732 protein-coding genes, 3 tRNA genes, 1 other RNA gene, 1 pseudogene and 1 riboswitch (2 of these 738 cut by a window edge) are annotated in these 922,746 nt (G+C 47.2%); of the genes and pseudogenes, 347 read left to right on the forward strand and 390 right to left on the reverse strand.

Annotated features, from left to right (window positions below; translation table 11 throughout):
* The 3 genes from fabF to ABIE50_RS17565 all read right to left on the reverse strand — a co-directional run.
* Window positions 1–55: the 5' portion of a beta-ketoacyl-ACP synthase II gene (gene fabF, locus ABIE50_RS17555; RefSeq protein ID WP_142686846.1), read on the reverse strand. It extends 1,187 nt beyond the left edge of the window; only the first 55 of its 1,242 coding nucleotides appear in the window; the start codon lies at window positions 53–55; its stop codon lies off the left edge, out of view.
* Window positions 56–61: 6 nt separating this feature from the next.
* Window positions 62–619: a TetR/AcrR family transcriptional regulator gene (locus ABIE50_RS17560; RefSeq protein WP_209857600.1), complete on the reverse strand. Its 558-nt coding sequence runs from the start codon at window positions 617–619 to the stop codon at window positions 62–64.
* Between the two features lie 282 nt (window positions 620–901).
* Window positions 902–3,280: an ABC transporter permease gene (locus tag ABIE50_RS17565; RefSeq protein ID WP_354028062.1), complete on the reverse strand. Its 2,379-nt coding sequence runs from the start codon at window positions 3,278–3,280 to the stop codon at window positions 902–904.
* A 275-nt stretch (window positions 3,281–3,555) separates the two neighbouring features.
* On the opposite strand from ABIE50_RS17565, the gene ABIE50_RS17570 reads away from it, so the two are divergent.
* Window positions 3,556–4,881 (forward strand): cytochrome P460 family protein, encoded by a 1,326-nt coding sequence (locus tag ABIE50_RS17570; protein WP_209857601.1) that lies wholly within the window; start codon window positions 3,556–3,558, stop codon window positions 4,879–4,881.
* Window positions 4,882–4,888: 7 nt separating this feature from the next.
* On the opposite strand, the gene ABIE50_RS17575 is transcribed toward ABIE50_RS17570, so the two are convergent.
* Window positions 4,889–8,098: an AsmA family protein gene (locus ABIE50_RS17575; RefSeq protein WP_209857602.1), complete on the reverse strand. Its 3,210-nt coding sequence runs from the start codon at window positions 8,096–8,098 to the stop codon at window positions 4,889–4,891.
* Window positions 8,099–8,210: 112 nt separating this feature from the next.
* Between ABIE50_RS17575 and ABIE50_RS17580 the strand changes: the two genes are divergently transcribed.
* Window positions 8,211–9,194, forward strand: a complete 984-nt coding sequence (locus ABIE50_RS17580; protein ID WP_209857603.1) for a glycoside hydrolase family 43 protein — start codon at window positions 8,211–8,213, stop codon at window positions 9,192–9,194.
* A gap of 91 nt (window positions 9,195–9,285) precedes the next feature.
* Window positions 9,286–11,721: a TonB-dependent receptor gene (locus ABIE50_RS17585; protein ID WP_142686851.1), complete on the forward strand. Its 2,436-nt coding sequence runs from the start codon at window positions 9,286–9,288 to the stop codon at window positions 11,719–11,721.
* A 30-nt stretch (window positions 11,722–11,751) separates the two neighbouring features.
* Here the strand turns inward: ABIE50_RS17585 and ABIE50_RS17590 are convergent, their stop codons facing one another.
* Complete coding sequence (locus tag ABIE50_RS17590; RefSeq protein WP_209857604.1) at window positions 11,752–12,978, reverse strand: MFS transporter; 1,227 nt, start codon at window positions 12,976–12,978, stop codon at window positions 11,752–11,754.
* 117 nt (window positions 12,979–13,095) lie between these two features.
* On the opposite strand from ABIE50_RS17590, the gene ABIE50_RS17595 reads away from it, so the two are divergent.
* Window positions 13,096–13,983, forward strand: coding sequence for a LysR substrate-binding domain-containing protein (locus ABIE50_RS17595; RefSeq protein WP_209857605.1), 888 nt, complete (start codon window positions 13,096–13,098; stop codon window positions 13,981–13,983).
* 81 nt (window positions 13,984–14,064) lie between these two features.
* Here the strand turns inward: ABIE50_RS17595 and ABIE50_RS17600 are convergent, their stop codons facing one another.
* The 4 genes from ABIE50_RS17600 to ABIE50_RS17615 form a co-directional block, all read right to left on the reverse strand.
* Window positions 14,065–15,048 carry an AraC family transcriptional regulator gene (locus ABIE50_RS17600; RefSeq protein WP_209857606.1) on the reverse strand — a complete coding sequence of 328 codons (984 nt, stop codon included), beginning with the start codon at window positions 15,046–15,048 and terminating at the stop codon, window positions 14,065–14,067.
* Window positions 15,049–15,078: 30 nt separating this feature from the next.
* A complete protein-coding gene (locus ABIE50_RS17605; RefSeq protein ID WP_209857607.1) occupies window positions 15,079–16,143 on the reverse strand; it encodes a FecR family protein in 1,065 nt (354 codons plus the stop codon).
* Between the two features lie 66 nt (window positions 16,144–16,209).
* Window positions 16,210–16,767 carry an RNA polymerase sigma factor gene (locus ABIE50_RS17610; RefSeq protein WP_142686856.1) on the reverse strand — a complete coding sequence of 186 codons (558 nt, stop codon included), beginning with the start codon at window positions 16,765–16,767 and terminating at the stop codon, window positions 16,210–16,212.
* Window positions 16,768–17,041: 274 nt separating this feature from the next.
* Window positions 17,042–18,373, reverse strand: coding sequence for a DEAD/DEAH box helicase (locus tag ABIE50_RS17615; protein WP_142686857.1), 1,332 nt, complete (start codon window positions 18,371–18,373; stop codon window positions 17,042–17,044).
* 97 nt (window positions 18,374–18,470) lie between these two features.
* On the opposite strand from ABIE50_RS17615, the gene ABIE50_RS17620 reads away from it, so the two are divergent.
* On the forward strand, window positions 18,471–19,397 hold the full coding sequence (locus ABIE50_RS17620; RefSeq protein ID WP_209857608.1) for an NADP-dependent oxidoreductase: 927 nt from the start codon (window positions 18,471–18,473) through the stop codon (window positions 19,395–19,397).
* A 27-nt stretch (window positions 19,398–19,424) separates the two neighbouring features.
* Here the strand turns inward: ABIE50_RS17620 and ABIE50_RS17625 are convergent, their stop codons facing one another.
* Window positions 19,425–19,811, reverse strand: coding sequence for a winged helix-turn-helix transcriptional regulator (locus ABIE50_RS17625; protein WP_142686859.1), 387 nt, complete (start codon window positions 19,809–19,811; stop codon window positions 19,425–19,427).
* 105 nt (window positions 19,812–19,916) lie between these two features.
* On the opposite strand from ABIE50_RS17625, the gene ABIE50_RS17630 reads away from it, so the two are divergent.
* A complete protein-coding gene (locus tag ABIE50_RS17630) occupies window positions 19,917–20,624 on the forward strand; it encodes a DsbA family oxidoreductase (RefSeq protein ID WP_209857609.1) in 708 nt (235 codons plus the stop codon).
* A 143-nt stretch (window positions 20,625–20,767) separates the two neighbouring features.
* Window positions 20,768–21,721, forward strand: a complete 954-nt coding sequence (locus tag ABIE50_RS17635) for an ion channel (protein ID WP_142686861.1) — start codon at window positions 20,768–20,770, stop codon at window positions 21,719–21,721.
* A gap of 46 nt (window positions 21,722–21,767) precedes the next feature.
* Here ABIE50_RS17635 and ABIE50_RS17640 read toward each other — a convergent pair whose 3' ends face one another.
* Window positions 21,768–23,210, reverse strand: a complete 1,443-nt coding sequence (locus tag ABIE50_RS17640) for a sodium:solute symporter (protein ID WP_209857610.1) — start codon at window positions 23,208–23,210, stop codon at window positions 21,768–21,770.
* Between the two features lie 262 nt (window positions 23,211–23,472).
* On the opposite strand from ABIE50_RS17640, the gene ABIE50_RS17645 reads away from it, so the two are divergent.
* The gene (locus tag ABIE50_RS17645; protein WP_209857611.1) at window positions 23,473–24,405 is read left to right on the forward strand and encodes a bifunctional helix-turn-helix transcriptional regulator/GNAT family N-acetyltransferase; all 933 of its coding nucleotides are present in this window, start codon (window positions 23,473–23,475) and stop codon (window positions 24,403–24,405) included.
* An 18-nt stretch (window positions 24,406–24,423) separates the two neighbouring features.
* On the opposite strand, the gene ABIE50_RS17650 is transcribed toward ABIE50_RS17645, so the two are convergent.
* Window positions 24,424–24,885, reverse strand: coding sequence for a DinB family protein (locus tag ABIE50_RS17650; RefSeq protein WP_209857612.1), 462 nt, complete (start codon window positions 24,883–24,885; stop codon window positions 24,424–24,426).
* Between the two features lie 120 nt (window positions 24,886–25,005).
* On the opposite strand from ABIE50_RS17650, the gene ABIE50_RS17655 reads away from it, so the two are divergent.
* The 4 genes from ABIE50_RS17655 to ABIE50_RS17670 all read left to right on the forward strand — a co-directional run bounded on the left by ABIE50_RS17655 (window position 25,006) and on the right by ABIE50_RS17670 (window position 32,330).
* Window positions 25,006–26,643, forward strand: a complete 1,638-nt coding sequence (locus ABIE50_RS17655; protein WP_209857613.1) for an acyl-CoA carboxylase subunit beta — start codon at window positions 25,006–25,008, stop codon at window positions 26,641–26,643.
* Between the two features lie 69 nt (window positions 26,644–26,712).
* Entirely contained in the window at window positions 26,713–27,174 is a 462-nt protein-coding gene (gene rnhA / locus ABIE50_RS17660) for a ribonuclease HI (RefSeq protein WP_209857614.1), read from the forward strand.
* Window positions 27,175–27,738: 564 nt separating this feature from the next.
* Window positions 27,739–30,828 carry a SusC/RagA family TonB-linked outer membrane protein gene (locus ABIE50_RS17665; protein ID WP_209857615.1) on the forward strand — a complete coding sequence of 1,030 codons (3,090 nt, stop codon included), beginning with the start codon at window positions 27,739–27,741 and terminating at the stop codon, window positions 30,826–30,828.
* 11 nt (window positions 30,829–30,839) lie between these two features.
* Window positions 30,840–32,330, forward strand: a complete 1,491-nt coding sequence (locus ABIE50_RS17670; protein ID WP_209857616.1) for a RagB/SusD family nutrient uptake outer membrane protein — start codon at window positions 30,840–30,842, stop codon at window positions 32,328–32,330.
* Window positions 32,331–32,455: 125 nt separating this feature from the next.
* On the opposite strand, the gene ABIE50_RS17675 is transcribed toward ABIE50_RS17670, so the two are convergent.
* Window positions 32,456–33,019 (reverse strand): methyltransferase family protein, encoded by a 564-nt coding sequence (locus ABIE50_RS17675; RefSeq protein ID WP_209857617.1) that lies wholly within the window; start codon window positions 33,017–33,019, stop codon window positions 32,456–32,458.
* Window positions 33,020–33,114: 95 nt separating this feature from the next.
* Here ABIE50_RS17675 and trxA point away from each other — a divergent pair, with 95 nt between their 5' ends.
* Entirely contained in the window at window positions 33,115–33,411 is a 297-nt protein-coding gene (trxA, locus tag ABIE50_RS17680; protein WP_142686870.1) for a thioredoxin, read from the forward strand.
* Window positions 33,412–33,450: 39 nt separating this feature from the next.
* Here trxA and ABIE50_RS17685 read toward each other — a convergent pair whose 3' ends face one another.
* The 4 genes from ABIE50_RS17685 to fbaA form a co-directional block, all read right to left on the reverse strand.
* Window positions 33,451–34,602, reverse strand: coding sequence for a tetratricopeptide repeat protein (locus ABIE50_RS17685; RefSeq protein ID WP_209857618.1), 1,152 nt, complete (start codon window positions 34,600–34,602; stop codon window positions 33,451–33,453).
* A gap of 48 nt (window positions 34,603–34,650) precedes the next feature.
* Window positions 34,651–35,088: an SsrA-binding protein SmpB gene (gene smpB / locus ABIE50_RS17690; RefSeq protein ID WP_142686872.1), complete on the reverse strand. Its 438-nt coding sequence runs from the start codon at window positions 35,086–35,088 to the stop codon at window positions 34,651–34,653.
* 100 nt (window positions 35,089–35,188) lie between these two features.
* Window positions 35,189–36,037, reverse strand: coding sequence for an acetyl-CoA carboxylase, carboxyltransferase subunit beta (gene accD, locus ABIE50_RS17695; protein ID WP_209857619.1), 849 nt, complete (start codon window positions 36,035–36,037; stop codon window positions 35,189–35,191).
* A gap of 198 nt (window positions 36,038–36,235) precedes the next feature.
* Entirely contained in the window at window positions 36,236–37,303 is a 1,068-nt protein-coding gene (gene fbaA, locus ABIE50_RS17700) for a class II fructose-bisphosphate aldolase (RefSeq protein WP_142686874.1), read from the reverse strand.
* 137 nt (window positions 37,304–37,440) lie between these two features.
* Here fbaA and ABIE50_RS17705 point away from each other — a divergent pair, with 137 nt between their 5' ends.
* Window positions 37,441–38,253 carry an alpha/beta fold hydrolase gene (locus ABIE50_RS17705; RefSeq protein ID WP_209857620.1) on the forward strand — a complete coding sequence of 271 codons (813 nt, stop codon included), beginning with the start codon at window positions 37,441–37,443 and terminating at the stop codon, window positions 38,251–38,253.
* Here the strand turns inward: ABIE50_RS17705 and ABIE50_RS17710 are convergent.
* The 3 genes from ABIE50_RS17710 to ABIE50_RS17720 all read right to left on the reverse strand — a co-directional run bounded on the left by ABIE50_RS17710 (window position 38,250) and on the right by ABIE50_RS17720 (window position 40,978).
* Complete coding sequence (locus ABIE50_RS17710) at window positions 38,250–38,693, reverse strand: QcrA and Rieske domain-containing protein (protein WP_209857621.1); 444 nt, start codon at window positions 38,691–38,693, stop codon at window positions 38,250–38,252. The genes ABIE50_RS17705 and ABIE50_RS17710 overlap by 4 nt on opposite strands.
* A gap of 140 nt (window positions 38,694–38,833) precedes the next feature.
* Window positions 38,834–39,610 carry a helical backbone metal receptor gene (locus tag ABIE50_RS17715; RefSeq protein ID WP_209857622.1) on the reverse strand — a complete coding sequence of 259 codons (777 nt, stop codon included), beginning with the start codon at window positions 39,608–39,610 and terminating at the stop codon, window positions 38,834–38,836.
* A gap of 9 nt (window positions 39,611–39,619) precedes the next feature.
* Window positions 39,620–40,978: a pyridoxal-phosphate dependent enzyme gene (locus tag ABIE50_RS17720; protein ID WP_209857623.1), complete on the reverse strand. Its 1,359-nt coding sequence runs from the start codon at window positions 40,976–40,978 to the stop codon at window positions 39,620–39,622.
* A 441-nt stretch (window positions 40,979–41,419) separates the two neighbouring features.
* On the opposite strand from ABIE50_RS17720, the gene bioD reads away from it, so the two are divergent.
* The 10 genes from bioD (at window position 41,420) to ABIE50_RS17770 (ending at window position 52,242) form a co-directional block, all read left to right on the forward strand.
* Window positions 41,420–42,064 carry a dethiobiotin synthase gene (gene bioD / locus ABIE50_RS17725; protein WP_209857624.1) on the forward strand — a complete coding sequence of 215 codons (645 nt, stop codon included), beginning with the start codon at window positions 41,420–41,422 and terminating at the stop codon, window positions 42,062–42,064.
* Window positions 42,061–42,636: a 5-formyltetrahydrofolate cyclo-ligase gene (locus tag ABIE50_RS17730; RefSeq protein WP_209857625.1), complete on the forward strand. Its 576-nt coding sequence runs from the start codon at window positions 42,061–42,063 to the stop codon at window positions 42,634–42,636. Before bioD ends, ABIE50_RS17730 begins: the two co-directional genes overlap by 4 nt.
* A gap of 6 nt (window positions 42,637–42,642) precedes the next feature.
* Window positions 42,643–43,713 carry a tetraacyldisaccharide 4'-kinase gene (gene lpxK / locus ABIE50_RS17735; RefSeq protein ID WP_209857626.1) on the forward strand — a complete coding sequence of 357 codons (1,071 nt, stop codon included), beginning with the start codon at window positions 42,643–42,645 and terminating at the stop codon, window positions 43,711–43,713.
* Window positions 43,714–43,728: 15 nt separating this feature from the next.
* Window positions 43,729–46,788: a ribonuclease R gene (gene rnr, locus ABIE50_RS17740; protein WP_209857627.1), complete on the forward strand. Its 3,060-nt coding sequence runs from the start codon at window positions 43,729–43,731 to the stop codon at window positions 46,786–46,788.
* A 24-nt stretch (window positions 46,789–46,812) separates the two neighbouring features.
* The gene (locus ABIE50_RS17745; RefSeq protein WP_209857628.1) at window positions 46,813–47,784 is read left to right on the forward strand and encodes a polyprenyl synthetase family protein; all 972 of its coding nucleotides are present in this window, start codon (window positions 46,813–46,815) and stop codon (window positions 47,782–47,784) included.
* Window positions 47,785–47,966: 182 nt separating this feature from the next.
* On the forward strand, window positions 47,967–49,601 hold the full coding sequence (locus tag ABIE50_RS17750) for an amino acid permease (protein WP_209857629.1): 1,635 nt from the start codon (window positions 47,967–47,969) through the stop codon (window positions 49,599–49,601).
* Between the two features lie 47 nt (window positions 49,602–49,648).
* Window positions 49,649–50,113 (forward strand): DoxX family protein, encoded by a 465-nt coding sequence (locus ABIE50_RS17755; RefSeq protein ID WP_142686884.1) that lies wholly within the window; start codon window positions 49,649–49,651, stop codon window positions 50,111–50,113.
* A 200-nt stretch (window positions 50,114–50,313) separates the two neighbouring features.
* A complete protein-coding gene (locus tag ABIE50_RS17760; RefSeq protein WP_209857630.1) occupies window positions 50,314–51,363 on the forward strand; it encodes a Smr/MutS family protein in 1,050 nt (349 codons plus the stop codon).
* A gap of 24 nt (window positions 51,364–51,387) precedes the next feature.
* An RNA gene (gene rnpB, locus ABIE50_RS17765) (RNase P RNA component class A) lies at window positions 51,388–51,763 on the forward strand.
* 68 nt (window positions 51,764–51,831) lie between these two features.
* On the forward strand, window positions 51,832–52,242 hold the full coding sequence (locus ABIE50_RS17770) for a DUF4870 domain-containing protein (protein ID WP_142686886.1): 411 nt from the start codon (window positions 51,832–51,834) through the stop codon (window positions 52,240–52,242).
* 73 nt (window positions 52,243–52,315) lie between these two features.
* Here the strand turns inward: ABIE50_RS17770 and ABIE50_RS17775 are convergent, their stop codons facing one another.
* Window positions 52,316–54,013 carry a S8 family peptidase gene (locus ABIE50_RS17775; protein ID WP_209857631.1) on the reverse strand — a complete coding sequence of 566 codons (1,698 nt, stop codon included), beginning with the start codon at window positions 54,011–54,013 and terminating at the stop codon, window positions 52,316–52,318.
* Window positions 54,014–54,372: 359 nt separating this feature from the next.
* Between ABIE50_RS17775 and ABIE50_RS17780 the strand changes: the two genes are divergently transcribed.
* Entirely contained in the window at window positions 54,373–54,906 is a 534-nt protein-coding gene (locus tag ABIE50_RS17780; protein ID WP_142686887.1) for a histidine phosphatase family protein, read from the forward strand.
* Between the two features lie 347 nt (window positions 54,907–55,253).
* Here ABIE50_RS17780 and amaB read toward each other — a convergent pair whose 3' ends face one another.
* From amaB to panC, 9 genes are all read right to left on the reverse strand, one after another.
* Window positions 55,254–56,780 (reverse strand): L-piperidine-6-carboxylate dehydrogenase, encoded by a 1,527-nt coding sequence (gene amaB, locus ABIE50_RS17785; RefSeq protein ID WP_209857632.1) that lies wholly within the window; start codon window positions 56,778–56,780, stop codon window positions 55,254–55,256.
* A gap of 24 nt (window positions 56,781–56,804) precedes the next feature.
* Window positions 56,805–57,695: a DUF1338 domain-containing protein gene (locus ABIE50_RS17790; RefSeq protein WP_209857633.1), complete on the reverse strand. Its 891-nt coding sequence runs from the start codon at window positions 57,693–57,695 to the stop codon at window positions 56,805–56,807.
* Window positions 57,696–57,713: 18 nt separating this feature from the next.
* The gene (locus tag ABIE50_RS17795) at window positions 57,714–58,784 is read right to left on the reverse strand and encodes a saccharopine dehydrogenase family protein (RefSeq protein ID WP_209857634.1); all 1,071 of its coding nucleotides are present in this window, start codon (window positions 58,782–58,784) and stop codon (window positions 57,714–57,716) included.
* 416 nt (window positions 58,785–59,200) lie between these two features.
* Window positions 59,201–60,016: a 3-methyl-2-oxobutanoate hydroxymethyltransferase gene (panB, locus tag ABIE50_RS17800; protein ID WP_209857635.1), complete on the reverse strand. Its 816-nt coding sequence runs from the start codon at window positions 60,014–60,016 to the stop codon at window positions 59,201–59,203.
* A gap of 95 nt (window positions 60,017–60,111) precedes the next feature.
* On the reverse strand, window positions 60,112–60,999 hold the full coding sequence (locus ABIE50_RS17805; protein ID WP_142686892.1) for a Ppx/GppA phosphatase family protein: 888 nt from the start codon (window positions 60,997–60,999) through the stop codon (window positions 60,112–60,114).
* A gap of 44 nt (window positions 61,000–61,043) precedes the next feature.
* The gene (ppk1, locus tag ABIE50_RS17810; RefSeq protein ID WP_209857636.1) at window positions 61,044–63,191 is read right to left on the reverse strand and encodes a polyphosphate kinase 1; all 2,148 of its coding nucleotides are present in this window, start codon (window positions 63,189–63,191) and stop codon (window positions 61,044–61,046) included.
* Between the two features lie 338 nt (window positions 63,192–63,529).
* Window positions 63,530–64,570, reverse strand: a complete 1,041-nt coding sequence (locus ABIE50_RS17815) for a lysylphosphatidylglycerol synthase transmembrane domain-containing protein (protein ID WP_209857637.1) — start codon at window positions 64,568–64,570, stop codon at window positions 63,530–63,532.
* 46 nt (window positions 64,571–64,616) lie between these two features.
* The gene (gene panD, locus ABIE50_RS17820; protein WP_133811105.1) at window positions 64,617–64,961 is read right to left on the reverse strand and encodes an aspartate 1-decarboxylase; all 345 of its coding nucleotides are present in this window, start codon (window positions 64,959–64,961) and stop codon (window positions 64,617–64,619) included.
* A 113-nt stretch (window positions 64,962–65,074) separates the two neighbouring features.
* Complete coding sequence (gene panC / locus ABIE50_RS17825) at window positions 65,075–65,938, reverse strand: pantoate--beta-alanine ligase (protein WP_209857638.1); 864 nt, start codon at window positions 65,936–65,938, stop codon at window positions 65,075–65,077.
* 110 nt (window positions 65,939–66,048) lie between these two features.
* Here panC and ABIE50_RS17830 point away from each other — a divergent pair, with 110 nt between their 5' ends.
* The 4 genes from ABIE50_RS17830 to ABIE50_RS17845 all read left to right on the forward strand — a co-directional run bounded on the left by ABIE50_RS17830 (window position 66,049) and on the right by ABIE50_RS17845 (window position 71,564).
* The gene (locus ABIE50_RS17830; protein ID WP_142686896.1) at window positions 66,049–66,867 is read left to right on the forward strand and encodes a glycogen/starch synthase; all 819 of its coding nucleotides are present in this window, start codon (window positions 66,049–66,051) and stop codon (window positions 66,865–66,867) included.
* 97 nt (window positions 66,868–66,964) lie between these two features.
* Window positions 66,965–68,326 (forward strand): DUF4270 family protein, encoded by a 1,362-nt coding sequence (locus tag ABIE50_RS17835; RefSeq protein WP_209857639.1) that lies wholly within the window; start codon window positions 66,965–66,967, stop codon window positions 68,324–68,326.
* A gap of 21 nt (window positions 68,327–68,347) precedes the next feature.
* Window positions 68,348–69,604 carry a methionine adenosyltransferase gene (metK, locus tag ABIE50_RS17840; protein ID WP_142686898.1) on the forward strand — a complete coding sequence of 419 codons (1,257 nt, stop codon included), beginning with the start codon at window positions 68,348–68,350 and terminating at the stop codon, window positions 69,602–69,604.
* 553 nt (window positions 69,605–70,157) lie between these two features.
* Window positions 70,158–71,564 (forward strand): right-handed parallel beta-helix repeat-containing protein, encoded by a 1,407-nt coding sequence (locus ABIE50_RS17845; RefSeq protein WP_209857640.1) that lies wholly within the window; start codon window positions 70,158–70,160, stop codon window positions 71,562–71,564.
* Between the two features lie 67 nt (window positions 71,565–71,631).
* On the opposite strand, the gene ABIE50_RS17850 is transcribed toward ABIE50_RS17845, so the two are convergent.
* From ABIE50_RS17850 to ABIE50_RS17885, 8 genes are all read right to left on the reverse strand, one after another.
* On the reverse strand, window positions 71,632–72,573 hold the full coding sequence (locus tag ABIE50_RS17850) for an alpha/beta fold hydrolase (protein ID WP_209857641.1): 942 nt from the start codon (window positions 72,571–72,573) through the stop codon (window positions 71,632–71,634).
* Between the two features lie 6 nt (window positions 72,574–72,579).
* Window positions 72,580–73,347 (reverse strand): carboxylesterase family protein, encoded by a 768-nt coding sequence (locus tag ABIE50_RS17855; protein ID WP_209857642.1) that lies wholly within the window; start codon window positions 73,345–73,347, stop codon window positions 72,580–72,582.
* A gap of 57 nt (window positions 73,348–73,404) precedes the next feature.
* Window positions 73,405–74,121 carry a TolC family protein gene (locus ABIE50_RS17860; protein ID WP_142686902.1) on the reverse strand — a complete coding sequence of 239 codons (717 nt, stop codon included), beginning with the start codon at window positions 74,119–74,121 and terminating at the stop codon, window positions 73,405–73,407.
* Window positions 74,118–75,551 (reverse strand): O-antigen ligase family protein, encoded by a 1,434-nt coding sequence (locus tag ABIE50_RS17865; protein ID WP_209857643.1) that lies wholly within the window; start codon window positions 75,549–75,551, stop codon window positions 74,118–74,120. The genes ABIE50_RS17860 and ABIE50_RS17865 overlap by 4 nt, the downstream gene beginning before the upstream one ends.
* 120 nt (window positions 75,552–75,671) lie before the next feature.
* Entirely contained in the window at window positions 75,672–76,751 is a 1,080-nt protein-coding gene (locus ABIE50_RS17870) for an acyltransferase family protein (protein ID WP_209857644.1), read from the reverse strand.
* Window positions 76,752–76,760: 9 nt separating this feature from the next.
* Complete coding sequence (locus tag ABIE50_RS17875; RefSeq protein WP_209857645.1) at window positions 76,761–78,947, reverse strand: GumC family protein; 2,187 nt, start codon at window positions 78,945–78,947, stop codon at window positions 76,761–76,763.
* A 390-nt stretch (window positions 78,948–79,337) separates the two neighbouring features.
* Window positions 79,338–85,451, reverse strand: coding sequence for a fibronectin type III domain-containing protein (locus tag ABIE50_RS17880; RefSeq protein WP_209857646.1), 6,114 nt, complete (start codon window positions 85,449–85,451; stop codon window positions 79,338–79,340).
* A gap of 371 nt (window positions 85,452–85,822) precedes the next feature.
* A complete protein-coding gene (locus ABIE50_RS17885) occupies window positions 85,823–87,007 on the reverse strand; it encodes a glycosyltransferase family 2 protein (RefSeq protein ID WP_209857647.1) in 1,185 nt (394 codons plus the stop codon).
* A 418-nt stretch (window positions 87,008–87,425) separates the two neighbouring features.
* Between ABIE50_RS17885 and ABIE50_RS17890 the strand changes: the two genes are divergently transcribed.
* The 7 genes from ABIE50_RS17890 to ABIE50_RS17920 are packed head-to-tail and all read left to right on the forward strand — an operon-like array spanning window position 87,426 to window position 94,935.
* Window positions 87,426–87,818, forward strand: coding sequence for a response regulator (locus tag ABIE50_RS17890; RefSeq protein WP_209857648.1), 393 nt, complete (start codon window positions 87,426–87,428; stop codon window positions 87,816–87,818).
* Window positions 87,819–87,858: 40 nt separating this feature from the next.
* Window positions 87,859–89,010, forward strand: a complete 1,152-nt coding sequence (locus ABIE50_RS17895; protein ID WP_209857649.1) for a sugar transferase — start codon at window positions 87,859–87,861, stop codon at window positions 89,008–89,010.
* The gene (locus ABIE50_RS17900; RefSeq protein WP_209857650.1) at window positions 89,010–90,218 is read left to right on the forward strand and encodes a glycosyltransferase family 2 protein; all 1,209 of its coding nucleotides are present in this window, start codon (window positions 89,010–89,012) and stop codon (window positions 90,216–90,218) included. The genes ABIE50_RS17895 and ABIE50_RS17900 overlap by 1 nt, the downstream gene beginning before the upstream one ends.
* The gene (locus ABIE50_RS17905; protein WP_209857651.1) at window positions 90,202–91,125 is read left to right on the forward strand and encodes a glycosyltransferase family 2 protein; all 924 of its coding nucleotides are present in this window, start codon (window positions 90,202–90,204) and stop codon (window positions 91,123–91,125) included. The genes ABIE50_RS17900 and ABIE50_RS17905 overlap by 17 nt, the downstream gene beginning before the upstream one ends.
* Window positions 91,113–93,014, forward strand: coding sequence for an asparagine synthase (glutamine-hydrolyzing) (asnB, locus tag ABIE50_RS17910; RefSeq protein ID WP_142686910.1), 1,902 nt, complete (start codon window positions 91,113–91,115; stop codon window positions 93,012–93,014). Before ABIE50_RS17905 ends, asnB begins: the two co-directional genes overlap by 13 nt.
* A gap of 1 nt (window position 93,015) precedes the next feature.
* The gene (locus ABIE50_RS17915; RefSeq protein ID WP_354028063.1) at window positions 93,016–94,143 is read left to right on the forward strand and encodes a glycosyltransferase family 4 protein; all 1,128 of its coding nucleotides are present in this window, start codon (window positions 93,016–93,018) and stop codon (window positions 94,141–94,143) included.
* A gap of 21 nt (window positions 94,144–94,164) precedes the next feature.
* The gene (locus ABIE50_RS17920) at window positions 94,165–94,935 is read left to right on the forward strand and encodes a class I SAM-dependent methyltransferase (RefSeq protein WP_209857652.1); all 771 of its coding nucleotides are present in this window, start codon (window positions 94,165–94,167) and stop codon (window positions 94,933–94,935) included.
* A gap of 58 nt (window positions 94,936–94,993) precedes the next feature.
* On the opposite strand, the gene ABIE50_RS17925 is transcribed toward ABIE50_RS17920, so the two are convergent.
* Window positions 94,994–95,839: a beta-1,6-N-acetylglucosaminyltransferase gene (locus tag ABIE50_RS17925; RefSeq protein WP_209857653.1), complete on the reverse strand. Its 846-nt coding sequence runs from the start codon at window positions 95,837–95,839 to the stop codon at window positions 94,994–94,996.
* A 10-nt stretch (window positions 95,840–95,849) separates the two neighbouring features.
* Entirely contained in the window at window positions 95,850–97,190 is a 1,341-nt protein-coding gene (locus ABIE50_RS17930) for an oligosaccharide flippase family protein (protein WP_209857654.1), read from the reverse strand.
* A 473-nt stretch (window positions 97,191–97,663) separates the two neighbouring features.
* On the opposite strand from ABIE50_RS17930, the gene ABIE50_RS17935 reads away from it, so the two are divergent.
* The gene (locus ABIE50_RS17935; protein WP_209857655.1) at window positions 97,664–101,719 is read left to right on the forward strand and encodes a PKD domain-containing protein; all 4,056 of its coding nucleotides are present in this window, start codon (window positions 97,664–97,666) and stop codon (window positions 101,717–101,719) included.
* Here ABIE50_RS17935 and ABIE50_RS17940 read toward each other — a convergent pair.
* Window positions 101,716–102,330, reverse strand: coding sequence for an acyltransferase (locus tag ABIE50_RS17940; protein WP_142686915.1), 615 nt, complete (start codon window positions 102,328–102,330; stop codon window positions 101,716–101,718). The genes ABIE50_RS17935 and ABIE50_RS17940 overlap by 4 nt on opposite strands.
* 2 nt (window positions 102,331–102,332) lie before the next feature.
* Window positions 102,333–103,451 carry a glycosyltransferase gene (locus ABIE50_RS17945; RefSeq protein WP_354028064.1) on the reverse strand — a complete coding sequence of 373 codons (1,119 nt, stop codon included), beginning with the start codon at window positions 103,449–103,451 and terminating at the stop codon, window positions 102,333–102,335.
* A 255-nt stretch (window positions 103,452–103,706) separates the two neighbouring features.
* Between ABIE50_RS17945 and ABIE50_RS17950 the strand changes: the two genes are divergently transcribed.
* The 4 genes from ABIE50_RS17950 (at window position 103,707) to ABIE50_RS17965 (ending at window position 107,355) form a co-directional block, all read left to right on the forward strand.
* The gene (locus ABIE50_RS17950) at window positions 103,707–105,230 is read left to right on the forward strand and encodes a bifunctional GNAT family N-acetyltransferase/carbon-nitrogen hydrolase family protein (protein WP_142686917.1); all 1,524 of its coding nucleotides are present in this window, start codon (window positions 103,707–103,709) and stop codon (window positions 105,228–105,230) included.
* A 130-nt stretch (window positions 105,231–105,360) separates the two neighbouring features.
* Window positions 105,361–106,158, forward strand: coding sequence for an FkbM family methyltransferase (locus tag ABIE50_RS17955; protein WP_209857657.1), 798 nt, complete (start codon window positions 105,361–105,363; stop codon window positions 106,156–106,158).
* Between the two features lie 351 nt (window positions 106,159–106,509).
* Complete coding sequence (locus ABIE50_RS17960) at window positions 106,510–106,809, forward strand: thiamine-binding protein (protein WP_209857658.1); 300 nt, start codon at window positions 106,510–106,512, stop codon at window positions 106,807–106,809.
* 48 nt (window positions 106,810–106,857) lie between these two features.
* On the forward strand, window positions 106,858–107,355 hold the full coding sequence (locus ABIE50_RS17965) for a PH domain-containing protein (protein ID WP_209857659.1): 498 nt from the start codon (window positions 106,858–106,860) through the stop codon (window positions 107,353–107,355).
* A gap of 55 nt (window positions 107,356–107,410) precedes the next feature.
* Here the strand turns inward: ABIE50_RS17965 and ABIE50_RS17970 are convergent, their stop codons facing one another.
* Complete coding sequence (locus ABIE50_RS17970; protein ID WP_142686921.1) at window positions 107,411–108,643, reverse strand: spore maturation protein; 1,233 nt, start codon at window positions 108,641–108,643, stop codon at window positions 107,411–107,413.
* Between the two features lie 66 nt (window positions 108,644–108,709).
* On the opposite strand from ABIE50_RS17970, the gene ychF reads away from it, so the two are divergent.
* The 4 genes from ychF to ABIE50_RS17990 all read left to right on the forward strand — a co-directional run bounded on the left by ychF (window position 108,710) and on the right by ABIE50_RS17990 (window position 116,914).
* Window positions 108,710–109,813 carry a redox-regulated ATPase YchF gene (gene ychF / locus ABIE50_RS17975; RefSeq protein WP_209857660.1) on the forward strand — a complete coding sequence of 368 codons (1,104 nt, stop codon included), beginning with the start codon at window positions 108,710–108,712 and terminating at the stop codon, window positions 109,811–109,813.
* A gap of 168 nt (window positions 109,814–109,981) precedes the next feature.
* The gene (locus ABIE50_RS17980; RefSeq protein ID WP_209857661.1) at window positions 109,982–113,296 is read left to right on the forward strand and encodes a HEAT repeat domain-containing protein; all 3,315 of its coding nucleotides are present in this window, start codon (window positions 109,982–109,984) and stop codon (window positions 113,294–113,296) included.
* A gap of 14 nt (window positions 113,297–113,310) precedes the next feature.
* Window positions 113,311–114,963 carry an SWIM zinc finger family protein gene (locus ABIE50_RS17985; RefSeq protein ID WP_209857662.1) on the forward strand — a complete coding sequence of 551 codons (1,653 nt, stop codon included), beginning with the start codon at window positions 113,311–113,313 and terminating at the stop codon, window positions 114,961–114,963.
* A 433-nt stretch (window positions 114,964–115,396) separates the two neighbouring features.
* Complete coding sequence (locus tag ABIE50_RS17990) at window positions 115,397–116,914, forward strand: reverse transcriptase family protein (RefSeq protein WP_209857663.1); 1,518 nt, start codon at window positions 115,397–115,399, stop codon at window positions 116,912–116,914.
* 60 nt (window positions 116,915–116,974) lie between these two features.
* On the opposite strand, the gene ABIE50_RS17995 is transcribed toward ABIE50_RS17990, so the two are convergent.
* Window positions 116,975–119,836 carry a TonB-dependent receptor gene (locus ABIE50_RS17995; RefSeq protein WP_209857664.1) on the reverse strand — a complete coding sequence of 954 codons (2,862 nt, stop codon included), beginning with the start codon at window positions 119,834–119,836 and terminating at the stop codon, window positions 116,975–116,977.
* A gap of 158 nt (window positions 119,837–119,994) precedes the next feature.
* Complete coding sequence (gene metX, locus ABIE50_RS18000; RefSeq protein ID WP_209857665.1) at window positions 119,995–121,032, reverse strand: homoserine O-acetyltransferase MetX; 1,038 nt, start codon at window positions 121,030–121,032, stop codon at window positions 119,995–119,997.
* A 113-nt stretch (window positions 121,033–121,145) separates the two neighbouring features.
* Here metX and ABIE50_RS18005 point away from each other — a divergent pair, with 113 nt between their 5' ends.
* The 7 genes from ABIE50_RS18005 (at window position 121,146) to trhO (ending at window position 128,441) form a co-directional block, all read left to right on the forward strand.
* A complete protein-coding gene (locus tag ABIE50_RS18005; protein ID WP_209857666.1) occupies window positions 121,146–121,565 on the forward strand; it encodes an OsmC family protein in 420 nt (139 codons plus the stop codon).
* 22 nt (window positions 121,566–121,587) lie between these two features.
* On the forward strand, window positions 121,588–122,787 hold the full coding sequence (locus tag ABIE50_RS18010) for an O-succinylhomoserine sulfhydrylase (RefSeq protein ID WP_209857667.1): 1,200 nt from the start codon (window positions 121,588–121,590) through the stop codon (window positions 122,785–122,787).
* Window positions 122,788–123,001: 214 nt separating this feature from the next.
* Window positions 123,002–123,649: a hypothetical protein gene (locus tag ABIE50_RS18015; RefSeq protein WP_209857668.1), complete on the forward strand. Its 648-nt coding sequence runs from the start codon at window positions 123,002–123,004 to the stop codon at window positions 123,647–123,649.
* 39 nt (window positions 123,650–123,688) lie between these two features.
* Window positions 123,689–124,042: a hypothetical protein gene (locus ABIE50_RS18020; protein WP_209857669.1), complete on the forward strand. Its 354-nt coding sequence runs from the start codon at window positions 123,689–123,691 to the stop codon at window positions 124,040–124,042.
* An 80-nt stretch (window positions 124,043–124,122) separates the two neighbouring features.
* Window positions 124,123–126,645 carry a DUF5686 and carboxypeptidase regulatory-like domain-containing protein gene (locus ABIE50_RS18025; RefSeq protein ID WP_209857670.1) on the forward strand — a complete coding sequence of 841 codons (2,523 nt, stop codon included), beginning with the start codon at window positions 124,123–124,125 and terminating at the stop codon, window positions 126,643–126,645.
* 459 nt (window positions 126,646–127,104) lie between these two features.
* Window positions 127,105–127,311, forward strand: a complete 207-nt coding sequence (locus ABIE50_RS18030) for a hypothetical protein (RefSeq protein WP_142686932.1) — start codon at window positions 127,105–127,107, stop codon at window positions 127,309–127,311.
* 113 nt (window positions 127,312–127,424) lie between these two features.
* The gene (gene trhO / locus ABIE50_RS18035) at window positions 127,425–128,441 is read left to right on the forward strand and encodes an oxygen-dependent tRNA uridine(34) hydroxylase TrhO (protein ID WP_209857671.1); all 1,017 of its coding nucleotides are present in this window, start codon (window positions 127,425–127,427) and stop codon (window positions 128,439–128,441) included.
* A 182-nt stretch (window positions 128,442–128,623) separates the two neighbouring features.
* Here trhO and ABIE50_RS18040 read toward each other — a convergent pair whose 3' ends face one another.
* The 7 genes from ABIE50_RS18040 to ABIE50_RS18070 form a co-directional block, all read right to left on the reverse strand.
* The gene (locus ABIE50_RS18040) at window positions 128,624–131,722 is read right to left on the reverse strand and encodes an efflux RND transporter permease subunit (RefSeq protein ID WP_209857672.1); all 3,099 of its coding nucleotides are present in this window, start codon (window positions 131,720–131,722) and stop codon (window positions 128,624–128,626) included.
* Between the two features lie 12 nt (window positions 131,723–131,734).
* A complete protein-coding gene (locus tag ABIE50_RS18045; protein WP_209857673.1) occupies window positions 131,735–133,048 on the reverse strand; it encodes a carbohydrate porin in 1,314 nt (437 codons plus the stop codon).
* A 7-nt stretch (window positions 133,049–133,055) separates the two neighbouring features.
* Window positions 133,056–134,147, reverse strand: a complete 1,092-nt coding sequence (locus ABIE50_RS18050; RefSeq protein WP_209857674.1) for an efflux RND transporter periplasmic adaptor subunit — start codon at window positions 134,145–134,147, stop codon at window positions 133,056–133,058.
* Window positions 134,148–134,151: 4 nt separating this feature from the next.
* Entirely contained in the window at window positions 134,152–135,429 is a 1,278-nt protein-coding gene (locus ABIE50_RS18055) for a TolC family protein (RefSeq protein ID WP_209857675.1), read from the reverse strand.
* Window positions 135,430–135,511: 82 nt separating this feature from the next.
* Entirely contained in the window at window positions 135,512–136,882 is a 1,371-nt protein-coding gene (locus ABIE50_RS18060; RefSeq protein ID WP_209857676.1) for a HAMP domain-containing sensor histidine kinase, read from the reverse strand.
* A gap of 9 nt (window positions 136,883–136,891) precedes the next feature.
* Window positions 136,892–137,578 carry a response regulator gene (locus ABIE50_RS18065; RefSeq protein ID WP_209857677.1) on the reverse strand — a complete coding sequence of 229 codons (687 nt, stop codon included), beginning with the start codon at window positions 137,576–137,578 and terminating at the stop codon, window positions 136,892–136,894.
* 65 nt (window positions 137,579–137,643) lie between these two features.
* On the reverse strand, window positions 137,644–139,611 hold the full coding sequence (locus ABIE50_RS18070) for an ABC-F family ATP-binding cassette domain-containing protein (RefSeq protein ID WP_209857678.1): 1,968 nt from the start codon (window positions 139,609–139,611) through the stop codon (window positions 137,644–137,646).
* A gap of 129 nt (window positions 139,612–139,740) precedes the next feature.
* On the opposite strand from ABIE50_RS18070, the gene ABIE50_RS18075 reads away from it, so the two are divergent.
* Window positions 139,741–140,328, forward strand: coding sequence for a DUF3347 domain-containing protein (locus ABIE50_RS18075; RefSeq protein WP_209857679.1), 588 nt, complete (start codon window positions 139,741–139,743; stop codon window positions 140,326–140,328).
* A gap of 64 nt (window positions 140,329–140,392) precedes the next feature.
* Window positions 140,393–142,756: a TonB-dependent receptor gene (locus ABIE50_RS18080; RefSeq protein ID WP_209857680.1), complete on the forward strand. Its 2,364-nt coding sequence runs from the start codon at window positions 140,393–140,395 to the stop codon at window positions 142,754–142,756.
* A gap of 33 nt (window positions 142,757–142,789) precedes the next feature.
* Here ABIE50_RS18080 and ABIE50_RS18085 read toward each other — a convergent pair whose 3' ends face one another.
* Window positions 142,790–143,209: a hypothetical protein gene (locus ABIE50_RS18085; protein ID WP_209857681.1), complete on the reverse strand. Its 420-nt coding sequence runs from the start codon at window positions 143,207–143,209 to the stop codon at window positions 142,790–142,792.
* Window positions 143,210–143,660: 451 nt separating this feature from the next.
* Between ABIE50_RS18085 and thrS the strand changes: the two genes are divergently transcribed.
* On the forward strand, window positions 143,661–145,601 hold the full coding sequence (gene thrS / locus ABIE50_RS18090) for a threonine--tRNA ligase (RefSeq protein WP_209857682.1): 1,941 nt from the start codon (window positions 143,661–143,663) through the stop codon (window positions 145,599–145,601).
* 170 nt (window positions 145,602–145,771) lie between these two features.
* Window positions 145,772–146,455, forward strand: coding sequence for a translation initiation factor IF-3 (gene infC, locus ABIE50_RS18095; RefSeq protein ID WP_260607557.1), 684 nt, complete (start codon window positions 145,772–145,774; stop codon window positions 146,453–146,455).
* A 257-nt stretch (window positions 146,456–146,712) separates the two neighbouring features.
* Here infC and ABIE50_RS18100 read toward each other — a convergent pair whose 3' ends face one another.
* The gene (locus ABIE50_RS18100) at window positions 146,713–147,303 is read right to left on the reverse strand and encodes an HD domain-containing protein (protein WP_209857683.1); all 591 of its coding nucleotides are present in this window, start codon (window positions 147,301–147,303) and stop codon (window positions 146,713–146,715) included.
* 172 nt (window positions 147,304–147,475) lie between these two features.
* Between ABIE50_RS18100 and ABIE50_RS18105 the strand changes: the two genes are divergently transcribed.
* On the forward strand, window positions 147,476–148,453 hold the full coding sequence (locus ABIE50_RS18105) for a cation diffusion facilitator family transporter (protein ID WP_209857684.1): 978 nt from the start codon (window positions 147,476–147,478) through the stop codon (window positions 148,451–148,453).
* Window positions 148,454–148,529: 76 nt separating this feature from the next.
* On the opposite strand, the gene ABIE50_RS18110 is transcribed toward ABIE50_RS18105, so the two are convergent.
* On the reverse strand, window positions 148,530–149,741 hold the full coding sequence (locus ABIE50_RS18110; RefSeq protein ID WP_354028065.1) for a serine hydrolase domain-containing protein: 1,212 nt from the start codon (window positions 149,739–149,741) through the stop codon (window positions 148,530–148,532).
* Window positions 149,742–150,056: 315 nt separating this feature from the next.
* Between ABIE50_RS18110 and serA the strand changes: the two genes are divergently transcribed.
* The 3 genes from serA (at window position 150,057) to ABIE50_RS18125 (ending at window position 153,849) form a co-directional block, all read left to right on the forward strand.
* Entirely contained in the window at window positions 150,057–151,292 is a 1,236-nt protein-coding gene (serA, locus tag ABIE50_RS18115) for a phosphoglycerate dehydrogenase (RefSeq protein WP_142686945.1), read from the forward strand.
* Window positions 151,293–151,479: 187 nt separating this feature from the next.
* Window positions 151,480–152,241, forward strand: a complete 762-nt coding sequence (locus ABIE50_RS18120; protein WP_209857685.1) for a hypothetical protein — start codon at window positions 151,480–151,482, stop codon at window positions 152,239–152,241.
* Window positions 152,242–152,274: 33 nt separating this feature from the next.
* Window positions 152,275–153,849, forward strand: coding sequence for a S41 family peptidase (locus ABIE50_RS18125; RefSeq protein WP_209857686.1), 1,575 nt, complete (start codon window positions 152,275–152,277; stop codon window positions 153,847–153,849).
* Between the two features lie 54 nt (window positions 153,850–153,903).
* On the opposite strand, the gene ABIE50_RS18130 is transcribed toward ABIE50_RS18125, so the two are convergent.
* On the reverse strand, window positions 153,904–154,197 hold the full coding sequence (locus ABIE50_RS18130) for a hypothetical protein (RefSeq protein WP_142686948.1): 294 nt from the start codon (window positions 154,195–154,197) through the stop codon (window positions 153,904–153,906).
* A gap of 130 nt (window positions 154,198–154,327) precedes the next feature.
* Entirely contained in the window at window positions 154,328–168,850 is a 14,523-nt protein-coding gene (locus ABIE50_RS18135; RefSeq protein WP_209857687.1) for a DUF8696 domain-containing protein, read from the reverse strand.
* Between the two features lie 429 nt (window positions 168,851–169,279).
* Here ABIE50_RS18135 and rpmI point away from each other — a divergent pair, with 429 nt between their 5' ends.
* Together rpmI and rplT are read left to right on the forward strand one after the other, a co-directional pair.
* Window positions 169,280–169,477 carry a 50S ribosomal protein L35 gene (gene rpmI / locus ABIE50_RS18140; RefSeq protein ID WP_079471802.1) on the forward strand — a complete coding sequence of 66 codons (198 nt, stop codon included), beginning with the start codon at window positions 169,280–169,282 and terminating at the stop codon, window positions 169,475–169,477.
* A gap of 49 nt (window positions 169,478–169,526) precedes the next feature.
* Window positions 169,527–169,871 (forward strand): 50S ribosomal protein L20, encoded by a 345-nt coding sequence (gene rplT / locus ABIE50_RS18145; RefSeq protein WP_078673350.1) that lies wholly within the window; start codon window positions 169,527–169,529, stop codon window positions 169,869–169,871.
* 3 nt (window positions 169,872–169,874) lie between these two features.
* Here the strand turns inward: rplT and ispE are convergent, their stop codons facing one another.
* From ispE to ABIE50_RS18165, 4 genes are all read right to left on the reverse strand, one after another.
* A complete protein-coding gene (gene ispE / locus ABIE50_RS18150; RefSeq protein ID WP_209857688.1) occupies window positions 169,875–170,684 on the reverse strand; it encodes a 4-(cytidine 5'-diphospho)-2-C-methyl-D-erythritol kinase in 810 nt (269 codons plus the stop codon).
* A gap of 69 nt (window positions 170,685–170,753) precedes the next feature.
* Complete coding sequence (locus ABIE50_RS18155) at window positions 170,754–171,353, reverse strand: bifunctional nuclease family protein (protein ID WP_142686951.1); 600 nt, start codon at window positions 171,351–171,353, stop codon at window positions 170,754–170,756.
* A 189-nt stretch (window positions 171,354–171,542) separates the two neighbouring features.
* On the reverse strand, window positions 171,543–172,514 hold the full coding sequence (locus ABIE50_RS18160) for an electron transfer flavoprotein subunit alpha/FixB family protein (RefSeq protein WP_209857689.1): 972 nt from the start codon (window positions 172,512–172,514) through the stop codon (window positions 171,543–171,545).
* Between the two features lie 36 nt (window positions 172,515–172,550).
* Window positions 172,551–173,291 (reverse strand): electron transfer flavoprotein subunit beta/FixA family protein, encoded by a 741-nt coding sequence (locus ABIE50_RS18165; RefSeq protein ID WP_209857690.1) that lies wholly within the window; start codon window positions 173,289–173,291, stop codon window positions 172,551–172,553.
* A 134-nt stretch (window positions 173,292–173,425) separates the two neighbouring features.
* On the opposite strand from ABIE50_RS18165, the gene ABIE50_RS18170 reads away from it, so the two are divergent.
* Entirely contained in the window at window positions 173,426–173,737 is a 312-nt protein-coding gene (locus ABIE50_RS18170; protein WP_142686954.1) for a tetratricopeptide repeat protein, read from the forward strand.
* Between the two features lie 24 nt (window positions 173,738–173,761).
* A complete protein-coding gene (tilS, locus tag ABIE50_RS18175) occupies window positions 173,762–175,099 on the forward strand; it encodes a tRNA lysidine(34) synthetase TilS (protein WP_209857691.1) in 1,338 nt (445 codons plus the stop codon).
* Window positions 175,100–175,139: 40 nt separating this feature from the next.
* On the opposite strand, the gene ABIE50_RS18180 is transcribed toward tilS, so the two are convergent.
* Both ABIE50_RS18180 and ABIE50_RS18185 read right to left on the reverse strand, forming a co-directional pair.
* Window positions 175,140–175,760 (reverse strand): rhomboid family intramembrane serine protease, encoded by a 621-nt coding sequence (locus tag ABIE50_RS18180; RefSeq protein WP_142686956.1) that lies wholly within the window; start codon window positions 175,758–175,760, stop codon window positions 175,140–175,142.
* A gap of 28 nt (window positions 175,761–175,788) precedes the next feature.
* The gene (locus ABIE50_RS18185; protein ID WP_209857692.1) at window positions 175,789–176,262 is read right to left on the reverse strand and encodes a 23S rRNA (pseudouridine(1915)-N(3))-methyltransferase RlmH; all 474 of its coding nucleotides are present in this window, start codon (window positions 176,260–176,262) and stop codon (window positions 175,789–175,791) included.
* A 127-nt stretch (window positions 176,263–176,389) separates the two neighbouring features.
* Here ABIE50_RS18185 and ABIE50_RS18190 point away from each other — a divergent pair.
* From ABIE50_RS18190 to ABIE50_RS18215, 6 genes are all read left to right on the forward strand, one after another.
* Window positions 176,390–176,463 (forward strand) — tRNA-Arg (locus ABIE50_RS18190).
* A gap of 211 nt (window positions 176,464–176,674) precedes the next feature.
* A complete protein-coding gene (locus ABIE50_RS18195) occupies window positions 176,675–177,793 on the forward strand; it encodes a 5-(carboxyamino)imidazole ribonucleotide synthase (protein WP_209857693.1) in 1,119 nt (372 codons plus the stop codon).
* Window positions 177,794–177,798: 5 nt separating this feature from the next.
* Window positions 177,799–178,296: a 5-(carboxyamino)imidazole ribonucleotide mutase gene (purE, locus tag ABIE50_RS18200; protein WP_142686959.1), complete on the forward strand. Its 498-nt coding sequence runs from the start codon at window positions 177,799–177,801 to the stop codon at window positions 178,294–178,296.
* Between the two features lie 178 nt (window positions 178,297–178,474).
* A tRNA-Arg gene (locus ABIE50_RS18205) sits at window positions 178,475–178,548 on the forward strand.
* Window positions 178,549–178,690: 142 nt separating this feature from the next.
* Window positions 178,691–178,764: transfer RNA gene (locus ABIE50_RS18210), tRNA-Arg, on the forward strand.
* 163 nt (window positions 178,765–178,927) lie between these two features.
* Window positions 178,928–179,932, forward strand: a complete 1,005-nt coding sequence (locus ABIE50_RS18215) for a glycoside hydrolase family 130 protein (RefSeq protein WP_209857694.1) — start codon at window positions 178,928–178,930, stop codon at window positions 179,930–179,932.
* Here ABIE50_RS18215 and ABIE50_RS18220 read toward each other — a convergent pair.
* Both ABIE50_RS18220 and tkt read right to left on the reverse strand, forming a co-directional pair.
* Window positions 179,920–180,666 (reverse strand): HAD-IIB family hydrolase, encoded by a 747-nt coding sequence (locus ABIE50_RS18220; RefSeq protein WP_209857695.1) that lies wholly within the window; start codon window positions 180,664–180,666, stop codon window positions 179,920–179,922. The two genes, ABIE50_RS18215 and ABIE50_RS18220, sit on opposite strands and share 13 nt — an antisense overlap.
* Before the next feature lie 3 nt (window positions 180,667–180,669).
* Complete coding sequence (gene tkt, locus ABIE50_RS18225; protein WP_209857696.1) at window positions 180,670–182,751, reverse strand: transketolase; 2,082 nt, start codon at window positions 182,749–182,751, stop codon at window positions 180,670–180,672.
* A gap of 413 nt (window positions 182,752–183,164) precedes the next feature.
* Between tkt and ABIE50_RS18230 the strand changes: the two genes are divergently transcribed.
* The 6 genes from ABIE50_RS18230 to soxC are packed head-to-tail and all read left to right on the forward strand — an operon-like array spanning window position 183,165 to window position 192,562.
* A complete protein-coding gene (locus ABIE50_RS18230; protein WP_209857697.1) occupies window positions 183,165–186,299 on the forward strand; it encodes a SusC/RagA family TonB-linked outer membrane protein in 3,135 nt (1,044 codons plus the stop codon).
* A 19-nt stretch (window positions 186,300–186,318) separates the two neighbouring features.
* Entirely contained in the window at window positions 186,319–187,686 is a 1,368-nt protein-coding gene (locus ABIE50_RS18235) for a RagB/SusD family nutrient uptake outer membrane protein (RefSeq protein WP_209857698.1), read from the forward strand.
* Window positions 187,687–187,712: 26 nt separating this feature from the next.
* On the forward strand, window positions 187,713–189,050 hold the full coding sequence (locus ABIE50_RS18240; RefSeq protein ID WP_209857699.1) for a DoxX family protein: 1,338 nt from the start codon (window positions 187,713–187,715) through the stop codon (window positions 189,048–189,050).
* A 10-nt stretch (window positions 189,051–189,060) separates the two neighbouring features.
* Window positions 189,061–190,722: a hypothetical protein gene (locus tag ABIE50_RS18245; RefSeq protein WP_209857700.1), complete on the forward strand. Its 1,662-nt coding sequence runs from the start codon at window positions 189,061–189,063 to the stop codon at window positions 190,720–190,722.
* Between the two features lie 8 nt (window positions 190,723–190,730).
* Window positions 190,731–191,297, forward strand: coding sequence for a c-type cytochrome (locus ABIE50_RS18250; protein ID WP_354028066.1), 567 nt, complete (start codon window positions 190,731–190,733; stop codon window positions 191,295–191,297).
* Between the two features lie 5 nt (window positions 191,298–191,302).
* The gene (soxC, locus tag ABIE50_RS18255) at window positions 191,303–192,562 is read left to right on the forward strand and encodes a sulfite dehydrogenase (protein ID WP_209857701.1); all 1,260 of its coding nucleotides are present in this window, start codon (window positions 191,303–191,305) and stop codon (window positions 192,560–192,562) included.
* Window position 192,563: 1 nt separating this feature from the next.
* On the opposite strand, the gene ABIE50_RS18260 is transcribed toward soxC, so the two are convergent.
* From ABIE50_RS18260 to ABIE50_RS18275, 4 genes are all read right to left on the reverse strand, one after another.
* Entirely contained in the window at window positions 192,564–192,977 is a 414-nt protein-coding gene (locus ABIE50_RS18260; RefSeq protein ID WP_142686968.1) for a hypothetical protein, read from the reverse strand.
* A 9-nt stretch (window positions 192,978–192,986) separates the two neighbouring features.
* The gene (locus tag ABIE50_RS18265) at window positions 192,987–193,349 is read right to left on the reverse strand and encodes a DUF1304 domain-containing protein (RefSeq protein WP_209857702.1); all 363 of its coding nucleotides are present in this window, start codon (window positions 193,347–193,349) and stop codon (window positions 192,987–192,989) included.
* 28 nt (window positions 193,350–193,377) lie between these two features.
* A complete protein-coding gene (locus ABIE50_RS18270; protein ID WP_209857703.1) occupies window positions 193,378–193,761 on the reverse strand; it encodes a ribosomal maturation YjgA family protein in 384 nt (127 codons plus the stop codon).
* A 109-nt stretch (window positions 193,762–193,870) separates the two neighbouring features.
* Complete coding sequence (locus ABIE50_RS18275) at window positions 193,871–194,191, reverse strand: KGG domain-containing protein (protein WP_142686971.1); 321 nt, start codon at window positions 194,189–194,191, stop codon at window positions 193,871–193,873.
* Window positions 194,192–194,462: 271 nt separating this feature from the next.
* Between ABIE50_RS18275 and ABIE50_RS18280 the strand changes: the two genes are divergently transcribed.
* The 3 genes from ABIE50_RS18280 to ABIE50_RS18290 all read left to right on the forward strand — a co-directional run bounded on the left by ABIE50_RS18280 (window position 194,463) and on the right by ABIE50_RS18290 (window position 196,185).
* Complete coding sequence (locus ABIE50_RS18280) at window positions 194,463–194,882, forward strand: DUF6496 domain-containing protein (RefSeq protein WP_354028067.1); 420 nt, start codon at window positions 194,463–194,465, stop codon at window positions 194,880–194,882.
* Between the two features lie 103 nt (window positions 194,883–194,985).
* Window positions 194,986–195,240 (forward strand): hypothetical protein, encoded by a 255-nt coding sequence (locus ABIE50_RS18285; protein WP_142686972.1) that lies wholly within the window; start codon window positions 194,986–194,988, stop codon window positions 195,238–195,240.
* Between the two features lie 57 nt (window positions 195,241–195,297).
* Window positions 195,298–196,185, forward strand: coding sequence for a mechanosensitive ion channel family protein (locus ABIE50_RS18290; protein WP_209857704.1), 888 nt, complete (start codon window positions 195,298–195,300; stop codon window positions 196,183–196,185).
* Here ABIE50_RS18290 and ABIE50_RS18295 read toward each other — a convergent pair.
* Window positions 196,177–197,307 carry a histidine decarboxylase gene (locus tag ABIE50_RS18295; protein ID WP_209857705.1) on the reverse strand — a complete coding sequence of 377 codons (1,131 nt, stop codon included), beginning with the start codon at window positions 197,305–197,307 and terminating at the stop codon, window positions 196,177–196,179. The genes ABIE50_RS18290 and ABIE50_RS18295 overlap by 9 nt on opposite strands.
* 166 nt (window positions 197,308–197,473) lie before the next feature.
* On the opposite strand from ABIE50_RS18295, the gene ABIE50_RS18300 reads away from it, so the two are divergent.
* A complete protein-coding gene (locus ABIE50_RS18300) occupies window positions 197,474–197,938 on the forward strand; it encodes an Lrp/AsnC family transcriptional regulator (RefSeq protein ID WP_209857706.1) in 465 nt (154 codons plus the stop codon).
* On the opposite strand, the gene ABIE50_RS18305 is transcribed toward ABIE50_RS18300, so the two are convergent.
* Window positions 197,939–199,960: a tetratricopeptide repeat-containing sensor histidine kinase gene (locus ABIE50_RS18305; protein ID WP_209857707.1), complete on the reverse strand. Its 2,022-nt coding sequence runs from the start codon at window positions 199,958–199,960 to the stop codon at window positions 197,939–197,941.
* Between the two features lie 189 nt (window positions 199,961–200,149).
* Here ABIE50_RS18305 and ABIE50_RS18310 point away from each other — a divergent pair, with 189 nt between their 5' ends.
* The 4 genes from ABIE50_RS18310 to ABIE50_RS18325 all read left to right on the forward strand — a co-directional run bounded on the left by ABIE50_RS18310 (window position 200,150) and on the right by ABIE50_RS18325 (window position 205,542).
* A complete protein-coding gene (locus ABIE50_RS18310) occupies window positions 200,150–200,428 on the forward strand; it encodes an Rdx family protein (protein WP_209857708.1) in 279 nt (92 codons plus the stop codon).
* Window positions 200,429–200,590: 162 nt separating this feature from the next.
* Complete coding sequence (locus ABIE50_RS18315; protein ID WP_209857709.1) at window positions 200,591–201,865, forward strand: BamA/TamA family outer membrane protein; 1,275 nt, start codon at window positions 200,591–200,593, stop codon at window positions 201,863–201,865.
* Between the two features lie 81 nt (window positions 201,866–201,946).
* A complete protein-coding gene (locus tag ABIE50_RS18320; RefSeq protein ID WP_209857710.1) occupies window positions 201,947–202,960 on the forward strand; it encodes an outer membrane beta-barrel protein in 1,014 nt (337 codons plus the stop codon).
* 182 nt (window positions 202,961–203,142) lie between these two features.
* Complete coding sequence (locus ABIE50_RS18325; RefSeq protein ID WP_209857711.1) at window positions 203,143–205,542, forward strand: ABC transporter permease; 2,400 nt, start codon at window positions 203,143–203,145, stop codon at window positions 205,540–205,542.
* Window positions 205,543–205,563: 21 nt separating this feature from the next.
* Here ABIE50_RS18325 and ABIE50_RS18330 read toward each other — a convergent pair whose 3' ends face one another.
* Window positions 205,564–206,511 carry an aldo/keto reductase gene (locus ABIE50_RS18330; RefSeq protein ID WP_209857712.1) on the reverse strand — a complete coding sequence of 316 codons (948 nt, stop codon included), beginning with the start codon at window positions 206,509–206,511 and terminating at the stop codon, window positions 205,564–205,566.
* A gap of 80 nt (window positions 206,512–206,591) precedes the next feature.
* Here ABIE50_RS18330 and ABIE50_RS18335 point away from each other — a divergent pair, with 80 nt between their 5' ends.
* From ABIE50_RS18335 to ABIE50_RS18365, 7 genes are all read left to right on the forward strand, one after another.
* Complete coding sequence (locus ABIE50_RS18335; RefSeq protein WP_209857713.1) at window positions 206,592–207,410, forward strand: DUF6630 family protein; 819 nt, start codon at window positions 206,592–206,594, stop codon at window positions 207,408–207,410.
* An 87-nt stretch (window positions 207,411–207,497) separates the two neighbouring features.
* Window positions 207,498–207,854 carry a hypothetical protein gene (locus ABIE50_RS18340; protein ID WP_209857714.1) on the forward strand — a complete coding sequence of 119 codons (357 nt, stop codon included), beginning with the start codon at window positions 207,498–207,500 and terminating at the stop codon, window positions 207,852–207,854.
* A 60-nt stretch (window positions 207,855–207,914) separates the two neighbouring features.
* Window positions 207,915–209,300, forward strand: a complete 1,386-nt coding sequence (locus tag ABIE50_RS18345; RefSeq protein ID WP_209857715.1) for a TolC family protein — start codon at window positions 207,915–207,917, stop codon at window positions 209,298–209,300.
* A gap of 12 nt (window positions 209,301–209,312) precedes the next feature.
* On the forward strand, window positions 209,313–212,063 hold the full coding sequence (locus tag ABIE50_RS18350; RefSeq protein ID WP_354028068.1) for an efflux RND transporter permease subunit: 2,751 nt from the start codon (window positions 209,313–209,315) through the stop codon (window positions 212,061–212,063).
* A 10-nt stretch (window positions 212,064–212,073) separates the two neighbouring features.
* A complete protein-coding gene (locus ABIE50_RS18355) occupies window positions 212,074–212,517 on the forward strand; it encodes an efflux RND transporter permease subunit (protein ID WP_354028069.1) in 444 nt (147 codons plus the stop codon).
* Window positions 212,518–212,536: 19 nt separating this feature from the next.
* Window positions 212,537–213,625 (forward strand): efflux RND transporter periplasmic adaptor subunit, encoded by a 1,089-nt coding sequence (locus ABIE50_RS18360; protein WP_209857717.1) that lies wholly within the window; start codon window positions 212,537–212,539, stop codon window positions 213,623–213,625.
* A gap of 48 nt (window positions 213,626–213,673) precedes the next feature.
* Window positions 213,674–213,868: a hypothetical protein gene (locus ABIE50_RS18365; RefSeq protein WP_142686987.1), complete on the forward strand. Its 195-nt coding sequence runs from the start codon at window positions 213,674–213,676 to the stop codon at window positions 213,866–213,868.
* Between the two features lie 394 nt (window positions 213,869–214,262).
* Here the strand turns inward: ABIE50_RS18365 and ABIE50_RS18370 are convergent, their stop codons facing one another.
* The 3 genes from ABIE50_RS18370 to ABIE50_RS18380 form a co-directional block, all read right to left on the reverse strand.
* Entirely contained in the window at window positions 214,263–214,910 is a 648-nt protein-coding gene (locus tag ABIE50_RS18370) for a MarC family protein (protein ID WP_209857718.1), read from the reverse strand.
* A gap of 43 nt (window positions 214,911–214,953) precedes the next feature.
* On the reverse strand, window positions 214,954–215,568 hold the full coding sequence (locus ABIE50_RS18375; protein WP_209857719.1) for a trimeric intracellular cation channel family protein: 615 nt from the start codon (window positions 215,566–215,568) through the stop codon (window positions 214,954–214,956).
* Window positions 215,569–215,633: 65 nt separating this feature from the next.
* Window positions 215,634–215,897: a hypothetical protein gene (locus ABIE50_RS18380; protein WP_142686989.1), complete on the reverse strand. Its 264-nt coding sequence runs from the start codon at window positions 215,895–215,897 to the stop codon at window positions 215,634–215,636.
* 216 nt (window positions 215,898–216,113) lie between these two features.
* Here ABIE50_RS18380 and ABIE50_RS18385 point away from each other — a divergent pair, with 216 nt between their 5' ends.
* Together ABIE50_RS18385 and ABIE50_RS18390 are read left to right on the forward strand one after the other, a co-directional pair.
* A complete protein-coding gene (locus tag ABIE50_RS18385) occupies window positions 216,114–218,279 on the forward strand; it encodes a S9 family peptidase (protein ID WP_354028070.1) in 2,166 nt (721 codons plus the stop codon).
* Window positions 218,280–218,307: 28 nt separating this feature from the next.
* Window positions 218,308–218,700 (forward strand): hypothetical protein, encoded by a 393-nt coding sequence (locus tag ABIE50_RS18390; RefSeq protein WP_209857720.1) that lies wholly within the window; start codon window positions 218,308–218,310, stop codon window positions 218,698–218,700.
* 241 nt (window positions 218,701–218,941) lie between these two features.
* Here ABIE50_RS18390 and ABIE50_RS18395 read toward each other — a convergent pair whose 3' ends face one another.
* From ABIE50_RS18395 to ABIE50_RS18405, 3 genes are read right to left on the reverse strand one after another with little or no spacing between them, the layout of a single operon-like run.
* Window positions 218,942–219,586 carry a VIT1/CCC1 transporter family protein gene (locus ABIE50_RS18395; protein WP_209857721.1) on the reverse strand — a complete coding sequence of 215 codons (645 nt, stop codon included), beginning with the start codon at window positions 219,584–219,586 and terminating at the stop codon, window positions 218,942–218,944.
* Between the two features lie 11 nt (window positions 219,587–219,597).
* Window positions 219,598–220,836: an ornithine--oxo-acid transaminase gene (gene rocD, locus ABIE50_RS18400; protein ID WP_209857722.1), complete on the reverse strand. Its 1,239-nt coding sequence runs from the start codon at window positions 220,834–220,836 to the stop codon at window positions 219,598–219,600.
* Between the two features lie 59 nt (window positions 220,837–220,895).
* The gene (locus tag ABIE50_RS18405; protein WP_142686994.1) at window positions 220,896–221,159 is read right to left on the reverse strand and encodes an acyl-CoA-binding protein; all 264 of its coding nucleotides are present in this window, start codon (window positions 221,157–221,159) and stop codon (window positions 220,896–220,898) included.
* Window positions 221,160–221,409: 250 nt separating this feature from the next.
* On the opposite strand from ABIE50_RS18405, the gene lepA reads away from it, so the two are divergent.
* From lepA to ABIE50_RS18460, 11 genes are all read left to right on the forward strand, one after another.
* A complete protein-coding gene (gene lepA / locus ABIE50_RS18410; protein WP_209857723.1) occupies window positions 221,410–223,203 on the forward strand; it encodes a translation elongation factor 4 in 1,794 nt (597 codons plus the stop codon).
* Between the two features lie 243 nt (window positions 223,204–223,446).
* Window positions 223,447–224,001 carry a thioredoxin family protein gene (locus ABIE50_RS18415; RefSeq protein ID WP_209857724.1) on the forward strand — a complete coding sequence of 185 codons (555 nt, stop codon included), beginning with the start codon at window positions 223,447–223,449 and terminating at the stop codon, window positions 223,999–224,001.
* A gap of 292 nt (window positions 224,002–224,293) precedes the next feature.
* Window positions 224,294–224,596 (forward strand): urease subunit gamma, encoded by a 303-nt coding sequence (gene ureA / locus ABIE50_RS18420; RefSeq protein WP_142686997.1) that lies wholly within the window; start codon window positions 224,294–224,296, stop codon window positions 224,594–224,596.
* 21 nt (window positions 224,597–224,617) lie between these two features.
* Window positions 224,618–224,992 (forward strand): urease subunit beta, encoded by a 375-nt coding sequence (gene ureB, locus ABIE50_RS18425; protein ID WP_209857725.1) that lies wholly within the window; start codon window positions 224,618–224,620, stop codon window positions 224,990–224,992.
* Window positions 224,989–226,710 (forward strand): urease subunit alpha, encoded by a 1,722-nt coding sequence (gene ureC, locus ABIE50_RS18430; protein ID WP_209857726.1) that lies wholly within the window; start codon window positions 224,989–224,991, stop codon window positions 226,708–226,710. Before ureB ends, ureC begins: the two co-directional genes overlap by 4 nt.
* Window positions 226,711–226,722: 12 nt before the next feature.
* Window positions 226,723–227,226 carry an urease accessory protein UreE gene (gene ureE, locus ABIE50_RS18435; protein WP_209857727.1) on the forward strand — a complete coding sequence of 168 codons (504 nt, stop codon included), beginning with the start codon at window positions 226,723–226,725 and terminating at the stop codon, window positions 227,224–227,226.
* A gap of 5 nt (window positions 227,227–227,231) precedes the next feature.
* On the forward strand, window positions 227,232–227,912 hold the full coding sequence (locus tag ABIE50_RS18440; RefSeq protein WP_209857728.1) for an urease accessory protein UreF: 681 nt from the start codon (window positions 227,232–227,234) through the stop codon (window positions 227,910–227,912).
* Window positions 227,913–227,930: 18 nt separating this feature from the next.
* A complete protein-coding gene (gene ureG, locus ABIE50_RS18445; RefSeq protein WP_142687002.1) occupies window positions 227,931–228,566 on the forward strand; it encodes an urease accessory protein UreG in 636 nt (211 codons plus the stop codon).
* Entirely contained in the window at window positions 228,563–229,342 is a 780-nt protein-coding gene (locus tag ABIE50_RS18450) for an urease accessory protein UreD (protein WP_209857729.1), read from the forward strand. Before ureG ends, ABIE50_RS18450 begins: the two co-directional genes overlap by 4 nt.
* Before the next feature lie 9 nt (window positions 229,343–229,351).
* The gene (locus ABIE50_RS18455; protein ID WP_209857730.1) at window positions 229,352–230,056 is read left to right on the forward strand and encodes a hypothetical protein; all 705 of its coding nucleotides are present in this window, start codon (window positions 229,352–229,354) and stop codon (window positions 230,054–230,056) included.
* A gap of 45 nt (window positions 230,057–230,101) precedes the next feature.
* Window positions 230,102–232,531 carry an AsmA family protein gene (locus ABIE50_RS18460; protein WP_209857731.1) on the forward strand — a complete coding sequence of 810 codons (2,430 nt, stop codon included), beginning with the start codon at window positions 230,102–230,104 and terminating at the stop codon, window positions 232,529–232,531.
* 43 nt (window positions 232,532–232,574) lie between these two features.
* Here the strand turns inward: ABIE50_RS18460 and ABIE50_RS18465 are convergent, their stop codons facing one another.
* Window positions 232,575–233,879, reverse strand: coding sequence for an O-acetylhomoserine aminocarboxypropyltransferase/cysteine synthase family protein (locus tag ABIE50_RS18465; RefSeq protein WP_209857732.1), 1,305 nt, complete (start codon window positions 233,877–233,879; stop codon window positions 232,575–232,577).
* A gap of 150 nt (window positions 233,880–234,029) precedes the next feature.
* Between ABIE50_RS18465 and ABIE50_RS18470 the strand changes: the two genes are divergently transcribed.
* The 5 genes from ABIE50_RS18470 to ABIE50_RS18490 are packed head-to-tail and all read left to right on the forward strand — an operon-like array spanning window position 234,030 to window position 240,807.
* Window positions 234,030–235,403, forward strand: coding sequence for a 3' terminal RNA ribose 2'-O-methyltransferase Hen1 (locus tag ABIE50_RS18470; protein ID WP_209857733.1), 1,374 nt, complete (start codon window positions 234,030–234,032; stop codon window positions 235,401–235,403).
* Window positions 235,400–236,161, forward strand: a complete 762-nt coding sequence (locus ABIE50_RS18475) for a nucleotidyltransferase domain-containing protein (RefSeq protein ID WP_142687008.1) — start codon at window positions 235,400–235,402, stop codon at window positions 236,159–236,161. The genes ABIE50_RS18470 and ABIE50_RS18475 overlap by 4 nt, the downstream gene beginning before the upstream one ends.
* A complete protein-coding gene (locus ABIE50_RS18480) occupies window positions 236,151–237,227 on the forward strand; it encodes a DNA polymerase beta superfamily protein (RefSeq protein ID WP_209857734.1) in 1,077 nt (358 codons plus the stop codon). Before ABIE50_RS18475 ends, ABIE50_RS18480 begins: the two co-directional genes overlap by 11 nt.
* On the forward strand, window positions 237,211–239,814 hold the full coding sequence (locus ABIE50_RS18485; RefSeq protein ID WP_209857735.1) for a polynucleotide kinase-phosphatase: 2,604 nt from the start codon (window positions 237,211–237,213) through the stop codon (window positions 239,812–239,814). Before ABIE50_RS18480 ends, ABIE50_RS18485 begins: the two co-directional genes overlap by 17 nt.
* A 36-nt stretch (window positions 239,815–239,850) precedes the next feature.
* Window positions 239,851–240,807 carry an NADP-dependent oxidoreductase gene (locus ABIE50_RS18490; protein WP_209857736.1) on the forward strand — a complete coding sequence of 319 codons (957 nt, stop codon included), beginning with the start codon at window positions 239,851–239,853 and terminating at the stop codon, window positions 240,805–240,807.
* A 238-nt stretch (window positions 240,808–241,045) separates the two neighbouring features.
* Here ABIE50_RS18490 and manA read toward each other — a convergent pair whose 3' ends face one another.
* Entirely contained in the window at window positions 241,046–242,248 is a 1,203-nt protein-coding gene (manA, locus tag ABIE50_RS18495; protein ID WP_209857737.1) for a mannose-6-phosphate isomerase, class I, read from the reverse strand.
* Window positions 242,249–242,381: 133 nt separating this feature from the next.
* On the opposite strand from manA, the gene ABIE50_RS18500 reads away from it, so the two are divergent.
* Complete coding sequence (locus ABIE50_RS18500) at window positions 242,382–242,732, forward strand: YraN family protein (RefSeq protein ID WP_209857738.1); 351 nt, start codon at window positions 242,382–242,384, stop codon at window positions 242,730–242,732.
* A gap of 401 nt (window positions 242,733–243,133) precedes the next feature.
* Here ABIE50_RS18500 and purB read toward each other — a convergent pair whose 3' ends face one another.
* Window positions 243,134–244,471, reverse strand: a complete 1,338-nt coding sequence (gene purB / locus ABIE50_RS18505; protein WP_142687014.1) for an adenylosuccinate lyase — start codon at window positions 244,469–244,471, stop codon at window positions 243,134–243,136.
* 142 nt (window positions 244,472–244,613) lie between these two features.
* Here purB and ABIE50_RS18510 point away from each other — a divergent pair, with 142 nt between their 5' ends.
* A complete protein-coding gene (locus ABIE50_RS18510) occupies window positions 244,614–245,366 on the forward strand; it encodes a menaquinone biosynthetic enzyme MqnA/MqnD family protein (protein ID WP_209857739.1) in 753 nt (250 codons plus the stop codon).
* A 350-nt stretch (window positions 245,367–245,716) separates the two neighbouring features.
* Window positions 245,717–246,376 carry an NADPH-dependent F420 reductase gene (locus ABIE50_RS18515; protein ID WP_142687016.1) on the forward strand — a complete coding sequence of 220 codons (660 nt, stop codon included), beginning with the start codon at window positions 245,717–245,719 and terminating at the stop codon, window positions 246,374–246,376.
* A gap of 34 nt (window positions 246,377–246,410) precedes the next feature.
* On the opposite strand, the gene ABIE50_RS18520 is transcribed toward ABIE50_RS18515, so the two are convergent.
* Entirely contained in the window at window positions 246,411–248,042 is a 1,632-nt protein-coding gene (locus tag ABIE50_RS18520; RefSeq protein WP_209857740.1) for a M1 family metallopeptidase, read from the reverse strand.
* A gap of 45 nt (window positions 248,043–248,087) precedes the next feature.
* Between ABIE50_RS18520 and ABIE50_RS18525 the strand changes: the two genes are divergently transcribed.
* Window positions 248,088–249,731, forward strand: coding sequence for an ABC transporter substrate-binding protein (locus tag ABIE50_RS18525; RefSeq protein ID WP_209857741.1), 1,644 nt, complete (start codon window positions 248,088–248,090; stop codon window positions 249,729–249,731).
* Window positions 249,732–249,843: 112 nt separating this feature from the next.
* A complete protein-coding gene (locus ABIE50_RS18530) occupies window positions 249,844–250,620 on the forward strand; it encodes an acyl-CoA desaturase (RefSeq protein WP_142687019.1) in 777 nt (258 codons plus the stop codon).
* A gap of 98 nt (window positions 250,621–250,718) precedes the next feature.
* Here the strand turns inward: ABIE50_RS18530 and ABIE50_RS18535 are convergent, their stop codons facing one another.
* Genes ABIE50_RS18535 through ABIE50_RS18550 form a run of 4 tightly spaced genes read right to left on the reverse strand, consistent with a single transcriptional unit; the run spans window position 250,719 to window position 254,280 of the window.
* Window positions 250,719–251,306, reverse strand: coding sequence for an HAD family hydrolase (locus ABIE50_RS18535; RefSeq protein ID WP_209857742.1), 588 nt, complete (start codon window positions 251,304–251,306; stop codon window positions 250,719–250,721).
* Entirely contained in the window at window positions 251,303–252,034 is a 732-nt protein-coding gene (locus tag ABIE50_RS18540; protein WP_209857743.1) for an SDR family oxidoreductase, read from the reverse strand. The genes ABIE50_RS18535 and ABIE50_RS18540 overlap by 4 nt, the downstream gene beginning before the upstream one ends.
* 27 nt (window positions 252,035–252,061) lie before the next feature.
* Window positions 252,062–253,393, reverse strand: coding sequence for an FAD-binding protein (locus ABIE50_RS18545; RefSeq protein ID WP_209857744.1), 1,332 nt, complete (start codon window positions 253,391–253,393; stop codon window positions 252,062–252,064).
* Entirely contained in the window at window positions 253,393–254,280 is an 888-nt protein-coding gene (locus tag ABIE50_RS18550; protein WP_209857745.1) for a decaprenyl-phosphate phosphoribosyltransferase, read from the reverse strand. The genes ABIE50_RS18545 and ABIE50_RS18550 overlap by 1 nt, the downstream gene beginning before the upstream one ends.
* A 114-nt stretch (window positions 254,281–254,394) precedes the next feature.
* Between ABIE50_RS18550 and ABIE50_RS18555 the strand changes: the two genes are divergently transcribed.
* The 4 genes from ABIE50_RS18555 (at window position 254,395) to ABIE50_RS18570 (ending at window position 260,286) form a co-directional block, all read left to right on the forward strand.
* Window positions 254,395–256,023, forward strand: a complete 1,629-nt coding sequence (locus ABIE50_RS18555; protein WP_209857746.1) for a hypothetical protein — start codon at window positions 254,395–254,397, stop codon at window positions 256,021–256,023.
* 331 nt (window positions 256,024–256,354) lie between these two features.
* Complete coding sequence (locus ABIE50_RS18560) at window positions 256,355–256,969, forward strand: CGNR zinc finger domain-containing protein (protein ID WP_209857747.1); 615 nt, start codon at window positions 256,355–256,357, stop codon at window positions 256,967–256,969.
* Window positions 256,966–257,865, forward strand: coding sequence for an EamA family transporter (locus tag ABIE50_RS18565; protein WP_209857748.1), 900 nt, complete (start codon window positions 256,966–256,968; stop codon window positions 257,863–257,865). Before ABIE50_RS18560 ends, ABIE50_RS18565 begins: the two co-directional genes overlap by 4 nt.
* Window positions 257,866–258,099: 234 nt before the next feature.
* Complete coding sequence (locus ABIE50_RS18570) at window positions 258,100–260,286, forward strand: bifunctional alpha,alpha-trehalose-phosphate synthase (UDP-forming)/trehalose-phosphatase (protein ID WP_209857749.1); 2,187 nt, start codon at window positions 258,100–258,102, stop codon at window positions 260,284–260,286.
* Window positions 260,287–260,343: 57 nt separating this feature from the next.
* On the opposite strand, the gene ABIE50_RS18575 is transcribed toward ABIE50_RS18570, so the two are convergent.
* Complete coding sequence (locus ABIE50_RS18575) at window positions 260,344–262,125, reverse strand: glycoside hydrolase family 15 protein (protein ID WP_209857750.1); 1,782 nt, start codon at window positions 262,123–262,125, stop codon at window positions 260,344–260,346.
* A 151-nt stretch (window positions 262,126–262,276) separates the two neighbouring features.
* Between ABIE50_RS18575 and glk the strand changes: the two genes are divergently transcribed.
* The 3 genes from glk (at window position 262,277) to ABIE50_RS18590 (ending at window position 265,458) form a co-directional block, all read left to right on the forward strand.
* Entirely contained in the window at window positions 262,277–263,332 is a 1,056-nt protein-coding gene (gene glk / locus ABIE50_RS18580; protein WP_354028071.1) for a glucokinase, read from the forward strand.
* A gap of 15 nt (window positions 263,333–263,347) precedes the next feature.
* A riboswitch (Fluoride riboswitch) is annotated at window positions 263,348–263,418 on the forward strand.
* A 45-nt stretch (window positions 263,419–263,463) separates the two neighbouring features.
* A complete protein-coding gene (locus ABIE50_RS18585) occupies window positions 263,464–264,750 on the forward strand; it encodes a voltage-gated chloride channel family protein (protein ID WP_209857751.1) in 1,287 nt (428 codons plus the stop codon).
* A 210-nt stretch (window positions 264,751–264,960) separates the two neighbouring features.
* Window positions 264,961–265,458 (forward strand): RidA family protein, encoded by a 498-nt coding sequence (locus tag ABIE50_RS18590; protein WP_209857752.1) that lies wholly within the window; start codon window positions 264,961–264,963, stop codon window positions 265,456–265,458.
* Window positions 265,459–266,195: 737 nt separating this feature from the next.
* Here ABIE50_RS18590 and ABIE50_RS18595 read toward each other — a convergent pair.
* Window positions 266,196–266,387 (reverse strand): hypothetical protein, encoded by a 192-nt coding sequence (locus tag ABIE50_RS18595; protein WP_209857753.1) that lies wholly within the window; start codon window positions 266,385–266,387, stop codon window positions 266,196–266,198.
* Window positions 266,388–266,484: 97 nt separating this feature from the next.
* Here ABIE50_RS18595 and ABIE50_RS18600 point away from each other — a divergent pair, with 97 nt between their 5' ends.
* The 4 genes from ABIE50_RS18600 to ABIE50_RS18615 all read left to right on the forward strand — a co-directional run bounded on the left by ABIE50_RS18600 (window position 266,485) and on the right by ABIE50_RS18615 (window position 270,528).
* The gene (locus tag ABIE50_RS18600) at window positions 266,485–268,029 is read left to right on the forward strand and encodes a S10 family peptidase (protein WP_209857754.1); all 1,545 of its coding nucleotides are present in this window, start codon (window positions 266,485–266,487) and stop codon (window positions 268,027–268,029) included.
* 158 nt (window positions 268,030–268,187) lie between these two features.
* Window positions 268,188–268,703: an FUSC family protein gene (locus ABIE50_RS18605; protein ID WP_209857755.1), complete on the forward strand. Its 516-nt coding sequence runs from the start codon at window positions 268,188–268,190 to the stop codon at window positions 268,701–268,703.
* A gap of 58 nt (window positions 268,704–268,761) precedes the next feature.
* On the forward strand, window positions 268,762–269,580 hold the full coding sequence (locus ABIE50_RS18610; RefSeq protein WP_354028072.1) for a phosphatase PAP2 family protein: 819 nt from the start codon (window positions 268,762–268,764) through the stop codon (window positions 269,578–269,580).
* A gap of 426 nt (window positions 269,581–270,006) precedes the next feature.
* Entirely contained in the window at window positions 270,007–270,528 is a 522-nt protein-coding gene (locus tag ABIE50_RS18615; protein ID WP_209857756.1) for a hypothetical protein, read from the forward strand.
* Here the strand turns inward: ABIE50_RS18615 and ABIE50_RS18620 are convergent.
* Window positions 270,517–271,161 carry a phosphatase PAP2 family protein gene (locus tag ABIE50_RS18620; protein WP_209857757.1) on the reverse strand — a complete coding sequence of 215 codons (645 nt, stop codon included), beginning with the start codon at window positions 271,159–271,161 and terminating at the stop codon, window positions 270,517–270,519. The genes ABIE50_RS18615 and ABIE50_RS18620 overlap by 12 nt on opposite strands.
* 4 nt (window positions 271,162–271,165) lie before the next feature.
* The gene (locus ABIE50_RS18625) at window positions 271,166–271,612 is read right to left on the reverse strand and encodes a DinB family protein (RefSeq protein WP_209857758.1); all 447 of its coding nucleotides are present in this window, start codon (window positions 271,610–271,612) and stop codon (window positions 271,166–271,168) included.
* 77 nt (window positions 271,613–271,689) lie between these two features.
* On the opposite strand from ABIE50_RS18625, the gene ABIE50_RS18630 reads away from it, so the two are divergent.
* Window positions 271,690–272,520 carry an ion transporter gene (locus ABIE50_RS18630; protein WP_142687035.1) on the forward strand — a complete coding sequence of 277 codons (831 nt, stop codon included), beginning with the start codon at window positions 271,690–271,692 and terminating at the stop codon, window positions 272,518–272,520.
* Between the two features lie 4 nt (window positions 272,521–272,524).
* Here the strand turns inward: ABIE50_RS18630 and ABIE50_RS18635 are convergent, their stop codons facing one another.
* A complete protein-coding gene (locus ABIE50_RS18635) occupies window positions 272,525–272,920 on the reverse strand; it encodes a GRAM domain-containing protein (protein ID WP_209857759.1) in 396 nt (131 codons plus the stop codon).
* 59 nt (window positions 272,921–272,979) lie between these two features.
* On the opposite strand from ABIE50_RS18635, the gene pncB reads away from it, so the two are divergent.
* Window positions 272,980–274,146 (forward strand): nicotinate phosphoribosyltransferase, encoded by a 1,167-nt coding sequence (gene pncB, locus ABIE50_RS18640; protein ID WP_209857760.1) that lies wholly within the window; start codon window positions 272,980–272,982, stop codon window positions 274,144–274,146.
* Window positions 274,147–274,225: 79 nt separating this feature from the next.
* On the opposite strand, the gene ypfJ is transcribed toward pncB, so the two are convergent.
* Window positions 274,226–275,089, reverse strand: a complete 864-nt coding sequence (gene ypfJ / locus ABIE50_RS18645; RefSeq protein WP_209857761.1) for a KPN_02809 family neutral zinc metallopeptidase — start codon at window positions 275,087–275,089, stop codon at window positions 274,226–274,228.
* A 148-nt stretch (window positions 275,090–275,237) separates the two neighbouring features.
* Between ypfJ and ABIE50_RS18650 the strand changes: the two genes are divergently transcribed.
* Genes ABIE50_RS18650 through ABIE50_RS18665 form a run of 4 tightly spaced genes read left to right on the forward strand, consistent with a single transcriptional unit; the run spans window position 275,238 to window position 279,947 of the window.
* Window positions 275,238–276,248, forward strand: coding sequence for an NADP-dependent oxidoreductase (locus tag ABIE50_RS18650; RefSeq protein ID WP_209857762.1), 1,011 nt, complete (start codon window positions 275,238–275,240; stop codon window positions 276,246–276,248).
* An 8-nt stretch (window positions 276,249–276,256) separates the two neighbouring features.
* Window positions 276,257–277,084 (forward strand): formate dehydrogenase accessory sulfurtransferase FdhD, encoded by an 828-nt coding sequence (gene fdhD / locus ABIE50_RS18655; protein ID WP_209857763.1) that lies wholly within the window; start codon window positions 276,257–276,259, stop codon window positions 277,082–277,084.
* Between the two features lie 13 nt (window positions 277,085–277,097).
* Window positions 277,098–279,392 (forward strand): FdhF/YdeP family oxidoreductase, encoded by a 2,295-nt coding sequence (locus tag ABIE50_RS18660; protein WP_354028073.1) that lies wholly within the window; start codon window positions 277,098–277,100, stop codon window positions 279,390–279,392.
* Between the two features lie 3 nt (window positions 279,393–279,395).
* Window positions 279,396–279,947, forward strand: coding sequence for a putative glycolipid-binding domain-containing protein (locus ABIE50_RS18665; RefSeq protein WP_209857765.1), 552 nt, complete (start codon window positions 279,396–279,398; stop codon window positions 279,945–279,947).
* On the opposite strand, the gene ABIE50_RS18670 is transcribed toward ABIE50_RS18665, so the two are convergent.
* On the reverse strand, window positions 279,937–281,004 hold the full coding sequence (locus ABIE50_RS18670) for an NAD(P)H-dependent flavin oxidoreductase (protein ID WP_354028074.1): 1,068 nt from the start codon (window positions 281,002–281,004) through the stop codon (window positions 279,937–279,939). The genes ABIE50_RS18665 and ABIE50_RS18670 overlap by 11 nt on opposite strands.
* 55 nt (window positions 281,005–281,059) lie before the next feature.
* A complete protein-coding gene (locus tag ABIE50_RS18675; protein WP_209857766.1) occupies window positions 281,060–282,979 on the reverse strand; it encodes a BamA/TamA family outer membrane protein in 1,920 nt (639 codons plus the stop codon).
* 150 nt (window positions 282,980–283,129) lie between these two features.
* Here ABIE50_RS18675 and ABIE50_RS18680 point away from each other — a divergent pair, with 150 nt between their 5' ends.
* Window positions 283,130–283,291 carry a DUF1328 domain-containing protein gene (locus tag ABIE50_RS18680; protein WP_079471907.1) on the forward strand — a complete coding sequence of 54 codons (162 nt, stop codon included), beginning with the start codon at window positions 283,130–283,132 and terminating at the stop codon, window positions 283,289–283,291.
* Between the two features lie 142 nt (window positions 283,292–283,433).
* Here ABIE50_RS18680 and ABIE50_RS18685 read toward each other — a convergent pair whose 3' ends face one another.
* Window positions 283,434–284,192, reverse strand: coding sequence for a DUF695 domain-containing protein (locus tag ABIE50_RS18685; protein WP_209857767.1), 759 nt, complete (start codon window positions 284,190–284,192; stop codon window positions 283,434–283,436).
* A 348-nt stretch (window positions 284,193–284,540) separates the two neighbouring features.
* On the opposite strand from ABIE50_RS18685, the gene ABIE50_RS18690 reads away from it, so the two are divergent.
* Entirely contained in the window at window positions 284,541–287,033 is a 2,493-nt protein-coding gene (locus ABIE50_RS18690; RefSeq protein WP_209857768.1) for a TonB-dependent receptor, read from the forward strand.
* A 30-nt stretch (window positions 287,034–287,063) separates the two neighbouring features.
* Window positions 287,064–287,537, forward strand: coding sequence for an acyl-CoA thioesterase (locus ABIE50_RS18695; protein WP_142687047.1), 474 nt, complete (start codon window positions 287,064–287,066; stop codon window positions 287,535–287,537).
* 220 nt (window positions 287,538–287,757) lie between these two features.
* Here ABIE50_RS18695 and ABIE50_RS18700 read toward each other — a convergent pair whose 3' ends face one another.
* The 3 genes from ABIE50_RS18700 to ABIE50_RS18710 form a co-directional block, all read right to left on the reverse strand.
* Complete coding sequence (locus ABIE50_RS18700; RefSeq protein WP_209857769.1) at window positions 287,758–289,533, reverse strand: ABC transporter ATP-binding protein; 1,776 nt, start codon at window positions 289,531–289,533, stop codon at window positions 287,758–287,760.
* Window positions 289,534–289,665: 132 nt separating this feature from the next.
* Window positions 289,666–289,899 (reverse strand): hypothetical protein, encoded by a 234-nt coding sequence (locus tag ABIE50_RS18705; RefSeq protein ID WP_209857770.1) that lies wholly within the window; start codon window positions 289,897–289,899, stop codon window positions 289,666–289,668.
* A 71-nt stretch (window positions 289,900–289,970) separates the two neighbouring features.
* Entirely contained in the window at window positions 289,971–290,168 is a 198-nt protein-coding gene (locus ABIE50_RS18710) for a hypothetical protein (protein ID WP_142687051.1), read from the reverse strand.
* A gap of 132 nt (window positions 290,169–290,300) precedes the next feature.
* Between ABIE50_RS18710 and ABIE50_RS18715 the strand changes: the two genes are divergently transcribed.
* From ABIE50_RS18715 to nfi, 3 genes are read left to right on the forward strand one after another with little or no spacing between them, the layout of a single operon-like run.
* Complete coding sequence (locus ABIE50_RS18715) at window positions 290,301–290,966, forward strand: MgtC/SapB family protein (RefSeq protein WP_209857771.1); 666 nt, start codon at window positions 290,301–290,303, stop codon at window positions 290,964–290,966.
* Window positions 290,967–290,975: 9 nt separating this feature from the next.
* Window positions 290,976–292,181: a DUF763 domain-containing protein gene (locus tag ABIE50_RS18720; RefSeq protein WP_209857772.1), complete on the forward strand. Its 1,206-nt coding sequence runs from the start codon at window positions 290,976–290,978 to the stop codon at window positions 292,179–292,181.
* A gap of 22 nt (window positions 292,182–292,203) precedes the next feature.
* Window positions 292,204–292,893: a deoxyribonuclease V gene (gene nfi, locus ABIE50_RS18725; protein ID WP_209857773.1), complete on the forward strand. Its 690-nt coding sequence runs from the start codon at window positions 292,204–292,206 to the stop codon at window positions 292,891–292,893.
* Here the strand turns inward: nfi and ABIE50_RS18730 are convergent.
* The 5 genes from ABIE50_RS18730 to ABIE50_RS18750 form a co-directional block, all read right to left on the reverse strand.
* Window positions 292,890–294,512 (reverse strand): hypothetical protein, encoded by a 1,623-nt coding sequence (locus ABIE50_RS18730; RefSeq protein WP_209857774.1) that lies wholly within the window; start codon window positions 294,510–294,512, stop codon window positions 292,890–292,892. The genes nfi and ABIE50_RS18730 overlap by 4 nt on opposite strands.
* A 153-nt stretch (window positions 294,513–294,665) precedes the next feature.
* Window positions 294,666–295,832: an efflux RND transporter periplasmic adaptor subunit gene (locus ABIE50_RS18735; protein WP_209857775.1), complete on the reverse strand. Its 1,167-nt coding sequence runs from the start codon at window positions 295,830–295,832 to the stop codon at window positions 294,666–294,668.
* Between the two features lie 34 nt (window positions 295,833–295,866).
* Window positions 295,867–297,099: a TolC family protein gene (locus ABIE50_RS18740; RefSeq protein ID WP_209857776.1), complete on the reverse strand. Its 1,233-nt coding sequence runs from the start codon at window positions 297,097–297,099 to the stop codon at window positions 295,867–295,869.
* The gene (locus tag ABIE50_RS18745) at window positions 297,096–300,227 is read right to left on the reverse strand and encodes an efflux RND transporter permease subunit (protein ID WP_209857777.1); all 3,132 of its coding nucleotides are present in this window, start codon (window positions 300,225–300,227) and stop codon (window positions 297,096–297,098) included. Before ABIE50_RS18745 ends, ABIE50_RS18740 begins: the two co-directional genes overlap by 4 nt.
* A 97-nt stretch (window positions 300,228–300,324) precedes the next feature.
* A complete protein-coding gene (locus ABIE50_RS18750; protein ID WP_209857778.1) occupies window positions 300,325–300,630 on the reverse strand; it encodes a DUF6660 family protein in 306 nt (101 codons plus the stop codon).
* A gap of 92 nt (window positions 300,631–300,722) precedes the next feature.
* Between ABIE50_RS18750 and ABIE50_RS18755 the strand changes: the two genes are divergently transcribed.
* The 4 genes from ABIE50_RS18755 (at window position 300,723) to ABIE50_RS18770 (ending at window position 304,433) form a co-directional block, all read left to right on the forward strand.
* Complete coding sequence (locus ABIE50_RS18755; protein ID WP_142687059.1) at window positions 300,723–301,418, forward strand: LytR/AlgR family response regulator transcription factor; 696 nt, start codon at window positions 300,723–300,725, stop codon at window positions 301,416–301,418.
* Between the two features lie 128 nt (window positions 301,419–301,546).
* On the forward strand, window positions 301,547–301,738 hold the full coding sequence (locus ABIE50_RS18760) for a hypothetical protein (protein WP_209857779.1): 192 nt from the start codon (window positions 301,547–301,549) through the stop codon (window positions 301,736–301,738).
* 137 nt (window positions 301,739–301,875) lie between these two features.
* Window positions 301,876–304,074: a hybrid sensor histidine kinase/response regulator gene (locus ABIE50_RS18765; protein WP_209857780.1), complete on the forward strand. Its 2,199-nt coding sequence runs from the start codon at window positions 301,876–301,878 to the stop codon at window positions 304,072–304,074.
* Between the two features lie 158 nt (window positions 304,075–304,232).
* Complete coding sequence (locus ABIE50_RS18770) at window positions 304,233–304,433, forward strand: hypothetical protein (RefSeq protein WP_142687064.1); 201 nt, start codon at window positions 304,233–304,235, stop codon at window positions 304,431–304,433.
* Window positions 304,434–304,788: 355 nt separating this feature from the next.
* Here ABIE50_RS18770 and ABIE50_RS18775 read toward each other — a convergent pair whose 3' ends face one another.
* Both ABIE50_RS18775 and gyrA read right to left on the reverse strand, forming a co-directional pair.
* Window positions 304,789–306,045 carry a tetratricopeptide repeat protein gene (locus ABIE50_RS18775; protein ID WP_209857781.1) on the reverse strand — a complete coding sequence of 419 codons (1,257 nt, stop codon included), beginning with the start codon at window positions 306,043–306,045 and terminating at the stop codon, window positions 304,789–304,791.
* A gap of 161 nt (window positions 306,046–306,206) precedes the next feature.
* The gene (gene gyrA / locus ABIE50_RS18780; RefSeq protein WP_209857782.1) at window positions 306,207–308,813 is read right to left on the reverse strand and encodes a DNA gyrase subunit A; all 2,607 of its coding nucleotides are present in this window, start codon (window positions 308,811–308,813) and stop codon (window positions 306,207–306,209) included.
* A 423-nt stretch (window positions 308,814–309,236) separates the two neighbouring features.
* Between gyrA and ABIE50_RS18785 the strand changes: the two genes are divergently transcribed.
* The gene (locus tag ABIE50_RS18785; protein WP_209857783.1) at window positions 309,237–310,559 is read left to right on the forward strand and encodes a saccharopine dehydrogenase C-terminal domain-containing protein; all 1,323 of its coding nucleotides are present in this window, start codon (window positions 309,237–309,239) and stop codon (window positions 310,557–310,559) included.
* Window positions 310,560–310,642: 83 nt separating this feature from the next.
* Here the strand turns inward: ABIE50_RS18785 and ABIE50_RS18790 are convergent, their stop codons facing one another.
* The 7 genes from ABIE50_RS18790 to pdhA form a co-directional block, all read right to left on the reverse strand.
* Window positions 310,643–311,320, reverse strand: coding sequence for an SIR2 family NAD-dependent protein deacylase (locus ABIE50_RS18790; protein ID WP_209857784.1), 678 nt, complete (start codon window positions 311,318–311,320; stop codon window positions 310,643–310,645).
* A 10-nt stretch (window positions 311,321–311,330) separates the two neighbouring features.
* Window positions 311,331–312,197 (reverse strand): DUF4349 domain-containing protein, encoded by an 867-nt coding sequence (locus ABIE50_RS18795; protein ID WP_209857785.1) that lies wholly within the window; start codon window positions 312,195–312,197, stop codon window positions 311,331–311,333.
* Window positions 312,198–312,301: 104 nt separating this feature from the next.
* On the reverse strand, window positions 312,302–312,715 hold the full coding sequence (locus tag ABIE50_RS18800; protein WP_209857786.1) for an EVE domain-containing protein: 414 nt from the start codon (window positions 312,713–312,715) through the stop codon (window positions 312,302–312,304).
* Between the two features lie 33 nt (window positions 312,716–312,748).
* Window positions 312,749–313,468: a (Fe-S)-binding protein gene (locus ABIE50_RS18805; RefSeq protein ID WP_142687074.1), complete on the reverse strand. Its 720-nt coding sequence runs from the start codon at window positions 313,466–313,468 to the stop codon at window positions 312,749–312,751.
* Between the two features lie 23 nt (window positions 313,469–313,491).
* Window positions 313,492–313,992, reverse strand: coding sequence for a 6,7-dimethyl-8-ribityllumazine synthase (gene ribH / locus ABIE50_RS18810; RefSeq protein WP_209857787.1), 501 nt, complete (start codon window positions 313,990–313,992; stop codon window positions 313,492–313,494).
* Window positions 313,993–314,061: 69 nt separating this feature from the next.
* Window positions 314,062–314,760: a tetratricopeptide repeat protein gene (locus ABIE50_RS18815; protein ID WP_209857788.1), complete on the reverse strand. Its 699-nt coding sequence runs from the start codon at window positions 314,758–314,760 to the stop codon at window positions 314,062–314,064.
* A 121-nt stretch (window positions 314,761–314,881) separates the two neighbouring features.
* A complete protein-coding gene (gene pdhA / locus ABIE50_RS18820) occupies window positions 314,882–315,874 on the reverse strand; it encodes a pyruvate dehydrogenase (acetyl-transferring) E1 component subunit alpha (RefSeq protein WP_142687077.1) in 993 nt (330 codons plus the stop codon).
* A gap of 228 nt (window positions 315,875–316,102) precedes the next feature.
* On the opposite strand from pdhA, the gene recF reads away from it, so the two are divergent.
* Together recF and ABIE50_RS18830 are read left to right on the forward strand one after the other, a co-directional pair.
* Window positions 316,103–317,182 (forward strand): DNA replication/repair protein RecF, encoded by a 1,080-nt coding sequence (recF, locus tag ABIE50_RS18825; RefSeq protein WP_209857789.1) that lies wholly within the window; start codon window positions 316,103–316,105, stop codon window positions 317,180–317,182.
* A gap of 70 nt (window positions 317,183–317,252) precedes the next feature.
* Entirely contained in the window at window positions 317,253–317,540 is a 288-nt protein-coding gene (locus ABIE50_RS18830; RefSeq protein WP_142687079.1) for a DciA family protein, read from the forward strand.
* A 7-nt stretch (window positions 317,541–317,547) separates the two neighbouring features.
* Here ABIE50_RS18830 and ABIE50_RS18835 read toward each other — a convergent pair whose 3' ends face one another.
* From ABIE50_RS18835 to ABIE50_RS18860, 6 genes are all read right to left on the reverse strand, one after another.
* Window positions 317,548–318,057: a DUF4252 domain-containing protein gene (locus ABIE50_RS18835; protein ID WP_209857790.1), complete on the reverse strand. Its 510-nt coding sequence runs from the start codon at window positions 318,055–318,057 to the stop codon at window positions 317,548–317,550.
* Between the two features lie 17 nt (window positions 318,058–318,074).
* The gene (locus tag ABIE50_RS18840) at window positions 318,075–318,596 is read right to left on the reverse strand and encodes a DUF4252 domain-containing protein (protein WP_209857791.1); all 522 of its coding nucleotides are present in this window, start codon (window positions 318,594–318,596) and stop codon (window positions 318,075–318,077) included.
* Window positions 318,597–318,634: 38 nt separating this feature from the next.
* On the reverse strand, window positions 318,635–319,108 hold the full coding sequence (locus ABIE50_RS18845; protein ID WP_209857792.1) for a PG0215 family putative anti-sigma factor: 474 nt from the start codon (window positions 319,106–319,108) through the stop codon (window positions 318,635–318,637).
* The gene (locus ABIE50_RS18850; protein ID WP_209857793.1) at window positions 319,098–319,613 is read right to left on the reverse strand and encodes a GFO_1088 family ECF-type sigma factor; all 516 of its coding nucleotides are present in this window, start codon (window positions 319,611–319,613) and stop codon (window positions 319,098–319,100) included. The genes ABIE50_RS18845 and ABIE50_RS18850 overlap by 11 nt, the downstream gene beginning before the upstream one ends.
* 245 nt (window positions 319,614–319,858) lie before the next feature.
* Complete coding sequence (locus ABIE50_RS18855; RefSeq protein ID WP_209857794.1) at window positions 319,859–320,914, reverse strand: ABC transporter permease; 1,056 nt, start codon at window positions 320,912–320,914, stop codon at window positions 319,859–319,861.
* 8 nt (window positions 320,915–320,922) lie between these two features.
* Window positions 320,923–322,005, reverse strand: coding sequence for a BT_3928 family protein (locus ABIE50_RS18860; RefSeq protein WP_209857795.1), 1,083 nt, complete (start codon window positions 322,003–322,005; stop codon window positions 320,923–320,925).
* A gap of 258 nt (window positions 322,006–322,263) precedes the next feature.
* On the opposite strand from ABIE50_RS18860, the gene folP reads away from it, so the two are divergent.
* Together folP and ABIE50_RS18870 are read left to right on the forward strand one after the other, a co-directional pair.
* The gene (gene folP / locus ABIE50_RS18865; protein WP_209857796.1) at window positions 322,264–323,127 is read left to right on the forward strand and encodes a dihydropteroate synthase; all 864 of its coding nucleotides are present in this window, start codon (window positions 322,264–322,266) and stop codon (window positions 323,125–323,127) included.
* Window positions 323,128–323,150: 23 nt separating this feature from the next.
* Window positions 323,151–323,963 carry a diadenylate cyclase gene (locus tag ABIE50_RS18870; protein ID WP_142687087.1) on the forward strand — a complete coding sequence of 271 codons (813 nt, stop codon included), beginning with the start codon at window positions 323,151–323,153 and terminating at the stop codon, window positions 323,961–323,963.
* 71 nt (window positions 323,964–324,034) lie between these two features.
* On the opposite strand, the gene ABIE50_RS18875 is transcribed toward ABIE50_RS18870, so the two are convergent.
* Window positions 324,035–324,913 (reverse strand): FKBP-type peptidyl-prolyl cis-trans isomerase, encoded by an 879-nt coding sequence (locus tag ABIE50_RS18875; protein ID WP_209857797.1) that lies wholly within the window; start codon window positions 324,911–324,913, stop codon window positions 324,035–324,037.
* Window positions 324,914–324,950: 37 nt separating this feature from the next.
* Window positions 324,951–325,955, reverse strand: a complete 1,005-nt coding sequence (locus ABIE50_RS18880; RefSeq protein WP_209857798.1) for a DHH family phosphoesterase — start codon at window positions 325,953–325,955, stop codon at window positions 324,951–324,953.
* Between the two features lie 165 nt (window positions 325,956–326,120).
* Between ABIE50_RS18880 and ABIE50_RS18885 the strand changes: the two genes are divergently transcribed.
* Both ABIE50_RS18885 and xerD read left to right on the forward strand, forming a co-directional pair.
* Window positions 326,121–326,537, forward strand: coding sequence for a nucleoside-diphosphate kinase (locus ABIE50_RS18885; protein ID WP_142687090.1), 417 nt, complete (start codon window positions 326,121–326,123; stop codon window positions 326,535–326,537).
* 437 nt (window positions 326,538–326,974) lie between these two features.
* On the forward strand, window positions 326,975–327,874 hold the full coding sequence (gene xerD, locus ABIE50_RS18890; protein WP_209857799.1) for a site-specific tyrosine recombinase XerD: 900 nt from the start codon (window positions 326,975–326,977) through the stop codon (window positions 327,872–327,874).
* 114 nt (window positions 327,875–327,988) lie between these two features.
* Here the strand turns inward: xerD and ABIE50_RS18895 are convergent, their stop codons facing one another.
* Window positions 327,989–328,879, reverse strand: a complete 891-nt coding sequence (locus tag ABIE50_RS18895) for a hypothetical protein (RefSeq protein WP_209857800.1) — start codon at window positions 328,877–328,879, stop codon at window positions 327,989–327,991.
* 484 nt (window positions 328,880–329,363) lie between these two features.
* Here ABIE50_RS18895 and ABIE50_RS18900 point away from each other — a divergent pair, with 484 nt between their 5' ends.
* From ABIE50_RS18900 to ABIE50_RS18920, 5 genes are all read left to right on the forward strand, one after another.
* A complete protein-coding gene (locus tag ABIE50_RS18900; protein WP_209857801.1) occupies window positions 329,364–329,777 on the forward strand; it encodes a hypothetical protein in 414 nt (137 codons plus the stop codon).
* 299 nt (window positions 329,778–330,076) lie between these two features.
* Window positions 330,077–330,502, forward strand: coding sequence for a hypothetical protein (locus ABIE50_RS18905; RefSeq protein WP_142687094.1), 426 nt, complete (start codon window positions 330,077–330,079; stop codon window positions 330,500–330,502).
* Window positions 330,489–331,298 carry a sensor histidine kinase gene (locus tag ABIE50_RS18910; RefSeq protein ID WP_209857802.1) on the forward strand — a complete coding sequence of 270 codons (810 nt, stop codon included), beginning with the start codon at window positions 330,489–330,491 and terminating at the stop codon, window positions 331,296–331,298. The genes ABIE50_RS18905 and ABIE50_RS18910 overlap by 14 nt, the downstream gene beginning before the upstream one ends.
* Window positions 331,299–331,416: 118 nt before the next feature.
* Window positions 331,417–332,073 (forward strand): response regulator transcription factor, encoded by a 657-nt coding sequence (locus ABIE50_RS18915; protein ID WP_142687096.1) that lies wholly within the window; start codon window positions 331,417–331,419, stop codon window positions 332,071–332,073.
* A gap of 19 nt (window positions 332,074–332,092) precedes the next feature.
* On the forward strand, window positions 332,093–332,944 hold the full coding sequence (locus ABIE50_RS18920; protein WP_209857803.1) for a DUF2911 domain-containing protein: 852 nt from the start codon (window positions 332,093–332,095) through the stop codon (window positions 332,942–332,944).
* Window positions 332,945–332,966: 22 nt separating this feature from the next.
* Here the strand turns inward: ABIE50_RS18920 and ABIE50_RS18925 are convergent, their stop codons facing one another.
* The 4 genes from ABIE50_RS18925 to ABIE50_RS18940 are packed head-to-tail and all read right to left on the reverse strand — an operon-like array spanning window position 332,967 to window position 337,469.
* Window positions 332,967–334,673 carry a sodium:solute symporter family protein gene (locus ABIE50_RS18925; protein ID WP_209857804.1) on the reverse strand — a complete coding sequence of 569 codons (1,707 nt, stop codon included), beginning with the start codon at window positions 334,671–334,673 and terminating at the stop codon, window positions 332,967–332,969.
* On the reverse strand, window positions 334,670–334,798 hold the full coding sequence (locus tag ABIE50_RS18930) for a hypothetical protein (protein WP_332005672.1): 129 nt from the start codon (window positions 334,796–334,798) through the stop codon (window positions 334,670–334,672). Before ABIE50_RS18930 ends, ABIE50_RS18925 begins: the two co-directional genes overlap by 4 nt.
* A gap of 3 nt (window positions 334,799–334,801) precedes the next feature.
* Entirely contained in the window at window positions 334,802–334,978 is a 177-nt protein-coding gene (locus ABIE50_RS18935) for a hypothetical protein (RefSeq protein ID WP_185937328.1), read from the reverse strand.
* A 13-nt stretch (window positions 334,979–334,991) separates the two neighbouring features.
* Complete coding sequence (locus ABIE50_RS18940; RefSeq protein ID WP_209857805.1) at window positions 334,992–337,469, reverse strand: PIG-L family deacetylase; 2,478 nt, start codon at window positions 337,467–337,469, stop codon at window positions 334,992–334,994.
* 213 nt (window positions 337,470–337,682) lie between these two features.
* Here ABIE50_RS18940 and ABIE50_RS18945 point away from each other — a divergent pair, with 213 nt between their 5' ends.
* Window positions 337,683–340,052 (forward strand): ABC transporter permease, encoded by a 2,370-nt coding sequence (locus tag ABIE50_RS18945; RefSeq protein WP_209857806.1) that lies wholly within the window; start codon window positions 337,683–337,685, stop codon window positions 340,050–340,052.
* A 120-nt stretch (window positions 340,053–340,172) separates the two neighbouring features.
* Here the strand turns inward: ABIE50_RS18945 and ABIE50_RS18950 are convergent, their stop codons facing one another.
* The 7 genes from ABIE50_RS18950 to ABIE50_RS18980 all read right to left on the reverse strand — a co-directional run bounded on the left by ABIE50_RS18950 (window position 340,173) and on the right by ABIE50_RS18980 (window position 350,878).
* Entirely contained in the window at window positions 340,173–341,618 is a 1,446-nt protein-coding gene (locus ABIE50_RS18950) for a RagB/SusD family nutrient uptake outer membrane protein (RefSeq protein ID WP_209857807.1), read from the reverse strand.
* Window positions 341,619–341,625: 7 nt separating this feature from the next.
* Window positions 341,626–344,868, reverse strand: a complete 3,243-nt coding sequence (locus tag ABIE50_RS18955) for a SusC/RagA family TonB-linked outer membrane protein (RefSeq protein ID WP_209857808.1) — start codon at window positions 344,866–344,868, stop codon at window positions 341,626–341,628.
* A 219-nt stretch (window positions 344,869–345,087) separates the two neighbouring features.
* The gene (locus ABIE50_RS18960) at window positions 345,088–346,116 is read right to left on the reverse strand and encodes a FecR family protein (RefSeq protein ID WP_354028075.1); all 1,029 of its coding nucleotides are present in this window, start codon (window positions 346,114–346,116) and stop codon (window positions 345,088–345,090) included.
* 108 nt (window positions 346,117–346,224) lie between these two features.
* A complete protein-coding gene (locus tag ABIE50_RS18965) occupies window positions 346,225–346,791 on the reverse strand; it encodes an RNA polymerase sigma factor (RefSeq protein WP_354028076.1) in 567 nt (188 codons plus the stop codon).
* Between the two features lie 134 nt (window positions 346,792–346,925).
* The gene (locus tag ABIE50_RS18970; RefSeq protein ID WP_209857810.1) at window positions 346,926–347,255 is read right to left on the reverse strand and encodes a DMT family protein; all 330 of its coding nucleotides are present in this window, start codon (window positions 347,253–347,255) and stop codon (window positions 346,926–346,928) included.
* Between the two features lie 299 nt (window positions 347,256–347,554).
* Window positions 347,555–348,562 carry a glycoside hydrolase family 18 gene (locus tag ABIE50_RS18975; RefSeq protein ID WP_209857811.1) on the reverse strand — a complete coding sequence of 336 codons (1,008 nt, stop codon included), beginning with the start codon at window positions 348,560–348,562 and terminating at the stop codon, window positions 347,555–347,557.
* Window positions 348,563–350,149: 1,587 nt separating this feature from the next.
* Window positions 350,150–350,878 carry a peptidase associated/transthyretin-like domain-containing protein gene (locus ABIE50_RS18980; RefSeq protein WP_209857812.1) on the reverse strand — a complete coding sequence of 243 codons (729 nt, stop codon included), beginning with the start codon at window positions 350,876–350,878 and terminating at the stop codon, window positions 350,150–350,152.
* Window positions 350,879–351,128: 250 nt separating this feature from the next.
* Here ABIE50_RS18980 and ABIE50_RS18985 point away from each other — a divergent pair, with 250 nt between their 5' ends.
* From ABIE50_RS18985 to ABIE50_RS18995, 3 genes are all read left to right on the forward strand, one after another.
* Window positions 351,129–351,671: an RNA polymerase sigma-70 factor gene (locus ABIE50_RS18985; protein WP_142687108.1), complete on the forward strand. Its 543-nt coding sequence runs from the start codon at window positions 351,129–351,131 to the stop codon at window positions 351,669–351,671.
* A 71-nt stretch (window positions 351,672–351,742) separates the two neighbouring features.
* Window positions 351,743–352,726: a FecR family protein gene (locus ABIE50_RS18990; protein WP_209857813.1), complete on the forward strand. Its 984-nt coding sequence runs from the start codon at window positions 351,743–351,745 to the stop codon at window positions 352,724–352,726.
* Window positions 352,727–352,747: 21 nt separating this feature from the next.
* Window positions 352,748–356,134: a SusC/RagA family TonB-linked outer membrane protein gene (locus ABIE50_RS18995; RefSeq protein WP_209857814.1), complete on the forward strand. Its 3,387-nt coding sequence runs from the start codon at window positions 352,748–352,750 to the stop codon at window positions 356,132–356,134.
* A gap of 29 nt (window positions 356,135–356,163) precedes the next feature.
* On the opposite strand, the gene ABIE50_RS19000 is transcribed toward ABIE50_RS18995, so the two are convergent.
* Together ABIE50_RS19000 and pyrR are read right to left on the reverse strand one after the other, a co-directional pair.
* Window positions 356,164–357,093 (reverse strand): aspartate carbamoyltransferase catalytic subunit, encoded by a 930-nt coding sequence (locus tag ABIE50_RS19000; RefSeq protein WP_209857815.1) that lies wholly within the window; start codon window positions 357,091–357,093, stop codon window positions 356,164–356,166.
* A gap of 51 nt (window positions 357,094–357,144) precedes the next feature.
* The gene (gene pyrR / locus ABIE50_RS19005; protein WP_209857816.1) at window positions 357,145–357,675 is read right to left on the reverse strand and encodes a bifunctional pyr operon transcriptional regulator/uracil phosphoribosyltransferase PyrR; all 531 of its coding nucleotides are present in this window, start codon (window positions 357,673–357,675) and stop codon (window positions 357,145–357,147) included.
* Window positions 357,676–357,920: 245 nt separating this feature from the next.
* Here pyrR and ABIE50_RS19010 point away from each other — a divergent pair, with 245 nt between their 5' ends.
* Window positions 357,921–358,439: a peroxiredoxin gene (locus ABIE50_RS19010; protein ID WP_354028077.1), complete on the forward strand. Its 519-nt coding sequence runs from the start codon at window positions 357,921–357,923 to the stop codon at window positions 358,437–358,439.
* 69 nt (window positions 358,440–358,508) lie between these two features.
* On the opposite strand, the gene ABIE50_RS19015 is transcribed toward ABIE50_RS19010, so the two are convergent.
* The 3 genes from ABIE50_RS19015 to prfB form a co-directional block, all read right to left on the reverse strand.
* Window positions 358,509–358,967, reverse strand: a complete 459-nt coding sequence (locus tag ABIE50_RS19015) for a hypothetical protein (protein ID WP_209857817.1) — start codon at window positions 358,965–358,967, stop codon at window positions 358,509–358,511.
* A gap of 3 nt (window positions 358,968–358,970) precedes the next feature.
* Window positions 358,971–360,602, reverse strand: a complete 1,632-nt coding sequence (gene pruA / locus ABIE50_RS19020) for an L-glutamate gamma-semialdehyde dehydrogenase (protein ID WP_209857818.1) — start codon at window positions 360,600–360,602, stop codon at window positions 358,971–358,973.
* Window positions 360,603–360,753: 151 nt separating this feature from the next.
* A protein-coding gene (gene prfB, locus ABIE50_RS19025) for a peptide chain release factor 2 (RefSeq protein WP_142687117.1) occupies window positions 360,754–361,849 on the reverse strand; the annotation gives its coding sequence in 2 pieces (ribosomal slippage) (window positions 360,754–361,788 and window positions 361,790–361,849; 1,095 coding nt in all).
* A 137-nt stretch (window positions 361,850–361,986) separates the two neighbouring features.
* Between prfB and ABIE50_RS19030 the strand changes: the two genes are divergently transcribed.
* A complete protein-coding gene (locus tag ABIE50_RS19030) occupies window positions 361,987–362,790 on the forward strand; it encodes a TspO/MBR family protein (protein WP_209857819.1) in 804 nt (267 codons plus the stop codon).
* Between the two features lie 44 nt (window positions 362,791–362,834).
* Complete coding sequence (gene pgi, locus ABIE50_RS19035) at window positions 362,835–364,490, forward strand: glucose-6-phosphate isomerase (protein WP_209857820.1); 1,656 nt, start codon at window positions 362,835–362,837, stop codon at window positions 364,488–364,490.
* 283 nt (window positions 364,491–364,773) lie between these two features.
* Here the strand turns inward: pgi and ABIE50_RS19040 are convergent, their stop codons facing one another.
* From ABIE50_RS19040 to ABIE50_RS19080, 9 genes are all read right to left on the reverse strand, one after another.
* Window positions 364,774–365,214 (reverse strand): DUF3276 family protein, encoded by a 441-nt coding sequence (locus ABIE50_RS19040; RefSeq protein WP_209857821.1) that lies wholly within the window; start codon window positions 365,212–365,214, stop codon window positions 364,774–364,776.
* Between the two features lie 157 nt (window positions 365,215–365,371).
* Window positions 365,372–367,168 (reverse strand): ABC transporter ATP-binding protein, encoded by a 1,797-nt coding sequence (locus tag ABIE50_RS19045; RefSeq protein WP_209857822.1) that lies wholly within the window; start codon window positions 367,166–367,168, stop codon window positions 365,372–365,374.
* 113 nt (window positions 367,169–367,281) lie between these two features.
* Window positions 367,282–367,857 carry an LpqN/LpqT family lipoprotein gene (locus tag ABIE50_RS19050; protein ID WP_209857823.1) on the reverse strand — a complete coding sequence of 192 codons (576 nt, stop codon included), beginning with the start codon at window positions 367,855–367,857 and terminating at the stop codon, window positions 367,282–367,284.
* A 55-nt stretch (window positions 367,858–367,912) separates the two neighbouring features.
* Window positions 367,913–368,842, reverse strand: a complete 930-nt coding sequence (locus tag ABIE50_RS19055; RefSeq protein WP_209857824.1) for a phosphoribosylaminoimidazolesuccinocarboxamide synthase — start codon at window positions 368,840–368,842, stop codon at window positions 367,913–367,915.
* Window positions 368,843–369,118: 276 nt separating this feature from the next.
* Window positions 369,119–370,474, reverse strand: a complete 1,356-nt coding sequence (locus ABIE50_RS19060; protein WP_209857825.1) for an exonuclease domain-containing protein — start codon at window positions 370,472–370,474, stop codon at window positions 369,119–369,121.
* A 4-nt stretch (window positions 370,475–370,478) separates the two neighbouring features.
* Window positions 370,479–371,654, reverse strand: a complete 1,176-nt coding sequence (locus ABIE50_RS19065; RefSeq protein ID WP_209857826.1) for an ABC transporter permease — start codon at window positions 371,652–371,654, stop codon at window positions 370,479–370,481.
* Window positions 371,647–372,816 (reverse strand): ABC transporter permease, encoded by a 1,170-nt coding sequence (locus tag ABIE50_RS19070; protein WP_209857827.1) that lies wholly within the window; start codon window positions 372,814–372,816, stop codon window positions 371,647–371,649. Before ABIE50_RS19070 ends, ABIE50_RS19065 begins: the two co-directional genes overlap by 8 nt.
* On the reverse strand, window positions 372,813–373,802 hold the full coding sequence (locus ABIE50_RS19075) for an HlyD family secretion protein (RefSeq protein WP_209857828.1): 990 nt from the start codon (window positions 373,800–373,802) through the stop codon (window positions 372,813–372,815). Before ABIE50_RS19075 ends, ABIE50_RS19070 begins: the two co-directional genes overlap by 4 nt.
* A 12-nt stretch (window positions 373,803–373,814) precedes the next feature.
* Window positions 373,815–375,269, reverse strand: coding sequence for a TolC family protein (locus ABIE50_RS19080; RefSeq protein ID WP_209857829.1), 1,455 nt, complete (start codon window positions 375,267–375,269; stop codon window positions 373,815–373,817).
* A 321-nt stretch (window positions 375,270–375,590) separates the two neighbouring features.
* Between ABIE50_RS19080 and ABIE50_RS19085 the strand changes: the two genes are divergently transcribed.
* The 8 genes from ABIE50_RS19085 to ABIE50_RS19120 all read left to right on the forward strand — a co-directional run bounded on the left by ABIE50_RS19085 (window position 375,591) and on the right by ABIE50_RS19120 (window position 379,733).
* Window positions 375,591–376,127: a YceI family protein gene (locus ABIE50_RS19085; protein WP_209857830.1), complete on the forward strand. Its 537-nt coding sequence runs from the start codon at window positions 375,591–375,593 to the stop codon at window positions 376,125–376,127.
* Window positions 376,128–376,188: 61 nt separating this feature from the next.
* Window positions 376,189–377,121, forward strand: coding sequence for a ring-cleaving dioxygenase (locus tag ABIE50_RS19090; protein ID WP_354028078.1), 933 nt, complete (start codon window positions 376,189–376,191; stop codon window positions 377,119–377,121).
* A gap of 1 nt (window position 377,122) precedes the next feature.
* Window positions 377,123–377,752 carry an alpha/beta hydrolase gene (locus ABIE50_RS19095; protein ID WP_209857831.1) on the forward strand — a complete coding sequence of 210 codons (630 nt, stop codon included), beginning with the start codon at window positions 377,123–377,125 and terminating at the stop codon, window positions 377,750–377,752.
* Window positions 377,753–377,760: 8 nt separating this feature from the next.
* Window positions 377,761–378,162: an OsmC family protein gene (locus tag ABIE50_RS19100; protein WP_209857832.1), complete on the forward strand. Its 402-nt coding sequence runs from the start codon at window positions 377,761–377,763 to the stop codon at window positions 378,160–378,162.
* A gap of 1 nt (window position 378,163) precedes the next feature.
* A complete protein-coding gene (locus ABIE50_RS19105; protein WP_209857833.1) occupies window positions 378,164–378,409 on the forward strand; it encodes a (4Fe-4S)-binding protein in 246 nt (81 codons plus the stop codon).
* A 45-nt stretch (window positions 378,410–378,454) separates the two neighbouring features.
* Window positions 378,455–378,727: a GNAT family N-acetyltransferase gene (locus ABIE50_RS19110; protein WP_209857834.1), complete on the forward strand. Its 273-nt coding sequence runs from the start codon at window positions 378,455–378,457 to the stop codon at window positions 378,725–378,727.
* Between the two features lie 18 nt (window positions 378,728–378,745).
* Entirely contained in the window at window positions 378,746–379,321 is a 576-nt protein-coding gene (locus ABIE50_RS19115; RefSeq protein WP_209857835.1) for a YeeE/YedE family protein, read from the forward strand.
* A 1-nt stretch (window position 379,322) separates the two neighbouring features.
* Window positions 379,323–379,733, forward strand: a complete 411-nt coding sequence (locus tag ABIE50_RS19120; RefSeq protein WP_209857836.1) for a DUF6691 family protein — start codon at window positions 379,323–379,325, stop codon at window positions 379,731–379,733.
* A gap of 61 nt (window positions 379,734–379,794) precedes the next feature.
* Here the strand turns inward: ABIE50_RS19120 and ABIE50_RS19125 are convergent, their stop codons facing one another.
* Entirely contained in the window at window positions 379,795–380,367 is a 573-nt protein-coding gene (locus tag ABIE50_RS19125; protein WP_209857837.1) for a DUF4142 domain-containing protein, read from the reverse strand.
* 440 nt (window positions 380,368–380,807) lie between these two features.
* Between ABIE50_RS19125 and ABIE50_RS19130 the strand changes: the two genes are divergently transcribed.
* The gene (locus ABIE50_RS19130) at window positions 380,808–382,067 is read left to right on the forward strand and encodes a glycoside hydrolase family 5 protein (RefSeq protein WP_209857838.1); all 1,260 of its coding nucleotides are present in this window, start codon (window positions 380,808–380,810) and stop codon (window positions 382,065–382,067) included.
* A 147-nt stretch (window positions 382,068–382,214) separates the two neighbouring features.
* Here ABIE50_RS19130 and ABIE50_RS19135 read toward each other — a convergent pair whose 3' ends face one another.
* The 5 genes from ABIE50_RS19135 to ABIE50_RS19155 all read right to left on the reverse strand — a co-directional run bounded on the left by ABIE50_RS19135 (window position 382,215) and on the right by ABIE50_RS19155 (window position 387,696).
* Window positions 382,215–383,339 carry a zinc finger domain-containing protein gene (locus ABIE50_RS19135; protein ID WP_209857839.1) on the reverse strand — a complete coding sequence of 375 codons (1,125 nt, stop codon included), beginning with the start codon at window positions 383,337–383,339 and terminating at the stop codon, window positions 382,215–382,217.
* Window positions 383,340–383,395: 56 nt separating this feature from the next.
* Window positions 383,396–384,505, reverse strand: a complete 1,110-nt coding sequence (locus tag ABIE50_RS19140) for an SPFH domain-containing protein (protein WP_209857840.1) — start codon at window positions 384,503–384,505, stop codon at window positions 383,396–383,398.
* A gap of 80 nt (window positions 384,506–384,585) precedes the next feature.
* The gene (locus tag ABIE50_RS19145) at window positions 384,586–385,425 is read right to left on the reverse strand and encodes an alpha/beta hydrolase (RefSeq protein WP_209857841.1); all 840 of its coding nucleotides are present in this window, start codon (window positions 385,423–385,425) and stop codon (window positions 384,586–384,588) included.
* A 79-nt stretch (window positions 385,426–385,504) separates the two neighbouring features.
* Window positions 385,505–386,260, reverse strand: coding sequence for an SGNH/GDSL hydrolase family protein (locus ABIE50_RS19150; RefSeq protein ID WP_209857842.1), 756 nt, complete (start codon window positions 386,258–386,260; stop codon window positions 385,505–385,507).
* Between the two features lie 74 nt (window positions 386,261–386,334).
* On the reverse strand, window positions 386,335–387,696 hold the full coding sequence (locus ABIE50_RS19155; protein WP_209857843.1) for an acyl-CoA dehydrogenase family protein: 1,362 nt from the start codon (window positions 387,694–387,696) through the stop codon (window positions 386,335–386,337).
* Between the two features lie 568 nt (window positions 387,697–388,264).
* Between ABIE50_RS19155 and ABIE50_RS19160 the strand changes: the two genes are divergently transcribed.
* Genes ABIE50_RS19160 through ABIE50_RS19175 form a run of 4 tightly spaced genes read left to right on the forward strand, consistent with a single transcriptional unit; the run spans window position 388,265 to window position 393,526 of the window.
* Window positions 388,265–388,828 (forward strand): RNA polymerase sigma-70 factor, encoded by a 564-nt coding sequence (locus tag ABIE50_RS19160; RefSeq protein WP_209857844.1) that lies wholly within the window; start codon window positions 388,265–388,267, stop codon window positions 388,826–388,828.
* 47 nt (window positions 388,829–388,875) lie between these two features.
* Window positions 388,876–389,856, forward strand: coding sequence for a FecR family protein (locus tag ABIE50_RS19165; RefSeq protein ID WP_209857845.1), 981 nt, complete (start codon window positions 388,876–388,878; stop codon window positions 389,854–389,856).
* Between the two features lie 40 nt (window positions 389,857–389,896).
* Window positions 389,897–392,497, forward strand: a complete 2,601-nt coding sequence (locus ABIE50_RS19170; RefSeq protein WP_209857846.1) for a carboxypeptidase-like regulatory domain-containing protein — start codon at window positions 389,897–389,899, stop codon at window positions 392,495–392,497.
* Window positions 392,498–392,500: 3 nt separating this feature from the next.
* Window positions 392,501–393,526: a DUF4249 family protein gene (locus ABIE50_RS19175; RefSeq protein ID WP_209857847.1), complete on the forward strand. Its 1,026-nt coding sequence runs from the start codon at window positions 392,501–392,503 to the stop codon at window positions 393,524–393,526.
* Window positions 393,527–393,530: 4 nt separating this feature from the next.
* Here the strand turns inward: ABIE50_RS19175 and ABIE50_RS19180 are convergent, their stop codons facing one another.
* Window positions 393,531–395,390 carry a M1 family metallopeptidase gene (locus tag ABIE50_RS19180; RefSeq protein ID WP_209857848.1) on the reverse strand — a complete coding sequence of 620 codons (1,860 nt, stop codon included), beginning with the start codon at window positions 395,388–395,390 and terminating at the stop codon, window positions 393,531–393,533.
* A gap of 68 nt (window positions 395,391–395,458) precedes the next feature.
* Window positions 395,459–395,821, reverse strand: a complete 363-nt coding sequence (locus tag ABIE50_RS19185; RefSeq protein WP_209857849.1) for a hypothetical protein — start codon at window positions 395,819–395,821, stop codon at window positions 395,459–395,461.
* Between the two features lie 262 nt (window positions 395,822–396,083).
* Here ABIE50_RS19185 and ABIE50_RS19190 point away from each other — a divergent pair, with 262 nt between their 5' ends.
* Window positions 396,084–397,157 carry a ParM/StbA family protein gene (locus tag ABIE50_RS19190; protein WP_142687145.1) on the forward strand — a complete coding sequence of 358 codons (1,074 nt, stop codon included), beginning with the start codon at window positions 396,084–396,086 and terminating at the stop codon, window positions 397,155–397,157.
* Between the two features lie 9 nt (window positions 397,158–397,166).
* Window positions 397,167–397,646, forward strand: a complete 480-nt coding sequence (locus ABIE50_RS19195) for a bactofilin family protein (RefSeq protein WP_142687146.1) — start codon at window positions 397,167–397,169, stop codon at window positions 397,644–397,646.
* A 57-nt stretch (window positions 397,647–397,703) separates the two neighbouring features.
* Here ABIE50_RS19195 and ABIE50_RS19200 read toward each other — a convergent pair whose 3' ends face one another.
* Complete coding sequence (locus tag ABIE50_RS19200; RefSeq protein ID WP_142687147.1) at window positions 397,704–397,931, reverse strand: DUF3820 family protein; 228 nt, start codon at window positions 397,929–397,931, stop codon at window positions 397,704–397,706.
* A gap of 92 nt (window positions 397,932–398,023) precedes the next feature.
* On the opposite strand from ABIE50_RS19200, the gene ABIE50_RS19205 reads away from it, so the two are divergent.
* Window positions 398,024–398,461, forward strand: coding sequence for a nuclear transport factor 2 family protein (locus ABIE50_RS19205; RefSeq protein WP_209857850.1), 438 nt, complete (start codon window positions 398,024–398,026; stop codon window positions 398,459–398,461).
* Here the strand turns inward: ABIE50_RS19205 and ABIE50_RS19210 are convergent, their stop codons facing one another.
* Both ABIE50_RS19210 and ABIE50_RS19215 read right to left on the reverse strand, forming a co-directional pair.
* Window positions 398,462–399,106: a DUF4136 domain-containing protein gene (locus ABIE50_RS19210; RefSeq protein WP_142687149.1), complete on the reverse strand. Its 645-nt coding sequence runs from the start codon at window positions 399,104–399,106 to the stop codon at window positions 398,462–398,464. It lies immediately after the preceding gene.
* 75 nt (window positions 399,107–399,181) lie between these two features.
* Entirely contained in the window at window positions 399,182–400,054 is an 873-nt protein-coding gene (locus tag ABIE50_RS19215; RefSeq protein ID WP_209857851.1) for a class I SAM-dependent methyltransferase, read from the reverse strand.
* A 166-nt stretch (window positions 400,055–400,220) separates the two neighbouring features.
* Between ABIE50_RS19215 and ABIE50_RS19220 the strand changes: the two genes are divergently transcribed.
* Window positions 400,221–400,694: an Lrp/AsnC ligand binding domain-containing protein gene (locus ABIE50_RS19220; RefSeq protein ID WP_209857852.1), complete on the forward strand. Its 474-nt coding sequence runs from the start codon at window positions 400,221–400,223 to the stop codon at window positions 400,692–400,694.
* Window positions 400,695–400,752: 58 nt separating this feature from the next.
* Here ABIE50_RS19220 and ABIE50_RS19225 read toward each other — a convergent pair whose 3' ends face one another.
* The gene (locus ABIE50_RS19225; protein ID WP_142687152.1) at window positions 400,753–401,937 is read right to left on the reverse strand and encodes a THUMP domain-containing class I SAM-dependent RNA methyltransferase; all 1,185 of its coding nucleotides are present in this window, start codon (window positions 401,935–401,937) and stop codon (window positions 400,753–400,755) included.
* Between the two features lie 78 nt (window positions 401,938–402,015).
* Here ABIE50_RS19225 and ABIE50_RS19230 point away from each other — a divergent pair, with 78 nt between their 5' ends.
* Complete coding sequence (locus ABIE50_RS19230) at window positions 402,016–403,047, forward strand: sialidase family protein (protein ID WP_354028079.1); 1,032 nt, start codon at window positions 402,016–402,018, stop codon at window positions 403,045–403,047.
* Between the two features lie 2 nt (window positions 403,048–403,049).
* On the opposite strand, the gene map is transcribed toward ABIE50_RS19230, so the two are convergent.
* From map to ABIE50_RS19250, 4 genes are all read right to left on the reverse strand, one after another.
* The gene (map, locus tag ABIE50_RS19235) at window positions 403,050–403,814 is read right to left on the reverse strand and encodes a type I methionyl aminopeptidase (RefSeq protein ID WP_209857854.1); all 765 of its coding nucleotides are present in this window, start codon (window positions 403,812–403,814) and stop codon (window positions 403,050–403,052) included.
* A 165-nt stretch (window positions 403,815–403,979) separates the two neighbouring features.
* On the reverse strand, window positions 403,980–404,510 hold the full coding sequence (locus ABIE50_RS19240) for an RNA 2'-phosphotransferase (RefSeq protein ID WP_209857855.1): 531 nt from the start codon (window positions 404,508–404,510) through the stop codon (window positions 403,980–403,982).
* A gap of 1 nt (window position 404,511) precedes the next feature.
* Window positions 404,512–405,057, reverse strand: a complete 546-nt coding sequence (gene ybiA / locus ABIE50_RS19245; protein ID WP_209857856.1) for a riboflavin biosynthesis intermediates N-glycosidase — start codon at window positions 405,055–405,057, stop codon at window positions 404,512–404,514.
* On the reverse strand, window positions 405,044–405,910 hold the full coding sequence (locus ABIE50_RS19250; RefSeq protein ID WP_209857857.1) for a TIGR02452 family protein: 867 nt from the start codon (window positions 405,908–405,910) through the stop codon (window positions 405,044–405,046). Before ABIE50_RS19250 ends, ybiA begins: the two co-directional genes overlap by 14 nt.
* Window positions 405,911–406,204: 294 nt before the next feature.
* On the opposite strand from ABIE50_RS19250, the gene ABIE50_RS19255 reads away from it, so the two are divergent.
* The 3 genes from ABIE50_RS19255 to ABIE50_RS19265 are packed head-to-tail and all read left to right on the forward strand — an operon-like array spanning window position 406,205 to window position 407,774.
* Window positions 406,205–406,630 (forward strand): organic hydroperoxide resistance protein, encoded by a 426-nt coding sequence (locus ABIE50_RS19255; protein ID WP_209857858.1) that lies wholly within the window; start codon window positions 406,205–406,207, stop codon window positions 406,628–406,630.
* Between the two features lie 10 nt (window positions 406,631–406,640).
* Window positions 406,641–407,318 carry a type 1 glutamine amidotransferase domain-containing protein gene (locus tag ABIE50_RS19260; protein WP_209857859.1) on the forward strand — a complete coding sequence of 226 codons (678 nt, stop codon included), beginning with the start codon at window positions 406,641–406,643 and terminating at the stop codon, window positions 407,316–407,318.
* 24 nt (window positions 407,319–407,342) lie between these two features.
* On the forward strand, window positions 407,343–407,774 hold the full coding sequence (locus ABIE50_RS19265; RefSeq protein WP_209857860.1) for a MarR family winged helix-turn-helix transcriptional regulator: 432 nt from the start codon (window positions 407,343–407,345) through the stop codon (window positions 407,772–407,774).
* Between the two features lie 7 nt (window positions 407,775–407,781).
* On the opposite strand, the gene ABIE50_RS19270 is transcribed toward ABIE50_RS19265, so the two are convergent.
* The gene (locus ABIE50_RS19270) at window positions 407,782–409,314 is read right to left on the reverse strand and encodes a SulP family inorganic anion transporter (RefSeq protein ID WP_209857861.1); all 1,533 of its coding nucleotides are present in this window, start codon (window positions 409,312–409,314) and stop codon (window positions 407,782–407,784) included.
* A gap of 148 nt (window positions 409,315–409,462) precedes the next feature.
* Here ABIE50_RS19270 and ABIE50_RS19275 point away from each other — a divergent pair, with 148 nt between their 5' ends.
* Window positions 409,463–410,821: a Gfo/Idh/MocA family oxidoreductase gene (locus ABIE50_RS19275; protein ID WP_209857862.1), complete on the forward strand. Its 1,359-nt coding sequence runs from the start codon at window positions 409,463–409,465 to the stop codon at window positions 410,819–410,821.
* Between the two features lie 67 nt (window positions 410,822–410,888).
* On the opposite strand, the gene ABIE50_RS19280 is transcribed toward ABIE50_RS19275, so the two are convergent.
* The 7 genes from ABIE50_RS19280 to rhaT form a co-directional block, all read right to left on the reverse strand.
* A complete protein-coding gene (locus ABIE50_RS19280) occupies window positions 410,889–412,655 on the reverse strand; it encodes an alpha-L-rhamnosidase-related protein (RefSeq protein WP_209857863.1) in 1,767 nt (588 codons plus the stop codon).
* Window positions 412,656–412,665: 10 nt separating this feature from the next.
* Window positions 412,666–415,899 carry a glycosyl hydrolase gene (locus ABIE50_RS19285; protein WP_209857864.1) on the reverse strand — a complete coding sequence of 1,078 codons (3,234 nt, stop codon included), beginning with the start codon at window positions 415,897–415,899 and terminating at the stop codon, window positions 412,666–412,668.
* 107 nt (window positions 415,900–416,006) lie between these two features.
* Window positions 416,007–416,942 carry an alpha/beta hydrolase gene (locus ABIE50_RS19290; RefSeq protein ID WP_209857865.1) on the reverse strand — a complete coding sequence of 312 codons (936 nt, stop codon included), beginning with the start codon at window positions 416,940–416,942 and terminating at the stop codon, window positions 416,007–416,009.
* A 35-nt stretch (window positions 416,943–416,977) separates the two neighbouring features.
* The gene (locus ABIE50_RS19295) at window positions 416,978–418,375 is read right to left on the reverse strand and encodes an FGGY-family carbohydrate kinase (RefSeq protein ID WP_209857866.1); all 1,398 of its coding nucleotides are present in this window, start codon (window positions 418,373–418,375) and stop codon (window positions 416,978–416,980) included.
* Window positions 418,376–418,388: 13 nt separating this feature from the next.
* On the reverse strand, window positions 418,389–419,663 hold the full coding sequence (locus tag ABIE50_RS19300; protein WP_209857867.1) for a sugar isomerase: 1,275 nt from the start codon (window positions 419,661–419,663) through the stop codon (window positions 418,389–418,391).
* A 34-nt stretch (window positions 419,664–419,697) separates the two neighbouring features.
* On the reverse strand, window positions 419,698–421,824 hold the full coding sequence (locus ABIE50_RS19305) for a bifunctional aldolase/short-chain dehydrogenase (protein ID WP_209857868.1): 2,127 nt from the start codon (window positions 421,822–421,824) through the stop codon (window positions 419,698–419,700).
* Between the two features lie 42 nt (window positions 421,825–421,866).
* Window positions 421,867–422,922, reverse strand: coding sequence for an L-rhamnose/proton symporter RhaT (gene rhaT, locus ABIE50_RS19310; protein WP_209857869.1), 1,056 nt, complete (start codon window positions 422,920–422,922; stop codon window positions 421,867–421,869).
* A 190-nt stretch (window positions 422,923–423,112) separates the two neighbouring features.
* On the opposite strand from rhaT, the gene ABIE50_RS19315 reads away from it, so the two are divergent.
* Window positions 423,113–424,144, forward strand: a complete 1,032-nt coding sequence (locus ABIE50_RS19315; RefSeq protein ID WP_209857870.1) for a GntR family transcriptional regulator — start codon at window positions 423,113–423,115, stop codon at window positions 424,142–424,144.
* Between the two features lie 35 nt (window positions 424,145–424,179).
* Complete coding sequence (locus tag ABIE50_RS19320) at window positions 424,180–424,416, forward strand: VF530 family protein (protein ID WP_142687169.1); 237 nt, start codon at window positions 424,180–424,182, stop codon at window positions 424,414–424,416.
* Window positions 424,417–424,715: 299 nt separating this feature from the next.
* On the opposite strand, the gene ABIE50_RS19325 is transcribed toward ABIE50_RS19320, so the two are convergent.
* Window positions 424,716–425,738, reverse strand: coding sequence for a serine hydrolase domain-containing protein (locus tag ABIE50_RS19325; RefSeq protein WP_209857871.1), 1,023 nt, complete (start codon window positions 425,736–425,738; stop codon window positions 424,716–424,718).
* A gap of 1 nt (window position 425,739) precedes the next feature.
* Window positions 425,740–426,495, reverse strand: a complete 756-nt coding sequence (locus ABIE50_RS19330) for an SGNH/GDSL hydrolase family protein (protein WP_209857872.1) — start codon at window positions 426,493–426,495, stop codon at window positions 425,740–425,742.
* Between the two features lie 215 nt (window positions 426,496–426,710).
* On the opposite strand from ABIE50_RS19330, the gene ABIE50_RS19335 reads away from it, so the two are divergent.
* From ABIE50_RS19335 to ABIE50_RS19380, 10 genes are all read left to right on the forward strand, one after another.
* Window positions 426,711–429,833 (forward strand): SusC/RagA family TonB-linked outer membrane protein, encoded by a 3,123-nt coding sequence (locus ABIE50_RS19335; protein WP_209857873.1) that lies wholly within the window; start codon window positions 426,711–426,713, stop codon window positions 429,831–429,833.
* Between the two features lie 24 nt (window positions 429,834–429,857).
* Window positions 429,858–431,339, forward strand: coding sequence for a RagB/SusD family nutrient uptake outer membrane protein (locus tag ABIE50_RS19340; protein ID WP_209857874.1), 1,482 nt, complete (start codon window positions 429,858–429,860; stop codon window positions 431,337–431,339).
* Between the two features lie 104 nt (window positions 431,340–431,443).
* Window positions 431,444–434,137: a c-type cytochrome gene (locus ABIE50_RS19345; protein WP_209857875.1), complete on the forward strand. Its 2,694-nt coding sequence runs from the start codon at window positions 431,444–431,446 to the stop codon at window positions 434,135–434,137.
* Between the two features lie 28 nt (window positions 434,138–434,165).
* Window positions 434,166–435,230, forward strand: coding sequence for an aldose 1-epimerase family protein (locus tag ABIE50_RS19350; protein ID WP_209857876.1), 1,065 nt, complete (start codon window positions 434,166–434,168; stop codon window positions 435,228–435,230).
* Window positions 435,231–435,247: 17 nt separating this feature from the next.
* A complete protein-coding gene (locus ABIE50_RS19355; RefSeq protein WP_209857877.1) occupies window positions 435,248–436,447 on the forward strand; it encodes a class I mannose-6-phosphate isomerase in 1,200 nt (399 codons plus the stop codon).
* 19 nt (window positions 436,448–436,466) lie between these two features.
* Entirely contained in the window at window positions 436,467–437,507 is a 1,041-nt protein-coding gene (locus ABIE50_RS19360) for a sugar phosphate isomerase/epimerase family protein (RefSeq protein ID WP_142687178.1), read from the forward strand.
* A gap of 27 nt (window positions 437,508–437,534) precedes the next feature.
* Window positions 437,535–438,686: a Gfo/Idh/MocA family protein gene (locus ABIE50_RS19365; RefSeq protein ID WP_209857878.1), complete on the forward strand. Its 1,152-nt coding sequence runs from the start codon at window positions 437,535–437,537 to the stop codon at window positions 438,684–438,686.
* Window positions 438,687–438,764: 78 nt separating this feature from the next.
* The gene (locus tag ABIE50_RS19370; RefSeq protein WP_209857879.1) at window positions 438,765–439,556 is read left to right on the forward strand and encodes a 3-keto-disaccharide hydrolase; all 792 of its coding nucleotides are present in this window, start codon (window positions 438,765–438,767) and stop codon (window positions 439,554–439,556) included.
* 165 nt (window positions 439,557–439,721) lie between these two features.
* On the forward strand, window positions 439,722–440,249 hold the full coding sequence (locus tag ABIE50_RS19375) for a 5' nucleotidase, NT5C type (RefSeq protein WP_209857880.1): 528 nt from the start codon (window positions 439,722–439,724) through the stop codon (window positions 440,247–440,249).
* 74 nt (window positions 440,250–440,323) lie between these two features.
* Window positions 440,324–440,872, forward strand: a complete 549-nt coding sequence (locus ABIE50_RS19380; protein ID WP_209857881.1) for a pyridoxamine 5'-phosphate oxidase family protein — start codon at window positions 440,324–440,326, stop codon at window positions 440,870–440,872.
* An 84-nt stretch (window positions 440,873–440,956) separates the two neighbouring features.
* Here ABIE50_RS19380 and ABIE50_RS19385 read toward each other — a convergent pair whose 3' ends face one another.
* The 14 genes from ABIE50_RS19385 to ABIE50_RS19450 all read right to left on the reverse strand — a co-directional run bounded on the left by ABIE50_RS19385 (window position 440,957) and on the right by ABIE50_RS19450 (window position 460,736).
* A complete protein-coding gene (locus tag ABIE50_RS19385) occupies window positions 440,957–441,337 on the reverse strand; it encodes a PH domain-containing protein (protein WP_142687182.1) in 381 nt (126 codons plus the stop codon).
* 61 nt (window positions 441,338–441,398) lie between these two features.
* Entirely contained in the window at window positions 441,399–441,584 is a 186-nt protein-coding gene (locus tag ABIE50_RS19390) for a hypothetical protein (protein WP_142687183.1), read from the reverse strand.
* A 70-nt stretch (window positions 441,585–441,654) separates the two neighbouring features.
* Window positions 441,655–443,103: a sialate O-acetylesterase gene (locus tag ABIE50_RS19395; RefSeq protein ID WP_209857882.1), complete on the reverse strand. Its 1,449-nt coding sequence runs from the start codon at window positions 443,101–443,103 to the stop codon at window positions 441,655–441,657.
* On the reverse strand, window positions 443,079–444,911 hold the full coding sequence (locus tag ABIE50_RS19400; RefSeq protein WP_209857883.1) for an alpha-1,3-galactosidase-related protein: 1,833 nt from the start codon (window positions 444,909–444,911) through the stop codon (window positions 443,079–443,081). The genes ABIE50_RS19395 and ABIE50_RS19400 overlap by 25 nt, the downstream gene beginning before the upstream one ends.
* Window positions 444,912–444,913: 2 nt before the next feature.
* The gene (locus tag ABIE50_RS19405) at window positions 444,914–446,452 is read right to left on the reverse strand and encodes a RagB/SusD family nutrient uptake outer membrane protein (RefSeq protein ID WP_209857884.1); all 1,539 of its coding nucleotides are present in this window, start codon (window positions 446,450–446,452) and stop codon (window positions 444,914–444,916) included.
* Window positions 446,453–446,463: 11 nt separating this feature from the next.
* The gene (locus tag ABIE50_RS19410) at window positions 446,464–449,772 is read right to left on the reverse strand and encodes a TonB-dependent receptor (RefSeq protein ID WP_354028080.1); all 3,309 of its coding nucleotides are present in this window, start codon (window positions 449,770–449,772) and stop codon (window positions 446,464–446,466) included.
* Between the two features lie 202 nt (window positions 449,773–449,974).
* Window positions 449,975–451,171 (reverse strand): FecR family protein, encoded by a 1,197-nt coding sequence (locus ABIE50_RS19415; RefSeq protein ID WP_209857886.1) that lies wholly within the window; start codon window positions 451,169–451,171, stop codon window positions 449,975–449,977.
* A gap of 86 nt (window positions 451,172–451,257) precedes the next feature.
* The gene (locus ABIE50_RS19420) at window positions 451,258–451,851 is read right to left on the reverse strand and encodes an RNA polymerase sigma factor (RefSeq protein ID WP_209857887.1); all 594 of its coding nucleotides are present in this window, start codon (window positions 451,849–451,851) and stop codon (window positions 451,258–451,260) included.
* An 84-nt stretch (window positions 451,852–451,935) separates the two neighbouring features.
* Window positions 451,936–452,337, reverse strand: a complete 402-nt coding sequence (locus ABIE50_RS19425) for an L-rhamnose mutarotase (RefSeq protein ID WP_209857888.1) — start codon at window positions 452,335–452,337, stop codon at window positions 451,936–451,938.
* Between the two features lie 61 nt (window positions 452,338–452,398).
* Entirely contained in the window at window positions 452,399–453,007 is a 609-nt protein-coding gene (locus ABIE50_RS19430) for an RNA polymerase sigma factor (RefSeq protein ID WP_209857889.1), read from the reverse strand.
* A gap of 129 nt (window positions 453,008–453,136) precedes the next feature.
* The gene (locus tag ABIE50_RS19435) at window positions 453,137–454,738 is read right to left on the reverse strand and encodes a SusD/RagB family nutrient-binding outer membrane lipoprotein (protein WP_209857890.1); all 1,602 of its coding nucleotides are present in this window, start codon (window positions 454,736–454,738) and stop codon (window positions 453,137–453,139) included.
* 37 nt (window positions 454,739–454,775) lie between these two features.
* Window positions 454,776–458,513 carry a SusC/RagA family TonB-linked outer membrane protein gene (locus ABIE50_RS19440; protein WP_209857891.1) on the reverse strand — a complete coding sequence of 1,246 codons (3,738 nt, stop codon included), beginning with the start codon at window positions 458,511–458,513 and terminating at the stop codon, window positions 454,776–454,778.
* 191 nt (window positions 458,514–458,704) lie between these two features.
* On the reverse strand, window positions 458,705–459,784 hold the full coding sequence (locus ABIE50_RS19445) for a FecR family protein (protein WP_209857892.1): 1,080 nt from the start codon (window positions 459,782–459,784) through the stop codon (window positions 458,705–458,707).
* A 340-nt stretch (window positions 459,785–460,124) separates the two neighbouring features.
* Window positions 460,125–460,736 (reverse strand): RNA polymerase sigma factor, encoded by a 612-nt coding sequence (locus ABIE50_RS19450; RefSeq protein WP_209857893.1) that lies wholly within the window; start codon window positions 460,734–460,736, stop codon window positions 460,125–460,127.
* Between the two features lie 296 nt (window positions 460,737–461,032).
* Between ABIE50_RS19450 and ABIE50_RS19455 the strand changes: the two genes are divergently transcribed.
* Entirely contained in the window at window positions 461,033–462,829 is a 1,797-nt protein-coding gene (locus ABIE50_RS19455) for an AMP-dependent synthetase/ligase (RefSeq protein ID WP_209857894.1), read from the forward strand.
* On the opposite strand, the gene ABIE50_RS19460 is transcribed toward ABIE50_RS19455, so the two are convergent.
* Window positions 462,826–463,422 (reverse strand): VTT domain-containing protein, encoded by a 597-nt coding sequence (locus ABIE50_RS19460; RefSeq protein ID WP_209857895.1) that lies wholly within the window; start codon window positions 463,420–463,422, stop codon window positions 462,826–462,828. The two genes, ABIE50_RS19455 and ABIE50_RS19460, sit on opposite strands and share 4 nt — an antisense overlap.
* A gap of 232 nt (window positions 463,423–463,654) precedes the next feature.
* Between ABIE50_RS19460 and ABIE50_RS19465 the strand changes: the two genes are divergently transcribed.
* A complete protein-coding gene (locus ABIE50_RS19465; protein ID WP_354028081.1) occupies window positions 463,655–465,010 on the forward strand; it encodes a vanadium-dependent haloperoxidase in 1,356 nt (451 codons plus the stop codon).
* Window positions 465,011–465,121: 111 nt separating this feature from the next.
* Here ABIE50_RS19465 and ABIE50_RS19470 read toward each other — a convergent pair whose 3' ends face one another.
* From ABIE50_RS19470 to ABIE50_RS19500, 7 genes are all read right to left on the reverse strand, one after another.
* Window positions 465,122–465,691 carry a DUF6620 family protein gene (locus tag ABIE50_RS19470; RefSeq protein WP_209857896.1) on the reverse strand — a complete coding sequence of 190 codons (570 nt, stop codon included), beginning with the start codon at window positions 465,689–465,691 and terminating at the stop codon, window positions 465,122–465,124.
* Window positions 465,692–465,702: 11 nt separating this feature from the next.
* Window positions 465,703–466,530, reverse strand: a complete 828-nt coding sequence (locus ABIE50_RS19475; protein ID WP_209857897.1) for a hypothetical protein — start codon at window positions 466,528–466,530, stop codon at window positions 465,703–465,705.
* Window positions 466,531–466,533: 3 nt separating this feature from the next.
* A complete protein-coding gene (locus ABIE50_RS19480; RefSeq protein ID WP_209857898.1) occupies window positions 466,534–466,779 on the reverse strand; it encodes a hypothetical protein in 246 nt (81 codons plus the stop codon).
* Between the two features lie 18 nt (window positions 466,780–466,797).
* Entirely contained in the window at window positions 466,798–467,754 is a 957-nt protein-coding gene (locus ABIE50_RS19485) for an SPFH domain-containing protein (RefSeq protein WP_209857899.1), read from the reverse strand.
* Window positions 467,755–467,764: 10 nt separating this feature from the next.
* Complete coding sequence (locus ABIE50_RS19490; RefSeq protein ID WP_209857900.1) at window positions 467,765–468,265, reverse strand: hypothetical protein; 501 nt, start codon at window positions 468,263–468,265, stop codon at window positions 467,765–467,767.
* Window positions 468,266–468,275: 10 nt separating this feature from the next.
* Window positions 468,276–468,641 carry a hypothetical protein gene (locus ABIE50_RS19495; RefSeq protein ID WP_209857901.1) on the reverse strand — a complete coding sequence of 122 codons (366 nt, stop codon included), beginning with the start codon at window positions 468,639–468,641 and terminating at the stop codon, window positions 468,276–468,278.
* 160 nt (window positions 468,642–468,801) lie between these two features.
* Window positions 468,802–469,125, reverse strand: coding sequence for a DUF4870 domain-containing protein (locus ABIE50_RS19500; RefSeq protein ID WP_142687202.1), 324 nt, complete (start codon window positions 469,123–469,125; stop codon window positions 468,802–468,804).
* Between the two features lie 229 nt (window positions 469,126–469,354).
* Here ABIE50_RS19500 and ABIE50_RS19505 point away from each other — a divergent pair, with 229 nt between their 5' ends.
* The 6 genes from ABIE50_RS19505 to ABIE50_RS19530 all read left to right on the forward strand — a co-directional run bounded on the left by ABIE50_RS19505 (window position 469,355) and on the right by ABIE50_RS19530 (window position 475,618).
* Window positions 469,355–471,220: a tetratricopeptide repeat protein gene (locus ABIE50_RS19505; RefSeq protein WP_209857902.1), complete on the forward strand. Its 1,866-nt coding sequence runs from the start codon at window positions 469,355–469,357 to the stop codon at window positions 471,218–471,220.
* A 138-nt stretch (window positions 471,221–471,358) separates the two neighbouring features.
* Window positions 471,359–472,153 carry an SDR family oxidoreductase gene (locus ABIE50_RS19510; protein ID WP_209857903.1) on the forward strand — a complete coding sequence of 265 codons (795 nt, stop codon included), beginning with the start codon at window positions 471,359–471,361 and terminating at the stop codon, window positions 472,151–472,153.
* A gap of 17 nt (window positions 472,154–472,170) precedes the next feature.
* Window positions 472,171–473,085, forward strand: a complete 915-nt coding sequence (locus tag ABIE50_RS19515) for a helix-turn-helix domain-containing protein (protein WP_209857904.1) — start codon at window positions 472,171–472,173, stop codon at window positions 473,083–473,085.
* Between the two features lie 37 nt (window positions 473,086–473,122).
* Window positions 473,123–474,001, forward strand: a complete 879-nt coding sequence (locus tag ABIE50_RS19520; protein WP_142687206.1) for a helix-turn-helix domain-containing protein — start codon at window positions 473,123–473,125, stop codon at window positions 473,999–474,001.
* A gap of 153 nt (window positions 474,002–474,154) precedes the next feature.
* Window positions 474,155–475,213 carry an NAD(P)-dependent alcohol dehydrogenase gene (locus ABIE50_RS19525; protein WP_209857905.1) on the forward strand — a complete coding sequence of 353 codons (1,059 nt, stop codon included), beginning with the start codon at window positions 474,155–474,157 and terminating at the stop codon, window positions 475,211–475,213.
* 3 nt (window positions 475,214–475,216) lie between these two features.
* A complete protein-coding gene (locus ABIE50_RS19530; RefSeq protein WP_209857906.1) occupies window positions 475,217–475,618 on the forward strand; it encodes a (R)-mandelonitrile lyase in 402 nt (133 codons plus the stop codon).
* A 41-nt stretch (window positions 475,619–475,659) separates the two neighbouring features.
* On the opposite strand, the gene ABIE50_RS19535 is transcribed toward ABIE50_RS19530, so the two are convergent.
* The 3 genes from ABIE50_RS19535 to ABIE50_RS19545 all read right to left on the reverse strand — a co-directional run bounded on the left by ABIE50_RS19535 (window position 475,660) and on the right by ABIE50_RS19545 (window position 477,709).
* Window positions 475,660–476,298, reverse strand: a complete 639-nt coding sequence (locus tag ABIE50_RS19535; RefSeq protein ID WP_209857907.1) for a class I SAM-dependent methyltransferase — start codon at window positions 476,296–476,298, stop codon at window positions 475,660–475,662.
* A gap of 21 nt (window positions 476,299–476,319) precedes the next feature.
* Window positions 476,320–477,045: a DUF8737 domain-containing protein gene (locus tag ABIE50_RS19540; protein WP_209857908.1), complete on the reverse strand. Its 726-nt coding sequence runs from the start codon at window positions 477,043–477,045 to the stop codon at window positions 476,320–476,322.
* A gap of 70 nt (window positions 477,046–477,115) precedes the next feature.
* A complete protein-coding gene (locus ABIE50_RS19545) occupies window positions 477,116–477,709 on the reverse strand; it encodes a Crp/Fnr family transcriptional regulator (RefSeq protein WP_209857909.1) in 594 nt (197 codons plus the stop codon).
* Between the two features lie 408 nt (window positions 477,710–478,117).
* On the opposite strand from ABIE50_RS19545, the gene ABIE50_RS19550 reads away from it, so the two are divergent.
* Window positions 478,118–479,095, forward strand: coding sequence for a hypothetical protein (locus ABIE50_RS19550; protein ID WP_209857910.1), 978 nt, complete (start codon window positions 478,118–478,120; stop codon window positions 479,093–479,095).
* Between the two features lie 49 nt (window positions 479,096–479,144).
* Here ABIE50_RS19550 and ABIE50_RS19555 read toward each other — a convergent pair whose 3' ends face one another.
* Window positions 479,145–480,449 (reverse strand): DUF3108 domain-containing protein, encoded by a 1,305-nt coding sequence (locus ABIE50_RS19555; protein WP_209857911.1) that lies wholly within the window; start codon window positions 480,447–480,449, stop codon window positions 479,145–479,147.
* A 260-nt stretch (window positions 480,450–480,709) separates the two neighbouring features.
* On the opposite strand from ABIE50_RS19555, the gene ABIE50_RS19560 reads away from it, so the two are divergent.
* Window positions 480,710–481,507 (forward strand): alpha/beta fold hydrolase, encoded by a 798-nt coding sequence (locus ABIE50_RS19560; protein WP_354028082.1) that lies wholly within the window; start codon window positions 480,710–480,712, stop codon window positions 481,505–481,507.
* 21 nt (window positions 481,508–481,528) lie between these two features.
* On the opposite strand, the gene ABIE50_RS19565 is transcribed toward ABIE50_RS19560, so the two are convergent.
* Complete coding sequence (locus ABIE50_RS19565; protein WP_209857913.1) at window positions 481,529–481,879, reverse strand: nuclear transport factor 2 family protein; 351 nt, start codon at window positions 481,877–481,879, stop codon at window positions 481,529–481,531.
* A gap of 257 nt (window positions 481,880–482,136) precedes the next feature.
* Here ABIE50_RS19565 and ABIE50_RS19570 point away from each other — a divergent pair, with 257 nt between their 5' ends.
* Window positions 482,137–482,871: a DUF6597 domain-containing transcriptional factor gene (locus ABIE50_RS19570; protein WP_209857914.1), complete on the forward strand. Its 735-nt coding sequence runs from the start codon at window positions 482,137–482,139 to the stop codon at window positions 482,869–482,871.
* 66 nt (window positions 482,872–482,937) lie between these two features.
* Window positions 482,938–483,480, forward strand: coding sequence for a dihydrofolate reductase family protein (locus ABIE50_RS19575; RefSeq protein WP_209857915.1), 543 nt, complete (start codon window positions 482,938–482,940; stop codon window positions 483,478–483,480).
* 201 nt (window positions 483,481–483,681) lie between these two features.
* Here the strand turns inward: ABIE50_RS19575 and ABIE50_RS19580 are convergent, their stop codons facing one another.
* Both ABIE50_RS19580 and ABIE50_RS19585 read right to left on the reverse strand, forming a co-directional pair.
* On the reverse strand, window positions 483,682–483,903 hold the full coding sequence (locus ABIE50_RS19580; protein WP_209858331.1) for a DUF1016 N-terminal domain-containing protein: 222 nt from the start codon (window positions 483,901–483,903) through the stop codon (window positions 483,682–483,684).
* Entirely contained in the window at window positions 483,876–484,160 is a 285-nt protein-coding gene (locus ABIE50_RS19585) for a DUF1016 N-terminal domain-containing protein (protein ID WP_209857916.1), read from the reverse strand. The genes ABIE50_RS19580 and ABIE50_RS19585 overlap by 28 nt, the downstream gene beginning before the upstream one ends.
* A 203-nt stretch (window positions 484,161–484,363) precedes the next feature.
* Between ABIE50_RS19585 and ABIE50_RS19590 the strand changes: the two genes are divergently transcribed.
* Entirely contained in the window at window positions 484,364–485,647 is a 1,284-nt protein-coding gene (locus ABIE50_RS19590; protein ID WP_209857917.1) for a serine hydrolase domain-containing protein, read from the forward strand.
* Window positions 485,648–485,815: 168 nt separating this feature from the next.
* Here the strand turns inward: ABIE50_RS19590 and ABIE50_RS19595 are convergent, their stop codons facing one another.
* The 6 genes from ABIE50_RS19595 to ABIE50_RS19620 are packed head-to-tail and all read right to left on the reverse strand — an operon-like array spanning window position 485,816 to window position 495,086.
* Entirely contained in the window at window positions 485,816–486,913 is a 1,098-nt protein-coding gene (locus ABIE50_RS19595) for a hypothetical protein (protein ID WP_209857918.1), read from the reverse strand.
* The gene (locus ABIE50_RS19600; protein WP_209857919.1) at window positions 486,913–488,724 is read right to left on the reverse strand and encodes a restriction system-associated AAA family ATPase; all 1,812 of its coding nucleotides are present in this window, start codon (window positions 488,722–488,724) and stop codon (window positions 486,913–486,915) included. The genes ABIE50_RS19595 and ABIE50_RS19600 overlap by 1 nt, the downstream gene beginning before the upstream one ends.
* Window positions 488,721–490,319 carry a restriction endonuclease subunit S gene (locus ABIE50_RS19605; RefSeq protein ID WP_209857920.1) on the reverse strand — a complete coding sequence of 533 codons (1,599 nt, stop codon included), beginning with the start codon at window positions 490,317–490,319 and terminating at the stop codon, window positions 488,721–488,723. The genes ABIE50_RS19600 and ABIE50_RS19605 overlap by 4 nt, the downstream gene beginning before the upstream one ends.
* On the reverse strand, window positions 490,319–491,983 hold the full coding sequence (locus tag ABIE50_RS19610; protein ID WP_209857921.1) for a type I restriction-modification system subunit M: 1,665 nt from the start codon (window positions 491,981–491,983) through the stop codon (window positions 490,319–490,321). The genes ABIE50_RS19605 and ABIE50_RS19610 overlap by 1 nt, the downstream gene beginning before the upstream one ends.
* Window positions 491,983–494,778: a type I restriction endonuclease subunit R gene (locus tag ABIE50_RS19615; RefSeq protein ID WP_209857922.1), complete on the reverse strand. Its 2,796-nt coding sequence runs from the start codon at window positions 494,776–494,778 to the stop codon at window positions 491,983–491,985. The genes ABIE50_RS19610 and ABIE50_RS19615 overlap by 1 nt, the downstream gene beginning before the upstream one ends.
* Window positions 494,775–495,086: a helix-turn-helix domain-containing protein gene (locus tag ABIE50_RS19620; RefSeq protein WP_354028083.1), complete on the reverse strand. Its 312-nt coding sequence runs from the start codon at window positions 495,084–495,086 to the stop codon at window positions 494,775–494,777. The genes ABIE50_RS19615 and ABIE50_RS19620 overlap by 4 nt, the downstream gene beginning before the upstream one ends.
* 1,051 nt (window positions 495,087–496,137) lie before the next feature.
* Here ABIE50_RS19620 and ABIE50_RS19625 point away from each other — a divergent pair.
* Together ABIE50_RS19625 and ABIE50_RS19630 are read left to right on the forward strand one after the other, a co-directional pair.
* Window positions 496,138–496,635, forward strand: a complete 498-nt coding sequence (locus ABIE50_RS19625; RefSeq protein ID WP_209857924.1) for a GNAT family N-acetyltransferase — start codon at window positions 496,138–496,140, stop codon at window positions 496,633–496,635.
* Window positions 496,636–496,640: 5 nt separating this feature from the next.
* Window positions 496,641–497,111, forward strand: coding sequence for a MarR family winged helix-turn-helix transcriptional regulator (locus ABIE50_RS19630; protein ID WP_142687219.1), 471 nt, complete (start codon window positions 496,641–496,643; stop codon window positions 497,109–497,111).
* Here the strand turns inward: ABIE50_RS19630 and ABIE50_RS19635 are convergent, their stop codons facing one another.
* Window positions 497,112–497,723 carry a hypothetical protein gene (locus tag ABIE50_RS19635; RefSeq protein WP_209857925.1) on the reverse strand — a complete coding sequence of 204 codons (612 nt, stop codon included), beginning with the start codon at window positions 497,721–497,723 and terminating at the stop codon, window positions 497,112–497,114.
* A 305-nt stretch (window positions 497,724–498,028) separates the two neighbouring features.
* On the opposite strand from ABIE50_RS19635, the gene ABIE50_RS19640 reads away from it, so the two are divergent.
* Window positions 498,029–498,445 carry a hypothetical protein gene (locus tag ABIE50_RS19640; RefSeq protein ID WP_209857926.1) on the forward strand — a complete coding sequence of 139 codons (417 nt, stop codon included), beginning with the start codon at window positions 498,029–498,031 and terminating at the stop codon, window positions 498,443–498,445.
* Between the two features lie 61 nt (window positions 498,446–498,506).
* Here the strand turns inward: ABIE50_RS19640 and ABIE50_RS19645 are convergent, their stop codons facing one another.
* Together ABIE50_RS19645 and ABIE50_RS19650 are read right to left on the reverse strand one after the other, a co-directional pair.
* On the reverse strand, window positions 498,507–499,979 hold the full coding sequence (locus tag ABIE50_RS19645) for a RagB/SusD family nutrient uptake outer membrane protein (protein ID WP_209857927.1): 1,473 nt from the start codon (window positions 499,977–499,979) through the stop codon (window positions 498,507–498,509).
* Between the two features lie 12 nt (window positions 499,980–499,991).
* Window positions 499,992–503,252, reverse strand: a complete 3,261-nt coding sequence (locus tag ABIE50_RS19650) for a SusC/RagA family TonB-linked outer membrane protein (protein ID WP_209857928.1) — start codon at window positions 503,250–503,252, stop codon at window positions 499,992–499,994.
* A gap of 388 nt (window positions 503,253–503,640) precedes the next feature.
* Between ABIE50_RS19650 and ABIE50_RS19655 the strand changes: the two genes are divergently transcribed.
* Entirely contained in the window at window positions 503,641–506,049 is a 2,409-nt protein-coding gene (locus tag ABIE50_RS19655; RefSeq protein ID WP_209857929.1) for an ABC transporter permease, read from the forward strand.
* A 76-nt stretch (window positions 506,050–506,125) separates the two neighbouring features.
* Here the strand turns inward: ABIE50_RS19655 and ABIE50_RS19660 are convergent, their stop codons facing one another.
* From ABIE50_RS19660 to ABIE50_RS19670, 3 genes are read right to left on the reverse strand one after another with little or no spacing between them, the layout of a single operon-like run.
* Window positions 506,126–506,428, reverse strand: a complete 303-nt coding sequence (locus tag ABIE50_RS19660) for a hypothetical protein (RefSeq protein ID WP_209857930.1) — start codon at window positions 506,426–506,428, stop codon at window positions 506,126–506,128.
* A 28-nt stretch (window positions 506,429–506,456) separates the two neighbouring features.
* The gene (locus tag ABIE50_RS19665) at window positions 506,457–507,356 is read right to left on the reverse strand and encodes a DUF6929 family protein (RefSeq protein ID WP_209857931.1); all 900 of its coding nucleotides are present in this window, start codon (window positions 507,354–507,356) and stop codon (window positions 506,457–506,459) included.
* Between the two features lie 8 nt (window positions 507,357–507,364).
* Window positions 507,365–508,135: a GDSL-type esterase/lipase family protein gene (locus tag ABIE50_RS19670; RefSeq protein WP_209857932.1), complete on the reverse strand. Its 771-nt coding sequence runs from the start codon at window positions 508,133–508,135 to the stop codon at window positions 507,365–507,367.
* Between the two features lie 152 nt (window positions 508,136–508,287).
* Here ABIE50_RS19670 and ABIE50_RS19675 point away from each other — a divergent pair, with 152 nt between their 5' ends.
* Window positions 508,288–508,617 (forward strand): ArsR/SmtB family transcription factor, encoded by a 330-nt coding sequence (locus ABIE50_RS19675; RefSeq protein ID WP_209857933.1) that lies wholly within the window; start codon window positions 508,288–508,290, stop codon window positions 508,615–508,617.
* A 34-nt stretch (window positions 508,618–508,651) separates the two neighbouring features.
* On the forward strand, window positions 508,652–509,095 hold the full coding sequence (locus ABIE50_RS19680; RefSeq protein ID WP_209857934.1) for an SRPBCC family protein: 444 nt from the start codon (window positions 508,652–508,654) through the stop codon (window positions 509,093–509,095).
* A gap of 39 nt (window positions 509,096–509,134) precedes the next feature.
* Here ABIE50_RS19680 and ABIE50_RS19685 read toward each other — a convergent pair whose 3' ends face one another.
* The gene (locus ABIE50_RS19685; protein WP_354028084.1) at window positions 509,135–509,800 is read right to left on the reverse strand and encodes a YiiX family permuted papain-like enzyme; all 666 of its coding nucleotides are present in this window, start codon (window positions 509,798–509,800) and stop codon (window positions 509,135–509,137) included.
* A 52-nt stretch (window positions 509,801–509,852) separates the two neighbouring features.
* Here ABIE50_RS19685 and ABIE50_RS19690 point away from each other — a divergent pair, with 52 nt between their 5' ends.
* Both ABIE50_RS19690 and ABIE50_RS19695 read left to right on the forward strand, forming a co-directional pair.
* Window positions 509,853–510,389, forward strand: a complete 537-nt coding sequence (locus ABIE50_RS19690; RefSeq protein ID WP_209857935.1) for a GNAT family N-acetyltransferase — start codon at window positions 509,853–509,855, stop codon at window positions 510,387–510,389.
* 43 nt (window positions 510,390–510,432) lie between these two features.
* Complete coding sequence (locus ABIE50_RS19695; protein WP_209857936.1) at window positions 510,433–511,437, forward strand: phosphotransferase; 1,005 nt, start codon at window positions 510,433–510,435, stop codon at window positions 511,435–511,437.
* A gap of 51 nt (window positions 511,438–511,488) precedes the next feature.
* Here the strand turns inward: ABIE50_RS19695 and ABIE50_RS19700 are convergent, their stop codons facing one another.
* Together ABIE50_RS19700 and ABIE50_RS19705 are read right to left on the reverse strand one after the other, a co-directional pair.
* Window positions 511,489–512,385, reverse strand: a complete 897-nt coding sequence (locus ABIE50_RS19700; RefSeq protein ID WP_209857937.1) for an SMP-30/gluconolactonase/LRE family protein — start codon at window positions 512,383–512,385, stop codon at window positions 511,489–511,491.
* A 319-nt stretch (window positions 512,386–512,704) separates the two neighbouring features.
* Complete coding sequence (locus tag ABIE50_RS19705) at window positions 512,705–513,532, reverse strand: helix-turn-helix domain-containing protein (RefSeq protein ID WP_209857938.1); 828 nt, start codon at window positions 513,530–513,532, stop codon at window positions 512,705–512,707.
* 123 nt (window positions 513,533–513,655) lie between these two features.
* On the opposite strand from ABIE50_RS19705, the gene ABIE50_RS19710 reads away from it, so the two are divergent.
* The 4 genes from ABIE50_RS19710 to ABIE50_RS19725 all read left to right on the forward strand — a co-directional run bounded on the left by ABIE50_RS19710 (window position 513,656) and on the right by ABIE50_RS19725 (window position 517,041).
* Complete coding sequence (locus ABIE50_RS19710; protein ID WP_209857939.1) at window positions 513,656–514,636, forward strand: NAD-dependent epimerase/dehydratase family protein; 981 nt, start codon at window positions 513,656–513,658, stop codon at window positions 514,634–514,636.
* Window positions 514,633–515,400 carry a DUF1295 domain-containing protein gene (locus tag ABIE50_RS19715; protein ID WP_209857940.1) on the forward strand — a complete coding sequence of 256 codons (768 nt, stop codon included), beginning with the start codon at window positions 514,633–514,635 and terminating at the stop codon, window positions 515,398–515,400. The genes ABIE50_RS19710 and ABIE50_RS19715 overlap by 4 nt, the downstream gene beginning before the upstream one ends.
* Before the next feature lie 10 nt (window positions 515,401–515,410).
* Window positions 515,411–516,517, forward strand: coding sequence for an ABC transporter permease (locus ABIE50_RS19720; protein WP_209857941.1), 1,107 nt, complete (start codon window positions 515,411–515,413; stop codon window positions 516,515–516,517).
* Between the two features lie 104 nt (window positions 516,518–516,621).
* Window positions 516,622–517,041, forward strand: coding sequence for a VOC family protein (locus ABIE50_RS19725; protein ID WP_209857942.1), 420 nt, complete (start codon window positions 516,622–516,624; stop codon window positions 517,039–517,041).
* Between the two features lie 86 nt (window positions 517,042–517,127).
* On the opposite strand, the gene ABIE50_RS19730 is transcribed toward ABIE50_RS19725, so the two are convergent.
* On the reverse strand, window positions 517,128–518,270 hold the full coding sequence (locus ABIE50_RS19730) for a redoxin domain-containing protein (RefSeq protein ID WP_209857943.1): 1,143 nt from the start codon (window positions 518,268–518,270) through the stop codon (window positions 517,128–517,130).
* 276 nt (window positions 518,271–518,546) lie between these two features.
* On the opposite strand from ABIE50_RS19730, the gene ABIE50_RS19735 reads away from it, so the two are divergent.
* From ABIE50_RS19735 to ABIE50_RS19745, 3 genes are read left to right on the forward strand one after another with little or no spacing between them, the layout of a single operon-like run.
* On the forward strand, window positions 518,547–519,683 hold the full coding sequence (locus ABIE50_RS19735) for an efflux RND transporter periplasmic adaptor subunit (protein WP_354028085.1): 1,137 nt from the start codon (window positions 518,547–518,549) through the stop codon (window positions 519,681–519,683).
* A gap of 18 nt (window positions 519,684–519,701) precedes the next feature.
* Window positions 519,702–522,845: an efflux RND transporter permease subunit gene (locus ABIE50_RS19740; RefSeq protein ID WP_209857945.1), complete on the forward strand. Its 3,144-nt coding sequence runs from the start codon at window positions 519,702–519,704 to the stop codon at window positions 522,843–522,845.
* Window positions 522,846–522,881: 36 nt separating this feature from the next.
* Complete coding sequence (locus ABIE50_RS19745) at window positions 522,882–524,267, forward strand: TolC family protein (RefSeq protein WP_209857946.1); 1,386 nt, start codon at window positions 522,882–522,884, stop codon at window positions 524,265–524,267.
* Here the strand turns inward: ABIE50_RS19745 and ABIE50_RS19750 are convergent.
* The 3 genes from ABIE50_RS19750 to ABIE50_RS19760 are packed head-to-tail and all read right to left on the reverse strand — an operon-like array spanning window position 524,235 to window position 525,634.
* Entirely contained in the window at window positions 524,235–524,873 is a 639-nt protein-coding gene (locus ABIE50_RS19750; RefSeq protein WP_209857947.1) for a ClpP family protease, read from the reverse strand. The genes ABIE50_RS19745 and ABIE50_RS19750 overlap by 33 nt on opposite strands.
* Window position 524,874: 1 nt before the next feature.
* Window positions 524,875–525,132 carry a hypothetical protein gene (locus tag ABIE50_RS19755; protein WP_209857948.1) on the reverse strand — a complete coding sequence of 86 codons (258 nt, stop codon included), beginning with the start codon at window positions 525,130–525,132 and terminating at the stop codon, window positions 524,875–524,877.
* Window positions 525,113–525,634, reverse strand: coding sequence for an RNA polymerase sigma factor (locus tag ABIE50_RS19760; RefSeq protein WP_209857949.1), 522 nt, complete (start codon window positions 525,632–525,634; stop codon window positions 525,113–525,115). The genes ABIE50_RS19755 and ABIE50_RS19760 overlap by 20 nt, the downstream gene beginning before the upstream one ends.
* A gap of 315 nt (window positions 525,635–525,949) precedes the next feature.
* Between ABIE50_RS19760 and ABIE50_RS19765 the strand changes: the two genes are divergently transcribed.
* A complete protein-coding gene (locus ABIE50_RS19765) occupies window positions 525,950–527,614 on the forward strand; it encodes an ABC-F family ATP-binding cassette domain-containing protein (RefSeq protein WP_209857950.1) in 1,665 nt (554 codons plus the stop codon).
* Here the strand turns inward: ABIE50_RS19765 and ABIE50_RS19770 are convergent.
* From ABIE50_RS19770 to ABIE50_RS19780, 3 genes are all read right to left on the reverse strand, one after another.
* Entirely contained in the window at window positions 527,603–529,747 is a 2,145-nt protein-coding gene (locus ABIE50_RS19770) for an ATP-binding protein (protein WP_209857951.1), read from the reverse strand. The genes ABIE50_RS19765 and ABIE50_RS19770 overlap by 12 nt on opposite strands.
* 115 nt (window positions 529,748–529,862) lie before the next feature.
* Complete coding sequence (locus ABIE50_RS19775; protein WP_209857952.1) at window positions 529,863–531,821, reverse strand: WG repeat-containing protein; 1,959 nt, start codon at window positions 531,819–531,821, stop codon at window positions 529,863–529,865.
* Window positions 531,811–534,114 (reverse strand): WG repeat-containing protein, encoded by a 2,304-nt coding sequence (locus ABIE50_RS19780; RefSeq protein WP_209857953.1) that lies wholly within the window; start codon window positions 534,112–534,114, stop codon window positions 531,811–531,813. The genes ABIE50_RS19775 and ABIE50_RS19780 overlap by 11 nt, the downstream gene beginning before the upstream one ends.
* A gap of 213 nt (window positions 534,115–534,327) precedes the next feature.
* Here ABIE50_RS19780 and pafA point away from each other — a divergent pair, with 213 nt between their 5' ends.
* Entirely contained in the window at window positions 534,328–535,968 is a 1,641-nt protein-coding gene (pafA, locus tag ABIE50_RS19785) for an alkaline phosphatase PafA (RefSeq protein WP_354028086.1), read from the forward strand.
* A gap of 45 nt (window positions 535,969–536,013) precedes the next feature.
* On the opposite strand, the pseudogene ABIE50_RS19790 reads toward pafA, so the two are convergent.
* The 3 genes and pseudogenes from ABIE50_RS19790 to ABIE50_RS19800 form a co-directional block, all read right to left on the reverse strand.
* A pseudogene (locus tag ABIE50_RS19790) lies at window positions 536,014–536,406 on the reverse strand (phospholipase domain-containing protein); the annotation flags it as partial.
* Window positions 536,292–538,547, reverse strand: coding sequence for a phosphocholine-specific phospholipase C (locus tag ABIE50_RS19795; RefSeq protein ID WP_354028087.1), 2,256 nt, complete (start codon window positions 538,545–538,547; stop codon window positions 536,292–536,294). The pseudogene ABIE50_RS19790 and the gene ABIE50_RS19795, both read right to left, overlap by 115 nt.
* Window positions 538,548–538,671: 124 nt before the next feature.
* A complete protein-coding gene (locus tag ABIE50_RS19800; RefSeq protein WP_209857954.1) occupies window positions 538,672–539,391 on the reverse strand; it encodes a DUF2071 domain-containing protein in 720 nt (239 codons plus the stop codon).
* 117 nt (window positions 539,392–539,508) lie between these two features.
* Here ABIE50_RS19800 and ABIE50_RS19805 point away from each other — a divergent pair, with 117 nt between their 5' ends.
* Genes ABIE50_RS19805 through ABIE50_RS19835 form a run of 7 tightly spaced genes read left to right on the forward strand, consistent with a single transcriptional unit; the run spans window position 539,509 to window position 546,319 of the window.
* Window positions 539,509–540,129 carry a TetR/AcrR family transcriptional regulator gene (locus ABIE50_RS19805; RefSeq protein ID WP_142687253.1) on the forward strand — a complete coding sequence of 207 codons (621 nt, stop codon included), beginning with the start codon at window positions 539,509–539,511 and terminating at the stop codon, window positions 540,127–540,129.
* 52 nt (window positions 540,130–540,181) lie between these two features.
* Window positions 540,182–541,459 carry a TolC family protein gene (locus ABIE50_RS19810; protein ID WP_209857955.1) on the forward strand — a complete coding sequence of 426 codons (1,278 nt, stop codon included), beginning with the start codon at window positions 540,182–540,184 and terminating at the stop codon, window positions 541,457–541,459.
* A gap of 13 nt (window positions 541,460–541,472) precedes the next feature.
* The gene (locus ABIE50_RS19815; RefSeq protein ID WP_209857956.1) at window positions 541,473–542,423 is read left to right on the forward strand and encodes an HlyD family secretion protein; all 951 of its coding nucleotides are present in this window, start codon (window positions 541,473–541,475) and stop codon (window positions 542,421–542,423) included.
* The gene (locus ABIE50_RS19820; RefSeq protein ID WP_209857957.1) at window positions 542,420–543,337 is read left to right on the forward strand and encodes an ABC transporter ATP-binding protein; all 918 of its coding nucleotides are present in this window, start codon (window positions 542,420–542,422) and stop codon (window positions 543,335–543,337) included. The genes ABIE50_RS19815 and ABIE50_RS19820 overlap by 4 nt, the downstream gene beginning before the upstream one ends.
* A gap of 10 nt (window positions 543,338–543,347) precedes the next feature.
* Window positions 543,348–544,091 carry an ABC transporter ATP-binding protein gene (locus ABIE50_RS19825; protein ID WP_209857958.1) on the forward strand — a complete coding sequence of 248 codons (744 nt, stop codon included), beginning with the start codon at window positions 543,348–543,350 and terminating at the stop codon, window positions 544,089–544,091.
* Window positions 544,092–544,100: 9 nt separating this feature from the next.
* Window positions 544,101–545,207, forward strand: a complete 1,107-nt coding sequence (locus ABIE50_RS19830; protein WP_209857959.1) for an ABC transporter permease — start codon at window positions 544,101–544,103, stop codon at window positions 545,205–545,207.
* Entirely contained in the window at window positions 545,204–546,319 is a 1,116-nt protein-coding gene (locus ABIE50_RS19835; protein WP_209857960.1) for an ABC transporter permease, read from the forward strand. Before ABIE50_RS19830 ends, ABIE50_RS19835 begins: the two co-directional genes overlap by 4 nt.
* 16 nt (window positions 546,320–546,335) lie before the next feature.
* Here ABIE50_RS19835 and ABIE50_RS19840 read toward each other — a convergent pair whose 3' ends face one another.
* Window positions 546,336–546,821, reverse strand: a complete 486-nt coding sequence (locus ABIE50_RS19840) for a MarR family winged helix-turn-helix transcriptional regulator (protein WP_209857961.1) — start codon at window positions 546,819–546,821, stop codon at window positions 546,336–546,338.
* Between the two features lie 114 nt (window positions 546,822–546,935).
* On the opposite strand from ABIE50_RS19840, the gene ABIE50_RS19845 reads away from it, so the two are divergent.
* The 7 genes from ABIE50_RS19845 (at window position 546,936) to ABIE50_RS19875 (ending at window position 554,600) form a co-directional block, all read left to right on the forward strand.
* The gene (locus ABIE50_RS19845) at window positions 546,936–547,427 is read left to right on the forward strand and encodes a transposase (protein WP_209857962.1); all 492 of its coding nucleotides are present in this window, start codon (window positions 546,936–546,938) and stop codon (window positions 547,425–547,427) included.
* Window positions 547,428–547,462: 35 nt separating this feature from the next.
* Window positions 547,463–548,668, forward strand: coding sequence for an FAD-dependent oxidoreductase (locus ABIE50_RS19850; RefSeq protein WP_209857963.1), 1,206 nt, complete (start codon window positions 547,463–547,465; stop codon window positions 548,666–548,668).
* Between the two features lie 369 nt (window positions 548,669–549,037).
* A complete protein-coding gene (gene leuC, locus ABIE50_RS19855) occupies window positions 549,038–550,441 on the forward strand; it encodes a 3-isopropylmalate dehydratase large subunit (protein ID WP_209857964.1) in 1,404 nt (467 codons plus the stop codon).
* Between the two features lie 40 nt (window positions 550,442–550,481).
* Window positions 550,482–551,078: a 3-isopropylmalate dehydratase small subunit gene (leuD, locus tag ABIE50_RS19860; protein WP_142687262.1), complete on the forward strand. Its 597-nt coding sequence runs from the start codon at window positions 550,482–550,484 to the stop codon at window positions 551,076–551,078.
* A 17-nt stretch (window positions 551,079–551,095) separates the two neighbouring features.
* A complete protein-coding gene (locus ABIE50_RS19865) occupies window positions 551,096–552,619 on the forward strand; it encodes a hydroxymethylglutaryl-CoA lyase-like TIM-barrel protein (protein ID WP_209857965.1) in 1,524 nt (507 codons plus the stop codon).
* Window positions 552,620–552,637: 18 nt separating this feature from the next.
* Entirely contained in the window at window positions 552,638–553,711 is a 1,074-nt protein-coding gene (gene leuB / locus ABIE50_RS19870) for a 3-isopropylmalate dehydrogenase (protein WP_209857966.1), read from the forward strand.
* A 319-nt stretch (window positions 553,712–554,030) separates the two neighbouring features.
* Window positions 554,031–554,600, forward strand: a complete 570-nt coding sequence (locus ABIE50_RS19875) for a dihydrofolate reductase family protein (RefSeq protein WP_209857967.1) — start codon at window positions 554,031–554,033, stop codon at window positions 554,598–554,600.
* A 54-nt stretch (window positions 554,601–554,654) separates the two neighbouring features.
* Here ABIE50_RS19875 and ABIE50_RS19880 read toward each other — a convergent pair whose 3' ends face one another.
* On the reverse strand, window positions 554,655–555,314 hold the full coding sequence (locus ABIE50_RS19880; RefSeq protein ID WP_209857968.1) for a sigma-70 family RNA polymerase sigma factor: 660 nt from the start codon (window positions 555,312–555,314) through the stop codon (window positions 554,655–554,657).
* A gap of 140 nt (window positions 555,315–555,454) precedes the next feature.
* On the opposite strand from ABIE50_RS19880, the gene ABIE50_RS19885 reads away from it, so the two are divergent.
* Both ABIE50_RS19885 and ABIE50_RS19890 read left to right on the forward strand, forming a co-directional pair.
* Window positions 555,455–555,784, forward strand: coding sequence for a hypothetical protein (locus ABIE50_RS19885; RefSeq protein WP_209857969.1), 330 nt, complete (start codon window positions 555,455–555,457; stop codon window positions 555,782–555,784).
* 65 nt (window positions 555,785–555,849) lie between these two features.
* On the forward strand, window positions 555,850–557,118 hold the full coding sequence (locus ABIE50_RS19890) for a Na+/H+ antiporter (RefSeq protein WP_209857970.1): 1,269 nt from the start codon (window positions 555,850–555,852) through the stop codon (window positions 557,116–557,118).
* A gap of 28 nt (window positions 557,119–557,146) precedes the next feature.
* On the opposite strand, the gene ABIE50_RS19895 is transcribed toward ABIE50_RS19890, so the two are convergent.
* Window positions 557,147–559,933, reverse strand: a complete 2,787-nt coding sequence (locus ABIE50_RS19895) for a family 78 glycoside hydrolase catalytic domain (protein WP_209857971.1) — start codon at window positions 559,931–559,933, stop codon at window positions 557,147–557,149.
* Between the two features lie 147 nt (window positions 559,934–560,080).
* Between ABIE50_RS19895 and ABIE50_RS19900 the strand changes: the two genes are divergently transcribed.
* The gene (locus tag ABIE50_RS19900) at window positions 560,081–561,040 is read left to right on the forward strand and encodes a ligand-gated ion channel (RefSeq protein ID WP_209857972.1); all 960 of its coding nucleotides are present in this window, start codon (window positions 560,081–560,083) and stop codon (window positions 561,038–561,040) included.
* On the opposite strand, the gene ABIE50_RS19905 is transcribed toward ABIE50_RS19900, so the two are convergent.
* From ABIE50_RS19905 to ABIE50_RS19945, 9 genes are all read right to left on the reverse strand, one after another.
* A complete protein-coding gene (locus ABIE50_RS19905; RefSeq protein WP_209857973.1) occupies window positions 561,012–561,716 on the reverse strand; it encodes a GNAT family N-acetyltransferase in 705 nt (234 codons plus the stop codon). The genes ABIE50_RS19900 and ABIE50_RS19905 overlap by 29 nt on opposite strands.
* Window positions 561,717–561,799: 83 nt before the next feature.
* On the reverse strand, window positions 561,800–562,603 hold the full coding sequence (locus tag ABIE50_RS19910) for a 3-keto-disaccharide hydrolase (protein WP_209857974.1): 804 nt from the start codon (window positions 562,601–562,603) through the stop codon (window positions 561,800–561,802).
* A gap of 22 nt (window positions 562,604–562,625) precedes the next feature.
* Window positions 562,626–564,335, reverse strand: coding sequence for an arylsulfatase (locus ABIE50_RS19915; RefSeq protein ID WP_209857975.1), 1,710 nt, complete (start codon window positions 564,333–564,335; stop codon window positions 562,626–562,628).
* Between the two features lie 138 nt (window positions 564,336–564,473).
* Window positions 564,474–565,235: a hypothetical protein gene (locus ABIE50_RS19920; RefSeq protein ID WP_209857976.1), complete on the reverse strand. Its 762-nt coding sequence runs from the start codon at window positions 565,233–565,235 to the stop codon at window positions 564,474–564,476.
* Window positions 565,236–565,345: 110 nt separating this feature from the next.
* Window positions 565,346–566,803 carry a beta-helix domain-containing protein gene (locus ABIE50_RS19925; RefSeq protein WP_209857977.1) on the reverse strand — a complete coding sequence of 486 codons (1,458 nt, stop codon included), beginning with the start codon at window positions 566,801–566,803 and terminating at the stop codon, window positions 565,346–565,348.
* Between the two features lie 96 nt (window positions 566,804–566,899).
* Entirely contained in the window at window positions 566,900–570,055 is a 3,156-nt protein-coding gene (locus ABIE50_RS19930) for a TonB-dependent receptor (RefSeq protein ID WP_354028088.1), read from the reverse strand.
* 174 nt (window positions 570,056–570,229) lie between these two features.
* On the reverse strand, window positions 570,230–571,198 hold the full coding sequence (locus tag ABIE50_RS19935; protein WP_209857978.1) for a FecR family protein: 969 nt from the start codon (window positions 571,196–571,198) through the stop codon (window positions 570,230–570,232).
* Window positions 571,199–571,327: 129 nt separating this feature from the next.
* Window positions 571,328–573,178 (reverse strand): sigma-70 family RNA polymerase sigma factor, encoded by a 1,851-nt coding sequence (locus ABIE50_RS19940; RefSeq protein WP_209857979.1) that lies wholly within the window; start codon window positions 573,176–573,178, stop codon window positions 571,328–571,330.
* Window positions 573,179–573,349: 171 nt separating this feature from the next.
* Window positions 573,350–575,560, reverse strand: coding sequence for a TonB-dependent receptor domain-containing protein (locus ABIE50_RS19945; protein WP_209857980.1), 2,211 nt, complete (start codon window positions 575,558–575,560; stop codon window positions 573,350–573,352).
* 249 nt (window positions 575,561–575,809) lie between these two features.
* Between ABIE50_RS19945 and ABIE50_RS19950 the strand changes: the two genes are divergently transcribed.
* Both ABIE50_RS19950 and ABIE50_RS19955 read left to right on the forward strand, forming a co-directional pair.
* A complete protein-coding gene (locus ABIE50_RS19950; RefSeq protein ID WP_354028089.1) occupies window positions 575,810–576,922 on the forward strand; it encodes a sensor histidine kinase in 1,113 nt (370 codons plus the stop codon).
* 12 nt (window positions 576,923–576,934) lie between these two features.
* The gene (locus ABIE50_RS19955) at window positions 576,935–577,693 is read left to right on the forward strand and encodes a LytR/AlgR family response regulator transcription factor (RefSeq protein WP_354028090.1); all 759 of its coding nucleotides are present in this window, start codon (window positions 576,935–576,937) and stop codon (window positions 577,691–577,693) included.
* 197 nt (window positions 577,694–577,890) lie between these two features.
* Here ABIE50_RS19955 and ABIE50_RS19960 read toward each other — a convergent pair whose 3' ends face one another.
* Window positions 577,891–578,277, reverse strand: a complete 387-nt coding sequence (locus ABIE50_RS19960; protein ID WP_142687276.1) for a hypothetical protein — start codon at window positions 578,275–578,277, stop codon at window positions 577,891–577,893.
* 227 nt (window positions 578,278–578,504) lie between these two features.
* Between ABIE50_RS19960 and ABIE50_RS19965 the strand changes: the two genes are divergently transcribed.
* The gene (locus ABIE50_RS19965; protein WP_209857981.1) at window positions 578,505–580,496 is read left to right on the forward strand and encodes a tetratricopeptide repeat-containing sensor histidine kinase; all 1,992 of its coding nucleotides are present in this window, start codon (window positions 578,505–578,507) and stop codon (window positions 580,494–580,496) included.
* The gene (locus ABIE50_RS19970; RefSeq protein WP_142687278.1) at window positions 580,486–581,121 is read left to right on the forward strand and encodes a response regulator transcription factor; all 636 of its coding nucleotides are present in this window, start codon (window positions 580,486–580,488) and stop codon (window positions 581,119–581,121) included. Before ABIE50_RS19965 ends, ABIE50_RS19970 begins: the two co-directional genes overlap by 11 nt.
* 6 nt (window positions 581,122–581,127) lie before the next feature.
* Here ABIE50_RS19970 and ABIE50_RS19975 read toward each other — a convergent pair whose 3' ends face one another.
* The 26 genes from ABIE50_RS19975 to ABIE50_RS20100 all read right to left on the reverse strand — a co-directional run bounded on the left by ABIE50_RS19975 (window position 581,128) and on the right by ABIE50_RS20100 (window position 618,408).
* Window positions 581,128–581,997, reverse strand: coding sequence for a glycerophosphodiester phosphodiesterase family protein (locus ABIE50_RS19975; protein ID WP_209857982.1), 870 nt, complete (start codon window positions 581,995–581,997; stop codon window positions 581,128–581,130).
* 87 nt (window positions 581,998–582,084) lie between these two features.
* On the reverse strand, window positions 582,085–583,785 hold the full coding sequence (locus ABIE50_RS19980; protein ID WP_209857983.1) for a GMC oxidoreductase: 1,701 nt from the start codon (window positions 583,783–583,785) through the stop codon (window positions 582,085–582,087).
* A gap of 124 nt (window positions 583,786–583,909) precedes the next feature.
* Window positions 583,910–585,298: an ATP-binding protein gene (locus ABIE50_RS19985; RefSeq protein WP_209857984.1), complete on the reverse strand. Its 1,389-nt coding sequence runs from the start codon at window positions 585,296–585,298 to the stop codon at window positions 583,910–583,912.
* Window positions 585,295–586,020, reverse strand: coding sequence for an eCIS core domain-containing protein (locus ABIE50_RS19990; protein ID WP_209857985.1), 726 nt, complete (start codon window positions 586,018–586,020; stop codon window positions 585,295–585,297). The genes ABIE50_RS19985 and ABIE50_RS19990 overlap by 4 nt, the downstream gene beginning before the upstream one ends.
* 5 nt (window positions 586,021–586,025) lie before the next feature.
* Window positions 586,026–586,796, reverse strand: coding sequence for a ParA family protein (locus ABIE50_RS19995; protein WP_209857986.1), 771 nt, complete (start codon window positions 586,794–586,796; stop codon window positions 586,026–586,028).
* A 13-nt stretch (window positions 586,797–586,809) separates the two neighbouring features.
* Window positions 586,810–588,183 (reverse strand): vanadium-dependent haloperoxidase, encoded by a 1,374-nt coding sequence (locus ABIE50_RS20000; protein ID WP_209857987.1) that lies wholly within the window; start codon window positions 588,181–588,183, stop codon window positions 586,810–586,812.
* Between the two features lie 13 nt (window positions 588,184–588,196).
* Complete coding sequence (locus ABIE50_RS20005; RefSeq protein ID WP_209857988.1) at window positions 588,197–589,072, reverse strand: WD40 repeat domain-containing protein; 876 nt, start codon at window positions 589,070–589,072, stop codon at window positions 588,197–588,199.
* Window positions 589,073–589,161: 89 nt separating this feature from the next.
* Window positions 589,162–592,014 (reverse strand): eCIS core domain-containing protein, encoded by a 2,853-nt coding sequence (locus ABIE50_RS20010; RefSeq protein WP_209857989.1) that lies wholly within the window; start codon window positions 592,012–592,014, stop codon window positions 589,162–589,164.
* Between the two features lie 11 nt (window positions 592,015–592,025).
* A complete protein-coding gene (locus tag ABIE50_RS20015) occupies window positions 592,026–593,390 on the reverse strand; it encodes an OmpA family protein (protein WP_209857990.1) in 1,365 nt (454 codons plus the stop codon).
* A gap of 21 nt (window positions 593,391–593,411) precedes the next feature.
* Window positions 593,412–595,076, reverse strand: a complete 1,665-nt coding sequence (locus ABIE50_RS20020) for an eCIS core domain-containing protein (RefSeq protein WP_209857991.1) — start codon at window positions 595,074–595,076, stop codon at window positions 593,412–593,414.
* A 36-nt stretch (window positions 595,077–595,112) separates the two neighbouring features.
* Entirely contained in the window at window positions 595,113–596,552 is a 1,440-nt protein-coding gene (locus ABIE50_RS20025; protein WP_209857992.1) for a contractile injection system tape measure protein, read from the reverse strand.
* 6 nt (window positions 596,553–596,558) lie between these two features.
* Window positions 596,559–602,966, reverse strand: coding sequence for a hypothetical protein (locus tag ABIE50_RS20030; protein WP_209857993.1), 6,408 nt, complete (start codon window positions 602,964–602,966; stop codon window positions 596,559–596,561).
* Between the two features lie 10 nt (window positions 602,967–602,976).
* The gene (locus tag ABIE50_RS20035; protein ID WP_209857994.1) at window positions 602,977–607,452 is read right to left on the reverse strand and encodes a baseplate J/gp47 family protein; all 4,476 of its coding nucleotides are present in this window, start codon (window positions 607,450–607,452) and stop codon (window positions 602,977–602,979) included.
* A 41-nt stretch (window positions 607,453–607,493) separates the two neighbouring features.
* Window positions 607,494–607,922 (reverse strand): GPW/gp25 family protein, encoded by a 429-nt coding sequence (locus tag ABIE50_RS20040; protein WP_209857995.1) that lies wholly within the window; start codon window positions 607,920–607,922, stop codon window positions 607,494–607,496.
* 12 nt (window positions 607,923–607,934) lie between these two features.
* Window positions 607,935–608,225 (reverse strand): PAAR domain-containing protein, encoded by a 291-nt coding sequence (locus ABIE50_RS20045; protein WP_209857996.1) that lies wholly within the window; start codon window positions 608,223–608,225, stop codon window positions 607,935–607,937.
* 54 nt (window positions 608,226–608,279) lie between these two features.
* The gene (vgrG, locus tag ABIE50_RS20050) at window positions 608,280–610,055 is read right to left on the reverse strand and encodes a type VI secretion system tip protein VgrG (RefSeq protein WP_209857997.1); all 1,776 of its coding nucleotides are present in this window, start codon (window positions 610,053–610,055) and stop codon (window positions 608,280–608,282) included.
* A complete protein-coding gene (locus ABIE50_RS20055) occupies window positions 610,052–610,747 on the reverse strand; it encodes a CIS tube protein (RefSeq protein WP_209857998.1) in 696 nt (231 codons plus the stop codon). The genes vgrG and ABIE50_RS20055 overlap by 4 nt, the downstream gene beginning before the upstream one ends.
* The gene (locus ABIE50_RS20060) at window positions 610,744–610,923 is read right to left on the reverse strand and encodes a DUF5908 family protein (protein ID WP_209857999.1); all 180 of its coding nucleotides are present in this window, start codon (window positions 610,921–610,923) and stop codon (window positions 610,744–610,746) included. Before ABIE50_RS20060 ends, ABIE50_RS20055 begins: the two co-directional genes overlap by 4 nt.
* A gap of 3 nt (window positions 610,924–610,926) precedes the next feature.
* Window positions 610,927–611,427 carry a phage tail protein gene (locus tag ABIE50_RS20065; RefSeq protein WP_209858000.1) on the reverse strand — a complete coding sequence of 167 codons (501 nt, stop codon included), beginning with the start codon at window positions 611,425–611,427 and terminating at the stop codon, window positions 610,927–610,929.
* Between the two features lies 1 nt (window position 611,428).
* Complete coding sequence (locus tag ABIE50_RS20070; RefSeq protein ID WP_209858001.1) at window positions 611,429–611,896, reverse strand: phage tail protein; 468 nt, start codon at window positions 611,894–611,896, stop codon at window positions 611,429–611,431.
* A 39-nt stretch (window positions 611,897–611,935) separates the two neighbouring features.
* Window positions 611,936–612,850 carry a hypothetical protein gene (locus ABIE50_RS20075; protein ID WP_209858002.1) on the reverse strand — a complete coding sequence of 305 codons (915 nt, stop codon included), beginning with the start codon at window positions 612,848–612,850 and terminating at the stop codon, window positions 611,936–611,938.
* Between the two features lie 49 nt (window positions 612,851–612,899).
* Window positions 612,900–613,841, reverse strand: a complete 942-nt coding sequence (locus ABIE50_RS20080) for a hypothetical protein (RefSeq protein WP_209858003.1) — start codon at window positions 613,839–613,841, stop codon at window positions 612,900–612,902.
* A gap of 36 nt (window positions 613,842–613,877) precedes the next feature.
* Window positions 613,878–615,299, reverse strand: coding sequence for a phage tail sheath family protein (locus tag ABIE50_RS20085; protein ID WP_209858004.1), 1,422 nt, complete (start codon window positions 615,297–615,299; stop codon window positions 613,878–613,880).
* A gap of 55 nt (window positions 615,300–615,354) precedes the next feature.
* Window positions 615,355–616,680, reverse strand: a complete 1,326-nt coding sequence (locus ABIE50_RS20090) for a hypothetical protein (protein WP_209858005.1) — start codon at window positions 616,678–616,680, stop codon at window positions 615,355–615,357.
* Window positions 616,681–616,687: 7 nt separating this feature from the next.
* Entirely contained in the window at window positions 616,688–617,260 is a 573-nt protein-coding gene (locus ABIE50_RS20095) for a Pvc16 family protein (RefSeq protein ID WP_209858006.1), read from the reverse strand.
* A gap of 548 nt (window positions 617,261–617,808) precedes the next feature.
* Window positions 617,809–618,408, reverse strand: a complete 600-nt coding sequence (locus ABIE50_RS20100) for an FMN-dependent NADH-azoreductase (RefSeq protein WP_209858007.1) — start codon at window positions 618,406–618,408, stop codon at window positions 617,809–617,811.
* A 146-nt stretch (window positions 618,409–618,554) separates the two neighbouring features.
* Here ABIE50_RS20100 and ABIE50_RS20105 point away from each other — a divergent pair, with 146 nt between their 5' ends.
* Window positions 618,555–619,073 carry a class I SAM-dependent methyltransferase gene (locus tag ABIE50_RS20105; protein WP_209858008.1) on the forward strand — a complete coding sequence of 173 codons (519 nt, stop codon included), beginning with the start codon at window positions 618,555–618,557 and terminating at the stop codon, window positions 619,071–619,073.
* Between the two features lie 78 nt (window positions 619,074–619,151).
* Window positions 619,152–619,814, forward strand: coding sequence for a hypothetical protein (locus ABIE50_RS20110; protein WP_209858009.1), 663 nt, complete (start codon window positions 619,152–619,154; stop codon window positions 619,812–619,814).
* Window positions 619,815–619,940: 126 nt separating this feature from the next.
* Here ABIE50_RS20110 and ABIE50_RS20115 read toward each other — a convergent pair whose 3' ends face one another.
* Window positions 619,941–620,150 carry an ORF6N domain-containing protein gene (locus tag ABIE50_RS20115; protein ID WP_209858344.1) on the reverse strand — a complete coding sequence of 70 codons (210 nt, stop codon included), beginning with the start codon at window positions 620,148–620,150 and terminating at the stop codon, window positions 619,941–619,943.
* Between the two features lie 266 nt (window positions 620,151–620,416).
* Here ABIE50_RS20115 and ABIE50_RS20120 point away from each other — a divergent pair, with 266 nt between their 5' ends.
* The 4 genes from ABIE50_RS20120 to ABIE50_RS20135 are packed head-to-tail and all read left to right on the forward strand — an operon-like array spanning window position 620,417 to window position 622,742.
* Entirely contained in the window at window positions 620,417–620,731 is a 315-nt protein-coding gene (locus ABIE50_RS20120; protein ID WP_142687288.1) for an ArsR/SmtB family transcription factor, read from the forward strand.
* Between the two features lie 30 nt (window positions 620,732–620,761).
* Entirely contained in the window at window positions 620,762–621,229 is a 468-nt protein-coding gene (locus ABIE50_RS20125; protein ID WP_209858346.1) for an SRPBCC family protein, read from the forward strand.
* Window positions 621,230–621,248: 19 nt separating this feature from the next.
* Window positions 621,249–621,770 carry an SRPBCC family protein gene (locus ABIE50_RS20130; RefSeq protein WP_209858010.1) on the forward strand — a complete coding sequence of 174 codons (522 nt, stop codon included), beginning with the start codon at window positions 621,249–621,251 and terminating at the stop codon, window positions 621,768–621,770.
* 36 nt (window positions 621,771–621,806) lie between these two features.
* A complete protein-coding gene (locus ABIE50_RS20135; RefSeq protein ID WP_209858011.1) occupies window positions 621,807–622,742 on the forward strand; it encodes a hypothetical protein in 936 nt (311 codons plus the stop codon).
* A gap of 5 nt (window positions 622,743–622,747) precedes the next feature.
* Here ABIE50_RS20135 and ABIE50_RS20140 read toward each other — a convergent pair whose 3' ends face one another.
* Window positions 622,748–624,001, reverse strand: a complete 1,254-nt coding sequence (locus tag ABIE50_RS20140) for a hypothetical protein (protein ID WP_209858012.1) — start codon at window positions 623,999–624,001, stop codon at window positions 622,748–622,750.
* 84 nt (window positions 624,002–624,085) lie between these two features.
* Between ABIE50_RS20140 and ABIE50_RS20145 the strand changes: the two genes are divergently transcribed.
* Entirely contained in the window at window positions 624,086–624,511 is a 426-nt protein-coding gene (locus ABIE50_RS20145) for an acyl-CoA thioesterase (protein WP_209858013.1), read from the forward strand.
* Between the two features lie 87 nt (window positions 624,512–624,598).
* On the opposite strand, the gene ABIE50_RS20150 is transcribed toward ABIE50_RS20145, so the two are convergent.
* Entirely contained in the window at window positions 624,599–625,720 is a 1,122-nt protein-coding gene (locus ABIE50_RS20150) for a peptide-N-glycosidase F-related protein (RefSeq protein ID WP_209858014.1), read from the reverse strand.
* 317 nt (window positions 625,721–626,037) lie between these two features.
* On the opposite strand from ABIE50_RS20150, the gene ABIE50_RS20155 reads away from it, so the two are divergent.
* Window positions 626,038–628,323, forward strand: a complete 2,286-nt coding sequence (locus ABIE50_RS20155) for a glycosyl hydrolase family 95 catalytic domain-containing protein (RefSeq protein WP_209858015.1) — start codon at window positions 626,038–626,040, stop codon at window positions 628,321–628,323.
* A gap of 66 nt (window positions 628,324–628,389) precedes the next feature.
* Here the strand turns inward: ABIE50_RS20155 and ABIE50_RS20160 are convergent, their stop codons facing one another.
* Window positions 628,390–629,160 carry a peptidase associated/transthyretin-like domain-containing protein gene (locus ABIE50_RS20160; protein ID WP_209858016.1) on the reverse strand — a complete coding sequence of 257 codons (771 nt, stop codon included), beginning with the start codon at window positions 629,158–629,160 and terminating at the stop codon, window positions 628,390–628,392.
* Between the two features lie 377 nt (window positions 629,161–629,537).
* On the opposite strand from ABIE50_RS20160, the gene ABIE50_RS20165 reads away from it, so the two are divergent.
* The 4 genes from ABIE50_RS20165 (at window position 629,538) to ABIE50_RS20180 (ending at window position 635,414) form a co-directional block, all read left to right on the forward strand.
* The gene (locus ABIE50_RS20165) at window positions 629,538–630,728 is read left to right on the forward strand and encodes an ankyrin repeat domain-containing protein (protein ID WP_209858017.1); all 1,191 of its coding nucleotides are present in this window, start codon (window positions 629,538–629,540) and stop codon (window positions 630,726–630,728) included.
* 4 nt (window positions 630,729–630,732) lie between these two features.
* A complete protein-coding gene (locus tag ABIE50_RS20170) occupies window positions 630,733–632,073 on the forward strand; it encodes an ankyrin repeat domain-containing protein (protein ID WP_209858018.1) in 1,341 nt (446 codons plus the stop codon).
* A 199-nt stretch (window positions 632,074–632,272) separates the two neighbouring features.
* Complete coding sequence (locus tag ABIE50_RS20175) at window positions 632,273–633,157, forward strand: AsmA family protein (protein ID WP_354028091.1); 885 nt, start codon at window positions 632,273–632,275, stop codon at window positions 633,155–633,157.
* On the forward strand, window positions 633,072–635,414 hold the full coding sequence (locus ABIE50_RS20180) for an AsmA-like C-terminal region-containing protein (protein WP_354028092.1): 2,343 nt from the start codon (window positions 633,072–633,074) through the stop codon (window positions 635,412–635,414). Before ABIE50_RS20175 ends, ABIE50_RS20180 begins: the two co-directional genes overlap by 86 nt.
* Window positions 635,415–635,539: 125 nt before the next feature.
* On the opposite strand, the gene ABIE50_RS20185 is transcribed toward ABIE50_RS20180, so the two are convergent.
* The 4 genes from ABIE50_RS20185 to ABIE50_RS20200 all read right to left on the reverse strand — a co-directional run bounded on the left by ABIE50_RS20185 (window position 635,540) and on the right by ABIE50_RS20200 (window position 639,566).
* Complete coding sequence (locus tag ABIE50_RS20185) at window positions 635,540–636,679, reverse strand: redoxin domain-containing protein (RefSeq protein WP_209858020.1); 1,140 nt, start codon at window positions 636,677–636,679, stop codon at window positions 635,540–635,542.
* A gap of 44 nt (window positions 636,680–636,723) precedes the next feature.
* Window positions 636,724–637,242 carry a DinB family protein gene (locus tag ABIE50_RS20190; protein WP_209858021.1) on the reverse strand — a complete coding sequence of 173 codons (519 nt, stop codon included), beginning with the start codon at window positions 637,240–637,242 and terminating at the stop codon, window positions 636,724–636,726.
* 52 nt (window positions 637,243–637,294) lie between these two features.
* A complete protein-coding gene (locus ABIE50_RS20195) occupies window positions 637,295–638,563 on the reverse strand; it encodes a cation:dicarboxylate symporter family transporter (protein ID WP_354028093.1) in 1,269 nt (422 codons plus the stop codon).
* Window positions 638,564–638,675: 112 nt separating this feature from the next.
* Window positions 638,676–639,566 carry an alpha/beta hydrolase gene (locus ABIE50_RS20200; protein ID WP_209858022.1) on the reverse strand — a complete coding sequence of 297 codons (891 nt, stop codon included), beginning with the start codon at window positions 639,564–639,566 and terminating at the stop codon, window positions 638,676–638,678.
* A gap of 58 nt (window positions 639,567–639,624) precedes the next feature.
* Between ABIE50_RS20200 and ABIE50_RS20205 the strand changes: the two genes are divergently transcribed.
* Window positions 639,625–640,902: a hypothetical protein gene (locus ABIE50_RS20205; protein ID WP_209858023.1), complete on the forward strand. Its 1,278-nt coding sequence runs from the start codon at window positions 639,625–639,627 to the stop codon at window positions 640,900–640,902.
* A 4-nt stretch (window positions 640,903–640,906) separates the two neighbouring features.
* Window positions 640,907–641,614 (forward strand): DUF6320 domain-containing protein, encoded by a 708-nt coding sequence (locus tag ABIE50_RS20210; protein WP_209858024.1) that lies wholly within the window; start codon window positions 640,907–640,909, stop codon window positions 641,612–641,614.
* 6 nt (window positions 641,615–641,620) lie between these two features.
* Here the strand turns inward: ABIE50_RS20210 and ABIE50_RS20215 are convergent, their stop codons facing one another.
* Entirely contained in the window at window positions 641,621–642,733 is a 1,113-nt protein-coding gene (locus ABIE50_RS20215; RefSeq protein WP_209858025.1) for a glycoside hydrolase family 88/105 protein, read from the reverse strand.
* Between the two features lie 241 nt (window positions 642,734–642,974).
* On the opposite strand from ABIE50_RS20215, the gene ABIE50_RS20220 reads away from it, so the two are divergent.
* Complete coding sequence (locus tag ABIE50_RS20220) at window positions 642,975–643,436, forward strand: NUDIX hydrolase (RefSeq protein WP_209858026.1); 462 nt, start codon at window positions 642,975–642,977, stop codon at window positions 643,434–643,436.
* A gap of 27 nt (window positions 643,437–643,463) precedes the next feature.
* Here the strand turns inward: ABIE50_RS20220 and ABIE50_RS20225 are convergent, their stop codons facing one another.
* The gene (locus ABIE50_RS20225; protein ID WP_209858027.1) at window positions 643,464–644,321 is read right to left on the reverse strand and encodes a serine hydrolase; all 858 of its coding nucleotides are present in this window, start codon (window positions 644,319–644,321) and stop codon (window positions 643,464–643,466) included.
* A gap of 235 nt (window positions 644,322–644,556) precedes the next feature.
* Between ABIE50_RS20225 and ABIE50_RS20230 the strand changes: the two genes are divergently transcribed.
* The 12 genes from ABIE50_RS20230 (at window position 644,557) to ABIE50_RS20285 (ending at window position 668,553) form a co-directional block, all read left to right on the forward strand.
* Entirely contained in the window at window positions 644,557–648,162 is a 3,606-nt protein-coding gene (locus ABIE50_RS20230; protein WP_209858028.1) for a SusC/RagA family TonB-linked outer membrane protein, read from the forward strand.
* A 21-nt stretch (window positions 648,163–648,183) separates the two neighbouring features.
* Window positions 648,184–650,079, forward strand: coding sequence for a RagB/SusD family nutrient uptake outer membrane protein (locus tag ABIE50_RS20235; protein WP_209858029.1), 1,896 nt, complete (start codon window positions 648,184–648,186; stop codon window positions 650,077–650,079).
* A gap of 24 nt (window positions 650,080–650,103) precedes the next feature.
* Complete coding sequence (locus tag ABIE50_RS20240) at window positions 650,104–651,111, forward strand: DUF5017 domain-containing protein (RefSeq protein ID WP_209858030.1); 1,008 nt, start codon at window positions 650,104–650,106, stop codon at window positions 651,109–651,111.
* Between the two features lie 7 nt (window positions 651,112–651,118).
* A complete protein-coding gene (locus ABIE50_RS20245) occupies window positions 651,119–653,755 on the forward strand; it encodes a glycoside hydrolase family 2 protein (RefSeq protein ID WP_209858031.1) in 2,637 nt (878 codons plus the stop codon).
* 3 nt (window positions 653,756–653,758) lie between these two features.
* The gene (locus tag ABIE50_RS20250) at window positions 653,759–655,633 is read left to right on the forward strand and encodes an ulvan lysase-like protein (protein WP_209858032.1); all 1,875 of its coding nucleotides are present in this window, start codon (window positions 653,759–653,761) and stop codon (window positions 655,631–655,633) included.
* Window positions 655,630–657,555, forward strand: coding sequence for a beta-L-arabinofuranosidase domain-containing protein (locus ABIE50_RS20255; protein WP_209858033.1), 1,926 nt, complete (start codon window positions 655,630–655,632; stop codon window positions 657,553–657,555). Before ABIE50_RS20250 ends, ABIE50_RS20255 begins: the two co-directional genes overlap by 4 nt.
* Before the next feature lie 20 nt (window positions 657,556–657,575).
* A complete protein-coding gene (locus ABIE50_RS20260; protein WP_209858034.1) occupies window positions 657,576–659,810 on the forward strand; it encodes a glycosyl hydrolase family 28-related protein in 2,235 nt (744 codons plus the stop codon).
* A 119-nt stretch (window positions 659,811–659,929) separates the two neighbouring features.
* Window positions 659,930–661,327, forward strand: a complete 1,398-nt coding sequence (locus ABIE50_RS20265) for an alpha-L-fucosidase (RefSeq protein ID WP_209858035.1) — start codon at window positions 659,930–659,932, stop codon at window positions 661,325–661,327.
* A gap of 9 nt (window positions 661,328–661,336) precedes the next feature.
* Window positions 661,337–662,590 carry an SGNH/GDSL hydrolase family protein gene (locus ABIE50_RS20270; RefSeq protein WP_209858036.1) on the forward strand — a complete coding sequence of 418 codons (1,254 nt, stop codon included), beginning with the start codon at window positions 661,337–661,339 and terminating at the stop codon, window positions 662,588–662,590.
* 86 nt (window positions 662,591–662,676) lie between these two features.
* Window positions 662,677–663,216: a sigma-70 family RNA polymerase sigma factor gene (locus ABIE50_RS20275; RefSeq protein WP_209858037.1), complete on the forward strand. Its 540-nt coding sequence runs from the start codon at window positions 662,677–662,679 to the stop codon at window positions 663,214–663,216.
* Window positions 663,217–663,257: 41 nt separating this feature from the next.
* Window positions 663,258–664,394 (forward strand): FecR family protein, encoded by a 1,137-nt coding sequence (locus ABIE50_RS20280; RefSeq protein WP_209858038.1) that lies wholly within the window; start codon window positions 663,258–663,260, stop codon window positions 664,392–664,394.
* 82 nt (window positions 664,395–664,476) lie between these two features.
* A complete protein-coding gene (locus tag ABIE50_RS20285) occupies window positions 664,477–668,553 on the forward strand; it encodes a glycoside hydrolase family 2 protein (protein ID WP_209858039.1) in 4,077 nt (1,358 codons plus the stop codon).
* A gap of 98 nt (window positions 668,554–668,651) precedes the next feature.
* Here ABIE50_RS20285 and ABIE50_RS20290 read toward each other — a convergent pair whose 3' ends face one another.
* From ABIE50_RS20290 to ABIE50_RS20315, 6 genes are all read right to left on the reverse strand, one after another.
* A complete protein-coding gene (locus tag ABIE50_RS20290) occupies window positions 668,652–669,029 on the reverse strand; it encodes a DoxX family protein (RefSeq protein ID WP_142687311.1) in 378 nt (125 codons plus the stop codon).
* Window positions 669,030–669,101: 72 nt separating this feature from the next.
* A complete protein-coding gene (locus ABIE50_RS20295; RefSeq protein ID WP_209858040.1) occupies window positions 669,102–669,605 on the reverse strand; it encodes an SRPBCC family protein in 504 nt (167 codons plus the stop codon).
* Window positions 669,602–669,922, reverse strand: coding sequence for an ArsR/SmtB family transcription factor (locus ABIE50_RS20300; RefSeq protein ID WP_209858041.1), 321 nt, complete (start codon window positions 669,920–669,922; stop codon window positions 669,602–669,604). Before ABIE50_RS20300 ends, ABIE50_RS20295 begins: the two co-directional genes overlap by 4 nt.
* 266 nt (window positions 669,923–670,188) lie before the next feature.
* Window positions 670,189–670,650, reverse strand: a complete 462-nt coding sequence (locus ABIE50_RS20305; RefSeq protein ID WP_209858042.1) for an SRPBCC family protein — start codon at window positions 670,648–670,650, stop codon at window positions 670,189–670,191.
* 1 nt (window position 670,651) lies between these two features.
* On the reverse strand, window positions 670,652–671,122 hold the full coding sequence (locus ABIE50_RS20310) for a DinB family protein (RefSeq protein WP_209858043.1): 471 nt from the start codon (window positions 671,120–671,122) through the stop codon (window positions 670,652–670,654).
* A 160-nt stretch (window positions 671,123–671,282) separates the two neighbouring features.
* Entirely contained in the window at window positions 671,283–671,675 is a 393-nt protein-coding gene (locus ABIE50_RS20315; protein ID WP_209858044.1) for a hypothetical protein, read from the reverse strand.
* 87 nt (window positions 671,676–671,762) lie between these two features.
* On the opposite strand from ABIE50_RS20315, the gene ABIE50_RS20320 reads away from it, so the two are divergent.
* A complete protein-coding gene (locus tag ABIE50_RS20320; RefSeq protein ID WP_209858045.1) occupies window positions 671,763–672,062 on the forward strand; it encodes a hypothetical protein in 300 nt (99 codons plus the stop codon).
* A gap of 2 nt (window positions 672,063–672,064) precedes the next feature.
* Here ABIE50_RS20320 and ABIE50_RS20325 read toward each other — a convergent pair whose 3' ends face one another.
* Window positions 672,065–672,817 (reverse strand): SDR family NAD(P)-dependent oxidoreductase, encoded by a 753-nt coding sequence (locus ABIE50_RS20325; RefSeq protein ID WP_209858046.1) that lies wholly within the window; start codon window positions 672,815–672,817, stop codon window positions 672,065–672,067.
* A 132-nt stretch (window positions 672,818–672,949) separates the two neighbouring features.
* Here ABIE50_RS20325 and ABIE50_RS20330 point away from each other — a divergent pair, with 132 nt between their 5' ends.
* The 6 genes from ABIE50_RS20330 (at window position 672,950) to ABIE50_RS20355 (ending at window position 680,165) form a co-directional block, all read left to right on the forward strand.
* Window positions 672,950–673,318 (forward strand): winged helix-turn-helix transcriptional regulator, encoded by a 369-nt coding sequence (locus ABIE50_RS20330; RefSeq protein WP_142687319.1) that lies wholly within the window; start codon window positions 672,950–672,952, stop codon window positions 673,316–673,318.
* An 8-nt stretch (window positions 673,319–673,326) separates the two neighbouring features.
* Complete coding sequence (locus ABIE50_RS20335) at window positions 673,327–673,464, forward strand: acyl carrier protein (RefSeq protein WP_209858047.1); 138 nt, start codon at window positions 673,327–673,329, stop codon at window positions 673,462–673,464.
* Window positions 673,465–673,896: 432 nt separating this feature from the next.
* Window positions 673,897–674,283 (forward strand): hypothetical protein, encoded by a 387-nt coding sequence (locus ABIE50_RS20340; protein WP_209858049.1) that lies wholly within the window; start codon window positions 673,897–673,899, stop codon window positions 674,281–674,283.
* A gap of 177 nt (window positions 674,284–674,460) precedes the next feature.
* Entirely contained in the window at window positions 674,461–675,543 is a 1,083-nt protein-coding gene (locus ABIE50_RS20345; RefSeq protein WP_209858050.1) for an efflux RND transporter periplasmic adaptor subunit, read from the forward strand.
* 28 nt (window positions 675,544–675,571) lie between these two features.
* Complete coding sequence (locus ABIE50_RS20350) at window positions 675,572–678,739, forward strand: efflux RND transporter permease subunit (protein ID WP_209858051.1); 3,168 nt, start codon at window positions 675,572–675,574, stop codon at window positions 678,737–678,739.
* The gene (locus ABIE50_RS20355; RefSeq protein ID WP_209858052.1) at window positions 678,732–680,165 is read left to right on the forward strand and encodes a TolC family protein; all 1,434 of its coding nucleotides are present in this window, start codon (window positions 678,732–678,734) and stop codon (window positions 680,163–680,165) included. The genes ABIE50_RS20350 and ABIE50_RS20355 overlap by 8 nt, the downstream gene beginning before the upstream one ends.
* A gap of 64 nt (window positions 680,166–680,229) precedes the next feature.
* Here ABIE50_RS20355 and ABIE50_RS20360 read toward each other — a convergent pair whose 3' ends face one another.
* The 3 genes from ABIE50_RS20360 to ABIE50_RS20370 form a co-directional block, all read right to left on the reverse strand.
* Complete coding sequence (locus tag ABIE50_RS20360) at window positions 680,230–681,000, reverse strand: hypothetical protein (protein ID WP_209858053.1); 771 nt, start codon at window positions 680,998–681,000, stop codon at window positions 680,230–680,232.
* A gap of 119 nt (window positions 681,001–681,119) precedes the next feature.
* Window positions 681,120–681,932: a helix-turn-helix domain-containing protein gene (locus tag ABIE50_RS20365; RefSeq protein ID WP_209858054.1), complete on the reverse strand. Its 813-nt coding sequence runs from the start codon at window positions 681,930–681,932 to the stop codon at window positions 681,120–681,122.
* A 28-nt stretch (window positions 681,933–681,960) separates the two neighbouring features.
* Complete coding sequence (locus tag ABIE50_RS20370) at window positions 681,961–682,977, reverse strand: SDR family NAD(P)-dependent oxidoreductase (protein ID WP_354028094.1); 1,017 nt, start codon at window positions 682,975–682,977, stop codon at window positions 681,961–681,963.
* Between the two features lie 247 nt (window positions 682,978–683,224).
* Here ABIE50_RS20370 and ABIE50_RS20375 point away from each other — a divergent pair, with 247 nt between their 5' ends.
* Both ABIE50_RS20375 and ABIE50_RS20380 read left to right on the forward strand, forming a co-directional pair.
* The gene (locus ABIE50_RS20375) at window positions 683,225–684,259 is read left to right on the forward strand and encodes a right-handed parallel beta-helix repeat-containing protein (RefSeq protein WP_209858055.1); all 1,035 of its coding nucleotides are present in this window, start codon (window positions 683,225–683,227) and stop codon (window positions 684,257–684,259) included.
* 130 nt (window positions 684,260–684,389) lie between these two features.
* Complete coding sequence (locus ABIE50_RS20380) at window positions 684,390–684,677, forward strand: hypothetical protein (protein ID WP_209858056.1); 288 nt, start codon at window positions 684,390–684,392, stop codon at window positions 684,675–684,677.
* A gap of 11 nt (window positions 684,678–684,688) precedes the next feature.
* Here ABIE50_RS20380 and ABIE50_RS20385 read toward each other — a convergent pair whose 3' ends face one another.
* The gene (locus tag ABIE50_RS20385) at window positions 684,689–685,078 is read right to left on the reverse strand and encodes a DUF1801 domain-containing protein (RefSeq protein ID WP_209858057.1); all 390 of its coding nucleotides are present in this window, start codon (window positions 685,076–685,078) and stop codon (window positions 684,689–684,691) included.
* Between the two features lie 244 nt (window positions 685,079–685,322).
* Between ABIE50_RS20385 and ABIE50_RS20390 the strand changes: the two genes are divergently transcribed.
* From ABIE50_RS20390 to katG, 5 genes are all read left to right on the forward strand, one after another.
* A complete protein-coding gene (locus tag ABIE50_RS20390) occupies window positions 685,323–685,901 on the forward strand; it encodes an RNA polymerase sigma-70 factor (RefSeq protein WP_209858058.1) in 579 nt (192 codons plus the stop codon).
* Window positions 685,902–685,905: 4 nt separating this feature from the next.
* A complete protein-coding gene (locus ABIE50_RS20395) occupies window positions 685,906–686,916 on the forward strand; it encodes a FecR family protein (RefSeq protein WP_209858059.1) in 1,011 nt (336 codons plus the stop codon).
* Between the two features lie 205 nt (window positions 686,917–687,121).
* On the forward strand, window positions 687,122–690,682 hold the full coding sequence (locus ABIE50_RS20400; RefSeq protein ID WP_209858060.1) for a SusC/RagA family TonB-linked outer membrane protein: 3,561 nt from the start codon (window positions 687,122–687,124) through the stop codon (window positions 690,680–690,682).
* Window positions 690,683–690,686: 4 nt separating this feature from the next.
* Complete coding sequence (locus ABIE50_RS20405; RefSeq protein ID WP_209858061.1) at window positions 690,687–692,156, forward strand: RagB/SusD family nutrient uptake outer membrane protein; 1,470 nt, start codon at window positions 690,687–690,689, stop codon at window positions 692,154–692,156.
* Window positions 692,157–693,067: 911 nt separating this feature from the next.
* A complete protein-coding gene (gene katG / locus ABIE50_RS20410) occupies window positions 693,068–695,344 on the forward strand; it encodes a catalase/peroxidase HPI (RefSeq protein WP_209858062.1) in 2,277 nt (758 codons plus the stop codon).
* Between the two features lie 78 nt (window positions 695,345–695,422).
* On the opposite strand, the gene ABIE50_RS20415 is transcribed toward katG, so the two are convergent.
* The 6 genes from ABIE50_RS20415 to ABIE50_RS20440 all read right to left on the reverse strand — a co-directional run bounded on the left by ABIE50_RS20415 (window position 695,423) and on the right by ABIE50_RS20440 (window position 706,294).
* The gene (locus tag ABIE50_RS20415) at window positions 695,423–697,726 is read right to left on the reverse strand and encodes a T9SS type A sorting domain-containing protein (RefSeq protein WP_209858063.1); all 2,304 of its coding nucleotides are present in this window, start codon (window positions 697,724–697,726) and stop codon (window positions 695,423–695,425) included.
* Between the two features lie 198 nt (window positions 697,727–697,924).
* A complete protein-coding gene (locus tag ABIE50_RS20420; protein ID WP_209858064.1) occupies window positions 697,925–702,808 on the reverse strand; it encodes a PKD domain-containing protein in 4,884 nt (1,627 codons plus the stop codon).
* Between the two features lie 58 nt (window positions 702,809–702,866).
* Window positions 702,867–703,301 (reverse strand): LIC11966 family surface protein, encoded by a 435-nt coding sequence (locus ABIE50_RS20425; protein ID WP_209858065.1) that lies wholly within the window; start codon window positions 703,299–703,301, stop codon window positions 702,867–702,869.
* Between the two features lie 441 nt (window positions 703,302–703,742).
* A complete protein-coding gene (locus ABIE50_RS20430; protein WP_209858066.1) occupies window positions 703,743–704,663 on the reverse strand; it encodes a helix-turn-helix domain-containing protein in 921 nt (306 codons plus the stop codon).
* A gap of 167 nt (window positions 704,664–704,830) precedes the next feature.
* Window positions 704,831–705,736 carry an NAD(P)H-binding protein gene (locus ABIE50_RS20435; protein WP_209858067.1) on the reverse strand — a complete coding sequence of 302 codons (906 nt, stop codon included), beginning with the start codon at window positions 705,734–705,736 and terminating at the stop codon, window positions 704,831–704,833.
* Between the two features lie 114 nt (window positions 705,737–705,850).
* Window positions 705,851–706,294 carry a lipocalin-like domain-containing protein gene (locus ABIE50_RS20440; protein WP_209858068.1) on the reverse strand — a complete coding sequence of 148 codons (444 nt, stop codon included), beginning with the start codon at window positions 706,292–706,294 and terminating at the stop codon, window positions 705,851–705,853.
* Window positions 706,295–706,437: 143 nt separating this feature from the next.
* On the opposite strand from ABIE50_RS20440, the gene ABIE50_RS20445 reads away from it, so the two are divergent.
* Genes ABIE50_RS20445 through ABIE50_RS20455 form a run of 3 tightly spaced genes read left to right on the forward strand, consistent with a single transcriptional unit; the run spans window position 706,438 to window position 708,424 of the window.
* On the forward strand, window positions 706,438–707,259 hold the full coding sequence (locus ABIE50_RS20445; RefSeq protein WP_209858069.1) for a hypothetical protein: 822 nt from the start codon (window positions 706,438–706,440) through the stop codon (window positions 707,257–707,259).
* 29 nt (window positions 707,260–707,288) lie between these two features.
* Entirely contained in the window at window positions 707,289–707,822 is a 534-nt protein-coding gene (locus ABIE50_RS20450; RefSeq protein WP_209858352.1) for an RNA polymerase sigma factor, read from the forward strand.
* On the forward strand, window positions 707,822–708,424 hold the full coding sequence (locus ABIE50_RS20455; RefSeq protein ID WP_209858070.1) for a hypothetical protein: 603 nt from the start codon (window positions 707,822–707,824) through the stop codon (window positions 708,422–708,424). Before ABIE50_RS20450 ends, ABIE50_RS20455 begins: the two co-directional genes overlap by 1 nt.
* A 101-nt stretch (window positions 708,425–708,525) precedes the next feature.
* Here ABIE50_RS20455 and ABIE50_RS20460 read toward each other — a convergent pair whose 3' ends face one another.
* Entirely contained in the window at window positions 708,526–710,127 is a 1,602-nt protein-coding gene (locus ABIE50_RS20460; protein WP_209858071.1) for a hypothetical protein, read from the reverse strand.
* Window positions 710,128–710,322: 195 nt separating this feature from the next.
* On the opposite strand from ABIE50_RS20460, the gene ABIE50_RS20465 reads away from it, so the two are divergent.
* A complete protein-coding gene (locus ABIE50_RS20465) occupies window positions 710,323–710,451 on the forward strand; it encodes a hypothetical protein (RefSeq protein WP_354028095.1) in 129 nt (42 codons plus the stop codon).
* 63 nt (window positions 710,452–710,514) lie between these two features.
* Window positions 710,515–710,982, forward strand: a complete 468-nt coding sequence (locus ABIE50_RS20470; protein ID WP_209858072.1) for a Crp/Fnr family transcriptional regulator — start codon at window positions 710,515–710,517, stop codon at window positions 710,980–710,982.
* 394 nt (window positions 710,983–711,376) lie between these two features.
* On the opposite strand, the gene ABIE50_RS20475 is transcribed toward ABIE50_RS20470, so the two are convergent.
* From ABIE50_RS20475 to ABIE50_RS20500, 6 genes are all read right to left on the reverse strand, one after another.
* Entirely contained in the window at window positions 711,377–711,568 is a 192-nt protein-coding gene (locus ABIE50_RS20475) for a hypothetical protein (protein WP_209858073.1), read from the reverse strand.
* Window positions 711,558–711,776, reverse strand: coding sequence for a hypothetical protein (locus tag ABIE50_RS20480; protein WP_209858074.1), 219 nt, complete (start codon window positions 711,774–711,776; stop codon window positions 711,558–711,560). The genes ABIE50_RS20475 and ABIE50_RS20480 overlap by 11 nt, the downstream gene beginning before the upstream one ends.
* A gap of 297 nt (window positions 711,777–712,073) precedes the next feature.
* The gene (locus ABIE50_RS20485; RefSeq protein ID WP_209858075.1) at window positions 712,074–712,556 is read right to left on the reverse strand and encodes a hypothetical protein; all 483 of its coding nucleotides are present in this window, start codon (window positions 712,554–712,556) and stop codon (window positions 712,074–712,076) included.
* Between the two features lies 1 nt (window position 712,557).
* Complete coding sequence (locus ABIE50_RS20490) at window positions 712,558–717,021, reverse strand: DUF6443 domain-containing protein (protein WP_209858076.1); 4,464 nt, start codon at window positions 717,019–717,021, stop codon at window positions 712,558–712,560.
* 22 nt (window positions 717,022–717,043) lie between these two features.
* The gene (locus ABIE50_RS20495; RefSeq protein ID WP_209858077.1) at window positions 717,044–720,205 is read right to left on the reverse strand and encodes an RHS repeat domain-containing protein; all 3,162 of its coding nucleotides are present in this window, start codon (window positions 720,203–720,205) and stop codon (window positions 717,044–717,046) included.
* Between the two features lie 681 nt (window positions 720,206–720,886).
* Complete coding sequence (locus tag ABIE50_RS20500; RefSeq protein ID WP_354028096.1) at window positions 720,887–721,213, reverse strand: winged helix-turn-helix transcriptional regulator; 327 nt, start codon at window positions 721,211–721,213, stop codon at window positions 720,887–720,889.
* Window positions 721,214–721,318: 105 nt separating this feature from the next.
* Here ABIE50_RS20500 and ABIE50_RS20505 point away from each other — a divergent pair, with 105 nt between their 5' ends.
* The 5 genes from ABIE50_RS20505 to ABIE50_RS20525 all read left to right on the forward strand — a co-directional run bounded on the left by ABIE50_RS20505 (window position 721,319) and on the right by ABIE50_RS20525 (window position 731,894).
* Window positions 721,319–721,738 (forward strand): DUF6194 family protein, encoded by a 420-nt coding sequence (locus ABIE50_RS20505; protein ID WP_209858078.1) that lies wholly within the window; start codon window positions 721,319–721,321, stop codon window positions 721,736–721,738.
* A 208-nt stretch (window positions 721,739–721,946) separates the two neighbouring features.
* Entirely contained in the window at window positions 721,947–724,325 is a 2,379-nt protein-coding gene (locus ABIE50_RS20510; protein ID WP_209858079.1) for an ABC transporter permease, read from the forward strand.
* Window positions 724,326–724,410: 85 nt separating this feature from the next.
* Entirely contained in the window at window positions 724,411–725,763 is a 1,353-nt protein-coding gene (locus tag ABIE50_RS20515; protein WP_209858080.1) for an eCIS core domain-containing protein, read from the forward strand.
* Between the two features lie 135 nt (window positions 725,764–725,898).
* The gene (locus tag ABIE50_RS20520) at window positions 725,899–727,974 is read left to right on the forward strand and encodes an ATP-binding protein (RefSeq protein WP_209858082.1); all 2,076 of its coding nucleotides are present in this window, start codon (window positions 725,899–725,901) and stop codon (window positions 727,972–727,974) included.
* Window positions 727,975–728,408: 434 nt separating this feature from the next.
* Window positions 728,409–731,894 (forward strand): GDSL-type esterase/lipase family protein, encoded by a 3,486-nt coding sequence (locus ABIE50_RS20525; RefSeq protein WP_209858084.1) that lies wholly within the window; start codon window positions 728,409–728,411, stop codon window positions 731,892–731,894.
* Window positions 731,895–731,962: 68 nt separating this feature from the next.
* On the opposite strand, the gene ABIE50_RS20530 is transcribed toward ABIE50_RS20525, so the two are convergent.
* The 4 genes from ABIE50_RS20530 to ABIE50_RS20545 form a co-directional block, all read right to left on the reverse strand.
* Window positions 731,963–733,564: a RagB/SusD family nutrient uptake outer membrane protein gene (locus ABIE50_RS20530; RefSeq protein WP_209858086.1), complete on the reverse strand. Its 1,602-nt coding sequence runs from the start codon at window positions 733,562–733,564 to the stop codon at window positions 731,963–731,965.
* Between the two features lie 17 nt (window positions 733,565–733,581).
* Window positions 733,582–736,743 (reverse strand): SusC/RagA family TonB-linked outer membrane protein, encoded by a 3,162-nt coding sequence (locus ABIE50_RS20535; protein ID WP_209858088.1) that lies wholly within the window; start codon window positions 736,741–736,743, stop codon window positions 733,582–733,584.
* A gap of 85 nt (window positions 736,744–736,828) precedes the next feature.
* Window positions 736,829–737,869, reverse strand: coding sequence for a FecR family protein (locus tag ABIE50_RS20540; RefSeq protein ID WP_209858090.1), 1,041 nt, complete (start codon window positions 737,867–737,869; stop codon window positions 736,829–736,831).
* A 60-nt stretch (window positions 737,870–737,929) separates the two neighbouring features.
* Window positions 737,930–738,496 carry a sigma-70 family RNA polymerase sigma factor gene (locus ABIE50_RS20545; RefSeq protein ID WP_209858092.1) on the reverse strand — a complete coding sequence of 189 codons (567 nt, stop codon included), beginning with the start codon at window positions 738,494–738,496 and terminating at the stop codon, window positions 737,930–737,932.
* A gap of 67 nt (window positions 738,497–738,563) precedes the next feature.
* On the opposite strand from ABIE50_RS20545, the gene ABIE50_RS20550 reads away from it, so the two are divergent.
* Window positions 738,564–739,196 carry an ankyrin repeat domain-containing protein gene (locus tag ABIE50_RS20550; protein WP_209858094.1) on the forward strand — a complete coding sequence of 211 codons (633 nt, stop codon included), beginning with the start codon at window positions 738,564–738,566 and terminating at the stop codon, window positions 739,194–739,196.
* Between the two features lie 90 nt (window positions 739,197–739,286).
* On the opposite strand, the gene ABIE50_RS20555 is transcribed toward ABIE50_RS20550, so the two are convergent.
* From ABIE50_RS20555 to ABIE50_RS20575, 5 genes are all read right to left on the reverse strand, one after another.
* Window positions 739,287–740,108 carry an alpha/beta fold hydrolase gene (locus ABIE50_RS20555; protein WP_209858096.1) on the reverse strand — a complete coding sequence of 274 codons (822 nt, stop codon included), beginning with the start codon at window positions 740,106–740,108 and terminating at the stop codon, window positions 739,287–739,289.
* A gap of 201 nt (window positions 740,109–740,309) precedes the next feature.
* Window positions 740,310–743,069, reverse strand: coding sequence for a restriction endonuclease (locus tag ABIE50_RS20560; RefSeq protein WP_209858098.1), 2,760 nt, complete (start codon window positions 743,067–743,069; stop codon window positions 740,310–740,312).
* Window positions 743,059–743,970: a hypothetical protein gene (locus ABIE50_RS20565; protein WP_209858100.1), complete on the reverse strand. Its 912-nt coding sequence runs from the start codon at window positions 743,968–743,970 to the stop codon at window positions 743,059–743,061. The genes ABIE50_RS20560 and ABIE50_RS20565 overlap by 11 nt, the downstream gene beginning before the upstream one ends.
* Before the next feature lie 6 nt (window positions 743,971–743,976).
* Complete coding sequence (locus tag ABIE50_RS20570; RefSeq protein ID WP_209858102.1) at window positions 743,977–745,827, reverse strand: site-specific DNA-methyltransferase; 1,851 nt, start codon at window positions 745,825–745,827, stop codon at window positions 743,977–743,979.
* 3 nt (window positions 745,828–745,830) lie between these two features.
* The gene (locus ABIE50_RS20575; RefSeq protein ID WP_142687363.1) at window positions 745,831–746,124 is read right to left on the reverse strand and encodes a helix-turn-helix domain-containing protein; all 294 of its coding nucleotides are present in this window, start codon (window positions 746,122–746,124) and stop codon (window positions 745,831–745,833) included.
* A gap of 346 nt (window positions 746,125–746,470) precedes the next feature.
* On the opposite strand from ABIE50_RS20575, the gene ABIE50_RS20580 reads away from it, so the two are divergent.
* The 6 genes from ABIE50_RS20580 to ABIE50_RS20605 all read left to right on the forward strand — a co-directional run bounded on the left by ABIE50_RS20580 (window position 746,471) and on the right by ABIE50_RS20605 (window position 752,960).
* Window positions 746,471–746,971 carry a hypothetical protein gene (locus ABIE50_RS20580; protein WP_209858104.1) on the forward strand — a complete coding sequence of 167 codons (501 nt, stop codon included), beginning with the start codon at window positions 746,471–746,473 and terminating at the stop codon, window positions 746,969–746,971.
* A gap of 110 nt (window positions 746,972–747,081) precedes the next feature.
* Window positions 747,082–747,960, forward strand: coding sequence for a sugar phosphate isomerase/epimerase family protein (locus tag ABIE50_RS20585; protein ID WP_209858107.1), 879 nt, complete (start codon window positions 747,082–747,084; stop codon window positions 747,958–747,960).
* Between the two features lie 243 nt (window positions 747,961–748,203).
* Window positions 748,204–750,834: a phosphoenolpyruvate synthase gene (ppsA, locus tag ABIE50_RS20590; protein WP_209858108.1), complete on the forward strand. Its 2,631-nt coding sequence runs from the start codon at window positions 748,204–748,206 to the stop codon at window positions 750,832–750,834.
* Between the two features lie 29 nt (window positions 750,835–750,863).
* The gene (locus ABIE50_RS20595) at window positions 750,864–751,709 is read left to right on the forward strand and encodes a helix-turn-helix domain-containing protein (RefSeq protein WP_209858110.1); all 846 of its coding nucleotides are present in this window, start codon (window positions 750,864–750,866) and stop codon (window positions 751,707–751,709) included.
* A 94-nt stretch (window positions 751,710–751,803) separates the two neighbouring features.
* The gene (locus tag ABIE50_RS20600) at window positions 751,804–752,301 is read left to right on the forward strand and encodes a YbhB/YbcL family Raf kinase inhibitor-like protein (RefSeq protein WP_209858112.1); all 498 of its coding nucleotides are present in this window, start codon (window positions 751,804–751,806) and stop codon (window positions 752,299–752,301) included.
* 146 nt (window positions 752,302–752,447) lie between these two features.
* Window positions 752,448–752,960 carry a dihydrofolate reductase family protein gene (locus ABIE50_RS20605; RefSeq protein WP_209858114.1) on the forward strand — a complete coding sequence of 171 codons (513 nt, stop codon included), beginning with the start codon at window positions 752,448–752,450 and terminating at the stop codon, window positions 752,958–752,960.
* A gap of 261 nt (window positions 752,961–753,221) precedes the next feature.
* Here the strand turns inward: ABIE50_RS20605 and ABIE50_RS20610 are convergent, their stop codons facing one another.
* Together ABIE50_RS20610 and ABIE50_RS20615 are read right to left on the reverse strand one after the other, a co-directional pair.
* The gene (locus ABIE50_RS20610) at window positions 753,222–753,578 is read right to left on the reverse strand and encodes a hypothetical protein (protein ID WP_209858116.1); all 357 of its coding nucleotides are present in this window, start codon (window positions 753,576–753,578) and stop codon (window positions 753,222–753,224) included.
* Window positions 753,579–753,671: 93 nt separating this feature from the next.
* Window positions 753,672–753,956, reverse strand: coding sequence for a hypothetical protein (locus tag ABIE50_RS20615; protein ID WP_209858118.1), 285 nt, complete (start codon window positions 753,954–753,956; stop codon window positions 753,672–753,674).
* An 83-nt stretch (window positions 753,957–754,039) separates the two neighbouring features.
* Here ABIE50_RS20615 and ABIE50_RS20620 point away from each other — a divergent pair, with 83 nt between their 5' ends.
* The gene (locus ABIE50_RS20620) at window positions 754,040–754,519 is read left to right on the forward strand and encodes a VOC family protein (protein WP_354028097.1); all 480 of its coding nucleotides are present in this window, start codon (window positions 754,040–754,042) and stop codon (window positions 754,517–754,519) included.
* A gap of 6 nt (window positions 754,520–754,525) precedes the next feature.
* On the opposite strand, the gene ABIE50_RS20625 is transcribed toward ABIE50_RS20620, so the two are convergent.
* The 8 genes from ABIE50_RS20625 to ABIE50_RS20660 all read right to left on the reverse strand — a co-directional run bounded on the left by ABIE50_RS20625 (window position 754,526) and on the right by ABIE50_RS20660 (window position 770,894).
* Complete coding sequence (locus ABIE50_RS20625) at window positions 754,526–755,533, reverse strand: phosphotransferase (RefSeq protein ID WP_209858120.1); 1,008 nt, start codon at window positions 755,531–755,533, stop codon at window positions 754,526–754,528.
* Window positions 755,534–755,665: 132 nt separating this feature from the next.
* A complete protein-coding gene (locus ABIE50_RS20630) occupies window positions 755,666–759,727 on the reverse strand; it encodes a DUF5977 domain-containing protein (RefSeq protein ID WP_209858122.1) in 4,062 nt (1,353 codons plus the stop codon).
* Between the two features lie 49 nt (window positions 759,728–759,776).
* A complete protein-coding gene (locus tag ABIE50_RS20635; RefSeq protein WP_209858124.1) occupies window positions 759,777–760,346 on the reverse strand; it encodes a hypothetical protein in 570 nt (189 codons plus the stop codon).
* Between the two features lie 11 nt (window positions 760,347–760,357).
* Window positions 760,358–764,821 (reverse strand): DUF6443 domain-containing protein, encoded by a 4,464-nt coding sequence (locus tag ABIE50_RS20640; protein WP_209858132.1) that lies wholly within the window; start codon window positions 764,819–764,821, stop codon window positions 760,358–760,360.
* A gap of 41 nt (window positions 764,822–764,862) precedes the next feature.
* A complete protein-coding gene (locus tag ABIE50_RS20645) occupies window positions 764,863–766,302 on the reverse strand; it encodes a hypothetical protein (RefSeq protein WP_209858133.1) in 1,440 nt (479 codons plus the stop codon).
* Between the two features lie 394 nt (window positions 766,303–766,696).
* Window positions 766,697–767,794 (reverse strand): endo-1,4-beta-xylanase, encoded by a 1,098-nt coding sequence (locus ABIE50_RS20650; RefSeq protein ID WP_209858134.1) that lies wholly within the window; start codon window positions 767,792–767,794, stop codon window positions 766,697–766,699.
* A 23-nt stretch (window positions 767,795–767,817) separates the two neighbouring features.
* Window positions 767,818–768,891, reverse strand: coding sequence for a glycoside hydrolase family 43 protein (locus ABIE50_RS20655; protein WP_209858135.1), 1,074 nt, complete (start codon window positions 768,889–768,891; stop codon window positions 767,818–767,820).
* 11 nt (window positions 768,892–768,902) lie between these two features.
* A complete protein-coding gene (locus tag ABIE50_RS20660) occupies window positions 768,903–770,894 on the reverse strand; it encodes a family 43 glycosylhydrolase (protein WP_354028098.1) in 1,992 nt (663 codons plus the stop codon).
* Window positions 770,895–771,278: 384 nt separating this feature from the next.
* Here ABIE50_RS20660 and ABIE50_RS20665 point away from each other — a divergent pair, with 384 nt between their 5' ends.
* Window positions 771,279–775,394 carry a hybrid sensor histidine kinase/response regulator transcription factor gene (locus ABIE50_RS20665; protein WP_209858138.1) on the forward strand — a complete coding sequence of 1,372 codons (4,116 nt, stop codon included), beginning with the start codon at window positions 771,279–771,281 and terminating at the stop codon, window positions 775,392–775,394.
* An 86-nt stretch (window positions 775,395–775,480) separates the two neighbouring features.
* Here ABIE50_RS20665 and ABIE50_RS20670 read toward each other — a convergent pair whose 3' ends face one another.
* From ABIE50_RS20670 to ABIE50_RS20715, 10 genes are all read right to left on the reverse strand, one after another.
* Window positions 775,481–777,637 (reverse strand): endo-1,4-beta-xylanase, encoded by a 2,157-nt coding sequence (locus ABIE50_RS20670; protein WP_209858139.1) that lies wholly within the window; start codon window positions 777,635–777,637, stop codon window positions 775,481–775,483.
* A 17-nt stretch (window positions 777,638–777,654) separates the two neighbouring features.
* Window positions 777,655–778,608, reverse strand: a complete 954-nt coding sequence (locus ABIE50_RS20675; protein ID WP_209858145.1) for a DUF5627 domain-containing protein — start codon at window positions 778,606–778,608, stop codon at window positions 777,655–777,657.
* A 54-nt stretch (window positions 778,609–778,662) separates the two neighbouring features.
* Entirely contained in the window at window positions 778,663–780,435 is a 1,773-nt protein-coding gene (locus tag ABIE50_RS20680; RefSeq protein ID WP_209858147.1) for a RagB/SusD family nutrient uptake outer membrane protein, read from the reverse strand.
* A gap of 33 nt (window positions 780,436–780,468) precedes the next feature.
* A complete protein-coding gene (locus ABIE50_RS20685; protein WP_209858156.1) occupies window positions 780,469–783,288 on the reverse strand; it encodes a SusC/RagA family TonB-linked outer membrane protein in 2,820 nt (939 codons plus the stop codon).
* Window positions 783,289–783,336: 48 nt separating this feature from the next.
* Entirely contained in the window at window positions 783,337–785,214 is a 1,878-nt protein-coding gene (locus tag ABIE50_RS20690; RefSeq protein ID WP_209858157.1) for a RagB/SusD family nutrient uptake outer membrane protein, read from the reverse strand.
* Window positions 785,215–785,225: 11 nt separating this feature from the next.
* Window positions 785,226–788,318 (reverse strand): SusC/RagA family TonB-linked outer membrane protein, encoded by a 3,093-nt coding sequence (locus ABIE50_RS20695; protein ID WP_209858159.1) that lies wholly within the window; start codon window positions 788,316–788,318, stop codon window positions 785,226–785,228.
* 492 nt (window positions 788,319–788,810) lie between these two features.
* Window positions 788,811–789,623 carry a helix-turn-helix domain-containing protein gene (locus ABIE50_RS20700; RefSeq protein WP_142687385.1) on the reverse strand — a complete coding sequence of 271 codons (813 nt, stop codon included), beginning with the start codon at window positions 789,621–789,623 and terminating at the stop codon, window positions 788,811–788,813.
* Window positions 789,624–789,663: 40 nt separating this feature from the next.
* Window positions 789,664–790,635 carry an aldo/keto reductase gene (locus tag ABIE50_RS20705; RefSeq protein WP_209858161.1) on the reverse strand — a complete coding sequence of 324 codons (972 nt, stop codon included), beginning with the start codon at window positions 790,633–790,635 and terminating at the stop codon, window positions 789,664–789,666.
* Between the two features lie 143 nt (window positions 790,636–790,778).
* Entirely contained in the window at window positions 790,779–791,009 is a 231-nt protein-coding gene (locus ABIE50_RS20710) for a hypothetical protein (RefSeq protein WP_209858163.1), read from the reverse strand.
* 26 nt (window positions 791,010–791,035) lie between these two features.
* Window positions 791,036–791,494 (reverse strand): Cdi1I family immunity protein, encoded by a 459-nt coding sequence (locus ABIE50_RS20715; RefSeq protein ID WP_209858165.1) that lies wholly within the window; start codon window positions 791,492–791,494, stop codon window positions 791,036–791,038.
* Window positions 791,495–791,625: 131 nt separating this feature from the next.
* On the opposite strand from ABIE50_RS20715, the gene ABIE50_RS20720 reads away from it, so the two are divergent.
* The 6 genes from ABIE50_RS20720 to ABIE50_RS20745 all read left to right on the forward strand — a co-directional run bounded on the left by ABIE50_RS20720 (window position 791,626) and on the right by ABIE50_RS20745 (window position 798,062).
* Window positions 791,626–793,569 (forward strand): FAD-dependent oxidoreductase, encoded by a 1,944-nt coding sequence (locus tag ABIE50_RS20720; protein WP_209858167.1) that lies wholly within the window; start codon window positions 791,626–791,628, stop codon window positions 793,567–793,569.
* A gap of 18 nt (window positions 793,570–793,587) precedes the next feature.
* Complete coding sequence (locus tag ABIE50_RS20725; protein WP_209858169.1) at window positions 793,588–794,331, forward strand: DUF1444 family protein; 744 nt, start codon at window positions 793,588–793,590, stop codon at window positions 794,329–794,331.
* A gap of 99 nt (window positions 794,332–794,430) precedes the next feature.
* The gene (locus ABIE50_RS20730; protein WP_209858171.1) at window positions 794,431–795,234 is read left to right on the forward strand and encodes an SDR family NAD(P)-dependent oxidoreductase; all 804 of its coding nucleotides are present in this window, start codon (window positions 794,431–794,433) and stop codon (window positions 795,232–795,234) included.
* Between the two features lie 73 nt (window positions 795,235–795,307).
* Window positions 795,308–796,156, forward strand: coding sequence for an RNA polymerase sigma factor (locus ABIE50_RS20735; protein ID WP_209858173.1), 849 nt, complete (start codon window positions 795,308–795,310; stop codon window positions 796,154–796,156).
* Window positions 796,157–796,217: 61 nt separating this feature from the next.
* Window positions 796,218–796,718, forward strand: coding sequence for a DinB family protein (locus ABIE50_RS20740; RefSeq protein ID WP_209858175.1), 501 nt, complete (start codon window positions 796,218–796,220; stop codon window positions 796,716–796,718).
* Window positions 796,719–796,763: 45 nt separating this feature from the next.
* Entirely contained in the window at window positions 796,764–798,062 is a 1,299-nt protein-coding gene (locus ABIE50_RS20745; RefSeq protein WP_209858183.1) for an aminopeptidase P N-terminal domain-containing protein, read from the forward strand.
* A 64-nt stretch (window positions 798,063–798,126) separates the two neighbouring features.
* On the opposite strand, the gene ABIE50_RS20750 is transcribed toward ABIE50_RS20745, so the two are convergent.
* Window positions 798,127–798,486, reverse strand: a complete 360-nt coding sequence (locus ABIE50_RS20750) for a SnoaL-like domain-containing protein (RefSeq protein WP_209858185.1) — start codon at window positions 798,484–798,486, stop codon at window positions 798,127–798,129.
* A gap of 273 nt (window positions 798,487–798,759) precedes the next feature.
* On the opposite strand from ABIE50_RS20750, the gene ABIE50_RS20755 reads away from it, so the two are divergent.
* Entirely contained in the window at window positions 798,760–799,680 is a 921-nt protein-coding gene (locus tag ABIE50_RS20755; protein ID WP_209858187.1) for a carboxymuconolactone decarboxylase family protein, read from the forward strand.
* A gap of 210 nt (window positions 799,681–799,890) precedes the next feature.
* Entirely contained in the window at window positions 799,891–800,472 is a 582-nt protein-coding gene (locus ABIE50_RS20760) for a dihydrofolate reductase family protein (RefSeq protein WP_209858189.1), read from the forward strand.
* A gap of 83 nt (window positions 800,473–800,555) precedes the next feature.
* Here ABIE50_RS20760 and ABIE50_RS20765 read toward each other — a convergent pair whose 3' ends face one another.
* The 7 genes from ABIE50_RS20765 to ABIE50_RS20795 all read right to left on the reverse strand — a co-directional run bounded on the left by ABIE50_RS20765 (window position 800,556) and on the right by ABIE50_RS20795 (window position 805,456).
* Window positions 800,556–802,325 (reverse strand): hypothetical protein, encoded by a 1,770-nt coding sequence (locus tag ABIE50_RS20765; RefSeq protein WP_209858191.1) that lies wholly within the window; start codon window positions 802,323–802,325, stop codon window positions 800,556–800,558.
* Window positions 802,326–802,449: 124 nt separating this feature from the next.
* The gene (locus tag ABIE50_RS20770) at window positions 802,450–802,809 is read right to left on the reverse strand and encodes a nuclear transport factor 2 family protein (RefSeq protein WP_209858193.1); all 360 of its coding nucleotides are present in this window, start codon (window positions 802,807–802,809) and stop codon (window positions 802,450–802,452) included.
* A 91-nt stretch (window positions 802,810–802,900) separates the two neighbouring features.
* Window positions 802,901–803,386, reverse strand: a complete 486-nt coding sequence (locus tag ABIE50_RS20775; RefSeq protein WP_209858196.1) for an SRPBCC domain-containing protein — start codon at window positions 803,384–803,386, stop codon at window positions 802,901–802,903.
* Complete coding sequence (locus ABIE50_RS20780) at window positions 803,383–803,709, reverse strand: ArsR/SmtB family transcription factor (RefSeq protein WP_142687396.1); 327 nt, start codon at window positions 803,707–803,709, stop codon at window positions 803,383–803,385. Before ABIE50_RS20780 ends, ABIE50_RS20775 begins: the two co-directional genes overlap by 4 nt.
* 68 nt (window positions 803,710–803,777) lie before the next feature.
* Window positions 803,778–804,422, reverse strand: coding sequence for an HD domain-containing protein (locus tag ABIE50_RS20785; RefSeq protein WP_209858202.1), 645 nt, complete (start codon window positions 804,420–804,422; stop codon window positions 803,778–803,780).
* Window positions 804,423–804,432: 10 nt separating this feature from the next.
* Window positions 804,433–804,882, reverse strand: coding sequence for a carboxymuconolactone decarboxylase family protein (locus ABIE50_RS20790; RefSeq protein WP_354028099.1), 450 nt, complete (start codon window positions 804,880–804,882; stop codon window positions 804,433–804,435).
* Between the two features lie 61 nt (window positions 804,883–804,943).
* On the reverse strand, window positions 804,944–805,456 hold the full coding sequence (locus ABIE50_RS20795) for a Crp/Fnr family transcriptional regulator (RefSeq protein WP_209858204.1): 513 nt from the start codon (window positions 805,454–805,456) through the stop codon (window positions 804,944–804,946).
* Window positions 805,457–805,642: 186 nt separating this feature from the next.
* Here ABIE50_RS20795 and ABIE50_RS20800 point away from each other — a divergent pair, with 186 nt between their 5' ends.
* The 4 genes from ABIE50_RS20800 to ABIE50_RS20815 all read left to right on the forward strand — a co-directional run bounded on the left by ABIE50_RS20800 (window position 805,643) and on the right by ABIE50_RS20815 (window position 809,476).
* Window positions 805,643–806,506: an NmrA family NAD(P)-binding protein gene (locus tag ABIE50_RS20800; RefSeq protein ID WP_209858215.1), complete on the forward strand. Its 864-nt coding sequence runs from the start codon at window positions 805,643–805,645 to the stop codon at window positions 806,504–806,506.
* 5 nt (window positions 806,507–806,511) lie between these two features.
* Window positions 806,512–807,453, forward strand: a complete 942-nt coding sequence (locus tag ABIE50_RS20805) for a helix-turn-helix domain-containing protein (RefSeq protein WP_209858218.1) — start codon at window positions 806,512–806,514, stop codon at window positions 807,451–807,453.
* A 127-nt stretch (window positions 807,454–807,580) separates the two neighbouring features.
* The gene (locus tag ABIE50_RS20810; RefSeq protein WP_209858220.1) at window positions 807,581–808,492 is read left to right on the forward strand and encodes a helix-turn-helix domain-containing protein; all 912 of its coding nucleotides are present in this window, start codon (window positions 807,581–807,583) and stop codon (window positions 808,490–808,492) included.
* 111 nt (window positions 808,493–808,603) lie between these two features.
* Window positions 808,604–809,476, forward strand: a complete 873-nt coding sequence (locus ABIE50_RS20815) for an alpha/beta hydrolase (RefSeq protein ID WP_209858222.1) — start codon at window positions 808,604–808,606, stop codon at window positions 809,474–809,476.
* A 10-nt stretch (window positions 809,477–809,486) separates the two neighbouring features.
* On the opposite strand, the gene ABIE50_RS20820 is transcribed toward ABIE50_RS20815, so the two are convergent.
* Entirely contained in the window at window positions 809,487–811,886 is a 2,400-nt protein-coding gene (locus tag ABIE50_RS20820) for an ABC transporter permease (RefSeq protein ID WP_209858224.1), read from the reverse strand.
* Between the two features lie 678 nt (window positions 811,887–812,564).
* Here ABIE50_RS20820 and ABIE50_RS20825 point away from each other — a divergent pair.
* From ABIE50_RS20825 to ABIE50_RS20835, 3 genes are read left to right on the forward strand one after another with little or no spacing between them, the layout of a single operon-like run.
* Window positions 812,565–816,164 (forward strand): T9SS type A sorting domain-containing protein, encoded by a 3,600-nt coding sequence (locus ABIE50_RS20825; protein ID WP_209858226.1) that lies wholly within the window; start codon window positions 812,565–812,567, stop codon window positions 816,162–816,164.
* A gap of 30 nt (window positions 816,165–816,194) precedes the next feature.
* A complete protein-coding gene (locus ABIE50_RS20830) occupies window positions 816,195–819,458 on the forward strand; it encodes a SusC/RagA family TonB-linked outer membrane protein (RefSeq protein WP_209858229.1) in 3,264 nt (1,087 codons plus the stop codon).
* A gap of 5 nt (window positions 819,459–819,463) precedes the next feature.
* Window positions 819,464–821,257, forward strand: a complete 1,794-nt coding sequence (locus ABIE50_RS20835) for a RagB/SusD family nutrient uptake outer membrane protein (RefSeq protein WP_209858231.1) — start codon at window positions 819,464–819,466, stop codon at window positions 821,255–821,257.
* 50 nt (window positions 821,258–821,307) lie between these two features.
* Here the strand turns inward: ABIE50_RS20835 and ABIE50_RS20840 are convergent, their stop codons facing one another.
* Window positions 821,308–822,075 carry a rhamnogalacturonan acetylesterase gene (locus ABIE50_RS20840; protein ID WP_209858233.1) on the reverse strand — a complete coding sequence of 256 codons (768 nt, stop codon included), beginning with the start codon at window positions 822,073–822,075 and terminating at the stop codon, window positions 821,308–821,310.
* A gap of 156 nt (window positions 822,076–822,231) precedes the next feature.
* Between ABIE50_RS20840 and ABIE50_RS20845 the strand changes: the two genes are divergently transcribed.
* Window positions 822,232–823,449 (forward strand): Gfo/Idh/MocA family protein, encoded by a 1,218-nt coding sequence (locus tag ABIE50_RS20845; RefSeq protein WP_209858235.1) that lies wholly within the window; start codon window positions 822,232–822,234, stop codon window positions 823,447–823,449.
* Between the two features lie 333 nt (window positions 823,450–823,782).
* Entirely contained in the window at window positions 823,783–824,562 is a 780-nt protein-coding gene (locus ABIE50_RS20850; RefSeq protein WP_209858237.1) for a hypothetical protein, read from the forward strand.
* A gap of 124 nt (window positions 824,563–824,686) precedes the next feature.
* On the opposite strand, the gene ABIE50_RS20855 is transcribed toward ABIE50_RS20850, so the two are convergent.
* Window positions 824,687–825,493 carry a helix-turn-helix domain-containing protein gene (locus ABIE50_RS20855; RefSeq protein WP_209858238.1) on the reverse strand — a complete coding sequence of 269 codons (807 nt, stop codon included), beginning with the start codon at window positions 825,491–825,493 and terminating at the stop codon, window positions 824,687–824,689.
* Between the two features lie 46 nt (window positions 825,494–825,539).
* A complete protein-coding gene (locus ABIE50_RS20860; protein WP_209858239.1) occupies window positions 825,540–826,583 on the reverse strand; it encodes an SDR family oxidoreductase in 1,044 nt (347 codons plus the stop codon).
* Between the two features lie 176 nt (window positions 826,584–826,759).
* Here ABIE50_RS20860 and ABIE50_RS20865 point away from each other — a divergent pair, with 176 nt between their 5' ends.
* Together ABIE50_RS20865 and ABIE50_RS20870 are read left to right on the forward strand one after the other, a co-directional pair.
* Window positions 826,760–827,218, forward strand: a complete 459-nt coding sequence (locus ABIE50_RS20865) for a hypothetical protein (protein WP_209858240.1) — start codon at window positions 826,760–826,762, stop codon at window positions 827,216–827,218.
* Between the two features lie 417 nt (window positions 827,219–827,635).
* Window positions 827,636–829,174, forward strand: coding sequence for a S41 family peptidase (locus tag ABIE50_RS20870; protein ID WP_209858241.1), 1,539 nt, complete (start codon window positions 827,636–827,638; stop codon window positions 829,172–829,174).
* 5 nt (window positions 829,175–829,179) lie between these two features.
* Here ABIE50_RS20870 and ABIE50_RS20875 read toward each other — a convergent pair whose 3' ends face one another.
* Entirely contained in the window at window positions 829,180–829,710 is a 531-nt protein-coding gene (locus ABIE50_RS20875) for an NAD(P)H-dependent oxidoreductase (RefSeq protein ID WP_209858242.1), read from the reverse strand.
* A gap of 99 nt (window positions 829,711–829,809) precedes the next feature.
* Between ABIE50_RS20875 and ABIE50_RS20880 the strand changes: the two genes are divergently transcribed.
* The 5 genes from ABIE50_RS20880 to ABIE50_RS20900 all read left to right on the forward strand — a co-directional run bounded on the left by ABIE50_RS20880 (window position 829,810) and on the right by ABIE50_RS20900 (window position 833,828).
* Entirely contained in the window at window positions 829,810–830,163 is a 354-nt protein-coding gene (locus tag ABIE50_RS20880) for a winged helix-turn-helix transcriptional regulator (protein ID WP_209858243.1), read from the forward strand.
* A gap of 244 nt (window positions 830,164–830,407) precedes the next feature.
* Window positions 830,408–830,866 (forward strand): MaoC family dehydratase, encoded by a 459-nt coding sequence (locus ABIE50_RS20885; protein ID WP_142687416.1) that lies wholly within the window; start codon window positions 830,408–830,410, stop codon window positions 830,864–830,866.
* A 399-nt stretch (window positions 830,867–831,265) separates the two neighbouring features.
* The gene (locus tag ABIE50_RS20890) at window positions 831,266–832,927 is read left to right on the forward strand and encodes a DUF5005 domain-containing protein (protein ID WP_209858244.1); all 1,662 of its coding nucleotides are present in this window, start codon (window positions 831,266–831,268) and stop codon (window positions 832,925–832,927) included.
* 95 nt (window positions 832,928–833,022) lie between these two features.
* On the forward strand, window positions 833,023–833,154 hold the full coding sequence (locus ABIE50_RS20895; RefSeq protein ID WP_142687418.1) for an SMI1/KNR4 family protein: 132 nt from the start codon (window positions 833,023–833,025) through the stop codon (window positions 833,152–833,154).
* A 104-nt stretch (window positions 833,155–833,258) separates the two neighbouring features.
* Window positions 833,259–833,828, forward strand: coding sequence for a hypothetical protein (locus ABIE50_RS20900; protein WP_209858245.1), 570 nt, complete (start codon window positions 833,259–833,261; stop codon window positions 833,826–833,828).
* A 109-nt stretch (window positions 833,829–833,937) separates the two neighbouring features.
* Here ABIE50_RS20900 and ABIE50_RS20905 read toward each other — a convergent pair whose 3' ends face one another.
* A complete protein-coding gene (locus tag ABIE50_RS20905; protein ID WP_209858247.1) occupies window positions 833,938–835,071 on the reverse strand; it encodes a DUF4932 domain-containing protein in 1,134 nt (377 codons plus the stop codon).
* A 954-nt stretch (window positions 835,072–836,025) separates the two neighbouring features.
* Here ABIE50_RS20905 and ABIE50_RS20910 point away from each other — a divergent pair.
* Window positions 836,026–839,181 carry a T9SS type A sorting domain-containing protein gene (locus tag ABIE50_RS20910; protein ID WP_209858256.1) on the forward strand — a complete coding sequence of 1,052 codons (3,156 nt, stop codon included), beginning with the start codon at window positions 836,026–836,028 and terminating at the stop codon, window positions 839,179–839,181.
* A gap of 603 nt (window positions 839,182–839,784) precedes the next feature.
* Here the strand turns inward: ABIE50_RS20910 and ABIE50_RS20915 are convergent.
* The 6 genes from ABIE50_RS20915 to ABIE50_RS20940 form a co-directional block, all read right to left on the reverse strand.
* Window positions 839,785–840,297, reverse strand: coding sequence for a hypothetical protein (locus ABIE50_RS20915; RefSeq protein ID WP_209858258.1), 513 nt, complete (start codon window positions 840,295–840,297; stop codon window positions 839,785–839,787).
* A gap of 141 nt (window positions 840,298–840,438) precedes the next feature.
* Window positions 840,439–840,927: a hypothetical protein gene (locus ABIE50_RS20920; RefSeq protein WP_209858260.1), complete on the reverse strand. Its 489-nt coding sequence runs from the start codon at window positions 840,925–840,927 to the stop codon at window positions 840,439–840,441.
* Between the two features lie 362 nt (window positions 840,928–841,289).
* Complete coding sequence (locus ABIE50_RS20925) at window positions 841,290–841,787, reverse strand: GNAT family N-acetyltransferase (RefSeq protein ID WP_209858262.1); 498 nt, start codon at window positions 841,785–841,787, stop codon at window positions 841,290–841,292.
* Window positions 841,784–842,065 carry a type II toxin-antitoxin system TacA family antitoxin gene (locus ABIE50_RS20930; RefSeq protein ID WP_209858272.1) on the reverse strand — a complete coding sequence of 94 codons (282 nt, stop codon included), beginning with the start codon at window positions 842,063–842,065 and terminating at the stop codon, window positions 841,784–841,786. Before ABIE50_RS20930 ends, ABIE50_RS20925 begins: the two co-directional genes overlap by 4 nt.
* A 633-nt stretch (window positions 842,066–842,698) precedes the next feature.
* The gene (locus tag ABIE50_RS20935; protein WP_209858274.1) at window positions 842,699–848,155 is read right to left on the reverse strand and encodes an Ig-like domain-containing protein; all 5,457 of its coding nucleotides are present in this window, start codon (window positions 848,153–848,155) and stop codon (window positions 842,699–842,701) included.
* A gap of 275 nt (window positions 848,156–848,430) precedes the next feature.
* Window positions 848,431–849,210: a phytanoyl-CoA dioxygenase family protein gene (locus tag ABIE50_RS20940; RefSeq protein WP_209858276.1), complete on the reverse strand. Its 780-nt coding sequence runs from the start codon at window positions 849,208–849,210 to the stop codon at window positions 848,431–848,433.
* 232 nt (window positions 849,211–849,442) lie between these two features.
* On the opposite strand from ABIE50_RS20940, the gene ABIE50_RS20945 reads away from it, so the two are divergent.
* Window positions 849,443–850,519 carry a serine hydrolase domain-containing protein gene (locus tag ABIE50_RS20945; protein WP_209858278.1) on the forward strand — a complete coding sequence of 359 codons (1,077 nt, stop codon included), beginning with the start codon at window positions 849,443–849,445 and terminating at the stop codon, window positions 850,517–850,519.
* Window positions 850,520–850,573: 54 nt separating this feature from the next.
* Here the strand turns inward: ABIE50_RS20945 and ABIE50_RS20950 are convergent, their stop codons facing one another.
* Complete coding sequence (locus ABIE50_RS20950; protein ID WP_209858280.1) at window positions 850,574–851,143, reverse strand: dihydrofolate reductase family protein; 570 nt, start codon at window positions 851,141–851,143, stop codon at window positions 850,574–850,576.
* Between the two features lie 161 nt (window positions 851,144–851,304).
* Here ABIE50_RS20950 and ABIE50_RS20955 point away from each other — a divergent pair, with 161 nt between their 5' ends.
* On the forward strand, window positions 851,305–851,520 hold the full coding sequence (locus tag ABIE50_RS20955) for a hypothetical protein (protein ID WP_209858282.1): 216 nt from the start codon (window positions 851,305–851,307) through the stop codon (window positions 851,518–851,520).
* A gap of 334 nt (window positions 851,521–851,854) precedes the next feature.
* Here ABIE50_RS20955 and ABIE50_RS20960 read toward each other — a convergent pair whose 3' ends face one another.
* Complete coding sequence (locus ABIE50_RS20960; RefSeq protein WP_209858284.1) at window positions 851,855–852,307, reverse strand: hypothetical protein; 453 nt, start codon at window positions 852,305–852,307, stop codon at window positions 851,855–851,857.
* A gap of 229 nt (window positions 852,308–852,536) precedes the next feature.
* Between ABIE50_RS20960 and ABIE50_RS20965 the strand changes: the two genes are divergently transcribed.
* The gene (locus ABIE50_RS20965; protein ID WP_209858286.1) at window positions 852,537–852,872 is read left to right on the forward strand and encodes a helix-turn-helix domain-containing protein; all 336 of its coding nucleotides are present in this window, start codon (window positions 852,537–852,539) and stop codon (window positions 852,870–852,872) included.
* A 57-nt stretch (window positions 852,873–852,929) separates the two neighbouring features.
* Here ABIE50_RS20965 and ABIE50_RS20970 read toward each other — a convergent pair whose 3' ends face one another.
* The 3 genes from ABIE50_RS20970 to ABIE50_RS20980 form a co-directional block, all read right to left on the reverse strand.
* Window positions 852,930–853,328 (reverse strand): hypothetical protein, encoded by a 399-nt coding sequence (locus ABIE50_RS20970; protein WP_209858288.1) that lies wholly within the window; start codon window positions 853,326–853,328, stop codon window positions 852,930–852,932.
* Between the two features lie 126 nt (window positions 853,329–853,454).
* Window positions 853,455–857,882 carry a DUF6443 domain-containing protein gene (locus ABIE50_RS20975; RefSeq protein WP_354028100.1) on the reverse strand — a complete coding sequence of 1,476 codons (4,428 nt, stop codon included), beginning with the start codon at window positions 857,880–857,882 and terminating at the stop codon, window positions 853,455–853,457.
* Window positions 857,883–857,908: 26 nt separating this feature from the next.
* On the reverse strand, window positions 857,909–858,919 hold the full coding sequence (locus ABIE50_RS20980) for a hypothetical protein (RefSeq protein ID WP_209867492.1): 1,011 nt from the start codon (window positions 858,917–858,919) through the stop codon (window positions 857,909–857,911).
* Between the two features lie 634 nt (window positions 858,920–859,553).
* Between ABIE50_RS20980 and ABIE50_RS20985 the strand changes: the two genes are divergently transcribed.
* A complete protein-coding gene (locus ABIE50_RS20985) occupies window positions 859,554–862,862 on the forward strand; it encodes a hypothetical protein (protein ID WP_209867490.1) in 3,309 nt (1,102 codons plus the stop codon).
* A 202-nt stretch (window positions 862,863–863,064) separates the two neighbouring features.
* Here ABIE50_RS20985 and ABIE50_RS20990 read toward each other — a convergent pair whose 3' ends face one another.
* The 4 genes from ABIE50_RS20990 to ABIE50_RS21005 form a co-directional block, all read right to left on the reverse strand.
* Window positions 863,065–863,676 (reverse strand): SIMPL domain-containing protein, encoded by a 612-nt coding sequence (locus ABIE50_RS20990; RefSeq protein WP_209867489.1) that lies wholly within the window; start codon window positions 863,674–863,676, stop codon window positions 863,065–863,067.
* A gap of 29 nt (window positions 863,677–863,705) precedes the next feature.
* Complete coding sequence (locus ABIE50_RS20995) at window positions 863,706–864,131, reverse strand: hypothetical protein (protein ID WP_142687436.1); 426 nt, start codon at window positions 864,129–864,131, stop codon at window positions 863,706–863,708.
* Window positions 864,132–864,247: 116 nt separating this feature from the next.
* The gene (locus ABIE50_RS21000) at window positions 864,248–864,889 is read right to left on the reverse strand and encodes a response regulator (protein ID WP_209867487.1); all 642 of its coding nucleotides are present in this window, start codon (window positions 864,887–864,889) and stop codon (window positions 864,248–864,250) included.
* Window positions 864,879–866,795 carry a tetratricopeptide repeat-containing sensor histidine kinase gene (locus ABIE50_RS21005; protein ID WP_209867485.1) on the reverse strand — a complete coding sequence of 639 codons (1,917 nt, stop codon included), beginning with the start codon at window positions 866,793–866,795 and terminating at the stop codon, window positions 864,879–864,881. Before ABIE50_RS21005 ends, ABIE50_RS21000 begins: the two co-directional genes overlap by 11 nt.
* Before the next feature lie 205 nt (window positions 866,796–867,000).
* Between ABIE50_RS21005 and ABIE50_RS21010 the strand changes: the two genes are divergently transcribed.
* Window positions 867,001–867,747: an alpha/beta fold hydrolase gene (locus ABIE50_RS21010; RefSeq protein ID WP_209867483.1), complete on the forward strand. Its 747-nt coding sequence runs from the start codon at window positions 867,001–867,003 to the stop codon at window positions 867,745–867,747.
* Window positions 867,748–867,814: 67 nt separating this feature from the next.
* Window positions 867,815–868,732 (forward strand): helix-turn-helix domain-containing protein, encoded by a 918-nt coding sequence (locus tag ABIE50_RS21015; protein WP_209867481.1) that lies wholly within the window; start codon window positions 867,815–867,817, stop codon window positions 868,730–868,732.
* Between the two features lie 39 nt (window positions 868,733–868,771).
* On the opposite strand, the gene ABIE50_RS21020 is transcribed toward ABIE50_RS21015, so the two are convergent.
* Window positions 868,772–870,040: an alpha/beta hydrolase family protein gene (locus ABIE50_RS21020; protein WP_209867479.1), complete on the reverse strand. Its 1,269-nt coding sequence runs from the start codon at window positions 870,038–870,040 to the stop codon at window positions 868,772–868,774.
* A gap of 353 nt (window positions 870,041–870,393) precedes the next feature.
* Here ABIE50_RS21020 and ABIE50_RS21025 point away from each other — a divergent pair, with 353 nt between their 5' ends.
* Together ABIE50_RS21025 and ABIE50_RS21030 are read left to right on the forward strand one after the other, a co-directional pair.
* Entirely contained in the window at window positions 870,394–871,725 is a 1,332-nt protein-coding gene (locus ABIE50_RS21025; protein WP_209867477.1) for a PQQ-dependent sugar dehydrogenase, read from the forward strand.
* A gap of 103 nt (window positions 871,726–871,828) precedes the next feature.
* Window positions 871,829–872,839, forward strand: a complete 1,011-nt coding sequence (locus tag ABIE50_RS21030; protein ID WP_209867475.1) for an alpha/beta hydrolase family protein — start codon at window positions 871,829–871,831, stop codon at window positions 872,837–872,839.
* Window positions 872,840–872,861: 22 nt separating this feature from the next.
* Here ABIE50_RS21030 and ABIE50_RS21035 read toward each other — a convergent pair whose 3' ends face one another.
* Window positions 872,862–873,230: a winged helix-turn-helix transcriptional regulator gene (locus ABIE50_RS21035; protein WP_209867473.1), complete on the reverse strand. Its 369-nt coding sequence runs from the start codon at window positions 873,228–873,230 to the stop codon at window positions 872,862–872,864.
* Between the two features lie 109 nt (window positions 873,231–873,339).
* Here ABIE50_RS21035 and ABIE50_RS21040 point away from each other — a divergent pair, with 109 nt between their 5' ends.
* The 3 genes from ABIE50_RS21040 (at window position 873,340) to ABIE50_RS21050 (ending at window position 875,662) form a co-directional block, all read left to right on the forward strand.
* Entirely contained in the window at window positions 873,340–874,110 is a 771-nt protein-coding gene (locus ABIE50_RS21040; protein ID WP_209867471.1) for an SDR family NAD(P)-dependent oxidoreductase, read from the forward strand.
* Between the two features lie 57 nt (window positions 874,111–874,167).
* Window positions 874,168–874,791: an NADPH-dependent F420 reductase gene (locus tag ABIE50_RS21045; protein ID WP_209867470.1), complete on the forward strand. Its 624-nt coding sequence runs from the start codon at window positions 874,168–874,170 to the stop codon at window positions 874,789–874,791.
* Between the two features lie 112 nt (window positions 874,792–874,903).
* The gene (locus ABIE50_RS21050) at window positions 874,904–875,662 is read left to right on the forward strand and encodes an SDR family NAD(P)-dependent oxidoreductase (RefSeq protein ID WP_209867468.1); all 759 of its coding nucleotides are present in this window, start codon (window positions 874,904–874,906) and stop codon (window positions 875,660–875,662) included.
* Between the two features lie 253 nt (window positions 875,663–875,915).
* On the opposite strand, the gene ABIE50_RS21055 is transcribed toward ABIE50_RS21050, so the two are convergent.
* From ABIE50_RS21055 to ABIE50_RS21065, 3 genes are all read right to left on the reverse strand, one after another.
* The gene (locus tag ABIE50_RS21055) at window positions 875,916–876,785 is read right to left on the reverse strand and encodes an alpha/beta fold hydrolase (RefSeq protein WP_209867466.1); all 870 of its coding nucleotides are present in this window, start codon (window positions 876,783–876,785) and stop codon (window positions 875,916–875,918) included.
* Window positions 876,786–876,973: 188 nt separating this feature from the next.
* Complete coding sequence (locus ABIE50_RS21060; protein ID WP_209867464.1) at window positions 876,974–878,062, reverse strand: DUF5700 domain-containing putative Zn-dependent protease; 1,089 nt, start codon at window positions 878,060–878,062, stop codon at window positions 876,974–876,976.
* Between the two features lie 83 nt (window positions 878,063–878,145).
* Entirely contained in the window at window positions 878,146–879,570 is a 1,425-nt protein-coding gene (locus tag ABIE50_RS21065) for a S41 family peptidase (RefSeq protein WP_209867462.1), read from the reverse strand.
* 487 nt (window positions 879,571–880,057) lie between these two features.
* On the opposite strand from ABIE50_RS21065, the gene ABIE50_RS21070 reads away from it, so the two are divergent.
* Window positions 880,058–880,411: an avidin/streptavidin family protein gene (locus ABIE50_RS21070; RefSeq protein WP_209867460.1), complete on the forward strand. Its 354-nt coding sequence runs from the start codon at window positions 880,058–880,060 to the stop codon at window positions 880,409–880,411.
* A gap of 177 nt (window positions 880,412–880,588) precedes the next feature.
* Here ABIE50_RS21070 and ABIE50_RS21075 read toward each other — a convergent pair whose 3' ends face one another.
* The 4 genes from ABIE50_RS21075 to ABIE50_RS21090 all read right to left on the reverse strand — a co-directional run bounded on the left by ABIE50_RS21075 (window position 880,589) and on the right by ABIE50_RS21090 (window position 883,363).
* On the reverse strand, window positions 880,589–881,914 hold the full coding sequence (locus ABIE50_RS21075) for a putative oxidoreductase C-terminal domain-containing protein (protein WP_209867458.1): 1,326 nt from the start codon (window positions 881,912–881,914) through the stop codon (window positions 880,589–880,591).
* Window positions 881,915–882,202: 288 nt separating this feature from the next.
* Window positions 882,203–882,346: a hypothetical protein gene (locus ABIE50_RS21080; RefSeq protein ID WP_209867456.1), complete on the reverse strand. Its 144-nt coding sequence runs from the start codon at window positions 882,344–882,346 to the stop codon at window positions 882,203–882,205.
* Between the two features lie 276 nt (window positions 882,347–882,622).
* On the reverse strand, window positions 882,623–883,000 hold the full coding sequence (locus ABIE50_RS21085) for a hypothetical protein (RefSeq protein WP_209867454.1): 378 nt from the start codon (window positions 882,998–883,000) through the stop codon (window positions 882,623–882,625).
* Between the two features lie 9 nt (window positions 883,001–883,009).
* Entirely contained in the window at window positions 883,010–883,363 is a 354-nt protein-coding gene (locus ABIE50_RS21090; protein ID WP_209867452.1) for a hypothetical protein, read from the reverse strand.
* 85 nt (window positions 883,364–883,448) lie between these two features.
* On the opposite strand from ABIE50_RS21090, the gene ABIE50_RS21095 reads away from it, so the two are divergent.
* Complete coding sequence (locus ABIE50_RS21095) at window positions 883,449–883,589, forward strand: hypothetical protein (protein ID WP_354028101.1); 141 nt, start codon at window positions 883,449–883,451, stop codon at window positions 883,587–883,589.
* A 74-nt stretch (window positions 883,590–883,663) separates the two neighbouring features.
* Here ABIE50_RS21095 and ABIE50_RS21100 read toward each other — a convergent pair whose 3' ends face one another.
* The 3 genes from ABIE50_RS21100 to ABIE50_RS21110 are packed head-to-tail and all read right to left on the reverse strand — an operon-like array spanning window position 883,664 to window position 886,474.
* Window positions 883,664–884,233: a hypothetical protein gene (locus ABIE50_RS21100; protein ID WP_209867450.1), complete on the reverse strand. Its 570-nt coding sequence runs from the start codon at window positions 884,231–884,233 to the stop codon at window positions 883,664–883,666.
* A gap of 16 nt (window positions 884,234–884,249) precedes the next feature.
* Complete coding sequence (locus ABIE50_RS21105) at window positions 884,250–885,569, reverse strand: RHS repeat-associated core domain-containing protein (protein WP_354028102.1); 1,320 nt, start codon at window positions 885,567–885,569, stop codon at window positions 884,250–884,252.
* Window positions 885,570–885,583: 14 nt separating this feature from the next.
* Window positions 885,584–886,474, reverse strand: a complete 891-nt coding sequence (locus ABIE50_RS21110; RefSeq protein WP_354028103.1) for a hypothetical protein — start codon at window positions 886,472–886,474, stop codon at window positions 885,584–885,586.
* Between ABIE50_RS21110 and ABIE50_RS21115 the strand changes: the two genes are divergently transcribed.
* Window positions 886,458–886,631 (forward strand): hypothetical protein, encoded by a 174-nt coding sequence (locus tag ABIE50_RS21115; RefSeq protein ID WP_209867448.1) that lies wholly within the window; start codon window positions 886,458–886,460, stop codon window positions 886,629–886,631. The two genes, ABIE50_RS21110 and ABIE50_RS21115, sit on opposite strands and share 17 nt — an antisense overlap.
* 31 nt (window positions 886,632–886,662) lie before the next feature.
* On the opposite strand, the gene ABIE50_RS21120 is transcribed toward ABIE50_RS21115, so the two are convergent.
* From ABIE50_RS21120 to ABIE50_RS21160, 9 genes are all read right to left on the reverse strand, one after another.
* Window positions 886,663–887,100: a hypothetical protein gene (locus ABIE50_RS21120; protein ID WP_209867446.1), complete on the reverse strand. Its 438-nt coding sequence runs from the start codon at window positions 887,098–887,100 to the stop codon at window positions 886,663–886,665.
* Window positions 887,101–887,104: 4 nt separating this feature from the next.
* Window positions 887,105–891,613: a DUF6443 domain-containing protein gene (locus ABIE50_RS21125; protein ID WP_354028104.1), complete on the reverse strand. Its 4,509-nt coding sequence runs from the start codon at window positions 891,611–891,613 to the stop codon at window positions 887,105–887,107.
* A gap of 30 nt (window positions 891,614–891,643) precedes the next feature.
* Window positions 891,644–892,585, reverse strand: a complete 942-nt coding sequence (locus tag ABIE50_RS21130; RefSeq protein ID WP_209859956.1) for a hypothetical protein — start codon at window positions 892,583–892,585, stop codon at window positions 891,644–891,646.
* A gap of 410 nt (window positions 892,586–892,995) precedes the next feature.
* A complete protein-coding gene (locus ABIE50_RS21135; RefSeq protein ID WP_209859954.1) occupies window positions 892,996–896,544 on the reverse strand; it encodes a hypothetical protein in 3,549 nt (1,182 codons plus the stop codon).
* 50 nt (window positions 896,545–896,594) lie between these two features.
* Complete coding sequence (locus ABIE50_RS21140; protein WP_209859952.1) at window positions 896,595–896,819, reverse strand: hypothetical protein; 225 nt, start codon at window positions 896,817–896,819, stop codon at window positions 896,595–896,597.
* 173 nt (window positions 896,820–896,992) lie between these two features.
* Window positions 896,993–897,676: a hypothetical protein gene (locus ABIE50_RS21145; protein WP_209859950.1), complete on the reverse strand. Its 684-nt coding sequence runs from the start codon at window positions 897,674–897,676 to the stop codon at window positions 896,993–896,995.
* Window positions 897,597–898,448, reverse strand: coding sequence for a hypothetical protein (locus ABIE50_RS21150; protein WP_209859947.1), 852 nt, complete (start codon window positions 898,446–898,448; stop codon window positions 897,597–897,599). The genes ABIE50_RS21145 and ABIE50_RS21150 overlap by 80 nt, the downstream gene beginning before the upstream one ends.
* A 23-nt stretch (window positions 898,449–898,471) precedes the next feature.
* The gene (locus tag ABIE50_RS21155) at window positions 898,472–898,738 is read right to left on the reverse strand and encodes a helix-turn-helix domain-containing protein (RefSeq protein WP_209859945.1); all 267 of its coding nucleotides are present in this window, start codon (window positions 898,736–898,738) and stop codon (window positions 898,472–898,474) included.
* A 73-nt stretch (window positions 898,739–898,811) separates the two neighbouring features.
* Window positions 898,812–899,606: a hypothetical protein gene (locus ABIE50_RS21160; protein WP_209859943.1), complete on the reverse strand. Its 795-nt coding sequence runs from the start codon at window positions 899,604–899,606 to the stop codon at window positions 898,812–898,814.
* Between the two features lie 414 nt (window positions 899,607–900,020).
* Between ABIE50_RS21160 and ABIE50_RS21165 the strand changes: the two genes are divergently transcribed.
* Window positions 900,021–900,593 carry a Crp/Fnr family transcriptional regulator gene (locus ABIE50_RS21165; RefSeq protein WP_209859941.1) on the forward strand — a complete coding sequence of 191 codons (573 nt, stop codon included), beginning with the start codon at window positions 900,021–900,023 and terminating at the stop codon, window positions 900,591–900,593.
* 124 nt (window positions 900,594–900,717) lie between these two features.
* On the opposite strand, the gene ABIE50_RS21170 is transcribed toward ABIE50_RS21165, so the two are convergent.
* Together ABIE50_RS21170 and ABIE50_RS21175 are read right to left on the reverse strand one after the other, a co-directional pair.
* Window positions 900,718–901,179, reverse strand: a complete 462-nt coding sequence (locus ABIE50_RS21170) for a hypothetical protein (RefSeq protein WP_209859939.1) — start codon at window positions 901,177–901,179, stop codon at window positions 900,718–900,720.
* Window positions 901,180–901,615: 436 nt separating this feature from the next.
* The gene (locus ABIE50_RS21175) at window positions 901,616–901,945 is read right to left on the reverse strand and encodes a YbjQ family protein (RefSeq protein ID WP_209859937.1); all 330 of its coding nucleotides are present in this window, start codon (window positions 901,943–901,945) and stop codon (window positions 901,616–901,618) included.
* A 267-nt stretch (window positions 901,946–902,212) separates the two neighbouring features.
* Between ABIE50_RS21175 and ABIE50_RS21180 the strand changes: the two genes are divergently transcribed.
* Window positions 902,213–903,130, forward strand: a complete 918-nt coding sequence (locus ABIE50_RS21180; RefSeq protein ID WP_209859934.1) for an NADP-dependent oxidoreductase — start codon at window positions 902,213–902,215, stop codon at window positions 903,128–903,130.
* 41 nt (window positions 903,131–903,171) lie between these two features.
* On the opposite strand, the gene ABIE50_RS21185 is transcribed toward ABIE50_RS21180, so the two are convergent.
* Complete coding sequence (locus ABIE50_RS21185) at window positions 903,172–903,603, reverse strand: MarR family winged helix-turn-helix transcriptional regulator (protein WP_209859933.1); 432 nt, start codon at window positions 903,601–903,603, stop codon at window positions 903,172–903,174.
* Between the two features lie 48 nt (window positions 903,604–903,651).
* Here ABIE50_RS21185 and ABIE50_RS21190 point away from each other — a divergent pair, with 48 nt between their 5' ends.
* Entirely contained in the window at window positions 903,652–905,910 is a 2,259-nt protein-coding gene (locus ABIE50_RS21190) for an ATP-binding cassette domain-containing protein (protein ID WP_209859931.1), read from the forward strand.
* Window positions 905,911–906,076: 166 nt separating this feature from the next.
* On the opposite strand, the gene ABIE50_RS21195 is transcribed toward ABIE50_RS21190, so the two are convergent.
* The 9 genes from ABIE50_RS21195 to ABIE50_RS21235 all read right to left on the reverse strand — a co-directional run.
* The gene (locus ABIE50_RS21195) at window positions 906,077–910,006 is read right to left on the reverse strand and encodes an AMP-binding protein (RefSeq protein ID WP_209859930.1); all 3,930 of its coding nucleotides are present in this window, start codon (window positions 910,004–910,006) and stop codon (window positions 906,077–906,079) included.
* Window positions 910,007–910,093: 87 nt separating this feature from the next.
* Window positions 910,094–910,471 (reverse strand): class II aldolase/adducin family protein, encoded by a 378-nt coding sequence (locus tag ABIE50_RS21200; RefSeq protein ID WP_354028105.1) that lies wholly within the window; start codon window positions 910,469–910,471, stop codon window positions 910,094–910,096.
* The gene (locus ABIE50_RS21205) at window positions 910,458–912,017 is read right to left on the reverse strand and encodes a TauD/TfdA family dioxygenase (RefSeq protein WP_354028106.1); all 1,560 of its coding nucleotides are present in this window, start codon (window positions 912,015–912,017) and stop codon (window positions 910,458–910,460) included. Before ABIE50_RS21205 ends, ABIE50_RS21200 begins: the two co-directional genes overlap by 14 nt.
* A gap of 40 nt (window positions 912,018–912,057) precedes the next feature.
* Complete coding sequence (locus ABIE50_RS21210; protein WP_209859926.1) at window positions 912,058–912,837, reverse strand: glycosyltransferase family 2 protein; 780 nt, start codon at window positions 912,835–912,837, stop codon at window positions 912,058–912,060.
* Between the two features lie 41 nt (window positions 912,838–912,878).
* On the reverse strand, window positions 912,879–914,039 hold the full coding sequence (locus tag ABIE50_RS21215) for a glycosyltransferase family 2 protein (RefSeq protein WP_209859924.1): 1,161 nt from the start codon (window positions 914,037–914,039) through the stop codon (window positions 912,879–912,881).
* Between the two features lie 80 nt (window positions 914,040–914,119).
* Window positions 914,120–919,948 carry a non-ribosomal peptide synthetase gene (locus ABIE50_RS21220; protein WP_209859922.1) on the reverse strand — a complete coding sequence of 1,943 codons (5,829 nt, stop codon included), beginning with the start codon at window positions 919,946–919,948 and terminating at the stop codon, window positions 914,120–914,122.
* Window positions 919,949–920,041: 93 nt separating this feature from the next.
* Entirely contained in the window at window positions 920,042–921,238 is a 1,197-nt protein-coding gene (locus ABIE50_RS21225; protein ID WP_354028107.1) for a glycosyltransferase family 2 protein, read from the reverse strand.
* A gap of 18 nt (window positions 921,239–921,256) precedes the next feature.
* Window positions 921,257–922,651, reverse strand: a complete 1,395-nt coding sequence (locus ABIE50_RS21230) for a condensation domain-containing protein (protein WP_209859918.1) — start codon at window positions 922,649–922,651, stop codon at window positions 921,257–921,259.
* 35 nt (window positions 922,652–922,686) lie between these two features.
* A protein-coding gene (locus ABIE50_RS21235; protein WP_209859917.1) for an ABC transporter permease crosses the window boundary here: on the reverse strand, window positions 922,687–922,746 show its final stretch. The gene runs 2,322 nt beyond the window's last position; only the last 60 of its 2,382 coding nucleotides appear in the window; its start codon lies beyond the right edge, outside the window — the gene reads right to left on this strand; the stop codon is at window positions 922,687–922,689.

A 922,746-nucleotide genomic window follows, 5' to 3' on the forward strand; every position in this document is an offset into this window, starting at 1 on the left:
CATTATTACCAATGGGAGATACCGTACCCATTCCTGTTATAACAACTCTTTTCATAGCTGGTTATTTATGCTGCAGGTCGTCCATCAGCTGCTCCGCAATAAGGCGGAAAGCAGATGGCCCCATCACCCTCGATAAAAGAAGGGAAGCCTGCAAATTGGATATAATGATCAGCGCCCGCGCATGGGCGGTGCCTTTAAAATGAATAAGTTTCTTTTTCCTGCCTTGTTCCAGGCATTGGGTAAGCCAGTTCACAATGCTTCCGGCCATTTCCTGTACTTTGGCCTGCATGGCTGGATCCAACGTTTCAAAGTCCGGTGCAAGAGAACCCATTAAACAGATATTGCCTTCTTCGCTGTGACGACGGAATACTTCCGTGAGCTTTTCCAGCTGTTCATTTTCCGGCAGACTTTTCCACCTGCTGGTTTGTGTATGAAATTTTGCCATCTCCTGGTCCACTACCTCCACGCCGAGGTCGGATTTTGCCGGGAAATGATAATGTATGGCTGCATTTTTTATTTCCAGCGGTGCTGAAATGTCTTTATAACTAAAAGCATTGAATCCTTTAGTCCTCACCAGGCGGTCGGCCAGCGCCACTATTTTATCTTTTGTTTCAGACATGATCTGCCGTTTGCGGCACAAATATACTTACTTAGTAGTAAGTAAACAAATAACGGGTTTTATATAACGGAAGTATAGTCTTATTCTCAGCAGTTGTGTAGCTCACGGAAGAACAGGGAGCGTTAAGTGATATAGTGTAGCTTCAGACCAGGCAGGTGGTCACAGCCGGCAATGCAATAGCTACCAGGTCCTGTATAGGGAGAGAGAGTTACAGGAGATATCAACAGATTTTACGGATTTATTACGTATAACCTATCACGTTATAACCGTCACATCGGCAGATTATTCTGCTTTTAAACTGTTGACAGGATTCATCAATGCCGCTTTTATGCTCTGGAAGCTGATGGTGAGCAGTGCTATCAGCATGGCGGCTAAACCCGCCAGCAGGAATACCCAGTAATGGATAGATACCCGGTAGGGAAATTTCTGTAACCATTGATCCATGGTATACCAGGCCACGGGGAATGCTATCAGGGCTGCAATACCCACCAGTTTGAGGAAATCGGCAGAAAGCAGCCGGGTAATACCGGATACGCTGGCGCCCAGTACTTTGCGGATCCCTATTTCTTTGGTTCTTCTTTCGGCAGTGTAAGCAGCCAGACCGAATAATCCCAGGCAGCTGATCACTATGGCCAGTGTGGCAAATAACCGCGACAGCTGCTGCATGAGCGTTTCATTTGTGAACATGGCGTTAAACTGGTCGTCTATAAACCGGTAGGTAAAAGGATATGCAGGGTTCATTTGTTGCATAACCGCGCCGATCTTATGAAGCGCTGCTTCTCTATCTGCACCGGCATTCATGCGTATGTACATCAGGTTCGTTTCTTCGGGCAAACAGTAAAACACAACCGGATCAGGGCTGCCGTACATATTGCCATATACATAATTTTTTACCACCCCGGCAACACGGGAGTGAATACTGGAATCTGCGGTGTATGGCGTAGTAATGGTTTTGCCAACGGCGCTGCCTTTGCCCATCAGTTGCTCCAGCGATTCAGTGATCAATACATCCATACCATTTGCTGCAGCCACAGGCTTAAAATCGCTGCCAGCCAATATCTTCATACCGGCTGTTTGAATGAACTCGGGGCTTACCAGCCGCTGGGAAATAAGGATACTACTGGTAGCCGGTTTTCCTTCCCAGCTTATATCTTCTGTATTATTACCACCATATAGAGGAACATGATCTGCCAGTGCAACATTTTCCACTACGCCGGTTGCCAGTAATGCTGTTTTAACGGCTGCAAAATTCTGCTTTATAGTACCCTGCGCATCCATGGAAATAAGGTTGTCTTTGTTGAGGCCAAGGTTACGCTTCTTCACATGCTGGATCTGCTGGTAAATAACAGCGGTACAAATGATAAGGATAATAGACACGCTGAACTGCGCAATCACCAGGCCTTTACGGATAAAGACAGCACTGCCTGTTTTTGATTTAATGCCCTTCAGCACAAACACCGGATTGAAGGATGACAGGTATAGCGAAGGATAACTGCCAGCCAGTACGCCGCATACCACTGTAATACCCAGCAGCCACAGGAGATGCATCGGCTTATCCAATGCTATGCTGAGATGCTTATCAACCAATGCGTTGAATCCGGGTAACACAACAAATAAAATTAATACCGCCAGTATTGCTGCAAGCGCCGACATAAACAATGCTTCACAGATAAACTGGGCGATCAGTTTATTCTTTCCTGCTCCCATTACTTTGCGGACGCCCACTTCCTTCGCACGTTTTTCGCTGCGGGCGGTAGCCAGGTTCATGAAATTGATACAGGCAATAAATAAAATGATCCAGGCAATGAGTGAAAATAAACGGACATACTCTATACGGCCGCCGCTTTGTTTGCCATTGCTGAACTGGCCATGCAACCGCCAGTCGTTCATATTGAACAGGAAAGCCTGGTTAATAGCGCCGGGGTTATGATTGGCAATGATGTGCTGCATTTTAGCATTAATGCCTGATACATCTGCATTGGGAGCCAGCTCTGCGTAAGTGTCGACAGAATTGGCGCCCCAGTTTTTCAGGTAGGCATTTTGTTTGAAATAGATTTCGAAAGGTGCAGCCCACTCAAATTTTATACTGGAATTTTCGGGAATGTCTTTTATCACTCCGGATACCACATATGGCTGCGCATTATCTACCGTAATGGTTTTGCCTACCAGGTTCCTGGTTCCACCAAAAAGTTTCCTGGCCGTTTTTTCTGTGATAACAATAGAGTATAATTGAGGAAAAGGGTTGGCCGCATTGCCTTCTATAAACGGAAACGTGAAAATGCTAAAGAGACTGGCATCTGCATACAGACCGGAGGCATACATTTTTTTATCTCCAAGCGTAAATAATATATCAGTGCCACCCTGCGAAGCTCTGCAGGTTTGGATAATACCGGGTATTTCCGTTTTCATGGCTTCTGCCAGGGGGGCAGGTGTAGAATTGAATGTGCGTATATCCCCATCATAATTCCAGTTTTCCCATACACGGTAAATCTGGTCTTTCTTTACATGTGCACTATCATAGGTAACTTCATCTTCTACCCATAAAAAAATAACACCAGCACAGGCTAAGCCTATTGCCAGCCCAAAAATATTCAGGAAACTATAGGTTTTATTTTTCAGGAGATGTCTGAATGTGATTTTTATATAGTTCTTTAGCATCATGGGATTTACACAATTATGAGTAGTGCAATTTATCCTGACTAAGATAATGCCACGGCTCTATGAATTGATAATGAGTTATTTGTATAAATGATAATGTCCGTTTTTAAGGCCGCCGTGTCCGGATTTGAACATGCTGATGCCGGCTAAGGGCAACTATATGCAAGGTTCATTGTTAAATTATACTGCTTCACCCCCTTATTTGTCCGGTTCACCTGAATGGATCTTTGGAGGTGATACAGGTTATTTATTTTGATGCAAATATAAATGACGACATTATGAAACGGAATAAGAAGTGGAAAGTAGTACTGCTGATAGCTGCCGCCTGTTTTATCGCTTTACAGTTCATCAGGCCCCGTATCACGAATCCGCCGGTAACAGGGGAACCGGATGTTCCGCCGGAGGTGAGCGCCGTATTGCGGAAGGCCTGCTACGATTGCCACTCCAACGAAACGCACCTGGCCTGGTTCGACCAGGTATCGCCTGCCGTCTGGCTGGTAGCCGGTCATATCACTGATGGCAGGCAGGTACTTAATTTCTCTACCTGGGACAGTTTGTCAAAAGACCAGCAGAAGGGAAAACTGTTTGAGTCCCTTAACCAGGTGATGTTTAAAACAATGCCGCTCCCGCAGTATACTGCGCTTCATCCCACTGCACGTTTAACAGGGGAAGATACCACGGTGCTTAAAAATTACCTGGCTACGCAGCTGTTGCCCGTAAAACCCGACAGCAGTAAAACCGCTGCCGCCAACCGCCAATACGATGCCTGGAAACCAGCTGCCCCTGCTGCCCGGATACAGCCTGTTGCTAACGGTATCGGCTATATGCAGGATTATAAGAACTGGGAAGCCATCAGCAGCACACAGCGACTGGATAATGGCACCATGCGGGTGATCACAGGGAATGATATTGCAGTGAAGGCGATCCGGGAACATACAACCAACCCATGGCCTGATGGTACGGTATTCGCCAAAATAGCCTGGGACGAGCTGGCAGATAGCACGGGAAATATTACACCGGGCGAGTTTAAACAGGTGGAGTTTATGATCAAAGACAGCCATAAATACGCTGCTACCAAGGGCTGGGGCTGGGCACGATGGAAAGGCACCGACCTGAAACCGTATGGAAAAAATGCCATGTTCACGATGGAATGCGTTAACTGTCACCAGCCTATGCGCAACAATGATTTTGTTTTCACCACGCCCACGCAACATACCGCTGCATCGCTGCCTGATACGCCGTTCCTGAAACTGAACGAATGGAAAGTGATCACCAGCGGTATTCAGAAAGGTCAGCAGACCATGAGCACCCTGTATGGTAATGAGCGGGCAATGGCCAGTGCAGGGAAAGGCGCCGCAGGCTACCCGGCAGATGCACTACTTACGCTGGTGACCTGGAAGCAGCGGGAGGACGATCATTGGTTTGGCGCAGTGATCCCCGGGATGGTAGCATTTGTGGAACAGGTACAGTTCCAGCCTGGCAATGCTGCCCCGCTGTACAAAAAATATACGGGCAATAAACTGATACCCGATAAAACCAGCGAAGAAGAAGCAAAAAGCAGGATTGCATATATCACCCGTCAGCGGGCGTCTGTAATGCCCTGATGCTTTGTCAGGAGGTTTTCTTTGCCTTTTTAAGCGCGATCTTGTATTTATCAGGAGTACCGGAGATATTGATGCTCATAAAACGCACCTTTTTATCTTTATCCCGGTACTCAATTTCATCTACCTGGTCTACATTCACTTCTTCCTGCCTGCGGCCAAAGAGTGCCTGGAAACCTACCTGGGTCACCATTTTCATGGGAATGCGCAGGTAGTAGTTCATGCTCATGTCCAGCGACTGGCTACCGGACACTTCAATGTAGCCGAGTGAGGAATTGATGTTCATATTCGGGATTTCCAGCACACCGTTTTTCAGGGTTAATTTATTGCGGAGAGTATCGAACCTTACCATGCGGAGGTTTTTATCTTTGAAATAACCGGCCATGGCCTGCATGGGACCAAAGTCAAGCAACGTGCCGTTGGTGATTTCAATATCCATCCGGGATTCCGTTTCACTCAGCACCGGTGTAAGGTCAGGGTGCATGCGTACATAACTCTTGATTTGCCCGCTCAGTATACCTTTCAGGTTATTGTTGAGCACAAAGTCCTGACCGAAATTATCAAACTTGATGAGCATTTTGGAGATGTCTACGTTTTTGAGATAGATCCCGCTTCGGAAGTACAGTTTCTTCGGATCGGCAGCATTGAACATGCCGCGCATGGCAATATGCCCGCCGGCTATATTCATGGCAATGGTATCCACTTTTATTTTCTGGTCTTCCCGCATATGAATATTCGCCAGCACATTTTTCAGCCACAACTTTTTGTATTTGATCTTCTTTATATCCACCTGTGTTTCAAATGTTGAAAAAGGAATGTTGAATACGTTGAAGCCCGCCGCATGCAGGGAGTCGTTTTCCTTTATAGTGGTACGCTTCGCAGGTGCGGTACCGGCCACTGGCTGGTCTGTGAAATCATAGTTCATCAGTTCATCAATATCCAGCATATCGGATTTGAACCGGAAATAGTTGCTGCGGCTCTGTTGCCGTTTACTTTTGCCGGTGGCGTAACGCATGTTGAGGTTAAAGTCGGTACGCCCTACTTTACCGGTAAGCGTATCCACTACAATAAACCGGTTATTACCATAACGGATCCTTCCTTTCACATTTTCCACTTTGATAGGGTGCTGTCTCAGTGTACCTGAGATATTCGCAATACGGGCATCTATCCTTTTAAAAACAGTATCATATTTTATGTTCATTTTACTGCGCAGCCATACGTTATTGGCTTCTTCATACCAATATCCCTGCGGGATGAATTTACGGCCACGCTCACTCACCAGGTCGTTCACTGCCAGTCGGTCCGATTTAAAATCAAACGCTACCTCTGTATTCCCTTTTTTAATTTTATCGAACGAGATGAGATAGTTATTTAATTTTCCTTTGAATGCAAAGCTGGTGCTGTCTATATTTCCGCTGAAGTTGGGCACCCGCAGGCTGGTATCGTTGATGATCACTGCTGCATTGAAATCGTGCAGTGCATGCGGGTACTGTTGAAATTTAGCATATAGCTTTTCTACTTTGAAAGTCCCTTTGGGCAATGGATTGGGATGCAGCAACTCTTTTACAGATGTTTCAAATGCCAGGCCTATGTTAAACCCTGTGATGATCTCTTTTGACAGAACAGGATGGGTAGAATCAAATTTAAATAGTTCGCCCAGCTGTAGCCGCTTGCTGGAAGCGCTGAAGTTTACGGCCACCGGTTTGTTTTGCTGATGGAATAGTGCAGGTACATCGCTTACAGCACCGCTTGCAAGTATATCGGAGCTGCCTATACGAAAAGCAATGGAATCCAGTTGAAGTCGTCCCTGCTGAATCTGCGCATGTACATTCATATTGCGTACCGGCAGGTGGTAACCGGGAATGCGGAATTCAAGATCTCTGACCGTGAGCTCACTTTGTACGCCGTCTTTCAGTTTTGCCAGGCTTTCTTCAGGGATCCTCATATCCACTATCTCCCGGAAATTCATATTCAGCTTTATCTCACCGCTGATCTGTTCCAGGTCTTTGATGCCAAGGAATTCCCCCACAAAACGGAGGTTCAGCTCAGAATACAGTTGCATAAGGATCTGCGGATCGGTAAAGTTCTTCATCACAAAATTGCCTTTGAATACACCGCTGCCGGGCTTTGCATTGAAGTTCAGGATATGCAGCTCGGATGTTTGCAGGTTATGTGAAGCTCCGTTGGTATAAAAGCCTTTGAAGCCCAGCTGGTCTACTTTCCGGTCGATCTTTTTATTCTGGAACCATACGTTTTCGCAGCCGAAGTTGAATTCCATCAGGGGCATAATGCCTTTACCGATAGCGCCTTTGATGATACCATCGAAATATACGCGGCCATCGTGGCGGTATTTTTCCAGCATGGCCGCTACATCAGCAGGTACCATGGCCAGCAGGAGGTTCAGGTCAGGTTTATCGCCTTTTACTTTCAGGTCTACATAACGTTCGCTGGCTATGCCCTGCAGCTCAAGGGAGGCCTGTTCCAGCCGGATGATACCGGGCGGTAAAGTGAGCGTTTTCTTCTGTTTGTCGTACACCGCCGCCAGCGCGAAGTTTAATGTTTTATGACGGAAGAGGGTAGTATCCGATTTACCGGTAACATCTATTTTCAGTTTGCTGTCCATATCAATGGCGATACGGGCTGAGTCCATGGAGAACGCTGTTTTTATTTTGTCGATATGCGCGCTCACATTTAGGCCGGATACACCGTCGTCGTAACTGACATCAATATTTTTCAGGATGATTTTTTTCAGATCCAGGCTCAGGTCCTCGCTGGAATCGGCAGGGGCAGAAGGGCCGCTGCTTTTGAATTCATGGGCTTTGATAAGATCCACATCCCCGTTGGCATAACGGGCCATATGTACCTTTCCGTTGGCCAGTGCAATAATACGGGCGTTATAATGCTGGCGGAGAATATCCGGTAAGCTGAAGCCCACGTACAGGCGCTCTACCTGGTAGAGTGGCAGCCCCTGCATTTTTTTATCTGCAAAAAATCGGACATCGTGAAGGGCAATGGAAATATAGGGGAAGTTGCTAAAGGGGGAAATGCTACTTTTTGTAATCACCAGCTCCCCTGCAAACTGCTTGTTCAACTCTTTCACCGCCATCTGCGTAAGCCGTTCCTGCTGGCTGTACAGAATACCACCGGCTATTGTAATCACCAGTAAAAATATGCCTGTGATGATCAGCAACAACCTGATTATTTTTTTTCCCCGCTTCATGTAAAATCCTTTCTGAACGATAAAATTATGGAAAAGTATAGCAAAAATTTATTATCTCTTTAGAACGGCGAATGATTTTTATTATTTTTAACGATTCATAAAATCTGGTTACATGAAAAGAATGATAGCATTGTTGTTGCTCGCTGGAAGTACGCATGTTTCGATGGCTCAACAGAAAAAGCTGGACAAATTATCCGGGAACCCCGTATTCCCCGGCTGGTACGCCGATCCGGAAGGAATGGTATTCGGGAAGGAATACTGGATCTATCCCACTTATTCCGCTGCCTATGAAAAACAGGTGTTCTTCGATGCTTTCTCCTCGCGCGACCTGGTAACCTGGACCAAACATCCGCAGATCCTGGATACGGCATCTGTGAAATGGGCTAAACGCGCTGTGTGGGCGCCATCGATCATAGAGAAGGATCATCGGTATTACCTGTTCTTTGGCGCAAACGATATACAAAGCAACGAAGAGGTTGGCGGAATCGGCGTTGCGGTGGCCGACAATCCTGCAGGTCCGTTTAAAGACTACCTGGGCAAACCGCTGGTAGACAAGATCATCAATAAGGCTCAACCTATCGACCAGTACGTGTTCCACGACAGCGACGGTAAATATTATCTCATTTACGGCGGCTGGGGACATTGTAATATTGCACAGCTGAAGCCTGATTTCACCGGCTTTATTCCTTTTGCAGACGGGACTACCTTTAAGGAGATCACGCCGGAGAAATATGTGGAGGGACCTACTATGTTCAAAAAGGACGGTAAGTATTACTTCATGTGGTCTGAAGGAGGCTGGACAGGCCCCGACTACAGTGTGGCCTACGCCATTGCCGATTCCCCGATGGGTCCTTTCAAAAGGATAGGGAAGATCCTTCAGCAGGACGCCAGCATCGCCACCGGGGCCGGTCATCACTCTGTTATTGGCATTCCCAAAGAAAACCGCTGGTATATTGTTTACCACCGCCGCCCGCTGACGGAAAAAGCGGCTAATTCCCGTGAAACCTGTATAGACCGGATGTATTTTGATAAAGACGGTTATATTAAGCCGGTAAAAATCACCAGGGAAGGGGTTACCCGTGCGGTGATCCGGTAGATAATTTCCTTATTGCGTAAATAAAATTCCGGATACGACTATAAAGCCGGTGCTGTCTGCTCCAACTTTGCAAAATCAAAAAAAGCAAAGTATGATCAGGCAGACCGGCTTTATATTTTTATTATTAGCGCTCCTTTTTTCACCCGCATGGTTGATGGCGGAAGACGAAAATGCTGGCGCCATCAGAGGAAAAGTGGTTACCACAGATGGTAAAGCGGCCTCCGATGTAGTGATCCTTTTACAGGAAACCAATGAAACAGCGATATCTGAAACGGATGGATCCTTTACGTTTACCCATATTAAACCAGGCAGTTATCATCTCATCATTACCCTTATGGGCTACACGCCCATAGAGGAACAGGTAGTGGTGAATGCCGGGAAAACCACCAACCTCAGGCTGCAGCTGGCTGTTACCAGTAAAGCCCTCAAAGAAGTGGTGGTAACAGGTAACCATAATAAACTTATTAAAACATCCAGCTATGATGTGGCAAAAATGCCGCTGAAGAACCTGGAAAACCCGCAGGTATACAGCACTATCACCAAAGAGCTGCTGCAGCAGCAGGTGGTATTTTCAGTAGATGATGCCCTGAAAAATGCACCGGGTCTTACCCGCATGTGGGATGCTACCGGCCGTGGCGGCGATGGTGGCGGTTATTATAATCTACGTGGGTTTATTACCCAAAGTAAACTGCGCAATGGCCTGGCAGGTAATGTTACCGCTAAAATTGATGCCTATAACCTGGAGCACGTGGAGGTGATCAAAGGGCCATCTGCCACTTTGTTTGGTAACAGTCTTACTTCTTACGGCGGCCTGATCAACCGTGTTACAAAGAAACCTTACGATCATTTTGGCGGAGATGTTACCTACGCGATGGGCAGTTACGGTTTTAACCGCGTAAGCGCAGATGTGAATACGCCGTTGGATAAAGAAAAGGACGTATTACTGAGAATCAATACTGCGTATAATTACGAAGGCAGCTGGCAGGATTATGGCTTCAATAAAAACTTTGCCTTTGCCCCCAGCTTATCATACAGGGTGAACGACCGCCTGTCGTTCCTCTTTGATGCAGAGTTCTCCACAGGTCAGAATACCGGTTTGGGTGTATTTTTCTTCCCTTATATGCAGCCTATTGCAGACCTGGGCACCAACCGTGCAGATGAGCTGAAAATAGATTACAAAAGGGCTTATGTAAAGAATGATTTATACCAGACTTCCCGTAACACCAATATTTTCGGGCAGATGAAGTATAAATTGTCTGACCAGTGGACCATGAGCACCAACATCAGTTCTACCAATAGTTTTTCAAACGGTCCTTCTCCTTATTTTTATCTCCTGTCGGACGCCGCTGCTACTGGTGTAGCCGGCGCCAAAGGAAGCAATTATATTTCCCGCAACGACCAGTTCACAGACAACAGCAGGGATGGTATACTGGAAATACAGCAGAATTTCAATGGGGATTTTATGATCGGCAGCCTGAGGAACCGTTTCGTAGGGGGCCTGGATTACTTCCATCATAAAGCCGACCAGTTCTTTGGTGGCGGCACCTATGACACCATTCCGTCTCATGGCGATATTCCAACGTATGCCAATTTTAACCGCCGGAACATGGATACCCTGTATGCCAACCAGGGCCTGGCATTTACTTTTCCCATTAAGAACCTTACCAACACTTATAGCGCCTACATATCGGATGTATTAAACCTGACGGATAACCTGATGATACTGGCAGCCCTCCGTGTGGATTATTTTGATAATAAGGGCAGTTACAGCGATGTAAAGGGGATCTATGAAGGCGGCTATAATCAAACCGCATTTTCTCCCAAACTGGGGATCGTATACGAGCCTTTGAAAGACCGGGTCTCTATCTTTGGTAACTATCAGAACGGTTTTACCAATCAAACCGGTACTACTGCTTCAGGGGAAACGTTTAAGCCGGAACAGGCCAACCAGCTGGAAGGCGGTGTGAAGCTGCAGTTATTGAATGGGCGCATTAACAGTACGCTCAGTTACTATCATATCAAAGTAAAAGATGTACTGCGCCCGGATCTGGCCAATCCCAATTTTTCTGTACAGGATGGAACACAGGTGAGCAAAGGGTTTGAGGCAGAAGTAATTGCAAATCCTTTCCAGGGCTTTAACATTGTGGCCGGTTATGCTTATAATGATTCCAGGTATGAAGCCGCTGCCAAAGATGTGGAAGGAATGCGCCCCGGTACTGCCGGTGCACCCTCTGTAGCTAACCTCTGGCTCAGCTATCGTATCTCCGCCGGTGTGGCCGATGGCCTCGGATTTGGATTTGGCGGTAATTATGCCAGCGATAACAAGATCATAAATGACCGGACCGTTGGTACCTTCATACTGCCATCCTACACGGTGCTGAACGGCAGTATTTTTTATGATCAGCCACGTTTCAGGGTAGCGTTTAAAATGGATAATATTACCGATAAACATTACTGGATCGGGTATACTACTGTAAACCCGCAGAAGCTGAGAAGTTTTACGGGAAGTTTGTCGTTTAAGTTCTGATAAAAAAGCGGGGGCTGTAACCCCCGCTTTTCAATTATGCAGCAATGCCAGTGCGGCTGTTCTCCTGTATTTCGTGGTGATGGAGACGCAGTTTTTTACGATAATTAACGAAGATCCGGCTACAAACACTGTTAACCTCGGGCCAATAAAGTGCGCCAGTAACCCCGTAAGCAAACTACCTACAGGTATAATACCCTGGAAAGCCATGATATAATAACTGATAGCCCTTGCCCGCATGGAAGGAACTGCATGCGTTTGTATGTAAGTGTTGATAGATGCTGTTTGCGCCATCATGCCTACCCCCGAAAGTGTCATGAACACCAGCGCAAGCGGGAGCCAGCCGGACATTGACAGCAGCAGTACGCTCAATGAAAAAATCAGGCTGGCGGTGATGAGCAGCTTTACCAGGTCTTTTCCCGGTTTGAGTTTGGCCATATAAATAGCGGAGGCTATGGAACCCAGCCCGGCAGCGCTTTCAAACCAGCTGAATGTTTTGGCGTCGCCGTTAAAAATGTCTTTGGCAAATACCGGCATCAGGGTATTAAAAGGGATCACCAGCAGGCTGCTGGCAGAAAGCATCAGCAGAAGGGACAAAAGGTCTTTATCGCCTGCAATGTAATGAAAGCCCTCTCTCAGTTCCGCCCATATGCTCCGGTCGGATTTAAGTACAGGTGGCAGCACTATCTTCATCATCCATAAAGAGATCAGTACGGGTATATAGCTGAGGAAATTACTGGCAAAGCAGATGTCTTCCCCGAAAGTGCTCAGGATGATCCCTGCCAGCGCAGGTCCTGCAATGCGGGCGAAGTTGGCCATTGTTGAGTTCAACGCAATGGCGTTTGGCAGATCTTCCCGTTTTTCTACCATCTCTGCCATCAGCGATTGCCGGCAGGTAACGTCAAAAGCATTGATCACACCCTGTACCAGCGACAGGAAAATGATACCGGGAATGTTATAGTAGCGCAGCAGGATCATGAGGGCAAGCGCCCCTGCCTGCAGCATGGAAATGATCTGCGTGATCACGAGTATCCTGTAACGGTTGTGACGATCGATATAGCTGCCTGCATAGGGCGACAGGAGCAGGGAAGGAATAAGGCTTACAAAGCTCACTACTCCCAGCAGCACTGCGGAATTAGTGAGGCGGTATACCAGCCAGCATACGGCTGTTTTCTGCATCCAGGTACCTATGAGTGAAATTGATTGTCCGTAGAAGAATAACCGGAAATTGCGGGATTTTAAAGCACGAAAAGTATCCATCTGAAAATCATTATTAGGGTATTGATCTGTTATTAAACTGGTGCAAATTTCGGTAAGAGAACTATATTTGTTAAATAGATTGTTTTAATGATATTCATTGATAAAACCGATTAGTGCATGGAGCTTCGTCAACTGATGTATTTTGTAAAGGCTGCGGAAATGGCGCACTTTACAGAGGCGGCTGCCGCATTATACATCACACAATCCACTTTATCACAGCAGATCAAGCAGCTGGAGAATGAGCTGGGTATGCTGTTATTCGACCGGATAGGCAAGCATGTTCATCTCACCGAAGCGGGCGGGGTTTTCCTGTTGCATGCACGCCAGATACTGCTCGATGTAGAGAAGGGTAAACAGGCTGTCCAGGACCTGCAGAATATGCTCAGCGGCGAATTACGTATAGGCGTTACGTATGCCTTTACTTCATTCCTGCTGCCGGCGCTTACCACTTTTCCGATGAAATATCCCGGTATTAAAATATACGTTGAATACGGCACCACCGAGCAGCTGGAAGGCAAGCTGCGGGCGTCTGAACTGGACCTGGTGCTGGCTTTTCACCAGGAGGCTTTTTACAAGGACCTGGAAACGCGGGAGCTGTTCCGTTCCCGCATTGTGATGGCGGTGTCCAGGAAGAATAAGCTGGCGGAACTGAAGAAGATCAGTCTGCAAAGCCTTAACAACATAGACCTGATCTTTGCATCCCGGGGTTTCAGCGCCCGTGACTCGCTGGATGAGGTATTACAACGGAATAAGATCCAACCTGCGGTGAGGATTGAGATGAACGATGTACATTCCATTTTATCATTGGTGGAAAAGGGGCATTGGGCTACCCTGTTGAATGAAAGGGCTTTGCTGGGCTGGAAAAACCTGGTGGCCATTCCTATTGAAGGAAAAGAATTACAACGCCGTGCATATATTATCTGGCAGAAAGGAACCTATCATAAAAAAGCTGCGGATCTTTTTATAAAGGAATTGCTGAAGGAATTGCCGCAGGGAGGAAAGTAAATACACCGGGATCACTATGCCGGAGCCCAATGGCACACAGCAGCAGCACAGGGCCGCCGCCGGGTGACCATCAGTAAGGGGTTATTGTGCGGCCCGCAATTCTGCGATATTGCATTTATAGTATTTTTCAAACACGGCCGATAGTTCCTCCCAGTTACTATACCGGGTGACACTGGCAATATGTGTTAGTGTGCGGTTGGTTTCAGTTAACATTTTAAAAACGAAAGCCATTTTTTCCTGCAGGATCAATTCTTCTACGGTAATGAGGAATTCCTGTTCAAACGGTGCTTCCAGGAATTCGGAAGCCACTCCAAATTTATCGCATAGCGCTTCTTTAGTGGTTGTTTCCGCTGGGTGATGAATGATATAATTGGCTATCTCCCGCAGTTTTTCCCTGTATTGTTCCATCAGCATCAGTGGCGGAGGCGCCTGCAGGAAACGGAGATAGGTAGCATAAAAGTCGATGGCATTGCGCCGGAAAAACACATCTGCGGTTTCTCCCACGGCTTTAAAGCTACGGATCCGGTGCATGATCTGGTAGTTGACCTCGTTGAGATGATAAGGCGTTTTCCGTACCGGCTGTTTATCGGTAGTGGGTTCGTCTACATTCAGTGCGCCGAACAACGGGAACTCCGGCACCATGTATTTTGCAAGCGGAAGGTGGAGGTTTACCTCAAAGCTGACCACGAATTCTTTTTCAGTGACCAGGGTAGCTGTATCTGATGCGCCTTTCAGCGTATTAAGCTCTTTTTTCCCCAGTTTCATGGTCATAGGCAGGGTGGATGAATTTGCGGCAAAGCCGGAAATTCCAACCGGCAAATAGTTTTTGCCGGGAGCTATGGTAGTGAGTGCCACCCCTTTTTTCAGATGAATGAGATGATAGGAAATAGAGAGCTCATTGGCCTGGATATGCTGATCCATGATCACGCCATCTTCATCAATGTCCGTAAAGCATTTGGCATTCGGGATTAACTGGGAATGCAGGTAGCCGGGAACCTGTTCATATGTAGTGCAAACTCTTTTCCCAGGGTTAATCAGAAGGTATTTGGTTATTGGTTGACTCATGGTTAGTATCCTTTGCTTTGATATTGCCTGTTACTTAAAATGCAGCGTACTGTCTGCAGTAAAATAATAATCAGTACCTGTAGTGGCTTTTATCCCTTCCAGGAAGAAGCTCATAGGTGTACTTTTGTCCAGCAGGCCGGTAAAGGTGCGGCTGGCCAGGTCAGGATGATCCAGGGAAGCATGCACGCCATACCACCGGAAAATTGCATTACATATTTCGTCGAGATGCGTATCAGAGAAGCAATACAGTCCTTTCTGCCAGCCCAGTTCTACGGTGGCATTAAATGGTTGTGTATCGAGGGTGGCTGCCTGCTTATTGAAAATGGCCTGTTGCCCGGGCTTCATGGTCACCGTTTTTTTGCCGGCTTTCATCCGCACCTTGCCATCTACGAGAGATACCTTTACCAGGCTGCTGTCGTAGCTGTTGATGTTAAAGCTGGTACCCAGCACTTCCACCGTACTGTTGGGGAGGTGTACCAGGAAAGGCTTTCCTGCCCGCCTGGCGATATTCAGGTAAGCTTCCCCATTTAGTGTAATTTCCCTGGTGCCGCCTTTGAAGGTAGCCGGGAAATTCATGACTGTAGCTGCGTTGAGCGTAATAACGGAACCGTCCGGAAGGGCTACTTCATAGCTTTTCCCATGTGGCACGATCAGGGTCCGGATCCCCTGTGGCAGATCGTCTGCAGCATTCAGGTAAAGGGTATTGTTTTTATTGGGAACGGGCTTGCCACCAATGGTGACGCTGCCGGTTGATTGTGTGAGGTTAATGGTGGGCTGGCCGCTGACCTCCAGTAGTACATCTTTATTAATAACGGCTACGGGCGCAGGTTTGGGGCTGGCAAAAAAGTTCCACTTCCAGGCGGAGAATGCAACAATAGCGATAACTGCAGCGGCTGCGGCCCAGGGAAGCAGTACCCGGTAGAGCGGCCTTTTCTGTTTAAAATCAATGACTTCCAGCCATGGGGCAGGGGCAGGGGGCACCCGTATGCCGGAAAGCTTCTCCCACTTTTCCCTTACTGCTTCGTTTTCCTCGATAAGTTCCTCCAGCCATTGGTCATCCGCTGCGGAAATCTTTCCCGCGAGCTTCTCAGTCATTAGCCTGTATATTTCGTCTGCGCTGTTCATGTACACTATTAACCGTTTATTTAATCGGGCGGGGTATTAGAAAAGGATTTTTTTTAAGGATGCCCTTAAAGTTTTCAGCGCGTTGGCTACCTGTTTTTTTACAGTCTCTTCAGTGGTGTCCATGAAGGCTGCTATTTCTTTCCGGGTTTTATGTTCCTGGTAGGCCAGCCTGAATGCTATCGACTGGCGTTCGGGAAGCTGATTAATGGCGGTTTCCAGCTGTTCTTTCAACTCATCGTTCTCTAACCTGCTTTTAGGAATTGTATAATTGTCGGGCAGCATGATATCCTTTAATCTTTTGTTTCGCGTGGCATCTTTGGCAATTTTATTCAGACAGCGGTTCCGGACGCTGACAAAAAGAAAGTTTTTGAGAGAATTAGTAGTGCTCAGGTCAATCCGTGCGCTCAGATCTTTTTGCCAGAAGTCCACAAAAAAATCCTGGACCAGCTCCTGGGCCTCGGTTTCGTTTTTCAGTATAGTATATGCGGTTACATACAGCCATTCACGGTAGTTTTCATAAAAATACCGGAAAGCGGACACACTGCCCGATTTCAGTTGTGCAAGCAATTCAATATCGTTGATAGATGCACTCATGCTGGGATTTAGTTGATAATCGCAAGCCCGGCGCCGGCTGCTGTTGTCTATGGCTATTATTGATACGCGGTTAGGAAAATACGTCGGACAGTTAGCCACTGCATGGCTATTTTAAGCAATGAGGAACAACCACCCGTAAAACAACTGATTTTATTAAAATAACATGCACACTACAGGATATATTCGATCAGGGGGAATGCCTGGTTTTTTAATCAGAAGTAAAGTTTGTTAATGAATTGTTATTCCGTTATTTCTGAAAGCTGTCTCCGGTGCATTATTTCTTTTTTGCGCCTCTTTTCTTGGGCTTGCCATATTTCAGCATCATCTTTTCTTTATGGCTTATCTTTTTGTTGGTCTTCATATTTTTAGCCAGCTTCTGGTGAAATGCCGGGCCTACATCTTCCCGCTTGGGCGCTTTTACAAGCGTATTCCGCATGTGGACCTTCGGTTTCTCATCTTCCGTTAATACATCTGAAATGGTAAGATCCCCCGGAAGCGGCATTTGGGGAATGGTATAGTTCATCAGCCGCTCAATGGCCTCGAGGGAAGCTGTTTCCGCATCTTTGGTCAACAAAATGGCAATACCTTTTTTATCTGCCCTTCCGGTTCTCCCGATACGGTGAATATAGTTTTCCGGTACTTCCGGCGTATCAAAATTGATCACATGCGTCACTTCTGCAATATCGAGCCCGCGGGCAATGATATCTGTGGCAATGAGGAAACGGTACTCGCCCTGCTGGAATTTCCTTACGGTATTGAAGCGGTGGTTCTGCTCCTTATTGGAGTGAATAATACCTACCTGGCCAGGGAATTCTTTCTCCAGCTGTTCATGCAGATCATCGGCCAGTTGTTTGGTAGCGGCAAAAATGAGTGTTTTGGTCATGCTTTTATCGTCGGTGATCAGCATTTCCAGCAGGTTCACTTTTGTATAAAAGTTAGGAACCCTGTACACTACCTGTTCAATGTTTTCCAGCGGTGTGCCGGTAGGCGCCGCCTCTATTCTTACCGGGTTATTAAAGTATGTTTCAATGATCGCTTCCACCTCTTCTGTGATGGTTGCGGAAAACATCAGGTTCTGCCGTTTCTGCGGCAGCAGGTCCATGATGTTCTTCAACTGGGTCCGGAAACCCAGGTTCAGCATCTCATCCACTTCATCAATGATAAGACGCTTTACCAGCTTCACTTTCAGCGCCCCGCTGAGGATCACGTCGTACAGCCGGCCTGGTGTGGCCACCAGGATGTCCAGTTTATCCTGCACAGCAGCCATCTGCGGGTTCATGTTCACGCCTCCGTAGATACCCAGCACGGATACATTCATATAAGTCGTGAGCTTTTTAACGGCTTCTACCACCTGTACTACCAGTTCACGGGTGGGCACAATGATAAGCACTGTAGGATATTTCTCTTTTGAAAATTTAAATTGCCGCAGCACGGGCAACAGGTAGGCAAATGTTTTACCTGTACCGGTTTGCGCAATCCCGCATACATCCTGACCGGACATGATCACGGAAAAAGCGCGTTGTTGTATAGTGGTGGGTTGTTTATAACCCAGTTCGTCTATCGCGTTTAATAAGGGAGTATTGAGGTTTAAATCACCAAAAGTCATGATACTGCTATAAATATGAACGGCAAAGGTAAAGAATTACCGATTAAGGATTTATCCTTTGTAACTCTTATTTCAATACATTAGCACAAAAAAAGCTATGAAGAACCTCCACATACCCGCTGTTTGTGTACATGCCTATGGAGGCCCGGAGCAGCTGCAGCTGCAGGAGGTACCCGTTCCGGTACCGGCTGAAGACCAGGTGCTGATCAAGGTAGTGGCCAGCGGTGTAAATCCTATCGATTGGAAAATAAGAGAAGGCTTTATGAAGCATCCGTTGCCTTATATACCTGGTGTGGAAGCCTCGGGCATTATTACCGCCATTGGTGAAAGCGTATTTGGCAAAAAGGTGGGCGATCAGGTATATGGCTCCGTAGATGGTTCCTATACCTCCTATGCTATTGCACAGGGAGAAGGTATGTTCCGCAAACCGCATGAAATTTCATTTGAAGAGGCTGCCACCATGGCCGGCGCCAGAACAGCCTGGGGCGCGTTGTTTGATGTAGGCGGACTGGTAAAGGGACAGCGCATCCTCATACATGCGGGAGCAGGCGGTGTAGGACATTTTGCCGTACAACTGGCCTATAACGCCGGCGCTTATGTGATTGCCACCGCCAGTGCAGAGAACATCGATTTCGTTACATCATTGGGCGCCAGTGAAGTGATCAACTACCGGGAGGCGCCTTTTGAAACACAAATGGATCCGGTAGACATTGTGTTTGACACCGTAGGAGGCGATACCACGGAACGGTCGCTGGCCGTGCTCAGGCCGGAAGGAACATTATTATGCATTGTGCAGATGCCTGATCCGGAAAAAGTAGCCGCTGCAGGCGTAAACGCATTATGGGCGGGCACTAAAACACTCACCTCTATGCATGAGGTGCATAAATTACTGGAGAAAGGACTGATCCGGCCTCATGTACGTAAAGTGTTCCATTCATTGCAGGCTGCTGCTGATGCGCAGGAGTATAGCCGGAATGGCGGCAGCGGAAGAGGCAAAATAGTATTGAAAATATCAGAGGAATAAGGCGGAGATAAGTTCTCCGCCCCACTCTTATTTTCCAAGTATCTTTTTCCGGTGCTGTATGCCCCATTTCTGAAGGGCAATGATCACACTGTCCAGCGTAGCGGCATAGGGAGTCAGCGTATATTCTACCGTTACGGGCTGGGTGTCATATACCGTACGCTTCACCAGCTTATGCGTTTCCAGGTCTTTCAGCTCCTTGGAAAGTACCTTCGATGTTATTTTTGGGATACTGCGCTCTATATCCCTGAAACGTTTATGTCCTCTGGAAACAGCGATGATAATGGGCAGTTTCCATTTCCCGCTGATCACATCCAGGGCATCCCTAACAGGCATAATCACCTTATGACAATCAGTATGGGAGCTGCTTTCCGTTTCCGGTCTTCCGCAATCTATTGTGAGTTCTTCTGTTTTCATCTGCATACAGTTGGTTACCTTCGGTAAAGCACTTACCTTAGGGAAACTGGTTACTTTTTGAAAGCAAATATATTAACTTTGCAGCTGGATCTTAAATAAAAAATGATGAAAGTAGAAATATGGTCTGATATCATGTGCCCGTTTTGCTATATCGGCAAGCGGAGATTTGAAGCAGCCCTGGATAAATTTTCCGGGAAAGAGGACATAACAGTGGAATGGAAAAGCTTCCAGCTGAATCCTTCCCTCAAATCCCAGCCCGGAAAGGATGTATACGACTACGTAGCGGAAATGAAGGGGCAGTCGCGAGAATGGTCTTTAACTATTCACGAACAACTGGCAGGAACTGCGCGTGAAGCAGGTCTTACTTATAACTTCGATAAAGCGGTGATCGCCAATTCCTTTGATGCGCACCGGCTTATTCAGCTGGCAAAACAGCAGGGCCTGGGCGATGCAGCGGAGGAGCGTTTGTTTTATGCATATTTTACAGAAGGCAAAGATGTAAGCGATCATGCCACATTGGTGGAACTGGGCGTGGAAATAGGATTGGATAAAGCAACAGTGGAAGCCGTATTGGAAACTACCGAAATGGCGGCAGCTGTGAACAGGGATGTAAATGAAGCGCAGCAACTGGGTATCAGGGGCGTACCATTCTTTGTGCTCGACCGCAAATATGGCGTGTCTGGCGCTCAACCGGTAGAAGCATTCACACAAACCCTCGAGGCAGCGTTTGCAGAATGGAAAAGCACACAACCGGCAGAAACCCTGGATACCTTATCCGGGCAGGTTTGTACGCCGGACGGAGATTGCAAGTAGTTTGATTTTTTATAAGGTAACTGGCTGACTGGCAGGAACGCTGGTCAGCCAGTTTTTTGGGAGATAATTTACTGTTAACCTCTTCCGGAGGTATATATTTATCCTCGTTTTTCTTCTTAGCTTTGCGCCTCAAATATCCATTTATGGCGCTTCTGAAAAGAATTAACCCTTTTTCCAGGCAAAACGACGACACCGGTTTCGGCACTAACGCAAATGGTTATGGCGGCCGGTTCATTAACCGCGACGGCAGCTTTAACATCCGCCGGGAGGGACGTTCGTTTATGCAACGTTTTAATATTTATCATGCCATGTTGAATGTACCAGCCTGGCAATTCGCCCTGGTGATCCTTCTTTTTTATTTCTCCATTAACCTGCTTTATACCGGTATTTACTGGTGGATAGGCATCAACGGATTCCAGGGGATCATCGGTAAAACCACCTGGGAGCAGTTTAAAGAGGTTTACTTCTTTAGCACAGAAACCTTTACCACCGTGGGATATGGCCGCGTGAACCCGGTGGGCGACGGAGTAAACCTTGTGGCTGCCATTGAGGCTATGACAGGCTTTCTCTCTTTTGCGGTGGCTACGGGTCTTATCTATGGCCGCTTTTCAAAGCCCCGTGCGCACCTGTTGTTCAGCGATCATGCATTGATTGCTCCCTACCAGGATAAAACGGCGCTGATGTTCCGCTTTGCTTCTTACAAAGAAAATCATACCCTCACTAATGTAGAAGTGCTGGTTACCACGGGCCTGCAGGTACAGGAGAATGGACAGGCAGTGTATAAATTCTATAACCTGGCACTGGAACGGAGTAAAGTGGAAACGTTGTCAATGAACTGGACAGTGGTGCATCCCATCGACGAAAACAGTCCTTTTCTCGGGTTTACTGCCCAGGATATGGAAGTGGCGGATGCGGAGATCTATGTAACAGTAAGAGGGTTCAATGATGTATACGCCAATACTGTATTACAGCGCACTTCGTATACCTACCAGGAAATTATTTATGACAGGAAATTTGTGCCGATGTACCGGGAAAGTGATAACGGGAAAACAACGGTGCTGGAGCTGCATCATCTGAATAAAACAAGGGAGGTATAAAGTTTTCCGGATGCGGTGGTATCACTGCATCCGGAAAAATTACGATTTAATCTTTACGGGAAACCAGCAGTAATCCGATAAAGGTAAACAACCCGTTAATGATCAGCAATTCAAGCCCTATCTGGAATTTACCAAAAATGCTGGTCTGGTAAATATCCACCACCAGGCAAAGCAGTGGCGCTGCCACACATACAGCAGGCACCAGCGCATCCTGTACTTTACGTTTGGTTAGGATCCCGAAGGCAAAAAGCCCCAGCAGCGGCCCATACGTATAGGTAGCCACTTTCAGGATAACGCCTATCATGCTTTGGTTATTCACCCATTCAAACACCATCACAAAAAGCAGGAAAATAAATGCCATGAGCAGGTGAATGCGCTGGCGGTACTTTTTCTTCTCGGCTTCTGTCCAGTCGGTCCGCTTCTGCATATCCAGGATATCGATGCAGAGGGAAGAGGTGAGGGCAGTCATGGCGCCATCGGCGCTGGGAAACAAGGCAGAAATAAGAGCAATGATAAATATTACAGAGATCACCGGCGGCATATGATGCAGTGCCAGTTCGGGGAATAGCCGGTCGCCTGTGGCCGTTACCTGCTGTTGTGCGCCATATAAATGAAGCAGTCCGCCCAGGAAAAGGAACAGGCCAATAACGATCACCATAATAAACGCCAGCGATACCATGTTCTTTTTGGAGTCTTTAAGCGTTTTTACAGAGATGTTTTTCTGCATCATCTCCTGGTCGAGGCCGGTCATGGTGATAGTGATGAACGCGCCTGCCAGGATCTGCTTCCCGAAAAAGAGCTTATCGTTCGGATCGGTATTGAATATTTTTGTCAGCCCTCTTTCGCCCATTGCGGTAAAGCTTTCGCCCAGGCTCAGGTGCATTGTATGCAGGATATAGCCTACGCAAATTACCAACCCCGCCAGCATACAGGTAGTTTGCAGGGTATCCGTATATACAATTGTTTTTACGCCGCCTTCATAGGTGTACAGCAGTATCATAAACAGGATGATAATGGTGGTAAGCCAGAAGGGCACGCCAAAGCTGGAGAGGATGGCATCCTGCAATATTCTTACTACCAGGTATAGCCTGGCCGTTGCTCCCAGTGTACGGGAAAGAATAAAAAAGGAGGCGCCGGTCTTATAGGAGCTTCTCCCAAAGCGGCTGTCGAGGTAATTGTAGATAGATGTTAATTGCAGCCGGTAATAAAGCGGTATCAGCACATAGGCGATGGTAATATAGCCTATAAAGTATCCCAGGGTGATCTGCATGTAGGAAAAGGCATCACGGCCAACGGCGCCGGGGACGCTTACAAAAGTAACCCCGCTCAGTGAGGTGCCTATCATGCCAAAGGCAACCAGCATCCAGTTACTGTTGCGGTTCCCGATGAAGAACGAGTCGTTGTTGGAATTACGGCCCGTATACCAGGCTACCACCAGCAGGATAACGAAATACGCAATAACGAATGAGAATAATAATCCAGGAGACATAATCAAATTTAATCAAGATACTACTTTCCTGCTAAGGCACAAAAGAGCAAAAACGCAAAGATAGCAGGGTTGGGTGATAAATCCTTGGTCAGACAACATCCGCTTATAACAACAAAACACAAGTTAAAAGTTCAGGCTAATCATTATAATCATCATAATCCTGAGTCAGACAAAATCCGCTACAGGAAATATTTGACTTAGGCAAATAATAAACTTGCTTTTGTCAAGTAATTATTTATTTTTGTCTGGAAAACAAGTGACTATGAACGTGGAATCAGCGGTTGTCAGCGATATCCGTCGCTTTAATCGTTTCTATACCGGCATGATAGGCCTGCTGAACCAGCATATCCTGCAGAGCAATCTTTCCTTATCGGAAGTAAGGGTGTTGTATGAGATAGGACAACTGGGAAAGTGTACTGCCGGGCAATTAATTGCCATCCTGAAAATAGACGGGGGATACCTTAGCCGTATGCTGAAGAAGTTTGAGAAAGGCGGGTGGCTTAACAGGCAGCAGTCTACCGCCGACGGGCGTACGTTTTTTCTTTATCTCAGTGCCTCCGGTAAAAGATTACTGTCCGGTCTGGAGGAAAAATCCACCCGTGAGATCCGGCAGCTTACCGGTCATCTCTCCGGCGAACAGCAACAGCAGGTGGCCGGCGCCATGAAAACCATTGAACAGGTATTAACCGCGCAACCAGGTGAGCAAACTACGGATATACGTATCCGTTACAACCTCCTCCCTGGTGATGTTGGCTATCTTATTTACCTGCACGGGCAGCTGTATGCAAAGGAATCGGGTTATAACCTGGAGTTTGAAGCCTATGTGTGCAAAACATTTTACGAATTTCTTCCTACCTATAACCCGGCAAAAGACAGGATGTTCCTGGCAACCGTAAATGATCAGATTGTTGGCTCTGTAGCCATTCTCGGGTCTTCCCGGCACCTGGCCCAGTTACGCTGGTTCCTCATCCATCCCGATTACCGGGGGAAAGGACTTGGGAAAAAACTGTTGCAGGAAGCGATCGACTTCTGCAGGGAAAAAAATTATCAGAAGGTTTACCTGATGACTACCAGCATGCAGGAAACGGCGATCGCCCTTTATAAAAAAGCCGGTTTCCGCAAAACCGGTGAGAAGCACCTGCAGCTATGGGGACAGCAGCTCTATGAGCAGCGTTACGATATTGACCTGTATTGAGAGTCGCATTTACCCCCCTCAGGCATATTTATGTAACAGCACTATCTGCCCGAGGTGATAGGCATCATGCTCCGCCAGTCCCTGGATATAATAAATTGCCTGGTGCTCCGTTCCCGGGAAGATATCAAACAGCTCCTTCTCCGGGAACTTCCTGATAGTGGCGGCCATCAGCTCAAAGGAGTGGGCCAGCCGGTGTATGGTGGCCTGCCAGTTCTCCTCCCCGTGATTTTCCGGCATATAAAAATCAGGCAGGTCGCCGTCCTGCTCCGGGGCTTCATTGTGCATATACCGCTGCACCCGCTGGTGCCAGAAAATAACGTGGTTTACGATCTGCCAGATATTGTTGGATCCCCCGAAAGATTTCACTGCCTGCCGGGCATCGATACGGGAGAGATGTACCTGGAATGTAACATCGATCCAGGGATCGCCATTGTAAAGCTTTTCAAGTGATGCGGCTAAATGCTCCAGTAATAAAGACATACCATAGGATTTTTATTTTTAAAGATATCCGGCGTCAGACGCCGGCAGCCTTCCCGTTATTCGTAATTTACTGAATTCTTTCCCTTATTTTTAAAGAATATAAAAACCAAAACCATCGTTATGGATCAGCAGCAACTGGAAACCAACAAAAATGAAGATGCCATGCGGATGGCAATCAGCACCATGAAACAACGCCTGGGCGTAATAGAACAGGGCGGCGGAAAGAAAAGCCTGGAGAAAGTGAGACAAAGAGGCAAGCTCACTGCCAGGGAACGCATTCAGTACCTCATCGATAAAGACACTCCCTTTACCGAGATCGGCGCATTTGCTGCATACGATATGTATGAAGAATATGGCGGATGCCCGGCGGCAGGGACCGTAGGAGGTATCGGCTATGTAAGCGGCCGCCAGTGTATGATCGTAGCCAACGATATGACCGTTAAAGCAGGGGCCTGGTTTCCTATGACCGGTAAAAAGAACCTGCGTCTCCAGGAGATCGCCATGGAAAACAGGTTGCCGGTCATCTACCTGGTAGACAGTGCCGGCGTGTTTCTGCCAATGCAGGACGAAATTTTCCCGGATAAGGAACACTTCGGCCGCATTTTCCGCAACAACGCCCGCATGAGCGCCATGGGCATTACACAAATCGCCGCCGTTATGGGCAGCTGCGTGGCCGGCGGAGCCTACCTGCCCATAATGAGTGACGAGGTGCTGATGGTGGAAGGCAACGGCTCCATTTTCCTTGCCGGCCCCTATCTGGTGAAGGCCGCCATTGGGGAAGACGTAGATGCGGAAACGTTAGGAGGCGCTGTTACACATACCGAGATCTCGGGGATTGCGGACTATAAATTCAAATCCGATGAGGAATGCCTCGACCAGGTAAAGCGTATCGTAAGCAAAATAGGTGAGGGCGGGAACGCCGGTTTCGACCGGGTGGCGTCCCAACCGCCGGCCAAATCAACCGATGAGCTGCGCAGCATACTGCCGGCCGACAGCTCCCGTCCATACGACATGCTGGAAATAATAGAACGCATTACAGATGCCAACACATTTGATCAATACAAACAGGACTACGGCAAAAGTATTATTTGCGGCTATGCGCGCATCGATGGATGGGCGGTAGGCATCGTTGCCAATCAACGGAAAATTGTAAAAAGCCGTAAAGGTGAAATGCAGATGGGTGGCGTTATTTATAACGACAGCGCTGATAAGGCCGCCCGCTTTATTATGAATTGCAACCAGAAAAAGATCCCGCTGGTGTTCCTCCAGGATGTAACAGGATTCATGGTAGGCAGCAGGAGTGAGCACTCCGGCATTATTAAAGACGGCGCCAAGCTGGTGAATGCCGTAGCTAATTCCGTGGTGCCGAAAATTACTGTCATCATCGGAAACTCCTATGGAGCGGGTAACTATGCCATGTGCGGTAAAGCCTATGATCCACGCTTCATTTACGCCTGGCCATCTGCAAAGATCGCGGTAATGGGAGGAGAGCAGGCCGCCAAAACATTATTGCAGATCCAGGTGGCTTCCCTGAAAGCAAAAGGACAGGTGATCACACCAGAAGAAGAAGCCCGCCTGCTGAAAGAAATCACAGACAAATACAATGCGCAGACTACTCCCTACTATGCTGCCTCCCGGTTGTGGGTAGATGATATCATTGATCCTGCAGATACCAGGCTAAGGATCGCAGAAGGCATTAAAGCAGCCAATAACGCCCCCCTGGAGCAACCCTTTAATGTAGGCGTTTTCCAGGTATAAGGAAGGGAGGGGAAAGTGTTCGATCCCCTCCACACTTTTCCTTATCTTCGCGCTGCTTTAAAATTGAACATGGCTGAACTGGTAGTATATACAGATGGTGCATCCCGTGGCAATCCCGGCCCGGGCGGATATGGCGTTGTGCTTATATGGGGGAATGTAAGAAAGGAATTATCGCAGGGATACCGTAAAACCACCAACAACAGGATGGAGCTCCTGGCGGTGATTGTAGCGCTGGAAGCGCTGAAAAAAGATGGATTAACAGTGACCATTTTTACAGACAGTAAATATGTGGTGGACAGCATAGAGAAAGGATGGTTATGGGGTTGGGTGAAAATTAATTTTAAAGAGAAGAAGAATAAAGATCTCTGGCTACGCTTTATCCCCTTATATAAGAAGCATACGGTGAAGATGCAATGGGTGAAAGGCCATGCCAGCAATCCTTTCAATATCCGTTGTGATGAATTGGCCACACAGGCTGCCGATAGCGGCAACTGGCTGATAGACGAAGGTTTTGAACACGGGTTTGCATAAATAATAACCTGCTTCTTTCCAAACCAACCGGCGGGCATAATTATAGTAAAGTGCCGGCGCTGGGCTGTACTGTGGCCAATATAACGCTCACTGTCTCCGGTGTTATCATCGTATTACTGATGCATAAGGGCAGTTGATTTCCGTTCATCACATTTTTTAACAATGAAACCCGCGTCTTTATTGAAGATCTATCTTCATAAAAAAAAATTTCCTCAACATTTTTAACAATTCTTTTGTTTTTAAATATGAAAGCATATAGCTTTGCGTCCCATTAGTCTATAGAATTTATAGGATAATAGATCGGAACTAATTAAAGAATTGCTTATGGACAAGACGACCCTACCATATTTTGTATGCAACTATTGTTGTTGCTTTCAGTAAGAACTAAACATTTGTCTGCTTAACCAAAGCAGGTTACAACAATCATTAACTGTTTCCGGAACTCCGTCTGTACCGGCGTCCAAACAATAATGGGATACAATGCTGCAATGCCTGTTCAGTAACAGACAAGGACGGGTATTGCCATGAAAAACCAAATCACAGCAAAACTCTCAACATTTTACTATGTTACAACGACTACTCCTCTTTCTGCTGCTCATCGTACCCATGGCAGTATTTGCTCAAACACGTACGGTAACCGGCCGTGTTTATTCCGCAAAGGATAATTCTCCTTTACCGGGTGCTTCGGTGGTAATTAAAGGAACCACCACCGGCGTGGTAAGTGACGGGGAAGGCAATTTCAGCCTGCAGGTAACTGACCCTTCCGCCACTACACTGGTGATCCGTTTTATTGGGATGGAACAACAGGAAGTGCCCATCAGCACATCGCCTCTTAATATTTCACTCCGTTCTTCCGGGAAGGATATTGATGAAATTGTAGTGGTGGCTTATGGTACTGCTAAAAAGAGCTCCTATACCGGTTCTGTATCGCAGATCAAAAGCGAGGAACTGGTGAACAGGCAGGTATCCAGCGTTACCAAAGCGCTACAGGGGCTTGCTGCGGGTGTGCAAAGCACTTCCACCAGTGGCCAGCCGGGTTCAGACGCTACCATCCGCATCCGAGGTATTGGTTCCATCAACGCATCCGCTGATCCCTTATACGTGGTAGATGGTGTGCCTTACGGAGGTAGCCTGAATGCCATTAATCCCTATGATATTGAATCCATCAGCGTACTGAAAGACGCTGCTTCCAGCGCCCTGTACGGTTCCCGCGGCGCCAACGGCTTAGTGATCATCACTACCAAGAAGGGAAAGAAACAGGGAAGTAATATAGACGTTCGCGTTAGTCAGGGTTTTTCTAAAAGGGCGGTTGACAACTACGACCGTGTAAGCACCGATCAGTATTTTGAAATGTACTGGGAGGCCATTCGTAATGGCGGGCTTACCAGCGGCTTATCGCCCGCTACTGCTGCCGCACAGGCCAGCAGCAATCTGGTAAGAAGGGTAGGCATTAACCCTTACGGTACTGCATTCCCCCAGCCGGTAGGCACCGACGGTAAATTAGTTGCAGGCGCAAAGGCCCTGTGGGACGACAACTGGGACGATGCCATGCAACGCACCGGGAAGCGCACGGAAGCTGATGTGGCCCTCAGCGGCGCCAGCGAAAAAACAAGGTATTATGTTTCCGGTGGATACCTGAACGATCAGGGCATCTATCTTGCCTCCGGTTTTAAACGCTATAACCTCCGCAGCAATATTGATATTGATGCCAAGAAGTGGTTAAAGGTAGGACTGAACCTCAATGGTACGCACTCCGAACAGGATGCCCCGCCATCGGAAGATAGTAGATCCGATAACTACGTGAACTATGGCCGCCTGATGTCAAATTTCTATCCTATCTATCAGCGCGACCGCACCACCGGCGCTTATATCCTGGATGCCAACGGCAATAAGATCTTCGACTATGGCAGCTACCGCCCCAGTGCAGCAAACACCAACACCAACCTGGTAGCTACCTCCGCGATAGATAAGCACCGGCTTACCCGTGACGACTTATCAGCCCGCCTGTATGGAGAAGCTACTATCTGGCGCGGACTTAAATTCAAATCAAGCTATAATGCTGATTATACCGCCAAGCAACAATACGACTACACCAATCCCACACTGGGCTTTGATGCAGAAGTAGGCGGAACAATTGAAAGGCTTAATACCCGCGTGTTCAGCTGGACCTTCAACAACATCTTCACTTATGAAGAAACGTTCAATGAAAAGCATCACCTGAACCTGCTGGCAGGCCAGGAAGCCTATAAGTATACCACCACTTTCCTGGATGGTCAGAAATCCGGCTTCTCGCTGCCAGGTCTTGAAGAACTGTCAGACGCCTCTCTCATCAAGGATCTGCAGGGATACACTGATACGTATACTCTCTCCAGCTTCCTCGGCAGGGCAGAATATGATTATGTAGGGAAATACTTTTTATCAGCTTCCCTTCGCCGCGACGGATCTTCACGATTTGCACCCAATCACCGCTGGGGCACCTTCTGGTCTGTTGGCGGTTCCTGGAAATTAACGGAAGAAGATTTTCTGAAGAACAATTCCTGGCTTAACCTGCTCACACTCCGTGCCAGCTACGGCGGGCAAGGTAACGATAACCTCGGTGATGACGCTTTCTATAACTATTACCCGTTGCTGAATGTAAACAGCAACCTCGGTGAAGGCGGTACTTACCGTCGCCAGGTATATAACCCCAACCTGCAATGGGAAACAAACCTGAACTTAAACATTGGCGTTGACTTCAGTATGTTTGAAAATCGTTTAGGCGGTACCGTAGAGTTCTTCCAGCGCAAATCGCAGGATCTGCTGTACTCCAGGCCAATGGCGCCTTCTGTAGGTTATTCCGCTGTAGATGAAAATATCGGTGCACTGAAAAATACCGGTGTGGAAGGTACCATACATGCTGTGCCGGTGAAAACTAAAGACTTCAGCTGGAGCATTGACCTGAACGCTACCCACTATAAAAATAAGATCACAGAATTGCCGCAGAAAGAAATTATCAGTGGTACAAAGAAACTCATGGTAGGTAAATCTATCTATGATTTTTACCTGAGAAAATGGGCTGGTGTAAACCAGGAAACCGGTTTGCCAATGTGGTATATTGATAATGCAGACGGCACCAAAGGTACTACTGGCAACTATTCTGCCGCTACGCAGTATTATAACGGCTCATCACTGCCGGATGTTTACGGTGGTTTCACCAATACTTTCACCTATAAGGGCTTTTCACTGTCTTTCATGATGGTATACAGTCTTGGTGGTAAAGTACTGGACCAGGATTACCTGTTTCTGCTGGGCACAGGTACTTCCGCCGGCCGTCCTTTCAGTACAGAAATGCTGAACCGCTGGACACCGGAAAACAAAGTAACGGATGTACCTAAACTGACTACCGTGCAAACCAACTGGACTTCAGTATCCGACCGTTTCCTGTATGACGCGAGCTATGCAAGGTTGAAAACACTGAACATCAGCTATAACCTCCCTAAATCGCTGATGGATAAAGCGCATCTTAACAACGTGCTCATTTATGTACAGGGAGAAAACCTGTTCACGATCTATAACCACCAGGGCCTTGATCCGGAACAATCAGTAGGAGGTACTACCTATTATCGTTACCCGGCCATTAAATCTATTTCTGCAGGTATTAATCTGAGCTTCTAAAAATTACAACCATGAAAAAGAACATATTCCTTATAATAATCGCTGCTTTGGTGTTGGGCGCCTGCAACAAGGATTTCCTGGACACCAGGCCAACCAATGCTGTACCGGACGACCAGGTGTTTAATACCGCCGACAACGTGGAAACAGTGATCAACGGTACCTGGGCATATATGTTTGAAGAATTCTTCACGTTTGCAGTACCGGGTTACAAATCCATTCACCTCACCAGCGATGCCATGGGCAGTGATGTGGCTGTTACCCAATCTTACGGCTTGCGTGACTCATACGGATATACCGAAATGACAGATAATACCAAGAACCGGGTAACTGCTTTCTGGACCATCCTTTACAAAGTGATCGACAACTGCAACAACGTGATCGCAAAAGTAGACAATGCTACCGGCGATGAAGATAAAAAACAACGCCTGAAAGGTCAGGCATATGCCCTGCGCGCCAATTGCTACCTTACGCTGGCTTCCTTTTACCAGTTCAACAGCACCGGTACTGAAAAGGCTATTCCCATCTATACAGAGCCATCCGGGCCTACTACAGCAGGAAAGCCCAAATCAACCATCGGCGATGTATATAAGCTGGTGATAGACGATCTGCAGAAAGCACTGCCGCTGCTGAAAAATTATGAGCGCAGCGCTACCCAGAAATGGAAGATAAATATTAATGTAGCGAACGGCTTGCTGGCGCGTGCATACCTCTATAACCGCCAGTGGGCCAACGCTATTACCGCGGCAGTAGCTGCCCGCAATGGCTATCCACTGATGTCAGGAGATGATTATAATAAAGGCTTCAGCGACATTAACAATGGTGAATGGATCTGGGGACATGCACAAACGCCTAACCAGAGCAACGCCAGCTATAACTTCCATTTCCTGGATGTTTCCAGCCCGGCTTCCTATTACCAGAGCTTCATGGCAGATCCTTACTTTAAGAATTTCTTCGACAGTGCAGATGTGCGTTTCCGTTTGTTCGACTGGGATACGCTGCCCGACCAGGAAGGTTACCTGCGCTATAAGAAATTCCGTTTCCGTGATGCAGGCGCGCTGGTGGGCGACTTGGTACTGATGCGCTCTGCAGAAATGTACCTGATAGAAGCAGAAGCATATGCACAAAGCGCTAATGAGGCCAAAGGTGCAGAAGCGCTTAATGTGCTCCGCGCTACACGGAATGCAACACTGTATAAAGGTGGTGGCAGACTGATAGATACCATCCTTGTAGAAAGAAGAAAAGAACTATGGGGAGAAGGATTTTCCCTGTCTGATATTATTCGTACAGGCGGTACCGTAGTAAGGAAACCGTTCCTTTCCTATAACGGGCAGGATAGTATCATCAGCGTGCCAAGAGGCGATGGCACCTTTGTGAAAGTGCCTGCCCAGGGGCATCTTACGCTGAAGCAGCCAGATGGTATGCCGTTTGTGCCTTACAGCAAGTACTACCTGTTTGCCATACCGATCTCAGAGCTGCAAAATAATCCGAATATCAATAACTGATCAGTATTGTCCGGTATCAGTTAAATTCCTTTCAGAAGCGGTGGGTATGCGGGAAGTATCTGTACCGGCATCATTAAAATAAAAAATCCCCTCGAATTTTCGAGGGGATTTTTATCTTATTAACGTTAGTAGATCCACGGGATAATACGGCTGGTGCGCTTCATATAGTTGGTATATTCTTCACCAAACTGGGAGCGCAATACTTTTTCTTCTACATTCATCCGGTAAACAAACGCTGCAAATACAGGAATAAATACAATAGCCAATCCAAGCCAGCTGTTCAGCGACAGCCCGAATCCCAGGAAAGACAACAGGGACCCGGCGTAGGAGGGATGCCGCAATATGCTGTACAACCCATCCTTTTTAATGTGATGGTCTTTACGGATGGTCACGTTTACGGTAAACAACCGGCCCAGCTGTGCAATAGCTACAAATCGAAGTACCATTCCCAGCAGTATAACGCTGAGGCCTATACGATTCATGTCTGGCCCGGGGAGAATGTAGTAACTTGTTTTTGCCGCTACTATCACGGAAATATTAATGAATACAATGATCACGATCCAGATGAAAGCCAGGCTGCCCTGGTCCTGCTTTTTCCTGTCGTCCGCGCCAGTGCCCCGGAGAATGCGGTGCAGTAAGATCTCTGAGAGGAACCACGCGAAATAAATGATGGTGGATAGCAAGTTCATAGATAACAGATAAGACGGATTATATGTGTAATATATGTTATGTTTTTCGCTTTTCAAAAAGTCCGTAATTTGTGGATGGAATTAAAACATGTGCTATGGAAAACCTGCAGGCGATAATCGCTTCTCCCACACCCGTACTGATTGATTGTTTTGCCACCTGGTGCGGTCCCTGCCAGATGGTGCCTCCCATATTGAAAGAGGTAAAGGATAAAATGGGTGAAAAGATCCGGATTATCAAGATAGACATAGATAAAAATCAGCAGCTGGCCGCTCAGTGGCAGATCAGCAGCGTGCCTACCTTATTGCTTTTCCGCGAAGGTAAGCTGATATGGAGACAGAGCGGGGTGGTACCTGCGCATCAGCTGATACCATTGCTGCAGCAGAAGATATAACATAAAAAAAGTCTCCGGATTCCGGAGACTTTTTTTATGTTATATCCTGTTATAAAAACTTTGCAGATCCCTCGCCAGCACATCATAAATAGGCCGCGTAAATTCCATGAACAGATCAGTAGGCGGTGGTGGAGGCATATCCCGTCCGCCCATCAGCTGTTTATCTTCATCACTTAAAGCTCTTTCATCTCCCTTGAATGTACCATACTGGTTCAGCCAGGTATAGCTGCCGGGTATACGGTCGGTACGCAGCAATTGTCCATTGGAGGTATTGGTAATGCGATAGTCCAGCAGCCCTTTCGACACTACCGTTTTTTTAGTGATATACAGGGTTGCTTTTACTGTTTTATAGATATTGGATTCGTTTCCGGTAGAATCTTTGGTGGTGCCCACCACAATTTCTTTTGAAACATCGCGCTCGATGCGGTCTACATAGGTTTGGCCCACTATAAAATCAAAGAAGCGCAGTTCAATATATTCATCGGGGCGGAGGTTTTCATTGCGGGCCACCCGCTCATCATAGAACTGTACAAACTGGTTGATATTTCGTTGCTGCAGGTTGCGTACCAGGTAATCACGGAACTGGTCGGCGCTGAACTGGTAATAGGGCGAGCGTACTTCAATTTCACTTACTACCACGTTGATTACTCCCATCTGGTAGGCTTCGTCCCGGCGTTGTTTGGCGTCGCGGTAATTGGGGATGAGCTTAAGCGCGGCGCCGAACTCCTCGTAAGCCTGCCGTGCACTGGCTTTATCGCCCTGGTTCAGTAAAGACATGCCGCGGTCGTACCGCATTTCAGCGGCGTTTTCCTGGGCGCCTGTAATGGCATCCCTGTAATCCTTCGGCTGTACCAGTTTAAGGGCGGCAGGGGAGTTGTGAATGGCGTTATAAAGGCTTTGCATGGCCCTGTACTCATTCCGTATACTTTCCCACTTGAGCTCGTTGTTGGAGCGTAGATATGCACTAACCCGGTCTTCCCGTACCAGTTGCGCCTGTTTGTAGGCATCCGGCAGCAGCCGCGTAGCGGTGGCGTCCTGGGGTTTTCGCTGCAGCTTTTTCACAAAAGCAGTAACGGCTTCATCGTACCTGCCTTTGTTGAATAATTTTTCACCTGATTTACAGGAAAGAATAAAGGTGTAGAGAAAGATGGTGATAATGCTCAGTAGTTGTCTGAATATTAACTTTTTCAATGGGGAACTGTTTTTAAAAGGATATGCTTTTGCCTGCCGGCGCTTTGTCTATTTATATTGTCGTCTGAGCTCCCTGTCGGCTTCCCTTGCTTTGATAGAGTCGCGCTTATCATGAAGCTTTTTACCTTTACCAATACCAATCTCCATTTTTGCCAGGCTTTTATCAGTAATGAATATACGAAGTGGTACAATGGTATAGCCGCGTTCTTTGATCTTGTTTTCCATTTTTCTCAGTTCCCGTTTGGTGAGCAGCAGCTTACGCTCGCGCAGGGGATCATGGTTGGAGGAAGTACCGTGCGAATATTCCGCAATATGCAGGCTTCTTACGTATAATTCTCCCTTTGAAAAATAGCAGAAGGAATCGTTAAAGCTCACCTTACCTGCACGGATGGACTTGATCTCAGTGCCAAGCAACACCATTCCTGCAATGAATTTATCTTCTATTGCGTACTCAAAATATGCCGATCTGTTCTTTAATTCTGCCATTTATGCTTTGATATGAGGGGTTGGTTTTTAGCCTTCAACGGTTGGCAGTTGCTGGAATATCCATGCAGGTGCCAACCGTCGGAGCCTAAAAGCTGTCTTCTTAATTTTTAAAGATGGTAAGCAAACTTGCCAACTTCGTCTTCAGTTCTTTTCTATCCATGATGAAATCCAGGAAACCGTGCTCCAGCAGGAATTCGGCGCTCTGGAAACCAGCAGGTAAGTCTTTCTTGATGGTTTCTTTGATGATCCTCGGACCGGCAAAACCGATAAGGGCGCCTGGCTCAGCAATGTTAAGATCGCCCAGCATTGCATAAGAGGCTGTTACACCGCCGGTGGTAGGATCGGTCATCAGGGAGATGTAGGGGAGCCTTGCATCAGCCAGCTGTGTGAGCTTGGCGGATGTTTTGGCCATCTGCATCAGGGAGAAGGCGCTTTCCATCATACGGGCGCCGCCTGATTTGGAGATGATCATCAGCGGCATCTTATGTACAATACAGTAATCGATGGAGCGGGCAATCTTTTCACCAACAACAGAACCCATGGAACCACCAATAAAGTTAAAATCCATGCACGCCACTACGAGATCATTTCCCAGCACTTTACCCGTACCCACGGTCATCGCATCTTTCAGGCCTGATTTCTTCTGCGCATCCTTCAGCCTGTCGCCATAAGGCTTCAGATCTTTAAAGCCCAGGAAGTCGGTCGGGTATATATTTGGGAACAGTTCCTCGAACTGGTTGTTATCAAAGATGATCTCAAAGTACTCGGCAGAGTTAATACGGTTGTGATAATTACACTTATCGCAAACATAGTAATGCTCCTTCAGATCCTTTACGGTGGTGGTTTTTTTACAGTTAGGACACTTGTGCCACAAACCATCCGGTGCTTCTTTCTTTTCACTGGTGGTGGTAGAGATGCCTTGTTTAATTCGCTTAAACCAGCTTGACATATTTTACTATTAGATTAGAAAATAGTGGTGCAAGATACGAATTATCGCATAAAGCCAAAAACATATAGGGAAAAGTATAAAGTTTAAATCAAAAAGCAAAAAGCCATTGTAGTGGAGATAATAACATATACATATAATATATGACGCTTTATCCCCTTTACAACAGCTTTTTGCTTTATATGTCAGGCGTTTGACTTATTATGCGTTCCTGTTAATACAGTTCAGATCCCTGAACGCTTCTTCCAGGCGTTTAACAAAGGTTTCTTCTCCTTTGCGCAGCCATACGCGCGGATCGTAGTATTTTTTATTTGGTTTGTCCGGTCCTTCGGGGTTACCCAGCTGAGCCTGGAGGTAATCCTTCTTTGCTTCGTAGAAATCGTGGATACCTTCCCAGAATGCCCACTGCATATCTGTATCAATGTTCATTTTGATAACGCCATAACCCAGCGCTTCAGTGATCTGGTGCTTTGGAGAACCGCTACCACCGTGGAATACGTAGAATACCGGTTTAGCGGCAGTTTTAAATTTCTCCTGGATGAATTCCTGGCTGTTATGCAGGATCACCGGGCGGAGCTCTACGTTACCAGGGGAGTATACGCCATGAACGTTACCGAAAGCAGCTGCCACGGTGAAACGCGGGCCTACCTTTGATAAAATTTCATATGCATAGGCTACTTCTTCAGGCTGAGTGTACAGCTTGGAGTTGTCTACGCCGGAATTGTCCACACCATCTTCTTCACCACCGGTTACGCCCAGCTCAATTTCGATGGACATACCCAGTTTATTCATTCTCTCAAAATATTTATGAGAAATTTCGATGTTCTCTGCAATCGGCTCTTCAGACAGGTCCAGCATATGGGAACTGTAAAGCGGCTGACCGGTTTGTTTGAAATGTTGTTCGCCTGCATCCAGCAGACCGTCTATCCATGGCAGCCATTTCTTGGCAGCATGGTCTGTATGCAGTACTACGGGAACACCGTAATATTTAGCCACTTCATGTACATGTTTGGCGCCGGAAATACCACCTGCAATGTTAGCCTGCAGCTTGTCGTTCGGCATACCTTTACCGGCAAAAAATTGTGCACCGCCGTTAGAAAACTGGATGATAACCGGTGAATTCACTTTAGCAGCTGTTTCCAGTACCGCATTCACGGAGTTAGTTCCCACAACATTTACGGCAGGCATAGCAAATCCGTTGTCTTTGGCATCGTTATACAGCGCATCCAGCTCTTCGCCGAATAGTACGCCAGCTCTGTATTTTCCCATACTCTGATATGTGTTTTAATTTTTTAGGAAAGCAAATATAAGGAGTTAAATAGAAGATTTATAGCGAAAAGTAAGTGCTTATGTATTAATTCTACCAACAGAAAAATGTATTTTAACCGGTATCAATCCCGTTTTATATGAAATTATTCCTGTTTTTCTTTGCGGTGATATGTCTGCAAATGCCATCCGGTAGTGCATCTGCAGATAATGCAACCGATTCCCTGCAGTACTTCACTTCCTTTGATGGTACCCGGATCCATTATACCGTTACCGGTACAGGAGCTCCCGTATTATTGGTACATGGCTTCATTGTGAACGGGGATTCCTGGAAAAAAACGGCCTTGTATGATTCATTGCTCGTACACGGGTATAAGGTAATAACCCTTGACCTGAGAGGGAACGGGGCATCGGATCATCCGCACGACAGCCTCGCGTATCTCGATGATGCGGAAACAAAGGACATTATGGGATTGATGACCTGGCTTAATATTAATAATTACCAGGCAGTTGGCTATTCAAGAGGCAGTATCATCGTATCGCGCTTACTGGTGCTGGATGCCAGGGTACGCAGCGCGGTGATGGGAGGGATGGGTACTGCTTTTACAAATCCCGCCTGGCCGCGCCGGCAGCAGTTTTACGAGGCGCTTTCCGGGAAAGAGGTACCGGAGCTGGCCGCGATGGTGAAATATGTGCAACAGTCGGGGCTGGATCAGCGCGCCCTTGCCATGATGCAGTTGGGCCAGCCCACTACTACACCTCAGGAGCTGGCCGGCGTGCATCAGCCGGTATTGGTTATCGGGGGGGATAAGGACGAAGACAATGATACCGGTGGCTCACTCGCAGCCATGATGCCGGCAGGAATGCACGGCACCGTAGCCGGAGATCATAATTCAGTAGTACGCAGCGTGCCCTTTGCGGAATGGGTGCTCGATTTTCTTGAGAAACATTAGCTCACTGTGAGCACATTTCCATCTACCTTAATAGTATAAGCCGTCAGCGCTGCAGAGGCCGGGCCTGTGTTTACCGCGCCGGTAGTGGTATACCGGCTGCCATGGCCGCAGGGCGCATTACATTCTATCAATTTGGAGCTGTTGTTGTAGGTAGCCACCGTGCAACCCTGGTGAGTGCAGGTGCTGGAAAGCGCCGTGAAAGCCGATGCTGTGTTGCCGGCAGCAACACGGATAATGATCACCCCGTTGGAGATCTTAAAGTCGCCCACATTGGTGAGATCACTGCCGAGGTTTAATGATAGTTTGGCATTGCCGCCACCACCGCCGGGAGGAGCAGGATCAGGATTATCGTTGCCTCCCTTGCTGCAGGCAGCTAAACCGGCGGTACAAACAAGTGCCAGTGTAAGTCCGATGTTGGAAACAAAGTCTCTTCTTTCCATAAAGTGCGTTTTAATTGAGTGGATCGTTATCCTGTTTACGCAGTTGAAAAGAAGAACGTTGCCTCAGCATGCGAATTTTGCCGCGAATTTTGTCTGACCCGGGATTATGATGATTTTGCTGATTTCAATGATTTTAATTGTCAGTTTTTGATCAGCGTTTGAAAATAGGCGGGAGCCTCCAGTAAACGGCTGCCATACCAGGAAAACATTTCACCGTCTACCAGCTGAACATGCGCATCCGGTAATATTGCCTGCAGTTCCGCGATATGTTTTTCCTTAAAAGGATAGGGCTCTGAAGAAAGCAATATCTTGCGGCAACCGCTGGTTGCCAGTTGGGTGGCAGTAATGACGGGATAACGGGGCTGCTCCCCGAATACATTCCGGAAGCCGCACAGCTGCAGCATATGATGGATGAAGGTGTCTCCACCCGCCACCATCCATGGATCGCGCCAGATAAAGTAGGCAGTGGGAATGGCGGTTGTAAAAGGTTGTAATGAAGAAAAGCCGGCTTTGATCCGGGAAACGAGACTGGCGGCGGCATCCACACGATCTGTTATCGCACCTACGCTGGTAATCATACTGTATGCATCTTCCAGGGTCTGGATATTACTTACCCATACCGGGTATTCCTGCATCAGTAGCTCCACATCGGCGGCCAGGTTTTCTTCCTTGTTGGCAATGATAAGGTCTGGTGAAAGCTGCCGAATAATACCGGGGTGAATATTTTTGGTACCGCCTATCCTCGTCTTTTCCCGGAACCACGTTAACGGATGTACGCAGAATTTGGTAATGCCCACCACTTCTTTTTCAAGCCCGAGGGAATACAGCAATTCTGTCTGGGAGGGCACCAATGAAACAATCCGCCTGGGCGGATTGTCGAGTGCTATCTGTCTGTGCAGCTGATCAGTAAATAACATGATATGCTTTTATCTGCCAAGTGCCTGTATAATATCGTACTTCGTAACAATGTGATGATTGCCGCTGTCGTCTTTCGTAAGCACAGCGCCGTTTTCCCGGTTGATATACACGGATAGTTTTTCAATTGGCGTATCCTGGCTTACCAGTGGGAATGACGGCTGCATCACCTCTTGCACCAGGGCATCTTTCAGGTTGACATCGTCGATCAGGCGGTTGAACAACCCGTTTTCAGAGATGGAGCCGATCAGCTCTCCGCCTTGTTCTACAGGGATATGCTCGATGTCATATTTTTTCATCCTGGCGATAGCCTCACTCACTTTTTCATCTGCGCTGATGGTTACCAGTGGCTGGTTACGGCGCCCATTTACTACATCCTTTACTGTTTTTACATCCAGGAACCCGCGCTCCATCATCCACTGGTCGTTGTAAATTTTTCCTACATAACGGCTGCCATGATCATGGAAAATAACCACTACAACGTCTGTAGGCTTTAATGATTCCTTTAGCTGCAGCAGCCCTGCTATGGCCGATCCGGCGGAATATCCCACGAAGATACCTTCTTCTTTGGTGATGCGGCGCGCCATCACAGCAGCGTCTTTATCGGTAACTTTTTCAAATTTATCGATCACCTTCATATCGTAATTCTCCGGCACAAAATCTTCCCCTATACCTTCGGTTATATAAGGATATACTTCGCTCATATCCAGCTGACCGGTTTCAAAATATTTCTTCAGTAAGGAACCATAACTGTCAATAGCCCATACTTTAATGTCGGGGTTCTTTTCCTTCAGGTATTTTCCTGTGCCGGTAACGGTGCCGCCGGTGCCGGTTGCCACCACCAGGTGGGTGATCTTTCCTTCAGTTTGCTCCCATATTTCAGGACCGGTTTGCTCGTAATGTGCATCACGGTTGGCGAGGTTATCATATTGGTTCACATAAAATGAATTGGGCACTTCTGTGGCCAGTCTTTTGGACACAGAATAGTAAGAGCGGGGATCGTCGGGCTCCACATTGGTAGGGCAAACAATCACTTCTGCACCTACGGCTTTCAGAATATCCACTTTTTCTTTGGATTGTTTATCTGTGGTGGTGAAAATACACTTATATCCCCTGATAATAGCTGCCAGGGCCAGGCCCATGCCCGTATTGCCGGAAGTGCCTTCAATAAGGGTGCCACCGGGTTTGAGCAATCCTTTCTCTTCTGCTACATCCACCATTTTCACGGCCATGCGGTCTTTAATAGAGTTGCCGGGGTTAAAGAACTCCACCTTTGCCAATACCGTGCAGGGCAGGGAAGCAGTTACACGGTGCAGCTTTACCATTGGGGTATTTCCTATCGTTTCGAGTATATTATCACAATATTTCATAAAAAAATAAGGTTGTATAGCTACGAAAATACGGAAATGAGCGGATTTTGTCTGACTCAGGATTATGATGATTATAATGATTACCTGGATTTGATCATTTTGATTTTTCTGATTTTTTACGCTGGTTCGATTCAAACCAGCATAGAGGAGATAAGAGCTAGTATTGCTTTTATTTATCCGCTCATATCTCCCCGAATCCTTTAAAATCCAAAAGCTCAGATCCGGGTAATCATTATAATCATCATAATCCTGAGTCAGATAACCTCCGCGGCCTGCGAAATCCGCCATCACCGAAGGCGATTCAACTTCATCCGCTCATATCTCCCCGAATCCTTTAAATCCAAAAGCTCAGATCCGGGTAATCATTATAATCATCATAATCCTGAGTCAGACAACCTCCGCGTCGGACAAACTCCGCGTAATCCGCGTATCTTTGCGCCGATGAACCAAAGGATTTTTATAACAGGAACAGGCACAGGTGTAGGTAAAACCATTACCGCAGCCTGCATTACGGAAGCATTGACCGCCGACTACTGGAAACCGGTGCAGACAGGGCTGCTGGAGGGCACGGATACAGACACGGTATCCTCCTTATTGTCAAATAAAGTGTCAGTTTGTCACCCTGAGGCCTGGCGGCTGGAAGCTCCGGCTTCTCCGCACCTGGCAGCGCGATTGGAAAACTGCACTATTGATGAGGCGCGCATACTGCAGCTGGCGGATCAGTACCAGCCCGCAGGCCGTGCATTTGTGATGGAAGGGGCCGGGGGCCTGATGGTACCGGTGAATGAAGAAGTGTTTACACTGGATCTTATAGCGGCCCTGAAAGCCAGGGTAGTGATTGTAGCGCAGAATTACCTCGGCAGTATCAACCACTGCATGCTTACCGCACGGGTGCTGCAACATACAGGCGTGCCCGTTATTGGATGGGTGTTTGGAGGAGATTATCATACCAATGAAGATGATGTGGTAAAATGGAGCGGATATCCGAAAATCGGCCGTATTCCGCTGACAGATACGGTAGATAAGGCATTTGTTCAACAACAGGCACAGTTGTTGTCTTCCCCGCTGCATACTTTAATGGCATGACCACTAAAAAGGATATACGAAAACATTTCCTGGAGCTGCGGCTCAACCTGGACGACCCTACCGCCCTTTCCCTGAACGAACGGTTACTGGCGAATGTACGCCGGCTCGATTTCAGCACTGCCAGGAATGCGCATATCTTTCTTCCTATCTCAGAAAAAAAAGAAGCAGATACCTGGCCCCTGGTAAAATGGGGGCGAAGCCAGTGGCCGGATATGGAATGGGTGATTTCCCGTTCGGACATGAAGACCGGGGATATGGTGCACTATCTCTGGAAAACCAATACGGTACTGGTTAAAAACAAATTCGGCATTCCCGAGCCGGATCATGGGGAAGTAGTGCCTCCGGAAATTATAGATCTTGTATTTGTACCTTTGCTGGCCTTCGACCGGCAGGGACAACGGGTGGGATATGGTAAAGGGATGTACGACCGTTTCCTGAAACAATGCCGGCCTGATGTGCGTACCATCGGTCTGTCGCTGTTTGAGCCCGTACCGCGGATAGAGGACGTTGATCCCTGGGATGTGCCGTTACATACGGTAGTGACCCCGGATCATATTTATCAATTTAAATAAACTACAGTGCTTAAATACCTGAGTATTCTTTTATATCCCTTCTCCTTGCTGTATGGGCTGGTAATGTGGATTCGGAACAAATTTTATGACAAGGGGCTGCTTACTGCAGTGGAATTTGATCTGCCTGTGATCGCCGCCGGTAACCTGTCGGTGGGCGGTACAGGGAAAACCCCGCATGTGGAATATATGATCCGCCTGTTGAAAGATCATTTGAAAGTAGCTACGTTGAGCAGGGGGTACAACCGCCGTACCAGCGGCTACATCCTGGCTGATGAGAACAGTACCGCAGCCGATATAGGGGATGAGCCTATGCAGTTTCATGATAAATTCCCGGATATCAAAGTATGTGTGGGAGAAGAACGGATGCTGGCCATTCCGCAACTGCTGGGGGATGAACCAGACACACAGGTGGTGCTGCTGGACGACGCTTTCCAGCACCGCTCTATAAAACCCGGTCTTAATATCATGATCACCGATTACAGCCGGTTGTTTACCCGGGATCATGTGGTGCCCTTCGGCCGTTTAAGGGAAGGAAGACAGGGATATCACCGGGCCGACTGTATCATCGTATCAAAGTGCCCGCCTGCCATGAGCCTGGACGAGAAGCAGGCACTGGAAAAAGAAATTAACCCGTTGCCTCATCAGCGGCTCTTTTTCACTACCTTGCAATACGGCGCCCTGTCAGATATGATCACCCGCGAGCCGGTAGTAATTCCCGGATCGGCAACCGCGCTGCTGACATGTGGTATAGCAAGGCCCGAACCTTTGCTCGAAGAATTGAAACGGCGCTACAAACAGGTTTATCTTTTGTCTTTTCCCGATCATTATTATTATTCGGAGAAGGACATACTGAAAATAAAAAAAGAATGCAGTGATCTGCCCGGCACTGAAAAGATTGTCATTACTACAGAAAAGGATGCAGTAAGGCTACATCTGCTCAAAGGTATGCTGGCAGAACAAAATCTGCAGATAGCTGTTATTCCGGTGGAGGTTGCATTCCTCTTCGGAGAAGCAGAATTATTTAATAACTTTATTTTTGACTACATAGGCCGGCACCTGCCAGCGCCCGGTCAATAATAACTTACGACTAACATGAGTAGAAAAAAGAAAAATAAGAAAGGCGGTAACCCAAATAACCCCCAGCAAAGCCATAGCCAAAAGAAAACCTTTAAAGGCATAGTGGAAGTAACTAAGTCCGGAATGGCTTTTGTAATTGTGGATGGCCTTACAAAAGATATCATGGTAAAGCAGAAGAACCTGCATACCGCCCTCGACAGGGATGAAGTTTTAGTGGATGTATTGAAAACCGGTCGTAATGAAGGCCGCATGGAAGGCATTATAACGGATATCCTTAAACGAAATAAAACTGAATTTACCGGCACCCTCCAGGTCAGCAAAAGCTTCGCTTTCCTTATTCCTGAAAAAGGATTGTTTATGCCGGATATCTATATTCCCGCCAACTCCCTCGGGGAGGCGAAAAGCGGGGATAAGGCGCTGGTGAAGATTGTTGCCTGGGGAGAGAAATCCCGCAAACCCGTAGGCGAAATCGTAGAGATCCTTGACGCCAGCGATACCAACGACCTGGCCATGAAGGAAATCCTTATTGAAGCAGGGTTCCCGCTGAATTTCCCCAAAGAAGTACTGGACGAACTGGGCAACATCCGTGAAGTGATTGCTGAAGAAGAAGTGGCTAAACGGAAAGATATCCGCAAAATCCTCACCATGACCATCGATCCGGTGGATGCCAAGGATTTTGATGATGCCATTTCGATCCGTTTACTGAAAAACGGGTTATATGAACTGGGAGTGCATATTGCGGATGTAAGTCATTATGTACTGCCCGGCACCGAACTTGATAAAGAAGCCGATAAACGCGCTACTTCTGTATACCTGCCGGACCGCGTATTGCCCATGCTGCCGGAAAAGATCTCCAATGAGCTTTGTTCCCTGCGCCCGCATGAAGATAAGCTCACCTTCTCCGCCATGTTCCAGATGAACGACAAAGGAGAGGTGAAGCAACATTGGATTGGCCGCACCGTGATCCACTCTGATCACCGGTTTACTTACGAAGAAGTACAGGAAATCATCGAACGCAGGTCCGACGGCCCTTACAAGAATGAAGTGCTGTTGCTGAACCGTATTGCCCAGAACCTGCGCAACCAGCGTTTTGCGCATGGCGCTATTAATTTTTCCTCCCAGGAAGTGCGCTTCAAACTGGACGATACCGGCAAACCCATTGGTATTGTTGTTAAGGAAAGTAAAGAAGCACACCAGCTGATTGAAGAATTTATGCTGCTGGCAAATAAAACCGTGGCAGCATACGTTGGCAAACTGCGTATTAATAAACAACCCATCCCGTTCCCTTACCGTGTGCATGATACACCCGACCCGGAAAAATTGAAAGTGTTTGCACTGTTCGCCGGTAAATTCGGGTATAAGTTTGATCTGAGCACACCGGAAAGCATTGCCAGCTCTTTTAACAAAATGCTGGCGGAGGTAAAAGGGAAACCGGAACAGCCGGTACTCGAAACACTGGGTATCCGTACAATGGCCAAAGCCATTTACACCGTGAATAATGTAGGGCACTATGGTCTCGGGTTTGAAGACTACTGTCATTTTACATCTCCCATCCGCCGCTATCCTGATGTACTGGTACACCGCGTACTGGCTGAATGCCTGGCCAACAGTGTGCGTCCCGACAAGCAAATGGAGCAGAAGTGCAAACATAGCTCTGAAATGGAACGTAAGGCCATGGAAGCAGAACGCGCCGGTAATAAGTACAAACAGGTAGAATATATGCAGCAGTTCATTGGTCATACCTTTGAAGGAGTGATCAGTGGAGTGGCACATTTTGGTTTCTGGGTGGAAACCATGGAAACCAAATGCGAAGGGCTTATCAGCATTCATAATCTGAATAAAAGGGAAGAGTTCCAGTATAACGAAAGCGAATATTCACTGGTAGGCCAGCGTACCGGCCGTAAGTTCCGTATAGGCGAAAAGGTGAGTATCCGTGTAGTAGCCGCCAGCCTGGCAAAACGCCAGCTGGATTACGACCTGGAAGACGAGCTGACAGGCACCGGCACACCGGCTGCTGTATTCCAGCCCAAACGCCGCGATGAGCGTCGTGACGACCGCAAAGGTGATCATCGCCGTGATGATCGTGGAGGCGACCGCAAAAAGAAAAAAGACAAACAACGTCCTTATAAGCCCTGGGAACAGGAAGCGAAAGCTCCTCATAAAGCGCCGGAAGTGTCTCTCGGAGAGCCTAAGCCATTGCCGGTGGTAGACCAGGTAATAGTGGAAACGCATGTAGTGCCGGTAACACCGGACACGCCTGTAAAACCGGCCGCTGAACCAGTTGTATCAGCAGCACCGGTACCCGCAGCTGAACCTGCAACTATAGCTGAGCCTGCACCGGTACAGAAAAAGAAACCAAAGAAAGCACCGGCGGAAAAAGCGCCTGAAGCCCCGGCTCCTGCCCCGGCTGCGGAAAAAACAGTTGCCAAGAAAGCTGCTGTTAAACCGGAACCTGAGACTACAACACCTGAGAAAACTGCCGTTAAACCGGAAACCAGGAAAGCCGTACCAGCGAAGAAGGCTGCCGCTAAACCATTAGCTAAGGAAGCCGTACCAGCGAAGAAGGCTGCTGCAAAATCAGTAGCTAAAAAAGCAGTACCAGCGAAGAAAGCCGCTGCAAAACCAGTAGCTAAAAAAGCAGTACCAGCGAAGAAAGCTGCTGCAAAACCAGTAGCTAAAAAAGCAGTACCGGCAAAGAAAGCGGCTGCAAAACCAGTAGCTAAAAAAGCAGTACCAGCGAAGAAAGCGGCTGCAAAACCAGTAGCTAAAAAAGCCGTACCAGCGAAGAAAGCCGCTGCAAAACCAGTAGCTAAAAAAGCAGTACCAGCAAAGAAAGCCGCTGCAAAACCAGTGGCTAAAAAAGCAGTACCAGCGAAGAAAGCGGCTGCAAAACCAGTAGCTAAAAAAGCAGTACCAGCAAAGAAAGCCACTGCAAAACCAGTAGCGAAAAAAGCAGTACCAGCAAAGAAAGCCGCTGCAAAACCAGTGGCTAAAAAAGCAGTACCGGCAAAGAAAGCCGCTGCAAAACCAGTGGCTAAAAAAGCCGCCGCTAAAAACAAGTCAAAGAAAAAGTAAATAATAAAACACTAGCCAACAGCAATGCATTCATTCAAAGAATTAACAGCGCAGTTTAGTCAGCATTTTGAAAAACAACAGTTCCCGGAGCAACCAAGTAAATTATATAATGCAGCTTCCCATATCCTGGGAATAAGCGGAAAAAGGATCCGCCCTGTATTATGCCTGATGGGAAACGAATTATTTGACGACCTGCGGACGGATGCATTCGAAGTAGGCAGTGCGGTGGAGCTTTTTCATAACTTCACGTTGCTGCATGATGATATCATGGATAAAGCACCCATCCGCCGGGGCAAGCCTACTGTTCACACTGTGTACGGCGAGCCCGCAGCCATCCTGGCCGGCGACGTGATGCTTATCTATGTATATGAACGCCTCAACAAAATAGACGCGCATTATAAACAAAAGATCATCTCCGTATTTAATAAGGCTGCTATTGAGGTATGTGAAGGGCAGCAGCTCGATATGGACTTTGAAGGCATGGAACCGGAAAAGGTGCAATACGGGAATTATGTACATATGATCGGCCTGAAAACATCTGTATTATTGGCCGCCAGTTTGCAGCTGGGCGCTATTATCGGCGGCGCCGGTGAAGGTAACCAGCAGCATATTTATTCCTTTGGGAAAAACATTGGTATAGCCTTCCAGATCCAGGACGACTACCTCGATGCTTTCGGTGACCCCGAAAAATTTGGTAAACAACAGGGGGGAGATATCCTCGTAAATAAGAAAACATTCCTGCTCCTGAAAGCACTGGAATTGTGTACCCCCGAACAGCGTGAAGAGTTGAAAATGCTGCTGAATACATCGCCGGCAGATAAAGTGGAGCGTGTATTGGCACTGTTCCGCAGCTGTAAAGTGGATGAATGGGCAGAAAGGGAAAAGGAACGTTTCCAGCAACTGGCCTTTCAAAGCCTGGATAATGTGGCAGTATTATCCAGCCGCAAGGAGGCGCTGAAAGAGGTGGCTAACTTCCTCTTAAACCGTCAGCAATAAGGTTCGTATTCAAATTCGCATTATATTCGCGCTTGTCTTATTCAGGATAAAGTGATATGGCTGATTGCATTGATTATTTCTGAAAGATTAATCAGCGCAATCAGCTTTATTATTTTTAAGCAGTAAGACAATCATATTCATTAAATTTAAAGACAACAAATCTAAACGTAATTCCTTAGCCAATGTCATCAAATTCGCTGTTTCGGAAGAAATCACTTACTGCCATTATCAGAGATGCCAAAGACGGTTTGTCGGATGGCCATGAAACAGGAGGGATGCATAAGGTATTGAAGGTGAAAGACCTTACCGCTATGGGAATTGCGGCAGTAATAGGGGCCGGGATCTTTTCCACCATCGGGGAAGCCTCTTTCCACGGTGGACCGGGCGTATCCCTGCTTTTCGTTATTACAGCAGTCACCTGCGGGTTCTCCGCACTTTGTTATGCTGAATTTGCCTCCCGTGTACCGGTTTCGGGCAGCGCTTATACTTATTCTTACGTTACTTTCGGGGAACTGGCCGCCTGGGTAATAGGCTGGGCCCTGATCCTGGAATACGCCATAGGCAATATTGCCGTAGCCATCTCCTGGAGCGGGTATTTCAATAACCTGCTGAGCGGGATAGGTCTGAGCTTACCCGATTGGCTCGCCAGCAATTACGACAGCGCCACCCCGGAGATCATCGCCGCGGCGCCGCATATTGCCGGTATCCCCTTTATTGTAAACCTCCCGGCATTCCTTATTGTGCTCCTGGTCACCTACCTGGCCTATGTAGGCATACAGGAAAGTAAAAAGAGCGCCAATTTTATGGTGGCGCTGAAGATCCTGGTGATCCTGTTTGTGATCGTAGTGGGCTTTTTTTATGTAAATAAGGCCAATTGGCACCCTTTTATGCCTAACGGCTTCTCTGGTGTGCTGAAAGGGGTATCGGCCGTATTTTTCGCTTATATTGGCTTTGATGCGGTGAGCACCACCGCGGAAGAATGCGCCAACCCGCAACGGGATCTGCCCAAAGGCATGATCTATTCCCTGATTATCTGTACAGTACTGTATATCCTTATTTCATTTGTGCTCACGGGTATGGTGCCGTATTACAATTTAAAGGTAAATGACCCCCTGGCTTACGTTTTTAACGAGGTACACCTGCCCTGGATCAGCTATCTCATTTCCATCAGCGCCGTGGTGGCCACTACCAGCGTATTGCTGGTATTCCAGATAGGTCAGCCGCGCATCTGGATGAGTATGAGCCGCGATGGCCTGTTGCCAAAGCGTTTCAGCAAAATACACCCCCGTTTTAAAACGCCTTCTTTCGCAACTATTATCACCGGTATCCTGGTAGGTATCCCGGCGCTGTTCCTGAACCTCACCATCGTTACGGACCTGACCAGCATCGGTACCCTCTTTGCCTTTATCCTGGTTTGCGGAGGGGTGCTTATCCTGCCAAGAGAGGAGAAAGCCGCGGTAAAACGGTTTCAGCTGCCCTATATCAACGGGCAGTTTATTGTTCCGGGTATTGTAGTGGTGCTCGTTTTCGTTTTTCATAAAGAAATTGCAACCAAGCTCTCCTTTGCAGGCGGCTGGGAGGTATGGAAACATAACATTCCTTTCTACATATTTGTGGTGGTAAGCATCGCGCTTTCCTTTTTCTCACTTACCCGCAAACTATCACTGATACCGGTTCTAGGCATGCTGAGCTGTTTTTACCTGATGACGGAGATCGCCCTCAAAAACTGGATTGTTTTCTCCGTATGGCTTGCGGTAGGCTTAACCATTTATTTCCTTTACAGCTATACCAACAGCAAGCTGGCCACAAAAGCATAAATCTTCGTAACTTCAGTGTAGCTCTTTGATCCTAAAATTTATATTTTATGAACATGCTACAACGGGTTGAACACTGGGGTGATACACATCACCCGAATTGGCTGAGTGTGGTCCGCATTCTGCTGGGGTTATTTCTCATGTACGTGGGTGTGCGGTTTGTACAGGACCGCGATTCACTGATTTCCATGATTAACCAGAACCCGGCATTGGCCACCCTGTCCATATTCCTGGGACATTATGTTGTATTTGCACACACGGTAGGAGGGTTGTTCATCGCTATGGGCCTGCTTACAAGGTTCTCTGCGCTGGTGAATATCCCCGTATTGCTGGGTGCTGTATTTTTTGTTCATTCTCCAACAGGGCTGTTTACCGTATACCCGGTAATGGGTATCTCCTTACTGGTATTGTTCCTGTTGATATTCTTCCTGATTGAAGGCAGCGGCCGCATTTCAGTGGATGAATACATGCGCCGGCACCCCGAAAAGGCCCGGTCAAGAAAATACGCGGATTAGCTGTTTTTCATATAGCCGTACAGGTGAGTGTTACCATTTTAATGGCAATAGGGAGTTATGTCCCCTGCGGATTACCAGACTCAGGATCAGGCTGATTATAATGATTTCATTGAGTTTTCTTTTGGATTTTAAAGGATTTGGTTAGATAGAAGCGGGCATATCCCCTCAATATTCTATTTTTGCAGTTGAAGAATGCAATTATGAAATACCAAAAAGGCGACAACATCCTGTTGTTGAGTTCAAAAGAAGAAGGAACAGTTGTTGACATTGTGAATGATAACATGGTGATGATAGAGGTGAAAGGAACGTCTTTCCCCGTGTACCTGGATCAGATCGACTTTCCCTATTTTCATCGTTTTACCCAGCAGAAACTGGTCAAAGAAAAACCTAAACTGATCCCCGGCGATGAGATCAAAGTAGACAGGAGGAAGTATGAAGTGTTTAAAACAGATAAAGGCATGTTCCTCTCTGTTTTACCCGTATACCAGATGGACGGATACGACGAAACGGTGAAGCTGATGAAGTTCAACCTGTTCAATGATACGCCGCACGCCATGCGTTTCTATTTCCAGATATGGCTGAATAACAAGCTGGATCTTGAGATCAAAAATGAGATACATCCATATAATCACTTCTACCTGGCCGATCTCCTCTTTGAATCGCTCAATGATAACCCGCGGTTTGAATTTACTTTTTTCCTGAAAGAACCGCAACCAAAGCTGGCTGCTTCTGTAAAGAAAACCTGGAAGATCAAGCCCAAACAAATGTTTATACAGCTGGAGGAACTGCGCACCAAAGCAGAAGCCACCATTACTTACCCGCTGTTCGATAAATTTCCGGAGAAAGCACCCGAGCCGCCGGCGCCTGCAGAGCAGGCAAAAAAGAAAGCCCCAGTTACTACGGTAGGATCTGGTAATTTTGCCAGCCTGCTAAGCAAGATACAGTTGCAGCCGGAAACGTCCCTGGAACCCAAACACGAAGTGGATCTTCATATTGAGGCGCTGGAAAAGAACTGGAAGGGGCTGAGCAATATCGCTATCCTGGCAATACAGCTGAACGCTTTCCAGCGTTACCTGGAACTGGCCATCAGCCATCACCAGCATAACCTCATCGTGATTCATGGCGTGGGCAAAGGGAAGCTCAAAGATGAGATTCACCAGATCCTCAAACAAACACCGGAAGTAGCCACCTTTGTGAATCAATACCACGCCAAATACGGCTATGGCGCCACTGAAATAACGTTTAGGTAATATTTTCATTACCTTCGCGCTTCAACTACAAACCGTGCTATCGTTCCGCTGACTTGTGCAACGGGAAGGAAAGTCCGGACAGCGCAGAGCAACGCACCACCTAACGGGTGGGGCCCGGTGAAAACCGGGTACAGAAAGTGCCACAGAAAATAACCGTCTGCTCAGGCAGATAAGGGTGAAAATGTGGAGTAAGAGCCCACGGTGCAGGCAGGTAACTGTTTGTGCGGGTAAACCTTGCGTGCTGAAATGCCATGTATACGGTCGCCTGAGGGCTGCTCGCCCGATGACCGAGGGTAGGCAGATACAGGCAACGTGCGAACGTTGCCGCAGATAAATGATAGCAGCCTGTCCCGGCTTGCCAGGGCAGGAACAGAATCCGGCTTACAGGTTTGTAGTTTTTTTTCTTCTCTCTTTTTGATATGCTAAAATAACCTGTTAACTTCCCGTATTGTATTTAATCTCTATTTTATGAATCAGAAAGATGAACGAACCTGGGGAGCTGTTGTTCACCTGGGGGGAATTATTGGCATGCTGATATTACCTACTGTTGGCAACATTATCGGGGTACTGATCTTTTGGCTTATCAAAAAAAATGAGTCCACTTTTGTAGACAGTCAGGGAAAGGAAGCTATCAATTTCCAGATCACGTTGAGTATTGCCGCGGTAATTGTAAACCTGATCAACAATATTGCTACAGGTTTCTGGTCGCTTACCAGTTTCTGGCGCCATGCCAGGGGCGAATTTTATAATACCTGGGGCTGGACAAACCTGCTCGGTGTATTATGGTTGCTGAACGTTATTTTTAGCATTATTGCGGCTGTAAAAGCCAGTAACGGCCAGTCTTACAAGTATCCGCTAAGTGTACGTCTTGTAAAATAATAATGTATAAAAAGAGAGCGGGAAATTTATCTACTGAAAGATAAATTTCCCGCTCTCTTTATGCTGAAGAAGATCAGTTCTTTTTGATAGCCTTTATTTTCGCCTTGTGCTGTTTTTTGCCTTTCACATTTTCGCCCTTAATGGTGGCCGCCAGCTTTAATGCCTCGTAAGCGTTCACCATTCCACCTGTAACCGAAAGGTCCGCAAAGTTTACCTTTTCATCGGAAGTACCTGGCTTATTAACCTGGGCCGCACTGCCGGTTAACGGGGTGGCGCTTTTTTCCAGTACATATTTCAACTGCCTGGCGCTGAGCTCGGGATAGTAAGAGAGTACCAGCGCTGCTACACCGGCTACTACCGGGCTGGCCATACTGGTTCCGCTGGCGCTGCCGTATTTGTTGCCACCGGGAATGGTTGAATAAATTTGTACGCCCGGTGCAAAAAGATCCACGGATTTCTTACCATAATTGGAGAAAGGAGCTACCTTATCGTTACCAAGACCCGTATTGCCGGCGCCTACTGTGATCACATTGGTGGCCACTGTGCCGTCCAGGTAATTGGGGTTAGGATAATTGGCAACCGAATCGTTGTTGCTGCCATCGTTACCGGCTGCATGTACCAGTAAAACACCTTTTTCTTCGGCATACTTAAAGGCGGCATCTACCCAGTCTTTATGCGGGGAAAACGGTTTACCAAAGCTCATATTAATGATCTGGGCGCCGTTATCTACTGCATAGCGGATAGCCAAAGCCACATCTTTATCCCTTTCATCTCCATCGGGAACGGCTTTTACCGCCATAATACGCACGTTGTCGGCCACACCGTCCATCCCAACGCCATTGTTCCTGGCGGCGGCAATAATACCGGAAACGTGGGTGCCATGGAACCCAAAGGTGCCCATTACATCATTATTACCGTATTTATTATCGTTGATATCATCGATGTTGTCGCCTACAATCCTTTGCCTGTTGGCATTTGGCGCTACTTCAGTGCTTTCTGCCTTACGCTTCAGCTCATTCATGTATTCATCGAATTCCATTTTGAACTCGCCGAAAGTGGCAGGCTCATCACCGGCGCTTTTCAGCAAACGGCTCATGAAGTTGCGTGCCAGCAATACATCCTGGTTGGTAGTCTGGATGCTGTCCAGCTGCGCCACATTGAAATCATCCTTACCGAGATAGTTCTTTAGGATGGTTTCACATTTATTCACGTTTTCCTGGAGCTTCGACATGCTTTTGTACTGCATCTTAAACTGAGAATTGGGCTTCTCAACTTTTGCCTGCAGCTGCTGCCAGATGGCATATTCCTTTGAGTCTTTGGCCAGTGCGGAGTCCGGGTTGCCATACAGGTTTTTATACCGGTAGTATTCACGGGCGGCTTCTTCAGAGTCTTCTTTCAGGCTGCTGCCGTCTTTCCCACCCAGGAAGTTCCAGCCGTGGATATCGTCCACATACCCGTTATGGTCGTCATCCTTACCATTACCGGGGATTTCGCGGGTATTGGTCCACAAAATGCTCTTCAGGTCCTCGTGGGTTGTATCAATCCCCGAGTCGATCACCGCCACAATAACAGGGGTGCTTTTTTTCCCTTTTAATAACTCCTTGTAGGCTTTTTCTGTAGACGTACCATAAACACTATCGGTGTCGTAACTGAGCAACTGCCAGTTTTTGGGTATCTGGGGTTTACTTTGTGCTTCAGTATTTGTTGTAAATGCAGTCATCAATGCAACACACCCTGCCAGGACTGCAACCTCTCGGCTTAACAATTTCATGTTCAATAATTTTCCCTATAAAAAACAACTAAAAATATCATGATGATAAGATTAAAGGTATAGAAAAAGCGGTATAACATTAAATATTAATGATAAACGCGCTATTTGTTGGTTGATTGGGAGATTGGAGGGGATATCTGATCATTCCCGGGCCTGCTGCAGGTCAGCCGGTTCAGACGCGATCTTATCCTGATTTGCTTGCTGGCCATAGCCGGTAACCACCTGTCACAATCCCTTTTGCAATTGTTGTTAAGCATCCTAGCTTTAACCTGTTCTTATTCCTCATACTCCTCATCTGCCAGATCTGCGTTCGGGATTTTTTACAGGTATCGTATTTTATTTACTTAAAATTACCCATCATGTTAAAAGCTGTTCTCATGGCCACTTTGCTGGCTACCGGTACTCCCGTGTCTGCTACGGAACCGGAAGTAACCACTCTCATTTTTGTGAATGCCGCTGAGGTGGAATCATCTCCATCCGCAGATCCGGGCCTTAGTGCTGCAGGGCAGGAACAGGCCTCCCAGCTGGCATCTTCGCTGGAGGGGATGGATATCTCCGCTATTTATACCACCTATCTGAACCGCTCTGTGCAAACGGTGACCCCGCTCTCAAAAGCCCGTCAGCAGGAGCTGGGCTATTTCCGGTTAAATGGTGATCCCGACCAGACTACGGCTGTTATTAAAGACATGATAAAGAAAAATAAGGGCAAAACGATTGTTATCTGCAGTGTTCCCGAAAATATTACTGCAATGTTGCAGCATGCAGGCGTGAAGGGAAAAACCATGAAAACACTGTATGATAAAGGATGTGGACAGGTTTTAGTGGTAAAACACAGTGGTGGCGGTACGGCAGTAGCACAAAAGTTGAATATGAATATTCAAAAAAAAGTCTAATATTTATATCCGGAAAAGTTACTGATGGCTTCCCGCCATTATTGACTTTTCTCATAAGCATGGTTTCCGTTTAACGAAAAGCGGGGTTCTCTAACCTCGCTACTATTTTTAAAAACCATGTTGCCATCGGTGTATGTAGAGAAAGGTAACAAAGGTTACCTGGTTATTCAACCTAGTTATTTTATCAACCGCTTTTAAAAATCTGATCGGGTAGCATCTCCTGTCATGAAAATTAAAAGCTCCGGGGCAAGTGCCTCGGAGCTGGATGATCCGAAAAAATTTACTGTAGAAATATATTATTCCCAGCTATCTCTTTTGTTATGAAAGAGATAGCTGGTTGATTTGTGCTAGAGATCAAATCTGATACCCTGGGCCAGCGGAAGGCTATTGGAATAGTTGATGGTATTGGTTTGCCTGCGCATGTAAGCTTTCCATGCATCGGAGCCGCTTTCACGGCCGCCGCCGGTTTCCTTCTCCCCGCCAAAGGCACCGCCTATTTCGGCGCCGGAAGTGCCAATATTTACATTGGCAATGCCGCAGTCGGATCCTGCATTGGAAAGGAATTGTTCCGCTTCCCGGAGGTTCAGCGTCATGATGGCGGAGGATAATCCCTGTGGCACATCATTCTGCATGGCAATGGCTTCGGCCAGTGTGGTGTATTTCATAACATACAGGATAGGCGCAAAGGTTTCGTGCTGTACAATAGGGTACGTGTTTTCCACTGCCGCAATACAGGGTTTCACATAGCAACCCGATTCATAACCCGGTCCGGACAGCACGCCCCCTTCCACCAGGAAGGAACCGCCCTGTTGCTTTACCTGTTCAATAGCACTGAGATAAGCATCCACAGCGGCTTTATCGATCAGCGGCCCTACGTGGTTATGCTCATCCAGCGGGTTGCCGATACGCAATTGCGCATATGCTTTCACCAGTCGGGCTGTAAATGCATCGTATACACTTTCATGGATGATCAGCCTGCGGGTGGAAGTACAGCGTTGTCCGGCTGTGCCAACAGCGCCAAATACAGCGCCAATAAGCGACATATCAAGATCGGCATCCTGGGAGATGATAATGGCGTTATTGCCTCCGAGCTCAAGCAGGGAGCGTCCTAAACGCTCTCCAACCGCCGCGCCCACGGCTTTACCCATCCGGGTGGAGCCGGTGGCTGAAACCAGGGGGATACGCTTGTCGTGCGCCATCCATTCACCTGCGTCCCTGTTACCGGTAACCAGGCAGCAAACGCCTTCCGGTACATTGTTGGCGGCAAATACATTAGCTACTATATGTTGGCAGGCCAGCGCTGTAACAGGCGTTTTTTCAGAAGGCTTCCAGATGCATACGTTCCCGCAAACCCATGCCAGCATGGAGTTCCAGCTCCAAACCGCTACAGGGAAATTAAACGCGGAAATAATACCGGTGATGCCCAGCGGATGCCATTGCTCATACATCCGGTGCCCCGGGCGCTCTGAATGCATAGTTAATCCGTGCAGCTGCCTCGACAGTCCCACGGCAAAGTCGCAGATGTCAATCATTTCCTGTACCTCTCCGTATCCTTCCTGCAGGCTTTTTCCCATTTCATAGGATACGAGCTTGCCCAGATGTGTTTTATGTTCACGGAGCGCGGCCCCGATCTGCCGTACTATTTCACCTCTTTTGGGAGCAGGCCAGGTGCGCCATTCTTTGAACGCTTCCTGGGCGATGGCAACCACCTGGTCATAATCTTCCCGGTTGGCGCTTTTAACCGTAATAATCTTTTTATTATTTACCGGTGAAACCGAGGTGATCTCTTCCCCGTGAGCGGGCAACCAGTGCGTTCCCGTGCTGATGCCACTTTGTGCCGCGGTGATGCCAAATGCTTTTAAGATATCTTCCATTGTTGGTGTATTAAGGAACTAAAATTAGGAACTTTTTTTTGTTTGGGCAGTGTAGGTGCTTTCGAAGATCTTATCGGCGTTGCCTGCTTCAAACCCTTCCCGCCTGTGTTCCCGGCGTATTTCGCCTGCCGGCAGATGTGCAAATGCAGGCAGTACTTTTCTTTCTGCAAACTCCACATACGAACCGGCGATAGGATATTCTTCCCCGCCGGCAAAGGTAGCAGTGATCATTCCCGCTACGGTGGCGCTTTGCAGCAGGTTGCCGTCGGGGCTGGTTTTTATTTTGCCACCTGCATCATTGAGGCGAAATCCGTGTTGCTCCAGGAAGCGATTGAAATCAGCCACCGTATTATATCCTGGCGGAAGGTTATGTACGCTTACGGTGAAATGATTGAGATAATAACGGTTATAGATCACCCATGCAGCATATTCACTTTCTGCGGCCAGTACTTTGTAATCCGCCAGGGTAGGGGTTTGCCACAGGGCGCTGTGAAGGAAGGTATCTACGGCCTTGCTATCGTCCAGGTTCAGCGTATTCACAGGGTCGCTTGTTACTTCATCTGTATAGCGGTGAATAATGGCTTGTGCAGCACTGCTCAGGTCGGCCACACGCAGCTCGCTGATGAAGATGCGGGGATATTGCGGCTCGGGAGGCGCATACCACCAGGCATCCAGTTTTTTGGCAGGGAAGTGATAGGGATCCATTTTCGTATAGCCGTAATGGAGAAATATTTTCTCGAGCGATTGCACCCCGAGCTGTGGTACGCCCATAGTACGAAAGGCGATGTGATCATTTTCAATATCATCTGCCCGGGCAATAATACCTTCCTTTATCATGGCGGCAATAACGGCTCCCACATCCGGAACCCTTTGCTGATAGCGTTCCATCAGCCCGTTTAAAACATCTTTTAACATGACATACAGCTTTTAGGGCTAATTATAATATACCGCAAAGCGGTTGTTGATCAGGTCATTGAATACCACGTCTTCCTGGCGTACAAAGCCATTGGCAGGCAGCAGCCCTTTGGCATGCAGGTCTATTACTGCACAGGCAGCGCCGGCGGTGGTAAGCTGGATGGCGGTAAAATCCCTGCCTCCAACAGCCTGGTTATAGATCTTCCGGGAATAGGACCGTTGTACAGAACGGCCGTTCACCATCCCGGAAACGGATACAAAAACCAATACCACGTCTTGCGGGGTGAAAGGTATGCTATCTTCCATTATCTCCTTCAGTATTTCTCTCTTTTTATTGAGTTTCAGCTCATTGAGAAGGATCTTCATCAACTGGCAATGACCCGGATAACGAACGGTTTTATAATCGAGGTTATATACTTTACGGTCGAGTATCTCCGCCAGTGCGCCAAGTCCGCCGGAAGTGTTAAAAGCTTCATATTCCACGCCGTCAAGTGCAAAGCGCTCATAGCCTTCCATGGGCATTACTTCTTTGCGTTCGCCTTCATGAATGGCATCGCAGGGGTTGCAGTATTCGTTGATCAGCCCATCAGTGCTCCAGGTAAGATTGTACATCAGGCTGTTGGTTGGAAACTGGGGCAGGGCGCCTACACGGAGGCGAACGGCGTCCAGCGAATCAAACTGTTTGGCAATATCATGAGCGGCAATGCTGATGAAGCCCGGCGCCAGTCCGCATTGCGGCATGAAGCTTACATTTGCTTCCGAAGCTATTTCGCGGATAGCATTGGTGGTAGCTACATCTTCTGTCAGATCAAAATAGTGGGTGTTGGTTTTGGCGGCTGCAGCCGCAATTTTTACATTCAGGAAAAAGGGGCAGGCACTGAGCACCATGTCCTGTTCCTGTAATGCCTGCTGAAGAGAGCTGGCGTTGTTTACATCCAGTATCGTTTTGCGTATACCAGCGTCTGTACATTTTTGCAGCAGGGCATTGTTGCTGTCGGCCAGCGTTACTTCATAGTCGCCGGACTGTTGCAGTAAAAAGGCTGCAGTTTCACCGATCTTGCCGGCGCCGATAATCATTACACGTTTCATAATCTGTTTGGAATTATAGTGAAGGGGGAGAATTTTATCTCCCTGATAAATGAAAACAAATGGCGCTTCCCTTAACTACGTATATACATCACTGTTATACACGATCAAATGTATTTGCAGATTGGTTGAAACAGACCAATGCAAATCATCCATCACGATGAATACCAGTATTGCGGATACAATAGTTTACAGGCCGCTGTGCGGCTTTTACAGGAAGATAAAAAAAGGAAGTGCTACCTATGGCACATGGGAGCAGGTGCTCCGCAGATAGGAGAGTAGAGAAAGCTGTATGTTTAACAGGTAGTTCATCAACTTATAAAGTGCGAAGCGAATATAGGGAATTTATATTAAATGCAAATGACGAATTTGCAGAGAGATAAATAGCTCTTACAAATTCGTCATGCTTATGTTTTTGATCAGTATTGTTCATTTTCATTCGGGAAATCCTTGGACTTTACATCATTGATATAAGCCTGGGTGGCTCCAAAGATCTCAGTGTAAAGGTCAAGGTAACGGCGGAGGAAACGTGGTTTGAACTCCTTATTAATGCCGAGCATATCATGCATCACCAGTACCTGGCCATCCACATACCTGCCGGCGCCGATGCCTATGATGGGAATTTCCACTGTTTCGGCAACCACTTTGGCCAGTGCGGCCGGGATTTTTTCCAGCACAATGGCAAAGCATCCTGCTTCCTGCAGCAGTTTCGCATCATTGATCAGCTTATTGGCCTCCGCTTCTTCGGTGGCGCGAACAGCGTAAGTACCGAATTTATAGATGGATTGTGGGGTGAGCCCCAGGTGCCCCATTACAGGAACCCCTGCGGAGATAATGCGTTTTACGGATTCAATGATTTCTTCGCCGCCTTCAATCTTAATCCCGTGGGCGCCGGTTTCCTTCATAATGCGGATAGCAGATCCCAGCGCTTCCTTGGAGTTACCCTGGTAAGAACCGAAGGGGAGGTCTACCACTGCGAAGCAGCGCTTAATAGCCCTGACCACTGAAGCGGCATGATAGATCATCTGGTCCAGTGTAATAGGCAGCGTGGTTTCATGACCCGCCATTACATTGGATGCAGAATCTCCTACCAGCAGGATATCAATGCCGGCATCATCAAAAATGCGGGCCATGGAATAATCATACGCAGTAAGCATGGAGATCTTTTCCCCGTCTACTTTCATCTTCTGCAGTATATGCGTAGTGACACGCTTTATTTCTTTATTCACAGACATAAGCAGTGAGCATTTAGCATTTAGCTGTTAGCAATAACCGCAAAGGTGGTAATATAAAAAGATAAAAGGAAATGTTTTTTATGTACGGCCGGGGATCAGGAGCTGACGGCGATCTCCTCGTAAAGGGCATGAATAAGACCATCTGCCAGCCCTATCTTTGGTACATATATTTCCGGCGTATCTGCCCAGCGCATAATATTCACATAGATCTGCAGGGCGGGAACGATAACGTCGGCCCTGTCTTCCCGCAGATTATACAGGTGAATACGTTCTTCCACGGTGAATGCGCTGAATTCCTTGTAGTAATCTTTCAGCGTATCCAGTGAAAGGGGCTTGCCTTCTTTTCTTTTAGAGAGGGAGAATATTTTATTGATGTTGCCGCCGGAGCCGATGGCTGTTACGGCGCCTATGCCTTTGAGCTGCTGTTTCAGGAAATCTTTCAGCTGCTGCCATTGGGCTTCAGTTACCTGTTGCTGCAACAGGCGGATAGTGCCTATATTGAAAGATTCCTTAAAGATCTGTTTACCGGCGCTGAAAAGGGTGATCTCTGTACTGCCGCCGCCTACGTCTATATAGAGGTACGACTTTGTTTTATCCATGTTTTCAGCCACATGGTTTTCATAAATGAAAGCAGCTTCTTCCTGGCCGGTAATGATCCGGATATCGATACCCGTTTTGGCTTTTACCTGCTGGAGTATATCCTCGCCGTTGCTGGCGTCGCGCATGGCCGAGGTGGCGCATGCTTTGAGATATTTCACCTCGTACACATCCAGGAGCAGCTTATAGGCCCGGATGGTATCAATCAGGTGCGTGGCCTTTTTATCTGAAATAACCTGGTTGTTAAACACGTCAAATCCCAGTCGCAGCGGTACTCTCACCAGGTTTAGCTTGGTGAAGTCCATTACGCCCGCGCTATTCGGCGATGCTTCAGAGATGAGCAGTCTGGCAGCATTGGAGCCAATATCAATCGCAGCTAATTTCATCTGTCAGTCGTTAGATCAAAGGGCAAAAGTATAACTTTTCAGCGTTAATGGTATTGTTTTTCATGCAGGTATTTATAGATCTCTATCTGTGTACGGATCTTTTTATCTCCATCTTTCCGGTATTCATTTTTCTGTTCGTTATCCAGCACCCGGGCTTTTACATTACCGCTCAGCTGGATGTTCATGATATCGATCAGTTCCTGTCGTATAGCCGGGTCCGTTATAGGGGCAGCGGCTTCCACGCGGTGGTCCAGGTTACGGATCATCCAGTCGCAGGAAGCAATGAATACTTTTTCCTGTCCGCCGTGATGGAAAATAAATACGCGGGCATGTTCCAGGTATTCATCCACGATGCTTACTGCGGTGATGTTCTTTTTCCATTTTTTATTTTCCGTATAGGCGCAGCAGATACCACGGATCACCATTTTCACATCCACGCCGGCCTTGGCGGCTTCATACAATTTGGCGATGAGAGCGGCGTCGGAGAGCGAGTTCATTTTGATGGTAATGGCGGCTTTCTTCTTGTGTTTTGCGTTCTTGATCTCACGGTCCATCAGTCGCAGGAAAGTATCGCGCATATTGTACGGGCTTACCGGCAGCGTTTTGCAGCCTTCCAGGATCTTGATATCATGACGAGGGCTTTCCAGGTAGGAAAAGATGCGGTTCATATCTGCGATGATGGCGCGGTTAGTGGTGAGCAGGCAGTGATCGCCGTATACCCTCGCTGTTTTTTCGTTCAGGTTACCGGTGCTTACAAAACCGCATTGCAGTGTTTTGGTACCGATCCGTTTTTTGATCACGCATAATTTGGCATGAACCTTCATATTAGGGATACCCAGCAGCACTTTAACGCCTTCTTCTTCCAGGCGTGATTTCCAGTCCAGGTTGGCTGCTTCGTCAAAGCGTGCGCGCAGTTCCAGCACTACGGTCACGTGTTTCCCGTTGCGAACGGCGTTTACCAATGCGTTTACTATCTTGGAATTACGGGCAAGCCTGTACGCAGTTATTTTTATGGAAGATACATTAGGATCTATGGCGGCTTCCCTCAGCAGGTCGATGATGGTATCGAACGAGTGATAGGGGAAGTGCAGCATGACGTCCTGCTGTTGTATTACGTGCATTACGCTTGGCGCATTTACAAACAGCGGATGGGTAAATGTTTTACGGTGTAAATGAGGAGGGAAGATGGTTTCCGGGAAATCCATAAAATCTTTGAAGTTATGGATACGGGCTCCGGGGATGAGGTTATCTTTTCCGGAGAGGCCCTGCCTGCGCATAAGATATTCCAGCAGCAGGGGATCTATGTCCTTATCATATACAAACCGCACAGGCTTGCCTTTGCGCCGGTCTTTCAGTCCTTTTTCAATCTGGTGGATAAGGCTGTCGGAAATATCGTTATCAATATCCAGTTCCGCATCGCGGGTTACTTTGATAATATGTGCGGTGAATTTATCGTAACCGAAATAGGAAAAAATATTGGGAAGACAAAAACGCACCAGGTCTTCCAGCAGTATAATATCATGTTCTCCGGGTTTGGAGGGCAGGATAATAAAACGGGGAAGCACCGTGGTGGGTATTTCAATGAGCGCAAATTTTTGTCGTACGGAATTATCCTGCCGTGCCAGTACAATGGCCAGGTAAATAGATTTATCGCGCAGGATAGGGAACTGTTGTATGCTTTCAATCATCAGGGGGATGATGTTGGTGCGTACCTGTTCGTTGAAGTAGTTGAGTACAAATTTCTGTTGCTCGCGGTTAAGTTGTTTTTCCGTCCGCATGAAGATGTGCTGGGCTTCCAGTTCTTCGGCGATATCTTTCCATACCAGGTCAAACTCGCGTTGTTGTTCAATTACACGGGCCTGTATCTCATCCAGTATTTTGTCAGGGTTTTCTTCGAGATGCATTTTACCGGCTTTGCCGAAAGACATCATTCGTTTAAGAGTGGCTACCCTTACCCTGAAAAACTCATCGAGGTTATTGGAAAAGATGCCGAGGAAGCGGATACGTTCATGCAATGGAACGGTTTTATCTGCTGCTTCCTGTAATACCCTTGCGTTAAAAGAGAGCCAGCTGATATCCCTGGCAATCATTTTTTTCTTTTCTGTAACGCCTTTTTTCGTAGTTGTTTTCTTCTGAATTGTTACTTCGGGCATTGTAATAGTATCAAGTTTCTCACCATTCGGCAAACGCATACGAACTTATTTACATTCAAAAATGACATCGTCTGAACTACGATGATACAGCTTTCGCTTTAATTGAAGTATTAAATTAAAGTTAAAGAAAAATCGGGGAGAAATCGCCTTCGGCGATTACGCGGGGTTTGTCTGACTCAGGATTAAACTGATTAAACTGATTATCCTGATTTGATTACTTTGGATTTTAAAAGATTTGAGGAGAGGTAAGCGGATACTTTCGCCTACCTCTCCCCAAAATCTTTTATAAATCTACAAATTCTATCCGCTTCTATCTGCCAAAATCTTTTAAATCATTTATAAAATCGTAAAAAATCAAATCATGATAATCAGTTTAATCAGTTTAATCCTGAGTCAGACAAACTCCGCGTAATCGCCGAAGGCGATTTCTTGTTGTAAAGCGGCAGTCCCACCAGGCTGATAAAGCCAAGGAGTATCACCAGCACGGTTTGCGCTACCCAGATGATCCAGCCAAAGGCAAAGCCGATGGCCAGGGGAATGCCATATAATTCCAGTGATTTCTGTACAAGGGGTTGATAGGCGCCTATACCGCCGGGGGTAACGATCATGCCTACACTACCGATCATCAGTACGGCAAGAGCGGCGCTGATGCCCAGGTGACTGGTTTCTTTCAGGCAAAAGAAACCGATGTACACCTGCGAAAGGTAGCATGACCAGATCAATACGGTATGTAACAGGAACCAGCCTTTCTTTTCCATTTTACCAATGGAAAGAATGCCTTCCATAATGCCTCGTGCGAGGTTTTTTATGGTAACGGCCACTTTGGACCTGGCAAATTTTTTCAGGAGCCAGAGCAGCAGCAGTATAACGCCTGCAAGTATAGTAATGCCTGTGAGCAGCTGTATGCCGTTGGCCCGGGCTACTTTATGCGACAATGGTATAAAAATCGATTCGTTCACATAAGAACCCAGCACGTCCAGCTGTGTTAGTACGGTAAGGGCCATGAGCAGCAGCAGGCATACCATGTCTACCGCGCGCTCAGCGATCATTGTGCCTACCAGTTTATCGGCCGGTACTTTTTCATATTGAGCCAGTATCCCGCACCGGGTCACCTCCCCGAGGCGGGGTACAGCGAGGTTGGCAAGGTAGCCTACCATTACGGCAAAAAAGGTATTCAATGTCGAGGGCTGGTGGCCCAGTGGTTTCATGAGCAGTTTCCATCTTACAGCCCTGAACCAGTGACTGGCAATACCGATGGTCATGGTGGGGATCAGCAGCCAGTAGTTGGCTCTGCGGAATGCGGTATTGATCTGGTTCCACTGTTCTGTAGTAATATCTTTGGTAAAAAGCCAGATCAACAGCACCCCGATGCCGAAAAAGCAAATAAACTTAATGACGTTCTTAAGCGTTTTGGGCATGATCCAAAGTTGTTTAGGGCGTTAATAAAACAGGTACAGTATGGGTCTACAGTTTATTCCCTTCTTTGGGGAAAATGGCAATAGGCGTATATTTTTTTGCTTCTTCAAAATCCATAGTGGCATAGGAGATGATGATCACTATATCACCTGGGGCAACAAGACGGGCGGCGGGGCCATTCATACAGATCACGCCGGAACCGCGTTTTCCTTTGATCACATATGTTTCCAGGCGTTCTCCGTTATTTACGTTCAACACCTGCACTTTTTCATACTCGATTAAACCAGCGGCGTCCATAAGGTCTTCATCAATCGTAATACTTCCAACATATTGCAGATTGGCTTCCGTAACAACCGCGCGGTGAATCTTACACTTTAAAATTTCGATTTGCATAATTATACTGGCTTATCGCTATAGAGCGTTTGCAAAGCTAGGGAAAAAATATGGAAGATCGAACAGGGGATGCAGCAGTAATGCAGTGTTTGCCGCATCCCCTGCGGGTGGGGTTACAGGCTTCCCTGCAGTACCATATTATCGATCAGGCGAACCCCGTCCAGCCAGGCAGCAATGGCTACCACTACCGTGGCATTTCCCGGTGGCTGATCCAGGGGAACGAGACTATCATTTTCCAGCCGGAGTATATCTACATATTCGGGTTCAAAGCCCTGCTTTTTGAGGGCATCAAAAGCTTCATGGGCGCCTTCCAGGAAGTGAAGGCCCTTCCCGAAATTATCCCTGATATGGAGCAGCGCCTGGTAAATGCCTGTTGCTTTTCTCCGGGCGGCGGGAGAGAGGCGTGTATTACGGCTGCTCATGGCCAGCCCATCTTTTTCCCTTTCAGTGGGGCATACTACCAGTTTCACCGGGGAATGGGTAATTTCCAGGAGCCGGCGTACGATCAGGCATTGCTGCAGATCTTTTTGTCCCATAAAAAGCTGGTCTGGTTGCACAATATCCAGTAACTTGTGAACAATGCGACCCACGCCCTGAAAATGCCCGGGGCGGAATTTACCTTCAAGGATGGTTTCCAGGTTGCCAAAGTCGTAATGCAGATCACTTTTAAGGCCTTCGGGATACATTTCTTCCACTGATGGTAAAAAAAGTATATCTGTCGATACGTTATTTAATTTCTTTATATCCTCTTCAATGGTGATAGGATATTTTTCAAAATCTTTTGGATCATTAAACTGAGTTGGATTGACAAAGATGCTGCAAACGACCACTTCATTTTCCTGTCTGGCCGCCTGAATAAGTGACAGGTGACCGGCATGGAGGGCTCCCATAGTGGGCACAAAACCAATGCTTTTGTTGCTTTTTCTTACCAGGTCCAGGTGCTTCTTCAGGTCCGTGCTGCGCTTAAATAGATACATAAATCATTGCTTAAAAGGATGTTAAAACTGACAGATTGACCAATATTCCGTAAAAAATCCGTAATTTTGCAAGCCAAATTAAAAATTACTGCATTAATAATCAGCGTTAAATGTCCACAAAGAAAAGAATTCTTTTTATTGCCCAAGAGATGTCGCCGTACCTGGAATTGAGTGATTACGCGGCAATGGTCAATAAAATGGCAATTAAGTCCAATGAGGCTGGCCTGGAAGTGAGAGTGATCATGCCCAGATTTGGAATTATTAATGAGAGAAGACACCGTTTGCACGAGGTCGTAAGATTGTCGGGGATCAACATTGTGATTGACGGGGATGATTATCCGTTGATTATCAAGGTAGCATCACTTCCAAACGCCCGCCTGCAGGTTTACTTCCTGGATAATGAAGATTATTTTAAGCGGAAAACTGTATTTGCTGATGAAAACGATGAGTTTTTTGATGACAATGCAGCGAGAGCTGTCTTCTTTTGTAAAGGGGCCCTGGAAACGGTAAAGAAATTCGGATGGCCTCCGGATATCATTCATTGCAGTGGCTGGATGACCTCTCTGATACCTATGTATCTGAAAACGGCTTATAAAAAAGAGCCGGTGTTTGCCAATTCAAAGATCATTTATTCGCTGACTCCCAATACATTTAAGGAAAAGTTAGGCACTACCTTTGTTAAGAAGGCCACGATCAGTAACCAGATCAAGGAGAAAGATATGGAACTGTTCAAGGACGGCACCAATACAGCACTGAACAGGGGAGCGGCAAAATATGCGGACGCCGTTGTACTGGCCGGTGATAAACTGGAAAAGAAAGTAGTGGATGAAGTGAAAGCGGAAAAAGGAAAGATCATCCTGCCGTTTAAAAAAGATAATGATGATCTGGGAGATTACCTGCAATTATATCAGCAATTGCTGGGTAAATAAACCCTCAGATCCGCCTTTAGTGCGTAGTTGAAGCGTATTTAAAGCGTATAAAAGCATGTTCGGGCAGTAAAACCAATACTCACTAACAACATAACGCGTGAAGATCAATTTCAGGAACCTTAGCTTCTTAGCCACCTATATTACTCTGTTGTACGGAGCCACCGGTTGTAACAAATCCACTATCCTGGGAAGTGGTTTAATTCCTCCCGGCGATTTTGTGAATGCACAGGACACAACGCTCAACGGTATTATCGCCAACAACATACTCCGGTATGATTCCTCCATTTTAAACGGACAAAACGCTTATAACAAGATACTGGGATCAGTTACCACCGATCCGGTTTTTGGCAGAACTCACGCCTTCGTATATACGCAGGTGTCGCTGCCCAAAAGCGCCTTTACTTTTGAAGGTACCGGGCAAACCCTGGATTCCGTGGTGTTGTCGCTGAGCTATACCGGTTACACCGGCGATTCTGCGGCGCCTCAAACCTTCCGGGTTTACCGGATGACTGAGCCCAATTTTAAGATTGATTCCAGCTACCCGTATAACAGGCCCCTGGCTTATAACCCGGGAGAGCTGCTGGGTACCGCTACTGTTACGCCCTTGTCGCTCCGCGACTCCGTAAGCATTTACGGCACCAAGGAAACCGCCCAGCTGCGTATTAAACTGAGCAATGCCTTTGGTAACAGCCTGCTCGCCCAGAAATCAGATGGCGCCTTCGCCACGGATTCTGCATTCCGCGCTTACCTGAAAGGTTTTGCTATTGTTCCTGATACCAATCTGGGTACCAACAGGAACATGATCTACCTGAATCTCAATAATACCAACACCAAACTCACGGTGTTCTATAAAAATACCACGGATGATTCGCTCCGTGCCACCATGGCGTTCGATCAATACGCCAGCGCCCATGCGAATTACTTCACCCGCAATTACAACGGATCGCAGGCTTCCAGGTTTATCAATACCAACAACCCGAATGGCGACAGTATCCTCTTCCTGAATGCAGCTCCCGGCCTGTTCACAAACCTGACCATTCCAGGGCTTGAGAACTTCCCCAATGTGCTGATCAATAAAGCAGAACTGGTCATTACACAAATAACTTCCGGTCCGAGTGATATGAATAATATATTTATTGAACCAGGAAGCTTATCTTTACGCCAGTATACAAACGGTGATACCACCAAGATCCCCGCAGATTATTATACAGGAGGAGGCGCAGCCTATTTTGGCGGCACCCGACAGGTGATTACCAACTTTGGAGGCGTACAGGTAGTTCAATATACCTTTAACCTTGCCAACACCGTACAGCGGTTTATCAGGAAACTGGATGCCAACAAAGGTTTCAGGCTTGAAGGATACTCACCCCTGTACATGGATCTGAACCGTGTGAAAGTTGGCGGCAGCAACCTGTCACAGTATAATATCAAGCTCAGAATTATTTACACTAAACCATAAAACTACTAATCCCAGTTTTTTATGCCTTATTTATTTACATCTGAATCCGTTTCAGAAGGACATCCTGATAAAGTAGCTGATCAGATTTCTGACGCTTTGATCGACAACTTTCTGGCATATGATGCAAAATCCAAAGTAGCTTGTGAAACGCTTGTAACTACCGGCCAGGTTGTTTTGGCAGGTGAGGTGAAATCAGAGGCATACCTCGATGTGCAGGATATTGCAAGGGAAGTAATCCGTAAGATCGGTTATACCAAGAGTGAGTATATGTTTGAAGCGAATTCCTGCGGAATTCTTTCAGCCATACATGAGCAGTCTCCCGATATCAACCAGGGTGTAGACCGTAAATCCCCAGAAGAGCAGGGTGCAGGTGACCAGGGTATGATGTTTGGTTATGCTACCCGTGAAACAGAGAACTATATGCCGCTGGCGCTGGACCTGGCACATAAGCTGTTACTGGAACTGGCAGTGCTTCGCCGCGAAAATAAAGAAATCAAGTACCTGCGCCCCGATGCTAAATCACAGGTAACTATCGAATATTCTGATGATAATAAACCGGTAAGAATCGATTCTATCGTGATTTCCACACAGCACGATGATTTCGATACTGATGAGAAAATGCTGGCAAAGATCAAGGAAGATATGATCAATATCCTGATCCCCCGTGTAAAAGCCCAGCTGAAACCGGAACTGCAAAAACTGTTCGAAGGCTTTGACATTAATCACCACATCAACCCAACCGGTAAATTTGTGATCGGTGGTCCTCATGGCGATACCGGCTTAACCGGCCGCAAGATCATCGTTGATACTTATGGCGGTAAGGGTGCTCACGGTGGTGGCGCTTTCTCCGGTAAAGATCCTTCCAAGGTAGACCGTTCCGCTGCTTATGCCACCCGTCATATTGCCAAAAACCTGGTAGCTGCCGGTGTGTGCGATGAAGTCCTGGTACAGGTGTCTTACGCCATCGGTGTGGCCAAGCCTTGCGGTATTTATGTGAATACCAATGGTACTTCCAAAGTGAAGCTGAATGATGGTGAAATTGCTAAGAAGATCGAAGAAATCTTTGACCTGCGTCCTTATGCTATCGAACAAAGACTGAAACTGCGCAATCCTATCTATAGCGAAACTGCCGCTTATGGCCACATGGGCCGCGAACCTAAGGTGGTTACCAAAGTGTTCAACAAAGGCAAGAAGCACGAGAAGAGCGTGGAAGTAGAGCTGTTCACCTGGGAGAAGCTGGACTACGTAGACAAAGTAAAAGCCGCTTTCGGTTTATAATCGTCCCGGAAGTATATATAATTACAAACTGGCCGTTTCAACTTTTGAGACGGCTTTTTTGTTTAAAGCCTTGTACCTTTTTATTCATTTGTGCTTCATCTTACCACGTTTTATGAATGTGGAAAAGTTTTTCATTTTTTTTCTAAAGATTTCAAAAAAAGTTACATATTACTGTTAAAATTATAGTATATTTAATAGTAATATTATTGATTGGCCTGCGTTTCAGGACTGGTAAGTGCATTACAGGTTCGGTCTATTTCTCAGGAAGGGCATCGTAACATTTATTGCCTCCACAAAATCCGTTATAACTTATATAGCCCTTTTGGGGTCATATAATATTTCGCGGAGGACGTCCGTTTAGATGCTGTTTTATGTCCGGAATTTCTGGATATTCGCAGCCATAAATTAAGATGGACCGTTAAAATTGTTTCCGGAGACAATTGTATACAGTGCATTATTTCTTGAATGACCGAATCCATATCACTTGAATCAATTGCAGTTACTTAGCGTAATTGTGAGCTTTTTATTGAAACCATATAATATCTGAAAAACCATGAGGCACAACATTACCGCACGATTGTCTATGTTCACATTCGTATCCGTTGCACTGGCTTTAGTTATCACAACAGAAAGTTGCAATAAGGATCAAATAAGCCAGCTAGTACCAGAAAATAATCCAACCGAAACTGCAGCAAAGCCCCCTGTTGGCGCGAAGCAGTATACGCTCGTTCCTGATAAGGACGGCAGGCTGGTGGTAGACGGCAGCATTTATAAAGCAGGGGAAATCCTGAATCTGAAAGGAACATTTTCTGCAGTTGTTTTTAATAACCTGAAAGGCGCCTCCGGCAGTCCTATCATAGTTAAAAATGCCAGCGGTACCGTAGTTAAAATTGGCAATCCATCCTGGAGCGGTGGCTCCTGGGCAACTGCTATCAGTTTTGTAAACTGTCACTATGTTAAAGCAGGCGGTGAAAAATCCAAATCCGAATTTGTAATTGAAGGAAGCACCCAGGCAGGAAGGGAAGCATATTTCGACTTTACCCTCAGCCAGCACACCGATAATTTTGAGATCGCCAATGTTACCATACATAACGGTGGAACAGGTATCTGGGCTAAAACAGATCCAATAAAAGGTGATCTGACCACCCAGTATCCTAACTCCTATATGGACAACCTGCTGATCCATGATGTGGCTATCAGTGGTACCAACAATGAAGCATTTTATATTGGTCATACTGCCCTTTACTGGAACCTGACAGCCAATGCGCCTTACTACGGCGATCCTTCAGGGTTTGTAAGTGGCCAGCAGTATGTACAGCCTATTAAATGGCGCAATGTAAAGATCTATAACAACAGTGTGGCAAATGGAGGCGCAGACGGTATACAGACAGCTGCTATCGACAAACTGGAGATCTATGGCAACACCGTTACCAGCTGGGGCGGTCAGCATAACTCGGGCCATAACGGAGGTATCCTCATCGGAGGACGTACTACCAACACGAATGTGCACGATAACTATGTACACGATGGCTGGGGTGAGCTGATCCAGTTCTACGGATCCGGTGAAAATGGCGCTACCCACATCATTCATAACAACCTGTTAAGAGATAACCAGGGAGATGGGGTAAGCCTGAGAGGAACTGATAAGGCAGTGGTGCAGATCACCAATAATACTATTGCCAGAACAGGAGGCGTATCCCTCCGTATCAACGGTTATTTTGGTATGACCGCAGCGCAGATCGTGAAAGACAATGCTTTTATTCAACCAAGGGTAAGCGGCGGCACTATTGCTCTTAATGCTTACATCTATACGGAAAACGGAGCTTCTGTTACAGAAGGAACCGGTGCGGAAGCCAATTCCAAATTCGCAACTGTGGCGGATGCAGGTGTAGATACCAATAATTTCTACCAGCCTAAATCCGGTTCAGCCCTGCTGACCACCGGTTACAGAACCAACTGATATATTGTCACCAGATAATGAAACAGCCGCCCGGTTAACCGGAGCGGCTGTTTTCTTTTACCGGGCATTAGTTTTTCCCTTCAAGATACTTCCACATCAGTTCATTTACTTCCTGTGGCTGCTCATAGTGAGGCATGTGCCCGGCGCTGTCTACTTCATGTACTTCTAAAGTTGGGTATAAAGCGGTATAAGAACTTAATTTCTCTTTTGGGAAGAAGGGGTCCTGCTTCCCGTAAATAAGGAATATTTTCCGGGGCGGAATTTTTTCCAGCAGATAAAGCTGGCTTTGATTCAGCATATTCGTCCAGGAGGAATAGGTAATGCGCTTATACCCCCTGAAATTCATAAAGTATTTCAATCTCGTTGCATAGCTGTTGAACAATGGCTGGTTCACAAACTCTTTTCTTTGTTTTTCCACTGAGCGGGGATACCAATAGCCACTCATCAGGAGGTCTCTTATCACCGGGAATTTCAGCAGTTTACTTGGATGAAGATCGCCGCTGGCCGCTGGCCCCAGCAGTATGATCTGCTTCACGCGATCAGAGTGCCCCGCTGCATAGTCCAACCCGATGGGTGCTCCCATCGACATCGCAATCATATCAAACGGCTGCCGGAGCTTTAATGTGTCGAGCAGCGCCACCAGTTGCTCCCGGTACAGCCGGAGATCATACACTGTTTCGGGTTTGTCGGAATATCCCCGGCCATAAAGATCATAAGACAATACCCTGTACCCTTTGGAGAGGAGATAAGGAATATTGTTTTTCCACACTTCCATACCGGTGCAGCCGCCTCCATGTATCAATACCAGTAGCCTCGCGGTATCGGGGCCGGACAAGCTGTAATGAACGGTTCCCTGTTGCAGCCGTATAAAGGAGCCCGGCGCCGCCCTGCGGGTGATATCATTAAGGGAAGCGGTTTCCTGTTGCTGTTTAATGAAGAAGAAAATCCCCGTCAGCAGCAATGTTGTACCCCCCGTTAGTATTAAGATCCATTTCCTGCGCCCCGCCATGCCTGTTTATCTTTTGAACTGCAATAGCCACTCGTAAATATTCATCCCGTCTTCCCGGTAGGAGGGGTTGTAATATTGTTCCCAGCAGCAGTGTTTGTGATCCCCGATGCTTAGCTTTGTAAGTCCCGGTTTGTACTTGTTTGTACTATCGGCGTAAAGTTTACAGTTGCCCAGGAAAACCGGCTCGTCACTTCCTCCAAAATACCACACATGAATATTGTTCTGGGCAGTTACCTGGAAGCTTTTCAGATTCTCGGCATCAATAGTGGCGGGCGACATATTCACTGCGGCAGCCACCCGCTTTGCCGTTCTTTTATCAGTTACGGCCATGGCTACAGACCATCCGCCGGCGCTATATCCGGTGATATAAATACGGGAAGAGTCGATCGGATATCTTTTCAATACATCTGTAATAACGGCGTCCAGGTGCTCAGGGCCGAGCGACCAGCTGGTAGCCAGTGGCGCCATTACAATGAACTCATATTTTTTACCGTCCAGTTTATTCACGGCATCAATATTCTTCCCTTCATGCATCTGCCTGGCCACACCCTGCCTGAAGATTTTAGTAACATCAGTACCGGCAATGCTTCTGCCGTGAAGGCAAATAAGCAGCGGATATCTTTTCCCACTTTTCGGATTGTCCGGCAGCTTTAGCAAGGCCGGTATATGATGCCAGGGTGTGATCTGCACCTCAATCTGTTTGAATGGTTTTAAGTCCTGTGCAGATACTAACAACGTCTGCAGCGTAAGTGCGATAATAAGAAATACTCTCATTCTTGATTTTATTTTCAGTGATCCGTATTGCCGGATACCATGTTCACTAACCCGATATTATAAATGCAGCAATACTTCTTCCATAGTAGTCCCGATAATGGCTTCCAGTACTAGCTTCGACTGCTTTACATCTCTTTCCAGGTTCACCTTGCGCACCATTTCCGCGTTGTAGATGCGGTATGCTTCATTCAAACCTTCTACAGCGGTATTCTGGTCTCCTTTGGAGAATTTCTGTTCGGTTTGTTTGTAATGGTTGTAGGCGTCTTCCAGTAAAGGGAGCTGCAGCTCATACAATTGTTTGTTGGTGGCATAGTCTTCGTAAGCGCGGAGTACAGCGGATTTCAACGCCAGTTTTTCGCTTTCTTTCTGTTGTTCGAAAACTTTCCCATTGGCTTTTGCAATTTTCACTTCATTAGGAATGCTAACCAGGTGGCCAAGCGGTACATTGATACCAAAGTTATACCTCGGATACAAAGTATTGTTGGTGGTGGTGCCGCCTCCTTTGATCGTGAATTCGTTCAGGTTACCAGAGGCAACAATCATATCCAGCCAGCCGGCTTTAGCCCTGTTTTCATCGTATTTGGTGATCTGTTTTTTTATGTCCAGTGCTTTGATCTGTGGATTTTCCATGGCAAGCTCCACCAGTCTTGTTTTTAACCTGGCCACTGTTGGCTGGTCGGCCGGCAGGCGCAGCACAATGCTGGTATCGGCTCTTTGTGCCTTTGCCATTGTACCTGTTAATGCTACTAATAAAAAGAATAGTACTCGTTTCATGTTGTGATATTTGGAGATGATAATAAATATTTTAGTTTTATAGAGATGCCATTGAGCGCATAGTAAAGCAGGGCTGATTCAATGAGGCCTGACGACTCCTGGGCGTAAATACTTACCACCAGTGCAAACATTACGCAAAGGATCACCAGTGTAAACTGTCTTTCCATTTCTGTTCTGCTGGCGAAATAATTGCTCACCATGTATTGCATTACCAGGTAAATATTTACTATGATGAGTAATAAGCCTACCCATCCCTGTTCAAGTGCGGTACGCAGGTAACCGCTGTCGGGAGGGAACCCGTCCAGTTCACTGCCCGAACCTGGCTCACAGCTGAGAAACCCGCCGCCAATGGGATGACTGTAGATATAAGGTTGTATACGGTGCCGGTTCACATCCCTTACGTTAAGGGAAGCGTCTTCCGAACCGGAGAAGGCCGTTCTCATCCTGATCACAGTAGAATTGCCGTGAAACGGGCCAAACATCAGCACAAGGAAAGCAAACACGAATACCACTGCACCTATCACCGTATTCCTGTTACGAAGGTTTACGAACAGCATCATGATAAGCCCCATCGGTACCATGATATAAGCCGTGCGGGTGCCTGAAAAACCCAATGCCATGAACTGGAGCACCAGTGATATCAGCAGGAATATTTTCTTTGGCATCGTGATCATCCTGCCCGAGCTGGTGAGCAATACAATATTGATAATACAGCCGCAGGCCATGATCACACCAAATACAGCGGGATCAGATACAAATGAAAAAATGCGTATGCCGGTGAGAATAATAACCGTTTTGAATTTCTCAGGATACTTCGCGATATACGCCTTCTCAAAAGGCATTAATCCAAACCACTGCTGTATGCATGCATAAAATGCCGCGATGGTAAGTATGATGATCCAGAACTTCAGGAACAGTTTCAGGTCGTTCATGTTGCGGATCATTTTCATGACCAGGTACATAAAGATCATATTCCGCACAAATACCCTGGCAAAGGTGGTCCATCCATGCCTGTCGTACACAAATGCCGGGTTAAAGAACTGCAGCAGTACATAGCCCCCATAAATGTAAAAGGTGATCAGCACCGGGTCCCGGAGGAAGTCCACTTTTTTAATACTGTCGTCACCGGTCTTCAACAGACTGCCTAGCAGCGTAATCAGCAGGATGGCGTCTATGAGTACTCCCACGGGTATTTCGGTACCAGACATCCGTTCCAGTAAGCGTACGGTCAGTGCAACGGTACAGGAAATAAAATAGCCGGCACGGTAATTCAGCAGGGAAACAGCTGCCACGGTGCTTCCTATCACCAGCCCTATGAGCAATGCAACGTATTTTATCTCCTGGGCACTGATATAGGCAATTGCCGGGATCAGTACTATCCAGCCGATGATAATAAATATGTTGAAAATATTTTTTTTAGCGATTTCCACTTAAGCCAATTTATAAGAATACTATTTTAACAGCCATAGCGATAATTGTAAGCGCTATAAAGATGAGAATCAGCACCTGGTGAAGATGTTGGTCTATCGGCTTCTTTTTTGGTTGCATTTTCATATAAAACTGTGCGTCATTATGTTTTTATTTAAACGGCCAATGCTGAACCTACCCCTGAACAGGAAACTGCATCCAACCTTAACCAGTATGCGGTAGGCGATGATGGAAAGCAGGATCGCCGATGGTATGCAGATCAGCAGCAGGGTGATACCGTTGGTGATGCCAACATACAGCAGTATAGCCCGAAGCCCTGCAAATATGGTAACATGCAGCAGGTAGATATTCAAAGAATAATGACCAATTACATTCAGGAACTGCAGCCTTCGCAGCTTTGCCAGCCAGGATGCAAGCATGATCACGAACAAACATCCGTTAAGTGCAATGAGCATTAATATATACAGGTTCATTTGCTGGTGATACAGGTAATACCATTGCAGTAAACAAAAAACCGGCGTGAACAAAAGCAGGTACGCCGGGTTCGACAACATCTCCTGTACCTCGCCCTGGAAAAAGTATACGGCCACAATATCCCCGATAGCAAAGTAGATATAATGTAATGCGATATCGTAAAGTGCACTGCTGCTTTGCACATAGGGAGCTACGCCGAGTAACGCCAGTCCTAAAAATAATTGCCAGCCCTTCCTTCCTTTGATCAGCAGAGAGGTGAACAGGTACAGCATAGTAACATTAAATAATGCAAACAGGTACCAAAGCTGATCCAGTGTTCTGGGCTGGAGAATAATATTCAGGAAATCCGTCTTTGACCTTTCTGCATTAGCGTATTCCGGGAATAGGATCTGTAAGCTGATCTGTATTACCGCCCATAGTAAGTAAGGATACAGCAAGGTGTTCACCTTCGATATTCCAAAATTCAATGCGCCACGCTTCGCAACACTTCTCCCGAAAAACAAACCTGACAACAGGAAAAACAAGGGCATCCTGAAACTGTAAAGCATATCGTTTGTGTCCAACACTCCTTTGGGCAAAGTCACGCCGCGTGCAACCAGGCCGTACGCCAGATGCCGGTAAACCACAAGTATAATGGCTATTCCCTTGGCATAGTCGATCCAGGCATAACGAGATTCGCTTTTTTCAGGGCGCAAACTAAATATGTCTTTAAAGATCAGTTGATACATGTTTAAAAATCAAAGCTCAATAAAATCTTCTTTTACATTATTCAAAACAACTCCCAGGAACTTATCACCGAGCGACTCAAGGAATTCGGAAGACTCCCTGTCGATCTGTTTCATTTTCAGATTGGATGAGAAGATCGCTACCACACCTTCTGCGTAAGCAGCAAGCTCGCGGCTGTCGGTGAAATCATTCAGCGGCGCACCTTCCATCAGTATATAATCATAATGCTTTTTCAGTTCGGGCAGGTAATTTAGCAAGTGGTTGGGAGGCAGGATCTCCGACGGCGTATAGTCGCCACCTTTACAACCAATGATCTCAATACCCGGAGTTTCGTAAGTAGTGGTAATTGCTTTTACTTTTTCAATAGTGAACTCAGAAGGTGGTACGGAGAAATATTCCAGCGTTGGTTTTGCCTCCATTTGCACGCTCACATCATTATTGCAGAAGTTGGTGTCAATCACCAGTACTTTTTTATTGCTTAAACTAAGACTGTACGCAACAGCCTGCAGCAGCGTGGTTTTACCCTGTTGAGGCTCTGTACTGGTAAAGAGAAAGATCTTTTTACCGCTGCTTTCCAGCTCATACCTGAGTTTGCGCAACAGTTCACGGAAAACATTTTGTCTTTTTAACCACTGCGCTTCATCTGTTTTACGTTGTAATATTTCCAGCAGTTTATAGCGCTGAAGATTGGTGTGATTGATAGTGGCAATCAGCTTCAGGTTAGAGGTGCGGTTAAATACGGAAGGCGACTTCAGCGAGTTGTCCATAAATTCCCTGAAGAGGATCCCTATACAGGAGATCATAAATACCGCCATGCCTGCCATGCCCATAATCACCAACCGCTTGGACGATTCAGGAGTAAAAGCCGGCTGTCCTTTCAATGTCTGGCGGAAGTTATCCTGTGGTACATTCCGGTTATCCAGTGCAGAGCCCAGTTTTTCTTTCAGCTTGTTATACTCATCCTGTGCCAGTTCTACTTCCTGTTGCAGTGAAGTAACAGTGGCTTCTTTATTGGCATAAGAACCAACAGAAGAGCGGAGGTTGCGGATCTTTCCTTCCAGGGTGCTGATATTGAGCTTTGATGCGCTTAACTGCGCTTCCAGTGCATCCCTGCTTTGGATCAGCTCTTCACGGGTACTTACTTTGCCGGTGGTGCCGGAAGCATCCAGCAGTACTTTCTGCAGCCTGGCGCGCTGGGTCTTTATCTTTTCTGCCAGGGCATTATCAGAGGAACCTGAATTCACATACTGATCGTTCAGCTCATTGATCTGTTTTCTCAACGCAACAATTTCTCCATTGGAATTGGAATATGCAGGCTTGCCGCTAGAAGCCTGTGCCAGTTGAGCATTTATATTATTGAGAGATGCCTGCAGGTTGTTGTAATTGGCCCTTTCGTCAGATACAGATTTCTCAAACTGTTTGATCAGGTCCCATTCGTTGCCGCTGGCAGTTTCTACGTTTAATACGCCTTGTTGTGTTTTATAACCCCTGAGTGCTTCTACTTTCTGATCCAGTTCTGCTTTCTTCTGGTTTACCAGCGCTTCAAATGTTTCCACGTTTTCAACGGAACGTTCTGAGCGTGAGCTGCGGTAAAAGCGGATAAATTCTTTATAGAGGGTATTAACTGTGTAGGCAGACAGCTCGGGATTATCGGAGTAGCAGATTATATTGATATAGTCTGTACGGGAAAGACGTGTTGCATACAACATTTTGCGGATAGACTCAAAGTCGTACCGGTACACTTTCATGAACTCCAGTATTTTTCTTTCACCTGGCACGGAAGAGGAGAGTATCTGCAGGGAGTCAATCTTCTGGCGGCAAACGCGCACCACTTCTTCCTTATCGGCACTGGTATAGTGAGGATCTTTCAGATCTTTTTCTGAAAGATGCCTGAATGGTTTATTGCTGGTAAGATCGTGCACTATCAGATCGCAGGCGAGGAGCCCTATCACCAGCGGGGAATTCATGGTTTCAATAACGTTATCAAATTTAACGTCTGCTTCAAAAAGGTTAACATTTTCGTCACGCAGTTTGATCTGTTCATTGGTAGTGAACCCGGTTGCCATCTGGGCAGTGGAGGCATACAGTTTGGGTTTGCCGATGGTAAAGGCAAATGCTGCTGCAACAGCGGCAATGGTGCTGAAGAGTATCCACCATTTCTTTTTAAGCAATGCCTTTATAAAATACACGATGTCCATATAGAAATTTTCCTTTAAACTTTAATTGATACGCAGAGTGGGATATACATACATTGCAGTATATCTGCCTTGTCCCGGCGTGGTAATTGGTATATCAGAGGAGATGGTAAAAAATGAGATAATGTTTGGCAAGATGCCCTACAATATATCAGGTTTTTGGCGAGGATGAGGTTAATGGAGAGATATCCGGGGAGCAAAGCTATCCTGGTATATCCGGTTATGGCTCAAAGGTAAAAGATTATATTAAAAGACACTTTATTTTTAAGCGAAACATAAAATTTAGTTGGTAACCGCTGAAGTTTTCCGGGTAAAGCGAATATTTTATAAAAAAACCGTTCCGGGAAATATTCCGGAACGGTCTTATTTTTATAATAATCATTCAGTTACAACTCAATTCTGTCTGACGAGCTTGACGCTCTTTGTTTCACCGGTAGAAGAAGTGATTTTCAGGAAATATACGCCAGGCAATGTAACCGAGCGCTGGGTATTGATCCTGATCAGGTTTTTACCCTGTGGAACCTCTTTCCTTGTTTCGCTGTAGAGGCGTTTGCCGCTCAGATCCACGATTTCAATGAGCATTACAGGTGCTGTTTTCTGCAGTGTCATATCTATCGCCAGGTTATCAACGTAAGGATTAGGATAAACGTTCACCTGCATGCTGCCTTTCAGGGCATTGGTGGTTACTATATTGTTACCTATTCCCATTACCTGGGTATTGTTGTTGAGGTTCTGGATATTGCTGGTAGCCACTATTTCCATCGCGTTAAGATAACCAACCTGTCCGCCCGGAGGAATACTGAGCGTAAAGGCAATTTCACCGTTGGCATCAGCAGTAAGATTGGTAAAGTCTGCTGTGTTGCTGGTATTGTTCTGTGCGCTCAGGGTTTTACTTACACCGTTGATGGTGAATTGGGTGCTGCCGTTATCTGGTTGTGGCGCCCACCATTTACTGTTCGACAGGAACTTAACGGTATAAGTGGTATTGGCGCTCAATCCTGTAAGGTGACCGTGCATTACAGGTGCGCCGGTAAAGAAGCCTGGCAATGAGCCAAAGTAAAGGTATTCTGCCAGTACCACATCCGGGTAAATACCGCTGTTGTTACCGGTAGTAGCGCCTTCTACGCCTGCTGCCCACCATGTTTCATCGAACCTTAATCCAACGGTAGTGGTTTGGCCTTGGTCGTTTTTCAGGTTAGACGTTGCCCCGGTGATATTATTCCATGGCGCCGGCGCGGTATTGTTGAGTTTGAAGTTCAGGAACAGTTTGTAGCTGCCGCTGGTATTAGGCGGAGGCGTAACTGTAATATTGAACGTGGTAGTGTCTGCAGCACCGTAGGTATCTTTTGCAATAACTTTTACATTATTGTAAGTGCCTGCATCGCTGATGGTTGGCGCTACGGAAAGTGATACGTTGCCACCTGATTGTACCAGGGTAACAAATGAAGGCAGGTTGACGGTACTGTACGTAATCGGGTTGTTGTCCTGGTCTGTTGCCGTCACAGGGATATTCAGGCTATAACCTGCCTCCAGGCTCTGGTTTGCAATATCTGCTATTACCGGTGCGTGATTGACTGTTGGTGCTGTGGAAGTACCCGCCACTACCTCAATGGCATTCAGGTAACCTACCTGTCCGCCTGCAGGAACACTCAGCGTAAATATGATCTCACCGTTTGCATTAGGGCTGAGGTTAGCGAAGCTCACTACGCTCTGTGAATTGTTTTGTACATACAGGGTCTGGCTTACTCCATTGATGGTGAACTGGGTGCTGCCATTGTCTGGCTGCGGCGCCCACCATTTACTGCTGGAGAAGAACTTAACGGTAAATTTCTTACCGGCTTCCAGTCCTGTTATATGACCGGTCATGCTCGGTGCTCCGGAGAAGAAGCCAGGCAGTGAACCGAAGTAAAGGAAATCGTTGATCACAGCATCAGGGTACACGCCGCTGTTGTTGCCGGTAATGGCGCCTTCGCCATTGGTGGCCCACCAGGTTTCATCAAATACCAGGCTGGACGAAGTTGTTTGTCCCTGGTCATTTTTCAGGTTGTTGGTCACTCTTCCGGTTACGTTATTCCATGGCGCTGGTGCGGTAGAATTCTGTTTGATACTGATAAGCAGTTTATAACCGCTTGTATCCCCACCTGCGGGTGCATTTACTGTGAGATTAAATACCGCTGTATCGCTGTTACCATGCGTATCTGTGCCAATTACACCGATATTGTTGAACTGGCCTGCATTGTTGGTAGCAGGAGACACCAGGAGGTAAGGCGTACCTGGCGACTGTACCACAGAAACAAAAGCAGGAAGGTTATAACCGGTATAAGTGATCGCATCATTTTCAGGATCTGTTGCTGAAAGTTGTACATGCAGGGTATCTCCGGCTGTTAATGTTTTATTCGGAATAGCCGCAATTACCGGTGGCTGATTTACTACAACAGTAGTATCGCCTGCACCGCCTGCATTTATTTCCATCGCATTCAGGTAACCTACCTGGCCACCCGCCGGTATGCTGAGCGTAAATTTAATTTCGCCGTTAGCGTCTGCAGTCAGGTTTTCAAATACCGCTGCATTGGTAGTGTTATTCTGAACGTTCAGGGTTTTGCTTACACCATTAATAGTGTATTGCGTGCTGCCGTTATCCGGCTGTGGCGCCCACCATTTACTGCTGGAGAAGAACTTGATAGAATAAGTTCTGTTGGTTTCCAGCCCGGTGATATGTCCATGCATAGACGGAGCTCCTGTAAAGAATCCGGGCAGCGAGCCAAAGTAAAGGTACTGGCTCATTACCACATCAGGGTATATACCACTGTTGTTGCCGGTGGTAGCGCCTTCTGTTCCGCCTGCCCACCATGTTTCGTCGAACGACAGGCCAACACTGGTTGTTTGGCCGTTATCATCTTTCAGGTTCGTGGTAGCACCGGTGATATTATTCCATGGTGCAGGCGCAAGGGCATTCAGTGTAAAGTTAAGGAGCAGCTTGTAGTTCGGTGTTGGTTTATCCACCACGGTCAATACAAAGCTCCGTACATCAATACCACCCTGGTTATCTGTTGCCTGTAACTTAACGGTATAGGTGCCGGAAGCGCCATATCCCGGTTGCAGGTTGATTACACAGGTATCATTATTACTGGTTATTGAAGCAAAAGAAGGAATCTGAAGCGCTGTCCAGGTGAAGGTATTCGCAGGGTTCTGATCATGCAGTGATACCTTTACGGTTTTCTGCGTTCCTTCATCTACACTCCATCCTGCAACAGAATCTATTACCGGTGGATAGTTATCGTTCACTATGAGGTTAAATAATGCCGTATCCTTACCACCATTGGCATCTGTGGCAATTACCCCAACACCATTATAAGTGCCCTGCTGCGCAACAGTTGGCGCCAGATTCAGTGAAGTAACGCCGGCATTTTGCTGCAGGGTGATAAATGCGGGGGCATTGTAAAGACTGAAAGTAATGGCATCATTATCCGGGTCGGTAGCCGTTAACGCTATGCTTTGGGTAGTACCATAGCGGATGGTACGGCTGCTGATGTCAGCTATCACCGGCGGATTGTTCAGTGATTTTGCGATCACTGCTTTTGTGAAGGCAGAGTAACCGCCTTCTCCGTATGCCCTTATTTTATAGTACACTACTGTGTTGGCAACGAGAGAGGAATCAGAGAAGGTTCCCTGTCCGGATGCCACTGGTCCCACACTCTTCAGCACGCTGAAATGCAGGCTGTCTGTGAGGGAGCGTTGTATTTCATAACCTGTTTCAATGGTGCTGTTGTCTGTCCAGGTTAATTTCACCACCTGTGTGGAAAGCGCCTGTGTAGCCAGGTTGGTTGGCACTGCCGGTGGCAATGGTTTAGCCGCTGTAGTAGCATTTGCCACTGTAGTATAAGCGGATTCACCATAGACACCGATAGCTCTTATTTTGTAATAATAGGCAGTAGAGGCGTTCAGCGCAGTATCTGTATAACTTACTGCGTTGGCTGCAGTGGTAGCAACAATGGCATACGTTCCGCCGCTGCTGGTGCTCCTGTAAATTTCGAAGCCGGTTTCATTATTACTTTTATCTGTCCATGTAAGGTTCAGCTTACTGTAATTGTTTACAGCCACAGCCAGGTTGCTAGGCGCTGTTGGCGCTGTTCCGTTAACAACAGATGTATCAATAAAGGCTTCGGCAGGGATCAATGTGCGGGTGGTAATACCTGCAGCGGTGCTGGTCCAGTATACGCCCATGGCGGAGCCGCCGCCGCCCTGGAAGTAAGTAACCGTAATAGGATATACGCCCGCGTTTACGCTTACAGTGCCTGAAGCATAAGCAGCGGCATGCGAACCATCATTGTTTACGGTAGCTGTGGCGCTGCTGCTGTATGCTTTATTGAAGTACAACTTGCTGCCATCGTCTGAATACGTTTCAAACTTGTAGGAACCGGTAACCGGGATACGGATATAACCAGTCCACATCACTGCGAAGTTAGTGGTAACGCCTGCAGGTGCAACGGAAAGGTCCGGCACATAAGCCTTGCCTGTTTGGGCTGGCGTGAGACTGGTAAAGTTGGGCAGGTTACTGTAACTGCCTGTATAGTATTTATAGGAAAGATTTGCCTTTTTGGTTCTTATCGTTACCTGGTTGCTTGGGGTAGACGATTTTCCCGACACATCTTTCGCCTTCACATAGAAATTGTACATGGTACCATCCGTAAGACCTGTTACAGTGGCGGTAAGCACATTACCTACAGACATTTTCAACACATTGTTGGCGTAAATGTCATAACCGGCAATACCTGCATCATCTGTCGCGGCCGACCAGTTCAGTATTACCTGGTTGTTAGTGTAGCTACCGAGGGTCAGCGACGGTGGAGCAGAAGGAGCGGAGCTGTCAGACGAAGTGGTGCCTTTTACTTCTGCAGAAAGAGGTCCGGCAGCATTATCGTTTACAGGCCGTACTTTATAGAAATAGTCCGTATTTGGAATAAGATTATTATCTGTAAATGTAACCACATTGGCATTGTTCCGTCCTACAAGTGTGTATGGGCCTCCAGCCTGGGTGGCGCGGTATATTTCAAAGTATTTCTCGTTGTAAGCCGGGGTGGCGTTTTCTGTCCACGATAACACGATCTGTGTTTTGGTGAAACTGTTCACTGCCAGGCTGCTGATAGGATCCGGGCCATTCACGCCGGTGCTGTTTACAACCCGGAAAGTATCGGAGTAAGTGCCGATGCAATTTCCCTGTGTAGTTACCCGCACTACATAAGCGCCCGGGGTAGAAGTGGTTAAGGTATTGGTAGTACTGAGCACAGTAGAGCTGCCTGCGCGTATCCACTCATAACTGATCAGGCCGGAAGGCACCTGCATGGTAATGCTGGTAGCGCCGTCCGGAGCAGGGAGCACATTACTGGCGAGTACCGGGGATGTAGTAATGGTTTGTTTGGGAGAAGCAGGCTTGTAACTGATCACGAGTGGTGTGGGCGACCATCCGGTCCATCCGTTTGGCAGCTGTCCTCTTACACGGTAACTGCCCGGCGTGGTCACCACGATGGAGTTGGACGTACCGGTAGATATAGTAACACCATCTTTCTGCCATTCATACTGCTGAAATCCCGGGGCTATACCAATGGTAAGCGTCTGACCGGGACAAAAGGTTGCGGAGCCGAATAATGGATAAGGATTAAGCCTGTTGGCCCTTAGCATGAAAGGCGTAAAGTCGGGCTCATTCCATGCGTCTATCCATGTATTGTGCTCATCATTGGGATAAGTAGTGAGCTTAAAGTTACCACCAGCGGCGTTAATGAGGGCCACCACCTGGTTAGTGGTATAAGGTGCGGGGTTGCCATCCAGGCCGCCCTGGAAAAGCCACATCTGCGTGAACTTGTAAGTATCAATATGATTGCCGTAATCAATTGCCATGGCGCTCATAGGCAATGAAGCTGCGGTTAATTGCGGGTAGCGCATGGTAAATTCCCATGTGCCCCATCCGCCACCGGACAAGCCGTTTACGATCAAACGGTCGGGATCTCCTTTTGCACTGGTAACAATAGAATCGATCACCTCTTTCAGGTTATCATAATCGTTGGGGCCCCAATAGCCGCCCTGGCTCTGGGGATAAATGAGGTAGCCGTCGAAAGTCCCGTTATCAACGCGGCTGGCCCATGTTTGTCCGCCCCACAATAACTGGTATTCGTTATCGTAGATAGTTCCTTTTTCACCTACGCCGTGGAAGAACAGGTAAATGGGATACTTTTTCCCGTCGTTTACGCCAGGGGCATAGGTTTTAGGGAATTTCAGGCGAAACGCCATATTCTTATAAATGTAGGATTTATAAGAATCAGTATTATAACTCATCCTGACTGTTCTCACCCATTTGGTGATCTTGTCGTACGGAGGATCCGCAGGAGGATTGGTAGAGTTGTAAGTGATTACGGGATCACTGGGGTTTAATGCTGTTTGAGCTTTTACTGCCGGTAGGCAGCATAATGCTAAAAGCATCAAAAGGAGCATGCGGTGTAAAGTTCGATTCATGGACATATATTATGTATGTTATCCCACAGTTATTCGGTCGCTGCTGCGGGAAAAAAGTATGAACAAGCACTGATCCGGGAAGCCGGAAATACCTGTAATTCAGAGGAGATGGTAAAATTAAATACGCTCAGGATATAGATCCGAAGCTGGCGTGGCTTTATCGAAGGATGAGGTCTTTGGAAAAAACGGCTGCAGGTAAATCATCATTTTATTGATGGCATATTTGTATTCTCAGCCCATTCTGACAATTGGTTTTTACATTTCACCGCTAAATTAAATAACTGGTTGTATATATTAAGATTTTTTTTGCAAACGGCGTTTTTTTGCTGGTAAACGCAAATTTTTATCGGGTGAAATATACCAGTGAGCTGCTATTGAACTGCAATGCTGCGCTGCGCCCTTTCCCAAACGGCGGATTGCCGCTTCCTGAAAAAGCGTATGCAACCGATGTAGACTGCCACGTTCATAAATACAAAATAGAAAGGGATGTAGAAATATTTGGCTTTAATGTGTTTCCTGGCCAGGAGATAACCTGTAAGCGCAGCGGCATAAAAAAGCAGCTGCAACAGGCCGGTGATCATATATATAGCGCCGGCACCCAACAGGATAAGAAGAATATTGGAAACCAGGGCCAGTAAAAGAGACAGAGGTGCCAGCGTCCAGCGCAGCACCCGGTGGGAAATGTATTGCCACGTGATCCTGGGATACCTGAAAGGGTTCAGCAAAGGCAGCAGCCTGCCCATCGACTGGAAACCGCCTGCACTGATCCGCACTTTACGTTTATATTCTTCCTGCAGGGAAGCCGATGAGGTTTCCATAGCATAAGCTGCGGGCTCATACATCACGGTATAGCCTTTCATATTTATCCGGAAAGAGATCATAAAGTCGTCCAGTATGGTATCTTCCTGCTGATGCTCATACAGGCTGGTACGGATAGCTATCAGCTCGCCGGCAGCGCCCATTACGCTGTAAAGTTCCGCATCCCATTTCTTTAGCAGGGATTCATATTTCCAATACATGCCTTCGCCCTGCGCTTCTGCACCGCCTGTGGTAGGCATCACCTTTTTTTCACCGGCCACTGCGCCCACCTTGTCGTCTGCAAAGCGCTGCATGAGCAATGATACGGCCGCCGGGTTCAGCAGGGTATTGGCATCTGACAACACTACAAAAGGAGTGGTTACAAATCCCATCGCGCGGTTTACAGCGGCCATTTTTCCCCTACGCTGCGGATCATATAATAATTTCACCTGCGGATGCTGCGAGATAATTTCATTGGTGTTGTCGGTAGATCCGTCTGTCACAAAAATGAACTGTATTTTCCCGGCAGGATAATCCATGGCCAGGCTGTTTTTTATCTTTTCCCCAATAAAATCTTCTTCATTATAAGCAGCCACAAGAAAGGTGACATCCGGCACGAATGCTGCTGGCTTATCAGCCGGCTTGCCCTGTAGTAGCCGCTTTGCGCGGATAATAAGATAAAGGAGCACACCATATCCTATATAACTATAGCATACAATAAAAACACTTAGCCAGAAGATCACAGACAAAATTGACATAGCGGACGATACTTTTGTGGGGGTACATATATTTTCAATGCAAAAGTATCATAATTTGGATCATACACAATTGAATTTTTGTATTGGATGTTTGTTTATACCTTTTTTTGAGATGTTCATCACCGTTTACAGTAAAAATTCCAACACTTACCCTCCAAATTAAGTCGTTTACCAAAAAAAGTATTTATGATATCCTGAAAATAATACTTTTGCTTCCATGTTCATCGGATTACAACTCCGGCAGGAACATGGAAATGTAAAAACCATATATCTCTCTCATATCCCCTTGCTAAAACCGCAGAAGGTAACTTACCTGACTAATAATTGACCACATCCCATCAAAAGCCTTCGGGAACTTGCATTTTTTTGCATGGCCCACATTAACGGTTTTTAGTAATTGTTTGTAAAGAAGGTATAAATGAAAAAGACAATTTTGATAATAGACGATAGTATGCCGATGCGTTATTTGCTGGAGGCACTTTTAGGAAAAGAATATTCTGTGGTTTCCGCACAGGACGGGCTGGTAGCAATTACCTGGCTGCTGAAAGGGAACAAAGCAGACCTGATCATTACAGACCTGCAGATGCCGAATATTGATGGATGGGAACTACTGGATTACCTGTCGGGCAGCTACCTCTACCAGGATACACCGGTGGTGGTGCTTTCCGGGTTCTATGCTGATAAAGTAAATGATCTTTCAGCAAAATATAACAATGTGAGAGAAGTGCTCCAAAAGCCTTTCGACCCGATGCAATTGTTGGATAAAGTAAATTTTATACTGGAAAAACAATTGAGTGCTGCTGCGGTATAATGTAATTGTCACCTACGAATACACTACTAATTTTTAACCGATGGATACCTTTACCCAAAATTCACTGCAGGTAGAAAGCATCAGAGGAACCGATACCGGTAAAAGCACATTGCTTTACGAGGTTCCGGATGCAGAAAGCATCCTGCTTTTTGTAGGAACACCGCATAAGGGGATGCAGACTGAAAACAATCAATTCAGGTGCATAGTGACGGAGAATGTGACAGATGCGCAGAAAGTGATCAACCAGTTGCAGCACATTTTTAAGAAAGTGCCCGCGGCTATTATTTACCGCTTCGACAGTGCCTATGAATCGGCCCTTTCGGAATGGAGCACTTATTTTAAAACACACCAGTTCCTCTGCTCTATCCCGTTTTTTGTGTATACAGATAAGGGGTTTGATGAAATGAAATCGCTGGTAAGCAAGTATGCCTTTATTGATGATATCATCACACAGGAGGCGTGGCATGTACTGGGGAATAAAATTGCGATAGTGAGTAAAGTAAAACGTATGCGCACTTTCCCGGTATATAAAAGCAGCAGTCTCCGTACACGGTTATACACCCGCAGGTTTTACAGCAATTTCCTGAAGCGCTCCCTTGATGTAGTATTGGCAGGTGGCGGGTTACTTTTGCTGAGCCCTGTAATGCTGGTGATTGCCGCTCTCATCAGGCTCGAATCCAAAGGCCCCGTATTTTATGCCGCCAAACGCGCGGGCAGGAATTACCGGGTCTTTAAATTCTACAAGTTCCGGACCATGGTACCGGACGCCGACAGGCAACTGGACAAAATCAAACACCTGAACCAATACGACGGACAAACAAACGGTCCTGTTTTTATAAAAGTATCCAACGACCCAAGGGTAACCAAACTCGGAAGCTTCCTGCGCAATACCAGCCTGGATGAGATCCCGCAGTTGCTCAATGTACTGAAAGGGGATATGTCGCTGGTAGGGAACCGTCCGCTGCCATTATATGAAGCCACTACGCTTACTACCGACGAATGGGTGGAAAGATTCCTCGCTCCGGCCGGTATTACGGGCTTATGGCAGGTAAGTAAAAGAGGTAAAAAAGATATGTCGGTCAAAGAAAGGATCGACCTGGATATTAATTACGCCCATAAACGCTCGCTGAGGTATGATATGTGGCTGATGGCAAGCACGCCGTTCGCGCTTGTACAAAAAGACAATGTATAATGATAACAATTATAACAGTAATACTGTTTGTTTACCTGGCCGGTTGTGTACTGTACAATCTTTTGTTAGCCATCGCCGGCCGTTTGAGCCGTAAGAAGAAAATTGCATATGAGGAAACGGCTACTTATGCGAAGATTGCCATTCTCATCCCGGCTTATAAGGAAGACAGTATTATTTTATCCACTGTTAACAGTTATAACCGCCTGCATTATCCTTTGCACCAGTTTGAAGTAGTGGTGATTGCGGATTCACTGCAATCACGCACCATGGAAGAGCTGGCTGCTACCGGTGTGAATGTGATACCGGTTAAATTCGATAAAAGTACCAAGGCTAAATCGCTGAATACGGCTTTTGAAAAATTGGGAGATAATTACGACCTGGCACTGATCTGCGATGCGGATAATATGCTGGAGGCAGATTTTCTTTTAAAGATCAATCATGCCTACCAGCAGGGGCATCATGCCATCCAGGGACAAAGGGTAGCCAAGAATCTGAATACGCCTTTTGCCATTCTCGACGCAGCCAATGAGATCATTGCCAATCATCTGTACCGTAAAGGCGCCAACGCGTTGGGCTTATCGTCTTCCGTAATTGGCTCAGGTATGGCCTTTCATTACCCGCTTATCAAACAGGTTCTCCGTGAAATACAAGCTACCGGCGGGTTTGATAAAGTATTGCAATTACTGGTCATATCAAAAGGACATAGTATTTTATACCTGGAAGATGCCTATGTGTATGATGAAAAGATTACGCATGCGGCCGTGTTTGAGAACCAGCGCAAACGCTGGATGTCCAGCCAGCTGGTATATCTGCGCACGTTCTGGGGCAGGGGATGGGCTGCTTTATTTAAAGGCGATGTGAATTATTTTAACCTTGCGGTATGCCAGAACGCATTGCTGCCGCGTATGCTGCTGCTGGCAGCATTAACGGTTTGTACAGCGCTTGGCTTCCTGCTGCAGCGTTTTATGCCGGTGTCTTATTACTGGTGGGTGGCTTTGTTTATACTGAATATACTTAGCCTCTTACTGCCTATCCCAGGGAAGTTCTTTTCAAAATATCTCTTCACCGCTGTGGTTACTTTACCACGCGCTGTTGGCATTATGATATTATTGTTGTTCCGCCTGAAGGGAGCAGATAAAACTTTTATACACACTACTCATACACAAACAGGTATCGATAATCCTTTATTAGATGCAGCCAGAAAGTAATACATATTATCCGCTGGTATCCATTATCACTGTTAATTATAACAATGCAAAGGTAACCGTGGAGCTCATGGCCTCCCTTAACAGGATCAGCTATCCCAATCTGGAAGTGATTGTAGTGGATAACGCATCTGCAGAAAGCCCTGTTGCGGCCATAAAGAACGAATATCCTTCAGCCATCGTTATTGAAAGTAAAGATAACCTGGGCTTTGCCGGAGGAAATAACCTGGGTATTAAAGCCGCCCGCGGCGAATACCTTTTCCTGGTAAATAATGATACAGAGTTTACAGAAGGATTGATAGAAGGCCTGCTGGAAGTATTTGCCAAACATCCCGATGCCGGTGTGGTCAGCCCTAAGTTTCATTACTTTTTTCAGAAAGGAACTATAGAATACGCAGGGTATAAGGCAGTGGACAGGCTTACCGGGAGAAACAGTATGATCGGTTGCCGTGAACAGGATAATGGCCAGTACGACACTATATCGGAAACGCATTATGCACACGGCGGCGCTATGATGGTATCTGCCGGCGCCCTCGCCAAAGTAGGACTGATGCCGGAAGTATATTTCCTTTATTATGAGGAATTCGACTGGTGCGAGCAGTTCAAACGCCAGGGCTATAAAATATACTACCAGTATAAGGCGCTGATCTATCATAAAGAGTCCATGACCACCGGTAAGAACAGCCCCCTGAAAACTTACTACATTACACGTAACAGGATATTATTCATGCGCCGGAACGTAAAGCTGCCCGCCAGGATGTTCTTCATACTGTATTTTATTTTTCTCACTATTCCCAAGAACACGGTTCAGTTTTTACTAAAAAGGGAATCAGTTCATATGAATGCATTCTGGAAGGGAATTTTCTGGAATCTTAAACACCCAAAACCGGATAATTTATGTGTGGCATAGCAGGGTTTATTGATTTTACCCAAAAATCAGACGCAGACATTCTGCGCAGCATGACAGATGTAATGGCGCATCGCGGGCCAAATGACGCCGGCTATGAGGTATACGAACATCCCCGGGCTTCTGTGGGATTGGGTCAGCGCCGTTTATCCATCTTGGATCTCTCCAGGTCAGGTCATCAGCCCATGCACTTTGAGCAATATTCCATTATTTTCAATGGAGAGATATATAATTTCAAGGAGATCCGTACAGAGCTGGAAAAGCTGGGCCACCACTTTCATTCCGGCGCCGATACAGAAGTACTGCTGAAAGGCTATGCGCAATGGAAAGAAAAGATCCTCGATAAATGCATCGGCATGTTTGCCTTCGTAATTTATGACCGCACTGCAGAAGAAGTGACGCTCTTCAGGGATCGTGCCGGTGTTAAACCATTATATTACTACTGGCATAACCGCACCCTGCTTTTTGCATCCGAACTGAAAGGCATTTGTGAGCACCCGGAATTCCGGAAAGAGATCGATGAAAAAAGCCTGTCCCTCTTCCTCCAGTACAGCTATATTCCCGCCCCTTACACTATTTACAGGAACACGCATAAGCTGAAACCCGGCCACCTGCTGAAGCTGTCGCTGAACGATGCTTCGGTAAAGGAAGTGCAGTACTGGAATGTACTGGATGCTTACCGGCAGCCGCTTACCGGTCTGTCTGAATTTGATGTGATCAAGCAAACGGAGCAACTCATGCACAGCGCATACAGTTACCGCATGGTATCCGATGTACCGGTGGGCGTATTCCTGAGCGGTGGGTACGACAGTGCCAGCGTCGCGGCTTTGCTGCAGTCTGATACTTCCAGCCGCATCAAAACCTTTACCATTGGGTATAAAGAGCCTCAGTGGGATGAGTCGAAAGAGGCAAAGAAAATTGCCATGCACCTGGGTACTGAACATTATGAATGGATAGTAGGTCCCTCTGAAGCAAAAGAGGTATTGGAGCACCTGCCGGAAATATACGATGAGCCATTTGCAGATAACTCTACTGTGCCTACCACATTAGTGAGCAGGTTTGCCAGTAAGGAAGTAAAAGTGGTGCTCTCTGCCGACGGGGGAGATGAAGTGTTTGCAGGATATAATAAATTTAACCAGTCGCTCCGCTATACCGGCAGTTTTCCCAAACCCCTGCAACGCACGCTCAGCGCTGCTATGTCGGTAGTGTCGCCGGAAGTGATCCCTTACTTCAACAAGCAATATAATTTCGCTTCTCGTTATGAGAAGATGAAACTGATATGGGCAAGCGGCAAGCCACAGCATGCGCTGAAATATATCAGCCAGTATCTCACGGAAAATGAAGTGAATTATTATACCGCCGTGCCGGCAGATGGTTATAAAACTAACTTCGACATGAACGGGGAACTGGACAATATGAATGATCCGCTGAACCGCTTACTGGCAGTAGATTATAAAACTTTCCTGGTTGATAATAACCTGGTAAAGGTAGACCGGGCCACCATGTCCGTTAGTATTGAAGGCCGGGAACCCATGCTGGATCACCGTTTGGTGGAATTCCTGGCAAAGGTGCCTGCAGGGCTTAAAATAAAAGACGGTATCAATAAATACATCCTGAAAACAATTGTACATAAATATATTCCAAAGTCTTTGATGGAACGTCCCAAAAGGCCCTTCATCGCCCCATTACAGGAATGGTTCAGGGATGAGCTGAAAGAGCAGATGCAATATTATCTCTCCGGTGAGCGCCTGGCAAAATCAGGGCTTTTCAATGTGCCGCATGTAGAAGGGTTACTGAATAATTATTTATCAGGCGGTAAAGTGAGCCATCAGAAATTATGGAATATGCTGGTTTTCCAGTTATGGTACAGTCGCTGGATAGAAAAACTATAGTATGGGAAAGATGAATGGCAAAACACGGGTACTTGAAACCATCCGCCAGGGTAAGATCGGCGGGGGAGAAAGTCATGTGCTTGACCTGGTGGCATCGCTGGATAAAACAGTATTTGATCCCATTGTGCTTTCCTTTACAGAAGGCCCTATGATAACGGCTTTGCAGAAAATGAATATTCCCGCATTTGTTATCGAAAGCGAGAAAGCGTTTGATATCAGTGTATGGAAGAAGGTGAAGAAATTTATGGAAGATCAGCGGATAGATATCGTGCATGTGCATGGTACCCGCGCCAATACAAATGTGTTGTGGGCTGCACGCAGACTGGGATTACCGGTGGTGTACACCATTCATGGCTGGTCTTTTCACGATGGATTGCACCCGCTGGCCAAACGTTTACGTATTGCCGCGGAGAAGTTTATCACGCGTAAAACACAGGTGAATATTTGCGTGTCTGAATCCAACCGGCAAACCGGTATCAAAGCCTTAAAAGGGTTTTCCGGTATCGTGGTGAGGAATGGGATCAACCTGCAGAAGTTTAATTCTGATGCACAATATCCCGATCTGCGTGCGGAATATGGTATACCCGAAAGTAAACTGCTGGTTTGTTTTATTGCACGCATGACTTACCAGAAAGATCCGGTGGGGATGATCAGGGGTTTTGCCGCGGCACTGCAACAGGCGCCACAGCTACATTTGCTGATGATAGGGGATGGAGAGCTGATGAATGATGTGGTAAGCGCAGCAACAGCCGCAGGTATCGGAAAACAGGTAACCTTTGCCGGCTTCCGCCAGGATATACCGGCAGTGCTGCATGCGGCCGACATCTATTGCCTACCCTCCCTGTGGGAAGGCTTTCCGATTGGCGTACTTGAAGCGATGGCTATGGGGAAAACCGTTATTGCCAGTGATGTAGATGGTACAAAAGAAGCAGTGCAGGATGGAGAGAGCGGAATACTGGTGCCGTCCGGCAACCCTGCGGCATTGGCTGCGGCCATGGTGAGGGTAGCGCGTGATGGCGCACTGAGAGCCAGGTTACAGAGTAATGCGAAAGCAGCCATCGCAGCTAACTTTAACGTGGCAGGCATGACAGAAAAAATTGCAGCTGTATATCAACAGCTTTGTAAATAATAACATTTTATCAATTGCAATATGACAAAAACCGTGATCACCTACGAATATGACCGGATTACCGATATAAAACGACTGAATTTTATAACGGATAGTTTGAAAAGCAACATTCCCGACGGAGGCCGTGTGTTGGATGTAGGATGTGGTAATGGCGTTATCAGCCGGCATCTCGGGCAGTTTGGCTATGAAGTGCTGGGGATAGATATCAGTGAAAAAACAATTGCAGTAGCACAGCAGCGCAATACTTACCCCAATGTGAAATTTGCAGCCATCAGCGCGGAAGCGCTTACTGCCCAGGGGGAAACGTATGATGCAGTGATATGCAGCGAGGTACTGGAACATCTTGATCAGCCGCAGTTGCTGCTGAACACCATTCATGCATCGCTGAAGGATAATGGCTTGCTGGTGGTAACTGTTCCCAACGGGAATGGCCCCAGGGAATTGTGTGTAACAAGACCCATGCTTAAAGCGCGCAATAACCCTGCTTTATGGAAAAGCATCAATAAGGTAAAAAGCGCACTTGGATTTAAAGGCACTACGGCTCAATCACAGGCCGATAACCTGGATCATGTGCAGTTCTTCACCCGGAAAGACCTCCTGAAACTGGCGGAGGCGAGTGATTTTAAGATCGTGAGATTTGCGAAGACTAATTTCGTGGAAGATGTATTTCCTTTTTCCCTGCTTACAAAGCGGCTTAAATTCCTGCAAACGCTCGATTGCCAGGTAGCAGAAATATTGCCTTACAATTTTACCGGTGGCTTTAACACCTTATGGAGAAAAAGCGCCGGTTGATTTTTGAATGTTGGTACAAAAAGAGAAGGGCTGGTCAGCAATGATCAGCCTTATCTTTTTATCCCTTGTCCGCCGCTGCATCTATGCGGTCCAGCAGCTCAGGCGTTTTACTCATATCGAATTTGCGGGCCAGTAGTTTACCTGATTGCAGTATACCAGGCAGATCGCTCATGGTAAATGTTTTGGGATGCGCATGCCCTTCGGACCAGTCGATATAACGCTGGTAGTTATTTTGCACCGTGCTTTTAAACGGCCCGTTCATGATCACCGTCTGGAAAATAAATTCATCTCCTCCCCAGGTATATTTATAAAAGCGCTCCAGCTCCGGGTGATCTTTTATAAAATGGAAGCACCATACGGCGCATTCCTGCGTAAGGCTCCACCAGAGAGATCCTCCATGGACCTCCATATTCAGTGGATGTTTTCTTTTCGGAAGCAGTTTATTGATCCATGCAGTGATCCGGTATTTCCCCGGCAGCCGGAGATCTTCAAAATGATAGGAGGTAATTTTGGGCATCATCTGTTGCAGCGCACGGGCAGGAAGCAGGTCCAGGAACTGTTGCCCCGCGCGGGCGTTGAAAAAATCATGAAACACATTCATCGTTGTAAGCGGGTAATCCTGCGCACTGATAAGATGGATAAAACCGTACTGGTTACCGGAATTTTCAATGAACTCAATGCCGTTCAGTGCGGCCTGTATGGTACCATATCCCGCCCAGGTAACGTTTACACGTTTCTCTATAAAATATACCTGTGGTAAATTCATCGCTGCCTGCCATTCGTTGATATCAGATTTGGCATCAAGATGTATATAACAATCAATGAGCGGATGCTGCAGCCTGTTCAGCAGCCGGCACAGTTGCGCCGGATTTTTATGACTCAGTATAATAAAAGCAAGTTTCATAAACTGAAAATTATTTATACTGTAAACGGAACAGTTTAATCTTTGATAACAACATTTTACATTCAAGCCAGCCGTAATAAACAATGCTCCTCAGGTTTACATCAGGAAGGTAACGGCGAAGGAAAAAATATCCGAATACCACTGCAAACAAAAGGTTCAGGCTGGAGGCAATGGCCACCGAGCGTATATCTGCAAAGAGTAATACCAGCGCAATATCCAGCACAATATTCAGTATCAGCTTAATAAGATTTTTATAGAAATTGATCAACGGCTTGTTGATCATATCCAATGTAACGCCAATAAACCGGTCGATAGGATAAAGGATGGCGGAAAAGAGGAATATCCTCACAATATCGGTGGCCGGCAGGTAGGCTTTGGCTGCCAGCAAAAGGATCAGCGGCTTTGTGAATAAAAGCAGCCCTACAACAAACGGAAGAATAAGAATGGTAACCGTGCCAGTGTACCTGCAAAAAGCCCGGGATACCTCTTTCCAGTCGCCCCTGTTGGCGGCTGCCGAAATAGTGGGCTGTGAAGTGGCTACAAAGCTGCGCAATATAATTTCGATCACTTCCATAAATTTCTGGGGTATACTGTATACCGCTACCGCGGTAGGGCTCAGCATTGTTCTCAGTACCAGGTTGTCGGAATAATTCAGCAGGGCGGAAGAAAACATGCTGCCAACAATCAGTTTTCCGTAATGAAATAATTCGATGGCCTGTGCTTTTGTCCGTGCAGCCATGGTGGTTAAGGCAGTCCAGCGGAATATCATGCAGTAGATACTGGTGATCAGCAGGGATAATGAATAAGTATACAACACATTATGAAGCGTTACCTGTCTCATAAAAAACAAGATACCCAGTAACACCAGGAATGAGCCGTTCTGCAGCATCCGGATCTGCACAATTTTATCGAATCGGTGCGCTGCCTGTAATACCCATGTGGCAAAGTTAAAGGGCAGCGAAAGTAAAGTCATAATGCCCAGCCAGCCCAGGAAGAAATGCCAGGTAGGACTGAAGTAACGATAGCCAATGGCATATACCAGGAAGGAAAATAAAATAAAGGATAAGGTAAGCAGCAGGGAAATGTACCAGGCGGCTCCTGTTACCTGCCTGCTGATGGCAATATCCGTGCCGGCGCTGAATTTTATAATGCCTGATTGCAGCATGGCAGTACGTATCTGGTCAAGGATATTGTAGGTGGCCAGGAATAATACCCATTCTCCAAAAGCGCTCAGGGAAAGCATCCTTACCAGCAACGCAAAGGAAAGTACATTGAAAAAAGCCATTATAACATTTCCAAGAAGAGAATGAAAATGCCTGTTACGAACAATAGCCAAAAGTTTAAATGCCATGAACCATTAATTACATCAAGTACTATGAATGATAATGGCTTTTTACAGGATGAGGTTAAAAAAAGAGGAATATCAAAATACCCGGAAGAGCAAAGGTAATTTTTTTATTGATAATAATCAGATTCTCAAACATGTTATATTGAAAATAGACAAATAAATATAGATATAAAATATTTATACTTTATTTATTGTAATGATATATGTTATTTTTTTTCATTATGTGAATTAAAAAAAAGCTTTCTTTGCAATAATTAAAACCCTTTTCCCGGGAACTTTTAAGTATCGTGTATGAGGATAGACTTTTAAAACTACTGCACAAGCCATATATTTATATGATAAACCATCTGCTATTGCTGAGGCATTTTTTTTGCCGCAATATTTATAGGCTAGGCGCTATATTGATAATATCTTGTTTTGGATCAGTCCCTGTTTTCAGCCAGGTGCAGACAGCGCGATCGTTTAGCGATCCTACGATGTCTAACATAAAAGGCTTCTATGAATATCTCCCGGAAGGTTATAGCCAGGGAAGCGGCAAGAAATATCCCCTGATCATTTTCTTTCATGGCAACGGCGAACTGGCCAGCAACGGTTCCCCTTTATCGGCTGTTCTTAGAAATGGGTTGCCCCGGGTGATTGCTGATGGTAGATTTCCCAACACCTTTACAGTAAATAATCAAACCTATTCGTTTATAGTAATATCCCCCCAGTTCAATACCTGGCCGGGTTCCGGCGATGTAACCCTGTTTAAGAATTATCTTCTGACAAAATATGATATTGATCCCGACCGCATTTATATCACCGGCTTAAGTATGGGAGGCGGATTAACATGGGGCGCACTTTGTGAAGATAAAACAAAGGCAAAAGCTTTTGCGGGTGCCGCTGTTGTTTGCGGGATGTATCCGCCCACTACGGCCTATGCTGCCGTAGTGGCGTCTAATAATACGCCTGTATGGGCATTCCACAATGATGGAGATGGTACTGTACCTTCAGACTATTCAAAGAACTGGGTAAAGTATATCAACGCCACCATACCGGCTCCCAACCCGCTGGCAAAGCTTACTATTTACAATTCCACTTCGCATGATGCATGGACCAAAGCCTACGATCCCAATACGCGGGAAGATGGCAGGAACATGTACGAGTGGATGTTGCAATACACCAAAGATGGCGCAGTAACAGTGCCACCGGTTACCGGCGGGAAGCGCATCGTGGTGCCCATGAGCAACAGTGCCAACGGCCGCGCAGAAATATATTACCCGGATGCTATGAAAACATTTAATGTAAGCCCGGGCGATACCTTATGCATACCCGCAGGGGAATATGAATACCTGCACCTGGGGAATCTTACCGGTACGGCCGATAAACCTATTGTTATCATTAACTGTGGCGGACAGGTAAAGCTGGGTGTAAAGAACCAGGGCACTGCCGCGGTGTTTAATGCACCCACCTGCCGGTTTGTGGAAATCAGCGGGAGCGGGGATAAGAATTATGAATTTGGTTTTGACCTGAACGGTACCAACATTTCCGGTCTTAAAATATTCGGGCTTACCTTGGGTGTAGGCGCTTCTGACTTTGACGTACATAATATTTACATCCACGACGGCAATATCCTGTTGCAGGCTAAAACCCTGCAAACCTGCGCCCAGCCGCAATACCTTGAAGGCGCCTTCGTGATGAAGAATGTGAAACTGCACCATATTAAATGCCGCAATTCCACCGGTGAAGGCTTTTACATCGGTAACACGCACTACTACTGGACAGAAGGAACCTGTGTGGATATGAGATCGCACTGGATCGAAAACCTTTGGGTGTATGATAATGACCTGGAAAATATCGGGAGCGACGGTATACAGATATCAATGGCTAAGAACGGCGACAACCGCGTGTTCAATAACCGCCTTGTAAATTATGCCACTTCAAAAAATTCTGCACATGGCTACGGTATCCTCATCGGCTCCGGCTCCAGCCTGAAAGTATACAACAATACCATCACCACGGGCTACATGCCGGGAGTAACCGTTTTCGGCTCAGGTGTAAGCGAAATATACAATAACGTGATCTCTGATATTTTTTATGAAGGGATCAACGTGGCAGATAAAATACCCGAAAATACTACCGCAGATCTTTTTCCACCTCCCGCTGCTATCATCTACAATAACACCATCGTTAATACAGATGCAGGTAAGAACGGTATCAAAATATTTGCGTATCAAACACCTATCGGTCACCAGGTATATAATAACCTCCTGGTGGAAACCGGAACGGCCTTCGATTACCCATCAAAGGGATTATATATAAAAGGAGATCAGCCGATAAAGCTTACTTCAGGAAACAACCTCTGTTACACCGATGTAGCCTCCGCTAATTTCGTGGACGGCGCCGCCGGAAATTTCCGGTTGTTATCCACGTCCACCGCCATAAACACGGGCAGGGACATGACCGACTTCTCATTAAAAACTGACTTCGACAATACCGCAAGGCCCCAGCAAAGTAAATATGATGTAGGTGCGTTTGAATTTAAGTCGGGTGGCACCACATCTCCACCCGTTTCAAATGCAGGGAGTGATATTACTATCACATTGCCGGTTGATTATGTTACGCTTGATGGCGCATTATCCGCTCCTTCTTCCGGCAGCGCCATTCAAAGCTATGCCTGGAAAAAGATCTCAGGTCCTGCAGCGGGAACTATTGTGAGCGCCAATACGGTGAAAACAAATGTAACCGGTCTTACCCAGGGAAGTTACGTATATGCATTAACGGTAACTGATAAGAACGGGCTCACGGATGCCGACAGTATAGCCGTTACCGTTAAACCTGCCGCTAATAAACCACCGGTAGCCAGTGCCGGAAGTGATATCCAGGTGCAGTTACCGGTAAACACTACCTCGCTGGATGGAAGCGCTTCTACTGATGCCGATGGACAAATTACTTCATGGGCATGGACAAAAACCGCTGGCCCGGCCGGGGGAGATCTTTCCGCTGCAAACGCAGCTAAAACCAATGTAAGCAACCTGGTGGCCGGCACGTATACCTTCCGCCTCATCATTACAGATAACGCAGGTGCAAAGGATACCGCTACTGTAAAAGTGACGGTGCTGACTGCCGCCAATAAACCACCGGTGGCTAATGCAGGGAAGAACATCCAGATACAACTGCCGGTAAACACAGCTACGCTTAATGGCAGCGCTTCTACAGATACCGATGGACAAATTGTTAGCTGGCTATGGCAGAAAACTGCCGGTCCTGCCGGTGGCGACCTGGCAACAGCCGGTGCCGCACAAACAGCCGTGAACAATCTTGCTGCAGGTACGTATACCTACCAGCTAACCGTAACAGATAATAATAACGCCACGGCCACCGCTACAGTAACTGTACTGGTGCTGGCGGCAGCGCCCAATCAATCGCCGGTAGCTGATGCCGGCAACAACATCAGCATACAGTTGCCGGTGAACAGTGCCGCCCTGGATGGCAGCGCCTCCGCAGATGCCGACGGGCAAATTGTAACCTGGCTATGGGAAAAAACTGCCGGTCCGGCCGGAGGCAATATTGCCAGTGCTGGCGCCGCTAAAACAAACATCAGCAACCTGCAGGAGGGAACATATACTTTCCGTCTTACGGTAACAGATAATAATGGGGCAACGAGCCAGGCTACGGTAAACGTTGTGGTAACAGCAGCTCCGGTTAATCAACCGCCGGTAGCTGATGCCGGCAACAACATCAGCATACAGTTGCCGGTGAACAGTGCCGCCCTGGATGGCAGCGCCTCCGCGGATGCCGACGGGCAAATTGTAACCTGGCTATGGGAAAAAACTGCCGGTCCGGCCGGAGGCAATATTGCCAGTGCTGGCGCCGCTAAAACAAACATAAGCAACCTGCAGGAAGGAACATATACTTTCCGCCTTACGGTAACAGATAATAACGGGGCAACAAGTAACGCTACGGTGAACATCACGGTATTGCCGGTGGAGAACAAAGCGCCGGTGGCACAAACACAGGGCAACAGGAGCATTCAGCAGCCAATGAATTCATTTATTGCAGATGGTAGTTCCTCTTATGACCCCGATGGTACTATTGTGAAGTATGAATGGATGCAGGTAACCGGGCCCACCAGCGCCAATTTAAAGAGCCCCGACCAGGTACAAACCCTCATCAATGGCTTACAGGCAGGACAGTACCAGTTCAGGCTTACCGTTACAGATGATAAGGATGCTACGGCCACGACTACGTTTAATTTAACGGTACAGGGCAACGATATTATTTCTCATGCAGATGATTCACTGGCAATATCTCCCAACCCGGCAACAAGCTTTATACGCCTGCGGATCGTGCGTAAAGGCGAACAGCCTTTGCAGGTCAGGATTTTTGACATGAACGGCCGCATGCAGCAACAGCTAATGTTCACCACGCCGGATTCCTTCCAGTCGGAAGTAAACATCAGCAATTTATCAAACGGACATTTTATAGTGGAGGTGAAGTCTGCCGACAACAGCTATAATAAGAAAGGACGTTTTATAAAAATAAGCAACTAAATTTTTTCCCAGGTTCCACTGGATGGCTGATATTGACGGATAGGGCGGGCAGGATTGCCCGCCACTATTGTATAAGGAGGTACGTCTTTGGTTACCACGCTGCCGCCGGCCACCACGGAATGCCGCCCGATAGTAACGCCCGCGGTGATAACGCTGTTGGCGCCTATCCAGCAATCCGCTTCTACAACAATTTCACCAGTAGTACACGGCTGCAGCGAAATAGGCATATCAGGATCTTTATAGCCATGATTCAACCCCGACAGCACAATGTTCTGCGCCAGTATAACATGATCGCCTATACGTACGGGACCAATCAGCACATTACCTATTCCTATCCTTACATGGTTGCCGATGATCACAGCGCCCATGCCATTATTTACAGTAGCAAAATCTTCTATGGTGGAGTAGTTGCCCAGGGTAAAGGTATTAAAGGGAAGTACATCCATCCGGGTCCGTCTCCTGATAAGTGCGCCCTTCCCTTTTTTATGGAAAAAAGGATTTACGAACAACCGCACCCATAACCGGGGGCGGGCCTGGTGCCTGGGCATCAGGAGGTATAAAGCCAGTTTCTTCAGACCAGGGTGTTGTTTCAGTTTTTCTTTGATGCTCATAATCAGTTACCGCTGGTGTTTAAGATGGCCTGGTAAATAGCTGCTACAGAATTTTCCCAGGTATGTGTGCCGGCAAAGCGGATACGTTCACTCGCAAGTGAAGGATCTGCATTTTCTGATAAGGCTCTTTCAATCAGCGGAACATAGTCGCCCGCCGTTGCAGCCAGGTATACATGTTGCCTGAACAGCTCCATGGTTTTGGTAGCAGTGGCCACCACCGGTTTGCCCATGGCCAGGTACTCATCTATTTTCAGGGGATAGTTCCCGGCCGTTACTTCGTTCAGTACCTGAGGGTTGAGGCATACATCAAAAGCCTGTACATAAGCAGGGAGCTGCGACAGATCCTTATGCCCTGTAAAATAAACGTTTGGCAGCTGGTGAAGCCGGGACGCTTTAAAGTCGTCGTCTTCCGGGCCAACAAGCACCAGTTTCCAGTCGGGCCGTTCACTGGCTATCTTTATTAACACATTAATATCCAGCCGCAGCGATTTCAGCGCTCCCACATAGCCTATTACCGGGCCTTTGCCTGTTGGCACGTCTTCAGGCACCGGATGCTCAGCCGCAGCATTGAACAGCCGCAGATCACATCCCTGTCCAACGTAATAGCTCGCGGGATTGTATTGCTGCAGCATTTCCTTAAGGTATAATGAATTGGCTACTGCGGCATCAGCCTTTGCAATATGCTGCGGTTCCAGCTGCAGCCCGTGCTTCTTCCAATAAGGAACGCCCAGCAGGTAATCCCTGCTGTAGTACACATAACTGGATGGTTGTAACATTTCCTTGAGATAGAATCCCCGGAAGATGTCATTATCATTAAACAAAATGATGTCTTTGAAATTCATTTCCCGGATAGCCTCCCTGATACTGTCCGCAAACTTTCTGTTATTGCGCTTGTTAAACCAGGAAAACAGCGGTGTGAAAGGCAGCCAGTTGATAGATTCCAGCACTGCGGAAGGGTAGTAGTTCCAAAGGTTACTGCTTATCGGAACGATAGCCGGCACTTTCTTGCTGATGGCATCGAGCTGGTATTGTACATGCGGATCGTCTTTCCCGTTGATAACGGTATTCCTGTCCAGCGGTGAGTTAATATATAATACCCGGTTGTGCCGGGCAAATTCCATCGCAATATTTTTACAGTTACTTCCAATAGAAGTATACCATTGTTGCAGCCCGATTATAACTATATCTCTGTTTTGAATTAACGGCACGATAGCAAAGGTGTAATTGATGTATACGGTTTATAAACTAAATGTGCAGGTTTGCCGTTGGGGATGGTTAAATATGAAGTTCTTAACTTTAACTGCAAAGTAAATAAAAAATTCGATATTATTGAAGTATTACGATAACAATTGTCTTTTAAAACAGAAAAACAGGCTATGTCAGAAACAGTAGAAATAAGGAATTTAACCGTGGAAGATTACCTTGATCTCAAGGAATCTATGGTATCGGCCTATGCCGATATGGCGGGCAGTTACTGGCGGGAGCCTACCATACAACGGCTGATCAAGCTTTTCCCGGAAGGGCAGATAGCGGTTACAGTGAATGATAAAGTTGTAGGATGTGCGCTGGCAATCATAGTAGACTATGAAAAATTCGGTGATAACCACACCTATGAACAGATCACCGGTTACTATACTTTTAATACACATAACCCCAAAGGGGATACGCTGTATGGCATCGAGGTATTTGTGCATCCCGACTATCGCGGAAAGCGACTGGCTCGCCGCCTATATGACGCCCGTAAAAACCTTTGCGAGCAGTTGAACCTTCAGGGTATTGTAGCCGGCGGACGAATCCCTAATTTTGAAAAGTACTCGGACAGGATGTCGCCCAGGGAGTATATTGAAAAGGTGCAGGACCGGGAAATTTACGATCCCACGTTAACGTTCCAGTTTTCGAACGACTTTACCGTAAAGAAGATCCTCAGGAACTATTTGCCTAATGATGAGGCCTCCAAAGGTTTTGCCACCCTGTTGCAGTGGTTCAATATCTATTATGAAAAGGACCTTGATACTATCCGGTATAATAAGTCAACGGTGCGTATTGGCCTGGTGCAATGGCAGATGCGCGACTATGGCGGCCTGGATGGCTTTCTGCAACAGGTGGAATATTTCATTGACGCGGTTAGTGATTACGGTTCCGACTTCGTGGTATTCCCTGAACTGTTTAACTCCCCGCTGATGGGAGAGTTTAACCAGATGGACCCTGCCGGGGCCATCCGGGGGGTAGCCCAATACACTAACCAGCTGAGGGAAATATTCCAGCAGCATGCGGTAGCCTATAATGTAAATATCATCTCAGGAAGCATGCCCATTGTAATAGATGAGGGGCTGTATAATATTTCCTATCTCTGTCGCCGCGACGGCACTTACGAACAGTATATCAAGATCCACCCCACGCCAGGTGAAGTTGCGGCCTGGGGAATCAAAGGAGGAAGCGATATCAAAGTGTTTGACACCGATTGCGGTAAAATCGGTATCCAGATCTGCTATGATGTGGAATTCCCTGAACCTTCACGTATCCTGGCGGAAGAAGGTATGCAGATCCTGTTTGTTCCTTTCATGACCGATACCCAGCATGCTTATAACCGTGTCAGGTTCTGCGCGCAGGCAAGGGCTGTTGAAAACGAGTGTTATGTCGCTATCGCCGGCTGTATCGGGAACCTGCCCAAGGTAAACAATATGGACCTGCAGTATGCGCAGTCATGTGTATTTACTCCCTCCGATTTTGCTTTCCCGGTAACCGGCATCAAAGCTGAATCAACCCCTAATACGGAGATGGTGGTTATCGCTGATGTGGATCTTGTATTGTTGAAGGAATTACATGCCTTTGGAAGCGTGCAAACTAAAAAAGATATCCGGAACGACCTGTACGAGGTAAAATATAAGAAGAAGAAATAGATATAGATGACCGGTGTTTTTTAATTATAGATAAATATAATATAATAAAGGAAAATAATAGGATAATGGCGGGCAGATGCTTGCTGTTATCCTTTTTTAGTTCTAAATTTCATTACAAATTCCCTGATTTATGAAAGATCAAGCCTATTATCCGTCCTGGAAGAATTTATCCAAGTACCGGCAATATTTCGCCTACTTCAGTGAATATATCCGCTATAACGACTGGAAGTCCCTCCAGGCATCCCTTAAACTGGTATTATTAAATAAGCCCTCACTGGAGGAGTGGAATGCAAAGTCGGCGATGGGGCATTTCCGGATCCGCAAAGGCACTACGGATTTCCAGTTTATTAATTACGCCTATGAAAAAAAGGTGCGCGACTTCCTGAAGCAACAGGTGGAAAGCCATAACATAGACGGCTTTATAGACATTGGCGCCTGTATTGGTGAGTACGATGTTTGGCTGGCCGGGAAAGGCGTTCCCTGTGTGGCGTTTGAACCGGTGAACCACAAAGCTGTACAGGAGAACATAACCCTCAACAAAGTAGGGGATAAAGTAAAACTTTTTGCCTGTGGCCTGGGCAGCAAACAGGAAAAGGTGAATTTCAATATTATGAGCACTGTTACCGGTTCCAGTTACATCGACCGGGAAAATGATAAAGAAGGCAATATACCTATTGAAAGGCTCGATGACCTGGTCCCAGAACTTGGATTTGACCTGAACAGCAAGATCATCGTAAAACTGGATGTGGAAGGAATGGAGACAGAAGTACTGGAAGGCGCCCGGAATTTTATCAGTCAAACACCTCATCTGCGTATTATTTTTGAGCGCTATGAAGGTGACAATACTGTAAACGATAAGCTGAGCTCACTGGCTGATTTTACCTTCGACCGGATAGATCAGTTCAACTATCTCGCCACAAAAAAATAACCAACCTTTTTATATTTATAAAGGCAATACATGTTCATTTATGTATTGCCTTTTGTAGTTTTACCACTCCCGCGGTCATAATTTGCCGGTAAATAGATGTTTTTTATTTGTTATATATAACGAATCGAAGTATCACTCACTGTATAGAAAAACAAGTATATAGAATGGTGTAGTTTGTTGATATTTAGTTGTTTAGAAGGTACAACTAAACTGATACTATAAGACATTTCACCTCTTTTGCAGCGAAGGAACCAGAATTATACCCTGAAAGGGACCGTTTTGCTTCAATCTTCCTGCTAAATAAAATAATGTAATAATTTGATAACCATAAAAATATAAAGCTGTAAAAAAATGAGTAACAAGATTAATTTAGCCCTCCAGATCATTCCTTCGGTGCCTTCAGAACAGGTTTACCCGGTAGTAGACGAAGCAATTGCAGTGATCAGGGACTCCGGGGTAAAATACAGGGTATGCCCTTTTGAAACGGTGATGGAAGGAACCTATGAAGAGCTGATGGAAGTGGTGCGCAAAACCCAGGAAGTATGTTTTAAAGCCGGCGCTTCCCAGTTGCTGGTGTATATAAAAATGCAGATAAGAAAGGACGGAGATGTAACCATTGAAGAAAAAACCGGGAAGTATGATAGCATATAAATAATCATTTTGTTTTATCTTACCTGCCGAATTAAAGGAGAGCCATATATGCGATACGCCGCCCCGTTGGATGATAACTCGAAGATTGTAACGAACCTGGTCATCATTGTCACACTTATATTTTTATTCAGGCAGATCACGGATGTTTCACACGATGCAATGGTTACCACCATGCTGTTGTTTATCCTGGTGCCAGCCATCCTGGTAGCCTGGTACCTGAGCCCCCGGTATTATATCCTAACGGCTACGACTATACTTATCAAGCGGCCCCTGCATAGTATTACTATTCAGCTGGAAGATGTGGTAAGATTGAGAAGCATTACGGAAGAAGACCTGGGTACAAGCTCCCGCTTACTGGCATTGGGAGGTATTTTCGGATACCTGGGCACTTACCGTTCCAGTGAAATAGGAAAGTACCAGCGCTGGTGCACCAACCGGGAAAACCTGGTGCTGATAGAATCGCTCAACAGGAAGTGGCTGATCAGCCCTACCGGTGCAGATGATTTTGTGAAGCGGGTAAATGCAACGATTAACATACCGGCATAAAAACATAAAAAAAAGGGAAGGCGCTAACCTTCCCTTTTTTTATTTACAGGAATAATTAATGGAAAAAGAGATACGCCAGTAATATGGCGCAGAGCATCCCGAAGAAGTCGGCGATCAGGCCGGCCGCCAGGGCATATCGTGTAAGCTTGATGTTTACAGAGCCGAAGTACACCGCCAATACATAAAAGGTGGTTTCAGTGGTGCCCTGTATAATACTGGCCAGTTTACCTACAAACGAATCCGGACCATGCGTTTTCAGAATGTCTACCATCAGGGCGCGGGCGCCGCCACCGCTCAGCGGTTTCATAAAGGCCACCGGCAGGGCAGGCACAAAATCCGTATTCAGCCCCATGGCGGCAAACAGTAAGCCGATCCCGTTGGTAATATAATCCAGGCAACCGGTGGTCCGGAATACGCTGATAGCTACCAGCATGCCCACCAGGTAAGGAATGATCCTTACAGATACCTGGAATCCCTCTTTGGCGCCCTCAATAAAGGCGTCATATACATTGATCTTTTTTACCATCCCGGCTACCAGGAAAATAATGACAATGCTGAAGATGATCGCGCCGCCGAGGGAAGCCGTTTTAGGGCCTATCTCCGCAGGAGGTAAACTATGTACCCAAAACCATAAAGCAGCCATGATACCGGCAAACAGTGCGAGGAATACCAGTACGGGTAATTTAAAAAGATTGATCTTCTGGTAGATGGAAACCACAAACATTCCCATTATAAAGGCCATGAAGGTGGATATCAGGGTGGGGATGAAGATGTCGGCCGGGTTGGCTGCACCGGCCGCCAGCCTGATGGCTATCACGGAAGTGGGTATGAGCACCACACCGGCGGTATTCAGTACCAGGAACATGATCTGCGGGTTGCTGGCCTCTTCCGGCTTCGGGTTGATCTCCTGCAGCTCCTTCATCGCCTTCAGGCCCATAGGGGTGGCGGCATTATCGAGCCCCAGCATGGTGGCAGAGAAGTTCATCATCATAGACCCCATCGCCGGATGTCCCTTGGGCACTTCAGGGAACAACTTGGAAAAGAAGGGGTTTACCAGTCTTGAAAACCGGTTGATCATCCCCGCTACCTCGCCGATCCGCATGATACCCAGCCATAAAGTCATGATGCCGGCCAGTCCCAGCGAGATCTCCGCACCGGTTTTGGCGCTGGCAAACATGCCGTTCATAATCTCCCCGAAAATAGACGCATCATGTAAAACTACTGACTTGAAAAGTGCTACAACAAATGCAATAAGAAAAAATCCCAGCCATACGTAGTTTAATGCCATTAGATTATTGGTTTATTCATCAACAAATAAACTAAAATAAACCTATCTTTGCGCAAATTTTAAAAAATGGCTTTGCAAGTTGGAATTGTAGGATTGCCGAATGTAGGAAAATCGACTTTATTTAATGCGGTGAGCAACAGCGCTAAGGCGCAGGCCAGTAACTACCGCTTCTGTACTATAGAACCAAACGTTGGCCAAGTAGATGTGCCGGACGAACGTATGCATAAACTGGCAGAGCTGGTAAAGCCCGATCGCGTAGTGCCTACTACCATCGAGTTTGTAGATATTGCCGGCCTGGTAAAAGGCGCCAGCAAAGGGGAGGGCCTGGGAAACAAGTTCCTGGCCAATATCCGCGAGGTAGACGCGATCGTGCATGTGATCCGCTGCTTTGAAGATGAAAACATCCTCCGCGAAGAAGGAGAGATCAACCCGGTAAGCGATAAGGAAATCATTGACACCGAATTACAGCTGAAAGACCTGGACAGCGTGGAACGCAAAGTAGCACGCACCGAGAAAATGGCTAAAACCGGTGGCGATCAGAAAGCAAAAGCAGAATTCGAAATACTGAAAAGGTGCCAGGAACACCTGGAGAAAGGCCGTAACATCCGTGAACTGGGCCTCAGCAAAGAAGAAAAGGTAGCTATTGCCGACCTGTTCCTGCTCACTGAGAAACCGGTATTATATGTTGCCAACGTGGATGAAGCTTCCCTTCATACCGGCAACAAATTTTCCCAGGCCCTGCAGGAATCCGTGAAAGCGGAAAACGCACAGGTAATTGTAATGAACAATACCATTGAAGCCCAGATCTCCGAAATGGAAGACCCGGCCGATAAAGAACTGTTCCTGGGAGAATATGGTTTGGCAGAACCAGGCCTGAACCGCCTGATCCGCTCTGCCTATAACCTGCTGGACCTGATCACCTATTTCACCGCCGGTGTACAGGAAGTACGCGCCTGGACCATCCACAAAGGATGGAAAGCCCCGCAGGCTGCCAGCGTTATCCACACTGATTTTGAGAAAGGCTTCATCAAAGCGGAAGTAATTGCTTATGAGGACTACGTGAAATACGGATCAGAATCCGCTGCACGCGATAATGGACGTTTACGTATTGAAGGTAAAGAGTATATCGTTGCCGACGGAGATGTAATGCACTTCCGTTTCAACGTTTAATGATACTTCTGGATAAGTTCCATGAAGGTTACAACAAAATGACGGGCCGGCCATCCGGCCCGTTGCTATATAACCCCTAACGTACATGCCTATATTAATTATGTAACCACGCCACGTTAATTCAAAATTCTTTTATTAGCTTAGCCACCTATTTTTTAATGTTAGCTCATGCGAATTGTCAGGAACGTAAAACTCTTTTTCCGGGAAGGAAACTCGGATAAGACCTACGAAATTGATCTTTGTGAAGTTGGCCAGGAACAGTACATTGTTAACTTCCGCTATGGTAAAAGATTTGGTACCCTGAAAGACGGCACCAAAACAGTTAGCCCCGTTACATTGTCCGCCGCTACCACTATATTCGATGCCCTCGAAAAGGAAAAACGAAGCAAAGGTTACCTTGGAGAACAGGAAGCTGTCCAGGATTTATCATTTACACCGGTAGATACTACCCTCGTGGAAAATCTTAAGCACCGCGCCATTCTCAAACGTTTACAGGATGCAGTGGAAGGAAAGAACAGCTTTAAAACCTCCTGGAGCACCTCGCGTGTAATATGGAGAGCCGGTGAAGAAAAAATAACAGCAGCCATTCCTTACCTGGTCAAACTGGTGGAGAAAGGCGATGGATTACAACGCTATGCCGCCCTTTGGGCGCTTGGTAGATCCGGCGATCCCGCTGCCATCCCCGTACTGCGCTCTTATGCCGACAACAGTTCCCGGCCCCTGAATATCAGGATGCTGGCAGCCAACGGCCTGCTGCTGGTACTGCCACCGGAAGAACGTACAGCGCATGTACGTTCTTACCTGCAACGCCTGCCCGAAGTTTTCCAGCAAACTATTGCCAGAGGAAATACAGAGGAGCTGCTGGCGCTACTGCAGCAACAGGTGATCACCCGGCAGGAGCAAAGCTACCCGTTGCTGGAAGACCTTTACATCGTTGCCTTTGAGCATCCGGCAGTGAGAGTGGTTATCGGCAACCTGCTCATGCACCTGCCTTTCAGACCTTCCTGGTTCCAGCATATCCGCCATATCTTCAAACAGGCGGAACTGCGTGGCGATCAGGGCGTGGTAGCCATACTGGCGGCACGCTTTGAAAGGGAAGCCGCTATGTTTAAGAATCCCGGTACCAGGACGGATTATAATGATAAACGCTTTGTGCCAGGCATCTTTATACCTGAGCTGAATGAATCGTTGCAGGCAGATAAAGAACTGAAAAGACCCACCAGTAAAGTGGCCTATTCAGATAAGACCCGTAACTATCTTCATTACCGCGTATTCCGTAACCTGCGCCGCTTTGGTGAACAGAACGATGACCACTATGTTCGCCTCGCCACTGCATTATTGCTGCAATATGACGAAGGCAGGGATGCTGCGAAAGAGTATCAAACCCAACAATATACCTGGGTGAATGGCCGCTATGTGACCTACTACCGCCACTTCCCGGCTAACTCCAAACTGGTGTATCTCAACTACATCCTCCGCGGGAACGCGACCAACATGAAGCTGACTGCAGATCATAAGGAGTGGGTTTTCAAGGACCAGGGTGTACCTAACGGACAGGCACAAACGAAATCTACCGGTAACCCCGATGCGATGAAAGACAAAGGCGGCCTGCTGAAGAAACTCTTTGGCTGGCTGGGTGGGGAAAAGAACCAGCCGGCATCCGCAGTACCGCCTGAATACAAGGCTGCTGAGCCACAGGCAAAGCCGGCGGGAGATGTGCCCTTCCTGCACCTCTGGCAGCAACTGCCCCAGGCTTTTATCCAGCTGCTGGTATCGGCACGCATGGAAGCAGTGCATATCTTTGCCATGGAGCAACTGAAAGCACACCCTGATTACAATACCCTGAAAGATAAAATGGATGAAGGCGTGATCGCCGGTCTCCTCGCCAATGCCTTTTCCATCCCGTCGATGTTCGGCCTGGAACTGGCTAAAGAAAGATACGATCCAGCTAACCCATCGTTGCGCTTACTGTATGTGCTGGTAATGAGCCCCCTGGAACTGGCCCGTATACAGGGCCTGCAGTGGATCAGCGACAATGAGGCGGTTTGCTTTGCAGACATGGACTTTCTCATGCAGCTGATGTTTTCACCTTACAGGGAAGTACGGAACTTCGTTCGTAAGCAACTCACTCCGGGATATTTATCTCCGGATAAAATGAGAACGCTTTGCGTTAAAGCGGTGACGGCGCTGCTGGCACTGAAAACAGCTACCCCTGAAGAGAATGAAAACCTCAACGATGGCTGCAATATCCTGGAAGGGAGCTGCCGCCCGGTACTAACGGAAACGGGTATACCGGATATAGAAGCATTGCTGCAAAGCCCTGTGGCGGCCTGCCAGGCTTTTGCCGCCAGGCTGCTGCTCCTGAAACAAGGACAGTTCAACTTCAGCGAAGTATCTGATTCAATGGTGAAAAGCCTGATCAGCAACGGCTTCCAGCCGGTAAGAACTGCCTGGGTGGAAGTGCTGGAGGCAATGGGTATCAATGAACTGCTGAAAAGACCGGAGCTGGTACTCCATATATTATTAAGTACGTATACGGATGTACGAAATGCAGTGCGCCCGCTCATCAGCCGCCTGGTACAGCAGGATAAACGCCTGGCTGTTTACCTGGTGAATGAACTGGTGCCCCTGCTTATGCGCAGGGAAACCGCCGAGGGTATGCACGCCGATATAGAAGCCACACTCAGTAATGAGCTGGTGGACTATCTGCAGGATATAGATGCTGCTACCGCATTGCGGTTATTGTACGCCAATTACAGATCGGCGCAGCAGTTTGGCCTGCTGGTGCTGGACAGGTATATCCCTGCCCCGGCCTTATCACTGAAACAGGTGATCGCCGCCGGTAACCATGAGTTGCTGAAAGTAAGGGAGTGGAGCTGGCACTTTTATTATGATAACGCGGCGCGTATCCGTTTTGAAAGGGATGCGGCCATCGGGCTGCTCGATGCGAAGTGGGACGACACCCGCCAGGAAGCCATGGAATTTTTCCGGACGCAATTCACGGATAAGGATTGGTCGCCCGAAACCCTGGTGGCAGTTGCCGACAGCGTACGCCCGGATATACAGGCTTTTGGCCGCGAACTGCTGTTACGCTTCTTCCATGAGCAGGACGGGCAAACCTACCTGTTAAAACTGAGCCAGCATCCAAGTGAAAGTATGCAGTTGTTTGCTACCAATTACCTGCAGCAATATGCGGCCGGTAACCTGGCATTCCTGCAACAGCTGGAGCATTATTTCCGCGTGGTGCTGAGCAGGGTGAACAAAGCCCGCGCCGCGAAGGAAAGGATCTTTGCATTCCTGGAAAAAGAGGCCATGAAATCAGCAGAGGCAGCTGCTTACATCGGTCATATTATTGCGCATATATCCGCTACGGTAGCTATAGGCGACAAAGCCCGCTGCATCAGCATTATGCGTAGTATACAGGAACGGTATGCCGTGGAGCTGCCCATTGAAATAGTGCCAACAACGATCAGAGTATCTTAAAAAGTAATCCATTTATGTTATTCAACTACAGATACAGCGGGAACTCCAACGTGTACAGCAATGCCACTTCAGCAGGCATTTCCTTTGCACCGGATACCCGTCGTGATCCCACATTCTTTGTGGGGAAGCTGCATAAGAAAATAGCTTTCCGCGAAGCCATTTCCGCCCTCCATGACGTAGTGGTATCTGACCTCCGCTTTAAACCGAAAGACAAAACCGCCTACAAGGAATGGGCCGCTCAGCAGGAAACGGTATGGCTGGCCGAATTCATGAACGGCTACGATGTAAAGGCTTCCGATCAGCGGATAGATGCCCTGAGAGAAGAGCTTAGCAGTATTTACCAGGAACAGGCCAGGGTAATGGCGCCTTTTTATAAAGCCAGGAAGAGTTATTTTGATTATTTATACCAGAAAGACCGCGATGCCTGGTTTGTGCTGGATCCCGTGATCAGCGTGCATCCTGATGAACTGTTCTTCGAATGTTTCAGCCAGGATGAATCTACCTACGGAAAACTGAGCGCCAGCTATAATGTGTTCAGGGAGGTGAATGAGTTTGAATGTGGCACTACCAATATTGATTATTCTGCCTCCCTCTATAACGAATTCCAGAAGATCCGTGATTACAAGGAAACAGATTTTAAAATTGACCCGGGAGGGTTCCAGGTGCAAACCTCGCAGGAGGAATTATACCACGAGGTAAAGATAGACCTGCCAGATAGCTGGGTAAGAGGATTCCTGCAGGTAAGCTCCGCAATGACGCTGCCGGCAGCCACCTTTGAGCTGCATCCGATGGATGTATATAATTTCTGCTCCTGGCTGCGTCGCTTTAAGGAAAAACGCGGGCCGCGCTCCATTCGTTTTATACTGGAACCCGATAAGCCGGTACGCGCCATATTTGAACCCTGGAACCAGGAAATCGTATGTGCGAGATCTTTATACACCGGTCCCCAGCGCAGGGAGATCAGGATATGGGGGAGAAAACGGTTGCTGATCCTGGAACGGCTGATTCCTATTGCGAAAAAATTCACCGTGCATCTTACCGGCAACGGGCTGCCATCTTTTTATGTGGCCGATCTGGGCGATATGCAGTTTACGCTGGGGCTCAGCGGATGGACAACCAACGACTGGTCGCGCGCCGGGCAGTTCGACCTGATGGCGCCGCGAGCAGAGGTAAGCGACCAGGCAAAGCTCACCGTTTTTGAAGACCTGAAAACCAGGTGGATGGCCAAACCGGAAACGATTGCAGCCACCACAGGGCTCGACAGGGCTACTGTACTTGGCGCACTGGGCATTTATACCCAGGCGGGCAAAGTGATCTACGACCTGCATACGGGATTTTACCGCCTCCGTGAACTAAGCCGTGAACCGCTGCCCCTGGACCAGTTGCGTTTTGCCAACCCGCAGGAAGGAGAAGCCACTAAACTGGTGCAGGCAGGGAAAGTGGAATTCACCGCTACAGATATTCCGGGCACAGGATTACAGCTGAAAGGAAATGTAAAAGGCGCACAACGTATATACCATCCCGTTATTACCATTGATGCGGATGAAAGATTGAGTAATGCGCACTGCGACTGTAACTTTTACAGCACGAATAAATTATACAAAGGGCCGTGCGAACACATGCTGGCACTGCGTATAGCGCATTCGGAAAATAAAGCGGTAAAATAGTACAGGGAGATGTTTTATATCCGGGAATTATTTTCTACCTTGCTGACTCGTTAATAACAAAGATCTTTGTAAAGAGGAATTGATTGCACTTGCGCCCGAAAAGGGACGAATGATGTTTCGTCATTCAGGTATTCTGACTATACATGCTTCACTAAATGCAATCTTTACTTTGGGAGGGGCCTACTGTACACATATTTCCAGTAGAAGCCCCGGGGGCTGAAATATGCGTACAGTAGGCCCCTCCCTGGAGTTGATTGATTTAGTCAATGGTTTGCACGAAGGCCCTTTCCTCTTTACAGAATTTTGTTTCCCCGTTTTAGCAAGGCCATACTCCCGGCCATTTTCCATCTTCTTCCCGGTATATTTATTTGAAGACAAAGGATCATTTTCATTGTCTGAGTCATGAAACAGCATAAATACAAACCTATTTATCATGTTCTTAACCCGTCAGCAACTGTACGATAAGATACGTGCATCCTCAAAAGAGGAATATATATTACAGGAAATGACGCGCCTGGGTTTCTGGGCCGAAAACGTTGCACAGCCTTCACCCGCAGCCACCCTTATCCAGAAAGAGAGCGAGGTGCGCCGGCAGTTGAATGAGCTGCTCAGCGAACGGCAACGCTACCGCAATAAGCGGGCAATGCTGGAAGACATGCGCAAAGCCCGCATGGCTAAAGCCAAACTGAAAAGAGAAGAAACAAAACAACGCCGCGAAACCGCCAGGAAGGAAAAAGCCGCTGCATGGGCTGTCACAAGGGAACAGGAAATTGTATACCTAGGTGAAGAAGTGTCTGCAGGCTTAAATAAAAAAGTGCCGGATGTGGCACAACTGCAGAAATTCGGATTACCTGTATGGGCCGACGCCGCTGCACTCGCGAACGCCATGGGTATCACCATCGGTAAACTGAGGTATTTGTCCTTTAACCGGAAAGTAGGGCATCATACCCATTACCAGCGTTTCCAGGTCCCGAAAAAATCCGGTGGCACACGTACCATTTCTGCTCCCATGCCACAGCTGAAAGCTGCGCAGCACTGGATCCTGGAAAACATTCTTTATAAAATAAAAAATGATGAAGCTGCACATGGTTTCGTGCCCGGTAGATCCATTGTTACCAACGCTGCGCCGCATACCGGACAGGATATCGTGATCAACATTGATCTGCGCGACTTCTTCCCGTCTATCGCCTATAAACGTGTAAAAGGATTATTCTGTAAACTCGGATATGCTGAACAGGTAGCTACCATACTGGCGCTGATATGTACAGAACCTGAAGTAGATGAAGTATTGCTCGATGGCCGCAAATACTATGTGGCTAAAACAGCAAGACATCTCCCGCAGGGAGCCCCTACAAGCCCGGCCATCACCAACCTGATCTGTTATAAACTGGACAGGCGTTTTGCAGGCCTGGCGGCAAAATACGGCTACGCCTATACGAGATATGCTGATGATATGACCTTTTCTGCAAAAGGACCTGCTGCTGATAAAGCAGGGCAGTTACTGCGTGCAGTGAAAATGTTTGTAAAGGAAGAAGGATTTACTATCCATCCCGACAAGTTGAAAGTAATGCGCAAGGGCGATAAGCACGAAGTAACCGGCATCGTGGTAAATGAAATGCTGAGCCTGGACCGTACCACCCTTCGTAAATTCCGTGCGTTGCTGCACCAGGTGTCAAAAACCGGTTTGGCCAACAAAAGCTGGGGCAAAGGAAAAAATATTATCAGCAGCATGGAAGGATACGCCAACTTTGTACATATGGTGAAACCGGAACTGGGCATAAAGCTGAAAGCCACACTGGGCGCCTTGTTGCAACGGGAGGATATAAAAGCGGAAGCCCGTGAATTATGGACCGGTGATAGGCCCGCCAAAAAAGGAGTAGCTGGTTTTAAACCAGAACCGCTTAACCAACAAAATCCTTCATCAGATAAACCCTGGTGGGATGTAGTATAACAACAGGCAGGCAAACATAAAAGCCCCGGGTACCATCAATAGTATCCGGGGCTTCTCTTTTTATAAGTTATACCCTATAGAAATATAGGCTTGTGTGCCAATAGTGGGGTTGCCCCATGATTGAATATATTTCTTGTTCAACAGGTTGGCAGCGCCCAGTTTAACCGTGGTTTTAGCTTTCGGGAAAAACTTGCTTACCATGGCATCCAGTGTGCCAAAGGCAGGAATTTCACTCAGTCCCGCTGCATTTAAATTGGGCCCTACAAAAGTAGATTGCCATACGAATGACTGCTGCCATTTCCATAAAATATTAAACGCAAAATTGGAATTGGCAATGTTGCGGTTGCCGAAATTCAGGCTGTAACGTACTTTGGGTGTATTGTACGTCGCCATAAATGAACCAAGGTCTTTTTCATTGGTCAGTTCATTATAGGAAATGTTACCACCTGCGGTGAAATTAAGCGGCAGGCTGTAATCCAGTCCCAGCGCCCATCCCCATGAGTGCACCACTTCGGTGGCGCTTACCGGCACAGAGAATAAATTGTTCTTGGCAGGATCGGCAGTTGGTTGTACCAGCACCTGCGTACCGTTCATATTCTTGAAATCGTTTTTATAGATATAGGCATCTACCAGCAGTTGCTTTGCGATCACGGCTTTATAACCGATTTCGTATGCCTGGATCCTTTCCGGGAGGAATTCGCGGAAAACATACTGTGTAGGGTTTCCTGCCTGTACAGATTGCAGGGAGAATACCGGTCCTTTATCCAAACCATAACGTTCACGCAGGAAAGGCAAACCTCCGATCAGGTGCGCCTGTGGCGTTACGAGATCGATATACTGATCCTGGTTATGCGGGATACGGAAACCGGTTTGATAGGAAGCGCGGATATTATGCGTACCAAGGAAAGTATACACGGCAGATAAGCGCGGGCTGAACTGACCTTTGAAGTTCATGTTCTTATCGTAACGCAGGGAGCCGGTCAGTTTCACATGATCTTCTATGATCTTCTTCATGATCTGCACATAACCGCCGTATTCATTGATGCGGAACTCCTTGCCGTTATCATCTACTGCAAACAGTGTTTTTTCGGAATTGAGCGCGTAACGGCGATAGTTACCGCCCACCAGGATCTCTGCAAAATGGATCAGGTTATGAAAGTTATACATGAACTCGGCCTGGTACAGGTTGGTTTTATCAGTGAATTTAGCGCCCACGCCGGAAGCATCACCGGGAATGGGTTTATTCTTCACTTTGTCTGCCGCGGCATCAAATTCGGGCGTGCCGGGAATGAGGCGGCCCTTATCTGCGTTAGCACGGGCAGCACTGATAAAGTTTGCCTGCTGGGATTGAACGGCCGCCTGGGCAGCTGCAAATGCAGCAGGAACGCCTTGTCCGAGGTTATTGGTAAAAGTTGTTTTGAAGAGATTGCCTGCGGCCAGTCCATAAGTACCGAAGTATTCTGTATACCATTGCTGGCTGCTTTTCCAGGCCTCATTGATACCGGAAGCCAGTGTGCCACCGGCATAGCTGTCGCCCGCTCTTTCCTGTGTAGTATATAATCTTACGTAGAAATCAGGGCTTTTCAATTCCACTTTATACTGACCCATGTTGAAGTTTTTCAGGGAGTAGCGGTCGGCTCCCGTGTATACCGTGGTACCGGAACCGTAGCTACCCTGTAAAATGGCTTCCAGGTTGGGTGTTAGCCGGTAATGCAATGCAGCGTTCAGTTTCAGGTTTTTGGTGGTGTAATCCACTACATCCGCTTCATTGTAACCGGTGCGGGTTACATTCGACATATTCTGCGGAGGCAGGATGGCATTGTATAACTGATCTGGTGTGAGGGCGCCTCCCAGCTGCTGCGACAATGCGATCATCTGCGGCATGAGGGAAGGTTTGAGGCCGGTGTACATATTCACCGTATTCTCATCTCCATAAACATTCACTCCATTATAACCTTCATTATTGGCACGGGTGCCGTTTTCCAGGGTATGACCGTTTGCCAGGCTCTGGTCGCGCTGATCATAAGCCTGCCAGTCTTTTGCCTGGAGATAGCCAACATTCAGTTTGAATGCAACCTTATCACTGAAGGCATGCGCATAACGAACAGACACATCGTAGAAACCGGTAGTGGCAGTAGAGCGTCCGGCATCATTCAGGAAGCCGGTTTTCACCAGGGCGCTTAATCCCTGGTACTGGAAGGGATTTTTGCTGTTCATCAGCAGGATGCCGTTGAGCGCATTGGGGCCATACAGGGCGGAAGCCGCGCCTGGAATAAGCTCCATATTATCCAGGTCCACTTCAGGAATGCCTACCATGTTGCCTACCGCGAAATTCAGACCGGGAGCCTGGTTATCCATTCCATCATTCAGTTGCAGCAGGCGGGTATTGCCATTGCTGTTAAAACCACGGGTGTTCACTGATTTAAATGTTAAGCTCTGGGTGCTCATTTCCACGCCTTTCAGGTTGGCCAGCGCATCGTAGTAAGAGGCTGCAGGAGAGGCTTTCAGGGCACGGGCATCCAGTTTTTCGATGGATACGGGCGATTGCAGGATGCTTTCCTGCGTACGGCTGGCGGCAACCACCACTTCCTGACCGAGAATTTCCGTAGAGCTGAGCTGCACATCCAGGCTGCCGGTAGCGGCAGAAACCTCGTGCTCTTCTGTTTTAAAACCCACGTAAGAGAACACGAGGGTTAGCGGGAAAGCATGAGTGGTTTTAAGGGTGAAGGCGCCGCCGCTGCCGGTAATGGTACCGGTAGAGGAACCTTTAACCGCTACGGTCACACCAGGCATGACGTTGCCGGAACCTTTTTCGCGTACAGTACCATGAATAGTGGCGGGGTTTTGTGCTGAAATTACCTGGGTAAGGGATAATAAAAGCACCAGGCAGCCTGTGAAGGCTTTGATTAGAATGCTTCTCATACACGATGGATTTATAAAAGGTTTAGACTCGGTTTAAATAAATATAATCAAAAAAAACCGCATATAGCCATCGGGAGTGCAGGGGATTAAAATAAAAATGCAGCAGGATAAGCCTGCTGCATATATCTTCTTGTAAGATCTTCAGAATCAATATATTTTTAGTGCATCCATTCCCGTAAGATCTTGCCGATCTTCTCAAATTCTATCAGGAAACCATCATGTCCGTACGAAGAGTCTATTTCATGATAAGTGGCATTGGGGAGATGTGCTGCTATAAACTGCTGTTCTTCCGGCGGACATAAAATATCGCTGCTGATGCCGATCAGCAGCGTAGGCTGCCGGATGTGAGAAAGGGTAGTGGTAATGTCCTCATGGCGGCCACGGGCAATATTGTGGCTGTCCATCGCTTTGGTGAGCAGCCAGTACGATTGCGCATTGAAACGTTTTACGAGTTTATCGCCCTGGTAATTGATATAGGAAGAAGCCCTGAAGTTATCGGTCTTCTCTTTATCTTCATCAGATTGTGCGCGCACAAAGGTCTGGTAGTTGCGATAGGTAAGCATACCGATAGCCCTGGCGGCTTTCAGCCCTTTTGAACCGGCGCTGTGGTTGTTGTCCTGCCAGGTATCATCCGCTTCAATGGCCAGTCGCTGCGCCGTGTGGATGGCAATACCCCAGGCGCTCTCCGCTGCGCCGGTGCACAGTAAAAAGAGGCGGTCTATAACAGCCGGCTCGAACAACGACCATTCCAGTGCCTGGTATCCTCCCATGGAACCGCCTATCAGCAGGTGGATACGGGGTATCTGCAGGTGCTGCCTGAGGAGGATATGCGCCTGTACCATATCACGGATGGTGACGGTAGGGAACTGTTGGTACCAGGGATGCCCGGTTTCAGGATTAGTGGTGTGCGGGCCGCTGCTGCCATAGCAGGAGCCAATGATATTGGCGCAAACAATAAAGTGCTTGTCAGGGTCAATGGCTTTACCGGCCCCTATCAGGCCGGTCCACCAATCAGCTGCATCACTGTTGGCCGTGAGGGCATGACATACCCAAACCACGTTACTTCCATCTTCTTTCATCGTACCATATGTATGATACGCGATATGTAATCCCGGTAATACTTCCCCGGACTCTAACCGGAATGCTGCCTGAGTGTAAAATACCTTTGCCGACAATGCTTCTTCAAATTTGCGCAAAACTACAATATCAGAATTAAATATTGTAAAATACAACTGATGATTTACGAATGGCGGTCACTGCATAAATCCTGATGGTTTTATTTATCTTTGTTGAAGATAACCTAATAATCATGAAGATAGCATTACAAAGAGTAGATGACGGATTTAATATGGAGGCAGTAGATGAAGGCGGCCACAAAGTACTGATGGACTCATCTGTGGAGAATGGCGGCAGGAACAATGGCGTGAGACCCATGCAAATGGTGATCATGGGCCTGGGCGGCTGCTCTGCCATTGATGTGATGATGATCCTGAAGAAACAACGCCAGGAAGTAACAGATTTCCGTATAGAAATTGATGCAGAAAGAGAAAAAGGCAAGGAGCCTTCCCTCTGGGAAACCGCTCACCTGGTGTTCCATCTCAAAGGTAATATCGATCCCGATAAAGCAGCACGCGCTGTGGAATTGTCTATGAACAAATATTGTTCTGTGGCGGAAACCCTGCGTCAGGGTAATACCAAACTGACCTGGGAAGTGAAACTGAACGCTTAAAAATGCTGTAATTACCATATCCATGAGCAAAGAAAAAAATCAATACCAGCCGGATACCAATGCGGTAAGAATGCAGATGTCTAAAACAGACCAGATGGAGCATTCTGCACCCATGTTCCTGACTTCCAGTTTTTGTTTTGATAATGCGGAAGAAATGCGGGCTACTTTTGCGGATGAAACAGACTTCAATATCTACAGCCGTTTCAGCAATCCCAATGTAGACGAATTTGTAAAGAAGATGTGCGCCCTGGAAGGAGCAGAAGCAGGATATGCCACCGCCTCCGGCATGAGCGCAATATTTGCCGGCTTTATGGCCCTGCTGAAAAGCGGCGACCATCTGTTGTCGGCCCGCGCTATTTTCGGCTCTACCCACACTGTGATCACGAAGTTCCTCCCTAAATGGGGCATTGAAACTTCTTATTTTGATATGACCGATCCGGCAGGCATAGAAGCGATGATCAAACCCAATACGAAGATGATCTTCGTGGAAACACCCTCCAACCCGGGCCTGGAAATCATTGACCTGGAACTGCTGGCAGGAATTGCCAATAAGCATAATCTCATCCTGAACGTCGATAACTGTTTTGCGACGCCGGTATTGCAACGGCCAATCGAATACGGCGCCCACCTGGTAACACATTCAGCTACCAAATGGATCGACGGGCAAGGCCGTGTACTGGGCGGGGTAGTAGTTGGTAAAGCAGAGCTGATCAAGGAGATCCATACCTTTTGCAGAAGCACAGGCCCGGCTATGTCGCCGTTTAACGCCTGGGTGCTCAGCAAAAGCCTGGAAACCCTGTTTGTCAGAGTAGAGCGTCATTCCTCCAGTGCATTAAAGCTGGCGCAGGGGCTGGAAAACAATCCCCACCTGCTGTCTGTAAAATATCCTTTGCTTCCCAGTCACCCGCAATACAGTATCGCTCAAAAACAAATGAGCGGTGGTGGCGGTATTGTATGTTTTGAGCTCAAAGGCGGCCTGCAGCAAGGTGTCCGTTTCCTGGATGCATTACAGCTGCTCTCATTAACGGCCAACCTGGGCGACAGCCGCAGTATTGCCTCTCATCCGGCCAGCACCACGCATGCAAAGCTTTCTGATGAGGAAAGGGCCATAGCGGGTATAACACCAGGCCTGATAAGGATTTCAGTTGGCCTGGAAAATATTAAGGATATTTTGGAAGATATAGAACAGGCGCTGGAATCAAGCGCCGCGGGTCTGGTCTGACTCAGGATTGCATTGATTTTGCTGGTTACCCGGATTTGATCATTTTGATTTTTAAAAGATAATCAGCAAAATCAATGTACTGATATAAAATTCATTGCCCATTTGCTTATGGCCCTATACTGTGGACGAAAATGAACAACAACAGCCCCATTTTGTGATTCAACCCCTTTAAGTCATGTAATCCGGTCATGTGTGACCTGATAGTTTCCCCTCTATGAAGAATATATTATTCCTGTTGCTTTTATTGACTGGCGCTTATCCGTTGTATATAACAGCGCAAAGTAATTATGATCATAAAGTGATTGCGGTGCTACCAGTCAGAACAACGTTTGCAGAGTATAGAAGTTTGTCGGACAGTAGTATGAAAGCATTTATGGCGCTTGAAATAAAATACGGTATACAGTTGCAGGAGGCATTGTACAAAGCTATTACCAGTGATACGGGCCGGTTGTTGGTAGAAGTACAATCATGGCAAACAACTGATTCCATTTTAAAAAGAGCCGGTTTGGATCTGCGGAAAGTACCTTACCTGGATATGTCTGCTATCGCAAAAGTATTGAAGGTAGATGCCTGTATTACAACCACTGCTACACTTAGCAGCCGGGGAAATGTGGCTGTTGGATCGCCGGCACCATGGCCAATAGGATTGGCCGCAAGCGAAGGACTTAGCCAGGCTTTGAGAGCTATCAAAAGGAATAACAAAATATTTACATTCCGGTTAATGGATGGAAAGTCCGGCGATGAGGTATGGACCTTTTCGCAGGAGATGACCGCAGGTGACATCTCGCTGGATAAAGATCAACTCGCATTTTCCCCGCTGATCTTTAAAAGATTCAAAAAACGCTTCCCTTATTGTGACTAGCCTCCCTCATTTTTAAACTTTTCTACTTATATTAGAACTATGAAATCCTTTGCCCATTTTCTCCTCGTTCTGCTCCTGGCTTATGCAGCAGGCATGATACTACCCTGGTGGAGTGTAGCGCTCGTCGCTTTTCTTGTCACCCTGCTGATGCCGTTATCTCCGGGTAAATCATTCTTCAGCGCCTTCATGGGCATTTTTGTATTATGGATGATCCTTGCTTTTTATATGGATGTAAGAAACGATCACCTGCTGGCCAACCGTATGAGTGAAATGATATTGAAGGTGCGGAGCGGACCGCTGATGGGAGTGGTTAGCTCGTTTCTGGGCGCGCTGGTAGCTGGTTTTGCGGCCAGCACTGCTGCGTTTGTCCGTGCTCCTAAAAATGCCGCCTGATTACTTATCCAGGCTGTTAAAATTCTGATAAAACAGTTTACATCAATAACCCATAAGCTGTTCGCCGTTACATTTGGAATATGAAGTATTACCTGTCTGCCCTGTTCTGCATTTTCATTTCCAGCTACTGCCAGGCTATTGTGGTAAAAGGCCGCGTAACGGATGATAAAGATCAACCACTTCCATTTGCTACCATCTTTATAAAAGGAACCACTACCGGCACTACTACCAATGCCGCCGGCCAGTACCAGCTTGATCTGGCACCGGGACAATACACCGTGGTATGCCAGTATATCGGCTTTAAAAGAACAGAGCTGCCGCTTAACGTAAATGCCTCTGCGCAAATACTCGACTTCCGCCTGCAGCCTGTGAATATGCAGATAAAGGAAGTAGTAGTGAAGGCAAATGGGGAAGATCCTGCATATGCTATCATCCGGCAGGCTATTAAGAAAAGACGTTTCTTCCAGGAACAGGTAAAGGAATATACCTGCATGTCGTATATCAAAGGAACCATAGGCATGAAAGGCGTTCCAGGAAGATTTATGGGGCAGAAGATAGATAAGAAGGATATGGGGGTAGACAGCACCGGGAAAGGTATGATCTTCCTGTCGGAATCAGTAACAAAAATATCTGCCCGGCAACCGGACAAAATCAAACTGGAAGTAATTTCTTCCCGTAAAAGCGGCGGCGGCTTCGGTTTGAGTTTTCCCGCCATCATCAGCTTCTATGATAATAACGTTTCCGCAGTGATCACGCAAATGGGCCCCAGGGGCTATATTTCACCTATTGCTGAAAATGCGCTGGCCTATTATAGGTATCACCTGGAAGGTACTTTTACAGAAGACGGTAAAACAGTGAACAAGATACAGGTCATTCCCCGCCGTAAACACGAGCCCCTGTTTTCAGGCTATATCTTTATTACAGACAGCGACTGGCGTATTCACAGCGCAGACCTGCTCCTTACCAGTGAATACCAGCTGGAGCTGATGGATTCACTGGAAATACGCCAGACACACGTTCCCGTTACAGGAGATATATGGCGTGTAAAAGACCAGGTGATACATATATCCTTTAATAAATTTGGCTTCCGCATGGGAGGCAGCTTTGTAAATGTGTATTCCGATTATAATGTAGCCCCCCGTTTCCCGCCAAAGTTCTTTGACAACACTTTCCTCAAGTATGATTCTGCTTTTGATAAACAGGCGCACACATACTGGGACAGTGTACGGCCGGTGCCACTCGAAACCGATGAGGTAAAGGATTATCACGAAAAAGACAGCATCGCCAAGGCGGCGCGCGACTCCTCCTTTTCCCGTTATCACCTCGATTCCCTGCAACATAAACAACCACACGTTAAGGTAATGGATGTGCTCTGGAACGGTGTGAAACGCAAGTATTATTTCCGCCGCGACAGCTCCATTCAGTATAATTCCCTGGGCGTAAGAGGACTGCTGAAAGCATTGAAGTATAACACCGTGGAAGGCCTGGTGATTGCCCTGGAACCAGACCTGAACATCTACACCGGGGAAGAAAGCAGTTTACGCATTAGCCCCTTCCTGCGGTACGGATTGAGCAATACTCACTTTAATGCCTATACGCAAATTGATTTCAGCAACCGTAGTAAGGTACATAAGCGTTTTGGGCGCAACGACTGGTTGCTGGCAGGAGGGAAGCGTGTTTCCCAGTTCAACCAGGATAATCCCATCGATAATATTGCCAACGAGTTTTATACCCTGTTCCTGAAGGAAAACTATATGAAGCTGTATGAAAACTGGTTCGGTAAACTACGCTACACCCGTACGTTCCAGACAAATGATAAATTGTCGGTAGGGGCTGCTTATGAAAGCAGGAACCCATTGGAAAACACCACCGATTTCGTGATCTTTAAAAACGACCGTAAACAGTTTACGCCCAATCATCCTTATGAGCTGGCGAACGTACCATTTGAAAAACACCAGGCCCTGGTGTTGGATGCCAGCTTCACATTCCAGCCCGGACAACAATTTGTGGAATTGCCCGACCGCAAAATCCCTTTTGGTTCAAAATATCCCACATTCATCATCGGGTACAGCAAAGGCATACCCAATGTGGGGAACAGCATTGTTGATTTTGATAAATGGAATTTTTCGGTGCAGGACAATATGAATTTCAAACTGCTGGGTGAATTCCGCTACCATATTGGTATAGGAGGCTTCCTGAACGACCGGAATGTACAGATACCCGATTACCAGCATTTCAACGGTAATCAAACCTTCTACAATATAAAATACCTGAACAGCTTCCAGCTGGCGCCGTATTACCGGTATAGCACTACTGCGCCATTTTATGCCACTGCCAATGTGGAACATCATTTTAATGGCTTACTCACCAATAAAATCCCGCTGCTGAACCGGCTGAAATGGAACCTGGTGGCTGGCGCCAATGGGTTTTATGTAAACAGCGACAATAACTATATGGAAGTTTTCGGGGGGATTGAAAATATTTTCAAGATGATCAGGGTAGATGTAGTGGCAGGTTATCAAAGTAAAGAAGATACCCGTATCGGTGTACGTGTTGGCTTTGGGGGAATCCTGGGCAACATGGTAAAGCTTAAAACTAACTGACACAGATTCCGGGGACTCTGTTACCACCTGATATTGCTTGCCAGGTAACAAAATCCCCGTATCTCACTATTCACCGACCGGTTCTAGAATTTCTTCCTGCTCTTTATTTCTTTCTTTTCATCAAAGAAATAAGCCAGTAACCTGTAAATCCAGATACCAACAATTGCATAAATAAAGTAGGTAATGTAAATACTCATAAAATAACATTTTCGGGTTAAACAATATTGCTTCTCTAAGTCATTTTTCAAAAAGGGTGCCAATTGGGGTTGTAACGTTTTCGCAAAGATATATACAATAATTATCAAATAGTTATAAAAAAATAAATATTTTTTAGATCTACGATGAACTTTTGATTGTCTGAATACGTTAATTAAGGTAGTACATTTTGGATAAGCACTGTGCACATTTTACTCACACGTTAATGCCAGAACGAATAGTCATCCTCTTGAATCACCCGGTATGAGAAAGATCGCCCTCATTGCGCTGCTGTCCGGTATTGTCCTGGCCGCAGCCGCCTACATTACGGAAACAAATGACCTGCCCGGCGCGGCAGAACTGAGAACCCCCGGTTTTATCGGTTACATCTTCATTATCAGCGCCATAGCCTGGTTTTCTCTGCATGTTCTTTACCAGTGGGCAAAGGAATCAGATCCTTATCATTATTGATATTCAGGGGATTTCGCTATCTTTGCGCCCTGAATCAATTGTTCTTTTAAGATGAAAGAAAATTGATTGGAGTTTTGTTCGCGACGCAGGCGTCCTTAAAATTTCAAGCAATTATGGCATTACACAACAGAGTATCTGCCGCCGAACTGAAAGTCCGGCTGGCCAATGAAACGTTTAAACGCGTTACCGTTTCCTTCTACCAATACGCAAAAATCCCCGACCCAAAGGCATTCCGTGATCAATTGTACGAATCGCTTTTCCAACTTGGCACTTTCGGACGTATTTATGTAGCCCATGAAGGCATTAATGCCCAGGTGAGCGTGCCGGAGCATCATTTTGAGGCGTTTAAGCAACAATTATATGCTATCGACTTCCTCAATGGCATCCGGTTGAACATCGCTGTTGACGACGACGGCAAGTCCTTTTTTGTACTGAAGATCAAAGTACGTGAGAAGATCGTAGCCGATGGCATTACAGACCCCACCTTTGATATGGCCAACCGCGGCCGTTATGTGGATGCCGTCACTTTTAATAAGCTTACGGAAGACCCGGACACAGTGATCGTAGACATGAGAAATCACTACGAGTATGAAGTGGGGCATTTTGAAGGCGCTATAGAAGTTCCTTCAGATACTTTCCGCGATCAGCTGCCCATGGCTGTGGATATGCTGGCTGATCAGAAAGACAAGAACATTATCATGTACTGTACCGGCGGTATCCGTTGCGAAAAAGCATCGGCCTATATGCTGCACAACGGCTTTAAGAATGTATTTCACCTGGAAGGCGGTATTATTGAGTATACAAATAAGGCCCGGCAACAAGGGCTTCCTATTAAATTCAAAGGAAAGAACTTCGTGTTCGACGACCGCCTCGGAGAGCGTATCAGCGACGATATTATCAGTCATTGCCACCAATGCGGCGAGCCTTGCGACAGCCACACCAATTGCCTGAACGATGGTTGTCACCTTTTGTTTATCCAGTGTGAATCATGCGCAAAAAAATATGATGGCTGCTGCAGTGAAGCCTGTCAAACCACCCACGCTTTACCACCTGAGCAACAGGCTGAACTACGCAAGGGGGTGGAGAAAGGACTGATGTTCAATAAATCAAGAAGAAGAAAAATGGAATAAAAAAATCCGCCCCGCGTTGTTTCTTCTCGGCAGGGCGGAGTAGTTGACCATAAAATTGAACCGGCCGGAGTGATCCGGCCTTTTCTTTTTTATGACCATTCTATCAACCTATATGCGAACTAAAAACCAGCGCATGCACATTCGTATTGTACTAAAGCGAACGGCTATACGCAATCTGTTGACTACATCTGGTCTCTCTTATTTTTATAAGCACCATAGAAAATGATGGGGAATACGAGCAACGTTAATACCGTTGCGGTAATCAGCCCGCCAATTACTACAATTGCCAGCGGCTTCTGTGTTTCAGATCCGATACCATGCGATATGGCAGCGGGAATAAGGCCTATAGCGGCCATCATCGCCGTCATTACCACAGGCCGTACACGGCTTTGTACGCCCAGCCTGATAGATTCATTCAGTGATAGTTTTGCTTCCAGGTTCTTATGGAATACGGAAATGAGGATCACCCCGTTCTGGATACAGATACCAAACAAGGCAATAAAACCTACCCCGGCGGAAATACCGAAGTTCATATTGGTAATATGCAATGCCAGTATACCGCCAATCAATGCAAAGGGCACATTCATCAGCACCAGTCCTGCATCCTTCACACTGCCCAGCATAATGAACAATACCATGAAAATGGCGATGATACTGATAGGCACTACCTGTCCGAGACGTTGTGTGGCGCGTACCTGGTTTTCAAATTCACCGGTCCAGCCAATGCTGTAGCCTTTAGGCAGTTTTACCACCCGGTTGATCTTCGCCTGCGCTTCGGCAATAGTACTACCCAGGTCGCGGTCACGTACAGAGAACTTCACGCCTATAAAGCGTTTGTTGTTATCACGGTAAATGAAAGCCGGTCCTGTAATGGTTTTAATCTCCGCAATTTCTTTCAACGGTATCTTATTATTGTTGATAGTAGGCACCATCAGGTTGGCAAGATCATCTTCCGTTTTGCGGTAGTTCTCATCATACCGGATGCGGATATCAAATTTCTTTTCTCCCTCATACAGCTGTGTGGCCGTTTTACCGCCAATGGCCATTTCAATCACTGCCTGTGCATCACCGGTGGCTACGCCATACTGGGCCATTTTATTATCGTCGAGGTTAATGCTCATTTCAGGCTGACCAATATTCCGGATCACACCAAGATCCTTGATGCCCTGCACCGTTTTCAGTTGCGCCATTACCTGCTGTGAAAGCGATTCCAGCTTCACAAGATCATCGCCAAAGATCTTCACCCCGTTTGCTGCTTTGAAGCCGGCCACCGCTTCAGAAACGTTGTCACTGATAGGCTGGGAGAAGTTGAGAATGATGCCCGGGTATTTCTTCAAACGGGCTTCCATCTGCGCAATCAGTTCGTCCTGCGTGATCTTCCGTTTCCAGCTTTCTTTTGGCGCCAGGTCTACCTGATACTGCACAAAGTAAAAGCCGTTGGGATCGGTGCCATCGTTGGAACGGCCTACCTGCGACAATACCCTTTTTACTTCCGGGAAACCGCCGAGGTCCTGCCGGATATCATGCGCCATTTTGGTGCTTTCGGTAAGCGACATGCTCATGGGCAACTCCGTGGTAACCCACAGTGAGCCTTCATTCAGCTGTGGCAGGAACTCTGTGCCCAGGAACTTCGCCGATATAAAAGTAAGCAGCATGAAAGCCAGTGCCAGTGTAATGCTGAGACGTTTGTTCCGGTAAGTCCAGCTGAAGCCTTTCATTACAAAACGGTCAAAGAAATTCACCAGCGGGTTATTCTTTTCCTTCACATTCCTGTTGAGCAAAATAGAGCAAAGCACGGGCACCAGTGTGAGGGTAAACAACAGGGCGCCCAGCAACGCAAATCCCAGTGTCCAGGCAAGTGGTGAAAACATTTTGCCTTCCACTTTCTGGAAAGAGAAAATGGGGATCAGGGAGATGATAATAATAAGTTTGGAAAAGAAGATGGCCTTTGCCAGTTCTCCGCCGGTTTGTTTGATCCATCCCAGTTTCGCCATTTTGTTGAACCGCTCCATGCCAAATTTGTGGGCTTTATGGTCAAGCATTACGAAGATGCCTTCTACCATCACCACGGCCCCGTCTATGATGATCCCGAAGTCGATCGCCCCCATCGACAACAGGTTGGCACTCATACCTTTTAAGCGTAAGCACATGAAAGCAAACAGCAGCGCCAGCGGGATAATGATAGACACGATCACCGTAGTGCGCCAGTCGGCCATGAACAGGAATACGATCACGGTTACGAATATGATACCTTCTGCCAGGTTGTGCATTACCGTGTGGGTACAGAATTCCATCAGGTTATCACGGTCGTAGAATGTTTCCATTTTGATATCATCCGGCAGGATGGTTTCATTCAGCTCTTTCAGCTTATCTTTCAGGCGGGCCAATACTTCTGTGGGATTTTCTCCTTTACGCATCACTACGATGCCCTCCACCAGGTCGTCGTTATTGTCTATGCCCACCTGTCCCACGCGGGGGGCGGATGCCTCATGTACATTGGCCAGATCCTTCACCAGCAGGGGCACGCCATTGATGTTCTGAACAATGATATTGTTGATATCCGGGATACTGTTCAGCAGGCCGATTCCCCGCACCACATATGCCTGCCCGTTTTTTTCAATCACATCGCCGCCTACGTTCACATTGCTTTTGGTAACGGCCTGGTACAGCTCCAGCGGGGTAATATCGTATTTGGCGAGCCGTACAGGGTCTGCAGAGATCTCGTAGATCTTTTCCTGTCCGCCAAAGGCCACCACATCGGCAACACCGGGCACGCTGCGGATCTGCCGGTCTATGACCCAGTTCTGCCAGGTAAGCAGATCGCGTGAATCCCGCTTGCTGCTTTTCAGGTAGTAACGGAATATTTCACCGGTAGGACCGTAGGGTGGCTGCACTTCCGGCTCGGCGCCTTCAGGCAGACTAATGCTTTGCAACATGTTGTTCACCTGCTGACGGGCAAAGAAATCTTCCACATCATCATCAAACATGATCTTTACTACCGACAAACCAAACATGGTAACAGAGCGCACACTGGTTTTTTTCTGCACTGCATTCATAGATACTTCTATGGGCAGCGTTACAAAACGCTCCACTTCCTGCGCACTGCGGCCATTCCATTTGGTTACAATCACTATCTGCGTGTTGGTAACATCGGGGAAAGCCTCAATGGGCGTGTGTAAGAAGGAAAATACGCCTGCTGCGATCAGCGTGGCTACACTGATGAAAACAAACAGCTTGTTCCTCAGCGAAAAGGCTACAATATTTCTAATGAATTTATTCATAACTCCTGTTCTTTAGAATGCTACCCTGGTCCTTAACCCGAAAATATTCACCGGTCCGCGGTCCCTGTTATAAGCAGGATGCATCACAAACTGGTAATCAGGGCTTAAAGCTATATGTAGCCTGGTGATGTTACATTGATAGAATACTTCAGCAATTACTTCAGGGGCATAGTTGAGCCGTCCGTCGCCAATCATAAAACCTGTGCCGCCTTCAGCAAGGTAGTTCCGGTGGTCGCCGGATAAGCCGTTTACCACGAGTGCTGCGCCGGCATTGTCTTGCGCGCGGTGCCAGCTTTGGCCGCTTTGCAGCCATCCGGCACTGATTGAACGGTCAATTTCTGTATAGGCCCAGGTTTCATTATGCCCGTCGTTCCATGATGCTTTGAGGAAGGCGCCACCGCTGCCTGTCAGCTCCTGGTTTATATTGATGCCGAAACCATATTTGGTATGCCCGTTCCGCCTTACGGCACTGATATCCGGCGTGTCTTTAACCGCGCTTACAGCTTCGTTATAATTGCCCATGGGCGCCTGGTTAATGAAAGCCATCAGCCGCACTGCCCCTTCATGCTTATTCAGTGTATGCGTGTGCGTTACTTCCACTACCTCACCGTTGGATTGGCCATAATGATAGTTCAGCTTTGGACCATTGGCTACTTCCGGTTCCAGGGAGGTGGCGGCCTGTAACAGCCAGTTGTTCGTCCTGTACTGAACGGTGAGCGCCATGGTATATCCGCGCACATCTGCAGGGTAATCCCAGGCAGCGTTGCTCATCAGCGCCCAGTTCATAAACTGGGTGCGGGGATCATGGCTGTAATCGTTCTGGTCAAAGAAATCTGCAAGGCAGTATTTACCGCCAATAAAACGCAGGTATCTTGTGGGTGTGGTGCCGCCTACATTGTTAAGGTCATCTTGGTCTGTTTCCGTACCGGATGATAACGGTAACGTATAAACGCCATATGCACGCGCCAGGTAAATCTTAGGTTTGGGATCGCCCACGCGGAAGGTTTCCCCGTTGGGAAAACCCGCAATGCCGGTAGCATGGCTAAGACCTTCCCCTCCTGCAAGTTCCGGGTTCACATATAATTCCAGGTTCTTCAATGGGCGGATACCTGCATAAATAGTACTGGTAATGGAAGTAGCGCCGTTTTCATGCGTACGGAAACTGTTGATACCTGAATACTTTGCAGAAAAATCCGGGTGCCATTGCGTTACCAGTGTTTGCTGGAAATGGAAAGAGTAGGGGACAATGCTATCCGTCTTCTTATCCTGCGCCAGCAGGCGGGTACAGCCCAGTGTGAGCACTCCTATGGAGAACAGTTGCTTCATGACGCGTTTAATCTTTAAGAGCATCGTAGATGAGCAATTGGTTTTTGGAGATCACTTTCTCGTTTGCAGCGAGGCCGGAAGAGATATAGGTCATATCCCCGGCTGTTTTATCTACCTCTACTTCGCGCACGGCTATATTAAATTTGTCTTTAAATACCAGCACATAATTTTTGCTGTTATCGAAGATGACAGCGGCAGAGGGCACTGCTATTTTCTGATCGTTATCCTGGTACTTCACATACACGGTAGCAAACATTTCCGGCTTTAGCAACATATTCTTATTATCGATACTGATCCTTACCTGCATGGTTTTGGTAGCAGGGTCGAGGAAATTGTAGATCTTATCGATCTTGCCGCGGAAGGGCTGATCGGGATAGCTTACGGTTACCACGTCTGCTTCGTAGCCTTCCTTGATACGGGCAATATCTGTTTCAAAAACATTGGCCATCACCCATACATCGTCCAGTTCTGAAATGGTGAAAATATTGGTGCTGTTATCCGTACGGATCTCCATGTTATTATTGATATTCTTCTCAATAATATAACCGGAAATAGGGGCGGTTACCAGGTAGGTAGCGCCTTTACCTTTGCGGTATATTTTAAACAGGTCGTTGAGGCGGTTAATTTCAGCATTGGATTTCTGTACTTCCCCTTTGGCGTTTACCACATCCTTATCTGTATTCAAACGGCTCTCGAACAGGTCCTGCGCCACTTTGAGATTTTTGTCTGCCACATTGCGATCGGATTGGGCCTGTGCCAGCTGCTTTTCATAATCAGCAATTTCCGCACTGTGTATTACTGCCAGTACCTGGCCTTTTTGTACATAATCGCCCAGCTGTACTTTTATATCTTCCACATAACCACTTACCAGCGGGTACACCTTCAGTACTTTACCACCGTTGGGGGTAACCTTACCGGATAAACGAACTTCATTCATTACAGGCTGCAGGTGCGCAGTATCGATACGGATATTTTTCAGCATCGTATCACTGAGAACGAAAGTGGTTTTTTCCTGATCTTCTGCCTGGCTGTGTTTGCAACCACTCCACAGAATAGTTGCCAGCAGCGAAAAGCCAATAATGAGGATAGGCTGTTTCATGCGCTTAGTTTTTAAATAATTCTTGTCCTGTTGCATAGTTGAGTTCTTCGTAGGCATTTACCCGGTTGGATAAAAACTTGTTGATATTTTTAGCGTTGTCGCTGTAACTGTTGAAGTAATCGATGAACTGAAGAAGGGAGATATTTCCCTTGCTGAAGTTTTTGGCCACTTCAGCTATCAGGGTATCAAACTCGCCCTGGAACTGGTGCAGGTCAAAGCTTTTGTAACGTTTTTCCAGTGTTACTATACGCTGGTAGGCATTCAGCACTTCCGACTGTGCGATGGACTGTTGCTGCAGCAGTTGTTGTTGTTCAGATCCGATCTGGAGTTGCGCAGCGCGGATATTTCCCTGGTTACGGTTCCAGGTGGGCAGATCAATTCCCAGCGTGAGCCCCACGAAATTAGGCGTATAACTGCCTTGTTTATCGTAAGTGGCGCCTACGTGAAGATCCGGTACAGCCAGTGATTTCTGGAGGCGGTAGTTGAGCTGCGCGGTCTGGTATTGCATATCGGCTATACGTACATCCGGCCGGTTCTGTGCTACGCTGTCGAGCAGCGGTTGCAGCTGTATTTTATCCAGGTTATATGAAGCCAGGTCTGCTGGTTGCAGCCGGGCTTCATAAAAAACACTGGTATGTAACAGTTGCTGTAGGTTCTTCTGTGATTCCAGTTCCTGTTGTTTCAGGTCGGCAAAGTCGTTTTCAATACCTACCTGTAATGCCTGCAACCTTACCAGGTCTGCATGGGCCACGCTTCCTTTCTTATCAGCTGTTACATATGCATCCACAATTTTCTGCAGGTTATCCAGCTGTTCTTTTAACACGGTTTCAATCTGTTGCTGGTAGTAGATATTGTAGAAGTTTTCCCGGAGTTGCAGGCGAAGGGTACGCACCAGTTCATCAAAGTTGGCTTCGCTCATTTTTGCCGCTGCTGCGGCCAGTTGTATAGTTTTATTCCGCTTGCCGGCAAGCTGGATCAGCTGGTCCACATTATACTGTGTTTCGCCACCGGCGCCCACATCAAATGGTTTGAATTTGTTGGTACTTCCGAATCCCAGCACGGTGCTGAAGGAGGGATTGTTCCACATCTTCGCCTGCCGTACCAGTGCTTTGGAGGCATCTACCTGGTAGCGTTGTGCCAGTAATAAATAATTTTTTACGAGGAAAGAATCTTCCACCTGCTGCAATGTTGCAGGTTGGGAAGTAACCTGTGCCTGTGAATACTGAATAAAGCCCAGGCTGGAAACACAAGCTGTTAGGAACAGCATCCTGATAGTTCGCATAATGCCAGATTTCATAGCACAAAGCTCAGAAAGAGGAATTAAAGCGGCCTTTAAGGAAGATTAAAAAAAACTTAAAAGAAACTTATATGTGTGGCAGGATCACTGCGAAGGTAGTTCCTTCCTGCGGGTTGGAGGTAACGGTGATATGGCCGTTGTGTATCTGTACAATTTTTTTGCAGATAGATAAACCCAGGCCATGGCCGCGGATCTGAAGAGCGTTCTGCCCCCGGTAAAAAGGCTCAAATATTTTGCTGATATCATCCGGTGGAACACCGATCCCGGAGTCTTTCACCTGTACGAGGATATATTTTGTAAAGAAGTCTATCGATACATGCGCGGTATTATTATCGGAAAACTTACATGCATTATCGATCAGGTTGAGGAAAAGTACTTTCAGCAGATTTTCATTTCCATAACAGGTTACCAGCAGGTCATTGTCGGGCACTTTCATGAAATGGATCTCCACTTTACTGGCAGTTTTTTGTTTCAGCCGGATCAGGGTGGTCATCTCCATTAGCAGTTCATCTATCCTCACATTACTCAGTACAAATTCCTGTTGCCGCATTTCCGATTGGGCCAGTTGCAATAAGCCGTTGGAAAGATCGGAAAGGTTTTCCGCGTCTTCCAGCACAGAGGTGAGCAGGGCCAGGTATTCTTCCTTGCTTCGGTCTTTCGACAAAGCCACCTGCAACTGGCTGATGATGGCTGCAAGGGGAGTGCGCAGCTCATGAGAGGCATTGCTTACAAAGCTTTTCTGCAGGTGAAACGATTCGCTGAGGCGCTGCAGCATAGTATTGAAATTGGCGCCCAGTTTGGCAATTTCATCTTTTCCTTTCACCGCTACCTGCGTGTCCTGCATGTTATTGGCGTTGATGCTGTCTACCTGCTGTACCAGCTGATCGATAGGTTGCACCATTTTACGGGCAAAGAAGTATCCAACGCCCACCAGTACTATCACAGCGGTAATAAGCTCCAGCAGCAGGATCTGGCTGAGGTTCCGGAGGTTTTGAAAGCCATATTTATCAAAAGAAGATACAATAACGATCACGGATACATTCCCTTCTGTATAGTAAACACCCACTACTTCATCGCTGCCTTTATCGGCGCTGTATACCTTATTCTCCTTGATATAGTCGAGTAATTTGGGGTGGGTACGGATGGTAGTATCTTTCAGGTTGCTGTACAGCAGGTCGTACGTGGGATTATATACCAGGATGGTTTCTTTATAGAGATCCTGGAAAGTGGTACGGTCCAGCTTCCGCAGCAGGTCTACCTTCACATTGCCGTCTTCAATGATCACGTTGGCAATAGAGCGGGCGCGGTATTCCAACCGTTCCAGGTATTCGGCTTTCCTTGATTTGGCGGAGAAATAATATGCCAGTACGGCAAATGCAACGAGCATCAGCGTGGCCGACAGGGTATAATAAAGCGCTATTTTATATTTGATCTTCAACCGGGCGTGTTATTCTTCAGAAAGATAATATCCCATGCCTGTTTTTGTGTGCAGGAGTTTATGCTCGAAATCCTTGTCTATTTTTTTGCGGAGGAAGTTCATGTATACTTCAATTACATTGGTACCGGTATCGAAGTCGATATCCCATACTTTTTCCGCGATGGTGATTTTGGAGATAACTTTGCCTTTATGCATGGCGAGGAATTCCAGCAGCTGGTATTCTTTGGCGGTGAGGGCAATTTTTTTGCCGCCGCGTGTTACGTCTTTCTTTTCCCGGTCTATTTCCAGGTCGGCGATCACAATTTTGTATTGGGTACCGTGCGTGGCATCGGAGCCGGCTCTTTTAAGGAATACGCGGATACGCGCCAGCAGTTCACGGAAGTCGAATGGCTTTACAAGGTAGTCGTCTGCGCCCAGTTCAAAGGCCTGCATTTTGTCTTCCATGCCGCCGAGGGCGGTGAGCATGATTACCGGAACCCGGTTGTTTTTGTGGCGGATCACTTCACAAAGTTCATAGCCGTTGTTATGGGGGAGGTTGAGGTCCAGGATCACCAGGTCGTAGTCGTTATTGGTAGCTAATCCTTTGCCGATACGCCCGTCGTAGGCCACATCCACATCAAAACCGTTTTCTTCCAGTCCTTTCTTAACGGCATTGGCTACTTTAACTTCGTCTTCAACTACCAGTATTTTTTGCATACTTCAGAAAGGTTTTTAGTGGGTATTATACAGGTATCCCGTAAGATACCTGTATAACAAAATTACTAGCTGATAAGGTTCGCTTCCAGCTGCATTATTTTTTCAAATAATTGCTCGTATTGCTGATTGGCCCTGTCCAGGTATTTCTGAACATCCTGGTATTCGCTTTCTACCTGGGCAAATTTAGCTTTATCGTTGTAGATTTCAGGGGAACCGAGGCTGGCTTCAAGACTGGCCTTACGTTCCTTCAGGCTGGCGACCTGGCCCTCTACCTGTGAAAACTGTTTCTGCTGTTTCTGTAATTCGCGCTGAACGTCTTTATTGATAGCGCCTTTGCCTGTTTCTGCAGCAGGAGCGGTGTTTTGCTGGCGGCTTTCTTTTTTCGTATCTGCGTTACTGTTACTGGCTTTGGCATTATTGTTCTGCTGCTGGGCGGCCATTCTCTTTTTCCACTCTTCGTATTCGTTGTAGGTGCCTTTGAACTCCTTGATCTCACCGTCTACAATTTCCCAGATCTTATTGGCTGTCTGGCTGACGAAATAACGGTCGTGCGATACCAGCACCAGGCTGCCATCGTACTTGTTAAGGGCGTCTATCAGCATCTGCACGGAGTTCATGTCAAGGTGGTTCGTGGGCTCATCCAGCATAAGGAAGTTAGCCTGGCTGATAATGGTTTTTGCCAGCGCCACGCGTGCTTTTTCGCCTCCCGAAAGGATCTTGATCTTCTTAAACACATCATCACCGGTAAAGAGGAAGCACCCCAGGAGCTGGCGTAATTCCAGTTCTGTACGGCCGCTGCCAAAGTTTTTCAGCTCGTCCAGTATTTCGCTGTTCAGGTCTAGTGATTCCAGCTGATGCTGTGCGTAGAAGCTGGTCACCACGTTATGGCCGGGTATGCGCTCACCTTCCATAGGCTCCATCCCGAAAATGATCCGAAGGAGGGTAGATTTACCTTTACCGTTGGCGCCGATGAGGGCAATTTTATCGCCCCGGTTGATCTCAGCGCTAGTGTTTTTTAAGATCTCGATATTGCCAAAGCGTTTGCTGACATTTTTCAATGTGCATAAGATCTTGCCGGGTGTTTTATCTACCGTAAAGTTTATTTTTATTTTAGACGGGCCGTTATCTGTTTGTTCTACACGTTCCAGTTTATCCAGCCTTTTGGCAATACTTTGTGCCTGTGCGGCTTTGGAAGCTTTTGCTTTAAAGCGTTCAATAAAGCGTTCCTGCTGGCGGATATAATCCTGCTGGTTTTCGTAAGCGCGTTGCTGCATTTCGCGGCGCAGTTCCTTTTCCACTTCATAGTCGGCGTAAGAACCGGCGTAGTGGTGCAGTTGCTGCTGGTATACTTCCACGATCTTGTTCACCATGCGGTCCAGGAAGAAGCGGTCGTGCGATACAATGATCACGGCGCCATTATAACCTACCAGGTATCTTTCCAGCCATTCGATGGAGGGAAGATCCAGGTGGTTCGTGGGCTCATCGAGCATCAGTACATCCGGTTGCTGCAGGATGAGGCGTGCCAGGAGTACCCGCATGCGCCATCCACCGGAAAACTGGCTGTATGGGCGGTCCAGGTCGGCGGTGGTAAAGCCGAGGCCTTCCAGTACCTGGGCCGTTTTATGTTTCATGTTATAGCCGTCGAGGGCTTCAAATTCATGCAGCTTGTCGCTGAATTCATGCAACAGTTCATCCGTTTGGCTGTCTTCCAGTTCCCTGGTAATACGCTCAATATCTTTCTCCAGCTCCAGTGCTTTGCCAAAGGCCATCATACCTACGGTAAGGATGGATTCCTCGGTTTCAAAGCTTAGCAGGTCCTGGTTAAAGAAGCCGATCGTCAGGCTCTTGCTTTTATTCACACTTCCTTTGGAAACGGAATATTCTCCATTGATAATGCGCAACAGGGTAGATTTGCCGGTACCATTCAACCCGATAAGCCCAACCCGGTCGCCCGGTTCTATATGCCAGGAGGAATTTTCCAGTATGACCCTGGATCCAAACTCAAACGTAATGTCCTGTAAAGCGATCAACATAAAAAATAAAAAAATTGGATAAAAAACGTGCAAAGTTAAGGAAAAATGCGGACTTTAACCTACTCAAATTCAATCCTCCCGACAAACAATCCGGTCATTTTATTTAGTTTTGTTACAAAGTGTAAGATTATGAATTTTAAAGTATGCCTTCCGGCTGGCCTGTTAATACTGGGTATGGCGCTGTTTGCCTGTAACCAGCAGGCGCCGGAGGAGAAAAAAGCTGCCGGCGGCGTTGCCGAAGCGTTGCAGGCTCCTTACAGCCAGGTATTCTACGATTCACTGGGCGCTACAATGCAATCGTACTATAAGTTGTCTGATGCGTTGGTGCAGGCCGACGGTACCGCTGCCAACACGGCTGCAGCGGCGCTTAAGGGGCATGTGGACAGTTTGCCGGTGACCCTTCTGCAAATGGACAGCAGCCACCTGGCCAACATAACCGGTATTACCGGCAGCGTGAGCGCAGAACTGGACGGACTGGCCGGGGAATCAACACTGGAAGGGAAGAGGGCTTCTTTCCAGATGGTGTCTGATATGCTGTTTGATCTTGTAAAGAACACCGGTTTGAAAGGTCATACTATTTATCACCAGTATTGCCCGATGGCATTTGATGATAAAGGGGCTTACTGGCTCAGCGATAAAGCGGATATCCAGAATCCCTACTTCGGTCATAAGATGCTCACCTGTGGCGAAACAAAAGACAGCCTGATTTACAAGTAATAACTTATCGTTGGATCATGCGCTGTAAATCGTAACTTGCCTTTGCTGCACCTGATTCAACGGTATGTTCACACGATATGTTTCCTTTTTATGGCTCTTCTTTTTGCTATGTTTCTTCAACAACGCAGCGGGACAGCAATTTACCATAAGCGGTTTTATTAAAGATAGCACCAACGGGGAATCCCTCCCTGGCGCCACTGTGCAGGTATTGCATTCCACCAACGGGGTGCATACCAATAACTATGGTTTTTATTCCATCACCCTGCCGGCAGGTAACTATATCCTCCTGTATTCTTTTCTTGGCTATGAATCCAAAGCCTTAGCGCTGAACCTTGATGCTAATACCACGCAGCATCTGCAGTTATATCCCCGTTCTTACCAGGCAAAGGAAGTAGTGATCAGTGATAAACGAAAGGACGCCAACGTAAAAAGTACCGACATGGGTAGAGTGGAGCTTACCGCCATGGAGGTAAAGAAGCTGCCTGCGCTGATGGGAGAGGTGGATGTGCTGAAAGCCCTGCAGCTGATGCCTGGCGTTCAGGCTGCCGGCGAAGGGAATGCCGGTTTTTATGTAAGGGGCGGTGGAGCTGATCAGAACCTCATTCTGCTGGATGAAGCACCCGTGTATAATACCGGGCATCTTTTTGGTTTTTTCTCCGTGTTTAATGCAGATGCTATCCGTGGCACGACGCTCATTAAAGGCGGTATGCCAGCCAATTACGGCGGGCGCTTGTCGTCCGTGGCGGATATTGCCATGAAAGAAGGGAACAGTAAAAATTTCCAGGGAGAAGGAGGGATTGGCCTTATTTCCTCCCGTTTATCCTTCCAGGGACCACTGAAAAAAGATAAAGCATCTTTTATCGTGAGCGGCCGGCGTACATACATTGACGTTATAACGAAACCTTTCATAAATAATACTTCGTATAAGGGTTCGGGTTATTATTTCTATGATCTGAATGTAAAGATGAATTATATTATTTCAGACCGGGATCGTGTTTACCTGAGTGGTTATTTAGGGAAAGATGTATTCAGCTTTAATAACCAGGACCGTTCCTTTGATGTTAAGATCCCCTGGGGCAATACCACGGCTACTTTGCGATGGAACCATGTGTTTAACCGGAAACTGTTTGCCAATACCTCCCTCATTTACAATGATTATAAGTTCCAGTTCAGCGCCCTCCAGAATAATTTTGACATCCGTTTATCATCCGGTATCAGTGATATGAACCTGAAAACGGATTTCGACTACTATGTGCATGTAAAGCATCATATCCGTTTCGGAGGGAATTATATTTATCACACGTTTACGCCGTCTACCATCAGCGGGCAGCAGGATTCCACGAGGTTTTCGCCGGAAAATGTATTTAAGAAATACGCCCATGAAGCAGCTTTGTATGTAATGGACGACTGGGAAATATCTCCCCGGCTGCAGCTGAATGTAGGGTTGCGTTACAGCGGGTTTATGCAGATAGGTCCCTATACCCGTTATTACCGGGATGCAGCAGGAAATAAAACAGACAGTACTGTATACCGGCGCTGGCAGCCAATATCACGTCATGGCGGCTTTGAGCCGAGGTTTATCCTGCGCTGGTCATGGAATGATGTAAGCTCAGTAAAGGCTTCTGTTACCCGTAACTACCAGTTTATCCACCTGGTGTCCAATGCAGGCACTACGCTGCCTACAGATGTTTGGGTGCCCAGTACTTACCTGGTGCAGCCGCAGATCTCCTGGCAGTATTCAGCCGGGTATTTCCGCAATTTCAGCAACAATATATACGAGGCCTCGGCAGAGGTGTATTATAAGAGCCTGCAGCACCAGATCGAATACAAGGAAGGATATACACCTACCTTTAATGATCCCGAACAGGACTTTGTATTTGGGAAAGGGGAGGCATACGGGCTGGAATTATTTGTGAACAAAAGGAAGGGAAGGTTTACCGGTTGGCTGGGTTATACGCTGGCATGGACCTGGCGGGAGTTTCCGGCCTTGAACGATGGGAAGCGTTACCCGGCTAAATACGACCGCCGGCACGACCTGGCCCTGGTGGGCACTTATGAATTGAACAAGCGCTGGACGATATCCGGTGTCTTTATTTATGGTACGGGTAACACCACCACGTTGCCGGAAAAGTTCTATTTTATAGAAGGCACGCTGGTACAGGGTTATGGCAGCATCAATTCATACAGGATGGATGCGTATCACCGGTTGGATTTTTCGGCTATTTATACGCCCGTGCCTAAAAAGCCCAATAAACGTGTTAAAGGCAGCTGGACTTTTTCAGTATACAATGTTTATAGCAGGAAGAACCCTTATTTTATTTATTTCGACCAGGAGGGTAGTGCAATTGATGGAACATTGAAGGTAAGTGCGAAGCAGGTGTCGTTATTTCCGGTGTTGCCGTCTGTGACGTATAATTTCAGGTTCTGACCGGGGGATTAACATGGGGTGATAGCGTGGGGATTATTTCAGTATGCCTGCGTATCTAAGCAGAGCAGCTATAGAGCCGATCAACATAATGTACTGGAGAATTGTAACAGAGTGCATGTGCTTCATCAGCCTGTTCTCCGTATCTTTAATTTCTACCCTTACTTTACCGATGTCTTCTTTTACTTCCACCCTGAGATTGCCAATGTCCTGTTTTAATTCTGTTCTGAGATTGCTGATGTCGCCTTTCAATTCTGTTCTGAGATTACTAATGTCGCCTTTCAATTCCGACTTAACAGCAGCTAACTCCGCTTTGGTAGCCAGTTGATCGGTTTTTGCAAAAGACTTCCTTTCATAATGCTCATCCATCGCGTTTACTATTTCCATGGCTTTGGCGTCCGACAAATGCAGATCCGTCCGGAAGATGTCGTACAGCTTTAAATTTCCAATTGTCATATGTAACGGTTTTATATTACATCATAAATTTAATCTATTCTCTCTATCCATATTGAGAGTATTACAGATATTTCTTTTAAATATATCAAATGCTGATGATTGTTATTATTGCGTAAAGATGGTTTGCATTTTGAGAACGAGACAGGCGAAATTTAGTTTGATTATTACGTTTGTCATACTGTCTCGTCCTGTAAAAGCTATACACTCAAAATTCTTAGTCCTGCCAAAGCCATACACTACCTCGTAATATTATATTATTTTACATTTATAAATGTGAAGTCACTCCATCTTTTCAACTGTGCTCACATCGCTGTAATAATATTTATTTTTAAAATCCTTAAGTTCAATCACATGGTTATCTAAAAGCTAACAAACTATTTCTTAACTTCGCAAACATTTTATAAAGGAAATATAGCCCATACGAAAAGGTATGGCGCTAACAGCAAAACGTATGATAAATATCACTTTTCCGGATGGCGCAGTTCGTCAGTATGAACCAGGAGTAACTGCATTGGAGATCGCCAAGTCCATCAGCGAGGGATTGGCACGCAAAGTATTGGCTGCAAATGTTAATGGGCAGGTAGTGGATGCTACGCGCCCGATTTTGACGGATAGCACGCTGCAACTGCTGACGTGGGTGGATAAGGATGGTAAAGCCACCATGTGGCACTCTTCGGCGCATCTGATGGCAGAAGCCCTGGAAGCCCTGTACCCCGGTGTAAAGCTCGGCTACGGCCCCTCCATTGAAAATGGATTCTATTACGATATTGACCTGGGCGACCGTACCATCTCTGAAGATGACCTGAAAGCGATTGAAGCGAAAATGGTGGAGTTGTCTAAACACAACAGTGAGTACATACGCAAGGAGGTAAGTAAGGCGGATGCACTGAACTACTTTACAGAGAAGGGCGATCCGTATAAAATAGAAACGATCAATGAATTGCCGGATGGAAGTATTACTTTCTATACGCAGGGCGGATTTACAGATCTTTGCCGTGGACCGCATATTCCAAACACCGGCTTTATTAAATCCATCAAGCTTACCAGCATCGCAGGCGCTTACTGGCGCGGCAGTGAAAAGAATAAGATGCTTACCCGTATTTACGGTATCACCTTCCCTAACCAGAAAGAGCTGGACGAGTACCTGGCCCTGATAGAGGAAGCCAAAAAACGTGATCACCGCAAACTGGGCAAGGAACTGGAACTGTTTGCCTTCTCCGAAAAAGTAGGTCTCGGATTACCTATGTGGCTGCCCAAAGGCGCTATGTTGCGCGAACGCCTGCAGCGCTTCCTCCAGGAAGCACAGCTGGCCAGCGGTTACCTGCCAGTGGTAACGCCGCATATCGGGAATAAAAACCTGTATGTGACTTCCGGTCACTACGAGAAATACGGGAAAGACAGTTTTCAGCCTATACACACACCGGAAGAAGGCGAGGAGTTTATGCTGAAACCCATGAACTGCCCGCATCACTGCGAACTGTATAAGGTATCGCCAAAGTCGTACAAAGACTTACCGGTACGTTTCGCGGAATTCGGTACCGTGTACCGTTATGAGCAGCATGGAGAACTTCATGGGCTTACCCGCGTAAGAGGATTTACCCAGGACGATGCGCACCTTTTCTGCCGCCCCGACCAGGTAAAAGAAGAGTTCCAGAAAGTGATAGACCTGGTGATGTACGTATTCAACAGTTTAAGTTTTACAGAATATACCGCACAGATTTCCCTGCGTCATAAAACAGACCGCAGCAAGTACATGGGTTCTGAAGAGAACTGGGAACTGGCGGAGAAAGCGATCATCGAGTCGGCCGCTGAAAAGGGCCTGAATACCGTGATAGAATACGACGAAGCCGCGTTTTACGGTCCTAAGCTCGATTTCATGGTAAAAGACGCCCTGGGCCGCAAGTGGCAGCTGGGTACCATCCAGGTGGACTATAACCTGCCGGAGCGTTTTGAGCTGGAGTATATTGGAGCGGATAACCAGAAACACCGCCCCGTTATGATTCACCGTGCGCCGTTTGGCTCGCTGGAAAGATTTATCGCCGTACTGATTGAGCATTGCGCCGGTAAATTCCCGCTGTGGCTGGCGCCTACACAGGTGAAAATCCTGCCGATCAGTGATAAAAGCCAGGCCTATGCAGAAAAAGTAGCAGAATTGCTGAAAAAAGCGGAAATTCGCGCTGAAATAGATGATAGAAGTGAAAAGATCGGTAAAAAGATCCGGGAAGCAGAGCTGGCAAAAATTCCGTACATGCTCGTACTCGGCGAAAAAGAAGCTGCTGATGAAGTAGTGGCCGTTCGCCGTCAGTCAAAAGGTGACCTGGGAACCATGCCAGCCGAACAGTTTATCACTATGATCAACGAAGAGGTGGCCAACAGGAGGCCAATTGAATAACATCGCATAAATGTGGAAAAAAGGTATATAAAACAATAAACATTACTTGATTAAGGTATGTTAATTGCTGTGATTTTCCCCGTATTTTTGTAAAGATTGTTTTTGGTCCATGGACGATATGTGGACCATGGACTAAATGGACAATTAATTAATTAATTTTATTTTTTTTAATGCAACAAAGACCCAGACCAAGTTTTGGCGGCAACAACCGGGGAAGAAACCCCAACTTCCGCAGGGAACAACAACAAGAACATCGCACCAACAGGATGATACGCGTTCCTGAGGTAAGGCTTGTAGGTGAAAATATTGAGGTAGGTGTCTACAAAACGGAGGATGCATTGCGTCTGGCAGAGGAACAGGGTTTAGACCTGGTAGAAATTTCCCCAAATGCTGTGCCCCCCGTTTGTCGTATCATCGACTACAATAAATTCCTTTATGAAAAGAAAAAGAAGGAAAAGGAAATGAAGGCGAAGGCACACAAAAGCGAAGTGAAAGAAATTCGCTTTACGCCTAACACCGACGACCATGACTTCGATTTTAAAGCAAAACATGCTGAAAGCTTCCTGAAAGACGGTAACAAGGTAAAAACCTATGTACAGTTTAAAGGCCGCGCCATCATGTTTAAGGAACGTGGTGAACTGATTCTCCTGAAATTTGCTGAAAGGCTGGCAGAAGTAGGTGGACTGGAAAGTATGCCTACCATGGAAGGTAAGCGTATGATCGCCATCTTTGCCCCTAAAGCAGCAAAGAAGAAAGAAAAGGAACCGAAGGAGCCTCGGGAACCAAGAGAACCAAAAGAGACAAAAGCGCCCGTTACACCTCCCGCTGCAGATGCAGGAGATGCCAACGCGTAACCGCTGATGATATCACATTAAAAAAGCAGCACAACAGGGTATTGTATCCTGTTGCGCTGCTTTTTATTTTATGTGGCAATAATTATCCTGTTTCTTTCAGTACCTTCTTTGCTCCTGAACGGATACCCGGTGTAGGATTATTTTCCAACGCTTCAGCGATCTGCTCCCGTTTTTGATATCCTTTGCACCACACGGTATCCGTCGTGCAGGAAAAACTGTATCAAAGCAGTATAGACCTGCAATTTAGCATAAGCCCGTTAATTATCGCCGGCAGGAGTGTTTGCCAGCAGGTAGGCCAGCATTCTTTCCCGCATCCGGTCCACATCTTCCTGTTTTACCGGCATATCTGTTTCCTTACCCATATCGTCCCAGATCCTGATCTGTATATATTGATGAAAGAGAGGATCGTTGCGGAAAGCCAGCGCCTCTGCTTCATTCATAGGGCCGCCCTGATATTCCAGGGTTTGTTTGCTGGCTTCGGAAAGCGTATCGTAATAGGCGCTGTCGGACCAGGTGAGGTAGCGTTTGGCGGCAACATGACTACCTACCAGCTGGGCCATTCTTTCAGGAAAACCGCATTCAAGCAGGAAGGCACTGCCAAGGTCGTCATGCGCTTTTGCGCCGAGCCCGTCCATCCGGGGAGCGTTTTCAAAGAAGTGGCCAATGTCGTGCAGGAAGGCAGCAATGATCATTTCATCGTCAAAGCCTGTGCTTTCCGCTATGAGAGCGGCCTGCATCATGTGCATCAGCATCGTTACCTGTTCGCCGTATTCTTCCTGGCCGTAAGTGTTATACAGGTCAAAAATTTTATTGATTACAGCTTGGGCATGGTGTTCGCTACCGGTCATTTTCGTACGTTTATAAGGGTTAGTACAGTTTTTCGTGGTATTATCGCAAATGTAACAGCTGCACCTGCTTTATCAGCATGCCTTATGTTATGTTTTTATTAATATCGGAGAGGTTTTTCAAACGCCAATAATCCTTTACCTTTGCCCTTTACCATTACACAAAACTGAGCCATTGCTAAAAAAAGAGCTGCGCGTTATACTCGTATCGCTGATCGTTAGTTTTATCCTAACCGTGGCGAAGTTCTCTGCCTACTTTATGACCCATTCAGTGGCTATCCTATCTGATGCCCTGGAATCCATTATCAACGTGGTGGCTGGCGGCTTTGCCTGCTATAGCATTTACCTGGCAGGTAAACCCAAAGATGCGAACCATCCATACGGGCATGGAAAGGTGGAGTTTTTCTCCATCGGTTTTGAAGGCGCCATGATCTTTATTGCCGGTATACTGATACTGGTGAAAGCCATCCAGTATTTTATCCTGCCGAGGGAACTGCACCAGATAAAAAATGGTTTGTGGGTGCTGGGCATTACCACTGTGGCCAATTTACTGCTGGGACTATACCTGGTTGGCTCAGGCAGACGGCTTTCTTCCATTACTATTTCCGGCAACGGGCAGCATATCATGACCGATGTGTACAGCAGTGCAGGGTTGATCAGCGCTCTGATCATCATTCACTTTACAGGGTGGACCTGGCTGGATCCTGCGGTATCACTGGTGATGGGCATATTGATCCTCGCAAAAGGCTACCAGCTCTTGCGCCGTTCCATCTCCGGTTTGATGGATGAAACAGATATGAAGATCGTAGATAAGGTGATCACTATTTTATCAGCCCATCGCAGGGAAAACTGGATCGACGTGCATAACATGCGCGTACAGCAATATGGGAATAATTATCATATTGATTGCCATGTAACCATGCCATATTACCTTGAACTGAATGATGCACATGATGAAATGAAGAAGATAGAGAAGTTGGTTAATGAAGGGTTTCCCGGTAGTGAAGTAGAGTTTTTTATTCATATGGACCCTTGTATACCTTCCTGTTGCCACTACTGCCTGAAGGCGGCATGCCCGGTGAGGAGCCATGCCTTTACCGGCGAAATAGTATGGACCCGCGACAACGTTTTACCCAACCGGAAGCACGGATAATTATACATCTTACTATAAAAAAACAGCATCACTTATACAAGCGATGCTGTTTTTTTATAGTAAGATGTATGACTTTTTATTCTTCACCCGCTTCTTCACCATCACCGTGACCAATAATATCACGTATTGGTTTTACTGCCTGGTAAATACCGCGGTTATATTTGTTCCCTAAGATGATCAGCGTGGTAGAATCCTGTATGAAACGATAGAATACGGTATTGTTACCATGCCACCAGCCGTTGTGATAAATGATATTTTTTGTACTGTCGGGGTATACCATCAGGCGCCATCCCAGGCCGTAGTTACGGACACCTGGTTTCTCATTGCTGTAAGGTGTATAGGCAGCCTTTAGCGTGGCATCGTTCAGGAACTGGCCTGAATAAAGCGCCTGGTCCCATTTGAGCATGTCTTCAGCGCTGCTGTAAATGCCTTTGTCGCCCATTACGCCATCGAAGTAAGTATCTGGTTCAAACTGCCCGTTGTACTTGTGGCTTTGCGTCTGGTGCGCGCGGGTGGCAGAGGAGGGGTCGTACACAAAAGTGCTGGTCATCCGCAGCGGCCCAAAAATGGTCTGCTGCATGAAGTCGGCATATTTCTGCCCGCTTACTTTTTCAATAATGGAAGCGAGCAACATATAGTTGGTATTACAATACTGGAAATGAGTATTTGGCAGATGCTGCACAGGCGGCTTATGCTGCTCCATTAATTTGATCACCTCTTCGTTGGTGATAAACCTGGCTTCATCTTTCCATAAACTGTCGCAGAAATAAAGGTAATTAGGCAGGCCGCTCCGGTGGTTCAGGAGCATACGAACGTTGATCCCTTTATAAGGAAATGCGGGAAAGAATTTTTGGAGGGAATCTTCCAGGCTGAGCTTTTCATTTTGTACCAGCCACATCACTGCCGCGCCTGTAAAGGTTTTGGTAACAGAGGCCAGTTGAAAGGAGGAACTGTCCATCACCGGTGTTTTAGTCCGGGAGTTTTCATAACCATGATATTTTTCAAAGATGATGACCCCTTTTCTTGCCACTATCATGGCCCCGTTAAATCCTGTACGAAGCAGTTTACCATTATAAAACGCTTCCAGTTCATGTTGCATCTGTATGGTGCGCGGCGATTTCAGGATGGCTTCTTTTTCCGCCGCTGATAATCCTGCCGTAAAACGTACCGAATCTGACGCTGCTTTTCTTCTGCTTTCTTCCCTTCTTGCTGCATTGCTCTGGCAGCTGGAGATTATTGCAATTCCCGATATAGTTAAGATAATACTTAATGCTTTCAATCGCTTCATTAGAGGAGTATGACTACTTGCTTAATTCAATTTTTAGACCCAAAAAATACAAAGCGCTAAATTTAGACTCAAAGTAAAAGACTGCCAAATAAAAACAGCGATTTCCGATTCTTTTAATTCATTTTTAAGCAAAAAAGTGTGAAAATTTTTAAAAAATGTCCCCGATTCTCACGTTTTTTTGATGGAATCGAATTTGATTCCCCTGCTATTTGAATATTCCTCAACTTCAAGTAGGTTTGTGCCCTGTTTCCCCGCTATCAGCAATTATTAAGCCAATTGCAACATACAGATACACATATAACTTAGTATAATATTATGGACCAGCAAAAGTCGACAAGTTATCCAAAAGAGAAGATCAGCATTTTATTACTGGAAAACATCAGCGATGCTGCGGTGGCAGAATTTACCACGGCAGGGTACCAGGTGCGCAAACTTACCGGTGCGCTGAGTGAAGAGGATCTGATCAATGAGATCAAGGACGTTCATCTTCTGGGCATCCGATCTAAAACCAAAGTAACGCGCAAGGTACTGGAATCGGCCAGGAAGCTGCAGGCTATTGGCTGTTTTTGTATTGGCACCAACCAGGTTGACCTGAAGGCTGCTACCGAGCATGGTGTAACTGTTTTTAACGCGCCTTATTCCAATACCCGTTCAGTGGCTGAGCTGGTAATAGGGCTGTCTATTATTCTCATCCGCCGCATCGTGGATAAGAACAATGCTGCACATAACGGCATCTGGATGAAGGAAGCTACCGGCAGCTATGAGCTCAGGGGTAAAACACTGGGTATAGTGGGATATGGTAACATCGGCAGCCAGGTGAGCGTACTGGCGGAAGGAATGGGAATGAACGTGATCTACTACGACGCGGAAACCAAATTGCCGCTCGGCAATGCGGAACAGCAACGCACCCTGAAAGAACTTTTCAATAAAGCAGATATCGTTTCCCTGCACGTACCTTCCAGCAAAACCACTGCGAATATGATCACTAAAGAGGTGCTGGCAGATGCAAAGCCCGGCGCTATCTTTATTAACTACGCCCGCGGTGAGGTGGTAGACCTGGAAGCGCTGAAGGAAGCGCTGGAAAGCGGCCGTTTATCCGGTGCAGCCATCGACGTATTCCCGGTAGAACCTGAAAAGAATGGCGCCGCTTTCAGCACACCGCTGCAGAAATTATCCAACGTGATCCTCACCCCGCATATCGGTGGAAGTACGGAAGAAGCACAGCACAATATCGGGCTGGACGTGAGCAGTAAAATGCTTAATTACCTGGAAAAAGGCGCCAGCTTTGGCTCCCATACTGTTCCGGCTATCAGCGTACCGCCTATTGAGAACACACACCGCATCCTGCACATCCACCGGAATGTGCCGGGCGTATTGTCCGCTATCAATACGGCTTTATCTGCGAACAAGATCAATATCCTGGGGCAGTACCTGAAAACCAACGACCAGATCGGGTATGTAGTGCTGGATGTAGACACCCGGTTGTCGCAGGAGGCGCTGGCGCTGTTGAAGGAAGTGGAGCATACGATTAAAACGAGGTTGCTGTATTAATAGTATAGATGTAATTTTTTATAGAGAAAGCAGGGATTTATCCCTGCTTTTTGTTGCCCCAGAAAACAGACGGCGTCTACTCTCTTTTTCTCCCCATTCACCGGCTCTTTTGGCTCATATACCTTTTTTCTTCCCACATTTTCAAAATTCTTTGTTAACCTTGTAGTGCAACTGAAAAAATTAGCACATGAATATGAACAGGGCACTAACAACAGGAGTGGGGGTAATAGCCGGTCTTTTGTTGTACTTAAATGTTTCCGCACAAGATGAACCGAATAAATGGGCTCCGGATAACATTAAAATTGACGGGCAGGCTACTGAATGGCCTAAACCCCTGCAGTTCTATAACAACGTAACCAAGTTATTTTACACGATAGCCAACGACCAGGAAAATTTATACGTAATCGTTAGTGTACCTGATCCGCAAAGCCAGGCCAAAATTATGCGCTCGGGGATCACCATTGCCATGAACGTTACCGGTAAGAAAAAAGGTGGCGCCAGTGTTACATTTCCGCTCACCTATAATATAAGTACCGGCGCACCGGATGTTCCGGAAGCTTCCAGGGCCCTTATTGCAGGTGAACTGAAGAAACAGCTCCTGGCAAATGTGAAGGAGATCAAAGTAGAGGGTTTCGACAGCATACCCGACGGCAATATTCCGGTGAAGAATACGTTTGGTATTCAAACCACTTCTTCATATGACGCTGCCGGTAACCTGGTATGCGAGTTGGGAATTCCCCTGAAAGCACTGGGTATTCCTGCAGGAAGCAGCCAGGCTGTTGCCTATCATTTCAAGGTAAATGCCATGAAGAGAGAGGACAAAAAAGAACTGGAAGCCAAAAGGGCAAAAGGAGAGCAGCCTCCGATGCCAGGTGAGTATGCGGACCATTTTGCTTTGTATTATTCAGCCGACTTCTGGACACGCCAAACACTGGCAACCCGGAAATAGGCCAACCAGACTACCATCGTCATAACTGTTTTTATGCATAAAAAACTGTTTTCTGCAGGACCTGCCACCATGCTGGCAGGTGTTCTCTGTGCAGGCACTTTTATGTCTTGCCACAAAGACAAATCCCCGGCAGCCCCGCCGGTTGAGATCACCGACGCCCTGAAAAAGGATTCTCTGAAATACCTGATGTACCAGATCATGCAGGTAACTTATGGGGATGGGGGACGAAGCGCCGCCAAAGGGCTTCCTACCTACTACTGGTATTCCAGTGTACCGCAGCTGGATCCGTTGGCCAGCAAATATGCCGATGCAAAAGACCTGCTGGCCGAAATGAAGACTTACGCTATTAACCCCGGGACCAATGCGCCGTATGATCATTACAGCTTCCTGGATGAAGATGGCACCATCACCAACCAGCTGATGAACGGAGTGTCTGAACAAAATGCAGCCGCCAATCCGTCGAAACTGGGATTTGATGTAGGGTTCGGCGCAGGCGCCGACGCCAGTAAAGTGAGGATATTTGTAAAATATGCAGATAAGAACAGCCCGGCCGGCAAGGCTGGTATCTCCAGGGGATGGGAAATCGTTTCCATCAACGGGAATACCAGTTTCTCCAGTACTTCATCTTCCATTAATTCCCTTTATAACACACTCACTACATCCGACAATGCTACACTGGGATTAAAAAAGCTGGACCAGACACCGGTCACTATCACCGTTAATGCTGCTACCTACAACATCAACCCCGTATTGTTTGATACCGTTTATACCGTTAAAAATATAGTGAACGCAGATGTGAAGGTGGGCTATTTTGTGATGTACACCTTTTCCAGCGTTACCAATAATAAAGGAGAAGCCACTGCCACCAAAACGGCATTGGATCAGACCATTGCCAAATTCAAGGCGCAAGGCGTAAGGCAGCTGATCGTGGATTTCAGGTATAACGGCGGCGGAGCCACCACTACTGCAGAATACCTCGACAATGCGTTTGCTCCCGCCGCCGCCGCAGGCAAACTGATGTATACCTACAAGTATAACGATAAGATCATGCAGAACCTGGCTGCTACCAAACTGGATGCCCAGGTGAACTTTGCTGCGGCTACCGGAGGCATGAACCTGGATAATGTATTCTTTATCGTAACCGGTGAAACCGCTTCCGCCAGTGAATTAACGCTCAACAACCTGAAACCGTATATGAACGTACGCCTTATCGGGCAGAAAACATATGGGAAGCCGGTTGGCTTTATTGACTTCAATATCAGCATGTACGACAATGCCCATAAACCGGTATACCTCGCCGATTTATATGCTATCAATTTTGAAACAGTAAATGCGAACGGAAATGGCGGCTACTACACAGGGATCCCGGTAGATGCTACTGCCAAAGACTATGTAAACGTAGCGTGGGGTAATACCGCTGTAGACGAAAACCTGCAGCAGGCGCTGAACTATATCTCAAAAGGTACTTACCTGGATCTTCGCACCTCTGCAAGGATAAGCGCTGCTGCCGGCAGTGATTTACGCGAAGCTATCCCGAATATGGTAACCTCCGGTAAGTTTAACGGGATGGTTGATTTCAGGTTGAGTAAAAAAGTAGCAGGACTTTAATAATAACGTTTATACATTAGCGTTAGCCAGCCCGGCTAACGCTAATGTATATGATCAGCGCCGCCCCAGCTTCCGGATCATATCTTCCGACATATCTTCTGAATAAACCCCATACCCATACATCAATACCCCTTTGATACCTGATTTGGTTTCAATAGCATATACTACCGCTTCATCTCCGGGATCGGTATCTCCTTCAAAGCGATAGGTTTCCGTGATCTCAAAATCTTCCGGGCGCACATTGCCTTCCGGGCATTGAATACTGTCAAAAACAAGGTTGAAATCAGTGATATATCCGCGTTTGCGTAAATCCTCAATGGCTGCTGTTACGGTGTCGTACACTCTCATATAAAAACAATTTCTGGTTTGCAAATGAAACGATGGCAAGTTAACAAATCAATGGAGCATATAAAACAAAAAGCATAAAGCCGGCCGGCCTTATGCTTTTTGTTTTATTTTATGAAGATGATAACCGTTATCAGCGGATTACGGTCACCTCACCTTTCAGCACATTGGATGATCCGCCGGCTACTTTCTTGTAAGACAGCCACCATACATAGGTGCCAACATCCACCGGAACTCCTTTGTATTTACCATCCCATCCTTTATGGTTGTCGGACGACATGAAGATCAGCTCACCCCAGCGGTTAAAGATCCTCAATTCGTATTCGAACATTTGTCCTCTTACAACAGGTCTGAACACATCGTTGCGTCCGTCGCCGTTTGGTGAGAAGGCGTTTGGTAAGGTAGGTTTAGGTTCACACTCTATAAAGCCTACTGTGATATCGTCGGTTGCGGATCCGCAATCGTTGAATACTGTAACGGTATAGGTACCCCCGTTGATAACCGTGAGGGATGGTCCACCGGAACCGTTATCCCACCGTACACCGGTGATGCCGCCGCCTTCAGCGCGCAGTATGAGTGTTTCGCCTTTACATAGGGTAGTGTCCCTTCCGAGATTGATGACTGGTAAGCCGGTGATGTTTACGTTCACACTGTCCATGAACACACGCTGGCAGTATTTGTCCATCACCGCCAGTTTGTACTTACCGGCCTGGCTGATCTGTTTAACCGGGTTCGGATCGCCATCGTTCCAGAGGTAAGACACTGCGTCCGGGTTGGTACCGTCTATGGTAACAGAGCCTCCGGGGCAGATATTCCTGTCTGGTCCCAGATCCATGGTGAGAACAGGTTTCATTCTTACGTTCACGGTATCCCTCACCACGCAGTTGTCCCTGCTTACCGCCACCCAGTATCCGCCGGGTTTATTCACCACTATGGAGTTGCTGGTTTCACCTGTCTGCCATTTGATACGGCCGCCGTTTGAATTAACGGTAAGCATAATGGACTGGTCAGGACAGATAGATGTATCGCGGCTCAGGCTGATGTCTGGTGGAGGATTCACGCTCACTTTCACAGTATCGATGGTGATACATCCCGACTTCATCACTTTCACCCAGAATTGTTCCTGCGTGCCTACCAGGATGGAAGGCTCAGTGGAACCGTTGCTCCAGAGATAGGTGCCGCCGTTTACATAAGCATCCAGTTTCACGGTTTGGCCGCGGCAGATGGTAGTATCCGGGATATCCACCAGAGGGGTGGGTACCAGGCCCACATGAATGGTATCAGTAGTGGCGCATTCGCCGTTGCTTACATTCACCCAGTAGGTACCCGCCTGGTTAATATTGATCCGTTGCGTGGTAGCGCCGGTAGACCATTTGATCTGGTAGGCGAAGTTAGCCGGACCTGCATCCAGTACAAGGCTATTGCCTCCGCAGATGGTGGTATCGTTGCCGAGGTTCACCATTGGTTTCTGGATATAATTCAGGTTGTAAGTCACAGTATCGGATGAGCAACCTGTTCTGCCATCTGTTATGATAAAGGAAGCAGAAGTAGCGCCGTTCAGGTTGAACACGTTGTTGTTCTGTGATCTTGGCAAACCTGTTACTGCGTTGGCCGGGGTTACCGCCACCAGTGTATACGTAGGCAGGTATACGTTACCTGCTTTGCGTAAGGCGATCCTGCCGTTGTCTGAACAGTTGGAAGGCAGGGTAGCTTCCAGTTGCGGTTTATCACAAGGCTTAATAATTACCCGTTGGATCACGTCGTTGGCTTTATTACCGCAGGCATCCATGATGGTCCATCTTCTTACAATCGTGTACCCGTTACAGATATCTTCCACATAAGGATCCTCTGTATAGATAGCACGTTTCGGGAAGCTGTTATCACAGTTGTCTGTTGCGGTTAATACCGGCGCCGCAGGGATCTTATCCTGGCAGTAAAGTACCACGTCTGCAGGAGCAGGCATGATCACCGGCCTGGTGGTGTCTTTTACGGTTACCACCTGTGTAATGGTAGTGGTATTGCCGCAGGCGTCTTTCGCAATCCAGGTCCTGATGATGCGGTAATTGCCTGCACATTCGCCTGGTGTTCTTTCTGTAGTGATCCTGCGGGACAGGGTAAGACCATTTCCAAAGCTGCTGCAGTTATCAGATACCTGTACATCAGTAGCAGGAGCAGGGATGTTATCGCAGCTCACGATGGTGTCTGCAGGAGGTCTCACTGTGAATACCGGTTTAGTGGTATCCTGCACGGTAATGATCTGCTGCATCACTGATTTGTTACCGCATTCGTCGGTAGCGGTCCAGGTTCTTGTTTCCCGGAAGTTACCGGCGCAGTTGCCTGGTAATTTAACGGTTTTAGTACTGGTGAATACCTGGATAGAGCCGCTGCAGTTGTCGGTAGCCGTAATCGCAGGCCATGCCGGTACCTTATCGCAATCCACCACGGTGTCTTTCGGTGCAGGCATACTGAACACAGGTCTGGTTGTATCCTGTACGTTGATGATCTGCTGTACTGCACGGGCATTTCCACATTCATCAAAGGCGGTCCACTTACGGTAGATCACGTAGTTGTTGTTACAGTTGCCTGGCTGGTGAACTGTTGAATCTTTCGGCACTACGGTTATTACACCCGGGGTGCAGTTATCGGAAGCAGTAAGATTGAATCCTGCAGGTATCTTATCGCAATCCACTGTAGTATCAGCCGGAGTTGCCATGTTGAATACCGGTGCGGTCATGTCTTTTACGGTGATCACCTGTTTCAGGGTGACGCCGGTGTTACATTCGTCTTTTGCAGTCCAGGTGCGGATCAGCAGGTAATTGTTAGAACAGTTGCCCGGTAAATCCTGGCGTACTTCCACTACAGGGATAATGATTTCTCCTGCGCAGTCGTCGTTTGCTTTCAGGTCTGTTTTAGCAGGCACCTTATCACAATTTACAGTGATATCCGCAGGCGCGGGTGTAGTGAATACAGGCGCTTTGGTATCTTTCACCGTAATGGTTTGTGAAGCGCTTACAGAGAGGCCACATCTGTCTGTTGCTGTCCAGGTACGGGTAATTGTACTTAAACAAGGCGAAGTAACCACGGTCACATCGTTGTGGGTAATGGTCAGCTGTTCGTTGTTGTAAGGCGCATGACTGAACACCGGATCTCCGAAGAAGGTGGTATAGTCTTTACCTCTTTCACATTCCGTAGTAATGGCCGGAGGAGTGAAGGTAACAATGGGGCTGATAGTGATCGCTGTGATTTTCACCACATTGCTGATGTTGTTGATACAGGCCCCTGAAGCCACCATCCTTCTGTACCAGGTATTTGCGGTGAGCAGGCCTGGCTGATAGGTATCGCTTGTAGCGCCGGTGATGTTGGTGAATGGCCCGGTGGCGCCTGTAGTGCTTTGCTGCCACTGGAAGGTATAGGTGCCATTACCGCCGGAAAGCGTATTACCACGTATAGCCATTGGCGTTTCCGTTACGCAAACGGTCTGATCGTTCTGAATAGTATTACCGAGTATCGGTTTACGGTTAATCAGGGTAACGCTGGAGCTGGAGGCGTCGCACACGCCGTTGCTTACTACCCAGGTCAGCTGGGCAGTTTCACCGGCCGGTACTGTGATCACAGCATCTTTCCGGTTAATATCGCTGATGCTGATCCGCGCTGCGTTATTGCTGGTTACGATCCAGGTACCTTTTGCACCTGCCACACCAGGATCGCTGGCGTTCATTTTAAAGGTAGCATCGTCGCAATGTTCCTGGTCTGCGCCTGCGTTGGCAGGTACCGGCAACCTGTAATTAATGAGCGTTACGTCATCCCAGGTAGCGCTGCACACACCGTTGGTTACAGTCCAGCGTAAGGTTACAGTGTCTCCAATGTTGATGTTTACTTTGGAGGTTGGGCTGTTGACAGATCTGATGGACGCATTTCCTCTGATCACCGACCAGAAGCCTTTTGCACTTGGTACAGACACAGGGTCTGCTGCAAGGGTGAAATCGCCGGTGTTGTTACACATTTCGATATCTTCTCCTGCATTGGCCGCGGCGGCTGTTTTATAATTGATCAATGTAACAATACTGCTGGTGCTTATACAGTTTCCGTTTGTGACGGTCCATTTCAATATTGCAGTGTCGCCCACGGGAACAGTTACAGCGGTATAAGGATCGTTTACAGATTTGATGGTAGCCTTACCGGGAACACGGCTTACATCTGTCCAGGTGCCTTTGGCGCTGGGTGATCCAGGCTGACTGGCTTTCATAATGAAATCAAGCGTAGTATTACATTTCTCCTGGTCCTGACCAGCGTTGGCAGTAACAGCAGCTTTGTAATTGATGATGGTCACCCTGCTGAAAGTAGTATCACATACGCCATTGGCGATGGCCCACTGCAATACTACGGTATCGCCTATTGGTACTGTTACCGCGGTAGTCGGGCTATTCGGTGATTTGATCTTCGCTCTTCCCGGTATCCGGCTGATATCCGTCCAGATGCCTTTGGCAGTTGGCACACCGGGGGCATTTGCCGCCATAATGAAGTCGCTGGTGTTGTTACAGATGGCCTGGTCCGGACCGGCGTTAGCCTTGTTGGCGGTAGCGTAGTTGGTAAGCATTACCGTATCATAGGTAGCGGCACAGGTACCATTGGTGATTTTCCACACCAGTTTTACACTAACTCCGGCAGCAACGGTTACGGTACTGTTGTATTGATTCGGAGAAACAATATTTACGCCTGCAGTACCGGCAGGGTTTGTCCAGGTGCCTGTTACATGTAAACCAGCTGGTTTGCTGCCATTCAGGGTGAAGCTGACGTTATCACATTTCTCTTGGTCCGGGCCGGCATTGGCGGCGGCAGGTGTTTTATAGCTGGTGATCCTTACGGTATCAGCCAGGTCTGCCGCACATTTTGCATTGGTGATCTTCCAGGTAAACAGGATAGAGCTGTCGGCCGGAACGGTCACGGACGTTTTGGGATCATTGATGTTGGCAATCTTCACAGAAGCGGTAGCCGGAGAGAATGTCCATGTACCAATAGCGCCCAGCTCAGTAGGAGCAACAGCATTCATGGTAAAGGTAGTTTTCTCACATGCTATTTTGCTGGAACCTGCATCGCGCATTACCGGTTTTTTCAGGCTGGTGATCCTTACGGTATCTATTTTATCTGCCGCACATTTTGCATTGGTGATCTTCCAGGTAAACAGGATAGAGCTGTCGGCCGGAACGGTTACGGATGTTTTAGGATCGTTGATGTTGGCAATTTTCACAGAAGCAGTAGCCGGTGTGAAGGTCCATGTACCGATGGCGCCCAGCTCAGTAGGAGCAGTGGCATCCATGGTGAAGGTGGTTTTATCACACTCCATTTTATTGGTACCCGCATCACGCACAGCTGGTTTTTTCAGGCTGGTGATCCTTACGGTATCAATGTTATCAGCGGCACATTTTGCGTTGGTGATCTTCCAGGTAAACAGAATAGAGCTGTTGGCCGGTACTGTTACAGAAGTTTTAGGATCATTGATATTGCCGATGGTTACCGCAGCGGTGGATGGAGAGAATGTCCATGTACCGATGGCGCCCAGCTCAGTAGGAGCAGTGGCATCCATGGTAAAGGTGGTTTTATCGCACTCCATTTTATTGGTACCCGCATCCCGAACCGCTGGTTTCAGCAGGCTGGTGATCCTTACGGTATCGATGTTATCAGCGGCACATTTTGCGTTGGTGATCTTCCAGGTAAACAGGATAGAGCTGTTGGCCGATACTGTTACCGATGTTTTAGGATCATTGATATTGGCAATGTTTACTACAGCAGTGGATGGAGAGAATGTCCATGTACCAATGGCGCCCAGCTCAGTAGGAGCGGTTGCATCCATGGTGAAGGTGGTTTTATCACACTCCATTTTATTGGTACCCGCATCACGCACAGCTGGTTTTTTCAGGCTGGTGATCCTTACGGTATCATAAGTAGGTGCAGAACACTTCGCGTTGGAGATCTGCCAGAAGAACAATACAGTACTATCCGCCGGAACGGTGACAGTTGTTTTTGGATTGTTCTTATCAGCAAACTTCACAGAAGCGGTAGTTGGTGTGAATGTCCATGTACCGATGGCGCCCAGTTCAGTAGGAGCAGTAGCGTTCAGGGTGAACACTGTTTTATCGCACTCCATCTGGTTAGCGCCTGCATCACGAACAATTGGTTTTTTCAGGCTGGTGATCCTTACGGTATCATAAGTAACCGCAGAACACTTGGCGTTGGTGATCTGCCAGAAGAGCAACACAGTACTATCCGCCGGAACGGTAACAGTTGTTTTTGGATCATTCTTATCAGCAAACTTCACAGAAGCGGTAGCTGGAGAGAATGTCCATGTACCGGTAGCGCCCAGCTCAGTAGGAGCTGTGGCATTCAGGGTGAACACTGTTTTATCGCATTCCATCTGGTTAGTGCCTGCATCACGTACTGCTGGTTTCAGCAGGCTGGTGATCCTTACGGTATCGATGTTATCAGCAGCACATTTTGCGTTGGTGATCTTCCAGGTAAACAGGATAGAGCTGTTAGCCGGAACTGTTACAGAAGTTTTAGGATCGTTGATGTTGCTGATGGTTACCGCAGCAGTAGATGGAGAGAATGTCCATGTACCGATGGCGCCCAGCTCAGTAGGAGCAGTGGCATCCATGGTAAAGGTGGTTTTATCGCACTCCATTTTATTGGTACCCGCATCCCGAACCGCTGGTTTTTTCAGGCTGGTGATCCTCACGGTATCGATGTTATCAGCGGCACATTTTGCGTTGGTGATCTTCCAGGTAAACAGGATAGAGCTGTTGGCCGGTACTGTTACCGATGTTTTAGGATCATTGATATTGGCAATGTTTACTACAGCAGTGGATGGAGAGAATGTCCATGTACCAATGGCGCCCAGCTCAGTAGGAGCGGTGGCATCCATGGTAAAGGTGGTTTTATCGCACTCCATTTTATTGGTACCTGCATCACGTACAGCTGGTTTTTTCAGGCTGGTGATCCTCACAGTATCATAAGTAGGTGCGGAACACTTCGCATTGGTGATCTGCCAGAAGAACAATACAGTACTATCCGCCGGAACGGTGACAGTTGTTTTTGGATTGTTCTTATCAGCAAACTTCACAGAAGCGGTAGTTGGTGTGAATGTCCATGTACCGATGGCGCTCAGTTCAGTAGGAGCAGTAGCGTTCAGGGTGAACACTGTTTTATCGCACTCCATCTGGTTAGCACCTGCATCACGAACAATTGGTTTTTTCAGGCTGGTGATCCTTACGGTGTCATAAGTAACCGCAGAACACTTGGCGTTGGTGATCTGCCAGAAGAGCAACACAGTACTATCCGCCGGAACGGTGACAGTTGTTTTCGGATCATTCTTATCAGCAAACTTCACAGAAGCAGTAGCCGGTGTGAATGTCCATGTACCGGTAGCGCCCAGCTCAGTAGGAGCTGTAGCATTCAGGGTGAACACTGTTTTATCGCACTCCATCTGGTTAGTGCCTGCATCACGAACTGCTGGTTTCAGCAGGCTGGTGATCCTTACGGTATCGATGTTATCAGCAGCACATTTTGCGTTGGTGATCTTCCAGGTAAACAGGATAGAGCTGTTAGCCGGAACTGTTACAGAAGTTTTAGGATCGTTGATGTTGCTGATGGTTACCGCAGTAGTGGATGGAGAGAATGTCCATGTGCCGATGGCGCCCAGCTCAGTAGGAGCGGTGGCATCCATGGTAAAGGTGGTTTTATCGCACTCCATTTTATTGGTACCCGCATCCCGAACCGCTGGTTTCAGCAGGCTGGTGATCCTTACGGTATCGATGTTATCAGCGGCACATTTTGCGTTGGTGATCTTCCAGGTAAACAGGATAGAGCTGTTGGCCGGTACTGTTACCGATGTTTTAGGATCATTGATATTGGCAATGTTTACTACAGCAGTGGATGGAGAGAATGTCCATGTACCAATGGCGCCCAGCTCAGTAGGAGCGGTGGCATCCATGGTGAAGGTGGTTTTATCACACTCCATTTTATTGGAACCCGCATCACGCACAGCTGGTTTTTTCAGGCTGGTGATCCTTACGGTATCATAAGTAGGTGCAGAACACTTCGCATTGGTGATCTGCCAGAAGAGCAATACAGAGCTATCAGCCGGAACGGTGACAGTTGTTTTTGGATTGTTCTTATCAGCAAACTTCACAGAAGCGGTAGTTGGTGTGAATGTCCATGTACCGATGGCGCCCAGTTCAGTAGGAGCAGTAGCGTTCAGGGTGAACACTGTTTTATCGCACTCCATCTGGTTAGCGCCTGCATCACGAACAATTGGTTTTTTCAGGCTGGTGATCCTTACGGTGTCATAAGTAACCGCAGAACACTTGGCGTTGGTGATCTGCCAGAAGAGCAACACAGTACTATCCGCCGGTACGGTGACAGTTGTTTTTGGATCATTCTTATCAGCAAACTTCACGGACGCGGTAGCCGGAGAGAATGTCCATGTACCAATAGCGCCCAGCTCAGTAGGAGCTGTGGCATTCAGGGTGAACACTGTTTTATCGCACTCCATCTGGTTACTGCCTGCATCACGAACTGCTGGTTTCAGCAGGCTGGTGATTCTCACGGTATCAATGTTATCAGCAGCACATTTCGCGTTAGTGATCTTCCAGGTAAACAGGATAGAGCTGTTGGCCGGTACTGTTACCGATGTTTTAGGATCATTGATATTGGCAATGTTTACCACTGCAGTGGATGGAGAGAATGTCCATGTACCGATGGCGCCCAGCTCAGTAGGAGCAGTGGCATCCATGGTAAAGGTGGTTTTATCGCACTCCATTTTATTGGTACCCGCATCCCGAACCGCTGGTTTCAGCAGGCTGGTGATCAATACTGTATCTACGTTATCGGCAGCACATTTCGCATTGGTGATCTTCCAGATCAGCTGCACGGCAGTATTTGCCGGCACAGTCACATTTGTTTTCGGATCGTTTTTATCAACGAAGGTGACCGCAGCAGTAGCCGGGAGGAAGGACCAGGTACCTTGTGCTCCCAGCTCAGTAGGAGCGGTGGCATCAAGGGTGAAAGTGGTTTTGTTACACTCCATCTGATCAGTGCCTGCACTGCGCATGATCGGTTTCAGCAGGCTGGTGATCAATACTGTATCTACGTTATCGGCAGCACATTTCGCATTGGTGATCTTCCAGATCAGCTGCACGGCTGTATCAGCCGGTACAGTCACATTTGTTTTCGGATCGTTTTTATCAACGAAGGTGACCGCAGCAGTAGCCGGGAGGAAAGACCAGGTACCCTGAGCGCCCAGCTCTGTAGGAGCGGTGGCATCAAGGGTGAAAGTGGTTTTGTTACACTCCATCTGGTCGGTACCAGCACTGCGCATGATCGGTTTAAGCAGGCTGGTGATCAATACTGTATCTACGTTATCAGCAGCACATTTCGCATTGGTGATCTTCCAGATCAGCTGCACGGCTGTATTAGCCGGCACAGTTACATTTGTTTTCGGATCATTTTTATCAACGAAGGTGACCGCAGCAGTAGCCGGGAGGAAGGACCAGGTACCTTGTGCACCCAGCTCCGTAGGAGCGGTGGCATCAAGCTTAAAGACAGTTTTATCACACTCCATCTGATCAGTGCCTGCACTGCGCATGATCGGTTTCAGCAGGCTGGTGATCCTTACGGTATCAATGTTATCAGCAGCACATTTTGCGTTGGTGATCTTCCAGATCAGCTGCACGGCAGTATTAGCCGGCACAGTCACATTTGTTTTCGGATCGTTTTTATCAACGAAGGTGACCGCAGCAGTAGCCGGGAGGAAGGACCAGGTGCCTTGTGCACCCAGTTCTGTAGGAGCGGTGGCATCAAGGGTGAAAGTGGTTTTGTTACACTCCATCTGGTCGGTGCCTGCACTGCGCATAATTGGTTTCAGCAGGCTGGTGATCAGCACGGTATCTACGTTATCGGCAGCACATTTCGCGTTGGTGATCTTCCAGATCAGCTGCACGGCAGTATTAGCCGGCACAGTCACATTTGTTTTCGGATCGTTCTTATCAACGAAGGTGACCGCAGCAGTAGCCGGGAGGAAGGACCAGGTACCCTGAGCGCCCAGCTCTGTAGGAGCGGTGGCATCAAGGGTGAAAGTGGTTTTGTTACACTCCATCTGGTCGGTACCAGCACTGCGCATAATTGGTTTAAGCAGGCTGGTGATCAATACTGTATCTACGTTATCGGCAGCACATTTCGCATTGGTGATCTTCCAGATCAGCTGCACGGCAGTATTAGCCGGCACAGTCACATTTGTTTTCGGATCGTTTTTATCAACGAAGGTGACCGCGGCAGTAGCCGGGAGGAAGGACCAGGTACCCTGAGCGCCCAGCTCAGTAGGAGCGGTGGCATCAAGAGTGAAAGTGGTTTTGTTACACTCCATCTGGTCGGTGCCTGCACTGCGCATAATTGGTTTAAGCAGGCTGGTGATCAATACTGTATCTACGTTATCGGCAGCACATTTCGCATTGGTGATCTTCCAGATCAGCTGCACGGCAGTATTAGCCGGTACAGTCACATTTGTTTTCGGATCGTTTTTATCAACGAAGGTGACCGCAGCAGTAGCCGGGAGGAAAGACCAGGTACCCTGAGCGCCCAGCTCTGTAGGAGCGGTGGCATCAAGGGTGAAAGTGGTTTTGTTACACTCCATCTGGTCGGTACCAGCACTGCGCATGATCGGTTTCAGCAGGCTGGTGATCAATACTGTATCTACGTTATCGGCAGCACATTTCGCATTGGTGATCTTCCAGAACAGCTGCACGGCAGTATTTGCCGGCACAGTTACATTTGTTTTCGGATCATTTTTATCAACGAAGGTCACCGCAGCAGTAGCCGGGAGGAAGGACCAGGTACCCTGAGCGCCCAGCTCCGTAGGAGCGGTAGCATCAAGAGTGAAAGTGGTTTTGTTACACTCCATCTGATCAGTGCCTGCACTGCGCATAATTGGTTTCAGCAGGCTGGTGATCAGCACGGTATCTACGTTATCGGCAGCACATTTCGCGTTGGCAATCTTCCAGATCAGCTGCACGGCAGTGTTAGCCGGCACAGTTACATTTGTTTTCGGATCATTTTTATCAACGAAGGTCACCGCAGCAGTAGCCGGGAGGAAGGACCAGGTGCCTTGTGCTCCCAGTTCCGTAGGAGCGGTGGCATCAAGCTTAAAGACAGTTTTATCACACTCCATCTGGTCGGTGCCTGCACTGCGCATGATGGGCTTCTTGTAATTGGTAATAAACACTGTATCGCTGGAAGTCAGACATGGCCCGTTGGAGATGGTCCATATAAGCGTAGCTGTATCTCCCACAGGTACTTTTACAGTGGCATTCCTTTGCGTTGGATTGGTAATGGTTACTCTTGGATTAAGTGAGGTCCAGATGCTTTTCGCACCTGTAACACCAGGATCATTACCATTCAACTGAAAGTCGGTAGTGCGGTCACATTCTGTTTGATCAGTGCTGGCATTGGCCTTAGCAGGTTGTGCAAACACCCGTATCGTTACATTGGCACAACCCGTATTTCCACACGGACCGGTAGTTTCTGCACGTACATAATAAGTGGTGGTAGCAGTTACATTATTAAATACCACTTCTGCACCATTATTAATAGAAGATGATGGAGTAACCGCTATGCTTCCGGGTGAACCAGGGCAGGCGCCTGTATACCATTTCCATTGATGGGAGTTACCAAGAGAATCAGTTCCAAGTGAACCGCCTGTTACTTTTAAGGTAACATTGCTGCTAACACATATACTGTCAATGCTGGCATCGATGCCGGTTGGCGTGGTCGATGGTTTTTCCACCGAAACAGAGAATGGCACAGTTATGCTACATCCGTGCAGTGTATCTTCCTGTGCAGTAATTACGAAATCGTAACTGCCGGCAGCTGTATTGGGCGGTAACTTAACTTTAAAGGTACCATTGGCAGTGTTAAACGGCCATGCTTTGGACACCTTTGTAAATCCGGGCATCTTCCTGGTGCTGGCTACATCCAGCTCATATTTCGTTATTGATCCAGGCACTACGTTACTGTAAGTTACTGTAAAGGAATCCACGGTATTACAAACTGCGGCAGCAGTAATGTTCAGTGTGGGTTTATCCTTAATGGTAAGTTGAATAGTGGTAGAGTTGGGACCAGGACAAACCCCGTTGGAAATAGTCCATGTAAGCAGGAACGACTTCGGCCTTGCATTGCTGATTACGGTTGCAATGGCGTTATAAGCGGTGTCATAATTAATGCTTATATCAGACGATGTAGTGCCTGGTTCCAATGTCCATTTCCCGGTTTCTCCAACACCCGGCTTACTGGCGGTCAACTGGAAATCCCTGATACCACATTGTATCTGATCCAGGCCGGCAACGCTTGGTGTAAGCGGTTTGGTGTTGATGAGCGTTACCCGGTTGGTGTCGGTACACGCAGCCATTGCTTTGTTGGTAATTACCCAGAAGAGACGTACGGTATCACCTGCAGGAACGCCTGTTACACTGGTAGTGGCGTTGGTGGTGTTGGTAATCACAGCGCCTTTACCAGGGCCATTAAATAACCATACACCCTGCTGGTCCGTGGGAAGCGGGCTTCTTTTAATATTAAAGGTAGATATATTACACTGCCTGTAAATAGTATCTGCATCGGCCTGGGGCAACGACCGCACATTTACCTTAAACGTATCAACCACCACACAGGTTTTATTGGTCACTTCTACGTTGTAGGCTTTTGCACCAATGTCTGATGGAACATGCGTAATGGACGGCACTTTGCCTTTAATAGAATCTGTTCCATATTTCCATTTCCAGTTCAGGCTGTCGGCCGGAGCACCTGTAATAGCGAGGTTCAGGTTAATCTGCGCACCAAGACAGATTTCAGCCGGCCCGCCTGTAATGGCAGTCACCGGCTTTTTATCCACTATCACCCTGGCGTATCCGCTATCCTTACATTGCCGCGGCTCATTTTTTACAGAGTTCCAGCCGTAATCAGCGATCCCGATAGCCCAGTAGTCCCTGGTGCTGTCGGGAAACACGGTCATTTTTGCACCTGTATATACCGGGTCCACTTTCCACTCATAGGTGCTGTAACCCCCATCGGCCGTGAGATCCACGCTTTCCCCGATACATATCCTGCCCGAGGAAATAGTCACCTTGGGTTTGGGAAGAATGGTGATTTTAGTGTATTTGGATGGGGATGCACAGTTGCTTTGATTCCCCGATTCAAGAATATTTACACGGTAATATTTATGTACAACCTGGTTAGGATCGCCTTTCAGGGCGCCGTCGGCAAACGTAAGCGTATTGGTGGCGGCGCCTGAAATACCATTCCCGTTGGTAACAGGAAACCAGTCAGCCGGGTTATTTTCGTTCCCGGTAGTACTGTAAAACCATTGGTATATCGGGTTCTTAAAGTAGTCCTGGTTCGGGTCATAAGTACCGTTGGGCAGATGACCATCCGGGCTATACAATGCTTTGATGGTAACAGGTGCTCCTTCACAAAGTGAATCGGCTCTTAATTCGGTATCAATCTGACCATCTATAAATGAATAGATATCCGGGCTGCAATAGTTGAACTTGATATCATCTATCGCAATATCATTTCCGCAATCACCCAGGCGGTCGTTCACAATTTCCAGTGTCACAGAGGTTACACCTCCGGGTGTTTTAAAGCTGCCGCCATATTGCTGCCATGCCGGGGATTCCAGGTGCATGGATACGTCGTAGGTTTTAAACCTGGCGAGCGTATCCCACAAGGCTGTATTGGTGCTGCCTTTTTTATTAATGATCAGGAAGGTAACCCCGGCATAGTGATATCCGTCGTTATTTCCCCACGCGCAATTATAGTTAAATACGTTATAGCTGTTTACATTCAGGAACCAGGCGCTGAAATTATAGGAAGAGCCAGGGCATACCTGCACGTTATTTTTAGTATAGAAAGATTTTTTATTGATCGAAGAGTTGGCGATCAGCATACCACCTACTGAATCTATGGTACTTCCTGTATGGTCGGTTGAATATACCCATTCGCTTCTTATTTGTGTATGCCAGAAAATGTTGTAGCTATCATCGATAAAATTGGCCCCGTTCAGCGGCATGGCTACATAGTTATATCCTGTAACCGCTGAATTGGACCGGCTGGCGGTCGCATTCTTCTTGAACCTGCCAAAGTCTTCTACAAAATCGCTTTTACTGGTGGTGTTTCCCAGGCAGGGTTGAATGGTACAGTCTTTTACATATATCGACTTTGTAATAGGATAGGTATTCTTTCCCCTGTACAGGATCACGTTCACAGTATATTTCGCCGCATCATTGAATTTTATGGTCAGGGAGTTTTTGTTGATATTTATACCATTGCTGTTATAGGTATCCCGCAGCTGGCCTACCAGTTCATGGCCGGGCCGGTTGTCAGTAGTAAAGAGCACATCGTAGGCTCCTCCCGTAATGGTCCAGGTAGCAGAATCAGCGTAGTTACTGGTGTTTTTCCAGAAGAACGCATTCATACTGGCGAAACTTCCTTTACAGATGGTATCCGGAAGGTTCATAAATGGTGTGCCGTCGGGAGGCGCGCTTTGTGCTGTCGCTTGCTTATTCAGCAGCACAAGCCCCAGTATCAGGTACAATAAGGTTAGTAGTCGTTTCATAGGTGCAAACAGTTAAGTAAAAAAAGTATCAGGTTTTGAGCAGGTTGTTTACTCAATACCTACTGTACTTCAACTCTTTACATCGGTTATCATCACCGGATGGTTTTTTCCGGCGGAGGGTGGTGCAAGTGTAAAATGGTTTCATAGGCGTCAGGTATTTATACATGGTATGGTTAAAATATGTAATTAAATTGAGATTAAAATTAGATATAATATGGAGAAATAAAAAAAGTGTACTTATTCATAATATGATTAGCTGCCAGATAAGTTGGGAAGATGGGTTAGCGAAAAATTGATTGTCAATTGCTTAAAGGAGGTAAAAAAATATCAGAAAAGTTATCCACATTGAGCGGAGGGGCTGAATTATTTAAGGGAGACTGCGCTTTATTCAATTATTTTCATACCTTTGCAGACCAAATTTGATGTAAGATGCCCAAAGTAAAGACACATTCCCGTGCCAAGAAAACGTTCAAGGTTGGTGGGAACGGACAGATTAAGCGGTTCATGGCCTTCAAAAGCCACTTACTGACTAAGAAATCTACGAAAAGAAAACGTAGCTTAAGAGGTAGTACGCTGGTTCACGAAGCAAATCTTAACCTGGTTAAGAGAATGCTCGGAATGCGCTAGTATCTGTCAAAAGAATCGAATTTTATAACCTGAGAAAAAAACAAAGCAAATGCCTCGTTCAGTTAATGCCGTAGCTTCAAGAGCCCGGAGAAAAAGGATCTTAAAGCAAGCCAAAGGCTTCTACGGTAAAAGAAAAAATGTGTACACCGTAGCGAAGAACGTTCTTGAGAAAGGACTTACTTATAGCTATGTTGGCCGTAAATTAAAGAAAAGAAACTATCGCCAGCTGTGGATCGCCCGTATCAACGCTGCTGTTAGAGCAGAAGGGCTGACCTATTCTGTGTTTATGAACAAATTAGCCGGTAAGAATATCGACCTGAACAGAAAAGTTTTGGCTGATCTGGCTATGAATGAACCAGAAACATTTAAAGCACTGGTAGCTTCTGTAAAGTAAGACTTACCTGATAGTAAATACCCGGTAGCTGGCATCCCACAGGATGTCAGCTATTTTGTTTTTAGGGAAAATCCCAAACACCGCAGAACCGCTGCCACTCATGGCGGCATACGCAGCCCCTGATGAATACATCTGCGCCTTAATGTAACCCAGCACAGGATGCGCCTGGAATACGGGTGCTTCAAAAGCATTGGTCAGTACATCTTTCCATAATTCTACAGGCGTTTGTATCACTTCCCGGAGCGAATAAGCCGGTGTACCAGGTGTGAGCTGCTTAAATGCCCAGCCGGTGTTTACATGGATGCCCGGGTGTACCAGCACAAACGAATACCCGGAGAGGTCCAGGGTTATTGGCTCCATAATTTCTCCCCTTCCTGTAGCATAACAAGGCCGGTTCACAATAAAAAAGGGGCAATCGCTCCCCAGTTGTGCGGCATAATCCACGAGCGCCGCTTCTGTTAAGCCCAGCTGAAACTTCTGGTCAAGCAGCTGCAGCATAAAAGCCGCATCTGCAGAACCTCCACCCAGACCAGCTCCAATGGGTATATTTTTTAGTAAATGAATGCTTACCGGCGGTAGTTGCGGGAAATCGGACTGTAGCAGCTGAAACGCCCTTAAACAGAGATTGTCGGCCGCATTACCAGGAACAGGAACCCCGCTGCTTTCAAACTGTAGCGTTGTATGTGTAATCACTTCCAGCGCATCATTAACAGGCAGGGGATAAAATATAGTTTCCAGATCATGGAAGCCATCAGGGCGTTTCCGGGTAACATGTAAGCCCAGGTTTATTTTACAGTTAGGAAATACAATCATGTATTGTTTATTGCACAGTAATCCGGCAGCCACGTTTAAACCAGCTGCAGGGCGTATATGAAATAAAAATTATTTGCTTTTGCGGCTGTTGATCTCATCGCGGATAGCGATAGCCCGGATATAATCTTCCTGTTCCAGCACTTCCTGGAGCAGTGTTGTTAATTCCTCTACATTTAAGGCTTTGAGGTCATCTTCGGCGCCTTTCTCATGCTCTGAAATAGTAGGAGTAACGGGCTTACTGGTCTTTTTACCGGCAGGGTCATCCAGCAGGATCCCTGCACTGTTGAGGATATTTTCGAAAGTATAGATAGGGCATCCGAAGCGGACTGCAAGCGCCAGTGCATCTGATGTCCGGGAATCTATCTCTATTGTTTCATCATTGTTGGAACAGATCAGTTTTGAGTAAAAGATACCTTCCTGCAGATTGCTGATGACCACCTCCTGTAATTCCACGTTAAAGGCATTCATGAAGTTTTTCATCAGGTCATGTGTTAAAGGCCGGCTGGGTTGCATTTTTTCCAGAGCCACTGCAATCGCTTGCGCTTCAAAGCCCCCAATCACAATGGGTAAACGGCGTAAACCGTTCACTTCTCCCAATACCACGGCATATGAATGAGTTTGCGTAATGCTGTGCGATAAAGCAACTATTTCCAGTTCTATTTTTCTCATATCTGTCTTGCGTTGTCGCTGAATAGTTTGTAAGACCGTGAAGTTAGAAAAATATTCCTTATCTAAAAAAAATCTATAGTGATAAATCTATGATATAAGAATTAAGGTAAAAGAATTACGGATGAAAAATCAACACGATCTTAAAAACTGAATATCTCATCCGTAATTCTTATACCGTAACCTGTTCGCTTAGCTGAGTTTCAGTTTTTTCACAGCTTCTGTAAGCTTAGGCACTACCTCGAATGCATCACCTATTATGCCATAATCTGCAGCCTTGAAAAACGGCGCTTCCGGATCTTTGTTGATCACCACGATCACCTTGCTGCCGTTAACACCGGCCAGGTGCTGGATAGCGCCTGAAATGCCTACTGCGATGTATAGATTTGGGCGCACCGTTAAACCGGTTTGTCCTACGTGCTCATGATGAGGGCGCCAGCCTGCATCGGCTACCGGCCGGGAGCTCGCTGTAGCCGCTCCCAGGGCTTTGGCCAGGTCTTCCAGGATTCCCCAGTTTTCCGGGCCCTTCATACCACGGCCGCCGCTTACAATTACTTCCGCTTCGGTTAACGGCACTTCACCGCTCACGGTTTCCGTTTTAACTACTTTCACTTTGAAATCCGCATCGCTGATGGCAGGAGAGAATGCCTCTACGCTGGCCGTTCCGCTTCCCGGGTTTACAGGAAATGTATTCGGGATAATGGCGATCACCTTCTTGTCTGAAGTAATATTGATATTGGCAAACGCCTTACCGGAAAATACATTCTTTTTTACCACAAAGCCATTGGCCGTATCCGGGTAGGAGATAGCGCCCGCTACCAGTCCGGCTTTCAGCCGGGCGGATACTCTCGGGGCAATAGCTTTTCCATCAAAATTATGAGGGAAGATGATCACCTTGCTGCCTTCTTTTTCAGCTGCTTCAGCAATCACTTTAGTATACACGATGGTTTCCACTTCATGCAGTCGGGCATCTGCAGCATGCAAAACCTTTTGCGCGCCATAGTTGCCAAGCGCGGCCAGCTCGGCAGCATCCACAGGGCCCAGCACCAGCGCAGTGGCGGTAGTTCCCAGCTGTTCAGCTACTTTTGCACCATATTGAACGGCTTCCAGCGCCGCTTTCTTGATCTTACCCTGTGCCTGGTCGGCGAATATTAATATAGACATCAATAATTTAATTAGTAGTTGAGAGATAATTTACCCTTAGATCACTTTTGCTTCTTCATGCAGTAACTTCACCAGTTCTTCCACGTTATCAGGACTGATCAGTTTAACGCCGGCCTTTGCCGGAGGAAGTTCAAAGCTTACTACTGAAGTAAGGGCATCTGCCGCAACAGGTTCCACCACGGTAAGGGGTTTGGTTCTGGCCGCCATAATACCACGCATATTGGGGATCCGGGCTTCTGCCATTCCTTTCTGGCAGGAAACCACCACCGGCAGCGATACTTCACACACTTCTTCTCCGCCTTCTATTTCCCGGTTAATGGTAGCTACAGTGCCGTTAAGATCAAATTTAGCAGCAATGGATACATAGGGTAGTTCCAGCAGCTCCGCCACCATACCGCCTATACCGGAGCCATTGTAGTCAATGGTCTCTTTACCGGTAAAAATTATATCATATTGTCTATCCTTCGCATGCGCCGCAATCTGCGATGCTATGTAATAACTGTCTGCATTATCCGCATTTATACGGAATGCCTCGTCTCCGCCCAAAGCCAGGGCCTTACGGATCACCGGATCGCAATCAGCGCCGCCTATCGTAATAAGATGCACATCGGCCCCGATGGTTTCTTTCAGCTCCAGCGCCCTTACCAATGCATACCATTCATCGTACGGATTAATAATAAACTGTACACCTGCCTCATTGAATTTCGTGTTGTTGTCCGTGAAAGCTATTTTTGCAGTCGTGTCCGGAGTTTTGCTGATACATACTAAAATCTTCATGGCCTTAAACTGTTTTGTTTAAAAATGCGGTAATAGCAAATATATCTAAATAATATAAGCCAACCGCAGGCGGAAAAATGATTTTAATCAGTCGGGAATAACGACATATTGAATAAAAAAATAATAATATCTGAATGGACAGAATCGCACAGATAAAGCAATTCCTGGAGGCTACGCCTAACGACAGCTTCCTGAAACATGCTTTGGCGCTGGAATACATTAAGCTCAACGATGATGTTACGGCCAGGCAGCTGTTTGAAGAACTGCTGGCTCATGAACCCGGTTATGTAGGTTCTTATTATCACCTGGGTAAATTACTGGAGCGCGCAGGTGATAATACCGGCGCTATCAGCATATATGAAAAAGGTATGGCCATGGCTAAAGCAGGTAATGAAAGACATGCGTACAATGAGCTACAATCAGCCTATGAAGACCTGCTATACTGATATTATTCATCCAACAAACAACGCATGCCTCAACATTTAGTAACTGATTTTGCTGCTTATATTTCCCGTCAGCGATTATTTGATCCTGCACAAAAGGTGCTGCTGGCGGTAAGCGGCGGTGTGGACTCGGTAGTAATGGCCTGGTTGTTTAAAAATGCCGGCTACCACGCAGGCATTGCCCACTGTAACTTTCAGCTGAGAGGGGAGGAATCTGAGCGGGACGAAGCATTTGTGCACAGCATGGCGGCAGCTCTGGAATTACCGCTTCATGTAGTGAAATTTGATACCCATGCCTATGTGGAAGAACATCGTGTAACCATACAGGTAGCCGCGCGGGAGCTGCGTTACCGCTGGCTGGAAGACATACGCGCCACAAACGGGTATGCCTTTATTGCTACCGCCCATCATATGCAGGATAGCGTGGAAACTGCCCTGATGAATTTTGCCAAAGGTACCGGTATCGCAGGTTTGCATGGTATCCTTCCCAAACAGGAACACCTGCTCCGCCCGTTGTTATTTGCGGAGAAAGATAAACTGGTGGCGTATGCTGCCATGAATAATATTTCTTTTGTGGAAGATAGTTCCAATATAACTGACAAGTATACACGTAATTATTTCCGGCACCAGGTAATTCCCCGTTTACAGGAAGCGTTCCCGGGTGTGATAAAAAATATGGCCGGCACCATTGAACGGATGAAGGAGGCGGAGATACTTTACCAGGAGGCATTGGCGAAACATCGTAAACGGCTGCTGTTCCAGCAGGGGAACACCTGGATGGTGCCTGTATTGAAACTGCAGAAAACAGTGCCTCTGCACACAATTGCCTGGGAACTGTTCCGCAGCTTCGGATGTACTTCTGCACAAACACAACAGGTATTGTCGTTGCTGGAAAGTGAATCCGGCAGGTTTGTAGATACGGGCAGCCACCGTATTGTCCGCAACCGTCAATGGCTGCTCATTACGCCGCTGGCAACGGAAGTATCGCCCCTGGTGGTGATTGAGCGGGGACAATCGCACATTCATTTTGGAGGCGGACAATTGCAGATCCGGGAGCAGGAGAGAGGTAACGCCGGTATCCCGGCATCCCCGGAAACAGCCTGGCTGGATGCCGCCCGGGTAAAGTTTCCGCTGATCCTGAGAAAATGGAAGCAGGGCGATTACTTTTATCCGCTGGGAATGCCCAAAAAGAAAAAAGTAAGCCGTTTCCTGATCGATCAGAAATTATCCATGCCCCGGAAGGAAAATGTATGGGTACTGGAGTCCGATAAACGGATTGTATGGTTGGTGGGAATGAGGGTAGACGATCGCGTAAAGATCACTTCAGGAACAAAGAATGTAATCAGTATTACCCTGGCAGGATAGTGGTTGCCGGCAGGGGCCCAACCGCTGCCGGCAATTGTATTTATCTCCCAAACCTTGGGTGCATAAGCATATTCAGAAAATAAGTTCCAAGCTCGGGATGAAAGACCAATGGAAACACAATACCAAATAACGCACCCCACATATGCGCATCGTGATTGATGTTGTCACCACCTTTCCTCGACATATACGCCGACAAGGCAAGGAATAAAACACCATAAATGACCGCGGGGATCGGGATAAAAAATAAGTAAATGGTGTTCCAGGGATCTACCATAATAGCCGTAAATACTACCGCAGAAATAGCCCCGGAGGCTCCAAGGGAAGAATAGCTGGAATTATTCCGGTGCTTTATATAAGAGGGAATATTGGCTACAATTATTCCAAGCAGGTAGTATAAAATATACACCACCTTACTTTGGAAAAGCTGCATAAATAAATTTTCAATGGCAGGACCAAAGAAAAATAAAGTAAGCATATTGAAAATGAGATGCTGAAAATCAGCATGCACAAACCCTGAAGTAATAAAGCGGTAATATTGTCTGTAATTCTTTACCATATAGGGTTGCAGGCTCATCTTATCCAGCTGGTCATAATTTTTAAGGGCAGTATAGGATACGAGGCAGGTAACAATGATAATAACCAAACTGATCGAAAACATCATAAAGCTTTTGTTTAGGTGATAAAGGTACTTATTGATGATGATACTTTTCCCTATTCAATACTGTATAGGCACGATATAATTGTTCTGTAAAAATAAGACGTACCAGCTGATGGGGAAAAGTGAGCGGGGATAACGACATTTTCAGCTGCGCTCTTTGCAATACCGCATCATCAATACCAAAAGCGCCGCCTATCAGGATGATCAGCTGCCGTGTGCCGGCATTATTACGTTGCTGCAGGAAATCGGCAAACTGCACAGTGGTCATCATTTTCCCTTTCTCGTCAAGCGCCAGCAGGAAGTCAGTAGGCTGCAGCATATCCAGGATAATTTTCGCCTCCTGCTTTTTTAGTTCCGGAACAGATAAACTGGCTGCCTGTTTAACAGTCGGGATCAATTTAACCTCAAAATCCACATAATGCTGCAGTCTTTTCTGAAAAACGGCCATCCCGTCCCTGATGTAGGGGTCGTGTTCTTTTCCTATGCTCCAGAGTTGGATCTTCACTTCGTATAATGATTAAGCAATTGCTGTAAAAGTAAGTGTAAATCAGAAGATTGCGGAAATTTTTTTAATAACTGTTTGGGATTTTCAAAAAATCCCCTACCTTTGCCATCCACTCACAAAAACACATGGCTCCGTAGCTCAATTGAATAGAGCATCTGACTACGGATCAGAAGGTTTCAGGTTTGAATCCTGACGGGGTCACAAAGCGAAATTCTTTTAAAAAGGGTTTCGCTTTTTTCTTTTTTAACTAACAGTTTTTCTCACGTGCAATGCTTTCAGCAGTACCGGGAGCGCTGAAAATTGTTATAATAAAACAACTTCTTAATGATGGCTGCTACTCAGAAATTACAGTAATCGGGTGTATTGCCATCATTTGAAATAGTTTTATACCTTTGCCTGCTAACTGAAGATTATGTTTGAAAATTTGAAAATAGGAGTACTGGGAGGCGGACAGCTGGGTGCTATGCTTATGCGGCCTGCAATAGATTTTGGCCTCAACGTTTCAGTAATGGACAGTGATGCCAACGCGCCCTGTTCACGTTATACTTCTTCTTTCTTTTGTGCTGATCCCGCTTCCTATGAAGCCGTGCTGGAGTTTGGCAAGGGACTGGATGTTATTACCATAGAAAAGGAAGCTGTAAATATCGCTGCTTTACGCCAGCTGGAAAAGCAGGGAGTAAAGGTTTTTCCAACTCCTGATACTATTGAAGTAATCCAGGATAAATTCAGCCAGAAGCAATTTTTACAGTCGCACAATATACCTGTAGTGCCAGGTGAAGCCGTTCAGGGTAAAAATGACCTGCACCGGTATGAGAGTAAACTACCTGGCTGTTTAAAAAAACGGCGCGATGGGTACGATGGCTATGGCGTAATGGTTTTAAGAACACCGGCGGATATTGAAAAGGCTTTTGATGTGCCCTGTGTGCTTGAAGAATTGGTGGATATTAAACAGGAAATTGCTGTTATCGTAGCAAGGAACGAGCATGGTGCTGTAAAATGCTATGACCCGGTGGCCATGGTCTTTTCAGAGGAGAAGTTCATACTTGATTTCCAGATGGCGCCGGCTCAGATAGATGAGCATATAAAGGAAGAAGCCATCGCCCTCGCCGGTAAAATAGCAGATGCGCTTAAGCTGGTTGGTATTCTCGCTGTAGAAATGTTTATCACAAAAGATAATAAACTTTTAGTGAATGAACTGGCTCCAAGGCCGCACAACAGTGGTCATCACACCATAGAAGCAAGTATTACATCACAATACGAACAACTGCTCCGCGCCATACTCGGACTGCCATTGGGTGATCCAGGTCTTCGTTTCCCTTCTTTAATGATGAATATACTGGAAAGCGCTTCACCAGATTCAAACGTCCGGGAGAAACTGCCGCTTCTGTTGAGCATGGAAGAAGTGCATCTTCACTGGTACGGCAAAAAGGGCAGAAGACCAGGCAGGAAAGTAGGTCATATCACCATTGGAGGCAGCACAATGGAAAGCATTGTAGCAAAGGCTGAAACAATACGCAAAATTTTAAATTAAAAAATATGAAACAGGTAGAGGTAGGCATTATTATGGGCAGTAGTTCTGATGCGCCTATTATGCGTCAGGCAATAGAGGTTTTAAAGAAGTTTGAAGTAGAGTATGAGTTCAACGTTGTATCGGCACACCGCAGCCCCCAGAAAATGTTCGACTATGCAGCTGCCGCTGAAGAACGTGGTTTGAAGATCATCATTGCAGGCGCCGGTGGCGCAGCACATCTTCCGGGTATGGTGGCCGCTATAACTACTTTACCTGTAATTGGCGTGCCGATTAAATCTTCCAACTCTCTTGATGGCTGGGATTCCCTCTTATCTATAGTACAAATGCCTGGTGATGTGCCCGTGGCTACAGTAGGAGTGAATAATGCACATAACGCCGGTTTACTGGCAGTGCAGATACTGGCTACCAGTAACAATACACTCAGGCAAAAGCTGGCAGCACTAAAGAAACAGAATTATGATAAGGTCAGCAAACAGAATGAAACATTGGATCAATCTGTATAAAGCAGCTGTCCTACCTGCAATGAGATATAAAAAATGATCCCGCTGTTTATCCGGCGGCAGTTCTCTACAGGAGCGCCTGTAAATTGCGTATATCCATTCACGGTAGTCTCAAAAAAATACATTTAATTTTTTGTTTAATTTAAAACTATTCCTACATTTGCAATCCCAAACGGGAAATGGCTTCATAGCTCAACTGAATAGAGCATTTGACTACGAATCAAAAGGTTTCTGGTTTGAATCCAGATGAGGTCACAAAAAAGAAAATGCTGCAGATAATGCGGCATTTTCTATAAAAACAAATAACCTGAAGAAAAGCTGTCAGGTATAAAAAGTTGAAAAATAATTTGTTAGAATAAAAATTTATTCTACATTTGCAATCCCGAAACGGGAAAACGGCTTCATAGCTCAACTGAATAGAGCATTTGACTACGAATCAAAAGGTTTCTGGTTTGAATCCAGATGAGGTCACAAAAGGACGAATACGAGTACATCGGTTCGTCCTTTTTTTATGCCCTGTACCTACCTTATATTGGTCATTTAAGATATGTTTCCGGCAGGCGCATGCCGGATCAGTAAAAATTGTTATCTTTTACAGGTAGTTGTTTTTGTTTATCCAACGGAACCCGGAATTATGATACGGATCAAAAAAGAAGGTATACTGCTGCATCAAACCAACCTGGAATTTGAAAACGAAGGCGTATTAAACCCGGCTACCATCAGGGTGGGAGATAAGGTGCTTTTTTATTACCGCGCAGTACAGAAAGGCAATCATTCAAGTATTGGTTTTTGTAAACTGAGTGATCCGCTCACCATCGAAGAACGGCTGAACAAGCCTATTTTGTTCCCCGAGCACGACTATGAGGCAAAAGGACTGGAAGACCCGCGGGTAGTGTATATTGACGGCTTATTCTATCTTACCTATACGGCGTACGACGGAGTAAGCGCCTGTGCAGCGCTGGCCACTTCCACAGATGGATTGCAGTTTGAAAAACACGGGCTCATAGTAGCGCAAATGGACTATGCAGAGTTTAAACAACTCGCGGAAACCAATGCTCCGCTGGATGAAAAATATATCCTGTACAACGATTTTAACCCGCGTTTATGGGATAAGGATGTAGTCTTTTTCCCAAGGAAAATTAATGGCAGGTTTTATTTTCTCCATCGCATAAAACCGCATATACAGCTGGTATCAGTAAATAATCTGTCTGATCTTACAGCGGATTTCTGGAAAGATTATTATCTCCATCTTCACGATCATATCATACTAACGCCGAAGTATAAACACGAAATGAGTTATGTGGGCGCCGGCTGTCCGCCGGTGGAAACACCGCATGGCTGGCTGTTCATTTATCACGGTGTGCATGAAACGCCGGAAGGCTATGTGTATGTTGGCTGCGCTGCGCTGTTCGACCTGGATGACCCATCGAAGGAAATTGCGCGGTTACCCTATCCCATATTGGCGCCGGAACGGGATTGGGAAATAAGGGGAGATGTGGATAATGTTTGTTTCCCTACAGGCACAGCCTTATTTGACGATACCCTCTATATTTATTACGGGGCCGGTGATGAAGTGATCGCTACCGGAACAATCAACTTAACGGAACTGATCAACGAATTACTCAGCTATCGCGCATAGCAGGCTATAATTGTTTCTATCACCCGTTTCGTTTCATCCGGGTCACGTACTTTAATACAATCCACACCTGCTTCCCTGGCAGGATAATCATTCCCGCCAGGAAAAATAGCATCTCCTGCAAATAACATTTTATCTATAGGAATATGCAGGATACTCCTGAGCTTATGAATGCCGTAAGCCTTGTCAATACCGGGTTTGGTAATGTCTACGGAAGTAGTGCCACCCAGGTTGACAGAAAATTCCGGTATCATACTATCCAGCAACGTTTTCATTTTCTGCCTTTTTGCAAAATCAGGATCCCACTTTTTCTTTTCTTCCAGCGGCGCTTCCTGTCCCAGTGCGGAGAAAGTGATCTGGCTGCCGCGGTCTTCAATGGCATCGCCCCATAAATGTGCGGCTTTGTATCCCAATGTATTCACCACACTGTTGAGCGCATCGGTGATCTTCTTTTTTTCATCGGCTGTAAAATCTTCCGCATACAATTTATTCCACTTACCATTGTACTCATAAAATTGTGTACCACAGGTGGGCAAAATAAACAGGCGTTCCAGTTTTTTTGCACCGGGCAGCTCAGCCAGCACCTGTTGCTCAAACTGGGGCCAGGCGCCGCCGGAAATGATGGCCACCTTTACCACTGTTAACAACGAATACAACAGCCCGCTCATCTCTTCATCAATGGCTGATTTGCTTTGCGCTAATGTTCCATCCAGGTCAAATACCACGAGTTCCTTCATTGATTATGTTTGTTTTTTTAATAGCGCCAGGGCGCGTTCACAGATATTTTCCACGGTGAACCCAAATTCACGCAACAGCACCGGGCCAGGTGCGGAAGCGCCAAAATGGTCGATGGATATAATCTCGCCTTTGTCGCCGGCATAACGGTGCCATCCCTGCGAAATACCGGCTTCCACCACTATCCTGTTTGTTACTTCGGGAGGGAGTATCTGATCGCGGTATGCAGGTGATTGCGCTTCAAACAGTTCCCAGCTGGGCATTGAAACGGTACGTACTGCAATATTGAACGATTTCAGTTTTTCCTGTGCCTCCACTATCAGGTGCACTTCAGAGCCGGTGGCAATAAGGATCAGCTCTGGTTTTGCATCAGGCGCATCTGCAAGAATGTAGCCGCCATAGCGGAGCCCGCTGGCAGCAGCATATTTAGTGCGGTCCAGTGTAGGTACGGCCTGCCGCGTGAGGATCAGCGCTACGGGTTTGTCTGGTTCCAGCACGGCGATTTGCCAGGCTGCAATCGTTTCATTGGCATCTGCCGGGCGTATCACCACCAGGCGGGGAATGGCGCGGAGTGCTGCCAGCAGCTCCACCGGCTGATGGGTGGGCCCATCTTCACCCATCGCGATACTGTCGTGCGTAAAAACATACACCACTTTCAATTCGGAAAGCGCTGCCAGCCTGATCGAAGGCCGCATATAATCCGAGAAGGTAAGGAAGGTAGCGCAAAAGGGGAGTATACCACCGTGTGCGGCTAACCCATTGGAAACAGCGCCCATAGCGTGTTCCCGCACACCATACTGGATATTCCTGCCATCATAGCCCCATACGCCGCCTGCCGCGCCCTGGAGGTCGCCCTGCTGCATAGCGGGGCTTTCAAAATTACCTGCATCCTTTAATTCCGTATTGGTGGAAGTGTTCAGATCGGCAGACCCGCCAATAAAACCGGGCAGGTGTTTAAAAAACGCCTGCATCACTTTCCCGGAGGCCGCACGGGTGGCCAGTCCTTTACTGTCTGCAGCAAACGGGGTAATGTCTTTGTCCCAATCTGCAGGAATATGGTCATGTATCAGGGAACGTAACTCCCTGGCCAGCTCAGGATATTTTTGCGCGTAGATGATCATTTGTTCTTCCCATTTGGAAGATAATTTCTTACCAACGTCTACGGCTGCACGAAAATGATCCAGGGCTTCCGGTGGTATTAAAAAATCCGGTTCCACCGGCCAGCCCAGTTTTTCTTTTGTGAGTTTTACATCTTCAGGGCCCAGCGGTGAACCATGCGCCCCGGTGGTATCCTGTTTGGGCGAGCCAAAACCTATATGCGTACGCACCAGGATAATGGAAGGCCGGTCTTTCTCCGCCTGGGCAGCGCGGATCGCGGCATCAATAGCGTCGAGATCGTTGCCGTCTTCTACTTTTTGTGTATGCCATCCGTACGATTCAAACCTCTTTGCATGATCTTCCGTGAAAGTAACCGGTGTGGCGGAAGCTAGCGTGATGCGGTTATCGTCGTACAGGTAAATCAGTTTACCTAGCCGTAAATGGCCGGCAAGAGAAGCCGCTTCTGCTGCAACGCCTTCCATCAGATCGCCGTCGCTTACCAATGCATAGGTGTAATGGTCTATCACAGCATCGCCCGGGCGGTTATACCTGGCGGCCAGATATGCCTCCGCCATGGCGATGCCCACACCATTGGCAAATCCCTGTCCAAGCGGGCCTGTAGTTACTTCCACGCCGGGGGCCAATCCACGCTCGGGATGCCCCGGTGTTTTACTGCCCCATTGCCGGAACCGTTTAAGCTCTTCCAGGGGCAGATCATAACCGGTTACATGCAGCAAACTATAAAGCAATGCAGAGCCATGCCCTGCAGATAATACAAAACGGTCGCGGTTAAACCAATGCGGATCCGAGGGACTATGACGGAGGAACCGTGTCCACAATACATAGGCCATCGGGGCAGCGCCCAGCGGCAAACCCGGATGCCCGCTGTCTGCTTTCTGCACCGCATCTACCGACAAAAAACGGAGCGTATTGATACATAGCTCATCCAATGCAGCGGGATCGGGAATAAGAGAGGTGTTGTTGGTCATGGCATTCTTTTTTGTATGAAAATGAATCACATATAGGTCAACAAACTTCGTGCGCAGAAGGTTGTGTTTTATTTTTTAATTAGTCTACTAAAATTATAGACTTTTAAAAAATTATTGTATTATTGTACTTCGTACGGCTTTCCGGGTCCGCTTTAGGGGAAATTCATCCACCTGTTGACATGCCCCGTTTATCTTTCAAAATATTACCGACATGGAAACATCATTACACTTAATGAGGAAAAATTGCTGCGTGGAATACACGGCTAACCGATGTTAGGAAGGATCAATCAAAAATAAAAAGGCCGGAACTGGTGACGCAGTTCCGGCTGGTAATCAAGGCTGTGGAGACATTTTACAGTGATAGCAGTTGCCTGCTTTCACCGGCCTCATTTTTTCATACCAAAGTAAAGATAATGAAAATTGCTATTGCATGCAGCTGCGGGCTGCTGCTGGCGGCTACTGCATGGTCGCAGGAATTGCGCGCGCCTCACAGTGCAGACACTACCAAACCTGTGCACAGGAACATTGTTCAGAACAACATTTCCCTTTCCGGACGGATCATTGACGCTAAATCACAGCAGCCTATCCCAGGGGCCATTGTGCATATCAAAGGCACTACCCACGAGGTACAAAGCGGCCCAAACGGGGAATTCGCATTCCTCACCGGGCAGAAAGTGCCGGTCATTTACCAGATATCTTCCCTGGGCTATAAACTGAAGGAAGTATATGCCGATAAATCCAATGCAGGCAACATCGCCCTGGAAGAGCTCAGCACCCAGTTGAACGACGTAGTGGTGGTGGGCTATGGCACTCAGAAAAGAAGGGACCTTACCAGCGCCATTTCCTCTGTTAAAGGCGCCGATGTGGTGACAGTACCCGTGGCCAGCTTCGATGCACAGCTGCAGGGAAGGGCCGCCGGCGTACAGATCAACTCCAATACAGGCGTGCCCGGCGACGGTGTATTTGTAAGGGTCCGCGGTACCACTTCTATTAATGCCGACAATGATCCTCTTTATATCATCGACGGGGTTTTTATGAATAACTCCAGCCTGCAAACGGTAAGCACCGGCGGGCGCTCCACTTCTCCGCTGGCAGACATCAACCCGTCGGATATTGAAAATATAGAAGTACTGAAAGATGCCAGCGCCACAGCCATCTATGGTTCCAGGGGCGCCAATGGCGTGGTGATCGTTACTACCCGTCGCGGTAATTATAACAGTAAAGCTAAAGTAACAGCAGATGTATCAGCAGGCGTGGCCTGGGCGCCCAAAATGTGGGACCTCACTACCGGCCCCCAGCATGCGGAACTGGTGAATGAGTTTTACCGCAACTCCCTGGCAGATGCCACCGCGCTCAACGACCAGGCAGGTATTGCAAAATACAGCTTCGTGCCATTCAGGGCATTGAATGATAATCCCGGTAAAACACCGGCGCCGCGTGGCCTGCCACAGGATCAGCAAACCTACGACCGCCTGGGAGAAGTATTCCAGACAGCGCCGCTGCAGAATTACAATCTCTCCCTTTCAGGAGGCAACCGCGAAACAAAATATTACTTCGGCGGCGGCTACTCCAAACAGGAGTCTATTCTTAAACCCATTTCCTTTGAAAGGGCCAGCTTCAAACTGAATATAGATCAACGGGTGAACGATAAGGTGACCATCGGTTCCAGCAACAGCTTCTCCCGCAGCTTCCGCAGCCAGGGTCGCGCAGGCGATGGCCCGCAGGGAGGCTTGTTACAGGCGGCTTTACACACGCCTACTTATCTCCCGGAAACAAATGCCGACGGTACACCAGCCCGCTGGGCAGGATTCGATAATGTGCAGGTGCTCATCGATAACTACGATGTACACACCACAAGCCTCCGCTACATCGGTAACCTGTATCTCGATGCCACCTTACTGCCGGATTTAAAATTCCACAGCAATATCAGCATCGACTACAATAACTATAACGAATCGGAATACTGGAATAATCTTACCCAGCTGGGGGCCAGTCCGACCAATGGTTTGGCCACTTCCGCCATTACCCAGAACACTTCCTGGATCAACGAGCAAACACTTACCTGGCGCAAACATGCAGGGGAGAAACATTTCTTCGGTGTGCTGGTTGGCAATACCATCCAGAGTAATACGGAAACACTAACATCTGCCCAGGGAACCGGCTTCCCCAACAATTCCTATAAGTATATTTCGGCTGCCGCTACACGCACTGCGGCTCAAACATGGACCCGCAGCACCTTGTCGTCTTTCTTCTCCAGGATCGATTACAACTATGCAGGTAAATATTATTTTGAAGCAAGTATCCGCGCAGATGGTTCTTCAAAATTCGGAGATAATTATAAATGGGGATATTTCCCTTCTGTGAGCGCCTCCTGGCGGCTCAAGGAAGAAAACTTCCTGAAGTCCGTGAACAGCATCAGCGACCTGAAAGTACGTGCCAGCTATGGTATCACGGGTAACCAGTCAGGCATCAACAACTTTGCTGCGAAAGGATTGTGGTCCGGTGGCGCCGGTTATCCCGACAACACTACCGGCGATCAGCCAGGCACCGCGCCATTGCAGTTGCCCAACCCGGACCTGCGCTGGGAAAAAACCAGCCAGTTCAACGGGGGGCTGGACCTCGGCTTATTCAATGGCCGCATCAGCATTACAGCGGATGTATACTATAAATACACCAGCGACGTACTGCTGCAACTGCCTAAGGCAGGCGTTTCCGGCTTTACTTCCATTTACAGCAACGCAGGCGAGATCAGTAACAAAGGATATGAAATCGGTATCAATACTACCAATATTTCTACCCGTAATTTTACCTGGACCAGCAGCCTGAATATTGCCGGTAATACCAACCGCATCGAAAAACTGCCAACGCCGATATACCAGTATAACCGCGACTGGATCATTATGCAGGAGGGTTCTCCCATGTATTCCTTCTGGCTGTACAACCAGCTGGGCGTGGATCCGCAAACAGGCAACGCAATTTTTGAAGGAGAGAAGGATGGTAAGCTGCCCGTATCTGCACGCAAGGTAATGGGGAACGCTATGCCGAAATTCTTTGGAGGCTTCAGCAACACGGTATCGTATAAAGGTTTTGACCTGAGCGTATTGTTCTCTTTCCAATATGGTAACGATGTATACAACCTGAATAAATTTTTCGGGGAAGGCGGGGGGACCCGTGATGCCAACCGCGTATTATTTGCGGATCAGCTGAACCGCTGGCAGAAACCAGGCGACATCACCAATGTGCCCCGCCTCACCGCCTATGGCCTCAACTATACCATCGACCAGAACAACCGCTTCCTGGAAGATGGCTCCTTCCTGCGTCTCAAATCCCTCACACTGGGATATACCGTGCCGAAATCAGTCAGTGAAAAACTGCATATCCAGTTACTGCGTGTGTACTTCACCGGTAGTAACCTCTGGCTGCTCACCAAATACACCGGGTTGGACCCCGAATCAAACGTAACAGGTATACAAACCGTACAGGGATTGGATCTTGGCACACCGCCCCAACCACGCAGCGTACAGTTTGGCTTAAACGTAACTCTTTAACCGCTCTTAATTCTTCCATATGAAAGCATATCGGAAATATATATCGCTCTTTTTCCTGGCGCTGACAAGCATGTCGTGCAAAAAGTTCCTTGATGTGGAACCACGTGACAGCGTATCCGACGAACAGACCATCATTGATAAAACCTCCGCCAATACTGCATTGCGCGGGGTATACAGGCGCCTCGGCAACGATGGCTATTATGGCGCATTATTCCAGACCTTTGGTTATCTGCCCGGTGATAACGTACAATGGACCGGTTCCCAATCCATTATCCAGCAATTCATCACCCATAAAATAAATGCAGACAACGGTAACCTGCAAACCGTATGGGCAGCCATCTATGCTACCATCAATGGCGCCAACAACGTGATTGCGAAAGTGCCAGGCCTCCAGGACGCCACTTTCTCACAAACAGAAAAGAACCAGGCAACAGGAGAGGCCTACTTTATCCGTGCGCTCAGCTACTTTGACCTTGCCCGTACCTGGGGTAATGTGCAGATAACGTTAACGCCTACACTCAGTGCATCCGATAAGCTGGATGTAAAGGGCAGCACTCAGGCGCAGGTATACCAGCAGGTATTGAGCGATCTGAATACTGCCGATTCCTTGCTCACGCCGGTTTCGCAAACAGCGGCGCCCAACCCGGTAAGAGTGAACCAGCAAACCGCCTGGGCGCTGAAAGCCAGGTACTACCTGTACCAGTCGAACTGGGCGCAGGCGGAAGCCTATGCCTCCAAAGTGATCAGCGACACAAGGAGCTATTCCCTGCTGAAGCCTTACAATGCCTTCTTTTCTCCTGCAAGCGCAGTGGCAACAAGGGAATCAGTGTTTGAACTGTCGTACAGCGCTACTTACCTGAGCGGGCACCGTAACTACTGGCAGCCACCTGCCAACGGCGGTACCCGGCAATGGGCCCCCTCTGATGCATTCATCACACTGGTGAATGATCCTGGCATTGGCGGTAACCGCAATGCCCTGGTAGCAAAAACATCCGCAGGCTTGTGGTATGGAAATCTTTATTACAGGAGCCCTGCCACTGATCCCGCCTACGTGATCCGCATAGCAGAGCTTTACCTGATCCGCGCGGAAGCACGTGCACAGCTGGGTAAGGCAGATCTTGCACGGGAAGACCTTAACATCATCCGCGACAGGGCAGGACTGGCGCCGGTAAATGAACAGACCGGGAAAGAAGACCTGTTACTGGCCATTGAAAACGAGCGCAGGATAGAGTTTGCACTGGAGCCGCACCGCTGGTTCGACCTGGTGCGCACCAAACGCGCAGGCGCCGTTTTGAATATTACAAATCCACAGTTGTATGTATTTCCGATCCCGGCCAATGAAGTCGCATTGTCTAACGGCAATCTGAAACAAAACGATGGTTACTGATCTTGTCACCTTATAATAAATCACCAATGAGTAATGTAACTCCCGCGTGGAAAGACTATGAAAAGACAGGGTTCAGGATAATCTTTATTTATTTCCTGTTGCAGGCATTGCCGTTCGACTGGAAATTTTACAGTTATCTTTTTACTACCCCTGTTTTTAACCTTCATTATGAAGATATTTTTAACCTGGCCAATTATACAACGCGCTTTGGTACAGGACCTGCAACGTATGCAGATTGGGGTATACTGTTGCTCATAGCAGTAGCCGCCACTATTGTGTGGACGTATGCAGACCGCCAACGGGCACGCACCTACGACGCTGCCTTTTACTGGCTGCGGGTGATCCTGCGTTACCGGCTGGCGCTGGCATTGCTGGCTTATGGTTTCCTGAAACTGTTCACCCTGCAGGCGCCATATCCTTCACTGAGCAGCCTGAATACACCCTATGGCGACTTTAACCGCTGGAAGCTGTTCTCTCTCAGTCTTGGTATTGTCCCTTCCTACGAACTGTTCCTGGGTGGCGTGGAAATCGTACTGGCGTTAGGGTTACTGTTCCGTAAAACCGCTTCCATCAGTGCTTTCATCTTCCTTATTTTCTGCGGTAACATTTTCGTATCCAACCTGGCATATGAGGGAGGCGACCAGGTATACAGCCTGTTGCTGATCACTTATGGTTTCGTGATCCTGAGTTTTGATCTGCAGCGCATTACCCGTTTACTCATCTTACAACAACCTACGGCCGCTGCTACTTTCAGGCCGGTATTTGAAGGCTTCCGGAAAAACGGCAGGTGGATATTGAAAACGGCTTTCCTGCTTTTCTTCGTGGTGATATATGGTGTGAAAACAGGTGTGGGCGCAAAAAATGATCCCTACCAGTACCCAACCACGAAAGGACTGCCGGCTATCAGCGGGTTATATAACGTAGCAACATTTGTGATCAATGGAGATACACTGGCCTATTCTTTAACAGATTCCCTCCGCTGGCGCAACGTGGTGTTTGAAGAATGGAATACCCTCAGTATCCGCACCAACAGGCCGGCACCGGTAAATGCCAATAACCGGCACCTGGTAAAACGCGATAACGCGGAAAGGCTATACGAAACTGAAGGCACCAGTGGCAGGCATTATTATAGCTATACTGCAGATGCTGCACAACACCTGCTCACACTGGAAAACAGGCACCCGGGCCTGTCGGCGGAAACATTGTCACTGCATTATTCCCGGCCTGATCAGAACCGTGTAATACTTGCCGGCACTACTTACAGCAGGGACTCTATCTATGTAATACTGGAAAAAGTAAATAAAAAATACCTGTTGGAAGAAGTGGCAAAAGGTGGGGGAAGAAACAGGAAACTAAAACTTTAAACCGATTATCATGGCTCATAATACGCAAACATTACCAGGCGAACCCGTGATCCGGGAAAGGGCTTCCGGCGTGCCGCCGGCTGTAAACGCAGCTTTGGCACAGTTGCCTGCATGGAAGGAATACCAGCTGGTGTTATTCCGTATCGCATTTATTTTCTTTATCGCATTATCTGTTCCCAACAGTGTGGAGTGGTACAGGCAATTGCTGCAGCTCAACTGGGCGCAGCTGAACTATCGCGACCTGTATGATATTGCGCGTTTTGGCTCAGGGATTAATTTCCTTGGCAACACTATTTTCGGCAGCCAGTTGCTGGGTTATGCCAACTGGATCACCACGGCATTGATTGCCACTGCCGGCGGCCTTATATGGACCGGCATTGTAAAAGCCCGCAGGCTGCCGCGTAAAGAGTATTACACCGCCTGGTACTGGCTGCGGGTAGTGGTAAGATACCGTGCAGGTATAGGCATCATAGGCTTTGGATTTACAAAGCTGCTGCCGGTTCAGATGCCGTATCCATCCCTGGGCATTCTGAATACCAATTTCGGAGATCTTACGGCACAGAAGATTTACTGGTTGTCGATCGGTATTGTGCCCTGGTACCAGGTATTTGCCGGTGTGGTGGAAGTAACTGCGGGTACGTTGTTGTTTTTCCGTAAAACCACTACGCTGGGTGCTGTTTTGCTTCTGGGCGCACTGGGAGATATCGTATACGTGAACTTTGCCTATGACGGCGGCGTACATGTGTATAGCAGTTATTTTGTATTGCTGGCAGCGTTACTGCTGGTAAATGATGTACCTAAAATTTACCGTTTGCTGATACAGGAACGGTTTACAGTGCCGGTAAATTATTATCCTGTTTTTCCGGAGAGATGGCAGCGCTTTACCCGCATAGGGCTGAAATCTTTTACCATCTTCCTTTTCCTGGGTGTGCTTTTTTATTTGCAGCTGATCAACTTTTTGTATGATCCGTACAAGCAGCCCTCAGTAGCAGGAGTAAAGGAACTGCGTGGCAATTACCAGGTAACGGAGTTCCGTTTAAACGGCCAGGTGATCCCGTACTCGCCGTTAGATACCGTTCGCTGGCAGGAAGCCACGTTTGAGAACTGGTCTACCTTCACGTTCCGCGTTAATAAGCCGCACCCGCTTGATCTGTCCAATGGTGGCGGCGATCCACAGCGGGATGTGAACCGTACTTTTGAAATAACGGGTCTTGCCGGTGGTCAGCGCGCATTTCATTATTATGCAGATGAGGTGAATAAAGTGCTATACCTGGAAGATAAATACAAACCTGTTCCTGACAGGCGTAACCGCACTGCCGGTGTAGGCGGCGATGGTGGCGCCGTAGTGGATGAAGCAGCCGCAGAGGCAGCGCGTAAAGAGGCGGCACAACAGGCGAAAGACTGGATCCCTGCGGGGGCACGTAAGAATATCGGTGATGAATCTTTAAAGATAGCACCCATTGCATTGTCTGCCCGGAGGGCAAGAGATTATATCAATGCGCCGGCCTTTGAAAACAGGAAGCGCTTTACGGTGAAATACGCCACCACTGATGGTTCGCATGTAGTGCTGAGTGGTGTGGATGAAAATAAGGATAGTCTTTACGTAGTACTGGACCGCGTGGACAGGAAGTATACATTAGCGCCCAGCACGTTGCAGGCAGGAAATTATTGAGAAACGCTATGCAGATAAAACATGCCGGCTGTTACCTGGTGGCCGTTGTTATAGTGTTGGGTATGCTGGCTTGCCATACCAACACCCGGCCGCCGGTACCAGGCTGGCCGGAACATTTCGGGTTTGGAAGAACAGCTACTGCCCGGCAGATCGATTCGCTGAACATCTCCATTGCGCCTGATGGTAAAGGGCTGCCTGCAGGCAGCGGGAATGCAGCTGCCGGCAAGGCCATTTACCTGGCAAAATGCGCTGCCTGTCATGGCGAAACAGGAGCAGAGCCTACTCCCAACCGCCTGGTGGCCACGCTGCATGATACCGTGCGCACTAAAACCATCGGTAACTACTGGCCCTATGCCACTACGGTGTTTGATTATATCCGCCGTGCGATGCCCTTTAATGCGCCGGGGTCGCTCACTGATGGGGAAGTGTACAGTCTTACCGCTTTCCTGCTGTACCGCAATGAAATCATCAGCGATACGCTGCAGCTGAACGCGGTAAACCTGCCGCTCATTGAAATGCCGGCCAGAAAATATTATGTGAACGATGACCGCCACGGAGGCAATGAAGTAAAATGAATATGATGGAGGATAAGAATAAGCCAGCTAAAAAAATACCAAGAAGGACCATGCTCAGGGCCGCCGCGGTTTCTGCTGCTGCGGCCCTGATGGGGGCTGCCCGGGTGCAACGCGCGCCAGGCGCCGGTGTACTAACGGATACGGCTATGGGAAAAATGCCTTATGCCGATCCCACCAGGATAACCGGTACCCTTCCCGGCAAACTGGGCACCCGTTCCCCGTTTGAACAGCCGGAAAAAAAGCCGTCTGATATTTCTTCCCGAACACCTTTACAGGAGCTGTATGGCATCATTACGCCGTCGGACCTTCATTTTGAAAGAAGCCATGCCGGTGTGCCGCTGATCCATCCCGATAAGTATGAACTGCTGATCCACGGGATGGTGGAGCGGCCTATGATCTTCACATTGCGCGATTTAAAGCGTTTTCCGGCCGTATCCCGCATTGCCTTTATAGAGTGCTCAGGCAACTTCAGATCGGGCAAAGAAACCATGACGCCGCAGGAAATCTGTGGGCTTACCAGCCAGAGTGAATGGACCGGTGTAATGCTATCCACGCTTTTCCGGGAGGTGGGCGTGCATCCGAAAGCTACCTGGTTCCTGGCGGAAGGCTCTGATGCAGCCGTAATGACCCGCAGCATTCCCGTGGAGAAAGGCTGGAAAGATGCCATGATAGCCTATGGACAGAACGGGGAAGCCATCCGGCCGGAACAGGGTTACCCGGCAAGGCTATTCCTGCCCGGGTGGGAGGGGAATACCAATGTGAAATGGATCCGTCGTATAGAGCTATCTGATCAGCCTTTTATGACACGTGAAGAAACTTCCAAATACACGGAAACCATCCGTGATCATAAGATCCGTCAGTTCAGTTTTGATATGGATGCCCGTTCCATTATTACCTACCCTTCATTCCCTCAGCAGGTGGAAAAGGGCTGGATAGAGATAAGGGGCATCGCCTGGAGCGGGCGGGGGAAGATAGACAGCGTGGAGATCAGCACCGATGCAGGGAAGCACTGGACCAAAGCAGTGTTGCAGGAGCCGGTAATGGATAAGGCGCATACCTGTTTCCGTTACCTCTGGTACTGGGACGGGAAGCCTACAGAGATCATGAGCCTCGCGGTGGATGATACAGGTTACCGGCAGCCCACATTAAAGCAACTGGTACAGGTGCGTGGCGCAGATATGGGCGGATACCACGTGAATCCCGTTACAGCATGGGTGCTGAAAGCTGATGGCACCGTGTTATTCAAACCGGAAAAATGGAAATGAGCTACTCAAAAAAAGCCAGTTCATCGCGGGTAACTGCATGAAACAGGTTTTGCAGCTGATGCACATGCACAATGGAACGGCCATAAGGTACCAGTCCTTCCGCGGCATCTGTAAGCGGCTGGAACACGTTATTTTCATGACGCACATGTACACTGTGCAGGCGGTTATACTTCAGGGAATATACATTTTCATCTTCTCCGTATTCTGGATCTCCTTTTATGAATCCAAACCTCAATAGCAGGTCCACGTCCAGCAGCATTGGGTTCACCTTTGCATAGGGCAGTTTGCTGAGAGGCAAACCGGAATTATAAACATAGCCCTGTAGAATACCTTCTACTATAAACGCTGTTTCTTCCATGTTATAATCAAAGTAAGAAACATAGTTGCCTATCCGTATATCTGATTCTTCTATCATGTTTTTATCTTAATAAAACAGGATCAGCAGCAATGCAATCAATGCCGGTAACGCCTGTACGAAAAAGATCTTTTTGCCGGCGGTAAGCGCGCCGTAAATGCCGGCAACAGCTACGCAGCCCAGGAAAAACATGGCCACCCGTAAACTCCATATAGGGTCTGAAATAAAAAAGGTCCACGCTAAACCAGCAGCCAGGAACCCGTTATATAAACCCTGGTTGGCGGCCAACGCTTTGGTGGGAGGAAACAGCTCCCGTGGCAGTTGCTTAAATATTTTTGGACCCCTGCTGGTCCATGCAAACATTTCAAACCATAGGATATACAGATGTTCCAGCATCACAAAAGCGATCACTATTTTTATGAGTACCAGCATAGTGTTGTGGTTTATAAATAAATATAGGTTAAATTATTCTTTCTGCAAGCCATGCAATTACCAGTGCCAGGAGGGTGCCAACGGCATAACATACGCAGTCGCTCCACAGGAATCCATGTCCCAGCAGGATGCCGGCTGGCGTGTTGCGGATACGGACCGCCCATTCAGCCTGGTATAGCTGCTGTATTTCTATAAGGAGACAAACGGCGTAACTACCGATGCCGGTTTTCCACAGCGGGGTAACCGGGAAAAGAAAGCGGATGCCAAAGAAAATACAGGTAGCAGATAATACATCGCCGCCATATATTCGTATGAGATCAGGAAAATACTGGGGCGTCCAACGGGTGGCCAGTCCTAAAGGGATATTCAGTAAGATGAGGAAAAAGTAGATCCAGCGTCTTTTTGCTGCCATAAGGTGAAAAAGCCGTAAATATAGGGAAGAAAACTGGAATATGAGACGGCCTGGGAGAGAAAAAGGGACCTGTGGCCCCTTCTACAACGCAATAACCCGGGTGATCGGGTTATTGCTGATTATCGCTTTCTACGCTGCTTTTCTTTTTTCCGCGGTTGGTTCCACCTTTACGGCCAATAGCCGCCATGTGCTCGCGGTTCCTGCTTACGGCTTCGCCGCCTTTTTTGCCTGCAGCACGGGCTTCTTCGGAAGTGAATTTATGGGCTACTCCCTGTTGGTGTGCAGCCTTCCCACCTTCTCTTGAAATGGCACGTTGCTGTTCAGGGTCCATAGAAGCAAATCCGCGTTTACTGTGTTTACTTTTCTGATCGGAATTCTTTTCCGAAGCATGATTTACCGGTGTGGCAGTTTGATATCTGATGTCTTCCATAATCCTGAGGTTTTTTTTAGTGATAGTAGTTAAACATTTACTGGAAGCTGAACAAGATATGTGCCATCACGTATCAGTGAAGCTGGTAGCGCATTTGCGCAGCACCAGGACGGGAAGTAGGGCAATACATTCCACAATCCATAGAATTTTCCACACACTTTTTATTGTCTGTTCTACAGTTTTTTAAGGAGAACTCTCTCATTTTCCGTGGCTTATATTTTGTTTCCACATCAACGTTACTCTATTCTTAACCCATCTAAATTTTTTTATCATGGCAAAGTATTCAAAAGAATCGCAGCACAAAGTGGAAGAAAATATGAAAGAAATGAAGCAGGGGAAACTAAAGAGTGGAAGAAGCAACAAGAAAGTTACCAATCCTAAGCAGGCTATCGCCATAGGCTTGTCTGAAGCAAGGAAAGAAGGAGCAAAGGTGCCTAAAAAAGCAGCAGCGAAAAAATCATCTGCAAAGAAATCCACTGCGAAAAAAGCGGCGCCTAAAAAAGCAGCAGCGAAAAAATCTTCCGCAAAAAAATCCACTGCGAAAAAAGCAGCGCCTAAAAAAGCTGCTGCAAGAAAAACCACGGCAAAAAAATCAACAGCCAGGAAAACTACGGCTAAAAAAGCGGCAACAAGAAAATCAGCGCCTAAAAAAAAGGCAGCAGCCCGTAAAAAAACGGCAGCTATTGCATGAATGGGCAGGTTCAGGAGTGTTTTATCCTCCCCATATATAAACGGCCGGCGACTGCATTGCACCGGTCGTTTTTTTGTGGTATATGGCTTGCAATATACAGGGTATGGAAAAGCACAGCATTACTGTGATCATCAGAGGTAAGCCTTACGGGTTGGTTATCACCATCGATAAGGGGGCTCTGGAAACAGCATTCCAGGTGATTCCTGATGTGAGTGAACATGTACTGGATGAATTTGAGCCGCATGGCGTTACCTTTACTGCTGATCACGAAGACACCCTTGAGGGAAGCATCCGAACGGTGGAAACGGAGCAGATTGCCCGCATTATCTGGGAAGATATCCTTGATAAAATGAAATAGGCTTTGTTGCTTCACCGCTACGGTTGTACCTTCGCAGCAAAGCGAGTATGAATTGCTATGATGGTAACCGATAAAACCTATAAGAATGCAAACCGCAGGGAGAGAATTATATTTCTGGTAAAACTGCTGGTTTATCTGGGCATTGTCTATTTTAACCTTGACCACCCCGCTGTATATGATAAGTTTACCTGGCTGTTTAAACTCACCAATGCCTTGTCCTTTTTCCTGGGCGCGAATCTCGTTATCTCCCTGGCCTGGCTGGTGATCCTGTCATGGTACACCCGCCGGCGTAACCGGCAAAGACCCATTGAAAAAGACAATTTCATACTCGGGCTTAACCGTATTTCCTCTGTACTCAATACCATTTTCCTGCTGCTGGCTATCACCTTCTTTTTTGGCGTGAACCCACTGAAGTTCGTTACCAGTATCACTATCGTGGCAGCGGCCATTGCCCTGCTTACGAAAGATTATATCACCAACATGATCAATGGGCTCATCATTATGTTCTCCGACCAGTTGTCGCTGGGAGATCATGTGCGTATAGGCGATGTGAAAGGCAGGGTGATGGATATTACCCTGATCAACGTAGTACTGCAGAATGAAGATGATGATATTGTGATTATTCCTAATTCAGTAGTGTTCACCTCTATTGTATTGAACCAGTCCAAACAAAATATCCGGAAACTGACCATTGAATTTGAACTGGATCATAAACATCCTTTTACCATCCGTGGCCTGGAAGACAGGCTGAGGGCTTCTATAGGTGAATATGCCCGCAGCTATAGCCCGGAAAGTTTTTCCCTGAAAACAATGGAGATCAAAAAAGACTTCGTTCAGTTTAAACTGCAGCTGCTGATGCCACAGGCCAACAAGGAAACAGAGCGCCTGATCAGGCGCGCGCTCAATGTAGAAATAATGGCTATTGCAGAAGGAGGGCTAAACTAACGCCATCGCATCTACGAAGCTTTTCACAAACTCATCTACCTGTTCCTTACTCACATTAGGCATACAGATAATATGCGAGCAGCCGCTTTCTGAGGCCAGCTGCCACTTCCGGCGGACGTTTGCCGGCGGGTCGGGGAACACCACCGTAATAGCACCCGGATTGCGCCATGCCGGGATGCCGTTTTCGTTGAGACGTTCCACTGCATAGGCGGCCATTGCCAAACTGTGCATGGCTCTTTCCTTTAAACCGTTTCTACCCAGGCTTTTCAGGGCATACCACAGGAACAACGGACTATGGCCGTTTCTTGAGCCGGTAATGGTAGTGTCCATACTGCCGATGTAGGATACAGAGCGGGCAATCCTGTCGCGGTTGGATTTTTTCGCCACTACCACACCACAGGGAATGGGTGACCCGATAAATTTATGCCCGCTGATAGCGATACTGTCTGCTCCATCGGCAAAGTCGAACGCAGGGCGCGGCTCCAGGAAAGCGCTGTAACAGCCGGACAGCGCCCCATCTGCATGGATATAATAATGCGGTATGGCCAGGTGCTTCAAAATGCCCATGATGCGCTTTACATCGTCCCTTGCCTCCGTCATGGTAGTACCAATATTGGCCAGTATGATCACCGGCAGATGCCTGTTCATACAGATGGTATTCTCCAGGTCGCCATAATCAATTTCACCGTTGGGCAAAGTGCGTATAATGATCCCCGGCATGTTGAGCAGATGGAGGTTTTTCTGCACACTGTAATGGGTGGCTTCTGAATAATATACCATGCCTTTGGGATATAGTTCCCGCGCGAGGTACAGGCCGTATAAATTGCCTTCGGAACCACCGTTGGTCACATATCCCCACCAGTTGTTCTCCGGTGCGCGGAACAGGTCTGCAAAAAAGGAAACCACCTGCTTCTCCATTTCCCTGGACCCTACGGCGTAGGTAGATGGTACAAAAGGATCACCCAGGTTATTCAGCGGGTACTGCAGGAAAGGCAGGAGGGGACTGTAATCAAAGTCCTTGGAAACAGGATAGCCCAGGAAATCCCTGGTTTGTGTTTGTACCTGCGTTAGCAGTTCATTCAGCGATGCAGCATCTGCCGCAGCCAGCCGGTACTTCTTCATAATCATGTTTTACAGGTGTATGATACTGTAAAAGTAAATATTGATAAGTTAAATGAACTGGTATATTGATGTATTCAGAAAATATATACTAGATTTATCATTTTTACAGATTAATAAAACTGCCTGGACGATGCCGGGCATCTTTTTAAAGAAAAATATAACTGCTATGGATACACTGGATAAAACAGACAGGAAAATACTGGAGGCACTTCAGGCGGATGCCCGCCTGAACACCAAGGAAATTGCGCACCGTGTAGGGCTTTCCGTTACCCCTACCTATGAGCGTTTGAAGAAAATAGAAAAAAGCGGGGTGATCAAAAGCTATGTTACGCTGCTGCATGGCGGAAAAGCGGGCAAAACACTGGTGGCTTTCTGTAATGTATCGCTGCAACTGCATTCACAGCCCCTTATTAAAAAATTTGAAACGGCAATCGCAAAAATGGAAGAAGTGATGGAATGTTATCATGTGGCCGGCACCTATGATTACCTGCTGAAAGTAGTGGTGAATGATATGCGCAGTTACCAGAACTTCTTAACCAATAAACTGGCAGCTATAGAAAATATAGGGCAGGTACACAGTTCTTTTGTAATGACGGAAATCAAGCACACTACAGCTTTCCGGCTGCTGTAATTATCTTCTCAATACGCTTACGCCGCCCAGCGGGTGATCCTGTACCACCACCGTATAGGCATGAGGGTTAATTTCGGGCTCTTCTGATAAAGGAACGGTAAAGGAAAAACTGCTGCCGGTACCGGGCATACTGTTAAACCAGATCTGGCCTTGGTTACGCTCTACAAAGTCTTTGGAAAGATGCAGCCCAAGCCCGCAGCCTTTTTCATTCTGTGTACCGGTGGTGGAATAGTAGATATTGGAAAATATCCGGTGCTGGTTTTCCACGGGAATGCCGGTACCGTTGTCTTTTACGGTGATCTCTGCCTGCTCGTTATCATGTGTGGCGGTGATCAGCACTTCTCCGCCGGAAGGCGTGAATTTAATGGCGTTGTTGATCAGGTTACGCAGTACCAGCCTGATCATATCGGGATCTGCATACACCATTATACTGTTATTCAGTTCATGCCTTAGCTTCACTTCTTTCTGTCTTGCCAGGGTTTGCAGCAGATCAAATTCGCGGTTCAATAGTAAAGTCACATCAAAATCATCTGGTTTCACGCCGATGCCCTTCATCTGGTTACTGGCCCATTGCAGCATATTATCCATCATATAGGCCGTATTTTTCACGTCCCGCCACAGCTCATCAGTATACATGCGGAATTGTGCGGCATCAATCTTTTCATCTTTTAATAAAAATAACAATCCTTCCAGTATAGCCAGCGGGGAGCGGAGATCGTGAGAAATAACAGAGAATATTTTATCCTTTACCTGGTTCAGGTTTTCCAGTGTGGCATTTTGTTCCAGGATAATGCGGTTCTGCATGGATACTTCCCGGTTCTTGTTGTTCAGCTCCAGGTACAGCTCCTGCTGCCTTTTATAAAGGCGGTACACCATTACGGTAATGAGCAGCAAAGCCAGGAAAAGTGCTGCGGCCGACAATACCAGCACCCTTTGCTGCTGTATGGTGGCCAGGTGCATGTGTTGTTCTTTCTTCAGCAGGATATTTTCGCGTTGTTTCTTTTCAGATTCATATTTCTCCTGGGAGCGGGAGATCAGCCTTCCCTTTTCCGCGTTGAAAAAGTCGATGTTCCGTTTGCTGAATTCCTTGTAACTCTCAAAGGCTGCGGCATAGTCGTTCCGTGCAGAATCCAGTTCATAGCGGATCTTGTAATAGATCATTTCATTCTTCACATTGCCCAGGGTGTCATTTAACAGCTTTGCCTGTTGCAGGTTTTTATCTGCACTCTTCAGATCGCCCTGCATGGTTTGTATTTCCGCCAGGTTCAGGCTCGACTTCACAACGCCAGGCAGATTGCCGGCTTCCCTGTAGTAGTTGGCGGAAAGCTGGTGATAGCGCAGGGCGTCGTTATACCGGTGCTGTAGCATGGCAACAATACCCATGTTTTCGTAGGTATAAGCCAGGCTGCGGCGATCATGAAGCGCCAGTTTTAGTTTTTCGGCTTTCTCCAGGAACATCATCGCGGAGTCGGGCACTTTCATGGAGATATAAGCAGAGCCGATATTATTCAGGGTTTTGGCGATTTCTGTTTTTTCGTTTCTCTGCAGCTTTATGTCCAGGGACTTTTTCAGGTAAACGAGGGCGTCGCGGGGGGCATTCAGTTCTGTAAAAATGTTTCCCACATCATTGTTCAGTACGCCCAGGGTATAAGAGTCGCCGAGTGTTTCCGCCAGTTTCAGCGCATTGAGCGTCAGCTGCATCTGCTGATCAAGATGTCCTTTGGTGTTTTCCACGAGGGCTAGATTACGCCAGGCCCATATCTTTCCTTTGGAGTAGTGAAGACTGTCGCTCAGCCGCAGGGCTTCCCTGCCATACCTGGCGGCCGAGGGGGCGTCTATCGTGAAATAGGCCCTGGCTACCTGGTTTAGCAGGTTCACCCGGGCGGTATCGTTCTTTATATGGGAGCGGAGCACTGCCAACAGGCTGTCATTGACAGGCTGTTGTGCTGTTACCGGAGGCGACAGCAGGATCAGAAAAAATGGGATTAAGGCGCTCTTTTTTAAGGGACTGACCGGCAGCATATTTAAGTGTGTTGGCAGTGACTAGGGTGGAGCGATTCGGGGCGGTCCACGTATAATAGGTTAAAATTAAAGATAATGTGCCACGATTCAAAGTAAGTTGATAAAAAAGTAAGGCAGGGAATAATGAATTTCGTGTTATGGCCCCTATAAATCAATTAGGTTTGTATCTTTCGGCAAAGTTTTATCTCCATGAAACCACTTATTACCATAGAATATTGTCCGAAATGCGGATGGCTGCTGCGCGCGGCCTATATGGCGCAGGAGCTCCTCACCACCTTTACAGACGACCTGGGCGGCATTACGCTGCGGCCCAGCGAAACAGGCGGCTCCTATATTATCTGGCTGGGCGAAGAAAAGATCTTCGACCGCAAGGAAAGCGGGCATTTCCCCGAGATAAAATTCCTCAAACAACTGGTCCGGGACCATGTGAACCCGGAAAAGAGCCTGGGGCATTCGGATAGACCATAGCAATGATCGCCTTCGGCGATACGCGGAGGTTGTCTGACTCAGGATTAAACTGATTAAACTGATTACGCTGATTTATTTTTTTGATTTTAAAAATGATTAAAAGATTAAAGGAGAAATTAGCGAAAGCATCCGCTTAAATCTCCCCAAAATCCTTTAAAAATCATGACAAAATCAAATCAGCGTAATCAGTTTAATCAGTTTAATCCTGAGTCAGACAACCTCCGCGCAAAATTCGCTACATTTGCACCCATGCGTAAAAACCTCTATATCACGGCTTTATCACTTTTATTGGCAATCGGCGCAAAGGCACAGCAGGATAGCATTATAACAAATCCTCCTTCTTCACGGGAAGGGCTATACGACAGTGTATGGTTGCGAAAGCGCAGCTTTTTCCCGTTACCGGTGCTTGGATATTCACAGGAAAAAGGACTGGAAATAGGCGCCGCCATGTTGTATTCTTTTTATACAGATAACCGCAACCCAGACCAGGCTACCCGTAACTCTACCCTTAACCTGATTCCGGCAGTGACTACTGAAAGCCAGTTTAAGATAGATCTGAAAGCGAATATCTGGACACGCAGCAACACCTGGCACTTTAAAAGCAATCTCCGCTATCATAATTACCCGCTTTATTTTTTTGGTATCGGTGATACCACCCACTACGATAACCGCTCGCTGGTAAACAACAGCCGTTATAAAGTGCAGGTGGAAGGAGAGCGGCGCATCAGCGGGCACTTTTATGCAGGCGCCTCCGTACTGTACCAGCACGATACCTACAGCAGCGGCGATGATAAAGGCATTTACACCACTACAGGGCTTACCGATAAAAAGGGTGGGTATGTTACTTTCCTCGGCCTCACGGGCATTTATGATAACCGCGACAATGAAAACTATGCCCGGCGTGGTTCCTGGCTGAAACTCAACCTCGCTTACGCGCCTTCTTTTTTGAGTAAGCATCCGCTTTTTAAAATTGAAGCACAGGGCTCGCATTTCCTGTCGCTTTCCCGTAAAAGCATACTCGGGCTCAATGGGGTTTTCAACAGCCTCCAGGGAAAGGAACTGCCTTTTTATCTGTTGCCTGAAATGGGCAACGACCTTATCATGCGCGGCTATTATACCGGCAGGTACCGCAACCAGAATTACCTGGCTGCCCAGGCAGAGTACCGTTATCTCGTAGATCCCAAAATGCGCATTCATATCTGGTTTGTAGATATTAAACCTAAATTTGCCCTGGCCGCCTTTGCCGGTACAGGTACCGTGTTTGCCAACCGCGATTTCCGCTTTGGCGGATTTAAACCAAGCTATGGTGCCGGGATCCGTTATTTCTACGACGAGAACGCAAGACTTACTATTCGTATAGACTATGCCGTAGGAGAAAAACGGGCAGGAGAGTCAAGGCAGAAAGGATTATATCTTTCTTTGGCGGAAGCTTTCTAGTATAATGCTCCGGTGATGGCTATGTGGTAATAATTTGTTAACTTCCAATAGATTAAATACCATACTCCAAAACCATTGCATATGAAAAAACTATTCCTGCTAGGGGCAGTCGCCATGCTTTTGATTGTTACCCACAGTACCCAGGCCCAGGACAATTCCAGTACAGGATCTTCTTCACATTCTAAATTTTATCTGAAAATTGCCGGTGGCTATTTCTTCAGTGTATCTCCGGGGCAATTCCCGAATGTTGGCCCGTATCCTCCGCAAGACCTGCACACTGAATTTAGCCCCGGCCGCATGGACACGGTAAGCCGTAAAGTACTTACCGGCTCTTACGGGGAAGGCTTCAGGGGAGGGCTTTCCGTTGGTTACAACATCAATAAATATTTTGCGGTAGAAGGAACGTTTAATTATTTCCACAGCAAGAAAAACCTGATGACCCGCCAGCGCGCTACAGTAGCCGGTTCTGCGAGGGAACTGGGTCATGTGGAATCGCACGGGTATGTAAACGCCATAGATTTTGCCCCCAGTCTCGTGGTAAGCCCGGGCCTGGAGAAAATAAATCCTTATGTGCGTTTTGGCGTGGTGGTGCCATTGTGGGGCCGCCTCTACATTGAAACAGACGCCATGCAAACCTCCAGTCCGGCCGGCATTCCCGCAGGTACTGCTGTAGTAACCAATATCAGCAGGAAAGAGGAAGTGAAGCCTAACCCTACCATCGGCTTCCAGGGCGCATTGGGTGTATCTTTCAGGGTATCGCCCCGTTTTGATGTATTTGTGGAAACGGAATACCGCAATGTGCCGGTACGCAGTAAAGAGAAAGAGATCACAGAATACAATGAAACCAACACGCTCGTAAATGCTACTACCGGCGCGGTAGTACAGGCATTGCCGGGCCGCACGATCGGCGATCTTTCCGTTGCTGAAAAGAACACCGAATATCAAACCACGCTGGATAAAAATTCCAATACACCCGTTGGCCAGCAGGGAACTAAAGTGATTTATAAAGATAACAACAGGGCCTCCAATGATCTGAAGTCATACATCAATATCGGCGGGCTTGGACTGAACGCGGGACTGAAATTCAGATTGTAATACAAACGGCTATAAAACTAACGACAGCCACCCGGTGCGGTATATTTATCATGTCCGTAATCGGACATGATAATGCCAAAAGCGGACATTCCCATAGGGGGCCGGTATTGCAACTAATTTAAAATAAAAGCTTTACTGTTTCGTATTGTTTTTGTGATACCCACGGAACAATACTCCCCCGTATGTTAAAGAACTATCTTAAAACCGCTTTCCGGAGCCTGTGGCGCAACAAGCGTTATACAGTGCTCAATATCACCGGCCTTACCCTGGGCATCACCGTTTGCCTGGTGATCTATGTGATCATCCAGTATGAGCAAAGCTTCGATATGTTCCATACGAAGAAAGACCGCATCTACAGAGTGCTTACGGTGTCGCCCGGGGAAAGTGGCAAATCCAACTACACACAGGCAGTACCTTTTCCCCTGCCCACTGCATTGTCAAACGACTTCTCCGAGTTTGAGAAAGTAGCCGGCATTATACAAATGGGCAAAAAACTGGTAACACTGGAAGACGGGCATGGTAACATTCAGAAGAAATTCAAACCACTGGTATACTTCCTTACACCCTCGTTTTTTGACATCTTTGATTACAAATGGCTGGCAGGTAATAAAACTACGGCACTAAGCGACCCTAATTCCGCCGTGCTGGCCCGTTCTACAGCAGAGAAATATTTCGGCGACTGGCACAAGGCCATGGGGCAGGTTATCAGGCTGGAGAAACAGATGAACCTTACAGTAACAGGCATACTGGATGATCCGCCTAAGAACACAGAGTTCCAGTTTGATATGGTGGCAACTTATGCCCTGCTTAAAATAAACGAGATAAAGGACTGGACAACGATAGACGACATTCATAACTGCTATGTGCTGCTGCAGCCGGGGCAGGATGAAACAAAGATCAATAAGCGGCTGATCACTTTCTCAAAAAAATACAAAGACCCGAAGAATAAGGCCACGCATATATTGCAATCTCTGCCCGGCGTGCATTCAGATAAACGCACGGGGAACTATATTGGCCGTGTGACATCACCGGAACGGGTAAGAATGCTCTGGATGATCGCCGCATTTATTTTACTTGTAGCCTGTGTAAATTTCATCAACCTGGCCACTGCACAGGCGGTGAACCGCGCGCGTGAGATCGGTGTGCGAAAGGTACTGGGCAGTAACCGGTGGCAGCTGAAAATACAGTTCCTTTCTGAAACCGCCATATTGGTGCTAACCTCTCTGCTACTGGCCGTGGTATTGGCATTATGCGTGCTTCCGTTCATCAGCAGGGTGATGAGCCTGCCGCTGGGAGCTGGTATGCTGGCTGCCTATAACGTGTATGCGCTATTACTGGTCATCTTCCTGGCTGTTACCCTGCTGGCCGGATTCTACCCCTCCGTTATTGTATCGGCTTTCAATCCTGTTAACGCATTGAAAAGCAGGATAGCCGCCGGTAAGAACACCGGGGGCATTTCCCTTCGTCGTGGCCTGGTGGTTTTCCAGTTCATTATTACACAGGCATTGATCATTGGTACGCTCATTATCCTGCAGCAGATGCGTTACTTTCACAAACAATCCATGGGATTTACCAGGGATGCCATTGTGAATGTGCCTTTCGCCAACGACAGCGCAGGCAATGCAAAAATTGCTTACCTCCGGGATCAGCTCCAGAACATCAAAGGCATACAGCAGGTAAGCTTTTCTGATGACGCGCCATCCAGCGATGGTAATTGGTGGACAGGCTTTAAATTTGATCATCAGGCAGAGGATACCAAATTTCCATCCATTACACGTTGGGTGGATTATAACTTTCTCAGCACCTACGATATTAAACTTGTAGCAGGCCGTAATCTTACCCGTACAGACTCCGTACACGAGTTCCTTGTGAATGAAACCCTGGTACAAAAATTAGGTTTGAAGCCGGCCGATGTGCTTAATAAAGAGATAGATGTATGGGGGCGGATCAAAGGGCCGATTGTAGGCGTGGTAAAGGACTTTACTGCCGGTACATTGAAAGAGGCGGTGGCGCCGGTATTCATGGGCAATATCAACCGGCGTTTTAACAATGTGGGGGTAAGACTGGCCACTGGCGCTGATGTACAGTCTTCGCTAAAGGCTATTGAAAAATTATGGAACGACAACTTCCCTGAACAGATTTTTGAATACCAGTTCCTGGATCAGCGCATAGCGGAATATTACAGGGAAGAACGCCAGCTGGCGCATTTGTACGAGATCTTTGCAGGTATCGCTATTTTCCTCAGCTGTCTCGGCTTATATGGCCTGGCATCGTTCATGGCGGTGCAGCGTGTAAAGGAAGTGGGGGTGCGCAAAGTGCTGGGGGCAACGGCGGCTCATATTGTTTACCTTTTTTCAAAGGAGTTTATCCTGCTCATAGGTATCGCTTTTGTAATAGCAGTTCCGCTGGTATGGTACTTCATGCATAGCTGGCTCAATAATTTCGTGAACCGGGTAGATATTAACTGGGGAGTATTTGTGGCCGGAGGTATGGCGGCATTGCTGATAGCGTTGATTACCGTTAGCTCGCAGGCTGTCAGGGCGGCTATGATGAACCCCGTAAAAAGTTTGAAGGCAGATTAAAGAATCCGCCTTCAAACTTTTTTATGCACTCGCTTTATTGAGCAGATCCACTGCGGCGGCATCCAGCTGCAGTTGCACGCCGCTGGTCAGTTCATGCAATTGTTCTTTACTGGTAGCGCTGGCAATAGGCGCTGCCACCGCAGGGCGCGTAAGCAGCCAGGCCAGCGCTATACCAGCCGGTGTGGAATGGTATTGCGCTGCTACCTCATCAAGCGCAGCAAGTATCCTCAGCCCTCTTTCATTCAGATAGCTCAGCGCTTTCTGACTCCGCGCTTTGCTCTTGCCGGTGTCTGCAGCATTACGGTATTTGCCGGTGAGGAAGCCGCTGGCCAGCGAGTAATAATTGATCACTCCCAGGTGCTGTTCTTCGCAGATCTTCGCATACTGCTTTTCATAATTTTCCCGGTCGTACAGGTTGTATTCCGGCTGGAAGGTTTCATACCTGGGCAGGCCATGCTTTTTACTGGCTTCCAGGCTTTCCTGCAGGCGGGCGGCGCTCATGTTGGAGGCGCCGATAGCCCTTACTTTGCCGGCTTTTATCAGCGTATCATATGCTTCCAGCGTTTCTTCTACCGGAGTGGCTTCATTATCATAATGCGTCTGGTAAAGGTCTATATAATCCGTTTGCAGGCGCTTCAGCGATGCTTCTGCCGCTTTAAGGATATAGGCTTTGCTCACGTTTTTACCTTCGCCCATGTCTGCTCCGGCCTTAGTGGCCACAATTACCTTATCGCGGTTGCCACGGTCGCGCATCCATTTGCCGATAATGGTTTCAGATTCGCCGCCTGAATTTCCCGGTACCCAGCGTGAGTATACATCTGCCGTATCCACCAGGTTGAACCCTGTTGCGATAAATTCATCCAGCAATGAAAAAGAAGTGGATTCGTCGGCCGACCAGCCGAACACATTGCCGCCAAAGGCCAGCGGGGCTACAGATAGCCCGGATTGTCCCAGTTTCCGTTTTTCCATAATATTTTTTTTATTGATGCTTGTAACGGGCATATCCCGTATGTAATTTAATTACTTTTGTCTTTCACCGACTAATTTTTATGCCAGAACAAATGCCCGTCATTTCCCGAGAAGATTTTAACTGGTTAACACAAACCTATGGAAAGGCGAGTGGCTATTCACATATAGACACAAAGGAAAGCGTGGTACATGAAATATTTACAGATAAGGTGCTCATCGGTACCGCATTCCTGAACTGCGCTTCCTATGAGCTATCTTTCAGCGAGCCCGGACTGTGCATCCGGAAAAACAGGCTGGATAATTATAAGCTGCACGATAAAGCGGTGCTTATACCCGATGAAATGAATGAGGAAGATGAAGAAGAACTGGCGCTGCGCTGGACCGCTCTCATGCAGGAACTGAAGATGCTGGAAAGCCTGCACGGGCTTGCCAATGCCCGTGAGCCGCTTATACAGCTGTTCCTCGACATCTTTAATGAAGATGATGCGGAAGAGCAGATCAGCCACCTTCCGGATATTGTAGGGCCTAATCCCGCTGCTATCTGGGAAGAATTGTATGCTGCTTTGTCGGCCACCGGTAACGTTGTGGAATTTGAATGGCAGCAATTCGCAGAAGGCGGCATCAGCGCACTGAATGAACTGGCGCCTTTGCAGCAGGCCGGCATCACACTGAAAGCACCGGACCAGGCAGATTATGAGGCCATCATTGGCGCGGAAGATTTTGCAAAGGGAGTGCTTGATTTTGTAAACGAACAACTGGATGAGCACGAACTGAAAATAGTGGCCGCAGGTATCAGCCTGGATGAATACCAGGCCTTTACCTGCCTCAATATGCAGGACTTTCGCCTCGCAAACGCTTTACTGAAAATGGAAGAACTCTGTCTTGTTTGTTTTTTCTAAGCATATTAAAATCCCGTTAAAAAAAGTAATTTAATACCCCCGTAACAGCGGGAATGGATATCTTAGTAAATTGATAACGTATACCACATGAAATTATTCCGGCATTTATTTTTTGTATTGATCGCGGTGATGTTCCTGCCACAGGTGCAGGGGCAACCGGGAATGATACAGGCAAAAGGTGCGGATAATATTCATGTATCTGCCGGTATTACTTTTAAAGCAACCGGGAAAGCTCCCCGCATCCGGGCCACGGTTAACCGGTTTAAACGCCGTCCTGTTGGTATTAACGACAGCTATGGGCATGAAAAGGTTTGCCCTGTTTTATTGTCGGCGGTTACTGCCCGTTTTATTTATGTAGATAAGATCCTCAACGGATATTATTTCAATCCTTACCTCAGCGTCCCCACACCGCTAAGAAGCTGGAGAGGCCCGCCTGTAGCCTGATAACCCGGTTTACATTTTATTTGTTTCATTTTCTTTTTTTAGCGATTTATGAACTTACATATGATCGCGAAGAAGGGGTGTTGGTGGTTGCTATGTATTTTTCCATTCACATCCCTGTTCGCACAATCTGCAGCGGATAGCTTTTCGCTGCAGCGGGCTATTGCGCTTACCCTTGCGCACTATCCCGCCATCAAGGCCAAGCAGGCGCAGGTAAGCGCAGGGCAGGCCAGTGTTACTGATATTAAACATAACTGGTACCCGGCCATAAAATTGCATGAGCAGGTAGATGCCGGCACAGACAACAGCATCTACGGCTCTTACTTCACCATGGGAATGATCCCCTCTACTTCCGGTGGTATCCGCGATGCCAATAACAATGCGCTCATGAGCGGTAACATTGCCATGGCGGCTATGCAATGGGAGATCTATAATTTCGGCGCCTATGGCAGTGAACAGAAAGAAGCTGTACAGTCGCTGAAAGTACAGCAAACAGACCTGAATAACACGGTCAACCAGCTCACGGTATCCGTTATCCGGAATTACCTGGAACTACTGCGATTGTATGCATTGCAGCAGATAGCAACCGATAATATCCGGCGTAATGCAGAAGTGCTGAAAGCCGTGACTGCTACGGTATTACATGGCCTCAAACCCGGGGTCGACAGTGCCATTGCCGCTGCTGAGCTGTCGAAGGCAAAACTTAACCTGATCGATATAAACAACAACTATAACCAGGTGCGCATCCAGCTGGGCGTTTTCACAGGCCTGGATACCGTGCAGATACAACCCGATACTATCAATAACCAACGTCTCATGGTACTGCTGGACAGTGAAGCGCCGGATAGTACAACGACTCATCCCATGCTGGCTTATTACAATGCCGTTTACCAGCAGCAACGTGCAGCCGCCGACGTTATCCGCAAATCGCGCCTGCCTAAAGTAAACCTTATGGCAGCCGGATGGATGCGCGGCTCCAGCGGATCATTCAATGATGTGTACGACAAAAACCTGTGGAGCGGCCTGGGTTACAGCAGGTACAACTATTTGCTGGGCCTGGGTATTACCTACAATCTTACAGATCTGAAACGCACCCGTGAAAAAGTAGCCGTACAACAGTATCGTTCGGAAGTGGCTGCGCAACAGCTGGAAACTACGCGTACTACGCTGAGCGGACTGTTACAACAGGCGCAATCGGATATACAAACTTCCAGGGATAAGTTAAAGGAGTTGCCTGTACAACTGGCCGCCGCAAGGGCTGCTGCCCGGCAAAAAATGGCGTTGTACAGGGGAGGGCTCACTAATATCATTGATGTAACCACCGCGCTATTTGTACTGAACCGGGCGGAAACAGACCTGGTGCAAACCCGGGATGCCGCCTGGAAAGCGCTGTTCCGCGCCGCTTACGCCGGTAACACTATTTCACAACTTTTACCTGATCTGAACTAAACGCTATTCATTATGTCATTTGTATCCTCGGCACTGAAGAAGCCAATAGCGGTGGTGGTGATCACCGGCGGATTGCTGCTTTTTTCATTGCTGTCCATATTCAGCATACCCATCGACATCTTCCCCAAATTAAACCTGCCTACTATCTATGTGATAGAGCCATACGGGGGAATGTCGCCCCAGCAAATGGAGGGCTTCTTTGCCACCCGGCTGCAGGACCAGTTCCTCTACGTGAATGGTGTAAAAACTATTTCTACAAAAAACATACAGGGGTTAACGTTATTAAAGCTCACCTTTTATGAAAATACAGACATGGCGGAAGCTTCTGCCCAGGTGGCTTTACAGGTGAACCGCGCCATGAAGTTCTTTCCACCCGGCGCCCTGCCGCCACAGGTAATGCGGTTCGATGCATCGTCGCTGCCGGTGGGAGAGCTGGTATTCAGCAGCCCCAAAAAATCGCTGAAAGAAATATACGACCTGGCCGCCACCCGCATCCGGCCCATGTTTGCTTCGGTGCCGGGTTTGTCGGCCCCGCCACCCTTTGGCGCCAACTCCCGGTCGGTGGTAGTGAATGTGGATCCGCAGAAACTACGCAGCTTCAATCTCAGTGCCGATGAAGTAGTGGAAGCCATTGCAAAAAATAATGTGATGACACCCTCCGGGAACATCCGTATCAACAACACCATGTTCGTCACCACCATCAACTCCCTCGAAAAACAGGTAGCCGATTTTGGCGATATTCCCATCGTAACCAACGGCAGCAACAACGTGTTTGTGCGCGATGTGGCAAGGGTTGCCGACGCCACGGACGTAACCGTGGATTATGCGCTGGTGAACGGCAAACGCTCGGTATACATCCCCGTGGTAAAAACAGCCGACGCCTCTACCTGGGACGTAGTAAAAACACTAAAGTCAAAGATCCCGGAAATGCAAAGCCTGCTGCCGGATGATGTAAGCGTATCCTACGAATTTGACCAGTCGGTGTTCGTGATCAATGCAGTGAAAAGCCTTATTACGGAAGGCGTACTGGGCGCCCTGCTTACAGGCCTGATGGTATTGTTGTTCCTGCGCGACCTGCGCAGCTGCCTGGTGGTAGTGGTGACCATCCCGGTAGCCGTGTTATGCGCTGTAATGGGACTGAAACTGGCCGGGCAAACCATCAATATCATGACGCTGAGCGGCCTTGCACTGGCTATTGGTATCCTGGTAGACCAGGCCACAGTGACTATTGAAAATATTCACCAGCACCTGGAAATGGGTAAGTCCAAACGCCGGGCGATCTATGACGCCTGCGAGGAAATAGCCTTCCCGCTGTTGCTTATCCTGCTATGTATCCTGGCGGTGTTTGCGCCATCATTTATTATGACCGGCGTGCCGCGTGCCATGTTCCTGCCGCTGTCGCTCTCTATCGGCTTTGCCATGGTAGCTTCCTATTTCGCCGCACAAACACTGGTGCCGGTAATTGCTAACTGGTGGCTGAAGGCAGATAAATACCAGCATCATGCCCACGCCGTACAGGCCCTGGATGCGGAGGAAGTAAAAGAAGTGAACAACCACTTGCGGGAAACTGAAAAACACCCGGAAAAAGCTACCGGCTTTGAACGTTTCAAACTGGGCTTTATGCGGGTCCTGGAAGGGGGGATGAACAAATCCCGTTTAGTCGTTACCGTTTATATTATTGGCTCGCTGCTACTGGCTGGCGGCTGTTATGTATGGATAGGAAAGGACCTTATGCCTCATATCAATGCAGGTCAGTTCCAGCTTCGTTTACGCATGCCCGATGGTACCCGCCTGGAACGCACGGAAACCGCCCTGCATGATGTATTGGCCATAGTGGACAGCACTGTGAACGGGCATGTGGCCATCAGCTCTGCTTATGTAGGATTGATCCCCAGCAGCTATGGTACCAGTAATCTCTACATTTTTAACAGCGGCACCCATGAAGCGGTACTGCAGGTGAACCTGGAAGAAAATTATAAAGTGGATATTGAAACACTGAAAGACCAGCTCAGGGAAAATATCACGGCAAAAATACCGGAGATACGGTTGTCGTTTGAGCCTATAGATCTCACGGAAAAAATTATGAGCCAGGGCGCAGCCACACCTATAGAGGTAAGAGTGGCAGGAAAAGATATGCAGCAGATCTCGGGGTATGCGCAACAACTGGTGCAACGCCTCGGCAACATTCCTTTCCTGAGGGATGTGCAGATAGCGCAGCCCCTGCATTTTCCCGTGATCAGCATTCACATCGACCGGCTAAAGCTGGCGCAGATGGGGCTGAACATTTACCAGGTGGCGCGTTCTGTTACTGCCTCCACTTCCTCCAGCCGCTTCACGGAAAAAAATCAATGGCTGGATGAAAAGGTGGCATACACTTACCAGGTGCAGGTACAGGTGCCTGAATATAACATGACGGCGCTGAACGACCTGAAAGAAATACCGCTCGTAAAAGGTCAGCCACGGCCCGTACTGGCAGATGTAGCCACGTTTACACAAACAGAAATGCCCGGCGAATACGACCGCTCCGGTCCGCGTAGGTTCGTTACCGTTAGCGCCAATGTAACGGGTAAGGATCTTGGGGCTGCTACCGCTGCGGTGCAACAGGCGATCAGGGAAGCCGGCGCGCCGCCAAAAGGATTGATCACGGAGCTGAAAGGAGCTTCCAGTTTGCTGGTAGAAACACTGAACAGCCTGCAGAACGGGCTGATGATTGCAGTAGTGGTGATCTTCCCTGCTGCTGGCAGCCAATTACCAGTCGTTTAAATTATCGCTGGTGGTACTGACCACTATCCCCGCGGTGATCGCGGGTGCGCTGATAGCGCTGTTGCTCACCCACGCTACGCTCAACCTGCAATCATATATGGGCATGATCATGTCTACCGGTGTATCGGTGGCCAATGCGATCCTCATTGTTACAAATGCAGAAAAGCTCAGGATAGAATACCGGGATGCAAGGAAGGCTGCGGTGGTAAGCGCAGGTGTAAGATTACGTCCTATCCTGATGACCAGCCTGGCCATGATTGCCGGTATGATCCCCATGGCCAGCGGCCTGGGGGAAGCGGGTGATCAGACCGCCCCGCTGGGCCGCGCTGTGATCGGTGGATTGATTGCTTCCACATTGGCGGCACTGCTCATATTACCACAGGTATACGCACTGATGCAACGGAAAGAAGGCTACCAGTCGCCCTCCCTCATGCCCGATAACACGAATGCTTAAAATTAAATACAACATTATTATGAAACAATATAGATATTACCTGTTCACGGCCGCAGTCATCACATTGATGACAGCATGTAATTCGGCGGCTATGACAGATAAAAAGAAAACAGGCAAAGATGAACATCATTACCTCCTGGCAACAGTGGTACAACGCCCGCTGGAAGGAAGCATCCGTCTGCCTGGTACTTTAGCTGCCTTTCAGAAAGTAAGTATTTACCCGCGGATCAATGGTTTTGTGAAAAGCATCTCTGTGGATCGCGGTTCCAGGGTAAAAAAAGGACAGGTGCTGTTGGTGCTGGAAGCACCCGAAGTAACGCAGCATTATTATGCGGCGCAGTCCAAATATTTGCAGGCCGCGGCTATGTTCGCTTCCAGCAAAGATAATTACGAGCGTACCGTGGCCACCAGTGAGGAACCGGGTACTATTTCCCCGCACGACCTGGAGCTGGCAAAGGCCCGCATGCTGGCCGACAGCGCGCTCATGAACAGTGAACAGGCTAACTTCCGCGCTCAGGAAGTAAATAAAAGCTACTTAACGGTGACCGCTCCCTTCGATGGTGTGATCACCGAACGTAATATTCATCCCGGCGCGCTGGTAGGGCCCGACACAAAAGTGGATGACAAGCCAATGTTGATGCTGGAGCAGGAAGACAAGCTGAGGCTGGTATTACAGGTACCGGAAATTTACAGTGCACAGCTGGGGGATCAGTCGCGGATCACATTTGAGGTGAATGCCATACCGGGCGAGCAGTTTGAAGGGACCATCGCCAGGCAGGCCGGTACACTGGACGACAGGTACCGTTCCGAAGCTGTGGAAATTGATGTACAGAATGCGAAACGGCTACTCAAGGCTGGTATGTATACAGAAGTGGTGTTGCCCCTGAAAGGCTCTGCACAGGCCCTGCTGGTGCCGGCCACCGCCATTGTAAGATCTACTGAAAGGAAATATGTAGTGGCGGTAAGAGATCATCATACAAAATGGGTTGATATAGAAGAGGGCAATCACCATAACGATTCAACAGAAGTGTTTGGCCGCCTGCAGGCGGGTGAGCGGGTGATTGCACCTGCAACGGATGAGATCAAAGAAGACATGCAGGTTCCTTAAAGGCAGTTCCGGCGTTTTTTTTGTAACCATCATGTAAAACCATGACTTATGACGATCAAAAAAAGTACTGCCGAAAAGCGCGAGCTGAAAGAAACCAAGCGTAAGAATGAAGCGCTGGCCCCGGCCAAGGGCGGCGCCAAAAAAGAAAGGAACGACGACCGGAATAACGTATTGGAAGGATACGATGAAGATGAATATGATCAGAAAGATATTGCAGACAGCAAGCGTAAAAAGAAAAGCTAAAGCCTGAAAAAAGACTGCCGTCCCGAGGAATCGGGGCGGCTTTTCTGCTAACTGTTCCGTCTATATTGATTCTCTTATGTTCCTATTAAAAAAAGAGAACAAATAACATCCACCTAGTAATCAATAACGGATTTTACCTGTTGTTCAACTAAAAAATTTTAAAAAAGGCAATGGGAAACCTGCACGTGTTTTTACGCGAAGTGTTTCAATAGGATAAAATGGTTTTGGATTTTTTCCGATGCGCCTGGCATTCATAGCGGGTTAACGCTATGCGGATAATGGCTGCTAACTTTCCTGATTATTCTATCTCTAATATTCACCCTAAATAAATCCTTTTAATGCGCATCTGAAGTAATAACACGAAACGATTTAAAATTGTTCTGGAAAAATCTTTTTAAAAATTAAAAAGTTCGCGGATGCCAAGTGCAAACATCTGGACGCCGATAACAGCCAGGATAAGCCCCATCATTTTTGTAATAACCATCATTACATTGGTGCCGATAATTTTTACAATTCGCTCACCTGCAATAAAGAGGAGATAGGTGATATAACATATAAGTGCATAAATAACTATTACGACAGCAAGATGTGTAAGATCTTTTGCTGCAGAATAGCTCATAGAGGTGGTAATTGCGCCAGGGCCTGCCAGTAAAGGCATAGCCAGGGGGGTAATAGCTACGCTGATACCCTGATCTGCCTTAACCGGTTGAGTGCCGAGCTTGGGATTTTCATTTTTATTTTCTTTTTCTCCGCGTACCATTTCATACCCGATCACAAAAACCAGGATACCACCGGTAACACGCAGCGCTGCCAGTGTGATGCCAAATACATGGAAAATAAGTTTGCCCGCCACACTGAAAACAAGGATAATGCAAAAGGCGATGATAACTGATTTAGTGGCAATATTCCGCTTGGCTTTTTTATCCATGTTGGATGTCAGCTCCATGAAAACAGGGATGGCCGATATAGGATTTACAATTGCCAGTAATCCCATGAATACTGTGGTCGCAAACGCGATATAATTATCAAATAATGCCATCATATCAGCAATATAATAAATTTTATTTACCGGCCAACTCCGGGGATCAGGAACGTAAACGGGGCAGTTGCCAGTTATGCCGGAGACTTACCAGCCGGATAGCCACTATAACAGCAACGGATATACTCTGTACTATATCCCCTGAAATACCGGTAAAATGCCCGGCCACCAGGTATAGGATTCCCCCGGCAATAGAAGCGGCAGCATATATTTCCCGTGTGAAAAGAATAGGCTGCTCCCCGGTGATCACATCGCGCAGCAGGCCGCCGAAGGTGCCGGTGATCACACCCAGCGCCACACATATTGGCATGGGAAGCCCTGCAGCCAATCCTTTGTTGATGCCGGTAATGGTAAACAGGCCAAGACCTATTGCATCAAATGTACTGAGCAGGCGGGTGAGTTTTTTTACATAAGAGAAAAATAAAGCAGCAATGATCGCGGCAACTATAATCGCAGTATTGCTTAATTCATCTGTCATCCAGGCTACCGGCGTTGCGCCAATCAGCAGGTCACGGATCGTTCCGCCGCCAATGGCCGTTATAAAGGCCAGCGCCAGTAACCCGATTACATCATACGATTTGTTGATAGCTGCGGTGGCTCCCGAAACAGCAAATGCAAAAGTGCCCAGTAATTCCAATACCTGGATGAAGGTAAGCTGCATGCTCCTTGTCTGATTTGTAAACTAAGGTAAGGATACTTTATATCACTGTAGCGGGAGTGGAGCAACTAATAATCATCTTCATAGGCCGATTCACCCCGGAGCGTGCGCTCTATCTGGTTACGGAGGCCATGACTGAATCCTTCCACCTCAATTTTAGGATGATGATCAAGGTAGATAAGAAAACGGCCGGTTTCTTTCGCCACCAGGTCGTATATATCTTCCAGTAAAGCATAAAGCAACTTGCGGGTGATCTCTGCTATCTGCGCAAGCGGTGAATCTTCAAAATGCCGGTACTCTCGGTTTTTATAAGATAAGGTAATCTGAATCATAACTGATGGTTTTTCTGCAGGATTTAGGATTACCGGTTAATATATATTTAACCGGTTGGTTTTCATTATTTAATTATTAATTCTGATATAAAAATAGAAAAAAAGAAATTGTTTTTTTCATACTAAAGGGTGATTTTTTATCCAGTAACGCTACCGTCCCTATATTGTTCATTCTTTTTCTATTATAATTTGGCTACCATTGCAAATTATTCTTACATGATGAAGAAACTTACGCTACTCATTGTTTTTATTGCGCTGTATTGCCTGCCCACGCAGGCGCAGCCCGGAAAGGGCATCCGGTGGAGCATCGACGGAAAGTCCTATTTTAAAGCCACTCCCGCCGGTATTGAATCTTTCCCGTTGTCAGGTGAACCATCTTCCCTTAAAATCCCTGCAGCCGCTTATAATGGCCTTGCGTTAAAGGATTTTTATTTTTCGGGAGATGAAAAGAAAGTATTGCTTTACACCAACACAAAAAAAGTATGGCGCTACGAAACCCGCGGTGACTACTGGTTACTGGACATTGCCACCGGTAAGCTCCGGCAGCTGGGGAAAGATAAACCCGCTTCCTCCCTTATGTTTGCCAAGTTATCACCGGATGGCACTAAAGCCGCGTACGTAAGCGGGCATAACATCTTCGTGGAAGACCTGTCTACCGGCGCCATTACCCCCATCACCACAGATGGCACCCGCCGCTTTATTAATGGTACGTTCGACTGGGCCTATGAAGAAGAATTTGGCTGCCGCGATGGTTTCCGCTGGAGCCCCGACAGTAAGCGCATCGCCTACTGGCAGATCGATGCCACGAAGATCCGCGACTTCCTCATGATCGATAACACAGATTCCATCTATTCCTTCACCGTACCGGTAGAATATCCCAAGGCAGGGGAGAGTCCTTCTGCCTGCCGCGTTGGCGTAGCAGATATACAAACTGCTAAAACAACCTGGATGCAGGTTCCGGGCGATCAGCAACAACACTATATTCCCCGCATGGAATGGGTGCCAGGTAAAAATACCCTCATCATCCAGCAGCTGAACCGCAAACAGAATGAAAGCAAAATAATGCTTTGCGATGCCGGCAACGGGAAAGTACGCCCGCTCTATGAAGAAAAAGACAGTGCATGGATCGATGTGAAATCACGCTGGGATGATGATAACATTGCCGGATGGGACTTTATCCGCAACAGCAGGTCCTTTATCTGGGTAAGTGAACAGGACGGCTGGCGCCATCTCTATAATATTTCCCTGGAAGATGGCAAAGCCAGTTTACTTACGCCTGGTAACTATGATGTGATCAGCATTGCCAAGATCGACGAAGCGGCTAATACCATCTATTTCCTGGCCTCGCCGGAGAATCCCACCCAGCAGTACTTATATAAGGTGCCGCTGAACGGTGGCAAAGCAGAGCGTATTACCCCTGCCAACGAGCCGGGCTCTCATGAATACAAGATTTCACCTTATGGTACATGGGCTATCCACGAGTTCAGTAATGCCTATACTTATCCTGTAAGTGAAAACCTACAGCTGCCCGCGCATAAAAGCAGCAGCCATGCGGTATTGAATGCCATTACCAAAGGGGCATCAGCGCCTAACAAACCGGAGTTCTTCAATATTACCACGGTAGATGGCGTTACCATGAGCGGCTGGATGAGCAAACCTGTCAACTTTGATCCCGCTAAAAAATATCCCGTTGTATTTTATGTATACGGTGAGCCTGCCGGGGCTACTGCCCTGGATGTGGTAGGCGCCGGCCGCAACTTCCTCTACGATGGCGATATGTCCGCTGATGGATATGTATACATATCTATGGACAACAGGGGCACACCGCTGCCAAAAGGCCGCACCTGGCGCAAATGTATCTACCGTAAAGTTGGGTTGATCAACGCCCGCGACCAGGCAATGGCTACTAAAGCGCTGCTACAGAAATATACTTTCCTTGACCCGCAGCGCACCGCTGTATGGGGCTGGAGCGGTGGAGGCTCTATGACGCTGAATCTTTTGTTCCAGTACCCTGACATCTATAAAACAGGCATCGCCATTGCCGCAGTAGGCAACCAGCTCACTTACGACAACATTTACCAGGAACGTTATATGGGCCTGCCGGAAGAAAACAGGGACGACTTTGTAAAAGGTTCGCCCATTACCTATGCAAAAAACCTGGAAGGTAACCTGCTCTACATCCACGGTACCGGCGATGATAATGTACATTACCAGAACGCGGAGATGTTGCTGAACGAACTGATTAAATATAACAAGCAGTTCCAGTTTATGGCCTATCCAAACCGCACGCACAGCATCTCTGAAGGGCAGGGCACTTTTGAGCACTTATCCACTTTATATACTAATTATCTGCGTACGCATTGTGAACCGGGCGCAAAATAAGTACCTTTGCCTCCCTAAATTGAAAAGTATGTCCAGGACAGCTATTATTGGAATACTGGCAGCGTTGCTGGTAATTGTATGCGCTTTTTTACCGTGGTCGGCAGTAGATGTGGATGGCAGGCACCTGGTGTTCACAGGCGTAAACGGAGCAGGCTCCAATTATGGTGAGCCCGGACGTTTGTCGGTTATACTGTCGGTAATAGCCATTGTAATTTTCCTGGTGAAAAACAAGTGGGTGTCAAGGATCAATCTCTTTATTGCAGGATTCCTGCTGGCATGGACATTCAGGAATATGTTGCTGTACTCAAGGTGCGAACTGGGCGATTGCCCGCACCCGCAGGCGGGGTTGTACCTGTCGCTGGCCGGTGCATTGGTGGCATTTGGCTGCGTGTTGTTCACACGCACACCAAAAGGTAAATGATCGCCTTCGGCGATTGAAATTGTCTGTTGCAGGATTAAACTGATTAATGGTGATTACCAGGATTTGATCATATTTTATTTTTTGATTTTAAAAAGATTTGGGGAGATATAAGCGGAAATTTTTATCCGCTTATATCTCCCCAAATCTTTTAATCTTTTAAAATCCTAAAAACAAAATTCAGGTAATCAGTAAAATCAGTTTAATCCTGAGTCAGACAAACTCCGCTTATCGCCGAAGGCGATCAGAAAATGGTTTTATGTAAGATCCATGCCCCTGCAAGAATACCGGCTCCAATCAGCCAGTAACGGATGATTACCGGGAGCGGGCGTTGCGCAGTTACTTTCGCTTTAATAAAGCTGAATACCGTAAGACCCAGGAAAACCAGCATGATACTGGTTTGTGAGGCAGCCGTAAAATTTTCGTTGGAGAGATAGGGCCCCAGCGAAAAACCGCCGCCAACTAAAAAGAAAAAGCCTGTCATCAGCGCGCTCCTGATAGCACGGGAACGGCTGTACGTAGTTTCCTTTACTTTCTCCTGTTCCAGCATCAGCTCCCACGACTGTGCATCCTTTTCCATTTCCTGTTCTATGTGCGCAATTGTGCGGGCATTGATATCCAGGCGTTGCAGCTTGGTCCGTTCCTCGTCCGACAACAGGTAGCTGTCGTGCTGCAGGTCGCCCTTATTAGCCTGGAATGCGCTGATCATCACCAGAAAGGCGCCGATGATCCATACACATAAGTGGATGGTATAAAACGTTTGAACTTCTATGGGAAATACCTGCATCACCTGCGTGGCAAAGAACAGCAGGAAAAGCCCGTCGGGAAACCCGATTAAGAAGTCTGTTTTCCACCCGGAGCTCCGGATGGCTTTATGGGATATAGTCATATAAAGGTTCACTAGCTGAAAGCCTGTTCCAGGCTTTTCCTGATGATCTGCACACAATCGCTGATCTGTCCGGCGTTGATAGACAGGGGAGGTGCAAACCGTATTTTATCTCCGTGTGTTGGTTTGGCCAGCAGGCCGTTTTCCTTTAAAGTAAGGCAAAGGTCCCACGCAGCTTCCGGATCTTTATGCGTAATAACGATGGCATTCAGCAATCCCTTACCGCGGATGGTGGTAATGTAAGGGGACTGCAGTTCATTGAGGCCGTTGCGGAGCTGCTTTCCCATGGCCGCAGCATTTTCCGCCATCTTTTCCTCCTTCAGCACCTGCAGGGAAGTGATGGCTACCTTGCAGGCAAGCGGATTGCCGCCGTAGGTAGAGCCATGTTCACCCGGTTTGATAGTGAGCATCACCTCATCATCGGCCAGTACGGCGCTTACCGGCAAAGTGCCGCCGGATAAGGCTTTCCCAAGGATCAGGATGTCCGGGCGCACATTTTCATGATCGCATGCCAGCATTTTACCGGTACGTGCCAGGCCCGTTTGTATTTCATCTGCAATGAACAGTACATTGGCGTCCTGACAGTATTGCCGCGCTTTGGAAAGGTATCCTTCATCAGGTACCATCACGCCTGCCTCGCCCTGTATAGGCTCTACCAGGAAGCCGGCTACGTTCTTATCCTGCAAAGCCTGCTCCAGTGCGGGTAAGCTGTTGTAAGGAATGATCTCATACCCCGGCGTGAATGGACCGAAGTTATCGCGCGCGGCCGGATCCGTACTGAAGGAAATGATATTCAGCGTACGCCCGTGGAAGTTATTGGCGCACACAATGATTTTTGCTTTGTCTTTCGGAACGCCTTTCACTATATACGCCCAGTGACGGCACAGCTTCAGCGCTGTTTCCACCGCTTCCACACCCGTATTCATCGGCAGCACCTTATCATATCCGAAATAACCGGTGATGTATTGTGCGTATTCCCCCAGCAGGTCGTTATGGAACGCGCGGGAGGTAAGTGTCAGTTTCTTCGCCTGTTCTATGAGCGTGGCAATAATTTTAGGGTGGCAATGCCCCTGGTTAACGGCAGAATAGCCGGACAGAAAATCATAATAACGTTTGCCATCCACATCCCATAAAAAAACACCTTCGCCACGGTCCAGTACAACCGGTAACGGGTGATAATTATGGGCACCATACTGTTCTTCCAGCGCCAGGTAGTGTTGTGACTTTTCGCTTATCGTGTATGAAGGTACCATAACTCAAAAGTAAGGAAAAAGATGCAAGAAGCTGTTAGCCATCAGCCAACAGCTTCCGGCTAATTATTCCCTTTCAGTTTCTTTACCAGGTCCACATATTCCTGCATGGCGGCCTCTTTTGTTTTGCCTTTCAGCTCCGCCCAGGCCTCATGCTTGGCCTTCGCCACAAAATCAAACGGGTTGGATGGCCCGTCGTTATCCACATCGCCGGTTGTGCCCTGTTTATACAAAGCATACAACTGCAGCAGGATTTCATTGGAAGGTTTCTCCGGCAGCGTTTTACTGGCTGCCACTGCTTCTTCAAACTGGTTTGTTAGTTCCATATGCGGTGAATTTTGAACTTTTAACAATACGGGGTTAACACCCTCATTTTTCCCTTATGTCTATAAAGTTGAGCTTTATATATTAATATATCAAAAAAAGCACCCGCTACAGTTTCTATCTCCTTAAAAACCAAATAACAAAACATAATTAGCAAACGCATTAACTAATGAACTAATTTCAATACCTTTGCCGGCTGAAAAGGTACTGCCCAATACATTGCAGCAGCACTACGGAACAGCAAAACATCATATGAAGAATATTCGCAATTTTTGTATCATTGCCCATATTGACCACGGTAAAAGTACCCTGGCAGACCGTTTACTGGAGTTTACACATACTATTTCCGACCGCGACATGCAGGCCCAGGTGCTGGACGACATGGATCTTGAACGTGAAAAAGGTATCACCATCAAGAGCCACGCCATCCAGATGGATTATACTGCAAAAAATGGTGAAAAATATATCTTTAACCTGATCGATACCCCCGGCCACGTTGACTTCTCCTACGAAGTATCCCGTGCCCTCGCTGCCTGTGAAGGCGCACTCCTCCTGGTAGATGCCGCACAGGGTATCCAGGCACAAACAATTTCCAATCTCTACCTGGCACTGGAAAACGACCTCGAAATCATTCCCGTTATCAATAAAATTGATATGCAGGGCGCCATGATCGAGGAAGTGAAAGACCAGATCATTGAGCTCATTGGTGTAAAAGGCGAAGATATCCTGCTCGCTTCCGGTAAAACCGGTATCGGTATCGAGGATATCCTGGAAGCCATAGTACATCGCATTCCCGCCCCAAAAGGCAGTAATGAAGCGCCCCTGCAGGCGCTTATCTTCGATAGCGTATTCAACTCATTCCGTGGTATCATCGCCTATTTCCGCGTGTTCAACGGATCTATCAAAAAAGGGGATAAGATCAGATTTGTAAACAGCGGAGAAGAATATTTTGCAGATGAAGTAGGTATCCTCAAACTCGGCCTCGAACCACGCAAGGAAGTGTTCACCGGGGATGTGGGATATATCATTACCGGTATCAAAAGCGCCAAGGAAGTAAAAGTAGGGGATACCATCACCCTGTCTAACAACCCCTGCTCAGAAGGTATCAACGGTTTCCAGGAAGTAAAGCCCATGGTATTCGCAGGGATCTATCCCGTGAATACGGAAGACTTTGAAGAACTGCGCGAATGCATGGATAAACTGCAGCTGAACGATGCTTCCCTCACCTATGAGCTGGAAACCTCGCAGGCGCTGGGATTCGGCTTCCGTTGCGGCTTCCTCGGCATGCTCCACATGGAGATCATCCAGGAACGCCTGGAAAGGGAATTCAATCAAACCGTGATCACCACGGTTCCCAACGTAAGCTTTATTGCCCACACCACCCGCGAAGGCGTGATCATTGTGAACAACCCGAGTGAAATGCCCGATCCAACCCGCCTGGATAAGATCGAGGAACCTTTCATCCGCGCACAGATCATCACAAAACCCGAATATATCGGTAACATCATGACCCTTTGCCTCGGCAAACGCGGCAACCTCCTGAATCAAAGCTATCTGACCACCACCCGTGTGGAACTGATGTTTGAAATACCATTAACAGAGATCGTATTCGATTTCTACGATAAACTGAAAAGCCAGACACGCGGCTATGCCTCCTTCGATTACACACCGATCGGCTTCCGCGACAGCGATATCGTGAAAATGGACATCCTCCTGAACGGCGAAAAAGTGGATGCGCTCAGTGCCCTGATCCACAGAAGCCGCGCTCACGAATTTGGCCGCAAGCTCACCGAAAAGCTGAAAGAACTGCTGCCCCGCCAGCAATTCCTTATCGCTATCCAGGCAGCTATCGGCGCCAAAATTGTTGCCCGCGAAAACATCAGCGCTATGCGTAAGGACGTAACCGCAAAATGTTATGGTGGCGACATTTCCCGTAAACGTAAATTACTCGAAAAACAAAAAGAAGGTAAGAAACGCATGCGCCAGATAGGCAGCGTGGAAATCCCGCAGGAAGCCTTCCTCGCGGTATTGAAGCTCGACGATTAACGCGGATTTTGTCTGACTCAGGATTAAACTGATTTTACTGATTACCTGGATTTTGTTTTTAGATTTATAAATGATTAAGGGAGATAAAGGGAATATTTGCTTTTATCTCCCTTCTTATTTAAAATCAATAAAATCCAAAAAACAAAATCCAGGTAATCAGTAAAATCAGTTTAATCCTGAGTCAGACAAAATTCCCATCGCCGAAGGCGATCAATTCGCTATATTTGGAAAAACCAATCACCCATGCGTTCTTTAGTGCTCTCTTTAACAGTTGCATTTTCTGCATTCACATTCTCTGCTGTAAAAGCCCAGCAGGCGCCGCCTGCGGCCGATCAGGTAGTAAAAGATGCCTGTACACAGGCTGCGAAAGCCAATAAAAAAGTGTTCGTTATCTTTCACGCATCCTGGTGCGGCTGGTGCCATAAAATGGACACCGCTATGAATGATGCCAGCGTGAAAAAAGCATTTGATAACAACTACGAGATCCGTCATATCACCGTACTGGAAAATGGCGCCAACAAGGCCCTGGAAAACCCCGGTGGGGCCGACCTGCTGGCCAAATACCATGGCGACCAGGAAGGCATCCCATTCTGGCTGGTGTTAAATACCAACGGCGAATTACTGGCCGACAGCCGCATGAAAAGCCCTGCCGGTAAACTGCAAAATGTAGGCTGTCCCGCACAAAAAGAAGAAGTAGACTACTTCGTTGGTGTCCTTGAAAAAACTTCAAAAATGAAACACGCCGAACTGGAAGCCGTACGCACCCGTTTCGGCAAAATAGCCGCTACAGCCCATTAGCGAAGGTTGTCTGACTCAGGATTAAACTGATTATACTGATTACGCTGATTTGATTATTTTTTGGATTTTATAAAGATTAGAAAAGGATTTGGGGAGATAGAAGCGTATTCGCTTTTATCTCCCCAAATCCTTTAAAATCAAAAATAATCAAATCAGCGTAATCAGTATAATCAGTTTAATCCTGAGTCAGACAACCTCCGCGACAAATTCCGCGAAAATTCGTATTTTACCCCGCCTTTCATACACCAGCCAATCTCCCGGTAACAAGTTTTTTTTACAACAATCTATTCATATGCACCTGACTGCACGGGAAACCGAAAAATTATTACTGCACCTGGCCGGGGAACTGGCAGAGAAAAGAAAAGCAAGAGGACTGCGCCTGAATTACCCGGAAGCCATTGCACTTATCAGCAGCCGTTTAATGGAAGCGGCACGCGACGGCAATTCCGTAGCTGCCCTCATGCATTATGGCGCTACCATTCTTACCCGTGAAGATGTAATGGAAGGAGTGCCCGAAATGATCCATGAAGTACAGATCGAGGCTACCTTTCCCGATGGCACCAAACTGGTAACTGTACACGATCCTATCCGTTAACCATTACTAAAAATTACAACCATGATACCCGGGGAATATTTTTTGAAGAAAGAAGATATCATTGCCAATGCCGGCCGGAAAACGGTGCGGATCAGCGTGGTCAACACCGGCGACAGGCCCGTGCAGATTGGCTCCCACTGCCACTTTTTTGAAGTGAACCGTATGATGTCTTTCCCAAGGGAGGCAGCATTCGGTATGAGGCTCAATATTCCTTCCGGTAACGCGGTTCGTTTTGAACCAGGCGAAGCAAAAGAAGTAGAACTGGTAGAACTGGGCGGCGCCAGGAAAGTGATCGGTATCAATAACCTCGTGAATGGCGATACCACCGATCCCGCTGTGAAAGCAGCTGCCATCGCCAAAGCAGATTCCCTCCATTTTAAATCCGGACAGTTATGAGCCTGCACATCAGCAAAACAAAGTATGTAAATATGTACGGTCCTACTACCGGCGATCGCGTGCGCCTGGCAGATACAGACCTGATCATAGAAATAGAAAAAGACTATAACGTATATGGCGACGAAAGCAAGTTCGGCGGCGGTAAAAGCGTAAGGGACGGTATGGCGCAATCAGCCACCGCACTGCGCAGCGAAGGGGTGCTGGATTTTGTGATCACCAATGTGATCATCATCGATCATTGGGGAATTGTAAAAGGAGATATAGGGATTAAAGACGGGAAGATCGTGGCAGTAGGACAGGCAGGGAATCCCGATACTATGGACGGTGTACATCCGCAGCTCATCATCGGCGCATCTACGGAAGTACACAACGGCGCCAACCTGATTGCTACCGCCGGCGGCATAGATACGCATATTCACTTCATATGCCCGCAACAGGTAGATCATGCACTTTTCAGCGGCGTAACCACACTGATAGGCGGTGGTACCGGTCCGGCAGATGGGACCAGCGCCACCACGGTAACCCCGGGCAAATGGAATATACAGCGCATGCTGCAGGCTGCGGAAGCATACCCGGTAAACCTGGGTTTCTTTGGAAAAGGGAATTGCGCCACCACGGCGCCATTGGTGGAACAGATTGAAGCCGGTGCGCTGGGACTGAAAATTCATGAAGACTGGGGCGCTACCCCCGCAGTAATTGACGCATCACTGAAAGTAGCCGATGAACTGGATGTACAGATCGCTATTCACACCGATACGCTGAATGAAGCCGGCTTCCTGGAAGATACCCTCAACGCTATCAACGGCCGTGTAATTCATACCTTCCATACAGAAGGCGCGGGGGGCGGCCATGCGCCGGATATCATCCGCGCGGCCTCCTTTCCGAACGTATTGCCTGCATCCACCAATCCTACACGGCCTTACACGGTGAATACCATCGATGAGCATCTCGATATGCTCATGGTATGCCATCACCTCGATAAAAAAGTACCGGAAGACGTAGCCTTTGCAGATTCCCGCATACGGCCGGAAACCATCGCGGCGGAAGATATACTGCACGATATGGGCGTATTCAGCATTATGAGCTCCGACTCACAGGCGATGGGCCGCATCGGTGAAGTAATTATACGCACCTGGCAAACCGCCGATAAAATGAAGAAGCAACGCGGCGCGCTGGAAGAAGATAAGCACAGCGATAATGATAACTTCCGTGTAAAAAGATACATCGCCAAATACACCATCAACCCGGCTATTGCGCACGGGATCTCTACCCATGTAGGTTCCCTCGAGCCCGGCAAAATGGCGGACCTGGTGCTGTGGAAACCCGCTTTCTTTGGCGTAAAACCCGAGATGATCATCAAAGGCGGTATGATCAATGCCAGTCGTATGGGCGATCCAAACGCCTCCATTCCAACACCGCAGCCGGTGATATACCGCCACATGTTTGGCGCACATGGAAAAGCATTGCTGCATACCAGCGTGTTGTTCGTATCTGCGTTGTCGTTAGAGAAAGGTATTAAAGAAGAATACGGTCTGCAGAAGCAGTTGTTGCCAGTGAGCAGCTGCCGTAACATCTCCAAAAAAGACCTGGTGCACAACGACAAAACACCGGATATCACGGTAAATCCCGAAACATACGAAGTACGGGTAGACGGGGAAAAAATTACCTGCGAGCCACTAAAGGAATTGTCGCTTGCACAACGCTATTTTTTATTTTAATCCGCAGAAGATATGCTGGTAAGGGAGATCATTGGAAATACGGATACGCACACACGCAGTAGTAAGGAAACAGACCTGCTGCCGCTGGAATGGTTTGAAACCTCCAGGCGCATCCAGCGCAAACACACTGCCGGCGGGCGTGAGGTGGCATTGAAGTTTACAAGGGAAGGACAGCAACTGCGGCAAAATGATATCGTATACCAGGACGATGAACTGATGATCGTGGTAGACATACTTCCCTGTGAAGCCATTGTGATCAGTCCGCGCAACATGGGGGAAATGGCAAAGGTATGCTACGAGATCGGCAACAAACACCTGCCGCTTTTCCTCGAAGAAGAACAACTGCTTATTCCTGCCGATGAGCCGCTGTACCGCTGGCTGCATGCCGCCGGTTACCCGGTGGAAAAAGAAAGGCGCAAACTGCTGCACATCCTGCGTACTAACGTGCAACCACATACGCACGGGAACAACGGGCCTTCGTTTTTTGAAAAGATCCTGGAACTGGCGTCAAAATAAAACATATGGAACAGCATTACCCGGGCAGCTTATTACACCTGGCAGACAGCACGCTGCCTATCGGCGGCTATACGCATTCTGCCGGGCTGGAAACCTTTGTGCAACAAGGCCTGGTGAACAATACCGTCACCGCTGCCACCTTTGTACGTAATATGCTGCAAAATAATCTGCGCTATAACGACGCCGCATTTATGAGCCTGGCCTATACAGCTACCGCCCAAAATAACCTGGACGAACTGCTGGAGCTGCAACAACTGTGTAACGCCGTAAAAGCGCCGCGGGAGCTACGGGAAGCCAGCCAGAAACTGGGCGTCCGGCTCACACGTATTTTTAGTCGCAGGTACCTCAGCAGCCTGGTAACGCAGTTTGAAACAGAAGCCGGCAGCAGCCCGCATTACAGCCTGGCATTCGGGATCTATGCACAGCTCACCGGTATCTCATTGCGTGCCGCTTTGTTTGGGTTTTATTACAACGCAGCCATGGGCATGATAACCAACTGTGTAAAACTGGTGCCGCTGGGGCAAATGGACGGACAAGACATCATCTTTGACCTGCAACCTTTACTGGAGGAACTGACAGAAGCTACCATACAACCGGATAGATCATTGCTCGGGCTTTGCAATGCTGCATTTGATATCCGCAGCATGCAACACGAACGCCTGTACAGCCGCTTGTATATGTCGTAATCATAATTATTTATACCCATGAGCAGAGAATATATAAAAGTAGGAGTGGCCGGCCCGGTAGGTTCCGGTAAAACGGCCCTCATTGAACGGTTAACAAGGCAAATGGCCCCCCATTACCAGGTAGCTGTTATCACGAATGATATTTACACAAAGGAAGATGCAGAGTTCCTGACAAAGAACAGCCTGCTGCCCCCGGAAAGGATCATCGGTGTGGAAACGGGCGGCTGCCCGCACACAGCTATCCGCGAAGATGCCAGTATGAATCTGGAGGCCGTGGAAGAAATGGTGCGCCGCTTCCCGGATATTGAAATTGTGTTCATAGAAAGCGGTGGCGATAACCTTTCCGCCACTTTCAGCCCCGACCTGGCAGATGTGACCATCTTTGTGATAGACGTGGCAGAAGGAGATAAAATACCCCGTAAAGGAGGTCCCGGTATTACCCGCTCCAACCTGCTTGTGATCAATAAAATTGACCTGGCGCCCTATGTACATGCCGACCTCGGCGTGATGGAGAGGGATGCCCGCAAAATGAGGAACGGGCAGCCTTTCGTATTTACGGACCTTATGAGCGGCACAGGGCTCGATAACGTGATCAACTGGATTAAGAGATACGCCTTACTGGAAGATATTGCAGCGCCTAATCTCCTTACATGATCAGTGAACTGAAGATATTGACAGGAAAGAGGGAGGATAGTACTTACCTGAAAGAGTGCTTCTGTACCAGGCCTTTTAAAATTGCCAATGTGCGGGAAGAACGCAGCGATCCGGTACTGCGCCTCATGATGATGAGCTCTTCCCCCGGCATGCTGGATAAAGACCATTACCAGGTAGATATCACCGTAGCTGCCGGCACCGCTTTACACCTGCAAACACAGGCCTACCAGCGGCTGTTTAACATGGAAACAGGCGCTATCCAGGAAATGGAAGTACGACTGCAAAGCGGCAGCACCTTCACCTTTTTACCGCATCCGCTGGTACCGCATGAAAAGGCTGCCTATACCGGCTACACGAACCTGCGCCTGTCGGATAATTGCCGCCTTGTATGGGGAGAGATCATTACCTGTGGGCGTAAGCTCAACGGGGAAGTGTTCCGGTTTAAAAAACTGCACAGCATTACCCGGGTCTTTTCAGGAACCCGGCTGTTGCTGATGGATAACCTCCTGATGCAACCCGGTGTTACCGATTTCCAGGCAATGGGCTGGATGGAAGGATATACCCACCAGGCCACTTTCCTGTATGTTGATACCCGTGAAGGAATATCCCTGCAGGAAACTACGGATAACCTTCACCGTTACCTGGAACAACAACCCGGCCTGCTTGCCGGCGTTACCCGCACCGCCGGAAATGGTATCATGGTAAGAATGCTGGGGCACAGCGGGGAACAATTATTTGAATGCCAGCAGCAACTGGCGAAATATTTACCTGTTTAAAACAACAGTATGTCATTTATCGATAACAGTTTATTACTGACTGCGGTTACTATCAGCTGTCTCCATACAGCCTCCGGACCGGATCATTATGTACCCTTTATCGTTTTTTCCCGCACCCGTAAATGGTCGGTGGCCAAAACCATCGGGTGGACGGCCCTCTGTGGCCTCGGGCATGTAATGAGCTCACTGGTTATTGGTATGATAGGGGTGCTGCTGGGATGGCAGTTGTCCCGTTTTACCACTATTACCGAAGTACGGGGCGGCATTGCGGGATGGGCATTGCTGGTACTGGGGCTTTTTTACCTCATTTGGGGATTGTATAAGGCTATCGCCAACAGGCCGCATAAACACTTTGATGTGTACGACGACGGCGATATGTATGTGTACCAGCACCGGCATAATGAGGCGTATGTGGCACCTCAGAAAAGGATCCGGGTAACGCCCTGGATCCTGTTTGTAATATTTGTAATGGGGCCATCGGAACCATTACTGCCTTTGCTATTTTATCCCGCAGCGCAACAGTCTGTGCCCGGCATTGTGATGCTGATTGCCACGTTTACATTTTTTACGATCCTTACCATGATCATCATGGTGTTGCTGGGATATTATGGTTTTTCCCTCATGAAACCCGTAGCCGCTGAGAGATACATGGCCGCCATCAGCGGCGCCGCTGTTACACTCTGCGGAACGGGCATGGTTTTTATGGGTTGGTGAACTGTTTAGCAGCTCAGGCTGTTATAGCAGATAAACCCTTTCTACATGAGAAAATGGCTCCGGATCATCCTTATTACCGGCGGTATATTTATCGCATTCCTGTTGTTGTTATTCCTGGGGATGACGTGGTACATACATGCCAACAAAGACAATTTCCTGAAACAGATCACCTCCCAGCTGAATGATCGCCTGAACGGGAATATACGTATCGGGGATATGGAGCCTTCCCTGCTGAAGAGCTTTCCCAACGTATCCATCGCTTTGAAGAAAGTGGTGCTGGAAGACAGCCTCTTTCAGCAGCACCATCACCCATTGCTGGATGTGAATTATATTTTCGTACGGGTCAACACGTTATCACTGTTACGCAAGCACGTAGATGTGAATGAGATCAGCCTGCAGGATGGTACTGTTTTCCTCTATACCGACACCAGCGGCTATTCCAACACTTATGTGCTGCAACGGAAAACGCCCCCGGAAAAGAAAAGCAAAGGTTCAAAGGATGCCAGCATCAACAAGCTGACATTAAAGAATATCAGTTTTATTATAGATAACCGGCAGAAGTTTAAACTATTTCAGCTGGATGTACGCCAGCTGGATGGCAAACTGAATGCTACTGATACCAGCATCCAGTTTACCATGATATCGGATATCCTGTCAAAAAGTTTTGCCTTTAATACTGCTAAGGGAAGTTATCTGAAAGATAAAAAACTGCAGTTAAACCTCTCCGTTATCTTTAACAAACGCACAAAGATCCTCCATATACCGCAACAGGAGATCCGGATAGATGACCACCCGGTGCTGATCACCGGGCAGTTTGGCTTTGGTGAAAAACCACCGCCTTTCCGCCTGAAAATTAATGCCAACCAGGTATTGCTGCATGATGCCGCCTCCTGGTTGTCGCCCAATATCAGTACGAAACTAAGCAGCATTACCCTCACCAAACCCCTGGATGCGGAAGCTAACCTCGAGGGTCATATGAAATACCGGGATACCCCCAAAGTGCTTATTACCTGGAAAACCACCAACAACGTATTGGTGAGCACTATGGGAGAATGGACCAACTGTAATTTTACAGGGAGGTTTAACAACGAAGTGATACCGGGCCAGGGCCATAACGATGAAAATTCCGCTGTGAATATTTTTGGATTGAGCGCCACCCTGGCGGGAGTACCGCTGAAAGCAGATACCATTAGGGTGGTGAACCTGAAGCAGCCATTGCTGCGCGGGCATTTCCGCTCGGATTTCCCGCTAACGAACCTGAACAGCGGGGCCGACGAAAGCCCGGTATTATTCAAGGATGGCAGTGCCAATGCCGACCTGTATTATACAGGCCCCGTGCTGGCCAACGATAATACGCCGTCTTCCCTGGAAGGGGTAGTGCAGGTAAAACAGGGCGCATTCACCTATCTGCCGCGTAACTTATCTTTTCATGATGCCAATGCCTCCCTGCGCTTTACGGGGCAGGACCTGCTGCTGGAAAACATCCGCATAAAAACAGAGAAAAGTAACCTGCAAATGGATGGGATGGTAAAGAACCTCCTTAACCTGTACTTCACCACACCGGAAAAAATTGAGCTCACCTGGAATATCCGCAGCCAGCTGGCAGACCTGAATGAATTCAAAAGCTTCCTGGCGCCGCGCCGGAAAGTGAAAGCCTCCCGCAGTCAGCAGAAAGCCAGGATGAGCCGCGTGAACCGGCAACTGGATGTGGTACTGGCTTCCAGCAATGTAGTGATGCAGGTGCAGCTGGACAAGATCATTTATCAGCGCTTTACCGCGCAGAATGTGAAGGCCTCCCTGCAACTAACGAGTACGGATATACTGTTAAAACAGATCGCCCTGCAGCATGCAGGCGGAAATATGCAAATGACCGGAACGCTTCACCAGCAGGGGAATAACAATAACTTCAATATGAACGCCACCGTGAATAATGTGTATATCAGCCAGCTGTTTTACGCATTCGATAACTTCGGGATGTCGTCCCTCAAATCGGAGAACCTGAAAGGAAACGTTTCAGCGAAAGTGAACCTGAAAGGAAACGTACTGGATAACGGAAGTCTTGCAAAGAATTCTCTCTATGGCACCATCAATTTTAACCTGAGGAACGGCGCGCTTGTCAATTTCGGCCCACTGGCAGATATTGGCAACTTTGCTTTCCGCAAGCGTCATCTCGACAGTATCACTATCGAGGACCTGTCTAATACCTTGCAGGTGCAGGGAAACAAAATACTGATCCCGCCCATGCGTATCGCGTCCAGTGCTATTAATATTGATGTGGACGGGGTTTACGGGATAAACGCGGCTACCAATATCAACCTGGCCATTCCATTGAGGAACCCCGCTAAAGATTCAGCGGTAACCGATATGGAAGAAAAACGTAAACGCAGCAGGAAAGGGATTATAATACACCTGCGCGCAGTATCTGAAAAAGATGGAAAAGTAAAGATCAAATTTGGTAAAAAGGACAATGAATAAACCGTGGTTGCTGTAAACAATTACAGCAACCACGGGCACTGTTTTATACTACCGACCGGAACGCCTGTTCAATATCTCCCTTAATATCACTGATATGTTCAATACCCAGCGAAATACGCAATACGCCGGGCGCTACGCCTGCTTTCCTTTGCTCTTCCTCGCTGAGCTGCTGGTGGGTAGTAGTGGCAGGATGGATGATCAGCGTTTTGGAATCTCCTACGTTGGCAAGATGGTATATTAACTTTAATGCCTGTACGAATTTATCTGCCGTTTCCTTTCCTCCTTTGATCTTAAAGCTCAATACGCCGCCAAAGCCATTTTGCAGGTACTTCTTCGCCAGTGCATGATATTTATTATCCGGTAACCCGGGATAATTAACAGATTCCACCTGCGGATGTTGCTGCAGCCATTGTGCCAGTGCAAGGGCATTGTCTACCGTCCGTTGTACGCGGAGCGAGAGGGTTTCCAGGCCCTGAAGGAACAGGAAAGAGTTCTGTGGCGCCAGTGCCGGTCCCCAGCTCCTTAAGCCGGCCACACGCGCACGGATAATATACGCAATATTGCCAAACGGGCTGTGCGATCCGAACACTTCCCAGAACTTCATACCATGATAAGCTTCATCCGGCTCGCTGAACTGCACAAACTTACCATTCCCCCAGTTATAGTTGCCTCCATCCACAATGATACCGCCAATGCTGGTGCCATGCCCGCCAATCCATTTCGTGGCAGCTTCCACCACCACGTTGGCGCCATGCTCCAGCGGACGGCTTAAATAACCTGCCGCACCAAAGGTATTATCCACCACCAACGGGATATCATGTTTACGCGCAATTGCGCTGATCTTTTCAAAATCAGGAACGGCAAACCCGGGATTACCAATGGTTTCCACATAGATCGCTTTTGTTTTTTCATCGATCAGCGCTTCAAAGCTCTCCGGGTTATCAAGATCCGCAAAACGGGCCTCCACACCTATACGCTTGAAGCTTACTTTAAACTGGTTAAAAGTACCGCCGTATAAGTAAGAAGAAGTAACAAAATTATCTCCCGGCAAGAGGATATTATGCAACGCTATAAACTGCGCCGCCTGCCCGGAAGCCACCGCTAATGCGCCTACACCACCTTCCAGCGCCGCCACTCTTTTCTCAAAAACGTCTGTGGTGGGATTCATGATGCGGGTATAAATATTCCCAAACTGTTTCAGCTGGAACAGGTCGGCCGCATGCTCCGCACTGTCGAATGTATAGGACGTTGTCTGGTAAATAGACACTGCAGCCGCATGGGTAGAAGATTCGGGCTGGTAGCCTGCATGTACCTGTAAGGTGTCGAAATGTAATGGCTTATCGGGCATAACCGGAAGATTTAAAGGTTTAACTATTAGTCCACAAATATAGTAGACTAATTGAGATAACAAAATATTTAACGCTATTCTCACACAAAAAATAATATCTTCGGCACTATTACTATAAAATTGGTGTTCGGGGGAGAACACAGCTGACCAATGTTATTGACTATTACGACTAAACGTTACCCCGCTACAGACCTGGGTTATCTGTTGCACAAACATCCCGCAAAAGTACAAACGGTTGAACTGACTGCAGGGAGTGCGCATATCTTTTACCCGGAAGCAACAGACCATTCCTGCACCGCTGCTTTGTTACTGGATATTGATCCTGTGCGACTGGTACGTGGCAATGGGAAAGGCAACGACTTTACACTGGAACAATATGTGAACGACCGCCCGTATGTGGCTTCATCGTTTATGAGCGCCGCTATTGCGCAGGCCTACGCCACTGCGATGAACGGGCGCTGTAAAGACAAGCCCCACCTGGTGGAGGAAGCCATTCCCTTTGAAATAAACCTGTCCGTTTTACCCGTGAAGGGCGGAGAGCCGTTGCTGCGCCAGTTCTTTGAGCCCCTGGGCTATGAAGTAACAGTGCAATCGCACCTGCTGGATGAACAGTATCCCGGATGGGGGCAGAGCCGTTACTTTAACGTGACCCTGCGCCATACGCTGCCACTTAAAACGATCCTGAGGCAGTTGTACATCCTGGTGCCAGTATGTGATAACGACAAACACTATTTCGTAGGAGGCCATGAAATTGAAAAACTGATGGAGAAAGGAGAGGGCTGGCTGGATACACATCCCGCCAGAGAGCTTATTACACGGCGCTATCTCCGGCACATTGCACCGCTGGCAAAACAGGCGCTGGAGCTGATCATGAAAGATGAGGCATTGCCGGAGGAGGAAAAACCGGCAAAGGATAAAGTAAAACTGCACGACCTGCGCTTACTAACGGTAAGGGATATACTCCAGGAACTGAATGTAGCTACCGTAGCAGATATGGGTTGCGGGGAAGGAAAGCTGCTCCGCCTGCTCATGGAAAAACCGCAGTTCAAAAAGATCCTGGGGATGGACGTAAGTTATCATGCGCTGGAAATAGCCATGGATAAACTGAAGCCGGACCGTCTTCCTGAAATGCAACGCAACCGCATACAGCTCATCCATGGCTCACTAACGTACAGGGATAAACGCCTTGCAGGTTTTGATGCGGGCGTATTGGTGGAAGTGATCGAGCACCTGGACGAGCCACGGCTATCGGCACTTGAAAAAGTAGTATTTGAATACGCACGCCCGTTACATGTGATCATTACCACCGTGAATGCTGAATACAACGCATTGTACGAAAAGCTGTCTGCAGGCGCATTCCGGCATGGTGATCACCGCTTTGAATGGACACGCGCACAATTTGAAACATGGGGAAACCGTGTGGCCGCACAATTTGGTTATACAGTATCCTTCCGGCCACTGGGGGAAACAGATGAAACGCTGGGAGGCCCTAGTCAACTGGCTTTATTTAAACGATCATTATGAGAGACATTATTTTAGAAAAGATAAAGGAACTGGAACAGGAACACCAGGTAAAAGTATTGTACGCCTGCGAGTCGGGCAGCCGCGCCTGGGGCTTTGCTTCGCCAGACAGCGATTACGATGTGCGCTATATTTATACCCGGCACAGGGATAGTTACCTGAGCATCACAGAACCGCGGGATGTAATTGAGCTACCGGTGGATGAAGTGCTCGACATCAGCGGATGGGATATCCGCAAAGGATTACAGCTATTCCTGAAATCCAATGCCCCGCTGTACGAATGGTTCCAATCGCCCATTATTTACCAGGAGGAAACAGACTTTAAACAAACCATGACAGGCCTCATGGGGAAATATTTTTCTCCACGCTCAGGTTGTCATCACTACCTGTCCATGGCCTTCAATGTTTTCTCCAATGAATTAAAGGGAGAGGCAGTGAAACTGAAGAAATACTTTTATGTGCTGCGCCCGCTGCTGGCCTGCCAGTGGATCCTGGCCGGCAAAGGCGTACCTCCCATGGAGTTTGCACCGCTGCGTACGCTGATAACGGATGCAGCCATCCAGGCTACCATCGATAAGCTGCTGGAAATAAAAGCCGGTGCAGACGAGCAAGCCACTATAACGCCGGATCCGGTGCTGCATCAGTGGATGGCGTATGCATTGGAAGATTGTAAGATGCAGGCGGCAGAACTGCCGGCGGTAAAAAATGATACCACGGAACTGGATCAGCTTTTCCGGAAATATATTTCGTATGACTTTTGAATCGCTGCAACAACAACGGGAATACATCCTGCTGGAATGCATCAGTGGCAGCAGAGCCTATAACCTGCAGGTGCCCACGTCTGATACAGATATCAAAGGCGTGTTCATACTGCCGCAGAAGGAATTGTATGGCATGACCTATACACCGCAGGTGGCCAATCAAAGCAACGATGAAGTATACTTTGAAATAAAACGCTTCCTGGAACTGCTGGAGAAAAATAATCCCAATATACTGGAGCTGTTAAGTAGCACCAATAACAACCAGCTGTTCCGGCACCCGCTCATGAACCTGGTGAGGCCTGAGGATTTCCTGTCGAAGCTATGCCTGGAAACATTTGCAGGCTACGCCAAAACACAAATAAAAAAAGCCAAAGGACTGAATAAAAAGATTAACCAGTCTCACGGAACAGAACGGAAAGATGTGATGGAGTTCTGTTACGTAATAGCCGGCGGAGGAAGCGTTCCCTTACGGGAATGGCTGCACGAAAATAACCTGGAGCAGGAAGATTGCGGTCTCGCCCGCATCGATCATTTCCGGGATGTATATGCCTTGTATCACAACAGCCAGTTTGGGCGGGAAGTTATTTTCAAAGGGATCTTTTCCGGCGCAGATGCCAATGATGTACAGCTCAGCAGCGTTCCGGGAGGAGCAGACCCGCTGGCCATCATGCAATTTAACAAGGATGGCTATACGGTGTACTGTAAGGACTTTGCCGCTTACTGGCAATGGGTGGAACTGCGCAATGAAGCCCGTTATGAACATAACAGGGAGCTGGGCGCAGATTACGACAGCAAGCATATGATGCATACTTTCCGGCTTCTTACAATGGCAGAAGAAATTGCATTGCATAAGGAAGTACGCGTGTACCGCAACGACCGCGATTTCCTGCTGCGTATCCGCAACGGGGAGTTCAGCTATGAGGAGTTGCTGGAAATGGCTACCCGTAAATTAAATGACATGGAACAACTGTATGCAGCTTCAGATCTTCCGGATCAACCGGACCCTGAGCTGGCTGCATCACTGTTGATCAGAATCAGAGAGGAATTTTATGTCCCGCAGAAATAGACAATTATCACATATCACCATACCGGAACTATCACTGGTATTATTGATCGGCCCTTCAGGAGCTGGTAAGTCCACTTTTGCCCGCAGTTTTTTCAAACCTACTGAAATAATTTCCTCAGATGTTTGCCGGGGTTTGATCAGCGATGATGAAAACAACCAGGCCGTTTCTGCCGATGCTTTTGAAGTAGCACGGTTTATAGCGGCAAAGCGGCTGAAACTGGGTTTGCTTACAGTGATCGATGCCACTAACGTACAACCGGAAGCCCGTAAGGAATGGGTAAAACTGGCAAGGGAATATCATGTGCTGCCAGTGGCTATAGTGCTCAACATGGCGGAGCATGTATGCAAGGAACGCAACAGTTTTCGCGGCGACCGGAACTTCGGTACCCATGTGATCCCGCAGCAGATCAGCCAGCTCCGGCGCGGGATCCGTCACCTCCGGGAAGAAGGGTTCCGTCATGTGTTTGAATTTCATTCACCGGAACAGGTATTGCAGCTGGAAACCATTGCCCGCACACCCTTGTATAATAATAAGAAGGAAGAGCACGGGCCTTTTGATATTATTGGAGACGTACACGCCTGCTATGATGAGCTGTGCGCCTTACTGGATACGCTGGGTTACCAGGTAGATAAAGATAACTATATCCTGATCAGCGCGCCGGCAACTACTAACGGCGACGGCCATACGCAGTTCCGCAAACCGGTGCTGGTGGGCGACCTGGTAGACCGTGGCCCGAAATCACCACAGGTACTGCGGTTGGTAATGAACATGGTAAATAACGGGCAGGCCCTTTGCGTACCGGGTAACCACGATGCCAAGCTGCTTCGTTACCTGAATGGTAAAAATGTGCAGCTGCGTTATGGGCTGGAACAAACTGTAGCCCAGCTGGCAGGTGAAACGCCGGAATTCCTGGAAGCAGTAAAACTGTTCCTGGATGGCCTTGTAAGCCATTATGTGCTGGACGAAGGTAAGCTGGTGGTAGCCCATGCAGGTTTGAAGGAAAATATGCAGGGGCGGGGCTCCGGCGCTGTAAGGGAATTCTGTTTGTATGGTGAAACCACCGGGGAAACAGATGAATTTGGCCTGCCGGTCAGATACAACTGGGCGCTGGAATACAAAGGCAAAGCCATGGTGGTATATGGCCATACGCCGGTACCTCAGGCTAAGTTCCTGAACAATACCATTGATATAGACACAGGTTGCGTATTTGGCGCTACCCTTACCGCCCTGCGTTACCCGGAAAGAGTGTTGGTAGCAGTACCTGCACTGGAGCAGTATGCAGTGCCTGCCCGTCCTATTGGCTATAACGCAGATAGTGCATTGAGTATAGAACAGCAATATGATAATGTACTGGATATAGAGGATTTTACCGGGAAGAAGATCCTGGAAACCCGTTACAGCCACAGTATCACTATCCGGGAAGAAAACAGTATCGCGGCGCTGGAAGCTATGAGCCGCTTTGCCGTCAACCCGCGGTGGCTGATATACCTGCCGCCTACCATGTCGCCTGCCGAAACCAGCCGGGAAGAAGGAATGCTGGAGCACCCGGCAGAAGGGTTGCAGTATTACAGGGATGCAGGTATCAGCAAAGTGATTTGTGAGGAAAAACACATGGGCTCCCGTGCAGTGGTAATCGTTTGCCGGGATGAAGCAACAGCGGTAAAACGGTTTGGCGTTACCGGGGAAGGTAACGGTATCGTATATACGAGAACCGGCCGTAGCTTTTTCAATGATAAGCAAACGGAACAGGATTTCATTGCCCGTATTAATACAGCTTTGATCAACACAGGTTTCTATGATACTTTCGAAACCGACTGGGTTTGCCTGGATGCAGAGCTGATGCCCTGGAGCGCAAAGGCCCAGGCATTGCTGCAGCAGCAATATGCAGCTGTGGGAGCGGCGGCGGCACATTCGTTGCCCGTAGTGGTGGAAGCCTTGCAACAGGCGGTTACACAGGGCGTCCCGGCACAGGCATTGCTGGAAAAGTATTCCCGCCGCCAGGAGCAAACCAGCAGCTATGTAAAAGCTTACCGCCGGTATTGCTGGCCGGTGGAATCGCTGGACGATTATAAGCTGGTGCCATTCCATATTATGGCCACAGAAGGCAAAACGTATTTCGACAGGGATCACACCTGGCACATGTCTGCCATCAGAGATATTTGCGCCGGTAAGGAACAGTTGCTGGTTGCTACGCCTTTTATTGAAGTGGAAATTGGCAATGAAGCCAGTGAACAGGCGGCAGTCCGCTGGTGGGAAAGTCTTACGGCGGCCGGTGGGGAAGGCATGGTCATCAAACCCGCGGCCTTTATTGCCCGCGACGCCAAAGGGCTTATACAACCCGCTGTTAAGATCCGCGGAAAAGAATATCTCCGTATTATTTATGGCCCTGAATACGATGCGCCTGAAAATCTTACCCGGCTGCGCGGCCGCAAGTTGTCGGGCAAACGCTCTCTCGCACTGCGGGAATTCGCGCTGGGCCTGGAGGGACTGGACCGGTTTGTAAATAATGCGCCTCTGCAGCTGGTACATCAATGCGTATTTGGTATTTTAGCGCTGGAGAGTGAGCCCGTGGATCCGAGACTGTAACCGTAAACGCATCTATCTACATAAAAAAATATGATTATGAAAGCCGTAGCCGTATCAAAATTCAAAGACATTCCTGTGGTGATGGATCTTCCGAAACCCGCAGTACGACCCGGAACAGTGCTGGTGAAGGTAGCTGCCGCCGGTATGAATCCGTTCGACTGGAAAATGATCGATGGCATTATGGACGACGGGAAAACGAAACACCAGTTCCCCCTTATTATGGGCGTAGATGGCGCCGGTACCATAGAAGAAGTGGGAGAGGGCGTTACCCGGTTTAAGGTAGGCGATAAGATCTACGGCCAGTTTATTCATTCTCCTATCGGGGAAGGCTCCTATGCGGAATATGCTATTGTGCCGGAGAAATCAGGTATTACCAAAGCGCCGACCGGTATATCTGCCGTAGAAGCGGCAGCAGTGCCTACTTCCGGTATGACTGCCCAGCAACTCCTGGATAAACTGGACCTCCAGGAAGGCAATACCCTGCTCATTGTAGGTGCCACCGGCGGCGTAGGCTCCTTTGCTGTGCAACTGGCAGCAGCGCAGGGCATACATGTTATCGCTACCGTTTCCGACGAAGCCGGTGCAGAAAGAATGAAGAAGCTGGGGGCAGCTGAAACCATCAACTATAAAACAGCTTCATTAACCGGGCAGGTAAAGGAAAAATACCCCGAAGGGGTTGATGGCCTGCTGGACCTGATCAGCAACAGTGAAAATTTTGAAGCCCACCTCGATTTGCTGAAACCCGGCAGCGGCGCTCTCACCACCGCTTTTGTGGCAAAAGAAGAAGCGCTGAAAAGCAGGAATCTGCACGGAGGCAATTTCGAAACACAAGGCAGCGCCGCATCGCTGGATACGCTCACCCTGATCATCGACCGCGGAGGACTTACCATCCCCGTAGAAAACAAAATCCGGCTGGAAGATGCACCTGCGGCCATCGCTCAAAGCCGGCAGGCAAAAGCCAAAGGCAAAACGGTGATCGCCTTCGGCGATTAAAATTGTCTTGGAGCAGGATTACGCTGATTATACTGATTTTTTTGATTTGATTTTTTTTGGATTTTATAAATGAATAAGGGAGATAAAAGCTACTGCGCTTATATCTCCCTTATTTTATCTCAAATAATTAATCCTTAAAAACACAACATAATCAAATCAAAAAAATCAAATCAAAAAAATCAGTATAATCAGCGTAATCCTGCTCCAAGACAATTTCAACGCCGAAGGCGTTCACTTCCTACACATTCGCCGTTGCCTTAAACAACTCCGCCGCTCCGTCGGTGCTGATCTCGTAGGAGGCCCCATATGCCGTAAAAGCGCATTGCCCCTTCTGCAACGCCAGTGTGTCCTCGCCTTTAATAGTGGCGCTGCCTTTTATTACAATCAATATCTCCGCAGCTTTGGCAGTATGCTTATACACCTGCCCGGCGCTAAGCTCAATTTTACTCACTTCAAAATCCGGCGCGGGGGAAGGATAGATCCTTTCCAGGCCATCCGCGCTTACATCGCCTTTAATAATATGCGGATGCACGCCTTCAAAACGGGTGTGCTTCAGCAGCTCAGGCACATCCACATGCTTAGGGGTAAGACCGCCACGCAGTACATTGTCTGAATTGGCCATCAGCTCTACGTTCTGGCCTTCCAGGTAAGCGTGGGGGATACCTGCGTCCTGGAACACGGCCTCGCCAGGCTGCACCTGCATGATGTTGAAGAAATAAATAGAGAAGATGCCACGATCCAGTTTGTCTTTACTGTTTGGATCATTCAGCACCGCACGGGCTGCCCAGAAACCAGGATCGGTTTTAGACAGTTTGTTTGCTTTATAGGGAAGGATCACCCGGTCTGTCAGTGGACGGAGAAGGATGTTCACCAGCGGTTGCGGCATCTCCATTACGTTTTTATACAGGCCATAATAACCTTCTTTTTCGTATATACTTACCAGTGATGTGAACTCCGGAACGGTTTTCAGTACTTCCAGTAATTTTTCGTGCGGCAGGAAGCCGTGAAGAAGATAAAACTCGCTCAACGCCACCATAATTTCAGGCTTATGGTTATCGTCTTTATAATTGCGGTAAGGCGCATTCAACGGGATACCTTCTGCATTCTCCCTGGCAAATCCTTTCTCTGCTTCACTTTTGGTAGGGTGTACCTGGATAGATAACATGTCTTTTACATCCAGGATCTTAAAGAGAAAAGGCAGCTCCTTAAACCGTTCCCAAACCGCGGGGCCGGTAATGTTGGCCGGGTCCGTTTTGATCAGTTCATTCAATGGTACCTGTCCGCCGGCAGTGGCGATATTGGACGGTGCGCTGGGATGCGCGCCCATCCAGTATTCTGCGCTGGGCTGATCCGAAGGGGAAATACCTAACAGCTCGGGAATATATTTATATCCGCCCCATGCGTAATGCTGTACTTTTCCTTCCAGTCTGAATAAGTTCATATATAGTAATCTGTTTACTTGTTAAATACCAGGGAATCGATAATTTTATATGCCTGCAAAAATAGGTGTTAGGAATAAATAATTCCCTACACCAGGAAGTAAATTGTTTGTAATACCCAAATCCAGCAACAAAATGGTAAATCACTTATCCCTGGGGCAAAAGGGCGAATTAATTGCACAGGCATATGTTCGCCGCTATTGTACCATCCTGCATGTGAACTGGAAATCAGGCAGGAAAGAAATTGATATTATCGCCGGAAAAGAAGCGCAGATCTATTTCATAGAGGTAAAAACACGGAGCACAGATCGCTTCGGATGGCCCGAGGAAGCAGTGAATGCCCGTAAGGAAGAGCATATCCGCAGTGTGGCCACCGATTATCTCCTGTATTATCATCTCAGCCCGGCAGCTATCCGCTTCGATATCATTGCCATCACCTTTTGGGGAGATACCTATGAACTGGAACATCTTAAAGATGTGTTCTGAACGCGGTTTTCATTACATTATCATTAACTGGTTATTAACAAAAAAATGCCTGTAATTATTTTGTAATACTATATCTTTGCGTCAGCTTTTAGAACCTACCCCTGAGCTGTTATCCCCCGGTATCCCGGTAGTTTTCAAGCAAGATTCATTTCCCTGGAAATGCCTGATGCAATGGCCGGTATGGCCTGATGCAGGTGATGTATTTCTATCAGCGGGAGAGATGAGTTACCGGCGATTGCCAATAACAAAAAGAGAGGGGAATAGAAATTAATACACATTGAACAGCGTTTGTTTAACCGTGGCTATTACGCTATCAACGCATTGATCGCAGTTAATTAATTGCTTTCGGGAGTCAAAAAAAAAGCTCCGTCTTACAGGACGGAGCTTTTTCTGTTTCAGGTTTACCACAAACCGGTATAATTATGTGGTGTAATGGCTTTCAGTTCTTTTTTGAGGGCTGCGCTGATCTTCAGGCTGTCCACAAATTTATGCATGCTTTTCTGTGTGATCTGTTCTCCGCCGCGGGTAAGCTCTTTCAGGGCTTCGTACGGCTGCGGGTAGTTTTCACGGCGTAATACGGTTTGAATTGCTTCTGCTACCACGGCCCAGTTATTTTCCAGGTCGTCTTTTAGTTTCGCTTCATTGAGGATCAGTTTTTCCAATCCCTTCTGGATAGATTTTGTAGCCAGCAGGGTATGACCAAAGGGAACACCGAGGTTACGCAATACCGTAGAATCGGTCAGATCGCGCTGCAGGCGGGAAACCGGCAGCTTGGCGCTCAGGTGCTCAAACAATGCGTTGGCCAGTCCGAGGTTGCCTTCTGCATTTTCAAAATCGATGGGGTTCACCTTATGCGGCATCGCGGAGGAACCCACTTCGTTCTTCTTGATTTTCTGTTTGAAATAATCCATGGAGATGTAAGTCCATACGTCGCGGCAGAAGTCAAGTAATATAGTATTGATCCGTTTCAGTGCATCAAACTGTGCGGAGATGTTGTCGTAATGCTCAATCTGCGTAGTATACTTCATACGTTGCAGTCCCAGCGTGGTGTTCACGAATTTCTCGCCGAACTTCTCCCAGTTGATCTTTGGGAAAGCTACATGGTGTGCGTTGAAGTTACCGGTAGCGCCGCCAAATTTTGCTGCAAAAGGAATGTGACTGAGCAGGTTCACCTGTCCTTCCAGTCTTTCTACAAACACCAGGATCTCTTTACCCAAAATGGTAGGAGAGGCAGGCTGACCGTGAGTACGGGCCAGCATAGGCACTTTCATCCATGATGATCCCAGTTTCTTCAGTTCCAGGATCAGGTTGGCCAGGGCCGGCATATATACCTGTTCTACGGCGTCTTTCCAGAGAAGGGGGGTAGCGGTATTGTTTACGTCCTGTGAAGTAAGGCCGAAATGTACCCATTCCAGTTTATCTTCCAGGCCCAGGTTTTTCAGTTCATTTTTCAGGAAATATTCAACTGCCTTTACGTCGTGGTTGGTAATTTTCTCTGTGTCTTTGATCAGTTGTGCGTTCTCGATGGTGAATTCCTGGTAAATTTTACGCAGGGCAGGGAACTTGGCTTTAGGCAGTGTAAACAGCTTCTGCTCTGAAAGCGCAATAAAATATTCCACTTCTACCATCACACGGTAACGGATCAACGCAAATTCAGAAAAATAATTGGCCAGCTCGTCCAGTTGTTTGCGATAGCGCCCGTCCAGCGGAGAAATGGCAGTTAAAGGTTGTAGTTGCATAATGTATATATTCCAGTATTACTATTAACATGTTTGAATGGCTGCAAGTTCCTCCTAAATCCTGATTTACAGGACCACAATTATTCATTTGGAACTTGTTAACCGGGATTTAATTACTTTTGCAGCTTCAAAATTACTGAAATTGGAACGGAAAGTAAAAGTTGCGGCTGTAAGTTATTTGAATACGAAGCCTTTATTGTATGGATTCAGGAATCATCCGGTGATGGAGATGATGGAATTATCGATGGATTATCCCGCTAAAATAGCCCAGCAGCTGATAGATGGAGAGGTGGATGTAGCGTTGGTGCCGGTAGCTATTATTCCTAAACTGAAGGAATATCATATCATAGCAGATTATTGTATCGGAGCGGAAGGACCTGTGGCCTCCGTTTGTTTATACAGCGATGTACCGCTGAATGAGATCAAACGTATTTACCTGGATTACCAGAGCCGTACATCGGTAGCGCTGCTGAAAGTGCTGGTACGTGAATACTGGAAGCTGGATGTGGAGTTTGTGGACACCAACGGCGACTACCAGGATAAGATCAGGGGAACCGATGCGGGGCTGGTGATCGGCGACCGCGCCCTGGAACAACGCAAAATTTCTCCGTACATTTATGACCTGGCAGAGTATTGGATGCGTTTTACCAGCCTGCCCTTTATCTTCGCGGCCTGGATCAGCAACAAGCCCCTTCCGGCTGAATTTATAAAGGAGTTCAACCATGCTACCGGCATCGGAACACAGAACATCCCGGCAGTAGTGGCTGAAAACCCTTACGCAGTATACGATCTTACCACATACTATGTTCATAACATCAGCTACCCGCTAACGCCGGCGAAGCGGCAGGGGATGCAAAAATTCCTCGGATACCTGCTACAGGAGAGGGTTGCATGATCAAGTCCACCTCCTGTCCGCGTAACCTCCACCTCCGGAGCGCGGGTAAAGCGAGTGCTTCGCGTATGCTTTGCATACGCGAAGGTTGTCTGACTCAGGATTAAACTGATTACGCTGATTACGCTGATTTTATTTTTTGGATTTTGTAAAGATTAAAAGATTTGGGGAGATAAAAATGGGTAAATACCCACTTTTATCTCCCCGAATCTTTTTAAAATCCTGACAAAATCTATCAGCGTAATCAGCGTAATCAGTTTAATCCTGAGTCAGACAACCTTCGCTTCAATCTTCGCACTTTTTTAAGTATCTTCATAGTTCGCACTATTATCTGCTCAATTTAATCTTCGCTCATGAAAATCGGTATCCTTGGAAGCGGACCTGTTGGATTAACTCTTGGTAAAGGGCTTATTCAAACAGGGCATCATGTTACAATCGGTACCCGCAACCCTTCGAGGGAAGCCCTGCAGCAATGGATAAAGAAGCAAGGAAAACAGGCCATGGCCGGTACTTTCAGGCAGGCGGCCGAGTTTGGGGAACTACTGCTGATCTGTACCAGCTGGGCAGGTACCAAAAAAGCCATTGAAGCCGCCGGCATTTGGAACTTCAAATCCAAAACAGTAGTGGATGTTACCAACCCGCTCGATGGTAAAGGCCCCGATGAAAACGGGCGTCTTACCTTCACTATCGGTCATACCAACTCCGCCGGTGAACAAATACAGGCCTGGCTGCCTCCGGATGCCAATGTGGTAAAGGCGCTCAGTTGTATCGGTCACGAAAAAATGTTGCTGCCCGACTTTAAAGAAGGCGCTCCCACCATGTTTATTGCCGGTAATAATATCGACGCCAAGCGGGAAGTGGTGAACCTCCTGCACCAGATCGGCTGGCATGATGTGGCGGATATGGGAAAGATAGAAATGAGCCGCAGCATAGAGCCGCTCTCCATTTTATGGGCCGCCTGGGGATTCCTGAACGATAGCTCCGGCCACGCTTTCAAATTATTAAAACGATAAACAAAAAGGGACTGGTAATTCACCAGTCCCTTTTTTATTTTACCTTTTTTGAATTTATGTAGAAGTTTTTATCTACCTCAAAATTCTTCAGATCAGTTAAAGTAATATTGGAGCTGCGCCATAACGTGCCCGGGTATATCAGCTTATAACCATTATCGCTCAGCTTTACCTTTACCGGCATATTAAAGTCCTTTACATCAGACACCCAGCGGTACTGCAGCTGCTGCCCGTTGAAACGGTATTCCAGCGTAGGGATGGTGGTATGACGCAGGTACTGGTCAAAAACCTTATCCAGCTTCATGCCTACCACCTGGCTCATATAGTCTTCAATTTCCTGTGTTGTTACCGTCTGGTGATAGAATGTTTTGTTCAGCCCCCGCAGCAGCTGCCGGAAAGCCTCATCGTTTTCCATGATCTGCCGGATGTTGTGCAGCATGTTGGCTCCTTTATAATACATATCGCCGCTTCCTTCGGCATTAACGCCATAGGGAGCAATAATAGGTTTATCATTTAAGATGTTCTTGCGGATACCCTGTACATATTCATCTGCAGCCTTACGCCCGTACTGGCATTCGGTATAAAGGGTTTCGGAGTAGTTGGTGAAGGATTCATGGATCCACATATCAGCCAGGTCTTTACTGGTGATGCTGTTGCCAAACCATTCGTGCCCGCTTTCATGGATAATGAGGAAGTCCCACTTCAGGCCCCAGCCGGTACCGGAAAGATCCCTGCCGGAGTAGCCCATCTGGTATTTGTTGCCATACGCAACCCCGCTCTGGTGCTCCATTCCCAGGAATGGGGCCTCAATCAGCTTGTAGCTGTCTTTATAAAAAGGATATTTTCCAAACCAGTACTCAAAGCATTTCAGCATGGGCTTTACTACTTTGAAATGCTCCCGAGCCTTGTCTTCATTATAGTCCAGTACCCAGAAACCCAGGTCCAGTTTGCCTCCTTCGCCGGAATAGGTATCCTTCATTTCTATATAGTTGCCTATGTTCACCGCCACATCATAATTATTGATGGGATTGTCTACATACCACACAAAGGTTTTGGTGCCGTCGGGGTTGTCGATGGTCTTTTTTAAACGTCCATTGGATACGTCGGTAAGGTCGGAAGGAACGGTAACATTGATGGTCATGTCTTCCGGCTCATCGCTTTGGGTGTCTTTGTTCGGCCACCAGATGCTGGCGCCCAGGCCCTGGCAGGCAGTGGCTATCCAGGGGCGGCCTTTATCGTCTTTAGCCCAAACCACGCCGCCATCCCAGGGTGCTTTAACCGCTTTGCGGGGCTTGCCGCTGTAAAACACCGTGATCTTTTTGGATCTGTCCTTTGTCTGCGGCGCAGTTGTTTTTATGAACCAGGCGTTGCCGTCGCGGGTAACTGGAAGTGATTTCTTATCCTGTACCACACTGTCTATCACCATCGGCGCCTGCAGGTCTATCTGCATGATGGAATCCGGTTTCAGTATTTTATAGGTAATAGTATTGAACCCGCTGAAGGTGCTGTCGTCCGGGTTTACCCGTACATGCAGGTCATAGTTTGTAACATCCCACCAGGCGCGTTGTGGAGTGATAGTGCCTCTCAGCGTGTCCGCCCTGCTGAACTGCTGTGCCCCTGCAGTTAAGGTAGCCATTAGGGCTATACAAAGCATAGGTATGCCGCGCATATTTATTCGTATATTTTAGCCTGAAAGATATTAATTTACTGCCAGATGAAAAGTAGTTATTGTCAGGTGGTTATATGCAGATGGGGGCTTGCAGTGCTATGCAGCCTCCTGCTGGGGGCATGCGGCAGCCCGGAAAAACAGTCGCTGCGGGTATTCCGGTATAACAGCACCAACGGAATTGCCAGCCTGGACCCCGCGTTTGCCAAAAGCCAGGAAGTAATATGGGCGGTAAAGCAATTATACAATACACTGGTGGAGCCAGACAGCAACCTGGTGATCCGGCCTTCGCTGGCGAAGCAGTGGCGCGAATCGGCAGACCACCGCACTTATACCTTCGACCTGAGAACGGATGTATACTTCCACGACAGCGACATCTTCCCCGGGGGTAAAGGCCGCCGGATGACGGCCCACGATGTGGTATACAGCCTCCGCCGGATTATGGACCCGGTTACGGCATCGCCCGGAGCCTGGATCTTCAACGGCAAGCTCTCTGCCGACAGCGGCTTTAAAGCCCTCAATGATTCTACCTTTGAACTAACGCTCTACCGGCCCTTTCACCCGGTGCTGGGGATTCTCAGCATGCAGTATTGCTCCATAGTGCCGCATGAGGCCATTGAAAAATACGGGAAAGACTTCCGCAATCATCCCTGCGGCACCGGCCCGTTCCGCTTTTTTCTCTGGGACGAAGGACAGGCCCTGGTGCTTCACCGCAACCCGCTTTATTTTGAAACGGATAGTACCGGGCATCGCCTGCCTTATCTGGAAGCCGTGCAGGTGGGCTTCCTTGAAAGCAAGGCCTCTGAGTTCCTGCTGTTCCGCCAGGGGCAGCTGGACTTTATGAACGACATAGACGCCTCCTTTAAAGATGAAGTGCTCACCAAACAAGGGCAGCTACGCAAGGAATGGGAAGGTAAAATGGTGCTGAACAAACATCCTTACCTGAATACCGAATACCTGGGTTTTCTTACAGACAGCAGCATAGCCATCGTAAAATCATCGCCGCTCCGCTGGAAAAAGATCCGGCAGGCCATTAACTACGGTATAGACCGTACGAAAATGATGACCTATCTCCGCAATGGTATAGGAACCGCCGCCACCGCGGGTTTTGTGCCCGCGGGATTGCCATCTTTCAGCGCGCAGCAGGTGAAAGGGTATCCCTGTAACCCTGCCATGGCCCGGCAGCTGCTTCGTGAAGCAGGCTTCCCCGACGGGAAAGGGCTGCCCGTTATTAAGTTATTGTCTATTCCCATCTACGCAGACCTGGCCAACTATGTGGCCAACCAGCTGGAAAACATTGGCATAAAGGTACAGGTGGAGATTATACAGAAAAGCCTGCTGCTGGAGCAAACCGCTAAGTCCCAGGCGCTGTTTTTCAGGGGCAGCTGGATCGCCGATTATCCCGACGCAGAAAGCTACCTGGCTATGTTCTACAGCAAAAATCCCGCGCCGCCTAATTACACCCGCTATCATAACCCGGCTTTCGACCGGCTGTATGAAGCCTCCCTGCAGGAAAACAACGATAGCATCCGCTATGCCCAATACCGGGAGATGGATAATATGCTTATGACAGACGCTGCAGTGGTGCCGCTGTTCTATGATGAAGTGGTAAGACTGGTGCAACCCAATATCTCCGGATTCAGCAATAACGGTATGAATCTCTTAGAGTTACGTCGGGTAAAGAAAAATTAAAATTTAAAATTATTTTAACATTTTATTCACCACCCGGGTTAACAATACTGGCTTTATATCCGCTTAATTAGCTTACCTTTGACGCTTATTTGTCACTTTATAAAGTATAGAAATGACGGCGATCCTGATATTCTTTTGTGTGCATTGGTTCTTTTCCTTGTTTTTTCACACATTTTATTTACACCGTTATGCATCTCACCAGATGTATACTACCAGCAAATTCTGGGAACGATTCTTTTATTTCAGCACCTGGTTTTTCCAGGGTTCATCATACCTGATTCCAAGAGCTTATGGCGTTATGCACCGCATGCACCACGAGTTCAGCGATACCGAGCACGATCCGCATTCCCCGCATTTCTTTAAAGACGTATGGGGTATGATGGTGCAGACCCGCAAGATCTACAATGGTTTTGTAACCCGTACCAGCCAGGTGGATCCTAAATTTACCAAGGATCCGTTACCTGAATGGGATGCCATGGATAAGTTCGGCGACAGCAACATTACCCGCTTCCTCTGGATGGGCGCATACGTAGCATTTTATGTAGCGTTTGTTCCTGCGGGCATGTGGTACCTTTATTTACTGCTGCCTATCCATTTCCTGATGGGACCTGTACAGGGCGCTATTGTTAACTGGTGCGGTCATAAATATGGCTACCAGAACTTTGATAACAACGACCACTCAAGAAACACTTCCCCATGGGGCATTGTACTGATGGGCGAACTGTTCCAGAACAACCACCACAAATTTAAAGACAGTCCTAACTTTGCCAAGAAATGGTATGAACTGGACCCAAGCTACCAGGTAATGAAGGTTTTGAACTTCATCGGCATCATTAAGCTGAAACCCGCAGTGGTTACAGCGCAGATGAAGAAAGCCAAAGCTGCCTGATAACAGTTACTTCGTACAATCAATCTGTTACAATAATAGAAAGTGCCTTGCCGTAATGGTGAGGCATTTTTTATTGATCGCCTTCAGCGATCTCCGCATCAGCGGAAAGGTTTGAATGAAACATGCTGCGCCAGCGCCAGCATAGGCCGGTCGCCTTCACTATCGCCGTAGGCGTATATTTCGCGGAAGTTCTCAAGCCGGTAAGCTTCGCGGATGCGGTTTACTTTTTCTGCGCCGTTACAGTTGATTCCCTGGATCTTACCGGTGAGATGTTTATTTTTTACTTCGAGACGGGTAGCCAGGCAAACAATGTTCTCCCGCCTGCACCAGGGCGCTACCCAATCCTGCGCAGATGCAGATACCACCACTACATGATGTCCCTGCCGCTGATGATCCCTTATGGCGGCCAATGCCTGCGGACGGATCAGCGAAGGCAGTTGTTCCCGGCAGAAGCGCTCACACCCGGCAGAAAACTCCGCAACAGGCATCTCCCCAAAAAAATACGCAAGTACCTCTTCCTTCATTTCCTGTGCCGGTAACATCTTTAATTTAAAGCGAAGCAACTGCGGCAACAGTTGCACCATACCTGCATACATAGCGGCCCGGCCCCTGTGATAGCGGATAACTTCCCACAAAGTATCCCTGGTGGTGATGGTTCCGTCGAAGTCAAAAAAGGCAATGGTCACAATGACAATTTTTTGAAAATACCTTCAGGTATTAATTTGATAATGAGCATAATGTATCTCCAATGCCACTTTACATACAGCACATTCTTTTTTCGTTTCACTGCTTTAAAAATTGCGGTGGCCACTGTTTCCGGCTGTGCGGTGAGTAGCGGGGGCAGGGGCAGGTGACTGGTCATACGGGTATTCACGAAGCCAGGTTGCACACTCATCACGTGAACGCCGCTACGAAAAAGACGGTTTCTTAGTCCGCTAAGATAAGCTGTAAAACCCGCTTTTGCGCTGCCGTACATATAATTGCTCTGCCGTCCTCTTTCACCGGCCACTGAGCTGATACCGATAATGGTTCCCTGCTTCCTGGCGGCGTAACTTTCTGCCACCACATTTAATATAGAAACGGCGCCGGTATAGTTACTGTTGATGATAGTAGCTGCTTCCTGCCAGTTTACCTGGGCTTTTTCCTGGTGGCCCAGGTAACCGAAAACACAGATGGTTATGTCGGGGACAGCAGGCAAACCGGCGTAAAAAGCGTTGTGGGAGCTAAAATCGGCGGCATCAAACAGGTGAGTGGTGGCGTTAACGTTATAACGTACCTGCAGATCCTGCTGCTGTGGCGTCAGCGCGGCAGTATTCCTGCCGGCCAGCTGGATATCGTATTTCTCAGACGCAAACTTCCGGGCAATGGCAACTGCCATGTCGGAGCCCGCGCCAAGTATTAAAAGGGTAGGCATGAGAAGTATTTGGTTAATCAGGGAAAATTATTTCGTCAATAATAAACGTTCCGATTGCAGGGATTCAAAACGTGCGTCACTGTTATATTGTTTTACAATTTCGGCAAACCTGCCGGCATTAGGGTAGCTGTTCCAGAAAATTTCCTGCTTCATCCTTGCATCTTTCGACAGGTATAAACGGCCGCCATATTGCAATACTATTTCATCCAGCTCATCCAGGAATTCAAATAATCCCTTGCGGATCGGGAAGTCCAGCGCCAGGGTATATCCCTCCATCGGGAAGGAGATAAGGCTGTCTTGTTTGCCAAATACCTTTAATACTGCCAGGAACGAGCCCCATCCTTTTTCACTGATCTTTTTCAGGATGGCGATCAGGCCATCTTTTTGTTCAAGGGATACTACAAACTGGTATTGTACAAAACCGGCCTTGCCATAACCCCGGTTCCAGTGGAGGATCGCATCCAGCGGGTAAAAGAAAGGCTCATAAGGGATCACTTTATGCATTACCTTTTTATAATTCTTCCCGTAGTATAACCAGTTAAAGGCTTTTACTGTAAAAGTATTAAGCACAAAGGAGGGAAGATTGAAAGGAACCGTGAGTTTTCGTTTAGCCGGTAACGTAAGCGGGGCTTCTTTTTGCTTTGCATTCAGTTCTTCCGGGGTGGCATGTTCGCCAACGATGAGGATGCTCCGGCCAAAGGAATCGCCTTTCTGCAGGCAATCGATCCATGCCATGGAGTAGGTATAGTGCCTGTATTCATCAAACAGCCGGATCACTTCCTCCAGGTTCCTGGCCTTTAGTTGTGTTTGCCGGATATAGGCGGTGCTGATCTTTTTAAGCCCGAATTTTACACGGGTGATCACCCCGGTAAGGCCCATACCGCCGCAGGTGGCCCAGAACAGGTCTTGGTGCTGAGTGGCGGAGCAGCAAATCGTTTCGCCGCTGGCGGTTAACACATCCATGTCGATAATATGCCCGGAAAACGCACCATCCACATGATGGTTCTTTCCGTGCACATCAGAGGCAACGGCGCCTCCTACCGTAATATATTTGGTACCGGGGGTAACCGGTAAAAACCATCCTTTGGGAACAATAATATCCAATATCTGGTCCAGCGTTACACCTGCCTGCACGTCCATCACTCCGGCGCCGGTGTCAAAGGAAAGCATCTTATCGTACTTCAGCATGGAGATGCTGTGTTTGCCCAGGGAGGCATCGCCGTAGCAGCGGCCGTTACCCCGTGCAATCATATGTGTATTGGCTACCACATAATTGCGAAGCTCGTCTTCCCGGGTAAAAGCATGTTCGTCGCTGGCAACAGCAGGGTAGTTCCCCCAGTTGGCTAACCGTTTTTGCATTATTCAAAAAAAGTTTTATCTGTCGGTAAATAAATTAATACATAAAAACTCAGGACCCACAGGAGGATGGTTAATTGAATAAAACGGTCTTTATATAGGATTTTTGTGGGAGAACCTGTACTGTTCTCCACGTAGGTTATTTGCAAATATCGTAATAATCCGCCAATTACAAACAGGGTGGTGTAATAAAGGCGGTAGGTATGAAACCTGGCCTGGGTTTCCGGCGAAATAGTGTACATCAGGTAAGATACAATGATCACTGCCGAAACGAGGGCCAGCATTACGTTGAGGAAGTCGAGGTTATATCCTTTGGCGGCTTTCCGCATTTCCCTGCCTGAATCCATTTTGATGAGGATATCGTCCCTGCGCTTGGCGATGGCCATAAAAAGCGCCAGCAGGAATACCATGATCACCAGCCACTCCGAGATGGCCAGTTTGGCAGCCACGCCACCGGCCTTTACGCGCAGTACAAACCCGGTAGAGAGGATCAGGATATCAAGAATGGAGATATCTTTCAGGCCAAGGCAGTAAAGAAGGTTCAGTACAAAATAAGTGCTCAGCACAAACACAAACTTCTGACCCACCAGGATGCCAAGGGCATAACCGGCAAAAATGCAGATCAGGAAAAGAGCCAGGGCGGCAGGTTTGCTGATGGTGCCGGAAGCCAGGGGGCGTTTGCATTTTACAGGGTGCTGCCGGTCGGCCTCTATATCACGGTAATCATTCAATATATAAATACTGCTGGCAATAAAGCTGAAGGCGAAAAACGCCACTGCCAGGTCCAGGAGTTTTGTAACATTAAATATCTCTCCCGCAAAGAACAGGGGAATAAACAGGAAAGCATTCTTTACCCAGTGTTTGGGCCTCAGCAGCGTTAAAAATTTCACGGAACCTGGAGTTGTTTGATCAGTTAGACGGGTCTAAATTACAATTTATTCGATTACTTTTGCAGCCATTCATATTACTGGATAATCAGCATTTACAGCGAATCCCAATCTACTATGCCCAAATTTTCATTGAAAGGCAGTCGCCCTGCCATTGCAGAAAGCTTCATTATCATCGCGCTGGCCCTGGTGCCTTTATTTGTAACATTCCCATACCGTGTTAATATTTTTCTGTCCTGGGAAGGCGCTTACCGGATATCGTCCGGTCAGATTCCGTTCAGGGATTTTGGAACACCACTGGGTTACGGGTTCTGGATCTTCCCGGCTATCTTTTTCAAATTGTTCGGCCCGGAGCTCATTTCCCTGGTAAAAGCACAGGTGCTCCTGAATATCATGGCCGGGTTTGCGTTCCGCTCCATCATGAAAAGTATGGGCGTGCAGCCGGGAGTGCGACTGCTATCTGTACTGGTATTTGTGCTGTCTTATTCCTTCTTTAATTTCTGGCCCTGGTATAATCATACGGTGATCGTATTTGAACTGGTGGGGCTCAGCTTCCTGTTCCGTTCCCTGTTTTCAGATAGCCTTGTACGTAAGTACGGCAACATGTTCGGAGCCGCTTTCTTTATTTTCCTGTCTGTTTTCACCAAGCAGGATGGAGGAGGAATGGCCTTTATACTCTGTCTTTTATTCCTGGCCTATAATAGCTTACAAACGAGGCGCTGGCTCGATCTGCCCGTTTTTGTGGGCATGTTTGCCCTGGTGGCCGCTGTTATGATCCTGCCCCTCATGCCGGGGTTTGGTTACTGGTTTAACCACGGGCAACCACCTCACAGTTCCCGTCTCGCTATCAACGATTTTACTGATGAAATATTTGGCAGTTCCAACTGGATCAAGGCCTATGTGGTGCTGGTGGTATTATGTATTGTGGCTAAAGTAAAGCAGTGGGGCGCCTGGTGGCAGCAACGCCGGGAGGTACTATTTGCCCTGCTCACGCTGGGTATATTAGGGGAAGCCGCCATTTTCCAGGTAACCAGCTATACGCCTCCGGACAACAACATCTTTTTCCACAGTTTTGCTTTTGCGTTTATTGCGTCTTACTTATTTGAGCTGCTGAAGATAAATGTCAATTCGTTCCGCCCTTTGCTGGGGGCTACTTTTCTTGTGCTCTTCTGGTGGTCCGGTACCTGGTGGAAATATATAGGCCGGTTTACCGATCGTTTGTTCCCCACACAGGAGGCTGCCGTAGCAGGCCCTGGCCATGAGAACGTGGTAAACCGGCATAACTATATGCTGAATAATGATACTACTGATGTGCCGGTATCGTTATGGGTATATTCCAACCTGAAGCCCTTCCGCAAAATATATATGCCTGCATCTACCGTAAAAGGAATGGAGAATATTATGGCGCTTCCGGTGGTAGCTGAAAAGAAGGGCGACATCAAGGTATTGAATATGTCGGAGCTTACTCCGCTGGCGGCAGCCATGCCCTATAAACTGGAAACCGGACCCGACTACCCCTTATGGTACCACCTGGGAGTGGGAATGTTTAACCGGCAGCTGGCTACTTTCACGCAGAAGATCAGGGACCATCATTACGACCTGGTGATCTATGAATATGCACCCACCTTAAACAACTTTTACCCCTTTGCCCTGAGGGGTGAACTGAAGCAACATTACCACCAGGTAGACAGCTTCCTTGCACCAAGAAGGCCTACGAATGCAATTATAGAGGTATATGTAAAATAGTTTATGTATCTTGAAAGGGCAAAATGAAAAAATTGACCCATCCGAAGAATCCCGGATATCAAAATACTATCATTATCACATAAAAAAAGGCTCCGGAAGGGGTCTTTTTTTATGTGATAAATAGTTCATTATAAAATGATTACCATAAAACCATTCAAGCATCTTTTTAAATAAGCAATTTCCCTGTTTTTACCTCTTTTTTTATTAACCAGTAAAATAACTTTCACCGGTTAATAATATCACCTACCTTTACAAAAACGAAGAAAACCGCTCAAAAAAATATCAGCGAAATCATCTTAATCATCAAAATCCCGGATAAGACAAAAAGCAAATGTCAGCTCAAAAATCCATCTCCTCACTCCGGCTCGACGGCGGTATTCTGTGCCTCGATTTTGTGAACACCATCGACAACCGGAAGAAAGGAATACCGCACGATTATGTAAAAGGTTTTAAAGACCTGCTGGAATGGTATGGGCATACCCGGGCATTATCTCCCAAAATTATCCACACCCTGGAACGGCTGGCGAAAGATTACCCGCAGAAGGCAGGAGTGGTTTTTGAGAAAAGCATCGCTTTGAGGGAATTGCTGCACCGCCTGTTTACCGCGAGCCTGGATAAAAAGAAGCCGGTTGCGACCGACAGTATGCTGTTCAACACCTATGTTGGGGAAGCCTACGCCAATATTGAGATCAGCTGGCAGGCGGGCGCCGGCGTCTTACAATTCAATGCCCCCGCATTGGAACAGGTATACTGGTGGCCCATAAAGTCGGCCGTTGAATTATTTACTTCCAGCCAGTTGGCAGAAGTAAAGGAATGCCCGGCCTGCGGATGGCTTTTCCTGGATAAAAGCCGTAACGGATCGCGCAAGTGGTGCAGCATGAGTACCTGCGGGGATGTGAGTAAAGTAACCCGGAACTATCAGCGTACCAAAAGAAAGAAACTATGAACAGAAAGCGTGTATTGTCTTCAAAACTGATCTTTTGCCTCCTGGCTGTGTATATAATATGGGGCTCCACTTACCTGGGGATGAAGATAGCCACCAAAGTGGTGCCGCCCTTTCTGTTATCGTCTATGCGTTTCCTGGTAGCCGGTGGTATCCTTTTGCTGGTAGGCATTCTCAGGGAAAAGGCCTGGCCGGGGCGCCGGCAGTTGATAGCTGCCTGTTTCGTGGGTGTGTTGCTGATCGGCATCGGGAATACCACCGTGGCCCTGGCAGTAAATTATATGCCCTCAGGCATTGTGGCATTGATAGTAGCCGCTATGCCCGCCTGGATCATGGGAATGGACTGGGCTTTCTTTAGTAAGAAACGGCCATCGGGCATGACCGTGCTCGGTATCGTGGTAGGATTTGCCGGGCTGTTCCTGTTGTTTAACCCATTTGTTCACCACGAAGCGCGGCAGTTCCCCCTGTGGCCGGTGATCGTTATTGTAGCGGGAAATATCTGCTGGGCGGCCGGCACATTGCTGGTCCCAAGATTGCCCATGCCTGCGCAAATTACCAGCACCGCCATCCAGATGCTGTCTGGCGGCGTGTTCTCCCTGCTGATAAGTTTTGTATTTGAGCCCGGTGGTATTGCTAAAATACCGCTCATGACCACCGAGGCCTGGCAGGCCTATCTGTACCTGGTGTTGATCGGCTCACTGGTGGGTTATACCTCTTACAGCTGGTTATCGAAAAATGCGCCACCACGGCTCACCGCCACTTATGCCTATATCAATCCTGTTGTAGCCCTTTTCCTGGGATGGGCCATCGGTAATGAAGCCATTACCTCGTTGATCGGCATTGCCGCTGCCATTGTTATATGCGGGGTAGTACTGATGACTTTGGGCCGTAAATCATAGCAGGAGAGATATTTTTGCTTCCTTTTCCCCCTGATAATGTTTATCTTGCATTTTCACACATATACAGGTTTGGCCCTTTATCCGCTCCGGATAAACCCTGTTGATGAACCATAGCCATTGCAGCAGCATTGTATTTATTTATATATGTAGGTTCCGCTCTTTTGGGTGCATTTTTTGTTTTGTTGGTGCTATTCCAATTGAATGTAATTAGATAATAGATTATATAAACTGACTATGCGAAAGACCATTATTGTATCGAACAGGTTACCGGTGAAGATTTCAGAAACAGACGGGGATTACACCCTTCAACCCAGCGAAGGAGGTTTGGCCACAGGGCTGGGCTCCATTTACCGGGAGGGAAATAATATCTGGATAGGCTGGCCGGGACAGGAGATCACCGATCCGAAAGAACAGGAGAAAGTAACAAAACAGTTGCGGAAAATGAACCTGATGCCGGTTTACCTGACACAGGATGAAATCAATAACTTCTATGAAGGTTTTTCCAACGAAACACTGTGGCCGGTTTTCCACTATATGGCTGTTTATGCCCACTATGAACAAAGCTATTGGGACGCCTATTACCAGGTAAATAAAAAATTCAGGGATATTATTATGAAAGTAGCGGAACCGGGAGATATCATCTGGATTCACGACTACCAGTTATTGTTATTACCGGGAATGATCCGTGCAGAAATGCCGGAGATCTCCATTGGTTTCTTCCAGCACATTCCATTTCCGTCTTATGAATTATTCCGTCTCATCCCATGGAGGGCAGAGATCCTGGAAGGTATGCTGGGCGCCGATCTGATGGGCTTCCACACCTTTGATGATACCCGCCATTTCCTCAATGCCGCCAGCCGCATCCTGCCGGTGAACACATCGGCCAACGTGGTGTCGTACAACGACCGGGCAATTGTGGTGGAAACATTCCCTATGGGCATCGACTTCAATAAATACGCAGCAATGGGCAGCGACCCGGAAGTGCTGCAACAGATAAAGAACCTGAAAGAAAACTTCCAGAACGACCGCCTCGTGTTGTCCATCGACCGGCTGGACTACAGCAAAGGGATACTGCAACGGCTCCAGGCTTTTGAACTGCTGCTGCAGCTGCATCCCGAATACATTGGGAAAGTGGTGCTGTATATGATCGTGGTGCCCTCGCGCGACCAGGTGCCTCAATACAAGGAGCTGCGCGATGAAATAGATAAACTGGTAGGAAATATCAACGCACGTTTCCGTACACTGGCCTGGCATCCCATCCAGTATTTCTACCGTTCCTTCCCGCTGGAAACATTATCGGCCCTCTATAATTTTGCAGATATCTGCCTGGTAACCCCCATGCGCGACGGCATGAACCTCGTGAGCAAGGAATATGTTGCCAGCCGGAATAATAACGATGGTGTATTGATCCTGAGCGAGATGGCTGGCGCATCTAAAGAATTAATTGATGCCATTATCGTAAATCCCAACAACATCGGGGCCATTACCCGCGCTATTGTAGATGCGTTGAATATGCCGCTGGCAGAGCAGCAACGCCGCATGAAACAAATGCGTACCGTGGTAGCGAAGTTCAATATCAATCACTGGGTCAAATTGTTTATGACCCGGTTGCAGGAAGTAAATGAAATGCAGCAGAATATGCTGGCGCGCCGCGTTAACCAGGAAACAGCTGTGCTGATCAGGCAGCAGTATTTCAATAGTAAGAAACGGATCATCTTCCTGGATTATGATGGCACCCTGGTGGGTTTCCAGCCCAATATTGATATGGCCTCACCAGATCCGGACCTGTACCAGCTGCTGCGGGAGCTGGCCGCCATACCAGGCAACGACCTGGTGATGATCAGTGGCAGGAATCATGAAACGCTGGGAGAGTGGTTTGGGCATCTGCACCTTGATCTTATTGCAGAACATGGCGCCTGGCAAAAAACAAAGGCAGGAGAGTGGTACCAGTTACCCGGCCTTACTGATAAATGGAAGAAGGAACTACGGCCTATCATGGAGCTGGCTACCGACCGTACCCCCGGTTCATTCATCGAGGAAAAAAGTTTCTCGCTGGTATGGCATTACCGCAAAGTAGAATCCGGTCTTGGTGAGCTACGCGCCAATGAACTGATGAACACCTTGCGCTACTTCACCGTGGAAAAAGGATTACAGGTATTGCCCGGCGATAAGGTGATAGAAGTGAAGAACGTGGAAATAAATAAGGGTAAAGCCGCCCTGAGCTGGCTGAATCATAAAAAATACGACTTCATTATGGCAATGGGCGATGATGTTACAGATGAAGACATTTTCAAAGCGCTCCCGCATAAAGCCATTACTGTTAAAGTAGGCAGCCAGGTATCTGCCGCGCAGTATTACCTGCGAAGCTATCATGAGGTGCGGCATTTGCTGAGAACCTTACGCAACAAGGAAAGCGTTTAAATAATAAAAAGAGAGGAGTTTGTGCTCCTCTCCTTATTAATTTATATATCCGCCTGCCTATAGAAAAATGGGGGTATCCAGTTTCATGGCAATGCGATAGGCAGCATTCATCAGTCCTACGTGACTGTAAGCCTGTGGGAAATTGCCCCACTGGCTGCCGGTATCAGACTCCACATCTTCACTGAAAAGCAGCAGGTGATTGGAGTATTGCAGCAGTTTGCTGAACTCCCGCTGTGCATCTTCCAGCCGGCCCACACAGGCGAGCGCTTCTACATACCAGAATGCGCATACAAGAAAAGTGGTTTTGGGTTTACCAAAATCATCGGAGTGGCGATAGCGGTAAAATAATCCTTCCGGTGTTTTCAATTCTTTTTCCAACGCAATGAGATGATCGCGGGCCCGTTCTGAAGCGGGGTCCAGGTAGTTCATCATAATCAGCTGGAGGGTACTGGCGTCCAGGTGCTGGCTGCCTGCCGCATTGGTGTATACTTTCCTTACCGGGTCGTAACAGCTTTCAATATGCGCAGCAGCGCGGTTTTTCAGTTCAATGGCCCTTTGCAGCAGGGACTCGTTGCCAATGGTGCGGGCCATTTTTTCGGCGGCGGCGCAGCCGGCCCACTGGAACAGGTTCGTATAGCAATGAACGTTAGCCATGTTCCTGAACTCCCAGATACCGGCATCTTTCTCATCAATCGTTTTTTCTATCTTCTTTAATAACAGTTCAATCCAACGGTCGGAATCTTTTCTTTCAGAAAAAATAAAACGATGGTCAGTATATAGTGGAAGCATGGAAATAAGGACCTGCCCATATATATCGTTCTGGATATGTTCAAACGCCTGGTTGCCTACGCGCACCGGTTTATTCCCCATGTATCCATCCAGGTGAGGAAGTATGGTTTCAGACAGGGTCTTTTGCCCGGTAATCCCGTATAGCGGCTGATAGCGGAAGTCGCCCGAAAAAGAGATATCCGTAATATAGCCAAAGTACCGTTCCATTTCTTCAAAATGGCCGATGTGGTTCAGCGCTGTTATGATATAATAGGTATCGCGCATCCAGCAATAGCGGTAGTCCCAGTTACGCCCGCTTTCAGGGAATTCAGGCAAACTGGTGGTACTGGCGGCAATGATGGCGCCTGTATCTTCATACTGGTGTATTTTCAGCGCCAAAGCGGAACGGATCACATAAGGCTGGAAGTAATTGGCAATGGAAGAGTGCTTGATCCAGGTTCTCCAATAGGAAACGGTTTCCCGGAAAAAACGTTCTGCTGTGCTGGCCAGCGGCGCTTCCAGCGGATGGCCGTAAGTAAGGATCAGGTATCGTGTATCATTCAGTACAAAAAACTCTTTATCGATCAGGTAGCTGACAGCAATATTGGTAGTGAGACGGATGTTTTCCTCACAGCCCGTAAACTCGATATGGCTGCTGCCTCTCATGGGGCGCAGTTTCGACGCGCCATAATCGCAGGTGGGCTCACATTTCACCCGGATGCGGGGAGAGCCTTCCAGTGGTTCAATTTTCCGGATCAGCATGAGCGGTTTGAAAAAACGCTCGAACTGCAGGAAGCGGGGCGCAAAATCGGTAACCCGGTAACTGCCCTCTGTGGTAGTAATTTCAGTACACAGTACATTGGTATTTTCCAGGTAGTACTGGTGGGAAGAATAATCGGCTTCCGGTAAAATGGAAAAGGAGCCGCCTTTCTTTTTATCCAGCAATCCCCCGAAAATAAAGGAACTATCCATGCGGGGCCAGCAAAGCCAATCGATGTTTGTATCCTTATTAATATGCGCCAGGAATGCGCAGTTGCCAATAAGTCCGGTCTGATAGGTATGTCTTTCCATATGGGCCTTAGGTTTGTGTTTTGAATTACATTTTTGTCCGGGAATTGTTCAACCCCGTGGAACAAAAGCTGTTCCAATAATACCCCTGTGGCAATTATTAACAAAACATATCCTGTTGAATTCTTATTTTTAAGTATAAAGTTCCACTACGATGCAGACCATGAAAAAGCAGCAATACCTCCCTTATTTTATAGAACCGTTAAACAGTGGGGATACCAAAACCTACCTGCTGGCGGGAGATCTGGGGGGCACCAAAACAAACCTGGCCTTGTTCAGCAGCCTGAATGGAGAACTGGAGCTGGTACGCCAGGAAAAGTATGCTTCGCGTGATTACCAGAATTTTCCGGAGATAATTAAGCGCTTTCTAAGCGACAGCACCGATACCCCGCCGCAGCGTATATGCATTGGCGTAGCTGGTCCGGTGGTAAAGGGAAAAGTGGAGCTCACCAACCTGAGCCGGGAGCTGAGTGAAGATGAGATAAGACAGAGCACAGGGATCCAGACCGTTGCGCTGATCAATGACCTTGAGGCCACTGCATATGGATTGGCTACGCTGGCGCCGCATCAGCTCACCACCCTGCACCGTGGAGCTGCGGATCATACGGGGAACATGGCTATCATAGCACCGGGCACGGGGCTTGGTATGGCGGGTTTGTACTGGGATGGCCAATATCATCACCCGTTTCCAACCGAAGGTGGCCACACCGATTTTGCGCCAAGGACCGACCTGGATATTTTATTGCTCAGGTACCTCCAGGAGAAATATGACGTAGTAAGCTGGGAACGCCTCATCAGCGGGCCCGGTATAACCGATATCTATGAATTCCTGCGGGATATAAAAGGAATGGACGAGCCCACAGATCTGAAGGCATTGATGGATGCCGGCGATGCCGCTGCAGAGATCAGTAAGGCGGCTATAGCAGGAAGGATCCCTGTTTGTATTAAAACTATGGAGCTGTTTGTCCGCTATCTTGCCAGGGAATCCTGCAACCTGGTGCTGAAAATGAAGGCTACCGGCGGTTTGTTCCTGGGTGGTGGGATACCTCCGAAAATAGCTGCATTGCTGGAAACCGGCGGGTTCTATCATCATTACATGCAGGGCGACCGGATGGCTGAATTGCTGGCCAGTGTGCCTATACATATTGTGAACAATGATAAATCCGCCTTATGGGGCGCTGCATTTTATGCAGGATTATTAAAAGAATAATTTATTTTTGTGAGATAGATAACAGGAAATGGTGTCTTCCTGACCAAACCGTCAGCCCAGGGCTGTCTGATGGCGCCTACAAATATTATAGTGGCAGCATGGCTGCCATATAACGCTGCTATTTGTAGGATATGAAACAAACGAAATCTTTGCTGGAACAATTGTCCGTAGCTAAACAGTTGCTGCGCTGGACCGTATTGGTAATACCTGTTGCCATAATTGTAGGATCTTTAGTGGCGCTGTTCCTGTGGCTCCTGGAAGAGGTTACCCAACTGCGTATGCAGCATGAATGGCTGCTTTTTGGCCTGCCGCTGGCGGGGGTACTTATTTACTGGCTGTACAGGCTGGGCGGGAAGAATGCCGAAAAAGGCAACAACCTGATCATGGACGAGATCCACCAGCCGGGAGGCGGTGTGCCTGCGCGTATGGCGCCGCTGGTGCTGATCACCACTATCATCACTCACTTATTTGGCGGTTCCGCCGGACGGGAAGGAACGGCCGTGCAGATTGGCGGCAGCATGGCCGGATTGATAGGTAAAAAGCTGGGACTACCGGCCCGGGATATACGAATTTTACTCATGACTGGTATTGCCGCAGGGTTTGGGGCGGTATTTGGAACCCCGCTTACAGGAGCTGTGTTTGCGCTGGAAGTGCTGGCCATAGGCGTAATGCGTTATGATGCGCTGATACCCTGCCTGATAGCAGCCGTTTTTGCCGACATCGTGTGCAGCGCCTGGGGTATTGAACATACCCATTACCATATATTATATAAGAGTGATCCCCTTGTGAACTGGCTTCCTTTTGTTCACCACAATTTGCTTTTGTTGGCGAAGGTGATTGTGAGCGGTGTGTTTTTTGGTTTGAGCAGTCTTTTATTCTCCAGGCTCATTCATAATATCAGGGCTAACGCCAATGCCTATATTAAAATTCCCTGGCTGATCCCTGTGGTGGGCGGCATTGTTATTATACTGCTAAGCTATGTGGCAGGCACTGCTGATTACCTTGGCCTGGGAGTATACAGTAAATCGCCGGATGGGGTAAGCATTGTAGCTGCTTTTGATCCCAATGGACATATTAACGACTGGAGCTGGCTCTGGAAGCTGGTTTTCACGGCTATTACCCTGGGAATGGGTTTCAAAGGGGGAGAGGTAACGCCTTTATTTTTTATTGGCGCCACCCTTGGGCATACACTGGCGCTGATATTGGGCGCACCGGTGGACCTGTTTGCAGGACTGGGATTCATTGCTGTTTTTGCCGGTGCCACCAATACACCCATCGCCTGCACTTTAATGGGCGCAGAATTGTTTGGCACCGAGCATATCCTGTATTTTGCAGTGGCTTGCTTTACTGCTTATTATTTCAGCGGTCATTCGGGGATTTATGGCGCCCAGCGGCTGGAAGTAAAAAAGCTGTACTAGTTATACCTGGTTAAACGGTTATCCCTTTAAGCGGATCTTATCTTTAGTTATATCAGCATACCATTTCATCTTTTATAAGGCTTCGATGGCGAAGTTATTGAGTTTACTGAAACCTTTCAGGATTGATACTGTTATGCTTCATACAGGTAATTCTGTGCCTGTTCCTGCGTAGCTATTTGCGTTTACTTTGCCTTGTACAAAATCAATGGCATGATTCGCAGAAATACGCTGATATCCGTAATGGTATTGGCTTTGGCAGGCGCCTTATTTATTATCTTCAAAAGTATTAACATGGAAAAGGAAACAAAAGCTCCAATGGTGATCAATCCTCCGGGTTTATATGACCCGGCGCCCAATGCATATTCTCATATTGCAGTGGTACCCGCAGGAAATACGCTGGTTTTTATATCCGGTCAGGGCGGCGAAACCGCCGATGGTCAATTGCCAAATGATTTCCGTGCGCAGCTGAAACAATCATTCAGCAACCTGGATACGGCGCTCAAATCGCAGGGCTTAACATTCAGCGACGTTGTAAAGCTCACAACCTTGATTGTAGACCATAATGAAGAAAAGCTGAAGGCTTTCACAGAGGAAGCCATGAGGATCTGGCCCGACAAAAAGTTTCCCGCAAACACCCTGATTCCCGTTCCGCGGCTTGCCCTGGATGGCATGCTGGTGGAAATTGATGTAACAGCGGTAAAAAGATAAGATCCGCTTAAAGGGATAACCGTTAACCAGGTATGGCTTATACTTGGTGCGTAGCAGTCCGAGCTTTCCCCGGTGGCTTATAACCGTTTAACCAGGTATGGCTTATACCCGGTTAGACGGTTTTTTTACGTCCATACTCCCGGGGAAAAATTATACGCGATTCTCAGGGCGTTTGTTTTGCCCGGAACAATGATTTGATCTGTTGTTATTGATGCCTGAAACTGCTGCTAAAGAGAACCGTCCTGTTATATTTATACTTTACCAGGAAGTAAGACAGAATTAACCTGTGGTTATCCCGTATTATATAAGGATAGGATATATACGGCGGAACTATGGCGTATATACGGTGAAAATACGGCGGAAACCGGGAGTATCCATACTGTACTGTATACACAGGAACCCGGATAGAAAGATCTTACGGATGCTGATACGCAGGAGCGTTGTTTGTTGCGGATACCTTGTAGCTGTAATTTATTTCTATTTAGCCAATTTATAATCACCGTTAGGTTTATCCAACCCGGGTATAGCTGTTAATTACAGTACCTGGATGTTGTTATAACATAGCCTTAAATGTCCTTATTGAATCTTTCTATTTTTACCTTATAATTTATATTATGTTAAATAGAAAATCTCGCTAAGAAGGATGAATAATAGATAACCACACTTATCCCTGTTTCCCTTTTATCTACTACTCCACCTGCACGGTTATCAAAAAACCAATTCCAAAGCTGCTTTATTCAATCCATAAATGGCTGCACGTGTCGGAAATCCCGGTTGCCAACGTCCCGGTCAGGCCCATACAATTCACCGCCAGCTACCTTTTCTGAAACGGCTGCATACAGCAATGTTAAAGCATCCAGCCATGGCTCTATAAGCTCACGAATACGCGCTGCCGCGGGTTGTTTATCCTTTCCATCAGGCGTCATCACAGAGACCGTGCAATTTCCAGCTATAACCCACTCATCCCAATGTGCTTGATTTTTTGCAGCAATTGCCTAATCTTTAGCGGCAATCAAGATCTGCTACATGAACCTAACGAGAAAACAACTATGGCTGCCGCTGCTGCTAACAGGCGCCATCAGCCTGCAATTGCAGGCGCAGCAAAAGAACAGTAAACCTAATCCCGCTAACAAGGAAGATGCACCGCCACAAAGATCTGTTGTGCTGAATCCGGATACAGCAGTGATCACCTTTCATGACGTCACCGTAAAAGGACAAAAGATCCCCTATAAGGCGGTAGCAGGTACGCAACCGGTATGGGACCAGGATGGCAAAGTATTGGCAGGCCTCTTTTACACGTATTATGAAAGAACGGATGTAAAAGACCGTGCAGCGCGGCCGCTGGTTATTTCCTTTAATGGTGGCCCAGGTACCCCCTCTGTATGGATGCAGATCGCTTATACCGGGCCCCGGCTACTCAATATCGATGATGAAGGTTACCCCGTACAACCCTATGGCATACACGAAAATCCCGAAACCATCCTGGATATTGCTGATATCATTTATATAGATCCGGCCAACACCGGTTTCTCCAGGCTCATAGGGAAAGATGTTCCCCGCGAAAAATTTTTCGGGGTAAATGCGGACATCCGCTATCTCGCAGAATGGATCAATACCTTTGTGTCAAGGCAAAACAGGTGGGCTTCGCCAAAATACCTGATCGGGGAAAGCTATGGTACCACCCGTGTTTCCGGTCTGGCGCTGGAATTGCAAAATGCGCAGTGGATGTATCTCAATGGCGTGATCCTGGTATCTCCCACGGAGCTGGGCATTTCCCGCAACGGCCCTGTGGATGCGGCATTGCGGCTGCCCTATTTCGCAGCCACCGCATGGTATCATAAAATGCTGCCTCCGGATCTGCAACAGAAAGATCTGACCGCGGTATTACCCGAAGTGGAAAATTTCACCATTCATGAATTGATACCGGCTATCAGCCAGGGAGGCTTTTTAGAAGATCAGCAAAGAAAAGCGATCGCGTCTAAAATGGCCCGTTATTCCGGGCTTTCAGAAAAAGTGATCCTGCAGCATAACCTGGATGTACCTCCGAATTTTTTCTGGAAAGAACTACTGCGTGATAAAGGCTTTACCGTAGGCCGGCTGGATTCCCGTTACCGGGGCATGGACCGGGAGGACGCGGGCAATGGACCGGATTACAATGCAGAACTTACTTCCTGGCTGCATGCCTTTACTCCAGCCATCAATATTTATCTCCGCCAGGAACTGAAGTTCAGCACGGATCTTAAATACATGATGTTTGGCCCCGTGTATCCCTGGGATAAGAACGGCGACAACACCGGCGAAAACCTCCGCGAGGCAATGGCAGCCAACCCTTACCTGCATGTAATGATCCAGTCGGGCTACTACGACGGCGCATGCGATTATTTCAACGCCAAGTACAGCATGTGGCAGATGGACCCTGGTGGCCGGCTGAAAGACCGTCTCTCCTGGCGCGGCTACCGCAGCGGCCATATGATGTATCTCCGCAAGGATGATCTGGCTACCGGCAATAATGATATCCGTGAATTTATTCGTGCTTCCCTTCCCAAAGCAGGTCAGGCAGCGAAATATTAGAACCGGATAATAATAAAAAGCAGCAGCGACTTTATCGCTGCTGCTTTTTATATTTTGTAGGTTATGCCTAATGTGAAGTAAATATTGTACAAAGGAAAATCCATTCCCTTGAAATAGTTAATTTAACAGAACAATTCCCAATTGCCAAAAGTTCAGTCATGATGGATAAAATGCGAATCAGGCGAATACTGATCTATGCCGCCAAATGTGTAACCGGTGTACTGGTGGTGCTCGGTTTGTCGTGGTTAGTGAACTATACTGATGTAATCTGGGTGCTGATTTCCGTGATGCTGGTATTATCGCCAGATGGATCTGATGCAGTAACGTTGGCGGTTACACGTATTAAGGCGAACCTGGTAGGTGGCATATCCGGTTTCCTGCTGATACTGGTACATCCGAATCTGTTGATGATGATGTGTACGGCGGTATTTGTAACGGTGGTGATCTGCAACCTGCTAAACCTGGAAGCAGCTACCCGCACTGCGTTGGCAGCTACCATTATTGTAATGACCCATGAGGCGGGGGAACATGTTTGGGATACAGCGGTGGCGAGGGTATTGTCTGTATTGGCCGGTTGCCTGCTGGGATTACTGATTACCTTTATCTTCCATAACCGCTATACCAAACAAACCGCGGAAATGATCCTTCAGAAGCCCGACCGTGGCGGCGAATAACGTGATACAGATTCTCTCCAGAATCAGCATCTACATTTGATAGTATAAGGAAAGATGCATGAAGAAAATGATATTCTCCACGGGTTTGGCATTCTGTACCCTTACCTGTTCTTATAGTGCTGATGCCCAGGAAATTGACTCCCTGCCCGCCGTAAGCGATACTGTACATTTTATTTACCCGGCGCCGTCCGGGAAAGTACCTGGGCGTTTTCAAACAACGGTTACCGGTCTTGTTGTTCCGGCGGCGATGATCGGCTACGGTGTGCTTGCGCTGAATAATCCCACTCTCCGGGACCTGAACAGTACTACCAAAGCAGAAATCAAAGAAGATCATCCAGGGTTCCACACGCATATTGATAACTACCTTCAGTACACCCCTGTGGCAGCGGTTTATATACTGAACGCAGCGGGTATACATGGAAAACATAACCTGCGCGACCGCACTATCCTGCTGGGAATTTCAGCAGTGCTTACAGCAGGTACCGTGGAAATAGTGAAGAATAAAACCCATGAAGAGCGGCCGGACCATTCCGATTATCTCTCCTTCCCTTCCGGGCATACCGCTTCGGCCTTTGCTGCAGCAGAATATTTACGGCAGGAATACAAAGACGTTTCTCCCTGGTATGGGGTAGCTGGCTACCTGGCAGCTACTACCACCGGTGCATTGAGAATGTATAATAACAGGCATTGGCTGAGCGATGTGGTAGCCGGTGCAGGAGTAGGTATTTTAAGCACCAAAGCCGCTTACTGGGTATATCCCCTGTTACAGCGAAAGCTCCTGAATACCTCTGCCGGCGCGGCTGATAAGGTGATCATGCCTTATTACAACCCGCAGTTTCACAGCGCAGGTATCAGTTTCATATTCTTTCCCCGGTGATAACATGATAATATGTTATAACACCCATGTTACCAATAAAATTACCTGTTCTTCAGATAAGGAAAAATATATTAAACAATTATAGGGAGTATTAACGAAAGATTATTTGGGGGTTAACCCCTAAAGCTGACCTTGGTTACAAACACCTTGTTTTTGGCAATGTATCAAAGTTGCAGGTTTCTCCTGAGAAATTTTGTGATTTAATTGTTAATGTGCAAAAAAAGTCCATTTTTTGCCTCGTTACTTTAGAAAACCTTTGACCAGCATAAGATATCGCACTTTCATTAACATTGAATTTACAATTACCTACGCAAGACCTTTTATCTTAGCATTATCAATCTGATAATCCGATAATCAAAAAACCCTGTAACCTCTCAAACGAACCGGCTTAACGCCCTGTACATCGTTCCTCAAAAACTGTTAATTATGTATATTCCGGTGATCATCCTGTTCTTTTTCATGTTGTGGTACGTCCGTTTCAGAACGCAAAGCTTCCGTGTGACCTTTTTTAAAGAGAAAAAATTAAGGCCCATTGCAGGGGAAGACGCTATCCGGGCAGTAAGGATAGTTGGTGTTTCAAACAGTGTATTCAGCGTGTCTAAATACCTGCGCAGCGTAAAGAACCTGTCGGATACGCGGTTTATGACAGTGGCGGTTAACCAGGTGATCACTACTGCAATGGGAACTACCCGCCAGGCGAGGCTGATTGAAAACCTCGCTCCCGGGGAGGAACGCCGCCTGGGCCATACCGATGATGTAAGAGAAGGCAAATACCAGATCTACATCGGGTATGAAATATTATGGGCCAGGTACACCCCTGCCCCTGTATGGTACAAAGAGAAAGATACTGCCACCACATCTCCCGCAAAACTATATAATGAAATGCTCCGGCAGCACCAGGACTCCCTCATCGCCGAAATGGAGAAAAAGAAAGATCTACTGTCCTGATAACTGCCCCGTTTTCCCGCGGAAAATACTCAACCATACCATGGAGAAGAAAATGCCCAAAGTGGCGCCTGCAGTTACATCTTCAAGGAAGTGCTGGCTCATGTACATACGCGAATAGGCTACCAGCATGGCCAGCGCCAGGTATACCAGGCACAGGTACTTATTTTTTGTATAATAGGAAAGTACGGTAGCGGCAGTAAATGCACATACGCTATGGCCGGAAGGAAAGCTCCTGAAATTATCAAGCACTGGTACGCCCGGCACAAAATAGATCTCCTGTAAACGGCTGGCAAAATAACGGTGTGGCCGGGGAAAGCCGATAAGTGCTTTCAGGGTGAAACTGATCGCTGCCGTGAAAAGGTAAGCAGTGGCCAGCATGATGCCTGCACGTCGGTGAACGAACAGCAGCAACAGGGAAATAAGCACTGCCGCGGCTGTGCTTCCCAGTTCTGTAATGTATGGGAATATAAAATCGCCCGCAGGTGTATGTAATTTATTGATGAAGAAATAAGCGTCCTGCCTGCTCACAAATATCCGCGTTGCCAGTATTGTTATTACTACCAATACAAATGGCCATATCAGCCATTTCAACTGCTGGTATACCCTGATAAAATTTTTCAGAAAAACGTTCATTTAACTAGGACTGGGTTAATCGGCGATGATAATTTATTTGTCCGAGATGATAGTTAAGATGTGTGCTCAGGTGTACCAGGAAATGCCCGGTAGACATAGCACCGGCCATCACCTTTTCCGGGAAGATCTTTTCAAGGTCTTCCGCAGTTAACCCCGCTATAACGGAGAGGGTTATACGGCGTGTGGTGCTGATCAGCACCAGCAGGTCTTCCGTAGGAACATTCCTTGCACTGAACTCCAGGTCCCTGTTGCGCACATAACCCGTTTTTCCCAGTACTGCGCCCACATAATGCTGCAGGTTGCCACAGAGATGGAGGCAAAGATTGCCTGCAGGGTTTTTTATTCCGGGTGGGATCAGCCAGATGCCTGCAGCAGTATCATACGCAGCGATCTCCTCTTCCAGTTTGCTGAGATCACGTTCAAATAAATTGATTAAAATTCCGGTTAGCATATGCTAAAGATAGGAAAAGCGCGGCCTTCATTAAACATAAACTGACAAGTTTTGTTTAAAGTACATAATTCCGCAGGATGACGAACAATATTACACGGAAGCTTACCCCTTTCCAGGAAAAATGGCATAATATCATTTTCGAGGCCAGCACCCCCGCGGGGCGGGCTTTCGACATTGTTCTCCTTATCGCGATCCTGGTTAGTGTTATTATTGTTATGATGGAAAGTGTTGCGCCTCTGCAACAGAAGTTCGGCCGCCTGTTTCATATACTGGAGTGGGTGTTCACCCTGGTTTTTACCCTGGAATATATTTTCCGGGTATGGTGCAGTTATCGCCCCAGGGCCTATATGACAAGCTTCTATGGCCTTGTAGACCTGCTTTGTATCCTTCCCACCTATGTGGAAGCATTTTATGGCGGCGCGCATTTCCTGCTTACTATCCGGATACTGCGGCTTATGCGTATTTTCAGGATATTCAAACTGGTGCCCTTCCTGAATGAGAGCAAGCAGTTGTCGCTCGCGCTGCAGCAAAGCAAACGCAAGATCCTGGTGTTCCTGTTTTTTATCGGGTTGTTAACTGTTGTGTTAGGTGCGGTGATGTATGTAATAGAATCTGAGCATAATTCAGGATTCACCAGCATTCCCGTGAGCGTGTATTGGGCAGTAGTAACCCTTACCACGGTAGGCTATGGTGATATTGCGCCCATAACACCGCTTGGACAAACCTTTTCAGCGCTTATTATGATCATGGGGTATGCAATTATAGCTGTGCCTACGGGGATAGTGACAGTGGAAATGAGCAGGATACGTAACCGGGAGGAAGTAGATCGCAGGGTTTGCCCGCATTGCATGCGTGAAGGACACGATGCCAATGCTGACTTCTGCAAATACTGCGGGTCTAAACTCTGATGAATTAATTTACGCTGAATAAAGGCTGTACATCCAGCATTGCTTTTTGGTAAGCGGTATCAAAAACTTCCCATTTACCGGTAATACCGATGCGGATCTTGCGGCCATCTATCAGGTCGAACTCAGCTACTTTTTTATTAAAGCCCTGTTTTCCTCTTTTGAAATCCGTAATATCGGATAATGGAAAATCAACGGAGATTTTTTTACGGGATAATAACCAGCCGATGACACCGAATAAAAGGACCATCATCATAGGTTTTGCCTCGAAAACAATTCTTTCATTTGTAAGATACAAAACGCCTTGTTTTGCGTTAAAACTGTTCTTGAGGTATACACCGTGTACTTTGAACAATACTGTTTCTTTCGGGTTAAGGGGCCATTTAACTTTAATCTGCTGCATGTTAACTACAATATGTTAACCGCAAAAGTATAATTTTATTGTGAATCCAAACAGCAAATATGATCCTTACTTCCCTTCTTGATAACGATTTCTACAAATTCACCATGCAGCATGGCGTTATCAAATTGTTTCCGAAGGCCCGTGCCCGTTATACTTTTATTAACCGGGGGCATCATTCATTTCCTCCCGGTTTTGCGGAGGCCCTCCGTGAAGCGGTCAATAACATGCAGCAGCTGCAGCTTACCGCGGAAGAAAAGGATTACCTGGCGGTAACCTGCCCCTATCTCGACCCCACCTATCTCGATTTTCTGCAGGGCTACCGGTATAGCCCTTCGGAAGTGCACATTTCCCAGCAGGGCGATAGCCTGGAAGTGCATGTGGATGGCTACTGGTACCGCACCATTCTCTGGGAAGTGCCATTGATGTCGCTCATCTGCGAGCTGTACTACCAGCTAACCGGGCAGGAACGTGTACCCGATGAGGAAGTGATCCGCATTACCCGGAATAAGATCGAGAAATATAAAGAAATGGATATCACCATCGCGGATTTTGGCACCCGGCGCCGGCATTCTCTCGCGGTGCATAAGCTGGTGGTGAAAACGCTCCGGCAGTATGGAGAAGGATGTTTCATAGGTACCAGCAATGTGCACCTTGCCATGCGGAACGGCGTGAAGCCGGTGGGTACGCATGCCCATGAATGGTTTATGTTCCACGCAGCCAAATACGGCTTCAAAATGGCCAATATGCTTGGATTGGAGAACTGGGTGCAGGTGTACCGGGGCGACCTGGGAATTGCCCTCTCCGACACCTATACCACGCCTGTTTTCTTTGAGCAGTTCGATAAAAAATTTGCGAGGCTGTTCGACGGGGTGCGGCACGACAGCGGCGACCCCATCTTATTCGCGGACCGCTCTATTGCCCATTATAAAGGGAAAAATGTAGACCCTCTCAGCAAAACCATTATTTTTTCAGACGGGCTCAATTATGAAAAAGTAGCGGACATCGCTGCTTATTGCCGTGGAAAGATAGGCATGTCATTTGGCATTGGCACCAACTTTACCAACGACGCAGGATTAACAGCCCTGAATATTGTGATCAAAATGTATGAAGCCCTGCCGGAAGATGCGCCCCGGTGGACGCCTGTAGTGAAGCTGTCGGACGTGAATGGCAAATATACCGGGGATCCACGGATGATTGAACTGGCGAAGGAAATGCTGGATATTTAATAAACGGAGCACCTATATGAGGTGCGGTTTCCGGGGTTATATGGAATACCCGCCCCGGAAACCGCCCGGCAATGCTTAACTACCAGGAACCCAGGCCAATGCCCGTATCCCCGTCGGCCACATTCCCGGATTCAAAGCCCTTTTTGAACCAGAACATCCTCTGTTCGGAGGTGCCATGGGTAAAAGCATCCGGTACTACCTGCCCTGTACTGGCCTGCTGCAGCCGGTCGTCGCCCACTGCACTGGCTGCGCTCAGGCCTGATTCAATATCTCCCGGATCCAGGAAAGGCCTGATCTTATTGGCCCGGTTAGCCCATACGCCTGCCAGGAAATCGGCCTGCAGTTCCAGCATCACCGATAATTTGTTGTATTCCTTCTCGCTTAGCCTGGAACGCATGGCTTGTAATTTATCGCTGATGCCCAACAGGTTCTGTACGTGATGCCCTACTTCATGCGCAATCACATATGCCTTTGCAAAATCGCCCTTTACCCCGAACTGCTGCTCCAGTTCATTAAAGAAAGAAACATCCAGGTATACTTTATGGTCGGCCGGGCAGTAAAACGGCCCCATTGCTGATTCCGCAAAACCGCAGCCGGAAGGGGTACCTTTTTCGAAGGATACCATGCCGGGTACCTCGTACGTTTTGTTCCTTTCCCGGAATCCCTGCGTCCATACCCTTTCTGTACTGCGGAGTACTTTGGAAGACATCACCTCGAAGGCATTTGCATTTTCCTTCGTGAGTTTTTCAGCGGTGCCCGCCTGCTCCTGGCCGGGACTTACCTGTTGAACCGCCTGCATTACCTGCTGCGGGTCCTGCTTAAAGATCAGGGCCAGCACGATAATGATAACGGTGCCTATACCGCCGCCAACACCGATCTTGCGCATACCGCCACCGGTCCGTTTCTCGACGTTTTCGCTCATTTCTTCATCATCAAGACGCATAGTAGATTTTAATTTTTAGGGGTGAAGATTCTTACCCCGAATGTACATTTTTCATTGTTAATTCCGCTACTTTCCCGGCAGGTAAACAAAAGCATTTTCTAACTGTTAAATAACCATTACCATTCTTTACTTTTAAATACCCGGAGGTATGAAAATAAAACAGATCCTTCTGGCTGCAAGGCCCAAAGGATTACCTGTGGCCAGCAACTTTGAAACCGTAGATGCTATTTTACCGGAACTGGCCGAAGGTGAAGTGATGGTAAAGCCCCTTTACTTCTCCGTAGATCCGTATATGCGTGGCCGTATGAACGATGCAAGGTCGTATATACCGCCCTTCCAGGTAGGCGAGCCTATTGAAAGCGGTGGTGTGGCGGAAGTAACACATAGCAAAAGCGCACAGTTTAAAACAGGCGATAAAGTAATGAGCAGCGGTCCCCGCCCCTTTCTGCCCTGGGCTACCGCCGCCATCTTCCCGGCAGAGCACCTGCGTAAGATCGACGACAGTATTCCGCTTACTTATTACCTCGGCCTGCTGGGCGTACCGGGGCTTACCGCCTACTTTGGCCTGGTAGATATCGGCAAGCCCAAAGCCGGTGAAACTGTAGTGGTATCCGGCGCTGCGGGCGCCGTAGGTATCGTGGTGGGGCAGATTGCCCGGATATTGGGTTGCCGCGCAGTAGGCATCGCCGGAGGCGCAGAAAAAATAAAACTGCTCACCGATACCTTTAACTTCGACGCTGCTATTGATTATAAAGGCAACCATAACATGGATGCCGCCATTGCCGCAGCCTGCCCCAATGGCGTGGATATTTATTTCGATAATGTAGGCGGCGATATTTCCGATGCTGTGATCAAACACCTGAATTTCTTTGCCCGCGTACCGCTTTGCGGACAGATCGCGTTGTATAATTCCACTGAAATACCCGTAGGCCCGCGTATTCAGCCCATTATGGTAACCAGGAGCATCCTCATGCAGGGATTTATTATCGGTAACTATGCCAGCAGGTTTGGTGAAGGCTTCAAACAACTCTCCGAATGGGTAAAGGAAGGGAAAATAAAATATACAGAAACCGTGGTGGAAGGATTTGACCAGCTCCCGGCTGCATTACTCGGATTATTTTCAGGAAGAAACAGCGGTAAGATGGTGGTGAAAGTGTAATTTTGAGTATGACAAATGCAGTTGTTCATACTCTTGTTAAAAAAGTGGCGGCAGAAAGTATCACAGATGCCAGTGATACGCTCGCGGCAGAAGATCCACTCGAAATAAGACTGGTGCACGGGCCCTCCCATAACCGACGGCAACAGAACATCTCCGTTACCATGCGCACACCCGGTGAAGATATGGAACTGGCTGCCGGTTTCCTCTTTACCGAAGGAGTGATCAGCGAGCACGCTGCTATCCAGGAAATTATTTTATCGGAAGACAGCAATGGCAGCATCGCCACCGTTCATCTGAAACCAGGAACAGAAGCCCGGTTGGGCAATACCCGCCGTAATTTCGCGGCAACTGCCGCCTGCGGGGTATGCGGCAAAACGGATATCGCTGATATTCATACAGGCGTTACCGTTAGCCACAACACTTTTCGCCTGGCTGCCGGAAAACTATTCGGTTTGCCTGCAGTGCTGAGGAATGAACAGGCGCTTTTCGACTCCACCGGCGGATTGCATGCTGCCGGGCTTTTTAACCGCAATATGGAACTGCTCCTGCTGAGGGAAGATATTGGCCGGCATAATGCGGTAGACAAGCTCATAGGCGCCGCCCTGCAGCAACAGCCGGCGCCGCTGGAAGAATGTGTGCTCGTGCTTAGCGGCCGCACAGGATTTGAGCTGATACAAAAAGCCGCTATGGCAGGGATACCGGTTATTGCCGCTATAGGCGCGCCTTCCAGTATGGCGGTAAAAATGGCCGCTGAATGGAATATCACCCTGCTGGGATTTTTAAAGGACCAGCGTTTTAATATTTACAGCGGATCAGAAAGAATTGATGTCAGATAAAATATTACCCGTTATGGACAGCGCAGAAAACCCGGTGCGGTTTACAGGTATTAAGCTGGGACCACCCAAACAAGTTGCAGCAGGTATTCCTGCAGTAGTATCCAGCATGCGGCATATCCTGGAGGAAATGAACGCCTTCAGGGGAATGAAAGCATTGCTGGAGCTTAATCAGAAAGACGGGTTCGACTGCCCCGGTTGCGCATGGCCCGACCCTGATGATGAAAGATCCGGTATTGCTGAATATTGTGAAAACGGCGCCAAGGCAGTAGCGGAAGAAGCTACCACAAAAAGAGTAACGCCCGACTTTTTCGCAGCCAACAGTGTTGCGGACCTGGGCGCTTTAACAGATTACGAAATAGGTAAAAAAGGCAGGATAGCCCAGCCTGTATACCTGGCCCCCGGAGCCACACACTACGCCCCCATCGCCTGGGCAGACGCTTATAAAATTATTGCCGGTCATCTTCATAAATTATCCTCTCCCAACGAAGCCATATTTTACACTTCAGGAAGAACCAGTAATGAAGCCGCTTTCCTGTATCAGCTGATGGTACGCGAATATGGCACCAACAACCTGCCCGACTGTTCCAATATGTGCCACGAATCCAGCGGCGTGGCCCTGAGCGATGCAGTAGGAATAGGTAAAGGATCTGTTACCCTGGAAGATATACACCAGGCAGAAGTGCTGATCATACTGGGACAGAATCCCGGTACCAACCACCCGCGCATGCTCACCGCCTTACAGAAAGCCAAGGCCAACGGCGCTACTATCATCTCCGTAAATCCTTTGCCGGAAACAGGTTTGCTCAATTTTCTGAATCCGCAGACCGTGAAGGGAGTATTGAATATAAAAACACATCTTACAGATATTTTCCTGCAGGTAAAGATCAATGGAGATATGGCCCTGCTGAAAGCCTTGTCCCTGTTATTGTTGCAGGAAGAAGAACGTGTACCCGGCACCGTGTTCGACCAGGCGTTTATCAATACCAATACCCAGGGATATGATAATTATATTGCGCACCTGAAAACACAGTCGCTCTCACAACTGATAGCAGACAGCGGAGTGGCGCCGGAACTGGTACATGAAGCAGCACAGGCGCTGTTTCATAAAAAGAAGATCATTGCCTGCTGGGCAATGGGCCTTACCCAACACAAAAATGCAGTAGATACCATCCGTGAAGTGGTAAACCTGCTGCTGCTGAAAGGCAGCATTGGTAAACCAGGCGCGGGTACCTGTCCTGTTCGCGGGCACAGCAATGTGCAGGGCGACAGAACAATGGGGATCTATGAACAACCTTCCAATGCTTTCCTCGACAGGATCCATGCTGTATACGGGTTTCAGCCGCCACGGACACATGGCTTCGATGTGGTGAATGCCATCAATGCCATGCACCGGGGCGATGCAAAAGTATTTATGGCCATGGGTGGCAACTTTCTTTCCGCTACACCGGATACGCTCTATACAGCGGAGGCGTTGAGGAACTGCGACCTTACCGTGCACGTATCTACGAAATTGAACCGGAGTCATGTGGTACATGGAAAAGAAGCCCTGATACTCCCCTGCCTGGGCCGCAGCGATAAAGACATACAACAGGGGGAGCAACAATTTGTGACCTGTGAGAATTCTATGGGTGTGATACAGATGTCGAAAGGTAACCTGCAGCCGGTATCCACCCACCTGAAAAGCGAGCCCGTTATTATCTGTGAACTGGCAATGACCCTGCTGGGCGAAAATTCCCGTGTGCCCTGGGCAACCTATACACAACACTACGATCTTATACGCAACGATATTGAAAAAGTAATTCCGGGTTTTGACAGCTACAATAAAAGGGTCAGACATCCGGGTGGCTTTTACCTGCCCAACGGTGCGCGGGACGGGCAATTCAATACCTATAGCGGCAAAGCCAATTTCAATATTGCGGAAGTATTAAGAACTCCCCTGGCCATCGATGAATATATGATGATGACCATCCGCAGCCACGACCAGTTCAATACTACCATTTACGGACTGGACGACCGTTACCGCGGTATATACCATGAGCGGAGAGTGATACTGATGCATCCTGCTGATATCGCCGCTGCCGGCTTCCATCCCGGCGATGTGGTAGATCTTTATAATTATCACGGCCATAAGGAACGGGTGGCCTATGGCTTCATTATTGTATCTTACCATATACCGGAAAAATGTACGGCTACCTATTTCCCTGAAACCAATGTGCTGGTGCCGGTAGACAGTGTGGCTGACAAAAGCAACACGCCAACATCCAAACTGGTGATCATTAAAATAAAATCATCGACTATAAAAAGATAATACATGCAACCCATTCTATGGCAGGCGTTACTATGGTCTGCAACCGAATATTTTACGTTGGAAGACAATGGCACGGGGAAACTGGCTGCCGGTTGTATCAACGGAGTAAGAGACCAGCAGCCATTTTGCATACATTATAAAATAGAGATCACCTCATCCTGGCAGGTGTCGTCCTTTCATATTAAACAGGAAGGAATTACGCCCAGGGAATTGAAACTGACTTCGGATCTTCACGGTCATTGGTTCGATAAGGACAATAACCACATCGACGCATTCGACAACTGCATCGACATCGATATTTCGCTGACGCCTTTTACCAATACCCTGCCGGTGAAACGGCTGCAGTTTGAGCCGGATGAAAGCAAACTGCTGGATATGCTTTATATCAACCTGCCTGAATTTGAATTACAGAAAGTGCAGCAACGTTATACCCGTACCGGGCACCGGGAATACCTGTATGATAATGTATCCACGGACTTCACCGCACAATTGCCTTTTGATGAAAACGATATTGTTATAGATTATCCTGGCATTTTCAGGCGTATTATTTATTAAGCGCCAGCGCAGTTTCCCGGACCAGTTCCGCGAAAATATCTGCGGCGCTCCAGGCGCGCGCCTTTCCTGCTGCCTGCCCTGCCCACATATTTACAAATGCCGGGTTGTCCAGTTCCCTGGCCACTTTACGGATGGGTTGTGTTAACGCATCCTGGTATGGATACTCACTGACAGGTAAGCCCGAGGCCTCTATTTCAGTGATCAGCGTATTACGTACGCCCCTGGCCCAGCGGCCTGATATAGCGCGGGTAAGCAGTGTATCCGTATCCGTTATATCGGCCAGCGCTGCTTTGTGTGCTGGTGTGGCAAGACTTTCATGCGCTCTCAGGAACAGGCTTCCCATTTGTACACCGGCGGCGCCCAGCATTTTTGCTGCAGCTACTCCCCTGCCATCCATGATGCCCCCGGCGGCAATAACGGGCACGCGCACACGATCTGCAATTTGCGGCACCAGGGCAAAGGTGCCTGTTTTGGGCAGCTCGCCCGGAAGGAAGGAGCCACGGTGCCCGCCCGCTTCTATGCCCTGTGCAATTACCACATCCGTTCCGGCAGCTGTAAGTACTGAAGCTTCTTCCACGGAGGTGGCAGTGCCCATCAGTAATACCTGGTGCTGTTTCAGCAGTTCAAATCCTGCAGTATCCGGCATACCAAAGGTAAAGCTCACATATTTTATACCGGCGGCCAGGATCACCGGCAGCTGATCTCTCCAGGAATAAAAAGGTATCTCATCAAAATTTACCGGCGCAGCCGCCAGCCTGTTGGCCCCATACAGGAATTGCAGGAACTCCTGCATATCGTCAAATGTTTTCCGGTCGTAATGTTCCTCTCGCTCATAAACGAAAAGGTTTACCGCAAACGGTTGCTGTGTTAATCCCTTCACTTCGCGGATCAGCGAGGTGACTTTATCGGGAGGCAGGCCGCCCACCGGTAAGGATCCCAACCCGCCGCTATTGCTCACTGCGGCCACCATGGCAGGAGTGGTAATACCCAGCATAGGCGCCTGGATCAACGGGTAGGTGATTCCCAGCATACGGGTGAGCTCATTCTTCCATTCCATGACACAAAATTTAGTACTATAAATTTACGGAAAGCCGGAATTGCCTGCGCATTATTTAACGGAAGTTCAGCACGGTAGGCGCGCGCAGTGCAGAGATATCAAAACGGAAATCAACAATGGTGGTAATTTCCAGCATCAGCTTATTCATAGGTTGGGGTGCATTGGGATAATAATACCCCGAAACTTTAATGGTATTCAGTGAGAGGTTTTCATTACGGACACGGAAACCGCCTCCCAGTCCTACGTAAAGGGGATTCCGCAGCAGGTCATCACTTTTGTTGGTGATCATGGATGTTTGCAGGGAAGTAAAGAAGTTAAATTTGAAGCCAAGAAATTTCAGCGGGCTGTAATACACGGTTTCCGATCCGAGGTTCAGGCGTTGATAGCCGTTGATCATTGTATTCTTATATCCCCAGATGCCGTATTCCATATTGATGTTGAGCGGCTTATTAAAGAACGGGTTAGGGCTGTTCAGGTAGTCGATGTTCAGGAACTGGCGGAACCGTGCTTTGCGGATGTTCAGCAGCCTGCTGTAGTATTCAAGCCGGGCGTGTATTACGCCATCTTCCCACGCATTATTGAGCCAGAAAGTGCTAAGCCCGATGGTGGAGTTAAAGAGTCCCTGGTTTTTGGTGGTCCAGTATTTCTGTGCTTCAATCCCTGTGTAGATCCGCCTCCGGTCTTTCCAGCTTTCCCAGCCACTGGTGGCGCTGATATTATATCCCAGGGGAATATCCTCCGTGCGGCCGAATCCGAAGAAATAGTGGGCTTTAAAATAATCGATGCGGTAAGCCTGTAGCTCTAATAAATACAACCGGTGATTATTATATACCGGGTCGTCTTTATATCGCAGCTGGTCCGGCTTTCGCTGGAACGACAGGTTATAGTGCCTGGCCAGTACCGCGAAGTTGGGCTTTTTGCCGATGGTGCCGTCGTGTTTATAATGGTTGATGAAATTATAGCCTATCCATCCGTCGATGACAGAGTAAGTGTAATCACGGTAAATGCTGTCGCCCAGCTCGGGTAAAGATCCCCTGATATTGATAGACCAGTTCTTTGATAAGGCAAAACCGCCAACCAGTTTCGCGGCATTGCGGTAAAGCGGCCTGTTGAAATTGATGAATACGGCGCCTTCGAAGGCGTTGGTATCCAGTTGGGCGTAATTATTCAGGGTGGTATAACCCAGGGTCATATCTATAAAGGAGCCCAGGACGTTGTATTTTGTATACCGTACTTCCGTGTTCCAGGTGGGGGAATAATCGGAGCGCCACTGCATACCTATTTTCAGGCCCTGGCCGGCGCCAAACAGGTCGTTGTTGGAAACGCTGGCCCTGATATCCTTTGCGCTGAACTGGGAGATGTCTGCACCATATTCAAAGAGATCTTTTGTTACCACTTCCACATCGATGGAGTCGCTGCCGGCATTCTTTACATAGATACGCGCATCCTGGATAAAGGGCCTGTTACGCAGGTAACGCTCATTGTCGGCCATTTCAAAAGGCTTCAGGGGCTGGTTTTCCCGGAAGAACAGGGATTGCCTGATCACCCATTCCCGGGAGTCGTAGTGCAACCGGTTGGCCAGGTGGATGAGCTTCATGCTGGTAGTGAAAGTGGTATCATTGATGTTGCGGGGGCCGAATACTTTTACCTTCCTGTAGTAGATATTTCTGATCACTTTGCCCGCAAAGGGGGTAAAATATGCCTCACTTTTGATGATGGTGCTGTCGTTATCGTTGGAATGAACCGGTTCATCCTGTTTGGTAATGCGTTTTATGAGCGATTGGCGGTATTCTTTATTACGTATAGAGTCCCGGTATTCCCCGATCTTTTTGAAGAGTCCACTGCTTCTATGGGGAATAGTATCTGCTGCGCGCGGGAACTGCTGGCCTTCTGCATGCAGGAAGGCGGGGCTGTGCAGGCCAATAAGCCAGCATATGACAGTTAGTGTAGGCCATATTTTGAAATAATTCCTCAATTCTAGCAGCAGGTAACAATTATATCGAAAAAAAATGAAATAGTAACAACTGCAATTATTGTACTTACCGGAATGATAATTGTGTAAAATTGAACGGATTACCTGGAAAAAGTGTTACAGATATTATTTGTTCACCTTAAAGTTTTAGTTATGTTACGCTGGGCACTCATATTTTTTATTGTCGCCATTATCGCAGCTGTCTTTGGTTTCGGGGGCATTGCCGCCGGAGCAGCATCTATCGCCAAGATCCTGTTTTATATTTTCCTGGTGTTATTTGCCATTTCTTTACTGACAGGATTGCTGCGGAAATAGCGGATGTTGTCTTGGAACACTGATTACGCTGATTTTGATGATTACGCTGAACTTTTTTTAAAAGACTTAAAAAATCTTTTAAAAGAAAATCAATGAAATCATCAAAATCAGCGTAATCAGTGTTCCAAGACAAAATCCCAGGCTACTTCATGATGCTGGTTTCCCAGCCATCATATTCGGCGTTTACCTGTTGGGCCAGTTCCCAAAGGCTCATTACCACGCTGTCGATAGAAGCCTCGCTGGCTTTATCGGAGCGGGAGATGCATAATTTATAGGGGAATTCAGGGTTATCTGTTTTTTCTTCTCTTGCTAAAGCAAAACCATTCTCCTTGATATGTTCCCAGTAAGCAATTTTGTCTTCTTCCGTTCTGAAATGGATCCAGTGTTCTATAATGCGCTCCTTCTCTGATACATCGCCATGTTCGCGGAGCATACGAAGTACTTTCCTGTTTTGTATGCGCTGAAACTCGTATACATCGGGAAAAAGAAAATCAAAATATAGTTCCCAGTTATTATCTTCCTTTACACCGTAGTCGTAACGGTAATCGGGAAAATTCACCATTGCATCCGCAATGAATTTATCATGCAGCAATGTAGTGCCTGAATAAAAGTAAAAATCACGTACGCCATTGGAAAAGGTACGGCCTACAAAATGTGCATCCAGTTTGGTTTGCAGCTGCTCCACCAGGCTATCCTCAATTTCACCCATGATGGCAAATTCATCGTTCTGCGGGAATCCGTCCTCACGTGGATTGTTAAGATACACTGTTATATATATGGCATTCGGCTTTTCCTTCAGTGGAGCAAATCGTCTCAGATCAAGGTCAAGGCCTATTACTGCTGGACTTTCTTCAATGTGGCACGTATAAATATCCCAGTCCGGTCGGTAATCCTTATGCATATAAAAAAATTAAAATAACGTAACAGCGGGCTGTAAAGATACGTTGCTCTGTAATACAATGGAAACGATAAACTTGTATTGACCTCTTTTTTATCCACAAAATTTAACGTATGCTATCCGTTGGCCTCCACCTGGTTATACCGGTTAAAAACCAGGCTTAACACTAATTAACACTTGAGGTGTTTTTTCTGCATATTCCTGTAATTCGCCACCACAAAGAATCCTGTTGGATTCTGTAGTTGAAACAGCGGACTGTAAAGGGTTCCAACCAACCTTTCATCCCAAAAACAGGGAATTCTTCATTCATAAAAGGTAATTTTACAGGGCTATAAATTGTTGGAAGCTATTATGGGAAAAATTGTATCGTTAATTACAGGCTGGCTGTTATTATTTTGTATTAGTGCTGTGGCGCAACAACCGGAGGGCAAAGCTGCCTCCGCCAGCACAGGCGTTATTTACGGCAAACTGCTGGATGCGCAAACCGGCAAACCTATTGAGTACGCATCTGTAGCATTGCTACGCCCGGACTCCTCCGTACAAACAGGAATGCTCTCCAAAACCAACGGCGACTTCCGTTTCGAAAACATTCCGCTGAATAAGTATATTCTGAAAATTAATTTTATCGGCTACGAAACTATTTACAAACCGGCAGCGCCATCTGCCAAATCAGGAACCATAGACGTTGGCAATATTAAACTGAAGGCCAATGTGAAATCGCTCGCGGCTGTGAATGTAGTAGGCGAAAAGCCTGCCTTTACAATGGCCATCGATAAGCGGGTGTTTAATGTAGAAAAGAACCTGGCCAGCATAGGTGGTACTGCCACGGATGTGCTGAAACAGGTGCCTTCCGTGAACGTAGACATCGATGGGAATGTAACCGTTCGCAACGGCGCTCCTACCATTTTTATTGATGGCCGCCCCTCAACGCTCACACTGGACCAGATCCCTGCAGACGCCATACAGAACATTGAAGTGGTAACAAACCCCTCCGCCAAATATGATGCGGAAGGAATGAGCGGTATCCTGAATATTGTGCTGAAGAAAAATAAGAAAGCAGGTATCAATGGCTCGGTGAATGCCGGCGCTACCTCCCTTGGCAGCACCAACGGTGGTATTGATTTTAACCTCCGCCAGGAAAAGTTCAATTTCTTTATTAACTATAACTTCCGTAACCGGAAATCGCCCATGACCAGCCGCCTGTTCCGCAAGAACCTCGGCGCTGATACCACTACGTATACCGAACAGCTGGAAGACGGCGACTTTTACCGGAAGTTCCAGACCGGGCGTATCGGGTTCGACTGGTTCATCGATAACCGTAATACTATCACAATATCAGAGAATATTACCGGGGGTAATTTTAACCGGTATAATAATCAAACGGTGAATGAGCTGAACGATCACCAGCAGAAAGTACGCTATGGCAACGGTGTTAATAATACACTGAACGGGTTCCGTAATTATACCACGCAACTTGGCTACAAGCATACCTTTGCAAAAGAAGGTGAAGAACTGACAGCGGATTTTACCTATAACTATGCTACGGGCGACAACAGTTCCAATTATTCCCTGCAGTATTTTGATCTTTCAGGTCAGCCGGTATATGATCCGGAGAAGCCGGAACTGCGCTATGGCAGTGGAGAAGGAACCACCAAGTATATGACCGCCCAGGTGGATTATGTGAAGCCACTGACAGAAAAATCCAAAGTTGAAATGGGGTTGCGCAGCAATACCCGTAAGTTCGATAACTTCACCAATACTTACGGGCAGAACTATCCTTCCGGCGATTTTACGCTGGACACAGCGCTGTCTAACAGCTATCACTACCAGGAGCAGATCAATGCAGGGTATGTAAGCTACACCGGCGCCAAAGATAATTTCGGCTACCAGGTGGGCTTACGTGCGGAGCAATCCAACTATGACGGTGAAACAAGACTGGGAAAGAAATCTTCCTATAAGATCAGCTACCCTATCAGCCTGTTCCCCAGCATTTTCCTGTCGCAGAAGTTCAAAGGCGATCATGAGCTGCAACTGAACTATAGCCGCCGTATCCGCCGGCCCTGGTTCCGCGACCTGTTGCCTAATATCGACTACAGCGGCCAAACCGCCAGCACCGGTAACCCGCAGCTGAAACCGGAGTTCACAAATTCCTTTGAATTATCTTATCTGAAGGATATTGCGCATAAGCATAACCTGCTGGTGTCTTTATACTATCGTAATACCAACAATGCCATCACTGATTTTTATGTAGATACTACCCTGAACCTGAATGGGCAGGATCAGCATGTATTGCTCTCCTATCCTATCAATGCCAGTACCCGGAATTCATATGGGGCGGAGTTTACGGTGAGAAGCCAGCTGACAAAAATATGGGACCTTACCACCAATGTGAACATTGCCCAAACGAAGATTGACGCTACCAGCAATGGTAATAATCTTTCCAACCAGGGCTTCATCTGGTTTGGTAAGCTGAACAGCAACACCAAATTGCCGTGGAACCTGTCGCTCCAGGTAAGCGCCGAATATGAATCCAAACAGATCATGCCACAGGGTGAAAGAGAGCCTAACTGGTCGGCCGATGCCGCCATTAAAAAGGATCTGCTGAAGAACAAGGCGCTGTCTATTTCGCTTGGTATTAATGACATCTTCAATACAGACCGCAATCTTGCCTATACCAGTACCAGTTTTTCCGAGCAGGAAAATTACCGCAAACGCGCTACCCGTGAGTTAAGGCTCAATGCTACCTGGCGTTTTGGAAAAATGGACACTCATCTCTTTAAAAGAAAGAATAACAAGCCTAAGGAAAACGATAATGCAGAAATGGGCGGAGGTGATAATTTTTAATTCGTATTTTGTTGTTTGTAAACAACACTTATGGATTCTATTTATCACACTATTACCCTTCGGTTCCTTGCGGAGCCATCGGATGTAAATTTCGGAGGGAAGGTACACGGCGGCTCTGTTATGAAGTGGATCGACCAGGCAGGCTATACCTGCGCCGCCAACTGGAGCGGGCAATATGCCGTAACGGTATATGTGGGTGGTATCCGTTTTTTCAAACCCATTTCCATCGGCGACCTGGTAGAAATACATGCAACTATCATTTATACGGGTAATACCAGCATGCATATCTCTATTGATGTATTTGCAGGAAACCCGCGTCAGCAGCAGAAAACAAAAACCACCCACTGCGTAATGGTTTTTGCAGCAGTGGATGATCATGGCAAAACGGTGCCTGTTCCCAAATGGACTCCGCAAACCGCCAGTGAAATAAGCATGGAAGGCTACGCCAAAAAGCTTATGGATCTCCGCAAGGATATTGACGAGGAGATGCGGCCGTATATGTAGCTTTGTATCGCCTCCGGCGATACGCGGGTTTTGTCTGACTCAGGATTAAACTGATTTTACTGATTACCTGGATTTTATTTTTTAGATTTTATTGATTTTAAATAGGAAGGGAGATAAAAGCAAATATTCGCTTTTATCTCCCTTAATCATTTACAAATCTGAAAACAAAATCCAGGTAATCAGTAAAATCAGTTTAATCCTGAGTCAGACAAAACCCGCGTTAGCTGGCGAATTGCATGTCGCTTAGTGTGCGGTATAAGCCGCCATCCAGCCCTATCAGTTCGTTGTGGGTGCCTTCTTCTACGATACGGCCTTTGTCGAGCACAATTATTTTATCAGCCTGGCGCACGGTGGCCAGGCGGTGCGCGATCACGATGGAGGTTCGTCCTTCCATGAGCTTATCCAGGGCGTCCTGTACCAGTTTTTCGGATTCTGAATCCAGCGCTGAAGTGGCTTCATCGAGGATGAGGATACGCGGGTTTTTCAAAACGGCCCTGGCAATGGCGATGCGTTGCCGTTGCCCGCCGGAGAGCTGGATGCCCCGCTCTCCCACCACGGTTTGCAGGCCTAACGGGAACCGCTGTATGAATTCCCAGGCATTGGCTTTTTTCGCGGCTTCCTCCATTTCTTCCCGGGTGGCGCCGGGCTTTCCATAGGCAATATTTTCCGCGATGGTGCCGCCAAAAAGGAATACATCCTGGGGTACTACTGCCATTTGTGAGCGAAGCTCCGACAATGGAAAGGCGGTGCTTTCTTTGCCGTCGAACAGGATGCTGCCGCTTACAGGATCGTACAGGCGTAACAGTAAGGAAACGATGGTACTTTTCCCTGCACCGCTGGGACCTACCAACGCTACTTTCTGATCGGCATACACATCAAAGGAAACATCGTTCATGATGGTAAGATCAGGACGGGAAGGGTAATGAAAAGAAATATTACGGAAGCTGATCTGCCCGTCCAGCTGGTTTTCCGGGGCGATAGCCGTTACCGGGCTGATCTCTTCCGCAGGTTCATCCAGTATTTCCAGCAGGTGCTCGGTAGCGCCTATGCTCTTCTGCAGGTTGGTATATACTTCTGCGAGACCGGCAATAGATCCTCCGATGAACAGCGAGTATAATACAAACGATAAAAGATCTGCAGTGGGCATCCCGATAGACACGCCTCTCCAGATAACCGCTACCAGGGCGCCAAAGATGCCCATAATGATAAAGGAGGAAAAGGCGCCGCGGAATTTCCCGCTTTTCATGCCCAGCCTGGCTGCCTCATTGGTACGCTGGCGGTAACGCGCTATTTCAAAAAATTCATTGGCAAAAGCTTTTACATTCAATACGCCCTGCAGGGTTTCTTCCACCACTGTGTTGGAAGCAGCTACCTGCTCCTGTACCTGTTTCGAAAAGCGGCGGATAAACTTGCCGAAAACCACGGCCACCACCATCATGAGCGGCAAAATAGCCAGCATAAAGAGGGTCAGGTGCGGGGAAGTGACCAGCAAAATTACCACGCCTCCTATGATAATGATCATCTGCCGGATAAATTCGGCCAGGGTGGTGGTAAATGTTTCCTGCAGCAGGGATATATCTGATGAGATACGGCTGCTGAGCTCTCCTACCCTTCTTTCCAGGAAAAACTTCATGGGCAGCCGGATCAGGTGGCTGTAAATGGTTTGCCGGAGTGTTGCCAGTGTTTTCTCTGTTACGTTAACAAATAGCACAATGCGAAAGAATGAGAAGATAGCCTGCGCCACCAGTACGGCTACGAGAAGCACGCCGGCTTTGTTCATACCATTGAAAAGGAAATCATTGCTTTTCGGGTCTACCAGGTTACCCAGTAGTTTAGGAAAGGCAAGCCCCGCTAAACTTGAAACCAGGAGAAAAAAGAGACCCAGTGAAAACTGAGGCCAGTAGGGTTTTACATAACGGAACAGGCGAAATGTTTTTTTTAATGCGGCCACCTTTATTGGTTGCTTTGGGGCCGGGGTTGAGGTGTCGTTTTGCATTCGGATATTATCTTTATTAATAGAGGTAGACGAAAGGTATCCAAATATATTGCAAAAGCGGGATAAAAATTATAATGCCTCCGGAGTTGTTTTCCGATGGATGAAAAACAATACGGAGGCATTATGTTGCAGCTAAGGTCTGTTTTTGGATGAGTCCTGGGTGCCTGTCCCAAAGCGGGATGAATCTTCACCCGGGTTAATGGCGCCCGGAGGCATCTGTGCAGCGGGTACGGTATCCTGCTGAATCATACCAGCCGTATCCGTTGTATTTACTGTTGAGTCGGTTCCGGATTTGTTACCGTTACCGCATGCTGCGAGCATCAATACCGATGCTCCTGCAAGCATGAGCATGTGTGTTACTTTCATATACCGAATGTTTAAGGGTGAGGTAATACGTTTCTCAGTTGATAGGGCGCCTTCCTTAAACAGGTTACTGCTTATAACTTTGTTGAATCCGGTTTGGTTTTGGTAGTATCCACAGGTACAACACTGGTACTATCTACCGAAGGCATAGATACAGCAGCGGAATCGGCTTCCCGGCTGGCTTCTCTGGAACTGTTGCAGGCAAAAAGAAACATACTCAGGATGCCGGCCAAACAAAGTACAACGCATGATTTATAAATGAATGGTACCATTGGTAAATAGTTTTATAGTGATAGATTACATTCGTAACGGGCATTAAAGCAAACAGTTCAATATCCCTTACTTTTTTATTTAAGGAAGAATTGTGCCAACGCTTACATTTGTAGCATATATATTTTCAGAGAATGAAACATGTATTACAGATCATAGAAGAAGACCAGATACTGAAAGTGCTGATAGCATTGCTGATGGGGGTATTGCTGGGCCTTGAAAGAGAATATAAGCGAAAGGCTGCCGGTATGCGTACCATGACCCTGATATGTATGAGCAGCACTGTATTTACTATTCTTTCCGCGGAGCTGGGATACCCCAATTCTGCGGATCGCGTAGCCTCCAATATCCTCACAGGCGTAGGTTTTATTGGGGCGGGCGTTATTTTCAAGGGCGACTATTCCATTGACGGGATCACTACTGCAGCCTCTATCTGGATTGCAGCGGCTATAGGTATGGCTATCGGTATGAGCCAGTACTGGCTGGCGGCTGCCGCCCTTGTGGGCGCGCTCCTGGTGCTTATTTTACTGGAGTTTGTTGAACGAAGGATTGCCATGGTAAATGATAAACGGCTTTACACAATTTATTTTTATGAAGAAAAATTTCCACATATAGATGTTGAAAATATCCTACAGGAGTTTCAGCTGAAGTATAAGAAAATGATGGTGGTGAGAAAAGAAAACATCATAGAAGTAAATTACACGGTGCGGGGCGCTCACCACAAAATGGAACAGCTGGATAATTTTTTACTTACCAGTACCGGTATCATCCAATATGAGGTGCAGGCCAATCCAACTTAAAATATCAATATGTCATATGCAGATCTGCCTTTACACTACGGCCAGGTTCCACCCTGGCTGGCAAAGCGAATGAGCCTGTTGGGCGGCGCTATTGTAGAGGCTATTGTGACCGATTACGGTAAAGGAGAAGTGATTAAAAGGCTCAGCGATCCCTGCTGGTTCCAGGCGCTGGGCTGCGTGTTGGGCATGGACTGGCACTCATCAGGTATTACCACCAGTGTGATGGGCGCCCTGAAAAAAGCCATCAATCCCCGTTCTGCCGAACTGGGTATTTATATCTGCGGTGGTAAAGGGCGGTATAGCAAACAAACGCCGGCGGAACTAACCGCCATTGCATATAAGACCGGTTTACCCGGCGATCAGCTGGTATACAGCAGCAAGCTCACCGCTAAAGTAGATAACACGGCTGTACAGGATGGTTTCCAGCTTTACCTGCACTCTTTTATCTTATCTGATGAAGGAGAATGGGCGGTGGTACAGCAGGGAATGAATGATGCCAGCAGCATGGCCAGGCGTTACCATTGGCATTCTTCAGCGTTTCAGTCATACACAGAGGCGCCTCATACTTTTATCTACGGCCGTAACCAGGGTCGTATTCTTAATCTTACTGATCTGCAGGCAGGCAGCACCAAAACAGGTATCCTTCAGCTTACAAAGGAAAAACCCGCGCACCTGCTGCCGGAAATCCGTAACCTGGTGATGCCCTCCCATCACGATGTGAGAGCGGAAAATGTAAACCTGAAAAGGCTGGGCAGTGTGCTGGCACTGGCGCATGATACCAATCCCGCCGATTTTGAAGCCCTGCTGATGCTGGAAGGTGTAGGCCCCAGAACGCTTCAATCGCTTACCCTGGTGAGCGAAGTGATTCATGGCACCCCTTCCCGCTTTGAGGATCCCGCGCGGTTTTCGTTTGCCCATGGAGGTAAGGATGGTCACCCGTTCCCGGTGCCCACCAGGATCTATGATGAAACCATTCATACGCTGAAGGAGGCGCTGCATAAAGCGAAGATCGGTGAGTCTGATAAGAAAGACGCCATCAGGAAGCTGTCTGCCCTCTCACAGCAGATTGAAAAAGACTTTGAGCCCAATACCAACTTTGACAAGGTAATAGCCCAGGAGCGCCGCGATTCATGGCAGTATGGCGGCAGAACCGTTTTCGGGAAAGCTGTAAAGCCGGCGGATCCAAAAAGCGGCGACCAGCTATCCCTTTTTTAAGCAGCAATAAACAACGGCATTCATGATCAACTACAATGAACTAACTGTTCCGCAGGCCACCATTATACAAAAGGAATTAAAAGATACCGTAAAGATAACACCGTACAATGGTCCGCTTAATTATGTGGCCGGCGCCGATATTTCTTTCAATAAATTCAGTACCACCGTATATGCGGGTATAGTAATGATGGAGTTCCCTTCCATGAAGCCGGTGGGTTACAGCCTCGTAAAAAAAGAAGTGCTGTTCCCTTATGTTCCGGGTTTCCTGGCATTCCGGGAAGTGCCTGCATTGCTGGATGCCTGGGCGCAGCTACCGCTGAAGCCGGATATCCTGGTGGTAGACGGACATGGCATTGCGCACCCCCGCCGCATGGGCATTGCCAGTCATTTTGGAGTACTGGCACAGCAACCATCTATAGGCAGCGCCAAGAAAAAACTATTCGGGATGTATGAAGAACCGGGTATGGAAAAAGGCAGCTATACACCGCTTACAGACAAGCAGGGGCAGCAACTTGGTAATGTACTGCGGAGCAAAAGCAATGTAAAACCTGTTTTCGTGTCACCCGGACATCTTATAGACGTTCCCGGCAGTACAGAGATCCTGATGCAATGCATAAAAGGCTATCGCCTGCCCGAGCCTACCCGGCTGGCGCACAACGCGGTGAACCAATTCCGCACGGGGATAGTGCCGGAAGGCTGGACCAGCCTCTAAAACCTGATCCAGGCAATATTTGCTTTTTTCTCTAACCCTTTCCGCGAGATCAATACAGTAGCGTATACGCGGGTTTGCGCATTATAATCTGCCGCGCCCATCATACAGGCATATCCCTTTGTAACTTCCGGCATACCAAAAAGGAACAGCCGTTCCATTTTACCATTATAAAAACGGTAGCAAACGAAGTTGGCGTCTGTCGCGAATTTCAAGGGCTTGCGCACTTTATCCTGTCCCCCGGTATCAAGGTATTGCAGGTAGTCGTTGAAAAGCACAAAGGATACGCCCGGCACGGGAATATAGTCATACGACAACCATGTGTTGGTATTCAGTGCCGCAATTTTATTCCGGAACACCCACTCGCTTTTACTGCGTCGCTGCAGCTGGAAAGGCTCGCATACCCCGGTGATCACCTGGTACTTGGAAACGGCCAGGGTAGCGTTCTCCCGGCCGGAGGTATCCAGCAGGGTGATGCCTACATCGCCAAGATTGGTATGCAGTTTATTGAGCTGCGAGTTGCCCTGTTTGAAAAAGGAAAAGCTTTCCATCAGCAGGGTGCTGCTGCCGTCTTCGTTCAGGTATAACCGTTGTGGTGTGCCTTTGTAGTCTTCTTTGTAGCCCAGGTTCTGCTGTACATTGCGCGACAATTCGGGAAACGATAGCTGTACATGTTTTCTCAGTTTACCGGTATACGCCTGGAAAGTATTCATCATCATACCCGTATATCCTTCTTTTTGTTTTGAAGATACATACAGCAACATCCTTACCTGTGAACCGGCCACCTGGATATTTCCACCTACATTTCCAAAGCCAGCGGTGTAATCCAGCACTTCATGGGCAAAGGCAGCCGAGTCCGGCGAAAGCATAGAGAACAACACTTTTGCGCCCGCATCTCCTTCTTTCCGTTTGTCATTAAATCCTACTGTGCCCAGGTACACTTTCTCTTTTCCCTTCACCGCCATATTGATATAACTGAAATAGCTATACGAAGAATCGCTCAGGTAAAACCAGCCGCTGTTAATAAGCTCATGGGCAGGTGAAAAATGCAGTACCCGGATGCGCTCACGAATGCTGTCTGTTTTCCGGAGAGGCGCGCCGGAAAACAGGGCCACCGCGTAGTAATCGCTGCCGGCATCTTTTTCCACGTACATATCATGCGTAGCGAGGTTATTGTCTATAAACACGCTGCGGTGTTGTACACTGGGCAGCTCTCCCAGTTTATCTTCCCGTAGCAGCCTGCCCGTTTCCGCATCCAGCACCAGGCGGTACATGACAGGGTTATACTTAACCAGCTGTTGTAAAAAAATCACCGGCTGTCCGTTTATCTCAAAGATGCCATCAATTTCGGTCGATTCCAGGTCCGCCGCATTCCATAGCTGCGTATGCACCGTATCTGTTACTTTCAGGGCGCGCGCGGTATCATAGATATTGACCAGCAGCCCGTCCTTTTTGGAGAAATGCAGGTATACGGTATTGCCGTTCTTTAACTGCATCAGTTTATCCCATCCGTCTCCGGGTTCATCGAAATCGGGTCCCAGTGTAACCACGGGTACCTGGGCTACCGCTAAAGTGCTGATCAGTAAAACGCCAAAAAGAACGGGCCATCTCAGATATTTCATCTTACTACTAATTATTAATTTCAAATATATGAAATTAATGTAATTATATAAGATGATTTAATTAACCAGGAGCGTATAAAGAGCTTTATCAAAAGTAACCGGTGGAAACCGCATGGGATTACTTTTGATAAAGCCTGCGCTGTTTACAGGGGATCAGTGCCCTTCATGTTCACCGCTGTTTTTGAGTTTGGCCAGCAGGTCGTATGCGCCCGTTATCACTATTTCCTCTTCAGGCGGAGCTTTGGGAAATATTACTTCCGTGTATCCCTGTTCGCTGTTCCCTTTCTGCACTTCCAGCATATTGAAATGAAAGGTGCTGTCCGTGCCTGTTTTTTTCACAAAAACGTAGGCCTTGTTTTCAAAGTTCACCACGGCGGCATCAGGCAATGCTTTTACGGCGGCGGCGCCGGTTTCAATCATGGCCTGCAGGTAGGTACCGGGAAGCAGCTGGGTATCTTCTTCCTCCAGGTGGCAATGTACCCTTACCGTGCGTTCCTGGCTTATTTCCCGGCCAATCAGGTGAACAGTGGCGGTGCGTGGCTTTGCTTCGTTGGCCAGCGTAAAACGTACCAGCTGCCCGATCTTTAAGCGGGGCACGTCTTTTTCAAACACCGTTAACTCCGCATGTAGATGCTCGGTATTCACGATACGGAAAAGAATATCCGTTGGCGTTACAAACTGGCCCAGGTTCACATTCACCTGGGTTACATAACCGCTGATAGGCGCGTATACATTGATGCTGCGCTGAATATTCCCTTTTTGCAAAGTTGTTGTGCTGATGTTCAGCATAGACAGTTTTTGTTTCAGCCCGTTCTCTTTGGCCTGTAATGTTTGCCAGGCGGCTTTTGCCTGCTGCAATGTTTTCAGGGCATTTACATTTTCTTTGGCCAGCTCCTGCTGGCGGTTATATTCCGTTGTGGCATATTCCAGCTGGCTGCTTACTTCCAGGTAATCCTGCTGTAACTGGATATAGTCGAGGTTTTCCAATACGGCAATTACCTGTCCTTTTTTTACCGGCATGCCCTGTAATAAACTGGTTTGTTTTATAAAACCGCCCATAGGCACCGAAATGCTCACCTGCTGCTGCGGCGGCACATCCAGCAGGCCGTTTACTTTAACGGCACCGCTGATCTGGCGGTTTTCAGGTTTACCATAAGTGATGCCCGCAGTTTTAAACTGTGCAGCTGTAAGCTCCACCACGCCTGCTTCCTCTTCATGATCATGTGTATCCGTATTGGCTGTTTCCTGTTTTGCACCGCAGGAAACAAGCATAAAGGCGGTGATAACGGTAAAGGCTATATGTTTTCTGAATAATTGCATAAATATTTTTTTTAGATTGATGACCGGCAGAAACTTACTGCCGGCCCGCCAGGTAGGCCATATATAATTCCGCCTGCTTTACTTCGTTACGGGCCAGCAGGTATCCCTGCCTGGCAGTAAGCCCGTGCTCCAGGTTAAGAAAATATTCGGCATAACCGATATCCCCGCTCCTGTACGACTTCTCAGATTGTTTCAGCAACAGCTCCGTATTGGGCAGTGATGTGCGTTGGTAAAACTCCAGGCTGTTCCTGTTCTTGATAAACTGCTGCACTGCCTGTTCGTACTGGGATTGCAGCTGTATCATATTATTATCGAACTGTAAACCGGCGGCCAGCCGCTGCTTTTCTTCCGCCCTTACTTTTGCTTTCAGTGGCCCCATCCAGATAGGCAATGCCAGTCCTACCTGGAACCCCTGGAAACGGTTACTGTTAGTGGCCAGCGGTGCCCCGGAAGCGTTCAGCGGTGTGCCTGTGAATGATTGGTTAAAATAGCCTACGGTGATATCCGGCAGTATAGCTGCTTTGTATAATTGCTTCTGCTTCTCCGCAATGGTTACCTGTTGTTTCAGGTATTGCAGCTGTGGGTTGGCGGCTATGGCAGCATCATCATCCATCACCGGCATTGTGGCATCCGGTATAGCCGTTTCCGTTATACTCACCGGCGTATTGATGCCCAGTAGCGCCTGTAACCTGGCGGTATAAATATGGAGGTCTGCATCGTTCTGCCGCAGGGAGTTCTTTACTTCATTCAAACGTCCTTCTGCGGCGATCTTTTCCAGCACCCGGCTTTCGCCGGTACGGTATCGAAGGTCTGCACTGCGCACAAAGCCGGTGAAGATGCTGTCCTGCTCCATGAGCAGCGACTTTAGCTCCTGCAGGTACAGCAGTTGCACGTATACCTGTTTTACCTGGTACACCAGTTCATTTTGTGTTACTGCTTTGAGCCATACTGCTTTATCCGTTTGCGCATTGTTCAGTGCTTTCCTTGCGCCGAATACGGTAGGGAAAGGAATGCTTTGTGTGATACTGTAATTGTTATCATTGGCCACATAGCTGTTTGTTTGCCCGTATTGCAGGCTCACATCCGTTTTCGGAATCTCGCCGCTGCTGCGGGCCATTTTGCGGTAGTAATCGACAGACGCATCTGCCGCCTGCAGTCCTTTGTTTTGCTGTAATGCCAACTGCACGGCCTTTTCCATGGTCAGGGGCTGTGACTGCGCCATGGCCATAGCCGGTAAAAGCGTAACTATTAATATCCGGATCTTCATAATTTATGTTTTGAAAAGCCTTTCTCAAAATAGATGTACAAACAGGGTAATACCAGGAGGGTGAGCAACGTGGAGGTGATCAATCCGCCGATGACCACGGTGGCCAAGGGGCGCTGTACTTCCGCGCCGGCGCTGGTAGCCAGTGCCATGGGCAAAAAGCCAAGAGAGGCTACAAACGCCGTCATAAGTACCGGCCTTAATCGTGTAGCCGTTCCATTTAGCACCACGCTGTTGAGGTCCTCCATACCCGATTGTTTTAACCTGTTAAACTCACCGATCAGTACGATGCCATTTAACACTGCCACGCCAAACAAGGCAATAAATCCTACGCCGGCGGATATACTAAATGGCAACCCGCGCAGTAACAGCGCAAAAACGCCGCCTATGGCCGACATGGGGATAGCGGTAAATATGAGCAGTGATTGTTTTACGGAATGAAAAGTAAAATAGAGCAGGCCAAAGATCAGCAGCAGTGCAACGGGCACGGCTATGGCTAAACGCTGATTGGCTTCCTTCAGGTTTTCGAATTGCCCGCCATAGCGGATAAAGTAGCCTGAGGGCAGTTTCACTTCTTTGCCAATGGCGGCTTCAATATCTTCCACTACGCTGGCGATATCACGGCCACACACGTTGAAGCCAACAATGGTGCGCCTTTTGGCGTCTTCTCTTTGTACCTGGTTGGGACCGGTGGTCATTTTTACTTCGGCTACTTCCTGCAGGGGTACCTGGTTGCCCGACGGGGTGGTGATATACAGGTTTTGTACATCCGTGAGGTGCTGCCGGTTCTGCTTATCCAGCCGCAGCACCAGGTCGAACCGCTTCTCCCCTTCGTATACCAGGCCCGCGCTATGACCCGCAAAGGCGGTGTTGATGGTTTGATTAATGGTGGCGATATCCAGCCCGTAACGGGCTATCTTATCCCTGTTGGCCGTTACCACGATCTGCGGCAACCCGCCGGTTTGTTCTATGTACAGGTCTTTTGCGCCTGGCGTACGGTTTACAATGCCGCCAATTTTCCCGGCCAGCGATGCCAGTGTGGCAAGATCTTCTCCAAAGATCTTGATCCCTACATCCTGCCGCACACCTGAGATGAGCTCATTGAAACGGAGCTGGATGGGTTGCGAAAACCCGAAGCTCACCCCGGGGATGGCTTCGAGGGCTTCCTGCATTTTATTGGCCAGTTCCTCCCGGCTGCGGGCGCTGGTCCATTCTTTTTTGGGCTTCAGCAAAATGGTGAGGTCGCAGGCCTCCATGGGCATAGGATCGGTAGGTATTTCCGCAGCGCCTATTTTGCCAATCACTTCCTTCACTTCAGGGAACTGTTTCATCAGTATACCGGAGGCCAGGTTCACTTTGCTGATGGTTTCCGACAGGGAGCTGCCAGTGAGTAACCTTGTCTCCACGGCGAAATCCCCTTCTTCCAGGGTAGGTATAAATTCTCCCCCCATCTTTCCAAATAAAAATAAAGCGATCACAAAAAGCAGTATAGCCGTTGCCGTTACTAACGCCTTTGCGCGTAATGCGCCCCGGATAACGGGGTGGTATATACGTTGAAAGAAGCGCATGATGCGGTCGGCCACCGTCGTTTTATTATCCAGGTTCTTACTCAGCATCAGGGCGGATATCATCGGCACATAGGTGAGCGACAGGATAAAGGCGCCCAGGATGGCGAAGGATACCGTTTGTGCCATAGGTCGGAACATCTTACCCTCAATACCTGTAAGCGCCAGGATGGGCAGGTATACGATGAGGATAATGATCTCGCCGAAAGCTGCGGTGCTGCGTATTTTACTGGCGGCGTCAAAAACTTCTGTATCCATTTCCGGCTGCGACAGGCGCAGTGGCTGCCCGGTTTTATTCCGGCCTGCCAGGTGATGCAGGGTGGCTTCTACTATTATCACCGCCCCATCTACAATCAGCCCGAAATCAATAGCGCCCAGGCTCATCAGGTTGCCCGATACGCCAAACAGGTACATCATGGAAATGGCGAACAACATCGACAGTGGGATTACAGAGGCTACAATCAGCCCGGCGCGCAGATTGCCAAGGAACAGCACCAGTACGAAAATGACAATGAGCGCGCCCTCTATCAAATTTTTCTGCACAGTGCCTACTGCCCTGCCAACAAATTCACTGCGGTCCAGGAAGGGCTCTACCACCACGCCTGCCGGCAATGTTTTTTGTATCTCAGTAATCCTTGCTTTTACGGCTTTCACCACTTCGCTGGAATTCTTTCCTTTCAGCATCATTACAATGCCGCCTACGGCTTCCCCGCTGGCATTGCGGGTCAGCGCGCCGTAGCGTACGGCATTGCCCAGCTGCACGGTGGCAATGTCTCTTATCAGCACAGGTATCCCCTCCGGCGTGCTCTTCACCACTATCTTTTCTATATCCCCCAGGCTGCCGATCAGGCCCTCGCTGCGGATGAAATAGGCGTTGGGCTTTTTATCGATATAAGCCCCGCCGGTGTTTTGATTGTTGCGCTCCATCGCATTGAACACGTCGGCTATACTGAGACGGTAGCTGCGGAGTTTATCGGGGTTCAGCGTTACCTGGTATTGTTTCAGCATGCCGCCAAAACTGTTTACTTCCGCTACGCCCGGAGTACCGAGCAGCTGTCGCCTTACATACCAGTCTTGTATAGTGCGCAGTTCCCGTGCATCAAATTTTTCCTCATACCCTTTCCGGGGATGCAATACATATTGATATATTTCCCCAAGGCCGGTGGAAACGGGCGACATTTCCGGTGCGCCGATACCTTCAGGGATATTGGCCCTGGCTTCTCCCAGCTTTTCATTCACCTGTTGCCTGGCCCAGTAAATGTCTACATCATCATGAAATACAATTGTAACCACCGACAACCCAAACCTTGAAATGGAGCGGATCTCCGCCATTTCCGGTATCACGGCCATGGTTTGTTCAATAGGAAAGGTAATAAGCCTTTCCACTTCCTGTGCGGCCAGCGAGGGCGATTGCGTGATCACCTGCACCTGGTTGTTGGTGATGTCAGGCACTGCATCTACCGGCAGCCTTAATAGGGCGAAAACACCAAATGCCGCCAGGGCAAACGTAAATATCCCTATCATTAATTTGTTCCTCACAGAGAAACGAATGATCTTATCCAGCATGATTGATTCAATAAGTAATAAAATGAAGTACCATAGCCATACCTGCACCGGTAAAAGGCGCGGATATGCTCATAGCAAAAACATCTGTAAAACGTAATTAAACCAGCTGTGGGGGCTGCCAGATGGTATCTGGTAAAGAAGGAAGCGGGTTAACGGGCAATGCCGGGTAACTAACCATAACCTGTTGCGTGATAAAATGAACCGTTACAGCTGCACCGGGTGTAGCCTGTATATTGCAGCAGCTGCATACGCAGAGCGGGGAGCAATAATCCGGTTGCGTTTCATGGTCGTGCGAAGTGGAAAGCTGTGCAGCCACAGGGTTGCTTACCGCCTGGTAATCGTTGCAGGGAATGCACGATAACAGTACAATATAACAGCTTAATATGTAAAGCAGCCACTTCATCTCTGCAAATGTAAAACTTAAACACAAAATGCCGCCCGAAAAAACTGCATCGCAGTTGCGGCTGAGATGATTTTTGTACTTAAATTAGCCGCATGAATTGCCTGATAGTAGACGATAACAAGCTGGCGCGCACCGCCATGAAGCAGCTGGCCAGTCATGTAGAACAGCTGCATGTAGCGGGTGAATGCAGCAGCGCCATGGAAGCATATAATTTTTTACAGAAAGAAAAGATAGATCTGCTGTTGCTGGACATTGAAATGCCGGGTATGAGCGGCCTGGAACTTACCCGTAACCTGGGAAAGAAGCGCCCGGTGATCATCTTCACAACAGTAAAAAAAGATTACGCGGTAGAGGCATTTGAATTGAATGTGGCAGATTACCTGATTAAACCGGTGCAGCCTGCCCGTTTTATCCAGGCTATTGAAAAGGCGCGTGAAATCACCGACAGCAATCTCCGTGAGCTTCAGGTATCCGATACCGAGTTTGTGTTTATACGCGACAATGGTGTCCTGAAAAGAATAAAAACAGAAGACATCCTTTTCCTGGAGGCGATGGGCGACTATGTAAAATTAAACACTCCCCAGAAATTCCACGCCATCCATACCACCCTTAAAGCGCTGGAAGAAAAGCTGCCCGCAGGTAAATTTATGCGGGTGCACCGGTCCTACATTGTGGCGCTCGACAAAATTGAATCCATTGAAGACGGCACCATTATTATCAATAAGAACGCTATCCCCGTAGCAGATGCCTACCGGTCTGCCCTTAACAATAAACTGAATCTCCTGTAACTCAACGACACTTTCCCCTTTTTGAACGACAGCTCCTGCCTGTTGGGCCATTAGTATTGTCCTTCTTTTTTCCCTGGATGTACCTTTAGGTTGTCAAAACAATTGATCACTAAATAAAATATACAGCCATGAAAAAGTTTGGTATTGTAATCGCTGCAGCTATGTTGTTTATGAGTGCATCATCTTTTGCACAGACCACTGCGCCTAAAAAAGAAACAAAGAAGGAAGTTGCTGCCAAGGCGCCTGCACACAAAAAACACGCGAAGCATCATCATACAGCAAAACCTGCTGCTGCTCCGGCTGCACCAAAGGCAAAATAACGGGATTCCTTTGCTACACATAATTGGCCTCAGCGGATAATTGCGCTGAGGCTAATTATCTGAAGGAAGGAACAATAAAATTGCTACTTTTATTGAACCGGCTTTCCTATATCAGCGTTTATATGTACTAAACTGTCATGCAGCCTAAAAGAATCAAATATTACCTCCTTGGCCTGTTCATTACCGGAATGATATTATTTGTTGTGCTGCAGTTCAATTCCGCTAACAATATCCACAAGCTTATTAAAGGCAATGAGCAGCTGCTGCAGGAACTGAATGTGAAGAATGAGCTCCAGAAGCTGCAAACGAATATGGCCAAAACCGACAGTAAAGTGCGTGGTGCGGTCATTTCCCAGGATACCCTTCATATTACCGGCATTGAAGCCGAAATAGCTATCATAAAGGCCGATCTCAAAGAGATCAATAAGATCATCAAGAACGACAGTACAGAGAAGCTCCTCACCCAGCTGAACTACCTGGTGGATGAAAAGAACAACTTCAACCTGATGGTGCTGGATACCTTTTACAGCCAAGGTAAATGGGCCGCAGAAAAGCTCATTAACAACCAGAAGGGGAAGCGGCTGGGAGAAGCTATTACCGGCATTTTACGGCAGCTGGATACCACCCGGCAATCGGAGGTGAACCGTACCACCCACCTGATAGACAGCAGCGGCCAGAAAGCCCAGCGATGGGGCACTGTCCTGGTTTTCTTCGCCTGCTTAACGAGCTTGCTGGCATTCCTGTATATTACCAGCAGGATCCACAAGCAGGAACAGCTCATAGAAGCGCTGGATGAATCGCGGCAGCAGGAAAAGAAACTGGCCGCAATAAAGGAACAGTTCCTGGCCAATATGAGCCATGAAATACGCACCCCGATGAACGCCGTGATCGGGTTTACCAATTTGCTTAAAGTACAGCCACTGAACGATAAATCCAAAGAGTACGTAGCCGCCATAGAGAATGCGGGGCAAAGTTTGCTGGAAATCATCAACGACATCCTGGATATCTCCAAAATAGAATCCGGTATGATGCGCATAGAAGCTACCTCCTTCAGTTTGCGCAGTGTATTGCATGCCGTCAATACCATGTTCCGGCCAAAGGCTGAAGAAAAGCAGCTGCAGCTGTCTGTTACCATCGGGGACGATGTACCAGATATTTTATATGGGGATGTTGTGCGGCTGACGCAGGTGCTGGTAAACCTTACCAGCAATGCCGTTAAATTTACCGGGGAAGGAGCTGTGCGCATACACGTAACAAAAACATGGGCGGAAGATAATGCAGTGCGTGTATTGTTCACCGTTAGTGATACCGGCATAGGCATTGATCCCTCCAAGCAACAAAGCATCTTTGACCGCTTTAACCAGGCGGAAGCCGCTACCACCCGCAAATACGGCGGCACCGGTTTGGGGCTTGCCATCGTAAAACAGCTGATAGAGCTGCAGAACGGCTTTATTTCCGTGGAAAGCAAACCAGGTGAAGGCGCTACCTTCAAAGTGGAATTGCCATATACACTGGGCGAGCCACTGCTTGAAGAAGGGACTAACTATCTTACAGAAAATGACCAGCTGCCATTACACCCGGATGTACGGCTGCTGGTGGCAGAAGATAACAGGATGAACCAGATCCTGCTCCGTCATTTACTGGGGAGCTGGCATCTGCAATACAAAATGGTGAACAATGGCAAAGAGGTATTACAGGCATTGGAGCGGCAGCACTTCGACCTGGTGCTCATGGATATACAAATGCCTGAGATGGACGGCTATACGGCCGTACAGGCCATCAGGAATGAGCTTCATTCCACTATCCCGGTAATAGCCATGACGGCCCATGCCATGACCGGCGAACGTGAGAAATGCCTGCAAATGGGCATGAATGAGTATATTTCCAAGCCTATTATTGACGACGACCTGTACAGGATGATCCAACTGTACATTGGTAAGCTGCCGCCCCGGGAATTGCCGGCTGTTCACCAGCTGCCGGGTGAAAACGGTGTTCATCAGCTGATCAACCTGGACTATCTTCACGACCTTTCCAAGGGCAATACCCAATTCGAAAAAACGATGCTGGAGCAATTTATTGCACAGCTGCCGGAGGAATTATCATTGCTGAAGCAGGCTGTGGTGGAGGAAAACATAGCGGCCATACGCGCTACCGCACATAATCTCAAAACTACGGTGTCTTTTATTGGTTTACAGGACCACCTCTACCCTGTGCTGGAGCCCCTGGAAAAACTGCAGGAAAACAGCTACCATTCCGGTACGGTGGCAAGCCAGTTTAATACGCTGAAACAGCTGTGCATACAGGCTGTACAGGAAGCCATCCATATATTATTATAGTTCCCCGTTATACATTACCGTACATTTTTCCCTGTTCAACGACAGTAATACCCTGTTCACCGAAACATCCCGCCAACACCCTCTTTGCTGATGTATTTTTACTTCAGAAACTATAACAATACATTCTTTCATCTAATCATTTTAAAAAATACAACATCATGAAAAAAAGCCTGATCGCCGCTGTAGTAGTAATGAGCATTTCTGCTGCATCTTTTGCACAAGCACCAGCTGCTAAACCAGCAAAGAAAGCCGCTAAAACTGAAGCTAAAGCGGAAGCAAAACCTGCTGCTGACACTACTAAGAAAGCTGCTAAACACGAACATGCAAAGAAAGCTGCTCCTGCTGCTAAAAAAGCATAATTCAACACCATACAGCGTTTGAGTTAAAAAGTCCCGTTGGCTTTCGGCTAACGGGATTTTTTTTTGCGGAGTTTGTCTGACTCAGGATTATGATGATTAGAATGATTAGTTTGATTTTATTTTTTGAATCTGGTAAATAGTCAGCTGACTATTTACCGATGTCTTGATAGCTATTAATCATTCATAATCCTGAGTCAGACAAAATCTGCATCGCCTAAGGCGATAAACCTCCGCTTATTTCTCAAACTAAAAATAAGATCAAGCTAATCATTATAATCCTGAGTCAGCCAAACTCCGCGCGCATAAAAAAAGCCCGCCGTAAGGCGGGCCTTGTACTTATTATCATGTACGGTTACTATTTCTGTAAGCCGTCCAGTTTCTTTTTCACTTCTTCTACTTTTGCAGTATTGTTTTTGATCGCATAGATCTTCTGCAGTGCATAGAGGCAGCTTTCGTAAGTTTGTTTGTCGCTTGCATCGAGGCTGCTGGCTTTAGCGGTGAAACCTTCATCAGCTTTCTCGAAGAAAGGCAATGCCTGACCCATCAGTCCTTCTACCTTGGTCTGTAATTCTTTGGCTTTAGGAGAAGTTTGCTGTTTGCTGTCCAGGCCATTGAGCTCTTTGTTGAAAACAACGGCACGGTTAAAGTACAGTGCGCCCAGCTGGAAATTGGCAGTTGCATCAGCAGGGTTCATTTCGATCGCTTTCTTGTACGCTGCTTCTGCTTTACCTATCAGTTCTTCGTAGTTTGCTGGTTTAGGAGCATCAGCGCCTTTCTCATCGCGGGGATTAGCCAGGTTATCTACGCGGATAGCGTAATCCAGTACAGCTGCCTCGTCGTTTGGATTGTCGGCGATCTTCTTTTCCAGCATACCCAGTAATTCGTTGGTTTTACCGGTTTTGCTGTAGAAGGCCATTTCCATATCGTTAAAGCGTTTATCCTTAGGGAATAATGCTTTAGCCTGTTCGATTGTTTTCAGCCAGTTAGCCTGATCTCCTTTTTCTTCGTACAGCTGACCCAGGATCACGTAGAGTGCAGGTTCGCCTTTGAACTGCAGGTCTGCTGCTTTTTTCAGGTAGGTGAAAGCATCGTCTTTTTTACCGGCCTGGTTGGCAGCGTAACCAACGTAAAAAGTGAGGGCAGTATCTGTAGGAATGGAGCCACCGAGGTTTTTACTGTTATAGAAGTCAGCTACTTCAAAGGCCTGTTTGAAGTTATACAGGGAGGAGTCCCATTTTTGTTCATTCAGGTTAGCATAACCGGCGTTGGCAATAGTAGCATAAACGTTGAACAGAGGCTGGTTCATTTCCAGTACAGCTTCTTTCATTTTAGGATCTATTTCCAATGCTTTTTTGAAGGCTGCAAAAGCTTCTGATGCGAGTGCCGCACTTTTCTGCTTGGTGCCCATAGCTTCCAGGATCTTACCATCTACCAGCCATGTTTTAGCGTCGTTTTTGGTCTTGTCGTTCTGTAATGCTGCGTCAATATCCGCTTTGGCTTTTTCCAGGTCTTGCTTCTTCAGGTTCTCATCCGCACTGCTAACTTTTGCCCGTTGTGCCATAACCGATACACCGGCCGTGCAAAAGAGAAGAGATACCAATAATTTTTTCATGCTTTTGTTTTTTTTAGTTGCTGATTACAATAAGAGTATGGTGCTCCAATAAATAATAATACAACCAGCAGCATAGTTACCACTAAAAACCGGCTGTATTTTTTATCAGAAACCGGTAACAGACCTGGTTACGGACCTGTTACCGGTTATAAAAAGATGATTTATTCCTCTGTTGCTTCAGTAGCTTCACCGTCGGTTCCTTCCGGTGTGTTGTCATTTTCACCTGCTTCAGGTGTTTCTTCGCCTGCTACAGCGGTTGTTCCGGCACCTTCCGTACCTTCTTCCGCAATGATGGCTTCTTCTTCCTGCTCATCGAGTCTTGCTACAGCTGCAATTTCATCGTTATTATCCAGGCGGATCAGGCGTACACCCTGTGTGGCGCGGCCGGCTTCGCGGATATCTGCAACGGCCATGCGGATGGTGATACCGGATTTGCAGGTGATCATCAGGTCATGTTTCTCCGTTACGTCAAGGATCGCAATGAGGTTACCGGTTTTCTCCGTGATGTTAATGGTTTTCACACCTTTACCGCCACGGTTGGTAATACGGTATTCCTCGATGTTGGTACGTTTACCGAATCCTTTTTCAGATACCACCAGGATGGTTTTCTGATCGTCTTCTTTATTAACACAAACCATACCAACCACTTCATCTTTGTCGCTGTCTACCTCAATTCCCCTTACACCAATGGCGCCGCGACCGGTGTCACGAACCGTTACTTCAGGGAACCTGATGGCGCGCCCGCTCTGGATGGCCATCATAATCTGGCTGTCGCCGGTAGTCAGTTTGGCTTCCAGCAGCTGGTCGCCTTCATTGATCGTGATAGCGTTTACACCGTTCTGACGGGGGCGGGAGAATTCTTCCACCATTGTCTTCTTGATGATACCCTTCTTGGTACAAAGTACAATATAATGGTTATTGATAAAATCTTTATCGTTGAGGTCTTTAATGTCGATGATAGCGCGGATCTTATCATCGGCCGGCAGCTGGATCATGTTCTGGATGGCACGTCCCTTACCGCTTTTTTCGCCGTCCGGAATTTCGTAGACCTTCAGCCAGTAGCAGCGGCCTTTTTCCGTGAAAAAGAGCATGGTATGGTGGGTAGAGGCTACGAACAGGTGCTCTATATAATCCTCATCACGGGTTTTACCGCCAATTGCGCCACGGCCACCGCGTTTCTGCTGGCGGTAGTCATAAGCGGAAGTACGCTTGATATATCCCAGGTGTGAAATGGTGATCACCACATCTTCTTCTGCGATAATATCTTCTATCCTCATTTCGCTGGCCAGGTACTGGATCTCGGTCTTGCGCTCGTCACCGAATTTCTTCTTCACTTCTTCCAGTTCTTCGCGGATGATCTTCATACGTAAAGATTCATCGGCCAATACATCTTTCAGGTAAGCGATCAGCTTCATGATATCGTCGTACTCGGCGCGGATCTTATCGCGCTCCATGCCGGTAAGGCGCTGTAAGCGCAGCTCCAGTATGGCTTTCGACTGGATCTCAGACAACCCGAATTCGGTCATCAGTCCTTCTTTTGCCACATCAGGCGTAGCTGCGGCACGGATCAGCGCGATCACCTGGTCCAGGTGATCCAGCGCGATCAGGTAACCGGCGAGGATATGTGCTTTCTCTTCTGCCTTACGCAGGTCGAAGCGGGTCCTTCTCACCACTACTTCATGACGGAAGTCGATGAATTCCGCGATCATATCTTTCAGGTTCAATATACGGGGGCGGCCTTTTACCAGGGCCACGTTATTGATACCGTAAGATGTTTGCAGCTCGGAGTATTTAAATAACTGGTTGATGATCACGTTGGAGATAGCTTCCCTTTTGAGATCAATTACCAGGCGCATACCTTCACGGTCGCTTTCGTCGCGTACATCGGAAATGCCTTCAATAATTTTATCGTTTACCAGCTGTGCAATTTTCTGGTGCAGTACCGCCTTGTTGATCTGGTAAGGCAGTTCATAGATCACCAGTTTTTCGCGGCCGTTCTTGGCAGTTTCTGAGGTGATCTTACCTCTTACCACTACCCTGCCCCTGCCGGTTTCAAAGCCTTGTTTAACGCCTTCAAAACCGTATATAATACCTCCTGTAGGGAAGTCGGGCGCCTTGATATGTTTGACCAGTTCATCAATGGTGATGTCCCTGTTTTCGATATACGCCACTGCACCGTCCACCACTTCGCTGAGGTTGTGGGGCATAATGTTGGTAGCCATACCAACGGCGATACCGGAAGCGCCATTCACCAGCAGGTTGGGAATGCGGGTAGGCAGTACCGTAGGTTCCTGCAGGGTGTCGTCGAAGTTGTTGGTAAAATCCACCGTTTCTTTCTCGATGTCTTCCAGCATGGCTTCTGCGATCTTCTGCAGGCGGATCTCAGTGTAACGCATGGCAGCCGGCATATCGCCATCTACCGAACCGAAGTTACCCTGACCATCCACCATGGGATAACGCATGCTCCAGGGCTGTGCCAGACGTACAATGGTGTCGTAAATGGAGGCATCACCATGCGGGTGATACTTACCCATTACCTCACCCACAATACGCGCTGATTTCTTGTAGGCCTTGTTACTGTGGTTACCGAGTTCATTCATCCCGAATAAAACACGGCGGTGCACAGGTTTCAGACCATCTCTCACATCGGGCAGGGCACGGCCCACGATCACGGACATAGAATAATCTATGTAGGCCGTTTTCATTTGCTCCTCGATATTTATCTGGACAATTCTCCCTTCCTGATGATTTTCCGTATGCTCTGTCATTTTGTGTGTTGATTTACAGTTTTTTCTGCGTAAAACAGATAAAGGCAAATATAGCCATTTCAGCCCTTATTCCGGCCTAAAAATCAAAGAATGTGAATAAAAAACGCCATAGGGAATAACGATTATATTGTGATATGGATATATGATTGATTTAAACAATGAATGACAACCATTTATATGCCTTTTGCGTTATAAATAAATAACCCGATTTTTGATTTATCTGCTATATGTTAAGACCCATTAATATATTAGAAAATAAATATTGGCAAAGTATTTGTTTCTAAACGGCTGATAATCAATAGTTCGAATCAACGGAAAACATATATATAATAAGAACAAATCCGAATTTGCCTGAAAATTCGAACATAAGTGTAAAAAGTGCTGTTATTCCCCTGATTCTTAATCACTTTTCTAAAGAAGACTATGAAGAACATACTGTTGTTTGGCGCCGGTAAATCGGCCACCAGTCTGATCGACTATCTGTTGGCAAATGCACCGAGGCAAAAATGGCATCTCACAGTGGCCGATCACGACCTTTCGCTCATTAAATCCAAAACAGGAAAATCATATTATGCTACACCCGCTGCACTGGATATCAAAGACGATGCAGCCAGACAACAACTGATCAGAGATACCGACCTGGTTATTTCTTTATTGCCTGCTACCCTTCATATCTTGGTGGCAAGGGATTGCCTGGCGGAAAAGAAACACCTGCTTACCGCTTCTTATATTGATGATGAAGTAAGACAACTGCAACCCGAAATTGAAAAAGCAGGTTTGCTGTTTATGTATGAAATGGGCCTTGATCCCGGTATAGATCATATGTCGGCCATGAAACTCATTCACTCTATTGAAAAGAAAGGCGGACAGATCTTCTCCTTTAAATCATATTGCGGTGGTCTTATCTCCCCGGACAGTAATGATAATCCCTGGCAGTACAAAGTGTCCTGGAATGCCCGGAACATCGTAATGGCAGGCATTTCCGGCGCTACCTACAAGGAAAAAGGAAAAGTAAAAGAACTTACCCACGAACAACTTTTTGATCATACAAAAACCATACAGGTACCCGGCCTCGGTAAACTGGCCTTCTACCCCAACCGCGATTCCCTGGGCTATATGCAGGCTTACAAGCTGGAAGACCTGGCCACCTTTATGCGAGCCACCCTTCGCTTCCCCGACTTTTGCGAGGGCTGGAATGCCCTGATAAAGCTGGGCCTGACAGATGATAGTCATAAAATTGCCACAGATAAACTAACGTATACGGAATGGGCATCACATGCCGTTAAAGATGGAACAGGCACCCCGGAAGAGAATATAGCCCAGCTCCTGGGCGTTAGCACCAAGTCCAAAGTGATCCGCCAGCTAAAATTCCTGGGATTATTAAGCACAGAAGTCATAAATTTAGGGGAACAAACCAACGCAGGCGTGCTCCAGTCCCTGGTAGAGAACAAACTTAAAATGGAACCTGCCGATAAGGACATGATCGTAATGATGCATGAAATTGAGTTTGAACGCCGCAGTATGGCCACCAGGATGCACAGTTACATGATTGTTCAGGGAGAAGACAGCATACACACAGCGATGGCGAAAACAGTAGGGCTCCCACTGGGCATTATGGCCAAAATGATCCTCCAGGACAAGATTACATTAACAGGACTGCAGATACCGGTAATGCCGGAAGTATATAACCCCGTTCTAAAAGAATTAGAAGAGTACGATATCAGATTTGAAGAAAGCTTTGAATAAGCAAAGTCATTTTTTTCCTATGATGGACTCTAATCGGGCACAAGGACTTGTGATACCTCCCCTGGAACGGGGAGGTTTTTATTTTACAGGATATTTAATAATTCCAGCACGCCCTCTGTTGCAGGCTTTTCAATCAGGTAAAGGTTATCGGCCTTACCTACTTCAGGGATCTTCCGGTCGATGATATACACCGGCACACCCGGCTTTACATATTGCAGCAGGCTGGCCGCAGGGTATACCTGCAAGGAAGTGCCTATTACTACAAATATATCCGCTTCCCATACTTCCCGCGCGGCCTTTTCAATCATTGGCACGGCTTCGCCAAACCAAACAATATGCGGGCGCAACTGCCCGCCGTCTTCCGCAAGGTCGCCCATCTTAATATCATCGCGGATCTCATAGATCAGCTCCTCGTTATTTACGCTGCGCATCTTAAAGATCTCTCCATGCAGGTGCAGCACCCGGGTAGATCCTCCCCTTTCATGAAGGTCATCAATATTTTGTGTGATGACCCGCACATCATATTTTTCTTCGAGCTTTGCCAGGCCCGTGTGAGCTGCATTGGGAAGCGCCGCTTTCACGTCCTGGCGGCGACCGTTGTAAAAGTCCTGCACCAGGGCAGGATTCTTTTGCCAGCCCTGCGGGGAAGCCACTTCATATACATCATAGCCTTCCCATAATCCATCTGTGTCTCTGAAGGTCCGGAGGCCGCTTTCAGCACTGATGCCGGCTCCGGTCAGCACCACCAGTCTTGGTTTCATGTAAATTCGTTTATTGGTTTACGTTAGTTGGGGCTTTGCGGGATTTCCATCTCCTTATTCCTCTTTTTATAAAAATAAAAATAAAAACGATACCAACTATCAACGGCCATGCACTGAAAATACCGAGCGTAAGCGATAAGAGCCGGTTCCAGCCGTCTTTGAACGACAACCACGACCGCTGCAGGAAGCCAGGTGACTGCGGATCCGAGTTGGCAAAGGTCTGGTAATACTCAAGACTGATGTTGCTGTAAGCCACATGATGATCCATGTACTGCAAACGCCCTTTTGCCGATTCTATTTCTTCACGAATGCTTTTCAGCTGGGCCTCCACTTCCAGTATTTCCTTTACATTCTTTGCCTGCTGCAGTATCTGTACGTACCGCTGCTCCACCGCCAGCCGCGCTTTCATACGGGCATCCAGATCTACATATTCTTCGGTAACGTCCGCGGAGGTAATACTTTTTTCATCTATCCCGGAAGCCCCGCTGGTAATACTTTCCACGCATTGCTCAAAGGCGGCTGCCGGTACTTTTATGGCTACTTCGTTCCGCCATTGCATGCTGGTATTTTCCTGTTTTTCACTGGCAATGTAGCCGCCGTACTTTTTAACTGTATCGGCTATACGTTTTTTGCAGGATTCGAAATCGGAGGTAGAGAAACGAAGCACGGCGTTTTTAATAATTTTCTGGGAGATGGGTAACGCAGTCCCCTGACCGGCATCGCTCCCGGAAGAAGCCAGCGCGCCTTCGGCAGCCACGGCCGCTATAGGCGGAGCTTCCTCCATTTTAAGTTCCTGTACTGCAGGCGCGCTGTTATTGCGGCAGGCGGGTAAAAGCATTGTAGCCGCGCACAGGGCAAATATGAGTGAATGTTTCATGAGCTGGAATTTCCCCTATGATGTACATCTCCGCGAAATTCCATAAACAGCGAAGGTCATCTTTCTTTGAAAGATGACCTTCGCTGTTTATCTCTTTAAAATACTTATTTTTTCATTCCTCCCATTTCCATGATCGCCTCAAACTCTTCCGGCTTTACATCACATACCGATAAGCGTCCCTGGCGGATCAGCGACAGGTTGGCCAGCCTTTTTTCGGCTTTCATCTGTACCAGTGTGACGGGCTTCTTAAACGGCTTTAATGGCTTAAGGTCTACTACTACCCAGTTAGGGTCCGGTGTAGTGGGATCCTGGTAGGCTTCTTTGGCCACGGTAGCCAGGCCTACTATTTCCATGCCTTCATTGCTGTGGTAGAACAATACCTGGTCGCCTTTTTTCATTCCCCTGAGATTGTTGCGGGCCTGGTAGTTACGCACGCCATCCCAGAAAGTGATCTTGTCTTTTACAAACTGGTCCCAGGAATATTTAAATGGCTCAGATTTCACCAACCAATAATTCATATTGCATTTAATTTTCGTGATCAGATAGTAAGATTACCAGCCACTGGCCAATACATCCGCAATGTGCATCACCTTGATATTGGTACCGTGTTTACGGATATAACCATCCAGGTGCATCAGGCAGGAAAGGTCGGTAGAGATCAGGTAATCGGCTCCGCTGTTAACGGCATTGTTTACTTTTTGTTCGCCCATTCCCATGGAAATGGGTTCGAACTTTACAGAGAACGTACCGCCAAAGCCACAGCACACTTCACAATCGTTCATTTCTTTCAGCTCCAGTCCTTTTACTTTCTCCAGCAGTTTACGGGGGCCTTCCTTGATATGGCATTCCCGCAGTGCGCCGCAGGCATCATGATAGGTGCCCACCCCGTTGAGGGTAGCTCCAAGGTCTGTTACATGCAATACGTCTGTGAGGAATTCGGTAAACTCGAAGAGGTTTTTCTTCAGCAGTTTTACATCATTATGTGCTGCAGAATTATCAAACAATTTGCCATAGTAATTCCGCACAAAACCGGTACAGGAACCACTGGGAGCAACAATGTAGTCGAACGTTTTAAAATCCTTTACAAATTTGGTGGCTACGGTGCGGCATTCGTCCTGGTACCCGGCATTGTAGGCTGGCTGACCACAACAGGTTTGCTCCGCGTTATACATTACATTACATCCAAGTTTCTCAAGCACCTTCACCATATTGAAGGCGGTTTCAGGAAACAGCTGATCTACAAAACACGGTATAAATAACTGTACGTTCATCTCTATAGCTTTTAGCGTTAGCCTTAGCTTTTAGCTAACTTTCTTTGCAATGCGATCATCTTCAGTGCAGTAATGGCAGCTTCTTCTCCTTTATGGCCGTGGGCACCGCCCAGCCTGTCCAGCGCCTGCTGCTCATTGTCTACCGTCAGAATTCCAAATATAACAGGAACGGGTAGCTGAAGGTTCAGTTGAAGGATACCTTCTGTTACGGCTTTACACACATAATCGAAATGTGGTGTTTCGCCCCGGATCACGCATCCAAAAGCAATAATAGCGCCAGGCTGTTTACCGGTGCCTTTGGTAGTTTCCCAGTATTGTTTACAGGCATATGGTAATTCGAATGCGCCTGGTACAATTATTTTTTCTGATTTGCTGACCTGGTACTGTGTGAGGGCTTTTTCGCAGCCGTTTACCAGTTCATTCACGATGGCGTCGTTCCATTCGGTATACACCATAACAACACTGGCATCCTCCAGGTTGAGAATGCCAGCGTCATTTAATAAGCTCTTATTGTGCTCGGACATATTATTCTTATAGCTTTGGGCTGCCGGCAGTTTACTGCCGGCTTTAAACCGGCAGCAAACTGCTAACAGCTAGTTCTTTACGTCTCCCAGTCTTGCCAGGTATTTGTCCATTTCACGACCTTCGTTAGTCGTAGGAAATTTCTCTTTGATCTCTTTGTAGATAGCTTTAGCTTCTTCTGCTTTACCTGTTTTCTCCAGGGCCTGGCCTGCACGGAACAGGTATACAGGGGCAGTCAGTTCATTATCGTTATAATGTCCTGCTTTTTTGTAAGACTCAATACCTTCTTCCGCTTTGTTCAGCTCCATGTAAGCGTCGCCGATCAGGCCGTAGGCAGTGGGTTGCAGCAGCAGGTCGGTAGAACTAAAGGATTTTAGCATGTCGATGCCTTTCTGGTATTCACCCAAACGGATATAACAAACACCTGCGCTGTATTTAGCCAGGTTACCGGCTTTGGTACCGCCATATTTGTTCACCACCTGGAGGAAACCATAGTTGTTACCATCACCGTTCAGGGCGAGTTTGAATGAATCTACCGCGAAGTAGTTCTGGGCGTGGAAGATCATTTCCTGCGCTTTGTTTTCATTCGGCTGTTTCACAAAACGGTTATAGGCGAAGAAACCGCCTACCACTACCACTACAGCCAGTACAGCTATAGTAATAACGTTCTTGTTTTTATAGAAGAAATCCTCTGCCTTGTGCATGGATGCTTCCAGGTCAAAATCTTTTGTAGGCTGAGGCACGGTGGCTTTATCTTTAGTTTCTGCCATTGTAAGGTGTAGTTGTAATTGCTTGGTTATTAAATATAGGGTTTAGCTTTAGGCTTTAAGCCTTTAGCAGATGCAGCTTTGGCTACATTTACTAAAGGCTTAAGGCAGACAGCTAAATACATTAGTCAACGATGAATGGATAATCTTCCTGAACGTAAACGTCTTTCAGTAATTCATCATCGCTTGGCCACGGAGATTCTTCTGCGAATGCCACACATTCTTCCACTTCTGTTTTCACTCTTTCGTTGATCGCTTCAATTTCTGCTTCGGTAGCCCATTTATTTTTCTGAATAACTCTCAGTACTTCGTTGATAGGATCCTTTTCCTTGTATTCTTCGAGCTCTTCTTTGGTGCGATACTTGGCCGGGTCGCTCATAGAGTGGCCACGGTAGCGGTATGTTTTGATTTCCAGGAGGGTTGGGCCGCCTTTTTCACGGGCACGTTTTACCGCTCTTTCGATACCATCGTGTACAGCTTCGCAGCTCATACCATCGATAGAATCGGCCGGCATTTCATAAGCATCCGCCAGTTTATAGATATCCAGTACGTTGGAGGTACGTTCTACAGAAGTACCCATTGCGTACATATTGTTCTCACAAATGAAAATTACCGGCAGCTTCCAGGTCATTGCCATGTTAAAGGTTTCATGGAGGATACCCTGGCGGGCAGCGCCATCACCGAAGAAACACAACACTACATTGTCTGTTCCCTTGTACTGTTCTGCAAGCGCCAGTCCGGCGCCGGTGCCTATCTGGGCTCCAACAATACCGTGGCCGCCGAAGAAGCCATGTTCCTTGGAGAAAAAGTGCATACTGCCTCCCTTTCCTTTCGAACAACCGGTTGCTTTACCATACAGTTCTGCCATACAAGCTTTAGCGGAAATTCCTTTCGCAATTGCCAACGCGTGATCACGGTAGGCAGTAATGAATTTATCTTCCGGCTTGGTAGCAGTCATCGCACCAGCAGCAATTGCTTCCTGTCCTATGTACAAATGACAAAAGCCACGGATTTTTTGCATCCCGTACAATTGGCCTGTCTTTTCTTCAAAGCGGCGCAGCAAAAGCATCAATTCATACCAGTACAGATATGTCTCTTTGGTGAATTTCGTCTTCACGTCTGTTTTAGTTTGCACTCTTTCTAAATTTGTTCGCAAATATAACAGGAAAATCGTAAAATATAAATATCAATTCTAATTCCCATTAAATTATGCAATTTCATCAATTTCAAACAGTTTTGCATTTAATTGCACCCGGATCACAGGGAAGTTCCCGGTAGAGCGGATTTTTATTAGTTATACAAATGATATTTTTCGCATATTATTAATTACGAATAATTTTTTTCTTTGCTTTATATAAATAAGATATCACTCGTTCAGTTCAAGAATTACAACCAGGCATCCTTTTCCTTTGGGCACCGGATAGTGGGGATTACCGGCCGCAACGGTGCGGGTAAAACCAACCTGCTGGACGCCATCTATTATCTTTGCTTCACCCGCAGCTATTTTACCAGCAGCGAAAATCAGAACGTACGTTACCAGACCAACGGGTTCCGGCTGGAGGGCAACCTGGAAAAAAATGACCAGGAAGAAAAGATCGTATGTATGCTCAAAGACGGCCGCAAGGAAGTAAGCCTGAATGAGGAACGGTACGACCGGTTTTCCCGCCATATCGGGCAGTTTCCCGCCGTAATGATCGCCCCGGACGATGCAGACATCATCCTCGGCGGCAGCGAGGAAAGACGCAAATGGCTGGATAGTCTTCTCTCCCAGCTCTACCCTGAGTACCTCGAGCACCTGATCATCTACCAGAAAATATTATTACAACGGAACAGCCTCCTGAAAAATATGGCGGCCACGGGGCAAAACCAGGACAGCCTCCTGGATGTGTTTGACCTGCAACTGGTAATGCATGGCGTACCGGTATATGAAACCCGGAAAGCTTTCCTGCAAACCTTTATCCCGCAGGTACAGCGCCTGTATGATTATATTGCCGGCACCCATGAAGTAGTAAATATCCAATACCAGTGCAGCCTGCTGGAGGAAGATTATGCCCTGCAGCTAAACCAGGCAAGGTACCGCGATATGCAGTTGCAGCGCACTACCACCGGCATTCACCGTGATGATCTTCTTTTCCTGCTGAACGATCATCTCATGAAAAGCAGCGCTTCACAGGGCCAACGCAAAAGTTTCCTGTTTGCCCTGAAGCTGGCGCAGTTTGAAGTGATCCGCCAGCATAAAAAATTCCCTCCCCTGCTCCTGCTGGATGATATCTTTGAAAAACTGGACCAGGAAAGGGTAAGCCGGCTCATTGCACTGGTGGCCAGCGATAACTACGGCCAGGTATTTATTACGGATACGCATGCAGAACGGCTGCAGCAGGCCTTTGCAGGCACAGGAGAAAGTATACAGCTCATTGCCATATAGGATATAGCTTCCGGCAACAAAATGCGTTGCTGAAAGCTACATACCAACAAAAAATCACTAGCTTCGCACCATGCGTCATGGAACTACCAGTATAGGAGATGCCCTCCGGGAATTTATGAATAAGAGCAGGATGAAACCCCGCCTTACGGAGGTGCGCATCCAGGAAAACTGGGAGAAACTGATGGGCAAAACCATTGCCCGCTACACACAGAGCATCCAGCTGATCGATAATAAACTGATCGTTACAACTACTGTGGCGCCGCTAAAACAGGAATTAACTTATTCGAAAGACAAGATCATCAAGCTGGTGAATGAAATGCTCGGAGAGAACATTGTAAAGGAAGTGATGATCCGTTAGGCAGTGATCAGTTGGAGGCAAACTGCCGGATAAGATGGTTGACATCAGCTATTTTCAGGGTGGTTTGCAGGTTTACGATCACGAATTCGTTTTCTTCCTGTACCAGCATTACCACGTTACCCAATTCATCGGCTTTCCCCTTGTTGAGTATATGAACCAGGTTTCCATTGTCTCTTGCTTCCATTAACAGGTCGAAGTTCTCATTCCGCTGCAGGTTGCTTTTCAGATCAGCAATATCGTCATAACTAACAGTGCCGCCTTTTACATTGGAAATGGTGTATACCTTTACTTTCTGTATGCCTCTGAGTGCGTGCCCCATCGCTTTGGCGTCGGCATCGTCATTGTCGAACGACAGGCACAGGCTGCCCAGGTTGAGCGCAAATCTGCCCAGGTTTACAGTGTGTATTTCCGCGCTTCCCTTATACTTGTTGCGGAACTCGCGCAGGCATTTGTCCTGGGCCTTTACAGCCGTAGCAGATAAGAGCATACAACCTGCGGCAATGAGCAATGATTTCATGGGAGTAGTTTTAAAAGTTATTTCTTCTTCACGTTTTTAAGTTTATCCATTCCCTGGATACTAACGCCATTGGCGATCTGGGATATTTCGTTGAGATCCATATTGCCCACCAGGCTCATGGCAAGGAATTCATCGGAGCCGCCTACCAGCATTACCAGTTCATTGATGTTGCCTTTGGCGTCTTCCTTCACCATGAATTTCACATCGCTGCCTTTGTCGCGCACCGTCATCAGTTCTTCAAAGTCGCTGCCAATAAACGCGGCGGCTTCCCTGTATAACCGGGGGCCATCTTTCGTGGTTTCCTTGGTGAGGATGCGGAGCCCTTTCAGCTTCTGGATCACCTTCATCATGTTTTTGGCGTCGGCATCACCGGGGTCCAGTTTGGCGAACATGCTGAACATCTTGGGCGTGATGGTGATCACCGTGAAGCTGCGGTCGTTCTCGTACTTCTGGAAGAACCGTTCTATAGCGCTTCCCTGTTGCGCGAAGAGGTGAAAACTGGCAAAGACCGCCACTAGTAATAACAAGAATCGTTTCATCTTTCTAAATTTATATCAGGTTTTAAAATGGCCGTTGGTTAATCGTCCTTTCCTTCCACCACGGCAGTGGCTTCGCTGAAATAAGACAGCTGTTGTATCCCGGAAGTGCCCTTGTTGAGATTTTTAGCCAGCAACTGTAAAGCTCTCTTGGTTTCGTCCAGCGCTTTCTGCGGATCGTTCATTTCCTGCTGCCTTAAAGCTACCAGTACCTGCTGCTCCCGCTGATGGTGCTGTTTAAGCGCATAACCGATACCTACCGCTACCATGATCACTGCAGCATATTTCATCCAGTGCCGCCAGGGCGACAGCTTCACTATTTTTACCGGGGGCGCTTCCCATACTCTTTCCGCTTCACGGTGAAAGTACCCGAACAAGGGAACCGCCTCCTGCAAGGCTTCCGGCAGGCCGGCGTGCGGCATGCTGAAAAAATCACGCAGTATCGCTTCCTCTTCCAGGGAGGTTTCTCCTTCCCAGTACTTTTCCACCAATACAGTGATGTGTTTATAATCCATATACCTGCAGGTTTTGTAGTTTTTCGCGTACCGTTTTACGGGCACGGTGCAAATTCACTTTAACGTCGTTCATATCTATATCAAGTATGTCGGCGATCTCCTGGTAGGAATGCCCGTCGATATCCCTCAGCTGAAGAATGGTGCGGTATTTTTCCGGCAGGGCGTTGATGGCCACATGCACTTTTTCCATGACATCGTTCTGTTCTGTTACCGCATGCGGGTTTTGCTGATGAATGGCCGGCATCTCTCCTGCCCTGTCCAGTTCATCTGATACCCGGTATTTCCTGGATTTGATCTTATCCAGGGCCAGGTTGCGGGTAATACGCATGCACCAGGCTTCCATATTCTGTAGTTCAGCCATCTTTTCCTGCATGCCCCATACCTTCATGAGGGCATCCTGGATGATATCCTGCGCGTCTTCCTCGTTGCCCAGCAGGCGGAAAGCAAAGCGGTAAAGCTTTTGCCTGACTGGAACTACCTCGGTAAGGAATCTATTTAATGACATGCAGAATAGTGCGTTTTGAAAGAAGACGACTGTAAATCGGAGATGTTACAAAGATGAAGATATTTTTTTGCGGATTTTGTCTTGGAACACTGATTACGCTGATTTTGATGATTTCATTGATGTTTTTTGCGTTTGATTTAATAGCAAAGGAGATAATATTATTTTATCTCCCTTATTCTATTAAAAAATAACATCAATGAAATCATCAAAATCAGCGTAATCAGTGTTCCAAGACAAAATCCGCTCTACTCCAGCCTGATCCGCGGGTCGATGAGCGTATAGAGGAGATCCGCCAGGAGGTTAACGATCACGAAGATGCCGGCAGTGAATAGGATGGCTCCCATTACCACGGGGAAGTCGAATTTATCCAGGGCATCCACCGTTACCTTGCCGATGCCTTTCCAGCCAAAAATGTATTCTACGAAAAAGGCGCCTGCCAGCAGTTCGGCAAACCAGCCGGTGATAGCGGTGATCACCGGGTTGAGGGCGTTGGGCAGCGCATGCCGCCATATCACGGCCCTGCGGGAAAGGCCTTTGGCATAGGCAGTACGGATATAGTCCTGGTGCAGTACATCCAGCATGGCGCTGCGGGTGAGCTGCACAATGATGGCCAACGGGCGGATCCCCAGCGTAATGGCCGGGAGCACCAGATTGCGCAGGTTCAGTACCCTGCCTCTGAAAGGATCCACATCAAACAGGTTGCCGGACATATGAAGACCGGTATAGTCGCTCAGTACAAAGCCAAACAGGTAAGCCAGTACTATCCCTGCAAAAAAGGAGGGCGCTGAAATACCGGCCACACTGGCAAATACGGCCCCCGTATCCATCCAGGTGTTTTGCTTTACGGCAGATACCACCCCCAGGGCAATACCAACAATGGTGGCAAACAGCATAGCGGCTATTGCCAGCATCAGGGTGCCAGGCAGTGCCTCTATCAGAATATCCCATACCTGTTTCTTACCCTGGTAGGAACGGCGGAGATAAGGCGCTTTCAGCACCAGGAGCTTATCATTTGATATATGCGCTACCGTTAGGTACCGCAGGTTTTCACTGGCTTCCTGTTGGGTGTGGACCCCAACCGGCAGCAGGTCGTTCAGGTAATACAGGAACTGCGTCCCTACCGGCTGGTCGAGATGCAGTTCCCGGCGCACGTTTTCCAGGGAGGCTACGTCTGCCCGCTGTCCTAATGTGAGCCGTGCCGGATCGCCGGGCAGCACATTGAACAGGAAGAACACCAGCACCACTACGCCTAGCAGCACCAGCAATCCATACCCGGTTTTACGAAGCAGAAAACGAAGCATACAGCTGATTATGGTATATCATTATAATGCCATTTCCCTTTGATGGTGCCTTTATCCAGCAGGAGCAGCGCAGGGTTGCTTCTGCCTGCGGTTTTAATGGCCACTCCATCCATTTGTACAAAAGGAAACTCCAGGCCGTGTTGCTGTTTGAAGGCCGCTATTTCCTCTTTGGTGGAGGCGGTCACTCCATATATAACTACTTCCTGGTTCTTCCACTTTTGTTGCAGGGCTTTCATTTTTTCATCCCATCCGCTGCCAGCCTTTTGGGTATTGAGCACCAGGAAAAGATATACCGGTTTGGTTTCAGACAGGATGGCCTCCGTTTGGTTAACGCCATCCAGGTCGGTGAGGATAAAATCCTTGATGGCCGGTTCTGCATTGCCTTTTTTCACCAGTTTATCTTTCCGGTCTACAAACTTCCAGGTACTGTCGGACCAGGGGTAGTTATCTGCAGTAAATTCCTTCTTCTGCCCGTTCTTCTCATATATAAAGATCATTTCGTACACATCCGGTGTAGCGCCCGGGGGCAGTTTCATCTTTTCGGGGATGTTGTTGCCTACTTTATAAGGCAGGCAGTCGAAGAAAGGCAGGTGTTTCAACGTATACCACTGAATCCCGAATGCAAATACGGCGGAGAGCAGCAGTACCAGTCCTGCTGCTTTGAACAGCGGCTGTATGCGGTTCCTGTAAAAGAAGATCACCAAGATCATCACCAGCAGGATCACATCTTTCCAGAAGGTTTCCACGGCACTGAGCTTGATGCAGTCGCCAAAGCAGCCACACTCACGGATAGTACCGCTGAACAGGGCATAACCTGTAAGAAAGGTAAAGAATATAATGAGCAACAGCAGTAGCACGGAGAAGATACGCATACGGTATCCAACCAGTACGGCTACACCGGCAATAATTTCGAAGGCATTCATGATAATGGAAAATGCCAGGGAATAGGGAGACAGGAAAGTGAGGTGCAGCACTTCAAAGAACTCATCCATTTTATAGCTGAGTCCTAACGGATCATTTGCCTTAATCAGGCCGGAGAAAATGAATAACACCCCAACGATTATACGTAGCAGGTTAAGGATAATCTTCATAAAATAGTTTAATGGTTAAGTGATCCGTGAAGATAAGAACAATCAGGGTTTACCTTTCCTTGAAATTGATGAGCGTAAAATGCCTGCCGGCACGCTTCAAATCTATTTCTGAAATTAAACGTGTAAATTCCTAAATTCGGAAATGATTGATTTTCCTTCTTAGATTTGCAGGCAAAATAAAGAATTTCAGGTAAAAGGCCGGAACTATATAAGAAACCAGGGGCCAGGCGCCTGCATGCTAACTCTTAACGCATTTAAATGAAACCACACCATATCCCGGCAACAACATCTTCACCTGTAATAAATTGCAGAGGGCAGTTATTGTCTCTCGCCACACCTGCCGTAATGGGTATTATAAATGTGACCACCGATTCTTTCTATGAAGGTAACCGCATGCATGAACTGCACCTGGTGATGGAAAAAGCGTCGGAGCACCTGGCGGAAGGCGCCGCCATACTGGACCTTGGCGCACAAAGCACCCGTCCTGGTGCTGAAATGGTGGGACCGGAAGAAGAGATCCACCGGCTGATTCCTGCTATTCATGCCATTCTGAACAAATATCCCACCGCCATTATTTCTGTAGACACCTGGTATGCTGCAGTAGCAGAGAAAGCAGTACATGCAGGCGCTGCTATTATCAATGATGTAAGCGCGGGAGATATGGATGCAGATATGATCCCGGTTGTTGGTAAACTGCAGGTGCCGTATATTGCAATGCACATGCAGGGTAAACCAGCCACAATGCAACAAAACCCGCAGTATGAAGACGTGGTGGCCGAAGTGCTTGATTACCTGGTACAGAAACTGGCTGCCTGTCGCGCTGCCGGCATCAAGGATTTTATTGCTGACCCGGGATTTGGCTTTGGAAAAACGATTGACCATAATTATACCCTGTTGAAGAACCTGCGCCTGTTTTACGATGTACTCGGGGTACCGGTGCTGACTGGCATTTCCCGTAAATCGATGATCTATAAACTGCTGAACATTACCCCGGCCGAAGCGTTGAACGGCACTACTGTTTTAAATACCATTGCCCTGCAACAGGGTACGCATATATTAAGGGTACACGATGTAAAAGCCGCTGTGGAAGCGGTAAGGATCATGAAGAAAATGAATGGCTAATTTAATCTTGCAATTTTACAATTATGAAGGAAGTAATACAATTTTATGGAGTTGAGTTTCGATGGCTGGATCTTCTGGACCTGCTGATTGTTGTTTTTCTGATCATTCAATTATACCGTTTATTAAAGGGAAGTCTTGCTTTTAATATTTTCGTAGGCCTGTTGATGGTATATGCCGCTTATTTTCTGGTAAGGGCCTTGAAGATGCCTATCCTCACCAATATCCTGCAAAACTTTATTAATGTTGGTATCATTGCCATCATCATTATTTTCCAGCCGGAGATCAGGAAGTTCCTGCTGGTGCTGGGTAAGAAAACACCGTTGAGTAAGGATAGTTTTCTAACAAAACTGTTTCTTCCTGATAAGTTTAAGAGTTATAAGGAAGAAGAAAATATTATCAATGAACTGATAGTGGCAGTAAGCCGGATGCAGAGCACATTTACCGGGGCCCTGATTGTAATAGCTACCACCTACCGTTTGAAATTCGATTCTGCGTCCAGTATTCCTATCGACGGGAATGTGAGCGCGAAGCTGATAGAAAGTATTTTTGAGAAGCACAGTCCCCTGCATGATGGTGCGTTGATTATTGTTGGAAACAAGATCCTGGCGGCTAAAGTGATCCTCCCGGTATCTGAAAATCCGAACCTGCCCACCCGTATAGGGTTACGTCACCGGTCGGCGGTAGGGATTACGGAGCACAGCGATAATATGGCGATCATAGTTTCCGAGGAAAGAGGATCTGTGTCTTATGCGATTGATGGCGTGCTTACCCAGGATGTGTCGTTGGAAGACCTGAAGGTGAAGCTATACGAGGTGCTGATAGATGGATACTCCTGATAATGGTATTGAATTATAAAGAGAAAGCCCCCTGTCGATCGACAGGGGGCTTTCTCTTTATGCGATAATAATTATTTACCTGGAGTAGGTGCAGCAGCAGCCGGAGCTGGAGCGCCAGCTTTGATATCTACCAACTCTACGTTAAATACCAGTACGGAGTTGCCGGGGATTACCGGGGGACTTCCCTGTAAGCCGTAAGCCAGTACAGAAGGAATTACCAGGGTAGCTTTGGAACCTTTCTTCAGGCCGCTCAAACCAGCGTCCCAGCCTTTGATCACGAAACCGCGGCCGATAGGGAATTTGATTGGCTCTAAAGGCATACCTGGGCGCATAGTTGAATCCTGGCTGGAATCAAATACTTTACCGGTAGTGAGCTTACCTGTGTAGTGAACATACACGGTATCGCCCGGATTAGGGGTGCTGCCGGTACCTTCCTGGGTAACTGCTACATAAACGCCTTCAGCGTTCTTAGTGGCGTTGATCTTGTTTTTATCCAGGTATTCTTTAATTACTTTTTCGTCTTTTTCTTTCTGGGCAGCAGCAGAGTATTTGTTTTCCACTGCAAAAGTGATCTTCAGTTTATCACCTGCTTTACCAAACGGAGGACGTTCCTGGGCTGGTAACGAATCCCACGGAATAATAAAGGTAGCGCTATCGCCTTCATGCAGGAGGGCAATACCTTCCATCAGGTCGTATTTGCTCTGTGGTTTGGCCACCAGCACCGGGATCGCAGCGCCTACCATTTTCCGGGAATCACCCAGCAGGGAGTCATTGATACGCTGGGTAACATTCACCAGGGCAGTATCGCCTAATTTCAGTTGTGCTCCGCTGCCGGATTTGTGAACGATATACTCAATACCGCCCGGTGTTTTTTTAACACCTGTACCGCAACTGGCTAAAAGAAAGCCAAAAGCTGCAGTTGCAACTAAAAACTGATTGTTTTTTTTCATTTGATTGTATTAGTAGGTTGAAATACTTTAATTAAAGTTATTGTAACAGGTCTTCGTTCTCTTCCACTGCTTTCACAAAACGGTCAACTGTTTTTTCAAGTGAATCTGTGCTGCGGCCTCCGGAAGCGTTGAAATGTCCTCCCCCGTCGAAATATTTGCGGGCAAAGGTATTTACGTCGAAGTTGCCTTTGGAGCGGAACGACAGTTTCACTTCCGAATTGCGGTCGATGATCAGCGCGGCCATTTTGATCCCCTGGATAGACAACAGGAAATTCACGAGCCCTTCGGTATCCCCGGTCTGGAGATCGAACCGTTTCAGATCGGAATATGGAATGGCCAGCATGGCGGTATTATATTCATAGAATACTTCCATGCGGTTCAGCAGACTATGTCCGAGGAAGCGCAGGCGGTTTTCCAGGAAGTTATCATAGATCGCCTGGTGGATCACCTCATGTTTCAGCCCTCTTTCCATCAGGTCGGCCACCATACGGTGTACGGCAGCAGAAGTGGATGCAAAGCGGAAAGAACCTGTATCTGTTACAGTACCGGCATAAATGCATTCGGCAATTTCGAGGTTAATATACTGCTCATCTCCCAATTTATATATAGTTTCATAAACTAATTGGGCGGTGGAGCTGGCTTTGGTATCACTCACGCCGTAGTCAAAGCTGGGCTGTGGCTCCAGATGGTGATCTATCAGAACTTTGGTGCAATCCAGTTTTTCCAGGTGCGGCGCCAGGTTTTTGGTGCGGTAGAGGGCGTTGAAGTCCAGGCAAAACAGGAGATCAATACCTTCCAGCGCCTGGATGGCCCGGTCCATAGACGATTCGTAATCGATCACATCATTGGCGCCTGGCATCCAATTCAGGAAATCCGGAAAATTGGTGGGTGAGATTACAGTTACCTGATGCCCTTTCTGTATTAAATAATGATACATTGCTAAGGAAGAACCCATGGCATCCGCGTCTGGCTTCTGGTGCATTGTTATCACCACTTTCTTAGGGCTCTCCAGCAAAGGTTTAATTTCCTCGATCGGCTTCATTAAAAAACTGTAATGTTAAGAGTTGATTTCCAATCACAACAAGTGGTTGAAACAGAAAACGAAGTGCGAAGATCTTTATTTGGGGCAGAATTTCAAAATTTTTTACCACTAAAGAAAATGTAATTACTTTTGCGGCCTAATCTGTAATTCGGAATTAAACATTATATGAGCAACAGAACATTTACTATGATCAAGCCTGATGCAGTAGCAAACGGGCACATTGGCGGCATTTTAAACATGATCAACGCTGCAGGTTTCCGCATCGTGGCCATGAAAATGACGCAGTTATCTACTGCTAAAGCAGGTGAGTTTTATGCAGTACATGCGGAAAGACCTTTTTACGGTGAACTGGTAGAATTCATGAGCAGCGGCCATATCGTAGCGGCTATCCTGGAGAAAGACAATGCCGTAGAAGATTTTCGCAAACTGATCGGTGCTACCAATCCTGCCAATGCAGAAGAAGGTACCATCCGTAAAAAATACGCAGAGTCTATCGGCCGCAACGCGGTACATGGCTCCGACTCTGATGAAAACGCTGTGATTGAAGGTAACTTCTTCTTCAGCGGTCTGGAGAAATTCTAGTACCGAATCACTTACATCATTGCAAAAAGGCTGGCTTCTTAAAAGCCGGCCTTTTTTGTGGGCCAGGTATTTATTTTGTTGATTAATTATTTCATTTACATATACTTATGTTGTTTTGTGGGAAGTGATACTTTAGATATGGTGACAAAACTGCCAAAAAGGCGCAATCATATGATCCTCAATAAGAATATGATGGCAAAAAAAGAGGCAAAAACCCCGGTTTACACCCTTAAAATCAGCTAATATTTATACATCTTAATAAATTCATTATCATTAATTTATATTCTCTTATAAAGTAGTTTACTTTAAACAAAGCCACTCTCCTGTTTCCTGTAGTAAAAACACTCATTTTCCCTGGTATTATTTTACCCTTTTACCCTTATTTTTACGAATAGCCGTTACCGTAGTTTTCCAAAAAGCATTTAACTTGCCTGCCTATGTGGGAATCATTCCGGAAACTGTTTAAAGGATATTTAAGATTAGAGCGGTCAATGTCTGACCACTCCGTGGTAGCATATATAAGAGATGTTGAAAAACTGGAGCAATACCTCCAGGCCCACGGGAAAGAAAAACTGCGCCCGCAGGATGTAACTTTTGAAGACCTCCAGGGTTGTGTGCAATGGGTTGCCCAACTGGGTATGACCGCCAGTTCACAAGCCAGGACCATTTCCGGCCTGAAGGCATTTTACAGGTTCCTCCTGCTGGAAGACATGGCGCATGAAGATCCCACCCAACTGCTGGAAGCCCCGAAAATTCTCCGTAAGCTGCCCGACGTGCTCACTTTTGAAGAGATAGAGAAGATCATTGCACAGATACCGCTGGATACTGCTGAAGGCCACCGCAATAAAGCCATCCTGGAAACCATGTATAGCTGCGGGCTTCGCGTAAGTGAAGTCATTAACCTCCAGATCAGCCAGCTGCATATGGATGTGGGATTTATCAGGGTGATCGGGAAAGGCAATAAAGAGAGAATGGTACCCATTGGTAAAGACGCCATGCGGCAGATAGATATTTACCGGAGAAATGTCAGGACAATGTTACCCGTTAAATATGGTCAGGAAGACACCCTGTTCCTTAACCGTCGCGGTGGTGCACTGAGCCGGGTAATGATCTTCCTCGTGATAAAAGAGCTGGCCCAAAAAGCGGGTATTCAGAAAAACGTATCGCCGCATACCTTCCGGCACTCTTTTGCAACTCACCTGGTAGAGGGCGGCGCCGACCTGCGGGCCGTACAGGAAATGCTGGGACATGAAAGTATTACCACTACGGAGATCTATACCCACCTTGACCGGGAATACCTGAGGGATACCCTGCTGCGTTTTCATCCGAGGTTCTGATACCCGTAAAATGAGAACAGCTACCCGGGGAAAGGTAGCTGCTCATCTGCTGTTAGAAGGTCACAAACAATTGGTAGTTTTGCCATGATAAGGAGGGACATACAAACAATCCTTTTACAATAAGCTATGGGTTAGCAAGCGGTATTTATCACTCTTCTTTCTCTTCTGACCAGTGAGGGTGATCACATCGCTGAGCCAGCTGCCAAGTTGCTCAGAGGCGCGTTTCACCCGCGACGACCGGTAAATTATATTTACATTGCTGCATGGGCGCAGGTCCTGCCGGCCGGGCAGCCGGGCCATGCTTTCATCTTCCGCCCATAGCAATTCATTATTCCTGTAAATTTTGAAGTACACATCCGGGCCGGTGGCTCTGCGGCCGGGAATGAGCGACTGCATCACGCCATTACTGAAGTGCTGCCTGGAAAAGTGCAGGGTATAACGCCCCGCCTCATTGGTATGCGCCTGCCCTATCAGCTGACCCGTAACTGCATTGTAGGCTTCCACTTTCAGGTGCGGTTGCCCTGAGGCTGCAAAATGAGGCTTCACTACACCGGTAATTACCCAGGCGCCGGCATTAGCATATATATTATGCCAGGTAACAGCAGGGATCACATAGGCATAGGCACCTACGTAGCCGTCGGCGTTACGCTTCCAGTGCAGCACCAGTTTGCTCAGGTGGAAGTTGCGGGATTGCCGGGTACCATTCTTCCCGGGCAGCTGATCCAGGCACAGGTCCAGTTCCAGCGCTTCGGTGAACAGGTGTACTTCCTTCCAGCGGAGACTGAAATTGCCTTTATCATCAAGGGTGGCTTCTGCCAGTAACCGGTCGGCTTTCATCAGCACTTCGCGGGCAGACAGCGGTTTCATGTCGTTAAAAATTCCGATGGGCTGTTCTGATGCTGAAGACACAGCAGGCAGATACACCCGGATACGTGCATTTACCAGCGGCTCCACGCAATCCTGGCAAATAAGTGCAGAGATGTTTCCGATTAATAGGTAACTCATAATTTTATTTTTTTTAAGAAAAAAAAAGGGGTTAACGAGCATCACCTGATGACTTGATTCTGCATATCACTAACCTAAAAAAACAAACATGGTAGAAAGGCCAATTACTATTAACTTTTTTGAGGACAATAGATTTAAGCCGGTTGACAATACAAAGATTAAGAACTTTAAAGGAGCAGTCAAGCGTTTAACAACTGAAAAAAATCCATGCGTAGAATTACGTAAAATGAGGAAGAGAATTACGGTTTTCGCTTTTTGTTCCCTCTCCTGACTGGCCAAACAGCCATGCGTATAAATACGCATTTTCCTGTGGGGGATACGGAATCCGGGCGCTTTCCATGCGGGCGTAAAACTGCTCAAACCCAATGGTGGATTCAGTTACACCTGCGTAAAAACGCAGTTGCCCTTAACCAGGTGGGTCAGCAGCCGGATTGTATATGCCATTATTTGTAATAATTTTACCGCAAACTAAAACTTACCCACTATGAATGATTTTCCTAAAAGGCCGATTCCTGCCGATACAGGCGAGTTTATTTCCCTCGAGGAAATGATAACGCTTACAAAAAATCATGATGACGATCATGTCAACCAGAAGTCTTTTGGCACCCATGTTAAGGCGATGTGTTTTGGTAAAGACAAGATCATCGAGTTGCTGGACCAACCCGGTGCTACCGCTTTGAGAATTTATTATGGTATAAAGGTAGATACGGACGGGGATGGTATAAAAGAGAAAAAAATGATCCTGGTAGCAGTAGATGAAGAGGGCAATGATATACTTCCTTCTGAAACAACTGCGGCGGCGCCGGGAGGTGTTCTTGCCAAAGGCGGTATGGCAAAAATCCTTGACTCCGGATTACCCTGCCCTGAATATTGCTCAAAGCCAGGAGGGAAAGGATAAATGATAACTACTATCATCAACAATGCCATCTCGTGAATGTAACTTTATTTTTCAGCATTTTTTATAGCATGATGGGGATTGAAGCGCTGGTCTTGATCCCCTTCCTTTTAAACTATAAATCCCTGGACTTCTCTGCCCGGTGCATGTTTTTTTATATTCTCAGCTGTATCGTTTTTGCAGGAGGCTCTGTTCTTGTAGAGAGATATATAGGGAATAACATGTGGTTTTTCAGTCTTATGCATTTCATCCAGTTTGTAACACTCTCTATATTTTACTACCGGAGTATACATAACCCTACGATGAAAGCTATTATAAAGTATATGCCTTTCCTGATACTGGCTATATTTATATTTGATTTGTTCTTTATAGAGGGAGTTCGTGCCTTTAACTCCATCTCATCCGGTGTTAAGCAGCTCGTGGTGTTCTCCTACGGCCTTTACCTTTTCCTGCAACTGCTGAAAGACAGGACTCTTATAGAAAAATCGATCTACATAGATTCCCTGCCGATATTCTGGTATAATTCGGGTGTTTTCATTTTTGCCTGTACAGAATTTTTATTCTGTATCAGCTATAATCACCTGCAAACGCTCTTCACTACGGGGGTAGCCAGGTTGGGAATGACCGTGGCAATATTGAGTATCAATTATATTGTTGGAATGATATCGATGATTCTTCTTTATATTGGCTTCTCTAAGATCAAAAAACTAAAACATGCGAATTATTGATGTTATTGTAATTGGTACTACAGTAATGTTAATGCTGGGAGTCATCGTGATATTGCTGGTAATGCTCCAACAAAAAATGGTTATCCAACATAAACTTGCCATACGTGACAAAGACCTCCAGCTTCAGCGGGAACGCCTCATCGCAGTACTACAGGGCCAGGAACAGGAACGTAAACGTATCGCGGAAGACCTCCACGATGAGGTAGGCGCCCAGCTGTCGGTACTGAAACTAAACCTGGGCGGCCTTCAACCCCTGCTGAAAACCGGCAACGGCGAAACGGAACGGCTCCGCGAAACAAAAGACTTCACCGATACCATTATTCAGCAACTGCGGTTCATCTCCCAGAGCCTGCATCCCCAGGCGCTGGAAAACCTGGGCCTGGCGCATGCCCTGGACTCCTTCTGCAACCTGATGAATAAAAACAAACAGGTAAAAATAGCTTTTAAAACTGCCGGCAACGGCCAAACGGTAGACCGGGAAAAAGCACTGAACGTATACCGCGTGGTACAGGAGCTGATCAATAATATCCTGAAACATGCACAGGCTACAGACGTACTGATCACTTATCAGACCACTCCTTCCCTGCTTACCGTGACCGTGGAAGATAACGGAAACGGCGCCCTGCTTACCACACTGGCCGAATCCCGAACCAAAACAGGAAGCCTTGGGCTTAAAAATATCGAAAGCCGCCTTAATATTATCGACGGAAATATTAACTTCACTCCCGGAACACCACAAGGTACCATTGCAACGATAAGTGTAGAGAATTATCAGTCGCCTGCACAGAATAGTTGATACTTATGTTGTTTTATTACTAAATTGCCATCCGGTTATGTTGAAGCCGCTTGTAACGACATGACTCATAGTAATTTATTCTGAATAAAATAATAGCAAATCTTCTAACTGTCCACCTATGGCACACATAAAAGTGGCCATTGCAGATGATCACAAGATCTTCCGCAGTGGAGTCATAAACACACTGATTCCTTACGAAAATATCCGCTTCGTTTTTGAAGCCGATGACGGGCTGCATCTGCTGCAGAACATGGAAACACATCAACCGGATGTGATCCTGATGGATCTGAAAATGCCAAACATGGATGGCATTGAAGCTACCGTCAAGGTAAAGGAAAAATATCCCGATGTAAAGATTATTATACTCACCATGTATGAAGACGATAACTTCATTGTACACCTGGTGGAAAACGGGGCCAATGCCTATTTATTAAAAAACGCGGAACCGGAAGAGATCTATGAAGCCATCTGTACTACTTTTGAAAAAGGATTTTACTTTAATGAAAACGTAAACCTGGCACTGCTCAAAAAAGTATTGCACAAAAACAAACAACAATTTAAACCGACATTAAAAAACGAAATCCAGCTCAATGACCGGGAGCTGGAAGTACTGAAGCTGATCTGTAATGAACTTACCACCCAGGAGATTTCCGAGCAGATTTTCCTGAGCCCCCGCACAGTAGAGGGGATCCGCCAGAAACTACTGGAAAAAATCAACGTTAAAAACAGCGTTGGCCTGGTACTGTACGCATTCCGCAACGGATTAATAGAATAGATTTAAATACCCACCAAATATGAATACTATCAGAACCTTTGCCGCCACAGCGGGCACTATGCTGCTGCTGTATGCCGGCACTACACTGGCCCAGGGCATCAAAATGCCTGCGCCAAGTCCTACGCAAACCATTAAACAGGACTTCGCTTTATCCAATATTGAGCTGAGCTACTCCCGTCCGCTGAAAAACGGCCGCGTTATCATGGGCGACCTGGTTCCCTATGGTAAAGTTTGGAGAACCGGTGCCAACAGCGCTACCACTATTACATTCGGCGACGATGTAAATTTTGGCGGCGTACCTGTGAAAGCTGGTAAATATGGTTTACTATCTATTCCCGGCGCACAATCATGGACCGTTATCCTTACCAGCAGCCTGGACGTTACCAGCCCTGCCGCATACAAACAGGAAAACGATATTGCCCGTGTAACCGTAAAACCGGTAGCCACCCCTTTCAGCCAGGAAAGCTTTACCATCGGGTTTGAAAATGTACGCTCCAACTCCGTAGTACTGACCCTTGGCTGGGATAAAACCAAAGTACCGGTAGTGATCAAAGCAGACATCGACGATAAAATCACCGCCCAGATCAACGATGCTATGCAGAATGCCGAAAAGAAACCTTACTTCCAGGCAGCTGTATACTACTACGAAAGCGGTAAAGACATCAACAAAGCCGTAGAGTGGATCAATGAAGCCGCAACACAAAGCCCCGATGCCTTCTGGGTTTGGTACCAGAAAGCCCGCATTAACGCGAAAGCCAAAAATGTGAAAGTAGCTAAAGAAGCGGCCCAGAAATCCATAGAACTGGCAACTACGGCTAAAAACGATGACTACGTAACTTTAAATAAGAAGTTGCTGGCTACGTTGAAGTAAGTGAATTTTGTCTGACTCAGGATTATAATCCTGAGTCAGACAACCTCCGCGTATTCACAAAATACTGGAAGATCCAACCAAGCAATATCACCAGCAGACAGCCAATGGCGTTGAGCCAGAGAAAAGATACTGTCCCGGTCCAGTAAATCACCAGTACCACTATTTCCGCGATAATGGCCGCCCAGAAAGTAGCAGCGCCCCCTACCCGCTTCAGGTAAAAAGCAACCATGAAAATACCGAGTATTACCCCGTAAAACCAGGAGCCCAGCACATTCACTACTTCTATCAAGCTGCCAAGGCTACCGGCAAACTGCGCCACCACAATACAGAACACCCCCCAGATCAGGGTCCATAGTTTTGATATCTTCAGGTAATGCTCTTCCGACGCATGCGCATTATACAACCGCTTGTATACATCAATCACGGTGGTAGACGCCAGCGAATTCAATGCGGCAGCAATACTGCCCCATGCTGCCAGGAAGATGATAGCAATCAGCAACCCTACCAGTCCTTTGGGTAAACTGTTCACCACGAAATGAAGAAATATATAATTGGTATCGTTGGTGTCGGCAGTCGGGTCAGCATCTTTGATGAGCGACAATGCGGCTGTTCTCACCTCCTGCGACCTGTTGTCTGTTTGCTGCAATGCGTTTTTGGCGGAAGCAATACGGGCGCTGTTATCCGTTTCCAGCGCTGCCGCCAGATCTTTTACCTGCTGCTGTTTCAGGGAGCCCAGTTCACTGTACCGGTCTTCCAGTTTCTGTAACGCCGGTCCCTGTTCTGTTTTATGGATCCTTGCCAGTTGCGCTTCATTAAAGAAAATAGGTGCGCGGAAATACAGGTAAAATACAAATACCAGCGCGCCTATCAGCATGATCAGGAATTGCATGGGCACTTTTACAAGGCCGTTCATCAGCAGGCCCATACGGCTTTCCTTCACTGATTTGGCCGTAAGGTAACGGCCTACCTGCGACTGGTCGGTACCGAAGTACGATAGCGCCAGGAAGAAGCCTCCTATCACGCCGCTCCATATATTATATTTATCTTTCCAGTCGAATTTCGTAACAATCACATTCAGCTTGTCCATCTTGCCGGATACCTGCAAAGCCTGTTTCAGACCAATATCTGCGGGCAACAGGTGTACCACCATCCATCCGGCCAGGAACATGCCCCCGAAAATAATGGTAAGCTGAAATGTTTGCGTATAGGCCACTGCGCGGGTACCACCGGCTACTGTATAAATGATCAGCAGCCCGCCCATGATCATGTTTGTCCAGTACAGATTCCAGCCAAGTAAGGAAGATAATATGATAGAAGGCGCACAGATACTGATACCGGTAGATAAGCCCCGTTGTATCAGGAACAGTGATGATGCGAGGGTACGTGTTTTCAGATCGAAGCGCTGCTCCAGGAATTCGTAGGCCGTATATACTTTCAGTTTATGGAAGATGGGAACAAACGTGATACAAAGCACTACCATAGCCAGGGGTAAACCGAAGTAGTATTGCACAAAGCGCATCCCGTCTGTATAGGCCTGGCCCGGCGCAGAGATAAAGGTAACAGCGCTTGCCTGGGTACCAATGATAGACAGCAGGATGATATACCAGGGCATAGACTGGTTATCCAGGAAATAGCTTTCCATGTTTCGCTGGCCACGGCTTTTCCAGACGCCATAGCATATGATTACAGTGAGGGTACCAATGAGTACCATCCAATCTAAAGGACTCATGAAAATGTTTTGGTGAATGAGTAGAAGAGTATGATCAGCAACAGCAGCCAGGCTATTACCAATACATACCACCATCCCCACGATGGAAACAACGGTGGTTTTTCTTCCTGCAGGTTATCTGCCATAATCTAATCGTTTGAATTGCTTTTAGTCCACATACTACTTGTCAGCAGTCCCAATGCAATACCAATGATCAATCCCACCTGCACACGCTTGATCGTAAACCCGATCAGCAGTCCGAGGGCAATACACAAGCCGGCAGCGATCTTCAGCCTGGGACGATTTTCTTGATGTTTCTTACTCATTATCTTACAGCCACTATTTTACAGAAATCAGGTTTACAAATAAACGGTATGCCCCGGGCACACCGGCAGGCAGCTGCCTGAAAAAGGACAAGCCGGTGTATACATAGCATCCTTTGCCATAATGGGCTACCAGTGTGGATCCGCTGAGTGGCGATTCGCCTTTGTCGTTCATGCTGAAAGGCTTGTTGTATGCCTTGTCGGCATTAGCCGTGTAATACAGCCCGCGTTCCTGCACCCAGCCGTTAAAATCCGCCGCGGTAATTTCGTTGGGATAATGTAGCAGCGGATCTTTCGGATCATTGAAAGTAACCGGCGCATTTTCATCTGTTACCCTGTCGCGCGACAAACTGAACGGATAAGGCCCCAGGTCTGTTGTAACCAGCGGGCCATTCACATTATACTGGATCACCAGCTTCCCGCCGTTGTTCACATATTCCATCAGTTTGGGCTGCCAGTATTTCATACGTGCGTTTACGTTATAGGCCCGCACCCCGGTGATAATAGCATCGTATTGTTGCAGGTTACCGCTCATGATCTCCTTCTCTCCCAGTTCTGTTACATCATATCCTACCTGGCGCAGCGATGCGGCTACCATATCGCCAGCTCCGGGAATATATCCAAGCCGGTTGCCGTTATGTTTCAGGTTCACGGACACCAGCCTGGCCTGTGCCGGCGGAAACAGCGTGATCAGCGGGATATGATCATAGCGGATCTGTTGCAGGCTTTGCGTGTATTCCTTACCGTTACAGCTCATTACCACGGTAAATGTATCTGCATGGTTTTCTACCACGCCTTTTACCGGTTTGATATCAAAGCGCAGCTCTGTTTCATCTCCTTTTTGTTTCAGGCTGAACGGCTGGCTGTTGCCATCGCTGAAGCCGGCGGGTAATTGCAGCCGCACGGTTCCCTGTATATTGTCGGCCATTGCCCTGAGCTTCACCGGTACGGACTGTGCTTTGGCATCTGTAAAAATATATACCTGGTTGCTGAGGTCTGCCACTACCGGCGGAGCTATTACCAGTGGCTGGTACAGCTCTCCCTTAACAGGGTCGGTATATTTATACTGCAGCGGGCGTGCGATAGTAAAGGGTTGGCCACCGATGGTAAGATGGATCTGTGCCTGCAGTGCAGGAATATTTTCCGGGTTGCCCACCAGCAGCGGATCATTGATGATGTAAGTGCCCACCGGGTGAGGTTCTGCCAGCCAGTAGGGTTGCGATTCCGGTGTGTTGGCCGGTACCTGCAGCGTTTGGGATATGCTGGTGAATTTATTGAAGACCAATGGTTGCTGTTCTCCTATATTGGTATTGCCTGGCAATTCTATTTTATCGAGCGTAATTTTTACCGGGCCCCTGTTGATCAGCTGCACCGTGGCTTCCATACTGGTGCCGGGTACTACAGTGGGCGATGTGCTGTAGGCTTCTGCCCACAGGCCGGCGCAGGCGTAAATCAGTTGTTCTGTTTCTTTCAGCTTGAGGTTGCGCCAGTAGCCATCGGGCAAAGCCTGGATGGCGCTGCGTATTTCCAGCAGGGCCGGTACAGAGGCGGCCGGGTTCTCCATATCGTATACCGCCAGCGCTGCGTCTACCAGGGCGCCTATTTTACCGCCGCCGGGAACTCTTGTCCAGCTGGTATTGATATCATCCAGTAAACTCTTTTTAGGCGTGTTGCCTTTGATTGTTAGAAAGTATTCCTGCGAACTGCCGCGGGAGGAGGCTACGCCAAATCCCTGGCTTTTATGCTGGGAGCGGCTTTCAGCGGCTATCTCCCCGAAGCCTTTTCCAAGCAGGGGGTTAAAGGCGCCTACATCTATTTTAAACTGGTCGTCTGAAGTGGTATTTATATTGCCGAAGCTGAAGGTATTCCAGAAGATCCGTTTTGCCTGCCAGGGTTTTACCAGTTTCAACTGCTCGGGGAATCGTTTGGGATCAGCGGCAGCGCTGTATGCTTCTTCCGCCAGCATGGCCGATGCGGTATGATGGCCGTGGCCTGCGCGGCTGTCTGCCGGGAAACGGCAGATGATCACGTCAGGCTGGAATTTACGGATCATATATACTACATCTCCCAGGATCTGCTCCCTGTTCCAGATGGTAAATGTTTCCTGCGGGTTTTTAGAGAACCCGAAATCCTGGGCACGGGTAAAAAATTGTTCTGCCCCATCAATACGGCGTGCAGCCAGGAGCTCCTGTGTACGGATCAGTCCCAGTAACTCCGACTGTTCGTTCCCTACCAGGTTTTGCCCGCCATCACCGCGGGTGAGCGACAGGTAGCCCGTGCGATATAGCTTTTCCTTTGCCAGGTAGCCCAGCAAACGGGTGTTTTCATCATCAGGATGGGCGGCAATGTATAATACACTTCCAAGCGTATCCAGCTTCTTCAGTTGCAGTTTTATATCGGCGGCATTCCATACGGGTGATGGTTGTGCCAATGCGGGTAAGCCCAATACTGCCAGTAAAATTATAACCAGTGCGGTAGATCGTCTTATAAACATTGATGATTCGTGAATTTACGGATTGCCAAAAGTAATAATTAATTGGTGGCAGGAAAGATAAATATGATGAGCGTACACCAGGTTGCATATATGAACACCATTTGTATTAAAACCGGACAATTTAAATATATTATAAATATTCATTAATTTGATTTATAGAAGCTCCGGGCAATGGCATCGCCTTTGGGGACAAAGGACAACATAATTTTCACTATGCTGAAAAACTACTTTAAGCTTGCCTGGCGTAATCTCATTAAAGATCGCCGCTTTGCATTTCTTAATTTAATTGGGTTGTCTACCGGGCTTGCCTGCGCGCTTATGATCTATATCTGGGTACAGGATGAGCTGCACATCGACAAATTCCATAAGAACGACGCTACGCTTTTCCAGGTGCTGGAAAACAGGGTGCAGGCAAGCGGCATCTGGACAGCAAAATCATCTCCGGTACCTATGGCCGGAGCACTGGTAAAGGATATGCCGGAAGTGGAATATGCAGCCTATGTAAGCCCGGTCCTTGAAGGAATAATATCTGTAAAAAATGAAAAGAATATAAGGACCAACGGGAAATATGCCGATAAGGATTTCTTTAAGATGTTCTCTTATGAGCTGATCACCGGAAATGCAGACCAGGTGCTGAAAGACCCGGCCTCCGTTGTATTGTCTGATGTGCTGGCGAAGAACCTGTTTGGCTCCTCTGAAAATGTGATTGGTAAAATAGTCGACTTCCAGCATGAAGAACAATTTGTTGTTTCCGGTGTATTTAAATCACCGGGGCCACAGTCATCTGAACAGTTCGATTTTGTGTTGCCTGTACGCTCGCTTGAAATGGTGAAACGCAATGCCGATGAATGGGGAAATACTGCTTTTAATACCTTTCTTATTTTAAAGCCCGGCACCAACATCGATAAATTCAATGCAAAAATTGCCGGCTACATTAAACTTAAAACCAATAATGAGATCACTTACCGCACGCCCTTCATCCAGCGGTATTCAGAAAATTACCTGTATGGCCGTTATGAAAACGGTATACAGGTGGGTGGCAGAATAGATTATGTACGCCTGTTTTCCCTCGTTGCTATTTTCATCCTGGTAATTGCCTGCATTAATTTTATGAACCTCTCTACCGCGAAAGCATCCGGAAGGGCAAAAGAAGTAGGCATCAAAAAAGCGATGGGCGCAGGCCGTGGAGCATTGATCCTGCAATACCTCGGCGAATCCATGGTAATGGCTTTCGCTTCGCTGCTGCTGGCGGTTTTAATGGCAATACTGTTCCTTCCTGTATTCAACAGCATTACAGGCAAACAACTTTCATTGTTCCGTCCCGAAGTGTCGATGATACTGACCACGCTTGGCATCACACTGTTCACCGGCCTGATAGCCGGCAGTTATCCTGCATTTCACTTGTCAGGCTTTAAACCTGTAACTGTATTGAAAGGAAAGATGAGGGGATCTGCGGGCGAGTTATTTGTACGAAAGGGATTGGTGGTGTTCCAGTTCTTCCTTTCTATTATATTGATTGTGGCTGTATTGGTTATTTACCGGCAGATCACTTATATCCAGACAAAAAACCTGGGATATGATAAATCGCATATTATCACTTTTTTCAGGGAAGGAAAATTGTCTGATGATGTGGTGCACGACCGCTTTCTTTCTGAAGTAAAGGATATACCCGGTGTTATAAATGCCTCAGATATGGGACATGGCTTTACCGGGCATTCCAGTGGAACTTCCGGCGTGGTATGGGAAGGAAAAGATCAGAAAGATAAAACCGAATTTGAAGTGGTACGTGTAAACTATGACCTGCTGAAGACGCTGAATATAAAAATAAAAGAAGGGCGCGATTTTTCACGTGATTTCGGGGACGACAGCTCCATGCTCATTTTTAATGAAGCGGCCATAAAGTTTATGGGAATGAAAGACCCTGTTGGCAAACAGGTGGAATTGTGGGGAGAGAAAATGCGCATAGGCGGTGTGGCAAAAGATTTCCATTTCGAATCGCTTCATGAAAAGGTAAAACCGCTGTTCTTTATACTGAACCCATCCGACACCCGCAGGTTTATGGTGAAGGTGGAAACAGGAAGTGAGAAAGCAGTGATTGCGAAGCTGGAGAAATTGTATGCGCAGATAAACCCCGGCTTTTCATTCGACTATCAGTTCCTGGATGAAAGATACCAGACTTTATACAAAGCAGAAAGCCAGATATCCCTGCTGTCGAGGTACTTTGCCAGCCTGGCTGTTCTCATCTCCTGCCTTGGATTATTTGGTTTGGCAGCCTTTACTGCGCAGCGGAGAAACAAAGAGATAGGTATCCGGAAAGTGCTGGGCGCTACAGTTAGTACTATTGTGATGATGCTGTCGAAGGATTTCCTGCGGCTGGTGTTGATTGCTATGCTTATTGCTTTCCCGGTGGCCTGGTGGGCTACTGCGCAATGGCTGAAAGGCTTTGCCTATAGTATTCATATCGATGCAGGCATATTTTTAATTGCAGGTATTGCGGTGATCCTGCTCACTTTTTTCACCATTAGTTTCCAATCGGTGAAAGCGGCGTTGGCCAATCCAGTGAAGAGTTTGAAGTCGGAATAATTGTCGTGTTCACATAAAAAAGCCCCGGTGAAGAACCACCGGGACTTTATTTCTTCATAAGCAAAAATCCAACCAGCTATCTCTTAGCAAAAACCAATTATTAACAAAGGCGGTTTAGATTTAATTGTAACCTTCGTTCTGCTGGTTGCGTATATTGGGGTTAGCATCCAGTTCTCTTTGTGGTATGGGCAAAATAACTTTCGTACTTGGCCACGATACCTGTATCGTTTTGTCGCTCGCCAGGAATTTGGTGAATGAGCGTTTTGTTCTGTTTAAATCAAACAGCCGGTGCCCTTCAAAAGCCAGTTCCTTTCTACGTTCCAGCAGGATCGCATCCAGGAGTGCCGGCCCTGTAGCCGTTACCGGCGGGGCATTATGATCGGCGCGTTGTGTTACCACTTCCAGGTCAGCCTGTGCTTCCGCGGTGCTTCCAAGGTGTGCTGCTGCTTCTGCATGAATGAGATATAATTCCGCCAGCCGCATCACTTTGATACTTTCTGTAAACGTGTTTACATCTTTGTATTTCGTAATGATGTTAGCCGGATCTTCGCCCCCGTTACCGGATCGTTTTCCTTTCTGCAGAAAGTTCCTTCTTACATCTGTAGCCTGGTAGATATTGTAAATGTTATTGGTGGCCAATACATCGCCATATCCGTCCTGGCTGAACATATAACTTAAGCCATCCGTATTGCGGTTATCTACCGCTGTATTGATGATCTCAAAAACAGTTTCATTGTTATTAGTGATCTTAAAATCGCTCACCAGTTTTTCATTGGGCAGCAGTGCGTATTTGCCGGATTGTATCACATCGCCGGCATATCTGGCTGCTCCCTGCCAATCTTCTTTATATAAGAGGATCCTGGACAGCAATGCTTTGGCAGAATAGATATTGATCCGCCCGGAAGAGAATTCTGTGCTTTTACTTCCTTCAAACCCGGAGATAGCCGTTGTGAGGTCGCTGATAATCTGCGCATAAGTATCTTTCACACTGCTGCGGGAGGGCGACTGCACCGAATCTACATTCGTAACCGTTACAATGGGAATACCCATATGCGTGGCGCCGGGCGTATAGTTATATGGTTGCGCAAACATGCGGGCAATATCAAAGAACACCAGTGCGCGTAATGTGTATGCTTCCGCCACTATCTGTTTAGCCTCTGTACTGTCGGCCGGTGATGGCAGCAGCGAAATCTTTGGCCCTTTCATGATCACCATATTGGCATTGGCCACTACCGCGTATAACTGGTTCCATGAATCGGTGGTATACTGATCGTTGGCCGTTACTATATACTGGTCCTGGTTGCGGTACCGGTTACTGTTGATGATGCTGATAAAACCATTGTCGGACCGCAGATCCGGCAACAGCGGCATGGTACGTCCATAATAATTTTCATCCTGCATCAGGGAATACACGCCGTTGATAGCTGCCCTCAACCCGGGCAGGTCTGTAATAGCGCGGCCTGTTTCTGTTGACTGATCCGGGCGCTGATCAAGGAAATCCTTGCTGCAGGCGCTGAAGAAGCCAGCCACTAAAACAAGTATCCCGTATGTATATTTCTTTTGCATGAATACCTTAAAAATTTACATCCAATCCTATCAGGAATGTTTTGAAAACCGGGGGACGCTGATCGTAATCACCTGTTACCGGTACTTCCGGGTCCATGGTGAGATATTTATCTTTTACGTACGTCCATAAATTATTGCCGCGCACATATACTTTTACTTCGCTGATATTGGCTTTCTTTAACCAGCTTTGCTGCAGGTTATAAGCCAGCAGCAGGTCGCGCAGGCGGATAAAACTGCCATCGTACAGGAACCTGGAGGAGCTCTGGTTGCTCAAACCAGATTGCGTACCGCCGAAAACCACTTTAGGTACATTGGTAATATCTCCCGGATGCTGCCAGCGTTTTTCATAAATGAGGCGCGACATTTTTGCTGCGCCTCCGAATCCGCCGCTGCCGTCTGATTCGGTGAATGTTCCCCAGTTGTCGTATACCTTATTTCCCCAGTTACAGAAGAACTGAAAGCTCAGATCAAATCCTTTATAGCTGAAGTAGTTGGTAATGCCGCCATAAAATTTGGGCAGTGCGCTTCCCTGGTTAAAACGTTGCGCTTCGCCGTATGATTTGGTAGTAGCGGTTTTAGAAGCATCCCTATACCACAGTGCTTCACCGGTTTGAGGATCTGCACCTGCAAATCCAACGAGGAAGAACTGGTAAAAATCTGTACCTGGTTCCCGTTTATAGGGAGGACTGGTGATCGGGTTATCCAGTCTTGTGATCCTATTATTCAGCGTAGAGATGTTGGCATCTGTACGCCATGAGAATTCATTTTCATTTTTTGCGATGACATTGCGGGAGGAAAGGGATATTTCCCAGCCGCTGTTTTTCATCTCCCCGTTATTCCTGAAAACAGTTGTAATACCATTTGCAGAAGATACCGGTACATTCAGCAGTAACCTTGAAGTGGTTCTGTTATAATATTCAATGGTACCCGACAAGCGGTTTCTAAGCACCGCGAAATCCAGTCCTATATTGAATGGCCTGTTCTGTTCCCATGTGAGGAAAGGATTGGGGTATTGCGTAAGCACATACCCCGGTTTCCCATCATAATCATTTGCCGGGCTATAAAGCGACAATGAAGCATAATTATCAATAGCCTGGTTTCCGTTGCTGCCGTAGCTCGCTCTTATCTTTAATTCGTTGATGACATTTACATCCTGGAGGAATGGTTCGCGGTAAATATTCCACGCTGTTCCTATGGACCAGAATGCAGCACTTCTTTTTTTCCGGCCAAATCTGGAAGAGGCATCCCTTCTGATAGAGGCGGTGAGGTAGTATTTCTGCTTATAGTCGTAGCTATTGTTCAGGAACAATCCTGTAAGTGAATTGGCGCTGGATACAGAGGATACGCTTTCCGGTTTGGAGGCGTCCGCCAGCAGTTGCAGGTCGGGCAGCAGGTTTGACGCTGCTGAAGAATTGCCGCTGTTGGTGGTTTTCTGCGCTTCATATCCTACAAACGTATTGATCCCGTGGTAGCCCCATCGCCTGTTGAACCGCAGGATATTGGTAGATACCCAGTTATTCCACAGGCTATTGCTGACCGATACCCAGCCATTGGTATTTCTTCCATCTCCGAATCCCGGTGCAAAAAAAGAGTTGCTCCGGGCATAGTTCAGGTCGAGACTGATCTTTGTTTCAAACGAAAGAAAATCAGTGAAGGCGTATTTGGCGCCGGCGCCGCCCAGCAGTCCGTAAATGGTGCCGGTGCGGGTATCGCCATTCAGTACAGCCACCGGGTTGAAGGTGTTGTTGTAACTGAAATCGTAGCTGCCATCCGGGTTGTAAATTTTCAACCAGGGCTGCAGGCGTACGAGTGAGCGTACCGGGTTGGCCATTAAGCCTACGTCCCCTACTGCGTTTGCACGCTGATAAGAGAAGGACAGGTTTACATCAAACGACAGGCGGCTGGTGGCCTGGTTGCTCAGATTGAGCTTGCCTGTCATACGCTTGTAGTCCACACCTCTCAGGGCTGATTTGGAATCGTATAAGCCGCCGGAAACATAAAATTTTGTTTTATTATTTCCGCCTGCGGCAGATAGATTGGCTTGTGTATAGCTCCCATGGCGGGTGAGCACATCGATCCAGTTGGTGTTCACGGTAGTGTCTACGCCACGTGCGCGGAGCTCCCGTTGAAAACCGGCTTCGCCTGTGCCATCTGCTTTATGCGCCCATCCTTCGCGGAGCAGTTCCATCATCTCGCTGGTATTGAGCGGATAGTTTGCCTGCGGGATGGTGAGCTGGTTGCTGCCTCTTTGCACTGTTGCGCTGATCTTTGTTCTGCCCTGGCTGCCGGGTTTGGTGGTGATGAGTATCACGCCGTTGGCAGCGCGGGAGCCATAGATGGACGCAGAAGCTGCATCTTTTAAAATAGAGATCGACGCGATATCTGCGCTGTTGATCCCTGCCAGGGTATTCACATTATAATCGGTAAGGTTGTCTGTTACCACTGGTGTGCCGTCTACCACGTATAGCGGAGAGCTGCCTGCAGTAATAGATCCTATGCCGCGTATATGAATGCTGGGTATGGAACCGGGCTGACCGGAACCATTGGTAGATTGTAAGCCGGATACATTGCCTTGTAAGCTTTCCTGGAAGCTGCTACGGGGTGCTTTATCATATAATGAAGCATTTACCATAGTAGCTGAACCTGTCAAAGAACTTTTTGTTTGCACGCCATAAGCTACTACTACTACTTCGTTCAATCCTTTGGAATCGTCTTTCAGCGTGATGTTGAGGTGGGATGAGTTGTTTACTGTCACCCGGTGCTCTTCATAACCAATGAAAGAACAGATCAACGTTGCTGAAGAAGGCGCCTCCATGCGGAATTCACCATTCTCATCTGTAGTAGTACCCTTATTAAGACCTGCAATACGTAAACTCACACCTGGTAAAGGGTGTTCGAAAACGTCGGTTACCGTTCCACTGATACTGATATTCCTGATCTCTTTGTCTTCCGGCGCTATAGCCACCAATGTGGCGGAAAGCTGTTTGAAAGTAAGACCGGTATTTTTCAATATCTTTCTTAAAATATCTTCTGTCAAAGCATTGCTTTCATTCACTGACACTTTTTTGCCTGCCGGAATCAGATCGTTGCGGTATACGAAACGGTAGCCGCTTTTCTTTTCGATCATCTTCAGGAGCCGTGTCAGCGGCACTGAATCTGCTTTGAGGGAAATGCGCCGGTCCTGCTGACCGAAGACATTTCCTGTTATTTGCAAACAGGTAATAAGAATAATAAAGGACACCAGTTTCATTATCAGTACAACTTTTCCCTATGTTTTTATACGCAAAAGGATTCATAATGTAGGATTTTTTTCCATACATTTATGGTTGTAAAAGGTCATAAAACTACGACAGTACTACATTGCCAAGTGAAGCTAGCTGCCGTTTGATCTCAACAAAAGGGGTAAATGTTTGCAGCATTTGCCCTTTTTTTATCTGAGAGGTATCGATTTTCTTTTAACGTTCCCCTTTTACTGGGTGATGAATACTTCATTGCTTACTATCCGGCAATGAAATGATGTTGTAACCTTCAGCGCTTCCAGTACTTCTGAAAACGATTCATTTTTAAAAGTAGCGGTGAAATGGTATGTTTTTAATTTGTTACCGTTGAGATGGATCCTGATACCATACCAACGTTCCATTTTCAGCGCAATATCTTCGAAGTTGTCGTTATCAAACACCAGGTAGTTGTCGTGCCAGGCAGTTTCCGCCACCATGCTGTCCTGCGTGTTATTACGGATATTTTCTACCCTGTAACCTGCTACCAGGTTGGGTTGGGTTTGTTTGTTACCTGGTCCGTGCTGTAAAATGATCTTTTGATTGGGCGCCAGTTTCACATTCCTTTCCACGCCATCGTTAAGTGTTACTTCCACAGCGCCGGTGATCAGCGTAGCTTCTGTGGTATGATCTCCTGTATATGCTTTTACATTAAAAGAGGTACCCAGTACTTTGATGCCCATCCTGGAGGTACGAATGGAAAAGGGTTTGGCTGCATTCTTTGCTACGTCAAAAAATGCTTCCCCTTCCAGGGTAACTTCCCGGCTGTCCTGGTTGTTCATATCAGGATCATAGGTTAAACGGCTGCCACCATTAAGCCATACTTCTGTTCCATCGGGCAGTTGCGCCCTTGTACGGGAGCCATCGCGGGTATAAATAGCCGCCATTGCTGCTTTACCGGCCTTTTGCGGGTATTTGTCTGATAAGAGATAGATGCAATAGCTTCCGAGTATCACTACCAGTATGGAAAGTATGGCCACCCATTTACGGAAGTTCCTCCTGGTTTTAACGGGTAATTCTTCCTGTGGGAACTCTTCCTCCATCCGGGCCAGGTGTTTTTCCAGGGCCTGTTCCGTTTTGGTTTCCCATTCCGTACCGGCAGCGGGCTGAGGCCAGTTGCTTAATACGGATAATTTATATCTCAGGTCCGGATCTTTCTGCAATGATGCTTCCAGTTCACGCAACTCCTCCATCGTGGCTTCGCCCGATACCTTTCTTCCCATCAAAAGCCATATTCTTTCCTGTTCCATGTGTATGATACAAAAGCATGATTATACAGAAGGACAAGCAATTTTTGAAAATCTACTACTCCGCCTGAAAAAAAATTTAAATTATTTTGTTTTGATAAAAGAGAGGTTGATCACTTCACTGATCTTTTTGAGGGCCTGGGCCATATGTACATCAATGGTATTCACGGAAATGTCGAGGATCTGGGCAACTTCTTTATATTTAAGGCCATCCTCCCGGATGAGCTTAAAGATCATTTTCCTTTTGGGTGGGAGTGCATTTACGGCTGCTTCTATTCTTTTTACCATTTCGCCGGAAATGAAGATCTGTTCCGGTGTGGCATTGCTGACGCTGATGTCTACCGCTACTTCATCAAGACTGAAATGCTGGGTACGGGCAGCCTTATTCAGGTAATTGAGGGCAATATTTTTGGTGGATACATAAAGATACACGCGGAGATTTTCAACCTGGAGCAGTCGTTCCCGCTGCTTCCATACATTCAGGAATACATCCGAGGCGATTTCTTCAGCGGATTCCCAGGACTTTACGATGGAAAAGGCAAACTGGCTTAAGGGCTTGTAAAATATCCGGAACAGCGCTTTATAAGCCTGTTCATCTCCAAGGGATGCTACCCTTTCCACCAGCAGCTGTATATTGGCTTCTTCCCTCAATAATTTGTTTTTTGGTTGAAAACTGATCCCTAAAGATAATACAGATTTTTTCTAATTTGATCTTGTTTTACATTTATTATTATATAATATGAATTGGTTTTAAAGTATATATATCTCACTGCTTTATTACTGCATTACTTTTTAAACATAAAATATACGGCTCCTACAAGGAAGAAAAAAGAGACGAGATAGTTCCAGCGGAGGGGCTCCTTGAGGAAGGTAACCGCAAAAATGCTGAAAACGGTGAGGGTGATCACCTCCTGGATGGTTTTGAGCTGGAACCCGGTAAACCCTTCCTGGGCGCCGTAGCGGTTAGCGGGCACCATAAAGCAGTACTCAAAAAAGGCGATGCCCCAGCTGATGAGGATCACTTTCCAGAGGGCAACGTCCTGGTGTTTGAGGTGGCCATACCAGGCAAAGGTCATGAAGGTATTGGAAATGGTGAGGAGCAGGATGGTGCGCATGTGTGATTAAATATTTGAAAGCGCTAAATTACTGAGTAGCTGCTATCTGCAAAAAATAATATTTGAAGCGGAGATTGTCTGTCTCAGGATCGTGATGATTTACTTTAAATACCTCCCAATGCAATAAACAGATGGGCATACCCCATAAAATAAGAACTGTATTAAAGGTCTGAAATATTCCAACCTTAAATACAGTTCAGTTTACAGCCGCCTGAAAAACCGGGCAATGCTATATTACGGGCTCATATATAATATTACATACCAGCCCATTATTTTTCCCAAAAAAAAGTTAAACCAATTTATTGAGGGGAATTCATTGTTGCTATTGATTTCCGAACGTTAGAATATTTATTATTATTATAATCCAAATTGAATCCATATGCCCCTATACCACCAACATCAGTTTTCAATGCCCATAATGCATATTCCTCAATTAAGGTATTTTTACCCAAAGCGCTATTCACATTCCAGGCACATGGTTTTTCACCATTGGTTAAAAAGAATACATTTTTATTACCAATAAGCTTTCCATATTGATTCACTACACCAGTCATCATATTTTGATTTCCGCTCCACCGATCGCCGGCACAATTGTATCCCTGAAAGATAACATTGTTATAATAGCTATAGGTATCGTTAAAGATTTGAAAAATAGTACCCGATGTTTGGTCTGTATCAAAAATAAAAGAAATGTTATTCCCTGATTTAGGACCGAAATATTTGCTCAATGCTTTCAGTAACCCCTTTGTCTGTTCCTTACTATAAATGAGTTCAGGTTCCATGTCTACATCTATTCCGTCCAGGCCCCATTCCGTAAAATAATCATAAACCAATTTTGCAAATTTATCATAGTCGGCCTCATTGTGATTATATACAGGAGTTCCATCTGCATTTTTATGCCAATCCTGAAAATCAGTCAGCCAAACGCAATTCACCACTTTAGTACCCCTTTTCTGGAGATAGTTTATATCTGCTTTTATCTTGTCAAAGTTGTTCCACAATTCTTTGTTTCCTTTTCCCATATGAGTGAAGATATCTACAACATCGACGCTATCCGGAACCAGTCGCAGATTACTATACATATACCTGGTACTATCTGCAGAAACAGATTTTTCTAAACCGTTGAAATAACCAACAAACTTCTTATGGTCACTTTTTTTGTATTCATTGAGTTTTTTGAGATAAATGGCCGTTGAATCCACCGGTTGAGGTTTTTCAGTAGAGATTTGGGTGCATGATGCGAAAGTAACGGCAAATAAAGTGACTGCTAAAGCGGCTCTGACACTGAATAAACTTAATCTGATCATTTGTTTGAAATTTTATATTGAATTATTAAATCTTTTCCTGATACTAGTTTTCATGCTTGCACACGGCTATCATGGACAAAGCCACAATATGCTTTGCATCTACCACAGGGGCATGATTCTTCACTTAGAGGGTATTTCCTTTAGCGCAAGTTCTCTACCTTCTTATAACTGCTGAAACCAGTAAAAAACATCCCCGGCTGTAACTGGATGTTTTGCAGGCTTTTCATTTAATAAGAAGACCGATCTTCATGAAACCAGGAGGATCATCAGACCCGGGACGTCATGAAGCTTGGATTCCCAATAAAAATTGGAAGCAAAAAACTCTATATAAATTCTCTGGCGGCAATATTGGCTATGGCAGGAAGGAGCCAATATATATGTAAGGTAATCCTGCGAGGTCAACTATCTTCTCAAACGCACGGGTACCTATACTATTTGCCTTAAAACATGCATCCAAAATGGATTTTACAAATAACAACCTATTCAGGAAACAAAAGACAATTAACACAATTTTTCATTATCCTATTGCAACTTATAAGTTGTTACCAAATACTTCTTACACTCGTTGCTTGTTTGACTTTAAATCCGGTGTATGCAGTGTTGGTAATACTACTCCGGAACGAATTGCCTGTTAATGCTTATTCAAGAGTTAACGTAGAAGTGGCCCAAAGGCTCTGCATTCTACAGTTAGGTCACAAATCAATAAGGTTCAAACAACTTTCTGATTTCAATGATAATGTTTTTTTTTAGAAAAAAAAGAAATCCAGGCCAACTTTTTTTGGAAAAAGATGATAAATAGATTTACGTAGCTCTACGCCTGCTTCTTTGTGCTAAGCAGCAGTTCCCGTACATCCACATCCAGTGCAGCGGGATATCGAACAAAGGTTCCGCGGTAGGCTGCATTGTATTGGTACGCCATTTTGAAACCGTGGTAATACTTACTCCCAGCTCTTTTACGAGCCAGTTTTGCATCTTGCTGTCTCTACTATTATTATTTTCAATATATTAAATATAATTTCAGTAATTAATATTATTATCTGATCTGAAGATAACAAACGTTGCCCTTGGGCAACACATATATTAATTACGAAGAAATAAGTGAAAATTTAAAAGCGACATTTATTAATTAATAAGATGTTACCTTAAGTGACATCATATCAGTCTCCTCCACCTACATTTCGACCCAAATCCGCCTGCCTTACAGACGAAGAACCCAATTTCCCGGGAACAGTGCTGAAAACCTGCTTTGAGCTTTTGGGAACGGGCGAAACGAACAACCTGCTTGCCTCAGCTAAACCCAAGCCCTTGCCAACCCTGGCGGGCCTTACAGCTCCGTGAGTGAGCGGATGAAAGTACTATCCTGCTTTACGGAGCTATAGCAGTTAGTAGAGACGGCCTTTCTCATCTCCCCAAAAAATAAAAACCAAACCACCCCATATCCTTCCCCAGCCCAACAATCAGCAAAATAAATCAGTAAAATCCGCGCAAAAAAAAGAGGGACCGTAAGAGGTCCCCCTGCATCAAACCAAATTGGGCTTTCCAATGTGGATGATTTTGTGTTGTTGGTTGCTATTTCATTATTAAAAACTATTGTTCTAATTTGATTTCGCCCAGGTCGGTAGCTTTACCGTCTTCTACTTTTACATCTTTGATCACGGCGTTTTTGTATGGGCTTTTGCCGAGAACAGTAATAGTATAAGTTCCTGCTTTGGCAGCCGGAATGGTGAATGCACCCTGTGAGATAGCGCCTTTCAGCTTATCAGTACCGTTGTCGGCCTCTACTTCAGTAGCGCTGTCGGCAGGAGTGATTTTACCGGTGATAGAACCACCTTCTACAGTCATCACTTTCAGTGAGTCATGTCCCTGCAGGGAGTCTACCTTCTGTAAAGAGTCGATTCCGGTTAAAGAATCTACTTTTTGTAAAGAGTCGATTCCGGTTAAAGAATCCACTCTTTGCAACGAGTCAATCCCGGTTAAGGAATCCAGCCGCTGTAAAGAATCTACCCCTGTTAAAGAGTCAATACGCATTACAGAGTCAATTCCGGCCAAGGAATCCACTCTCTGTAAAGAATCGGTTCCCATTAAAGAGTCTACTGTCAAGGAATTAAATCCTTTTAAAGAATCCAGGCGCTGCAGTGAGTCTACACTGAAAACTTTTACTGAGTCAAGGCTGGCAATGGAGTCTGTTGCAATTGAATCCACCATTGCGGCGGTGCTGTCTACAGTTTTTACTGCGGCTACATCTGCACTTTTGAAAGCCGACATCCCAAGTACCATTGTTGCTAAAGCGAGCGTTCCTACAATTGATTTTTTCATGGCTTCAATTTTTGAATGGTTAATATTTATATTGAATATCCCCGGCCCGGATGAATGTGCATGGTTTTTGTTATATGCCCTCATCGTTGGCTACCGTATATAAACAATACATCCGACAATTCACTTACCATTAGTCAAAGAAATGTTAAAGTGAAAAAAAGAATTACAAGGCGTTATACCAGCTGCTTTCGTAATTAGTAATTTTAAAAATTATCTTCGCACTACGGAAACAAGACAAAAGATCAAAAGCATGTTGCAATTGAGTAACGACGAAATAGTAAAAGGCATCCGGAGCAGAAACAAAGATGTGTTCGAAACTGTTTTTAAACAGTTCGCACCATCCATGTATAATATTGCCGTACGGTATGTGAAAGATGAAGATGACGCGAATGATATGGTACAGGATGTTTTCCTCAATTTGTGGAAAGGTGCGGAAAACCTGGATGAAAGAGCCCCTATTAATCACTATCTCGCAAGAGCCACCGTAAACACCTGTCTGAACAGGATAAAAAAAGAGCAACGGAAAGAAGTATACGCCAAGGAACAAATGCAAACCGCTACACCGGCAGAAAATAACCATTCTCTGCTGGAACATAAGGAACTGGAAGCCCAATACCGCTCTGCCCTTGAAAAATTACCGGACCAATGCCGCCGTGTTTTTGAAATGAGCCGCCTGAAAGGCTTGTCGCCGGCCGAAATCGCAGAACAATTAAATATCTCTATCAATACAGTATACGCCCACTTAACCACGGCTTTAAAACGATTACGGGTAGACCTTATTAATAAGTCGTAAGATGCTCCGGAATTTTTTTTATTATCGCTTAATGGTATAACGTTCTTCGGTTGTATTACTAATAAGAAGCCATGAATAATCAAACAGACATAGATATAGTGATCCGTTACCTGGAAGATCCGGACAATGAGCAGCACAAAACGCAGCTCAACGAATGGATTCAACAGGATGCCGGTAACCTGGATATCTTCCTGGATATGAAAGGCATGTGGCATGGCGATCCGCTTCCTGCCGCCTCTGCTTTCGATACCCAGGGACAATGGCAGGCGCTGGATACCATGCTGGATAAGGTTCCTGTAGCTGCTTCGCTTCCCGCACAAAGGAAAAACACCCGCGTGATCAGGATGAACCGCAGGTACTGGTGGGCCGCCGCAGCCGTACTGGTGATTGCCGGCACATGGACCTGGCTGGGCCCGGGCGGGTATAAAACATACGCCACCAACCAGCAGCAGGACAGTCTTCGTTTGCCGGATGGCTCTATGCTGTATCTCAACGCACATACCCAGGTACGCTATGCACGCGGATTTGGAAAAGATAACAGGCTGATTAAAATAGATAAGGGAGAAGCTTTTTTTGATGTTACTAAAAACGATGCCCTCCCCTTCATTGTAAATGCCCCCGAAGTAGAAGTACAGGTATTAGGCACTGCTTTTAATGTAAAAGCCGCCAACAGCGGGGTAAAAGTGTTTGTACAATCCGGGAAGGTAAGCGCGGCTTATAAAGGCACTGAGAAAAAAGTGATCCTTACCCCGGGCGTGGAAGCCTCCCTGAAACCTAACGGTCACGAAATAGATACCCGTACACATAAAAAGAACAATAACATCCTGGCCTGGAAAACCCGGACATTAACGTTTGACGATACCCCGCTCACCGAAGTAGCGGAAGCCCTCGAAGATTTTTATAATGTACAGATCACCATCAGGGATCAGCAACTGGCTGATAAAAAACTGCTGGCTACCTTCCCCAATATGTCTTTGGACGAAGTGCTGGACATTATGAGAAAAACCCTTCAAATTAATATTACGCATAAAAACGACCTGGTAGACATCTACTAATACGCGCCTGACCTTTTATTTATGCAGCAATTATTGCTACAGGCGCGTATCTCCAATTCCAGGTTTGGATGCGTGCCTGATTTTATTCTTATTGTTATCCTGGTACTGGCCAATGCTGTAGCTATGGCCCAGCACACCAATGCCCCTCCCAGAAAGGTTTCCCTCCAGTTTACAAACGCCAGCCTGAAAACAGTGATCCGGGAAATAGAAAAACAAACCAAATATACTTTTGCCATTTCTTCCGGGGAACTGGAAACCCGCCAGGGCGTTAGCTTACATGTACATAATTCCTCCCTCCTGGAAGTATTGCCAAAGATCTTCCCTCCTGCAAAATATAAAGTGGAGATAAAAGACGGGCAAATCATCGTGATCCCCCTCAACACCGTAGCTGCGGATGAAACGCCTCCCCGTAACACAGATCCCAACCCTAACAAATGGACCCTCACAGGGTCTGTTTCCGATGGAATGGAGCCGCTGAGCGGTGTATCTATCCGGGAAAAAGGCACTACTAACGGTACCGCCACTACGGAAAACGGCAGTTTTAAAGTAGACCTGGCCAGCGGGCAGGCTATACTACAGGTATCCCTGATAGGTTTTGAAACAAAAGAGATTGCGGTGAGAGACAGGAGAAATATATCTGTACTGCTGCAACCAGACCTGCGTAAGCTGAATGAACTGATAGTACTGGGTTACGGCCTGCAGAAACGCGCCAATATTACCGGTTCTATCAGCCAGGTAGATGGCGTGCGGTTGAGAAGCCGGCCCGTAGCCAATGTGATGGCGGCCTTACAAGGCACCGCCACCGGCCTGGTGGTAACAAGAAGTAACGGGCAGCCCGGCCGTGAAGGATTTAACATCCAGGTGCGGGGTGTGGGCTCTTCCTCCGGCAGCAATACCCCCGTGATTGTAGACGGTGTGCCCGGCTCCCTCGCCGTATTGAACCCGGACGATATTGAATCCGTATCTATCCTGAAAGACGCGGCAGCCGCTTCTATTTACGGCGCCCGTGGCGCAGGAGGCGTAGTATTGGTAACTACACGCACCGGGAAACCAGGCAAACTGAAAGTAGATTTCAATACTCTCGGAGGTTTTGAAACCCCTATCCGCCTGCCCAACCGCCTCCCCTCCTGGCAGTCGGCCGCCATGCAGAACATTGCCGCGGAAAATGCAGGAAAGGTTGCGCCCTGGGATCCCCTGGAAATAGATTTAATGAGATCGGGGAATCATTATGCTATCGACTACCGGCGTCCTGATTTCTACAAATACTACTATAACTACAATGCCCTGCCGGTGCTTACCAAAAGCAAAACCGGTATTGAAAACTATAACCTGTCCGTAAAAGGGGGCGATAGCTCCAACCAGTTCTCTGCATCCCTGGGCTATTTCGGGCGACAGGGACTCTTTGCCATCGGCCCGGACCGTACCCATCGTGTGAATGCACGGGTGAACATGAACAACCGCTTCAATAAGCATTTCAGCCTGGAAACACGGTTATCGTACGCCCAAACTAATACCTTCTCCCCGGCCCAGGCAGTGGAAGGCCCCAATGGCTTGCTGGCAGGGATTTACCGCGGCCCGGGAAATGTGCCTGTGTTTGTGCCCAATACCAGTAATTATGCTTACGGCGGCGCACCTGGTTATGCTATTTTGGAAGATGGAGGTGAACGTGATGAGAAAAATAATTATATAGATGCGGTGTTTACACTGAGGGCCGACAGTATCGTTAAAGGGCTTACCCTTCGCCTTATTTACAGTCCGCAGAAACATACCCTCCAGGATAACCTGGGCCGTAATACCATTGCCCTCTGGAACCGCATGGATACCGCCGCGTTGCTGCAACCTAATAACATGCTACAGAAAAGCCGGCTGGAAAGTAAAGGCGGTAACCTGCAGTTGCTGGCCGACTATGATGTAAAAAAAGACAAACATAATATTCACCTGCTTGGCGGAGCCACACAGGAAGCATACAATACCACGCAAAGTACGGCGGCCTCCTACAATATCAGTCAGCAGGAAATCAATACCAATCACTTCAATAACGCTCCCGCATATACGCAGTTGCTGGGCGCCAGCGGTTCACTGCTATCCATATTTGGTAAAATGAGCTACAACCACGATAACCGCTACCTGGTGGAGGCCAACCTCATCGGATCGCGGCTATCGCAGTACAGCACCTCATTTGCCGGCAGGGATCAGTGGCAGGTATTTCCCTCCTTCTCTGCCGGGTGGCGACTGAACAATGAAACCTGGTTCAACCGGGCATTGCCTTTTTTTAACGAATTCAAGCTCAGGTGGTCATGGGGCAGGTTGGGGAATGTTAACAGCTGGAACAGTATTCCCAATGATGAGCGACTGCAAACTTTCAGCTTTAATGCTCCTCCGTACCTGCTGCCTTTTGTATATAAGAACCCCGTCATCCAGGCCCAGGGCTGGGAAAACATCTCCACCAATAACTATGGCTGGGATGCTACTTTATTCAGGGGCAGGCTCACCCTGGCCGCCGATTACTTTGTTAAGCATAACCGCGATATGCAGATCCCGGTGCTTACCGCATCTACAGAGGGCGCCTGGCCAATCGATTTTCACCGTGGTGAAATGAAATCATGGGGTTGGGAAATAAATATAGGCTGGCGCGATGATAAAGGGCCTTTTACCTGGTATATCAATGGTAATCTCTTTTATAACCGGAATAAAGTGCTGAAGAATGATAATGTGGCCCCCCAGCCAGGCTGGAACCAGGGTATTGCCGGGTATCCTTACTCTTCCCTGTTTGGCTATGAATCCGATGGCTATTTCCAATCGGCAGATGAAGTGAGCCAGCACGCCTTCCAGCACGAGAACACCGGTCCCGGCGACCTGCGTTATAAAGACATTAACGGTGATCACAAAATAGATAACGCCGACCTGGTATACCTGGGTAGCACCGATCCAAGACTGTCGTATGGTGTAGATGCAGGTTTCGCATGGAAAGGAATTGATTTCTCCGTTTTCTTCCAGGGTGTGGCTAACCGCAGGGTGATGCCGGACCCGCGTTATAATCTTCCTTTTACCAGCGCCTGGCAGCAGCCCTGGGACATTAACCAGGACTACTGGACACCGGAAAATCCTGATGCGTTATTTCCACGGCTGTATCTCAACGATCATCAAAATACAGTACCATCTTCCCATTGGGTGATGAACGGCGCCTATATCCGGCTGAAGAACCTGCAGGTGGGTTATTCCCTGCCTGCCAGCTGGCTGAGGAAAATATGGATCAGTAACCTGCGCATTTACTTCTCAGGACAGGATCTCTGGGAAACTACCAAAATGAAGATTAAGTATTATGATCCGGAACAGGCGGGAGGTTATAACGGTAATGCATATCCGTTTTTCAGATCATATACATTGGGGTTGACTGTTGGCTTCTGATTTTTCAGAAGCCAACAGGGAGCAATTCGCTATTCGGATTTCTTTCCTGCCAGCAGGTACAATACAGCCATACGTACAGCCACACCGTTTTCTACCTGGTCCAGGATGATGGACTGACCTGAGTCTGCCACATCGGAATTTATTTCCACACCACGGTTAATCGGGCCTGGGTGCATGATTATAATTTCTTTATTCAGGCTGTCCAGCAGCTCACGGTTTACGCCGTATGCAAGAGAGTATTCACGAAGGGAAGAGAACAGCGGCGTGTTTTGTCTTTCCAGCTGGATACGCAGCACATTGGCCACATCGCACCACTGCAGGGCTTCACGGATGTTATAGCTTACATTTACGCCCAACGCTGCCGCCATGTATTTCGGTATTAATGTTGGCGGGCCTACCACGGTTACTTCTGCGCCCAGTTTTTTGAGGCAGTAAATGTTGGAGAGGGCTACCCTCGAGTGCATAATATCTCCACAAATGGCAACCTTCTTACCTTCCACACTGCCTAGCCGTTCACGGATGGAGAAGGCATCCAGCAATGCCTGTGTGGGATGCTCGTTAATACCATCGCCTGCATTGAGGATAGGCACATTGATGTGCTTGGCCAGGAAATGCGGCGCACCGCTGGCAGAGTGGCGCATCACCACCATATCCACTTTCATGGACAGGATGTTGTTCACCGTGTCTATCAGCGTTTCTCCTTTGGATACGGAAGATCCCGAGGCAGAAAAATTAACTGTATCTGCACCCAGGCGCTTTTCCGCTAACTCAAAAGAGATGCGTGTGCGGGTAGAGTTCTCAAAAAATAAATTGACAATTGTTGTATCGCGTAGCGTAGGCACCTTTTTAATAGGCCTTTGTAAAACCTCCTTAAACTGGTCGGCTGTTTGAAAAATAAGCTCTATATCCTGGCGCTGCAGATCGCGAATTCCGAGTAAGTGTTTTACAGAAAGTGACATTAATGTGCAAATATAAAGGGTGAAATCTGAATTCTGAAATCCCGATTCATTTTAGTCGACCAAAACTACTTCGTCTTTACCATCTCTTTCATTCCACAATACCCTTACTTTCTGGGAAATAAGGGCATCAATGGTACGTCCGGTATAGTCCGGCTGAATAGGCAGCTGCCTGCTGAAACGACGGTCTATCAGCGTAAGCAGCTCTACAGAAGCGGGCCGGCCGAAGTCCAGCATTGCATCCAGGGCCGAACGGATAGTACGGCCGGTATACAATACATCATCAATCAGCACTACCTTTTTATTTTCTATGGAAAAATCTATACTGGTTTCACTCGGTACATGCAGGGTTTTGCTCTGGTTAAAATCGTCGCGGTAAAAAGTGATATCCAGTTTGCCGTAATCGATGTGCGCGCCTGGTAACAGTTTCAGCAAGGCCTGATGAATTCTGCCGGATAAATAAATACCACGGGGCTGTAATCCTATCAGCACGGTTTGCTCAAACTGTAAATGATTTTCTATCAACTGATGACAAAGCCTGTCTATCGTAATAGCCATTTGCCTGCCGTTTAGTATGGTTTTCAAAACACAACGTTTTAGGTGCCAAAAATAATGATTAAATGCTACAGATAAAAAGTTGAATATTAGAAAAGATTGATAAACAAGGGAATATTTCTGAAATGATGCGGCTCCTCTCCTGCCAGCATTGTTCAACCGGGGAAAACATATCTGTTTAATATAAATATTAACATAACAAAAACGACATTTTTTCATGGAGTGCGAGGGATGCTCCCCTTCTCTTCGTACTTTAGTGTCAATAATAACGGGGTATGAAACTTTTAAAGACCATTTTCGCTATGACCGCCTTTTTCCAGCTATGGGGCTCCAGTTCCCAGGCACAACTAAAAACCGGGGATAAAATTCCTTCCTTTTCCCTGCAGGATCAGACAGGGAAAACTTTTGATATCAATACCGTGTTAGGGAAACAACCGCTGGTCATTTATTTTTATCCGAAAGATGAAACCAGTGTATGTACCAAGGAAGCCTGCTCTTTCAGGGATTCCTACCAGGATTTTCAGAAGTACGGTGCGAAGGTGATTGGAATCAGTGCTGATAATGTGGCTTCTCACCGCAGCTTTGCAACGCATCATAATCTTCCGTTCACGTTGCTGAGCGATCCTAAAAATGAAGTACGCAAATTATTTGGTATGCCTAAAACCTTTATGATTCCGGGGCGGGTTACTTATATCGTAGATAAGAACGGGGTGATTGTGCATGAATTCAATTCGCTGCGCGATGGAGAGAAACATGTGACTGAGTCGCTGGCTGCGTTGCAGCGGATGCAATAAAGAAGGCCCGGATAAATTTATTTACCCGCTGTTGAAGTTATATCGGCAGCGGGTATTTTGTGTTTACAATTACAACTTCCTCATATCCTTAAACGTAGAGATCTCTTCTTTAAGCGCAAACAACTGCATCCCCCAAATGATACCCAGCACTATTGTAAAGGCCACCAATGCCAGGGAGAATGACACCTGCATAAAGCTGCCTTCCTCGCGGTTGGTAAGGGTAATAACACGAAGCAGTGCAATAAGCCCTATGCCGAAGAAAACGGCAGCTTTGATCCCCTTCTTACGCAGTTGTTTCCTGAAATATTCATCAAAAGCCCTGGCTGCAGCTATGCTGGCTTCCGGCTGCGGCGTTCCGTCGGCAATAAGCAGTTGTTCAAGATCTGCAACGCGGTAATGCTCATGATGTTCTGAGAAGTATTTTTGTAGGATGTCTGCCTGCATAATTTCCTGGATACTGAATGAGGGTGCAAGGTACAAAAAAGGCGATGGATATAGATCCACCGCCTGCATATAAATCATGAACATTTACTAAGCCTCTTTCAGGAACGGATAACGGTAATCCGTAGCCGGTACAAAAGTTTCCTTGATGCTTCTGGCGCTTAACCAGCGGTAGAGGTTCAGCATGGAACCTGCCTTATCGTTGGTACCGGAAGCACGGGCGCCGCCAAATGGCTGCTGTCCTACTACTGCGCCGGTTGGTTTGTCGTTGATGTAGAAGTTACCTGCGCTGTTTACCAGTGTGCGGGTAGCCAGTTCCACCGCATAGCGGTCCTGTGCTATCACCGCGCCGGTTAAGGCGTATTCGGAAGTACTGTCTACTACCTGCATGATCTCTTCAAATTTCTCCGCGTCATACACGTGAATTGTCAGCACTGGTCCGAAAATTTCCTCACACATGGTGATATATTTCGGATCGGTGGTTTCGATCACGGTTGGTTCGATAAAGTAACCTTCAGTTTTGTTGTAGTTACCGCCTGCAATGATCTTTACAGCCGGGTCTTTCTTTGCATTGTCGATGTACTGCGCAATTTTATCAAAAGAGCGTTCATCGATCACTGCGTTGATGAAGTTGCTGAAATCTTCTGTGGATCCCATTTTCATGGTTTTCAGCTCAGCAACTAATTTGGATTTTATATCGTCAGCAAGATTGTTTGGTATGTATGCGCGGGAAGCGGCAGAGCATTTCTGGCCCTGGTATTCGAAGGCGCCGCGTGCCAGTGCGGCAACGGCAATATCTACATCGGCTGATTTGTGGATCAGGACGAAGTCTTTACCACCGGTTTCACCTACAATGCGCGGGTATGTTTTATACTTATGAATATTTTCGCCGATGGTTTTCCACATGGTCTGGAATACGCCGGTAGAGCCGGTGAAGTGGATACCTGCAAAGTGAGGATCTGCGAAGCAGACATCGCCGACAACGGGGCCGTTGGCATATACTAGGTTGATAACGCCACCTGGCAGGCCGGCCTCTATCAGCACCTTCATGATCACCTGGGCGGCAAACACCTGTGTATTGGCGGGTTTCCATACCACAACGTTACCGCACATGGCAGCGGAAGTAGGCAGGTTACCGGCAATAGCGGTAAAGTTAAAAGGAGTAACAGCGAGCACAAAACCTTCCAGCGGGCGGTATTCTACCCTGTTGTGGATGCCGGGTGCGCTCACCGGTTGCTGGCGGTAAATTTCGCTCAGGAAGTGTACATTATAGCGGAGAAAGTCGATCAGTTCACATGCGCTGTCAATTTCGGCCTGGAAGGGATTCTTGCTCTGGCCCAGCATGGTAGCGGCATTGATATGATAGCGGTATTTGGTGGCCAGGAGCTCAGCGGCGCGGAGGAAGATGCCGGCGCGTTGTTCCCAATCCATAGCGGCCCATTTTTCACGTGCTTCCAGCGCCGCAGCGATGGCGGATTTCACATGAGAGGCGTCGCCCATATGGAAGTGACCAAGTTTGTGTTTGATTTCGTGGGGAGGGCGCAGATCAACGGTGTTCCCGGTGCGGATTTCCTTGCCACCGATATACATGGGTATATCTGCTACTTCGCTTTTGAAGGCGGCTAACTGTTTCTTTAATGCAATCCTCTCAGCAGAACCGGGTGCATAAGATAACACAGGCTCATTAGCAGGCGCTGCGTACTCAAAGTATCCTGTATTCATTGTATCCTAATTTTAATATTTGTTTATTTGATCATTTGTAAGCCCGGAGGCCCGCAAACAATCAAATAAACAAATGACTACGAGTATTGTTTCCGCAGCAAAATTACATGATACAACGCCTACGCGCTTATTAATAATTAGTCGATACTTATTAATTATTGTCCTCTTCCTTCTGCATCATCAGGTATGCCTTTATAAACCCATTCAGGTCGCCGTCCATTACCGGGCCTACGTTACCTACTTCAAAATCGGTGCGGTGGTCTTTGATCATCTTATACGGATGGAATACGTATGAACGGATCTGTGATCCCCACTCAATTTTGCGTTTGTTGGCGTTGGCTGCATTTTTCAGCTCTTCCCTTTTGCGGATCTCTTCTTCATACAGGCGTGATTTCAACATGGTGAGCGCCTTTTCGCGGTTCTCTCCCTGTGTGCGTGCCTGCTGGCATTCGATGATAATACCGGAAGGAATATGCTTCAGGCGTACGGCTGTTTCCACCTTGTTTACGTTCTGTCCGCCCTTACCACCCGAACGGTAAAATTCCCATTCCAGGTCGGCAGGATTTACAGCGATCTCGATAGTATTGTCTACTAACGGATATACATATACGGAGGCGAAAGAGGTGTGCCTGCGGGCATTGGAATCGAAAGGTGAAATACGGACGAGGCGGTGTACGCCGCTTTCCGCTTTCAGGTGGCCATAGGCAAAGTCGCCATCAAATTCCAGTGTAGCGGATTTGATCCCGGCGCCATCACCATACTGTGTATCAATTTCTGATACTTTCCAACCCTGCTTCTCGCCATACATGCGGTACATACGCAGCAGCATCTCCGCCCAATCCTGGCTTTCCGTGCCGCCTGCACCGGAGTTAATGGTTAATACCGCGGGCATTTCATCTTCCGGCTGATTGAGAGTGGATTTGAATTCCAGATCGTCCAGTGCCGCTACTGCAGCATTGTAAGCCTGTTCCACCTCTTCTTCCGTTGCTTCCCCTTCTTTAAAAAAATCGTTCAGTACAGCGCTGTCATCAATCGCAGCATTTACCTGATCGTAAAGGTCTACCCAGTATTTGTTTACCTTTATTTCCTTCAGAATCGAAGTAGCTCTGACGTTGTCATCCCAGAAACCGGGCGCCAGGCTTAATTGTTTGTCGTTTTCTATTTTTGCTAATCGGTCAGGTACGTTAAAGAAAACCTCCCAGGACATATAAACGGTCCCTCATAGCTTTAAGTTGCTCAGCTGTCATAGCTGGCAAATGTATGGAAAAAACGGATATATATACTAACGCCTTTCAAACTTTGTTTTGATTGTTCACTTTAGCATAATTTTTGTGTTGTAACATGGTAACCATGTCACTAATATTATAAAAAGCACCCATCTGTTATGGTGAGCCATGAAACCCTCCACTTTAAAAACCGGTCCGTTTTCAATACTATTGGGTTTATTATTATGATAGGTGTAAATGCACTGGCAGTGCAGCTTCCCATCAATGGCAAAACCACTGCGCAGATCTCTGAAGAGTATCCCAACCTGTTCGCACCTGCGGGCATTACCTTTTCTATATGGGGCGTTATTTATATTTCCCTGCTGGCTTTTATTGTATACCAGTTATGGTTATCCTTTTCAAATAAGGAACCTGCAACACTGGCTTATGTGATGCAGCGTATGAAAGACTGGTTCCTCATTTCCTGTGTAGCCAATGCCTGCTGGCTGTTTGCCTGGCATTATCATCTTGTCCCTGTAAGCATGGCCATTATGGTGATCCTTCTTATTTCGCTGGCCATTGTCCATGTTAACTTCGGCATCAGCACTGCTCCTGCCAATCTGCGGGAGAAAATATTTATCCATATTCCTTTCAGTATTTACCTGGGATGGATCTCTATTGCAACCATTGCCAACTTTACCGCATTGCTTGTATATACCGGCTGGGAAGGGAATCGTCATGCACAGATCCTGTGGACCATTGCTATGATCAGCCTGGGCACCCTGGTGAGTATGGCTATGGTGCTGCTCCGTAACAATATTACCTATGCACTTGTTAGTGTGTGGGCATTCTATGGCATCCTGCTGAAAAGAAAGACTGCAGAAATGATGGATGAAAACGCCATTATTCATACCTGTATTATCGCTATCGGGGTTATTGCTGTAACAATTTCCTGGCAATTATACAGGAAACAGAAATCATGAATCTAAAAGATTATTTTTGATGCGCATTTAATATATACACGACTATGTTTCCATCTACCAATCCAACAACCACCAAATCGTGGGACGCTTTAAAGAAACACGCTGAAGAAATGAAGAAGGTACATATGCGTGCCTTGTTTATGGAAAACAAAGAACGCTTCAGTGAGTTCTCGCTTAAATTTGAAGACATCCTTTTCGACTATTCCAAGAATATTATTACGGAAGATACCCGTAGCCTGTTATTAGCCCTGGCAACAGAATGCGGTGTAACGGATGCCATAAAGGCCATGTTCAGCGCAGAGAAAATAAACGTTACGGAAAACCGCGCGGTACTGCATACCGCTTTGCGCAATACGTCAGACAAACCGGTTTTACTGGATGGGCGCGATGTAATGCCTGATGTAAAAGCAGTGCTGAATAAAATGGATCACATCTGCCGTCAGGTACATTCCGGCGAATGGAAAGGATACACGGGCAAGCCCATACGTTATATCGTGAATATCGGCATTGGTGGTTCCGACCTCGGCCCGGTAATGGTAACAGAAGCCCTGAAGCCATACTGGAAACCCAACATCCAGACTTACTTTGTTTCCAATGTAGATGGCACCCACATTGCCGAAACACTGAAAAAGATCACACCGGATGAAACCTTGTTCCTCATCGCTTCCAAAACATTTACCACACAGGAAACCATGACCAACGCCCATACTGCGCGCAGCTGGTTCCTGGAGCATGCGGAAGATGAGAAATTCATTGCCAAACATTTTGCGGCTTTATCTACCAACGAAAAAGCAGTTACCGCTTTCGGTATCGACCCGCAGAACATGTTTGAATTCTGGGACTGGGTTGGAGGCCGTTATTCCCTCTGGTCCGCTATCGGCCTGTCTATAGCACTGACTATCGGCTACGACAACTTCACCCAATTACTGGATGGCGCGCATGCGGTTGACAGGCACTTTGCAGAAACGCCGCTGGAACAGAATATACCTGTTATCATGGCGCTGATTGGTCTCTGGTATGGTAATTTCTTTGGCAGCGCTACGGAAGCCATACTGCCGTACGACCAGTACATGCACCGCTTTGCTGCTTACTTCCAGCAAGGTAATATGGAAAGCAACGGTAAGTCAGCCGATCGTACAGGCCATCCCGTTAGTTATGAAACCGGTCCTATTGTTTGGGGCGAGCCCGGTACCAACGGTCAGCATGCTTTCTACCAGCTCATTCACCAGGGCACCCGCCTGATCCCGTGCGACTTTATCGCACCGGCCATCAGCCACAACGCTATCGGTGATCATCACGTAAAGCTCCTGTCGAACTTCTTTGCACAAACGGAGGCGCTGATGAATGGAAAAACGGAAGCAGAAGTAAAGGCTGAACTGGAAAAATCCGGTGCACCTGCAGAAGAAATTGCCAAGATCCTCCCATCAAAAATTTTCCCTGGTAACCGCCCTACCAACTCCTTCCTGGTGAAGAAAATTACCCCACGCTCCCTGGGCTCACTGATAGCTTTGTATGAACACAAGATCTTTGTTCAGGGTGTGATCTGGAATATTTTCAGCTTCGATCAATGGGGTGTGGAACTGGGCAAACAACTGGCCAGCAAAATACTGCCTGAACTGGAAAACAGCGATATCATCCTAAACCATGACGCCAGCACCAACGGGCTTATCAACGCGTGGAAGGATATGCGTTTAGCGTAGGATCGCCCTCGGCGCGAATTTTGTCTTGGAACACTGATTACGCTGATTTTGATGATTACTTTGATTTTATTTTTTGAAGTTTGATAATAAATAAGGGAGATAAAAGCGAATCCGCTTTTTATCTCCCTTAACTATTTTAAACAACATCTAAAACAACAAAAAATCAACAATAAAAATCAAAGTAATCATCAAAATCAGCGTAATCAGTGTTCCAAGACAAAATCCGCGCAATAAAAAACCCCCGGAGAAATCCGGGGGTTGCCAATTATTTTAAGTAAAAATCTTACCATTTGTCTACCTCATCAGAGCTATGTGAAGCCGGGGCGGCTATTGACGCCTCAACAGGTACTTCCACCTCTACAGGGATTGCTGAAGCGCGAACTTCAGATCCATCTGCTTCTGTTTCGTCCTGTTCTTCCTGCACATAATCATGGTTGTAGGCATCAAAGTCGAAATCGGGCATCAACTCAGTTTTAACATAGTTGATGGTTTCGGTTAATGCGTTCAGGAACTTGTTGAAGTCTTCCTTGTACAGGAATACTTTGTGCCTGTCATAACCGTTGTCATTAAAACGCTTCTTACTTTCAGTTATAGTAAGAAAATAGTCGTTTCCCCGAGTGGTCTTTACATCAAAGAAGTACGTTCTTCTTTTGCCCGCTTTCAATCGTTTAGAAAAGATGCTATCATTGTTTCTTTCCTGTTGATTGTTGTTTTCGTACGCCACAGTTGATAGATTTAAGTGTTAACGAATCAAATCCTGTTACAATAAGAGACAAATATACTATTGTTTTACAAATATCAAAATATTTTTAAATGATTTTGAAAAATCATAAAACCCGCCTGTAACAGGCTGCGGCAGGGCATATACAGGCAAATGACTGCTACTCATTGGCAGTTTCCTCATCACCTGATTGCTGACGCGCATACAGCTCCGCATAATAACCATTCAATGATAATAATTCATTATGTGTTCCCTGCTCTACGATTTTTCCCTCATCCAGTACAATTATGCTATCGAACTCAAACAAGGCAAAGATCCGGTGGGTAATAATAATAGCCGTCTTGTTTTTCAGATAGGCATACAGGTTACCAATGATCTCTTTCTCCGTACGGGCATCCACGGCTGATAAACAGTCGTCGAAAAGGAGGATATTGGGGTCCTTGATCAGCGCCCTGGCAATGGAAATACGTTGTTTCTGCCCCCCGCTGAGGGTTACCCCCCTTTCCCCGATGGCCGTTTCAAAACCTTCATTGAAGCCCAGTATGTCCTTTTCCACGGAAGCCTGCCTGGCGGCAGTTTGCACTTCCTGGATAGTAGCGCTGGGGTTGCCAAAGCGGATATTATTGGCAATGCTGTCGGAGAACAGGAACACATCCTGCGGCACATAACTGATCTGCCCCCGCAGGTTGCCCAGTTGCAGCCCCCGGATATCCTGGCCGTCCACCATCACTTTCCCCTCCTGCGGATCGTACATCCGTATCAGCAGTTGCGCCAGTGTACTTTTGCCGGAGCCGGTGCGGCCAATAACAGCCACTTTTTGCCCGGGCCGGATATGCAGGTTAAAGTTATTAATGGCAGTGATCCCTGTATGCGGATAAGTAAACGTTACATTTTCCAGCCGCACCTCCCCTTCCAGTTTCACCGCTTTTGCGCCGGGTGCATCCTTAATGGTTGGCTCGATCTGCAGAAATTCGTTTATCCGTTGCTGTGAGGCCGCTGCACGCTGGATCATGGAAGCTACCATCCCTATGGAAAAGAACGGGAACATCAGCATGTTCACATAGATCACAAATTCCGCCAGGTTGCCCACGGTAATGTTTCCTTCAATCACCTGGATCCCGCCGATGAAAATGGTGAGGATCACGCTTAAACCTATCATCAGCGCCATGGTGGGCTGGAATAGTGCATCTGTTTTAGCAAGACTGATAGAACTGTTCTTATACGCTTCGCTGGCTTCTTCAAAATGCTTTGCACTTGCATCTTCCTGGATGTATGATTTTATTACCCGGATACCGGAGTAAGATTCCTGTGCAATAGAAGTGATGTTGGACAGCTGCGCCTGTATCCTTTCGCTTTTGCGGTGAATGATCCTGTTCACATAATAGATGGTCAGGGCCAGGAAAGGCAGTGGCGACAAGGTATACAGCGTTAGCAACGGGTTCACCTGCAGCATCAGGTATACAATGATGACGATCAGGAACAAGGTCCGGGAAGCATACATAATAGCAGGTCCTACGTACATGCGTACCCGTGATACATCTTCCGTGATCCGGCTCATGAGGTCACCGGTGCGGTGCATCTTAAAAAAATTAAGATCCAGTTTCTGGTAATGCTGGTAAATCTCATTCTTCAGGTCGTACTCAATATGACGGCTCATTACAATGAGGGTTTGCCGCTGCAGGAACAGAAAGAACCCGCTCAGCAATGCAAACAGCAGAATGCTTACGCCGTAAAAGGCCAGTACATGCGTGAAATCGCCACGGAAAGCCACTTTTAGCGCGGTGTTGTCCAACAGCCGGTATTCGTCTATATTATGTGCCAGCAGGTCAAAGATCTGGCGTACCATGATAGGCTGGAACACACTGAATACAATGGAGATGGCGGTAAACAACAGTCCAAGGATCAGCAGCCATTTATTGGTAAGAAAGTATTTATTAAGTGCGGCAAGGTGTTTCAACGCTCATTGGTTTTGCCAACAAAAATAAGGCATTCAGCGCATATAGCTGTAAACGGGAATACCCGTGCAAAGAATCGCTCTGCACGGGTATTCTCCCTGAAAATTTATATTTCTTACTTCGTTGTAAAAGAGCCGAGGATCTCTTCCAGCGCCGGTTCATACTTAACCAGGTCGTTGGCAAGGGTAGTAAGTGTAATAGCGTAGGCAATATTATTTTTTACCAGGATGGTTACCTCCCCGTTAAGCGGGGTGCCGGTTTCCCGGTGGGCATACTGGCATTTCATCCATTTGGCTTTCACACCGGCAACGGAACGTTCCCCGTTGCCGATCTTCCTGTAATCCACGAAGAAATTCTCCATCTCTTTTTGGGTGGTTTCCATCACCTTGTCCAGTGTAACCCCCTGTTTCAGTTCCTGTGTAACAATATTCACATTAGCTCTGAAGCTGCTGTCGCCGCCGGGAGGCGCCATCATAAAAGTATATTCTATCCGGCTCATCACGGTATCTGTCTTAGTCCAGCCGGCGGGGGTGATTACAGAGAAAGTGCCTCTGCCGGCGTTCATTCCCGGCGATTTTCCGGCCAGTTCCAGTACTTCCTGGCTGCTTAATTCTTTAGGCGATTTGGAGGCATTGTTGCAGGCGGTGATGCCTAATAAACAAACTACTGCGGAGATCAATTGTAATTTCATCGTGCACATAAGGGATAAAAACCGCTCCGGCATTGCACCGGAGCGATCCGGGTGATTATAAATTTTTCAGTGCAGCTATAATTCTGGACTCTGCATCCGCAGCCGCTACTTCTTCTTTCACAAATTTCTGACCGGTGATATTTTCAAACAGTTCAATGTACCGCTCGCTTACGCTGTTAACAAATTCGTCTGTCATTTCCGGTACCTGCTGGCCTTCTTTACCCTGGAAGCCGTTTGCCATCAACCATTCGCGTACAAACTCCTTGCTCAGCTGTTTCTGCTGAACACCGTTCTTCTGGTTCTCTTCATATCCTTCCGCATAAAAATAACGGGATGAATCAGGGGTATGGATTTCATCGATCAGGTAAATGGTATCGCCGATCTTACCGAATTCGTATTTGGTATCTACCAGGATCAATCCGCGCTTGGCGGCCAGTTCCCTGCCTCTTTCAAATAAGGCAAGCGTATACTTTTCAAGTTGCTCATAATCTTCCTTGCTCACCAGCCCCCGTGCAATGATCTCTTCACGGGAAATGTCTTCGTCATGGCCTTCATGCGCCTTCGTGGTTGGGGTGATGATGGGCGCCGGGAAGAAATCGTTTTCTTTCAACCCTTCCGGCATGGTTACACCGCAAAGTACACGCTGGCCGGATTTGTAGGTCCTCCAGGCATGCCCGGTGAGGTTACCGCGTACCACCATTTCCACCGGGAAGGTTTCGCACTTCAGCCCTATGGTCACGTTGGGGAGCGGAGAAGATTTTACCCAGTTAGGAACGATGTCTTTAGTGGCTTCCAGCATAATGGCGGCCACTTTGTTCAATACCTGTCCCTTGAATGGAATGGGACGAGGCAGCACCACATCAAATGCCGAGATGCGATCGCTTACAACCATTACCATCAGCCTGTCTTCAATGGTGTAAACATCACGTACTTTTCCTTTGTAAAAGGCAGTTTGACCTGGCAATTTGAAACTTGACTCTAACATGAATAAAAAAAGATTAATAATTAAAGATGAAATATGCTTGATGCGATGCAAAAGTAATCAGGAAACGGTTCACTTATTACGATCGTGTAAACTTTTTCGCGGAATTTGTCTTGGAACACTGATTATGCTGATTTTGATGATTTCATTGATATTTTTAGAATTTGATTTTAATAAAAAGGGAGATAAAATAATCTTATCTCCCTTTATCATTCCATAAAAGAAATTCAATGAAATCATCAAAATCAGCATAATCAGTGTTCCAAGACAAATTCCGCGTCAGACAACTGTTGCGCGGCTCGCATATGGCCGGAGCAGGCCGATGATCACTTCGTTTTCGGCGTATGGGGTGAGGTATTCCCGGACATGTTCTACCTCGGTAGTGTTAACATTGGCGGGGATATAGCCCATGCCGTAAAAGCGGCCTTTCTCCATCAGGATACAGCTTTTCTCGCTGCTGTTCCGCCCTTTGTCTACGATGATTACGGAAGGTTGCTGTTCCTGGAGAAATGCGATGGCCGCTTTCATGCGCTCATTATAGCTTTCAGGCGATTCGGCCTTGCGGCAGGCGCCGTTACAGGTACCGGCCGTAATGCCTGCGCAGGTGCCATCTCCTTTTTGCAGGAAGCAAAGCTTAGGGCATAGCCGGAATTCCTTTATCAGGGAGCGCAGCAGGCGGTGGCCGTCTATCAGCAGGTTAAAGCTGTGCACAGGGTGCGAATATTTCCGTTTCTTTTCTATGGCCAGGCGAAGGTAGCCTTGCTGGTCTTCGAAAAGATAGAAGCCGTACCTGAACTCCACCCGTTTCTGGGCATAGTTGAAAACAGGCCACAGGCGCTTTATCTCCACCGATTCCAGGATACAGGCCATCAGTTCTGTAGCTGTTTCCTGGTAAGAAATGCGGTGAATGGTGCGTAGGAAGTTCTGTCGTTGCCGGCTGGTGCTATGCCCGGTAAAGTGGCTGTTCACCCGTTTACTCAGGTCCTTTGCTTTGCCTACATATACTACTTTGTCTTTGTGGTCGTGGAAATAATAAACGCCAGGTTGTGCCGGCAATCCTTTTACCAGGTCTGGTGGCAGGTTGGGCGGCAGGAACTGTTCTTTCGATCCTGTCTTCAGCATAGAGGCGATCACTTTCTCCTTATCATTGGCCAGCAGCATCCCGAAAAGCACGGTGGTGGCTTCTGCATCACCGCCGGCCCGGTGCCGGCCGTTTACGGGGATACCAAAATGACGGCAGATATTACCCAGGCTGTAAGATTTGAGGCCCGGGAATATTTTGCGCCCCAGCCGTACCGTACATAGTTTCTTACTTTGCAGGTCGAACCCGGCATTGCCCAGCTGGTGCTTTATAAAGGAGTAATCGAAATTTACGTTGTGCGCCACGAAGATCCGGTCTTTCAGCAAATCGTACAGCAAAGGGGCAATAGCCTCAAAGGGCGGCGCATCCGCCACCATACTGTTGCTGATGCCTGTCAGCGATTCTATGTAATAAGGAATGGGAATTCCGGGGTTTACCAGGGTCTGGTAATGCTGTGTCACTTCCTTCCCGTCGTACAGGAATACAGCGATCTCCGTAATGCCATTGGCACTGGCATGGCCGCCTGTTGTTTCAATATCTACAATTGCATACATCCGCTTACAAAGATATGGATTGTTGCCGCTTATTCAAACGTCTTAATCCCAGCAATGCCAGCAACGTGTAAAACCCGGAAAGGGCCACCAAATGCAGTACAGGAGCCATATTGTCGCCCAGGGTGGCGCCCATTTGCACGATGGACTGGTACACTTTGAGGAAGGGCATGGTGGGCACCATGGACGATAACCACTGCAATGGCACCGGCAGCGATTCATATGGCCACGCATACCCGGCAATGAGGAATACGGGATAGGTGGAAAACACCATCATCTGCGCCGCCATCAGCTGGCTGCGGAACATAGTGCCGAGCCACATTCCCAGCGGGATCAGGGTGAGAAAGAAAAGGAAGAATACCACCGCCACATCCAGTACCCGTCCACGGAAAGGAATGTCCAGCGTGGTGTAGTTAACCGTCATAAAGAAAAAGGCATAGCAGCAGAACAACAGCATATAGAACAGGCCTTTGCCCCACAGGGTGGCCGACAACCCACCCCCGCCGGTTCTCAGCAGCTCCGGCACTTTCCCCCGCTCTTTGTCGAGCGCCATACTTTCAGAAAGACCAATCAGCAGCGTTTGCTGTAGTATCAATGCCAGCAGACCGGGCAAAAGAAAAGCGCCGTAGCTGGATCGTGAATTATACATCGGGCGGTAGTCGAGGTTCACCGGCTGGGTTTCCCGCATTGCCATCTGGGAATTCAGTCCCTGCATTTCATTGTACTTCAGCCTTACCCCCGCTCCTACGGTAAGCGCCAGCGTAGTGATGCCGCCGGCCAGTTCGCTGGAAGGCAGGAACCGTGCGGCATTCACTGCCAGTACAATATCGGCCTGCTGCAGTGCCAGCACCTTTTTCTGTACGCCGTGAGGAATATAGAGGTATCCCTGGCACTGGCCGTAATACATCTTATCCTGTGCATCCTGTAAACCGGCAGCGCCGGTTACCTCCACGATCTGCATTTTGGTAAGCTGTTGCAGGAAGGTGCGGGATAATTCGCTCTTATCATCATCGGCTACCGCCAGCAAAACTTTTTCTTCTACCTTATAACTATATATACTGCCATAAAAAAAAGCGTACAGGAGCGGTGCTATCAGCAGCGTAAGCAACAAACTGTGATCGGCGGCTATCATCCTCACTTCCCGCAGGAACAACCGGTTCATATGTCGGAAAAAATCACGCATGCTGTAGAGAGTATTTATTCATTTTCCGTTGGAGGAAAAACAATGCAACAGGAAACGTAACGGCTATATAAATCAGCAATTGCCCTGTCTCCTTATACGCATAGTGCATGGGCAGTTCCATAAAGTATACCTTAAAGAAACCATCCAGGAAGGGCGTAAAGGGCATCAGCCAGGCGTAGTACTGGTCGTACCACGGCATAGCCCAGCGGGGAAAGGTAAAGCCGCTGAACACAAACGCAGGCGAAGTGTAAAACAGTCCCAGGTCGCAGGCTACCATTACATCACTTACTATGGCAGATACCATCATCCCTATACTGATACAGCCTATGATCAGCAGGGTGAAGAGGAGGAACAAGGGCCAGGAGCCACCTATCCGCCCATGAGCAAAAAGCGGGAATACAATGCAGGTTACCAGGATATAATGCAGCCATCCAACGCTGAGATGCGCCAAACCCTTTCCCAGCAATACATTGGAGGCAGAGCCACCTGCCATGGCATGCAGTTCCGCAAAGGTGCCCCTTTTCTCTTCCAGGTTCAGCGCCAGCACGGTTACCATAATGATCATCATCTGCAAAGCCACTGCAATTAATCCCGGTACCAGGTATTGCTGGTAATTGTACTGCGGGTTATACAGCATATAGGAAGTAAGCCGGATGGGCTGTACCAGTGCCATGGCTTTACCGGCGGGCATCCCTGTTTTTACAAACTTCTGCAGCGTTACCCCCGAACCCGCGGTGATCAGTACTTTTGCGGCATCCTTATAGATCAGTTTAGCGGTTACTACCGCCGCTGTATTGGTATACACGGTGATATACACCGGCTGCCGGCTTTTAATATGCTCGTCCATTTTTGCCGGGAAGTGGATGGCGCCCTGAACAATGCCCTGCTCCATCATCTTTTGTAAAGTGATTTCATTGTCCACCTGCTGCGTGACATGAATGCTCTCCGTTTGCTCCAGCATAAAAGTGAACTGGCGTGATAACGGTGAGTGCGACTCATCCCAGATCGCCACCGGCAAATCGCGGGCAAACTGGTTGTTATAGATATAACCATATAGCAGGCATACCAGCGGCGGCAGTACCAGCAATACAATGTAGTGTTCCGGGAGGGTAAGTATGCGCTTCCATTCCCGGGTCATGATATGGAAAATGGAGCGCATCATGGCAGATTCATGGAGGCGGTCATACCAGGGCGTAGCCCTTTGATTGCCGCCTGGTTTACAGGTGTCAGGTCCACTGTGAAAGTGCGCAGTTCAAATTTGCCCTGCTCCTTTACCGGCACCCAGTTGGCGAAGGTAAGCGAGGGGGCAACCTTGTGCACTTCGGCTTCAAAATTTTCGGGGTCGCATCCCGGCACCCGCACCTGTACCCGGGCTCCCAGCGGGAAACGCTGCATATCATCCTGCCGCACGTTATAGGTAATATGATACGTGGCGGGTTTCTGGATGGTCATCAGCGGGTAGCCGATAGCTACTATCTCCCCTTCTTCTATTACCATAGAAGTAATAATACCGTCTGCAGGAGCATGAATATAGGTGTTATCGGATAATGCTTTGGTAAGCTCATATCCCTGTTCCGCCTGCCGTACAATAGCTGCAGCGGTGGTGATGAGCTCCGGGCGGCTGCCCTGTTGCAGCATATCCATATTCAGCTTGGCTGTTTCCATTTCTTTTTTGGCAGCCTGCAGTTTAAAGTATACCAGGTCCTTTTCCTGTCCTGAAATCACATCATCGTTAAAGAGGTTCTGCATGCGCTGGTAGGTTTTCTGCATCAGCTCATATTGCTGTTGGGTAATGTTATAAAGATTATCGGCTGCCTTGATGGCTTCCGGCCTCGCCCCTTTCTGCAGCAGCGTAAGCTGCCCTTTGGCAGCATCTATAGCTGCCTGCGCCTGGTTGCGGATGGCATTGATTTCTGTAGACCGGAGCACGCCTAGTAACTGCCCCTTGCGGATGGTATCGCCCTGCTTCACCAGGAGGCTGTCCAGCCGGCCGGGGAATTCCGCCGCCACATCTACATAGTCGGCGTCTACCATGCCTATCATTGACCGGTCTGCTGCGGCGGGCTTCTTTATAAAGAAGATCAGCGCAATCAGCAGGATAGCAATGGGGATCAGCAGCGCCCAGTAATTTTTTAATACTGCTCTCATGAAAAAGTCTGTTTATCTGTCAAGGTATTCTGCAAATTGTTCCGGTGTACCTATTATATTACAGTATTGCGCCAATGCAAGGTAGTAGCCCATTACAGCGGTATAGTAAATCTTATGCATTTCCTCCTCCTGCAGCAGCGCATCGTTTACGTCTTTTACAGACGACAACTGGTTTTGCATACGGTCTGTTACCAGTGTAGTGGTAAGATGGGCCTGTTGCCGCGCGCTGTCCAGCGAGGCCACATCATTCTGCAATGCTTTCATTTTATTCATGGCCACCTTCAGTTGCAGCTCCAGCGAGGTTTTGGTGTTAAGCGCCGCCATCTGTGCTTCTTCCACCAGCATCTTACTGGCTTTGGTACGTTTGTATTTCTGGAATCCATCAAACAGGTTCCATTGCATTTCCACCCCGATGAGCCACGGCGGTATGGTTACCGGCAGGTCTTTCTGATACAGGTTCAAACTGCCGATAGCAAATACATTGGGCAATGCCAGCGACCTGGATGCCTTCACGGCCACATTGGCGAGGTCCGTTTTGTTTTCTACCAGTCGGTAGGTGGGATTATTACGAAGCAATTCCAGCTGCCCGGTTTCAGTTACCGGTTTTAATTCATATTCCAGTGTATCGTTGATCTCAATGGGTGTTTCTATGGGTTGCCCCAGCAGGTCGTTCAGCTCCAGCAGCGCATTCTCCTTTTCCAGTTCCAGGTTGCTGTACCGGTTGGTGGCCTGCACGTAAGACACCCTGGCCCAGTTGAGCAGGTAAGGCGGCAGGATCTGGTTGTCTTTTAAAGAAGCGGCATAGTCGCGGTTCTTCCTGAAAGACGCTACGATCACCGCTTCATGGGCAAGAATGGTATTCAGGTAGAGGATCCTCAGATACTGCGCACTGATGGCAAAGAACAATCCTTTTTCCACCACCTCCTGGTTGAACTGCCCTGCGGTGACCTGTGTTTTTGCCAGTTGTTGTGCCGCTGTAATTTTTCCGCCCAGGTAAATAGGTTGCCGCAGCGCCAGGGCTGCCGTGAAATAGGATTGCCTGGCAAGAGCGGGATTGTAATCAGGATAAAAGGTATTGATGATTCCCTTGGTGGTATTATAGATCACGTCCTGCACATTCTGCGGAAGCGGCTGCCCTGTGATCTGCTGGTAAACGGTATTGGCTGTGTTAACGCTTTGCGTGGAAGAACCGTTGACCACACCGTCTTTTACCTGTTGCAGGTTTATTTCCAATGGTTTGCCGAGATAGTTATAACCTGCCAGCAGATCCAGCTTAGGGTAGTACGACCTGTTCTCGGCCTGGAGGTTATACTCCCTGGCCCTCAGGGATCGCTGGGCCTGCTGCACCAGTGTGTTGCCCTGCCTTGCAAGGCGGTAACATTCCTTTAAAGTCAGCTGTTGTCCGTTTTGCTGCCCATGTGCACATAATACAGGCAGTAACAGAATTAGAAACGGGTAATATCTCATACGGTTTTCTTTACTTCAGGAAGGACCGGATTCTGCCTCAACACCTCAAAACAATCTTTCATGCATAATGTTTGAAGTATTTGAAAAAAATTATACATCATTTGATAATAAATGGCTTACCGATATATTCCTTACCTTTAAGTGCATACACAAAAAGTACATCATTAAGTGTATTTGATCCATTTGAACCCAACCGTTATCACCCGATATTTGTGATAGAAAAAGATTGAACAATAAGTTATTGGCCTTGTTAAAATATAGTCCTGCAGCGGTTTACGCGGCATTATAAATTCATTGATTCATTAAAAACTACATTTACTTATGGCAAAACAACAATGGGTAGCAGACGCCAGTCACAGTGAGCTGGGATTTAAAATCCGTCACCTGATGATCACCAATATCAATGGTAAGTTCAACAACTTTACCGTAAACGCAGAAACAGAGGAAGAAGATTTTATGACGGCCAAAGTGAGAGTAGCGGTGGATATAGATTCCATTTCAACAGGCAGCGCCGACAGGGATAAACATCTCCGCTCCCCGGACTTCTTTGATGTAAACACCTATAAGGAGATCATTTTTGAAACTACGAAGTATGAGAGTGTTGACAATGATGGTTCCTATGAGCTGTACGGAGATCTGACCATCCGTGGCATCACTAAAAATATTAAGCTGGCAGTTGAGTTCGGCGGTGTGGTAAAAGACCCCTGGGGCAATACGAGAGCCGGGTTTACCATCAATGGAAAAATTAACCGTAAAGACTTCGGTCTTACCTGGAATGCCGCTACCGAAGCCGGTGGTGTCATGGTAGGCGATGAAGTGAAAATTTACGGGGAAGTGCAATTGATTAAGAAGCAGTAAGAATACGCGCTGTTAGTCTTTGTACAACCAAAGACTAACAGCCCACCTAAAAAACGGAATTATGAATGAAATAACAGGCCTGCATCATATCACGGCCATTTCGGGCAATGCGAAAAAGAACTTTGATTTTTATACCCGTGTGATGGGATTACGTTTTGTAAAGAAAACGGTGAACTTCGATGATCCCCACACTTATCATTTTTATTATGGAGATGAAACCGGCACACCCGGCACCATTCTCACTTTCTTCCCCTGGGAAGATATTACAGCCGGGCGCAGGGGCACTCATATGGCTACCGAAGTAGGCTACAGTATCCCGGAAGGCAGTATCGACTTCTGGTTAAAAAGATTTGAAAAAGAGAATATCATCTATAATAAGCCTTCTGCCAAGTTCGGGGATATATACCTCACATTTATAGATCCAGACGGGTTGAAAGTGGAACTGACAGTACCGGAAAAGCCGGATCAGCGTACACCGTGGACCACTGCCGAAGTGGGAGAAGAACATGCTACAAGGGGATTCCATCATGTTACGCTTACCCTGGAAGATGTGCAACCTACTGCCGACCTGCTGGTATCTGTGTTTGGATATAAACTGGCAAAGCATCATACCAACCGTTACCGCTTTGTTAGCCCGGCTGGTGATACGGCTAACTACATCGACCTGGTGGAAGCCAAGGGAGAGCCCCGCGGGCATGTAGCAGGCGGCAGTGTGCATCACATCGCGTTCCGTATGAAAGATGATGACATGCAACTGCATTACCGGCAGCTGCTGGAAGACCGGGGCCTGAATGTTACGCCGCAGCTGGACCGTAAATATTTCAGGTCTGTTTACTTCAGGGAACCGGGTGGCGTTTTATTTGAACTGGCTACCGATGTGCCGGGATTCACTGTAGATGAGCCGGCAGCAGAACTGGGCACACACCTGATGCTGCCGCCACAGTATGAGCCACAGCGGGAAGAGATTGTGAAAAAACTGATTAAACTGGACTGATATGGATTTTAAACCTATGCAGTACGTATATGAGGCGGTGGGTAACCCTGCCGCCTATACGTTGCTGCTGTTGCATGGCACAGGCGGGGATGAAAGAGATCTCCTGCCATTGGCAAAGTCGCTTGGAAAAGGATTTAACGTATTAAGCCTCAGGGGCAACGTACAGGAACATGGGATGCCCCGCTTCTTCCGTCGTTTAGGCATGGGCGTATTCGATGAAGAAGACGTACATTTCAGAACGCATGAAATGGTACATTTCCTGGAGAAATTAGCTGTTACAGAGGGCTTTGATATCAATAAACTGGTGGCTGTTGGCTACTCCAACGGGGCCAATATTGCAGGCGCCGTACTTATTTTATACCCCGAATTACTGGCAGGCGCCGTACTATTCCGTCCTATGCAGCCGTTAAGCGGCATTGAGGACAGCTTCGAAACACAGCGGCAGGCGCCCGTATTTATGAGCTCCGGCAAGCAGGACGGTACTGTTGATCCCGCGGCTACAGCAGCATATGCAGCGCTTTTAAGCAGCAATGGATTTAAGGTAAGCGCTGTTGAAATCCCTGCCGGTCATAACCTGGTACAACAAGATGTTACATTGGCAGCAGAATGGATAAAAGATAATTTTCAGTAAAAAAATATATGGACCAGGAAGTTAGAGTAAGTTTATCCGGCCGCCCCTACCAGGTATCAATAGATACGAGGGATCACCGCTGGCTGGCCGATGAGCCGATAGAAGCCGGTGGTAACGACACAGGCCCCCAACCGGGGGAATTATTGCTCAGCAGCCTGGGCTCCTGCACAGCGATCACCGTTAAGATGTATGCCGACAGGAAAAAGTGGCCCGTGGAAAATATCGAAATTGAACTTCGGTTCAACAGCGCCGCCAAACCGGACCCGCTGACAACCGTTATTGATATCGATCTTCATTTTACCGGAAACCTCAGTGAAGAACAGATAGCCAGGCTGGAACAGATAGCCCGCTCCTGCCCTGTTCACAAGGTGCTGAGCAATCCTGTTATTATGAACACAAAAGCCGTTTAACATGAAAGACATCATCAAACATTACACAAACGGAGAGGTGACCATTGTATGGAAACCGGGTGTATGTATCCATTCGGAGAAGTGTTTCCATGGGTTGCCGGCGGTATTCAATCCCGGCCAGAAGCCCTGGATCAACGCGGAAGCAGCCACTACGGAACAGATCATATCCCAGGTTAAACAATGTCCTTCCGGGGCGCTCAGCTTTTTCATGAATTCAGATGAAGCGCAACAGGGCGGTATGGAATAAAAGGCACACAAAAAATCAATTTCTCAGACAAATCCTGATCATTATATGGAACTAACCATTACCAACAACACCGGCAAAAATCAATTTGAAACTGAAGTGGAAGGCCATACCGCATTGGTTGCCTATACCCTGTTTCACGGCGGCATTGCCTTTATGCACACGGAAGTGCCTCCTGAACTGGAGGGGCGCGGCATTGCGGGCCAGCTGGCTAAATATGTGCTGGAATACGCCAGGGAAAACCACCTGAAAGTAAAACCCTACTGTCCTTACATTAACGCCTATATGAAAAGACACCCGGAGTATAACGATCTTTTATAAGTACTAAATCCCTTTTCCATGCAAATTTTGAAATTTATTCAGCAGCCCTGGCACTGGTCGGTGTCGGGGCTGCTGATTGGTCTTACAGTACCGGTATTGCTGATACTGGGAAATAAGGCCTTTGGCATTTCTTCGTCGCTGCGGCATATTTGTGCGGCATGTTTCCCGGCGGATATATCTTTCTTTAAGTACGACTGGAGAAAAGAGTCGTGGAATCTTTTCTTTGTTGCCGGTATTGCGCTGGGTGGCTTTATTGCAGGTAATTACCTGCAGGATGGCAATGATATCCAGGTGGCTGCAGCTACGCAGGCCCGGCTGGCGGGTTATGGCGTACATGATTATTCCGCGCTGCTGCCTCCGGAAATATTCAGCTGGTCCAATCTCTTCACCTGGAAGGGACTGGTGTTCTTTGTTCTTGGCGGCTTACTGGTAGGCTTTGGTACCCGCTATGCGGGCGGTTATACATCAGGCCATTCTATTATGGGCTTATCCAATTTGCAGTGGCCATCTTTAGTGGCTACCTGCTGTTTTATGGCGGGTGGCTTCTTTAGCGCCAACCTGCTTATTCCTTACCTTTTTAAATGGCTGAACTGATATGAAAAACATCAAATACCTGGTAGCTGGAACTTTCTTCGGAATAGTGCTGGTAAAAGCGCAGGTGATCAGCTGGTTCAGGATCCAGGAAATGTTTCAGCTTACTTCATTTCACATGTACGGTGTAATTGGCACCGCGGTAATTACAGGGATCATTTCCCTGCAGCTGATCAAACGGTTTAAGATCAAAACCATACAGGGTGAGCCCATCTACGTAGCGCCCAAAACATTTAATAAAGGCCAGGTCTTCGGAGGATTGATCTTTGGTACCGGATGGGCCATTACGGGTGCTTGTCCTGGTCCGTTGTTTGCCCAGGTAGGCATGGGCTTTACAGTGGTGGGCATTACTCTGCTGACCGCTATTGCAGGCACCTGGATATATGGCGCATTAAAATCAAAACTGCCGCATTAAAAAAGCTTCAAGGAGCTGGCCCTTGAAGCTTTTGTTTGCTATTCTCTGGATTCACTGATAATTATTTTTTCAAAGCATCTTTAATAGCTTTCGCGGAATCCTGGTGCGCCTTTAACGTTGGCAATGTTTTCGCGGCCCAGGTTTTCAGGTCCTGATCCGTTACATTGTCTGATGCTTTCTCGAATTTGCTGACATCTTTATCGTGGTCGTCCACCATCATGCTCATATACTCTTTATCGAAATCTTTACCTGTTTTCTTGCCCAGGTCATCGATGTGTTTTTTTGTTTCTGTAGATAATTCTGCCGGCAGCGTGATCCCTTTATTACTGGCTAATGCCTTCAGTTCATCATTGGCCTTGGAGTGATCATTCACCATCATGGTAGCAAAAGCCTTTACTCTTGCGTTCTGTGCTTTTTCCTGCGCCAGCTTACCCATTTCCACTTCCATCATACCTCCATTGGCAGCTTCTACTGCGAACTCAGATGACTTTTCATCTACGGGCTTAACTGTTTCATTCACATCCTTGGCACTGTCTACCGGGGTTTCCGATTGCGGATTTTTTGCGTTATTACCACATGACTGTGTCATCCACATGGCTAAGAATGTTGCTGATAAAATTATTAGTTTCTTCATTGTGTATTGTTTTGGGTTTGTAAATCGTAATAGGTGTGCCTGTTTACACCTGTAAGCTTTACAAAAACGGTACCCTTCATATCATATCCGATAAAACTCAAAGCAGTAGCGGGTTTGGGGAAGAATGCAGAAAGCGGGCTGATTCAGAAAGGCTGTAGATTGTTTTCTACGTAACGCCCAAAACACCGGGGCAGATTATTTCGTCAATACCGGGGGCTGCCAGTGTCCCGCCCCGGAAACCGGGGTATTTTGAACATTTGACGCCCTAATCTGAAACATACGACTCCCTTCCGCAAATAGTAGTTGTACTATCTTCAGAATAATAATTCCTGTTATGAAAGATGATTAAACAACGGAGCTCCTGTTGTTATAGTTATTCTTATTGACCCCGGCTTACCATTAGTTAATATTTTAAACATTTCCACATGAAAACTGAAGTTATGAAAACCAGAAAAACAAGCCCCCTGGGGGTATTTCTATTGGCAGTACTGCTTTGTACATCCTGTGCAAAAAAAGAGGATGATGCCCCGCAGCTATCCGGTTTAAAATCGCCTGGTAATCAGCTCATGGCTAAACCAACCCGTACTTCGTATCCCAGCTACAACACATCCCCGCAACCGGCCAACGCGACAGGAATGAGCAGCAATGCCGTTCAGCTGGCATCCAGGATGGGATTGGGATGGAATATCGGGAATACGCTGGAAGCTATTGGCGGCGAAACCTACTGGGGAAATCCTTTGATTACGCAAACTTTAATTGACAGTATTAAAGCAAGAGGATTCAAAGCCATCCGGATTCCATGTTCATGGAATCAATATGCAGATCAGAATACAGCAAAAATACAGGATTGGTGGCTCAACCGGGTACAGCAGGTGGTGCAGTATTGCGTTAATAATGGCTTATACGTTATCCTGAACATACATTGGGACGGCGGATGGCTGGACGAAAACATCAACTCTACTGCGCAGGCTTCTGTGATCGCAAAACAAAAAGCATTCTGGGAACAGATTGCTACAAAAATGCGCGACTTTGATGAACACCTGCTGTTTGCTGGTTCCAATGAACCCCCGGTAAGCAACTCAACAGAGATGAGCATCTTACTTTCTTACCATCAAACCTTTATCAATGCAGTCCGCTCCACCGGTGGCAGGAACACCTACAGGACATTAGTGGTGCAAGGCCCGTCGACCGACATTGACAAAACCTCCACGCTGATGAATACGCTTCCGTCTGATCCCACTGCGGGACGTATGATGGTAGAGGTTCATTATTATGGACCATGGCAATTCTGCGGGCTAACAAATGATGAGTCATGGGGCACCATGTTCTATTACTGGGGACAGGGTTTTCATTCCACCACCGATCCCTCACGAAATGCCACATGGGGCGAGGAAGCCTACCTGGCTGCAGAATTTCAGAAAATGAAAACGAAATTTGTCAACACAGGAATCCCGGTGGTACTGGGAGAATATGGCGCTATTCGCCGGCTTTCACTTAGCGGCAATAATCTTAGTCTTCATCTTGCCTCACGCGCATACTGGATTAAATATGCCACACAACAGGCTAAAGCTAACGGCCTTCTTCCGTTTTACTGGGACGAAGGTTCCCTTGGAAATAATGGTTTTGGAATTATAAACAGGCAAAATAATTCTGTTGGAGATTGGCAGGCGATGAATGCGTTGTTGCAAGGCGCATTATAACCGTACAGGCAAAAAAAATCCAGATAAGAGAAAGGGCCGGCAAAAAACGCCGGCCCTTTCTCTTATCTGGAAAATTATATCCTGCTCCCGGATCAGATACACATTTTCTCTCCCAAAAATTAATTCCGGACAGTTTCCCCGCCAGCATTACTGCGACTGGGCAAACTGGTAAATAATAACGATAGCTGCAATAACAGCCAGGATCAGCCCTACTATTTTCATCCAGCTGTAGGGACGGTCGCCGGTTACTTCACCCGTACAGGCGTTCACCACAAAATGATAAAGCTTATTATTATACCGGTAGGCGCTGATCCAAACCGGTAGCAGCAGGTATTTCAAACCAAGCTGATTATACTCCACCTCATAATCGTCGATGCGTTGTTCATCTCCGCCGATGTCGTCACAGATTTCCGCGCGGATCACGGGGTCCATTCTTTTTTTTGCGATCACCAGTCCCTGTTCGGCGTTGGTCTGATAAATTTCAGCCCGGAATCCGCTAAGGTACCGTGCATCATATTTCTTCAGTTGTTCAAGGTGCCAGGGCTCCAGGATCTGCGCCATTTTTAAAGGCAAAGAGGGACTGGCAGATACCAACACATCCCGGAAACTGTTGTTCACGCTGCCGGAAGCCGGGTACCATGCGGTATGCCTTACCTGGCGTGTGCGGGTTTCAGTGCGGCCGTTTACTTCTACTGTATAGCTTTCTGTTGTATAATAATATTCACCACGGGAACCGGAATATTCCGTATAGGTATCCGTATCGTAGCTCCAGTGCGGAATGTATATGCCTTTCAGTTGTTGCGAAGAGCTGTCTTTTACTTTCTTCACCAGGTCTGACGGGGCAAACCAGAGTTTACTCATCCACTTTTGAAAGTGCTGTACTGCGTCTTTATCACTTACCACGAAAGGCAGCACATAATGTGGCTGCAGGATAGATGTTGTTTGCGCAGTATCCACCACCAGCGGCGATGCGCAAAAGGGGCATGAATCAGCAGTTACGTTGGGCAGCATGGTAGTGGATGCGCCACAGCTCGTGCATTTTACTACTACTGCCTGTTGTGTAACTTCTGTATGATTTTGCTGGGAAGCAATGAAAGTATCATAATCGATGGGCTGTACCGCAGCAGGCTCCGTATCATTTTCAATTTGATTCACCGTGCCGCAGTATTCGCATTTCAGGCTGTTGGTGCCCGGTGCATAGTGCAGGATTGCGCCACAGTTCTGGCATTTCAGCGAGTTAACTGTTTCACTTGTTTTTTCCTCGAAAGACATAGGAATGTATAGATATAATACTGCCGGCATCTTCTGATGCCGACAGTTTACTTAGTTTAAGGTAATGGTGGTGGTACGGTGGCCAATACCGGTGCCAGTTCCGGTATTGTACCGGCGGCGGCCCATGCAGCCATGCCGGTTTTCCATACCAGTGTTTGTGCATTCAGGTTGCCTGCAGCTGCCAGCTGACGGAGCTGGTCTCCATCAAAGGGGCCTGCCTGTTTACCATCTACTGCTACAAAAAATGGTGCGACACCGGGTAACGGAGGTGGTGCACCGGCGCCGGTGCTGGCCTGCTGGTTATTGTTCTGGAAGATGTTACCTACCTGTCCCATCATGGCTGCGCCCATGCCGGCGCCTAAACCTGCGGCTGCAAGTCCGCCGCCGGAGGGGTTTTCCGCTGCTTTCTCCATGGAATTTGCGGCCTGGAATTGTGCATACGCGCCCAGGTTGCCCACAATGCCCATGCTGCTGCGTTTGTCCAGCGCAGCTTCCACTTCCGGCGGAAGGGAAATATTTTCAATAAGGAACTTTGTCAGTTCCAGTCCAAGCTCATTAAATTCAACCCCGATTTTACCGGTGATCTGGGTTGATACTTCTTCGTAGTTGGCTGCCAGGTCCAGTACAGGCACCTTTGCTTCCGCTACAGCTTCCATACCACGGGAAACTGCGAGATTACGCAGTTGCTCATTGATACCTTCCACGGTAAATTCCGGGTTGGTAGCTGCCACTTCTTTCAGGAACTGTGCAGCATCTTTTACACGGAAAGCATAGCTGCCGAATGCACGGAGCCTTACCGGTCCAAACTCTGCATCGCGGAGCATTACCGGGTTTTTGGTGCCCCATTTCTGGTTAGTGAACTGCCGCATGCTCACAAAGAACACATCGGCTTTAAAAGGGCTGTTGAAGCCATATTTCCACCCCTGCAAGGTGCTAAGGATAGGCATATTCTGTGTAGTAAGCGTGTACATGCCGGGTTGGAATACGTCGGCAATTTTACCTTCATTCATAAAAACGGCTACCTGCGATTCACGCACGGTGAGCTTGGCGTTCATTTTTATTTCATTCTGGTAGCGGGGAAACTTCCACACAATGGTATCAGGGGACACGTCGGTCCATTCAATAATGTCAATAAATTCATTCCTGAGTTTATCAAAAATTCCCATGGTAACAGGTTTTATAATGGATCAAATGTAACCAATTATTCCCTCGAAGCTACCTGTGAAAAGACATAATTTATCCAAACTTACTTCACAGCAGTTTTCAGCCATTTTTCCATGAGTGCAGGCCAGGCTTCCCCGGCAGGGTTGCCGGTGCGTAAACCGTAACCATGGCCACCTTTGGCGTAGAAATGCAGCTCCACAGGTACTTTGGCGTCGCGGAGGGCGCCGGCCATTACCAGGGCGCTGTTGCCATAGAAATCATCTGCGGTGGCAAAAAGGAACATGGATGGGGTTTCGCTGTTTAATGTCAGTTCAGGAGTAAGCGACCTGTTTTCTCCTTTATCAAGATAAGCGGGGTAAATGAGCGCGCTGAAAGCCGGGCGGGCAGACAATGAATCTGCTTTGTCGATTGGCGTATAGGTGTGCACGTTATACTGTGTGGATGCTCTGGCGGTAAGGCTCCCGCCTGCGGAAAAGCCCATCATTCCTACCTTGTCGGGCTGCAGCTTCCATTCAGCCGCCCTGCTGCGTACCAGGCGTATAGCGCGTTGTGCATCCTGCAGGGCGCCCGCTTCTTTTTTGGGAACACGGTACTGCAATACAAAAGCGGTGTATCCAAGTTTATTAAGCCAGGCGGCTATTTCATAGCCTTCCAGGTTAATGGCGAGGATATTATAGCCACCTCCCGGGCAAATGATCACACCCGTGCCATTACCATTGGCGGCAGGGAATACTTCCAGGATGGGGTCTGTCACGTCTGTAAGCCTGGTTACATTGTTGCTGCCATCCGGTGTTACCTTGGCTGTTTGTTTAGGGGCTGTTTCTCCGGGTACTGCAGCAGGCCACAGGTGGATCTGCTGTTGTTGTGCGGCAATAGTTGTATTTACTCCAATCATCATTAATAAGATAACTATTTGTTTCATAACCGGGTTTCAGAATTTCATGTAGTGAAGAAAAGGAACAGCCTCCCGGAGGGTAGCTGTTCCTGCTATGTGTTAAAATTTATTTTACGCATTGCAGCCAGGCTTCTGCCATCAGCTGGGCGCCGGCTACGCTGGGGTGTACGCCGTCGCCGGTCCAGTAGGCAGCTGGTGCTGCCTTTTGAGCTTTATCAAAAACGGATTGATAAGGGATGAAGATGGCCTGGTATTTATCTGCCAGTTCACGGGCGGCGGCACGGTATTCATCAAATGCGGGATACCACTTATCATCCACGGCCTTTACTCCTTTCACGGCAAAGGGCTCACCGATGATCAGCTGAACATCGGGCAGCTGTTGCCTGGTACGGGCCAGGAGCTTGTCGTAGTCGTCCCGGTAGGTTTGCGCCGTGCCTTTGTAGTTATTGCTCAGCGTGTGCCAATAATCATTTACCCCCACCAGGATGCTCAGCACATCCGGCTTGATCACCAGGCAGTCGATATCCCAGCGGTCTGCCAGCTGAAATACTTTATTCCCGCTGATGCCTTTATTATATATCTTCAGGTTTTTATCTGCATTTTTCAGCAACATGGCAGATGCCGCCATCAGTGCATAACCGCCTCCCAGTGCGCCGCCTGCATTGGGCTGATCATTATCGCGTTTACGACCTGCATCTGTAATGGAATCGCCCTGGAACAATATTACATTTTCTTTTTTGAGTGCAATCTTTTTTGCTTTCTCTGTTGCCACAGCAGCGGAAACAATATCCGGGATGCTGATGGCAGCAAGGGTTCCCAGGGAAACATTCCTGAGAAAATTACGTCTGTTTGATGAATTCATAACGATGCGGATTAAGTGTTAGTTGCGGCATAGGCCACAATCGGGCACTTAAACTATAAAAAAGATCTGATATTTTATACAAATGCGCTGAAGCCGGTGATGGCCCTGCCCACAATGAGGGAGTTAATTTCTTTGGTGCCTTCGTAGGAATAGATAGCTTCGGCATCTGCTACAAACCTTGCCACATTGTATTCCAGCAGGATGCCATTGCCTCCCATTACTTCACGGGCGCGGCTTACCACGTCGCGTGTACGCAGGGTGCAAAATACTTTAGCCAGGGATGCATGCTCATCCTTCAGTCCGCCGGCATCCTGGATTTCAGACAGCCGGAACACCATGGTTTGCATAGCGGTGAGGTTGGACAGCATCTCCACCAGGTGTCCCTGGATCAGCTGGAAGGCGGCAATAGGTTTACCGAACTGCTTACGGTTACGGGTATACGCTAATGCGTTCTCATAGGCGCCCCGGGCGCAGCCCACTGCTTCCCAGGCCACACTGGCGCGGGTCATACGGAGTACGCGGGCAGTATCTTTAAAGGAGGAGGCGTTTTGTAGGCGGTCGGATTCCGCAATGCGGCAGTCTTTCATGGTGATGAGCCCGTTCTGGACAATACGCAGCGCCATTTTATCGTGGATCTTTTCCACGCTGAAGCCGGGCGTATCTTTCCTGAGCAGGAAGCCTTTCACCTGGTTATCGTCCACATCCCTGGCCCATATAACAATTACATCTGCAAAGGTGGCATTGCCTATCCATTTTTTCTGCCCGTTCAGTATCCATGTATCGCCTTCCCGTTTAGCCGTGGTAGTTAGTCCGCCTGCGGTACCGGAGCCCACTTCCGGTTCTGTAAGCCCGAATGCGCCGATAATATTCAGCTGCTGCATACCGGGCAGCCACTCCTGTTTCTGCGCTTCGGAGCCCAGCATATAGATAGAGCCCATGGCCAGCCCGCTTTGCACACCAAAGAAAGTGGCTACGGAAGCATCAACGCGGGCCATTTCCATGGCAATGATCCCTTCCATGAGAAACGACCGGTTAGGGCAGCCATATCCATCATAGGTAACGCCACAGATATTCAGCTCCCTGAATTTGGGAATGATCTCAAAAGGGAATTCTGCTTTCAGCCAGTATTCATTCACTATAGGCTGTATTTCTTTTTCCATGAATGCGCGTACTTTCAGTTGCAACGCCCTGTCTTCCGCATTGAGCTTTGCTCCCAGGTCGTAGAAGTCGCCTTCAATGGGAGGCAGTTCTTTTTTCTTCCCCCCGCTGCTGTTGAGCATTTTCATGAGGCCGTTCAGTTGTGTGTCATCCATCTTTCCTACTGATTCCATTACTTTGGGCAAGTCTACTTTTTCGGAGAGTTTGGCCAGCATGGCGAAATCAATGCTCTTCAGCAGGTGGTAGGCGTTCTTCAGTTTAGTGAGCGATCCGGTCATCTTACATGGTTTTATTTAAAAATACGCAATTATCGCCTTCGGCGGGCGCGGATTTTGTCTGACTCAGGATTATGATGAGTATGATGATTTCCTTGATTTTATTTTTTTGAGTTTATAAATAATAGTTAAGGGAGATAGAGGCGGATATATTCGCTTTATCTCCCTTAACTATTTTAAATGGGCATCTAAAACAAAAAACTAAAAGTAAAAATCAAAGAATTCATCATAATCCTGAGTCGGACAAAATCCGCTCTGAATAATTTGGGGTTAACAAAAAGTACAGAATACAGGAAAAATGGAGAGCAGTTTAAAATGGGGTTGCATATGGTTCTATGCAACCCCGGTTTAAAACACAACTAAAAAAAACTAACTTCTAACAAACATGGTCATGGCCATTATATTGCTAACGCAGAAAATCCCGTTCCCCTCTATCTTTTCTAAAACTTTTTTAGTTCCTCATTCCCTGCAAATAAAATTATTATCTGTAATGTGTAAACTGCCATTTGTTTCAAAAAGATAGTTACTTTCGCAACGATCATTTCATATACTAAAACTTCCTGAAGGTTAAATGATTACATCACCTTCTTACCAGGCATATAAAGAGTTATTTCACTCGCAGTACAACGACTTATGCAACTATGCCTATAGTTTCCTGAAAGATGATGCAGCAGCGGAAGATGTGGTGCAGGAGACTTTTATAAAGCTTTGGGAGAAACACCAGCAGCTGATAGGCATACCCAATATAAAAGCATACCTTTTCCGTGCCGTCCGGAATAACTCTATTTCCGTATTACGCAGGCAAAGCACGGAGGAAGCAGGCAACAAGGGCTTTGAATGGCTGGCAGAAGTTTCGGAAGATCCGGGGGAAAAAGAAATTGAAAATGCAAAACCTCACTATGAGCAATTGGTGTACGAGGCCATTGCCAACCTGCCCCCACAGTGCAGGGAAGTATTTACCTGTTGCAGACTGCAGGGTATGACGCATCAGCAGACAGCGGCAAAACTGGGACTTTCCGCCAAAACGGTGGAAAACTATATGGGACGGGCCCTGAAGCTATTGAGGAAGTATTTACAGCAATACGGGCTGCCCGTTAGTATCCTGTTTTTACTAAAATTATTCATGCCCTTGTAGAGGGTTCTTATATTTACGAGCGTTATTTAAGTAGAGCACACTGTATTATGGAGCAATTTGATACCTACCTGTATGAACTGATTGCCAAAAATCTTTCTGGTCAATGTACGGAAGCGGAATCCGCCGCCTTACAGGAATGGCTGGAAGCCTCTCCCGGAAACAGGGCGGAATACGAGATACTGGCAAAGTTGTGGCACGACAGCCCCTCTGCTGCTGTTGTGCCTCAAAGGCAATACAATACCGCAGCCGCCTGGGAAAAAGCCAGCCAGGCCATTCAACCACCCGCATCCCGCGTAAAAATACTTTACACGAGGTACGCTGCTGCAGCCGCTATCCTGGCATTGCTCACGGCCGGCGCATGGTGGCTGGAAACACGCTCCACCCTTAAAAAACATGAACTGGCCGCGAACGACGGTAAAATAAAAAGCCTGCAACTACCCGACAAATCAATGGTTACCCTCCGCCAGGGCGCTACTATCAGGTATATCAACGGCTATCATCATAACCAGCGTATAGTGGAACTGGAAGGAGAAGCCTTCTTCGAAATAGCCAGCGATCCGGGGCATCCTTTCCTTGTAAAAACACCCAACCAATCCATAGTTGAAGTACTGGGCACTTCCTTTACCGTGCAAACGGGAAAAGACAGCACCGCTGTTACCGTTGCTTCCGGCAGTGTAAAACTGGGCGTGGAAGGCGATACCGCCGCCGTGATCCTGAATAGCGGCCAGCGGGGCATATGGGGCAATGGCCTCCTGTCGGCCAATAACAACCATAACCTCAACTTTATCGCCTGGAAAACAGGTATTTTGCAATTTAATGACCAGACACTCCTTGAAATATTGCCGCAATTAGCCGACTTTTACGCAAAAGATATCAGGGTTGATGAAAAATATAAGGAAACCGCATCGCAGCAAAAAGCTACGATCACATTCCGGAATCAGTCCTGCGATGATGTTTTGCATGAATTACAACTATTGCTTGGTTTCCACTATCAACAAGAAGGCGACACCATCGTCATCAGTCAGTAGACCAATAAAACCTCATTTCCGTATTTACAGCATCCTGCTGTTGTTACTGTTCCCATTCCAATACCTGTGGGCACAGCAAAACGGCAATGATCTCCTGCATGTAGGCTATACGCCGGCCATGCGGCAGGGCACTATCCTCCACTACATACAGGACCTGCAAAAGGTAACCGGTATCAACGTTTCCTACAGTTCCAGCTTTTTGCATCTGAATAAAAAAGTACAACTTAACGGAACGGAAAGAACCACCGGCGCCGTCCTGAATACCATTCTCCAGGGAACCGGCATCCAGGCGGCCGCCCTCAACGGGAAAATATTCCTGCTCAGGGAAACTTCACAGGTGCAGTATTATACCATCAGCGGGTTTGTAAAGGAAGCAAACAGCAATGAGCTGATCATCGGCGCATCCATTTATGACCCTGTGACCCGCAAAGGAACCGAAACCAATGCCTATGGCTTCTATAGCCTGCAGGTACCGGATACCTGCCAGGGCATAGTGTTTTCCCATATCAGTTACAAACCCGTATTCCAGCATCTGCCCCCGCCTGACGACGGGCAGATGGACATTCATATGGAACCCCGGAGCATGCTGCAAACCGTGATAGTGAACGGTGAAAAAGAAACGGTTACCACACAACCGGGTTATGTTAATATGCCCGTTGGGTATGTATCCAACTTCCCTGCCCTGCTGGGTGAAAAAGATGTATTGAAATCACTGCAGCTGTACCCCGGAACCGGCAGCTCACTGGAAAGCAGCAGCAACCTGCTGGTAAGAGGAGGCGGAGCCGACCAGAATCTCTATCTTCTCGATGGGGTTCCGCTTTATCATACCGGTCACCTGTTCGGGCTTTTCTCCATCTTTAACGGGGATGCTGTTAAAGATGTATCGCTTTATAAAGATGCCTTTCCTGCCCGCTATGGCGGCCGCCTTTCATCGGTAGTGGATATCCGTACAAAAGACGGGAACATGAAGGAATGGCATGGCAGCGCTACCCTCAGCCCCGTATCAGGCAGCTTCCTGCTGGAAGGCCCTGTTGTAAAAGACCGCAGCTCCGTGTCTTTATCAGTAAGAAGGTCGCTGGTGGATGCGTTTTATGAAAAGGCCCTGCTGAAAGACTATGGCAAATATTATCTCTACGATGTAAACTTTAAACTCAACCAGGTAATCGACAAAAAGAACAGGATTTATGTGAGCTTTTACAAAGGACAGGATAAAATGTTTATCAGGAGCGAGAACCAGTTGATCCGGCTGTTTGATGATTACAATTTCGACTGGAGCAATATTACCGCTGCGGTGAAGTGGACACGGGTAGTGAGCCCTAAAATATTTTCCAATACTACCGCTACCTACAGCCGTTTTTATAATCTCTTTACACAAAACTCCATTATTCCCCTCTCCTTTTACGACTCCCTGTTTGTAAAAGGAAAAGGTGTTTCCCGGATCAGGGACATTGCCATCAGGAATGAAACGGAATACGCGGTGAGCAACACGCACCACATCTCCTTCGGGGGTGGGTACACCTATCATAATTTCGCTCCCACGGCTTATCATAACAACATTTCCGCGGGAGAAGCCACACAAAGGAAAGCCCCTATCTATTATATGTCCGAGATCTCCGCTTATGCAGAAGATGAGCTCAGCCTGCTGAACGACCGGCTGGTGGTAAGGCCTGGACTGCATTTCGGGGCACTTGCACAAAAAACTTCCTTTTATGCCAGCCTGCAGCCACGGTTGATGCTACGCTGGAAACTGCCCCATTCGCAATACCTGCAGGCCTCCTTTGCTGAGATGACCCAGTTCGTGCACCAGCTTACCACGCCGGTGATCAATCTTCCTACCGACCTGTGGGTGCCCAGCACGGAAAATATAAAACCGGAACATGCTTATTCTTACAGTCTTGCCTACCAGCGGCAATGGAACAATCACTGGCGCTTTAATGTGAACCTCTATTACAAGCAGCTGAAAAATATAGTGACCACCAACACGGTGCTGAATATCTTTGATAACTCTGACCTCTGGGAGAAAAAAGTGATTGCAGGCAATGGGTATAACTATGGCAGCGAGCTGCTGCTGGAAAAAACACAGGGTAAATTTACCGGGATCTTTTCCTATACCTTGTCTTGGGCATGGCGGCAGTTCGACCGCCTCAATGCCGGTAAAATGTTCCCATATAAAGAAGACCGGCGCCATAATCTTTCCCTGGCGCTTAAATACCGGTTTAACCCCAGGTGGAGCCTGTCCGCCTCATGGAAGTTTGCTTCCGGCGCGCCTTTCACGCTGCCGGTACAAATATTCCCGGATTTCGACTGGAGCCGCAACATCAAAGGCTACCTGGATGAGCGCTACACGCCGTTCTCCTCCTTCCTGGTGAATTACCTGCCTTACATTGCCCGGTTAAACAACTACCGCCTGCATCCTGTGCACCACCTGGATCTTGGCGCAACGCTGAACCTGGGCAATGAAAAACGCTTTCATCATGTAATCACAGCAGGCGTATATAATATCTATAACCGCTCTAATCCTTTTATCGTGAGCTTCGACCAGTTCTCGTATTTTGATTATTCCGACGTATACCCGTTGCAGTTATACCAGTATAGTTTGTTCAGGGCATTGCCATACCTGAGCTACACGTTTAAATTTTAATCAATGAAGCACCTTTTTATATTCATACCCGTTTTAGCTATCCTGCTCCTGGCAGGCTGTGAGCAGGAATTGCCGCTCCCTCCCAACAATGCTGTTCCCAGGGAAGTAGTGTACAGCGAACTGGTGGCTAACAGTTTTCCTGAAGTAAGGGTAGGCAAAAGTAAACCTGTAGGCCCCGGTATTAATACCGGTTTTGAGCTGGTGGAGAATGCAGATGTGCAGCTGATGGATAAAAGCGGGCAATTACTGGAAACACTCACCTACGATAAGGATTCCAGCAATGCCATGAGCGTGTACCGTGGAAAAACAAAACTGGATGCCGGCAGGAACTATAAAGTACAGGTAATGGTGCCTGGCCTGAAAACCGTTACTGCCATGGCTTCTATCCCTCCGCCCTTTAAAGTGGACCTGCTGGATACGGTGCGCACGCTGCTTAACGGGCGGCCGGTACTGCGCTTTCATCTTACAGTGAATCCCATTCCAGGCGTGAAGCAATACGTGGTCATGGAAGCGCTGAAGCAAAGCGTTATAACCGATACTACTTTTTCGTACAGGGGTGTCCGTTACAGGAAAAGCGAGAATGATTCCCTTTACCAGAAAGTGAAACATCTGCCAGGCTGCAATCCAAAAAAAGACAGCAGTTTTCTCAACGATTACCTCCGCATTCCCTGCTATACGCAGGATGAAAATGCGGATAATAACCAGATCGGCGGGTTGAATGAAAACTATAACAGCATCCTGTTCACACAATCCGGTAAACCGCTCACTACTAATTTTTATATCAATGCCACCGCGCTCAGTTCCAATCCCGCTGAAGCCATTGCTCCTGTAGGAAGGGTGCTGGTATATGTAAAATCTGTCTCAAAAGAATATTATGATTTCCTGCTCACCTACGAAAAGGTAAAGCGTAATCCGGGGCTGAACAGCCTTATCCAGGCCATACAGCTTAAAAGCAATACACAGGGCGGCCTTGGTATTGTAGGCGGCAGTTTCCAGAAAATATACTGCCTATATTACGATAAACTGTAAGTGGTTATTTTACCTCGTACACGTTGTCCCGTTTGTTGATGTCTGCCACCCAGGTGCTGCCCAGGGTTACTTTTTTTATTTTTTGGGGAGATGGAAACCGGAGTGATACTGTTTTGTTGCCCTTTTCCCATACAGCGATGCTGCGGTGTAATCTGATGGTGCTGTTGTCGTCAAAAAACACGGTAATATCTATGGGCACAGGCTTATTGCCAAGGGAGGTAATTTCAACGACGCCTTGTTTATCTTTCTGTGTTACACGGGTAATGCCCAGGTCGGGGAACCCGTTGTCGAAGAACCAGCTTTTCCAGAACCAGTCCATATTCCTGCCGGCGCCGGTGTTCATGCAGTAAAAGAAATCGTATGGCTGTGGATGTTTACCATTCCATTGCAACATGTAATAATGCAACGCCTTCAGGAAAAGGCTATCGCCCAGCATGTCTTTTATGTAAAGATAGCCCAGTGCAGGCTTGGGATAAGAATTGGTGACATAGGCATCCGTAATCTGATTGGAGGGCGTCATGATAGGCAGATCTGCCTGTTTCCCGGCAATATAGTTGTAAGGCGACATTCCGTAATCATCCACGATGGAGCTGTCGATAAGCGGCGATATGATCCACTCTCCTATGGTAGCCCATCCTTCATCCATCCAGGCGTATTGCGTTTCGTTGGTGCCCATGTAAAAGGGAAACAGCGTATGGAATATTTCGTGGTCGGTAAGCTCTATGGTTTGCGCTTTATCTGCCAGCGGGTTATCGTTTACCATCATAGGATATTCCATCTGGTCGAGCCCGTCGAATACCGTTTCATGCGGGTATGGGAAAGGCCATTTGGGGAAGTGATGGCTTATTTTATCAACAGTAGCCCTGGCATAATGTATTACGTCAAAGAAATCGGCATGGGCCGGGTTAAAGGCTACGTCTACGCGGGTACGCCTTTTCGTGGAGGCATCTACCTCAACGCTGGTGGCATTCCAGCAGTAGTGGTTGCTGATGGCAAATGCAAAATCGGTGACATTAACTGCTTCATATTGCCAGGTGTTGGCACTGCGGCTGCGGTTGATGTTACCCTCCCTTATGTCGTTGCTGTCTATTACAGCTATTACATCGTTGCTCTTTTCAGCAGCGGCGATGCGCTGTACATATTTATCGTTGTATACGGCAGCGGTATTTTTCAGATCGCCCGTAGCCCATACCTGGTAGTTGCCTGGCACAGTAATGGCTACACGAAAATCGCTGAAGTCATTATAAAACTCCTGAGTGCCTGTGTAAGGGAGCTGGTCCCATCCGTTGATATCGTCGTATACGGCAATGCGGGGAAAGAAGTAAGCGATGAAATAAGCGCCGGAATCCACCGAGCCCGTTCTGATATGCGTATTTTCATTGAGGGTGTAGGAAAAGTCGAGCTCAAACTGTACGGACTGTCCCGGGTAAAGATCAGGGATATACAGCGGCATATTGGTGCCACGAATGGTACCTGGCAGCGGCCTGGCTTCGCCATTCACTTTCAGGTTCTTTACTACCACGCCATTGGTAAGGTCTTCCGGGGAAACCGCCATACTCCTGATGGCTCCTTTCTGGAAAAGGTTGGGGAACAGTTTAAAGTTAACAGCCTTCAGTGTATCGGGACTGTTATTGGTATAATGGATCTGTTCCGAGCCGGATACCCGGTTAACAGACGGATCAAAGGCTACCCTGATGTTGTACCCGGCCTTGTTCTGCCAGTACTTTGCGCCCGGGGCGCCGCTGTAGCTGCGGGTTTGATTATCATATGCCTTTTTAATGGTCAGCGGCATATACAAAGGGGCTTGAGCGCTGGCTTGCCGGAGCGCTGCCAGCAGCAAGCATAAAATGAAATATTTCCTCATAAGCTGAATAAAAGCAGTGGCTTCAAAAGTAGGGAATTACCCGGAAACGGCATCACAGCAGCAAAGGGTTAAGGGATATGCGTGGTATCTGCCGGTGCTTTAAGGGAATCTGCCGGGACCCGCAAACTATCAGATACGGGCATATGCAGGCTGTCGGCCGCCGTACCCGTACTGTCTTTTCCATTGGCGCCCTTTCCGGGCAGGGGAATAGTAGGCGCGGTATTATGGCGTTTGGAGGAGTACGTGACTACGGTACCCTGTTTTTGCATGTCTTTCATTGTTTTTTTATCAAAGAGATATTTAGGGTGCTTCTCTGGCCGGAGGCCGCGGTCAAACTGGGCCTCTGCTCCCACTGCAGGCGCCTTGTATACCTTCTGTGAAGAATGACAGGCCCATAAAAAAATACCGGACGCCAGTACAATGTACTTCATACGAATGAAATAAGGATGAATACAGGCAAAGGGCGGGACACCTTTTAAACGGTAAAGCGGGGTTGTTTATTATCAGCGCACCGGTACGCTTGCGATGGTTATACATTTTGAAATGTAACCCGGCTGTATTAAATTTAGTATAAATTCACTGGTTGTCATCCCCTTATTCTAATATTTTATATCTTTAACCACTATTTCAATCCCGATGAAAACCCTCCCACGCGGAGAGTCACGGCTACATTCGTTATTATAACAAAGCACTATGAAAGTATCAACAACCAGCTTCCCAAGCGTCTTTGAAACCGCATTCGGAAACACAGAAAACTCAAGTAAGGATCTTCTCAACGGATTAAAAATTAAAAAGGACGATGCCTGGTACCTGGTAGGCAACCTGGCCAAAAGAGGCGGCATCAATCCGGGCAGGGTTACCAATGCGTCGCCCACAGAAGAGGATTACGAAATACTGTTTAAAGCTGCTTTGCTGAACACGATTGATAAAGTACAACAACCCATTGCCCTTACTGTTGGTTTTCCCTTCTCCACGTATAATATCTACAAAAATGCTGCAGAGCAGTTTTTGAGTAAACGTCATTTCCTGATCGACTACGATACACAAACCTACAATACCAAAGGCTCTTTTAAGAAAGCCATGTTTGATATTGAGAAGTATGAAGTGATCCCTGAAATTGTGGGAGGAATTATAGGACTGAAGAAAAGTATCAACGAACCGCAGCTGGACAACTTCATTGCTGTTAGTTTCGGATTTGGTACCATAGAAGGCGGTATGGCCACGGGCGACGGACTGGTACACCGTACCTGCTTCAGCTCCCACGGCATCCGTTACGCCATTAATAACCTGACCCGTGAGCTGAACCAGAAACATTACCTGGAAATGAAGAATGAGCACCAGGTGGATGATGCTTTCATGAAAGGTTCTATTTTCACCAACCGCAAACGTATTGATCTGCGGGATATGCGCAAGGGCGTGCTTACACAATACTACAAGGAAGTGGTTTCACCCCTGATGCGCAGCTACTTTACGGACCTCGACTTTGAAACCTGCGAAAAGATATACCTGATGGGAGGCGGCGCTCATTACCGTGAACTGACAGATGCCTTTGTGGAAGAATTCCGTGATTTTATCCCGGTGGAAGTTGCTCCCGAACCTGAAAAACTCATGAGTATCGGTTATCTTTATAATTCATTGAGAATTTCAGATAATAAACCTCAAAGAAGCGTAGGGCTTGACCTGGGTAACTCCAGTTCTATTGTGTCTACTTTTGAAGACCAGGCACAACACAGTCCCAATGCTACACCTAATCCCGTCACCCTATAATTTGTACTTGTGATCAATGTCAGACATATTTTCCGAAATATAATTGTTCCCGGAGCTTTCCGTATTCCTGAAACAGTTTCCGTGAACGGTAGTATAGACGCCTCTGTGTCCGGTCGGATCGACGGAAATGTAAGAGGCGATGTAAAAACCAGCGGCAAGCTGGTAGTTAGTGAAACAGCAAGCATCCGCGGGCATATATATGCTGCCGACCTGGTAGTACACGGGAAAGTGTATGGCGATGTATATATCACCAACAAAGCCCATATCAGCAATAAGGCCATGGTAAAAGGCGATGTAAACGCAATGGTGTTGGAAATTGAGGAAGGCGCGGTTGTGGAAGGCGCTATCCGGAAAAACGTGCAGCCGGTTGTAAAAGCGGAGCTGAGTCATACGCCGGTGGCGGATGAGATCAGGGTATCTGCTGCAGTAGAGGCTGAAGCGGCAAAGAATAATGTGGAAGAAGAAGAAAAGAACACCACCTGGTTCTGATAACAACAGGATAACTTATTCAGGCGGCTGTTTCCATGGGGACAGCCGCTTTTTTTATTATCTCTTTTTTAATGGATCGAGCAATTGGGCAAGACCATTCATTTTTATTACCAGCATCGTTTCAAGCAGCATTCCCAGCTTCCCTTTCGGGAATCCTTTGCGCTGGAACCATTCCAGGTAGCTTACCGGCAGGTCGCAAAGCACTACGTCTTTATACTTTCCAAAAGGCATTTTCATCACCACCAGTTGTTGCAATAATTCCGGATCGGGCTGTGACATCTCCATAAAACCTCGTTTATAATTCAATCAGCAAATCTAAATTATAAATTCATTTTTCCACGCTTCTTTGTAATTTGTAATATTCCAAATCCTGATACATGAAAATTTCCCTTATACTCTTACTGGCGCTTCCTTTTACAGGATGCGTGCAACCAGGTAGTAAAATCAGCCTGGCAAATTCCAATACCCTTGTTGTGAAAGACCTCTTTGATGCTTTTAATCAGCACAACTGGAAAAAGCTGGCCGCATGCTATAAAGATACCGCTATGTTCCTCGATCCCTCCTTTGGGCCGGAGCCGGTATTACGTACACGGGAACAGACTGCAAAAAAATACCAGGAGCTGCAACAGCAATTCCCCGATATCCAGGATGAAGTGGTGAGCGTTTACGCGGATAGAAATCATGTTACCGTGGAGTTCATATCCTCTGGTACCGGGCCCGATGGCAAAAAGTGGCGCCTGCCCATCTGCACGGTGTTCACCATTGAAGAGGGTAAAATTGAGCGGGATAATACCTACTATGATAACAGCCACTGATCATCTTTTCAATAATCCTCCGTTTTGCAGCGCGTCAGATACCTGGGTGGCAAAGGCTTTGGCAAATGATTCGAGGCTGTTGGGATTGTAGGTCTCCGACTGACCGGACCATACCAGTTTCCCATCCTGCTTCAGGTCGTACAGGTTGCTTTCCAGGAAATACCTTTTGTCGGTGGTGTAATACCCCGGCGAATACACCGATCCGTACATATAACCATAATATCCCCAAAAGCGGCCATACCAGCCGTATACCGGGTATGGGGCGTAAGATACAGTGCCTGGCACATACCGGGTCTGGGATTCCTTATTTACCAGGGAAGTAGTTAACACCGCTGTATAACCTGCGTCGAGGATCTTTTGTGTAGCGGCGCTTTTATCCTGGTCGCTGACGGGATTAAATTTAGGAGGAAACAGGTCCAGCCCTTTCCCTGCCGTAACGCCGCGTTTCTGCAACGCTGCGGCCATCTGGGTTTCTACCACCTGCTGCGCCCCTGTGTTTGAGGTAAGAGAGGCAACAAGTATGTTGTGATAGCCTTCTGCAGGAGCGTCGGGCGCTTTCCAGGTCCCGGTCATATGAACGGTGGTACCGCATGCACCTGCTAATATCAACATGCCCACCAACATGGATCTGATGATTGCTTTCATAAAAAGTTGTTTTAATGCGCCTACCGGCAGCAATAAAACAACAAGACATACAGTAATGTTTAGCTGTAACAGCCATTAGCGGGCGATGCGTTCCGCGCAGGCCACCCTGTAAAATTCATACCCTTTTTCAGACCGGCCGGGTAAGTAGTGTTTCCGGTATTCGCTGGCGCCAAGGTCTTCCAGCAGCTGAAAGCCATACCGGCGAAGGTATGCCGGTAATGCAGAGGGATCAAAGCCGAACGTCCACCGTTCTTCCAGGTCCGCCACATCCCGGAGGAGTTTCTCACCGCCATAAAATGCGGAAGGATTATCCAGCACTGCCTGGTGCACATAGGTAAAAATTACCCGGGAACCGGGCTCAAAGCGTTGCAGGAACGCAAAGGTGCTGTCGATGGCCTCCTTGTTAAGGTAGTTGGTAACGCCCTCCCAGATAATGGCGGTAGGCACGGTAAAATCAAAGTTATTCAGCGCGCTCAGCTGGTCAAGGCTTTGACGGTTAAAATCTATCTGGTAATAATATACTTTGGCAGGCAATTTATGTGCGCGCAGTTTAGACAGTTTGTACGCAGCCGTATTAGGGTGATCTATTTCCACCACTTTCAGCTGCCGGAGAAACGGGAGCCGCAGGCCGCGTGTATCAAAACCGGCGCCGAGAATATACACCTGTTGGGCTCCCTGGTCAACCGCCTGCAATAAAAGGTCGTCGATATATTTTGTGCGCGCAATGCCGGACGACAATGCGCCCGGGATCTTTTTCCGGATGATCCATTCTGCGAATGGCCGCCATCCGGGTATCCGGCAAAGCCATACGCCCAGTTTCAGCCTGTTGTCAAGGAACCATGATGCAAATTTATCGGTGAACAAACGCCGGTCCCTGGAGCGGGTTGTTTCCAGCGCACGGAATAAGGCCATATATTGGGCGGTTCTACTCGTGACGTCCTCTTTCATGGATGTTATTTTATAAACTGCCCCTTTAATTTAATCAAAAAATGTCAATCATTGCTGCCTACTCCCCCGCCATCATGAAATTGGAGGAGATGCAGAAGGGATAATTTTTGCGATTATTTCAAAAAAATACCTATTTTTAAAAAATATTCTAAATCGCATCACCAAAATGAGTCAGCAATTAAATATTGACAAATTAGATTTACAGATCATTTCAGAGATGTCCACCGATGCCAGCATATCTTATGCAGAGCTGGGTAAGAAACTTTTTGTATCCGGTGGTACTATCCATGTGCGCATCAAAAAGCTGCATGAAATGGGCGTGATCAAAGGCACGCGCTTACAGGTAAACCTGCGGGCCATTGGTTATGATGTACTTGCTTTTATTGGTATTTACCTGGAGAAAAGTTCCCTGTATGAAAACGTAGCCAAGCAGTTATTGAAAATCCCGCAGATCGTACGATTGAACTATACCACCGGTTCTTACAGCATGTTTGCGGAGATCATCTGTAAAGACAGCGGCGAACTGCGCAAAATACTCCAGGATGACCTGCAGCATATTAAAGGCATAGAAAGGACCGAAACAATTATTTCACTGGAAGAAAGTTTTTCCAGGCCTATTAATGTGAGTGAAGTAGTGTAAGATGTTATACTCCCCGCTTATTGACGCTGCTCAAACTGAGCAGCGTTTTTTTTGAGCGTCATGAAAGACTTTCCAGTTTGCGTGTATCGCGGGTACCTGCATACAGTTCAAATTCCAGCAGGCGGCAATCGATGGTACTGTTGTAGAACTCAATCCTTCGTTTGGCTTTGAGCCCTATCTTCTTTGCCAGTTCAAGGTTCCCAGTGAATACATACCCGTAATAACCGCGGCATTGCTGCTTCATAAAATCGCCGATACGGCCATAGGTTTCTTCCAGCGCTTCGATTTCGCCGAGCCTCAATCCGTATTCGGGGTTCATATACACCACACCGGCTTCACCTTCGGGCACTTCTGTAGCCGCGAAATCACATACGCGAAATTCAATCATGTCTGCCACACCGGCGGCCTTTGCATTTTTACGCGCATTTACGATGGCGGCTTCACTGAGGTCGGTAGCAATAATGCGCAGGCCTGGTACTTCCACGATCTGCTTTTCAAGCAGCCCTCTTTCTTCCTGGTATACCTTTTCATTGAAGCCCTGCAGGTGCATAAAAGCGTAGTTTTCGCGGAAAAGACCGGGACGGCTGTTGGTGGCTATCAGTGCCGCTTCAATGGCAACGGTGCCTGAACCGCACATGGGATTAACGAAAGGCGCTTTCCTGTCCCAGCGGGTAGCCAGGATAGTAGATGCCGCCAGGGCTTCCAGCATAGGCGCACGGCCCGGTATTTTGCGGTAGCCATGTCTTGCGAGGGAATCACCGGTAGTATCTATAAATATTTCTGCATGCTCATTTTTCCAGAAGAGATGGATCACTGCACCGGTAAGTTCTGCTCCTGTGGAAGGGCGCTTCCCGGTTTTATCGCGCATGCGGTCTACCACTGCATCCTTTACCCGTAGGTTGGCGAACATACTGTTGTTGATGGTTTCATTCTGCACATTGCTGGTGATGGAGAAGTAACCATTCTCCGGCAGTATGGTTTCCCAGGGATAGGATTTCAGCTGATCGTATATTTCATCGCCATCAATGGCTTCAAATTGTTTCAGGCTGTATAATACCTGGCTGCCGCAACGCAGGTTCAGGTTAAGACGGATACACTCATTCAGAGAGGCGTTCAACCGCACACCGGTAACGAATGTTTCTTCTACAGTAAATCCAAGCTCCTTTACTTCCTGTTCCAGGTAAGGCGTGAGACGTTTGTTACAAGTGATGGTAACGGTTCCCTTTGTTGTGTATAATGACATAAGGCCGCAAATTTACCAATCTTTATGATAATCCCCTTGTATTCCTTATTTTACCAACTCAATCATCCTGCTTCATCTATGCGTTTTTATCTTTTACTGTTACTGCCGGCAGTCCTGTATTTCCCGGCGGGGGCACAAACAAAAGCTGCACTGGTACGTAATGAGCTTATTATGCCGGTGGCGGTTACGCCTTCCAGTCATGCGTCCACTATTACGGCGTTAGGTTCCGGCGACCTGCTCAGCGCATGGTTTGGCGGAAAGGAAGAAGGGAATAAAGATGTAGAGATCTGGTCGTCGCGCTTTACTGCCGGCAAATGGCAGGCGCCCGTAAAACTGGCGGATGGTGTTATTAACGATACCCTTCGTTATCCCTGCTGGAACCCGGTATTGTTCCGTACCCGGGCCGGTTTGCTTTGCCTGTTCTATAAAGTGGGCCCCAATCCCCGGGAGTGGTGGGGCATGGCCCGCTACAGCAGTGATGACGGCGGCAGTTGGTCATCTCCCGAAAAACTACCGGAAGGTATGCTGGGCCCCATAAAAAATAAATGTATACAGCTTCCTGACGGACGGCTGCTGCACCCTTCCAGCACAGAAAGTGTGAAGGGCAATCACTGGGTATCGCATATGGAGATCAGCGACAGTACCGGGCACCAATGGCAAAAGGTGGCCATTGATTGCGACAGCTTCGGCGTAATACAACCCACTGTGCTAACTCACCGGGATGGCCGCCTCCAGCTGCTGTTCCGCAGCCGGCAAAAAGTAGTAGCTACCAGCTGGTCAGAAGATATGGGCGCTACATGGACGCGGGTAAGCGCACTGCAACTACCCAATCCCAATTCAGGCATAGATGCGGTAACATTGCCCAATGGCGCCATGGCATTGGTTTACAACCCAACAAAAGGAGGAAGCAAATGGTCTGATGGCCGCAACGAACTGCGGTTGGCCGTTTCAAATGACGGCATTAAATGGAAGGATGTATACCAACTGGAAAAACGTGCAGGCGGCGAATACAGCTATCCTGCCATAATCGCCACCGCAGATGGTTTGGTGCATATCACGTATACCAGCGACCGTAAAAATATCCGCGCGGTAACATTACAGCTTAAATAAGATCAGTTCCAGATTTCATTGGCAGCGGTCAGGATCACCGGCTCCCGGTCTGTTACCACAATAGTGTGCTCATGCTGCGCAACAAAGCCGCCTTTGTTGCCTATCAGTGTCCAGCCATCATTGCTTTGATTGGCAAAAGAAGAAACGGTGGAAATAAAAGTTTCTATGGCCACTACGGAATTCTTTTTAAAGCGGGTGCGGTTAAAACGTACATAACAGTTAAGGATATCATCCGGCGCTTCATGCAGGCTTCTTCCAACACCGTGCCCTGCGAGGTTACGGATAACGGTATAGCCTGATTTCCGGGCTTCCGTTTCGATCAGCTTACCCACATCGGCTACACGCGTACCTCCTTTGATATACCGGATGGCCTTTTGGAGTATCGCCTTTGAAGCATCTACCAGCGCCTGGTGCCGGTGAATGTCCTCACCAAGTACAAATGAACCTCCATTGTCTGACCAATAACCATTCAGCTCTGCAGATACATCGATGTTTACCAGGTCGCCTTCCTGCAGTATTTTTCTGGCAGAAGGAATACCATGCGCAATTTCATTGTTCACGCTGATACAGGTCCAGCCGGGAAAGCCATAGGTAAGCTTTGGGGCCGATTTAGCGCCCAGTGCGTTTAATATTTCCCCGCCATACTCATCTATTTCCTTTGCTGTCATACCCGGTTTGGCATAGCTTCTCATTTCCCTGAGCGTAACAGCTACTGCTTCACTCACCTTTTTCATGCCGTCGAGTTCCGCTTCTGTAGTTATAGACATCTTTTTTTCTTTAAAAATACTGATAAAAAAATAAAGCCCGCTTGTAATGCAGGCTTTATCTGTTTGTTTTAACAATTACATGAGGATGCCTCATTTTTTCTTCCGGCTCCGGGGTAATCTTTGCCCGCTGCCCACCTTCACATTTACCACTGCACAAGGTAAGAATTATTGAATATACTTCACCGGCACCTGGTCTGTAAGCCATACGCCGTTGTCTGAGAGATAAAATATAATCCCGTCCCTATGCATATCCCCGCTCCTGATGGTGAGGATATGCGGTGCTCCTCTCCTGCTGCCTACTTTTTCGGCGGTAGACAGATCAGCGGTAAGATGCACATGCTGCCGGCTCATTTTCTGCAAACCGGTTTGGCGTATCTGGCTCATAAACCTTGCCACGGTGCCATGGTAAAGAAATTCCGGCGGGATGGCCGGGGGCAGGTCCAGCGATATATCCAGGGAGTGGCCCTGGTTGGCGCGGATCATTGTTTTATCTTCATTAAAAGAAAAGCGTTGTTTATCGTTTTCCGCTACAGTTCTTTCCAGTTCCTGCATGGTAAAATGATGTCCGTGCGCTTTGCATTGCTGCAGGAGCGTGCTCACATTCGCCCAACCATGGGCATCGAGCGTGAGCTGTATAGTGTCCGGGCTATGCCGGAGAATAAAGCTCAGTAGTTTACTGATAGATCTGTTGTTCATGTTATTTAAGTTGATCTCTGACTACCATGAGCGCGTAACCGAGCAGGTTATGCCCGCGCCATAGCAGCGGATTTTCCACGTTTTCGCTGGTAGCGGCCATGCCAATGCCCCATATGCGGTCCATAGGGCTGGCTTCCACCAGTATGCGCCCGTGTGTGTTAATTAAAAAAGTTTTCAATGCCGGGTACTGCGAAAATTTATGATAGTTCCCCTCCACAACCAGGTCGAATTTATGCGCATCCCAGGTAACCGCGTCAAAGTTTTTCACTTGTCTTCCCAGCTTCTTGGCTTCATCCGGGGTGTTGGCAAGCAGGATTTTCTGCAGCGTAGCGTTGTCATTGAACAGCCGGGCCTTCCCTGCCATCATCCAGTGTTCTGCCGTTTTATAGGTGACACTGTTTACCGTGAAAGGCGAGGGCCACCACTGGCTGAAACAGCTCTGGGTAATGCTACCATCCGCAGAGGGACGGTGCCCCCAGAAGAAGATGAATTTTATTCTTTCTTTGGCCTGATACTTCGCGATCAGCCAGTTGTTATCGTACTTCATTGTAAGCAAATTTATGATTGAATGCCTGCCTGTTTACCTGCTTATCCGATATATCATACACAGCGAACACGATCTGGCGGAACGCATGTTTGAACGTATCGTTATGCAGCAGATGGTGTGCAAACCATCGGGCAATATCGTTTGGGTCGTTCCTGAATACGCCGCAGCCCCAGGCGCCCAGAACCAGGGTGGTTTGCCCATGTACCACTGCCACGGATAACAATTTCTCAATCCTTGACAGCATTACCGGTTCCATCTCTTTCAGGCGTTCCGGGTCATTGTTCCGGAGCGCGCCTGCGTTTACTGCGGGTGAGGTTAATATAGCCACACAATAATGCTGGTCCAGTAGTTCATCATTGTCGTCCCGGAAAACGGGTACCTGTGGAGTATAGATCATTTGATCCGTATACAGCAGGGTACTATGATGCCGGTTGAAATCATACATTTCCTGTTTTGTTTTCAGACTGGCGTACAATCCACTGGCTCTTGCCAACGCTTCCTCCTGTGCCTGTGCTCCGCCAAGAAAGCCGCCACCCGGATTTTTAGCCGAGGCAAAGTTGAGGCAGCATACTTCTTTAATGCCCTCTGCTGTTACCAGTCTGCGCGCAGCAGCGAAAGTAGTTTCACCGGTAACGCTGATGCTAACGGGTGTATGCCGCACCGACTGCAACAGCAGATCACGTTGTTTAAATACTGTATCAAAATCATCCGGCTTGTATAATACCGTATTATCAACAGCAGTTTGTAAATCTTTGCTGATATCTACCTGTTTGTTGTGTTGGTTCATGTAATGGCCTGCTTCCAGTATGTCCAGTGTTTCATAGGCAATAGCCATTCTTTTGTTTTTGTTCATGTTGCTTTAGTTTTTCACTGGTGCAGGAATGTTGCGGGGTTAACAGTTCCATTACACCCGTGCTGGGTTATAATTTTGTTTACGTCATTATGACGCAAAGTAAAGAAATATTTTTCTAATGCAGATATTTTTTTTGGGGAGAAGAGTAACGATGGATACTTCTTATCATGGATCGATGAAACTATCTTATTAAGAAACACCTCAAAGAATATCCTGTTAAATCCCTTCTTCAAGAAAATAAATTTGGAATTAAATTGTGTACAATCTAATTTTACACAATAAATAAAAATACTCATGGAAAAGATCGAAAAGTTGTACACAGCGCACGCCAGCGTTACCGGCGGCAGAAACGGGCATATTGTATCGTCAGACGGCGTACTGGATCTCGAAGTAAGAATGCCAAAAGAACTGGGTGGCAGCGGCGGCGCCTACACCAACCCGGAACAATTGTTTGCGGCGGGTTATGCTGCCTGCTTTGATGGCGCCCTCAACCTGGTGATCAGAACTCAGAAAGTGACCGCCGGCACTACACAGGTAAATGCAGAAGTTAGCATCGGCAAGAACAATAACGGTGGTTATGGGTTATCAGTAGAGTTACAGGTTGCTATTCCGGGTGTGGAAAGGGAACTGGCACAGGAACTGCTGGAAAAAGCACACCAGGTATGTCCTTACTCCAATGCTACCCGGGGTAATATAGAAGTAACATTAACACTGATCTAAACTTCATTTTATGAAAGTATTAATCGTACTGACATCGCACAGTGAACTGGGGAACACCGGTCATAAAACCGGTTTCTGGGTGGAGGAATTTGCCGCTCCCTATTATGTGCTGGCAGATGCCGGAGCCGAGATCACCCTGGCTTCTCCGAAAGGCGGGCAACCACCAATTGATCCGAAAAGCGAGCTGCCTGAATTTCAGACGGAAGCTACTACCCGCTTTAAAAAGGATGAAGCACTGCAACAAAAACTTGCTGCCACCATGAAGCTCAACGAGGCAAACGCCTCCGACTACGACGCAGTATTTTATCCCGGCGGGCACGGCCCCCTGTGGGATCTCGCCAATGATCCCGCCTCTGTGTCGCTGATTGAAACTTTTTACGGGCAACATAAACCGGTGGCATTTGTATGCCATGCTCCTGCTGCACTGCTCAGGGTAAAAGACGCGGATGGCGCGCCACTAGTAAAAGGAAAAGAAGTAACCGGGTTCAGTAATACAGAAGAAGAAGCGGTACAGTTAACCAACGTAGTGCCGTTCCTGTTAGAAGATGAATTGAAGCAACTCGGCGGAATTTACAGCAAGGGAAAGGACTGGCATTCCTATGCGCTGAAAGACGGGTTGCTGATCACCGGTCAGAACCCCGCATCCTCTGCGGCGGTGGCACAGATATTAATGGAAACATTAGCTTAATTTTGTGTTGCTAAATATGCTGCCTTGAAACAACAACTGAAATTATCAAATCAACTTTGCTTCTCATTTTATGCTTTGTCGAGGCTGGTAACTTCGCATTACCAGCCTTTACTTGGCGCCCTGGACCTTACCTACCCGCAGTACCTTGTTATGCTGGCGCTATGGGAGCATGATATTTTATCGGTGAAAGCACTGGGCCGGCTGCTTATGCTGGATTCAGGCACGTTAACGCCTTTACTAAAAAGACTTGAAGCAAAAAAACTGATCAAACGTGTACGCAGCAAGGAAGATGAACGGATTGTAAACATCCACCTAACAGCAGCCGGAAAACAGCTGCAGCAACAGGCTGCAGATGTCCCCGAAAAGATCAGCTGCAGCATGGGATTTACGGCTGAAGAATTCAATACGCTGAAACCAATGATCGATATTATCCTGCAAAGACATGCAGAAGAATAACAGGCAGCTATTTTATAGCTACCATATATTCCGGGTCTTCCATGATATTTACTTCTATTACGCCTGCGGCATCTTTCAGCAGCTGCCGGCAGTCGGCGCTCAGGTGTCTTAAATGCAGCTTTTTATCTGCCTGGCGATAACGCCCCGTTAACTTATTCAATGCCTCAATACCACTCATATCCGCAATGCGGCTGTCTTTGAAATCAATGATCACCTCTGCCGGATCATTGGCTACATCAAACTTCTCACTAAAAGCTGCCACCGATCCAAAAAACAACGGGCCATATATCTCATAATGCTTAATGCCTTTTTCATCAGTGTATTTCCGTGCACGGATCCTTTTAGCGCTTTCCCATGCAAACACCAGTGCGGAAATAATGACGCCAATAAGCACTGCCAGCGCCAGGTTATGCAGCCACACGGTGATAACAGCTACCAGTATCCCCACAAAAATATCTGCCCGGGGCATTTTGTTGATGATACGGAAACTGGCCCATTCAAAAGTAGAGATCGCCACCATCAGCATTACGCCTGTGAGGGCGGCCATGGGTAAGCGTTCTATCACCGGCGCTCCGAAAAGCACCACAGCCAGGATGGTCAGCGATGCTATTATCCCGGATAAACGCAATTTTGCACCGGCAGAAAGATTTACAAATGTTTGCGCTATCATGGCGCAACCACCCATACCATAGAAAACGCCGTTCAGCATATTCGCTCCGCCCTGTGCAATTGCTTCCCTGTTGCTGTTACCCCTGGTGCCTGTCATCTCATCCACCAGGTTTAGTGTCAGCAGGCTTTCGGTAAGCCCTACCCCTGCCATAATCAGGGCATAAGGGAAAACCACCTGTAACGTTTCAAAAGTAAAAGGTACCTGCGGAAGGTGAAACGGCGGAAAGCCACCGCTTACGGCGGCAATATCCTTCACTGTGCGGGTAGAGATCCCGAAGGCCAGCACTACTGCAAATACCACGATAATAGCCACCAGCGAGGCGGGTATCTTTTTTGTTATCCTGGGAAAGAAGATAACTATGGCAATAGTCAATGCTACCAATCCTATCATGGTCCAAAGGGGATGCCCGCTCATCCATACCAGCTCGCTGCCTTGCATGGTTTTAAACTGCCGGAACTGCGATATAAAAATAATTACCGCCAGCCCATTCACAAATCCATACATCACCGGCTGTGGCACCAGCCTGATAAATTTACCCAGCTTAAACACCCCTACCAGTAATTGTAACACCCCGGCCAGCAGCACCGCGGCAAACACATATTCCAGCCCGTGCAACTGCATCAGAGCGATCAGCACCACAGCAGTGGCTCCGGCGCCACCGGATACCATACCGGGCCTTCCTCCGAAAACAGCGGTCACCAACCCCATTATAAAGGCTGCATACAATCCCACCAGTGGCGGGAAGCCGGCCAGTATGGCAAAGGACAAAGACTCCGGGATCATGGTCATGGCCACGGTAAGCCCTGCCAGTATCTCCGATTTGTAATCCGGTTGCTGTGAGAAATCAAATAAACCAGTAAAAGTCTTCATCAGAAAAATTTAGGTGTCGGTTTTAAAGAGGCGCAAAGGTACGCATTAACCGGTACTCATATTATTATGTACAGGTTATAATTTCTTCGGCTGAATGATTATCTTTCTCTCCTATAGTTCTGTAAACCTTATTTAATTGTTCCACGCTATGGAGAATTTCAACATTAACCGTCGCCGTTTCCTGAAGGGAGCCACGGCTACGCTGGCACTTTCCGCCATCGGCGCCAGTGCGCTGGATTTCATTAACCCGGCAAAACCCTTGCGGGTAGCCCTGATCGGCACAGGATGGTATGGTAAAAGCGATTTGTTCCGGCTTATCCAGGTGGCGCCGGTAAAAGTAGTAGCGCTTTGTGATGTAGATAAAAATATGCTCCAGGCAGCAGCGGAAATGGTGCGCAAACGTCAGGCTTCCGGTGAAACGCCCCGCCTGTATGCTGATTACCGTAAACTGTTGTCTGAAAATGAACTGGACATTGTATTGATAGGCACTCCGGATCACTGGCATGCCCTTCAAACTATAGAGGCCCTCAAAGCCGGCGCCAACGTATATGTACAAAAGCCTATCAGCGTGGACGTTATTGAAGGAGAAGCCATGGTAGCCGCCGCCCGCAGGTATAACCGTGTGGTGCAGGTGGGCACACAGCGGAAAAGCACGCCCCATTTGATAGATGCCAAGAAAAATATTGTAGACGCCGGCCTGCTTGGCAAAATATCACACGTGGAAATGTGCTGTTATTACCACATGCGCAACAACGGGAACCCGCCGGTACAGGCTGTGCCAGCGTATTTCGATTATGAAATGTGGACAGGCCCCGCTCCCCTGCGGCCCTACGACGGGCTGCCACACGTGCGCTGGTGGCGTACTTTTATGGAATATGGCAACGGTATCATGGGCGATATGTGCGTGCATATGTTCGACACCGTACGCTGGATGCTGCACCTGGGATGGCCCAAACGTATCAGCTCCACCGGTGGTATTTATGTACAGAAAGAAGGCAAATCGAATATTGCCGATACACAGTCGGCCATTTTTGAGTACGATGAGCTCAACTGTGTATGGCAGCACCGTACCTGGGGCACGCCTGCTGATCCAAAGTACCCGTGGTCATTTAAACTATATGGGGAAAAAGGCACACTGGCGGCCAGTACTATGTCGTACGACTTTATCCCTGAAGGCAACGGCACCCCCATTCACAAGGATGTAGTATATGAAAAGGAGAAATACCCGGAAGACCTTACCGAACCGGCTATTGAGCTGAATGCAGCACCCGCTACCCGCCTGCATATGCTGGATTTCCTCGGTGCTATAAAAAATGGCGGCAGGCCTGTTGCTGATATCGGGGAAGGACATATTTCAACTGCCAGCTGTATCCTCGCCAATATATCCATGCAAACAGGAAGGCCTGTGGTATATGATCCGCAGAAACGGATCATTACCGGCGATCCCGCTGCCACGGCACTGTTACAACGGCCGTACAGGGAGCCATGGATACACCCGGTAGTTTAATTTTAAAGACATAAAAAAAGAACGGCGCTGATCACATGCCGTTCTTTTTTATGTATAGAAAGAAAACTTACTCCCTGACCACTTTCACCTGTGCTGGCGCTTTGATATCAGATTTAATTTTCCCATTGGAAAGTCGTGTATGCTTCACCGTTACCACTCCATAAGGCGTGGGAAATGTACCTTCGGCATATTGCAGATCACCCAGGTGAGGCGTTACCCTGATCACTTTACATCCCGGCTCCAGCACGGAAATACCAAGTACATGCTCCGTTAGCCATGGCGTTGGCCCGGAGGCCCATCCATGGCATAGGCTATGACGGAAACCTTTGTAACAATAAGCGCCATAGTCGCCGTGAATATCCTTTTTTCCCTGCGGCACCAATTCATCAATGCGGGAAGCACCGGGCAGCCAGTCCATATTAAAATCCTCCCAGAATGTTGTAGCGCCCAGATTCAGCATAGCGCCCCAGTAAGTGCGGATATCGTTTAGCCCTCCCTGGTAGTCGCCCGCTTTTGCTTTTGCCTGCAGCATATAGTAGCCATAAAAAGTGGAGTAATCCTTTACACCACCGGCGCTTATAATCTCATCATTCATTTTCTTCGCAGGGGCCAGGCCTGATAATGCCATCAGCGCAGCGGCCTGTTTGGAACCGCTGGCATCAGGTACATGCTGCTTCAGTCTTGCCACGGCAGCATTGCATTTTTTCACGGTAGCTTCATCGTTCAGTATTTTGCTTAACGCGGCGCCTGCATCCAGTGTCATGATCATCATGGCCTGCAACCCCGCATGAATACCAGCTTTATTTTCACTGGATGGCCAGTCGAGGAAACGGGTACCGTCGTTCAGGTCTTCACTGTTCCTGGCGTCAATTTTTTTTGTAAGATGATCCAGCAATCCTTTCAGGTAACCAGCCTGTTGTTTCAGGTAAGCGAGGTTACCGGTGTGCTGGTACCAGTCGCGCTGTATAAGCACCCACCACATGGAATAGGACACCATGCCATTCATATACTGTGGCAGCGGGGTGATATCGCGGGAAAGATCCAGGCTTTGAGGCACTACTTCATTATATCCGAAAACGGTACTGATGGTAGATGTTTCGGGGTGCATATCACCGATCCATACAAGGCGGTCCCGCTTTATACCATCCCATAAATAATCCTGCATATTCAAGTGGACCGTGTATGCGCCGGTGAGCCAGATCTTATTCAGTAAGGTATCGCTGCACTTAAAAGAGCCGAGATAAGGAATGTCGCGGTATACGAAGATGGCCCTTACTTCCTTGAGCTGTAGCTCCGTGTTATCATCCGGCAGATCTATCCGTACAAAACGGAAGCCGGTATTACCAATCTCCAGTTTGCCCAACCAGGGTACTTCTACTATCATATCACGTATGGCGTGATCGTTGGTGGCATTTTTCCCCGGTTCAATATCACTCATAGCCTCACTTACAGATTCCCCAAAACGTACCCGCAGCTTTACCGGTTTGCCGCTTTTATGCATACCGGTAACCAGTTGCAGGCCCCCATGCAGTTCTTTCCCAAAGTCGAACAGTAAGCCAGGATGTACAGTAGCCGTGCTTTTCAGCACACACATATTCTGATTGGCCAGGTCGGCCTGCCCGTTGCCCGGCAACAGGAAGCGTTGTGCATTGATGATATATTCACCGGTAGCAGGTGTTTGCCATATAATTTTTTCGGGAGATAAATAACGCCGCACTGTAGCTGTTGACTGAACCGTGGCCATACGGCTGCTATCGAACACCGGTGGCAGCTGGGCAGCAGCTGAAATGCTGCATAACATCAGTGCGTATAAAATGCTGTTATATATTTTCATGTGATCAGGTTTAATACTTTACAGCAGTGAGCTTTACGGGGCCAGTCAGGCCGGCGGACTGGTAACTGCTTTCCGGCGTATATGGGTTTACGTTACTCCATGTTCTTCTTTCTGAGGCCGGCAATTTGCTATCGCCAATGAGGCGGTTTACCCAGGTATTCACTACTGTTACCGTTAACCTGTTATCCCCCTTCTTCAGTGCATCTTTTACATTTACACGATAAGGGGCTGTCCATACATTGCCCAGCGCTACACCATTCAGGCTCACATCCGCCATTACGCCCACGGCGCCAAGATCTAAGTATACAGTGGATCCTGCCGGTGGTTCATCTGTCTTAAAAGTAATTTCATAAACAGCGGTACCGGAATAATTGCGGATCTGTTCATTGGTATGCATGCTCCAGCTTATCAGCTGATCAAACACTAGTGGTTGAGCGGGGCCGCGCTTTTCAGTATCAAAGCTTACCTTCCACGGTCCCTGTAACTGCATCAGCGTAACTGCCTGCGGGAAATTAACGGCAGTGCCTGCCCCGGCAGCAGCCTTCTTTTGAAACAATACAAAACCGCTTTGATAAGGGGCTAACGTTAACGGCACAACGGTGTGAGCTGCCTGCTGTTTGAATTGTTTCAGTTCCCGCGTTTCCCCGGTTACGGCATCCCACCATTCAGGTTGTTTGCCTGTTACACGAAAAGCGGGCGACAATCTAACTGTTTGATCCGATTGGTTGGTGACGAAATATATTTCACCTTCCCGGGTTGTGCGGTGGGTATACAATACCTGCTCCGGCAGCTGTGCCACGTCTGCGGGCAATTGCAATATGTTCAATGCCTGCTGCATATCCATACCGCTGAGCACCTGTCCTTTGCCATACTTTCTCTGATGTTCCTGGTTATTGCCCCATAACCCAGCAGCAAGCCGTTGCACGTTTGCATCTGCAGCAGGATACCCCTGCAGGCTTGGCGATCGGCTGGGCGCAGGCCCCAGGATGACAGCGCCTTCTTTTACCAGCTGCGCAATTTTCTCCAGCAGCTCCGGCCGCATGGTTTCCAGTTGTGGCAGCACCAGCAAACGATAACTCATGCCATCCGGCAATACCAGCCTACTATTCTTCACCTGTAACCGCTCCATGATCACTTCTGCATTGATGTAGTCATAGGAATATCCCCTGGGTAATTCAGGATCTCTTACTCCTGTCATCTTCGGTGCATCTTCCCCAATAAAATAGGCGACATCATTTACTGCTTTACCCTGCTGCAAAAGGAAGTTACATCTCCTGATATAATCTATAAAAGCTTTGCCCTGGTAAAACCAGGTGTTCTTCCTGTTGAACTCCGTGCCAAAACCCGCGTTCACACCAGGTTCCCGGTCTTCATACGGTTGTTCGATAAACACATGTAAAAGACTGTGATTGATGCCTTCCGTAAAGGACCAGTCGCCACGGCGCTTCAGCAACGCCGGGTAACGGCCGTAGGCATTACCACCGGCGGTAAATGACTCTGCTGCTACTCTTGTTTTACCATAAATATGCGCAGCAGAAGAAGCGGCGCGGCATTCGATATTTCCCAGGGTTCCTTCATTCCAGAACTCTCCTGCCACTTCATCCGATTGCCCGCCATATTTAAGGAACTCTGATGGGAAGCCCCAGTGGCCATAGTTTTCCAGCCACAGTTTCATACCGTCTTTATGACTGGCCTTACGTAACCCCGCCACGTATTTATAGGCAACACGATCGGCTACCAGGCGGCGGAGATCCCACAGGAACCGGTCGGACTGATCGGGAGTACCCACTACCCTGCCTGATAGCACCGGCAACCAGGGTAAAGGATCGTAGCCATATTGTTTTTTGAAATCCTCCGCCATGTCATCGGTCCAGTTTTGCGAACCCGTTTCATAGCTGTCGGCCACTACCCATTTCAACGCGATGCGCTCTGCAGCAGGGATGCTTTTACGGATCTTACCCACAAAGGCATCATAGTGGTATTGCGACCATTCATCGCTGATCTTGTCTATTTCCAGCCCTGTTCCTTCCGGTGAAGCAGGGCCATTGGTAACACCGGTAGGCAGCATGCCATATCGTACTACTATCCAGTTACCGGCAGGCACGTTCCAGGTAAGCGTGCCATTGGCTGATACGTTTTTTGTGAGATGAACAACTTTTGCCGGATCAATGGTAAGGCCCTGGCCGGATACGTCCGGCTCCCGGGGCCACTGATATTCATTCCACAGTGGCAACGGTGTCTGGAACATCTTTGCCAGTTGTTTTTCTTCAAAGCGCTCAATGCGTGGGGCTGCAAGCAATTTTATTTCTGCCAGTGCAGGATGGCCCTCGCTGGTGAGCAGCCGGAACTGCCTGCCGGTGGTGGCTTTGAAAGAAACCGCTACCGGTGCATAAGGTTTAAAGCCTACATTATTTTGCGGGTTGCTCCGATCAAATTCAAATTTCTTTACCGTACGCCAGTTGTTCCCTTCTTTTACCTGCAGCTCGAACTGTGCTTTAAAAGGCTTTGCTGCCGGGTAAATAATCAGGCTGCGCGCGGTGAAATCGCTGGCTACTTCCAGGTCAATGCAGGCAGGGATTGCCTTGTCCGCAGGGGCGGCAACAATTACCTCTTCCGTAGTATTCCCGTCTGCCAGTTTTTCAATATTGCGGAATGTGATGTTGGAAGTGATACGTGGCGCATGTTTGCCAATATCGTCGTCATCCTCAGCGGGTACCGGGAATGCCAGCACCGCCACTGTCTGAAAATCGGCGGGTGCTGCCGGCAGCTGTTGCTGATACTGTTGCGGGCCATGAATAGTAACCTCCTGGCCCGCGAGGTAGCGCATCGATTGGGAAGGCCTGATCCACGGACCACCACTCTGGCTCCAGCCGGGACTATTGAACAGGCCAATGTCCAGGCCGTTCTCTGAAGCGGTACGTATAGCCGTCCGTGTTACCTGCCACCATTCGTCGGAAAACAATTTTACTTTTCCATATGGCACCTCTTCTTTAGGATATCCTATGTTACCGATGAAAGCGCGGCCAATACCTACTTTCGCCATCGCTTCCACATCTTTCTTCACCCCTTCCTGTGAAATATTATCGCTCATCCAGTACCAATATACACTTGGTTTAATACTATCGGGCGGCGTTATAAATCCCTGTTGCAGCGGGGATTGTTGTCCGCTGGCGCTTAATGCAGCCGACAGCAGTAGTATAACTGCGCTGTACCTGGTGGCTTTTCCTATAATAGTATTATGCATACTTTGTGTCTTCGTTTAACCGTAAGAGTTATGGCAGCAGTAAGCCGGGCTGTCGGTATTTATCCGCAGCAGACCGCCTGTAATATCTTCCAAAATAAAAAAGGTTATCAGTATAACTGTCCTGTACCTCCCTGCAGCAAAGGGTTGCCAGGATTGAGCATCCCCATCCGGCCCAGCCACTTCATCGTGATCTGCATCCACACTTCTACGGGTAGTTTCAATACAAAACCGTGGTTACCTTCCGGATAAATATGCATTTCTGCGGGTACATGCTGATGGCGCAGGGCCTGGTAAAACACCAGGGTGTTATCTACATCCACAACGGTATCGTCGCCGGTGTGGAACAAGAGCGTTGGAGGGGTTTGCGGCGTCACCTGCCGGTCGTTGGAGTAATTTTTTATGGCCTCTTCTCCAGGCTGGCTGCCCAGTAATTTTAAACGGGAGCCGGAATGTGTAAGGTTCTTTTCCATGCTGATCACCGGATACACCAGGATCATAAAATCGGGGCGCAGGTTGATACCGGCGTTTGCCGCCAGCGCTGGCTTATTAAAATGCGTGCCTGTTGTGGAAGCCAGGTGGCCGCCGGCAGAGAAGCCCATAATACCCACGCGGTTGTTTTCTATATTCCATTCCGTGGCATGGGCCCGGATTATTTTTATAGCTTCCTGTGCATCCTGTAAGGGGCCACTGCTTTTGTCCTGCATGATCTTATCATCGGGCAGGCGGTATTTGAGCACAAAAGCGGCGATACCCTGCTTTTGGAAATATGCTCCTATATCAAGCCCTTCTTTCTGCAATACCACCCAGGAATACCCTCCACCGGGGCAAATCAGCACTGCGGTACCCGTGGCTTTTTCTTTTGGTGGCAGGAATACCGTTAAAGCAGGCACACTGGTATGCGCGCGGCTGTTATCCTTATTGGTTACTTCTTCATCCGCAGTGGCAATTCCTCCGGGAGGAACACCATCATACAAAGGCATAACGGTTTGTGCATTGGCGGCAAGGGTAACGGAGCTAAAAAGCAGGATAAAAAAAGCACGCATAGTATTATTTATTGGTGGTAATGATAATCAAAACTTCATAAAGTTGCATCATGTGTCACCGAATAATATTTCAGTTCTATCAGGTCGTTAGGCATTGGCTTACTGTTCCAGTGCGAATGAATAGCCAGGGCGGCGCCCATTGCGGTAGCCTGCGCCATGGAAGCAGCAAAAATTTCAAGATCAGGGAACAGGGTGGCCAGCAGGTTCATGTAAATGACGTTCTTACTGAATCCACCGTCAACGAATATACGTTTTACACGGGCGCCTTTTAATACCCTGCTGGTGGTTATGTATTGCTGGTTGGCAATATCCAGCATCAGCTGATGATAGGCTTCGGTATCAGATGCAAATGTGCCCAGGTCCCGCTGCCCGAATATGGATGCCGGCATCCGCTGTTTGTCGGCCTGCAGCTGTGGCGCATCCTGCTTATTCCGCTCCTTCAGCATACGGATGATATTAGTATCATACTCCACCGACCTGTAACGGGCAGCATGCTGATCAAAATGCGCGGCAATACGTTTTACCTGTTGCTCATGCTCATAGCCTGCAAACAACCGCGAAGCCTTCACGGGCTTGCCCTGGAACGACATATAGCATAAACAGTCGGCCTCCAGTTCTTCCGGTGTAAGTGGCGTATCGTTAAACGGGTTCAGGCTGATGCACCAGGTACCGGTGGAAATCAGCACAAAAGGCTCATGAAAATTAACCAGGTAAGGGATCAGCGCAGCGGAGCTGTCGTGCAGTCCTGTGCCTACGGCATAGTTATTCCCGGGGAAAGCAGCGGGCATCACTTCTCCGGAAGAAAAAAGAGGCGCCAGCTTTTCCAGCACCCCTTCCTTTATTAACCACGAATGATATTCATTTTGTTTAAAGTCCCAAAGGTTGGTATGGCAACCGATACTGGTAATATCTGAGCAGGCAACGCCCGACAGCAGATAGCTCATATATTGCGGCAAATGCAGCGCGTATTTCATGCGGCTGAAAACTTCCGGTTGTTCATATTTCAGCCGGTACAGCTGCATACCTGAGTTAAGGCTTCCCAGCACAGGCGATGCTGCCTGCACCGAAAAATTGGTTTCTCCGCCATATTTGCTGTAAAACTGCTGGCTTAGTGCAGCGGGATATTCCTTCAGGTAATTGTACAATGGTGTTAATGGGCGCCCTTCTTCATCGATGTATACCAGGCTTGCGCCGTAAGTGGAAAAATTGATAGCCTTAATGGCTACATCTTTTCTCCGGAATACCTCCCTCAGCGAATCGAATACAGACAGCCGGAGGCTTTCCAGGTTTTCACAGGGCGCGCCATCTTCATCTACGGTTTCCGTAAAACGGGCAGTACGCTCAAAGATGATCCGGTACTGTTCATCAAAGAGAAACAGCTTTTTGTTGGTTTTTCCAACATCAAAAATGGCAATAACGGGAATCTCGCTCATAAACACTTTTAAATTACAAACCAGTGGCCATTGTTTTGGCCCCTCTTTCACGTACCAGGTGATCTCTCACTTTTTCAGAACGGTACAATGCCAGCGGGTTCAATGCGCCGCCGGATTGTATTCTGGCCTCGGCTACCAGCGGCCGCACATCTGTACGGAACGCCTGTTGCAGTATTTCCTGGGCCGTTACCACATCATTGTTCTGCTGTGCAGCCAGTAATTGTTCCCTGTCTACCAGCAATGCCTGCGCGTAAGTGATCATGATAGCTTCCACGGACTGTAACAGGTCTTCCAGCGGATCTTTCACATTATGCGAAGCGTCTATCATCCAGCCAAGATCAGTAGTATGGCTCATGCCGCGGGCATCCATTCCTTCCACCAGTTCGTTGAAGATAAGGAACAGCTGGTAAGGCTTAATGCTGCCAACGGTCAGATCATCATCGCCGTACTTGGAATCGTTGAAATGAAAGCCTCCGAGCTTACCTTCCATCAGTAACAAGGCTACAATCTGTTCGATGTTCGCATTAGGCAGGTGGTGCCCCAGATCCACCAGGGTATAGGCTTTCGGGCCCAGTTTATTTGCGTATAGCAGCGACTGGCCCCAGTCGCCCACTGTAGTAGAATAAAAATTAGGTTCAGCAGCTTTATATTCCACAAACATTTTCCAGTGGTCCGGCAGGGCGGCGTAAATTTCCTGTAAACCTTCCAGGGTATTCTGGAAAGCGTGGCGGAAATTGAGTTGACCGGGGAAACAGGAACCATCGGCCAGCCATACGGTGAGGGCATCGGAACCCAGTTCTATGCCATGACGGATCACTTCTATGTTGTGCTCTATTGCTTGTTTGCGGATGTCTTTATTAACGTTTTGCAGGGAGCCGAATTTATAGCTACGCTCCTGCCCTGGCTGATCCTGGAAGGTATTGGAGTTCATGGCATCAAAGCGCAGGCCATGCTGTGCAGCCATTGCTTTGATGTGCGCCGGGTTGGATGGAATATCCCAGGGGATATGCAGGGAAATGGCGCCGCTGGACTGGTTCAGCTGGTGCAGCAGGCCTATGTCTTCAATCTTTTCCTCCAGGCTGCGCGGTTCGCCACCACCGGGGAAACGCCCGAAGCGCGTACCACCGGTACCAAGCGCCCAGCTGGGAATACCCACCTGGAAGGCCTTCAGGTGCTGCAATATTTCAGGCACATTTTTTATTTCCCCTGAGAGATACGCAAACGCCCGCTGCTGCGCCGTTATCCCCGCCTGGTTATGTTCTTCTATCCTGTATTTTTCAATTCTCATGATGATCTTTTTAACAGCAGATAAAAAAATGTTTCTATCTCACAAAAGCCATGGCTACACCGCCATCAACGTTCAGTACATTGCCGGTTGCCTTGTTCAGTAATCCGCCTACAAAGGCATAACAGGCATTGGCAATATCTTCCGGTACAATAATTTCATTCAGCAGTGTGCGCTTTGCATAAAACGCTGGCAGCTCTTCCACCTTTACGCCATATGCTTTAGCGCGGCCTTCCGCCCATGCGCCGGCCCATATTTTGCTGTCGGAGATCACCGCATCCGGGTTTACTACGTTCACGCGTATACGATCTTTTCCCAGTTCTGCAGCATTGAGCCTGCTCAGGTGCAGCTGCGCTGCTTTCGCCGAGCCATAACCTGCATTATTGGGGCCGGATACCAGCGCATTCTTGCTTACAATGTTCAGCACATCTCCACCGGTATCCTGTTTGCGCATAATTTCCACGCCTGTTTGTGTAACCAGGAACTGTCCCTTTACGAGTACATCATATAGCAGGTCCCAGTCTTTTTCTGTGTGATCTTCGATCGGTTTGGAGATAGATAAACCGGCGCAGTTCACTATAATGTCCACTCCTCCGAACGCCAGCACGGCGGTATTGTAGGTATTACGGATAGATGCGGCGTCTGTAACATCAAGAAGGTCCGAAGTGAACCCGTCTTTCCCGAACAGTTTATTAAACTCTTCCGTGGCAGAGGAAAGCCGCTGCGCATCATTATCATTGATCACAACTACAGCACCTTCTTCTGCAAACTTTTTGGCGATGGCTTTACCGATGCCCCCGGCGCTGCCTGTTACCAGGGCTATCCTGCCGGTAAGGGCTTTAGGTTTGGGCATACGTTGCAGTTTTGCTTCTTCCAGCAGCCAGTATTCGATGTTAAATGCTTCCTGCCGTGGCAGGGAAGTATATTCTGAAATGGCTTCTGCGCCTTTCATTACATTGATGGCGTTGATATAGAATTCGGCGGCTACGCGGGCGGTTTGTTTATCTTTTGCAAATGTGAACATGCCTATGCCCGGATAGAGGATCACTACAGGATTAGGATCACGCATAGCGGGACTGTTGGGATGTTTGCAGGTATTGTAGTACTCCTGGTACATTTCCCGGTAAGCGGTAAACAACGGTGCCAGTGATGCTTTCACCGTTGCCACGTCATTCAGGTCAGCATCAGGCTGGAGGTTAAGCACCAGCGGGCTGATCTTTGTACGGAGGAAGTGATCCGGGCAGCTGGTGCCAAGCGGGGCGAGCCTGTCGAGATCATTGGAGTTGATAAATTCAAGCACCCGTTGGTCGTCTGTAAAATGACCCACCATTTTTTGCTGTGAAGAGCAGTATCCCCGCAGCACCGGCGCCAGCGCAGCTGCCTGGGCTTTGCGGCGGTCGGCCGGAAGGGATTGTATCCTGGCACCGCCAAAAACGGGTTTATTGCGGCCGGTGTTTTCTTCCAGGTATTCCGCGCAGCGCTCTATCACTTCCAGGGTATTGATATAGCTTTCATAAGCGGTATCACCCCAGGTGAACAGTCCATGCGAGCCCAGCATGATACCGCGGATACCGGGGTTTTCATCCAGGCATTGCTTCAACTGCAATCCGAGGTCAAATCCGGGCTTTTGCCAGGGCACCCAGCCAATGGTGCCATTAAACAGCTCTTGGGTGATTTTCCGGCCGTCTTTTGCCGCGGCAATAGCTATGGCTGCATCCGGATGGAGATGGTCAATATGTTTAAAGGGCAGGAATCCATGCAGGGGGGTATCAATGGAAGGAGCTTTTGAGCTGAGGTCATAAATACAGTGGTTAAACAGCTCCACCATTTCATCTTCATGCGCTATACCCCTGTATATATTTTTCAGGCTGCGAAGGCGGTCAACATACAGAGCGGCCAGACCGCTTTTTTTGAGTGTGCCCAGGTCTCCGCCGGAGCCTTTTACCCACATTACCTCAACGGGTTCTCCCGTCAGCGGATCTTTTGCCATGGCTTTGCAGGAGGTGTTCCCGCCGCCATAATTGGTAAGCCGGAGGTCAGCGCCGAGTAAATTGGAACGATAAATCAGCAAGGCAACTTCGTCACCAGCCATGGAGGCGGCTGTTGCTTCATCCCATAAATAGCTGACATGCCTGAATTGCGTAGTAGTTCCATCTAAAGACATACTCTATAATTTTAACGTTTTTAATTGCGATAATAATGCGGGTTAATTTTCGAGTGAATTACCATATCCGACCAGTACTACAGAAAGAATAATAGTGAATATGCCCAGTGAAATAGTGGCGAATGTTTTTTTGCTGGCGTTCTTCCATTCCTTCAGCACAAAACCCCACATACCGGAAATCAGGATAATAAAAGCCATGTGCAGGATCCAGGAGCTGGCGTCATTGCCCAGTTTACTTTCTCCCATTCCATAAAAAAAGAATTGCAGGAACCAGGTAGTGCCGGCAATTGCAGCAAATAAATAATTCCTTACCAGCGGAGTGTTTTTGTTAGTATAGTCATTAAACGAGCGGTTACGCCTGTTGAGGAGCATACACCAGATAAAGTTGGTGGTAAGCCCGCCCAGCATAATCACTACAAAAATAACATTGTTACGGAACAAGGGATTGGTATTATTGGCCTCTGCTGCCTTGCCCATGCTGTTGCCGGCGGTAATGGCAAAGCTCATGCAGGCGCTCAGGATACCGGAAACGATAGCTACAGCCAGTCCTTTGCGGAGATTGAATTCCTGTATGCTTTCTGTTTTCTGTTCCCCGGTAAGCTCCTTTTCTTTCATCATACCCGCTTTTCCGCAAATAGCAATACCCAGCAGGCACACCACTACGCCGGATAGCACATACAATCCCCTGCTGCTGTGCAGCATAGCGCCTATGTTATTGGGATCATCTGTAAACAGGCCGCGGTAAACGGGAGGGATCAGCGCCCCGAAGGCAGAACAGAAACCCAGCGCAACCGCCATTCCCAGCGACATACCCAGGTACCGCATAGATAACCCGAAGGTTAAACCGCCGATACCCCATAATACACCCAGGAAATAAGTCCAGAACAACACCGTACCTTCCGTGTTGCGGATGATATCCATAAAACCGGGAACGGTAAGCCAGGCAGCTACCAGCGGCACCACCAGCCAGGAAAAGATCCCGCCTACGATCCAGTAACTTTCCCAGCTCCACCCTTTCACCTTCTTGTAAGGGATATAAAAACTCCCAGATGCAAATCCACCTATAAAGTGAAATAAAACTCCCAGTAAAGCCTGCATAATTATGTAGTAATTTGTAACGTGGAAACTAAAGTTTCATAAAAATAAAGCATGTACTTTTTTAAACTGTCATGCACTGTCATGCTTCCGGCCGGAGGTAGCATTTATAGAATTAAATCATTATCATTGTCCTGCAAAGAGCCATGTTATAGCCTGACAGCTAATTCCACGGATCAATACCTGACGAACCATGAAACAGCATCCGATCTTTAAGCATCTTTTTATTGATGATTTTTCCGCTACGCCTAAATATTATCAGCTGGCCAATTCTATTATCAAAGCCATTGTTGATAAAAAAGTGCAGCAGGATGACATCCTGCCCTCTATCAACGAAGTGAGTTACGCCTTTGAAATTTCCAGGGACACGGCGGAAAAGGCATACAAATACCTGAAGGGGCTGGGTATCCTTGGCTCTGTACCCGGTAAGGGTTACTATGTATCGCAAACCAATCTTGATCAGCAATATAAGATTCTGTTACTGTTCAACAAACTGAGCGAGCATAAAAAAATCATTTACGACTCGTTTGCCGATAAGCTGGGAGAACAGGCCAGTATCGACTTCTATATTTATAACAGCGATTTCAGCCTCTTTAAAAAACTGCTGTCACAGAATATCAATGAATATACGCATATTGTAATACTCCCCCATTTCCGGGAACGATGGGAGCATGTGGATGAGGTGATCAATACCATTCCGAAAGAGAAACTCATCCTGCTGGACAAGAAGCTGAAAGGAGTAACCGGCGAATATGGCGCCGTATACGAGAACTTCCAGGAGGATATCTACGGGGCGCTGGAACAGGCCAGGGATAAGCTGCAGCAGTACCATACCATCAAGATCATCTACCCCGATAATACCTACTACCCGGAAGAGATCTACGAGGGATTTATGCAGTTTTGCCAGAACTATGCTTTTAACAGTAAAAAGGTAGATGAAATTGATGAGGAAGATATACAGCCGGGAGATGTATATATTAACCTGCGGGAAAATGACCTGGTACAGCTGATAGAAAGGATCAACTCCTTAAACCTGAAAATCGGAAAAGACGTAGGTATCATTTCCTATAATGAAACACCACTGAAAAAATTTATTCTCAACGGCATCACCACCATTTCCACCGATTTTAAATGTATGGGAGAAATGGCGGCACAACTGATACAGGATAATTCCCGGGCACAGATAGAGGTTCCGTTCTATGTAACCATGCGTGCATCTTTGTAATTAACTTACCTTTGGGGCATTAAAACGGGACAAACATGCAAGCACAAGACCATTCCAACGATCCGCTGCACGGACTAACACTGGAGAAGATCGTGACACACCTGTATGAAAGCTATGGCTGGGAAGAACTGGGTTACCAGGTAAGGATCAACTGTTTCATCAGCAACCCTTCCGTGCAGAGCAGTTTGAAATTTCTCCGGAAAACGCCATGGGCACGGAAAAAGGTGGAGGATTTTTATATTTATTCTCTAAGGAAGAAGTTATTAAAATAATTATAGTTTGATTTTTAATCCCATTTCCCGTTTCATAGTGAGCAGGGCTTCGGCATTTACCAAAGAAAAAGGCATCCCGGCCAAGCCAGGATGCCTTTAACGCCAAAGCGTTAACAGATTCTCTTATGGAGCCGCCCGGGTTAAACTAAATTAACCTTAGGTGTCCATGAATATTCTGTAGATAGCATGAATACCTCCTTTTCTTTGGTGAGTAATGAAACTACAACAAAATATCTGAATAAGAAAACACTACAACAAAAAAATAACATATTGCCGCAGTGGAATTATGTAAAGGCTTGTTATTGCTGCTTTATAACAGACGGTAGTAATATTTCCCGGATACTCCTTTCAAAAGCATAAGCCCTTGGTATATCGGTTTCCCTATATCCTACATTTTCCATTACCACCAAACTGGTACGGGTAGCAGGGTAATAAAAGTTGATCAGTGTAAAACCAGGCTCCGGCATATATCCCGTGTGCCCCATCTCCTGTTTATCATCGCTCAGCACAATTCCATAACCGGTTCCCATGGTACCATATACCGTGTGTTGCCGGTGCTGCCAGGCATGCGTCATCAGCTGGTAGCTGCTGTCTTTCAGCAATTTTCCTCCATACAACAGTTCATTCCACCTTACCAGGTCGCGCGCGGTAGACACTACGCCGGCCCCGGCATAATGCCAGTCGGGGATAGTATCCGTACAGGCTTCCAGGCTGCCCGAAGGGGTTTCATGGTAGCTTTGCACGGCATGAATATGGCCGGTGATACCGGAATGCTTCATACCGCATTTCCTGAAAAGGGCTTCCGCCAGTTCCGTATAGGCTTTACCGGTAGCATGCTCCAATACTGATTTCAACAGCGAATAGCCAAAATTGGAATAAGCATATTGGGTGCCGGGTGGGAAAGCCAGCGGTTCATCAAACCACCGGACACCGGAAGTATGGTTCAGCAGCTGGTGAATGGTGATGCTGTCGGCCCAGCGGTCTTTAATGTCAGGAAGACAGGCATGCAGCGTTTGCTGCAATTGTATATGCCCTTTTTCCACTTCCTGCAAAACCAGTACGGCGGTCATCTGCTTGGTAACAGACATAATGATGAACGGGTCATCGATGCTCAGTGCCTGTTTGGTTTCGCGGTTGGCATAACCATGGCTTTTTGCGTACAATGTTTTATTACCCTGTGTAATCAGCACCACACCGTTAAACTCACGTGGATCTTTGGTGGCCAGCAGTGAATCCAGCCTGGCGGAAAGAGGTTTTTGTGCAGCCAATGCACCGGTCACCAGCGCCAGGATGCCTGTAAAAACGGATGAAAGTATTTTCAATTTATTTCTTCTTTAATGCGGTGGCTATTGCTTTTTCTGCCAATGGTCCCATTACCTGGTAGCCGGCTTTATTGGGGTGTACGCCATCAGATGTAAGTTCGGCTTTCAGTCCTTTTCTTTCATCTGCCATTGCCGAGTAATAATCCAGGTATACACAGTTATTCTTAGCGGCGTAGTTTTTAAGACGCTGGTTCAGGTCGGCGATCTTCTCCACCGGTCCCAGTCCTTTACGCCAGGGATAATCAAATGCCGGCAATACAGAAGATAGTACCACTTTGATCCCGTTTGCCTTAGCCAGTTCCGTCATAGATACAATATTGCCGAAAATTGTTTCCACGGGGGTATAGCCGGTATTTCCCGCAATATCGTTGGTACCTGCAAGGATCACTACTACTTCGGGCTTCAGGTTAATTACATCCGGCCGGAAACGGATCAGCATCTGCGGAGTGGTTTGCCCGCTGATACCACGATTGATATAGGGCTTGCCTTCAAAAAATTCCGGGTTCAGGTTACTCCACCCGATCGTAATGGAATTTCCCATGAAAACCACGCGATGCTCCCCGGGCTTCGGAGCAGCCACCCCGGCATTTGCTTCCTGGAAACATTTTAAACAGGCCCAGTCCTGTTTCATCAGTTCCTCCCGTTGCTTCTTTTCTTTTGCCGCTGCATCGGCATCGGTAGTATTCTGTGCAAAAGCCGCAGTGCCCAATACGGCAAACAGCGCTGCCAGTGTCAGGCTTTTTCTGTTCATGATCATACATCAGGTTTTTTAACTGTCCGCATTCTGATAAATGCAACGGAAAGTAACAATATTTTCCCGGCTTTTACAAACGCCTCTTTGCTAACGTTAGCGGCTCCGATACAGGACAGTACAGGACAGTACAGGACGCAACAGGACAGGAATGTATTATTCTTCTACTAAATTTATTTCCGTAATGTAATGCCGTTTCATCAAATCAAATTCCACTCGTTATGATCAGAACTTCCATCCTTTACCAGAAAGGATCCTCCTGCCTGCTACGTTTTGGCGCCTCTTGTTCTGCCTTGTTATTCATCAGTACTTTTTCCTATGCACAAAAGAATAACATCAGCGGACAGGTAACCGATGCCGGAACAGGTTCTCCGCTTCCCAGTGTAACCATTGGCGTTAAAGGTACCAGTCAGGGCGCATTCAGCGACGCCAATGGCAGGTATACCATTGCCGCTGGTACATCAGACTCTCTTGTTTTCAGTATCATTGGCTATGGCAGCAAAACCTATTATGTAGGCACACGCACCCGCATCAGCGTACAACTGGAGCCAAGCAATAAAGTGCTTAACCAGGTAGTGGTAGTTGGCTATGGTACCCAACAGAAAAAAGACGTAACAGGATCTGTGGGAATTGTTTCCATGAAGAATATTAAAGACATGCCCATTGCGGGGCCCGACCAGGCCCTTGCCGGTCAGATAGCCGGTATCCAGGTTAGTACCTCCAATGGTATTCCCGGAGGCGGCCCCCAGGTGCAGGTGCGCGGTATTGGCGCGGTAGGCGCCGGCAGCCAGCCACTGTACGTAGTGGATGGTTACCCGCTGTCTACTACATCCGACCAGGTATCTGATCCCATGAATGCGATCAACCCGCAGGACATTGAATCCATGGCTGTACTGAAAGATGCATCTGCTACTGCTATCTACGGTTCCAGGGGCGCCAACGGCGTGGTATTGATCACCACCAAACGGGGCAGCTCCGGTATCCCTACCGTACAGCTCACTGCCAATTACGGCATCCAGGCCATTCCCCAGAAAGGACGTCCCAACCTGATGAACGGGCAGGAATTTGCACAGTTCAGGAAAGAAGCGATCGAAGACAATATCCGTTTTACCGAACACCGGGAACCAACAGATGCTGATATCCCGGAAGTTTACCGTCATCCTGAACTGATCGGCGAAGGCACCAACTGGTTCGAAGCCATCACCCGAACTGCTCCCATGAAGGAAATAAACCTGAGCGTAAGCGGTGGTACAGATAAGATCAGGACCTATATCTCTGCCGGCTACTTCAGCCAGGACGGGGTGATCATCAACACCGGTTACCAGCGTTTCAGCGTACGTGCCAATGTAGACGCCAACCTCACCGACCGGTTTAAAGTAGGCTTTAACATCGCCCCTTCCTATACCACCCGTAAAAGCGGCGCTGTAGGAGAAGGAAGAGCTGAAACATGGGGAACCGCCAGTCCTATTGAACCTATTTACAACCCCGACGGGTCATATAATGCCTACATTCAAAGCCCCGGTACATTTGGTCTTGCCAACCCGGTAATGGTACTGAATGAAAGCACCAACAAATCCAAAAGCAGCCGTATCCTGTTTAACACCTACGGCGAATACGAAATCCTGAAAGGACTGAAATTCAAATCTACTTTTAACGTCGACTATCAACAGGGCAGCAACGAATATTTCCGGCCCTCTACCCTTGCCAACGAAAATGCGGCGCCTCCCAGTATTCCTTCCGGTAGCTTCGGTACGGGAGAATACCTGAACTGGCTGAATGAAAATACACTTACTTACCAGCACACTACCGATAATGGCCACGCCTTCACCGGCTTGCTTGGTTATACGGTACAATCACAGAAAGAACAGTACAGCGGCTTTAATGGAGCCAACTACCCGGACGATGATATTAAAACACTCAATGCAGCAGCCACTATCACCGGTGGTACCGATAAAATGGAATGGGCACTGCTCTCTTACCTGGCAAGGATCAATTATGCATACAAAGATAAATACCTGGTAACTGCCACCGTGAGAAGCGACGGTTCTTCCAGGTTCGGGCCCGATAACCGCTGGGGTACCTTCCCTTCAGTAGCACTGGGCTGGCGCATTTCACAGGAAGATTTCATGAAAAGCTCCAGGCTTTTCAGCGACCTGAAATTAAGAGCTTCCTACGGCTTCACCGGTAACTTCAACATCGGTAACTATTCCTATATGAGTAACATCGGAACAGCTGATTATGTATTCGGCGGCTCCCTCACCGGTGGACGGGTCATGAACAGCCTCGGCAACCCGGTCCTGGGCTGGGAAAAAATGCGCGAACTGAATATAGGCGTTGACGTTGGATTGCTGAAAGACCGCATCTACCTCACTATTGACGCTTATAAAAGAAATACACAAGACCTGTTGTTAAACGTGGAAATACCACAGTCCAGCGGATTTGGGAACGTTACGGAAAACAAAGGCGACATGGAAAATAAAGGATTGGAAATCGGTATTTCAACCCGGAATATAGAAACCAAATCATTTACCTGGGCTACCAACTTTAATATCTCCTTCAACAGGAACAAAGTGCTGAAACTGGGTACCGACAATGCACCTATCTATTCAGGTAACAGCAGTGAGGGCAACCCTACCAATGTTACCATGGTAGGCAAACCACTGGCTATGTTATACGGATATGTATTTGACGGTATTTACCAGAACCAGGCAGAAGTAGATAAAGGCCCCGCATTCCCCGGCGCTATTCCCGGTAACATCCGGTATAAGGATATCAACGGTAATGGTGTGATCAACCCACGGGAAGATTTTGCCATCATCGGTAATCCTTATCCCAAGTTCACCTGGGGTATGACAAACACGCTCAATTACAAAAAATTTGACCTGCGCATACTGATCGTTGGTTCCAACGGGGCCGACAGGCTTCATGCTACCAACGACTATAATGGTAATATCGATGGTGTGTTCAACGTAAGAAAAGATGTAGCCAACAGGTGGAGATCAGAACAAAATCCGGGCAACGGGAAAGTGCCTACCACCAATGGTTCCGGCCGTGGCAGGGTAATGTACCGCGATGTTAGCTCACTCACTATTGAAAAGAACAACTATGCCTGGGTGAAAAACATCGCACTGGGATACAGCTTCCCCGCAGGAAAAGGATTTTTACAGAGCGCAAGGATCTATGCCAGCGTGCAGAATGCGTTGCTCTTTACCAAATACAGCGGCAACCCCGAGGTGACCAACTACATTGGCAAAGGCGGAAGCGGAGCCCTAGTACCAGGTGTAGATTATTCCAACTACCCTGTACCACGGATCTTTACCCTGGGCACCAATCTCACCTTTTAATTCAGTATTAAAAAGACCAGCAACATGAAAAGAAAATTATCATATATCGCCATACTTGCCATTGCTATGAATGGCTGCACCAGCATGCTGGATGTAAAACCTAACTCTTTCTCCAGCGGATCAAACTACTACAAGGACGAAGCGCAGATATTACGCGCTGTAAACGGCTGCTATGGCGTATTACAGGAACTGTATGTGGGCGACTACTGGGCCATGTCGGAAATGAGGGCAGACAATACCAATTACCAGTACGATGAAAGTGACCGCGGAGCGCAGCAGCGGGAAGAGATAGATGAATTCCTCATTACGGCCACTAACAACTACGTTAATAACGTATGGACTCAACTATATAGAAACATTCAACAAACCAATGTGGTCATTACCCGTATCGACGGTGTAACGTTTTCAAACGAAGCAACTAAAAAACAGTATCTCGGGGAAGCAAAGTTCCTCCGTGCGCTCTACTACTTTCACCTGGTGCGTCTTTTCGGCAGTGTGCCGTTGCTGGTGAAAGAAGTAACCGGCCCGGAGGGAGCTTTAACCCCCACCAAGGCATCCGTAGAGGAAGTATATGCCCAGATCATTGCAGATGCTACGGAAGCTGCGGCTAACCTGCCCGCCACTTATCCTGCCAGCGAAACCGGCCGTGCTACGAAAGGTGCTGCATTAACGCTGCTGGGTGAAGTGTATATGACCACAAAGGATTTCGCAAAAGCGGTAACTACCCTGAAAGAAGTTACTACGCTCGGTTATTCACTGGTGCCTGATTATGCGGATAACTTCGACCCCGCTAAAAAGAATAATTCGGAATCCATCTTCGCTGTGCAGTATAACTCCGGTATGGAAACAGAAAGCAGCAATTATATTTTTGTGTTTGGCCCGCGCAACGGTAAAAAAGATCTTACCGGTTTCAACGGTAACCTTGGCGGCAACAACATACCTACGCCCAGCATAGTGAATGCGTATGAACCGGGCGATAAAAGAAAGGATGCTTCTATTTTTATGTATGATAGCCCCACCAACGCAGCTTTTGCTGAATCAGTTGCCTTTGGGGGAAAGCTGCCGCTCATCAAAAAATTCTATCACCCTCCATATGCGCTGGATGGCCGTGCCAACGAAAACTGGCCGGTATACCGCTATTCACAGGTATTGCTGATGCTGGCAGAAGCGATCAACGAAACAGGCAACGGCGACCCGCTGCAGTATATCAATCCCGTGCGTAAACGTGCAGGCCTGAAAGAACTGCCTGCCATGAGCCAGGCCGCTTTCCGCGATGCAGTGTTCAATGAAGAGCGCGTGGAGCTTGCTTTTGAAGACAACCGCTGGTACCAGCTGCTCCGCACCGGCAAGGCAATGTCTGTAATGACAGCACATGGTATTGAAGAAAAGAAAAGGTTGTCGAGGTTAAGCCCCGCTTCTTACAATATTCAACCATACCAGTTGTTATACCCGCTTCCTGAAAGAGAAGTGCGACTGAATGGCTTTGCACAAAATACAGGCTGGTAAAAAAAGTTAGAAAAACGGGAAAACGTTTACTATATTACTTGAGCTATAGTGAACGTCCATTCCCGGACAATGTATCAACTCAGGAACCTATTCAAGATTATATTATGACCACGTTACGTAAAAGAGCCTTTCCGCTGCTGTTGCTGGTTTCCACCGTTCTTATGACCGGTGTGGCCTGTAATAACGGAAACGACTCAACGTCAGAGAACAAGCCGACAGGAAATCCAAAGATCGATGCCCTTAAATTACCTGATAACTTTAAGGCAGAACGATTGTACAGCCCCGGCGATAACAACCAGGGCTCCTGGGTGTCGATGACCTTCGATGCCAAAGGCCGCATGATCGTGTCCGATCAATATGGTTTTCTTTACCGGTTGCAACTGCCGGCAGTAGGTGAAGATTCCTCCAAACTGAAAATTGAACAGCTCCGCATCGGCAACGATACTTCTACCCAGAAAGTATCTATGGGATATGCACAGGGACTGCTCTATGCCTTCAACAGCCTGTATGTAATGGTGAATCACAACAGTGATGAACGTTTCGATAAAGGCAGTGGTCTGTATCGCCTGCAGGATACCAACGGCGACGACCAGTTCGACAAGATCACCCTGCTGAAGGCCCTGGACGGTGAAGGAGAACACGGGCCTCACAGCATCGTATTATCTCCCGATAAAAAATCCATCTATGTGATCGCCGGTAATTTTACAAAGATCCCGGAGATGAATAATTACAAGGTGCCTCCATCCTGGAACATCGATAACGTGCTGCCGTTTATCAAGGACCCTAACGGTCACGACAATACGGTAAATACACATGGTGGATGGATTGCGCATATCGACTCTACCGGTTCCAACTGGGAGCTGATCAGCTCCGGCTACCGCAACCCGTTTGATCTTACGTTTAATGATGCCGGTGATATGTTCACCTACGACTCAGATATGGAATGGGACTTTGGTACTCCCTGGTACCGTCCCACCCGCATCTGCCAGGTAACCAGCGGCAGCGAATACGGATGGCGCCCGGGCACAGAGAAATGGTCGCCCACCTACCCGGATAACTTACCACCGTTACTGAACATTGGCCAGGGCTCTCCTACCAACCTGATCTACGGCGGCAATGCCAGGTTCCCGGAGAAGTACCGCAAATCATTATTTGCATTCGACTGGAGCTTTGGTATTATCTATGCCATCAGCCTGCAGCCGGATGGCGCTTCCTACAGGGCAGGCGCAGAAGAGTTCCTGTCTGGCTCACCACTGCCGTTAACCGATGGTATGATCGGCCCCGATGGTGCGCTTTACTTCCTGACAGGCGGTCGCAGACTGGAGTCTGATCTGTATCGTGTGTATTATAAAGACAATAAGGAAAGTAACGAACCATTAGCAGTTACTCCGCCTACGGAAGCAGCTAACATCCGTAAACAACTGGAAGCCTATCATGGCGGCGCAAAAGAAGGCGCTGTTGATTTCGCCTGGCCTTACCTGAAGCACAGCGATCGCTTTATCCGTTTTGCAGCAAGGATAGCGATAGAAAATCAACCGGTAAGCCAGTGGCAGAATAAAGTATTACAGGAGAAAGATCCTGAAACACTGATCCAGGGAACAATAGCCCTGGCGCGCCAGGGCAAGGAGAATGTAGAAAAACTGCTGCTGCCTCAGCTGATGACGATCAACTATGCGTCTTTGTCGCCCTCCCAGCAGATCGACCTGCTGCGTGCATTTGAACTGGTGTTTGTACGTATGGGCAAACCTGACGGAGAGCTGTCTGCCCAGGTAGCCGCATATCTTGATCCGCAATACCCGGCTGCTACCAATGACCTGAACAGATCACTGAGTAAACTGCTGGTATACATCAATGCACCAAAAGCGGTAGAAAAAACAATGGCATTGCTGGCCAGCGCCAAGGATGATACCGCCGCAGCCAAAACGGCCATGAAATCGGCCGACCTGATCATGCGTAATCCCCGCTACGGACTGGATATTGCCGGGATGTTATCCAAAATGCCGCCATTACAGCAAACCTGGTATGCAACGGTATTAAGCCAGGCTAAAACCGGCTGGACATCTGAATTACAGGAACAATATTTCAAATGGTTCTACAATGCTTTCTCCTATAAAGGTGGTCATAGCTTTATAGGCTTTATCAACAACGCAAGGAAAAATGCGCTGGCTAATGTGCCGAAAAATGAGTTTGCACACTTCAACAAAATTTCCGGCGATTCGCTGTTAAACACCGGCGGCAACCTCGCAGCAGGCTTCGAGCAGCCAAAGGGCCCCGGCAGAAACTGGAAGCTGGAAGAAGCGCTTAAAGTGGTAGACAGTGCCACTACCGGCCGTGATTTCGAACGGGGACGTGCGATGTTTGCAACTTCACTGTGCAGCTCCTGTCATGGTATGCGTGGCGAAGGCGGTACAGCCGGACCGGATCTAACGCAGCTGGGTACACGTTTTTCCAACAAAGATATCCTGGAGGCGATTATTGAACCGAGCAAAACCATCTCCGACCAGTATGAAGCCACTGTTTTTTCGTTAAAGGACGGAAGCTCTGTAGTAGGCCGCCTGGTAACGCAGGACAAGGATAAATATGTTATCTCACAAAATCCTTTTGCTACACAGGAACAGCGTGAACTGCTGAAGAAAGATGTAAAAAGTATCAAAGCATCTAAAGTATCTGTGATGCTGCCGGGGTTGATCAACCGTTTGAATGAAGATGAGCTGAGAGACCTGATGGCTTACCTGAAATCCGGTGGCAACAAACAGGATTCTGTTTTCCTTACAACAAAACAGATGGGTAAGAAATAATTTTTTGCGGAAGATAAATTACGCGCGGATGGAGGTAAATAATCAGTCGTGGGAACATAAGCTCTCGAATCATTTTCAACTGGGAGGTATAGAAACGGCGGTACTGGACAACGGCCCCGGCAGGGGTACCCGTATCGCCTGGATCAATACCGGTACCGGGTTACGATATAAAGTGGTCATCGACCGGGCCATGGATATTGCGGATGCGTTTTTTCATCAGCATAGCCTGGCCTGGTTAAGTCATGGCGGAATAACTGCACCTTCCCGCGCGGTGAACAAAGGTTTGGACTGGCTCCAAACCTTTGGCGGTGGATTGATCACCACCTGCGGACTGATGCATGTAGGCGGCCCTGAAAGCGATGAATATGGCGAGCGTGGTTTGCATGGCCCTATCAGTAATACGCCGGCGGAAATTATTTCCGTGATACAACCGGATCCTGTAGCCGGGCAAATGGAAATGAGCATCACCGGCATCATGTTGCAAACCAGCGCGCTGGGCCCTAAGCTGGTGCTGAAACGTACTATTTCCGGCACTTTGGGCAAAGCAGAAATCCGTGTGCATGACGAAGTGATCAACAGGGGCAATATTGCGGCGCCGCATATGTTGCTGTATCATTTCAATTTCGGGTGGCCACTGGTTGATGAAGGCACGGATATCTGCTGGAAAGGAAGCTGGGTATCCAGGGAAGGCAACCCGGATCATATCTTTAATGCGAACCACAATTATAAAAAATGCCTGGCGCCAATGGACAGTCATGCCGGCGGCGGCGAAGAAGCGGCCATTATAGACCCCGTGCAAGATGCCGGCGGATGGTGCACCTGCGGGGTTCACAACGCGGCGCTGCAACTGGCATTTTCACTGCGGTTCAAAAAAGCGCAGCTGCCGGTGCTTACCAACTGGCAGCACTGGGGCAAAGGCGAATATGTAATGGGACTGGAACCCGGCACGCATCCGCCCACAGGGCAGGCAAAGGCCAGGCGGGACGGCACGCTGCTGTTTATGGAGCCCGGTGAGCGCCGGGAATATGAACTGCACATCAACCTGCTGCATACCAACGAAACAATCAAATCATTTCTCACTGATCTTTTATAATCATCATTTTAAAGCTCATGGAAAAAACAAGCTTAGCAGAAAAAGCACTCGAACAGGGACAAGGGATTCTCCGACTGGCACCAAACTGGGTGCCCAGATCTTTTTGCGTGCCAGGACGGCGGATCAAATTACACCCGGACGATTATTACGTACTGGGAGGCGAAAGAGGCGGCATCGACGAGCGCTGGCTATCTTCCACCACTCCGGCAAAGAACGGCCCTTTAACAGGCGAAAATGAAGGCTTAAGCATGGTGGTTGTCAGCAATGGCAGCGGCACACAGCAGTTTTTACTGAAAGATGCCATCAGCGAATTAAAAGATAAACTGATAGGGAAACGTTTATGGGATACTTACGGCGCCTGGCCTATGTACTCCAAGTTCTTTGATAACATGGGACCACTCCCCCACCATATTCACCATAACGATGAAAAAGCGGCGCTGATTGGCCAGGCCGGAAAACCGGAAGCCTATTACTTTCCGCCGCAGCTGAACAATCATGGCGGTGATTTTCCTTATACATTCATGGGTATTGCTCCCGGCACCACCCGCGAACAGATAAAGGAATGTTTGATGAACTTTACCAAAGGAGATAACAAGATCACCAACTACTCACAGGCTTACCGCCTGGAACCCGGTACCGGATGGGATGTTCCGCCGGGACTGCTGCATGCGCCGGGCAGCCTGTGCACCTATGAGCCGCAGAAAGCTTCCGATGTATTTGCAATGTACCAGTCGCTCGTAAACGAAGCCATTGTGCCTGAAGTACTGCTCTGGAACGGCACGCCAAAAGAAAGCATTGGCGATTATGATGCGTTGATGGATGTGATCGACTGGGAACTGAACGTGGATCCCAACCAGTTCCAGAACCGCTTTATGCCGCCAAAGCTGGCCGCTAACGGAGAGGGTTATACGGAGAACTGGGTATGTTATAAATCGGATGCATTCAGTGCCAAAGAGCTGACCATTGCCCCGGGCGCCACGGTAGTGATCAAAGACAGCGCCGCCTATGGCATTATCCTGATGCAGGGCCATGGCAAAATGGGTGTATGGGATATTGATACGCCTGCGCTGATCCGCTACGGGCAGTTGACCAACGATGAGTTCTTTATCAGTGAAGCCGCTGCAACTGCAGGGGTGAAAATTGTAAACCACTCTTCCACTGATCCGATTGTAATGCTGAAACATTTTGGTCCGGGCAATCCTGACCTCGTGTTGTAATTTTTTTAAAAGCAACGTTATGAAAGATAATAACTATCCAAAACTGCACAATGCTACCTGGCCGGGCATTGTGGGCAAAGGAGATGGTTCTGAGCCCATCATCCCGTTTGATACGCTGCTGGAAATGACTGCCAACGCAGCAGTGAACGGCGTTAAATTTGACGGTATAGACATCGGGTTGTTTGACCCGCATGTACCTGCAGACAGTTCGGACGATGATCTGAAAAGGCTGGTAGAAAAAGTATCTTCCTACAATCTTGAAATAGGTAGTCTTGTTGCGCCGATCTGGCCTCCCAGCGGCGGCTCTGCTATGGGCAGCAAAGAAGACAGGGCTAAGTTTGTAGAACAGGTGCGGAAAGCATGCCATGTGGGCAAACGGCTCCGCGACCTGGGAATCCGGCCTAACGGCGTAGTCCGCATCGACTCCGCCTGCAGTCCGGAAGACTGGTCCAAAGATCCCGCCGGTAATACAAAACTGATTGCGCAGACCTTCCGTGAAGCCTGCGACGTAGCCGCCGGCTATGGCGAGAAACTGGCCGCAGAAGGTGAGATCTGCTGGGGTGGCATGCATAGCTGGAAAACCATGCTGGATACCCTGGAGGCGGTAGACCGCCCCAATATAGGGTTCCAGGCGGATATGTCGCATACCTTCCTGTACCTGCTGGGGTATAACAGCCCGGAAGACAGGATACTGCCGGCCGATTTTGAGTGGAGCGACCGCGAAACGCTGAAAGCGGGCCTGCGCAAACTAACGCATGCCCTCCGCCCGTGGATGATCGACTTCCACGTAGCGCAGAACGACGGTACCGTGCATGGCAGCGGCTCCCACGATAAAACCGGCCGCCATTGCCTCGCCACTGATCCCAACGGTAAACTGAACATTGCAGAAGACGCAGGGTTCTGGCTGCGCGACGACAACGGTGCGCTTACCAAAGCAGTGAAGCATATCTGCTGGGATGGTTGCATGTTCCCCAATGCCGTGATGACCCAGCAGAAAACCTGGAACGATATCCTCGCTGCCATGGTAGCGGTAAGACAGCAACACGGCTGGCAGGAATAGTTTTTTAATTATTAACCAGTGAAAACTATGACAACAAAGAAAGAACTCAGGATAGGATTAATAGGATGCGGCTTTATGGGCAGAACCCATTCCAACGGGTACCTGCGGGTGAAAAATTTCTTCCCCGACCTGGCTTACCAGCCGGTGCTGAAAGCCGTATGCTCCCGTACAGAAAGCAAAGCCCGTGCGTTTGCAGCGCAATGGGGATATGAATCTGTAGAAACAGATTGGAAAGCCCTTATTGCACGTGATGATATTGATGCAGTAGACATCTGCACACCAAACGATATGCATGCCGAGATAGCCATTGCAGTAGCTGCGGCAGGCAAAATGATCCTCTGTGAAAAGCCGCTGGCCCGTACGCTCAGGGAATCTGAAGGCATGGTGGCCGCCATTGAAAAAGCAGGCGTGCCCAATACCGTATGGTATAACTACCGCAGGCTGCCGGCTGTTACCCTTGCAAAAAAGATCATTGACTCTGGTAAACTGGGACGCATTTTTCATTACCGCGCCAACTTCCTGCAGGACTGGACCATTAACGCCAACCTGCCGCAAGGCGGTGAAGGGCTGTGGAGAATGGATGCAGATGTAGCCGGTTCCGGCGTAGTAGGCGACCTGCTCTCCCACTGCATTGATACCGCGTTATGGCTGAACGGCAGCATTACCAATGTAACTGCAATGACCGAAACCTTTGTAAAGGAACGTATGCACCAGCTCACCGGCAAAGTGGAAAAAGTAAACATCGATGATGCCTGCTCCTTCCTGTGCCGCTTCAGCAACGGCTCTCTTGGCCTCTTTGAATCAACCCGTTATGCACGCGGACATAAAGCATTATATACATTTGAAATTAATGGTGAGAACGCCTCCATCCGCTGGGACCTGCATGATCTGAACCGGCTGGAATACTTCGATAACGCAGACGCCTCTACGGTGCGGGGATGGCGCTCCATCCATGTAACCGATGGCGATCAGCCGTATATGGATAAGTGGTGGGTGCCCGGACTGGGCATCGGCTATGAGCATTCATTTGTACACCAGGCAGCCGACTTCCTCGAAAGCCTGGAAACCGGCAAACCCTGTTCCCCTACTTTTAAGGAAGCACTGGAAACACAGAAGGTATGCCAGGCAGTACTCGATTCAGCTGCCTCCGGTTCCTGGAAAGATACGAATGCAGCATAACTACCGGTAACGTTTATACGCAGTATTCTATCTCCCTAGGTTATACGAAAAAATATCAAACACTTTAAAATATTAATTATGCTGAAAAGAACCAGTGCACTGCTTTTCCCGCTGGCCGCAGCCAGCCTGCTGTTCACAACAGGCAGCTGTCAGACAGGCGGCAGTCACGCAGGCAATAGCCCGGCCACCGACAGCACCGGTACCAATAAAGGCTTTGAACAGATCTTTGACGGTAAAACGCTGAACGGATGGGAAGGTGATTCTGTTCACTGGCGGGCAGAGAATGGTCATATTGTTGGTGAAGTAACACCGGAAACGCTGTTGAAGACCAATACCTTCCTCATCTGGAAAGGTGATCAGCCGGCAGACTTTGAACTGACCTGCGAATTCAAAATCACCAGTGGTGGAAACAGCGGCATCAACTATCGCAGCGTTATGGTGGAAAACGTGCCGCATGCACTGAAAGGTTACCAGGCGGATATTGACGGCGCAAACCGCTATACCGGTCAGAACTATGAAGAAAGAGGACGCACCACACTCGCCTACCGCGGACAAATTGCCACCATCCCACAGGCAACTGATTCCTTAAAAGATGGCGTAAAAAACAATGCCTGGGCTCCTGCTGTGGTTACCGGCTCGCTCGGTAGCTCCGATTCGCTGAAAACACTTATTAAAAGCGAAGACTGGAACAAATGCCGGCTGGTGGTAAAAGGTAATCATCTCCAGCATTACATCAATGGCGTGCTGATGAGCGATGTTACCGATAACGATACTGTGAACGGGAAATCCAAAGGCTTGCTGGGTGTACAGGTGCATGTGGGCCCGCCCATGAAGGTGGAATACCGTGATATTATGCTTAAACGGCTTTGATCCTGATATATACAGATGGCGGCTGCAGTATATCACTGCAGCCGTTTTTTTTGCGCAGAAACCAGGCGCCTTTCTGTATAGCTACCCCGGCAATAGTAAGCTAAATAACAACGCTTATCTCACTCTCCGATTTTTATTATCTTAGCCCCACAAAAACAGGAAACAATGCAGCTATCGCTCGCCATAGACATGGACGAAACCATTGCCGACCCTATAAAAAAAGCCAGGGCATGGTATTACAGGGACTTCGGCAAAACATTCACTACAGAAGAGCTCCACGGCAAAACATTATCAGATATTCTGCCGGAAGAACATAAAGCAAAGATCAAGGAATACCTGAATACACCAGGCTTTTTCCGAGACCTGGAAATATTTCCCAACGCAGTGGAAGTAATAAAGGAACTGAATAAGAAATACAAATTGTATATCGTTTCCGCGGCCATGGAATTTCCTACTTCACTGAAAGATAAATACGACTGGCTGCAGGAGCATTTCCCTTTTCTCGACTGGCGGCAATACTGCCTCTGCGGTGATAAATCTATTGTACAAACAGACATTATGATAGATGATCTCATCCGCAACTTTACCAATTTCAAAGGCCGGCCCTTGCTGTATCACGGGCATCATAATGTACATGTAGAGGGTTATGAACGGATCATGGATTGGGAAGATGCAGCAAAGAAACTGCTGTAGTGTTACCACGGCAGCACCTGTACGCCATAAAATTCGTACCTTCCTCTACGGACCACGCCTAAATGCCGCTTTATATGGGAAAATTTTTTGACGATATTAAGCCCGCACACCAGGACTTTATCGCTGCACAGAAACTGTTTTTTGTTGCTTCCGCCCCGCTAAGTGAGGAGGGCCATGTGAATCTTTCACCGAAAGGGCTCGACAGCTTCAGGGTACTTTCTTCCAACCGGGTAGCCTATCTCGATATTGTTGGAAGCGGAAATGAAACATCGGCGCATCTCCGTGAAAATGGCCGTATTACGTTTATGTTCTGTGCTTTCGACGGGCCACCGAATATTCTCCGTTTATACGGTAAAGGCTATACGGTATTGCCGGGTGATCCTGAATGGAAGGAGTTATCTGCCTTGTTTACCTTACTGCCTGCCACCCGGCAGATCATTGTGGCTGATATTCACAAAGTGCAAACCTCCTGCGGTTTCGGTGTTCCATTGTACGAATACACCGGGGAACGCGATCATGCTGCCAAATGGGCCGAAAAGAAAGGGCCGGAAGGATTGGAAGCCTACAAGGCAGAAAAGAACCGGGTAAGCATGGATGGATTGCCTACTCCGCTGGGGGCGTAACCGCAAGGCTAACGCCGGACAATTAATAGAGCAACAAAAAAGCCACCACTGGTGGCTTTGATATCTTAACACATCAATAAAAAATTAGTTCAGCACATAATGCGCCAGCACTTTCTGCACTTCATACACATCTACCGATTTGCTGAACTGCTTCTTGATACTGGGCTGTTCCTCGCCGGAGATCCAGATCTTCAGCTCCGCATCCAGTTCAAATGTACCGGCCGTTTCCACGCTGAACCTTGAAATACTTTTGTAGGAAATACTGCGGTATTCTGTTTTACTACCGGTTAATCCCTGCTTATCAATAAGAATAAGCCGTTTATTGGTGAAGATAAAAGTATCCCTGATCAGCTTAAATCCCAGCTCCACCCGTTCCGTATCCAGCAAAAGCTTGCCATAATCCTTTGTTAGCTGCTCCTGGCTAACGGTAGCTGCATTGCCAATAAGGCCTGAAAAAAATCCCATATTAAAATGACGTTTGTTGTGGTGACAGGCTACAAGATATTACAAATATTGTAAATAGCGTTTATGCCTCATCTTTTGTGTTCCTTACGAGGCCAATACCCGATATAAAGAAAATGACGCCTATCACGGCGGCTACCAGCAACTGCCGCCAGTTCATATTCTGCTGGATAAAACCATAGCCGGCATAAATGAGACCTGCTATACCCAGGATAGTCAGGATAGTTCCGAAGAGTCTTTTTACATTCATGGCTTGCGTTGTTTGATCATGAGTCAAACAATATCTGTGCCGTGCAGAAGCTGGTTCAACCGTGGGATGATCACCAATCATCCGTCCGGAAAGAAGAAGCCGGCAGCCCTGCTGAATTATACAGGTCTCCTTTTACCCAGTTCTTAAATCCATACCTTACCGCTACCGGCGCCGCTACTGCATTGCACTGCACCTTTACCTGGTTCCGGTGTATAATAACCGCTGTAGCCGGGTGAAAAATATGATCAGCGCCGGCCACCTCAAATTGCGACAGTGCTTTATTCCCGGAAGTAAGCCCGTGCTTCACAAAATCAAAATAAAGATAGGCTGCCGGTCCTTTGATCTTCATCTTCCTGAAAACAGGCGAATTACAGTCAACCCCTTTCTGATGGTATGTTTTTGCCAGCGCCAGATACGCCAGCCGCTGGCTTACTACTGTTTTATCCGGCGGATGAATATACTTTTCTTCACCTGCATCAAGTATCACGGCCATACCGGCATTGGGAATATCCTCCAAGGCAAGCAGCTGCGATTCCCTTAAAACGGCGGGTAACAATTTATGATAGGGATCTGCATATCCGTAAGGCGCTATCTGTACATAGTAGAAAGGAAGTGTTCCCCCACCCCACCGTGCTCTCCATTCCTTTACCATGGCGGGTAACAGCCTGCGGTAGAGTAACGGGTGCTCCCTGTTGGATTCTCCCTGGTACCATACAAATCCTTTTACCGTATAATCACATACCGGTAGTATCATGGAATTAAAAAGAATGGATGGCGCATGCTCAGGATCCTTTTCGGGATCTTTAATCGTATCCGGCCTGCCGGTAAGCCACACTTCGGGGAAATGTGACAGCGTTTCCTCACTCATCCACGATTGTATCGCAGTTCCGCCCCAATAAGTAGCAATGATGCCTACGGGCACTTTTAGCCGCTCCTGCAAGGCGGTTGCATATTGGTATGCCACTGCGCTGAAACCGGGTGCAGTACCTGTATCCGCTGCCTCCCAGCTACCACCGCAATCACTTAAAGGCGCCGGCGATACCACTTTAGGTACCCTGAACACATGTATTTCCGGGTGATGCGCCGATGCTGCAATAATGGCCCCTGCATTTAACACCGGCTGTTTCCTGTATCCTTTCAAAGGCATCTCCATATTGGATTGCCCCGAGCATACCCACACTTCTCCGATGAATACATCTTTAATTGTGAGATGCGTTTCACTGCCTGTAAACTCAATGTTATAAGGCCCCCCGGCAGATGGCGTAGCTATAGCAGCTTTCCATTTCCCCGTGCTGTCGGCAACAACTGTATACTTCTTTGTTGTCCACCCCGGCGCAATACTTACCTGGCCTCCTTTCTCCGCCCATCCCCATATTACGGCCTTTGTGCGTTGCTGCAATACCATATGGTCACTTATCACTGCCGGCAGTGATAAGTGACCGGGATGCAACTGTGCCAGGCTTTCCGGGGAAGAAAAGCAAAGTATCAATATGCTTAAAAAACCAATTCTTCCTGGCATTGTATTTCTTTCTTCTCCATAAATTTAAATTCCACATTCTTTCCGGGAAGGTCGGCAGCTACCTTGTTCTTTTCAATACGCACGTTCCTGCAACCCGACAGGTAAAAGGCCGCCTTCCGGGTATGATAGGGTTGATAGTCATAACTCCTGATAAGATCATTGCCGGTAAACTGCAATCCATTCACCGATTGTGCAAATAATATGGGATAGTCGAACACGTGGAAGCGGTTTCCCTCTATCCGTATATTTTTATGGTACAGCGGCGTATTGTCGTTCATCACAGGGATCTCCGGGTAAATGCTGATCACGGCTTCGGTAAACTGGTAGTCGGATGTATTACACGGCGCAAGAAAGGTATTCCCCTTTATCAGCAGATCAGTAACAGCGCCCGATTCATACCAGGAATTCACATCGCCCGCTATCAGGATGGCGGAACCACTGGATGCGAAGCTGTTGTTTTCGATGATCACTTTTTTAGGAGTGGTGACCAGCAGCCCTCTGGCGCGACAGCTTTCAAAAACCGAATGACGGACAGTAACAGCCGGTGTCCAGCTCATATTTTCCAGGCCATCCTTTTCGTTTACATGTGCCGGTATTTCCCCGGAAAGGGTCAGCTCAAAATCCGTGGTATTGATCTTACGGAAGGCGGTCACCTTTGCTTTACCGGTGGTTGCCAGTGAATGATGATCTATAAACGTAATGTCATCCCCTGCTTCCGCCCATTCCATCCCAACGCTCATAGGCTCCATAAAACGGCATAGCAGCCTGTTTTTAGCCGGTTTGGCGATGATCCGCACATAAGTGCCATGCACATTGATCGGATCGTCCATAAGGCCTCCGAAACGGCAGCTGTCGATCCGGATGTTCCCCCTGCAATTGGAAAAATGCAAACCATCGTCATGACCGCTGAAATACCTGTCTTTTTTTGTATTGGGAATTATGGAGATGTTTTTAAAGCTCAGCTCCTCCGTGTACTGCGATAATATCCCCAACCCTGCGCAATGATAGCCTGTCACATTTTCCATGTCGATATGATCGCTGTGCGTAACAAAGATCATGGCATGGTCCCTGGCGTTATGACGCAGTACCAGGATATTGCCGGGCGATGGCTTCCTTTTAAACGGGTATAGCAGGCGTACTACGCCGTTATCCATAACAGTAGCTTTATAGCCCCGCCAGCCCGGTCCCAGGGCGCTGGGGTCATCGCCTGTTCTGTAGGCGATGAGATGGGTGCCTTTCTCATATTCCATCACCCCCGTAATTTTCCCGCTCCAGCCTTCGGCAGCAAACTGCAGCTGCCCGTTTACAATGGTGTAGGGATATTGTGCGGTGTCAATACGTATATCTATATACGAAGCATTGGTATCCAGCACCGAAGCCTGCGCCGTAAGCGGGTAATCCCAGTCGATGGAAAAATTGCGGAGCGTAACATGACTGCTGCGCTCAATCGTAAACGGCTGTATACGGCCATGATACACCAGCTCCGCCCCTGCGCCTTCTATCACCAGCTTCTTAAACCCTTCGATCATAATGGCGTTGTACTTCGGGTTAATGTCTGATGTATTGGATTCATAATACACTTTCTCCTCTGCATGTTGAGGCCAGAAGTCGTACCTCCCTGCCGGGAAGTACAACAAGGGGTTTTCCTTTTGGCGGCAGGCTTCCAGCGCCGCTTTCACGGCGTTTACCGCATCTGCGCGGCTGTTCGCCCGGGCGCCGAAGCTGGTTACGTATACGGTATCGTAAGCAGCGGCGCCCTGCGTGTATTGTACCAGCAACAGCAACGCCATTAAAATGTATCTATGCATAATCAATACCCCGGATTTTGTACCAGTTTTGGATTCAGGTCTATTTCCCCCTGCGGAACCGGCCACAGGTAAAGCGCATCCACAAAGTGGCGCACATCCAGCTGCTGGCCTGTCATGGTTCTGATCACGGCTCCATCCATCAGTTGCCTGGCAATGCCCCAGCGGCGGATATCCGAATAGTAAATGCCTTCAAATGCCAGCTCTATCCTTCTTTCATGACGGATAATATCCCGCATCTGTTCTTTTGTTTTACCTGTGGGTACAGGCGGCATGTCCACACCTTTCCTGGCCCTCACCTGGTTAATGGCGTCATACACTGCTGCATTGGCGCCGTTTGTTTCGTTCTCCGCTTCTGCATACAGCAGCAACAGGTCGGCATAGCGGAATACGATGTAGTTCAGCGGAGAATCACCCCAGTTAAAACCGTCTACAGTGAGCACATGTTTCCTTGGCAGGTAACCGATGAAGGTAGATTTTGCACCGCCTACTTTAATATTATCGTATGGAATTCCCTTCCATACGGAACCGGGGCGGATGATGGTATAATCCAGCCGCGGGTCCCTGTCTTTAAACGGGTTGGCAGGATCATAACCGGAAGTGGGATCTGTGATCATCTTCCCGTTCTTCATCTCATAACTGTTCACCAGATCCTGCGTGGGGTATGCCTGATCCCAGCCTTTCCCGAAAGAGCTTTGGGGGCCCATAAATCCATCGAGCGGACTACCTTCTCCCAAACCCGGACCGGCATATTGCACATCAAATATCACTTCCGCATTATTTTCCGCAGCCACATCGGTGAACATGGCTTCATAGTTATCATACAGTTTGTACTGGCCCTTGTCGATCAGCTGTTTGGCTACAGCCGCTACCTGCTGGTACTGCTTTGCCAGCAGCAGCGCTTTGGCTTTGAGCATCATTGCAGCGCCAAGTGTAGCCCTTCCGGTGTTGGCTTTATCATATACCGCTGGCAGGGCTTTGGCGGCTTCATCGCATTGTGCTTCTACAAAATTCAGCACTTCATCACGGGTATTCCTGCCGGGAAGATCGGCGCCAAGTTGCAGGGTATGTTCAATAAGCGGCACGCCCCCGTAATAATCAGCGAGGTTGTAATAAAACAATGCGCGTAAGAACTGTGCCTCTGCCAGCAGCCGGGCTTTCAGGGTTTCATCCATTTTTATGCCCGGTACTTTTTCCAGCGCCAGGTTGGCTTTGTAGATACCGTTATACAGCTGCACCCATTTATCATTTACAGGAGTGATAAGCGTAGGCAGCAGGTTGCCCTTGGAAATACCTCCGTAACCTTCCAGGTAATCGCTCCATATCCAGGCGTTGGGCGTCATACCATCTGTCATAGGGTTATAGCCATAGATCTGGTAGTTATGCTGCATCTGCTCATAAATAGCGGTGATGCCGGAAAGCGCGTCTGCATCGGATTTCCAGAAGTTGGTATCCGACAACTGGTCTGATGGCTTGGAATTCAGGAAGTCTTTTGTGCATCCTGCCAGCAGGATGATATATAGTGCAAGCGTTATTTTCTTCATGGTACACAAGTTTAGAATGAGGCATTTATTCCCAGTGAGAAAGTGCGCACATTCGGATTTTCAATCTGGTAATCGGTATAATTCCCTGTTTCGGGATCCAGTCCGTTGTACTTTGTCCAGGTGAACGGGTTCTGTGCATCCGCATACACCTGTATGCCTGAAATGAATGTTTTCTTCAGCCAGCCTGCGGGGAAACTGTAAGAGAGCTGCATATTTTTTACTCTCAGGAAAGAGCCGTTCTGCACCCAGAAAGAGGAGGCCTGCGTGTTATCGCTGTTACTGTCCGTAGTAAGCCGTGGTATATCGCTGTTGGGATTTTCGGCGGACCATGCGTTGAGGAAATAAGAATTGATTTCCCTGCCATAGCGCACAGCGCTGGTATACCAAAGGTTCTGGTAATATCGTTTTACGCCGCCTATGCCCTGGAATAAAACGGACAGGGAAATGCCCTTGTATCCGGCCTGCAGGCTAAGCCCGTAGGTGTATTCGGGTATTACGCTGCCCAGGTAGGTACGGTCGCCTCCATTGATAACGCCATCCTGTTTTATATCTGCATATTTAAGATCGCCCGGCTTATTGGAACCCGACAGTTTTTGTTTGGCCCAGTTATCAATATCGTGCTGGTTTTTAAAAGTGCCTTCTGCCTGGTAGCCATACAATGCACCAATGGGCAGTCCCTGTTTGATGATAGAGTTATTGCCGATGCTTTGTATTACATCAGGATTACCCTGGTAGCGCAATACGTTATTGGTATTATGGCTCAGGTTACCGCTGACAGCATACTGGAAATTGCCCACACTATTCTTATAACCGAGCGCCACTTCCCATCCCCTGTTCTGTACTACTGCCACATTCTGGTAAGGCGGTGTAAGCGCGCCGTATAAAGACGATAATGGCAGCTGCACCAGGATGTTGCTGGTACGGCGGTTGTACCAGTCGAACGTAACATCAAAATGCTCCCTGAACAGGGTAATATCTGCGCCAACATCTGTAGTGGCAGTGCTTTCCCAGGTGATATCGGGATTCGGCAGGGCTTTGGGCGCCAGTCCGGCCGACAGGCTATTACCGAAAATATAGTTCTGCCCTGCTGCATACAATCCCATATACTGGTACAGTCCAATATTCTGGTTACCCAGTTTTCCCCATGATCCGCGGATCTTGATATCATCCACAAAAGAAATATCTGCATTGCGGAAAAAGTTCTCTTTGCTCAGTCGCCATGCGCCTGAAAAAGAAGGGAACACTCCCCAGCGGTTACCACTGGCGAAGCGCGATGATCCGTCGTAACGGAGGTTGGCTTCCAGCAGGTATTTTTCCTTGTAGCTGTAGTTCACGCGCCCGAAGTAAGACGACAACGTGGAGGAAGAAGAGGTACCGCTTACAATGGGTTGTGAAAGGCCGGCGCTCAGTTCCCAGGTATCGTTGGAGGGAAAGCCCTGCACGCTGCCGGCAAACCAGGCATTCCTGTTTATTTCCCTGCTGGCGCCTGCCAGCGCGGTGATATGATGATCCTGCCTAAAAGTTTTATCATAATTAAGGGTGGTGTAGAAAGTGAGCCCCAGGCTGTTATCATTTCTCTGATAAAGCGTGGAAGGAACCGAAGCATTGCTCACCGTTACTTCATCTTTCTGGAAATTCCAGAGATTCTGCACAGCGCCGGAATACTTGTATTGTTTGCCTTCCTTGTTATAAACCTCCGCGCTTCCGTTTACCTGCCATTTAAGGTCTTTCATGATTTCCCATTCGCCATATAACTTGGCGAAAGAGTACTGCCCTACCTGCGGGTAAAACCAGGTGTCCATGTATTGCTGCGGGTTTATGGCGTTGGGGCTTTCATCGTCTGTATTCCTGCCACCGTAGCGGGTTACACCGTCTTTGGTCATAGTAGGCGTAACACCTGGCACTGAGTTGGCGCTGTAATACAACAGGGTGGTTACATCAAATGGCTCGTTCACCTTGTTCCAGTAAGAAGTGAGGATAGCGCCGATCTTTACCTTATCGCTTATTTTATGATCCATATTTAAGCGCAGGGAATATTTGGTATTGTCTGTAGACTCCATGATACCTTTGTTATAGAGATATCCCATGGAGAGATAGTAATCCGTTTTTTCATTGCCCCCGCTAACAGAAAGGTTATGCCGGGTGATGATCCCCTGTTTGAAGATGACGTCCATCCAGTTGGTATTGGGAAATAACACCGGGTCTTTGGCATTCTTCCAGGCTTCTATGGTAGCTGGTTTGAATAGATCCGTATTATCGGGGTTATCCGCTTTCTGGATGCGGTTCATCAGCTGCATATACGTAACATAATCTGTTACCGGTTCAAAGAGATGCGTGGCTTTTTGCACGCCGGCAGACCCGTTGTAATTGATCACTGTTTTTCCCTTCTTCCCTCTTTTAGTAGTAACGAGAATAACGCCGTTGGCGGCGCGGGAGCCATAAATGGCTGCGGAAGCGGCATCTTTCAGGATGGAGATACTGGCCACATCGTTGGGGTTCAGGTTATTCAATGATCCTACGATACCATCGATGAGCACCAGCGGATCTGAATTGTTGAGCGTGCCTACCCCACGGATGCGCAGCACTGCGCCATCGCGGCCCGGTTGTCCGGAGGTCTGCGATACAGAGATGCCCGATGCGGCGCCGGATAAGGCCTGGGATACATCCGTAATGGCGCGGTTCTGCATCTGCTGGTCGTAGTTAATGGAAGATACCGAACCGGAAAGATCCTCTTTGCGTTGCGTACCATATCCTACTACTATCACTTCATTCAAACCGGTATTGGAAGGTGAAAGGGCCACATTCACCGTTGTTTGCCCCGCCAGTGATATTTCTTTCTTTATATAACCCAGGTAAGAAAATACCAGCACGGCATTGTCCGGTACGCTCAGGCTGTAGCGGCCTTTTTCATCCGTTGCTATACCGGTGGAAGTGCCTTTTACCTGGATGCTTACGCCAGGCAGGGGCTTCCCCGTAACGGCGTCTGTAACGGTTCCGGTTACACTGACTGCAACAGGGAATATGGGCGCCTTTGGTTTTACGATAATTATTTTTTCCAGGATGGAATAATCCAGCGGCTGGTGCGCGAAGCAGATGTCCAGTACATCACGGAGCCCTGCGTTCTTTACATCCAGTGTTACAGGTACAACGTGTTGCAGGTCTTCGTTGGTGTAAATAAAATTGTAGCCGGTCTGGTTCCTGATCTCGGTAAAGATCTCTTTTAATGATACCTCTTTACCGGAGATGGTCACCTTTTGTGCACGGGCTGTGGCACATACCTGCAGACATGCGGCGAGCAATACAATAGCGGTGAGTTGCATAACCTTTGCAGTTGTGGAAATGAGATGGCACAGGACTCCTCTGCCTTTGAAATAAGCATTCAAATACATACATTTGATTTGGGATAAAAGATTACGGTTACCAGAAAGAATTGTTTTCTTTTGCCTTACTGACCGGGAGCATTAGGCCGCTTCCGGTTTTTTTTGGCGCTTGTTACAGTCAGGTGCTCATAACTAACATGTTTTAAGGTGTGACAATTATTTTTCCATTGTTCATTGTAAAGTGCACCCCGCCTGTTTTCTGTAATACTTCAAGAACGGTTGATACATTCACATCACGTGGGATGGAGCCGGTAAAATGACGTTGGATATCACCCCGGATCTCCACTTCTATATTGTATTCTCTTGACAATTGCCGCATTACGGTATGGATATCATCCTGCTCAAACCAGAAGAGGCGGTTTTTCCAGGCCATTACTGCAGGTATATCTGCTTTTTTTACCAACCGGATATTTCCCTGTTGCCCCAGCTGCGCCTGTTCCCCCGGTTTCAGCAGCATGGTGGTATTGCCGCCGGCTACGCTTACAGCGCCTTCCAGCAACGTAGTGTTAATGGTCTTTTCCTCTTTATAGGCCATAATATTGAAGTGAGTGCCAAGCACGGTAACGCGCATGCTATCCACCACCACCACGAAAGGTTTTTCTGCATTTATGGCCGCTTCAAAATAGGCTTCCCCGGTTAATGCCACCTGTCTGTTGGCCCCCGTGAACGATGCGGGGAAACGTAGTGCAGAGGAGGCATTCAGCCATACCTTTGTACCATCCGACAATGTTACCTGGTATTGTACGCCTTTTGGCGTAATGATGGAATTATACAATGGTTCCGCAGAAGCCCCTGCGGTGGAAGTATATACAAGATTGCCCGCAGCTGATCTGATCACCTGTGTTTGCCCCTGTTGGGCAAGTAAGCCATTGGCGGTACTGTCTAATGTAACAGCTGAGCCGTTTGCCAGGATCAGGATGGCCTTATTCCCTCCTGCCGTGGTATCGTTCACAGGCGTATGTGCGGCTACGTTAACCACCGGCATTGCGGTATGTGACCGGGAATACCAGCGCCAAGCGCCTCCTGCCAGCAGTAGCAATGCCACTGCTGCCGCCACGCGGTAAGGCAGCCACCTGCGCACCGCTTTTTCAGGAGCTGGCACCGGAGGTGTGATCCGTGTGCTTACTGCATCAATTACCTCCCTGTGCATAGCATACAACGATTCCTCTTCCGGGTGGTCTTCCATTACCGCCTGGCCTATTATCCCGGAAAACAGTTCCCGGTATTCATCTTTTTCCGCATACTCCATCAACAGGCGGATCTCCTCTTCACTGCAACGGTTCTCCAGGAACCTGGCAAATAATTCTTTTAAGAAAGATGCATCGGGATCTTGGTTCATACAGCTAATACGAACGAACGAAGGTTTACATTTACCCGGAAGGAAATTTTTTTTTACCGGTTTCCGCCATAAAAAGAAGGGAATGCTTAACGCAGGATCAGGTAAGCCAACAGGATACCGGCAACATCCCTGCTGGCCATCAGCTTCTTTTGTATGGCGCTGGTGGCTTTTACGATCTGGCTGTTGACCGTAGCGGGCGAAATGCCCAGCAGCTGGCTCACTTCTTTATAGGTGCGGTTTTCCAGCTTGCAGAGTGTAAATATGATCTTACGCTGGGGAGGAAGATCATCGATGGCTTCCTGTATCAGATGCCTGGTTTCTTTTTCGTGCAGCCATTCTTCTGTATGCAGGTAGTATTCCTGCGCTGCGCTGAGCAGCTTATCCATCAACAGCTTATCCCGCTTCACTTTCCGGTAAAAGTCGATCACCAGGTTATTGGCGGTGGCAAACAGGTAGGAACGGAAAGATCTTTCCGGGTCAATGGTGCTGTGGCGGAGCCAGATGTTTACAAATACCTGTTGCAACAGTTCCTGCGCCAGGTCGGCCGACTTTACCAGTTTCAATAAATTGCTGTAGATACGCGGACTATAATGATAATAGAGGGCATGAAATGCCTTTTCATCTCCCGCGGCAACACCGGCAAGGAGCTCTTTTTCATTGTATAACTGAACGAATGACAAACGTACCGGTTTGATTACAGGGTATAAATTTAATCAAAAACCGGTACGGGGTGTATTAATTTTGTGGTTCAGCAAAAACGGGTTTTACTCCACGTGAAAAACTTCTTCCATGCCCGACCAGGTATCCCCTTTCGCCGCAGCATCCGGCAAAGGCAGCTGGCAGGGCGCTGTTACTTTCCACCATTGCCTGGTAATACTGTCTTTCTTCATCTTCTCCATATCCCCGTTAAAATCTTTCCCGGTATATTCAAAATAACTGAACAGGTACCAGCGGTCATCAATTTTTTTCAGGTAGATGGAATAGTTATGGATATTACAGGCTTCAATCGTTTTCAGGACTCCCGGCCATACTTTGGCATGCAATGATTTATACTCGTCTACTTTCTCCGGCCGCAGGCCGGTAACCATTCCGTAACGGCTGCCCTGATGCGGCGCATTTTTACAGGAAAACAGCAACAGCAATAACAACAGGTGATAGCGCTTCATAATCGTGGTTTGAGCAACGAAGTTAGCGGGCAGGCAGCAATGTTATCCTTATTTCCTTGACTTATTTCAGCACAATATTGACCAGTACCCACATCAGCACGGCGGGAAAGAGGTGGCCCGACAGCTCCAGCTGCTTCCGGATAAAATGCAGTGATCTTACCAGTGAGTTTTTAACCGTGCTGGGAGAAACAGACAGCTCACTTGCGATCTCCGGTATCTTAAGCCCTTTCTCCCTGCTCAGCAGGTAAATACGCTTTGCCTGGGGCGGCAGCTGGGCTACCGCGGCGCTTACCTGTTTCATCATGGCGTTGTACACCATCGTTTCTTCGGTAGTGGTGACCGGCCCTTCAGGCGTATAATCTGAAGTAATGGCATCAATGGCTTTGTGATGCACCACCTGTTTGCGCAGCCAGGAAAAGGAAAGGTGAAAAGCGATCCGCAGCAACCAGGAACGGGGCACGTCTATCTCAGGCAGCTTATCGCGGCTGATCCACAGGCGGAGAAATGTTTCCTGGATAATATCATCTGTAACAGCGGTGGTTTTGGTAAGATGCATTATTAGTGGGCGCAGCTGCGGAACATACCGGCGAAAAAGCATCCGGAAAGCGGTTTCATCGCCTTCCGAAATCAGCCGGAATAGTTCTTTATCGTTATATAGCTGCGCATGCATAGAGAGTGGCCCCCCGCTAATGTAGCAAAATTTAATTGCGAATTGATATTTTCCTGCAGGCGGTACCATAAAGAAGCCCCGGGGAGATGACATCCCCGGGGCTGTTATTATTCATCTAAATTCACAGTATTATTTCATCCACCAAACCTTCACGGTGTTGGAATTACCACCCATCTGGTCGGACTGGGTCTTATAATTTACAGTGTTATTAACTGATTCCTGTTCCGGGTACTGCAACCTGTTGAAGTTCACGTAACTGGCGGGATTGCCATCGCGAGGCGTGCGGCCGGTTCTTCTCGATAAATTATAAGCGAGCCAGGGCTGACGGAAAAATGATAACCACTCCTGTGCATAGATCTTATCCAGCTTCTGTTCATCCGTACCGGTGAAGGCCACTTTCGGGTTGGCAAGGAAAGCGGTCATCTGCGCAGGCGTTGGGCTTGCAGGAGCCACTGTTGACCATGCATCGTTGGTAACATTGGTATTGTGCGCAATGAAATACCAGAAGTTTACCGCGGAAGTAATACCCGCTGTGTACTCTGTACCCGCTGTGGCCATGTTCTTAGCTACGCCAAGACCACGGGCATATGCCTCTGCCTTCAGGAAATGTACTTCGGCAGCTGTCATAAATAATTCAGGCTGGTAATAAATATCCCTTACGATGTAATAATTGAACGGGGAAAATTTGCAATTGTCTTTGTTGGCAAAATCCGCATCCCTTTTATCCTGGTAAGGATTGGTATTATCGCTTGCGGTACTGCCCGGCTGTAACGGCGCCCACTGGCCTGCCTGGTTGGTTTCAAAGAACAGTACGGCCCGGGGATCAAAGATCTGAGCGGTATTGGTACCATCTGCCATCATGTTCCAGCAGGTAGTGCTCAGGCGCACAAATTTATGCGAGGTGAAAGACCAGAAGCGGCTGTCGTTAAGCACATAGCCACCCAGTTTGCCAGGCCACATACCGGCATCTTCCCCTTCTCCTATCAGCGGAATGCCACTCAGGGCGTATTGCAGGTAAGGCGTGGCGGTAGCCGCATCTTTCTCTACTATCTGCATGGCATAACGTAGCAGCAGCGAGTTGCCAAACTTCTGCCACATGGCTATGTTGTTGGCAAACAGTGTTTCGGAAGCGCCCAGCGACTGATACGGCTGTCCGCCCGGTGTTGTGGCTGCGGTGGTAAGATGCTGTGATGCCCATTTCAGCTGTTCCAGCAAACTTTTGTAGATGCTTTCCTGGGAATCGTATTTCGGCCGGTAATTAGTAGTGTTATAAGTATAGGCCAGTCCTGCCTGTGAATAGGGAATATCCCCGAACTGGTCGGTAATGCGCAGCGTTTTATAAGCGCGTAAAATGTAGGTGATGGACTGTATATTATCCATTTCTGCTTTGTCGCCGGTATAGGCGTTGATCTTGTCCTGGATCTGGTTCAGGTTCTGCAACGTGGCATAGTAATCGTTCCAGATGTCCAGCGCACCATTCTGTACCAGGTAACCGGAGCTGCCGCTGATTGTGGCCAGCTGGGTAACCGGGTAGTAATATTCATTGTGAATGGCGGCCTGCTCCTGCCCTTTCAGGAACAGCGTGCTGATCACCCCGTTTACCATTGGCGGTATGGAGGTGCTGGTAGGTAATCCCGGCGTGGTATTGATCTCCTGGAAATCTTTGGTACACGCGCCAAGTGTCAGGGAAATACCGGTTATATAGAGAAATATTTTCTTTGTGTTCTTCATGTTTTGCACGTTTTAATCGGTGAGATGATCTGTTTCTTTAAAAAGAAACCCTTACCTGGAAACCTAAGGAGCGGAAGCTCGGCATAGACATAAACTCCAGCCCCTGGGCATTGCCTGCACCGTTTACACCTTCAGGATTGATATGGTCCGGCAAAGAAGTGTAAAGGTAGAAGAGATCCCTTCCTACAAGTGAGAGGGAGGCTGCCTGGAATACTTTTGTTTTCCTGATAAAGCTTTGCGGTACCTGGTAGTTCACAGAGATCTCTCTCATCTTCACCCAGGTATTTTCAAGCACTGCACCTCTGTTGATCCAGTCGCTTCCTTTCAGTCCCCCGCCAAGATCGGTACTGCTCCATACACCGTAAGGCATGTATTTATAATAGTAATGCACTACATTATCATTTACTTTTCCATCAGGGAACACACCGGGCAATATTACTCCCCAGTTGGTTTTTGTACCATCAGGTGTGGTATACGGTAAGCCGCCGCCATTTCTTTCTTTCAGCGTTTCCGGCGCCTGGCCCTGTTGCATGATAGTGGCATAGGTACCGGACCAGATGTCGCCGCCGATCTTTGCATCAATGAGGGTGCTTACAGAAATACCGCCTTTGAACCTGAAGGTATTGGTGATACCGCCGGTCAGTTTAGGCGTGGCATTACCCAGTGGCACCAGGCCATCTGTTGCCTGGTACATGGTTCCATTCATGGCTGCATTGCCATAAGGATTTTGTACCATCAGGGGCAAGCCGGTTTTTGGATCATAGATATAATCATGACCGTAAATGGTGCCGAACTGGTCGCCCACCCTTGCTGAAATCACCGGGCCGTGAGCGCCTCCGTCATTCCAGGCGCTGGCCATATCTACACGGTCGGTACCGTCAGACAATGACAACAGTTTATTATTACTGTGCGCCAGGTTAAGCGATAGATCCCATCCAAAATCTTTCCGGTCAATTACCTTGGCACGCAGGATCAATTCCAGCCCTGAATTTTCCAGCACGCCGGTATTCACCACAATGCTGCTCACACCGGAGCTCATAGGCAGTGGAGAACTGAGGATCTGGTTCCTGGATTTTCCCTTGTAATACCTGAAGTCAGCATTCAGGCGGTTATTGAGAAAACCGAGCACCAGGCCGAAATCGGCGGTGGTATTAATAGCAGGTTTAAAATCCTTCGCCGGCAATGAAGCCGGTAACATAGTGGCCGCCTGACCGGCAAATGTTACACCGGAATAGTTGTAGTTGATCTGGTAAGGCGCAGGGTCTACTGCTGCCTGTGCCCACGCTACCCTTACTTTACCAAAGCTGAGGATAGCCGGGTCTGTCTTCAGCAGGTCTGAAAACACAAAGCTACCGGCAAAAGACGGGAAGAAATAAGACCATTGTCCTTTTGGCAGGGCAGATGACCAGTCGTTACGACCCGTTACATCCAGGTAAAGAAAATCCTTGTACGAAAGGTTGATGAAGCTGTAAACGGAATTCATCTTTTTACGCAGCTGGCTTTCCGTTACCGGGTGCGGGTTACCGAGGTAGGTACCGGAGTTCAGCGAGTATACGTTTGGAATAGCCCAGTTATCATTATAGTTGAACATGCCGTACATATCACGCTGGTAAATAGTTCCACCCAATGAGAACTTTGCATTAAGTACGCCGTTCAGTAGTTTGTCTTTATGCAGGGTTCCGATGAAGTCCATATTGGAAGCGTTATCCCGCTCAGTGCCATGACCATAGTATCCTTTGGTGATGCCTATCACATCAGTGGGCCTGTTTTTGATGGTCATGTCATTGGTATTATTATCCAGGCCTCCCCGGAAAATAAAATCCAGGAAATCGGTGGCTTCATAGTTCAGTTGTACGCCCGCCAGTAATTTACGCCTGTTCTGATCTGTATTATTCTCAAAGATGTTCCATACGGTATAACCGCCGTTTCCTACCCATGGGAAACCGGACAGGGTATTTTGTGAGCCGTCCTGGTTCTTGTAGATGCCGATATCTTCGCCACGATAGTTCCTGCCTGCATTGTATACCAGGCGCTTCATCCAGGAATTGGCATCGTCGTTACCCAGCTGCGGCGGATTGTGATAGTTATTAACCACATAGGAAGAAGTGAGCTGCACATTTACCCTTTTCGTCAGCTTCATATTGGCGCCGAGGTTGAAGGTATTGCGGTAGTAATCACTGTTGGGTAATACCGCGGTATTGTCGAGCCGGGAAAAGGAAGCCCGGATAGAGCCCCACTCGTTACCGCCGGAAAGGGATACGTTATGTGTTGACTGTGTACCGTTGCGGAACAGCAGCTTGATATTGTCGGGCTGGGGCACATCTGCCTTCTGGGTACCATCCCACCAGGTGATCATTTTGCCATCCATTTTCGGGCCCCAGGAAACGCCTGAACCCGGCCATCCCACCTGGTTGTAGGTATTTACCCCGTAAGGGCCGGAACCGGTTTTAGGATCCACATACATACCGTTCCAGTTTTCAGTGAGCTTTGGGTTGCCGTTGGCATCGGTAAGGTATTCCGGTGCATTTAACGATACCATACCGCCTGCGCCGTATTCGTTCTGTAATTCCAGGAAACGGTAGGGATCAATATTTTTGTACCCGTATGTATAATCCACTCCCAGGCCGGTGCTTTTGGTTCCTTTTTTGGTGGTGATCAGGATTACGCCATTGGCGCCTTTACCACCGTACAAAGCAGCGGCGGTAGGGCCTTTCAGCACACTGATACTTTCAATATCCTCGGGGTTGATCATGTTGATAGGGCTACCAAAATCCTTTGGGGAGCTGGTGTTGGAAGCATCCGCGTTGTTACCCGCATACATGGCGCTACCGGTGGGTGCATTGCGCACATCGTAAGGCCTTGCGAGGTCGTTGGCCATAGGCATACCATCCACGATGATCAGGGGCTGGTTATCGCCCTGGATGGTATTGTTACCACCAATTACGATACGGGTGGTACCGCCATCCACACCATTGGGGCTGGTTACATTTACACCGGCCATCTTTCCTGCCAGCGCATTTACAATGTTGGGAGCATTAGACCTGGCCACTTCTCCTCCTTTCACTTCTTCCTGGGAATAACCCAGTGTTCTTACATTTCTTTTGATGCCCAATGCCGTGATGGCTACTGCATCCAGCGAAGTGGCCGAAGCAGCCATTACTATATTGATCACGGAATTAGCGCCTACTGTTACGCGTTGCTGTGCAAAACCAATGGAAGAAAAGATCAGTACATCCCCTTCTTTTGCTTCCAGTTCAAAATGCCCGTCTACGTTCGTTACCGTTCCTTTGTTGGTACCGGCCACCATGATATTCACTCCCGGTAAGGCAGCCCCATCGCTGGATTTCACGGTTCCGCTGATCTTCTGGAAAAGCACATTCAATCCTTCTATATTCATGCCTGCCTCACTGCTTTTCTCTTTCTTCAATACTATCTGTTCGTTGATCACTTCAAACGTGATGTGCAGGGGATTGAGCAAACGTGGTAAAAGCTCTCCCAGTTGCTCATCGCTGGCCTTCAGCGCCACACGCTGCCTGGTAGGCAATGTACTGTTGTTGTAAGTAAAGTTCACGGCGGTTTTTTCCGTGATGGCCCGGAGGATATTACGCAGGTCTGTAGGCGGCATGTTTAATGACACCTTTTTGCTCAGTACCTCCTGGGCGTGCACATTCCGGCCGAAAGTGCAGGTGATCAGGCAGAGCAGAAAACCTATTTGTAGCAAAGTAACCCTCATAAAAAATATGACAGTCCGGTTGGAGTTTGCAATTTTGTGCATAACTTCAAGTGTTTTGTTGTGATTAATGAAAACGTTAGTACGACAATTCCTTTCCTGTAGCAGTTGTCCAGACTTTACAGGAAAAAATTACAGGTGGCGGTGTTAGGGCATCGCCACTTTTTTTGGTTGATAATTTCAGGTGAACTTAATAACAGCGAACATTTTAGCGGAATTACAAGTGAACAATACTTTTAACTGCAGGGCTTCCCGGTAATATATACCTGGCCCCCGCTGATCTTATAGCTGGCGTTAATGGCCGCACAGATTATTTTCAGCTTATTTTCAAATGATTCATTCGTAATGGTAGTGGTGATCATGCACTTTCCAAACACTTCCTCGCTTGCATTTATTTTTATACTGTAAGCAGTTTCCATGGCGTGGAAAATATCTGTTACAGCAGTATTGTCGAATACGAAAGGTTTTGGTTGCACAGCAGGCTGCAGTTCCGCCAGCTCGCTGTTATCAAGTGAATCGGCAACAAAGGCCGAGGTGAGGGTATTAAAGCGGATCTTATGGTTAGGCGTTACCACGTAGCTGCGTTGTTTTTTATCGGCCAGGTTATACACGGCTATTTTGCCGGTTTTTACAGTTACTGTCAGACTTCCATTTTCTTCAGACACCCTGAAACTTGTACCCAGTACCCTGATCCCAACTTTTGGCGTATATACTATAAATGGTCTTGCCGCATCTTTTGCGATATCAAAAAAAGCTTCTCCTTTCAGGAATACTTCCCGTTTGTTTTGCAATAAAAACGCGTCGTGCCGGATAGAGGCGCCGGCATTCAGCACTACGGTAGAACCATCTGTAAGCCATGCTACCTGGCTGGCATTGCTGGTATTGATGCGGGTAAGCTGCTCATTTTCCATATGGCTGTTCAGTGTTGCAGCTACCGGTGTCTGGTTGTCTTTTTTCAGGTAGATGGCTACCAGCGCTATTCCTGTCAGCGCTGCAGCCGCTGCGCCCCACCACCTGTAACGGCCCATGCGTCTTATACGGGCAGGCGTTTCTTCCACCGCTGGTCGCTCTTCTTCCATATGCCTGTCAAGACCGGCATACAGCTCTTCCAGCATGGCTTCATCTACCGCGGGTTGTGGCACTTTAGCCAATGCTGTTACCATATCACGGGCCTTTTCAACATCCCTCACCCTTTCCGGATGGGCGATCATCCACTGCTCCCAGCGGGCAGTGCTGGCCCCGTCCGGGCGCAATACCCATTGAACAAAACTATCGTCCCTGATGAACTCCCAGGTATCCTCTCCAAAATGCTTCATGCAGCTGTTTTTTAAGCGGCAATCAGTTGCCCTTTAAATGTAAATGACAGGGATGCTCATTTTATACTCAAAAAAAATAAAGTTTTTTTAACAGTATTGTTTTGTTGGTACAGATACTTCTCTGATACTTAGGAGTCGTCTATGTGTGGTACTCATCATATAGTCCTTATACACTCTTCATACTGTGAGGAGGCATTAATGATGCACTTCCAATGCTTAGTGCATGCGCTTACCCCCATTTCCCGGTACGAAATCCGGCAATAAGCGGTAAAACCGGCGGATTGATTTTGCAGCTTATTGCCCGGGAGGTAATTTAGCGGCAGACCTTATTCTTATTGAATCAGAAAAAGAGATAGAAGGTTTTCAGCAGGCGCCGGGCAAACGGGGTGGTTTCCAGCGTTTCTTTGATACGGCCAAGGGCGTTATAAAGGAGGTTGCTTACAGACTGGTACTTCATGTGCATCAGTTCCGCGATCTGGGCATTGGTAAAGCCCATATAAAAACGCAGCGTGATAATTTCCTGCTGCCGCCGCGATAATTTCTTAATGGCATTATCCAGCAATATACTGCGGGAATCACTGATTTCGGCGTCAATGATCCTTTCTTCCACGGTAGATTCCACCCGGAGATGTTCGTGAAGGAATTTATCCTGCTTATCGGTAACGGAGCGGTATTGATAGTTGGCCCGGATCAGTTTATATTTCAGGCTGCGGCATAGATAAAACCGGATGGCCACTTCTTCACTAACTGTGTCCCTGCTGTTCCATATCTCTATAAAAAGATCATGGATGATGTCTTTCAGCTTTTCCTGGTCGGCACAGAACCTGGATCCATACTGGAACAGGTGCCTGGTATATTCGCGGTAAATCAGCGTAAAAGCAGCTTTATCGCCACCTTTAAATCGCTTCCATAAAGCAGCGTCCTCAAAACAAACGTCTTTCTTTGCAGGCATGCGTGGATCTTTTACGGCAAAACTGATGCTGGTATCAATTGGGTTGGCTAAAATTTTTGGATGTACCCGAAATGTAAATATTTTTTGTCAATCAATCAAAAATCATTCAAATACCATAAAGGAAATACATAAAAATACCAGTAAAACACCCCCTGCCCTCCCGGTTTTTAATTGTCCAATATACACCTGAAAACAATATGGTGCCTTATTGTACCACCGCTTTTTTACTTCTTTGGCGAAGCGAAGTTTCATACCGGTTTTTTAGTATATTTAATGAACATCCTTAATTTTCACGTATGAACAATGTTCCCAAGAGTAGGCTTTTTGATGCAGTTGCCTGGCAGTTGGCCAAATTCCCCAAACCTGATATGCTGGCGGCTAAAGTTGACGGACAATGGAAAACCTATGACACTGCCGCCGTCAGTGAAATCGTAAACCGGTACAGCGCGGGTTTGTTACAGCTGGGTGTGGGCGGCAACGACTTTACCCCCGAAGGCGCCGATAAAATTGCTATCATCAGCAACAACCGCCCGGAATGGATTTTCACGGACCTGGCCGTGCAGCAAACAGGGGCCGTACTGGTACCTATCTATCCTACAACCAATCCCGCTGAATTGCAGTTTATCCTGAAAGATGCCGCGGTGAAATATATGTTCGTGAGCAGCAGGGAATTGCTGGATAAGGTAAACAGCATACGGGAAGGGGTGCCGTCTTTACAACATGTTTATACATTCGATGAAATACCCGGCGCCACACACTGGTCTGTTATTCCTGCACAGGCCACCCCAGAGCTGCTGCAACAGGTGGAACAAATAAAAGCAGGGATTGATCCCGGCCACCTGGCTACCATTATTTATACATCCGGTACCACTGGTACCCCTAAAGGGGTGATGCTTACACACAGTAATATTGTATCGAATGCTTTTTTATCCAAAGAAAGTTTTCCGTTTGAAGATGCTCCGCAACCCAGTAAGGTACTGAGCTTTTTGCCTTTGAATCATATTTTTGAGAAGTGCGTGACCTATATCTACCTGTTCAGCGGCATCAGCATTTATTATGCAGAAAGTATGGACACCCTCAGTGCCAACCTGAAAGAGATCGGGCCTGATGGATTTACTACCGTTCCCCGTCTCCTTGAAAAAGTATTTGAAAAAATTATGGCTACCGGCAGCGGGTTAACCGGCATTAAACGTAAACTGTTCTTCTGGGCGGTATCCCTTGCAGGGAAATACGATAATAACATCAGCGGCGGGGCATGGTACAACCTGCAGCTGGCCATTGCCAATAAACTTATATTCAGCAAGTGGCGGCAGGCGCTGGGCAACAACATCCGGTTTATAGTAACCGGTGGCGCTGCCTGCCAGGAAAAACTGCTGCGCATTTTTAACGCTGCAGGCATCCCGGTGTATGAAGGCTACGGCCCCACAGAAAACAGCCCCGTTATTTGTGTGAACCGTAAAACACCTGGCGATACAAAGTTTGGTACCGTAGGACCGCCTATCAATGGTATTGAAGTAAAGCTGGCGGAAGATGGAGAAATATGTGTGAAGGGGCCTTCCGTTATGAAAGGCTATTACAAACGCCCGGACCTTACCGCTGAAACCGTGATTGATGGCTGGTTGCATACCGGTGATATCGGATTATGGGTAGATAATAAATTCCTGAAGATCACCGACCGCAAGAAAGAACTGTTTAAAACCAGCGGTGGGAAATACGTGGCCCCGCAGCCAATTGAAAATAAATTCAAGGAAAGCCCTTTTATAGAACAGATCATGGTAGTGGGCGCCGGGGAAAAGTTTACAGGCGCATTGATTGTTCCTGCTTTTGCTTACCTGAAATACTGGATGAACCAGCAGAACATCCCTTTCAGTACCAATGAAGCAGCAGTAGAAAACCCAAAGGTATTGGCGATGTACCAACAGGTAGTGGACAATTACAACCAGCATTTTAACCATGTAGAGCAAATCAAAAAGTTTGAACTGCTCACGGAAGAATGGAGTATTGCCGGTGGCGAAATGACGCCCAAGCTCAGTTTGAAAAGAAAAGTGGTGATGGAGAAATTTAAAGATGTGATCGCAAAGATTTACAGTTAGGAAGATGATTTCCGGAATTCCTTTACAATGCGGATCACTACGGGAACCGTTACCGTAACAATAATCACCGCAATAAAATATTTGAGATAAGGTTTCAGGAACGGCATACTTCCGATAAGGTAGCCGGCCAGCGTAAAGCTAAAGGTATAGGCAACGGAGCCAATGGTTACAAATAAAAGAAAGCGCCGGAAATCCAGTTTGATCATTCCTGCAACAATTGGTGCAAACGTACGGATAAGGGGAAGGAAAACCCCTGCAGTAAGTGCCGTGGCGCCATACTTTTTATAAAAGGTTTCTGCAGACACCAGGTATTGCCGGCGAAAGATCCCCGAATCTTTTTTATTTTTAAGCAGGTGCCCGGTGGTCCGTCCGAACCAGTACCCGGTGGCATTGCCTGCTATCGCAGCAACGGCGCACAATGCGCAAATCACCAGCACGTTATTATCAAAGCTTCCTGATGCCGCCAGTACGCCGGCGGTAAACATAAACCCTCCGCTTGGGAGGAAGAAGCAGAAAAACAATCCTGTTTGTCCGAATACGGATAGGCATACAATGAACAGCCCTCCATAGCTGATCCACGATTCAGCATCCATAGTTTATTGTTTTAAGAGTTGCCGGATGCCTTTGACGCGAATATAAGGTCATCTTCCTGCGGACAGGCCATCAATGCCGGCCTGTCAAAATTACTGCGGGTAATTTACAATTAAAACTTTTATACTTTGAAAAATGCATTCACTACGCGGATTGGCTGCGTAAAGAGGGGCTAATTTGGTGGTATTGTTTGTAACCATACATGTATAACCTTAAAAAGTAAAAAGTAAAAAAATGAAAACCTATTGTTTGTTAGCCCGTATTGTTGCCTTCTTTTTTGTGGCTGGTATGATGGCCTGTAAAAAAAATGATGCCCTGGTTCAAAGTATCCCTGGCACGCCCACGGCAGTAGCAGCTGGCACGCTGCTGGCCGGTGGGGATGTAGCCGTTCCTGTTTCCTGGTACCAACTGGAACTGAAACTGATAAAGGAAACACCGGGGTTTAGTCCTCCGGTTGCTGCCAGGGCTATTGCCTATACCGGTATCACGCTCCGGGAGGCAGTACTGGGCGGTATGAACGGAGCGCCTTCCCTGGCGGGTCAGCTGAATGGCCTCCGTCGTTTGCCCGCACCGGAATGGGGAAAAAGATATAACTGGGTTATTGCCGGCAACAGCGCTATGGCCCGTATCATCAGGAACCTGTTCCCCAACGCAGGCAGTGAAAACCTGGGCCTGGTGGCACAACTGGAAAGTGATAACCTGCAGGCACATGCAGACAGTTGCTCACCGGAAGTAGTGAGCCGCTCTATTCTTTATGGCCAGTCAATTGCCAATGCCATTTATCAATGGTCCGCTTCAGATGGCGGTAAAGACGGGTATCTGAACAATTTCCCGACAGATTATATTCCGCCCGTTGGTCCAGGCTACTGGGTGCCCACCCCACCGCTCTTCCAGCGGGCAATGTTACCATACTGGGGAAAGAACCGTCCTATCGTTAAATTCACAGCATCGGATTCAGCCAATATTCCGCCACCCGCTTTCTCAACAGATACAGCCAGCACATTTTACAAAGCAGCCTATTTTGTTTACCGGAAAGGACAAACGCTTACACCGGAAGAAACCCTTATTGCCCAATACTGGGCAGATGGTGGCGGCACCTTCACTCCTCCAGGGCACCTGATAGCCCTCACCACACAGCTGGTAACAGAGCAGCATCTGAGTCTGGGCCAGGCAGCCAACCTCTTTGCACAGGTAGGGATAGGCCTGAACGATGCGGGGATCCTTTGCTGGAAATATAAATACCGGTACAACCTGGTACGCCCTATTTCGTATATCCGTTCACATATAGACAGCAGCTGGACGCCACTTATAGGTACTCCTCCTTTCCCGTCTTATACATCGGGGCATGCCTCCTTTACCAGTGCGACAGGCAACATCCTGGCAGCGCGTTTTGGCAGCGGCTTTTCTTTTACAGACAAACAAAAGGTACCGGAAGGCTTTGCACCACGGTCTTTCAGCAGCTTCTCACAAATGATCGATGAAGCTTCTATTTCCAGGGTATACGGTGGTATTCATTATGAATACGATAGTGAAACCGGTAAGCTCACGGCAAAAAGCCTTGCACAAAGAATACTGTCATTAAATTATTAACCCAGTCAGCGCAGCTTGCATTATTGTATGCTCCGATCTGTGCCAGAATGAGGAAGGCTGTATCATATTTTGATACAGCCTTTCCTTTACTAACCTTACTCAAGAAAATATTTAAAATTCAATATCGTCTGCTACGTTTCCTCCCTGCTTTTCGGCAAACAGTTGCTGGTACTTCGCCTGGTAAGCTGCCTGTCTTGCATTGTACCCGGCGTAATCAGCCTGGATATCCCGGTGGATCTGGTCATTCCACATAGAAGCCGCCATCTGGAAATCGCCGAGAGGAATCCCATACTTATCCATGATCCATTGCGCACCATCCAGGCCGTAATCGTAGGCCACCTGCCTGGCTACTTCCAGCTCCTGGTAGAAATCTTTGTCTGCCTTGATCTTTTCAATATTGCCCGCGCCTTCTGCAGATGTTTCCGCTTTTAAGCCACTGAATTTCGGATGCTGATCCGCCTGGCCAAAATACTGACCAAAGAGCGTCACAATGTGAAAAGTAGCATCCTGCTTCATACGTTCAGGCCAAAGCAGGTTAGCCTCCTGCCAAACAGGTAGCTCTACCCCCAGTGCCTTTGCAACATCGTCTTCACTAAGACCGCTACCCAGCTTTGCACAGGCAGCACTGTAATCTTCTAATGTAATACCATGAATTGGTTCTAATAATGGATTGCCAGACATATCGTTATTGTTTAAAGATGATTAATGGAGTAGTCACTTAATAATCGTTCGTAAAATTTCTCGTTTTCGCCTGCCATATCGGGTACTATCCTGTTCCACTCATCAAACATGGCGCGCAGGTAAAGCCGGTATAATGCGGGGTTTTTAGGCCTGCTTTCCTCATAGTTCCTGAGTAAGTGGGCAGTGCGCTGTTCTGCCAGGCTACGTGCCTGGTGCAGTACCATACGCGCCCCGGTAGAAGGGCTGAAAGTGTTCTGCGACTGGCAGAACGGGCAGGCGATGTAAGTGTCAATAAAAAACATCTTTGGAATGGTGATATTGCCGCCACACTGCCTGCAGCTGAACTTATCCCTTATTCTTTCAAACGCCGCCAGTTCTTCCAGGTAAGCGCTTTCCAGGTCCTGCTCCCCTGCCGCATTCTTCAACAGTTCAATAGCTTCGTTGATCTTCTCTTCAAAAATAAAATGACGGTTCAGGCAGGCCATCCTGAAAGTATGCAGCTTCCCGTGATATGCAAGGCCCGCACTGCTGGTAATAGGCGGGATCGTTGATTCCGCTGCATACACAAAGGAAATAATGTTATCATCCTTAATTTCATTCGCCTTGTTCCTCATTTGGTTAACCTGCCCTAAGAGCCCCTGCACCATCTGGTGATGCGCCCGTTTATAAGGATCGGTATCTTCCCGGAAAACCCTTTGCAGTTCAGGTACTGCAGCGGCGGTCATCTCCTGCATACGGGCTTCCAGTTTATCCAGGAAAACAAACCATCTCTCCTGTCTTGAACTGATCTCCGCAATTAATGCTGGATTTTCATACTTCCTGCCAAACAAACCGAACATGTTTTATGAGTTATTTTCCTTTTTGATATGCACCCCATCCGTTAACTTTGTATCCATGAATACAAAGCCGCAATAGGCACAGGCGGTAAGCCCCTTCCTGTAGGCTCGTCCTGCACCGCATTCAGGGCAATCGCGGATATCCATCTTCGCCTCTTCCATCTTTATCTCACCACCATAATGCTCCCGTGTTTCTACTTTTTTCTTCAGCTGCTCCAGGAAGCCCAGCACCCGTTTCTTTTCTTCTGCCATAATGCGAACCGGTTAAGGTTAAACTAATTTCAGCAGTTCTTCTTTCTTGGCAGCATACTCCTGCTCTGTGATGAGCTGTGCCTCGAATAGCGCCTTCAGCTGCTTAAGCCGTTCTGTAATATCTGTAGCCGGAACCGGCTGTTGTTGTTGCATAGTTCCGTTGGTCATCATATTCGTGATCATGCCCATGGTTACCGCCTGCCGGGCACCCTCGCCAATATCCGAACGCTCTTTATCCATTGCATTCGCAATGCTGTACTGCGAAAATTTATTCATGTCTGTTACCATGTTCATACCGGTAACCTTATCGTATTGTTTCAATACATCTTCCGGTAATGTGATACCGGTAATGGTAAAGCGGGTAATTTCCAGGCCAAAATCAGTGAAATAGGGCTGGATCAGCGGCTGGATCTTTTCGTTTAATGCGGAAATATTTCCGGCCGCATCTACTACAGAAATATTTGCAAGTGCCAGCACTTCTGCGAATTTTGGCGCAATAAAATCGCGCAGCTGTAATTCGAGTTCTATGATATCCAGTCGTGGAAAGGTGCCGGCGTATTCCCTGAAGAACCGCGATACATCCGCTATACGGATGTTATAGGTACCGAAAGCCCTTACACGCACCTGTCCAAAGCCCGGATCCTTCATTAACACCGGGGCCGGGGTGCCCCATTTGAGATTAACAAACTGATGGGTGTTGAAAAAATAAATATCTGCTTTAATGGGGCTTTCAAAACCATATTTCCAGCCTCTAAGCCTGGTAAGGATAGGGATATTTTCAGTGCTCAGCGTGTGCTTGCCCGCCGGGAACACATCGGCCAGCTGCCCTTCGTTCAGGAAAAGCGCATGCTGGCTTTCCCGGACGGTTAACACCGCGCCATTCTTAATTTCTTTATCTGCGTCTGCAAACTTCCACATCAGGGCATTAGGGTCCGGGGTTACGGACTCAATGATTTCTATAAAAGGTAATCCCATGCTGCAAGATTTAAATATTGGGCGCTTTTGCCGTAACTATCATGTCTTCTAAAATTTCCAGTATCTCTGTTTCAAACTGCTCCTGCCGTTTCCGTCCTTTTTTTGTATCGGGGAAATAATCGCTGATGATATAGTTTTTTCCAAACCTGTTTTTTTTATTGGAGATAGTATAACAAAGGTCCCCATTGGTAATTTCCTGTAGAAAATAAACCTCTTCAAACGACATGAGTTTCCTTGAGTACAAACCGGGTACCTGCTGGTACACTTCCCTGGTTAACTGGTTAAAAATAAATGTAAGATTCAATTTAAACAAGAAGTCGTACACCGCGTAAAAAGTACAGATGGCCCCCAGGCATATTATCAGCCTGGAAACCCCGGATGGCAGCTTCCACAGCAGTAGCGTCACAAACGCTGCCACCGCCAGAATTAAACAAATAATAATCTTGACTTTATATATCCTGTTAGGCTGGAAGCTTACCTTCCCGTCAATCATTTTCCTGTTGTATAACATCCCGGCAGTTTTAAGAACCCTGATAATCTTCTATCCCCATTATAGCGGCGGTTTCCGCTGTTATTTTCTGCAGGGGCTTTGTTAAAAACATGGTCTGGTGAAGCATCACCGATCTTTCCCTGCCATTTTTATGAATGATCAAAGCAACAGTGGCATTCACCGTAAAAAATAAGGTCTGTTTTGAAACGAGGAAATGCTGAAAGTCTTCAAACCGGAATACCGTTACCGGCATAAAGAAGGCCGGCTGTACGGAAATGGTACGGGCATCTGCATCTATCCTGAGTCTGGCGGTGGCCCTCAGTAAGACAGCGATACCCAGCACTCCTATAAACAGACTACCCACCTTTGCTCCGCGGGCCGGGTTATTATATAACATAAATACAACCAGGCCGGCTAAAAGAAGGGCTAACAAACAAAAGAAAGCCGTCTGATTTTTTTTTGTATATACATTCCCTTCCCGGGTAAAATATTGAAGCGACTGCATACGGTAATTCTAATCTAATATGGTTATATAAATATAATCGGTCAACTCTGCGTTAATTGATAAAGGCAAATTTATCTTCGAACACTTTGCCTATTACCGGAACTGGTTTTTCTGCCTGGTTGGCGGCGTTTATGATGCCCAGTACCCAGAAAATGAGGATAACATATCCTACAAGGCCCAGGAAAGATAATGCCGGTACCATATGGGCTATAATGCTCAGAGCAATATTGAGCACAATGCTTACAATGGCAAGACCCAGCGATTGTTTCAGGTGGTACCTGAGCAGGCTGTCCGATTTCTCCTTTCCGGAGAAATAAGCGATAAGCCAGCCAATAAGTGTTACATAAGATAAAATAGATAACGTTTTGCTGTTCATGAATTCGAGGTTTTCGTCTGGCGTTATTGCCTCTGCAAATTTGGAAGGAACAGTTGTCAATCCGGCATCCGTCTATCCTACAAAATGACTACCCGGGTTTAAAATAGCGTCTACAATATGACTACAACATTTTCAATCATCTTATTATTAGCATTTTATAAATATCAACAATTACATCTTTAATAACTTTTACTGGTTCACTTTTAGCTATTTGTAGTAATTTGCCCGCATGAAATCAGTACCATATCTGCCCTTTGTTTGTATACTTGTTTGTATGTGCGGGTGGTTTTCGAAAGCTTCTGCACAAATTTCGCCGGCCGACAGCCTCCAATCTGTAATAGCCGATCCTGCATTTAGCGAAAAGGGCAAACCGGCCCTCCTTAACCAGTTGGCCGAGATATACCGGGCGGGTAAAAACTATCCCCTTGCTGAGGCGGCAGCCAGGCAAAGCGCCACCATATCCTTAAAATACCGGGATTACAGGGAAGCCACCAAAGCTTATACCATGCTGGCGAATATCAGATTTAACCTGCAACAGTATGCTGATCTGAAAAAAGCAGTGGATTCCGTATTTACCATAGCGCAAACAACGCCCGACCCCGTCGCCATGGCCTATGCCTGTTATTCGAAAGTACTGTTGTACAAAACCCTGGATAATTCAGACGATATGGTGAAATACTGCCAGCTGGGCCTCCGGCAACTGGATAAGGAGCCCGATCCCTACATCGCCGCTAAAATATTATACCAGCTTTATGTAGTGTATTCAGGCTGGAATAACGAGGAAAAGGTAGATGTATATGCCAGGACAGCCACCGAGAATGCATTGAAGACCCATGATTACAACCTCCTGAGCAATTGTTATACGGCCTTGTCGGTAGCGCATGAGTATAAATACAATGCCACCAGGAACAAACAGGAACTGGACAGCGTGATGTTTTACCTGAACAAACCGGTGGCATTGTACCATCAGTACCCTGGCAGGGTGGCCAATAACACCTACGCCATTGCCTGTATAAATATTGCCAACACCTACCTGAAATATTTCCCCTCCAACGACCCGGGAGCAAAAGCCCAGGCTATCCATTATGCCGGTGCTGCCCGGTCTGTGCTGAAAAATGCCGGTAACAGCGAAGATGTATTTGCCAGCAGCCTGGGCATACTAAGCGAATTTGCCAAACGGGAAGGCAATACGGCCCAGGCAGAAAGCTACCTGCTGGAAGCATATGAAGTGATAAAAGCAGCCGATCCCGCATACTATTACACGCTGATCAACGTGGTGCAGTCGCTGTCAGCCTTCTACGAGCAAAGGGGAAACTACCGTAAAGCCCTGGAATACCAGAAAGAAGCAACCCTCTACAACAACAAGGTCTTTAACCAGCAACAGGCGCTCAATACCCAGAAGCTGGAAATACAATACGAAACAGAGAAGAAAAACAATGAAATGCAGATCCTGAAGGAAAAGGAAAAAAGCCGCACCATGCAGAATTATCTGTATGCCTGCATTGCCATAGCCTCTTTCCTCGGACTGATATTCATGTTCCGCTCCTACCACTTCAGCTTGCGCCTTTCATTACAACGGGAAAAACAGCTACAACTGGAAAAACACGAGTCGGAAATGCAGGTGCGGCTGGAAAAGGAAGAACATGCAAGGCTCCGGGCCGAACAACAGCTGCTGGCCACTCAACAGCAACAGCTGAAAAAAGAAGTAATGGCCAATGTGCTGCAACTGGAACATAAAAATCAAACCCTGCAAAGCATACGGAACAAGCTCACGGAAGGCGACGCCATCAATATGCAAAAGATCCTGAAAGAACAGATGGTGATCGACAGCGATTTTGAACATGCCAAGCTGCAAATCCAGCAGGTACATCCCGATTTTTTTAACCTTGTTAACGACAAAGCCCAAAGAAAGCTCACCTTACTGGATCTGAAACTCTGCGCCTACCTTTATCTTAAGATGGACACCCGCCAGATTGCCCAGCTGATGAACATTGAAGCAAAAAGTGTGAGAATGAGCCGTTACCGGATCAAACAGAAGCTGGGACTGGATAAAGATGATGATCTCAACGGATTCCTGCAGGGACTGGGGAATTAACCAACCTCGTAAACCTTTTGCAGGACCCCCAACTTTTTATTGTACCCTCCCATCCGTCATTTTGGCTACAAACATCTTCAATATGGCAACATAGCAAAACTACCGGCGATCGACTTTTGTGTTATAAAAATGAACAACATGAAAACGATCTTTATTACCGGTGCTTCTACCGGTTTAGGTAAAGCCACAGCGAAGTTATTCCAGCAGAAAGGATGGGCAGTAATAGCCACTATGCGTCAACCGGAAAAAGAAACGGAGCTGTCCGGCCTTGAAAATATAACCCTGTTACCCCTGGATGTCACCAACCCGGAACAGGTAAACAGTACCGTTCAAAAAGCCATACAGTTGGGGGTAGACGTGGTGTTTAACAATGCCGGCTACGGCTTGGTAGGCCCCATGGAAGCCTTCAGCGACGAACAGGTGGTAAAACAGTTAAATACCAACCTGCTGGGCGTGCTCAGGGTAACCCGGGCATTCATTCCCTATTTCCGGGAGAGAAAAAGCGGCCTGTTTATTACCACCACTTCCATGGGCGGCCTGTTTGCCTTTCCCCTGGGCTCCGTATATCACGCTACCAAATTTGCCCTGGAAGGCTGGAGCGAAAGCCTCTCCTTTGAAATGGCACTGTTCAATGTAGGGGTTAAAACCGTGGCCCCGGGCGGTATTATCACCGACTTTGGCGGCCGCTCCATCGATGCCCCAACACATCCCGCTTATGATGATGCCACTAAAAAGCTCTGGGCGCTCTTCAACACTGATAATTTCTCAACGGCAGAACAAATAGCCGCCGTTGTGTATGAAGCCGCTACAGACGGCAAAAACCAGGTACGCTATGTAGCCGGACAGGATGCACGATCTTTATATGCAAGACGCGAAGAAATAGGCAATGAAGCCTTCAGAATGGAGATGGGCAAAAATGTATTAGGTTTGTAACAGCGTAACTCAGCAAAATGAAAAAACATCCTTCCGTTCCTTTTAAAATCGATTCTATCACCGGTTTACACCGCATGCTGGGGCTGCCAGGGCCGCAGCATCCGTTGATAAGCCTGATCGATAACACAAAAATTACCGTAGGAACAGATCAGTTACCTGAAACATTCCTGCTCAGCTTTTACAAAATATCATACAAAAAACTACAGCCCGGTAGGATCGGGTACGGACAGGGATATTATGATTATGATGAGGGCGGACTGGTATTTACCGCTCCTCATCAGGTCATTTCCATTATCGGCGACCAGGAATTTTATGGCGCTACACTGCTGATCCATCCCGACTTTATCCGCAATTATCCGCTGGGGAAAAACATAAAGAACTATGGCTTCTTTTCTTATGAAGCTAACGAAGCCCTGCATCTTTCTGAAAAGGAAAAAGTAACCATTATGGAAGTGCTGGACCATATCAACAGGGAATTGAACAACCCCATAGATGATTTCAGCCAGGATGTAATAATATCTTATATTGAAGTATTGCTCAACTTCAGTAACCGCTTCTATAAACGGCAGTTCCTTACCAGAAAAGCGGTAAATAATGATCTCCTGTCAAAAATGGAGGAGCTGTTAAACGGGTATTTTGAAACGGCACATGCCCTGAACAAAGGCTTGCCTACCGTTGAGTACCTGGCCACACAACTGCATCTTTCTCCCCGCTACCTGAGCGATATGCTACGCTCATTAACAGGGCAGAACGCACAGCAACATATCCATGAAAAACTGATAGAGAAAGCCAAGGAAAAGCTGTCGACCACCGGTTTAACCGTCAGTGAAATTGCATATGAACTGGGCTTTGAGCACCCCCAGTCTTTCAGTAAATTATTTAAAATTAAAACCCGTCTATCCCCGCTGGAATTCCGGCAGTCGTTTAACTGATATGATTCTCTTTGTTTGATTTTCTTAACTTTGTAAGATGAAAAAAAGCCAGGCACGTTCCGTATCAGCATTCAATAACGAGCTCCGGCTGAAAGGCTTTAATGCCTTCCAGATCGAAGAAGACAGCAACGTTACACGTTTTTACAGCCGGAAGGACTTTTATAAGATCTGCCTGACCACGGGTAAGAGCATTATCCATTACGCCGACAGGAGCTTCCAGGCGGAAGGTACGGTCCTGTTTTTCGGGAATCCTCATATTCCCTATTCCTGGGAAACTATTTCCACTACTTATGCAGGCTACACCTGTCTTTTTTCGGAGGAATTCCTGAACGCCTCTGAACGCACGGAGATCCTGCAGCAATCCCCTTTCTTCAAAATCGGAGGAACGCCCATATTAACCATCACCGATGAGCAGAGGATCTTCCTGAACACCATTTTCGAGAAAATGATCGAGGAACAGCAAAGCGGTTATACCTTTAAGGACAACCTGATCCGCAATTATATTAACCTGATCCTGCACGAGGCCATGAAATTACAGCCCTCCGGGAACTTTGACCAGCATAAGAACGCTGCCAACAGGATCACGGCCGTTTTCCTTGAATTGCTGGAAAGACAGTTCCCGATCGAAAACCCTGATAAACCCCTGCAATTGAAAACGGCACAGGACTATGCGCAAAACCTGGCCCTGCATGTTAATTACCTCAACCGCATGGTGAAAACAGTAACCGGCAAATCAACCACCACGCATATTTCCGAGCGTATCATCAGCGAGGCAAAAGCCCTGTTACAGCATACCGACTGGAATGTAGCCGATATTGCCTATGCGCTTGGGTTTGAATATCCCAGCTATTTTAATAATTACTTTAAACGGATCACCGGCACCAATCCCACCTCCTTACGCACACTGGAAGTTTGAAATTCTTAATCATTCGTTTGATAATCATAACCGGGAGGAGATAAGACCACCCTACCTTTGCCTTGTGAAAAATATTCCCGGGAAACTTGTGCCCATGGATATCCTGGGTTCCCGGAGGAAGCTATTTTTGATAAACACCTTCAACAAAAAAATATGAGTACAACACAAGTAAAAGCTTATGGCACAACTGCTGCCGATGCCCCTTTGAATACGCTCAATATCAAACGGAGAAAAACAACTCCGCACGATGTGGAAATTGACATCCTGTATTGCGGGGTTTGTCATTCCGATCTGCATACTGCACGTAATGAATGGCATTTCACCGTGTACCCTTGTGTACCCGGTCATGAAATCGTAGGCAGGGTTGTAAGCACAGGCGATCATGTTACCAAATTCAAGGTTGGAGATGTAGTGGGTGTAGGATGCCTGGTAGACTCCTGCCGCGAATGCCAGTATTGCAAGGAAGGGCTGGAACAGTTCTGCGAGCCCGGTGCTACACAAACCTATAATTCGCCGGATAAACACCTGAACACACCAACCTATGGCGGTTACTCAGAAAGGGTTGTGGTGGATGAGAACTTTATATTGCACATCCCTGAAAATCTTGATCCGGCAGCAGCTGCTCCTTTGCTCTGTGCGGGTATCACCACCTACTCTCCCCTGCGGCACTGGAACGTGGGCCCGGGTAAAAAGGTAGGTATCGTAGGTATCGGCGGTCTGGGCCACATGGGTATCAAAATAGCCAAGGCAATGGGCGCTCATGTAGTGGCCTTTACCACTTCCACATCAAAATTTGCTGAAGCCAAACGTTTGGGCGCAGACGAAGTGGTACTGTCTAAAGATGAAAAACAGATGGCCGCCTACCGCGGCAAACTGCATTTTATCCTCGACGCCGTATCTGCAGAACATGATATCAACGCTTATCTGAACCTGCTCCGGGTAGACGGGTCCCTGGCCCTGGTAGGCGCGCCCGAGCATCCGCTGCCGGTAGCCGCATTCAGCGTGATCGTAGGACGTAAAAGCCTTGCGGGATCAATGATCGGCGGCATTGCAGAAACCCAGGAAATGCTGGATTTCTGCGGGCAACATAACATCACTGCCGATATTGAAATGATCAATATCCAGCAGATTAATGAAGCCTATGAACGTTTGCTGAAAGGCGATGTAAAATACCGCTTTGTGATAGACATGAATTCTTTAAAAAATTCCTGAGCAATGGAAATAACAAGAACAGGTACCAAAGCATCTGTTAAAGGACCGGCCGACTGGTTCAGCGGCGCAGTGCGCATCGATCCTCTGTTCGACCCCAATAATACACGTCGCGCTGCAGCAGCAACGGTCACTTTTGAACCGGGAGCAAGAACAGCCTGGCATACCCATCCGCTTGGCCAAACTATCATTATTACATCGGGCCTTGGCTGGGTACAACGTGAAGGCGGCCCGGTAGAAGAAGTACACCCGGGTGATATAGTATGGTTTGAAGCTGACGAGAAACACTGGCATGGCGCCTCCGCCACCGTGGGCATGAGCCATATTGCCATACAGGAAAGCCTGGATGGCAAAGTGGTGGACTGGCTGGAACAGGTAACAGAAGAACAGTACAGCTTTAACAGGTAGATATATATAAAAAACGGTGAAGCTTAGCTTCACCGTTCCCTTCATTTCTTCTCCGCCCAGATATAAGCCCGCCTGCTTTGATATTCCACCTCTTCATACGGACGTCTCTCTATGGCGTCAATAATGTTAAAGCCGCTTTCTTCAAGTAACGCAATGATGTCTTCTGTTTTAAAGAAGAACAGGTCTACATCCACTTCTTTATCATGGGCCTTATCAAAATGAACGATCTCATCGCCCGCGTGAAAGGAAAATAAAAAACCTCCCCCTGTTTTCAATACCCTGTTTATCTCCTCAAAACATTTCCTGACCTGCTCATTCGTAAAATGCACTATGGCATAAAAAGCCACTGCACTCCCAAGATGCCCGGATGGATAACTGATACGGAGCAAATCACCGGTCTCAAATTTGATCTGGGGGGAAAGTTTCCCGGCGGCTTCAATCATTGCCGGCGACAGGTCAACGCCAATGATGTTTTTTACGCCATGGTCGTAAAGGAACCTGGTGGTTTGCCCTGGTCCGCAGCCAAAGTCGGCGCATAGCCCCTTATCTTTATTAACAAAAGCAAACTCCTTCAATAACAACCGGTCAAAATGTTTTTTGGACAGTTCATCCCAACGGTCAGCGGCATAATCGCCGGCTACCAGGTTATAACAGCTCAGTACTTTTTCCTGTGAATTCATTTCATTCGTGGTTTTCCAACGTTAATCAATATTTCCCGCTTTCTTCAATTGATATAATTTCCTGAACACCGCTGTATGCAAAAATAAGATAGTTGCAGGAGCAAAAGCGGGAAACCAAACAAACGGGAATACCGTCATCTCTCTCAGGTTGCCATTAGCGCCGGTAATCACTGCAATCGTCAGCAGGTCTATAATATCTGCAATGCCCAGGATGTTCCAGGCATACACAGCGGTCATATGCCCCGGGCTTTTCCTTGCAACCATCTTTGCCACCGGCAGCGCCAGGATAGCGGTAATAATATCTCCCAGGCCGGCCGCAAAAGCAAATCGGGCAGGAAGAAGATGATAAAAATAAAGAAGGATGAAAAATACACCAACAACCCGGAATATATGTACAGCGACTAATGATTCCAACGTGGCCGAGCGTAACAGTGTTTTAAATAATTTCGTGTTCCCGATAAATCCAAACAGGATGAGAAGCAGCGGCATACCAGCCCAGATCATTACTTTTGGCGGTATGGAATTTACCTCAAATACCCCTTTCAGGGAAAACACGGAAACATAAACGAGATAAACAATGTAAAAGCAAAAAATACCAACCTGGATATTCCGTGACTTCCCCGGGGAGATGCCGGCACGGAGCGCTGCCTGTTTTACAGGTTTGGTAATAAAGAAGATGGAATAAAGAAAGCATACAATAAATAATACGATAGCCCAAAGAGGCATCCCTGATACGTGATTTCCCATTTGATCTGTAGTTTTAATAAGACAAAGGAAAATTAAATGTGCCAGCCAGGGCTTGGCAAATGGCAAGAAATCAGCAGCTGGCCGCTTTTCTGGCAAACTCCTTTCTTATCCTGCTCAGCGAAGTATCAGTGATCCCCAGGTAGGAAGCGATGTATTTTAGAGGTACATGCTGAAAGATGCCCGGGCTTGAATTTATCAGGTTGCTGTACCGCTGTTCTGCTGTTTCCTGCAACATCGACAACATCCTTTCTTTCAGCGTGCTGTACTGGTTCACTATGTTCAGCCGGCCAAACTCACGGAACTCAGGAATGGTGTGGAAACTGGCCTGCATATCTTCATAGGTAATATACCAGGTTTCACACCCGGTAACCGCCTGGAGATATTCTTTTGCAGGGCTTCTCTTGAAGAAGGAAAGCAGGTCGTTGGTAAAAGTGTTTTCCGGGTAAAATGCAGTGGTTACCTCGTTGCCATCAACATCGTACGTATAGGACCTGATAATGCCTTTCTCAATGAAATGAGATGTATGGCAAACTTTACCCGCTTCCAGCACATGACCGTTTCTTTCAAACTGCATCGGTTTGAACTTTTCCACCACCTGCCCTGCTTTAGCCTGGCTCATTGGCAATACCTGCTGAATAAACTGCACTAAACTTTCTTTATTCATTGTTTGCTTTTATATGGCCGGCACCGGCACTATCTGAAATACATTGAACTGTGACCATCAGGATCAGCAAATACAAAACCATTATATCCCTTTCTCCGGATCCCGTACACGAAATGGGGCCGGATTTTTTTGTCTTCATAAACTAAGGGTTTCTCTTTTAATCAATTCAAAAATACTCCATAGGCCGGTCAGACAGCGGGCTATTCGCGAAATTCTCCGGGGGTATTTCTGCCATTCTATCATAAAACCCATTTAGTAGACGTTTTGTAGTCGCCTCAAACACGAATTGTAGTAACACTGTAGTCAACCGGAAATCTGAAGCCCCACGCCGGCCGCGTATCTTTGAGTGTCCTTATAACCCGGGGCGAATCAATTCTCCCAAACTCAATATCAACAAAAAACTAAAGAATGATCAGGAAAATTAAACGATTCACAGGCCCGTTGTTACTATTACTGGCTGCCACCTCCATGCTCCGGGCCCAGTCTGCGCCCTCGTTGCTTTTTGTGTACGACGACTATTCCGGTACAGAAACGGGCCTCTCCTATTACAGGAATGGCGAAATGCTCCGGCTTACAGATGGTAAAACCTATGCGGGGGCATCGGCTATTGCTATATCCGGTAATGACGAGTATGTGGCAGGGTATCAAAACAACGCTGCGGGGGAGCCCGTTGCCACCTATTGGAAAAACGGGCAGGCAATAACCCTCACCAACGGGGAAACCTATGCAAAAGCAGTAGGCATAAGTGTATCCGGCAAGGATGTACATGTGATTGGAAATGACGGAAAGCTGGCCATGCACTGGAAAAATGGAAAGGCCGCCTCTTTTGGGGAAGACACAAAATTATCCGCTATTTCCATCAGCGGAAACGATGTTTATATAGCCGGTTACCGGCCCAATGAAGAAGGGGAATATGTGGCCACCTGTTGGAAGAACGGGGTGCCCCAGGCACTGACTAATGGCAAAAGAAGCGCAGAAGCCGCTGCTATTGCCATATCCGGAAATGATATTTACGTGGCGGGGTTTGAAGTGAATCCGGAGGGAAAAGAAACAGCCATGTATTGGAAAAACGGTGCACCGGTTATTCTTAACGATGGCTGCAGGGCAAACGCGATTGCCATATCAGGCAACGAGGTACATGTGGCGGGCATTGACAGGAACGAGGCAGGCGCCAATATTGTTGTTCACTGGAAAAATGGCGTTGCTGAGCGGCTTACCAGTGGCGGGGAAACAGCTGGCGCCGGGGTCAAAACCATTGCCATTGCAGGGAATGATGTTTACCTGGCCGGTTATCTTGATGGTAAAGCCACCTATTGGAAAAATGGTAAACCGGTAACTCTGAAAGATATAGTGGGGGGAATAAACGGGATGGCTGTTAAACCATAAAAAAAAGCCGCATACACGAATGTATGCGGCCTTCATTTAAATTATATAATCACGCACGTGTTTTCTTGAGTTTTACCTCCACCTTCTCACCTGGTTTACTTACTGTTACCACCTTTTTCACTACTGCGCCCATGCCTGTGCTGTAATCCCTGTTAACCGTATTGGTACTGGTTCCCTGGAACATGCCGTTGATGTAGTGATCGGTATACCCTACCACTTCTGCCTGGGTGTAGGAATGGTCATAACTAAACTCGGTATACAACAGGTACTCGCCGGGCATGAGGTTTACAAATTCGAAATGCCCTGCATCATCATACACCCTGGTTGTTTTGATACACTGGGCGGCTTCATCGAGCAAGGCAATACCTTCCCGGCCTTTTTTACGCTGGGATTCGTTGGTCTTGATCCATTCCTTAAAGTAGTCGTTGTAAGGGATGAGGATCACCTGTGTACCGCGGGGCGCTACCTGTTTTGCCTGGATATTCATCACCTGCATTTTGGCAAAGATGGTACCATTATCATTGAAATCGCGGGCAAACACCTGCCCGGAAATGATGGACTTACCACCTTTCACCATTTTCATAGTGGCATCTTTATCGAACGGCGCCTTGACGGAGTTAAAATCTGTTTCCAGATCCACCATCCTGATCTGCTGCCCGTTGCTCCACATATCTATCTGCCATAGCCGGCGGGTCTTCTTATCGATGTAGGAAACAGATCTTTCATCCGTAGATGGTTCTACCACCGTCACTTCCCATACATCATGCTTACCGGTATATTTACTGATCCAGGTGCTGTTCTTTACTTCCTCCACTACGGCTTTTTTCACGTTCGCTGTATTGGTGGGCTTGTATTCATACACAGGCAGATCAGTGCTGTAGCCGGACGACAGCGGCAGCAGCGACAGGATGAACGGATAGGTATAGCTGTCTATAAAGTACTGGTTGCCCGCTTCCCTGATCTGGGTCTTCTCCCCCGTTTTCTTATCTACATAATAACCGGTAACATTGTTGTCAAAGTGCAGTACCATATCTTTCAACGTACTGTGCGAGGCACGGTAAACGGGCTTAAAATCATTGAGATTGGATATGGAGGTATCTTTCCACTCTTCCAGCCCTGTAAGTGCCGTCACGGTAGTTAATGCCAGTTTATCACTGGTGGTGTTGATGCCAATGGTAAAGGTGCCGATTGCCGTTTCGTCGCTTCCGTTTACACTGTAACAGCCAAGCGTAAATTTACCATTCTTCAGCAGCTTGCTGTCAAATTTTTCCTGGGCCTGGCTCCTGCCGCCAATAACAGTGAAGAGAAGCAAAGCAGAAGGGATCAGGATCAATTTAGGAAATTGAGAAAACATGATTCTAATAGTTTATCAAACAATACAAAAGTAGGTTATTCCGCAAATCCCGCGTATACTCGGATACAGGGAAGCAAATATACCTGTTTCCAGGTAGATGTGATTGTAAAACAGCCCTGATAAAGATGCATGCCGGGCGCGTTCCGTTCACAGGAATGCCCGCTGCGTTTATACCTTCCCGTTATCTCGTCTCATTTACAAAAGAAATCCACGTAACTGGTTACCTTTACCATGAGTTTTACAACCTGAGAAAATAACAAATGACCAATTGGAATACCGCAATCTGCGAAGCAAATAATATCAGCATACACTATACAAGAACCGGGGGAAACAAGCCTCCTTTAATTTTACTGCATGGACTAATGACCAACGGCCTGTGCTGGACAGATCTGGCGCATGCCCTGGAGAATGAATACGATGTAATCATGCCCGATGCCAGGGGACATGGCAGATCCGGTGTGCCTGATTATGGATACCGGTACGAGGACCACGCCAATGATATAGCCGGTTTGATCAATGCCCTGGAGCTTCCGCCTCCTTTCCTGCTGGGGCATTCAATGGGAGGAATGACTGCCGCCGTGGTGGCAAGCCGTAAGCCCAACCTCCTCCGGGGGCTGATCCTGGCTGATCCCACATTCCTTAGCCCCAAAGTGCAGCGGGAAGTGCGCGACAGTGATGTTGCGGACCAGCACCGGAAAATGCTTGGTTTGTCGCTGGAAGAAGTAGTGGCTGCAGCAAGGGCACGGCACCCTCACCGCCGGCAGGAAACCCTTGAGCTATTTGCCCGTGCCAGGCTGCAAACCAGTATGAGCGCTTTTGATGTGCTCACGCCACCCAATCCTGATTACAGGCAGTTGATGAGCGGGATTGATATTCCCGCCCTCCTCCTGTTTGGTGATAAAGGCGTGGTTACGCCCACAGTTGCGGAGGAGCTGCAACACCTTAATCCCCGCTTACAGGTGGAACAGATCCCGGGTGCAGGTCATAGTCTTCATATAGACCAGCCGGATCACTTTGCCGCTGCCGTTAAAAGATTCCTGGAACACACGGGGAAATAATACTTGCCAGCCCCGCGGTTTTTACCTTGATGTGTGCTCAATAACAAACGCCTTTAATTCAGCCATCTTACCATCGCGAAAACGCCATACATCGCAGTAAGAGTAATCAACCATTTTCCCGGTTTCATCTTTCATGCTGATTTTGCCAACCGCTGTAACAAACTCACCTTCCGCGATCAGGTTTTCAACCATGAATTTTGGTGGCGTTGCATACGCGTTTGCCATATATTGCCGGACGGCTTCTTTTCCCCGCAGTGTTCTGTCACCCACAAAAGTCCATTCCGTGTCTTCCGTGCAGAAAAACAGGAACCCTTCATTATCGCCTCCGGCCACAGCCGCATTTGCTTTTTCCAGTACAGCTTTATTACTCATATATCGCTTCAGATTATACTTAATAAAAAGTGGTTTCCTTTTGTGAATTAGCATCTTCCGCATAGCAGGTCAGCAGAATTTGATCTTTACATGCAAATTTCAGGAATTACTTCTAATTTTTTACGGGACTGTCTTTTATGATCTGAAGTATTTTGCATACATTTTATTACGAAGTTTTTCGTGTATTTTCACTCCCTGTTTTCTTAAAAAATATAAAAGCCTGTTGCAGCGCTATTGTAAACCTACATCAACAGATAATGAAACATATCGATATAAAACCCTGCCCGGAGTTAGTCCCGTTTATTCATTCCTTTTGGGAGTTAAAGGGTGGTGACAACGACGGGAAATGGGAAAGAAACTTTCCTGACGGATGCCCGGGGCTGGTGATAAATTTAGGGGATAACTGTATAACTGACAACGGTAGCCTCACCATGGAGCATCGTAAAACTTATGTTGTTGGCGCCATGACTTCCTTTAAAGATAGCTTTATCAATGCGGATACACATTTATTGGGCGTATGTATAAAACCGGCCGCTTTTTCAAACCTCTATAGCTATGCGCCACAGGTTGAAATAATAAACAGTACCATTGAATTTGAAAATACAAATGCATTTGATTTTGAAAAGATAATCAAAGATCCCTTTATTTATCTCAACCGGTTTTTTATTGACAGGATTGGGAATAAGAACAAGCCGCTTCAACCTGTTATAGAAGATATTCATCGCGCAAACGGTCAACTCAGCATTCAGGAAATTGCCAGAAGAAACCATACAACCGTAAGGCAGCTGGAGCGGAGTTTCAGGATCCATATAGGTCTTACGCCCAAAGAATATTCAAATATTGTCCGCTTCCAGCATGCGTTGTCGGTAATTAAAGGATCTGCCGGGGAACGCAGTTTATCAGACATTGCTTTTGATTGCGGATTTTACGATCATTCACATCTTACCAGCGAAATAAAGAAAAACACCGGGCTTGTACCCTCCCAACTTTAATTTTGTCGCATTTTTCCAAAACAGGAACATCGTCTGACATTTAACTTTGCTGAAAAATAAGTTTTTATGAGAAAGGTGATATTAAATTTAGCAGTTAGCTTAGATGGATTTATAGAAGGCCCCAACGGGGAAATTGACTGGTGCATCATGGACGATGATATGAATTTTGATGCTTTCATATCAAGTATAGACACAATGTTTTACGGCAGGGTAAGTTATGACGCCTGGGGAAATTTTCAACCGGATGAAAATACAAGCCCGGCAGAAAAAATGATGTGGCAAGGCATACATGCTAAAAATAAATTCGTGTTTTCAAGCCAGAACCGGCAGGACGACAGAGCTACCTTTATCAGTTCCAATATTGCAGAAAAAGTAACAGCCATTAAAGAGCAGCCGGGGAAGGACATTTGGCTGTACGGCGGCGCCAACCTCATAAAAACATTCATTCACTTAGGCCTGATTGATATGTATAAAATATCTGTGCACCCCGTGGCTTTGGGAAGCGGGAAGCCTTTATTTGAAGATTTGAAAGAGCGGCTTGGATTGAAACTAGTAAATACCAGGGTTTACAGATCGGGAGTTGTGGAGCTTACGTATGAACCTGCGTAAGCCCGGTAGGTAGAGGGAATGGGGCAATGGTTCCCTTCTCTAAGTATTTTTACCTGGTGTAGCAAAGCTATGCTGCCGGATGCATTGAATTTTGTTCGAATTATAATAGAATGAGTCCACACAGGTTTGCCCCAGCCTGTGTGGTAAATATATTGAATCGACTGAAAGCGCCGCTCTGAGTTCTGGTGCCTTTATAAAAATTCAAACCCTCTGACAGGCTGCTGAGAGTTTTGAATTACCGATTACTGTGCGTTCAAAAATGCTGCTATTAACCTGTCTATCCAACTCCCTTGTACTATATTTTTCCCGAATACATAGCTTGAGATAAAATTCACGTTCATCTTGTGATTTAGTACGGCTGAAAATAGTCAGATTATTGGTCCGGGTGACCTCTTTTAACGGGGCATAAGCTCCGGAGAAGATTCATATGCCTCATAAAATTGTTTCGTACACCATAGATTCTTGTTGGAGAATCCCTTAAGTTCCGGTTCATTACATCGTATGTACTCTGCCAGCTCATCAACCACAGATTGCCCCCACTCTGCGCATTTCACCTTTCTACTGATGTATTCACCAAAATTCCAATATAAGCTGATTAATTCTGTATTAACTGATCTCATCGCGGCAATACGGGAATTTCTGATCAGCTGAATTATCTCTAAAAATTGTTTGCTTAACATATACACAATATTCGTCTTCGTACGAATAGGACTTTCTGAGCTTAGGTTAACTATACAAGATTAATAAATTAGTATACGAATATGGGGCATAAGAATGGCTGGGTTATGACACATTCGTATTATTGTAAAATATACAGTAATCGCAAGCATTCGGCCAACCCTATTTTCTTAAAGAAGTTCTCATTAAAATGATCTTTCTTTACGTGAAGAAATATATTCTTAGTATGAAAGGTATCCCCCAGGAGTCTGTTGAAAAAATCGCCGGAAAACTCTTTCTCCTTCTTTTATTTATCTGTAATGCTGATCGTGTCAGGGGACAATCGGCAGCCGATTCGCTAACAGCCGCGCTCACTACACAATACCAGCAAAACGGTTTTCCGGGATTCAGCGTATCTATTGTAAACAGTGATAGTATTTTATACGAACATGCGTTCGGATTCGCTGACCTTGAGAAAAAAATTCCTTACACCACTACTACAGTACAACCAATTGCTTCTATCAGCAAACTCTTTATTGGAATGGCAGTGATGAAAGCTATCGAACAGGGCCTGTTCACACTGGACACTGACATCAACAGTATTTTACCGTTTAAAGTACAACATCCGTATACGCCTGAAATACCAATCACGTTAAAACAACTCGTTACGCACACTTCAGGGATAACAGATAACCCTGCTGCATATAAAAAGACATATTTATACAATACACCCTTGCAGGAAGACAATTCCATCTATAATCTGCTGAAATCAAAAGGTTATGGAGCGGAAGGCCGGGACACTACTTTAGGCACATTTCTCCAGGATTATTTAAGCACGTCTGGCACTTATTATTCAAATAATAATTTTGATAAAGCCGCACCAGGGAAAAGATATGAGTACTCCAATATCGGTTCTGATCTGGCCGCCTGGCTGATAGAACTTAAATCAGGTATTTCCTTCGCTCAGTACACACAGCAATACATTCTACAACCATTGCAGATGACACATACCACCTGGTCTACCGCCACCGCGGACCAGGCAAAGCTGGCAACCTTATACACCGGCCTCAGAGTCCCCTATCCAAAATACAGTTCCGTTACTTATCCGGATGGCGGCCTTACCACTTCTTGTCATGAGCTGGGTCTTTTCCTGAAAGAAAATATCGCAGGGCAGGAAGGTAAAGGAAAAATTCTTACTGATGCCTCCTACACTACCATGTTTCAACCTGCATTTTCAACTGCTTATAATCCAAAGAATATAGATCCAGCAGAGCCTAATATTGGTGTGTTCTATGCCATGAAAAAAAATGGTATCATCGGGCATAGCGGCAGCGATGGAGGAGTTACTGCTTTCCTTTTCTTTAGCCCAACCAAAGGTTATGGCATGTTATTAATCACCAATACCGAACTGGAAGGACTAAATGGTGTGAACAAAAAACTGCTGACAGGATTTGAAAAGATATGGGGTACTATGAGCCACTATGCAGGAAAATTGCACCCGGTTAAATGATAAATACATGCGTTGTAAAGAGGTTAGAACAATCGGGCCCGGCTTAAAAACAAAAGCCCGCGACCAGAACGAGCTTTGAAACGCTCCGGTGAACCCATTGGTACAGAGTTCGAACTCTTTGTTAGAAGATTTGAGACGATTAAAAGCTTTGATGGATAAGTAATAATTTCAATTATTCATCCTCATACATTCTTCATAAAAAGGTTTTTTAAGAAAATTCATCTCAACTAGTGGTTTTTCCTTGCACTCATCTATTAACTCCTGGGCCCATTCGTCGTAAGTCATTCCGGGCCTTTTATATTTTATTCTGGCATTTATGATGCCATCTTGAAACTTTTCATACCAGGCTTGGCCGGTATATTGGCCCAGTAGCTTTGCTTTGTATCGTTCTTCTATGCCAAATGTCTCCAACCAGCTAATTAATTGGTCGGTTCTTTTATTACATGATGCACTTATTTGGATATCTGCTTTTTTTAGTTTTCTGTTGTAGGCTTTAGTGAAAGTAATACTTAATTTAATTGACCAGCGTTCTGGAGAATAAGGATAAAAAGCAACTCTTCTGGTAGGAGGTTTGTTTTTAGTAAATAAAATTGTCTTTTCATGTTTGTATGATGTATTGCACTCGTTACAGATAATAGCTAAATTCTTAAAATTGATAGAATTAAAAGGATATTTACCTTTTGAAATAAGATGGTCGTAAGCTTCAAGCTTTGTGTGATCGTTTCCTCGTATAGGATGGATGCCACAGAATGGACATAATCCTTCATGGCCTCCAAAATTCAATTCAAAAAACTTCTTATAATGATCCTTTCTAATTTTATTTATATCTCCAAATTCTGTTAGGATAAATGGAGATTCATTTCCATATAATCTTCTATAAAACTTTTTCAACTCTTTTGACAGGCTCGGAAACTCTGCATCCAAATCAGCATATGTAATTGGTCTTTTGGACTGGTTCGTAAACAAACTATGAATTTTATTATTGGTACGATACCAGTATCGCAATCTCTTTTTTTGCGCTGCACTTAACTTTTGGAATTCTGTATAAATTTTCTCAATTTGGTAATTAAATTGGAACCCCCATTTGTTGGGATCAGTTAGATAGTCAAAGGACTCGTACTTCGCTTTCAGGTCTGGAAATTTGTCCAATTTAGAACTATCAAATGGAGTTCTTGCCCTCGACCATACTTTTAAAAATAGGAAATCAGAATACTGTTGAAATTTTTCAATTTCATGACCATGAACATATTTGTAGGTAAATAGCATTACTTCTTGTCTCTTTTGTTGATGAGTTGGTTAATAAGCATGGTCCGTTCAACAGAATCACCGATTGTATCGAATATTTCATCACTTAATCTGTCGAGATTCTCTTCCGTTTCTACTCGTTTCTCAAATTCAAGCACTTTTTCACTGGCAAGGTCTCCAATAGTATCTACCCGGTTAAATAATTTAATTGTAATCAGGTTAACTGAGGCGCCAAAGGTTTTAAAATCCGGTCTGTCAACAGTTACTATTCCATTAATATCTTTTTTAAACACCAATACATTTTCTTCTTGGCTATCTGATATGATAAAAGGTGAATGTGAGGTGATTAGTATCTCTCTTAGGCACTCGCTTTCCTCCATTTTTTTGGCTAAGCAATCCCGAAGGGTAGATATAAACTGAGCCCGCCAATCGGGATTAAAATGAGTTTCAGGTTCGTCTAGCAAAAAGAGAGAATTCGTTTTCCTAAATAACAGACAAAGACCAATAGCATGCAGGTATTGGTGCTCTCCGTCAGACAATGACTTACTCAGAAGACCGTCTTCTACATTGGTCTTTTCAATAGTAAAATCCTTAAACCTGAAGATTCTTTTATGAGATGGGAGTATAGGAATGGTTTCGTTTACATAGATACTATTGGAGTTATATACTTCCCGCTTGGTTTTAATATCTACATCATATAGATTCAGTGTCAGTAAAATCTGGAATGCACGAAACAATTCAAATGGATCATTGTTGAAGTGAGCACGAAAAGCCTGCTTTATCTGACTTAAGCCTATCTGCTCTCCATTCGCATCTTTCAGTATATCTCCCTTTTCATCACGAATGTCCCCATCTACAAAGTAATCTAGATACAGTATTTGAGTAGTTTCGTCAAAGTATTGCGTGGTTGCACATCGCTTTAGCTTATCAATGATCTTGATATCTGTGGTATCTTCATTTTTTTGAACCAATAACTCAGTCAGTTCAAATCCATCGATTGGCTCTTTATAATCATGCGCTTCTTGCCGCTCAAAAAAATCATCATATTCAGGTTTCTCCCTGCCTATCTTCTTATGCTGACCGATAATGATTCTGAATTCACTAATGCGTTTGATGCCGATAGTGTTGTATAATGGCTTCAATATACCTTCATCCTGCATTAGAAAATTTGTCAGGAATACGGCTTGGCTATGTTGCGTATCGAGATACATTAACCTCCCTTCTGGATTGGCATAGGGAGTTTCGTAGCGCAAGGCGTCTTCATATTCATCATACTGAATAAAGCGCATTTTAAAGAACGGAAGGCTCAGAACTTCATTCTCACCCGAAGAGTACCCGATCACAAATTCAGGAAGAATCTCTTTTACCTCTGTACGGCTCAGCTCATGCTCTATAGCCCCCACTTCATTGAGTGTAAAGATTTGCGGTGCTTTTACCGCTTCCTTTTTAATGAGTATATGAAGAGTTTTACTTATTTGAAATGCATCGCTAAATGCACCGGAAAATGCTCCTTTTTGATGAAAATAATATTCCAGCTCAAAATCGTCCGGAGTACATTGCTCCGGAAAGAAACCATCGGTATGTACCTTACTAAAGTCCCCTTCTCCTTCAAAGCCTTCGGGCTTATAAGTGAGATATATACATTCGATATGATAAAAAATAGCTGCCAATGCCTCTAATATATTGGACTTGCCACTTCCGTTTCTACCTACGAGGCAATAAGGTGCAAACTCCCACATTTTTTCCGTGTCTTCACCCCGGAAAAAATTAACTTCAAAGTCTTTATGCAGACTCCGGAACGCAGTACCGAGTTTCAGTCTGATGAGTTTCATGAATTCAGGCGGAGTTCTATTTTTTTATCTTCCTTTTTAAATACTTGCTTAAAATAAGGATTTTCTTTTTTCAGCTCTGCAAATATAACTTGAGCAAACTCTTCGTAAGAGAAATCTTGACCACGTTCGTAATTATACTTTAAATACAAGTCCTCTACAATATCTGATGTAATAGGACGATCCTGGAAATGCTTTTTAAAGAAGAATTCCCAATCAAATATATGCTGCTCTATACTGCCATGTTCTTGTTGAATATCATCGGGTATGCCATAATAATCGTCAAGGGTCATTTCAGAGATAGGCTTCTTTTCAACCGACACTTTATCCCAGTTAATCGGTTTAGGTTCTGTACGATCATTGTCGGTGGCTGAATACTCCTCTTCATAAGTTACTTTTAGTTTTAACAGATTGAGCTCACCCTTAAATGCTTTTTGGCTAAGGCTGGCAAATAACGTTTCCAGTTCCTGTAGGCTTTGCTGCATTTGTTGTTTAAGTATTTCGGCTTTTTTAACTATTTCGGCAAATTTTTTCTGGAGATCAATTGGAGGATGGAAAAGCGGAACATCTTCAATTTTTGAAGGAGAGGTGTGACGTACCTTAGTACCAGTAGCTTGTCTATGAATTACACCCTTTACCAGTGGATTAGCAAAAAAATGGAAAAGGAAATATTCGTTGAATTCCTTTGTATCAAATTGAACTAAACCTAGTCGTTGATTATGAAGGAACCTGTTGTTGCTAGGAACTAATATCGGGCTTCCCAGCAAGCCTGGGGCCTGTTCTGTCATTGCGACAAGCAAATCATTTTTCCTTAAAATGTAATCTTGCGAAATATTACCTGTATAAAACTTTTGGTTATCCCCTCGATCTTTGTAGCCTCCCTTTTCGCAAAAATTACCTGGAGTAAGAAGAATATAGTCGCCTTTAGCTGAGAAGTATTCACTTTTGAATGCAAAACCATGCTTAATTTGAATAAACTTTCCTAACCTATCACTTGCCCATTTTTTATTGTTTAAAATAGGAATTCCAAATATTTCTAAAAACACACTCTTGATATAATCGTCTATTAAAGCAATACTTTCTCTACGCTGTGTAATCAGGTTCTCTGCCTGTGTTAATAGATGGGCAATCTTTACCTGATCTTCGAGTGGGAATATTGGTATTTTAAGGCTATTGATATCTTCTGTTCGTAAGTTATTAATGTTAGCCCCTTGAATTACCCTATTTATATGTTTACGATATAAGTCCGTATTAAAAAACGAATTGACATATGATGCATAGATATTTCTATTCGGTCTGATGATTTTACAAAATGCACCAAATGTTGCGTAAATGCTTTCTTTACAAAAAACGCTTTTCCCAACTATGTTTTTACTTCCACTTGAAGCAGCAATTAAAATATCACCTTTTCTAATTAGCTGTTCAGGCTTAACGATTTGTTCCCTTACATAAATCAAATCACTTAAATTAAGCTTCCCATTCTGAATATTATTGGCTTTCAGAAGTGGTAAATATCCATCTTTAGGAGAAGATACTATGTCGTTGGGAGAATATGATATTCCTCTAACTTGTGTTATATATTGTTCCAATCTCTCCATTATAGTATAGATTTAAGTTCCTCAATACCTGTGACAACTTGTTTCTCCAAGGCACTTAATCTATCAAGGATCAGTTGCGGAGCTTCATAGTCCACTTCATCATACTTTTCTTCTTTATATTTGCTCAGGCTGAAGTCATAATCATTTTCTGCCAATTCTGCCTTAGGTACAAAAAAGCATTGTGCTGTCCGGTCAGTATCGGTTTCGGGGTTACGGCTATGATAACGAGCTACAATATCCTGTAAGTCGCCATAATCCCGAACACCGTCTTCCATGTATTTTTCTGTACGCTTATCATTAAGCTCATATCCATCGCTCTTCATTTCGTAAAACCAGGTGTGGTCAGTTTTTCCGCCTTTGGTAAAGATCAAAATAGAAGTGGCCACACCGGCATAAGGTTTAAATACGCCGCTTGGCATTGTTATAACAGCATTGAGTTCAGCTTCTTCTACTATCTTTTTACGGAGTTGGGCAAAGGCTTTAGCTGATCCGAACAAAACGCCCTGCGGAATAATAAGAGCGGCAATACCTCCTTTTTTCAGCATATTGTAAATGCGTTCTACAAACAACAATTCGGTTTTAGTAGTTTGCAGCTGCAGGTTTTCATTGATATCTCCTTTATCAATATTGCCGGTAAAGGGCGGGTTTGCCATTACAATATCGTACTGACCTTCTTCAGTATAGCTTTTACTCAGGGTATCTTTATAATCAATCTGTGGGTTATCTATACCATGCATCATCAGGTTCATTAGTCCCAGCCTTACCATAGTAATGTCGATATCAAAACCTATAAGGTTGGCTTCCAATTGTTGTTTTACTTCCGGCGTAAGCACACCTGAAAGTGAGCCTCGTTCAAAACCGTCATTGTCCTTGACCAATTTGCTTGGATCACTTCTTCTTACCAAATCGCTGAGTATATATTGGTAAGCGCCTAATAAGAACCCTGCAGTACCGCATGCCGGATCGGCAATACGCGTATTGGGTGCAGGTTGCACCAAGTCTGCCATCAGTTTTATGATATGGCGGGGTGTACGAAACTGACCGTTTTTTCCCGCAGTAGCGATTTCGCTTAGGAGCATTTCGTAAACATCGCCCTGTATATCCTGAAATGCGTGACCGCCTTCTGTAGCGTCTTTTTCAATCTCTTTAAAGATTTCGTCAATTTTCTTTACGGCCTCTACCAGCAACGACGGTTTTTCTATAATAAAAACAGCATTGACCATATGCCTGGTAAAAGGAGATGTACTACCATTGAGCTTCCGGATAAACGGAAACACATTATAGCGTACATGATCCAGCATTTTTTCAGCTGGGGCCATTGTCTGGAAAAAAGACCATCGGAGCTCTGTATTAGGGCGAGGCTCTTTAGCTTTTGCCAAAGCGAGTTGCACTTTCTGACGCTCTGTCGGGTTTTCTATAGAATCTATTGAATAGTTTGCCTCGTTAACATATGGAATGTATGTGCCGCTGAATCGTGAAACATATGGTTCCCCAGTCCATTCTGCATCTTTCACCCGCTTGGCTTCCATTTCATCCAGCCGTTTCATAAAGAGCAGGTAGGTGATCTGCTCTATGGCAGTAAGCGGGTTACTGATACCGCCGCTCCAAAGGGTATTCCACAAGCTATCGATCTGTGCTTTAAGTGTAGGATTATTTTGTAACATTATGCTGCTAATAATTTTTGTGTCATTTGTAATATCTCTTCTATTTCTTTAGTGCCGAATATTCCACGGATGCCGTCGGGGTGGATCATTGTAAATGGTGTTTCTATAAGGTTCTTTTTTTGCAGATCACCCCGTTCTATAATAAAAGTTTTGAGCATATCCAGAAACTGCAACTGGCGGCTGCTCAGGTAGCTGTGCTCGTTAAGAAACTGCTGAAAAGACTGTGATACTGTTTCAGGGAAAGACTGCAAGGATTCGACCCCCAGTATATGCTTGATAAAGTGCTGCAACCTTGCTTTACGATGGTTATATACTCTGCGCAAAAGATCTAGAGTAATATTTGGATGTTCTTCATGCAGTTCTATTGCAAGGCGTATGGTTTCTTCTTCCGTAATATTTTCGCCTTGTTTTATTTTCTGCAGAATATGGTTAGAAACCAACAACTCATTGATCTTGCTTTCCACCATTTCCCTATATCGACTAATACTTACCGATTCATGCTGAGGTCCGAACTCAACAAATTCTTTTTGTGTGATGATATCTTTCAGGTTCAACTGTACAGTTCTCGATGATGGATCGGAATTGTCAATAAAATGCATTAAAGGAGACAGGCGTGTAATAAGTTCGTCATACTTATCTTCATCCATTGCAGCCCAGTAGTTGTTTTTTTGTACCTGTTGTATAAAGTTTTCTTCCCGGGCTACAATATTGATAGATAAAGGCAATGTTGCGATTTCTTCTACAATAGCTTCTTTGAGTGTTTCAAACTTTTCCCAATTCTCATTTAATTGAGTAAGTGATACTTCTACAATATCCTTTTCAAAGCGCATGGCTTTAAAATCTTTCCCGGATAAAGTACGCAGTAATGGTTTTATATGCTGCCTCAAGAAGTCTATTTTATCAAGTGAAAGTTGATCCCAATACATGGCATCAGCAACTTCACCTAAATCTTTTTGTGCTTCAATAATGACAACAGAATGTGCAGGTAACTCGGAAATCTGAGCTCTTAGCTTTTTTGTTTCTCTCGAAATGGTATCACTCTTACTAAGTTCCAATGCTTTTTCAATTTTATCCAGTCGTAATCCGAAAAGGCGAACTGGCAATGGAACCTGAGTTTTCAGCTCTTTCCCTTTCGGGTTTAATTTAAAGTATTCAAAATTGTCCCAGCAATCCATGATCAGGAATGCATCCTTTTGAGCGCACCAGGGTTTTATTTTTTCATTTTCTAAAAGGCGAGTTCCCCGGCCAATCATCTGCCAGAATTTGGTATAGCTGTATACGGGCTTAGCGAATACTAAATTTACCAATTCCCGGATATCAATGCCCGTATCTAGCATATCCACACTGATGGCTACCCGTGGAAAATCATTATTGGTAAACTGATCCAATAACCCTCCCTTTCCATAAGTTCTTGGGTCATCCGAAACAATTACTTTAGCAAGCTCTCCCTTATACTCGGGGTACAGTTGATCAAAAATACGCTCTACTTCCCTTGCATGCCTTTTACTGACACAGAAGAAAATCGTTTTACCCGGTAGTACTCCATTATCATCTTTAATACATTCTTCCATAAATGACTTAATGATCAATGCATTAGTACCTCTGTTACTTACCGTCTTTTCTAATTCTGTACCTTCAAAATTGATCTCTGCGATTTCCTTCCCCTCAAGAATCAATTTCTTTTGGTCCTCAAGTGATATTGTTCGTTTATTAATACCTTCTTCCTGAAATTTGGTCTTAAGTTTCATCACCTGGAAATTGCACAGGAAATGAGGTATATTATTTACAGCTTCTTCATAGGAATAAGCATAAGTTGGTAATCCATCTTCACAATCAAAAAGTTGAAATGTATTGTGATCAATAACATTGGTAGGTGTTGCCGTCAATCCAAGCGTTATGGCATCAAAGTAATTCAAAATTTCCTGATAAGTATTGTAAATGCTACGATGGCTCTCGTCTACAATGACCAGATCAAAAAAATGAGGAGAAAGCTCAAAATTCTTATCTCTTATAATATTGAGCATTGTGGGATAAGTAGACACATAGATCCTCCGGTCTTTAGCAATAAGCTTTTCACCGATTTTAGGCCAACGGGGCTCATTGGGTAAATGTTCTTTAAAGGCATCCAATGTCTGATCCCGAAGTGCAACCCTGTCTACTAAAAACAAAACTCTTTCTACCCGTCCAGCTCGCATTAATGACTCTATTAAGGCAATACAGGTTCTGGTTTTTCCGGTACCGGTTGCCATTACCAGCAGAAATTTTCGTTTGCATTTTTCGACTGCTTCTAACACTGCCCTGATGGCTTTTTGTTGATAATCCCTGCCAGCGATTTTTGTATTAATCAATTCACCTTGAAGTGATCTTCTGGATTGTTTTAGGTTTCTATAACGTATTAAATCCTCTCTTGTAGGAAAACCATGCACTTTTCTTGGCGGATAATTTTCTAAATCCCAGAAATAGATATCGTATCCATTGGTGTAAAAGCAAAATGGGAGTTCTACTTTTTGAGTTTCCCTAATCTGATGACAGTATTGCTTAGCTTGCTCTCGTCCAATTTCTGCATCCACAGATGTCTTTTTTGCTTCGACAACAGCTAGGGGTTTGCCATCCTTACCTAACAAGGCATAATCACTAAAGAAGGTATTATATGAAACTGCCGGTTCATTCAGTTCATTTGATAATGAAGTAACGAAAAACTCTTCGACCACTTGTACCCGATCAGCAGTATTCCAACCGGCTTCTGCAAGTCGCAAGTCAATCAATTCTTTTCTTGTCTGTTTTTCGCTTTTCATTTATGGTATTTCTTCCACATGGGATGATCTGGAAATAAATCATTTCCAGCTATTATTAAACTATTAAATGCATTTTTTTCATCTTTTAATAATTCGACAATTTGATCTGCCAGCCATATCGATACTAATTCTTCTTCTTTTATACCCAAAAAAATAGCTAATTGCAACGCTTGTTGCTTTTTAGCTTTTCTGATTCCTGCTTCAATCTTGCTATACATAGGGGTATCAATTTTGAGTTCGGCTGCTAATTCCCTTTGGAGCAATCCTTTTTGTTCTCTCAATTGTTTTATTTTTTCCCTAAACCGCATAGTTTCCTTTTTTGACTTGTCGATTATTGACAATAATATGCTATTTCTTAGAGATAAACAAGCGGAGTAATTTAGTAAAAAAATATTTCAATGCACACCGCCTATCTTTACATCCATGTCAACACAGACGAGCAGGCCGTTAAAGGCTATTCAATGCGTAACCAGGAAGAACAATTGATCAGGTTCTGCCAAGTAAACTGCAATTTCGATCCTTCAAACCATTCGCGAAGACCATTCCGCTAGAACATTTAACCGCCCCGAATGAAAAAGTCTTTTGAAGATACTCAACCATAAAAAAAATGAAAGCACCCACTTAATTCTCTTCACGGGAAGGGATCGATTCAGCAGGAATGCAGGAGATGCCTATTATATGATAGCTTACTTAAAAAAGATGTCTATTGAAGTTCAAGCCATTGAACAGTTTCTGAAAAAATTGGCTTATCTGAGTAAAATGCAACAGCCGGATTAACATAAATCCTTTACCACACGGTATTCTCGGGAGTTCGAATCCCAAGAAGTTACGCTTTTGGAACTCGAACATTTTACGTTAATAAAATTCAATTTTTAAAAAGTATCTATTTGATAAACAAGAGGTTTGTGCGGTACTATGGGAGTTCGATCTTTTAGGAGCTTGATTTTTTGAAAAGGGGGAGCTCAAAACTTAGCAAACGGAAACGTTCTAAAATAGAGTTGGTTATAAGTAAAAAGAGACATTACTCTATGCTAAGATTAATGTCTCCTCAAGTGATCCCCGCGGGACTCGAACCCGCATTCCCCTTCCGGGGCAGTATGGCTGTAAATACGCTTCCCTACTACCCGCAGGTTTCGGTGCAACTGTAAATTCTGATCATTGCAGAGCGCATCCGCAACGATATGTATCCATACACTCCACGGCGACGTAATTTTTCCGCAGCTTTATCCATTTTAAGCGAGAGGATCATTGTTTTACAAAGATGCATACCTACCTGCGCAATACACCTGCGCTGTTAAAAGAAAAAATATTTTTATTTATGTAGTTAACTACGTAGTTTTGTACTTTAAATAAGTAAAAATGAGCATGACTAAAGATATCAGACCCATTCACAACGAATATTGTCAGCAAATAATTGACATCATCCTGCCCATCCAGCAAAAGGAATTCAATGTACCGGTTACTATCGAAGACCAGCCGGATCTGTTTGATATAGAAACCAATTACCACAATACCGGCGGCGGATTCTGGGGAGGTTTTGTAAACGGGGAACTGGCAGGCACCATCGCGCTTATCAGCATAGGGCACAATGCGGGCGCCATCCGGAAAATGTTTGTAAAAAAGGAATTCCGGGGAAAAGATACCGGTATTGGCCAGCAACTGCTGGAAGAACTGATCTCCTATTGCAGGTCAGCAGGAATAAAAGACCTGTATCTCGGCACGGTCGATAAACTTGCTGCTGCCCGCCGCTTCTATGAGCGCAATCATTTTAAAGAAATAAGAAAAACGGATTTACCGTCGTATTTTCCCCTGATGAATGCAGATAATGTATTTTATCATCTACACATTAATGATTGATAAGTATGACAAACGTGATCGATGAATCAGGAATACTGGCTATTTCCACGAGGCTGCAACGGCTCAGCGACCAGCTGCGGAAAGACGGTCTCCTGATCTATAAGGCCAATGGGATCGAGTTTGAGCCGAAATGGTTCCCGGTGGTTTATACCCTGCACCTGAAGCCGGTGCTCAGCGTGGTGGAAATTGCCGGGGAAATAGGGTACTCCCACCCTTCTACTATCAGCCTGCTGAAAGAGCTGGAAAAGCAAAAGCTGATCCGCTCTAAAAAAGACAAAACCGATGAAAGGAAAAGGCTTATCCAGCTTACCGAAAAAGGGAAAGCCCTGATCAACGATATGCAACCCGTCTGGAATAAGATGATAATAGCCCTCACGGCGCTAACAGATACAAAAAATAACCTGATGAAGGCAATTGAAGAAGTGGAGCAACAAATGAAATCCTTTAGTTTTTTTGAAAGGGCACAACAACTATAGCTAAGCAAGCAAACCATTTACCAGCGCCTTCCACTGCAGTTTGGATATGCCGATCGCCCCGGTAGAGCCCACAACGGCATTCCTGATCTTATCTCCCAGGTCGGTTGCCTGTGTATTTGGCACCTCATTACGTCCGTAAACAGTGGCAGTTATTTCCGCATGATCGCGTACCAGCACAAAGGAACTGCTGGCTTCCTTACGCAGGAAATGCGCAATACCGGCGCTTTTCTGAACCGGGTGCTCCGATGGCCTGGCCCTGATAAAGAACACCTCCTGGTGCTCATTGAGCACCACATGCTCCTTCTGCTCAATCTTTACCCAGTCGAACCCCTTGCCGGCATTATTACCCGGCCCGGGAATATCAATCCTTATATACATACCGGTTTCCGCCTCGCCCTCCACCGGTTTCCCCGCCAGGTCGGTCAGCTGGAAGCCCGATGAAATGCTGCCGCTGAGCGATGCCCAGTGATTCACATCCAGCAGGCGCGCCATAGCGGTTTTGAAAAAGTCGCGCGCCGCCGCCTCGTGTACCAGTGCTTTCGTTTCTGAAGTAGTGGTAGCTTCACCCGTATACTGCGCCGGAATAAAAGGCGCTGCAATATTATCTCCCATACCCTGAAATTTTCCGGTAAAATATTCTGTAAAGATTGCGATAAAAAACTTGTGCCAATTTTATATTAGACATACCTTTGGGATGCAAAAGTATGGACTTTGTATTCCGGGCCTGGTAATTCTGTCGTTCAAAACGATGCAATAAGGAAGCTCCGATCTGCCTTCCACCACTTTTTGACCATATCACTCTTCATTAGAGCGCCTTTCCCACAACTGTCAGCACATTGGTAATTGTAAACTGTACCCTGCCACAGCTTTGCTGTACGCAGGGATGAACAATTTATTGATGTTTAAAGATACGGAATATGAATAGTATATACTCGCTTGTAGTGAGCTGTTTTCTATACCTGGCCTGCAGCAATGCAAAGCCCAATCAAACAAACGGCAAAATCACCGGCCGTTGGCTGCCTGTTAAAACGGTCATGAGTTGTGTCGAAGACGGCAAAAAGACCTTTGAAAAAACAGATACCAATTTCACCGAAATGGATCTGATGGTGTTTAAAGAGAACGGTACACTGGAAGACGGCGGCCAGCGTTATGAAGCATACACCATTGATCTGAAAACAAAAGAACTCACCCTCCAGGAAGGCAACGGCGACGGCATCACCTTTAAAATAAGGACCATGAACCCTGAAGAACTGGTCATCTTCCGGGAGGATGAGGAGATCTTTAAAAGAACCAAACGCCAGATGAAGCTGGAGATCTACTTCCGCCGCATCTGATCATTTCAGCACGGGCAAATAATCCCCGAAGGAAGCACTTTACCCAGCAAACCATCTGCCATCAAGGATTCTGCGGGAAGTTGGCCGGGTCATTATGAATATCTATTTCACTCTGCGGTATCGGAAATAACAGCCGTGCCGGCGTAAGCGCAGGTGTGGTAAGATTATATTCGTTCTTCAGGTGGGCCTGCATAATGGCCAGCCCTTTTGAATAACGCACCAGGTCAAACCAACGATTATTTTCAAAGGCCAGCTCTACTCTTCTCTCTGCAAAAACAGCATCGCGGAAACTACCCTGGTCAGGCAACTCAGCCGGTGTTTTGTCTTTCAATCCCGCACGTCGTCTTACCTGGTTGAGGAAGCCAAAGGCGGTGTTATCACCGGTGGCAGCGCTGTATCCCTGCTCGTTCAGCGCTTCCGCCTGCAGCAACAGGATATCTGCATACCGTAATACAGGGAAACTACTGCCTCCATCGCCGGTAGCGCCGGGAGGATCCAGGTATTTCTTTACATAATTCCCTGCCTGTGTGGTAGTGGCATTCTTGTAAGACACGGTGTCCAGCGATGCGATCAGCCTCTTATCACCGGTTTCATAAGCAGCCACCAGGTCGTGCGTAGGCCGGTTATTGTTTGAGCCGCCGTAGGCCACACCGTTATAATAAAAGGAGAATGGCACCATGTCAGTGAAATAGTAATTACCTTCAGAAGGATTCAGCCCCTTTTTAAAACGGATAGTAAACAACACCTCTGCATTAAGCCCTGCTGCCGGGTTATACAAAGCAGCATAATCAGGCAGCAACGTATATCCGTTCACGTTTTTCAGTACTGTAGCTGCAGCGCTCCATTTTTTCTCTGTCACATATACTTTCCCCAGCAGGCCATTGGCGCTGCCGGAGGTTACCCGTCCATAATCGTTCACGTTGGTATACACAGCAGGAAGCAAAGTGGCGGCAGATTGCAGGTCCTTCTCTATCTGCGCATATACTTCTGTGATATCATTCCGTTTATCGTTGAGCGATTCGCTGGTGGTTTCCACCCTGGTTACCAACGGCACTTTTCCATACAGCCGTACCAGGTCAAAATACACGAATGCCCGCAGGAACAAAGCCTCTCCCCTGAACTGTTTTTTGGAGGAATCCGGGATGGCCGCAGCATCAATCTGGTCCAGCACCGCGTTGGCGCGGGATATGGTGAGATAGGCGCCTGCATATACATCGGTGAGGAACGGGTTGGTAGTGGTTTCCGTGAACAGGTCTATCTGCGAAGCCACACCACCCAATGCGCCACGGTCAAGGATGTCGGTATTATCACTCCTTACTTCCATCAGGTAATAAGCCGATTTGCCATAACTGCGGGTATTCTGCAAACCATCATAAATGGCATTTACGCCCTGCTGGAAATCGCTGGTGGTTTTAAAGAAAGTAGCCGTTGTTTGATTGGATACCGGCGGAAGGTTGATAAAATTCTTGCTGCAGGACGCCATTGCTGTTACCAGCCATAAACCTGCTATTGCTTTTATATGATTCAGCTGCATAAGTGCCTGTTTTTAAAATGAAAGATTAATACCTGCGGTGAATGTTCTTGGCAACGGGTAGGTACCATAGTCCTCTCCCTGCGACAAGGGCGCATCGGGCCGGGCATTCACTTCGGGGTTATAACCGGTGTAATCGGTCCAGGTATAAATATTCTGGCCAGACAGGTACACCCGCAGGCCCTGGATCTTATTATTGAACAGTTGCGGGTTAAATGTATAACCGACAGTTAAATTACGTAAACGTACATACGAACCATCTTCCACGAAAAAGGAACTGGGTTGTGTGCTGTTACCGGTAGTAACCCTGTTGGGGCGCATGGTATTGCCATCGCCGGGCTCTGCCGGCGATTTCCAGTAGCCGGTTTCTTCAATCATCTGGTTGGCGTTGCCTTCGCTGTTATACAGGAAACGGCGTTGCAGGTTCATCACTTTATTGCCATTCACAGCCTGCAGCGATACGGTAAGATCAAATCCTTTGTAGCGGAATTCATTGGTAAGCCCCCAGATGAATTTGGGAAAATAACTGCCTATCTCTGTCCTGTCGGCGGCGTCTATTTTCTTATCGCCGGTTACGTCAACAAATCTGCGATCGCCGGGCCTGGTGCTGGCATAATGCGGATAAGCATCAATCTCCGCCTGGTTCTTAAACACACCTCCATTTACATAACCATAATAGCTGCCAATGGGCGAGCCCACTTTGGTGATGTACAACTGGGAGATGGTGCCATTGCCCCCGTCGGAAATGACAGGTGCATTATTGGCGCCGAGTTGCAGCACTTCATTTTTGTTGGAAGAAATATTAAAGCTGGTGTTCCAGGTAAAAGGACCGGTGAAATTGCGGGTGGTTAACCCGAATTCCACGCCGGAATTGCGCACCTTACCAATATTCTTCAATGCCTTGCCAAAGCCGGAACTGAGCGGCACCGGTACTTCCAGCAGCAGGTTGGAAGTGGTGGCCCGGTAGTAGTCGGCGCTGAGATAGATCCTGTTGGCCAGCAATCCTATATCCAGCCCTGCATTGAGCTGCACTGTTTTCTCCCAGGTAAGGTCCGGGTTGGCCGGCTGTGCCAGTCCCACTCCGTTTACGGCGGTACCGCTGCCGTTGCCCAGTACATAACCGTTGGAAGCCAGCAGGTCGTACGCAGCGTAGTTGGCGATCTGGAAATTACCGGATGTGCCGTAGCTTACCCTGGCTTTCAGTTCAGAAACAGCTTTTACTTTAAAGAACGATTCATTGCTGATGAGCCAACCTCCTGATACCGCGGGGAAATAACCCCATTTGTTATTGGCGCCGAAACGGGAGGAGCCGTCGCTGCGGATGCTGGCAGACACAAAGTATTTATCAGCGTAATTATAGTTGAGCCTTCCCAGGTAGGAAAGCAGCGACCATTGCGATTCGGTGGAAGTACCACTGGTAATGGTGGCCGCGTTCAGCGTTTGTACGGCATCGTTAGGGAAGCCGGTGCCATAGGTTTCGTTGGCCCTGGTGGTATTCTTTTGCGAAGTATACCCGGCCAGTACATCGAAGTGATGTTTATCGCTGATATTGAACTGGTAGTTCAGTGTATTCTCCCAGAGCCAGTTCACAGACAACGCCGTTTGCGCCGATCCTTTAGGAATAGTGGGCGCTCCCTGCTGGATGGGCTTATAACTTCCCAGTGTAGAAGGACGGAAATAATTCCTGCTGAAATGATTGATATCTGTACCAAAGAAGGTTTTAAACTTCAGTCCTTTAATAATTTCATACTCTGCCCAGGCGCTGCCGAGATTGCGCACATGATCCAGTTTATCCTTGATCTGTGTGGCCAGCGCTACAGGGTTTTCGCCGCCGGAGTAACCATAGGCCCATAGGTTTTGACGGTTGGTGGCCAGTGATCCGTCCGGGTTATACACCGGGAATACCGGTGATGCCTTCAGCGCATTACTGAGTATCCCGTCAAATGTCCACGGCCCCTCACTGTTGATCAGGTCGTAATGATCAAAGGTAGGGTTAACGGTAACGCCTATCTTTAAACGGGAAGTAAGCGCTGCATTGAAGTTGGCCCTCAGCCCGTAACGTTTATAGCCGGAGCCGAGAATAATGCCCTGCTGGTCGAGGTAGTTGCCCGAAATATAGTACTGGAATTTGTCGCCGCCACCGGAGGCGGACAATGTATGATTTTGAATAGGCGCCGTTCTGAAAAGGGCATCCTGCCAATCGGTGTTGGTAAGACCAGCATCACCGGCCAGGTAAGGCAATATTTCCGGTGCTATCTGGAAGTTGGAATTTCCCCTGGTAGCGTTATTGTCGGTAATGCTGCCGGAAGGATTGAAATCCAGGTAAGCATTGTTTTTAGCATCAAAGCTGAATTTGGACCACTGGTAGGCGTCCATCAGCTTTATTTTTTTGCTCACCTGCTGAAAGCCTGCATACATGTTATAGCCAAAGGAAGGCGGGCCAGTGGTTTTTCCTTTTTTAGTAGTGATCAGCACCACGCCGTTGGAAGCGCGTGAACCGTAAATAGCGGCAGATGAGGCATCTTTAAGGATGTCTATGGAAGCAATATCATCACTGTTTAAAGTGCTGAGCGGATCAGGGGATTTCTGGAAAGATGCCTGCCCGGTGATATTGACCATATCGGTGGCTCCCTGTAAATTCTTCAGGTCGTTCGACAATGGAATTCCATCTACCACATACAGCGGATCAATGCCTGCGGAAATAGAGTTCAAACCACGGATACGTACACTGATACTGCCTCCCGGCGCACCGGTGTTCTGCAGCACCTGTACACCCGGCACCTTACCGGCAATGGCCTGTTCAAAACTGGTTACCGGCTGGTCTTTCAGATCGGCAGCCCGTACGGAGGCAACGGCGCCGGTGATCTCCCTGCGGCGTTGCACACCATAACCTACTACCACTACCTGGTTAAGGGAAGAACTGGATTCTTTCAAAACAACCGCCACCGGCTGATGCTCCTGCAAAGTAATACCTTCCAGCTGCGCAGGCTCGTAACCGATAGAAGTGAACCGGAAACTGTAAGGAGCCCCCGGCACCAGGCCGGGAAAATGGAAAGTACCAGCTGCGTTTGTTTGTGTAGATACCGTGGCGCCCGAGGTTTCATTTTTCGCCGTTACAGATACCCCCGGTAATCCTTCGTGCCTTTCATTTTGCACGGTACCGGTAACGCCTGTACGCTTTTCCTGCGCCTGCAGGTAAAAAGGGCTGAATAACAGGAGAAGTAACAATGCGCTCCTCCATTTTTCTTTTAAAGAGCGGATGTAAAAAGAGTCCATAGGAGCTTTTTTTTTGGGCCCCTGCAGGTTGTTGCCATGCCTGCAACAGCACAGCCAGCATATACCTGCCGGTTTCCAGGGCCGTGTGATAAAACAATTACAACTGATTGGCTGATGACGCGATAATAGATTTTCAGTTTACAGCATTAAATGTAGCAACAAGTTCCTAGTCCACCAAATCAATAGACTAACATACACGAAGATATTTTGCGGTAGATAAATTTATCCTGATAAAACAGTTGCCTCCCCGGAAGCTTCTGTCCGGAAATGAACACCCCGCCCGGGAAAGCGGACAACCTGTGTTAGTTTTTATTACATTACTCACTGATAACCAATAAACCGGGGGATTGGCACTTTCTTGGCTCCCGGAAAGCCACAATATCATGATATGTTAGGCAACCAGTTCAAAATCGCATGGCGGAATTTCCGCAAGCACATTACACATAGCCTCCTAAACCTTACAGGGCTCACACTTGGGCTCACAGGTTGTTTTTTTATTACGCTGTACATAAACGATGAGTATAGCTACGACCGCTGGATACCGGGGCACGAACAGGTATACAGGGCGGGACTGGACGTAAAAACCCAAACGAATGATATGATTTCGTTTGCCGCTACCTCCGGGTTTCTCCGGCAGGCAGTAATGGTATATCCCGAGGTACAATCGGCGGTAAGGGTATTTGAGTATGGAACAAATACCGCTGTCAGCAATGGCAGTAATAACGCCAGAACATTCAATGAGAAAGGCATCTACTTTGCCGACAGCACCTTGCTGGAGGTACTGCCCTACCCTTTGCTGGCGGGCAATGCCCGCACTGCCATGAACAATGCGGATGGTATTATGCTGACAGCGGAGAAAGCGGAAAAGTATTTCGGGAGAGAGAATAATGCAAGTAACTATCTCAATAAAATACTAACCATCAATAACAAAAATTACCGGGTAACAGGGGTATTAAAAAATGTGCCTGCCAATACCTATTTCCGCCCTGATTTTATTATTTCTACGGTAAGCGTAAAGAACGAGGAATGGTTCAGGCGCAACATGGAAAACTGGCATGGCACCATGACGCAAACCTTCCTTAAACTGGCGCCGGGAACAGATTGGAAAGCTTTTGAAAGAAAGATCAGTAAAATTGCCTACCAGTTTGTGGGAGATGAAATAAAGGCTAACTCCCAGGATTATACGAATTTTCTCCAGCCGCTTACTTCTATACACCTGCATTCAAATCTCCGCTATGAGCTAAGTAAAAACAGCGATATCCTATACGTAAGGATATTGTCGTTTGTAGCCTTGTTCATCCTCCTCATTGCCGGCATCAACTTCATCAACCTTGCTACCGCTACTGCCGGCAGCCGGGCCAAGGAAGTAGGCGTAAGAAAAGTGATAGGCGCCAACCGTTCCCAGCTGGTATTGCAGTTTATGATAGAAGCCCTCATGATGAGCGCTATTGCTTTTATTGCTACGGTAATGTTAATCATGGTCCTGCTGCCTGTTTTTAACAGCATTGCAGATAAAAGCTTTACCATGGCGCAATTATTCCGGCTTCGCTTTATTGCGGCGGGCCTGGGAATCAGTATGGGCATCGGGTTGCTGGCAGGCATTTACCCCGCTATCATTCTTTCAGGATTCAATCCCATGCGTATTATACAACGCCGCGGCGCGCAAAGGAAAACACATTCGCTGCGTAATGTGCTGGTAGTAACACAATTTTGCATTTCCATCCTGCTGATCGTAGCCACCATGGTGGTATACCGGCAACTCCAGTTTATGAAAAGCTTTAACCTGGGCATCAATCAATCGCAGGTGCTGGTGATCCCCATTAACGGGCCCGAGGCAGGCAACAGGAAAAAAGCCCTGCTGGAAAAATTCCGCGGCCAGGCAGATGTAATTTCCGTAAGCGCTTCCAGTTATGTGCCGGGCCAGGAATTTGGCAATAATCTTCTCCAGCTGAAAGGTGATCATACAAAGCAAACAGATGCCAGGTTATTATCGGCCGACGACCAGTTCTTCCGCACCTACAACATACAGCTGCTGGCAGGCAGGTTGGTGAATATGACACCCGATACCAGCCAGGAAAGCGGTGATATCATGATCAATGAAGCAGCCCTTCCATTCTTTGGCTGGAAAACGCCGGAAGACGCGCTTGGAAAGGAATTTGATTTCGGCTGGGGCACAGTATGCGGGGTTTACAAGGATTTTCATTTCACCTCCCTGCAACGTGGGGTAACGCCACTGGCTATTTTTTATAATCGCAACTGGCTGAATTATATCAGCATAAAGATGAATACCCGTAATGCTGCGGCCACAGTGGCCAGGCTGGAGAAAGTATGGCAGTCGGTAGTGCCTTCGGCTTCGTTTGATTATTTTTTCCAGGACGAAGCATTTAACCGCCAGTACCTGGCAGAGCAAAGGCTCGGTTCTCTCTTCCTCATCTTCTCCCTTTTTGCGATTGCCATTGCCTGTCTTGGTTTATTTGGATTAGCCTCCTTCACCGCCGCGCAGCGGACCAAGGAAATCGGTATCAGGAAAGTATTGGGGGCCAGTATTACAGGTATTATAAAACTATTGTCGAAAGACTTTGTAATGCTGGTGATAATTGCCGCCGTTATTGCATTTCCGCTGGCATGGTGGGCTATGAGCAACTGGTTACAAAACTTTGCGTACCGTGCGCCTATAAGCGGCTGGATATTTATCATGGCAGGCGGAGGCGCATTGGTGATAGCGCTGATCACGGTGAGTTTCCAGGCAGTGAAAGCAGCACTGGCCAACCCGGTGAACAGCCTGCAGGCAGAATAATCTGCAGAGGCGCAGCATCTGCCGGATGTTGCGCCTCCTGTTATAAAAGAAAACAGCCGTTTTACTTCCCGGCTATTTACTTCGTATAAAAAACAATATCATCTGCATCCGGTTCACTGTCTGCCAGCTGTTCTTCCCAGCCTGCAGGCAGTTTAAAGATATTATGCAATCCGCCCAGGAGCTCCAGCCAGCCGCTCATCTCGTCAGACACCTCCAGCGTTTCGCCCTCCATGGTTTTGAATACCAGGAAAGTGGCTTCTCCCGGGTACGCATACACTTTATAACCTGCAATATGCGTTACGTCTTCCCAGAAGATGGTGTTATCAATATCTTCATCATATTTCACGTAAAGCGTGCGTTCGTCAAATTGTATATCCATATTTCGAATGTATTGATTTCAGGATGATTTACTCCCCGTTAAAGGTAAAACTTACTTTAAATAAACGACTGGCCCCGGCATCATTATCAGATACGAGGTGAAGCGTCAGGGTATTGTCTTGTATGCTTTCCAGGCAAATGCCTTCTATCTTTTCACCTTTAAATGCAGGGTCTGCGTTTGTTAAATTGAGCATGCCATCCGGTGTAATGGTAGTTTGTGATAATTTAAGGGAGATGTTACTGATCCATCCTATATAGCTGTCGCCGATAGCGCCGTCGTCATACGCATTGGCTGTGGCCTCGGAAGAGAAAGTGCACAGGAGCAGGTCTTTTTCCGGCACATAGCAAAGCTCAGACACTCCCGCAAATACAGGCGTTGGCGTTAGTAACGTTAACGGTACTACGCTAAGCGGCGGCGCCGCCTGCTCCCAAAAGCCTGGCGCCGTAAGCACCAGCTGGTTCTGTGGCCAGGTATTATTTCCGCGGTTGCTTAACAGTAAGGTGTCATTCACTACAGCAGCGCCTTCTATATTCAGCTCATTGATCCCGCTGTTCAGTAACTGCGCGGTAAAAGCGGGTGGGTATGGAATAAAATGTATATCGGCGCTGTCTCCGTCAGGCAGCGGCAGCAGTAGCAGCTGCCGGCGTTTTTCCGTTGCCAGCGATCCCGAGGCCATCAGGTAAGTACGGCCATGCAACCTGATAAGTGCAGCTGCCTCATAATCCGCTTTCAGCGCTTTGGCAATCCTTTTTTCTGTGGCGCCGGAAATGCGGATACTTCTTACAACATGGTAATCCTTGTCCAGCACCTGGATACAGTTAGCGTCGTCGCCAATAAGATACAGCCTGTCCCCGTGAAATTCCACCGCCGAAGCTGAAGGGAAATCAGGCAGCAATAAGGTGCATATGAGTGTGATCACAGCTTTCATGAAGTGCTTTATTTTAAACGGCCCACCACTTTTTTAATGGCCTGTGCCCAGAAAGTGCCCAGCTCTTCTGCTCCCTTTGCATTGGGATGCAGCTGGAAAACGCCTGCCCTCCCATTTTCCTGGATAAACAGTTCAGGATGCTTTTTAAAATAGCTGAACCCACCTGTATACCCCTTGTATACCTGTCCGGGATGTGTGCTGCGGTAACCGGCAACAATAGCATCCAGCACCGGGAAATAAGATTGCAGGCGGGCCAGCCCTTCTGCAAGGTAACGGGAGCTGTTATACGTATTGGGGCTATACCAGGTAGGATGATGCAGGATAATGATGCAGCCGGGATAACTGCTGAGCAGCCGGTCAAGAATGGTTTTTACATTTAACCGGTACTGCTCCGGCGATACCGGCGATCCGTTAGGGCCTTCAATGGCGCTGTCGTTGGTGCCAAGTACCATGGAAAATACCAGCGTGGCGTCTTTATCAGCTTTAAAGGCATCTGCAGCCTTTACCACATTGTTGAACAATTTATTGGTGGCCGGAAGGAAATCTACCGTGGTAGAGCCGCTTACGCCCTGGTTGCTGTATTGTATATCAGTGCCGGGCATAGCGCGCTTCAGCCATTCCCAGGCTTTTACAGGCGGCGCTTCCTGTAACGGGTGCTGCAGGCCGCCCCCCTGTGTAATACTGTTACCGATAAATACAATATCCAGTTTCTTTGGCTGTGCGGCCGCACAAAGGCCGGCCAGCAGGAAATAAAGGGCAATGGGTAGTTTCTTCATCATCATAGAAAACTTTCAAACTTGTAAAATAACATCTTCGCCGCATAAACGGGCATTTTTCATAAAACACTTTCTCCCGGGAAAAAAATATTTTGCGTAACCAAATGGTTACGTATATTTGTAACCGAAAGGTTTCATAACATAAAATAATTACCGTGAGAAGAGATGTATTTCAGGCAATAGCGGATCCTACCCGGCGACAGATCATCGGGTTACTGGCCGGCAGCTCGCTGAACCTCAACGCTATTGCAGACAATTTTGATATCAGCCGCCCGGCAGTGTCCAAACATATCCGCATCCTTACGGAATGCGGGCTGGTCACCATACGGCAGGATGGCCGCGAGCGCGTATGCAGCGCCGATCTCAGCAGGCTGAAAGCGGTGGCCGACTGGACCATACAGTACCAGCAGTTCTGGACACAAAAACTGGACGCACTGGAAAACTATCTTGGTAAAACCCCGAAGCCCCGCAGGAAAAAACAGTAGTCACGCTAATCGTTCATCAATAAAAAAAATCACCATGAGTAACAAGCCACTGGTATTTGAACGCACCCTGGATGCACCGGTAAGTGCTGTATGGGAAGCTATCACAGACAAAAACAAAATGAAGCACTGGTATTTTGATCTCAAAGAATTTAAACCGCAGAAAGGGTTTGAGTTCAGCTTTACGGTAGAAAAGGATAACAAACAATACATTCATCTCTGCAAAATCACAGAGGTAATAACAGGCAAAAAGCTGAGCTATACCTGGAAATATCAAAACGAACCGGGCGACTCAGAAGTAACCTGGGAGCTGTTTCCGGAAGGAGATAAAACAAAACTGAAGCTCACGCACACCGGCATTCATACCTTTGCGGAAGCCAAAGATCCTGCCTTCGACGTCAGCAACTTCAACGAAGGATGGACTTATATTCTCGGTACTTCTTTACCGGGATTCCTGGCAAAAGAAAAAGTAGCCGGTTAAATAAAAACGCATGGCAGAACTATCATCTGCCATGCATTTTTATTCCGCCACCGCAGTAAGCAAGGGCGATTCAAACATGCTCACCGGTGAAATAATTTTCTCCGTTAACGGGATGCTGTTACCATAGATCTCCTTCATTTGCTGCTTCACCGCAGGGCTTTCCAGGTCAAAATCTTTCAGCTGCTGCAACTTCCCTATTTCAAGACCGGTAACTTCATTATAAATTTTCCATACCAGCTCAGAGCAATAGATCCGCTCATCAGACCAGCCGAAATAAAAATCGTAGTCCCTCCCGTTGAACCGCTCCCCTGCCGTTTTCATTTTACTGATCACTTCCGGCGTTAACACCGTTCCCGCATTTTTCAGCCTTTTTATTACAAAATGCTGCTCCTTTCCCCTGTTAATCCATTGCATCAGGGGGGTATATCTTACTGGTTGTAAAGCTTCATACACATACCATTGATCATCTCTCTTAAAAATTATTCCACAATGACTATATTTGGAATGCGTAGCCAGCTGGATAGCAGTGCTCAGGTCCGATTGGGATACCTGGAATATAATATCGCCTTCCTGCACAGCAGGAACAGCTGCTATGGATTTTTTGGAAAGATGTTTGCCCGTGAAAATATAACGCCCGGCCAGCAGGGTGCCTGTTAATATAAGAAGCGTTAGTACTGTTAGCATTATTTTTCTGAAGCCTGACATAAACCCGGATTTAATTTAAAGATAGATTCAATAATCAAATAAGCCATAAAAAATGAACGAGATACTTATCGTGCCGGCCATAACGGCTGAAGCGGAACTGTTGCAGCAAATAGCCCGTGAAACCTTCCAGGAAAGCTATGCGGCCGTCAATACCCCGGAAAATATGAAACAATACATGCAGGAGAATTTCAGTATTGCCAGATTATCTGCCCAGCTGAGCGACCAGGATTGTGAGTTCTATTTTGCCATGCAGAAGAATCAGCCCTTAGGTTATATGAAAATAAATTACCGGGGCGCGCAAACAGAAATGTACAACAGCCGGGCAATAGAACTGGAACGCATATACGTACTGCAATCACACCAGGGTAAAAAGATCGGGCAGCAGCTGTTCAATCATGCAGTAACCCTCGCTATGGAAGCCCGTGCACCTTTCCTGTGGCTGGGCGTATGGGAACACAACACCAAAGCGATCGGCTTTTACAGGAAGAATGGTTTTGAGGAGTTTGCCACCCACGCATTTCAGCTGGGCAGTGAAAAGCAAACAGATCTTGTAATGCGGCTAAACCTGCCGTTGCATAAGCTGCAATAAATTTATTTCATTACCTTAGCGCCCCTTTTTAAATAGCGCTGCTATGAATCATTTCCCGGTATCCAGTTCACACCTTTCCGCGCCGCACCTGGCGCTGTTCCTGCAATCGCAATATAATGAGGCAGACGGCGCCGGTTGCCACCTGGTCAAATCGGGCATCAATGATACCTACCAGGTGAATGCTTCCTCCGGGAAATACATGTTCCGCGTGTATAGCCTGCACTGGCGCGCCATTTCCGAAATTTCCGAAGAGCTCAGGTTACTGTTGTTACTGAAAGAGAACAACATCCCGGTGTCATGGCCGCTGGCCGATAAACAAGGCAACTTTATACAAACCCTGAACGCGCCGGAAGGTGAACGGTATGGGGTATTGTTCACTTTTGCGGAAGGGGAAAAGCTATTGCATTATGACGAAGAACTGCATGCAAAAGCCGGTGTGATCATGGCCCGTATGCACCAGCTCACCCGCTCGCTGCCCCTGAACCGGGTTACCTATACCGCCAAAAATCTACTGGAAGACCCGCTGGTATCTATCAAAAAATTCCTGCCCGCAGATTCCCCGGAAATGGCTTTCATGACAGCAGCACAGGCGCATCTTTTACAAATCCTGCAGGACGCCGATCTCCCTGCACTCCCGCAAGGGGTGGTACATATGGATATATGGTTCGATAACATGAACATTCGTGCCGACCAGGAAATTACACTCTTTGACTTCGATTTCTGCGGTAATGGCTGGCAATGCCTGGATGTAGCTTACTATATTCTTCAGCTGCACAGCGTTATCCGTGATATGCCTGAATGCCAGGCGAAAACAAACCGCTTCCTGGAAGGCTATAACTCCGTAATGCCGCTCACGGCAGAAGAGAAAAGATTGCTGCCTGCCCTGGGAGTATGCATGTATTTCTTTTACCTGGGTGTTCAATGCGACCGCTTCTATAACTGGTCTAACTCTTTTTTAAATGAAAGTTATCTTAAAAGATTTATCAACCTGTTGGTGAAACGGTATTACGACCTCTATCTCACGGAAGCATCAGCGGTAAATCCATAATATGCCTCCACCGGGAAAAACCAGCGGAGGCATTTTTATGCCAGTCATCTTTTACTCGCCGCCTTTTACCTTCATCTGCAACGTATAAATGCCCTTACCCGCAGTGATGAAAAGAAGATCATTGTTTTTCCCGCCAAAGCAGGCATTGGCAGTCCATCCTTCAGGAACAGCGATCTGGCCTATCTTCCGGCCGTCTTTATTAATAACAGTGATGCCATTTCCACAGAGATAAAGATTACCCTGCTCGTCGAGCGCAAGACCATCGGTTGTTTTTTCCGCCATAAGATAACGGTCGCCCAGGCTGCCATTCGCATGCACATTGTAGCGGTATATTTTACCGGCGGCAATATCTGCTACATACACCAGCTTCCCGTCGCGGGTGCCGATAATACCGTTTGGCTTTTTTATATCTGCTGCAGCCACTACCGCCTCTTTGGCGCCGGGAGCCAGGTAGTATACATTTTCTTCTTTCAGATCGGGTTGTTTGCGTTCCCAGTAATCGCGCTGGTAATAAGGGTCAGTGAAGTACATACCACCGCCGGGCGCTATCCATACATCATTGGGGCCGTTGAACTGATGCCCCCCGAAATTATTCAGGAGTACTTTAATTTTTCCTTTGGGAGAGATAGACCACAACTCGTATTTCTCATCTGCGCACACTACCAGGTTGCCTTTACTATCGAAATACATCCCGTTGGCCCGGCCAGCCTTATCTGTAAAAACAGACAGCTTCCCCTTTGTATCAAATTTCCAGATCTTATTATTGGGCTGATCTGTAAAATAGATATTCCCTTTTTTATCGGCCGCAGGCCCCTCGGTAAAATCAAATTGTTTTGAAATCAGCTCCAGACGGGCATTTTCAGCTACTGTGGGTGGAATGGTATCCTGTGCGGTAACACCGGTGCTTAAGGCGCCTAATAGTAACGTGGAATAAAATTTCAATTGCATATCGTTCCGTCAGTTTCTGCAATTGTAATCAATCCTGCGGAGAATTTTTTCTAAAAATATCGGAAGATGGCTGATAAGAATGATAAGGAGGAATAAAAGCAGCAGGCGGCAATATTGCGCCGGCTATATAAATAGCCAGCCTGCAGGTTAAAACATGATATAAAATTTTTTGGGGTAACCAACGCTGGATGACATTTCCCCCGATTTTAGAATGGCGTTCCTAATCTGTTGGGACGTTATATGTTATGGATGAAATCACAAGAGCAAAATTATCCTGATTAACAGACTCATCATAGTACAAAAACGACATCTTTGGTATTTATACCATTATTTTATGCAGGCGGATGGTATTCCGGAGCTCATCTTCGTGGATAAAGGAAGGGGTTATCCCGGCAAATTTCTTGAAGTCGCGGATAAAATGCATCTGATCATAGTAGCCACTGTTATAGGCAATCTCTGTCCAGGTTTTCCGGGGGAACAGTTCTTTCAGCTGGTAAGCTTTACAAAAGCGGATGAGCCGCGCATATTGTTTGGGGGGCATTCCCAGCCGTTCGGTACATTTACGTTCAAACTGCCGCAGGCTCAGGCAGGCCAGGGAGGCCAGTTCTTCCATGGTAATATTGCCACCCGTGCTTACCAGCGCCGCCATCGCCTTATCTACCGGCAATACCGGCTTCAGCAGCGACACTTTCTTCAGCAGGTAAAACTCAATAATACTTACCATGTGCGCCCAGTTATCTGCACCTTTCAGTCGCTCGGTAATTTCATCGATCTCATTCCCCAGCAATAACCGGGTATCAAAATCCTGCTCATATATTTCAGACATAGGGATCCTCAGCAACCGGTGCAAGCCACTGGGCTGAAAGGCGATGCACAGCGCCAGGTGCCGGCGGCCCATATCCAGGGTCACGGCCTGGTCCTGCGGACCAATGGTTACGCAAACCGATTTGGTAATAAAATCGCCGTTGCCGGGCTTTAATACTTTAATGGGATCTTCCAGGTAAAAAATAATGTATCGCTGATAGGCGGGCACAAAACGATAGATGTTTGACAATCCCTGGGTTTTGGTAAAGTCAACTTCGTAAATACTAATGCAGTTCACCAGATCCTGCAACGCAGGATGCGGCTTATAAATTTCTGATTTCATGGATGTATTGCGGCTATAGGTGCTCAGTACTGCCTTCTTCCTGCCAAAGATAGGTAATTAATAAAAAAGTCAACCAATGCTACCGGGAAGCGTTATCTTTTACGGGGTAATTTTATATTAAACATGAAAATTGCGATAACGGGCGCCTCGGGTTACATAGGCAGTGTGCTGGTTCCACTGTTGCTGTCTGAAGGCCATACCCTGCGGTTGCTTACCCGTAAATCGCCGCCTGAAACCGCTCCGGAGCGCATTACTTTTGTACAGGGCCACCTGCTGAACGATGCATCCATCAACAGGCTGGTAGCCGGCGCTGATGCCGTGATACACCTGGCAGCTGTGATTTCGGTAGATGACCGGCCCGATAAAACCCTTTTTGATACCAACACCGGCGGAACCCGGCTCCTGGCGGAGGCGTCGCAACAGGCTGGCGTTAAAAGGTTTATCCACCTCAGTTCTGTTACCGCCTATAACCAGGCTCCCTACAATGAACGGATGGATGAAAACCGCGGCCCGGCAACCACCACGCGATATGGTTACGACTACTCCAAAGCGGTATCGCAGGCCATTGCACTATCCTGTAATGGCAACGGTATGGAAGTGATAGTGCTGGCGCCCACGGCGGTCATGGGGCCGTTCGACCGGCAGCCGTCGCTGATAGGTAAAGCGGTGATCAATATGTACAAAGGCAGAATACCCGCCCTCTTTCCGGGTGGTGTTGATTTTACGGATGTAAGGGATGTGGCCGGGGCCATCATCAGCGCTTTAACCAACGGAACACCGGGCACAGCTTATCTTTTAAGCGGAGAATGGATCTCCCTGGTAACCCTGCACCGTGAAATCCGCCGGATAAAAGGAAGCCCGCTATCCCTGCCGGTGCTGCCTTTGTGGCTTGTATTCAGTATGCTGTCATTGGTAAGGATGCTGGCGGTTATCAGCGGCGGACCACCTTTTTACACGCGGCAGTCGGTGTACAACCTGGTTTACAGCAATAAAAAAATTGATCATTCAAAGGCGGCTACGGAATTGGGTTTCCAGCCACGGCCTTTTACAGAAACCCTACGGGATACTATTGATTGGTTCAAACAAACAGGCACTATCAAATGATTGACTATTTACCACTACGCAGTTATGTTGTTTTTATCTGCTGCTGGATAGCCACGGGGATTGGCGCCGGTATCTACCTGTTACGCCGCGAAGCGCCTTACGGGCGGTACAGCAGCAACAACTGGGGGCCCATGATCTCCAACAAAACCGGCTGGCTGCTGATGGAAACCACGGTGCTCATCACATTCCTGGTTTGGCTGCCGCTGCGCACTTTTCAATGGCGTTCCCCCGCCGGCGTTATGGCTGGCCTTTTCCTCCTGCACTATATACACCGCAGTTTCGTATACCCGTTCATGATACGTACCAAAGGAAAAAAAATGCCGGTAGTGATCATGCTGTCGGCGATGCTGTTCAATACCGTGAATGGCTCGCTGCTGGGCATCTGGTTCGCTGCATTTGCACATTACCCGGATAGCTGGTTCTTTTCGCCGGCGTTTATAGCAGGACTGTTACTTTTCGCAACAGGTATGTACATCAACCTGCAATCAGACTATCACCTGATACAACTGAGAAAAAAACATGAAACCGGTTATAAGATCCCGCAAAAAGGGCTTTTCAAATATCTCTCCTCTCCCAACCTTACAGGAGAAATAATGGAATGGGGCGGTTACGCGTTGCTTACCTGGAGCCTCCCGGCGCTGGCCTTCTTTATCTGGACCTGCGCTAACCTGGTGCCCCGTGCAATGGCCAACCACCGCTGGTACCAGCAACAGTTCCCTGAATACCCGGCCAGCAGAAAAGTATTACTCCCTTTCACCTGGTAACCTACGGCATATGGCAAAAAAGTACAGTCAGTTCAAAGCAGCATTGGTAATGGCAAAAGCAAGCCTTATTGCTACTTTGCGCAGCCCTACCTCTGTTGTTTTTGCCCTGCTGTTCCCGGTGATATTCGTGACGGTGTTTGGCGCTATGGTCGACAGCACCGCGGTAAAGCTGAAGATCCGGTTATCGCCGCGGAGCGATAGCACCAGCCCCATGTATGCCGCCATTAAATCCATTTCCATTTTCGACCTGGCCTATGGCAGCGATTCAGCCGCTATGCTGTCTGATCTGAAAAAAGGAAGGATTGCGGGTATACTTTATCTTCACCCGCCCGCAATGGTTAACGGCATACCCCAATTCCGGACAGATCTTCTGGGCAGCAGCGCAGTAGCGGATAAAATGCCCCTGGTGCGTGCAGCGTTGCAGGCTGCCGCTGTACAGGTAAACCAGCGCATACTGCCCGGCCAGCCCGCTCCTGCTGCGATCCGCGAAATAACAATTCCCGGCAGGGTATACCGCCAGATAGATTTTATTCTGCCGGGGCAGCTGGCATTTTCCCTGCTCATGGCAGGCGTATTCAGCTCCGCCTTCCTCCTTTTTAACCTGCGGCATACCCTCGTACTCAAACGCATATACGTAACCCCGGTGAGCCGTGCGGCGATATTGTCCGGCGAACTGATCAGCCGTTTATTATTCCAGGTGATCTGCTTTATGATCATCACCGCGCTTGGATATTTTGCCTTCAGTTTTACACTGGTGAACGGGCTGCTCACTTTTATGGAAATGCTTTTACTGTCTGTATTCGGGCTGGTTATTTTTATGGGCATCGGTTTTATCATCAGCGGTGTGATCCGCAATGAAAGCTCTATTGCACCGGTGGCCAACACGCTTACTGTGCCCCAGATATTGCTTTGCGGTTTATTTTTTCCTATAGATAATTACCCGGTATGGTTACGCAGTTTTTGCGAGCTGCTGCCGCTTACCTTTTTTGTAGACGGGCTACGGAAAATTGCGTTCGAGGGTTTACACATCTGGCAGATCCCCTGGCAACTGGGAGGGCTGATTGTATGGGGAGCGCTGATCGCCGCACTATCCATCAGGTCATTCAAATGGGAATAGCAGGTTGTCGCGCCTGCCCCTTTTGTTGTCTTATACGGCCACCTTTTCCCTCCGGGAAGTAATTTAACTTTACATCATCTTCATAAACATAAAAAAATAACATCATGGCAGCAGTGAATCCTTACCTGAATTTCAACGGCAACTGTGAAGAAGCCTTCAACTTTTACAAATCTGTTTTTGGAAAAGAATTCCAGACATTTTCGCGTTTTGGCGATATGGAACATTGCACGGAAGGAGAAGAAAATAAAGTGATGCATGTGGCTTTACCACTGGCCAATGGCTCCTTTCTTTTTGGCAGCGACCGCCCGGCTTATTATGGTCCCGGCACAGCAGGCAATCTTTTCAATGTTGCCATAGCTGCAGAAAGTGAAGCCGAAGCCGATAAACTGTTCAATGGTCTTTCAAAGAACGGCCAGCCTACCATGCCCATGAACAAGGCGCCCTGGAATGCTTACTTCGGTATGTTAACCGATCAGTACGGCGTAACCTGGCTGATCAACTACGACTACGGTCAGCAAGGCTGATAACTCCTGAAGAAACAGGCAGCCGGTTCACTCTACTGAACCGGCTGTTTTTATTTAGTGTGACAGTTAAGGGGCGGCATTCACTTTTATGGATTGGTTATTAAAGTGGTGAGTTGTTTATCCAGTTGCTCCCCTCTCAGGTTCTTGGCAATAATTTTTCCATCCGGCGAAATCAGGTAATTGGTAGGCACGCCACGCACGCCATACCTGCGCGCCACGGCATTGTCCCAGTATTTAAGATCAGATACATGCACAAAATCCTGCAACCCGTCTTTTTCAATAGCGCCCAGCCAGGCCGCTTTTTTCCCGGGCTGATCCAGCGATACGCTTAACACCATGAAGTTCTTATCATGAAACTTCCTGTAAGCCGCCACTACATTGGGGTTCTCTGCGCGGCAGGGGCCACACCAGGAAGCCCAGAAATCCAGCAATACATACTTGCCCCTGAAATCCGACAATTTCACCGGCTTATCGTTGATGTCGTTTTGTGTAAAATCCGGCGCGGGAGCCCCGATGCCTAATGCCTTTTCTGTTTCCATCGACTGGTAAAACTCTTGTCCGGCAGGGCTTTTCTTCAACGCCGCTGTAAGGCTGTTATACATTGGAGTAAGCTCTTTCAGGTTCATATTATTCATCACTGCCAGCTCTTTCAGGGCTACAATACTGAAAAAAGAGTTAGGGTTTTCACTGATAAACCTACGCTGCAGCGCTTTCTTTTCATCAATAGCTGCATGAAAACGGGTATTCAGCTGGTTGGTAAAGGCTGTATCGCTCCGCTGCGCATCCGTAGCGCTGCCATAATCTTTGTTGATGCCCGCCATCGCTGAATCGTACGCCGAAATAAACAGTTTGTACCGGTCAAATTCCTTGTTTACCGGCGACCCGGTGATCACCGCATCACTGATATTGCCATTGCTGGCTACTGTAAACTTGGCATTGTCCAGGTACAACAGGCGCCGGTCCATATCCATCCCATGACCGGCAAGCCCGGTGCCGTTATGGTCTACCGTAAGCATTACCAGGTATGGGGATTTCAATGTGCCTTTGAATTCGAAACTGCCATCTTTAATCACGGCAGAATCGAGGAAGGTTTCCCCATTCACCCGGCGGTCAAGATAGGCTTTGGCGCCCGGAGCAGTTTGCCCTACCTTGCCTTTCAATGTATAGGCCTGCTGCGCAAAGGCCATAGCCGGCAACACAAGCGCTGCCAATAGTATCCCTCTCTTCATAAATTAACTGTATAACGTTGGTTTATGACAGATAAAGCAGAAAGTCGCCCGGATCTTAGCGTTATCCCGCTTTTTTTTTCTGCTGCCCACCGGGCCTGCATGGGATTTAACAGTAGTTAACATTGTCATAATAAACTAATTAGCATTATTACCGTCCAATAACCCGTAGCCAGCTACCGGATAATTATCGCCCGTTTCTGAACAATACAATTAAACGGATAGTTACTCATAGTACCTGATTGCTGTCTGTATTATTTAATGAACCGTAAAAACGCTATGAGCAGATCTACAATTGCACTTTTGCTGCTGGTATGCTGTGCCTGCAGGAACAACAAGCAAGGCAGTACAAAAAACACCGTAAAGCCCTACCCTGTTATTGTACTGCAACCCAAAAATGCCATCATCAACGCTGATTATCCCGCTACTATCCAGGGTATCCAGAACATCGAGATCCGCCCTAAGATAGATGGATATGTGGACGCCATTTACATTGATGAAGGCGCCACCGTAAAAAAGGGACAGCTGCTGTTCCGGATCAGCGCCCCCCAGTATGAGCAAAACGTAAACACTGCACAGGCCAATATCAAAATTGCCGTGGCAGATGTAAATGCAGCGCAGATGCAGCTCAACAAAGTAAAACCGCTGGTAGAAAAAGATATCATCAGCGCTTACGAACTGGAAGCCGCAGCATATAACCTGCAATCCAAACAGGCCGCGCTGGCCCAGGCCCAGGCTGCGCTTAACAATGCCAAAACCAATCTTAGCTATACTACTATTTACAGTCCTGCTGATGGCGTAGTAGGCATATTGCCATACAAGATCGGCAGCCTGGTGAACAGCACCACTGCTAACCCACTCACCACCGTTTCCAATATTACGCAGATCTACGCCTACTTTTCTATCAACGAAAGACAGGGACTCGATTTCTTCCTGGCTTCCAAAGGAGCCACCATGCAGGAAAAACTGGCCACCCTGCCACCGGTAACACTGGTGCTGGCCAACGGCATTGTATTGCCCAGGCAGGGCCGCGTGGAAACTGCCAGTGGTTTGATCAACCCCTCCACGGGCGCCCTCAATATGCGGGCCACCTTCTCCAATCCCGACGGACTGGTACGCAGCGGCAGCAGCGCTATTGTAAGGATACCCCAGCCAATAGATACGGCCCTGCTGGTACCGCAAAAGGCTACCTTCCAGATCCAGGGTAAGCTGTTTGTGTATGTAGTGGATGCAGATAATAAAGTAAGATCAGTAGACATAGGCTCCAATGCCAGCGCCGCCGGGCAGTCGTTTGTAGTACAGCATGGCGTGAAAAAGGGCGATAAAATAGTAGTAGACGGGATCAGTAACCTGCGGGAAGACCAGGTGATCAACCCCCGCCCTGTGAACGCCGACAGTGTTTACAACAGTCTCTGATCCATTTAAAACAACATCATGTTAAAAAGATTTATAGAGCGGCCGGTATTGTCAACAGTAGTGTCGATAATTATTGTTACACTGGGTATATTGGGACTGGTATCACTACCCATTTCCCAGTATCCCGATATAGCTCCTCCCACCATACAGGTGCAAACTTCCTACAGCGGCGCCAATGCCGATGTAGTGCTGAAAAGCGTGGTAGTACCGCTGGAACAGCAGATCAATGGTGTGGAGAACATGGATTATATCACCTCCACTGCCGGTAACGACGGATCAGCAAATATTACCGTTAGTTTCAAAATAGGCAGCGATCCCAATATGGCCGCGGTAAATGTACAAAACGCCGTAGCCCGCGCCACGCCGCTGCTGCCGCAGGAAGTAACCCGCTCCGGCGTTACCGTGCAAAAGAAACAGACCAGTAACCTGCTTATCTTTTCCATTTACAGTACCAACCCCTCTTTTGATCAAACCTTCCTGCAAAATTATACTGATATAAATATCACACCGGTGATCAAGCGTATCCCCGGTGTGGGCGATGCCTCCGCCTCCGGTAACATGGACTATTCCATGCGGATCTGGCTCAACACCCAGGCGATGGCCTCATACGGACTGGTGCCGGCCGATATTACCGCCGCACTGGCAGAACAGAATATCCAGGCCGCGCCCGGCCAGTTCGGGGAAAGCGGCGGGCAATCCTTTCAGTATGTGATCAGGTATCCCGGCACCCTCATTGATACCACCCAGTTTGGTAACATCGTACTGCGCTCCAACCTGCGCAGCCGCCTGCTGCGCCTGAAGGATGTGGCCCGCATAGAGCTGGGCGCCCTTAGCTATTTCAACAGCACCCGTACCAACGGATATCCCGCCGTTTCCGTGAGCGTAGCGCAGGTGGCAGGTTCCAACGCCCGCGATGTGATCACGCAAACGCTGAAGGTAATGGAAGACGCTTCCAAAACTTTTCCCAAAGGCGTGAAATACGTGGTACTGCAAAATGTGGACGACTTCCTCACGGCCTCTATCGATAAAGTATTGCATACGCTGGTAGAAGCATTCATACTGGTATTTTTGGTGGTATTTATTTTCCTGCAGGATTTCCGCTCCACGCTGATACCCGCCATATCCGTTCCGGTGGCTATTATAGGCACTTTCTTTTTCCTTAAGCTGTTTGGCTTTACCATTAACCTGCTTACCCTTTTTGCCCTGATCCTTGCCATTGGTATAGTGGTAGATGATGCTATTGTAATTGTGGAAGCTGTACATGCCCGTTTGGATACCGGTTATAAATCGGCCCGCAAGGCAAGTATTGATGCACTGGATGAAATATCCGGCGCTATTGTTTCTATTACCCTGGTTATGTCGGCAGTGTTTATCCCGGTTAGTTTTATAGGCGGTTCTTCCGGTATTTTCTATAAGCAGTTCGGCCTTACACTGGCCATTGCCATTGTGCTTTCTGCTATCAACGCACTTACACTAAGCCCCGCACTTTGTGCTATTTTCCTCCGGCCTCACGGGAAGGAACATACGAAAATGGGCTTCCTGCAACGTTTTTATAAGGCATTCAACGCGGCCTTTGAGAAAATGACCAGGCGTTATACCAGCTCCCTGCGGTTCTTCAGCAAACGGAAATGGATACCGCTTACCGTATTGGGCGTTTTCTGTGCGGGCCTTTTCATTCTCTCCAAAACAACGCCCACCGCTTTCGTGCCGGAAGAAGATCTCGGCACCATTAACTGTAATATCAGTTTACCACCGGATGCCTCCCTGGAACGCACTGATATAGTGACACGTAAAATTGAAAAGATCGCGGCTACCGTACCCGAAATCAATAACGTACTGGCGGTTACCGGCCGCGGACAATTATCCGGCACCGGCAGTAACTATGCCATGGTGGTAATGCGGCTGATCCCCTGGAGCCAGCGCAAACGCGACATCCAGCAGATCATCAGGGAGCTGAATAAGAAAACTGCGGATATGACGGAAGCAGAGATTAAATTCTTTGCGCCAGGTACCATCCAGGGTTTCGGTGCTTCCAACGGTTTCGCCTTCCAGCTGCAGGATAAAACCGGCGGCGATATTGCGCACTTCTTTAAAGTAAGCAAAGACTTCCTCTCCGTACTGGGCGAAAGACCGGAGATCCAGTTTGCCACCACCTCTTTTAACCCGAACTTCCCCCAATACCAGATGAATGTAAATGTGCCGAAGATCAAGGATGCGGGGCTGAATGTAACAGATATCACCAATGCCATGCAGGGATATTTTGGCGGCATCTACGCCTCCAACTTCAACCAGTTTGGACAGCAATACCGTGTAATGGTGCAGGCATCACCTGAGTTCAGGGTAACGCAGGAAAGCCTTAATGCCGTGTTTGTGCGCACTTCCGAAGGCGTAATGGTACCCATCACAGAGTTTGTAAGCCTGTCGCAAACCTACGGCCCGCAGGCTATTACAAGGTTTAACCTGTTCAATTCCATCAGTATCAACGGAACGCCAAACGCCGGGGTCAGCTCAGGGGAAGCCATCAAAGCCATCCAGCAGTCGGCCGCAGAAACATTGCCCACCGGCTTTGGCTTTGAGTTTTCGGGGCTTAGCCGTGAAGAGCTGGCAGGCGGCAGCCAAACGATCTTCATTTTCCTGCTATGCCTCATTTTCGTGTACCTGCTGCTCAGCGCCCAGTACGAAAGTTACCTGCTGCCTTTCGCTATCCTGCTGGCCATCCCGGTGGGTATTTTCGGGGCCTTCCTCTTTGCACAGATCTTTGGTATCAGCAACAACATTTATGTACAGATCACCCTGATCATGCTGATAGGATTGCTCGCTAAAAATGCGATCCTGATAGTAGAATACGCCGCAGAAAGAAGACGGGCAGGGATGAGCATTGCGGAAGCCGCGGTAAGCGGCGCGCAGGCCAGGTTACGGCCTATCCTGATGACCTCCTTCGCCTTCATCCTCGGGCTGATCCCCCTGATGCTGGCTACCGGCGCAGGAGCCAACGGCAACCGCTCCATAGGTACCGGCGCTGTTGGAGGAATGCTTGTGGGCACCGTATTCGGTGTATTCATCACGCCCACCTTGTTTATCATCTTCCAAACTTTACAGGAAAAGGTTAAACGCGCACCGGAGCAGGAAGAAGAGGAAGAAAATCTATCACCGGTATCTTAAAAAAATCTGCCGCAGGCAGTTATCAAAACAGGTAATATGAACGGTCGAAACAGCATATATATTCTACTTTCTTTCATCCTGGCAGGATGCATTACTGCCTGCCGTATCACGAAGCCCTACCAGCCTCCCGCCATTACAGAGAATAACCTGTACCGGGATGTGAATACAACAGACACCAACAGTATCGCCAGGGTTCACTGGAAGGAAATTTTTACAGACACGCTTTTACAACAGCTGATCGCTACCGGTATCCGTAACAATTTGGACCTGCAGGTGGCCTGGTCGCGTATGCGGCAGGCGGAAGCCACTTACGCCCAAAGCAGGCAGGCGCTGTATCCTGCGGTAAGCGGGAATGTAAGCGCCGCTTATGCAGGCGCCTCCAATCAACAACGTACAGGCAGAACCGTTATACCCCAACAATACAACGCCGGGCTGGCCGCTACCTGGGAAGCGGATATATGGGGCAAGCTGCGCAGCAATAAACGCGCAGGCCTTGCCGCTCTCCTGCAGGCTACTGCCAATGCCCGGGCAGTGCAAACAGGGCTTATCGCCAGCATTGCCACTAACTACTACAACCTTATGGCGCTGGACCAGCAACTGACAATTACACAGCAAACCGTGGTGAACTGGCAGGCTACCGTGGAGGTAATGAAGGAACTGAAAAAAGGCGATGTGGTAACCGGTGCAGCAGTAGTACAAAGTGAGGCCAGCAGGTATGCCGCTGAAGTAACAATTCCTGATCTGAAACAATCGATCCGTGAAACAGAGAACCAGCTGAACCTATTGCTGGGACAGCCATCCGGGCCTATTGCCCGCAGCGGGCTTGACGACCAGCAACCGCTGATGCTGCTGAAAACAGGCGTGCCGGCGCAATTGCTGGCCAATCGCCCTGATGTGCAGGCCGCTGAATACAACCTGCGCTATTACTACGAATTAACAAATGTAGCCCGCGCTTATTTTTATCCCGCGCTTACTATTTCAGCCTCGGGAGGTTACGCCAGTTACCTGTCTCTCACCGGGCCCGGCTCCTGGATCAGCAACCTCATGGCAGGTTTAACACAGCCTATCTTTAACCAGGGCATTAATAAAACACGCCTGAAAGTAGCAAAGGAACAACAGGAACAGGCCGCACTGGATTTCCGTACTTCGGTATTAACAGCCGGACAGGAAGTATCCAACGCATTATATTCTTACCAGACGGCGGTGGAAAAAGGCAACTCGCGGCGCTTACAGCTGCAAAACCTGCAACTGTCGGTAGAATATACACAGGAACTGGTGAGATATGGATTTGCCAACTATACGGAGGTATTGAATGCGCAGCAAAACCTGTTATCGGCGCAACTGAGCAGGATCAACGATCACCTGCAGCAATTGCAGGCAGTGGTGTTCCTATACAGGGCGCTGGGCGGCGGCTGGCAGTAACTCCTGCCGGAAGGCGATGGCAGGTATGGCTGCCGTACTGTTCAGCACCTCGTCTACCAGCCCGAAATCGCGGGCTTCGGCTGCATCCATGAAATGATCGTTCCTGAATGCATACGCCACTTCTTCAACTGAACGGCCAGACTGTGAGGCGATCAGCTGGGAAAGCTTGTTCTGCAGCCGGCCCTGTTCATTAAAAGCGATCCGCACATCTTCTGTATATCCTTTGGCGCCGCCACTGGCGGGATGCATGTGAATAGTGGCGTTAGGCAGCGCATAACGTTGCCCGCTGGCGCCGGCCGTGAGGATAACAGTACCCATGCTGCCGGTGAAGCCCATAGCCGTTGTAGATACGGGCGACTTCAGCATTTTCATGGTATCATAAATTGCCATGCCGGCGTAAATCACGCCACCCGGGCTGTTGATATACATATTGATGGGCCGGTGATTTTCACTGTCGAGGTACAACAGCTGCGCCACTATGAGATTGGCCACCTGATCGTCGATAGCTGTGCCCAGAAAAATAATCCGCTCCTTCAGGAGCAGGCTGTATATATCAAACGCACCGCGGCTTTCGCCGTCGATAACCGTAGGAACAAGAAAGGCCATGTTATTTAAAAATAGAAGTGATGGAATTGTTGAAAGAAGTATCCTGCATAAGGCGATGGAAAAGCTGGTCCAGTTCGCGGCGTTTTTCTTCCCGCGCCAGCCAGCGTACCAGCTGCAGCGTTTTCCGCTGGTAGCGTACCTTTTCACGCAATGCGGGCGCAGCCAGCATCCGGGCCTGGAATACCAGCCGGGAGGCAGCGGGCATTTCCCGCAGCAGGTATTGTTCTATTTGCCGCGCTTCAGCTAACTGTTTCCGCATAATCCAACTGTTTAATCTGTTCCCTTACTTTTTCCAGGCATTTATATTTCTGCACACTGGCAGAATGCTGTGTTTTGAAATTAAAGTCTTCCGCTATTTCCTGTATGGAAAGATGATCGTAATAAAATGCGCGCAGCAGCTGCAGGCACCGTTTGCCGGCGGCCTTCACATACTCCAGCACCGGTTTGGCCACCGGTGGCGGCGCATAATAATCTGCCGGCACCCCAATATCGCCGTCCATGTCATCCAGCGGAATATGAGGGCCTGATCGTTTCAGTTTGCGGATGCACAGTATCCTGGCAATGCCGCTGATATAAGCTGCTGCCGGTACCCCGGGAGGCAGTTTGTTTTGCTGTTTTTTTTCGAGATAGATGATAACAGCATCCTGGAATATATCTTTGGCCATCTCCAGGTTGCCGCCCATCCGGTATATGGCTGCTGCCACACGAGGCAGGGTATTCCGGTATATTTCCTCCAGCCATTGATCTTCCTGAGTACGCATATGAGCCTGGTTTTTATATACTAGTGTCAGAAACCAACTGGATATCACCCAAAATTTAAGATTTTTTTTTACCTTTGCCTCACAATGTGATCAATATCCTACATACAATAGCGGGCTGAAGCCCTTATACATGCCGCTCCGGCGTGTTTTATCTCCCGTTTCCATAACTTTTTTTTACAATCATACAGTGATGCTGCTGCATACGCTGATCTATTCAATTAAATTTTACTGCCATGAAAATGAGTATCCTCGTTTCCCGTCCCGCTAACCCGGCGATACCTTTCGCCGCCATTGTTCATTTCAAAACGATTACACATGCTTATCAGCGTACAACAGCTCAGTTACCAGCTTCCATCAGGCCAGGATCTATTCAGGGATATCAGTTTCACGCTTCATAAAGGATACAAGGCTGCCATTGCAGGCCATAACGGTGCAGGCAAATCTACATCGCTGAAGATCATTGCCGGCCTGGAAAAGCCATCGTCCGGCACCGTGCGGATAACGGAGCCCTGTTACTATGTGCCGCAGCATTTCGGCCATTTTAATACGCTTACGGTAGCACAGGCTGCAGGCACTGCACAGAAACTGGATGCGTTGGAACTAATATTGCAGGGCGATACCAGTCCGCATTTATACGATATACTTGGCGACGACTGGGACATTGCCGTTCGCAGTGAAGCCGCATTTGAAAAATGGGGGCTGCGGGCATTACAGCCGGATCAGCCACTATCGTCGCTCAGCGGTGGTGAAAAAACACGGCTGTTCCTTGCCGGCATCGACATCTTCGAACCTTCCATCGTGCTGCTGGACGAGCCTACCAATCATCTTGACCACCACGCACGTGAACAGCTATACGAATGGATGGCCGGCACTTCCTGCACATTGCTGATCGTAAGCCACGACCGGCAGCTGTTGCGCCTCTGCGAGCCCATCTGGGAATTGCAGGCCAACGGCATTAAAACCTATGGAGGCAATTATGATTTCTATGCTGAACAAAAAAGCATAGAAACAGATGCCCTGCAACAGCGTGTTGCCCACCAGGAGAAAGCTCTGAAAGAAGCTAAAAAGCAACGGCAGGAGGCTATGGAGCGCAAGCAACATGCCGATGCACAGGCAAGGAAAAACGCCAGGAACGGCGGGATACCCAAGATACTGCTGAACGGAAGAAAGAATAATGCAGAAGTATCTACCGCAAAACTGAAACAGGTGCACAACGAAAAAGTAGAAGAGCTCCGTGCAGGCTGGCAGGAACTTTCAGCTATGACACAGATCCAGCGCATGATGAAAGGATACTTCGAACAATCATCGCTGCATACAGGAAAAGTACTGGTACAGGCCACGGGCATAAATTTCGGGTGGACAGCACAGTTACCAGATACAACGGCGCCGGATCCCGCAGCAACGGGTGAACCGGCACAGTTCACATCTCCCGGGAACATGCTCTGGCAAACACCACTTACCTTTACCATCCGCAGCGGGCAGCGGATAGCCATTACCGGCCCAAACGGCAGCGGCAAGTCTACCCTGCTGCAACTGATACTTGGTCAATTACAGCCAGCTACCGGTGAGATGCATACTGCCATCAGCCGCAGCCTGTTGCTGGACCAGGACTACACGCTGATCGACCGTGAAAAAACGGTATTGCAGCAGGCATTGTCTTACAACAATAACCGGCTGGAGATATCGATGGTAAAAACGGTGCTGGTGAATTTCCTTTTCGGCCCGGATACCTGGGATAAGTCCTGCACCGTTTTAAGCGGCGGTGAAATGCTGCGGCTCGCGCTTTGCAGCATGACCCTGCAGGACAAAGCCCCCGATGTGATCCTGCTGGATGAGCCTACCAATAACCTGGACCTGCAGAATATCAATATACTCACGCAGATCTTCAGGGAATACAAAGGCACGCTGCTGGTCATTTCCCACGATGCCGACTTCATAGCAGAAGTGGGCGTGGATGATATACTGGCGTTAAACAGGTAGGTGCTCCATGATCGCTTTATAAATGTCCTTCTCCCGGAAAGGCTTCAGGAGCCAGCCGTTGAAGCCTGCTTTAACAAAGGCCTCTTCATCGCTGGCGGAAATATTGGCTGTTAATGCCAGTGTTATCACTCCTGCCTTTCCGGGATCACTATTTTTGCGGATCTGCTCCATCACCTCAATACCGTTCAGCTTCGGCATGTGCAGATCCAGCAGCACGAGGTCGTAGCTGTATTGCTGAAACAGCTCCAGCGCGGTCTGCCCGTCGGTAGCCATATCGAACCGGCATTTCCAGCGGGTAAGGATCATCTTGAGCAGGAGCAGGTTCATTTCCTGGTCGTCCGCAACCAGCACATAACGTCCTTCCATATGCGCGCCCACCATTTCCTTTCCTTCATGGGTATGCGCAGGTACCATCAGTGGTACATTCACTTTTTCATAAGGGATACGGCACATAAAACGGGAGCCTTTCTGCAGCTCACTTTCCACCGAAATTTCCCCGCCCTGTAAAGTAACCAGGCGCCTGGTGATAGCCAGTCCAAGGCCGGTACCCTTTAAATGGCTTTTGGCATTACCAGCCTGGAAAAATCTTTCAAAAAGATGCTGCTGCGCTTCCGCGCTGATACCCTCACCGGTATCGGCCACTGTGAGCCGGAACTGCCATTGTTTTTCCCCGGCTGATTCCAGTATAGCCGTTACCGTTACTGTGCCTTTATCAGTGTACTTAATAGCATTGCTCACCAGGTTTAACAACACCTGCCTCAGCCGGAAAACATCGCCATTCGCCTGCCCGTTGCGGTTGCCTTCAAAGCTTACGTTAAATTCCAGGTTTTTCTTCAGCGCCTGTATCCTCATTATATTCATTACCTCGTTAAATACCTGGTACAATACAAAAGGCTGCAGGGTAAGCGACATGTAATCGTGCTCCAGCTTTGAAAAATCCAGCACATCGTTCACTACCTGTACCAGCATATTGGCGGCTGAATCCATAGAGGTTACCAGCTCTTTCTGCACAGGATTCAGCGGGGTATAAGACAACTGTTCTGTAAAACCCGCCAGGGAAGTAAGCGGTGTGCGCATTTCATGGCTCATATTATTGAGGAAATCGGTACGCATACGGGTTTGCTCTTCCGCCGCCAGCTTAGCAGCTTTCAGCCGGCGGTTATTTTTACGGATGATCCAGGCGGCAGCGGCTATCACTGCCAGGCAAACCAGGAGCGCAAGCAAACCCGCCAAAACAATACTTTTCATTTTTACAGTGCTATTGCCCACCACATCACGGGCTGCTCTCTTTTCTGCCCGGGCCTGCATAGCGGCGTGCTCCCGCAGTGAAATCAGTAGTCCCTTTAAATCCTCCATCATAGCGATGTTGGTGCCGGCCAGTGAAGATTCTGTTTCATTCAGCCGCATACGGTTGCTGAGCTGTTGTTTCAGGATATCCTTATAGTAACTGTTGATATCGCTAACTACCTTCCTCAGCTGCATGGCATCGTAGGCTTCCTTGTCGATCACCCGCCCGCTCCTGGTTCTCACCACAATGCTCACCTGGGCCTTCACCGTATCTTTTTTATTGGAGAGCGCATTGCCAATTCTTTTGAAGAGGCCCTTCTTCCCTGTTTTTGGCTGCTGTACGTTATTCACCGTATCAATGGTTACCTTTTCTTTTTTGATCTGCTTCATATTATAGGCCGGGATACCGTTCAGCAGCTGGTCAATCATTTCGTTCCTGATGGAACGGGCAAGCATGGAATCGGTGGCCTGTTTCAATGAGGCGATCTTCCCGGACAGATCTTCCTTTTCCTTCATGAGGGCGGCCAGTGAGGAAGTGGTATTCAGAGAACCGCTGATAGTGTTTATCATGGATAACACGTTACCAAGATCCTTTGAAAATGTTTCGAGATATTTACGTTGATACAACACCGTGTACAGGCGGAAATTGTTTTCTGCATCATTGAGGGTAAACAACGCAGAATCCATTAAATGTACAAACGGGTGCTCCGTCATAAGGGTGTCTGTAGCCTGCAGGAGCTGCCGGGTGCTTCGCCGGTGGATGTTGTAACCTGAAAAAAACAATACCACCATCAACAGGAAAACCAGTGTCAGTGACACGACAAACAATAATAAAGACTTGCGCATATAGCCGATCAGTTTTTAGGGGTACTACTGATGTTATATGACAACGGGGGATCCTGGTACTTTTAAATGGTTAGTGGCCGCTAAAATAGGGTTTTAATAGCAGCCACCAAAAAAATTACTGCAATTCGGGAATGCCATATATACCATACGGACTAAAAGCAACTACGCCATTCACTTTAAGCGGGAGAAAGGTCCCTTCCGCCGTGAGGTACTGCAAGTTATCGCCGGTCCTGCAGAGTAAGGGAAAACTGTACTGCACGTCTGTAACCCCGTAACCGGGCGCTTCTTCCAGCATCACATCATCAAATGCCTGTTCGCTTACGGGCTTACCTGCTGCATTCAGCACTGTAAATTCTGACCCCTTCTGCGCGAGGAAGCCACGCCCGTTCTTTTCCACCAGGAGGCGGTCGTAAATGGGAGCTATGATTATTTTACCGTTGCTGTCGGTATATCCATACAGCGGGTATTCACTGCCGGCTATTTTCTTTTCCAGTAAACGGGATTTCGCTACCGGCGGCAAGCGCTTTTCTTTGGGGGCCGGCACTTTCACACCTTTAAAATTAAAAAATGCCTCCGTGTAATCCTCCTTCCGGGTGGCTATCAGCAGGCTGGTATCTACCGATGATATGCCTACATTATAGTAAATGGCGGGGATCAGCATTTTCTTATGCAGTATGTCGTACACACCGGCGCCGGTTTCTTTCTTAACAGCTGCCAATCCCGGCGCAAGGCCTTCCACTTTTTTGTACTCCACGGGCAATACCTGCTCCCCTGATGTGCTATACAATCCATACATCTCCCGGTAACTTACTTCCAGCAATTCCATACCGGGAGCAGTGACATCGGTGCCATCGATGTCGAAAAAGGCTGGCCCGGTCAGCCGGCCCGTTGCAGGGTTATAAAAGCCGTACAGCGCTTTTTGTTTCAGCTTGAAAAGAGGTGTTGCGGAACGTTTATCCATCAGCGTTATAGCGGTATAATCTTTTGACAGTAACTTTTTGCCGGTACTATCTGCCAGGTTGTAATTACCATTTACCGGGATGATAAAATATTCACCGGCGGCCACTACATCACCTTCATATACAGGTGGAATAATCACTTTGCCATCTTCCCGGAGGATACCTGTTTTGCCGTTTTGTGTGATCCGCAGGTAAGGGCCGTAACCCTGTTCATCGTATGCGTCAGTGATATCTTCATAAATAAAATCTGCTATCAGCGTACCGTCTTCCCCTACCAGTCCGTACTTACCATTCTTTCTTGCCCTGAGAGAACCGTTATTGGTGATGGTCATATCTGTATATTCCGGAGCAGCGTATTCCTTTTTATTTTGCAGGTTGATGGTTACATCCTGCCCGTTCTTTTTTAAGCTCATCACCCAGTTGTCACTGCGCATAAAATAATGCTCGTGCTCATATTCAAAGGGGATCAGTATATTGTTATTAAAGTCGATGATCCCCCATTTGCCATTCTTCTGTGCAAACAGGTAATCTCCTTTCCTGCCACAGCCTCCGCAATAGTCGAATGATTCATACACAGCCGGTATCAGCAGTTTGTTTTCCGCCGTGCTGTAAATACCCCATTTGCTGCCGGTTTTCACATCAAAGTGCTGATCGTCCAATATCCCTGCATCTTCAAACTGCATAGGCAGCAGCAGTTTGCCGTAGGTGTCTGCATAGGTCATTTTCCCATCCCGGCGCAATACCAGGTAGGTTTTCCATTTCATTTCAATGGTATCATATTCAGCAGGCAGCACCCATTTCCCGTTATTGCCCACGATGCCTGTTTTACCGTTGCTGGCTACCAGCAGCATAGTTAACTCCTTATCAGGAACAACCAGCGAGTGACCGTTCTCATCAGCGGGTGTAGCAGTAACCGGGTGATACATGGCCAGCAACTGGTCGAACGCTTTCTTACCGGAAGGATCAATATACCAGCTTTTCTCCCCGTCCACCACACGGGCAAACCCATTGCTGAATATAGATGCCTGCTGGGCCGGTAAAGTGCGGGCTGCCAGCAGCAGTGCGCCTGTCAGCAAATAACGTATATGCTTTACAGTTACTATTTTAGTCATCATACCCTTTCTTCTTCTTTGATTTATACGGGAATGGTTTTCCCTGTGCATCAAGATAAAAATACCACTCTCCCTGTTTCACCAGTAAAGGGAAAATATTCCTTTCATATCCCTGGTTGATTTCCATTTCGTCATAGATAGCAGGGATGATCATTTTGCCGTTAATGCCCGCAATACCTTTTTTGCCTTCACGGGTTACTTCAAACAGTTTATTATCTTCCCGGTAACTGATATCGTCAAATTCCACAGGCAGGATCATCCTGCCAAGAGTATCCGTTATGCCGTATTTCCTGTTACGGCCTATTTTAAAAAAGGGCGCGCCGTATAAACTGCTTATTTCGCTGTACTCCACAGGGAGCAGCACTTTCCCTTCCCTGGTGATCAATCCTTTAAGATCGCCTTTCTTTACCAGGAGCAGGTTTTCCAGGGTATTAATATCGTCTGCTGTAATGGGATAAATGACCTCTTTATTACGGTTTATAATACCATACAATGCCTGGTTGGGGCTGATGTCTTTGCCAGCCAGGGCCAGGCCGTTCCAGAAATCACCCACAAAGCTATAGTCGTCAAAAACCACTTCTTTGCCGTTGGTATCCAGGAACAGGTTGCTGCGGCTGCTACTGTAACTTCCCCAAACTTTTAACAGCCCATCACTGAACTGTGCATTTCTTCTTTTGCTGCTTTCCGGCATCAGCAGCCTGGTAACCCTGTCTTCTTTAAACTCCCAGCGGTTGCTGCTATATAAAATATTGCCGGCTATATCGGAGAGAGTGCAGGTGGTGGTGCCGTCGTTATTATACCGGGTTTCCACTATCCGGTTGGTATCTACCGCTGTAAAGAACCCGTATTGTTTTCCGCCCCGGATGATCTTACCAGTGGCATCGGCCAGCGAAGTGGTATCGCCGTTGCGGAGGAACAGTAATTGATTGTTCTGCCATTGGATCCAGCTGTACTTTGCGGGCAGGATCTCTTTCCCGGTAGCGGTATTGAACAAACCAAGCCGCTCTTCTTTCAGAAAGGCCTGGTAATTTTTTTTATCTTCTCCTGCCAGATCATCGAGATAGGAAAAGCCGCTGTTATAACCATTTACCAAACCGTCATATACCGGGGGAACAATAATTTTACCGTCTATTCCAAGCAGGCCAGTTTTGCCCTGCTGTTCCACCTCCAGGCAAAGTGTATTTTCCCGTAAGAAGGGTGTTATACGGCTGTATGCAAATGGCAACAACTGTTTGCCACCGGTATCAAACACCCCGGTGGCAGTTCCTTTGCTTACCAGGAATACCAGCGGTATGGCCAATACGGGTATTCCCTTACCGCCCGGCGCCATTACCACAGGAGCGTCATATACTTCCCTTCCTTCCGCGTTAACAGCTTTGATGTCACTATACAGCGGCGGAATGATCTCCTTCCCTGCTGCATTCACCACTCCGTATTTACCACCCTTGCCTACTTTCATTACTATGCCCATCAGGGATGCTTCGGAATATTGCAGCGGCAGCAGCGTTTGGCCATGTGCGTCCACGATCCCGGTTTTCCCGTTTTGTGTAACCGCAAAGAGATCATTCCCCGGCCCAGGGCTGCATTTATCATAAACGGCCGGTACTACAATGCGGCCGTCGTGATCCATCACGCCCGATTTGCCTTTGGAGGTAAACCCAAAATAAGTGTTGTTGCTACTGAGGTAATTAAACGACTCATATTCCGCAGGCACAATGATGGTACCGTCTTCCGCTGCCAATCCTACTTTCCCGGCCTTCGTTATTTCTATGGTATAATTGCGTACATAACTTTTGCCTGCATCTTCGTATATGGGTGCCTGTAATACCTTTCCTGTTTTAATGTCTATCCATCCCCAGCGGCCGTCTTTTTTCATTTTCAGCACATGCGGCGTCATTGGTTCTACCTGTGTGTATACAGGCGGGCAAATCTCATTGCCAAGTGTATCAGCGGCGCCATATTTTCCATTGAGCCGGGTGATCACAAAGCAATAGTTCTTCGAGGAATCCGTGTCGTCTTTTTCGTCGGCCAGGCTAACCTCATCATACTTAAAGGGGGCTATAATTTTACCGCTGTTACTGATGGCTCCATAGGCATTATGTTTCACCGCTATAATGGTTTTGAAATAGCCCTGGTTTTCCAGTTTATCTACCAGCACGGCTCCTGAAAGATGCAGCCATTGCTTTTGCCGGTTGATCATCACCGGCGCCAGCTGCCCATCGAACCGCCCAAGGTAATCCGCTACCACCTGCTGTTGCGCATACAAAGAAAGATTGCTTAAAAGGAGTCCTGTCAATAAGTATTTTTTCCTCCGCATGTAGTTTCCGCTTTAGTAGAAGTTGCAAAGATGCATATCTTTCGGAAAACGCAAATAATTAATGTTTTGCTTAAAACCACTGGTTGCCGGCTTCCGTTCAACGAAAAGGTGCAGGGTTTTATTATTTTTTTGTTACGTTTGCCGATTCCCGTTTTGGGGCGTGAACTTAAGAAATGAAAAAAAATCTGCATTATGAATGGAATGACTAAATCTGTTGCCGCTGCATTCCTGGGCGCCTTTACGGCGTTACAGGGGCTCACCGCAGTAGCTCAATCCAATGAAAAGCCAAAGCTGATTGTAGGTATCGTGGTAGACCAGATGCGCTGGGATTACCTGTACCGGTATTACGACCGTTATGAAGCCGGCGGCTTCAAACGCATGCTGGGTGATGGTTTTTCATGTGAGAACACATTTATCAGCCACCTTCCCTCTTTTACAGCCGTAGGCCACAGCACTATTTATACAGGCAGTGTGCCGGCTATTCATGGTATTACGGGCAACGACTGGCCCGATCAGCTCAGCGGGAGAAAATGGTATTGCACTGAAGACACTACGGTGCAACCTGTTGGCACCAATAGCTCCGCAGGCAGGATGTCGCCACGCAACCTGCTGGCCTCCACTATCACCGATGAACTGAAACTGGCCACCAACTTCCGCTCAAAGGTAGTGGGCGTATCGCTGAAAGACCGCGCCTCTATCCTTCCTGCGGGGCATACGGCCAATGGCGCATTCTGGCTGGACGACAGCAACGCCAGCTTTGTGACCAGCACCTGGTATATGAAGGAACTGCCTGAATGGGTAAAACGCTTCAACGACCGCAAAGTGCCACAGCAACTGATGTCCAAACCATGGGAAACCCTGTACCCTGTGAACACCTATGTACAGAGCAGCGAAGACAACGCTCCCTGGGAAGGTACTTTCCCCGGCGAAAAAGCGCCTGTTTTCCCCCATGCGCTGAAAGACGTATATAAAAAAGACCCCGGCAGCCTGAGATCTACTCCCAACGGGAATACGCTGACACTGGATTTCGCAAAAGCGGCCATTGAAGGATACGACCTCGGTAATAACACTGTAACGGATTTCCTCACTATCAACTGCGCTTCTACTGATTATGTAGGCCATAAATACGGCCCTAACTCCATAGAAGTGGAAGATACCTATCTACGCCTGGATAAAGACCTGTCGGCCTTCTTCTCTTACCTCGACCAGCGCGTGGGAAAAGGCAACTACCTCGTATTCCTTACAGCCGATCATGGCGCAGCCCACGCCCTTAAATTCATGGAAGAACATAAACTGCCATCCGGGCAAACTGAAAGCCGCAAACTGCTGGCAGGCCTGGATAGTACGCTGAATGCCCGCTTCGGCGTGAGCAAACTGGTATTGTCTTTTATGAACTACCACGTGAGCTTCGACAAAGCAAAAATTGCTGCATCCAAACTGGATTATGATGCGGTGAAGAAAGAAACCGTGAAATACTTTGAGGCGCAACCGGGTATCCAGTTTGCCGCCGACCTGGATAATATCGGGACGAACCCTTTACCGGAACCACTGAACACCATGGCCATTAATGGTTACAACCGTAAACGCACCGGTTCCGTGATCGTGATCCCTGAACCGGGATGGTTTGAAGGTTCACTGAAAGGAACTACCCATGGTAACTGGAACCCGTTCGATATCCATATCCCGCTGGTGTTTATGGGATGGCATGTAAAACATGGCGCCTCCAATGAAACGGTGCATATGACAGATATTGCCGCTACCCTGGCTGCCATGCTGCATATACAAATGCCCAGCGGCTGTGTAGGTAAACCTGTGAAAGAAATACTGCAATAATATATTTCCGGTAGGATACCGCCTGGCATCCTACCGGGTTTTAAATTATACCCTTCCCATAAAAGGATCTGTGATCCCCTCTTCTCCTGTTTCCACCCTTCCTGCATACTGCTGGCTAAATGTATCAAAGCCTGCTGCCTTCACGGTAAAATCGTACCAGCCACGACTTTTCTGTAACGGTAATACCAGCTCCAGTGTGGCCCCTGTTGCAATGCTACGCTGGATCAACTTACCATGATAAGCATTGTCTGTGATGCTGATATCCCGGGGGCTGCTACCGGTATTGGTTACACGCAGTACCAGGTTGCCGGTGGCCTTCTTTTTCAGCTTACCGTTTGTTTCATAGTCCACCGCAATATCCAGCTGCGGATGCTGCGGGGAGCCTTCGAAGACACGGTAAAACCCGTTCGGCCCATGCAGGTGCAGCCTGTAATGGTTATCAGTAAAGGCCCTGGCCGGCCATTCATAAGTGATGGTATCCCTGCGGCTACGGCAAAGGACCAGGTTCTTCCCTGCTCTGTTTCACCGGTTGATTCATCCTTGTAAGGAAGATGGGTGTACACCGTGAAAGGCGCGCCATGCGCACGGTCGCCAAACAATTGCCTGCCTGCTTTCATTTTCAGCGACAACAATTCCCCGTCTGCTTTCCACTGCCCGTCTGCCAGCAGTTCGTACGGCAATGCGCAGGAAGGGCGGGTGCCTTTCTCCTGCTGTAAAATCGTAGTGCCTTTCCCGTTAGTAAATGCTTTTACATCTTCCGGGGTGATCTTATTGAAGCCGGTGGGTACGGATTTAAAGCGGGCGTTGTTGATGTTTTCCACTACGAGGCGCTGGTCCAGGAAAATCTTTTTGTCGGGTGTAGAAGTATTAAAGGGGCTGAAAGCTGCTGTCAGATCCCCGCTGATAGTGCGTCGCCACTGGCTGATATTTTCCAGGTGCAGTTTTTTGTTCAGTTTCTTATTAAAAAATGTTTCCAGGAACTGGAGAGTGGAAGTATGTTCAAATACCTGCGAGCATACCTTTCCTCCCCTGCTCCATGGAGATGCGATCATAAGAGGAACCCTGAAACCCAGTCCTACCGGGGCCTCCCTTGCCTGCTTCTCACTTATGCCCTGTTTCAGTTCATGTGCCAGCCTCACCTGTTCAATTTCCGTATCAATTCCGGCGGAACATTTTCCCGTACCGGGTTTATTATTATCGCAAATAGAAAATGGTACCACGTGATCGAAGTAGCCATCATTTTCATCGTAAGTAACAATGAAAATAGTTTTCTTCCATACTTCCGGTTTTTGTGTAAGGATATCCAGTATTTCGGATACATACCATGCCCCATACCAGGGAGCGCTGGGGTGGTCGGAGAAATTCTGCGGGCCTGCCAGCCAGGATACCTGCGGCAGTTTGCCTTCGTTCACATCTTTACGGAACTGGTGCAGCACATCGCCGGCAGGTACAGTAACAGTACGCTCCGTTGATCCGTCCTTATAACTTACTTCTGTTACCTTACGATAGGAAGGATCATTTTTATTTACCACGAAAGCCCGCTGGTAAAGCGATTTCTGGTGATCCGTTAATTGCTCATAGCTTTCTTTGTTCCATTTTGCCAGCTCCTGTGTGGCATTGTCAAGTACTGCCTGCTTTTTGGAAATGTCTGCGCGGATCTTTGCAGCCGCAGCATCAGAGGAAGGACTGGCTTCCTGGAGCTTGTTGATTTCATCAGGCAGTGTTTCCACCTGTTTCAGCAACCCGTTTACATAGCGCTCAGAAAACTTCACATTATAGGCGGCGAAAAATTCCAGCAGGTTACAGCCGAAGTTGGCAAGCCAGGCCCTTTCTTCTCCTTTCCATCCGCCACCGCAGCTGATCTCATTCTGGTAAAATTTCCAGGCGATATTATTTTCTTCCAACAATTCAGGGAAGGTTTTCCAGGGAAGTTTTCCATAGCTGTAATCATCGTTCCGGATATGCGCTTTTGGCAATCCATCCACCTCATGCACTATTTTTCCTGTCCAGAAAAAAGAGCGGTTCGGCGTAGTGCTGGTCATGGCTGAGCAGAAGTTCTGGTCGCATACCGTGAAAGCATCCGCCATGGCGTAGTTGAAGGGAAGATCTTCGCGGGTATAATAGCCCATTGTTAAAGGCATAGCCGCGTATTCTTTGTTGCCCGGTGTTTTTGCGATCAGCCATTTATCGTAGCGCCCTTTATTGTAAGCATCTACCTGGCTTGGCCTGGAATGCGGCAGTGCACCCATCCAGGTGGCTTTGGTGTCTTTAATATTAAGACGGAAAGGGGCATAGGTATCGCCCTGTGCATTGGTTTGAAACCATACCGGTTTGGCATCCGGCATCCATGCGGCACGTGGATCATTAAAACCGCGAACACCCTGTAAAGTGCCAAAACAGTGGTCAAAAGAACGGTTCTCCTGCATAAGGATCACAATATGTTCCGCATCGAGGAAAGTGCTGCCGGGAGCTGGATCTATTGCCAACGCCCGTTGAATAGAGGCAGGCATCATGGTAGATAAGCCTGCGGCACCGGATAGTAGTAAAGATTTTTTCAGAAATTCTCTGCGTGAGTCCATTTATAATCAGATTGAGTGGGTTTCTGCATTGTTCAGCAAACATTGTTCATCAAACAAAATAGAAAACATTCTCAAAGAATGCAATGGTGCCTCCTGTTATGTGTCTGTTATACATTATATACGGCTATGGTTGAGGACAGCCGGTAAGTGTATGCCATTCATGCTCAATGCGCGTCATGAGCAAGGCATTGTCAAAAGTAACGGACCCATTTTTAAATACCGCTGTATCTTCAAAAAAGCTGGAGCTTACCTGTAACAACTGCAACGGGCTTACCTGCCATTGGTAGGTCTGCAGTTTCAGGCCATCGAGCGACTGCCGCTCATTGGGAGAATAGCCAACGGCTCCGCCTGCAAAAAAAGCAGATGCATTTTCCAATGTTCCAAAAACGGAGGTAACCGGAAATTCATTGGTGCTGCGGGCATCTACGCTAAGAAATGTTTTATCAGCGCTGGCAAAAGCAATATGATAATGCCCACCGGCTTCTCTTACATCAAAACGCGCCAGGTGATGTTTCCCTGGAAATATCCGCCCACCCGCCAGTGCGTTCAACCGCGATGAAGTATCCCGCCTGGGAATATACACACCCTCTTTTGTAACTCCATTCTCTTCCCATTCCACGGCAATACGGTGCGCGCCGTTTTCCGAAGAAATGCCGGTAAAATCGGGCCAGCCTTTGGGCTTTATATGTTTTAATCTTATCAGGCAAATACCGGCAATGGCTTTGCCTTTATAGATCTTTGGACGGAAAGGCGCCGGAAGCAAGGGCTGAACAGCTTCGGGTGCTACGGTGAAATTCACCAGGATGCGCCGGTCTATATAACCATGTATAACGGGTAGTTTCATATAGGTACAGATCTGTATTAAAGGTACATCAAAACAACTTCCGGCTGGTTTTTTAAATAAATTGAACAAATGTTTTGAAAAGTTGTTCAATTTTGTATCTTTGTCAAAAGGATGATTATGCCGGTAAGTGAGAAGAAAGTAAAAATGGACGACTCCACGGAGGAACGGATTAAAGCGGCCGCCAGGATAGTATTCACCAAGAAAGGATACCAGGCCACGAAAGTAAGGGATATTGCAGCAGAGGCCGACATTAACCTGTCGCTGGTCAACTATTATTTCCGCAGCAAGGAAAAGCTGTTTCAGTATGTAATGGCTGAAGTGGTGGAAAAATTGTTCACCAGGATTGCACAGGTGCTCAATAATGAACAGCTCAGCATACAGCAAAAGGTGGAACAACTGGCAGACCACTACATAGACATGCTATTGAAAAACCCGGATTTCCCTTTGTTTATGATAAATGAGATTTTTGCGGGCAGCGATGTGCTGTTGAAAAACAACCGTAACCACGCTATCTTCCAGTCTCATTTCTTCAAGCAACTGGCCGCCCTGCAAAAAGAAGGTAAACTGAGCATACACCCTATCCAGTTAATGCTGAGCCTGATCGGCTTTGTAGTGATGCCCTTCCTGGCCCGGCCACTGCTGGAAAGAAACAAAGTGTTGAAATCAACTGAATTCGTAGCTATGATGGAAGAGCGAAGAAAACTTATTCCCATGTGGATAAAAGGCATGCTGAAATAGCTGCTTTTTTTTACCCGAAAATTGAACAACTTTTCAAAACAACAATTCAAACATGAAAGTACTTCAGGCATTATGTTGTTTCATATTACTGGGAGTGCCGGCAAAACAAGCCAGGGGACAGGATTCCGTGCTTACCATAGAAGAGTGTTATACCCTGGCCCGGCAAAATTACCCGCTGATCAGACAGTATGATCTTATTAAACGCAGCAGCAGGTATTCCGTGGAAAATGCAGGTAAACTATACCTGCCCCAGCTCAATGTAAGCGGGCAGGCCACCTACCAGTCGCAAACCATCAACTTCAGTGAAGTGATACCTCCCATGCCCGGTGTGGAATTCCCTTCGCTGAGCAAGGACCAGTATAAGATACAGGCGGAGATCTCCCAGCAGATCTATGATGGAGGAGTAAGCAAACTGCAGAAAGAAAGCAGTCGCGCCAATGAGGCCATACAACAGCAACAGCTGGAAGTAAACCTCTACGCCATCCGCCAGCAGGTAACACAACTGTATTTCGGCATACTGCTCATGGATGCGCAGCTGCAGCAGAACAACCTGAGAAAGGCAGACCTGCAAAGCGCCACGGATAAAATGCAGGCCGCCCTTAACAACGGCGTAGCCTACCGCAGCAATGTAGATGAGCTCAAAGCAGAGATCATGAACGCCGATATGATGACCACCGAATTCATGGCTAACAGGAAAGCCTATATGAAAATGTTGTCGGCTTTCCTGCATCAACCGCTGAGCGACAGCACCCGCCTGGCATGGCCTGCACCCGTGACGCCACAACAGGAGATACATCGGCCTGAAATTACTTACTATGATATCCAGAAAAAAGCACTGGACGTACAGGAGAAACAACTGCAGTCAGGCTATCTTCCCAAGTTGAACGCATTTATCCAGGGCGCTTACGGCCGCCCCACCCTAAACATCGTCGACAATAAAGCCGGCGCCTGGTGGCTTGGCGGCGTTCGGCTCAGCTGGTCGCTCGGCAGCCTCTACTCCCTGAAAAACAACCGGCAACTGCTGGACATTAACCGGCAAAACCTGGATATAAGCAAGGAAACATTCCTGTTCAATACCGGCATGAGCCTGCAGCAGCAATACCAGGACATCAATAAGTTTACCGTGCTGATAGACCAGGACGACAGTGCCATCGCACTACGCTCATCCGTACGGAAATCAGCCCAGGCGCAGCTCGACAATGGCGTGATCACCGTGCATGAATACATCTCCCAGCTGAATGCGGAAAATCTGGCGAAACAATCACGCATCCTTCACAGCATACAATTACTACAGGCTCAATACAATCATAAAAATACCTCCGGGAACTGATTAATTATTGCATATGAAATACAACATGATACCTGCTATAGCCGTTGTGATGATGATCAATGCCTGCGGAAAAGGCAGTAACGACTACGACGCATCCGGCAACTTTGAAGCAGATGAAGTGATCGTATCTGCAGAACAAAACGGTCAGATACAATCGTTCACCGTAAAAGAAGGCGACAAGCTCGCTGCAGGCCAAACGGTTGGGCAAATAGACGTGGCCATCCCCACCCTTCAGAAGGAACAGGTACAGGCATCTATAAAAGCATTGCAGGAGAAAACGCAGGACCCCGTGCCGGAAAGGGAACTGGTGCGCCGGCAACTGCTGGTACAGGAAGCGCAGCTGCAGCAGCAGTACCGGGAAAGAACACGCACTGAAAACCTGGTAAAAAGCGATGCCGCCACACAGAAACAGCTGGATGATATCAATGCCCTTATTGTGCAAATGGAAAGACAGCTAAATGTTACGCGGCAACAGTTGCAGCTTAACAATTCCAATATCTCCACACAAAACCGCAGCATTCTAAGTGAAAAAGCGCCGCTGGAAAAATCACTGGCGCAATTTGCAGAACAGATCCGAAAAGGACAGATTGTAAATCCCATCAGCGGCGTTGTGCTTCAAAGATATGCACTGCAGGGAGAAATGGCCACCAGCGGGAAGCCGCTCTATAAGATCGCCAACATTGATACGCTTTACCTGAAGGCCTATGTAACTGGTATTACCCTCCCGCAGATCAAACTGGGGCAGCAGGTTCAGGTGCGTATCGACCAGGGTAAAAAAGATTATAAGGCCTATCCCGGTGAAATTACCTGGATCTCCGGTAAATCTGAGTTTACGCCTAAAACCATTCAAACAAAAAATGAGCGGGCCAACCTGGTATATGCCATCAAGGTAAGGGTAAAGAACGATGGCTACCTGAAAATAGGCATGTATGGTGAAATGCTGATCAATAAAGATTCCAAATGAGCGCGGTAACCCTTGATCATATCACTAAAACCTACGATGAAGGTAAGGTGCTGGCAGTGGATGATATTTCACTGCAGGTGGAGGAAGGCGAGCTGTTTGGCCTCATTGGCCCCGATGGCGCAGGCAAAACATCCCTTTTCCGCGTCCTCACCACGTTACTGCTGCCGGATAAAGGCAGCGCCACCGTACGCGGGTATGATTGTGTGAAAGATTATAAAGAGATCCGTAAACGGATCGGCTATATGCCCGGGAAATTTTCCCTGTACCAGGATCTGACGGTAAAGGAAAACCTCGATTTCTTTGCCACTCTTTTTGGCAGCACCATAGAAGGCAACTATGAGTTGATAAAAGATATCTACGAACAGATAAAGCCTTTTAATGACCGCCGCGCCGGTAAGCTCAGCGGCGGCATGAAACAGAAGCTGGCCCTTTGTTGCGCGCTGATCCACAAACCGGAAGTATTATTCCTGGATGAACCTACCACAGGAGTGGATGTAGTATCGAGAAAAGAATTCTGGGAGATGCTGAAACGCCTGAAACAACAGGGTATTACCATCATCGTATCTACCCCTTATATGGATGAAGCCGTGCTTTGTGAAAGGATCGCGCTGATACAGAACGGCAAAATTATGTCGGTAGATACGCCGGCTAACATCATGGCCGCCTTCCCCGTAAAACTGTATGCCATCAAGGCGGACAACATCTATAAACTGCTCACAGCATTGAGAGGTATGCCGGAAATAGACAGCAGCTTTGCTTTCGGGGAGTATATACACATTACGCTGAAAAACGATAACGACAACATCGATGCGCTGCGGCGCCAGGTAGAACAACAGGGGCATACACATGTAGATATAAAATTAATTCATCCCGGCATTGAGGATAGTTTTATCCGGTTAATGAACCAGGCCTAAAACAGGTATCATGGAAGAAAAAGTGATTGTATGTAAGGATCTCACCAAGCGGTTCGGCGATTTTTATGCCGTCAATAAAATTTCCTTTGAGGTAGATAAAGGAGAGATCTTTGGCTTCCTGGGTGCGAACGGCGCCGGTAAAACCACGGCTATGCGCATTCTCTGCGGGCTCTCCCACCCCACCTCCGGGGAAGCGATGGTAGCCGGTTTCGATGTATACAAACAGGCAGAGAAGATCAAAAAGAATATCGGCTATATGAGCCAGAAATTCTCCCTGTATGAGAACCTCACGGTACTGGAGAACATCGAATTCTTTGGTGGTGTGTACGGCGTTCCGTCTGCCGAGATCCGCAAACGAAGCGATAACCTGGTACAGCAATTAGGGCTTACCGCAGAAGCAAAGAAACTCGTTGGGGCATTGCCGTTAGGATGGAAACAGAAACTGGCATTTTCGGTGGCTATCTTCCATCAGCCGCGCATTGTATTCCTGGACGAGCCTACCGGTGGCGTGGACCCCGTTACCAGGCGGCAGTTCTGGGATATGATCTACGAAGCGGCGGCAAGTGGCATCACCATCTTTGTAACTACACACTATATGGATGAAGCGGAGTATTGCAACCGCATCACCATTATGGTAGACGGGAAAGTGGAAGCGCTGGATTCTCCCGCCAACCTGAAAGCGCAGTTCAAGGCAGATAATATGGACGAAGTATTTTACCTGCTGGCCCGCGGGGCTAAAAGGTCGGGCGACTAAACCATTTATATGAAACAGCTTTTTGTTTTTATCAGGAAAGAATTTTTCCATGTATTCCGCGACAGGCGGACCTTACTGATCATGTTCGGACTACCGGTGGTGCAGATCGTGCTGTTTGGTTTTGCGCTCACCAGCGAGGTAAAGAATATAACACTTACAGTAATTGATAATTCGCGGGATGTGAACACGCAGGAGCTGATCCGTAAAATAAAATCATCGTCCTATTTCGTCGTTAATGAAAGCTCTATCGACTACAACGATATAGAAGACGCCTTTAAAAAAGGAAAGGCCAAATGCGCGCTGATCTTCCCGGCCGGCTTTGGCAACGATCTGCAACATGGAGGTACGGCGCAGCTGCAGATCATTGCAGACGGCTCCGATCCCAATACAGCCAAAACCGTGGTCAATTACATCACTGCCATCACCACGGCTTACCAGCAGGAGATCAGCCCGGCCCAGCAGCTGCCCTATACCATCATCCCTGAAACACGGATGCTGTACAATGAAGAAGGCAATGGCTCCCTGAACTTCATCCCCGGTGTAATGGCACTGGTGCTCATGATCGTGTGCACGGCACTTACCTCGGTATCGGTAGTACGGGAAAAAGAACTGGGCACCATGGAAATATTACTGGTATCTCCGTTTAAACCGCTGATGGTACTGGTGGCTAAAGCCATTCCTTACCTGATTTTATCGCTGGCTAATTTTATCCTGATCCTGGTGCTGGCAGTGTTTGTACTGGATGTGGGCATCAAAGGCAGCATCTTGCTTCTGTTTATGGAAAGTATGTTATTCATCATTACCTGTTTATCGTTCGGGCTGATGATCTCCAATACCACCAACTCCCAGCAAACCGCACTGCTGCTGTCGATGATGGGCATGATGATCCCTACTATGATCTTTACCGGTTTTATGTTTCCCATAGAGAATATGCCGCTGGTGTTCCGGATCATCTCCGATATTATTCCTTCCCGCTGGTATTTCCTGATCATAAAATCGGTAATGCTGAAAGGACTTGGATTTGAATATGTATGGAAAGAAACGCTAGTACTGCTGGGTATGACCGTCGTGCTGCTTTTCATTGCACTTAAGAATTTTAAAACACGCTTATCATGAGAGTGCTGCGTTACCTGCTTAAAAAAGAGTTCAGGCAGATCTTCCGGGATAAAATCATCCTGGCCATGATGTTTGCCATGCCTACCATACAGCTGATCATTTTTCCGCTGGCTATGAACTTTGATGTGAAGAGCGTGAACATCGCGGTGGTAGACAATGATCATAGCTCTTATTCACAGCAGCTGGTGGCAAAGATAGGCGCCTCCGGTTATTTCAAAATAGTGGCGGCAGCGCCTTCCTTCCAGAGCGCCATCAGGTATATTGAAACAGAAAAGGCCGATGTGCTGCTGGAGATCCCTCCCAACTTTGAAAGCCATCTTATCAGGGAAGGGCAACAGCGTATAGGCGTATCCGTGGATGCCATCAATGGTACCAAGGCAGCCATTGGCGGCAACTATCTTCTCATGGTGATCGCAGACTTTAATAAAGACATCCCGGTGAACATAGGCAGGAACATGGCTGCGCCGGCGGGTATGATAGATATTGCCTATTCCAACTGGTTTAATCCTTTGGCGGAATACCGGTTTTATGTGGTGCCGGCTATACTGGTGCTGCTGCTTACACTGATCGGCGGGTCGATGTCGGCTTTAAATATTGTACGAGAAAAAGAAGTGGGCACCATTGAACAGATCAATGTAACCCCTATCCAAAAGTGGCAGTTCATACTTGGTAAGCTGATCCCGTTCTGGGTGGTGGGCATGATTGTGTTTACAATTGGGCTGCTGGTAGCCTGGGTCGTATACGGCATATGGCCGGTAGGAAGCTTCGTAACACTATATGTATTTGCCGCCGTATATATGGTAGCACTACTGGGCTTTGGGCTGCTGATATCTACCTATACCAGCAACCAGTTACAAGCCATGTTTGTGGCGTTCTTTTTTGTGATGATCTTTATGCTGATGAGCGGGCTGTTCACTTCGGTAGACAGCATGCCGCCCTGGGCAAAACTGATCGCCAATTTAACGCCGGTCACCCATTTTATCCGGGTGATCAGGATGATCGTACTAACAGGCAGCGGTTTTACAGATGTGTACATGGAGCTGCTGTACCTGGGCTTATTTGCCATAGTGCTGAACAGCTGGGCTATAGTTAATTACAGGAAAACAAGCTGAGAAAGCTCAACTATAACTACCTGGACGATTGTTTTTCGTTCATCCCCGCAATCTGCTTTTTTGTAAACGCAATAACGGCTTCCAGGTATTTTTGAACGGTATGCAGTTCCGGTACCGTGAACCCGTCGTACAATTTTTCCACGTCGGCCATCATGTCTTTAAACGCCGGGCCTATCCGCTGAAATGCCTCTTCCCTGTTTAAAACAACCACTACTTTCCTTCTGTCAACCGGGTCCCTTTCCCGCCTCACCAGGTTCTCCCTTTCCAGCCGGTCGATCATCCCGGTCACTGACCCGGTAGACAAACCGCTTAATTCCGAAAGCCTTCCGGCAGTCATTGATCCGTGTTTCAGCAACAGGTCTATGTATTTGTGATCAGTTGCCGCCAGCCCCGCAGCTTGCGCAATGGATTGATGCATCACCACTGTTAAGGTGGAAAACTCCTTGGTCAGTTCCTGTATCTGGTCCACTTTGGCGTTTCGCCCGATATTTTTTTTACTCACGATATAAAAATATTTATCTTTGTCACAGAGATACTTTGTTAGGCAGATAAATTACTCGATTACAAAGATAACAAAAGTACCAGGTATAAAACCGTAAATAGGAACAAAATGGCTATGGACAACACATACAGGGCAAGTATATGGTTATTTTTTGCTACTGCACTTTATTTTGTAATGAATGGCGCCCAGCTTTGGGAAACCGCTCTCATGGTGCCGGCATGGACTGCTGCTCCGCCGGAATCGCTTTTCTTTTTCAAAGGCCCGCATGGACTCGACTTTAAGTACTTCTGGATGATCGTACATTCCGTCCATGACCTGGTACTAATTCTGGCTATCGCCTTTAACTGGCGCCTTCGGAAGAGGAGAAACATCATGCTCATGCTCTTTGCGGTGCATATTGCCATGCGCGTATGGACACTGACTTACTTCGCTCCCACCCTCATGAGTTTTATGGCCCTGGATGTACAGCCGGGAACAGATGTTGCTTTACTGGAAAAAGCCACTACCTGGAAGCTGCTCAACTACCTGCGTGTAGCCATTTATGTGATGGTCAACTTCGGCTATACCGTGCTTCTGATACGCGCTGTAAAACCCAGAGAGGAATAAAACCAGATATCCGAAAATATTACAAACAGTATTACATGAAAGGGAAAAAGGTATTGATTGCCGGAGCAGGAATTGCAGGGCCGGCATTGGCGATAGCGCTCATTAAACAGGGAGTCGGAGTCAGCATCATTGAAAGCCGCCAAAAGAGCCAGATAGAAGAAGGCTTGTTTATCGGTATATCACCGAATGGATTGAATATCCTCCGTGGACTGACCGATATCTCCAGACTGTATGACGATTATTGCCCCGGAACCTTACATTTCCTGAATGCACGCGGCAAATGCATCGCCAGCCTTGATACGGCCTCCCAAAAGGAACAATACGGAATAGAAAGCATCCAGGTCAGAAGATCGGCCATAACCCGTCTTTTACACGACAAGCTAGCATCCCTGGGCTGTACAGTCGAATACGATTGCCGGCTGGAATCTATCGATGATTCCGGGGGAAAGATAACTGTCCGTACATCCAGGGGGGTATCAGATGATTTTGACATCCTGATCGGCGCAGACGGCATCCACTCAAGATGCAGGAGTATTGTATTCCCACACAGTCCCGGGCCCGTTTTTACAGAACTTTTGTCCACTGGCGCCATTGTGAACATGCCGGACTGGCAGGATACAAGTGGGGCTATCAACATGACCTTCGGGGAGCGCGCGTTCTTTGCTTATGCCACCTCCAACAAGGGAGAAGTGTGGTGGTTCAATAACTTTTACCGGAAAAAGGAACCGGACCGCAGAAAGATTGATCCTGTCCTGCAACAGGAAATCAAAACGAAACTGTTGAAACTCCACCGGGAAGATCACCATAAAATAACGGAGATCATTAACGCCACCCGGGATCTTTTTGCCTACCCTATCTATGATATGCCCCAGCTGGAAAAATGGTATACTAAAAATATATGCCTGATCGGCGACGCCGCACACGCCATATCTCCGCATACCGGCCAGGGCGCATCGCTTGCTCTGGAAGACAGTGCCATACTCGCGAAATGCCTGACAAAATATGGGGAACCGGAAAAGGCGTTTCAGGTCTTTCAGGCGTTGCGGCAGAAAAGGGTGGAAAAAGTAGTGGCACAGGCCAGAAAAATCGGGAAATCCAAATCAAAAGCCAACCCGGTCGCCACCTTCTTCCGGGACATTTTCCTGAAACACTTTATCAGCCTGGAAAAGAAAAAAATGGATTGGGTATACTCTTATAAAGTTGATGAGGTAAATTTCAAGGATCCTTTAACCATGACTTGATCAATCCTCTTTAAATCCTGCATATTTCCTGTAGTCAGTAAATCCGCACGCAATCCGGCAGCGGATTGCGCTTTTCAGGAAACTTCCAACAGCCGCCCCAATCATATTATACTTTTATTCAGTATATATCTCCTTAACATATTACTATCCGCGCACAACTATCTAAAATATGCGGGTTTCCAAGTGAAATATCGAAAAATTACAAAGTACTGACTATCAGCTCAATACATTGTAAAACAAGCCCAAATGCCCGTCGCCACTGCTATTATAGGGTCTTTTAAGCCGTATCCTTAGAAAAAATATTGAAATAAAATAGATTTTATGAATAAATTTGAACAATCAAGTAGCTACTTTTAAAATTTTTAAAAAATGAGCAATAAACCCGCTACCTTATTTGACAAAGTATGGGATTCACATGTTGTGAGGAAAATTGAAGATGGCCCGGATGTATTTTTTATCGACCGCCACTTTATTCATGAAGTAACCAGCCCTGTGGCTTTTCTTGGAATGGAGAACAGGGGTTTAAAGGTAATGTTTCCTGAAAAGACCTTTGCCACAGCCGATCACAATACGCCAACCATCAACCAGCATTTGCCGGTGCAGGACCCGCTTTCCGCCAACCAGCTGAAAGCACTGGAAACGAATTCCAACAAATATGGTATCTCCCACTGGGGATTGGGTAACCCGAAAAATGGTATTGTGCACGTGGTAGGCCCGGAAAACGGCATCACCCTGCCGGGTATGACCATCGTGTGCGGCGACTCCCACACCTCTACCCATGGCGCTTTCGGAGCCATTGCATTTGGTATCGGTACCTCTGAGGTAGAAATGGTGCTCTCCTCCCAGTGCATTATGCAGCCCAAACCTAAGAAAATGCGCATCAACGTAACAGGTAAACTGGGTAAAGGCATTACACCAAAAGATGTAACGCTGTATATTATTTCTAAGCTTACAGCCGCCGGCGCTACCGGGTACTTTGTAGAGTATGCGGGCGATGTGTTTGAAAACATGAGCATGGAAGGCCGTATGACCGTTTGTAATATGAGCATCGAGATGGGCGCCCGCGGCGGTATTATTGCCCCGGACGAAACCACCTACAATTATATTAATGGCCGTGAGAAAGCGCCTAAAGGAGAAGCATGGGATAAAGCCCTGGCTTACTGGAAAACGCTGCGGACAGACGAAGGCGCTGTATTTGATAAGGAATACACCTTTGATGCGGCAGACATTGAGCCGATGATCACTTATGGTACCAACCCCGGTATGGGCATGGGTATCACCAAACATATCCCTTCTGCCCTGGCGGGCGACAGCAAAACCAGCTACGAAAAATCATTGCAGTACATGGGCTTCCATGAAGAAGAAGCTATGCTCGGTAAAAAAGTGGATTATGTATTCATTGGCAGCTGTACCAACGGCCGTATTGAAGATTTCCGCGCATTTGCCTCTATTGTAAAAGGAAGAAAGAAAGCAGATCACGTAACCGCCTGGATCGTTCCCGGTTCGCACATTGTAGAACAACAGATTAAAGATGAAGGCATCCTCGATATCCTGACTGAAGCAGGTTTCCAGCTGCGTCAGCCCGGATGTTCTGCCTGCCTGGCTATGAACGATGATAAGGTGCCCGCCGGTAAATACGCTGTGAGCACCAGTAACAGGAACTTTGAAGGCAGACAGGGACCCGGTTCCAGGACCATGCTGGCAAGCCCGCTGGTAGCCGCTGCAGCAGCAGTAACCGGTGTAGTGACCGACCCGAGAGAACTGATTGCCTAATCATCCCCTTCTTACAATATTTATAAACGATCAACAAAAAATGGCTTACGATAAATTCACGATATTAAGGAGTACAGCAGTACCCATGCCCATTGAAAATGTGGACACCGACCAGATCATTCCCGCCCGCTTCCTGAAAGCAACCGAGCGCAAAGGCTTTGGCGACAACCTGTTCCGCGACTGGCGCTACGAATCAGACGGCACACCAAAAAAAGATTTCGTTTTAAACAACCCGATCTACTCCGGTAAAATACTGGTAGCAGGCAAAAACTTCGGCAGCGGCAGCAGCCGCGAGCACGCCGCCTGGGCCATCTACGACTACGGGTTCCGTTGTGTGGTGTCCAGCTTCTTTGCCGACATCTTCAAAAACAACTCTTTAAATATCGGTATCTTACCCGTACAGGTAAGCCCTGAGTTCCTCGATAAAATATTCACCGCTATAGAATCCGATCCTAAAGCAGAATTGGAAGTGAACCTGGAAGCACAAACCATCACCATTCCCGCTACCGGTGAAAGCGAGTCTTTTGACATCAACAGCTATAAAAAGCATAACCTGATGAATGGCTATGATGATATCGATTACCTGCAGGCTATGAAAGACGAAATAAAAGCGTTCGCCGACAAGAGCCTCTACTAAAATATTCCATAAGTATTATGCCAGTGACCCAGCGCCACGTTGAAATAATGGACACCACACTCCGTGACGGTGAACAAACCAGCGGAGTATCCTTTTCGCCCTCAGAGAAACTAACCATCGCACAACTTTTACTGACGGAAGTAAAAGTGGACAGGATTGAAATTGCCTCCGCCCGGGTTTCCGAAGGCGAGTTTGCTGCGGTAAAGGCAATTACCAAATGGGCCAAAACCAACGGCTTATTAAATAAAGTGGAAGTGCTCACCTTCGTGGATGGTGATGTATCTGTGGAATGGATGCTGAAAGCCGGCGCCAGGGTAATGAACCTGCTCACCAAAGGCTCGCTGAATCATTTAACACACCAGTTAAAGAAAAAGCCCGCTGAACATTTTGCGGAAGTAGCCGCCGTGATAGCACTGGCAAGGAAAAAAGGACTGGAATGCAATGTATACCTGGAAGACTGGAGCAATGGAATGCGCCATTCGAGGGACTATGTATTCCAGTATCTCGACTTCCTCCAAACGGTGCCCGTAAAGCGCATTATGCTGCCGGATACCCTGGGCGTGCTTACACCCGATGAAGTAAGGGAATTTGTTACAGAGATCGTGCAGCGCTACCCGGAAAGCCACTTCGATTTCCACGCGCACAACGATTACGACCTCGGTACCGCCAATGTACTGGAGGGCGTTAAGGCCGGCGCACACGGCATTCATCTTACCATCAACGGGATGGGCGAAAGAGCCGGTAACGCCTCCCTCGCCAGCGCTATTGCAGTGATGAACGATTTCCTGCCGGAAGTAAAAACATCTGTGGCGGAAACATCACTGTATACCGTAAGCAAGCTGGTGGAAACATTCTCCGGCTTCCGCATCCCGGTAAACAAACCTATTGTAGGGGAAAACGTATTTACACAAACAGCTGGCATCCATGCGGACGGCGACAAGAAAAACAAACTTTATTTCAGCGACCTGATGCCGGAACGCTTTGGCCGCACCCGTAAATACGCACTGGGCAAAACCAGCGGTAAAGCCAATATAGAAAACAACCTGCAACAGCTGGGCATCAAACTGTCGGACCCCGATCTGAAAAAGGTAACCCAGCGCATCATTGAACTGGGCGACCGAAAAGAGGTGCTTACACAGGCAGACCTGCCTTATATTATTTCCGATGTGCTGGACAGCAACCGCATCGAGGAAAAGGTGACCATAGAAAATTATGTGCTCACCCACTCCAAAAACCTGAACCCCTCCGTTACCCTGAAGATCTCAGTTAACGGGGAAGTATACGAGGAACACTCGCAGGGCGACGGCCAGTACGATGCATTCATGAATGCACTAAAGAAAGTATATAAGAAGCTCAAAAAGGAACTGCCCCCGCTGACCGACTATGCCGTGCGCATTCCTCCCGGCGGTAAAAGCGATGCACTCTGCGAAACCATCATCACCTGGCGCCTGAATAACAAGGAATTCAAGACCAGGGGGTTGGACAGCGACCAAACCGTATCCGCGATCAAGGCTACCCAAAAAATGCTGAACCTAATCTAAACTATCAATAACAACTGAATGGCTACCAAACATATTTTAATTGTTCCGGGAGATGGAATCGGACAGGAAGTAACTGCAGTAGGAAAAAAGGTATTAGACAAGATCGCTGCAAAATTCGGACATACCTTTACATACGATGAAGCGCTGATAGGCCATGTAGCCATTGAAGCTACCGGTAACCCCTTACCGGACGAATCGCTGGAAAAGATGCGCAAATCCGACGCAGTGCTGTTTGGCGCTGTAGGACATCCTAAATACGATAACGACCCATCCGCCAAGGTAAGACCTGAACAGGGCCTGCTGAAAATGCGCAAGGAACTGGGACTATATGCCAACCTCCGCCCTATCAAATTATTTGATGAGCTGCTGGGCGCTTCCAGCATCAAGCCTGAAATACTGAAAGGCGCCGATATCCTGTTTTTCCGGGAACTGACCGGCGACATTTACTTCGGTGAAAAAGGCAGGAAAAACAATGGCGATACCGCCTACGATATTGCGGAATACAGTCGCTACGAAGTAGAGCGCATTGCGCGCAAAGCTTTTGAAGCCGCCCGTACCCGCAGGAAAAAGCTCTGCTCTGTAGACAAAGCCAACGTCATTGAAACCTCCCGCCTCTGGCGCGAAGTAGTACAGAAGGTAGCGACAGACTATCCGGATGTGGAAGTGGAACACCAGTTCGTAGACGCCACCGCCATGCTGCTGATCAAGGATCCGCGCCGCTTCGATGTAGTGGTTACCGCCAATCTCTTTGGCGACATCCTCACAGATGAAGCTTCACAGATAGCCGGTTCCATGGGTATGCTGGCCTCCGCCTCAATTGGCGACGGTACCGGCGTGTACGAGCCCATTCATGGTTCCGCACACGATATTACCGGCAAAGGTGTAGCCAACCCGCTGGCCTCCGTGCTGTCGGCCGCCCTGCTGCTGGATATTTCCTTTGGCATGAAAGCCGAGTCTGAAGCAGTGATCAGCGCTGTAGACGGGGTACTGAAAGCCGGTTTCCGCACCGGTGATATCGCCGACAAACAAACCCCGGCCGATAAGATCCTGGGTACCCATGCGATGGGAGAAGAAGTGCTGAAATTAATCTAGGCAATACTGACAACATATAAAACAAAAGCCTCCCCCCGTGGGGAGGCTTTGTTGCTTTATATCCAAGGCCAGTACCAGCTACGGGTAAGATATACTATCTGCCCACACAGGCAATATATATATAAGCCATATCTTAAAGATACAAGGCAACAATGGCGAAACTATGGCGTATATACGGAGGATATATGGGCCAACCTGGGAGTATCCATACTGTAGCCCGATGTAACATGACGGAATCTCCCCTATAAATGTCAGGATTGCACCACAACGGTATCAGCTTTACGGGCTATGTTTGTATCGTACTTAAAAACATATCATTATGAGAAAAATAGTTTCCTTCATGCACGTATCCCTGGATGGTTTTGTAGCCGGACCTGCCGGGGAAATGGACTGGATCAGTGTGAATGATGAAATATTTGATTTTGCCGCACAACGTACCAACGAGTCAGACACCGCCCTATACGGAAGGGTTACTTATGAATTGATGGAAAGCTATTGGCCTACCGCCGCCGATAAGCCCAAGGCCTCCAAACACGACATTGAGCATTCCACCTGGTATAATCAGGTAGACAAGATCGTTTTGTCCAACACCCTCAAAGGACTGCAAAAAGATAAGACCACGGTGCTCAGCGATGATTTCCATGGGAAGATAAGCGCATTGAAACAATTGCCCGGCAAAGAGATCATCATTTTCGGCAGTCCCCGCGCTACACAGTCGCTGATGCAGCACCAGCTGGTAGATGAATTCTGGCTGTTTATAAACCCGGTATTAATAGGCGAAGGCATACCTTTATTCAAAGGTATCCGGGAGCGGGTTAACTTAAAGCTGGTGGCCTCCACGGCGTTTGCATCCAGCGGTGTGGTGTGTATGCACTACGAAAAAAAATAACTTCTTTTAAACAAACGGCTGATAGTTGCTATCAGCCGTTTGTTCTTAGTATCATTACCTGAGACCAAGTTTGTCCAGCACATAAAAAACCACCCTGTCGCAGCGGATAAGATGGAACGGGAACACCAGGTCGTTCTTATAGTAATCAGAGATCTTCCCGCGCAGCATGAGCCGGGCCCTGATATATCTTACCTTTACGTTTACCGTGGAGATGTTCAACGCAGCTGCTGTAGCGGCCACATTCAACCCCTCTATCTCCCTCATTACAAACACCAGCCGGTATTTTTCCGGTACCTGCAGCAAGGCAAGCTCCAGTGCCCTTCCCAATTCCTTGTTGATGACTTTCGATACCGGCGATTCTTTTATGCCCGCGGCATTTGAAGGGTGATGATCATCCAGTACGGAGATATCTTCACTTGGCAGCCTGTTCCTTTTCTTCAGCAGCTGGCTGCACTCATTGACCAGTATCCTGGTAAGCCAGGTACCAAAGGAGGATTCCTGCCTGAACTTATCAAGATTAACATAGGCATTGATATAGGTGGTCTGCATGGCGTCTTCCGCATCCATATCGTTGTCCAGCATTGTCATCCCGATCCTGAACAGGCGGGCGTTGTGACGGCGCATCAGCTGTTCATACAGTTGGGGTTCTCCGGCCAGCACTCTCTTGATAAGATCATTGTCTATTTCAGTGTCTGTTTGTTGCAGTGTAGTCATTATGATTTCATTAGGATGGTTATTCTGGAAGGAAGTTACAAAAACTTCTAAGTTTTTGTAACCATCCGGAATTTTTATACTCTAATAAGTAGAGGGTCCGTCAACTTCCCTCATTTTTAACTAACCCAATTCTGTGAAGCATGGCGACACAACCCAATAATGTTTTTCATCTTCCAGGCATAAAAATGCCGGAACTGACCCATCAGAAGATCCAGGAGCTGAAGGCAACCGCCAAGGGAAAGCTCATTACCGGTACGGCTATTACGGCATTCCCGGCGTTGGTAAAATCAATGGAAGCTGCGTTACAGGATCAGCTGGCGCAATATGATCGCATCAGACAAAACAACGGGGACAGCGCCCAGCGGAAAATGCTGGTGCTGGAAATGCTGGACGATCACCTGTATCTTGAATTTGCCTATCATATCATGTTTATTAAATGGCGGGAACAACAGATCAGTAAAGCCTCCTGACACCCGCGGCCCGGCAGATGCTGCTTATTTCATTAAAACTATACATTTGCAAACAAACAAATGGTATGGAGAATTACAGCATCGTCATTTTTATACTGGCTATCATGATCATCCTGTCTGCCATGGCAGACAAAATAAAGCTACCTTACCCGGTGCTGCTGATCTCTGCGGGAATAGGTATCGGATTTATTCCCGCCCTGCCAAATATCACGTTGAACCCGGATATTGTGTTCCTGATATTTCTTCCGCCCCTGCTGTACGATGCTGCGTTTAATATCTCCCCACAGGAATTCAGAACCAATTTCAATACCATTGGCACGCTGGCTATTGGTTTGGTGTTTATGACAGCGGCCGCCATTGCGGTGATCGCGCATTACCTCATTCCCGGTATGAGCTGGCCACTGGCTTTTGTGCTGGGCGCTATCCTGTCGGCCACCGATGCCGTGGCAGCCATGAGCATTACCAAAGGACTGGGGCTTTCCCATAAAACTGCAACCATACTCGAAGGCGAAAGCCTCATCAACGACGCTTCCGCACTGGTAACCTATCACTTTGCCATTGCAGCGGCCATGGGTACGGCCTTTGTGTTCTGGAAAGCTTCCCTGGAATTTGTGGTGCTGATGGCAGGCGGCGTACTGGCCGGTATGGTGATGAGCAGGATCCTGGCAGTGATCCTGAAAGTGGTGCATAAGAACGACCTGGTAACGATCAGCTTTATGCTGCTGATGCCTTTTGTTACTTACCTGATGGCAGAAGAGCTGCATGTTTCCGGCGTGATTGCCGTAGTGATGCTGGGACTGCTGATTTCCAGGTTCAGCGGAAAAGTGTTCCCTGAAAAATTAAAACAGCAGTCGAGGAATATATGGGATATCATCATCTTCCTGTTAAACGGTCTTATATTCATTCTTATCGGGCTGCAATTTCCCTATGTCATCAAAAGCATCCCCAGTGAGCAGATCTGGCCTTATATCGGTTACGGGTTTATTATTACGGTAGCAGCACTGCTGCTGCGCATGGGCAGGGTATTTCTTCAACAGATCAACCTGGACCAGGCTTTCAAAAAAGGGAAGGGACGAATTACTGAAAATGCCCTGCTCGATTTTAAGAACAGCCTGATCATCAGCTGGTCGGGCATGCGGGGCATAGTATCCCTGGCTATCGCCATTAACCTGCCGCTCACGCTGAAAGACAATGCCCCTTTCCCTGAGCGGAATGCCATCCTGTTTATTTCTGTGGTGGTGGTACTGATCACCCTGATCGGCCAGGGCATTTCTTTACCCTGGATAGTAAAAGCGCTAAAGCTTTCGCCGGCGGATAAGAAAACACAGCATTGATATCCTGCTGCGTTTTTTTTCCGGGAGATCATATTGTGCGCAGCGTATATTTTCCTGCGGGCAATTCAAAAAGCGTATAGCCATTCCTGGTACCTTTCTTTTTCATATAGCCACTGCTTTCTTTTACACGGGCGCCTTCCTGTTCCGGTAGTTCCACGGTGGCGGTGCAGTTGGGCGGTACGCTTACTTCGAGGGTAAGCCTGTTTCCCTCCCGCTGCCAGGCCGTTTTAATTTCCCCGGCAGAAGCGTTGAAGGTGGCATGCGCCCATTTCAGCTGTGCCTCTGTGAGCAACGGGGGACGTACCACGAAATGCCGGAATCCTTTGCCCGATTGCGGATCCTGGCGGATACCCGCCACGCCGTTGATATACCAGGCGCCCGGGTACAAATAGGAGCTATGCAACAGGGAATGTCCTGGCAGGTCTTTCTCCCACATTTCCCAAATGGTAGTGGCATCGTTGGCTTTCATGTAGCCCCAGCCGGGATAGGTGGTTTGGGAGGTCATGCTGTAAATGAGATCATCGCGGCCTTCATCGCGCAGCAGTTTGAACAGGAGCGCGCCCCCGGTAATACCTACATGAATATGGCCTTTACGGTTTACGAGGATCTCCGTTTCCAGTCTTTTCATCACGGCTGCGCGTGCTGCGGGCGGTGGCACATCTGCCAGCAAAGCCGCTGCCAGGTTAGCCATGGAGCTATCAGAATAGCTATGGTCTGCTGCGTTGTAGAACCTGGCGTTGATGGCTTTAGCTGCATCTGCGGCCTGTTGCTCCCATTGCAGGGCATCGGCATTTTTTCCCAGCACCCTGGCGATCTTTGCCGCGGTGCGTAAATTAAATACGCGGTAGCTGTTATTCAGACAAACCGTTTGAGGCTTATTATTGTTCATGCCTTCCGCTGTAGCGCCCGGCCAGAGCCAGTCGCCCAGGAAATCCCAGGGGCCTCCAAACCTTTTGAGCAGATGATTTTCAGTTTGTGTATCCAGGAAAGCCAGCCAGTTCTTTATCATCTCAAAATTCTTCTCCAGCACTCTCCGGTCGCCCTCCTGCTGGTACAGGAACCAGGGCAGCGACACGCAGATGCCGCCCCATGCCGGTCCGCCTCCGCCCATAAAAGTGGGGGCTGTATGTGGCAGTATCCCTTTATGAAGATGCCGGCCGCTCATGATGCCTTTATGCGCCCAGGTGGTATCGTACATGTTGCCTACAATGGATTCGGTTCCCTGCACATCGCGCCAGTCTTCCATCCATTTGGTATAAAAAGCGCCGAGATGGTAATTGAACATCCCCGTTTCGCAGGTAGCGTGTGCATCCCCTCCGTAGCCGAGGCGCTCCCGTTGGGGGCAATCCACGATATAACCACCCAGCGATAAATTCTCGTAGGTCCACCGCACGCGGTCGTAGATCCAGTTCTGCAGCGAATCGGAGCAGGCAAAAGTGGCAGCGGGCTTATAATCCGTGCGCACCAGCCAGCCACGGATATCTTCGGGGGCAGGTTTGTATTTCAGTCCGCGTATGGTGATCCATCTCCCTGAGCTGTAATTGAAATGATTGCGGAACTCCCCCTCCCCGCTTTTCCCGATAATATAGGCGCTGTGCAAGCCGAAGGTCATATCCATCTGTTCCCGTTCCGAATACTGGAAATCGATCCGGTCGCCGGGGTTACCTTTTACGCGGATGGCAGTCCACCCGGCGAAGTTAACGCCCATGTCTACACGAAAACTGCCATCCGGCCGGGCCTCTATGGAACGGGGCTTTATTTCGTTCATCACTTTATTGGGCTCCGTCATTTGGGCCGACAGCAACAGGTGGGGATGATATTCAGTAGCGGCTCGCCAGGTGCTTTCATCCGCCTGGATGGTGTTCCAGTTATCTGTTTCCTTACCTGCATCCCATAATTCCCCTCCCATGCGGTTGGAATCCCATACGCCCAGCAGTTTATTCGGGCTGGGATGCGTAAGCCAGGTGCCGTCTGTTTTAAGGAACAGTGCCGGTGTAGCCGCGTCGTTATTATAGATGGCCGCCTGTGCAGCAACGATAGGTGTTTGCGGTTTACCCGGCGCAATATAGGGCCCGAAAACAGACCAGGAAGTGCCGAGCCAGATGGTGATCACGTTCTTTCCAGGGCGTAGCGCCGCGGCAATATCGTAGGTAACATAACGCGCCCTTTTTGCGTGATTGGTTACAGCCGGAGCCATCACGCCATCCCCAATTTTTTTTCCATTCACATATAATTCATGAAACCCCACAGAAGCGATAAAAATATTGGCCTTCTGTGGTTGCGCATTAAGATCAAACGTTTTACGGAACCAGGGATCGGAGATATTGCAATCGCGTTGCCTGGGATCAAAGATCTCATCCGTGCCTATCCAGGCCGCCTTCCAGTTGCCCGGTTGCAGGATACCGGTAGTCCATACCGCAGCAGGGCTCCAGGCTGAAATGCGCCCCTTCTCATCTTTTACACTTACTTTCCAGAAGTACGACTGATCATCCTGCAGGGGTTTGCCCTTGTAAACGATATGCTGCATATCATCTGTGCTCACCCAACCGGAATTCCAGACAGCGCCTTTATTTTCATCCAGTTCCTTTGCGGTAGCCGCTACCAGGATGCGATAGGCCGTTTGCCGCTGGGCATGGGCATTGGTATCTGTCGCCAGCAGCGTCCAGCTGAGGCGGGGCTGCAACTCATCGATGCCGAGAGGATTCACCAGGTACTCGCAACGGAGGTTGGCAGGCAATACAGACGACTGCCCCGCCGCACAGATAGTGGCCGTGCATAATACCAGCAGCAGCCAGAGGGAATATGTATTTTTCATACTGAACAATGCAGCGATTTTATACCGTGATATTAAAACTAAAAATCTGCCCGGGCAACCTGTACTATCCTGCAGTGGTTAACTGCCGGGAGAATTGTATCTTTATAAAAAGCGTAAACCTTCTACTCACGGCTAAAGGATATGTGAATGAAAAAATCATTGCTGCTTTTCTACTGTCTTATTTTATTGATCCTTCCTGCCGTTGCGCGCCAGGAACCGCCCGACACGGTTAAAACCGGCATTTATATAACCAGCATTCATGATATCGATTTCAAACAAAGCGAGTATACCGTTAACCTGTGGCTATGGCTTACCTATAAAAATAAAGCATTCGATTTTATCCAGAACCTTGAAATCCCGCAGGCCAAAACATTTACCAAGTCCTACTCCACCATCGACTCCTCCAACGGCAGGGTTTACCTGCTGATGAAACTGCAGTGCGTGATGAAGGACTCCTGGCGGATTAACAACTTCCCCTTCGACCGGCAACGACTGCGGTTTTCCATTGAGAACTCACAGTTTGATGCAGGCTCGCTAGTATTTTCGGTGGATTCGCTGGGCAAACACTTCGATCCCCGTTTTACACTCCGGGGGTGGAACATCGACAGCTTTAGGATCAACACCGGGATTAAAGCCTATGAAACCGCCTTTGGCGATGACAAGATCCCAACCCCGCATACAGAGTACAGCAATTTTACGGTGAGAATAGGTATAGACCGGGATGCCACGCAGTTATTCTGGAAGATGTTCCTGGGCATGTATGTTTCTTTCCTGATCGCCTATCTCTGCTTTTATATTCATGCAGACAATATCGACTCCCGGTTCGGCCTTGGTGTGGGTTCCCTGTTTGCCGCTATTGGTAACAAATACATCATTGACTCCTCCCTGCCCGACTCCACTACTTTCACACTGGTGGATACACTTCATGGCATTACATTGTTTTTTATTTTCGTGGTGATCACGTCTTCTGCCTGGTCGCTGCAACTTATTAAAATGGGTAAAACGGAGCAGAGCCGCCGGCTGGACAGAGGGTTATCGCTGGTGGTGCCACTGGTGTATGCGTTGCTGAATGTGTATTTTATTGCAGGGGCGGTGTATGGGAGGTAGTTACTTTATAAAAACTAATTACCCTTCTCTGCTCAAAGCCCATATGCGCATACAACCGTATAGCACGTTCATTCGACAACGCCACATGCAAAAAAGAAGTGATCCCCTCTCCTGCATGCCGGTAACATAGCTGTGTGATCAGCTTTTGCGCATAGCCGCGGCCGGTATGATCCGGGTGGGTGCAAATTGCGCTTAGTTCCGTGAAGCCGGTGATGCGCATGCGTTCGCCGGCCATAGCAATCAAAGTTCCATTGTGCCGTATTCCATAATAATTGCCCAACAGGCGGGTACCATGGTTGTAGTACCCCGGTTGAATACTGTTAATGAGTGCGTACATATCGTCCGCATCTTCAGGGCCCAGCAACGATATCATAGCTGCATCACTTTCAGTGAGCGGCGCCGGCACGGACCGCAGCACCATCTGTGCGCAGGGCAGTTCATTATCTTTAGTCCAGTTGCCTGGCAGTATTGGTAATTCACCGATGATATAAAATGATTCTCCCGCATTCATCCAGGGATCCAATGTGGCAATGCTGTTGTCATCTGTTTGCCTGCAGGCAACGAATGGTACTATTCCCTGCTGGTATCTTTTGGCATGATCTGTTCCTTGTGCAAAGTGTGCGTGTTCGCTCGTTAACGCCTCCCAGGCGGGATTGTCTAAAACGGTTTCCTTCATGTATCTAATATACGAAATGATGCTTCAAAAAAAAGCGGTCCCCTTTCCAGGAAACCGCCCCTTTTAAAATATATCCGTTACCGTTAGTGCTCCAGGTTCATGATCTCAATCCTTCTGAAATCAACCGGCTGCCCTTCACTTTGCAGGGCAATAAAGCCTTTGGAAAGCAGCTTGCCATCTACTTTAACAGTGGAGTCGTAATTCTTTACCACGCCGCCGCCGATCTGCGGTTTGGAATACTGCAATACTGTGTCGCCGTTGATGATGTGTGTGATGAGGGAATCGCCCAGTACGATCAGTTCTCCTCTTACCCATTGTTGGCCTTCATATGTTTTGGAACTGGATTCAATACAGTGTGTTTCATCCAGCTTGCCTTTATATACCACGTTGGTACCGGGGGAGCACATGTTGCCGGTAGGTCGTGGTTTACCATCGCCCAGGCCGGCCAGCAGCTGCATTTCCACGGAAATGGGCCAGTCCTGCTCCTTTGGCATGGTCCGCGGGTCCTGCGAGTGGAACATGACGCCGCTGTTCAGCAGGGTGTATTCCGGTGCAGAGGGGTACCATTTACCAACAAAGCGGTACTCAAATTTGAGATGATAATGTGAGAACGGTTGTTTATAGTAGAGATGCCCGAACTGGTCGTTAAAGTCGCCGTACTGATCATAGCGCACCTTGATGATACTGTCTTCCACCCGGAAGGTATTGCCGAAGTTCTCTCCTACTTCATGGTGATGGATCTTCACGATCCAGTCGTTGATATCTTTACCGTTGAACAGGGATATCCATTCGGGTTTCTTTTCAGGTTGTTTTACTTCATTACAGGCCATGCTGCCTGCCAGCATGGCTATCATCAAAAGTTTAGGTAAAATCCGGTTGTTGTTCATATAAGTAATTAAAGGTTGAATTTCATTTAACTGTTTTACGGCTACCGGGTTTTGGAAATACCTGGTGCGTTTGCGCCCATTGGTACCAAAGGGTTTGCAGCTGTTGTACCTTTTCGGGGTATTGAGCGGCCAGGTTATTGGTTTCTGTTTTATCCACAGCAAGATTAAACAATTGCCAGGTGGTATCGTTACTGAGCGATACCAGTTTCCAATTACCGGAGCGCGCATACCTTGCGCCGAAATGTTCATTGAACAGCTGATCGTGCCCGGCAGTATTTTTATTTCTGAAAGATGGCAACAGGCTGGTACCGGTAGTGGCGGGGATCTTATGGCCATTGTACACCCTGGGGTACTGTGCATGCGCCAGTTCGACGAAGGTAGACATAAAGTCCATTACATGCCCGGTATGATCACTGAAGCCACCTTTCCCGGCGGTGATACCTTTGGGCCAGAAGGCGATCAAAGGCGTATGTATACCGCCTTCGTACGATTCGGCTTTCCAGTATTGATAAGGGGTATTGGCTACATTGGCCCATGTTTGCCCGATAGAGGCATACGTGGTTTGCGGCCCGGGCATCGCCTGTTTTTTGGTGGCGTAAATAATTTTGCGGCCATCGCGGGTTTCATCGGGGCGATCGAACCCTGGCCCGTAGTTAGCGCAGTTTTCGGGGCTGGCGCCATTGTCGGACAGAAAGAGGATGAGGGTATTATCCAATTGTCCTGTTGTTTTCAGCGCTTCTATGATGCGGCCAATGCCCTGGTCCATACGGTCTATCATAGCGGCATGCACCGCCATAGCCATGGCATCCCAGGCGGTATCGGGGTTTTGCGCCCAGGTTTGATCACTTTTCCATCGTTTGGGCAATGGCGTGGTAGCGGGGTCAATCAATCCCATTTTCACCATTTTGTTATACCTGGCATTGCGGATGGCTTCCCATCCTGCCCTATAGGTGTCCCTGTACTTCGCAATATCTTCCGGCAGCGCCATCAGCGGCCAGTGTGGCGCATTATGTGCTACATAAAGGAAGAAGGGCTTTTGGGTACCTGCATAACCTTTGATATAGGCCACGGCAGTATCGTTAATAGCGTCTGTATGATAATAGTGCTCCGGCACGTTTGTAATGGGCGTTGTTCCGCTCACCAGGCTGAAGGGGTCAAAGAAATCCACAACTCCCCAGATAGTGCCAAAGAACTGATCAAAACCACGGCTGGTGGGGTATTGTGAGATGGGGGAAAAGTCGCCGAATGTTTGATGATGGTTGAGCCAGGCCATTTGCTCAGCAGCTGTTTTTTGCCCGTTGGTATTGGATACATGCCATTTACCCGACATAGCGGTCTGATAGCCGGCTGTTTTCAATACTTCTGCGAGGGTAACCGCATTCTCCGAAAGGTGGCCAAGATACCCGGGCTCATCCTCCGCATCGGTCATCTTCCCGATACCAGCCTGCTGGTTATACAATCCGGTGAGCAGGGAAGCCCTTGTGGGGCAGCAACGGGAGGTATTATAAAACTGCGTGTAGCGGATACCGTTAGCCGCCAGGAAATCGATGTTGGGTGTATGGATCTCACCGCCATAACAACCGGCATCTGAAAATCCCATATCATCCGCAAGTATAACAATAATATTGGGCCTCGGATCTTTGGGCCCCGGCCTGCTTTTCTTAAATCCTGTAAGCAGCACAGTACTTAACAGGAATGGAATGATATAAACTGATCCTGGTCTTATCTTCATGGGTTCGCACAGTTTTGTTACTACATCGCGTTAAAATAAAATAAAACGAGAAGAAAAGTAAATAAACTGTATGACCGGGGGAGATTTATTTGAGGGAAGAGGAAAAAAAAGCCTGGCGAGGAGCCAGGCAATGAGGTATCAGAACTGGAATGCTACCGAAACATCCGGCAGATTATATATTTTTGAACCGCTGTCGTAAATAAAAGGAACAATTGCAATACCGTTAATAAGGCCACTTGCAGCACTGGCGGCATTATCGTCGTTGATAAAAGTATAGGCCGAATTGGCGGGCATTCCATAATCAGTAGTATATTCCTGGTAGCCGTCTATTCCGTTAACGGCATCCCGCACAATAATGATATATAAATTTTTAGTGCCGTCGGCAGTTTTCGCGGGTAACACTATTTTTTCCGACATGGCGCCCAGGGCAATATCTTTAATGATTGTAACAGAATCAGCCGGATTTGCTGTATAGTCTTTACTATTATTGCGATAGATAGTAACATTTATTCTTCCTGATCCGAAATTGGTATATTTATTTGCAAAGATGAAGGCGATGCTATCGGCGGAGGGGCGGTCAAAATCACCTGGATTTACAAAACGGTTAAATCCCAGTGTGGGATCGTATGCATAGCTAAGCGATACCCTGTCTGTTTTAACTGCTACAGTAGTATCAATCAAAGCCACAGCAACACCCGTTTTATGGATACTGATATTTAACTGCTCCTTTTGTTTCATTACCACATTAAAAGAGCTTCTGTTTGTTGTTTGTGTTTGCACCAGTTTCCCATCCAGATATAAATCAAGCGTATCACCGGCTTTAAATACAAATGGAATATATACCTCCACAAATTTCTCTCCTTCCAGTACAGTTCCTTTTTTACAAGACAACAGATGCATACCCAATAATATGCACAACAAAAACATTACAGTAGAATACCTCATTTTATAAAACGTTGATTAAAAAGTGGCTGATCTGTAAAACAGACCAGCCACGCCATAAAGAATAATTAATAAGCAAATACAGTCCATCCGCTGGCCCAGTTGTTGGTACCATCGAATGCACCTCTGTAGGAAGTACCGGTTAAACCTGCAGGTAAGCCGGAAGTTAAACCACCGGTTAAAGCAGGAGAAGCAACGGCCGGAGCACCTGTTCTGGGCATGTAGAAACCGGCAATGCCCCTGTTGAACGGATTCACCAGTTTGAGGGAAGCGTTCGGATCAGCAGCAATGTATGAAGTGTTGTTGTCAACACCATCAGGTAACGGTTTAGTGCAGCTATATGCAGGGTTACCGTAATATGCCAGGTTAAAGGCATGTACCATGTTGTTTTTGATGATGGAAGTACCATCGCAATACCTCTGCTGGGTAGTCTGGTCTGCTGCAGTACCACCGGTTGGAACGGTGTTATCCAGCAAAATACCATTGTTGAATCCCAGGAAGATAGAGTTGTACACTTCAAAGCGGCTGCTTCTTCTCCACTGTGCAGCTACACCGTATTTACCGGTACCTGCAGGTGGGAAAGTAGTTTTGGTAGCTGCTGCCTGGTTAGGCAAACCAATAATAGTCAGGTTGGCGATCAAAGGTTTAGTGATCGGCAAACGTGGCTGACCAATGCTGTTGTTGTCTGATTCAATACCGTTAGAACCACTCTTGTCGGCACGTGTAGTATCTTCTACTACCAGTGCATGCTGAATGCGGCCACGGTAACCGTTGTCAAAATCCAGACCATCGTCCAGCGGGTTAACAATTACTACGTGGGTTGCGTTTACAGTACCACCGAAGAATTCGATACCATCATCTGCAGCTTTGTACACTTCTACGTAGTCGATTTCAGTTCCGCTACCAACACCGGCCAGGGTAAGACCGTTGATTTCGTTGTCTGTAGCCAGTTCAAAACCTGCGTACTCGATACGAACATATTTCAGTCGGCCTGAATTGTCTGTATCAACAGAACCACCATAGTAAGGAGTTAACGGAGGAATACCGCCAATACCTTCTACTTTGGCAGTATCGCCATTGTTGGTAGTAGCTCTTCCGAGGATGATGATACCGGCAGTCTGACCGGCAGCAGGAGACGCGCTGCTGGTAGTAAATACAACCGGAGCAGAAGAAGTACCGTTGGCTTCAATTTTTCCGCCACGGGAAATTACCAGACCACCGCCCGGTGTAACACCCGGAGTACCTGGATTACCTTTGATAACGGAACCGGCGTCGATCTGGATTACATCGAGGGTATCGATGTATACCAGTCCGCTCAGAAAGTAAGTGCCACCTGTGAGCTTGATGGTATCACGGATAGTTTTTCCGGTACCTAAGATACCACTGAGGGTGGCGCCATTTGCTACCACCTGTATGGCTGCGCTCACAGGACGGTTAGTCTGTTGTGCGTCTTTTTTGCAGGATGCTGTGAACACGCTGGCAGCCAGGATAGTTGCAGCTGCGGCGTAGAGGTTAAACCTGGTCATCAAATAAAGGATTTAAATTAGAAAATAATAACAATGATCGAAACTGTATATACCGGTATGAATACATGCTCGTTAAATAATACATCCTGCCTGTTGTTAAAAACTATATCCTAACGTAAAACTGTAAGTCCTGCCTGGCTTTGCCTTGTAGAACAAAAGGTCTTTCCCTTCCTGGTACAATAAATCTTTTACGGGATGCTTCTTCCCTTCTCCCATATCTCCATCTCCCGCATTCTGATATATGATAGAATAACTGTTCAACAGATTACCTGCATTAGCGCGGATGATCATTTTATCATTCAGCAGATGAAAGGCTATCTGCCCGTCAAGTGCTACCATCGGGCGTTCGTAATAAGACATATAGGAATTCTGATTGGGCATGAACAGGCGGTTGCTCACGTAGTTATAAAGCAGGCTTACAGATACAGGCTTTGTATCGTAATATACACCTGCATTAATCATGTAGTTGCTGGCGCCCTGTTGTGGCCTGTCTTCCCAATTTCCTATATCCTGTTTCAGTATCATTTTCTTTGATCCGGCCGGCTCTTCCACATAAGTAGGATTAGTGGCTTTTCTCACGCGTGAGAATAACCTGGTTCCATTGCCATACAAGGTGAGGTTACGGATCACCGGTACATCAATAAAGGACAGCGATTTCCTGATCTCTATCTCTACTCCCCGGTTCTCCGCCTGGTGATTGTTACGCAGGGAGAATTCATTCACTGCGTTCGACTGGAAGATCTCCATCGGGTTATCAATCTTCTTGTAAAACAGGGACAGGGATAAAATTTCGCCTGGGCCGGGATAATATTCATACCGGAAATCCAGGTGTTTTAATTTGCTGGATACGATAGGCGTTGAGCTGTTGTATTCTCCACCCAATTCAAAATCATATTCGCTGAAGTAAGACAGTTCACGAAGGTCCGGCCGGATAATGCTCTGGGCATAGGTAGCGCGGAAATTCATTTTTGGCGTAAGACTATAAGTAAGACTGGCAGAAGGAAACAGGTTCCAGTTCTTTTCCCTGTTATACAGGGCGCTCAAATCGTAGGCATCCCTGTTTGTGATCTCACCAATACTTTTCTCCAGTACTTCATTGATGCGGTTAATATCATAATACTCAGCCCTTACTCCCCATACCAGCCGGAGCTTACCGGCCAGCTTATGGTCAAACATGCCATAAACAGCATGCAGCGTAGCATTGCGCTGAAAATTATCCGAGAAATCGTCAAAGGCAAACGTGTAACCTTCATGGGCAGGATTAAAGAAATAATCTATGGGCTGGGGAATTTTGGAAGCGTATCCGCCGCTGCCGGCACGTGCCACGTAAAAGGAGCGATCCTTATACCAGCCGGCGTATCCTGCTTTAAAAGTATTTGTAACTGTGGCATTCCCGATGTTAAAACGGAAGGGCACTACTGTATTCAGATCCCAGTTCAGGTCTGATTCATAGGCACGTGTCCACCAGCGCATAGCGCCATCGATACCACGGGATTGAGGGGGGCCGATCATCATAATGGGTGAGGCAGTAAGACTATCAGGTGGAGCCGGTGAACGCAGGTAATGATTATCCGGGCGTTGCCTGTCGAGGTGAACATAAGTACCTGACCACTGCACTTTAATACCTTTACCGCCAATAGCATGCTCTCCTTTTAACTGTGTTTGCCACAATTTTGTCCATTGCACATTATCATAGAATCCGATCATTGGCGGTGTATCAGCAATACCGCTGCCATCTGTTCCTTTTCCCATGAGCAGCTGCTGATCCAATGTGTTCAGGTAAAGGCTTTGAAGGCTTATTTTATGTTTGCCGGCACTATACCCTATTCCAACCAGTAACCCGGTGTTAGTAGAAAAGCCATATTGTTTCCCGCTAAAAAAAACAGAATCACTTCCGTTTACAGCGCTGGGAAGATACATATAGCCGTCTTTTCCCCCAATCCTTACATCCTGCGTCTGCAATGTGTTGCGATAGCTGACGCTGGCCATCAGGCCCAGTTGCCGGTCCTGGCCAAGATCCATCACATGGCCCCATGACAGCTGGTAGTTTTGTGATGGATGCGCCTTCCTGTCATATATTTTCCAGTTGTTGGAAATGGAAGCCGGGTCTTTCAATACATGACCGCCTGTATTGCCGGGGTTGGTATTGGCCAATATATCATCCAGATTCTTCCAGTTCAGTTTCCCAAACAGGTTGCGATGAGAAGAGGGTTTGCCCAGGTATTCGCTGCCGCCTATTTCCAGGCTGTTGAATGCTTTGCCGGTCGTGTTGTCGTTGATACTGCCGCCGATGGAAATGGTAAAGAAATTTTCCGTAGGAATGGCTTTGGTTTCAACGTTCACTAATCCGCCGCCAAACTCCGCGCTCATATCCGGCGTAATCGTTTTATATACCGTGATATTGTCAATGATATTAGAGGGAATGATATCATAGCTGAAATTCTTCCGGTTCAGCTCTGTGCTTGGCATGATCTGGCCATTGAGCATAGCGGCGTTATAACGTTCGCTCATCCCGCGCACCACGATGTATTTATTATCTACCGCTGCTACCCCGCTGATGCGCTTCAGCACCTCTCCTACGTTCTTATCGGGTGTGCGCGCAATTTGTTCCGCGCTGATACCATCTGATAAACCGGCGGCATTTTTTTGTTTATTATAAAGAGCGGAAACGGTTTCCCGCTTTGCCGCCGCACTTACGGTTACTCCTTTCAGGTTGGAAGAGGAAGTAGACAGCATCACATCTTTCAAAGTTACTTTACCCGCTTTTATTACTACATTATTAAAGCCCGACTGGGAAAAGGCCAGGTGGCTGAAACGCACGTTATATGTGCCTTCCGGCAATTGAATACTATAGGTACCATCAACACGGGAAGTGGTTACATGGCTGTTATCCCCGGCAAAAACCGTTACACCGGGAATAGATTCGTTCTGGTCATTAAAGATCTTCCCCTGCAAGGTACCTGTCTGTGCCTTAGTAGCGACAGCAACTTTGCCGTCTTCGGTTCTGATAGCGATGATATTATCTTTCAGCTCCACATCCAGCGGGAGTTGCTGATCCAGTAATTGCAATAACCCGGATAAAGAAAGGGTGCCTTTGGGAATATTAATGCTTAATGCTTCCACTTGTGCGGGGTCGTACAGGTACCTGTAATTCCCCTGTTCCTGCAATGATTTCAGGATATCTTTTACCGGTTGTTTTCCTGCAGGAAGTTTTACCGTTTCCGATAACCGCTGGTATTGCTGGGCGTGCAAAAGTGAATGATTAAATAATGAAATAAAACACATCATTAAGCATAATCTGCGTACAAATGGCATCATTGATCGTATAGCTTTTTATAGTTTTAGAAAGCGCCCATGCGGGCAATAGTATAGCTGCACAGCAGTTTTGGCTGCTGATAGATTTTAAAAAGATGAACGTGCTTTTAATTAATTTTTAGTGATCCTGCATCCCTCCGGCGTGTACGTTACCTTGAGCTTATGTACGTAGGTGATGGCTGCTACAATTGTTTTGAAATCATCCGATGTGTTAAAGATGCCTGAAATCCTTTGTCTGTCTGCTTCTCCGTCCACTATGATCTTTTCATCGTACTGCCAGGATAGTTTTCTGCATACATCCTTTAACGTGGCGTTATTAAAATAGATTTTGTCTTTCATCCAGCCGGTAGCCTTGAAAACGGCGTTGTCGGTAACCATTTGAGGCATGCCGTTTCCTTCAAAGTTCATGGCCATTCCCGGCGTAAGCACATGTGTATCGTTACTGTCTGTCAGTGCCACGGCTACTTTTCCTTCCAGCAAACTGATACAGATAGCCGTATCCTGCCTTGTGAACGCGCTGATGTTAAAGGCCGTTCCAAGCGCCGTAGTAGTTACATGGGCTGTATGTACCCGGAAAGGTAAACTGCTGTTCTGTGCCACTTCAAAATAAGCCTCTCCTACCAGTTCCACCTCCCTTGACACTTCATTATAATTGTCCGGGTAACGCAGCACCGCATTTTTATTCAACCATATACGGGTACCGTCTCCCATTAACACTGACCTGATATCATTGCCGTGATTATCCAGTTCTTTCCATTGGGTACGGGCAATTGGGTTTACCGGCATCTTTTTCCCGTTCATAAGAAACAGGAAATAAGCAGCAGCAGAAAGCAGCAGCATACCGGTGAATACAGCCGCCCATTTAAGGCCTATATGCCGTACTTTGGTGCGTGCCGGCAGCTCAATGGCAGGCGGCACTACCTGGATGGCAGGCCCTGCTGCGGCTTCAGCCCATTTGCCATGTAAAAATTCATCCAGCAGGGTGTGATCCGTCCCCTGCAGGTACGCTTCAACAATGATCCTTTCTTCTGCAGAACATTGCTGTTTAAAATATCGATCCAGTAATTGCTTTGTGATCACCTGTTTTATTTTGAATGACGGAACTAAATATCAACACTATACATACAGTACGAACGGGCATTAAAAAGTGAGTAGGCAAAAAGTTGGAATTCACATTTTGGTAACATTGGAATGGGCTCAATGGTCTGCTCAGGGGTGGGTGATCAATACCGGATGCGTCATAGCAGGGGATATAGCGGCGTTTTGGACAGTCGTTGGCGGTTGATGGGAAACACGCCCGCCGGCCACGCCTATCAGCTCCAGCGCTTTCGCGGTGAGCGGATCGGCCGTATTGCCCAGGGGCTGCAAGGGTAAGGCAGCCAGTTCATCTACCTGGTAAGCCGGCGCAATGCCTTTATTATATCCTCCCTCCCCGTTTGCGTTCTGCAATTTATAGGTGATGGGCATCAATACCCAGGGAATGCGTTTGGGATTGCGGCCATCGGCAATGGTGATCATGCCTTCGTCTTTCCCCAGGGTAACGCTGCCGATCTGCACAATATTCGTATAAGGTTTAAGGTTATTAACGATCATTTCTGCAGCGGAGGCTGTATGCGGGCCGGTTAATATATATACTTGGCTTAATTGCAACTGTATGGGCTTCACCTGGCTGAAAGTAACAGCGGTACCACGTTCCGGAAGCGCCATTGTTTGCGCGAAAGTCATGGTACGGTTGCCCAGCCGGCTATTGCCTATATACTTAGCAAAAATGCTTCCTGCATCAATATTGTTACCAATAAGCGCCGTTAGTATGGCTGCCATGGCGGTGCTCCCGCCAGGACTGTAGCGCAGGTCCAGTACCAGTTGCTGTACACCCTGTTGTTTATAGGCGCTGAATGTTTGCAGCAATGCAGCGCTTTGCGTATCATCGAAATAGTTAAAGCAGAGATAGGCCGTTTTAGGCGTGGTATTAAGCACCACCGATTGTTGTATGGCAGGCTCCTCTGTGATACCGCCGGCAGTTACTTTTTGCACGGTGGTTTCCGTGATGGCCCCGTCTGTGCCGCGTGTAGCCATCGTAAGATCAGCCTTCTTATCCGTTACCAGTTTTGCCAGCAGCGATGCGGCATTGCTGGTGCTCAGCAATGTGCCGTTAATGCGTGTAAAGAGCTGTCCCCGTTTCAGCTCCTTCGAAGCGGCGGGCGAGCCGGGTTGTACCAGTTGCACTACTCCCAGTGCGCCTCCCGGCGCTTTGGGATAAGCGATCACCGTAGCTTCCATACCATATATGCTACGCAGGCCTGCGGGATAGGAAGCCGGTACTGCGGGATCATATATAATAGAAAAGCGGTCGGCCGTATTTTTCAGCTGCCCAAACCAGGCAGTGGCTTCTGCCGATGCATCCGGCGTTGCCGGCAGCCCGTCTTTCCAGTAGTAGAAATAGTTCATGCTGTCCAGTATCCAGCGGTTTACTTCCGCATTAGTTACCGGTCCCGTGGGTGCTGCCGGATCTTTATCTTTCCCGCATGCCCATAATAAACAGGCAGCGGCAGCGATGATGGTGGTATTCCCGATATTTTTCCGGATCAGGTGCGTGGCCGTTCTCAGGTGGGTACGGACCGTAGTAACAGAGATGTTCAGCATATCAGCAATTTCTTTATGGGAGTAACCTGAATCGCGGTACTGGTAAACCTTGCGGGGCTTATCAGGGAGCGACTGGAGCACATTGCTGAGCCGGTGCCTGAGTTGTTTGTAGTGCATCCTGCTCTCGGTTTCATCTACCGTGCCTGAGCTGGTATGATAAATATCCTTGTGGGCTAATGCAGAAGTGGTGGCCTTCCGGCTTTCATCGATCACTACCCGCTTGGCTATTACAAACAACAGGGGAAATATGTCTTCTGATTCGCTGCTGATGGTATCTATCTTTTCCCAGAGGCGGAGAAAACATTGCTGGGTAATATCTTTAGCACGATGGCGGTCACCGCAAAGCTTATAAGCAAAGTCATAAACTTTCTGGTAGTTAACATTGTACAACCTGATAAAAAATATCTCTGCAGACATCATGTTAGAATATAGAACCAAAATAAGGCCCTACTATTAACGCAATGTTAAACCCGGCATTTATTTTCGAAGATGAAGCCTGTAAAGGGATTATAGTTATATAAAATAAATCATTTATACGGCATTGATAACTTGAGGGATTTCACTTCCTGATGTTATCACCATCGTCCCCTACTTCCTCACCCGGCTGCTTTCTTCCACTGTACGGTTCCTTTGCTTCCGCTGTCCGCCTGCGCCAAAGTTTTTTGCCCAGGTGAGCTTCACTATCTGCGTTTTACCTGATTCCGGATGAAAGGTAACTTTGCTTTTCAGGTTAAATGCTTCTTCGGTCAGGGTGCCAAAATAACTATTGATGCGCACCGTGCGTAGTATATCCGTTACCGTTAGCTGAAGGATCCCGCCGTTTTTTGTAAGCTCTTTTTTAAGGCCGGCATTCAGGGCCCCAAAAGGATCTGCTTTTTTAGAGCCGTCGTAAACAGCGCTGTTATACCACCCGGAAACTTCCAGGGCAAACCGTGCGGGCAACTTTACGGCGGTGGAGAAGTTGGCGTTAAAGCCCAGGTAATCCTTCTGTACCGGCCGGGCGGTGAAATCAAGTTTAAACTGCCGCCAGCCGCCGGTAAACCCAAGGTTCATCTCCCATCGGTCGCTGATTTTCCATGGTAGCAATGCCTGCAATGAAAGATTTTTCTGGAACATCAGGTTTTGGGGAGATACCCATATCACTTCTCCTGTTGGGTTGGGCGTAAGCTGGTAACGGGCCACGGGGGCATCGTCCCGGCTGTAAAGCAGGGAAAGCGAGTAGCCGTTCCGGTTATACCCCAGCTTTATATTGTTGGTGATGGTGGGTTGCAGCTGCGGGTTGCCGGTTTCCACGGAAGTGGGCCCTGAATAGGTAATGAAAGAAGCCAGGTCGTTGTAACTGGGGCGACTGATCCTTTTTGTATACGACAGGTTCCATTCCGTTTCCTTTCTTTTCCAGGTGAGAAATATATCCGGGAAGAATTTGCCGGATTTCCTGTGGCTGATGCGCTGCTTATATTGCGGATCATCCATTTGTGTATGGGCGTATTCATATCTTACGCCGGCGCTCAGCCGTAGCGTGGGATGCAGCTGTGCATCTACAGAGCCATAAGCCGCGCCTATCGCTTCTTTCATAATAATGTTGTTAACAGCCGCAGAACTGCTTATCCATTGCTGGTCAAGAAAACTTTCTATCCTGGAGCGGCTGTTGTTGTTGGTATAGGTTCCTTTCACACCGGTTTCAATTTTTAATCCGGGAGATAATTGCCGGCTGTAATCCATTTTAAGTACGCCGATCTGCATCGATGACACAGAGGAAGTTTTTTGCAGCGGTGCAAAAAGCGTGTCGTTTGTACCGGGTGTATGACCGGCGCTATCCACAAAGGCGCTGGTTGCGGTGGATGGGCGGTTGTTCTTGTAGTAGAGGTAATCGAGGTCAATGTTCAGCTGCTCTCCTGCCCTTATTCTTTTTTCTGTATACAGCGATATGCCTATATTATCCCAGTTGTTGTTTACCCTGATATCTGCATCCATATTGTAGCGGGTACCGTTATTGAGGAGATATTCCCCGTGATTAACGGTATGATCTGCCACCCGGCTGATATTACCACTGATGCTGCCACCAGCCACCGTTCGCGGAGAGAGGTTTACATCTGCCCCCAGCAACAGGTTATGACTGTTGCTTACCGGTTTTATCAGGCTGAGAAAATCAGATGAGCTGGGGGCTCCCAGTAACTGCATATTATCGGTGGCGCGGGCAAACCAGTCGTAATAAGTCCTGTCGTGTGAAAACGAATAATTGCCATACATCCCCGTGTTCCGGATACTGCGCCCGAAGTTAAGGCTGGCGGCGGCTTTTTCGCCGTAACCATAACCGCCGGTGAGAGAGAAATTACCCTGGTTGCGGTTTTTCTTTATCACGATGTTGATCACACCGGCGTTGCCAGCGGCATCATACTTTGCCGGGGGAGTATTGAGCAGTTCAATTTTTTCTATATCGGCGGCGTTCATACCCTGGAGAAACACCATCAGCTGATCGGCAGACATGCGCAGCAGTTTACCGCTCAGCATTACCATCACCCCGTTCTTGCCGTTAAGGGCAATATTGCTGTTTCGCCGGTCGATATACACGCCAGGGGAGCGTTCCAGCACTTCCAACACAGAGCTTCCCTTTGTAAGTATACTGCTTTGCACATTGATAACGGCGCCGGACTCCTGTTGCCGGAGCAATGGCCTGCCTGCCCGTACAGTTATTTCAGCCAATTGTTTTAAGGATGACAGGCTATCCGTTTTTTTCTCCTGCGCATATATGCAGTGAGCAGGTAACAACAGGAATAAGGAATAAAGAAGGTAGCGCATATGGTAATACTTGTACCGCAAATAAACAGGTATCTGCAGCGATGTAAAAGCCCGAATGACAAGGTGTGGCAGGAAACTGACCAGCTGCACAAAAAGGGCTGGTTCCCGGCAAAACCTGTTAAAAAAGGGAAATACCGCCACTCACCGGGTTCCATATGCTGGTTGTCATTTATTTGATACCATTGGTATAGTACGGGGAAAGAATCAGCAAAATGTGCCTATCTTTAATTACAGGTAATTTGTTATATCTTGAATACAACCACAAGCCGGAACTGGCTGCTGAAATATAAACTTTACCACATCCCATTCTGGTGTCTTTACCATTATCTCTGGTGGGTAGTGGCAATAGGAAATCCTTTGAAAGCTGCGAACTCTATTATCCTGTTCCCTTTCTATATCAAGTTTGGATTTTATGTGATCTTCCAGGCGGCGGCTGTATATTTCAACCTGTATTACCTGATCCCCAAATATCTTGAGAAAGGAAAATACACTGCCTACATCTCATTGCTGGTGCTTACCATTGGCGCAACCGCCTGCGCTATTGTTGGCGGCTATTACCTGTGTGCAGTGGTATCAGGAAAAACATTCGAAGCGCTTTTCGGGCCGGGAGATTATTGTTTCCTGCATTTCTTTGGAAACGCGCTGCCCTCCACCCTGGCCAGTATGACGCTGGCCATGAGTATAAAGCTCACCAGGAGCTGGCTGCAAACAAAAAGAAGGCAACAGCTGCTGGAAAAAGAAAAACTGGAAACAGAGCTTAACTTTCTGAAGAACCAGTTTAATCCTCATTTTCTTTTTAATACCATTAATTCGATCTTTTTCCTGATCCATAAAAATCCTGATGTGGCTTCCGCTTCGCTGGCGAAATTTTCGGAGCTGCTACGGCACCAGTTGTATGAATGCAATGATAAACAGATTGCCCTCAGCAAGGAGATCGGTTACCTGGAAAATTCTATTGAACTGGAAAAACTGCGGCTGAACAGTAACGTGGAGGTATCTTTTGATTTCCAGCAGCAGCCGGCGTCTCATTTAAGCATTGCTCCTTTCATCCTGATGACCTTTGTGGAGAATGCGTTCAAGCATGTATCCAAACATGCGGGCGCGCCTAACTGGATCAGGATACAGTTGCAGCTTCAGGGATCGCTGCTGGTATTTACCGTTGCCAACAGCAGCGCCACAGATGAATACAGCGCTCCCATTATTGACTATGGCGGCATCGGTTTAAAAAATGTGCAGCGGCGGCTGGACCTGGTATATCCCGGGCAATATGAACTGGATATCCTCCGTAATGCGGACAGCTTTGAAATAAGGCTGCAGTTACAACTGGCAGCCGCCCGGATGCCGCAATTGCTATCTACCTAAAATGATGTTATCATGATCAACTGTGTGATTACCGACGACGAGCCACTGGCAAGGGAAGGCATCGCCAATTATGTGAAGGAAGTGGATTTCCTTACGCTTACCGGTATTTGTGAAAACCCTGTGGAGCTGGCAAACCTGCTGAAGCAACGGCCTGCCGACCTGCTGTTCCTGGATATACAGATGCCCAAACTGAGTGGTATTGATTTTCTGAAAATGATCCCTCATCCGCCCATGGTGGTCATCACTACTGCATTTCCTGAATATGCGCTGGAAGGGTTCCAGCTGAATGTACTGGACTACCTGCTGAAACCTATTACGTTTGACAGGTTCTTTAAGTCGGCCACCAAGGCGAGAGACTATCACCAGCTGGTAAACCCCGCTGTAAAAAAGGATATCCCGCTTACAGAAACTGCCGCAGATCACTTCTTTATAAAATGCGGTACCCGGTATGAGAAGATCCAGGTTGAAGACATCCTTTTCATGGAAGGCATGCAGAACTATGTAAGCATTTATACCCGTAAAGGAAAATACATGACGCTGCTATATCTCAAAAACCTGGAGCAGCAGTTATCTCCCCAGGCGTTTATCAGGGTGCATAAATCATACATAGTGGCGGTAAATAAAATAGACAGCATCCAGGGAAATGAGATCTGTATCCAATCGCACCAGATCCCCATCAGCCGTAACTACCGGGAAGCGGTTATCCGGCAGGTGGTGATGAACAGGTTATGGGATAAAGTATCGCGGCCGCCAGACAAAAGCGCATTCTGATAAAAAAGCCTTTGAACTGCACAGTTCAAAGGCTATCAACTCAAAGTAAATCTGATTATGTAATTGTAGTCGTACCAGGCGGTAGATACCGGCCTGCATTATTTCATATCCTTTTCAGTTAGGTTCCTTTAGCAGGTTCCTCGCAAAAACGGGGCAACTGCCAATATTATGCTGATTATTTTTACTGCTGTACAGTATTAAAATTTATAATTGGCGCTTGCAGAAAGCACAGTGCCTGCAGAGTTACCTTCACTTTTCAGTTGTCCATCTACGAAAATCTGCACTTTCAATGTAGCCGCAGATGAAGTAGCCTGCGCGTTAATCAGTACATTCAGGTTAATAGCTTCTGCCGGTGAAGTAACTTCAGGGCTGGTCCAGGTGTTTCCGGTCAGGTTGGAGAGCGTGGTTACGGATTGATCCCATCCATACAAGCCATGACTTAAAGTTACCCCACTGGAGCCAATCGCTTTAAAAACTACTTTGTGGGAGGTACGTGATGGTTTGTCGTCGTCGTCCTTTTTGCAGGCTGTAAACAATGTAGCTACCATTAATACCGGGAACAAAATCTTTTTAAGTATCTTCATAAATGACAATTGTAAAATGCCTACTCTTTTAAAGCACAGTTTTCGGCTTCCCTGTTGTAAAATTTACAGAATATAAAATGGTTAAAACCTTTATCGGCATTACCGCAAATGTACTCCGGGCAGGAACTTTGGACAATACCAGCATCTGATGATTTATTTCTACCTGTTTTCAGGTATTTTTGCCGGCAACGATCGAGTGTAAACAATTGTTTTATATTTTGGCCTTTATGAGAAGATTATCATTCCTGGTATTCCTGCTTGCAGTAAGCTGCCGGTGCTTAGCCCAAGCTCCCCCGCTGAATGAGAAAGCGTTTACCGACAGCCTGGAGACCATATTGCAACAGGCTGGCTCCGACAGTGTCCGTGCCCGTGCAAATTATTCCCTGTCGGAATTCTGGGCGGCAAAGGATTCTTTAAAGTCATCACAATACCTGGAAAAGGGTAAACAATACAGTGGCCGGCATTCCTACCTGCAGGCGCTTTATTATTTCTATGAAGGAAATTTACTGAAGAAGGGCGATTATGATAAAAGCCAGGCCAGCTTCATGAAAGCGGATACGTTGCTCAGTAAGTTCAAAACGGCAGAAGCATATACTTTCCGGTCTAAAGCCTGGTACGACTATGGCGCCATTGCACAGCGGAAAGACAACTACAAGGCATTTGCCGACATACTGCTGAACAAGGCCATACCACTGGCCCAGCAGGCGGGCGACCAAACGGCCGCCGGAAGGGATTACCTGGCAGTGGGCATTGTATTTAAAAATGCAGGGCAGTTCGACAAAGCGGAAACCTATATTCTCAAGGCCATTGAAACCTTCAGGAATGCGCACTCCCCTTCCCACGAACTGGTAACAGCCTATCATACCATCGCGGAAAACTATTCGCTGTCTGCCCGGAATGCCAAAGCCCGCCCCGCGCTGGACAGCGCCTGGAAACTACTGGAGCCGTTCCCTGAATCCGATTACCTGCTGGACCATTATGCCGCCGAAGGCATGTACTATACCCTGGAAGGGAAATTCAAAGAAGCGCTTGCGAGCCTTGACAAAGGTGTGCAACTGGCCAGGAAAAAAGGCATGCGGTATGAAGAACAGCGGTTACAGATGCAGCAATTTTACGCTTATTTCAATGCCAATAATTTTGTAAAGGCAAAGGAAATGGCTACCCTGCTGATGCAGCAGAAAGAAATGATGCAGCTGGTATCCAACCGGCAACAGTTATACTACGGCATGGCGCTTACCTGTGAAAACCTGCACCAGATGGGGCCCGCCTATACCTGGATGAAACGTTACAGTGAGCTGAGCGATAGTCTTGCCCGCACGCAGCTCAACAACGATGTGCATGCCATGGAAATAAAATACCGCAACGCTGAAAAGCAGAAAGAAATTGATGCACTGAAAGCCAAAGGTATACAGGATGCACTAAATGCGAAAAATTCCCGGCTGGTGAACTGGCTGCTGGGCGCCGCCAGCATGATTTTACTGGTGGTATTGCTCTTTGCGTTGTTCGTATACCGCAGCAAGCAAAAGCTGGCCGCACAAAAAGAGCTGAGCTACCGGCAACACCTGCACGAAATTGAGCAACAACAGCAATTACAGTTCAGCCAGGCCGTATTGCAGGGCGAAGAACAGGAACGCCGCAGGCTGGCCCGTGATCTGCACGACGGCCTTGGAGGTATGCTGGCTGGGGCCAAGATCAATCTCTCCGCGCAAATTGAAGATACCTACTCCCAGGACCAGCGGGCGGAGCTGGAAAAGATCACCCAGCAGCTGGATCATTCCGTTACAGAATTGCGGCGTATTGCGCATAACATGATGCCGGTAAACCTGCTGAAGTTCGGCTTAAAAACTGCGCTGAAAGATCTCTGTGAATCGCTGATGAGTGAAAATACCCGGATCGATTTCCAGGACCTGGGATTTGAAGATACCCTGCGGGAAGAAGTGCAGATCCATATTTACCGCATTGTGCAGGAACTGTTGTCCAATGCCATCCGCCATGCGCAGGCCAGCAATATTATATTGCAATGCAGCCAGAACGATCATATCTTCTTTATCACCCAGGAAGATAACGGCAAGGGGTTTGACATGGAGGCAGCAGGTAATGAAAAAGGGATCGGGTTAAGCAACATCCGTAACAGGGTAGGATTCCTGAGAGGGAAAATTGATATCGACTCCGCTGTGAATGAAGGCACCACTATAAATATTGAATTACATGTTAACTGATCCCGCCACACTGGCCATTGTAGACGACCATCCGATTGTACTTGAAGGACTTCAAAAACTGCTCAACAATGTAAAGAGCATACAAATTACCGGCTGTTTTACTTCCGGTATGACTTTCATGTCTTTCCTCAAAGAAAATAAAGTGGACGTGCTCCTGCTGGACATCACGCTGCCGGATGCCAACGGTATAGAGCTGTGCAGGGAAGTGAAAGCTATTTCACCGGAAACGCATGTACTGGCGCTGAGCAATCATTCGGAGCGCAGCATGATCCTGCAAATGATCCAGAACGGCGCAACGGGATACCTGTTAAAAAATATATCTTCCGAAGAACTGGTAGCCTGCATACAGGAAGCGCTCAACGGGATGATCACTTTCAGCAGGGGCGCCAAGGAAATTATGGCGCGCCCATCTATCAGTGAGTTAAAAGGCATTCCCCAGCTAACCAAACGTGAGAAGGAAATACTGCAGCTGATAGCAGATGGCAAAACCACACCGGATATTGCGCAGCAGCTGAACCTGAGCCCGCTCACAGTAGAAACGCACCGGAAAAACCTGATCCAGAAATTCCAGGTAAGAAATGTGGCGGCACTGATCAAAATAGCCGCCCAGCAGGGATTGCTGTAAAAATTTTTATTTATGTAATCCTTTTTTTCGCAGGTATGCCAATAGTTTTTCCGGGTAGTCTGTCTGGATAACATTGGCATATGCCGCATCTTTACGCAGCTGGTCAAACCCTGCATTTTCATTTGCCGACTCCAGTTTATCGTATTTGCCCAAAGCGTTCATCCACACCCGTGTGCCGCCGGCAGTAACGCTTTTCACGAGGGAATCTGAGTAAAAGGAAGCATCTCCATGGATCACAGGAAACTTTCCCTGTTTCGTGGCCATCTGCTGTATCTCTGCTACTTCCTCTACACTGTGCGCGCGGGGCATTACAGGGATCCGGGGGTTCCAGCTGTGCAGGATGAGCGCCTGGTGATGATCGTAAATAAAGAACAGTACCTGTTTCTCCATCCCGTGCGCTGCTATCTGTGCAAAGGCCTGTTTCGCGGCGGATTCGCTTTCCTCTTTAAAATCCACATCTACTATAATCCTTCCTTTGGTGAGCTGCAGTACCTGCTCAAAAGTAGGGATCTTTTCCGTAGTGGGCTGTCCGTTGAAAAGAAGGGGAAACTGCAGCAGTTCCTGGTAAGTATAGTCTTTTATTTTTCCCGGCTTGCCGGTAGTGCGGGTAATGGTGGCATCGTGCATTACCACCAGGATATGATCCTTTGTTTCATGTAAATCTATCTCCACCACATCAATTCCCTGTTCAATGGATTCTTTTACGGCTACCAGGGAATTTTCCGGGTATTTATTGTGGGAGGCGCGGTGTGCCGCCACCATAATATGTTCCGGGTGATGATAAAATTCATTGATGATATCGTCTACCGGTTCTTTCTGTTGTGCAGATACCGACAGGGCGCCTGCGCATAATGTGGCTAATAATAATCGGTTCATCAGGTATTTATATTTTTTCAGAGAGATAAAGAGGATGAAAATATATCAATTCACAGAACATATCTACCGGCTTAATAGAAAGTTAACCTACAGCTGCTGCCGTTTCAGTTCCTTTACTGCATGATCTGCCGCTCTTGCGGTGAGCGCCATGTAAGTTAACGATGGGTTCTGACAGGCAGAGGAGGTCATACAGGCGCCATCCGTTACAAAAATATTTTTGGCGGTATGCACCTGGTTCCATTCATTCAGCACAGATGTGCGCGGGTCGCGTCCCATGCGTGCCGTACCCATTTCATGTATGGCCATGCCGGGATAGGAATCCCTGTTGAATGGTGTCACGTTTTTCAGACCTGCTGCTTCCAGCATGGCGGCGGCGTCCTGGTCCATGTCTTTGCGCATTTGCCGCTCATTGTCTTTGAATTCGCAGTTGAACTGCAGCACGGGCTGGCCCCAGGCGTCTTTGATACTGTGATCCAGCGTCACCTGGTTCTCTTCATAGGGCAGGCATTCTCCAAAGCCCATGAGGCCCATTTGCCATGGCCCCGGCTCGGTGAGATAATCTTTAAACGCCCCGCCTATTCCCAGCTCAGCGATGCCTCTTGACCAACCGGTACGGCTGCTGTAGCCGGTGTAGCCGAAACCTCTGCGATAGCTGCGTTTATCTGCGCCTATGTTCCTGAAGCGGGGAATATAAAAACCGGCGGGGCGCTGGCCGTAATAATATTTGTCACCGAACTCATCTGAAATACCGCTGGCGCCGGCGTGGAAGTGATGGTCCATAAGGTAGTGGCCCAGCACGCCGTGATCATTGCCTATTCCCTGCGGAAAGCGATTGGATACAGAGTTCATCAGCACAAAGGTGCTGCCCAGCGTAGAGGCATTTAAGAAGATGATATGGGCGTAATATTCCGTCATCTCTTTGGTGTGTTTGTCGATAACACGTAGCCCTGTTGCCTTTCCTTTGCTTTCATCATAGATGATGCTGTTCACGATGGCATCCGTTTGCAGGGTAAGATTCCCGGTTTTAACCGCAGCGGGCAGGGTAGACGACTGAGAGCTGAAATAGGCGCCGAATGGGCATCCCCGTGCGCAAAGGTCCCGGTACTGGCATTTGCCCCTGTCGCCGATAGGCTGTGTAAGATTGGCGGTGCGGAAAATGGTCATACGCCTTTCCGGGAAAATTTTTTCTATCCTGGCTTTCACTGCTTTCTCAAAACAATTCATTTCCATAGGCGGCTGGAAAATGCCATCGGGCAGGTGTGGCAGCCCTTCCGCCTGGCCGCTGATACCGGCAAAGGCTTCCACATGATCATACCATGGGGCCAGGTCTTTGTAACGAATGGGCCAGTCGATCCCGATGCCTTCCCTGGCATTGGCCTCAAAGTCGAGGTCACTGAGCCGGAGCGATCCGCGTCCCCACATAATAGATCTTCCGCCTACGATATCAGCACGGGTCCAGTCGAACCGTTTTTTTTCCGTATACGGGCTGTCTGTATCTTTCAGCCAATAGCTTTCATTAAACTCTGAGTATACCCGTTCCCGTATGAGATAGGGATGTTCTTTTTTTTGTGCAGGGGTAAGTCTTCCGCGGTGCGGTGTTTCCCAGGGCGCCTGGGTGGCGGTTGTATAATCTTTGATATGTTCCAGTTGCCGTCCTCTTTCCAGCAGAAGCACTTTAAGCCCTTTTTCACAGAGCTCTTTGGCGGCCCATCCCCCGCTGATACCGGAGCCTACTACAATAGCGTCATAGGTATGCTGCGCCCTGGCCTTAAGGTTTAAGTTGATCATACACGTAGAATTGGTAACAAGGAAAATAGGAAAAATAAGGGAACAGGGGGGAATAATTGGATAGACGGTTGAAGGGAGATAACAACCATTCCCGGTATGCCGTGACAGCATACCGGGGGAGATATTAAACAATAAACGATCTTCCTTCCTTATTCATTTCTTTGCGGATACCATTTACCACATCATCCAGGGAAACCTTTGCTGTTTTGCGTTCCAGGGCTTTCAGGCAGGCGTATTGCACCACGTTGATAATATTACCGCCGGTGATCTCATATTTCTTCACCTTGCCGGGAATATCTTCATCATCCTGGAAACTGACATTGGGCGGGAATGTTTTCTGCCAGATAGCGGCCCTCTCCCGTTCGCCCGGCACCTGGAATTGTATGATGGCATTGAAACGGCGGATGAAGGCATCATCAATATTATTTTTCATATTGGTAGCGAGGATCACCAGGCCGTTAAAATCTTCGATCCGCTGCAGCAGGTAAGATACTTCCTGGTTAGCATATTTATCGTGTGCATCCCTTACGCTGGTGCGCTTACCGAACAATGCATCTGCTTCATCAAAGAAAATGATCCATCCTTTATCAGCGGCTTTGGCAAATAATGTTTCCAGGTTCTTTTCTGTTTCCCCTATATATTTTGACACCACCATGGAGAGGTCAATTTTATATACATCCCGGCCTGTATATTTTCCGAGCAGGCTGGCGGTAAAAGTTTTGCCGGTACCGGGAGGACCATAGAACAAGGCACGGTAGCCTTTTTTCAGTTTATGCTTCATGCCCCATTCGTTCATCAGCTGGTCGTTGTGATGCAGCCAGGTTTCCAGCTCCCGGATCTGCGCCATGATAGATTCATCCAGCACGAGGTCGTTCCAGGTCAGTTCTGTGGCAATGAGCCTGGCGGGGAAGCTCATGCTGAAATGCGGCCTGCCGTGTTTTCCTTTTATGAAGAGATTTACATAATCAATGTCCATCATGAGCCGGGCGCTCATCAGCGGCTCTCCGCCCTGCACATCTTCCAGCCATAAAATTCTTTTAAGGGCAAAATCATGATCCGGTTCAAACAGTTCCTGTACTTCCAGGCGTTTTTTCCAGTTAGTGCCCGCCAGCAGGAAGAGCACCGTTTCCCCTGTTGGAAGGAACCCGCGGAATTGTTTTCCACGTATACCGCCCAGCTGTGGAAATTCACCGGCCTGGGGCAGGAACTGCTGGATAGCCGTGTCATAAAATTCCGGCAGGATGTGCGGCACCAGCGCTATCAGCAACAGGGTAAGCTCTTCATTGTTCCATTTATGCTGCATCGCTTCCGGCCTTACAATTTGCCAGGTGGCCCTGTCGGGCAACAGGGGCGGTTTTGACGGCGTGCCTTCTTTTTTAAAGTAAGTGCCCAGCCGGTAATTGATCAGTGCCTGCAGGTAGGCCAGTTCCGGCGCCGTAGCTGGACTGGCAGCAACAGGTACTGCTGCTGTTTGTTGTTTCGCGGTTGTTTTCTTTGTTGCTACTTTACTCATGATGTGGTCCCTCCGGGTTGTGTGGCTGATTTTTCTTTGGCGGCGCCCTGCTGTACCACATGTGTAAGCTCATGTGCCAGCAGGTGTTTACCGCTGCTGGTATCAGGGTTATATTTTCCCGCGTTGAAATAAACATCGTTCTTATGGGTAAATGCCTGTGCGCCCAGTTCCTTGCTCATTTGCACCGCCGATGCGCCTGTATGGATATTCACATGACTGAAATCCACGCCGAACTTGTGCTGCATTTCGCGGGCGGTTTGCCGGTTCATCCGGCTGCCTTTACCGGCGGAGCTTTCAATCTGTGAGGAGAGCTGCGGTGAAGCGGAGCTGCTACTGCCACCGCCGGCGGCTTCGGATTTTTGTACCTGTCCTTCTTCCTCGTGCTCGCAGGCAGCGCATTTACGTTGCAGCTCCGGCTTGGTTTGAATGTCTTTATCACGGCGCATGCGGGCATCGTTAGTGCTTAACTTTTCTTCCGCTTCAGACGTAGCGAGGCGCTGTACGGATGTGATGTCCTTTTTCTGGACTACCGGCCCGGCGCCGCCACTGCCGCTTACCACCTTATCGGCTACTGAATCGGCTTCCCTTTCAAATGCATCGCCGGGTGTATTTACCGACAGCTTCGGCTGGAAAAAGGTAGTCTCTTTCTTTTGTTGCACGCCGCTGAAGAAGGGCTCCTTTGCGGATGCGGCGGCGGGTAAAGATTGCTTACTATCAAACATAACAACTATTTTATTCTGCTTAGAAAATCTTCTCCGAGCCGGCGGTAATCCTTTGCACCGTGCGACACCGGGTCGAAGCTGAAAATATCCATACCGGCTTCCTGTGCCCTGGCCAGCTGGATGTTAGAGCGGATATAGGTATCCATTACTTTGCCGTTGTATTCTGTTTCCAGTTGTTTCAGCACCTGCCGGTTCATTGATTTACGGTCGTCGTACTTTGTTAAAACAAATCCAAGCACCTCCAGGTTGGCGTTCAGTTTCTTTTTTATATTCTCAAAATGATACATAAAGCTGCGAACACCTTTCAGCGGCAGGAATTCCGCCTGCAGGGGCATCAGCACATAATCGCTTGCTACCAGCGCATTGACGGTAAGCATACCGATGGCCGGGGGACAGTCGATCAGGATAAAATCAAACTGCGGCAGCAAAGGTTTGAGCATCCAGCTGAATACCTGTTCCCGCCCGTACAGGCCCACCAGTTCCAGCTCCGCTGCGGCCAGGTCCAGCGATGAGGGTATGAGCATCAGTCCGCAGGGCGATGTGAGGATCACCTGCGACAATAACGCTTCTTCTCCCGCGATCTCTTTTTTCAGGGCGGTATACAGGTGCTGCGGCGGATCTTCTGCGTATCCCAGCGCCTGCGTGAGGTTGGCCTGGGGATCGGCATCCACGAGCAGCACCTTCTTTCCTGCCTGCTGTAACGCGGCAGCAAGATTAATAGCGGTAGTGGTTTTGCCGGAACCGCCTTTCTGAATAGCCAATGATATTACTGTCATAAAATACCGGTTGTCATAATGTTCCGTTGAAAAAATACTTTGCTTTTTCCCACACGGTCTTTGCTACTTTCTGACCGAGGTACTGCCCTTCCTGGTTGCCGCGTGCAAAATGGATCCCGCCGTATAAGCGCGACAATCCTGCCTGTGCAGCCGCTTCTGAAAAAGTGCTCCAGCTGAGTTGGATATCCCTTGCAGGAGTGAGCCCTGGTTCAATCAATGAGCTTCCTTTGCTGCATACAACCGTGGCGCCCAGTTTATCGCTGCCGGTGAACCAGGCCAGTATATGTGCTGCTGCGCTGCTGAAAGCGCTGTGTCCTGATACATGTTCTGCAAAGGGTGGTGTGATAACCGCCTGCGGCTGATAAGGGAGCCACTCCTCCCCTTTTATTTCCTTAGCGCCCTGCCCGGGGCCGCCCCAGGCCTTAATTGTACGCCCTTTATATAAATAGCGCACCGCAGAAACAGGACGTACTGCATCATAATAACGTTTGCTTTCCCAGCAGGCAATACTGGTATCCAGCATGGCATTACTGAGTGCAAAGAACATTTTCAGGTCCTGGTGATTACAATGTTCATCACGACCGGAAATATACTGCGCCACCTGGCACCAGTGGCCAGGCGGCGTTACTGTTCCGGGGCCATCCCACCAATACTCCGCGATCACTTTTTGCAGATCCGTAAGCCCTGCGCTGATGGCGATGAGCTGGTCGGCCTGTTGCTGGAACTCCGTACTGCCCGGAGGGAAAGGCGCTGGCGGGCGAAATTGCTCCGGGTGTTGCAGTGCAAAAGGGCGTACCAGCGACCAGTGCGCGGTGAGGAATTGTTGCGGTTTAAAATTCCCGTTGCCATCAGGGATGGGCAGGGGTTGCCAGTGGCCGGGATCTTTCAGTTGCTCCGGTGTGTTCACCGGTTTATATCCTGTATAGTCTGTCCAGGCGGGCATTTGCAGGGTGCCGTATGCGTTGGCGCCATCGCCTGCAAATGCTTCCAGTACGCAACGGGCAGCCAGGTTGCCGATGCCGGCGGCTTTGGTAATATCCAGGGTAGTGATGGCGGGGTCATAGTCCAGGTGCAACATCATATCATGGAACATATTTTTATTTTCCGGGGGAAGTATTAACCGGAATAATTCCGTGAGCACGCGGTAAGCCGCGTAGCTGTAAGCCTTACGTTTCCAGGCAGCTTTATGTTCTTCTTTGGGGCGTTTGATATAAGCGCCGGTAGCGGTACTGATGGCACAGGGGTTATAGACTGTCCACGCATCGTACATGGCTGTGTGAACCATCGCCAGTGCGCGGGCTGCCAGAGGTGGCGGAACTGCCGAACAGCGGATGGCCTCCACTGTCAGCTGGTTCCATTGTACTACGAGTGTTGCGGGGGTTGACATATCATCTTTTCATTTATAATAGCGTAGTAGTCCTAACAATAGCTCCTTGTGTAAAGAAGGCCAGTAACCGGTTATCGTCTGCCGCCACGGAGAAGATAGCGCCGGGGGCTTCTATCTGCTGTTGTTCCAGTGGCGCGCTGGTATTGATGAGGAATGCTTTTCCTTCCGCATCAACGGCAATTATATATTTGCCGTTTGGCGTAATAGTAGCATCATTCCAGTTTCCTTTCCAGTGGTTTATTTCCTTTCCTGTTTCCGTATTCCACAGGCCGATGTGATCATGTTGTAACAGGAGCAGTTGCTTTTCATCCGCCGTCATTTCAATTCTCACCGCAGGCAGGTGTTCCGGGAGGATGGTCGCTTTAAGCGTTCCTTTATTGAACACGCGGAACTGCGGTGTGCCTGCAAGGATCCATTTATCACTGATGTGAAGGGCTGCTACCGGCAGGTTTTGATCTTCCCAGAGCGTTTGCAGCAGGCGGCCTTCTTTATCCAGCAGCAGCACTTTCGCCGGCGGCGGCCCCGGATGCCCTATCCATTTTACGGATACAGCTACTGCGCTGCCATCGGGAGCCCATGCAAAAACGGAGGGCGTGTATTCGTTACCGTGAGACACTGAATATTCTCCGCCGGCCGTTCTGATGGCTTCCTGCATACCTGGTATTTCGTGCCTTACATTGGCTGCAAGGTCCAGAATACCGGTGCCCTGGTACAGCTGATCACCTGCGAGCGTAGGGTATCCTGGCTGCGGCGTATCTGTATGATGCTGCAGGAGCAGTTGTTCATTTTTCCAGACGGTTACCTGGAACAGCGATGCCGCAATACAGTAGTGATCTTTGATCACCAGTTTGTTGCCGCCGTTGCCGTTTAGTGTTATCCAGTGCTTCATTTTTTCTTTTTGTTTCAGGGAGATGTGATACTGTTGTGCTACTTCCTATAACAACATTTATTTACAGGGTGTTTGTATAAAGTTTTTTGTTAAGGAGGAGTAATTTGTGTTTTATCTACATATCCCAGTTTGCCGTTAAAGTCGAACGCGGCCCATGCGTCGGTGAAGCCTGCCACCTGTAACAGATCACCTGGTTTTACCCAGCCGATACCCTTGTGTTTAGGCCCGGGGCCCCGGAATACCGGGAGTTTTTTCAATGCGGTTACCGTAGCGATATATGCTTTCTGATCGATCAGTAAGTTATTAAATCCCCGGCCCGGGATGCGTGCATTGGCCAGGGGCCGGTCGTCGCCGGGTTTGTCCGACCTGGGCGCCAGGCGGCCCAGTGCTTCCAGGATTTCACCAGGTTCATGGCCTGCCAGTTCTGCGGTTACAAGCGGAGAAAGTGCCGGGCCCGCCGGGGTATTTGAAATTTCAGTCCTGAAGAATGCTTTCACCAATGCATTGGCAGGATCATTATGAAGCCATGCCAGCGCCAGTCGTACCCGTCCCGGAGTATGCGGCGCCAAGGCTGCAAACAAGGTAACATCTGAAGCGCCAATAACTGTTGTATCGAGATGCTCCTCCATGTTCCTTACAAAATCTGAGGGCACTCCTTCCAGGAAGGCTACAAATGGTGCTGCCCTCGCGAGATCAACGTTGAGCCATCCCTGTTCCATAAAGAACCTGCCAAGACGTTTATCCGTGTCTGCCGCGGCTACCATCAATGGTGCCTTGAGCATTTCATCATAGATATCTGCCGCAAATGCCAGGCGGTTTATCCATCCTTTGAAATGGGCGGCCGATATACCGTACTTTGTTCCAAAACCCGCCAGGAACGGGAACTTCGCAACCAGCGCCAGTTCCTGCAAACGGGCAAGATTCACAGCGCCATTGAGCGGCACTCCTTTTAATGCGATGTTTACAAAAGCGATCACGCATTCATCCCACCATTGATCCGATACGGTTTTAAAGTTCCGCCTGAGCTCCAGTTGCTTCGCTGCCACAACAGGATTTGCCGCAGCCAGTTCTACGGCAGCCACCATTACTCCTTCCGGTTCATGTCCTTCTGCTACGTAGGCAGCCGCTGTACCAAAAGCCTGCGGATCAAAATTATAAGTGATATGCAGGTCTTTAGTGCCGGGATCCATCAAACTGGTTTGCGAGAGGGCTACCGACGCCCGTGCTCCTTCTACCTGTACCGGTTTCTTCATCGCCGCGCCTCTTTGGGTGGCGAAATCTACCACGTTGGGGTTAGCGGCTATATATGGCGCTACATTGGCGGCAGCAGTGCCGGCCGGCACCGGGTGAGCGCCAACAAGACAACCGGCAAATACAATCCGGGCTTTGGCAGGGTCAAGGTTTTTGAGCAGCACATCCAGCAGCTGCTGTGTTTTTATTTTTTCTAAAGGTTTACTGATATCCAGGCTTTCAGAAGTATAATCAACGCGGCCCTTCACTACGTTGGGAGCGCTTGTACCAGCCAGTTCCAGGCTGTGAGGCGATCCATGCCCAGCAATGATCACCTGGGCTATCTGGCCGCCCTGGCCATATGTGCTGGCAATTTTGGGCACTTCATTTACGATGTCTTTGATAGAATCCCGTCCTTCGAGCATCAACACCAGGTTAGGCGAGTTGAGGATTACGTCTTCAAACTTAGGTGCGGCATCCTGGAAAGCGCTGGCATCTATACCCGTATGAATGATCAGGTGCAACGGCAGTAACCTCAGCTTATTATTGTAATTCAGCATCAACCTGTTCAGCATTGGAACACTGAAGCGGTGCAGGTTCCGTATCCTTCCTTTCAAACCGGCGAAAGCAGATGGAGAGCGCGCGGTGAACATATTGATCATCTTCTGGAACTCATCGCCTCTTGCGCCCGGACCGGGTGAATATACTCTTTGCAGGTGAGGCTGGAAATCTTTCCAGTAATCTTTCAGGTTCGTTAACAAAACAGGGTTTGCTTCCACATCGATCAATTGCTGTTCTGATACCGTGAGCTTGATCACAGCGCCGCCAATCAGTTTTTCCAGTTCCAGCATGGTTTTGCCCAAAGCCATTCTTCGCGGCAATGGCGGCGTGGTGTTTAGTATGATCACCGTGTTGCCGCGGTTACAGCCATTGCCAAAGGCAGCCAGCTTCGTCCATTCATCGGGTGTTAAAGGGATCAGGTCTTTTAACTTCAGGTCCCCGGCGCCGGCCTGTATGTGCGGCCCTTCGTCTATTTTAGCGACCATTCTCCACAGGGCCTTCCGGTCGGCCTCCGCGAGCGACTTCTCCGCAAACCAATCCGCGCGGCGGCGTATATACTTGCTGAAATCATCAAGGTCCATACCTTCGTTGGCAGCAGTACCATCTCCAAGGATCGCCAGCTTATTCTCCAGTTTAAATTTTGAATAAGCATAAGCTAAGGGAGCACGCGAAATCATCTGCGCAGAATTCTGCTGCACCACATGCGTGAGCTCATGCGCCAGCAAATGTTTTCCTGCGCTGGTATCATTATGCTGGTTTGCCCCGAAATAAATATCGTTTCCATGCGTGAACGCCTTTGCCTGCAGTTTGCTGCTCATGTCCGCAGCGCGGGCGTCGTTGTGGATCCTTACCCCACTGAGATCCTTACCAAAAGCGCGGCTCATTTCTTCATTGCGGCGGGAAGGCATCGGCGCACCGTTGCCTTTGCTTTGCGATAGCTGCTGTTCCACCGCCGGCGTTACTTCCGGTACACCGGTACCGGTAGCTTCACGTTGCAGGGTACCTTCTTCTTCTCCCTGCTGATGTTTGGTTTGTATCACCGGCTGAAAGAAAGGATCCTTTGCGGGTGTGGGGCCAAAGAAAGGCCCTCCCCGCTGCTGCGGTGCGGATGATCTTACTCCCTGGGGTTGTATTTGCGTAGTTCCTGCCACGGTTAAAACTTTTATACCATTGTTTCAATTGGTTTGCACACGTTTGCCCTGCCGGTAACCTGTTCTGATCTTCTTACGTACCGGCAGGTTGGACCGGCATAAATGGCTTCCAGGTTCAATCCCGGCGGTGCACCCTGTTGCCAGTCGCCAGTCACCGAAATGGGCGCCATCCCGTTTACCGTCTTCTTTTTAACATCCACATTTTCCGATCCTGCCACGCTCCAGAAAGCGTGGTTCAGTGGAATGAAAGCCCCCATCTCCCTAACGCCAAGTACCACGGTGAAATCCATCAGCCAGAAGTAGTGTGTAAGATGAAAAGGCCCTGTTTTTGAGTCGGGGTAATGCAGCGGAAAAACTGCCCCCGGCCGGTCCCTGATGGCCACCTTCCCTTTCGTAGTACCGGGGCCGGTGTTGGACATACTCAGTCCGTCCAGCGCAAAATGGCTGGTAGCATTTTCCAGGTCTTTGCAGGGCAGCAGGTTGCAGTTGGCGTAATCCAGCAACAGGGTACGACCAGCATTATCGCTGTACTGCGCCATGAGCGTATCCCTTGTGAGTACCTGTGAAAAACCAACGCGGGTGCCGCCCAGCGAGGTAAGTGTAATATCTGCCGATGCCGCCATGGAAAAATGGTTGCGTGCAAAAAAATTATCCTTCTCGTTAAAAGTAGGTTTAGGTGTGGGCACGCCCTGCTGGCCGATGCGCAGGTTTTCCACCTGCACATCCACCCATGGCGGCAGTTTATTTACCACGGGGGTAGAGCGGAACAGGAACAGCTCCACTCTCCTGTTGCGGGCCTGGTTCTCCGGCGATGTTTCCGGGGCCATACTGCGGGGCGTGGAAGTGGTATCGATCACGATCCTGCTACCGGGGATCTTTTTTGCGATGAGGAAATCCCTGATGATGGTGGCGCGTTCGGCTGCCAGGGCCTTGTTGCTGTCGGCATTCCCGGAAGTGCTGGCAGCGCCCTGCAATTTTACTTTCAGATCACTGTCTTTTTTTAATAATTCCACCCACCGGTCCGCTACTTCGTTTAGCCGTTCACGGTGGGCGCTCCGCATAGCTGCTTCTCCCACGCAATAGTTCCAGAAAATAAGCTCATTGCTTTCTGATTTCCCCTCGGATCTGTCTTCCACGCCAAATACCTGTCCGGGGTTATCGTTGGCCCATTTGGATTCAGGCGTGCTGCTGTTTTTACAGGCATCTGCCACAGGAGCTGCAGGGGCTGTGTCTTTGGCTTTTGTATCTGCCGGCTGCCGTTGCAGGGTATTATCTCCGGTCTTACTAAAAAAAGACTCCCCGTTTTCAGCTTTGCTGAAAAAAGGTTTGTCCTTTTCCAGGGGTTTATTTTTAACTGTTTTCGGAGATCTTTTCATGTGATACTATTTTAGTGTTCCCTATGGCGTTGTTGTGCACGGATACGCATAAGGCGCGGCATTCAGCGAGCCGCGCTGCCTTACCGGTTCCCACACATAATCAAATGAAGGGGTGGTGAACGGTACGTTACAGGTAGCGGGACAATTCGGTTTATTGCCACCGGACGGTACGCCCGACGGGCCGCCGTTGTAAGTGGCGCTTGCCCATGCGATGGGGTCCATCGGGTTTTCATGATCATAGAGCTTGTAGGCAGTGATCAGCGCTACCATGGAAGCATAAGAGAATGCGCCGCTGAGGATGTTAAATGGCGGCGGTAAAAATGCGATAGGTGTAATAAAGCCATTACAGAGGCGCATCATGATACCATAGGTGCCATAGTTAACAGTGCCCGATTTCCAGCAGCCGCTGCCTGTTTGCACCGTATTGGAACATACATCATCTGCTTCGTGCAGCGGATCACGGCTCCAGCATGGATCGCCGGTTGATCCCGGCGTACCGCATGGCGGATGGTAAGGCCCGCGCTGCGTCCAGCCGGCGGTATTGAGGAATAGGCCGAAGGTATCGAATGCATCCTTGTTGAGCTCCAACCCGCTGCTACCCGCAATTACAGGTTGTATGAGATAACGGCAGGCATTCATTTTATCCGTGAATCCCCAGCTGTTGAAATTACTTTGTACCTGTGCCCATACCCTTGCAATTTCAGAAGTAACGTTAGGGCCGCATTTCCTTTCCGGCGCCACGGGAGGTGTAGGTGTTGGTGGAGGCGGCGGAGGTACCGGCACTACTGAACTGATAACGGCCACCCTGTTGGCCACCGGGTTGGTACGGGAAAAGTGATTGGTTTCGCCATGTGCAAAAATGGAGATAAACCCTGCGCCGATCCCGGGGCTGCCATCGGAAGGTGTGATCATTTCATCCCTTACGGCCTGTGCACGGCGGCACGACAGCTCCCAGTTGTACGGATCGGCGCCATCTACGCTGGCAAAGCCATCTATCCGTACAGTGGCGTTAGCCCCCAGGCGGTGCCAGTTGGCCGCAAAACCGCTGATGAGGCGCTGGTTGGCCGGCGACAGTCCCGATGATGCTACGGTGAAAGGATAGCTGTCTTCCACCCGGGGCGCACTGGTGTCAACCGGGCAGGCAAGCCCCGGAGGCACCTGGCCCAGGTCCCCGTGTTCTTTCAAAGCGGCTACCTGCCTGCTGATACCCGTTGTTCCCTGTCCCTGTTGTAATGTATGTGTAAGCTCATGCGCCAGCAGGTGTTTGCCTGCACTGCTGCCCGGCGCATACTTTCCTTCATTAAAATAGATATCGTTGCCGGTAGTGAATGCCTGTGCATTCAACTGCCGGCTGAGACCTGCTGCGTTCCGGCCTGTATGCACCTTCACCTTGCTGAAGTCGGCGCCGAAAGCGTTGTTCATTTCATGCAGGGTATCTCCCTTCAATCCTTCTCCCTTTCCTTTTGTGCTGTTGATATTACTTTCTACTGTTGTTGGAGAGATGGCAGCCGGGGAAGTTTCTTTGCGCTGCACATTGTTCTTCTTCTCTTCTTCCTGGCAATGTGCGCATTTACGTTGAATGGCAGGCTGGAAAAAAGATTGCGCCGCCGGTTTCCCCCAAAAGGGAGCGGAAGCCGGCGCGGCTTCTCTCTGTATATTTGCAGGTTGTAATGTTTTTACGCTCAACTGGATATTTTTAATTCATCCGGAAATAAAAATGTTTTACCGCCATTGTACATGCAATGGTATTTTCATCCACTTCAATTTTATGATACTGATATTCCAGGGCAGGCGGTCCAGCAGGATATCGATCGTATCCGGCTCCATTTGCAGCTGGTGCTTATCGGTGCCGGTGATCAGCCTTCCGGGCCTTTGCAGGAACCCTTCCCGTAATCCATCTGCCGAAATATTCTTTAACGCCTTCCAGTAGCTGATGGCATTTTCTATCAGTCCTTCTGCTTCCTCTATAGCCGCAGCCGCCGGCGCCAGCTTTGTATCCAGCGGTCTTTTCAGGGGCCAGCCACAAAGCAGTTTGGGAAGCATCAGCTCAAATTCCTCTGCCTCTGTTTCGCCGGTGGCCATATAATGCAGCAGCATAATGGCTTTTTTCTGGCAGGCGGCGTTCACAAACTTTTTACCGTCTGTTGTCCATTCCAGCTGCGTGAACATAGGTGTTAACCAATGATGCAACAGGATGATGCCTGCATTTACCACGTAGAAAGTATTGGCGCCTGCGGGTGTACCGGGGGTTTCTTCTTCCGGTGCGTCTGTTCCCTCTGCCTGCGGGGCATCTTCATCAGACAGCGCAGCAGGTATTTCCTTTTGCAGTTGCGTGGAATGTTCTGCATTAAATGAAATGGCGGCAGATAACAATTCGTTCCAGCCGTTATTACGGCATACTCTCAGCAGCGCCTGCATTTCTGTAACAACTACCGGTTGTTGCACCAGCAGGCTGCTGATCAACACAGGTTCGGCTGCTGCCGGGTCTTTAACAGCTTCCAGCAACAGTGTATGCCAGCAGGATTGTTCAAAAGTCCGGCGGCTCAATGGCGTATTGCCGGCGGGTTGCAAGAGGCGGTGAGCATCGTAGAGCTGTTGTATCAGCAGGGCCCAGTTGTTTTGTTTCCTGGCGGTGATAATGGTCAGCAATTGAGCAATAAACTCCTGTGTATGCTGCAACAGGATGCGAAGGAGATAATCCCGGTTATCCATCACCTGCCGGCGGAGGAGAGTAATGGCCGTATGACTGGTGGCCAGTGTTTCTAATACCTGCTGGTACCATAGTGCATCCGGACGGGCGGCATTCCAGGGAAGCGCGCCATGTTCCATATAGTAGCACCACTGGTCAAAGCTGTGCTCCGGCAGTGTTTTACGGGGTATTTCCTTTACCTGAAGCGTAGCTAATGCAGCGGTTAATTTTTCCAGCAGCAGGTTGATATAATGGTCGTTACCGAGATCAGCTGCTTTAATTTTCCCGAGGTCAATTTCGAGCCGGTCAATGTAAATAACCACGTCGTTGCTGCTGTAACTGTCGAACAGTTTTTCCAGTGCCGGGATGATCTTTTTCCAATACAACGCCGTTACCTGGTGTTGCCAGGTAAAAACAGTGTCTTTGTTATGCACTGTGAGCAGGAGTGTTTGTTTACGGATCTTGTGCAACATGGTTATTTATTTCATCCACCGGAGGCATTGTGCTACCAGGTCTTCATTTTCATCAGAGATCAGTTCTTCCGGCTTCCAGTCTTTCCCCAGTGCAGCGAGGTTGATGCCTTTATCTTTCATTTTGCGGAATACCTGTTGCAGCTGTTTTTTCTCCTGTGCAGCCATACTTACCGGCACCCGCAGCAGTAGCTGATCCAGGCAAAGCCAGGTAGCGTTGCGCAGCAGCAATGCCTGTTCACTTGCAGCAGCTTTTTTACCGGAAGGCATTTTTTTCAGCAGGAAGTCGGCCAGCGTACTGTACTGATGCATATTCAGCGGGCCGGCTTCCATAAATTTACCCGTGCGGTCATATGCTTCCGTATCGGTGATATTGTCTGCATCTACCGGGAGGATCTGTTGTTTGTATTTTGAAATACGCTGGCGTCCTTTCCGGTCGCGCAGCAATGTATCTTCCGGCGAATTGCTGCGGTGTGTAACTGCAGGTGTTCCTTCTTTCAGCTGTGGCGATCTGCTTTCTAACGGCGCCGCCTCTACGTTTTTGACGGAGGCCCGTATCACCGGTGGCGGAGTGGTTTCGTAAGACAGGCAATCTATCTCCTGCATATCGCATTGCTTACGGAACAGGCGGTTGATCCAGTCGCCGAAATCGGCCTGGGGTTTCCTGTTCTGCCGGTTGTCGTCAAAGCAGGAAGGTGTTACCTGGTTACAATAAGGATCTTTTGGCGTATCCGACAATGGCTCCATGATACCTGTTTGCCCGAAAAGGTAACAGATAAGGCAACACTGGATATGCGCATCATCGCCGCAAACGGGTTTGCAGGCAAGGTGCTGTAACCAGCGGCGGTACAGGGTTTCAAACTCGCAGAAACTGCGTGGACGGAGCCATAGTATATTCAGCAGCACATGTGCAGGCGCTTCTTTCCGGAGCAGGTTTTCCATCATGGCACGGGTACCGGCGTTGCGGAAACGCACCGGCCAGCCTGGCAGCACAATGGTGGCTACAAAGGAATAAGGGTCTGTAAAAGGTACTACGGTAGTTTTAAACACATCATCTCCCGGCGGTGCATCGTACCCCACTATTTCTGCTTCCCAGGGCAGGCGGCAAAGCGGTTCCGGTTTCACTGGCAACAGGCACTGGCAGTCGCTTTCTACGCGCGGGCGCAGCAGGATATGTTCCACCACATGCATGCCTTCATCATTGATTGCAGCGGAAGCACGTTCAATAGCGGATTCCATTGCAGGCAGCGAGGGATAGCACTGGGGATTGGCTGCCAGCACATAAGTATTATCCACCAGCTCAATACCAAACGGGCCACAGCTGTTACCCAGGGAAGGCTGGTAGTTATCCGGCAACGACAGCGCTGCGCAGAACCTGTAAAAATTCCGGATGGCTGCGTTCAGGCAATCATATTGTTCTGCGCTTTCCCATATCACCGCGCCTGGCTTGCGCACCGGTGGCGGCGCATCGCAGCTGCATCCTGCGTTTTCATCCGGCAACGGCTCTTCAGGAATAAAATCATCATGATACAAACGGAAGGAATAAGTGTAGCCGAACGCTGTTTTCATGCGGCGCACCGGGTAATAAAGCGCATTGCGCTGCAGTTTCTTTTTCCATTCCTGCATATCTCCGGCCGACAAATCATCTTCACCTGTTGGTTTGAAATAACCGCTAACGGCGCTGCCATTCAGTAATTCAAAGCGGTTTGTTGTGTTATTGAGATAGTAGTTGCTTTCTTTCCACAACAGCGACAATACTTCAAACAGCCACTCATCCTGCATTTTTTCCGTGATGGCGCCCGGCAGGTATTGCTGCCCGGACAGCAACAGCACTTCCCCACCCGCCAGCAGCTGCAGCTGGAAATAGTTGCCTGCGTTCCAGGGTTTTACTTCAAAGGTAACCTGGCAGCTGTTGGCCAGCTTCCCTCCTATGATCTGTAACTGCTGCAGATATTTTTCCCTTATTTCTTCCGTGTTGTACTGATAGGGATGCACTGCCAGGCGGTAGCCTTTCTTCACCGCTTTAAAGCTGTAGCAGCCGTCACTTTTTACATATCCATAATAGGCGCTGTTGCCCCAGCGGGTAGCATCGAGCAATGATTCCAGCCCGGTGTACATGTAGTTGTTACCGGCATCTTTCGTAGCGGCGCCCCATGCATCTTCCGGAGAATTATAATGCTGCACACTTTCCAGCAATACTTCATTCATGACCACCTGGTAGCGGCAGCTGGTTTCATTAAGCCGCACGCCGCTGTTGCCGGCGTAACGGGCCAGTGCCAGGAACAGTTTCAGCGCTTCACTGGCAGCGGCCATATCTACAAACCCATTACAAAGTTTCCAGATCTTCTCCCGTTTTGTAATATCGTACAGGCTTACCCGTAGTTGCTGTACATTACTGAGCCAATGGTAAGGAAAGCTGCGCATGATATGCGGCAACACATCCAGCAACGGGGCTTTTCCGCCGAAGGCAGCCACAGTACCGGCAGGCACTACTCCCAGCGGGATGGTATCCGTTACGGGATCCCCTTCCAGTATGATGGTTGTGCCATAGGCCGCCGGATTGCAGGCCATATGCACCAGCTGCAGGAATTGCTGCCGGAATGCGGCAAGCGCTTCAGCAGCTGATCGGTAAGATTTATAACTGCGGAAATAAGTGATCTCTGTTTTTGGATAAACAGGTGAATGATAGATCTTCTCAATACCATGGATCACATAATAGTAGTTAACGGCCTGTGTTTGCGGATCAGTGATGCATGTTACCACTTCATCTCCCCCCATACATATTTCCAGGTAATCGATCCCCTGTTGATTGCGGCTGCGCAAAGCAGTGAGGCGGTCTGTTGCCGGCGCCTTGTCTGTAAAGGTTTTGGGGAACCTGGCCACACAACCCGTTTTATTGATCACCCGGTAAACATAGGCCCCTTCCCGGTTGACGGCTGTGCTGTGCACATAGGAGGCAATATCTGCCGGCGCCGCACCGCTTCTCAGCTGGGCAAGCGATAAAGCGCTTTGCAGTTTAGCCGGAGCAGTAGCAGCGGGCATGATGATCTTTTTATCCAACCCGGTATGCAGCAGTACCGGTTTGGTGTTCTTTTCCGCTTTCAGCTCCAGGTGGCCCAGCGATGCTGTAAAGGTATCCATATCGGTTTTTGCCTGCTCTTCTGTGGTGTATTCTTCTTCGCTGTTAAAGCTGTAAGGCTTGCCCTCCGCGCCCTGCAGCTGTACCTTGTATTTCCATGCGGCGGGTTGCCTTGAATAAGACACCTGGTATAACTGCGCCTGAACAATCTGCTGAATATGCAGCATGGTATTCTCCGCCTGCTGCTCTTCATCGAACAGTGCGGGGTGCGTGGCTTTCACATTACTGCGTTCCACCAGCACCACTTCATAACGGCCATCGGCGGTTTGCCGCGCCAGGTAGGCCGCCGGAGTAGCGGCCAGTTGCAGCAGCAGATGAAATTCCTCTGTTGCCTGTTGTTCGTTTTTCACCAGTGATGCAGCGGTGAACATAATGAATGCATCTTCTTCAATGCTGATCTGCACCTGTAATTTCCCGCCCTTCTGCTGGATATTGTCTGCCTGGAAAGCAGCGAGATTAATATAAGTAGTATGTGTGGCATTTACCGGCAGCAGCTGCAATTCCGGCAACTCCAGTGCCGGCGGGATGGTCCAGTCATCTTCCTTTACTGTTTCCAGCAAATCATCAGTAGCGGCAATAGCTGCCTGTTGATCGGGGAATGCTTTGGATGAGTGCAGCAGTGGTTTACCTGCGGCATCTGCTACCTCAATAAAATGATCGTAGCGGCTTATTTCTGTGGCTGCGCTCAGCGGCGCCTGTGCAAACTGTTCCTGCAACTGCAGCAGGCGGCTTTCCCTTTCTTCCGGGGAGGCCAGCGGTGTGGCCAGGTAGGCCTTGCCCACCGGCAGCTGTACCTGTAAGCCATATTTTCCCTGCACCGGGTCATCGGTACGGAGAAGGTTTTCCGGGTGCTGTAATTGCTGCGCCAGGCTGATCAGCGCTGCAGAGGCATCATCCGCGGTAGCGTAGTTGCCTGTTTTGAACAACACGTTGTTATCCGCATCTTTTATTTCTGCATAAAAGAAAGTTTCATAGGGGCCTACAATAAACGGGCAGAGGTAGTGCCGGTCCGTTCTTTCAATACCGGCCAGCGCATTCACCCGTTGTTCATAGCCTGAGGTGTTGGAAGTATTCCATTTGTTTACGCGGTAATCGTATGCTTTACCGCGGTCCCTGCTTAATTTATCGTAGGAAGACAGGAACTTTGCTTTGGCGCGTATGCCTTTCTCCGCTGCCTGTTCGCGGTTGCTGATACCATATAACACTAACGCATAATCGGTAAAGGTTTCTGCAAAGCGGCTGAGCAGGTGATTGAGCATGGTTTCGCGACGCTGGCGGTACAGTGTTTCATCTTCCACTATTTTTTGCAGGTAGCCCTGGTAGTCGGCCAGGCTGAACACGATATCGAAAGCATACTGTTCTTTATTGGCGGCATTCCTAAACCCGAACGGGCGGAGGTTTTCAGGATATGCGGCCAGGAATATGGCGGATTGCGCCGCTTCCCTGGCTTTTTGTTGGGTGGGATAATAACGGCATCCCAGCAACACATACTCCCTTCCGGGCGTGGCTATCACAAAACACCAGCAGGCATCGCCATAGGCCCAGGTGGTGATATTGGCGTTATTGTCCAGGTTGGTCATATCCAGCAACAGCTGGTCCACGGCGGTATTGCGTGCCTGTAAATAATCGTAGCTGTAGTATCTATTGCGCCAGCGGCGGATCACATCTTTCTTAACGGTAACGTCTGCACGTAATTCGCTGAGCAGCTCTTTTCCCACCGGGAGCATGAGCGTATCATTCTGTTTCCAGCCCAGATCGGCATAGAAGCCGCCCTGCTGGAAGCGCAGCAGTTTATCCAGGTCGGGTATATCGGTGATGGCGCCGCTGAAGTAGGTTTGCGCAGGCCCGTCGGGCGACATGGAAAAGAGATCGCGCAGGTGTTGCAGCTGGGCCAGGTAGTTCGACAGCAGCTGGTCGAAGAACAGCAGGAAGCCTTTCAGCTGCCATGCCTGCACTTTACGCTGGGGCGAAGCATCGTTGCCCAGTTCCCCGTTGCCTATACCGTATACCCGCGGAAAATCGCGTTGCAGGGAATAATAGTTGCCGAGATCTTCCCGGTAAAATCCTGAAGGCACCGGGTGATCAAGGTATGCAGACGACTGGTCGTACCACACCTTGGTGCCGTTGAGCAGCGAAGCGTTTAAATACTGCTGCAGGTTGGTACCATCAAAAGTAAAAGTGGCGCTGCCGCGTTTAAAAACGAAGCGGCTGTATACGAGCGATAATAACGGCAGGTGGCCATTCAGCAACGGCAGGATCCAGGCAGTGCCCTGTGTGGTAGCAACGGGTGTGCTGTCGCCACTAACGTAGCCGGCTATACTGAGCCCTGAAACGGTGGCCACTCCCGGCACATCGAACATTACATGGTATACATCGGATACACGGATCTCCTTCAGGGGCTTAATGGCCTCCAGTTCAGCGGTATCAATGAAACCATGGCTGCCGGCGGAATAAGCCCTGCCGGAAAATATTTCTTCCATTGGCACCTTCTTCTCTTCCAGCATCTGCTGCAGGGTATAAAAGGTAACACGGGGAGAAAAAAGATGATATAGCTGCAGTACCAGTTCGTTGAGCACGGTGGTTATATCCGCATCTTCTTCCAGCCGGATCTCTGTGCATACGCCAATTTCCTCATGACAAAGAATTGTGATGCTGTAAAAATCTTCACACAAATTCCGGTGCGCCATCAGTGCTTTGCGGATACGCTCTTTCAGGTCAGCCAGCGCCTTTGCTCTTTCCTGGCTGTCGTCCGGCAATGTTTCCGGTTCAATAAAAATATTATAGAGCCCATTCAGCTCCAGCAGGGAAATATCTTCCCCGGTAGCGGCCAGCTGCGGGTTGCGGCTGCGGCATTCCAGCCCCTGTTCTCCAAACCAGTGCACTTCCGGAGGGATATTGGTAGCTATTTCCAGCCATGCGTTCCTTACGCCGTCGATATCTGTAAGCAGTTTACGGTAGTCGATGATGGTGAGCGGGTTTACGGTGAGTATCTTCGCCGGTGTGAAGAAGTTATCTTCCTTACCCTTTCCTGCGGGGTTCATGGTGAGCAGGTCTTCCAGCGGCAGGCTGCTGCGGTATCCCATATCCAGCAGGGAATAGCACAGCACTTCCAGGATGGTGATACCGGGGTCGTGGGCGTTGTGGTCAGTCCATATTTTGCCTGACAGTTTCCCGAGGTAACCGATTCCTTCGCTCCGTAGCGTTTCGAAATCCAGTTCCGGTGGAAAAGCAGGATCATTTTTTATGATCACGTTCTTTGTATTTGTGTCCTCAGCCATAACAATATTGTTAGTTGATGATAGGGCCCTGCGGCGCTGATGGGGTTTCCTGCCGTATGTTGTTACATGGCGGTACCAGGGGCTCCGGAATATTACAATCTGTTTCACCCTGCGGGATGCGTGTTACCACATCCGGGCAAACCAGGGCATTCTTCTGTGTGCTTACGGTGATGTTGCCGCTTACCAGGATAGAGCGTGGTGTATGCGGTTCCATTTGCTGCGCCGGTGCTGTTTCCAGTTCATGCTGCATGGTGAGGCATTCCACGTAGTCCACATAATCCAGTTGTTCCACAAACCTTACTATATCGGCCTGGTAAACGATCTGTCCGAACGACAGCTTATCCAGTTTTCCTATCGCCCATGGGGCAAAAAATTCCTGCAGATCTGTTTTCAGTTTATCGGTATAATATTTTTCATCTTTCCCTTTATACAATTGTATAGCGATATCCACGTTCACTCTTTCATATCTTGGATTGGTCACTTTCAGGCGTACAAAAGGAGAAGACCGTTGTTTGATGTACGTGTGAATTTTTTCCAGCAGGCTTAACGGCGCTTTGGGCTCCATAAGGTTGCCCGCTGCCAGCTGCCTCAGGTCCGGGATCACAGCCAGCACTACATAACCGCCGGCCGCTACCAGGTCTTGCTGGTATACTTTAGCACCGAGACCTAATGTGTGGTTAATGCATTTCACTTTGTACAGTTGCGGAAATGCTTCGAGCACCAGCCGTTCATAATCGAACGATTGTATAGCACGGCCTTTATGCCGCAGCTGTTCGCTTACGCGCACATAGAAGTGCCCGTCTGCTTCGGGCAGCTGCCCGTTGAAAGCATCGTACAGCTGTGTAACTGTTTTGATATGCGCATCTGCTTCCGCCAGTTTGGTAATGCTGCCTGCCTTCAGTACCTCGCCAAGACGCATAGGGTCATTTTCCGGCTGCACGGTGAAAGTAGCCAGGGCTGCCTGTGTATGCACGCCGATGGTTTCGCATACGGCCGCTACATTTTCAGGGATAGCGGCTTTCAGCCAGTAAGTACCGGCAGGCATAACGGTATTGACTATATTAATATCGCCGGGTACGGCTATTTTAATGATGCCGGAACGGGTAAGGCCATCGGTATCATCATTTAATATTTCAAATCCTTTGCGGAGTGGTTTCCAGTTATTGTTGCTGAGATAGTACCATTCCACTTCCGCCTTCTCTGATTCAGAATCGGCAGTAGCTTCTGCCAGCTGGAACAGGAGATTGAGATTGCCATAGGGCTGCAGGCGGTCGAGCCCGATAAACAAGGTACCTTCGTGGCAGCATACCGGTAACAGTGGCGGTTGCAGCTCCAGTACTTCTTCCTTAAAAGTATTTTCAAAAGGATACTGGTGCAGGAGCTGTACATCTGCTTTTACAGCGGTGGCGCTATAGTCGATAGAGATCTGGCTGATCACCGGGGTCCAGGGTTCGTTGGGAATTATGGCCGACAGCGTATTGGTGTCTACCACGGATACCTGGATATCTTCCAGTTTCTCTTTGATGTCTTTTGCCAGTTCGGTGAGCCCTTCGAAGCCCTGGAAAAAGCCGTGGCGCTCGGGGAAGTCGGGCTCGTTGGGGCCGCGGGAAATATAACGGATGGTGAGCGCTTCCGCCGGGGTGGGCGTCCAGGCCCATGGGGGCGACATGCTATCCGGCGGAATCCGGCCATCCAGGCCGCTGGGGCCCTGGATATATTTATTGAGGCTTAGCGCATCTGCATAAGTATCCTGCACCAGTTGTTTCAGTTCCTTCAGGTTAAATACCACCGGCGAGCCTACTGAATTGTAGTAGGCAGCGGTATCAATCCTGTTCTTCGGATCTTTGGGATCATCCAGCAGGCGGTTGAAGGCGGTCATCTGCCGGGCCAGCACAAAGGCATAATCCTTATGCATAAAGTCCTGGCGGGTCAGTGTTATTTTAGCGAAGTAGTTGCGGGTATCAGCGTTGTAGCGGGTTACCTTATCGCCGGTAAGACTGAACTGGTCTTTAAACGCAGGCGATGATGGCGGTTCGAAAGCAATGGCGTAATCATAAATTTTCCCGGGATCGCAGGGAACATCTTCAATTTTGTTGAACAATAGCTCATCTGAAGTATTCTCTTTAAACCAGGTGCCGTCCTGCAATACATATTTATTGATCTTGAAATCAGTTTCTGCCAGTCCGCCCTGCACATAGCCGGCATAATACGCTTCAAAGCTGGCCGGTTTATCTTTCCAGTTCATATTCACGTATACCTTATCCCACTTCTTTCCAAAGATCTCTGAAGAACCGATGTAAAAGCTGGGGCCTTTACTGGTAGTGGAAAATTCTTTCTTGCCTTTCAGTATTTCAAAGTCGATCAATGCGGGCCTTGTACCAAAGGGATAAACAGGCGCGTTCACATCCTGCACGGTTTCGTCGTTTTGCACGATCACATTTTTAACGCCGCAAACATCTACCTTCACTCCTACATCCCGGATGCGGAAGTCGCGCAGGAAATGATACAATGCAATAGCCGTTACCGTATTCTGAGGCTGCCGTTCCAGCGGGCACAGACCGCAATCGCCGCCTGCTTTATTTATGAGAATATCATCGAGGCCTAGTTTCACCTGTTGGTCTACTTCCACGCGCAGCACCGGCTGCGTGGTATTATAGTTACCGCTTAATACTTTCTTATCATAAAAAGTTACCGCGGGCACTTCCGGCGGCAACTCTGCTTTCAGGGTTAATTTATACCCTCCGCTTACAGGAGCAATGGTAATATCCGGCAGCTGGGGCGGGGCTATCCAGTTTTCTTCCCCGCTGAAAAACAGCTGTAATACGCGGCGGGGAGGAAACAGCGCTTTCACCGCAGGAGGCAGCGCATTGATCTTTGCCAAAGGAGCATCAGGGTTAACACCATCATCTGTTAATACTGCATGCGTACCATCGGCAGCGTATTTCACATCAGAGAGCGCGGCGCGGAGCACATTGATGGCAGCAGCATCCACGCCCATTTCTTCCGCCTGTGTTACCAGGTCGTCCGACAGGTAGGTGTATTTGTTTTTCAGGATAATTTTCAGTGCATTGAAGTAGTCGCTGTCGTACAGCAGCACATTGTTATCCTCACAATTTGCCGCGATCACGCAATCAATGTCCACGGTAACGATGCGTTTACCTTCCTGCAGCAGCAGTACGGGTGAAGCCAGGATAAATCCGAGGCGGGCGTAGGGATGCTGTGTTGGCTGAGTTTTACCTGGTGCTATAAATTTGCTGTAACGGGAACCGGCGGTAAACCAGTTCTTTGGCATATTTTCCTGGAAGGGTTTATCCACGCCATCCGCCATATTGGCTTTTACAGCGATATACAGCCCTTCAATAAAATTCTTTTTATAGCAAAGCTGGCCGCCGTCGGAGAGCGTTCTTTTGAATGCTGTTGCGGGGTTTACATACAGGGTAAGTAAACTGGAAATGGCGGCATTGTCTACCACAATTTCATCTTCCAGCTGAAAGAGGACATCTGTTTTGTTATTGTCTTTCCCATCGCGGAGGGCAGTGCCTTTGGGGAGCAGGTATTGCCGGAACGGTTGCTGCACTTCAAACACCACGTGTGCTTTATCCGGTGTAAGTGGTTTGGGTACCAGTTTTAATACCTGTTGAAAAAAGAAATCGAGGTGCTTTTGTGTAAAGCCATTCAGCTGTTGCTGTACATGGCCAAAGAGGTAGAGGAATGCAAAGAGCAGGCCCAGATGGGGTGTATGATTCTTTTTATAGGCTTCGTTCAGCGGTTGCAGGCTTTCTGCTATACTATCCGGCGCCAGTGCGGCAATAGCGGCGATAGCGTCGATGAATGGCTGGAATACAGACTGGTAGGCCTGTAACAGCAACAGTGCTTTTTCGCGGGCCGTAGCGGCAAACTGAAAACTTTCATTCCATTCCAGGTAGGCGAACAGCGGATCGATGCCCCATATCTCCTGGTTCTTCATCTTTGAGAGATCGATGGAGCCTATGCAGAACCATTTCACGGCGCCGTTGGTGAACCGGATGAACTGTGATACCGGGGTGCGGAGTTTTTGCCGGATAATGGCTTCTATACTGCGTTCCATTGGCAGACCGGTGCTATGGAACGCTTCCTGCCATTGTGCAATGGGAACGATGACGTCATCAAATAAAAAGCTGACCAGGAGTTGCAGCGTATCTTTTGTGGGGCGTTCATACACCTGTTGCACATATTCTTCAAATTTAGCTGTAAGCCGGCTGGTATCTGTTTTAGCCAGCTGTGCGAGCAGGAAAGGAAGGCTGTTCCGGAAGAAGGGTTGCCAGTCGTTGATCAGGTAAGCATCTTTGTATTGGTAATAATTGATCTGCGGCGCCATTTGTACAAAGTAATGGAGCAGATCCGCGAGCTTTCTCCCGTCTATCGGTGCGGAGGCAGCATCCAGGGCTGGTAGTAGCCGGTTCCGCTGACTGATGCCTGGTTCATATTGAAAAGGATGTACGATCATGATTTAACTGATTAATTGATGACCCTGTGGTGATGAGCCTTTCAGGGTTTTTGCGCTGCTTCCAGCAAATAGAAATCATACACATAATTGTACCTTGAATTAGTACTTGCAATCGTATAGTCGATAGAGATAGTAAACCTTCCTTCGATGAGATCGGGGCTATCCATGGGCACTACGCCTATTTCCTCTACTTTGATGCGGGGTTCATAAAAAAGGATGGCATTCTCCACCAGGTCGCGCAGGAAGCCGATCATCGTAGCGTTGAGCGGTTCAAAAATATAGTCCTGCAGATCGCATCCGTAGCGGGGTTGCATCACTCTTTCTCCCAGGCTGGTAGACAGCAGGATGTCGAGGCTTTCTTTGATATCTGTTTCGTTGCTTACCAGTTCCACTGCGCCGCTTTGCAGATCAAATGTTGGCGGGAATTTCCAGCCGGTACCGAGGAATGAACGGGGATCGTTTTGTAACATGTGTATGTTGTTTTATCCGCCAATAATTACTGTAGGTGCTCCCATCACGATTACGCCGCCGTGTGCGGTAAGGTCGCCCATCCTTGCGGCGGGCCGCCCTCCTATCATTACGGTGGCAGATCCTTTCACGATCGTATCCGGCGGACCTACGCAGGTGCAGATATCGCCGGTTACTGCTGCCGGGATACCGGCAATCATCACCGTTGGTACGCCCGGTCCTACTACCGGCCCGCCTACGTGCGGTACCGGCCCTGAAAACAGGGGACAGGTGTGAAAGTCGCTGATGCGTGCTGCTGGAGGCATGAGATTAACAATTTAAGTGACCGGCAATCGTTGTTCTTTTTGGGGTTTTGCCGGTTAGTTTATTTTTACCAATGAACCTGTTACTTCTGTGATACCCTGTGAAGATAATTTCGCGATAGCGCCTTTCAGCTCCACTGCGCCATCCGCGGCCGCGGATATGCTGGCGCCTCCAATGGAAAGCGCTGCGCCGGCCGACAGCACCAGGTTTACACCAGCTTTCAGTTCCACGTTCATAGGGCTTTCCAGCTTTATGCCGGAGGTATCCATGGTAACGGTATTGCTGTTCTGGTCTTTCAGTTTGATACTGGTACTGGCTTCGTCTATCGTGATACTGTTTCCTGCGGGGGTATCTATTGTAATTGTTTTCGTATTGTCGTTGAAGTGAATGCGCATACCGCTTCTTGTCACAAATCCTTTTTCATCGTTGGCGTCCTGCGCGGTGATCGGGGCCGGTTTCGCGCTGCTGTTAAGCATTCCCAGCACAATAGCGTCGCGTGGATCGTCATTGATAAAACCTACGATCACTTCATCATCAATTTCAGGGCGGAAGAAAGCGCCGCGGTTATTGCCTGCATCCAGGCTGGCTACTCTTACCCAGATGCCGCGGGCGGCGTTATCGATCACCGGTATCTTTACCAGGATGCGGTGCTCTCCATCAGGATCATTCTGCAGCTGCACCACCTTACCGATCTGGAGGCCGTGGATAGCAGGCAGCAATCCTGCCGCCGGAAGATCTGAGATATCTTTATAGGCTTCCGCGAGCCAGTCGGGCTCCAGGCCGAACTGTATATGTGTATCCCAGGTACCATGTGCTATTTCATGCCGCACGCCGGTTACAAAAGCGTTGCCGTTGTAGCGGTTGCCGATGCCCTGGAGCGTTACCATATCGCCGGGGGTCACGCCGGAGAAGCCGAGGAACTTCGCCCTGCCGCGGATCTTAGCCAGCCTGCTTTTAAGCATAGCGGCATTGGTGAGCTGCTGCAGTTCTTCCGCTGCGCGGCGGCCGCTGTGGGCCAGTTCATAATGTGGCAGCCCGATCACACCTGCCAGGGTATTACCGGAAACATTACCCTGTTCCGTATAATCGGCAGATGACGTTTCTGCTTCATAAAGCTGTTGCCCGGTATAGTCCCATGCGCTGGCATGTACGGAGCTCCATTGATAGCGGGCATCCATTTCTGCTTCCAGTTCCATGAGCGAGGTACCGTAGGTAAGCTGTAATACTGCTGATGCGGTAGTATTGGGTTTCTTCACCTTTACCTTTCCCTGGTCGGCGATCACCAGTTTACCATTGGCTTCCGCGCGGAGCAGGAGGAAGTCCCAGTCGGTACTGTGGTGTTGCACCAGTTCTTTGTGCTGCACAGTGGTGGCTTCCACATCAGCGCTTAGGTCGCTGTAGCCTCTTATGAGCTGTTCTATCACTTCACTGTCCTTCACCTTTTCATAGTAGCGGCTATGCCTGCCTATGGCCATTTTCACGGTTTCATCGCGGCATTCTACCGTAAGCACCGGGTTGCCGTCCTGGCGGAACTTGATACCCTGGTGTACAATGACGCCTTTGAATAACACTTTGTTGGAGCCGTCGCGTCCTACTTTGATAGTGAGCCTGGTGCCTGGCAGCAGGTCGTTGGTATTGCTGATGGCAAAATCCTGGTCGGCGGCCGCGCCGTCGCGCAGCACGATCTTTGCCAGCGGGATCTTATTCACTACCTGTGTAAGTGTGAGCGACAGCACCTCGTACACGGGGTTCAGCGGTTGAGTACCGTTCAACAGGATGTTGTAACTCGCTACATCATGTGCAGAAGTATTGGGTATTCCTGTTTCGTTCATGATACTTCGCTTTTATCGAATGGAGGGAAATAGATCTCTTTACCAACCGGTACTCTTTTGAAAGAGGTGAGGTTATTTTGCCGGGCTACCTGCAACATGTACCTGGGGTCCTGGTAGATCTTAAAACTAAAAAGATCGAGCCGGTCGCCCTGCTTAAACACGCGGTGATGGGTAAGGTCCGGCGAGGCTTTGCTTTGTTCCCTTTCATTGGCTTCCCTTGCGCGGTAGTTGAGAAAGGTAGCGCTCACCTTTACCCGGAGCGGGCTTCCATCCGCATTGAACAGTACATAGTTCAGGTCCAGGTTAGACATTACGCATGGAAAGGCGACCTGTTTACCCCAGAATACTTTCAGGAAACGCGGGCGATGTGTTTCACCATCCATATAGTAAACGGTATCCAGCAACAGTTTTACCTGTGCCTGCACATCCATGCCGGGGTAGCCGTATCCTTCTATGGTATTGGTGCCATCGAGTACAAAATCGAGCTTCAGTTCTTCCGGGATGGTTGAAATAAAACGCGCTTCTGTTTTCTGGCTGCCTGGTTCACGGCGTATGTCGTAGTCTACTTTCAACGACCGGGTATAAGTTTCCGCATTTACCGGGATGGTAAATTTATGCTTATCATCCAGTTGCTGCTGCAGCCTGTCGGCATACGTGAGGATGTAGATCTTTTCCACTTTTGCGTCTGTCATCTTTCATTTTTTTCTTTCAGTGCCTGTAATACTTTTTCCACGCACAATGCGATCATGGCTTCTGTTGCCTGGCCGTTGTTACCGGCGGCTGTTGAATTGCCGCCTGCAGTGCCGCCGGGAGCGTTTTCCGGCGCCACTTCGGCTTTGATGATCAGTTCACGGATCTCTATGGGCATAACTCAGCTGTTTTTAAATTCAAACCGGTTGTAGTTCAGTTCCAATGTTTCTATCAGTACTTCGCTACGTTCTGCGTGCAACTCCGCCAGTTTCCAGCTGCGTGGCCATACCCAGGCGAGGTTCCAGTACATGAGGATGTTGTGGTCTTCATCCAGCAGCGATACTTTCACCAGATTCAGGGGTTTGATCTGCTGGTCTTCCAGTGCGCGGCGACACCAGGCCGACAGTGAAGAGTCGTCCGGGCGGAGCAATCCTCTTTTCAGGATCAGCGGCGAATAGGTACGCCGCACAGGGATGTTGTGCTCAAACCTGTTTTCGCCTCCTTCTTTCAGCTGTTCCGTACCAATGGTAGCTTCCAGGCCTGTAACGCTCTGAAAGCGGATATCAAGTTCGGAGCCGGAATCTTTGCCGCCACTGTTTTTGGGCAATCCAAAAAAAGTGACAGAGAAGTGGAAGCCTACCGCCTGCCAGAAGTTATCGGGTTTTATTACCGGTTGTGCCATATTAATCAACGTTCATGATCTCCAGCCCTTCGTGCACCAGTTCCATTGTTTCAATGGCCACTTCATTGGCATCTGCTTTCAGATCAGTGGAAGTTATTTTGGAAGGCCATGCGTTCAGTACTTTCCAGGTGATCACCGGCTCATGGCTTTCATTGAGCAGTTTGATGGTTACATCGCGGCGGTATTTGCTGCCGGCTTTGTTACCTTCCTGGAAGTAATATGTTTCGCGCCAGGCTTTGTAGAAATCGTAGTCTCCTTCAAACGTGCCGCGTTTCAGTGTGATGTTGGCATATTTGGTGAGGCCTGGCTGTTTGCTTTTATTATATTTCTTGCTGTTACCTTCCCGGTATTCGATCACTTCTGTTTCAAAGTCGAGGCCGGAAACTTCTGTGAATCCCAGTCTTACGTCTTTCCCCCATTCCACCAGGAAATGAAATTTTGGTAACGGGTATGTTCCTTTTGCGGGCATATCTTTAAGTTTAAAAAGATGATAAAAATCTGATAGCTGTTATTTGCATGCTTTAGCGTCCTGGGCCTGTTTAATGGCTTTGGTAAGACTGTCTGTACATGCCTGCAGGCGGTTGGCTTCCTGGCTTACTTTATCGTATTCCGGTTTGATGGCTGCCAGCCGGGTATCTGCATTACTGAGGTGTTTTTCAGTAAGCGTATAGTAATGATCATTTTTAAGCGGGAATACGGGGCATACCAGTTTATCGGTACAGCATATTTCCATGTTGTCGTCTTCACCGGATTTAATACCGCCATTGGCTGTATTACCGTTGCCGGTGGGATTGAAGATGCAGCCGATGCCAGCGATAGCGGCCTTGATGCCGTAGTCTTTCTCGCAGATAGTTTCATCCAGTATGGTAGCGGCTTTCAGGGCAATCACGATGTTATTGAAAATATCGTTGCCGATGGCGATCACGTCCTGGAGTTTTTTGCCATAATCCACCCAGGCGTCTGTGATACCGCCTTTCTTCAGTACCTGGTCGTTAGAGCAGTCGATAGCCTTGGTGATATTATTGTAGCAGGCGGCTACTTCATCCACTTTTGTATATAGCTCCTTGGTCATGCAAAAGAAGACTTCGATCGCCTTTACAGAATAGCCGGTGCTTTTGCAGAGTTTCTCCAGGATGTCCAGCACTACTTTTACTTTGCTGGTGATGGCATCTGCTTTTTCCGCGCTTTTCTGTACGTTATCGAAGTATAGCTTTACTTTATTTCGCCAGTCGAGCGCACGGGCCAGCTCTTCTTTTTTCTTCGCAGCTTCCGCGGCCTTCTGCTGGTACAGGCTGCCTTTGGCTTTCAGTTCTTTTTTCCAGTCGTCCACACAACCGCACTCCGTTTCATTGCCACCGGGTATGGTAGCGCAGCAGGAGTCGTCGCTTTCTACAAAAGGTTCATATACTTTATTGCAATTCATGGTGAATATTTTTTGAGATCAGGAATATTTATTTACTGACGACAGGATATCAATCATCGCAGTGGCCGCCGTTACCGTTGCTGTTGCAATAGTTTCCCTGTGCCTGTTCGCAGATGGATTTGATAGTAGGAAGATCGCCGCAGGGTAAGGTGCAGAGGAATTCCCGGGTATCTTCAATTCCCTGTGTTTGTGTTCTGGCCGACCAGAGCGTTTCGCGGATGGTCACTTTCTGGATCTTTGCATCACCCAGTTCGCCGTAGGTTTTCTTCTGATCCTCCTCTCCTGTTTTGATATTCTGGAGCACATCGTCGCGGAATGCTTTAATGGCGTCTGCAAGGTCCTTATGCAGGGCAATCACGTTATCCAGGCTGGTGAACGACTGTATGCCGGAAACATCTCCTATGGCGCAGTGCAGTTTATTGATGCTTACCGTTTCGCCATCGCCGCAACCGCCTTCAGAGGCGTACATTTCCTGGGAGCCGTCTACGATATTATCGAAGCAGGTTTTGAAATCCTTGCTGCCGGCTTTCAGTTTGCCCAGGGCTGCGCGTTGTGCTTTGTTGCAGTTATCTTCCGCTTTGTTGTTCAGCTTGTGGGCTGCTTCGCTCAGCAGAGCGAATTTTTGTTTTGCGTCCTGGATATTTTTGGCAACAATGGCAAGCGCCGCTGCTATGGCTTTGTTCACCTCGCTGGCTTTGGCAAGCTTATCTTTTATCAGCTCGGCATCTTTTTGTGCGGGCAAAGTAGCGCACAGATCGATGGAGCGATAAAAGCGCCAGGTTTCTTCTGCCTTGATAAAGAAGCATTGTTTGTATTTGTACACCGGTTTATAGCCTTTGTACTCTCCTTCCCGCATACGCAATACGTTCAGCGAATCTGTGAAGGCGCTGCAGATCCCGCGTTTGTTGTTATCGATGTATTGCTGGGTTTTATTGGTAGAATCACCGCAGCCGTTGCTGGCTGAAGATTGGGTGGGGTTCATTGTGTTCATACAGTATTCAGTTTATTTGGTCTGAATGTAAAAGGATTAAGATTCCTGCAGCATTTTGTGGCTGAAGCGCAGGATGATGAATTCAGCAGGGCGTACCACTGCCATGCCTATTTCCACGATCATGCGTCCTTCCCATACATCCAGCTCCGTCATGGTTTCGCCAAGACCAACCTTTACGAAATAGGCTTCCCTTGTGGTGGTGCCCATGAGTGCGCCGGCTTTCCATTGCTGGGTGAGGTAGTTTTCTATCATTGATTTCACGCGTACCCAGGTATTGCGGTCGTTAGGCTCAAACACAAACTGCTGGGTGGCATTCTTAACAGATTCTTCTACCATGTTGAAGAAGCGGCGAACGGAGATATAGCGCCATTCGTTGTCGTTGCCTGCCAGTGTACGTGCGCCCCAGATGATGGCCGGGCCTCTGCCGGGGAAGAACCGGATCACGTTTACGGATTTACCATCGCGTACATCCACGTTAAGATCGTCCTGTTCCCGTTTGGTCACAATCACTTCAGGGCTTACTGCGTAATCAATGCCGATATTGGCAGGCGCTTTCCATACGCCGCGGCTGTTGTCTGTTTCGGCGTATTTGCCTACTACCGCTGCGGAAGAAGGCAGCAGCATCCTTATCTGCGTAATGGCATTCAATGCCTGGTAATAGAATGCGTTATTGATGCCTTTTAATGCTGCCAGCGTACCATTCAGCGATCCATCGCCGCCGGTTTGCACCACCTGTACAGTGGCTTCGTTGTAGGTATAGGCCAGCTGTGTGTTCACTCTCGGGAAATAAACAGCTCCATATTTTTTGGTTTCTATCTCACCAAAACCTGCATCCCTGAACAGGGTAACATTATGATCAATGATGCTTTCCGCAGGGCCTATGGCAGGATCCATCCAGATATCAAAAACGGTGAAGCGGTCTTTCAGCAAACTACACTGATCAAGCGCCGATTTATGCAGGGTATAGTAAGAGGCTGCATCCGTGAGGTTAATAGCATCGGGGAAAAGGATCAGGGTTACTTCATCGATCTTTTCCACGGCGTTCAGGCCGTCGGTGAGCGAGGATAACGAGATGACGCCGCCGGTGCTGTAATCGCCTACAGACACGATATAGCATGGGCCGCCCCCGTTGTTAAAGAACATCTGCAGCTGATAAGCCATGAGGTATTTGGATGCCTTCAGCGGATCAATCACCGCCTTAATGACCGCCTGTGGCTGGGAGCTGTCGATGTTCACCGTAATGCTTTCCTCTTCCGGCTGCGAACCGCCGAAAATGCGGTTGTAATCGAGCATGGAAGTGATACGTGTGGGCACCATCACCAGGTCGCCTGGTACTTTGTTCTGGGCAAATTCCGTGTAGCCTATGAAAGCCGGGATAGCTGTTTCAACAGAGGCTATGGAGGGGGGAAATTTTACGATCTCCTCGATGTAGACGCCGGGAGTTTTATATTCAGCCATATGTTTGGGGTTTTAACTGTTTTTAATTGTTGTTTGAGTAGATCATATACCGGGCTTAAGGACCTTGCGGAAATATTTTTGAGAGCAGCACCACCACGTCGGCGTACAGGCGCTGATCCGCATCGCTGGTGAGGGAAAGCCCCCTCGGGTTTGGCAGCAGCTGTTCGTAGTTAGTGATATTGTTTTCCGTAACGGGGAACAGCCGGTTGTTAAAAGAGAACGGCCATGGCTCTTTGGTAGTGCGTGCGCCGTTGGGATCTGCTACCGTAAGCAGGTTGTTGGCGTGGTTACTGAACACCAGCGTTTGCCCGTGTTGGGGTGAGTAGCGCCAGTAGGAGTTTCTGCTCCTGAAGCGCAGTTCGTAAATGGTATGCGGAATTTTTGTACCGTCGGGTTGCAGTTTGGTTTTGAGGGTGCCATCGGAATCGAGCATGGCGAATGCATCGCCGGTGGTATTGGCGCGGAGCTCTATAACGCCGATGTTGCCGGGTTTGTACATTTCCGTGCGACTGGCATACAGCAGGTGTTGCGCGGCAAAGTTATTATCGCCGGTCACTTTCAGGTTATACCAGCCGTCGGCCAGCAGGGAGTTGTCTGGCAGCGGGCCGGAGAAATCCAGTCTTACCTGCGTACCCTGAGCTGTGAATGTGCGCTGCAGGGATGTATTGCCTGCAATGCTTTCCAGTGTGGCGGTTCCGTTACTTACCTGTGCATAAGGCGGGAAGAAATACTGGAAGGTGAAAGGCAGCAGTAAGCGGTCGCCTTCATGCACAAACCCGCTGCCCTTTATCTTGCGCCATTGCGAAGGATCGTTGGGCGGGGTGCCTGGTTTGTTGAGATATTCAGATACATCGGCGCCTACTTTGGAAAGCTCTCCCTGTTCGTATTGCCGCGTATTGTCATTTGCCGGCACCGGCACAGAAAGTGATGGAAATACTTTTGTGTTGGCGGTATTGTCATTGGAAAAATAGTACTGCGCGGGCAATGTACGGCGCATCCTTATGCTGGTGAAGGCCAGTGCATCTGCATTGCGGGGCACAATGGCAAAGCGGAAGGCGGCATCCGGTGGGACCGGTACAAAGGGGGTGTAAGCTGTTGTACCGCCCTGCATTACTTTCTTTACCTCAATAGCTCCTTTGAAACCGGTAGCAGTGGGCAGCAGGCGGAGATGATAATTCTTCATCAGCACGGCGGTAGCCGGAAGGGGTTGAATGTCCCAGTCGCGCAGCAACCGGTACTGGTCCTGCCGCAGCTTTTCCATCAGGAAATCGGCACGTTGCTGATCGGTAGTCTGCTCAAAAAAGGAGATCCCTTTAGTATTTTGCAGATAATATTCGTGCAGCAACTGCACTTCAAACAATATCTTGTAAATAACAGACATAAAAACTTTAAGCAGTAGGGTGTTGTGTGTCTTCAATTTCCTCTATCAGCGGTACTACTCTGAGTACAGCATTTTCTGTGATAGCGACGAGCCGCACCTTGTACATCACGAAGGGAACCTGTCGTCCGCCGAGTGATGCCCACAGGTGGTTAATCTGTTCAAATGTAAGCGTATACAGTTCCAGGGTTAGGTCCAGGGATCCGTCTGCATTCCTGAAAGTTTTCTGCGCCTGGAAAAAGCTGATCACTGCCGAGAGCCGGTGCAATGCTTCTTCGTAGTAGTCGTGTGTAGCATCGCCGAAAAGCACGGCGGTAAACAATACATAGAGATTGAGATATACTGGCGGATGCTGGTACCTGGCGCGGTTATCCGGCCACGTGGTGTACGCCTTGCTGTTTTTCAGCGTGCTCTCTTCTTCTACATTTACGAGGGAAATGATAACGTTGCCATTGAAATTATTGGCATGCGTTGTTTCAAGCAAACCAATGTTTTCAACGATCACACTATTGGCAGGAAATCCTCTGAGCGCAAAGAATGCCTGCAAATGATCACGTATCAATGTAAGCGCATTACTTATCACGAATGACGAGGGGTTTGGGGTTCAGTAAATTTTGGGGTTCAATTACCTGTCTCTTCCGGTCTTTCAAAACGTTCTTGGAAACTAAGGTAAAGAACATTTTTTAATTCGGAAATAAATATTTTTTTAAGATGTAATTTTCACACAACTGTATTTCACAGGAACAGACACCGGGAACGCAGTACCATCAAGCATTTTCACTTCATCTTCCAAAACTATTTTTTTCTACACCATATATTGCGGGAAATACGTTTGCGCGGCGCTGGTAAACCAAATTTACCTTTATGAAGAAAACAGCCACCAGTAATAATTTCATAACATCTTCCTGCAGTCGTGATTCAGTTAAGTTATGATTCCTACCTACCATTGCATACGTAGAAATACGTAATTTTCATATCATACAAATTCTTCTCTTAAAATTTTCCAGTATTTGTAGATGAACGAATGGAAGTCGATTATTGTTTTGAGGAAGATTGTGATGCAAGATATTCCTGTTTAAATAAAATAGCCGGCAGATGGGAATAACTGCCGGCTATTCTGGTTTATATGTGTCAGACCATTACACTTTCCAAACCTTTCTGCAATGCGGTTTCCCGCAGCTCCGGATTACTTACTCCTTCTACCCGGAACGTTGTAACATCCTGCAGGCCGATAAATCCGAAAACCGTTTTGAGATGAGGTTCTGTAAAGTCGATTGATTTCAGCGGGCCTTCAGAAAAAACGCCACCGGAGGCAATGGCCAGGTATACTTTTTTATCTTTTAATAATCCTTTAGGGCCATCGGCTCCATAACTGAACGTTTTGCCTGCCCGCACCAGATGATCTATCCATGCTTTCAGTGCAGAGGGAATACCAAAGTTATAAACGGGTACGCCGATCACGAGGATGTCGGCCTCTTCCACTTCCCGGATGGCTTCATCGGAATGTTGCACCGCTGCCCTGTAAGCTTCGGTTTCGCTTTCCGGAGGGGTAAAGAAAGCTGTAAGATGCGACTCTTCCAGGTGTGGATATTTTTTATGCACCAGGTTACGTTGTGTTACTGTGCTTCCAGGGTATTGTGCTTTTAATTTTTCAGTAATCGTATGAGCCAGTTGTGTGCTGTTAGATGCGGCACCTCTTGCGCTTGAAATAATTTCCAGTATTTTCTTCATGATCTATTTTTTGCAGATGATGATGCAAAACTATCCATCTTTCCATTTGCTTTAACCGGACTATGCTAAAGGTTACCACTAACCTTAGGGTTAGCTGCAGTCATATTTATCAGTAAATTCACATCCGCATCTTCAAAAAAAAAGAGATGGAAATAAATGAACGGTTTACCTGGGCAGCTGATATCATTGCGCCCAAACCCGCATCTGTACTACTGGAAATCAGATGTGGCGCCGGCCTGCTGGCGGAGTTAATAGCCGGTAAGTTAAGTACCGGAAGCATAATGTGCATTGACCAGTCGGCCTCCATGATCAGGATGGCCATACAACGTAATAAAAGATATGTTCTGTTGCAAAGGGCATCGTTTGAGGCAATTGGTTTTGCCGATGCTGTTTTGCCGGAGAACAAATTCGACAAAGTATTTGCTTTTAATGTGAACTTTTTCTGGAAGCAGCCTGCGAAAGAATTAGCACTGATCAGCCGTTGCCTGAGATCTAAAGGAGAGCTATTCGTGTTCTATCAAACGCCCGGGGGAACAGATATGAAATTATGCAAAGCGATAAAGGCCAGGCTGGAAGAAAATGGTTTCCGGGTAAGTGATACGTTGTTTGGAAAGTTCAGTGCTTCTGCCGCGTTCTGTATTATAGCAAAGCCATTATTACTATAAAATTAAAATACCTGGAAACAGGTATTTTAACCTACCGGCGGGTGTAATACTTTTGCAGCTGGAACCATCATCTTAATTATGAAACATATACTACCTATCAGCTTTCTCATTTCCATTGTTTTGTTTGCCTGTAGTAAAGACGATAAAGCCAAAGGCCCCAGCAACGAGGAGATCCTTACAAAGAAAATAGCGGACATTATTCCGCAGAAATACCTGGACACTTTAAAGATACTTGGACTGGATGTTCACCAGGGGGTAACTCCTCCCAATGTAGAAGGAACTTACAGCATAGCGCCCAATAAACTGGATACCAGTAATGTTCCGAATGATGTACCCGGAACTTACTTCAGTAATGCTACCGTTACTTTTTCAGCGCAGAGCGCCAGTGATTTCAGCATAAAGCTTACCGGAAAAAATTTTGTGAGCTATGCCGATACCAGCATTGCCACTGCTATTTCCGGCTCAGGCAATAACTTCACCGTATATGGTAAAGTGAAATCAGTAAATGGTACACACTCTGCTATATTTGCGCTGATCTTTACCGGTACCAAAGAAGGAGCCAACCTGAAAAATGTGCGGGTTGGGATTATTAATGTTGATAACAGCAAGGGCGGAACCGGCGTATTTATTAACGAAGGTTTGGGGCGGATAGCGTTTGACGAGGATCATATTTCAGAGAAGGCAGCGGAGAAAACCGGGGAGCGGGCAGCATCCGGGCGTACATTAGGATTCATCCAATAATAATAAACACAATTAAATTGAGGGGGAGTGAGGGAGTGGTTTTATCATACTGCTCCCGCATTTCTTCTAATACCTTCATTACCTCGTTATAATTAACCGATAATTTGCGTAATGATATAAAGGTTCTTATTCTTCAGGGAAGTGTTCCACATTACGCCTTACTGCCTGTTTTAAGGCTCTCGTTCCTACACCGTATAGCTCTGCAAGATGCAGGCCCGGTATAACGTTCTCATCTTTTAGTATTACTATTCGTTTTATGATTTTTTCCTCCGGAACAACCAGTGATTGGTTTGATTTTTCTATTTTACATAAAAGGTTATCAATTAAAAATATAATTCACCGTCAAATACTTTATGTCTAAGATCATACTGCATTTGCACTTCATTCAGTAGTCCACAGCCATTTCCTTCCCGATACATCGGCAAACTTATACACCATTATTCCCGGGAAAAATACTCATTTCAAACAGCAGCATAATATCTCACCAGGTATCAAGTTATTGTCCTACTCTTCCCTCCCTCCCCAAAAAAAATATTTGCTAAACCAAACGGTTATACATACTTTTACTAAACCAAATGGTTCAGTATTACAATTATAGCAGAATGAAAGCAAGAAGAGATGTGTTCCAGGCGATCGCGGACCCTACCAGGCGCGCCATTATTGGCTTGCTGGCGCAGCAGACCCTTACCCTCAACACGGTGGCGGAAAACTTTAGTATGAGCCAGCCGGCCATATCAAAGCATATGCGTATCCTTACCGAATGCGGGCTGGTGATCATCGTAAAACAAGGCCGGGAACGGCATTGCACGGCAAGTTTCAAAGCGTTGGAAGAGGTAGCGCAATGGGCGGAACAGTACCGCCGTTTCTGGACAGACCGCCTGGATACATTGGAACAACTATTGAACGAAGAAGAATAACGTTGTTTATTAACTATAAAATTTTATATGATGGCAAGCAATGAAACACCCTGGGTAAATGCCCAAATGCTGATACGCAAACCGGTTGCAACTGTATTTAATGCTTTTATTGATCCTGAAATCACCCGGCACTTCTGGTTTACCAAAGGCAGCGATAAACTGGCTGTTGGAAAAACAGTTACCTGGGAATGGGAAATGTACCAGGCTTTTGCAAAAGTAAATGTAAAGGAAATCGTGCCGGACAAAAAGATAACCGTTACCTGGGGAGATCCTGCCACTACGATCGATTTCAATTTCCAGGCGGTAGATGACAATTCCACTTATGTGGTAATTAACAACTATGGCTTCGACAAAACCGGCGATGAGCTGTTGCGTGAAATCAATAACAATACCGGCGGGTTCACCACTGTTCTTGATGGCCTGAAAGCCTACCTGGAACACAATATCGACCTGAACCTCATTGCAGATAAATTTCCAAAAGGCGTGGCTTCCCACTAAATATTTAAAACCAAAAAACATGGAAAAAACAGGACAGATCCTCTCCCCCGGCACCATTCGTTTTGAACGCAATCTGCCAGGCCCTATTGACAGAGTATGGGCCTATCTTACAGAGTCCGAAAAACGCGGCAAATGGCTGGCGAGCGGCGATATGGAGCTCTTTGAAGGAGGCAAGGTTCATTTGCATTTTATGCACCAGCAACTCAGTCCCCTTCCTGATAATATCCCGGAGAAATACCGCGACATGAAAGATGGCCATCATTTCACCGGTACTATCCTGAAAGTAGACCCTCCCCGCCTGCTGGCGTTTACCTGGGAAGGAGGATCGGAAGTGACTATGGAATTAACGGAGAAAGAAGACAGGGTATTACTCACCCTCACTCACCGCAAACTGGCCGATGATACAAAAACCCGCAGCAGCGTGGGCGGTGGCTGGCATACACATCTTGACATTTTAATCGCCAATCTCGAAGGCGTTACCCCTCCTCCTTTCTGGAGCACCCACACCAGATTGGCGGCATTATATGCAGATATGGCGTAGATTTGATTGTTATTCAATCAATACCTGTTGTCATATATGGAGGACTTCATTTCAAAAAAAACAGCCAGGAAAACAGGCATCCCGGATTTGGTGGAAGTGCTGCGCAAACAACTTAGCAGTTCTGAATTATCATCGCTGCTGCTGGAAGTGTACCAGCAGAAATCGGAAGACCTGCACGCAGCTGCCCTGCTGCAACAATACCGGCAGAATATTTACGTACAGCCGGCAGATACCGATATGGTTGAAATGCTGGAAAAGGAATTACAGCTGCTCCGGTTCTTAAGACAGCAGCAGTATGAGCCGGTAGAACTATCACCTGTAGCGCAGTTTGGCAGTTGCGCGGCAGTGGGCACTGTTAACCAGAAGAAAATAATCACTGCGGTACGGCATACAGAAGTGCTGGCGGATGCCACCAATTCACTGGCACTTCATATCGCTGATATGAAACAGCAAGGCATAGGCGCAGGAGAACGATTACGCTACTGCACGGTTCACCGCCATGTCAGGGCTATGCAGCTTCCTCCCGGCAAAGGCTATACGCCGCATTTCAAAATTGCCTGTATGGCCGCAGCAGGAAGGGATACAGGCAATTTTGAATTTGAGCTGAGCACCTGCACAGAACAGTTGCAGCACATTTACACGCTGCTGCATACGCTCTTCGGCATAAAAATTATTTACTTTAAAATACAACCCCGCAACGGTTATTCCAACGGCCGCGCATTAATGCAGTCATTAATGGATTATCTTTCTGCTCATCTCCCGTATAAAATTATTGCTGATGAAACGCCGGCGGAAAACAACTACTACAAAGGCATACAGTTCAAAGCGGTAGTACAGGCGGGCGAACATGAAATAGAAATTGCCGATGGCGGGCTGGTTGACTGGACACAGCAACTACTTGGCAACAACAAGGAACGGTGCTTTATTTCAGGCATTGGTTTTAGCCTGCTGATGAAACTTTTTAATGCGTAGTTCATTTATTCCAGCACCAGCCGGATCTCGTTGTTCCTTTTCATATCGGTGCTCAGGTTCAGCGTTTTTGATTCTTTTCCAAACCTGATCCGCAGCTCCGCGGTGTTGGGTGGAATGGAGCCCAGGTTATCGGCGGTAAACAATAATATATTTTCACCCGGTTGTAATTTGATGGCAATCTGCTGCACCGCTTTTTTTACAGGGAAACCGGTAACAACCCACTGCCCGTTCAGGCGAAGGGAAATACTATCGCCGTCCTGGATGCGGGTATCTTTCAGCTCCAGTATAATATCTGCCGTGCGCACCGGTATGGTGGCCACGGGCACCGCTGTTCTTTTGATCACGTTACTGGTAATGGTATCTGTTACATTACCGCGGTAAATGTTCGCTACCAGGAAAGTGGCCCAGGCATTGGAGCGGTCGCTGAAATCGAAGCCATAGGGCCGGCCGTTAATGGTAGTACGGATACGGCCTGTATTGGGAGGAAGACCGCCATAGTTATCTGCAAACAGTACAAAGTAATTCCGGCCGGTATCCAGCCTGGCTTTCAGTCGCCTGTTATGGTCGTTGATCTGCTCTCTTGCAAAAATGGTATTCCCGTTGTGCAGAAGGGTGATGGTATCTTCATCATACTTCTCCTGGTCGTCGATCTCCAGTGGAATTTCGCTGTCTTTTGATACAATGCTGTCATAAATACCAAAATAGATCTGGCTGGTTTCAGGGTGCATGATCCTTTCTATACTTGAATCCGGCAAAGGCTTGTTCCCGCTTTTCGTTAGTTTGAAATTCCCGTTGTACAAAAAGTTGCGCAACGCTACTTTCGATTGTTCATAAATTTCATCGCCTTCATCCAGCCCGCGCATCCAGAAGCTGGCTTTATTGATCCACATGCGGCTCAGGGCAATCGTATCATGGTTGTAATCCATGGTGCCATTAAGATACCACATCCAGATACCGAGCTTAAAAGGTGTTTCCTTCAACGGAAACTTATTACGCCCTATACCCAGCTGCTTATCGTTTTTCTTTGCCAGCAGCAGTTCATAAATGCCGGTAAACCTCCCGTACTCCAGTGTGATCACCGCAGGATATAACACGCCCTGCCGGGCTTCGCCAATATGAAGCTGCATATTGATGGGCGTTCCCACTCCCCATGGGCGAAGGGATGCTTTCCATATACCGGTCCATTTATCGGCCTGTGCACGGGCTGTGCTGGTGATAGCGGTTAACAATCCAATTATTATCAGGAATTTCAATTTCAAGATGCTGTATTCATTTATGATTCACAATTTAATACTATTTTGGGCGGGCAACAGCGATCCGAAATAATTAAATTTAAAGAGATAATGGAATACACAAAGGAATACGTCGCAAAAGAAGAACATATCGATGCACAGGATATTATGGACGGCCTGTATTACCCGTTCTATATGGAGTATTGCCGTCACGATTTTATCAGGGAAGTACTGGGATTTGATTTTGAAGAGCAGGCCAGGAATGGTGCTTACATGGTGTTATCGGGTTATAAGATCCAGTTTTTAAGATCCCTGAAAAAAGGAGACCGCTTTACCGTTACCTGTAACCTTTTTGCAGACCCGTCTGGCGGGCCACGGTTGCATTTCAAACAATCTATTATACTGAACGGAAAAGTAATGACGAAAGCGGTGTTCACCGGCACCTGCGTGCCTGCTACCGGTGGCCGTCCTTATTTACCGCCAGCCGTTGTGGAGAAAGTGGCCGGTGCACCGGTGCTTGATAGTGCAGATGCATAAACTAAATAAAATAAAAAGTGCCGGGTCTTCATGCAATTTTAACTATATGAAGATCCAGCACTTTTTTATTCAATATACTTCGTTGCCCTAGTTATAAAGAAGGTATCCTTTTAAACGATATTCCCCGTTGGCGCTGAGATCGGGTATTTCTATCCTTAATTCGTGCTGGCCTTTTTTAAGGTCGCCCAGTTCTATTGTATAAATCTGATCATTGGTCCCCGGGCACCAGGTACGGTTTTCTCCCATATAGCACCCATGGATCTGCGGGCTGAAATCTTTTATTTTATTGCCGTCGAGGTATACATAGTGCTGCCGGTAGGTGTACTCTTCTCCGTTGGGCCATGCTGCACCATGGCCGGTAGTAGTAAGCTGCAGCCTTACGTTCTTTGCATCTTCCTCCAACTCAAAAGTGGTATCCAGTGTATTCTTTGGCATGGACGTATTACTGATCACACCCTGTGATATTACCGGCTGCCAGAAGGGATTATCCTGTTTCGCATCGTTATCAACAATCAACTGCATATTCACCAGGAAACCAATGTTCTTGTCGGGGTCTGTACCATCAGGGTTCAGGTGCTGAGGCTTGTAGGTTTCATGTACATACCAGCCAGCGCCGTCTATACCCAGCCAGATCTGCTTACCGGAGCTAAACAGGTGAGACAGGTAGCTGATGTCTACCTCATAGGTTTCTGTTCTTTTATCTTCCGTATAAAACTGTCCGTAGAAAGGGGTTATCCCGTTATAAACAGATATTTTATTTGCTTTGTAATAGTCCAGCTCATTAGCACTTTCTTCATTTGAGGACGCCAGGTAAACATTAAAGTTGCGGTCAAAATAATCACCTACTGCTGAAATGGTGATACGCAGGGTAATTTTCGAGGTGGGAGCGATCTGTTTGCTGAGGTCTCCGGGAGCATATCTCTTTTCATATTCTGTGTTAGATACCCTTGTTATGCCGGCAGGCGTTTTAAAATAAGTTTCAGGATCAGTTACCGGTTTGGAGCCAGTCATCTGGTCTGCTGCGCCCAACCCCTGGGTATACATGGTTACTGTTTTAAGATCCTTGAATACATCGATCGTTTTCTGGCCGGTAGGTGGTTTAACAGCGGGATGATCCGGCGTAAGGGTTTTCAGCGGCACTTCGCTGCGCTTACAGGCGTATATGAATACACCTATGGTCAATAGTGTTAAAAGAAAGATTTTCTTCATGAGAATTATATTTAGGATTAAAAAAGCGGTTAGGTCCATTTATTACTGCCGGCTGTGGTATCGTTAGTGCTCGCACATGGTTGATCTGTTCCTGTCTTGTACCAGTTGGTTTAAATGTAAACAGTCATTATCCGGATGGGGTGACTGCAATATTGAACCGGGAGAAAAAAACAACAGGAGTTGCGAAAATTGCATTACGTTTTCAGGAAATAATTATGATCTGCCTTAAAAGCATAGTTGGGGTTTCTCAACATGCTATAAAGTGTTAGCTTTTTAAGGTAAATTGTTACTGCTATATTCATTACTAAACAGAACAGATGAACAAACTTATTGCGGCACTGTCGCTTTCCCTGCTGGCATTGAACAGCACCGGGCAATCGTATCAACACGACCTGCAATTCAACCACCTGGCTACCCGCTGGGATGAGGCCATTCCACTTGGCAATGGTTTACTTGGCGCGCTTGTATGGCAGAAAGAAGATCACCTGAGAATTTCGCTGGACAGGGCCGACCTCTGGGACATGCGGCCGATGAAGGGATTGCACCGTAAAGAGTTCAGTTATCAATGGGTGATAGACCAGGTGCATAAAAAAGATTACAAGCCTGTACAGGAATATTTTGATGCTCCCTACGACCGGGAAGCAGCGCCATCAAAGATTCCCGGCGGCGCGCTGGAATTTGATACCAGGAACTGGGGCGCCGTACAATCGGTTCATCTTACCCTTTCCAACGCCTTATGTGAGGTTACCTGGGCCGGTGGCACCCGTCTCAAAACCTTTGTAGATGCTGTAAAGCCCGCAGGCTGGTTCCGTTTTGAAAACGTGGACGATCATTTTGTGCCGCAGCTGTTGGCGCCGCAATACCAGGGCACTGTAAAAAACTCCGGCGATCCTGTGGGCGGGGACGACCTATCCCGGCTGGGCTACAAACAGGGCAGCATTGTGCAGAACGGCAACAGCATTACTTACCGCCAGGAAGGATGGGGCGGATTTACCTATGAGATCAATGTGCGCTGGAAGAAGATAAATAAAACCACTGTAGAAGGCGTATGGAGTATTTCCTCCCAGTATCCCGGCAAGCCAGTGAACGAGCCTGCTGCAAAAGTAACCGCCAATGCTGCTGCCAGCGATTTTAACCGGGAGCTGCTGGCGCACAGCAGCTGGTGGCAAAAGTTCTGGGCCCAATCGGCCATACATGTTCCGGATACGCTGATCGAAAAGCAATGGTACCTTGAGCAATATAAGTTTGGCGCTGCCGCCAGGAAAAATGCACCCCCCATTTCATTGCAGGCGGTATGGACGGCCGATAACGGCCGCATTGCGCCCTGGAAAGGCGACTACCACCATGATCTTAACACCCAGCTCAGTTACTGGCCCTCTTACAGCGGCAATCATCTCGACGAAGCCATGGGCTATATCAATCACCTTGAAGCCAACAAAGCTAACTACCAACGCTATACGAAAATGTATTTCGGCGCAGGAGGCATTGCCGTGCCAGGCGTTACTACCCTCGATGGCACAGAGATGGGCGGATGGATCCAGTACTCACTTTCCCCTACGGTATCGTCATGGCTGGCCCAGCACTATTACCTGCAATGGCGTTATAGCATGGACAGGCAATTCCTGAAAGAAAAGGCCTACCCCTGGATAAAAGGCGCAGCCTCCTTCCTGGAAAGCGTTACCGTAAAAGATGCCGGTGGCCACCGTAAACTGCCCATCAGCTCCAGCCCTGAAATAAATGATAACCGCCTGGAGGCGTGGTTCCCCCAAAACACCAACTACGACCTCGCCCTGATGAAGTTCACTTTCAGCAAAGCCGCGGAACTGGCCGCTGAATTAGGTTTAAGCAAAGAATCGGCCCACTGGCAAAAGATACTGGCAGAATTCGATGACTTTTCGCTCTCTCCCCGAAACGAGCTGATGTTTGCTCCGAGTATGGCCTATAACCAGTCGCACCGCCACTTTTCGCACATGATGGCCATTCACCCGCTGGGGCTTATCAAATGGGAAGACGGCCCCCGGGCACAAGCCATTATCAGCAACACCATACACCTGACCGACAGCATAGGACCTGATTACTGGTGCGGCTACTCCTATGCCTGGATGGCCAATCTCAAAGCAAGGGCGAAAAACGGTGATGGCGCAGCAAAAGACCTGCAGATATTTGCCCGCGCATTCTGTTCTGTGAACAGTTTTCACCTGAACGGCGATCAAACTAAATCCGGCCTGTCGAAATTCCAGTACCGGCCTTTCACACTGGAGGGCAACTTTGCCTTTGCTGCCGGATTACAGGAAATGCTGCTGCAAAGCTATGCGGGCTTTATCGAGATCATGCCGGCCATACCTGCCGCCTGGAATAATGTATCATTTGAAAAACTGCGCGCAGAAGGCGCTTTCCTGGTAAGCGCCAGGAAAGAAGGCAACCAGGTGGATGAAGTAAAAATAGTGGCGGAGAAAGGTGGAAAAACCCGCTTAAAGCTGCCGTTTAAAACTTTCTTTGCCGCCAGCAATAAAGGATTTGAAATACACAATACGGAAGATGGATTCCTTTCACTCAGCGCTGGTCCCGGGGCGGTGCTGGTGCTGAAAAACGGATATGAGTAAAATGCCGGGAACGGTTATTGTATAAAACGACAGCCGGGGCAGATAATATATCTGTCCCGGCAAACTTTACTGGAAAAGGATATTATCCCGGCGCCCATTCTTAACGGGATGTTCCAGTTCCCATCTCTCTAAAAAATATTTACCGCAGTCTTTGATATATTTATAATAGAGATAGTCGGTTTCAAAGCTCAGCAACAGTCCGTAACTGGGCCGGTACTGCTTCATAAAAGCGTCCAGCGCAGGTGGCTGCAGCCCCGTGATCTTTTGTACCAGCATCCTGTTAAAGCGGTGATCAATGTATTTCTCCTGCTCTTCCCTTTCCAGGAAACGGCGGAAGTTCTCCATCCGCTTGATCTTCTTCAGGCTGAAAAGCGCATCCAGGTTAACTCCTGCACCCATGCCATTGCCTCCGCTGGTAAGATAGTCCGGCGAATAATCAAACACCTTGCGATACTCATTGCGGAACGCTGCGGAATCCTCAGAATAGCTGCGCGGAAGCGTAGCAGTTACTTCCACCTGCTTTAAGGAATGAATATCCACATGCAGGCTCATATCGAAAGTGCGGTTAGTATTGATCTCCTTTACAGCAAATTTCTGGGTGGCTTTACCCTGGTAGGAAAAACTGATAGAATCGGAAAGAGGTAATATAATACTGTATTTGCCGGCAGAATCGGTAACGGCGCCGGCGCCGGAATTGCTCTTCACGCTTACCCCCGCCATCCCGAAACGGGCCGTGCGGTCGTATACCGTGCCATGAACCCGCACCTGCCCGGTGGATACCAGGCGTAGCGAGATCAATACTATCAATATAAATATCCTTTGTAAAAATTTGCTCATTTCCATCTCAATCTAAGACAGGATGAAAACATAAGCAAGCATAACTTAAATATTAACAATTTTCTATGTTTTAAAATACCCGTGCCGGATTGTTCCCAAGCCCCCCGTTACAGGCATGTTTCACCGATCATCTATAATAATTAAATGGCAGATAATAAAAAAACACCGACGGATCACCCGGAGATAAAATGAAAAAAGTATATCCGTCACCGTTGGTATCACCTCTGTCACCGGCTTATCATGATGAAGTTCCTGTTTTTTATTAATCTGCGGCTGCAACATTTAAATTATAAAGAAGATTTTGCTGTTAATCATCCTATCGTATATTTGGCAGGAAAATTGGCCCAACGGACCCAAAAAATTTATAAACCAGGCTTATGTACGGAGCAAACCCACTAACCGACGCGCTGAAAAGAGGCAACCTTCCGGCAGCAAAAGAATTAATGGATCAGGGTGAAAAAGTACCAAAAGATCTTCAGTCTTACGAAAAAAGTCAAATTTATGATACGCTGATCAGGGCCAAAGCATTTGAGCTGATAAATGCCCTGGTAAAAGATGGTTTCATAGAAACAGATATTTACGAATACGAAAAATTCGACAATACCATCTTCCCAAGCCTGTTCAGGTACCTGGGCACTGAGCCGGCGGACCTGGATTTCCTGACCGGATTTGCGGGGAAACTGGATAATATCAACGATGCCGTTCAGGATAGAACATTGCTGAATATTGCCTTTAATAACTCCGCTCCCATTGAGCATATTAAAATACTGGTGGACGCAGGTTGCGATGTGAACTATAAAACGAACTACGAAGAAAATTACCTGTACAAGATCATCCAGGAATATGCGATCAAGGAAGACACGGGTGTTGTTTACCTGGAATACCTGATCGGGGAAGGACTGGACCCCAATGCCGGTAATATTGTGAAAGAAACCCCGCTGCATCTTGCCATTGCCACCAATAAACAGAAATATATTGACCTGCTGCTGCAGCATGGTGCGGACTTAAACCAGCCGGGGAAAGACGGCGAAACCCCTTTTTACGTAGCTATTGTGCACCACGTATGCAATGTGGAGCGGTATGAAAAACTGGCAGCTCATGCGCCTGTTGATTTCGACATTGCCAACAAAAACGGCGAAACTGTTTTTTGCGGCGCCATGCGCATGCGCCGCAGCGCCTCCACAGCGGACGTAGCGCTTATAAAGGCATTGATCCGCGACGGGGCCGATATTTACCAGACCTCTCCTTATTATGCCAAAGACAAAGCGGCCATCGACTGGTTAGCCGAGCAGCCTGCGGAGATGTTACAGGGGGTACTGGAAACCGGCGTAATAGAGATAGACCGCCGCGATAATGAAGGCAATACCCTGCTGCATAAAGTATGCGCGTACAACGTTAACTATGAACAGGAAGCGGCGCGGCAGCTTTACCGCAAGGTTAAACTGCTGATAGAACAGGGCGCAGATGTAAATATCACCAACGATCTGGATCAGCGGCCCATTGACCTTGCCAGCACTGATAACCTCAAATCAAAAACTGTAGAGTTACTGTTAAAACATAAAGCGTAGTACCATGTCCATGTCTTTTATTATTGCTTGTGAAAGCGGCAAACGTAAAATAGCAGAAATTTTACTGGCCAACAACGAGGTTGATGTAGCCTATACCGACGAGAAAGGAAGAACGGCCCTGCATTACGCTGCACACCACGGCTACCAGGACCTGGTGAAGTTGCTGCTGGACGCCGGCGCCGACCTGGACTACGAAGACCATAACGGCGAAACACCCTTTTATTTTGCCTGCCTCCAAAAACAAAAACAAACCGCCCTGTTCCTGCTGGAAAAAGGCGCACGCACAGATATTAATGATCTCCAGGGCAACAGCCTGTTGCACCTTACCGCTAAAACCGGTCAGAAGGAACTGGTAGATAAACTGCTGGAGAAAGGCGTGGCAGCAGACCTGGAAAACAACCAGGGCGAAACGCCTTTGCTCATTGCCGCTGCATGGCGCAATAGAGAGATAGTGCAAACGCTCATTGATCACGGTGCAGATGTAAACACTACCAACAAAGCCGGCGACAGCCCCCTCATCACAGCAGTGCGGGCCAAAAACCCTGCCATGGCCACCTGCCTCCTTGAAAACAATGCCAACGTAAATCATACCAATCATGCGGGAGAATCCGCCCTGCTGATTGCCTGCTATGATACTAACCGGGCACTCACCAACCTCCTTGTACAACATGGAGCCGACGTGCTGATCACGTCCAGGAACGGACTCTCCCCTATATGGTATGCCTGCGCCAATAACCAGAAAGAGATCGTGAGCCTTTTCCTGGATAAAGGCATTGATGTTAATTTCAGCCAGCCGCTTTCCGCAGATACCGCCAGTATGAACAGTTACCTGGATTGGGTGGAAAGCGCTGCCAGTCTTTCTCTGGACAGTGCCTTCAATCTCAATCACACCTACAGCTACGGTGGGGAAAGCCTGCTGCATGTAGCCGCTAAAAACGGGCATCTCAGCATGGTAAAACTGTTGCTGGAACGCGGGGCCAATGTAAATATCCAGGATGAATCCGGGAATACTGCACTGCATTACGCCGCATCCAACGGTAAAAAAGATATTGTTAAATACCTGCTGGAGCAAAAGGCAGATGTATCCATCGTTAATACCAAAGAGCAAAAGGCTATCGACTATGCCTCTATCAAAGGGTATAATGAAATTGCCGCCCTGCTGCTCAGTTACAATTCACCACAGGCAAAAGCGGCGCCCGTTACTGCGGCTCCGGCTGAAGCTCCCGCCGGGAAAAGCATGGCGGATAAAAAACAAGCCCTGCTTGACCTGAAAGAGCTGCTCGATGCCGGCATCCTTTCCGCTGCGGAATTTGATGAAGAAAAAGCAAAGATCCTGAAAGGCTGACAGCACCAAGGGTATAATAAAAGTGCCGCCCGCAGGCTATCCTTCCTGTTGGCGGTACTTTTTAAGCGAGCTCATAAAAAAAGCCTATCTTTAGCCCGTAACCATAAGGGGTTGTTGGGCAGCTATTTTTATTCCTCGCACAGGACAGCAGGATGATGATACGTGCCGGGCGATAACCTCCCCATATCTCCGGAATACTATGCGTAATGCCATCGTAAAAAGAACAGCTGTAAAAACATTGAAGATTTTTTCAATATCAGTGGCTGCTATCTTTCTTTTGCTTTTTCTACTTCCTATTCTTTTTCCAACGGCCATATCCAATAAAATAAAGTCGTGGACCAATAACAGTATTACCGGCGACCTGAACTTCTCCCGCGCGCGGTTGTCGTTCTTTAACCATTTTCCTTCACTGACGCTGACGCTTTATGATTTCAGCCTGAAGGGAGCCGCTCCTTTCCAGCAGGATACGCTGATAGCCGCCAATGAAGTAGCACTGGGGGTGAACCTGGCCAGTATTTTTTCCAACACCATCAACATCGACGAAATTTACCTGACCCGCGGGAATATACATGTACTGGTAGACGCAGCCGGGCATCCGAATTATAATGTGTACAAATCAGCCCCGGCCACGGCTTCCAGCCAGGCCGACAGCGGCAGCGCCTCCCTGAAGATTGCCCGCATACAGCTGGAGAGCTGCAATATCATTTACGACGATCAGTCGCTGCCCATGTACATCCAGGCAAAAGATGTGAACTATACCGGCAAAGGCGATCTGAGCAAAGCCCAGTTCGACCTGCACTCACGGATACGTATACACGCATTTGACCTTAGCTACGGAGGGACTTCATATATCCTGTCGAAGCCTTTGAACGGGGAGCTGATCACGAAGATCAATACCAACTCGCTCGATTTTATTTTTGAGAAGAATGACCTCAAGCTGAATGAGCTGCCGGTAGCGGCTGAACGGGTCTTTCGGGTTCCTGAAAAACGGCTACCGGATGGACTTCCGCCTAAGCTCCATGGAATCAGGCCTGCATGCTATTTTCAGCGCGCTCCCTGCGGAATATGTGGGCTGGCTGGATAAAACAGACATACAGGGAACGGCAGATGTAAACGCAAGTCTTATCGGGCAGTATATTGCGGAAACCAATACCATGCCCGATGTAACCTTTAACATGAAGATAAGGGACGGCATCATTACCAATGCCAAAGCCCCCGCTCCTGTTAAAAACCTCTTTCTCAATTTCCAGTCGAAGCTGCCACAACTGAACCTGGATAGCCTTTATATCAATGTGGACTCTATCTTCTTTAATATTGATAAAGATTATTTCAGCTCCGTGATCCGTGTACAGGGGCTTGCCACGCCGGATATTCATATAAAGCTGAATACCGACATCGACCTGGAAAAATGGAACAAGGCCACCGGCGGGGAAGCATTCGAGATGAAAGGCAGGCTGCAGGCCCATCTGCAGGCAGATGGCAGATACGCCAAAGGCGTTGTATACCGCGGCCTGCGGAAACAGGCCGATGCCGTGATCAGCAGCATCCCGGCATTTAAACTGACCGCCGCCCTGCGGGATGGGTACTTTAAATTTGCCTCCATGCCCCAGGCACTTCATAATATCCGCTTTAATATTGATGCGGGTTGCCCGGATAACGATTACGCACATACGCAGCTGAATATTGCAGACATAAATGCAGATATGCTGAATAACTATATCAGGGGCTTTTTCCGGCTTCAGAATGCCCAGGCGCCCGTGGTAGATGCACAGCTCTCCTCTACCCTTCATCTCGGGGATATCAAACAGTTCTATAAAATGGACAGCCTGGATATCAGCGGCGACCTGGGTGTGGACATCACTACCAAAGGCAGTTATGTGCCTGCAAAAAGACTGTTTCCCGTTACTACCGCCAAACTGAAAATGGATAACGGTACCGTACAAACGAAATATTATCCCCAGCCTATTCAGAAAATAAATGTGGATGCTGTTATTACCAATACCACCGGTACCATGCGCTCCTTACAGGTAGATCTGAAGCCTGTGGCCTTTGAGTTTGAAGGTCAGCCCTTTACCCTGAAAGCAGATCTTACCAATTTTGATGATCTCCGTTATAACATTACCTCCAACGGTGTCATCGATCTCGGCAGGATATATAAAGTGTTTGCCATACATGGATACGGCGTTCAGGGCTTTATTAAAACCAACCTCTCGCTACGAGGCACCCAAGGCGATGCCACCGCCGGCAGGTACAATAAGCTCAACAATAAAGGCTCCTTAATAGTAAAGAACATTGTTTTAACAGCAGAACAGTTCCCCCTGCCGTTTCAGATCAAAAACGGCGTGTTCCGTTTCGACCAGGATAAAATGTGGTTCGATCAGTTCAATGCCAGCTATGGTAAATCCACTATTGTATTAAACGGCTTTCTCAGTAACGTGATCGGTTATGCCACGCTGAAAGATCAACTCCTGCATGGTACATTTGATCTGAAAAGTAACTACATCCTGGTGGATGAGCTGATGGTGAACGGCGATGTAAAAACCAATACCGGCAAGCCCGGCGCTACGCCTTCCGGTGTTGTAATAGTGCCCGGTAACCTGGCGCTGGCACTGAATGCGGCGGTAAATAAAATAAGCTTCCAGGGCATTGCCATCGACAGCTTCCACGGGCAGCTGACTATAGACAGCAGCAAAGTACGCCTGAATCAGACGGGCTTTTCCATCATAGGCGCACCGGTAGCTATGGAAGCCACGTATGCCAGCATTGATCCCCGGAAAGCGACATTCGATTATCACATCAGCGCGAAAGAATTTGATATCAAACGCGCTTACAATGAAATAAAGATCTTCCACGACATCGCTTCTTCTGCAGCCAGCGCCAGCGGCATTGTGGGACTTGATTACCAGCTGAGCGGCAAACTGGATGAAAATATGCATCCTGTATATCCTTCGCTGAAAGGAGAAGGCATATTGTCTGTAAAGAAAATAAAGATGAAAGGCTTTAAGCTGTTTAACGCCGTAAGCAGCTCTACCGGTAAAGACGGGATGAAAGATCCGGATCTTTCTAAAATAGAAATAAAATCGGCTATCAAAAATAATATCATCACCATTGCCAGAACAAAAATGCGCGTAGCCGGCTTCCGGCCACGGTTTGAAGGCCAGGTAAGCCTCGACGGGAAACTGAACCTGAAAGGCCGCTTGGGATTACCGCCGCTTGGCATATTTGGTATACCCTTCAACGTTACCGGTACTCAGAGCAACCCCAAAGTGCAACTGCGGAAAGGCGGCGACGAAAAAGATAATCTCGAAGAAACAGCCGACCCCGATGAAACAGGCAATTAAGAAATGAGGATGCTATGAGCGCAGGCTTTTAACAGGATCAGTCATAGCGGCCCGGATAGCCTGGAAGCTCACCGTTAGCAGGGCGATAACACTCTCGGACAGTAGTTGTTCAATTACAACCGTCTTTAGTTTTCTTTGAAAATGCGAGCCAGTTCCTTCTGCAGATGATCTTCCCGGAGATTCCGTGCAATGATTTTACCAGTGGGATCGATAAGGAAATTAGCGGGAATGGAACGGATCCCGTATTGCTGTGCCACCGCGTTATCCCATCCTTTCAGGTCCGATACCTGTGGCCATGTGAGCTGGTCTTTTTCTATTGCTTTCAGCCAGGCGTTCTTCTGGCCCGGCATATCGAGCGAGACGCCTAGTACGGTAAAGCCTTTGCTTTTGTATTTATTGTAGGCTTTCAGCACATTGGGGTTTTCCTGCCGGCATGGCCCGCACCAGCTGGCCCAGAAATCAAGCAACACATATTTACCCCGGAATGAAGAAAGTTTCACTGCTTTACCATCGGGCGCATATTGTGTAAAATCCGGCGCCAGTTTACCTGTTTCCGTATTCGCAAGTGCGCTGAGCATTACCGGGATACGTTTTCCGAGGGGCGTGTTTTTTAAACCGGGTGCAAGATGTTCATAAGCCTTCCCTGCTGCTTCGGCCATGCCTGGTTGTGCGGCTATGTGCGCAAGACTGATCACGCTGAGATAAGATGTGGGATGCTTCCTGGCAAACTCCAGGTGGATCCCGAACGATTCTTTCATGAGCTGGTTCTCGCGTTCAACCAAAGCGTTAAATATGCTCTTATCTTTCTTCTGCTCATCCGGCATCGCTTCGTATTCTTTCCGCAGGGCAAGAAATTTTTCATCATTCTCTTTTAACATTGCGCGAAGCTCCGCCTGCTGGTCATTTACCGGCGATCCCTTCACAATGCTGTTCTTCAGTGAATCGGAAGATATTATTTTAAAGGCAGCCGCTTCCAGGTATAACCTTACATAATCAATTTGCTCTCCTGGCGCCAATCGTTGTACATAGGGATTCTTATTAAGATATAAGGCTCCCATAACAGGGTATTCCAGTGTGCCTTTAAATACAAAATGCCCGGATTCCACCATCGCAGAATCTGTTTTCTGCTGGTCTTCCACCTGGTAAACAAGATATATTTTATCGCCGTTGTGCAGGGCGCCTGCCTTTCCATCCAGTTCAAAAGGATGCTGGGCCATGATGGGGAATGAATACAAACAGGTAAACAGTACTAATAAGGTGCGCATGGAATTTTAATCATTTACGTTTATGGATGACCGTTAGTTATTCACTAGCGGCTGTGTTCCCGGAGGATCTGGCGGATACCGGCCATATGATGATCGTCGTGCTCTGCCACGAAGTAAGCCAGGTCAACGATCCGCATAGGCGTTTTCAGTCGCGGATGCAGTGCCGATTGTTCCAGGTGTGCATCTTCCAGGTTCCATAGCCTGTTCACCAGTTGTTGCCGTTGTTCCCTGAACTGATGCAGCAGCTGGCCGGCGGGAGTTTCATTATGATTGGCTTCGTGGGTTCTGCGGTTTGTAAGATCGGCCACTCTCAATTCGACAGCGCCGTTGATAAGATCTTCCAGGCGGCCCAGCCACAGCGGCTCCATATCCGACAAATGCCCGGCTTCTTCCTTAATGCTCCACTTCCCACCGGGTTTTATTACCAGCAGGTCTTGTGGTATATGAGCGATGATCTCTTCCATACGGGCGGGAGTTCCGCTAAGCCTTTCTATGATCGTTGGCAGGGTGCCGTTATCTTCAATTACGGGAAATGTTCTGTTGAACCATTCAGTTCTTTTCATTGCAATCTTATTTCTTCCAATAAAATTAATGATAATAGCAGAAAGGAAGTGCTTAATAAGTTTCTTCTGTATATTCCACCGGTTTTTCTACCGGGGGATGAAATTCTTTTTCGCTTTTGGCAATAACGATGGTGGCCACCCCATTGCCTATGATATTGGTAATTGCGCGGGCTTCGCTCATAAATTTATCTACCCCCAATAAAAATGCAAGTCCTTCCACCGGGATCCTGTGCACGGCTGTTAACGTGGACGCCAGTACGATAAAACCGCTGCCTGTAACGCCTGCAGCGCCTTTCGAGGTAACCATCAGTATCCCGATGATGGTCAGGATCTCTCCTATGCTGAGGTGCACATCATACAGCTGTGCAATAAAAATAACGGACATCGACAAATAAATGGAGGTCCCATCCAGGTTAAAGGAATATCCTGTCGGAATAACCAGTCCTACCACGGATTTGCTGCAACCCATTTTTTCCAGCTTCATCATTATGGAAGGCAGGGCCGATTCCGAAGAAGAAGTGCCCAATACCAGTAACAGTTCTTCCCTGATATACCTGAGAAACCTTACGATGCTCATTTTATAATACTTCAGGATGCTGCCCAGTACCAGGAAAACAAAAATGGCCATGGTCAGGTACACGGTTCCCATCAATTTGGCCAGTGGCACCAGCGTATGTAAACCAAATTTGCCAACGGTATAGGCCATTCCCCCGAAAGCCCCCAGCGGGGCGAGGTACATCACATACTTCAATGCCTTGAAAACAATTTTAGACAGCTGGCTTAGCCATCTGATCACCACCAGGCGGTGCCTGGAGTAATTTAACAACACACCGATAATAATGGCCGCCACCAGTACCTGCAGCGTAAGGTTACTCATGAAAAAAGACAGCCAGTTGAACTCCTTTGCTGCACCTGAAGTATACCTGGAGGCGTTTTCTATTTGAAGTGACGACCTATCTATTTTCCCCGGCCGGATCAGCAAAGCCATCAGCACGCCTGCAGCCAGTGAAATAGTAGATACTACCTCGAAATAAAGAAGGGATTTAATACCGATGCGTCCTACTTTTTTCAGATCATCCATCCCGCTGATTCCCAAAACAATGGTGAGGAAGATGATCGGCGCAATAAACAACTTGATAATATCTATAAACGTCTTTCCTATAATTTCCATCTTCACACCGGTTGCCGGAGCAGCGCTACCCAGCCATACGCCGGCGATAATGGCTATGAGCACCCAAAAAGTGAGATTGGTAATGATCCTGATATATAAACTCCTGCTTACCGCTGTTTCCGCCTTATACGATGCTATATCTTCCTGCATAGGTTTGTCTGGTTAATATCCGTTTGGTTGAAATTCCCTTCAAGTAACGAAATTTTCACCGTTTATTACTGCATGCAGGAGATTTTATTATATGTTAATGCATCGTTTCCCGTTACAATTTACCGGTTTCAATAATGGATATGATCTGTTGTCTTGCCTGTCTGGATTCGGGGAGGTTAATCAGCATCCAGTCGTGGACCATGCCCGGATACTCCACATAAATGAATTGTGATATTTCACCAGCCATCATTGTTTTCAGTTTACGGGCATCGGCTACCAGGATCTCCCTGCTTCCCACAAAAACGGCAATGTTCTCCAATCCTTTGAATGAGCCATAAATGGGACTCAGCAGGTAATGATCCAGCGGCGCATTGCCGGCGTAAAGCCTGCCTGCCTGTAAAAGTCCTTCCAGCCCCATGAAGGGGTCTTCCATAGCGATCTGCTGAATTTCAGGGTTAGTAAGACTTATATCCAGCCAGGGCGAAAGCAGTATCAGCTGTCCGGGTTGCGGCAGCTGCTCATTCGCCAGTAACTGGCAGAAAGCCAGTGCCAGTCCGCCGCCTGAAGAATCCCCCATTATCACCAGGCCTTCCTTTGCCACATTTTCAAGTAATTCTTTATAAAGCGCCAGTATCATACGAAATGAATCTTCAAAAGTAAATGCAGGCGCCAGTGGGTAATCCGGGGCCGAGATGGTACAATTTGTGGCATTAACCAATTCTGCCATAAATGACCAATGATGGGAAGTAAAGCTCTGCACATAGGCCCCTCCGTGCAGGTACAATATGTGCCGGGAGCTTTTATGTTTTTTCGGATGCAGGGTAAAAACCTGTTGTCCGCCCAGCTGTCGCTTATCTACCCTGCAGTATTTATAGACTTTGGCGGTGGGTTCCGGGCTGCTGTAAAAATTCTGCTTTCCCGCTGCCAGCAGCGTTTTCAAAAAGTGTTTCTTACCGATCAGGCGGAGGAAAAGCGTAAATAATCTGCTGTGTATACTTGGCAAGTGATCTGTTTTAAGCATGACAGCGGTGCGCTGGCATAATATTTACAATACATAAGGCATGCCTGGTATTCAGAAAAACGACTTCTGGCTTCGCCTGGATAATGCAGCAAAAATTTATCCGGCTATCAAGGATAAAGAGCTTACCTCTGTTTTCCGGATATCTGTTGTATTAAAAGACAGGATAAGGGCAAAAGCCATGCTTGAAGCCGTTAGTGACATTGAAAACAGGTTCCCCTATTACAAAGTAACCCTTAAAGCCGGCTTTTTCTGGTATTACCTGGAACAGCTGCCAGACGCAATCCCCATAGAGGCCGATTTACAAACGCCCTGCCGCGCCTTCAAAAAGGGGGAGCTGATGTTCCGGATACTGGTAAAAGATAACCGGATAAGCGTAGAGTTTTCGCATATCCTTACAGATGGCACCGGCGCGTTTGAATTTCTGAAAACATTATTGCTGGTATATTTTGAAAAATGTTGCATTCCGCTTGCCGGTAAACCGGAGTTTTATGATCCGGACAGTAAACCATCGGCTGAAGAATATGAAGATGCATATAGCAGGTATTTTAAAAAGATTGATGCCCCGCATATTAAAACGCCCGGGGCTTTTCATGTGCCTTTCTCCCTGAAAAACAAACCCAGGTTCAGTGTACTTACCGCTATTATTCCCATAGCTGAGCTTTCAAAAAAAGCGAAGCTGCTGGGAGTAAGCATCACCGTGTATCTTACTGCTATATATCTGTACACGCTCCAGCATATTCATGAATATCAGCCCAGATTAAAAAAGAATATCAACCGGAAGATCCTCCGGATTGAAGTGCCGCTGAACCTGCGTAAGCTGTATCCTACGCGTTCCATGAGAAATTTTTCGCTGTATGTACTTCCGCAAATTGACCTGCGGCTGGGTCATTATACTTTTGAGGAAATCGTTAAAACGGTATATCACCAGATGCAGCTGGAAACCGATCAAAAGCTGATCAATAAAATGATCTCCCGTAACGTTGGAGGGGAGCGCAATGCCATTGTAAGGAATATTCCGTTAGTCCTGAAGTCGCTTTTTCTTTCCAGGCTGTACCTGGTTGGCACCAAACAATACAGCGGGGTGGTAACCAACCTTGGAAAAATAGACCTGGGAACAGCCGCCAATCAACTTATTGAGCAGTTTATATTTATTCCTCCTCCGCCCAACAAGGTGTTGAAAGTAAATTGCGGCGTTGCCGGGTTTGGTGATAACCTCGTTTTAAGTTTTGGTAATATCACTACATCGAAAGAACTGGAAAGGCATTTCCTGGCGTTTATGGCCCATCATGAAATTACGGTTAAAATAATAAATTCATGAGCGTATGAAATACTGCAGTAATTGTGGTGTAATACTGGAAGATGATATGCAAACCTGCCCGTTGTGTGGTGATACTGCCAATACAGGCAAGGTTGTACCGGAACCCGCTCCTGATAACGGAGCTGTGCCGGCCACTGCTCCTGCTGCGCTAAACCGGCAACAAAAGAAGCTGGTATGGGAAATTGTATTCCTGGTGTTGATCTCATCCATCATGGCAGCCCTGCTCATCAATTTTATTGTCAATAAAACAATTTCATGGTCCGAATACCCTGTAGCCGTATGCCTGGTTATTCTCTCCTACGCCCTGTTTTTTGCATTCCTGCCTGGTAATAATGTTGCAGGCATGCTGGGAGGATTTATCACATCGGGTGTGTTGCTTTTATTGCTGGATACATTTACCGGCGGACTGGACTGGTCATTTAAGATCGCCATTCCTGTTCTTTTGACGGCCAGTCTTATTGCGGCCGCCCTTCTTGCTGTTATCCGGCACTCCCCTGCCCGCGGCGTTAATCTCATTGCCTATGTATTTATTGGCAGTGCATTGCAATGCGTAGCCATAGAGGCGATACTTTCCTTTTACCATACACAAAAGCTTCACCTGGAATGGAGTATTGTTGTTTGTTTATGCGTGTTGCTGATTGCTATTGCGCTGTTATTTCTCCATTTCCGGTTAAAGAAAGGCAGAAGCCTGGAAAAAACTTTCCACAGGTAACCACCTCTACAAGCGGTATACTTCGCTTCCTGCCAGCAGGAAGCAGCCCAGGCCATAGTCCTCAAAATCGGGCACCTTATCAAAGGTAACGGGTTGTCCGTCTTTAGGCTCTTTACCGGTGCCCTGCACGTAGCCTAAGCGTCCATCGGGAGCAATACAATTTTTCACCAGGGCGTTCCATGCTTTTATTACTACCGGTAGATAGGTTTCCCGGCTGATCAGCTTGTGGTTGATTCCCCAGGCCATTCCGTATACAAACAGCGAGGTGCCCGTAAGCTCCATACCGCCGTATTCGTTGGCATCATGTAAACTTACATTCCAGCAGCCATCCGGCCGTTGTAAGGGAAGCAGGGCCTTCAGCATATCGCGGTAATCCTGCAGGTATTCATTGTAATGCGGATCGCTGGCCGGCAGCTGTTCCAGGGTGCGTACCAGTGCGGCCACTACCCATCCGTTCCCCCTGCTCCAGTAGCAGTCTTCCCCATTGGGCGAGGTATATGGCGGATCAAAATCCTTGTCTCTCCACCACAGATGATCAGCAGGGTTATACAGTCCATGATCCCCATGACTATATTTCGTATAGGCGTACATGGTATACATCCGGTTAAAATAGCTGGTATCCTTATAAATCGCTCCCAGGCGGGCGTATACTGGCATAGCCATCTGCAGCGCATCTATCCACCACCAGTCGTCCACTTTATCTGAGGCCTTCATACTATCAATAGCTGCTTTGATATCCCGTATGCGTTCTTCTTTCTTATCGATGAGGTACAGGTCGATGTATGTTTGTCCGCAGCATTGATTATCTGCGTTCCTTACCTGTGTGCCGCCCCAAAGCCCCCACTGATGACTATCACCCCAGGCGGTAGCGTATTGGTAATAAGGCGCCTGTTTATCGATGCCATACAGCGCCATCAGTCCTTCGTAATAAACGGCGCGTGTCCATAAATTGGAGGGGCGTTCTTTATTCGTAAAAGTCGGTTTACCCGGATCAGGCCATTTCTGCATAAAGTATTGATTGGTGAGACGCATGGCCGCGAGCACGGTTTTCTTTGCGGGAACTTTCTGTGCCAGGGCGATCTGGCTGATAAAGCATAAAGTAAACAACAGGCTTTTCATACGTGGTGATGTTTTTCAGTACTACAGAACGGGTTAATGTAACTGTCAATTTAACAATTAAATATAAAAGCGCATAGTAATTTTTTGGGGAGATAGGAAACGGGAAGCTGCCATCGGGTGGCGGGCGGTGTAGCTCCGCGCGGGCCATCCATGCCACTTCTCCGGAATGGAAGATATAGCCTCCCGGGAATCTGTTTACACGCGGGCAAATAGTTGTAAGTTTGACAACGAATCATTGCATATGAAACAAAGCGCCGGCATACTGCTTACCCGTTCCGCAGGCAAAGGGTTGGAATTCTTCCTGGTACATCCCGGCGGGCCTTTCTTTGCCAGGAAAGAGGCGGGCTGGTGGACGGTACCCAAAGGAGAAATAGCGCCTGGCGAAGATCCGCTGGAAGCAGCCATCAGGGAGTTCAGGGAAGAAACCGGTTATACACCGTCGCCTCCTTTTACACGGCTTGCCTCCATCATCCAGAAAGGCGGTAAACAGGTGCATTGCTGGATGGCTTCCGGTAACCTGGAGCCGGGAAATATAGTAAGCAATACTTTTGAAATAGAATGGCCACCTAAAAGCGGGAAGTTTAAAACCTACCCTGAAATTGATAAAGCCGGCTGGTTCACCATGCGGGAAGCGGTAAAACTGATCAATGAAAAACAGGCGCCGTTCCTGGAGGAAGCGTTGCGCCTTGCGGTGAAAAGATAGTTCTTACTCCATTGGTCAATGTAAGCATTAACGCTTAAAGTAATTCCACAGGTAGGCAGAAACATTCCTGATCAGGGTTTGAGCCTCGTTATCATCTGTCCAGCGCTGGTCTTTATTATTTTTCGTACCTACGTAAAACACGTACTCACCGTGAGGTGCATTCACCAGTATCACTTCTGATCTTGAGGCATCCAGGGAACCGGTTTTATGCGCGGCCTGTACATAAGGCGGAATGCGCGACAGCCCGGTTTCATCATAATAGCCGTGGGTCATCAGCCGGTACATCCGTTCCGACGCGGCTTTACTGATCACCTCTCCATTGCGGATCTTCACCAGCAATGTGGCCATTTCCCGGGGGGTAGTCATACCCCAGCCGTATACTTTCCAGATGCCTTCGCGGCCGGGAGTACGGGAATTAACGCGGGTAACGGTGAGCCCGTATTGCTCCATCAGCTCATTGATACGCTGTCCTCCTCCGGCCAGTGCCTGGTTCCAGATAGATGCGGTGTTATCGCTGTACGACATCATCAACGCCAGCAATACGCTTAGCTCTGTAGCGGTGCTGTCACGGAAGAACTGCATCAGGCCCGATCCGCCGTATTTGATGGAATCGCGGTATATCAGCGGCTGATGATATTTCAGCTCACCTTTTTCAATTTTATCGAAGATACCCACCAGGATAGGAATTTTTACGATGCTGGCTGTAGGGAAAATGGTATCGGCATTGATGCCGGCGTAACGCCCGGTTCTGAGGTTCTTCACATAAATGCCCACCTCTCCGTTAAACCCGGCAACAATATTCCTTAATCCTTTTTCAAGCTTCCGGTCTTCCTGTGAAAAAGCCAATACAGGTACAAACAGTAGTAACAGCAGCAATCTGCGCATATTTAAGGTGTGTTTTGCTTTAAGTTATAAAACAACCGGCAATATTCATAGTGGATTATGGCGTTGAAACAGGAAGTATATTAAGACGCGGATATCTTCATAATTTCCCCTCCCTGATCATCCCCGCTTTTTTTTGTACTTTCTGATGGAAGAAAACAAAACCCGAAGGATTCCTCATATCCCTTCACCCGTTTTAAATAAAATCAGGTCTCTAATAAATATCAAATGCTACGTTATGAAGCTAATTCCACCCAAATGGAGTCCTTTCCTGCAAGGACTGTTGTTCTTGCTTTGGCTTAACCCGCCAGCTGTTTCCGCGCAGGGGCAGAAACAGGTAACCCTTAAAAGCGGGAATACCGCCATCAGCCTGGCAGACATCTTCAAAGCTATCCAGCGGCAAACCGGCTACACCGTCTTTTATAATAACCTTGTTTTGAACGATAAGGAAAAAATGAAAGTCGACTTTAACGGAAGCGATCTACCGGTAGTACTAAGTATCCTGTTTAAAGATAGAAATATCGAATGGACCTTCAATGATACCTACATCATCCTGAAGAAAAAGGATAATGCCACTTCCCCTTCCCCTAAACAGGAAAAGCTCCAGGGCAGGGTAACGGACGATACCGGGCAACCGTTGGCCAGGGCATCTGTACGGATCAAAAATACCACGGCGGCGGCGCTTACGGATGCCGGTGGCAATTTCTCCATCGCCCTGCCGGAAAACGGGGGCACGTTGCAGATCGGTTTTGTTGGTTATGAACCATTGGAGATACCGGTGAAAGATATGCGCTTCCAGGATATAAAACTAAAGCCCGCCAACAGCGGGCTCAATGAAGTAATTGTGATCGGATACGGTACCACCACCCGCAAAGATCTCACCGGTTCTGTAGGCAAAGCCAATGTGGAAGATATGCAGAAAGCCCCCGTAGCCTCCTTCGACCAGGCGCTGGCAGGTCGCATTGCCGGTGTGGAAGTAACCTCCAACGACGGACAGCCGGGCGCCGCCTCCAGGATAGTAGTAAGGGGCAGCTCCGTGAGCCAGGATGGTTCTCCCCTGTTTGTTATAGATGGCTTCCCCATCGAGAACATGGATATCAATTCCATCAACCCGAATGATATCGCCTCACTGGAAGTATTGAAAGACGCATCCTCCATCGCTATTTACGGCGCAAGAGGCGCCAACGGCGTTATCATCATCAATACAAAAAGAGGGAAACCAGGTCCGCCAAGAGTTACCTACAACTATGCGCTGGGCATACAGCAAATTACAAAGAAAATGGAAATGCTCAGTCCTTATGAATTTGTAAAACTGCAACTTGAACTGGACAGCATCAGGAGCAGCCCCTCCAACCCTGTCAATACCAATGCGCTTATTTACCTTGATCCTGCGCATGGCATTACACTGGATTCCTATAAAAATAATCCGGGGTACGACTGGCAGGATCTGCTCATACAAACCGGTCTTACGCAAAACCATTCCCTTAATATCAGCGCAGGCACTGCAGATACCCGGTACTCCATCAGCGGCTCCTATTACGACCAGAAAGGCATTATTATCAATACCGGTTTAAAAAGATATGACGGCAAGTTCACACTGGATCAAAGACTTAATAAAAACCTGCGGATGGGCGTCACCGCCGGGTATTCCAATTCCACCTCTTACGGCACCATACCTGCTGCAGCTGCCAGCGGCGGCGTAGTACAAGGCATGTGGCAGTACCGGCCCGTTTCCGGCGTGGGCAACCAGGACCTGCTGACCGAAGTGATCGACAGCCTTGCACTGGAAGAGTTCAACAATGGCTCTTCCAATGCCACACTGGGAAACAACCTGGTAAACCCGCTGCTGCAGGCGCAGAACGAGTACCGGAAAAACATCAACAACACCGGTACTATTAACGCTTTCCTCGAATATACCTTCCTGAAAAAATTCCGGCTGAAAATTTCGGGCGGTTATAATGCGACCAATCTCAAGTCTGAAACTTTTTATAATTCGCAAACACAACAGGGAAATTTATTCAAAAACCAGGCAGGCGCAGTGCCTAATACAAATGGTATTAACGGTACTATCAACAATCAGTTGAACAGTAATTATCTCAGTGAAAATATCCTGAACTATAAAACTGCTATCGGGAAAAAACATATGATCGATGCACTGGCAGGGTTCACCTATCAGTACGCCACCAACAACTATACCGGCTTCAAGTCTATCAACATACCACAGTCGACCGAATACCTGGGCATTAAAAGCATCAGCGGCGGTACTGCAACGCTTCCCAATTCAGGCGGCTCCCGCTGGCAGCTGTTCTCTTTCCTGGGCCGGTTGAATTATGCCTTCGAAGATAAATATCTGCTCACCGCTACCGCAAGGTCGGACGGTTCTTCAAAATTCGCGGCTGGCAAGCAATGGGGATTCTTTCCCTCCGGCGCTTTTGCCTGGCGGTTTACGGAGGAATCTTTTGCAGCAGGTATAAAGCCGGTATTGAATGATGGTAAGTTCCGCGTTAGCTACGGCAGCGTGGGCAACAACAAGGTGGGCGACTTCAGCTATCTGGCCACACTGGCCGGGGGAACGCAATTTGCCTATCCCTTCAACAATTCCTACACAAGAGGAACTGTGCCTTTCGGAAACGGAAATCCCGACCTTACCTGGGAAACCACAACAGAACTGGATCTTGGGCTTAATCTCAGCTTCCTCAACGACAGGATCTCCATAGATGCAGATTATTATCACCGGAAAACAAAAAACTTCCTGCTGCTGGTACAGATCCCATATCTGGGAGGATATAGCATCACATCTTTCAATACCCAATACCAGAACACCGGGGAGATCAGTAACAAAGGATTTGAGCTCACCATCAACACGGTTAATATCAAGGGAAAAAACTTCAACTGGAGCAGTAGCTTTAACATCAGCTTTAACAAAGGAAGGATCGATAAATTTTATGATGGCTTTGAAGTCATGCAAATACGTTACGACCTGCCAGGCGGAAACTATACCACGGGCTGGATTGCAAAGGTAGGTGCGCCCATCTCCCAGTTCTACGGTTATAAATGGGCTGGTGTGTACCAGTACGAGGATTTTGTGAAACAAGGCAATGGTACCTATATCCTGAAAAACGGCGTACCTGGCTATTCCCCCAACATTCAGCCCGGCGATCCAAAGTACCGGGACATTAACGGCGATGGCGTAGTGGATGCAAACGATCAAACTACACTTGGCAGTCCGCTCCCCATCCATACCGGCGGATTCTCCAATAATTTTAACTATAAAAATTTCTACCTGAATATTTTCCTGCAATGGAGCTATGGCAATGAAATACTGAATGCCAACAGGATGGCCTTTGCTTCCACAGGCGGGTATTTCCCTAATGGCAACCAGTTTGCGGAATACGCCAACCGCTGGACACCGGATAATCCTACCAACGATGTACCCAGGGCATTGTATAACAACAGGGGCGATGCCGGCAGCACTGCGCCAAAAGTAACCTCCCGCTATATAGAAGACGGCTCCTTTCTGCGGCTTAAAACCATTTCGCTGGGATACGACCTGCCACAGGAAATTATCCGCCGCGCAGGATTTAAAGGGCTCAGGGCATATGTGGCTGCGCAGAATATTTTTACCATCACAAAATACTCTGGCATTGATCCGGAAGTGTCTTCCTTCAGGGTACAAAACCCCGCCAATGCGCCCGGAAATACACCCGGCGTTACCGCCACCAGCGGTACGGGTTATACCTTCCTGCAACCAAGCAGCAGTTATTCCGCCTTATCCGGCGGTCTTGATTATACCGCTTATCCACGCGCCTTTACACTCAGTTTCGGTATTACAGCTACTTTCTGATTCCATGTTTAAAAAGATATTATGAAAACTTTTCAGCGTTTACTTCTTTCACTTATCTGTATACTGGCGGCCTCCTGTAAAATGGATGTAACCCTTGATCCTACTACCTTCCGGCCTATCACATTTGCCACCGAAGCGCAGCTGGATGAACAGGTGGCGGGCATGTATAATATTCTCCAGCAGGATCCCATGTATGGCTTTGGGTTATGGGGCTATATTAATTCCGGCGCCGACGAAAGTTTCCGGATCAATGCCAGCTATAGTACCTTTCTTACCGAGTTTTACCATATCAGTAATACAGAAGCAAATATCCTGTTGCTCTGGAGAAATTTATACAGGGGTATAGAAGATGCCAACATTATTCTCAATGTGGCCGACAAACCCCAGATGGATGAAACAAAACGATCGCAGATTAAAGGACAGGCCAGGTTCCTGAGAGCATACTATTTCTTCCTGCTGGTGAGTCATTTCGGCGATGTGCCGCTTAAAACAATGATGGCTACAGAACTGGGCACAAACTTTAATCTTCCCCGTACCCCCTCAAAAGAAGTGTATGCCTACATTGTGAAAGAAATGGAGGCGGCCGACAGCCTGGTGCCTAAAATGTCGCAGGTAAATACACCTACCATTGTTACACAATCTGCCGTGGAAGCCATTCTTGCAAGGGTATACCTTACTATGGCCGGAAACCCGCTGAACGATGCAGCACGTTATAAAGATGCGTTGTTCTGGGCGCAGAAGCTGATCAATTCCAATACGCACAGTTTAATCAGTGCCCCACATCCGCTTTATCCCTCTACCCCTGCATATGCCCGCATTTTCATCAACAAGATGCAGAATAATATGAATGATAACGGTACCACGGAAAGTATCTGGGATGCCGCTTTCTTATCCAAATCAAATGTTACCGGCAATTATGCAGGCACCGGCTACCTCGTTACGCAACAGCTGGGTGCAGTAATGGGCGTGTATTGCCCCGATGCCGGCATTTCAGGTGTGAATGGTTATTCACCCGGCACTTACCGCGTACATCCGGGTTTATACAACCTGTATGGCCCCGGTGATCAGCGAAGGGATTGGGCCGTTGCGCCTTATATGTATAAAAGCGCCGCTACCACCAGGTATTATTCGCTTACCGTAAACATCAGCGGCAATGGTACCGGGGCTGCAGCCACTGCTTATACCGATGCGCAGGGCGCTATTACATCAATAGTGATCGATAATCCCGGCAGCGGCTACACTTCCCCGCCTTCCATCAGCTTTACTGCTTACGGCACCAATTCGTCTATCACCCCGTCTGTTACCGCGCCCAATGAAGCGGTAGCTACGGCAACAGTGAGCGGCGGAAAACTTACGGCCATCAATGTGGTATCCGGCGGATCGGGTTACCCGACAGTATACGACCGCTGTGTAGGTAAATGGAGAAGGGAATACGAAATTAACCTGCCGCCCAGCCGTTTGCAGAACAATACTTCCTGCAACTTCCCGATAGTACGTTATGCAGATGTGCTGTTAATGGCGGCGGAAGCCGAACTGAAAGCCAATGGCAGCGCCGGCGCCAACGCAGTGGAATACTTTAACCAGGTAAGAAGACGCGCCTATGGCTACCCTCCCAACACGCCCGTACCAGGCTTTGATGTAACCACCATTACCATGCAGGATATCATGGATGAACGCTCCCGTGAGCTCTGCTTTGAAGGCGTTCGCCGGCAAGACCTGATACGATGGGGTATGATGACACAGGCCATGCAACAGGTGCTTGCCAACAACGACAACTACGCTCCTTCCACCTATGTTACGCCCGCAGGTGTGGCTGCCACCAATTTCCTGACCGACCCTCAAAAGTATTCGCTGCTACCCATCCCCGGCGGAGAAATGGTGCTGGACCAGGCATTAACCCAAAACCCCGGATGGTAATAAAAACTGATTAAACAAAATAGTATGAGATCCATTATATTTTATTTTCTCGCCGCCGTGATGCTTTCAGGCTGCCACCCGGATGAGGCGACCATGCCGGACTTCGACGTTCATACCGATCAACTGGCGTATGCAGCAGGCGACTCTATTACATTCCACCTCTCCGGCAATGCCGGTGCAATTGTTTTCTACTCCGGCGAACCAGGGAAAGCCTACGAAAACCGCAACCGCAAATCAATGCCGGGCGTGGAAAAACTTGTATTCCAAACTTCCATGCAGCAGGGACCGGTGCCGCCAAAGCCCTGCCCCGACTCGCTACTGCTGCTGATTTCAACCAACCTGGAAGGATATGATGCGGAACATATCAACAAAGCTACCTGGACAAACATCACCGGCCGTAACAGCAAATGGCCCAAATCATTATCTACCGGTTTTACTACTTCCGATTCCATCGACATATCAGATTTCAACAAGGCAGATAAAGTGAATATCGCCTTCCGTGTGCTGAATAAAAAAACCGGCCTGACGCCGCAAAGAAAATGGGTGATACAAAGTTTCTCCCTCTATAATTATTTGCCCGACAGCAGCAGCACACCACTGTTCACAACTTTCTCCAACACCGGATGGGTGCAGGCCAGCCTGCTTAATGACAGTGAACCGGGAACAGCTGAAAATAAATATACGGGCTTCAATGCCTGGAATGTGGGCACCTGGAATATTTCCGCAGCCGACAGCGCCCGGAACAGCAACGGGATTCCCATCAGAACAGGCTACCCGGTTACATTCAATCCCGGCACTAATGTGAACAACGAGGATAACGACGACTGGCTGATTACTTCATCCGTGGACCTGAAAACCACCAGGCCTGATGTGGGTGTGGTGATACAAAATGAAGTAGCGCTCAGATCGGCCATCTATAAATATGCCTTCAAAAAAGCAGGCACGTACCAGGTTACTTTTGTAGCCACCAACAACAGCCTGAAAGACAGCAAGAGCCAGATCAAACAGCTGACATTAAAAATTCTACCCTGATCTGCATATGATAAGATCTTTTCTTCCGGCCATCGTGATGCTACTGCTCTTTTCGCAAACAACCTTTGCCCAGGCCACGCCTGCCAGCGACTGGTTCCTGCAGGACGCTTCAAAAGTACCGCAGACCGCCGCCGCAATAGCGCAGCCCGGTTTCTCCACCAATAGCTGGTATCCTGCAGTGGTACCCGGCACTGTGCTCACCACGCTGGTACAAAATAACGTATACCCGGAACCGTTATATGGTGAAAACAACCGCCCCGACAGGATCCCTGAAACCCTTTGCCGCACCAGCTGGTGGTATCGCACGGAAATAAAAATACCAGCATCTTACAAAAACAAAAATACCTGGCTGCACTTCAACGGCATTAATTACACCGCGCAGGTATGGGTAAATGGAAAAAATACCGGGGAGATACGTGGCGCTTTTACCAGGGGCATCTTTGATATTACAACCCTTGTAACACCGGGAGCAACTGCCGCCATAGCTGTTTTGGTATCGCCTCAACCCAATCCCGGTATACCGCACGAGCACACCATTGCGCAGGGCATGGGCAAAAACGGGGGCATCACCGCCATGGATGGGCCTACCTTTCTTTGCTCCATGGGGTGGGACTGGATTCCGGCTATCCGCGACCGGAATACCGGCATCTGGCAATCCGTATATCTTGACGCCACCGGCCCTGTACTTGTAAAAGATCCGCTGGTAACTACCGATCTCCCGTTGCCGGCGCTGAATACCGCGGATGTGAAGATTGCCGCCACTGTTGAAAATATAACCGGTCAGGTACAACAGGGCATATTGAAAGGCAGCTTTGGCAACGTTGCCATCAGTGAACCCATAACCCTGCCTCCTCACAGCAGCCGGCGCATCACTTTTGACCCCGCCGTACTTCCCCGGTTAAGAATAAAACAACCCAGGCTCTGGTGGCCCAACGGCTACGGACCGCAAAATTTATATACCCTGCAGTTACAGTTTAATATCGGGGGCAAAATATCAGATGAACAACAGCTGAACTTCGGCATCCGTGAAATCAGCTACACCACGCCTGCTTCAGAAGATCTTACTATTTCAGTCAATGGCGTGAAAGTATTTTGCAAAGGCGGCAATTGGGGAATGGATGAAGCCATGAAACGCATTCCGAAAGAAAGACTGGAAACCCAGATCCGCATGCATCAGCAGGCCAATTATAACATCATCCGGAATTGGGTAGGCCAAAGCACCAGCGAAGACCTGTATGCCCTATGCGATAAATACGGTCTCATGATATGGGATGAGTTCTTCCAGCCCAATCCCTCCGACGGTCCCGACCCTGCGGATATAAATTTATACCTGGCCAACGTGCGGGAGAAAATGCTGCGCTTCCGCAATCATCCGTCTGTGATACTCTGGTGTGCCCGCAATGAAGGCAATCCGCCCAAAGTAATAGATGATTCATTACGCAGTCTTATAGCGGAACTGGAACCGCTGCGGCTGTACCAGCCCAGCTCCACTTCCGGGCGCGGGGTACATTCCGGCGGTCCCTATTATACACGCAAACCAGCGGAGTATTATGTTTTCACGGAATCTTTTAAAACAGAAATAGGTAGCTTTTCCATCCCAACAATGGAATCAGTGCAGGGAATGATGCCGCAAAAAGATTGGGAAGTGATCAACGACGACTGGGCCGAACATGACCTGGCTACCAAATATTACCGTAACATGATCGCCAAACGCTTTGGTGAAGTAGCCAACCTGGCCGATTTCGTGAGGAAATCCCAACTCGCCAACTATGAGTCATTCCGCGCAATATATGAAGGCCGCAATGCCAAAATGTTCCGCCCGTCTACCGGTGTGATCACCTGGATGAGCAATCCCACGCAGCCCAGTTTTGTATGGCAGCTCTATCATCACGACCTTGAGCCCAACGCAGCCCTGTTCGCCGTTCAAAAAGCCTGCGAGCCGATACATATTCAACTGAACGAAAAAGAAGGAAATATACAGGTAATCAACAATAAGCCGGTGGTCTTAAAAAACGCGCGTGCACACCTCACGCTATTCAATGCAGATGGCGCCGTGGCTCTCCGGCAGGATTATGACGTTACGGCCTTACCGGCCGCGGCAACGGATCTGGGACCGGTACAATGGCCGGCAAAGCTTTCAGCAGTGCACTTTATAAAGCTAACGTTGCACGATGCCGCAGGCGCGCTGCTCTCTGATAATTTCTACTGGAATACACTGCCGCTGGGATCTGACCAATTAACAGACCTGGAAAAGATCCCTGTGGTCACCCTCACGGCAACAGTTAAACGCCGCAGGGTGCCAAACAAATGTTTACTGGAGGTAAGCCTGCATAACCCATCCACCCATATAACGGTAATGACGCACCTGCAGCTGCACCGGGAGAACGGCGGCAGGGTACTGCCCGTTTTCTATTCAGATAATTACGTGTCGCTGAGCCCGGATGAAACAAAAACAATTGTTATAGAGACAAACGAAGCAGCCCTGCAGGGCCGTAAGCCGTTGATATTAGTGGATGGCTTTAACATAAATATAAGAGAGCACAACACCCCGGATGCTGCCATAGCGCTGAATGAGAACGCACAGGTGGATCACTGGCCCATCACTCATTTACCAGGCCCCGGCAGCACCACGCAAAAAAAATGATCTATGTTTACATCACGAAGGGAGTTTCTGAAAATAACCGCGCTGGGCAGCACCGCCATGCTGTTGCCTTCCACTGGCGCATGGGCAGGTGCTTATAAAGATGAATTCATAACATTGAGTGAAGAGCTGCTGCAGCAATGGGGCGAATGCCTGCTGTCGCTACAGGTAAACAAGCCGCAGGTAAAAGGGCTTCATGGCGGCATCCTGTGCCCTGCCTGCGCCACCATACATGGCCGCTGCGGTGATGCCATCTTCCCGTTATTATATCTTGCCGGTAAAAAAAAAGAACAACAGTATGTGGATGCCGCTATCCGTTTGTATAACTGGATGGAACACATGGTAAGCACACCCGATGGAGCCTGGGTAAACGAAGTAAGCGTGAGCGACTGGAAAGGCATCACGGTATTTAGCGCTGCCAGTCTTGCAGAATCACTGATCCATTTTGAACATCTGTTGGATAAATCTACACAACAGCAATGGAGAAACAGGTTACAAAAAGCGGGTGATTATCTCTATAAAAATTTCACTGTTAACACCGGTAATATCAACTACCCTATTGCCGGCAGTTATACATTGTGCCTGATAGGTACCTATCTCCGGCAACCTCATTTTATTACCAAAGGGAAAAACCTGGCAAAGGAATGCCTGGCGTACTTTACCGCCAATGGCCTGATACACGGGGAAGGAAAACCGGTTCCGGAGAAAAGCGCGAAAGGTTGTTATTCCGTGGACCTTGGCTATAACGTCGAAGAATCTCTTCCTTCCCTGGTACAATATGCAAAGCTAATGAACGATACGGCCCTGCTGGAGCAGCTAACGCGTTCCTTAAAAGCGCACCTGGAATTTATGCTACCCGACGGCGCCTGGGATAATAGCTGGGGAACCAGGAATTTTAAATGGACATACTGGGGCAGCAGAACCAGCGATGGTTGTCAGCCTGCCTACGCCCTGATGGCCGGCAGCGATCCTGCATTTTATAAAGCGACTCTTCAAAATACACGTTTGCTGGCGCAATGCACACACAACAAACTACTGCATGGAGGCCCTCATTATGTGCAGCATGGTGTACTGCCCTGTGTAAGTCATTCGCTGGCGCACAGCAAAGCACTGACCACCGTTTTATTGCAGTCGCCGGGTATAAAAGGCACTATTGCTCCTCTCCCACGGGAACGTATATACGGTGTAAAGTCGTTTCCCGAAATCAGCACATGGCTTATCTCCACCGGTAAATGGCGCGGTACCATCACCGGGTACGACCAGGAATATTCCATGAAGGGAGGCCATGCTACCGGCGGCGCTTTAACTATGCTCTGGCATGAAGATACCGGCCCACTCCTTGTTGCCAGTATGAACCGGTACCAGATGGTTGAGCCCTTCAACATGCAGCGGAACGATGATCCGCTGCCGGGCAGCTTCACGCCCGGGTTCCGTATCGTTGCCGGGGAACAATTGTATCAGCATACCAATGATCTGAGAGCAGCTATAGAGTACGCAGAAAAAGATGGGAAGATGATATTCAATACACATTCACTGCTGGTAAATGAAAACCAATTGCCTGCTGCTTCGCCGGAATGCGCCATCAGTTATACTTTTGAGAAAGATGTGTTTCATATTCACGCAACCGCGGAGAATGAAAAGGCCCTTTATTATTTACCCGTTATCAGCACACACGATGAAGCCGTTAGCCTGTCTGCTGAAAATAAACTGGAAATATGTAAAGCAGGTAATATTGTAGAGATAACCACCAGTGCTCCCATAAAAATAACGCGTGCGTTAACGGAGCGCGCTTTCAATTTCGTGCCCGGCTTCGAAGCTATCCCCTTACAATTTGAAACAAATAATATCGATATAAAAATTTCCGTAAGATCCCGCACATGAAAAAAGCATCCTTACTGATAGGCGCTGCCTTATATTTTGTTATGCCCGCCATGGCACAGCAAGGGCCGGCCAGGTTCGATAAATTCAGGGAGCAGGGCATCACCGGCATTCGTCCCCAGGGCTGGCTGAAAGAATTTCTGCTCCGGCAGCGCAGCGGTCTTACAGGGCATCCGGAAGTGTTATCCTATCCTTTCAATTCCTGCTTGTGGGCCGGCGTTATAGAGCGGGTGGGTGAACAACACGGCGACAACTGGTGGCGGTACGAACAAACGGCTTACTACAGTGACGGGATGCTTAGGTTGGGCTATTTGCTGCATGATACAGCGCTTGTAAACAAAGCACGCGCCGGTATAAATTATACCCTGGCGCATGTAGCATCCAATGGCCGGCTGGGCCCCAACCTGTTTACCAGTCAATGGCCCATCGCTGTTTATTTCCGGGTGCTGCAGGCAGAATACGCCGCCACCGGCGATCAGCGGATCATTACGGCCCTTCATAAACATTACCGCAGCTATACGCCGGAAGAAATTGGCAATGCCAAACGCGCCATCGTGAACATAGAAGGCATGTTATGGACATATGGGCAAACCAGCGATCCCAGGCTGCTGGCGCTGGCGGAAGCAGCTTATGCCAAAGGCGGTTTTGAATTGAACATGCAAACAGCGTCTTCACCGGATACGCTGGTACTACATGGCGTTACCTATATGGAAATGGCCAAGCTGCCCGCTATCCTGTATACTTATACCGGCAGGAAAAAATATCTCGACGCAGCGGTGAATGCCATGTATAAACTGGACCGTGATCATATGCTGCCTGATGGCATCCCCAGCTCCAACGAATTTCTGGCAGGCAAAGACCCGTTGCAGAGTCATGAAACCTGCGATATTACGGACTATACCTGGGCTGTAGGTTACCTCCTGATGGCTACCGGCGATGGGCGCTGGGCCGACAAACTGGAGAAGGCCGTTTTCAACGCAGGGCCAGGCGCCGTATCCAAAGATTTTAAAAATCTCCAGTACTTCTCCAGCGTTAACCAGGTAATCGCCACGGGGCAATCCAACCATAATAAGTTTGCGCACGGATCTACCTGGATGGCTTACTGGCCCTGTCATGAAACAGAATGCTGCGCGGGGAACGTGCATCGCTTTATGCCTAACTACGCCGCGCGGATGTGGATGCGCGATACCAGCGGCGGCCCTGTGGCAGCGCTTTACGGCCCCTCTGTGGATACCTTCAGCTACAAGGGTCATCCTGTTTCCATTACCGAAAGCACCCGCTACCCTTTCTCTGATCAGCTGCAGTTTACTTTTCATATGCAGCAGGAAATAACGATGCCTTTTACGTTCCGTATACCGGGTTGGTGTAAGCAGGCCACGGTAACCATCAATGGTGTACATTACAACGGTGTATTAACACCCGGCTCCTTTGTAACCCTACGCAGGAAATTCCGCAACAATGACCGGATCAACATACAATTCCCTATGCAGGCGCAACTGGTACAATGGGGCCAATGGGGCGCCGCCGTAGAACGCGGTCCTTTGTTATTCGCCTATCCCGTTCCTGAAAAAGTTACCACAGACACTGCTACCTACACAAACCTCGGCGGCAAAAGATCAGCGGACCCCGGTTTTCCCGCACTGGACATACGTCCTGCCGGTGCCTGGAACTATGCGCTGGTAGCCAATCCCACGCAATGGCAGATAACAGAAAACCGCGACAATACTTATCCCTTTGAAATAGCCACTATTACCATAAAGGCGCCGGCCAGAAAGGTCAACAACTGGCAGTTGTCAGAAAACCGGTACACTCCTTCCTTACCCAAACCAGGTTCCTTCAGTTATGAAATAACTACTGATACCATCACCCTGGTGCCCTATGGTACTACCAGGTTACGCATGACGGTATTCCCGGTGATCCCTTAATACACTAAACCCTTATAACTATGACTATCACAAACATTTCAGCTTTAGAAATCACAGCAGGCACCACTGCCAATGAACTTTGCAACCTGTTGGGGTATTACACGCCGGGCGACGGTGGCGGCGGAGAGTTTTACTGGCAACCCGGCAATACCACCGGCGACAACCGCGGCACCATCATCGTAGTGGCCGGCCTGGGCAGATGGCTGCGTGCAGACACCAATCTTTTTAATGTAAAATGGTTTGGCGCAAAAGGCAACGCCTCCACGGATGATACCCTGGCCATTCAGAAATGTATAGACACCGCCGCCACGGGCAGGATCATTTATTTCCCCAAAGGCAATTACAAAATAACTGCACAGATCAATCTTAAAACAGGGCAAACTTACACCGGTGAGCAGGGCGATTACGGCATTGTAGACTCTCCCACGCCTACCATCCTGGACTTTACCACCGCTGCCGGAAACATCCATTGCCTTAACTTCGACGCCACCACCGGCGCTACAGGTCCCACTATCAGGAACCTCACCCTCAATTGCGGCGAAGCCCTCACCGGTATCCGGTATTACAGCACCAACTATTCCAACTGCTACCGCCCCACCTTACAAAATGTAGATATACGGTTAAAGGAGATCGCAGATCCTATGCAAACATGTGTATGGTGGGAACCTGTGTATCTCGGCACTATGGACCGGTGCCTGTTCCGCGGCGGCAGGATAGGCATAAAACTTATCGGGTGTTTTATGAACCGCATCATCAATGTAACCACGCAGCAGGGTATTTATAACAATGGTAATCCGCCAGTGGCAGCCATTTATACCAGGCAAACCAGGGCAGGGAAAACAGGCTCCTATATAGGCGGCAGGAATTTAATTGAAACATCGGAGCCTCTCATCATTTCACCAGACGCCAACAGCGTGATGATCGATACAGACGGCGGCCTGATCATCCGCGACACCGCGCTGGAAGTAAACAACGGCAGCAGCACCGGCGCCGCTGCCAAAGCACTGATATGGATGCATAAAGATGGCACCCAGTCGCCTTTCCGTTCGGACCTCCTGCTGGAACGGGGCGCTGTATATAATACCGCCGCCGCTACCGGCGCCAACAACGGCCGGGCCCAATACGGTATCCTGGTGGAAGCCGGCATGTTTACACGCATCGTGGCCAGGGGCGTTTCTTTTAAAGATAACCCGATCGTGATCACCAATGCCGGCAATACCGGGCTGGCCACCTCCGGTACCGACTTCCAGCGGCTGGATGTGCAAAGCAATGATTACACTACCTCGTATTATTCAGAGTATGCCGGCTGGAAACCTGCTACTGCTTATACAACCGGGCTAACCGTGCAGAACGGGTTGAATGTTTATATCGTTGTCACTGCCGGGGTCTCTGATGCCGCGGGAGGCCCCACCGGCAACGGCAATGGTATCAGCGACGGAACCATCACATGGAATTTTGTAAAGGAAAACACCGGCCCCTTCCCTTTAAAACGCTACCGCGAAACCAATAACGATGTATATATCATAGGAGATCCCAGGGGTGTGAAAGATAACCAGTTCATTAACGCCAACGGCTCTACGGAAAGATTCGGCGCCGCCTGGGGATTCTTTAAAGCAACAGTGGATCCCGGTAGTATCAGCGATAACCAGTCGTGCATAAAAATAAGGTACGACAATGCCCCGCCCTACAACACTCCCATGAAAGCAACAGTAGTATTGCGCCGGCTGACAGCAGGCGCTTCCGCAGGCAGGTTTAGCATGCAGTGCTCCGCCAGCGGTGGTACTAATTTGTTAGGGAGATGGGATTTCAGTAACATCCCGCTCAATGAAGATAAACAGTACGTGGTAACCGGTTTTGCCATTCCTTCCACCATGCCGGTGGCAGACTTCTCCGCCTGGTTCCGCGACAATGCCAACCAGCCGCTGTGGGATAACATCGCCCTGAGATCCGTGCGCGTGGAAAAAGCCACCAGCTTCACCGGCAGCGTTACCATCAGTGATACGGCTACCTCTGCTGATGTTACCGCCTCCAGCTTCCAGAGCAGCGATGTTACGCTCATCAGTGCAGCCAACTTCTTATTGCCTGCTACAGCGGTCATCTCCCTGGGGCTTCCTATAGTGGATGCCGGCACGCCAATGCCGCCCATCATCACACCCTATATCAGTAACAGAACTATCAACGGTTTTACCATTAACCTGCTCCTAAAGCCAGGTACCGGCAATAGCGTCACTATACCCTATACCATCACCTATTAAAATCATCTGCCACAGGCTTACATTGCCTGTGGCGGATAATTTTCCGGGCGTTCACCCGTTTTTATGCAGAAACCTGTCTATAACATTTATACCAGCCTGCAGGAAAAAAGAAAACAATAATGGGGAAGCAATCAATTATCCGGAATACACTGTTAGTCATTTTTTGGTGCAGCAGCCAGTTATCCGCCAGCAGCCAGGGTACACAGGCATATGATCCTGAGAAGACATATGCAGCGCCCACCGATGAACTGGTAAAAACTAAATTATCACATTGGCAGGAACTGAAGTTTGGCCTGTTTATGCATTGGGGAACCTACAGCCAGTGGGGTATTGTGGAATCATGGTCGCTCTCCCCGGAAGACTATCCATTTACCAAACGTACAGGCCCCTATGCTGCCAACTGGTTTCAATACAAACAGGCATATGAAAAACTGCAAACCACTTTCAACCCCGTTCACTTTAACCCCGATAAATGGGCCGATGCCGCAAAAGCAGCCGGGATGCGCTACGTAGTGTTTACAACCAAGCACCACGACGGGTTCTGCATGTTTGATACAAAGTACACCGACTATAAGATCACCAGCGCCCGAACACCTTTTTCATCCAATCCACGCAGCAATATTTCCCTGGAAATTTTCAACGCCTTCCGTAAAAAAGATTTTATGGCAGGCGCCTATTTCTCAAAACCAGACTGGCACTCGGAAGATTACTGGTGGTCTTATTTTCCCCCGAAAGACCGGCACCAGAGCTATGATAAAAAATTATATCCCGAACGCTGGCAACGGTTCTGCGATTTCACGTATAACCAGATCGAAGAGCTGATGAGCAACTATGGTCCGCTGGACCTCCTCTGGCTGGATGGCAGCTGGGCTGGCATCCCCATGGGGCCTATTGTAACAATGGCGCGCAAACACCAGCCAGGCCTGATTGTGGTAGACCGGCACGGTGCGCCGGAATATGTGAACTATCTCACACCGGAACAGAAAATTCCCGCCCACTATATCCCCGTTCCGTGGGAAACATGCATGACGCTGGGCCGCTCCTGGTCGTACATAGTAAAAGAAAACTATAAGCCATCGCGACAGCTGATACAAATGCTGGTAGACATTGTTGCCAAAAACGGGAACCTGCTGCTTAATATCGGGCCGGGCCCTGATGGCGACTGGCATGCAGAAGCCTACCAGCGGTTAGCCGATATAGGCAAATGGATGAAAACAAACAGTGAATCTATTTACAATACCAAACCTGTTCCTCCTTACCGCCAGGATAAATGGGCTTTTACAGAAAGTGAAAAAGCCCGTTATCTTTCTTATCTCCCGGAAGAAAAAGAAAATACCTTACCGGCTACAATAAGCCTTCCGTTGAAAGGGATAAGCCGCAAAGCCGGTATCACTTTGCTGGGGGTGAAGAAACCACTGGCATGGCAGCAAACAGGCGACTCCATCATAATCCGCATTCCTGAAGCAGCGCGCGAGCAGCTGGCCGGGGAAGCCGTATGGGTTTTTAAAATAAATTAACTTACAGATATGCCGTTAAGATTGACAAGTGTTGCGTTCCTTTTTTTATTATCGCTCTCCCTGCATGCGCAAACAGATCCGCTTAATTCCATGCAGGAGTACCGCATCCGCCAGGGCCTGCCCAACTTTTTTGCAAGGCTGACATCCGGTGGCCCGGTCACTATCGCCTACTTTGGCGGCAGTATTACCGCAGCTCCCGGTGGCTGGCGCGACCAGTCTGTGAAATGGTTTCAACAGCAATACCCGCAGGCGCAAATAAAACAGGTCAACGCCGGCGTAGGCGGTACCGGCTCCGACCTCGGCGTTTTCCGGCTGCGCCGCGATGTGCTGGCACAGCAACCCGACCTGGTATTCGTGGAATTTGCCGTGAATGACGGCGGCCCGTATGTACATCAAACCATGGAAGGAATTGTACGGCAGATATGGAAAGCCAATCCGTCGACCGACATTTGCTTTGTGTACACTGTTGCCGGCAACATGCTGCCGGTGCTGCAGCAGGGCCAGCTATGGCCAACGATGCTGGCAATGGAGCATATTGCAGAGCACTACGGCATTCCTTCCGTTCAACTGGGCATGCAGGTATTAGCGCTCCTGAAGGAAGGCAAACTGGTATTCCAGGGCAAACAGGATCAGTACCCAGATAAACTTGTTTTCTCCGGCGACAACGTCCATCCCAACACCACTACAGGTCACCGCCTGTACACCGAAGCGCTGGTACGCGCCATGCAGCAGCTGAGGAATAATAATCACCCGCTTAAACATCCCCTTATTGCTCCCTATACCAAAGATAACTGGGAAGATGCACAGCTGATCGCGGTGAAAGACCTGCCCCGGACCGGGCAGTGGACCGATCTTTCCAACAGTAACGACTCCGTGGCAATCCAGTTTCGCCAACGCTTTCCATCGCTTGTTAAATCCACACAACCCGGATCATCGCTGCAGATAAAATTCAACGGGCGCCTGGCAGGTTTGTACGACCTGGTAGGCCCCGGCTGCGGCGGGTATGAGGCAGTGACAGATGGACAGCCGGCCAAACTATATCCCCGCTTCGACCGTCACGCGGTGTACTATCGTTCCCATTACTTTTTCCTTCCCCTGCTGGATCCCGGGCCACATACCATCCAACTCGAAGTATCAGCTAAAAAGTTAGATAAAATGAGTATCCTGAAAGCAGGCGATAACCAGCCCGGCGACCTGGAAAAATATAACGAAAATGCCTGCTATGCAGGCTGGTTACTGCTATTGGGCAGCCTTACAAAATAAAAAAATAAATCACGGAAACTGATAAAGAGATATTAACTTTAAATACACGTTATAGAGATTTTTACCACGTTAATAAGTATCTCTTCATGAATGATAATGATGACAGGCTTTTATTGCATCAACTCAAGGAGGGCGATATAAAAGCGTATGAACAATTATTTAAGAAATACTATAAATCACTGAATGTTGACGCTTACTATCTGCTAAAAGATGAAACAGAAGCGGAAGATCAGGTACAATCCCTTTTCATCGAAATATGGGATAAACAACTGTATCTTAACATTACCTACTCCGTTAAATCATATCTCCACACTGCTATCCGTAATAAATGCCTCAGCTTTATCGAGAAAGGGAAAAATGAGCACAAAAGATTTCATGCGTATGCCAATACACTGGAAGATAAGATCAGTGAAAATATTGTCGAGAATAAAGAAACCGCACAACAGATAGATCTTCTCCTCAATGAGCTTCCCAACCAGCGTTTAAGGGCTTTCAGCCTCGTTTACCTGGAAGATAAAAAATATAAGGAAGCAGCGGAAGAGATGGGTATCACCATTAACTCCGTTAAAACACATCTCAAGCTGGCGCTAAAAATCTTACAAAAAAAGTTTGCGGGTTATAAATAGGGATCACCCGTTTTTGCGCAAAAATCGTCTTTAAGGTACAGATGGAAGTAAACAGAGAACATATAAGAGCACTACTTTTTGAAAAAGTGACCGGATCTATCAGTGAAGAAGATGACCGGCTGGTGACCGCTGCCATTAAAAATGATGCGGCCATTGCTGATATGTGGGATAGTATCCGGCTGGAACTGGACAATGAAAAAAGCAGGCGCTTCATGGCCGGTATTGATGAAACGCAGGGCTGGAACCGGGTGAAGCCTCAATTGCAACCTCATCAGCCTGGGCATTCAAAAATATTCCCGTTATGGCGTGTAGCCGCAGCCGTTATATTGCTGTTGGCAATTGCCGGCGGGGGATGGTATTTTTCCTCAGGAAATGCTTCACCGGGGCAACCGCCTTTACCACTCGCCCAAAACAAGCTGCTGCTACGGTTATCGAACGGGAAAGATATTCCCTTAAACTCTTCGGCCAGTAACACCATTACGGCTGGTTCCGTGAAACTGGTAACCAATGGAAACAGTCTTACCTATACCGCACAGGGAGATGCCGCCGGTGAATGGGCCACGCTGATGGTACCGGGAAAACTGGATTATAAAATAGTGCTGAAAGACGGAACGGAAGTATGGCTAAACTCATTGTCCAGCCTGCGTTTCCCGTATTCTTTCGGAGGCGCCAGCCGGGAGGTATACCTATCTGGCGAAGCCTATTTCAAAGTAGCAAAAAATGAGCAACAGCCTTTTATTGTGCATGCCGGGGAAACAACCGTAGAAGTACTGGGTACCTCTTTTAACATCAATGCCTATGAGCCGGCCAGTGTGACCACTTCTCTTGTAGATGGCGCAGTAATATGCAGCAGAAAGGAGGTTAAGGTAAAATTATCCCCCGGTTACCAGTCGGTATATGGAGATGGAAAATTCACCACCACTTCCTTTGATACATACAATACCCTGTCGTGGATGAACGGCACCACCCACTTCCGCGATGAAAAATTAAGCAATATTGCAGTGATCATCACCCGCTGGTTTGAAGTGCCGGTTATATTCGATAACCCGGCCCTTGCCAGCGAAACATTATCGGGCGCCATCGATAAACGCAAACCACTGGATGTATTTCTTACCAATATTGCTATTTCCTCCGGTGTTCAATCTTATTACAAGGATAATGTACTGCACCTGAAATAATTCATTTATTACCATTCACCCATATCCGTAGAATTTAAGTCCTAAAGATGCGTTGTATATTCAGCACTTAAGTTTTACTATTTTGAACAATCGTATCAAAGCCTCTTTCATCGCTCTTCTGATCACCTTTACAGGCCATGCCCAGGACACCATTCACCTGAACGGCCCCTGGAAGGTACAGCCTGCACTATCGCAGGCTATTGCTCCCGATAGCAGCAAATGGGGCGACGTTGCTGCTGTGGACTGGAGAAGGATCACCACCGGGAAGAACAGCGCCTGGGCCGATACGCCACAGGAAAAAGTGAACAGCCTATGGTATGAACAACAAATAAACATCCCGGCCGGGTGGCAGCAGAAAAATGTGATCGCAGACTTCAGACGAATAGAAGGTGATGCCGTCATCTTTATCAATCACCAACGTGCAGGAGAACTGCTCCGGCCCGGTGGTGAAATAAACCTGGGCTCTTTCCTTCGTTACGGACAGGAAAACACGCTTCGTGTTTTTATTACCAGGGATTATAACGGTATCTCCCGGAATTTTGCAGAAGACCCGCTTCGTTATCAGTCGAGGCACGGCAGCGGGAACATCCTGCCTGTGGCTGATTGGCCAATGGGCATCACGGCGCCTGTTACTATAATTGCACGGGCGCAGCAGGCCATTACGGATGTGTTTTATATTACTTCTTTCAGGAAGAAATCCCTTACCCTCGAAGTAACGGTAGAAGCAGCAAACAGCAGCGGTACTTATGATGTGCAGGCAGAGATAACTGATCAAAACAATGCCACGGTGCTCACCCTTTCCAAAAAAGGGCTGCAGCTGGCGAATGGAAAACAGGTGTACCGTATAACCGCCGGCTGGCCCAATCCCACCTGTTGGGAACTGGACAGCCCATACCTCTACAAAGCCAGGGTAGTGCTAAGGCAGGGCCGCCAGACACTTTGCCGCTACCCCGATGTAACTTTCGGGTTCAGGGAAATATGGACAGCCGGCAACCAGCTTTTTATGAACGGCCACCTCTCCCGCTGGCGGCTTACAGATGTTTACGGCGCCAATCAGTATGGCTTGTCGCTTTACCGGCTGATGGGCTACAACGTAGGGCAGTTCCAGCCTCATCACAAACTGTGGTGGCTAAACGATGCTGAAACCCCACTCCTCAATGAAGACATGCTCAATGAAATGGACCGGACGGGAATGGGCTGCACAGTGCCAGGGCCTTCCGTTTCCGTAATACGCGATAAACTGCTGCATGATCCAAAGCTGCAGGGCGACTACCAGCGGGAAACTGCCTACTTTACCCGTCATTACCGCAATCATCCCAGCATACTTGCCTGGGTAATTGCCATGAACAGTGCCAATCCAAAATCAAATATCGATCCCTCCAGGATGGGCAAACGCGATTCCGTTTATTCCACACAGGGTAAAGTAATAGACCTGGCTTGCTCCATTGTGAAAAAGGAAGATCCCACCCGGTTGGTGTTTGCCCATGCCGATGGCAGTGTGGGCGACCTCTCCTCCGCCAACGTATACCTGAATTTTGTACCCTTGCAGGAAAGGGAAGAATGGCCGATGGCCTGGGCCAGGGAAGGGAATATGCCCTACTCGGCTGTCGAGTTCGGGCCTCCCTACTGGAACAACTTCTGGAAAGGAAAACAGTTCCTGCTCACGGAATATTTATCCATGTACCTTGGCGATGCCGCCTATACCACGGAAGGAGAAAAGGGATTACGCCAAACGATAGAAAAAAGCATGAGCGCCGGCAGCGCCACCTGGGAGCAGATGGACTTTCAGCAATATCCCGGTTTCTGGCGCTTCCAGGAATTATTTACCCGCAATACCAACCGTGCCTGGCGTACCTGGGGCATCAACGGAGGCTGGCTGTACTGGCTGCTGGAAGGCTATGGCAATCCTAATGGAGAAAAACTTAAAAGCTTTACCCAACGTTATAAATCGCTTACTGCCCCGCTAACCGGCAAGCCCGCCTGGGCCAGTCCCCGCTACGATATTTTCAAACAGGCCAATCAGCCATTGCTTGTTTATCTCGCCGGATCGCCGGTGCATACTGATAAAACACATATCTTTTTCGCCGGTGAATCTTTTGAAAAACAAATAGCCGTTGTATGGGATGGTCCGCACCAGATAGCACCGGAAGCAAAATGGATGCTCAAACAGGGAAGCAAGATATTTCAACAGGGAAGCATGCAGCTGACTGTAAAGGGCGGTGAAATAAAGCTATTCCCGATTTCCCTGAAGGCGCCCAATGTTAGCAGCAGAACAGACATGCAACTGGTGCTTACCGTTACCGGCGCACCCAACGATACTTTTCCGCTGACAGTTTTCCCAAGGCCTGCAGCAGCCGTTGTAAAAGCGCCGGTATTACTTTATGATCCCGCAGGGAAATCAGCTGCTTTACTGAAACGACTGGGCATATCCTATTCACTCCTGGAAAAGGGCAACCACATTTCCCCCAGCAACATACTGGTGATAGGCCGCGAAGCCCTGCAACCGGGCGATTCCCTCCCTTATACCGAAAAGGACCTGGCGGCAGGATTGCGCGTGGTGATACTGGAACAGCAACCCGCAGTATGGGAAGGAATGGGCTTTGAAACTACAGCCACCATGCCGCGCTATACCTTTATCCGTGACCGGGAAAGCCCGATCCTCACGGGGTTACAGCCAACGGACCTGGTCAATTGGCGGGGCAGCCCCGATCTTCTGCCCGAAGGAAAGCCGGCAAAAAGCTACGATACACAGCATGCACCGAAATGGACCAATCGGCACGCCGTTGCTTCAGTCGCACTTAAAACCCCTGAGGTAGCGGGTTTCACGCCCATCCTGCAAACAGAATTTGATATGGCATACAGCCCATTGCTGGAATGGCGGTATGGCAAAGGCAAAATCACGTTCTGTTCACTGGACCTTACCGGCCGCATTGGTACGGATCCTGCTGCCACCCTGCTGGCAAAAAACCTGTTTACCTCACAACAACAACCGTTGCCCGGATTACGGGAAGTATATTATACCGGCAACAACAGCGGCAGGGAACTGCTGATCAGCACAGGCATTTCCTTCCGGGAAGGCCCCGCAACCGGTAATGCAATATGGGTGTTAGGCCCCGGCCAGGTAACCACGCCCACGCAGCTCAACACTTTTGTTACCGCCGGAGGCATCGCATTTTATCTTCCGCAAACCTCCTCTTTTTTAACCACGCACGGATTAACTACCGCAACTAAAACCATGATACAGGCACACGCCGGGGAAGCCATCCCGCTACTCCGGGCCATCGGCCCTAACCTGCTACGGTGGCGGGATGCATTACAGGTTACCGCATTTACTTCTTCAACAATATGCGATGGGCTTCTTTCAGTAAAAAACACCGGGAAAGGTAAAAGCATCTACCTGCAACTTACCCCGGATCAACTGGCCGGCCGTTATGCAGCTTCCCCTGAAAAGCAGGAAGCCATCCAGTTAAGCGTGATCCGCATGCACCAGCTGATCGCGCAGCTGCTTACCAACCTTGGCGCCGCTTCTTCCGTTGCTGCTGCATTCAAACTTGGCAGGGTTAACCGCCCGGTTTCGTTCCATACACTCAGCTCCTGGAAAGTGCTGGGCCCTTTTACAGTAAATACATCCGGGGGAATAAAAGCGCTGGCTACTATTTTTCCCGGTGAGCAGGATGCCATTGCCGGCGCTGAAAATCCCAATCTTACCTATAAAACGGAAGAGGGTAAAGTATTGGACTGGCGGCAAACAGTGGATGCCGGTAACAACGGCTTTGTGGACCTTGCCAGAGCTTTCGGTGGCATAGATGATAATGCGGTTGCGTATGTAACTAAAAGTGTGAGCAGCCCGCTGGCACAGAAAGCTATTCTTCGTATAGGCGTCGACTATTGGATGGAAGTATGGCTGAACGGGAGATCTATCCTGCGTGTAGATGCCAACCATCAGAAAAGGGAAAACGAATTTATACTGCCCATTTCTCTTTCTGCAGGTGAAAATATCCTCACCCTCAAAGTGGCCTCCGGCAAAGGTGGATTTGGCTTCTGGGCCAATATAGCATATCCCGGAGCAGGTGAACCGTCAACCGGTGCAACGGATCAGGGGAGTTTTTACCCGGTGGCCTATAAGTTTTTTGATCCTTATCAATTTACATACTGGTAGGAAACACCATTGCAGGCCATCCAGATGCCCTTAACAAAAAGCCTTCAGATCCAATGATGATCTGAAGGCTTTTTCATTTATCAGGCGAACCTGTTGTTTTAACTTACCATCGGAAGATACTTTTTCCGGTTTTCAATGATCACCCAGATATTAATCGCCAGCAATACCAGCGCTATAGGCAACCCGGACGGTGAATAAATAAGGTTGGTTAAAACTATTCCCACCATTACCGGGAGAATAACGATAGCGCCAAGCGCCCTGAACTTATTAGTGATGAAAAGTACGCCGCCTATTATTTCAATAGCTCCAACGAGCGGCATCAGCCAGCTTATCTGCATAAAGGCAGTCATTAACTTTACCAAACTTTCGGGCATATCCTTTGGTACCGGCATGTAATTGAAAAATTTATTCAACCCGGCGTTGATGAACATAAGTCCGAACAGAAGACTGACTACAAATAGAATTTTGTTTTTCATAGTGTTGATTTACCGTAAATATACATTTCATTTTTATTTGTTGTATAACAATAAAAGGTAAAGACGGTTGTCTTATTTTTTCAACGTTGGGAGCAGTTCGTCCAGGTTTTCCATTCCCATTGTCAGACCTTCTTTGAAACCCATCTTTATGGTTGCCTCAAGCTGGGCCAGGTCGGGATAAGTGATCACTGATTCTACCAGTGTTATATCTCCTTTGCCGGTAAAGCTCACTTCCCACTGCGATTGGGGCATGTTTGTATTGGGATTTCCGGCTTCATCAGTAAAAGCATCAACAACCATAAATTTCTTTTGATCCTCGATGCTTTTATAATTTGCCAGTGCCCAATGTTCTTCTCCTTCCGGGCCTACCATTGCGTAGTGCCAGGATCCGCCTTCCCTGAAGTCCATTGTTTTTGTTCTGGCTTTCCAGGGCTTTGGCGCCCACCATTGATCCAGGATCTCGCTTTTCGTATAGGCGTCCCATACTAAAGGAAGTGCCGCTGCAAATTCTCTTTTTACAGTGATGGTTTTGTTTTCCTTGTTTACGGAAAAATCAAACGCTAAGTTCTTACTCATTGCTTATTGTTTTTAAGTGTTAACAGTACTTTGTCAAGTTCATTAAAACGACTCTCCCATATTTTTTTGAACTCCTCCAGCCATTTATCTATTTCCTGTATTTTGGTACCATCCAGCTGGTAAAAAATTTCCCTGCCTGCCTGTTCCTGTTTTACCAGCTGGCATTCCGTTAATATCCGCAAATGCTTTGATACCGCCTGCCTGGTAATGTCGAAATGTTCGGCAATAGCATTTGGCGTCATTGCCTGCGATGCAATCAGCAATATAATGGCCCGCCGTGTCGGGTCGGCAATGGCCTGGAAAACATCTCTTCTCATTTGTCTTATTTTTACTTTCGCAACCGTTCAGTTGCAAATATAAGCAACTAATCGGTTGCGCAAAATATTTTTTTCCGGAGAGGGCATCAGAGCTAAAAGAAAAAGGGAATTAACCCTTTGCAACTCGTTAATTATGAGCACAAAGCATTTATTCCTGCGGCAAGGGCTCCGTTAATAAAAAAGTTGGAAGTGCGGCATTAGTGGGCTGCAACAATGGCTTTCAGGTACTAAGTTACCGGCAGGCCCGGTGGTAAGTCTGATGAACGTTAACCGGTTACACAGGGGTTATCCTGCATCATACCTTCTATCATTTTCTTTATCATTACCATCGTAGTATTCCAATAGAAATTCAGATGATGGTATATAGTTGCGGTAGGAAAATTAGTGATGGTTAATGACAACAAAGTTTGTTCCCCCTGCGGTTCAAACATAAAGCGGATAATTGAATAGTTCTCTGCGCTATCAGGTAACCTGGATATGGAGCTTAGAAAATTATAGCTAACAACCTGCTCCGGTAGATACTCCAGTACGGTACCTTTATTTTCAAACCTGGCATGATGAAACCCGCTGATCACAATCGGGGCTCCCACTACCCAGGTGGTTGCTACTTCCAGCTCCAGTTCAGGCCCTCCCATCCATGCTGTCATCAAACCAACATCTGTGATCGCGTGCCATACCCGGGCAACCGGGGCGTTGATGCTTATCTGTTTACCTATGACCTCTTCCATTTTATGAATTTAGCCTGGTCATTTTCTTTATCAGGGAAATCTGCCCCAGGTGGTAATGTGTATGCTCAATAACCCCCAGCAGGTTCCGGTAATAGCTTCCGTATTTCGGATCTGCGAAGTCCCTGAATAGTATGGCATCATCCAGATCATCAATCGCTGCAGCCAGTTGTTCTGCTTCTGCAAAACACCTGGTTACCAAATCCTGCCACTCTTCTTCGGAAGATATTGGCCCCAGGTCAAAACTGAATTTATCATGCGCATTTAAAGGATTACCCCGCAATACATTCAGGATAGCGCCCACATAGTAGTTGATATGAAAAACAAGAACGGCGATCGTATTCAGGTCCTGTACCTTTGTGGTGGCCTGTTTATAATCTACATCCGCTAATGTGTCTTTCAGGTTTACGCTGGTCCAGTTCCCTCCGAAATGAACATCCCTGAAATGCTTTGATAATTGTTTGACTGAGTTCATAGTGCGTCCAATTGTTTGTTTGCTTTCCGGATTTTTTACAATACATCTTCCTTCATTAACACCACTACATCAATGACACAGCCGGCGTATCACGGGCTGCAGCAAATTCAGACCCGGCGATTTGCAGGAAGAATAATACCTCGTTCCTTTTCCTGTATATTCAACGGCGCCGTTGAATATGCCTCCCCTCCAGGTAAGCCAGTATGCCCACCACCAGCACCTGCAGTACCAGAAATGTTGATCCCAGCAGCGTTGTACCGCGAATCCAGTAAATCAGCAACCCTATACTCACCACCATCCACAACCAGTTTGCATATATCAATATCCGCAGTCTTCCGGCAGACGGCCGGCTTTGAACCGCCAGGCTTAACGCCGTTAAAGAATATGCCATCGTTACTCCTGCAATAACAATAATCACATTCGCCGGTAAACCTAAGAAAACAGCCAACCACCGGTGCCACAACAAACCTATGATAGCGGTACCACCTCCCAACAGGCAATCGGCCCAAAGTATTTTTTTCAATAACGGGATATTCCCGATCTGGTATTTCATCCGTGAATTTAATTAAACTTTAGACGCAGTTGAGAGGGATCCGGTCACAAAAATTAAATAGCTTTAATCACTTAAACTTACACAATAATGGAAGAGAAACTCATGGAAGAATCATCCGGCCAGAAGGAAACCTTTCGCGGCACCGTACAGCAGCTGAAAAAAAAAGCAGCAGAAAGCAATGTGATCGTCACTCATGCACAGATAGCAGGTAAACTGAACATACCGTTGGAGCAATTTAATACCTGCTATATAAGTGATGAAGCGCCGCCTGAACTATTCCCGCTGCTTCGCTCACAATACTCAGATATCATCGGCAATTTAAGAGTGATCCATATATGGTTTACTGAAACTATTGAGGTACCTGATCCGGAATTTGATGAAGAATAAGATCAGAACGGATGGTAACGCATACCTCCGTCAACAGTGGCAACGCTGCCGGTAACATACCGCGCACGGGGCGATACCAGGAATGCCGCCATATTGGCCATGTCCTGCGGTTCTCCAAAATCTCCCAGCGGAATTTCGCGTTCAGCAAACTTCCGGCGCTCATCGCCCTGAAAATAAGGACGGATATTTTCCGTATCAATAAGGCCGGGCTGCAGGCAGTTGACCCTGATTCCATAACGCCCCAGTTGTCCCGCCAGCTGTTTGGACCAGGCCACTACCGCCGCTTTGGCCACTGCCGAAACATTCAGGGTCCGTAATTCATAAGTACTGGTCAGGTTCAGGATAACGCCCTCTTTTCGTTCCATAAAATGAGGCAGTAATTCCTGTGTGAGCTGCCGGTGGCGCTCAAAATCCAGGGTCATGGATTCTTTCCAGGGCTCTTCCGGTCCAACCACTTCCACAGGACGGCTACGGCCTGCATTATTAATAAGAATATCTACATGCCCCAGGGCGGATAGCGCCGCTGCTGCAATTTTCTGCGGTCCGTCGGGCGCCACAAAATCCTGGATCAGCGTTACCGGCTCCACTCCCCCTGCGGCTACCACTTCTGCTTTCAAACTATTCAACAAACCTTCATTCCTTGCAACTGCCAGCACCTTTACGCCTTCAATAGCCAGTTCCCTTACAATGGCGCGGCCAATCCCCTGGCTGGCGCCTGTTACTACTGCTGTTTTTTCTTTCAGATACAGATCCATACTTTTTATCTTAATAAAGATGAATAAATAATGCGCCTGGGCGCTTTTAAAATTTCTTTGTAAAAGTAACGGGCAGCATCTAATTTTATAGGTTATACAACCAATTGTACGGTACTAACAAACATGTAAGTAATGGCAACCAGGAAGAAAAACTCAACATATACCCGCAATGAAAACATCATTATTGAATGCGACCTTACCTACGCTGTAAATAAGATCGGGGGCAGATGGAAAATACTGATCCTGAGTAAACTGGAAAAGAAAAAAATGCGGTTCAGCGAACTGAAGAAAGAATTTTGCTACATCACCGAGCGCATGTTAACCCTGCAGCTGCGAGCAATGGAACAAGACGGGCTGGTGAAACGGACCGTGTACGCAGAAGTGCCTCCGCGGGTGGAATATGAGCTTACGGAAATGGCGGCAGAATTTGGCCCTATCTTCAAGCAACTGAGCGAATGGGGAGGCAAACACCGGAAGCTGATTACAAAAGAAGCAAACTAACAAACATTATGGGACTGGACAGCGTGGAACTGCTGGTGACTTTTGAGAAACATTTCGGTATCGGGATCCCTGATGCGGAAGCGGAAACAATTTTTACGGTACAGGATATGACCGATGTAATAGCAAAGCACCTGGCTATTACATGATCACAAAACCTGGCCAGCCCTGGAAGATTATTTGCAGCTAAAGATTCCCCGGCCCAATACAAAAAACGGGCATCTTTGCGCCGCCCAGGGGTTACGACTGGAAAACTATTTCCGCCGGACGGTTCATCAATGTTATATGCGCGCACAATTTCCGAACGCTTACAAACTCCACTAATATCAAAAGTAAATACGAAATATATGTTATCGTGATGGGTATTACTTCAGATAAAACAGGGGTCGACTACTACAACATCACTCCCACTAAATCCTTTACAGGCGATTTTGGCATCGATTAACCCCTTATCTACATACATTATCTTATTTCAATATATACAATAAAATCGCCCACACCCAAAAAATAACAGTTTCTTCACAAGCCAGGGGTAGCTTTTTTTCATTTACTATCAAACTTTTATTACTTTTGGCCCCCAAATGAGAGTAGCTGTATTTTTCGCATATCTTTGTTTCCTCCTGCTCAGGGGGGAGGGCTATGCTTTGACCTCAGCTCATCATAACAACCCGGACTCTCCGCTTAAAAATCTTCAACACCAGCACCGCATTAAATTCCTGGATACCAACCAGGATTATTCTACCGTAAACAGTCCTGATCTCGAAGAAGATTGTCTGATCAGTGAAGATTTGGATGAGGAAGATGTTAATAATTTTTCTGCCAGGAAATACAGGTTGCTTACCAGCTATTACCTGACGCTCATCAGCCCGGACGATTTAAGCTATCTCCACAAATGCCATAAAGCCCCTCCACCCTTCTGGGGCTATCTTTCCGATATATACATTACACATAGCGTTTTAAGGATCTGATCATTCACCTGTATCAGTTACCGGGAATATGACCATGCGTGCCTGGCGGGTGTGTATTTGATATTACTTTTCTCCTGCATCACAGTTCAGGCGTTATCCTGGCAACTGATCCCGCTTATTGTCCATAGGCATCCCTGCCTTACAAACATACCATCGCTTTAATATCCATTTAATATCATGAACAGAATTGTCATGTTTGCGGGCTTGTTTGTTGTATTGTGCTACACAAGCTGTAAACCAAAAGAAGAAGTAAAAGAAGAAGCCGGCAAATTTACCGTTACCAGCCCGATAAGGATCGATACTTCGTTTACCAACGAATATGTTTCACAGATAAAATCTGTACGGAACATCGAAATCAGGGTACAGGAAAGAGGTTACCTCCAGAACATTTACGTGGATGAGGGCCAGTTCGTAAAAGCCGGTCAGCTGCTGTTCAGGATCATGCCGAAAATGTTTGAGGCAGAGCTCCAGAAGGCAGAAGCAGAAGTAAAAGCAGCCGAAATAGAGCTGCAGAACACCAAGACCCTGGTAGACAAAAACATCGTTTCCAAAAACGAACAGGCAGTGGCCCAGGCCAAGCTGGACCAGGCAAAAGCTGAAATGGCACTTGCAAAGCTGCACCTGTCGTTCACCGAAATCAGGGCGCCGTTTGATGGCACTATTGACCGTATCCCGTTCAAACTGGGAAGCGTTATCGATGAAGGCGGGCTGCTGACCAGCCTTTCAGACAACAGCCAGATGTTCGCTTACTTCAACGTGTCTGAACCGGAATACCTCGACTATGCCACCAATGCCAAAAGCCGGGGCGACAACAAAGTAAGCCTGCTGCTGGCCAATAACCAACCGCTTCAGTATAAAGGCGATGTGGAAACCATTGAAAGTGAATTCAACAACGAAACAGGCAACATTGCCTTCAGGGCCAGATTCCCTAACCCGGACAAACTGTTGAAAAACGGTGAAACCGGCAAGGTGCTGATGACCATCCCGCTTAAAAATGCGCTGGTTATCCCACAAAAAGCTACCTACGAAATACAGGACAAACTGTATGTTTTCGTGGTGGACAATAACAACAAGGTAAGATCCAGGAACATCGCCATCCGTGGCCAGATGCCTGATATGTATGTGGTTGAAAACGGCCTTTCAGAAACCGACAAGATAGTACTTGAAGGTGTACAGAAGGTAAAAGACAATGACAAAATCAATTACGATTACCAAAAACCAGCCGAAGTGATTTCCCATCTGCGATTAAAAGCGGAATAGTCGTTCAAGTCCAAACCAGCCTAGTGCCATGCTTAATAAATTTATACAGCGACCGGTTCTGTCCATCGTAATATCGCTTATTATCGTTTTCCTCGGAATACTGGCTATATCACAATTACCTGTTACACAGTTTCCGTCCATCTCGCCGCCAAAAGTAAATGTAACGGCAGAATATCCCGGAGCCAACGGTGAGTTAATGATCAAATCAGTGATCATTCCGCTGGAGAGAGCCATCAACGGCGTTCCGGGAATGAAATACATCGCCTCTGATGCAGGTAACGATGGAGAAGCCTCCCTGCAGGTGGTTTTCAATCTCGGTACCGATCCGAACCAGGCCTCATTAAACGTACAAAACCGCGTGGCCTCCGTGGTGAACAAACTGCCGCCACTCGTAGTACGTGAAGGTGTTAAGATTACCCGCGAGGAATCTAACATGCTCATGTACATCAACCTTTACAGCGATGATCCGCAAACCGATCAGAAATTCCTTTTCAATTTCGCAGACATCAACATCTTATCGGAATTAAAAAGAGTAGATGGGGTTGGCTTCGCCGATATCCTCGGTAACCGCGAATATGCCATGAGGATCTGGTTGAAACCGGATCGTATGCTGGCCTACAAGATCTCTGCCGACGAAGTGATGAAAGCGCTGGGAGAACAAAGCCTGGAAGCCTCTCCCGGTAAAACCGGCGAAAGCTCCGGTAAAAGGTCCCAGACGTTTGAATATGTATTAAAATATCCCGGGAGGTTCACAAACAAGGAAGGATACGAAAACGTGATCCTCCGTTCAAGCCCAAACGGTGAGATATTGCGCCTGAAAGACGTAGCAGACGTGGAGTTCGGAAGCTCCATGTACGATATCTATTCCAACCTGAATGGTAAACCTTCTGCGGCCATCGTACTGAAGCAATCGTATGGAAGTAATGCCAGCCAGGTGATCAGGGATGTGAAAGCGAAGATGAAAGAGATCAAAGCCAACTCCTTTCCAAAAGGAATGGATTATGAAATCAGTTATGATGTATCCAAATTCCTCGACGCTTCTATTGAGAAAGTGATCCATACCCTGGTGGAAGCCTTTGTACTGGTAGGTTTGGTGGTTTTCCTGTTCCTGGGCGACTGGCGCTCTACCATCATTCCGGCCATGGCGGTGCCGGTATCGCTGATCGGGACGTTTGTATTCATGCAGTTCCTGGGCATTACGCTGAACCTCATCACCCTCTTCGCATTGGTACTGGCCATTGGTGTAGTAGTGGATGATGCCATCGTGGTGATTGAAGCGGTGCACGCCAAAATGGAAGAGGAACATCTTTCGCCGCTAAAGGCAACCAAAAAAGCGATGCATGAAATTGCCGGAGCTATCATTGCCATTACCTTCCTGATGGCAGCGGTGTTTATACCGGTAGCCTTCATGTCCGGCCCCGTTGGTATATTCTACCGGCAGTTTTCCATCACCATGGCAACTGCTATTATCCTTTCGGGTGTGGTAGCGCTCACGCTTACACCAGCGCTTTGCGCCATGATCCTGAAGAACACGCACGGGAACCCTAAAAAGCAAAACGCGCTGGATAAATTCCTGGCAGGCTTTAATAACTCCTTTAACCGAACATCAGGAAAGTACCAGAAAATACTGGGCGCCATCGTTAACCGCAGGGCCATCACCTTTGGCGTACTGGCGGCTTTCTGCGCCGGTATATGGTTCATGAATAAAACGGTGCCTTCGGGCTTCATCCCCAATGAAGACCAGGGGATGTTCTATGCCATTATCCAGACCCCGCCAGGATCGTCGTTGGAGAGAACCAACCAGGTAGCAGAAAAGCTGCAGAAAATTGCAGAAGGCGTGGAAGGTGTGCAATCCGTTTCTTCCCTGGCAGGTTATGAAATCCTTACAGAAGGTACAGGCTCCAACTCTGGTACCTGCCTTATTAACCTGAAAAGCTGGGAAGACAGGAAACATTCTGTACAGGAGATCATCAATGAGCTGGAAGAAAAATCCAAAGACATCACCGGTGCAACTATTGAGTTCTTCCAGCCCCCGGCCGTACCTGGTTATGGCGCTGCCGGCGGTTTCGAGCTGCGTCTGCTGGATAAGGCAGGGTCGGGCGACTATAAAAAAATGGAAACGGTGAGCAGGGACTTTGTGAAAGAGCTGAGTAGACGGAAAGAGCTGTCGTCGGTATTCACTTTTTACAGCGCCAGCTTCCCGCAGTATATGCTGAGGATCGATAATGACCTTGCACAACAAAAAGGCGTGAGCATCGATAATGCCATGAACACGCTCTCCACGCTGGTGGGAAGCAACTACGAGATCAGCTTCATCAAATTCGACCGGCAATATAAAGTGATCGTGCAGGCATCGCCGCAGTACAGGGCCCTGCCGGATGACATTCTTAAATTATATGTGAAAAATGACCATGATGAAATGGTGCCGTTTTCTGATTTTATGAAGATGGAAAAAGTATATGGACTCTCGGAAATCACCCGGCACAACATGTACAACGCATCGGAGATCAGCGGGGCTGCGGCTCCCGGTTACAGTAGTGGCGAAGCTATTAAGGTGATCAGCGAAGTAGCGCAGAAGAGTTTGCCCAGAGGGTTTGGGATCGACTGGGCAGGTATTTCAAAAGATGAGGTAGCACAGGGCAACCAGGCCATCTATATCTTCCTGATCTGTCTTGGTTTCGTATACCTGATCCTGGCGGCGCAATATGAGAGCTTTATCCTGCCGCTGGCGGTGATCCTTTCATTGCCGCCTGGTATTTTCGGCGCATTCTTCCTGCTGAAAGTATTGGGACTGGAAAATAATATCTATGCGCAGGTAGCCATGGTAATGCTGATTGGCTTGCTGGGCAAGAACGCCGTACTGATAGTAGAATTTGCGGTACAGAAACACAGCTCGGGGTCAACCGTGCTGAAAGCCGCCATGGAAGGCGCCAAGGTGAGGTTCCGGCCTATCCTGATGACCTCCTTCGCATTTATAGCCGGGCTGATCCCGTTGGTGGTGGCCACCGGCCCTGGCCGGCTGGGCAACCGTACCATTGGTACTGCCGCCGCCGGGGGTATGCTTTTCGGAACCGTTTTCGGGGTGCTGATCATACCAGGGCTGTATTACATATTTGGCAAGCTGGCAGAAGGGCATGCGCTGGTGAAAGATGAAGAAGAGAATCCTTTAACAGAAGAAATTGATCACAATGTATAAATTCAGGATACATAGCGGCATTGGCCTGCTGAGCGCCTGCCTGGCCATTGCCAGCTGCAAGGTGCCGGCGGTAATGCCCACGGCAGGAAATACGGTGCCCGCGTCTTTCGGTAATACCGGCGATTCTACCGGCAATATATCAGCCATTGAGTGGCGGAAATTTTTTACGGATCCAAACCTGGTAAGCCTGCTGGATACCGCTGTGAAGAATAACCAGGAGCTGATGGTGACCTTACAGGAAATTGAAATTGCAAGAAATGATATCCGTTCCAGGCATGCCGCATTGCTACCGGTTGTTACAGCCAGGGCAGGCGCCGGTGTAGAGAAAGTAGGAAGGTATACCAGCCAGGGCGCCGGCGATGCCTCTACCGAAATTACTCCCGGTAAAGAAATGCCGGATCCGCTGGGAGATTATATCATTGGCGTGAATGCCAACTGGGAAATTGATATCTGGAAAAAACTGCACAATGCTAAAAAAGCCGCAGTAGCCAGGTACCTGTCTTCCATAGAAGGCAGGAACTTTGTGCTCACCAACCTGGTGGCAGAAGTAGCCAATTCCTATTACGAACTACTGGCATTGGATAACCAGCTGGTGATCGTAAAACAAAATATCGATCTGCAAAAAAATGCGCTTGAAATTGTAAAGATCCAGAAAGAAGCCACCAGGGCAACCGAACTGGCAGTGCAGAAATTTGAAGCGGAAGTGTTAAACTCCCAAAGCCTGGAATTTGATATCCGCCAGAAGATCAAAGAAACGGAAAACAGGATCAACTTCCTGCTGGGCCGGTATCCACAGGAGATCCCGCGCGACAAAGGTAATTTCCTGGACGCTTTGCCTCCACAGGTAAGCGCGGGTATTCCCTCACAGTTAATGGGCAACCGCCCGGATATTAAAAAAGCGGAACTGGACCTGGCTGCCGCAAAGCTGGATGTAAAGGTAGCCCGGGCGGAATTCTATCCATCGTTTGGTATTTCAGCCGGACTTGGATTCCAGGCATTCAAGCCCTCCTACCTGTTTAAACTGCCTGAATCGCTGCTGTATTCCCTGGCTGGCGACCTGGCAGGGCCGCTCATTAACCGGAACGCCATTAAAGCGGAGTTCAACAGCGCCAATGCACGCCAGTTGCAGGCTATGTACAATTATGAGCGGACTATCCTGAATGCTTACTTTGAAGTGTCGAACCAGCTTTCCAATATCAGCAATCTTGAACAGAGCTATAACCTGAAATCAAAACAGGTGGACGCCCTGACAAGGTCCATTAATATTGCGAATGATCTGTTCAAATCAGCCAGGGCTGATTACTTCGAAGTATTGATGACACAGCGGGATGCGCTGGAAAAGAAGCTGGAGCTGATAGAAACAAAAAAAGAACAGCTGAATGCCGTGGTGAATATTTACCGTGACCTTGGCGGTGGCTGGAAGTAATAAGGTAATAAGATAAATAAAAGAGCCGGCTATGAACCGGCTCTTTTATTTTAAAAGTGTTTGGTTAACGTATACCCTGTGTCCTTTCTCCCAGCATACGCACATAGCCTATCATGGCAAAAAATAATACCAGGCAGAAAAAGCCACATACAGCCACAGCCCATCCGGGCATATCCGGCCGGAGACCCATAAAATATTGTACCAGTGCATAACCCAATGCCCCAAACATGAACAACATTCCCAAAGGAAGAATAAAATACAACAACAGCTTCATCCCCAAAGCAAAGTACCACTCCATCGTTAAATTCATGGAATACAGGATACCACCCACAACAAAATAACCCATCACCAATAGCATTACCGCAGCGCCTCCAATCAGCAGGTATTTGCCTCCGGAAAATTCCTCCGCACGATCCATGCCGGGCTCATAGCCAACAGTAACCACTTCCCCTATTTCCCTTTTACCTGAAGAGGACACGTCTGTTTCAACTTCTACCGGCCTGCCATTTTTTAATGTAAAGGCCACGGTCGATTTATACATGGTAGTGGTGCGGTTTGTTTTGCTGTCGCGGGACTGGTAAGAAGAGATGCTCACTACTTTTCCCTTATAACGTGGCAGCGTAAACGAATTGATCACAAATTCGCCCAGGAAGCCTCCCAGCACTGATGATAAGCTGAGCAGGCAAAACACCACCAGCGATACATAACCAATGCTGATGCAACCGATATTGCCATTGCGGTTATTCCGTTTTAATATTTTTACGGCCATCAATACCGATAAAACTACAAATGCTATTGCCACCCATCCGTAACCGGTGATACGTAGTAAAATCATTCCCATATTTGTTGTTGCTGAGGTTAACACCATATAACTGCTGCGCAAAATAAGCAGGCTTTTTCATATCTCCTTCAATACGTATTTTTTTGACAGCACTTGAAAAGATGAATGGCAGTTTACTTTACATTGAGCCCAGTGGGCGCATGCCCGAAATGTTTTTTGAATGCATATGAAAAATGGGAAAGGTTTTCAAAGCCTGCTTCCACAAACACATCTATGGGTTTACGCTGCTTTTCTGTAAGCTGGTAATATGCCAGTTCCAGTCTTTTTTGTGTAAGCCATTTTTGTGGCGTGGTATTAAAGGCCTTTTTAAAATCCCGCCTGAAAGTGGCCAGGCTACGGCCTGTGAGATAACCGAATTTCTCCAGCGGCATATTGAACATATAATTGCGCTGCATAAAATCTGTGAGATTTATTTTGCCCGGCTCTTCAAAATCGGCCAGCAGGCTATCCATATTTTTGTCGATGGTTCTCAGGATGGTAATGGCTTCTTCTGTTTTAAGCGCCGCGATACTTTCCGGCAGGCCGGTTTCCAGCTCAAAGTAAGGGATCAGGGAGGCAAAGCAGCTTTCCAGTAAAGGATGCTTATCAAAGATCCGTATGCTTTGCAGGGGCGATGGCCTGCCGGGCGATGGCTGGTTCCTCCGGTAAAAGTCCTTCAACCGTTCCGGCGTAAGGTGCATGGCCACAGATTGATGTGGCTTCCCGTCTTTCGGATAATTGATCACAGTAGCCAGCTGATTGCGCGGTATCAGGAAAATATCGCCTGCATTAAACACATGCGTATTATCGGCCAGTACGATCTTCGTTTCTCCTGAAATGAACCACACCAGCATATGGTGCTCAAATACCACTTCGGTTCTGAAAAGCCTGCCGGTGTAGGTCGACAGCTTAATATCGGGCGTTATGTATTTTGTCTGAAATTCCATGTGCGCACGCAATTTACAAAATAAAAGATCAGCCCCCGGTGAATACAACACCTGTCATTTGTTCGCTGAGCGCCCACAATTTTGCTGCATTGGCGCCGTCTAACGAGTACGGCTGTACGCCTCTTAAAGATAAAGGATCGTCGTAGCGCTTTGCAATACTGCCATTATCCAGTTCGGCAATATCCGCGTTTTCGCAATATACGCCGCCTATACCGTTTAGCTGCGGGCTGGTAGCGCACCACACGGTAGTAGCTGCGCCCTGGGGAATCGTTTTCAGTTTGGCTGCCACTTCGGGGAAAATATTACCGTCCGCATCATGGGTGCCCATTTGCCGGAACAGCTCCATTGGCGCTACCCGGCCCAGGTCTGTACCATTCACTGAGCCCGGATGCAGGGAAAAAGCCCTCACTCCTGCCGCTTTTCCCCGGTGATCCAGCTCCACGGCAAACAGGTTGTTGGCTGTTTTCGACTGTCCATACCCCTGCAATGTTTCATATTCGCGGACCAGGAAGTTTGGATCTTCAAAATTAAAGGGCGCCATCTGGTGACCGTAAGAAGATACGCTGATCACCCTTGCGCCGCCTGCCTGCTTTAAGGCCGGCCAAAGCCTGGCCGTTAACTGAAAATGCCCAAGATGATTAGTGGACAGCTGCGATTCATATCCCCGTTTATCCCGCTGCAGCGGTACCCACATAATGCCGGCATTATTGATAAGAAGATGAAGCGGCTGGCCGGTACGGAGGAACTTTTCCGCGAATGTATCTATCGATGCGGGGTCTGCAAGATCCATGGCTTCAATGCTTACATTTTCCACGCCTGCAAGGTTCTTTATTGCCTTTCCGGTATCGCGGGCTGGTACGGTTACCCTGGCCCCTGCTGATGCCAGGGTTCTTACGGTTTCAAGACCTATCCCGGCATAGCCGCCGGTAACAATAACCGTTTTCCCGTGGAGGTCGATTCCCTTTATTACATCGCTTGTTGTTGAGAAGGCGTTGAACCCTGAGCTGATTGGTTGCTGTAATGCACCGTTGTAATTGTCTTTCATAATAACTGATTTTATGAAGCAAAGGTAACGGCGGCACAGGCAAGTCACTTTGTTTAAAACGTCAGATTACTTTGTTGAAAGCGTCAAAATTACTATCGCCTGATTAAAACATTTAACTTATTTCACATCTATATAAAACTTATTATTAACAAATAATGATCCTGAATACACTTGCACAAACTTGCATTTGTTTTGAATGTTCATACATGACGGAAAAGAGTAGTTTGCCATAACTCAATCAACAGCTATGTACAGGTTATTCATCAACTTATGTTTTTTATGTTTAATCCAGACAGGATCGGCGGGGCAAACCATATTTGTAGACCCGGCAAAAGGAAAGGATCAGGCAACCGGCACCATACAAGATCCCCTGGCAAGTATCGACAAGGCAGTAACGATGGCCAATGGTTTTTCGGGGAAGGAACCGGTTACCATAAAGCTCGCTCCCGGGCTGTATTTACTTACCAAACAGGTCCTGATATCTCCCTTCAATATAAAAAACGATACGGTAGCATATACCATTGAAGCGGCTATCCTGCCGGACGACAGCGGCTGGCTACCATCCAGTATGCCGGTGATACAGTCTGTTTCTCCCAACAATAAAAACTACGGGCACTTCGATCATTGTATAGGTATCCAGGTGGAAAGGAATAATACCTGTTTTAAAGGACTGAAATTTCTGGGCAATACCCACCCTGCTGTGGTATATTATTATGCCATTGAAAGACACAGGCCGGAACTGAAAGACATGAAGATATCGCAATGCTATTTTATAGGCAGTAAAAATGCAGCTCCAATGCAGGGCGCAGTGTTTGCACAGGGCAGCGGCATTAAAATAGATCATTGCATCTTTTATGAATGCAGGAACGCACTTTTACTGTTCCTGTCTGTAAATGGTTTTTCCCTTACCCATTCTATTATTTACGGGGCTTATGAAGGTGCGGTATGGTTCGGAAAATATTCCGACTTTGTTTTCAGGGATAATATTATCGCCAATAATCACTGCTTCTGGGTAGGTATGAAAGATTACCAGCCTCACTATGTTTTCACCAACTCCCTGGTTACAGGAAATGCTATTGATATGGGTTTGAATAATAACGGGACCATTGAAAAAGACAGCCTGGATATGCCCGTTACAAGCAGCGTGCAGCGATCGGGTAAGGTGCTGCTGAATGAAATAGATAAAGATACTATTCCGGTTAATTATCTGCATCCGTTGCCTGTCTCCGCCGGCAGGGATATTCCGGCGGGGATATTTAAAAAACAACACAGCAGCCGCTGATTGTCCGTTTCCGGACATCTGCTGCCCAGGCATGAACAATTATGGAAAATTACTATACATAACTAAATATGCCGTTTGTCACTTTGATATGGCAGCTTTATTGCGGGCAATTTCGTATAACATCACTATTATGAGTCATATTGTAATTCCTATTCCACCACTCCCCGGCAAACAGGAAATAGAAGTGGAGGTTACGATCAACAACCAAAAGCAACAACTGCACTATCGTGTGGAGCTGTTTTACTGGGACGATTGCTCCAACCCCATGGGGCACCGGGCGGATTGTATCAGTGAAATGCTCTCCCATCACGATCCTGAGTGGATGGTATATTACATCGGCGCTCCTACCGATAAATTTGTACCGATCACTTTTGTGAGCAAGGAAAGCAGGAAATTATTGCAGATGTCTAAAGCATAGGCAGGCAATATTTACAGCAGGCGCTCCAGCACGCCTTTGCGCTTTACAATATTTTTATAATCCCATTGTATTTTTGCGGACTTTTCCAGCCAGCGTTTTAAGAGGTCCGTATCTACCTGCTTTGCATCGGTATAGCGGGCCTCAGCTGCTTTGAATGTTCCTTCCGGTTGAAGACCTTCTTCTTCAAAAGACTGCCCGCTCCAGAACAGCAGCCTTACACTGTCTTTCAACCTGCTGTAGCCAACAATGGGGTTGCCGTTGAGGAACCAAACCGGGTGCCGGTGCCAGATCTTACTTTCAGCACCGGTAAGATGTTTATCAATTTCCCGGGCCAGCTTTGTGCAGATGGCTTTATCAGCAGGCAGCATGGAATCATTGTAGGCTTTAATTTCTTCGTGCATGTTGAAGGTTTTAAAAGATGATCTATTCAACAAAATGCCAGCATACGCCAGCTATATCAATAATATTCACTTATTTCTCATACGGCTGCCGTGTTACCTCCCCGATTCGGATCCCAAACTTTCCCGGCAGTTGCTGATCTGTCTGAATCCCCTTAAAGGCAGTCCTTCATATACTTATTCTGCTTATATTTACCCCGGGAATAATTATACTAAGTTACAGCAGATCTGACCTTCTTTTAGTAATATGGGTAATACTGTCGTTAATCAGACCAGGCTTGAATATCTATTTAATAAATATTACGAAATACTGTGTCAGTTTTCTTATAGCATTGTTAAAAATAATGATATTTCAAAAGATATTGTTCAGGACTTCTTTGTAAAATACTGGGAAAAATACCTGCACCAGGATCAACCTGATAATTTTGAGGCTTATGCCTACGTATCAGTTAAGAACAGGAGCCTTAATTATATCGAAAGCGAACAGGTGAAACAACGTCACAAAAAGGGTATTGAACAATCCCTCTACAGTGACGATGATCTGCAACACCATAACAATGAATATGAAGATTACAGGGCCAGGCTTTTAACAGCCATCAGCCAGCTGCCGGAACAAAGACGCAAGGTTTTTACAATGAGCGCCGTGGATGGGCTAAAGTACGCGGACATTGCCCAAAAACTGGATATCTCTATCAATACAGTGAAAACACAAATCAGGAAGGCCTATCTTTTTCTGCGGAAAAACTGTGGCCCGCTGCCTATCCTCCTGTTAATAACCTCTTACATGGCGATCACCCTTTTTTTATTTTCAACTGTCATAATATAATGTAATGGGTAAGCGAAAAAAAAATAATGACATAGACTGGGAAAAGATACACCACCTGCTGGATGAGCAAAACGCGGCTGCATCACCGGAAGGGATGACAGCGGAGGAACGCGGGTTACTGAAAGAGATCATGGAAATGCGCGCACAGGCCGGCGACCTGAAGGGATGGGAAGGCGTAAACACAGCGGAAGACCTCATTAAGCTGAAAGCCAGGCTATCCCTGCCTGAAACGGCCGCACCGGTTGTTCCCTTATACCACAAGATAATGCGCTATGCCGCCATTATATTGCTGCCGCTGGCTATAGCCGGCGCCACCTGGCTGGCATTGAAACGAAACAGCCACCAGCTTCCTGTAGCAGGAAATTATGTGTCCAGGGAAACTCCTGCCGGCACTACCGATTCCCTGACCCTGGCAGATGGCACCAAAGTATGGCTGAATGCAGCTTCCCGCCTGGATTACCCTGCCGCCTTTACCGGTACAGCCAGGGAAGTGACTATGACGGGGGAGGCATATTTCGAAGTAGTACACAATACACAACAACCATTTATTGTTAAAGTAAATAAACAGGTAGTACGGGTATTAGGCACCTCATTCAATATAAACGCTTACGGAAAACATATCATCACCACACTCACCCAGGGTAAAATATCAGTAGGACTGGCTGATCAACCAGGTACCATCCAATACCTGCAGCCGGGCCAGCAGGTAGATTTAGACACTCTCAGCAGTACATTACAGTTAAGTACGGGCAAACTGGAAAATGCGATAGCATGGAAGGAAGGAAAAATAATATTTACCGATGCCCCGCTGGAAAACATTATGCAGCAATTAGGCGCTATTTATCACTACAGGGTTATCTTCATCAATAAAGCACCCGGTCAGCTCCACTATAACATACCGTTAATGACCAGGCCACCGGATATTTCCCCACTGCTGGATCTTATTAAGGCTACTACCACCAGCCCCGTAAATTTTAATATCGACTCCTTACAAAGGGTTATTGAAATCAGGTGATATTTATCTATCTTTAATTACAACAGCGAACAACTTTAGTCTAAACATCAGTCGAAGCATCAAGATCAACAGCACATTTTTTGTTATCCAATATGATTCCATTAATTTGATGTACCATTCCAGATGTCATGTGAAGGGATGGCTACATTTGTCCCGAACACTATACCGGAACTGTTTCTTTTTCCTGGTTATTTGCTTACTCCCATTGAGTGCCAGTGCGCAGTCGATGCGTATGTCTATTCACGTGAAGCATAAACATATTACACAGGCGCTTGCGTTGATCACTCAAAAAACGGGGATCACTTTTTTCTACAACACCGAAGAACTTAATAAACTGGGCCTGGTAAGCTTGCGGGCCGATAATGAAACGGTAGACAATATACTGCAGCTGCTCCTGAAGGATAAAGGATTACAGGTGGTGCGGACAAACGGGCTCCATGTGATCATGCCCATCAATGGCAAGGCATACAACCCTCCGGCTGTTAACATTTCGGGGCGGATCACGGATGAAAACGGGACGCCTTTGCCACAGGCAAATATCGTTGAAAAAGGCCGCGGCAACCACACCTGGAGTAACGACAGTGGTATGTTCCATATCACGGTATCTCCCGATGCTATATTGCAGGTATCTTTCCTGGGCATGCAACCAACATCAGTAGCGGTAAAAAACCGGGCATTTCTACCCGTTTCACTGCAACCGGCTTTCGCCGCCATCAATGAAGTGGTCATAAACGGGTACTCCACCTTAAAACATAAGTATTCTGCGGCCTCGGTAAGCACTGTTTCAGCTGCCAGCCTGGATAGAAAAGATCAATTATCCATTGACAATATGTTGCAGGGTAAAATTCCCGGCCTTGCTATTAACAGGAACAGTACCAGCCCGGGGGCTGCGCCTAAAATACGGCTGCGGGGCACTGCCACTCTTTCCGGCAACCGTGAACCTATCTGGGTGATTGATGGCATTATCGTTGACGCGCCCGTAAAACTCAATGCAGCCAACATCAATTCGCTGGATGATGTAAACCTGATGTCCAGTCCCGTTACCGGTCTTAATCCTAAAGACATCAAACAGATAGATATCCTGAAAGATGCTGCTTCAACAGCGCTGTATGGCGTTAACTCCGGTAACGGGGTGATTCTTATCACCACCCGTAACGGCGCCCTATATAAAAAGCCGGAGATCACTTTTTCCCAGATGACCAATATTACATTCCGGCCCAGCTATCATCACCTGAACCTCATGGATGCTGCCCAAAGGATGGAGCTATCAAAGGAAATCATAGATAAAAAGCTGCCGCTTTCAAACGGCATTCTCCCGGATGGATTTGAGCGCGACTACACTGATTTTCTCAATGGTAATATGAGCCGGGCCAGGTTTGAGCAACTGGAACAGGATTACAGATCGATGAATACAGACTGGTTTAACATCCTGTTCAATAACGGCGTTACACAAAACTACCACCTGTCGGTAAACGGCGGTGGTAAAAAAACCGCGTATTACCTGTCTGCCGGCTATACCAGTGAAACAGGTCCCGCTATCTTTACCCGGGCCAGGCAATATTCCGGCATGCTTGGCGCCAGCTATCATCCTATACCCGGATTACAGGCAGGCATCAAATTGTCCGGCGCCAGCAACACAGGCAGTTATCCTTACCAGACCGACCCGTACCAGTATGCCTATCACACAGCCAGGAGCCTGCCCTACACCAGGCAGCAGCAAAGAATGTATTATCCGCCGGCTTCTCCCAACTGGTCGGTAGACAATTATGTAATGGACACCTCACAGGTAGCGCTGTTCAACATTGTTTCTGAAATGGAGAACAGCCGTACCAGAACATCGGTAAATACTTACCGTGCAGTGATGAATGCCGACTGGACATTTCTCCGTTCCTTTAAGCTGCATGGCTTATACGGACTGGGCTCATCTACAGCCAACAACAACAGCTATGCCCTGGAAAACACTTACTATATTGCCTCCAGGTACAGGATGGGACTGGGGCCTGACATGCCGTACAGCGATGCAGCTAAAGGCAATATCATTCTTCCCTCTGGCGGCGAATACCAGGAAACTGTTACCAGGCAGTATTATTATACTATCCGTCATTCGCTGGAATATAGCCTTAAAGCGCACGCCCACTATATTCAATTGCTGGCAGGGAATGAACTGAGACAGTCGAAATATGACATCAGCAAACGTTTTATACTCGGGTATTATCCGGGCAGCGGGCAGGTGGCTTACCCCCCACCCGCAAGTGAGTACCCCCTGTATAATAATTTCTTTACCTACTCCGGCATTCAGCCTACCGCACAATTCATGAATAAATACCGGCAAACCAGCTGGTACGGCATGCTGGTATACTCTTACAAAGACAGGTATACATTGAACTTTAATATCCGGCAGGATGGCGCTAATTATTTTGCCCTGTATGGTAATAAGCCCTGGCAAAAAACCTGGTCCGCGGCGGCCAAATGGCGGGTGCTGGATGAACCGCTGATCAGCGGGCATAAGAAAACAAACAACGCTATCGATATCCGGGTATCTTATGGATATAACATCGGTTTACCGGAAATAAAATCCACCGGTCTGTCGGTATCCAATCCCGTGCAGGACCCTATATCCGGGGAGAGCCAGGCTACTATTGTCAATTTTGATAACCCCGGGCTGTGTTGGGAAAAAACGTATGTGTTCAATGCAGGCATTGACTTTTCTTTTTTTGACAACCGGTTATACGGAACGGTTGAAGCCTACAGAAAACGGAGCCGCGATCTGCTTGCCAATATCAACCTGGCGGAGGAAAATGGTTTTAACGCAGGGATGTTTAACACCGCCGGTATTACGAACAATGGTATTGAGGTGGGGCTTCAGTACCAGCTTATCCGGCGGCGAAACTGGCAATGGAACATAGCGGCTAATATAGCCGTGAATAAAACCCGGGTATTGCAAAACAACTTCACTGATCCGGGGATCATAGGCAATCAGCAACAGTATCTTAGCGGGGATATCATCAAGGCCGGTGGCGATCTTAATACTATGTATGCTTACAAATTCACGGGACTCAATAACCAGGGACTTCCAACTTTCCGGGGAATTTACGACCGCGATTATACCGTTCAGCCTACTGTTGCGCAATATTATGCCAATGTATTTGTTCCTGCAGGCCGCCGTATCCCGTTAACAGACGGTAGTTTTTCCAGCAACCTGAAATACCGGAACTGGAGCCTGACCACTGTTTTCCTGGTGAAGCTGGGCTATAAACAACGATTGAACAGCCTTTATGAAAACGGGGCATTCGTACCTAACCCGGCGGAGAATATGTCGACAGCCATTGGGAAACGCTGGAAACAACCCGGTGATGAAAAAATAACCGATATACCCGGTGTTAATGCCCAGAGTGGATTTTATCTCTTCGATCCGATTGCCATGTCGCCTGTGCAGTATTACCGCTTTAATGCCGCCACTATGCAAAATCTTAACAGAACAACACCACTTTACCTCATGTCTACGCTTTCTCCGGAAATGTATAACAACAGCGATATCCGGATAGTAAATGCCAGTCATATCAGGCTTTCCACGCTTTCGGTACAGCGTAATTTCCCTGTACCGGGAAACGAAAGGCAGCTGTTTAAAAATATTTCCTGTTATGCGCAGCTGCATGATGTATTGCTACTGGCAGATAAAAGGCTGAACGGCCAGGACCCGGAACTCCCCCCGGGCACATTGCCCAGGCGCCCGTCTTTCACATTTGGAACGGAGATAAATTTTTAGAGGTATGAAAATCAGTCATCTCACATATACCGGTATAATGCTAATTGCTACCTGCTCCATGAGCAGTTGCAGGAAGTACCTTGATACGCCCACAGATAACAGTCGCACTCCCCAAACGGTGGCAGACTATACTGAAATACTGAACGGAGAGGGATGGAACAGGAACCTGTCGCCGGACGGCGATCTGTTTCTTTACTTTCTTGATATGATGACAGCAGATGTGGAAGAAGTCATTGGGCCGGCGCAATCGTTTGATGAAAAAGGGCCTTATTCCGCTTTTTACACCTGGCAGAATATATACGATATCCAGTATGATGAAAGACAATCCCCTTCGGATATCCTGAATAATACCTGGCTTGGGTTATACAGGATTATAAAAGCATGTAATATTATTACGGATAAAGGAGAGAAAATTGAAGGAGATCTTTCCGGGCGACAATTCCTGCTGGGCGAAGCTCATTTTTCGAGAGCGCTGGCCTACTATTACCTCGTAAACATCTGGGGAAGGCCCTATGATCCTGCGAACAGGGCAGATTCAATGGGGGTGCCCCTCTCCGTCAGCAGCACGCTTGTAAATACACATCTGCCCAGAAGCACTGTTATTGCTGTGTACAACCAGATCCTGGAAGATCTCAATACCGCCCTGAAGTATGTGCAGGAATCGGGAAAAACAAGCAGTATCTTTCATTACTCCCCGGCAGCAGTATACCTGCTCCTTTCACGTGTACATCTTTACCTGCAACATTGGGAACAGGCCGCTGCCTTTGCAGGCCAATGCCTGGAAATCAGGTCTGCTTTGCAAGATAATACCACGCCCAGAACCAGCATGTCCGATTTTTATACCCGCATGCTGGGAGCAGCCAACCCGGAAATCATCTATACTTTTTATAATGATCCCAACCCCACTGCCTTCAACAATTTTGGAAGCGGAAACGGGTACGGCTTCAGTGTTTCATCAGACCTGCTCCGGCAATATGATTCCACGGACCAGCGATTGGGCGGTTACTATTATAGCAACAATGTTGTGGTGATCCCCAAAACAAGTGGTATTTACAGCGGAGCCTACTGTTTCTCCTTCCGCACTTCCGAAGCATACCTGAACAGGGCCGAAGCCAATGCTCACCTGGGTGAAAATGAAAAGGCCATCGCAGATCTTGATCTCCTGCAAAGTCGCCGCGTAAAAACACCCACCCGATCGAGGCAAATTAACCGCGGAACATTGCTGGAAACAATATTGCTGGAGCGAAGAAAAGAACTGGCTTTCCAGTTGCACAACTGGTTTGATCTGCGCAGAACCACGGCCCCTTCCATCACACATTATTTTACGCCGGTTATTAACCAGCAGGTGCGCCCCCGCGAGCGATTTGTACTTGAAAAAAATGATCCGGGTTACACATTGGAAATACCCGTCCGTGCGCTGCAGGCCAACCCGGCATTAAAACCGCTTGGCCTTAAACGGAGGTTGCCGTTGTAATAAATTTGCAGCAGTAATAATACTGCCGCCTGTTCACATTGATTTATAACCGATGCCTATGTACCACACTTTTACTACTGACGGATAAATGTTTCTGCTGAAACACGATCCGAACCAGCTGAATTTGGAGATTCAGGGGCCACTGCGTTGCCCGCTGCCACAATGAAATAATTACCATTAAAAACCGCTAATGCCGGCCGCCTTAATCGTTTGGTTGGCACACACACTTTCCCGGTGCCGAACATTCTGTAAAGGTCCATAGTTATATGGGTTATAAATTATTAAATCCCTTCCCTGGTAGTCAGGAGCAGTTTTGATTCCAGGCATTCATTAAAACAGCAGGCCTGCTGTTCACTGGTTAAACTTTGTTATAAATCTTTTGGTTGGTAAATGAAATTAGGTTCGATATACAACAGGCGACAAATAAAAAGGGGTGATCCGAAAAAAAAATTTCTGTTACCGGTCACCCTTTTTTATTTATCGCCTGTCGTACAGTTAATAAGAGTGTTCAATTATAGTAAAATGATAAAGAGCAAGGAGATCTCACCTAGCTTCACCTTGGTATTTCGGTATAAACATCCACTAGCCAAATGATCTCATTTGGCTATGTTTCTCATTTCGGTACAGTTGAATGCACATTAATTAACCCCGGCAAAAGGGCATCCTTAAAAAGGTGCCCTTTTCTGCATTTGAAAACCTTTTAGCTGCTTAAATGTTTATAGATAATACAGGGAGTGCCACCTGTTTTTAACTCTCCCCGAATGGTTTAGGCCAACTTTTACGCAAATAGATTTTAACTATTTAATTATAGAAATTAATTGAGTTCATTTATTTTACAATACCATTACCTTTATCATCCTGCACAAATACAAGGTGCAAGTAATTGTTCACTCAATACAAAACTTGTAAACATGGGAAAAGAATCAAACGACATCAGTAAATGCCCTTTTCATAATGGCAGCATGAAACTCAACGTTGGCGGAGGCGGCACCAGGAACCGTGATTGGTGGCCCAATCAATTAAAATTAAGTATCCTGCGTCAGCACTCGCCCTCGTCGAACCCGATGGGTGAAGACTTCAACTACGCCGAAGCATTTAAAAGCCTCGACCTGGAAGCAGTGAAAAAAGATCTTCATGCACTGATGACCGACTCACAGGACTGGTGGCCGGCCGACTTCGGGCACTACGGCCCTTTGTTCATCCGCATGGCATGGCATAGTGCAGGTACCTATCGTGTGGGTGATGGCCGTGGAGGCGCAGGCTCAGGACAGCAACGTTTTGCCCCGCTGAACAGCTGGCCCGATAATGTGAGTCTTGATAAAGCCCGCAGGCTCCTGTGGCCCATCAAACAGAAATATGGCCGCAACCTCTCCTGGGCCGATCTGCTGATCCTTACCGGTAATGTTGCCCTGGAATCAATGGGCTTTAAAACATTTGGCTTTGCCGGCGGACGCGCAGACGTATGGGAACCGGATGAAGATGTATACTGGGGCTCAGAAACTACCTGGCTGGGCGGAGACCTGCGCTACGCGCACGGTTCCGAAGGCGTTCCCAAAGAGCATGGCGTTGTTTCCTCTGATGATGATGCAGATGGTAAGATCCATTCCCGCGACCTCGAAAAACCCCTGGCAGCCGTACAGATGGGCCTGATCTATGTAAATCCGGAAGGTCCTGATGGCAACCCTGATCCCATTGCAGCCGCTAAAGATATCCGCGATACTTTTGGCCGTATGGCTATGAACGACGAAGAAACAGTAGCCCTTATAGCAGGCGGCCACAGCTTCGGCAAAACACATGGCGCAGCTCCGGCCACGCATGTAGGCAAAGAACCGGAAGCTGCCGGCCTTGAAATGCAGGGCCTGGGCTGGAGCAACAGCTACGGCTCCGGTAAAGGCGCAGATACCATTACCAGCGGACTGGAAGTAATATGGACAAAAACGCCTACCCAATGGAGCAACAACTTCTTTGAAAACCTCTTTGGCTTTGAATGGGAACTGACCAAAAGCCCGGCTGGTGCACATCAATGGGTAGCTAAGAATGCCGATGACATTATTCCTGATGCATACGACGCTTCCAAAAAGCATCGGCCTACCATGCTCACCACTGACCTTGCCTTACGGTTTGATCCTGCCTACGAAAAAATATCCAGGCGCTTCCTGGAAAACCCGGAAGAATTTGCCGACGCTTTTGCCCGTGCATGGTTTAAATTAACCCATCGTGATATGGGCCCCCGTGCACGTTATCTCGGTCCGGATGTACCACAGGAAGTACTGATCTGGCAGGATCCTATTCCTGAAGTAGATCATCCGCTGGTCGATGAAAATGATGTTGCTGCCCTCAAAGCAAAAGTGCTCGCATCCGGTCTTACCGTATCCGAACTGGTATCTGTAGCATGGGCTTCCGCTTCTACCTTCCGCGGCTCCGATAAACGCGGCGGCGCCAACGGCGCGCGCATCCGGCTGGCACCGCAGAAATTCTGGGCGGTAAACAATCCCCCGCAACTGCAGAAAGTACTGGATGTACTGGAAGGTATCCGCAAAGAATTCAACGGCGCACAAAAAGACGGTAAAAAGATCTCACTGGCAGACCTTATCGTGCTGGCCGGCGCTGCTGCGATTGAGAAAGCGGCAAAAGATGCAGGAAGTACTGTCACCGTTCCATTTACACCAGGCCGTATGGATGCTTCACAGGAACAAACCGATGTTGAATCTGTCGGTCACCTGGAACCCGCCGCAGATGGCTTCCGCAACTACCGCAAATTAAGATCTGCTGTGCCCACGGAAGCGCTGCTGATAGACAAAGCCCAGCAGCTCACGCTTACCGCACCTGAGCTCACTGTGCTGATCGGCGGTTTGCGCGTGCTGAACATTAACTTCGACGGCGCAAAGCATGGCGTATTTACTTCACGCCCGGGCGTGCTTACCAACGATTTCTTTGTAAACCTGCTCGATATGCGTACTGCATGGAAGGCGCTGTCGGACGACAAAGAATTGTACGAAGGCAGCGACCGCGCTACCGGCGCCGCAAAATGGACAGCCACCCGCGCCGACCTGGTGTTTGGCTCCAATGCAGAACTGAGGGTAATTGCCGAAGTTTATGGCAGCGCTGATGCACAGGAAAAATTTGTGAAAGACTTTGTAGCAGCATGGAATAAAGTGATGAACCTCGACAGGTTTGATTTAGCCTGATAGAGATTTAAATAAGAGGAAAGGCCATCTTCTGTAAAATACGGAAGATGGCCTTTCCTCTTATGCATTACGTCTCTCCTAACGCTTTATAAACTTACGGGTATAACTCGTTTCCCCGGACCTGATCTTTAAAAAATAAGTACCCGGTACCAGTTCACTAACGTCAATGGATATACCGGATACTGTCTTCAAACGCTGACCTTTGCTGTCGTATACTTCGAGCACCGCATTATTATTCAGCCCGCTTACATAAAGCTTGCTGCTGGCCGGGTTGGGATACAACACAATGTCCTTATCCCTTTTTAATTTTTCATCTCCCGGAAAACCTTTTTGATATTGAACGGCAAATGTTCCGGCAGTATCTGCCGCCAGGCTATCTCCTGCCGGAAGCCCGTTTTCCTCACGGAGCAACTGGAAAAGATGATCAGGCCGTACTACAATATGATTTGAATCCAGCGAGTTCATTACATTCTTGAAGTTGGTGGGCTTCACATCCTGCCAGGGTTGCGCCTGGATGATAATAAACCTCGGCGTGGCACCATTCCATCCTGCAGAAGCAGCGGCAATGGCATCTTTCATAGCCTGCTCCCCGGTGCAATAGTTGCAGGAAAGCGGCATTCCCGGTAAACGCTGGTTATAAATACTAAGCGCGCCACCGGTATTCTGGGCGGTTAATCCCAGCAGTGAAGGCGCATAGGTGGCAAAGCTCTCTCCTACATTCTGGTTGATACCGCCTGTAATCGTATTCCAGACAGTAAGCACCCTGAAACCGGCTCTTTTATTGTAATCTTCTGTTTTAATAACAAACTGGTTTAACGTATTCTGATCAGGGAAATTATTAGGATATACATATCCATACCCGGAGGGGCCGGAAATCAGGTTATCGTTATCAGTGGCAGTTTGATGATAGTAGTTCAGTGCCCCGGGCATAGCATCAAGCATGGCGGGCGACAAGGTCCATCCCATAGGCACAGCGCCGCGGTCGGGATTACTCCATAGCTTGCGCATCAGGTGCTCCACGTATTGTAAGTTATCGCCGTCGCTTAGTATAAAGGCAACATAGATCTTGTTCTTCAGTGTTGGCTTTGGAGGGATAGGTTTGATGTTGACCGTTCTGGGCATGCCACTGTGCACTGTTAAATTGGTGGCATAATCACTCGCCACGGTGGCGATGCCATAGCTGGATGCCCTGGTGATACCGGCGCCTTCTTCGGGCCACCAGCCCATGTACGCCGATCCTGCCGGCATGGAAGATAAGAAGCTGTTCAGCAAAGCGCTTTCACCGCTCACAGCAGGATCCAGCCAGATTACAGCCGCGCCCAATGCGGTAGCGTATTCCCTTAAAGAACCCTGGTGCAGTTCGGGGCTTAACCCGATCAGTAAACGATGATCCATTGTGGGCCAGTAGGTGTTGTACAATGTTTGATATACCTGCAGCTTGCTCGTAAACTGCCCCCGCAGATCTGTTAGTATGGGAAGATTATAAGGCGCAGCCGTGAGCTTCGGTAATAAGGCAGGCGATGCAATGAGCGCTTTTTTATCTTTTGCAAGTGTTGTTGCCAGGTTAACGGTGGCCGTTTGCGCCGGGTCGTACACAATTAGACCGGATATTTCGCTGCGGTATTTGCTGATCAGCTCCCACCTGTCTGTATGTTCCGTCCATGTTAAACCCAGGGATTGCATCCAGGCATATGGTCCTTCCGCAAAGGCGTCACCTTCATAGGAAAAGATACGTGGCTGCGTTCTGTTCACAATGCCTTTCAGGGAACTGAACAGGTAAGTTTCCGCAGCGGCATCAGTTTGTTGCTGTACACCCACCCAGTCCACTTTTATATAAGCCGCTCCTTTCCAGAATACGCGCAGCTCTATAGAATGATTGGCAGCGGGCATTGTGAAGGGCAATTTAAAACTTGTATAGTTAGATGCTATAGTAAACTGCTGCCGGGTAATTGTTTGCGCTGCGAGGATGGCGCCTGTAGTAGCGTCCCTTACATCAATATCTACCACGGGATTATTATCTGCTGTATTGTTATCTATCTTCATGCGGAACTCCGCCATATTGGACCCTGCAGTAACAGAATTATCATATGGGCCATAAAGCATATGCTCATTTGCCGCGTCGATTCCAACCTGGCAAAGCCATCCATCTGTTTCAAGCCGCCCGGTATGATGCGCCATTTGCGGGCCTTCTGCTTCCCAGCGCCAGCTCAGCGGAGCGGTACCGTTATTGTAAAATAAATCCAGGTTGCCCGCCGTTGCGGGAAATGAGGGCAATAACTGACCTGCCGGCCATGTTACCTGCGCCACCGCCGCTGTGGTTAACAGCAATAAAGAAAAGGACAATGCTGTGAGGGTAAAAAAGGGTTTGATGTTGAAGGTCATAGTAATAGAATTTGGTTCAATGAATAACACGGGAATATAACGGGTTCATATGAGCCGTGGCAGCTCATGCCTACAGTTTATCATAGTATTTTTCCGGCGGCGCCGGGCATGCCTGTTAACAAAACATCTCTATCGCAATAATATAATAATATAGCGCAATTAATTTACAATTTCAGATTTTTCATACCCGGATACCACCTATCTTATCAGCGTGATTGTTCCCTTGAATTCAAATGCTTCCCCGCTTTCGCAGATAGTTTTCAGCGAATAGATATAGGTACCTATAGGCGCCACATTTCCTTTGTTCTTACCATTCCATCCTGAAACCGGTGCATTTACGGGGAAGTGCATATTTTCAAATACCAATGTGCCCCAGCGGTCGTAGATCCGCAGGTATTCTATTTCTTTCACACCTTTACCTTTGGGATAGCAGTATTCATTTTGCCCATCGCCATTGGGTGTAAATGCATTGGGCATAAACACTGCACCTTTACTGCAGGTAACGTGTACGGTTATATCATCGGAGGCTTTGCAGCCGAAACGGTTTTCCACTTCCAGCACATACCGGGTAGTGAGATTGGGAACAGCCTGCACAGCGCGGCAGGTGCTGCAGTCCAGGTCTTCCACCGGCGACCAGTTCCAGCGCACCACATCATTGCTCACGTTGGCTCCCAGTTGCACCGGCACACTGGCCATTGCCAGGATATCGCCACCCAGCATTACCGTTGGCAATGGGTTCACCTGCACCCGCAGCGATGCGTTGTCGGAAAAACAACCGTCCTTATCGTATCCTGTTACCTTGTAAGTATAGCTGCCAATGCTGGTTAAGCTGCCTGTTGGCGTGGCAATACCGGGATTATCAAGGCCAGGCCCTTCCCATACATAGCTATCAGCCCCGGTTGCCATCAGGGGGAGCTTATCGCCGATACAAAGCCCCGTATCAGGTGTAGCCCTGATGGTAAAAGGCTGCACCACGCGGATGCTGACATCGCCGGTATTAATGCAGCCATTATTGTCTGTCACTTTCACCTGGTAGGTGGTATTGGCAACGGGGCTTGCCTGGGGATTGGCAATATTGGGATTGCTCAGTCCTTCGGCGGGCGTCCATTCATATTTAACACCGCCGCTGGCCTGCAGCACCGTTGTGTTATTCAGACAAATAAAATCTGCAGGAGCCGTGGCTTTCGCGTCCGGTAAAGGGAGGATATTGATACTGTGATGCGCGGTATCTGTACAGCCTTCCTTATTGGTAACTGTCAGCGTTACATCTACCATGCCTGGTGTGGTAAACGCCTTATCTGCGGGCTGTTGTTTGTTATCGGTACCCTGTCCACCAAAATTCCATTTCCACGTAACATCGCCATCACCGGAAGTGCTTCCGTTAAAAGTTACGGGTACATCCCTGCAGGCTTTATCCGGGCCGGTAATGGATGCCCGCTGCACCGGCCGTACCAGCACCGTAGCAGATACTGTTTTTACACAATGATAGGCGGTAGTGGTAGTGAGCGTAAACTGATAGGTGCCTGGCTTACTCACGTGGAAGTTTGGTGTGGCGGTGTTTGCGCCTGTAGCGGTCACCGAAGGATCATAGGTCCACTGATAGGTAGCCGGCATTCCCAGGGTTATGGAATGGCTGGTGAAATCAGGATCAAAAGTGATATCGCCTTCACCGCATAGTTCCGTAGCGGAAGGATTCAGTTTTACATCCAGCTCATCTATTACGATCGGATCTTTAAGCAGGGCCAGTCCACGGCACCCTAAATTATCGGTAAGCAACAAGCGGGGATTATATATTCCTGGCTTCTTAAAGGTATGTGAGATCACTGTTTCTCTTGTTTGCTGTACAATACCATCTGTAAAATCCCAGCTGAAGGTGGCAGGCTTTGCATCGGTGATATTGAACACTACTTCCTGCTCATGACAGCCGCCCTGGGTACTTGCTGTTATTTCTGCAAACGGGCCTGTTACTATAATGGTTTCCGCTACCTGGTCTTCATCTCCATTATTTCCCTTTACTTTTAAAGTTACCTTATACTGGCCGGCCAGCGTGTAGGTATGTACGGGGTTGGCCTGGTCTGATGTGCTGCCATCGCCGAAATCCCAGAAGGAGCTGGTATAGTTGAAAGACTTATTGGTAAAGCGGAACAACATAGGCGCACAATTGCTGCCATCAACAAAGGAGGAAGTATAGGTAAAAGCTGCGCCCGTTTTTGTAACCTTGATCTCTTTTTCGGCAGTGTCTTTACAACCATTGTTATCAGTTATCCGCAGCTGTACTTTATACAAACCCAAATTGGCGTAGTTCACCACTGCCTTTTGAGTAGTTGAGGAAGAAGTTCCATTGCCAAAATCCCAGCGCACCGTTGCAATGGTGCCACCGATGTCTGTGGATTGATTGGTGAAAGTAACATTGGTACCGGGTGTTACCAGGTATTTATCTGCCACAAAATCTGCATTGGGGCCGTTCACCTGCAGGGTTTTCCCTGAGTAAACATTCGAGCAGCCTTCTTTATCGGTTACTTTTAATACCGGTTTGAAACGATAGCCTGCCGTGTCATATACATGTGTAAATGGCGGCGCTGTGAAGGTTTGCGAAGGTGTTCCATCACCGAAATCCCATTCCCATTTTGCCACTCCGCTGCTGTAGGTGAGGTCTGTAGCATCTGTAAAGGTTACCGCCGTACCGCGGCATTGCACACTTGATGGCAGGTTGTACCCCGCCAGCGGGCCACGCACCGCCACGTTCACCACGTTGCTGCTGTCGGTACAACCCTCCCTGTTGATGGCCAGCAGCTGCAAGGCCTGTTTGCCCGGCGCTAGGTTGGTAAACGGATAGCTGGTAAGCGTACTGTCGGGATAGGCTTTACCGTTAGCCTGCCAGGCATAGCCGTTAATGCCGTAGATATCCGGGTTATAGCTGCTGATCTTTGTATGCACAGTATCACTGCTGCACAAGGTGCTTTTATCTGCGGTGATGGCAACAGGTGAAGCTGCAATCACCTCCACTGTTCTCTCCAGCTTTGTGGTGCAGATACCGTCTGACACCGTGAGGCGTACCAGGTACCTGCCTGTTTTAGGGTAGGTATGGGTAAGCCTGGCGCTTCGTGTAGTGTAGGCCGTATCTGTTCCATCGCCCCACTCCCATTTCCAGGAAGTGGCCCTGGTGGAGCTTTCGTTAAACGTGGCGGTAAGACGATTATTACAATCCGCCGGGGCAACAGTGAAACGGGGAAATGGATCCGTAGCCTCTATGTATTGCTTTTTAGTCAGGGAATTACTGCAGGTACCGTTGAAAACGGTAAGCGTAATATCGTATATGCCCGGCGCCGTGTAACTGTGTTGAGACGTTGGACTGTTGTCCTGGCTGATGGTTTTATCTCCGAAATCCCATACCCATTTATCGCCTATATTCGACTGGTCCTTGAAATTTACCGTGGTATTACCACAAACCTTTGGGCTTTCAGGCGAGGAGAAATCTACCGTGGGTTTACGGTATATCTTTACATCCTGCTGGCATTTCACGGTTCCCGTACATCCGTTTACGGTAGTATAGGTAAGCGTTACCACGTAAGTGCCCTCTTTGGGATACACGTGTGCAGGACTGGCTTCTGCAGACTTAGCAGATCCATCTCCAAAATCCCAGCTGTAAGTTGCTATCAGGTCACTGCTGTTGCTGGTAGCGGTAAACGTTGGTGAAATGCCCTCGCATCCGCTGGCTTCCCTGGCAGTAGCCGTAACCAGGGTTTGTATCACAGGGATATCTGCTTCACTCCTCATCTGGCAGCCTACCGCATTGGAAGCCACTACGCTTACTTTATAAACACCTGCTGCGCTGTAGCTATGCACAGGATTTTGCTCCGTGGAGGTCTGCTGATCACCAAATGTCCATTGCCAGCCGGTTGCGCCTGATGAATTGCTGTTAAAGCTGACCGTAACCGGCAATGTGCAGGAAGGCTTATTATCACTGCTGATATTCACTGCCGGCGAGGCATTCACAGTGGTGGTTTTCTCCACCACCTGGGTACAGCTTCCGTAGGTGGTAGTTAACTTCACTTTCAGCGGGCCTGCTGCTGCGGGAGTATAGGCAATTGTGGCAGTATTTCCGCCGAAGGGCTGGCCATTGACCTCCCAGGCGTATTTATCCGGCTTAATACCAGTGGCCACAGCAGTGAAACTGTTGGCCCTGGCGGCGCATACAAGCGTTGGTATATCTATATCCGTGTTATAATTGGCCAGGTTAATATCGCTTACAGTCTTTGTATCAGAACAACCCAGTTCATTGGTTACAGTGAGGGTAATACTATGCCTGCCGGGAGTGGTAAAGGTGTGCTTCCCCGGATCTTTTTGTGTAGAAGTAGCGCCATCATCAAACTTCCAGAGATAGCTAAGGGTGCCGCTGCCGGTGGAGGTGTTGGTAAAAACCACGTCTGCCGGCGCCTGGCAGAACGTTTTCTGCGCCACCGTAAAATCCGCCCTGATGGCGGGCAATGCTTCCACTGCTTTTTCCCGCCGGAGAAAATTCGTACAGCCATGACTATTAGTAACCGTTAATGTTACCGCGTAATCACCGGCCCGGTCAAAGGTATGTGTGATGCTGCTGCCACTGCCATCAAACCCGTCGCCGAAGTCCCAGGCATATTGGGTAATGGTACCATCTACCGGGTCCGACTTATCAGTAAATGTAGTAGTAAAAGGGGCGCAACCGCCTGGAGGCACGGCGCTGAAGTTCACCTTTGGCTTACTCCACACATTGATGAAATTAGTTTTGGTAATGGTATTGGTAGTACCGGTAGCGTCTGTTATGGTGAGCCTAACGGTATAGCTGCCCGCTGTTACATAAGAAGCCTGCGGATTTTGTTCTGTAGAAGTAAAGCCATTGCCCAGGTCCCATTGCCAGGATACAGGGTTGCCGGTGGAATGATCGGTGAAGGTGGTGACCAGCAGGCCGCAATCGGCCGTATTGTTTGCCGTAAAATCCGCTTTCAGCTGCGCACGGGTAGTAAGAGCCATCAGACAAAAGGATAGCACAGACAGCGTGAAACAGGCAATAAAATTGCCTTTGGCGGAAATGGCTAGGTTCATCGTTTTTTCGGATATGATACGGACTCTCGATACAGTTGTACAGGCAATGTACAATTTTTCAGCCAATATGTACCATCTCTAAAAGGCTGGCCAAAAGCATTCTTGCTTTTGGGCCAGCCCATGGTTCTTCTTCTGACAAAATCAATGGTTGCCGGTAATATGGCTTGTTATGCTTCTTTACAAATTCATCACCGGCTTTGTTGATGTTTCCCCCTATAGATTCAAACGATTGATTGATCCTGTTAAGCGCGGCCTGGATCTGCGGCTGTACGGAAGTATCGCCGCTTTTCTCTTTTGTCCGCAATCCTATCAGTTCTTTGTAAGTTTCGCCTGCTATCTTTCCGTAGTCTTTCAATCCCTGCTCCACAGCTGGTTTCAGGCCTCCATCCACTTTGATGGTTTCTGTCCTGTTCACTTCCGCAATGGATTTATCCAGTTGCTCTACCCATGTTTTATGCACCGATTCCGCTTTGGCAATCACCCTATTGTTCATTCTATAAATACCCCTTATATGCAGAAGATAGCATCCCTTTTAGTGATTTTTGGCCTTTTATCCATTGTTACCGGTTTCTTTAACCATGTACACAGAATACTAATATGGATCTATAAATGGGGAGAAGGCCCTGCGTGGGGAATTAAAATAGGGTTGATCGTTTTAGGCTCGATTCTATTTGTGCTCAGCGGGAAGACGCAAAAGAGCTAATACCACGCGGAGATTGTCTGACGCGGATTTTGTCTGACTCAGGATTAAACTTATTACGCTGATCAGACTGATTGATTACTTTGGATTTTAAAAGATCAGGGGAGATTTGAGCGGATATTTTCTGCTTTTATCTTCCCTGGTTTTACCATGAAATGTTTACCTGCGGTGCGGAAGCCATAACAGCATCCGAACGGGGAAGTAAACTGTTTTACAATGCGGGGAATAGTGCGATTAGCTAAAACTGGCCCTGAACTCCAGCGGGGAAAGATCCGTTTTGCTTTTGAATAGTTTGCTGAAAGATTGCGGATGCTCAAATCCAAGTTCATATGCAATTTCACTGACAGACAGATCAGTGGTCGATAACTTCTCTTTGGCTTTCTCAATCAGCTTTTCATGAATATGTTGCTGCGCGGTTTGCCCGGTTAATACCTTTAGCAGGTTACTCAGGTATTTGGGCGAAAGGTTTAATGATTGCGCAATGTATTGCACCGTAGGCAATCCTTTCACTGCCAGGTCATCCTCCCTGAAATAATCAGAAAGCAGGTTTTCCAGCCTGTCCAGGATTTTATGATTGGTGATTTTCCTGGTGATGAACTGGCGGTGATAAAACCGTTCCGAATAACTGAGCAGCGTTTCTATTTGTGAGATGATGATCTGCTGGCTGAAATGATCGATATTGGAATGGTATTCCTGCCGGATGGCCTGGATGATATGATTGATGATCGATTCCTCTTTATCAGAAAGGAACAAAGCCTCGTTTACCGAGTAGTCAAAATATTCATATTGCTGGATGTTCTTTGCCAGGGCAGTATTCCAGAAAAAGTCCGGGTGGATCAGCAACATCCATCCAGAGCGTACTGCCGTGGCGTTGAGCTCCGGTTCTATTCTGAACACCTGGTTAGGCGCAATAAAAAACATCACGCCTTCATCAAAATCATATTCCTGCTGGCCATATCTCATTTTACCGTTCACGCCCCGTTTAATGGAAATCTGGTAGAAGTCAAACACCCAGTTGATGTCGCTGATATGGGGCGGCCGTTTCACATCCGCGTAATCCACCACGCTGATCAGGGGATGTTCCGGCTTTGGCAAGTCCCGGAGCTGATGGAACTCACTGATCGTTTTAACCCTTTGGGTTTTTATATTCGCCATCTTTTTCTATTAATATCTGTCTAAAGTTACACCAATAATTGCTCACAAATGGCACTGATGCGCCCGTGCATTATAGTGCCATTTGCGGCAATTAAAGGAGTTATGTTTTATTAAACGTGTTGCCAGGTAACGTACAAGGCGCTGGCCCGACGTTTAATTAAAACGGGTTATGCTTTATTAAATGCTGCTGCAAAATCCTTTGCAAAATCTTTCAGCTTTACTTTACCTAAAACCGGTTGGTGGCGGTAGTAGTCTTCATACAACACACCGCTGCCCTGGCTTGCCTGCATTTCCACAAAACCATTAGCTACCTGTGCATTCATTCCTGCTGCCAGCCAGCGTTCCAACAGCTTTGCATCCGGGATCACTTCCCATTTCAGGCCAGGCATACCGATGGCTTCCCCCAATGTGGCAGCCACTTCGTTTGGCGAAACTTCATCACTGGCAATATAGCGTATGGTTCTGCCGGCAAAGGGCTTCTCCATTTCTTCCGCAACCACCTCCGCGATATCCAGTGGTGATACCCAGGGTTCTTTTTTGTCTCCGCCATAGTTTGAAATGATGGTCCCCTGCGCTTTTATGTTCCTGATAAGTGAGAAGGTATTGGTATAAAAACCAACAGGGCGCATGAACTTAATGGAAACCTCATCCGGCAATTGCTTCAGTATAGTTTCCACATTGTAGTGAAAAGCCAGGATGCCATTTCCTTTACTCATGTGAGCGCCAATGCTGCTGAGATGCACAACGCGTTTCACGCCCGACTGTTCAACCGCCTGCTTATAGTTGTGGCCTATCTGGCTGATAGCGGCAATGAAATCAACTTCCGGGTCAAAGAAGCCGCCTGCAGCGTCTAGTGTTTCCATCAGGTAAACTATATCAGCTCCTTTAAATGTGGCGGATAAAAAACCGGCGTCTTCTATGGTGCCAATGGCGGCCTTTGCTCCAAGTGCTTCAATGTTTTTCTGCCTTTCGGGATTGCTGCTGATAACAGTTACCGAGTGCCCTTTTTCCACCAGCTCTTTTGTGAGTGGTTTCCCTATATTGCCTAAGGAGCCTGTAAGTACGATATTCATATGTGATTCTTTTGTTGATGCAAAAATCCGCCGGAATCACAAAATGACTGTAGCCTAAAGGCGCATTGTTGTAGCCAAAAGGAAGGGGCTATGCGGCAGTAATCCAGTACTTTATTACTGTCTGACCATGGTAAACGTCAGTTTATCCCCTTCCACCAATGAATTTTCTACATAATAGACCATGGTTTTGCAGTCGTAGCTGGCTACTGTACCGTTTAAGGTGCCGTCGCTGGTCAGAGTATTCCCTTTCACCTGCCAGGTGCCATGATCTGTCCCGGAAGGCGAACAAACAGTTCCTCCATCATTATAATCATAGGTACCATCGCTTTTCAGGGTTAGGATATCATCTTTCTCGCAATCCTCCATAGAAGCCAGGTAATCTACCGGCGCCGCTGTGGCACTTGCCCTATATTGCAAAGCCGTTAATTTATAGGATCCTGAAAGCCCGGTTGTGCTGATACTGCAGCCTGGTTCGCTGCTTTCTTCTTTTTTACAGGAAAACAGGACGCTGCCTGCTGCGAAGATCAATAATACCCATTTCATAGTAAATGTTCTCATATGTTTTGTTTGATGATAATACCCTCCTGTTACTGCCGATGGTTGGGTTAACAGCGAAAAAAATTTTTTTCTATCCCTACCCAACCTTTATAGAAAAATGCGGGTATTATTGATAAAATTATCCCGGATATTAAAAGAATCAGATGAAAAACACAGTATTAATAATAGCATTCGCCTGTTTAACCGGTTGTACCTCCATCAGGCTGGCTATTCCCGATACATTCAGGCAACAGGCTACCATGCTGCATGTGAAGGGAGCGAGAGGAAACAAGATGTCGTTCGGCCAGTTTACCACCTCCAGGATAAAAAGAGGCATCCATTTAAGTTACCCCGGCTGGGGCGGACGTGGGTTCTTCCTGGAAAACCTCCTCTGGAATAAGGTCGGCATCCAGAAAGCCGAGACGGTCACAAAAGAAAAAGCCAGGTTCCGCTATGCCTTGTCAGACGGGAACAATAGCGTGGAGATATATGCGGACGAAAAAGAGGTGACCAAAAAACTGGAGTATGAAGTAATTAATGGTAAAAGCCCTTTCAGTGGGTTTGAGCAGCTGCAGCAATATAAATATGTATTTTCGGCGCTGATCAGCGTGGATACTACGCAGGAAAGCAAAAACTGGGAATTACTGATGACTAATATCTACGACAGGAAAGCGGAAAATGACAAAAACCCGTTTACCTATATCAAACCGGAAGACAATGGCCTCGCAACAAATGGCGTTGATACCCTTTTTATAAGAGCATTAAGTATTAAAAGTACAGCCCTCGATAATGGTAAAACAGGAAAACTGCCATTTAAATTATTATCGGGTTATGAAATAAGCACCAGCGGCGGTGTAGTAGCCATTGTGGATATGATCGACCGCAATATATGGTTCTACAATGAGCTGGATGCTACGGAGAAACTGAACATCAGCGCCATTGGCACAGCTATCCTGGCAAGAAAGGTACATGATGCAAAATGGTAATCCATTGAAGAACAGGATAAACTAAAACGCTGGAACAGGATTTAGGCAATATCATTATTGAGTGCCGCAACGGCAACAGGAAGGCACAGGAACAACTATACCGGCTGTTCTATGGCTTTGCCATGTCCATCGCCATGCGATACGCTATAGATGAACACGAAGCCGCCGATATCCTGGGTCATGCCTTTGTGAAAATGTTCAGGAGTATACAAACTTTCGACACATCAAAAGGGAATTTCCATGGCTGGCTGAAAAGGATCGTCATCAACGAATCATTAGACCATATAAAACAACGCAGCCGCTTCACCAGCCTGGAACTGGATACTGCCGAAGAACCTTATATAAACAACGACATTGTCGAAAAAACGGATGCAGCTGCCATACTTCAACTTATCAAACAGCTTCCTCCAGCTACACATGCAGTATTCGTCCTCTATGCCATTGACGGCTATACACATAAAGAGATCGCAGGACAATTAAGTATTAGTGAAGGAACAAGTAAATGGCATTTGAGTGAAGCGAGAAAAATACTTCAACAAAAATTAGCAGCAATAAGAACCTAGTGAATACTAACACTCCATATGAGCATTTAATAGCAGCAAAGCTGGATCAGGTACCGGTGCCGGACATGGCAGACAGTATCTGGGCCAGCATTGAAGCGCAACTGGATGCACCTGTTGAAATACCGGATCAGAAAACTACGCCTAAAATTAAAGGAAAGGGCTGGTACGGTTTTGCAGGAATCACAGTTGTTGTTACTGCACTATGGTGGTATACTAATCATACAAATCATTCACAAAAAAATACAACACCCGAAAACATACCCACTGTGCCGGAAATGCCTGCCCCGATTATCGACAGCCCGGCCTTAAAGGATAATACGGAAAAGAAAACAGTTCCCTTCATTCCACCGCCGGCAGAAAAGGACAGCATAGCACGGGAAGAAATGCCGGTCAGCAGCATCCGTAAAGATTCCGCAGCCGAACAGGTATTTCCCCTGTTCAAACCGGATTCCTCATTCTGGCGTTACGACAAAACGCCACTTCCGGCAATTGACTCTGTAAATACAGCCCCTCACCCTAAAAAGCCCAAAGGAGTAAAGGGTATTTCAGACAATGATTATAAAATATCTGCGGGGAAGGACTCCGCCCGGAAAAAGGAATAACGGGATGTTTGTCAAATACATAGAGAGATTTGATACACGGCTGTATATCAAATCCCTCTGTTCTGGAAATTGACCGGAAAAGCAATTACTACAATTACATATCAAATTCCCCTATCCTGGAATTTATCAGGAACAGGATAGCGCCCGTTTTTATAAGGAACCGTGATCCGGTCCAATGGTAAAGTCCCTCCAATACAACTGCCGGGAATGATCACAACATCATAATTTTCCTGCTGCCCATTAGGCTGTAACCACCATTTATTAATACTACATCTTTGCATACCATTCCCGGCATCGTAAGCATCATTTGTTACAATATTCATTACCGGCGCCAGTTTCTCGTCCCTGAAAATAATCAGGTCATCCCAGGAAACGCTGCTTCCCATATGTGTAATTCCGCCACTCACCACGATACCTATGGTATGATGTCCCACTTTCACCAGCTTATTAAAGTAACCGGAATTACCATACATGCCTCCCCCACCGGCATTTAGCAGGTGAGAAACATTTTGCCAGTGATCGCCCGATTTTTTGAATGCCCATACATCTACCCAACCGGAAACCGGCGCTCCGCCGTTCCTTCCCTGGTTGGCAAATACAGCCACGCAGTATACATTGTTATCCTGCTGAAAGTACATCACCGAATCAAGATGACGGTCTATCTTCTCTGTTGTTCCCTCCGCAATCGTTATCTCTGCCGGCACTGTATCGTACACCACCCTGGTAAGCTGCTCAATTTGCTCCGGCGGAAATTCCGGCTGAACAGGCAATAAACTGATCTCCCCTTCATAAACGGCCGCTATCGCTTCCCTCAGTTGCTGGCGCAATTCGATATAGTTTTTTGCCGTAGTTACTTTATCCAGGAACAATTTTACAATCCCGGCAGTTTTGGTGTTCCCGTGCTGCTCCACGAAAGAGATATACTCTGCTTTATTCTCCGGGATCAGCGAGGTAAGCTTATCATAGTATTCAAACGATGGCGTATTGTCTTCTCCAAAAAGGTAATCCTCACAATATCCCTTATACAGCTCCCTGGCTGCGGCTGCGAAAATACTGCCGGGATAATTGTCCAGGAACTTCTCCCAGTTAAGGGCCCGCTTTCCAATCAATCTGAATGGGATCACCAACCCGGCATCGGCGCTGTATAATACCGTATCTTCATTGGCGCGCAATTGCAGGTACGCTCCGTAATCGGCAGGCAGGGAAGCCTTGAACAAACCGGTATAAAATGTAGGAACCGTGCGAAGCTCCGTATATCCCTCCCCTATTTCCCAGGGCTCAATACCTGCTGTTGCGAGTAGATCAATGCGCTGTTGCACCCTGGCAGGCGGCACTACTTTGCCTTTTGCTTCTGAATAAAAATTCACGTATTCATCCACCCATTCATGCTCATTGTTGCTAATACCTATCAGGGCAGTATCTACATAAAGGGCAAGGGAATTATAAAGCCTGGCAGCCGCACCAGCGTCTATACCTGGTAGCTGTTTTTCAATAGCCAGCCTCCTGCTGATGATCCCTGAAACATATGCCTCGGTAGACGCAGCTGGAATATCAACATGCTTATTGGCCAGTGAATCCGTATGGATTGCAGTGGCAACAGGTTGCTTGCTTTTCGTTTTTTCACTGTTGCCGTGACAGGCTGCCAGCATGAAAATGAGGTACACAGGCGCCCAGGCACTGAGGTTAATAAACTTGTTCTTCATAGTATAAGTCGGCAGTTATTCATAATGAAAGCGCAAGATAATGCAAGTGGAACAATTTTGCATGCCTGTCAGATGATGATAACACCATCTTGTTTTTCTTTATAGAAAAGTTTAATTTACTTATCTGATAGTTTGTCATTTGGATATTTAACCCTACCACCCACCAATTTATCGTCCCAAAACACAATCATCACTATGAAAAAAAAGAAGCGTGGCACCAGGATTATCTATACGCTTAATTCCATTTACCCGGAAGGTCAGCAGTACTTTGAAACTATGTTTAATAGCCTAAAATACATCTCCCTTCTTTCTCTGACACCTTAAAAGTCACCATTATCAATAGCTGCGAGATATTCTCTTTCAAAAGAAATGATATCATACTGGATTATGGAGAAACCTGCAGGTACTGCTATTTTTGTGTTAAAGGACTGGTTACCGGAAGATATAAAGGATGGTATTGAAAAGGCGAAGTGGTTCTTTACAGAACATGATATGATTATTTCAGTAAGAAGTTTCTTTAACCAGGCGCCTAGTTTAGATAAATTGATAGCGAAAGAGCCTACTATATGCCTGGCCATACCATGGGAAAAGCTGCAGGCTGTTTACGATATCTACCCGGAATTTAATAAAGTAGGGAGGAAACTTACTGAGCATTACTATGTGCTGGCAGAAGAAAGGGCCATGTGGATCAACTATGTTGCCGAGGAACGTTATCACCTGCTTTTCAAAGAGTATCCTAAGCTGGAGAACCGGTTGACGGATACCGACCTGGCCTCCTACCTGGGTATTACCAGGCAATATTTAAGCGCCATAAAGAAAAATCGTATAAACAAGTATGTGCAGTCGCGGGTATAGGGCCCCAAAAAATTGTCATATATCTTAACAATCTTCTTAAAACTGAATTCTAATTTTTATAATGAAAAAGTAACCCTCGTGTTCCTGCGAATGTTCAGCATTTATTTACCTCAAAGTAAATCATCCATGACAACCGAAAACACCGAAACAAAATTAACACCATCCTGATAATTTGCGTTAGTGGCAACATACTGTTAAAAAAGCCCCCGCAGGCATGCGGGGGATTCTTACAACTGTTCTGAATTGTTGCAACTTTCCTCAGAACAGGCAGCAGAGGGCGTTCCTGCTACTCATTTTTAACAGCAGCCTGGCTTACACCTGTCATGATGCTGCCTGCTACTGTTAGCCCTTTTTCATTTACTTTTCCCCCTTCCCTGAAGCGGTATTGAACAAACTACTGACCAGCTCCTATATAGCGGATCATTTTCCTTTCCGCCTTGCTTAATGTTCCTCTTATTTTCCGGTAGAAAACAGGCACACTGTAATTGCATTCCTCACAAACCCGCTCCCTGAACATAACCGGCAACTTAGAGAATTCTGTGTGTAATTCCAGCAGTATGTTTTTCTGTTTGGCCTCAATAGTCATAAAGTACATGGTTTAATTTAGCAATGCTGATATGTTCTTCCATCTCCAGGGAATGAAGAGTGAGGAAAAAGGTACGGAAGTAGTGACCACTAATAGCGGCAATGGTTTCTTCTATGCCTGTATCCCCATCGATCAGGATTTCAATATACTGGTTAAGCGCTGCAGCCAATTCTTCCAATTCAATATGAGATCTAAGCAATCCTCTCAATAAGCCTAGTTTTGGGTAGTATAATAAATGTTTAAAGCTTCTTATACTTATTATAACATTCCTCTTTTCCATCTTCCTCTTGCTTGGCATATTCTCCAGAACAATTATCAACCATACTATGGGCAATCGCATTAAAAAGATTCTAAAAAAATATAACTATACACTAATCCCCATTGAAAATACCGATAAAAACATTTGCATATAAAAGGCACCAAAGCTAAGAAAGACTTAACAGGAAATGGAATGCTATCAAAACCGCGAGTTGTGCTTGCGGTTCGACTTTTCGTTATTTATTAATTATAATATTTCATTAACCATAAACTGATTAATGTTTTCCATATCTCTATCTATAGTTGTAAGAGGAAGAACATCCTTACTATTGATATTCTTCCCAATAACCAACGGCTTTATTGGTTTTGCTTTTAAATAATATCTAAAATCTGAATAATCGTTCAGAATCATTTTATCAAAATAATAAAGCCCCCTGGAAGCCATAAAATATAAATCTTTTAGATAAGCATCCTTTTGCTTCCCATTATAACTATCTATTAATTTAAGAACACGCTCGTCAATAATAATATCATCCGATAATATGGGAAGGGAACGAAAATATTCTATCATTCTTTTTAATCTTTCCATATCTGAAGAAACAGAGTCTGGTAGCAAGCCTCCCGCTGAGGCCACAACGGCAATCTTGCCATTGCTATCCATTAAGAACCAATCTGTATCAATACCAGATTCGTTTATTGCTTTTTCCTTTATTCTCTCTTCTGAATACATATTAATCGGTTTTAAATATTGCTCTACAGTTGTCACATGGTATTATAACTTCCATTGTACGAGGTCTAATGGCTGGGGTGAATTTTATATCCGTTGGTTTCAACGTTTTATTATTCAGCATCAATTCGTTTGCTGCTCTAAATTCACCACAACAACCTACTACATTACCAGCATTCTTAGCACCTACCCCTCCTACTTCGATTGCAGCTGCCTCCAGGTTTGGGGCAATTACAGAAGGAATTTTACCGCTAGTTCCAATTGCTGTTTCTCCTCCCTTCGCAACTGCACCTACTATTGTTGCAGGAAATTGTCCTGCAGCCTGCATACTCAGTGCTGTGTTTTCTACTCGTGTACTTAACTTAGAAACTTGAGCAGCAGTTTTTATCGAGCTCATACCCTTCCCTGCCCCCTCCGTCGCAGCCACAACAGACAATTCCGCCAGCGTATTCCCCAAAACCTTACCCAAACCAAAAGAACCTTCTTTAATCACCGTACTAACATTGTCAGCTGCTGTTTTAGCAGTTCCCAATGCGCCAAAGGTTGCATTATTCAATACATTTTCGATCAGGGCCTTAGGCTTCAACATGCCTTTCAGCGTCTGGCTGGGGTTAGCAATGGCATTACCAATATTTTGAAAATATCCGGCAAATCCGGTAGCCACTCCATTGATAAAACGATTCGGTTTTCGAGGCCTATCATTCTCAAAAGGGCTATCGCCTAGAAAATCCTGGTACCTTATGGGATTATCATAATTTGAAGCATAGGGGCTCCACATTTCCATATCCTCAGTCTTCGGATCCACTTGGTTCCACCGCCCAATCTGTGGGTCAAGATTTCTTAATTGAGCATCATAGATATCAAGATCCAGTTCGTCCGTAAACTCAATCCCATTATACTTCTTTCGATTCCCCGGATAGTTCGTCCCTCTTAATGCATTTGAACTAATCCCCACCATTGTCAACCCAAATGGATAATAATGAGTTTCCTCAAGTAAAGGACCGGAGGCCAATGCTACTGTTACATCGTCAAAGAACACATCCTGTGGGCTCTCATTGCTGGTATATACATATAAAAACCCAGATTTTGAAACCACCATTTCATCTTGCCCCAGCGTCTGTAATTGATCAGGTTCTGCTTTAACCTGCCTTACACCGCTATTCTCATCCACTAATTTAAATTGATCATCAAACAAAACAAAATTTAAATATGCCTTAGGCCGGTCGGTCTGCGCCGGATCTGAATCTTTCTCTTTTAACCGCTGGTAATCGGTATTATAGAAGTCGCTGTTAAATGGTGTTGAGGCGCCGGCATCTGATGCCCCATGTGTACCATTGGATGCCGTAGATCCACTAAATGCCTGCACGAGGTCCGCCACCATGTTCTCCGGTAAAGGAACATCCGTCTTTTTCTCCGCAGGAGCAATGGACTTGTAAAAGGCATTCGTCTTAATCCGGAAGGTATCTCCAGCCATAACCCGTAATACCAGCGATGGGCCAATTTTCTTTCCTTCATTCAGGGCCGTCAGTTTGGAGACAGACTGGTTCTGAGCAGTATCCTGATTTGAAGGATAGCCTATAGGCTTGGGGGCACGGGTGTTATCGATATTACTAAACAGGGCCGATTCTGTAGGGGCGCTGGTAGTTTCCATGGTCGCCGTATACATACTAAGATCAGTCTGATCTGTAAGAACAAGCCTGGTATTGCCTAAATGATCTTTTATGAAATAATCGTAGTTATAAGCCACCGGCTGGCCGGTCTTAAAACTAGCCCGGATGCGCCCTTCTTCGTGGCTGATATATTGCAGGCTATCATTCTTATAAACAGAACTCCCTATATAATCAGTTGTGGTTACTTTCGGCGTACCTCCTGTAACGTCTGTTACAATTTTCTTTACTTTATTACCGGAAGCATCATATCTATATACAATGTTACCTTTTCCTGTTATGACAATACTATCGGGCAGGTTAAGGAAATTATACCGGATTAGCGTGATATTTTTATTCTCATCTTTTATAAGATTTCCGTTTGCATCATAGTCGTAATCATCTCCAGTATTAATGCCATTGTTGAAGTCGCCCAATTTAGCAGCAGCCGTATTAATAGGATCAGCTACCTTCGCCAGCTTATTACTGTTATTGCGATAAGTATAGGTTAGCTGATCAATAAGCGACGGTGCAGCTGCGCCGTTTTTGCCCATCTGGTTCAGGGTAAGAATGTTACCGTTGGCATCATAGGTTAAATTGTTAACAGTAAAATCCATGCTGGTTTTCCCCCAGGTTGTACCATTCCTTTCCAGGAAGTTCGCGGAAGTAAGGCGGGTAACTTTATCATAGCCGAAGCTATAAAGTCTTGCTATACCATTTGATTTGCTTTTCCAGCGTGCACCTGCAATATCACCGCTGAACTGGGCACCGAGGGTGAAACCATAGTCATATGATAAGTCTTGTCCAAACCAATTGGCGGTACTACCATCTGTATTGGCATACTCTTTATTGATTCCCTTGAGCCATCCACGGATATTATACTCATACTTTAGCGTTTCAAGCTGCCCGGTAGCAGTAACACCAAGACGTTTTGTTAACAACTGCCCCGTTTCATTATAGGTCGAAGCTGAAATTGTTTTCTCATTTGCTACTATGTCATTAAGGCGTTTTTTAACTGAAGTAACCCGTCCGGACGCATCATAGCTGACCATCGTTAGTAATGTAGTCTGCGGTACAGTTGTACTACGTGGATTTTTATGTTTCAGGTAAGTACTAAGTAATTTTCCATTAAAATCATACAAGTTATTGCTCACATCTACACCGCCGGAAATATTGTCTGATAAGGATTGAATGATCCGTCCCTTGTCGTTATAATAATTGGTTGTTGTTAACCATTGATTTGTTCCCAACACGCGCACTTTAGCTCCTGTTACCAGCCCTCTTATCTTTGTGCTGGGCGTAGCCGGTAAGGTCTCTGCATATGGATTACTACCTGCTTGCGGTTTTGCAATATCGTCATTTACATATCCATACTTACCTGCAAAACTATAATCGCCATAAAAAGTATATGTCAATGGGGTTAATTCACTTTCTGATATGTTAGGTAACGGGTTGGAAACAGTAATGGTTGCATTACCATTTGTCGCTAAGGCATTAATTTCAAGAGCTGTTTCAGTTCCTTGTCCCGTATCAAAGCCGTTTTCGAGAGTAATACTATTTGTAGCCTGGTACAACATACTACCATCATGAGCATCCAAAATCAAATCAGCGTTACCAGGAAAAGTATAAGAGATAGACTGTGTATTACTAGTGGCGGTATTCATAGTGGCCTGGAGAGCCTCCCTAGTACTTGCATTATTGTAAAGTGCCGTCATCGTAGGTCGATTCAGGTTATCATAAAAGGTGACCAGCCAGTTTATCCCTTTCATATTACCGCTTCTGGAAAAAGCTAACCTATCCCTTACATCATATACCATTTCGGTCGAATCAGCACCCGGCAGCTTTTTAACTATCAGCCTTCCCCGTCCATCGTATCTGTAAATAAAGCAAAGTTCTTTTGCTACTTCCGCTGAGATAATCCAGTTTCCATTGATGGTCTGTACCGCTTTGGGTGGGATTATCATACGAAGATTGTCCTTATCGTCATAAACATAATAGGTACAAAGCCATCCTACATGGGCTGTTCCAGCGACGGGAGCCGGCGTCTTCTTTAGTATAACTTGCTCGTCCTTATTTCTGTACTCAATAACCTGGTTACCCATTTCATCGATGACGGAATTTTTATAAAGCTGCCCGGCTGCGTAAATTGAAGTACTGGTAGGAATAATACCCCCAGCAGCGAGCGTCCAAATCCTCACTGAATCTGTTGCCCCATTCGTTTCATAACTGTTCTTGACGAAGCGGTTGCCACCGTTTTCCCCGGTTGCAACGTCTTTCTTAGCCCAGCTATTACCTGGAGCATATGACCTTAATGGCCTGTTTAGTGGCGAGGCATCAAAATCGGTTTTATTATAATACACGCTTTCCTCTGCGGTACCGGGCATGAGCGTCGCATTGCTATAAAACAGCTTCTGTTGTGCGAATGGATCAAGCTTAAATTTCCCATCAATTGCTGTTTGCGAGGTAAAAGGAAGATACTTGTATTGCTCTCTGCCATACTGATCGTAAATAGTCGGCGTTATCATATCCTTTCCTGAGGGACTAAGACCTTTAACGACACTTTGAATAGGCCTTCCTAACCCGTCGAAGTATTCTGTCGACTGCCGGACTTCTGCCACGGTTCTGGCTGGAGCAGCAATGGTAGCTGAGTCTCCGCTGGGCATGGCTGGTTCCCAGCTTCTAACATAATTAATAGGAACATTATTGTAATTCGCCGGCACAGGCACCGGCGTAGCCGCACTCCTCGGTATATCAACAGGTGTCTGCGCATTTATAGCACCGGCACATAGTAACAGCAGAATGATATATATTGCTTTTGACATAATTTCTTCTTTTTGAGGTCAACTATTGTGTTATGGGAACACGATACTGATACTGGATCAATTTTACGATCTTACCATCCTGATCCTTAATCGCTTTCAATCGCCCTAACATGTCATACTCATAATAGATGGTCAGCCCACGGTCGTCTGTTTCAGAAGTAATCCCTAAAAGCGGGGTATAAGTGTAAGTATTCACGATGGCGCCAGGAAGAGCAGTACGTATTTTGTTAAGCTCATCTCTGAGTTGCTGATCTGTAGATGGTGACTGTAAAATCGTATTATTCACTAATGCAGCTACAGTAGTATAGTCACTACCCGCAACCTTTGCCACAGGGTATTGGTTATCGTAACCCCATAGATATACTTCCGACAGGTCATTTACCTTGCCTTGTTGCCTGATATTTCCGTAGCTGTCATAATTATTAAATGTAACCCAGGGCTTGTACCGGCTGTCCTTTGTCATAGCGGCTGCGGTCACAGTAAGTGGTGCATAATTCGGGACGGGGTCCGGGTAATCAAAGCCCCATACAATGTCCGGGAATGGCTTATCCGGCTTATATGTGGTGACGGATGCTGCCACAGTTGTAGTACCAATGGTAGTATACTTTTCAACCTGGTTATTGATATAGTGGTTTGTCTGCAGATATTTTATCCCCGTAACTTCCGGTGTTGCAGGTGTTCCGGTAATGGTGTAATCCAGCGGGTACTTATAGTAAGTAGTTTGTATTTGGTTTAATGAGTTCGCTTCAACTTGTCTGCTAATTTGACCATGCTGGGCATTATCGTAATAACTACTCACTGTTTTAACGATACTTCGATTGTTGTCAAGATCGAATACGGAATCCACCCTTTGAACCTCATAAATCCATGGACAGACGATTTTGGAAGGCACAAGCCTGTAACCCTGGTTAAGCGGTTCTGAAGTACAACAGCTGGAACAATAAACAGAATTACAGTAAGGGAATGTGTAACCATACAATATATTAGCGGAGAAATAATTACCATTTTGAAGATTATCGGTATTATAATAGAAATCGGTGCGTGATACTTTTCTACCTGATGAATCATAGTTGATTTCTCTCAGTAAACTGCCACGCAAATAATCCATATCGGAAGTGTATTTTTCCGATGCCCCTATATTGTAATAATTCATGGTTATGCCTCCATGATATTCCGGAAGATGCATGTTGGTAGCAATAAAGGAAAACTCAGACACCTTCTTTCCGGACTGTGGTTCTCCAAACACTTCGGTTACGGTCGAATAGCCGACATTACTTCCCCTGGTATTGTTTAGTGTAGACACGGGAAAGCTGGATCTGATGAAATATTCACAAGTAGGGCCATTTCTATTGGTCAGCTTGGATTCAAGAAAGTTAAAATCACTGATGAGGTTTCCAGATGAGCGATCCGAATCATAACTTGTAGTATAATAGAATTTATGCCTGTTCGGCACATTAGTTACACCGTCCGAGTTAACTATTTCCTTAATCCTAAGGCCTCCGGTAGCCATCTTTTTAATAAGCACAACTGAATCCGAATAGGTATAATACTGCGCTCTGATATAGGCGTCCTGGCCACTTCTGCTATCAACAGTAGCCCTTAACCTGTATAGACCGGAGTCTAATTCTATGCTCAGTGAATTTGAGACATTCCGTAGGTTATGATATTCCAGTAAAGTCGTCTGCACATTTTCTGCACTGATTTTGTAAAGATACACGGAAGGATTATCCTCCAGTGAAGCAGGGCCGTTATTTCTGCCTGCGTAATTAATTAATACTTCCTGTTTATTATTAATGGTGAGATCAGTTTGGTTGTCAACCACGCTGGTGCCACTAGTTGGACTAAATGCCGAAGCCAACCTGTCATTGCTTATTTTCTCCCGATACGTCACCTGGCTACCATTTTTCAGCCCATAGTCATTTCCCTCATAAACCAATTCTGTATTGCCACCTGTCGGATAAGTGATCTTTTTAAGCACTCCTATCATTGCATAATTGGGCTTAGGGGCCCTGTTAGCTCCTGACAGTGAGATATGTATATTGTTAACGAAGGTATCTACCTGCGGCAATAGGGTAAAATTGTTCTCCCCATTAAAATACCCCCAGGTATCCTGGGATTTTGAATCGGTAGGAGGAACCAGCTGAGGAGAATTGTACTCAAACGAATGCCACTTTTTGCCAACAGGACTAGTACCTTCTTCTGATAAACTATCTAGTTTCAGACGCCGGTATTTCAGTTCTGTTTCCGTTTCAGAACCGAAATAACTATACTTAAATGTAAAGTTTTTTATCCTTTTCCCTTTCTTATCCAGCACAGTGATTGAATCCAGTTTACTTCTCGACTGCGCATCTCTCCGGTTAGCTGAAGAGTAAAAGTTTATGGCACAGGAAGGAGTTGTTATGCTCTTCAACACTTTCGATGCAGCCCGAACTTGTGTATATGAGTTTGATGCGGGCATAGGATCGCAGGTACCTGCTATTCTCTTATAATCCACTTCACTGCTTTGTTCACTGATCACATCATCTACGTCATCTGTATAAGTAAAATAAGCATTTCCATACGGAGTAATAATCCTCGACAGATACCAGGCCGACTTGAAGGGGCTAAATAGAATTGCCCCTTCTGTATACGAAGTCTCAGATGCGGAAAACTGGTAAATTATTCCTCCTTCATCCACTATCTGGATACTATCCAGGCGCTTGGGGTAGGTAATTTGAAGCGGCTGGAAGGGAATAATATGCGCATTGTTACTCGCCGTAGCATCAATGATGAATTTGCCACTTTTGCCATTGAAATTAAAAGAGAAGTTATCAGGTTGCAAATCCAGGATTCCTACAGCAGCTTCCCTGATCCTGTCACCGGTTTTCACAATGGAATCAAGTACAGCTAAACTACCCTGGGTCATATAGCCCAATTCATCCGGTCTTACATTTACACTGCGGGTAACAGCGCCTCCGGCATTCAATGTCCACCCCAAGCCAACCTGGGAAGCCAGCTCATTTACCTTTAAACCAGAGGAATAGTAGCTGATAGAAATAGGGAGAGGTATCTTGCCAATACTAGCCGTATATAAGGGCACATTGATACTGGGAATTCCTGTATAAAGTCCAACTGGAACGTCTCCATATTTACCCAGCGACGCTGCATTGGGGGATGGTGGTATCACTTTAGGAATGTCAATCATTCTGGGACCGGTTTGAGCAAACAAGCTCATTTTTAAAAAGAATAAAAACAAGAGTAAATACAATCCTTTCATGGAGTTATCATTTGCGCGGTTATTATTAGAGTTTAATGATGATCAGGTAAAAGTTATACCCAGGTTCAACATTCACCGGATCTGTTTTTAGAATAAAACAGTAAGGGAATAACCTGCTTCCTTCTCAGACCGTCAAGACATGCGGGTTATGATAATGAAGCATCCGATAAATAAATAAATAAATAAAACAGCGCCGTAGAAAAATCAAAGCATCCAAACCGGGTAAGTTAGATATATCTTTTGGCGCAGATTCCTTTTACTACTAAAAATAGAATGTGGTCATAGTGGGTAAACTTAAAATCAATTAGGCAAAACAATGTTAATTGAAACTTTTAATTCTTCAGCTATTACAATAGCGTAGTAAATATTTCAAAGGCACGGATATCTCTTAATCTTCAACTCAGTTCGGGAATAAAACCTTGAAATGCATGCAATTGCAATGAACAATCATATAACGATGTGCAAATTAATTCAAAATTTAATAAATTTAATTAGAATCTTAAAATTGTATAAGTACGTTTTCTATACGTATTTAAACGTGATAAATCAATCTCCGCCAAAAACTACACAAACATATAGTTCAAAAACGCATTGGATTTGCGCAACACATCACTCCAAATTCCCCAGCGCCCACACCTGTATCTCCACCAGCACCGGCTTTAACAACTTCCCCTTTTCAGTTAACGAATACTCCACCGTTGGAGGCATAGTGGCATAAGCCTGCCGGCTGATGATTTTCCGGGCCTCAAGTTGCTTTAGCTCCTTTACCAGCATCCGGGTATTAATCCCTGCCACACTCCTCTCCAGCTCTTTAAACCGCATCTTCCCTGCCATCAGGGTGTTGATGATCGACATTGTCCACTTCCCGGAAATCAAGTCCATCGCTTCCTGGAACGGGCAAACTTTTTCTATTTTATTTTTATCCTCCAAAGCCATAATAGTTCCTGTTACTTTACTCCGTGTTACTATATGCCAAAATAGTAACCCCTTGTAAATGTACCGCAATAAGGTGAAATTTGCCCTCAACAAAACATACCTGCCATGTCATTACAACACATTGAACAGCATATTACTGAATTACCCAACATTACAAAACTTGAAAGCTTCGGATACACATTTTTCTTCTATGGCCCGGAACAGGTACTCCCTTTTGTAACCTTTGCAGCCTCAGATAATGAGCATGATAATGTATCCAATCTTAACCGGGATGGTGTGTTCAGGGTGAATATCGGCATTTCAAAAGATTCATTCCACCAACTATTTACCGGCAATGAGCCCCAATGGGATTATACTGCGCTGAACCGCTTCATGCCTCACCCCCACTATGCGGCACAGCACTTTATTTGTATCCTGAACCCTGAAGGCGATCGGCTAACGGAAACAATCAACTACATCAACGAAGCCCATCTTGTTGCAAAAAAACGCTTTGATAAAAAACAGGCAGCGAAAGCAGATAATTAACTTTTATGCCAGCAAAGCGACCAGTCAGTTTCATTTAAAAACAGCACACTAAAATAATACGACCAATAAAACGGGAGCGCCGCTCCTGGTCCGCTTATGCACGCATTTGTCCGATTACGGACAGTGCCCTGAAAAAGCATGCACACTGGTAGCGGGTTTTCATATTGGCTTATTTTATGTGCCTGAACTGTGACCAAAATACCATCTTATGATGCAGCTGCACTGGCTTAAAACTGCATGGAGGAATTTACGGCATAACGGCGCCTTTTCCCTGATCAACCTGGTAGGACTAACCACAGGGTTTGCCGGGGCTATGCTGATATTCTGTTTATTGAATTACCATTTAAGCTTTGATAATTTTCATAAAGATGCCGGCCGTATTTACCGGATCGTATCAATGTCTGATTATGATAAAGAAGATTATTCACAGGGAGTACCACAGCCGCTGGGCAAAGCTTTCAGGAATGATTATGCCTATGGGGAACAGGTAGTAATGCGGGCCGGCCTGGAAGAACCGCAGATCAGTGTGGGCGAAGGCGCTTCCCGCAAACTGTTTCATATCGCCGCCGCCTACGTGGAACCAGGCTACTTCCGGATTTTTAACTACCCGTTCCTGGAGGGGAACGAAGCGGTATTGCAGGAACCCAATAACGCGGTGATCACCCGCAGGGAGGCTAACAGGCTCTTTCCCGGGCAATCGGCCATAGGCAAGCAGTTCCTGCTCTCCAATAAGTATAAATTCACCATCGCAGGTATTCTGGAAGATATCCCGGTGAACAGCGTGAACCAACAACAGATCTATTTATCTTACAGCAACTTCAGGACAGCCGATCCCTGGATGGCCAGCGACAGCAGCTGGGGCGCCGTTTCCAGCGAAATACAGTGCTTCATAAAACTGAGACCCGGAATTACCGGCACCGCGGTGGAGAAGATCTTCCCGGCCTTTCTCACTAAAAATTCACCAAGGGCGGCAAAATCTACCAAACTGTTTATGCAGCCGCTGAACGACATTCATTTCAACAGGACCTACGATGGGCAGATAGAAAAGAAACAACTATGGGGACTGGCGCTGATCGGGCTTTTCCTGGTGATCACGGCGGGTATTAATTTCGTGAACCTGGCAACAGCCCGCTTATTTCACCGCTCCCGCGAAGCAGGCGTGCGGAAAGTATTGGGCAGCTCGGGCGCCCAGATCCGCTGGCAGTTTATGATGGAAACAGGAATGCTGGTACTGGGTGCAATGGTGCTATCTGTGCTGGCGGCCTACCTGCTGCTGCCACGGTTCAACCAGCTATTCGATACAAATATTGCAGGCAGCGTAATATTCCAGGCGCCGTTTGTCCTTTTTACAGCAATACTATTCAGCCTGGTTACCCTGCTGGTAGGTTACTATCCCGGTACCGTACTGTCGCGCATGAAAGCCGTGGAAACCATTAAGGGTAAAATGATCAGCAGCAGCGCCGCTGGTATCCCGCTGAGAAAAATACTGGTGGTGCTCCAGTTTTCCATTGTGCTGTTCATGCTCAGCTGCACCCTTATCATTTCCAGGCAGCTGCGGTCTTCTATGGATACCGAAATTGGTTTTAATAAAGCCGGCATAGTGATGATAAATATCCCGGAAGAAAATAAATCTGCGATAGATGGGCTACGCAACCAGTTAACGGCATTGGCGGGCGTCAATAAGCTGAGCTTCTGTTTTACATCGCCGATGTCGGACATGAATAATACAAACGAATTTAAATATGATAACCGGCCCCGGGCCGAGCCCTTCCAGCTGAATGTAAAAGCAGCGGATACCAGCTACCTCTCAGCCTTTGGGCTTCAGCTGGTGGCCGGCCGTAACCTGTATGGCGGCGACACCATAAATGGCTGTCTTGTTAATGAAACATTTGTAAAACGGGTAATGGCAAAATCACCGGAATCTGTTATCGGGAAAACGCTGAAAATATATGATATAAAGACCATGATCGTAGGTGTGGTGAAAGACTTTCATACCAACAATTTCCACCAGGATATTGAGCCGGTTTGTATGTACAGCGACTATCAGCATTACTACAATTGTGCCGTGAATATTGATATGCAGCATGCCAGGCAATTGTTACCGGTAATGGAGAAGCTTTGGAAAGATGTATACCCGGATTATACCTGGTCATACGAGTTCCTGGATGACAATATCCGTGAGATGTATCACGCAGAAGAAGTTTTATTACAGCTGATACAAACATTTTCCTTACTGGCCATCCTGGTAGGATGTATCGGCTTGTTCGGTATGGTATCGTTTATGGCAGTACAGCGGAAAAAGGAAATAGGTGTACGGAAAGTACTGGGAGCAAGTATAGGCAGCATTTTATGGTTGTTTTTGAAAGAGTTTATACGGCTGTTGCTGATAGCCCTGGTGGTAGCCATCCCTGTTGCCTGGTATGTGATGCATCGCTGGCTGCAGGAATTTGTTTTCCGGCTTAACCTGGATGCCGGCAGCTTCCTCTGGCCCGTGGTGATCACCTTTGTGATGGTCATTGTAACCATCAGCCTGAAATCGCTCAAAGCGGCGCTGGACAACCCGGTAATAAGCCTGAAGAATGAATAGCATGCCGCGTTAATACATCTCACTAAAAGCTGGTAAATAACCGGCTTTTTTTATTATCTTCATACTACCAGCAAAAAATAGCCTCATGACCACACATGCTGATGACCCTCACAGCGGAAAAAGCCGGGCAGCTACCCCGGTTGCAAACCGTATAACCCCGGCGGCAGTACATACTGCAGGCAATGGCCCAGGGGCCATCCAGCTCCGCCCCTACGAACACCTGGTTACCGGCAACGACAAAATTACACAGCAGAAAGCCCTGCAAACACTGACAGGCAATCAACCGGTTCAAAAAAAAGAAAACAAAACCGGTATGCCCGACCAGCTCAAAAATGGTATAGAAAACATATCAGGATACAGCATGGATGATGTAAGGGTTCACTACAATTCTGCTGAGCCCGCCCAACTGCAGGCTCTTGCCTATGCTAAAGGAACAGATATCCATATCGGGCCCGGACAGGAACAGCACCTGGCGCATGAAGCATGGCATGTAGTACAACAAAAACAAGGACGGGTACAGGCTACCACACAATTAAAACAGGGAATTCCTGTAAACGATGATAAAGGCCTTGAACAGGAGGCCGACCTCATGGGACAGAAAGCCATGCAACTACAAAGCGCCTCCCCGCATCATTACCATACGCCTGCTCAACTAAAAACCGGTGTAGTACAGCGTATCAGCATAGATACCAACAAACTGAATATGGTAGGCGAAGAACACAGCGAATCACAAAAACGCAGGCCAGCGGAAATCGCTTACTGTAATCACCTCTTTGGCCGCACAGGTCTGTATTGGCAGGAAGCCGCCTTCAAACCTATAGAAATGCACGAAACACGCGGCGATGAAGCCGGTCGCAGGTTGAGATTCTTCTATCATCTTTTTGCAAACAGTATCGCAAAATGCATTCATGCCACTAATGACGGAGGCATGCCTTATCTTATGGCTGTACGTAGCCCCTGGAAAACATTAAATACGGTGAAGAGCTTATACCAGGAGGAAGTAACAACACTGAGCCATGAAGAAGGAACCGCCCTGCATGAAATGATCACCAGCCAAGAATGGACCGGCTTACAGGCTGGTATGGACGGACTGGCCGTTGCTGAAAATGCAGACAACCTCCAATACAGGCAGAAAGTGGTAGAAGATATGATAAAACTGAAAGCATACTGGGAAAACAAACCGGCCATTTATGAGCCCAGCAAGGCAACTGCCACAAACGACCGGAATGATCATATGCATAACAGCGCTACCGTCGCCGCTTTCCAGGGACGTGTAGGTATCTGGAAAGTAGGCGATAACCACATTACCGGTATCGGGCAAATGTTCCCCACAGGCAGGCACTACAACCTGGTACCCCGTGCCAGTTTCAATAACGATCTCAATGCATTTATCCACAGTGCCACCAGCACTACCGGTGTTACCGGCGGGAAACAATAAGCATCTTTTTACTTCTCCGGAAAAGTTGAAACACAGCCACGCCAGCTGCTAAATATTTTTAACCATCCAAATGAATTTTGGATGCTATTTTTTACTACCTTATAGCTATTACATTCCTGTTATGTGCTAAAAACCATGCCCGTAAAGCCCATAAAATACCTGCCGGCCCGCCTGGTTGTTATCATAGCGTGCCTCTTAGCTCCCGGATGCAAACACTCAACGGAAAACCCGGACCATTCCAGGTTTGTTGAACAGGTTTCCTATGTTATTGATAGTATGCTCAACAGCGGGCATATGGATGATGTACCATATTACCTGGACTCTGCATATGCCACGCTCAGCAATCCAAGTTATCATGATCTCTGGATGAAATATAACCACCGGACTAACCACTACACCTTTTATCAGAGAAATATTCCTCTGGCCAGGGCCAACCTCGACAGCATGTTCCTGAGCCTGAAAGGCAGGGAAAAGATCTATGCAGATGATTATGCCAGCACTCTTTACAGGCAGGGAGAAGTAAATATGGCCGACAAACAATACAGCCAGGCCTATAATAGTTTCTTCAACGGCAAACAGTTCGTACAAAAACACCTCGACACCTGTTATTACGGTAAATTCAGCAGCAAACTCGGTGTAATAGCATACCGGCAGGGAAAGTACCTGGAAGCAATCCCCTACTTTAAAGAAGCTCTTTCAGAGTATCAGCACTGTCAGCCGGCCAGTCCGAAGGATTTTAATAACCTGTTCCTCCTTCCCCAGGCAGATCTGAACTCTATTGCATTATGCTTTGAAAAGGCCAACCAGCCCGACAGTGCTATCAACTACTATCAGAAAGCGCTTCAGTTTATCAACGCAGCGCTTTTAAAATTCCCACACAAAAAGCAATTCGCAGAAATTGCAACCGGCGTGGTATATGGCAATCTTGGCGGCGTCTATGCAAAAAAAGGAAATGTTGACTCCGCAGAATACTACTTAAAGAAAAATATCCGTATCAACGACCAGCCCGGAAATGCAGTGGAAGATGCGCAAACCTCCAAGCTCAAGCTGATCAGGCTTTACCTGGGTATTAACCGCTTCCGCGAGGCAAATGACCTCCTGGCCCAGTTAGGCAGCGACCTGGATACCAAACGGGGCAAAGGCATTATAAACGACGCTATATGGCAGCAATGGCTGCAGCTGAAATGGCACTATCTTGATAAAACCGGCGACCTGCCGGGCGCCTACCATTACAGTCAACGCTACTACCAACTTAAAGACTCCCTGGATGAGGTAAACACAGGATTAAAAGAAGCAGACCTCGATGCAGGTATAAAGGACGCAGGACAACAATACCAGATCGCGCTGCTCCATAAAAACAACCAGCTTAAAACAAGCTATCTTTTAGCAGCCATTATATTCTCTGTATTAACTATCCTGATCCTTTTTTTACTATGGAAAAACCTCCGGCGGTCCTATAAAAATGTAAAAGAACTAACCACCCTTAACCGCCAGGTAGAAGAAAAAAACCGCGAGACACAGGAAACACTGAAAGCCCTTGAACAAAGCCACCAGGATAATACCCGCATCATGAAGGTAGTGGCGCACGATCTGCGAAACCCGGTAGGCGCTATCACCAGCCTTTGTGAACTGATGCTCCAGGAAAATCATCATAGTAACGAAGACCGCAGCATGCTGGAAATGATCCGTTCGGCCGGTCAAAGCGCTATCCACCTGATCAGTGACCTCCTCCATTATACGGTACAGTATGAGCTGAAAAAAGAACCGGTTGAGCTCAATGAGCTGATGCACTACTGCGTGGATATGATGCAGCTCAGGGCCACCGAAAAGCAGCAGCGTATACAGCTTCAAACCACGCACATTATGATCAGCATCAACAGGGAAAAAATATGGCGGGTTTTCAGTAACCTGCTCTCGAATGCCATTAAATTCAGCCCGGGCAACACCCTTATCCGGATCACCACAACAACAGCGCCTGATCACGTGGTTGTTGCTGTCAGCGACCAGGGCATAGGCATACCGGATGAAATGAAAAGCAAGATCTTTGACCTGTTCACAGAAGCGAAAAGGCCAGGTACCGGCGGGGAACGCCCGTATGGAATGGGACTGGCCATTGCAAAACAGATCTCGGAAGCTCATGGAGGCTCCATCTGGTTTGAAAGTTCACCGGGCGAAGGAACTACGTTTTATGTGAAACTCCCTCTCAACTAATACCGCCCTGATTAATTCAGATGGCAGTCACCTTCAGCACTACGCTGGTGCGCTTTGCGCCAGCCTCCCCACCTTTATCAGTAAATCGCCCGTCTATACATGCCTGTTATCAATAGGCGATGTTGCGCCCGGTTTCCCGCTTATTGAAAAGATCATCTTGTGATAACCTCCTGAGCCCTGGCAAATTGCGTTAACAGTATAGCAAAAATGGACATCCTGTTAAAAATTTTTATACGGTGATATCATCTGCCTGAAGGTCAGAAATAAGCAGCACGCAGCGGATAATGTAATAATTATCTAGTAAAATATATACCGGCGGCCGCTTCATTTTTGCAGTGGCATGCCCTATTTTGAAGCTTAATAACGTATTCCCCCTATAGCCGATACTCCTGCGCAGTTTTCAATTTAACCCGGAACAAATAATCCTTATACCCATGAGAAAAATTTTACTGTCAGCATTACTGTTTATAACAGCGGGTTGTTGTTATGCACAAAACTGTACCACTCCCCTGCGGATTGTTGTACTAGGCTCCTCCACTGCATGGGGCAATGGAGTACCCAGCCGCGACAGCGCCTGGACCTTCCGTTTTGCCCGTTATCTCAAAGCAAATCACAACGCAGCTGATACGGTCATTAACCTGGCCGTTGGTGGCTTTACCACGCAGAATATCCAGGCCACCGGTACGCCTCCCTATACTGTTTTGGGAAATACTTTTTCGGTAGATGTAAATAAAAATATCACCAAAGCTATTTCACTCTCGCCCGATGCTATCATTATCAACATCTCCAACGATGATGAAGGACGCGGCTTCCCGTTATCCGTACAGGTAGCCAATTACCTGGCGCTAAAACAGGTGGCGGCACAAAACAATATCCCCCTATGGGTGGCCACCACCCAACCCAGGGACAACCTGGGCACTGCCGGCGCAGGGCGGCTGCGGCAAATGAAAGACAGTATCGATCTTTACTTCGGCGATAAAGCCATCGACTTCTGGACCGGGCTGGCTTCCGCCACCAACCAGATCGCTACGCAATACAGCGCAGGCGATGGTTTTCATTTCAACTCCGCAGGCCAGCAGGTGCTTTTCAACAGGGTGGTTGCCAGACAAATACCGGAAGCACTCTGCACACCGCCCGCCAGCGGCGCTTTCCTGCTTACCTCGTTTACAGTAAGCCAGCAAAAGGATTCATTAAAGCTAACATGGACCACCGTCAAAGAAGAAAAAACAAAATCTTTCCTTGTTGAACAAAGCGCCGATTCCCTCAGCTGGTCGCAGCTCAGCCAGGTAACAGCAGCAGGCAACAGCAATGTACCCCTCACCTATACGTTTACAGATCATCCTGCATTACCCCGCTACTACCGGCTTAACATGGTAGATTCAACAGATAACCATACCTACAGCTCCGTAGTGAAAGGCATTCCGGATACGTTGTATTACGCACCCTTCCGGTTATCAACGTTTACGCTCAGCAGCCAGCCCGGCAAAATACTGCTCAATTGGGCCACACTGCTGGAAAGCAATACACTCACGTTTACGGTAGAACGAAGTATGGATTCCGCTAACTGGGCGGCGGCAGGAACGGTAGCCGCTGCAGGAAATTCAGCAGCCTTAAGAAATTACACTTATACCGATAACACTGTAACTGCTGGTGTACCCTACTACTTCCGGCTCCGGATGAATGCCACAGACAACAGGTACTTCTACAGCTCCGTGGTGAAAGGCAGCGCAGTAGCAGTTCCTGCCAACTGCAGCGATCCCCTGCGGATTGTTGTACTAGGCTCCTCCACTGCATGGGGCAATGGAGTACCCAGCCGCGACAGCGCCTGGACCTTCCGTTTTGCCCGTTATCTCAAAGCAAATCACAACGCAGCTGATACGGTCATTAACCTGGCCGTTGGTGGCTTTACCACGCAGAATATCCAGGCCACCGGTACGCCTCCCTATACTGTTTTGGGAAATACTTTTTCGGTAGATGTAAATAAAAATATCACCAAGGCTATTTCACTCTCACCCGATGCCATCATTATTAACATCTCCAACGATGATGAAGGACGCGGCTTCCCGTTATCCGTACAGGTAGCCAATTACCTGGCGCTAAAACAGGTGGCGGCGCAAAACAATATCCCCCTATGGGTGGCCACCACCCAACCCAGGGACAACCTGGGCACTGCCGGCTCCGGACGGCTGCGGCAAATGAAAGACAGTATCGATCTTTTCTTCGGCGATAAAGCCATCGACTTCTGGACCGGGCTGGCTTCCGCCTCCAACCAGATCGCTACGCAATACAGCGCAGGCGATGGCTTTCATTTCAACTCCGCAGGCCAGCAGGTACTTTTCAACAGGGTGGTTGCCAGACAAATACCGGAAGCACTCTGCACACCGCCCGCCAGCGGCGCTTTCCTGCTTACCTCGTTTACAGTAAGCCAGCAAAAGGATTCATTAAAGCTAACATGGACCACCGCCAAAGAAGAAAAAACAAAATCTTTCCTTGTTGAACAAAGCGCCGATTCCCTCAGCTGGTCGCAGCTCAGCCAGGTAACAGCAACAGGCAACAGCAATGTACCCCTCACCTATACGTTTACAGATCATCCTGCATTACCCCGCTACTACCGGCTTAACATGGTAGATTCAACAGATAACCATACCTACAGCTCCGTAGTGAAAGGCATTCCGGATACGTTGTATTACGCACCCTTCCGGTTATCAACGTTTACGCTCAGCAGCCAGCCCGGCAAAATACAGCTCAATTGGGCCACACTGCTGGAAAGCAACACACTCACGTTCACGGTACAACGAAGTACAGATTCCATTAACTGGACAGTTGCAGGAACAGTAGCCGCCGCAGGGAATTCAACAGCCTTAAAAAATTATGTCTATACCGATAACACGGTAATACCCGGCCTGCTTTACTACTACCGGCTCCAGATGAATGCTACAGACAACAGGCATTTCTACAGCCAGTTCGTATTTGGCGCGGCCGACAGCGCCACATCTGCCTGCAATACGCCGTTGCGGATCGTGGTATTGGGCTCCTCCACAGCTTATGGCGATGGCCTGCCTGATCGCGACAGCGCCTGGACCTTCCGTTTCGCCCGCTACCTCAAAGCCAATCACAACGCGGCTGATACCTTGATCAATCTTGCCATCGGCGGCTATACCACGCAGCACATCATGCCGGATGGCACGCCTCCCTATACTTCGCTGGGGAATACTTTTTATGTAGATGTACAACACAATATCACCAAAGCCCTGTCGCTCAACCCGGATGTCATTATCATCAATATGCCCACCAATGATGAAGCCCGCGGTTTCCCGTTGATTAAAACGAGAGACAACTACCTTGTGCTGAAGCAACTGGCAGCGCAATCAGGTGTTCCCCTCTGGGTTACCACCACCCAGCCACGTGGCAACCTGGGTTATGATGCGGCTATCCGGTTACGGCAAATGAAAGACACTATCATGAAATATTTCAGCGGCAGATCCATTGATTTCTACAACGGGCTTGCCACCAGCGCAGGATTTATTGAGCCGGCCTACAACAGCGGCGACGATGTACATTTCAACGCCTGGGGACAGCGCATCCTGTTTGAACGTGTAGTGGCTGCAGCTATCCCCGATTCCCTCTGCTCCATCAATGCATTAAGCGGGAATAACAGCATGATGGCAACAGCAGGAATGATCAAATCCTACGTTAATACAACCGGCATTAAATTGTATCCCAACCCCGCGCAGGACTATGTGCTGCTACAAGGCCTGAACGGCAAGTCTTATAAAGTGGAAGTGTATAATACGCTGGGCGCCCTGGTATATGTACGGCAAAAAACAGTGACTAACCGCCTCGACATCGGGGAGCTGAAACCGGGAATTTATTTTATCATCATCAATAATACACAACGATACAAACTGGTGAAAATGTAATTCCTTCAAAAGAGAACGCCTCGCATAAGCGAGGCGTTTTCCTTAGGGATAACGAGGTGGTATTACATCTAGTTCCAACCGTTCCGGATCTGTGCGGCTACATTGGGATTATAATTCTTTTCGTTGTCGGGAACAGGCAGCAACACATGTTTATCCTGGAAGGGCTGTGTACCTGTACCTGGTTCCGCCAGTTTCTCTGCGTTAATGGTTTGCTTGGCAATGCCCCAGCGGATCAGGTCAAAGTAACGGCACTGTTCACCGCACAACTCCAGCTGCCGCTCGCGCATCAGCAGCTTCATGGCATTGTTCTTATCTCCCAGCGCAGTATATAAAACAGCACCGGCGCGGGAACGTACACTGTCAATCAGCGCCAGTGGCTCGTTACCTGTATTCCCTTGCTGGATGTAGGCTTCGGCCAGCATAAGCATTACATCCGCCAGGCGGATCACCTGCCCGTTAATAGGGCTTTTGGGATCTCCGTATTTTTCAACGAGATTATAATATTCATACTTCTTCCACCGGTAATCGCCCTGGGGATCATTGGCATCAAAGGGATAAGGCTTAGGGCCGGTAGCGCATTGCTGGCAATACGCTGTATCCCCACCGGACGCAGCGGTGCCATAAAACGTGGATTTAGCGCGGGGGTCTGTATAAGGCAACCCGTTCACCGGGTGGGCATACGTGAACGCATGTACGGAAGAGTTACTGATGTATACGTTTTTCCAGTCGTTCCAGCCATATTCCATAGCCCGGCCTGAATGCGTTTGCTTACCTACCTGTTCGGCGCCGTTTCCAAACATATAATAAGGCGATCCCACGCCCCAGTCGGTCCATTGCTGGTTCATGATCTGGAAAATATTCTCCGGCGTATTCTGGTTCGCAATGGAGAAGAGGCTGTCATATACAGGAGCCAGTTTATAGGTGTAAGGCGCGGCCATAAGCTTTTGCAGCTCCGTTTGTGCAGGCGCCCATTTTTTCTGGTAGAGATAAACTTTTCCAAGCAACGCCGTAACAGCGCCTTTGGTAGCGCGGCCCAGATCGGTTATGGGATAAGTCACCGGTAATTCGGCAGTAGCCTGTGCTTCCGTGAGGTCTTTTTCTATCTGTTTCCATACGTCTGCCGCTGAGCTGCGGGGTAGGTAGTTGTTGTTGAGCGTAGTCTGGTAGTCAACATACAAAGGAACATCTCCCCATAAAGTAACCAGGTGAAAGTATGCATATGCCCGCAGGAATTTCACTTCTGCCACGTACTGGTTTATTTTGGCACGGTCTGCCGCCGCGGTGGGATTCCATGCTGCAGCCCTGTCGATCACCAGGTTGGTACGGAAAATCATCCGGTATAAAGCACCCCACAGGAAAGAGAGATTAGCATTATTGGTACCAAAGCTGTAATCGCCCAGTTCCTGCTCTGCGCCCTGCAGAAAGCTGGCGCGTTTGGCCTCATTTCCCAGCAGGTCAAAAATAAAATAGTATTCCCTGGCCCATAACCCCGGATGCAGCAGGGTAGCGTAACTTGCTACAGTAGCCTGGTTGAGGGCGCCGGTATTTGTAAAGTAAGTATCGTAAGCATAGGCGCTCTGATCTACCAGTTCCAGCTTCGACTTTTTACACCCGGTGCTAACGGTGATCAATCCGGCGATAAGCAGCAATTGAAAAATATACGTCTTCATAAAATTCATTTTAAAAATTAAAACCCTAATTGAATACCTCCCAGGAATGTTCTTGGCTGCGGCACCTGTCCCTGGTCTATGCCACGTGCAAAGAGATAGTCGCCCACTATTTCAGGGTCATACCCGGTGTAATTGGTGATGGTAAACAGGTTTTGTGCGGCCACATAAATGCGTAAGGATTTAACGGTGCCTTTGGTAAGAGTGGTCAGCATGGAAACGGGCGTATTATAACCGATGGTGATATTACGCATGCGCAGGTAACTGCCGTCTTCCAGCCACCAGTCGGAAGGGCGCAGGTTGCCGCTACCTGTTGCATTTTGTCCCAGTCGTGGTAAAGCCGCTTCATCACCGGGTTTGCGCCACCTGTCGAGGATAGCTGTAGACGCGTTGTGGCCGGTGGCCATCATCTCTGTATTCAATTTTAACCCATTCAGCAGCTTCAAACCACTGATACCGGAGATAACAATATTCAGATCGAAATTTTTCCAGGTAAGGGATGCATTGAACCCGTAAATGTACTTAGGGATAGGGTTTCCCAGGATTTGCTGGTCTTTCGCAGTTACCCTGCCGTCGCCGTCCAGGTCTTTATAAATAAAATCACCGGGCAACAGGCCATCCTGGTATTTAGCATTGGCGTTACCTGTTTTCTTTACTGCTTCGGCATCCAGTGCAGCTATTTCTGCTGCATCCCGCGCTACGTGATCTTTACGATAGCCGTAGAAAGAGCCAATGGCGCTGCCTGCGGCAGTATAGGTGGTAGTGGGCACGGGGTCAAAAGCACCCGCCTGTATAGGGGCGGAAAACTGTGCGCCTAACGACAATACCTCGTTATGGTTAATAGAGCCATTTACGCTAACGTTGTACCTGAAGTTCTTTCCTACTTTATCGCCATACCCGATCGTCAGTTCAAATCCTTTGTTGGCGGCATCTGCAGCGTTCAGTGTTTTCCTCGGCTGGTTGCCGGTGGTGCTTACGCCAATGCTGGCAGGCAGGAAGGTGCTCACTAACAACCCGGTGCTCTTACGGTTGTACCAGTCGGCGGCAATTGTAAGCCGGTTATTCAGGAAGCCCAGGTCCAGCCCAATATCGGTTTGATTGGTTTGTTCCCATTGCAGGTCCGGGTTGCTCAATGTAGAAATGGTGGTACCGGAAACAAATGTTTCGTTGCTGCCGAATGAATACACCAATGCGCCGGCAGGCGTGCCCTGGTAAGTTCTTGCGGTGTTCAGGAAGTTAGGGATATTGTTGTTACCGGTTTGTCCCCAGCCTGCACGCAGTTTACCATTAGATAAAACAGGCAGTGCGCGTTTAATAAATTCTTCTTCAGAAAAACTCCATGCTACTCCTCCCGAAGCAAAATTACCGTAGCGGGTGTTGGCGCCGAAGTTGGAAGCGCCATCCCGGCGGAAGCTGGCGGTGAGCACGTACTTATCATCGTAGGTATACCCTGCCCTTCCGTAATAGGAGATCACCGACGGGCGCGCATAGTTGGAATAGGTACTTGTAACGGATTGTGAAGGCGCTACGCCTACGTTGGTGATATTATCGTTTGGCTGGCCGGTGCCGCGTACATTGGAACCGTTGGTCACGCCGGGATCAATATAGCTTTGGCCGGCCATCAGGGAAAGCTGGTGCTTTTTAATTGTTTTATCATAGGTAAGATAATTTTCCAGCATGTAGTAGGAGTTCTCCGTGAAATTGAGCCCCGACTGGCGCGCCTGGTTCAGGTAGTTAGACGACTGGTACTGCTGCTGGTAGCTGTTGGCACGGGTGGAGTTTATTTCTGCCGCAAACTGTGAGCGGAATTTCAGCCCGTTGATGATACGTACTTCGCCGGATAGCTGTGGGAAAAAAGCGAGTGATTTTGTAGTCTGGCTTTTCAGGTTAATATCCTGTAGCGGATTTGATGCATTGCTATAGTCTTCGATGTTGGATAAAATGGAATAGCCTCCCTGGATATTCGGGTCCAGCGCCGGTTTATAGGGCGCGTACCGGATGCCGTTGAGAATGCTGGCATAGTTGCCATCAGATACATATTGGCGTAAGATGATATTCTGTGTAAAGCGGAAGCGGCCAAGCTGTTCTTCCAGGCCAATGCGCGCCTGCAACCGCTTGTTGGTAGCGTTGGTTAAAATAGCTTTCTGGTTGATATAGGTAGCAGATACGGAATAGTTCACCTTTTCGCCTCCACCGCTGATGTTCACATCATTTTCAGATACCAGCGCGTTGCGGAAAATAGCATCCTGCCAGTCGGTACTATCCTGCAAAACCGCCGGGGTATTAAATTTGGCGGGCAACACCGCATTCTTTGTAGCAGCCAGGTCTTTGAGCGCATCTACATACTGGGCTGCGTTCAGCAGGTCCAGTTTTTTCCATGCTTTGGCAATGCCCCATTGTGAAGTGAAGCTCACCCTCGGAGGGCCTGTTTTACCCTTTTTGGTGGTAATGATCACCACACCGTTGGCTGCGGCAGATCCGTAGATGGCCGTAGAGGATGCATCTTTGAGGATAGTGATGTTTTCTATATCCTGCGGGTTCAGGGTATTGAATAAATTCTTGGTTCCCTGGATACCGTCTATTACATACAGGGGATTGATATCCGTAAAACTGCCCGTGCCACGGATGATGATCTGCGCGTCTGCACCGGCGGCGCCGCTGCTTTGAAGCACCTGCACGCCCGCCGCTTTACCGATCAGCAACTGGGAAGGGTTGGTGGCATTCACAGCGCCGGCTTCCTTTACGGAAACAACGCTGAAGGAACCGGCCACATCTTTCCGCCTGGCGGTACCGTAGCCAATCACTATCAGGTCGTTCAGGGCGGCGATGGTACGGGTAAGCCGCACTGCCAGTGTTAAGGTGGCTCCGGGTTTCAGCGCCACGCTGTTTAACTGCTGCGTTTCATAGCCCATGTAGGAAATGCTGAACAAATACCTGCCTTCCTGGGGCAACCCGGAAAAGCGGAAAACGCCATTGCTGTCTGTTACTACACCTGCGGTGTATTTTGTTTTTTCATTCAATGCAACAACAGAGGCATTGGGCAGCAGTTCCCCCTGGTCGCTACGCACGGTACCGGTTACCTGCAACCGGGGATGCTGTGCCTGCGAGGCCAAAGGCAGGCACAGGAAAAACAAGGCAAGGAACGGCAACAGCCGTAAGTCTGGTCGATAAAACGTCTTCATAACTGGAACGTGTTTTTAAGTACAGGGCATGACAGTCCCCGGGCGCCTTTGCACCTTGTTGTAGAATAAAACTATAATTGTTGAATTATTTTCGTCTGATTATAAACCCACTGTCGTTTCTTATCAATTTCAGATTATTAGGTAAGGTAAGGTCGGTTAGTATTTTATCCAGTGAATCGGTATTCTCAAATTTGCCGTCAAAATAAATGTCGGTAATATCCTGAGGATAATAATAAATGGCAATACCATAGTAATTACTTAACTGGTCAAGCACCTGTGTCATGGGCTGGTTATTGAATTTGTACCAGTCCGGTTTTACATTGGCCTGGGTACCGGTGCCGGCTTTTACCATCACATCAGCACCTGTGGTGTTGAAGGTCAGTAAATTGGAGATACCTGTTTTCCTGTTATACCGTAATTCTTTACCGGGCGTTAATATCACGTCCTCTGTTTTCTTTTTTGTATCAATGCTTACCCTCACCTTACCGGTATTAAGCCTTACACTGATCATATCTTCCCCCGGCAAAGCCTTCACATGAAAGAAAGTGCCGAGCACCGTTGTATGCAGCTCGCTGCTGTATACGGTAAAGGGATGCGCTTTATCGGGAACAACGGTAAAATCAGCTTCTCCCGTGAGATAAATATTCCTGTTCTCATTAAAGAGCTTATGATAGGTAATGGCTGCCTGTGGCAGCAACTGCACTACAGATCCATCTGGTAATACGATCGCCATTGGCTTACCGGTATTATTTCTTTGTTGTGCCTGTTGGTTTTGCGGGATGATAACGTTTGGCTCATTGCCGGCAAATGGTTGTTCCTGTGCAGGCTTTACCATCAGCCGGGATGCCAGCGCAATCAAACCCACTGCCGCCGCAGCGATAGCCAGGCGCCTTATCCATTTTGTTCTGTTTGTCACCGCATTGCTTTGCTGGTGAATATTGTTCAGCCATTGCTGCGATACCACTTCGGGGATATCGCCTTCATTATGCAACTCCAGGAATTCTTTCTCCGGCAGGTACTGTTCCAGCACTTCCGGGTGTTCCTCCAGGTAACGGCTTACCTGCAGGGCTTCCTCAGGGGTACATTGATTTGCAAAGAACCGTTCAATTAATTCGTCGTTTATCATGATAACCTACGGCTGATAAATAAATAATACGTTTGTGAAAGACAGGGTACTTAGTCCCGTTCAAAAAATATTTTCAACAGTCAGCAGCCACCATGTGAGCAGCAGTATCATACCCAGATAATGCCTGATCTGCTTTATGGCCTGGAAAATATGGGCTTCTACTGTTCTGGACGACAGGGATAGCTCGCTGGCTATCTGCTGGTAAGTCATACCTTTAAACCGGCTCATCTCAAACACCTTGCGGCGCATGGGCGGCATCTCTTCCAGGGCATGGGCCAGCTTATGCCGGAGCTCCTTCTCTCCCAGCCTGTCCCACACACCATCGGCCGGCAGGGTGTATTTGTCTATTACATGAATCACCTTTTCCCTGTAAACTGTATCTTTACGAAGCTGGTCGATCAGCGTGGTACGGGCTATCCTGAATAACTGGATGGTGATATCAAGATCGTCGGCAAGGCTCTCCCGGTAATTCCAGCATTTGATAAAGGTAAGCTGGGTAACTTCTTCAGCGAGGAAGGATGATTTGGTTTTGCGGAGAATAAAATAATAGATCCTTTTATGGCAGGAGTGGTATACCTCGTTAAATACCAGTAAATTACCTTGCTTCAAAGCAGCTATAATATTCACAACGTAGATTTTACGGACCTAATTTAAATAAATAACGGGTATTATTTTCAGAGATAATAAATATAGTATGAAAGAACTGATTACCAATAAAGATTATGAAGGGATCAGGAAAGCGCTTTCGCAAAATCCTTCGCTGGCTAATGAGGGCATCCCCTTTGATGACGTCAATACTACGAAAGCCCATCCTTTGCACCGCATCTGTGATGGTGTGTTTGCCCATAGTTATACCGACAAGGAAGCCGTTGAAATGGCGAAGATATTCCTGGAATACGGGGCCAACGTTAACGGCAATGAACCGGCAGAAAAAACGGATACGCCCCTTACTGCAGCTGCCAGCCTGCACGCAGATGAAACAGGCATATTGTACATAGAGAACGGCGCTGATATTCACCATGCGGGGTGCCATGGAGGCACTGCATTACACTGGGCTGCCTGGACCGGAAGGGATCAACTGGTGAGCAGGTTGCTGCAGGAAGGAGCAACAGTTAATAAACGCTGTATTGATTTCAGGGGCACTCCCTTACTGTGGGCTATCCATGGATTCAAAAACGGAGGCGAGGAAAACAGGCATAACCAGCTGGAATGCGCCCGGCTGCTGATCGCCGCAGGCGCTGATAAAACCATTCCCAATATAGACGGGGACACTCCTTTTGAATTTCTTGATGAAGAAGATGTTGAATGGATTAACCTGTTAAAATAAACATCTTCATTAAAATGCTTTATAAAAAAACAGCCCCCTTGTACCTGCACACTGGCAGATACAAGGGGGCTGAAATATATTGAACAACTATCAGGACTTAAAGAAAGCCAGGAGATCCTTATTAATTGTGGCAGCTTCCGTAGTAGGCATGCCATGCGGAAATCCTGGATAAGAAATGAGTTTCCCGTTCTTTAATAACCCCGCTGCCTTAAGCCCCGAAATCGGGTATGGCACAATCTGGTCATCTTCCCCGTGCAATACCAGTACCGGAATATCTACACTTTTGAGGTCTTCTGTAAAATCTGTTTCCGAAAAAGCCTTGATACAGTCGTAGTGAGCAGTGATTGCGCCCATCATGCCCTGGCGCCACCAATTATCCCTCACTCCCTGTGATATCTTTGCGCCTTCCCGGTTGTACCCGTAAAAAGGCATGGTAAAATCCTGGAAGAACTGTGTTCTCTGGGTAGCGGTGTTATTGCGGATCTCATCAAATACAGATAATGGCACGCCATCAGGGTTGGAATCAGATTTCACCATAATGGGCGTTACCGCGCTGATAAGCACCGCTTTCGCTATCCGGCCCTTGCCATATTTGGCTGCATAACGGATCACTTCTCCTCCACCTGTTGAATGCCCTACATGGATGGCATCCTTTAAATCAAGCGCCTGGACCAGCTCCGCCACATCTGCTGCGTAGGTGTCCATATCGTGGCCTTTCGAAGTTTGAGTGGATCTTCCGTGCCCTCTCCGGTCATGAGCAATCACCCTGAATCCCTGCTGCAGGAAAAATATCATCTGCCCGTCCCAGTCGTCACCTGATAAAGGCCAGCCATGATGGAAAACAACAGGCTGCCCGGTTCCCCAGTCTTTGTAGTAGATCTCTGTACCGTCTTTTACTTTGATTGTACTCATTGGTTTAAATTTTTTAATGATTAAACAGTTGTTGATAATGTTGGCATAATATATCCGTCATATGCCCTTCCCAAGGGCATACTGATCGCCCGGGAAACGATATTTTCTAACACGGGAAATGATATGGTTGTTCATTGGATACAAAAAAATAACAGTTTTTTTCTGATGGTTTGCCCAGCTATTCCTGACAGGGCCAGGAACCTATCCCTTCAAATCACTCACTTCCCCAACAACGCAATAGGTAACGCCCTCCATTACAGCAAAATGCTTTTCCGCACATTCAATTTTCATCCTTTCCCGGTCCCTTAAAAGCGACCTGTCTGCCGCCGCCTTTGCATCCTTTGTTTCTGCCACAAAAAAGAGCCTGGCTTCCGATCCTTCGTCTTTTTTTACCAATGCCCAATCGGGATTATAAGGCCCTACAGGAGTTTTTACCTGGAATTTCGGAGGAAGCTTTACATAAAACAGGATATCATCCCTGGTTTCGCAATCTTCGGCAAACTTCCGTTCGGGGCTGCTCAGGGAATCTATCACCACATAATTGTAAAGCGTTTTTGCCTGGTTCCTTACTTCCATAAGGTTATCGGTATATTGACCTACTTCCGCCGCTTCAAACAACTTCATCTCATATGTTTGCCCTGCTATCTTTTCATAGGTAATACCATTTATTTTGATGCGGTCCAGCTCATCTTTTATAATTTTCACCACCGTATCCATAAATAACTGCGGGTTATGGAAGATCTCTCCCAACCTGCCGGATGCCAGGATCACCCGGGTAATGGTGCTTCTGGTAAGCGCTGTTTTGGATTGGATATATGCAATAAAGTCGGGTATATTGTAATGGGTATCTTTAACGATCTTCTCTTTGGAACCTCTTTGTTCCCCGCCCAGTTCAATCAATTCACCGTCTTTATTCCTTACAAACTTTGCCGCATTCCTCTCCCTGTAAATTAACGGCTTTTCAATGGCGGGCATTTTCTGCAAAGCGGCTACACAGTTCTTAACCAGGTCTTCCGTGCTGTAATTTACTTTGTAGGTGGTACAAAATTTAATCTTCTCCCAAAGTGCTAAAAAAAACTTGTCTTCAAGCCATTTGTCTTTCAGCTTCACCTCTCTCCGGCTTCTCGCATCCCTGATCCGGCCTTCAAATTTAACACCGGTATCTTCTTCTATTTCTGATTGCAGCGCTTTGGAAAATGCTTCATAAGACTCATTGGCAATTACAGTAAGCCGGTTAACTGAACGTTCCATATTGCGCTCCCCGTCCTGGTCTACACACAAACGAAGCCCCCGGCCAATCTCCTGCCGCTTCTTCATATCAGACTTCGTTTCATTGAGCGTGCATATCTGGAATACATTGGGGTTATCCCAACCTTCCCTTAATGCAGAGTGACTAAAAATAAACCTTAACGGCGTGGCTATATCCAGCAACCGCTCTTTATCCTGCATGATCAGTTTAAAGGCATCATCATCTGCCTTTGACGACTTACCTTCTTTGGAATCCTTGAATTTCCCTTTATCCTGGCTGAAATACCCGTTATGCACTTCTTCCCCGCTATAAGTGTACAAACCGCGGTAGGCAGGCATTTGCTGCCATCTGGCAAAACTTTCTTCAAACCATACAGCGAACTTGCCTTTAACGGGATTGCCCTGTTCATCATAGCTGCGGTAGTTAGCCACCCTGTCAATAAAAAAGATAGATAACACTTTAATCCCTTTCGCGCTCAATTCTTTCTCCTTCTTAAAATGATTCTCCACCGTGGCGTCAATCATTTCTCTTAATACCTGGTCTGTAAGCCCGCCAACAGCTTCTCCTTTATAAACTACATTACCACCCGAAAGCGTTATATAACCGTTTTCCGCATCCAGCTCATTGATCACATGCCCTTCCCTGTAAATATCCCAGCCTTTGGAAAGCTTGTACAGATCATCCCCGGCTTTGGCGGTCACCTGCTTTTTCTGTACGCCTGATCTCTCATTCACAAAAATGGTGAGCCTGGCCGTAACAGATTGCTTAGCCGTTTTAAAAGCATCCACACTGATAAATACGCCTGAGTTATCGTTCTTTGCCAGTACCGAATCCACTTCTATCTGCTTCACCAGTCCCAGGTCGTATGCTTCAACAGGGTCCAGCTTATAAACAAGGTTGTACAGGCTTTTATGGGTAGCAGAATAACGAAGCGTAAACAAAGGATTCAGGTTGGCAATGGCCCGCTTGCGGATATCTGTTTCCATATTCTGCGGCTCATCAACAATCACAACAGGATTAGACCGCTGGATATATTCAATCGGTTTTACCCCCGTTTCCCTTACCTGGTTAATGATATTGGCATCTTTGGTAAAGCTGTCTATATTGATGACCAGGATCTGGATAACATTGCTTTTCGCGAAATTGCCCAGTTCCGTAAGACGGCCGGAGTCGTATACCCTGAATTCAGCCGGCTGGTTTTCGTAGATCTCCTGGAAATGATCAAACGTAATAGAAAGACTTTTCAATACGCCCTCACGGATAGCAACAGAGGGCACCACGATCACAAATTTCTTAAAGCCGTACACTCTGTTTAACTCATAAATGCTCCGCAGATACACGTATGTTTTACCCGTGCCTGTTTCCATTTCTATAGAGAAGTTGGGGAAATCTGCTGTTACAGATGATGGGGTTATATTTCCCTTATCGTCTGCCGCCTCGTTATACCACAGCTTTTCTATCACAGTAGATATCTCATCTGCCCTTAAATTATTGTCAAGTTGTACTTTATTCAGGTTGGCTAACAGCTCATCTTCCGTTAAGGTAAGCCGGTTGCCCACCCCTGTTTCCGTAAATTGTATGCTTCCGCTATCAGAAGAAGTGTAAGAAAACTCAACATCCGGGTTGTTCATATCCTGGCCTTCAAACAGATCTATCACAGACTGGATGGCCCGCTGCTGGTGGGGCTGGTCTTTATCAAATCTAAGCTTCATTTACAAGTTGAATTAAGTAGTCAGATAACTCCTGCGAAAAGGTATTATATGCAGGTCTTGCAAATAACGCGGAGCTTATTACCTTATCCCTTTCAATCACATCAATTTTGATATTCCCATGATGAGGGCTGTTCTCATTGGTTCCCCAAACAACATAAAGCAGCCTGGGCCTGTATCCAAGCTTCCTGCTGAAATCATCCGCCAGGTCAAAGAAAACGTTGAATCGTCTCCAATCTTCCTGCCTGTACTTATCAATGCGCTCCTCCGCTACAGGCGTATTTATATTATGCGTTTTAAACTCTATGATAGCCGTAAAACGCTGCAATCGGTGATCATAGATCATGGCATCAATATCGCCGGGCCAGGGATTGGTGGTATTATTGGCCAGGTAGCATTCTACGTTGGAGGAAGCGGTAAGAAGATGCTTTACATGACTGAAGCTAAAACCTCTCAATGCACGGATCCCCTGCTCCAGGTCCGAAATATCCACCTTTTTGTAAGTATGTATTTTTAATTCATCATGCTCTATATGCAGCTTAATGGAATGGACCAGTTTAAGCGTCTTATCATATCCGGCCGGATAGTTTTTGGGCCAGATAAAAATGCGCGACTCACATTGCAGTCCTTCAGCCAAGCGGCTGATGACTAACAGCTCATTCCGGGGGATCACGCGGGTAATATCCTCCAGTGAAATGGCTTCACCGGGCTTTTCTTCAATATACTCCAGCTTTTTAAAAATACCGTTTACTGCCTTCTGCTCATTTATAATGAAACCATCTACGCTAACCACTGCATACGCTGGGTTATCCGTTCTTATCCATTGCAGCGGGTGATGATCAGTGATCTTAAAAGACACTGTTTTACCTTCGCAAACTCTCTTTTCCGGTATCATTAAAATCATATCCCGTCAGATTGTATGAAAAATTATCCCTGCATCTTCAAAAAGCAACTGGATATTGGTTTTATCCTGGTCGTTCTTATTGAAAACAGAATCAAGACAAATCACAGTGCCGGGTTTTACTCTTATAATTTCTTTTGCAGATAGAATCCCTATCGAGCCAGTGCCCACCAACAGTTTTCTTCCCGGGAAATAATAAAAATCATCACCGTTAAAAGTAAGCACGTTCATGGCAGAAGAAAGCTGCACCCCATGTTTCAGGGCAATTTCCCAGGCCATTTTTTCTCCTGCTGTGGCATCTTTTTCCACTGTATCAAACATGCGGAGCTGCTCTACGATGTCGGCTTCGCTCTTTAAAAAATCGCCCCTCCATACCTTGAAATTGGAGTCTGAAAGCCGGAAGCAGCGGAAGCCTGCAGTAGCCCGTTTACCTGGTTGCTCGTTTATTGATTGTGCAATTTTACTTAGCCGTGATTGTGTAACTTCTGAAATGGTTTTAAATCCTAGTTTATATGCTTCATCCGATGGGTCGATCTTTTCAGGAAGCTGTACCAGTATAAATTTACGGGTAGATCCCTCTTCCCTGTTTAAATCATACACCGCATGTGCAGTAGAGCCTGAGCCGCCAAAAAAGTCGAGTATAAGATCATCTTTTGAAGTGGAGATCTTTATCAGGGCTTTTAACAACCGGGTTGGCTTGGGATTATCAAATACATTTTTACCATTAAAAATTTCAGTTAGCTCAGCAGATCCTTCCTGGTTGCTGCCAAATTCCTGGTGCCCCCAGAAGTTGTGGGCGCTCTGTCCTTCCTCCATCCGGTCGCCCAGGTAGAACTTTTTACGCGGCCAGCCATCCCCTCCGCTGGGGAAATAGATCTTCCCTTCTGCCAGCAATTGTTTGTAAGTGCTTTCAGCCCCCATCCACTCTTCGTTCAATACCTTACCGGTTGGAGTGGTGATCGTATATTTTGAGCCTGATTGCCCCGATCCTGCCTTCCAGGGCTTTGAGTCCCAGGGCCCCAGGGGATCTTTGTCGGGGTTGGAGTAACTCCCCTGCCTGGTTTCAGAAAGCGGGATGCCATAAAAAGTATTCTTCTTCTTCAGGATCTCCGAATTTTTTGCATACACCACAATATACTCGGCCACCTTTGAAATCATTTTTGATTTATCATTCGGCTGGTTATGCCTTCTTCTCCAGGTGATGATAGCTTCTTTATTCTCTTCTCCAAAAATTTCATCCATTAAAAGCTTCAGATTGGCCAGCTCATTATCATCAATACTGATAAAGATGATACCATCATCACTCAAAAGATTCTTTGCCAGGAAAAGCCGGGGCAGCATCATGGACAGCCAGTTGGAGTGGAATTGCCCGTTCTCTTTCCTGTTCGGGCGGAACAGCCCTTCTTTCATCATAAAGCCTTCCTCATCCTTTTCCCTGATCCTTCTGAAATATTGTTCTTTTGTTTCTGAAAATTTATCGGGATAGATGAAGCTATCGGAACCGGTGTTATAGGGAGGATCGATACAAATGGCCTTTACCTTTCCATAGTAGGATTTCTGAAGCACTTTTAATACTTCCAGGTTTTCCCCTTCTATGAATATATTTTCTGTTGCGTCCCAGTTCACGGATGCCCTGATGTCCGGCACCAAGGTTGCGGAGGTAGGCATTTGCAATACCTTAAACGCTTCGCTTTTCCCGGCCCAGTTCAGCTGATAACGTTCACTGTCTGCGTTAATGTTTTCACCAAGCAACTGTTTTAACTGGTCTATATTCAGTTTATCCTCTGCAAAAGCGCCGGGGACAATCTCTTTCAGCTTTGCTATTAAGTCTCCCGTTATATTTAACGACTTACCATCCATGTCCTATTTGTCTTTTAATCTTTTCCCTGAATTTTTTAACACTTTATGCGCAAGGGGCTCTTCTTCCAGCAGGTCCACAATTTTATCGGAGAGCCAGGTAACCATGAGCTCTTCTGTATTTACTTCCAGCAGTTCCGCCAGCTTCCCCACCTGTTCTTTCTGGGCTTTCCGCTCTCCCCGTTCTATTTTACTGATAAGGGCCGTATCTATTTCCAATGCTGCCGCTACCTGCCGCAACAGCAGTCCTTTCTTTTCCCTTAACCGCCTGATGGTTTCACCAAAATTTTCCTGTTTCATTTTGTTGACTTGTCACTAATTGTCAAATGTAGTAAAAAGAAGGCAAATACGGTTGCGCACGGGTATAATCCGTTATTGTAATTTTTGTGCAAATAACAAATTATTGTTCCATAACGTTTTGACGAAAAATTAATATCTTTATCAGAACGATCCACGTTTGGTGAAATGTAGCAAAATGATCATGAATATTGGTAAATTCCAAAGATAACCTACAAGCTTTTTATTAATGATCCCTATCGGAAAGAAATTACATCGTTTATCGGGTATTATTATTGCATTCTTCTTGTTGCTGCATTTAACCAATCATTTATTTGCATTAGGCGGCCCGTCCCTCCATATATCCGTTATGAATTTATTTCGTTACGTGTACAGGTTTCCGCCCATTGAAATCATCCTGTTACTTTGCGTTGCCTTCCAGGTCATAAGCGGTATTGCGCTGGTGTTAAAAAAAGGCTTCTCAAAACAGCCTCTTTATGTGATAATGCAAGTGTTAAGCGGTTTGTATCTTTCCTTTTTTATGATCTATCATGTACGTGCAGTAATACTTGCCCGTTATCAATGGAACATGAACACAGATTTTTATTTTGCTGCCGGCGTTGCAAATCATTATCCTTCCAAACTATTTTTTATTCCTTATTACACACTTTCCCTGGTAAGTGTATTCATCCATATTTCCTGTGCACATTATCTGAAAAGAATCGAAAAACTCAATAGTATTGCAGATGCAGCTAACGACGCCGTATCAAAAAAGAAATACAAAAAAGAAGCAACAGCTATCTGTATAGCAGGTGCTGTAATTACTTTTTTAATAATGATTTCTTTCAGCGGCGTGCTCTACAGGATATAAATATTCCCTTCAGCCGACAGGCTATGGAGGAATATAAGACGCAATGCCCCGCGGGGTGTTGATTCCATATACATCACTTAATTTATCTGACAAGTAAATATTATACAACAATGAGCACACGAAGAACCTTCTTAAAACAGGCAGGATTGATAACCTCGGCTGCATGGATAAACCCCCCATCATTTTTTAATACAAAATATAAACTGGGCCTACAGCTTTATACCATTCGTGATGCAATAGAGAAAGATGTAAGAGCCGCGATGAAGCAAATAGCAGGTTATGGTTATGAAGAGGTGGAAACCTACGGCTTTAATAAGCATTATTGGGGCTTCGATCCCAAAACAGCCAAACAAATCCTTGACGATAATGATCTTACAACATCTTCCGGGCATTATGACCTCGATAAATATCTATTAAACAATGCCACTGAAGACGACATGAAAAGATATGTAGATGATTGTATAGAAGGAGCGCATGCATTAAAACAGGATTACATTGTATGGCCCTGGCTGGATCCTTCTTTGCGAAGCATAGAGAAATTCAAATTGGTTGCAGCAACCCTGAACAAAATTGGTGAGCAAATAAAAAAAGGAGGCCTGCAGCTCGCTTACCATAATCATAATTTTGAATTTACAGAACAGAATGGGCAGATAGGATACGATATCATTCTTAATGAAACAGATGCTTCATTGGTAAAACTGCAAATAGATCTGTATTGGATAGCTTATGCCTCCAAACTTAAACCACATGAATGGTTTTTAAAGCAACCAGGACGTTTTGTGTCGTGGCATTTAAAGGATATGGACAAAGTTAACCGCGACTACGAGGTAATGGGGGAAGGCTCAATTGATTTTAAAACTATTATGCCGGATGCCAAATTATCAGGAGTAAAACACATATTTGTAGAACAAGGAGGTAATTTTAAGCCCGATGCGCTAAGCTGTGTAGCCAGGAGCGCTGCTTATGTTAAAAACACCCTGTTTAAATAACAATAATAAGTTTATGTGATTCCAGCCGTTGTTGGTAACCCTTTTAAATGCTTTGCCGGACATTTAAGGCGATAGCAATACTATTGATATTCCCGGTACGAAAGCGCTATAAAACACCGCCATTTTGTAAGAAAACGCCCCTGCTATTATCATTATTGTGCGAAAAAAATATAGTTTAAAAACGATGTTTTCGAGGATGACACCTCGTATTTTTGGCGCTGCTCATCTATAAAACCCATTACTATGCACACCTATTTACTTTCTTTCAGGGAAATAGACAGATCAGAATTTATGGCTGCGGGCGGCAAGGGCGCTAACCTGGGCGAGCTGTCAAAGATCAGCGGGATACAGGTACCGGAGGGATTTTGCGTCACTACAGATGCATATAAAGCTGTAACCGGGAATAACCCGGAGCTCAACAGCCTGCTCGGTGAGCTGGCTCCCCTTAAAGCGGAGGAGCGGGAACAGATCAGCGGCATCAGCGCAAAGATCCGCAACATCATTGAAAACATACCCATTCCTGCAGATATCACTGAGGCATTGGAGGAGTATCTCACAAAGTTCGGAGAGCAGAATGCCTATGCGGTGCGCTCCAGCGCTACCGCGGAAGACCTGCCAACAGCCTCTTTTGCAGGTCAGCAGGATACTTATCTCAATATTAGCGGGAAAAAAGCCATCCTGCGGCACATCCGCAGGTGCTGGGCCTCCCTGTTTACGGAAAGGGCCGTTATTTACCGGCTCAGGAATGGCTTTGATCACCATAAGGTATACCTGTCTGTGATCATTCAGAAAATGGTGTTCCCGCAGGTATCAGGTATCCTGTTCACGGCAGATCCCCTCACCTCCAACCGGAAAGTGGTATCCATAGATGCCAGCTTCGGGCTGGGTGAAGCCCTGGTTTCCGGCATGGTGAGCGCCGACAACTATAAGGTACATAACGGTAAAATAACCGGTAAAACCATCGCTGCAAAGAAGCTGATGGTTGAGCCGTTAAAAGAGGGCGGCACAGCCGCACACCCGGTTGACCCCTCATTACAGCAGCAACAAACACTTACAGATGAGCAGATCCTGGAACTGGAACAGCTGGGCAGAAAGATAGAGGCGCATTTCGGCGCTCCGCAGGATATTGAATGGTGCCTGGCAGATGATATATTTTATATTGTGCAGAGCCGGCCTATCACCACTTTATTTCCTGTCCCTGAGTCGGGCGACCAGGAAAATCGTGTATACATCTCCGTGGGGCATAACCAGATGATGACAGACGCCATGAAGCCGCTGGGACTATCCTTTTTCCTGCTGGTAGTACCCGCCTCAATGCATGTGGCCGCCGGCAGGCTGTTTGTGGACGTTACCCATCACCTTGCCTCCCCGGCCGGCAGGAGAATAATGATCGATGTGCTGGGAAAATCCGACCAGCTTGTGAGAAGTGCGCTTCAGAATATAACAGCACGGAAAGACTTTATTAAATTAACCACGGATGATAAAGACGCACCTGCTTCCGCTCAGCTCAGCAGATACGACGCTACACCTGACTTTCAGCCCCGGATTGAAAACAACCCTGCTATTGTTACCGAATTGATTAAAAACTCCCAGGCCTCCATAGAAGCATTAAAACAAAATATTCAATCAAAGTCCGGATCAGCACTGCTCGATTTTATCCTGGAAGATATCCAGGAATTAAAGAAGATCCTGTTTGACCCACGAAGCTCTGCGGTATTCCTTACCGCGATGGATGCCTACACATGGATCAACGAAAAAATATACGCATGGCTGGGCGAAAAGAATGTGGCCGACATCCTTTCCCAATCTGTAGATAACAATGTTACTTCGGAAATGGGCCTGGCATTGCTGGATGTTGCGGATGTGATCCGCCCCTATCCCGCTATCATTGAATACCTGCAACAGGTGAAAGACGAGCCTTTCCTGGAAGAGCTGGTACAATTTGAGGGAGGGGAAGATGTCCGTGAAGCGATCATCAGTTATCTTAACAAATACGGGATGCGATGCAGCGGGGAAATTGATATCACCAAAACCCGCTGGAGCGAAAAGCCGGCAACCCTGATCCCCCTGATCCTTGGCAATATCAAAAACTTTGAGCCTAACGCCAGCCGGCGGAAATTTGAGCAAGGGAAACAGGAAGCCCTGGCTAAAGAACAGGAACTGTTGGCCAGGTTAAAACAATTGCCGGATGGAGAACAAAAAGCGGAAGAAGCCAAACAACTGATCAGCTATATCCGGAACTTCATCGGTTACCGCGAATATCCAAAATATGGCAAGATCAGCCGCTATTATGTTTACAAACAGGCATTGCTGAAAGAAGCGGCACAACTGGTAAAAGCCAACGTTATTCATGAACAGGAAGATATCTACTATCTTACTTTTGAAGAGCTCCGGGAAGTAGTACGTACCCATCAACTGGATTACCAGCTTATCCGTCGGCGGAAAGAAGACTATCAGCAATATGAAAAACTAACTCCGCCCCGCGTGATCACGTCCGACGGGGAAATTGTTACGGGTGCCTATAGCCGGGAGCACCTCCCGGCAGGGGCTATCGCAGGGCTGCCTGTTTCTTCCGGTGTAACAGAAGGCCGCGCACGTGTTATTTTAAGTATGGAAGATGCAGCCCTGGAAGACGGCGATATATTAGTGACCACCTTTACAGATCCCAGCTGGACGCCTTTGTTTGTTGCCATTAAAGGCCTGGTCACCGAAGTGGGCGGACTGATGACCCACGGAGCCGTTATTGCGCGCGAATATGGCCTGCCGGCCGTTGTGGGAGTAGAAAATGCCACCAGGCTGATAAAAGACGGGCAAAGGATCCGGGTAAATGGAACAGATGGATATATAGAAATACTTACACCCGGAATTAGCTAACTTTACATCGTTTTACTGTATCATCACTTATGAACGGATATGCCATAGCCCCCGCTGCTGACAACGGGTCTACTTCTATTATTCGCTACCGCGCTACCACCCCTCCTGCAAGGGCAAGAATTATGCTGCAGCAAAACCTGTTCACCTTTTTGCTGAACGGTGAGAAAACAGTTCATTTTGCGGGCACACAGGTTACTGTAAAGCCTCACCAGTTCGTAATGCTGGCCGCCGGGAACTGCCTCATGAGTGAAAAGATCCCTGCAGAAAATGCGGATTATCATAGTATCCTTTTTTTCTTCGACAGTAAACTGCTGGCTGATTTCTTTACCCGTCATGCTGCACTGACCGGCGAACCCGCCAGGCAACCGGATGATCGCCCTTTCCTGCTGCTGGAGAAAGATGAGTTTCTCGTAAATTTCACCAGTTCACTCGACTACATGCTGAACAGCGATAAACCCATTTACCAGGACCTGCAAAAGGTGAAACTGGAAGAACTGTTCTTATATCTTGCGGTGCAGTACCCGGGGCAGATACAGCAGATCAGGAACATGAGCGCTGCTGCCAGCGACGACCTGGTGGTTCGCCAGGCAGTTACATCACATATAAACAGTAATATCACCGTTGAAGAACTGGCCTTCCTGTGTAACATGAGCCTCTCTACTTTTAAACGGCGGTTTGCCCGTATTTATGGTAATAGCCCTAACAGGTGGCTTCTGGAAAGGAGAATGGAAAGAGCTGCTAAAATGCTGCGGCAGAACGACCGTAAAGCAAACGAGATCTATTATGAGCTTGGCTATGAAAACCTCTCCAGTTTTGTACAGTCCTTTAAGCAGATCTACGGCGTTACGCCAAAACAGTACCAGTTATCAAATTGAACGTTTAGCCACACTTTCTGAACGGTTGCCCATCCTTTGCCGCCGGTCTTTGCATCTACCTTTGAATAACAATTCAAACAAAACAGAAAAGATTATGACAACAGAAAACGGCACATTTACACTGAAAAGCAATGAGCTTGGCGGTCAGCTCACCAATAGGCAATATGCAAATGGGATGGGCTTTAACGGGGAGAACAAATCGCCCCAGCTATATTGGGAAAATGCCCCTGCAGCAACGCAAAGCTTTGCGGTAACAATTTACGACCTGGATGCACCCACCGGCAGCGGTTTCTGGCACTGGGTAGTTTTCAACATCCCGTCAAACATCCGTGAACTGGCCGCCGGGGCCGGCGATCCCGGCAATCACCTGCTTCCGGAAGGAGCCATACAAAGCAATACGGATGCCGGCATGCCGGGTTATATTGGCGCAGCCCCCAATGAGGGCCCGGCACACCGTTACCTGATCACGGTACATGCGCTCAGCAAAAAGCTGGAACTGGATAAAAACGCTACGCCGCCTTACGTGGGCTTTAACATGCACTTTGTAACACTGGCAAAAGCTTCGCTGGTTGTTTACGGGCAAAAACAATAGCATGTGAATGATATGCCCCGGTGTTTTATACATGCCGGGGCATAATATTGGCCATGTCGCAAATGGCCCTGAGATTGTCGCTTACAGGGCGTCTCAAAATTACCCGGTCAAAGTATTTTTGTATTGTAACAGAAATACTAAATAAGATGAAAATCACTATCTACCTCGCTGCTTCTGCCAATGGAATGATCAGCAATAACAGGAACGTACCTGATTGGTTATCGCCGGAATATGGCCAGGGATTTATGGCTATCTGTGAACGTACACAGGCCGTAATCATGGGGAAAACAACCTACAATATCCTCGCACCAAATTACCTGCCCCTCAAGGAAGGTTCGCTGGTAGTACTTACACATGATACCAAGGCCACACCAGCCCAACCCAATGTAGTGTTTACCAGCGACAGCCCCCAGGCAATTGTTGCACAACTCAGCGCTAAAGGCCATACCGAAGCAGTGATCATTGGAGGCACACAAACGGTAAGCGCCTTTATAAAAGCCGGACTGGTGAATGAGCTTATCCTGGTAGTGGAACCTGTGCTGTTTGGCAAAGGACTGCCTTTAATGGAGGATGTTGATGCGGAGTATAAGCTGGCATTGCTGGAGATGAAGAAATTGAATGAGAATAGTGTGGAGTTACGTTATGAGGTGAGGATGTAGCGCGAGTTTATATATCTTTAGGAGCATTCCGTTCAGCAACGGTCTAAGATAATTCATATCTGCTAAAACATAAAAAATCTGATTTCCTTTTCATGAAGGAAAATTCATTTGGCCATAAAGATCTTATCACCGGCGGATAGAAGGCGCTTGGCTTGCGCTAAAGATTTTCGATGCATTAGTACACCTTCTTAAAACCGCTCCCTCCCATAATGTATAAAATACAATATGATTATCTCTATTGGAATTGCAGCCAAAATAAGTTTAATGAACGGGCTTATTGGCATAGATAAGTAATTTCTTTTTGAAAAAGAGTTGTTTGGCTGATAGGTATAAGGTAAATATTGCAAGCAACGCTGGCAAAAGAGAGAAGATAACCCCTAAGTTAATCAATCCATCCTCCAACCCCGATATAGCCAACCCAATAGAATAAGGCAGTATTACTGTCAGCAAAATAACGCCAAGCATTAAGCCTATACGGCTTTTATAAAGTAAGACTGGTGTAGCAATTCCCGATAGAAGAAACGCACCTGTCAGTGCTACTACAGGAATAGCATTTGCAAATCCGGCAGACACACTAAAGAGTAATAAAATTACCCAGGCCGTTAAAAGGGAATTCAATATAAAGAATGTAAAATTTCATCTCTCAGGGGACGGTTTCTGTTTATTTCAATTCTGTTAGTTATAATAGTCACAAAATCATGGCAAGCATCCTTACTCGCATATTATCTCAAAAAATAAATTATCAGGACTTTCTTCTAAAAGATCTATTGCTTTATTGTATACGTTACCCTCAAAGAGTGAAGATGAAAAATCTACACTATAACTCATGTTGGGTTGAATGCTTTTATCTGTAATCAAAAATCCGTCTATCCCTAACAGACGGATCTTCTCTTTTTCGCACTCTTTTACCAACTCAAAGGCAATTTCTTTTGGATAGAGATATTGTCCACCTCGTTTTAAAGCCTTGACCATAAATAATTGCTCTGCTTTATTCATGACGGATATATGAATTAGTTATAGTTGCATCTGGTATCCCACCGCTTGCCAATAAGCAAAAATATACCTAATTTACAGGAACCATGAAAAAAGCGACCTTAATTACCCTGGTAACAGCTGCGGCATTTTGCGCTGGTTTCACATTTAATACCATCATAACACCACCCAACAAAACAGCTACAAAAATGAAAAAAGTAACAGGCATAGGCGGCATTTTTTTCAAATGTAAAGATCCCAACAAAATGAAAGAGTGGTACCAGAAACATCTTGGTCTGAATACCAATGAGTATGGAGCCACTTTTGAATGGTATGAAGACACAGACAGCACAAAGAAAGCATCAACACAATGGAGCCCTTTCGAGGAAACAACAAAATACTTTGCTCCTTCTGCCAAAGACTTCATGATCAACTACAGGGTAGAGAACCTCGAGCAACTGGTGGAGGAACTTAAAAAAGAAGGCGTCACCATTGTCGACAAAATTGAAACCTATGACTACGGTAAATTTGTTCATATCATGGACATGGAAGGCAACAAAATTGAATTGTGGGAGCCAGCCGGGTAGCGCCGGCTACTCGAACTGTGCCAGCGAGTCCGCAAAACGCGGTGTACGCATCTGGTGAACAGCTTCATTAAACAAGGCTTTTCCATACATCAACTGCCCTTCATACTCTGCCAGCGATAATTTACCAAGAGCCATTAAACTGCCAAACGCCCTTAAATCGTTGCCTTCCATCACCTGGTCGTGCTGATACCCGGCTGGCTTATGCCGCATGGCAAGCTGGAACATCAGCAGTGAATAAATGATCCTGCAAACCTGGCGCATCACATAAAAGCGCGCCATTTTCTGATCATCAACAACATGGTCAAAATACGCATTCAGCAATGTGCTCTCCTGTTCTTCTGTTTGTACAAAAAAATTAGCGGCATTGGCCAGGTCCACATACCGGTCATTTAAATAAGCTACATCCCAGTCAATGATCCATATTCTTTCCCCATCGCATAAAATGTTGCTTGGATTAAGATCGTTGTGGCTAAACACCTTATCGGATGCGACCCGGGGATACCTGTTCTTTATGGTTCCATAGTACTGGAAACACTCGTCGAATAACGGCCCGGAAAGTATCTTAGCATTTCTGAACTGCTCAATCATCCCGTCCACGGTTTCAAACAGATCTTTCCCTTCTCCGTTACAAGGTATTGCATGCACTGTTTTAATAGCATGTCCCAGTTCACCCGCCAATTTATCCGGGGCAAAAATACCACGCACCGGTTTGTTATCTATAAAGTCACTGATCACGATACCCTGCAGTTTATCTTCATATTTCAGTGAAGGCGCAATACCGGCAGCTGATGCCAGCGCCAGGCTACCAGGAAATGCAGAGGTATCATTGGCTGCACCCAGCTTTAACACATAGTGCCGGCCACCCAGCGTAATTTTATAAACAGCAGAACCAGACAGGCCGCCTGCGAGTAAGGAAATACCGGTAACATCAGTAGTATTAAAAACTTTTACCAATGCAGCTTCTATAGTTGCTACCCTTTCAGTTGGTATAGCGGAAGAATATAATAATGACATAGCTGACGATTAAAACAATTGTGCCTCCTGATTTCCGGCAGCACAATATCCGGCAAATATATAGCTTGTATACTAAATAAATATACAGGGCCGCCATGGTGTATCACGGCGGCCCTGTATATTTTTTCGTCATCAGGGGAAAGTAAAACTAACATTGGCGGAGCTGATCGGCGAAGGATAACTGGTTCCTCCCGCGGTAATGGAAAATACCCAGGCCCTGCCTTTTGTAATGTCGCCTGTGAAACTGGTAGAGCCCAGCGGAACAACAAACGGCCTGTCGTTGTAGGGCCTTCCGGTAACTGGATCTTTGGCGAAAAGATTAATAAAATTGTTGATACCCGGCGGACAGGTAAAGTTAACCGTAAATGAAGTTCCCGGCCCATTTACGATACTGGTAATTGCCAGTCCTACGTTACATGTTCCATTGGTATTGGCATTTGCCTGCCCCTGCTGGTCTATCTCCGCCTGGGCCAGCGCATTCGCTTCCTCCGGAGACCCGGCGGTATACTTTCCTGCCGGCACTGTATAAGGCACCAGCGAGCCTTCGCCGGTGGTACATTGCTTATAAAAGTTCTGTGTAATAGCCACATTGGGATAGGTAGTGGAATTATCCTGTCCCAGCGTAGCGGAATAAACATAATTAAAGGCCTTCATCACATAACCATCCTGGTTGCGGATCGCCGAAAGCCTGTTATACGCGTCGTAATTGTAAAAGGATGTATTACCGGAGGGAGTGGTAATACTGCTGATTCCCACCAGTGGTATATAGGTATACGTAGTAATTTCCCCATCCTGCGGATAGATCCGGATGTCATCTATTACGCCTGTTATTGTTTGCCCCGTATATGCCTGGTCGTTATGCTCCCAGGTAGTTCCATTCAGCTTAAAGTAAGAGAGCCGGTAAGTCCGGCCACCGGTATTAGCGGCAAACTGGCTGGCAAGCGCAACAGACCCGTTATAACCGCCTTTTCCCGTGTGCGCACTGGTAGTATTAGATACCAGTGAACCATTCCCTTCAAAATCCTCAAAGTAAAACTCGGAAGGAGTAGCATTTTTACATTCTGCTATCGGGTACATTTTATCATAGCCCCATTTATAGCCTATGCTTATATTGTTATTTGCTTTGGAATAATTGAGATTGCCCCTGGCATCATAGTCCAGCTGGCCGGCAAGCTTATACTCAGCCGGCAATGTTCCGGAAGGCGCAATAAAAGCTACCGTAGCGGGGTTGGAGGTTTCCGCGGTATATACCTGGCTCGGGGTTAAAATATTATCGTGCAGCAGGTAGGTTTTGTAGTTCCCTTCCACAAGCTTACCATTCACCTGCGTAACTTCTTCAACAGGTATACTGATCATATTCCGTGTTTTCATCTCCCCCATCCAACCGGTGGTAGCCGTAAAATCGCCCGGATAACGGTAGTGTTTAACAAGCGGTAGCCCATCACTGCGGGTTAGCTGTTCCGATTGAATAAAGGCGCGGTCATTGTATTCAAAGGTCTTTGCAGAAGAAATATTAATCGTGTTAACATTATCATACAACGTTTCCGTGCTGCTGGCCGTCAGCAACTTTCCAACCTGGATGGGATAATACGACATATGCAGGAACAGGCCCATGTTGGAAGGGCCAACAGCCGATATCGGCTGCAGCTGCCTGCGTAGCTTAAAGGCCCAGAAAGATTGTCCCTTCTTCACCACAGGTGTATTGGTGATCGATTTAACCAGCCTGCTGGTGTTATCGTAGTAGTTAACCGTTTTCAGGAACCCGTTTTCCAGGCTTGGAATGGCAGGCGTTCCGGGAATTACGTCCAACCCCGACAGCTGTGGGTATTTATCCGGCACCACGTTGTACAAATATTCTGTTCTTCCCAACGCCTCCCCGGTAAAATACTCTTTCACCTTACCATAGCCAACATGACTTCCATTTGCTGAAAACGTATATGGCTGGCGGGGATTAGCATAAAGCGTGTGTGTAATATATTCATCTATTACCACAGCATTCGATGGCAGTACTTCTTCCTGCTTATTCTTTAAAAAACTATAGTAGGTAGGGAAATGCATCATCATGCCCTGCTCATAGGTATATAATTTTTTCGAAGTGATTTTACTTACGGGATCAAATCTGCTGCTGGAAGTTAAACGTAGCCCTCCTCCTTTTCCCAGAGGTGCAACATTAGAAGTAACAGGAATTTTAAGGGAGATGTAAGCCATTTTCTGACCTGGCACACCCACCTTATTATCCGGGTAATTGGCCGTTAATTTATACCTGCCGGCAGTGAAATACTGGTTCGTCAATACAAAAATACCACTCTGATTCCTCACGATATCTTTGGAAAAATCGTACTCCCATTGGGTAGGACTAACAGCACCGGTAACCGGGTCTACCCTTTCTATCATTACCCACATTGCATTTTGTATATTGGTGGGAGTACAGGGTGGGAAAACACAGGAACAGTCCCAGCCCGTACCTGTTGGATTGGCATCTGCAGGCTGGTTGCAGAACAGGTTAACGGTTATGTCCACATAACTGTTGCCTGCTATGTCCACAATAGTAGAAGTAACGCCTGTTGTAGTGTTCAGGGCGCCAACATTGTTATAACTCACAATAATATCTGCCGGTGCATTATTATACTCATGAAGGGCATATTCAAACTCCGCCAGTCCTTTGGTGGGGTACATGATCTTCTTCAGCATGCCTTCCTGCGCCTGCGGAAATCTGGGGTCGCGGTCAGCGCCTATCCAGCCCCTCAGAATAGGCGGAACGGCGGCCAGGAAATTATACCGCTTAAAATCCGGCACCAGCGTGGTATTTGAAGCCGCTCCGTTATAATACCCCCAGTAATCCTGCTCAAAAGAGCTTTTATAGGGCAAGGTAAATCCATCGGCGCCTTCGTAATAATAGCATTTATATACATCTCCTTTTACTGTTACACTTTTCAGCTTTAGTCTTTTCCGGCGGTAAGATTCATCGTATGGAAATTTTATTCCCGGTCTTGTGCTCAGAGTGGTATACGATTCATTACCCGGCCTTGCTGTAAAATAATCATAGTCGAATGTGGTGGTTGCCACCGCAGTACCCGCTTTATTAGATACCGTGATCCCATCCAGCCGTACGCCAAACAAGTCTTTCCGGCTGCCGGGTATAAATTTCACCGATCCGTTCTCAAAAATAATGCTGTCCAGGAAAAGTGTCCTGATGGTAGACGTACTAAACGTGCTGTTCAGGCCGGCGTTATTGGGCAGCCCTGTTTGTCCCTGCATTGAAACAGCCTCGTATTGTATATACTCCTCCGTAAGGTCGGGCATTTGAGCTACATAATCCACGTTGCTGAATGCCCCGGTGATACCGATATAATCTGCGCTATGCCCTATACCGGTGGCAGGATACACATATTCACGGAAGGTCTTGTATTTAAGGGTAAGAACGTGATTAGCCGGACTGGTAACCTTTGTGAGATAATAAGCTGTTTTTGTAGGGCCTGCGGGAGTTTCCGACATTTCCACCGCCATAAATTCATACCGGTAGCCTTCAGGATCAGTGGCTGTAATTCCATTTCCTGATTTCGCAAACTGGATATTATTGCAGCTTATATCCACCACCGAGGTGGTAGTCAGCCAGGTAAATTTACCAGTGTATTTTCCAAAGTTGTAAACATACAGGTCCGGCTCCCCATCCAGTTGCCCGCTGCAAAAAAAAGGACAAAGTTCTGCATTCGTATAAGCTTGTCCGTTGGCTTTATACAGCAGGTTTCCCTGCAGCATAAAATTCCGCGCCTGGGCCGCCGGCTGGTAAGTATTGCCCAATGCATCAGGATAAAATTGAGTAAATGAGTCGTAAATTACCAGGTCATCATCAGCTCCTTTTATTTGTCTTGAAATAACCCCTCCTACATTTAATGCCCATCCAAGGCCTACCCAGCTGGCCTCTTCAGACACCCTGATACCTCCCCCGTTATAGCTCAAACTGATAGGAAGCTCAAGGTCGCCGGTACGGATAGTATAAACAGGCACAGATACCTCCGGCCTGCCATTAAAATACGTAACAGGAAATTCGGCTGCTTTAGTGAGTGAAGCCACATCCGGGGAAGTAAGCGGAATTTTGCGCAGCTCATCAAACGCAGTGCTTTGTGATAACGCTATGCAGGAATACAGCAACCCGCATATAAAAAGGGAGAATAGTTTAAGACAACCAGGCATAAGGTAAATTCTTTTAAATAGGTATCCAGTAATTGTTATCATTTCCAGTTTATTCGGTGTCAAAACCAAAAGCATACTTCACTAATATACCCTTACTGAAAATGCACTTAATGTAGTAACCGAATTGATTATATCGCTTTACAAAGCCTGCCTTTTCATTCATGGCATATGTCAGTTGTTCCGTACTTCCGTTAGCATGGGTTTTGCAATTATTACCCAATATCTTCACCACCTCTTCCCGGCTAATGCCCAGCCGTATTTTACGGGAACTGACAAATACCTCAGCAGGAAGCACTACTACCTGTTTCGGCGCTTTGTAAGTGCTATCGATAAGCAGTATCTCAAATTCATCGACCGCATTTTTGCTTCCACCATATTGAAAGAACAAACGGAGCGCCTGCGTTTTGGATTTATTCACCAGCTCAATCCTTGGTAAGGATTTCCCCTGCTCAAACAGCTTATTCCAGATATTCTTCCCCAATACCTTTTCAGTGGAAACGTAATCATTCAGTCTTATACCGTTAACCGCCGTATCCGGTATAAGGCGCACAGATTGCTGCCCGTTGACATACCGGGTTGATAAAAGCAGGATGATTGTTATAATAAGTATCTTATTCATCTTTTAAAATTTTATTCCCCGTTACTTCTTGTTCTGCGGCCACTGCCATTGTTATTGGGATTATTCAGGATGTTTATATTTACCCTGATGTTATCGTGCGACTGAAGATACTGACTCATAGTACTTTTAAACTGAAGCAGTCTGGCAGCATTTTCCTGTATGCCGATACATCCCTGCGTGCCAACATGCTCACCCCCATCCGGGTGTATCCTTAACAGAGTTCTGTGGGTACTGAACTGCGGGTTTAAATTCAGGCTGAAGCCGACGCCGTCCCTTGTCATTCCAGCATTGTAATTAGTGCTCCTCGGCCCCCTGTCCTGCAGGTTATCCGCCGTATATGCTCCATTCTCCGGGGAACCGTTCCCCCAGGGACCTCCAATTGCCTGGTAACTTGCCAGGGTAAGATGCCCTCCGTCATCAAACACCTGGTTAACGTTTAAGTTACCATTTCCTTCCGCAGGATTAGCGGCATTAGCCTGACCGGCAAATTCCAGTTTTGTTTCTCCCGTGGCAAATGAAATAAGGTTTGTACCCAGTTTGGAATCCAGGGTAGACAGTACATTATTAAACGTGGAAACGAACCTGTTGGCGTTTGCTTGTTTGGACAAGTCCACTCCCCCTGCCATAGCCGCTCCCTGCGCGGCAATATATGCCAATGCGTCTACTCTCACATTCTGGGTGGCGCCGGCATTGTTTACCGTACCAAGTACAGCCCCGTTTGCAATATTATAGTAAACGGTGGTATCCCCCAGGAAATCGGTATTAAAAACAGGCCCGTTCTTCATGGCAACATATGGGCTTTCGCCTTCAATGGCCTTAGGATCTATCTGTCTCCATCTTCCCAGCTGCGGATCATAATTTCTATAAAATGCATCATACTGGTTCAGGCCAAAATCGTTAGTGTGCTCTATCCCGTTAAACTTAAGTTTATTCGCCGGGTACTGTGTCCCTTTTAGTGCATTTGAAGATATCCCCGCCATCGTCAACCCAAACGGGTAGTAATGCGTTTCTTCCATCAATGCGCCCTGTATATGATTCACCGCCAGATTATCAAAAAATGCTGCAATATTACTTTCATTGCTGGTGTAAATATAAACATACCCGCTCTGTAATACAGGAATGGCATTACCGTTAGCGTCCAGCCGGGTATAGGTTTTATAGGTATCGGTGGCGCCCAGCGGCTCTGCACCGCTGCCATTATTACTGCTATAGGCAAACTGCTCATTGAGGAAAATCCAGTTCAGGTATGCTTTTGGTTTCGTGGTTTGCGCAGGGTTATTGTTGCTCATAAATGCCGTTACCGCCGGATTAAAAAAACTTCCGTTGGTACCTGTTTGCGGTAAACTTATTTTACCTGCTCCCGGCCCACTGGTAATGCTGGTGGCAAGGATAGATAAAATATCGGCAAGAGGGCTTTGTTGTGTGGCGCCCGTGGCTGATCCCCGCCACCACATATCACAACGCAGCTCAATCTTGTCGCCCGCCATTACCTTCAACAATATTCCCGGGCCTACTTTCCGGTCGCCTGTTACGCTGCTCAGTTTTGTCCAGTAGTTATTAGGATTGGTAGTTCCGTTTGCAGGCGGATTGGAAGTATTTGATTTCAGTTCACGTACAGAAGGTGTTACGGTATAATCCGTATTGGAATAATAGGGTATATAGTTATTAGGATCAGATAAATTATTTTTATCGGTCACATTTTCCATACCAGCTATAGGATAATTGATACGCTTTACTTCTTCTGTTAATACCATTCGTACATTTCCAAGATGATCTTTCAGGAAATAATCAAACACCAGCGCGGTTCCACCGGTAGGAATGGCATTACGGATCCGGCCTTCTTCATGAGCAATGAATTGCAGTACCAGCGGGCCTGTTCCCTTCTGCTCATACACCGCTCCTCCAATATAATAAGTGTTGGTAACGGTGCTGCCCTCCGTCACATTTTTTTTCCATTTAACACCGGAGGCATCATAAGTGTAAGTGATGGTTCCTTTTCCTGCTACCGGTATGGCAACCGGCAGGTTCAGATGATTGTATGAGATGGCAGTGGTGATCCCTTTATTTTTATCGGTATTAAGATTTCCATTGGCGTCGTAGCTAAAATCCGTAGCCGTTTTAGTGGATGCGTTGTATTTAAAATCACCCAATGTGCTGGCATTGTCATTAAACACATCTGTAACGGCCTGGATGCGGTTTGTACCGGCAATATAAGTATAAGCCAGGTCATCTATCTGGCTGCTGGCATTTAACTTCAGTCCCCATTGCTGCATACGGAGAATATTCCCGTTGGCATCATAGGCAGTGGCAGGATCGGCACCGGTACTTCCCATTTTAACGGTGTAATTAACCAGGCTGTTGTTCCAGGCCCCATCACTGTTACGCTGTTCAAAACCGGCTGTCATCAGGCGGCTGAGGGCATCATAACTGAAGTCGTATTTCCTGGTAACGCCATCCCCAACGCTGCGCCAGGCAATTCCGCTGATATTACCGTTGAATTGTTGTGCCAGGTAATTCCTGGTGGAGGCGTTGGCAGGTTTATCATACCCAATATCAAAACCAAACCAGTTACTGGTTCCGGGCGCTGATGCAATAGCCGGGTTAGTAAAATTCCTGTTCACGCCTAACAGCCATCCCCTGATATTATAGGTTGAATTCAGCGTTTCCAGCGGAGTGGATGCAGCAGGCTTTATTCCCAGCTTTTTACTATTCACCCGCCCCAGCGCATCATAGGCTGTTTCGGAAACAGTTTTGTAGGGTATCATAGTCCCGCTGTTTACCGTGGTATTGCTGATGGCTTTTTCCGTTTTTACCAGCCTGCTCAGGTCATCGTAAGTAAAGCGGGTTAGCAATATGGTAGTTTGCGCACCGGCGCCGGCAATTACCTGTCGCTGTGCAGTGATCAGCGGCTGACCAGCAAATGAATACTGGGTAGTTGCTACATCGAGCCCGCCGGTGAGATTCCGGCTTTGCAGCTGTATGGTCCTTCCATGTTTATCATAGTAGGTAGCGGTATACAGCCAGGTACTGGTGCCGAGCACCTTTACCCTTCCTCCTGTAATCATTCCCTGCGTGCCTGTAGTGGCAGTAAGGGCCTGCGGGTAAGGCCAGGTGGTATTGCTGGCAGCCGAAAAATAACTGTTATCTCCCGTAAAGAAACCTGAATTTAATCCATGCCCTGCATGCGCGGTGGCCGTGAGGAAATCATAGTTATCATAAAAAGTGCTGGTCATTTCTTCAAGACCGGAGGCGCCCACTGCGGGGTAGCTGCTGCCGGTTGCCCCGGGAACAGCTGCCGCAGCGGTAATATGACTGGCAAAAGTAGTAGCTGTTGTCCATATACCAGTGGCAACAGGCCGGTTGCGGCTATCATACTGGAAATATTCCCATTTCCCGCTTCCCAGTATGGCATCCTGCCTGAGCACTAACCTGTCGCGGCTATCGTATACTAAGTACTGTGCACCGGCGCCGGGCATTTTTTTTATGATCAGCCGTTTCTTTGCATCGTATTCATAACGGAAACATTGCTCGGCCAATATGGTAGCATCAGTGAGCAGCCAGTTTGATGCGATCTGTTCCACGCCTTTGGGTTGTATAACGCATCGCAGCAATTTGAAATCGTCATAAATATAGTAGGTATTCAGCCACCCTGCATGGCCACTCCCCGCTCCTGCGTCGGATGCAGTCAGCTGCACTTTCTTTAGCACCACTTTGCCTTCTTTGTCTTTGAATTCAATAACCTGTTTACCATGTTCATTTACCTGAATGGTTTTAAATAATGTTCCCGGGGGATATGCAGACGCAGTGGCGTAAGTGCTTAATCCACCTGTCGCGGCTATGGTCACGGTCCATAGCCTCACGGCATCGGTACCGGTATTTACCAAATATCTGGTGCTGGTGTTTTTCTTCGTGGTCGATTCTGTGCCCACCCAGCTGTTGCCCGGTGCGTATACCTCGGAAACACGGTTCAGGGGCGATGCTTCGAAATTTGTTTTACCATAGAAATAAGTTTCGCCGGGATACGCCGCCTGTAAAAAGACAGCCTGCTGTTCATATGGATTCTTTTTGAAAGATCCGTCTGAAATGGAGGTGTTGCCATTTGTATTGTTAGCAGCAAAAGGCAAAAAAGAATACACTTCCCTCCCGTATACATCATAGGTTCTGGCAGTTACCAGGTCTGTTGCAGCAGAGGAAGACAGCGGGTTAGCCGGGTCGGTAACAAGGGAGCCTTTCTTCAGTACCAGCTCAAATGGCCGGCCCAGTCCGTCGATATACTGTGTACTGATCCTGGCATCCCTTAACGGGAGCGTATTCAGGATAGCGGGGTTCGTTTGCGGAGAAGTGGCCGTGGCTGTATAAACACTATTCCCATCCTGTATGGTATAGGGTGCCGGAGTTTGCGCCTGCAAAGGATTTGCAAGGATCATCATTAATAATCCGGTCAGGAAGCCGGAGTATGTTTTGAATAAGTGCATCAATACAACTTTTATTAATTTCAATCGGTATAGCAATGATATCAGAAAGTGTATCCCCAACGGAATACAACAGAACGGTTCCCCGCAGGATGAAGGAAATCCCATAACAGCTGCAGCTTAGCGGTTTTCTTCCTGTACCTGATCTTTTTGGATACGCCCACAAGGCCAGAGGTTTGCCAGGCCAGGTTTCTCAGTGCTGCTATGCTTTCAAAACGGGCCAGGTAGTTTTGCTCCAGCCCCCCGCTGATCCAGATATTTCCAAACAATACATTATTCCCTTTGCCAGCCGCAGTAAGCTTCCAATCCAGGTAGCTGCGCAGGCCGATACCATCATGGGTGAGGTTTAATTTGTTCCATGCCTCCCCTAAACTGAATTTATAGGCAACGCCTACCCCTGTAACCAGTCGGTCGTTCAACCGGTAGCCAAGCGAGAGGGCCAGGTCGTTACTGGCGGGGAACTGGTAAGCGCTCCGCTTACCGGTTTGCAGATCAAATCCGTATTCCAGTCGTTTGAGAAAAGGTTTTGTACGCTGATTGTTTTTCCCGGTAGAAGGCATGGCAGATGCATCGTCTTCTATCTCACCAGCGGATCTTAGCGAAGTGATTTTATTCCTGATATCTGTAAACCCTGTACCCGGGGCTGCTGCCTGGCTGGCGAGCTGCTGTTCCAGGTTGGCGGCTGCGGGGCCCAGCCGCTCCTGCAATAACGTTTGCAGGGTAGCACGTGTTTGCATGCCATTCATGGCTATTGCCGCCATATCCGGCGCAGTATTGGTTTGCATCCCAAACAGGGAGGCAAGCTGACTGTTTTCCCGCAGGAACTTTTGGAACACCGGTACTTTGTTGAGCGCCTTTAATGCCGTTGCTTCCCAGTTTGCCGGCTTATTCAGTTCTTCTTTCCAGTTACTGAGGCGGTCCCTGTAATAAACAAGCTCCTTGGAATACTTTGCCACAGCACCTTTAATACTCCCCAACTGCGGATACTGCTCCTGTAAACCCTTCAGCGTCATTCCCCTTTCTGCCAGGAAATTTTTTATACTTTCTCCCCTTAACCAATCGCTCTTTAATCCCCCAATATTCTTCAATGCCCTGGTCACATTTTCCTTCCCTTCGGAGCCGGCGCCTAAAAAATTCACCAGGCATTGAAGGGAATCCAGCCGGGGAATATATGGCTCCGCAGCACCATCTGCACAGGTGTTACCTGCGCGGTTGAATTTCTCCAGTAATTTCCCATAAACTTCGTTGGTACGTTGCAGGTAGTTCATGGAAGCTATGCTGTCCACTTCTTTCAGCTGGCTGCCGGCTTTGATTTCCACGGACCGCAGCTTTGTGATCAGCTTAATCTGCTGTCGCTTCAACCTGGCCGACAGCGCCTGCTGCGCCTCTATTGTTTTATTTATATGATGACGGGTTTTCTGCGGAAGTGCAGCCGTTGTATCTGTCTTCTGACCCAAAGCCGGAAGTGCCCACAGTAAAATCAAAAACCATTTTATCCGGATCATCATAACGGGATGTTGATAATTGGTAAAGGATATAGTCATATTTTAACCGCTACAGGGCAACGCAGCACATTGTACAGGATAAACAACACTCTCAACAGGTATAAATCAGGTATCAGTCAACAATATATCTATTATAAGTGTTTAATTGACGATTATAAAGGTTTCCATAGTTTTTCATTCATGATATCATACTTCAAATAAAAACCGATTTAAAAACTACAGAAGACGACGGATAAAGACTTGGGACATTTGTACTATTACCAGGAAACATCAGGGATAACACTTGCTACGGTACAATTTCACTGGTAATAGTACAAATAAAATATTATTTTTTCATATTTGCAATAATCTGTCCGGGTTATTTTCAGGATCCTCAAAACCGCACCACCGACCAAAACGCTTTTTTAGGCCGCAGGTCTTTATCGAACAATAGCGGATAGTCTTTCCGCCCGCGCACAGGAAAGTTATCAAGCCAGCTATGCCTGTCAGATATATTCCAGAAAGTTACACCGGTTAAAGCGTTGCTGTACTTCCTGAAAATTTCAAAGCACATACTGAACTGTTCGATCTGTTGCTGCTCCCTGGCAGGGGTAAAAGCCTCTGCACTGTCGCCCGCCTGTCGTCCTCTCATCTCATGCTCTTTTGGATAAACGGATACATCAAATTCAGTGATCTGTAATTTCAGGCCCAGCGGCAAAAAGTCTTTAAACGTATTTTCCAGCTGCTCCCTGTTAGGCTCATTGATGGCCCAATGCCCCTGCAACCCGATCCCATGAACCGGTATGCCTTTGCTCACAAGCCCATTCAACAGCTTTATTATTTTCTTCCGCTTTACCGGGTTAATTTCATTGTAATCGTTATAAAACAACAACGCATCCGGGTCGGCCTCATGCGCCCACTGAAATGCCTTCTCAATAAATTCTTCGCCGCAGATCTGGTACCATAAGGAGTTCCGGCAAAATTCACGGGGATCATCACTTATCGCCTCATTCACAACATCCCAGGCATATACTATTCCCTTGTATCTTTTTACTACAGTAGTAATATGCTCCTTCAACCGCTGCAGCAATACTTCTTTACTTACCTGCTGCCCGTTGTTGTCTTTAAAGATCCATCCGGGCGCCTGCTTATGCCATACCAATGTATGGCCCCGCAACTTCATACCGTTTCTGCGGGCAAAGGCGGCCACGGAATCGGCATCCCTCCAGTTATACCATTGTTCGCCCGGGTGGATAACACCCATTTTCATGGCGTTCTCGGGAGTAAGACTATTAAACTGGCTTATCAGCAACCCCGCTTCATCTGTTTGCAGGGCATGCGCGGAAACGGCCACGCCTATAGGAAAATAGTTCCTGTAATAATCCTTTAATCCCCCCGTTCCGGGAGCAACGGCAGGATGCGTACGATAGGCGAAGCAACAAACGCTCGCCAAAACGATCAAAGCAATAGCAGCATAGCTGGTGTATTTCATATGAAGATGATTTCATTAAACAGTTATTGTCTGAATGCGCTCAAAGGCTGAATAGTACCGTCGCTGTTATACTTCATCTCCATTACCTTCACATTCCTCAGATGCGTTTTGCCCGACAGCTGTGTATCATGGTAAAACAAATACCATTTCCCGCCAATTTCAATAATAGAGTGATGATTTGTCCAGCCTTCAACAGGTTTCAGTATCACGCCCTGGTACTTAAAAGGCCCGTAAGGGCTATCCCCTATGGCATAGGCGATATTATGCGTATCACCGGTTGAATAAGAGAAGTAATATTTGCCTTTATACTTATGCATCCAGGCAGCTTCAAAAAAACGTTTGTCATTATCTTTTTCCATGAACAGCTTACCGTTGCTATCTGTTATCTTCACCTCTGCCGGTGCGCCTTGCAGGCTTTTCATTCCGGGGGAAAGCTTTGCAACACGGGGAAGGATCGCCAGCTCATCTTTGTTACGCAGTTTCGCAGCGGCATCGTACCGGTTGTTGTTCCAGTGCTGTAATTGCCCGCCCCAGATGCCCCCGAAGTACAGGTAAAAAGAACCGTCGTCATCCCTGAATACGCAGGGATCAATGCTGTAGCTTCCTGCCAAAGGATCTTTCTCTGCTGTAAAAGGACCTTCCGGCCGCCTGGAAGTGGCTACCCCTATCCTGAATAATCCCTGCTTATCTTTAGCGGGAAAGTACAGGTAGTAAGTACCTTGTAAAAAAGCCGCATCAGGCGCCCACAGCTGTTGCGATGCCCACGGTACGTCTTCTACGCGCAGTGCCACACCATGATCTGTTACCTTTCCCCCGATAGCATCCATCGAAAGGATACGGTAGTCGGCCATCCTGAAGTGATCGCCATTATCGTTCTCAACAGTTTTTGTGGCGGTGTCGTGAGAGGGATAAATATATATTTTACCTTCAAAATAATGCGCCGACGGATCGGCAGTATAAATATGCGATACCAGCGGCTGGGACGCATATTTACCGGTATCTTTTGCGTTAGCCGCCTGCTGTGCGTTTGCCCGGATACCCGCAGCCATGTAAAGAAAGAGGCAGAGCAATATTCTGCTATAATAACCCTGATGCATATATTTTTTATTTAGATGAATAAAATGGATTCCATATGCCTTGTCATTGCCCGGTAACAGCAACTGTGCGCTCCTCTTTCCCCGCAACGGGCATATCGTTGGTAAAAGAAAACCAGTTCAAACCGGGCGATGGCGCCCCCGTTGCTCCTGAACTTAAATGTCAGTTGGTGCGTTCCCGTTAGTTGTTTTACAGGTATGCGGATAGTGGTATAGGCTTTCGACAAGGTAGCAGGCAGCGTTACGGACACATAGGGATGCGATGAATCTTTATCTGCATACACATCGATATGCCCTTGCCCCGGGGAAACCCGCAACAGAAGGTACTTGTAGCCATGCTCAAAATCTACCCGGTTAAACCGGATCCACGCGCCATCTGTTAAATGGCCTATATCCTGTTCCCCGGGATGGCTGGTATCAGCACTGGCTTTTACACGTGCCAGGTATATTTCATCATACATCTCCGCCTGCACCAACGAAGAGGCTTTAAAGAGATTGGGCGGTCCCTGCCGGGTATTCATCCGGAACCAGTTGAAATCAACATAACCACCGGTCTTCTGCGTGGCCTGGTTAAACAACGTAAACCTGTTCCCGGTGAACATCTTCAGGTTGAATTGCATGTTCAGCGTATCCCCGATGGGAATAAAGCTGCGGTTATCAAAGCTATAGTAGAAATGAGCCTGGTTGCTGACAGTGTTTACCGACGCTTTTAAAAAGATCACCTGCCTTTTCCCTAAGGCAACGCTGTCAATGGTTTTGCCTGCATTTTTCATTATTATGAACTTCGACCGCTCGCCTGCCTTTACGCCTACTAAAGCATGAGGAAGCTGCAATACAGCAAGACCGGCAATATCTCCTGCCTGCATCCGGCTCACATCCAGCTCCGTGGTTGCATCGGAGAAAGGGCCGAATATCCGCTGCGTTAACGAGTTTCTTGCCTGGGGAAGATCAGCGGCAATATTGCTGGTAGTTAACCGTAAATATCCCTTGCGCGCTGCCAGGGACCATGCGCTGTCGTTCGGGTTATGATTCCACGCCCACTGCATTCCCAGCCTGCCGTCGTTGAACTCATCACTGGAAGGCAGCACACGCACCGGTGCGCTAACCCCTGTATTGGGTTTGGTATGGGTAACTACGGCGCGCCCATCTTTTCCCACTATAGGCCAACCATCTACCCATTGAACGGGCTGCAGGGTAGGCACCCGCCCTACGCCTACCCTGTCCTGGAAAATAATGCTCCACCATTCCCCTTTCTGCGTTTCAACCAATGCTCCCTGGTGCACTCCCTTGCCATGGAGGTTCATATCATCCCGTAATACAATCTTTTCTTCATAGGGACCATAGATATTTTTTGACCGCAGGCAGCTCTGGTAGCCATCGCCGCCTCCATAGGTGGCGTAAATATAATAGTACCCGTTTATCTTGTAAACATGTGCTCCCTCCAGGCCCGGCCTTTGCACTTTGTCAAACACCACGCTGTCCTTCCCAATGGGCGCAAGGGTGGAATCCACCTCCGTCACTGATATCCTGGAATAACCATGCGCTATATATATGCGCCCGTCGTCATCAAAAAACAGCCCCGCATCATAATAGGGTCTTACCAGCTTTCGTATTTCCCAGGGGCCTTCCGCCTTTGCTGCGGTACATAAAAAACCGCCTTCATCCAGGGTAAGGAAAAGGATATGGAATTTCCCGTTGTGATAACGGATGCTGCTGGCCCACTGCCCTTTCCCATAACGGCTGCCGCCGTTTAAATCATAAAACGGATGTTGCTTAAACTGCTGCACCGCGTTTGAAGCATACTCCCAGTTCACCAGGTCCTTTGATTTCAACACCGGCACCCCGGGGAAAAAATACATGGTGGTGGTTACCATATAGTAAGTATCGCCTACACGGATCACGTCATTATCAGGGAAATCAGCCCATATCACCGGGTTGGTATAAGTGCCGTCTTCATTATCCGACTGCTGTGCACGCAGGGAAGTGCCAGTCAGCAAAAGGAACATAACGAGGTATCTTTTCAAAAATTTCGTGGATAGATTGTTACACATCTTTATAGAATTACTTGGCATGCTGTCGTTTTGTCTATGCTGGACATTTCGTCACTGCGTTTAATATCATCGCATAGCAACACCTGTCCCGCAGCTGATGACGGTAAAACAAAAATACCCGGGCCATTTTTCTGCCGATAGCTCATTTGTTGAAATTCATAGCACAATTGTCGTTCAGACAATAATTTGCATTGTAACGGTCTGCCGCCGGACATGGCCCGCGCATATATTACTTTTAAGATTGACTTACAATACTTAAATTCGACAGAAGAAATGAATTCAGCCAGAACCCACGTATGAAAAATTCAACCAACATCTTGCTTTTAACGACTGCCACCTATGTTTAAATATAAACTTGCCTGTTTCTGTTGCCTGCTACTCCTGGCCCGGATAAGCCCGGCCCAGGTGAAAAAGATAAATTTCACCACACTGGCCTCAAAAGACGGGCTGATCTCCAATGCGGTGAACTATATTATCAAAGATCATTACGGCCTGATGTGGTTTGCCACAGACGACGGCCTGAACAAGTTTGACGGTACCAATTTTACCGTTTACCGGCACAATCCGGCCGACTCCTCCAGCCTGAGGGCAAATGAAGTACTAGTGCTGCATGAAGATAAAACCGGTAACCTCTGGATAGGCACCGGCGGCGGAGGCCTTAGCCTGTACAACCGCAGGAAGGACTCCTTCATTCACTTTCCTGTAAATGCCAATACTCCTGAGCTCCCCCAGAATGCAGTTATAATGGACATCTGCAGCGATACATCCGGGAAGGTATGGATAGCGCAGTTCGAAAACCTCTTCCTCCTCAACCCCGCCACCCGGGAAATTTCCAGGATCAGGCTTCATACAGGAGAAGAAAACCCCGATGCCACAAAAGCACTGGCCTGCGTTTTTGTAGACCGTAAACAACAGGTATGGGTAGGCACCACCACTGGCCTTTACCGGTATTCCCCGCGCAGCGGCGCCTTAAAGCTGATTCTTAACAACAGCCCTGGAGCCGGCGCAGCGGATAATGATGTAAGGGCTATTACGGAAGACAGGAACGGCCGTATCTGGGTAGGCACGGCCACCGGCCTTTGCCTGCTGCAGCCCGATGGCGCCGGATTTACCTCCTATGCCAGGATAAGCGGGAACACCATCTTCAATAACACACAGGTGAACTGCATAGAACCGGATAACGACGGACAGCTATGGATCGGCACAGAGGCAGGACTGATCGTTCTCAGTACAGACACCAACACATACAATCACTATTTTCCCGATAATGAAAATATTTACAGCATCGCCAGCGCTTCAATAAAATGTACTTATATCGACAGGCAGGGCATCTACTGGATCGGTACCTTCCGGGGCGGCGTCAATAAATACGACAAAAACCTGAACCTCTTTAACTTCAAACCGGGTACCATTTTCCATACACACAACCGCAAATCCTCTATAGTAAGCGCTTTTGCGGAAAACAGCGATGGGAGTATACTGATCGGCACCGATGGCGGAGGCCTGTTCGGATTCAACCGCCAAACCGGGAAAGTACAGCCGGTCGACATTCCTCTCCCGGCCAGCAATTATCTCTCCATCATGGCCCTTCACTATACCCGGGAAAAGAAACTGTTCATCGGCACTTATGCCTATGGCCTGCTGATCAGGGATATGGCCACCGGCAGTTATAAACACCTGGTAAAAGGCCCCGGCCCGGGCAACCTGAACGCTAATGATATTTTTTGTATAAAGGAAGATAGTAAAGGCAATGTTTGGGTAGGAACCAACGGCGGAGGCGTGAACATTTTAAAGAATGATGAAATCGTTGCGCGGTTTACTCCCCATCCAAGACCCGGTATACCCGGCGAAAAAAAGCTGCCGCTTAATGGATACATCAGGACCATCGAGGAGGATGCAACAGGAAATATCTGGATAGGCACACATGGTGGCGGAATAGGTGTATACCACCCCGCTACCGGCCAATGGGATATCTATACACAAAGCAACAGCCAGCTGTCCGGCGATAAGATCCAGGTGATCCTGCGCGACAGCCGCGGCAACATGTGGGTAGGCTCCTATGGCGGAGGACTGAGCCTGTTCGACAAAGCCACCGGGCGGTTCATCAACTACGCTGAAAAAGATGGTCTGCAGAATACCACCATCTACCAGATCCTCGAAGACAGGGACCATACCCTCTGGCTCAGTACCAACACCGGTATCAGCAGTTTTAATACTATCTCAAAAAAGATCCGGAACTATACGCATTACAACGGCGCACAGAATAATAACTTCGTTCATACATCCGGTATACGGTTGTCTGACGGAGATGTTATGTTCGGCGGACTTGAAGGCTTTAATTATTTTACTCCCTGCAGTTTAACGGTGAATAAAAATGTACCGGTTGTGCTGCTAACAGATCTAAAAGTATCCAATAAATCAGTGGTACCAGGGGAAGACAGTCCCATTAAAGACCATATTTCCGTTACCGGCGATATCAGGCTTGAATACAAACAGAATTTTGCCCTCAGCTTCGTGGCGCTGAATTATACCATCCCCAGGAAAAATTATTATGCCTACAAACTGGAAGGGTTCGATAAAGACTGGAACTACACCGGAACCGCCAACACCGCCTCTTATACCAACCTGGATCCAGGGGTGTATACCTTTCATGTAAAAGCAAGCAATAACGACGGCATCTGGAACACCGGCGATACTACCATAAAGATCTATGTACGGCCACCGTTCTGGCGCACCATTTACGCATATATATTTTATGTGGTCGCTATTTGCGCGCTCCTGCTCTATAGCAGGTACCTGGGCATTGCCAGGATAAGAAAGAAGTTCCTGGCGGAACAGGAAAAACAGGAGATCAAACGTATGCGTGAGCTGGACCGGATGAAAATTAAATTCCTCACCAATCTCAGCCACGATTTCAGAACCCCTATTTCATTGATCCTGGGGCCGGTGGAACAACTGATTGCCGGGGAAAAAACCAGCAACAGGATTGAAAAACTGAACATGATCAAACGAAACTCCAGGCGGCTGCTCAACCTCGTGAATCAATTGCTCGACTTCAGGAAAATGGAGGAACATGAACTGAAACTGCAACTGTCAAAGGGAGAACTGGTGGCTTTCATAAAGGAAGTTACTGATTCCTTTATCGATTTTGCCGAACGTAAAAAGATCCGGTTTACTTTCAACAGCGCCCTGGAATCCCTGTTTGTTTTTTTCGATCACGATAAAATGGAACGCATCCTCTTCAACTTACTTTCAAACGCATTCAAATTCAGCCTGGAACATGGTACTGTAACGGTGGAATTAAAATTGTCGGAAAAGCCCGCCGCCCCAGGGCAGCAATGGGTGCTTATAATGGTGAAAGATACCGGCATCGGTATTCCTAAAGACAAAAGGGAAAAAGTATTCGACCACTTCTTCCAAACCAATACCAGCTCCGCAATACTTAACCAGGGCACCGGCATCGGGCTGTCTATCACAAAGGAATTTGTTAAAATGCACGGGGGCACTATTGAAGTGGAAAGTGAATCCGGGCAGGGCGCCGCCTTCTCTGTTCAGCTTCCATTGCAGATAGCGGAACAACACATTCCTGCATCTGCGCCATTGCCCATAGCATTGCCACCCGCGCAGCCGGCACTGCAGGAAGGATCTGCAGAACCTGAAAATTTCCCCGAAATGTCAACCATCTTACTGGTGGAAGATAATGAGGATTTCAGGTTCTATCTCAAAGACAACCTCCGCAACAGTTACAAAGTAATAGAAGCAGCCGATGGGAAAGAAGGCTGGCAAAAAGCACTGGCGCTGCACCCGCATATAATTGTCAGCGATATCACCATGCCGCAGATGGATGGCATCAGCCTGCTGCAAAAACTTAAATCCGATAAAAGGACCAGCCATATACCGGTTATATTGCTCACGGCGCTTACCAATGAGGAACAACAGCTATCAGGACTGGAAACCGGCGCTAACGATTATCTCATCAAGCCGTTTAATTTCGAGATCCTTCATGCAAAGATCCGGAACCTGCTGCATCTTAACCATACTTTGAAAAACACTTATACCAAACAAATAAAAGTACTCGCCCCGGAAGTGCAGGAAGAATCATCAGAAGAAAAACTGCTTAATAAGATCGTAAGCCACCTGGAGGAAAAGCTAACCGATTCACAACTCTCCGTAGAAAGCCTCAGCAAAGAAGTTGGCATGAGCCGGAGCTCACTGTATAATAAACTGCTGGAGCTCACAGGACAAACACCCGTGGAATACATCCGCTCCTACCGGCTGGAAAAAGCAATGACCCTCCTGAAAAAAAGCGATATGACCATTGCCGAAATCGCTTACCAGGTAGGATTCTCCACGCCCAACTATTTCGCCAAATCATTCCGGAATAAATACAATATGCTTCCATCTGAATTTGTTGCGCAGATCAAAAAAGGCAGCACCGGCGAAAAAGCATGCTAAAAGAAAATCCCCGGAATGTAATTCCGGGGATAACTATTAAAGATTATAAAATCAGCGTAATCAGTTTAATCCTGAATCAGACAAAATTATTTTGCATTGGCTTCCAGCGCCTGCGCAGTGGCTGCGTAACCCAGCTTCCTCACATACGCTTCTGTCCAGATCCCGATTGGCTCGCCCGCACGCCAGGAGGAATTCGCCCGGCTGTCTAAAGGGCTCCAGATCGTAATGCCATAGCGTTGCTTTGCAGGGATCAGCTCAAAATATTTATCGATTACATACTTATACATATCGGCCTGGGCTTTGTAATGTGCAGCAGTGGCCTCCGGTGTTTTAACGCCTACGCCTATATCCAGTTCAGACACCTTGATCAGTTTCCCCGTAGCTGCCAGCAACTTGAACATCTCCGCAATATTCTCTTTGCTGGTACCCGTGTTGATATGCATTTGCGTACCAATACCGTCTACTTTGGCGCCTTTGCTTTCTATGTAGTTAACATAGGCGATCAGGCCCCGGCATTTATCCAGGTTGTATTCAAGATTATAGTCGTTGATAAAATGAATATCAGTTGCGTTACCATATTGCCTGGCCATTTTAAAAGCAGTTACCGCATAGTCCTTGCCCAGGTAATCCTGCCAGAAAAATTCATCTGCCGCAATATTGGGTCTGCCTGCCGCTGTTTTCAACTCATACGGATTACCATCGTCCATCGGCTCATTTACAACGTCCCATGCTTTTACCATTGACTTCCCCGCTCCTACCATGCCGCTCATCCATTTATCAAGCGCTGCATTGAGGATATACTTCTTTTCTGCCGCAGTTTTTTCCACGATAGTAGTGGCGCCGCCGCTAGCCTTTGTGTTCTTTAATACCACATCATCGATATAAACAGTACCGGCAAATTCACCATAACTAAAAACCAACCGCGCCCTGTCTGCCGAAGTAGCGGTAGTGGCTACACTCACCTGCTTCCATTCAGTGGTAACCGCTACCTGTCCGTACCCGTTGGAGGAATAGTCGGCGCTTTGCAGTTCCGGGCGGATTATTCCTGCCGCAGTGCCTTTCACCCAGAAACTCAGCTCGTAAGTTTCTCCGTTATCCAGCGGGGCGGCAAAGTTATAGCTGGTTTGTACATCCCAGTAATTGGCAGCTTTAGCAGGATTGGTTACGAAAAAAGCCTTGCCTTTGTTACCTACTCCCATGCCATCGGCAGTAATACCGCGGGTAGAGCTGCCTCCCCAACCTCCCCAGCCACTTCCGGATTCGAAATCGCCATTGCTTACCAGGTTGCTGATCACGGGCGTACCCTGGGTATCATATACGTATAAATTGTTGATGTCGATATAATAAGTCACGCCGGCTTTGTACCCCAGGTCAAAATGCAGCTTAATATGATCACCGGAAAAATCATCTATGGTAAAGCGGATCTCCTTCCATGAAATCCCTGTAGTGAAGGTGGGCGAAGCCGTGCCTGTTTTGGTCCAGTCTACCGACGGCGTATTGTTCTTCAATCCTTCAAAAGAGACCCTTCCTTCACCAGCCACATCTGATTTGATGTACATCACCACTTCGTACTTATGCGTCTTATTCACCGCTACGCCTGGTGTTATTAACTGCAGGTCAGTGGCTGCCGACGAGCCGCCGCCTGCTACCAGCTTAATGGCCTTGTTGCCGGCTCCCATGCCTTCGCCATCTGCAATGGAAATACCGGCCCCGGGGTGCGACAAGCTCCATCCAGTAAAACTTTTATCCTTCAATCCCGCAAGGCTCAGGTCATTCGGATAAGCGGGAGAGGTTACCAATAAAGGGCTGAGCAATCCTTTCAGGTAAGAGGCATTCTGGTTGGCATGCCACATCAGGGTATGACCATACACCTGCATGCCCGATTCACCTGCCGTTTGAAGGAATGAATTTACTTTCACGAGATCCAGGCTGCCATCGGCTTTCACAACAGCGCCATGTTTCATTTCATAGCCCAACACAATTTCATCGAAATTCCTGTTGGCTAACCGGTACATCACCCCCTTATCCAGGTATTCCTGCAAACCCAGCGCCACTCCCAGCTTAAAGCCCGGATGGGCAACCCGGTTAATATAGCTCTTCAGCGCCGGGTAAGCGTCTATGTCTTCCTGCGCGGTAATGCTTTCAGGTTTATCTACATCAAAATCAAGCGGCTTGTACTTACTGCAGGAAGTAATAACGGCCACTCCGATAAAACCAAGAACTGTTTTATAAAGTCGATTCATAAAAATTACTTTAGTGGTTATTTACTTACTGGCGTAAATGTTTCCATAGTTACGGCCCTGTCTCTTAATACCAGCGTGTCTGATGTAGCCACCTGCATACCCGCCACGGTAACCCTGTAATCAAGATAAAGCGCATCGCGGTCCTTACTGCCCCAGCTGTTCTTCTCTCCCCTTTTTACAAACTGACCATTTCCTGTTGCGGTGAAACCAGCACCGGCAGCGGAAATGGTGCATTTGTTCTGGTCGTCGAACGTAAGCAGCAGCGTACAATAAATATTCACGCCGTCCTTGTCTTTATACACTACCGGGAATTCCAGTTCCTTCACGGAGCGGGTGTTTAATTTATTCACCTCGTCCAGCTCCACGTATTCTTTATGCCTTATAATGGTTTGGTTTACATTTCCGGACACTACATCCTTTCCCCTGCGCAGGTAGTTTCCATGCCAGGTGTTCACGTATTTCACCGCATAGAGGATAAAGTCCTTTCCGCTCAGTATGGAGTCTGCTCCCTGTTTATCGGTCATACGCAGCGGGATCACATAAGTATTCCGGATGGTTTTGGGATCATTGAAGAAAGCATCCGTGAGCTGTACTTCCACTCCGCCTGCAAGCGTGCCTTCGGGGATCACGATCTCATTGGCAGCAAGTGAATAATAATTCGCGGGCATAGGCAGGATCTCATCTTTCCCTGCACCAAACAGCAAACCATTTCCCAGCAGGGAATTGTCGACCCTTATCCCGATATGCAGATCCTTCTTACTGTAATAAACGCCCCCGGTGGTGGCCATGATCTTGCATTTGCGCTGGTTGTCCAGTTCCGTGCTGAATATATCTTCACCGAAAGTAATGGTCCGCACCGGATACTGGTAGGCGAAATACACCGTCTGGTATTCATAATCCGGGAAGGTTACCTCCTTGTTACATGCTGCCAGTACAAAGAGCAGTATGATGGGCACTAAAAACTTTTTCATCTTCATTAATTTCAAAAATCAGGGAAAAATTATTTCGTTATAAGGCATATCCTGTTAGCGCCAGCCTTTGTTCTGTTCCAGCGATCCGAACTTCAGGATCTCCCCGTAAGGAATAGGGCCATAGATCATGAAGGGCTGGAACTGCCGGCTTTCCACGTTTATAATGGAATAGTTATTATTGCGGATGCTCACGCCTTTGGCGGTTTCGCCAAGACTTGCATTCCAGCGGCGGAGATCCCAGAAGCGGAAGCCTTCAAAACACAGCTCTATTCTCCGTTCATTCCTGATAAGCGCCCTCATCTGCTCCTTGCTGCCTTTCATTTCTTCCAGGTAAGGATCGCCGTTGGTAGTGCCTACGCCTGCTCTTGTGCGGATAGCTTTAATAACATCATACGCGGAGAAGCTGTAGGCGCCGGTGCCTGTTGGCCCCCAGGCTTCATTGGCAGCTTCTGCGTAGTTGAGAAAAATTTCTGTGTACCGGATATGCGGTTTATAATGCCGTTGATTGTTTGCTGAGTTAGGATTAAGATTCACATCCTGGCGCAACAGCTTACGCAGGTAGTAGCCGGTGCGTGTGGAGGTTTCCACCTTATTCAGCGCATCATTGGTGGGGCCGTCGGCTGCAGTATTGATCATTGAATTGTTCGGGCCTGCGGTACCGCCGTTCACTAAAATGAACATACGTAACCGGGGATCCCGCCCTGCATAGGGATTGGAGGCATCATAACCGCTGGCGGCATCGGTAATGGGACGCCCGTTTGCCATAGGGAAAGCATCCACCAGGTTTTGCGTAGGATTGATACGTCCGTTGCCAAACAAACTGGGTGGAAAATTGGCTTGCTCCAGGTCGCGGTTATCGCCATAATTATTTCTCCAGAGTATTTCGGAAGGATTGGCCCCATCGGCCAGTCCGGCTATTTCCGAGGCATTGGAATACCAGGTAAGGCCATTGGCCGCTAATGCTCCTATCCCGCCTTTCAGGGCAATTACTTCCCCGGCATAGTTTGCAGCATCTGCCCAGGCGTTGGTGGCGCCGCTCTTGTTGAAAGCAGGGCTTGCAGCCAGCAATGCGGCCTTGGAGCGGATGGCCTTAGCAACGCGGCCCGTGAAGAAGCCACGGAAAGCAGAACCAAAAGCGCGGTCGTATTGCTCTTTGGTAACCGTGCCATACTTTGCAGGAATAAGCGAAGCATTGGCAATATTCTCATAGTCTGTCGGGAGCAACTGGTCGGCCTGCGCCAGATCACTATAGATCTGCTTCATGCATGCTTCAAAATTGCTCCTGGGTTTGTTGAAATCGGAATTTGTTCCCTGTACTTCAAGATTGATAGGCACCCCCAGTATAGCAGAGCTTTCAGACATGCCGGCATGCGCCTGCAGCAGGTGATAATAAAAAAGAGCGCGCAAACCAAAGGCCTCTCCTTTTATACGCATGGCAAACAACCTGCTTACATCCGGGTCTGTAGCCCATTTCACGGTATCAACATCCCTCAGTGTGATGTTGAGATATTGTATAGCGGCATACGCGTTGGTCCACTGGTTAAGCGGGTTATTATTGGCGGTCCATTGCCCGTTGGCGATTTTCAGGAACTGATCGTTCTGGTCATTCGATACGGCGTCGTCGGTTGCCACATCATTAAACGACCATGAATTGGTGGGTATGCGGTTATAACCATTCAGCAACACGCCAAACGGCAGCCCTGCATCATTGGGTGTATAATTCCCCGGGTTCAGCTCCCGGTTATTCTCTATCTCCGGTGTCAGCAGGTCTTTACAGCCGGTGAGCAAAAAAACAGATGCCAGGAAAACGATAATATTTCTTTTCATAAAGTGGAAACTTGATTGGGTGAAAAACATGAATTAGAACATCGCTTTTACACCAAGGTTATATAAGCGGGTTTGCGGCGCACTGCCAATATTCATCTCCATCAGTTTACGTTCGGCAGAAATCGTGAGCAAATTGAAGCCACTCACATACACGCCCAGCTCCTGTACAATTTTCCTGTTGCCGATCAGGCTGCTCATATCATAAGAGATCTGCACTTTAGCCAGATCAATGCGATTAGCCTTATACAACCAGAAATCCGAATTGCGGAAGTTATTGTCGCTGTTGAAGGTGGTTAAACGCGGGTACTTCGCTGATTGCGCCGTTTCAGGCGTCCAGCGATCTCTTACCACTTCTGAATATTTATCTTCCCCATCTACCCAGAACCAGGAACTGTTCTTCATTCCATAGGAACCAAATCTGCCCTGGCCCAGCGCAAAGAACGAAAGGTTCTTCCACCTGAGGCTGATGTTTATTCCCAATGTAAGAGGTGATCCAAACCAGCCCCCACGGCCCAGGTATACTTCATCGCGGGTATCTATAACGCCATCTCCATTCTGATCTTTATACTTGATATCGCCTGGTTTTACCTGGCCAAAAGACTGCGACGGGGAATTCTTAATATCATCGGCATCACGGAAAAAGCCCTGGTGCTGCAGCCCCCATATGGCATCCAAAGGCCGGCCCTGGCGGTTCTGGTAGTTATCTTCATACACCTCCGCACGTTTGGTAGCAGTGGTTTTATACCAGGTGCCCACCAAACCGATGGAATAATTAATGGCCGACAGCTTCTTGTTTAAGCTGAGGTTGAAATCAACGCCCACCCGTTTGTCGTCGTTATAATTTATATAGGGAATAAAGGAAGATACCGGCCAGCCTGTTGTGAACCAGGAAGGAAACAACACGTTTGGTTGGATAATATTACCGGTCATCTTATTAATAAAGAAATTACCATCCAGCTTTACTAATTCATGGAAGAAAGATCCCTGCAAACCTATGCTGATCTCTTCCCTTTTCGGAAATCGCATATCCGGGTTAGCGCCCCGCCTGGATTCCGTAGCCTGTACACCGGTACCATCTTTCCATCCAAACCAGCTGCCCAGCGTAGTATAAACTCCCTGGTACAGGTAGTACGATGCAATATCCAGGTCGGTATGCAGGATGCCTGCGCTGGCAGTTAAACGCAGATCATCCACTCCCCGTACGCTACGCATAAAAGGCTCGTTGCTGAGCCGCCAGCCCAGCGATACGGTAGGCGAAAAAGCAGTGCGGTTGCCTTCAGGCAGCTTCGCACTGTGTACCACGGCGCCGCTGAAATCGATGTAGTAGGTATGATCCAAATTATAACCCAGCTGCAAACCTAAATTGGCATTACTGGTACGGTGATATACCGCCGATTCTGATTGCTGGAAACCATTTACCAGCAATACACCGGAAAGATGATGCCGGTTGTTAATGGAATTTACATAATTGAACTGACCCGTAGCAGCAATCGTTTGGCGGTACCAGCTGTTGCTTACATTCTGCACGCCGGAGGTAGCGTCCTGGCCGTATTGGGTAAGACTGCTGATCAGGTCTGTACCTGAATAGTTATTCCAGGTAGGCGCATACACAGCATAGGTGTTATTGAAGGCCAGGTTATAGGAAGTGTTATAGTCGACCGCAAACGTAGACCTGAAAGAAAGGCCTTTCAGTAAATTCCGCAGATCTGCATTCACACCGGTATTGAACTGGAACTGCCTGCTGATGTACTTGTTGTTTCCACCGGCATAAATAGCCGCGAATGGATTGGTTTGATCAAGCTGGGTTCCGCCCAGCAGGTATTTCCCGTCGATGATATGATTGCTGTTCTTCACAAATACGTTAGACGCTTCATCGGTTGGTTCAATCATATCCAATGGAATGAGCGGCGCAAAACGGTGCGGGCGTAAGGTAGCCGCGCTTTCCCAGTAATTGGCATTCACTCCTCTTCCTGTATAGAAAATGGCTGTGGCATCCACATTACAGGAAATATACTGGTTGAGATTTACATCCACATTACCGCGCAGGTTGAAGCGGTCCGATGTACCATTGTTCACCGCTTCGCCAAAGTTGAGCAATGACCCGGAGGTCTGGTAACCAATATTGGTGTAATAACGTGCCTTGTCGTTTCCGCCTGATATTTCCGCAGTTACATCATAGCGGCCAAAGGAATTTTTCAGATACTGATCGGAGTAATAATCTACATTGGGATACCTGAATGGATTTTTACCGGAGGCGTAATGATAAATGGTTTCAGGACTATACAACTCAGCCAGTCCGTCGTTGCGCCTCGCTTCATTGTAAAGCGTCATATACTCCGCTGATCCCAGGTAATGAGGATAGGCCTTGGGAACATTAATACCGGCATTGGCCCTCAGGTTGATCCGCTGGTTGCCGGGTTTTCCTCTTTTGGTGGTAATGTAAATCACCCCTTTGGCAGCCCGGCTGCCATAAAGCGCCACCGCATTCACTCCCTTGAGAAAGGAGATCTGTTCTATTTCCGTAGGCAACACATTACCTGCTTCACGGGGCACTCCATCAATGATGAGCAGGTAACTGCCCATGCCCCACATACTGTTGCCATTAAACCCATTGATCCAGCCATCCATATTTTCAAGACTGGAGGTCATATAGTTCAGGTTCATCTGCGATGCCACATCTACTACCGAAACATCTCCCGGCAGGTCTTTCTTATCCAACTTCCGGAACGCCACCTGTACCTTATTGTTTTCCGGGATAACGGAAGTAGTTTTTACCGTGCTGTCCTGTGCCTGTGAAACCGGCGCCAGGCCCATCAATGCTACAGCCGCTATTAATGCTTTTATCTGATTCATGAATTTTTGAAATTTACAGTAAACGATACATGTAAAGACTCCCCGTTTTTACCAACCCGGGTTCTGTGGAAATTCCAGGTACATATTGGCATCTGAATTTTTTAATGGCAGCCAGTAATGTTTTTCGGAATACCTGCGCTCCAGGATAACGGCCTCACGCAAATTGAGCACCCGGTTGTTCTTCGGGTCTGTAGTACTGAATGATGGCGACCGGTCAAACTCAACGGATTTTTTCAGCGTATAGGGGCTTTGTATCAGCAACATCCATCTTCTCAGGTCATTGAATCGATGGCCTTCAAAAGAAAGCTCCACGGCCCTTTCCCTCCGCACTTCGCTCATGAAACCATCCAGCGAGGCGGTGAAGCGGGCAGCCACACGCCCTGCCCCCGCACGGTCGCGGATCACATTAATGGCATCCAGCGCCGTTTTGCTGTAGTTGCCTGATTTGCCGGTAGCAACGCCATAGCCCTGGGCGGCGGCTTCTGCATACATTAAATACACATCCGCCAGGCGCATATAGGGAAGATGTATATTCAGCGCCTTATCATAGGTCCAGCCATTATCAAATCTGTTGGCTGTGATGGGAATAAATTTATAGAGCAGATAACCGGAGCGGCTGCCGCTGCTGATGTCGCGGTATGTTCCCCCGGTGTACAGGTTGGCATAACGGTTTCTTTCATCGGTGGTAGCGCCCTGTATACATTTCACCCCATCAAAAACTATATCATTGTAGAAACGCGGATCCCTGCCCCTCCATGGATAAGCCGGGTCGTATCCTGATTCCGGGTCTGCCTGCGTAATATCCTTGATTGGCAGGCCATTGGCCATACCATAGTAATCCACGTAATTGGCGGTAGGCACAAAAGTGATAGCTTCTTCTGTCAGCAAAGCAGGGCCATATTGCTTGGCGGTACCATAAGTGGAACCATGCGCACCGTAATAGGGACTGCGGAAAATAGCTTCGGTGCCGCCTGGCATTAACCAGTTCTGACCGGTGCTGTAAAAATTGGTGTAGTACTTTGAAAACTCTACCAATTTATAAGGTGCATCCCCGGATTCGCAGAGCTGCAGCAATTCTCCAAACGCTTCAGCTGCTTTTTTGCAATACTCCTGGTTATACGTTTTGCTGCCGGTAGATACATAGTTCATTAACGGACTACCCGCCCATAAATAGTTTTTTCCCAGGTAACCCAGCGCCATAATTTTATTAATGCGCAACTGGTTTTTTCCCAGCGTTCTTTTACCTGCGGTGGTATTGTCCCAGTTAACAGGCAGCAGGTTGGCCGCTTCCCTGAAATCAGCGGCCGCTTTATCTGCACATTCATTGTATTTAAGACGGGGCAAGGTCAGTTTCTGATCGCCGGGCAACACTTTATCAATATAGGGCAACCCGCCAAAATACTGGATGAACATAAAGTGAAACCATCCCCTGAAAAACAACAGCTGTCCTTTGATCAGGTCTTTCTCTTCCTGGGTGGCATCGGTTAACTTATCAATATTCTCCAGTCCCATATTGGCTTTACGGATACCATACCATCCCAGTTTCCACAGCGATTTTGCAAAACGGTCGTCATTGGTACTGGTGTTGTTCCGGTCCATCCAGCCCGCCTGCCAGCCGTCAAACTGCGACTGCCAGCCCCAGAAATCGCCGTTGTCTATCTTTATTATAAAATGAAAATCACGGGCGGTCGACTGGATCTCATCTTCTCCCCAGTTCCAGGAATTAGTCCAGTAAGCGTTGGTAAAATCCGGTACGCAATGATAAAGCTCTTCGGTAAATCCCTGGAAGCTGATAAAATTCCTGAATGCATTGTCTGCCGATACGATAGATTGTGGTTCCTTATCCAGGAACTTCTTGCAGGATGCCAGTCCCAGGGCAATCATCACACCGGTAGCTGCAAGCAATAGCTTTGTATATTTATTCATAAAATACATGTTTAGAAAGTAAAATTGGCGCCGAGGTTGTAACGCTTTACGGTAGGATAAGCACCCTGTGATGCCCAGCCGGTACCGGCAAAATTGGATTCACGGTCGTCCGGCATTTTGCTCCAGGCTGCCAGGTTATTGCCATTGAGATAAACTCTCACCGATTCCAGGCCTGCCCGTTTTATAAATCCTTTATCAAGTGTGTAAGCGATTTCGGCATTCTTTAACCGCAGGTAGGAACCATCATACATATACTGGGTGCCCCGGTAATAACCCGCCGGTGTAGATAACCACCGCGGCATAGGCACATCGGCATTGGTATTGTTCTTCGACCAGTAGCTGCCTTCATCATAAACCGTATGCCCCTGCGAGCCCAGGCTGTTGAACACTACCTGCCGGGTTACGTTATTCACGCCATAAAATTGTACAAAAGCGCTCAGCCCTCTCCAGTCCACCCCAAACGTAGCATTGTAGGTATTGGTGGGCCATCCGCTGTGGCCATAGGGAATGTTATCCCTTGCATCGATCACGCCGTCGCCGTTATAGTCAACGATATAATAGTTGCCCGGGAGCTTCTGGTTGTCGTTGGTATTATGAATGGTGCTGCCATAAAGCTCGTCCCAGGTATTGTAATAGCCCTGGCTCACATAAGAATAGGCCTGGCCGATCTGCATCCCTTCAGATTTCTGATAAGCCGGCAGCAGTTGGGGATTATCTGCTTCAATGATCTTATTCTTTGTATGGGTCATATTCAGATCAGACCAAAGCCGGAGTTTTTTTGTGACCGGGTAGCTGAAGTGCAGCTCCAGTTCATACCCGCGGGAAGTTACCCTGCCAAGATTAGCTACAGGAGGCGTAGTGCCATAGTAGGAAGGAACAGAGGCCCTGTTGGCAAGCAATATTTTGGAACGCTTATCTTCAAAGAAATCCACCTTACCTTTTATAAAACCTTTGAATAGTTCAAAATCGGCGCCTGCATTAATTTTCTCTGCCTGTTCCCATTGCACGTTCGGGTTTCCAACGGTGGATTCACGGTACCAGTTGAACGGGCTTTGCTCAGCGCCTTCACCCGTAGTACCCAGCCTGGCCCTGCCGCCATAGCCCCATTCTGTGAGGTATAAAAATCGGCCGGCCACGTTATCGAAGCCTGTTTGCCCGTAAGAGGCACGGAATTTCAGCAGGTCCAGGAACTTTATATTTTCCATGAAGCGCTCATTGGAGGCGATCCAGTTCACACCACCGGAAGAGAAGAAAGCAAAACGGTAATCGGGCGCAAACTTTTCGGAACCGTTATATGCGCCATTGTACTCAATGGTATATTTATTATTGTAGGTATAAGTAGCACGAAAAACCCAATCTTCCCGGTACGAGGGTATCATACTGCCGCTGGCGGTAATGTTGCGGTTCATCAGTCCCATGGCGGTCACCTGGTGTTTCTCCGCAATGGTTTTTGCGTAGTTCAGCTGCAACTGGTAAAACAGCCTCCGCTGGTTATCAGTAACGGCGCCGGCGGCCGGCGACCACTTGATGCCTTCCTGGAAATCGAAATTTGTCACCCCGTCAAAAGCGCTCTTGTAAAATACATTTCCCGTGGCGGGGTCTATCCATTTACGTTGCACGTCATGATAAAGGTCATTCACTCCCCTGTCGCTTTCAATGAAAGTATTGTCCATCGAAATGGTACCGCTGAATTTCAGGCCGTCAACAAGCATATCCAGGTTCTGTTCTACCGAAAAGTCGGTAGTGATGCGCGTGGTCGTCTGGTATTGAATACCGCCCACTGCCAGGCTCCTGGCAGAGTTTTCCGCGCGTCCTTCATTGGGTGCATAGTAACCCCAGGAGCCATCCGCATATACCGGCAGGAATACATCGGGCGCTGTGGTATAAGCATCGATCCAGGAGCCGTATTGGTTGCCAGAAAATCCCCAGGGACTTTTCCGTACGCCATATGATCCTGAGAGGTTTACTTTAAAGAGTGTAGAGGGTGTTAATTGAAAATCGAGGTTGGAGCGGGCATTTAATCTTGTGAAACCAAAACCGGGTTTGTAGCCGCGGCGGTTATCATATATTTTAAAAAGATCGCCCTCATGCAGGAAATCCGCGCTGGTGAAATATTTTACAAAACGGGTACCACCGCTGATATTCAGGTTGGCGTTCTGTGAGGTGGCATAATCCTTAAATAATGTTTTGGCCCAGTCTACATTCGGATAACGTTCCGCTTCTTCCAGGTTGGCCGGGAAGCGGTATTTATTTAAAATAGCCTGTGGATAATAATTGTTCCATCCTTCCGGTCTTAATGCCAGCTCATACTCTATGGCTTCATTAACGGTTCGCAATGCATCGTACGAATCCGCTTTTCCCGGTAATTTGGAAGGCGCTTTCACCACATTGTTCACGGTAGCGCGGATAGACGCTTTGCCCAGTTTTCCCCTTTTAGTGGTAATGAGGATAACGCCGTTGGCGCCACGTGAACCAAATACTGCTGTTGCTGACGCGTCTTTTAAAACGGTAACGGTTTCCACAGACCCGATATCCACGCTGGACATGGGCCGTTCCACACCGTCTACCAATATCAGCGGATTGCTGTTATTCCATGTGCTGAGTCCCCGGATGATCAGTTGAGGATCTTCTTCACCTGGCAGGCCGGTACTCTGGGCCGTGATAAGACCCGGTACATTCCCGGTGAGCGCAGCGCCTATGTTTGATACCCCGCCTGCCCGTTCCAGCGTTTTACCGTCGGTTTGCGAAACTGCGGCTACCACGCTTTCCCTTTTCTGGCGTCCGTAACCTACTATCACCACATCCTCAAGGCCAACTACATTGTCTTTCAGCGTAACGGTAATATTGGACTGCTGCTGGATGTTCACCTCCTGCGGCAACTTTCCTATATAAGTGAAAACGAGGATGTGCTTATCTGCAGGAACGCGGATAAAGAACCTGCCATCATTACCGGTGCTGGTATTCACCTGGGTGCCTTTTACCACTACGGTTGTACCGGGTACAGGCGTCTTTTTCTCATCCTGTACCACACCTTGCACCACCCTTGTGTCCTGGGCCAGTAATAAAGAAGAGGTAAGCGTAACCGACAGCATTACTGCTGCCATAACAAGCCATTTCCATGACTTTCGCGAAAGAATCATTTTTAACATGGAATTCAAAATATTTAATGTTAGGGCAATGAAGGGTTATGACAGCCGGTTCAGGACTATCATACCGGAATACCCGGCGGGAACAATGAGATGCAATAAAAAGCAGGACCTCTACAGTTGCGGTCGGATGCTACACATTAATTGATGGAGCTGAAAATGATTTCCGGGACGTGGTAACCCGGGGGACATTCAAATTTCATAAGTAATTATTTAGTGTTAAATAGACAATTATTCATAACGTCAAAACTGTGGATCATCAGATGGTGCTAAAACAAAAAGCAACAGGCGAATCTACAATAGTCATGTTTATATGAATGGTACGAATCTCCAAAAGGAGGGTAATAATGTCTAAATAAGCGCTGGTAGCTGCCGGAAAGGCGTCCGGAAATGAGCAGGCAGGGATTAAAATGAGGAGTTGGGGGTAGCAGCATCAGGGCTGTCGGCATCCTAATTTAACCAGTCGGTAGGCGCCTTGCCAAATTTCTTTTTAAAAGAATGGGAGAAATGAGAGAGGCTTTCAAAGCCCAGGTCAAGATAAATTGCAGATGGCTTCTTGTTCTTCTTTTCAATAAGATGCCGGGCCTCCGCCAGCCGTTTTTCCAATAACCATTGTCTCGGCGGCATATCGAATACTTTCTGGAAATCGCGCTTGAACCCGGCAAGACTTCTTCCCGTTAACTGTGCAAATTTTTCGATGGGAACATTATAATGGAAATTGCTGACCATAAATTTCTCCAGGTCCATCTTATACGGTTCTGAAAAGTCAAATAACAGCTCCTTCAACCCGGGCATAATATTCAGGAGAAGGTGTACCGCTTCTTTTACTTTAAGCATCCCCATGGCCTGGGTTATTTTTTCTTCCGGGTGATGAACATATGGAAGTATGGATTGAAAGAAGGCATGTAAAAAATCGTTCCCGGGAATAAGGACGCTGGCAGGTCCCTTATATTTATGTCCTATCTCTATCTGCTCCTCAAGGGCAATCTTCCTGAGCAGGTCTTCCTTCAGCCGGATAACAACGGTCTGGTAATTCTCTTCCTCCAGGGGAGTCTTGATAATTTCTCCCAATTGATTTTTTTGTACCAGCAACATTTCGCCGCGCCCCATCGATATCTTCTGGGTGGCAGTTTCCAGGCTAAAACGGCCCGACACCTGCAGTATCAGCGTATTATCTTCCAGGAATGCCACCTTTTCCTTCCTCATAGTGGAGTAATAAGAGAAAAAGATGACTCCCGGGAGTATTTCTGTTGGATTCGTCATAATGTAAAGATATGAAACGGGCGCGGCTTATGTGCTTCTCTTACCGTTGCAGGTAAGTACCTCCGAGAATAGCGCCGGGAGCAAAATGCGTGTTAAGCGTATCCATCTCGGCAGGTGTAAATGTTATCTCCATGGCCTTCATGTTTTCCGGCAGCCGTGCTCTCCTGCTCATGCTTACCAGCGGCATAATATGACCGCCCTGTGCATTCACCCAGGCGATGGCCAGCTGGGCAGGCGTATATCCCTTTTCCTTTGCCATTTGTTTCAGCACTTCTACTTTTTCCAGGTTCTTTACCAGGTTATCGCCCTGGAAACGCGGGAAATGATGCTGGTAGGCATCGCCGGGAAGCGGTGCTTTCATATCACCGGTAAGCAACCCTTCGGCAGTATTGGCAAACGCCACCACTCCTATGCCCAGTTCTTTCGCCGCAGGAAGCAGGTCGCTTTCTATCTGCCGGTCGGCCAGCGAGTAACCTATTTCCAAAGCTGTTACAGGGTGAATGCTGTTTGCCTTGCGCAGCTGATCAGCAGTTATTTCAGAAACGCCCAGGTAGCGCACCTTGCCTTCTTTTATCAGGTCGGCTATAGTGCCTATCACATCTTCCACCGGCACACTGTTATCAAGCCGGCAGGGCTGGTAAAGATCAATAGTGTCTATCCCTAAACGTACCAGTGAATAGTTAATGAAATTCTTGATGGCCGCAGGACGCAGATCCAGCCCCAGCCATTGACCGCCATAAAAGATGGCGCCAAACTTAACGCTTATAAAAGCATCGTCCCTTCTGCCTTTGATGGCCTTGCCCACCAGCAGCTCGTTGTGGCCGGCGCCATAGAAATCGCCCGTATTCAGAAAGTTGATGCCGCTGTCCAATGCCGCCTGGATAGTAGCAATACTTTCATTTTCATCACTGCCCTTGCCTCCCCAAACAGGAGACATCCGCATACAACCTAATCCGAGCTTGGACACCAGTGGTCCGTTTTTGCCAAGTGCTATCTTTGGTATTGTTGTCATTGTTGTTATTTTATTGATTAATAACACAAAGGTCTGGGTTTAAGACCTGGCGCGCTTGCTTTTACAGCTCAAATTAGTTGTCTGGGTGGCTCAGCTTAAGCTGCTTTTTCTACATTTCTTTATTCTTTCATTGGCCTTTTTGTTCAATCATAACACACCCCATCCGCGGCTTCTATACTATTCTCAACCGTATCTTTTCCTACCTCTACTACCCGCTCCAGTTTAAAATCAAAATCTTGATTATTTCTTAAATATCTCATTTCAAAAAACGGATGAAAGAGATCATATTTTAAAAGCTGCCTAATAACTTTATTGTTATCGCTACAGCTTTTAAAAGTTTCCAATACAAATTTTGTTAATTCTGTTGCTGTCATATCCTTAATTATTCTCTTCTGCTTACTTAGTCGCTTATTTTATTATATAGCCTTCCTATTCCATTGCTATCAAAGTAGTACGCATCTTCTCCTGCATTATCGTCCTGGCAGATAAAATATTGAAAATGGTACTTCCTTTTCATTTCACTCATCCATTTCCTCAGATAATCGATATTCTTTCCCGGAGTGGCTTCGTTCAGGTCTCTAAGATCGAAGAAAAATAAAATTTCTATATCATTATTATCCCTGCCTAAATTAATAAACACCTTAGGAACAATTTTCCCCTCCATATCAAGGCAATCTGTGCTGATCGCTAAATCAACATAACTGTTTGACCTGATTACACCAATAATTTCCTCGAAGGTCTTTATTAACCGGTTTTCAGGGAAGTTGAAATGCACCTCCCTTGCATCTGTCAATAACTTTTTTAAAAAACTAAGATCCAATGCTGGCAGCAGCCCTCTGAATATGACGTCTATTAACATTTTATCCAATTTACAGCTAGATAAGAAGAAAAGCTCCCATCCGCTATCAGGTTAATAATCCCCTTTTACTTTCAGATTAAATTAGTATTTTAAAAACCACTAATAAATCCACGTAAAGAAAAGGAATTAACATGAACAGAAAACAATTCATCGGTCTCGCCGGCAGCACCGCCTTAACACTATTACTAAGCAGGAAAGATCTTTTTGCCAATACAAAGGCTCCGGCGCAGGGTGAATTTCTTTTCGTGGAAGCAGAAGGCTTTACAGATTATGGCGGATGGGAGCTTGATCAGCAATCAATGGAAGTAACAGGATCTCCCTATTTGCTGGCTCACGGTTTAGGGATACCCGTTGCAGATGCTGCAACAACCGTTGAATTTCCTTCAGCCGGCACATACAGGGTTTGGGTACGCACAAGGGATTGGGTAGCTCCCTGGAAAGCACCGGGAGCGCCGGGCAGGTTTCAGCTACTCATCGACAAGGTCCCTTTAAAAGAAACCTTTGGTACAAAAGGCGCCGCCTGGCACTGGCACGACGGAGGCCAGGTTACCGTACAGAAAAAAGCAACCCTCTCCCTTCATGACCTCACCGGCTTTGAAGGACGCTGTGAAGCCATCCTGTTTTGCAAGGACGTAAATTTTGAACCTGTAAACGATCTCCAGGCGCTCACCAAATTCAGGAGAAAGTTATTGGGATTAAGCGATATCCCCGCCGATGGTGGAACATACGACCTGGTGGTGATTGGAGGAGGCGTTGCCGGAACCAGCGCGGCCATCTCCGCCGCCAGGCAGGGAATCAGGGTAGCGCTTATACAGGATCGCCCGGTACTGGGTGGCAACGGAAGCTCGGAAGTAAGGGTATGGCCGGAAGGACGTACCCGGCAGCAACCCTTCCCGCATGTTGGAGATATTGTTGAGGAAATAATGCCTACGCCGCCTACCCCGGTAAATGGTACCCGCAATGCGTTGAACGGTGCGTTTTATGATGATTCAAAGAAATTAAAAGCCGTAAAAAACGAACCCAATATCACCTTAATGATATATGAGCGGGCTTTCCAGGTAGAGAAAGATAATAATGAAATTAAAGCCGTTATTATTCAGAATATACAAACAGGCAAGCGGCGGAAACTGAAGGCAAAATATTTTGCAGACTGTACAGGCGATGCCACCGTTGGCTTCCTTGCCGGCGCCGACCACGAAATGTCGAAAACCGGTTTGATGGGGATGTCAAATCTATGGAACGTGCTCAATGCTGCTGATAACAAACAGGTGCTGGCCTGTGAATGCAAAGACAAAACCGCTTTGGCCATGCAGTGCGAAATTGGTGAAGTGGCACAGCCCTTCCCCCGCTGTCCCTGGGCTATTGATTTAAAAGACAAACCGTTTCCAGGCCGCAAAGGTTATAAAGGACAATGGGGCCGCGAGGATCCGCTCTCTAACCTCGGCGGATGGTTCTGGGAAAGCGGGTTTGATAAAAACCCTATCACAGAAGTAGAGCTCATCCGGGATCTTAATTTCCGGGCCATGTACGGCGCCTGGGACACCTTAAAGAACGTGGATAAGCAATATCCCAATCACCGCCTGGGCTGGGCCGCCTTTATTGCCGGCAAAAGAGAATCCAGGAGGTTAATGGGCGACCTGGTATTAACCGCCGATGACTTCCGGAAAAATAATTCGTTTCCCGACCCGGCATTCCCCTGCTCCTGGCATATAGATATCCACGCCGCCGATCCGGCCTTCGACAAAGACTTAAAAGGACAGGAATTTATTTCAAGAGCCAGCGAGGGGGAAGGATATGTGTATAATAAAATATACTGGGCTCCCTACCGCGTTTTATACAGCCGCAACATCAGCAATCTTTTTATGGCAGGAAGGGACATCAGCGTAAGCAACGACGGCCTTGGCCCCGTACGTGTAATGCGCACCTGCGGTATGATGGGTGAAGTAGTAGGAAAGGCCGCTGCCTTATGTACAAAATACAAAACAACACCCAGGGGTGTTTACGAAAAGCACCTGGATAAACTGCAGGACCTGATGCGTACGCCTGGCCAATACCGGGCGGAGAATATATCATAAACCCAATGCACCATTACTATGGGACTATTCAAAAAACTGTTTGGCAAAAGCAAACAGGAAATTGAAATTGCAATAGATAAAAGCAAAGTGCCGGTTTACCCCATGCTGAAAGCAGGGAACTGGCAGGCGATAAACCGGGTTGAAGCTATTCCTTTTGTAAGGGATAAGGAGCAGCTGGAACTGGCCATTATTTTTGCCCAGGACGCGGGAACCCGCTTTGAATATATCACTCCATCCGATCTGCAGCATCCTGAAGTAAAAACCAATTATGAAAACTGGCAACGGCAGATCGATGCATACCCTTATGAATTCGAAGTTTCAGAGCGATTGGATAACCGCATCATTTTTGCTTCCGGTGAAGATCACTCTTCAGAAAAGATCCTGTCGCCCGCTTTCCTTCATCATGCCTGCGAAGTACTTCATACCGACCGGCTTATTATTTCTGCACCAAGACGGCGCTGCCTGATGATAACCAGCTATCATGAGAACTTCCCCATACTGGAAAACTTCTTCCATCTGCATTTTATCGCATTCCGGGAAGAAGAATACGGCAACGAGCCCATTACTGAAATGATCTTTACTGCCAATAACAAAAATGTAGAGTATGCTGTACCGCTGGGGTTCCGTATTAACCTATATGAAAAAGACGGGCAACGAAAATTGGTTTATTCCACTATGGATGAGCTCTTCGATGAAAATGACCAGATAAATTTTCAAAAGATAATAGAACGGAATAAAATACCGGTGCTGTTTAAGAGGTAACATCATGCTGGCAGCTTACTCCCGCAATAAATAATATTTTTTTCTGAAATCCCGACCGTTTTGCACAGCTGAATCGTCCAAAAGATAAATTCAATTAAAATGAAAAATCTGAAAGACAAAGTAGCTGTCGTTTTTGCTGCATCCGGTGAAATTGCCGGAGCTGTTGCGCGGTCGTTTTCCCGGCACGGGGCAAAGGTATATGTTAGCGCCCGGAACCCGGATGCCGCAAATCAATTGGCCCGCGAAATCCAGTCCGGTGACGGATGGGCGGAAGCCGCTAAAGTAGATGCGTTAAATGAAACCGAGATTAACGACTTCCTGGGAAAGGTGGTTGCTGACAACCAGCGGCTGGATGTTGTATTCAATGGCATCGGGGCCGGCTATGATGAAATGGGCGGCCGCCCTGCTACAACAGAAGCCACCTTCCAACAGTTCATGGCCCCGGTTGAAAAGATCTGCGGATCTCAATTCCTTACTTCAAGGGCTGCAGCAAAATATATGATGCAAACCCGGTCCGAAGGAACCATCCTGCTGCTTACAGCCGCATTATCCAGGTCAAAACTCTCCAATGTGGCAGGTATAACAGCCGCCAGCGCAGCCATTGAAGGGCTTACCCGGGTAATGGCCGCAGAATGGGGAAAAAGTGGCATCAAGGTAACCTGCATCTGTCCCGGCGCCATAATGGAAACCAAACGGATCTCCGGATGGATCGAAGCCACCGCACGGCAGTATGGAATGCCGCTGGAGCAGTTAATTGCACAGTATAAGTCGCTCGATATCCTGAAAACAAACCTCACATTAAAACAGGTAGGTGAAACAGCGGCCTTCCTCGCATCCGAAACAGGGGTCGCTTTCAACAGCCATATTGTGGATGTGGATTGCGGCAAACTGAATATTTTATAACATACTTATAGTAGATTAGTGGTTACAGCCCTCCGTAAAGGCTGTAACCTTCGCGCAACCTCACTATTATTAAATGGAAAAAGAGAACATCCTTCAATCGGCCATTGCCGGCGATATTAACGCGTTTCAAACACTGTTTGCTGAATTTCAAAACCAGTTGAAATCTTACCTGTATCGTTTGCTGACCGATAGGAACGACGTAGATGACCTGACGCATGATACCTTTATCAGGGCGTTTACCAGGATATCAACGTTTAACCGGGACTCATCCCTCAAAACATGGGTGTTCAGGATAGCTACCAATCTTGCCTATGATCATCTGCGGAAACAAAAAAGATGGCAACCCGATGCACAGGACCGGGCAGCCGACCTGGCCATTGCTTCAGAAGAGATCAGGCAGGTTTTCTGGATGGTGCACGAAACATCGCCTGCAGGAGCTTACGAAATGAAAGAGCATATCGACTACTGTTTCACCTGCATCTCAAAAACATTACCCATAGAAAACCAGGTAGCACTGATCCTGAAAAATATCTATGATTTCCAGGTCCGGGAAATTTGTATGATCCTCGAAAAAACGGAAGGAGTGATAAAGCACCTGTTGAACGATGCCAGGAATACCATGACTGATATCTTTGAGCACCGGTGCGCGCTGATCAATAAAAATGGTGTTTGCCATCAGTGCAGTCATATAAACGAGATCTTCAACCCCAAACAGGACCAGCAGGAGGAGCTGATGAAACTGGAACTGGTAAAAGCTTCAAAGAAGTATAACAGGGAGCAGCTTTTTGCATTACGTACATTACTGGTAAAGGCTATCGATCCCCTGCATGCGGCGGGCACCGACTTCCACGAGGAAATTATGAAATGCCTGAGAACAGCGATCGGTGAAAAGAGCGATTTTTTTGAAGAGAAGCCGGAGTAATTTTTATCACAAACCCCAATTAAATCCTACGCTGTTATATCTTTATCTCAAATACCACTCTATGATACTACAATATCTATTAACAGAATTTGAGCATGAAGTAAACAACACCCGTAAAGTATTACAGGCTGTCCCCGAAAAAGACCTTATGTACAAACCAGCAGATATCTCCTGGACAATGGGTGAGCTGGCCCAGCATATTGCCACCATTTACTATTGGTACGCAGGCACGCTCACTAAAGATGTATACGATCTGGCCACCGATCGTCTTGAACGGGGAAGCCCTGACGATATCAAAGCTACCCTGTCGCTTTTTGAAAGTAATGTAGACCAGGCAAGAAGCGCGTTAAAATCACTTACAGAAGAAAAACTCCGGGATAACTGGACCATGAAAGCAGGTGAACGGATTATTCTTGGCCCCATGCCACGGGGAATTGTGGCGCGCGGATTCCTGTTCAACCATATTTATCACCATCGGGGTGAAATGATCGTTTATCTGCGCGCAACCGGGAATAAAGTGCCGGGATTATATGGCCCCACCTACGAGGAAAGCAAGTTCTGATATAAACGGAAATACGCAGTCTACACACCAAACAATAAAACACCCATGTATTTTACCAAAGCAGATATCGATGCCAGGAGAGCCCGTCTGGCCGCCCAATGGAACAACGTTTTAAAAAACGATGAAGCCATACTGGTATACAGCGGCTACCCGGTACAAAAACCAGGAGGTCTTGATCAAACCTATCCTTTCCTCCCCCACCCGTCTTACTACTGGCTTACAGGCAGGCGCCGGGAGGAAGAAGTGATCCTTTATAACAGGCACACGGGCTGGATTGAATTCCAGAAAGCCTGGACACGGGAACAATCCGTTTGGGAAGGCGAAAAGCACGATCTGCTGGTACAGGAACCCGGGAAAGATATTCAACACCTGAAATCTTACATGGAAACACAGCGTTTTTCCAGGGTCTATCAACTGGGGCAGGTGCCCGGCAACCCACCGGTGGAAGACAATGCTCTTACCCTTCGTACCCTGCTTCAGCAAACCCGCAGGGTAAAAGATGCAGCCGAGGTAAAGCTGATCCGGCATATTGCCGGTATTGCGGCATATGGCTACAGGGAGCTGGAACAAATGATACGCCCGGGCGTATCAGAAATGGAAGTGCGACTCGCCTTCGAAATGCAAACTTTCCGCCATGGCGGTCATGCCGTGCCTTACGACACCATCGTGGGCAGCGGCCCCAATGCCGCTATTTTACACGCATTGCCTACAACAAGGATTATCGGCAACAATGAGTTTGTGCTCGTGGATGCAGGCGCCAGTGTGTACGATTATTGCGTTGATATTACCCGTACTTTTCCTTCCTCCGCTGCAATGGACACCAGGCATAAAGCGCTTTACGAACTGGTATTATCCGTACAACAGGATTGTATCTCCAAAACGCTGGCCGGTACCTTCTGGCACGATATACACAATCATGCCGCCCGGGAGTTCACACGCGGATTACTCAGTTTCGGCATCCTGAAAGGCGACCTTTCCGGCCTCATCGAAAAGGAAGTGATAGCTGCCTTCTTCCCTCACGGGCTCGGGCACCTGGTAGGGCTTCATGTACGCGATACCGGCCAGGAAGAAAACCCCTCGCCCCGTATCTACTCCGGCGCCCGCCTGCGGGTGGATATACAACTGGAGGCCGGCCACCTGATCACCGTGGAACCGGGATTATATTTCATTAAAGCCCTGCTGGAAGAACCGGGGTTTGTAAAAAAATACCAGGAAGATATTAACTGGAACGAGCTGGAACACTGGAAACATATTGGCGGGGTACGGATAGAAGATAACATACTGGTAACGGCTTCCGGTAATGAAAACCTGACGGAAACGGTGCCAAAAGCAACCCATATATAACACAGCCAACATAAGGAGCCCGCACTAAATGCGGGCTCCTTATGTTAACGGATAAATTGTTATCCTACATGAAGAATTGCTCAGACACGATCTTTCCATCTTTCACATGATACACACAAAGCTCAGTAAACTTTTCACGGTCCCTGCCTTTCATTTTGAGATCCATACTGAGCACAAAAGAAAAGACATTGCCTGCAATTAACGGCTCGGAAACAGTAGTACCGTAGCGGGATTCCACCATCGAGCTGAACTTACGGTCCTTCTCTTTTAATGCTTCCAATCCCCGCGTTTCCTTTTCAAACCCCGCAGTTTCGAAAGGCTCTATACTCACTGCATCTTCTGCAAATAATTCCTCCTGTGCACGACTAAACTCTTCATTACGGCAGTATTCTGCCAGGCGTAAGGCGATTTGTTCTACAGTCATAGCATATGATTTTAATAAAAATAAAGTTACAGGTTCTTATCGCTTATATCAACAGGCACAGCATTTAAGTGATCATATAAATAATAAAATATTAAATTTAGTAAGATTAGGCTACTGGAATGCAAATGCGGTTTCAACATATTGGTAAAGGCTTTTACAGAGATTAGTACTTCCTGTTTTTACAATCATTCAATCCTTTCACCGTTTATCTTTGCTTATAGCAGGAAATATATCCGGTATTGCCCCTTTCTTAATCAACAAAAAATAAATTGTATGCGTCTGCAGAAAGTAACAAAAGGAGATGGTCTTTTCAGGGCGTTATTGATCAGGTTTATTTCCGGAGTATCCGGGATGCGGTTGCCGGATGCAGCACGGATCGTTATGTACCACCGTGATTATTACGGTAAACCCATGACTGCCTGGACACATGCCGCCATGCGCGGGGAAAGCGGCTGGTCTGTGGGTGAACGGGAACTTTTTGCAGCCATGACAGCAAAATGGAACCAATGCCCTTTTTGTATAGATGCACACGGCGCTATTGCTTCGCTTGTTCTTGATAAAACACTGGTAACGGCTGCACTCAGCAATTACCATAACGCGGCGCTGTCCTCAAAATTATATACTACACTGCAGTTCCTGGAAACATTTGCAAAAACGCCAGGTGAACTAAACACTGAACAGGTGAAGGAGCTGCTCCGGAGCGGGGTGTCCACACAGGAACTGGAAGATGCCATCGCTGTTGTAGCCCTTTTCAGCATCACTGTCCGCTGTGCCAATGCCCTCAGGTTTGAAATGTTAAGTGCCGCTGATCAGGAAGGCGCGGCAAAGCGAATGCTGCAACAGGGTTATGTTTTTGGCAAAGGCATACCAAAAGGCCGCCCGGATCATAAGGCTATGGCGCTGGAACTGCACAAATGCATATTTGAAGGACCGGGACTAACGGATACGGACCTACGTCAGGGAGTGGGCAACCGGGCAACCGGCGGACCTGCATTACCAGTGCCTGTATACGACAAGCTGGCGCTGGAAATTGGCGCCGGCTCCTACAGGGTTACAGATGAGCAGGTGAATGAAGCCGTAAAAGTTGCCGGAAGCGAAAAAGCCGCGTTTGAACTGATTACGGCTGCTGCGGTAGCTACCGGCCTTTCCCGCTGGCAACGCGGATCTACACTGCTGGAGGAAATAAAAAAGTAAAGTGGAACAACTGTGCCTGGTTGACGCAAACACCCCCTTAAATTGTCAAATGTGCACCCCGTTGTATATTACTGCCAACTGTAGATTTGCATTCATAAATACATAAAACAAAAAAGAGGCTAAGCACAATTTCTTATCCCCCGTGCCCCGGGCCAGGCGGATCAATTGTGAACACCGCCTGCTTTACATCATCTTATAAAATCTTACAAAATGGCGAAGTTAATTTTAGAAATGCAACAGTCACTCGACGGGTATATGGCAGGCCCGCAGGGACAAACGGATTGGATGGTGTGGAACTGGGGGCCACACTGGTCCTGGGACAAGTCACTGCAGGATTTCCATACGAAGCTCACATTATCAGCATCACATCTGATCATCAGCAAACAAATGGCAGAAGAAGGCTTTATTGCCCACTGGCAACAAACAGCAGCCCGTAAGGATGAACAGGCAGTTTTTTCTACACATATCAGCAACACACCCAAAACGGTTATCTCTACCACACTAACTTATAAGCAGGAGATCCCTGGTGGCTGGAACAATGTGTCACTGGCAAATGATCTGGTAACTGCTGTTACCAGGTTGAAACAGGAAACAGATGGAAATATCCTGGTGTATGGCGGAGCTACGCTGGTATCCGGTTTACTGGAACACGGGCTTATTGATGAACTTTACCTGCTGGTTAACCCGGTAGCGATCGGCAGCGGGATGAGCGTGTTTCATCATCTCCGGCACTTTCAGCTGAATACCGCGCAGTCATTTTCATCAGGAATCGCAGTTTTGCATTATCATTAATGCGGGCTCTTTGCCATCTTCCTGTTCGTGGGCCAGGGCCTCCAAGCCTGATCCTAAACACTAGCCTGGAAAAAGCCTTTCAGCTATATGGCACGGGGCCGCATATTGCCGGCATCGGCGCGATGTTCGTTTTCAGGAAGTAGCGGTAAATTCACATCAGCATACCGCCATGCTTCCACGAATGCAGCCTTCACTTTCTGCGCCTCGTTATTTTTGTTTTGGGAGATCAATGAATGATATAATCCCATCAATGCCCACCCGTTCTTTTTCCATGTTTGCAGGTCTTTGCGGTAAACGCTTTCCGCTTCACTGTATTTCCCCGCGTCCTGGAGCGCCGCTCCCAGGTAATGCCTTACGGAAAAAAACCAATCGGGCGGCTCGTTATAATTCAGATTGTCTTCTATGGTAACAGCCTCTTTAAGCAAAGCGATGGCAATATCCGGCTGCTGTTGTTTGGCCGCTACCCCGGCTGATAATACCTTAACGGCTATCTGCACAAGATCTGCCGTGGTATTGATATCCCAGATAGTAATGTGTTTGAGCACTGTATCGGCAGCAATTATCCTGAGGCTGTCCAGTTCCTTTTGTGCGGCCGCTGTCTTGTTCTTATCCAAAAATGCCATGCCCCGCGCATAATGCCAGATGGCCCGCGGATACGCCAGGTCTTCCGCCGGTGCAGGCAGAGAAAAAATAGTATCCCACATACCAAATTTCACGGCAATGTAGTACGGTATGGTATAGTAATGCTGCAAGGTGCCCCAGCGTGGCAGTCGCATAATATCTTCTGCGGCATGTTCCCTTAGTTTTTTTGCAGTCTTCCATGCCAGTGCGGAATTGCCTTCAAGTGTAGCGGTAGCCGCCAGGAAATGATAATTATGCGGGTAATAGCCCAGCGGGTATGCTCCCTGCGCATGGCAGGCAACCGTGTAACCACTATCGGCTTCTGCGGCATGTATATTGGCAACAGAGCCTGCATGATAATCGCCCGTATTAATATAGATATGCGAAGGCATATGCAGTAAATGCCCTGCACCTGGCACCAGTGTATCCAGCAACCGGGCGCTTGCCATTGCTTTTCCCGGGTTGGCCGATGCCTCCATGGCATGAATATAGTAATGATGCGCTCCCGGGTGTACAGGATTGATTTTGATCAGGTGCTCCAGCACCCCAACCAGTTCCGGTGTCCAGGCACGGGGTTGCTTGGTTTGCTTGTCGTACAGATCCCATGGATGAAGATCCATCAGCGATTCCGCATACAACGCGCCCACATCGGGGTCCGACGGGTATTGCTCATATACTTTCTTCATGGCTGCTGCATAGGCAATATCCAGCGCCTTCCGGTCCGCCGGTGCAGGCATTTTATAACGGGAATCCAATGCGTTGATAAGTGCTTTTTCCTTCGGGGTACATGGCGCATACATGGACTTTGCTTTAACAGTTGCCTCATAGGCGCGCTGAAAATTATCTTCTTCCATGCCTGCATTATAATTGGGGCCCAGCACATATGCATATCCCCAATAGGCCATAGCACAGGTGGTATCTAACCGCGCCGCTTCATAAAAAGACCGCGCCGCTTCTGCATGATTGAAGCCATACATCAGCATCATTCCCTGGTTAAAATATTCCTGCGCTTCTTTGCTGTTGGTTGAAATCTGGAAGTTGATCCCTTTCAATCCCCCCAGCTTAGGCGCTTTTTTACCCGAGGAGTACCAGTCTTTGTCTGTTATCCTGGAAGTATAACAGCGAACATCGGGCGATTTTCTGATGGTTGCAGATGTGTCTTTTGTTTTAGTGCCATTATTACACGCAACGAGGAGTAATAACAGGATAATTGGCAGATAGTGCTGTTTCATTGGAAGCTTATTTGATTGATTTACTAATTCATAAGCTCCGCATTACTTTGAAAGTTTTGTTGAAGAATAGGTATAGCGTACGTTTAGCCAATACTAATATACAAAATTGATGATAAATACGGTACTATTTTTTGCCTGGTATAGTCATCAGGTAACTGGTCAGCTTTTTTATCAACCCGTTCTTCATCTCAAAAACATCACAGAAAACAAGGTTCACAATAACCCCTTCTTTTGTTGTCGCCTGAACGGTGCCTTCTGCTGTTACCACATCATTCTCTTCTGTTAGCCGGGATACTTTAATAACCGGTTTGCCGGTAAAAGCATCGTTCTCAATTTCCTTGTCAAAAGCAGCTTTGCCCCTGTGCAGATAAACACCCGGAAGCTCCCAGACGACATCCTCCGTCAGGCAGCCAAGTATCCTGGCATGATCCGTTTGGTTAAAGGCTTCCATGTACCGGGTAACCGTTTCTTTATTTTTACTCATATTGTCTGATGTTGAAACGTAAGTAAAGCTGCTTATGAGCCATGTTAGCAAAAGCAGCCGGATGAATTTTAAATAATACATCATAACATCATTATTTACGGGTTGCCACCAACGCATTCAGACGATCGAACATACTGAACCAGCTTTGGTAAGCGCCGGTTTTCCTGGCTTCCGCCTCAGCAACAGTCTGGTGCAAAGTAAGTTTTGTCTGCTCGCCCAGCGATTCGAAAATGACGGTGGTAATAATTGCCGGTGGCCAGTCTTCCGGCTTTCCTGCTTCATTTGCGCCAACAGGTATCCCTTGTTCATTGCTGAGCTCCATGGTAAAAACCAGTTTTTCCGGGAACTTTATTTCCTGGTACACTCCCCTGATCCAGCATTCCCCGTGAACAGGATCGTAAACAACAGAATGGAACCTGCCGCCAACTTTTACATCTATCGATTTAAATTCGATGGTGCATCCATCCGGTGCATACCAGTGCTGCAAATGCTCAGGATCCGTCCAGGCGTTAAAAACGAGCTCCCTCGGTGCATTAAACAGGTGTGTGATCAAAAGGTCTTCTTTCTGAATCTTCATTTGGCTTTGTTTTTTTGTTGCTGCAGATATTTATCTAATTTTTCAAACCGTTTCGTCCATAATTTCCTGGACTGATCTATCCAGCTTACCACTTCATCCAACTGATCTAACTGCACTTCGCAGAACCTTTCCCTTCCGCTTTGCCTGATCACCAGCAGGCCACATTCCTCCAGTATTTTAACATGCAGGGATATGGCCTGCCGGGTCATGTCAAACTTTTCCGCAATAGTATTTACGTTGTGGGATTGCGCTGCCACCAGGTTAATGATTTCCCTTCTTGTGGGGTCGGCTATAGCCTGGTAAACGTCTCTTCTGATCTTCATATATGCAAGTATATGCTTGCAAATATAAGGGCAAGTATTCACTTGCGCAAATCTATTTCAGGGATCTTCTATTCCGCCCAGGGTGAATGCCGGATAGCCTGGCAAAAATCAGGTCGTTGATACCCCGGGATCATGCACGCACAGATATCTGCATTTATGCTTCCGTACGTTGTATGTGGCTTATGTTTAAACCCGTCAAAGAAAGTGCTTATCATATTTTCCTTTAGTCCGCCGCGGGGAAACTGCTTTATGATCTCTTCGCGATCTCTGACGGATAACTGGTCATACCCTTTGCCTACCACATCCAGCGCTACCCCATAATTGAGCAATGCTACTTCAGGCTCTTTGTATTCCGCTATACCGGGTGAAGTATGAAGCGCAATGGCATCCCATACCAATTGCAATGATTGCGGCAAAATACCATATCCACGCAGAAAATCACGGGCCGCATTTGCGCCGTCCACTTCAAACCGTTTATCGTCGCTACGGTAATGCGCAGTAAGGCCCAGGTCGTGGAACATGGCACTAACATACAGGAGCTCCGCATCGAACCGGGCATTGCTCTGCCGGCCACGCAGGGCGGCGAAAAGAAAACTCCGTTGTGAATGGTTATACAAAAGCTCACTGCCATATTCGTGCAATAACGCTGTTGCCTGTTTCGACATCGCGCTGTCGGGTATTTTTATCCCGGCTATAATTTCACCTCTTGTCATATTGCAGGATTTATATAGCTGTTGTTTTAGTTGAAATACCCACACGGTTTAAGAAATTCATATGGCAGATACCAATAATGATATCGGCTATTTCCTTCTCTGTAAAAAAAGATTTAAGTTTTTCGTAAGCGCCGTCGGAAACCCCGTGATTGAAAATAAATGTTATTTCCTCCACCACTTCCAGCACTGCACGCTCTGTGTCTGTGAATAAGGGGCTCTCCTGCCAGGCGGATAGCGCAAATATACGGCGGGCTGTTTCTCCGTTCTTCAACGCATCCTGCGTATGATAATCGACACAAAAGGCGCATTTATTTATTTGCGAAACCCTGATCTTGATAATGTCTATAAGACTTTTGGAGATGGTGGATTCATACAGGCGCTTGTCTATTCCCGACATTAAATTCCAGTACAAAGGCTCTTCTTTCCATACATCCAGGCGATGTTTAATTACTTTGTTCATATTTGTTCAATTTGCGTTTCACAAAGGTAAAAAGCGCAAATGCCCTGCTTCTTAAACTGGTTTAAGAAAGAAACTTCTTTCTTAATTCGCTCAGGTATTCGGGTGTGAAGCCTAAAAAAGAAGCAAGCAGGTATTGGGGAACACGTTGTGTAAATTCCGGGTAGTTCTCAAGGAAATGAAGGTATAACTGCTCTTTTGAAAAATCATATAAATACCTTATCCTCATTTGCGACGCTGCATATGCACGCTGGAATACCATATGAAAATATGCGTTCAGTTCCGGCAACTGTTTAAGCAGCTCCAGCTGGTTGCCGGCGCTGATGCTCAGCACCTCGGTACGCTCTATGGCACGGATAGAAAACCGGGCGGCTGTTGCATGCTGGAAAGCCATAAAGTCCGAAGTCCACCAGTTTTCCATGGCGAAGTCAATGGTCTGTTCCATCCCGTTTTGCTTCAGGTAAGATAAATGTACACAGCCTTTAACAATGAAGAACTTTTCAAAACAGCGCTGGCCTTCGGTCAACAGGAGCTCTTTCTTTTTATATACCTTCTGCTCAACGAACTGCTCGATCAAACCCGCGCTGTTTGCCCGGATGGGGCAAAATTGTGCTATATGGGACATAAGTTGTTGGATCACCGGTCTTGTTCCTCCTTTATATGCAAAAGTAAAATCAAAAATAGATTTTCATACGATCTTCTGAGATATGAACACTTTTTCCTCCTCATTCCCGGCGAACTTTGTTGAAATTTAATAATCGAAATGAAGATCGTACTTACCGGTTCCCTCGGGAATATCAGCAAACCGCTAACTGAAATACTGGTGAAGGAAGGCCACCAGGTTACCCTTATCAGTACCAACCCAGCTAAGCGCACACAGATACAGGCAATGGGCGCCCAACCTGCTATTGGCAGTATCCGGGACCTGTCCTTTCTTGTTAAAACCTTTACCGGGGCTGATGTCGTTTATTGTATGAACCCGCTGGATTTCACCTCACGCAACCTGAATGAATGGGACCAACATATGGATAACTATGTCCATGCTATCAGGGAAGCGGGGATAAAACGCACAATTGTGCTCACCGGGTGGATAGCCCACCTGCTGAATTCCATCCAGCCGGAGAAAAAGTTTGAGCCATTGAAAGAGCGGTCCGTTACCTTTATGCGGCCAGGGCCTTTTTACAGTAATTTCTACCACCTAAAGGAAATGATCCGCCACCAGGGTATGATTATATCCAATTATGGCGGGGAAGATATGGTGGCTTTTGTGGCCCCTGAAGACATTGCCGCTGCTATTGCGGAAGAGATCAACACCCCGGCAGTTACAGGCTTGAAAGTAAAATACGTGGCCAGCGAAGAGCTTACCTGTGCCCAGGCAGCACAAATTATAGGGGAAGCGATCGGAATACCGGGCCTTCAATGGATAGTATTGCCCGGAGAACAGGTAAAACAAGCGCTCGAAGCCCACGGCATATCACCTGAAGTGGCGGGGCTATTGGTGGAAATGCAGGAAAATATGCATAATGGAAAAGCGCAAAAGGATTACTATCTTAACAGGCCCGTATTGGGGAAACGAAAACTACGGGATTTTGCCGGGGAGTATGCTGCCTGGTACTTTCAAAATTGAATCTGATGACAGGAAACCTGCCCGTGAAAATAAAAGGCGTTAATGAGCTGTTACAGCTGAGAGGTTTGCCTGCTACAAAGCATCCGCTCATCAGTATCATTAATATTGCTGAGCTAAAGGAGCCACCCAAACAGCTGGATACAGCGCTAACCACCGATCTCTATTTTGTTGGCATGAGTCAATTCACACAGTCCTGCGTGAAGATGAAGTACGGACAACAGGAATATGATTTTGATAAGGGTGTGATGAACTTTATAGCACCGGGGCGGGTATTTGGCTTTAATGCCGGCCTGGCAGAAAATGTGAATCCCTCCGGGTGGTTGCTCCTGCTCCATCCGGACTTTCTCTGGAACCATCCCCTGGCATTGAAGATAAAGCAATACGAATTCTTTGATTATACTGTAAATGAAGCCCTGTTCCTGTCTGATAAGGAGGAACAGACCATCAACGGTTTATTCAGGAATATTGAACAGGAATACAGCACAAATATTGATCAATTCAGCCAGGGGATTATTCTCTCCCTGATCGAATCCCTGCTGGGTTATTCAGAACGCTTTTACCAGCGGCAGTTCATCACCCGGCAAATCACCCACCACGGTATCGTAAGCCAGCTGGGATCCTTGCTGGAAAAAGCTTTTTCCCCGGAAGCACTGGAGAAGAACGGCATACCTACGGTAAAGGATATATCCGCCCAGCTGAATATCTCTCCCAATTACCTGAGCGGCCTGCTCAAAACACTTACAGGCTACAGCACCCAGCAGCACATCCAGGAAAAAATCATGGAGAAAGCAAAGGAAAAACTAATTATGACCGATTTATCCGTAAATGAAATTGCCTTTGAATTGGGGTTTGAATATCCACAGTCCTTTTCTAAACTATTCAAAACTAAAATGAATATTTCACCGCTGGAATTCAGAAAGTCCGGCAGGTTGTTACCAAAAGGTTAGCTCCTTACAAATATGAACCGGGATCTTAGATCATCAGCTCATTTATCTCCCCGGCCCGGCAGATAAAATTCAACCAGGAGTATTACCTTTACGAAATAACCCAATTAATTTCCTGCTATAAATCACCATGTACTTTACCCGTCTACCGGATCACGCGCAACCTGGCTTTAATGAAGCACAGCATTTTGATAAATTCAGAAAGCATAATATTATTTTCAATGCGGAAAGCAGGGAGAGCTTCTGTGACGATCATATAGGTTGTCTTTCCATTAAAACGGTACTGAGCGGTGAAGAAATTTATGGCGTTGACGGCCGGCAATTAGCCATTCGCCCGGGTCAGTTCCTGGTGCTAAATAATGACCAGCGTTATTCCTGCCGCATCAACAGCAAAGAGAAAGTACGCTGCCTATCCATCTTCTTTAAAAACGGGTTTGCCTCATCTGTGTTGTTTGACGCTATGCATGGGGAGGACTTCCTGCTGGACCATCCTTCCACAGGCAATACCGGCATACCTGAGTTCTTTCAAACCCTTCGCCCGGTAACAGCTGATATGAGCAGGCAATTGTCCGGCCTGATATCCCTGCTGGAAAAAGAAGGATATAATGAAAGCATGACAGATGAATATCTTGTTTTCCTGTTACGTTATCTGTTAAGTACACACCGGTTGGATATAAAGAACACCGACCAGGTGAAGGCAATTAAAGCCAGTACCAGGCAGGAAGTTTATAAGCGCTTATGCATAGCAAAGGATATCCTGCATTCATCTCACAGAGAAAATATTGATCTGAACAGGATCAGCGCCCAGGCAGGCCTGTCTGTTCCCCAACTGGTAAGGCAGTTTAAATCAGTTTTTCATACCACACCCTACCAGTATCTTATCAGTATCAGGCTAAAGGAGGCTGCCCGCTTACTGCAACATACCAACGGGCAGGTACAGGACATCGCCTGGATGTGCGGGTTTGAAGATGCAGCTGCTTTCAGCAGGGCATTCAGATCGGCCTATGGTGTACAGCCAACACGCTTCAGGGCCATCCTGTAATTTGAGCATTTCTGCACAGCGCCGGTGCACAAAGATCTGTACTTTGCATACCTATTAACCTGTAGTATGATGATCCGGTCTATAAAATCCGGCAGGTGTATTCTCCTGCTGATGTCCATTACCTGTTGGCTATCCGCCACTGCACAGCAGGCGCCAATACCACTTTATGAAAGCCCTGTGCAAAATACCCGTGTAGCTCCGCCGGGTTACCTGGAACAAACAGATACCAACAGGTATATCACCCGCGTAACGCAACCGGCCTTAATCCCTTTCTTTCCCGGAAAAGAAAAGGCCACCGGCACCGCCATACTGATTTTCCCCGGGGGAGGTTATCGACTCCTGGCATTAGCGGCATGCGAAGAAATTGCCAGGGCGCTTAACGAAGAAGGGATTACCGCTTTCATTGTAAAATACCGTCTGCCCAACGATACCATCATGATTAACAGGTCTATCGGGCCTTTGCAGGATGCACAGGCTGCCATCAGGCTGGTGCGGCAAAAGGCGGCGGAATGGGGAATTAACCCCAGCAAAGTAGGCACAATGGGCCTTTCTGCAGGCGGGCACCTGGTATCGATGGAAGGAACACAGCAAAACAGGGTGGTGATCAGCAACCCGGAAAAGATCAGCCTGCGGCCGGACTTTATGGCATTGCTCTACCCGGTGATCCTTTATGACCCGGCCATTCCCAGGACCCGTGAAACCCTGATAGGCAAACAACCTTCCCCGGAATCATTACACTTCTATAGCACCGATAAACATGTTACCACTGCTACCCCACCCACCTTTATGGTACATGCTGCAGATGATGATGTGATCCCGGTTAAAAACACGCTCTCTTTTTTTAATGCTCTCTTGCAGGCAAATGTAAAAGCTGAAATGCATATCCTGCAATCCGGCGGTCACGGCTTTGGCCTTACTGATCTGAACAGTAAGGACAACTGGTTCAGGATGTTCAAAAGCTGGCTAAGGGAAAACGGCTTCTGAGCATCGAAATCTATTCACTCCTGAGACTTTTAACAGGATTCGCCAACGCGGCCTTCACCGCCTGGAAACTCACCGTGCATACGGCAATCAGTACCACCAGTATCCCGGCCCAGCCAAATAAAGACCAGCTCATAGTGATCCTGTAAGGATAGTTCTCCAGCCATTTTACACCTGCCAGCCACGCCAGCGGAATGGCTATTAGCAATGCAATGATCACCAGCTTCACAAATTCCAAAGACAATACCGTTGCGATATTCTGCACCGATGCCCCTAATACTTTCCGGATACCTATCTCTTTGGTACGTTTCTCAGCGGAAAGAACAGACAACCCAAATAATCCTATACAGCTTATAAAAATAGTCAGTATAGCACCATACAAAATAATCTGTTTCCATCTGGCTTCTGATTCATAATTCCGCCGGTTCACTTCGTTCTTAAACACATAGGTATACGGGCTGAAAGGGAAAAAGTCCCTGAACTTTGCTTCTATAAATTTAAGACTGCTGGTAGCTGTATTGGGGCGTATCTTGATATAAAAAACCCCATAAGGATTGGAATTTTTCATGGTAAACAACTGGGGCCTTATCCGTTCGTTAAGGGCAGTAAAATGATGGTCTTTTACTACGCCAATTACCTGGTATGTTTGATTATTCTGGTAGTTGAAAACGATTGATTTACCAATAGGATCTTTCCATCCTGCCGTCTTTACAAAAGTTTCGTTGACCAGCACAGACTGAACAGAATCACCGGGATGATCCGCTGAAAAATTCCTGCCTTTTACCACCGGGATCTTTAAGGTTTGTAAATAAGATTCATCTACTGTTTCCCAGGCGAAGTTAACAGATGAGTCGTTATCTATTTTTGCAGCAGTACCCCAAAAACCACCGTTCTTAGGAGCTACATACATAATATCCGGGGAGTTAAGCAGCTCCTGCTTAAAGGCGGCAGCTTCCTGGTGCGACATATTATCTTTGCTCACTACTACAATGTCGCGGTCATCGTACCCGAGATCGGCTTTTGTAAGATAGTTGAACTGGGAATAGATCGTAAAAGTGGCTATAATTAAAAAGGCCGCCAATGTGAACTGGAAAACCACCAGTGATTTTTGTAATCCGCCATTGCCTTTCAGCGTAAACCTGCTATAGAGGGTTTCAACAGGTTTATAGCCCGACAGGATCATGGCAGGATAACATCCTGCAAGCAAACCGGTAAGCAGGAAAAGAGCGAAATAACCCGCCACCAGCTTGAAATCGAGTAGGTAACTGATGGACAGTTTCTTATTTGACAATTCATTAAACAGCGGTAGTACCATTTGCGCCAACACAATTGCCAGTACAAAAGCAATAGCACATAGTATAAAAGACTCTCCCAGGAATTGTATGATAAGCTGACGCCTGTCGCTCCCAATTGCCTTACGGATCCCGATTTCTTTTGCCCGCCTCACAGAACGGGCCACAGTAAGATTTACAAAATTGATATTTGCAATAAGCAGCACAAAAAGCGCGATGCCGGAAAGAATATAACCATAAACCGGGTTGCTGGCTTTTTGCAGGCCATTCTGCGCTGAAAGCTCTTTGCTCAGATGTATATCAAGGAATGGCTGAAGGAAATAAGTTTCCAACCGGGAATTGTCGGGGTTCCCAAACCTGGCATTCATCGCTTTGTATGCTGCACTGGCATCTTTAATATAAAACCGTTGCATTTGCTGCGCCACCATATTCGGATCAGCATTATCCTCCAGCTCAACAAAGGTGTTCAGGAAATAAGCAAACCAGTTCTCACTGTTATTTAAATCTGCTTCCGTTTCCCTGATCGGCAACAGTATATTGAAACCGATGGTGGAGTTTTGCGGACAATTCTCTGTAACAGCAGTGACCTGGTATGGCACAAACTTCTCACGCTCTTTTAACATAAGGATCTTACCCACTGCTTTCTCTGTACCAAATTGCCTCTTTGCTTCATCCTTTGTAAGCACAACAGAATGCGGGTCTTTTAAACAGGTCCGCGCATCGCCCTCAATCACGGGAAAGGTAAATACCGACAGGAAATTGGCATCCACAAAAAGAAGATCCCTGCTTTCTATTTCAGCACCTTTCTTAAAATCTGCATGGCCGTCCTGCACGCGCACATATGATTTGATTCCGCTCACATTCTGCGAGAACCTCGGCCCCTGTAATAAGCCGGTGCTGGTAGACCGGCGTTCCGCGCCATTGACAGCTATCCTGGAAACTATCCTGTAAATACCCGCACTCTTTTTATGAAAACGGTCAAAGCTCACTTCATCCTTTACATAAAGGAGTATCAACATAGCGCAGGTAAGCCCAATAGCCAGGCCTGCAATATTGATAAAAGAATAGATTTTGTTTTGCGCAAGATTGCGGAGAGCGATTTTCAGATAATTACTAAACATATGGGCAGTATAAGTACCATGGGCATTTCAACGGTTGTGCCAAAATACAAATACCTGATCAGTAACGGGTTATACAAATTCAAATTCAACAAAATGTCCGATTAAGAACAGGAGTGTACGTGAACGGTCAGGAAAAGTTCAGCGATTGTTCAATCATCCTGCAACTGATGCTGCCAGCAAAGCTGGTTAAGTATCGCTGTTAGCTTTATTATTGCTGCAACTACCAGGAAAAAACACAAAAGCTATTAATACTGTAAGATACTTCATGGTTAGAGAGGAACGCATTGGGGAGATTTAATTCTTATAAGCAATATAAGTAAAAATAAGGTCAGTAGCTATTGCTATTAAATACTCCGGGCCGGGGATTTCGGTAACGTTCTCGGTGATTTATCTGCCCTTCACATGCAAAATAACCCATTTCGGGTGTATTTTGGTTGAGGAAAACAATATCAGCCAAAAATTGCGCTTTTAGATTCAGGAATGTAAAGACGAAGAAGAAGCCTGTTGCCCACGTTATCATTTTTAAACAGGCACTATTCCATTTAAACGCGGAAAGGTAAAATGCCACACTTCGGAAAACACCCGGATATTATCCGGCAGGCCGTGCTTTTCCGTTAACTGTAGCATTAGATTTTGAGGGAGGGAAATACCTGGAGAATAAATAATACAACAATATTTATGAAAAGATTTCTACTTCTTCTGTTACCTGTAATACTGCTGATCAACAGCTTTGACAGCAACAATGCCTATGGCCAATCCCCGGCTGTTGCCACCTGGGCGCTCACTTCAGACCAGCAGGCTGTTACCGGCGGAAATATTACCGCTGCTGCACAGCTCCTGAATGGCCTGTCGCATTACGATTATATTTCAGGCGGGGAACGTACCATTCCCCCCGCCGGGTCCTGGCCCGCACAATCGGCTCCCGACAGCTCCAGGTCCATGCTATACCGGGTAACACCGGCAACCGGTAACAGTGTTACTATAAAAGAGATCGGGATATCCATCAGCTTCAACGGCTCCAGTGCTGCAAGGGTAAACCTGGCCTGGTCAACAGATAGCATTCACTTTACAAATGTGACGCCTGATTTTGCATTAGCTTCCTCTTCTACGCCAACAGCCTATACATTCGGCAATCTGAATATCAACGTACCGGCTGGCGGCACTTTGTATTTCAGGGTATCTCCCTGGACCAGCAGCCTGATCACCGGTAAATACCTGGTTACAAAAAATGTGATCATTAAAGGAACCACCAATCCCGTGCCTGTAGCTTCATGGCCACTCACGGCCAACCAGCAGGCAACTGCCAGCGGGAATATCACCGCGGGGCAGCAAACGCTTGGTAACCTGGTGGTGGACAGTTATTCCAACGGGCAGCAGCTATTGCCCGCAACCGGCAGCTGGCCGGCTGCAACAGCGCCCGATAATAACAGGTATGCCCTGTTCACCACCACGCCTGTTACCGGCAGCGCATTCACGGTAACCGATATCTCCCTGTCGCTGGCATTTGCCGCGGCCGGTGCAAAAGCAAAACTTTCCTGGTCGGTTAACGGGACCGACTATACGGAAATTGATACAACGCTGAGCTTAACCACTAACGCTGCCGTATATACGTTGAGCAACCTTAACATCACGGCCGTTACCGGGCAAACCCTGCACCTCCGGCTACTCCCCTGGAGCACCACTGCACAGGGGAATATACCGCTTACCATGAAAAACATGACGGTAACAGGATACAGCTATGTAGTACCGGCCATCGCCTGGGCGCTTACTGTCGGCCAGGATGCCACCGTAACCGGCGATGTAACGGCAACAGCCCAATCGCTCACCGGGCTGAAAGTAAATAACTACATCTCCGGCAGCGGCGGACAAAGACTGCTCCCACCCGACAGCGCCTGGCCCGCGGAAACTGCACCAGCCACCGGAAGATATATTCAATACACTGCTTCCCCTGTAACAGGCTACAGCCTGCTGGTACAGCAGATCACGGTGCCCCTGTCGTTTAATTCATCGGCCTATGCGCATGCACGGATCTGCTGGTCGACCGACGGCAGCACTTTCACCAACCTGGCAACAGACCAGCTCCTGGTATCCGGTACTACCCCTTCCGCCTATACGTTCAGCAACCTGAATATAGATATCCCGCAGGGCAAAACTTTATACCTGAGGGTATATCCATGGACTACCAGCGCCATCAGCAATAAATACCTGGTAACAAAGAATGTAATGATCAGCGGCACTACCTATCCTTTCCGGCAAATTGCCTTTCCCGGTGCGGAAGGCGCCGGCAGGTTTGCCAAAGGAGGCAGAGGAGGCAGCGTTTATTATGTCACCAATCTCAATAACTCCGGCACGGGCAGTTTAAGGGATGCAGTCAGCCAGCCTAACCGTACTGTGATGTTCAAAGTGTCCGGCACCATATACCTGCTAAGCCCGATTGTAATTTTACAGGACAATATCACCATTGCGGGGCAAACAGCGCCCGGCGATGGTATTTGCCTCGCCAACTACGGCCTGGGCATCAGGGCCAATAACGTGGTCATAAGATATCTGCGCAGCCGTCCGGGAGATATTATCCTGAACCCCGGGGATACGGCAAAAGCAGTGGATGCCATGTACAATAATTTTGGTAATCCCGTTACAAAGCCGTTCTCCGATATTATAGTAGACCACTGTTCCATGAGCTGGTCTACCGATGAAGCAGGATCATTTTATGCCATCTCCAACTTCACCCTGCAATGGAGTATCCTGAGCGAAAGCCTGTACCAGTCCATCCATGTAAAGGAAACACCACATGGCTACGGCGGCATCTGGGGCGGCCAGCAATCGTCGTTCCATCACAACCTGCTGGCCAGCCACAGCAACCGTAATCCCCGCTTTTCCGGCAGCGCCAATACCGGCCAGCCTGAACTGGAGTATGTCGATTTCAGGAACAATGTGGTGTACAACTGGGTTGGCTCTACCTATGGCGGCGCCGGCGGCCACCAGAATATGGTGAACAATTATTACAAACCCGGCCCGGCTACTACAGGCAGCGCTTCCTGCGCCACCTCCAACAGGCGGCATCGTATCCTGTCGTACACCACCTACAGCCTATCCCTGGCCGGAGATACTATTCCCGGCGGGAAATTTTACATCAAAGGCAACTATGTGCCAGGCTATCCCTGCGTGGAAGAACCCAACGATTCATCCGATAATAACTGGGTATACGGCGTGCACCCCGACAATCTACCTGGCGCTGCAGAAGCCCTCGCAGCCGCAAGGGTAAACACTCCTTTCGCACATAGCCCCGTAACTACACAAACAGCGCCCGATGCTTATATAGCTGTAACCGGCAGCGCCGGCGCCATTTTGCCAAGAAGGGATACGGTAGACCGCCGCATTGTAAGAGAAACGCTCACCGGCACCGCTACGTATGAAGACAGCAGCTACCAGGCTTCCGGCATGGGCCACCCCTCCGGGATTATAAACAGCCAGAACACCGTAGGCGGATGGCCGGCCTTAACATCCACCACCTACCCGGATGATACCGATAATGATGGCCTGCCCAACTGGTGGGAACTGATGACAGGCAACGACTCTACAGGCACCGCTGCCAATACAACCGGAAGCAACGGTTTCACCTTGCTGGAAAATTATCTCAACGGCATCCAGTCGCCCGATCAGCAGGTGACCTTTACCCAGGTTGCCGCAACCCGCGCTGGTGGCGATACGGTAAAGATCAGTTTTGATATCGACTGGGCTAAAGACCAGTTCCGCTTTGGCATCTACCGTTCCGCTGATAACGTATCATTTACAAAGATCAGCGAGCTGCCATCCAATATAAACAGGACGCACTATATAACGGAAGATGCGAATGCCCCGCAACAAACGCTTTACTATAAGATAGGCAGCTACAGGACCGATGGACAGGGAACCATCGTATACAGCAATACTGTCAGCATCGACAACACATTGCAGGCAAGGCAATCCGCAGATACCACCCTGCTCCGCTCCCTGCCTGCAAGCAACGGTATGGTGGTGAAAGAAATAAAAAAGGAAAGCCAGCTGATCATCTTCCCAAATCCCGTAACCAACAAACTGGTAATACGCCACCCGTTGGTAAAAGGAAATGCCGGCATCTCCCTTTTTACTATAGGCGGGTTAAAGATAAAAACATGTGTAGTGGCCCCCGGTACTACAGAAACAAGGATCAATACCGGGGAACTTATAAGTGGCTCCTACCTGCTGGTAATGGATAATGCAGGTACCAGGAGCGGATTGGTGTTCATAAAACAGTAAGGAACAGGTACTAATTTTCAAATGATTGTTATGATGGATAAGCAGAATTTTATGCAACCGCTGGCGGGTATTTTACTGGCCTGTGTAATGCTGTGTTTTACGACGGCGCTGTTTGGCCAGTCGCAGGAGATCACAATAACGGGAACCGTTACATCAGCGGCAGATAAGGTGGCACTGATAGGCGTAACGGTAAAGGTAAAAGGCGGCAAAGCTGCCGCCATCACAGACGAGAAAGGGCACTACCGGCTGAAAGCCCCCGCCACAGCGGAGAAACTGGTATTCTCCTATACCGGTCATGCCGCAAAGGAAATACCCATAAACGGCAGAACGACCATCAACGCAGTGCTTGAAACCGAGATCAGGAACATCAACGATGTGGTGGTAGTAGGCTATGCCACCGTTAAACGAAAAGACCTCACCGGCGCCGTATCCTCGGTTAATGCAAAAGAGCTGAAAGATATACCCGTTAACTCCGCAGCGGAAGCGCTCACCGGCCGGCTGGCAGGCGTGCAGATCACCTCTTCGGAAGGAAAGCCAGGCTCCGATTTTAATATCAGGATAAGAGGCGGCGGCTCTGTAACACAGGATAACTCTCCCCTTTACATCATCGACGGCGTACAGGTGGAAGATGGTTTTTCCGGTATATCCCCACAGGATATTGCAACAGTGGATGTGCTGAAAGATGCTTCTGCTACTGCCATCTATGGCGCAAGAGGCGCCAACGGCGTGGTGATCATTACTACCAAAACCGGGAAAGAAGGAAGAACCGTGGTGAGCTATAACGGCATGATGGGCGTACGTATGCTGCCAAAGGAACTGGAAGTAATGGACCCCTACAATTTTGTATTGTACCAGTATGAGCGCAGCCGTGGCCTTACGGCCGACAGCACCGCTTTTGACAACATGTACGGTTCCGACCTGGAGAAATACAGGAACACACCGGAAATCGACTGGCAAAATAATGTATTTGGCCGCCATGCCCTGATGCAAACACATAACGCAAGTATTGCAGGAGGCACACAGAACACCAGGTATAATCTCAGCTATACCAATAACCAGGAAGAAGGGATTATGATCAATTCAGACCTGAAAAGGAACCTGGTCAATTTCAAATTTGACCATACGGCCAACAGCAAACTGCGTATAGGTTTTAACGTTAGGTACAGCGATGAAACTTCCAGCGGCGCGGGCTCGTCAAACGAAGGCGCCTCCGCCTATAACGGGCTACGGCATACCATCAAATACCGCCCGTTCAATCTCGATGATACCAACGCGGAAGAGATGGATGATGTGGACTATTACAACGATACCAATGCAGGAAATGGTTTGGGCATCATTAACCCCGTGCTCCTGAACAATGCACAATACAGGAAAAAATATACAAAGATCCTCAACATAGGCGGTTACCTGAACTATACTTTTAACAAGTACTTCTCTTTCAGAACAACTATAGGGTTCGACCGCAACAACCAGGAACAACAGGCATTCGACGGCTCCGTTACTTCCAATTCAAGACTTAACGGCGCCAATCTGCCGCTCATCAGCAATATTACTATTAACCGCAGCTCCTTTAATAATTCAAACGTGCTTACCTACCGGAACAGCGGCGCTAAAGGTCATCATGTGAACGTACTGCTGGGAAATGAAATATATAATACTTCCAGCAATATGCTGGATAATGAGCTGAGATATTTCCCGGCAGGTATCACCCCTGAAAAAGCCTTTGGCCAGTTTAGCCTGGGCACTACAGTGCCGCTGTTCCCCAAAACAACTATCGCGGAAAGCAGCCTGTTATCTTTCTTCACAAAAGTAAATTATGATTACCAGGATAAATACCTGGCAAGTATCAGTTTGCGTGCAGACGGCTCCTCAAAATTTGCCCCGGATAAGCGATGGGGTTACTTCCCTGCCGCAGCATTATCATGGAGGATTTCCGGGGAGGATTTTATGAAAGATGTGCAATTCATATCCGATCTGAAGCTCCGGCTCAGCTACGGGCTGGCTGGAAATAACCGTATTGCCGACTATTTATACCTGAATACCTATTTCGCCAATGCCCAGTATTCCCTGAATGAACAGATCATACCAGGGTATGTAGCAAGCAGTCTTGCCAGCAAAGACCTCAAATGGGAAACCACCATTTCCCGTAATGCCGGCCTGGATGCCGCCTTCTTCGGCAACCGCCTGCAACTGACCGCTGATGTATATTTTAACAAGGTAAAAGATCTCCTCATACCTATACGCATTCCCACCAGCTCCGGTTACTCAGAGCAGTTGCAGAACGTAGGCACCACTTCCAATAAAGGAGTGGAACTGCAGCTGAGCGGTACCATCATTCAAAAGAAAAACTTCAGCTGGAGCTCCACTTTTAATATCGCATTCAACAGGAATAAGGTAGAGGCGCTTTCCAGCTACCTCACACAGTTCTACAGGAATTCAGGCTTTGGGATTTCTGGGCAGCCGGCAGATTATATTGTAAGAACAGGGGAACCCGTTGGGTCCATGTACGGGTTTGTGAATGATGGATTTTACAAACTGGACGACTTTAACTACGACGCCTCCACCAGGATCTATACATTGAAAGAAGGCGTAACCGATGTATCAGGCGTAATAGGCGTGGCACAACCCGGATGGATGAAACTGAAGGATCTGAACGGCGATGGCATCATCGATGAAAACGATAAAACCATTATCGGGAATGCGAACCCTAAATATACAGGTGGACTGAACCAGCAATTTGTTTACAAAAATTTTGATCTCAGCGTGTTCCTGAACTTCGTGGTAGGAAACAGCCTCCTGAATGCCAACAAAATAGAATTTACCAATGCCTATTCCCGCAACACCAATATGCTCGCTATTATGGAAGACCGCTGGCGCACGGTAGATGCAGGCGGGAAAGTAATGCAGCAGGTAATTACCGTGGGCGGTAAACAAGTGGTAACTGGAGCTCCTCCCGAACAGCTGGCGGCGCTGAACAGCCACGCAAAAATATGGATGCCCATTTCCGGCGCAGGCGCTTTTTATCCTACTTCCTGGGCAGTGGAAGATGGCTCCTTCCTCCGCGTGAACAATGTTACCATCGGGTATACATTTCCCGCAAAACAACTTGGTAAAATAAAGATCAGCAGTTTAAGGATATACGCTACCGGCAACAACCTCGCCATACTAACCCGTTATTCGGGATATGACCCCGAGGTGAATACCCGCCGCGCCACTCCTGTTACGCCTGGTGTGGACTACTCAGCCTATCCGCGTAGCCGCTCTTTCTTTTTTGGTATTAACCTTACATTATAAAGATTATGGAGAACATGACAGCAAGGGAAAAATTATATTACACCGCCTGGATGATAGTGCTCGTCCCGATACTGATGGGTACTGCCGCCTGTAGAAAATATCTCGACAAAACGCCTCCATCGGCGTTTGACGAGCAGTATGTTTTCGGAAGCGTGCCCAATGCCACCAGCGCCGTAATTGGCGCATATGAACCATTGTCCGGCACACAGGCTTACGGCAGCAGGCTTAGCCTGATGTATCCTTACGATACAGATGAAATGATAGGCGTTACCAATACCACCGCGCCGGACAACAGCTCCAGGGACCTCTCCCGCTACAACCTGCAGCCCACCAATGCACAACTGGCAGGGCCTTTCCAGCAATTGTATATCGGCGTGGAGCGCGCTAATATCTGTATCAAAAACATTCCTGCCATGGAACTATACAGCAAAGGCACCGCTACAGAACAGGCAGAACTGCGCCGCCTATACGGAGAATCGCTTACCCTGAGAGCACAGTACTACCTGGAACTGATCAGGAACTGGGGAGATGTGCCTGCACCGTTTATACCATCCATTGACCAGGCCGACCTGTTCCTCGCGAAAACAGACCGCGACAGCATCTACGATCGCCTGCTGAGCGACCTGAAAACGGCGGAAGACCTGGTGCCCTGGCGCGGCGATCCCGGCGTAACAGCAGATGAACGCATTACCAAAGGCGCTGTAAAAGGACTACGCGCAAGGATTGCCCTGTTCAGGGGCGGCTATTCCCTGCGCCGCGCTTCCCGGAAAATGGAACGCAGCAGCAACTACTCCGACTACTACAAAACTGCCAGGGATGAATGCTATGATATCATGCAGCGCCGCGATAAACATACCCTCAACCCCAGCTTCCAGGCAGTATTTAAAGACGGTCTTGATTCCTATAAGCAGGACCCCTTTGGAGAAGTGATCTTTGAAATAGCTATGGGCGCAGGCCTCACCGGCAATCTCGGCTATTACGACGGCCCCAGGTTTTATGTGCCCGGTAATGCCGCCCAGCTGGGCAACAGCTCCATACGCGTTATTCCCACATATTTCTATTCCTTTGATTCAGTAGATACCCGCCGGGATGTAACCACCGCTCCTTATTACAATAATGCAGACAAGAGTAAAACAGTACAAACACTGGTAAACATGACCAGTGGAAAATTCCGCGCCGACTGGATCACGCCGGCGCCCACCACCACCTCGCAGCAACTGGGCATCAACTGGCCGGTGCTGCGTTTTTCTGATATCCTCCTGATGTTTGCAGAAGCGGAAAATGAGCTGAACAATGGCCCCACAGCTGCCGCCATCAGCGCGTATGAGGAAGTAAGAAAAAGAGGGTTCAAAGGCAATGAAGATAAGATAGGCACTACGCCCGCCTCCAAAGAAGCTTTCTTTAACGCCCTGGTAAATGAGCGCTCTTTTGAATTTGGCGGAGAAGGGATCAGGAAATATGACCTGATCCGCTGGAACCTGCTCCACCGGAAAATATTGGAAGCAAGAGCTAATTATACGAAGATGATGAACAAACAGGCGCCATACAATACATTGCCGCAGGTAGTTTATTATAAAACAGGATCACAAACCATCATATGGGGCAGTTCCCTTTATCAGCCCTCTCCTGCCTCAGCTCCACCCGGCGGTTATGCAAAGGCCAACTGGGTAAGCTCTATCACGGCATCATGGATCACAAATGTAGCGCAGCTTTTTACACCGGATCGCAATGAGCTGCTGCCAATACCTCAAACATCAATAGAAGCAAATCATAATCTCACCCAGGATTATGGATACTGATCAGCATATGCAGTTGCCGGAGTTATCGTTCTCCGGCAACTGCATATGTTTTATTTAAAGAAAGGTAATCCCAGCGCCTTCAGCTCACTAACTGCCAGCTCTGCTATTTCAGTAGCTCCCCGCTCATTCAGGTGCGTATCATCCTGCTTCCCCTCAGGCAACTTTGGAAATACGCCCGGCCGGATATAAACAAACAATTTTTTGGATTCCTCAGGTCCGTAGCTTTCAACAAGCTCTCCGGACTTTTTGTAAAGATCTACCAGCGGTACTTTCATTTCAGCCGCCAGTTCCCGCACCACCGGGATATAATCGCCCAAAGTATCTTCCAGCTTCCCGTTAATACCGAATTTACGTCTTACTATAGAAGTGAATAATACAGGATGCGCTCCTTTTGCCCTCGTTTCGTTAATGTAGCCGATCAGGTTCTGACGGTAGGTAGTGCGCGGGTCCGTATGCCTGGCCGTATCGCTTTTCTGGTCATTGGGACCAAACATGATAAAAACATAATCACCCTGCTGTACGCTGTCGATCACCTTTTGCCAGTGCCCTTCACTGCGGTAGCTTTTAGAGCTCCTCCCACTCCTTGCCGCATTATGTATGATAACCGGCCCGTTAAAATACTCCCGCGCCATCTGCATCCATCCGCGGATAGGATAAAGACTGCTGCCACCAAATGAGCTCAGGTATTTTTCATCGTAATCACACATCGTGGAATCCCCAATGGAAAAAATATTGATCTTCTTTTGCTGTGGAATAAAGCTGCAAAGTAACAGGCACAAAGCCGCCGGCAGCATGTTCTTTTTTAAATTCATCTGCATATAGAAAATATTTCCGGTTGATAAAATATCCAGGTAATAAATATACTCATTGCCCTGATGGATTTCTTTTTGCACACGCTAAAACAGCGAGAACGTTACCGGAGATTTATGCTGTGCAAACCTTGCCCCGCTGCTTTTTATTACCTATTTTGGAATATGCAAGATCATCATTTTTCCCGCAGAAAGTTTTTGTATTCCGGCGCCGTAACATTAACAGGCATTGCAGCGGCAGCCACTTTGCCGGCATGGGCATTAGGCGCACCAGGCGCAGCTCCCGTTAAGGCCGGCCTCATAGGCACCGGTAACCGCGGCAGCGGTATAGCCAGGCTGCTGAAGAAAAAACCGGCCCTCGAAATAATTGCCTGTTGTGATACCATCCCCGCAAATTTGCAACATGGTATGTCCCTGGCAGCAAAAGGAGCCAAAGCCTATACCGACTATCGTAAGCTGCTCGAAAATAAAGAAGTGGAAGCCGTGATCATTGCTACGCCGCTTTACCTGCACTACGCCATGGCAAAAGACGCATTGGATGCCGGTAAACATGTGTACGTGGAAAAAACCATGACATACGATATCCCACAGGCCTTGCAACTGGTGGCCCAGGTGAGGAAATCCGGGCTGGTATTCCAGGTAGGGCATCAATACAGGTACTATGCCCTCTACCATCGCGTGAAGGAAATCATCGCGCAAAACTGGCTGGGCACCGTTACCCATTTTGAGTGCCAGTACCATCGCAATTCCGACTGGAGAAACCCCGTGCCCGACCCGGCCATGGAGCGCCTTATCAACTGGCGGATGTACCGCGAATACTCCGGCGGCCTGGTAGCTGAACTATGCGGGCACCAGATCGATATAGTCAATTATATCCTCAACAGCCACCCGCTCCGCGTAGTAGGCATGGGCGGTATCGACTACTGGAAAGACGGACGGGAAACCTGGGACAATGTGCGCACCGTATTTGAATATCCCGGCGGTGTAAAATCAGGCGTGTCCTCTATCCTCAGCAATGCGTATAAGGGATATTCCATCAGGGTACTGGGAAACCGCGGCACACTTGAAATACAGCGCGACAAAGCATTTCTTTACAGCGAAGACGTAAAAAAAGTACTGGATACCGTAGATGGCGTAACCGGCGCCACCAGGACAGACGGCCCTCCCGGCCAGGGTATGCCGCTTACTTTCGGAAAAGCAGGCGAGCCGGTACCAGAGCCAACCACTTCTGCATTACTCGATTTCGCCGCCTGCATCAGGAACAACAAAAAGCCGGTATCCGGTGTAGAAAGCGGGAAAGACGCCGCTGTTGCCGTACATATGGCGAATCATGCCATTGAAACCGGCGCTTGCCAGTACTGGAAACCTGAGTATGATGTATGATCTGGGATACCTTCCCTCTTTATGCATAACGGTTAATTTTCAATAACCCTAAATCCCTGTAAGCCCCCACATCTGTTCAGGCATCTGCCTGTGATCCCGGAAAATTGATCCTGGTAATATACTGCCAGGATCAACTGCATTATACCCCTCACCAGCACAATTCAGATACTAATTCATATCAATCCGGCATAACCGGAAGGGAATTTTTTTTTGATGGAGATGCCAGCTTAGGTTTGACATGATTAATCCAAAAACACAACATCCTGCGCAGATGTAAGCCTAACGGGCAAGGCTATATAAACAGCCCCATTGTTAATCTAAAAATGTTTTAAAATGGCAAAACAAACTGGAATCATTTCCCTGAAAGGTACGATAGGTAATATCACCTTTTACAAATCAAAAGACGGTACAATGGCCCGTGCAAAAGGCGGGGTTGATGCCAAACGCCTGGCCACAGACCCCGCGTTTGTGCGTACCCGTGAAAACGGATCAGAGTTTGGCCGCGCGGGTAAAGCCGGCAAATTGCTCCGCACCGCGTTCCGCGCACTGCTTTCAAACATTGGCGACAGCCAGGTAACATCGCGCCTCTCCTCCCAAATGCTCAGGGTGATCCAGGCAGATGCCACCAATGCAAGAGGCCAACGCAATGTAATCGACGGAGAAGTGGAGCTGCTGAATGGCTTTGAGTTCAATGCCAACGGGCGACTGGGCGGCACGCTGTATGCGCCTTTCGCAGCCAGTATAGATCGTGGTACAGGCGTGCTTAAAGTGGATATGCCGGCCTTTGTACCGGTGAACCTGCTGGCCAGCCCCGCCGGCGCCACGCATTTTCAAATCACGATTGCCGGCGCTGAGATAGATTTCGAAGCGGAAACGATCGTGAATGCAACGGCAGCCGGTGCCGAAACAGCTATCAGCGCTACTCCCACTGAAGTGATGAACCTGTCTGTTAACCTAACAGCCAACAGTACCAGGCCACTGTTCCTTGCAATGGGCATTGAGTTCTTCCAGAAGGTGAATGGCGTTTCGTATAGCCTCAAAAACGGCGCTTACAACGCCCTGGCCCTGGTGGCCATTTCAGGCATGCCGGCGCCTCCGCCTCCGGCCCCCTGATGTTTGAACCGGGATCAAAAAGATCCCGGTTTTTTTATCTTCAGATCAGCGGGACCCCTTCACTGCATCAACACCTCCCTTCTTCCAAAGTGCGTAATACAGCAACCGCTGCATAACGGCTGAATTATACAGGAGTAGCGGTAGGATTATACCCGAACTGTTTCTTAAAAGCAAAAGAAAAATGGGATAAATTCTCAAAGCCCACTTCAAAATAAACATCCGAAGGCTTTCTCTTTTGTTCTGATATCAGGTAATGCGCCAGTTCCAGGCGCTTTTTTGTAAGCCATTTTTCAGGGGTGTTGTTAAACGCCTTTTTAAAATCCCGTTTAAACGTAGTAAGGCTTCTCCCCGTTAGGTAACCAAACCGGGCCGCAGGCAGGTTAAACATAAAATTCCTTTCCATAAAATCCATCAGGTCTATCTTCCCTGGCTCCTCAAACCATCCCAGCAATTGATCCACGTTTTTATTAATGGCACGCAGCACCCTTACCGCTTCTTCCATCTTAAACGCCGCAAGATCGGGAGGCAGCGCATCCGCCAGTTTAAAGTAAGGCGTGAGTGAATTAAAGAGGCTTTCGAGCAAGGGGTGCTCCCCAAATTCCATTAAACCCGCTGTTTGAAAAACCGGCGGTTCAACCGGGTTAGCCGTATAAAACCGGTGCAATACATCCCGCCTGAAAACAATGGACACCGCGATACAAGGCTTGCCATCCAAAGGCAGTTTGCTCATTCTCCCTAACTGGTTCCGGGGGAATAACACAGTGTCTCCCTCGTAAAAGTTATATTGCCGGTCGGCCGCCGCAACCCTTACTTCCCCCGACATTACCCTTACCAGTGCGGGCTGCGGCAGGATCAATTCACGGCTATAGTGCACTTCCTTTTTGCAGGATATAAATATTTCAGGCACACTGGTTATGGTTAATGCTTCCATCTTACTTAATTTATTGAAATTTACCCTGAAGATGACCGCCCCAAATTTACTTAATGATCTTCAAACGGATAAGGCTTTCGGCGGTAGCCAGTATAGCCTCTCCCGTAGAGCGCGGCGACCACCCTAACAGACGAACGGCCTTTTCATTGCTGGTGTTCAGCACAATGCCCAAAAGTGGAAGAATGGCTTTGATCTTCGGATCTTTTAAACCTGCAATCCGCATGACTATATTAGGTACCTCTTTAACCGGTATCCTATCTGCAAATTCCTGCACATTTTCCTTAAGTATTTTTGCCAGTTCCACCAGCCAGATACTTTCACCCGCGGTGGCAATAAAACGTTGGCCCCCGGCAGCAGGATCGAGCATCGCCCGCAAATGAAGATCGGCCACATCACGTACATCTACATACGAAGAATTTATCTTCGGGCAACCGGAAATTTTTCCTTCCAGCAGTCTTTGAATAAAATAGATGGAATGAGAATAGTCGGTACCCAACACAGGCCCTAAAACACCAACAGGGTTAACCACTGAAAGCTCCAGCCCTCCGCCTTCTTTCCCGATAAAATCCCAGGCAGCCCGCTCTGCCAGCGTTTTTGATTTCTGGTAAGCCGGTACTTTATCACTTATTACTGTCCAGTCTTTTTCTGTAAAAGGATTTGTTTGCGGTTTATGCCCGCAAACAACCGCGCCGATAGCAGAAGTAAGCACCACACGCTTTACACCCGCATCGCGCGAGGCGCGCAATACACGCAATACGCCTTCACGGGCCGGTATGATCATTTCATCTTCGTGCTTATACTCATTCAGGGGAGTTGGCGATGCTACATGTAAAACATAGGTGCAGCCGCTTGCGGCTTCCTTCCAATTCGTATCTGCGCCTAATTCGGCCGCTATAAATGATAGCCGGTCGCCGGCTTCAACACCTCCCTGCCTCAACATATCGCGTACTTCAGACTCCCGTTTCAACGACCTTACGGTGGCCCTCACCTGGAAACCTGCATTCAGCAATTGCAATATACAATGTACGGCAATAAAGCCTGAACCGCCCGTTACGAGCACCATTTTACTACTATTTGAATTTGTTGCCATCTGATAAATAATTTGATGCAACAAAGATCAATGGAATACTGCTGTGCCGTTTTGTTTAAAAGACCAATTTAATATTGTTTAAAGGGCCAGGGTTATTTCATAATACACGGGCTACCTTATTAAGCCGGAGTAAAGCTGTTAATGAAAATTATGTAATATTACAGGAAACGCCCCGTATGCAATTACCTGTTGTACAATACAGACGGCACCGCGTCGCCTATTCAGTCGCAGCAGTGTTTGGCTTCCTTGCTGCATGCCAGGGCTATTACTGGTTAGCAGGCGGACAGGTTGCTTCCTTTTTGGGCTGGATATTTTTGATTGCTGGCCTGATCGCATGCTGCGGTTGTGGCTGGACTGCCATTCGAAATTCCCTGGTACTGGAACTGAATCGGGAAGGTATCATGTATAAAAAGGACCTTTACGGTTGGAATACCCTGCGCAGTTATGCCATAAGGAAAGAGATTGGTGAAAGCAGCTTATTCACTTACCTGGTATTATACTTTAATGATAGCAGAAACCCATTGGAAATCCAGCTGGATTGGCTGGATAACAGCGAGTCCGTTCCGGAAAAAATGGAGGCTTACGCAAAATACTTCCATATTGGGTTTGACGGAGTGATAAGGAAAGAAGTATGAATCCGGCTGAAATACAGCGGCCTCGGATTCCAGGGTATATGCTTATGTTGTCAATAATGTTCTTTCGCCGGATTATCCTTCGCCCCCGCCCCCATTCTGGCAATGCAATTGTTTTCATCATCACAAAAAAATACTCACTACTAGGTATTTTTTCCTAAAGCAGTTATACCTAGCTTTATCTAACACCTCCCTATTAACCCGATAATCTGCAAACAGTAAGAACAGGCGCTTCCGAAGACGACATTAACTGGAAAGATATTTACCAGGAACTACTCCGGAAATACAGCTGGAAGATGCCTGCGGAAATTAAAAAGGAACTGTCTGTAGCGGTGAAGTAAACGTATAATTTATATTTCTTCAAAGTGCATTTCTTGAAACGGTTTTTGTAGATTCGTACCTTGACACACGAAAAACCTAATGAAGAAAGTACTGTTTTTGCTGTTACTGGTGCACAAGGGATGGGCCCAGCCGGTAACCCGTACATCCCGGCCCTCTGCCGATAGCCTGTCTGTATACAACCCGCAGCTCCGTCCGCATGAAATGAAACAGGACCTGCAGTTGTTCCTCGATATCCGTAAAAAAGCCAACTCGGGCCTGTATCGCTACAGAAGTCCAAAGCAGATCGACAGCATTTACCAATGGGCCTTTAAAGAGATACGCCGGCCTATGTCTGCCATCTCCTTTTATAAGATCATTTTACAGCTAACCGATTTTGAAGGAAGCTGTCATAACTATACAGAACCGGAAGCCGGTCTTGTTGGCTATTTAAACCGGCAGCGTGGTTTCTTTCCCTATGCCTTAAAGTACATAGAAGGTAATATCATTTTCAATAGCCCGTCTGCACCAATTCCCGTAGGGTCGCAGGTATTGGGGATCAATGGCGTTTCCCAAAAGGAGCTGATGACGTCTTTTTACAAATACATCACAACAGATGGTTTTATACAAACACAGAAACTCTCAAACAGCGTAAATGGAAGTTATGGGCTACGTTACCTGTATGAATATGGCATTAAAGACAGTTTTGCCATCCGCTTCATTCCTCCCGGTACTACCGTTCCACAAACAGTGACCGTACCGGCAGTATCGCTGGAAGAGCAAAAAGCTAATTTGAAACAGCGCTATAGCGCGCCGGTCGACAGCGTGATCGATTACAAGCTGCAGCCCAAATACAGCTTCAGGATGCTGAATCCCTCCACCGGCTTATTAAACCTCCGGATATTCACCATGGCCACCGGGGCAGATGACCCCGCCTTTGCGGTATATGTAGCGTTTATTGACAGCGTATTCCAGGCCCTCAGCCATAATAATGTACCCAACCTGGTCCTGGACATCCGCAGCAATCCCGGTGGCAGTGACCCTACTTTTGAACAACCTATGATGTACCTCACAGATTCCAGCTTTAAGGAAAATACACTGGCATACAGCATCTTTGATAACGGGGTTCCGTATGAACAGTATTTCTGGGGCATATCTACCGCAGTAAGGATGGATTCAGCATCCAAAGCCGAAGGAAAGAAAATGCTGAAGGACTATTTCCCTGCATTGCATAATGGCAGGAATTTACAGAACCCGTTTTATAACCCGGTATACTATCCGAAGCAACCGGGATATAAAGGAAAACTGTACCTGCTCATTGATGAAAACGTGGCATCTGCCGCCTCCCACCTGGCTTCCCTGGTAAAGGCCTACGCCCGCAATGTTACCATTGTGGGAGTGGAAACCGTTGGAGGATATTACGGGCACAACGGGCATATGGCTTTAATATATGAGCTGCCCCATTCAAAAATAAAAACGAAATTCTCTATTGTGTATGTAAACCAGGATGCGCCCGTAAAACCGGATCAGCCGGAAGGCAGGGGCATCATCCCGGATCATACGGTTTGGCCTACCTTCAACGATTTTATGCAACAGAAAGACACGCAAATGGAATATGTGCTCCGGCTGATCAGTGGATAGTACTTTTATAACTTGTTGAGATAATCCATATACGGGGCTATACTATTTTCAATCCACTCCCGGGTACTGTTCAGCTCAATACCATAATAAACGTATAAAGACCTGTAATCGGCTCTGATATAATTGAATGTTAGTTCAAACGGAGCCGTCAGTTCTTTGAGCGTATATTTATACATCCCTTGCGAGGAATAACCTTCTTCATCTATTCCTGCTGAAATAACCAAACCTATTTTTTTATCTCCTGCCTTGTATCCGCTTTTACTTCCATAAGCCCAGCCATAGGTCAGCACCTCATCAAACCACTTTTTCAATAACGGCGGGGAACTAAACCAATAGAAGGGAAACTGAAATACAATTTTATCGTATTGCTCTATCAATCGCTGTTCTGCCGGTACATCAATTTTTTCATCGGGATAGACCTTATACAACTGATGAATGTGATATTTTTCCGGATACCTGCTCAATTCCTCCACCCATCTTTTATTGATTACCGAGCTCTCCATATCAGGGTGGACAACAATTACCAACGTTTTCATATCTCCTTGTTTAAACTGAATGATGGCTCAAAAGTAAATGGCAAAACACTAATTTTGCATACTGGCAACCCATTGTACGGTACTATAAAAAATGTAAGTATGGCAAGAATAAAAGAAACCTCCACCAATTATGCGAACAAGCAGGCTTTAGCGAATGAGTGCCCGGAGGTATACGCTTCCAACATCATTGGTGGCCAATGGGCATTAGCTATCTGCTGCTACCTGGTAAACGGGAAACAACGGTTTGGAGAACTGAAAAAGTGTTTGCCCAACATCACAGAACGGATGCTCACCCTGCAACTGCGAAAACTGGAGGAAAGCAAAGTAGTAAAAAGGACCGTCTATGCCGAAGTGCCGCTTCGTGTTGAGTACGAGCTAACAACTATCGGGTATGAATTACGATCGATTATCCGGGAACTTGGGAAGTGGGGAGAGAAGCATAAGGCGCTTTAATTTATTTGTCAATCTTCGGGGCCTTGCCACATCGCATAATAATTGCACAAAACGCCACTGTATAGTTTGAAATAACCGCCCTGCCCTGCTATACCACTGTGATTTACATTTCCCTGATTTTTATATGTATATATTTAAAAATAAATTATTTATTGCTGAAATTGATATTACGCCGTCAATTATATAAACTTGCATTTTGAAATTATATACATTAATCAACTATAACCTACAACAATAATTTACTGTGGTAACTATTAGCAGCTTTGAGGAATACAAATCTTTTGAGGGACAGATATTAGGTGTTTCCAGCTGGCACAGGATCAGCCAGGAGCAGATCAATAAATTTGCTGACGCCACATTGGATCATCAATGGATACACGTAGATCAGGAGCGGGCAAAAAACGAAGGCCCCTTTAAATCAACTATTGCACATGGTTATCTGACGCTGGCGCTAATCCCCTACCTGTGGAAACAGATTGCGGATGTAAGAAATGTAAAGATGGAGATCAATTACGGGATCGAAAACTTCAAGTTCGGTCAGCCCGTATTGGTCGATAACGAGATCCAGTTACAGGCTAAAGTAAAATCAATAACAAACCTCAGGGGAACTGTGAAAGCCGTGATCGAGGCGGTTTTACAGCTCAAAGACAACCCCAAGCCCGTATATACAGGAGACGTTATATTCCTGTATCATTTCAATTAACAGCATCAAATTAATATGGGTTAACCTGAAAGCTACAGGAGCGTTCACTATTTATTTCCAACGAACCTGTTCAATTCATTGCGGGTTTTAGTCATCTCTGACTATTCATAAATAGGTCCTGCCTGCAATCAGCGCGTCTGTATTGCCGTACCTCACGGCAACGGACAGGCGGCGCAATGCCCCACCTTATGATTTTTTTTCCCCTGATGGCGGTATCCTTCTGTAAGGGTGTCTTATTCCTGAGGGATCCTGACCGTTCCATTGACCCGATTACGTGAACTGATACATACCTACAGGATCAACCTGGTAGCAGCATCTGTCATATAGCACCCGTGAAGTACCCGTCGGCGCCCCGCCGGATGAGCTCCGCTTGTTCATGCTAATCAATAAATACGTGTTATGAAAAAACAAACCCTTTCCATGTTCTGTTGTCTGCTTGTAATGGCCGCCTGCCGGCAGCCGCAAACAAACGATCTCGCCGCAATCGACAACAAAAAATTATCCGTAGCCCTGCTGGCCGTACCCGACTATGCCACGGTTACCCTTACCAACGTTAAAAGTGGCAAATACCTGGAAACAGGTGGCAGCCCTACACTTAATGAGAAGTTTAAAGACAATGCGCAACTGCAGCAGTGGCAATTCTCCGGCCCGGCCGGCCAGATGGATAACTGGCAGAAATGGCATATCATCTACAGGACCACTTCCAACGGCGTGAAGTATTATCACATCCGGAACCTATACAGTGGTAAGCTGCTGGATGTTCCCTCCGGTTCTGCTAACAGCGGCACTATCCTGCAACAATATGCCGCATTCCCCCTCCCCGCCGATCAGCAGCTCTGGCGCATGCAGGACCTCGGTAACGGGCAGTACAAGATATACAATAAAGGCAATGGGCTGGCATTATCGGTACAGGACGGCTCTACGGCAAATGGTGCAAAGGTGATCCAGGAAACTGATGTAACCGATACCAGGCAGCAGTGGACCGTTAGCTCCATTGAGGCAGACACCTGGCGCGATGATGAAGTGGTGCGCTTCTTTCATCGCAACAGCGCCAGCCTTGGTTCCGCTGCATTCGATCAGGGCAATACAATACCGCTAACCTGGAGTGGCAACAACGGTAAAGTGTTGTGGGTAACACAGGATGCCTGGGACGGCTCCCAGGTGCAACCCAACGGCATGTTCAACTGCGGCGCGGTTCACAGTTACAGCAACTCCGTGCTTATCCAGCCTTCGAAAACAAACTGGAACCCTAACGACGCGCCGAATATGACAATCACTACCAGCACTTCCGGCAAGCCAAAGCAGATCTTCAATATTCAACCCGGTACAGCCTGGACCTGGTCCGGTCCGGGCATCGAAATCGGTGACAAAGTGTATGTGCAATGCGGGGAAGGCAATGACCTTAACGCAACGGGACAGTCGCTCTACCGGCTAACGCAAAGCACCGGCACACAGTGGGTCTCTGAACGCTTCGTACCAAATGGCTTCGCCGGCACACCTGTGATCAATTATTCCACGGGCATGGTGAAGCCGGGCGACGGATATGTATATGCATTCGGCAGCGAAGGCATCAGCTTCAATTATGAAAGCTATATCCACGTTGCACGTTTCCCGGAAAATAATCCGCTGCAATGGGAGTATTTTAACGGCAGCAGCTGGACGAACAGCCCCAGCCCCGGCTCAGCGGCGAAGGTAACAACCGGTAAAGGCACCAACAGCATAGCATACCTCAATGGCAAGTATATTCACATGACGATGGACCAGGGTTTCAACTGCGAAACAATCAGGAACATCTATATCTCTACTTCCAGTTCACCTACCGGACCGTTCACCACACCAGTGAAAGTATATACGATCCAGGAATACTTTAAAGGGCAATACGCACGGTACTATACCCCTGTTGTGCATCCGGAGTTCAACAACGGCCGGCAGGAGCTGCTGCTGACATACTGCCTCAATTTTTCCGGCTGCAAATTGGAAAGCTGTGAAGGAGCCTGGCTGGATCCATACTATTACCGCGTGAAAGGGATCAGGGTACCCTACGCAAAAATCGGGTTGTAAGAAGGGCACTAACCTGAATGTATAAACGATTGGGGGCTCCGGCCCCTTTTTTATGTCTTAAATATCTATGACTGATTAAAAAATCAACTTCTGATATGAATAGTAACTTTGAAACAGGCAGTGAAAAAATAAGTGAAGAAGATATTCAGTCATTTGAAAAATCATTAAATATACAATTACCGGAAGCTTTCAGGATTGGGGTGGGAATTTATTATGTATCAATTTAAAAATAAATTATATATTTATACTCTATTTAGATGAAGGTGCAGGAAGTATACATTTTTTAACACGGGGTTCGATAATCTTATAGAAGCCCTGGAACAATGCGAAGATGAAGAGTAAATTTATAGCGATATTATTATTGTTTGCCACCGGCAACTGTTTCGCCCAACAAGCTGATAGTATCCGGCAGCAGCAATTCCTGGCGTTATTAAAGAAAGCGGCTATTACGCTGAGAAATGAAAAGGCAGATGAGAAAAAGCTGAAGAAGGCAGAAGCCACCATGAAGGCGACGCAGGATATTTATTACAAGCGGCGCGACAGCCTTCTGCAAGCCGACGATAGTCCCCAGCCGGTGTATAATGCCAATAGCACTGACCTGGGCGCCATTGTAACGGCAGATCTCATGGCAAAAGAAGATACATCAAAGGAACATAAAAACTACCTTGACGCACTGTTAACCTATAATACCCTTACCATTATTTATATCTTCGGGAAAGAGACAGATCAGGATACCTATCTGCTGCTGGCAAAGAAAATGAACTATGAGGGGAAGGATTATGAACAGTATCTGCAGTCGTTTTCCTATAACAACAAAACGAAAGACGCCTATACGAAGGTGATCAAAAAGTCCCTGCTGGATTTTGCAAAGGAAGAAGCGAAAAAAAGGTCTGATTATTAACAGATCTGATTAAAACGGTAACAGCAATGTAACCCGTCGTTTAATGACCGTTATTTCAGTCAATAATAAATGAAATGACCGAAATAACGGTCATTTCATTTACCTCCCTTTACTGCTCCATACACCAATCCAATAGTGCCGGGTACAGCTCATCTATTTTTTTACGGGGCTGCGCCTTACGCAGCTTTACCAGGCAGTTGGTAAATTCCTGCATTTTTGTAAATCCCCGCTGTTTGCTCATCACGCCATTCACGTCTGCATAAATTTCCTTCAGGATGGCAGGATCATTCTTATACACATCTTCACAATACAATACAAAAACCCCAAACGTCATATACTCATTGAATACCTTCACCGGCGTAGGATAATAGGCTGTACCTTCTATAGTGGTATCTACCCACTTACTCCGGTTCTTCAACGCTTCATTGATCCTTTTTTCGAATTGCTCACCTGGCTTGCGCACATAATTGTGGTCTATTTCGGTGAACATGCCCCTGGTATTAAATGCCTCGGTATATTTTGCAGACCATGCATCATTGTGATCAATGGGTGGCAATATCATCTGTATCAGCTCAAAGCCTTTTTTCTTAAACGACAGCGTATAGTTAAGCCCATTGATCAGGGGTGAACAAAGGATCTGGTAGCTATTGATATGGGTATTAAAATTAGCTTCCAGCCATTTCCATTGTTTATCGAGGTTGGCGTTTTTCTTATAATCGGAAATGATACCCTGGTAATAAGCGGCATGCGCTGCATAAAACGCACGGAAACCCGATTTCCTCGCAAAATCTTCAATACTTGCTTTATAAGTGGTGATGGGATTTATAGTGATCCTGGTACCGGCCACTTCATCGGCAGGCAACAGGAAAACATTATTGGGCAACAGCCGGTCCTTATCAAAATAATATGCAATGGCGTTCCCGGTTAAAAAAACATAATGCAGGGGGCTTTCCCGCAGCAGGGAATCGAAAATGGCAATAACCGGTTCCTTTTCATAGGCCGCAAATTGCTTCAGCACATCCTGGTAATAAGGCCCCTTTAACTGTACCATGTCATCGTTCCCCAGGCCTGTTTGGGTGATGGCCACCATAATATGAATCAGTTCCTTTACCTCGTTGATCTCAATCTTTGATTTTCCATCGTTTTCCTTTTTAAAAGCGGCGGAAAAATTCACATCTCCGTCCTGTGCAAATAAAAAAGCAGGGATAATTGCCAGCAGGGCAGCTAAAATTGTTCTTTTCATATGGGTTATGTCTGTTCGGTTTTCTGCTACATACGGTTGGCAAGCATCCTGCCTGGCTTTGGAGGCCAATACAGCATGCTTTACAGGCAAACGGGATACCGGCAATTTGCAGGATTCAAACTACAGCACCAGGTCAGTAGACACGGTCCGCAACCGGGACCGCAAAATACAAACAAATCTGAAAATCCCGGATGAACTTAGATTATCAAGTATAAAAAATCCAAACCGGCTACCTGGTTGTCTTTCTTATAGTATTGGGACTTAATGTTTTTTCAATCCAGGGGCCTCAAAGTTTGAGGCTTGTAACATTCTTTGCCCCTATCTGCAACAACTGAGCCCCCTGTTTAAAAAAACATCTCAGTAGATTTACAACATTCCACTAAGAGAAAGATTTCCGTTATGAAAACACGACTGCTCTCACTAACCTGCAGAGGGCCTTCCCTATGCAAGGCCTTACTGTCCGACCCTCCGGCCCTGCCTCCCGAAAAATGGCTGCTCTATTTTTGGAGGCAGGACGGCCAAATATCATCCATAAAGTAAACCGGGATTCTGTTTGTGCTATACAACAGCACTATGAGAGCTAACGGCTACGGCCATACGTGATTTTTATGAGCATCTGGATGGAAGGAACAACTACCACATTATTGTTCTTCAAAAAACCAAACGCATCGATGGCACTGCACCTGAATTGATGAATATATTACCTGAAAACCCAATAACAAACCGCTTGATGGCTGAGTGCATAGCTCAACCGGCCTTTTCAACTTTACCTTATCCGAATTGAATTACTTCAACTACTTAAACAACTCAAAACGCATGAAAACAAAATTACCAGCACCATTTAAACAAAGGGGTTTACTTTCTTTGGTTTCCGGATCCTGTATGTCCACCAGGATATTCCCCCTGTTCCGGCGAAAGCCCCTTGCCTTTTCCTGTTTACTTCTTGCAATTATTATGTTTCAGGGCTATCAACTGCAGGCCCAAACCACAGGCTATGTATGGAAGCATGCACCTGTTGGTGGTGGCGGATTTGTGACCGGAATCGTTACCCACAAAACATCCGGCGACAGGTACTGCCGCACAGATGTAGGCGGAGCCTACCGCTGGGATGCAGCAAACAATAAATGGATTCAACTGCTCGACTGGCTTAACGAGTCTGAAAATGGGTTTATTGGAGTGGAAGCTTTGGCGCTGGATCCTCAGAACGCCAATAATATTTATATGCTCTGCGGAACCTCCTATATAAACAACGGAAGAACGGCTATACTGAAATCTACAGACAAAGGAAATACTTTCACTTATACAGATGTTACCTCCAAATTCAAAGCACATGGAAATGGATACGGACGCGGGAACGGGGAACGTCTTGCAGTAGATCCCAAAAACAGTAACATATTATTCTGCGGAACCAGGGCCAACGGGCTATGGAAGAGTACAGACGCCGGCGTTACCTGGAACCTTGCCTGGAACGGCGTAACTACTACTCCCAACGAGAACGGGATATGTTTTGTACTTTATGATCCATCAGGTAACGTTGTGGGCGGAGCATCTCAAACCATATACATAGGCGTTTCCCGCACCGGAAGCGCGAATATTTACAAGAGCACAGACGGAGGAGCCACCTTTACTCCCATTTCTGCAACCACCAGCTTTATGCCACACCGGGCAGCGCTGCAGGGAACCACCATGTATGTTACCTATTCGGATGATGCCGGTCCTCAATCCAGTAACGGAGATGGAAAGCTGTATAAGCTCAACACAGCAACCGGCGTATGGACAAACGTTACTCCCGTTCACTCAAAGGATTATTCATACGGAGGAGTAAGTATAGACCCCACTAATGTTAACCGGGTAATCGTTTCTACCTGCGGCATGTATTGGAACAACCAGTTTGGTACCGGCTGGGGCGACTTCATTTTCCTCTCTACCGATGGTGGATCATCCTGGACGCTTAAAAACGGTACAAACGCCACCTATGATAGTAACGGCATAGGATGGTCTGCCGGGGGTGCGGTCAACTGGATGGACTGTATCGAGTTTGACCAGGCCAATCTTTCAAAAGTGCGGGTAATAGGCGGTGGCGGAGTCTATACCTGTTCCGATATTACAGCTGCCAATCCTTCATGGAAATACGATGTGATCGGGATTGAAGAAACAGCATTGCTTGACGGGATAAGTATTCCCGGAGGGCCTTTTATTTCTTCCTTCGGAGATGTAACAGGTTTTGTACATGAGCCGCTAACCGCTTATCCGTCAAAAAAACTTAGTCCGGCAGATAATAATAACCAAAGCGTCGCTTATGCTGCAGGCAATACCAATAAAGTTGTAAGAGCCTCCAACGGCGGAAATGTTGTTTACTATTCGAACGACAAAGGCGCTACCTGGACAGGCGCCTCCACCAACATGGGTACAGGAGGAAGGGTGGCCATCAGCGCCGACGGAGGAACCATACTGCATTGCCCCGGAGGTTCAACGACCACCTACTATACAGCTAACAACGGAGCCAGCTGGGCGGCCTGTTCAGGCGTATCCCTCGGAGACGCTGCCCCGGTTGCCGACCAGGTAAATTCAAACTATTTTTATATTTATAATCCTACCAACGGGCAAATGCTGAGAAGCTCCAATAAAGGAGCCAGCTTTTCAGTAGCAGGCACACCAGGCGCGTCAACCGCCAATCATCCGTGGGAACCAGCCCTCATCCGGACCGCACCGGGCCTTGAAGGTCATATATGGGTACCTCTTGGCCTCAATGGATTAAAATATTCAACCAACTACGGGGCCACCTATACGGCTGTTTCAAATGTAACTTATTGTAAAACCGTGGGAATAGGAAAGGCAATGCCCGGATCCGGCTATCCCACTGTTTTCATCTGGGGAACAGTATCAGGTATAACCGGTCTTTTCAGATCAACAGACCAGGGTGCCAGCTGGACCAGGATAAACGATGACGCCCATGAATTTGCAGGCGCCCCATTACTGGTCGGCGACATGAACGTTGCCGGAAGGGTATATATGAGCGCCGGCGGAGGAAGAGGCTTAATTTATTGGGAACCCGCTGCCTGTACACCTACTGCCATTACCCCGTATGTACAGATCAACGGCGGAACATGGCAGCAAACAGCCAATGCTTCTTTAGCTGCAGGCGGCAGCGTACAGTTTGGCCCCCAGCCTACGCAGGGTGGCTCATGGAGCTGGAGCGGGCCGAATAATTTCAGCGCCGCTACAAGGGAAGTATTCATTTCAAATATCCAGGCCAACCAGGCAGGGAACTATGTGGCTACTTACACCAACAGCGGAGGATGTCAAAGCACACAAACGTTTAACGTTTCCGTGACAGGCTCCATTCTGAGAGAATCCTGGACAGGGATCAGCGGAACAACTATCAGCAGCCTGACCTCCAATTCCAATTATCCAAACAATCCCACAGCCAGAAACCAGATCACCAGCCTGGAAGGCCCCACCAACTCAGCGGATAACTATGGAACCAGGATCCGTGGATATATCCATCCCCCTGCAAGCGGAAGCTACACTTTCTGGGTAGCAGGAGATGATAACACGGAATTATACCTCAGCACCAGCGATAACCCGGCTAACAGCCCAAGGATAGCGTATGTGGATGCGTGGACCAATTCCAGGGAATGGAATAAGTACAGCACACAGCAATCCGCCTCCATTAACCTGACCGCCGGGCAGAAATACTATATTGAAGTGCTTCATAAGGAAGGCAGCGGCGGAGATAATGTTGCTGTAGCCTGGCAGGGCCCCGGTATTTCGCAACAGGTGATCGCAGGGAGCTATCTCTCTCCCTTCGTTCCGGGAACAGGCGGTACCTTGGCTGCTGCCAAACTATCATCAAACGTCAGCGCTGATGAAGATGCTGTTAGCCTGTATCCGAATCCCTCCAATACGGGAAGGTTTACAATGCTTCTTTCCGAAGTTCCGGAAAATGCACTCATAAGAATTTATGATAACCAGGGCAGGATGCGCTACGAAAAGAAAACTCAAGGGAATAAAAAGATAGAAATCGATTCACAGCTTGACGCAGGGTTCTACATTATCACGATAGAATCGAAAAAATTTAGTTTCACTAAGAAACTGGTCGTTAACTGACAAACTTTTCGCCAGTTATGGGGAATGCTTCCAATGAAGCATTCCTTTTTCTTTTTCACTATTTCCGGATATGGTTTCTGGATCGACAAAGATCATTCTTTCAATGCAGAATGCAGGGCAGGAAGGATACATATCAGATGCCATTTACAATACAATCGTAGTTTTTACAGGCGGCAAAGCCGGGCATCGATTCGCTCCAATACATTTCCAACGCCAGCGGCGAAGGACAGCTGTTTAATAAGACGATCATTTTCCCAACAAACCAGTGTAACTATTAAAAAGCGCCGATATTATACGAAAAAAAGGGATCCTATCCCTTATGTTAAAGCAAACCGGAGAACAAACCATCCTCTATCCATTGTGAACTTGCACTATATATAAATTTTACCGGGATGCAGCTCCAGGTCATCTGTATGCACGAAGAGGATATCGGAAAAACTCCAATGAATTTGAGATCGAATTTAATTTGTTATCAAAGATCAACAAATACCTTATTGATTTTAAAATCGGAGATAGTGAAAACGAGGTGTTGATCACGTAATGGGTGGTTCTCCGGAGAGATACGAATTAACTAAACAACTGAGCCATTCCTCATTTTCAAGACTATTGCAGTGTCTTTCCTGGCCAAGAAACCAGACTTACAGACAACGGCTTCAAAAGGTATATAGCTGTGGTCAACGTTTTGTCAAACGACAATCCCGCACTTACCGTCTCAGCAAAAATATCAGAAGTCATTTTTTCCCGACAGCTATCATCAAAATAATAGATTATAGGAATGAGGATGGAAAAGTTTTTCGATCTGGTTGCTCCAGGGAAAATATTCCTCCATTTTACTGCATCAAATACTTTCACTTTGCTGACAAACTCTTCTTTAAGTGCGGAAGGAAAGTTTTTTGAAAAGATTATTTCCCTTTCTCTGATTCCATTCGTATAAGAAAGAATAAACGATACTGTAAAAGACTTACATTGCTGCTGTAGCTCTTTGGGAACTTGTATATCATTGACGATCTTTTTTGTAATAGTGTCATACTCAGCCTTATACGCATTTACATCTTGCGTAAACCCTGCAATACTAAAGAATAATAAAGACACCAACAGCAAAAAACATTGTTTCATGGGAAATCAGATTTGTATTTAGTTACATTTTGTTCCAGATTGACCGCGCTTGTATGCTTTATTTTTATCAATGATACTCTGCGCCCCAGTCGGGCTTGTTCTGACCAAATTCAACCATGAATAGGATTCATGGAGACCGCCCTAAGCCAGTGCCTTTGCATCATCAGCGCTGATTGATGGATACACTTCTCTTATCCCTGCTGCCATCTCATCGACATAGAGGAGTCCCATTTCATTGTGATCTTCCATCAAGGGATTAACATTTAATGCCTTGAAGTAGGCATGAAGAACTTCGTGCATTATAGTAGCTGCTATATACTCTTTTGAGGCAGTCGCAAGCTGAGGTGTATTTAATGTAATACGCAGGTTTTTATACTCTCCCGATATTGATCCATAACCTTCATCAGCATCTCTGGTATCATGCAGGTTCGCCTCAGTGAAGTCTATATTCAGTTTATCGGACTTGCCAAAAGTATTCTTTAATATCCGGCTAATAGTATTTTGTAGCGTTTTTGATTGAACTTCATTTAAGACAGTGCTAAAACAAGGAGTAGTAAATAGATTGTTAACAGAAGTCACGCTTGAGGGAGACCCTCCACCACTCCCACTTCCCGGTTTTCTTTTTTGCATGAATTTAAGAGTCCCAAAAGAAGTAAAACCAGGAGAAAATGAGAAACAGATAATTTATTTTTCATAGAAAAACTTATGAGACACAAGCTAATCCTAAATAATATATCTGCCATTAAACATGTTTAATAAATCAAATTGGTAGGCTATATAACCCAAATAGTTAATGTTATCCGAAGGCAAGATTCTCGTTGTATTATATAAAATGGCAATGTGGTGGCGCATGACACGACTGTCTGGGGCTAGGCTGGAGGGTAATTGGCGGCGTTATAATAGGAGAGCTGGATAAAAATAAGCGTAAAGAGTAATTTAGGTGCCGAATACGTAAGGAACTGATAAAATCAATGAAACCTTCCCGTTACGCTTTATCTGAATAACTCTTTAATCGTGGCCATCGGAAGGAACATTCTTTTACTGTCAGGCAGGCGGATGAACCCATAGTTTTCATAAAATATGCGGGCTTCTTCATCCAACGGGTCCACCACAACTGCGATGGCGCCCACTACGTTGGATGTTTCATAACTCTTTTTTAACGCATCCAGGAGCAACAATTTGCCGAAGCCTTGTCTGGCAAATTGCCCGTCAATAGCAAGTCTACCCAACAGTATGACGGGAAGATCCTTATACGTTGGTAGTTTCTTTTTGGTCGTTTCAGGAAGTGATTCCCTTTTAATTGCGTCACTGGAAAGGGTGTAATATCCTTTTATAACACCATCCTCCCCTTCCAGCACAAAGCAAGCAGCCACTTTCCTACCAACGTCCTGCTTGGCCTGCGTATGCAAATAAGTATCCAGTGATGGCTTACCGCAACAGAACAGTGCTTTTTTGTGCCGCGAATCCAGGACTACAATCGAACGTTTCATTTTTCTTTCATTTGCTTTTTATATAGCGCTGCTGCATCTTTTAGCTTCTTATTGGGCTTACCGGGATTCAGAAGTGCATCGAAAAATATTTCCTGATCCCGTTTAGAAGCCAGAATAGCATTGTGCTGCTCTATTATTTTTTCTGCATGGCTTTTCACGGAAAACAGCACAAAATCAGTAAGCGTTTTGTAGCCTTCCAAGTCTGCCGCATGTTCGAAATACCGCTTTAGCTCCACCGATAGTCTGATGTCAAACCGTGTCATTTCTACAGATTTCATTGTTTTAAAAAGATTTAAAGGTTAAAATATCTCACATAAATGTACGGAAAACAACCGTACAATGGACAAAATTATCCTTTAAACCTTCAAATGATTAATTTTCAACCAATTACACTAAATGTTCTACTTTAAAACAAAGTGTTTATTTTATACAGCGCTAAGAGATAAACATAACCCTACTTGTTCTCTTTGTTATCTCTATTCGGGCAGCAGTTTATCCAGGCATTCTGACATCTTTCGCTTTGTCGGTTTTGTAATAATTAAACAAGATTTCTTCGTTTTCATACTTAAGTTTCAATAATTCATAAATCTATACTCACGCAGATCCTTTCGAGAATGATATAGTTTATATCATTCCGACAGATAGTTACATTCTCCACTAACACACAAGGGAAGCCAATAATAATGGCAGGCGTAAGCTAATTCTCTACCCTCTGAGATATACATGGCTCAGGAACATTAAGGTAGCGCCTATATTACACATCTTAAATCCGCCAGGTACCATTACTATACCCGGAATTAATTATTTAATGCAGAAAAGCTGCTTCCTGACATAAAAGACCGTTAACGCCTTATGAAAATAAAAGGAGGCTGACCCCAGAAGGTCAGCCTCCTTTACTCTTAAAAACATCATTACTGTTTCACTACTTTCATCGTCTTACTTTGAGGGCCCTGGCTGATATTGATATAATAAATACCTGGTTTCAGATTTCCACCAACCTGGTAATACACACCGGCATTTATTTTTGCAGAATAAATAATGCTGCCATTGTTGTTGATAATGGTAAGCAGCGTTGGTGCTTTCGAGTCTGACGTCATTCTTACATTAAACACGTTACCGGAAGGATTCGGATATACATCCGTTGTGAAATCCAGTTTACCACCGCTGCTTAATTTATTGCCGGCTACTGCGATCGTATTTTGATTTTGATTTATACTTTGCAGGGAATCCGCCGGTGTTAAGTTCCGTACTTCGATACCGGCAATTGAACCACTGTAAGGATCATACAATCCTGTTTTAGGATAAAAGATCACCTGTATCAGACCCGAGGCGTTTGCTGTTGCCCTGATGGTCCGTATAACAGCGGTATTCAACCTGTTGCCTGCGGCCTGATAAATATTAAAGTCTATAAGGCTATCCAGTCCATTAGTAGCCTTTATGCTGAATATCCTTTTATTTTTATCCGACTCATTCGGCTCAACAAAGTGCATGCGGATAGCATACGTTGTATTGGGAGTGAGCCCGCGCAGGTAATAACGCATCTGGGTGTTATTACTTTTGAACACGCGTATATACTCGTATACCTGCCGGGGAGCGGGATCGGTTACATACGACAGATCTACAGGCGAACTTACTCTTTGTATCCAGGTATACCCTGCATGCCAGAGTTTATCAGTTCCGGTAGGCCCTTCCGGAACATACTGCGCAAAGGTGGTATTGGCATACGGACCGGGAGGAGTTTGCGTGGTGCCTGCGTTTATGCCATAAACCGCCGACTTATTTGTTTTTAAAACTTCTATACAATAGTCATCCACCCATGTTGTGCCGAATCCTACCTTGGATACCCAATAAGTAAGCCCTGTTGCACTATCAGGCACATTGATGGTATCTCTTATCTGCGCCCAGTTTTCCCGGTATGCTACTACATTGTCTATCTGTTTCTGATAAGCGGTACCGGTAGCTGCACCAAGACTATCTACAAAACCAACACCGTATCCAGACCACCATGGATAACCCGTAGCGTCTCTTTCTATTTTTACCCATTGGCTGAATACAATGACACTGCCGCCTCTTACAGGTATGGAGTCTTTTATGTTCAAAGAAGTGTTTGCTGTAGTGAAACCAAGCGTAACGGCTTTATCGCCGGAATGGCCTTTCCCGCTAACGGTGTACACATCGCCTGTTGTAGGAATACGCTCTTTATAAGCTATCCAGTTAATAAGGCCACTTTCAAAACCGTAATTGGGTATTCCTCCGCATGAATCAAACGGCACCACGGTTACCGGCAAAGCAGCGGAAACCCCTGAGCCATCTTGTGTATTCACGTTAATGGTAACAGCGCCCTGTTTAATGGCAGTGACAAGACCTGTGCTGTCAACCGTAGCAAAGGTGGTATTGGAACTGCTCCAGGTTACTTTTTTTATGGAGGTATTAGCCGGCAGGAAAGTAACTTTTACCCGCAGCGTATCCCTTTCCCCGATAATGGCGGTGGGTGGTTGCAAACTAATACCGGTGGCCAGTACATTGGCTACATGAATATTGGCCTGTGCTGCAATAGCCGGGTTATCAGCCGAAGCGGCGGTTATTACCACATCGCCTTGCCTGATACCGCTGATAGTGCCATTGCTGCTTATTTTGGCCACAGTGGTATCTGAAGATGTCCATACCACCCCTTTATTGCTGGCTTTTGCCGGGTTGATGGTAGCATTGAGTTGTAACGTTGATCCTACAAATACATTGGCTGAAGTGCTGTCCAGTGTTAAGGATGTAACAGGTACATAGATAACCGTATAGGTTTTCACCGCTGTAAAACTACTTTCTGCAGATGTAGCGGTGATAGTAACCGTGCCGGCGCTTTTTCCTGTTACCACACCGCTCAGGTCTACAGTAGCGATAGCATCGTTGGAAGATCTGTACACCAGGTTCCGGTTGGTGGCATTTGCCGGTGTGGTGGTCAGTTTCAGCGTGTCTTTATAACTTACATAAAGATTACTGCTGTCTGAATGAATGCTGATCCCCTGGAGCGGGATAATACTTACCTCGAGGGCGGCTACAGAAGCCATGTTAGGATCGTTGACGTCCATCTTGGGTATGAAGTTTACCGTTATTACACCGGCGTTATCTGCTTTTGCCTCAAGGGTGCGTGTAATTACGGTGTTCAGCTTATTGCCGGCCGCCTGGTAAATGTTGAAGTTAATGAGGCTGTCGCCGCTGGTCTTCACACTAAACAACCGCTTGGCTTTGTCAGCATCCTTTGGCTCAACAAAGTGCAGGCGCACCGAATAGTTGGCATTAGGAATCAGGTTGCGGAAAAAGTAACGCATCTGGCTCGCCGAATTTTTGCTGATGCGCATATATTCATATACCTGTCGCGGAGCAGGCGCTGTTACCTGGCTCAGGTCCATCGTTGCCGTGTTACGAACGCTCCAGGTATACCCTGCATGCCATAGTTTATCGGTTCCGGCGGGGCCTTCGGGTATGTATTGGCCAACCGCTGTATTCTCAAGTGGCGTTGCCGGGCTTCCTGTTGTTGCCGTTGTACCCGCATTGATAGCTGTTACAATGGTGTTTATGATCAGCTGCACGGTTCTGGCAGGGCCTCCGTCTGCAGGGGAAATGGTGAGAGAGGTAGTTCCAAGTTTTAAGCCGGTCACCACGCCATTGGCATCCACTTTTGCGATGGTACTATCCGCCACAGACCAGTTCAGCGTTTTATTGGTGGTATTTGAAGGCGCAGGTACAGCAACAATCTGCTTGGGCGTATTCATGGTACCATACACCACGCTGTCTATCACAATACCAGTGGATATAGTGGGTGGAACAACGACGATCTGTCTTGTATCCGTTTTTCCTCCATCAACTGATGTAACGGTAATAGTAGCAGTACCTGCATTGATGCCGCTCACCTTCCCTACCTGGTCTACTTTAGCGATGGCAGTATCCGAAGAGCTCCAGATAACAGAAGGATTGGTGGGATACGTGGGAGTGAGCTTTGCGTTCAGCTTCACGGAGAATCCTTTTACAATAGTATCTGATGCAGGATTAATTATTGTCACCGATTGAACAGGACCGGCTACCGGCGATCCGAAAAAGATACCATTCCCGCTGATGGCAAGAAACATTCTTCCTTTATTGTCTGCCGTAATATTCTGCACCACGCCTGGTACCCTGTCTAAGATAGTGGTCCAGGTGCGGCCTGTATCATCTGAGCGGAAGGCGCCGTAGGTAATGCCATTGATAGGAAGGGTCTGGGCGGTGGCATATAAAGCCAGGTGCGCATTGGCAGTAGTGTCCGACATGGCCGCAGCGATCCATTTGGGCTTGAAACTTTCGCCACCTACCTTACTGAATGTTTTACCGGTGTCTGATGTATGATAAAGGGCAGCGTATTGAGGATAGGTGTCATCGTAAAATGCGATCCATACATCCCCTGTTTTTCCTGGCGTTGCTTCAATGTTGGAAGTTGTGGCATAAGAAGAGCCGTTGGGATTGCTGCCGGCGTTTGCAGTAAGACCAGTAGCGGCTGTTTTCTGGAACGACTTTCCTCCATTGGTGCTTACATAAAAAGAACCGCGGTCCCAGATATAGAAATAATCGCCGTTCACCTTGTCGGCTATGAGATGGTTTTGCCCGGGATACAGGTTGAACTGTGGGCCTGCGGGTAAGATCCCGGAAACAGCGCCGGTGGATTTGGTCCACGTGGCGCCCAGGTCTTCCGACCAGTAAACGTTACCGGGAGCTTCATTAGCATCTATCTGGGTGAGCCAGAGGATATTCCTTCGATCAGCAGATACGGCTACACGTCCACGCAAACCGGGCGATTTTGGAAAAAGGGTGTATGTATCACCACCATCGGTAGAGTAACCCGCACGCGATGCCTCGATCCTGTTAGCTGCCGGGCCGTCGCAACCTACCCGCACTACAAAGTTGGGATCGGTATACTGGAAAGCCACTCCCTGCATATTGAACGCAGAGAAGATACTGTAGTGCAGTGCAGTGCCGGAAACAGCGCCCTGGTACAACGGCTCTGTAAGAGAGCGGTGATGGGCGCCTCCCACATCTGCAGTAGCAGTGAGCAACAGGTTCTTGCCGCTTGGAGGTGCTGCCATAGGGCCTGTTACCACTATTTCTTCCAGGCCTACTACGCGGATCTTCCAGTTGGAAACAGGGTCAAAGATATTATCTGTGGAAAGCACGTCCAGCATATCGTTGATCCATATACGATTCGGGTAAAAAGGATCCCAGGTAAAAGCAGCAGCATTATGCCCCGGTGAATTATAATATAACCCGTCATTCGCCGAGTGCGGCGCTTCTGAATTATCGCGGGTGATCTTTCCCTGCGTATAGGAGCCGGGGGCGCCTCCCTGTCTTGAAATGTAATAAGGATCCTTTTGCCAGCTGCCACGGGTGCTTACAACAATATCATTTGAATTGGCGGGATTTACCGCCACTTTGGAGAAGTACCTGTCACTATTAACCGGATCGGGATCTAAAGTTACCGGAGAAACATCCTGCCAGCTGCCGCTCTTATACTTGTAAACGCCTTTCTTTTGATTGTCGGTTCCGGCAGATACGTACAGGGTTCCATCTGCATGGATCACTGCCCGGATAGGATACTGGGGACTGTTGTTCATCAGTGTAAAAGAAGCACCGCCGTCTTCTGATACCCAAACGCCTGTAGACCTGCCGATATAAATGCGCCTGGTAACATTCTGGCCGTTCACAGCAATGGTACCGGAACTTTGGTCGAACAGAATAAAGGCACAGGAGCCGGGCATAGTAATGGCGCTTACCTGGGTCCAGCTGGCGCCGGCATTATCGGTTTTTAAGGCGCCATTCTGGTCGGTAACCACCCATACCGTATTACTGTTGGAGGGATCCACCTGTATACGATCTCCGTATGCCTGCGTACTGTTGGGGTGCACTACAATGGGAACTTGCAGGTCTGTCCAGGAATCACCCCTGTCGGTACTTTTCATAATAGTGCCTACCGAGCTTGAACCTTTGCCGGGCGCTGGACCGGCGCCGTTTTCTACGGTAGCATAAAGAATATTGCCGGTGCTGTCGCTGGGATCTACACAAATACTGCCGCAACGCTGGTTAACTTCCCAGTTCCAGTAGTTGACCGGTATTTTTTTAAATAGCATTAAATGCTCCCATTTCTGTAGGCTCTTATTCCAACGGTAGGGAGTGCCTACATCCGTGGTGATGAAATAAAGATCAGGCACCTTTGGATGCGCTACAAAGGAGGGCAGTGAACCAGAGCCTCCTATCCGGACCTGGTTCCAGGTATAGGTTTGCGCACGTACTTCCCGCGAAGCGGTCAGATAGAAAATTGTTAGTAGTAAAGTGTAAAAAATCTTTTGCATGTTCATAGTGGAATTATTGAGGATTGTTAAAATATCCTGTATAGTTATTGGTCTGCGGCCGGATATGACACTATTCAGATGCCCGGGCAAAAAAACGATAGCCCCGGATATCGCTGCTGCGTATATAGAGTAATTGGTTGATAAATAAGTAATACGTTTGTGAGAGACAGACTACGTAGCGGGAATAAAAAAATATTTTAAGTGTCGTTTTGAGAGAGAGAACTGACGCCGGTATACGTGTAACATACATCCGGACGTCAGTCTGAATAAACAGGTTAAGCCTCCAATGCGATCCTTATCGCCTGCTCAACCGGGCTGCAAGGCCCTGTTCCGTAAATATCAAATCCGTTTCTGATCAACAGCGGTGGTTGCGCCATAAACTTAGGCGCCAAACCGCGATGCCGCTGCGCTGCATGAACCAGGAACGGATGACAGAGATATACCGTTCCTGCCTTACCGGTGGCCAGCGCTTCCTCTTTTTCAGGCAATTCCGGTAACCGTTTGGCCAGCTCCATGAACGATAGCCCCTCCTCTCCTTCCGGCCTCAACAGTCTGGCAACATCCAGGTGTGAGCCTTTCAGTATCCTGGTTGGAGCATCCTGCTCACCGACATCTGAAAATAAGAACAGCATCAGCAAGCCGCGGCCCTTTGAATGTACATTGATCCGCGCTGCAAAAAAATCATTGGGATCAGCACCGGCAAAACCGGCGTCCACATGCCAGCCGGTATCCCCTGAATCAACATCTGACGGAAAGCGAACCGGGAAAGCGCCCATGCTCATACAGGGTATCCATCTTTCTTTACCTACCAGCTGGGCAAATGCGTTGTGAAGTATATCGGTGTTCGCAGCTTTAATAAAAGGTTCCTGTGTATACATGCCCAACCAGACAACTGGTTTGGTCCATGTGCTGCTGTCGGCAGGATTGGCCGGAATATCCTTCCATAGGATATTTCTTGCTTCGGTGGCAAGATCTGCAGAAAACGCATTGTCAATACGGACAAAGCCATCAGTAATAAATGATTGTATTTCCCGTGGGTTTAAGATCTCGTGCATAGTGTTTAATATAATAATTCAGACAATAAAGATTCAGTGCCCCTGGGGGGCATTAGTCTTACGACTTGAAAAATTATATTATAACATCACGGTCATCCTCATTCGGCAAATTTAATAATTCCCTTTTACATGCCAAGCCCTGTTACCCCCTGCTTTTAGAATATTCTTGTATCTTCATAAAAGAACATTGGTGCAGCAGTGTGATTTCCTGGTTTGAAAATAACTTCCCTACATGAAAAGGATCGGCATCATCATCGCCTCTTTTGTGATATACGCCTGCTGTTCAGCGCAGGAGCTGAACAACAATCCCATGAAAACCCAACTGGATTCTGCCGTGGATCGTTCAGCAAAATTATATTTAAGTAAAACAGGACGGGTAGGCATATCTGTTGGGATAATACATAAACAGCATCACTATCGTTATAACTACGGGCAAACGGCTCCGGCATCAGGCGTACCAACCCGTTCCAACTCAATTTATGAGATAGGATCCATTACCAAAACGTTTACAGGCCTGCTGGTGGCCCATGCAATTGGCGAAGGCAAAATGAAACTGGATGAAGACATCCGTAAGTACCTGCCCGGAAATTTCCCCGGGCTTCATTACCCTTCGGGAGAGCCCGTGCGCGTAGGGTATTTGCTTAGTCATACCGCCATGTTTCCCAATAGCTTTACAGGCGGCGATATATCCGTTCCGATGACGGAAGCTTCTTTCCTGGATCACCTGCAGCAAATCAAACTGGATAGCCTGAAAACATTAAAGTATGCATATTCCAATGCCGGCTACCAGCTACTGGCCTATGCGCTGGAGCATATTTACCAGGCAGACTATGAAACTTTGATCAAACGTTATATCACCGCTCCCCTGCGTATGACCAATACATTTGTAAAGGCCCCTGCTCAAAACGCACAGGTACTTAATGGTTATACCGCCAGTGGTGAAAAAGCCGCGCCAGTGCCCACTTCCTTTCCGGGTGCAGGTGGTCTTCATTCCTGTATAGACGACATGCTGAAATATGCCGGCTACCAGCTTGCTGAAAAAGATGCTGCGGTAAAGCTTACCCACCGGGTTATTTACGGCAACGTGGAGCAAGACGCAGTGGGCTTTCAATGGTCGATCGGCAGGACAAGGAATTGGGACTATTATATCAGGATAGATGGAGGCACTAATGGCTTCCGTAGTTTTTGTTCCTTATACCCCATTGAACAGGCAGCCATTATCCTGCTTACCAATGAAAAAGACGACGATGCTGGCGGCGATCTTTACCGGTTTACCACCAGCATATTGAAAATACTGAAGTCATCCTGACGAATTATCCTTTTATGCTAACCCCGGCAGGCTTACAAATATCCCGGTGAAAAATTATTTCTTTAGCGGTCCAAGGTGTTTATAAGTATTGATAAGCAAACCGGTGGGCGTTGACTTCGTGTCAACAAAAGCAAGCTCCCGGGCGTTGATACTGTCGGATAATATGCGTTTACCGCGACCAAGTAAAACCGGGTAGGTAATGAGCACCACCTCATCTGCCAGGCCCTGGTCAAGCAGCATGGACGTTAACGTGGAGCTTCCCACAACGATCAGATCGGGACCATCCGTTGACTTGAGATCGTGGACCGCCTTTACAATATCCCCGTTCAATCCCTTTACAGGTCCCCATTCCAGGCTATCGGGCCGGTGGGTTACTATGTACTTATTTGCGGCGTTTATAGCATTTGCCATGGGGAAATTCCCCGCATTGGGCCAAAAGCTGCTAAATATATCGTAGGTATGGCGGCCAAGCAGCAGGTCGAAGTTTGGCCCGTATGCATTAAAGAGGAGCTCCGCACCAGCAGGACTACGATAGGGAGTGGTCCACGCGCCATAAGTATAATCGCCATCATGTTCTATTACGCCATCAAGCGAAATGTGCTCAAAAATTCTGATCTTTCTCATTTTGTTTTAATTTGTTTGATTACAGTTCAAATTTAGTGAGGATCAGGAATACGCATGAGGTACGATTGCGACAATATAGGGGTATTTTTAACCACTAACGTGAGCTGTAGCTTGAACAGCTTTATATTCATATATTGCAAACCTGGTAAAAATATAACAGTATGAGCTGGAATTATAGAGTAATGAAAAGAAAAAACAAATCTGGCGAATATGAGTTTGGGATCTATGAAGTATATTATGACGAGGAAGGTAATATTGAAAGTTGGACAGAAAACCCGGTTACACCGGTTTGTTCATCCGGAGATGGCTTGTTGTACGAATTGAATTTAATGATTGACGCTTTGAAAAAGGATATTTTAGTTTATAGGGAAGATTAGCCCGTTAAGATAAATTCAATTAAACAGGTGGTATTTAACCAGCTACTCAAAAATCGGATGTAATCCACAAGCGGTATGGGTCACACCCGAATAAATATATTTCTACCCGGACAATACCGTATAAATTAAATGGTATGACCTTAGGCGAACATATAATGCTGTTGTGTAAGCAACAAGGCTTATCCCTGGCGGATCTGGGCAAACAGATCGGAACCTTTGGTGATATCATTGGACGTTATGAGCGCAATCCCATCTCATGCCCCCTTCCATTAAGAAAAGGCTGCATCATTTATTTATGATACAGCCTCTATTTAACAATCATTTCAAGGCACTGCTAGAAGGATATCACTTTTGTCTGTATAATAGCATATTGCTTTGTTGAGTTATTAAAAGATATTACATACTCTTTCCCACCTCCAAAAGAAAAGTTAGCTCCTTGTGTTCCTTGGGATACTACATAATCATTTAATGATATAACTAGGTTCCCCTTATTGACCCGTATGGGATTAATTTGTATAGCGTGCAATGAGGGTCTGCCCTTTAAAAAGGTAACTGCACTATCTCCTAGTGTTACAATGTGACGACCGTCTAATTGCTCCGGTAATTCTACAATGTCTGCATTCATAACAAAAATAGTATCCTTGGCAACTACTGCTTTTCCCTTTATGCGGCCTTCTGAAGCTATGATATGCTTCTTCAATGCCATCACATACAGCTTACCCGTATCATCATCCTGAGCATTGAATAATATAAATACTGTTGATAGAATAATAACTATAGATTTCATTTACTTCTTTTTAAAAGTACTAATAGGAATAGTCGCTAGCACACCTGTTCTATTATAGATATAAATGGTTTGTTTTGTTCCCATGTGGAAAAATATTTTATAGTACCAATTGGTAACAAAAGTGATGGATTGGTTTTAATTAGCCAATACTTATTTATTTTGACTAGCACAAATAAGTAACTAAATTTGTTACCCCCCTGCTTTTACAGGGTACTTAAAGTACCTTTTTATGACTTTTGGTGAACACATTGCTACGCAGCGTAAGCAGCTTAAAATATCCCAGGACGAACTGGCTAAAAGAGTGGGAACTTCAGCGCCCATTATTGGCCGCTATGAACGTGGGGAGATAAAGCCCTCTATTGAGATGGCTAAAAAAATTGCAGATGAATTGGGCGTTACCGTGGATTACCTGATTGGTGGCTCTACCAGCATGGTACTGGATAAAAAAATACTTAAACATATTGAAGATATTGAAGCCCTACCGAATGAGGAAAAAGAAAAAATTTATTACTTCATCGATATGGCTATAACTTATAACAAAACTAAAAAAGCATACTCTCGCTAAACAGAACGTGACGCAGGGCATGCCTGCGCCACGTTTACAGCATCTAAAAAATAATCATTATTGATTAGAGGTCAAGGTAAGACTGTTAATAGCATAATTATAAACCTCCACCTCTCGATTTTTTACATTCAAATAAATAACGAAAAATTTCTCCTTCCCTATTACTTTTAACCCAAATAGCCTGTTTTTAAAAAATTCTATCCCGTTAAGTTTCTCCAATAACCCTGCCTTACTACATAATACTTCAAAATCAGTGTACGATAAATTCAAGCTTTGTTTATCAACTCCAATAGTATCAAAAGGCTGGTATAATAGCACAATTTTTTGACCTCCTTTAAAAGCTAAAAGATGTAAAAAATAGTTATTGATTGTCAGCTTACTATTTTGTAATCCTTGGGGAACTTGAATCACAAATTTTTTATCGGACACCCGCTCTGAGTCACGATTTATTGTCATTTCATTACTATTGACAAACCTCGTAAATAATTTATGCTGGTTCGAACCATCTATCCGGAGATGTTGTGCTATTGAACACTTTATAAAAAATAGTATCAGTAACAAAATATTTACACATCGCATATATTACTCATTTGCTTTTTTAACCGCTTTTTTCAATTGATTATAATCTACCGGCGTACCAACTTGTCCATTTGAATTATAGAACCCCACTTGTTTAGTAACTGTTGTGGTTGTACGTGAGTTCCCTCCCAATTGATCCGTATAAGTAGTTTTCTCCACGCTGTAGCCAAGAACCACACTTGGACTGTTATTATTACCGTCTTTACCGTAGCTACTTTTATCAGCATTAGAGGGGCTGGGAGCTCCTACTCCTCCATCTATTATCTCTCCTTTAGCATCTTTGCTATTGGGATGGGTATGCACATCATAAGACGTCTGCTTCCCTTTATCTTCTAATTCACCATAATTGGTAGATAGTTTCACACTGGCTTCTTTACCCTCTTTCATTGACGAAACAGAACCATCAGTTGCAACTACAAAACCATGTTCCTTTCCATTACTTTCCGTTAACCCATAAGCTTGATCCATAGCAGAGATAACATCATTTGAAGGCATGTTAACTACTTCACCTTTTGCAATAGATTGATCTATGTCACCTGTACTCTTACTGTTGGTTAATACAAGCTTTTTATCAGTACTACCATCATCAACATGTTTAACAAGTTTGCCTTTTAGATTAAAATAATCCGTAAAGGGAGCCATTCCATCAGGATCAATAAATCTTATTGGATTATCAAAGGCATAATTATAGGGGGACCATCTGCGCATCTTATCTGCCAAAGGATCTAACACGTGCCACCTTCCTATCTGCGCATCATACATCCTTGCCCCATAATCATATAACTCAAGCCCGGATCCATCCCCGAACTCTTTACTCTGTAGCTCTTTTCCATTATACTTCAACCTGTTCTCAGGGTAATTCGCGCCTTTGAGCGCATTAGAACTAATCCCCGCCATCGTCAACCCAAACGGATAATAATGCGTTTCCTCCAGCAACGGTCCGGAATTAACCCCTAACAGTACATTATCAAAGAACACATCCTGGGTGCCTTCATTGCTGGTATACACATACAGGAAACCAGATTTATCCATCACCATCTTATCCTGGCTAAGCGTCTGCAACTGATCCGGCTCGGCTTTTACCTGTTTCACCCCACTATTCTTATCCACTAATTTAAACTGATCATCGAACAAAACAAAATTCAGGTAAGCTTTGGGCCGGTCGGCATTGGGCTGATCGGCATCTCTTTCTTTCAGCCGCCGGTAATCATTGTTATAAAAATTGCTATTGAAAGGTGTCATATTACCACTACCGGCTACTCCATGCGTACCATCAGGGCTGCTGCCTCCGTTAAAAGCCTGTACCAGGTCTGCCAACATATTTTCGGCTGTAGAAGTAGCTGGTTGCTGGTCTTTGGGACCACCTGATTTATAAAACGCTTTAGCGCTCAGCTGGATCGTATCTCCTGCCATTACCCGCAATACAATGGAAGGCCCTATTTTCTTGCCTCCGTTGGCGGCAGTCAATTTTGCTACAGATGCGTTGCTACCGGCACTTTCATCGGCTGGATAGCCTGCCGGTTTAGCTGTTCGGGAGTTATCTATGTTGCTGAACAAAGCAGTTTCCGTAGGTGCAGCGGCTGTTTCCATGGTAGCTGCATACATAGAGAAATCCGTTTGCTCTGTTAATACCATACGGGTATTTCCCAGGTGATCCTTTACAAAATAGTCATACTTGAATGCCAGCGGCTGCCCTGTGGCAAAAACAGCGCGTACCCGACCTTCTTCGTGACCTAAAAACTGTAAGCTGTCATTCTGGTATACAAAAGCACCTATATAGTCTGTGGTTGTAACTTTGGCAGGGGTAACAGTATTGTCGGTAACGATTTTCCTGAGCTTACTACCCGAGGCGTCGTACTGGTATTTAATCACGCCCTTTCCGGTGATAGTAATACTCTCAGGAAGGTTCAGATGATTATAAGTAATGGCAGTGATGTTTTTATTATTGTCCTTTGTCAGGTTGCCGTTCGCATCATAAGTATAATCGGCCGTTTCGTTATTGGTGATCTCCTTAAAGTCACCCAGCTGGCTCTGGGCGTTGTTCTTGCGGTCGGTTACAAAAGACAATTTATTACTGCTGGTATTATAACCATATTTCAGGCTATCCAGGGTGAGTATCGTCACTCCATTCATGCCTATCTGGTTCATGGTTTGGATATTACCATTGGCATCGTAAGCAAGACCGTTTACTGAAAAATTCTTCTGATCGCTCGTCCAACCGGTGCTACCAGTGTTTTGCTGGGTAAAATCGGCTTTTGTTAAGCGATTCACTTTGTCATAACCATATCCATAAGCCCTGCCTACACCATCACCCCGGCTTTTCCATTTAGCGCCGGCAATATTACCATTAAACTGCGAACTGGTAAACCCGTAATCATAACTCAGGTCCTGCCCAAACCAATTGGCAGTGCTTCCTGCAGTTGGAATGAAATCTTTATTGATACTCTTCAGCCAACCACGGATATTATATTCATAATTCAGCGTTTCTAGTTGTGTGCTTGTAGTCACCCCTAAACGCTTTCTCTTTAATTGTCCTAACTCATCATATTCATTTACGGCTAAGGTCTTTTCCTGCGCCAGAACATCATTCAGCATCTTTTTAATACTTACCAGGCGGCCACCTGCATCATAATTCATGATGGTACGTACCGTTATCTCAGAAGTAGTGCCGCTGCGCTGATTACGATGCCGCTGATAGGTACTTAACAGCTTTCCGTTAAAATCATATAAGTTGTTGGTTACATCATATCCTCCGCTGATATTGTCTGACAGCACCTGCATTAGGCGGCCCTTGTCATTATAATAATGGGTGGTAGTAAGCCATTGATCAGTTCCCAGCACCCTTACCTTTGTTCCGGTAACCAAACCTTTAATCATGCTGCTGGCAGTGCCAGGCAAAACTTCCGAATATAAATTATCGCCCGGCTTAGGCTTGTCAATATCCCGGGTGTCATATGCCCTGTTACCTGCAAATCCATAACTATCATAATAAGTGTAAGTTAATGGTGTTAATTTATTAGCCGGAATATTGGGTAGCGGATTGGTAGCCGTAATAGCAGTGGCGCCTCCTGTGACGGCGGTATTGATTTCAGCCGTCATCGACGCACCGGTACCCGAGTCAAAGCCATCAGTCAAGGTAATACTATTCGTTGCCTGGAACAAAGGAGTTGTGCCATCATAGGATGCGAGCACCAGATCCGCAGTACCGGGGAAAGTATAAGGGATAGATTGTGTATTACTGGTAGCAGTACTCATAGTGGCCTGCAGCGCCTCCCTGGTACTGCCGTCATTATACAAGGCCGTCATGGTCGGACGGTTTAATCCATCATAAAACGTAACCAGCCAGTTCACCCCCTTCATATTGCCATCCCGGGAAAAAGCCAGCCTGTCCCTTACATCATACACCATCTCAGTGGAGTCCGCACCCGGCACTTTCTTAACAATCATGCGGTTACGCCCATCATAACGATACATAAAACAAAGTTCTGCAGCTATGGCTGTGCTGATAGTCCAGTTGCTGATGATAGCCTCCACAGCTTTCGGAGGTATTACAAAGCGTAGGTTACCCAGATCGTCATAAGCATAATAGGTACAGAGCCATCCCATATGACCAGTGCCCGGATTGTCTGCCAGCTGAACTTTCTTCAGTACCACCCTATCCTGCTTATCCTTATATTCCACCATCTGGCCGCCAGCTTCATCGGTAGTGATATTTTTAAATAACTGCCCCGCAGCATATATACGTCCCGCCACACTGGTGGGAATAATACCCCCTACCGCAAAATCCCAGATACGTACCGAATCTGAGGCCGTATTTATCAGATACTGGTTACCTATACCGCGGTTGCCGCCGCGCTCCACGGTAGTCGGGTCATTCTTTGCCCAGCTGTTACCTGGTGCATATGTTTTAAGTACCCGGTTCAATGGCGAAGCTTCATAGTCAACCCTATTGTAATATACGTTTTCTCCTGCCGCGCCAGGCGCCATGGTAGCGTTTTGATAAAAAGCCTTCTGCCAGTTAAAAGGATCTGTTTTAAACTTACCATCACTGGTATTACCGCTTTGCTGTACATAAGGCAGGTATTTAAACTGCTCCCGTCCAAAAGCATCATACACAACAGGTGTCACTACATCTTTCCCGCTGATGCTAATTCCTTTAGAAACCGTTTGCAGGGGACGTCCCAACCCGTCAAAATACTGGGTCACTTGCCGCACCTCTGTTACCGGCCGGCTGGGTGATGCTACATAAGCCGTATCAGTGGTAGGAAGCGCCGGCTCCCAGGTACGCACATAGTTAATTGTGGGGTTGGTATAGGCTCCAGGAACAGCAACCGGAACTGCAGCCGGTCGGGCGGTGACATCAGGCTTATTCTGTGCCTGCGTTATCACTACAAAGCCCATTAACATTACAATCAGATATAATTTACACATAGTATCAGATTCAATAGGGATAACAACTAATTACTTTTTTTCAGCGCCTTTTTTAAAGCCTCTAACTCCGCACGCTGAGCAATACTCTCTTTCTTCATCTCGATCATATACAAAGTCAGCTCCTCGATCTTCTGCAGGAGTTTCTTATTCATCTCCCCGACATCTAATCCTTCTGTTTCCACCTCATTCGCAGAAGGTATTTCCGGCAGATGCCTGTTTGTCTTGATAAAACATTCCACTTCTTGTAGTGTAGGCAACTCATAATCCGGATGGAACACAAAATCCGCCCAACTTCCCTGCGTAACCTTCATCCTTTTCGCTCCAATAGTACCTTCTACGGCTAGCTTATAGCTCCCGGGAGCAGTAGTGCCAATTCCAACATTACCGGCACTATTGATTGTCATCCTGATGGTGGCAGCAGCACTCAACCTTCCGGTTTCGAAATAGAGATTACTGCCAGCATTGGCGGCTGAAATATGCAGATCATTGTAACTCTCAATCACATTCTTCCTGCGATATTCTATCACAGGAAATACAGTACTCGCGCTTCCGATATACAATAAAGAATTTGTAACTCCTTTGTTCTCCAACCTAACAAAATTATCAGCAGTGCTATCTGACGTTTCCACGCTTAATCGCGCGCCTGGTGCGATTGTTCCGATCCCCACATAACCGTTGGGCTTAAAAACCATCCATGGCGATGCGTTGGCCGCATCTGCCGTAGTGTTTCCACCTATATAGGCATATGTAACAGTTCCATTTAATCCCAGTACACCAAAAGAGGCAAGTTTTCCGGTACTGTTATAAGATATACCAAATTCCCTGGCCCAGGTACCTGCGAAATTAACATCCATGTTTATCCCATATGGATATCCACCAGGATTAGTAAGTTTAATGTTCCCACCATTTATGTGCAACAAAGCCGAGGGCGAGGAAGTTCCTATTCCCACGGGACCGGATGATGGAAATAAATTCTGTGAGTTGGCAGTTAACACGCAAAGGAACAACATAACAATGCTCAGAAAGAATAACTTCATAGATATTATGTTTATTGTATCTACAACAAAAAAATTTAACTTTACATCTCATAATTCGACACCGTAATATACAGTATTGGTGATAGTATTGTCCCATACACCAATGTTAACCCTATACTGTTCATATCTTGTAATCTAATGTCATATTTATTTTCCCGGACGGCAATTCTTTTAAAATTATCGGGTTCAAGAAAGGGAGTGTTAACAATACTTTGAACAATTTCATCGGTACAGAAAATTTACTAAAGGGCTAAAAGCTAGTTAATTCAACAATAAAAATTCAAAATAAAAATACATACAATTCACCATATTCTCAAACAAACAATTGAAAATAAAACATTTTCCAATCTCAAACAGCCACTATATGGCTCAGCAAGCCTGTTAGCAATTCCAATTTGGCACAGAATATTAAATTTATATGAGTTGGCATTTTTTAAAAGGAAATAACTATTTTCGCTACAAACTATAATCCTAACCGTATAGCCTATACCAAGATGATATATGTTAACCTGAGTTATACCTTTGTTCTTTTAGCAAATAATTAAAATTCTCTGGGCATTCCCCTTCTTTTATACAACCTGGATGTTAACATAGCTATTCAATATGAAATAATAACATTATACTTATATTATCTATGAAGAAGATTCTTACGAATTTATTTGGCTGTTTATTTCTTCCATTTTTTCTGAAAGCACAATCTGAGGCCGTAACTTTGCCTAAGTTGATTGCCCCATCACCGGAAGCTGCATCCATAACAAAGTATGGTATATATCCAGTCAATCTATTCACTGGTCTTCCCACAATCAGTATTCCTGTTTACAATATTTCAGTCCGGAATTTCACGTTGCCCATCTCATTTGATTACCACGCCTCTGGTATAAAGGTAGATGACTACGCAAGTTGGGTGGGAATCGGCTGGAATTTAAACGCTGGTGGCGCCATTACCAGAACAGTAATGGGGGTTCCGGACGACGACTCTTATGGCTCATTTTACTATCCGATAAAAAGAGAAAATACTATTACAGGCGATGACTACAACAATCTGCTTGATATCACAGATAGGAAGAGGGATAGCGAACCGGATATCTTTTACTATAGTTTCGCAGGTCTGTCGGGGAGATTCGTATTCGGACCCAATAAAGAAATAAGATCAATACCTCATAATAACCTAAAGATTTACTACAGCGGTGGCATTTTTTCTGTAATTGATAATAATGGAACTACATATTGGTTCGAACAAAAAGGTATCAGTTCTTCTTATCCTGAATTTGATGGTATTAAATATTGGCCTGTTACAAGTTGGTTTCTAACCAAAATTATTCTTGATAACAAAGTGGATACCATTTCATTGACCTATGCCGAATCCGCCCAAGGCAGAAGGCAAACAATTGATTATAGCTTATCCCTGGGACGTACTCCGAAGCTCGTACCAATGTCATGTCCTGACGGCACATCCGGGTGTCAGTATGTTAGTTTTAGCTCATCATTCGTTCCTGTAAGAAGTGTCAACTATCAGGAATTTCAGGATTACTATGTAGATAAAATCACTTTCCCCGGTGGAAAGATCAGGTTTGTAGCCGGTAAAAGCGAACGCTTGGATTTTGGGGGGCTAATACTGGATTCGATTGTTGTGGAAAATAATACAAGGTCCGTAAAAAAAATGGCACTAACCCATGGTTACTTCTATTCTGATGAAGGATACAATTTCTATGCTACTACCCGGGATAAATATCGGTTAAAACTGACTGGAATCAACGAGGTGGACAACAACAAGGACTCAGTGTTACGCTATAAGATGGAATACGAAGAACAATACAAATTGCCTCCACGAATGAATTGCGGTATTGATTGGTGGGGATATAGTAACGGACATCCGGAGAATCAGCAACTAATCTCTCTTGATGAAATGGGAAGACAATATACCTACTTTGATGTTACAGGTTATACCACAACATCATCAATAAGCCCAGCGGCCAACCGCGAGCCCGATGAAAACAATATGCGTGCGGCTATGTTGAAAAGAATATATTATCCAACCGGAGGATATACAGATTTTGAGTTTGAAGCAAACAAAATCCTGGCGCCTAGAACAGAGGTGGATCCCGGTGGAAGCTATTTTATAGCTGCAAAAAAGGACGATCCTCCTAATGTTACCTATAGAACGGTTCAATTTGTATCTCCCGCAACAATTCCTACAAACGATCCACTTCCAGCAGAATTGAAATTAATCATTCCTCTATGGACAAATGCCACACAACCTTATGTTTTATTTGAGAATTTAACAACCGGAGAGTCTGTTAGATATACTACAGTGGCGGGAGAACAGGTTTCCAGGACAATAAGGGTTGCCTTAACAGCTGGTCATACATACAAAATGACAGCTAATATTTACCCAGATCCATCAGATCCCAATGATGATATTGATGACGATGTTTTGGTAACACTTACCTGGGCTGGCAGAGGTACACACCAGGTAACGGTAGTACAAAAAGGGCCTGGCTTGAGAGTAAAAAGTATCAGATCATATACTGCTGAAAATTATCTAGCAAAACAGGAAGATTATAAATATGGAGAAAATGAATCAGGCAATGGCAATGTTAGTTTCATTACCTCTTTATTTCAAAGCCGTACTTATGAACAAAACTATGATTTTTGCTGGACAGCCTCAGGATTTGATCCGAAGGTAAATCACCAATCATATTCCAGGTTGGAAATACTTAGCAGACCAATATTTTCGTACTCCGATATCGGAGGCAGCAGCATATTCTATCCTGTTGTTAGTAAGTACGAAATAGGTGCAGGAGGAGACAATGGCAAAACTGTTTACAGATATGATTATGAATTAGACGAGAAAATCGATGCGCATTATCCGGATCCCCAGTTGCTTGTCAGCGCCGGCTGGAAGAGTGGTAATTTAATATCTGAAAGTACCTATAAGAAAAAAGATAATGGATATCAATTAATATCAGAAACAAAAAACACTTACCAGACATTTTTCTTTGATACAACCTATGGTCTCAAAGTAAGACAAAAAATAATATACACAGCCGGAAGAAATTGTATTCATGAAGGGCTACCTGGTGGATACAGGTTCAGGGATGATTTCGGCTTTTTTGAATACCCAGTCGTTTCCGGTGTTAAAAAGATACTGTCCACTGTCAAAAAAACATTTACGGATATTAATGATAGTTTGTCCGTAGCCAGCAACTATAGCTACCAAAACTCATTACACTTGCTACCCACCACTATAGAAACAACAAATAGCGAGGGAACTACATCTAAAAGTATTTTCAGATATCCCCAGGACAAAACCGGCATATTAGGTATTTCAACCCAGGAGTCCATAGCAATAGATTCACTGGTAAAAAAGAATATGGTAGAGAAATTAATCGAGAAAGAAGATTACGAAAATAATGCTTTAACTCAAAAAGCACATTACGAATATAATATATGGGGTGGTACCAAGTTCTTGGTAGCGTTAAAAAAATTCAAGTTAAAAATAGGAAGTAATGCTTCTGAAGATCGCTTTGAAATATTTGATTATGATAAGTTCGGAAACATCCTTGAACAATCCAACAGCAATAATGTACATGAAGTGTATCTTTGGGGTTACAATGATCAATACCCCATCGCCAAAATTTTGAACAGCACTTACGCCACCGTAAAACCACTGATTAATCCTAACATAACACAAAATCCAGTGAGTGATATTGCATTACAAGCAGAACTTGACAAGCTACGGAGTAATGCCTCCTTAAATAGCAGTTTAATTAGTACTTATTCCTATACTCCATTGCTGGGATTATCGGGAATGAAAGATGAAGCAGGAAGGTACACTTACTATGAGTATGACGGTTTTGGAAGATTAAGGCTAGTTAAAGATCAAAATGGAAAAATTCTTAAATTAACGGACTATCAATATCAGCAACCATTAAATAAATAATATGCAATAGATACTACTTGATCTGATAATACGGGGGGCCTTGTATAGTTAAGTAGTATCTATTCCATATAAAAGAAACTAATCAGCCCCCCACTAAACAACCAAAGCCCGCAACATTGCAGTGCGGACTTTGTAATATTCCAATAAATCCTATGGTCAGCATCCAATATACTTCGGGGGGCAAAAATGGACGGAAGGCCGGCTATTCAATCGCGAAACTAACCAACAGGGAGAGATATTGATCCTCGATTGGTTTAAAGTAATAGCTCTCCTCCACCCTGATTTCCTGGGCAGTAAGATCCGTCACCATTAACACGGGCCCCAGCTTTTTATTGATGGCTTTTGCAATGATGGCAGCTTTTTCCCTGCTATTAAGAAATGCTGTCTCGAATTGTTTTTCATCTTTCACAACAGGTTTAAACTTTACCCGTGTACTTGTGATGGCGATGACGCTGCCATTGGCCAGCCTGGCAGCTTTCAGCAGTTCATCACGGGAACGGGTCTGGAAAGTATATAAACTGCCTTCCCTGAAATATTGTAATGCCTGGTAACCCAATTTATCTTCTTTAAACTGGCTTTCATTCAAACCAGCTTCCTTTGCCTTTGTGAAAAAACTCTTTTTCAGCTCTTCGAAAGATCTTTTGCTTTCTGATTCCCCATGCTCCACTGATATGGAAAAATCAATCAGGTAAGCTTCCACCTCGCGGTCTATTTTGGCGATGCCATTAACCTGGATGGAGTGGGTTTGTTGTTCCTGGGCATGGCTTCCCAATGCCGACACCAATATGATGGCGGCCAGTATTATTTTTTTCATCGCTTTAAAGTTGAGTGATAAAAGAACTGCTAGGCAATCGTAAAAAGGAAGGAGGCAACAATCATCCATGCGCCAACAATAATACCCAGTATACCTAGCTTACCCTGTTTGGGTGCCAATTGTGCCCGCACGCGCACCGCCTTTTCCCTGGCCTTTTCATTGCCGGAGAGGAATAATTTATTGATGAGCGGGAACCCGAGCAGAAAACCCAGGCATGCTTCCACCAGGCTACCTGCGGCTAATGTGGTCCACCATACAGGCGCCGAGGTAAGCCAGCCAATATTTAAAACGGCGGTTACAAGACCCCATATACCCCAGAAACAGAAAATAATCCCGATCCATCCCTGGTAAGGCTCCACGCTTGCCAGCAATTCCTTTGCGTTTGGCTTTTTAGATAAGATCAGGGAGGGAACAGCAATGATGCTCAGCAGGATTAATGTAATTCCGTAAATCATAATGTTGCATTTTTTAGTTATGGATTGTTCTGTTTTGTTATGCAACAAAGGTAGCCGGGTACGATGGGGGCTACAACATCGTATCCAGTGAAATTCAATACCCTGTTTTCAGGGGGTCAACTGAGCAGGCCGAGTTTTACAGCGTACCTGGTGAGACCTGCCAGGTTGCGCACCTTTAATTTCAGGATAAGGGTTTTGCGGTAACTTTCAATAGTATGCTTGCTGAGAAAGAGTTTGTCGGCGATCTCCTGGGTGGTGTATTCTTCCGCAATCAGCTTCAGCACATCCTTTTCGCGGGAAGTAAGCATTTCAAGGGTTTCCTTTTCCTTATTGAAAACGCTTTTGAGATATGCCTGTTTCACGGCTTCTGAGAAGTATTTCCCTCCTTTGAGGATCGTTTTCACCGCTTCCATTAACTCGTCTGAGTCTGCATTTTTTGATAAAAAGCCGTCCACATTATTCTGGATCAGCGCATCGATCATATTGCTGTCGGTATGCATACTTACCACCAGCGTGCTGATCTCCGGCCGCTTTTCCTTGATATAATTATTCAGGGTGATGCCGTCCATGTCAGGCATGCTGATATCGGTAATAACAAGATCTACCTGCTCATCCGGGTGTTGATCAAGATAGTTCATGACCAGTTTGCCGTTATGGGCATAATAGGGCACCTGGAGCTCCTGGTCTTGTGTGATCAATCGGATAAGGCCTTCCAGGAACAATTTATGATCGTCTGCAAGGATAATGTTATGCTTCATGGTATTCCTGGTTTAAAGGTATTTCAATGTCAATTACTGTGCCTTTCGAAGGGAAAGAATCGATGGTGCACACGCCGTCGAATAATTTCAGCCGCTCACGGATATTCTGAAAGCCGATGCCAAATTTCACTGTATCCATGGAAAATCCCTGCCCATCATCTTCAAACTGCAACTTCAGCATATCATCCAGGCGGGTCAGTTGTATTTCAACTTTCGACGCCTTACTGTGTTTCTGGGCATTGGTGATCAGCTCCTGGATGATCTTATAGATCTCTACTTTTAGTGAAGTGTCGATACGGTCAACTTCGTCGGCAGGAAAAGCATGGAAAGTGATAATGGCATTACCGGGTACGTTGAATTGCCTGATATAGCCTGAAATAAGCTCTGTAAAGCCCGTGTGGCTGAATTTCTGCGGAACAAGATCATGGGAAAGATCACGCACCTGGTGATAGGTATCATCTACCTGCCGGATAATGGTTCCCAACCCATTCACCCCGGTTTGGTTGGAAAGCTGCAGTTTGATGGCGGCGAGATTGCCCCCGATACTGTCGTGCAGCTCACCCGCAATCCGCTTCCGCTCTTTTTCCTGGCCGGTAACAGAGGCTTTAAGCAGCTCCAGTTCCTTATCTTTCAGCAGTGCGGCAATTTTTTGCCGGTTCATTTCCTCCATGGTGGTGTTGAGCTTACTTTGAGCCTGCAGTTTCTGGTAATACATATACAGCAATCCTACAATGGGCAGCAGGATGATAAGGAAACCGATCAGCAGACTGTATTTTATCGTTTTCTGATGGTTTAACTGGTTCTCCTTATTCAATATTTCTTTCTCTTTCTGGGCCGTTTGGTATTTTATTTCCAGCTCGTTGATCTCCCTTTTATTCTGCCTGTTCAATACCTCCTGGTAAATGCCCATGTACTGGGTCATGAGCGCATAGGCGTTTTGATAATCCCCCGTTACGGCGTGCAGGTTACGAAGACTGTTCAGTACTTTCAGCTGTGCTTCCAGGTCGTTCCATTGAAGCGCGTTAGTGTATACCAGCGACAATAAGATCTTTGCATTATCATAATCCTTCCGGGCAATCAGCAGGTCGCCCATCCTCTTTCCTGCATTGATATACAGGTCAAAAAACTGGCGCTGTTCTGCATTGTTTTTTACCTCATTGTAAATAGTATATGCCTCATCGGTTTGCCGGTTTAATTCCGCGATGATACCGAGGGTGAGCTTCGCCTGCAGTTCTTTTTTCTCCTGGTGCTGCTGCCGGAAATAAGCCAGCGCTTTCTCTGTATACTGTTTCGCCTGGGACAGGTTTTTCTTTTCCAGGAAAATAATGCCCAGCCGCTCGTACACCAGATGTTCCAGCTGCGCGTCCTGGCTGGAATTCAGCAGTTCTTTGTATGCAGCAATGGCTTTGTCATATTCGTTGCGGGCGGCGTATACATTGGCTATACCCATTTTGTTATCATTCACAGCGCTTTTGTTACCGAGAGATTCCGCGATACCGGCGCCCTGCAGGTAATAACGCAAGGCTTCGTCGTACAGCCCTTCATCATTGTAAGCGTTGGCCAGTGTAAGATAAAGGGAAACCTGGTAGGAATGTTTGTCGGCAGATGAAAGATCACTTTGGTTAAGGCCGCCGATAAGCTGTTGTGCATAAATGATCACGGAATCTGTAGTGCCGTGGGCGGTATGGAAAGCCAAAAGCGGCTGTAAGGCCAGTATTTTTTCTTTGATACCGGTAGCGGAATGAATTTTCCGCAAAAGGGAATCGGGAGTTTTTACAGGCACTTTTCCGTAACCCGTGAAAGCGGTTCCGCTTTGAGCCGGGCAGGAACAAACCGCCAGCAGACCGGCAAGAAGCAGGGCTAACGTTTTATGCAGGCTGGTCCGGGTTAATATGGCAACTTCCATGATCAGGTACAATATTTTCAGGCATGAAAGATAATTAAAGATAACATCATTGCCAATGAAGGGGTAACAGGCTAGTTGGGTTGACATTGGGGCTACTCTCCCAACCTGATATTTTGTTACAACTAAAGCAGATACGGTTAAGCCTTCCTGCTGTTCATTCCTCAATTTTGTTGTCACAAACAATTTATTTCAATCAGGCATTTTTATGAAAAAGCTAATCTTTATTCTAAGCACTGTCTTTTCTTCGTTCGCATATGGGCAACAGCATGCCCATACCTATCTTTTTGTTCCCGGGGCATGGGATGGCGGCTGGGACTATGCAAAAGTGGATGCTATTCTAAGTGCGCATGGCAACATCGTTTACCGGCCCACACTTACGGGCCTTGGGGAAAGGGTACATCTTTCCAGCCCTGGCATCAACCTCACCACCTACATCAATGATATCCTGAATGTGATCAGGTTCGAGGACCTGCATGATATCATCCTGGTAGGTCATAGTTATGGAGGCATGGTTATTTCAGGAGTGGCGGAACAGGCGCCGGACAGGATCAAACAACTGATCTACCTGGATGCGATGGTTCCCGACAACGGTGAAAGCGCAAAAGACGTGTGCGGCGACCTGTGGGAACCAATGACCAGGGGCAATATCAAAGACGGTATGTTGCTCTATCCTTTCGGCGTCACAAAGTCTGTTCCTCCTATGGATGTACCGCAGCCATTGAATACCTTTACCGAACCGCTGCAGATCAGCAACCCTATGGCCAGGAAGATCCCGGCAGCATTTCTCCAGATGACAAAAGACGGCAAAGGAAGCCCGGGCCACGATAAAATGGGAATAGATAAGGCCAGGGCAAGGAAATGGAAGATCTACACGCTTGAAGGCGGCCACTATTCAATGCGTGAGCAACCGGAAAACCTGGCAAAAAAACTGGAAGAGATCGTGCATGAGTAACGGCACCGGGAAAAAGTACCCGCATATGCTGCGGCGATCGTTAAACGTTTATAAGTAATTTTAGGGTATGGGAAACAGGGTGATCCACCAGATAAAAACGATCAGTGAATACCATAAGGTAATGGGACTGCCTAAGCCGGAACATCCGCTGATCAGTGTTATCGATTACAGCTCCATACAGCTGCCCTGCAAGGCCAGCATGGGTTTTATGTTCGACTTTTATTCCATCCTTATCGACAGGAATTTTAAGGGCAATATGAAATACGGGCAGCAGTCGGGAGATTTCGAGGAAGGTGTCATATTCTTTATGGCGCCGGGCCAGGTGTTTGAAGTGGAACCTGAAGAAGCCGCTATCCTAAACCGCTCTGGCTGGGTACTGCTCATCCATCCCGACTTTCTCTGGAAAACCCCGCTTGCAAAGAAAATCAGGCAATACGATTATTTTGGATATTCCGTGAATGAGGCGCTTTTCCTCTCTGATAAGGAGGAAAAGGCTATCCTTGCCATCATGGAAAACATGATGCAGGAATACCGGAATAACATCGACAAATTCAGTGATCCCGTGATCATTGCGCAGCTGGAGTTGCTTCTCACCTATGCCGACAGGTTTTACCAACGACAGTTCATTACCCGCAAAAGATCGGGGCATTCGATCCTTGACCGCCTGGAAGCCTTACTGGATAACTATTTAAAGAGTGAGACGCTATCCGCGGAAGGGATGCCGACCGTTAAGGAGATAGCCTCCTCTTTAAATGTTTCCCCGGGTTACCTGAGCGGCTTACTGAGGTCACTGACCGGGAAGAGCACCCAACATTACCTCCAGGACAGGCTGATTGAACATGCAAAAATGCAATTATCGACAACACATCAATCCGTGAGTGAAATTGCGTATGGCCTGGGCTTTGAGCACCCGCAGTCGTTCAGCAGGCTGTTCAAGGCAAAGACCAACCTCTCGCCTCTGGAGTTCAGGGAAAAGTTCAATTGAAGCCCCGGCTGCGTTGCTAATAAAATATATGCTTACCTGTTATTTACTGAAGAAGCGGTTGGCAAAACGGATATATTGATCCCAGTCGTAGGGCGTTATGGCATGTACGCCTTTTCGGATATGATACCCGATCGTGCCATCGCCAACCGGTTGGTTGATATCCGGCGGAACAGGCGTGTTTAATCCCTTCAGCCCATACAATGCATATACCGGGGTAGCATACCATCCGGATAAGTATTCTCCCAAAGGGTCCGCCCACTGATCTTCCGAGGCGCTGGCTATATATACCGGCCTCGGCGCAATCAATGCAATTAATTCGTGGAAATCCACAGGTAGTTCATCTTCTTTATCGTTATACTTTTTAAAATTCCCGCAAAACCAGTGAGGGAATGCCTTATTCATTACGGCAATGGTTTCGCCGTACTTCCTTCTCGTAATGGCGGCGCCTCCTTCTCCTGAATTATTGGAGATCACCAAAGCAAACCGTTTGTCCTGCGCCCCGGCCCAAAGGGCTGTTTTACCCAAACGGGAATGCCCCATCACTGTCACCCTTTTTGAATCAATATCCTTGTCTGTTTCCATGTAATCGAGCGCCCGGCTTAAGCACCAGGCCCATACGCCTATGGCGCCCCATTCATCTGCAGCAGGTTCTTTCTGCCCTTTCCTGTAAAACAATGGAGCCACACCTGCATTCACGCTATTTGCACTGTCTGGCTGAAGATCGCCATAGTACACAGTAGCCAGCCCATAGCCAGCCGCGATGATCTTTTCAACGCACCAGTCGTTGCTTTGTGTACCGCGTGAAGCTGCTGTTGCAAAATGATTTTTATAGGCAGGCTCAGGGGCATATTTAACCCACCGTTCTGAAATAAGTATTCCCGTATCGGCATTAACAGACTGGTTACCTCCAAAGTTCAATCCCAGGAACATGGGCACAGGCTTGTTTTTACTATTAGGCAGGTAGAGTAAAATATCCATGTAATATTTATCATCCCCCGAAAAATATACCCGCACCTGTTTCCGGGTAGCCGTTCCGTTTAATGCATTGCGGCTAACCGATAAAGGCACATACCTCAATGGGATATTCTTTACAGGGGTTTTGCCCTGAACATTCTTTTCAAATAATGCTGTTATTTCGGGGCGGCGGGTTTTCTCCCAACCTGCCACCGTATTTATTACTTTGCCTGATTGCGTACGCATCACATCCGGCAGGTGGTAACCGACCGCTGCCTCATTTGACTGTTGCGCAAAGCAGGCAGGAAGGATTGCCAGTTGCAAAAGAAAGCTTAGTATAATTTTTTGCTTCATGTTGTACAGATTACCGGGGTAAGATAATAATAAACAGGCATTAGCATAGAAAGCGGGTTTATACCATAAAAGCACCTTACCGGCAACTTCCCACTAATGGCTATAATTGTGTGTTACTTCAATTTAGACAGAAATGATTGTACAACTATCCTGCACTGTCATGTATTTAATAAGCATCTGTCCAGGGTCATAGAAGGTTTTTATGGCAGAACCACTTTTTCCCGGCCGGTATATTTGGGTTTGTAAACCTAACGTCTTAAATTAAGTGCTGTAAACAGTGATCATTCTTGTTTTAGCCCTGTTATTATCAGTGATGTCCTTATACGTTCATGCCACAAAATCAAGTATTTTTTATGGAAAAGATCCTGCTGTCCGCAACTTTTGCACTTGTATTAGCCGCCTTATACGGCTGTAACGGATCCGGGAAAAAAGCGGCTCCCCCCCCGTTGGATTCGCTGGAGATGACGAATAATACCCCGCCCGATTCCCTGCCCCTTCCAGGCGCCACACCATCGGTCACCAATTTCAGTAATGTAATAGGATGGGACGACGATGCCAGGCCCATTGCCCCGCCGGGTTTTGTGGTGACCAAATTTGCGGATGGCCTGAAAAATCCCCGCTGGATCTTTGTGGCGCCCAATGGCGATGTTTTTGTGTCGGAAGCCCATGCCATCAAACGGTTTACCCAGGAGCTGATCAACGCGGTAAGCGGCAAGGCAAAGTCGGAGAATAACAGCATCACTGCCAACCGGATCACCATGTTCCGCGATACCGATAACGACGGGCATCCCGACGAGCGCTATACGTTTATGAAAAACCTGAACCAGCCCATGGGGATGCTGGTGCTGAACGATAAATTTTATGTAGCCAATACCGACGGGCTGATGCAATATCCCTATCAGCCTGGCATGACCAGTATCAAGGCGGAAGGAAAAAAGATCCTGCCATTACCTGCCGGCGGATATAATAACCATTGGGCCAGGAATATAATTGCCAGTGAAGATGGAACCAAGTTATATGTTTCCGTTGGCTCAGGCACCAATGCAGCCGAGCATGGTATGGAAAATGAAAAGAACCGGGCGGCCATTTTAGAAGTGAACCCCGACGGCAGTAACATGCGGATATATGCCAGCGGATTGCGTAACCCCGTGGGTATGGACTGGGCTACGGGCACGCATACACTCTGGACAGTAGTAAATGAACGGGACCAGCTGGGCGACGACCTGGTACCGGATTATTTTACCAGCGTAAAAGACGGCGGTTTTTATGGCTGGCCCTATTCTTATTTCGGCCAACATGAAGACCCGGCTTTCAAAGGCCAGGCAACAGAGCTGGTAAAAACCGCCATAGTGCCGGATGTGCCTTTGATAGCCCATACGGCTTCGCTGGGCCTTGTTTTTTACAAAGGCAATATGTTCCCTGAAAAATACAGGAACGGCGCCTTTATAGGACAACATGGATCATGGAACCGCACCCACCTGGCAGGTTATAAGGTCATTTACATACCTTTTAAAGATGGCAAGCCTGCCGGGGAAGCGGAAGATTTCCTGACCGGATTTATCGCGGATGAAGGTAAGAGCGAGGTACATGGCAGGCCGGTAGGTGTAGCGGTTGCAAAAGACGGCGCATTGCTGGTAGCAGATGATGCGGGCAACAGCATCTGGAGGATAAGTGTTAAAAAATAAATTAGCCTCCAACCAGGCATTATTCATATAAAAAACTGTTAAAATCACAGACTCTTATTTACCGGGCAGTTGAATGGGTTATTTTTATTCAAATATCTCCACAATGAAATATCTCCCGGTTGTACTGCTTATAGGTATATTAACCTTATCGTTGGCCTGTAAAAAAGAAGATGCATTAAAGGGAATAGATAAGACCGCGTTATTTGCGGCACCAACAACAACGGAAATCAACGCGGTGCAGCAGTTATGGTCAGCGCGCAATCTGACCCCTTTAAACATAACGACCGAAGAAACACACGTCATCAATGCAAAATTATCACTGCATATTATTTCCTTTGAATTATCCGGCGCAAAGGAGTATGCAGCAGTACTGGTTCCGGTGACGGATCACCCGCTGCCGGTAATGTTTTATGTGGGGGGATACGGAACGGAACAGGAACCGGTAAATTCGATAAAAATAGGATTGACGGATGATCAATTACCGGTAATCTACGTGGTGCCATCCCTTAGGGGTCAGTACGTCAGCGTGGAAATAAATAATGTGGTCTATAAATCACCCTTGTCGCAGGGGTCACGCTTCGATGCGTTTGACGGAGCAACCGATGATGTGATCGCCACGTTAACGGCTGTTGGCAATGTATTTCCACTGGCAGACACGGGAAGGGCCATGATCCGGGGTGGCAGCCGCGGAGGTACAGTGGCACTCCTGGCCGGGGAACGCGACGGACGTTTTAAACGGGTGGCGCCTGTTGCATTTAATGTTGATTTTATCGGGCTAACGGCACAGTTATATAATGACCGGACCTACAAAGAACAGTTTTTAACCGGCCTGGTTAATGGCACTATGACCATAGCGGAGACGCGGCAATTAATGATCGCCTCCTCTCCTCTTTATTTTTGCAGCCGCTTACCGAAAACACAACTGCATTGCGGGGAAAAGGACCGCATCACACCGGCTTCACAGGGAGAATTATTATTTAACCGCATGAAAGATCTTGGGCTGGAAGACAAAGTGAAATTATTTATCTATCCTGATCGTACACACGATGATATTACTACCAATAATACTGAACTGCAAACAAGGATCAATCAGTTTTTCGGTGAGTTATGGTAATGGGGGTAATGCGGGTTTTACACTACCTGGCATAACTTACCCTATTTGAATCACTCTCTTTGGGCATAGGAGCTACTTCATATTTTAAATTCCATTCTTTTATGCTTTCTAAAATTGGTAAAAAGGCCAGGCCTTTTGCGGACAGCTTATACTCTACCCTTGGCGGTATTTCCCTATAGGCCAGTCTTTCCAGTAGTCCATCTTCCTCCAGCTCTTTTAGTTGTTCAGTCAGTACTTTCCTCGAAATGATCGGTATTATAGAATCCAGCTGACCAAAACGAATGGTACGGGTGCCAATAACATCTATTATTATTGGTTTCCATTTATTACCTATGGTGCCAATAGCCCTTGTAAACGGGCAATGCGAATTGCAAAATCTGTCGTCTCTCATACTTTTAAAATTTGTAGTTACCCAATAGTAACCAGTATATACTATAATGGTTACTAAGATAAACTATTGATGGTACCTTTACGAAACAAATTTAAAAACAGATCAAAAAATGAGTAAACTAAAGAATAAAGTAGCAGTTATTACGGGTGGTAATAGTGGCATCGGGTTTGGCATTGCCCAGGAATTTAAAAATGAAGGTGCTGTAGGAGCCATTGTCGGCAGAACCCAGGAAACTTTAGATAATTCAGTGGCTAAACTTGGCGGTAATTTTATTGCCATAAATGCCGATGTAACCAATCTTGCCGACCTGGAAAGAGTGTTTAAGGAAACATCTGAAAAGTTTGGTAAAATAGACGTGATCGTAGCCAATGCAGGTGGCGCAGCTACAGGAGCAACGTTGGGTTCTGTGGCAGATATAGGCGAAGCTGACTACGACAAGACAATGGACTTAAACGTGAAAAGTGTTTACTTCACTGTCCATAAAGCACTGCCTTATATGAATGATGGTGGTTCCATTATCCTTATCGGGTCAAATGCAGGGCATCGGGCATATGCTTCATTTTCACTTTACGGTGCTGCCAAAGCAGCTGTTATTCACTTCGCAAAAGGATTTTCAAACGACCTTTTAGACAGAAAGATCAGAGCAAATGTAATATCACCGGGTACAACAGATACACCAGTATTTAGCAAGTTTGTTCCTGCCGAACAACTTGAAGCGGTAAAAAAATACTGGGCAGATGTAATGCCGGTAGGCAGAATCGGGCAACCATCTGATATTGGCAAAACAGCGGTTTTCCTGGCTTCTGATGAATCATCTTTTATGCTTGGGGCCGAGCTCCTTGTTGATGGTGGCCTGACCTATCTGGCGCCGGCTAAATAAGTACCTGATCCGAACCCGGCGCGGGTTTGTAACCCGTGCCATTAAATAATTTCCAAAATGAGCAAATCAGAAAACAAAATAGCGAGCTACGCAATTATCGGTTTTGGTAATGTTGGCCAGGCCCTGGCCAGGGCATTTGCCCGCAAAGGCCTCGAAGTATCCGTTGCAACCACCCGCGAGCCGGAAAGCTTTGCATCCGCCGCAGCTGCGATAGGCCCTACCATCATTCCCAAAAAACTGGCGGAAGCGGTCAAAGCGGACATCATCTTTTTGGCTGTCCGTTTTGGGTCGCACCCGGATGTCGCAAAGGCACTACCCAGCTGGCAAGGGAAAACCATCATTGATGTGACCAATGCATACGGCGTGCCGCCTGAAGAGTTAGGAGGACAGCCTTCCTCCAGGGTCGTTGCACAGGCCTTCACCGGCGGCAAGCTGGTTAAAGGTTTCAACCATCTGGCCGCTGCCGTCCTTGATCAGGATCCGCCCGTGCACGGGGGCAAGAGAGTTGTGTTCCTGGCCAGTGACGATGACGGCGCAGCAACGGAAATTAGTGCGCTTGCGGAAAATCTCGGTTTTTCCCCAATCAAACTGGGCGGGCTTTCGGAAGGTGGACTGCTTGTGCAGGCCCGCGGAAATAGCTGGGGTCAGTTGATCTTTAAGGACCTGATCAGGTTCAACTGATGAATCTCTCTCCCCTTGAGCACTTTATGATGTTTTTATATTCTTCCCAGCACAAAGCCCAGGAGTAACTTTATTAATCCCGCTTTGTCGTTCAATCATTAAAAAAGAAATAATGGATAAATTAAAAAATAAAGTAGCAATAGTTACAGGTGCATCAAAAGGAATTGGTGCAGGAATTGCCAAAGCATTTGCCCAGGAGGGTGCAAAGGTTGTTGTAAATTATGCTTCAAGTAAAGACGAAGCAGAAAAAGTAGTAAAATCCATAACCGATAACGGAGGCACAGCAATTTCAGTGCAAGGCGATGTATCAAAAGAAGCTGATGTGATCAGGCTGTTTGAAGAAACAAAGAACGCTTTCGGCACGTTGGATATTTTGGTAAACAACGCAGCATTTCAAGGATACACACCTATTGAACAAGTAACAGCAGCAGCTTTTCATCAGCATTTCAACGTCAATGTTCTGGGGGCTATACTTGCTATCCAATCATCTCTGAAATTGTTTAGCGATAAAGGTGGCAATATCATCAATATCAGTTCGGGTGCAAGCAAAATGCCTCTTCCCTCAGCCTCGTTATATTCTTCAACTAAAGCGGCGTTAGATGCTATAACGATCTCTTTATCGAAAGAATTAGGTGCAAAAAACATTCGTATCAATTCCATTTTACCGGGGGCTACGGAAACAGAAGGCGCACGTAGTGCGGGCGTTACCACCGGCAGTGAGTATGAAAAAATGTTCATTGCCAATACACCGCTCGGCCGCAGAGGCCAGCCCGAAGATATTGCAAAAGCCACCGTATTTCTTGCTTCCGACGATGCAGCCTGGATTACCGGAGAACAAATTTCCGTTTCAGGTGGCATGTATGGCTTCTAAATTCACAAAGATAATGGAACAGAATTACTGGTTGACGTAGTTTCACCAATTGCGCACCAAGATAACTGTTTCAAGAGTATAAGTTTTCTTTCAAATCCCTGCTTCTTCCGGAAGCAGGGATTTTTTGTTGCTTCAAATAATTTTATCAAAAGGAAAGTTGAAGGTGACATGCAAGCAATACATTTACATATGAACTGTATTAGACACGATTTAATCCGGTATATTTAAGCTTGCAAACACCGTATTCTTACATTTATCGCATCCCACCAGATTGAAAAAAATTTATTAACTCTTTTGCGATTTTTTCCGGACTGTTGCCGTTATCGGCAGCTGTATGCCCCAAACCGCGGAATTCCACACGGTTTGCTTGCGGAAAGGCGGAGCTTAATGTATCAAGTGCAAGTTTAAGGTAACCTTGACTCCTGGTTCCGCCCATCAGTAACATTTCAGCTTTAATTTCTTTACACCGATCTATAATTCCAGGTGATTCACCTACTAAAATGAGATCATAATGCATGGTTGGTATTAAGGACTTGAAGGATACATCATCGCCTGCTTGTTTCCTTGCATTTACGTTTATGGCAATATTTAGCAATGGTGCAATAAGAAAGGTCGGCAAGGCTGTAAACAGGGAAGGGTCATCAGTGCCTTTCATGGCTGCGAACAATGCTTTTCCAAAGTCTCCGCGTGAGAGGGCAGACTCATAGCGACAGCTCCAGGCAGCGGGATCAGTCCCATTGACCGGAATCGGAGGTTCGTAGAGCACTACTTTTTTAAGTGCCGGTTCTATGATTGCCGTTTGAAGTACACAAATAGCACCAGAACTAAGCCCAAAAATCTTGTCCGTTCCTGTCTCATGGATTAATGCCTGCAAATCCTCGCTTTCTGATCCAACACCATAGTCCGGGCCAAACGGTCCGCTTAAGCCGCGACCTCGTCTGTCTGGAATATAAACAGTGAATTCATTGGATAGGAAGCGGGCAAGTTGCATGAAATTTTTAGAGGTCATCATCGCGCCATGGACAAGAATAACTCCCGGCCCGGACCCGGTTTGTCTATAACCAACTCTTGTTCCATCCTTTGACATAACATAGCCGGTAGTATATTTTTCTAAGAGGGTCATTGCCTGATCTGTGTTTATAATTTAAAAGTACGATAAAGTTGCAATAGCCTGATTCATTTCTGTCCGATTAAATATCTGCTATCACAGATAGCATTTGATTTTTTTTGCTTCCCTTATGAAGTATCCGTTGAGCCGGCTCATTTATACTTTTATGGTTACTAACAACAGATGGTCCATCCGGCGAAAAATTACTCCTTCAGCAGATTACGTTTTAATTTCTTTAGATAATCGACAGATGCCTCTGAAAATACCGGATACTTCTTTTGCTTAAGCGTAATGGCAGCATGATTGTAATTTAAAAAAAATGAAACCGGGTCTTCTATTGATTGAATTTGATTATCCAATCGCTTTCCTTCTTTAATAACTAATCCCATGAACCTACCGGGAATATGCCCTCCGTTTTGGCCAAACTGACTGGATAAACTTTGAAAAGAAGCATAGTTGTTTAAAATAGCGCCAGATGCGTTCGCCTGTGTCAATAAGCTGTCTAACCTTTGCAAACAGGTGATAGAAAGAATGGTATCATTGTTTCTTAACTTTTCTACAGTTGCATAAACAGGAGACCCCTTCTGCCCAAGTATAGGTTTGTCTATTAAATCTGCCACCCCTTCTTCACTGATCATCTCCATCAGGTACAGCAAATTAAATTCCGGTGAGTCATAATTTATGTTTGCTTTTAGTTTTTGTTGAAAAGCCACTGATACAATTGCATGGAATGCTTCATGACTGGCTAAAACCCCAAACTTATAGTTATCAATTTTATAGGAAAGTAACAGGTCGTTCAATACTAATCCACTATTCCCGGTAGCATCGGCAGAGCCATAGTATAGGTAGAAAAGTTTGGGAAATAAGTCCGCCGACTGCAGCCTTTCCGGAAGAAGCGGATACAGGGTTTGCCTGACACTATCAACAACATCAGCCGTCGCCAATTGTATTATATATTGCTCAAGCGCATGCAGGTTTTCTCTATACTCATTGTGATAAAATTGTCGCCCCCTTTGCAAACTCTTATTTTCGGCGGGGTTAGAACGATATACTGCGCTCATATCCGCTTTAAATGCCACGGTATCAACAACACCTCCCCTAATCATCATTTGACAAGGTTTCGTGTCAAATAATTGAGCCCATTGTATTGTTTTTTCCGAGTCGCCAGATTCCAGTTGCTTTGCAATTTTTATATAAGCCTGAGCAGCAGATACATCGACAATTTTCGAAGAATTTGTTTGACCACAAACGGCGGTATAAAAACACGTCAGAGATAAAAATATAAATTTCATATTGCCTATTTTTTTAGAATAGTGCTGGTTGCCAAATCTTGCTGATAAGACCATTTTTTATTACAATAATTATTACCAACATACTAAAGCGACCGCACATATTCTACCCAATCGGGCACCTGTGCGGGGATCTTCACATTAGGCTGAATACCGATATTATCGATCTTTTCATCCGGTAAACGGTTGGTCCTGGAGGTAGAGAACCTCACCTTATAGATGCCGCAGGGCAATTTGAAGGTGGCCGCATCCGCATAATCCACCACGCCCAGGGTAGCGGTTCCATACATCGTTACTTTACTGCTTTGCCGGGCCTTTATCAGGAACAGCTCTGTGCTGCTGGCGCAAGCGCCGTTTATCAGGATGGATACTCTTTTGGGGTATGGAAATATGGTATCAAACCTGGTGGTGTCGCCGGGCCAGAGATTGTACATACCTCCCCTGTGCGCCCACAGTACTTCGGCCTCCTTTTTAAAAACACTTTTCATGCTGTCTGAAATGTTAGGAAAATCGTACATAGCATAGTAGCCTTTGATATTGTCTTCAGTAGCCAGTACAGAGTATCCTTTTGTTATCATAGGGCCTGTATAAATCAATGGGAGCAGTTTTTCAAAACAGAGCACCGAGCCGCCACCGTTATCCCTGACATCGATGATCAGGTGCTTACGCTGCTTAATGGCGGCATCATAGCGGGTCAGCAGGCTGTCGATCTCCCCCTTGTAAGTAAGTTGCGCATTAGGTATAGCGATCAGGCAGGTGTTATCATCCAGTATCTTAAAGGTTGGATGATAAGCGCCGCCGCTGGCCTCAGGCGCAATTATTTTTTTTCCCCGGCCGGGGTATTGTTTATACCAGTTACCATAACCTGCGATAGAAAAAACGCCGTCGCGGACAATGTTGAACTCCGGTATAGACAATATATGCATCCTGTTATAATAGGCTGTTAACCGGTATTTGCCGGCTTTGCCATCAAGTTTCATTTTTATCTGTCCCGGCATCCAGAACAGACTGTCGGCCCTGAGCACAAAACCGGTCAGCCTGTCGGCATGTTTTCCCTTTTCATGGGTAATACCAATCAGGTAAAGCCCGGATTCATCTTCCCAGATGCCTTCCAGCGGGTCCAGCTGTTGTTTGCTGCTGTCAAGATATGACCTGAACTGTGCCTGGTTAAGTGTCACCCGCTCCGTATTATGGTATACGCTGCGGATGAAGGCATGGTTAGCCGAATCTTCGTTTAGCGCAACAGAGACATGCCCGTCCCTGAAAAAATCCATCCATGCAGACATTAATTGCAGGCAGGCAGGAACATCCGCTCCGCGGGTTTGTTTCAGCAGGCTGTCGGTAAACTGCTCATATTGCCGGCGGTTCTGATCAGTCACTTTATCATTAAAACCAGCGTAATTTTGTTTCATCTTATCTATCATATGACGGAAGTTATCTTGACAACCACATTGCCGGGCCACCACCTTTACACTCAAAGCAACCAGGAAAAACAACAGAAAAAAACGCATGATAATTATAGGGTTTAATAATTCTCTGCAATGATAATAAATCCTCCTTCGCCTTAATGCTTTTATGTAGTTTATTTGAAGGAATGATTCACACAGACCCATAGCAGGAGCGGTCACAAAGCCAACTACAAGTAATTTCCAAGCATGGATAAATGTTTAGAAGTGAGCTGCCTGAGGCAACTAATAAAATGCCATTTTTTATTACGCTGGTAATCAATAATAACAGATGGGCTACCTTTCTTTTATGTCCGGTTTCGAACAGCAGTTGTTACAGATGCGGACAGCGTAAGATGGCCGCCTTACTCAGTCTGCTTATGTTTTTTGAAAACGGACCAGCACGGAAATCAGTGAAGGCCCCAAACTAAAATTCTATAGAAATCATATCTTTGATCAGGGAAAAACAGCTGGATGATATACCACCAGCTGCGTAATATTTTAGTCCGATCGTTAGCTCAAATCGGAATTATCGCACCTAAAATGATACAAAATGGACTGGATAGGCAAATGGAGAAATCAATATGGTTCTATCCTGAATATTACAGGACAGGCAAATGGAAAGCTGGAAGGGTATTTTCAATCAGCAATTGATGAAACTACCAGAGGACAACAATTACCTGTTACCGGCGTATATAAAGATAACCTCATTGGCATCACCTGTGCAGGTGGGGATCATTTGGTGACTTACACGGGTATGTATTACGAGGGTAAAATGGAAACGATGTGGCAACTCGTGACCTCGGAAATATTGACGGCTACCACAGCGGGAGAAAAAGCCGTTAAAAAACCGCTCGATTGGTGGCAATCCATAAAAACAAATGCAGACACCTTTGAAAGAATGTAACGACCCACGAACTATGGTTTTTCCTGGAAACGTCCTCTTCGCCCCGAAGTCCTTCCATTTTAGCGGCATTTTTTGGGAAAGCCACTCCCGTTCATGTAATCCACAGGGCCAGCAAGACAATACGTTCTGTTGAACATTGATATAATCCTGCCAATTGATAACTGAAACGTTATCTGTCTAACGCTTCCTTGCCAGTTGTAATGCCTGCGTGGTGGTGTAATACTTCGCTAACATATTGGGCACTTCCCATGCCGGCATACTCCCGGAGTTTACGTATAACAGGTACTTTTGCATGACACGGGCAAATGAGGCCTCATGTCCCTTTTTATAGGTGGCTGGAATAACCACTTCCCAGGCCTTTCCGCTTGCTTTTAAGGAAATCCCCGGGTAGGTGGCGGCAAGCACCCCGACACCCCGCTGTAAAGCTTCTGTACCGGCCGTTTTAAGCTCAATGTATAGAGCTCCGTCACGAATCACTATATCAGCCCCGGTGCCCCTGATCAACGAATAATGCGTATCACCTGTCCCTTCAGGGGCCTGGTACTTCCAGCTGACAGCCACCCGGGCGTGCACCTCTTTAATCCGGTAATCAAATGCCCCATTGGCATATACCTGCAATACACTGTCTTCATTTACATCCTTTAGTAAATAATCCGGGAAACGATCCTCGTTGGTAATCTCGTGAAACTGCGAAAAGGTCATGGCAGTAGGCCATCTCCGGGCGGAATCGATCAGGATGTCCTCTTCGTAATGAATGACCTGATCCGGGAAACAAGTCCATTGAATAAGGTCCACCAAATGGGTGGTCACGTCTACGATCCCCTCTCCCTGCTGCGTTACATCCATATACCAGGCGGGCCTTATAAGCACATTGCCCGCCACCTTCTTTCTAAAATGATGTACGCTTTCTTTGATAATAGCAGGCGCTGCAGGAGTTCCTTTCTCCAGTTTCCCAAATACAGATGGCATTTGCACAAGCTCCCGCTGCAGAATAGAGGTGATCTCATAGCGCTCGGTCATCATATCATACAGCTGTACATGGTGTTGTGCTGCTTCATCGAATGCTGCTTTGAGCGAGTCAAAGCCTGCTGCGTCAATGGCCATAGGTTTATCACTCAGCACATGCATCCCCGCATGTACGCACCTGCGGATATAGGTTGATTTCAAACGGTTGTTACCGGCAATCACCACGATATTCCCTGTTGGCTGCGCCAGCAATTGTTGCAGATAATCCGGCCCCGTATACACTTCCTGCCGCCAGTGCGTAGGCGAATCCTTTCGTTCATTATAGGCCAGTACCGCTTTTCTGTACCGCTCTACCTCCGCTCCTTCCGGTGCAAAAACTTTCAGAATGCTGTCAATTCCCGGATACATTTCCTGCTGTACCAGGGACGCATGAAAATGCCCTGGATCAAGTGCAATAAGTTTCACAGTAGTTGTTTTCTTTGTTTCGCAGGCCATTAGCAGCACTGCCAGCGCCAGAAAGATAATACGTTGTTGCATGATATTTAAATTCAATTACTTATTTTTTTCTTCCGGCACTTCATATAACTGGGGAACAAGCCATCAACATGATCAGGGAAATGATACACGCTACCGTAAAAAGCATGAGTGGTACCTGCGACCTCCGGATTGCAAGAGATTATCCTATGCTTTACAACCAGGAAGCACTCACTGCAGCCCTGCGTCAGCAGGCCTGCAATTATCTTGGTGGCGAGAATGTAGTGGACCTGGAGCTCTGGATGGCTTTAAAGATTTTGCCTTTTACTCGCAGCAGACGGATGCATGCTTTTATCGCCTGGGAGTGGGTAATGCCTCCAGTTCCGGGTTGCATACTGCCACTTTTAATACGGACGACCAGGCGCTGAAGACGGGTACGGGGTTAATGGCGTGGCTGGCGGCGGCGCTCTCATTATACAAAAGTAGTTCTGCCATATTTACTTTAATACTAAAAAGAAGGTATCTGGCTTATTCCCCAGATAACTGGTTGTATCACGAACAACGAGCATTAAAGACGTATCATCAACCAACTTATAAGAATCAAGCATATTGTACCGCTCATAATTTTTTAATACACTTTCACTACCTCCATTCGAAGATGACACTATCTGAATACAATTTTGAGTTGTTGCATTTCCAGGAACGTAATAAATACCTACTCTATAATCTTTGCCAGGAACTGAGACATTGGCTAGTTCTCTCTTCTCAACATCAAACAACTTGGTAGAGGGAGAAGAGCAGGCTATTAAAATTATAATTAAAGACATATAAATTAACTTTTGTCTCATAGTCTTTATTTATTGTTTTTTTTAAAATATTCAAACCCTGTTTTATCCAATATACCATTGGTATCGTAAGAAAGACTTTTTCCTGCAGATGGCTTTTACCGGTACCACTGCTGCCGAAGCTGATCACATGCCGCGGGCGGGTGGTTTTACGGCTGGTAAAGATCAGGTACATAATTAACCGGTTCAGTTCTTCCCCTACTATACCGCTTTTACTAATGATTTCGTTGGTACGTTCCAGTAAGCGGGGCTGTTGTAAAAACGCCATAGCCTGTTGCTGCTCTGCTTCAGTAAGTACTTTCAACGACTTTACCTATTCCTGCTTCCTGGCTTCGATCTGTTGTAAACGATAGTCTTCCAACTGATCAGTTATTTCTCCCAGCGCCTGCACTACAGGACTGCTGCCAACTTCCAGCCGGTCGGCTATCAGCCTGGATAATTTTTCCACCTGGTGATGGTTATAAAGATCAAGATTCTGGCGGATGGCAAGATTTGCAATATCAGGATGATCAAGATAGTGATTAAATTTACGGTTCAATACTTCCACCTTCAACGTGACCCGCATCCGGTCTATACCATCCAACCGGATACCGCCCAGGATAGTAAACCCCAGTTCCTCCGTTTGGTACGTAATAGTATCCTGATTATCGATATTGATCTTTGCCATAAAAAATATTTTTTCTTCACCTATTGGTGACAAAGACAATGGATAGGTAAATTAAAAAGGATCTGAACCGGGACGAACCTTTTTAGTGAAGGATAAAAAAATGCTCTATTGCCTGGAGTTGCTGGATAAAATTTCTGAAGAAGACCGTAATACCATTCTGCGCGTGGTTGATGCGTTACTAAAGGAAGCCCAGCTCACTACTACCTCTAAAAAACTGAAGGCATAAAGATTAATCATATAAACGACAAAGCTGCAAACACTGATTTGTGCTTGCGGCTTTGCTTAAAGCGTAGACTATTTTTAATGTACAAATTCATTAAACGCTATAGTTTCAATTTTCGCATTATGGCTATCAATATACTGGATCCGCGTTGCCATAAAAACAAACCCGTCTGTCACATAAGTCCCTAACTGCTTTCTTTGATTATTGATATACAAAGTATCCCATAATCTCACCTTATCTATAATATTCCTTGCAATACCTGCCTTTTTCTCAATATCACCACTATCAATATTGATTAACTCCATATCCCATTTTCCTGTTGCATTATTTCTATAAACATAACTCCCCTTAGAGCTTATAAGTAATCCACGATAATTTCCCCAACCAGGATTAAATCCTTCCAATACAATACAATCCTGTAATCCTGATAGCTGTACCCCGTTTTTCTTATATAGTTGTCCCCTACCTTTACTACCAAAATTGATGATACTTGTATAGTCTTTCTTATCACTTATTTTTGTATCATAATAAGACTTTTGGTTTTGGTACACCTGTTTCATTAAACTATTATCACGGCCTCCCATTGGGACTTTACAGGATATTCCCAATAGTATTAATCCTATGTAAAATATTAATTTCTTCATCATTGATTTAATTTTAAAATCACCAACCCGCTGGCATCCAATTCAGTTTTATAGGTTGGTTCTTTCGATCCAAAAGCCGTGGCGCGGCCCCTCCTTGTATATTCCCTGATGGATCTACAGCAGACCTATAATACTCTCTAATCGGCCATCCATTAGCAGCTCTAATTTGATTCTCCTTATAGGATGCTTGCCATTCATCCCGCGCTAACCCATTATATACCCCTGATGGATATTGCTTATCATACAACAATCCTCTGTTAGCATCTCTAGCATGGAACATTTCATGTGCTAAATTTGAGATCGGGTTATTATCTTGTTTGCCTCCTAATACCCACACATTAGCTCCTTTCGTATCCCAGGTTATCTTTCCTCCGGCACCGCCAGCTACAGGCTTCAATGCAGATATTGATGGATCAGCCAATAGATGAGCGGCATATGCACCAGCAGCTTGAGGCCCATTAGCAACAAATTTATTATCGCCGTTCCCACTCTCCAATGAAAAGCTATTTTTTGAAGTGCTTAGTTCATCAACAAGTCCTCGCCCTTCCTTCCCACTCATTCCAATTCTACCGATAGCAGCAGATGCTTGCCCTACAAACTCATCATCCCCTTGATATCTGTTCTCAATAGGAAGACCACTTTCAGCATCTACACCAGTAGAATAAAACCCATAACCGCCTCCTGAAGTATAACCATAATGTAATTTCTGCCCATCACCGGTTGTCACAAATACACTATCACCATTTATATCTACATTGTTTATCGGATTATTAGCACCATATTGGTATGGCGACATAGTATTATACTTTTCAGCATAAGCATCTTGTGTGAAAAAACGGCCTATCTGAGCATCATACATCCTCGCCCCATAATCATACCATTCCAGTCCTGAGCCATCTCCAAACTCCTTACTCTGTAACTCCTTCCCATTATACTTCATCCTATTCTCCGGGTAGTTAGTACCCCGAAGAGCATTCGAACTAATCCCCGCCATCGTCAACCCAAACGGATAATAATGCGTTTCCTCCAGCAACGGTCCTGAATTAACCCCTAACAGTACATTATCAAAGAACACATCCTGGGTGCCTTCATTGCTGGTATACACATACAGGAAACCAGATTTATCCATCACCATCTTATCCTGGCTAAGCGTCTGCAACTGATCCGGCTCGGCTTTTACCTGTTTCACCCCACTATTCTTATCCACTAATTTAAACTGATCATCGAACAAAACAAAATTCAGGTAAGCTTTGGGCCGGTCGGCATTGGGCTGATCGGCATCTCTTTCTTTCAGCCGCCGGTAATCATTGTTATAAAAATTGCTATTGAAAGGTGTCATATTACCACTGCCGGCTACCCCATGTGTACCATCAGGCTGCGGCCTCCGTTAAAAGCCTGCATCAGGTCTGCCAACATATTTTCGGCTGTAGAAGTAGCTGGTTGTTGGTCTTTAGGACCACCTGATTTATAAAACGCTTTAGCGCTCAGCTGGATCGTATCTCCTGCCATTACCCGCAATACAATGGAAGGCCCTATTTTCTTGCCTCCGTTGGCGGCAGTTAATTTAGCGACAGACGCGTTGCCACCGGCACTTTCATCGGCTGGATAGCCTGCCGGTTTGGCTGTTCGGGAGTTATCTATGTTGCTAAACAAAGCAGTTTCAGTAGGTGCAGCGGCTGTTTCCATGGTAGCTGCATACATAGAGAAATCCGTTTGCTCGGTTAACACCATACGGACATTACCCAGGTGATCCTTTACAAAATAGTCATACACATATTTTATAGGCTGCCCTGTCGCAAATACGGCCCTTGCCCGTCCTTCTTCGTGACCTAAAAACTGTAAGCTGTCATTCTGGTATACAAAAGCACCTATATAGTCTGTGGTTGTAACTTTGGCAGGGGCAACAGTATTGTCGGTAACGATTTTCCTGAGCTTACTACCCGAGGCGTCGTACTGGTATTTAATCACGCCCTTTCCGGTGATAGTAATACTCTCAGGAAGGTTCAGATGATTATAAGTAATGGCAGTGATGTTTTTATTACTGTCCTTTGTCAGGTTGCCGTTCGCATCATAAGTATAATCGGCCGTTTCGTTATTGGTGATCTCCTTAAAGTCACCCAGCTGGCTCTGGGCGTTGTTCTTGCGGTCGGTAACAAAAGACAATTTATTACTGCTGGTATTATAACCATACTTCAGGCTATCCAGGGTGAGTATCGTCACTCCATTCATGCCTATCTGGTTCATGGTTTGGATGGGTATGACCGTGGATTACCTGATTGGCGGTTCTACCAGCATGATACTGGACAAAAAATTACTTAAACGAATGGAAGATATTGAAGCCCTGCCTGGAGAGGAGAAAAAAAATTTATTACTTCATCAATATGGCTATTACTCACAATAAAACTAAAAAAACATATTCACGATAAAATTTATTATTCAAATTTGACAACTAGGTCATACGGTTCCAAGTCATGTAATATAGGATTACCTAGCTTCTTAACTTTAATATCATTTACTAATACCTTCAACACATTAATTAATTCCTGCGTTTTAGAACTCTCTTTATCAGATGCATAATTGTAAATGGTATTTCCTTCATCATCAATTCTGGCAGAAAGAATTTCAAACCGTTCTACTTTTGACGCTGTATCTATAAATATTCTGATTGCACCAATACCTTTAGAACCCTGAGGAAAGATATTTGGGCTAACTTTTACTATCCGGTTATAGTCTATCTCAAAGTGAGACGGCACTATTGGATCTATAATTGTATCCCCCCTTTTTGCCCCAGCCTCACTTACTACATCTTTTCCTGATTGGACACAACTAAAGCTACAAAACGCTATCATCAATGCAATCAATAATTTCATACGTTTATTTTTCTCTTATTAATGGGAAAAATTTAAAGATAACCGAACCTTGTTGATTAGGTAACAACGTCTGGTTATTATTATAAAGCCCTGTTACATTAGATGTACTCCCTTGTTTGAAGCTCATGAGTGCATTAGAATAATTAATATAGGTATTATAATTAACCCCTTTTGCTTCATATAATAAGTAATTATAAGCCTGCCCATACATTGCTCCCGCTTTATTATCCATTCTTGCAGGAGGCTGAAGCCCCCCCATAGCGCTACCATTCATTACTGCATTCATTGCTACTGCCTGGCCAAATAAGTACGCACCTACTTCGTTATTTACAGATGCCCCACTTTGCTTATTCTCATGTTGATAGCCGTGGAATAATTCATGTGCTGTATTCTCTAGCTTTTGTACACTAGGAGTATTCTTCATTAATGCCCCAGCCCAAATTTTACCTCCACCATCAGCATTTTCCTGGAACTGCAATGCGTCTATTTCTTTTCCCTCCCTCGTAGGAGTTTGATTCATAAAATCGAATTTATTCTCAGAACCAGAAAGGCTAGTCAAAACCTCCTTACCTATTTCAGTTGAGTTCATTTGATTTAATGTCTTCATTACTGTTGACACAAACTGATCTTTACCTTTATATTTACTACCATCCTCGTTGTATAATCTTCCATTATCATAACGAGCCTTCTGATTATCTCCATAATATATCCAAACTTCTTTTCCATTCGGATCAACAAAAAGTATAGGACTGTTATTAGCATAACCATAAGGGGTATAACCAATGTATTTATCTGCCATAGGATCTTGTACATGCCACCTTCCAATCTGTGCGTCATACATCCTCGCCCCATAGTCATACCATTCCAGTCCTGAGCCATCTCCAAACTCCTTACTCTGTAACTCCTTCCCATTATACTTCATCCTATTCTCCGGGTAGTTAGTACCACGAAGAGCACTCGAACTAATCCCCGCCATCGTCAACCCAAACGGATAATAATGCGTTTCCTCCAGCAACGGTCCTGAATTAACCCCTAACAGTACATTATCAAAGAACACATCCTGGGTGCCTTCATTGCTGGTATACACATACAGGAAACCAGATTTATCCATCACCATCTTATCCTGGCTAAGCGTCTGCAACTGATCCGGCTCGGCTTTTACCTGTTTTACCCCACTATTCTTATCCACTAATTTAAACTGATCATCGAACAAAACAAAATTCAGGTAAGCTTTGGGCCGGTCGGCATTGGGCTGATCGGCATCTCTTTCTTTCAGCCGCCGGTAATCATTGTTATAAAAATTGCTATTGAAAGGTGTCATATTACCACTGCCGGCTACCCCATGTGTACCATCAGGGCTGCGGCCTCCGTTAAAAGCCTGTACCAGGTCGGCCAACATATTTTCGGCTGTAGAAGTAGCTGGTTGTTGGTCTTTGGGACCACCTGATTTATAAAACGCTTTAGCGCTCAGCTGGATCGTATCTCCTGCCATTACCCGCAATACAATGGAAGGCCCTATTTTCTTGCCTCCGTTGGCGGCAGTTAATTTAGCGACAGACGCGTTGCTACCGGCACTTTCATCGGCTGGATAACCTGCCGGTTTGGCGGTACGGGAATTATCAATATTGCTGAATAGTGCTGTTTCAGTAGGTGCAGCGGCTGTTTCCATGGTAGCTGCATACATAGAGAAATCCGTTTGCTCTGTTAACACCATACGGACATTACCCAGGTGATCCTTTACAAAATAGTCATACACATATTTTATAGGCTGCCCTGTCGCAAATACAGCACGCACACGTCCTTCTTCATGACCAACAAACTGTAAGGTGTCATTCTGATAGACAAAACCACCTATATAATCTGTGGTAGTAACTTTGGCTGGAGTAATGGTATTATCGGTAACGATTTTCCTGAGCTTACTACCCGAGGCGTCGTACTGGTATTTAATCACGCCCTTTCCGGTAATAGTAATACTCTCAGGCAGGTTCAGATGATTATAAGTAATGGCAGTGATGTTTTTATTATTGTCCTTTGTCAGGTTGCCGTTCGCATCATAAGTATAATCGGCCGTTTCGTTATTGGTGATCTCCTTAAAGTCACCCAGCTGGCTCTGGGCGTTGTTCTTGCGGTCGGTAACAAAGGATAACTTATTACTGCCCGGCGTATAACCATACTTCAGACTATCCAGGGTCAGTACCGTTACCCCATTCATGCCTATCTGGTTCATGGTTTGGATATTACCATTGGCATCGTAAGCAAGACCGTTTACAGAAAAATTCTTCTGATCGCTCGTCCAACCGGTGCTACCGGTGTTCTGCTGGGTAAAATCGGCTTTTGTTAAGCGGTTCACTTTATCATAACCATATCCATAGGCCCTGGCAATGCCATCACCCCGGCTTTTCCATTTGGCGCCGGCAATATTACCATTAAACTGAGAACTGGTAAACCCGTAATCATAACTCAGGTCCTGCCCAAACCAATTGGCAGTACTTCCTGCAGTTGGAATGAAATCTTTATTGATACTCTTCAGCCAACCACGGATATTGTATTCATAATTCAGCGTTTCCAGTTGTGTGCTTGTAGTCACCCCTAAACGCTTTCTCTTTAATTGTCCTAACTCATCATATTCATTTACGGCTAAGGTCTTTTCCTGCGCCAGAACATCATTCAGCATCTTTTTAATACTTACCAGGCGGCCACCTGCATCATAATTCATGATGGTACGTACCGTTATCTCAGAAGTAGTGCCGCTGCGCTGATTACGATGCCGCTGATAGGTACTTAACAGCTTTCCGTTAAAATCATATAAGTTGTTGGTTACATCATATCCTCCGCTGATATTGTCTGACAGCACCTGCATTAGGCGGCCCTTGTCATTATAATAATGGGTGGTAGTAAGCCATTGATCAGTTCCCAGCACCCTTACCTTTGTTCCGGTAACCAAACCTTTAATCATGCTGCTGGCAGTGCCAGGCAAAACTTCCGAATATAAATTATCGCCCGGCTTAGGCTTGTCAATATCCCGGGTGTCATATGCCCTGTTACCTGCAAATCCATAACTATCATAATAAGTGTAAGTTAATGGTGTTAATTTATTAGCCGGAATATTGGGTAGCGGATTGGTAGCCGTAATAGCAGTGGCGCCTCCTGTGACGGCGGTATTGATTTCAGCCGTCATCGACGCACCGGTACCCGAGTCAAAGCCATCAGTCAAGGTAATACTATTCGTTGCCTGGAACAAAGGAGTTGTGCCATCATAGGATGCGAGCACCAGATCCGCAGTACCGGGGAAAGTATAAGGGATAGATTGTGTATTACTGGTAGCAGTATTCATAGTGGCCTGCAGCGCCTCCCTGGTACTGCCGTCATTATACAAGGCCGTCATGGTCGGACGGTTTAATCCATCATAAAACGTAACCAGCCAGTTCACCCCCTTCATATTGCCATCCCGGGAAAAAGCCAGCCTGTCTCTCACATCATACACCATTTCCGTAGAATCTGCACCCGGCACCTTTTTAATGATCATGCGGTTACGCCCATCATAACGATACATAAAACAAAGTTCTGCAGCTATGGCTGTGCTGATAGTCCAGTTGCTGATGATAGCCTCCACAGCTTTCGGAGGTATTACAAAGCGTAGGTTACCCAGATCGTCATAAGCATAATATGTACAGAGCCATCCCATATGACCAGTGCCCGGATTGTCTGCCAGCTGAACTTTCTTCAGTACCACCCTATCCTGCTTGTCCTTATATTCAACCACCTGGCCGCCTGCTTCATCAGTTGTGATATTTTTAAATAACTGCCCCGCAGCATATATACGCCCCGCACCACTGGTGGGAATAATGCCCCCTACCGCAAAATCCCAGATACGTACCGAATCTGAGGCCGTATTTATCAGATACTGGTTACCTATACCGCGGTTGCCGCCGCGCTCCACGGTAGCCGGGTCATTCTTTGCCCAGCTGTTACCTGGTGCATATGTTTTAAGTACCCGGTTCAATGGCGAAGCTTCATAGTCAACCCTATTGTAATATACGTTTTCTCCTGCCGCGCCAGGCGCCATGGTAGCGTTTTGATAAAAAGCCTTCTGCCCGTTAAAAGGATCTGTTTTAAACTTACCATCACTGGTATTACCGCTTTGCTGTACATAAGGCAGATATTTAAACTGCTCCCGTCCAAAAGCGTCATACACAACAGGAGCCACTACATCCTTCCCGCTTATGCTAATTCCTTTAGAAACCGTTTGCAGGGGACGTCCCAACCCGTCAAAATACTGGGTCACCTGCCGCACCTCTGTTACCGGCCGGCTGGGTGATGCTACATAGGCCGTATCAGCGGTAGGAAGTGCCGGCTCCCAGGTACGGACATAGTTAATTGTAGGGGTGGTATAAGCGCCTGGCACTGCAACCGGGACGGCTGCCGGGCGCACAGTGACATCAGGTTTATTCTGCTGCGCCTGTAGCGTAACTGCAGAGCCTATTAACGTTACAATCAGATAGAATTTACGCATAGTATCAAACTCAATAGGGATAACAACTATTTACTTTTTTCTTAGCTCCTTCCTTAATGCTTCTAACTCGGCACGTTGAACAGCACTCTCTTTCTTCATCTCAATCATATACAAGGTCAGCTCCTCTATCTTCTGTAAGAGTTTCTTATTCATCTCCCCCACATCCAATCCCTCTGTCTCCACTTCTTTCGCAGAAGGTATCTCCGGTAAATGCCTGTTTGTCTTGATAAAACATTCTACTTCCTGTAGTGTAGGTAACTCATAATCCGGATGGAACACAAAATCCGCCCAGCTTCCCTGGGTGACCTTTATTCTCCGCGCCCCTATAGTGCCTTCCACAGCAAGCTTGTAACTGCCGGGGTTATATGTTCCGATAGCCAATTTGCCGGCCATATAATTATTTCCACCACCAATAAAGTAAGCAGAACTATTATAGGTAGAGCCATAAACATTCACAGAACTATCCACGGCTGTTTTAAAGCTATGGGCAGGCCCTCCAACCTCCTGGTAAGGAAGCGGTTGTTGCTCTCCGTCATAGATAACCGGTGAAACAGCATAATTAGACTTATAGTTATAGCTGGTATTTCCCCGCATCCAGATGATAATCCTCCCAGTTGAATTAGTTCCCGACGCGTCTCTCCAGCCAGCTATCATCTTATTTAATGTAGCAACGGGACTGTACTGCCTTATATCAGCATCAATAAAATTGGATCCGTTTCCCCAAGCGGTTACATGGTATCTGAATTTTGCTATAATAGAACCTCTCCATGGGTTGTCATTATGCACACTTGAACGGCCTATTTCCAGCTCGGTGGCGATGTTAGCAGTCCAGGCCCCATCTGCAAACGTGACCGGATAAAACTTACTGGTGTCCCCTTTTACCCAAAAGGCACCTGTAACCTGGGCTAAAACTGCTGTTTTGCAGGTGAGAATTAACAAACAAACAAGGCCATACTTTTTAAAGTGTTTCATAGATTCTGATTGATGATTGCAACTGGCTTAACCAAATTGGTTATGAAGTATGCTCACGATAAGTTTCCTTCTACCTCTGCAAAGATTAACGGATTAAAAAGGGATGTGTTAACAATACTTTGCACAACTTCATCGGTACAGAAAATTGCTAAGGGTTAAAAGATATTAATTCAAGACTAAACTTGAAATAAAAGTACATACAATTCGTCATATTCTCAAACGGCAGTTGAAAAGAACATTTCGCGATCTCCAACACCTGCTAAACAAATTTTAAAATCTGTTAATCGGTTCGAATACGACATCCTCAGCCGCCTGTGGCCGCGTTCAAAGGCCGGTTCCTAAGAACCAGCCCTGATAGATCGTTTTCATCTCAAGACCTGTTTTTCAACATAGAATACACCTTTTTGTACTTACTGAGTTATCGGTTTCTGGTACTGGTAATCATAAATCTTCAAAACTTTATTATCCTGGTCTCTCGATTCTTTTAACTGACCATAACCATCATATAGGAAATAAACGGTTTTATCAGATTCACTTGTGATACTGCTGATGCCTAATAATGGATCATACGTATAGGTACGCATAAGTGCATCTTTAGGATAAATCCTGACTTCATCTATATAATTGCCGTCACTGATTACGTAGGAAGGTCCTGTATAGTTGATAGATTTCCTGATCCAGGAGCCGGTTGTACCTACCCTGTACCAATAGGTAAGGATATATTGTTTTTGATCCGGGATAGTAAAATTAACCTGAAATCCTGATGCTTTCACCATTTTCCCGGTTCGTGCAAATGCTTGCAGGATACCCTTATTAGCGCCATATTCAAAGCTCTCGTAGTAAAATTGGTTACTATTTGCGTTTACAATCTCAACAACAGGGTAGTTATTGCCATAGCCCCATTTATAGGAAACCGGTACATCACTATTCTTTGACTGGGTAAGGATATTTCCCTCGCTATCGTAATTGTTAAAACTCAGTATCTTTTCGTAGTTACCGGTACCATACTTTTCCTCCGTACTGGATAATAATGGTTTGCTTCCCGGCCAGATACTAAAGTTGTTCCTGAATGATTTGTTTGGATTGCCATTAATATCTTCAATACTTTCAATATTGATCCCTATCATATACTTATTAACCATTGATTGGTAAACCGGATCATTCGGATAATCAAAAGGATATTTATAATTGGTAGTTACTGTTTGCTTGCTACTGTTAGCATAGCTTTTCCTGGAAAGCTGTAAGTATTGAGGATGGTTATACTCGTACTTTGTTACAATTACAAGTGAGTCAGTGGTGTTGGCAGTAGAGTAATCAACTACGGTATCCATTGAAAGGTAAGTAAAATCGGAATACAGATCGTAAAACTTTACGTTCGAAAAAGTATAAGTGCTTAAGTTGGCGTTAAGCCGAAATATAGCAAACTTTAATTCAGGAATTTTAACTCCGCGGATTGTTTTACCTCTTAAGTTATCAATGTTATACGACCTCGAAATCCTTTTGACAAGCTTGTTCTGTCCATTCGGTTGAGTCGAATAAATATACTGGCTCCTTAATGATCCATTTTGAGGATTGGGGATTGTAGGGACATTTGGAAAGGCCGGCGAGTTGATAACATCAGGAGAATTGAAATATTCATAAACGGTTTTACCTTTTTGGGATTGACTTTCTGTAACGAATGTATATCCCAAAGGACCGCCCTGGGCAGAGGCGCTTATTGGCATGATGGAAGAAGACTCACGGAAAACAGCAGTCCCGCTGGACATTACCTCGTAGTAAACAGGCGCTTCAGGAGAAGCTGTACAGAAGTTCTCAACGGTACCCAGGTAGTTGTATTGAGGAGTGGTCATTAGTACTCCTGAGCTATAAAGGCTGGTTTCGCCAGGATATTTAGTGAGATATGAATAGCTGGTTTGTTGGTCATTTGCATGGCTAACACCATCATAGTTGGTCAATGACTTAACCCGCACTCCGGGACCATATCGCTCCTTAATAATAATGGTATCTTTGGTAATATATTTAACCGTTAACCAATTAAAGAAACGCCCATCGCATAATGCCTTTATTTTGTAGATGCCTGGATATAAGGTAAATGATCCAAAGCCGTCGGCGCTTTGCTGATTGTAATAATTGATATTGATCCCAACGCCCCCGGTAAACACCTGGTTACTACCATTCATTATATATAAATTTGCTGCATCAAATTCAATCTCTCCATTATCAACGGTCATGCAGGTATTATCCATACAAGCCCAATGCGATTCAACCTCGACTACTCTGATAGAATCGATCTTTATCAACGCTTCGTTTGGTTGTAATTCAATAACAGATGATTCTGGTCCTTTTTTGTGCAGTGGAACAATATTCTGATACCTTTTGATGATAGTTTCCGGCGAATAATAGTTGTTCTGCTCATATTCAAAACTGGTACTTCCTCCCGTGGGGTAGGTGATTTTCTGAAGAATGGCTGCCTGGGAGTACTGAGGATTGGGATCCCTGTCGGCCCCCACGAACTCAACATCTTCATTGGTGCCAAAACGTTTAATAGTAATTGGCGGAACTAAAGTACCCTTAGCCATATGATCACCATTGTTGGTATTTTCTCTTAAATCGTCATTCCTGGCCCCATTATAAAATCCCCAATGATCTATTGCCTTACTGTCTTTGGCCGGCAATGGAAGTGTGTTATAGGTAAATACGTAAGGCGCCCTGGGTTTAAGGCCATTAGTTTCGGTAACAGAAACGAGCTTTAACCGCTTGGTTAAATAATCAGTTCCATCGAAATAATTATAAGATAGGTCAAATTTTTTCTGAAATATGTAAACTCCATCCTCTTTGGAATATATACTTATGTTGTCGAGTTTTAACGGGTAGGAAGCTGCTGTATTTACAACGGGTTCTATATCGTCTCTTTTGCTGTGACTGAATTCTATTTTTCCATCAGGAAAGGTGATGGTTTTAAGGTAGACCTCCTGTATTTCCGAATAGGAAGAAAAATAGGTGAATTCATGATATGGTCCGATTGGGCAATAGCTTACATTACCTGGCAGAGGAGCAAGGTTAGTACTGATTATATGCCGTTTAATTTGGCTTCTGCTCATCACTTGCGCGGCGCCGGGAAACGTTTTTGTATAAGTGAAATTGATAGTGGGGCCATTTGGCGATTGTATTTTGTCCAAAAACCAGGAAGTTACAGTTTCTTTAGGAGTAGCATCTTTAGCATCAAGGTCTGCCTGAAGCTCCTCTGTAGACACCCCGGTTCTGGCCGTGTTGATTTCAGTTGTGTTAAAATAATATTTAATACCGGCAGGATTGGTAATAATCCATTCGTACATACGGGTGGTCTGGTTAAGGACTACTTCTATCTTTACATCTGCCTGCGAGAGAAGTGTTACGGTTATCGGAGAATTAATATTAGGCCTTTTGTTCAATACAAATTTTCCTGAAGCGCCATTGATACTGAACTGGAAGATGTCGGGCTCCCCATCGGCCTGGCCATTCAGTGCATCGCTCAGGAAGAGGATGTCCCTGTTATAGGTCGTATTGTCGGGGCGCACATACATATAATCGGGACCTACACTGGCAGGCATGTAAGAATTAACATACCCGTTGGTTTCCAGGTCATCGGCCCCTTTAACAACTCTTGATATCACACCACCGGTAAAGAGTGTCCAGCCCAGGCCAACAAGAGATGCTTCTTCCTGTACCTTTATTCCGCCGCTATGATAACTAAGCTGTAGAGGTACTGACAGGTCTTTGCTCTTTATTTCAAATATGGGGATGCTGATGTCTGCTGTTCCTGTATAGTGCGATACGGGAACTTCACCGTATTTAGCTATGGCAGCGGCGTTAGGGGACGGGCCAATCACCCGGGGAATACTTTGTTTTTCGTCTTGTGCGCTAACATAAATAGCCGCGCAGCAAAGAAAGCTCAGGAGAAGCAGTATTTTTGTTTTCATGTACAAGGATTTCTTGGATTTTCAGTCAGTTGATATGTCTTGTATGGATTTTATTTGTTTGCCGGCAGGGAATACTTGTTCAGATCGACAGAAAACAGCGGAAAACCTGTGGCAGGTAGTCTGGTGACACCAGCAACCGGATAATCTCCATATTGCTGGATACAAGCAATGTTTGGAGGCGACGGAATATAATTGGTATACTTCTCCTCCAATTGGGCAAAACAAATAGTAGTATAACCGGTTAACAACAAGTACAGGGCTAAACGTAAATTCATAAAAGGACTTAATAGGTAATAAACAGGATGTAAAGTTAAGAATAGGATTTAAAATTACAATCTTTTGTTTTGTTTTTTATACGCATATTGATTACGTTGCCACTTTGTATCGGCGGCCAGGTTTCATATCCCCTGGCCGGCCGGTTAAATGTCAGATCGAAATCCTATATCTCCTAACTCCGCTTATCCCTTGTCTCATTTCCAAACGCCACCAAATTAAACATCGCCCTCATCCTGCTGCGCAGGCGGTTGCCATACGCCTCTTCCAGCTCCTTGCTGTTCAGGTTCGTTGTAACATGCGTGAGCATCTTATGCGAAATAAACAGGTCGTACCGGGATAGCAATATCTCCCCCATCACGTTGCAGCTGTTTCCCCAATAGTTGATGGGTTGCTCCACTCCCAGGTCGTCGAAGCAATGTACCTTTGGGATATTGGAATAAGGGAAGAATGCCTTTTTAGCGTAGCAGGTTATGGCATCATAACCTGTTTTGCCAAATTCAAAGCTGATATCCCTGCAGGATACGATCCATGGCCGGTACGATTCCGGGGCCAATGCCCTGATGAGCGTCATCAGGGAGGTTTTGCCGCATCCGATGGGCCCCATGAGCAATAAGCCTTTTTGAAGGTCCAGTCCTTCTGCAGCGGCCACTGCTTCATCATAAAGGAAATAGGCCAGTAATTTGATGATAACAGGCCGGTCTGTATCATCGAGCTTAAACCGGGGATCGTATACATTCTTTCCATGCTCCTCCAGTTGCTGCATGAGCCAGTGGTAGTCATAAGGGCTCTGAATAGCTTTTGTTTTCCTCGACCTGGAGCCTTCCTGCCCCGGTTGATTGTCTGGTGTTTCTGTCATGTGTTTGGGTTATTTGAAGGTTAATATTCAGTATCCATTTATGCGCGGCGGCCTGCCAGTTGGTGATAGGCACCCTGCCGCCCTGTTTCCATCCGTTTGCCGTGTAGTGATGGAAAAATTTGCTGGCTTCCGTTGCCGGATAAGCACTGGCCTTGAAAAATTCCTGTACCTGGGATAAATCGGGAAGTATCCGCTCCGCGGCGGCTGGAATTTCCGCGCGGGGTATATCCTTATCGCAGCAGGAGTTTTTAACTTGATTATTATAATTTTTTTCTGAGGGCGGGAGCCCGTTTTCTCTCTCCTGTTTTCTATTGTTTATTTGTTTATTATTAAAACATCGCAAAATTGCGACTGGTACAGTATCATTTTTGATACACAGTACAGTCGCATTTTTGTTACGCGACTGTGTATCAATATTGCGATCCGTTGTACTTTTCACTTTGTCAGATAGCAGCAATTGCGGCGTATCGTCATCAGTACCGGGAAGTGGAAGCATAATCACAATACCCGGCATGGTCATTTTCCCTTGCTGGTAGTGGATGTACCCATAGCTGTGAAGTTCCTTCAAACAGCGGGTATACGTGTTCATAGAGCCAATGCGGCACAACCTAACGACTTCTTCGCGCAGGATGGGAAAGGATTTCTTGAAATGATGCTGGTTCCATACCTGGAACAGGGCCATGTAAAGGCTCACATGGTGGGCGCGTAACTGGTTATCTTTCCGCACCTGTGCGAAGAAGGCATTAAGATGCCTGATGTAGTTAATTTTCATGGTGTTCTTTTATCAGGAATAATCTATTTTTTATTTTCACCACTAAGTAGTTTGAGGATATCGTCGTAATCGTAGTAAAGCAACCCTCCCACTTTAGCATAAGCCAGTGTGCCATTATTGCGCATGGTTTGAAGGGTAGCAGGTGAAATACTCAGGATTTCCCTTACCTCGTACGACTTAAGCCATTTACGGGCTTTCGTGGTTGATGGGTTATAGAGTTCACGCAGCTCCTGGAATAGCTCCTTTTTAAAAATCGCAAAATCTTCTTTTGTTAAAATTTCTACCGGCATAATACTTTTGTTTGTAGATAAAAAACTGCAGGCCGTTTCCTGCCGTCATCTGCCATGGAAGCAAGATCGCAGACTATCCTACGGCCAGGATCTTTGCGGCGCCGGCATGTTTTATCCGCTCTACTACCTGGTTGCTGAGAGATACTCCCATTTCAATACCAATACCAACCATTATGGTTTTGGTATCGCTTAAGGCATTCAGCTCTTTGAGCTGCATAGTAATGCTTTGCGCCTCAAAAGATTGCTGCAACGACTGCCATTCCGTAAATATCACCTCCGGCAATGATGTTTGTTCGCTGCTTTTATAGTTATTGACTTTATATACAATATCCGGTACCAGCCCAATGGTAGCAACAAAACGGAAACGGGCGTAATTCCGGGACGTAATAAAATTTATCCCCAACACTAAGGCAGGGAGCTTAATGGTGGCACTTCCGGTTTCCCTGTTAATAGAACAGGCCACAGGATGACGGATTATACTGTCGAACGTGTTTATCCTGTTCAGCTGGAACCCTTCCAGCAAATGCCCGTAACGGGATAACAGTATACTTCTTTTGCCCCGCTCTCCTGCTGTATCCATCACCTGGATATTCTTTGCCAGTTTGCAGAGGGTAGGTGTGAAATTATAGTCGGCCAGGTGCTTTACAGGATAAAGCACCTGCCTGATAGCTTTGCTGGCGCTGCTGCAGGCGCCAAATTCAGTGATATTCTCCCGCACACGCTGATAAGTGGGAGAACTTTGAATATCCGCTTTAGAAGGTCCCGCAGTGTTTTTGCGAACAATGATTTTATCTGAGCCCTTCAGTTTGTAGGCATTTAAATTGCCTATTCTACCAATAAAATTGATGCCTTCAGTTAGAATAGCCATAAACAAATATTTTAGTGAGTTAAGAAACATATGCTTAAAACGTTTTCAAGCTACATGACCCGTATGTAATTAGATACGAGGTATGTCCGGCGAAACTATGGCGTATATATGGGTTATATACGGGCGAACCGGGGAGTATCCATACCGGAGATCATTTTTAAAGAGCGTTTTAAAGTATTGAATTTTGTATTGTCTTCTAAATGAAACTTATTTGTATTTCAGTAGTCATCCACTTTTGTATCAATCAAAATAAAGAAGTATCAAAATGCAAACCTGCTTCACTATAATTCGGTTTTCGAATCAAAATGTAAGTCGATTTCACAAGTATAACATTGCTATATGGCAAATATTCGTATTCGCTTAATTTTCAGTATTTTTATAATACATTAATCCATTGTCAAATTTACTGTTCTTATGTTCGATGCTATTTTTGCTGTCATCTCCCAGTTTATAACCATTTCACCGGAATTGCAATCAGATTTGGACTCCAAACTAAAAACAGGCACATACACTAAAAGAAGTCATCTGTTAAAACAGGGGCAGGTATCCAATTATCTTTATTTTGTTACAAAAGGGCTTTTAAGAGCATACTGCATCAATGACGCGGGAGATGAAGTTAACAGCTGGTTTATGAAGGAGAACGATTTTTTGATTTCGGTCCTCTCCTTTTACAGCAGGCTCCCAAGCCAGGAATCAATAGAAGTATTGGAGGATTGTGAAGTAATATTCATCCATCATGATGATCTGAAGGAACTTTATAACAAACACACAGAATTCAATATCGTAGGCAGAAGATTAACTGAGAGATACTATTGCCAGAGCGAATTAAGGCTTTCCTTCATGCGGGGACTAAGTGCAGGATACAGGTATAAGATGTTACTGCAAAATTACCCTGAACTTGTAAAGCGGGTCCCTAGTAAATATATAGCGAGCTATCTGGGGATGACTGTATATACCTTATCGCGGATGAGAAAGGCTGTGAAATAAACTGTGTTAAAGGTTGAAAATAATTACAGACCATTAATACAGTCTATTTGTGTTGATCAGTATTTAACCGGACAGGTATTATAATCTGATAAGGGGATAATCTTGCATTTAGCGTAGCTCCGTATTACTTTATACGATTGAATGTTAGTTCTAAATCATTTTCCCAAGTGATGTTATCTCTGGATAACTCCCCTTTACTAACGATGGTATCGCCGTCATCAGAAATTGTCCAGGTGAACCGTTGGGAAAACCCGGAAACATTTCTCCACCACTTCAATGTATTATTGCTAAATGAAACATCTAATTTCCTTGAAACTTTCCGTTCGTCAAAATAGAGCATAAAATATTCACCGGTATCAGCATCACTACCTAAAATTGCGATACCGCCCGGAATACCTTCTTCATCAACTTCCGAATGCATTATCATGAAAGCGCCGCCTTCCATCCATTTGAATGATGTATGTCCGTGAAAAGTAGCTCCGAGAAAATATGGATGTGTGCCGATAGTCTTCCATTCTCCAATCAATATCTCAAAAGGCTTGAGTGCAGGATTCGGTATAGCTGCTTCATGTGGTGAGTTTCTCATGATATTTTTGTTAATGGATGCTCGTATTGTTTTACTATTCTATTTTACAATAAATGCAACTATTATAGCCTGACTTTAGGTTCGCATTATCTCTCCGGCCATTCCAGTTGCATACGAAACTGTAGGGAGTGAGAGCAATGTCTTCATGATTAATTAATTGATTTGCTTTACAAATATATCCACTCCTTTTTGGAGCTATGGGGCGTTAAAGCGTCAATCTGAAGGGGCAATTGCGTCATAAATTTTGGCCAGGCAAATACTTGTTAGTGGTAGCGGGCAGACATTTAAAATCCCTCAAAGTAACAGGATTACCTCCTGGAGGCGATTAGCATAGCCGTCTGATCAACCTGTGGCTGTTACAGTATGTTTAAGCTGCGATGAGAATATACGCTGTATTGTCTATCTCAACCGGGGGTAGTTTGTTATAACACAATGTCTAAACTTTTTCTACAACCGCAGCAGTACCATAGGCCAATACCTCGGTAATACCGTTCATTACTTCATTGGCATCGTAACGCATATTGATGACTGCATTAGCACCAATTTCCTGTGCATGGAGGATCATGAGCTCATAGGCTTCTTTACGGGTTTTCTCGCATAACTCGGTATAAATTGAGCTTTTGCCCCCAAACAAACTCATAAATCCTCCTGCCATATTTCCAAGCAGACTGCGTGAGCGAACAGTTATGCCACGAACAAGGCCAAGGTGTTTGATAATTTTATAACCTTCCAAAGAGGTACTTGTGGTGATCAGGGTTGTATCCATGATATACTTTTTATGAAACTTCATTAAAATTTGAAGTTACATAAATCGTATAAATTTGAGTAATTAAGGGAGCTAAACAATAGCAGGTTCCAATGAATGTATTGGAAATCGGTTATTAGTGAAATCAGTTAACCCTGCCTGGTCCCCCGGACATTTTAAAACTGGTCTACCAACCTAACCAAACCAACATTTAATTTTATATCCAGGATAAAGGAAATCATCATTAACATACGGCAATATTGCTGTTAAACAAAAAGGACGTGTATTATGAAAGCAATCATTGTAACTGACCAGGCGGCCGGAACAGCCGGAATGAAATTGGCGGAACTGCCTCAGCCGGAGGCATCTTTAAACGACGTTATTGTACAGGTGTATGCATCAGGCTTCACTAAAGATGAGCTCACATGGCCATCCACATGGACAGATCGTGCCGGTCGGGACCGCTCGCCATCAATTCCCGGCCATGAACTGGCTGGTGTGGTTACTGCCCTGGGCTACGGTACAACCGGGTTGTCTGTTGGGCAACGGGTCTTTGGCCTTACAGATTGGCACCGTAACGGCACACTAGCCGAGTATGTAGCCGTAGAGGCACGCAACCTTGCGCCTTTACCCGGTGATGTTGATTTTGCGGAAGGAGCTGCGCTTGTAATGTCGGGCCTCACCGCATGGCAGGGACTATTTGTACATGGACGCCTCCGGGCCGGACAAACCGTTCTTATACATGGTGCAGCGGGCGTGGTGAGCTCTATGGCAGTTCAGCTTGCACGGGCAGCCGGCGCTTATGTTATCGGTACAGGACGTGCCAACGGCCGGCAGGCGGCGCTCGATTTCGGTGTACAGGAATACCTTGACCTTGAAAACGAAAAACTACAGGATATAGGCGGAATAGACCTGGTGTTTGATATATTCAGTGGAGATATTGCCCAGCAGTCTGCAAAACTGATCCGTTCCGGGGGAACACTGGTAACCATCGCAGGGCCCATAGATGCGCGGCCAGATAACGGATCTACAATCGACTTTGTTGTAGAAGCGGATCCCATCCAATTGAATGAAGTTGTACAGAGATTCCGTGAAGGACGTTTACGGACGAACATTGGCGCCATAGCAACACTGGAGGATGCCATCACCACTTTCAACTCAGCCGGGCGGATCAATGGGAAGACAATAATACGGGTTCGTCCTTAAAAGCTCATTGGTCCGGGGAATGCAACCTTTAAAGGCTTAAATCAGGTATGGCCTTCTACTATCTCTCCTATAACTTTACCTAAAAGAGATGTCAGACTCTCCAATTCATCCCTGGTCAGAGCCTTAGAAACCTGTTTTGCGACACGTTCTCGGAAGTTCTCTGAATTATCGATAATGAATTTTCCTTTATCGGTTGCACTTAAATTGAAAATTCTCCGGTCTAATGAAGATTGCTTTTGCTCAATGAGATGATTTTCAACCAGGAACTTCAATTGCCGGGAAATTGCAGGTGGACTAATATTAAAAGCCTTTGCCACCTGTTTCCCGGTACATTTATCATTTCGATAAATGTATTCGATTATATTGTAGTGAGTGGCGGTAACCCCGTTCACTTCCCCCCTGCTCATATTCGCTAAAATAAAACATTGCAATTCTGTAAATACATTGTAGAATTTTCGCTCGCCTTTGTTCATAATAGCATAATTAGTTAACTTTGTTAAATATTACCAAAGTTAACGAATATGACTGATATTATCATAAAGAATGCAAGGCAAAATAACCTGAAGAATATTTCAGTACAGATACCTAAAAACCGGATCACTGTATTTACAGGTGTTTCGGGCTCAGGAAAATCATCTCTAGTGTTTGAAACAATAGGAGCTGAAGCACAGAGGCAGTTTAATGAAACACAGGGAAGTTTTATCAGGAACCGCCTGCAGCATATCGGCGTACCCGAAGTGGATAGAATTGATAACCTGAATGTTCCAATTATTATCAATCAGAAAAGATTAGGAGGAAGCGCAAGGTCAACCGTTGGTACAGCTACCGATGTGTATGCTTCTTTAAGATTGCTTTTTTCGCGAATGGGAAAACCATTTGTGGGATATTCCAATGTGTTTTCATTCAATAACCCCTTGGGAATGTGCAGGGAATGTGAAGGACTTGGATTTGTACAGACGGTGAACATAGACAACCTTATAGATAAACAAAAGTCTCTGAACGAAGGGGCAATCATGTTTCCGACCTTTCAGCCCGGCGGTTACCGTTTATTGAGATATACACTGTCCGGGTATTTTAATAACGATAAAAAGCTGAAAGATTATACCCCGGAAGAATGGGATATACTTTTGAACGCCCCGGAACACAAACCAAAGCACCCTGATAAGGAATGGGGCAAAACGGTAAAATATGAAGGTATAATTCCGCGGATTGAAAAAGCATTTCTAAAGAAGGAATCAAAAGAGAACATCACCCGGAAAGAGGCTTTGAAAAATATCATCATCACAAAACCCTGCCCGGTATGTAACGGTAAAAGACTAAATGATAAAATTCTGTCCTGTAAAATAAATGATAAAAACATTGCCGACTGCACCGCACTTTCTATCGACGAGCTTCTGGAATTTATTGGTTCCCTGGAATCCAAAACTTTTGATGTAATTCTAACTGAGCTGAAAAAGAAACTTCAAAACATCGTAAACATAGGTTTACAGTATCTGACATTGGACAGAAGAACGGATACCCTATCGGGCGGAGAAAGTCAAAGAATAAAAATGGTAAGAAATCTGGGGAACAACCTCACCGACCTGCTATATATTTTTGATGAACCGAGCATAGGACTTCATCCGAAAGATCTGCAAAATATTTCTTCTATCATTAAACAAATACGCGACAAGGGCAATACTGTCTTAATTGTTGAGCACGATCCTGACCTAATTAAAATTGCTGATTGGGTTATTGATATGGGGCCGCAATCGGGAAGAAACGGCGGAGAAATTATTTACGAAGGCACATTTGACGAATTAAAAAATTCAAAAGGGAAAACCGGTTTATATTTTGCAAAAACATCCAAACTGAATAAAAAACCAAGAAGCGCAAATGGGCATTTAGAAATTAAGAATGCTAATCTCCATAATCTTAAAAACGTTTCTGTAAAGATCCCCAAAAACGTAATGACCGTAGTTACAGGTGTTGCCGGATCAGGCAAGAGCACATTGATCAATAAAGTGTTGCCTAAGTTCCACCGGGAAATAACTATTATTGACCAGTCGCTGTCTGCCATGAGCATTCGCTCCAATCTCATTACTTATCTGAAATTATCAGATGATATAAGAAAACGGTTCTCGATAGCAAATAAGGTCTCTGATAAACTTTTCAGCAGAAATAGTGAGGGCGCCTGCGAAAATTGCAAAGGTATCGGCGTGGAAAAAATTGATCTGGCATTTATGGATGATATAGAGCAGCCCTGTGAAGTTTGCGGAGGTTCCGGATTTAAGCCACAGGTCTTAAAATATTATTATAACAATAAAAATATTGTTGAGGTCATGAATATGACCGTGGAAGAAGCCATTGATTTCCTTCCTGACAATCTGTATAACAGGCCTCTGGGCATGTTACTCAAACTGGGTTTGGGTTATCTTACTTTAGGACAAAGACTGGACAGCTTTTCAGGAGGAGAAAGACAGCGACTGAAATTAACAAGAGAATTGGAGCATTCCGATAAAATAATTGTCCTGGATGAACCGAGCACAGGGTTACATCCAAGCGATACTGAAAAGCTCTTAGATTTCATGAACGACCTGGTTGAAAATAATAACACTTTGATCGTTATAGAACATAATCTTGATGTAATTGCGCAAGCGGATTGGATTATCGACATTGGACTTGGTGCAGGTAAATATGGCGGAAATGTTTTGTTTACAGGAACAGTTACTGATCTATTGAAGGATAAGGTTTCTGTAACGGCAGAATATGTACGGCAACATTTGCACAAAGGGGAATAAATGCGATAAGTTTAAAGGCGGATCAGCGCCCGCTGCTGAATTAAAAATTGTATTTTGAATAAACTATCTCATAATGATCTTACCTATTATGAGTAAAAACTAAAAGAGCGCCTCAATTAATTTTGAGACGCTCTCTTTTAATATATCGCTAAAAAGAATACCAATATCACATCCAAACGATTCTGGAGAAAATCATTTCAGCCAAGCTACTAACAGAACCTGGGATAATTTCCAGGCACTCCTCTTTCGTAGTGCTAACAGTCACCTCACCTGCACAGTAATTCTTTGAGATATTACCCGATGCGATATCGCTTTCTTCCAATGGTGATAAATGCACTGGTTGGATCAGAGATATATTACCACTATACTTCCTGGATGGACGATACTTTCCTATCAATCGGCAGGCCTGTTTCAACTGTTCAATCATCATAGCTGCGTCGGCATCTTCCAGGTTAATATGGGCTTGTTCCAGTATGTTGTGTATTATCTGATCATCGTCTTCACACTGACCCTTACTATCCACGTTCAGACTGAAGATGCCTGAATCAAATAAAATCAGGGAGTTGACTTTCCTTCCAAGTGCCTCTAACTGCAAAGCTACTTCAAAGGCGAGCGATGCTCCAAATGACCAGCCGGCTATATGTATCATCTTATCTTTTGCCAGCTGGAGGATTAGGTTCTTGTAGAATCCCGCCAATGCTTCCATATTCCGGCCAAATGTGCGATAATCTTCCATCCTGATAGTATCAAACATCACGAAATCCATTTTATCAGGCATAAAAGCCGACAGTTCCTGGTAAACCGATGGTCCTGTGAGTGGTGGGATCAGAAAGAGTATATGCTTACTTCCTTCTTGTTGATTAACTGTGTAATAATTTTTTTCATACGTAAGTTTGTTGCTGTTTGCTGCCTTCTCAATATGCGATGCTAACTTTCCTATGGTATTGTAGGTAAACAGTTCCGCTCCTTTCAACTTGATATTAAATACAGCTCCCAGCTTGAATGCAGCTCTCATTAATACAATGGAGTTGGCGCCCATCGCATAAAGATCCTCATGAAGAGAAATAGGAGTATCCGGCATCAGCGCGGCAAAAATGGCGTGTACCTGCCTTTCCGTGGTAGTAGTAGGTGCTGCGACCTTTTGCCAGCTCTCCTTTACCAGGTTATCCTGCAAAGTTTCATGATCTATTTTTCCTGTGGCGGTTCTGGGAAATTCCTTCAGGAATAATATCCTGCCGGGAATGGTGTAGGCAGGTAACCGCTCTGTCAGGAACTGCTTGAGGTGATCTTCGGAAAATTTTCCAGGGTCATCTACCAAACAAAAAGTCACCAGCCTTGTCCCCTCTCCCTTATTCATCACCACCACTTCTGCCTTCCTGACTCCCTCAAACTGTTCAAGATTATATTCTATCTCACTCGGTTCAATCCTGTATCCTCTTAACTTCAGCATCCTGTTCTTTCTCCCAATGTAATGCAATACGCCATCCATATCTATAAAACCTAAATCGCCTGTCTTCAGGCATCGGGAGCCATCAGGTTGTAATAAAAAAGTATCTTTATCGTCCGGAGATCTGAAATATCCCAACGATACACTTCTTCCGGCTATCAATATTTCGCCGATAACATTTAACGGCCTTACCCGCAGATAGTCATCTACAATACTGATAGCCGTATTGCACACTGGCTTTCCAAGCGGGTAGTATTCAAACGACGAATTATAGTGTTGATTGTATGCGATGGAAGACGCTTCAGTAGCGCCATACCTGTTTATGACCACCGCATTAGGCAATGCGTTACGTATTGGACCCACATCAGACATCTTGACCGCCTCTCCACGAAGCTCCAATATATTTATTTGCTGCAACCATTTCATTTTATCATTTGCCATTAATACTTTCACAAAACTTGGTGTCAGCGAAATTCTTGTTACCTGCTTGTCTGCTACGAGCTGAGAGAATTTGTCTACATTATGATAGAGCGATTCAGGTATTACCAATAACCGGGCGCCCTGACTGAGGGCTTCAAAAATATTACGGATGGATGGGCTAAAGGACAGCCGGATGTTCATGCAAAAAGTTTCCCGCCGGCCCGCCGGAAATTGTTGTTTAAGCCATTCAAGACCATTGAGTATATTCCCGTGACTGGTGCTGACGATCTTTGGTATCCCTGTGGAACCCGAAGTATAATACAGTATACAAATATCGTCTGGTAAAGGATGTGCAGGTGAAACGTTCAGCACAGCCTGTGGCAACTCTTCCGGCAGCGCTATGATCAGGCAGGAGGACAATTCCCCCGCCAGGATATCGTTCATGACAACCCTATCGCGTTCCTCCAATAAACAAGCTGATAATTGGGATTCCATTGCCAGCCATTTCAGCTTATCCATCGGAAAACCGTGCTCCAGACTGACAATACTGCATCCTGCTTTTAGCACACCAAGAACCGTCACGATCAATTTAGCGGAGTAATTCAAATAAATCCCTACTGCTCCTTTTACCCCTTTGCCGGTGAGGATATTCGCGATATGATTACTCGTTTCCTCCAGCATGGTATAAGTAAGCGAATTATTTTCAATATCCTCTACAGCAATGTCATTTGGATACAACTGCAACGATTTTGCAAAAAGGCTGAGCAGAGAATCTGACGGCACAGTTGTTGGCAACCCTGCAATATGGGAGCGTTGAATACTTTCCTCAAAAACATCCAGCTTACTTAACAGTTGCTCCTTAATAACAGTGAAATTATTATATAACCCAACGATCAATGCGGTGAAGTTGCGTACCAGCATTTCCGGAAACAGATCTGTTCTGTAACTTACATCAAACACCACTGCATCATCAGAGAGGGACACCTGTAAGAAGAGGGGAAAGTATGACTGAAAGCCCCACACCGCATTGGGAACTGCTATTTCCCGGGGATTATTCCGAAAGCTGAAACATATACTGAAGAGATCTGGTGTTTTTACGGTATTATAAATTTCATTCAGAGAAAGGCTGGAATGTTCTCTTGCCTGAAGCAGCTGATGACGGAATTCCTGCATCGACTCCATCACCGTCTGCGGGCGGTTAAAATCGTATACAAGTGGTACTGTTGCCTGCAACGGACCAATTGTTGATGCGAAACCGGCCATACCTGAATATCGATGCATGTTGGCATCACCCCACACAAATTTGCCTCCCCCATAATAGGCAGACAATACCAGTCCCCCAAAAAAATGTAAGGCGCTGTCACTTGTAATAGATAGCTGCTGCAAAAAATTGCCGGTTTCATCATTCAGCTGATACCCCAACCGAAGCTTTGCATAGTTTTCTCTCTTTACGGCCCGCTCGTGTACAATAACATTTTCAAGCATCGCCGGCTCTATGTTCTTCAGCTGGTCCTGCCAATAGCTTTTGGCCTTTGTCCGATCCTGCCGGAATAACCAATCTGAGTATGCGGCAAATGATGCCCCCCCTTCTACTTTCGGCAATAAACCCTTTTGAATCTGGTCGCAGGCATCCAGTAACGCTGCTGCCAGCAACTCAACCGCCTGCTCATCTGCTATCAGGCAATGCGTCAACAGCACTATCTGCTGATCCTCAACCAGTGCAAAGCGGATCAAGGGCCCGGAAACAGAAAACGGGCTATTTATAAAAGCATCATAACCCGAAGCCGACAGCCTGCTGCAACAAAGCGTATCTATGGGCAAAATCCTTGTTTTAAAGCCGTGTCTATGCGGTTCTACGTCGAAGGCGGTTCTCAATATCTCATGTTGTGAGAAGATATATTCACTGGCTTTCCGGAAAACTTCAAAAGGAAGCGGCGCTTTCGCATCAAAAGAGCAACGGATGATGTAACGATGACTGTCTGCGTTATTTATTGCGAAGGTAAGCAGCCCTTCCTGGAAAGGTGTCAAACGACATCCGGGGATTTCCCCTGCTGCTGTCTCACCCCGGATATGCTTGATCAGCAAAGCTTTATTGGCTTTTATTTTATCAATCAACGCCTGGTTTTTGCTACTACTTTTTGGCAACACCACGTTCAGGTTTCCCGAATCGTTAATGGCAATTTCAATATTGTTACTTTCTATTTCCAGGATTAACTCATTAATGTCCATAGTAAATTACAGTTAAGCGTTCAGAACTGCGATCATTATAAGCACCAGGTGCTGCTTCAAGGTGATGATATACATGATTACGCATTTTCAGATATCTAAAGATTCGGGGTAAAAGTCGCTGATGTCAGGATATCCGCGCTCAACTCTGCGCGCCAGTGCATCAAACTCAATCTTAAACCCAAGCGGGTTGGCGATCCATTCCCTCGATTCCAGTGCTGTGTTTGCCTCTACAAGATTAATGGCCGACTTCAGTTGCCGGGCCATCACATTAAGCCGTAGCGCTCTTTCCAGGCACACCGAATACATTACTGCGGTTTCAATATCCTCACCACAGGTAAGCGTACCATGGTTGGCCAGTATAGCCACGTTCTTCCCCATCAATGCGTCGGAAATTTTTTGGGCGCCGCTGAAATTATTTACCGGACCGTCAAAGTCTTTGTAAATAACATGATTATCGTAAAACATACAGCTGTTCTGATCTATGGGAAGTATGGTGCAGTCTTCCAAAGCAGAAAACAACGTACCCCCAGGGGGAATGTGTATGTACAATACAGCCAATATCTTTATTGGACTGGTGTATGGAAGAGTGAATACAAAACCCTGCTACGTTTACCGGATGATCCCCATCAACTACGATCCCGTTTTCATCTACCATTACAAGATTGTCGGGAGTGACTTCATCAAACAGCACACCGAATGGATTTACCCAAAACAGGTTTTCGCTGCCCGGCACTTTAAGACTGATATGCCCGCTGATGCTACCTTCATCAAGCTCCAGCATCCGCAGCATCCGACAGGATACTGCCAGCTTGTATTTCAGCATCGCCTTGCTATTATTAAACCTCGATTCTTTCAGGAAAAAATGCCTGGAAGTATTTTGCCGTGAATGGCTCACAACATCTTCGGTGGCCATCCGATCTGTATTTTCTGTTGTGTGCTTTGTGGCGCTGTATACCGGTGCACTATCGGGATAATTATGTATACCATCCTCCTCCGACATGGCCACCAGCAGGTTCCTGGAGCCGGTGTACGATTCCCGGCCATGTGTATATGCCAGGTTATCGATCATGAGCAGGTCACCGCTTTCCCAGTCAAATTTAAACATCACCTGGTCATAAGCCTCCCTGACCGCATCCAGATCGGCAGCATTTATTTCCGAGCCGTCGGCAAAAAAAGCATTCCTTGGCAGGTTATCTTTCCCATAGGTCTCTACCAGGTAATGTGCCACTTCCTTATCTAAATTGGAATAATGAAAGAGATGCGCCTGATTAAACCATATTTTGCTACCGGAATGGCTGTCTGTAATGGTTACCTGGGCTTGCTGGGAAATCCGGAGCCGGTTATCTTCCAGCCATGCAAAATTCATCTTTCTCTTTTGGCAATACGTCTCCACTTCATTTCTGTTATCGGTACCAAAAAATTCCTTCCAGCTAATGTCTATTTCATCCGAGAAATTCCTCACATACATGATACCTCCTTTCGACCCAAACAGGTCTCTCACAGCTGCCGGAATCCGTTTAAACACTTCTGCGCTATCACATACAGGTGTTTGTCCGCCGGTTTCAGACGGCTGCACACAGTAGAAATATAATTTCTTCGGCCAGAAGTCGGAATAAGCATGTTCATTATGCTGAGGGATCCTTTGTTCTTTTGGATACTCCGTGGAGGTATAAATGGCGTTGCCTTTCCTTGTTCTTGGGGTTGACGGTTCCACATAATTTAATGCGCCGCCTTCTGAGCTTTCCCGGACAATTGCCGCCATCCCTTCATTGTCCGTTGGCTCAAAACCTCTGAAAAGCAGTGCCCTCTCCTTATCGAACAGGGAGGTGACGAATCCGGCGTGCTGCTTCATCCAGTCTGCCAGTAACATCCCTTTTACCCCGGCTGTAACAACTGTGATACGGGTATATTGATTGCCGATCTGATGCAGACTTACATTTGCATGGCCGGTGCTATCGATGACCACTTGCCCGAATCCGGGCGTGGTCATATCTTGGGAAGTATTTTTCATTTTTCGCTTTTTTAAAATGGGAAAAACTATCGAACATTACTTAAAAATTGTCATTAGTTCCGATCGGGTCTTTTACTTCAATGAGGCCGAATTCCATATCGTTGATGATCATCAGGCATTCCTCAGGGCTAAATTCATTGTTAAGTATTCTTCCGAAAACGGCAGAGTAGTCTGTTAGTTCCCGGCTTGCTTCAAATATTTTTGAAAAGTGATCCACTCCCCAGGTATTACTTCCGTGATAAACGTATAAATACAGATCAGGACGATCGTCGATATACGTGAGATGCTGATTGTTGTGCAGGTAGTCAATGACATCGGTATCTTCACCTTTGGCTTTATGGTCATATTTCCTCGCGCAGAATATAGTTTTCCTGCACATAATACTTCCTTCCCATCGCCGTTGATTGGATACAAATGCTTTACCGGTTTGTTTATCAAACACCAGCCATCTTGTTAGCAGACAGCCGCTAGCCTGACTGTTGCAAATCGCATGATACTGATGCGTGAGCCGGTCCATATGATACCAGTCGTCATCATCCCACTGACATACGAACTCCCCATCAGCAGCCAGGACAGCCAGATTCCTCAATTCTCCCAGCGTTTTTTTAGGGGACCCATTTACACAAACGAGTTTGATCCGGTCATCCTGTGGCAGCCATGCCAGAAAATGAAGTGTAGGCAGATCGTGGTCTTCGTAGAGGATAACAAGCTCCTTGTTGGTATATGTTTGTGAGACAAAGCACCTGATCGCCCGGGCAAGCATATCCGGTTTCCGGTAGGTGACACAAATGCAGGAAATTAAGGGAGGGCTACTTAGCATAAAGTACATTTTAAAACTTTTTCAGTATGAATTCCTGTCAGTTAATTTTCGTTTGCCGCTTCCTCCAGCAGTAAGTCCTGATCCTGGTTCCGGAGCGCAATAACCACACCCTGACCATCTTCCTTTTTTCCAATTTTCCTACGATAGGCCATAGCAGCATTCCACCATGCCAGAAAAGAAATAAGTAGCCAGAACAACGGATAGATAACTATCAGCTGTACATTCCTTCCTTTTATCTCTATTCTTTCATCCCGATTCGAAAGGAATAACAGAAAATAGTAAGAGACGCTTGTCAGGTAAACGCCGATCAGAGCATAGATCGCGAATTTGATACTGATAAGAGAAACCAGCAATATCTCCAGGGGCAACAACAACAATCCCACAATACCTAAGGCGTCTTGTAAAGTCCGGAGGCCAATGCGTTTGAACCTTACCAGCATCTTCATGTAGAATTCCTTTTCCTTCAGGAAAGTTTCGATATATCCCAGGTACCACCGGTTCCTTTGCGTCAGCAAAGTTCTGAATGTCAGGGGTGGCCGTGTAAGGGCCAGCACATCTTTTGTATACATGGTTTCCATCCCCATTTTGAGGGCAAGGATCGTCGCTTCCCTGTCTTCTCCATTCCGGAGCCCACTATGGAAGGCATATACTTCCAGTAACAGTTCCCGCTTGAAACAGGAACCAGCCCCTGGCATAACGGGCACACTGTTGTCTTTCCGGTGGAACTTGTAATACATCCTCGCAAAGGAATATTCCAGTTGCTGCAAACGAAAACAGCTGCCGCTTCCGGAAAATGGAATCATCTTGAAGTAACAGCCAATCTGTCTTAGATCTTTATCCAGGATATCAAGGCTCGCCGGCAAATTAGATAAGTGCAACAGGTCAGTATCAAAATCAGATAGTATGACGTATTCATGCTTCACTGCTTCTGACACCAAATACAAAGCGCCCACCTTCATAGCGTTGGGTTTTACCGACGCAAAATAAAATGCATCCGGATGCTCCCTGACAAACGATTCGATTTGCAAAAAGCTACTGTCTGTTGAACCATCATCTATTAGTATAACATCCATCCATGTTTTATGCTCCTTTGCGAGTGACATGAAATAGTTCAGGCGATGTAATAAATCAAAATTTTTTCCTTCATTATACTGCGGAATCAGCAAGGCCACCCTTTTCATAACTGGCGGAATCCCGTTCATCCACTTAAGTTTAACGTTTCTGCTTTTCATTTTCTCAATCATAACGAACAGGTTAAAGTTTAAATACCGGCAAGCTGCCATTATATAAGGATCCCGCTTTCGCTATCTGCTGCGAGAATCGTCCGGGCTTTAATAAATGAGGCAATATGCTGTATAGTCGGTTTCCTGAATAGTTCTGCTACGGAAATCCTTGATTTTAACTGCCAGTGGATCTTGTCTGCCATGAGCATCACGCCAAGAGAATTCCCTCCGAGATGGAAAAAATTATCATTCACACTTATTTTCTTGCTATCTAACTGTAGCACGTCTGACCATATTCCGGACAATATTTCTTCGATATCATTTTTTGGTGCAATAAAGTCCTTCTTCCTGCTTACCGCAAATGTCGGCATCCCCCCACGCTTGTTCAGCCGGCCACTGTGCATAGACGGCATCTTTTCGAGGTAAACAAAACCGACAGGCACCATATAATCAGGTAGCGTGTTCATCATATGTGCCCTCAGGACGCCGTTATCCAACATGCCGTCTGCGGTATAATATCCCGTTAGTGAAGTGATGCCATTTTCCGTATCAGCCACCACCATCACTTCCCTTACGCCGGCATATTGACGCAGACTACTTTCAACTTCTGCCAATTCTACCGTGAGTCCCCTGATCTTCACCTGCCCGTCTGTTCGCTCCAGCAACCTGATGTTTCCATCAGCCAACCACTTCCCTACGTCGCCCGTCTTGTACATCCGCATACCCGGGCGAAAAGGATCAGGCAAAAATCTTTCGCTGGTCAGCATCTCATCATGAACATACCCTCTGCCCACCTGGACACCCGAAATAAATAGTTCACCGGGAACATTCTGCGGTAATAACTGCCCATTGGTATCCAGTATATAGATTATATTATTCTGAAGTGGCTTTCCAACAGCAGGTTGTTCCTGAATCTCCTTATAAGGCGGCAATGTGTTGACCGTTACTACCTGGCACGTTGATTGTCCATAGTAATTATGAAGATGGACCTTATTCCGTATCAGATAATTCCTGAACACATCTCCCACAACAAGCTGCTCTCCCGTGCATACTATATGGGATATACACGCAGGGAAACTCTTTTCATTCTCACTATTATTAAATAGCATATGCAGTATAGAGGCAGGCAAAAAAAGCGTCGTTATCCCTTGTTCCCTGATAGTCCGGAAAAGACCTGATGCAGAAGTGGATATTTCTTCCCCGGCAAGGTGAAGCCGCCCTCCGTGAAGCAATGCACCAAAAATTTCCAGGGGCGCAACATCAAAGTTGAGTGTATTCATTTGCAGGATACTTGCAAACGAAATATTACCTGCCTGTTTCAGGGTGTAAAATACATTCGCCAGGTTGCGGTGTTCCAGCATCGCCGCCTGAGGTTGGCCGGTGGAATCGGAGACGGCTGTAACGTATACCAGATCAGCGGGCGTATTAATGCCTACCAGATTGTCGCATGGCCCATTTTCGCTTATTACCCCGCGAACATCTTTACATTTCATACCCGCCACGGTACCCATCAGGTGCAAACTATCATCACTATCCGCCAATCCCATTTTCACACGGCATTTCTTTAATAAGTTGCGGTTTCTTTCATCCGGGTATCCATGTACCAGTGGAAGATATGCACCACCAGCCTTCAGCACCGCCAACATAGAAATAATCATTTCAATGGGCCCTTCAATCAGGAGCGCTACGATAACATCCCGTTCCACACCATGCTCCCGCAGGGAGATTGCTAAATGGTTTGCCTTTGCATTGAGTTCCCGGTAGCTGAGTATTCTTTCCTTACAGGTGACCGCCACACTATCCGGCGTTTGTTCCACCTGTTTCTCAAATAAATCATGAATCGTTTCCGGCTGGCTCATTTTGCCGGGTTCTCCCACACCCGTAAAGAAATCTCTCATATGCGCTTCCATGAGGTCTTCAAAACGTACTTCCCTGTCAATATCTGTAACAATATATTCCAGCGTCCTTTTAAATGCAGCACAGATGGTCTGTTCCATCGACCGGATAAAGTCATTGTAATGCAGAAGTTCTACTTCATAGGTTTTTCCTTTCTTGCTGACGTTAAACGTCAGCGGATAATTGGTTACGGACCAATCTTCCAACGACAGATCTTCCTCATAATCATCTCCCAGCCCTGCTGCCGCATCGTAAATATGGAAATCCATGTAATTGAAGATCGTATCGAAGAGCGGCCTTTTCTCTTCCTGGTCGTGATCCACCAGTTCTGAAATCTCCCGGAGTGTACTATGTTTGTATAGCTGTATATTCCGAAGCTTATTGGCCACCTGCATTACGACCTCTCTGTAAGTATCCTGTGGTGAAATACTATAGCGGACCGGAAGTGTATTCAGGAAACATCCCAGCACCTTATCACCATCCTCTGTTTCAGGTCTGTTATTCAACACTATTCCGACAGTTACTTCAGATTGGCAGGTCAACATTTTCATGGCAGACACACATGCAGCAAACAACAGTGACCGTACATCAATATCCAGTTTGCGGCTGCACCCGGTAATGGCCTGCCCCAGTGCTTCAGGCAACATAAATTTTACCGAAGTGACATCTTTCCCGGTAGCAGATGTTGGATCAGACGGCAGCAACGATGGCTGTAATCCTCTCAGCTCCTGCTCCCAGAATCGCTTATTATCTGCATTGTTCTTACTGGCATTCTCCGCTATAACGTAATCTTTGTAGGTAGCTTTCAATGGCGAAAGCCGGTAATGTGAGTCGGTAGCCAACATGCAGTAAGTATTATGCAGCTCCGTTTTAAACGACGCATCACTCCAGCCATCAATGATGGCATGATGCACCACCCATACCATTACAATTTCATCCCTGCCCAGGGAAAAAACATGCAACCGCCATAAGGGTGCTTTCGTAATATCAAACGGCTGTCTCCTGTCTTCTTCGCGAAAATCGCTGATCCGTGCTTTCGCATCACTTTCAGACAACGTCGACAAATCCTCTGACAATATATCCCACTCCACCTGCTTAAATACGATTTGCAGCGGTTGGGAATAGGTATAAAGATCAAAACCTGTTCTCAGGGTGCTGTGAACCTCCACCAGTAATCCCATTGCCTGTTTGAAGCGATCTATATCAAAGTCCGGATACCTGAGCCGGTGAACCATCTGATCATGGTATAAGGCGACGTTGTTGTCATTCCTGGCATGATAAATCATTCCAAGTTGTATGTCACTGACGGGAAAGACATCTTCCACCAATTCGCGCCGCGGATCATTCTCCCGGAAGGAATCTGCCATCTGCGCTATACCAGCACGTATCTTTTCCATGGAAGCATTTAACGTATCTGTTTTCTTTTCCTGCATACAGCGTAGAAGTTGTCGTACAGTAGGGTTAACAAAGAGGTCATTCACTGTCAGCTTCACATCTATCGTTCTGTTCAGCGCCGCAACCAATCTGATAGCCTTTATTGAGTCTCCACCTACCTGGTAAAAATCTGATCCGATATTGATATCATCGCGCTTCAATATTTCCTTCCAGAGATTTAACAAACGGTGCTCTTCTTCGCTACCTGACATTTCGATCTGCGTGCGTAACACCGGCACATATGCGGGTAATGCGGATCTGTTCAGCTTACCGCTGGCTGTCAGCGGAATGGCAGCGATGCGGATAAAAAATGCGGGCACCATGTATGCCGGCAATGTTTTCAGGCAGTAATTTCTTAAAGCAACTTCATCTATCTGAATATCTGAGATGTAGTAACATAATAATACCCCATTTCCTTCCTCATTTACCTGGAAGGTAATTTCGGCATCTTTCACATGTTCACAGGCCGTTATCTGCCGCTTGATTTCTTCCGGCTCTACCCTGTATCCGTTTACTTTCACCTGCTCATCTGCTCTACCCAGATACAGGATATTCATTTCTGGCAACATCACTGCAATATCCCCTGTTTTATACAATCGCTCCCCTTCAGCAAAAGGACTCACCAGAAAACGCTGGGAGGTAAGCACATCCTGGTTATGATAGCCGCTGGCCACTCCTTTCCCACCGATATACAATTCTCCGGGGAAACCAACTGGCACGGGCTCCATATGCTCATTCAGAATATACACACGGGTATTGTTGATAGGCTTTCCGATGGGAATGGATACCCCTTTATCCCGTGCAGGATCCACCAGGTGAATCATACATCCAACCGTCACTTCGGTTGGGCCATACTCGTTATAGATATCTACATTTCCGTCGAACAGCTCCAGTACTTTCTGTGCGGTTTCGCGGGTAAGATTTTCCCCGCCGACAATAAGCGTTTTCAGCTGCAAATGCCCCAGGGAACGGAAACTGCTCTGATCCATTAACTGTGTAAGCAACCGCAGGTGAGAAGGTGTTACCTTCAACACCGTTGTTTTATTCTCCATGATAATACTACCTACAGTAAAATCGGCCGCCCCTTCGGCGTACAGGATCACTTTACCACCAGCTATCAATGGCACGAACATCGAGGTGACAGACATATCGAACGCAATGTTCGAATGCAGTGCCATGCTTCCTCCTTCTTCCGGCATGTACATCTTTACTGCCCAGGATAGATAATTCATCAGATTCTCCCCGGTAATCTTCACCCCTTTAGGTTTACCGGTGGTGCCGGACGTATAAATAATATAGGCAATATCCGACTGCTGCGGCAGATGTTGAATAGTCACAGGTGGCCATTCAACCTGTGGCAGCCTGGAAAAAATCTCAATTCCATTAACTTCGCAATAAGATAATATCTCCGGCTTTTTTTCCAGGCACAATGCATCCGCAATCAGCAACGTACTGCCGGTATCTGATAATATATACTGCATTCTTTCTACCGGATCTTCCACATTTAATGGTATATAGACATGACCAGCCTTCATTATTCCCAGAATAAATACCAATAGATCCGGTGTCCGTCCATGCAGCACACATACATTGTTCTTCTCCGGAAAACGGGATTGCAGATATGCTGCAACGGTATCCGAACGTCTGTCCAGTTCAGCGAAAGTGATTTGTACAGCGCCTTGCTCCAGTGCTATTCTCCCCGGTCCCTGCAATACCCTGTTACGAAATGCCCCACAAAATGAAACATATCCGCAGGCACTGCTATCCGTTTCATTATATTTATACGTTATTTCATGCTCCTCCTGCGCTGTCATGTACCTGAGCCTGTCCAGATCCATGTCCAGGTCCGGAATTACTTTCTCAAAAAAAAGATTGAGTCGCTGCACAAAATTACCAATCATTACCTCACTGTACAGTCCACTGTTGTACGTTATCTCAACAGAAACACCGGCTTCCTTCCTGGTAAAGAATATATTGAAATTCGCTATTGTACCATCCATTAAATCACGCTTCTGTATATTCTCCAATGTCAGCGTGATATCAAACAACTTTGGATCATCTCCCTCAAAAATTCTGTACCCAAATTCTTCTTTTAAAACAGATAAAGGATACAAGGCATGTTCATTCATTTCCTTTACTCCATCCTTTATCAGATTCAGCAGCGTCCTGCCATTCATACGATCCGGCAATTCCGTCACCAGCAGTAACATATGGTTTAGCTCGTTCTCGTGAGTTACGCTATCAAGTGCCGGTGTACCCACAGAAACCACCTGCTGCCTGGTAAATCTGCCGATGATATAGCAAACCGCTGCACAAAGCGTTACATAGAGCCTGATATCTTCCTGGTAGCAAAAGTCATTTAAAAGCACATTGGCTGCTTCAGACAGGGAGGTCTTACAGGTCTTATAGACAGGTCGGGCATTATATTGAATATTATCGAAAGGAAAGTGAGACAGATCAGTTCTTCGGGAAAGGACTGTCCGCCAAAATACTTCCTCCTTTTTCCTTTGACTGGCCAGAATAACCAGATCGCTTTTTGCGCTAACATCTGTCGGCATAAACATAACATTTAGGAGTAAACAATAAGAAACACGGAGTAGATCATACTAATGGGCCATTTTTGTCACGGAGGACTTATTTAATACCGTTTCTCAGGACAAGCGTATGGGCGTAGTCAGATCAAAATTTCTGAAAACAATACCCTGACCAAAATTTCCTTCATTTACTTCAGTCGTCTTATCGTCAATATTTGAGATCATGATTAACCTGTTGTCATAATCCATTTGGAAATATAGCATCAGCGACAACAATTCCGGATCAGTAACAGGATATAAAATGCACACGGGTTGTTGATCCGCTCTGCTTTCAAGTCTTTCTTCGGCCACTTTACGGAAGCTGCCAACGAGTGAATGTGCTTTATTGAGTAGTACAATATCCTGTCCGTCGGCGTTCCAGTAGCCTTCCTGCCAGAAAGTGCCGGACAGTTCATGTGTGTACTGATGTTCCCGTTCATTAAAGGCTGATGCAAATGATTTATCCTGCATAGATTTAATCAGGTTGTTTACGATGATACCCGACTTAAAGGTGGCGTCTTTATACAAGATCAATGCCTTTACCTCCGCTTCCTGCATTGGTGTAGTACTGCCAAGATAGACTGTGTGCACGTTAGCTATTAACTGTTCACTGTTATACTTCTCCTTATGATCAATGGCATAAAGAAATGCTTTGCATGCCAGCGTTACCTTCTCCAGGCCCAGATGCTGCAAACGGTTGTTAAAATCAGCATCCTCCCATCCATAAACCTTAAACCTTTCATCAAATCCGCCCACGCGAAGAAAATCCTCCTTGCGTACACATACCACACCCGCCGATCCACTATCAAAGCCAAGTCTCGGCGAGGGAAACAAAAAACTGTTCCTGTTTTGATGGAAGAGCCGGTTGATATGCCATACCAGGCCTCTCCCCATAAAACTATCCGCATTGATATTGCAGACGATATCTCCGGTCGCCAATTTGAAGGCCATATTTTTAGCATGACTATGGCTGAAAGACTGTGGTTCAAAAGTTTTATAGTAGACCATTTTTTTTCGCTTCAGCTGCGGTAGCAGGTTTGTTTTCACCCATTTGTCCATTCCATCCTGCGAATTATAGTCGAGCAATACTATTTCCAGGTTGGGGTAATCCTGTACCTTTTTCAGATTCACCAACAAGGTCCTTTTCAAATGAAATAACCTTTCCTTGCAGATGATGCATAAAGATATTTTCAGCTGATTTTTTCTACTACATATATACCTTCCCCATCCGCTGCCGGAGGAATATCTTTTAATAAATCTGTTTCGCTTTTCCATAGTAAAATATTCGTTCCGTTATATGATCTCATTGGCGCTGCTGACTAACTGGTTTATGGACCAACCGGGATGTTCGCACATTAGCTGTAATATGGCAAGATGACGTGTTGCCAATTTCTCGACAGTATCGTAAGTGTATAAATTGAGATTGTGCTTCCATCTGCCTTCTATTCCATCTACCAACTCTGCGGCAAAATAAGAGAGCGGATAGTATTCCGTACCATCAAGACGCAGATGTTCTTTTTCACGTATCGCTCCGATACTGCGGTCCCCGATGATCTCTTTATTTTTATAGTTCAGGTACAGATCAGTATAGACCCTTATTTCATGCCCCATATGTCCGATGAGATCGTGGTCGTATATGATATGCTGCACTGATTCGATGAATTCAACCTGTGCGCTGCGAATACAGTCGATCACACTTTTATCTGCATCTACACGCCCTGCTAAGTAAACACCTCCACCAAGATATCCGATCATATTCTCAGTGCCTTGTACATATCTTCCGGAAACAGGCATGGCGATTAAAATTTGATCCCTTCCTACTTCGGAAAGGAACAATAGCTGAAGACTGGCAATGATCACCGCTCCCAACCCCATTTTACTGGAATCCGCCAAATACTTCACTTGCTGATGTAAATCCAACCGGATGTCACATACATAACTCGATGCTTCTGCTTTGTTCAGGAACGCGATGATTTCTTCCTTTGTCTTAAGCGGCGCCATTCGTCCCGGGGGAAAGTAGCTTCCTGAACTTGGGTCCAGTAAATCAAACAATTTGGGAAATTTCGCACGTTCATTATATTGCAGTAGTTTCTTATCCCAATATGCTGTCACCTTTCCTCCTTTTTCCAACAACCATTCTTTCTGCAATAAGGCATAATCCTTTACCTGCATTCCTAACGAATGTTCACCGGGTGTTTCGCCGTTAAGTAATGTCCAATACAGCGTGTTAACTTCCTTCAAAATGATAGAGAGTGACCAGCCGTCTGCCACTAAATGATGAATGAGAAAGCCCAGGCTATAAGATTGTTCACTGGTTTTAAAAACATTGCAGCACCACAGTGGGGGGTTCCGGGTATCTTTCAATCTTACACGCCAATCATCGTCCACTTCCCTGATAAACTGATCCACCTCCTTTCTTCCGCTGATGTCATGATAATAGAATGGAACCTGGCATTCCTCATAAGGGACCACATACTGCATCAATTTACCATCTATCACCGAAAAGGCAGTGCGGAGGCTATCATGCCGCTTTGTCATAATATTGATCGCCTCTCTGACTTTGATCAGATCGAGGTGTTCTGTATCTACATTTACAAATAGTATCTGATGTTGTAAATCTTCTGCCAGACCAAGGTGATAGTTATAACATTGTACCTGCTCGCATGTGGCATCAAATATCGTCTTCATACATCTTGTATTTCAATTGTGATAGCAATAAATGTTTACTCTGCTCTCAGAAAATTAACGGGCTTTTGTCTGGCGACTTTTGACACCGACGTATA

The organism is Chitinophaga sp. OAE865, from assembly GCF_040546735.1.
GTDB classification, from domain to species: domain Bacteria; phylum Bacteroidota; class Bacteroidia; order Chitinophagales; family Chitinophagaceae; genus Chitinophaga; species Chitinophaga polysaccharea_A.

Bases quoted from the DNA above. Each gene is read 5' to 3' on its own strand.
- ABIE50_RS20160 (WP_209858016.1), bottom strand. From the start codon at position 629,160: ATGAGCAAATTTTTACAAAGGATATTTATATTGATAGTATTGATCTCG.
- ABIE50_RS19060 (WP_209857825.1), bottom strand. From the start codon at position 370,474: ATGTATGCAATTGTAGATATTGAAACAACAGGCGGCCATGCCAGTGCC.
- ABIE50_RS20280 (WP_209858038.1), top strand. From the start codon at position 663,258: ATGGAAGTAAACAGAGAACATATAAGAGCACTACTTTTTGAAAAAGTG.
- ABIE50_RS19560 (WP_354028082.1), top strand. From the start codon at position 480,710: ATGACCAATTGGAATACCGCAATCTGCGAAGCAAATAATATCAGCATA.
- ABIE50_RS18070 (WP_209857678.1), bottom strand. From the start codon at position 139,611: ATGTTGATCGCTTTACAGGACATTACGTTTGAGTTTGGATCCAGGGTC.
- lepA (WP_209857723.1), top strand. From the start codon at position 221,410: ATGAAGAATATTCGCAATTTTTGTATCATTGCCCATATTGACCACGGT.
- ABIE50_RS19330 (WP_209857872.1), bottom strand. From the start codon at position 426,495: ATGATCATGAACAGAAAAAGCCTGACACTGGCAGCGCTGTTTGCCGTA.
- ABIE50_RS20420 (WP_209858064.1), bottom strand. From the start codon at position 702,808: ATGAACCTAGCCATTTCCGCCAAAGGCAATTTTATTGCCTGTTTCACG.
- ABIE50_RS20150 (WP_209858014.1), bottom strand. From the start codon at position 625,720: ATGAAGAAAATCTTTCTTTTAACACTATTGACCATAGGTGTATTCATA.
- ABIE50_RS19095 (WP_209857831.1), top strand. From the start codon at position 377,123: ATGGATTTTAAACCTATGCAGTACGTATATGAGGCGGTGGGTAACCCT.
- ABIE50_RS18670 (WP_354028074.1), bottom strand. From the start codon at position 281,004: ATGGAATGGAAGAATGAGCTCACCCGTATGCTGGGAATCACCTACCCG.
- ABIE50_RS18110 (WP_354028065.1), bottom strand. From the start codon at position 149,741: ATGAAGCGATTGAAAGCATTAAGTATTATCTTAACTATATCGGGAATT.
- ABIE50_RS17750 (WP_209857629.1), top strand. From the start codon at position 47,967: ATGTCATCAAATTCGCTGTTTCGGAAGAAATCACTTACTGCCATTATC.
- ABIE50_RS17595 (WP_209857605.1), top strand. From the start codon at position 13,096: ATGGAGCTTCGTCAACTGATGTATTTTGTAAAGGCTGCGGAAATGGCG.
- ABIE50_RS20240 (WP_209858030.1), top strand. From the start codon at position 650,104: ATGAGATCCATTATATTTTATTTTCTCGCCGCCGTGATGCTTTCAGGC.
- ABIE50_RS19345 (WP_209857875.1), top strand. From the start codon at position 431,444: ATGACCACGTTACGTAAAAGAGCCTTTCCGCTGCTGTTGCTGGTTTCC.
- ABIE50_RS20025 (WP_209857992.1), bottom strand. From the start codon at position 596,552: ATGTTGCACAAGATCCGTAAACAAACACTCCTGCTCACAGTGCATAAC.
- tilS (WP_209857691.1), top strand. From the start codon at position 173,762: ATGCCTCAACATTTAGTAACTGATTTTGCTGCTTATATTTCCCGTCAG.
- ABIE50_RS18660 (WP_354028073.1), top strand. From the start codon at position 277,098: ATGGACAGCGCAGAAAACCCGGTGCGGTTTACAGGTATTAAGCTGGGA.
- ABIE50_RS20975 (WP_354028100.1), bottom strand. From the start codon at position 857,882: ATGTGTAAATTATATCTGATTGTAATGTTAATGGGCTTTGTAGTGATA.
- ispE (WP_209857688.1), bottom strand. From the start codon at position 170,684: ATGATTGTATTTCCTAACTGTAAAATAAACCTGGGCTTACATGTTACC.
- ABIE50_RS18950 (WP_209857807.1), bottom strand. From the start codon at position 341,618: ATGCAAAAGAAATATACATACGGGATACTTGTTTTAGTGGCTGGCTTC.
- ABIE50_RS21120 (WP_209867446.1), bottom strand. From the start codon at position 887,100: ATGAAATTATTGATTGCATTGATGATAGCGTTTTGTAGCTTTAGTTGT.
- ABIE50_RS17675 (WP_209857617.1), bottom strand. From the start codon at position 33,019: ATGAACTTGCTATCCACCATCATTTATTTCGCGTGGTTCCTCTCAGAG.
- ABIE50_RS17985 (WP_209857662.1), top strand. From the start codon at position 113,311: ATGTTATTCAACTACAGATACAGCGGGAACTCCAACGTGTACAGCAAT.
- ABIE50_RS19125 (WP_209857837.1), bottom strand. From the start codon at position 380,367: ATGAAGAAACTAATAATTTTATCAGCAACATTCTTAGCCATGTGGATG.
- ABIE50_RS18765 (WP_209857780.1), top strand. From the start codon at position 301,876: ATGCAGCCTAAAAGAATCAAATATTACCTCCTTGGCCTGTTCATTACC.
- ABIE50_RS19885 (WP_209857969.1), top strand. From the start codon at position 555,455: ATGGCGACACAACCCAATAATGTTTTTCATCTTCCAGGCATAAAAATG.
- ABIE50_RS21105 (WP_354028102.1), bottom strand. From the start codon at position 885,569: ATGACACCTTTCAATAGCAATTTTTATAACAATGATTACCGGCGGCTG.
- ABIE50_RS19725 (WP_209857942.1), top strand. From the start codon at position 516,622: ATGGCAGCAGTGAATCCTTACCTGAATTTCAACGGCAACTGTGAAGAA.
- ABIE50_RS20635 (WP_209858124.1), bottom strand. From the start codon at position 760,346: ATGAATAAGATACTTATTATAACAATCATCCTGCTTTTATCAACCCGG.
- ABIE50_RS17870 (WP_209857644.1), bottom strand. From the start codon at position 76,751: ATGTATCAACTGATCTTTAAAGACATATTTAGTTTGCGCCCTGAAAAA.
- ABIE50_RS17575 (WP_209857602.1), bottom strand. From the start codon at position 8,098: ATGAAGCGGGGAAAAAAAATAATCAGGTTGTTGCTGATCATCACAGGC.
- ABIE50_RS19585 (WP_209857916.1), bottom strand. From the start codon at position 484,160: ATGTTAAGCAAACAATTTTTAGAGATAATTCAGCTGATCAGAAATTCC.
- ABIE50_RS20540 (WP_209858090.1), bottom strand. From the start codon at position 737,869: ATGATAAACGACGAATTAATTGAACGGTTCTTTGCAAATCAATGTACC.
- leuD (WP_142687262.1), top strand. From the start codon at position 550,482: ATGGCTTACGATAAATTCACGATATTAAGGAGTACAGCAGTACCCATG.
- ABIE50_RS19055 (WP_209857824.1), bottom strand. From the start codon at position 368,842: ATGTTAGAGTCAAGTTTCAAATTGCCAGGTCAAACTGCCTTTTACAAA.
- infC (WP_260607557.1), top strand. From the start codon at position 145,772: ATGCAACAAAGACCCAGACCAAGTTTTGGCGGCAACAACCGGGGAAGA.
- ABIE50_RS18465 (WP_209857732.1), bottom strand. From the start codon at position 233,879: ATGCCCGATAAGCCATTACATTTCGACACCTTACAGGTACATGCAGGC.
- ABIE50_RS20895 (WP_142687418.1), top strand. From the start codon at position 833,023: ATGAATAGTAACTTTGAAACAGGCAGTGAAAAAATAAGTGAAGAAGAT.
- ABIE50_RS18540 (WP_209857743.1), bottom strand. From the start codon at position 252,034: ATGCCTACCCTTTTAATACTTGGCGCGGGCTCCGACATGGCAGTTGCC.
- ABIE50_RS17970 (WP_142686921.1), bottom strand. From the start codon at position 108,643: ATGGCATTAAACTACGTATGGCTGGGATTTTTTCTTATTGCATTTGTT.
- ABIE50_RS20920 (WP_209858260.1), bottom strand. From the start codon at position 840,927: ATGCAAAAAAGAAAACCGGGAAGTGGGAGTGGTGGAGGGTCTCCCTCA.
- ABIE50_RS21175 (WP_209859937.1), bottom strand. From the start codon at position 901,945: ATGGATACAACCCTGATCACCACAAGTACCTCTTTGGAAGGTTATAAA.
- ABIE50_RS20750 (WP_209858185.1), bottom strand. From the start codon at position 798,486: ATGACTGTAGAACAAATCGCCTTACGCCTGGCAGAATACTGCCGTAAT.
- ABIE50_RS19505 (WP_209857902.1), top strand. From the start codon at position 469,355: ATGAAATCAGTACCATATCTGCCCTTTGTTTGTATACTTGTTTGTATG.
- ABIE50_RS19385 (WP_142687182.1), bottom strand. From the start codon at position 441,337: ATGGGATTTTTTTCAGGCCTTATTGGCAATGCAGCTACCGTTAGCCAG.
- ABIE50_RS18460 (WP_209857731.1), top strand. From the start codon at position 230,102: ATGAGAAAATGGCTCCGGATCATCCTTATTACCGGCGGTATATTTATC.
- ABIE50_RS19220 (WP_209857852.1), top strand. From the start codon at position 400,221: ATGAGTCAGCAATTAAATATTGACAAATTAGATTTACAGATCATTTCA.
- ABIE50_RS18665 (WP_209857765.1), top strand. From the start codon at position 279,396: ATGCAACCCATTCTATGGCAGGCGTTACTATGGTCTGCAACCGAATAT.
- ABIE50_RS19450 (WP_209857893.1), bottom strand. From the start codon at position 460,736: ATGCCTGCAAAGAAAGACGTTTGTTTTGAGGACGCTGCTTTATGGAAG.
- ABIE50_RS17795 (WP_209857634.1), bottom strand. From the start codon at position 58,784: ATGAAACGTGTAATGATTATCGGCGCCGGCAAGATCGGTGAAACTGCA.
- ABIE50_RS18830 (WP_142687079.1), top strand. From the start codon at position 317,253: ATGCGTCATGGAACTACCAGTATAGGAGATGCCCTCCGGGAATTTATG.
- ABIE50_RS19825 (WP_209857958.1), top strand. From the start codon at position 543,348: ATGGAAGAAAAAGTGATTGTATGTAAGGATCTCACCAAGCGGTTCGGC.
- ureE (WP_209857727.1), top strand. From the start codon at position 226,723: ATGCTGGTAAGGGAGATCATTGGAAATACGGATACGCACACACGCAGT.
- ABIE50_RS18650 (WP_209857762.1), top strand. From the start codon at position 275,238: ATGAAAATAAAACAGATCCTTCTGGCTGCAAGGCCCAAAGGATTACCT.
- ABIE50_RS20945 (WP_209858278.1), top strand. From the start codon at position 849,443: ATGAAAAGGATCGGCATCATCATCGCCTCTTTTGTGATATACGCCTGC.
- ABIE50_RS20620 (WP_354028097.1), top strand. From the start codon at position 754,040: ATGAAAAAAGCGACCTTAATTACCCTGGTAACAGCTGCGGCATTTTGC.
- ABIE50_RS18980 (WP_209857812.1), bottom strand. From the start codon at position 350,878: ATGAAAAAATCAATTGTAGGAACGCTCGCTTTAGCAACAATGGTACTT.
- ABIE50_RS20190 (WP_209858021.1), bottom strand. From the start codon at position 637,242: ATGAAAAGAACTGAATGGTTCAACAGAACATTTCCCGTAATTGAAGAT.
- ABIE50_RS18870 (WP_142687087.1), top strand. From the start codon at position 323,151: ATGAAGGAAGTAATACAATTTTATGGAGTTGAGTTTCGATGGCTGGAT.
- ABIE50_RS19685 (WP_354028084.1), bottom strand. From the start codon at position 509,800: ATGTCAGGCTTCAGAAAAATAATGCTAACAGTACTAACGCTTCTTATA.
- ABIE50_RS20265 (WP_209858035.1), top strand. From the start codon at position 659,930: ATGGGGAAGCAATCAATTATCCGGAATACACTGTTAGTCATTTTTTGG.
- ABIE50_RS20700 (WP_142687385.1), bottom strand. From the start codon at position 789,623: ATGACGAATCCAACAGAAATACTCCCGGGAGTCATCTTTTTCTCTTAT.
- ABIE50_RS20275 (WP_209858037.1), top strand. From the start codon at position 662,677: ATGAATGATAATGATGACAGGCTTTTATTGCATCAACTCAAGGAGGGC.
- ABIE50_RS18375 (WP_209857719.1), bottom strand. From the start codon at position 215,568: ATGCAGCTTACCTTCATCCAGGTATTGGAATTACTGGGCACTTTTGCA.
- ABIE50_RS21065 (WP_209867462.1), bottom strand. From the start codon at position 879,570: ATGCGTTTTTTTCTGTTGTTTTTCCTGGTTGCTTTGAGTGTAAAGGTG.
- ABIE50_RS18785 (WP_209857783.1), top strand. From the start codon at position 309,237: ATGAAGAACATACTGTTGTTTGGCGCCGGTAAATCGGCCACCAGTCTG.
- ABIE50_RS17625 (WP_142686859.1), bottom strand. From the start codon at position 19,811: ATGAAAACAGAAGAACTCACAATAGATTGCGGAAGACCGGAAACGGAA.
- ABIE50_RS19165 (WP_209857845.1), top strand. From the start codon at position 388,876: ATGGAGCAATTTGATACCTACCTGTATGAACTGATTGCCAAAAATCTT.
- ABIE50_RS19670 (WP_209857932.1), bottom strand. From the start codon at position 508,135: ATGATGAAGAAACTACCCATTGCCCTTTATTTCCTGCTGGCCGGCCTT.
- ABIE50_RS20990 (WP_209867489.1), bottom strand. From the start codon at position 863,676: ATGAAAAAAATAATACTGGCCGCCATCATATTGGTGTCGGCATTGGGA.
- ABIE50_RS20685 (WP_209858156.1), bottom strand. From the start codon at position 783,288: ATGAATCAGATAAAAGCATTAATAGCGGCTGTAGCATTGATGGGCCTG.
- ABIE50_RS20690 (WP_209858157.1), bottom strand. From the start codon at position 785,214: ATGAATAAATATACAAAGCTATTGCTTGCAGCTACCGGTGTGATGATT.
- ABIE50_RS20380 (WP_209858056.1), top strand. From the start codon at position 684,390: ATGAGTCATATTGTAATTCCTATTCCACCACTCCCCGGCAAACAGGAA.
- ABIE50_RS18275 (WP_142686971.1), bottom strand. From the start codon at position 194,191: ATGGAAGACATCAGATATCAAACTGCCACACCGGTAAATCATGCTTCG.
- ppk1 (WP_209857636.1), bottom strand. From the start codon at position 63,191: ATGCGTTTGCCGAATGGTGAGAAACTTGATACTATTACAATGCCCGAA.
- ABIE50_RS17830 (WP_142686896.1), top strand. From the start codon at position 66,049: ATGTCCACAAAGAAAAGAATTCTTTTTATTGCCCAAGAGATGTCGCCG.
- ABIE50_RS18900 (WP_209857801.1), top strand. From the start codon at position 329,364: ATGAATGATTTTCCTAAAAGGCCGATTCCTGCCGATACAGGCGAGTTT.
- ABIE50_RS19145 (WP_209857841.1), bottom strand. From the start codon at position 385,425: ATGAAACAAATAGTTATCTTATTAATGATGATTGGAGTAAATACAACT.
- ABIE50_RS19890 (WP_209857970.1), top strand. From the start codon at position 555,850: ATGGAGAATTACAGCATCGTCATTTTTATACTGGCTATCATGATCATC.
- ABIE50_RS20155 (WP_209858015.1), top strand. From the start codon at position 626,038: ATGAACAAACTTATTGCGGCACTGTCGCTTTCCCTGCTGGCATTGAAC.
- ABIE50_RS18120 (WP_209857685.1), top strand. From the start codon at position 151,480: ATGAATATGAACAGGGCACTAACAACAGGAGTGGGGGTAATAGCCGGT.
- ABIE50_RS20080 (WP_209858003.1), bottom strand. From the start codon at position 613,841: ATGAACACAATGAACCCCACCCAATCTTCAGCCAGCAACGGCTGCGGT.
- ABIE50_RS20075 (WP_209858002.1), bottom strand. From the start codon at position 612,850: ATGAATTGCAATAAAGTATATGAACCTTTTGTAGAAAGCGACGACTCC.
- ABIE50_RS18620 (WP_209857757.1), bottom strand. From the start codon at position 271,161: ATGAACGTTTTTCTGAAAAATTTTATCAGGGTATACCAGCAGTTGAAA.
- pafA (WP_354028086.1), top strand. From the start codon at position 534,328: ATGAATGGAATGACTAAATCTGTTGCCGCTGCATTCCTGGGCGCCTTT.
- ABIE50_RS18690 (WP_209857768.1), top strand. From the start codon at position 284,541: ATGGGAAAAATTGTATCGTTAATTACAGGCTGGCTGTTATTATTTTGT.
- ABIE50_RS19115 (WP_209857835.1), top strand. From the start codon at position 378,746: ATGCAAATTTTGAAATTTATTCAGCAGCCCTGGCACTGGTCGGTGTCG.
- ABIE50_RS20855 (WP_209858238.1), bottom strand. From the start codon at position 825,493: ATGGAAGCATTAACCATAACCAGTGTGCCTGAAATATTTATATCCTGC.
- ABIE50_RS20335 (WP_209858047.1), top strand. From the start codon at position 673,327: ATGGGACTGGACAGCGTGGAACTGCTGGTGACTTTTGAGAAACATTTC.
- ABIE50_RS19800 (WP_209857954.1), bottom strand. From the start codon at position 539,391: ATGAAACTACCCGTTATACATGGTTATATAGACCGGCGCATCCTGGTG.
- ABIE50_RS19275 (WP_209857862.1), top strand. From the start codon at position 409,463: ATGGAGAATTTCAACATTAACCGTCGCCGTTTCCTGAAGGGAGCCACG.
- ABIE50_RS20630 (WP_209858122.1), bottom strand. From the start codon at position 759,727: ATGCCTGGTTGTCTTAAACTATTCTCCCTTTTTATATGCGGGTTGCTG.
- ABIE50_RS21040 (WP_209867471.1), top strand. From the start codon at position 873,340: ATGAGTAAACTAAAGAATAAAGTAGCAGTTATTACGGGTGGTAATAGT.
- ABIE50_RS19480 (WP_209857898.1), bottom strand. From the start codon at position 466,779: ATGGCAGAAGAAAAGAAACGGGTGCTGGGCTTCCTGGAGCAGCTGAAG.
- ABIE50_RS19615 (WP_209857922.1), bottom strand. From the start codon at position 494,778: ATGAAAAGCGAAAAACAGACAAGAAAAGAATTGATTGACTTGCGACTT.
- ABIE50_RS20085 (WP_209858004.1), bottom strand. From the start codon at position 615,299: ATGGCTGAATATAAAACTCCCGGCGTCTACATCGAGGAGATCGTAAAA.
- ABIE50_RS19175 (WP_209857847.1), top strand. From the start codon at position 392,501: ATGAAGCACCTTTTTATATTCATACCCGTTTTAGCTATCCTGCTCCTG.
- ABIE50_RS19820 (WP_209857957.1), top strand. From the start codon at position 542,420: ATGAGCGCGGTAACCCTTGATCATATCACTAAAACCTACGATGAAGGT.
- rocD (WP_209857722.1), bottom strand. From the start codon at position 220,836: ATGGTACCTTCATACACGATAAGCGAAAAGTCACAACACTACCTGGCG.
- ABIE50_RS20585 (WP_209858107.1), top strand. From the start codon at position 747,082: ATGAGCACACGAAGAACCTTCTTAAAACAGGCAGGATTGATAACCTCG.
- ABIE50_RS18475 (WP_142687008.1), top strand. From the start codon at position 235,400: ATGAGAGACATTATTTTAGAAAAGATAAAGGAACTGGAACAGGAACAC.
- ABIE50_RS20260 (WP_209858034.1), top strand. From the start codon at position 657,576: ATGACTATCACAAACATTTCAGCTTTAGAAATCACAGCAGGCACCACT.
- ABIE50_RS17565 (WP_354028062.1), bottom strand. From the start codon at position 3,280: ATGATGCTAAAGAACTATATAAAAATCACATTCAGACATCTCCTGAAA.
- ABIE50_RS20105 (WP_209858008.1), top strand. From the start codon at position 618,555: ATGGAAATAAATGAACGGTTTACCTGGGCAGCTGATATCATTGCGCCC.
- ABIE50_RS19300 (WP_209857867.1), bottom strand. From the start codon at position 419,663: ATGAGAATTGAAAAATACAGGATAGAAGAACATAACCAGGCGGGGATA.
- ABIE50_RS19335 (WP_209857873.1), top strand. From the start codon at position 426,711: ATGATCAGAACTTCCATCCTTTACCAGAAAGGATCCTCCTGCCTGCTA.
- ABIE50_RS20070 (WP_209858001.1), bottom strand. From the start codon at position 611,896: ATGCCCGCAAAAGGAACATACCCGTTACCAAAATTTCATTTCCTGGTG.
- ABIE50_RS17895 (WP_209857649.1), top strand. From the start codon at position 87,859: ATGGATACCTTTACCCAAAATTCACTGCAGGTAGAAAGCATCAGAGGA.
- ABIE50_RS19980 (WP_209857983.1), bottom strand. From the start codon at position 583,785: ATGATCAACTTAAACCTTAAGGCCAGGGCGCAGCATACCTATGACGCT.
- ABIE50_RS17815 (WP_209857637.1), bottom strand. From the start codon at position 64,570: ATGCCCAAAACGCTTAAGAACGTCATTAAGTTTATTTGCTTTTTCGGC.
- ABIE50_RS20375 (WP_209858055.1), top strand. From the start codon at position 683,225: ATGTACAGGTTATTCATCAACTTATGTTTTTTATGTTTAATCCAGACA.
- ABIE50_RS19230 (WP_354028079.1), top strand. From the start codon at position 402,016: ATGCGTTTTTATCTTTTACTGTTACTGCCGGCAGTCCTGTATTTCCCG.
- ABIE50_RS18730 (WP_209857774.1), bottom strand. From the start codon at position 294,512: ATGAAATATCTGAGATGGCCCGTTCTTTTTGGCGTTTTACTGATCAGC.
- ABIE50_RS19500 (WP_142687202.1), bottom strand. From the start codon at position 469,125: ATGAACAGCAAAACGTTATCTATTTTATCTTATGTAACACTTATTGGC.
- ABIE50_RS19305 (WP_209857868.1), bottom strand. From the start codon at position 421,824: ATGTCTTTAGATGGAACTACTACGCAATTCAGGCATGTCAGCTATTTA.
- ABIE50_RS17930 (WP_209857654.1), bottom strand. From the start codon at position 97,190: ATGGCATTTAAACTTTTGGCTATTGTTCGTAACAGGCATTTTCATTCT.
- ABIE50_RS19260 (WP_209857859.1), top strand. From the start codon at position 406,641: ATGAAAGTATTAATCGTACTGACATCGCACAGTGAACTGGGGAACACC.
- ABIE50_RS19795 (WP_354028087.1), bottom strand. From the start codon at position 538,547: ATGGACTCACGCAGAGAATTTCTGAAAAAATCTTTACTACTATCCGGT.
- ABIE50_RS18840 (WP_209857791.1), bottom strand. From the start codon at position 318,596: ATGAAACGATTCTTGTTATTACTAGTGGCGGTCTTTGCCAGTTTTCAC.
- ABIE50_RS17915 (WP_354028063.1), top strand. From the start codon at position 93,016: ATGGGAAAGATGAATGGCAAAACACGGGTACTTGAAACCATCCGCCAG.
- ABIE50_RS20780 (WP_142687396.1), bottom strand. From the start codon at position 803,709: ATGAAGATCAGAAGAGACGTTTACCAGGCTATAGCCGACCCCACAAGA.
- ABIE50_RS20935 (WP_209858274.1), bottom strand. From the start codon at position 848,155: ATGCAAAAGATTTTTTACACTTTACTACTAACAATTTTCTATCTGACC.
- ABIE50_RS18570 (WP_209857749.1), top strand. From the start codon at position 258,100: ATGCGAAAGACCATTATTGTATCGAACAGGTTACCGGTGAAGATTTCA.
- ABIE50_RS17640 (WP_209857610.1), bottom strand. From the start codon at position 23,210: ATGTCTCCTGGATTATTATTCTCATTCGTTATTGCGTATTTCGTTATC.
- ABIE50_RS20445 (WP_209858069.1), top strand. From the start codon at position 706,438: ATGAAAAACACAGTATTAATAATAGCATTCGCCTGTTTAACCGGTTGT.
- ABIE50_RS19120 (WP_209857836.1), top strand. From the start codon at position 379,323: ATGAAAAACATCAAATACCTGGTAGCTGGAACTTTCTTCGGAATAGTG.
- ABIE50_RS20045 (WP_209857996.1), bottom strand. From the start codon at position 608,225: ATGCCTCCAGCAGCACGCATCAGCGACTTTCACACCTGTCCCCTGTTT.
- ABIE50_RS20595 (WP_209858110.1), top strand. From the start codon at position 750,864: ATGAACGGATATGCCATAGCCCCCGCTGCTGACAACGGGTCTACTTCT.
- ABIE50_RS18805 (WP_142687074.1), bottom strand. From the start codon at position 313,468: ATGAACGTACAGTTATTTATACCGTGTTTTGTAGATCAGCTGTTTCCT.
- ABIE50_RS19150 (WP_209857842.1), bottom strand. From the start codon at position 386,260: ATGAATTCATCAAACAGACGTAATTTTCTCAGGAATGTTTCCCTGGGA.
- ABIE50_RS19475 (WP_209857897.1), bottom strand. From the start codon at position 466,530: ATGTTCGGTTTGTTTGGCAGGAAGTATGAAAATCCAGCATTAATTGCG.
- ABIE50_RS18695 (WP_142687047.1), top strand. From the start codon at position 287,064: ATGGATTCTATTTATCACACTATTACCCTTCGGTTCCTTGCGGAGCCA.
- ABIE50_RS20425 (WP_209858065.1), bottom strand. From the start codon at position 703,301: ATGAACAATAGGGTGATTGCCAAAGCGGAATCGGTGCATAAAACATGG.
- ureB (WP_209857725.1), top strand. From the start codon at position 224,618: ATGATACCCGGGGAATATTTTTTGAAGAAAGAAGATATCATTGCCAAT.
- ABIE50_RS17935 (WP_209857655.1), top strand. From the start codon at position 97,664: ATGTCTAACATAAAAGGCTTCTATGAATATCTCCCGGAAGGTTATAGC.
- rplT (WP_078673350.1), top strand. From the start codon at position 169,527: ATGCCTCGTTCAGTTAATGCCGTAGCTTCAAGAGCCCGGAGAAAAAGG.
- ABIE50_RS18755 (WP_142687059.1), top strand. From the start codon at position 300,723: ATGAATTGCCTGATAGTAGACGATAACAAGCTGGCGCGCACCGCCATG.
- ABIE50_RS19510 (WP_209857903.1), top strand. From the start codon at position 471,359: ATGAAAACGATCTTTATTACCGGTGCTTCTACCGGTTTAGGTAAAGCC.
- ABIE50_RS18615 (WP_209857756.1), top strand. From the start codon at position 270,007: ATGTATATTCCGGTGATCATCCTGTTCTTTTTCATGTTGTGGTACGTC.
- ypfJ (WP_209857761.1), bottom strand. From the start codon at position 275,089: ATGCGTCTTGATGATGAAGAAATGAGCGAAAACGTCGAGAAACGGACC.
- ABIE50_RS18945 (WP_209857806.1), top strand. From the start codon at position 337,683: ATGCTGAAAAACTACTTTAAGCTTGCCTGGCGTAATCTCATTAAAGAT.
- ABIE50_RS21115 (WP_209867448.1), top strand. From the start codon at position 886,458: ATGCCTATCTGGTTCATGGTTTGGATGGGTATGACCGTGGATTACCTG.
- ABIE50_RS19030 (WP_209857819.1), top strand. From the start codon at position 361,987: ATGGTGAGCCATGAAACCCTCCACTTTAAAAACCGGTCCGTTTTCAAT.
- ABIE50_RS20165 (WP_209858017.1), top strand. From the start codon at position 629,538: ATGTACGGAGCAAACCCACTAACCGACGCGCTGAAAAGAGGCAACCTT.
- gyrA (WP_209857782.1), bottom strand. From the start codon at position 308,813: ATGACAGAGCATACGGAAAATCATCAGGAAGGGAGAATTGTCCAGATA.
- ABIE50_RS17885 (WP_209857647.1), bottom strand. From the start codon at position 87,007: ATGTCAATTTTGTCTGTGATCTTCTGGCTAAGTGTTTTTATTGTATGC.
- rnr (WP_209857627.1), top strand. From the start codon at position 43,729: ATGAGTAGAAAAAAGAAAAATAAGAAAGGCGGTAACCCAAATAACCCC.
- ABIE50_RS19660 (WP_209857930.1), bottom strand. From the start codon at position 506,428: ATGGATATACAATTTGACGAACGCACGCTTTACGTGAAATATGATGAA.
- ABIE50_RS18390 (WP_209857720.1), top strand. From the start codon at position 218,308: ATGTCCAGGACAGCTATTATTGGAATACTGGCAGCGTTGCTGGTAATT.
- ABIE50_RS20530 (WP_209858086.1), bottom strand. From the start codon at position 733,564: ATGAAGACGTATATTTTTCAATTGCTGCTTATCGCCGGATTGATCACC.
- ABIE50_RS20655 (WP_209858135.1), bottom strand. From the start codon at position 768,891: ATGCATCAGGGTTATTATAGCAGAATATTGCTCTGCCTCTTTCTTTAC.
- ABIE50_RS20195 (WP_354028093.1), bottom strand. From the start codon at position 638,563: ATGCAGGAAGATATAGCATCGTATAAGGCGGAAACAGCGGTAAGCAGG.
- rnhA (WP_209857614.1), top strand. From the start codon at position 26,713: ATGGCTGAACTGGTAGTATATACAGATGGTGCATCCCGTGGCAATCCC.
- ABIE50_RS17585 (WP_142686851.1), top strand. From the start codon at position 9,286: ATGATCAGGCAGACCGGCTTTATATTTTTATTATTAGCGCTCCTTTTT.
- ABIE50_RS18610 (WP_354028072.1), top strand. From the start codon at position 268,762: ATGAAGAAAATGATATTCTCCACGGGTTTGGCATTCTGTACCCTTACC.
- ABIE50_RS21090 (WP_209867452.1), bottom strand. From the start codon at position 883,363: ATGGCAAAGATCAATATCGATAATCAGGATACTATTACGTACCAAACG.
- thrS (WP_209857682.1), top strand. From the start codon at position 143,661: ATGATAAATATCACTTTTCCGGATGGCGCAGTTCGTCAGTATGAACCA.
- ABIE50_RS20575 (WP_142687363.1), bottom strand. From the start codon at position 746,124: ATGAAACAGGAAAATTTTGGTGAAACCATCAGGCGGTTAAGGGAAAAG.
- ABIE50_RS19990 (WP_209857985.1), bottom strand. From the start codon at position 586,020: ATGTTTGATAGTAAGCAATCTTTACCCGCCGCCGCATCCGCAAAGGAG.
- ABIE50_RS21060 (WP_209867464.1), bottom strand. From the start codon at position 878,062: ATGAAATTTATATTTTTATCTCTGACGTGTTTTTATACCGCCGTTTGT.
- ABIE50_RS18290 (WP_209857704.1), top strand. From the start codon at position 195,298: ATGATGGTAACCGATAAAACCTATAAGAATGCAAACCGCAGGGAGAGA.
- ABIE50_RS20385 (WP_209858057.1), bottom strand. From the start codon at position 685,078: ATGCACGAAGAAATTAAAGCCTACAATGATTCCATGCTGCCTGCTGAT.
- ABIE50_RS19695 (WP_209857936.1), top strand. From the start codon at position 510,433: ATGAATCATTTCCCGGTATCCAGTTCACACCTTTCCGCGCCGCACCTG.
- ABIE50_RS19550 (WP_209857910.1), top strand. From the start codon at position 478,118: ATGATCAGGAAAATTAAACGATTCACAGGCCCGTTGTTACTATTACTG.
- ABIE50_RS21195 (WP_209859930.1), bottom strand. From the start codon at position 910,006: ATGGACATTAATGAGTTAATCCTGGAAATAGAAAGTAACAATATTGAA.
- ABIE50_RS18760 (WP_209857779.1), top strand. From the start codon at position 301,547: ATGAAAAAGTTTGGTATTGTAATCGCTGCAGCTATGTTGTTTATGAGT.
- ABIE50_RS18735 (WP_209857775.1), bottom strand. From the start codon at position 295,832: ATGCAATTATTCAGAAAACATATAGCCTTTACCGTTATCACCGCCTTT.
- ABIE50_RS18985 (WP_142687108.1), top strand. From the start codon at position 351,129: ATGTTGCAATTGAGTAACGACGAAATAGTAAAAGGCATCCGGAGCAGA.
- ABIE50_RS18790 (WP_209857784.1), bottom strand. From the start codon at position 311,320: ATGAAACCAAGACTGGTGGTGCTGACCGGAGCCGGCATCAGTGCTGAA.
- ABIE50_RS20440 (WP_209858068.1), bottom strand. From the start codon at position 706,294: ATGAGAACATTTACTATGAAATGGGTATTATTGATCTTCGCAGCAGGC.
- ABIE50_RS20755 (WP_209858187.1), top strand. From the start codon at position 798,760: ATGCGTCTGCAGAAAGTAACAAAAGGAGATGGTCTTTTCAGGGCGTTA.
- ABIE50_RS20640 (WP_209858132.1), bottom strand. From the start codon at position 764,821: ATGCACTTATTCAAAACATACTCCGGCTTCCTGACCGGATTATTAATG.
- ABIE50_RS18325 (WP_209857711.1), top strand. From the start codon at position 203,143: ATGTTAAAGAACTATCTTAAAACCGCTTTCCGGAGCCTGTGGCGCAAC.
- ABIE50_RS19625 (WP_209857924.1), top strand. From the start codon at position 496,138: ATGAGCATGACTAAAGATATCAGACCCATTCACAACGAATATTGTCAG.
- manA (WP_209857737.1), bottom strand. From the start codon at position 242,248: ATGAACTTATTCAGACTGGAAGGAAAAGTACAGCATTACGCATGGGGC.
- ABIE50_RS20015 (WP_209857990.1), bottom strand. From the start codon at position 593,390: ATGAAAAGATCTCCGAAAACAGTTAAAAATAAACCCCTGGAAAAGGAC.
- ABIE50_RS20405 (WP_209858061.1), top strand. From the start codon at position 690,687: ATGAAAATCAGTCATCTCACATATACCGGTATAATGCTAATTGCTACC.
- ABIE50_RS18635 (WP_209857759.1), bottom strand. From the start codon at position 272,920: ATGCAGCAGATTAAAGTTAAATGGCCCCTTAACCCGAAAGAAACAGTA.
- ABIE50_RS19190 (WP_142687145.1), top strand. From the start codon at position 396,084: ATGAAAGTATCAACAACCAGCTTCCCAAGCGTCTTTGAAACCGCATTC.
- ABIE50_RS19515 (WP_209857904.1), top strand. From the start codon at position 472,171: ATGAAAAAACATCCTTCCGTTCCTTTTAAAATCGATTCTATCACCGGT.
- ABIE50_RS19690 (WP_209857935.1), top strand. From the start codon at position 509,853: ATGAACGAGATACTTATCGTGCCGGCCATAACGGCTGAAGCGGAACTG.
- ABIE50_RS21110 (WP_354028103.1), bottom strand. From the start codon at position 886,474: ATGAACCAGATAGGCATGAATGGAGTGACGATACTCACCCTGGATAGC.
- ABIE50_RS18040 (WP_209857672.1), bottom strand. From the start codon at position 131,722: ATGAATAAATTCATTAGAAATATTGTAGCCTTTTCGCTGAGGAACAAG.
- ABIE50_RS21215 (WP_209859924.1), bottom strand. From the start codon at position 914,039: ATGAACGGGATTCCGCCAGTTATGAAAAGGGTGGCCTTGCTGATTCCG.
- ABIE50_RS19810 (WP_209857955.1), top strand. From the start codon at position 540,182: ATGAAAGTACTTCAGGCATTATGTTGTTTCATATTACTGGGAGTGCCG.
- ABIE50_RS17590 (WP_209857604.1), bottom strand. From the start codon at position 12,978: ATGGATACTTTTCGTGCTTTAAAATCCCGCAATTTCCGGTTATTCTTC.
- ABIE50_RS19540 (WP_209857908.1), bottom strand. From the start codon at position 477,045: ATGGGAAATCACGTATCAGGGATGCCTCTTTGGGCTATCGTATTATTT.
- ABIE50_RS18360 (WP_209857717.1), top strand. From the start codon at position 212,537: ATGAAACAATATAGATATTACCTGTTCACGGCCGCAGTCATCACATTG.
- ABIE50_RS19100 (WP_209857832.1), top strand. From the start codon at position 377,761: ATGGACCAGGAAGTTAGAGTAAGTTTATCCGGCCGCCCCTACCAGGTA.
- ABIE50_RS20330 (WP_142687319.1), top strand. From the start codon at position 672,950: ATGGCAACCAGGAAGAAAAACTCAACATATACCCGCAATGAAAACATC.
- ABIE50_RS20395 (WP_209858059.1), top strand. From the start codon at position 685,906: ATGGGTAAGCGAAAAAAAAATAATGACATAGACTGGGAAAAGATACAC.
- ABIE50_RS18520 (WP_209857740.1), bottom strand. From the start codon at position 248,042: ATGCGCGGCATACCTATGCTTTGTATAGCCCTAATGGCTACCTTAACT.
- ABIE50_RS18245 (WP_209857700.1), top strand. From the start codon at position 189,061: ATGGCTCATAATACGCAAACATTACCAGGCGAACCCGTGATCCGGGAA.
- ABIE50_RS20805 (WP_209858218.1), top strand. From the start codon at position 806,512: ATGACAGGAAACCTGCCCGTGAAAATAAAAGGCGTTAATGAGCTGTTA.
- ABIE50_RS18795 (WP_209857785.1), bottom strand. From the start codon at position 312,197: ATGAAACATTCACTCATATTTGCCCTGTGCGCGGCTACAATGCTTTTA.
- ABIE50_RS20355 (WP_209858052.1), top strand. From the start codon at position 678,732: ATGTATAAATTCAGGATACATAGCGGCATTGGCCTGCTGAGCGCCTGC.
- ABIE50_RS18585 (WP_209857751.1), top strand. From the start codon at position 263,464: ATGAAACAAACGAAATCTTTGCTGGAACAATTGTCCGTAGCTAAACAG.
- ABIE50_RS20905 (WP_209858247.1), bottom strand. From the start codon at position 835,071: ATGAAAAGAACAATTTTAGCTGCCCTGCTGGCAATTATCCCTGCTTTT.
- ABIE50_RS19365 (WP_209857878.1), top strand. From the start codon at position 437,535: ATGACAACAAAGAAAGAACTCAGGATAGGATTAATAGGATGCGGCTTT.
- ABIE50_RS19520 (WP_142687206.1), top strand. From the start codon at position 473,123: ATGAAAAAAAGCCAGGCACGTTCCGTATCAGCATTCAATAACGAGCTC.
- ABIE50_RS20525 (WP_209858084.1), top strand. From the start codon at position 728,409: ATGAGAAAAATTTTACTGTCAGCATTACTGTTTATAACAGCGGGTTGT.
- ABIE50_RS20225 (WP_209858027.1), bottom strand. From the start codon at position 644,321: ATGCGCAGATTGCTGCTGTTACTACTGTTTGTACCTGTATTGGCTTTT.
- ABIE50_RS19110 (WP_209857834.1), top strand. From the start codon at position 378,455: ATGGAACTAACCATTACCAACAACACCGGCAAAAATCAATTTGAAACT.
- ABIE50_RS21160 (WP_209859943.1), bottom strand. From the start codon at position 899,606: ATGGCTATTCTAACTGAAGGCATCAATTTTATTGGTAGAATAGGCAAT.
- ABIE50_RS20255 (WP_209858033.1), top strand. From the start codon at position 655,630: ATGAAAAAAGCATCCTTACTGATAGGCGCTGCCTTATATTTTGTTATG.
- ABIE50_RS17620 (WP_209857608.1), top strand. From the start codon at position 18,471: ATGAAGAACCTCCACATACCCGCTGTTTGTGTACATGCCTATGGAGGC.
- ABIE50_RS19430 (WP_209857889.1), bottom strand. From the start codon at position 453,007: ATGCATGCGCAGCTATATAACGATAAAGAACTATTCCGGCTGATTTCG.
- ABIE50_RS20725 (WP_209858169.1), top strand. From the start codon at position 793,588: ATGGGACTATTCAAAAAACTGTTTGGCAAAAGCAAACAGGAAATTGAA.
- trxA (WP_142686870.1), top strand. From the start codon at position 33,115: ATGGAAAACCTGCAGGCGATAATCGCTTCTCCCACACCCGTACTGATT.
- ABIE50_RS19920 (WP_209857976.1), bottom strand. From the start codon at position 565,235: ATGCATCTGTTGTCTTGTAAAAAAGGAACTGTACTGGAAGGAGAGAAA.
- ABIE50_RS17790 (WP_209857633.1), bottom strand. From the start codon at position 57,695: ATGTTAAAAGATGTTTTAAACGGGCTGATGGAACGCTATCAGCAAAGG.
- ABIE50_RS19960 (WP_142687276.1), bottom strand. From the start codon at position 578,277: ATGAAGATACTTAAAAAGATTTTGTTCCCGGTATTAATGGTAGCTACA.
- ABIE50_RS18295 (WP_209857705.1), bottom strand. From the start codon at position 197,307: ATGAAGAAGTACCGGCTGGCTGCGGCAGATGCTGCATCGCTGAATGAA.
- ABIE50_RS17965 (WP_209857659.1), top strand. From the start codon at position 106,858: ATGCGATACGCCGCCCCGTTGGATGATAACTCGAAGATTGTAACGAAC.
- ABIE50_RS19970 (WP_142687278.1), top strand. From the start codon at position 580,486: ATGTTAACTGATCCCGCCACACTGGCCATTGTAGACGACCATCCGATT.
- ABIE50_RS20695 (WP_209858159.1), bottom strand. From the start codon at position 788,318: ATGGCAGCAGTAATGCTGTCGGTTACGCTTACCTCTTCTTTATTACTG.
- ABIE50_RS18310 (WP_209857708.1), top strand. From the start codon at position 200,150: ATGAAACCACTTATTACCATAGAATATTGTCCGAAATGCGGATGGCTG.
- ABIE50_RS18045 (WP_209857673.1), bottom strand. From the start codon at position 133,048: ATGAAGCAACTGTTCTCCATAGGAGTGCTCACACTGGGCTGTACCCGC.
- ABIE50_RS19205 (WP_209857850.1), top strand. From the start codon at position 398,024: ATGAAAATTTCCCTTATACTCTTACTGGCGCTTCCTTTTACAGGATGC.
- ABIE50_RS18905 (WP_142687094.1), top strand. From the start codon at position 330,077: ATGAAAGCTATTATAAAGTATATGCCTTTCCTGATACTGGCTATATTT.
- ABIE50_RS20650 (WP_209858134.1), bottom strand. From the start codon at position 767,794: ATGAAATACACCAGCTATGCTGCTATTGCTTTGATCGTTTTGGCGAGC.
- ABIE50_RS17925 (WP_209857653.1), bottom strand. From the start codon at position 95,839: ATGAAACTTGCTTTTATTATACTGAGTCATAAAAATCCGGCGCAACTG.
- ABIE50_RS19850 (WP_209857963.1), top strand. From the start codon at position 547,463: ATGAAAGGGAAAAAGGTATTGATTGCCGGAGCAGGAATTGCAGGGCCG.
- ABIE50_RS21035 (WP_209867473.1), bottom strand. From the start codon at position 873,230: ATGAGAGACGACAGATTTTGCAATTCGCATTGCCCGTTTACAAGGGCT.
- ABIE50_RS20125 (WP_209858346.1), top strand. From the start codon at position 620,762: ATGGCAAGCAATGAAACACCCTGGGTAAATGCCCAAATGCTGATACGC.
- ABIE50_RS19595 (WP_209857918.1), bottom strand. From the start codon at position 486,913: ATGCTATTTACCTACAAATATGTTCATGGTCATGAAATTGAAAAATTT.
- ABIE50_RS18135 (WP_209857687.1), bottom strand. From the start codon at position 168,850: ATGAAACGACTACTAACCTTATTGTACCTGATACTGGGGCTTGTGCTG.
- ABIE50_RS20120 (WP_142687288.1), top strand. From the start codon at position 620,417: ATGAAAGCAAGAAGAGATGTGTTCCAGGCGATCGCGGACCCTACCAGG.
- ABIE50_RS21030 (WP_209867475.1), top strand. From the start codon at position 871,829: ATGAAATATCTCCCGGTTGTACTGCTTATAGGTATATTAACCTTATCG.
- ABIE50_RS19740 (WP_209857945.1), top strand. From the start codon at position 519,702: ATGTTAAAAAGATTTATAGAGCGGCCGGTATTGTCAACAGTAGTGTCG.
- ABIE50_RS20145 (WP_209858013.1), top strand. From the start codon at position 624,086: ATGGAATACACAAAGGAATACGTCGCAAAAGAAGAACATATCGATGCA.
- ABIE50_RS18235 (WP_209857698.1), top strand. From the start codon at position 186,319: ATGAAAGCATATCGGAAATATATATCGCTCTTTTTCCTGGCGCTGACA.
- ABIE50_RS20900 (WP_209858245.1), top strand. From the start codon at position 833,259: ATGAAGAGTAAATTTATAGCGATATTATTATTGTTTGCCACCGGCAAC.
- ABIE50_RS19435 (WP_209857890.1), bottom strand. From the start codon at position 454,738: ATGAAGAACACAAAGAAAATATTTCTCTATATAACCGGTATTTCCCTG.
- ABIE50_RS19945 (WP_209857980.1), bottom strand. From the start codon at position 575,560: ATGCGCTACCTTCTTTATTCCTTATTCCTGTTGTTACCTGCTCACTGC.
- ABIE50_RS18345 (WP_209857715.1), top strand. From the start codon at position 207,915: ATGATCGCGAAGAAGGGGTGTTGGTGGTTGCTATGTATTTTTCCATTC.
- ABIE50_RS21145 (WP_209859950.1), bottom strand. From the start codon at position 897,676: ATGACAGAAACACCAGACAATCAACCGGGGCAGGAAGGCTCCAGGTCG.
- ABIE50_RS19880 (WP_209857968.1), bottom strand. From the start codon at position 555,314: ATGACTACACTGCAACAAACAGACACTGAAATAGACAATGATCTTATC.
- ABIE50_RS18630 (WP_142687035.1), top strand. From the start codon at position 271,690: ATGACGAACAATATTACACGGAAGCTTACCCCTTTCCAGGAAAAATGG.
- ABIE50_RS20180 (WP_354028092.1), top strand. From the start codon at position 633,072: ATGGACTTCCGCCTAAGCTCCATGGAATCAGGCCTGCATGCTATTTTC.
- ABIE50_RS17875 (WP_209857645.1), bottom strand. From the start codon at position 78,947: ATGGACATCGTGTATTTTATAAAGGCATTGCTTAAAAAGAAATGGTGG.
- ABIE50_RS19845 (WP_209857962.1), top strand. From the start codon at position 546,936: ATGGACAACACATACAGGGCAAGTATATGGTTATTTTTTGCTACTGCA.
- ABIE50_RS20760 (WP_209858189.1), top strand. From the start codon at position 799,891: ATGGCGAAGTTAATTTTAGAAATGCAACAGTCACTCGACGGGTATATG.
- ABIE50_RS19830 (WP_209857959.1), top strand. From the start codon at position 544,101: ATGAAACAGCTTTTTGTTTTTATCAGGAAAGAATTTTTCCATGTATTC.
- ABIE50_RS20345 (WP_209858050.1), top strand. From the start codon at position 674,461: ATGAACAGAATTGTCATGTTTGCGGGCTTGTTTGTTGTATTGTGCTAC.
- ABIE50_RS19565 (WP_209857913.1), bottom strand. From the start codon at position 481,879: ATGAGTAATAAAGCTGTACTGGAAAAAGCAAATGCGGCTGTGGCCGGA.
- ABIE50_RS19370 (WP_209857879.1), top strand. From the start codon at position 438,765: ATGCTGAAAAGAACCAGTGCACTGCTTTTCCCGCTGGCCGCAGCCAGC.
- ABIE50_RS19955 (WP_354028090.1), top strand. From the start codon at position 576,935: ATGATCAACTGTGTGATTACCGACGACGAGCCACTGGCAAGGGAAGGC.
- ABIE50_RS20880 (WP_209858243.1), top strand. From the start codon at position 829,810: ATGGCAAGAATAAAAGAAACCTCCACCAATTATGCGAACAAGCAGGCT.
- ABIE50_RS20550 (WP_209858094.1), top strand. From the start codon at position 738,564: ATGAAAGAACTGATTACCAATAAAGATTATGAAGGGATCAGGAAAGCG.
- pgi (WP_209857820.1), top strand. From the start codon at position 362,835: ATGTTTCCATCTACCAATCCAACAACCACCAAATCGTGGGACGCTTTA.
- ABIE50_RS17610 (WP_142686856.1), bottom strand. From the start codon at position 16,767: ATGAGTGCATCTATCAACGATATTGAATTGCTTGCACAACTGAAATCG.
- ABIE50_RS20350 (WP_209858051.1), top strand. From the start codon at position 675,572: ATGCTTAATAAATTTATACAGCGACCGGTTCTGTCCATCGTAATATCG.
- ABIE50_RS18485 (WP_209857735.1), top strand. From the start codon at position 237,211: ATGTCCCGCAGAAATAGACAATTATCACATATCACCATACCGGAACTA.
- ABIE50_RS18025 (WP_209857670.1), top strand. From the start codon at position 124,123: ATGAAGTATTACCTGTCTGCCCTGTTCTGCATTTTCATTTCCAGCTAC.
- ABIE50_RS19925 (WP_209857977.1), bottom strand. From the start codon at position 566,803: ATGACCAGGTTTAACCTCTACGCCGCAGCTGCAACTATCCTGGCTGCC.
- ABIE50_RS20415 (WP_209858063.1), bottom strand. From the start codon at position 697,726: ATGACCTTCAACATCAAACCCTTTTTTACCCTCACAGCATTGTCCTTT.
- ABIE50_RS18305 (WP_209857707.1), bottom strand. From the start codon at position 199,960: ATGCTGCCGGTCAGTCCCTTAAAAAAGAGCGCCTTAATCCCATTTTTT.
- ABIE50_RS20930 (WP_209858272.1), bottom strand. From the start codon at position 842,065: ATGAAATCTGTAGAAATGACACGGTTTGACATCAGACTATCGGTGGAG.
- ABIE50_RS18530 (WP_142687019.1), top strand. From the start codon at position 249,844: ATGACGGCGATCCTGATATTCTTTTGTGTGCATTGGTTCTTTTCCTTG.
- accD (WP_209857619.1), bottom strand. From the start codon at position 36,037: ATGTCAAGCTGGTTTAAGCGAATTAAACAAGGCATCTCTACCACCACC.
- ABIE50_RS18260 (WP_142686968.1), bottom strand. From the start codon at position 192,977: ATGATAGAAGAATCAGATATACGGATAGGCAACTATGTTTCTTACTTT.
- ABIE50_RS20270 (WP_209858036.1), top strand. From the start codon at position 661,337: ATGCCGTTAAGATTGACAAGTGTTGCGTTCCTTTTTTTATTATCGCTC.
- ABIE50_RS18415 (WP_209857724.1), top strand. From the start codon at position 223,447: ATGCGTTCTTTAGTGCTCTCTTTAACAGTTGCATTTTCTGCATTCACA.
- ABIE50_RS19715 (WP_209857940.1), top strand. From the start codon at position 514,633: ATGATTGACTATTTACCACTACGCAGTTATGTTGTTTTTATCTGCTGC.
- ABIE50_RS20210 (WP_209858024.1), top strand. From the start codon at position 640,907: ATGAAATACTGCAGTAATTGTGGTGTAATACTGGAAGATGATATGCAA.
- ABIE50_RS19320 (WP_142687169.1), top strand. From the start codon at position 424,180: ATGCAAGCACAAGACCATTCCAACGATCCGCTGCACGGACTAACACTG.
- ABIE50_RS20865 (WP_209858240.1), top strand. From the start codon at position 826,760: ATGCAATTACCTGTTGTACAATACAGACGGCACCGCGTCGCCTATTCA.
- ABIE50_RS19730 (WP_209857943.1), bottom strand. From the start codon at position 518,270: ATGAAGAGAGGGATACTATTGGCAGCGCTTGTGTTGCCGGCTATGGCC.
- ABIE50_RS20505 (WP_209858078.1), top strand. From the start codon at position 721,319: ATGTCATTACAACACATTGAACAGCATATTACTGAATTACCCAACATT.
- ABIE50_RS18685 (WP_209857767.1), bottom strand. From the start codon at position 284,192: ATGCATAAGGATTACCGACCGGACTGGGATATTTATACGTGCCACATT.
- ribH (WP_209857787.1), bottom strand. From the start codon at position 313,992: ATGTCCGAGCACAATAAGAGCTTATTAAATGACGCTGGCATTCTCAAC.
- ABIE50_RS17760 (WP_209857630.1), top strand. From the start codon at position 50,314: ATGAAATACCAAAAAGGCGACAACATCCTGTTGTTGAGTTCAAAAGAA.
- ABIE50_RS17710 (WP_209857621.1), bottom strand. From the start codon at position 38,693: ATGGAAAGAAGAGACTTTGTTTCCAACATCGGACTTACACTGGCACTT.
- soxC (WP_209857701.1), top strand. From the start codon at position 191,303: ATGGAGGATAAGAATAAGCCAGCTAAAAAAATACCAAGAAGGACCATG.
- ABIE50_RS20060 (WP_209857999.1), bottom strand. From the start codon at position 610,923: ATGCCCATAGAGATCCGTGAACTGATCATCAAAGCCGAAGTGGCGCCG.
- ABIE50_RS20835 (WP_209858231.1), top strand. From the start codon at position 819,464: ATGGAGAACATGACAGCAAGGGAAAAATTATATTACACCGCCTGGATG.
- ABIE50_RS20860 (WP_209858239.1), bottom strand. From the start codon at position 826,583: ATGGCAACAAATTCAAATAGTAGTAAAATGGTGCTCGTAACGGGCGGT.
- ABIE50_RS20185 (WP_209858020.1), bottom strand. From the start codon at position 636,679: ATGCGCACCTTATTAGTACTGTTTACCTGTTTGTATTCATTCCCCATC.
- ABIE50_RS18480 (WP_209857734.1), top strand. From the start codon at position 236,151: ATGACTTTTGAATCGCTGCAACAACAACGGGAATACATCCTGCTGGAA.
- ABIE50_RS21200 (WP_354028105.1), bottom strand. From the start codon at position 910,471: ATGTTTTACGATAATCATGTTATTTACAAAGACTTTGACGGTCCGGTA.
- ABIE50_RS19065 (WP_209857826.1), bottom strand. From the start codon at position 371,654: ATGCGTGATTTTTTCCGACATATGAACCGGTTGTTCCTGCGGGAAGTG.
- ABIE50_RS20370 (WP_354028094.1), bottom strand. From the start codon at position 682,977: ATGAAAGACAATTACAACGGTGCATTACAGCAACCAATCAGCTCAGGG.
- ABIE50_RS17715 (WP_209857622.1), bottom strand. From the start codon at position 39,610: ATGTTATTTACTGATCAGCTGCACAGACAGATAGCACTCGACAATCCG.
- ABIE50_RS19645 (WP_209857927.1), bottom strand. From the start codon at position 499,979: ATGCAGCTGAATCATATAAAAGCAATAGCAGGTTTATGGCTGGTAACA.
- ABIE50_RS19965 (WP_209857981.1), top strand. From the start codon at position 578,505: ATGAGAAGATTATCATTCCTGGTATTCCTGCTTGCAGTAAGCTGCCGG.
- ABIE50_RS21185 (WP_209859933.1), bottom strand. From the start codon at position 903,603: ATGAACAAAGGCGAGCGAAAATTCTACAATGTATTTACAGAATTGCAA.
- ABIE50_RS20960 (WP_209858284.1), bottom strand. From the start codon at position 852,307: ATGAAATCTATAGTTATTATTCTATCAACAGTATTTATATTATTCAAT.
- ABIE50_RS18575 (WP_209857750.1), bottom strand. From the start codon at position 262,125: ATGGAAAGACATACCTATCAGACCGGACTTATTGGCAACTGCGCATTC.
- ABIE50_RS20825 (WP_209858226.1), top strand. From the start codon at position 812,565: ATGAAAAGATTTCTACTTCTTCTGTTACCTGTAATACTGCTGATCAAC.
- ABIE50_RS20660 (WP_354028098.1), bottom strand. From the start codon at position 770,894: ATGTTCCTTTTGCTGACTGGCACTTCCCTGCGTGCACAGCAGTCGGAT.
- fbaA (WP_142686874.1), bottom strand. From the start codon at position 37,303: ATGGGAAAATACAGAGCTGGCGTACTATTCGGCGAAGAGCTGGATGCG.
- ABIE50_RS20845 (WP_209858235.1), top strand. From the start codon at position 822,232: ATGCAAGATCATCATTTTTCCCGCAGAAAGTTTTTGTATTCCGGCGCC.
- ABIE50_RS19775 (WP_209857952.1), bottom strand. From the start codon at position 531,821: ATGATGACTAAAATAGTAACTGTAAAGCATATACGTTATTTGCTGACA.
- ABIE50_RS19240 (WP_209857855.1), bottom strand. From the start codon at position 404,510: ATGAACAACAGATCTATCAGTAAACTACTGAGCTTTATTCTCCGGCAT.
- ABIE50_RS20205 (WP_209858023.1), top strand. From the start codon at position 639,625: ATGCCTGGTATTCAGAAAAACGACTTCTGGCTTCGCCTGGATAATGCA.
- ABIE50_RS19545 (WP_209857909.1), bottom strand. From the start codon at position 477,709: ATGAATAAAGAAAGTTTAGTGCAGTTTATTCAGCAGGTATTGCCAATG.
- ABIE50_RS19770 (WP_209857951.1), bottom strand. From the start codon at position 529,747: ATGCGCAAGTCTTTATTATTGTTTGTCGTGTCACTGACACTGGTTTTC.
- ABIE50_RS18240 (WP_209857699.1), top strand. From the start codon at position 187,713: ATGAGTAATGTAACTCCCGCGTGGAAAGACTATGAAAAGACAGGGTTC.
- ABIE50_RS17655 (WP_209857613.1), top strand. From the start codon at position 25,006: ATGGATCAGCAGCAACTGGAAACCAACAAAAATGAAGATGCCATGCGG.
- ABIE50_RS21080 (WP_209867456.1), bottom strand. From the start codon at position 882,346: ATGGCAGAACTACTTTTGTATAATGAGAGCGCCGCCGCCAGCCACGCC.
- metK (WP_142686898.1), top strand. From the start codon at position 68,348: ATGCCTTATTTATTTACATCTGAATCCGTTTCAGAAGGACATCCTGAT.
- ABIE50_RS20840 (WP_209858233.1), bottom strand. From the start codon at position 822,075: ATGCAGATGAATTTAAAAAAGAACATGCTGCCGGCGGCTTTGTGCCTG.
- ABIE50_RS20625 (WP_209858120.1), bottom strand. From the start codon at position 755,533: ATGTCATTATTATATTCTTCCGCTATACCAACTGAAAGGGTAGCAACT.
- ABIE50_RS18365 (WP_142686987.1), top strand. From the start codon at position 213,674: ATGACGATCAAAAAAAGTACTGCCGAAAAGCGCGAGCTGAAAGAAACC.
- katG (WP_209858062.1), top strand. From the start codon at position 693,068: ATGGGAAAAGAATCAAACGACATCAGTAAATGCCCTTTTCATAATGGC.
- ABIE50_RS18770 (WP_142687064.1), top strand. From the start codon at position 304,233: ATGAAAAAAAGCCTGATCGCCGCTGTAGTAGTAATGAGCATTTCTGCT.
- ABIE50_RS21070 (WP_209867460.1), top strand. From the start codon at position 880,058: ATGGACTGGATAGGCAAATGGAGAAATCAATATGGTTCTATCCTGAAT.
- ABIE50_RS19875 (WP_209857967.1), top strand. From the start codon at position 554,031: ATGAGAAAAATAGTTTCCTTCATGCACGTATCCCTGGATGGTTTTGTA.
- ABIE50_RS20485 (WP_209858075.1), bottom strand. From the start codon at position 712,556: ATGTATTCAGAAGAGAGAATAAAGGAAAAAGCAATAAACGAATCTGGT.
- ABIE50_RS17770 (WP_142686886.1), top strand. From the start codon at position 51,832: ATGAATCAGAAAGATGAACGAACCTGGGGAGCTGTTGTTCACCTGGGG.
- ABIE50_RS18560 (WP_209857747.1), top strand. From the start codon at position 256,355: ATGTCAGCTCAAAAATCCATCTCCTCACTCCGGCTCGACGGCGGTATT.
- ABIE50_RS17580 (WP_209857603.1), top strand. From the start codon at position 8,211: ATGAAAAGAATGATAGCATTGTTGTTGCTCGCTGGAAGTACGCATGTT.
- glk (WP_354028071.1), top strand. From the start codon at position 262,277: ATGCAGACCATGAAAAAGCAGCAATACCTCCCTTATTTTATAGAACCG.
- ABIE50_RS17615 (WP_142686857.1), bottom strand. From the start codon at position 18,373: ATGACTTTTGGTGATTTAAACCTCAATACTCCCTTATTAAACGCGATA.
- ABIE50_RS21165 (WP_209859941.1), top strand. From the start codon at position 900,021: ATGTTCGATGCTATTTTTGCTGTCATCTCCCAGTTTATAACCATTTCA.
- ABIE50_RS19140 (WP_209857840.1), bottom strand. From the start codon at position 384,505: ATGGGAATTTTTGATAAACTCAGGAATGAATTTATTGACATTATTGAA.
- ABIE50_RS19185 (WP_209857849.1), bottom strand. From the start codon at position 395,821: ATGAAGTACATTGTACTGGCGTCCGGTATTTTTTTATGGGCCTGTCAT.
- ABIE50_RS19440 (WP_209857891.1), bottom strand. From the start codon at position 458,513: ATGCACAAAATTGCAAACTCCAACCGGACTGTCATATTTTTTATGAGG.
- ABIE50_RS21045 (WP_209867470.1), top strand. From the start codon at position 874,168: ATGAGCAAATCAGAAAACAAAATAGCGAGCTACGCAATTATCGGTTTT.
- ABIE50_RS17900 (WP_209857650.1), top strand. From the start codon at position 89,010: ATGATAACAATTATAACAGTAATACTGTTTGTTTACCTGGCCGGTTGT.
- ABIE50_RS19535 (WP_209857907.1), bottom strand. From the start codon at position 476,298: ATGAATTCACAGGAAAAAGTACTGAGCTGTTATAACCTGGTAGCCGGC.
- ABIE50_RS20170 (WP_209858018.1), top strand. From the start codon at position 630,733: ATGTCCATGTCTTTTATTATTGCTTGTGAAAGCGGCAAACGTAAAATA.
- ABIE50_RS18710 (WP_142687051.1), bottom strand. From the start codon at position 290,168: ATGGTACCATTCATTTATAAATCATGCGTTGTACTTTGTTTGGCCGGC.
- ABIE50_RS18320 (WP_209857710.1), top strand. From the start codon at position 201,947: ATGAAAAAACTATTCCTGCTAGGGGCAGTCGCCATGCTTTTGATTGTT.
- ABIE50_RS20925 (WP_209858262.1), bottom strand. From the start codon at position 841,787: ATGAAACGTTCGATTGTAGTCCTGGATTCGCGGCACAAAAAAGCACTG.
- ABIE50_RS21140 (WP_209859952.1), bottom strand. From the start codon at position 896,819: ATGAATTTACGTTTAGCCCTGTACTTGTTGTTAACCGGTTATACTACT.
- ABIE50_RS18590 (WP_209857752.1), top strand. From the start codon at position 264,961: ATGATTCGCAGAAATACGCTGATATCCGTAATGGTATTGGCTTTGGCA.
- ABIE50_RS20775 (WP_209858196.1), bottom strand. From the start codon at position 803,386: ATGAAGATTCAGAAAGAAGACCTTTTGATCACACACCTGTTTAATGCA.
- ABIE50_RS20850 (WP_209858237.1), top strand. From the start codon at position 823,783: ATGGCAAAACAAACTGGAATCATTTCCCTGAAAGGTACGATAGGTAAT.
- ABIE50_RS20340 (WP_209858049.1), top strand. From the start codon at position 673,897: ATGAGAGTAGCTGTATTTTTCGCATATCTTTGTTTCCTCCTGCTCAGG.
- ABIE50_RS19815 (WP_209857956.1), top strand. From the start codon at position 541,473: ATGAAATACAACATGATACCTGCTATAGCCGTTGTGATGATGATCAAT.
- ABIE50_RS19010 (WP_354028077.1), top strand. From the start codon at position 357,921: ATGAAACTTTTAAAGACCATTTTCGCTATGACCGCCTTTTTCCAGCTA.
- ABIE50_RS19555 (WP_209857911.1), bottom strand. From the start codon at position 480,449: ATGTTTTCTCAATTTCCTAAATTGATCCTGATCCCTTCTGCTTTGCTT.
- ABIE50_RS20175 (WP_354028091.1), top strand. From the start codon at position 632,273: ATGCGTAATGCCATCGTAAAAAGAACAGCTGTAAAAACATTGAAGATT.
- ABIE50_RS20100 (WP_209858007.1), bottom strand. From the start codon at position 618,408: ATGAAGAAAATACTGGAAATTATTTCAAGCGCAAGAGGTGCCGCATCT.
- ABIE50_RS17600 (WP_209857606.1), bottom strand. From the start codon at position 15,048: ATGAGTCAACCAATAACCAAATACCTTCTGATTAACCCTGGGAAAAGA.
- ureG (WP_142687002.1), top strand. From the start codon at position 227,931: ATGAGCAGAGAATATATAAAAGTAGGAGTGGCCGGCCCGGTAGGTTCC.
- ABIE50_RS19750 (WP_209857947.1), bottom strand. From the start codon at position 524,873: ATGGCCTTTCTTGTTCCTACGGTTATCGACGGCGAAAGCCGCGGTGCG.
- ABIE50_RS19340 (WP_209857874.1), top strand. From the start codon at position 429,858: ATGAAAAGAAAATTATCATATATCGCCATACTTGCCATTGCTATGAAT.
- ABIE50_RS18085 (WP_209857681.1), bottom strand. From the start codon at position 143,209: ATGACAATTGGAAATTTAAAGCTGTACGACATCTTCCGGACGGATCTG.
- ABIE50_RS20815 (WP_209858222.1), top strand. From the start codon at position 808,604: ATGTCCATTACCTGTTGGCTATCCGCCACTGCACAGCAGGCGCCAATA.
- ABIE50_RS20055 (WP_209857998.1), bottom strand. From the start codon at position 610,747: ATGACAGACGCAAAAGTGGAAAAGATCTACATCCTCACGTATGCCGAC.
- ABIE50_RS17705 (WP_209857620.1), top strand. From the start codon at position 37,441: ATGAAATTATTCCTGTTTTTCTTTGCGGTGATATGTCTGCAAATGCCA.
- ABIE50_RS18555 (WP_209857746.1), top strand. From the start codon at position 254,395: ATGCCCAAATTTTCATTGAAAGGCAGTCGCCCTGCCATTGCAGAAAGC.
- ABIE50_RS19495 (WP_209857901.1), bottom strand. From the start codon at position 468,641: ATGTTATATAATAACCCGGCCCGCGGAGCAAAGGTGGGTAGTCTGTTT.
- panD (WP_133811105.1), bottom strand. From the start codon at position 64,961: ATGCAAATCGAAATTTTAAAGTGTAAGATTCACCGCGCGGTTGTTACG.
- ABIE50_RS20475 (WP_209858073.1), bottom strand. From the start codon at position 711,568: ATGACTATTGAGGCCAAACAGAAAAACATACTGCTGGAATTACACACA.
- ABIE50_RS20705 (WP_209858161.1), bottom strand. From the start codon at position 790,635: ATGACAACAATACCAAAGATAGCACTTGGCAAAAACGGACCACTGGTG.
- ABIE50_RS19745 (WP_209857946.1), top strand. From the start codon at position 522,882: ATGAACGGTCGAAACAGCATATATATTCTACTTTCTTTCATCCTGGCA.
- ABIE50_RS19570 (WP_209857914.1), top strand. From the start codon at position 482,137: ATGAAACATATCGATATAAAACCCTGCCCGGAGTTAGTCCCGTTTATT.
- ABIE50_RS19015 (WP_209857817.1), bottom strand. From the start codon at position 358,967: ATGTTCATGATTTATATGCAGGCGGTGGATCTATATCCATCGCCTTTT.
- ABIE50_RS21210 (WP_209859926.1), bottom strand. From the start codon at position 912,837: ATGCTAAGTAGCCCTCCCTTAATTTCCTGCATTTGTGTCACCTACCGG.
- ABIE50_RS20875 (WP_209858242.1), bottom strand. From the start codon at position 829,710: ATGAAAACGTTGGTAATTGTTGTCCACCCTGATATGGAGAGCTCGGTA.
- ABIE50_RS19200 (WP_142687147.1), bottom strand. From the start codon at position 397,931: ATGGAGATGTCACAGCCCGATCCGGAATTATTGCAACAACTGGTGGTG.
- ABIE50_RS20810 (WP_209858220.1), top strand. From the start codon at position 807,581: ATGTACTTTACCCGTCTACCGGATCACGCGCAACCTGGCTTTAATGAA.
- ABIE50_RS17995 (WP_209857664.1), bottom strand. From the start codon at position 119,836: ATGAGAAGCATTCTAATCAAAGCCTTCACAGGCTGCCTGGTGCTTTTA.
- ABIE50_RS19085 (WP_209857830.1), top strand. From the start codon at position 375,591: ATGGCAAAACAACAATGGGTAGCAGACGCCAGTCACAGTGAGCTGGGA.
- asnB (WP_142686910.1), top strand. From the start codon at position 91,113: ATGTGTGGCATAGCAGGGTTTATTGATTTTACCCAAAAATCAGACGCA.
- ABIE50_RS17670 (WP_209857616.1), top strand. From the start codon at position 30,840: ATGAAAAAGAACATATTCCTTATAATAATCGCTGCTTTGGTGTTGGGC.
- ABIE50_RS19665 (WP_209857931.1), bottom strand. From the start codon at position 507,356: ATGAAAGCTGTGATCACACTCATATGCACCTTATTGCTGCCTGATTTC.
- ABIE50_RS18030 (WP_142686932.1), top strand. From the start codon at position 127,105: ATGAGAAAGATCGCCCTCATTGCGCTGCTGTCCGGTATTGTCCTGGCC.
- ABIE50_RS19640 (WP_209857926.1), top strand. From the start codon at position 498,029: ATGAATAGTATATACTCGCTTGTAGTGAGCTGTTTTCTATACCTGGCC.
- ABIE50_RS19080 (WP_209857829.1), bottom strand. From the start codon at position 375,269: ATGAGATATTACCCGTTTCTAATTCTGTTACTGCCTGTATTATGTGCA.
- ABIE50_RS19610 (WP_209857921.1), bottom strand. From the start codon at position 491,983: ATGTTACAAAATAATCCTACACTTAAAGCACAGATCGATAGCTTGTGG.
- ABIE50_RS18750 (WP_209857778.1), bottom strand. From the start codon at position 300,630: ATGAAGTGGCTGCTTTACATATTAAGCTGTTATATTGTACTGTTATCG.
- ABIE50_RS20390 (WP_209858058.1), top strand. From the start codon at position 685,323: ATGGGTAATACTGTCGTTAATCAGACCAGGCTTGAATATCTATTTAAT.
- ABIE50_RS20785 (WP_209858202.1), bottom strand. From the start codon at position 804,422: ATGACAAGAGGTGAAATTATAGCCGGGATAAAAATACCCGACAGCGCG.
- ABIE50_RS18160 (WP_209857689.1), bottom strand. From the start codon at position 172,514: ATGTCTATATTAATATTCGCCGACCAGGCACAGGGTAAGATCAAGAAA.
- ABIE50_RS19805 (WP_142687253.1), top strand. From the start codon at position 539,509: ATGCCGGTAAGTGAGAAGAAAGTAAAAATGGACGACTCCACGGAGGAA.
- ABIE50_RS19705 (WP_209857938.1), bottom strand. From the start codon at position 513,532: ATGAAATCAGAAATTTATAAGCCGCATCCTGCGTTGCAGGATCTGGTG.
- ABIE50_RS19635 (WP_209857925.1), bottom strand. From the start codon at position 497,723: ATGGGAGATAATATTGCAGCGCCTTTTATTCCGGCGCAGTATACGGGT.
- ABIE50_RS18130 (WP_142686948.1), bottom strand. From the start codon at position 154,197: ATGAGAGTGTACGACACCGTAACAGCAGCCATTGAGGATTTACGCAAA.
- ABIE50_RS17845 (WP_209857640.1), top strand. From the start codon at position 70,158: ATGAGGCACAACATTACCGCACGATTGTCTATGTTCACATTCGTATCC.
- leuB (WP_209857966.1), top strand. From the start codon at position 552,638: ATGGCTACCAAACATATTTTAATTGTTCCGGGAGATGGAATCGGACAG.
- ABIE50_RS19485 (WP_209857899.1), bottom strand. From the start codon at position 467,754: ATGGGATTACCTTTTATAGAAATCATTGAGTCCGTAACCCCGGACCCT.
- ABIE50_RS18080 (WP_209857680.1), top strand. From the start codon at position 140,393: ATGTTCACACGATATGTTTCCTTTTTATGGCTCTTCTTTTTGCTATGT.
- ABIE50_RS20235 (WP_209858029.1), top strand. From the start codon at position 648,184: ATGAAAACTTTTCAGCGTTTACTTCTTTCACTTATCTGTATACTGGCG.
- ABIE50_RS19355 (WP_209857877.1), top strand. From the start codon at position 435,248: ATGGAAAAAACAAGCTTAGCAGAAAAAGCACTCGAACAGGGACAAGGG.
- ABIE50_RS19600 (WP_209857919.1), bottom strand. From the start codon at position 488,724: ATGAAACTCATCAGACTGAAACTCGGTACTGCGTTCCGGAGTCTGCAT.
- ABIE50_RS20460 (WP_209858071.1), bottom strand. From the start codon at position 710,127: ATGAAGAACAAGTTTATTAACCTCAGTGCCTGGGCGCCTGTGTACCTC.
- ABIE50_RS20245 (WP_209858031.1), top strand. From the start codon at position 651,119: ATGATAAGATCTTTTCTTCCGGCCATCGTGATGCTACTGCTCTTTTCG.
- ABIE50_RS19375 (WP_209857880.1), top strand. From the start codon at position 439,722: ATGCAGCTATCGCTCGCCATAGACATGGACGAAACCATTGCCGACCCT.
- ABIE50_RS18440 (WP_209857728.1), top strand. From the start codon at position 227,232: ATGGAACAGCATTACCCGGGCAGCTTATTACACCTGGCAGACAGCACG.
- ABIE50_RS20745 (WP_209858183.1), top strand. From the start codon at position 796,764: ATGTATTTTACCAAAGCAGATATCGATGCCAGGAGAGCCCGTCTGGCC.
- ABIE50_RS18220 (WP_209857695.1), bottom strand. From the start codon at position 180,666: ATGAAGGAACTCGTGGTATTTGACCTGGATGGAACATTAGCGCAAAGC.
- ABIE50_RS19285 (WP_209857864.1), bottom strand. From the start codon at position 415,899: ATGCATAATACTATTATAGGAAAAGCCACCAGGTACAGCGCAGTTATA.
- ABIE50_RS18885 (WP_142687090.1), top strand. From the start codon at position 326,121: ATGAGCAACAGAACATTTACTATGATCAAGCCTGATGCAGTAGCAAAC.
- ABIE50_RS18800 (WP_209857786.1), bottom strand. From the start codon at position 312,715: ATGAATTATTGGTTGGTGAAATCTGAGCCATTTAAATATTCCTGGGAC.
- purB (WP_142687014.1), bottom strand. From the start codon at position 244,471: ATGCAACTACAACCTTTAACTGCCATTTCTCCGCTGGACGGGCGCTAT.
- ABIE50_RS19405 (WP_209857884.1), bottom strand. From the start codon at position 446,452: ATGAAGAAAATAACGCTTGCACTATATATCATCCTGCTGGCAGGATGC.
- ABIE50_RS19090 (WP_354028078.1), top strand. From the start codon at position 376,189: ATGAATGAAATAACAGGCCTGCATCATATCACGGCCATTTCGGGCAAT.
- amaB (WP_209857632.1), bottom strand. From the start codon at position 56,780: ATGGAAGATATCTTAAAAGCATTTGGCATCACCGCGGCACAAAGTGGC.
- ABIE50_RS21220 (WP_209859922.1), bottom strand. From the start codon at position 919,948: ATGCCGACAGATGTTAGCGCAAAAAGCGATCTGGTTATTCTGGCCAGT.
- ABIE50_RS19905 (WP_209857973.1), bottom strand. From the start codon at position 561,716: ATGAAGGAAACCGTTTTAGACAATCCCGCCTGGGAGGCGTTAACGAGC.
- ABIE50_RS18500 (WP_209857738.1), top strand. From the start codon at position 242,382: ATGGTAAATCACTTATCCCTGGGGCAAAAGGGCGAATTAATTGCACAG.
- ABIE50_RS20830 (WP_209858229.1), top strand. From the start codon at position 816,195: ATGATGGATAAGCAGAATTTTATGCAACCGCTGGCGGGTATTTTACTG.
- ABIE50_RS17730 (WP_209857625.1), top strand. From the start codon at position 42,061: ATGACCACTAAAAAGGATATACGAAAACATTTCCTGGAGCTGCGGCTC.
- ABIE50_RS18370 (WP_209857718.1), bottom strand. From the start codon at position 214,910: ATGATGGCATTATTTGATAATTATATCGCGTTTGCGACCACAGTATTC.
- ABIE50_RS20535 (WP_209858088.1), bottom strand. From the start codon at position 736,743: ATGAAGACGTTTTATCGACCAGACTTACGGCTGTTGCCGTTCCTTGCC.
- ABIE50_RS19415 (WP_209857886.1), bottom strand. From the start codon at position 451,171: ATGAACCAAGATCCCGATGCATCTTTCTTAAAAGAATTATTTGCCAGG.
- ABIE50_RS18895 (WP_209857800.1), bottom strand. From the start codon at position 328,879: ATGAGTTACCTATTAATCGGAAACATCTCTGCACTTATTTGCCAGGAT.
- ABIE50_RS18380 (WP_142686989.1), bottom strand. From the start codon at position 215,897: ATGATTCAGATTACCTTATCTTATAAAAACCGAGAGTACCGGCATTTT.
- ABIE50_RS18015 (WP_209857668.1), top strand. From the start codon at position 123,002: ATGAAGAATATATTATTCCTGTTGCTTTTATTGACTGGCGCTTATCCG.
- ABIE50_RS18335 (WP_209857713.1), top strand. From the start codon at position 206,592: ATGCCAGAACAAATGCCCGTCATTTCCCGAGAAGATTTTAACTGGTTA.
- ABIE50_RS18775 (WP_209857781.1), bottom strand. From the start codon at position 306,045: ATGAAAAAATTATTGGTATCTCTTCTCTTTTGCACGGCCGGTGTATCG.
- ABIE50_RS21010 (WP_209867483.1), top strand. From the start codon at position 867,001: ATGAAAAAGCTAATCTTTATTCTAAGCACTGTCTTTTCTTCGTTCGCA.
- ABIE50_RS19395 (WP_209857882.1), bottom strand. From the start codon at position 443,103: ATGCCAGGAAGAATTGGTTTTTTAAGCATATTGATACTTTGCTTTTCT.
- ABIE50_RS20360 (WP_209858053.1), bottom strand. From the start codon at position 681,000: ATGATTTTACTACGTATCACCGGTTACGGATGGGTGGCAATAGCATTT.
- ABIE50_RS18450 (WP_209857729.1), top strand. From the start codon at position 228,563: ATGATCAGTGAACTGAAGATATTGACAGGAAAGAGGGAGGATAGTACT.
- ABIE50_RS19720 (WP_209857941.1), top strand. From the start codon at position 515,411: ATGGCAAAAAAGTACAGTCAGTTCAAAGCAGCATTGGTAATGGCAAAA.
- ABIE50_RS20430 (WP_209858066.1), bottom strand. From the start codon at position 704,663: ATGGCGAATATAAAAACCCAAAGGGTTAAAACGATCAGTGAGTTCCAT.
- ppsA (WP_209858108.1), top strand. From the start codon at position 748,204: ATGCACACCTATTTACTTTCTTTCAGGGAAATAGACAGATCAGAATTT.
- ABIE50_RS19425 (WP_209857888.1), bottom strand. From the start codon at position 452,337: ATGAAGCGCTATCACCTGTTGTTATTGCTGTTGCTGTTTTCCTGTAAA.
- ABIE50_RS21230 (WP_209859918.1), bottom strand. From the start codon at position 922,651: ATGAAGACGATATTTGATGCCACATGCGAGCAGGTACAATGTTATAAC.
- ABIE50_RS18915 (WP_142687096.1), top strand. From the start codon at position 331,417: ATGGCACACATAAAAGTGGCCATTGCAGATGATCACAAGATCTTCCGC.
- ABIE50_RS18715 (WP_209857771.1), top strand. From the start codon at position 290,301: ATGAAACATGTATTACAGATCATAGAAGAAGACCAGATACTGAAAGTG.
- ABIE50_RS17890 (WP_209857648.1), top strand. From the start codon at position 87,426: ATGAAAAAGACAATTTTGATAATAGACGATAGTATGCCGATGCGTTAT.
- ABIE50_RS19465 (WP_354028081.1), top strand. From the start codon at position 463,655: ATGAAAACCTATTGTTTGTTAGCCCGTATTGTTGCCTTCTTTTTTGTG.
- ABIE50_RS21055 (WP_209867466.1), bottom strand. From the start codon at position 876,785: ATGACCCTCTTAGAAAAATATACTACCGGCTATGTTATGTCAAAGGAT.
- ABIE50_RS18990 (WP_209857813.1), top strand. From the start codon at position 351,743: ATGAATAATCAAACAGACATAGATATAGTGATCCGTTACCTGGAAGAT.
- fdhD (WP_209857763.1), top strand. From the start codon at position 276,257: ATGACAAATGCAGTTGTTCATACTCTTGTTAAAAAAGTGGCGGCAGAA.
- tkt (WP_209857696.1), bottom strand. From the start codon at position 182,751: ATGACCAACAACACCTCTCTTATTCCCGATCCCGCTGCATTGGATGAG.
- ABIE50_RS20520 (WP_209858082.1), top strand. From the start codon at position 725,899: ATGCCCGTAAAGCCCATAAAATACCTGCCGGCCCGCCTGGTTGTTATC.
- ABIE50_RS19525 (WP_209857905.1), top strand. From the start codon at position 474,155: ATGAGTACAACACAAGTAAAAGCTTATGGCACAACTGCTGCCGATGCC.
- ABIE50_RS18340 (WP_209857714.1), top strand. From the start codon at position 207,498: ATGAAATTATTCCGGCATTTATTTTTTGTATTGATCGCGGTGATGTTC.
- ABIE50_RS21190 (WP_209859931.1), top strand. From the start codon at position 903,652: ATGACTGATATTATCATAAAGAATGCAAGGCAAAATAACCTGAAGAAT.
- ureC (WP_209857726.1), top strand. From the start codon at position 224,989: ATGAGCCTGCACATCAGCAAAACAAAGTATGTAAATATGTACGGTCCT.
- ABIE50_RS20965 (WP_209858286.1), top strand. From the start codon at position 852,537: ATGACTTTTGGTGAACACATTGCTACGCAGCGTAAGCAGCTTAAAATA.
- ureA (WP_142686997.1), top strand. From the start codon at position 224,294: ATGCACCTGACTGCACGGGAAACCGAAAAATTATTACTGCACCTGGCC.
- ABIE50_RS21050 (WP_209867468.1), top strand. From the start codon at position 874,904: ATGGATAAATTAAAAAATAAAGTAGCAATAGTTACAGGTGCATCAAAA.
- ABIE50_RS20665 (WP_209858138.1), top strand. From the start codon at position 771,279: ATGTTTAAATATAAACTTGCCTGTTTCTGTTGCCTGCTACTCCTGGCC.
- ABIE50_RS19135 (WP_209857839.1), bottom strand. From the start codon at position 383,339: ATGTCTTTCGAGGAAAAAACAAGTGAAACAGTTAACTCGCTGAAATGC.
- ABIE50_RS19075 (WP_209857828.1), bottom strand. From the start codon at position 373,802: ATGAGAGCAGTATTAAAAAATTACTGGGCGCTGCTGATCCCCATTGCT.
- ABIE50_RS18470 (WP_209857733.1), top strand. From the start codon at position 234,030: ATGTTATTGACTATTACGACTAAACGTTACCCCGCTACAGACCTGGGT.
- ABIE50_RS18525 (WP_209857741.1), top strand. From the start codon at position 248,088: ATGAAAAGTAGTTATTGTCAGGTGGTTATATGCAGATGGGGGCTTGCA.
- ABIE50_RS18995 (WP_209857814.1), top strand. From the start codon at position 352,748: ATGCAGCAATTATTGCTACAGGCGCGTATCTCCAATTCCAGGTTTGGA.
- ABIE50_RS19050 (WP_209857823.1), bottom strand. From the start codon at position 367,857: ATGAAATTACAATTGATCTCCGCAGTAGTTTGTTTATTAGGCATCACC.
- ABIE50_RS19915 (WP_209857975.1), bottom strand. From the start codon at position 564,335: ATGAAGATAAGACCAGGATCAGTTTATATCATTCCATTCCTGTTAAGT.
- ABIE50_RS19680 (WP_209857934.1), top strand. From the start codon at position 508,652: ATGAGTAACAAGCCACTGGTATTTGAACGCACCCTGGATGCACCGGTA.
- ABIE50_RS18100 (WP_209857683.1), bottom strand. From the start codon at position 147,303: ATGACCGGTAGCGAACACCATGCCCAAGCTGTAATCAATAAAATTTTT.
- ABIE50_RS18075 (WP_209857679.1), top strand. From the start codon at position 139,741: ATGAATTTTAAAGTATGCCTTCCGGCTGGCCTGTTAATACTGGGTATG.
- ABIE50_RS18050 (WP_209857674.1), bottom strand. From the start codon at position 134,147: ATGAAACAGCCTATCCTCATTATTGGCTTTTCGCTGCTGGCAACTATT.
- ABIE50_RS20510 (WP_209858079.1), top strand. From the start codon at position 721,947: ATGATGCAGCTGCACTGGCTTAAAACTGCATGGAGGAATTTACGGCAT.
- ABIE50_RS19630 (WP_142687219.1), top strand. From the start codon at position 496,641: ATGACAAACGTGATCGATGAATCAGGAATACTGGCTATTTCCACGAGG.
- folP (WP_209857796.1), top strand. From the start codon at position 322,264: ATGAAACCACACCATATCCCGGCAACAACATCTTCACCTGTAATAAAT.
- ABIE50_RS18195 (WP_209857693.1), top strand. From the start codon at position 176,675: ATGTTTGAAAATTTGAAAATAGGAGTACTGGGAGGCGGACAGCTGGGT.
- ABIE50_RS17805 (WP_142686892.1), bottom strand. From the start codon at position 60,999: ATGAAATTAGCTGCGATTGATATTGGCTCCAATGCTGCCAGACTGCTC.
- ABIE50_RS17955 (WP_209857657.1), top strand. From the start codon at position 105,361: ATGAAAGATCAAGCCTATTATCCGTCCTGGAAGAATTTATCCAAGTAC.
- ABIE50_RS19490 (WP_209857900.1), bottom strand. From the start codon at position 468,265: ATGTTATACAACAGGAAAATGATTGACGGGAAGGTAAGCTTCCAGCCT.
- ABIE50_RS20970 (WP_209858288.1), bottom strand. From the start codon at position 853,328: ATGACAATAAATCGTGACTCAGAGCGGGTGTCCGATAAAAAATTTGTG.
- ABIE50_RS19000 (WP_209857815.1), bottom strand. From the start codon at position 357,093: ATGTCACTTTCTGTAAAACACTTACTCGGAATTCGCGATCTGCAGCGC.
- ABIE50_RS19755 (WP_209857948.1), bottom strand. From the start codon at position 525,132: ATGCGGAAACAGTTAGCTGAAGCGCGGCAAATAGAACAATACCTGCTG.
- ABIE50_RS19700 (WP_209857937.1), bottom strand. From the start codon at position 512,385: ATGCAATTGAAATTTTATTCCACGTTACTATTAGGCGCCTTAAGCACC.
- ABIE50_RS18405 (WP_142686994.1), bottom strand. From the start codon at position 221,159: ATGGAACTAACAAACCAGTTTGAAGAAGCAGTGGCAGCCAGTAAAACG.
- ABIE50_RS18395 (WP_209857721.1), bottom strand. From the start codon at position 219,586: ATGACTATATCCCATAAAGCCATCCGGAGCTCCGGGTGGAAAACAGAC.
- ABIE50_RS19225 (WP_142687152.1), bottom strand. From the start codon at position 401,937: ATGTCATTATACACAACAAAGGGAACCGTTACCATCACTTGTAACAAA.
- ABIE50_RS20955 (WP_209858282.1), top strand. From the start codon at position 851,305: ATGAGCTGGAATTATAGAGTAATGAAAAGAAAAAACAAATCTGGCGAA.
- ABIE50_RS19255 (WP_209857858.1), top strand. From the start codon at position 406,205: ATGGAAAAGATCGAAAAGTTGTACACAGCGCACGCCAGCGTTACCGGC.
- rhaT (WP_209857869.1), bottom strand. From the start codon at position 422,922: ATGCAGGCTTTACTGGGAGTTTTATTTCACTTTATAGGTGGATTTGCA.
- ABIE50_RS20290 (WP_142687311.1), bottom strand. From the start codon at position 669,029: ATGAAAAACAAAATTCTATTTGTAGTCAGTCTTCTGTTCGGACTTATG.
- ABIE50_RS20305 (WP_209858042.1), bottom strand. From the start codon at position 670,650: ATGGAAGAGGTCATAGGTAAACAGATAAGCATCAACGCCCCGGTTGCC.
- ABIE50_RS19390 (WP_142687183.1), bottom strand. From the start codon at position 441,584: ATGAATGTAAAAAGACTCTTCGGAACTATCCTGACTATCCTGGGTATA.
- ABIE50_RS20605 (WP_209858114.1), top strand. From the start codon at position 752,448: ATGAAAATCACTATCTACCTCGCTGCTTCTGCCAATGGAATGATCAGC.
- ABIE50_RS20715 (WP_209858165.1), bottom strand. From the start codon at position 791,494: ATGTTAATAGACGTCATATTCAGAGGGCTGCTGCCAGCATTGGATCTT.
- ABIE50_RS18250 (WP_354028066.1), top strand. From the start codon at position 190,731: ATGCAGATAAAACATGCCGGCTGTTACCTGGTGGCCGTTGTTATAGTG.
- ABIE50_RS19710 (WP_209857939.1), top strand. From the start codon at position 513,656: ATGAAAATTGCGATAACGGGCGCCTCGGGTTACATAGGCAGTGTGCTG.
- ABIE50_RS20130 (WP_209858010.1), top strand. From the start codon at position 621,249: ATGGAAAAAACAGGACAGATCCTCTCCCCCGGCACCATTCGTTTTGAA.
- ABIE50_RS19315 (WP_209857870.1), top strand. From the start codon at position 423,113: ATGAAACAGCATCCGATCTTTAAGCATCTTTTTATTGATGATTTTTCC.
- ABIE50_RS20800 (WP_209858215.1), top strand. From the start codon at position 805,643: ATGAAGATCGTACTTACCGGTTCCCTCGGGAATATCAGCAAACCGCTA.
- ABIE50_RS20435 (WP_209858067.1), bottom strand. From the start codon at position 705,736: ATGAATATCGTACTTACAGGCTCCTTAGGCAATATAGGGAAACCACTC.
- ABIE50_RS18265 (WP_209857702.1), bottom strand. From the start codon at position 193,349: ATGCTGGTACTCATAAAAATAGTGATCGCTTTTGTGATGCTGGAACAT.
- ABIE50_RS17945 (WP_354028064.1), bottom strand. From the start codon at position 103,451: ATGGAATTTGCCCGGCACAACCGGGTATTATATATTAACTCACCGCTG.
- ABIE50_RS19295 (WP_209857866.1), bottom strand. From the start codon at position 418,375: ATGAGCGAGATTCCCGTTATTGCCATTTTTGATGTTGGAAAAACCAAC.
- ABIE50_RS20735 (WP_209858173.1), top strand. From the start codon at position 795,308: ATGGAAAAAGAGAACATCCTTCAATCGGCCATTGCCGGCGATATTAAC.
- ABIE50_RS17940 (WP_142686915.1), bottom strand. From the start codon at position 102,330: ATGAGCATCAAAGAAAAACTGAAACAACACCCTGGTCTGAAGAAACTG.
- ybiA (WP_209857856.1), bottom strand. From the start codon at position 405,057: ATGAAGTACGATAACAACTGGCTGATCGCGAAGTATCAGGCCAAAGAA.
- ABIE50_RS20325 (WP_209858046.1), bottom strand. From the start codon at position 672,817: ATGGATCTGTATCTGAAAGAAAAAACAGCAGTAGTAACAGGCGCCAGC.
- ABIE50_RS18960 (WP_354028075.1), bottom strand. From the start codon at position 346,116: ATGGGAAGAAAGGTATCGGGCGAAGCCACGATGGAGGAGTTGCGTGAA.
- ABIE50_RS21130 (WP_209859956.1), bottom strand. From the start codon at position 892,585: ATGAAACACTTTAAAAAGTATGGCCTTGTTTGTTTGTTAATTCTCACC.
- ABIE50_RS20980 (WP_209867492.1), bottom strand. From the start codon at position 858,919: ATGAAGTTATTCTTTCTGAGCATTGTTATGTTGTTCCTTTGCGTGTTA.
- ABIE50_RS18455 (WP_209857730.1), top strand. From the start codon at position 229,352: ATGTCATTTATCGATAACAGTTTATTACTGACTGCGGTTACTATCAGC.
- ABIE50_RS19760 (WP_209857949.1), bottom strand. From the start codon at position 525,634: ATGCGTACTCAGGAAGATCAATGGCTGGAGGAAATATACCGGAATACC.
- leuC (WP_209857964.1), top strand. From the start codon at position 549,038: ATGAGCAATAAACCCGCTACCTTATTTGACAAAGTATGGGATTCACAT.
- ABIE50_RS20315 (WP_209858044.1), bottom strand. From the start codon at position 671,675: ATGAAATACCAGATCGGGAATATCCCGTTATTGAAAAAAATACTTTGG.
- ABIE50_RS20220 (WP_209858026.1), top strand. From the start codon at position 642,975: ATGAAACAAAGCGCCGGCATACTGCTTACCCGTTCCGCAGGCAAAGGG.
- ABIE50_RS18490 (WP_209857736.1), top strand. From the start codon at position 239,851: ATGAAAGCCGTAGCCGTATCAAAATTCAAAGACATTCCTGTGGTGATG.
- ABIE50_RS19180 (WP_209857848.1), bottom strand. From the start codon at position 395,390: ATGAGGAAATATTTCATTTTATGCTTGCTGCTGGCAGCGCTCCGGCAA.
- ABIE50_RS19155 (WP_209857843.1), bottom strand. From the start codon at position 387,696: ATGACCGGATCGCTCACTAAACTGAAGAACGCCTACCACCTGCTGAAG.
- rpmI (WP_079471802.1), top strand. From the start codon at position 169,280: ATGCCCAAAGTAAAGACACATTCCCGTGCCAAGAAAACGTTCAAGGTT.
- ABIE50_RS18270 (WP_209857703.1), bottom strand. From the start codon at position 193,761: ATGGCAGCAAAAAGACGCTGGATCTACTTTTTCCTCATCTTACTGAAT.
- ABIE50_RS18855 (WP_209857794.1), bottom strand. From the start codon at position 320,914: ATGCTTCGTTTTCTGCTTCGTAAAACCGGGTATGGATTGCTGGTGCTG.
- ABIE50_RS18745 (WP_209857777.1), bottom strand. From the start codon at position 300,227: ATGCTGGATAAGATCATTCGTTTCTCTGTGAGGAACAAATTAATGATA.
- ABIE50_RS18330 (WP_209857712.1), bottom strand. From the start codon at position 206,511: ATGGAAAAACGGAAACTGGGACAATCCGGGCTATCTGTAGCCCCGCTG.
- ABIE50_RS18215 (WP_209857694.1), top strand. From the start codon at position 178,928: ATGATACGGATCAAAAAAGAAGGTATACTGCTGCATCAAACCAACCTG.
- ABIE50_RS20790 (WP_354028099.1), bottom strand. From the start codon at position 804,882: ATGAACAAAGTAATTAAACATCGCCTGGATGTATGGAAAGAAGAGCCT.
- ABIE50_RS17960 (WP_209857658.1), top strand. From the start codon at position 106,510: ATGAGTAACAAGATTAATTTAGCCCTCCAGATCATTCCTTCGGTGCCT.
- ABIE50_RS20250 (WP_209858032.1), top strand. From the start codon at position 653,759: ATGTTTACATCACGAAGGGAGTTTCTGAAAATAACCGCGCTGGGCAGC.
- ABIE50_RS18065 (WP_209857677.1), bottom strand. From the start codon at position 137,578: ATGCAAAAAATACTGGTAGTTGAAGACGAAGTTAAAGTAGCCAATGCC.
- vgrG (WP_209857997.1), bottom strand. From the start codon at position 610,055: ATGAACGAAACAGGAATACCCAATACTTCTGCACATGATGTAGCGAGT.
- ABIE50_RS19765 (WP_209857950.1), top strand. From the start codon at position 525,950: ATGCTTATCAGCGTACAACAGCTCAGTTACCAGCTTCCATCAGGCCAG.
- ABIE50_RS18280 (WP_354028067.1), top strand. From the start codon at position 194,463: ATGGCAAAGTATTCAAAAGAATCGCAGCACAAAGTGGAAGAAAATATG.
- ABIE50_RS20565 (WP_209858100.1), bottom strand. From the start codon at position 743,970: ATGATTTTAATGATACCGGAAAAGAGAGTTTGCGAAGGTAAAACAGTG.
- ABIE50_RS21075 (WP_209867458.1), bottom strand. From the start codon at position 881,914: ATGCAACAACGTATTATCTTTCTGGCGCTGGCAGTGCTGCTAATGGCC.
- ABIE50_RS17720 (WP_209857623.1), bottom strand. From the start codon at position 40,978: ATGAAATATTGTGATAATATACTCGAAACGATAGGAAATACCCCAATG.
- ABIE50_RS19605 (WP_209857920.1), bottom strand. From the start codon at position 490,319: ATGGAGAGATTGGAACAATATATAACACAAGTTAGAGGAATATCATAT.
- ABIE50_RS18165 (WP_209857690.1), bottom strand. From the start codon at position 173,291: ATGAAGATTTTAGTATGTATCAGCAAAACTCCGGACACGACTGCAAAA.
- ABIE50_RS18545 (WP_209857744.1), bottom strand. From the start codon at position 253,393: ATGCAAAAACGGTTAGCCAACTGGGGGAACTACCCTGCTGTTGCCAGC.
- panC (WP_209857638.1), bottom strand. From the start codon at position 65,938: ATGTATCTATTTAAGCGCAGCACGGACCTGAAGAAGCACCTGGACCTG.
- ABIE50_RS21205 (WP_354028106.1), bottom strand. From the start codon at position 912,017: ATGAAAAATACTTCCCAAGATATGACCACGCCCGGATTCGGGCAAGTG.
- ABIE50_RS19470 (WP_209857896.1), bottom strand. From the start codon at position 465,691: ATGTCTGGCAATCCATTATTAGAACCAATTCATGGTATTACATTAGAA.
- ABIE50_RS18700 (WP_209857769.1), bottom strand. From the start codon at position 289,533: ATGCAAAACGACACCTCAACCCCGGCCCCAAAGCAACCAATAAAGGTG.
- ABIE50_RS17855 (WP_209857642.1), bottom strand. From the start codon at position 73,347: ATGAGAGTATTTCTTATTATCGCACTTACGCTGCAGACGTTGTTAGTA.
- ABIE50_RS20950 (WP_209858280.1), bottom strand. From the start codon at position 851,143: ATGAGAAAGATCAGAATTTTTGAGCACATTTCGCTTGATGGCGTAATA.
- ABIE50_RS18350 (WP_354028068.1), top strand. From the start codon at position 209,313: ATGTCATTTGTATCCTCGGCACTGAAGAAGCCAATAGCGGTGGTGGTG.
- ABIE50_RS21020 (WP_209867479.1), bottom strand. From the start codon at position 870,040: ATGAAGCAAAAAATTATACTAAGCTTTCTTTTGCAACTGGCAATCCTT.
- ABIE50_RS18385 (WP_354028070.1), top strand. From the start codon at position 216,114: ATGATGAAGAAACTTACGCTACTCATTGTTTTTATTGCGCTGTATTGC.
- ABIE50_RS18920 (WP_209857803.1), top strand. From the start codon at position 332,093: ATGAATACTATCAGAACCTTTGCCGCCACAGCGGGCACTATGCTGCTG.
- ABIE50_RS18910 (WP_209857802.1), top strand. From the start codon at position 330,489: ATGCGAATTATTGATGTTATTGTAATTGGTACTACAGTAATGTTAATG.
- ABIE50_RS18285 (WP_142686972.1), top strand. From the start codon at position 194,986: ATGGAAAAGCACAGCATTACTGTGATCATCAGAGGTAAGCCTTACGGG.
- ABIE50_RS19400 (WP_209857883.1), bottom strand. From the start codon at position 444,911: ATGCATAGATACATTTTAATGGCGTTGCTGTTGCTGGTACAATACACG.
- ABIE50_RS20890 (WP_209858244.1), top strand. From the start codon at position 831,266: ATGAAAAAACAAACCCTTTCCATGTTCTGTTGTCTGCTTGTAATGGCC.
- ABIE50_RS19210 (WP_142687149.1), bottom strand. From the start codon at position 399,106: ATGAAAGCAATCATCAGATCCATGTTGGTGGGCATGTTGATATTAGCA.
- ABIE50_RS20215 (WP_209858025.1), bottom strand. From the start codon at position 642,733: ATGAAAAGCCTGTTGTTTACTTTATGCTTTATCAGCCAGATCGCCCTG.
- ABIE50_RS18815 (WP_209857788.1), bottom strand. From the start codon at position 314,760: ATGGCAGAAACTAAAGATAAAGCCACCGTGCCTCAGCCTACAAAAGAT.
- ABIE50_RS17570 (WP_209857601.1), top strand. From the start codon at position 3,556: ATGAAACGGAATAAGAAGTGGAAAGTAGTACTGCTGATAGCTGCCGCC.
- ABIE50_RS18055 (WP_209857675.1), bottom strand. From the start codon at position 135,429: ATGCGAACTATCAGGATGCTGTTCCTAACAGCTTGTGTTTCCAGCCTG.
- ABIE50_RS17635 (WP_142686861.1), top strand. From the start codon at position 20,768: ATGGCGCTTCTGAAAAGAATTAACCCTTTTTCCAGGCAAAACGACGAC.
- trhO (WP_209857671.1), top strand. From the start codon at position 127,425: ATGGCATTACACAACAGAGTATCTGCCGCCGAACTGAAAGTCCGGCTG.
- ABIE50_RS19270 (WP_209857861.1), bottom strand. From the start codon at position 409,314: ATGAAGACTTTTACTGGTTTATTTGATTTCTCACAGCAACCGGATTAC.
- ABIE50_RS20090 (WP_209858005.1), bottom strand. From the start codon at position 616,680: ATGTCTGTTATTTACAAGATATTGTTTGAAGTGCAGTTGCTGCACGAA.
- ABIE50_RS20005 (WP_209857988.1), bottom strand. From the start codon at position 589,072: ATGAAGCACTGGATAACACTAAACGGCAACGGCGGCAACAAACTGGTG.
- ABIE50_RS20320 (WP_209858045.1), top strand. From the start codon at position 671,763: ATGGAAGAGAAACTCATGGAAGAATCATCCGGCCAGAAGGAAACCTTT.
- ABIE50_RS18600 (WP_209857754.1), top strand. From the start codon at position 266,485: ATGAACCTAACGAGAAAACAACTATGGCTGCCGCTGCTGCTAACAGGC.
- ABIE50_RS20570 (WP_209858102.1), bottom strand. From the start codon at position 745,827: ATGGATGGTAAGTCGTTAAATATAACGGGAGACTTAATAGCAAAGCTG.
- ABIE50_RS19900 (WP_209857972.1), top strand. From the start codon at position 560,081: ATGAAAAAATCATTGCTGCTTTTCTACTGTCTTATTTTATTGATCCTT.
- ABIE50_RS20680 (WP_209858147.1), bottom strand. From the start codon at position 780,435: ATGAAAAGAAATATTATCGTTTTCCTGGCATCTGTTTTTTTGCTCACC.
- ABIE50_RS20230 (WP_209858028.1), top strand. From the start codon at position 644,557: ATGAAGCTAATTCCACCCAAATGGAGTCCTTTCCTGCAAGGACTGTTG.
- ABIE50_RS17665 (WP_209857615.1), top strand. From the start codon at position 27,739: ATGTTACAACGACTACTCCTCTTTCTGCTGCTCATCGTACCCATGGCA.
- smpB (WP_142686872.1), bottom strand. From the start codon at position 35,088: ATGGCAGAATTAAAGAACAGATCGGCATATTTTGAGTACGCAATAGAA.
- ABIE50_RS20110 (WP_209858009.1), top strand. From the start codon at position 619,152: ATGAAACATATACTACCTATCAGCTTTCTCATTTCCATTGTTTTGTTT.
- ABIE50_RS18845 (WP_209857792.1), bottom strand. From the start codon at position 319,108: ATGGATTATAAACACATCACTGTATTGGTGGAAAAGTACTGGGAAGGA.
- ABIE50_RS18875 (WP_209857797.1), bottom strand. From the start codon at position 324,913: ATGAAAAAAAACAATCAGTTTTTAGTTGCAACTGCAGCTTTTGGCTTT.
- ABIE50_RS18020 (WP_209857669.1), top strand. From the start codon at position 123,689: ATGAAATCCTTTGCCCATTTTCTCCTCGTTCTGCTCCTGGCTTATGCA.
- ABIE50_RS17780 (WP_142686887.1), top strand. From the start codon at position 54,373: ATGTTAAAAGCTGTTCTCATGGCCACTTTGCTGGCTACCGGTACTCCC.
- ABIE50_RS19735 (WP_354028085.1), top strand. From the start codon at position 518,547: ATGAGCAGATCTACAATTGCACTTTTGCTGCTGGTATGCTGTGCCTGC.
- ABIE50_RS19290 (WP_209857865.1), bottom strand. From the start codon at position 416,942: ATGCGTGCTTTTTTTATCCTGCTTTTTAGCTCCGTTACCCTTGCCGCC.
- ABIE50_RS19280 (WP_209857863.1), bottom strand. From the start codon at position 412,655: ATGAAAATATATAACAGCATTTTATACGCACTGATGTTATGCAGCATT.
- ABIE50_RS20870 (WP_209858241.1), top strand. From the start codon at position 827,636: ATGAAGAAAGTACTGTTTTTGCTGTTACTGGTGCACAAGGGATGGGCC.
- ABIE50_RS20035 (WP_209857994.1), bottom strand. From the start codon at position 607,452: ATGATCGTACATCCTTTTCAATATGAACCAGGCATCAGTCAGCGGAAC.
- ABIE50_RS18230 (WP_209857697.1), top strand. From the start codon at position 183,165: ATGAAAATTGCTATTGCATGCAGCTGCGGGCTGCTGCTGGCGGCTACT.
- xerD (WP_209857799.1), top strand. From the start codon at position 326,975: ATGTGGGAATCATTCCGGAAACTGTTTAAAGGATATTTAAGATTAGAG.
- ABIE50_RS21155 (WP_209859945.1), bottom strand. From the start codon at position 898,738: ATGCCGGTAGAAATTTTAACAAAAGAAGATTTTGCGATTTTTAAAAAG.
- ABIE50_RS21150 (WP_209859947.1), bottom strand. From the start codon at position 898,448: ATGAAAATTAACTACATCAGGCATCTTAATGCCTTCTTCGCACAGGTG.
- ABIE50_RS18010 (WP_209857667.1), top strand. From the start codon at position 121,588: ATGAGCAAAGAAAAAAATCAATACCAGCCGGATACCAATGCGGTAAGA.
- ABIE50_RS18605 (WP_209857755.1), top strand. From the start codon at position 268,188: ATGATGGATAAAATGCGAATCAGGCGAATACTGATCTATGCCGCCAAA.
- ABIE50_RS20310 (WP_209858043.1), bottom strand. From the start codon at position 671,122: ATGAACTCAGTCAAACAATTATCAAAGCATTTCAGGGATGTTCATTTC.
- ABIE50_RS20710 (WP_209858163.1), bottom strand. From the start codon at position 791,009: ATGACAGCAACAGAATTAACAAAATTTGTATTGGAAACTTTTAAAAGC.
- ABIE50_RS18930 (WP_332005672.1), bottom strand. From the start codon at position 334,798: ATGGCAGATAACCTGCAGGAAGAAAAACCACCGTTGTTTCCATCGTGG.
- ABIE50_RS19410 (WP_354028080.1), bottom strand. From the start codon at position 449,772: ATGCAACTCACCGCTATTGTATTGCTCGCCGCATGTCTGCAGGTATGT.
- ABIE50_RS21170 (WP_209859939.1), bottom strand. From the start codon at position 901,179: ATGAGAAACTCACCACATGAAGCAGCTATACCGAATCCTGCACTCAAG.
- ABIE50_RS19445 (WP_209857892.1), bottom strand. From the start codon at position 459,784: ATGAAGCATTTTGGAGAGGATACCTGGGAGTTCATCAGGGACGATAGT.
- ABIE50_RS18975 (WP_209857811.1), bottom strand. From the start codon at position 348,562: ATGATCAGATTAAGTTTATTCAGTGTCAGAGCCGCTTTAGCAGTCACT.
- ABIE50_RS21125 (WP_354028104.1), bottom strand. From the start codon at position 891,613: ATGCGTAAATTCTATCTGATTGTAACGTTAATAGGCTCTGCAGTTACG.
- serA (WP_142686945.1), top strand. From the start codon at position 150,057: ATGGACCAGCAAAAGTCGACAAGTTATCCAAAAGAGAAGATCAGCATT.
- ABIE50_RS20915 (WP_209858258.1), bottom strand. From the start codon at position 840,297: ATGAAACAATGTTTTTTGCTGTTGGTGTCTTTATTATTCTTTAGTATT.
- ABIE50_RS20065 (WP_209858000.1), bottom strand. From the start codon at position 611,427: ATGGCACAACCGGTAATAAAACCCGATAACTTCTGGCAGGCGGTAGGC.
- ABIE50_RS17775 (WP_209857631.1), bottom strand. From the start codon at position 54,013: ATGAAATTGTTAAGCCGAGAGGTTGCAGTCCTGGCAGGGTGTGTTGCA.
- ABIE50_RS19655 (WP_209857929.1), top strand. From the start codon at position 503,641: ATGTTAGGCAACCAGTTCAAAATCGCATGGCGGAATTTCCGCAAGCAC.
- ABIE50_RS18880 (WP_209857798.1), bottom strand. From the start codon at position 325,955: ATGAAGCCGATCGAGGAAATTAAACCTTTGCTGGAGAGCCCTAAGAAA.
- ABIE50_RS20500 (WP_354028096.1), bottom strand. From the start codon at position 721,213: ATGGCTTTGGAGGATAAAAATAAAATAGAAAAAGTTTGCCCGTTCCAG.
- pncB (WP_209857760.1), top strand. From the start codon at position 272,980: ATGATCCTTACTTCCCTTCTTGATAACGATTTCTACAAATTCACCATG.
- ABIE50_RS18515 (WP_142687016.1), top strand. From the start codon at position 245,717: ATGAAAATCGGTATCCTTGGAAGCGGACCTGTTGGATTAACTCTTGGT.
- ABIE50_RS20560 (WP_209858098.1), bottom strand. From the start codon at position 743,069: ATGAAGCTTAGATTTGATAAAGACCAGCCCCACCAGCAGCGGGCCATC.
- ABIE50_RS20295 (WP_209858040.1), bottom strand. From the start codon at position 669,605: ATGAGTAAGAACTTAGCGTTTGATTTTTCCGTAAACAAGGAAAACAAA.
- ABIE50_RS20995 (WP_142687436.1), bottom strand. From the start codon at position 864,131: ATGATTTACGGAATTACATTAATCCTGCTGAGCATCATTGCTGTTCCC.
- ABIE50_RS19895 (WP_209857971.1), bottom strand. From the start codon at position 559,933: ATGAAAAATACATATTCCCTCTGGCTGCTGCTGGTATTATGCACGGCC.
- ABIE50_RS19160 (WP_209857844.1), top strand. From the start codon at position 388,265: ATGATTACATCACCTTCTTACCAGGCATATAAAGAGTTATTTCACTCG.
- ABIE50_RS18680 (WP_079471907.1), top strand. From the start codon at position 283,130: ATGTTACGCTGGGCACTCATATTTTTTATTGTCGCCATTATCGCAGCT.
- ABIE50_RS19910 (WP_209857974.1), bottom strand. From the start codon at position 562,603: ATGAACAACAACCGGATTTTACCTAAACTTTTGATGATAGCCATGCTG.
- ABIE50_RS19350 (WP_209857876.1), top strand. From the start codon at position 434,166: ATGGAGGTAAATAATCAGTCGTGGGAACATAAGCTCTCGAATCATTTT.
- ABIE50_RS20300 (WP_209858041.1), bottom strand. From the start codon at position 669,922: ATGAGAAGAGATGTTTTCCAGGCCATTGCCGACCCGACACGGCGGGCC.
- ABIE50_RS19455 (WP_209857894.1), top strand. From the start codon at position 461,033: ATGAACAATGTTCCCAAGAGTAGGCTTTTTGATGCAGTTGCCTGGCAG.
- ABIE50_RS19250 (WP_209857857.1), bottom strand. From the start codon at position 405,910: ATGAACAAAAACAAAAGAATGGCTATTGCCTATGAAACACTGGACATA.
- ABIE50_RS20730 (WP_209858171.1), top strand. From the start codon at position 794,431: ATGAAAAATCTGAAAGACAAAGTAGCTGTCGTTTTTGCTGCATCCGGT.
- ABIE50_RS21100 (WP_209867450.1), bottom strand. From the start codon at position 884,233: ATGATGAAGAAATTAATATTTTACATAGGATTAATACTATTGGGAATA.
- ABIE50_RS17850 (WP_209857641.1), bottom strand. From the start codon at position 72,573: ATGGCGGGGCGCAGGAAATGGATCTTAATACTAACGGGGGGTACAACA.
- ABIE50_RS17560 (WP_209857600.1), bottom strand. From the start codon at position 619: ATGTCTGAAACAAAAGATAAAATAGTGGCGCTGGCCGACCGCCTGGTG.
- ABIE50_RS18180 (WP_142686956.1), bottom strand. From the start codon at position 175,760: ATGATGTTTTCGATCAGTTTGGTTATTATCATTGTTACCTGCCTCGTA.
- ABIE50_RS19215 (WP_209857851.1), bottom strand. From the start codon at position 400,054: ATGAAAGAGGACGTCACGAGTAGAACCGCCCAATATATGGCCTTATTC.
- ABIE50_RS17950 (WP_142686917.1), top strand. From the start codon at position 103,707: ATGTCAGAAACAGTAGAAATAAGGAATTTAACCGTGGAAGATTACCTT.
- ABIE50_RS21015 (WP_209867481.1), top strand. From the start codon at position 867,815: ATGGGAAACAGGGTGATCCACCAGATAAAAACGATCAGTGAATACCAT.
- ABIE50_RS19460 (WP_209857895.1), bottom strand. From the start codon at position 463,422: ATGGATGCTGAATCGTGGATCAGCTATGGAGGGCTGTTCATTGTATGC.
- ABIE50_RS20765 (WP_209858191.1), bottom strand. From the start codon at position 802,325: ATGAAACAGCACTATCTGCCAATTATCCTGTTATTACTCCTCGTTGCG.
- ABIE50_RS18625 (WP_209857758.1), bottom strand. From the start codon at position 271,612: ATGCTAACCGGAATTTTAATCAATTTATTTGAACGTGATCTCAGCAAA.
- ABIE50_RS17645 (WP_209857611.1), top strand. From the start codon at position 23,473: ATGAACGTGGAATCAGCGGTTGTCAGCGATATCCGTCGCTTTAATCGT.
- ABIE50_RS19620 (WP_354028083.1), bottom strand. From the start codon at position 495,086: ATGCGGTTTAGGGAAAAAATAAAACAATTGAGAGAACAAAAAGGATTG.
- ABIE50_RS17905 (WP_209857651.1), top strand. From the start codon at position 90,202: ATGCAGCCAGAAAGTAATACATATTATCCGCTGGTATCCATTATCACT.
- ABIE50_RS20615 (WP_209858118.1), bottom strand. From the start codon at position 753,956: ATGAATAAAGCAGAGCAATTATTTATGGTCAAGGCTTTAAAACGAGGT.
- ABIE50_RS18850 (WP_209857793.1), bottom strand. From the start codon at position 319,613: ATGTCATTAAATAGATTCCTTACCGAGGTAGTTCCAGTCAGGCAAAAG.
- nfi (WP_209857773.1), top strand. From the start codon at position 292,204: ATGATCAACTACAATGAACTAACTGTTCCGCAGGCCACCATTATACAA.
- ABIE50_RS20600 (WP_209858112.1), top strand. From the start codon at position 751,804: ATGACAACAGAAAACGGCACATTTACACTGAAAAGCAATGAGCTTGGC.
- map (WP_209857854.1), bottom strand. From the start codon at position 403,814: ATGTCTATAACTACAGAAGCGGAACTCGACGGCATGAAAAAGGTGAGT.
- ABIE50_RS19530 (WP_209857906.1), top strand. From the start codon at position 475,217: ATGGAAATAACAAGAACAGGTACCAAAGCATCTGTTAAAGGACCGGCC.
- ABIE50_RS18155 (WP_142686951.1), bottom strand. From the start codon at position 171,353: ATGAGAAAAATAGAACTGGAAATAGTTGCTTTATCGCACAGCATTACG.
- ABIE50_RS20000 (WP_209857987.1), bottom strand. From the start codon at position 588,183: ATGTCAACCCCCGCAACACTCGTAGTACAATGGAACCAGCTGACAGTG.
- ABIE50_RS18170 (WP_142686954.1), top strand. From the start codon at position 173,426: ATGGACAGAATCGCACAGATAAAGCAATTCCTGGAGGCTACGCCTAAC.
- ABIE50_RS17650 (WP_209857612.1), bottom strand. From the start codon at position 24,885: ATGTCTTTATTACTGGAGCATTTAGCCGCATCACTTGAAAAGCTTTAC.
- ABIE50_RS20580 (WP_209858104.1), top strand. From the start codon at position 746,471: ATGAATTTATTTCGTTACGTGTACAGGTTTCCGCCCATTGAAATCATC.
- ABIE50_RS18125 (WP_209857686.1), top strand. From the start codon at position 152,275: ATGCATAAAAAACTGTTTTCTGCAGGACCTGCCACCATGCTGGCAGGT.
- ABIE50_RS18925 (WP_209857804.1), bottom strand. From the start codon at position 334,673: ATGAGTCCTTTAGATTGGATGGTACTCATTGGTACCCTCACTGTAATC.
- ABIE50_RS20675 (WP_209858145.1), bottom strand. From the start codon at position 778,608: ATGAAAAAGTTTTTAGTGCCCATCATACTGCTCTTTGTACTGGCAGCA.
- ABIE50_RS17920 (WP_209857652.1), top strand. From the start codon at position 94,165: ATGACAAAAACCGTGATCACCTACGAATATGACCGGATTACCGATATA.
- ABIE50_RS20555 (WP_209858096.1), bottom strand. From the start codon at position 740,108: ATGAGTACAATCAAAGTAAAAGACGGTACAGAGATCTACTACAAAGAC.
- bioD (WP_209857624.1), top strand. From the start codon at position 41,420: ATGAACCAAAGGATTTTTATAACAGGAACAGGCACAGGTGTAGGTAAA.
- ABIE50_RS20515 (WP_209858080.1), top strand. From the start codon at position 724,411: ATGACCACACATGCTGATGACCCTCACAGCGGAAAAAGCCGGGCAGCT.
- ABIE50_RS18955 (WP_209857808.1), bottom strand. From the start codon at position 344,868: ATGAAACTGGTGTCCTTTATTATTCTTATTACCTGTTTGCAAATAACA.
- ABIE50_RS21025 (WP_209867477.1), top strand. From the start codon at position 870,394: ATGGAAAAGATCCTGCTGTCCGCAACTTTTGCACTTGTATTAGCCGCC.
- ABIE50_RS19360 (WP_142687178.1), top strand. From the start codon at position 436,467: ATGAAAGATAATAACTATCCAAAACTGCACAATGCTACCTGGCCGGGC.
- ABIE50_RS20030 (WP_209857993.1), bottom strand. From the start codon at position 602,966: ATGGCTGAGGACACAAATACAAAGAACGTGATCATAAAAAATGATCCT.
- ABIE50_RS18740 (WP_209857776.1), bottom strand. From the start codon at position 297,099: ATGAAGATCCGGATATTAATAGTTACGCTTTTACCGGCTATGGCCATG.
- ABIE50_RS18720 (WP_209857772.1), top strand. From the start codon at position 290,976: ATGTCATATGCAGATCTGCCTTTACACTACGGCCAGGTTCCACCCTGG.
- ABIE50_RS20670 (WP_209858139.1), bottom strand. From the start codon at position 777,637: ATGAATCGACTTTATAAAACAGTTCTTGGTTTTATCGGAGTGGCCGTT.
- ychF (WP_209857660.1), top strand. From the start codon at position 108,710: ATGGCTTTGCAAGTTGGAATTGTAGGATTGCCGAATGTAGGAAAATCG.
- ABIE50_RS20040 (WP_209857995.1), bottom strand. From the start codon at position 607,922: ATGTTACAAAACGATCCCCGTTCATTCCTCGGTACCGGCTGGAAATTC.
- ABIE50_RS21225 (WP_354028107.1), bottom strand. From the start codon at position 921,238: ATGGAAAAGCGAAACAGATTTATTAAAAGATATTCCTCCGGCAGCGGA.
- ABIE50_RS17880 (WP_209857646.1), bottom strand. From the start codon at position 85,451: ATGAATCGAACTTTACACCGCATGCTCCTTTTGATGCTTTTAGCATTA.
- ABIE50_RS19835 (WP_209857960.1), top strand. From the start codon at position 545,204: ATGAGAGTGCTGCGTTACCTGCTTAAAAAAGAGTTCAGGCAGATCTTC.
- ABIE50_RS17605 (WP_209857607.1), bottom strand. From the start codon at position 16,143: ATGACTGAGAAGCTCGCGGGAAAGATTTCCGCAGCGGATGACCAATGG.
- ABIE50_RS19975 (WP_209857982.1), bottom strand. From the start codon at position 581,997: ATGAACCGATTATTATTAGCCACATTATGCGCAGGCGCCCTGTCGGTA.
- ABIE50_RS18300 (WP_209857706.1), top strand. From the start codon at position 197,474: ATGGATACACTGGATAAAACAGACAGGAAAATACTGGAGGCACTTCAG.
- ABIE50_RS21000 (WP_209867487.1), bottom strand. From the start codon at position 864,889: ATGAAGCATAACATTATCCTTGCAGACGATCATAAATTGTTCCTGGAA.
- ABIE50_RS20820 (WP_209858224.1), bottom strand. From the start codon at position 811,886: ATGTTTAGTAATTATCTGAAAATCGCTCTCCGCAATCTTGCGCAAAAC.
- ABIE50_RS18005 (WP_209857666.1), top strand. From the start codon at position 121,146: ATGAAGATAGCATTACAAAGAGTAGATGACGGATTTAATATGGAGGCA.
- ABIE50_RS19985 (WP_209857984.1), bottom strand. From the start codon at position 585,298: ATGAGTAAAGTAGCAACAAAGAAAACAACCGCGAAACAACAAACAGCA.
- ABIE50_RS19070 (WP_209857827.1), bottom strand. From the start codon at position 372,816: ATGATGCGCTCCATTTTCCATATCATGACCCGGGAATGGAAGCGCATA.
- ABIE50_RS18970 (WP_209857810.1), bottom strand. From the start codon at position 347,255: ATGCGCACCATCCTGCTCCTCACCATTTCCAATACCTTCATGACCTTT.
- ABIE50_RS18940 (WP_209857805.1), bottom strand. From the start codon at position 337,469: ATGTTTATAAGACGATCTACCGCACTGGTTATAATTTTACTGGCAGTA.
- ABIE50_RS18565 (WP_209857748.1), top strand. From the start codon at position 256,966: ATGAACAGAAAGCGTGTATTGTCTTCAAAACTGATCTTTTGCCTCCTG.
- ABIE50_RS19995 (WP_209857986.1), bottom strand. From the start codon at position 586,796: ATGACAGTAATATCATTGGCTATTCAGAAAGGCGGTTCCGGCAAAACC.
- ABIE50_RS19575 (WP_209857915.1), top strand. From the start codon at position 482,938: ATGAGAAAGGTGATATTAAATTTAGCAGTTAGCTTAGATGGATTTATA.
- ABIE50_RS20740 (WP_209858175.1), top strand. From the start codon at position 796,218: ATGATACTACAATATCTATTAACAGAATTTGAGCATGAAGTAAACAAC.
- ABIE50_RS17630 (WP_209857609.1), top strand. From the start codon at position 19,917: ATGAAAGTAGAAATATGGTCTGATATCATGTGCCCGTTTTGCTATATC.
- ABIE50_RS20365 (WP_209858054.1), bottom strand. From the start codon at position 681,932: ATGGAATTTCAGACAAAATACATAACGCCCGATATTAAGCTGTCGACC.
- ABIE50_RS20495 (WP_209858077.1), bottom strand. From the start codon at position 720,205: ATGATTGACATTCCTAAAGTGATACCACCATCCCCCAATGCAGCGTCG.
- ABIE50_RS20490 (WP_209858076.1), bottom strand. From the start codon at position 717,021: ATGTCAAAAGCAATATATATCATTCTGCTGTTACTATGTGCCGGTGCT.
- ABIE50_RS21005 (WP_209867485.1), bottom strand. From the start codon at position 866,795: ATGGAAGTTGCCATATTAACCCGGACCAGCCTGCATAAAACGTTAGCC.
- ABIE50_RS19105 (WP_209857833.1), top strand. From the start codon at position 378,164: ATGAAAGACATCATCAAACATTACACAAACGGAGAGGTGACCATTGTA.
- ABIE50_RS18835 (WP_209857790.1), bottom strand. From the start codon at position 318,057: ATGAAATCATTGCTCATTGCCGCAGGTTGTATGCTCTTATCTGCTACG.
- ABIE50_RS17745 (WP_209857628.1), top strand. From the start codon at position 46,813: ATGCATTCATTCAAAGAATTAACAGCGCAGTTTAGTCAGCATTTTGAA.
- pruA (WP_209857818.1), bottom strand. From the start codon at position 360,602: ATGAATACAGGATACTTTGAGTACGCAGCGCCTGCTAATGAGCCTGTG.
- ABIE50_RS18935 (WP_185937328.1), bottom strand. From the start codon at position 334,978: ATGAGTAAGAAACATCAAGAAAATCGTCCCAGGCTGAAGATCGCTGCC.
- ABIE50_RS20940 (WP_209858276.1), bottom strand. From the start codon at position 849,210: ATGCACGAGATCTTAAACCCACGGGAAATACAATCATTTATTACTGAT.
- ABIE50_RS20465 (WP_354028095.1), top strand. From the start codon at position 710,323: ATGAAAAAAAAGAAGCGTGGCACCAGGATTATCTATACGCTTAATTCC.
- ABIE50_RS19650 (WP_209857928.1), bottom strand. From the start codon at position 503,252: ATGGACTCTTTTTACATCCGCTCTTTAAAAGAAAAATGGAGGAGCGCA.
- ABIE50_RS20985 (WP_209867490.1), top strand. From the start codon at position 859,554: ATGAAGAAGATTCTTACGAATTTATTTGGCTGTTTATTTCTTCCATTT.
- ABIE50_RS17860 (WP_142686902.1), bottom strand. From the start codon at position 74,121: ATGAAACGAGTACTATTCTTTTTATTAGTAGCATTAACAGGTACAATG.
- purE (WP_142686959.1), top strand. From the start codon at position 177,799: ATGAAACAGGTAGAGGTAGGCATTATTATGGGCAGTAGTTCTGATGCG.
- ABIE50_RS17990 (WP_209857663.1), top strand. From the start codon at position 115,397: ATGTTCTTAACCCGTCAGCAACTGTACGATAAGATACGTGCATCCTCA.
- ABIE50_RS21180 (WP_209859934.1), top strand. From the start codon at position 902,213: ATGAAAGCAATCATTGTAACTGACCAGGCGGCCGGAACAGCCGGAATG.
- ABIE50_RS17980 (WP_209857661.1), top strand. From the start codon at position 109,982: ATGCGAATTGTCAGGAACGTAAAACTCTTTTTCCGGGAAGGAAACTCG.
- ABIE50_RS18705 (WP_209857770.1), bottom strand. From the start codon at position 289,899: ATGAAAGTAACACACATGCTCATGCTTGCAGGAGCATCGGTATTGATG.
- ABIE50_RS19130 (WP_209857838.1), top strand. From the start codon at position 380,808: ATGAAAACCAGAAAAACAAGCCCCCTGGGGGTATTTCTATTGGCAGTA.
- ABIE50_RS20770 (WP_209858193.1), bottom strand. From the start codon at position 802,809: ATGAGTAAAAATAAAGAAACGGTTACCCGGTACATGGAAGCCTTTAAC.
- ABIE50_RS20135 (WP_209858011.1), top strand. From the start codon at position 621,807: ATGGAGGACTTCATTTCAAAAAAAACAGCCAGGAAAACAGGCATCCCG.
- ABIE50_RS18860 (WP_209857795.1), bottom strand. From the start codon at position 322,005: ATGAAGATTATCCTTAACCTGCTACGTATAATCGTTGGGGTGTTATTC.
- ABIE50_RS17755 (WP_142686884.1), top strand. From the start codon at position 49,649: ATGAACATGCTACAACGGGTTGAACACTGGGGTGATACACATCACCCG.
- panB (WP_209857635.1), bottom strand. From the start codon at position 60,016: ATGTCTGTGAATAAAGAAATAAAGCGTGTCACTACGCATATACTGCAG.
- ABIE50_RS20910 (WP_209858256.1), top strand. From the start codon at position 836,026: ATGTTTCAGGGCTATCAACTGCAGGCCCAAACCACAGGCTATGTATGG.
- ABIE50_RS19380 (WP_209857881.1), top strand. From the start codon at position 440,324: ATGGGAAAATTTTTTGACGATATTAAGCCCGCACACCAGGACTTTATC.
- ABIE50_RS18315 (WP_209857709.1), top strand. From the start codon at position 200,591: ATGACAAAATCAAATCAGCGTAATCAGTTTAATCAGTTTAATCCTGAG.
- ABIE50_RS20720 (WP_209858167.1), top strand. From the start codon at position 791,626: ATGAACAGAAAACAATTCATCGGTCTCGCCGGCAGCACCGCCTTAACA.
- ABIE50_RS19940 (WP_209857979.1), bottom strand. From the start codon at position 573,178: ATGTCTGCAGAGATATTTTTTATCAGGTTGTACAATGTTAACTACCAG.
- ABIE50_RS19865 (WP_209857965.1), top strand. From the start codon at position 551,096: ATGCCAGTGACCCAGCGCCACGTTGAAATAATGGACACCACACTCCGT.
- ABIE50_RS21135 (WP_209859954.1), bottom strand. From the start codon at position 896,544: ATGAAAACAAAAATACTGCTTCTCCTGAGCTTTCTTTGCTGCGCGGCT.
- ABIE50_RS20470 (WP_209858072.1), top strand. From the start codon at position 710,515: ATGGAGAAACCTGCAGGTACTGCTATTTTTGTGTTAAAGGACTGGTTA.